The following is a 922,746-nucleotide window of genomic DNA, read 5'->3' as shown; positions in this document are numbered from 1 at the left end:
AAGCCTGGACACTCAGTCCACTTTGGCAGCATTCTTCAATGCGGTCTCGCCAACATTGTTCTTGGGCTAAATCTCTAGCCATAACAAAACCTCCTGGCTTCTAATATTCACTGCTGTTAACAGGATACCAAAAGACAGAAGGTTTTTTCGAGCCGCTATTTTATCCACCGCTTACAAAAAAATCATCGGGCCGATTGCGGATGCCAATAAGTTATCCGACATGCCCGACTTTAATGATGTGACCAAACTCGGCAGTGGCAAGGAAATGGTCGACCGTCTGACGAACCTGATCGCTATATTTGAGCGTAAGGAACTGGATTTCAGTAAGAATCGGGCTGATGGCGATGATATTCTCGGCGATGCTTATGAATATCTCATGCGTCATTTTGCCACGGAAAGCGGTAAGAGCAAAGGACAATTTTATACACCGGCCGAAGTCAGTCGCGTGATCGCTAAAATCATAGGCATCAACAGTTTGAATTCGACTGCTGCAACCACCGTTTATGACCCAACCTGCGGTTCCGGTTCATTGCTCTTAAAAGTGGCCTATGAAGCAGAAAAGAGCATCTCCCTTTATGGTCAGGAAAAGGATTCGGCAACATCAGGGTTAGCCCGGATGAATATGATCCTGCACGATAACCCTTTAGCGGAAATCAAACAAGGCAACACCTTGGCTAACCCCCTGTATCTTGATGAACAGGGCGAGTTAAAAGCCTTCGATTATGTCGTGGCCAATCCTCCCTTCAGTGACAAACGTTGGGGTAATGGCGTTGATACCGAAGGCGATTCCTATGACCGATTTAAAGATTATGGCGTTCCGCCGGAGAAAAATGGGGACTTCGCTTATCTCTTACACATTATTAGCTCCATGAAGTCAGGAAAAGGCAAAGGGGCTTGTATTTTGCCGCATGGGGTTTTGTTCAGGGGTAATGCTGAAGCGGAAATAAGAAAGAACATCATCAAAAAAGGATTTATCAAAGGGATTATTGGCTTACCGGCCAACCTGTTTTATGGAACTGGTATTCCGGCTTGTATCATTGTCCTAGATAAGGAAAACGCCATCAGCCGCAAAGGAATTTTTATGATTGATGCCAGCAAAGGCTTTACGAAAGACGGCAATAAAAACCGTCTCCGCAGTATGGATATCCACCGAATTGTGGAGGTGTTTAATAGACAACTTGAAATTGAGAAGTATTCAAGGATGGTTCCTTTTAGTGAAATTGAACAGAATGAGTACAATCTGAACATTCCACGCTATATTGACAGCCAGGAAGCTGATGATATCCAGGATATCGAGGCCCATCTTTTGGGTGGGATACCCACTGCCGATATTGATGCTTTAAAAGACTATTGGGAAGTATTTCCCACCCTTAAGACTTCGCTTTTCGCCCAGGGATCGCGGGCTAACTACTCTACTCTGATAGTCAAGAAAGATGAGATTAAGCATTGTATTTATAACCATCCCGAATTTAAAGCCTTTACGGCGGATATGCATGCCTTATTTAATGAGTGGAAAGAAAACACTGTCCAAAAACTCAAAGGATTGGAAACCGGACTCAATCCCAAAAAAGTTATTTATGAGTTATCTGAGTATCTGCTCAATCATTATGCCGATAAACCTTTAATCTCCAAGTATGATGTTTACCAGTACCTAATGGAATATTGGGATGAGGTAATGCAGGATGACTGTTATATTATCTCGGCCGATGGCTGGAAAGCGGAGACTTATCGGATATTGGAAGAAAATAAGCAGAAGAAAATGGTTGATAAAGGCTGGGCCTGTGACCTGATTCCGAAGGAATTGGTGATTAATGGGTTTTTCACCCAAGAGAAACGAGTAATCGAAGCTTTAGAGGCTGAAAGTGAAACGCTGGCGGGGCAGCTAACAGAAATGGAAGAGGTGCACGGCGGCGAAGAAGGCTATTTTGCTGAACTGGAAAAAGTGAATAAAGGAAATGTTAAGACTCGTTTAAAGGAAATCAAACAGGATAAAGATACCAAAGAGGAAAGGGAAGTGTTAAAAACTTATCTCGAATTAGCGGAGAAACTGGCAAATAGCAATAAACAAATAAAAGATGCCAAAGCCGACTTAGACAAAAAGTTATATGCGAAGTATCCGACCTTAACTGAAGATGAAATTAAGATCCTTGTTGTGGATAATAAATGGATGGCAAGGATAGAACAGGATATTCAATCGGAATTAGATCGAATCAGTCATCGGTTGACCCAACGGATAAAAGAGCTGGCCAAGCGGTATGAGTCACCTTTGCCGGTCTTGACAAACGAAGTGGAAGAACTAGAAAAGAAAGTGGCTGCCCACCTTGAAAGGATGGGGTTTGCATGGAAGTAAAAAAGGGATACAAGCAGACAGAGATTGGAATAATTCCGGAGGATTGGGAAGTTGTACCTATTTCACAGGTAACATCTGAAATATTTTTAGGTCTAACATCTAAAGTTGCTTATGTAAATAATGGTGGTATTCCTCTTATACGAGCAACTGATATTGCAAATGGTAGGTTGAGTTTTGAGAATGCTAAAAATATATCGATTGAACAACATAAATCGCTTACGAAATTTAGGAAAGCTAAAAGAGGTGATGTATTAGTTAGCAAGTCTGGTTCATTAGGTATCTGTGCATTAGTAAATGTTGATAAGGATTTTAGTATCTATGAGAGTATAATTGTGCTCCAACCCAAGACTCAAATAAATTCAGAATTTCTCCTCTGGTTAATGAGAGATGAAAGAACGCAAATACGAATGATTGGTGAAAAAGTTGGATCTTCTGTAGCTCACTTAAATATTGAGATGTTCCGTAGATTAGCTATTCAAAAACCAAATCGTATTGATCAAACCGCCATTGCCACTGCCCTTTCTGATGTCGATGCGCTTATACAGTCTTTGGAAAAGCTCATTGTCAAAAAACGTGCCATTAAGCAAGGAGCTATGCAGGAATTGCTTAAACCTAAAGAGGGGTGGGTTGAAAAGAAGTTTAAAGACAAAGGAATTACTGAATTAATTACTTGCGGAATAGCTTCGACCCCAGAATACGTTGATGAAAGTGTCGGTGTACCTTTTTTATCCAGCACAAATGTAAAAAATGGAAAAATTAGATGGGACAACTTTAAATATATAACTAGAGATTTACACACACAGCTTTATAAAAATAATCCTCCGTTAAAGGGCGATATACTTTATTCTAGGGTTGGAACGATAGGTGAAGCAGCAATAATTGATTCCGATTTTGAATTTTCGATATACGTATCACTGACATTGATTAAAGTCGGTAATCAAATTAATAATATTTTTCTAAAACATTTATTGAATAGCCAAAAATATAAAACACTTGCTAATAATACAGTTTTAATGGGTGGAGGAGTAGGAAATTTAAATGTTAATGTCGTAAGAGAATTTCCTATCTTCTTTCCAGATATGGATGAACAAACTCGCATCGCCACCATTCTATCCAACATGGATGCTGAAATCGCCGCACTAGAATCCAAACTTGCTAAGTACAAACAAATCAAACAAGGCATGATGCAGACTCTCTTAACTGGGAGGATCAGACTTGTATGAATACAATAGGACAACCCGAACGGGTTACTCAGAACCGAATTATCAAATTGTTTACAGATGAACTCGGATATACCTATCTCGGAAACTGGGAAGACCGTTCAGAGAACAGCAATATAGAAGAAGGGCTTCTCCTGGGATATCTTAAAAAGAAGGGCTATAAAGCAGCCTTTATTAACAAAGCCCTGCATGAACTACGGGTAACAGCGAACAATTACAACGAAAGTCTCTACAGCAACAATAAAAACGTTTACAAACTCCTGCGCTATGGCGTACAGGTTAAGGCCGAAGTGGGGCAAAACTACGAAACTGTGCAACTGATTGATTGGCGCCATCCGGAAAAGAACGATTTTGCTTTAGCTGAAGAGGTTACAGTATACGGCAATAAAGAAAAACGTCCGGACATTGTCCTCTATGTTAATGGCATTGCGATAGGTGTCTTGGAACTTAAACGCAGTACCGTCTCCATTGGCGATGGTATCAGGCAGAGCATCGTCAATCAACAGAAAGAGTTTATTGAACCATTCTTTACAACTATCCAATTTATTTTTGCTGGGAATGATACGGAAGGGTTACGCTACGGTACGACTGGCACGCCGGAAAAGTTTTTTCTTAATTGGAAAGAAAATGTTGAGGACAACAGCCGCCTTCAGCTCGATAAATATCTAATCAAGATGTGCAATAAAAAGCGTCTAATCGAGCTGATGTATGATTTTGTCCTCTTTGATGGTGGGATTAAAAAACTACCTCGGGTACACCAATATTTTGGCATCAAAGCTGCCCAAGAGTATATTAATCGCCGGCAAGGTGGTATTATTTGGCATACCCAGGGAAGTGGTAAAAGTATTGTGATGGTGTTGCTGGCCAAATGGATTCTGGAGAATAACCCCAATGCCCGGGTCGCGATCATCACGGACCGGGATGAATTGGATAAACAGATCGAGAGGGTATTTACCGATGCCGGTGAAACGATCATACGTTCAACCAGCGGTCGGGATTTAATGACCCAGCTTTCCCAGGCTAAACCCCGTCTTTTATGCTCACTGGTCCATAAGTTCGGTAAAAAAGATATCGATAATTTCGAAGAGTTTATCAAGGAGCTAGAAAGCCAGCCATCTAAGGCCGTTGGAGAACTCTTTGTCTTTGTGGACGAGTGTCACCGTACCCAGAGCGGTAAACTCCATCGGGTAATGAAGGCCATGCTGCCCAATGCTGTATTTATTGGTTTCACCGGGACACCGCTTCTGAAGAAGGATAAAAAAACCAGTATCGAAGTATTCGGCGGCTATATTCATACCTATAAATTCAACGAAGCAGTTGAAGATGAAGTTGTTCTGGATCTGGTTTACGAAGCCCGGGATATTGACCAGAAGCTTTCCTCACCTGAGAAAGTTGATGCCTGGTTTGCTTCTAAAACAAAAGGCCTCAATGACTTTCAAAAAGCTGAACTGCGAAAAAAGTGGGGAACCATGCAGAAGGTCCTTAGTTCCCGTTCCCGTATGGAAAAAGTAATGAATGATATTATCTACGATTTCAATGTTAAGCCGAGGATTAGTTCGGAGAGAGGAAACGCTATCCTCGTTGCCTCTAGTATTTATGAGGCCTGCCGTTATTATGAACTCTTTCAGAAAACGGAGTTCAAAGGCAAATGTGCCGTTGTAACTTCTTATAATCCCATGACCCGGGATATTACCACTGAAGATACGGGTGCCAACACCGAAACGGAAAAAGAATTCATTTATAAGACGTACGTGGATTTATTGACCGATGTAAAGGTTAAGCCTGGTAAAACGAAAACAGAAGTTTATGAAGACGAGGTCAAAGCAAAGTTCATCAAAGAACCGGCTAATATGCGCTTGTTAATTGTCGTGGATAAGCTCTTAACCGGCTTTGATGCTCCGAGTTGTACATATATTTACATTGACAAATCTATGCAGGATCATGGACTGTTTCAGGCTATTTGCCGGGTCAATCGACTGGATACGGAAGATAAGCAATTTGGCTATATTGTTGATTACAAAGACCTATTCAAGAAGGTTGAAGATGCGGTACAAGTCTATACCTCTGAGCTTGATCATGATAATTCAGACAAGACAGATGGCAATATCTTGCTTCAAGATCGGCTTAAAAAGGGTCGTGAACGTCTTGACCAGGCGATCGAATACTTAGCCTTACTATGTGAACCAGTTGAACTCCCCAAAGGCACACTTGAATATATACACTACTTCTGTGGCAATCCAGAAATACCGGCCGAACTTAAGGCTAAGGAAGTGCAGAGAACAGCCTTATACAAGGGAATCGTGGCTTTTATCCGGGCTTACGCTAATATCGCTGATGATATAGAAGCTGCGGGTTACACGGAAGCAGAAATTACCGACATCAAGAACCAGCTGGAATTTTATCTCAAACTAAGGGAAGAGATTCGACGAGCTAGTGGTGAGACCCTAGACCTGAAAACCTACGAAGCTGATATGCGCCATTTGATTGACAATTATATTCATGCGGAAGAAGCGCAAAATATATCGCCCTTTGGCAACCTGTCTCTCATTGAACTCATTGTGAAGACGGGAATTGCTCAAGCCATTGATAATCTGCCGGGCGGGATCAAGGGAAATAAGGAAGCGGTTGCTGAAACTATCGAAAATAATGTAAGAAGTAAAATCATGAAAGATCATCTAATCGATCCGGCATTTTACGAAGAAATGTCTGTTCTTCTTAGCTCCATAATTAAGGAACGGAAAGAAAAGGCTGTCAGTTATCAGGATTATCTTAAAAAGATAGCTGAGCTGGCACAGAGGGTACAAAAAGGTAAAAGCGAAAGCACGCCTGAAGTATTTAACACACCGGGAAAAAGCGCTCTTTATAATAATTTAGGGAAAAATGAAGAGATGGCCTTGGCCGTTCATGAAACGATTATCAAATACCGTCCCGATGGCTGGCGAGGGAATGATGCTAAAGAAAATGTGCTTAAATCTAAACTGTATGAAGTTTTAAAGGATATCGATGAAGTAGAGAGGATTTTCCCAATTATTAATGAGCAGAAAGGTGAATATTAAACATGACGCAATTACAACTTGGCGATATCATCATAGACGTCGAACAGAAGGATATTAAAAATATTCACTTGAGTGTTTATCCCCCGGAAGGGAAAGTTCGTATTGCCGCACCTAAGCATATTGATCTAGATACCTTACGTGTCTATGCTCTAGCCAAATTACCCTGGATTAAAAAACAACAAGGGAAAATAAGAAATCAGGAAAGAGAAACCCCCCGTGAGTTTCTGAATCGGGAGAGTCACTACTTTCAGGGGAAACGATACCTGCTCAAAATTGTGGATGTAGAGCAGCGTCCAAGGATTGAATTACAACACAATACAATGGTTCTCTATGTTCGCCCCGGTACACCGGTTGAAAAAAGGCAGCGCATTCTTGATGAATGGTATCGGAAAAGATTGAAGGATGTCTTGCCGGATCTTATTGCAAAGTGGGAAAAAAGGCTAAATGTAAAAGTTAATGAGTTCGGTATCAAGAAGATGAAGACCAAATGGGGAACTTGCAATCGGGATGCACAACGAATTTGGCTGAATTTAGAGCTGGCTAAAAAGCCGCCGGAATGTTTGGAATATGTCGTCGTCCATGAAATGGTTCATCTCCTGGAGAGAAATCACAATGATCGATTTTCGTCTCTTATGGATGCTAATTTACCCAAGTGGAGCTTTTATAAAGACGAGCTAAATAGATTACCGGTCAAGCATGAGCATTGGAATTACTAGTCCTGTCAATTTCGACATGTTTGAATTGACAGGACAGTTTTTATTGTAGAAGTGGAGGATTTTTGAAAAATGGCCGATATCAAATTTGAAATCAAAGAAACAATCGGTGTCCTTTCTAAATCACCGAAAGGCTGGAAAAAGGAACTAAACCTTATAAGATTGAATGATATAGACCTAAAGTATGATATCCTGGAATGGTCGGTTATACAATTCTTCATTTAAAAATTAATTCGCTATGATATAGTATCTTTTACAGAGAAAGTAATAAATCGCATGAGAGGAAAATGGGTTTGTCAAGTTTTATTGAGCGATGTATATCATCATTTCGAGACGCTATTAAAGATAGCTTTACCAACGATAGGGACTTTACATTGTTTTTATGTATAGGCTTTCTTGCCGGAGTGGCAGGCGGAATTAACACATCAATATTCAATAATTTTTTAAACGATGTATTTCATTTATCTGAGACTGCACGTGGTGTGCTTGAGTTCCCACGAGAGCTGCCGGGATTTTTGGTTGTATTTGTTTTATCGATGCTTGCGTTTCTTGGCGACACTCGCATTACATCCATTTCTATGTTTGCCGCAGCAATCGGTATTGCCGGACTGGGATTTTCACATAGCTTCGGTGTATTGATATTGTTCCTGATGATTTTCAGCATGGGACAACATCTTTATATGCCGTTAGCAAGCAGTATAGGCATGCACCTTTCGGAGCCCGAGAAATTCGGCTCACGGCTTGCAAAATACAATGCATATAATCTTTCAGCCTCCCTTATCGGATATGGTGTTGTCTTTGTCGGATTCAAATATTTACACGTTTCGTATAAAACAGCGTTTATCATTGCAGCACTTTTTTATTTGTTTGCCACATTTACCTCTTTTCTGATGAAAAAACAAGAGCCGCATCATAAAAGTTTTAAACTTATAATACGGAAACGTTACACACTATATTATCTGCTGTGCATGGTCAACGGCGCACGCAAACAGATTTTCCTTACATTTGCTCCTTGGGTTTTGATTCAGATGTTTCATGTAGGCCCGGAAACGTTTGCAATATACGGTGTTATAATTGCACTGGTCAGCATCTTTACCCGAACACTTGTAGGTAATGCAATTGATAAGTTGGGCGAGCGTAAGGTTTTATCAATCGAGGCTGTTGTACTGTTTTGGCTATGTATAGGATATTCCTTTGCAGCAAATATTTTCACCGCTTCGGTTGCAGGTATTGTTATCGCGGCTTGCTATATTATCGACAGCTCTACTAATGCTGTAGATATGGCAAGATCTACATATATGCGTAAAATCGCTCTCCACTCCTCCGACATAACCCACACTCTCTCACTGGGTGTCACCGTCGATCATGCAGTATCTATGAGCATTCCGATTTTAGGCGGATTATTGTGGTCAGCATTCGGTTATCAAGTCGTGTTTATGTCTGCTGCGGTTATTGCCGCTACCAACTTTGTGTTAAGTATGCGAATATGTACTGAATAAAGGAGTTTGTAGCTAATATCGCGCAGAATGTCTTGAGTAGATAAAATGCCTTAAAGGAGGGTTATCCAATGGCTGACATCCAATTCGAAATCAAAGAAACAATCGGTGTTCTTTCAGAGTCACCAAAAGGCTGGAAAAAAGAACTTAACCTTATAAGCTGGAATGAAAAAGAGCCCAAGTACGATATTCGTGAATGGTCGCCGGATCATACTAAGATGGGCAAGGGCGTAACGCTAAGCAAAGAGGAACTGGAGAAGTTGAGAGATGTTTTAGGTGGGTTGAGTTTCTAGGATGGAAGAATATATAAAATATACAGCAGAAATGTTGAAAGAGAAATATTGTGTTTGGGGAAGTTTCTACACTTTGCGATATCCGGGTGGAGCAATCTTAGGTTGTCGCAACGGGTTAGAAATATTCACTATAAACCAAACTACTCATTTGCTGGAGTCAGCCCTTCCGGATGCTCTTTTCGTCATGATGAATCCTGGTTCATCCAAGCCGATTGAGCCAGATGTAGATCTGAGCACGTATGATTTAAGTACAATATCTAAGTTAACAATTAATATGGTGGAAACGCGTCCTGATCCCACCCAATATCAGCTCATGAGGTTGATGATGCTGCTTAGATGGAAATATATAAGGGTAATTAATTTGTCGGACATTGTTGAAACAAGTAGCTCAAGTTTCCTGAAAGAACTAACTCGTTTGCGTAAACTAGACAAAACTGCGCAAAAGCCTGGACTAGACCGGAACATACACAGTGTTTTCTCCAATGCCAGAGCAAGGGAATTGAGACGACATTTAAGAGGAAAAGAGTCGGCGCCAGTCATTCTCGGTTGGGGATCAGATAATCGTTTAAAGACACTGGCTACCAATGCCATAAAACGTCTCAAAGAATATAGATGTAATACGATAGGCATGTCAAAAAATAGCAATGACAATTCGTTGCTCTATAGGCATCCGAATATGCCGAACTCTCCCCCAAAAAATGCAGATTGGTTAAACTTTATTATTGCCTCTATTTAACCATAGGTAACTACATATTCTTGGCACAATGCCGGGGTGGCTTGTGCCAAGAACGTGTTCGAAGAGCACGATGCTGTATCCGAGATGAAGGTAGGGACTTGGAAGTCGGTATTACAATGTTGGGTGAACAAGCGTTTTATTAATAATCTGTAGGTGGTTTTCTTATGTTACTTAGTCATATTGGTACTAAAACTATCGAAACTCATAGACTGATTCTCCGAAGGTTTGAATTAGAAGATACGAAGAGCGCGTTTCAAAATTGGATAAGTGACCCCATAGTTCAAAATAATTACGGTGAAGAAGCATGTTACACAATAAGTGAGGCACGCCAGAAACTTGAACAATGGGTATCCTTCTACGACAATAACCAGTTTTACAGATGGGCAATAATTTTAAAAGAAGGAAATGAAAACATCGGACAAATTGCTTTTTATCTCGTGGACAGCAAAAATCAGAGGGCCGACGTAGAATATTGCATAGGACAATCTTACTGGGGTAATCGGTATGCGCCTGAAGCATTAAAAGCCATTATAGAATATGCATTTAGACATGTTGGCATCAATCGAGTACAAGCGTTTCACAGAAGTAAAAACGTCTCATCAGGAAAAGTATTACAGAAATCCGGAATGAAATATGAAGGGACTTTAAAGCAATATTTAATCCATAAAGATGAATTTGATGACTGCATTATGTACGCAATAATCCGGGAAGAATGGTAGACTTCCTCTACCAATTCCCGCATTCCAAAAGAAGGTCCCTTTCGAAGGTGGTTGGGCTGGTATGAGTGAAAGTTTACTGGATGACAAAGTTTTATGACATATATATCCCCCGGAGCGTTTTGGGCGTTCCGGCTTTATTACTTTCATTGACTACTCTATGGAGGAAATAGAGGATAATAGTGGAATTAGTACGAAAGAGGTCCATCAAAACAACCTTATGAAGACTAATTCCACACGCCCCATCAATAGAAAATCACCACGCTGGGAGTGTTGGGGGTGTGGGTGGGATTATGGAATGGAGGTAGGTTTTTGAACATTACGTTTGTTGAAGGTGGCGAAGAACTCTTAGATAGAGTAGCTCCACTTTGGGAAAAATTGAATGAGCATCATGTTGGTATTTCAACCTTTTTCAAAGAGGACTTAGGAAAGAGGACATTCAGTCAGAGAAATCAACAATGGATCCAAAAAGCAAAGCACGGATTTTTGAGAATTGACTTGGCTATGGAGAAAACTTCAGACAAGGCAATAGGATATTGCGTTACAGTTATCCATGAAGACTATGGCGAAATCGATTCATTATTTGTGGACGAGACTTTTAGAAAAAATGGGAGTAGGAAGCTCCCTTATTTAATTGCCGTTGGATTGGCTAGATAAGAAAGCAGTTATTAAGAGAAGGATTAATGTTGCAGTAGGTAACGAGCAGGACTTACATTTTAACCAGAAATACGGTTTCTATCCCAGGGCAATCATATTGGAACAATAAACTTAAAACTAATAAGAGATTTAGTTAACATCCCTTCGAGTATATATATCATTACCTGGTTGCCTAAGCTCAAGAATCGATATCATAAATAAAGTCGGAACTTCTTGGCGTTTTCGGTTTAGCTGGGGAAATGAAAATGAAATTTACAACTGGAAAACAACGAGTATTGATTAAGAGGAATGAACACTTCATAGGATAATCTTGAATTTGAAGAATTAAGCGTTTGAATTTAAAATCGATTAAATATGGATACACAATATTCTAAATTCAAGGAAAGAGGGTGTTGGAAATCGAGCATCCTATTGATAGGGCGATTAATCTGGTAACTAATGCTTTAGATGAAATTGATTCAAAGCGTATGCCGGTGAGTTCTATTATTCGTAAGGCAATTAGAATAGCGAGGATGAGAAATGACTACAAAAGTCTGTATTGGTTAGAGTACGAGATGATTGACTTTAAAGACAAGCATTCTAGAGACAGATTACGTTCTGAGATTGCTCTTCACTTCGATAAACAAAGTTTTAATGCTCTTAGACGTTATGTTGTGGAAGCTTATATAAGTGAAAGACAAATTGCAAAAATGGAAGACGGCAAACTAGTAGAGGGAGATTTTATTTGCGGATTAAGTGTTCACGAAATTGAAGTTCAAGTTGACCATCTAATTCAAACAGCTGAAAAGGTCGTCCCTCCTAAAGGGCTACACCCAGTGGACTTGTATTATGTCCAAAGGTCAAACAATGAACTTCGTGACGTAGTTCTTACGATGGCCCAAGAAAACCAAAAGTTATTGGCAAGAATCGTGCATAGAGTATACGATTTCCTTAGTGCGGCCGAACAGCAATTAGTCTATGGACAATTCCATTCGGATGTATTTGAACGGAATAGACAGTATGTAAATGCTAAACTTTCGGAAATTTCACCGGAGACTTTGGAACGACTTGTTTCCGCCTTTAGAAGATTGGGCGAAGGTGGTAGTGAATCCAATAGTCATGCTTTGACGTCATGTCGCCGGGCATTAAAGTCAGTGGCAGATCGAATATATCCCCCTCGTGATGAACCAGTTCTTGGACCTGATGGTAAGCAACGTAAATTAACAGAGGATAAGTATTTAGCCAGATTGTGGCAATTCATCTCTGAAAGACTTGGGAGAACTTCTTCAGGGGAACTACTTTCAGCTCAAATTACTGACCTAGGTAATCGGATCGATCGGGTTTATGAGATGAGTTGTAAGGGAGTCCATGGGGATGTTTCTGAATTCGAGGTTAACCAATGCGTAATTCAAACCTATTTCCTTTTAGGAGATTTGTTAAGATTAATGGAGAGGGATTCGGGGGTAGATGTTGAGGACAGGGCCTTTGAGTAAATAATAAAAGGAAATGATCGACGATAATCCTAAAATAAGGAAAGCGCTTAACTTGCTTACGAAAAGGAAATGAGGTAGTTAAGTGTTGTGTGCGTAAGATTATTTCAAAAAGATACTTAAGATAAAGGGACGGGGTTGAGTTTGGAACTAAAGGAACTTTCAGTTAAAAACTATCGTTCAATATCAAAGGATACAGGAATATCAATCCAAACTGGACGGATAACGGCGTTGGCCGGGAATAATGACAGTGGGAAAACGGCTGCACTAATGGCTGCCTATCTTGGAATGATGGGTTTGTTCGGATTTCAGACCCCGAACGATATCCAATACCATCGCTATATAGGGCGCCTGAACAAACATAAATCTTATAATGGAGAATATCATGACGATGGTCCTATAATCGTTTGTGTAACATTCCGTTTTACTAAAAAAGATTTAGAATTGCTTTTTGAACCTTCAGATTCATGGAACTTTAGGGCGAGAAGATTCCCCTTTGAAGATATACTAAAGTTATTAAGTGAAGTTGATTTTGTTTTTAAAGTTCTTGTAGATAATTTATTTAACGAGAATAATCAAATTTTTCAAGAAAAAGTAGGGCTTGAAAAATTCTTTGATGAAGAATCGACTCTTGTAAATTTAAAAGAAAAGGTATCACAGTTCCAGATACCGGAACATGAACAGGATGCATTTTGTTCTGGGTTATTAAGTTCTTTTAAAAATATACAATGGGATTTAATTAATGGACAAATTCTATATGTACCCGCCGAACGACAAATTGATCTCTTCAGCATGAATAACTCTCAGCGTTTCGAATACAAAGATCTTATGAAATTCCGCTTAGGAATTGATCCTCGTCAACTCCTACAATATGTGGCGGCTCTGAGAGCTGATGGAAATGAGCATCTTTACAGACAATTTGTCGACCTAGCTGGACTACTTTATCCTTTAAAAGGTGTAGAAATTCGTGATACGCAATTTGGTAATGATGTATTTATAATCAGGGATGAGCGGTCTGAGCCAATTACACGTAGTGGTACCGGAATTGCTCAAGTTTTGTATATATGTGCAAGAGTTTTGGAAACTGCCCAAAAGGTGTCAGTGGGTCCGACTATTGTACTTTTTGATGAGCCAGAAATTGGACTTCACCCGGGTTTACAAAAGTCCTTGATTGGACTCATGATGAAACTGTCGGAACAGTTTGACGTCCAATGGATAGTGAGTAGCCACTCTCCGTTTGTATTCCGTGAAATTGATTCCACTGAAGGAGACAGCTTGTGGAGCATTCGGCATGATGGTAACAAGTCTATTGTTCGAAATGTCTTAGGTACAGAATCGGTTAAAGAACTTTACAGTGACATTGGCCTTAATTTACCCGCGATTTTGACAGCCAGTGCAGTAATATTCTGTGAAGGCAGTAGTGAAGTACACTTTATCCCAAAGGTATTGAAGAAAGCGGGAGTAAACGTTGACACGTTATTGATTGTGCCACTAGGTGGCATTAATAACCTTAGTAATATCTCACCGAGTGACCTCATGGCTTTGCACCCAAAAAGTCTTTTGATTCTCGATTGGGATGAAGGGGATATAACTGAAAATAAGGAACGTGAGACCTATATTGAAAGCGGTATGACTGTATACTGCAAACGAGAGTGGAAAGCGCTTGAGAATACATATCCTCCTGAAGCTGTTTCAAGAGCCTTTGAATGTACTAGACTTCCAGAAATAAATCCTTTTGACAATATTAAAGATATTGTTGAAGCTATTAAGGTAGCACTTCCCCAAAAACCAGTTACTCGTAAATCAAAGATGGCAGAAAAAGTTGCCTCGGCTATGACCGAACAGGAGTGCAGAGAACATCCATTGGTAATGTTTATTTGTGACTGGTTAAAAAGATAAGGACACAGGTCGTTTTTGTGTTTATTCCGAAAAGGGCTTCCTTTTGTGTTTTCCTCACATTTAACCGACGGAATGACAATGAATATGCCGATCCGGACGTGTAGAAAGATTTCCTGCAGAGACTGGATTTGCATTATCCGTGCATGATCCAAAAGAACTTGCATCTCGAAAGCAATTACGCTGTTAACTTAATAGCCAGTACAGTAAGGGTGTCTCAAACCTTCATTATCCAAAGTTGTAAAATACTCTTGTGCAGGTGGCAGGTAGTTAATATATCGAATTTGACGGTTCTTGTACGTGGTTTTGTTTTGTGAAGAGAATCTCTAGAGTTAACTAGGGAGAATTAGTATTATTCATTGAATACATGTACAGACCAAGAGTCGGCTGTATGTACATGACGCCAGTGAAACCTACAATATGACGACTTGAAGAAATAGGCGAGGGGTAAAACAAGGCTTTGGATAAAAGAGTACTAAGTAAAAATGGGATTGGATTTATATTAGCAATATTTTCAGCACTTTTATGGGGAACTAATGGTACTTTTTGTGCAATATTAAGTGAACTCGGTTTAAGTACCATAAATATTGCCGAATTGGCGCCAATGTTTATCTTTGTTTTTAACTTTTTGGTCTTGGTATTGACAAATCGGTCAGCATTTAAAGTCGAAAAAAAATATCTATTGTTACTCATGATCGATGGAATTTTCTCTAGTGGGGTAAACTTTTCCTTTGTGAAATCGGTTACTTATTTTCCGGTAGGAATTGTATCAACATTGGTTTATTGTAATGTTTTTACCATTATGATTTTATCCAGAGTTGCTTTTAAGAATAAAATTACCTTACAGAAAGTAATAGCTTCTATAGTCGCTGTAATTGGGGTAGGTTTAGTTTTGGATATTTTTAGTGCTGGGTTTTCACTTAATTATTTTGGACTTTTATGGATAATCCTTACTATTTCGATGTGGTCAATGATGGTTACCATCGAAAAGTATCTTTTGGATCATAGTATTGATGGCAATGCTGTTCTTATGTACATGGGCTTATTTGCTGTCATTGGTTTATCTTTTATTTCTCCACCCTGGACTTTAGTACAAAGTATCGTTAAAATCAGTGATCAGACCGCTGGAATGGCGCTATTGGCTGTATTTAGCTATGGAATGCTTCCTCAGATTGGATGTTATTACTTTTATATTAAGAGTTTGCAATTTATTGAGCCAAGTTACATACAGGTAGCGTACTCATTAGATCCTGTTACGGCAGTAATACTGGGATATTTTATCTTTAACCAATCAATGAATCTCACGCAGATTCTCGGTATTTTATTGATTTTAACAGTAGTAGGATATGTCCAGGTTAAAGAAAGCAAGATGTGATGGTAATCGTACATAACTTTCCTAGCAGATGAATAAACCAAGGGTCGAGACGCTGTTTGCAAATCGCTCAATATTTCCTATGAAGAACGGTTCGAGACTGCTTTGAAATCACCGGAGTTTGATGTGTTGGTAAAATTTCTCGATAAACCAGGAGATCAAACATCTTGGATGTGGGACGAGAAGTTAGTCAATTTGTTAGGTGTTTTGAGGTTGAATAGTACCGAATCCACTCACCCCGCCCATTCCAAGATAGGGAAGGGTGTACCGGCTTGGCAAAGAAGCACAGTGGCAGTTAAGTGATGTTATGGGTGGGATGAGTCCTTAGAATTAGAGGTGAGCCTTGGAATCAATGTAAAATATTTTTTGTATGTTTCTCACGACTAATTCAAAAACTAGGAACTGACCTTTGGCTATAGGGAACAACGAGCTAAATACTGGGTTCAAGGTTGAAATGAAGGACAAATGAATATACCTCGAGTTGGGGTGTACAGATGCATAAATGATGGGGTTAAGTACATACTGCATTAGAACTTGATTACAAGGAGGTTATGTTTGAATGTCACTAGGTAATGCGAAAAGAACATCTAATAAAGAAAAAAGAAGAGAACTTAGAGAACAATCAACCTCTGAAATAGAGGTTTTAAAAGATAAAAAACTTATTAAAGAAGAAGTTAAGGCTCGACTTGTCTCTGGGTTGCAAACAGCAACACTAGAGTATGACTTTCTTTTTAACGCAGAGAAAGCAAGTTTAAACAAGGATTGTGATTTATTGAGTCTGCTTTTTCATAGAATGTTCTTTTATAGGTTGAATGAGAAGCTCTCAGGGTTGACATGCGATCATACCCTCCGTTTGAGCAATCAAATTCTAACTCAGATGCAGTTCGGCCGAGGAAGAATAAACGAGATAATAGAGGTATTTAGAAAGAATGGTGGGCAGTGTGATTGTGAGATCCTTTACAAGGTCGAGAGCCAATTGATCGGGAAGTAACAGTTGTTTATAATGATGGCGATCCTGGAGCACTTAATGATGATGCTCAGGGGCGGTTGTATCTAGTAAATGATTTAGGGTTAACAACGTTGAGCGTAAGTAAAATAGTTATTAGCTGGAACGATAAAGACCCAAAGCTCAACATTCCTGAATTGGTCGCCAGCCCCTTCCCCTGATCGGGGAAGGGTGTACCTGCTTGGTAAAGAAGAACTGTAACAGTTAAGGGATGTTCAAGAAACCAATTATTCACAAGGTAGAAGAGCCTGATAAACCTTAATTCTGGAGGAACATCATGGCAGTAAGTGAAGCTTCAAAGATTATGTAGTCTACCAACTTGTAAAGTTGGGTTTTGTAACGGTCAAAAAGATGTTTGGCGGAGCGGGTATTTACTATGACTGTTTGATTTTTGGAATACTAGCCGATGACATCCTCTATTTTAAGGTGGATGACTCTAATAAGTCAGATTATGTAATGGCAGGAATGCAACAATTTTTTTAGGTTTATTAATTTTAAAACGAATAGGACAATTTATTTTCAACATAACCATCCCTTAGGGAATGGGGGTGAGATTTTGACTGGGCAAATTGACTTTATTGATTTGTCCAAAATACTTCTAGATGATTTTTTCAATATCGAAGAGGAGGACATGCGATTAACAAGAAATATTGAAAAGAATAGGTTGGATGAGCCATTAACAGTTGAGGGACCTGTTAATGGTTTCTACGTTCTGGTGGATGGGTACAAGAGATATCGAAGTTTGAAAAGTCTTGGATGGACAACGGTTCAATGTAAGATAGAACCGGTTTCAGATATTGCACATCGAATTATTAAACGGCTACGTTGGGACTTGAATAAGAAAAAGATGAAAAGCTCAGAACGTATTCGTTACGTTCATTTGCTAATAAGTCTAAATTGGTCTTCGGATATGATTGCCCAGAAAACTGGTATAGCCCGTGATGTAATCAAAAAGTATATGAAGATCCATTATATACCGCAAGAATACAAAGACATTATAAATTCCTGGGGACTTGGTCACGAGGCATTATTGGCTTTAGATAGAATGCAAAAGCGCCTTCCTAGATATACCTTTTATCAGATAGTTGATGTGCTGAACCATCAAACTCCCCATATCTTTGGGTATCATATTGAGGCAATTGAGTATTTGAGCAAGGTTGAAGAGTTCCGAAGATTGCCAGAATCTTCAGTTAGACGTTCAATTGACAAGACAATTATCCACAAAACCTTCAAACTGAAAGAAGCACAGGATATAGTAAATATTGAGGCAGTCGCTCAAGGTATAATAAAGAATGAAGCGGCTATTGGACAATATCTGGACTATGTTAAAACTGAGGCAGCAGAACTCGAAAGAATTCTATCTCCAAATCTTATGATAAACGTTCCTCAAGTAAGGCGTAAAGAGCTTATATTAATCTTTGAAAATTGCCTAGGAAAAGTAAATTCCACTTATAGAGGACGTAGATAGTTTTATTTAGAAACCTCTCAATCTTCTTGTGAGTCGTCCCACGCAGTTATCGGCATTCCTATGAATTTGGCTCCCAGAAAAACGTACTACGTTCCAACCAGCATTATTAAGCCTGCGAGTACGGGATCTGTCGTGGCTTTTCTGTTTAGGAGTTGAATGATAAGCTTTTCCATCACACTCAATGTCTATCTTTTTACCATCTTCGAAAATAGCAAAATCAAGTCGATATCTGGATTCTTTGTATTGTGGGATTGGTTCATACCCAGCACGTTTAAGGGCATAGTACATTTTCTTTTCAATAGGTGTCATCTCTATTTTTGAGCAATTATCAGGAGTATTTATAATTAAACTTGATATAAGCCACCGAAGGGCAACCCATATCAAGCCTCCTAGGATGGCCAAGATTAGTAGAACCCAGAAATAGGCCACAATTGCTTGAAGCAAAATAATCCCTACGATAAGTATAAGTAGACTTTCTTCATTTTTCCCAAATCTTAGACCAGAATGTCTTCGTCTGTACGGCATGATAATCACCAACCAATGAGATTTAAAACTTAGTTTTCCCATTAAATTAGTAGATCATTCTTGAATAAAGAACATGATCCAGAGACTATCTCTATCTCGTATTGACTATCTATTAATACAGCATTGCCAAAAATAAAGGACCGTAGCTTTACGATCCTTTTATATCTCAATATCTCCATATCTCCATTTATTACGCTGCTAACTGAAATCCTTTTACCGACCATATGTCTTGAGTATTCTCTACACCTCTTATGATATTCGGCGCGGCCCCTTCGCTACGCAGTGGCTGAAGGGGTTTGTCTGAGGGTTGTCGTTGAAATGAGCATCTCACATCCCTCAACTTCTCAACTTCATCTATGGTTAATGTTACGCATTTCCCATCCTAGAATACATATATAGTTATGCCCTGAGGAGAGGAAAGAGCATCGCAGCTTTGATAGAGGGATAAAAAATAAAAATATGTCGGCCTAATCTAGCGGGCAACCTCCGAGATGCCTTGATGTAGGCCAATTATTTAATCTATAGCCTTCAAAAGAGCCTTAGAAATGTGAGCATGATGGGGTGAAACTTACTGGACAAGAATTTAAAAATCCTATATTGACTAAACAATAAGTTTCATGATTTATTCTAGATCGTTTATACGGTCTGTTTTTATTTGCTTTTGAAATGTTTTATATAAGAATAGTAAATTCAAAATTTTGTCCGTTGAAGGCACTACAATATTAATAAAGACTTCAAGAAGGAGGCATGTCTTTATTACCATCTTGGGTAAACACAATGTGATCCGTTAATTACATTATTGTATAAACTTCACAGGGAGGTTGAAAATATGGATGAATTCTTTTATGCTTCAAAAAAGAGTAAAATGCATTGCTGCCATAAATCTGACTGTAGACATTTAAGCAATATTAAAAAAGCAAATATGACAAAATTCAAAGAGAAGAAGGCTATAAAAAGGGGTTACAGGTATTGTCAACATTGTTTTGGAACCAGATCAGAAATAATTCGTAGGAAAAAAGGTATAAAAGAAGAATGCAAAAAATATAATCTCAGATTTAAATTTTCAGGAAGCGTTGCCTTTATTAATTCAAAGATCTCTCAATGGTATATTTATCTTAATGAAGATAAACCATTAATTTTTCATAAAGGGCTAAGGAATAAAAATCGAATTACAAATGAATTTCACGTACAGAAAAACGGTAAAAGCTTTATAAATATTAAAGATGCTATAAATTATATTGCTAGACATGATCGCAAAACTCATTTATTAGGCCCTAGAAATCAAAAAGAAGCGAGGATTATGTATCTACTTAATAGTATAGTGAGAAATAATCACGTTGAAGACAATGTCCTTGGGCAATATTGGAATATTTGAATACCGAGAAAGCCAAATACTGTGTACCCAGAATGGTCGCCAGGTCAATGTTTGGTGTGTGGTAAACACGTATCAATTAAAGTTAAGGGCTATTGCCTTGCCAATCAAAAGAGGTTCGGTGGCAAGATATATTGCTTTGAACACCAAAAGAATTTCTAGTCCCCAAAATAAACAACAACCATGCCTTAAAATATTGGTAGGGCATGGTCGCAAAATCGATTTAAATTGAGGCGAGTGTTCGTTAATTAAAAAGAACTTGGAAACAAGGGCTTCGTAATTGGATTGAGTGGTTATAAAGTATAAATTAAATAAACCGATACAAAAGCCGTTTGTTAATGCCCTTTGTAATATTGTCTAATTGTTCCGTTCTAAGTTCAGAAAACTGGGTAGATATATCAAACAACATTGATGCTGACGACCTAATTGCCATTTCTAAGTCGTCGATTTCTTTAAAAGGAATATCGCCTTGGAAGGCTTCGACTATACACCCATCAAAAGCCACCGTAGTATAATCCGCAGATGTTGTGATAACATGAAAATGTAGTCTATTATCCGTGACAGGTTGAATACTACGAATTATCATAAAACTGAAACCTCCGGAAAAGATTAAATGATTAATTAAATGCCAATTCGGGGTTATGCGACAAATTGCCTGCTAAGTATTCCGATTTGACCATTAAAATATAGTATTAAGGTCTAATTCACTCAAAACAAGAAAGGTACAATGCAAAATGTGTGGTCGTTTTTCGTTTATCTCATTTAGAGACATTTTAGAACGTTTTAGTTTAGTCTAACTTGAATTTGATTTTGAGCCTCGATATAATATCGCTCCATCTCAACCAGTTCCCGTAGCCAGCAGAATGGGGGCAACCACCTATATATGTTTCGATGGGGTCTGATACCCTATTGGGCTAAAGATGAGAGTATTGGAAATAAATTAATCATTGCCGAGCGGAAACCTTGGAGGAAAAACTGAGTTTTCGCAAGTCCTTTGAGAAAAAGCGTTGTCTAGTTTTGGCAGATGGTTTCTACGAGTGGAAAAATGAAGGCCGTGCCAAGAAACCCTATAGAATAACCCTGCTTAATGGGAAACCCTTTGCTTTTGCAGGCCTGTGGGATTCTTGGGTGTCACCTACGGGTCAAACGATAAACTCATGTACGATCATTACAACGACACCGAATAAGTTGATGGAGCCAATACACAATCGAATGCCTGTCATATTACCGTAGGACGTCGAGTCACTTTGGTTGGATGAGCGTTTAACCTCTAGCAAAGAAATAAAAGGTTTATTGAAACCTTTTCCAGAAGAAGAGATGCTTACTTACGAGGTATCACCGTTAGTTAATTCTCCCCGTAATAATGTTCGTGAATGTGTGGCTCCGGTAAATAGTTTGTTTTAAGAATACAACTTAAGAGTGCAAATAGAGTTAACGCAACAAAGCCGCCTTTTTGAAAGTCAGGCGGCCTTGCAAAATTATTGTCTGGATGTTACCCGGAATTGGCATAATTGTGAAAATCGGAACTAAATGGAAAATTGACATTGGAATACATTGTCACAAGATGGCCTAAAAGTCCTTCCACTGCTACTCAACAGGCGACTATAAATACAACACTCAACTGCAGAAAATCATCTTAAAGCATTGGACCTTTCTGGACTTAATGGACCTCTCATTGTGGTTCTACCGAAAAATAGATGGATTATTTATTTTATTTATACTTATTAAAAGACCAACCGCCAGCATAATAGACCATAATGTACTTCCACCGTAACTTATAAAGGGGAGAGGTATTCCTGTTACAGGCATAATTCCAGAAGACATTCCAACATTGACCAATATGTGGAAGGTGAGCATCGAAACGATACCTGAACCAATTAAAAACCCGTACGGTTCGGTTGTGTTTTTGATAATGTAAAGTGCTCTAGAAATGAAAATATAAAAGAGAAATAACAGGGTTATAGCACCAATAAACCCAAACTCCTCACCAACAACAGCAAATATAAAGTCAGTCTGGCGTTCGGGTAAAAAATTTAGATGCGTTTGTGTTCCCATTCTATACCCTTTGCCCCACAAACCTCCGGAACCAATAGCCCATATAGACTGAAGAATATTATAGCCTGTTCCTGCAGTATCAGATGAAGGGTTGATGAAGACGGTTAAACGTTGTAATTGATAATCTTGCATTGGTAAAGGCATCCCTTGGGCAAAGTGTAACCAAGAAGGCAAATTCGTAGAAAAATGCAACCAAAGTGCAATTCCGATTATGAAAGCTCCTCCCAGTAAAAGTGAACCAAGTTTCCACGGATTGGCACCAGCCATAAACATCATGCATATAAAGATAGCCATAAAAACTAATGTTGTACCCAAATCAGGTTGCTTATAAACAAGTATCATTGGAACGAGCACGAAGAAGAACGGAGCAATAAAATTCCTATACCTATTTAGCTTGCCTTGTCGCTTAGCTAAAAAGTCCGCTAACGTAACGATAATCAATATTTTGGCAAACTCGGATGGCTGGATAGTAATACTAGAAGTTATCTTAATCCATCGAGTTGCTCCTAAAGCTGATTGTCCAAATAAAATAACCGATAACAAGAAGATTATATTAATGCCATAAAGCCACCAAGTGAATCTAGAGTACTTCCGATAATCTATCGAGGCAACCAAGACTGCAATCAAAATCCCTGTTACAATCCAAACCGCCTGTAACTTAACATAATGATTAGGGTCTCCTGAATCAACATTAAAGGAGGCACTACTTAAAATAAACAAGCCAGCAGCAAGCAGAAGAATTAAAAACATAATAAATAAGAGATCTATACAACGAAGCCAATGCTTTAACATGACTGAACTCCTTTAGGTAATTAGTTGGGCATACACATAGAAGAAGGATTTGAGCTAAAGATAAATCATTGAGCAATATAACTTACATTAACAATATAAGATGGCGATATTAAAAATCCATTATAACTTTAAGAATTAAGTGTGAAGATTTATAAAGATTTTCTGTTGTAAGTTTAAGCAGTTAAATGAGGAACTCCCATTGGCTCCAGAAAAAATCCCCCACTTTTAGAAAAAAGGTTATAAGTGTTTTATCAGTATAAATATGCCTATTTGAAGTCAGGCGGTATAGAATCTGTCAGTTTGTCCCTCCATCCCATCTCTAAACAATAATTCCGTTTAAGGGCACACCCGGCGGCTTTGAATCGATGTTGCCAAAATGGGTGTTTGGATGGATTCGCGTTGTTTAGATTTAATACGCCATAAATATCCAAACATTCTTTTTTCATTTTAGGTAATCCTATTAGAAGTCATAAGTTCATTTTAAGGAGGATTCTAAATTATGGGTAATAATAATAATGACCAAGACAGTGGAAATGGGCCAGGAAAAGGACAAAGTAAAGGGGCTGGACCACGAAAAGGAAAAGCAAAAGGAAAAGGGTAAGAACAAGGGAAGTCGCATGAACAAAGGTGAGTTCATTACAGAATTCAATAACCGATAACTGTATTAACAAGACTATATTTCATGTTTACTGGATTATATTTTGGATATGTGAAGCCGCCTGTTTGAATCAGGCGGCCTTGTTAATCTGTAGATTTGCCAAACGTCCATAAGGGAAAATAGCAAGGCTCCGGCTCAACCGCTGGGGTAAATCTTCCATTATTAGGTTTAACATATTCTTCACATTGAGTTCATGGAACGGTAACAAATATATTCTAAGATAAGAACAACAGAGGATTACTCGCTGTCTAGCGGTTAACATAAGGCTACTTTTTTATTTTTCTATTCCTCCTCCTTCTTTATACCCCTCCTTGTGAGGGGATTTCTTATTGTTTAGCCACTAATTTTCAAGCAGATGGACGGAGGGTATATATGTCGGAACTCGAAGAACTAATACAGCAAATCGAAGAATTACGATTAAACATGATCAAGATTAAAGAAGGTAAATCCTATACAGATCCTGAGGTCATAACTGCAAGTCAAGAGTTGGATACTGTTTTAGATAAGTATCAAGAACTGATGATGAAAAAGTCGAAGAAGGAGTAGGAAAAGAAAAGATTCCCTAGGCGTAATTAGTTGGGGCCTTTGTCGATACTTACTGAATAGTCTTCTCGATTTCCTAAAAACTCAATTTACGAATAGCTAATTCATAAGAAAAGGAAGTAAATATCATGATAGGCCAATTACCGGAACTCGCATGCAGCCCCAATTTATTTCTTTTTGAAATCTGACAGCAACTCTAAGGAAAGCGAATCAACGGGAGGAAGCTTTAGAAAGTGCTGCAGAGCATATGGCAGAATTATGCCAATTTACTGCACAAACCAATTCATTTGCAGTAGTTAAAGCATCCCATTCAGGAAGGCTCGGTCCCAATATCGATATCCTGATTTAAAAACTCAAGGGGTTTGTTCAAATCAGCTAAAAGCTCGGTATTACTTCAATAGGGATCTGATTTTTGTCTAAGCATAGGTTTAATTATCGCTACGTTTTTTAGCTATATGAGCTAAGGGTGATATAATTTAAAACCTTACTATTATACAGAGATCAAGACACAGTTTAAACGCAGAAAGGCCTATTCCTATGAATAAAATAAATCAGCGACTATTAATTCGAATCGCAATTGCCGTCGTTAGCATTCTAGCGATAACAATTTCTGTAATTCCGAGCACGATAGTCACTAACGCCCATCCCAACAAAAGTCGCTCCGTTAACGGTTGGATGCCGTACTGGGATCAATCAAAAGGTTTTACTTCTGTGAAGAGTAATTTTGAAGTATTTAATGAAATATCCCCCTTTTGGTATGACGTAACAAACATCGGCGATATAAAAGCACTTAAAAACTCAGAAGATCACAATATCATTATGTATGCACAGAATCGAAAACTAACCATTACTCCGTTGATCAGTAACGAATTCAGCTCAAGTTTACTATCTACCATAATTAACGATCCTACTTTAATGCAGAATCACATTCAAAACATCGTAAACAAAGTTACATCCAAGAACTACACAGGGATAGACCTTGATTACGAGAATGTTTTACCAGCCGATCAAGATGCTTTTACCATATTTGTTCAAAGATTAGCAAACGCAATTCATCAAAAAAATAAGGTTCTTTTTGTTACCCTGACTGCAAAGACTAATGATGAACATCCTGGGCAGGATTATAAGGCAATTGGTGAAGCTGCCGATAAAGTCCGTATTATGGCATATGATTATTCTTGGGCCACGTCCAGTCCCGGTCCGATTGCTCCGGTAGATTGGGTCAGTAACGTTCTTTCCTATACTACATCGGTTATAAATCCTGAGAAGATCGAGTTAGGTATTCCAGATTACGGCTATGATTGGTCGGGCTCCAAAGGTAAAGGGATTGATTATTTGCAGGCTCAGAATATAGCTGCGCTTCATAGCGCCAAAGTTATAGACGATCCACAAAGAGGCCCACATTACACCTACTTAGATAAAAGCGTCAATCATACAGTTTGGTTTGAAAACGAGTCGTCTATTGAATCTCTTTTCGACTTGGTAAACAAATATAACCTAAATGGTATTTCAATTTGGAGCTTGGGCGGTGAAGACCCTGCAATCTATTTGGCGATTAATACAAAATTCCCGGCCATAACTAAAATCGCGAACTTAAATAATAGATCCTATGCCGCTAATATAATTAAGGGGTTAGAACATGTCCATTTGAATATGTAAGGGTTTATACTTCTTGCTGTGTAATAATTTTGGTTAATAACCTATATTTTACTGGACATGGATAGGAGTGTAATTCGGGTTCAAACTTCCGTTAATACTTGTACGGTAGTAGCTTTTAGGAGCGAACTCCTGTAATTAGTCAGGCCGCCCGTTTGAAGTCAGGCGCTTTGTAAACCAGTTTTAGAGATTCCTAAATCGAAGGTCTATATATCTTAGTAATTTGGAATCATCCAAAACCTGATAAACTCTATAAGTTGTTTCCCTTCAGCCGTTAGTACTTTTCCTCTGCCATGACATTCTTTGCAGATAAAGAACATTGGCTCAGTTGGTTGATCTGGAGTGGCATTTTCTGAAGTGGTTAATTGATCCATAGTCTCTAAAGTTCGAAATGAATCTTTGAGACCGTCTAGTTTGGTCCAAAAATGGAACCACTGAGGATTCTCTGTCCTTCCGAGTCCAGAACATCTTGGGCATTGTTTATCAAGGACCTTTAGGTCAATCATGTCCATCCTCCGTTCACTGATAATTGCAATAATATTCTATTCAATGAAATAGGATAAAAAAATGAAATAATGTATTACTCTTATTTGTTATGATGGAATTAAAGTACATAATAATCAAAATTCTTAGGTATAATACCTCAATAAAATCGCTTGTCCTTTGCAATTGGCTCCCATCGGAATGGTGGAGGCCTTTTTTGCTAAACAATCGTTTCTTCTAATGGCCTTCGTATTTTGAGTACTTGGTATAAATATGAAACGGCTACCACCCTGAATGGGTGATAGCCGATATAGCAAAATACTTTAGAAAATAACGCCTAAAGCGATAAGAATCAAAATAGCAATAGCTATAATTCCTACACCAACGCCAACTCCCGGGCCTGTACCACCGCATACTCCGCCCATACCGCCATAACCCATTCCGTACATTAATAGTTCCTCCTTTCTAAATTAGAATACGATTCCTAGTGCGATAAGCAGAAGAATAATTACGACAACAACTGCAATTCCTTCAAAACTGAATTCGCGACGACGACGATCATCTACATCAATACCGCCGAATGCCATTTGCGTTACCTCCTTTACTAAGAGCTAGTACATAATATGTGTAATATGGACAATATGGCACAATATGGGGATGATACTTGCCGAGAATTGTAATATAAATACCTCTGAACTAGCACTCAGAAGTCGTTATTGGCATAATTTGGAATGTAACCAAAAAGGAGAGGGGGTTTCTAACAATGTATCATCATGTTCGCAAAGGTGAAACTCTGCATCATATAGCTAAACGTCATAGAACTCACGTTCATCATCTAATTGCTCTAAATCCACACATTCATAACCCGCATATGATTTATCCGGGCCAAAAAATTAGAGTTCGTTAATAGACCAGTCATTCCAGCTTCTATAAATCAAAGATAAGTACCATTAAAGGTTTGTAATACAACAAGGGAGTGTCGCAAAACTACTATTTTGAAGTAGCAAGCGATGCTCCCCATTTCTTTTTACTGTGGAAAATATTAAGTGGTTTGATTGCAATGCTCAATCTCTATTTTCTACTTAAATTTGTGTATAGCAAAATAAGCCTTCTAGATGAGACTGTTTTTTCGACCCCTTTTTAAGCCGTTTTTAATGGATGAAGGGGTTTACCAATTCGTTCATTCTGTATTTTAGCGTGAAGTTTATTCACGTTATACCCAAAACACAGCAGCATAAATTCAGTTTTTACACTGTTTTTACCTCGTGTCAAAAAGCGATTAAAGTTATAGTCATTTTTGAGTACCCCAAAGGCTCCTTCGACCTGTATGGATCGATTTACTCTGAGTAGTCTCCCTTTTTCGGTGGTAATGTTTCCGTACGATACCTGGCGTTTGGCCACAAACGTTTTAGATACTTGCATTCTTCGATTGCCTTTAGCTTTTGTACATTGACTTTTACAAGGACAATCACGGCAGTCTTCACATTCATAGATCGTGATTTCAGATCGGTAGCCCGTTGCCGATGTTCGATGGGTAATTCCCACTAGTTTGAGTTGTTTTCCGTTATGACAGGTGTATTCATCCATTTCTGCATTGTAAACCATGTTTTCTCGCTTGCTGATATCCTTTTTGAAGCGTTTCTTTTTCCATTGTTCATAGGTTTGCGGCTTTATGTAGCAGGTCTGCTTTTTCCCTTCGAGATAAAGATAATTCTCCTCACTCTCATAACCAGAGTCTGCAGTAACATTTTCATAATGGGCCTGTAGTTTAGATTCCAGCGTGTTTAAGAAAGGGATGAGTGTGGCTATGTCGTTACGATCCTGGAAAATCCCAACCCCTGTTACATATTCACTTTCCACGCCAATCTGAACATTGTAAGCCGGCTTTAACTGAGCGTTGCGCATATGGTCATCTTTCATATGCATGAAGGTCGCATCAGGATCGGTTTTGGAGTAGCTATTTCTTCCTTCGAAGAATTGGTGATGTCTGTTGTACTTTTCTTGACGGGTATAGAATTCCTTCAGGTCTTCTGTAAACTTTTGTAGCTCTGATTTCCGTTTTCCAATACCATGGACAAATTCAATCTGCTCTTGCTGACGTTTTTCTTCTAGGTAGGAGAGGGCCGCCTTAAGGTCCTTAAGTAACGTTTCTTTGGTTGCCTTGAAGTCCTTTAGATAGGTCAAATTGATCTCCTCAAGACAGGATTGAATTTTCAAGAACATTTTGGTCTCATTCTTAGTAACGACTTTCTTCCAGACAAACGTATAACGGTTAGCATTGGCTTCAATTTTTGTTCCATCGACAAAAAGGTTCTTAAACTCTACTTCCCCAAGCTTGTGTAAATACGTCACCATTTGGAAAAAGAGGTCTTCTATGGATTCCTTTAAATAGTTCTTCCGAAATCGAGCAAGGGTGCTGTGGTCTGGTGCCTTGCATCCTTCCAACAACCACATGAAGTTAATGTCTCTTTTACAAGCAACTTCAATCTTGCGGCTTGAGTAAATGTTGTTCATATAGGCATAGGCTACTACTTTGAACAGGATTTTGGGTTCGACTACAGGTTTTCTTCCAGTGGAAGAGTAGGCCTGATACAACGCTTCGTAATTCAATCCCTCCAAAATGTGGCTTAGCAGTCGAACTGAGTCATCCTCCGGTATTAACACATCAAAATTAAATGGTAGAACTAATTGATAGTGTCCACTTAATTCAGTATAATTTTTAGAGTGTAATTTGGTTGTTAGCATAACTCAAATTATACGACAACTGCGGGTTCTTTGGGACCTGCAGTTTTGTTTCTAGTAGGAAAAAAGGGGCGTTGCTTACGAACTATTTTAGTTCGTTTTGCAACGCCCCCTTTTCGCTACTTAATTAAATTCTGTGTCACTGCAAAGTCTTTTCCAATTCCTCTAAGCCACGATTCATAATTTGCTGAGTTGCATTGTTTTCAATCGCTTCTTTCTCATCCTCAGAGACATACCCAGAAAGAAAGTGCCCTCTATGTGTCGTGTAAAGACTGTCATAGACTTCATTCTTCTCGGCCAAACTCATCTTTCGAAACTGACGAGAAGCTTTAATTTGAACGATCGCCTCATTAAAGAGAGTAGCAAAATCAAACTCTCGACGGAAAGTGTAGTAATCCATCGTTTTTGCCCTCCTAGATTTAATTTTCAATTCATGGTTTTTCTTGTTTCCTGCCGTGCATGTTCCAACATTTCCTCTATTGCAGCCTTTTGAATTGCATTTTTTTCTTCGAATGAAAGACCTTTAGAAAGAAAATTCGTCTTGACTATGTTGTAATAGGCATCAAATAGTTTCTTTTTCTTTGTAATTTCCATTTTTCGAAACTGGCGATCATTTTTTATATGATCGATCATTTCAGGTAGGTTCGTTTGTAAATCAAGTTCTCGCCGAAAAATGTAGTCATCCATTGTTGAGTCCTCCTTGGTTACAATTTGGAAAGTGTTGCTTTGTTGGTAAATCAGTACAAGAGGAGAGTGGGGGTGAACTCGAATGAATTGGGTTCCCGATCAAGGAGTGATCGAAAATCGTAAGACAACCGACATGTTTTGGTAATTGATGCCCATCTGGAAGTCTGGTCCCATCAGGAAAGTAATCCCACATAGATAGAAAAAGACCAATAATGATAAAGAATATCATAATTGAAAACAAGATTTAACAGCTTAACTTTAGTGAAAGGCAAAGGCGGCGGCAACCGGAGTTATGCACAGGGCATAGGAACTGTTGTCGGTCAGTTAGATCATGCAATCCAAGATTCCAAGTTAATGGTTGTTGAAATGCTCCAAACTCTTACGAAAATGGGGAAATAGCCAGGAGGCTGTGAGCCACTCATTTTTCATACAAGGCATATAAAACTAATATCCTACAATATAGCAGCGTAAATAATAAGCAAGGATATACAGAAGGTAGGTTCAGAGGGTTAATTGACGTACCAGTCACAGTTTGATAAAATGTGTATATACACTGACGTTTAGCTTTACACAATAAAAATTAGCATTAAATGGTGGGAAGTATGGAAAAGAAAACAATTCTTAAACAACCAAGTTTATGTCATTGCACAAATATGCGGAGGTCTTCACGGGCCGTAACCCAGTTTTACGATGAAATGTTGAGACCAAGTGGTCTTAAAGTTACTCAATACTCGTTATTAAATCATTTAAGACGGCTTGGTCCTCTTACGATGAACGAACTCTCCAAAGTGATCCGGTTAGAACGTACAACGCTTGTTAGAAACCTTAAACCATTAGAGAAAATTGGTTTAGTTAAGATTACTGTTGAAAATCCATCACATGCCCGTTTAGTACATCTCACTGAGAAGGGCCTAAATTCCCTAGAAAAGGCTATTCCTTACTGGAATCAAGCGCAGAAGCATCTGAATGAGTTATTAACAAACGAAGAGATTCGTGTTTTTAAGGGAGTGCTCCAAAAATTAGAGTCAATAAGTCAGTGATCTTTTTTACCGTCTAGTGTGTATATACACATCAAAGGAAGGAGATGAAATTAGTACAACGGGCAGATCATACGGTCGTTCGAAAATGAGTTTGGCATTAAGTTATGTTGGGCCAATAAGTAAGAGGAGGAACAAGAGATGACATTAACTAACGATATAAAAGAATTTGCCTTAGACTTAGGTTATACCAAAGTAGGGATAACTACTGCTGAAAGTTTCTCGGATTATATTCATGAATTAAAATCCAGGGGTAGTAAATATGATTTTTATGTCCAAGATCCTCGTCAGCCATTGCAGGGCGCAGAGCCCCAGAAGCTCATGCCTTCGGCTAAATCTGTCATTTGTTTTGCTTGGGATTATGCGCAAAAATCTTTCCCTGAATCCCTTATTGGTAAAATTGGGCGAATTTATCAGGCAAGATGTTATAATGCACCTTCACATCGAATTAATGGAGCTCGTTATCAACTTATGAAGGATTTTTTGGTTAAAAACGGTTGTCAAATTGGCCAAGGGATATTTATTCCTGAACGATGGGCGGCAGCAAGGGCAGGTATAACAACTTTTGGTAAAAATAATTTTGCCTATGCAGAGGGAGTAGGATCTTTCGTCGTACTCAGTTCTATCGTAGTCGACGTCGAATTGGAATATGATGAGCCGACTTTGGAAATAAAGTGCCCCGAAGGGTGTACAGCATGTATCAAAGCGTGTCCAACACAAGCGATTTACGAACCCAATAAACTGAATCCCCGACGATGTATTGCCTTTAATGCTTGGTTCACTCAAGACGGGAAACCTGCTGGACTTACAAGCCATATCCCTCCTGAAATTCGAGAGAAAATGGGCACCCGTGTTCATGGATGTGATATCTGCCAAGAGGTATGTCCTCGCAATCAAGCAAAACTTAAGTCAAAACTTCCAGATGATGAGTTCCTGATAAAAGTGGCACAAGATTTTAGTCTCTCCAAGATGCTTAACATGACGGATGAGTTTTATTCTACAAGGATACAACCACTAATGTACAACTATATAAAAGATCGAAAATATTTTCAGCGCAATGCTGCCATAGCTCTTGGAAATCTCGGCGAACCATCTGCGATCCCTGACCTTGAGATTGCCTTGGATGATCCTGAAGAGTTAGTTAGAAGCTATGCTGCATGGGCATTAGGAAAGATTGGTGGAAGTACTGCAAAACAAATTCTTGAGAAAAATCATCAAAAGCAAACATCAGAGGCTGTTCAAAAAGAGATCGATGCAGCATTAGAGAAAATAATGGTTTGGTAAAGACAACACTTGATTTAAGTTTATGTTATTTAAAATTCAAATTCTTGAGAAGGAGAATTATTATTATGAGTGATTTAACAAAATGGCGTTCTGAAGTTATCGGGCAAAAAGTAGTTGATGCTCTAAACAGCAATCATTTCAATGCAAAGTACTTCGGCACACGACATGAGGCAATCGATTACGTTTTGCAACTCATCCCCACTGATTCCACGATTGGGGTGGGTGGCTCAAGGACAGTGCTTGATCTAGGTCTCTTGGATCTGTTAGAAAAACGTGGCCACAAGTTATTTGATCACAATCAAGAAGGATTAACACCAGAGGAAAGAATTGAACGACGTTATAAACAACTCACAAGCGATATATTTTTATCGGGTAGTAATGCTATTACCCAGACTGGTGAACTTGTGAATCGCGATGCATTCGGAAATCGTGTGGGAGCGATGATGTTTGGACCGAAAAAAGTTATTATTATAGTGGGTACCAATAAGATCGTCAAAGACGTTGAAGAAGCTAATAAACGTATCAAAACTTATGCTGCACCGATGAATAACAAAAAATATGATTTGCCGAACCCGTGTGTTAAGCTCGGTGAGTGCGTTGATTGCCAAAGTCCTCTACGAATCTGTAACATTACGACAGTAATAAGCAGACGTCCACCACTGACCGACATCCATATCGTCATACTGGGTGAGACTTTAGGATTTTAGAATTTTACTTTTTGAAGTGTAGAATTCCGATTAACTTTTTAGACAAAGGGTTACTAGCCCGACCTAAACATAAAGGTTGATGTTTATCTATCTAATACCAAAGCACTTGTAAGGAAAAATACAATAACTAAAACAAAGCCGTTGCAAGGACGGCATTGTTTTAGTTTGTAAAGATATATAACAATCTGACTACAACCCTTGGACAAATCCCTTCAACCACTGCCAATACTTATAGTCATGTACTGCGGAGGGGAAAGAGCATCGCAGCTCTGAAAGAAGGCTAAAAATATCGTCCTAATCTGGTGAACAATATCGAGATGCATTGATATATGCCAATTTAATATAAGTGACTCTATCATAACGTTGCTTGTTTCGTTGACGCCGAATAGGCGTTATTTTTGTGCAGATATTTGGAGGGATTTAGAAGTTTATGTAGAATTCTCGAAGCGACGAATTATGGAATCTGATTGGGAGGATTCACAATGACATTCTTGGAAATGGCTAAATTAACTCTCGAGAAAGCATGTGTTCCGTTAACCGTTGACGAGATTTGGAATAAGGGTTTAGAGTATGGCTTTGCCCAACAGGTAATGACAACTGGAAAAACGCCAGCGCGAACAATAGGGGCGCAATTGTACGTTAATATTAGGGATAATACAAAATCGGGTTTCTGTGCCGTCAGTAAGCGGCCGACGCGCTTTGCATTAACGGCTTGGGATAAAAAGGAACTTGAGTGTGAGCCAATTGAAGTTGAGGATAAGAAGACTTCGTATGTCTACCTAGAACGTGAACTGCATCAGATTCTTGCATATTTTGCTTATAACTATATGAACATATTGACTAGAACTATTAATGATAAAATATCCAAAGGCGGTCCTAAAGGTAAAAATGAGTGGATTCATCCTACAGTCTCAAACTCTCGATGGGCGAACAAAGGATATTTAGTTTGTGCCGAAATTGTCCACGGCTTAGGGACGCCGAAAATTCATAACAAGGAAGCGGATCAGATGCTTTGATGCAAGATGGTGACAGTTTCATACCCACGAGCGATGAACAACTTCAGAAAAACACGGTAGGAGAAATAAAACCGCACAACGCGCCCATCACTCTCGTCGAATACGACCCGCGATGGCCTGAACTATTCGAACGGGTGGCCGAACGGGTTCATTCTGTACTTGGTTGTAAGGTATTAAGAGTGGAGCACGTTGGTTCGACCTCGGTGCCGGGACTGTGTGCCAAGCCAATTATTGATATGCTGCTAGTTGTGGTGGATTCCGGCGATGAGTCGTCCTATGTACCATTATTGGAGGCAGCCGGTTTCACTCTACGGATTCGGGAGCCCGAATGGTTCGAGCACCGTATGTTCAATGGGCCTGACATTGACATAAACATCAACCTACACGTGTTCAGTGCGGGTGCTTCAGAGGTCGAAAGAATGTTGCGCTTCCGCGATTGGTTACGGGCTAACAAAATTGACCGTGATAACTACGCGCGGGTCAAGCGCAGCTTGGCTCAGCGTGTGTGGCGGCACGTGCAGAACTACGCAGATGCCAAAACTTCTATAATCCAAGAAATTAAGGGTCGAGCGAACGCAGCAGAGTAGTGTGCTAGATATCGCTGGACCTGCCGTTTTTACGTTCGTCCCACGTCGCTCGCACCCTGCTAAGCTCAAGAAGAAATAGCCGCCGCGAATAAAGGTTAGCTAGTGGTCGAAGTGGGTAATTTTTTAGAATGGAGAAAGAAAATGAGTAATATGGTTTTGTTAGTGGTAGATGTTCAGAATGCTTTGATTGATGCACATCCTTATAATGAGCAAAGAGTAATCGGAAATATAAGAAACCTAATCTTAACTGCAAGAGATAACCAAAGAGAAGTTCTGTTCGTACGGCATGATGATGGGAAGGGTACTGAACTTGAAAATGGGACCTATGGATGGCAGTTTTACGATAAAATATCACCTAATAGTAATGAATTAATCTTCGAAAAACATTACAATAGCGCTTTTCGCAGAACTGGTTTAAATGAATATTTGGATAAGAAGAATGTTGATACAATAATATTGGTGGGACTTCAAACAGAATATTGTATTGATGCTACTTGTAAAAGTGCTTTTGATCATGATTATAAAATAATTATACCTGAAGAAACAAATACAACATTTGATAATGATTATCTATCCGGTAAGAAACTTTATGAGTTTTATAACTATAAGATTTGGAATAAACGTTTCGCAGAAGTCATATCAGTTGAGGAAGTTAAAAGACTTTTAACCATGCCAACTTGAAGTTGCATTCTGAAACTTGTATCGCCCAAATCCAGTTGGCTTACCCAGCGCCCCGCTAAGCTCAAGGAGAAATAGCCGCATTGATAAAGGCTAGCTAGCAGTTGAGTGGCGAGTCAATTCACCCTGATTTCTTAAAGAAGGCCCTTTTCGAAGGTTGGTTGGGCGGGTTGAAAGAATACAAAGAGACATATAGATGTAAGTCACGCTGATAGATTACATATGAAGCCGCCGGGAGCGTTGGAGGATGGGATGCATTTTAATCCTTGGATTGGATATCTTACAGACCAAAACATTCATATAGTAAAGCGAATTAAACCAGAGAGGGAATAGGCTCTATGCTTAAGGTGAATTTTTACGAGTCAAATACAGTAGAAGATAGTCAACTTTTTTTCGCGGTTATCATGGCACGGCATGAAGGAAAATAGATATTTGTAAAGCACAAAGATAGAAGTACATGGGAAATCCCAGGTGGACATAAGGAAGTAAATGAAAATATAAATATTACTGCGTCAAGAGAATTATTTGAAGAAACTGGAGCCAAGGATTTTAGGATTATCCCAGTATCGTTTTATTCAGTTAACACTGGAGAAACAGTGACTTTTGGACAATTATTCTATGCTGATGTAAAATCTCTTGGAGAATTACCAGATTATGAAATAAGTGAGATTAGACTATTTGATAAAATGCCTGAAAGTCTAACATATCCTTTAATTCAGCCATATCTATTTAAGAAGATTGAAGAGTTCTGCGCAGGATTAAAAGAAACTGATTAGTATTCTCCTTTCATTATGTGGTCTTGCTGCTCCAAATTTTCGGATCACCCCGGCTCACAATCCGGTCACCGATACCGGCAGCTGGTTGACAGCTAATTGGCAACATTGAGTCACATCCCCAAAAAATAATCACGACAATAAGAGTTGGGGATGGGTTATAGAAGGGAGTAATGATTCAACTGAGAGATTAAAGATACGACTTCCAATGAACATATCATAAGAAACCAGGTCGTAATCAACAATATGGTATGGAGAAAGTTAATGGAGCAGAAAACAGTATTTGTCCTTGGTGATAGTATCTCGATACACTATAGCCCTTTTTTGAAGAATATGATTAGCAGTAAGTTTAAGTACCAACAAAAAGGGCTGGTTGGTGAAGCTCTTAAGGATTTGGATCAACCTAACGGGGCTAATGCTGGTGATAGTAATATGGTTCTGGAGTATTTAAGAGATGAAAATAAAAAAGGTATAAGCTATGATATTTTGCTCATCAATTGTGGTCTACATGATATAAGGGTAGACCGAAGCACTAATCGAATTCAAACCGAGAAAAAGCGGTATGAAGATAATTTAAACCAAATTTGCGAAGCCGCTTCGGAAATGTCACAAAGAGTGTTTTGGATCTCTACTACTCCAGTTGTTGATAGAATCCATTATGATCATGTACACTTTACAGAAGAAGTAAGGGCATTACAAGCCGCTTTTATTTCAGGATGTTTATTAAGTATTGGATAAGAAAGTAGATGTATTCGGAATACAATACCGGTCATATCCGGGGTTCGGACAAACATTCCGTCAAAATCTGGACTAATAGCCGAGTTACTATTCACCTCGTCTGGAGAGTTGGGGGGACTAATTCATGCTGCACATTTACCAGGAAAATGCGAAAGAGAAGCATTTACATTTCAGGGGGAATTATGAACAGTAAAAAAATATATCCACGAACTGGTGATAAAGAAACAATTTATTTAAAGCCTGCGATCACAAATTCTAATATTATAGTTGGGGATTATACTATGTACAATGATTTCATAAATGACCCAACTAAATTTGAAAACAACAATGTTTTATATCATTATTCTTTAAACAACGATAAATTAATTATTGGAAAATATTGTTCTATTGCTTGTGGAGCTAAATTTATGTTTACATCTGGAAATCATAGACTGAATTCTCTTTCAACCTACCCGTTTCCGCTATTTTATGAGGAATGGGGCTTAGATAGTGCCCAAATAACAGATGCCTGGGATAATAATGGTGATATCGTAATAGGAAATGATGTTTGGATTGGATATGAGGCAGTTATCATGCAAGGAGTCCATATAGGTGATGGTGCAATTGTAGGAACAAGAGCAGTTGTAACTAGGGACGTTCCTCCGTATACAATTGTTGGTGGAATACCAGCTAAAGAAATTAGAAAACGCTTCTCTCAAGATGTAATAGCAAAATTAATAGAATTGCAATGGTGGAATTGGGACGAACAAAAAGTTCAAAAGAATTTGCCTAATATTATGCGGGGAAATATCGGATCACTAGAAAACTAGGTACCGTCTAAAACGAATGAACATCTAAGGTTTGGAACTGGTATTTCTTAATAGAGTGAAATGCTTCCAAGGAATATGTTTGGAGTTGATTCGCCTTGATCGTTCATTTGGAACGTGGCTCGTATTTAATGGAATGGCTTAAACGTTTTATTGATACTGCTGTTCAGCGTGGCATAAATAAACTATATCTTCTTGAACATTCTCATCGATTTATTGAATTCAAGGGCATATATGATGATGGTAATTATGACAGTTATCTAAGTAAATGGTTGGAAACAAAAATGAACCATTATTTTTATACTGTATTTCAAGAAGCTCTCCCGATTTTATATCCAAGCATATCAAATCGGTGGTATTCCGTGACACTTCATCGAGAGTTAATAACTCCGCCATTTGAGCATTGCTAATTTCAAAAAATAACCGTCTTTATAAGACCTAGACAGGGGTCAAGGACTGGCCCTTCAAAAAGAGGGTCCCTTTCGAAGGTTGTTTGTAAAAATGTAGGCTTTAGAGTTGAATTAAAATTTTAGAACGGAAGAACTGTTATAATGGGTGGTAACCCGATTCAATTTGATTATTCTACCCTCTTTATCATTATATTTCCAATTGCGTTTTTTGCACTTATAACCTACTTAATAATTAATGCTGTGCGATATTTAAAACACAAAGGTGAAAATGATAAAGAAATGATACAGAAGATGGATGAGCTGATTAAGTTACATCGACAATCTAACAAACATCTTTAATAATAAAATACCTAAATTCACAGTCTGGCTCTTATTCCGGCCACACCAACAATAGCCAATCACCCAGCCACTTGCCTTACTAAGCTCAAGAAGAAATAACCGCCTTGATAAAGACTAGCCAGCTATCAAGTACCGAGTCTTGAGTGTGGGGCCAACGGAGGTGGGCCTTCTGACCGGAGAGTGTTAGTGGATGCTTTGCGATTAGCGAACATGGAGGTATTATGGTTAGATTTGAAAAGATGACCAAACGAGATTTTAATGATTATTTACCGAATGCGATTGCCAAGTACGCAAAAGAAAAAGCAAAAGCAGGGACTTGGCTTGAGAAAGAAGCACACAAGTTATCCAAAGAATCGTTTGAAACACTGTTGCCAAATGGTGTAAATACTGAAAACCACTACCTCTTTTCAATTATTGAACCTCGTAAGGAGATAAAGATTGGTTATTTGTGGTTTCAATGTTCTGAAAGTTTGGTAGCTAAAACGGCATTTATCAACGATTTCTATATTTTTGAGGAGTTCCGCGATAAAGGTTACGGGACACAATCCATGGAAGCGTTAGATGCAGTAGTGAGAAAACTTCAAATTAATAAGATTACACTACATGTATTTTCACATAATAAAAGAGCTATTGCTCTATACAAAAAGATTGGTTTTGAAGATACGGACTTAATTATGGCGAAATATATTCGTTAAAAAAACAGCCAAGAGCATTGGCGATGGGTCGAATATTTCGGCCTCATTTATACCCCCCAAATCGGCAGTATTCCGTAACACTTCATTAATTCCAAATTCTCCACACACTACCACGCGCCCCGCTAAGCTCAAGATGAAATAGCCACCTCGATAAAGCCAAGCCAGCAGTCGAGTGCCAAGTCTTGCGTGGTGCTGGAGGATTCACTTGTAATTATGGAGGAAGAAAATGAAATCAAAGAAAATTATAATTGGCTTGTTTGTGGTAATGCTTGCGATTGTAATTTATTCCTTGCTGTTTTTGCGATGGACAGGTAAATAACTTCACAAGGGAAAAGGGAAGGGACTGGGTATACAGATTCCGGTCACTTCCGAACTACTCAAATCGGCGGTATTCTGGGGTACATCTTCGATGGCTGATCCCCCACGCCACCTCGCGCCCCACTAATCTCAAGAAGAAAAAGCCGCCTGGATAAAGCCTTATTGCAATAAATCCTTATATTCGTCAGCGGCCTCCTCATAGGAGGTGGGCCTTGTACCCGGAGAGCGGTGGGTGGGGTGATTAACGGAGCGTTTTGGGATGCTCCTTTTTCTCAAATCCTACTGGTGAAGATGAAAACGCAATATTTAACACTATTGTCAAGAAAGATTTATATTTTAAATATCGAAATGAATTTAGGCTATACAGCCATTATATCAACTTGAACGAGGCGGAAAGATTTTATGTTGGAAATTTACACGACATTACAGAAGTATTTGAGACAAATGAACTGTTTTTTGGAAAAGAAATTGTTTTAAAAGTTGACTGGAATTATTGTGCTACTATCAATTTTGATAGAACTAACCGCGATAACATGGAACTTTGGATTTTTGCATTCAAGTATTCAAGTATTTAGGAGGAAAAAATTTGGCTCAGCTATATTTTCGCTATGCTACTATAGGGAGCGGTAAGACTTCGGACTTATTGAAGATTGCTTATAACTATACGGAACAAGGAAAAAGTGTCTTAATCTTCACTCCAGCGATTGATACTCGCTTTGGTGAAGGACGAGATACTTCACGGATGGGGATTTCCAAACCAGCCATATCTATTGACGGGAAAACGAACATTTTTGATCTAGTCAAAAGTGAGATGCCAGATTGTGTTCTATGTGATGAAGGAAACTTTTTAACCCGTGAAAATGTATTGGAATTCTGTCGTGTTGTTGATGAATTAAATATCCCTGTAATTATTTACGGCTTAAAAAATGATTTTCAAAATAACTTATTTGAAGGAAGCGAAGCCCTTCTGATCTATGCTGATAAGATTGAAGAAGTAAAAACTGTATGTTGGTATTGCAACCGTAAAGCAACCATGGTCTTAAGATTTAAAGATGGAGCACCAATTTTTGAGGGTCAGCAAATTGAAATAGGCGGAAATGAAAGCTATCTACCTGTTTGCCGGAGATGCTGGAACAAAGCTAAGGAAGAAGCTAAGTCATAAATCTACAATAGGTAGACAGCGAACTGGTTTTAATCCGGCAATACTTCCGATGGCAAATTCCCCGCCAGGAGTAGTGGAGGATTGTTGAGTTGCAAACGTAACGTAAATATTTAGCAGAAGCGTCCTACATACCTTGGACTAGTATTGCTGATGTTTCTTGTGCGAGAGTGAGGAGAATAAATGTTGGATAAGCTTTCTGAGTTCGTAAGGGAATTAGCTATATGTAAAGTTACAGGAGACGTTTTTAATCATTATTCATTGGATATCCAGAGCAATTCGATTCGGAGGGAGAATCTGTTCATTTATCTGAAATACATGCAAGAGATAAAACCTAACGTATTGATGGTTGGTGAAGCGCCTGGATTTCATGGATGTAGACTAACAGGGGTTCCATTTACAAGTGAGTTTATTCTACTTGATGATAATGGGATATTCGGGAAAACAAAGGGTTATCGGAAAACTAAGGAAGTTCCACGGAAGAAAAAGAAACAATCTGCGACAATTGTTTTGTAAAGAACGGAAGAGACGAGTTTGTTATCTTCTTTCATACGAATTGTGTAATCAATGAAAGTAAGTTGTCGCAAGATTTATAGTTGCACATGTAAAAGGAGAGTGTTAAGCTCTCCTTACTTTGATATTTTTAAAACTTTGGCCTTTGTATTTGTCTACTAATACCATCCGTAGGGTGAATAGGCATAAGAATATGAGGAGGGGTAATAGCGAGGTCTCGCTATAGTAGCCCCTAAACCGAAACCCAGTGCAAAGGGAAGAAATCCAAAACCGAACATAAGATCAACTCCTTATTATGGTTATCCAAATAAGGCTACCACCTTTACAGATGATAGCCTTATTTTATGGTATTTTTAGAAAATAACGCCTAAAGCGATAAGAATCAAAATAGCAATAGCGATAATCCCTACGCCTACGCCGGCACCTGTGCCGCCGCCGCCACATACTCCGCCCATACCACCATAACCCATTCCGTACATTTGATTTCCTTCCTTTCTAAATTAGAATACGATTCCCAGTGCGATAAGCAAAAGAATAATCACGACAACAACTGCAATTCCTGCACCAAAGCCACGTCCTGTTCCACAAGCAGCCCCATCAACACCACCGAATGCCATTGACTTTTCCTCCTTTATTAAGAGATATTACATAATATGTTTTAATTGGAATATATGGGACAATATGGAATTATAAATATTTTGTACTAGCACAGAGTGAAGTATCCTCTAGAGGAGGAAAGACTTATGGATGCACCAATCCGAATAATCCTACTTCGTGATGCCGATAAATGTGAAATTAACCGAGAATTAATGGATGCAAGAAATAAGTTTACTATAGTACAGTTGGAAAATGAATATTATAGATGGTTGGACCAGTTAGTTTAAATAGTTAAAAGCGACTTCAGTAATAACTACTGTGGTCGCTTATTCCTCTACACGTAAAATTTTTGCTGTAATCGATGTCTTTAAGCAGTTTGGGCAGAAATAGTAAGAGTGATTTGCTGCTGTAATTATCTTAATCCTTAAGATTTTAGCTGTATATTGGACCCACTTGCTTAGATGGTTTACGTTATGACAGTTGGGGCAACTCAATAACACTATTTCTTCACTTCCTTAGGATTAGCCTATGGGAAATAAAAGACAAGTGTTACAGGTTGAGAAGATAGTTAAGTCAATATTAAATAATTTGTAACGAATCGGTTTAGCTGTGAATCCAATATCTTTATGTATTTTGTCAGATGTAAAGGAGCAACGACAATGGAATTTATAGTCACAAGATTGCTAGATAGTCCATCGACTGCAACTGGACAAATAACAAAAGAGGGCAGCGCCCTCTTCGTTTTACTGACTCTCTAGCCATTTCATTGCCTCATATGGATTATTAAATACTTTGATAACAACTCCAGCATCTGCACATAATTTGGTATGTTTTTTCATATTCAACTGACCAGTAATTTTTTCAGGTTGAACTAGAGCCCAATATTTCCAACCTGCTTTGGCCGTATTCGGTAGCCACACTGTTGATGTCCATTCTGCGTCCTGGGCAGTTAAGGCATTATTATTTATATCATCAGATAACCATTTTTTTGCTCCATATTTTCGTAATTGTTCAGTCCCGGTGCTTAACAAATCTTGAAGTTGCTTACCATAAACATATTTTTTAATTTTGTGATGGATAATTTTAGTTCCTGGATGATACCATAAAGTCGCATAGTCATTGTCAATAATCGTTTGTTCAGACATTGTAATTGCCTCCCTAAAATAAAGTGATTATGTAATAACAAAGATGATTAATTTGCCTGTCTTTATCTCAATATCACTATAATCCAGGGAGTTGAAAATGATCTGAATGCTGACTGAGTTTAACCTGAAAGTTTTGTTACCTACTGGTAGTAAATGTTGAAGGAGATCAACTATAATAGGCGATTAGAAGCATCCAATAAGGAGGGATAGCTGGTGACAGTTTCCCTAACATGAAATTCAAGAATGTAGTAGTGGTCCAAGAGTCAAGAGATTGAGTTATTTCAAGTTACTCAATGAAAGATAAATCTTTGGCTTGCCATCTAATTATGTAAAAAAGGGAAGGGAACTATTGCACTTTTTTGGTTAAGACATCGTCTAATATAGCATCAATTTGTTCCCGGGTAGGGGGCTTGCATACCACTTGTAAAGGTTGGACCTGCATAAATTGAGCGTTATCCTCTGCAGAGGTCACAAACACTATCCTGCATGCTGACATGGAATCGGATTGCCGAATTTGTTTGGCGGTTTCGAGACCGGTCAGCTTTTTCATGCTGTTATCAAGAAACAGGAGGCCAAGAATCATTCCCTGTTTATTAAGTTCTTCGAGAAGCTCTTCGCCGCTGCTAAATTGGTAAATAGCAAATAAAAGTCCCGTTTTTTCTTCATATAAATGAATGAAGGCCTCCAATAACTGACGACACAAGGGTCTGTCATCGCAAATGCCGATAGTAAACAAAATATTTCCTCCAAAGCCTATTTTAATATAACTAAAAGGGCATTAATCTCTTAACTAACCATGTTATGAAATGATCAACCAGTTCCAGCTTTTTCGTATCGCATAGTTTGATTTTTTGGTTAATTTGAGAATGTAGGTTGACATCCGTGTCTCTGACAATACCCAGCAGGAGGTAATCCGGTGTAATGTCCAAGGCATTGCAAATTTTAACCAATGTTTCGATGCTGGGAATAGAATGGTTATTTTCTATGTTGGAAATATAGTTGTTGCTAAGTCCCGTGACTTCTGCGACATCATCCTGGGTCAAATTCAACATCTTGCGCCTTTTCGCAATCCGTTCTCCCAGTTCTTTATAATCAATCTCCAATTTTTATCACCCAGTTTAACTTTATCAAGAATAAATTATATTTTTAATAAAGTATAAAGGTATTTATACACTTGTATTGTAATTCCATGGATATTATGAGATAAACTATAGTTTCATGTTTTTACTTCATTTGCTTCCTGTAACGTTTCAGGAAATTTATATAGCATTATTGAATCGTTCGTAGTTCTTTCTGTGCTTGGAGACCTGGTAGTGAGCGCCGGGGTCTCTTTTTTTTTCGCAAGCCTGATAAGGCAATCAAAAATCGCAATAACCAAGCGACGGCCATGCGGTCGCCGCTTTTTTGTCGGTCTGTCTAATCCTGGGGAGGATCAAATAAATCGTTCACCGATGTGTCAATGATTCTAATGTCCTTCTTGCCGTTTAACGCTCCGCTCGGCGTAATAAATAAATTTTTCTGGATAATCTCATCCATAAGGGCCTCGGCTTCAGCCTTATCCAGGTTTTCTTTCGGCTGGGGGATCGTCAGCACGAAGGTTTTACCGCCGGTAGTAGTAAACGTCAGTTTCAGGACTTTGCTGGTTGTGATAGCCATGGAATCGCCTCCTTTCCCGTGAAGTTTCCTTATCATAAATCAAGTCTTGTTATCCAAGCTAATTACTCGTTGGCGAGTTCATAATTCTTTCTCAAATACACTTTGCTCATCGGATTCTGTACCAGGTTGAATATAGCCGCCGCCACGTCATAGGCGTCCTGTTCGGTAGCGTCTGCGGATACGTTATTCAGGCTTTTCTGCTTGAATACAGGGGTACCTTCGGGCGTAAGCCCGGTCTGATATTTTACGGTCAGCATTGAACTTAAAGGTATTACGGTTACTGCCATTTTCATCACCCCTTTCCTCCGTATTGACCGGCTTCGCTAACTCAGCCAGTCCATTTCATCTTATGTTCAAGCCTGTCCTAGGGTTACAGCCTCAACGTTCCTTTCCCTAGAGGAGCCGGTTGAGGGACTCACAAAATCGACAACGTTGTCGATTTTGTGACAACCTTTATACGGGTTGTCACACTCCTGAGCCGGTCACATATTCTAGAAATAAAGCAATGAAAAAGGCAGGCAATAGCATGAACGATTTGCTCTCAGATCGGACGCCGCCTGTTATTGCGGCTGAAATAAACGCGATTAAACATCAGACCGGGAAAATCATTCTTGCCGGTGCCATTGAAATCGGCCGGCGGCTGAAGGAGGTCAAGGAACTGCTTCCCCATGGGGAATGGGGCAAGTGGCTGGGAAATTCGGTTAGCTACTCTCAGAAAACGGCTGAACGACTGATGAAGATCTTTGAGGCCTACGGGGCTAAAGCGGACGCCTCCCTCGAGGTAGGAACGCAGGAGCAGGGGCAAACGCTGACGAATTTGAATTATAGCCAGGCTTTAATCCTTCTGGGAGTCCCGGAAAAGGAGCGGGCGCAATTCATTGCCGAGCTTGATATCGAGAGCTTGTCTGCCCGCGAGCTGACAAAGGTGGTGAATGAGCGGAGTCAGGCCGTTAAAGAAAGGGATCAGGTCATTAAGGAACGGGATCAGGCCCTGCTGGAAAAAGCGGATCTCCGGAAAGCCCTGGAAGAGCAAGCAGACCAAATAACCCATCTGAGTACAGAGCGTGACAGTCTGAAGACGAATGCGGAAGGGTTAAGGAATTCCAAAGCGGAGGTCGAGGCCAGAGCTTTAGTCCTGGAGAAGGAACTGCTCTCAGTCAGGAAAAGCGTAGAGTCAGAGTCCGTTGAACAGCTAAAAAAGGACCTGAACGCCGCGAATCTCAAGGCTCGCGGCAATAAAATCGCCCTCTTATACGAGAGCCTGGACAGAGCCTTCAAAGACCTGACGTGGGAGATAAAAAACCTCGCAGCCGATGATCCGGAGGCGTATAAAGTGTATCGAAAACGGGTGCAGGAGTTTCTCTCGCGGTGCTCGAACCAGAATATCTGAGCAGGTAATAACGGCTGACAACCAAAGGCAGCGAAGGAAAAAGCCCCGCTGCCTTTGGTATTTTCAATAACTATTACGGGCATTATGTTTATCCCGGAAAAACTGGAAAGGAGAGAGCCGTTTTTAAGCGCTGTCTAAAGGTCACGAGACTTTAGACTGATCTGCTTCGAATAGTATATTGTCGTTGGCATCGTATCCTTTGAGGTCTTTGAAATAGTCGGACGAGGGATAGTCAGGAGCTAATTTCCAGGTAAACAAAAACAAATCCTCATAAAAGCCGGTTTGGGTCATTACCTGCCCATTATTAAAAGTCAATTCGATTCGTTTAATCCGTTTGTCATTAATAATTCCGTAAAGGTTGCAGTTACTGCCCTCCGATGTCATCCAGCTAAAAGCAAAGGGTTTCGTCGTATCATTCTTAAAGTTGGAACGATTGCCGATCGTCCAAAAGAAAAAGAGCTTTCGCTGTACCGTCTCGCAGGAGACCCAGCGATCATATTTCCCTAAAATATACTTTCCCTCAGCGAAATCCTCGCTGTGAACCACTTTCGACGGACCATAATGCAGGCTTCGTTCAGAACGTTGATGGGCAGATAAGGGAGTTGGATAAAAGCCTGAACGTAGAACAAATATCAGGAATAAAAGAACCAAAATTAGGATATTGCGAATTATCTTCTTCAATCTAATACTCATTTTCTTTAACCTTCTTCAGGGGAATTTCAACTCGATATTGGCGATTAAAGTAATCGTAACTAATAATTAAGGTATCCGCGTTTTCGGCAAAATGATTGATTGTTCTTCGGCAAGTGGAAACAATGCCTCCGTCTCCGGAACCTGACCCATTGTAATATCGATTGCCTAAATTATCAGTAATAACCCCAATATCACCCAAGTTCCAACCCCCTCCCCACAGACTTGTATCGTAGTACCTATAAAAGATATTCAGATCTCCGTTTTTCTCGAGGACAAGGTTGGTAAAATTAATCACTGTGTCATCAAGTTTAACCTTCTGATGGACGGGAAGGTTATAGACAATATCGGACTTGGGAATACCGGCTGCGGGATTAATCTTCATTAAAGTATCTCCAACCGAAATGGCGATTGGAAGTCCGACAAAATACAGGTTCGTTATGACCAATAAAACGACTAAGAAATGTGAAGTCCTCCACAACCAACCGATGATTGGATTATGTTCCCGGTTAAGCTCCCGCCCAATTTCCTGAGCGTCTCCCATGGCGCTGACCGCCATCTGTTCCGCCTCTTCTTCAGCATAGCCTTGTTCTCTATAATCCTGCATTCTATCAATAAGGTGATTTTCAAGTTCATCCTTGATAGCCCTGTGATCAAAGGAGAACTTCACATAGGACAGAACCTTTTGGAGAAATTCTTCGCTTTTAGGTGAAAGCATGAATGTCACCGCCTAGGACCTTATTGATCGATAAGGAAAAGATTTGCCATTCTTTCTTCTTTGCTGAAAGCTCCTTTTTCCCTTTGGCAGTGATTTGATAGTATTTTCGTTCTTTTCCTGTCTCACCTTTAGATATATAGGATTGAACAAATCCCTGGTTTTCCATCTTGTGCAAAACAGGGTAAAGAGTGCCTTCTTTGAAGCGAAACGTCTGATCCGAACGTTCTTCCAGTTCTTTTATAAGTTCGTAGCCATAGCGGTCGGTTTTTTCAAGCAAGGACAATAAGAGCAATATGGCGCTCCCGCCGATTAAGCCTTTATCAATTTCCACAGTAAAACCTCCAATACTATGTATGGATTCTATATAAAAATAATACCTAGATTATCTAGGTATTGCAATAGATTGCCGTAAATTAAAAGCTCAATGTTTGCAACCGAATTCGCAAAGAACGCTGCAGGTGTAATAAACAGAATACAAGAGATAAATCACAGACATAAGTCCATTGAATCAGTTTACAAGGAAATGTGTGATCAAAATGGTCAACGCAAGATTAATCGAATTGACATTGACATATACTTGGGATAATACTATTATGTTATTTGAGTTTGTATCTATAAAGAACGTCCCAGGCAGGCTGCCGATGCAACCATTCATGTGCAAGATCCTTCTAATCCCTATTGCGCATCCGTGGGACTATCCATCGAGCCACTCCCTCTGGGAAGCGGACTCGTCTTTGAAAGCAAGGTTTCCTATGGCTATCTCAATAAGTCTTTTCAATCTGCTGTAAGTGACAGCGTGCAAAAGGCTTGTGAGGAAGGTTTATTTGGTTGGGAAGTAACTGACCTAAAGGTGTGCTTTACTTATGGATTCTATTTTAGTCCTGTCAGCACACCAGCGGATTTTCGGCATCTTACTCCGCTTGTTTTTGGGAAGGCGCTTAGAAAAGCAGAAACAGAATTATTAGAGCCATTTATGGATTTTGAGCTTTGTGTTCCCAAAGAATATAGCAGCAAAGCAATGTATGATTTACAGCAAATGAGAGCAGCTTCTGTTGAACGGATCGATACAAAGAATAGTGAAACTATATTTCATGGTAAAATTCCTGGTGAAACATCAAAGTCCTATCAAATACAGCTTATCTCATATACTAATGGAAAAGGAATTTTTTTGACCAAACTTTGCGGTTATGATGTTTACCTTGGGAAACCGTCAGATAGAACAAAAAAGTAAAATCTTATTATTGCAAATTAGGAAGATACTTAACGGGTAATCTCAAAATGCACCCTTTTTAAGCCGATGCACCCCTTTTTAAGCGTAGGTGCATCTTTAATTTGTATCTAAATTGAGTTACTGGACAATTAAAAATTAATAAGCCTTGAGATACGATAATCTTACGTAACTCAAGGCTTATTAATTATCTATAGGTATGTACTTTCTTGCCAAATATGTTTTATTCCGCTTTAATGGCGGGATCAACCTCAATCTTAATTCTGCGTGAAAGTATAAAGTTGAGGAACGCGATAACAGCTGCGCCCATAAATACTGCTTGATATCCAAAAGCAGACCACAAAAGCCCGCCGAAAACGGGAATCGTCATTGAAGCGACGTGCTGCAGGCTCACGCCTGTCGATAGCGTTGGGGTCACATCAGCAAGATCGACGGCAATCTTCCGTAAATAAGTTGACCGCGCCATTTCGACCGCAGCCATGGAATTGTCGATGACATAGCAGCCGGCGATAATCACCGCAGAGATGCCGACGGGGAAAATGTCGGCCGAGAACGCATATCCAAGACAGATGGCGAACAACAAAGCGGCCTCCAAAGTCAGAACGAATCGCTCGCCCCGGACGTCTATCAGTCTGCCAATCATCTTACGTGTGCCGATACTTACCAAGGCGACAATCATTCCCAGGATGGCAAACATCTGGGGCTGCACGCCGAACACTTTAATCAGCACCCATGGCGCAAACGTCAGAAAAATCTGCGCCCGCGCACCGCTAACGCCGGCCAGTACATAGTAGAGCGTATAGCGTCTGCGAAAAACAAATCTGACTTTCCTGGCTTTCGGTTCACCTTTCTTCATCAGCCCCACCGCCAAAGCTGCGAACACATAGAAAACAGCACCTATGATAAAGGCAAGCTGATAGGTCATATGCAGGAAGTGAAAGCTCAGGAAGACAAAAACATAGGCGATAATACTGCCGAACAGGCCGAAGGCGCTAACCGTTCCAAGTCTGGCGCCGAAAGACTTCTGCTTGGACAGGGACATGCCGATGGATGGCGTGATGGGCATGACCATGTGTGTGCCGAGGCTGTACATCATCATCCAGATAATCATAACTGCGAAGGTCGGCGACAGCAGCCCGAGCCCAAGCATCCCCAATCCTGCCGCTGCCATACCAAGCATAGCAATTCGAACATCACCGCAAAAACTTAAAACCGCTAGAATTAGCATGATAAAGAAACCCGGCGCTTCCCGCGGTACTTCAAGGAAACCTCTGACATTCTCGGATAGCCTGAATATGTCGTTTAAATAGTTGTTGAATATCGATGTATTAATGCCTGCACCGATCCCGGCGAACAACCCTGCCAGCAAAAATAGGTTAAAGTCCCGATCACCGTCAATATGTTTTCTTTCCATTAAGCCGAACCCTTTCAGAACCGTCTGATGTATTTTTATCGCTTTTCAAATAAACCGCAAGTGCATTATAGCACGAGAAAATGCCGCTTTCAATGAGTTGCCGATACCTCATAATTTTGGTATGAATTTACTCACCGGTACGTATAGTTTTTCTCGAAAAAGCACGTCATAAATGAGTTTGAGGTTTCTTGTATGCAATGGAATGTACTTTATGAAAGCTAGATCTAGTTGGTTTGATCTCTCTAATTTCCATATAGATCTCCATGGCATTTTTTAAGATAAGTTTATCATAGGTAAAACCTATAATAAACATAAATAGCAACAATTATTTTTTAAAGTAATTTAGGGTTATAGTCATAGTAAAGATAAGGAGGCGTAACATGAAAGCGATAGTTTATAAAGATTACGAAAGCGGTGACATCTATTTCTTGAAAGATCTTTGTAATAACTTAATGAGATTTCAAGCCGATCGTGCGACAATCAAGCCAGATGTAATGGCTAGTATGAACTTTGAAAACAGACTGGTACCAGACTTTACAGGAGCAGAACGAAAATATATCGCAGTAGCCTATGATTGTGAAAAACCCATAGGATTCGCATTTGCAGCTGTGAGTAAATTAAAACAGGAAGATATATCAGCAAGGCCTAGCTGGGCACAGGAGATAAGTGGACTAGGGTTTTATCCTGAGGATTATGATGTGCCCAAAACTATAGGGACATATAAGTTGCTATTTGTAGATTCAAAATATAGAGGTTGCAATATAGGCGGTCAACATTCAAATATGATAATGAAATGGCTGAATGGGCATGAGGATATAGAAGATCTGTGGGTATTTGTGGCAAATGGCAATGAAGTCGTTGGGAAGTTTTACGAGAAATATGGCTTTGTCCACAGCCATACTGTATTTAAAGGGTTCATTGAAGCTTATTGGCAAAACGCAAAAAGAAATAAAGAATAACATAAACATAAATACATCTGTCCCGGCACATAAAAGTTCTCTTCTTAATCAAAAGAGAACTTTCATGTTTTAATCATTCTAGTATGAGAGAAGTATAAGTTTCAGAATTAGTTGCTGCCAACTGTTTGCATCCCCCATGAACAAACTCCCTCAAACACCGCAAATATTATATGATCATGCACTAAGAAGGAGAAGGAGTATTGCTGAATATTTCACTCCGAGAGAGCCACTTTGTCGGTGAAATAGAGCCATCATCACGGAATAAAAGAGCCAGGCTCACGATGAAGGGAGCCACACCCCACGACTCACTGAAGAGACATCCTGTGGGGCCCTCAAGTTTAACCCCAGAGAAAATCGATTTTTGGGTGGCTCTATGTTCCGGGAAGGTGGCTCAGTTTGAGCGTGAAAACGGCTCTTTCACTCCGAAATACTCATATCTCACTATAATTACTGAATTAAAAGGAGCAAGAAAATGAGTAAGATATTGTTTTTGGCGCCATCTGAAAGTCTGGCGGTTACCGCTGGCAAAGTTTCTAAAAAAATGGGACTTGATATGTTCATAGATGTCAGTGATTGGGATCAGGCATTAGATGTTATGCGTAAGTATTCCGATAAGGATATCGATGTAATTATCAGCAGAGGGAAAACAGTGGAACTATTAAAAAAAACGTTAGGTGTGTCTATCGTTACCATCAGGGTTTCTGCTCATGATTTATTGTAAAAAGTATCCTCCATCATGAGTAAAGGGCTAACTAAGATTGGCATTGTGCGTAGCGGCGAAGTCTTACAAGATGGTATTTCTGAAGATTTTCATTTGGGAAATAGTAAGGTTTTTATTCGAATGTGTAAGGACTTTGATGAGGTTAAGCATACAATCGATCATTTATATCAAAATGGCGTTCAGGCTATTATTGGTGGAATGCAGGCTATCAGATATTCAGTGGAAACTTATTCTCTAGACACCGAATATTTAGATTCGGGAGAAGTTTCTGTTGGATTAGCAATCGTAGAAGCTTTAAACATAATTGATACGAAAAAAAGGGACCGTTTTCGAGTTGCCCAATTATATGCTGTTATTGATAACATTCATGAGGGGGTAATTGCACTTACTGACGATAAGAAGGTCAGCTTTTGTAATGCTCCTGCTCGAAGGCTATTTAGCGGAAAGACGGAGACAATGCGGGAAGAAGACATCCAGTTTCTTTTAGGTAAACGAGATGAGAAAGTTATTGAAGTCAGCGGAAAGCAGGTTTACACACGATTTGTACCGCTTGACGCAGGCATCGGCCATCGAGGTGAGATTGTAACTATTGACGAAGTAAGTGTTATACAGGATTTTGAACGAAAGATACGCCTGTCCTTGAACAAAAAAGGATTCTATGCCAAATATGTTTTTGATGATATTTTAGGTTCATCCGAATTAATTCATAATGCTATTAGTAAGGCAATAAAATTTTCAAAGTATAACGCTAATGTATTAATCTACGGAGAAACCGGTACGGGTAAAGAATTGTTCGCTCAGAGTATTCACAATGAAAGTACCAGAAAATCAGGCCCATTCGTGTCCGTTAATTGTGCCTCCATTCCTCCAAGTTTAATGGAGAGTGAATTGTTTGGATATGTAGAAGGCGCATTTACCGGTGCAAGACGAGGCGGCAAGTTAGGCTTATTTGAATTAGCTCATGGAGGGACTATTTTTTTGGATGAGATCGGCGAACTTAGCTTTGAGATTCAAGGCAGGTTGTTGCGCGTGCTGCAGGAAAAAGAAGTTATGAGAATCGGGGACGACAAAATCATACCTATTGACACCCGCGTAATATGTGCAACGAATAAAAATCTCCTTGAAATCGTACGGGAAGGTAAGTTCCGAGAAGATTTGTATTATCGAATTAATGTCCTAAAAATAACGTTACCTGCGTTGCGGGAGCGACGTGAAGATATACGAATTTTATTTCATGACTTTATTGCTAGGTATGAAAATGAGTACGGTAAAAGGGTTACCATCGAAGATAAAGCCTTTGGAACGTTAGAAGAATATAATTGGCCGGGAAACATTAGAGAACTAAAAAACCTCGCTGAAAAGACAATAGCCTTTATCGATCACAAGGGCAGTGTCACAAAGTTATTTATAACCGAAATGCTTAACGAGGAATGTTCTACCCAAAAGGGAGTTCCAACAATTGTAGTTCCTGAAACAGGCGATTTACGGACAATGGAACGAGAAATGGTAAAACAACTAATTGCTCGCTACGGACAGGCAGAGGTTTGTCGTAAATATAAAATAAATAGAACAACACTTTGGCGAAGGATAAACGACCCGTTGCGATAATGCAACGGGTTTTTCATTTTTGAAATATAACAATAAAGAAAAGCTTAAAAAGTCAGTATTTTCGTTGGCATAATACTTGCATAATACTCTTAACAAAAAGGAGGTTCATTTTATTGTGAATAAAATTAATAAACTACCAACTTATCAACGGGCAATCGCCAAAGGGCATCTAGGATCAGGCGGTGCTTCGTATGAAGATTTAAGCAAGCCAATTATTGCGATAGTAAACTCCTGGAATGAGATTGTCCCAGGGCACTGTCATCTTAGAGAACTGGCTGAACATGTAAAACAAGGTGTCTTGGCTGCTGGCGGTTTTCCGCTGGAGTTCAATACTATTGCCATCTGTGACGGTATTGCCCAAGGTCATAATGGTATGAAATATGCGCTTCCAAGCCGGGAATTGATTGCAGATTCAATTGAAGCTATGATAAACGGTCATGGTATTTTTGACGGTATGGTTATGCTCTGCTCCTGCGATAAAATTGTCCCGGCAATGCTAATGGCAGCAGCTAGGATTAATATACCAACGGCTATGATTACAGGCGGCCCAATGGTTAATCAAATTAAACCCTTTGAATCTAAGAAGGCTAGGCAACAATTTTTAGCGGGTGAGATTAGTGAAAAAGAGTTGTTTAAAACTACAGTTGATTATTATCCGACGGCAGGCATTTGTCCTTTTCTGGGCACGGCAAATACAATGTGTATTGTAACCGAAGCTCTTGGCATGGCTCTTCCCGGTTCTGCGACAGTCCACGCCCTTAACCCGAGGCGTCAAGAACTTGCTGAGGAAACCGGCCGCGCGATCATGGATCTTGTGAAGAAGGGAATCAGACCGCGGGATATTATGACCAAAGCAGCCTTTGACAATGCTATGGCCGTTGTTCTGGCAATGGGGGGATCATTGAATACTGTTCTGCATTTACCTGCAATTGCGTATGAAGCAGGTGTTGAGGTTAGCTATAACGACTTTGATCAAATCAGCCGCAAGGCGCCGCTTATTACCCGCATCGTACCCAATAGCCAGGAATATACCGTTGCCGACCTTGAGCCTGTGGGTGGTATCCCGGTAATTATGCGGGAACTTACACCGATTTTAGATACGACAGTGCTGACTGTTAATGGCCGGACGCTTAAGGAAAATTTGACAGGGGTGGCGAAAGCCGACGGAAAGGTTATAAGACCATTGACCAATGCCTTTTCTCCCGAGGGGGGCATTGCCGTTTTACGCGGCAATCTTGCGCCGGAAGGCGCTATCGTTAAAAGCTCGGCAGTTGCAAAGGATATGTGGCAATTCAGTGGTCCGGCAAAAGTGTTTGATTCTGAAGATGACTGCATGGCGGCGATGGAAGAGGGGGGAGTTGCTTCCGGGAATGTCGTTATTATCCGGTATGAAGGACCGGTTGGAGGGCCGGGAATGCGTGAAATGCACCGGGCCACTGAAGTTCTCGCTAAAATCGGAAATGTAGCGATCATTACTGATGGACGCTATTCTGGTGCATCGGGCGGCTTGGCGATTGGTTATCTATCGCCTGAAGCGGCAGAGGGCGGACCTATTGCCTTGGTACGAGATGGGGATAGGATTAGCATTGATATCAGCGAGCGACGCCTTACTTGGGAAATCGCCAAAGCCGAACTGACGAAACGTGCGGCTGAGTATAAAGCTAAAGTTAAACAGGGGGAAGAAAGTAATTTTTTAAGACAATATGGGCGGTCTACATCCTCATCTGCCAAAGGTGCAGTACGCCGTAGGTTCTAAAGGAAACTAAGAAGGGAGGTGATTGAATGAGTTTGGGAGCCATAATGGGTATTGATATTGGAACCACCGGTTGCCGGGCGGTTGTTTACCGCCAAGATGGGGTGGTCATCGCCGGTCATTCGCTGGAGTACCCGCTTTATACACCGCAAGCTGCCTATGCGGAACAAGACCCTGAAGAAATTTTTCAAGCGGTGGTTGAAGTAACCAGGGCTGCCGCCGGTCAAGCCCAGACTAGTGGGCAAACCATTAACGGAGTTTGTTTTAGCGCCGTTATGCACAGCCTGATACCGGTAGATGCTTCGGGTTACCCGCTGAGCCGCATGCTGATCTGGGCAGATTCCCGAAGCCAGCAGTATACGGAAAGATTGCGGGCAGATGATGCTTCGAATGAAATTTACCGAAAGACGGGCTGTCCGCTGCATCCCATGTATCCGTTATCGAAAGTCATGTGGCTTAAATATGAGCGGCCGGATATTTTTGCTCGAACAGCAAAACTTATCGGGATCAAGGAATACATTATTTACCGACTGATGGGCAAATATGTGCTGGATAAATCACTGGCTTCAGCTACAGCTATCTATAATATTCATCAGCAGGATTGGGATGACGATTTACTCCATATTTTAGGCATTTCGGCAGAAATCCTGCCGGAAGTCAAACCAACAACTTATATTGAGCAGGGACTTAAACCCGAAATGGCTACCGCTTTAGGTCTTGATGCCAATATACCATTTGTTCTGGGGGCCAGCGACGGTGTATTGTCGACACTGGGGTCTGGCAGTGTCAATGCCGGACAGGTAACGGCAATGATCGGCACAAGCGGCGCAGTTCGGATCGTAACAGACAAACCGCGATCGGACGAAAAACGTCGGACTTGGTGCTACAATTTGACGGAAGATAAATGGGTGCTGGGTGGTGCGCTTTCTAATGGTGGGATTGCTTTCCGCTGGGTAAAAGATAAGTTTGCGGATGTAGAACAGCGAGTGGCTGAAAAGCAAGGGCTTGATACGTATGAAATATTAAGCCGTTATGCCGAGCAAAAACCCGCTGGGTCGGATGGACTTATTATGCTGCCTTTTTTTTCCGGTGAACGGGCTCCGTATTATAATGCCAATACCCGGGGTGTATTGTTCGGACTTAATCTTAATCATGGTAAACGCCATCTTGTCAGGGCGACCATGGAAGGCATTATCTACCGAATGTTTAGTATTTTAAAATCGTTGGAAGAAATATCAGGCAAGGTGACAGAAATTCGCGCAGGCGGCAGCTTTACTCGTTCGCCCTTATGGGTACAGATAATGGCTGACGTCTTCGGAGAAGTGATTAACGTTCCCGGTGAACCGAAAGGTTCGGCCTTTGGAGCGGCAATCTTGGGTATGTATGCGTTAGGAATTATCAGCGACATTAAGGAAGTCAATAAATTTATTAATATCAAAAAGCGTTATCAACCGAATATGGATAACCATGAACGTTATCAAGAACTATATGCAATTTATGAACGCATTTACTGGAACCTGCAAGATGAGTTTACAGCTATTGCTGACATTCAGCGGCGCTGGAAATAATCCCGGGCTACAAGGAGGAAGAAGATTGATACCAAAAATACGAGTGCTCAACAAAATTGCGGAGTGTGGCCTTGTTGCCGTTGTAAGAGCCTCAAGCGCTGAGCAGGCAAAAAGGATTGCTGAAGCTTGCATTGCCGGTGGTGTAGCAGCCATTGAAATTACATTTACTGTACCAGACACGGCAGAAGTTATTAAAGAATTAACCAATACTTACACATCTGGAGAAATTATTGTGGGCGCTGGAACTGTTCTCGATCCGGAAACAGCAAGAATTGCCATCCTTTCGGGGGCTCAGTATGTAGTTAGCCCATCACTCAACTTTGAAACAATTCGCTTGTGTAATCGTTACCAAATACCGGTCATGCCTGGGGCGATGACGATTAGAGAAGTTATTGAAGCTATGGAAGCCGGCGCCGATATTATAAAAGTGTTTCCGGGTGAAGTGTTTGGTCCGTCCTTTATTAAAAGCATTAAAGGCCCTATTCCACAAGCTCCTGTTATGCCTACAGGTGGAGTTGGGTTAGACAATGTGGGGGAATGGATTAAAGCCGGTTGCATAGCGGTTGGGGTTGGCAGTAATCTAACAGGCGGCGCTAAAACGGGAGACTACAAATCGATTACTACGATTGCTAAACATTTTATAGCTAGCATTAATGAAGCCCGCGGATTATAGTAGAGAGTTCTTAAGAAGATAGTAAAAAATCAGTGTTAAGCATTGTAAAACGTGGAACGGATATTTCGAAAGCAGAGAACAAAAATTCATCACGTGAATTACGAAATCAGCATTTAATATCAATTGTAAATCGGGGGAGAAACAAAATGTTAAAGGGCAAAAACTATGATCGCGTACACGGAAAAAGGAACGTTTTACTTATTACAGTTGATCAATGGCCCGGAAACTTGCTGGGGTGCAATGGCAAGGAAAATTTTCTTTCACCTACTTTGGATGAGCTGACCAAAGTAGGGGTACGATTTGTAAACGCTTACAGCCCAACTCCGGTATGCATACCAGCTCGCCGAGAACTTATGACCGGAACTTGTTCAAGGACACACGGCGATCGGAAATTTAAAGAATTCTTAGAAATGCCAGAAAATCTGCCAACTATAGCTAAAACATTTAGCAATAACGGCTACCAGGCATGTGGCGTTGGAAAATTGCATGTATATCCTCAACGGGATCGGATCGGATTCGACGATGTTATCTTGAATGAAGAAGGCAGGAAAGTAAATTTCCCCAATGAGATGAGAGAAGACGATTATACCCGGTTTATTAATAGGGAAGGGTTTACCGGCCTGGATTATGGTCATGGCATGTCCAATAACAATTATCTGACCAGGCCGTGGCATTTGCCGGAGTATTTGCATCAAACCAGTTGGACGTCAAGGCAGATGTGTGAACAGATCCTTCGAAGGGATCCTACTAAACCGGCTTTTTGGTACTGTGGATTTACGGCACCTCATCCTCCAATTGTCCCGCCTCAGGTATTCTTAGATATGTACAATGATATGGAGATTGATTCGCCACATGTTGGTAAGTGGGCGAGAGACCCGGAGCATTATCCTTATGCTGCCCAATATTATAATAGCCTTTATAATTTAAAAACCGCGAAATACTTAAGAGAAGCCAGAAAAGGTTTCTATGCTTCATGCACTCAGGTCGATTACGCTATACGGTCCATAATCGGAACGTTAAGGGAGGAAAAGCTTCTTGACAATACGATTATTGCCATTACCTCCGACCATGGAGAGATGCTGGGCAACCATAATTTATGGGGGAAAAATAACTTTTATGAAGATTCGACTAAAGTACCATTTATCATTGTTCCTACTTTGGATGCTGAGGGATTGGCGTTTAACACTACCGATGACCGTTTGGTAGAATTAAAAGATATGATGCCGACATTGCTTGGTATGTGCGACCTTGCTATACCGGAGACAGTTGAAGGTATTTCACTTCTGGATCCAAACAACAGGAGAGATTATGTTTACGGTGAACTATGGGAGGATGATAGAGCCACTAGAATGATCCGGAAGGACCGATATAAATTGATTTACTATCCGATTGGAAATCAATTTCAGCTTTTTGATGTGGTGAATGACCCAGATGAAATGTTGGACCTATCCGAAGGCTCCGAATATAAGGCCGTAAAACAAGAACTGATTGTAATTTTAAAATCCAACTTATACGGCAGCGATTTTCAATGGATGAAGAACGGCGAACTTGTGGGACAGCCTGCAAAGCCTTTTCACTATAAGCCGACCCAGGAAAATTGTGGTATTTTGAATAACAGAGATCTGTTGTTGCAGCGGGGAATTCGCTAAACAGTAGGATCAAAGGGCAAAGGGTGTAGAACGCGTTTACTAGCATCAAAAGTGAAGAGCGATACAGTTACACTTGATTAAAGCAGGAGGCTTAATTATGAAGAGCATAGTCAAAAAAAGCAATGTCCGTTGGTTGATTGTATTTATGTTATTCTTAGTATCTTCGTTGAATTACGCTGACCGGGCCGCTATGGCGGTTGGCGCTTCATCTATGCAGAAAGAACTTGGATTGAATGCAGTCTCTTTAGGTTATATATTCTCCGCTTTTTCATGGGCTTATGTTATAGCTCAAATTCCTGGCGGCTGGCTCCTTGATCGGTTTGGCTCCAAAATAATTTACGCCCTTAGTATTGCCTTTTGGTCAATCTTCACTCTATGTCAAGGACTTGTTGGATTTCTAACCGGTGGTGCAATCATTGTTGTCCTTTTTATTCTGCGCTTTATGATAGGATTTGCTGAAGCTCCGGCGTATCCAGCTAATAGCCGTATTACGGCAGCTTGGTTTCCGGCTAAGGAAAGAGGAACGGCGGCTTCTATTTTTGCTTCAGCGCAGTACGGAGCGACTGTACTCTTTTCCCCTATTATGGCCTGGATGACCCAGTCCTACGGTTGGCAAGAAAACTTTGTCATGATGGGATTAATTGGTATAGTCTTGACCTTTGTTTGGTTAAAATTGATTTATAGTCCGAAAGAACATCCGAAGACTAATTCAGCCGAATTGGAATACATTGAACAGGGTGGAGCAATGGTAGAAATGGATACACAAACTGAAAAGGAGAACAGTGAATCCAAATGGCCATATATTAAGCAATTATTGCAAAGTCGTATGCTTATGGGAATCTTTATCGGGCAATATTGTATTAATGTGCTTACCTACTTCTTTCTAACATGGTTCCCGGTTTATTTGGTACAAGCCCGCGGTATGTCCATCCTGAAAGCAGGTTTTGTTGCTTCTTTGCCGGCGCTTTGTGGCTTTACTGCGCAAATTTTAAGCGGGTTATTTTCTGATTACTTGTTAAGAAAAGGCTATTCCTTAACGTTTGCCAGAAAAGTCCCGATCGTATCAGGAATATTGCTCTCAATGGTTATTGTTGGCTGCAATTATGTAAGTTCAGTAAGCCTTGTTATTTTTTTGATGTCGCTAGCTTTTTTCGGAAAGGGGTTTGGGGCTATTGGCTGGTGCGTTATTTCCGATGCCGCACCGAAAGAGATTCTCGGTCTGAGTGGTGCAATGTTTAATTCTTTTGGTAATTTAGCAGGCATTATTACTCCTATTGTTATCGGATATATCGTCCATGGAACAGGTTCTTTTAATGGAGCGCTTGCCTTCGTAGGTGCAAATGCTCTTGTGGCTATCGTTTGCTACCTGGTGGTCGTTGGAGAGATTAAACGCTTTGAGCTCAAAAAAGTAGATCAGAGGAATCAAATAATTAGTTTATAAATCCTATAACCCTGGAAAATTTGTTTTCTGGGGTTGTAGCCTTAAATACTCGTAAGATAATACTAAAACCGGTAGTTAACAAAATTAAATGTAAAGACAGGGATCAAGTATGCCGCCACTGAATATTCTAATTAAACCGATGTCAAGCAATTGTAATTTACGGTGTAAATATTGTTTTTATCATTCTATCGCTGAAAATAGAGAGACTTATTCCTATGGCCTAATGGATAGTGAAACGTTGGAAATCCTTGTAGAAAAGGCTCTCGCGTATGCTGATCAATACTGTACTTTTGCTTTCCAGGGCGGTGAACCTACCCTCACAGGTTTGAAATTTTTTGAGAAGTTGATCGAGCTCCAGAAAGAATACAATGTGAAAAATTTAAAAATCAACAACGTTTTGCAAACGAACGGCATGATAATTGACACTGCCTGGGCAAGGTTTCTTGCTGAACATAATTTTTTAGTGGGCATTTCTTTAGACGGTCCCAAAGACATACATGACTATTACCGGATAGGAATTAATTGTAAAGGGTCCTTTTCGAAGGTTATGAAAGCAATACAGCTTTTTAACAAGCATAGTGTAGAATACAATATTTTGTGTGTAGTTACGGCTAACGTGGCAAGACATATAAGTAAAATCTACAACTTTTATAAAAAACATGATTTTCATTATCTGCAGTTTATACCCTGCTTAGACCCCCAGGGAGAACTCCGTGGTCGTTATAACTACTCATTAACGCCGGAAAGATATGCTTACTTTTTAAAGAGAATCTTCGACGAGTGGTATGCGGATGTTTTGCAAGGGTATCCGATCAATATCCGTTACTTTGATAACCTTGTTGGACTTGCTATGGGATTACCTCCTGAATCCTGTGGATTATCAGGAACTTGTTCCTTTCAGTTTGTTGTTGAAGCAGACGGAGGGGTTTACCCTTGCGACTTTTATGTATTTGATAGGTGGTATATCGGCAATGTTAGAAATTTACTTTTTGAAGAAATTGAAAAAAGCGATATCGTTAAAGAATTTATTGAAGGATCCAAATATACTGATCCCACCTGCAAGCAGTGCAGGTGGGGAAATTTTTGCCGCGGCGGCTGCAGAAGAGATCGTGAGCCTTTCATGGAAAATCTGCCGACCCTCAATTATTATTGTGCGGCTTACAAGGAATTTTTTGAATACGCGAGCCCGCGAATATACGAATTGGCCAGGAGATTTTCCGTCGGATAGAGGCTGTAAGTTCGTTTAGTAAACCAAATATTACGGGATTACTTTCTTATTCGCTAATGTTTGGAGTAATTTTCTTAATGCCTTTTTATCTAGACTGGATACTTAAACTTTCTCCATTCTTGGTTGGGCTTATTATGACGGTCGTCTCTCTGGCAATGTTTATCATGTCACCCTTTTCCGGATCCCTTGCGGATCGAATGGGGGCTAAACTATCGTCAAAGCCCAAATACTCTCTTTTCATGTTGGCTTTGAAGGAATAGCTGCTCTAGGTATTATTGCCTCCATAATTTGTATTTTTGCCTCTCAACATTCTGCAAACACGAGTGTTAGAATAAGTGAATACGTATCACCTCATCACACAATTCTGCAAAAAGTCCTAAGGTTCTTTCATTCGTGTTTTGGCGATGTTGCCATGCGAGCAGGATATAACGTACATAAACGATTGTTGTATGACTAATCAGCATGTCGTAAGAACGGCCTTGAAACTCCTTCTGCAACTTAAGAAGCGATTTTGTGCATTTAATAAAGGTTTCAATATCTAACCGCATGCTGTAATTCCTGATAATTTCTTCTTCGGTTAAAGTACGGTCCGTGCTAAGAATAGCTAACCATTCATTTTCATTCTTACGATGACTAACAAACACCATAACGATAGGAATTCTTGGAACCATTTGAGTGCGAATCGATCGTAAAATTCCTTTACCTTTTCCTTGGACTGGTGACGCAACTTTATATAATTCCTGAAGAGATAGCTTTCCACCGTTATGTAAAAAAGAGCGGGATCAGGTCATTAAGGAACGGGATCGGGCCCTGGAGGAAAAGGCGGATCTCCGGAAAGCCCTGGAAGAGCAAGCGGGCCAAATAACCCGGCTGAGTACAGAGCGCGACAGTTTGAAGACGAATGCGGAGGGGTTAAGGAATTCCAAGGCGAAGGTCGAGGCCAGGGCTTTAGTATTGGAGAAGGAACTGCTCACCGTGTGCCTTCCGTTACAGAAGGCCATTAGGCTACTGTTAGGGCTCTCTGCCATATGCCAGGAACGGCACTTAGGCAGGTCACGTTTGGCAGTTTCATATAGTGTATCCATACGTAGGTACCCGGTTGGTCGTTACCCTGCTTACCACAGGTGCGTCAATAGGCCTGCTTATACCCAACTTTCCTCATATTAGGTATACCTATTAATAGCCGGTGCATGACCGTCAGCGTTTCACAGCCACAGACCCGGATTCAGCCCACAGGCTTTACCATATATGGCCTGACTCGCCAGGCAACTCGACAGCGTTAGCAGTCTAATCCTGACTTTACCGACATGCTATTGTCCCCCAGAGGCTTTCGCATGAGGTTAGTCGGTTGTCTTACATCGCACCGCAGGAGCAATGATTTCTGAAAAAATATATATGAAACGCACAACGTGCGCACAGGAAATAAAGTATAATTGTGGAATTAGTACGATATGTTGAGATATCCAATGTTACCGTCCACACGGTGAACGTTGGGGGAGGGATAATTGGTGAAATTAGGAACATTCTTTAGAATGCTTCTCATTGCATTTGGTTTGGTGATTTCATTTCTCTCATTCCAAGGATGGTATATCGGTTGGCTAAATGAAAGGTTGCCTATGGATAGAAGTCGACTTATTCGAAGCGAACGAATCTTTGGGTTTTGCCTTATCTTTTTTGGAATAATGCAAACCGTCAAAGTATTAATTTATTAACCATTCTGATGGAGTGAGGAAACAGAAAGGTGGAATTGGTTATGGATCAATTAACGTCCTGTAAGACTTGCTCAAGAGAAGTTGCACAGTCCGCGACAGTTTGTCCTCATTGTGGTGCAAAACTTAAGCTAACACTAATTGAAAAGTTGATACTGTTCGTTCTGGTAAAGCCTAGCCGTAGTCGAGTAATGAGTCGATCTCACCCGCTTTCCAAAAGAAGGCCCCTTTCGAAGGTTGGTGGGTGGTAGGGGTGAAAGATTACTGGTGACTTGACGGGTGGTTGATACAAAATTTCATCGAAAATTGTACTTGACATATTCTATCTTCTTAAGTAATATTAGCCATAATTAAACCGAATTTTACAGGTGCCCAATGAGGGAGAATAGGGAACCGGGTGTAAGTCCCGGACGGACCCGCCACTGTAAAGGGGAGCTATTGCCATGACCACTCTGTAAGGAGGAAGGGGGCAAGGAAGCTATGAACCTGAGTCAGGAGACCTGCCTGTAAATACTAAGCATCGACTTCGCGTTTAAGTTGGTTTAGGTGAGGATGATGGAAAAATCCGCGCTCATAATGAGTTGCGGGTTTTTTGTTTTAATATAATATTAAGTTACTAATTTCGAGGGAGGAGAGGAAAATGTTCCCTTGGGAATTTCGTGACAAACCCCGTGACGAGTGTGGTGTTTTTGGTATTTATGCTCCAGGTAATAGTGTTGCCCTAAAAACTTACTATGGTCTCATTGCGCTGCAACATAGGGGAGAGGAAAGTGCCGGGATGGCAATTTCAGACGGGATAGAAATTAAATTACATAAGAAAATGGGGTTGGTTACGGAAGTTTTTAGTAAAGATCTTATAGAAACATTAAAGGGAAATGTAGCTATAGGACATGTAAGATATTCTACCAGTGGCGATAGTTCGGAAGCAAATGCCCAACCTTTGGTATATAAGGGCGAACAGGGCAGTTTCGCTGTAGCTCATAATGGGAACATAACCAATGTATGTCAATTAAAAAAGCGGTTTGCGCAAACCAGAGTAGCTAGACCAATCAACTTAGATAGTGAAGTTTTTTTGAGTTTTATAGCACATTACAGGAATCTCCCTCTTAAGAAACTTCTGGAACTCTATCTGAATGAAATATCAGGTTCATATTCGTTGGTAATGATGACAGAAAACAGTCTAATTGGCTTGCGAGACCCTTACGGAATGCGTCCATTATGCCTAGGAAAACTGAAAGGGTCTGAATTTGGTTATATTTTAGCTTCAGAAACTTGTGCAATTGGGGTTGCGGGTGGACGATGTAATTCAAGGACAAAGGGTAGTGATAGTGGACGATTCTCTTGTCCGGGGAACCACAAGCCGCCATATTGCCCAAATGCTTAGAGAAGCAGGAGCAAAAGAGGTGCATTTTTTGGTGGCTTCTCCCCCTTAAGATTTCCCTGTTACTATGGTATTGATATTCCGTCATCTGATGAGCTTGTTGCTGCGCATCAAACTCTTGAAGAAATCAGACATTATGTCGGGGCAGATAGCCTTTATTACCTCAGCTTAAAAGGAATGCTTCAAGTTTTACAGCAATCTAATGAGTTTTGCACAGCTTGTTTTGACGGGGTTTATCCAGTTCCGGTTTTTAAGCAAGAAACCGGTTGAAAAAGCGGCCTCTAAGTAAATATATGATAACATTCAGGTGCCCGCAAGGGAGAATAGGGAACCGGGTGCAAGTCCCGGACGGTCCCGCCACTGTAACCGGTAGTCCATCTCATAACCACCGCTTGTTGTCCGTTAGGAAAAACAAGCGGGAAGGGAGACGCGGGCGTTACTCCGGAAGCCAGGAGACCTGCCTGAACTGTTGTGAGCTGTTTTCTAATAAAGGCAGCAAGACGGGAACGGTGGAAATGTTCACATCTAATAAGGTGTGGACTTTTTTTATTAACCATTTTTAAAAGGGAGGTATGCAGACATAGACATATGTGTTTAAAATTTTTACTCTATAAAAAGTTACGAGGAGGATTAATGATGAGTTTATTAACGAGCGCGTTGGAAGGAACAATTACTACCGAAATGGAGCAGGTGGCGGCCCGTGAGAAAGTCTCACCAGAATTTATCAGGCAGGGAGTTGCTGCTGGTACAATAGTAATTCCTTGTAATATTCACCATAAGACTATTATTCCTGTTGGGATAGGATATGGGTTGCGGACAAAGGTCAGTGCCAGTATTGGTCTTTACGGTAGTGAAGCTACAATTAGTGAAGAAGTTGAAAAGATCAAAACAGCATTGGCAGCAGGTACGGATGCTCTGATGGATCTAAGCGTCAGCGGTGATATTGATACAATGCGTAAAGAAACATTAAATTCTGTTTCCGTTCCGGTTGGAACACTGCCAGTTTATCAGGCAATCGCTGAAGCTGGGGAAAAGTACGGTTCGAGCGTGAAAATGGAAGCTGAGGAAATGTTTGAAGTCATTGAACGGCATGCGGCAGATGGTGTTGACTTCCTAGCCTTACACTGCGCAACGACCATGGATGTTGTGGAACGAGCAAAGAGAGAAGGCCGTATTGACTCTTTGGTAAGTTACGGAGGTGTTCACTTAATCGGCTGGATGATCGCCAATCAATGTGAAAACCCCCTTTATGAACAATATGATCGGGTATTGGAAATTGCCAGGAAATATCATGTTACTCTCAGCCTGGCTGACGGGATGAGGCCGGGTTGTGTGGCTGATTCTTTGGACGGAGCGCAGGTTCAGGAACTGGTTATCTTGGGAGAACTGGTCAGGCGGGCTCGGGAGGCGGGGGTTCAAATCATGATTAAGGGACCTGGACATATGCCTCTAGATCATGTGAAGGCGACTGTCACTTTGCAAAAGAGCCTTTGTAAGGGAGCCCCATATTTTGTTTTTGGGCCATTGCTAACGGATATTGCCGCCGGTTATGACCATATTAATGCTGCTATCGGGGGAGCCCTCAGTGCCTGGGCCGGTGCGGAATTTCTTTGTTATGTTACCCCGGCTGAACATATTGGCGTACCCAGCGTTGATCAGGTGCACGAGGGAGTCATAGCCGCCCGTATCGCTGCACATGCCGGCGACCTGGCCAAAGGGATGAAAGAAGCCCATCAATGGGATTTGGAAATGTCTATGGCCCGGAAGAACCTGGACTGGAAAAGACAACTGGAATTGGCCCTTGATCCGCAGAGAGCAAAAGAGATCAGGAAAACCCGAAATAGTGGGGAATCCACGGCTTGTGCCATGTGCGGGAAGTACTGTGCCATGGAAATTGTCGCTAAGTATCTGAACACATCAAAGCATAGTTGTTAAGAAGGGAAAGGTGGATAAGATGACACAGGTTTTAAAAGCACGTTCAGGAATCATCACCGAGGAAATGGAAGCGGTGGCAGCTGATGAGAATCTTGATGTAGAGTTTATCCGGCAGGGAGTTGCAGAAGGGAGAATTGTCATTCCCAGAAACAGAAAACGGAAGGAATTTAAATACTGTGGGATCGGGGAAGGTTTGAGGATTAAGGTTAATGCCCTGATCGGCACCTCCAGTGATCGTGATGACATGGAAATGGAAGCCCGAAAGCTGGCGATTGCGGAAGAAGCTGGCTGCGATAGTTTTATGGATTTAAGTACGGGAAAAGATATTGATGGCATGAGAAAACAGTCCTTGTCCCTGGCTCATGTTGCTGTAGGCAGCACAATGATTTACCAGGCAGGCATCGAAGCGATTGAAAAATACGGCAGTGTTGTCAACATGAGAGAAGAAGATATTTTTGAGGTCATTGAAAGACAAGCGGCCGATGGTCTGGATTTTATGGCGATTCATTGTGCTCTGAATATGGACGTCATCAAAAGAATGCAGGTTACAGGACGGGTAACTGACGTGGTCAGCCGGGGCGGTGCTTTCCTCACTGGATGGATGCTGCACAATCAGAAAGAAAATCCTCTGTATGAAAAATTTGACCGCGTGCTGGAAATATTAAAGGCTTATGACGTTACCCTAAGTCTGGGCGATGCCATCCGTCCCGGCAGCATTGCTGATTCGTTGGATGGTGCGCAGCTTCAAGGCATGATTATTCAGGGGGAGCTTACCAGGAGAGCACAGGAGGCTGGTGTTCAGGTCATGGTGGAAGGACCGGGTCATGTTCCCCTCAATCATGTTGATGCAACTATGCGTGTGCAGAAAAGACTATGCAACAATGCCCCCTATTATATTCTAGGAACCTTAGCCACGGATGTAACTCCAGGTTATGATCATATCACTGGAGCAATCGGTGGGGCGTTGATCGGAGCGTGTGGTGCGGATTTTCTATGTTATCTGACTCCCGCCGAACACTTGGGGTTACCGACTGAGGAAGATGTCAGAACTGGAGTGATCACTACCAGAATGGCCGCTCATATTGCTGATATCGCCAAAGGTAATAAACAAGCGTGGGCGAGAGATCTGGAAATGGCCAAGGCCCGTGTTGCCCTGAACATGGACAGGCAGATTAAAGCGGCTCTTTATCCCGAACGACTGAAGGCTGCTGCAGCAACTGCCGGTGACAATCACGGTTGTGTAGTATGCGGAAGCGGATGTGCCGCACAGGTTGCCGCCGAGTATTTTGGTCTTGCTTAAACCGAAATAACTCTCCAAATGCTGCACCTCCTAAAATCAATACAGCCCCGGCTATTTGCACAAGACTTAACTTTTCTCCTAAAATGACAGCTGAAAAAAACAAAGCCGAAAGCGGTTCCAAATATCCAGAGATTGACACAGTCTGTACAGGCAGACTACCAATGGAAGAAAAATAAAAATAGCAACCAATTCCAGTATTAACAACCCCTAATAACAATATCGGCATTAGATTTCCTTGCGTAATGTTGACTGAAAATCCTTGCTTCAAACCTATGAAAATCGCAACCGTTATAAAGCTCGTAATTAACTGCCACATGGAATTTTCAAGTCCTGTTATGCTTACAGCTTTTTTATTGAAAACCACCATAATGGCATACATGATTGCCGATAATATTCCGTAAATCAATCCCCAAGAAGTTCTTCCCTGTGACAAAGCTTGCCCGTTTACACAAAGCATTCCAATTATTACAGCAAAAATTCCAAGCAGTTTGGCTCTTGTCATCTTTTCCCTGAATATAAGCGGAGAAAGAATCATGACGATCACGGGACCGCAATAATAGGTAAGGGTGGCAATGCTTACGCCGATTTCTGTATATGCTTCAAATAAAAATAACCAGCTTGCGCCCATTGCCACGCCGGAAAACACTAAACACAGAAAGTGTGCTTTGCTTTTCCTGAACTGTACCTTCTGTTTAGACAGTGCAAATATCAAAATCAGAAACAAGCTGCCAATCAAAATCCGCAAAAAAACGATTTCATAGTTGTTTAATAAAATGTAACTTGCAACAATTCCGTTGGAGCCAAACATGAGCAATGCGGCTATGTATTTAAAATATGCTTTTTTCATTTTTAATCACCATTCCGTTTCTGAAATCTACATTTGTCTTTTTTCTTTCCAAACTTGAATTTTTAACAATAATAGTTTATCATCTTCCTATACATTACAGAATTGAATATTTATCATAGTATGTATGATAAAATCAGATGCAAAAGGAAAAGGACATGAATATCCAAAAATATATGGCATTTATCAAAGCAGTAGAACATGGGAGCTTTACAAAAGCTGCTGAAGCATTGAACTATACACAGTCTGGCATCAGCCGTATGATTAACGATTTAGAAACGGAATGGGGTGTCTTCCTTCTGGAAAGGGGACGTGCCGGTGTCAGTTTAACCCCGGATGGCTTAAAGTTACTGCCTCAGTTAAAGCGAATCTGCAATGAGCATGAAACCTTAATGACGCAGATCGAAGACTTACACGATCTACAGTCTGGGATGATTCGTATTGGGACATTTTCCAGTGTGGCAACCCATTGGCTTCCTAATATGATTAAGATTTTTCAGAAGGAGTACCCAAAGATTGATTTTGAATTGCTGCTCGGTGATTATACGGAAATTGAAAGTTGGATTTTAGAAGGACGTGTTGACTTCGGATTTTTGCGGCTTCCGACAAAATCAGAACTCGAAACTATCTTTTTGGAGCAAGACCGTTTGCTGGTAGTGATCTCGCAGGATCATCCGCTTGCTAATTGCGATAAGTTTCCGATCAACGAATTATTAAACAGTCCGTTTATGCTTTTGGAAAAGGGCGCAAAAGCTGAAATCTCTGAAATTTTCGAGAAACACCATATTTCACCACAAGTTCATTTTACAACTTGGGATGACTATGCCATTATGTCCATGGTGGAAAACGGGCTTGGAATCAGTATATTACCCGAATTAATTTTACAGCGTATTCCTTATAAAATTATAGCGAAAGAGCTTGAAATTCCTTCTTTTAGAACTATCGGTGTCGCTATGAGAGAACGAAAATTGCTTTCCCTTGCGGCCAAACGATTTTTAGGATATTTACAATATAGAAAGAAGGAGTAATAAAGTATGATGGAGATTAGCTTATAAAATAAATAGCTTATATACCCGCTGTTTTCTTAAACGTGGCATGAAATAAATCACTTGCTAATTCTAGAACAACTTATATTTGTAGAGAATGATTTTAGATGGATTACAATATTAAAGTAATGACTACCACTTTAGATGAGAACGAATTCCTTTCGAATTAAGATTACCATTAATACACTTTAACTTTTCTTTGTTCCAGAAATATAGAAAATATATTATGGGGAAAACATAAATGTAAAAAGCATATGGAATAAAACCGTACATGTTAACACCCAATGTTGTTGTACAAAGTAGCGCACCTATGTTCCATGGTATCAGTGCGGATGTAAGTATACAAGAATTTTCCATGTCCAAAGCGAACTGATAGTTTTCTTCTTTTGAATAGCAATCCCTCATTATTTCATCAGTTAAAATAACCGCCATGGACTGTGTGCAACCAAAGGCAGCTGTCAAAGTACTGACGACTGTAGTCAGACCATAAAGCCGGGAGCCTTTTAGCTTCATATTTGTAAGGAAGTTCTTTATACCATCAAAGGCCCTTATGTCTTCAAGTAGTCCAGCTAATGCACTGGCAGCGAAGACCACAAAGCAAGTTTTAAGCATGGATATGACGCCGCCTCCTTCGATTATGTTATGAAGGAAGCTTTTAGTATCAAGCTTGAACCCAAATAGTATATCATTTAGAACTTGTAACGGAGGGTGCCCCTGGACGAATACGGCAATTATCGATGCTGTCAGTACACTCATAAGCATTGCGTACTGGATATTTATTTTGGCAAGGGAAAGCACAAGTATTACGAGAACAGGAAGAAGTACCAGGTATTCAATTTTAAAGGTATTAAGGATTTCAATAGTTAAATTGCTATTTACCATCTTCAAAGGATTTAGTCTGGAGATTTCATAGTAAAACCCCAAAGATAAAATGAAAGGTATAACTGATGAGGAAAGCATATTCTTTATATTTGTAAACAGGTCTGTACCTGTAAGATTCGATACCAGAACCGCACTAGAAGACACCGGGGAACATCTGTCGCCAAAATATGCACCGGCTATAATTGCGCCAGCGACTAAATTCAGGTTTGCATTTCCGCCCTTTGCGATAATTATTAAAGGAAGCCCTACAATACCGGCAGTTCCTGATGCAGAGCCCAGTATAAATGATGCGGCACAGCTGATTAGGAATGTGAGTAATACAAATATTTCAGGACGTATAAGTTCAAGGCTATAATAGACAATTCCAGGAATTGTCCCCGAAACCATCCATGAACCTGTGATCGCTCCGATGAGTAAAAGTATTTTAATAACCACCAATGACTTTTTTCCTCCAATAAATGACATTGCCAAAATGTTCTTGACGCGAACGCCTCTTGAAATGCTAATTACTACAAATATAAACCAACAGGCTATTAGCAAGTATCCAACAAACAAATTTTGTAAAACGCCTAGAATTATTATTACAGTAGAAATCAAGAGTCCAAGATAGATAACCGTATGTATCACCCCTCAAAAAATAGAAACCAAAATACTTTCTAATACATTATAATTGAGTATAATCTATACTAGAAATATCTAAAATATATAGAATTTATATTGTAAGAGTATAAATAAGGGTGATATACATGGATTTAAGGCAACTGGCATATTTTTTGGCAATTGTTGAAGAGGGTAATATTACTAGAGCTTCAGAGAGGCTTCACATAGCTCAACCACCTTTAAGCCAGCAACTCAAGTTACTGGAGGAGGAGCTTGGGGTGGTTCTTATAGAAAGAAACACACGTAAAATCCAGATTACTGATGCGGGACGGCTTCTCCAGAATAGGGCTAAACAAATATTGGAGTTAACAGAAAAGACGGCAAAGGAACTCAGAGATATAAAAGAAGGGCTTCAAGGGACTCTTTCCATTGGTACTGTATCTTCAGCAGGAGAAACCCTTTTGCCTTTAATACAAAGGTTTCATGAAGAATATCCATGTATTGATTTTCACATAAGGGAGAGCGGTACATTTGAGATCCTTGAACTCATTAAGAGTGGGGTTGTGGAGATAGGAATCATCCGAACACCGTTTAATCAGGATAGCTTTGAATGTATTAACTTGTATGCAGTGCCAATGGTAGCTGGTGCCCTAGGAAAATTATTCTGGGATGGGGATGGATGTTTGGAATTGACAGAGCTTAAAGGTAAGCCATTGCTTATGTATAATAGGTATACGACTGAAATAAAAGAGGCTTGTCGAAAGGTTGGGTTTGAACCAAACATTATGTGCAGGATTGATGATACTAGATTTATACTTAGCTGGGCGAATACCGGAATGGGAATTGCAATTATTCCTAAAGACATGGTCGGACTTTTGCCGGATTCGAAACTTGTCTTCAGAGAGATCAAGGAAGAATCTCTTGTGACAAGAACAGTAATAATATGGATCAAGAATCGTTATCTTTCAGCTCCGGTCAGACACTTTTTGGAGGCATTTAAATAATTGCAGCAAGCTAGTATTTACCTTATTCATGTAACACCAATCAATGTTTCAGCTCTCATACCGGAGGGATGGCTCATTTTTATTCAATTATCACGGAAACGTGTTAACAGTCAGGGGAGCCTTGAGACTGTGAATGTGGGTTTTATATAAGTTATGGAAATTTGCAAGATGACTTATTGTAAATAAGGAATAGGGTTGATTGGGACATAGGGAGTATCGCAAAACTACTTTTTAAAGTTTGATCGCGATGCTCCCCCTTACTTTTTTTGGTAATAATAATTTTAGTAACTGGATTGTAGAAACCTTAAAAACGGCGGCTTTGATGTAATTTTCAAAACCGCCGATAGGCATTATTACTTATATAAAGTACAGCTATTCAGCTACCACCACAACGTTTTTTGTTGTGGTGGTTACACGCTTAAGCAACGCTGTAGATTTTTACATCAGGGTCGGCACTCCATAGCGGCCTTAGCCCGACAAATACATCATTCTTGAACATCTCGCTATCAAGATAAGCTTTTGCATTTTCAACGCTGTCAAAACCATGAAGAACCTGTACATCTTCGTCACGGACAAGAAGCTCTTTAGTAACCGCTCCTTTGATTTGTTCTAAAAAGGGTTGCCGATAGCCGGTATAGACCTTTACTGCTGCCGGACGGTTGGCATTGTTAATTACCATAGTGATTTCCAAGTATGCTTTTACACTCATGTTAATACCTCCAAATAGTATGTTTATGGTTTAACCACAATCAGAGTATAACAAAGCAACCCGGAAGCGCATATATATTAGTAATTTTATAAGTAACTATTAATTTTCATAGTAATGACATTATAATAGCTGGTTGCACGTCTTACAGATTGGGAGCTTTTTGTCTAATTCATCTTTTGTTTGTTGCCGTGACCAAAGGCAAATGCTCTTGAGAATTGGCAATACAGACTTCCCTTTTTCAGTCAAAGAATATTCAACCCTTGGCGGTATTTCATTATACTGCTCTCGGCTAATTAATTCATCTTTAATAAGCTCTTTTAGCATAGAAGCGAGGACTGCATCGGTTATATTGCCGAGCTCTTTTCTAATTTCATTGTAACGCATAGTACTCTTTGCAGATAGGACACAGATAATTCTTGATTTCCACTTGCCACCAAAAATGTCAAGTCCATATTCGAGAGGACACATAATCTCTTTCTCTATTTTTGGTTCATATTTCATACTAACCACCTAACTATAAATTTTATAGCAACTATAACAATTAGAAGTAATAGGTGTCAACAGCATATAGGATAAAATAAATACCAATTGTACTGGAATTGGGTTGGTCAGGTTGAAGTGAAACAATATTCGTAAACTGGAGTTGTGGTGGTATGACTTGAAGTAAATTAACCATGCTAATAGTTATAAAAACGTAAAAGAGGTTTTAACTATGGAAAGACCGATATTGCTTCCGACCAGTGCACGTAGTGAGAATTTTGCAGGTCTAGTCTATCATTTGGATGGTGAGTTAGTCCCAGCGCTTACAGTTGAATTATTACAAGGACAGAAAATTTTCTTTGAGCATCATATTTTGCTATGGAAACATCCAAGTATAAGAATTGGTGTACGCCCCATGAAAGGCGCTCTTAAACGCATGGTTGCTGGAATGCAAGTTTTTATAACTCAGGCTGAAGGGCCAGGACAAATTGCTTTTAGTCGAGATGGTGCTGGCCATGTTTTTGGTATTCACATGAAACAAGGTGAGGAAATTCATGTGCGTGAACATCAATTTCTAGCTGCAACGGATAACATTGAATATACATTCGAACGTGTAAAAGGAATTTCTAATATGCTTTTTGGGGGAACTGGTTTTTTTATAGACAAGTTTTACTGTGACAAAGGGGAAGGTATCTTATGGTTACATGGATACGGTAATGTATTTGAAAAAGATCTTTCTAGTGGTGAGCAAATTGATGTCGAGCCAGGGGGATGGTTGTATAAAGATAAAAGTGTGGATATGAGAACAAATATACAATCCATATCCACTGGTATATTTGCTTCAACAAATATAATTACTAACCGTTTTACTGGACCAGGTAGAGTTGGTATTCAATCAATGTATTATCATATGCCCACCAGTGAGTAAGTAAAATAGCAATAACCTCAAACTGGCTTTTTCTCACCAACAACCAATGTCAGATACCGCGCCGAAAGCGTTGGAGTGTGAGCTTGATGGCAGTTGCCCACATAATAAATTAACCATAACTTTCCTAATGCTTTTAAAACTTAAACTTGTTATAATGAAATTCCTTCAAACCTGCGATGTGCGAAGATTTGATTTGGTTTTGATCCTATTTGAAATTTCGGGAATTTAATAAACCAACTGATTAGGTCAGGCCTCCACTGCTAGGGGAAGACTGAAAAGTTGGGTGAAAATACCCACCTGCGAGAGCGGGGTTAAAAACCAAATAATCTAAACGGCTTTGCGGGAATTTATGAAACGTAATCCAGGGCGTGTTAATATGCTCTGGGTTTTTACTTATATAGGCAAAAACGGGAGACGTTGAAATCTTTTCACAACAATTTGTCCAGGTACAATGGTATAATTACATTCAGAACGGTGGAGGATTATAAAAGAGAATTTCAGGATACACCGTTTGGTTTGCTTGTGCGTAAGATCGCTAAACTGGATTATTCGTTGGCAAGGTATTTGACTTTTGCGAATTTGACGGTCCCCGTTCGCGTACCTGTTATATGAAGATCTTACACCAAAACACGGGAAGGGCCTGATAAACGGTAGAACTTAGCCCAAAAACTAATAAAAGGTAGGATAATGCCTTGGACATCACGTCGGATTATTTTCTGCTGGGCGTTGTCAGGGACACGAATGACAGCCTGTATTCTCAAATTTGTCAAAAAATCAAGCTGTGCGATAAGAAAAAGTTAGAACTGGTTGATCATTTACTTCCTTGTAACATATCCGAAACGATCATATAGTATTATTGAGTCATTTATAACGTCCTTTCTTTCTGCTGAGGGACCCGGTAGTGAGCGCCGGGTCTCTCTTTTTAATGCGCAAGCCTGATAAGGCAATACAACAAATTTAAACGACAAACTTAAAGAGCAAACTTTAGCCACTAACCCGAGAGAATACTGACTCAACCGAAAATAAACAGTGCGATTTATTGAGAGGGTTTTTCGCGTATGTTGTCGAAGTTAGGGATATTCCTAACATTTTGAAAGAGGTGAGTGTTTTGAATCCACCAGGCAAAGATTTATTCGATCCGATTGAGCAGAATGACAAAGGAACTCATGCTTATATTTTCGATTGCCATAACATCCCCATTTGTAGGTCCTATGGAGAGACAAGCCCCTCATGCGTTGCTGGAGGGCATGCCAATACCCGATGTTCGCTGGCAGAAAAAATGCAGATTCGAATACTGAACGATGCCAATCCGAATGCCGCTTACAAGCCAAAAAAAGTTTCCAGAGGGTAGTGCTTATATGGCCATCTCCTCCTTCCCAAATCCAAAACTTACTCTTCATTACTGCCATTTTCTTGAATTCACACATCAGCCGTCTACTTTACTGCTATTGTTCCCTTAACCTAACGGTTGAGGGAATTCTGCTTTTTATTATTTAATTTTTTTCTATAAATAACTTGCATTTTATATCTAAAAGATATATATTAAATACGTCTTTCGGATATATCTTTTAGATATATGGTGGTGAATTGAAGTGATGAATGAACTTTTTATTTTAGGTGAATTAATGGAAGAACCTCAAACCGGTTATGACCTAAGTAATGCCTTGCAAGTCTCTTTAGGTCGTCATCGTAAAGTCAGTTATGGCGTAATTTATCCCCTGCTTGAAAAATTAGAAAAAGAGGGCTTTGTAGAAGCAACTAGTGTAGGAACAGAAGGGAAAAATAAGAAAGTCGTGACGATTACGGAAAAAGGAAAGGAACGTTTTTTTGAACTAATGAAAATGCCTGTTCCTAATGGTGCTCACAATGCCGATATCTATTTAATAAAGCTTGACGTGATGCAGCATCTTGATCTGGATGAACAAATACAATTATTAGATCAATTCTATCAGGAGCAAAAAGACATCATCAAAGATACGCAAGATGCCCTGAAAAAGTTAGCAGAAGAAGATTCCAAGGATCACTGGTATGCAAACAAGAAGCTTGAATTACGACTACAGCAAGCCAATATCACAATTGAGTGGATTGTTAAATTTAAACATGAACTAAATAAAGAATGGTGTTGAGAGTGACAAAAGAAATAAAAATAGCCTTGTTAATGGCCGCTAGTCTCTTTATGGAGATTTTAGACGGAACAATTGTAACCACCGCACTACCTAAAATGGCTCAATATTTTCATACGGGTTCGGCAACCATTGCTTTACTTGTTAGTGTGTACTTAATCACAGTTGCCGTTTTTATCCCGTTGAGCGGATGGATGGCTAATCGATTTGGAAAAAAGAAAATTTGGATTATTGCTGTTATCATCTTTACCTTTAGCTCCTTAGGCAATGCCTTAGCATCTAACTTTTCTTTCCTTTTGCTCATGAGAATTGTACAAGGAATTTCTGGTGCCTTGATGACACCTACAGCGAGACTGATTGTCTTAGAAAAGACACCGGTTTCACAGCTGCTGAAAATGTTTAGTTATCTCATTTGGCCGGCATTGATAGCACCTGCGATAGCACCGATGGTTGGCGGTTTTATTGTTACTTATTGGAGCTGGCAGTGGATTTTCCTGATTAATTTGCCAATAGGCTTAGTTATCGCATTAATCGGTATAAAATTAATCGATACCGATCAAATAAATAAAACAGCCGCTTTTGATCTTTTAGGGTTTGTAGAAATTGCCTTTTCATCCGGTATAATTTTAGTTGGAGCAGAGCTGGCAACTCATGGAAAAAATTATTGGCTTAGTGCCTTAGGTTTAATCGTTTTAGGAGTAATATTAGGTTTTATTGTTTTCAAGCACTTGAAAAAATCAGCCACTCCATTGTTTTCACTTGATTCATTAAAAATAGCTTCCTTTAGAATCTGCCAAACAAGTGGTTCTGTTTTGTGGCTATGTGTTGGAGCGTTGCCATACGTACTAACTATTTTTTTACAAACGGTTTTTCATTGGTCTGCAGTAAAAGCAGGTAGTTTTGTGATATTTATTTTTATCGGAAATATTGGAATCAAACCTTTTACCAATACAATTATTAGTAAGCTAGGCTATCGCGGTGCATTATTGTCGTCATTTGGCTTGGTATTTATTTCATCGATTGCTTTAGCATTCATTAAAATTAATACTTGGCCTGTTTGGATCATGTTTCTGGCATTAGTCTCAGGTATAGGACGTTCATTGGCCTTAACTGCTTATAGCGGATTGAGCTTTTCTGAAATAGATCCTCAATACCGAAATAGTGCCAATACCTTGAATGCTGTCGTGTCAACATTAGCTCAAGGAATGGGAATATCACTGATTACAGTTATTGTAAGTTTGTTGCAAATTTTCTTTTCAATTACTACCGCCTATGAATTAGGTTTTGCCTTTCTTGGTTTATTGATGATATTCCCGGCAATTGAAGTACTATCTTTGCCTGAAAATATTGGTCAGGCCACAATCAGTTAGGTAAACCTGGCAATTACGTGAAAAAAACCATGCGCGAGTGTACCGGCAAGGAGATTTGCATGGAATGGCTATACCATATTGGAGTACCGGAAAACGAGATTGAATTTTACAAAGTTCCTTGTGGATGAGCAGGGGAATGTCGTAGGCAGATACGAGCCGACTGTTGACCCGGAGAAAATTACCGCAGACATCGAAAAATTATTGTGACCCCGTAAAACACGCATGGAATCAACTGTCCGAAATTTCCGGACAGTTCGAATTAAAACCATTGCATTGCTTTTGTAAATACAAAAGCCTATAATGATTAAACCTATGCAATTGTTGATTTAACGAATGTCTTCAGCACAGACTTTGGCTGATATCCAAAAGACAAAGTGAATGAATAACCAACTGTCCGAAAAAACCGGATAGTTGGTTCCTTTATATACTATTCGGGATTTCCGAATAGTATTGGGCTGGCCGTGTCCAAGGAAATGATGAAAATTTGCCGTTTTTGAGATAAACTAAACTAAACCAGCTTAGTTTACCTCAAAACTGCCAAATTTTTAAACTGAAGGCTGTTGTTTAAATAAAGTCCAGCAAAAAAACAATGCCGAAAAGACAAGGAGAATGAGTCATGAAAAACATAACTCTCGGTTATGGCGATACAACGGTTGAAGTCAGATTAGACGGTGCGAGATCGGTACAGGTCTTAACAGGTGAAAGCATTCCTCCGGTCCGGGATTTTAAGCAGATGTTTTTAGAGGCGGTCGGCCCGGATTGTATTGAATCCCCGCCGCTTGGCGATTTGGTTTTCCCCGCGGATAAGGTAACCGTCGTCATCAGCGATATCACCCGTTTCTGGATGCGGCAGGATCAGATCTGCGCTCAGCTCATTCCCTACCTGCACGATACGTTAGGCGTTTCCTATGAAAATATCGTGATTTTGATTGCCCTCGGTACGCACCGCCCCCAGACTGAAGAAGAAATGAAATTGCTGGTCACGCCTGAAATTTATGAAAAGGTAAGGGTCGTCAATCACGATTGCCTGGCGCCGGACCTGAAGTTCCTGGGCACCACCGCAAGGGGCACCGAGGTTTTTGTCAATCCCCTGGCCGTGGGACGAAAAGTGATTTTAATCGGCGGCACGATCCATCACCTGATGGCCGGCTACGGCGGCGGCCGTAAAAACATTCTCCCGGGAATCTGCGGCAAAACCACCATCACCCAAAACCACATCCATTCTTTATCGCCAACGCTGCCTATGTCCAACCCGCTGATCGGCATGGGAGTCCTGGCGCAAAATCCAGTTAACGAGGACATGAATGAAGTTGCCGAAATGGTCGCGCCGGTCTTTGGGATTAATATTGTGATGGATAGCCAATCCGGAAATTGCCGCCTGTTTTGCGGGCATTTTAGCCGGGCCTGGGAAGAAAGCTGCCGGGTCGTGCAGCAATTAATGGGCATTCCTATTGAGAAAAAAGCGGACGTCGTTGTGGTCAGCTGCGGCGGTTATCCTAAGGATATCAGCCTCTATCAAGGCGTCAAGGCTTTGATTAATGCCGTAGAAGCGGTAAAAGAGGGCGGCTGCTTGATTTTTCTGGCGGAATGCCGCGAAGGCGGCGGCGCTCCCGCCTATTTCAGCTGGATTGATTCCCTCCGCCGTGGCACGCTGGATGCGGATCTCCGCCGGGATTTCACGATTGCCGGCTATATTTTCTACGCTTCCTGCGAGGCCATGGCTAAAGCCGAAGTCCTGATGCTCACCCGGATCCCGGCGGAAACACTGGACGGCATGGGCGCGCGGGTCTTTGCCGACATCGACGACCTCCTGCGGGAAGCGGACTTTACTGACAAAGACGTCTATGTTATGCCCTATGGAGGCTATACGGTTCCTTATCTGAAAGACGTGGAAAATTAAGCTTGCCGAAAATAAAAGTTTCAGGAACTTACGCTTAGACTTTTTATTGCACTGAAACTCTTTTTCAGGGACTTACACATAAACTTTTTAGGAATCCGGATAAATTTGCGAAATCAATCCGCAAAAAGTTGTTGACAAATTATTAAGAGAATGCTATCGTAAACTCCAAACCATTGATGTAGAGATCAAACCGTAAGCGCACTTACAGAGAGCCGGCGGGGCTGGGAGCCGGCAGAAAGCGGAACGGCAAATGGACTACGGAGGGCGCACTGAACAAAAGCTTAAGTTTTTCAGTAGGGTGCGACGCAATGCCTGCGTTATGAGGCACGGAGTATGTTAGTACTCTTTTGAGTTGGGTAATATTATTTATTACCAAACAAGGTGGCACCGCAGACGAACAGTCTGTCCTTGATTACGGATTATCCGTATGAGGACAGACTTTTTTATTAGTTAACCTGCGTGGCGGCGGAAAGAGTACCGACGGAAAAAATGACAAAGATAATGAAAAAAAGAAAGAGAGGAAAACAAACATGAAGAACATGAAAAAAATGATTAACCTTCTCCTTACCATTCTCTTGGTTATCAGCCTTCTCCTTGCTGCCGGCTGCGGCACGGGCACGACTTCAAGCGATACTGCAAAGGGCAATACCGCAGCCAAGGTTAAACAAGTCGGAATTATTCAGCTTGCCGACAACGGAGCCTTTACCGATATGCGTGAGGGCTTTATCAACAAAATGCGTTCTCTTGGTTTCTCGGAAGACAAAATGGTTTTTGACTACAAAAACGCCAACGGCGACACGGGTACGCTCAATTCCATCTGTCAAACCATGGCTGATCAGAAAAAAGACTTTATCGTCACGATTGGAACTCCGGCTACCCAGGCCATCGTCAATATGGACAGCGGCATCCCGGTGTTTTTCATCTCGGTTTCCAACCCTGTGGCAGCCGGCGTCATCACCGATATGAAAACGCCGGATAAAAACGCCACCGGTACTTCCAACGCGATTCCCGTCGATGAAATGTTTAAGCTTTCCGATAAGCTGACGCCCGGTCGCCACACCTACGGACTGATTTACAACACAGGCGAGGTCAATTCTGTGAGTACGATAAAAAGCGCCAAAGAGTATATGGATAAAAACGGGTTAAAGTATAAAGAAGCCGTTGTCACCTCTTCTTCCGAGGTACAGCAGGCGGCCGAGTCTCTGGTCGGTAAAGTTGACGCCTTTTTTATCCCTAATGACAGTATGGTGCAAAGCGCGATGCCCCAGGTCGCTGAAATCGCCAAAAACGCCAAGATTCCGGTGTACGGCAGCTCCGCAGTTATGGTGCAATCCGGCGCCTTCGCCACAATCAGTATCGACGATTCCACGATCGGTGCTATTACGGCCGGCATGGCGGATCAATTTATGAAAGGAACTGCCATGGCCAAGATTCCGGCGATCAAGGTTTCCGATTTTACCACCGTCATCAACAAGACCACTGCGGACGCCATCGGCGTGACGGTTCCGCAGGATGAGCTGTCTAAAGCGAAGGTTATCAAATAGCCTATCCGGCATCCGGTCGGGTTCTCTGGCTGACAGGATTAATGATTACTTTATGCTTCCAGGAGGCAGGATTTATGACCTTAATCATCGGTTCGGCTCAGCTTGGCTTAATTTACGGGCTGCTGGCGCTGGGCATCTATATCTCCTTCCGCATACTGAATATTCCCGATTTGACCGCTGACGGCAGTTTCACGCTGGGACTGTCGGTCTCGGCTGTCATGACGGTGGCAGGATCCCCTGTTCTGGGTATCCTGCTGGGGATTGTGGCCGGCGCGTCGGCCGGTGCCATTACAGGACTTCTGCAGACCAAATTGGAAATCCACCCGATACTTGCGGGAATCCTGACCATGAGCGGTTTGTACAGCCTTAATCTTTATATCCTCGGCAGCCGCTCCAACCTGTCTTTGATCGGCAGCGCCACTATTTTTAACCGGTTGGCCTGGCTGTCGCCCGACAAGGAACTGCTCAAGACCCTGATTCCCCTCCTGGTCTGTTTTGTCTGCACGGCGATCCTGATCTGGTTTTTTAAGACCCATCTGGGGCTCTGTATTCGCGCTACGGGCAATAATGAAGACATGGTCACGGCGTCTTCGATTAATATCAACGCCATGAAAATCATCGCCCTGGCTTTATCCAACGCCTGCGTCGGCCTGTCCGGGGCGGTGCTGGCTCAGTATCAGGGCTATGCCGACATCAGCTCGGGCATCGGTATTATGGTGGTCGGTCTGGCTTCGGCCATTATCGGGGAAGCTATTTTCGGCAAACGTTCTTTGACATTGGGACTGTTTTCCGCGATCTTCGGCTCCCTGCTTTACCGGTTCATCATTGCTGCCGCGCTGCAATCGACGATTTTCCCCGCCTACATGCTCAGGCTTGTCTCGGCGGTCATTGTCGTTATTGCCTTGTCCGTACCCGTCGCCAAAAAGCGTCTGCAGCTCAAAAGCTTGCGAAAGAAGGTGCAGCAGGATGCTTGAGATGATCAACGCGCGCAAAACCTTTTTACCGGGAACGCCCAACGAGCATGTCGCCCTGGATAATGTAAATTTGTCGCTGGCCGAAGGTGAATTTGTCACAGTCATCGGTTCCAACGGTGCCGGCAAGTCCACGCTGTTCAATGCTATTGGCGGCAGTTTCTGGCTAGAACGGGGCAAAATTTTGCTGCAGGAGGACAACATCACCTATTTGGCTGAGCACAAACGGGCTTCTTTAATCGGTCGTTTGTTCCAGAATCCTGTCAAAGGTACGGCCCCGGATATGACCATTGAAGAAAATCTGGCGCTGGCCTATAACCGCAAACGAAGAAACGGACTGCGTCTGGGGGTGCGCCGCCAGGATGCGGCGGTTTTCCGGGAAAGACTTGCCCAGTTGGAAATGGGACTGGAAAACCGCCTGAAGAGCAAAGTCGGCCTGCTTTCCGGCGGTCAGCGTCAGGCGTTGTCCCTGCTCATGGCCACCATCGCCAAGCCGCGCCTTTTATTACTCGACGAGCACACGGCTGCCCTAGATCCTTCGTCGTCCGAAAAGATTATGCAAATCACGAATGATATCGTCAGCCAGGAGACTATCACAACCATGATGATTACCCACAACATCCAGTCCGCCCTGAAGACCGGGTCACGGACCATCATGATGGACAGCGGGAAAATTATTCTCGACATTTCCGGACAGGAACGGTCTGAAATGACGGTTGCCGGTCTGATGGAGCTCTTTTCCCAACAGGGGAAAAATGACCTGGATAACGACCGAATGCTTTTGATTAATAATCCGTGACCTCAGGGTATAGGAGTACAGGCAACCGCATTAGCTTTGAACGGATACCATGTTACGGAAACAGACATAAGCAGTGCGAGGTGAATGCGATGATTAAGGCACTATTCACTGAACCGCACGGAATCCCGCAAGCAGTACGCTGATGCCATAGCGGAACTGCTCGTCAAAGTCCCTGAACTCCATTCCCATATGGCGCACGACTGCCTTGGCCTCTTCGACACCCCAGCGGCTGAAGCGCGCTTCGTCGTCTGCAAAGGCGAGGACATAGTTGTTGAACATATTCATTGCCGCCAGGCAATTGGCATCGCTTACGCCCCAGGCTTGAATTAGCCTGAGCCCGTGTTGGATCAGTTCCAGCCGGTGGGGCGTATTGGGTGTGGATTCCATAAGTACTTGGACAGCGTTGCGTACTTGGAGCAGGGCTTCCCGGTACATTTGACAAAATGAAAAAAGAGCTTTCTCAGTGTCCCCCGAACTGTCCTCAATTGTAATTGGCCTGCAGATTTCCTCGGCAAGCAGATCCAAAAGATCCTGCTTGTTTTTTATGTGCCAATACAGGGATGCGGCTTTGATATCCAGTTCCTTGGCGAGGGTGCGCATCGTCAGGTTCTCTAGTCCTGACTTATTTAAAATGGCGATAGAAGTCTGTATAATTTGCTCCTTCGAGATGCCCATGATGACCTCCTAAATTTTTTTTGCAAAAAAATACCTTGACACTAACGGTGTTAGACGCTATACTAACGCTGTTAGTCAAACTAACGGCGTTAGTTAAATTGACGCTATTAACTTATCATAGACAGCCGTGAGAGTCAAACGCTAAATCTAAAAGAGCGCAGGACATGAACAAGCGGTACTCAAAAGAACAAGCAAAATTTTGTCAGCAAAGAAGAATGGGAGGCAATCAGGATGTCGTTTATGAGAAATGCCAGAAAGAAGAGGGACATTCCGCTCACAGGCTTTAAGGCCAAATGGTACGACAAGAATACCCGTGCATCAAGAAGATTAGAAATGAAAAGGTATGCCGATCTCGTCAGCGAGGCCACGGCAAGGGGGGCTCAGGTGCTGGAAGTGGCGCCCGGGCCGGGGTTTCTGGCAATCGAGCTTGCCAAGCGCGGGTTTGCCGTGACGGGTGTTGAACTGAGCGAAGATTTCGTCGCAATCGAAAAGAAAAACGCCCAAGCGGAGGGCGTAAGCGTGGAGTTTAAACAAGGCAACGCTTCTGATTTGCCGTTGCCGGAGGGTAAATTTGACTTCGTTGTTTGTTCAGCCGCTTTCAAAAACTTCAGCAAGCCTTTAAAAGCTCTGGAAGAGATGTACCGGGTTCTAAAACCCGGCGGCATTGCCCTCGTCCTAGACATGAATCGTGAAAACACGCCAGAGGACATCGAACAGGAAATGCAAAATTACCCGGACATGAAAGGATTTGACCGCTTTTTTGTGAAATTTTCCTTCCAAACATTCTTACGAAACGGTGCCTATTCGCAAAAAGAATTTCAAGATATGATCGCTGATACCCAGTTCGCTCGATCGGAGGTAAAAAAATATGGCATCGGTTTTCAGGTTTGGCTGTATAAATAATTTTTTGATAGCCTATCCGCTGCTGGGCATCCGGCTTGGATTAGCTTTATAAATACTGGAAACCCTGTTGTTAATAATTCATGGACTAAATGTCAGGCCAAGGATAGACAAACGATGGAAATTTTATTGCCATCTACTCAAATGAGGTGCTGATACTGATGCATTATGACGAAACAAACTACCTGAAGGAGCAGTATGCCGACGCAGATTATCGACTACATCATGTCGGCGGGCAGCCCGCGCCTGGCAGCGTTTATGACCCCGGAGCGCATCAGCCGCTTTAAAGATTATTGGATCGCCTGATCGAAGGTGAGGGGTATATCTATGTGACAAAGGAATCCGGCCTCTTCATTGCCCGGTGAGATCAGTGATTTTGGAATCCCCAAAGAGCGGCACTTCAGAGCGTTCCAATGACGCTCTTTTTTATACAGTCGCCCCCCGTGCCGCTCGGCGGCACCGGCAGAGAATGAAAGGGGCCGTTTGGGTTGGGCAGCTTCTGCTATAACTTTAAATTTAATTTCAAGAATTTTTCAAAAAACTATTGACGTAAATCACTAGGCCTTTTATGGTTTTATTATAATAAGTAATCCGTAATAAAGGTAAAAGTTGGGATAATGTTGGAAATGAATATTTGCCAGGAATTAAAGCTTAAGAATTCCCCTGTTGCAGTGGTAATTACTGATTCGGTACCTGAAGAGGCGGTAGAATTTGTCCCGTCCGAAATGGGAGGAGTATGTACCCTGTACGGTCTCAAGGCGGCTTTTGAAGGGAAGGCTGTGTACTTTAGCGGCGAATCGCACGGTTGTCCGGGCATGAAAGGCGGCTTGGGATTTGCGGCTCATGTCGATATGCCGGGCGGAATTGAGTATTTTCTCTCCTGCGGCAGAGGCCAGGGCTATCCTCCCGGTGAAAGACTGAAGTTGACTCCGGAAATTGCCAAGGCATTTCGTGAAAGCCTTCCTAATGAGCTGATCGAGGCAAAATATCTGCTCTTTAGGCCCCTTGAACAGCTCAAGAAGGATGAAAAGCCTAAGCTGGTAATTTTCCTGGCAAATCCCGACCAGCTCTCGGGATTGATCACGCTCTTTCAATTTGAGAAAGGTACCTACGATGATGTGACTGCTCCAATGGTCGCAGGCTGCAGTTCAGTTGTGCAGCTGCCTTTAAATGAATCAGGCAAGGAAAATCCCAAAGCAATGGTAGGGATTGTGGATGTATGGGCCAGGCCGATATTCGGAGCGGATATTTTTGCTTTTACGATTCCCTATGAGGATTATGTTAAAATGGAAGTGAACTCTAAAGACTGCTTCCTCCAGGCTAAGACCTGGGCCGGTATGAAAAGCAGGCTGGTATAGCCGGTATAGTTTAATTGGCAAATGAACAATATGGCATATGGCGAGAAGGAAATTCTTTAAGGGTATCCTTCCCGCTATTTTTGTTGTCCTGCTGATGGTTCTTTTTTTGTGCACTCCAGGTACGTTGGCGTTACTTGATTGTTGTTTTTTAGGGTATATGTTTCCGTGGACAGAGCACGTTGAGACCGTCATTAGTTTAAGAAAACGGACACTATAAATCCGCCTGTGGTGCGGGTTGCAGGCTTAGGAATATTCGGAATTGAATTAAAAACGGGCGCAATGTTGTCTAGCTACGTTCATGGGTACATTTCGCCTGTCTTAGTTTACATTGTATAGTAGTATAGGTAATATATCATTGTCGCCATGCGACAGGTTCAGATATGTAGAATTGAAAGAAGGAGGATTTTTGATTGGTAGGTGTGAATGTTGAAATATGATATATCATGGCGAAAAATAAGATTATTTGATTGAAATTACGGTGATTGAATTGTCGAAAATTACAGGCGACTAATTAGTAAATCTATGATAGCATGAAAATAATACGAACTTTATTCTAAAGTTAATTCACTACATTTGTTGTTAGAAAATAAGATTGAGATTACGAAGGATATCGTCGTAACATGTATTTATTATAATTAGAGTTCCTATAGGGTATTGTCAGATAAAGGCTATTGGTCGAGAAAAATTATGATCAGGCTGTTAAGATGACTAATAAATGGGTGATTTAACGTTTGAAAGAGAAAATACTGAAAACTGATGACAATGCAGGGATTTGAAAAATGGTGTCAAATGTAGTAATACATAAAAAGTGAAAGGGTGTTTTAATATTGAACTACGAATTAATTGCGGAAATGGTCCACGGTTTAGTTAAAAATAACCATATTGTGGCAGCGTATGAGCAGGGGGTATCCTCAGCAAGAATATTACCTAATGAATTTTCCGTAATCCAAAGAGTTTTTTCCAAATATGAAGCAACTGGAGATGCTGTAACCATTGGCATAATCCCAGAGGGCATGTGGGAATAACGAAGATGACGCATCATCTCGATTATGAAATCACATCCATACTAAACGACATACTGAACAGAGCGTATCTCAGCCCTGAAATGATGCACTTAATCCAATCCTCGTTAAATGCCGAAGTCAAGAACGGTGAACCATTTAAATGGGCACACCTGACTATATTAGGTTGTGAGTGTGTAAGTGGAGTGAATGAAGTCTTGCTGCCAGGCGCCGTTGCTATGGAATTAGCTGCTCTGGCAGCAGATATTTTTGATGATATTCAAGATCAGGATAATGATAATCTGCCATGGCGTCAAATTCCAACTGCTAATGCTTTGAATCTAGCAATCTGTTTAAGTATGCTGAGCTACAGGGCTCTTTCTATGTTATCTGATGATACGGATAACAGACTTTATAAGGAAGTTAGCCAAATGCTTAGTCATATGTGGATAACGGCTAGTGATGGGCAATTTCAAGAGGTTCTCTTAGACAACTCTGAGCAAGTTACTCTTGACCAATATTTTAAACTTGTTGAGAAAAAGTCAGGAAGTCTAACGTCATGTGCGTGCAAATTAGGCGGAACTTTAGGTGGAGCGTCGGAAGAACTGGTACTTCAATTAGGCAGTTTTGGAAACTATCTGGGCATCATGGGCCAAATTAGAAATGACCTAAATGACTTCTTAAGCTTCGAGAAGAAAAAGGATTTTGTTAATCATAAAAAAACTTTGCCGTATGTTTACCTTTTGAACGTTCTGAAAGGTAATACAGCTGAACAATTTAACAAATTAACTCATGTACAAGTCAACGGGTTACAAGGTTTTGGTAAAGAAGAACAAGACTATCTAAAACAACTAGCAATGGATGAAGGGGTGACACATTATTGTAGAGTGATGTATGAAATGTTCCGGGAAAAGGCAATGGAAATTATTCAAACAATGTTAGTTTCTGAAAAACACAAGGAGAAGTTGATCAAACTTGTTGAAGAAAATAATTAGGCGGCAGGCATATAACATTGCTAGTGTCGCCTTTGTTTTATTGACAATCATGTATTTTGTAGCAATTATTAATCACCCATACGTCGGACTTGATCTTAAAAATCATAATGGGAAATGGATTGTTGCTGACAGTGATCCTTATGGTGAAGGGTACAAGCTAGGAGTCCGTGTTGGTGATATCATATTAAGAATTAATAATCAAGAAACAGGAGATTATCACTTCGTCCAAAAATGGGGTGAGGCCGAAGGTGCTTCAGTAATAGAATTTCAAAAAAGCACTGAATCAACGGATTATATCATTAAAATCCCAAAACGCCCTAGTAAATTGATGGTATTCAGCGAAATACCTATGGCCATTTTAGGACTGGTCTTTATGTTTTTTGGATATTTCACATGGTTAAAAAGGCCTTACATGATTCAAGCACGTGCTTTATTTTGGTCTAATTGGTTTATCGGTTTAGCTATCATCTTAACGCCGGCTTCGAGTCGAGTACTGATATTTGCTAGAGAGTTGGAGTCCATTATCATGTCCCTGGTACCATTGGCCCTTGTAGATTTATTTTCGGTATTTCCGAGCGATAATAGAAACCGGATCAATTGGGTTGGTCGCAATATATTAGCTTTTACGAGCGTATTAATAATAGCTCTTACGGTATTACAATCAGTGGGTATCCTACACATTAACAGTTCGCTAAAGAAATTAATACTATTAAATTTGTTGGTAGGAACTCTTTTAGTGTTGGGGAATCTATGGTTATCGATAAAGACATCAAATGATACACCAGAAAAAAACCAAGCAAATATTGTGCTATTAGGTATAGCTCTAGCTTTTTTACCGTTTATTATTTTAACAGCTGTTCCGGTTATATTAAATACTCAACCCATTGTTAACACCGAGATCAGTTATTTATTTGTTTCTTCATTTCCGATTACTTTATCTTATGTCATTGTTAATAAATATTTATTGGACTGTCATCAACTCTTGGAATATACGCTAATTTTTTTGATTGAAGGAGTAATTACTAGCATTGTTGTTACATTTATACTCTTTTTTGTAAATGTGTTTAGTAATTTGAATATAGAAAAGTTTCTTGCTGTTTTACCCCTAACATTAGCCTTTATGGTTTATATAACGTTTCTTCGAATTACGATAAAAAAGATAATAAATACATATTTATTCCCAGAAGAAAAGCATGTTTTTAAGAAACGAATTCTTGACCTAAATGAAAGATTGATTTCTATTCATGAAGAAGAAAGTATATTAGAAGAGTTTGTAAATAGCTTAAAGATTCAGGGCGCCTTTATTATCATAGAGGATGATAAAGGTGGAAATTTTAATAAGAGTGTAGGCATGTTTACGGAAAATATTAATGAACGATATAAATTACAAGAATATTTTCGGACCGAACAAAAAATTAACTTAGAGGCAAAAATGCTTTCAGATAATTCGCAAGCTGAAGTCTATATTCCCGTCATCCTAGATAATTATATTTGTGCGATATTTTTAGGTCATCGCTATTCTAAGATAAAATTTAAGAAGGAAGATCTAGCGTTTATTACGTTAATTTTCAGCCAATTAGCGCAACGGTTGACATCTGCACTTATTACAAAAGAACTGTCAAATGAAATCAAAGACTTGGCCAATCAATCATTTGAATTACAACGAAAAGCTCAGGGATTACATGGTATTACTGCCATATTGTTTAGAAATTTTGAAAGAGAGCGAAAGTCAATAGCCCGTGAGATTCATGATGGCCCTTTACAATTTGTGTTGGATTTGGATCGACGCTTGAAGAAACTTACGAAAGAAGTCTCTGCAAAAGAGGAAATGGTAGAAGACGTTTTGTATATGCGAGAGCTGGTAGAAGGGCTAAGTATGGAACTCCGTTTAATATGCAAAGGGTTACGTCCTCCTACCCTAAGTGATTTAGGATTACTGTCCGCTACTGAATTGATGTGTGAGGAAATAATGCTTAATGAGCCAATACTAATCTCGTTAGAAATAGTCGGTATTAATCGAGAAGACCGTTTTGATGAAGAAGTAGAAATAGCAGCGTATCGTTTTTTACAGGAAGGTATATCAAATGCTGTGAAACATTCGAATTCAAATGAGTTAAAGGTCCATCTTGAAATGAAAGAATCTAAAATTGAGCTAATAGTAAAAGATTCCGGTCAAGGCTTTGATACAAGCAAAATAGATGATTGGCTGACGACAGGTGTTCATTATGGAATAGCAGGAATGAAAGAACGATTAGAAAGCTTGGGAGGTAATCTTCAAATAAGTTCATCAATTGGGCGCGGCACAATGCTAAAGGCAATTATCCCAAGTTCTTAATAAAAATTAATTGATGTCGGGTCATGAAATAAAAAGTTCTCTGAATAGCGAGGATCGATGGGAATGATAAATAAAACAGAATCAAAAAAAATAAAGGTCTTAGTCGTTGATGATCATACGCTTTTTTCAGAAGGAACAGTTTCTTTATTACGTGTTGAACCTAGTATTTTGGCGGTAGGTATTGCGAAAAATGGAATAGAATGTATGAGATTTATAAACGAAACAGAAGTTGATGTCGTGATGCTTGATATTAATCTTCCTGATATCTGTGGAGTTAATATCATAGAAAAAATGAAGATGGTTCAACCTGCAATGAAGATTCTTATGCTTACGGGACAAGATCCCAAAGGTTACGTTACAGAATCAATAAAAAAAAGGCGCTAATGGTTTTTTGCTCAAAAATTGTTCAGTAGAGGAAATGATTGATGCAATCTTTAAAGCTTTTAATGAGGGGACATATTTTTCACAAAGTTTAGGCTTATTTATTAATGGAGATAGCGATTTTAAGACCCCTGAAGTACTTGAGGAAATATTGACCGTCAAAGAATTAGAAGTATTGGAATTGATATCAAAAGGTTTTCGCAATAAAGAAATTGCAGAGTTTTTAGGTATCAAAGTGCGAACTGTGGAATTTCACGTTAGCAATATCCTTCCCAAATTAGGAGTACGTAAGCGATTTGAGGCTGTTTTAAAATGGGCAGATGTCAGTAAAGAAAAATAGTTTCAACATTTCTTAAAGATAAATGTTTTTAAAGAAACTTACTTAATCATCACAAATGTGAAGGACTTAGCAATTGTTAAGTCCTTCACATTTGCGTATTTAACATAAAACGTCGAAGAATGTAGTTAATTAGCGTAAATCACGGTGGCATATTATTTGGAAACACGGGGGACAAAGCCATAAATGAGTGATAGTCTTATATTGGTAAGAAAATTAAACGGTTTTGTAAGTTAAGTCAATTTTAGTGCTATGTTGATTGTATTTATATGGCTACGGCCATTTAAATAAAGATGCCCTCAGATCATCAATACCGACAAAGTAACAAATGATCTGAAGGCGTTCGCCCCTACACAAAATAGTAGGTATTTTTATACTACACCTACTGGGGATAGTTGTGAAGGGAGATTTTAAGGAAAGGAGAAGAATTTGTTTTGTTTTCATATCCACTCAGAACCTCTTAAGGGGGAAATTGAATATTGATGGTTCAAGCAAAGTCTTGATCAAGCTTAATTGTCGATTCTGAAAGGCTATTATATTTTAGAGGAGGATGTTTGTTATGAAATCGCTAAAAGTACGAGCGTTGGCAATAGCTAGTGTAATGTTTGCTGTTCTCAGTATTACTCCAATATCAATGGCGTATGCTCAGAACGCTACGACAAAGGTTCCGGTCAAAGGGCCAGGGCACACGACAAAAGTACCCGTGGATTCTGCCAATCAAAAGAAAGGTTCAGTAACACCCCAAGATACATTATCTGGTCAATCAACGCTAGGTGCATATAATATGGCGCCAAGACTTCCTTTAACAATGGAGGCTGATTATGGTGTTAGTTCATTTATTGGTCCAATTGCGTCTGTAAGGCTTTATATTACGTTTGACGACGGTGAAGTTGTAACTGACAATAGTAACGTCTGGCAATGGTTCAAGCCGACTTATGGTAATGCCACTCAGCACCAATTCGCTACGGCCGGTACACACAAGGTGTCACTTGTCGGAACTGCATGGACTGACACTGGGCTCACGATTAATTATGACTCAATCAGTGATCAGTGTGTTGTGACTAACTAGTAGTAAAGTAAACTACAGGGCAAAGTGTATAAGTATGGCAAGAGGTTCCTCTTGCCATACTAAGGGAGAATAAAATGAGATGAGAAAGCTGATTCTGAAACTAGGACTATTTAATTGCTTATACGTAACTACTTTCATTTTATTATCTGGAATCATGTTCACTGTCAATATGCATGCAGCTAACATAGTCATTAATCGCGGTGTGAACGCCTATATGGCTTTTTATTGGCTATCTCCTCGTTTCTTCGCTTTGGTTGGCGAAAACTTGATGCTTTTAATTAGCGGAATTCTGTCCTGTGTGGGAGGGGCAGTGGTACCTATTAATAAAGAAGGTGGAAGCGCGCTTTCGCTGGTAAAAGCGATCTGTAGGCTTGTTCTACTTAATCTTATAGCCTTAATTTTATCTCTTCTGTTACTGTTATGTATGGAACTGATTATAGTCTCTTTTAGGGGTAATATAGATATTAGTATAGTCTACCACTCCAGTGAAATATTTCTCGCAATGATGATATTTTTAATTTTTTGGTCGTTAATCGGATTAGGGTTAAGGATTACCTTTAATAGTGTGGTTTTGTCTCTCGCAATTGGGATTTGTATTCAATTAACTGAGGTATTTGTGATTTACAGATATGTTCCTCAGATAGAAATATATTTACCTACAGCCCTGAGTAGAAATTTGGTTGTATCGCAATTTCCATTTTGGATTCCAGGCTCTTGGGCAAATGTAGAGGGAGCGGTCATATTTGCAAATAGTTCCATGCTTGTTAACAAGTATTACCAGAATGTAGCACTATGGAAATACTGGGTTCCAATAATGCTCGTTTATTATGTAGCTATTGTATTCATTTTACCAACAGTCAGAATTATTCTTGGTCAACACACAAAACATTACGATAATAACTGAAAGAGAGGGTTTGGAATGGCTTTCCTGGAACCTCGGCCAAAAGTTGAACCAGATGGATACGTATGGAATTACGGGTGCAATAATCTCGAACTGTCAACAGACATCGCCAGTTTTATTGGACTGGATTATAGTAGTATCGATTTTGAAAATTTTCTCTCGATTAACAGTATAGCACAAGTCATCTTCGGGTTCTTTTATCATACTTATGGTAAACATCAACGTGCTGAACTTACAATCCCTTCGGGATTATCTCAATTTGAGGTAATCAGCCTGACAACAATTAGGACATTGGCCAGTGCCTGCAGGGATGTGAGAATGCTTCTTGGTGATCAAAAGCAGCCCGTTGCTATATATTTTAATGAGCCTTCTGAAGATGCAATGAATTGTTTTTGCAATTTAAAGAAGAACCGCAAAATTGATCCGACTGTTGATATCATTTTGCGTCGTAATTCATCATGGGATATTCCTGAGCACAGAGATTATCGAGTTTTTGAGCTCGTCAATACTACCCAACACGTAATAGATATCTATGACATATTGTTGAATAACTATTTTATTAATTTTCTACTTAATGAAACAATAAAAAATAGGGGAGCATACGGATTTCCTCTTTGTGGATGGCAACAACGAGAAATAGAAGAAACGATTCAGTTTGACTTTTTATGTGCCGTATTTGAGGGGGTTCAATTCGTGGGGTATGGACAAGATTGGTTTTCGACACACTTAATTGTTACAAATCCACGAAAACGGATATTTGAAACTGTTGAACAGATTACTACCGTGAGAGGTCTGAAGTGGCCTGTTACGCAATAGTTGCTAGAAAATAGATAATTAAGGCAAATAAAAACTGCATATGGCCTTAACCAATTAACTACAACGGGTATCGGACAAACAATTGCCATCATTGATGCGTATGGTAGTCCTAATATTACCAATGATTTAAATGTTTTTTGTAAACAGTTCGGCCTTCCTTCGGCAAACCTTACAATAGCTTACCCTAAAGGAAAAACTCAAACTAATGCTGGTTGGGCCCTTGAAACGTCTCTCGACGTAGAGTGGGCACATGCTATCGCACCTAACGCTAAATTACTATTGGTGGTTGCTAAGTCTGCTTCTACTTCTGATTTACTTAATGCTATTGATTATGCAACTTCCCAGGGGGCTCAAGTTATCTCAAATAGTTGGGGAGGAAGCGAATTCTCTTCAGAAGCCAGTTATGAGTCTCACTTTCAACACTCTGGTATAGTTTATGTTGCATCTTCCGGTGACAAAGGGTCAGGAGTGGAATGGCCGGCTGCTTCCCCTAACGTATTAGCAGTTGGCGGAACGACTTTAACGCTTGATTCCAACAACAATTACCTCAGTGAAATTGGTTGGTCTGGATCTGGTGGTGGATTAAGTACTTACACGTTTATGCCTAGTTATCAAAGTAATTGGTCCAGCATTGTTGGCACACACCGTGGAGTTCCAGATGTTGCCTTAAATGCGGACCCCAATACGGGCGTGGCTGTCTACGATTGCACAACTTATAACGGTCAATCAGGATGGTTTGAAGTCGGTGGTACAAGTTTTTCAGCTCCGGTTTGGGCAGCGATGATAGCACTTGCTAACCAAGGGCGAACTTCACCATTAACTGGCATTAATACCATAACGGATCTTTATAATTTAGCAGGAACGACAGGAAGTGTGGGATATACAACAAATTATCATGATATCATACAAGGAAGCAACGGTTACCCTGCACAGGCAGGATACGATTTAGTAACTGGGATAGGTAGTTTAAAGGCCAATAATCTTGTTCTTGCTTTAACCAAAGCTTATTGATTTATGTAATTTGTCTTGCCAGAACATCAACCGCGCTCTGGCTAACTGTGATTACCACCTGTAAGATGTTAAAGAAAGAGATGTTTAAAAAATGAAATTGATCATCACCTTAGTATCATGCGGATTTTTATTCTCCTTATTGAGAAGTTTTGCTATTATTGACTAATATAGCTTGCGAAAGAGTAGTACCCACTTCTAACGAAACTGATCAAGCCATTCATCAATGTCGGTTCCAAATAAATGAACCTAGGGTGTTGAAATGGCGACTGCCGGAGCGTTATGCGCTTTGGCTGTTTGCATGTAAAATTTGCTAATATAAGAGGAATATTCCGAAATGTGTAGAATGGAGAATGAAATAGGTATCTCCTGCCAAGTCTGTTGGTAGAAATATTTAATATAGCGAAGTAAGCTAGGGTACAGTCTTTTAAATTGGAGGAGAAGGAATACCAAAAATGAAAAGAAACCATCCTTCAGAAATGTTGAATGATCTACAAGAGCGGCAAGAGCATCAATATGATCTTGGCCTTTATTTGGGCGGTAAACTTACCACCCCAAACAAAGTACGCAACCGTAAATAAAGGTTGAAAAGCCTTTGGGATAATCTTACTAATTACAGGCTCTATTTCAGCAGTTACTGTTATAGGTTCAAATATATATGGAGCAGGGGACTCGGCGTTATTTGGATTGGGATATTCTATACTTCTTTTAGCTGGTGGGGGTGAAGTTACTGACAAGACACCGTAGAGGGAAGGTGTAGATAACTATCAGAAGTTTCCACCAGAGTTCTTTTTTTATTACTATTAAACCAAATGTATCCACCGGTTGTGCATTGCAAGGTCAAGAAGAACATGGGGTTTGAAATAAACGCCTCGATAAAGCCTAGCTAGTAGTCTTGTGCCAAGAACGTGTTCGAAGAACACGATGCTGTATCCGTGATGAAGGTAGATCCTTCGAAACCGGTTTATAGGAATTGGTTTCAAACAGCCGTATGCTGCTTCAGACCGAAAGGCTGCGGTGGTGAACGTTACGGTCAAAAGCCGAGAATGATCTCGGCATGTATGGATTAGAGAGACGAATGAAAGTGAACCCCTGATTAAGCATCGAAAGCTAGGTAGGATGACATCAAAACCGAAGACTGACTGCTTCTTCGGGATTAGCATGGAAGTAACCTATTTACTGGCCATGTGGTGTCCGGTGTATAAGGGGCGTGAATCTAATCTAGGCGCGGATACGGAACTTGGGAACTCTTCATGTGATGTTAAGGGAAAACTCTATAAGTGTAGACCACGAAGGGGGAAAGTACCGATGCACATGAAGGGGGCGGAACATCCCGTAGTAGTGATGAAGCTCTTGTAATGAGAGTAGAGCAAAGGGGATGTATCAGCTCAAAGGAAGTTCTGGCCAACCGAGAAATCGGGAGGAGCGTTCAACTTTCTGCGTCGTCTTGCAGCCGTAAGGCTTCAAGAGAAAGGCTGGTACGAGCCGTGTAAATCGAGAGGTTTATGCACGGTTCTGTAGGAGGCTGGAGGTGAAATTCCTCCGGCCTACCTGGCGAGTAGCGAGTCTTCAAACGAAGGGCTCTTTCGAAGGTGGGATAGGGTTTGCGGGATGCTGGGTGACATTTTAGATAATATTTTTGCTTTTCACATCTTCTAGGAGGCAGAGTTATAATGAGTGCAGAAAGACTTGTAGAGCTACTTAAAGAGTTGTCTGCAACAATCACAACCGTTGAGAGTTGTACAGGAGGATATATCATTTCCACGATTACAGATGTAGAAGGAGCATCGGATATCACACCAGGAGGTTATGTTACGTATTCAAATCATCAAAAATTAGCTATTGGAATTCCTGAAGATATTATTGAAAAATACGGTGTTTATAGCTATGAGTGCGCAAAGGCTATGGCAGTAGCAGGTCAGAAGAATACCCAAGCTGATTTTAGTATTGGAGTAACTGGTACTTTTACAAATATCGATTTAAATAATGAAGGTAGCGAACCAGGGGTTGTCTATTTCTCAATCGTATTTAAAGCTGAGCAAGCAACGGCTGGAAAAATTAATGTACCAATAATGAAGAGGTCTGATCAAAAACAATTTGTCACAGAAATCGTACTGAAAAGAGTGTTGGATGTTCTTGAATCTATACATAAGGCACTATTAAATTTGAACGTAAAAATTAAACACCACACCGGAACGTTTGATGGCCTAAGGGTATAAATACCTACGTTCAAAATTAACCATAACTTCCTAATGCTTTTAAAACTTAAACTTGTTATAATGAAATTCCTTCAAACCTGCGATGTGCGAAGATTTAATTTGGTTTTGATCCTATTTAAAGTTTCGGGAATTTGAAAAACTTACTGATTAGGTCAGGCCTCCACTGCTAGAGGAAGACTAAAAACACCCACCTGCGAGAGCGGGGTTAATAAACGGCTTTGCGGGAAAATATGAAATATAATAATCCAGGGCGTGTTAACATGCTCTGGACTTTTTACTTATATAGGCAAAAACAGGAAGCGTTGATATATTCATTCTTGCATTATATAGCAAATTTAGAGGAATTTTCGAGCCAAAGAGATAAGGTATTTTAAAACTGAAGGTAATTGGTAATAAAAAAATCTCAAGATGGAATAGATAAGAGTTTCGAGATTGATTACCAGCCGTCAAACTCCCGTTTGACAGTAACTACGCAAAACTAGTTGCTGTTCCCTCTAAGCTCAAGAAGAAATAGCCGCCTCGATTTAAAGGATAGCTGGTTGTCGAATGGCGAGTGTTGTATGTGGGGGGCAGCGAAGGTGGTCGTTCTGCCAAGGGAATGTTGGTGGCAAAATTAAAGGGCCTGTTCCCACCACGAAGTCCACGACAAAGTTGTGCTGATCACAAGCCGTATTGGCTACATAGGCGAAGCACTTCTTGTGTTCTCCTTTATGGAACAGCCCGCTTTCCGGGTCCACTTGGCTTTGTAAATCTGATGAAGTATAAAGACGAATTGGTCTTTAGCAGTTCATAGAGATTAGTCAATTTAATAGGATCTATGATTTTAGGGTAGGGGAAGGTGTATTCTTCTTTAGCAATAATTAGACACTTATAGAGGACAATCCGAAAGGTCATTGAAATCTATAATCAGTGGCGGCAAAATTCATACAGAGGCTAAATTGCTGAGGCAAAGCTGGAAAGGGAAAAGTTAACCGAGTTAGATAATGAGCGCATAGCAAAGTTGGATGAGGAAATTGAGAAACTCATCAAACAAGAACGGGTACTCTTTTTAATAGAAGAAAAAGGTTACTCAGACCATAATCTTATAAAAACTGAACACGAAGAACTAGTTAAAAAGTTGACTCAACTTCAAACGGAACGATCTGATTGGATGGCTGAACTCAATAAACGAGATACACGAATGGTTAGGGCTGCGGAACTTGAAGCCGAACTTGGGGCACAAGGAGGTAACCTCACGGAATTCAATGATAACTTATTCAGCAAGATTATCGAAAAAATAATAGTTAAGAAAGGAACAAATTAATATTTCACTTGAAAAATGGCCTTGCAATCGAGGACAGAAAAACCCTGGTTATTAAAATATTTACGGTTACCCAGATCCTTCTCAAACTGCTCTCGATTATTAGTGTGGCGACCCCCTTAAAAAAAATCACTAGCTCGTAAGAATTATATGAAATAGTTAAGAAAAAGCTTGAGAAATGAAGAAAGAACGCAGATCCGTAACATGATTGGACAAAAGGAAACATGAAGAAGATGCGGATCATTTAATATCGCCGTCTTGATTACGTGGAGGTGTAATAGTGCCAAACGTAACAGCTATTTGTTATTTTTTCTCTTTATTATTCTATGGAATGGGATATTCGAAAATGTTGGTCCTTAATACAGGACATATGAATACTTATGACTATACTATTTATGTATCTCTAGCAACGGTTTATTTTGTTTTAACAATCTTTTTAGCTGTAACCGGATCTCTTTACCTCTACGTTAAGAATATTAAAGATCAAGGAACTATTGAAATAGATGACATCGAATTTAGACTTAAAGCGGGCAGGGGATCGGATGATAGAAGACGAGCGAGCATACCTGTGGTAAAAGCCCAATTATCACAGTCCGAGTACGGTGTGGATCTGGAGGAAGTCTTCCTAAGCTCCCCATATGGGGGCGTGGATTGAAACCTATAATTTTCCTGTCGATTGTCTCTTTCTTTTGGTCGCCCCTCGTGCGGCGCATGGAATTGAAACTATGTTTTCAATCCATGCGCCATTGCATCATATCGCACATTTTAAAGGGAGATGGAACCTTTGCGATAGAAAACTAAAGATCGAGTTTTGGCAAAAAGTGGTTTACACCATATCAGGTTACACGATCTTCGACATGGTGTTGCATCAATACTTATTGAACAAGGTCATCCAGTAACTCTTGTCGCGGCAACCCTTGGACAAACCCTTTCAACCACCGCCAAAACATATAGTCATGAATGAGGAGGGAAAAGAGCAGTTTCTTATTCAGGAAAATATCCAAGACGGTCTTGTCGCCCTAACACAGCAGGAATCACGGTCAATGAAAATCACAATAGATTTTCTTCGGAGGCTTGATGAGATTTACCCAATTGTTTCTAGTACGCTGGCAAGGTTCCTCAATAAGTTCTTTTAATTTTGTGACATAATATTTCAAATCTTCCTATAACGGAAAAAGCAGCCTCTTCCCATAATGGAAGGGCTGCGTGTGAATATAACGCAGATAAAATGATACTCTTACCGTTGAGCTTCGTCTTTTTTTTCCTTTATCTGATCTTTAATGCTTGCTTCGCGGCGAACATTTTTAGCTTCAATAGCATGCCTCTCATCATCTGAAATCTCATCTGCATGCTCATCTAAGTAATGCTCCGATTCCCGTAAATTAGCAAAAGTGTGGTCAATAGAATCCTGGAGGCGCTCCTCATTATCCGACCGATCATCCGGTTTGGCCAAAGTTATCACTCCTATCAAATCATTACAGCCTTTTTAGGATGACCTAAACCGGATAATGCTATACAATCAATATTCACCCTAATATCGCCTCGCCCGTTCCCAGATGGGGGAAGGGTGTAACTGGCTTGATAAAGAGGAACTGTGGCGGTTTAGGAATGTTCTGGGTGGGATGAGGTTGTAAATCAATATCGTGGCAAGATTGAGGGTTCTCCCCTATACTCAGTGAGTGTAGGTCACTTTTTTGTTCTCAATTTACTATTTCGCCATATTTCGCCGGCAATTTGTAATATAGTCGTCGGTAAGGACAACGATCTTGCAATGTAAGTAATAGGAGTTGATTTTAATGTTAAAATCAGGGGAGATTGTTGAATTTGATAGAAAAAAGCAATTTAGATATATAAGACCACTTGGTGATGGTGGAACAGGTGATACACATATGTTTGAGAATGAAACCACAGATATGTTATTTGCATTTAAAAAGTATATTCCTAAAAATTCAGACTATGTTAATGAATATTACTTACGATTCGTAGATGAAATAAAGATTTTTTTTAAGATATCACATCATAACATAGTTAGAGTATATAATTACTATTTATACCCTGAGTGGAAAACTGAATATTTGCAGATGGAATATGTTAATGGGGTGTCAATCGATAAATATGAGCCAGATGGTTGGGGAAAACAGTGGCATGATATTTTTATAGAAGTAGTATCTGCATTTGATTATTTAGAATCAAATAGTATTCTACATAGAGATATACGTCCAGTGAAGAATCAATGTTTATTGGGGGGTAGACATCAAATACGGATTTTGCACACCTATTTAATAAAGTCTATAACTAAAGAATCGGTCTAATAATTAGGTAACACTTAAAATATGACCTAGGCATTTACGCCTGGGTCATTAATAAATTTTGTCAATTTTTAATGGATCAAAGACATCTATTCTCGGCTCTAATCGGGAACATATTACCTTCGTTAATTTGCAATTTTAACTGTACCGCAGTGTTACAAATAATAAGCATTGAGCATTGGGAGCAGGCATGTACTTACAGATGCCCTGCATCATAAGAAGTATAAAAGTCCTAATTGTGTGTATGATAGCCATTAGGAAGTGAAATTGCTGGAATTGAATCAGATTTATAGTATTGAGTATGCCCGTATTCATACATGACAAAGCTTTCCGAATAGTGAATGTGACTACCTTCAACGGTATACCTAATTTACAACTATATAAGAAAGGACTACTATTTTATTATGAATTCGACTAAGGTTGTAATTATAGGAAGTGGATTTGTCGGATCAAGTATTGCATATGCTACTTTAATTCAAGGCCTAAGTACTGAATTGATACTAATTGATTCTAACAAAGAAAAAGCAAAAGGAGAGGTTATGGATTTAAGCCACGGCCTCCCTTTTACTAGTCCGATGGAGATTAGAGCAGGCGAATATGAAGATTGCCTTGGGGCAAATGTTATCGTGATCACTGCAGGGGCAAGTCAAAAGCCTGGTGAAACTCGTCTTGATCTAACCCAAAGAAATGTGAACATACTTCGAACAATATTGGAGCAAATATTAAAGGTAGAACGGCATGCCATTCTTCTAATAGTATCAAATCCTGTAGATATTTTAACAACTATTGCGAGAACTTATCCCGAGTTTGAAGCACATAGAGTTATCGGTTCGGGAACAGTTTTAGACACGGCCCGTTTTCGTTATATTCTTAGCCGGCATTGCCAAATTAGTCCTGCAAATATTCATGCATATGTTGTAGGGGAACATGGAGATTCAGAGGTTCCATTATTTAGTTCAGTCAATGTGGCTGGAACACCTTTCGGAGTACTATGCAATGAGTGTAATAGAACCTGTGAAATTAATTTTCAGGAAAGGGTAATATCCGAAGTGCGAAGGGCAGCTTACGAAATAATCAATCGAAAGGGGGCCACATATTATGGTATCGGTTTGAGTTGTACGCGGATCTTGAGAGCTATTTTACACGATGAGCGAAGCGTGTTAACTGTTTCGGCCTTGCTTGATGATGAGTACAAGAAGTTAGGAGTAGCACTCAGTATACCAAGTATTATTGGTAAAGAGGGTATACTGAGACGGTTACCATTAAATATGAATGAGATTGAAAAGGAACAATTTTTAAACTCTGTTGAGATTTTACGAGAATCCCTTTTTAAAATTAAAAGTTAATATAGGACTGTATTAAGTTTTAATGTTTTGAAGTTTATTACTAGCGATAAATTTATAGGACTTTAGTTTCCCGAACCTATATGTATGTGTTTTCAAACCCGACAAATCAAGCACTCCAGGCACGTTGATATTACTTCAATGACATTCAATTCATCAACACCAACCCACGTTGGTGTTACTTCATTGAAATTATTTATTTCTTAGATTAGAGAATACTTCTAAATATGTACGGCTTAAATATCTATAAATATAAAAGTAAGTAGTACATATTTGAGGAGAAGATGAAATTGATAAAGTCAATGACTTGCTGGGGAAGAAATAAAATTGGGCAGTGCCCTTTCTATACTATTGAAAGAAAAAGTGAAGATATCGAACTCGCAAAATTGTGTCTAAGTAACCTATCCAAAATACAAGCAAAACTAGATAAATGTATTGAGAGCAATAATATAGAAGTGGTATTGAGATTTAGAGAAGACTATTTAGATAGTTCATATTGGAATGTGGTTAAAGACAAAGAGCTCAATAAAATAATCAGTAGTGGTAAGGATATTCAGATTCCTTCACTATCAGAGTGTAAGTTGAGCACAAATGTATGCAAAATCGCTTTGGAGAGCAAGGATAATGCTTTCGGAAAGTTAAGTGAGGAAATTGATTCTAGAATAAAGCAATACAATGATGATCTAGCGATAATAAAGAAAGTACAAATTTATTGTTCTAATTATGAAGATGAAAAGTATAGAATTTTTAAGAGCGATCGAATCTATTTTAAATTCCACAGAGACAAGTACAATGCTTTAATTGCTTTATACTTCAATGTTGATAGTTTCATTAAACAAGATAGCTACTCACCAGTGGAAACAATCTTTGTCTTTTCAGGAGAGGGAGAATATCCGTTTCATAAACAAACAGTTTTACACCTTAATTATGAGGAATATGGTGGTCTTGTTCTAAGTGGAACAAAAGTTATCAAAGAAGTCGATGGAATCCAAGAACTTGGCCCTCAAGTTCACATATGTGATTTCCAATCTTACAATAGCAGAAGGGGTCATGGAACTTTTATATTAAAACACACTAGGGTTGCATTAAAATAATCTGCCCTTGTCAAGTGGAAATCAGGAAGACTTTATGTTTCTTATAACATCCTTATTTGGTACATACATCCAATAGTTTTTTCTTTCCCTGAGAAAGTTGACCACCACCTAAGAGGTAGTTCTTATCCACATTTTTACATTTATTTGTTTTGGCATTTAGAAAATCTCGATGCTAAAGAAAAGGTCATCCAACTCTCCAGAAAGTACTTGATTCAACGTTTCTAAGTAGATCCGTTCAGGATCCTGACGCTGGCGTCCCTTCGTTGGGTAACCTTTCCTGTGAAGTTTTTGCACGAAGGTGGTGAAGGGCTCGTATAAACACGTAATTAAGAGTCGTTGAATATCAAGCAAAGGACCTTGGTAGGCCGATCGATACTTGACCAACATCATCAAACAATAGGTAATTAAGGCGATAACCAATTGGTTCACAACTGCAGCTTTACTCTTACCAAACAGATGCTTAATCGTCAAATGTTGCTTGATCCATTTGAAGAAAAGTTCTATTTGCCACCTGTAGCGATAGATATCGCCGATCTCTTCAGCCGTTATGTTAAAATCGTTGGTTAAAATCATGATGGCTTTACCTTCGGTATCCTTCGTGACCACAAGCCTTAAGTCGGATTCCATTCGTTTTTTCCTTTTACCGAGACGTACGATGAGGTCTTCTTCTATGATGCTCTCTTCGTCAACCTCAAGTTCTTGTAGAACTTCAACACAGGCGTTATTTTTTAAGCGAGTGACAAAACGAATGCCGTCCCTGCAATAACGATCAAACTGCTTATACTCTAAATAGCCCCGATCAAAAACATTTAAGGCATCCTCATCCTCAACAACCAGGAATTCCAGTTGACTTTTGTCGGATTTACGAGCGACTGTAATCGTGGCTTCATCCGGTATAGGATCGCCATCAAATCGAATTCGTTGGTGGAGTTTCACCCCACCTTTCGTCTCTCTAAAGTCTGCCCATAAGTATTGGGAAAGACAAAGACTGATGGTCGAAGCATCAATTAAGTAGATGCGACCTAATGATTGACGTAAAGTCTTGAAACCCTGTTCTACGCCTAACGTTTGTACAATGCTTTTATGAATAATATCTGCGACATTGGTTGACATGTCTCTGAATCGACGAGAAATCTGAGAAGTACTAATGGAGTCCAAGTGGATGGCTTTGGCAAACGCATCTTTGTTTAAACTGTTGCTGATCTCGTCCAGACTTGTATATTCTTGTATTTCTGCATTGATCACCAGTTGGACGAGCTGAACGGTTTTTAACTTCTTAACATACTTATCGACGAACTCAACGTTTCGGCTAATTTTTCGCCAAAGATCCTGAGATAAAATGGGTCCTAACAATTGAAAAAAAGTGGATTCCGTGGTATTCTTGTCCTGCATTTTTGTTTTTCCTTATACTTAGATTTGGACAAGAACTACTCCATCTCTAATTATAAGGCTTTTTTATACCAAAAAACAGGATTTTTAGCATATTTCAGCTGTTATTAGGCAGTTTTCATGACATATCACTGTAAGACTGCACTTGACAAATCATTATATATTTCATGCAAGGCTAGTGATTAAAACATTTAGAAAATATCATAAGTGCAATAAATAATCGAATTCTTTCACTAGGTGTTAAGTATAGAGAAAAATATTACTGGATAAAACCAATAAAAGCAATAAATGGAGAAGTTGTACCAGGAGGTAATATATCCTACGAAGATTTAGTTGGGTTTTATAACAAGAATGGATTACCTACTATTGGAAAAATATATGCTAATGGTGGTTATGCAGCAAGTAGAGTAATTTATAAGAAATTGATATAGGCTGGTTTGAGGAAATTATTGTCCTTTTATAGTGATAGAGTGCATGGGGGAATATAGTTAAGGAATTAATTAAACTCGCTTAATTATAGTAGGAGGACTAAGAAGATTGGATGGCCAAATAAGAAGTAATATCCATGCTGGAATCACAGTAGATATTGTTTTAAAAGAAGACCAAAGGACAGGAAAAAGAACGCGTGGTATTGTCAAAGATATCTTAACAAACTCCCAGAAACATCCGAGGGGAATTAAAGTAAGACTTGAGGATGGGCAAATTGGAAGAGTTCAAGAAATTATAAAGACAGTTTGAAATCATTGGAGCATCTGCTGAACGAAAGCGGGTGCTTTTTAATTATGAGTAGATCTAAAAAATCCCTGAAAAATGTGGAATTGGGTATAATCAGGTGCTATCATTAGATTATAGCGAAGGAAAGATATGGCATGGCGGAGTGATTTCAATGGAATGTCTAGAAGCCAAGGTATAATGATAATATCAATACAAGACGTTAGAACTACGTATTAACTTACTTGTTACTAGATTTGGTCATAAAATTCATTTGATCATAATACTCAAATAACCTAATTAAACATAATTCTTTATGAGGTGACGACATGACTGTAATTGATATTAGAATTGACAAATGGAAAAAACGCCTACTTGATCTAGGAAAGAGAAACAGGCTTATCAATTACAGGGAGACTAAACGTTCTAATATCAAGATTGTTTCTCCTGATTTAGCAGATTTGTATATAAGTCTTGTGCATAATGGAAATGATCTGGCATTTCCATTCCCCACAGACGAAAATTATGAAGACCATGGCGATGAGTCTAATAGTTTAGTTAATAAAGGTGATCTTGAATCAAATCGCTCAATTAAAGAGCAACAGAAAACTCTGAGAAACCTAAGAGACAAAGCAAAAACTGCCATAGAAGAGCAAGGCGTAAATATTCTTTATCTCTCTTTTGGTTTTTTGAAGTGGAAGGAGAGTAGCGATTCTGAGCAAATAATAACATCACCAATAGTTCTTGTACCGGTGATACTCAAGCTAGAGTCAATATCTTCTCCATTTGTTTTAAGCCTTCATGATGATGAAATTGTGAGCAATCCTACCCTTATTTATAAATTAGAAAATGATTTCGGGATCAATCTACCTGAGTTTGATGATCATGAAGATGATATTATGGAATATCTAAGGCGTATAAATGAAATAGCGATTAAAAATCAGTGGGATGTAGCATTTGAAACTAGTTTAAGTCTCCTATCCTTCTTGAAAATTAATATGTATAAGGATTTGGATAATAATAAAGAAATAATTGAAGCCCACCCCGTAATTAAAGCATTATCAGGCGATACGTCGCATATAAAGACTCTCTCGGAGGAATACGATAATTATGACCATGATAACAAAACAAGACCAATTGATACATATCAGATAGTGGACGCAGACTCAAGCCAACAGGACGCCATTTTGTATTCAAAAAGAGGAATAAGTTTTGTTTTGCAGGGACCGCCTGGAACAGGAAAAAGCCAGACCATAACCAATATCATATCTGAGACTTTAGCAGATGGGAAAAAGGTTCTATTTGTTTCAGAAAAGCTGGCAGCTCTTGACGTAGTTCATAAGCGTCTGTCCCAGGCTGGAATGGCAGATTTCTGTCTAACTCTGCATAGTCATAAAGCCAATAAAAAAGAGGTTTTAAATGAGCTTGGTAAAACTTTATCTTTAAATAGGATTAAAGTACAAGACGAAGCGGTATATCAACTTGAGTTGCTCCAGAATCAGCGCGACAAGCTCAATCAATATAATGCCGAGTTACATACACTCTGTGAGCCACTTAATAAATCGATTTATGATATTAACGGCAAACTAGCAAAGCTTTATGAAACTCCCGACGTAATATTTTCAATCGAAGGTGTTGCCGATACTACCCCTCAAAAGTTAAATAGATATGTCTATTTACTAAATGAACTTTCAAAAACCATAGGAAAAATGAGCGAAGACTATGCGCTCAACCCTTGGAGAAGCTGCAATGTACCTAATGTATCGCACGAGCTGCGTCACGATGTAGAAACATTCCTTAGAAGATTAGTACCTAAAATAAATACACTTTCAGAAACATATGACTCTATTAATAACAGTTTAGACCTTGATAAAAAATCCTCGATTGTTGCTACAAATGAACTGATAAAAATATTAGAGCTATCAGCAAAGTCACCAAAAGTTCCAGTTAGTTGGATGTACGAAGAAGACATTTCCCCCCTTATCACGCAAGCAGAATCTTTTAGAAATCTCAAAGCGGAATATCAAAGCCTAATGAGTGAGCTTTCTTCTAAATATAATGAAGGCTATTTTGACTTGCCTGCAGGAATTATACTGCAAGAGTTTCGCTCTTCTCTTAATGATGTAAAGGAATACATAAATAATGAAACATTTTTTAGTGATTCTGAGATAATTTCCTCAGTAAAAGACGTAATCATTTTATTGGAAAACTCGATTGAGAAATTGTCTAAAGCCAAAACTGCTGGAGTGAGTATCTCAGAGAAATTTGACTTGAGGCAGCTGAATAATCTAAACTCACATATTTCAATGTATGAGTTACTTGGCTGTATGCTATCAAGGCCAAATCCGACCACAGAATGGTTTGAAGCGGATAAATTTGGTGTGGTTAAGAAACTGTCTGCCGAAACAAAAGAAATACATTGCCAGTTGGATGATGCTATAAAGTCAGTAACAAGCAGATATGATAGAGAGATTCTAACAATAGATTATTCTTCAATGCTTAAAAGATTTAAAACGGAATATACTTCGGTTTTTAGGCTGTTTAAGAAGAAATATCGATCCGACAGGAATACAATTCGAGCCCTCGCCAACGATATGCCTAAGAAGATCGATGATGCTTCGATAATATCCGTACTGAACGAACTCAAAGAAATAGCCGATAAAAATGCTTGGATTGGCGACAACAAAGAACTGATTACAACACTTCTCGGAATGCATTATATGGCTGATCACACTGACTGGGGCATACTTGAAAAGGCAATTGGTAATTTCGAATCCATCATCTCTTATTTTTCAGGTGAACAATTGCCGCAAAAGGTAAAAGAATTTTTGTTGACAGATGGAACTAATAACGCAGAGATTAAATCGCTTTATGATGCGCTATCTTTAATTACGAATAGTGATATCGTATCGTCCATCAACAAAATGTTTTCTACTTCGCTGAAAGTTAATAATCTAGAGATTACCGAATTACAACAAGTCATGGTGAATACCCTCACAGTATTTAAAATTCTTAGAGATATCTATGACAAAATGATCATGTATAGTCAACAAGGTATAACAATTGAGGAAGCTATTGAAAATATTGCCAAGCTAGATAGACTTCAGACTATAAGCCACTCTATTGATACTCAAAGTGAGAGCCTTAAAAGCAACTATGAATTTCTATTTAACGGCCTTAATACTGATTGGGATACAATTCTACATTCCCTTACTTGGTCTAGTGACTTCAAAAAGTTGATCGCAAAATATTCTCTTTCTCGATCTTTCGTAGAGAGAATTTGTTCAGATTCAATCTCAATGTCAGCAGCAACCGAGGGCATGAGTATTTTGCGACAAAAACTTAGTGACATTTCTGAAGAGTGGAATTGGTTTATAAATCTTTTTGATGATAAAGACGAGTTGCTCAATGCTGACCTTCATGCACTACTTACTAGGATTGAAAAATGCTTAAATAGTATTTATTCCTTGGAAGAGTGGATTGACTTTAGAAGCTGTAAAGAGGAATGTGAAAAAGAGGGATTGTCAGATTACATAGAAAAAATCGAAACAATGAAGATTGGCAAGTTATTAATAGTCGATGCCTTTTTAAAGCGTTTTTATAGACTCTGGCTTGATTCCGTCATTCAGAATTATCCAGCGGTTTATTCATTTCGACGCCGTAACCAGGAGGATACTATCAAGGAATTCTATAAATTGGACTTGATGCAACAAGCAATTGCACGTTCAAGAGTAAAAGAGCGTCTTGTGTCAAGATTGCCGGATTTAAACAGAGCAACAACGGCAGTTGATGAAGTTGGAGTACTGAGGCGCGAGCTCAGCAAACAGAGAAAGATTATGCCTCTGCGCAAACTGTTTAAGGCTATACCTAACCTATTACTCACCCTCAAACCATGTTTAATGATGTCCCCACTTTCTGTTAGTCTCTTTTTGGAAGCAAAAAGCTATAACTTTGATGTGATAATTTTCGATGAGGCTTCGCAAGTATGTACAGAGGATGCAATCGGAGCAATTATGAGAGGAAATCAAGTGGTCATTGCAGGGGATAGTAAGCAACTTCCTCCAACAAGTTTCTTTGCGGCTAATACATCTGACGGCGATTACGATACCTCAGATGAAGATGAGTACGATGATGCAGATGCATTTGAGTCTATTCTTGATGAATCGGTTACTGTTTTGCCAGAACGAACATTGCGATGGCATTATAGAAGCCGCCATGAACATCTGATCGCTTTCTCAAACGCAAAAATTTATAATTATGACCTCATCACTTTCCCTTCCAACATAGATAGAGTAGCGAATTATGGTGTTGAATACATCCATGTATTAGATGGTGTTTATGACAGGGGCGGCAAGAAAGATAACATTAATGAGGCTAAGAAGGTAGCTGATTTGGTGTTTGAACATATCAGGAAGTTTCCTAATCGCTCCTTGGGAGTTGTAACATTCAGCGGGGCACAACAGCAGGCTGTGGAAACCGCTATTAGGCAGATTCGTTTACAGCATAAACAGTTTGAACCTTTTTTTAGTGAGGATAGAGAAGAGTCCTTCTTTGTTAAGAACCTTGAGAATGTACAAGGGGACGAACGAGATACTATTATATTCAGCATTGGATATGCGAAAGACCATAATGGCGTAATGTATATGAATTTTGGGCCTCTCAGTAGAGACGGTGGTTATCGTCGTTTAAACGTAGCAATAACGAGAGCTAAATATAATGTCAAACTTATAGGCTCAATTCACCCTACTGATATAAAGGTTGAAAATACTAATTCAGAAGGCGTCAAGATGCTTCGTTCCTATATAGAGTTTGCTATAAATGGAGCCGAAATATTGCAAAGAGAGTTGAACTATTCAGATATCGTAGAGGTTGATTCTCCTTTTGAGGAATCAGTTTATGATTATCTTGTCAAAAGAGGTTATAGCGTGGCAACACAGGTGGGGTGTTCAGGATATCGAATTGATTTGGCGGTAAAACACCCAAAACTTAGTGGAAGATTTGTACTCGGTGTCGAGTGCGATGGTGCGACATATCACTCAGCGAGAACAGCTAGAGAACGTGACAGACTGCGTCAAACTGTGCTTGAAGATATAGGCTGGAAGATATATAGAATATGGTCAACCGATTGGATAAAAGATCCCGTATCAGAAGGGCAAAAACTTATAGAGGCAGTAGAGAAAGCTATATCAAAATATGTTGACGCTGATTTCAATGTTGGAAATGATTATGAGGATAACAAAAGCTTTGAATCTCAAGAAGAGTTTTTGACTATCGAAAGTTCAATAGAAAATGTAAGTGGTGATGAAGCATCAAGCGATAATCCTTATGGGTTTGAGTATTACGAAGAGGCGAATATTCATGAGATTGATAGGCATCCAGACGACGCAATATATCTTACCAAAGTAATTGACCACGTAATCAAAAATGAATACCCGATTCATTTTGAGCTTCTCTGTAAGAGAATTGCCTTTCTGTTTGGAAACCAAAAAGCAACTGTAAAAGTACGGAATTCAGCAGAGTTTATTATTAACAATAAGCTCTCCCCATTTGTTGACCGAAGGGGTGATTTTTGCTGGGTTAAAGGTACTAACAAGATTCCGGTACGAATCACAAAACAAAATGATACTGGACGCAAGATAAATTACATAAGCACCGAAGAACTTGCTGAAGCAATGTTTCAAATTGCCAATAAGTGCTTTGGTATTGTTCGAGACGATTTGTATGTAGCTACTGCACGCACATTTGGGTTTAATAGAACAGGAGGAAATATAACACAGGCGATGCAAAAAGCCTGCGAATACCTAATAGAAACTGGCAGGGTCAAAAATTCTGACGGAAAGATTATTATTAAAGAGAGGAGGAATGTAAATTGAGTAATAGTCTAGCTTTTAAGATGTTTGTTGAAGATATTTTTGAAATAAAGAATCGGGGTATTGTAGTAACTGGAGTTGTGAAATCAGGTTTTATTAGTTCAGGAGATGTCATTGAAGTAATTGGTAATTATAAAGAGACGGCACATGTTTTAGCTATTGAAAAGGATAGAAATATCATTAGTGAAGCTTTTGAGGGAGATTCAATTGGGCTTTTGTTAAGGAACATCTCTTGCGAACATATTGCAATTGGTGATTTATTGTTGAAATATTCAGATAAATTATCGGATTCTAATAAAGAATTTGATAAAAATATTAGTATGAGTTTGAATATAACCAAAACAGACTTTTCTGGTCTTGTAAAAAAACTAATAGCAAAAATGCGATTTAGAATTATACAATCATCAGGTAGCTATCCAAATTTTTATGCAATGCAGTGTATAAGAGATGAGGATGAAAAGTTTGCAATAGGATGCCTATTTGAGGAAAGAACTCTTTCTCGAAACGATTTGGATATGTTATATGAACTAGAAGATCGAAACTTTCTTGTATTTTCGTATGCAGATCTCCCAAAAGATAAGCTCATAGATCGTTACGGACAGGAAATTGATATCATTTGTGGAGATGAATTTGCACGAATGGTTAGCAAGTATTTGGGAATTAATATTCGATGATTGTATTATTTAGGATTATGGTGAAAGATTTCCTTTGTTAATCAGAGGTTAATGCTATTGCACTTTTGGTCAAACTTTTAAAATGAAAATGGTTAAAATGAATTTGAGAGGAGCAAGGAAATGGATGAACTAATTGGCATTATGGGTGAGATAAGGGATCTTTTGGCAGAATTGAATGATAAAATTGATAGGCTAACCGATAGTGGCTTTACTAGTATTTCAGACCTTGTGAATACAGTTGAGGGAATTAAAGGTGCTATCGGCTATGATCTGACTGACGTGTGTAATAAACTTGATCAAATAGATTCATCTCTTAGTTCAATAGATTCAACTATTATGATGAAGGACTAGGATACAAGAAAGCCGCTACGATGCGTGGTGGTAAAAAGCTGAGCGAGATGGCAAATAGACGGTTGCAGAGAACCAAGACTCATTATTAACTCGATGAACTTTTATTGCAGTTTAGTGTTCCAGCTTCAGAGTAGGTTTTATACTCTTTATGCCATCCCTATTTTACCTAGAATCCCTAAAATCAAATATTCCAGCTAAAGGCGCATTCATAGGTTTTGCTAATGTCCCTGATGTGAAGTTAAGGACAATAATCGGAAGCACCTTGTTATCAGTATAGAACGGTTAAATCTGCGGTTTCCGTTTTTATTTCTATTTCATTTGAGCCGGATAGCCGAACCGGTATGGATTTATATGTCAGAATATATTCGTGAAGTTGAAATGGTAATTGATGAATATCATAAGCAAAGCCCAATTTTTTTATTAAATAGAAAGACAGCACTATATAATGCACTTACCGTTTTCGAGGATTTTTGCCGTTTGGGCGGAGCTACCGAACTCGCATTAACTGGCGACAGTCTTGAATTTTCATTTCTAATTAGACAACAGTTGGATGCGCTTAACATTCTTATTCAGTGGATATACCAAGACTGTCCTAGTTCTCATGATGACGTTCTAGATATGACTGTTGTTCCCGAGCGCTACATCGAAGTTGCGGATCTGCTTCAGAAACAGGCAAGATCTTATTCACCCATATGTAGTGCTTACATTAGTTATTCGAGAGGTAATTTCTCTGCTCAAGTTAACGAAAGCCAAAAGAAGATTACTTTTTTAGACAACCCCGAAAATCGAAAAATTGTGATTGCTGATATGATGGAAACCATTTTAAGAGATCAAGCTACTGGCCTTCAATTTGCGCCAACAGTAAACTTATCAGTGGTAAGTCAAAAATTGATAGCTTCGATTCGGTTTCAAGATGCACATATTAGCTATTCAATAGATAATGAAATATGGGATTCTTATGAAAAGGTTATGGAACGTCAATGGATACAAACCAGTGAACTGCCAGAAGAATGGGCTTTCGATCTATTCACAATTGGGGATTTCAAAAGGTTTTGGGTTGCAATTGCAACATTAAGCATCATTCATATGACGGCTTGTTTAAAAAGTGGTATTCAAGGAGCCGATGTGGAGGAGGCCGTCATAGTAAAAGCTCCTTCCGAATTCATACAGATTGTGGCTGAAAAAGCTAGTATTTCAATTGACATTATACACTCAATTTTGAGTCTTCTGACGTATAATAACAAGTTGCCAAACAACGATATTGTATATCAACCTTTTGTTTTAGTTGACAAAACTAGACTGGCTCTGGCACCACATCTGATTTTGGCAAGTAGACCTGAACGCAACCTCATTTCGCTTATTCATAAACTTAGAGATAAATCATATTTTGATTTGACTAATCTGCGTGAAGGGATTATGCAGAATGAGTTTTCCTCAGCTATCGAAAACCTGCCAAATATAAAAATAGCGACTAATAAAGCACTGCCTAATCGTCTACCTGATGCTGATTATTCAATATGGGATATGACAAGCAATACCATTTTAGTTAGTGAATTGAAATGGCTTGTGGTATCCGATTCAACTCAAGAAGTATTCGCTAGAACCCAAGAGTTAGAGCATGGATGCAATCAGATTTCTGCCATATTAGACTTTGCGTATAATAATTGCGCTGATTTTTGTAGTAGAGTATTTAATATCACTGATTTAGAAAACACACCTGAAATTATCGGCTGTGTAGTTTCCAAAATGGGGATTAGAGTAAACAATACAAATATTCCGGTTATCAGTTTGAAAACACTATTAGATTTATTCCAAAGAAAAAGTAATGTCCGTGAAGTATTTGAGATTGTAAAAAACAGGGGATATTTACTTTCTGCACCTCACGGCTTTGAATATGCTCTGACAACATTTTGCTACGCTGGATATTCCTTTGAAATTCCGGCATTCGTGAAAGATCGGTCAGCTATACATGGAACATACAAACGTATAGGGTCTAAACTTGGTAGGAACGTTCCTTGTTCTTGTGGCTCTGGGAAAAAATACAAAAAATGTTGCGGCAAATATTTATAGATGCTAGTTTGTATCAACATGAATTTATTTTAAATCTATCTATGTTTCCGTTGCAGAAAGTCTAGGTATAACTTTTTTGTATCAAGTTAACGCTCTAATCCAACATGAGACAACTAGGATTAAAAACATAGAAAGGTAAAACGATATGAGCGAAACAGTAGAAGTAGTCCGACGTCAACTATTCGAGTTACAGGATCTAAAATACAAAGAGTTTGCGTGCAAACTCATGCCGACGGTCAACCCGGAAACAGTGATTGGAGTACGCACGCCGGATCTACGGAAACTCGCCCGGGAATTTTCCAAAACGCCGGAGGCTTTAGATTTTCTCAAAACCCTGCCGCATGCGTATTACGAAGAAAATAACCTGCATGGCTTCCTGATTGAAACGATCAGGGATTATGACGCCAGCATTGCCGCCATTGATGAGTTTCTGCCGTACATAGACAACTGGGCAACCTGTGACATGATTTCGCCGAAGATATTTAAAAAGAATCTGCCTAAGCTCTACGAAAAAATCAAAGTCTGGCTGATATCTGGCCAGACCTATACGGTTCGATTTGGGATCGGAATACTGATGAGTTTCTATCTTGATGACGATTTCCACCCGGAAATGCTTGAGCTTGTGGCGAGTATCCGGTCGGACGAATACTATGTCAACATGATGATTGCTTGGTATTTTGCAACGGCATTAGCCAAGCAGTACAAAGCAGCTTTGCCCTACATCCAGGAACAGCGTTTGGAAAAGTGGACGCACAACAAAGCTATCCAGAAAGCGATTGAGAGCTACAGGATTGGCGACGAAGCAAAGGCGTACCTGCGGACGCTGAAAGTGAAATAAAGCACGGATTCGAAATAACATATCTATCTGAACAGTTGTTATAGACCAAAGCGATCCCTATTTTACCTAGAATCCCTAAAATGTAATTAGTGGATAATCTGAACGATAATATTAGGGATTGTAGGGATTTCAGGGACAAGAGTGAATTATAGAAAGACAGTAAGCTTAAGATGAAACCTAGAAGTAGGAAAGTTTAATATTATAGCCAATCGATTATAATAGAAAGGGGTTCCCTCAGTTTAAGATAGAATTAGTAAGGGATTTGTTTTATGAGCGATATTGAAAATAATCTTTTCATGCAACAGATTGACGATGCATTAAAAGAAATTGCTCAGCTTAAAAAGGAAAATCAAAATCTTCGATCTGAAAACAAATACTTAAAGTCACTATTAAATGAGAACGAGACTTTTCGTCAAACTGAGTCGCTTAAAAATAAAATTAACGAAGTGGATATAGACAATAACCTTAGCGATCAAGCAAAGGTTGAATTATTTCGGAACCTTTTCCGTGGTCGTGAGGATGTATATGCAATCCGATGGGAGAGACAGGACGGAAGTTCTGGATATTCACCAGCATGCAAGAATCAAAGGCTGCCGGATATTTGTTTTAAGCCAAAAGTAAAATGTCAAGAATGTCCTAACCGAGTGCTATTGTCATTAACTGACCAAGTAATAAAAGAGCATTTAAAAGGTAAATGTACCATTGGTATATATCCTCTCTTGAAGGATGAGACATGTTGGTTCTTGGCGGTAGATTTTGATAAAAAGACTTGGCAAAATGATTCGAAGGCTTTCCTTGAACTGTGTTATGAAATGGATATCCCTGCTGTTCTGGAGAGATCTCGCTCCGGAAACGGAGGTCATGTTTGGATATTCTTTAATAGACCGATTCCCACTGTTATGGCCAGAAAACTGGGTAGAGTCATATTGAACCGTACCCAGCAAAAGAACCGGTTGTTTAATTTAAATTCTTTTGACAGGTTTTTTCCCAATCAAGATACGTTGCCTAAAGGTGAGTTTGGAAATCTAATTGCATTACCTTTGCAAGGAATTCCGAGAAAAACGGGAAATAGTACCTTCGTTGATTCAAATTTTCATCCCTATCAGGAACAGTGGACGTTTCTCAAGGGAATAAGGAAAATAAGCAGAGAAAAAATTGAACAGATTATTGAAGAAAATAGTGGTGAAAATAAGGACGCAGGTAAAATGGGAGACTGGATAAATCAAGAGGTCCCCTGGAAACAGCCTAACATCAAGCAGGATATTACTTTGGTGGAAAATTTACCATCAAGTGTTCAAATTGTCATTGATAATTTGATATATGTTGAAAAGAAGGATCTCCATCCGGTCTTAGTTAAAAAAATAGGAGGATTAGCTTCATTTAGTAATCCTGAATTTTATAAAGCACAAAAATTGAGATTGCCGACCTTCGATAAACCTAGGGTAATCGATTGTTCAGAGGATTTTTCCAATTATATTGACTTGCCACGGGGTTGTTTTGATGAGATGTTAAAAGTCTTTCAGGAATATCATATAAAGGTAGAAGTGCAGGACAATAGGAATTATGGTGATAGTATTGATGTGTCTTTCCTAGGTAGTTTGAACCCTCGGCAAAAAGTAGTATTCTCAGAGATTGAAGCACATGATAACGGGGTTTTATCCGCAAGTACTGCTTTTGGAAAAACAGTTGTAGCCATTAATTTGATTGCTCATCGAAAAATAAATACGTTAATATTAGTACATCGTAGCCAATTAATGGATCAATGGAAAGAACAATTATCAGTTTTCCTCGGGATACCTCTTAACTCAATCGGTGAGGTAGGAAATGGCAAGGATTCAAGAAACGGAAATATTGATATCGCCATGTTGCAGAGTATGGTTCACCAAAATGAGGTTAAAGGTTTTGTAGAAGAATATGGGCAGATCATTGTTGATGAGTGTCATCATATTTCTGCCTATAGTTTTGAACAAGTTCTTAAGAAAGCACGAGCAAAGTATATTTTGGGATTAACCGCTACGCCAGTGCGTAAAGATGGTCACCACCCAATCGTTTTTATGCAGTGCGGCCCTATTCGATATCGGGATAACCCTCGCAAAAGTGCTGCAGAGAGACCTTTTGATCATGTAGTAATTCCCAGGCACACTAATTTTATGTTTTCTACCGGAATTCAAGCTCAAGGTATTCAAGAAATATATAATGCAATTACCGATGATGAAAAGCGCAATGATCTAATTTTTGATGATGTCTTAATTGCTTTAACAGAAAAACGCACACCAGTAATTATCACCGAAAGGACTGCTCATGTTGAATATCTAGCCAATCGATTTGAAAAGTTTGCTCACAATGTAAAGGTACTAAAGGGTGGACTAGGAAAGAAAAAACGGGAAGATTTAATGAAGGAGTTAGCGGAAATCCCCGATGAGGCTGAACGATTGATAATCTCGACAGGTAGGTTTATCGGAGAGGGCTTTGATGATCCGAGGCTTGATACTCTTTTCTTAGTTATGCCAATATCCTGGCAGGGTACATTACAGCAATATGCGGGACGTCTTCATCGTAAACATCATGCCAAAAAAATTGTTCAAATTTATGACTACGTGGATAATCAAATTCCTATGTTGGTAAATATGTATAAGAAACGACTAAAAGGTTATAAAGCAATGGGTTATGAAATTAGTGATGGAAAAGAGCCCATTGTAAATCGTCCGATTCAAGGTTCTTTATTTTAGTGGAGTTTATTATCTGCTTAAATCGATCCCTATTTTACCTAGAATTCCTAAAATGAATTAGTCACTTTGTTAATTTAGGTCTTGTAGGGATATTAGGGATAGGTTTGAGTGTACAAAATGAAAGTTCAGTCTGAGGTGAAAGGGGCTAGGGGGGAATCTCTGTGACTTTTGAAAATATAATCGGTTGTACAGCCACACGCAAAATTTCGCAGTTTCATAGGAGTAATAGGTGATATTCCCCAAGTAAATCCCTCAACGTAAATTGATAAGGAACACTATAATAAAGTCCATCCGTATTTTACCTCAAATCCTTGAAATTCATCGATGGAGCACAAAGTTTTACTCCAGGGATTGTAGGAATTGTAGGAGTCGGTTTTAATCTATATTTTCTAAATGTTTAATGCTGCCCTTAAATTTGAGGACAGTAAATGGCTCAGCAGTATTAAACTGCTGAGCTAGTTTATGCTGTCTATAGATAGCCTAAAGTTTAATCGTAAGAATTGATAAGATCAATGTAATTGGGAATATTGGAAACGACAAACTTATATAGTGATTCGTAATGCTTTTTACTCAAATAAATTTCCTCATTGTCCTTGGTCAAGAGGACCCTATATTCACCGTCATATTCGGGTACTTCATCACTTCCTGAATTAATAAACTCAAGTTCAACGTGGTCGTAGATAGCCTTTAAAATTGTCAATAATGCCTTCATGGCTTCATCTTCTTTTCTTACGACAATTGCTTCAGGGGAGATTAAAAGGCCCGTTTCAATATTTAATGCTTTTGCTACAGCCGTTAAAGTATCTAAACTTGGATTATATCGACCAGCCTCAACGTCTGCAAGGTAAGATCTTGAGATTCCTGCCTTTTTTGCAAGTTCAACTTGGGTGAATCCTTTTTGTTTTCTGTAAGTTTTTAAACTCTCTCCTACACGCATTCATTATATCCTCCTTGAAAAATGACGGTCACACCGACAATTTAATTATAACTAGAATCGGACGGATTAACAAGTGCAATTTGATAATGCATAGAGGAAAATGTCGTAAATACAAGATAGGAGTGCATTAATCTACCAAAATCGGGTTTAATGAGCTTTGATTCTAATGACGGAAATACCGTATACTAAACGTAAGTAAAGGGGGGGATCACTGTGGAAAAAGTAGAAATCAATCATATCGGTCTAGGCACTCTAATTAAAGAAAAACGTTGCAGCTTAAAACTTACTCAAAAGGCATTGAGTAAAGCTGCTGATCTATCAAGGAGTTATATCGCTGATATTGAAGCAGGGCGTTATAATCCATCACTGAACTCCATTTCTAAAATCGCCAAAGCACTAGAACTAGATCTTATTTTTTTGCCTGTAATGACGGAAATACAAGTTAAGTAATTGTTGATTTAACTAAATATAGGGTGTTAGTACCCGTACTTGACGGGGAAACCACTAAATATTTAATAATTTCTAAAGGAGTGTTTTACTATAAACCCAGAAATTCGTGCAAGGAAGAAACAAAAGCGCTCAATCGAACGAAAAAATAAAGCCCTAAGAACTTACGAAGAAGCGCTTAGGGAATTTGACGGTATGGTAGTGTCATGGCCATATTCGCCTCACATAAGAAAAGATCCAGAACGATTAAAGTCAGGATTCCAAAAGGGGATCGAGCAGTTGCGCTGTGAATTGAAGAGTGTTCATTGTTAGGCAAAAAAATTACCCAGGCTGGCAGGCCAAGGGCAATAAGTAATTTCATTATCTAAATTATACCATAATAAACCATCTAGCATCGAAGATATAATCATTGTCTCCTTACAATCTTTGAAGGAGATTCGACAAACAATGGTCGGCAAGATGAAGAAATCAAAACTTAGCCGCCAAGATAGGAACGGACTACTTTAGGATTGCTGGCTACTGTAGTCATCGTGGTATAAGAGTTGATGTTGGTGATGTTTATGGTATTGAACAAAGGGTTGTCTGGTTCAGTGAGAATTTAGAAATACCCGTTGGAAAATTCCCTGAACCAGACTTAGGTGATCTTCGCACGTATCGTTTGGATGTCTTGGACGAAGTTTTTGATTCAAAAATGTAATATAGATTTGGGCTGCTCAGATGAAGAGTGGCCCATTTTTTATGGGTTTCAGATTTGGAAGGCGGTCTCTGCAAAATAAAACTAGGTAGAAAATGAGGTGTTTTGGTGATCGAGACAGAATCAATGATACCAAGCGGAGACGTAGTTTCAGAAATCCTAAAGTTCCTTCAGTCCATTTATGGTGATACGGAAGGATACACCTATATTTGGCTACTGAAGAAAAAGAAAACCCTCTGGCGGTCATTAACAAATCTTCGTGATATGGCTGAAACGGCAGTCAGATTTGGACAATCCCAAGATATTTATTTCCCGGTCTGTCCTCAAGTCAAAGCCCTCTCTGTAAACGAGCGGGGAACGTTAGTCAGTGTCCATTCCATGACCTGCTTCTATTGTGATTTTGATTGCCAAGGTGGCAACCATGAACAGAAGAACTTACCGACCTTTGATGAAGTTTGGGAATGGTTGGAGTCGTTACCTAATCCTCCATCGATTATTATCTTTACGGGTGGTGGGATTCATTGCTACTGGCTTTTCGACAAGCCTTGGATCTTTGAGAGTAATGATGATCGGCAAAAGGCTCAAGAGATGTCTCGCGTGTGGCAACAACGATTTATAAGAGACTTTGCCAAACGAGGATGGAAACTTGACAATACTTCGGATCTAACCAGAGTCCTACGTTTGCCAGGAACCATGAATTGCAAAGGCGATACGCCCATACCCGTGCAAATTCTTTCCTTTGAACCTGAAAGAAGATATGACATTCACCAACTGGTAGATATGGATTCTAATTCTAGGGATTGTAGGGATAATAGGGATAAGGTAGAGCACTTCATCTTTGATGATTGTGCTTTTCTTCGCCACTGTCGGGATGATGCTGAAACTCTCCCTGAACCAGAGTGGTATGCTGCTGTTTCCATACTATCCAGATTATTCAAAGGTGTGGATCTGGTCCACAAAATCAGCCAGCCTTACCCGGACTATTATCGCCAAGAAACAGATCGTAAAATCCTCCATGCTATGAACGATGCTGGTCCAGCCACTTGTCATCGTATTAAAACTGAATTCCCGGGTTATTGTGAGGAATGTCGTGAGCGGATAAAAAGCCCGGTTGTCTTAATTAATCCACCGAAACAATCGGATGATTGGGGGCAAATTGTTCCGTTTAATGGAGAACATGAACTTCCAGAATTCCCGGTCGAGGTTTTCCCTGGTTGGCTTCGGGATTGTGTAGAGGCCGAAGCAGAAGCACTCCAAGTTCCTATGGGACTTCCCGGTATGATTGCTCTTTCCATTCTGGCAACTGCAGTTGCTGGTAAAGCGGAGATAGAATTACGTCCTGGATGGCATGAATCTCTCAATCTTTGGGTCATTGCAGCTATGGACCCTGGTAATCGGAAGAGCAAAACATTTGCTGATCTTATCCACCCGCTTACTCTATGGGAATCCGAAAAAAGGAAGGAGTTTACTCCACTGGTGAAACAAGCGGAATCCTTAAAGAAGTTAAGGGAAGGCCAGATCTCCAAACTTCAAACTGATGCGGTTAAAGCTGATAATCCTGATACTGCTGAGAATCTGGCTTTGCGAGCAGCAGCAATTGCTTGTGAAATGGAAGAAATGGGGACGCCGAGTTTACCAAAACTCTACTTGGATGATCACACACAGGAAAAATTAGTAATCGCCATGGCTGAACAAGGTGGACGAATAGCAATTCTCTCCAGCGAAGCGGGTCTGTTTGGATTAATTGAAGGAAGGTATGTTCAATCCGGTGGCCCTAATCTGGATGTCTATTTGAAAGCTTTTTCTGGCGATCCGCTCCGGGTAGATCGCATTGGCCGCCCGTCGATCCAAATTGATAAACCGCTCCTCACTATAGGGGTTAGTGTCCAGCCAGATGCTCTAAGAGGATTATTGGATGTTCCCCATTTTAGAGGAAGAGGTTTGCTTGGACGGTTCGCTTACGCTATTCCGAAATCATTTGTTGGTTATCGCAGGTTGGATACTCCTTCAGTTCCGGAGTCAGTAAAAGTAGCTTATCAAGCCGGAATGATGAGGCTCTTGAATTTACCATTAAATGATCCACCAGGGCTTATTCAATTAAGTGATGACGCCAACCAAGTATTCCGCGATTTTGAACAAACTATTGAAACCTATCTTAGACCGTTTGGAAAACTCTCCGGGATTATCGACTGGGGAGCTAAACTCTGCGGCCTAACAGGACGGATTGCGGGTATTCTTCATCTAGCTGAAAATTGTTTTGTCTCAGAACCATGGGCTCTTACGATGAGTGGCCTGACTATGCAAGCGGCTACTACTCTCTCGATGGAATATTTAATTCTCCAGGCCTTGGCTGCCTTCGAGATGATGGGTGCCAATCCAAGGATTGAGGATGCCAAATATCTTCTCCAAGCCATTGAAAAGAAAACCTACTTTACAGTAAGCACATTGAGTAAACAAGATATTTGGCAATGGACTCGGGGCCGCTTTAAGGTAGCCAGTGAACTGGATCGTGCGCTGGCTATATTAATAGAAAGAAACTATTTGCGGGAACGAATTATTGAAAAAGGTACGGTGGGAAGGAAGTATATTGAGTATGAACTGAATCCGGCATTAGGCACGGAGTCCATTGCTAAAATCGAATCAACGGGCTAACCTAATGATTATTTTGAGGGTAATTAGGCGTCCCTAAAATACCTAGAATCCCTAAAATGAAATGGCGGTTTGGTTATACTTTATTTCAAGGGATAAGGTATATGGTTGAGGGTCAATAAAAACACTGGCTACCATCATTGGAGGGTGGCAAACTGATAAATAATGCATCTGGTATTTGGTTTTGGGCGGTCAATGGAAATATCCACGGGCCGCCTTTTCATTTGGAAGGCTGGAGGTCATCCCTATAATACCTACAAACCCTAAAATGATTGCCGGATGATAATTCTAGGGATATTAGAGATTTTAGGGATAGGGTTGAAGTCCAGTTTCAAAATTGAATTGTGTTCTCTACCAAATTATATCAGTTAATGGGGGGATAAAATGAGTGAGATGAAGGGATTAGACAAACTGATAATGGAAAGCCAGCAAAAGCTAGGGGCAATTTATCATCGCTATAGGCAGTTAGAACGGGATTGTGAATATTTTATTTATCGCTATAGCGAAGATGCCGAAGAGATAAGGTCTTTGAAACAAATTCTTGCCAATAGAACACTAAATTATGAACTCCGTTTGCATCTCAAAATAAAGCTCGACTCAATGGTGAATACCCAGAAGCAACAACTCCAAAAGTATGCTCGGCAGAAACGGTTATTGCCGAAGATTCAAGTCAATATACGATCCGTAGATAAGTTAAGGATTGATCAAGAAAATGTTAAAAAGCTTATGGTAGAAGCGGAAAGGAGTAAGTTTGATAAAAAGTCAGCACAAAACTATGACAAACAATTTAGAGCCGGTCTGAAGAAGATTGATGATCAATTGAATTATTATTGGAATGCCACGAAATCTAATGAGTTTACAGTTTAGGGCATGTTATATGCAGACTATGGGAAATATCATAGGCTGTTCTTTTTGGTAAGTACCAAGACAGAAGGGTCACAGGTCATCCCTATTTTACCTACAATCCATAAAATGATTACCGAACGATAATTCTAGGTATTCTAGGGATTTTAGGGATTTTAGGGATAGGGGTAAGTCCATTTTCAAGGAGGAGTCAGAAATGTTTAAACCAACTTCTAAATTTATTCAAATGATAGGGGGAATTAAGATGAAAAACCAAGATCTCCAACAAATCGAAGAAACTAATTGTGGTTTACAAGAAAGGGGATATCTGAAAATGAATATCCAAGATAAACTGACCGCATTGAAACAACACTTGATGGTGTTGACAGACAACTGCAATGACTTTATTCGAAGTTATGACGGCACTACCGGAGCGGTTGGGAATTTGAAATTTGTTTTGGCATGTAATAATCTGGAATTAGAACAGCGTGAGGAACTTGAAGAGAAACTTGAGCCAATGGTAAAAAGCCAGAAAGAAAATGCAAAAGAGTATAAGAGAGCAAAGCTATTAATTAACAGGATCCAAGGGGTTTTACGATCCATTTATCATATAGAATTAGATCATGAATACACTAAGCGGCTAAAAGCACAGGTGGATAATCAGATAAAAGAATTAAGGCGTGTTCAGCAGACAATTGAAAATTTAGAAAACCAATTTAAAACCTCAGTGCAGAAAATTGAAATGCAACTGGATGATTTGTGGAATATCTCGAATTCGGATGAGTTTAAGCTAAAATAAGCCCAACATTTTACGTGCAAGGGTAACCCGTGATGAACCATGGGCTGCTTTTCTTTTTGGCCAGAAGCCACCCCTAAAATACCTACAATCCTTAAAAAGGATTTCTAATTGTCATTCTAGGGATATTAGGGATTATAGGGATAAGGTTTAACTTAAAATTTGAAAGGTTGATTTCCTTGCACCAGAGAGTGAACATTTAGCGGCTATTCAATTATATGGTATTTGTCCGGTGTAAAGTTTTTGGGAGGGTTAAGGTTAGGGACACAATACCACGATTTCCAACTTGTAACCTTCAACTTGAAGGTGGCAAAATCTGAACGATGCTGATTACCATCCCCCCGGTCACCTCTTGTGGCTTATCGGGGCTGCCGTGTCCCCATACCTACGGAGAACTGCCCGGCATTTTTTGAGTTAAATATGGCCAAAGTTTTAGAAAAAGTTCAAAATAGGGCTAAAATTTTAAAAAGGTTGGCAGGATTGCTTTACCAATAAGTTGTGTCTATTGGTAAAAGTCCCAACATGTAGAGTTTCTGGAGTCCTTAAAAAAGGATAACAAATGTTTCTATGATCTCTTTTTTAGATTAGCAATACTGATTCGGCTCTAATAACCTGAACATTGCCTTGCTTTGAGGATAACTTGAAGCAGGGCATCGACATTTAATGGAGGCATAAATGGCAAATAAAGAGACGAAAAGAGAACTCAGAATTGAATACCCAGATCATCCCCGGATTAACTCAGTTACCCATACATGTAAAGGAACGATTACTTGGGAAAAGGCTTTGGAATTGGTAATTGTTAATCGCATGAAACGTCTCAAATTGCTTGATTAGTTGCCGACACAGAGCTAACATCACACTACCATTGAAGTAACGCGAAAGCCCAATGAGTAAAGAAAAAGAGAGGAATTGAAATATGGGGGCATATGGCTATGTGAGGATTTCCAGGGATGAAGATGGTAGCAAGGAAAGTATTTCCAGCCAAAAGGATGTCATAAAAGACTTTGCAGGCGAACAGGGTATCGAACTCATAGAGATTATTGAAGATAACGATATCAGCGGGTATTCATATAACAGGCCAGGGATTAATAGGATTATTGAACTCATTGACGAAGGTGCTCTCGACGTTTTGGTAGCCAAAGACCTTTCACGAATAGGTCGGCATAATGCCAAAACTCTACTGTTCATCGAGGAGCTGGAAGATAAGGGTGTAAAAATCCTCTTAAAAAGTGGAAACATGGATGAAAATCTGAGAGGGATACAGACTTGGTATAATGAGTTGTATGTTCGGGACATTAGCCGAAAAACAAAAGATGCATTAAGGACAAAACAGAAAAATGGGGAGGTTCATGCTCCCCATTTCGGCTATATAAAAGACCCTAATGAAAAAGGAAAATGTATCATTGATGAAGAAGCCGCCGACACTGTGCGGCTTATTTTTAACCTTTATTTACACGGATATGGCCTCAATAAAATTGCCAAACACCTTAATGAACACAAGGTTCCAACTCCATGCTCTAGAAAAAATGCCTTGTGTGGTTACCAGGGAAAACCAGAGTGGCAATATAAAAATGTTTGGCATGGTGAGACCGTTAAGAGAATTCTTAAAGACGATGTTTATATCGGAATTGTTCGAAGAGGGGTAACCAAACGGCCCAAGATTCGAAGCAATAAATTGATTATGGTTGCCGAGGAGGATCAGTTTGTGCTTGAAGGGGCGATTCCGGCTATTATTAATAGGGATGAATTTGAGGCAGTTAATGCCACCTTTACTAAGAGGGTTGTAAATGGAGTCAAGGCTAAGAACGGTCCAATTTATAAGTATACCGGCATAGTGAAGTGTGGGAAATGCGGAAAAAACCTTGTCACAGTTAACCAGGTCCGAAGTTATGGCCAAAAGAAGTGCTATATATGCTCTACGTATCAGAGGTATGGAAAAGCTTATTGTTCGGGGCATTCGATAAGCCATGATGATCTTGACAAAATAGTATTTGAGCAAATAGAATCCCTCTACCAAAGTGGGCTTGTCAAAATTGATAATCTTGATAAGAACATCGATCAGAGGCAGCAGTCGAACAGGGATGCCAACAAACTGATTGATAAACTACAAACTGCGCATCAGGCCAAAAAGACCGAAATAAAGAATTACTCCAAGCAACTTGCGCAAGGTTTGATTAACGAAGAGTTATTTCGGGAGATGACACAAGAATCAACCGCAGAACTGGAAAAGCTGGAACAGCAGTTGAGTGAAACAAAGAATCTCAAAGAGGTCCGGGATCATGAGAAAGCCAAACTAGCAAGGGCATTGGATGTTTTGAAGGATATTATTAATAGGAAGGAACTTACTCATACTGATATAGTTACGCTGATTAATAAAATCATCGTTCATGAACGAAAGAGGCATGGAAAGTTAAAACTAGATATTGTCGTCGAATGGAATATACCTTTTCTTGTAATACTTGATGAAAGCGTTGGTTGAGAAGATAGAAGTCTTCTCGCCAACGCATTTTTTAGTTAAACCAGCAATACTCGCAGGGGCAAATTAGTTTGAAACCGTAGCGGAAGTTGGCAAAGTTGTGTAGAAATAGAAGAAATTTATCTAGGACTTTAGTACTGTCTTATATCACAACACAACATCCTTGTCTTGACTTACAAAAGAGGAAGTATGCTATAATTCCCACAAAAGATGATGCGAGAAGGGGGATTACGAGAATGGATGCTTCTTATAGAGAAACGGACATGTTGATGAAAATAGGGTTAAGGTTAATGAACTTCGAGAGTATTTAAGCTCAGATGAACTTGACCGAAAGAGTCAAGATTTAAGTTACTGGTATTCATACATTACACAAATTAAGAAAACCTTAGGTAATCTCGACAACGACGTCAGCTTCATTGCCTGTCTAATGGCAAAGGATTTCTTATGCAAGAAGCATAGCTTTAAAAGGTTTGATGTAGCAAAAAAACCTCAATCTGCACCTGGTTTAGATATTGATGAGCTTACTCTTGAAGGAGAAAGAGTTATCGCTGAAATAAAAACAACAATCCCATACGGCAAAACCGATTTGGGTTCTCAACAAAAGGAAATGTTTAAAAAGGACTTTGAAAAACTGCATAAGAATGAGGCGAATTACAAATACTTTTTTGTAACTGAACCTAGGACCTATGAAATAGTGAATGAACGGTATTTACCTAAGCTTAAGGGAGTTAATGTAGTTTTACTATCATAACTTAATAAAAGATTATCCGAAAAATTTAAGCCGTTACTTACTTAAGTAGCGGTTTTAATATTAAAATGAGGAAGAAAAGAATGGTTCGACTAAAAGCGAGATAACCCAAACGGCTCTTTTAACCTTGGATAATTTGCCTTATTGTAACGATGCGTTACAATAAGGCAAACAGTTATTGGAGGGTTATTAATGGACATTACAGAAAAACTATTCCGAGAGGATTATCTATTTACGCGGGAAGACATTTTAAAATCATTAGAATTGTTTGTAGAACACGAAAGAAAAAATGAAGAACCAACCTATTCAAATAAAGTTGTAAAAAACAGAGTTAAACTATGTGAAAAATTTATTTCAGCAGTAAAGAAATGCAAACTTCCAGTCTTAACAGAACTTTGGTGGTACTATGAATATCAGTTTTTAGATAATAGCATGGAGCTGAATCTCTGTCAGGCTGATGAGATTGAAGTTGAAAATGATGAAATTACTAGCATAAACTCAACAGTGGAACACACTTTGATTACGGTTGAATGCGATTATCTTACAGTTGAGCAATATGCCTCCATGCTTGGAGTTGAGCCTGTTACGGTCCGACAATGGATTAGGCGTGGAAAATTAAGACATGCAAAAAAGAATGGACGCGATTGGTTCATCCCTGACACTGTAGATAAGCCCCAACGGGGCTTTACTAGTGTGCAGTATATAGTAGAAAAAGAAGCCCAAATTGAAAGCGCTGAATTTCCACTGCTATCGGCATGTGAATCAATATTTATTTTGCAAAATGAAAATAACAAAAGCAAATTTATCTGTTACCTTAAAAATTATAAAACTAAATTCAGAAGCAAGCTTGAACTGACTAGAAGTGAAGTTGAACGATTGGAACATACCATTATTGAATCGGGAACAGCTAGAGTTGTAGGGAGTATTCAATATGTCCCATGTATAAGAGGAACAGAAGACTGAGTGATTAGTGCGGATTTATGAGCATGGAATATATCCTTTTATTTTTACGTCGACGACGGGTTTTAGTGGCCTGAATTTTGACAGTCCTGCTTTTCAAGTGATGTGGGAAGCAATTGAAAGTGGCAGAATTACCGTTGTGTTTTAACTGAGATTTCTCGCATTGGTAGAAACATGTTTGATGTAATCCATTTTATCGAGGAAACGCTCCTGCCAAAGGAGTTATTTTTCACGCCGTAGGTGGTGATTAAAGATCAGTTTGTATGCGTTGGTTGAGAAGATATTTGTCTTCTTGCCAACGCATCTATTTTTTGGGTTCGACTATTAAAAGTTTATGACATAGACAAAAAGCGTCCATATCTTTTGCTATGCTGTATTCATAGAAAATAACGTAGTAGGTGATGAAATCATGTTAAGAAAAAATTGTAAGGCATGTGGAAAAAATTCATTCAGCGCAAGTGAACACAGATTGTGGCTATGTCCTTATTGTAATTGTGATTTAACAAAGGAGAAATCCATGAATGCCAATGATTTGAAAACAGTCCTAGTAGAAGAAGCGGGTACTATTCAAACCAAGGGTCGACAAGAGAATAATTAATTTGCGCTTTTTTGCAGGATATCATTTTTTTAAGTAGAAATATTTAGGCAGAAATGTTGGATATACTTGTAGAGCTTCTACAAATGACGGAGGATTTTTACTTGGACGAAGAGTGGCAAAAAGATTCGGATAGACTGGCAAAGACAATCCGGATTCTTTCCCTATATGAAACTTTAAGCAGAGGGAACATAGTTAACAAACAGCAGGCTTCGGTTAAATTTTCTGTGAGTAAGAAAGCAATTCAACGTGATATCAATGATTTAAGAGCTTATTTAGAAGAACAGAGTTTGAATGGAGAAAGTTGCAATATCTCAATAAACTACAATCGAGTTAAAAAGGGATATGAAATGCTCTGGGAGAGCGCTTGGCTAACTCAGGAAGAGGTTTTAGCCATTGCAAAGGTATTGTTGGAGAGTAGAGCATTTCCTAAATCGGAGCTAACTATTTTGTTGGACAAGATCGTTGCTCAATGTTTACCTGATACTCGAAAGCATATTAAAGAGGTTATACGAAACGAACTACACCATTATTTACCAGTTAAGCACAGTCAACCACTCTTTAATAAAATATGGGACATGAGCTTTGCTGTCCGTGAGCAGCGACTTTTAGAAATTGAATATCTGAAACCTGGAGATTCGGCCATTATTTCTAAGAAGTTAGAGCCATGTGGCCTGATTTTTGCGGAATATTATTTTTACCTTATAGCCTATATTAAGGATTCGGGTAATAAATTTCCTGTTACATATCGATTGGACCGAATACAGTCATATTCAATCACAGATCAACACTTTCGTATTTCAAATACTGGGAGATTTGAAGAAGGCGAGTTTCGTAAAAGAGTACAATTCATGCGGGCCGGAAAATTAATGCCTATAACTTTTCGATTCTGGGGTCCATCGCTAGAGGCAGTTCTTGATCGTTTACCTACCGCTCAAGTGATTGGGTGGGAGGGGGATAAGGCTATTGTTAAGGCGGAGGTATTTGGCGATGGTATCAAGATGTGGTTACTTAGTCAGGCGGAGTTTCTTGAAGTATTAAAACCTGATGACTTTCGTCAAGAAATGAGAGATACATTGTTACGTATGTTAAACAACTATGGGGGAGTAGAAGAGTGCAATATATAAATGAATTTGATGGCTATATAATTGTCTTGTGTGATAAATGCGGTCAATTGATAAAGAAAAAGAAAGATTTCTGTACTAAATATGAATATGAGTACTATTTCAATCCAGAAATAGTCTGTAAATGTGGGAATACCCAAACCAGTGCATACAAATATATAGATGATCCATCATATTCAAATGTTGATATTAAAGGTGAAATCTATGTAGACGAAATAAAGGAAGATGATGAAATAAACTGGACTTGGGACCGAGATCCAGTAGACATTAATGCATTAATCGCTTCGGCCGAAGGTATGCTACCTATGCCAATAAAGATGGCTATCAAAGCAGGTGAAGTAATCGGAAATGCAACAGAAGAAATTATCAGAAACTCACCGGGATATAAAAAGGGAAAATATGAGGGAAAAAAAGAGGGGTACACAGAAGCTAGTAAAGAATATGAAGATAAATTAATGAAACAGGCCATGAAGTTTGAAGAACAAAAAGTACTAGCAAGAGAAAATCATGAAGAGTTTAGAAAGCTAATAAAAGAGTATGAAACATACATAAGTGAACGAGAAGATATATTTGAGCAGTTATCATTTGAGCAACAAAAAAGATTTGAAGAAATTAAGGGTCATTATGAAAAACTTCAAAAGGTCAAAAATGCTCCTGAAGAGAAGAGCATGAGTAAATTAGAAGAATTAAAACGTCAGAGAGAACTACTGGATAAAAAAGGCGAAACCATTTTATCGAATATGGATAAGATTATTCAAGAAAACTATCGTGTTGCTAACGTAGCTCATAATGCATCTTTTATTCTGGATGACCTGGATAGGGAATTTGAAAGCCAAACTGGATTAAATGGTATTGATATTACTTTCTTATTTTTTGCTACAGCACTTCAACTTGGCAGATGGGTTGTCATCAATAAGGTAAATCAATACGCTACCGAAAAAATGAACAACTCAAGAGTTAAAGACAATGATTCCTCAATAAAGAAGATGGAACGTGAGGCGAGGGATAAATACAAAGAAAAGCATGATGGAGTGTGGGACCATAATAAAAGTGAAAAATATCCAACTTGGCTCGAAATCGTATACGACGGAGTGCCTTACGATGTTAGCACTGGATCGCCAAAATTTGGCGTTAACATGGAGGCTGGATATCATAGAATACATACATTAGGACATGATCCAATTTTGGGCTGGATATTTGGAACGATGAATATTATCTCAAGTACCATAACGCTTGAAGATTTCAGAACATACAAAGTTTCAGCACAACCCAAGCCAAAACACTGGGAATATCAAACGAATGTGTTAGATGGCTTTAGGATGGCTATTGAAAGTATAAAGGAAGATGATAAACGACTTCCAGCAGCCATTTTTGCTGAGGCAATTCATCTTAAGTCAGATGCATTTACAAAGAATGGTCTTCCAGTTCCGGTGCTAGAGACGTTTGCACATGATTTGGCTGGTAAACTATATAAAAGCAACTACGACTCATTATGCTTGATCAAGGATATCGCTGTTGTGGGTACACAAGCGGTAGGAACCATATTGATCAATATGGTTATTTCACTGATTCATGGACTGTATTATGATCCAGAGAAATATCCAAATAGAGATGTATACGAAGTAAAAACTCGAAAAATATTGATGTATTCGAATTTGATTTCTACAATGAGTAATGTAATTTGGGTTGGAGGGAATGCTATCGCTGGAAATGAGTCAGCATGGAAAGATCTAGATATAGGTGGAATAATTGTTACTATGTACAGATTAGTAACCGATACTAAATTTATTCAATCTGTTAAGGAAGAATTTGTATTTGGTGGATTCAATAAGATGATACAAGGAGAAGAACTTTATTTAAAGGAGCTAACGCCATGGGAATAGGAAGAATGTTGTGGAGAGCACAGGTTTAGGAAGAACTATTGATACCATTAAGAACATTACGGATGAAGGAAGTATTGTTGATGGCATAAAAAGGACCACAAAAGAGGATTGGTGCGAAGATAATCCAATTACAAGTAAAGTTTATCAGGCTGGACGGTATGATGGTAAAGTCGAAGGATACGAGGAAGCGTCAGATAAGTACGAATCAAAATTACTTAAGCAGGCTGATGAATTCCTAATACAGAAGCAAATCTTTGAAAGTGAAAGAGGCGCTTATGAAGAGTTGCTTGATGAATACGATGCTGAAATTGATGCGCTCAATGTAAAACTTGACAAGAGTGAAGCTGATAAGGAATACCTGCATCAGCTATTACTGAGAGAAAGAGAATTTCGCAAATTGCGTTAAGTAATGTTGTGCGTGCACCGAGTGTTAATGGAATCTGTAGCCAATGTGATAAGACACATTAAATAAAGACTATTGATATGTTCCCGAGAACCATAAAATTGTTGATATATTTCCACATACCGCGAAAGCGCAAAAAAACGGTTGACTTGTTCCCAAGAACGCTGACATCAATAATGGCAACTCGGGCCACGTGGTGTTCTTGAGAAAACATCAATGAAGTCACAACTACGCACGTTGAGACAGTGGTAAGTTTAAGAAAACAGACACACTGAAAGCTGCTCCTCAAGCAGCTTCTAGAATAGGGATTTGAATTGTGTAATAATTTTCCGGGACTAACCTTGAGACTATATTAATTTGGAAAACAGTGTGGGTGAGGAATAGCCAGATTGCGCCATATTTATAATGGGCATCTGGCTATTTGTTTTATTTTGGATTATTTTCGTGATCTTGAGAGGAATTGGAGGAAAGATGTGGAAGTTATATTATATCAATTTAAAAGCTAACAGGGCAAAACTTGAATTATCATTAGAGAGATTCAATATAATTGAATCAGAACGAGTACATGAGGAAGTGTTATTATGGGAGGTAACCCAATTCAATTTGATTATACTGCACTTTTTTTAGTTATTTTCCCACTTGGATTTATTGCTCTCACTGCTTACCTAATTGTACGTTTTTTACGGTATTTAAGACGTAAAGAGGAAAATGAGAAAGAACTAATACAGAAGATGGATGAACTAATAAAGCTACAACAACAGTCTAACAAAACACCTTAACAGTTATTTATAAAATTTTAAACGACTTTTTGCAACTAAATCGTTTTAAAAAATCCTCTTTACTAAATACTTTATTGGTTTTTACTAATCTAATCTATATAGCAGCCGGGCCTGTCCCAAATACGAAGGCGCCTTCGTATTTGGGACAGGCCGTTTATATGAGTTTGTTACACTCATAAGCCTGAATCCATATTCTGCGAATAAAGTAGCAGAAAGGACAGGCAACGATTTTGAGTGATTTGATCACAGATCGTACGCCGCCCCTCATCGCGGCTGAATTAAACACGATCGGACACCAGACGGGAAATAATCCTCTTTGCCGGTGCCATCGAGATCGGCTGGCGTCTGAAAGAAGCCAAGGACCTGCTTACATGTGGGAAATGGAGCAAGTGGCTTGAGGAGTTGGTCAGCTGCTCCCAGAGCTCGCCCAAAAAACCGATGTGCATCTTCGATGCATTATCCCGGACTGGAGTATCCGCGTATTCCCGGACATGAGGTTATCGGAGTGATCGAAAAAAAGGGCCAACGATAGGGGGGTTAGCAGAGGCCATGCTGCCCGATTGGGAGATGCAATAAACACCGCTGATAGCTTACTTTTCTGAGTAGTTTGTGGTGAGACTTGTTGAAATTTGATTTTTATTCTAAAGGCATTTGTTAATATATTCCTTCATCTCTAATGCAGTATTGAATTTTAATGAAGTAGCTATTATTTTAGCGGTACCTGTGGCTACAGGATCTTTATCTTTGTGGTAGTCAAACTTACAAGTACGCCAAATACCGTCTCTGCCTATTCCCAAATATATCGTTGAGCCCTTTTCTGGTTTCATATTGAAATGTGAAAGAAGTTTGCGTATATCTCCCTGACAGAATCGTATAGGCATTTTTACAAACCTAACTCTTTCTGTATTAAATCCCTATCGCCATGACATCTTAGAAGTTTAAGCAAATATAGTTGTTTTTGGTCAGACTCAACTTTTGAAAACATATCTAGTTTCTCAACATAAATACTAAGGAATTCCAGAACGCTATCAAGCAGATTATTGATAGCAGCTTCTAACGTAGGACCTTCACCATAAAGGTCAATTTCCGGAAGAGAAACAGTATGAATTCCAATTTCTTTATCAAACTCTATTTCTGGTTTAAAAATTAAATTGGACAAAAGTTTATCGAGATAAGAAGTTTTAATATGGGATACCATTTCGTTCTCATTATTTGCATTGAATGTTATTACTTCGATTCCTTTTAGAGCGATATTGTTAAGTTCAGAATAGTGCTTCTTTGTGTCTCGAATATTGAACTTAGGTATTGCTAATGACATTTTATTGACACCCTCTCTAGACTCCATCATAATCCTCACTTTCAAGTTTATTATAAAGTAGTCATCGTAGTCAACGTAATTACCGTGACCACGGTGACCTATTATATTATATGTTGAAAAGTAAAGAACAATTCATAGGATGTTTTTTCGCTGATTAAAGGGGAGATTGAACTGTGCCGTCGTGACCATCAGCAATGAAACAGCAGCGATGCTGCAATGAAAACTAAAGACATTGACAATGTGACCACGTGGTCATATAATAAAACATCATATGACCACGTGGTCACAAATAGAGGAATATATCTTTGTCAATAATATAACTGCCGATTCGCTGAAGGAGGACGAAAGGTATGCCGAAAACTACTTTTTATAATTTAAGTGAGGAGAAGAAAGAGCGCATATTCGACGCTGCCATGAAGGAATTCTCAATCCGGACTTTCAGCCAAGCATCCATTAACCAGATCATCAAGAATGCAGATATACCTAAGGGCAGTTTCTATCAATATTTTGATAATAAAGAAGACCTCTATCTCTATATGCTAGAAGAAGTTGCAAAGGAAAAAATAGAACTACTCAGCCACATAAAAGGAATGGATCCGAATGCAGACGTTTTTGAAGTGATTAAGTATAGAACCAGAGAATTCCTTGAACGAGGAAGAGTAAAACCGGGATATGTGGAGGCAGCGATGCTGATGGAGATGGATAACAGTGAATTTATTAAGAAAATCCGTAAATCATCCACTGACAGATATGTAAAAATACTTGAGCGTGATAAAGAGCGCGGTCTCATCAAACCGGAAGTTGATTCCGAACTTGTTATCAATATGATTTCCACATTCAATTTAAATGAGTATTTCAGGAACGGATATGATAAGGAAAGGTATTTAAAGAACCTGGGCGATGCTATCAAAATTATCAAGGAAGGCGTTGCAGTGTCTAAGGATTGACAGATATGATTACCTGGCTGGTTTTGTCATTTAAGATAAATCGAAAGGGGAATAGCTATGAACTCCTATGTGCTTGGTTTTCAGGAGATTGACCAAACAAAGCTTTCCATTGTCGGAGGTAAAGGCGCGAATCTCGGGGAACTGTCCAAAATAGAGGGAATAAGCGTACCGGAAGGTTTCTGCATCACTACGGAAGCCTATCAAAAGACTATCGGGCAAACGCCGGAGTTGCCTGAGCTCCTGGAGCAGCTCTCTCATGTCAAAGCGGAGGATCGGGAAAGTGTCGCTGCCATCAGCGGCAAGATCCGCCGCGCCATCGAAGGGACGGCCATCACGGAGGAAATCGCTGCGGCGGTAGCACGTCATCTGGAGAAACTGGGAGATAAAGAGGCTTATGCCGTACGCTCCAGTGCCACGGCGGAAGATCTGCCGACGGCCTCCTTTGCGGGTCAGCAGGATACCTATCTGAACATCATCGGCAAAGAAGCTATCCTGAGACATATCGGCAAATGCTGGGCATCGCTCTTTACGGAGCGGGCGGTGATTTATCGGCTGCAGAACGGTTTTGATCACGATAAGATCCATCTCTCCGTCGTCATCCAGAAGATGGTTTTCCCGGAGGCAGCGGGGATTATGTTCACTGCCGATCCTATTACGTCGAACAGGAACGTGGTATCCATCGACGCCGGCTTCGGGCTCGGTGAAGCCATGGTCTCCGGTCTGGTCAACCCGGATATTTACAAAGTACGTGACGGCAGAATCCTTGATAAGAAAATATCCGCGAAGAAGCTGGCTATCTATGCCTTAAAAGAAGGTGGCACGGAGGAAAAGAGAATCGAGGCCGAACGTCAGACTAGGCAGACGCTGACAGACGAACAGATTTTACAGCTTGAACGCTTGGGCAGAAGGATTGAAGCCTATTTTGGCCGTCCCCAGGATATCGAATGGTGCCTGTACGACAATAAATTCTTTGTCGTCCAGAGCCGTCCCATAACAACACTTTACCCTATACAGGACGTGCAAGATGGGAAAAACCACGTGTATATGTCCTTCGGCCATCAGCAGATGATGACCGATGCCATGAAACCATTGGGGTTATCCTTTTTTCATCTATTGTCTAACGAGTTTCCCCTGATTCAAATCGGCGGAAGGTTGTTCATCGATATCGCCCACGATTTGGCTTCTCCCACGGGACAAAAGATCGTACTCATGGCTGCGGGCAAAATGGACCCTCTCATGCATACAGCTATCAAGAGCTTAATGAAGCGAAAAGACTTTATGAAATCATTGGCGCGCGGTAAAAAAGCCTTCAGTATGGGTTCAGGGTATTTCACATGGGAGCTGCCCGTTCAGTTTATCAAGATATACCGCAGCAACGATGCATCCATCGTTCAAGCTCTAATGTCCCGGAATGAGGCGTCTATTAGAGATTTGCAGCAAAGGATTGCCAACCTGTCCGGAGACGAACTGTTTGTCTTCATTATAGAAGCTCATAAGCAATTAAAAGAAGTCATGTCTGGTCCACAAAGCATGGGAACGGTTTTTGCCGGGGTATATGCAGTGAGTTGGATTAATAAGAAAATGGAAAAGTGGCTGGGCGAAAAGAACGCGGCAGACTCCCTTTCCCAATCTGTAGCCAACAATATCACCTCGGAAATGGGGCTGGCGCTGTTGGATGTAGCAGACCTCATCCGGCAATATCCGGCAGTGATGGAGTATTTTCGACACGCCAATAATAAGACTTTTTTGAGGACTTGGCCAAGTTGGAAGGCGGCAATGCTGTCAGCAAATCCATACAGGCGTATCTTGAAAAATACGGCATGCGTTGTTCCGGTGAGATTGATATCACCAGACCCCGCTTCAGCGAACAGCCGACTGCCCTAGTCCCCATGATTCTCGGCAACATCAAAAACTTTGAGCCAGGTGCTCATAATGCTACATTTGAGCGAGGCCTGATGGAAGCGGAGCAGAAGGAACAGGATCTCCTAAACCGTTTGGCCCAGCTGCCCGGTGGAAAACAAAAGGCCAAAAAGACAAGGAGGATGGTCAGCGTTTTGCGCAATTTTACCGGTTATCGGGAATACCCGAAATATACCATGGTCGGGCATTACTGGGTCATTAAGCAGGCTCTGCTGAAGGAGGCCGTTAAGCTCGTACAAAAGGGGGTTATCCGGGAGAAGGAGGATATTTATTTTCTGTCTTTTGAGGAACTTCGGGAGGTTGTTCGTACAAACCGGCTGGATTACAGCATCATAAGGTCGCGTAAAGAGGAATACGAGGTCTATGAGAAGCTGACGCCACCGCGAATAATGACGTCTGAGGGCGAGGTTATATCCGGTGAATACGATACCGGTAACATCCCGAAAGGTGCGTTGGCGGGCATACCTGCTTCCTCCGGAATCATTGAAGGCCGGGCACGGGTCATTTTAAGAATGGAGGATGCCGACATAGAGGAAGGCGATATTTTGGTCACCACATTTACCGACCCCAGCTGGACGCCGGTTTTTATCTCCATAAAAGGCTTAGTGACGGAGGTAGGCGGAATGATGACCCACGGTTCTGTCGTTGCCAGGGAATACGGCTTGCCAGCGGTAGTGGGTGTGGAAAACGCTACTAAGCTTATTAAAGATGGGCAAAGGATTCGAGTCAATGGAGCGGAAGGGTATGTAGAAATCTTGTAACAGATAGGACGGCATTGCTTTATAGCAGTAGGAATAACTAGCGTGGTAAAGTAAAAAACTGAATTAAAACCGCTAAGGGCATCCCTGCCAAAAGGCAGGGATGCCAAGCCATAGGGCCTAAAGTGCTTGTAGCACTATGATAGCCAGTTGCCGCATTGATCATGTCCAAGACCTGCCCTTTTGCGGCGGATTTTTTATTTTGTAGGGATAGCATAGGGCTGATGCGATATTGGAGGCGGAACAACAGTAGCTAAATTGACTACCTGCATTTATTACAGAAAAGATTCTACCAGTTCCCGATCTTGCAGGACATAATTTAATTTATGAAGGAATTAACTAGATACAAGTTTTTTAGTAGTTAAAGTCCGAAAAATTTAGTTAATTTTAACAGTTGCTTAATATAAGCATGATATACTTTACTAGGATAAATAGTCTATGAAATAAGAATAGAAGATTTGGAGGGACAATAATAATAGTATGACAGCTCAAGAAAAGGCGACAGTTGAAGCCATCCTAGAAGATGTTGGACTGGAACCTTTAAGAAAAGCAGAATATGATGATCCGAAAACGGAAGCCAAACATTTAACAATATCTAGAACAACATCTAGAACAACACGTTAGGAAGCGAATGCTAATAAGTATTCGCATCTTTAATTTCTAATGGTTTAAGTTTAGCCTTAAGCCTTCTTCATTAAGCTTAAGTCATATTTAGAATTAAATGCCGTAGCATATCGTTGAAAGATATTTAGAATCAGTTTTAATTTTAATCAGGCGGACCTAAGATAAATTTTTGATATAATCTGGGGATTATAAACTACCCTGAAATCTAGTGAAATATATGAACAGAACATGTTCAATGAATTAAACAAAGAGGGCAACGCCCTCTTTGTTGTTTTTACTGATTTCTTAGCCATTCCATAGCTTCATCTGAATTATTAAAAACTTTAACAAGAACTCCAGCGTTAGTAGTTAAATCGGTATGTTTTTTCATATTTAACTGTCCAGTAATCTTTTCAGGTTGTACTAAGGCCCAATATTTCCAACCCAACTTTTGCAGTATTTTAGTACAACAGGTATCTTAACCTCAGATTTATAGGTAACACTTAAATGTTAAGAATTAGCTTATAGAAAGTTAAAAATTAGTAAATAATCCATAATAAAGAAATAAAGGGTTTGTATTATTAAAAATATGAATCATGGACTAAAGGACTTTCCAAACGATATTAAGGCCTCGGAATTCATAACATTTTAAACGTTTGAAGAAAAATGGAGGTTTAAATAATGAAAAAAGTGATGTTAGTATGCATATAACTGACTACGAAATGGCTATAAGATTATTGTTAGCTTGTATTTTTGGAGGAGTAGTAGGCTATGAAAGAGAAAAACATGATAGTCCTGCAGGATTTAGAACTCATATTTTAGTCTCATTGGGTTCTGCATTAATCATGGTTTTATCAATGTATGCGTTTTCTAATTTTACTACGGTTAATAAAGATCCTGCACGACTAGGAGCCCAAGTCGTTTCTGGAATCGGTTTTTTAGGAGCAGGAACTATTTTAAGAGATGGAGCATCGGTTAAAGGGTTAACTACAGCAGCCTCTCTGTGGGTTGTTTCCGCCATTGGATTAGCGACGGGAGCAGGATTCTATTTTTCAGCGTTCCTCGTAACAGGGTTAGTTTTTATTGTATTAGAGCATTCTTTTGAAACGTATCTTTTTAGGAATAGACAAATCCTTAAAATATCAACAACTAATGGGACTTATAAGGTTACGGAAATAAATCAAATCTTAGAATCTCATGGAATCGTTTCTCGGAATATTTCGATGACTCTGTTAAAAGAAGAGAATAATAGAACTATAATAGAATACAAATTGAAAACACCCTTTCATCAAATAGATGTAGAAAAAATACTTGATGATATAAAAAAAGTTAACGGGATATATTCAGCGGAAAAAGAATAGTATAGATTATTTACTTACCTCTCCTAGCGAGGGGACTTTTTTATATTGTAGTGAGTCCAACGTGCGGTAAACCAAGTCAAGGGAGACTTATAGTTCAAAGACTTTGTAGGTGTTGTTACTGATGAAGAAGTTGCCGTTGACAGGCTTTGATCTGTTTATGCCTGGCAATTGGTTACTACCTCTTCAAGTTGAGTAACAATTGAGTGATCCTCTTCAGTATTTGCCACCAAATCGAGATTCTGGATAATGCCGCTAATTCTTTTGAGAACATCTTTCAAAATCAACATTTCTTGCATCGCTAATTCGTCACTCGTTTCTATTAAGGCGATACCCAGCTGATGTCCTACTCCCTCATTCACCTTACGAATACAGTTTTTTCCCAACACTCGAATAACTAAAGAGGCTTCCTGTACATCTAATTGACGAACCATTTCAATCGAAGTCATCAATCCTTGCGCTATACGTAATCCGACGTCATTCCACTCCGCTTGTTGATTCATTTTAGTTCCCCCTCAAGATCAGATGCAGTAGATATATATTTATCATTATTCGCGTTAAGAATTATAAAGCGCACTCTAAAGTAAACGCTTGTTATTAGCTTATTATTTGACGTACACCAACCAAAATCAAAAGAATACCAGAAATTGTGGTTGCTTTTTCTCCTAATCGTCCGGCAGCAAATTTTAAACTAAAGATAGCGCATAGGCCGGTGCATATGAAAGAGAAAAAACCGGAGATAGATGATGTCATCAAAATATTAAGATGCGTAATTCCAGCGCTAAAACCACCCGCTAAGTTATTTAAGGATAAAGCAATACCTAGGATTACTGATTCAAAAAGACTTATTGACTTGGAATTATCTAAATCAGCTTCCTCTGGGTTGCGCAATACTCGTAGTATAAGATTATCCTCTGAAAGGTGTTCTTTTGGTTTTTTGTTAAAATATTGTTGGCTTAATACATAAACTCCGATGCTTACAAGAACTGTTGTGCTAATAATTTGACATGTAAATGGCGTAAGACAAAAAGAAATCCAGTTTCCCAATATGCCACCAACGCAAGATAATGAGAAACCCATTAAAGCGATAATAGAGTTAGGTGTTAATGGGATTCTTGTTTTTCTTAATCCATATGCAATTCCAACCCCAGCGTTATCAAGGTTAGATGCAACTCCGATCCATAACATAAGTATCGTTTTGTTTAGGTCCATTTTAATCACCTCAAAAAATTATTTTATTATGGTTATCATTTAAATTTGTTATCCAGGTCATAGAGATAGAAACCCAAAACAGATAATTTGGTCTCTCATTTCATTGAGATTTAACTGAGATTTAACATTAAAATAATAGTTTAGTATTGTTCTCAAACCCAACGAAATAAACTGTAACATTGTGGATAAAATTCATATATTTTATTACCATTAATTGGTCTGATTGGATTTAACGCAAATAAAATACCCCTCTTTGTTGAGGGGTAAAGAATATGTTGTAAAGTTGTTATTTTAATTAACATGAAACAAAATGGGAAATATGATACAGCTAAGATTTAAGTAGGTCCATCATTTTTCTCTGATGCCTGTTCGGTAGGGACATCCAATAATCCAGGTGAATTTTGGGATGCCAGCAAGGACGAATTTTTAACCTGGTCGGCAAAATTTAATAAGGCGGCAGTACCTTTCACGATCGCCTTACGGGCTCCTTCTCTGGCTTCAGGCGATACTACAAGTACAAGTGCTGCAGCACCAAGGATAAACCCAAAAGGGGATTTTTTTATGTACTTTAACATAATTAACACTCCCTTAAAGAAACAATAAACCAATTAAAGTAATTTCCAGTAATACCATTATTTATTCATGATTTACTCAGTACGGTTTGGCGTACTAAGTGAATGTTCAGGGAATCCTGGCAATTTTTAATTGGAGTAAACAGTGGCTTTTATCTATAAGTATTTGAATAAATTAGACTCTCGAGGATAAACTAAAATCTGTTACACATAAGGATGGAGTAAGACTAGGGGGGTAGAGATTGGGGATTCTATTTAGTCGAGTTAAACAGAGGTATGTTCGTAAGTTGCCCGGAAGATTACGCATTGAAGTATATGGACTAAAAAACAACCGTACGCTGGCAGAACGATTGTTTGAACAGTTAGATATAAGTGAAGGTATAGAAATGATATCCCCATGTATAGATACTGGAAGGCTCCTGATTACCTATAATGAGCAAAAAATGTCGATTGAGGAGGTTATATATAAAATCACGTTATTAGAAATGTCAGCTTCTAACGACGTTTTATCTCAACAGTCTCAAATATCGAAACAGGTTTATGATGAAGTGGCTGCTACTACTATCGAGGGAGAAGTGCAAAACTCACACTGTAATAACTATTCTCAGGTTTTTCCGAGTCCCAACCTAGGGACAGTTAACCAAGATCAGTTAGTTCAGACCCAAGACAAAAAATTGGGGGTCCCTCTGCCTTTAACTCTTTCTGTTGGAGGTTTATGTGCCCTTGGTGTAAAACAGCTAATTTGGGGGAAATCGGCTTTAGCCAGAAGCTCGACAGCCTTTAATTTGGCAGCGCTAGTTGCAGTGACTAGTGGTTACTCTTTATTGAAGCGTGATACTTCGCAGGCCCAAAACAAATGGGCAAATCCGGAGTTCCTTCTTGGTGCCAGCGCCCTAGCCCTTGCCTTAGTTAGAGAAAATTTGATTGTTCTTGCCGGATTAAGTATTTTACAGTTTCTAAGGTGGAAAAGAGAGGAGCTTAACTTAAGCAACGTAAGCCAAGCTGCTCTCTCCTGCGAAATGAAAGAATACATACAGAAAACAAGTAAGGTAAGCACACTTTTGGCTGGAGCAACTTGGGCTTTTACTGGAAGCCCCCTACGAGGGATGGCAGTTCTCTTGGCAGGTAATCCAAGGGTAGCGGCACTACCAGTACAATATACATGGGATCAAGCTGATCTTAATGCCCGGAAGAACGGATATATGGTCCCGGAAAATTGTTCTTTGGAAGAATTAGCTCAGACTAAATGTATTGTAATCGAGGATACCGCCCTCATTATTAAAGAACATTTATCGAATATCGAGTGTATTTCTGATGAAGATAATGAGTTAAAGGTATGGCATTTGGCGGCTTCGCTTATGAAAAAGACAGATCATTCTTGGAAAGACGAAGTAACTAGAAAAGCCAATTCAATCGGTGGAACTATCCGTACTGCGTTTAAAATTGAACAGTTGGTTCAAGGGACTAAAGCTAAAATCCAAAAAGCAGAAGTCCTAATGGGCAGCCTTAAATTCTTAGAACAAAACGGTGTTAATTGTAATCAGTATTTACTTGAAGTGAAAAGAAAGCAAAAAAAAGGGTTTGACGTTTTATGCCTTGCCAGAGAAAAGGTCTTCCTGGGTCTTCTAGCCAGAAAAAGAGAATATAGTTCGAATGGTTTTTTAGAAGGAATAGACTATTATCACAAAAACCATATTGGTGTCAATGTATTAAAAGACAGTTTAAATATGGGCAGTGAAACACTGGGGAATTTTGGACTGGAAACAAGCTGGCTAGGTAGTACTAAGGAAACGATGCTGAAAAGAATCGCTCAATTTCGAGAAAGTGGCAATAATGTCCTACTTGTCATGGGTGAAAATCAAAATCAAGATATCCAGTCCCAATTGAATGGAATCCCATTGATCTCCACGGGTAAAATAAGCGATTTAAATAGGACCATAGAATATTCAAGGAACATAAAGGCAACGGCTGATCACAGCTTTTCTGTAGCGAAGCTATGGAATAGAATAGGAACTTTACTGGCTATCCCTTTGGCCATAACAGCGCCGGTTGCTAATCTTCTTTCTGATGCCGTCACTTTAATTCTTTTAGCTCGAGGAAAAAGAATAAGTAGTTCAGAGAAACTAAAACCTAATCCCAGGAAAGCACAATTAGGTCCTTATGAGGCAAAAAGGATATTGCAAACTAGTAGGGGAGAACCAGGAGTCTCTTGGCATGCACTGTCTAGCGAAGATATCCTAAATAAATTCAAAGTTGACAAAGATCAAGGATTGACGGCAGAACAAATAAAATTAAAGCATAATGAGTTTGGGTTAAATGTACTTGCGCAAAAAAAACAAACACCATGGCTATTTTCTTATCTGGGACAGTTTAAAGAATTTACAACAGTCATTCTTTTGGGGACTTCGATGCTTGCCCTAGCTACCGGATCTTGGTTCGATGGACTTGCTATGGGAGCAATCCTATTAGCTAATGCAGCAATTGGTACTGTTCAAGAACGAAAAGCCGAAAAGGTAATAGAAGCACTTAACAAATTTCAATCTCCCGTATGTAAAGTAACAAGAGAAGGCAAACCAATTGAGGTTTTAGGCTCAGAACTATTACCCGGAGATATTGTTACTCTTGAAGCCGGCGACAGAGTTTCTGCTGATATTCGTGTGCTTAATTCTTGGAATCTCGAAATAAATGAGGCAGCTTTAACGGGAGAATCTCTTCCTATAATAAAGGATTCTCGAATATTAAATACAGATTGTCCTCTTGCAGAACGGAAAAACATGCTTTATTTGGGAACCGATGTGACACGTGGCAAAGGAATTGGAGTTGTTGTCAAGACAGGGATGGAAACTGAAATTGGCTATCTCATGTCATTAATGGAAGGGCAGGAGAAAGTCTTAACCCCTCTGCATGAGAAAGTTACGAGTATTAGTAAGAAATTTGTTAAAGGAGCAGCCTTGGCTGGCGCCTTAGTCTTCATCGCCGGATTACTCAGAGGTCGCCCACTCACCCAAATAATTACCACGTCAATCACCCTTGCTGCTTCTGCAGTGCCTGAGGGATTACCGGTGACAATAACTATTGCTTTAAGTGCGGGCATTTTCAGGATGGCAAAGAAAAACGCCTTGATTCGCAAATTATCTGCTTTGGAAACTTTGGGACGGACAACGGTTATTTGTTCCGATAAAACAGGCACTCTAACCAAAAATGAAATGACAGTAAAAAGAATTGCTACATTGAGATCAACTTATGCGGTAGAAGGTAATGGCTATGAACCTATAGGGTCAATTACTAATATAAACTCATTAAATTCAATAACGAAAGAAACTATACTAGAGTGTCCGGAATTAAAGCAAATAGGTAGAATTGCAGTTCTTTGTAATGATAGCAAGCTTGTTCAAGAAAATGAATCATGGAGTATCAAAGGTGATCCAACGGAAGGTGCACTTCTAACATTTGCTGCAAAATATGGTCTTTGGCAAGAAAAGATGACTCACTGGCATCGTGTACACGAAATCCCGTTTGACTCAAATTCTGGAACAATGAATGTAGTTTGTAGGGATACTGAGTCCGACCAAGATTGTTTTGTGTTCTGCAAAGGGTCAACAGAGGTAATTCTTGATCGTTGTCAGTGGTATCAGTCTAATGGAGAAATTCACCCTCTCACTGAAGAAATAAAAGAAGTGATAAGTCATCAAAATGAAACGTTCGCACGTGATGCCCTTAGGGTATTAGCGTTTGCATATTGTCCGACCGAGTGGCTAGATGGAGAACCTAATAATTCCCAAACAATTAATGATCAACTAATTTACGTTGGGTTAATAGGAATGATGGATCCACCAAAACCTGAGGTGGAAAAGAGCATTCGTGAAGCCTACGCACTGGGTGTCAAGCCAGTTATGATCACAGGTGACCATCCTATTACAGCCGTAGCAATAGCTAAAGAACTTGGACTTGGGGATTTAAATGCCAAAGTTATGACCGGCCAGGACTTAGACCGTCTCTCGGATGAGGAACTAGTTAGATTAGTTGAGGAAATTTCCATATTCGCTAGGGTAACACCTGAGCATAAACTTCGAATTGTAACAGCCTATCAGAAATGTGGACATATCGTTGCGATGACTGGAGATGGGGTTAATGATACTCCAGCTATTAAGCAGTCAAATGTTGGTATAGCGATGGGTCGAACAGGAACCGATGTCACTAAAGGCACTGCAGATATGATTTTGAAGGAAGACCATTTTGGGTCAATTATAGAAGGTGTCAAAGAGGGAAGAACCATAATCGGAAATATAAGGAAAGCCATTGGCTGTCTTTTGACCGGTAATTTAGCGGAAGTTTTAGTGACAGCGGTTGCGGTTATAGCAGGGTTGCCTATGCCCCTTGTTCCGATACAAATCCTTTTAATGAACCTTCTTACAGATGCTATCCCTGCAATGGTATTAGCCGTAAACCCTGGAAACAAGACAAAGCTAACAACTCGCCAAGATATCGTTGATAAAGAGCTTTATTCTAAAGTCATCACGCGAGGCATCTTGCTCGGGGCTGGCTCATTAGGTTTGTTTGCGGCGACCCTGGCTTCTGGAGCGCCTCTGCTTGTGGCCCAAACAGCAGCCTTTACGGCATTGGTCATTGGCCAATTAGCCCAAACATTTTCCTGGAGACAAGAAGGTTCGAAGGAAAGCATCAAAGATTCTTTCAAAGACCGTTATCTCATAGGGGGCTTAGGAGTATCTTTCCTTGCCTTACTTGGAGCGATCTATGTTCCAATGGTTGCAGGATTCTTCCATACTGCCCCACTTATGCCACGACACTGGTTATATATTCTCCTTATCGCCGGTTCGGTTTCAATACTCTCAAAGCCATTTCTTTCTCTCGTATCTTCCACCAATCAAAGCCGGTTTTTGGATGGAAAACCTCGTGTCCTTGATGCCAATCAATTAGCTATGGTCTGATTTACTTGTTCATCCCTTAGAAGAGATATGGCTAAACGAAATGTCGGTGTTGCCCAAATCATTACCAGTATTTTATCAGATAAACTCAATATACTAAGTATTGAATCAATGCCGCGCATGGTTGGTACCTTCCTCGAAAAATTATAATAAATTCTTAGTACAAAGGAGGAGAGATATGAAAACCATAAGAAGTTTCGTTAGAGCGTACTTTGAAGCCTTGGTGCTCATAGCACTACCATTTATTATTCTCCTATTTTCAAGCTATTGGGTTTTAGTAAACCCGGAGGTTATTGTGTATGGTTTAACGTTTTCGTTTCTCTCCAGCTTTGTGATTGCTCATAACTTTAGACAGTATAAGAAGTCTATACAATTTAAGAATGAGGATTTGTTTATTAATAACCTTATAAATTCGTTTAGCCACTTGGGATATATGCTAAAGGAAAAGACTAATGAATCACTAATATTTGAGCCTACGGTTCATTCACACTTACTTGCGAGAGACATTTTGGTACATCTGGCCGATAATTCTGCGATTATTCAAGGATCCAGATTACAAGTCCGAAAAGGTATAGCTCTAACTCAAGGTGAAAATGAGAGATTGCTACCCAGTAACACAATGGAGGAATGTGAGAATGAGTTGTCAGACGGAAACACTGAGGGTTTATTTCCGGCGTTTGGGAACAGTATTATAAATTCTTCAGAGTTTGTAGAGGCAAAAGAAAGTATGACTCCGGAGACTTATGTACAGATACCTGAAGAGGATTGAACGGAGGAACTATCAGTGCTTAAAAACTTTGAAAAGGGCGGCTTGATAACAGGTGCTGCCCTAGGTTTAGCCGCAACATCCATTCTACCGGTTATTAAAAGTACTTTTCTTGGCCTTGGCGTCATTGGTGTACGAGGGACATTAAGCCTGTATGAAAGCACTAAAACAACAATAATATTAGCTAAAGAAGAAATAGAGGATATTATTGCTGAAGCGCAGTTCGAAAGGATGAAAGAACAGCTTTCGAAAGAGATTAATGATTTACCTGATGAGACGAGAGCAAACTTGAATTAACACATAATCTAATATTTCCACAATAAGGAAGGTGTATTATACATAATATGACAGAAGATCAGGTATTGGATAACCATATCGAGCAAGCGCTTTCTCATATTGAGTCAGCAATAAACATTAGTCTCAAGATTGGCGTTGAAAAGCCCGAAAACCAGAAACTAGTAGGAAACAAATGGGAGAAATTTCTTGGGCAATTCTTTGAGTACGCTAGGGTTAAAGGTAAGGAGCAGCGTGTCAATATGTTAGGATGGATTAGTTTTCCTCGAATACGACATTGAGAACATAAGGAGGGATTGTTATGTTTAGTAAAGGCACATTATGGGCGGGAGCAATCTCTGGAGGGATTGCACAATTTAAGGGTTCTCGTGAATTTACCAGCGGTAGGATTAGCAAAAATGAATATATTGCAAATACAACAACCAACGTAACTGAAACAATAGGTCTTATGGCGGGGTTAGAGTATGGAGCAATGCTTGGCTCTTCTATATTCCCAGGTATCGGTTCTATTGTTGGAACAATTGTAGGTGGAGTATTAGGAGACCGCCTGGGAAATATTGTTGGTGTTCAAGTGGGGAATACGATAATCAAACAAGATAACTTACTTGGTTCTCAACAGATGATCCATGACTTACAATAAATTTTAACAATGCTTATATCCCCCCCCTCTGTTGTAATATAGAGGGGGATTTACTTATACATCTTATGGGAAAAATTACTAGGTGCCCCGAAGATTTTTTAACTTAGTTTTTACATTTACTTAGCCGTCACCTAACAATGTTTTAGTATTATATTTTTAGAAAAACATTTGTTGAGGTGAAACATGATAACAAAATCATGGTTCTATAAAAAAAACTCTGAGAAGGATCATAAAAATTCTAAAATAATGTTCCTTAAGGATGTTCGAAAAACTCAAAATAAATCTATTTCCAAGAAGGAAATATTACTAAATATTATTCAGAATAGACGAAACCATAATGAAATTAAGGCTATAAGGGCCGTCGAAGACTGCCGTAGATTAATTTCCGTAGAACTTAATAAGTTTTTTAATCAAATAGAACATGATAGCGCTAGTTCGATCTTCTTAGTAAACAATTTAAGAATACTCGTTGAAGAAACTGAAGCTATTATTTTAAACTGCCTAAAGCGGTGCTTTAATCAAACAATGGGTTGGAAACTTAGAGAATTCAATTATGTAAATTGGATTTACGATATATATACTCCAATATCCAATTATCAGGAAACAAAACAGAGAACAGTTTTTATTACTACAGTTGTGGAAGCGGTCGCTCGAAAAACTTTAAGTGACTCAATCGACTCACTTTTGAAAAATAGTTTTCTCATCTCTTTACTGGATATTGATGTTAGTACACTGATATTACCATTTTTGGGCATTGATTCTGGTGCTGAAACTTTAGAATTTAATCATGAAATTTGTAAAAGAATTGCCGGAGCCCTTTATTCACTTAAAGTGAGGCTTTCTCGCGAGATTAATAAAGAGATAGCTAACGTTTTCTATGCTACCCATGATATATTGGATGCTAAACTCGAGCACAAAATCAATTTGCTTGAAATTGAATTAGAAAAAGAAGATCTTTATAGGTCTCAGTTGATGGAAGCCTAGATATAAGTAGTGTATAGTGTTTAAGGAATTCAACAAAAGAAAGCCCTGGAGCATATTGAAATGTCGCCAGGGCTTTTTGATTTAGTAGTAGATTGTATGTTCTCAAGTGTGATTGTTTTTGTACATAGTGAAGTTACTAAATGGGAAATCTCTTCTTAGATATTAATAATGTTTGTTACTGAGAGGGGGGAACGAATTATGATAGAAACAGGAACAATGTGGAATAAATATGTTCATCTTACACCTGGAAGAATTAGACTTAAAGTGCCTGGATTAAAAAGAAATGAATATTTGGCTGAGAGAATTCACTATGCTTTAGAAAAGATTGAAGGGATAGATCAAGTTAGGACCAATCTTTTAACAGGAACATTGCTGGTGCATTTTAATGAAACGATATTGCATGGTCTAAGTATAATAATATGCGTAGATGACCAAACAAAAGGGAATTATCCGGTTAATTTTCAGGATAAGCTTACTCCAATGATTACCCGAAGAGCATATAAAATGTTCCTGATTTCATCGGCTTTGGTGTTATTATTTGCCAAGCAAAAAATAGCCGGTCCTTCGATATTAGCCAATTCAAAAACAGTTAAGATTACAGCAACTGTTTTCGGCTTATTAGTAGGTTATCCAATTTTTCTTTGGGGGTTAAAGCATCCTCAGTTAACGAGAAGAAAAAGTTATGACTTCGTTATCAATAGTATAACTTTTTCCTTATTAATATTACAGGAGAGTTTTACGGGATTATTTCTGATCTTATTTACCAATTATTCTAAGATGGTTATGGCTTTAGATTTTATGAGGACGAAAGGGATTATCTCAAGAATTGGAAAACTACCCGAAAAAGTATGGGTAATTAGTAATGGAAGTGAAATTTCAATACCATTAGATAAACTAGAATCTGGTGATATTGTCATGGTTCGAAAGGCGGAAACAATACCAGTTGATGGTAAAGTGGTTGATGGAGTTGCTGTCGTTGATGAAAGCCAGATAAGTGGATTGCCTAATCCAATCAACAAAATATCGGGCTCCAGAGTACTAGCCGGAACAGAGATTTTAGACGGCTCTTTAAAGATAATTGTAGAACAAACGGGTTCTCATACCCAACTGAACCGGATACGAAGAAGTGCATTACATAGAAAACCTCACCCCGATGAGGCAATATTTAGAGAACGTATTGATCGAATGGTTTACTTTTCCCTTATGGCCGCAGGGGGAGTTTATTTACTAACCGGAAGCATAAATCGCAGTTTAGCAATATTGCTGGCAGCGTCGCCTTCCGCAGCAGGACTTGCCGTTCCCACAGCAAATGGAGTAGCTATTGGGAAAGCGCTGCAGCGAGGTATTTATGTTAAAAACGGAATCCATCTCTGGGAGGCAAGTCAAGTTGATACTCTTGTTTTAGACAGAATACCATCATTAACGGCAAGCGAAGTATTAATTGAAGAAATTGTTGTGACTAATAAAGATTATAGCGAGAGGGATATGTTGAGAATAGCCTCCAAGGTTGAAGGAATGGACTGTGATCCTTTAATTAAGATAATTCGGGAAAGAGGGTATCAGACGTATTTTGGCCCTAAATTGTCAGCAGAGGAAAAAGAGTTTATTCCGAAATTGGGAGTTAGAGGGAATATTAAGGGTAAGAAAATCTTGCTGGGAACTAAAGCCTTAATGCTTGAGGAATCAGTAAAAATTAAGAAAGTAGAAAGTAAAGTTGTTCGTTTTAGGCATTTAGGTTTAAATCCAATTTACCTTGCTGTTGACGGAAAGCTGTGTGGCCTTTTTGGTGTACGGGAAATAATTAAACCAGAAGTAAGAAAGGCCATAGAACAGCTTAGAGCTCTTGGAATAAGAATTATCTTGATATCAAGAGATGAATCAGAAGTTGCGGAAATAATAGCAAATCAATTAGGAATTACAGAATTTTATAGTAAAATGAATCCTAGTCAGAAAGCTGAATTTATTAAAGATCTTAAGAAGCAAGGGTATAGAGTAGCTATGCTGGGGGACGGGATTGACGATGCACTAGCTATGTCCGAAGCAAGTGTTGGAATATCTTGGGGTAAAAAAGGAGCAGATTCTGCGGCAAAAGTTGCGGGAATCGTAATAACTACTCAGAATCCTCAGGTGCTTGTAGATGCATTTCTCTTAGCTCAAAAAACGAAAGAAGTAGCGAAGCAAAACATCAATTATGCTATTGGATTAAATGTGTTAGGTTTAGGTCTTGGTGCCGGTGGCTTGATTAACCATGTTAGTGCTGCGTTTCTTGGTGAAATTGGAACAATCGTTACGGTATTCAATACAAGTTATCAAAGGTGGTTTTAAAAGCCAAAGAGGATCCCAGTGGGATCCTCTTGCTACTTTTTCATAGTTTATAAAGTAAGATTTAAGTTAGTTAGTCTTTTGGTTGATTTTTCTGAGTATCGTTATTCATTTCACTGCCAACAGAAGCTCCCGTAACACTACCTAAACCTCCACCGATGGCTGCGCCGGCTGGTCCAGCCATTCCCCCGATTGAAGCACCGATAGCCCCACCTGCTCCTGCCCCAACGATAGTGCTACTGTTTAAATTGCCCTTTTGGGCCTTAGCTTGAGCTACTACGTCTTCCCAACCTTCTTTAGCATTTGAGGCTAAAGCGGCAGTTCCTTCCGTAATTGATACTACTCCTTTTGCTGTAGCTAATGCAACACCGCGCAAAACACTTTTCATTGCTGGTGCTAATACAACGACTGCTGTACCGGCGAGGACTAAACCCAAAAATGAAGATTCTCCAACTGCTTCCGATATACCTTTAAACAAAAGAATTCAACTCCTTTCTTATAAGAAAGTATTTGAAACGTAAATTTCTATTGTATTATTTGTGGTTACCATAAAAATAATTCAAGACTTATTTAAATAAACCAAGAACAGCAAAGGACCAAGGCATAAGCTCAATTCTCTTAATTAAAGGTTAACCATATCTTTACATTGGTTGCCTATTTTCTTAACGATAGGTTGCTATAATTGGATTGAATAAAATATAAACGATAAAGGCAAACTTGGTGAAAGCCAAGGACGCAAAGCCACGGGTCTTCCAGATTACTGAAGACAGCCGGGTTACCGACAAACTACTTTGTTTTTGCAAAGCCTTTATCGCCATTCCTGTGTGGATGGCGATTTCTGTTATAGCAGGGGGAATAAAATTCGAGCGGAGGATGCTCACATGGTTCATTTCAATCTATTCTAAAACGCAATAGGGCCGGAAATTATCTTTTTATGGTGTGAAAAGATGTTTTGAACAATCGAAATGATCGCTTAAAAAATTGAAAGGGGATAAAGGCAATGAAAAATAAGTCCATGCATCGATGGACAATCTTATTAGGTACAGTAATTGCCCAATTGGGGTTGGGATCAATCTTTACGTGGAGTCTATTTAATCAGCCATTAGTGGATAAATATGGTTGGCGACTAAGTGAAGTAGCAATTACGTTTTCAATTACGAGTTTTGCATTAGCTTTCGCTACCTTAGCTGCAGGAAGAGTTCAAGATAATCTAGGGGTTAGAAAACTTGTATCAATTGCAGGTTTATTATTAGGAATTGGTTTAATTGCAACATCTAGAGTAACGTCACTTTCTACTTTATATATAACGGCCGGTATTATAGTCGGTGCTGCTGACGGCATTGCTTACATTACTTTGATTTCTAATTGTATCAAGTGGTTTCCAGAGAAGAAGGGTCTTATATCAGGTATTTCAAACGGGGCATATGGAATCGGCAGCATAATTTTTAACTATGTACTCGAATCTTTGATTAATTATAAGGGAGTTTCTGAAGCATTTTTATATTGGGGAATAATAGCTATGGTTTTGATTCTTGCAGGTGCTCAATTATTAAAGGACGCACCAGTGGTAACTTCGAGTGTTAAGAGTGGTTCAGATCATGAATTTTCTGTAGTAGAAATGATAAAGACGAAGGAAGCTTATACTTTATTTATTGTGTTTTTCACAGCATGCATGAGCGGTCTCTACCTAATTGGGATTGTTAAGGATATAGGTGTCCAATTGGCTGGACTTAATCCGACTGTAGCTGCGAATGCTGTAGCTATGGTAGCGATATTTAATACTACTGGGAGAATCTTACTAGGGGCTTTATCTGATAAAGTAGGCAGACTAAAAGTAGTAATTTTCACACTTTCATTAACAATGATTGCAGTATTCGCTTTAAGTTTTGTGCATTTGAACTTTGAAATTTTCTCTATCTGTGTCATCTTAATTGCTTTTAGCTTTGGAGGAAACATAACCTTATTTCCTCCTATTATTGGTGAATTTTTTGGTTTAAATAAGCAAATGAAAAATTATGGCATCATATATCAGGGCTTTGGATTTGGAGCACTTTCAGGGTTGTTTATAGCAGCAGTAACCGGAGGATTAAGGCCTACATTTCTAGTTATAGGCGGATTAACTTTAGTTTCAATAATTCTTGTTTCGATGATTAAACCTCCAAAACATACTATAAATGTTATAGACGTTAAGGGGTGTTATAATTCATCGCTCTCCTAAATTTATAATTTTACTAACTTTAATATTACATACTCGATTAAATGATGGGCTAGGAAAGAAATAAAGGTAATAGGAGATGAGTATCAAGAGATAGGAAAATAAAAACTATAACTTAGCCGAATTATGGCTAGAAAAAGAAGGAGAGGGACAATTGTTAAGAAAAGTAAAGCTTAACCGGAGTATCTTAATCCTAATTATTGTGTATGCCTTAGTTGCGGTTTTAGTAGGAACAATAAACATCTTAAGTATTGAAGATAATAGTCAAAAAAGTATCGATCTTTATACGAAAACTCTGAATGAAAGTTATGACCAAAAGCTTCGCTCTGTCACCCAACAAGCTATTAGCACTTTAAATGGAATATATCAGCAAGAACAGCAAGGTAGCCTTACTGAAGCACAGGCCAAACAACTGGCGGTCAACGTTATGACAAGCATGCGCTACGGCGATGACGGGCAAGGATATTATTGGGGAGATACAATTGATGGTACTTGCGTTTTTCATGGTACAAACCAATCGCTGGTTGGAACTAACCGGAATAATTCGAAAGATTCCAAAGGCAACTACTATATTCAAGAGATCCGCAAAGCTGCTCTTAATGGTGGAGGTTATATTAACTATTGGTTTCCAAAAGCAGATCCCAAAGATACGATACAATATCCTAAAAGGGGTTATGCACTAGAATTTAAGCCTTGGCAATGGGTTATTGGCACAGGTAATTATATTGATGATATTCAAAAAACAGTATCTCAGCGTCAAGCCATAGTGGACCATGAAAATAGAATTGGCATTACATATTCTCTCGTAGGCACGCTTTTGATAATATTGGTATCTATCGTTTTTTCTCTAATTATTAATCGAAAGCTTACTAACCAGTTAACACCTATGGCTGAAGCAGCAACACAAGTCGCTGAAGGGAAGCTTAAAACTCCAGAAGTTATCGCTAATGGCAACGATGCCATCGGGCATTTAGGCAAATCTATAAATGTTATGACTAGGAACTTGCGAGAAATAGTCGATAAAGTGATGTCATCTTCAAACAAAGTTGCTTCAACGGCAAATGAACTGAGCATTGGAGCGGAACAGTCGGCTCAAGCATCTAGTCAAATTTCTTCTGCAATTGTTGAGGTCTTTTCCGGGAATGAAAAACAGCTAAATATAGTGGATAATACGAGAAATGTAGTCAATAAAATGAAAGATGGAATCACTAAGATGCTTGATTTTCCCAAAGAAGTAGTAAATACAGCTGATAAAGCTGCAGAATCGGCTCTTAGAGGGAGCAATGTTATCGATAAAACGATTGACCAAATGAATAATATCGAAAAAACTGTTGCCATCTCTGCTGAAGCAATCGAAAACTTAGGTGAACAATCGAAAGAAATAAGTCAAATTGTTGATGTAATCTCGAGCATTGCATCTCAAACAAATTTATTAGCTCTTAATGCAGCTATAGAAGCCGCACGAGCTGGAGATCAAGGCAAAGGGTTTGCAGTAGTGGCTGATGAAGTAAGAGCGCTTGCTGAACAATCCAGCCTCGCAGCCAAACAAATAGCCGATTTAATATCGTTAATTAATAGCAATACTCAAAAAGCCGTAACGACTATGAATAAAGGAATTCATGAAGTTTCAATTGGTACGGAAGTTGTACTTAGTGCCGGTATAACATTTAAAGAAATAAATGATTTAGTTAATACTGTTTCGGCACAGATAAGGGAAATCTATGGCGAGATTCAGCAAACGTCCTTGGGAAGCAATCAAATTGTAGAAGCTATTCATGATCTTGACGTGGTTAGCCAAACAATTGTCGATCAGACACAGGCTGTATCCTCTTCAACACAAGAACAGTCGGCCTCGATCGAACAAATTGCCGCCGGCAGTAAAATTCTTTTTGACATGGCCCAGGAACTTCAATCTGCTGTATCAAAATTTCAGATTCAATGAGCTGGGGGATGATAATCTGTTTTGTGGCCAGGTATCTAGCATTTATGGCGTTTTTGAGAAGTTGAATAACTTTATAACGAGGAGCTAATTAAAATGAAAAAAATTTACTTGTTTCTTCTTTTAGTAGTCATAGCTGTACCAACATCTATACTGTCATTTAAGGCAGGATATAGTAATTCCGCAAAAGCAATGGTAGACGTATTTGAAACCTCGAAAGCCATTGTAGCGGCTCAATTGCCTAAAGATAGTAACCCTAAATTCTCTTACTTAACAGATAGTCATGTGAAAAGTTTAGGTGACGGGAAATATGAGGTTGACAGTTATGTGGATTATTTAAATAATGCAAAACATGCTAATCATATTCAATATTCTATGACACTACATTGGGACGGACAAAAGTATGATCTGGTGAATTTAACTTCGGAATCCACCCTGCCCCTTAAATATGCAGGAACTCCTATTAATTCTTGAACGCACTAACCTACTCCACTTGGTCTTCGAAGCAAAAAGCACCTCAAATTCGAGGTGCTTTTTGCTTTGCAACAGGCAGTTACATCTGACAGAAAGCGCACGGAAAACGACCGGATACTTGTAATTCAATTGGAAACAATAGCTCTGAAGTGTTTTCACAATGATATCGTGTAAATCGGTCGTAACTCTTGGCATACTGATCCCGAGCGCGATCCCGACCACGATCTACCCAGCCACGGAGGATAAAAGGTGACCGACCTCATGGTGGCTCAAAGTCAGCGTGGAGAAGGCCAAAAAAGAGAAGGAACCGGGGTAATTGTATGACTGCAAAACTCAACGAGTACAACCAAAAAAGGAATTTTGCCAGAACCCTGGAACCGGAAGGGAGAACAGAAATGGCCCAAGAGGGCCTGAGGTATGTTGTCCAGCACCACATAGCCCGCAGAGATCATTACGATTTCCGTCTGGAATGGGACGGAGCTCTCTTAAGCTGGGCAGTGCCTAAAGGCCCTTCCTACGATACCCGAGACAAGAGGCTCGCCATTCGGGTGGAGGAGCATCCTTTGGAATACAGGAACTTTGAGGGGACGATTCCCAAAGGGGAATATGGCGGCGGAGTCGTCATGCTCTGGGATGAAGGGTGCTGGGAACCTTATGGGGATGTGGCTGAGGGACTCCGTGCAGGTGTGCTGAAGTTTGTTCTGCAAGGACGTAGGCTTAAAGGAAAGTGGGCTCTGGTGCGTTTGAAAGGGAAAGCGGGCGAGAAGCAGGATAACTGGCTGTTATTAAAAGAAAAAGATGAGTATGCCAAAACTGCCGAAGGGATTTCTGTATTTACCACCAGCGTCAGAACCGGACGCACCATGAGGGAAATTGAAGAAGGGGAAGACGAAAGGATCACGAGCAACCCCTTCAGCAGTACCGGCGTGCAGCTTGCCCAATTAGTCCATACGGCTCCTAAGGGTGAGGATTGGCTTTATGAGTTGAAATATGACGGCTACAGGATACTGGCCTATATTGAAGGCAACAGCGTCCGACTGATCACCAGGAACGGCAATGATTATAGCGAACGGTTCCAGGATATCGTCTCTTCCCTCGTCGAATGGGCGGTTGGCAGGGCGATGATTCTGGACGGCGAAATGGCCATCACTGACGCAGCGGGCAAGACGGATTTTCAGGCACTGCAGAACTATATAAAAAATCCCCAGGCCAAAAACCTGACTTATATCGTCTTTGATCTCCTGGCGCTGGATGGAGCGGACCTCCGGGGACAGCGCCTGATTGACAGGAAGGAAACCCTGGAAGCTTTGCTGAAGGATGCTCCTAAAAACCTCCACTACAGCCGGCATGTGAAAGGAAACGGAAGGGAAAGTTTCCGCGCGGCCTGTGAGGCAGGCATGGAAGGGATCGTTGGCAAAAAAGCCGATTCCGTCTACAGCGGAGCAAGAAACGGCGACTGGATCAAACTTAAATGCGATAAAAGGCAGGAATTTGTGATCGGTGGATATACGCTTTCCGATAAAAAAACGAGGGGGGTAAGCTCCCTGCTCCTGGGTGTCTATGCAGACGGGGAATTAGTCTATGCCGGACGTGCCGGCACCGGCCTGAGCGAAGCCGACATGAAAGAGCTGGAGGGAAAATTTGCGGGCCTACAGAGAAGGGAGCCACCTTTCCAACTCGCGCCCAAGCCCAGGTCGAAGGAAAAGATCACCTGGCTTGAACCTGAACTGGTCGCGGAAATTAAATTTGCCGAATGGACCGCAGATCATCTGTTAAGGCAGGCAAGCTTCAAAGGCCTGCGGACGGATAAGAATCCCAGGGATATTAAAAAGGAAAAAGCGGATGAGGATAAAGCCGATGAGGAAATACAGCATCCATCAGCGGCTAAAGAAGCGGGGAGACCCATGAAAGTAAACGCCAACAGTCTCATCATTGAAGGAATAAAGATTAGCAACCCGGACAAGGTGATCTTTGCCGACCCTGAAATCACCAAAGGGGATGTGATCCGGTATTACGCCCAGGTGGCAGAGCGCATGCTGCCCTATGTGAGCCGCAGGGTTCTCAGCATTGTGCGCTGTCCCAAGGGCATCTCTCAGACCTGCTTCTATAAGAAGCATCCCGGTCCGGGCAGCCAAGGAATCGTCACCATCCCTATTTCCACCGGCGGCGGAGAAATGGAAGACTATTTCTATATTGAGGATACATCCGGGCTGATCGCCGAAGCACAAATGGGCACGCTGGAATTTCATATCTGGGGAAGCCGTGTTGACGAGCTGGAAAAGCCTGATATGCTGGTTTTTGATCTGGATCCTGATGAGGGAATGGATCTGAGCAGAGTGCGCCAGGGTGTGCGGGATATGAAAACTATTCTGGCCGAGCTTTCCCTGAACTCTTACCTCAAGACCAGCGGCGGCAAAGGATACCATGTGGTCGTCCCTTTAAAACCTGCCATCTTATGGGATGGGTTTCACGATTTTGCCAGGCGCGTTGCCGAAGTGATGGAGCAGAAGTGGCCAGACCGCTACACAAGTAATGTGAGGAAGGCTAAGCGTACCAACAAGATCTTTATCGACTGGATTCGCAACGGCAGAGGCGCTACCAGCATTGCCCCTTATTCCCTAAGATCGAGAAAAGGGGCCGGGGTGTCCATGCCTATCGCCTGGGATGAACTGGACGCGGTGGCTCCCGACGGTGTCAATATGACGGAGGCTCTCCGAAGGATCGGCAACAATGACCCCTGGAACGATTTTTTTCGGAATCATCAGCAGCTCAAATGAACAGGCGCGCAGATAAGTATAGTATATTTTAGTTATGAATTCGTTTCTTAAGCAAAGGGGGTACTGGGCTCGACCGGTATCTTTTTTGTAATGTCAGAAAGTATAACTTCGGCTTATCATTGATACGGTCGGCGTATGGAGATCTGCGGCGGAACGATTTCCTTCGAAAGAAAGGAGAGGGAAGGGAACTGGTCGTTTATGACGAGAAATAAATTTTGACTTGAATGGAACTTTTCTAATACTCCTTGAATCCTATTAGTGAAATGCGTTTCTGGTTAGCAACTTAAGTCAAAAGACAATCGATCAAGAGAAATTATGGAAATGGAGGTGAATTACTAAAAGTGGAAATGAATCTAATTAATGCAGCCCGTAACGGTGATCTCGGCGCCTGGGAACATTTGTTGCGTGAAATATATCCACAAGCATTAGGTCAAGCGTCATATTTGCTGAGAGATAAAGATTTAGCCCGAGATGCAGTGCAGAATGCTATGCTCAAAGTTTTCAACAATTTGTCGGGGTTAAAGGATGATGGCGCTTTTAACGGTTGGTGGCGGAGAATTTTAACGAATGAAATATATCTCTTACTAAGGTTTAGCGGCAAGGAAACTCCTGATTTTCAACAAGAGTTTCTAATCCAAAACGGACCGTCCGTTGAGGATTATGTAGCCCTTAAGCTGGAACTTTCTCAAGCAATTAAAAGACTGCCATTAGAACAGCAGCAGGCCGTTCTGGATATAGACCTGCGAGGGCTTGAATTAAAAGAAGCAGCAGATGATTACAATATACCTTTAGGGACGGTAAAATCACGGTTATTTCGGGCCAGAGCCCGTTTGCAGGACTCACTAAGAGATTACATCTGCAAGTCAAAGGAGAGAGATGCCATGGCTACTAACAATTTAGATTTAGGTAATAAAATTTATGATTATTTGGAAGGAACAATGGATGCAGTGGATAGAAGAACATTTGAACATGAATTGGAGCAAAACCAGGAGTGGAAGCAACAACTGAAAAGTCAAAAGGACTTCCTAACGCTGTTGCATTTAATAACGGGTAAAATTGCGTTAAGTGCTAGCGAAGTGAAAGTAAAGGTGCAAGCGGTTATTGATAAAATAGCTGACTACGAGGAAGTAGTCGATGATATTTCCTTTGAGAATGGAAATCCGACGACTATGACATCTCATATCTGGTTTAAAAGGCCGGAGCTTTACCGAACGGATGGCAACAGTCCCTTAACGGGTCCAATAACCATCATCGTTAAGGATAATTTCATGCTGAGCTGGGCGGCGGAAACAAAACAGGCTAAGAAAATCAAGCTAAGCCAAGAGTACAGGGAACGCACGAATTTAAGTTTTCCGGATCGCTTAAAAGCAATGGCAGAGAATAAGTCCAGCAGGATTTTAGGCACTGAATATTTGCAGGGCAGACCAACATTGCATGTGCAATTTGTAGAGAAAGTTCAGGGATTGGGGGAAATGAACACTCATCTTTGGATGGATAAGGAAACATGGATGCCTATATTGACGGAATACTACAACGTGAATGGACAACTCGTAAATCGTCGTGAAGTCAGGGAACTTAGGATAAATCAGGGGTTAGCGGATACTCTGTTTGAACTGAATCTGCCTGAAGATGTGAAAATTGAGGAAGAGAAGGGTCAGCAAGTCAATTTCCCCCAAGAAATCACCCTGGAAAAGGCTGGTAAAATTTTAGGTTATTCTCCCTACGTCATGCCCAATCAGAATTTAAAGGCAAAGCACCAATGGGTCGGAATAAACGATGACAAAGGTATTTTGATCAGTAATTACACCGTTTTAGGAGAGCAGCATCCTTTGCTCTCAGTGACTCAAGGGCCTATGCCACATGCCAATATTCCTCCTAACACAGCCAGAGAAATTGTAGAGTTTGAATTTGCCGGCTCAAAAATCGAAGGGGATTTGATAAAGTTAGAAATAGGGGGCGTTAAATACATCCTCACATGGCAGCACAAGGATGTCTATATGACCTGTGGCGGACAGTTGGAGAAGAGTGAACTGTTAAAAATTCCAGGAGAATTAGTTCAAACTATTCGTCCCTAAACAATACTCTTGTTTAGCAAACCTTTACCGCGAGGATTTGACAGTAAATTGCCAGGAATCTGTTGGAATTTACCTGGATACGAAGAAGGGGGCTATAGATATGTTGGTAGTTACCACTGAAAATATCAAAGGTTATAAAGTTACAGATGTTAAAGGACAGGTGTTTGGCGTCGTTGTTCGCAGTCGGGGTTTAGGCGGGAATATAATGGCTTTGCTGCGCAGTCTTGTCGGTGGAGAAATCCATGAATACACTGCACTGCTTGAAGACACTCGTAAACAGGCTGTAGACCGTCTGGTTAAGAATGTTCAAGCTATGGGAGCAAACGCAGTTGTGATGATGAGATTCGATTCCAGCGAAATTGGGCAGACCATGAGTGAGATTGTGGCCTATGGTACTGCAGTAGTGGTGGAGAAAGAAGTCTAAGATGAGAGGTATTCATTGACCCTGTTAACGGTCATAAACTTAGAGTCTATTATGATCCCCAGACCGGCAATAGATTTTATCACAAAGTTAAAGAGGAATAACGATACTATAGAATCCCAGGCCCTTCCGGTCTGGGATTCTGTTTGTCACGAGCTATTCGATCAGTTCATTCTTGCCAGGAAATTTTTAAGGGTTCTCTATCCACCAGTTGCTTAAAAGAATAGACTGGATATCACACAAGCAGAGCGCCTGTGACGATTTTGTTTTCGGAGAGCTTTAATAGTCTAAGCAGAGGTTCATATCCAGTTGCGGTGCAATAACTCAGAGGTACGTTACAAAAATTACTGTATTTTTTCATACCCGTTTTTTATATGCCCTCATCGCAAAGATATAAGCTACGAGCATAATCCCGACGCACCACGCAAGAGCGATCCATATATCAGTTTGAAAGGTTCTATAAAGGGGATTATTCCCGCACAGAGGATGACGGCTCTAGCTTAGGGCTTGCTATAGTTTTCTCACCTCGAAGCCAAGCTCAGACAGCATTTTCAGATCCTCATTTATGGAGATACCCGAGGTCGTAAGCATATCGCCTGATATAGCGGCGTTTGCTCCGGAGCAAAATACCGAGCGTCCCTTATCTGGCAGCAGGCCGCGGCCTCCTGCCAGACGCAGTGCGGCATCAGGCAGGAGAAAACGGTAAATGGCTACGATACGGCGTACCTCGTCGTTTTTGAGCGGGGGACGCTTCTCGAAGGGTGTACCTTTAATGGGGTTAAGGATGTTGATGGGAATTGATTTTATTCCCAAAGAACGCAGCTCCAGAGCCATATCAATACGGTCCTCCATCGTTTCACCCAGCCCCATAATACCGCCGCTGCAAACAACTAGGCCCGCACGCTGTGCCGCCTTGATCGTTGCTATTTTTTCCTCAAAGGTATGGGTCGTGCAGACGGAGCTGAAAAAGCGCCGCGACGTTTCCAGATTGTTATGATACCTGGTTACTCCGGCCGCCTTCAGCTTCACAAATTGTTCGTAGCTTAGAAGTCCGTGAGAGGCGCAGAGGGAAATTGGGCAGCTCTGATGGATGGACAGATAATTGGCACACATCTCATCTACTTCAGCATCGGTCAAGCGCTTGCCCGATGTGACAACACTGTAACGTAATATGGCCTTTCTATAATTGTAGACAGCTTGCTTTACCAGCGAATCCCTATCCAGGAGCGGGTATTCCTCGATTTTCGCAGGATAATGAGCAGACTGCGCGCAATAGTTGCAGTCTTCCGTGCAGCGGCCGCTCTTTCCGTTGATGATGGTGCAGATATCAAACCCGTTGCCGCAAAAGTGAATTCTTAATTCATTAGCGGCCTTGCAAAGCACTTCAAGCTCTATGCCTTGCAGTGAGAGTGCGTTTTCTCGCGTAATATAATCGCCTGAAAGCACTTTATTTTTTAGTTGCTCAATCATTTGCCATTTCTCCCTTGTTATGACGGGAAAACGATATCCCCGCCTGCTGTTGCTCCTTATCAGTACTTCTGGTTCTATAACTGTTCAAACCTGGCAAGCATGTGTGTTTTCCCACAGGATGCTTTTTGAGTATTATATTGGGCACAAAATTAATTGTCAACTAATTATGAATTAATCGGTTGACAATTGGGGTTCGATTTGTATTCAATTTGCATTTTAGATGGTTCGAATATTGATTGGTAGGTATGAACTATACACATAAAAGATGAATTGATAGGATACTAGGGGACTTAGAGGTTTTGGTTAGTATTGAAAGTATTATTTATTTTATACTTGCCGTTATGGGGTTATTGACCTTCATGGTTGGTACTTTTTATTGCCTGACCTTTTATTTTTTGTCTTCAGCGTTGCTTGATCCCTGCCAGGAAATTTTTAAGGGTTCTCTGTCTACGAGTCGCTTAAAAGAATAGACTGGATTGATTTTTATAGAGAGAGCTATCCTATGGCGGGAGAAGAAATCATAATCAAGCATAGACCTGACAGTTTCTTGGGTACAAATCTAAAAGAAAAACTGGAGGAGAAGAGTGTTGATGCCTTTGTGGTATGTGGCATGATGACTCATATGTGTATAGATACAACAGTTAGAGCCGCTGGCAATTACGGATATTCTGTTACACTAATCGAAGATGCATGTGCAACAAGGGATTTGGTATGGGGAGGAATCACAGTTTTGGCAGAACAGGTTCAGACTGCATATATGGCAGCTCTTGATGGGACTTTTGCTAGGGTGCTGAAGGCGGATGCCTGGATTAAGGAGCATAAGTAAGCATATCTAGAAGGAAAGTGACTATGCCTTTCCGGGAGCTGTTCTGCGGGATAAGATGGCATGTTTCCTTAATTGGTAGGAACTAATTGACTAAAATAACTGACATTGATGAAAGGACAAAAGGAGCCGTCATTTTCCCTTTGGTAACTGAATAGTAAATGAGGTTTCTTTTCCCGGAATACTAGAGACTTCAATGGTAGCATTATGGCTTTTAACAATCCAATTAGCGATCGAAAGACCAAGTCCTGTACCTTCAATACTTTTTGCTCTAGCCTTATCAATTCGATAAAAACGCTCAAAAATTTTATCGAGATGTTGTTCTTCGATTCCTTCGCCGGTATCAGATACTAAAATTTCCACAGCATTACTGATACTTCTCATCGATATTGTAACTTGACCATTAGTTGGGGTATGTTTAATGGCATTGTCAACGAGAATAAGTATGAGTTGGCTTATTCTCTTTTCATCCCCATTAACGTCCACATCAGACTCAATGTTAAGTGCTAATTCAATACCTTTGGCCTTTGCCATAGGTATTAGTGGTTTTATGACCCGGTTAATAGTCCTGTCTAAAGAGAAGTTGGTTTTTTCGAGTAACTGTTGTTCCGAATCAACCCTTGCTAAGAACAACAAGTCTTCCACCAGTCTTGTCATATGAGACACTTCAATCTTAATATTTTTTAACCATTCTTCTTGCTCTTCCACGGTTTCTTTAGGATTTCCCATTACCAACTCAAGATTCGTTTGGATTACTGCCAGGGGAGTGCGAAGTTCATGAGAGGCGTCTGCTACAAAATCCTTTTGTCTTTGCCAAGATTTTCTAATCGGAATTAAGGCTTTATTGGCTAAGTAGAGACTACTGTAAAACGCTAAGGCTAAACAGATTACACCAGTTATAAATAGCGCTGCCAGTAAGAATTTAAGAACCATGAATTCTCGATCTAGAGATACAGCAACAATCAATATACCTTGTTGCTTTTGGGGGACTTTGAGAAAGGTATACTTGAGATCGTGCCAATCTAAATCCCCTTTACTACTCGTCCTCCTTAGAATTCCTTCAGCGACCTTATTTAGTTCCTTTGAGTCGAAGTGTGGGTTTGCCGAGAAGGTTTTTGTAATTTCACCAGATTCATTGGTCCTAATATAGAAATAATCGGTCTTATCGAACTGTTCCAGTTGTTGCGCTGAGTCGGCCTCAATGGCAGTAGTGATATTTTGTACTAATTGTTCTGATTGGTTAAAGATTTGATGTTCCATGAGAAAATAGGTACTTAAAACAAATACCACTAGGAGTATCGTCATAATGAAACTATTCGATAAGGTAAGCTTTAATCTTAAAGAATCGAATAGTTTATCGCCTTTCAAAAGATATCTTAATCTCAACGAGATGATTTTTCTGATCCTCTTAAACAATAACCCACCCCCCGAATCGTTTCTACTGAACAATCATAAGAATTAATCTTTTTTCGTAAATAGTAAATATATACTTCAACATTAGATAACTCTACGTCCGAGTCTAATCCCCAGACCCGATCTAAGATCTGTTCCTTAGTAATCACTTGATTAGGGTTACGCATAAAAAGCTCAAGTAATAACGATTCCTTATAGGTCAGCTTAACGCTTTTCCTTCCGTCTGTTACCTCACAACCAAGAGGGTTAAGTATCAAGCCAAATGCCTCAACACTGTCCCCTGCAAGTTGAACTCCTTTTCTTCTGGATAATGCTCTGATACGGGCCAGCAATTCATCCGTTGAAAATGGTTTGACTAGGTAGTCATCAGCCCCTGCATCAAGTCCATCGACTCGATCCTCGATAGAATCTTTGGCTGTTAATAGGATTACAGGGGTCATAATCCCGTTATTTCTAAGGTCTTTTAGAACCTCTACTCCCTCTTTATTAGGCAGCATCCTGTCTAGAATAATTAAATCATAGACTTCGGTTTCGGCCATAGCTTGACCTGTTTCCCCGTCATAAGCCAGGTCGACACCATAATTTTGTTTTCTGAGGATATAGGCTAAGGGGCCTACTAACCTTTCCTCATCATCAACGAGCAGTAACCTCATTGAAATCACCTCCCAATCATCTTACCCTATCTTGCTTTAAATTTCTTTAAAAAGGTTGATTATGTTTTTAAGGCAAATTAACGTTTTAAAATTTATACTCAAGTTAATTAAAAATATGGGAGGGTTATATTGATGCTTGAAAAACTCAAAATCTAAATAAAAAGTGGTATCTACTACTACCTTGATCATACAGATAATGATTTTCAAGTTGTATTAGGTGCGGGAAACACCCTAACTCAAATTAGGTATGGTAACTATTTCGCTGACATAAATCATTCTGTATCAAGTTGGTCGTTTAATACTATGTTCTCTGTACAGAGATTTGTTTTAGCTCTAAGAGTTGTATAAATAAGAAAAGTCATTAATACGGTACCAAGGATTGCAGAAGATCCGATCGTCCCAAAATTAAGTCCGCCTTTTTGATGAGGTTTTACCAGGAAGTCACCCATCGTTGCACCAAATGGGCGAGTTAAAACAAATGCTACCCAAAACAAAACAACTCGTGAGATTTTTGTAAAAAATGTCGCCAAGACAACGCCAAATAGCAATCCGCCAATCAGAACGGCTCCGCCAGCAAATCCAAGGCCAGAACTATCCGAAAGAAAATCGCCTAGGGCTGTACCTAATGTATTTGAAAAAAGGATTGCTATCCAATATAAAGACTCAACCCTAAAGGTATTGATTTGATCAACCGAAAGGGAACAGCCGCTGTAATGCCAAACTGCAAAAATACTTAACAAAATGGCCATAAGAATAAGCGAACCTTTTGCATACCCTAGGCCTAATGAACGATCCATGTAGTCGGATATCGTTGTGCCAGCTGTACTTGTCGAAAGTATAACGGCCCAATAAAGCCAGGGACGGTAGTTCTTTGATAAAAGCTGGGAGATAAGCGTGACAATGAAGAAACTTAACAAGATTAATGAGCTAAGGGCGTAACCGATATTAAGGGTCTGAGATAGTAAGTCACCTCCTGTCTCCCCCAGTGTCGTCGCACATATTTTCATTATCCAAAAGTAAAGGGTAATCTCTGGAATCTTCTTCATAGTTATTCCTTTCGCAATGAATTGTGTTGGTATGTAGAAAAAATGATAGAATATTATTCCCCTTTCACAAAAGTTTATGTAGTTAATTGCTAGGAAGTTGAAATAGCTTTTTTATTTTACAATAGACAAATAAAGGAATTTATACTTTTATAATAGAATGTGTAAATATATACCAAGCCTGAGATGAGTATATTCGTTATAGACTTTAAGGTGGGGGAGCAATTTGAGAAGATTTGGGTTCCTATTAGTACTAATAGTTCTAATAGTTCTAATAGTTCTAATCATCGGGGGACGTTCTATGAATATTGCCGCTTTTGACAGATATTATAAAGGTGAAAGTGCTCACTGGACGGGTTTGGAGGGGTTTTATGGATTACAAATCAGAAGACAGTTATAAATTTGCATATAGTGCAACAGTTCTTATATTGTTCCCGTTATTTCTTTTACTTGACCCTAAATACCAGGTTTCGATTCTAATATTACCATTCATAATCATGGGAAATGAGTATGCCTATATATTTCCAAGGCAAGCTATGAAATTGTATGAAGAAATACTCTTTCAATCATTACTAGATAGGTTTCGTACAGCAATTCAAATATCAATACTAGTCATTTTTGGGGTTTCTGAAGTGTACTCTTTAAAAACCTTCAATCTATTACCAATTCTGATATGCATAATCGCATATCCATTATGGTTTTCTTTCTTTCAAAAACAATCTTTAGTAATAGGAAGTAAAAATATTATTATTGGGCAAAAGTTTTTTCCCTACAAGTTTGTTTCTTCATTATCTATTGAAAAGAAGGGACTCGTTATAGAAGTAAAGGGTAAATCATTAACTATATATAATTGGGCTCTTGGTAAAAGAAGAGATAGTTTAGTAAAGGTCGTCAACGAAATTGGAGAAGTAATTAAGGCATAATTCCCCCCTTAGTAAGTTCAAAACTTTTGTTACCTTTAGGAATGCAACTAATTGCAATAGGAGACTAGTGTGTAACGTTTAAAGCTCATGTGAAAGAGTGGACAAGTACATAATTATGTACCCAAATCTAGATCATAGTTAGATTTTTGTTTATTTCTACTCGTTTTTTGTGTTATAATGTGGATGGCAATAGTGAAAAGAGGTTCATTTATGCAATACCTTAAGGATGAAGTGAGAAACAGGATCATTACAGAGGCGATGAAAGAATTTCAGAACAGGGGATTTTTACATGCATCAATGAGAGCTATAGCCGATAATGCGGGAGTAGCGATTGGCAATGTCTACAGATACTTTAAAAACAAGGAGGATCTGTTCAATGAAATAGTAGAGCCAGCCTACCAGTGTTTTTTGGGAATGGAAAAAATACATAAGGAAGACATATATTCATTCAAAGAAATCGTTTATTACATTATGGAAGTTATGAAAGAGTATAAAACCCAGTTATTAATTATGGTAGATAAAAGCAAGGGAACAAAATATGCAAGTTTTAAGGAAGAGATAACCAGGTTAGCTGAAAAAGGTATCAGAGATAGTTTATGGCCTGAATTGCAAAAAAAAGGGATTGAAGTTGATGATCCTTTTATTTTTTGTGTTATTGCCTCAACATTTATAGAGGGTTTATTTATGATCTTAAGAAAATATGAAGAGGAGGCGGCGACAAGATACTTGATTCATAGGCTGATGATTCTGTTTTTCGATGATTTAGATAAGCGCTTTGAGTAATCACTTGTCCCAAAAGTGAACAATTGTTCAAAAATAGATTAAAGCAGATAAATGAAATTTAGTACATTCTTTTAGGATAATAAGTTGGAGAGAGGACGTTAGTTGGAGTACTTAACCTAGTCATGAAATTAGATACTGAATTTATTTAGTTTGTTTTGGTTAGTTACTAAATTTGAAATGAAATAAGGAAGTAAAAGATGAATGTAACAGAGATATCGGTTAAAAAACCAGCGGCGATGTGGATGGTCGTCGTATTATTAGTGGCGTTAGGAATAATAGGTTATAGCAACATGGGAGCCAATCTACTGCCTTCGATGAATATTCCCGTGATATCAGTCACAACAACCTATAGCGGCGCCAATGCTGAGGATATCCGGAAAGATATTATTAAACCAATTGAAGATGCTGTCTCAGGTATAAGCGGGGTAGACACCATTAATTCTACGGCTAAAGAGGGATATGGAACAGTCACCGTTACTTTTAAAATGTCCGCGGACATGAATACTGCTTATTTGGATGTCCAAAAAGCTGTGGATGGTATCTCCAAAACTCTCCCTGCCAACGCCGATAAACCTGTTTTGTTTAAGATGGATACCAACGCAATACCGATCTTGCTGCTTTCTGTCAAAGGAGATAAGGTTGGCAGTGATGAGCTTTATAACGAATCAGATATTATTAAACAACAAATAGAAAAAATTCCCGGAGTGGGTAACGTTACGATCAGCGGCGGAGATAAGAAAGAATTAACGATTAAGCTGGATAAATCTGCCGTGGAATATTATGGCATAAGTATTAACACCTTAATAAGCAAATTGAATTCCGTCAATATAAACATACCTAGCGGAGAACTAAAACAGGATAATGTTGATCAATCGGTCAGAGTTATAGGACAGTTCCAAAATATCGAAGATGCTCAAAATCTGATGGTTCCTACGGCCAATGGAGGAACAGTACGCCTTGGCAATATTGCCCAAATTGGTCTTGAAGAACCGGAAGCGACTTCTCTGGCACGCTTCAATGGCCAGCAAACCATGACCATCATCGTCGGCAAACAAAGTGATGCTAATGTTGTTGAAGTGGCTAATAGTGTGAAACAAGAATTAGAGACCATTAAAAAGACCATTCCCGCTGGAATGCAAATGGATATCGCCTTTGACACCACGACCTTTATTACAAACTCTTTAACCGAGGTAAAACAGAACCTGATTGAAGGGATCATTGTCACGGCTTTGGTGTTGTATGCCTTTTTCCGCAGTTTCAGATCTTCCTTGGTAGTTCTGGTTGCCATACCGACGTCGCTTATTGCTACCTTTTTTATGATGTATAAGCTTAATTTTACCTTGAATATGATGTCCTTGATGGGATTATCGCTGGTTGTCGGTACTTTGGTTGATGATTCTATCGTGGTTATCGAGAGCATTCAAAGACATTTGACGATGGGTAAAGGGCTGGTTCAAGCAGCAATTGACGGCCGAATGGAGGTAGGAATGGCTGCCATAGCTATCAGTCTCTGTGACATTGTAATCTTTGCCCCTATATCCATGATGTCAGGGATGATTGGTCAGTATTTTAAAGAATTTGGTTTGACGATCGTTGTAGCCACGATGTTCTCCCTTTTGGTATCCTTTACGATTACGCCCATGCTCTCGTCAAGGTTATTGAAGACAGAGAAAAAGCAAGTAACTCCCGAATACAAAAAGGAAGGCCTGTTTGGTAAAGTTACTCAAAAATATCGGGAAACCCTCCTCTGGGCGCTTGAACACAGAAAAAGGGTACTGATTTTGGGAATAGCAGGCGTTATTCTAAGTATTGCTCTTATTCCTATGGGAATCTTAAAAACAGAATTCGTACCGACATCAGATCAAAGCAGTTTCACCGTCAATATAAAGCTCGCTCCCGGTTCGACGTTGAAGCAGACCAGTGACAAGGTTGCTCAGCTGGAAAATTATTTACACAATACCAAAGAGGTAAAGAGCTATTTTTCCATGATTGGTCAAAGCGGGCAATCGAACACGGACAAAGCGGTGGCCCAGATCTATGTTAATTTGGTTCCCAAAAACGACCGTAAACAAAGTCAGAGTCAAGTTGCCGGCGAGGTTCGCAGCTTTGGCAAAAGCATGACCGGAGTGGATTTTGACGTTGAAGAGTCCCAAGGCGGAGGAGGCTCAGGGAAGCCTGTTTCCATCAGTATTAAAGGGGATGATCAGGCGACTCTGGATACCCTGTCTAAGCAAGTGGAAGATGTCGTGAAATCCGTTCCCGGTGTCATAGATGTTGGTAATAGTGCGGATGTTAAAAGCAGTGAATTAAGAGTTACAATGGACAGTCTGGCTGCCGTACAGGCAGGGATTTCCACCGCAGATGTAGGCAGTACGGTCAGAATGGCCTTACAGGGCACAAACGTAGGAGTCTATAGATCCAATGATGCGGAAAATGATATTACCCTTAAATTTATGGATGGACAGATCAAAAATGTCGACGATATTAAATCCATAAAAATTACCAATCAAGCAGGAACCCAAATACCTTTAAGTCAGGTCGCTACCGTCGTGAGGGCAGAAAGTGAGCCATCTCTATCCAGAGAGGATAAGCAGGATGTTGTGACAATTGATGCTAATCTTCAGGGAAGAGTTCTCGGTGAGGTCACCAGGGATATTCAGACTAAAATGAGTTCTGTTACTTTGCCTTCCGGCTATAGCATAAGCTATGGGGCAAGTCAGAAGAATATGGCGGATTCCTTCAGCTCCCTGGGTTTAGCCTTAGGTGCTTCCTTGGCCTTGGTCTATATGATTTTAGTAGTGCTCTATGAATCGTTCTTAACTCCGGCTATAAGAATGGTTTCTCTTCCCTGTGCTATTATTGGGGCGCTTCCTTTGCTGGTCCTAACCGGGCAAACGTTAAATATGATGTCGTTTATCGGCTTGATTATGCTGGAGGGACTGTCTTCGAAAAATGGTACCTTGTTAATAGACTATACTAATACCTTAATGCACAAAGGTCTGAGCTTAAAAGAGGCCCTGATTGAATCAGGGACAACAAGACTAAGACCAATCATTATGACCAGTGCAACCATGATTGTTTCTATGCTGCCTGTAGCTCTTTCCATGGGTGAAGGAAGCGAGATGAAACAGAGTATGGCTATTGTCATCATCGGAGGCATGGTAATGTCTACGCTCCTTTCACCCATTGTTTTACCTGTTGTTTATACTTTAATGGATGATCTAAAGCATCACATTTCAAAGAAGAGAAAATCAATAAATGCCGGGGAGGTTCCGCAAATTGAAATTTAATCTTAGTAAAATCAGGCGGTTTAAGACAAGAAATGTAATTATTGGTCTGCTGGTGATAGCTGCTGTCTTGGGGGGAACTTATGTTGTAAAGCATAAAAAAGTTGAAGCCCCAGCTGTTACTGTAAAAAATGTAAAAACCCAAAAGATTGCGCTTGGTTCGTTGTCGACTGAGGTTGACTATGCCAGTAAATTTGACCCTGTCCAGGAAGTACAGGTTTTTCCTAAGACTGGAGGAAAAGTTGCCAGTTTAAATGTTGATATAGGTTCTAAGGTTACCAGCGGACAGGTTCTCTTTGCGATTGATGCGTCAGATGCTCAAGCTCAAATGCAAATACAACAGCAGGCCGTGGCCGTAGCAGAGGAAAACTTAGCGAGAACACGCTTAACCTCACAACAAACCTTAGACAAAGCCCAAATTAGTTATAATGATGCCAAAAATAATTATGATAAAACAAAGGCTTTATATGACGGGGGAGCCGTTGCCCAACAGGATTTGGATAATGCCAAAACAAAATATGATAATGCGGCTATTGAGTTAAAAGCTGCTCAAGATGATTTAGGAGTGGCAGCAGCAGAAGCACAAGTAGAACAGGCGAAAGCAAGTGTGAATGCTACTCAGGTTCAGCTCGATAATCTAACCGTAGTATCCCCTATTTCGGGTGTAGTATCGGCTAAAGATGTTAAAGTCGGAGGAATGGTCAGCAGCCAATCAGGTTCGGTTACGGTGATTGATTCCAGCAGTATGACGGCGGAAATCAGTGTTCCGGATATTGTTATCAGTAAAATTAAGCTCGGTCAAACCGTACCTGTGAGCATCAATGCCCTGCAAGACCAAAAGGTCTCCGGAGTCATTGATACGATCAGTCCTAACTCGCAGTCAAAGGACAATTCCTATTTGGTGAAAGTAAAAATTGATAATGCGCAGAGTTATTTAACCGCAGGTATGTTTATCAAAATAGCGCTGCCAGCTGAAAGTAAAAGCAATATATTGCTGGTTCCCAATGAAGCCCTCAACATAGAGAATAATGTAAACTATCTTCATGCAGTTGTTGATGGCAAAGTCAAGAAAATAGCGGTTACCGTTGGTATTGCTGATGATAAAAATACGGAAGTAAAAGGAAATATCACAAAAGGTATGGATGTGGTTACCGAAGGACAGAGCTTCCTGAATGAAGGGGAAAAGGTCAATATTATCAATGGAGATAGTAAGCCGGAATAAAGTGAGCGAAAAAATCAGCTCATCCGGCAAAGATACAAATAGCTAGCAGAGCACGACTAAGCCAACGATTCCGGCTATTATTTCCCGGAAACCGTTGGCTTTTTTTATTATTTTGGAGCTGGCCAAGAATATAGGCGGCCAAAAAAGCTTTTGATCAGCAGCGAAACATGCAAGCTTTGCTCTTCCAGCACAAAATGTCCGCCACAAAGAAAACAGGTCTCGATCAGCACTTTAGCCTCTACCACAGTCAAACCATTGATTTCACTGGTAATTTCACCTATTTCAAAAGTGTATCAAGAATGTTTACCCGTTTACAGAGGCTAAATTGCTGAGTTCAAAGTAAATGGACGACTCACACTACGGAAAGACGTCCAAAACTATGTCATTAACAATTATAAGAGTTATTGTAAATCGTAGGCACTTTCACCATGGAGTTTTGCATCAAGCCCCTCTTTTTCATCCTCTACGGATACCCGAACACTACTGAAAGTATCTAATACCTTTAGAATTAAATAGGTAATTACAAAAGAATAAAATGCTGAAAAGGCCACACCAAAAGTTTGTACGAGAAATTGGTGGACGTTACCTTGAACAAGACCTCCAACTCCATTAACGGACGATACGGCAAAAATGCCAACACAGATTGAACCTAAAATTCCGCCTACACCATGAACTCCCCAAACATCAAGTGCGTCGTCCCAATCAAGTTTTATCTTCAGCTGTACAGCGGCATAACAGGCTCCCGACGATAGTAAACCAATTATAGCGGCAGCCCATGGTTGAACAAAACCTGCTGCGGGGGTAATTGTAGCTAGACCTGCTACGGCCCCTGTAAGTACTCCAATCATAGTTGGCTTTTTTTCGTGTATCCAGGAAATTAACAACCAACTAATCATTGCGATGGAACCAGCTATATCAGTATTAACAAATGCTATAGCGGCGATTCCATTAGCAGCTAACGCGCTACCACCGTTAAAGCCGAACCAACCAAACCAGAGTAAACCAGTCCCAAGTGCAACAAAGGCAATGTTATGGGGAGCAGTACTTTCTCCAGGTAATATAGTTCTCTTTCCCACGAAAAAGACGGAAGCTAAGGCTGCAATACCGGCGCTAACGTGTACGACAATACCACCAGCAAAATCTACTAAGCCTAATTTAGCAAGGAAACCTCCACCCCATATCCAATGAACCAAAGGGATATAAACAAAAAGACTCCATAATACTAGGAATTTCAAGTAACTTTTAAAGTTTACCCGATCAGCAAATGCTCCAGTGATTAGAGCAGGCGTGATAATAGCAAACATTTCTTGATAGAGAAAATAAACCAGAAAAGGTATAGTTGGACCATAGTTAGGATTTGGAGCTATTGTAACGCCACGGAGGCCAAAATATTGTGTAAAGTCTCCGATAACTCCAAAAATATCATGACCGAAAGCCAAACTAAAACCACCCAAAATCCAAATAAGTGTCACTACTCCCATGGAAACAAAACTTTGAATCATGATAGTGAGTACATTCTTTCTACGGACCAAACCACCATAAAAAAACGCAAGCCCTGGTGTCATGAGGCATACTAAAGCAGCACTGATTAGAACTAAGGCAGTATCTCCAGAGTTTATATTGGGCATTGTATAACCTCCTCGTATAATTAATTTATAGTACAAACTGCTATCAAGGGGTATTATGCCCGCTAAACATAAAACTCTTCCGATAACTGTTATATTTCAATAATGTGTTTTCAAATCCGGCAAATCGAGCACTCCAGGCACGTTGGCGTTACTTCAATGTAAGTTTTTTAGTGGAGATTATATCTCAGTGACAGGGCGCGTCGAGGTCTTAGTGCAGTTGACTTGGATATTATTAGGTCAGTAACATTATATTTAAAATGAAAACCGGAAGATATTTTTAAATACAAGATAAGGCAATGGACGCACTCTGAAATGAGTGCGTTTTTGATATATTCGCTGGGTACATAGGCCAATGGATTATTTTATTGGTATCCATTTCCGATAAAATTATTAAGCATTTTAATAAACTCTTCAAGTTCGGAATCCTCCCAATTTGAAATGCGTTTATAGAATGCGGATTCTTTTTCTTTTAAAGCATCCATAGTCTGTTGACGTCCAAGTTCAGTTATAGATAAAAGTACTCCTCGACGATCATCAGGAGATGTTTCACTTTTAACATAACCCAAGCGCTTGAGTTGATTGACAAGGCGGCTGACAGAACTACGATCCATAGCAGTTGATTCCGCTAAAACTGTAGCATTTGTTGGGCCAAATGAGAAAAGCCATCGAACAATTAGAAAAGCTGCAGGCTGTAATGTTGAATCGAAACGTGCTGCAGTCCTGACGTTGAGTGCGTGTGAGGCACTAATAAGTGCATTTAGCTGTTCGCCAAGCTTCAGTTCTAACTGTTCTCTTGTAGTATTTTGAGTATAATCCTTCATAGTTCACCTCAATTTAAGTTGTTTGCAACAATAATATATTTGACATATATCAAATATATTATATACTTGATATATGTCAAATATATAAATTTGTCTGTAACATGTCAAGTAAATAAAACACTATTAAACATTTAGCAATGTAGAGTGTATACATCTAATATTTAATACCAATAATGATGCTAGTTTATAGGAGGATTATTATCATGACTTATCCAATTGTTGTAATCACTGGTGCTACTAGTGGGCTTGGACAACTTGTGGCAATCGAATTAGCAAAGCGAGGCGCTCATCTTGTACTGACAGCTAGAAGCAAGAAGAGGGCAGAAACGACCAAAAAAATGTTAAATGATATTGCGCCAAAGACGGGAGTAGACTTTTTTTACGGAGACCTGTCATTAATGGAAGATGTCAAACGGATCGGAAAAGAGATTAAAGCAGCATATCCAAAGATTGATGCACTAGTGAATAATGCAGGAATCCATTCTTTTGAGCAACGAATAACCTCAGAGGGCTTTGCAGAAATGATGGCAGTAAACTATTTGGCACCATGGCTATTGTCATATACATTACAACCATCGTTAATGAAGTCAGGAAACGCTAGGATTGTCAACGTCGCTTCAGAAGCATCACGCAACCATGGTGAACTTAAGCTTCCGGAGAATTTGACAGATACATCTACTTTTACTACTAGAGGTTCCTCTGCGCTTTACGGGAAAACTAAACTTCTTAATATTATGTTTACTGGGGAACTTGCACTTCAATTATCTGGAACTGGAGTCAGTGTTAATGCACTAAATCCAGGGTTTAATGTGACTGGTCTCGGACGTGAGCTCTGGTTTGCCTCTGCACTTGAACGCATTTTGAAACTTTTGCATATTGGAGATCCACGTAAAGGAGCTGACATTATTACTCGTTTAGTTGTAGAGTTGCAATATCAAGGAGTGACCGGCGGCTATTTTAACGTTGGAACTGGCAAGTCTATTATTCCTGCATACCCTGGCGGAGATATTACTATGCAAAATAAACTCTGGAATGAAACCAAAAAATTGTTGCAAAGTAGGGAGTTTATAGAGAAATAGATATATAAAGCCCTACTCTTCATTGCTATATAGCTCAGATGTAGTGAAAGCAAAATACCCCCTTACCGCTGTTAGGGGTTCTACCTTTACTAGAAACAGTATTTCCGCGCACAAGTGTCATCATTAACTCCAAAAACACAACATGGTAACGGTAAATGACGATATAAATATAGCTTTTTCACATGACAAAGCATGTTGGTGATACTTCATTTTATTTCAATGCATTCACATCAACGCACGTTGAGACAGTGACTAGTTTGAAAACACTCACAGAATGGAAACCCAGTATTCATACGGGTTGTAGGGTTCGAGAATATTCGGAATAGAATCGGAAACAGGCGCAATGTTTTCTAGGTGCGTCCGTGGGTACATGTTTAGGGGAAAGCCTGGCCAGCAGTCAAGTACTTTCAATAAAGAAGTCCCTTTCGAAGAGTGGTTGGTAGGAGTGAAAGGATACTGGGTAACATAGGATATGTGTTGCCCGGTCCCTGCAATCACAATTACATTTTTCGGCCCAAAGATAAGCGAAGCTACCCTGTTTCCATATCCATCTATATTAACCAACTCACCTGTAGCCGATATAGCATTGGAACTCATTAAAAAGTAATCTGAAGTTAATGCCTGATGGGCAACATTATCCTTTGCTTTAGCGCCTTGTGGGGCTAATCACCCCGCCACTTGCGCCTTGCTAATTTCAAGAAGAAATAGCCACTTCGTAATGTTCGTATAGTGTGCGTTAAGAGGCTCTCCTGATTTTGTATCTAAGCCTTATCAAACTGGCTTATTCCGGACAATATCTCCAAAGGTGATTCACCACGCCGGGAGAAAGCCTAGCTTGATAATCCCCTGATAGACTAAGGACAACAGCCTTCGTTGGATCTAGTTAACAATTACTTAGAACAAAAGTGGACTAAGCTATTTAGTCCATCACCTACGAGTTTCTAATCTCCTAAATGCAATAAGTTAGATAAAATCTCCTTAAACTGCTGACTGTTAGGATACCTTAGGACAGCTTCTGTTGTCCGATATTTCCCAGTTCTCGACTCGGTTCGGAAAAAGTGTTGGGTTAAAATAGATTTTATAGACAAAAAGATGCACAACAACGCCTAGTAAAAGGCCAAAAGCGACATCAACTATCGAATGCTGCTTAATGAAGACTGTCGATAAAATAATCAAGATCGTAAGAATTAGTGCTAAAAATTTCATAATTGAACGATCTCTAAAACAAATTGAATGGGTAATGCCAGTATAAAGAGAAATACAAACGGCAACATGAAGACTGGGACATACTTCCGATGATGAATCCTTTATTTGGAGTAGCTTTACCCATTGCGAAAAAATATCACTCGCATAAGTCTCCGGTCGAAGAGATTGATAGTTAGGAAATATAAGGTAAACTAACAATGCGATGACCATACATAAATTGACGGATAAAAAAGTCTTACGTAGATCTTGCTTTGATTTTATAAGAAAAATAAGACCTGTACCTATAATAAATAAGAACCAAGAAAAATAAGGGATCACAAAGATCGGCACAAAAGGTATCAAGTTATCGATCTTCGAATAAATATTATATCCTCCAAGATTGAAAGTTTTCTCTACAAAAAAGATTATAACAGTGACCAAGTAGATAAAAACCTGCCATAATGCTTTATCGTTTCTTACTTTGACAAACACATTAACAACCTCTTTTCTCCAGATTGATTTACATGATAATGTTGCCCTTCCAAAATTTGAGAGAACTTCTATAGTTTCTATAATTTTCACTTTATTATTCAGTATTTAAAAAACATTGCTCGATCTATTATTTAACCTCGTGCGACAAGAAGTCTCCCACCTCTTTAGGTGGGGGATGAATTGCCGCCTTTCTTTTCGATATTCTCATTGATGGCCCAATAAAATTTATGGTAAAATAAATTCAGTGGTAATTACCATAACAGGGGGTAAATAAATGGAATTAGACAATAACAATCATTCAGTGTTCTTGATGTATTACCACCTTGTTTTGGTTATAAAATACCGCCGAAAAGTAATTGATGAAAAAATTTCCAATCGGCTAAAAGAGATTTTTGAGTATATAGCACCAAATTACAATGTTGTTTTGCAGGAGTGGAATCATGATAAAGACCATGTACATATTCTGCACAAAGCGCAACCAAATAGCGAATTATCAAAGTTCATCAATGCCTACAAAAGCGCATCCTCACGCCTAATCAAGAAAGAATATCCTATAATTAAAAAATCCCTATGGAAAGAATGTTTCTGGTCAAGGAGTTTTTGCTTACTGACCACTGGCGGCGCACCAATCGAAGTTATCAAACGCTATATTGAAAGCCAAGGTGAGAAATTATGAACAAGGCATTCAAATATCGCATATATCCTTCACCTGAACAGGAAATTCTCATAAACAAAACTTTTGGCTGTGTGCGGTTTGTCTACAACAAAATGCTTGCTAATCGCAAAGAAGTCTACGAACAATTCAAGGACAATAAAGAAGTTTTGAAACAACAAAAATATTTGCTTCCTGCAGACTTCAAAAAGGAGTTTGAGTGGCTAAAAGAGGTAGATAGCCTAGCCTTAGCAAATGCTCAATTGAATCTGCAGACCGCCTATAAGAATTTCTTTCGAGATAAGTCTGTAGGCTTTCCAAAGTTCAAAAACAAGCACCGAGATAAGAAATCCTACACCACAAACAATCAAGGCAGTACAATTCGGCTTATTGACGGCAAAACAATCCGATTGCCGAAACTGAAAGATATGCAGATTAAGCTTCATCGGCAATTGCCGCGACATGCGGTTATAAAAACTGCAACTATAAGTAAAACCCCTACAGGCAAATACTATATTTCCGTATTGGTTGAGTATGAAGACGATATAAAACCAGTAATACCAATGGCAGAAACGGTACTGGGTTTGGATTATTCGTCTAAAACATTATTTGTCGATAGCCAAGAAAATAATGCTGATTATCCAAAGTTCTATCGTCAAGCCGAAGCTAAATTGAAGAAAGCACAGCGTAAACTATCCAAACGACAAAAAGGCAGCAAAAACCGTGACAAGCAACGCCGTAAAGTTGCCAAACTGCATGAAAAAGTAGCTAATCAACGAAAGGACTTCTTGCATAAACTGTCCAGGCAGATAGCCAATGTCTATTCAGCTATTGCAATTGAAGACCTAAATATGCGTGGTATAGCTCAAGGTCTCAATCTGGCAAAATCCACGAATGACAATGGTTTTGGTATGCTAAAGACTTTTCTGGCATACAAACTTGCTGAACAAGGAAAACAGTTAGTCATTATCGACAAGTGGTTTCCCTCCAGCAAAATGTGCAGGTTCTGCAACAACGAAAATAAAGAACTAACCCTATCAGATAGAACCTGGATTTGTAGTCATTGTGGAGCAGAATTAGACCGCGACATAAATGCTGCTATCAATATCAAAAATGAAGGCTGTCGCTTGCTTGGCATAGCCTAATCAATAGCCTAAGAACCGTTGGGCAAACGGGGTTAGCTTGGTAATTATACTAGCGTTAGCTGGTACGTCCCAAGAAGCCCCCACCTCTAAGCGTTAGCGTAGGTGGTGGGAGTATGTCACGCAAAAAGTATGTAGCAATCCCTTAATGTGAACTACAATAGCCTGTGTATAAAGTATATCCTCATAAAATATATCACTTTATCTGGCAAATTATCTATTCCGATTGTGAATCCTATGTCCACATCCAAGGACAAGTTATAACGGAAATAGAGGGACATTGTAAGAAAACATTACGTCCTTTTTCGAAAGCAAATTACCCGCCACTGTGCGCCTTGCTAAGTTCAAGAAGAAATAAACAAATGCGTTTTGCCCACACACGCCCCATCCGCTTCCGTCATGATGGAAATGTTGTTAAGGTTGAGATGATTATCAGAATATCGGAAGAGAAAATTCCTGATAATCGTATGAAGATTTATGAGTGTCAAAGCGAGATCCACGGACAGATGAAGCAATTCCAACTCAAGTACGAATTAAATACATGCAAGTGGTTCTTGTATAAGATTTAGATATGTTTTCTGCTGGGATTAAACAGAAAAACCTCCGCGAAGTCGCTTGGAGGTTGGCCATACTAACTTATTTAATATTTTTATTTCATAATCCTTCTTTTTCTTAGTCGATGGCCTGCAATAAGGGAACATAGCATAAATGCAAAAAATAGTATGGATTGTTATGTTTATTGGCGAGTTCAAATAGCAATATATAACAGAGGCGATTGTATGTTTAAAAAACTTGTGTGGGAAAAAAGATTATTAAAAAAAGTATATAAACTTTTTTCCGTTACAACAGTTATTTTTGGAATTTTTGCATTCTTTATTTTAGAGAACTGGTTGTTTCTTGCTCTTATGCAAGGAAGTATGAGTTTAATGATGCTTTTTATGGGTATGGATACTATTCTACTGAAAAAACAAAAAATCCTAGGGTATTTAATGTTTGTAGTATCAGCCTTTTTATTTTTTGTTATGATTAATGGAATTATAAGAACAATATAAATTTGGCTTTTTAATCAATGCTGTTGCTTTGAATAATCCGGATCGAATTGAGCCATCATTCCGGATATTTAGAGCCACCCATCCGGGTAGAGAGCCATTTGATGAAACTTCCTATTAAAATGTATCTATACGCTCAAGAGAGGAGTGTAAATACATTCATAGGAGGTCATCATATGACCAATTATCGAGAGATTCTAAGGCTTTTTAGCCAAGGAATCAGTCAACGCAGCATCGCAGTGAGCAAACGTCCGCCTCCCTCGACGCCGGAACACCGGTGCAAGGGCAAGCGCTGCCGAACTTGAATTATAGCCAGGCTTTAATCCTTTTAGGAGTCCCGGAGGAGGAGCGGGCGCAGTTCATCGCCGAGCTTGATGTCGAGAGCATGTCTGCCCGCGAACTGAAAAAGGCGGTTCAGGAGCGGGATCAGGCCCTGCAGGAAAAGGCGGTCTAATGGAGATATTCTCTCATGATCAGGGCTCGTTGAGACAATAACAATGATGACGAAGGGTATGTTATCTCCTGAATTAGAAGCAAGTTGAAGAATATGTAGAATGGGAGTGTATTAGTTTTTGATTAATGAAAAAATGAAAAAACTATCGCCATCAATAGATGAATGGCTCAAAGAAGCAAAAACTGATCCGGCGGCTTTACAGGAAGGGATGTTTTTAGTTCATAATGGTGTTGTGCGCCAAACGCCTAAAGCCAAGGTACGCCAAGGAATTGATGACGGTTCGATAGTAACGGGAATGGAATTTGCTTATGATACAGCTAAGGTTGATACGGCGATTGCTGAAACCTATAAGATGGATGGTATTTTCCATGTCAGGGTTTGGCTTAATGAAGGCCAGCTTGAACTTGGCGACGACATAATGTATGTACTATTAGGCGGCGACATCAGACCACATGTTGTTGATGCATTGCAATTTCTGGTTGAAAAGATCAAAAGCGAATGTGTTACCGAAATTGAACAAAAGTAGTAATCAACCTTAGGGGTTGCCGAGTCATTCCTCTTTATAGAGTACAAATTGGGGCAACGAATATATCGAAACTTTGAAGGATAAGAATTGACCAAAGGATTGTATGGTATGGGAATATCAATCTAATTAATCAATGGTAAATTGCATGGTTATTTGAGATAACCTGTTTCGACTCGATCTTGGCTTAGATTCTAATCGTTTAACCGGTACGGTTTCTTATAAAGATCTTTTTTATGCAGCCCATTTTTGCGAGCCATTGTAATCCAGCCCTTGTTACCCATGAAAAAGTAAAGGCGCCTTGAAAATGGGAAATTGACGCCAATATAGGTAGAATCCATCGTTGTTGAATTCTCATGTTGAATATCTGCTGCTATGGAGGAAAAAGCAGACTTAAGTTTTTGCATGGCTTTTTTCATAAAAGGCGCATCTTTGGCGGCAAACATCATGGGGCCTCCACCGATGAGAACGCCGAAACGGAACTCTGCGTCTAGATGTTGGCTGAAGCTCTTGATAACTCTGACAGCCTCCAGGTTTATTTCCGGTTCGGGAAACCCACAATTAACAATAGCATATACTTTGACATGTTTTTTAGCGTTCCCGCTGGAAGTGTAATAATTATGGTAATCAACTAAAAATCGTGTTAACATGCCTGGCATGCAAAAAAAGTAAAGAGGAAATGAAATAATCATGATATCGGCCCTGGCAAGTGTTTCAAAATCCTTTGTAAGGTTATGGGTTAAAAAGCTTTTTCTGACGTCTATAAATGTTTTACTAAATAGATCAGAATTAATTTGGCTTCCCGCCATTTCCAGGAATTCCTTGGAGACTGATTGTTCGTTGATCTTAGGGCTGGCGCTGACTAAAACGACATTCTTCACAGCAGTCCACCTATCCTTCCAAGTTCCATTTTATTTAAGGCCTTGATTGTGTTCTCGGTTGGTTCCTGATAGATCAGGACTTCAATACTTCTGCGGTGTTTTTTTGTAACATCGATGAAAAGTTGTTTATCCTCTTCTGAAATCTCATCTCCGTAACCGATGATAATCTGACTGGGGTAGGTATCATAACGAGGCGGATGCATCGTAGAGCCATCAGGTCTTGTTTCGAAAAATGGCAACATATTTGGTAAACCTCTATCAATAACATTTTTGATAGTTGGGCTGAACTGCCCAAAGATGATTGGACTGAGATAAATAACTACGTCGCTGTTCATAACACTTCGGTTGATTTGGGTCATCCGGTCGTTGATAACACATTCCCCAGGCTTTTTGATCCAGCAACCAAAGCAACCCATACAAAAGGTCAGGTTCTCCGCGCTTAGTTCCATCAACTCTGTCTCAAATCCCTTTTGTTTCAAAAACTTGCCTGTCAAATCATTTAGACCTTGATAGGTTCTGGTCATATACTCCTGATCTGAAATCAACAAGGCTTTCATTCAATTCACTCCCTATCGAATTATGTTTACAGTGTCAACATAATAATAGCACGCAATGTTTACGATGTAAACATTTTATTATCTTGTGGTATAATATAGTTATGTTTGTTGAGAGGAAGTATGGTCGAGTGTCAAACGAAAATTATCATCATGAAAATTTAAAGGCCGAATTGATCAAAAAAGGTTTAAAGCTTCTGGATGAAGAAGGGTATGAAAACTTTTCGTTGCGCAAGGTGGCGAAAGCCTGCAGTGTAAGCCACACCGCCCCATATAGGCATTTTGATAGTAAAGACGATCTGATCATGGCAATTGCTTTCGAAGCTCATGATAAATTTAACCAATGCCTTGCGGAAGCTGTTAATAAATATCCGAACGATAATAAAAGCCAGCTTAAAGAAATGGGTTACTCCTATGTAAAGTTCTTTGTTGAAAATCCGGAATATTTGCGGCTGTTTTTCCTAAGTGATTTTGCTAATAATTTTAAAAAGATGAATCATGTAACATGTATAAATGACGACCAACCTTTCAATACGTTTTATGAGGCGATCGAACGCTGCCAATCGGAGATTCAAAACGGAGAGAGTGACAGTGTTGACCCGAATGCATTGGCATTGTCCTGCTGGGGTTTGGTGCACGGTATGGCCATTTTAATCGCCAAAAAGGATTTTTCTTATGATGGTGATTATCTGGAACTTGTCAGAAAGATACTTTGGGGCGGAACGTTTCTAAACTTATAGAACAGAACAGGGGATAGCTTCTAATAGTAATAGAGATCCGTTTCACTATAGGGTGATCGGATCTCTATATTTTTACATATAAATTTAAAGGCGCATTATTCGGCAGAAGCAAAAGCTTGGAGAATCTACGGTTAAATACTCTCTTGGCGGTATGCCGCTGTTTACGAGGTGCATGTTTATCCTCTTCAAGCCATTTGTCAATAGTGACTTGTATGGATCGAGTTTAAGACAAAAACGTTGGTTTGAGGCTGGTTTGGGTGCCGGTTGACACTACGGAAATCAAACATTGAGAAAATGTGGAGGGAAGGGGCGTATTGTAGATATATACCATATTAAAACTGAACTTAAATAATAGGAAAATGTCATTATAATAACATTTTTTTAAATTATTATTTTTAACAAGGGAAACAGATATTGAGATATTGATCTAGCTAGATTATTCATCTGATTTCAATACCTTATTAATGAATAAATCCTTATAATTCGAGCAAATTGAGTCGATAGCATGCTGGAACTTAGTATGCTGGGTTGTTCACAAATAAAGAAGATAATGAACATACCGTCAAATTCAATGGTGATAGATTGAATAACTATAATTAGTAGGAGGTAACTCTATGAAGGCAATCCAAGTTAAAAACGGAGTATATTGGGTAGGAGCATTAAATCCTGATCTGCGCATTTTTGACGTAATAATGGAAACAAAAAGCGGCACGACCTATAACTCTTACCTAGTCAGAGGTGAAAATAAAACAGCCTTGTTTGAAGTTGTTAAAGATGGCTTTGAAAATGAACTTATCGAAAGAATCTCAAGTGTGATTGACCCTGAAGCTATCGATTACATTATCTTTGATCACACCGAACCGGATCACTCTGGTTCTATTAAAAATGTTTTACAGAAGATGCCTAAGGCCCAGGTATTAGGTTCCCAAGCGGCAATAACTTTTCTTTCTCAAATCTTAAACACTGATTTTAACAAACGAATTGTTAAACATGGGGAAGAACTGGATCTTGGCGGAAAGACATTGCGCTTTTTCTCTACACCTTTTTTACATTGGCCAGATACAATGATGACTTATTTACCGGAGGACAAAATCCTGTTTAGTTGTGATGCTTTCGGCAGCCATTTTTGCAATCAAGAAATATTCGATAACCTAGTAGGTGACTTTTCTGAAGAATTCAAGGTCTATTACGATGCCATTATATATCCATTTAGTAAATATGTCCTTCAAGCAGCCAGCAAGATCAAGGATTTAGAAATAGACATTATTTGTCCGTCTCATGGACCAATTTTACGTCAGGATCCCTGGTCGTATATTAATACCTATGTTGACTGGTCTATAAGGGAAATGGAGGAAGGGCCGAAAAATGTTATTGTAATATACACTTCAAATTATGGTTATACCGCCAGACTTGCCAAGGAAATAGTTCTTGGTCTAGCTAATGGGGGGGTGAAGGTTGAGGTAATGGATATCTTGGAGCACTCCAAAGCTGATCTGCGAAAAAAGATCGACCTAGCTGATGGACTCCTGATTGGTTCCCCTACCTTCAATAGGGACGCTATACCTCCTATTTGGGAATTGCTGGCGGAAGTTTCCGCAATTATTAACAAAGACAAACCTGCATCTGCCTTTGGCTCCTATGGTTGGAGTGGTGAGGCAGTAAAATACATGGAACAGAGGCTGCAGCAGTTGCAGTTTAAGATTACCCAGCCTGGTTTGCGTGTTAATTTCGTTCCGAATGCTGATAATCTGGAAGAAGCCAGGAATTTCGGACGAGAATTTGCCGCAGTTGTGGGAGCAAATAAGTCTTGAGAAAAAAATCATGAAGAAACCTGTTGCCGTTTCAGGGCAGGCAAATTATAACGCCCAGGATTATGAAAAAGAGAGTTGGGGATTATATGCCGTTATCAATACTTGGAATTGCTTGCAGCCCTCGGCGCAGTGGCAACACTACCCGGTTACTATTAGAGGCAAAAGAAACTATAATAGACGGGGGTCACACTTTAGAGCTCATTTATCTTTCTGATCTAAAAATAAATCCCTGTCAAGGTTGTAATGCTTGTTCGATTAGCGGGGTATGCGTAATCAAAGACGATATTCCAAAACTTCAAGAAAAGCTGATCTCTGCAGATAGGATTATTATAGCTGCTCCAATTTTTATGATGGGAGTAAATGCCCAAACGAAAATTTTAATTGACCGCATGCAGGTGCTTTGGGCCCGTAAATATGTACTTAATCTTCCTTTAATCAATTCATTTAAATCCGAGCGAAGAGGACTTTTCCTATCAGCCGCCGGTACTAAAAAACCAGATGTATTCAAGTGTGCCGAACGTTCTATTCAAACATTCTTCCATATGTTGGAGATAAAGTATGATCAAGCCTGTCTTTACAGTGGTATTGATCGGGCCGGAGAGATCCTGGATCATCCTACAGCCTTGGAAGATGTACGCAAGGCTGCACAAGCGTTGCTTTTGGAGTAGATTTAGATCTGACTGAATATTGTTTAACTAATTTGGAGGGGTTTGAGGGTAGTGAATAAAATAGAGAAGAACATAGTTAAAAATACAGATAACAATAGCCAGGAGAAGCCGTTAAAATTGCTAATTGTAGAGGATGATGAGATCAATAGAATGGTGATGGGAAAAATAGCAAATAAAAAAGGATGGGAGGTTTTATTGGCAGAGAACGGAAAAGTTGCTGTTGATTTTTATCAGAAACGGGAATTTGAAGTAATCATCATGGATTGCCAGATGCCTATATTAGACGGTTTCAAAGCAACAGGAACAATAAGACAATTAGAGAGTAACAGCAGCACTCACATACCTATTATCGCTCTGACTGCCAACACCTTAGATGGAGATAGGGAAAAATGTCTCAATGCTGGAATGGATGATTACTTAACAAAACCTATTGAAACAAACGAATTTTACGCTATTGTTGAGAAGTGGGCCAATAAATCCCTTTGATAAGAGTATTAAATAGATGGCACCAACCTAGAGTATCCTTCAGTGTGAGGGGTATGTTCACGGTCTTCGGAAATGCTAGAGAACATGTGATTTAGGGTAAAATTTATATCTTTATAAGAAAAATGTCATTATTATGGCATTTTTTTTTGTTATCCTTTAAAAAAGAAAATGGTTTATTAAAACAAGCGATGAAGGGCTTAAGGGAACAATTGCAGCGGTTCAAGTAGTAAATGAAAAATACGTTGAGGTTTGCAAATTGAAAGGAGAATAAAGATGGAAAAGGTTAAACTCGCAGTTATTTATTACAGCATGACAGGAATCAATTATCAGTTGGCGCAGTGGGCAGCAGAGGCAGCAAAAGAAGCAGGTGCGGAAGTTCGGTTGCTCAAGGTGCATGAACTGGCTCCGGAAATAGCTATTAATAACAATCCTATATGGAAAGCAAATGTAGAAGCTACCAAAGATATTCCGGAAGCAAGCTCAAATGATCTTGATTGGGCAGATGCCATAATTTTTAGTGTTCCGACGCGCTTTGGAAATTTAGCTTCACAGATGAAACAATTTATTGACCTTCAAGGAGGCTTATGGGCACAAGGGAAGCTGATGAATAAGGTTGTAAGCGGCATGTCCTCAGCCCAGAATTCCCATGGCGGTCAAGAAGCAACCATTAAGAGTTTATATACCTCAATGATGCATTGGGGAGCAATCATTGTGCCACCTGGCTATACAGATCCTTCGATTTTTAAAGCAGGCGGCAATCCATATGGAACCTCAGTTACTCAAGGCCAAGATGGTAAAATGGTAGAAGACGTAAAAGAAGCTGTTTTCCATCAGGCAAAAAGAACTATCGAAGTCGCCAAATGGTTGAAAAAAGGAGCTTATTTAATAAATTGAAGTTACGAGGTGATTAATTTGGATTTCAACATATTAGTGGGTGGCGCTGCTGGCCAAGGGATTGATACAGCTGGAAAAGTGCTGGAACAAATCCTCAAAAAGCTAGGTGTCGAGGTATTTTCCTACAAAGATTATATGTCCCGTGTAAGGGGCGGACACAATTTCCATCAGCTTCGTTTTGCGGATCGGCCGCTATACTCCCATCGCGAGGATATTGATGTTATCCTGGCGCTTGATTCCACAACTGTAGAGCTGCATTCCTCACAGCTTTCTCCACGAGGTGTTCTGGTTAGTGACGAGAGTAACAGTGGGGCGCTAAGTATGGGCGAAGCCTTTTGGCTTCCGTTGAAGGCCAAGGCCATTGAGGCAGGTAACATAGTTACGGAAGGGATTGTAGCATTAGGTGCTATTTTGAGGTTGTTTGATTTCGACCTTGCTAAGATCTGGCCGGTACTAAGCAGTCTGTTTAAAGAGGAGATATTTGAGATGAACCGGCGGGCTTTGGAATTTGGTTACAATTTGACCCAATCCCGATTCAAGCTCGAATTTCCGGAAACTCAGCCGAGAATTATGGTAACAGGTAATCAAGCCATTGGCCTGGGGGCTTTGGCTGCAGGGGTTAGTTTTTATTCAGGCTACCCTATGACCCCCTCAACAGGGATTATGACTTATTTAGCCAGCAAGATGGAAGAAGCGGGGATTGTGGTGGAACAGGCTGAAGATGAAATAGCAGCTATAAATATGGCTATTGGGGCATCCTTTGCCGGCGCCCGTGCCATGACTGCAACATCTGGCGGAGGGCTATGCTTGATGGTTGAAGGACTTGGCCTAGCAGCAATGACTGAAACGCCACTAGTAATAGCCGATATTCAGCGTCCAGGTCCGGCGACAGGCTTTCCGACACGCACCGAACAAGGCGATCTGAGTTTTGTCCTAACGGCTTCCCATGGTGAATTTCCAAGAATGATTATTGCTTTGCGTGATCCGGAAGATGCTTTTTATCAAACTGTGCGGGCCTTCAATATTGCCGACAAATTCCAGATTCCGGTGATTTTACTTGGCGATCAATATTTAGGGGATTATTATCAGACGATTCCGCCCTTTGATTTCTCCCCTTTGACCATTGAACGTGCTTTAGCCGGTAAAGAAGTCTGTCAGCAACAGGAACCTTATCAGCGCTATAAATTGACAGAGAACGGGGTTTCCCCTCGTTTAGTTCCTGGTCGATGCGGATCACAGGTCGTCATCGCGGATAGTGATGAGCACACTGAGACCGGGCATATTACAGAAGCGGCAGACGTACGTTTAGCCATGACGAAAACAAGGCTGCAGCGCTGGGAGAATCTTAAGAATGAGGTCCGTGAACCATGGTTTATCGGGCAGACTAAGCCTGAGATCCTGCTCTTGGCTTGGGGTTCATCTTCCGGACCGGTGCGTGAAGCAATCGAACTTCTGGAAGAAGATTACTCTATTGGGGCCTTAATCTTTGGAGATATTTGTCCATTGCCGACGAAGCTGCTTAAGGAGCTGCATCCCGAAGTTAAAATCATGATAAACGTGGAGCAAAATGCCACCGGCCAATTGGCAGCTTTAATCCGCCAAGAAGCCCTGCTAGTCTGTCAATACAGTATCCTGCGCTATGACGGCAGGCCAATGAGCGGCCAGTATATTTCGGCGAAAGTAAAGGAGGTAATGGCGAATGTCTAAAGGAGAGCTTATAAAAGAGCTGTTTGATTCCGATGACGAAATCACCTGGTGTCCTGGCTGCGGGAATTTTGCCATTCTGAGGGCGATCAAGACAGCTTTGTTTGAATTAAACAAGCGGCCGGAAGAAATTTTGATGGTATCAGGCATTGGCCAGGCGGCAAAACTCCCTCATTATCTGCGAACCAATGTTTTTAACGGGTTGCACGGGCGTGCTTTACCCCCGGCAGTAGCGGCCAAAATCGTCAATCCGGAATTAACGGTTATCGTGCATTCCGGTGATGGAGATACTTATGGTGAGGGTGGGAATCATTTTATTCACAATATCCGGCGCAATGTGGACATAGCCCATTTTGTCCATGACAATCAGATCTATGGTTTAACCAAGGGGCAGGCTTCACCCACAACAGCTCTGGGACAGGTGACCGGAATTCAGACGAAAGGTAATTTAGACCAACCTCTAAACCCGCTCATGTTAGCCCTGGCAGCCGGAGCTACCTTTGTGGGGCGGGGGTTCAGCGGACGCCAGGAACACCTCATCAAGCTAATGAAAGAGGCTATTAAACATCCTGGTTATGCCTTGATTGACATTCTTCAACCCTGCGTCAGTTTTAATAAAGTTAATACGAACCGTTGGTACGCGGAGCGGGTTTATGAATTAACAGAGGAGTTTGATACCGGCAATCTGAGCAAGGCAATGGAGCTAGCCCAGGAATGGGGAGAAAAGATACCAATCGGCATATTTTACCGTGTGCAAAAACAAACTTTCCAAGACCGTCTTTATTGGCTGTCTGATCGACCGCCACTCGTCGACCGGGTCTGGGAACCGCGCGATGCTGAGAGGTTTATGAGAGAGCTGGAGTAAAAGAGATAACAAAATAATCATTCAGCAAACTTATCTATGAAGTTTCAGGTGCGGATATAAACTCAATGATGGAGTTGCTATCCTCGTATAGGGTATCCAATGGGTACTCATTATGGTTGTGGCTTCTTTAAGCTATTTATATTTAAAATAATATTAAAAATATCTTTAATATAAGAATAATGTCATGAAAATGGCATTTTTTTTTAATAGCATTTACTAAAGACAAACGAAAACCAGTACACACTCAGACTGAGTCAAAATGAAAAAATATTGGCAGCAACAAACCAGCCAGAAGTTGGGGATGAATCTTAGGACTTCAAAAAGCTGGATTTTATAAATGGGCTAACCAGTCTAATTATGAGGTTGAGAGGGATTACATTAACCTAGAATAAGAGAAGGGGGCACAAGGATGTACAAGCAAGAATGTGTAGCAATGCTCTTAGCAGGTGGAGAAGGTAGCAGGTTGGGTGGTCTAACTGAGAAGAGGGCTAAACCTGTAGTCTCCTTCTACGGAAAATACAGAATTATTGACTTTACCTTAAGTAACTGCGCAAATTCAAAGATTAACACGGTTGGAGTTCTTATCCAATATAAGCCGTTATCGCTTATTTCTTATATCGATTTGGGCTCAGCTTGGAACTTAGCTAATCCATACGGCGGAGTCAATATACTTCCCCCTATTCCCAATGAAAAAGGAGAAACTAGGTATAACGGAACCGCAAACGCCGTTTACCAGAATTTTGAGTTTATAGATTTGTACGATCCCAAATATGTGATTATTCTTTCCGGTGATCATGTCTACAAAATGGATTATTCGCAGATGTTAGCGTTCCATAAAATGAAGAATTCAGAAATAACCATAGCAACAGTTGAGGTGCCCTGGGAGGACTCTTCTCGATTTGGTATTTTAACTCTAAATGGAGATCAACGGATTACAGAGTTTGAAGAAAAACCATCTCAACCAAAAGGTAATCTTGCTTCAATGGGAGTCTATATTTTTAACTGGTCAACACTTAAACAGGCTTTACTTGAAGATGAAGGTAATTTTCAGTCTCAGCATGACTTTGGTAAGAACATTATCCCTCAGCAACTAAAGCACGGGAAAAAAGTCTACGCGTATAAGTTTCAGGGTTACTGGCGAGATGTTGGGACCATCGAAAGCTATTATCATGCAAATATGGATTCTTTACATAAGGACCATTTCCTTAATAATTTTGATTCGAAATCCAGGATATTTTCGAATGAAGATATCCTATTACCAAGCTCATTTGGTTTTACAGCGAAAGTGGAAAATAGTTTCGTCAGTAAAGGTTGTATTGTTCATGGCGAGGTAAGGAATTCAATTCTTGCTCCAGGGGTTTATGTTGGAAAAGGTGTTCAAATTAAAGATTCAATTTTATTACCCTTTGCAAAGATTCAAACAGGATCACGCCTCCATAAAACTATTGTCGGAGAAAACGCTGAAATTATGAACAACTGTATCGTTGGTGCTTGGGAAAGTATCCATCAGGACCATGAGGGGATTACAGTTATCAAGGATTATCAAAAAGTTTCTGAAGGTTCAATTATAGGGGAGCGTATGAACAGAACCTGGCCATGGGCTATTTAAAACTTAGAAAAGTTTTAAGGTGCCTAGACATAGAAGAGGTTATTCAGCAATTAGAATAAGGATGTTATGTTTATGGAAATAGAGTCTTATCTTGATCAGTATGAAATTTACCTTTTTAATAGGGGCGAACTGTTCCGTAGTTACTTCAAATTTGGTGCCCATATCACAGAAAGGGATGGGATTGAGGGGACACATTTTGCGGTGTGGGTGCCTGATGCCTTAAACGTAGGCCTTGTTGGGGAGTTTAACAATTGGGATTCCGCCAATAGTTTAATGGTTGAAATCAGAAACAGCGGGGTGTGGACTCTATTTGTGCCCAAAGTACTTCAAGGGCAGTTATACAAATACGAAATTCACACCAAAACCGGACAAGTGCTTCTGAAATCTGATCCCTTTGCTTTTTTCTCGGAGTTACGACCTGCCACAGCCTCAATTGTCTATTCGCTGGAGGGTTTTGACTGGCAAGATCAAGCATGGATGAGCCGGCGAGATGAGGTTAATGTATGGGAAATGCCTCTTTTAATTTATGAAGTTCACCTGGGTTCCTGGAGAAGGAGAGAGGATGGAGGCTATTATGATTGGCGAACTCTGGCTGAGGAGCTGCCGGCATACGCTCTAAAAATGGGGTATACCCATATTGAATTAATGCCCATTATGGAGCATCCTTACGATGGGTCCTGGGGTTATCAAGTGACAGGGTATTACTCATGTACGAGTAGATTTGGCACGCCCCATGATTTTATGTATTTTGTTAATCAATGTCATCAAGTTGGGATCGGGGTCATTTTAGATTGGGTGCCAGGTCATTTCTGTAAAGATGCTCATGGCTTAGGTCGATTAAATGGCATGGCAGTTTTTGAAAAAACAGAAAACGATCAATGGGGAACGTATAACTTCAATTTTGCCAAAACTGAGGTCTGGAGTTTTCTTATTTCCAATGCGATGTTTTGGTTTGATAAATTCCACGTTGATGGTCTGCGCGTCGATGGGGTAAGCAGTATGCTTTACTTAGACTTTGGCAAAAACGATCATTCCTGGCAGAGAAACATTTATGGAGGAAAAGAGAATCTTGAGGCAATTGCTTTTATGCAAAGGCTAAATAAAGAAGTTCTACAATCTTTTCCAGGGATATTGATGATTGCTGAGGAATCTACCGACTGGCCTTTGGTAACCTATCCTCCATATATGGATGGGCTTGGTTATAATTATAAATGGAATATGGGATGGATGAATGATACTTTGCGGTATATGAGTCTCGACTTTCCCTTGCGCAAAAACAATCATCAACTATTGACGTTCTCTTTGACCTATGCTTTTTCGGAAAATTTCATCCTTCCCCTGTCTCACGATGAGGTTGTCCATGGCAAAAAGTCATTACTGGACAGAATGCCGGGTGACTATGGCCAAAAATTTGCGGGGTTAAGAAGTTTATATGGATACTGGATGTGTCACCCCGGCAAAAAATTGGTGTTTATGGGTGGGGAGCTGGCCCAGTTTATCGAGTGGCGAGATGATGCTGAACTGGATTGGTTTATCTTGGAATATGAGCTGCATAGAAAATACCGTAATTACGTCAGTGATCTGAATAAAATTTATCAGCGTGAAAAAGCCCTCTGGGAAAATGAACAGAATTGGTCTGGTTTTGAATGGATTGATGTCCATAATCACCAGCAAAGTATCTTAATATTTTGCCGAAAATCACAGAAGGATAATGATTTCCTGATCATCTTAATCAATTTCCAAGACCGGAGTTATGATAACTTTCGTTTAGGAGTTCCGTGCCAGGGGATTTATCAAGAAATACTTAATTCCGATGAAGAGATATATGGGGGGGATGGTCATGTCAACAAGTCGTTGCTCTTGGCCGAAAAGGTTTCCTGGCATGGTCAAAAGTTTTCCTTAACCATCAAAGTTGCTCCGTTAGCAACGATTATATTAAAAGTGAAACAGCCTAGTAAAGTATTGGAGGAACAAAAATTATGTTTGCGGACAAAGAAAGCTTTAAGCAAGCCTATCTAATGAAGTTGCTTGAGGGGGAAGGGCTTACCCTCAATGAAGCAACCCTTTGGGATAAGTTTAGTGCCTTGGTCATCTTGCTCAAAGAAAAAATCAGTATGTATCGGGCCGTAAACAGAAATTCTCAGTCGCTAGATAAACAGGTATATTATTTTTCAATGGAGTTTCTTATTGGCAGGCTTCTGCTAAATTACTTAATTAACTTTAAAATTGAAGACCTTGTCAGAGAGGGTTTAGCGGATTTAAGTATTGATCTTGACGACCTTTTGGAGCAAGAAGCGGATCCGGGCCTGGGTAATGGAGGGTTAGGCAGATTGGCAGCGTGTTTTCTCGACTCAATGGCTTTCTTGGGAATCGGCGGACATGGTAATGGGATTCGCTATAAGTATGGGTTGTTCGAACAAAAAATTGTAAGCGGCAACCAGGTTGAGGTAGCGGATAATTGGCTTATGAACGGTTATCCTTGGGAGACGTGTAAGCCTGAAGAGGCGATTGTTGTAAAACTCAAAGGAAATGTGAGAACAGATATAATCGATGGGCGCCTGACGTTTTTCCACGAGAACTATGAATCTGTACTGGCTGTACCTTATGATGTTCCGATTATGAGCTACGATAACACGTTGTGTATTAACACGTTAAGGTTATGGAGTGCGAAACCTATTTGCGGAGAACTGGATCTGGCCTGTTTCAATCGTGGAGAGTTTAATCTGACTTCCAGCTATGAATCAGAAGTTGAGACCATTTCCTATATTCTTTATCCTGATGAGAGCAGCCGCGCCGGCAGAGAGTTAAGGCTTAAACAAGAATACTTTTTTGTTGCCGCAGGATTGGGATCTATCGTACGAAATTACAAAAAAAGGCACAGCTCAATTTCCTTACAAGGTTTCTCACGCTGGGTGGCAGTTCACATAAATGATACCCATCCGGTTTTGTGTATCCCTGAGTTGATGCGCATCTTGATCGACGAAGAAGGATTGGGCTGGAATGAGGCTTGGAATATCACCGTTAACACCATCTCATTTACTAATCATACTATTATGCCGGAAGCTATGGAGAAATGGCCAATTGATCTGGTCAAAAGCCTTCTGCCAAGAATCTATCTAATTATTGAAGAAATAGACCGCAGATTTAAGGAAGATCTAAAAAGGAGGTTTATGGATGATGAGGAGGCAATTAGCAATACCCAAATTTTTAAAGACGGCTATGTCAGGATGGCGAATTTAGCAATCATTGGGAGTTCGTCGGTAAATGGGGTTGCTAAATTACATACCGATATTATTAAGAATGAGGTATTTAAAGATTTTTATCGGATTTTTGGCTATAAATTTAACAATAAAACAAACGGTGTAAATTATAGAAGATTTCTCTTGGCTGCTAATCCAAAATTGTCTCATTTGATAACGGATGCTATAGGACCAAACTGGAAGGAAGATGCCGGTGAACTTAAGAAACTGCATGGTTTAAAGGATAACCCCAGTTTTTTGGAACAGCTCGCGAAAGTTAAGTACGAAAATAAGTGTCGTTTGGTGGAGAGGATCAAGAAAACCCAAGGGCTTGTCCTAGACCCTATGTCAATTTTTGATGTGCAAGTCAAAAGAATCCACGCCTACAAAAGGCAATTGCTCAATGTCTTAAAGATTATGCACTTATACAATAAGGCTATAAACGACCCGGAATCCTTAACTGGTTCACATACTTTTATCTTCGGCGGGAAAGCAGCCCCCGGCTATCATTATGCAAAAACCGTGATTAAACTTATAAATGCTCTGAGCCGGAAAATAGAGCAAGACCCGAAGGTTAACAAAAAACTGAAGATCGTTTTTATTGAAAACTTCAATGTGTCACAGGGAGAATTGATTTATCCTGCGGCAGATATTAGTGAACAGATTTCAACAGCGAGCAAAGAGGCTTCCGGGACTGGAAATATGAAATTCATGATGAATGGTGCCCTTACCCTTGGCACCTTAGATGGAGCCAATGTTGAGATTAAAGAGGCGGTGGGCGAGGAAAATATCTTTATTTTTGGGCTTAACGCCGAACAAGTATTGAATTACACCCGCAATGGCGGTTATAAATCTTGGGATGAATACCATGCCAATTCCATTATCAGCACGTGTGTGGATCAATTAAGGGGTGGATTTTTCGAGAATATGGGGGAGGAGTTCAGAGTATTATACGATTCCCTGCTGATCTATAATGATGAATTTTTCGTCTTAAAGGATTTTCCTTCTTATATTGATACCCATAAAAAACTCCAAGCTCTTTATTTAGATCAAAAAAGTTGGAATCGAATTTCCCTGGTTAATATTGCAGAGTCAGGGATCTTTTCAAGTGACAGGTCAATTAGAGAATATGCAGATGGGATCTGGAAAATCAAATATCGTAACGTTAATAACTTAACTTCTCATTGAATATTAGGAAGGTGGGAGAGTATGAAAATTGTTTTTGTAACTGCGGAAGCTGATCCTTTTATTAAAACCGGTGGTTTGGGAGAGGTGATGGGTTCCTTACCGGCCTTCTTGCATAAAAAAGGTGTAGACGTTCGGGTTATTATGCCGAAGTACAGCACCATTCCGGAAAATTTCCAAAGAGAGTTTGAGCATCTTGCTCATTTCGATGTCCCAGTCGCTTGGCGTAAACAGTATTGCGGTTTAGATGAGATTGTATATGAAGGGGTTCATTATTATTTCCTGGACAATGAGTATTATTTTTCTTCCCGTCCAAGTATATATGGGGAATATGATGATGCGGAACGATTTGTATTTTTTTGCCGGGCAGCCCTGGAAAGCTTAATTCACATACCGGGGTTTAAACCGGATATTCTCCATTGTCAGGATTGGCATACTGCTTTAATCCCGCTAATGCTTAAGGTGTTTTATGGCCAGGAGCCTCTTTATTTCCCGATGAAAACTATTTTTACTATACATAACCTTAAATATCAGGGGATTTTTGCCAAGGAAGTCCTTGGCGACATTGTGGGGTTAGGCATGGAGTATTTTACGGAAAACACCTTGGAATTTCATGGCGGAGTCAATTTTATGAAGGCCGCCTTACTGTATGCTGATTGGATTACAACGGTGAGTCCAACCTATGCTCGGGAAATCCAAAATCCCTACTTCGGAGAAGAACTTGATGGGCTTTTGAGGAAAAGAAGTCAATCCCTATCCGGAATCCTGAATGGTATTGATTATGAGGTTTATAATCCGCTGACTGACCCCTATCTCGTCAGGCCTTATAACAATTTTCATCTTGCCAAGGAAGAAAATAAAAAGCATTTACAAGCTGATTTCGGACTCCCGGTACGGGGAGATGTTGCAGTTTTGGGGATGATCGGCAGGCTAGTAGATCAAAAGGGTGTGGATCTATTGGCCCACGTCCTAAAAGAAATACTTGAGCTGGATATTCAAATGGTCATTCTCGGCTCAGGTGAAAAGAAATATGAAGAAATGCTTAGTGATTTCGCCTCAAAATATCCCGAAAAGGCAGCCATAAAGCTAGAATACTCTGATAAACACGCTCATGAAATTTACGGAGGAGCGGATATGGTTTTAATGCCCTCACGTTATGAGCCATGTGGTATCTCCCAGATGATTGCTATGCGCTATGGGACGATTCCTATTGCGCGGGAAACGGGAGGATTAAAGGATACGATCATACCCTATAATAAATTTACCGGTGCAGGTAATGGGTTTAGCTTCACCAATTATAATGCCCATGAATTATTGTTCGCAGTGCAGCGGGCAGTGAAATTATACCAAGAAGATAAAGTGGTATGGGACAACTTATGTCAGAACGCTATGAAAAGCGATTTCAGCTGGGAGAGATCTGCAAATGCCTACATGCAGATCTATGAGTCATTATTATGATAATGTTTGACGCGTTTCATGATTCACACGATTTGTCTTACCGGGAACCTTTTGGAGCGGTGGTATGCGGCCAAAGGATAACATTCCGTTTGAGAACGTTTTCAGCTGTTTCTGTTGACCATTGCGTTCTTCGTCTTTGGGAAATGGACCGGGAAAAAACTATTTACATGTCCCCAAGTATCAAGAGCCGTCAAAGTCAATCAGAGGATTCCGGGACAGCTTCTGCGATTGAGACAATTGCAGATACCGGTTTCTTTGAGGTGGAATATGAAGTGCCCGCCAATCCTGGGCTTGTCTGGTACTATTTTGTGATTCAGGTAGGATCTCAAGTTTATTATTATGGTAATAATCAAAAAGGTCTTGGCGGAGAGGGAGCACTCTGGGAGCAAGAGCCCAAGTCCTATCAAATCACTGTTTATAAGCAGATGACAGTACCTGACTGGTATAAACGAGGGATTATGTATCAGGTTTTTGTCGATCGGTTTTTTAATAATGACCCTAACATGTTCTTTAGATATCCGCGCAAAAATGCTTTGCTGCATGCCCGATGGTCTGATCGGCCGGTTTATATTAAAGACCGGCTTGGTAAAGTTACAGACTGGGATTTTTTTGGCGGAACATTGCAAGGGGTCATCGAAAAATTACCCTACTTTAAAGAATTGGGGGTAAGCATTCTTTATTTTAACCCTATTTTTGATGCTCCAAGTAATCATAAATATGATACGGCGAACTATCATCGGATTGATCCAATGTATGGAGATGAGGCGGTATTTCAAGCCTTAATTGAGACTGCCCGACAATTGGGAATCTCTATAATCCTGGATGGCGTCTTCAGTCATACAGGAAGTGATAGTATTTATTTTAACAAATATGGCAATTACCCGGGGGTGGGTGCCTACCAATCCTCTGACTCACCCTATTACAACTGGTACACATTTAATAAAGACCACAAGGATTATAAAGCCTGGTGGGGCGTCGATTCCCTGCCTGAAGTCAACGAAATGGACCATACCTACAGAAGGTTTATCTATGGTTCGGAAGATAGTGTCATTAAGAAGTGGTTAACTATAGGAGTTGCCGGATGGCGGTTGGATGTTGCCGATGAACTTCCTGATGAGTTCATTCAGGAGCTCCGGCAGGCGGTGAAGACGATTAGTCCCAACGCTGTTCTAATCGGCGAAGTGTGGGAAGACGCTTCCAACAAAGTAAGCTATGGCCAACAACGCAAATATTTATGGGGAAATGAACTGGATGGGACGATGAACTATCCTTTCCGGGCTGGTTTTCTCCGTTTTATTCTCGGAACAGGTGACTCGGATTCCCTTGATCAAGAAGTAATGAGTTTATATGAAAATTATCCTCGAGAAAATTTTTATGCGGCTATGAACCTGATCGGGAGTCACGATACTATTCGAGTTTTGACTCTTTTGGGAGATGCTCCCCCGCAACAGAGTTTAACTGATACCGAACAGAGGACCTTTCGGCTTTCTCCTCTTGCCAAGCAATTGGCCGTACAAAGACTAAAATTATTAAGTTTAGTTCAAATGACCTTTCCGGGAGTTCCTTGCATTTACTATGGAGATGAAGCGGGTGTGGAGGGGTATGCCGACCCTTATAACCGGGGGACATATCCGTGGGGCCAGGAAGACTACCAGATCATGGAGTGGTATCGACGCATCCTGCGCTTGCGTCAAGAATACGAGACTCTGATGACGGGTGATTTCCGGTCGTTCTATTTCGCTCCGGATGTCTATGGTTTTACACGTACCGGGGATGAAGATGAAATCATCATTCTTATCAATCGTCATGCGCTGGAACCTAAAATCGTAAATCTCTATCCAAAGCTAGAGCCTAGACCATTTATAATTGATCTTATAAATGGGGAAACACTGGCGGTGGAAGCACTAAGTGCCTTGGCAATAAATGCTTTGAGCGGAAGATGTCTGTTGAGAAAGAAAAGCCAGCCTTATAATTTGCAGCTTGACCGCTCATGCGGTGTATTATTGCATATCAGTTCTTTGCCTTCCGTTTGGGGACTGGGAGATTTAGGGGAAGAGGCTTATGAATTCGTAGATTTCTTGGCTGACTGCGGTCAATCTTTGTGGCAAGTCTTACCCTTGAATCCTGCCGGAGAAGGGGATTGCCCTTATCAAAGTGATTCAGCGCTTGCTGGAAACCCGCTATTTATCAGTATTGATCATCTAATCAGAGAAGGATTATTAAGTTTAGAGGAGACTAGAGAAAAATACGATAAGATAAGGAGCCTTGACCTGAGACAAAGCTCCTTATCTCTTGCATTTAAAAATTTAAAAGATGAATTGCTTCGTGAAGCCTACAGGCAATTTATGAAGCATGTTGATGCTGTAAAATCAGCTTATCTAACTCAGGAAAATTTTTTGGAATTTCAAACCAGAAACAAAGATTGGCTGGAAGATTATGCCCTCTTCAAGGCCTTAAAGGCATATTTTGGGGATGTTCCTTGGTATGATTGGGAATCTGAGATTGCTTGGCGTGATACAGGTAAGTTAGCCAACTATGCTCGGCTATTGCAAGATGAAATTAATTATATAAAGTTCTTACAATATACTTTTTCCTACGATTGGAATAAACTCAAAGCCTATTCCAAGGAAAAAGGAGTTCGAATAATTGGGGATTTACCCCATTTTGTTGCTGCCGACAGCTGTGATGTATGGGTAAATCGCAGCTTGTTTGTCCTGGATGAGCATGGCCGACCTGTTAAAACCGCAGGGGTACCCCCTGATTATTTTAGTACGACAGGGCAGTTATGGGGAAATCCTATTTATGCCTGGGATATTCATGCTGTTACTCGGTATGGTTGGTGGAAAAGACGGATCCAGCTCGGCTTAGAAATGTTTGATTACCTGCGACTTGACCATTTCCGGGGTTTTGAAGCCTATTGGGAGGTTGATGCTGGAGAAAAGACGGCCGAAAAAGGTCGCTGGATTAAAGGTCCTGGGAAAAGGTTCTTAGAAAGTATGTTAGAAGCGTTTGGACGATGCCCCTTTATAGTTGAGGACTTGGGGGTTTTAACTCCGGAAGTTAACATCTTAAAACAAATTTTTGGCTTTCCAGGTATAAAGGTCCTGCAGTTTACTTCAGTACAAGAGATATTAGGGTATTCTGAGACTAATTTTGTCTATTATACAGGAACCCATGATAATAACACTTTATTAGGCTGGTATGAATTAAATAATTTGGTGGAAGAGGAAAATCAGCTCAGCAGTGGTATAGGCCAAAAAGCATTGAGTAAACAATCATGTCGAAAATTGATCGAAGAAGTATATTCTAGTCAAGCGGCGTGGGTAATCCTACCGATGCAAGATATTTTAGGTTTGGGCGAGGAAGCCAGAATGAATGTACCTGGGACGATTTATGGGAATTGGCAGTGGAAGATGGATAAAAATTTAGTTACGGATGAAATAAAAACTTGGCTGCGAACCCAAACGGAGAGAACAAATAGGTGATTGAAAGTGTCTAAAGGGTATAGGATTATTTTATATTTTTCAGTCAAAACCCTGAAAAATAATATAGCTCTTTAATGTAATAAAAATGCCATCATAATGGCATTTTTATTTGTTAATATCCAAAAGAGTAGAACGAACATATGTAAATTCAAGAGATATCCTGAAATTCACAAAGAATAAAGGGGGAAGGGTAATGTTCGAAATTCAGAATGTATCTTTAGAACTTGAAGGAAAGGACGGAGTTCAGATTCTAAAGGACATAAATTTGAAATTTGATAACAAAAAAATATACGTTGTCACGGGGCCCAATGTTCTGTTCAGATGTATGAAACTGTTATTACCGAACAACGGACAGTAAGTAAAAAAATAGGAGGTACGAAAAATGGAAAATCCAATAATGATTGGAGCAACTGCCCCGGTTTTTAATTTGCAGGATAATCGTGGTAATATGCTTAGCTTAAGTGATTATACCGGCAAAAAAGTATTGCTTTCCTGGCATCCTTTAGCCTGGACGCGTGTATGTGCTGAACAGATGAAATCATTAGAAACTAATTATGCACGATTTGAAGAACTTGGTACGATTCCCTTGGGATTAAGTGTTGATCCAGTTCCTTCTAAAAATGCCTGGGCCAAGGAACTTAAAATTGCCAATCTCAAATTGCCCTCGGATTTTTGGCCTCATGGAGCAGTTGCCAAAGCCTACGGTTTGTTTCGTGAACTGGAAGGGTTTTCTGAGCGGGCAAATGTGATTGTTGATGAAACCGGTAAAATCAGTTGGGTTAAAATATACGATATACATCAACTCCCAGATGTTGATGAGGTTATTCAGCAATTAAGATAAACCTACCTTGCACTGAAGAATTGTCAGGCATCGTAAATGCTAAAGAGGTAATTCAAATTGTGATAAATGGAGAAAAGAAATCATGCCTTCGACGTCAAAACAGAGAATAAAACTACATATCCGGTCATTAATATTCGGGTCACCACTTGATACAAAATATGTAGAAAGTCATAAAATAGGCGTTTTAGGCGGAATACCGGTTTTTGGAGGTGATCTAATTTCCTCCGAAGGCTATGCTCCGGATGAAATGCTTTATGTTTTGAGTTCTTTAGGAGCAGCAGGTTTCGCTGCCATGGTGCATGTTTCTTTGGGCGTAATTCTACTTTTAGGTAGCATTTTGCTCGTATACAGAAGAGCTATTCAAAGAAATTCTAACGGTGGCGGTTCATATACTATTGCTCGCCAATATCTCGGTGAAAAATTCGGCTTGCTTGCAGCCGCCAGCTTAAGCTTAGATTATATTCTAACCGCAGCTGTAAGTATAAGTTCCGCAATCGAAAATATTACCGGTATCTTTCCATGGCTTGGGTCAAGTTCACATAAAGTTTTTGTCATTTGTTTAATCATTCTCTTTATGTCCATTATCAATTTAAGGGGTCTTAAAGAATCTGCAAAAGTTTTTGCTCTCCCTGTGTATATTTATATCTTTAGTATATTTGCCTTAGTAAGCGTAGGGATTATTCATGTTTTAATATACGGAGCAACACCTATCCAGACTATTCAACCCCCGGCCCCTACGGGGAATGGGTTAACATTTTTTCTGTTTTTAAGGGCTTTGGCCGGTGGTACAACGGCTCTTACCGGTATTGAAGCAGTGAGTAATGGGGTGAGTGCCTTCAAAGCCCCGGCCCAAAGGAGAGCGATTTCTACTCTTTTTGTGCTCGGTTTTGTTGTTGTAGTTGGTTTAGGGGGAATATCTTATCTAGCCAGCGTTTATCACATTGTCCCAACTTCAGAAAACACTACAATGAATCATCTGGGACTAATTGTCTTTGGGAAAACAAGTATGTACTATTTATTGTTGGTCAGTGCAGGGATTATCTTGGTTATCGCAGCCAACACACCATTTGCAGGACTTCCGATCTTGCTCAGTCTCATGGCTCACGATGGCTATGCACCTGGATATTTTAAACACCTTGGTGACAGGTTAGTCTATGATTGGGGTATTTGGTTATTAACTGTTATAAGTTTGCTTTTGGTTCTTATTTTTCATGGAAATACACACGCAATGATCCCCTTGTTTGCAATCGGCGTATTACTAAGCTTTGCTCTAACAGGGATTTCATTAGCCAAAAATGTACTCCAACAAAGGAAGGACAGGTGGGTAAGTGATTTCATAATTTTTAGTTTCGGGGGTATTGTGTCCTTCAGTATGTTTGCAGTGTTTTTAATAACAAAATTCAGCGAAGGGGCTTGGGTAGTCACATTGATTCTACCTAGCTTAGTTTTGTTCTTTAATAATGTTGGTAAGGTTTACAGGATAGAAAAGCTAAATAGGATTCCAACCAAAGAGGATATTTTGCGATTCAAAGAAAACGCTGACCGTATTAATAACCGCAGAATTAGTATTCCGCTTTCTGATTATCGAGGTAAAATTATTATTCCTGTGTTTGACCTTAGTAAAGGAGTTCTTAAAGCAATAATATATGCCCTGGAATTAACTCCCTTGGTAACTGCAGTACACATAGCTTCGGATACTAAGTGCGCAGAAAATCTAAAACATCGCTGGGAAGAAAATGATATTGGGATTCAACTTGAAATAATTCCGTCTCCCTTTCGAGCGACAATTCATGAGCTGGTTAAGTATTTGGACGAAATAAGTTCAGACCCAGAGGTATTCTTTGTTAATGTTGCAATTCCAGAGTATGTTCCTGAGAAAATATGGCATAATGTCATGCATAATCAAACCGGACAATTATTGAAGTTGATGCTTTTAGGGAAGGAAAATATCTTTGTCACTAGTATTACATATCACCAGAAAACTGAACTTTAAGCAAGGGGCCGTTGGGTGGCATAGCATGGTTGAATTTATCAATAATGCATACGAAAATCATACAGAAGTTAAATTGCTGTAGTAAGGCAGGATAAAATCCTGTCTTATTCATTTTTACGATCCATTAATTAACTTGGTTGAAGACAACGAAGTGAACGTAAAGACGTTTTAGTAACACTTAAATCTCGAGGCATGACCTGTGATATTGAAGCTCAAAGAAGTTTTTGGTCTTGATGATATCAACCAACTCCCCATTTCCTACAACATTGCGTGGTACGAGCAAAAGGCAGTTATTGTTCAATCATATAAAATACATTTTTCATTCAGTGTATGATAGGCATGGTCGATATCTTTCCCATTATTTATGGATTTCAGCATTTCGAATTTCTTTTCATAATAAAAGATGAGGCAGCATAAAATTGCTGCCCTTTATTTTTGTTCATTTTAGCTTTTAAAAATTAGAATCTAGAAATCGCTTAGTCAACTACACAACTGATCATGGAATTGCCTACTTATATCAAAGTTTTATTCGCCCAACTGGGGTGCTAAGTTGAGTAAGTAATGTTATAATAATTTAATATTAAAAATTAAATAAAATTATCCCGTTATAGATCAAAGAAATTACCATATAACATCCAATATTTATAAAAGAGTTACAGAACTCCAAGGATTTGGTCATTTATTAATGTCCTTGACTAATTAATCTAAGTCGTTTTGGAGAGAGGGGAATTCAAATTGTTAACTGAAGTAAATAACATTGATTCTAAAGATAATTCGTACATAATATCCTCTGCCTCCAGGGTGACTCACATAGGTAATGGCTTTCTTGAGTTAACAGGATATTTAAAAGATGAACTTGAAAATAAGAATATTTCTGAAGTATTTACGAAGCTCTTAAGATTATCACAAAAGACGTTTGAACAAATTGACACGAAAAATAATTTAGAGTGTTACATATTCACAAAATCCTTAGAAGTAAGAGAAGTTATAATATCTGTTTTACAGGATCAGGATTCGGAAAATTTCGTTTATACTGTTGTCGAAAAGCAAAATTCCAGGCTTGATGATAAACTCATTTTTGAAGAACAATTATTCAAAGATAATAACGTAGGTTGTTCCATTTACAGTGTACCGGATTTAATTTTGCTAAAAGCAAATCGCAAATATCTTGATTTCATGGATCAATCCTGCAATACAATGGAAAAATGTATAGGTTTGTCGTTGTGGGAAAGTATGCCTGGATTTGAAGGTAGTAATTCTGAAGAGTTATTTTTATCAATCCTAAAAACCGGTATACCTAGATATTATAATGAATTAAAATATGACCACTATGAAAGAGGAATTACTTATTGGGATGGTTCCGTAGTTCCAATATTTTTAGGTAAAAAGCTTAAATATATCTTTCAAACTTGCACGGAAGTAACAGAAAGAGTAGTAAATAAGACTCGAATTGAAGAGCAGGTAAAGATTATTGAATTTCAAAATAAGAAGATTAATGATATTTTGAGCAGTATACGAGATGATGTTTATGTTCTTGACTTTGATTTTAATTTTGTTTTTGCCAACCATCAATTTACCTCTAGAATAGGTAAGGAACCTAAAGATTTAATCGGAAGTAACATTTGGGATGTTTTACCGAAATATAAAGGAACACTATTTGAAAAGAACTTTCGGGCGGCAATGAACACAAGGGCGATAACAAGGTTCGAAGTGAGCGGGAAATATACTGATGCGTATTATAGAATGGCTGCATTTCCGTCGGCGGAAGGAATTACCGTTCTGGGAATTGATATTATCGAACATAAAAAAGCTGAAGAAGCGCTTAGGAAAAGCGAGACGGAAAAAAAGCAACAAAAAGAGCGGTTGGAAGCAATTATTAAAAGTATGTCTGATGGCTTGGAGATTGTTGATAATGAATTGAAAATAACCTTCTTGAACCAGTCTGCGAAAGATTTCTTTTATTGTCCTGAATCAAAATTAAATGCCGGGGATTCCTTAAAAAATAACAAGTACTATTATGGTATTGATGGTGAAGAAATTCCAAAGACTGATTTACCGGCTTTTAGGATAATCAATAAAGGTAGTTTTGATAATTATATCTTAACAATTGTCCGGCCTGACAAAAAGATTTATGCGAGCATAAATGGAAGCCCTATCATAGGAAATGATGGTATGGTTAAAGAAGCTATTCTTTGCATCAGAGATATCACAGAACAAGTCAAACAGGAGCGGGAAAGCCAAGCCAAACTGGAGTCAGCTCTTGCAAGCATGACAGATGCCGTCTTCATATCTGATGCAGAGGGCAATTTCATCAATTTCAACGATGCCTTCGCTACCTTCCATAAGTTCAGGAACAAAGGTGAATGCTTGAAGACTCTGAGCGAGTACCCGGATATACTCGATGTTTTTACAGCAGACGGCCAGCCGGAGCCTTTAGAGGGAGGGGCTGTACCGAGAGCGTTGCGGGGTGAATCAATCAGCAATGCCGAATATACACTGCGGAGGAGAGATACCGGGGAGACTTGGATCGGCAGCTATAGCTTTGGTCCGATAAAAGATGAGAATGGCGTCATCGTTGGATCAGTAGTAACAGCGCGTGATATCACTCATCTAAAGCAGGCAGAGGATAACATTAAAAAGCTTAATAAACAACTTTTAGAAACAAACATGCTTCTGGAAGAGACAAATGCTACTTTGGAAGAAGAAATTCATGAGCATCGAAAAACAACATTAGAATTACAAGAAACCTTGCATGAACTCTCGGAGACCAAGGAATACCTTAATAATATTTTAGAAAGTTCAACGAAGTATTCTATCATCGGTAAAGATTTAAATGGCCGGATACTCTCCTGGAACGAGGGAGCGGTGCGAAGTTACGGCTATACAGCAGAACAGATTATCGGCCAAGACTCAAGCATCCTCCATACACCCGAAGACCTCCAGTCGGGTGAAATAGCTAAAATGTTGAAGTTGGCCTATGAGCATGGCTTAGCCGAAGGTGAGTTCCAGCGCCTCCGCAAAGATGGCTCGCGTTTTATTGCAAGCGTTGTTGTCACACGCCGTAACGACTCTGCAGGGAATCCCATTGGTTATCTTCTTATGAGTAATGACATTTCGGAAAAGAAGAAAGCGGAAGACGAACGTAAAAAAGCTGAAGCGGCAATAAAGCGAATGAACTATGAATTGGAAGAAATGAATGCTGAATTAGAAGAAACTAATGCAACACTTGAGGAAGAAATTTCAGACCATCAAAGAACAGCCTTAGAATTACAAGCGTCAAAAAGAGCTGCCGAAGCAGCAAACCAAGCCAAGAGTCAATTCCTGGCCAATATGAGCCATGAAATCAGAACACCTATGAACGGCATTTTTGGATTTCTGGAATTATTAAATCATTCCCAGCTGTCGCAGGTGCAACGGGAATATATTCAAGAGGTAAGATCTTCTTCCGAAACATTGCTGCGCCTTATTAATGATATTTTGGATTTATCCAAAATAGAGTCTGGAAAACTTACTTTGGAAACCTTGAACTTTAATCTAAGAACTACTATAGAGGATGCAATGTCGTTGTTTGTGCCAACTGCTTATGAAAAACATCTCGAACTATACACGCAAATAAAAGCAAACGTACCGGATGAAGTGAGCGGCGATCCTTCAAGACTTAAACAAATATTAAGTAATCTTATCTCTAATGCTTTGAAGTTTACCGAAAATGGGGACGTATCGATTGTCGCTGAAACAGTTGAAGAAAAAAATGGTTTTGCAACGATTAGATTTGAGGTTAGGGATACTGGGATTGGTATCCAAAAAGAGGACGCTAAGAGGATTTTCCAACCCTTCGCCCAAGCTGATGCATCAACAACGAGGAAATATGGAGGAACAGGACTGGGCCTTGCTATAACTAAAGAACTAGTAACGATAATGAAGGGAACCATCGGTCTGGATAGTGTGCCAGGCCAGGGCTCTAAATTTTACTTTACGGCAAAATTTGAAATTCTTAATAAGAAAACTGTTTGCGATAAGTATGTCAGCTTAAATAATGTCAATGTTTTTATTGTGGACGATAATGATAACAATCGCAAAATAGTTAGATCATATCTTGAAAATGCAGGATGTAAAGTAATGGAAGCCAAATCCAGTGATGAAGCACTATCTGCCATCATAAATAATGCCTATTCAGAAAACAACAAGATACAGCTTGTTCTGGTAGATTATCATATGCCTGGAATAAATGGTTTTGATTTGGCCACAGCTTTAAACATGATTCCCGCTACAAAGGATTTGAGATTAATATTATTAACCTCTGCTGCCCAAATGGGTGATGCTGGTAGGGCGAGAGAACAAGGTTTTTCAGGGTATCTTACGAAACCGGTTAGAAGAGATGAGTTACTTAATTGTATGTCAATCGTATTAGGTTTGGAAAAAGATCCAGAGAATAGCCAGCAAATTGTCACAAAATATACTCACAATGAAAATCAGAGTGTACTCAAACCTAAAATATTACTCGTTGAAGACAACGAAGTGAATCGAAAAGTCGTTTTAGCAACACTTAAATCTCGCGGCATGACCTGTGATGTTGCCATGGATGGACAAGAAGCCTATGAAGTAATGCTAAAAAAAGACTACGATATAGTTTTTATGGATTGTCAGATGCCTGTTATGGATGGGTATGAAGCCACAAAGAAGATCAGAGAAGCCGAAGGCAGCAAGCATACAAAAATTATCGCTATGACGGCAAATGCTATGCTGGGTGACAAAGAAAAATGTCTTGAAGCCGGTATGGATGATTATATTAGCAAACCTATCGACTTTGAAGAAATGTTCAAAATAATTGATGAACTGCAGTACATTATGTGATTCAAAGAAAATCCATGAGAGGCAGGGTGTGATGACTTTATTTATGAGAAAAATGTCATAATAATGGCATTTTTTTTTGTTATCATTTACTAAAAGCTGAGCGAAAGCTATATATCATTCACTTTTAAAATATAATTATGAAATCACTCAAATAGTAGAAAAATGTCATAATAATGGCATTCTTTTCAGTTAACCTTCTATTGAAGGAAGACATTTGGGTTAAGATTTATAAATAACTAGGAGGAGATCAAAATGACAAGTCGATTACCAGAATGGCTATATCCTTATAATCTATCAGAACATTATTACAACAAGGCTAAATTAAAACCTTGCCAAGGTTTACATAGCAGAAAGTCCCAACTGCACAGCATTTTTTTGCAGGATTTATGTCCTGGCGGCAGTGGGCCGGTGCAGGGAATATTAGCAGAGCAAATTACTAATGATTTTGGCTCTTTTGATGATTTCAAGAAAACGTTTACTGATACTGCCGCATCTGTTGAGGAATCTAGTTGGACATTATTAGTTTGGAGTCCATGTTTTAAAGAATTAGAAATTATCCAAGCGGAAAAACATCAGGATCTTACCCAGTGGGGAGTTATTCCACTTTTAGTCTTTGATGCTTGGAATCCTGTAAATGATCTCAATTATCAAGACAAGCGAGCAAGCTGGATTGGAGCATGGTGGAATTTTGTTAATTGGCAGGATGTTCTTAATCTCTTTGAAGAAAATGTTGATATTTACACTGATATAAATATGGCGGTGAGTCATTAAGTTCTCAAGGGTGTATGTTAATAGCGTTGTGAGAAGTTAAAATTTATAATTGGTAATAGATACATAGAATTGGTAATGGGTAAATAAAACTATAGAAGGTCAGGCCGTCTTTTGGATGGTCTGACCTTCTATAGTTTTTCCTGTATATATCAGAGAAGGAAATAGAGGTTAAAATGTAGAATAATAAATTAAATTATCATCTTAAAATTCAATCGTATCCAGCATATGATCAACAATATTTATACGAAGTCAATTTATGTTTCTAAGATAATCGAATTCCTTTGTAAGTGACATCTGGCTATATATAATAATAATCAAAAAAACGCAAAGGAGCTATTAAGCAATGGAAGAAGTTGAAAGCGGCAAGTTAAAAAGCCATCTTATTGATTATAAGAGCCATGAAATTCGGACATATATGACTAGAATCATTGGTATGGCAGATTTAACACTTATGACCGAGTTAACAGAAGAACAGCTGGATTATCTAACAGTCATCAAGTCATCAACAAAATTACTTTTGAAAGTGTTAAATGATATTCTAGATTATTCAAAAATCCTAGCGGGCAAAGTTAATATAGAGCAAGTTCCATTTGATATTCGTGAAACAATTAATGAAGTAGTTGATATATTTACCATTGCGGCAAAACAAAAAAATATTCATCTAAGACCAAATAGTCTGGATAAGAGTATTCCTAAAAAGCTTATTGGCGATGCAACAAGACTTAAACAGGTACTTTCAAACTTAATAAGTAATAGTGTAAACTTCACCGCTAACGGTGAAGTAACAATACAAGTTGATATTGAAGAACAAGATGAAATCAGTATACAATTGAAATTCTCAGTTACAGATACTGGTACAGGAGTACCTGAGGAAAAGCTTGACAGACTGTTAAAGAGTTTCAGTCAGGATGATAGTTTCAATATGTTGGAATCTGAAGGCGCAGGGCTGGCAATTTCCCAAAAACTTGTTGAATTGATGAAAGGTAAGATATATGTCGAAAGTACGAAGGGGATTGGGAGTAAATTTTATTTTACTGCAGTTTTTGGTATCCCGGGAAAAGGAGGTTGTTTACCATCGAAACAATAGTAGTGGCGGAAGATGATGATAGTATCAGAAAGTTCCTAAGTATCTTGCTGACTAGAGAGGGTTTTAATGTAAAAGTTGTTGAAAGAGGTACTGAAGTAATAAATGAGTGCCGTATTTGTAAGCCGGATCTACTGCTGCTTGATATAATGATGCCTGGGATGGATGGTTTTGAAGTTTGCCGCAACATACGGAAAGAAAGTAATCTGCCCATCATCATTTTAACTGCAAGGGAAAATAATGAGGATAAGATTTCAGGACTAATCTTGGGCTGTGATGACTACATAACAAAGCCGTTTGATAGCACAGAACTTGTGTTACGCATTAAAGCAGTATTGCGCAGAGCTAATGAACACAGTAAGCCGGAAAACGAGCGAAATATTGTTGAGCTTCCTGGCATGACAATTAATAATACCAGCAGAATTACAGAGGTTAAGGGCAAGGTTGTTGATCTAACCCCCAAAGAATATGCCCTGCTCTGGCTTCTCGCTAACCGCCCAGAACAGGTCTTTACAAGAGAACAGCTCCTTGATCAAATATGGGATATAGACTATTACGGAAGCACTTCAGTTGTAACCTCACTGGTAAAACGTCTTCGAGAAAAGATTGAGCCCGATGTTTCTGATCAATATTATATTAAAACGATACATGGGGTGGGATACAAACTGGGAGTGAAACCTCTCTGACGAATTAGCCAGGGGTGGTTCGCTATGCCATTTTTGTATGTAAGAATGAAAGGAGGGGCATATATATGGGGCAAGACCGAAAGTATACGTTTTCGTGGGATCATATTGGCGATATTGCAGACGGTCGTCCTAATTTGGGTAATACCGCAAGTGTCGAGGCCTATCGTCTCATGCAGTTTTCTTGCCGAGATGTTATGGAGCAATATCTAGGTACTGAAAAAACCGACGAGGTATTTTATCAAGCCGGTAAACTGGCCGGTAAAGAATTCTATAATCACATGCTTACTCCGACAAAAGATTTTAATGAATTCCTTCGACAATTACAATTGGCTTTACTGGAACTGGGAATAGGGATATTGCGCGTTGAAAAAACAGATCTGGAAAATGGAGAACTAGTTTGGACAGTTTCTGAAGACATAGATTGTTCTGGGTTGCCAGAAATGGATTTTGAGATTTGCACATATGATGAGGGCTTTATTTCCTCACTGCTTGAATGCTATTCGGAAGCACCATTTCTAGTCAAGGAAGTGGATTGTTGGTGTACTGGTGATAGAACGTGTCGTTTTAGTGCAAAGGCGGTAAAATAGAGTATAGGTGGCACTTTAGATGGATAACTTGAAAGAAATTAATCTGCTAATTAAATGTTTAAAGAGCCTAATTGAAGATAAAGAAGTTCCCTCAGTACCTCCGGAAGAAATAGCGAACATCGAAGATTTTGGAGAAATATATGCTTCTTTACTGGAGATTCGCAATGTTTTTATAGCTCTTGGTAAGGGAGAACTGACATATCCTGTTAAGTCAAAAGGATATTTTCCCGGTGCGATAAAGAGTTGGCAAGCATCTTTGCGTCACTTAGTATGGCAAACAAAAGCAATTTCTTCGGGAGATTTTTCCCAACGTGTTGCTTTTTTAGGAGAGTTCTCTGAGTCATTTAACAGTATGACAGAACGCCTGGCAATGACAATAAAAGAGCTCTCCAATCAAAACAAAGAGAAAGAAAAACGTGAAGTGGAATTAATCAATGCCAAAGAAGCAGCCGAAGCGGCAAACATTTCCAAGAGTCTGTTTCTTGCGAATATGTCCCATGAAATTAGAACACCAATGAACGGCATTATGGGTTTTCTTGAGTTGCTGAATATGTCCAACCCGTCTGCAGAACAAAAAGAGTATATACGTGAGGCGAAATCTGCTTCAGCGGTATTATTATATGTTATTAATGATATATTGGATTTTTCAAAGATCGAAGCGGGCAAGCTTACGATGGTAGAATCTCGCTTTAAAACCAGAACAGCTATTGAAGATGCTGTTTCTCTCCATGTGCATAAAGCTTTTGAGAAAAATCTAGAACTTCATTCGATGATAAATGCTAACGTTCCGGAAGAGGTTATTGGTGATGCTCAACGGTTAAGACAGGTCTTAAATAATCTGATTGGTAACGCAGTGAAGTTTACCGAAAGAGGCGAGATTTCTGTTACAGTTGATTGTATAGAGGAAGAGGACGAAATTGCTTTACTTAACTTTGAGATTAAGGATACTGGAATTGGAATTAGTCAGGAAGACTTTCAAAAATTGTTCCATTCTTTTAACCAAGTTGATTCCTCAACGACAAGAAAGTATGGAGGAGCGGGACTTGGGCTTGCAATTTCTAAAGAATTAGTAGCCCTAATGGGAGGGGATATTGAATTTGAAAGCACACTTGGAGAAGGTTCTACCTTCAAATTTAACGTGCGTTTGAAGATAGCTAAGAGAGCCCCAGACCATAGCTATGTCTTTAAAGAGCTGGCGGGAGTTAATATCCTTATCGTCGACGATAATCCCAGTAATAGAAAAATTGCTGTGTCTTATCTGGGAGGTATGGGTTGCAAAGTATTTGAAGCTAAAGATCCTGGCGAAGCAATCACTACAATCATTTCCAAAGTAAGTACAAGAGATAAAATCGATATTGCGCTTATAGACTACCAAATGCCCGGTATGAGCGGCTTTGAACTGGCGACTTCTTTGAAAGCCATTCCTTTTGCCAAGGATATTAAATTAATACTGCTTACCTCGGCAGCTCAAAGAGGTGGTGCCAAAGAGGCAGAGCAGTTGGGCTTCGCGGGATATCTTATTAAGCCGATTAAAAGAGATGACCTGCTTAATTGTATTGCTATCGTTTTAGGCTTCAAAAGCGAGGAAAATACTGAACCAATTGTTACCAAATATGTCGTTCAAGAAAGTCTTGATAATAGGAAACCTAAAATACTTTTAGCTGAGGACAATGAAATAAATCGTAAAATTGTCATAGCAATGCTTAAGACGAGGGACGTTACGTGTGATGTCGTGATAAACGGCCTGGAAGCTTATCAAGCTGTTAAGAACAAAGACTATGATATTGTTCTCATGGATTGCCAGATGCCGGTTATGGATGGATATAAGTGTACAGCAAAAATAAGAGAGATGGAGGGCAGCAGTAAACACACTACCATTATTGCTATGACAGCTAATGTTATGGAAGGTGATAAAGAAAAGTGTATTCAGGCCGGTATGGATGATTATATTGGCAAGCCTATCAATTTTGATGACTTGTTTCAAATAATAGAATCCTATATAGAGAAAAGTAGGGGCGGTTCAGAACATTTTAACTTTATCGCCAATTATATTGAAGGATTTATCGATCGCACCGGTATTTCAAGAGATGATGCTGAAGAAATATTTATAGATTATGCCAAAAAACTCTCATACATATTGCAGGAGGTTGAAAATTATCTTGCAAATGATGATCTGGAAAACTTAGAAATTTTGGCTCATAAGCAAAAAGGGACTGCCGGAAATCTATGTATAACTCCAATTTATGACTTGGTCGCGGAACTTGAAGAAGCAGTTAAAAAGCGAGAAAAAGAAGAATGCTTAAGAATCTATAAGGAAGTACAAAAACTATTTCATTAGTTGCATTTGACCTTTGTTGATGAAATATCATATAAATGGACAATTAAATCCTTCACAAAATCGGGTTTCGAGGTTATTTCATTTATAAAGAATATTATTTAAATGTTATTTAAATGTCATACTAATGGCATTTTTTTTTATTACCATTTACTTAAGATAAACGAAAACAAATACGGCACTCGGTAAAGGAAACACGTAAGAAATTTAATAATAAGCGGAGGAGGTAATCATGAAGGACACAAAGGAAATACTTATTTTTATTGCCTTATCGTCAGCATTACTCATAGGAATAGGTTTTTTACCAAAATCAGGATCGAAACCAGTGCCTCAAAATGCGACTGCTGCTACTCCTGCCGTAAATCATGTTATGCAATCTTCCGATCAGATTCAGTGACGAAGGAAAAAACCTGCGGCTAATACGGTAACTTGTAAAGAAGGCAATTAAGTTGGACGTTAATAATCAGATCAAAAGAAAAAGAGGAGGCATATCAAATGACAAATCTAAGAGAACTTTATCATTGTACTATTTGTGGAAATGTCGTTGAAGTTGTTAACAATGGTGCAACATCTTTGGTCTGCTGTGGTAAACCAATGGAAAAACTTGTAGCAGGAAGTAAAGACGCTAGTCTAGAGAAACATGTTCCTATTATTGAGGCAGTCAAGGGTGGAATAAAAGTTAAAGTAGGCAGTGCACCTCATCCTATGGAGGAGAAGCATTATATTAGGTTTATCGAAGTATTGACAAAAGATCAAGTACTCAGAGCTGAATTAGTACCAGGTCAAGATCCGGAAACCTTCTTTCTAGTCAATGCGGATGACGTGGTTGAGGTTAGAGAATATTGTACAGTTCACGGTCTCTGGAAGGACTAGTGATCTTTCAGTACCGGCACGCAACGTCATAAGTCGATAAAGGCTTACTATTCCAAGTGCGGGTTTACATGTAGGAAGAAAGGTTGTGTGATTATGTCGAAGGATAATTCGGTTATATTCGTTTTTAACACTCAACCAGAAGTGGAGGATACTATTCTAGAACTCCAAAAAGCAGGATTTGAAAAATGGGCTAAAATAATTCAGGCAATCATGTCGAGTAAAAGTATAGATTCCTCAAATACGAACCCCCCCATAAGTTGGGCAAATTGGTAATAATGCATATGAGAGTTATGGGGAGTCATGGATACGGGGCGATCACAGGAACTTTACTAGGTAGTGTAAGTCAATATGTCATCCATAAGGCAAAATGTTCGGTACTAATTGCAAAGTAAAGGATATGATCCTACTTGATGTTACCCTACTTGCCCAATAACATTATTCGAGAACAGGGGATCATATTGATTCTTAAATATTTTGACTAATAAAGAGGAGTGGTTAGGATGAAAAAAATATTAGTTCCGACTGATGCTTCAGAGTATTCACGAAGGGCATTAGAAACTGCGTTGGAGTTTGCTCGGAAATTTAATGCGGAAATTGAATTATTATATGTAATGCATAGGCCAATTGCGTATGACTCTAGTTTTAATAGTTATATAATTTCGCCAGAACAGGTTGAACAAGAAGGAAACCTTGTTTTAGAGGCTACATTTAAAGGAATTGATATTGGTGATGTTAGCGTAATTAAAAAGAAATCACAGGCTGAAAAACCCGCAAAAGTTATCTTAGAAGAAATTGAAAATGAGAAAATTGATTTAGTTGTTATGGGAAGTCATGGTTACGGGGCGATTGCTGGTTCCTTAATCGGCAGCGTTAGTCAGCACGTCCTCCATAAGGCTAAATGTTCTGTGCTAATCGTTAAATGAATGTGGTATATAGGCGAGCCTAAAAAAGAAAGGTTGTGATCTTATGTCAAAAGGGAATTCGGTTGTTTCCGTTTTTAACACTCACCAAGAGGCTGAGGATGCTATAAAGGAACTCCAACAAGCAGGATTTGACATGAAGAAATTATCTGTAATTGGCAAGGACTATCATACTGATGAGCATGTAGTAGGATATTATAATACTGGTGATCGTGTAAAATACTGGGGAAAGCTAGGGGCATTCTGGGGCGGATTATGGGGATTTCTTTTTGGGTCAGCGTTCTTTTTTATTCCCGGGATCGGTCCCATAGTTGTTGGCGGTCCGCTGGTGACTTGGATCATTGGTGTACTCGAAGGTGCTGCTCTTGCGGGTGGACTAAGCGCTTTTGGGGCAGCGTTATACAGCTTGGGAATTCCAAAAGACAGCATCCTAAAATACGAAACTTCACTTAGGGCTGATAAGTTTCTGGTGATTTTACATGGGACTATTGAGGAATTAGAAAAGGCGAAAAAGATTCTAGAGACAGCTAATTGCGATGAGGCCACGCTGCATTGTGCAAGTTAATGTTGAAGTGAATTCAGACCAAATGAAAGAAACGCTGTAATAGCGGGTATAAATTACCCAGCTATACAGCGTTTCTTTCATTTATACTATTCTGATATGAATGGTAAAGAGGTAAGGATTTCGTGGCAATAAGAAGCCACTCAGGATCCTACCTAACCTCAACTCGAGAATTAGCAAGGGCTTCTCGAATTGATAAGTTCTTTACCCAGAATTCATTTTCCAAGCTCCTTAAGCAAAGTAATTTTTACAAAGAATCAGGGATTCCTTGCGTAACCATCTTGAAAGAACTATTTACCCTCGTATTTACTGGCAAAAATCTTTATTGAACTCTCGAAATGAAGATTTATCTTTCCGTAAAAGAAGGCAAGTTAAAAAATGAACAGGGATTCGATCATAAAAAAAACTAATACAGAAATTTGAATATTAGTTTATCGAAATCTTTCTAAAACGCCAAATGCCATTGAATTTTATTATGTCAAAGTGGTATAATCCAAGTATCGAAAACTTGTAAGAATTATTAAAAAATTTTTTAATTTAACAAAACCCTTAAAAATGGGCTATTTTGTGAGAAATTTTTTGTATTAGGCATAAAACAAATATTTGCTTAATAAAAAATGTGGTTTTTACCATAACGTTAATTTATGAAGAGGAGTGATAGAATATGGGAAAAAGGAATATTGTAATTGGTGTTACCCCCGTAGATTTTAATAACAGGCCCGAATCATTAAATGACAAATATACTCTAGCAGTCGAAGGAGTTTGTGATCTTTATAATAAAATGGAGAATGAGTGGGCCGAACAACGCAATAAAATTTCGACTGTACCAATTTCAAACAAGTGTAATATGCAAAAAGCAATTTCAATTTCTATGACCAACAAGTGTGTCTCTCTAGAGGCTCTAAGCATCCTTATGAGAATTGGCCGAAAGCCCGTCTTAATGGCCCTGGCCAAAAAGAGTGAAATACCTCACATCGCTTATAGAGTAAACAATAAAGTACTATTTAGTTATACATTATTAATTTTTGATACCTTAGAGGATGCAATGAATATGGCAAAATTCTATGTAGATCAAGCAAACAACCATTCAAGTGTGCTTGAAAGGTGTTCCTATGCTGCAACTGGATTACTTTAAAGGGTTTGAACACATAATGAACTACAATTTAATAAGGATAAAGTTGAACTCAACAGGAAGTTAAATCCTCAAGCAAGACAAATATAAAAAAATACTAAAACATAAATTTTGTTCTGCGAAGCGCCTGTTCAGGTGCTTCGCAGAACAAATAAGGAGAGATGAGCATGGCCACACGTCAAGTGTATTGGAACATTGAAGGAGAGCACTGGCTCTATTTATTCTTCATCATTGCACTTATTTTCTTCGTTTACGGAGTGTGCAAAAGATTGTCACTTTGGAAATTAGGTCAACCTGAGAATCGCTGGAAAGATGTATGGCAAGGCATAAAAGACATTATTGTATATGGATTCGGGCATAAGCGAATCCTTAAAGATTCTTATCCGGGCATTATGCACTTTTCTATCTTTTGGGGATTTGTATTTTTAGCTTTTGCAACAGCAACTATTACACTTCAAGCAGATTTTGGCTTACAAATATTTCATGGATGGCTTTACCTCTTTATAAAGCTAACCGCTAATTTTTTTGGATTGCTGGCTATCCTTGGTATAATTGTTGCTGTATATAGACGTTATATCCAAAGACCTAATCGCTTAGATAATAAAACGGATGATGCTATTACATTAGGTTTAATATTTACAATACTTCTCACGGGTTTTGTCATTGAAGGAGCCCGTATCGCAGCAACACCAGATCCTTGGGCCGGATGGGGATTTATGGGACAATGGATATCTGTTCCCCTTAAAGCATCACTTAATCAAGCTCAGTTACTCTCATTGCATAGATTTTTATGGTGGTTCCATCTCCTCCTAGCAATGACTTTCATAGCGTATTTCCCTTATTCGAAGCTATTTCATGTAATATTAGGTCCTTTAAATATGTTTTTCCGTAACAGAGGACCAATCGGAATTCCTGAACTAATAGACTTTGAAGATGAAAGTATTGAAACCTTTGGGAAAAGTCAACTACGCGAATTTAGCTGGAAAACCCTGTTTAATACTGATGCTTGTTTACGTTGTGGACGTTGTCAGGATAACTGTCCGGCTTATTTAAGTGGAAAGCACTTAAGTCCCAAAAAGATCATTCAAGATATGCGTGTTTTAATGGAAGAAGTCGGAACAGCCGTTAAAGCCTCACAGAAATTAGCTTTGGCCAATCAAACAGCGGAAGCTGAAACTGCCGCAGCTGAAGAGACAGTTGAATTACCGGTACGTTCTCTGATAGGGGAAGTTATCCCTGAAGAAGATTTATGGTCCTGTACAACATGCCGTTCTTGTGAACAGCAATGTCCAGTTTTTGTTGAACATGTTGATAAAACGATTGATATGAGACGTAATTTAGTTCTAATGGAGACTCGATTCCCCGCTGAGGCTCAGTTAGCTTTCAAGAATATGGAAAATAACGGGAACCCCTGGGGGATAGGTTGGACTACACGTGCCGACTACTTAACAGGTTTGGGTGTAAAAACATTTGAAGAAGATCCGACTGCAGAATATTTATATTGGCCTGGATGTTCAGGTGCATTTGATGCTCGTAACCAAAAAGTATCAGCTGCTTTAGTGAAACTTTTACAAGCCGCAGGTGTACACTTTGCAATCTTAGGCAGCGAAGAAAAATGTTGCGGTGACTCTGCTCGTAAATTAGGAAATGAGTATTTGTTCTATACTTTAGCATCTGAGAACATAGAAGTAATGAAAGGATATGGGGTTAAGAAAATCATTACTCAATGTCCGCACTGCTTCAATATTCTTAAAAATGAGTACCCTCAATTTGATGGGAATTTCGAAGTCCTTCATCATTCTACATTCTTGCTTGATCTTGTAAAAGCGGGAAAACTAAAGCTTAACAATATTTCTGGAAAATCAATTACCTATCATGATTCTTGTTATTTAGGACGATATAATCAGATCTATGATCAACCGCGTGAATTACTTAAAATTGTTGGCTTAGAGATAAAAGAAATGGCTCACACTGGTGAAAAGAGTTTCTGTTGTGGTGCCGGCGGTGGTCGAATGTGGCTTGAAGAACATGAAGGTGAACGTATTAACGTTATGCGCACAGACGAAGCAATCGCGGCTAAGACAGATTATGTCGGTACAGCTTGTCCTTTCTGTTTAACCATGATAGTCGACGGAATAGCTTCGCGTGAAGTAGGAGAGGCCTTAAAAGCTTTGGATATTTCAGAAATTTTAGAAAGGACCTTATAGAATAACAAACCAAACTATATAGAATAAACTATTCTGTCAAATTATGTACAGTTAGAAAGCGCTATTAAAAACGGTTGCTTTTACCTCGCTGTACGCGGACTTACAGACGCGGTGGAAGCTTCCAAAGCAGGAAGCGAGGTCTATCTGGTTCTGTTTTCTAAACAAGAACTCCTACCGATTGCGGTGTTAGCCCAAGATGGGACACAACAGGGATATCGGCTTTTACAAGTGCTTCGATATGGGAGAGCACTTCATCAGCACCTTCTACTTTAACTGCATGAGCACCTGTTTCCTGAATGAGGCGTGCGCCGTTTATAAGGGTATCTCTGACTGATAGTTGACAGCTCATAAATGGCATATCAACCACGATAAAAGTATTGGGAGCCCCTTTCGAAGACAGTGGAGTGAAGGTTGACTGGATGACTAAGACGAAACATATTTACTTACCGGAGCGTTTTGGGCGTTTCCGGTTTTTTGACATGTAAATTTCCTAATAATAGAGGAAAGAAAGGGAATATGTGGAATGTCTAATTAGAAGATTATTCTCAGAGGACTATTGCAGATTTGGTAGGTTGCATAATACTTGTAAATACCATTAAGGTGGTGAAGGAAATAAAATCAAAAGTTATTTTCGTATTTCTAAATATATGCGAGTTACTTGTCTTATTGTTGTCACTTACTATTTACACTTCTCCATTCAAGATATTTTCATGGTACGAACCAGATAGTATAGAGTTTGCAGGGATTCTTTTAATATCGCCATTATACTTATTTATCGGGGCAGCGTTATTGGGGTTAAGTGCATTTATTACCATATCATTGACTAATAAAATTTTACCCTTTTTATCATACGGTCTTATAATCCCAATTTTCTTATTTGACCATTTTCCATATCAATTCTATCAAATCGTCTATGGAGGTATCGTATTTATTTGTTTACTATTTTTTTCGGTTATATTTTCAACAATCAGTAATCTAGTCAAATTTAAGGAATTGAATATGAACCAATAATCCCTCATGATGCTTTAACATTCCTTTTGATTCCATATCCTCTGAACGGTGATTGATGGTGAAAGAAGTTGGAATTGTAATTTTTAATGAGGAATATTGGGGAAATGGAATTGGTTATAAGGCTTTAAAGATGTGGATTAATGAAGTTTTTGCAGACAATCCAAAACTTGTAAGACTTGGATTGTCAACTTGGTCCGGAAACGAAAGAATGATGAAACTGGCAGAGAAATTAGGCTTAAAAAAGGAAGCCGTTTATAGGAAGGCAAGGATAGTTGATAATCAGTATTACGATTCTGTGAGCTATGGAATATTGAGAGAAGAATGGCTAGTGCAATCGTATTTCGGACAATAACCGCCGGGAGCGTTGGCGAGATTTATGGAACATGAGAGTGAAAAATAATGAAAAATTACGTTTTTGGATTTTCCCTAATAGGTCTTATACTTTACGCATTACAACTACTTCCCAATATTATATGGTTGCTCGCACCGCCTGCTAACAATGTGCTTACGAAGAACAGTTCTGCCTATCCAATATTGAATATTATTGAGCAGGTCTTTGGAATCATGACGGTTGCTCTATTGATATTGCTGATAAACAAAGGTGGCGGGAGAAACAGTAACCTTTATATTGGATTGGCAATTCTATTTTTGGTGGGGTACTATATCGCATGGATTTTCTACTATACTGGAGTAGTGTCTCCATGGCTACTTATCATAGGAATTGCGGCCATGCCACCTTTGTATTTTTTATTTGTTGGGCTTTGGGTAAAAAACTATGTCGCCCTAATTCCGTGCGTTATTTTTGGAGTTATACATATAACAATCACGTGCTCTAATTATTTGAAGTGGTAAAGTGTTTTTCCTAGGACCCCGCCGGGAGTGCTGGGTCTGTATTTGTGAAGAGAGGCATTAAAATGGAGAAAAGTGAAGTCATTCAAAAATTATCTGTATGTGGATTAGACTGTTCAAGATGTGCTGATTACGAGAATGGCGAGATAAGGAATCTGAGTTCAAAATTGTCCGAGCTATTAAATGGGTATGAAAGACTAGCGAAGATGAAAGCAGAAAACGCACCTATTTTTAATGGATATCCTGAATTTATTAAGATTCTCAGCCATTTTGCAGAGGGGACTTGTGGTGGTTGCAGAAGTGATAATGTAAAATGCCCGTTAGATTGTCAGGCAAAAATCTGTCGTGTGGAACGTAGCATTGATTTTTGTTTTGAATGTGACGAATTCCCTTGCGACAAGCAATTCCAGGGCAAGCTTAGAGAACGATGGATTGAAAGAAATAACAGAATGAAAGAAATTGGAGTAGAGAATTTTCTTATTGAACAAAGCAAAATGCCAAGATATTAGTATTTCATGTTTCAGAGGATTATTATTTACTCACCGGAGCGTTTTGGGCGTTTCTGGGTTTTTACTTTGAAAAGTTCCTTTTCAAGGCTGTTGGTTCTAGCGGTTTCTCGTCTCTAGGAATGAGTTCTTCCTTCGTCATGGTATAGGTCAAGATAAAGGTTACCATTAGAAGATAGCGCAGCAAAAGAAACTTCAGTAATGTTAGAAATACCCTTTTTTGATAGTTCATGGTACAGCCATTGAGTGTTTAAGTTTCTTTGATTAAGATTGCTTTCTATTATTTTACCGTCTAAAATCACCTCAGTTGCGAGTCCTTCGTTGTGTGTTGAAATATTTAGATCTTGGTGGGTTACGGGAGTATGTTGGGATTTAAGCTGGATGCTCAACTCTCCACTAGGTTCAAGAATGGCAAACTCAACTTTGCCAATATCAAAAACGTTTTTCTGTCGGAGTTGCTGGACTAAATAGTCAAAAGAATAATTAAGTATACTCATAGTATGTTCTAAGACTTTACCGTTTTTAATTAAAATAGTAGGTTCTCCAGCTAGTATCTTGCGAAGTGGCTTGTATTTAAATGAGAAGTAGGAAGATAGCATGAGAATCAATGTTGTACATGCTATGCAAAAAATAAAGTTCAAGATATCGATCTTAAGATTAAACGCTAAGTTACCCGAGATAGTCCCAAGTAGTGCCCCTGCCACATAATCAAAATAAGTAAGATTTGCGAGTCTTCTTTTGGTTAAAAAATTAGTGGTTAACAAAAGCAATAAAATAGCTAAAATAACTCTAAGTAATATATTTAAAGGCTCGAACAAAAAATCCCCTCCTAGTTAGTTCATTATCTAATGAAGTGACTGTATTATTATGTTCTTAATAGCTAATTTTCAATAGTATGACTTACACCGATTACATGGACACGAAGAAATACTCACGGTTGTGGACTATTTTTTTATGTTTACAAAAAGAAGGACGGTTGGAGAATTGTTGCATGCAGGATTATATTAGAGGTAAAGAATCTGCCATAATCGTTTTACACGAGATATATGGTATAAATCCACATATTAATTGGGTTTGCGAGCATTATCTAGAGGCTGGATACGATGTTATATGTCCAAATTTTCTAAAGCCTGAAATGAATTTTGACTATAATAGAGAAGAAGAAGCTTACCAATACTTCGTTAATCATGTTGGTTTTTCGCATATGATTGATGGAGTTAGAAAAATACTTGTAAAAGCAAGAACAGAATATAAAAATATATTCCTTTTAGGATTTAGTATTGGGGCAACTGCGGCATGGATATGTAGCGAAAAAGAAAATACTGCAGACGGGGTTATTTGCTACTATGGTTCTCGAATAAGGGATTATCAAAATATAACACCTAGATGCCCAACGCTACTCATTTTCGCAAAAGAGGAAAAGTCTTTTAATGTTTTGGAATTGACAAGCGTTCTAGGAGAAAAGAAGTCTGTCAATATCTATGTGTTAAACGGAAAACATGGTTTTAGTGATCCTTTTTCGAAAAACTTTAATGAGCAATCGCAAATAGGAGCGCAGAAATTGGTAAATGAATTCCTGACAGGGGGAAGAGATACAGGCGTGGTTACTGACTAAATTTTAATGGAGGTTTGACATGCAGAACCGAGCTCGATGCCCCTATCTGAGTAGCCCGCCGGGGTGAAGTCTTCCCAAATTGTTGGTTAGTAAGATATACAAAGAATAAAGTAACTATTGGTATCGGCTATATCTACCGACCAATCGGAATTCTCAGCCGCCGTCCGACTTGGAGGTTCCTGATGTCTACACCTGGATTAGCGGCAATAAGCGCGTCTAAAGAGATACCATATCTGATGCTGATTGAGGACAATGTATCTCCGGGTTTGACGGTGTACGTCGTAGTACCGGGCATATCAGACCGGAGAGCCTGGTATGTAACCGGCCCGACGATACCATCAACCATTAAACCGTGATCGCTTTGAAACCGTCTGACGGCTTGATCTGTTCTTGGACCGAAAATACCATCTGTTGGGCCGGGATCATAGCCCCATTCCTGCAAAAAGTACTGTATTTCCGCGACATCGCTTCCTCTGGAGCCGATCTTTAAATAATGCACAAACATCGCCCTTTTTTATGATTTGTCGTTTTATTTTACGTGCAATGCGTGTACAATGTTTCGATACGTTCTAAAAGTTCTTGAAAATCATTGCTCGGCTCCGGGGTTTCCCGTTGGTCAACCCCGGATCGGGGACTGTCCCTCTCTGGTGAGTGAGAAATAAATGAAAAATTACTTTTTTGGCACTCCAGGCGCGTTGATGTTACTTCATTGTAAGTTTTAAAAGTAAATATGTTTCCGTGGACGGAGCAAGTAGAGTCAAACATGATCTCGCTGTACACCAAGATGGTGATTGCCTTCCGGTTTCAGGGATCATAGATCGGGATAGCCCCTCTTTTGATACGATATAACGAACATTGAAAAACACTGTCTCTGTAGGAAGCCTTTTCGATGCCGAAGATGAGAGAATGCAATAAAGGGGAATTCCCTCGTGTCAATGGTTTTTGTATCGAATTTAACAGGAGTTCTCCATATTATAGAGAATTAGTTCAACAATGGCTTCTGTGGAGAGCTGTTCATGATAGACCTAGGCAAAGACGTTGCACGTCTACGCCAGGAAAAGGGTCTTACACAAAAGGCCTTAGCCGAACTCACTATACATATACAAATTGACATTGGAGAGTCGCTATATATGGATAGCAAAAAAACAAGCTTTAAAATAGCATCCCCCAAGCTTGCAAAAAAGTCAGATATGCTTTCGATATATGACAGAAGTATCCAATCTGACGATTCGTTTACTATGGGGACTATCAGTAATGGTTTGATTGAGAATCAAACCGCAGATCATGTATCCTTTAAGAATGTATCTTTTAATAACGTTACATTCAGTAAAGTATCGTTTAAATACCTCGAATTAACAGATGTTAGGTTCGAAAACTGTGATCTATCAAATACTGATTTAAGTGAGTCAGTCCTGCATAGGGTAGAGATGATCAACTGTAAATTGGTCGGAACGAATATGAGTGAATCTGCCCTGAGGAATGTCCTGATTGATAACTGTAATGGACGATATGCTTTATTTCGTTTCCTGGATTGCAAACAAGTCAATTTTAATAATAGCTCATTATGCAATGCTGATTTCTACAAAGCTAAGTTTCAGAAAGTTGGATTTATCGATTCGGATTTGCAACAAACTGGAATGTCAGGAGCAAAGCTAAAGGGAATTGACTTAAGTACTTGTAAATTAGATGGATTAGGGGTAACTCTTGATGACCTAGAAGGATGTATTGTCTCTCCTGAACAAGTAATATCTTTTTCAAAGCTTTTGGGCCTAGTAATTAAGAGCTAGTTTCCTTAAGAGGGTACATTAGAGATATAGCGTGTTCATTTTGAGTTCATGCACCTTTCCAGGAGGATCTACCTTATAGAGGCGTTTCTTCTAAGGAAATTGGGATAACAAGCTTGGGATATTAAGTAATTGGCAGCTCTTCTATATTTTCTTGTGGGGTGAAAGTTTGTTCGGCGACGAAGTTTATAACTTATACCACCGGAGCTTGGCGTGCTCCAGTATTATTACTTGTATTGATTTGGAGGTATTAATGATGAAGGTATTGATTCTAACAGGAAGTCCACATCCGCAGGGAACCACGGCATTACTAGCCGATGAGTTTATTGTTGGTGCGAAGGAAGCGGGTCATGAAGTAGTTCGTTACGATACAGCAAAATTGGATATTCATCCATGTCTCGGATGTTATCATTGTCGCAATAACGATGGACAATGTGTATACGATGACGATATGAAACAAATTGTTCCACACCTGTTGGCCGCTGATGCAGTCGTTCTAGTAACACCACTTTATTATTTTGGTATGACAGCACAGCTTAAGAGAGTTATTGACCGCTATTTTTCAGTAAATCCAATATTACGCAAAACTCCAAAGCAACTTTGTTTACTTGCAGCTTGTGGCGATAAGGAAGGATGGGCAATGGATACTTTGGTCTTACATTATCGAACTTTATGCCGCTATCTGCAATGGCAAGAAGGTGGTATGGTACTGGCGATAGGTTCATATACCCGAAAAGATGTGGAAGACAGTAATTATCCAGTGATGGCACGAAACTTAGGGACTGGATTACGAGCTTAGTAATAAGGCCTGGAATTTTAACCCCACTCACACCTCGATACCAAATCACTTCGCCTGCTGCGCCTTGCTAAGCTCAAGAAGAAATAATCGCCTTGACAAAGCCCTTGCCAGCAGTTATTTGCCGAGTCTTGCGTGTGAGGAAACCGAAGGTGATCCTTCTACCCGGAGAACGGTGGGGGCTTTATTTGGCATACAGCCTGAAAACTGATTCTAGTGGTATTCCAGATACAGTCGTTACGATGAATTGGGTACAAGGAGATTATATATTTGTGAAAAGGGGATAGAGATGGATAAAAGTGAAGTCATAAGTAAATTATCTTTTTGTGGATTGGATTGTTCGAGATGTGCTGATTATGAAAATGGCGAGATAAGGAGCCTGAGTTTAAACTTATCTGAGTTATTAAATGGTTATGAACGACTCGCCAAGATGAAAGCAGATAATGCGCCAATTTTTAGAGGTTATCCTGAATTTGTAAACATTCTTGGTCATTTTGCGAAGGGAACCTGTGGTGGCTGTAGAAGTGATAATGTCCAATGTCCATTAGAATGTCACGCAAAGACCTGCTGCAAAGAACATAACGTTGATTTCTGTTTCGAGTGCAATGAGTTCCCATGTGACAAACAATTCCAGGGCAAACTCCGAGAAAGATGGATTTATTTAAATAACAGGATGAAGGAAATTGGCGTAGAGAATTATTTTATCGAGCAAAGCAAAATGCCGAGATACTAAGGACTTATGTCAGGATGGTTGCGGAGATGGGATGGTAGCATTCTCAACAGGAACAATGTGTTTGTGTTATCGAGCGAAATTTGTGGAGGACAGGAATTGAAGTACCTAATTGTTGCTTTAATGTGGTCAATGTTCGGAATAATCCATAGTTTTTTAATTAGTTTTCGGTTTTCAAATTGGGCAAATCGTATAATGGGGCGATATTTTTCCTTTTACCGATTGTTATACAATTTGTTTTCATTAACCGTATTTGTCATAATTCTAAGTTTCACAAGGAACCTCGATAGTAAGTTGGCTATACAATTTTCTTTTCCATGGAGGATTATACAATCACTTTTTCTGTTAGCTTCCAGTGTTGTTTTGATTTGGGCTTTCTTAAGTTATGACTCCCTAGAATTCATTGGCGTTCGCCAGATAATAGATCATAGCAAGAAAAATGATGTTACTCATCCGAAGACAATTACAAAGAAGGGATTATTTGGAATAGTGCGGCACCCTATGTATTTGGCTACCATATTTTTTATGTGGAGTTTGGACTCTACAAGGGTAGACGTTTTGACACATATTGTTCTTACCCTTTACATTTTAGTTGGAATCATACTTGAGGAACGAAAGCTCGTTAAACAATTCGGTTCAGAGTACATTGAGTATCAAAAGGTCGTACCGGCATTAATCCCGTTCCCAAAAAAGAAAATTTGAATTTTTCCTGGGAAGTATCGTATGCTAAACTCCTCCCCTCTTACTATCGATGCGCGATATGTAGGAATTGAAGCGTAGAACATTCCCCCGCTTCCCAAAAGAAGAGCCCTTTCGAAAGTTTGGGATGGGTGAAGGGTTACTGGGTGAACATAGAGGTGTGCGTTGATGTTGCTTGATTACATATGAACTACGCTGGGAGTGTTGTAGGGGCGAGTTTCGATCATTGAAATTGCATTCAAGAAAAGTAGGTGTATTAGAGCTTGGAACAGATTGTAGAAGAAAGACACGAAATTTGTTCAACTGTTTCAAAGATTGTTTCAATAAAGATTTTCCGGCGAAGGCCTAAGGGAAGTAATGAGATAGGAGAAGTTGTTGGATTTCAGTGTGAAAGTAGTAGTTCTAACTGTGAGTCACGTTGTACTTATAAAATGATGATGGAAGATTTTTAGCTCGTTATTACTTTGGGTTGATTACATCCACAGTTGTCAATGGGAATATACTTTAGATTTCGCAACCCTAAGTGAGAAAGCAGAAATAACTAAGCCGACATTGACGGGACTGATAGATGGCCTTGGAAAACAAGGATTTGTTGAACGTATCCCCCACCCAAACGACCGCCGGAAGCAATTGCTGCGATTGACTCCAAGCGGGCTGAGGCTTCTTGAGCAGATGCTTCCTTCACACTATAAAATTACCGGATATTTTATGTCTGGTTTAAAAGCACCTGAACAATTGGATCTAACAAAAATGTTAAATAAACTCCAAGAATTTCTTTTGAATATCAAATATGAGGGGGTTAATTTATGACTGCATTAGACCAAACGATTTTAAACCGGCGTTCTATTCGTCAATTTTCGAATGAAATTCCTTCTAAAAACATAATTGAATCGGTAATCGATGCTGGAAGACTTGCTCCATTCCCTGCGGCAAGTAGTTCAAACAAATATGCAAGAAAGTTCATCGTTGTATCTCGAAGTAATCCAGTGCTTATGGAATTAGCAGAGATTGTTAAGAAGCATGCCCAGAAGGCCTTTGAAGAATTATCCAAGCAAATAGAAGTAGTTCCCGAGTTAGGAGTAAAAGCAAAGACCTTTTTGGGAAGGTTAGAAATGACTATGAAGAAAGGGCCGTTAGGAATTGGTTCAGCCCCATATTATATAGTTGTTGCTGAGCCCAAAGGGATTCCAGATGCTCAGATGCAGTCTATTGCTCATTGCATGGAAAATATGTGGCTCAAGGCTACAGAACTTGGATTAGGATTTCATCTAGTATCAATCACAGGACAGATGGGTGACAACCTAGATTTCTGCAATCTAATAGATCTACCTGTTAGTGTGTATAAAATTGATGGTTGTGCGATAGGTTATCCTGCGTTTGAATTTCCACCGAAACCGGAATATCCGAGTCTTTCTGAAATTACAACATGGTTTCTATAATTGAGGCTATAGAGTAGGTTACAACCATTTGGCATTATCTTAATCGGTATTTTGCTGAGTAATAATACTGCGGTGCGAGGGTAGAAAAGCGCTTATCAGCAAAGTTACTACTGAAATGGCGAAAACTAAGATAAAGACCATGTGCAAACCCAGGGCTATACCACTTTGGTTCATCGTATTATTAAACACTGTGCCAAACACTGCGACACCAACCGTTTGTCCAAGCGATTGCGAAAAAGTGTAGGAGGCAGTGACCGCGCCGCGCAAGTTCCAACCGACGGCCGACTGCACCAAGATCGTTAAAGGCGTAAAGGAACATCCCATACCAAAGCCAATGACAATCATGCTCCCTACAAAATACCAATAGGGGGATCCAATATGGACAAGCAGCAGCCAAGCTGAACCTGTCATAATCAGCAGAGCACCGAATACAGCCGTGGTTTTAGAGCCGATTCTGTACATAAACCGTCCAGCTAAAGTTGATGCCAGCGGCCAAGCGAACGACATCGGCATCAGCGTTAGCCCCGAGCTGGTGGCGCTGTGGCCTAGAAGTGTCTGAATCCAAATTGGCAAATACACACTGACGCCGATCAAGACCCCGCTAGCTACAAAGCCGATCGAATTCGATACGGCAATAACTGGTATTTTAAAGAGGGATAGTGGAAGCAGCGGTTCATTCGATTTGTTTTCCACAACAAGAAATGTGATCAAAAAAGCAACGGCGATGGTAAACAAGGAGATGATCTCGACGGAGCCCCAGGTATACATCTGGCCTCCACTGATCAAAGCAAAGAGAAGAGATCCCATGGAAATCGTAAACAACGCGGCTCCCCAATAATCAATGGTTTTTTTCGTATTTTCAAGTGACGTTTCATGAAGAAAACTAAGCACTAATAAAATAGCGATCATTCCAATCGGAACGTTGATATAAAAAATCCAGCGCCAGGAGATGTGATCGACAAAGAGTCCGCCCACTAAAGGGCCGAGGAGTCCGGCGACGCCCCAAACTGAGCTGAATAGTCCTTGCATTTTGGCACGCTCTTCCCCTGGGTACAGATCGGCAATGATAGTGTATGTCAGCGGTATCACGGCACCGGCACCGAGGCCTTGAAACCCGCGAAATAAAATTAGCTGATACATTGTCTGGGCCATTCCGGACATCATAGAACCGACAACAAAAAGCAGGATACCAAAGATGAAAATGGACTTCCTTCCGAAGAGGTCCGCAAGTTTTCCATAAATCGGTGTGGTAACGGAGGATGTAAGCAGGTAAATAGCGAAAACCCAACTCAGTAGATTCAAGCCGCTCAATTGTTGAACAATGTGCGGCATAGCGGTAGTAACGATGGTCGTATCGATAGCAACTAGTAAAATAGATACAAGTATTGCAATCGTGACCATTTTACGCTGTGTTGTTCTCCCCATCGTTAATATCCCCTTTAAACTTCCTGGTTAACTTTATAATGTTTACTTTCGAATTATACCACTTCGATCCGGCAATGGAAGCGGGCATGGAAAAGGTATGCAGCGTTTTTCGTAGTCACACCGGCATTACCGGATGATCTTATAGGAATTCGTTCAGAGGTATCGCTAACGGAAACAACTGTTACGTTCAAGTAAGAAGGAGAAGGTTTGATGAAGTGCTATTTTGCAGGCACGCTATTTGGATAGAAGATTGTTAGTAAACTAGTAGGGTTAATGTTGAAGAATATGATTATGTTATTGATAGTTTTGGAGAACTATTAACTTTAGGTATATAAATGAATGGCTATAATATGCACAACATTCTCATTTAGCGTAGGACATCCTGCTAATCGCTTAGCCACTAGTCTGCCTCCGAAGAGTCCGGTGCGCGAAATCTATGGGGGTGGGTCACCGAAAGTGGCCTTCTACCCGGAGGGCGTTTGTTGATGGTGTTAGGGCCTCTGAACTCTGACAAGTGCCTGGAATTTTAGAAACTATTACTAAAACTGGAGGTTTCAATGTTGCTTTTAGTTAGTAATTGCCTTGCTGTAGTTAATTGTAGTAAAATTTAACCTTGATCAAGGTCGGAGCATATATTAGCTATCGGCTAATTAAACTGGGGGGATAGTCATGGCTCTAAATTATGCCCACCGTGGAGCGTCTGGTTATTTTCCTGAAAATACTATGCTTGCATTTATTAAAGCTGTTGAAATGGGCTGTGATGGTATCGAAACAGATGTCCAGATGACGAAAGATGGGGTACTTGTTCTTATTCACGACGAAAGCGTAGATCGTACCACAAATGGATCAGGCTTGGTCAAAGATTTTTCCTTTGCTGAACTAAGACACTTGGATGCCGGGGAGTGGTATGGTTCCCTGTTTACCGGTGTGAAAATTCCAATGGCTGAAGAACTCCTCCTCTTGGCTCGCAATACCGGAATTAGGCTTGATTTGGAACTTAAAAGTGGCATTATTGATTATAAGGGTATCGAAGAAAAACTTATAGAACTGATCTATTATTACAGATTGCAAGAGCATGTAATCCTTTCAAGCTTTAACCACTACTCAATGGTACATTGTAAAGAGATTGCACCAAATCTGAAAACTGGATTACTCTACATGGAAGGTCTATATCGGCCACATCACTATGCAAGAACAGCACGTGCAGACGCTTTGCATCCTTATTATTACTCTGTTAATGAGGAGATCGTTAGCCAAGCACATACAGAGGGATTATTAGTCAACACGTTTACAATTGATGATACGGCAACGATGCAGAGGTTTGTCAGAATGGGTGTGGATGGAATAATTACTAACTTTCCGGACAGACTTCGAACGGTTATTGCCGGATAAAAATGGGGTTGAAGTCCTTCCTAAATATGCCTAGTCACTATAATCACACGCCGGGAGCGTTGGGGGGCTTTATTTGGCATACAGCCTGAAAATTGATTCTAGTGGTATTCCAGATGCAGTTGTTACGATGAATTGGGTTCAAGGAGATTATAAATTTGTGAAAAGGGGCTTGGCCAGAACCTTCTCTAAAATAGCTTCAATGCATCCCTGGGTACAGGGCTTGCATACGACTTCTAAAGGCCTGACTTGCATGAATTGATCGTGATCATCTGCTGATGTCACAAATACTATGCTGCACGCTGACGTGGACTCGGATTGCCGTATTTGTCTGGCGGTTTCAAGACCGGTCAGCTTTTTCATGCTGTTATCAAGAAAAAGGAGGTCAAAAACCAATCCACGCTTTTCAATTTCTTCGAGAAGCTCCTCACCGCTGCTGAATTCGTAAATATTAAATAAAACATCCTTTTCTTCTTCATATAGATGAATTAGTGCCTCCAATAAGAGACGGCACAACGGCCTGTCATCGCAAATGCCGATAGTAAACAAAACATCTCCTCCAACACATAAGGCGTTTGTTGAATAATTTTAGGACAAATAGTCCAATATGTCAATAGGACTATGCGTCCTAAGTTATACTTGCTTTGGTGATGATAATGCGATTAAAAATACGTGATGTTCGAGAAGATCATGACCTGACCCAACAGCAAGTTGCGCAATACCTGATGTGCGATCAATCTTTATACTCCAAATATGAGCGAGGAGAGCGTGATGTTCCGCTGAATATCATAATTAAACTTGCTCAGTTTTATAAAACCAGCATTGACTATTTGGTCGGGCTTACAGAAAATAAAAAACCTTATCGCTGAGTGGAGAAGCTAATAATACCCTGCCGTCAGTACATAGTTATTGTAGTCTCCTCGAGGCACGTCGAGACGGTAATAGTGCTTATCGGGATTGACTGAAAGCCTTGGTATGAGGGGGGTGAGGAGTGGTATTGTCTTTTTAGGGTGACGTGGTATAAGGGGATATATATCGAATTGTTTTGCCAGCTCGTCTTTTATTTAGACGGTATGGCTTTTTTGTTTTTTCTTGGATTATTTCCGCGATATTGGCAGGAAATCAATGGGAAGTGTAGAACGTGGTAAGTAAAATTATCTTTTGGCTTAGAAATCGCATTCTACACAGATGGTTGGTGCCTTACATATGAAAAAGCATTAAATAATGAGGGGAAGTATTAATTTTGGTCATTAGATCAATTATTTAATATTTAAAATAATTTTGATTCTGAAATTTAAATTATTTTAAATGAACAAAATTAGATAAATATTACATCCAAATTACTTGGATATAAACATTCTTTTGAGAATAATCCTGATGAGGTATTGATGATTTAAAAGATGAGATTATTACATTCGTAAATAGCAAAAAACTAGAACTTGCTTTTCAAGAAATAACTCCAAACATTCAAATAGAATGGTATGAACATGATGAAATAGTAGCAAAATCTTCTGATTGGGATAAAGAGTTATATTTTGAGTTAGATGATGAATACGAAACAATCGATGATTTGATAAATTTAATTAATGAATTGCGCCGGAACGCCGGTGCAAGGGCAAGCGCTGCCGAACTTGAATTATAGCAAGGCTTTAATCCTTTTAGGAGTCCCAGAGGAGGAGCGGGCGCAGTTCATCGCCGAGCTTGATGTCGAGAGCATGTCTGCCCGCGAACTGAAAAAGGCGGTGAATGAGCGGAGTCAGGCCGTTAAGGAGCGAGATCAGGCCCTGCAGGAAAAGGCGAATCTCCAGAAGACTCTGGATGAGCAAGCGGGCAAAATGACCCAGCTGAGCACGGAGCGCGACAGCCTGAAGATGAAGGCCAATGAGTCCAGGAAGTCCCAGATGGAGAGCGAGGCCAAGGCCGGGAAACTCCAGCAGGAACTGCTTACAATCAAGCAAAACGTAGATTTCAAGCAGGTTGAACGGCTGAACAAGAACCTTAATGCCGCGTATTTAAAGGCCCGGGGCAATAAAATCGTCTTTTTATGCGAGAGCCTGGATAGAACTTTCAAGGACCTGATGTGGGAGATGAAAGAGCTCGCTGTCAAGGACCCGGAAGCACATGAAGTGTATCGAAATCAGGTGATTGATTTTTTGACGCAAAGCTTGAAACAGAAAATCTGAGCAGGTTATAACGGCTTAAAAGGGCATCGGGAGAAAAAGTTCCGCTGCCTTTGTTATATTTGTGTAACAACAAATTCGTATTAAAGAATTCCATATTATGCGAGAACATTACCTTGGCATTATATTTCTTGGCGTGACTGCGAATCTTCTCAATCGAATTGAAGAAGTCAATGCTGTCATAGATAAGGCCGGCTGGTTCATAAATTCTTGCGAATATTAAAATTGTCAACGAGCAAGACCCAGTTCTGGGGATAAGAGGTATCTAATACCCAGTAGCTTATTCCTCTTAAATTGTAGGCTTTAACGGTATTGAATTTGGCCTGGGCACTGCGGGCGTCTTCAAACCAAACTTGATGGCTGAGTCCTTGGGCATCGGTATAATTATAAAAGGGAGATTCTGTGGTTTGATCATATTGAATCGTTGCGCCATATTGAATGGCCCGGAGGGCAGCTGTCTGCGGGCTAAACGTTTCTGCAGCCTGACCTTGAACGTGAGTAAGCGTCCAATCACGGGCATATGTTTCGAAGCCCATAAAGATTTTATTGCGGGGAATAACACTAACGGCATAGTCAAGAACATGTTTAATTTGGTTTAGGGGAGAAATAGCCTGAGGAGCCCCTAACCTATAACCCCATTCATAAGTCATGAGCACGACAAAATCTGCTATTCGACCATGAGCAGCATAATCATGGGCTTCATACAGCAGTCCTGTTTGTTCCGCACTGGTTTTGGGGGCTAAAGCTGTGGAGACTAAGAAACCTTGCGGATGCAAATAATTGACAGCCTTTTGGACAAAATTGCTGTATAAATCCCGGTCAGCGGGCAGTACGTTCTCAAAGTCAATGTTCAACACCTGATAGCCTTTTGCTTTCATAACACTGGCAATATTGGCCAGGAGAGTATTTTGGACCCCGGTGTCGGAAAGGATGTCATGGGCTACATTGGACCCTAATGCTTGCGCGGTAAAATTGTTAATGGACATCATGGGCACGGTTTTTGTGGAGATTGCGCTTGAACTACGGAAGTGTCATTAAGATTAATCAGGCTGCCATTCGCCTGGACGCCGTAAGCGAAGGGACTAAAATACGTGAGATATTGACCATGGCTTTGCACAGATTGTACTGCTGCCATGCCGGTCTGGTAAGTATAAGCATTCACTTCAATGGTTGATTTGCTCGACGGGATTAGGAGAACAGTACCCGGATAAATAAGATTTGGATTGGCTATGTTGTTGGCGTCGACGATGCTTTGGATGGTGACGCCATAGGTCTGGGCGATTTGCCAGATAGTTTCGCCTGATTTAACCGTGTGAGTCACTGAGGGAACAGATAAAACCTGTCCGGGATTTATGAGGGATGGATTTGTTATATTATTAGCGTTAACCAAGGCGGAAACCGTTGTCCCGTATTGCTGAGCGATTTTTCCAAAGGGTATCGCCGGATTTTACAGTATAGGTTTGGGAAGGGGAAGGGATAACCAAAGCCAGACCTGTCGTAAGGTTCTGATTCGGGAGGGCCGTTAAGTTGCATGATAGTTGAGGCGCTCTGGCCATAAGTACTCGCTATTTGAGCTAATGTTTCACCCTGCCGGACAGCATGGATTTGCATATGTATTCTCCTCATTTTTTTTGGATATTATATGTGAAAAAAATGATTTAAGTGATTGCTTTTGTTTTTTATGCTTTGCTTCCTGGGTTTCGGCGAAGCTTCTTTGCCGAGGGAGGACTTATCGTCCGTATAGTTTCATTAAATGAAAGGCTGAGCGTAACTGTTAATGTTATGGTCAATATGCTAAAATATGGATGATCGAAGGAGGCCACCAAGTACTACAAATTGTTGTTTATATGATTAGTACATCTTTGGATTTTTGTTGATTTTAATATTTTTTAAAAGTATATAAAATATGGAAAAGTTAGCATTATAATATAGTCAAGCAAAGGAGAAGGCTTATGTTTTTGCATTGATACGGAGTCGGATAACCTGAGGTTTAATTGCTGGGGAATAATTACATAATAAGGTTGAGCACGTAGGTGACAAGGCTTCTTTTGATGTTATGGATACCCTGATTATTTAGTGCGAATGTATAGTGGACATAAAATTACCGGGACATTCGCACCGCGGAATTATAGAAATTTTGCGGAAAAATGGCGATAATATTGCGTTGACAAGGCAGTCTATGGCGAGAAATGCAAGAAAACTAATAAAAATAGTTCACAAGAGATAGTTTTTATTAGTTTTTGCTGTCGCTTCCCATAGGGAAGCGTGGATTGAAATCATAAATTGAGCTAGCTTGCCGAACTCAAATTTCCCGTCGCTTCCCATAGGGAAGCGTGGATTGAAATTTAAATGAGCTCATGGCCTATATCGGAGCCGATAGGTCGCTTCCCATAGGGAAGCGTGGATTGAAATAATTAGATTATATGGATTATCCCAATCAACAAGCGTCGCTTCCCATAGGGAAGCGTGGATTGAAATCAGAGGGAGCAGTATAGTCAGATGGCGCAGAAAAGTCGCTTCCCATAGGGAAGCGTGGATTGAAATTTGTGTAATGTCTCTGCTGTCGAACAAGCTATCGTCGCTTCCCATAGGGAAGCGTGGATTGAAATTCCTCGACAGAACTAATTCGGAGATGCGCTGAGTCGCTTCCCATAGGGAAGCGTGGATTGAAATCACCTCCACCTGTAAGAGTGCTTTTCGGGCTACATGTCGCTTCCCATAGGGAAGCGTGGATTGAAATACGCCAAAAGCCAACGCATCTTTCCGGTTATCCGTCGCTTCCCATAGGGAAGCGTGGATTGAAATGGCTTCAAGCATTCGTTTCTGACCATTCAAATGACGTCGCTTCCCATAGGGAAGCGTGGATTGAAATCAAATGAGGGCCACGCTGTTTTCCTACCTGTCTGTCGCTTCCCATAGGGAAGCGTGGATTGAAATAGGATTATGTGTGGGACTTCGAATTACAAGCTGTCAAGGTCGCTTCCCATAGGGAAGCGTGGATTGAAATTTTGTAAAACTTAGCTGAAAGAGCAATATAGCCAACGTCGCTTCCCATAGGGAAGCGTGGATTGAAATAGTTATGAGTCGCGTGGCGGGTTATGTCCAATGTGTCGCTTCCCATAGGGAAGCGTGGATTGAAATCGTTCCCATGTCTCTCATTGCCTGACCGTGCATGCTGATTTATCAGTAAAAAAGAAACGTCCTGTTCTGGCATTATCCAAATGATAATTACAAAAGCAAAACAGAAGATATTATTGTTGCTGCTATTAATTCAAATATTACAACTAAAGATTATATTGTTATGTTACAAGGCCAAGACCTTGGCGAAGGAACGTTAAAGGTCGAGTCTTGTATAAGGAGTTGATAAAATCTATACGTTGTCCCAAGCTATCATAATTCGTAAGTTCGGAAGGGTCGGGGAATATATCATGGATGATGTGAAAAAAAGTTGGATGAATTGCTTTAGGATGATAAAAAATTCATGGAGCAAAAACAGGTGGCTTAATGTTAGCTGGCCTGTTTTTTCAGGATCAAAGCCCCTTCTCTAAAGTTATCCATGCTTTTAAAACACTATTAAAATCCACGCTCTCTTGAGCAGCCAAGTTATTTTTAGCATAAAAAATTCCCAGAAAAGGCTCGACAATCTTTTTTTAGAAACATAGACTTAGCCCTCTTTGGGTTTGTATTCATAATATGCAGAAATTGCCTTTATAGACTATTACGGTAAAGAAGGCGGTTACAGGTTAATTCTTTTTTGTGTGCAGTCGTGTTATTTTCTAATAGCATATCTTAACGCCTGAATTTCCAATGCCTGATCCACAACAAGCTGCATAAGTTTGGCGTTTTCAACTTTTGACCTTTTGAGATTAGAGGTTTTTTTAATAGAGGTTTTCATCAGGTTAAATTTATGCATCCAATTATAGTATGTGGAATAGCCGATATCATACTTGCGGCAGGTTTCGGCGATGGTAGCACCATCTTGAATCTCTTTAAGAATGTTTAGGAATTTCTTGGCTGAATATTTTTTCATTATATTATCTCCTCCTCTTTTTGAAAATTCTAAAACTCTATTATGATGATATGCAAAGAATAACACTATATTCATAGAAAACACTTTAATTCACGATTAGACTTATATGAACCAGGACAATGATTTATTTACATATTTTAACACTTGTGGTACTATAAAGCTGTCGCTCCCTACATGGGAGCGTGGATTGAAAAATATACGTCTATTTGTGTAATAAGAATGTCTTTCCAAAAATTTGGTTAAGACGTTCTTTTTATTTCTCAAGCCCAATAACGACAAAATACAACACAAAATATGGTAAAGGGAGAGCTATAATAAGAAGACAAGCATAAATTTATCAGAGAGGAGGATGTTCATGGTTCGATTGTCTTATCCTGTTGCCATGGAGATAGCCGGCAACACCGCAATGTGGACAAGACCGGATAGCGGTGACTGTCCGGTCAGCTATCCAGCACCAACCTATTCTGCGGCCAAGGCTATTTTTGAGTCCGTCTTATGGGGGCCGGATGTAGAAATAATCCCCACAAAAGTAGAGTTGTGTGCTCCCATACAATACCACTCTTATTGCACTAACTATGGGGGGCCTTTACGAAATCCCAAATCGATTAAAGAGGGAAATAATTATCAGTTGTATGCCACTGTGTTAATTGATGTCTGTTATAGACTGTACGCAGAAGTTGTTCCCACTAAAGAAAAAAGCAGATTGCCTGAAAGGGCTATGCAATGGGATAAAAAAACGACCTCACCCGGCCATGCTTATCAAAGTATTTTTGAAAGAAGACTCAAACGAGGTCAGTGCTATTCCCTTCCGACCTTGGGGTGGAAAGAATTTACCCCCTCCTATTTTGGTGAATTTCGAGACACAACACAGGTGCTGTCCTGTGCGCACCCCGTAATCATACCCTCTATGCTGAGACAGGTTTTTGCCAAAGGATATGCCTCTCCGGTTTCCTATGTGTACGACAATGACCTTGTCATTCAAAACGGCGTGCTGGAGTATCCGAAAAGGAGTAAAAACTATGCTCAATGAATTGTATAGTTTATCTACTGCTTTAAAAAATAAAGGGATTAGCACCAAGGAATGGCATAGGGAATATAAACCCTTACCCAAGGTTACTGCCAAAGCACCCTGTATACGTATATGGCTTGCCCAGGACGGCTCGATCCGTGGACTTGAGAGCATAAGTACAGAGTTTGCCCAGTCGCTGAGAAAATACGGGAACAATCAAGGAACCTTTCCCGCTTTCAATATTGTTCCCCTATACCGCATCACCAATGAAAACCAGCTTTCCGAGCTGGAGCAGATTGAAAAAGGTACTATCCCCCCCGATTTTGAAAAAATTAAATCATGGTGCGTCAATGACAATTGGAAAGAAAGTATTGTCAAAAAAATTGATAGAAGCTTACATAATATTCCCCAGATCCTTTCGGATTTAATTGGAAATCAAGAACAACCTGAACGAACCCTCGTTTCAGAATTAATTCGTTTAGCGTCAGGTTTCAAGAACGAGTCGGATAAAAGCTTTAAGTCCGCACTGGAAAAGTGCGTTTTCGCCAAGCTTCAAAAACAAGAGGACCTTGGTATTCTGCTTGCCATGCTATTCCATAAAGGCGACCCTAAAAAAAATCATTACGATGACATTGGTGTATCAATTTCAGTTGTTCTGGATTTGTTTGACTGGCGACAGTATGGGTATCCCGTAACAAGCCGGCACACTACCGAGTGGATTAACGATAGGTTATTGGGATCCAGCTTGCTGAGTGCATCTAAACAGCCTGAGGGTGTCGGAAGTGACGCCTTTGGGATTCCCTTTATTAATCCCAATGAACCTATGCCAAGCGTGAAACTCAACGGCTTTGAGGTAACCTTACGTTCAATGTTTAATGGACAGCCTTGCCAGTATCGTTATGAGCAGATAGATGATGCCTCCTATCCCATCGCCATGGAAAATCGTTCCCTCGCCAAAAAATCACTGGAATGGGTTGCCGGCTTGGAGCGAGAGGGTGTCACATGGCGAAAAATCGATAAGAACGAAATCGTATTTGTTTATCCTTCCAAATTGCAGGAAACTTCGCCAAGATTTGCTTCAATTCTCGGTTCCAGGCAAGCAGATAATTCCGACCAGGCGGAAGCGCGTTTTGAAAACATCGCCCAAGACTTTATTAGGACGCTCAGAGGTCTTCTACCAAAGGATAAGCCGGATTTTATTCAAATTTTCACAATTCGCAAATTGGACAAAGCCCGCTCCAAGGTGATATTTACCCGCAATTGCTCACCGGATCAGCTCATCAAAGCGGCGGAGGATTGGAAAGCCGGTTGTTGGAATACGCCTGAAACAGAGTTAGGTGAGCGAAAAACTCCTTTTCCGCTGCAAGTGGCTCGCATCGTCAACAATGTCTGGAAGCAAAACGGGGAATTGGCCCAAGGCAAGACTGACGTTGAGCGAATGAAATATTATCAGGGCATGGAATTGCTGCTTGACCTTATGCAGGAAAGTATGATCGGCAATTACCTTCATACCGTACTTACCCATTCATCCGGGCTGGTAAGCTATATGGGCAACTGGATGCACGGTGGTTCAAAATGCAAGGACAAGAAAGAGGAGAAAAGCTTAGAGAGATTAAAAAATGAAACGGTTCTTCTGTTGTCTTTCCTTGGGCTGCTGCTTTATAAACGGGGTGATAGAAAGGAGAACTACATGGAAAATATGGCTTATTTGGTCGGACAGCTCTTGAAAATATCCGACGAACTGCATACCTTGTACTGTAAAGTTGTGCGAAGCGGGGATGTTCCTCCGCAGCTGGCGGGCAGTGCCCTGTTTACAACAGCCGGTGAAACGCCCTATCAGGCGATGGCCCAATTGTCTCGCCGCATGAATCCTTATATAACTTGGGCAAAACAATATCGCTTTAAGGACAAAACAAAAAATGAGGGGACTAGGATAGCAGGCTGGCTTCTTCGTTTATATGAAGATGTGGCAAACAAATTGTATCCTGCGATGACGGATGCAACACGTTTCAATGATTTCGAAAAGGCACAGCTGTTTATTGGCTACCTGGCATCCTTTCCCAAAAGAGAGTCTTCAGTAGCAGCAAGCGGTGCTGATAACGGTCATGATAATAATGAAGGAGGAACTAACGATGAACAGTGAAATTAAGCGCGCAACCGGCCTTTTGGTGATTGAAGTTGTAAACTCAAATGCAAATGGGGACCCGGACAGAGAGAGCGATCCCCGCCAGCGTCCCAATGGCCTGGGGGAAATTTCACCTGTTTCCTTCAAACGCAAGCTTCGTGATTTAGCGGAAGACCACGACAGCTTATTTTTCCAGAGTCTTCCTCAGACCTATGTGAGTAATTCGGAGAGATACAGCATATTGGAGTCGCGCGGTCGTGACTTGAAGTCTATCACAGGTGAGATGTCCAATGACGTAAAAAACTTTGATCAGAAGGGATTTTTAGAAAGTACCTTTGTTCGAAAATATTGGGATGCTCGGGTCTTTGGCAATACCTTTTTAGAAAAAGGGGCCAATAAGGGATTTATTAAAACGGGTGTTGTTCAATTCGGTGTGGGGGTATCCATTTCACCAGTCAATGTAATACGCCACACGAACACCAAAAAAGCCGGAGTACAGGAGGATAAACAAGGAGGAATGGCTCCGTTGGCTTTCCGAATTGTGGAACATGGTGTTTATTGTATGCCGTTTTTTGTGAATCCCAATTATGCAGCCAAGACCGGCTGCACGAAGGAAGATATCGACTTGCTTAAGCTTTTAATTCCCAGAGCTTATGATTTGAACCGTTCCGCCATTCGCACCGATGTGCGTATTCGCCATGCCTGGTATATTGAGCATCTGAATGCCCTTGGCAGTTGTCCGGATTATCTCCTTTTAGAAGCGCTTACTCCAAAGCGGATTGGCGATGGGACCATTGCGTCGACGAGCTGGGATGACTATGAAGATAAGGCCGCTCTCCCGGAGGAATTGCAGGCCAAGGTGAGCTCCGTAAGCGACTTGATGCTGGTATGATTTACTACGCGCACAGTAAAAAAGACGATATCCCCGAGCAGGAGTACCCGGCCCATATTCGCGGTGTAAAGTCCTTTGCCCAGGAATATGTGCAGGATATAAGCTGCTATGCAAACTGTGATGAAACACTGCTGTCACGGATCACAGAAAAAGCCTCCACCTTCCACGATCTAGGCAAGCTGAACCAAGAAAATCAGGATGTACTTGCCGGAAAAAATCCAGCTAAATCTCTTCCGCGCAATCATGTCGATGCGGGAGCCGCTTATTTCTTGAATAGCAAACACTTTTCTGCTTTCTCCGCCGCTGTAATTCAGGCTCACCATATTGGTTTTCCCTGATTTTACTGCCGAAATAGAGAAGGGTAATGAGGCGATTTTTCGGGACAGTTCCATTGCTTCTGATGTGGATAGAGAGTTGCCGGAACTTGAAGCCATCCACAACAACCTCATCGATAGTCAGTTTGAGTACGGTGAGGAAGAAATCAAAGGAGATCAATCGGTTTTCCTGCGGATGCTCTTATCATGCCTCGTTGATGCGGATCACACCGATACGTCGATTCATTACCGGAAGTATCCGGCTGAAATGAGTCCGGTTAAATTGCGCGCGGCCGAACGGCTTGCCCAATTAGACCGGCATATTGCAGAGCTAAAGAAGAAAGGAACCGACGATGATCGGAACTCTCTGCGCAATGAGATGTATTTTGCCTGTCGAGATGCCGACATTAACGCCGACATAACCTCCTGTGACAGCCCGGTGGGATCAGGAAAGACGACGGCGGTTATGGCTCATTTGCTTGCCCAAGCGGGAAAGCGCGGACTGCGGCGCATCTTTGTTGTCTTGCCCTTTACGAATATCATTAAACAATCCGTTGATATCTATCGGAAGACCCTCGTTTTGTCGGGAGAAAAGGCTGAGGAGGTTGTAGCGGAGCTGCACCACCGCGCGGACTTTGAAAGCGAAGATGCCAGACATCTGACCGCCCTTTGGCGGGCACCCATTATTGTCACAACGGCTGTTACTTTTTTTGAAACGCTGGCCTCGAAATCCACTTCAACCCTGCGTCGCTTACACGAATTGCCCGGCAGTGCTGTTTTTGTGGATGAATCCCATGCTGCCTTGCCGGCCAAACTTCTGCCTATTGCCTGGAAGTGGATCAACATTTATGCTGCGGAATGGCATTGTTATTGGGTTCTGGCCTCTGGTTCACTGAATCGATTCTGGACAATCCCGGAAATCGCAGGCAGCGAAAATTCCCCCTCTGTACCGGAAATCATCGCTGATGAACTGCGCAGACGCCTTGCGGTCTATGAAAACAATCGGATTTCTTATCATTGTGATTTGTTCCCTAAAAGCACAGCGGAGCTTGCTGAGTGGATCAGCAAGTTTCCGGGACCGAGACTGGTTATCTTGAACACGGTTCAAAGTGCCGCCGTATTAGCGGACTATTTTTCAGAGCACTTTGGCCGAGAGCATGTTGAGCATTTGTCTACGGCTTTGACTGCAAATGACCGGAGCAACACTCTTGAACGAGTAAAAAAACGTTTGGCTAGCAGAAAAGATACGGATTGGACTCTGATTGCAACGTCGTGTATTGAAGCCGGTGTAAACCTGTCTTTCAGAAATGGATTTCGTGAGCTGGGAGCGCTGGTATCGCTGCTGCAAGCTTCAGGACGTGTCAATCGGGAGGGCCTTCTTGATGATGCTGAGATGTGGACATTCTGTATTTTAGAAGACGGCATGTTAAGGCTCAATCCGGGGTTAAAGGATGCTGCTGCTGTTCTTAAAAGGTATTTTGAAGAGGACAGAACCATTACGCCGGACTTGAGTACCCAATCTCTTGCTGATGAAATTGCTTTATATGGGTTATCTAAAAAGCATGGAAATTTAGTCACCGCTGAAAAATTGCGTAGATTTCCTCAGGTGGAAGAGGATTTCAAGGTAATTGACAGCAACAGTTGTCTTGTCGTTGTTGATCCGGCTGTGGCAAAGCGTTTGCAATACGGAAAAGTTGATTGGCAAGAACTGCAAAAGGTCTCGGTTCAAATTGCCAAATATAAGTTGGATGAGCTGAGAACGCCCATGATCATGGATCATATATACAGGTGGAATCTCGAATATGACGGTTTTCTTGGTTATATGGCCGGTATCGTTAAATTAAAAAAATATAGAGGAGAAGCAATCATCATTTGATTAGCCATAGATTGCGAGTGGAAAAAACAGCCATACCAGGCATTACTCTTTTGAAAATGATTGCTTCTCTATTCGCCTTAATAGCAGTGGGAGGTTTGCAAGGTGTTTGGTTGGAAACCCATACACCGGTGGGCAAATATTTCTCTGTAAAAGTATATAGAACCTTACAGGATGTACCTATTGTTAAAATTACCTCAAAAATATTGGCGATTATAAAATATCTAAGAATTCTTGGAAGGATTGAGTCTGGAGGTTTTTAATGGAATATGATGAAGAAAATTTCCTGTTGCTGTCCGGAATACAGCACTTTGTCTTTTGTAAGCGCCAGTGGGCTTTAATCCATATTGAACAGCAGTGGCAGGAGAATTTGCGCACGGTTGAGGGCGGAATCCTGCACGAGAAAACTCACGATAATACCATCAAGGAAAAGCGGGGAAATTTGATCATATCCCGGGGCATGGGAATCTTTTCCCGTGCCTTAGGGATTACCGGGGCTTGTGATGTGGTGGAATTCCACAAGTCCCGGGACGGAGTCACCCTCTATGGCCGGGAGGGAACCTACATACCCGTTCCCGTGGAGTATAAACGGGGCAAGCCCAAGCAGAACAATGCGGATGTCCTGCAGTTATGCGCTCAGGCTATGTGTCTGGAAGAAATGCTTTTGTGTGATATACCTGAAGGGTTTCTGTTTTATGGGGAACCAAAACGCAGGCTTAAGGTGCCGCTTGACGAGGAGATCCGGGAACAGGTTAAGGCTATTTGCCGAGAGATGCATGAGCTGTACGACCGCAGGTACACACCCAAAGTAAAGCCGACCAAAGGCTGCAAAGCCTGTTCCCTCAGTGAGCTTTGCCTGCCTAAGCTGTGTAAAAATCCGTCGGCTCTGGCCTATATGAAAAAGGCTGTTGCGGAAATTGAGGTTGATGAATGAGAAAATTATTGAATACTCTCTATGTAACGTCGCCCAATACTTATTTATCCCTGGATGGTGAAAATATTGTGATTTTAAAGGATGAGGCAGAGGCGCTGAGAGTTCCCCTGCATAATCTGGAGGGTATTATTGCCTTTGGCTATACCGGCGCCAGTCCGGCTCTGATGGGCGCCTGCGCCCAGCGCAATATTGCTTTAAGTTTTATGAAGCCCAGCGGAAAATTCCTGAGCAGGGTTGTCGGCGAAGTCAGGGGCAATGTTACCTTGCGCAAGGCTCAATACAGGTTATCCGAGAATGCGGCGGCGAGCCATAAAATTGCCCAATCCTTTATCTTGGGGAAAATATACAACGCCCGCTGGGTGGTGGAGCGGGCAACCAGGGATCATGGAGCCAGGCTTGATGTGGATAAATTGAAAGGAGTCTGCCAAACCCTGGCCAACGCTTTGAAACCGGTTGAAGAAAGTCAGGATTTAGAGCAGTTGCGAGGATTTGAAGGGGAAGCCGCGGTTCAGTACTTTCGAGTATTGGACGATTTGATTCTCCAGCAAAAGGATACTTTTTATTTTAAGGCCCGGAATAAACGTCCTCCTCTGGACAATGTCAACGCCCTGCTCTCCTTTGTCTATACTCTTTTGGCCCATGACTCCGCGGCAGCTTTGGAAACCGTTGGCTTGGACCCTTATGTGGGATTTCTACACCGGGATAGGCCGGGGAGAATTTCCCTGGCTCTGGATCTGATGGAAGAGCTGCGGGCCGTTTACGCGGACCGGTTTGTTATTTCTTTAATTAATAAAAGAGAAATCAATGGCAGCGGCTTTACCCGGATGGAAAACGGAGCGGTCATTATGGATGATGACACGCGAAAAGCTGTTCTTAAGGCTTGGCAAAGCAGGAAGCAGGAGGAGATCAGGCATCCCTTCCTGCAGGAAAAAATGGAATGGGGACTAGTGCCCTATGCCCAGGCCATGCTGCTGGCCCGGTTTATCCGGGGGGATTTGGACGGGTACCCTGCCTTTATGTGGAAGTAGGTGAGTGGTTATTTTAGTGCTTATCACGTATGACGTCAATACTCAAACGGCGGTGGGGAGAAAGCGGTTGCGTCAAGTTGCCAAGCAATGTGTGAATTATGGGCAGCGTGTTCAGAACTCGGTCTTTGAATGTGTGCTGGATGCGGCGAAGTTTCGTGAGGTTCAGCATAAGCTGGAGCAAATTATTGATACGGAGAAGGATAGCTTGAGGTTTTATTTCTTGGGGAATAATTACAAAAATAAGGTTGAACATATAGGCGCAAAGGCTTCCTTTGATGTTGAGGATACCTTGATTATTTAGTGCGAATGTGAAGCGAACATAAAATCCCTGGGGATTCGCACCGCGAGATGTGGGGATATTTGTTGAAATGTGCAGAAAATACAAAAGAAAAATGGTGTATTTTGTAAAAATGGAACAGGATGTATAGAACTTATCTATGTAGAAGATAGTTTTTCTTAGTTTTTGCAGTCGCTCTCCACGCGAGAGCGTGGATTGAAATTTCATATTTCCTCCTTCAATGACTAAGTACAGAATGTCGCTCTCCACGCGAGAGCGTGGATTGAAATTACGAAAATGGAGCAAATGCAAGCGGGGCATTTGTCGCTCTCCACGCGAGAGCGTGGATTGAAATTTCATGTGCCCAACATGAGCCTCAACGGTATTGTTGTCGCTCTCCACGCGAGAGCGTGGATTGAAATAATCTGAAGTTGGGCAAAGCATCGCGTGCTTTCGATGTCGCTCTCCACGCGAGAGCGTGGATTGAAATATCACCTACCACCTACGCCACCGCCCAGTAAACCGTCGCTCTCCACGCGAGAGCGTGGATTGAAATCATTATAAAGGGGACGGATTTTCGGAAGAGTTTCGTCGCTCTCCACGCGAGAGCGTGGATTGAAATTTTCCTGCCCAGTGATTACACATCGGGCAAGGATGTCGCTCTCCACGCGAGAGCGTGGATTGAAATTTGTAGGGCTATGATCTCCTGAAGTTCAGCTTTGTCGCTCTCCACGCGAGAGCGTGGATTGAAATTTACATGCTTCCTTAGGTCCTTTGATTGCTTGACGTCGCTCTCCACGCGAGAGCGTGGATTGAAATTTTGATATATTCCTTGACTTCTTCGTCCGCTTCGTCGCTCTCCACGCGAGAGCGTGGATTGAAATTTCAGACAGCTTTTGCATCGGTCATTAACGCCGGTCGCTCTCCACGCGAGAGCGTGGATTGAAATACGGCGATAGCCGACAACAATCTAACGTTAGTTTTGTCGCTCTCCACGCGAGAGCGTGGATTGAAATATTACCTAAAAGTTCAAAACGGCTCATCATTCCTAGTCGCTCTCCACGCGAGAGCGTGGATTGAAATCCAACACGCTTGATTTAGCCAGCATTTAACGTATTGTCGCTCTCCACGCGAGAGCGTGGATTGAAATGATTCCTAGCGTAAGGTTTACTAGCTTTGAGTAAGTCGCTCTCCACGCGAGAGCGTGGATTGAAATATTTCCCACCGATCATACGCTCCCATTTCATCTGGGTCGCTCTCCACGCGAGAGCGTGGATTGAAATACTAGATACGGCAACAACCGCAGCCAACAATCAGGGTCGCTCTCCACGCGAGAGCGTGGATTGAAATAGCGGTAACCACTACGGTGGTTACCAGTGGTTACCGTCGCTCTCCACGCGAGAGCGTGGATTGAAATACTATCACTGAAGGGAAAGACGGTAAGCTTAATTTGTCGCTCTCCACGCGAGAGCGTGGATTGAAATTTGGAACCGTTGATCAGGTCAGTATCGAGTTTGAAGTCGCTCTCCACGCGAGAGCGTGGATTGAAATTGCTGTTTATTATACAAATGCTGCCTATCTTACGTCGCTCTCCACGCGAGAGCGTGGATTGAAATCTAAAATTGTTAATACCAAAAATAGCGTCTAATTGTCGCTCTCCACGCGAGAGCGTGGATTGAAATGCAAATCTTGGGTCAGCTTGGATTTTGCTTATAGTCGCTCTCCACGCGAGAGCGTGGATTGAAATATTCAGAACCTATTAAATATTCCTTGGGATTACTGTCGCTCTCCACGCGAGAGCGTGGATTGAAATTAATGTTCCATTGCTTTCAAATATGACAATTAAGTCGCTCTCCACGCGAGAGCGTGGATTGAAATTTCTCAATGTAGATAAAGTAGGAAACTTTAGACGGGTCGCTCTCCACGCGAGAGCGTGGATTGAAATTGCTATTCCTCACGCATAAACCAATTTGTTAGCTGTCGCTCTCCACGCGAGAGCGTGGATTGAAATATCAATGGAATATCGGAATGGGAAACTACGGTCTGTCGCTCTCCACGCGAGAGCGTGGATTGAAATTAATGTTAATCAAAAGAAAAGACAATGGCAGCGGTCGCTCTCCACGCGAGAGCGTGGATTGAAATGCTGTTGGCTCCATCTCAGCGGCTGTTTTCTGGCGTCGCTCTCCACGCGAGAGCGTGGATTGAAATCTCAGCCTAAGAGGTTTTTAGATTTGTTGCCTATGGTCGCTCTCCACGCGAGAGCGTGGATTGAAATCGGACCAATAGCGTTGAGATCCGCACCAAGAGCGTCGCTCTCCACGCGAGAGCGTGGATTGAAATATTATCCGTCATATTCCTTCATCGCCCCTCCAAAGTCGCTCTCCACGCGAGAGCGTGGATTGAAATAAATGATTGCAAATTTTGTGCGTTTAAGTGCTTTGTCGCTCTCCACGCGAGAGCGTGGATTGAAATTTACGCCCAAAGATGTGTAATAATGCTTGACCGGTGTCGCTCCCTACACGGGAGCATGCATTAAAATCCCAACGGCTCCCGCTGCAACGGGAGCCGTTTCTTATTGCCTAATTAGGGTTTGCTAACCAATCCCTTTTTCCCAGTAGGCGACCAGAATCTTACCATTTTTCCGCCCAATATCCCAATCAGAATCTGAGCAATCCTGACAAGCATGAGAGCTTTCTCCTAGGCTTGTACCAAGAATCTTACGCGCGTAAGATTCTTGGTACAAGCCCAGCCGGATCTAAATTAGGTTAAAATTATAATTAACTTTAGATAAATGTTCCTGACTTTAATAAAATTTCTTTCTCTAAAAATCAACTTCAAACGAATTATCTAAAACATTTGCGACACTGGTTCGGTAATGCCGCCATTTTATAGGGTATTACCGAACCAGTGTCAGCATAGGTGAATCTAGGAACTTCAGGAATTGGTTTGACATTCGGGCTTCTTACTCAGTTATGCTTTTAATCTCTGATTTCCTCTTTACCCTTTCATTAAACTTAGCCGCATCAATGATGAATCTCTCATGAGTACCTTCAGAAATTCGGTCTACCCCATCATGGGCTTCTACATGAAACAATAATCTTTTACCTTCGATCTTTTCTAACCGTAGTTTAACTGTAACAGTTAAACCTGGCGGTGTAGCGGCAAGGTGGCTTAATTTAACATCGGTTCCAACGGTTTGTTCATTAGGCCAATCCAAATGAGAATTGATAGCTTTAATACATGCCCATTCAAATAAGCCCACCATAAATCCCGTTCCAAACACTTTAGGCATTGCTTGGAATTCTTCCGATTCAGGGTAAAGATAAGGAACAGTTTTGTTTTCTGGAACAGTAAACTTAAACTCATAATACAAACCAGATTGTAAAGTACTTTTCACTTGAACACCTCCTTAATTTAAAGTAAATATATCGGAGTATTCTTTTAGTAAGTCTTCTAGTAGGTCAAGAGCTTGCTATAGCGTTGAGTATTCTATACTTTCTGTCTACCTCCTTCAATGTGAAATGATTCATTAATTTAAGAATATTATGAATAAGACAACAAAACGTAACAACGCCGTTCATCGTAGAAACCTTCCTGGGCTTTAGGGCCTGGGAAGGTTTTTTGTTGTCCACCTGACCAATTTGACACTGGAATCCCTCCCTGGCTCATCGAACACAGTGGACAGTTCCGTTATGTGTCAAAATATTTAGGCCTTTTACGCTCAAGTGGACAATCGTAATAAGATTGCAACTCTACTATTATAGAGTGCCAATATTATTGATTTTGTTGTAGTTAATTACGAACTACTTGCTAACAGATAGTTTGCTAACAAAATAATCTGTTAAAAAAAATAAGCTTTCGTCAGCCTTTCTTTTATAATTTTAGTTTAAATTCGCTCTAAAAACTCCTTTAATTTCCTCTTTTCTTCTGAACTAAATTGTTTTAATACTTCTATATTTACTTCTTCAATAATTTTACCTATTGGCTCATGCAATTTGGATCCCTCTTCAGTTAATTCAACTTTAATGGTTCGCCGATCTCCTGTATAAGTATTCCTCATAATCAATGCTTTGTTTTCCAATCGATCAAGGATTCCAGTGATAGTTGAACTATCTAAACCCAGAACATTCCCAATTTGCTTGGGGTTTTGACTGTCCTCATCCCAAAGACATTGTAGTACGCCATATTGCACAGGCGTTACGTTAAACGGTTCAAGTTCTGACTTTAAATATTTAAAAACTTTTTGTTGTGCCTGAGTTAGTAAGAAATTAATACATTCAGTCATTTCCATAATTACTGCACCTCTATTTTTAATTATATAACCACTATATTTCAAACTTATTAATCTTGTCAATTAAGTTTACAAAGCATCAGAGCTGAAACGTGATTTTCTTAACGGATAAATAAAAATCCAATATTGTCCCATTTCAGAATCATACAAGCAAGAATCTACAATTAGCTATAGCTAACCTCCGCCAGTACACCGCTGTATGAAGTTGGATCTGTCTGGTACCTGAATCACACTACGACAAATAAACCCCAAGAGGGTCATTCATAATTCTCTGAAGTCTTTATCAAAAATCCAGGACTATCCAACGGCTGGAGTTTGATAGTCCTCAAAAGAGACGTGCATAGACGTGCATAGTGTAGTTAGCAGCTTAATAAGCTAATTTAACTTGGAATTTTTCGCAAGGAATTTTGAGTCTGAAATACTATATTTATACATGTTTACTTGTTGACAAAATACTTGCTAGCAAGTAATATTTAATTATCAAAAGCTTTTGAATATTAATTAAAATGGAAATTCAAGGAGGTGATATGGGCTTTTAGTATGCGCTATGGAAAAGTCAAGTGAACTTATATTTAAGTAGAGGCCAGTCATCATGGGCGACGGTGAAGATCCCGCCGGAATAATGCTCGCGGAGAGGTAGGAGAACGGAATCTTGATACGTTTTTTGAGAAATAAGTATAAGTTTCAAGGCGACACCCCAAATTCTGTAATCAAAGGAGTTAGTTCCCTTGCCACTCAATTATGAGGACGTTTTGAGAAAGTCAAGTGTTATTAGCCGTTTATAGGCACAGCGAAGAACTATTTATTCCACGTGAATTTCCAGTTCAGCTCGATAAAAACAAATATCCTCCCACTAAAAGTAGGAGGACTGCAATAAAGTTGGTTCAAGGAAACCCTTGTCCCGACCGCCCCGGCGAATGCCGAGAGGCTGTTTAAAATTTCGGAGGAGGCAATTAAAATGGATGTTAATGCTTTTAATTTATCAGAAGAACAAGAAATGATTATGAACACGGCAAGATTATTTGCACAAAAGGAACTTAAACCTATCGTATTTGAGAGCGACCAAAATAGTATATTTCCTGTGGATCTATATAAGAAGATGGGTGAGATGGGTTTGCTGGGCTTACCGTTCTCATCAGAATATGGTGGTTCCGACGGAGATTATTTATCCTACATTTTAGCAGTGGAAGAAATTTCTAAAGTGCATAGTGCCGTTGGTATCTCATATTCTGTAAGTACCTCTCTCTGTATGGGAGGAATATATCAAAACGCTTCAGAGGAACAAAAGAAAAAATATCTTCCAGATCTATGTTCCGGAAAGAAATTTGGCTCTTTCGGGTTAACTGAGCCAAATGCGGGCTCAGATGCAGCAGGTGTAAGAACTACAGCTAAAAAAGATGGAGATCACTATATATTAAATGGTTCCAAATGCTTCATCACAAATGGTCCTCTATCAGAGACCTTCTTAGTATTTGCTTCAACGGATATAAGTCAAGGAACAAAAGGATTATCAGCGTTTATTGTTGAAAAAAGTTTCCCGGGATTTTCCATAGGCACTATTGAAAACAAATGTGGGATAAGAGCTACTCAAGTTTCAGAACTACTTTTTGACGACTGTATTGTCCCAGCTGAAAACTTAGTAGGACAAGAGGGAAAAGGTTTTGGCATAGCAATGAAAACTCTTGATGGTGGGAGATTCGGAGTCGCGGCACAAGGACTTGGTCTTGCAGAAGGAGCATTTGATATAGCGAAACAGTATTTGCAAGATAGGATCCAGTTTGGCAAGCCTTTATATAAGAACCAGTATTTAGCATTTAAAATGGCTGAATTAGAACTTGAAATTGAACAAGCTAAGTATATTTTGTATAAAGGAGTTCTTGATAAACAAGCAGGAAGACCTTATTCAGTTTCAGCAGCTAAGGCCAAAATGGCTTGTACAGATGCAGCCATGCATGTAACGGTAGAATGCGTTCAGATGCTTGGTGGAAATGGCTACATGAAGGATTATCATGTTGAAAGAATGATGAGAGATGCTAAGATAACTCAGATCTATGAAGGAACAAATCAAATAATGAGAATGATTATTGCCGGAGCTATTTTTAAATAATTTCATTTAGATCCCCATGATTGCCCTTTTATTAATTTTTCATTTTGAGTAGACCAATCGACGGTTTATGGAGTGATATCCTAAGTTGAAAGGAGAGAATGCATGAAAGAGTGTATTGCTTGTCATTCTGGACAAATAAAACAGGTGGATATCATAACAAGAGATAAAGAATTCACCTTAATTGAGAATAGTGAAGCAGTTGTTAGTCCACAAAGTGATAAAAGTCATAAAATAATAAAGTTTGTTTGTTTAAATTGTGGCTTCATAAACCTTTATGCAGAGGACTATTTTTAAGAAAACTGCTGCCCAATAGTTTACAACATGAATCCAAGGAGCAAGTGGAATGTATCACCTATAAGCGAAATTAAAGCATTTTTTTTCACAGTTACATATTAAGACAGGGACGATATTATCATATCATGTTCATGTTTGCCTTAAAGCAGAAAAATGACCCTTCTGAGTACTTATCAATAACAGAATAGTCTCATTCTTAAGGTAATTGTTTTTTTGAATATTATATCAATTTGTTGAGGAGATTTTTCTAAGTAATATTTTGGTACTCAGATGGGTCTCTATATTCATATCAAATGCCCCGCAATTTGCGGGGCAGGTTAAGTCACTGAGGATAACATTGGAGGAGGGCATACTATGAAGAAGGTTATTATTCTGACAGCAGAAGAGGCTGTTGATTTAGTTAAAGATGGGGACACTCTTTGTACAAGTGGATTTGTTGGAAATAGTCTTCCAGAAGCACTTTTTAAGGCTATAGAAAAGAAATTTTTAGAGACTAGCTATCCTCAAAATATAACTTTGTTTTATCCAGCATCACAAGGCAGCAGGAACGGCACAGGCGGTGATCATTTTGCTCACGAAGGTTTGGTTAAAAGAGTCATAGCAGGTCATTTAAATACTGCTCCAAGGTTAGGCGAACTGTGTCTAGCTAATAAATGTGAAGGTTATAACTTACCCCAAGGTGCTTTGGAATATATTATTAGAGATGCTGCGGGTCATAGGCCTGGTACAATTACACATGTTGGATTAGGTACTTTTGTTGATCCGAGAAATGGCGGAGGTAAAATAAACGCCAGGACGACAGAAGATTTAGTAGAAGTTATAAAAATCGGCAATGAAGAAAAGCTTTTCTACAAAGCATTTCCTATAGATATCGCTTTCCTTAGAGGTACTTATGCGGATGAGTATGGTAATGTAACCCTGGAAAAAGAAGTAGCTACTATTGAGGTTACATCTATAGCACAGGCAGTAATAAATAATGGTGGAAAAGTCATTGTTCAAGTGGAAAAGGTTGTAAAGGGCGGTACTTTAGACCCAAGATTGGTTCAAATACCTGGCATTTATGTTCATGCTGTTGTAGAAGTAACTGATATGAAAGATCATGAACAAAGTGTTGGACATGAATATAATCCAGCACTTTGTGGGGAAGCAAGAGCACCTGAAGGTAATGTTGAAATGACCCCATTAAGTATTAAAAAAATTCTTGGCAAAAGAGCAGCTATGGAATTAGTAGAGGATACCGTCGTTAATTTAGGTGTAGGAACACCTGAGTATGTTGCTCAAGTTGCAAGTGAAGAAGGAATAGCAAGTTATATGACATTAACGGTTGAATCAGGTGCAATTGGAGGCAGTCCTCAAGGCGGAGCTAGATTTGGTGCTACTTTAAATCCTGACGCTATTATTGATCAAAATAGTCAGTTTGATTTTTATGATGGCGGCGGTCTGGACATGGCATTTTTAGGCTTAGCTGAATGTGATGAACAGGGTAACATTAATGTCAGCAGATTTGGTCCCAAAATACCGGGTTGTGGTGGTTTCATCAACATCACCCAAAATGCCAAAAAAGTATTCTTCTGCGGTACATTTACAGCGGGAGGCTTAAAAGAAAAAATTGAAGATGGCAAGTTAATAATCGAACAAGAAGGAAGGCAAAGGAAATTTATTAAACAAGTTGAACAGGTTACATTCAGCGGAAAATATGCCATTAAAACTAAACAACCCGTTTTATATATTACAGAAAGAGCTGTATTTGAATTAAAAGAAGAGGGACTTAACTTAATAGAAGTTGCTCCCGGAATTGATATTCAAACACAAATTATCGATTTAATGGATTTTGTCCCTACGGTTGATAAAAATGTTAAGATTATGGACTCAAGGCTTTTTAGTGAAGAAAAAATGAACTTGAAAAAATAATCAAAGAGGGAGATTAGCCGATGTTTACAATGGGGATTGATATTGGGTCCTCATCCTCAAAAGTTGTAATACTTGAAGATGGAGTTAAGATTATCGCCGGAGAAGTTATTCAGATTGGAACGGGTTCGACAGGACCTAAACGGGTACTGGATGAAGCTCTTGCCAAAACAGGTCTTACATTGCAAGACATGGCTAAAATTATTGCTACAGGCTACGGAAGATTGTCTGTGGAAGAAGCACACAAACAAATCAGCGAAATCAGTTGTCAGGCTAAGGGAGTTTTCTTTTTAGTTCCTTCAGCAAAAATAATTATTGATATCGGCGGTCAGGATGTTAAGGCCATTAAACTTGACAGTAAAGGCTGCGTTAAGCAGTTTTTTATGAATGATAAATGTGCCGCCGGAACGGGACGTTTTCTCGATGTTATGTCACGAGTACTGGAAGTTAATCTTGATGAAATGGCGGAATACGATGCTCGGGCAACAGAACCTGCCACGGTCAGCAGCACTTGCACAGTTTTTGCAGAATCTGAGGTAATATCTCAGCTTGCCAACGGAGTGGCTAAAGAGAATATTATTGCAGGGGTTCACCAGTCAGTTGCCAGCAAAGCCTGTGGACTTGCCTATCGATGCGGGGTGGAAGAGGATATTGTGATGTGCGGAGGTGTCGCTAAGGACTTAGGGGTTGTCAGGGCAATCGGCAAAGAACTAAAAAAACCTGTCATTGTAGCTCCTGATCCCCAAATTACAGCTGCCCTTGGAGCTGCCATATTTGCTTTCGAAGAAGTTATGGAAGCTAATAAATAAAGGAAAGAGGTATGAGAAATGACTGATACAACAACTATGAGTGCCAAAGAATTGTTAGGTTTCTATCAGGAAGAATTGTATGAAGAAGCGAGACAGGCCAAAAAAGAAGGAAAACTTGTTTGTTGGTCCGCGTCGGTTGCTCCTTCGGAGTTTTGTGTGGCTATGGATGTGGCGATGATCTATCCTGAAACACATGCTGCGGGTATTGGGGCAAGAAAAGGTGCCTTAGATGTGCTTGAAGTTGCCGATGAAAAAGGCTATAACCTGGATACTTGTTCCTATGCAAGAGTCAATATGGGTTATATGGAACTTTTAAAACAAGAGGCATTAACAGGAAAAACACCGGAAAAGCTTGAAAAATCCCCGGCAGCAAGAATACCGCTGCCCGATTTTGTCATAACCTGTAACAACATTTGTAACACCTTGCTTAAGTGGTATGAGAATCTTGCCGTTGAATTAAATATTCCCTGCATCATCATTGATGTTCCCTTTAATCATACCATGCCCATTCCCCAGTATGCTAAGGACTATATTGCGGAACAGTTTAAGGAGGCTATTACTCAGCTTGAGGAAATTTGCGGCAGGAAATTCGACTACGACAAATTTTTAAAAGTACAGGAACAAACCCAGCGTTCTGTTGCCCAATGGAACAGAATTGCTGCTTTGTCGGGACATAAACCATCCCCTTTAAATGGGTTCGATCTTTTCAACTATATGGCCCTGATCGTTTGTGCCAGAAGTAAAGACTACGCAGAAATTACCTTTAAAAAGTTTGCCGATGAACTTGAAGAAAATCTTAGTAAGGGGATCTACGCCTTTAAAGGAAATGAACAAAAGCGTATCACTTGGGAGGGTATAGCTGTTTGGCCACACCTGGGACATACATTTAAAGGCTTAAAGAATCTTGGCAATATCATGACAGGTTCAGCCTATCCCGGTTTGTGGAATCTTACTTATACACCCGGTGATATGAGTTCCATGGCGGAAGCTTATACCAGGATTTATATCAATACTTGTCTCGATAACAAAGTTAAGGTTCTTAGTGACATAATTAGCGGCGGAAAGTGTGACGGTGTTGTTTATCATCAGAACAGAAGCTGTAAGCTCATGAGTCTTCTCAATGTCGAAACTGCTGATATACTCCAAAAAGAAAATCATTTACCCTATGTCAGCTTTGATGGAGACCAAACGGATCCCCGCAACTTTGCTCCTGCACAGTTTGATACACGTATCCAAGCCTTAGATGAAATGATGAAGCAGAATAAGGAGGGAGTTTCCAATGAGTAGAATTGAAACGATTATCAGTGAATTAACGTCCATTGCCAATAATCCCCGCAAGGCTATGGAAGATTATAAGCAAGAAACCGGCAAGGGGTCGGTAGGGGTTATGCCTTATTATGCTCCTGAAGAAATAATTCATGCCGCAGGGTTTTTGCCCGTAGGCATTTGGGGAGGACAAAAGAGTATTTCTAAAGCCCGGGCCTATTTACCTCCCTTTGCTTGTTCAATTATGCAATCCGTCATGGAAATGCAGCTCGAAGGGGTATATGACAATTTAGAAGCGGTTCTTTTCCCTGTTCCTTGTGACACGTTAAAATGTCTCAGCCAAAAATGGAAAGGGACATCCCCTGTCATCGTAATGACTCATCCTCAAAACAGAAAACTGGAAGCAGCCAATAAGTTTCTTGCTGAAGAATACAGGCTTGTGCGTGAAAAACTGGAAAAAATACTGAATGTTAAGATTACAGATGAGGCACTTAACCAAAGCATTGACATTTATAACGAAAATCGTAAAGTCATGCGTGAATTTACAGGTCTAGCTGCTAATTATCCTCAGATTATTGATCCCAGAAACCGTCATGCGATTATCAAAGCAAGATTTTTTATGGAAAAATCCAAACATACCGCTCTGGTCAAAGAATTGAATGCAGAGCTTAAAGCGCTGCCTGTGGAAGCCTTTACAGGTAAAAAGGTTGTTTTAACAGGCATTATGGCTGAACCGGATGAAGTATTAGACATTTTAAAAGATAACGGTTTTGCTGTTGTGGCAGACGACCTGGCCCAGGAATCAAGATTGTTCAGAAATGATGTTCCCTCAGGTACAGACCCACTCTATCGTTTGGCTAAATGGTGGCAGGAATTCGATGGCTGTTCTCTGGCTGTCGATACGAAAAAATCAAGAGGTCCCATGCTGATGGATATGGTTAAAGCATCTAAGGCCGATGCCGTTGTGGTTTGCATGATGAAGTTCTGTGACCCTGAAGAATTTGACTATCCTATCTACTATAGACAGTTTGAAGAAGCTGGAATTAAGAGCTTATTTATCGAAATTGACCTGGAACCAACATCTTTTGAACAGACTAAAACCAGAGTTCAAAGTTTTAGTGAAATGCTGTGATTTCTAAGTTAATAGAACCTTAAGTTATATCTCTTGTAGCTTGTTTGTAGCCTGACTTTTGGGAAGAGGTAGTATTTGCGCCCCTTCCCACTTTGCTTATTCAGCAGAGAATTTTACTTATTGAAGTTTAGCTAATTGAAATTAATTGGTCTGACAGGCGTGCCATATTCGAAGCGTTATAAAGGAGGTATAAGGATGTTAGCTCGTGAAGTCTTGGAAGAACTTGTTCGAGTGCTCGGTCGTGAAAATGTCCTCACAGAGCAGGAAGACTTATTGACCTATGCTTATGACGCAACTGCGGCGATGAAACATCATAAGCCGGATGTTGTGGTTGCACCTCTATCGACAGAACAGGTGGCAGATGTCGTGAAAATCGCCTTGCGTTACCGCGTCCCTATTTATACACGTGGTTCCGGAACGAACCTTAGCGGGGGAACGATTCCCATTGAAGGGGGTATCGTTCTCTCTATGCTCAACCTCAACAAAATTCTGGAAGTAGACCAGGATAATTTAACGGCAACCGTTCAGCCTGGGGTGATCATTCAGGCTCTTAATGACGAAGCGGCCAAACACGGCTTATTGTATCCGCCGGATCCCGGTACAGTCACCACAGCAACTATGGGCGGCTCGGTTTCGGAGTGTTCGGGTGGATTGCGCGGCCTGAAATATGGTGTAACCAAACATTATATTATGGGCTTACAAATGGTCTTGGCGAATGGAGAAGTCATTCGTTGGGGAGGAAAAACGGTAAAGAACGTGACAGGGTATGATTTAGTGGCTCTCTTTACCGGGGCTGAAGGAACCTTGGGGATTATCACTGAAATAATCGTCAAGCTCATTCCGGCTCCGGAAGCACGTAAGAGCATTTTAGCGGTCTTTGATGACCTTGATAAAGCTGGGGGGGCCATCGCAGCTATTATTCGCAATAAAGTTATTCCGGCGACACTGGAGATCTTGGATAATGTGACGATTCAGACCGTGGAAAACTTTGTGCATGCGGGACTCCCCATGGACGCGGAAGCGGTCCTCTTATGTGAAGTGGACGGCTACAAGGAAGTTGTCCAACGGGAAGCTGTTTTGGTGGAACGAATTCTGAAAGAGGAAGGAGCCGTTCAGGTAAAAATAGCTAAAGATGATAAAGAGCGCGACCTTTTGTGGCTGGCTCGCCGCAGCGCCCTGCCTGCTCTCGCTCAAAAACGGCCGACCACCGTACTTGAAGATGCCACCGTTCCCCGGAGTAAAATTCCGGATATGCTCAAAGCCATCCGAAGTATTGCCACAAAACACAATCTGCAAATTGCTACCTTCGGCCATGCAGGAGACGGAAATCTGCATCCCACCATTTTAACCGATGAACGGGAAGCAGAAGAAATGAAAAGAGTGCACCTGGCAGTGGACGAGATTTTCGAAACGGCCCTGGCCTTGGGCGGAACCCTTTCCGGTGAACATGGGATTGGTATTGCCAAAATGAAATATCTGGACCGGGAATTTGGAGAAGCAGGTGTGGCAGCCTTGCGGCGCATTAAAGAAGCCCTGGATCCCAACTATTTGTTGAACCCTGGGAAGATTGTAAGGAGGGACTGATCGTGTCCGTATATAATTCACTGGATTCGATTACCGAAGAACTCCATAAATGTATGAAATGCGGAAATTGCATGGCGGTATGCCCCATTTACAAGGAAACACGCCAAGAAGTCGGAGTGGCCAGGGGAAAGATCAGTTTAGCGGAATACATTCTCTCGGGCGAAATAGAGATGACTAAGGGAATGGGGGATCGTTTTTCCCTTTGTACAACCTGTATGGCTTGTAATACCAACTGTCCCTGTGGGGTTCGGTTTGATAAAATTATTCTGGCGGCAAGAGCGGAAGCCGTCCGTAAAAAAGGGCTGCAGCCGGTCAAAAAAATTGCCTTTACTGCCTTGAAGATGCAGCGAGTGTTTGATTTCGGGATGAAGGCGGGAAGTATCTTCCAGGGTGTTGCCTTAAAAAACATACCGAATAGACACAGCAAATTAGCACGTATGCGCGTGGATGTTGGGATAGGTAAGGAAAAAGTGTTCCCCATGTTGGCCAAGAAGACCTTGCGTTCCGAGTTCCCTGAAGTGATTACGGTTAAAAACCCCAAGTTGAGAGTTGGGTTCTTCACGGGCTGCATGATCAACTATTTTTACACGGACATCGGCAGAGCGGTGATCGAGGTGCTTAGGGAAAATGACATCGAAGTTGTCATGCCTAAGTTCCAGGCTTGTTGTGGTATCCCAGCCTCGGTCAATGGGGATGTGGCTTCAGCACGTACTTTGGCCAAACGCAATTTGCGGGCCTTTGAGAGAATGGGGGCGGATGCCTTAGTTGTCGCCTGTTCTTCAGGTGGTACTGCTTGGAAGCATGTTTTTGGAGAGCTGCTGGAAGATGATCACGAACTTAAAGCCTTGGCGGATAAATGGGCTAAAAAATCCTATGATATTTCTGAGTTTCTGATTCATCAAGTTCCCTTTAAGAAAGAAGGTTTGGGTCGAGTAGCGCGTAAAGTGACGTATCATGAACCTTGTCACTTAAACCGTGGACAGGGGATTAGTAATGAACCGCGGGAAATTTTAAAAAGCATTCCCGGTGTGGAATTGATTGAAATGAAAGAGCCGGGTCGCTGTTGTGGTATGGCCGGATCCTTCAGCCTTGTACACCCGGATCTCTCCGTACAAATTTCTGATCGTAAAACAGCAGATATCCAGACGACCCATACGGATACAGTAGCAACGGGTTGTCCAGCTTGTCGGCTACAGCTGCAAAGTGGGGTCGAAAATGCTGGATTTGACGAAGAAGTATTGCATACTGTTCAAATCTTGGCTGAGTCTTATCGAGCCGGTAAGGAAGAACTAAAACGTTCTAAATAGTTGGCATGATGGAAACGCTTTGTATAAGTGTTTCCATGTTTTTTGTAAGAATAATAGGTTTTGTTTTGCCTAAGTGATATGTTGCACTAATAAAGCAACTAAAGTATTAGGAGTAAACCGTAACAAGCTTATCGAATAAGTAAGTTGAAGGATTTGTAAAAATGATCGTAGTTAAAGCCCAGCGGAATTCGTCCTTAAGCAGAGGTTCAGAAGGAGTGACATAGGGTGATTATAAAACCTATTAAAATCCGAAAAATATATAAACAGATCGTTGACCAGATTGGACAACTTGTGCCCTGATCAGCTGTGTGCTCTGGTTTATCTTCACGATAATTTGGAAATCTGCATACCCAAAAGGGTATTCAGGACTTTAAATTTAGTAATTTTACGTATAAAGGCCATTCAAATTCGTCACCGGTGACGAATTTGAATGGCCTTTATTGCGGAGGGAGGCAAGCAGTTTTGCCGCATATTCTTGGAAGAGCAGCATTTCAGCCTTTCGTCCGATTGACGTCACTTGAATAGAGTTTTTTGTAAACCTTCCGCTGGGGATCATCGCCCTGCTCTTGATGCAGTGGAAGCTTCCAAAGTTTGAAGCGACAGACACCGAGGCGAAAATGGATTGGCTGGGAATTCTGCTGCTGGCGCTGATATCGGGAATGTTTATCTTTGGCGTGACGGAAATTAAAGGATCGGACAATCAGATAGTCGGCATTTTAACTCTGGCAATCGGCGTTCTTTCTTTGCTCGCCTACGTCCTCTACGCCTGGAGAAGAAAAGACCGGGCCTTGATTCCGCTGAATTTGTTTCGCTCCAAAAATTTCAGCGCTTCGTTTATCGCCTTGTTCCTATGGAGCATACTCTTGTCATTGTCTTGCTTTAGTAAAGGTACAAGCCTATACTGACTATATAAAAAGAGTGGGGTTGTGAAGTTCGAAAAGTTGCTGAAAAAGTATCTATAGCAATGATATCTATAGTGATGATATCTATGTGTAATGATGGGAGGCTTCTTCATGGGTGTCTGTCTCTGGCCTGGAAATAATGAATTAATGAAACGCTATCATGACAACGAGTGGTGTGTGCCGAGCCATGATGATGCCTATATATTTGAAATGCTTACCTTAGAAGGGGCTCAAGCCGGATTGTCCTGGAATACAGTACTTGGCAAACGAGAAGATTATCAAAGAGCTTTTCATCATTTTGAAATTGCCTATTGCTCAACTCTGACTGATGAAGCATTAGAAATAATTGCAGAGCGGTACAATGTTATCAAAAATCGCTCTAAACTGAGGTCCGTAAGAAACAATGCCCTAGCTGTTCTCAATATACAAAAGGAATTTGGCAGCTTGGCAAATTTCCTCTGGAATTATGTCGGCGGGAATCCGGTGATAAACTCCTGGGAATCCGAAGGGCAAGTGCCTGCGCAGACACCCTTGTCGGAACAGATTAGTAAAGACCTGAAGAAACGAGGCTTTAAATTTGTCGGCCCTGTCATCGTTTATTCCTTTATGCAGGCCATCGGCCTGGTGGACGATCATATAAGGACATGTCCTTGCCATTCCCTGAACAGATGAGGCAGTATGGGCTTCAGTTTCCAGTCTCATTCCTTTAAGCCGTAGGGAAAGAAGCTAAGAAGTTAAGGAGGTTAAAGAAGATAAACCACCTAAGCTGAAAACTCCTTCCTAATTAAATAAAATAGGATTAAACAGGGATTATATAGGGCAATATTTCAGGCAGGCCGTCGGCCTGCTTTCTATTTTGGCGGAGTGATAAATGTATCGGATAAATTAACAATCTCCTTAAACTTTGGGATGTTGTGGTGTAACGCCCGTCTCCCTCGGTGCCAGCGCGCAAGCGTAAATGCTTCTGCGGTATGAATCCCCATCGATATTCCTATAAAATGTAAAAAAATGAGCGGCGCCGGTCCGAGCCTTTCGACAATTGGTATAAACGGGCGGACGAAGCTCTCTATCGGGCCAAGCAGGCAGGCCGAAACCGGATTGTCACCGCGGAGACAGATTAAAAGGCAAAGTAAAGTGTCAATGACATAATCTTGCTTTGAGTCTCTTACTAGCGAATATATTACTTGACGACTTAGACTGTGAGTAACCAAGAGAGGATTCTGTTTCACGGGTTATGGGTTTCATGACAAAAAAATCCCCCGCTGCTCGGGGGAAAGAGTCCGGAAAATATTATGTTAGTGTCAGTAGAGGAGTGTACATTCAAGTTGGCAATTCCATTGCAAAGACAGCAAAGCCGTTAGGCGCGCTTCAGGTCAGGTCGAAGCGATCTGCATTCATCACTTTGTTCCAGGCAGATACGAAGTCCTGTAAGAACTTATCCTGAGAGTCGTCACAGGCATAGACTTCAGCGATGGCCCGAAGCTGGGAGTTTGAACCGAAGATGAGATCAACTCGGGTGCCGGTCCACTTGGGTTCGTCCGTTGCGCGGTCACGGCCCTCGAAGATGTTTTCCTCGTCAGACGTGGCCTTCCAGGTTGTGTTCATGTCCAGGAGGTTGACGAAGAAGTCGTTGGTCAGCGTCTCCGGTCTCTTGGTGAAGACACCATGCGGAGACTGTCCGTAATTGGCGTTCAAGACGCGCATGCCGCCAAGCAGAACTGTCATCTCCGGAGCGGTCAAGGTCAACAGTTGGGCACGATCAACCAGCATTTCCTCCGCGGATACGGAAGATTTAGCTTTCAGGTAGTTGCGGAATCCGTCTGAAGCCGGTTCGAGTACTGAGAAGGATGTCACGTCAGTCTGCTCCTGCGCTGCATCCGTGCGTCCCGGTCTGAAAGGAACCGACACATTGTGACCGGCATTCCGCGCCGCTTGCTCGATACTCGCACAGCCGCCGAGGATTATCAAGTCGGCAAGAGAAACTCTCTTTTGGCCGGACTGTGCGCTGTTGAATTCTGTTTGGATTTTTTCAAAGACCTGCAGCACAGTAGTCAGCTGACTTGGCTGATTGACGTCCCAATCCTTCTGCGGTGCCAGGCGGAGGCGCGCCCCGTTGGCACCGCCGCGTTTATCGGAGCCGCGGAAGGTAGAGGCCGATGCCCAGGCGGTTGAGACAAGCTGGGAGACGGACAGGCCGGAGGCCAGGATTTTTTTCTTGAGATCCGCACTGTCCTGTTCGTCAATCAATTCATAATCGACGGCGGGCACCGGGTCCTGCCAGATCAGCTCCTCCTCGGGAACTTCAGGACCGAGATAGCGTGAACGCGGCCCCATATCCCGGTGGGTCAGCTTGAACCAGGCCCGGGCGAAGGCGTCGGCAAATTCCTCGGGGTTTTGCTGGTAACGCCGGGTAATGGGTGCGAAGATCGGGTCATAACGAAGGGAGAGGTCCGCTGTGGTCATCATCGGCCGGTGCTTTTTCGCTGGGTCATGAGCGTCAACCACCAGGTCTTCTTCAGCCACGTCCTTGGCCAGCCACTGATGCGCGTCGGCCGGACTTTTGACAAGTTCCCACTCGTATTTAAACAGCACCTTGAGATAGCCCATGTCCCATTTAGTCGGGTTCGGCTTCCAGGCACCCTCGATGCCGCTGCCGATGGTGTCGCCGCCTTTGCCGCTGCCGAAACTGCTCTTCCAGCCGAGACCCTGTTCCTCAAGGCCGGCGGCCTCAGGTTCCGGACCGACAAGGGCAGGGTCCCCCGCGCCGTGACACTTGCCGAAGGTATGCCCGCCGGCGACAAGGGCGACAGTTTCTTCATCGTTCATGGCCATCCGGGCGAAAGTTTCCCGAACGTCACGGCCGGAGGCTACGGGGTCCGGGTTGCCATTCGGCCCTTCAGGATTGACGTAGATCAGGCCCATCTGTACGGCGGCGAGGGGATTCTCCAGATCCCGGTCGCCGGAGTAACGTTTGTCGCCAAGCCACTCGGCCTCAGAGCCCCAATAAATGTCCTCTTCCGGTTCCCAGACATCCTCGCGTCCGCCGGCAAAGCCGAAGGTTTTAAGTCCCATTGACTCGATAGCGCAAGTGCCGGCGAGGATCATCAAGTCGGCCCAGGAAATTTTCCGGCCGTATTTTTGCTTGATGGGCCAGAGGAGACGGCGCGCTTTGTCTAGGTTCACGTTATCGGGCCAGCTGTTGAGAGGTGCCAAGCGCTGGTTGCCCGAGCCTGCGCCGCCGCGGCCGTCGTTTGTGCGGTAGGTGCCTGCGCTGTGCCAGGCCATCCGGATGAAAAGCGGCCCGTAGTGGCCGTAATCGGCAGGCCACCAATCCTGCGAGTCGGTCATTAAGGCGTATAAGTCCTTCTTTACGGCTGTCAGGTCAAGCTGCTTAAATTCTTCAGCATAGTTGAACTCAGGAGCCATGGGATTGCTCAAGTTTGAGTTCTGATGAAGAATCCTGAGGTTCACCTGGTTCGGCCACCAGTCCCTGTTAGAAGTGCCGCCGCCTGCAGTGGCATTTTTCATTCCGCCTGTCATGGGGCATTTGCTTTTTTCATCCATAAAATTCCCTCCTCATAATAAAATCATTGAATAAGTATTGCCATCTGGATTATCAAGGAAAGGGCGGAGATTTTCTGTGCAAGAGAAGACACTTCCCAACCTTGACAACGATGCCGGAAACATAGGGTGCAGTGGTTTTTAGCAGTGCTATTCTCCCAGCTTGCGCTGTGTGAAAAGTTTCATTTTTAATTATTGGCTGCCTACTAAACTAAGATACAAATAAAATGGTATTAAAATTGTAACGATTATAATTTTCATTATATAATATCATGGTAAGGTTGACAATAAAAATAAGAAAAGTATGAACTTTAAAAAACTTCTTTGTGTTTGCGGAAATGCATGAGCCTCGAATATTCTCCTTGAGAAACTGCCAACGTTATTTTGAATGGCATAAGTGGTAAACTCAGCAGTTCTGAACAGAATGTTGTTAGTATCATTTTAAGGGTTTTAGGATCACCGGAAAGCAATTAACGGATTTATACGCCCAGTGGGAATTGGGTGTTATAAATCCGTTAATTGTGCCTGCAGGTGATGTTGAATAAAACAGTGGCAGTTTATGGCAGGGATATCGTCCTCTCAACACTACTGATGACGATGTAATTTTGGGTTAATCACTGATTTGAAACGATAGTAATGATGAAGAAGACAAAGAATACGAGGATAATGCTTGCCGAAATAATAGCTTTTGTCCTATCGTCTTGGGGTTCGGTAATCGTTTTTCCGAAATAGGCTGGATATAAGACGACGTTATCATTTACAGATCTGATATAATTCTTATCTGCCGCGTTTAAATTACATACGTACTTATTGTTTGATCTGAATTGGTAGACGTTAGGGGGTAAGTCTTTTAAGTATTCTATTTTTGCAGTAGTACTATCCTTTGATGTTCTTAAATTGGCGACAGCAGTTTTTCCTCCAGCGGCCATGCAGCTCTCATTTGATTTTTGGTTTCTATGTAGGTTATCAATCATATGATAGACTGTATGCTTTGTATAATGCCTTCTCCTCATGATCTACCCTCCCTTTTAAGGTCCTCAGTGGCAGTGCTGGGGTCTTTTTGTTTTATTACAATTACTGAGTCGAGAAATTACCTGCCGGCTATTTGTTCCGGCTACTGGATCCAAGCTTAGATATTAAAACTATTTGCTAAATATTTTAAATGTTTAGACACATAAAAGGAATATCCTGCTTTTCGACATTATTAGATGTATCGCGACTTAAGTGTAAAAAACAGTAAATACCTGAAGGTTAAGCCTGAATCTCAATTGCAGAACCAAACCTGTCGTCGGCAATTCTCTCGACTCGTTTGGTGAGATACCTAAGGTATCTTATCTTTTAATCGTTAGGGAAAAAATTTAAGATAAAAGTTAAGATAAAAATCCCGATGCAGATTACGAAAATATATAATAGCATGGAGTTGTAAAACGTTGGATTGAACGGACACAAATTGAGCATATTCCAGGAGGTAGAGTAGATAATAAATATCCAGGGCCTCGATGCCATCCATCTTGGGCATCATATTGCCGTTCGGCACTAAGAGTTTTATGTTCCGAAATGATTAGACGCTTTTCGGTTCGTTACTCTTATTCGGATATCATGCAGGAAATAGAGGATAATAGAAGAATTAAGACAGGAGAGGACTTTGAGTTCAACTTTCAACTGATTTCATTAGAAATGCAATGGGGAGCAGATCACCCGCCGGAGGAGTTGGGTGGCCTGGCGGGTCGGTTGTAATATCAACATTGAATGATTATTTGGGATTATCAGCCAAAGTCATTTCAGCCATAAATTTTGATCTGTTCAGTTGTCCCATAGCAGTTGTTCTAATAATTTTCGCCATGCTGGTATCGTCTTCATTCATATTCTTCCTTAATTTTAGGATTACTTTTAGGAAAATGATTGCGGATAAATTGTGCAGAGTAAAAGTAGCACTTAGTATCGCGATCACCACTATTCCATGGACATTCTTACTTCCGACAAAATAGTTTTATCACGGATTTTAAACTTACCGGACATACCATCCCTGTGTTTCATGAAGAGATTAAATCTTCCCGCTCTCTAATAAAGGTCATTTTCCTAGATACTGCTTTTAATGGCAATAATGGAAACTGAGTTGAGATTGCCGTTCGATTATTCTAAATAGGGCTGCGAAAGAATAGCTGGATGCCGCAGTTGTATCATATAATTGAAGAATTGACATAAAGGCTTAACGGGTCGTGTTTTTGTAAAGGCCGAGCATAAAGGATTTGAAATAAACTTATGAAAAAATTAGTCATTGGGATATTAGCACATGTGGATGCGGGCAAGACGACCTTATCAGAGAGTATGCTTTATTTGAGCGGTAAAATCGGCAAATTGGGAAGGGTGGACAATAAGGACGCTTATTTAGATACCTATGAGCTGGAAAAGGCGAGAGGAATCACTATTTTCTCCAAGCAGGCCGTGTTTGAAGTAGGCGAGACTCAGATTACCTTACTGGATACTCCGGGACACGTGGATTTTTCGGCTGAAATGGAGAGAACCCTGCAGGTGCTGGATTATGCTATCTTAGTGATTAGCGGTGCGGATGGGGTACAGGGGCATACTAAAACATTATGGCGGCTGCTTGATATGTACCAGATACCTGTTTTTTTATTCGTCAATAAGATGGATCAGCATGGGACGGATAAGGACAAGTTAACGAAAGAATTGAAAATGCAGCTGGGTGATGGCTGCATTGAATTTGAAAAAGTTCAGACAGACGGTTTTTACGACCAACTGGCTATGTGTGATGAAATAATGATGGAAGCCTACCTGGAAACAGGACATATTGAAACTGCGCAGATTAAAAAAGCTGTCAAGGAGCGTAAAGTATTTCCGTGCTTTTTTGGTTCTGCTTTAAAATTAGAGGGCGTTGAGCAATTTATGCAGGGCATTGTGCACTATTCCCTGATACCTTCTTACTCCGATGAATTTGGAGCTAAACTATTCAAAATATCCAGAGACGAGCAGGGGAACCGCCTGACGTATATGAAACTTACAGGTGGAAAACTTAAGGTGAAAGATGTCTTAACGAATAGCTTCTGGGAAGAGAAAGTCAATCAAATTCGTATCTATTCCGGACAGAAATTCGAGGCAGTGAACGAGGTAGAGGCAGGCTCTGTCTGCGCTGTAACTGGACTTAGCCAAACCAGGCCGGGAGAAGGTTTAGGGATAGAGGAAGCTTCCGAAGCACCTGTATTGGAACCTGTGCTGTCCTATCAGATTATTCTTCCGGAAGACTGTGACCCAAGAGTGATGCTTCCCAAGCTGCGTCAGATTGAAGAAGAAGAGCCGGAACTTCATATCGTCTGGGATGAGCAGCTGCAGGAAATTCAGGTACAGATCATGGGAGAGGTGCAGATTGAAATCCTGCAGAGCCTTATACAAAGCCGTTTTGGTACCCCGGTGACCTTCGATGCAGGAAGGATTGTCTATAAGGAGACAATTGCCAATGTAGTAGAAGGGGTAGGGCACTTTGAACCATTGCGGCATTATGCGGAGGTTCACCTGTTATTGGAGCCAGGTGAGCCGGGAAGCGGTCTGCAATTTGGAGCAAAATGCAGCGAGGATAGCTTAAGTAAAAGCTGGCAAAGGCTTGTTTTAACCCATCTGGAAGAAAAAGCACATAAAGGGGTTCTAACAGGGTCAGTGATTACCGATATGAAAATCACTTTGGTTTCAGGACGGGCACACAATAAGCATACTGAAGGCGGTGACTTCAGAGAGGCTACCTATCGTGCAGTGCGTCAGGGTTTAAAAGAGGCCGAATCGATAGTATTGGAGCCTTATTATGCCTTCCAGCTGGAACTGCCTGCTAAAATGGTCGGAAGAGCGATGACAGACATCGAGAAAATGCAGGGTACATACGAAATAGCACAGACAAATGGTGAGATGACGGTTCTGGTGGGGAGCGCTCCTGTTGTTACCATGAGGAATTATCAGCAGGAGGTAGTTGCCTATACCAAAGGTCTTGGCAGGCTGTTTTGCAGCTTGAAAGGGTACGAACCATGCCATAATAGGTCAGAGGTTATAGAAAGTATCGGATATGATTCGGAACGAGACATGGAAAATCCAACAGGTTCTGTATTTTGTGCCCATGGTACCGGCTTTTTGGTAGATTGGAATGCAGTAAAAGACTACATGCATGTTGAAAGCTATCTTCAGGAAAAGGGCAATTTATCAGGAGAAACAGCCCATAATAAGCTTTCCTACACAGAAGAGAGGTCGATCAGTTTAGATGAGATTGACCAAATCATCAATAACACCTTCTATGCCAACCAAGGGAAGAAGTCTGCCTGGAAAAGGGGCAAAACAGCCCGCGAAAGTTATTATGAACCGGTTACCTATGTCGGCAGACAGAAGGAAACCCAAGAAGAGTATCTCCTTGTGGATGGTTATAATGTCATCTATGCCTGGCCTGAACTGAAAGAGCTTGCAGATGAGAATATGGACGGAGCCAGAATGAAATTGCTTGATTCTCTAAGTAATTATCAGGGGATTCGAAAATGCCAGATTATCGTTGTGTTTGATGCCTACCGTGTCCAGGGGCATCATGAGGAAGTCATCGACTATCAAAATATCCATATGGTCTATACAAGGGAGGCACAAACTGCAGACCAGTATATTGAAAAATTTGCCCATGATAATCAGAAAAAATATAATATCACAGTTGCAACCTCAGATGGTTTACAGCAGATCATTATTAGGGGGGCAGGATGTGCTTTATTATCTGCCAGAGAACTGAAGGTTGAGATTGACATGGCTAATGAAAGAATAAAGCGGGAATATCATCAAATACAGAGAAAAGATCGTAATTATCTAATAGATGCATTGTCTCCAGAAGCAAAACAGCAGGTGGAAGAGATGATAAAAAAAGAAAACGATCCGTAAAAATGAATTGATTTTGACAACATTATGCTATTCCAATTGAGGGCCCTTCAAACTGGCTTGTAAAGGAGTATAACTAAAATGAAAACATTAGGTAGAGAGTTTTATAATAGAGATTCATTAATAGTCGCAAAAGAACTTTTGGGAAAGGTGCTTATACACGAAATAGACGGGCAAAAAATTTCTGCAAGAATTGTTGAATCAGAGGCATATATGGGTGTCGAAGATAAAGCCGCGCATTCCTATGGTGGAAAAAGAACGCCAAGAGTGGAGGTTATGTACGGAGGACCAGGATTTTCCTATGTATTTATGATTTACGGTATGTACTATTGCTTTAATATAGTTACCAGGGAGGAAGGCAATCCTCAAGCTGTTTTGCTAAGAGCTGTTGAGCCAATAGAAGGATTTAATTTAATGGCTCAAAATAGATTTAAAAAGACATATAGTCAGTTAACTAAGAGCCAAATGAAGGCGTTAACTAATGGACCGGGGAAATTATGCAAGGCATTTTTAATTGATAAAAGTTCAAATGGAGAAGATTTGTGCGGTAGTAAGCTATATATAGAAGAAGGAGAAAATGAGAAATTTACTATAGTATCTGCTAAACGGGTAGGGGTTGATTATGCCGGGGAAGCTAAGGATTATCCTTGGAGATTTTATATAGAAAATAACAACTATGTGTCAGTAATACAGAATACATGAAATGAGGTAAAATTATGGGAGCAACAAACTATTATGATGTAAAAATTACAGTTCTAAAAAAACTTGATGTTAGCGATATTCATGAAAAGTACGCCTCAGAAGGAGTTCCAACTAAATGTTCAAAATATAAAGAAGGGCAAGAGTATATATCAAAGAATTGTAATAAGCCTGAAGGATTTTGTAGTTGGGCTTGGGCTGGAATTCAAGATAAGGTTGTGTTTTTAGCATTAGGAAATGATTATCCTTGGATAAAGCAGAAAGGAACCGAAATTTTTTGTTGTGCTGATGGTCTTCATCCAGTTCTTTATGAATTAGAAAGAATAGAAGAATAAAAGAATAAAAGAATAAAAGAATAAAAGAATATACTAGCTCTTTTAGAGTGTTTATGATTGCTTATAAATGTTTGGCTTCATGTTAAAATTCTTGCAAATAAGAAGTCTGCTGCAGTTATTAGCCCACTGAACAATCCCCATATTGTGGCTCAAACAATCCAAGCATCAACAGTAAGCGCATCGATCTGACGAGGGAACACCTTCTCGGTAAAAACGCGGTGTACTTCAGGATCGCTATCAAAAGATTAATCCCTATTTGTTTTAAAAGAGATGTTACAAGAGAAAATACGGCGCCGGTTTCTGGTTGCCTGTCCTGAATATGTAAACGTAAAATAATCCCCACCTTGAAATCAAGTGAGGATTAAAGGCTTTTCTCTATTTTTATCCGACTGTACCTGGAAATTTTAGGACCACGTAAGAGGGGGGATCATACAAAAGAACAAGCCGATGGTTTGGCACGTAACTCAGTGAATTTATCGATTAATTGATTGTGGAGGTCTTTCCAGCCACCCTTCTTTAATCGATAGTTTTACACTATCCAAATAATAAAACTTTAAGTCGTTAGAGATTTTGGAGATCTTCAAGATCAAATCGTTTCTAAGGCATGAGGTTATAGCTTGTGTTATCATAGTAAAACATAAAGTACCTAAGCACATATTTGCAAAGAATAACATTAACTTATCGGAAAATGGAGATACATTCATATCAGATATCTGATAATCACTCGATGATGACATCGGAATGTTTTCTTTGTCAAGAACATGAGTTAAGGCGTCTAATACTTTTTGAATTTCATCTCTGCCTCTACTAAAATGTTGTGAGGTATGGCTTGATTTAGATAACTTACTAAATGTTAAGTGGATCATTTTTGAGAATTGTGCTCGACTTATTATTTTGGACAGGTTAGCAATCTCGCCTACATTAATAGGCCTGGTATCGCCGAAAATGCCATTTAAAAAGCTAATATCATTAACTAAATCTACTTCGTTGTCTATACTCACTTTTGGAAAACTTAAATGAACACCCTTCGAAAATTCAAGTTCAATAATAACATTTTGCATTTCTATATTATGTTCCAAGCTAGTTTGAAAATACTCTCTTACATCATTCCTTACACAATCAAATAGTGCAGTCGAAAAAACACTTATTGAGAATAAAATAATGTCATAGCAAAAATATAAGATAAAAGTATCGGAAAATATTTTTTGGGCATTTAAACATACATCTTCGTCTGTAAATCCTAAAGGGATTGTGATATTTTCTTCAGCCAGCAGATCAGTCAGATAATTAATACCCTTTTCTCGATGACTTAGCATCTTCCCGATAAGTCTCCTTGTTTCACCATCCTCTGCGGTCTCTAAAAAGTATTCGAGGAATCTAATTTCCATGCTATTTTTCATAAAAGCGGTCCAAACGTTGGAAATCTCATTGGCAGTTAAAGTTTCCCTGCTTATTTCAGTACGCATTATCTCAACTCCTTTCGATTATTATGACTCAAAGGGCATATTTTATTTAGGAAATAAAACTTTAAAAGACTTCAGGAGAAATTTTGCATGGAAAGAATCATAGAGTTAAATCATTAAGTAATTGGAGATGTGCAATTGTTTTATCTTATTAGAGATAACATAAGAGGACCAGTAACATAGGTGCTGACAAAAAAATGTCCCTAGCCCGCTATGGGGAAAGATTTTATTGGAAGCAATGACGGGATTGATGTAGTTTGTGTCAATTACACATACTTGCATGTTGGATAAATAAAAATCAGACAAAAACAAGAAGGTAATGCAATGCAAAACATTAACATAGACCGTACTCTTTATACGACAAAACCGGACAGTGTAAATCGTTCAAAAAAGGAAATGGATATATACGATGTGTTAGATAAGCTTGATATTTCGTATTTCAGACTGGATCATGATCAAACTCCGTCTATTGAGTTTTGTTATGAAGTTGAAAAGCTTCTAGAAATTGAAATCTGTAAAAATCTGTTCCTTTGCAATTCTCAAAAAACAAGCTTTTATCTGCTGATGATGCCGGGTAGTAAGAAATTTAGGACAAAAGATTTATCAAGACAAATTAATTCATCCAGATTGTCTTTTGCCGAGGCTGAAGAGATGGAAAAGTATTTAAATATCGAACCGGGATCAGTCAGTGTATTAGGACTTGTCAACGATGAAAACAAAGCGGTACAGCTGCTGATTGACAAGGAAGTTATGCAACGCGAATATATTGGCTGTCATCCGTGTGTCAACACTTCCAGCTTAAAGATTAAGACGTCGGATTTGCTTACAAAGTTTTTGCCTTATACTGGACATGCCCCGATTTTGGTGGAATTGTAATGTTGATAAATAATTCGATGTTTGTTTGGTAGGTTTTGCATATCTGGGCAGACTTGCTGCCAGGGGAGGTTACGATATTCACAGGAATGGAGGAATAAGCGTAGCAAACGGGTGTTATCTGGAATATCTTGTGTTATGGAATTTCATCCCAGTAAACAATGAATGAAGGTGAAGCACCAATGTCATTAGGCAAAATGAATTTACTTGGGAATCAACAAGCACAAATGATGTATCAAGGGAATCAGGGCTTTCAAGTACCGATTGTCCCAGGACAGTTTAATAGGACTCCACAATTAGGCCGGGGACTTCAAAGATATGTGCCTAAGTTTGGGGTAACAAGCGGATTGTTTATGCCGCCAGGATTTGCCCAATCCATGAATAACTTCGGGGGTGGTCAGGTTGAAGGTATACCTGGAGGGATGATCGGCAGAAATCCGCCATGGAGCACTGGTTCACAAAGCGCTGGTGGACAAGGCTATGCCGCACCTGGTTATCCTCCACAAGGTTTCCAGCAGAAACAGCCTCTCCAGCATGCAATGCCACCTTCTCAAGGGTACCTGACTCAAGGTTATCCAACTCAAAGACAGTCATATCCCGTCTACAATCAAGGGTACACTGGTCAAACGCCGATTCAGCCTGCATGGGAAGAACCCAAAAAGGGTGGGATTAAAGCGTTTATCAGCAATTTTATGGCGAAACGCAAACAATGATGGTTATGACGATATAGTAGCGAGTGAGGGCTGGTTCAAGTAATTTTATAAAGCTTATTCTAAATTGCGGCTATTTCCCCTTAAACAGGAGTGTGATAGCCCTTTTGTATGTTCGAATTTGGAGTTAGTATCATTTTCCCCTGATTTATGTGGATGTAGAACTCAGCAAGCTCTCCAACTGCCTTACTTCAGGTCTTTCAACCGACCAGAGGTCGGAATTCAAACCCACCGACTTCAGTCGGCGGGCGTTTAATTAAGTGGTTAACAGTGAGGGTTTTGAGGCTCTATTTTCAGTTATTACATGCCAATTGCTTGTTTTTTAGAGTTAATACTGAAAGGCGGATCATTGGAAATTCGCAAATTAAGGAAGATCCGTCATTGGACAGTTCCTACCGGATAATCGACAGGGAGCTTCGTCAAAGCCCCAAAATTGCCCAAAGGCCAATATCTTATCCAGACCCTGCCTAATAGATAATTCGTAGGTAAAGCCCCCCATATATGACTGTCTAAACTAATAGGCCGGTTATCTCCCATCATAAAATAGGAATTGGCCGGTACCGTAACCGGTCCGAATTCATAATCAGCCGGATGTTCTATATAGGGTTCATTGAGAACCTTGTCGTTGATATATACCTTCCCGTTTTTGATCTGCAGTTTTTCCCCGGGAAGCCCGATTACCCTTTTGACCAAATCTTCGTCCTTCTTCACCCCTGGTGGTGCTTTAAACGTAAGGATATCTCCACGTCTTATTGTGTCAAATTTATAGAAGATACGGTCAACCAACAATCTGTCCTGCAACTGGATTGTAGGCAGCATAGAACTGCTGGGTACAATCCGGGTATCAATAAGATAATTTCTGATGACAAGAGAAAGGACAAAGGCAACAGCAATGATAATCAGCCATTCAAGCAATGATTTTGCAATCTTTTTCAAATAAATCACCTTCCATATATATTGCATGTCCCAATAACCCGAATTTAAAACAGGGTTGCTTAAATTATTTTTGTTTATGCTATCGTTGATTTCTTTTGAGTAACTCTTATAGCTCTCTTGCATCTTAAATTAAAATAAAATATAATTATAATAAATACTAACTAATATATAATACTTGAAGTAAAATGGCAAAAAGAGGATTCTCTCTACCCTTCCAATTTTCGGTAGCTACCACAACATTAAGGAAGGTGATCCTAATGAGGAAAGATTTAAAGGATCTGCTAAATGCCCTTGAAGAAAAACGTAATCAATTAAATAAAGTCGCTTTAGGTAAAGAATTAACATCTCAGGAAGTCGTTGAGTCAAGTAAAGAGTTAGACAAGCTATTAAATGAAGTTTATTCTTCGATGATGGAGAGAGTCAAAAATTAAATAAGTAATATAAAATAAGAAGCCCAGAAATACACGGGCTTCTTATTATTAATAACAGAAAATAAATCTAAAAAGCTTATTAAAAATTGGTAGGTCTCGAACGATAATCCTTAGTTAGTGTGCAGACTAACCGACATGGAGTCTGACGAAAGATTTTAGAGTTTAACTTGAAGCCGCTCTGCTTATATTAGGGTTAGCGAGGGAGTTATTTAAGATGAGACGTAATTCTTCCAAATCAAATGGTTTGTAAACATAGTGTTCTATGTAACCACTCTCTACGGCCGCTATTACCTCTTTTTCTCGTGTGTAAGCACTCATTAATACGACTTGAGTTTGCGGGCTCAATTGCTTTAGTTGGAGTAAAGTTTCCATTCCTGTTAAACCAGGCATCTTTAAATCTAACAATACCAGTCTGGGTTTTTCTGCTTTTACTAGTTGTAAGGCCGTTTGTCCATCTGGTGCATCTTTAACACGGAATCCTTCCTGTGTTAAAAACTCGCATAGAAGTCGACGTATACCGCCATGATCATCAACCACCAGAAGATACTCATTAGGCAAAGAAACCATCTCCTTAGACAAAAACCTGTTAATCAATGAGTAATTGATTAATGAGTTCTTTAACTACTTTCTCAAGATTGTCTATTTCTTGCAAGAGATTAAAAGATTGGTCAATTTTCTTATTTGAATGATTTAACTGTATAAATCCTTTAAGAGCCGTGACCTGATCAATTAGATTTTCACAAATCAGTAAAACTTGTTCTCTATTCATTTCTCCCCACCCCTTAATTATGCTCAAACAAAGTATCTTACCTCAAAACGTTGTTGAACACAAAAGAACGATATTGAGATACTTAATCCAATTTTAAATCCGAGGGGAGAAACAGTTGGATCTACAGGAAAGACTTATCCCCACATTATTATGCCCATATATTTTCCTAATTCGCTACATAAACCCAAAGTCCTTCAAAAATTCCAAAAATAGATTCGATTAAGTTATTAGATATTGAGCCAATGAAATTACTATATCCTTTCTTAGCCAGTTCTATTACCTCTATTATGAGCTCTGTAGAATATCAAACGTCGTATGGAGATGATAGAAGAAGTGTCTAGCGCCGTTGTTGACGTTGAGAAGGAGAAATAGAGTGATTAAATCCTGGTATAAATGTTGGAATTGGACGATAAGAAAGTGAAAAATATACTAACCTAAAGCAGGTTCTGGATAGGGGAGTATAGAATTCTGAAAAAAGGGAGTGGGAGAAAATGAACAAAAAGATCCCAAGGAAGAACCCGTTAGATAATTAATATTTCATGCCCGAAAGTCTGCTCATTAAGATAAGAACGGATGTGAAACCTAAAATGGGCCACAAGGGAATGGAGATTGAATCCAGTTACCGTGATGTTTATGCTAAATTTTGGCGGGATATTAAGCAACGCAATCCCGCAGAGATAACAGCGGCGCGCGCTGTTTCTTACCGCAGCGACGCCCATCAATTCGTTGTGATGTTTTTTAACGAAGAGTATATCGTGGACAGAGAAAAGGAGACAATCTACCGGAAGGCAGATGGAGATGTTCCCGATGTGGTGGCCACGATCATTATCCTTAATTACTTAGCCTATGCGCAGCCGCTGCCGGAATCCACCCCAGGCTGGGTGAGCATTAAAGAAATACCAGGCGGAATGTTATTTTATTCAGCGTTCCATAAAACGGCCATCTCAGTATTGATTGAGGCGTTCGGACATCAAGCTGACCGGCTAATGACGGCTGCACGTTTCTTGGGTGGGCAGGCAGGTCCTTTTGGTGAAGCGTCTGTAGTTTTCAAAGCATTTCCGGAAATACCCTTGTGTGTTATTGTTTGGGAAGGAGATGAAGAAGTTCAGGCCAATGCCACCGTGCTCTATGATCCTTCCATAGAGTTTATGCTGCAAAGCGCGATCTGTATTGACCTTGGTGTATACCTTGCGGGTCAGCTGAAAAGGCTGGTCGCTGCGCATTGACAAAGAATTATGACTGCGATTATAAAAGGGAGAAACTTAGGCGATCAGTTAGAGTGAGGCTACCCGGGTTATCAAGTGTCGACTAATAAAATGAGGGGGCTGAATATGGAAGTAGCATTAAAAGTTCTGACAAAGAACGGTTCTTGAAGAGTAAAATCAGGCCTTAGACTGTGACTTCTCATGATCTAAGGCCTCTCGAATATTTAAGCTTAAATTAAATCTATTCCAGTCGTTCCGATTCTAAAGATACCTGTTAAGAAATGTTTAAACTGAAAATGGATGTCTAGATCCGCAAGCCTATCTTGTTGAAATCAGGCGGTTTCACGAAAAACTAATGAGGTAAGAAGGCTCAGAAATGCAAAGGTGCTTTTGATAGCTACAGTTTTAATGATATAATGAAAGTGCATTTTCTAACTATTAATTCTATCAGGTGTTGTTGAATATACATAATTTTGGAGGCTGGGAAGTGGAGATTAAAAGAAAGACTAGCGTTTATCATGATTTGTTTCATTGGAAAGACTTTCGTTTAAAAATCTTTATAGAAGGGATATTGATTGGTCTACTGTCAGGAATACTAATAGTTTTATTTAGAGCTGCATTGGAGTTAATGGATAATTTGCGGGGCAAATTGTATCTGATCTTGAAAGCAAATGGAATTCTGCCGATTATTGTTTGGTTTATTGTTCTTATTCTCATTGGTATTATTGTTGGTCTTATCATAAAAAAAGAACCGATGGCTCGTGGAAGTGGGATTCCTGAAGTTGAAGGAATACTGGCGGGACATTTGACCATGAACTGGTTCACTGTCATTATATCGAAATTTGTGGGTGGCGTTCTGGCTATCGGAGCGGGCCTATCACTGGGACGTGAAGGTCCTTCCATTCAGTTAGGAGCTGCAGTGGGACAGGGCTTTAGCAAATTACTCGGAAGGTTTAGGATCGAAGAGAAATATCTAATGACCAGCGGGGCTAGTGCAGGGTTAGCAGCTGCGTTCAATGCGCCTTTAGCTGGTGTAATATTTGCGTTGGAGGAAGTCCATAAGACGTTTTCGCCAGCTGTTTTAATGTCAGCCGTAGCTGCCTCGCTAACGTCCGATTTAGTAACTCAATGGGCTTTTGGCGCCAAACCGGTTTTTGATTTTAGTTCACTGCCCATTTTGCCCTTCAGCTATTATGGATATTTAATTGGCTTGGGTATAATCACCGGTGTTTTTGGCGCGTTATTTAACAAAACTTTGATCAAAACCCTCAATAGATATGATGGCATAACGTTTATACCCAAAAATTTGATACCAGTGATACCTCTTTTAATTGGTGGCGGGCTAGGTTTTTTCTTGCCTCAAGTATTAGGTGGTGGGAATGATCTAATTAATTCCTTAGGACAAATTCATTTTAGCATTCTGATGCTGGTTATTTTATTAGTCGTTAAATTCATTTTCACAATGATTAGTTACGGTTCCGGAGTACCGGGGGGATTTTCTTGCCATTACTTGTTATTGGGGCTTTAACAGGAGATATCTACGGGAATGTAATCGTTAATTATTTACATGCCGATCCCCTCTATATCACGAACTTTATTGTATTTGCTATGGCGGCGTATTTTTCAGCCATTGTCAAAGCGCCAATTACGGGCAGCATTCTGATTACCGAAATGACAGGATCCTTTCACCATCTCCTGGCCTTAATCACCATTTCCATGACCGCTTATGTTATCACGGATATTTTAAATTCAAAGCCAATTTACGAAGAGTTATTGCATCGAAGGCTTGCTAAAAATAAACAACAAGATTTTTGTGGAACAAATCAGGGAAACAAAGTAATCATAGAGACTGATGTCTGTTTTGGTTCCCAGCTGGAAGGCAGAAAGATCAAGGATGTTAAATGGCCGTTACATTGTTTAATTGTGAATATTAGGAGAGGTGATACTGAGATTATACCGAATGGTGAAACCTTGATAAGGGCTCAAGATAACATTTATGCACTTATAGATGAAGATCAATTTGCTAAGACCAAAGCTGCTCTCCATCGTTTGACCGGAGAATTGACGTATGACCAAGATCAGAGTGATTTAGACCCCTGATTAAGGATAAGGGCGGGAATAGCTTTGCGAAATCCTGAAAAGTTTATAAAAAAGTGGGAAAGGAATAAACGAAAGGGGAAATTCAAGTATGTGCTAATTTCCAGCATGATGACAGGAACGGGCTCATTTGTGGGATCTGTAATTGGTTTTATAGCTGGCGGTAATGATCATTATCCGTTAAATCCATATATTCATTTGTATTTGGTATCATTTGTAGGGGGATTTATTGGAGGAATGATTGGTTCACTTGAAAGATGGAGCTCAAATGAAGAAAAATATGATCGCTTGATAAACAACAATGGGCCTAATGACCTTTTCTGTTAATCAGTTTTAGCATAGAAAAAGATCAATAAAAAAGGAGTGGTACTATGAGTCAGCCAAATAAGTTGGTAGTGATCTGGACTAACGGAGATAGAGAAGTTGCTATTCGTATGGCATTCATGTATACCCTTAATTCCAAACTTAAGGAATGGTGGAACGAGGTATTTCTGGTTGTCTGGGGGCCTTCGGCTAAACTTCTCGCAGAAGATACGGCGTTGCAGGAATACATTGTAAAAATGAAAACTGCAGGTGTAGAGCTATTAGCCTGCAAAGCTTGTGCAGATAGTTATGGAGTATCCGAAGTCTTAGGGACTATGGGAATAAACGTTAAGTACACAGGTCAAGTACTTACGGATTTTCTAAAAGATGAAGACACGAGAGTAATAACTGTTTGATGAAAGACAATAGTTTGAGTAAAGATCTTTCATGTGAAGATGCACTATTTAGAGAACTGTCAGAGGGCTTTGGCAGTTCTCTTTTATATCTTTACTTCTCCTCGTGATTGATAGTCCGGCTAAGCGAGCGCATGGGAACAACGAAATAGTTTAAGCTATCTTATTCTTACTTGCCCAACGTATTATAGTTTCAGGAGTAACGGAAAAATAACCGGAGCAAGTAGGATGGTCGCTAAACCGGCAAAGATCATAGAGAGGCTGGCAATGGTGCCTTCGAGAGGACCTAGTGTCAAGGCGGCGGACGTTCCGCAGCCGTGTGCTCCTGTTCCTAATAAAACTCCTTTAGCGATCGGAGAACGCAGGTGTAAAAGGCGGATTACTAATGGACCAATTATAAGTCCCATTAAACCGGTTAAGACCACAAAGGCTGCAGTAAGAGAAGGGATACCGCCTAAATTATTGGAAACATCAACGGCAATTGGGGTTGTTACAGAACGAGGTGCTAAACTCACGATAATCTGAGGTTGAAAATTAGCTTTCAGACCCAGCAGAGCAGAGGATAAAAATGCAGAGAAAGTACCTGCCAGTACACTGGGGATGATCTCCGGAAGATATTTCTTTAATGTTTCATAGTGTTTATACAGAGGTAAAGCGAAAGCGACAATTGCAGGCTGTAAAAGTAAAGTTAACCATTTCCCTCCCGTAATATAGCTCGAATAGGAAACATGCAGCGTTAACAAACCGATGATTAATGCTGCAGGGGCGACTAATAAGGGTGAGAACAACACAAACCGAAAACGGCCATACAAAGCTTTGGAACCATAATAAAAGATAATTGTAAGTAATACACTTATTAATCCGACGAAACCGATCATGATACCTTACCTCGCTTACTTCTAATGATTAATTCTGCAGTAAGACCACTGCTAACCATGACAGTAACTGTACCAATTAAAATGATAAAAAATAGATCAAAGCCGTCTTGGTGCAGGAACTGCCCGTATTGTATTATGGCCACAACTGATGGTATAAAGAACAATAACAATTCAGTAAGCAGCCAGTTGCCCCCGATGTCTACCCATTTAAACGAAACTATTTTTAATCGTAAAAGTATAAATAATATACCCATACCGATCAGACTACCGGGGAAGTTAAGGTGCAATAGTTCGGCCAAATAACTTCCTACTAAAGAAAAGAAATAAAGAACACCGATTTGAATCAAGGCGGTAGCTGCCTTTCTCAGTTTGAAAATCCTCGACTTATGTAGCAATCTTCTCATCATTAACAACCTCTTGTCTCATTAATTCATGGCTGAGATAATTTCTAAAATAAGTATACAGCTCCAAGTATTATGCGTAAAATACATATATAGAATATAAATTATTCCGTTCATCTATGTATTGAACTCAATAAAACTGGAACAGGGGGTCATCGCTAATGGATATTCGCCAATTAGTATATTTCGCTGAAGTTGTAAAGCGGAAGGGATTTTCTAAAGCAGGGGAATTCCTGCACATTACACAACCCACCATTAGTAAAATGATTAAAAGTATGGAGGATGAATTAGGACTCACCTTACTTGAGCGATCCACCAAAAAGGTTGAATTAACTGACATAGGTGAAGTCGTCTATAAGCATGCCCTACACATTGTTCAATCCATGGAAAGTCTTGAGGCAGAATTAGATGATGTGCGGCAAGTACAAAAAGGACATATCCGAATGGGGCTTCTTCCAATGATTGGTTATAACTTTATTTCGCGAATTATAGCGGAATTTCAGAAACTGCATCCTCAAATTACGATTCAGATTTTGGAGAACGGTGCACGAGAAGTAGAACATTCTATTTCCGAAGGGGATATTGATTTAGGAATCGTTGTTTTGCCTGTCAGCGAAGCTGTTTTTGAATGCCTTCCGGTCATAGAAGAGCATCTGAAGCTGCTGGTCCATCCGACACACCGTTTAGCAAACTGTCAGGAAATACGTTTGGAAGAATTAAAAGATGAAACATTTATTTTTTATCCAGAGGACTTTGCTCTTTACTATCACATAAAGGAGGCCTGCCTGAAAGCAGGTTTTAGTCCGAACGTGCTTTACGAAAGCTCCCAGTGGGATTTCATCAGCGAAATGGTAGCAGACAACCTGGGAATCGCTTTTCTGCCGGATACTATTTGTAAGAAGCTTGATTCTTCCCGCATAAAGGTTATCTCTTTGGCCTCGCCCGGTATTCCTCGTCACCTGGCGTTTATTTGGCGGCGAAATGCTTATCTGAAGTTTGCTGCCAGGGAATTTATTGGTTTTGTCAAATCTCAACTCTAGAGCAAGAATCGTCAGGATTTTTATGACAGTAAAATGTGGCCATTCATTCTTAGCATTGGATAAATTTAGAAGCCTCTAATTCGCCGAAGATTAAAGCTAAGCTGCTGAAGCAGAGTGTGTTAATCTTTCTGTACAGAGCGATAGGGCTGTTGCAAAATGCATAAACGGTGTGGATAAAAAGAAGTCGTGCATAAAAAGGTCCCTTCAACCTTGAGTTATGCACGACTTTTATGCGTTAAATTTTAATAACTATTCGTTTTGCGACAGCCCTGTTTTTTTAGCTTGACGCTCGGTTGCTAAGTTCAGAAGGAATTTACTGAAAAATGTGGAATTCTATTGGGATCGCTGAATGATTGCAAAATCAGCGGAAATGGAATAATATAAATGACATTATGAAAAGACATTTATGAAAGTTGGTGATTTAGGCAAGTGGTAGCTAGCAGAGTGAATAGCATTGAAGTGCGAAAAATTAACCGCAATGCTATCTATAGATTTTTATATAAGCATGACCCTATTTCGATTCAAGAAATAGCCCAGACCTTAAATATGAGTTTACCTACCGTTACACAAAATCTCAAAGAATTGCAGGAAAGAGATCTAATCATTGAAACGGGTTTATTCGAATCTACTGGAGGCAGAAAGGCAAAGGCAATCACATATAATTGCCTTAAATATGCAATTGGATTGGATATTACGCGCAATCATGTGGGGATTGTCTTAATTGATTTGAGTGGTAAACTTCTTAAGAATGTTCGAAAACAGTATCCTTTTGTCAACTCTAAAACCTATTTTGAAGGTGTTGGCAATCTCGTAAAACTATTTATCGAGGACTGCCAAATAGAAAGCTGGAGAATATTGGGGGTTGGCATCGCCTTGCCGGCTATATTATCAGAAGACAAACAAATCGTAAATTACGCGACGGTGATCGATTTCCAAGGAGGAAGCGTCCAGGATTTTGCGGAATTTATTCCATATCCGTGCATTTTAAGTAATGATGCTAATGCTGCAGGATTTGCGGAATTATGGGACGAAGAAAATCTCCAAAATGTCGTATATCTCTCTCTTAATAATAGTGTCGGTGGGTCCATCATCATCGGTAAAAATATCTATACAGGACAAAATCAACGCAGCGGCGAATTTGGACATATGACAATCGTTAGAGATGGTCGTACGTGTTACTGTGGACAAAAAGGGTGTGTTGATGCCTATTGCTCTGCTAAAATTTTGTCAGACAGCACGAATGGGAATATCGCTGAGTTTTTTAGGCTTTTAAGATTAAAGAATGAACCGCAAAAAACTCTTTGGGAAGAATATCTTACGCACTTAGTGATCGTAATTAATAATCTGAGGATGCTGTATGACTGTAATGTTATCCTAGGAGGGTATGCCGGAGCCTACATGGATGAATACATCGAAGAGTTACGGGAATTAGTATCACGAAGAAACTCTTTTGAGGTTGATGGAAGCTATTTGCATGTCTGTAAATATAGGCTTGAGGCGACTGCTGTCGGCGCGGCCCTTCAACATGTTGAAAATTTCATTAATAATGTATAGTGGAAACCTAGAAGAACGATGTTAAATTGCCTTATCCTTACTTAATGTGATTCAGCTCATTGAGTAAGGATTATTTTTTTGGATACCCCATAATTTCCAATTCTTTCTGAATTCTGAATATATGTATTTTAAATTGTATAATTTATTGACTTAACCTAAAAAAAAGCTATAATCTTATTAAAACCAATTTACAAAAGTGGTTATATAAATCATTGGGGAATCATAGAATTGTTACAGCAGGTCAAGTGGACGTAACTAAGTGAAGTCTCTCATGGGGGAAGAAAATGAGCGAAAAAATTAAGCTAAGAGTATCGAAGATCGAGAAATCATTTCCTGGCGTCAAAGCTCTTGATAAAATTGACTTCACCGTAAAAAAAGGTTCTGTGCATGTCTTGTGTGGAGAAAATGGGGCAGGAAAGTCAACGTTAATGAAAATCATCAATGGAATTTATCAGCCGGATAGCGGTCAGATCTTCATTGATGAGAAACCCGTGAAAATTAACAATCCTATCCAAGCAAGAACGTTAGGGATCTCCATGATTTTTCAGGAGATGAGTTACGTTCCAGAGATGACGGTAGAAGAGAATCTTTTTCTTGGTAATCTTCCTGTCAATAAGTTTGGTAGTGTTAATTGGAAGGAGGTAAGGCAACGCACAAAAGAGCTTTTAAAGGCTGAAAGTTTACCTTATTCCCCTACGACGCCACTCAAAGAATTGACAATATCCGATATTCAAATGCTGGAAATCATCAAAGCGATTTCTTACAACTCGGATATTATCATTATGGACGAGCCGACCTCAGCGATCACGCTTAAAGAAGTGGAAAAACTATTTGTTAAGATAAGAGAACTGAAAGCTAGAGGGGTAAGTATTATTTATATATCCCATAAATTAGATGAAGTTTTCCAGATTGCTGATGAGATAACGGTGTTTAGAGATGGTACGGTGGTAGAAAGTCACCCGAAGGAAGAGTTAGATATCGAAACAGTGATTACTTTAATGGTCGGTCGGAAACTTACGGCTACATATCCTAAAGAACAAGTTGAGATCGGAGAAGATATGCTTCAGGTTGAAACCATGAATTGCGGTAGCGTTTTTCATAATATCAACTTCCATGTTAGAAAAGGTGAAATTCTGGGGTTCGCAGGACTAATGGGTGCTGGGCGAACCGAGGTTATGCGTTCTCTATACGGCCTTGATGCCAAAACATCAGGTGTCGTTAAAATTAAAGGCCAGGAAGTTACTATTACAAACGTGCGGCAGAGTATTGATCATGGTATGGTGATGCTTTCAGAGGATAGAAGAAGATACGGTATAATTCCTATGCGATCCGTTAAGGAAAACACCACCCTATCCTACTTGAAAAGTGTTTTTTATGGTTTTAGGAACCATAAAAAAGTGGAGAAGAAAATCGTCTCCGATATTATCAGCAAAATGAGAATTAAAACACCGACCATTGATACTCCGATCGCTTCATTGAGCGGAGGTAATCAGCAAAAGGTTGTTCTAGCCAAATGGATGATCAGAAATCCAGATATTCTAATTTTGGATGAACCTACGCGGGGTATTGATGTAGGCGCCAAATTTGAAATTTATAAGCTCATGACTGACCTGGCCAAAGATGGTAAAGTTGTGATCATTGTCTCCTCGGAGCTTCCTGAGTTAATAGGGATGTGTGACAGGATTTATGTTATGGCCAAAGGGACTATCACTGGGGAGATATATCAAGAAGATTTTTCTCAAGAGCTTATTATGAAGTATGCAACAGGAACTTTAACATCTGGCGGGGTGAACTAAGATGAAACTAAGCAATAATTTTTGGAGTAATGCAAGAAAGAAATATAGTATCTATCTGATTCTGATCGTGTTATTTATTGTCTGTTCGGTGGTAAATTCCAACTTTTTGTCCGTCAGCAACTTGACGAATATTTCCAGGCAGTTGGCGGTAACTACCATTTTAGCCTTGAGCGCGACGATGCTTATCATCAGCGGAATGTTGGATTTGTCATCAGGGTCCGTCCTGGCGTTATCCGGAGTATTTGCTGTATCCGCTTATAAAGCGACAGGGTCCTTGCTGATAGCCATTGCTGTTGGTATTCTGACCGGGGTCATATGCAATGTGCTCAATGCTCTGATGATCAGTACGTTTAAAGCGCCTCCTTTTATTGCCACTTTAGCAATGCTTACCGTGTCGCGCGGTGTGGCCCTCTTATATACGAAAGGACAAAATATCCTTCAATTAGGCAACTTTACAGTATTAGGACAGGGATCAATTGGTGTAATTCCGATACCGATCATTTTTCTGGTAGTAATTGCCATTGTCACATGGTATGTGCTGAATCATACTCGATTTGGACGTTCCCTCTATGCAGTTGGGGGTAACGAAGAAGCATCGATTGCCTCAGGGATTAACGTGCACAAGACGAAGTATACCGCATTTATTGTCAATGGTATTTTTGTAGGAATCGCCGGTGTCCTATTTATGTCTCGCGTCAACGCCGGCCTGCCAAATGGTGCTGTCAATTATGAGTTCACAGCTCTGACTGCGGCAATTATCGGTGGAACGAGCTTTTCCGGTGGGGTTGGTACTGTAGGGGGCACTCTTGCCGGTGCGTTCATCGTAGGATTTTTAGATAATATTATGAACTTGACCAACGTCGATTCTTATATGCAACAAATAGTCCGCGGAACAATTATTGCCCTGGCCGTTATCTACGATATTCGTACCAGGAATCGGCGTGCCAACAGCATGTTAGGCAAACTAGAGGATAAGACAGTGAAATAATTAAAACATCAGATAAGGCTTATAATGACAGAAACTAAAGTTGATACGTAGTTATCTGTTAAACAACGAATTAAAAAGCCTTGCTGTTTACCATAGAAAAATTAATGAGAGAGAAGGATGGAGAAAGAATGAAAAAAACCCTATTAAGCTTACTTTCAATGTTACTAGTAGTCGTTTTGTTAGCGGGATGTTCTTCAACGAAACCCACAGCACCTGCTCAAAGTAACACAGATAGCAGCCAGAAAACATATAAGGTTGCCTACATCGCCCGGGCCCAATCCGATTCTTTTGCAGCTTGGCTGGCCAATTCAGTCAAAGAAGAAGCCAAAAAATATCCGAATATTAAACTTGACGTTTTCGATGGTCAAGCGAACGATGATAAAGAAAACTCGATGATCGAAAATGCCATTACCAATAAATATGATCTGGTTATTGTACAACCAAATAATGGTGAATCTCAAAGACCTTATGTTGAAAAGGTTGTTAATGCCGGTATCCTAGCGATCACAACCAACGCGCGTATTTCCGGAATCAAAGGTGCCTCTTCAGTTGATGCCCAGCCTTATGAGCAAGCAGCGGTTAATGCCCGTGCCGCTTTAACCCAAGTTCCCCAGAATGCTAAAGTTGTAGTTTTGCAAGGACCTTCAGGTAACTTCCATGCTGACGAACGACGTAAGAGCTGGCAAAAAGAGTTCTTTGACAAACGCCCTGATGTTAAAATCGTGGGTGAGCAAATTGCCAATTGGAACAAAGATGAAGCTATGAAGCTTATGGAAGACTGGGTTCAAGCCAACGATAAGATTGATGCTGTTATTTCCATGAATGACAATATGGCTGCCGGAGCCCTTGAAGTCGTAAAAGACAATCCGAAATATGCCCATATGCTCGCTTATGGTGTTGATGGAACTGCTGAAGCAATGCTTCTCATCAAAGACGGCAGAATGACGTCTACCTGTCTGCAAAATGCTAATGAACTTGCCGAAAAACTCCTTGATACAAGCAACAAACTCTTAACTGGTGCACAAAAAGAAATTAATGTTGATATCGGCAATCCACTGGTTAATAAGGACAATGTTGACCAATACATTGAAATTTTGAAAAAATCCGGTACGATTAAATAATTTGATTTGACCTTTAAGGTTCGCAGGACATTCTCCCTCGGGGATGAATGTCCTGTTAACAAAGGGGGCATTTCTGTAAGATTGTACTTTTTTTAACTTAATGACCTGAGGAGGGATACCCAATGTTAAATAGAGCAGCGCACATGACTGGTCTCAACAAATTGGAAATACGGGAAATTGAAGTCCCTGTACCGAAAGAAAAACAAGTTCTTGTGAAGCTGGAATATGTGGGAATTTGCGGCTCCGACGTACATTATTTGGAACATGGGAAAATCGGTGATTTCGTTGTTAATGGCGATTTCATCCTTGGACACGAATGTGCCGGAACAATAGCAGCCGTCGGATCAGGCGTTGAACGTCTTAAAGTGGGGGACAGAGTTGCCTTAGAACCGGGATGTACCTGCGGTCAATGTGAATTTTGTAAGACTGGCAGATATAATCTTTGCCCGGATGTTGAGTTTTTAGCCACCCCGCCCTATCATGGCTGCTTAATGAACTATATCGCCTTTCCGGAAACTATGGCCTTTAAGCTTCCTGAAATGATCTCTACAAAGGAAGGTGCCCTTGTTGAACCTTTAGCAGTAGGCATGCACGCTGCCAAGCAGGGTAATGTTAAGTTAGGGGATTCAGTCGTAATTCTTGGGTCAGGCACCATCGGGCTCGTAACACTTCTCGCCTGCAAAGCATTTGGGGCCACTGATATTACAGTGGTTGATGTTATACCTAAAAGGCTTGAATATGCTAAAAAGCTTGGGGCTACGACAGTTTTAAATGCGACAGAGGTAGATGTTATCGCCGAAATTGATAAGCTAACGAATCAAAAAGGCGTTGATATTGTTATTGAAACTGCAGGGGCTGCTAAAACGATTTCTCAAACTCCTTATCTTGTAAAAAATGGTGGCTGCATCGTTCTTGTCGGTATGGCTCCCCAAGATATTATCGAATATAACTTTGCTAAGATCATGGCTAAGGAAGCGGAAATTAAATCAGTCTTCCGTTACAGAAATATCTATCCTCAAGCAATCAATGCTATTGCCAAGGGCCTGATTGATATATCCGGTATTATTACCCATGAATTTGCCTTTGACGATGTTGCCAAAGCCTTTGATTTTGTCATTCATCATAAACAAGATGTGGTGAAAGCAGTCATTAAAATCGATTAACCATTGTTGTTTGCGATACGCGGATTGATAAGGAGGGGTGTGCGATGCAATATTTACTTGGCGTTGATTTAGGAACTTCGGGTACAAAAACCGTGCTGTTTGATTTTGCTGGAAACGCAATTTGTGCCAAGACGATAGAATACCCATTATATCAGCCCGCCAATGGTTGGGCAGAGCAAGACCCTTCTGATTGGTGGAATGCCACATGTCATGGTATCAATTATGTGATCACAAAGAGCGGAATTGATGCCTCGGAAATTTCCGGGGTGGGTCTCTCAGGACAGATGCACGGACTTGTGATGCTCGATAAAGACGGAATGGTATTAAGAAATTCAATCATTTGGTGCGACCAGCGCACAGCCAATGAATGCGAACAAATGAATAAAGTGATCGGCGAAAAAAAACTCATTGAAATCACCGCTAACCCTGCCTTGACAGGCTTTACGGCGTCTAAGATACTTTGGGTCCAAAATAATGAACCTGATGTCTATGAGAAATGTGCCCATATTTTGTTGCCGAAAGATTATATTCGCTACATGCTTACGGGTGAATATGCCACGGAAATGTCCGATGCTTCCGGAATGCAGCTGATGGACGTAGCTAAACGTGGTTGGTCTGATCAAATATTATCGAAGTTTAATATTGACAAGTCAATGTTAGGGAAGTTATATGAATCACCGGATGTTACAGGTAAAATTCACAGGAAAGCAGCAGAGCTAACTGGGCTTCGCGAGGGCACAATTGTTGTAGGCGGTGCAGCCGACAACTCAGCCGCTGCAGTGGGGACAGGGGTTGTAAGGGCAGGGAATGCCTTTACTACGATTGGCACCTCCGGCGTAATCTACGCGATTTCGAATGACGTTTCCATTGACCTTAAGGGAAGGGTGCATACACTATGCAGCGCAGTACCCGGAAAATGGACGGTCATGAGCTGTACTCTTGGTGCCGGCTTATCGCTAAAATGGCTGAGAGATACTTGTTGCTCTGAAGAAATGAGCGAGGCTGAAAAACTAGGTATTGACCCATATGTCGTCATGGATAAACTTGCTGAAAACGTCATGCCCGGAGCGGGTGGGCTTGTTTATCTTCCTTACTTGATGGGTGAACGGTCTCCTCATCCTGATCCTTATTGCAGAGGAGTATTCTTCGGGTTGTCAGCTTCCCACAGCCGTGCTCATTTGATTCGCTCAGTGATGGAGGGGGTGGCCTTTTCCCAGCGTGAATGTGTTGACGTTTTTAAAGAAATGAACGTAAACGTTGAAGATATGATCGCCTGTGGCGGCGGAGGAAGAAGTTCTGTATGGAGACAGATGCTTGCAGACATGTACGGTTGTCCTGTAAGCACCATTAAAGCTGATGAAGGACCTGCCTTAGGTGTGGCAATCCTAGCCGGAGTAGGAGCAGGTATCTACGATTCTGTAGAAAATGCCTGTGACAATTTAGTTGTTAAAAAAAGCATACAGAATCCAAATCTATCGACACGAAAAGTGTATGAGGATTATTACGAACTCTATAAGAAACTGTACACTGATTTACAGGTATCTTTCAAGACTTTGTCTAAGCTGCCAAAATAGTAGATTAGGTACCGCGATTTTTCACCCGAATTAACCGGCATTAGCATTTAGGCGATTGTTAAAATAGAGTAGTTTCAGAAAAATTGATCAATAGCGATAGCGTTGGTGTTTTGGAAACAGAATACCAACGCTTTTTTATTAGGATGTCCGCTTGACAGTAAATCGGCCCCAGACTATAATTTAATTGCTAATACAATGATTGTTAATGAAATAGTTTTGGATAAAATAATTTTAGAATATGGGTGTCAACTATGAAATATATTTTAGAGGAATCTTTGGGATTTATTATCAGCAGGACTCACCAAAAACTATCAAACTATTTGACCCGAAAGTTTAAACCCTGCGATATTACTCCCGAACAGTGGGAAATATTAAACCGACTATGGCAAAAAGACGGAATCTCTCAGAAAGAGATTTCGGAAATTACGTTAAAAGATCAGACAACACTTACAAGGATATTGGACAAACTTGAATACAAAGACCTTATCAAGCGTCAAACCAGCCCTAATGACAGAAGAGTTTTTTTGATATTTTTAACGGACAAAGGCCGAAGTCTCGAGGATATATTGGTTAAGATTGCCTACGAAGTGTCAGGTGAAGTACAACACGGTTTAAGTGAGGAAGAAATAAGACAATTGAAAGTTCTTTTGAATAAAATTTTGTTAAACGTTCAATAGCATAATGTTATTATTAGGAAAACATTGTTAGCGGACAGTCTCTATTCAAATCAAAGATGCTTCTTATAAACGTTCACGCGTGAGAATTGAGATAGTCCACGGCGACCATTGACGATCATATTCATTATTGAGAAGGGAGGAATTGGCGATCTTGTTAACAATAGGGTTAACGAATTCTAACATAGCCTTGATTAAATCAATGACAATGGCTTAACGATGGGGAACTTTTTGAATCTCAAGAAATGCATACTGTTTGGGGGTATCGATCATGGAACAGAATCGAACAATGATAAGACTTACCATGATTATTGTCATGATAACATCTTTTATTACTCCGTTTATGGGCAATGCCATAAATTTGGGTATTCCACAGATTGGTATGGAATACGGTGTTGACCAATCTTGGTTAAACTGGGTAGTGACCAGTTATCTCTTGGCAACAGCCGCTTTCTTGCTGCCCTTTGGACGTTTAGCGGATCTTGTAGGGAGAAAAAAGGTATTTATTATTGGAATGTTCTTTTTTGCCTTAACTTCACTGGGCTGCGGACTCGCTTTTTCGTTTTCTGTTTTGATCATCTTCAGAGTGTTGCAAGGAATCGCCAGTGCCATGATTTTTGGGACTTCAATGGCTATCTTAACTTCAGTTGTCCCGGCAAAAGAACGGGGAAAAGCAATGGGGTTAAGCGCAGCAGCCACCTATATCGGTCTCTCTATGGGCCCTGTCCTTGGAGGAGTCATCTGCAGCACGATAAGTTGGCGAGGAATATTTTACTTCAATTTTATTGTTTCCATCGTAGCATTAACTCTGACTTTGGCAAAACTCTCCGGTGAATGGGTCGGGGCAAACAATGAGCAATTTGACACCTTAGGAAGTATCCTCTGGATACTTGGTATATTGCTATGTCTCTATGGATTATCTGACCTTACAGCAGGTTTTAATTATCTTGTTGCCTTTATCCTCGGTTTCCTTCTTTTGGTTGCCTTCGTTGTCTATGAAAATAAGATTTCCTATCCCATATTGCCTATGCGTCTCTTTATAAAAAATCGTTCTTTTGCTTTTTCCAATCTGGCAGCACTCATTAACTATAGCGCTACTTTTGCCTTGGTTTACATCATGTCCTTATATCTTCAAAATGTACAAAACATTGAAACCTCACAATCAGGCTTTATTCTTCTGTCCCAGCCCATTATTATGGCTGCCCTTTCCCCTATGGCTGGGCGTTTGTCCGATAAGATCAGCTCCCAAATTCTTGCTTCCTTGGGGATGGGTTTAACAACGATCGGGCTATTTTTCTTCATCTTTCTCAGTGGAAATACCTCTATCTTGTTTATTGTGATTAACCTCGCTTTTATCGGCTTGGGCTTCGCCTTATTTTCATCTCCCAATACAAATGCTGTCATGAGTTCTGTAGAAAGAACGCTTTATGGAGTAGCATCTTCTGCTCTTGGAACGATGAGGCTGCTTGGACAAACGTTGAGTATGACAATTGTTGCCTTGATTACTTCTTTAGATATGAAAAACCTGACTCTCACTTCGCCGGATTATATAACAGGTTTCCTGAAAAGTTCGAGAACTAGTTTCATTGTCTTTACGTTCCTCTGTTTAATCGGTATCTTCGCCTCCTTAGCCAGAGGAGGAAAGCTTGAATCTCCACAGCGCTGAAAGTCTTATTAATATCAACTAGGCTTATAGGATGCAGGCCTGGGGCCATTAAAAAGCATGAGAAGATCTACAGCCAGATCGTTGTATGACGGTATGGCTTTTCTTGTCTGATCTCGGATATTCCATACTCAAGAAGGTCTTTAAACTTGAAGTATTTTTTTATTAATATAGAAAATAATAGTAAGGTCTTAATAAATTATAAAGTCACCTTTACAAGCGGTCTCGGTATATCGGACATGGTTTAATGGAGGTTGAAGATTGTGGCAGGACTAGAGGAAGATAACAGCGGTCCTTTAAAAATCGACGATGGCATCGAGGAGAAACTATTAACATATGTTCATGCTTGCAAAGATATTCAATTAGACAACTTCGTGTTTCGTGATCCGCAAAATACTAACGTTAAATTTGTCCTCTTTCGTGACGGACTTACATGGATTCTCATTGCCAGCAAATTTTTACTCGATTCCTCCTCGAAAATTCAAGAGGATGTCTATATTATTGAGCATACTGGATATGGTAGTGGGTTCGACTATTTATTCTCTCAGGTTTACGAGGAAGGGTCAGCAGATGCGTTTAGCTTTTCAGGTATTTTATCTGCATAAATCCTTAACAAAAACAGCAGAATTACGCTCAATGCGTGATTCTGCTGTTTTTGTTAAGGATTTAAGATATTACATTTTATCCAGTTTTCAAGAGCTACATTTCTATCCGCTCCTATAAGCCGTAAGTTCCGTGTAAACTTCAGACGGGACACAAGCCTATCTGAAGTCCCGATATTAACTCTCTAAAGCCGTATTTTCGAACACTTTTCTAAAATGATAACCATAGATGGATAGGGTGACTGCTAGAGGAAAGACCTGAGGACGTTTAATCAAGGACCAAATGATGAGCCGCCAGTAATAACGTCTCTCTTTTTCAATGATCCCTAAACGAATCATGGACTTCAAAAAGGCCATAATATGACTAAAATTCAGAGGACCAGTTGTAGATGCTATGGGGTTGTATTCTTTCAAAAAAACAAGGATACGTTCATAGTAACGACTAGGAGAATAGATGGTATTTACAATCCGATGATAGCCATTTACGAGAGTTTCTCGATCCATCTTGGGGATAAAGTTCATACTAAAATCGGTATTATCCCCTGTAAATCCCTTCAAGAGTCTACCTTCGCCTGCTAATCGCTGGTACAGTTTAGTTCCCTTCGGTGCATTTAATAATCCCACCATTGCTGCAGCAATCCCGCTCTGCTGAATAAAATCTATTAAACTATCGAATATGGTTATATTGTCATTATCAAAACCAACAATAAAGCCACCATGGACCTGTAGACCTGAGTGTTGTATCGTTTTGACACTCTGTATCAAATCTCTGTTTTTGTTTTGTGTCTTGTTACATTCTGCTAAACTACTTTCATTCGGAGATTCAATGCCAACAAATACTGTATTAAATCCGGCCTTTACCATCATCCGCATTAATTTATCGTCGTCAGCGAGATTAATTGAGGTTTCCGTTAAAAAGGCGAAGGGGTAGTTTCTTTTTTCCATCCAATCAATAAGGGCAGGAAGGATATCCTCCATGAGTTTTCTTTTGTTGCCTATGAAATTATCATCGACAAAAAAGACTCCGCCTCGCCAACCAGATTCGTAAAGAGCCGTTAATTCTTTAAGTAATTGGGGGGCCTCTTTTGTTCGAGGGAGGTGCCCAAATAAGCTGGTGATATTGCAGAAGTCGCAGTTGAAAGGGCAGCCGCGTGAATATTGAATGTTCATGGTTGAATATTTTTGTTGATCGATAAGGTTCCATAAGGGTACAGGTGTTTCACGTAAATCCGCCCATTGTTCGGACGTATAACTATGTAATGCCTTACCAGCTTGAAGATCCCGAACAAAGTTAGGAATGGTAAGTTCACCTTCATTTAAGACAAGATGATCGACATCATCAAAGGACTCGGGTTCTGAGGTAAAAAGAGGTCCTCCCGCAACTGTTTTTACGCCAAGAGCTTTACAGCGATTAATTACTTCTCTTGTAGACTCTCTCTGGACAGCCATGGAGCTGATCATGACATAGTCTGCCCACAATAAATCTTTATCTTTTAACGTTGTCACATTCATATCAATGAGTCGTTTTTCATCCTCTTTTGGAAACAGTGCTGCAACGGTTGCAAGGCCAAGAGGCGGAAAGCTAGCCTTTTTTGAAACAAATTTTAGGGCATACTGGAATCCCCAATATGTAACCGGGTACTGAGGATAAACAAAAAGAATCTTCATAGTTATCTCCTTTTTTAGTAATGATAAAATTGTTTCAAGATTATTTAGAGGTTGGCTGGGAAAGGTTTACAGTATTTTTAATGATTATATACCCTAAAGAAACAAAAATCAAAAAAATGGAATATGATTAAAAAACTGTAATCATGAGCGCCCTGCCTACTACTTAATTGTTGTCGTCAAAATAGTTGTCTTTTCAGAGGATAAAGCGTTCCTATGCAGGAATAAATAGAGACGTGTGGAAAGCTTGAGAGTAATAAATTGACCCAAGTCCATTCAAAGACGAACTAATTACTCCAACTACAAAAGAAGAGATGAGTAACGACGATAGTTTTGGCTATAATTAGAGTATATTAAGGTAAAGAAGGTTATTTAGTTGATTCAGATGCCTTTTCGTGTCCCAACGGATTATTACTAATGCATCTTCATGCAACGCAGTATTCCAGAATTTATTAAATTAAGTGGGGAATTAAATGGGAAGTATGAAAAATTTCCAAGAAAATCATAGAAGACCTTCTTATAATAATAGGGGTCAGATAAATTTTACAGGATTGACCATGTTAGGATTAGGCGGAGCCATAGGTTCCGGTATTTTTGTAGCCAGTGGTATTGCAGTAAATCAGGCGGGTCCCTCAATCATCCTCGCCTTCGTTATTGGAGGTATCATCTCGACCTTAATCATGCGCATGCTCGCGGAAATGAGTGTCCATGAACCAACAAACGGTTCCTTTAGTGTTTATGCCCAAGAATACTTGGGCCCTAATCTGGGTTTTACGTCTGGATGGATGTATTGGATGGCGGGGATCTTAACTTTGGCGACCGAAATGGTTGCTGCGGCATTAATTGTACGATTCTGGCTACCCTACTTGCCTATCTGGCTGATCAGCCTGATTATCGCAATGGTTATTATAGGTATCAGTTTTTTAGATGTTCGGGTTTTCGCCCGAGTAGAGGAAATTCTATCTTTTATCAAGGTAGGTATTTTGCTCGTGGTGATCGGTATGGGTATAGTCTTATTTGCAGGGTTTTGGCCGGAATTGAAATCGCCGGGAATAGTAAATTACCTGGGATATGGTGGTTTCTTTCCTCACGGTTCGTCGGGTTTTTTCTCATCTCTGCTTCTAGTTTTATTCACGTACGCCGGAGAGCAGGTCATCGGATCTGCTGCTGCGGAAACTCAAGATCCAGTCAAAACGGTACCCAAGGCAGTGAACGTAATTAATGTCACTCTTGTGTTCGTATATCTGGGAGCCATTACTACATTGGTGGGTATTGTTCCCTGGAATCAGATACCACAAAACGGAAGTAGTTTTGTGCCTCTACTCCGACAGTTAGGTCTGAGTGGTATTAGCAGTATTATGAATGCGGTCATTTTAAGTGCAATCCTATCAGCCATGAATTCAAATATGTATGGAGTCCCGCGCATGCTTAAATCACTGGCGGAACGCCATGATGCCCCGGTTTTCTTAGCTGGTGAAAACCGTCGTGGTGTACCAGTTGCGGCCGTTCTAATATCGAGTGCCTTTTTGCTAATTGTGGCGGGTATTTCATACCTCTTACCACAAGAAATTTTTACATATATAGCCGGCTCTGCCGGGGTTGCACTCATCCTAAATTGGTTAATTATTGCCGTAACATACTATTGTTTCCGGAAACAGGTGAAATCAAATTCTGATGTGAGACTATTAAAATCCCCCGGCTTTCCCTACTCTACAATCATTGCCATCATACTATTGTCGGTGGTCTTAGCTACTTCAGTCTTAGGTAAGAACCAAATTGTTGGGCTAGTGGTAGGAACAATAACCATGTTAGCTTTTTCAGGAGTGTTTGCGCTGGTAAAAGGCCGTTAAATTTTTTAGCTTATCACAAAATCTAATTTGTCCGCGACCAGAGGCCCGGTGCTTCCCTGAAAAGGCTGAGACATCAGTTTGCCGCCAGTTCGAAGTCGGGCGGCCTTGTAAATTATGAGCCATAGCCCAGAAATATCCGGCATGTCCTCTATGAAATTTTTTCTCTTGCTCGCATATAGTTAAACGTTACTAGCCGAGAGGAGAGAATTTCAAAATGGAAGAGAACGCCGGCACTGATATACTGCCCCTCCTAAATTTGTTAAAACGTCATAAAATCTTACTAATGATAAGTATTCTAACCTTATTATTAGGAGCTTTTACTCTCATTCTATATACTTGGGATAGAGGGCAGATCGCCGAAGGAGTTGTCTTAGAAATCCCTTTGGGGCAGCTTTCTATTCAGGAAGCCCAGTCTAAACTAGAGCAATTGAAACATGAAATTTCCAAACGTCCTGTTCATTTCATTTCCGACAAGAAAAGTTTCCCAATCAGCATGGAAGAACTTGGATTAACCTATAATTATCAAGAACCACTTCAGCAAGCCTATCTCATTGGGCGAGAAGGGAACTTCTTTAATAAAGCGATCAGCAAGTTTAGAGCCAGCTGGGGAATCACCTTTAGGCCTAACTGTCAATGGAGTGATCAAGTCCTTAAGGCAACTCTGACTAAACATCTAGCGGATTTGAACATTCCTGCAGAGGATGCGCATTTTCTCATTAACCCAGATAAGACTATGCAAATTGTCCCTGAAAAAATCGGAAAACAAGTTGACTTCGATTCTTTGATAGCGAGCGTAAAGAAGCAGTCGCCTAATCATGTCAACCCAATTCCTATACCCTTCCAAACAGTCAAACCGGCCATAACGAAAATAGATCTCCAAAACGTGAAAGAGAATGGCCTTTTAAGCAACTATACTACCAGCTTTGATCCAAACCTGAAAGAACGAACCCTCAATATTAAGCTCGCAGCTAAGGCTATTGATGGAATGCTCTTAAAACCTGGAGAGGTGTTCTCATTTAACGAGACTGTTGGCCCCAGAACTGCCGAAGCTGGGTATCAAGAAGCCATGATTATTGAAGGAAGTACCTTTGTACCCGGCCTAGGTGGAGGAATCTGTCAAGTTTCCAGTACCCTTTACAATGCTGTTCGATTGGCATCCCCATCCCTAAGTGTTGTTGAGCGCACGCGTCATAGCTTGCCAGTCACCTATGTCCCTCCCGGGCAAGATGCAACGGTGGCTTACCCAAATTTAGATTTCAAGTTCAGGAATGATTCAGGCAGTTATCTTCTTATTCGTAGTTATGTGAATTACAATACGTTGAATTTGAGTATCTATGGAAAAGCAAAAACACAGACTTAACCACTTATTGCTTCCAGTATCGATTGACTTACAGATAACTTATCTCTATATTATTTCATTAATTGGACGAACTTTTGCCTGCGATTACCTAATTGCTAGATCGTTTACTTGCTGCGGTCTGGCTTTAGTTTTTCTTAGATCAGATGATATCATGTTTTTGGAAACATTGGGCTACAAGAGAGAGGATGTTATTGGTAAGGCATCCTTCGATCTTAATCTATACTCTGAGAGCGGACGAAAAATAATTGATGAGGCCTTTGCATCAATTGGTAGGGTACGAGACTCCAATGAAATGTCAGAACTAGCGGATTATGTGCTGACACATCACGAACGATGGGATGGTTCAGGGTATCCAAAGGGTTTAAAAGGAGAAGAAATTCCTATTGAGGCAAGGATCATTGCACTCGCCAGCAGTTACATAGCAATGACAAGTGAACGTCCTTACCGGCCGGCTTTTCAGAAAGAGGCTGCTCTACAAGAAGTTCTTAAGAATGCCGGCGGCCAATTTGATCCTGTGCTCGCCATAATATTTACTGAAAAGTTAAATAAACAGGCTAACTGGTTTCAGGGCCTATGATCTTACCAACAAAATTTATGGCTGTCTTAACATTTTTAGAGCAATATAGTTATATGTACACTATGGAAATACCTGGGCCCTTGCAGTGCAAGGGCTTATTTTTTTTCTGAAGGAACCTAATGCCTATGCGATTTGCTAAATTATGCAGTCATTGGCTAAATTTAACGCTAAATTTACATTTAGTTCATAAGATTTTTACACAAAGCTATTATGCTGTAAGAGGAATATAGTTGTTGAACGATTTTCTGCAATTTATTCTTGGCTGATAAAAGGGAGTTTTAGAATGTTAATGTCAAAAGCTAGAGGCCTACAAAAACTATACCGCCTACTAAAGAATGATAAAACGATTTGGGTATTATATCTTGATATTGTTAATTTCCATGAGGTTGAATTTCGTTATGGTTATAAAATCTGCCAAGAAATTCTCGCTGAGATTGAAAATGAAATAAACTTTACACTTCGAAAACAACGCAATCTCTTCCTTTTCGCTCAATCAGAAAGCAGAGGGGGAGACGACTTCGTTGTTTATTTTGTTCCTGGAGAAAACACGCATTGGGATATGCCGGAGCTCGTTGAAAGATGGGTTCTTCCTATGCAAGAACGTTTTAATCATAGATTAAGGAAACTAGTCAAAGAGAAAATTAAGCTGCGTACTGGGATTGCCCGCTGTCTTAACGTAGTCAGTCGAAGTGCTGATTACTTACTTTATGCCGCTGTGAAAGAGGCCTTTCTACTAAATAAATCCGAACCGGACCCTCAATTTTTTGCTCGCCGCGAAGAAATTACCCATTTACTCGATGAACCTGAAAAATACTTAAAAACCGCGTTTCAAGCGATTATTGAAACTCGTAACGGCGAGATTTTTGGTTTTGAAGCGTTATCTCGCATCCCAGGCTCTACATGCTTTAGCGATATCTCTGATCTCTTTCCTTTTGCCGAAAAGATAGGTCAGCTTTATCCGATAGAAACGCTTTGTCGGCGTCAGGCTATAACAGCCTACCCAACCGTTTTGCAAAACAATGAGTTTCTCTTTCTCAACATTAACCCCCAAATCTTAGTTGACCCTGAATTTGCCTCTGGCCAAACCAGAAAGATGCTTAGCGAAAAGGGGGTAGCCCCATCCAATGTTGTGCTTGAAATCACAGAAAGAAGTGCTATAGACAATTTTTCTACGTTTAGAGACGCTTTGGATCATTATCGAAGTCAGGGCTATCTAATTGCTTTGGATGATTTAGGAGCCGGTTACTCTTCTTTGCAATCCGTAGCAGAGCTCCATCCCGACTTTCTTAAAGTGGATCGATCTTTAATATCGGGAGTGCATGCCGATCCGACAAAATGGGCTTTGCTGGAAACATTTGTCACTTTTTCTAAGCGCATAGGCTGCCGAATCATTGCGGAAGGAGTGGAAACAGAAGAGGAAATGCGCACCGTAGTCCAGTTAGGGGTTGATTATGTTCAAGGTTTTTTTGTTGCAAGACCTGACTTTGTGCGAAAAAGTATTAACCCTGCCGTTATGGAAATCTTGAACTCCAAACGGCGTCTAAATTACATTGAGGATAAGCCTATTATTTCCATGGTTGAGCCCTTATCTATTTTCGAGAGCAATACACTTGTAGGTGTCGTGGAAACTTATTTTCGTGACCATCCACATCAATGGCTCGTAGGGATAACAGAAGACTCCCGGTTAGTTGGAGTGATGCAGCGAGACAGGCTTTTCTCCGCTCTAGGTACTCGTTATGGTGTTCCGCTCTATTTAGAACGCACTGTTCCCATTTTGATGGATACGAATCCACTAATAGTGGAAGACACAACTCCTTTGGAAGTGGTGTCTAGCTTAGCAATGCAACGCTCTGATTCTCAATTATACGACGGCATTATTGTAGCCAATCAACGTAAGCCGATTGGTATGGTTTCGGTTGCAAATCTAATGAAGGCTATTTCTGAAAGGCAGATTCAACTTGCCCAAGGAGCTAATCCCCTGACAGGGTTGCCGGGCAACCTGCGTATAGACCAAGAAATCCGCCAATACATAGAACGAGGTTTGACATTCGGTCTTATATATATAGACCTTAATAAATTCAAATATTATAACGATCTATATGGTTTTCAGCAAGGAGATGTGGTTATCAAAATATTGAGCGAGGTTCTGCTGAAAGCAATTAATGCAACGGGCGAAGAAACTTTCATCGGCCATATTGGAGGAGATGATTTTATTATAATCGCCTCATCCTCGAACTTGGAAAGATTAGCAGCTAATATCCTCACCCAATTTAAACAATCCGTTGAAAAGTTACCGGGTAAAGAAAACCTAAGTGTAGCTCTTGCCGGACTTGTCATCAATACTGTTGAACAAACCTGGACTCCTTTACTTGTCTCTGAGAGAGCCGCTCAAATAAAGAAAGAAGTAAAGGCATTAGGAGGAAACTCTTTTTTATTACGATAATTCGATAGGCATTTTAAGTTCTGTGTAGTTCTTCATCACTTTAGAAAAAATGATTTTTGTAGATAAAGGAGTTGGCGAATTGAGGCATGTGTAGAGTTTTGCCTCAGAGAAGTTCAGTTTTTAATCGTTAGTGGAGTGGATTTTTATGTTTGTGATCTATGAAAAGAAATTTAGGAAACAGATGAAATGGAGGAAATTTAATTGTTACAGTTCAAAAACAAGATACTGCGTTTTCTCAAATCAATAAAAACAAAAATTTCAACAGCAAAGAAATCTAAAAATAGGAAACATAACTTGGAATCAAAATTAAATCATAAAAATATTGGATTTAAAATTAAGGATAGCTTAAAGTATATTAAATCCAAATTTAAATTTAAATTCAAATATAAATCTAAACACAAATCTAAACTTGAGTCTGGATTTAAGAATCTTAGTAAATCAAAGGTGATTGTGAAGAGTTTAGATAGATTCCGCAACTTAAAAATTGCCTTTAAAATTATTTCTTTAGTAGTTACTATGGCAATTTTGATGGGTGGAATTGGTTATACAGGTTATATCTATTACCAAAGACAAAATAACGACTTTAATCAGATGTATGCAAGTTCTTTATCTGCAGTAAAGTTCCTTAATGAAGTAAGGGCCAATACTGGAGTATCGGAGGCCTTGTCCATGGAGATGATCTTGGCCCCAATTGATGTAATTCGAAAACAAGAACTTTTAAAGAATCTCAAAAACGCAGATAGTACAATTGATGCATCTCTTAACGACTATGCATCTCTTAAGCTTAGTTCTGATGAAACAGCAAAACTAGCAGCCTTAAAAGAAGCTCTCGCCAGCTATCGAAATGAAAGGCAAAAGGCTTTCGATATCAGTGCTCAAGGGACTAAACAAGAATCCTACAGTGTCTATTCAAATAATGCTTTAACCTACGTAGATACAATACATATTGTGCTGTCCTATCTTATTGCCTATAACGAAAATTTAATGGAAAAAACTATGGCGCAGAATAATCAAGATTTTCTGCAGGCCGGCAGAATTTTGATCATATTCCCAATCGTTGGAGTTCTATTGAGCTCACTCTTAGGTATGCTTGTTGCACGTCTCTTAGCAAAACCGATGCAGGTAATGTTAAAAAGTGTGCAGGAGGTGGAGCGAGGTAACCTAGTCATCGATGAACAGATAGTTCACTCGACGGATGAAACAGGTCAATTAGCTGCTGCTTTCGATACCATGAGGAATACTTTGCGCAATTTGGTAGGCGAGGTTTCTCGTTCTAGTCAATTAGTGTCAGAAAATGCCCAGGCTATTCAGTCGATCACTCTGGAAAACTCGAACGCATCTGAGCAAATCGTAGTCACTATGGCTGCAGCTTCATCAGATACTGAGAAGCAAGTCGTTTCTATCAATGAGGCATCCGTTGCCATTCAACAAGTATCAGCAAGTGCTCAGCAGATTGCCGCTACCAGTATTCTAGTTGCTGACCTTACTGATAAAACAGCTATAACAACAAAATATGGGCAGCAAGCTATTGACAAAGTCGTTCAGCAGATGTCAATCATAGGCGAGAGAACAGAGCGAATCCAGAACGCTGTTAATAATCTTACGTTAAGTAATAATCAGATTAGTGATATTACTAAATTTATTAGTGGAATTGCTGCTCAAACCAACTTGTTAGCTCTTAATGCAGCAATCGAAGCCGCACGGGCTGGTGAACATGGACGCAGTTTTACAGTCGTCGCTGAAGAAGTGCGAAAACTTGCTGAACAGTCTCATGATGCCTCAAAGAAAATTAATTCTTTAATCAATAAAAATCATGAAAATATTATCTCAGCGGTATCTGCCATGAACGATGCTTCGAACGATGTTCAAGAGGGAATTAAAGTAGTTGAGATTGCCGGCCAAGCATTTACGACAAACTACGGACATATTGAAGAGGTCTCATCGCAAGTTAGAGAAATTTCCACTTCAATTCAGCAAGTCGCTATAGGGAATCAACAAGTTGTTGACTCGATTAATAATATCAGCGGTTTTAGTCAGGTTACCGCTGAGCGTGTGCAATCTGTCACAGACAATATTAAAGAACAGGCGACCTCTATAAGCCGTATGGCTACGGCAACTCAAGACCTGACTGCAACTGCTCAGGAACTACTAACAGCTATACAAGAGTTTAGAGTCAGCTGACAAGTAATCCGTGATGAGGTTTGCGGGGATCATCTTATAAATTATTTTCATCTAAATTTACACGAAATTAATTGTAACTTAATAATTGAATTGTATAATAAAGCTGTAATTAAGGGCATGCCGTGTTAATTAACTGTAGTAATAACGAAATATGCAGAAAAAATAGCTAAAAGGACCTTCCTTTTAACTCATAAAAATACAGGAAGCTTATTACTATTAGGAGATTTTGTCTAACATGATTAGAATTTTAATTGCGGAACCCCTTACTTTATTACGCGAAGGAATTACCGCGATTTTTCAGCAGGAAGAAGACATTGAGGTAGTCGGTTCCTGTAAAAACTGGTTGGAGGCAATCAGGCTTTCCCGTGTTACAGCTTTTGATCTTTTACTTATAGGAACATCCGTCTATTCACTTGAAATGTATAGGCAAATAAAGCGTAAACAGCCAAAGGTAAAGATCTTGTTATTTTCCTCAGATAGTTTAAAGACAATAAATGTAAATAATATTATTAATGACGTAATCGTGTTGCCCAATAATATTGATTCAACGATGTTATTAACATCAATTCGTATTAGTTCTTATTGGGGTTCAACGTCTTTACAACATCATTATTTACCTGTATCAACTTGTATGGAAAAAAGTAGTTGTTATGGCCTGGAAATAGAGGAAGCCCTAATTCTTTTTCTGTTAACCCAAGGGGCTTCAAACTATTCAATTTCCAAATATATGTTTCTGAGTGAAAGAGCCGTGAAAAATCGCTTAACGACAATTTATAAAAAATTAAGTGTAAAAAATCGTACAAGAGCTGTTATTAAAGCAATCAAGGAAAATCTAATACCGGGTTAAACATTTTAGCAGAAGCGAATGCTCCGATAGTTGAGTATTCGCTTTTCTAATACTGTCAGAAAGCATAACTCCGTTGAATACTTTCTGCAACATAAGTGTAGCGGGGTTTCTGCAAGCTAACAAGTGTGAACACAGTGTCTTCTGGCACCATTTCATTGCTTCATCGAGATCATTAATGACTTTAACGACAACTCCAGCTTCGGAAGTGAAATTAGTTAATAAATCTTGAAGTTCTTTAGTTACTGGTATGAAGCAGCTTTACATAGATGGTAGATTTGGAAACTTGTAATGATATTTGGCAAAAAGTTTTTTATATTGAGGAATTACTAAAAATAAGTACCGACTTATTACATAATATATAAACTATAATATGTGGTGGTATTTCTGAACGAAAAAGTGTTTAACGATAGCTCGAACCCATTAAATGTTATTAGTGTTTTGTCGACGGTCATAAAATTTAATTCATTTACCACATCGCAAACAAGCAAAGTCCTATGGACACCATCGATAGGACAAAGCATTAATTTAACCGCGATAAATATTTCCGCAGCTGTTGGCACTAAGATTAGCTTTCAACGAGCTGGAAATGCTGTATTTCTTGTTGTTTTATTGAATACTTCAATAAGTCTATATAACGCTAATTATTGTTCTCCGGTGCGATTTGATAAGAATGAAAGCATATCAATCACTTCGTCTTTTACATTGACATCGGGAGAGTATGATATTACCCTTATTGGCTATGAAAACTAACGAACCCTCTCATAGCTGGAGTTTATTAAGTCAATTGACAGGGAAATGGCAGATGGTAATACAAAGTTCTTAGAATACCCAATATGAAGTATCGAGACGCCTCGAGACGAATAGGCGTTTTTTGATTCATGTTTTGAGAAAACATCCCGGGAGATTCTTGGCACACGAACGTTTGAACCCTAGAGGCACAATGAATATCCATTTATAATATTAATCGTTAGTATATAAATATCCTATCGACAAGAAACTAAAACGGTGGTAGTCTTTAAGCATAGAAGAGACCAAATGTAAGACAAAAACTTGATTTAGCTTAATAGGGGAGGGTTTAGTTATGACTGAAGTTGAAGAATTATTAAAGCAAGTCGACGAATTGCACCACAGTATGCTCGAGATAAAAAATGGTAAATCAATCATAGATTTAGGAGTTATCATTGAAAGTCAAATATTGGACATCGTTTTAAATAACTACAGGGAAGAGCTAATGAAAATAAAAGACTAATGAGTAAGACAAAAACCCAAAAACCCAAGCCAAAAGGGATAATATCAAATTAGGAGACTGTTGGTGTGTAAATCCAACAGTCTCCTTCATGAAATAAGGAAAATAAATGATTCAAAATTATATCGTGAAAACCTTGAAGCAAATGCTGATTTTAAAAATTATAGTAATCCAGTCGCCTCGTAGGAACACCGTTCAAGAACACTAGAATGACTATTTGCCTTATCTACAAAAAATTTAGCCATTTTAATTGCATCATCTAATGCGTCAAAAATTAAAAGCGTATACGAAAATAATACTTTATTGTTAACTCGATAGGCAACATGGGGTATTTCGCTCTTTTTGGCAAGTGAAACTAATACAGGTTTTCTCCCGATCCTCATTAAAATACTCAAAGCTTCTAATGAAACACACTTGTTTGTCATGGATATTGATATGGCTTTCTGCATATTACATTTGTTCGAAATCGTGACATTTGTAATTTTGGGATCATTCTTGCGCTGCTCAATCCACTCATTGGACATTTTATTGTACAGATCGCAAACCCCTTCTACCGCTAGTGTGTACTTCCCAATCAATGATTCTGGCATATTATCGAATTCTACGGGGGTGACACCAATAACGATATTTCTCTTTTCCATCTTCCACCACTCCTTACCATAATGTTTTTTTATATACAAAATCCACTTTCTATATTAGAAACACTTAGTGTATACCGTTAAATGGAGGATATAGTTAACTTAATCTTGTAATTTAGTCCCTGATAGAGTGATTTTCAATCCTTATATTGGAAAATAGAGCCTTGTCATACAAAATATAAATAAAGTTGCTTGACTTGATTAACTTTTTTAATAATTCCTATTAGTTTGATTTCCTCCATTATACCATCTTGCAATAACAAAATTCAATGGCCGTTTTCCACTTTAAACGTTGATTTAGGGGGTATTATTGAAGATAAGCGTTAATTTTTCATGTCATTTGAATTTTCGCACATTGAGATATAAAACTATAGTATTTAAAAGAGACTTGGAGGAAACTTGGAATGAAAAAGTCAGAGCTTCAAACACCGGCTATTTTGGTCGATCTTGATATTCTAGATTATAATATTAAAAGGTACCAGTATTTGTGTAATTTAAATCGCAAACAACTCTGGCCGATGGTTAAAACCCACAAGAGTACGGAAATAGTGAATATGCAGGAAGCAGCAGGTTCAACCGGGTTTGTTTGTGGGACACTCGACGAGTGTGAAAGTATTTGTAAACTAGGTGTGAAAAATATTATGTACGCCTATCCGGTTGCGAGTAACGCAAACATTCAAAGAGTGATCGAACTGGCCCGAAAATGCCACTTTATTGCCCGTATTGATAATTATGATAGCGCTAAAATACTAAATTACGCGGCTGAAACAGCAGGCGTAAATGTAAATTATACAATTATTATTGATTGCGGATTACACCGTTTCGGAATTTTACCGGATAGGGCGAAAGATTTTGCTGATTCCTTAAGAGAATTTAAAGCATTAGTATTCAAAGGTATTTCAACGCACCCTGGACATGTCTATTCTGCGGCTAAGCCTGAAGATATTCAACAATATGTGGACCAGGAAACAAATGCTATTAAAGAAGCTGCAGATGTACTTAGGGCCGCAGGTTATGCTCTCGAATTGGTAAGCAGCGGTTCTACTCCAACCTTTTTGGGGTCTATTTCCGATGAAACTATTAATATATTCCATCCAGGCAATTATGTGTTTAATGACTGCATTCAGATGTCAACAAATACTGCCAAAGAATCTGAGTGTGCTCTCACCGTGTATACTACGGTCATCTCTCACCCTTCTGAAAATTTATTTATTTGCGATGCTGGTGCCAAATGCCTAGGACTTGATCAGGGTGCCCACGGTAACACAGCTCTAAAAGGATACGGTTATGTTAAAGGGCATCCTGAACTAACTATTTGTGGTCTTTCTGAAGAAGTTTCCAGATTTCATGCCGAAGGCTCCACAACTCTGAAAGTAGGCGATATGGTAGAAATAATTCCTAATCACACTTGTTCAACCGCGAACCTCACCAGTTATTTGCTTGGCTGCAGGGGCGATACCGTTGAAAGGCTTATTAAAATCGATATGAGAGGGAATTCCACAACTAAGAACTTTAGATAAACTTTCCCGTATCGGTCTGAGTTTTATAAACAAGAGAAGCATTTCCATCGTAGAGAAAAAATAGAATTGTAAAAACTTGATAGGAATGAGTCGTGATAGGTTAAAGTTTTGGTGGCATTTCGGCTTCTCTTATCCAAATGCTCAAACGTATTCATAGGACTATTAAAGGCTATAACTATAGAAAGGAGGGCTGCTTTAGCCCTCCTTTTCTATAAAAGGTCGATCTGTAGTATGGAGATATTGTGATTCGGACCAATCGATAGATTAATAATCCAGAACTTATCTCAAGTGGTTTGACAAGATATCTTGCTAACCAATATATTTGATACGACTTGCGCCATAATCTGTGATTTTATAACATTGCGTAAGCTTACCATTCTTCTCCGAGGAGGCGCTCGTCAACTCGATAAGACCCACAGCTTTTAATGATTGTAGGTATTCCAGAACTCCTTTTTCCTGAACCCCTCGATCCAGAGGATATTCTCTTTTAAGAATTTCAAGTATCTCCTGATTAGTTATTCCTTCCTTCCGGAAGATTACTTGGACAACTCTAAATTTCACAGGTATCTGACTCATGGTTGTTACCTCTTTATCAACTTCTTAGATTAACTAAATCTTTGGGGTTGCCTATTGTAAGTATTGTACCTATGGAAATGATGATAACACCGATAATAAGGTTGGGCGTTATTCGTAAATTATTTAACAACCAGCCGAAGAAGACCGACCATATTGCAAAGGTCACATTAAGGCCCATAGCCCGGCTCACTCCAGTCATATTCATCGCACGATACCAGGACAAAAAGGAAGTAGCGCCGACTAAGCCGATTACAGCAATGTACCAACCTGAGGGGGTTGTAAAGCTATCTGAAAGAATTTTGTAAGCGGCCCCTCCAAACAAAGGGAGTATGGCAAAGATATAAACAAAAAACGAAGTAGCTTCTCTTATACCGATGGCGATATCCGAATCCACCAAATCCATGCCATAAGTAGACATAACTCCTTCTAATGCCCAGCCGATGGCAGCAATCGCCGCTAATCCGATACCTAGATAAAAGTGGGGATAGTCTGATCCTTCAGGTGGGACAAATCCCACGACAAATGCTCCGATAATGGCTAATGTAATACCAGCCCATACGCGGCGGGAAATCTTCTCTTTAAGGAAAATCAAACTAAGAATAGCACCAATAGCAGGATAAGCAGCGGTAATCGCCGCAGTATAAGAAGCACCCGCAAAATAGATTCCAAGTAAATTACCGGACATCCCGATAGGGCCACCCAAAATAGCGGCCAAGATGATCATTTTGGCTGGCCGGGTTCTCAAGGTGCGCACATAATCCTTCCATTTACCTTTAACAACATTATGAATAAACAACCATAGTGTAGAAAATCCATCATGTAGGCAAGCTCCTACTAAAGGGGCAGCAAAAATACTCATATTGTTTGCGAATGGCCCTAAACTTAATACCATTCCCATCAGTACTCCGTCTAAGCCCCAAAATGCGCCGCCTAATAATGCACTATTTATACCTTTTTTAGCAAAAACCAAATCTTTTTTTTGTAAAAGCAGCTGTGTTCTCTGATCCATATGCTATAGTTATAACTCCTTATCTCTAATTTGGAGGAACTGGGCGGCATGAGAAATGTTTAACATGACTTGATATGGGATTAGAAGTCCGATTAATCGGCTAACTGTATTATAAGATTAAGTTGTCCCTGAGTAAAATACTTAGTCAATATGCCCCCTATAAGAACAAGAATAGGGGGTACATTGACAACTAAAAAAGCCGAGATACAAATGCATCTCGGTAAAAGTGCTCTACTATGGGTTACATTTGTTTAGAACACACAGTTTTAATAACTTTGATAAACTCTTTTTCAACCAGAGAAAGATGGTGACGATTCAACCAAATTAGTATCACTGAAACTTCCAGACGAGCATCACTAAGAGTTATGATTTTAATTTGACTAGATTTCACATACTCGTTCGCCATAAATCGTGGGACAAATGCAATCGTATTTCCTTGAGATAATAGCTTCTCCATCATTTCTAAGTTGTCAACCCTATAATAAACGTTAATATCGCCATATTTTTGCAAGACACTAGATACCCCACAATTAGTGATGTATTCTGTATTGTACAAAAGTATCGGCATAGAAAGTGCCTTCTCTAGTGTTATCTTCGTTGATCCCATAAGAATCTTGCAGTTATTCCCGGTGATAATCACTAATTCATCAGAAAATAATTCTTTATGGTTAAGATCTTTTGATTTACTAAACTCATCAGTTTTTAAAATGATACCAAAGTCAGCTTTACCAGATTCCACATCTCGCAATATATTATTAGATTCCCCAACTTTGAGAAGAGCATTAACTTTAGGATGATTATGCTTAAAAGTCGTTAGAATGTCCGGCATAACGGTGATATTGATACTTGGCTCGACTGCGATGGAGATGTTTCCATTCAACTCAATGGAATCACCGTGGGCGATGGAGTTAATCTCATCAACAACATTGAGAATTTCCTTAGCCTTAATAATAATTAGTTCTCCAATTTCGGTTAAGTGGGCACCAGAATTCGTCCGCTTTAACAGAACTACACCCAGCTCATCTTCGAGTTTACTAATGGCAGAGCTAAGAGCAGGTTGCGAAATGTGTGTACGCTCTGCTGCTAGAGTAATAGACTTAGATTCATGGACTGCAACTAAATAAGTTAATTGTTCAAAACGCATTTTTAACCATCCTTGATAGAATATTTCCCTTATACAGACCACGTTAAGGCAGGAAAGCAATTCATAGAGTTCATTATACTATGAGTAATTCAAATCACAATAGTATTTAGGAATAAGAAGTTTGAAATATATAGAAAATTTACAAGGAAATAATGTATATTCAGAAGATTTGCGATAGAGAATATGTATTAACCCATAATTAGGTGGTTATACGGGGCATAGTTACTAAGTATTTTACAGAAAAACATGGATTGCATATAATCTGGCATGTAAGTGAGAGGAATCACAAGGTAATATTACAACTTTAAAATTATTGGAAGAATAGGAGGGTTTGATTAGTTTATAAGTAAAGAATTTAAGATCTGGAAATTATTAATACCAATTATTATGAATAAGGAGGTAAATGTATGGCAGTAATGGTTAATTCTAATGAGTCAAGTGAGGAAAAAAAAGTAAGTGAAAAAAGGCATTACCTTGATGAAGCTCGTATGTGTTTTGAACATTATAAGTTTTTAATTATTCTTGCCCTAGCCTATGCTTTTGACCAAATGGATTTATTTACATTTTCGTTCGTTGCTCCTGCTCTTACAAAACACTGGGGTGTTTCCATGGAGTGGATCGGAATCGTTAATTCTTGTACTTTTGTAGGTATGTTATTTGGATGTTGGTTCGGCGGGTGGCTATCAGATGTCATTGGCAGAAGGAAAGCATTTTTATTTTCGGTGTTCTTCTTCTCAACGTTTTCCATATTAAACGGCGTGGCACCTAATAAGGAGTTATTCTTGGTCTTTAGAACTTTAACTGGTTTTGGTATTTTATCGATGGTTGTCGTGGCAATGGTTTATATCACGGAAATATTACCTGCCCCTTCGCGGGGAAAATGGCAAGCCATATCTTTGGCAACGGGGTTGCTGAGTGTTCCGTTAATTGGCCAAATAGCCGATAAAGTTGTTCCCAGCAGCCCAAACGGTTGGAGATATATTTTCTTCATCGGCGGAACAGGGTTTATAATCTTTATCTTGTCTCTGGTTTGGTTAAAGGAATCTCCACGTTGGCTTATCGCCAAGGGACGATATAAAGAGGCCGAAGGCATTATCCAAAGATTTTTACCCAATGAAAAAGTGGATATAAACAATGAAGCTAGTATTGGTGCTACAGTTAAAAAAGAGGCTGGAACAAGAGAGGCACTCAAAGAGATATTCAGTAAAAAATACGCTAAGAAATCCAGTGTATTGATTATCATGGTTTGCATGATTACCGTCGGATACTTTATGTTCTTTGGCTGGATGCCAACCTTACTGAACGATTATGGTTTTTCCTTGGATGATGCCTTGTGGATGTCTGCTTTGGTTTCATTTGGAAGCCCCATCGGTAACTATCTTGCAGCTGCCTTTACTGACAAGGGCGGAAGAAAGATTCCCATCGTCATCTACAGTCTTTTAGTAGGAGTTCTAACAATTGTCTTTGGCACCATTAAGATCCCTATGCTTATTGTAGGAATAGGATTTGTCGTCCGGGTGCTCATGGACGGAGTTTTCGTTGTAATGTGGTCCTATCTGGCTGAATCATACCCCACACATATAAGAAACAGTGGTACAGGTTTCATCTACAGTACCGGCAGACTTCTTACAGCTGTGGCCATGGTTACAGTGCCAATGATTTACAAAAGTTTCGGATATGTAACCTTGTTCTCCGTTATTGGTATTATGTTCCTGATAGTAGCAGTTACCACTGGTTTATGGGGCGAGAAGACTGCTGGTCGCTCCCTGGATGAAATTGATGTCTAGACAAATTTCATCTTAAAAAGATGATACCTTAAATTAAAATCACTTGAGGAGTTGAAATTTGATTATGAAAAGACAAGCACTTACCAATAAATTATTGGTATTAGGTGTCGATGGGATGGATCCAAGAATAAGCAAGAAATTCTTGGCAGAAGGAAAAATGCCTAACTTACAGAAATTCATCGAACGTGGATCTACCAGAAATGATTTGCGTCTGTTGGGGGCAATCCCAACGATTACACCGCCTTGCTGGACGACGCTCGCCACTGGTGCGTATCCAGGAACTCATGGTATCACGTGTTACTGGAGACAATCTCCGGAAAGTCTCGATGCTGTTGTCTACAATATGGATTCTCGGAATTGTCTCGCAGAACAAATTTGGAATATTACTTCAGAAGCCGGCCTAAAAACACTTGTATGGCATTGGCCAGGGAGTTCATGGCCCCCAACCTCTCATAGCGAAAATCTAAGTGTTGTGGATGGTACGCAACCTGGTTCGGTTAATATGGGCGTTGCACAACTTGACTGGGAAAAAGTAATCGTTGCTACACCCGAAATTAATGAAGTGCGTTATGCGCCGAGAGTAGATAAACCAGCAGGTGTGGGTTGCATCATTACAGATTTGGAAGACACTTTAGACAATGACGTTGATGATGAAATGATGGAACTTTGGTGGGGCGATACAGCTCGTGAAGGCGGAGAAATTCGTACCTACGTAATGGATGATGAAGATACAGAAGTTGTCATTGGCAGCAAGGTAGCTTATGATATTGTAAATTCCCCGCTTAAAGATGCTACAGGTTGGGCAAACGCTCCAGAAGGGGCAAAAGAATTTACAATTTTAACTTCTGGTGGTGTCATGAGACGCCCTGCCTTAATTCTTAAAAATGAAGCCGGCGAATATAATCGAGTGGCCGTTTACAAGAATAAGAAGGCAGAAGCACCAATTGTTATCTTAGAGAAAGATAAAATGGTAACTGGTATTATTGATGATGTTACTAAAAAAGAAGTCACAAAACCGGCCTGCCGTTCTATGAAGATTTTAGAACTTGATCCGGCAGGGAACAAAGTTAGATTATGGATTAGTAATGCTCTTGATATATCGAATGACCAATTATGGCATCCAAAGTCCCTTTACCAAGAAATCGTTGGCAATGTTGGTGAGGTTCCGCCCGTCAGTTTAATTGGTGGGGAAGATGATGAATTAGTCGGAGAAATCTTTGAACCCTCTTGGGACCTTTACAACAAATGGCAAGCTGATTGCCTGAATTATAGCATCAAAGAAAAAGGCTATGAAGTTGTATTTTCCCATCTTCACAATATTGATTGTGCTGGGCATCAACTATGGCATCTTGGGAAGACACTGCCATCCTGGGATCACACCGATGAAAAAACTTATCAAGGGTTTATTGAAAAGTTCTACGTGCAAACGGATAAATATCTCGGCGAATTCCTGTATTTATTAGACGAAGGTTGGACCGTGTTCGTTTTAAGTGATCATGGCCTGATTGTTGGGGAAAATGTACCTCCTATCTTAGGGGAATATGGTGGACTCAATACGAAAGTTATGGAAGAACTGGGCTATACGGTCATGAAAAAGGATGAGAATGGCAATTCCATAAGAGAAGTCGATTGGGAGAAAACAAGAGCCATTCAGATTCGCAGCAACTATATTTATATCAATCTCAAGGGACGCGATAAATATGGTATTGTGGACCCGAAGGATCAATATGATTTAGAAGAACAAATCATCTCCGATTTGTATAATTACAGAGATGATCGTACGGGCAAACGTGTTGTCGGCATCTGCCTCAGAAACAAAGATGCTGTGCTAATCGGCACTAACGGACCGGAATGTGGAGATATCTTCTTCTCAATTGAAGAAGGGTACAATCGGTTGCATGGCGATAGTATTTCAACATCAGAGGGGTATTTTGAGTCATCCGTTTCGCCAATTTTTGTCGCAGCAGGTAATGGAATTAAGCCCGCATTTACAACAGAACGAACGATCCGACAAGTTGATGTGGCACCTTCGATTTCAACATTGCTTGGTTTGCGATACCCGGCACAATGCGAAGGAGCTCCGATCTATCAGATTTTCTCAGAAGATATTTAATTAAAGTGCTATACTGCGCAGCTATCAGAAGTAGCACTCTGATAGCTGCCTTTTAAATGGATCATATTCAGCGTGAAAGACTGTAAAAACAGTAGGGCTGATTAAAACTCAATAATTTAAGGAGTGGAGACTATGTCTTTAGAACAATTAAACTCGAATCGTTTTGAAGAAATTATCTATGATAATTGTGAGCCCTGCTTGGTGATCTTTTCTAGGAAAACCTGTCATGTATGTAAGGAAGTTGTTCCAATGTTAGCAGAAGTTAAACCTCAATATGAGGGCAAATTTGGCTTTTATTACGTTGATGTTGAAGAAGATAAGAATTTATACCAACGGTTTTCCTTGAAAGGTGTTCCGCAGATCCTCTTTTTTAATGACGGAGAATATCAAGGAAAACTCGCCGGAAACGTTGAGGAAGAAACCCTTGAAGAAAAAATCGCAGAAGTCCTTGGAGCGTAGTTAAAAGTTAAAGGGGATGTGGAAGACGTGGTTAGTAATTATGATCTGATCATTATTGGGGGTGGCCCTGCTGGACTTTCCGCGGCTATTTATGGCGGTAGGGCGAAACTTAAGACCTTAGTCATTAATAAGGGGACGATTGGGGGATTAGCAGATACTACTCGGGAAATCGTCAATTATCCGGGTTATATCCAAGTCAGCGGCCCGGATTTGATGAAAGATTTTCGGAAACATGCTGAACATTTCAATGTTGAATTTTTAAAAGAAGAAGTTATCAGTGTCGATTTTTCTCACCAGCAGAAGTTCATTAAAACGAAAAAAGGCAAGGAACTATCTGCTAAAGCCGTCATTATTGCCTGTGGCAGCGAACCGAGAATTTTAAATATCCCTGGTGAGAAAACACTACGGGGGAGTGGAGTAGCATACTGTGCGACCTGTGATGCGGAGTTTTTTGAAGGGGAAGATGTTGTTGTCGTTGGGAGTGGCGATCAGGCCATTGAGGAAGGCATGTACATCACTAAGTTTGCCCGTAAAGTGACGGTCATTGTTTTACATGATGAAGGAATTCTCGATTGCAATAAAGTAAGTGCTACAAGAGCATTTAGCAATGAGAAAATGGAGTTTATGTGGAACTCAACGATTGAAGCAGTTCTTGGAGAAGAAAACGTGGAAGGGGTAAAAATTAAGAATTTAAAAACAGGCACTTCTTCTGACCTTGCTTGTCAGGGTGTATTTTTCTTTGTTGGTATGGTCCCCTCAACCCGTTTTCTAAAAGATAGTGGACTTGACCTGGATAACAGAGGGTATATCCCTGTCAATGAGAGTATGGAAACTAATGTCGAAGGAATATATGCTGTCGGTGACAATCGAGTGAAGTATTTAAGACAAGTTGTCTCCGCAGCCGGGGATGGTGCAACAGCCGCCGTAGCTGCTGAGAGATATATTGAAGAACTCAATTATTTTAATGCCAATGTTCTTGAAAATGATAAAAAGGTATTGTTATTATTTTTTAATGTCTTAGTCGATGAAAGTTTGGAATTCAGCACCTTGTTAGAGAAAATCATTCGTGAAAATGGTGATGACTATAAACTATTCAAGGTTGATATGGCAACGAAGAAGACACTTGCAGGAAACTATAATATAGAGGAAGTGCCTGCTGTTGTTGTATTGGATAAAGGGGAAGAAATTAAACGTCTGGACTGTAGTATGGATGAACAAAAATTAAAATCTCAGTTATTCTAGCTTCATAATTCCAGTAAAGCAAAAGGGCTGCAGACGACAGTATTCAGATATAAATAATTCTAAATAAGGGGCTGTGTGAAAACTCAGTCTAAGTAGTTAAACAATCAAAAACCGTCCTCATTTCACTATCAAAGTGGAGTGAGGACGGTTGTGTTTGTTTTGGGCACAGCTCCTTGTATGGTTCAGATCATCACCATGCTGGCAAGGGAACACTGGGGTGATTTTGTCATTAGTTTGATATTTTTTCGGAGACGCTCATATCTAAGACAGCAGTATTCAAGAAAGTCGTCGCCATTGTAATGCCTGATTAAAGCCCAGGCTGTCCAGAGTAAATCTTGCGCCATCATGAAGTTTTTTATTTTTAATTCTTCCATAGGTGTCAATGTGTGGCCGAAGTAGTTCTGAACTAAATGGTGGATGGCCTCTGAGGATAGTTTTGATTCAAGAATATAGGCTGCCACATCCCAACAGGGATCGTTCATTCCGGAATATTCCCAGTCTACGAGATATGTTCTGCCGGTATCGTCGATAATGAAGTTTTCAGGGACTGTGTCATTGTGGGAGGGGACCAACATTGTATTTTTATTCGTTTCTTGGACAAAAGTGACTAATTGATCTTTGAGAGTCGTGTAATCGAAGAAAAAGCTGCCGTGTAGCTGTTGGATAATCAGCTCGTATTTGGAGAGTTCCGCTAGCCAATCGAAGCGGTTAGGAAAATTAATCGGGAATGAATGAATTCTCTTCAAGGTACAAGATACGGATTCTAGGTTTTGAGGGGAACTTGGATCAGCGATCGCCATATTTTTGCTATTTTTTATGTAGACGCTTATTTTGATTCCGCTTTGTTCATCAAAGTAAACGCAATCCGAGTTCACGCCGAACTCGGAGGCAATATGGTTATTGACCCTTTCAATGTTTCGATCAATAATCTGTTCCGTCATACCGCCGGGTCGCCGTATAACATATTCCATGCCTTTTATCGTCATTATGTAGTTGTAATTGGTAAGCCCGCCGGCAAAACGTGATTTGTCAAAGACAATGCTTTCATCGCCAAAAACATGTTGCAGCGTTTCTTGAACTAATTCTTCCATTCTCATATATAGCTCCACCAAGTTACTCAACTTGGATTTTTGGATTATTGTTAATTTACTTTAGCAAAAAAAACCTACTAAATCAATGCATTAGAATAGTTTGATTTCAGATTCTCTATCATTGTCTTACAGATAATGTCTCCTTAACGTACTTGAATTTTAAACTAAGGTCTAAATTCTGCAAAAAAGTCTTATAAGTGCAATAGGTAAATTCTTCTAGATATAATAATGCAATTATCGATATTTATTCTCCATAAAAAAATATCCTCCATGCGATATTATAAAAAATAACAAATTAACGGTTCATTAAAAAGCGCTAAAGCGACAATTCTTGAAGGTTTAAGTCTGAAAAAGAGGGGTCGTTACGATGAAATACTATGGAGAAGAGGCCTTGGGTCTTGTAGAAACAAGAGGCATGGTTCCGGCAATTCAGGCGGCGGATGTCATGTGTAAGACGGCCGACGTTGTTCTTGTTTCCTATGAAAATGTAGGTTCCGGACTTGTCACCGTCATGGTCAAAGGGGATGTGGCAGCAGTGAGGTCGGCTGTAGAAAGAGGCAGAGCAGCGGCAGCTGCCATTGGTGAAGTGACAGCCTCCCATGTCATGCCGCGTCCCATAAGTCGGGTAGGTAAGATTGTCTCGGTCCATGACATTGATGCGGAATGAACATTGGTTGTTTTGGAAAGGGGAGTCCGTGTGGACAAAAATGGTGCCTTAGGATTCATTGAAACGTATGGCCTGGTTTCTGTGCTAGAAGCCGCAGATGCCATGTGCAAGGCTGCGGATGTGGAATTGGTTGGTTATGAAAATGTGGCTTCAGGTTTGATCTCTGTTGTGATTCGCGGTGATGTGGGAGCAGTGAAAGCAGCTGTTGATGCAGGCCTCAAAGAAGCGAGCAAGGTTGGTAAGGTTTATTGTTCCAATGTTATCGCTAGGCCGCATGCAGACATAGAAAAGATTATCGCCAAATATGTGCTTGACTGGTAATTAATTGATTCAGGCTTTGACTCAGGAGCGGAAAAGAGGGAGCGACTAAGGCATGAATAGAATTGACAATGACTTGCTCTCTGTCCAGGAAGCTCGAATTCTTGTGGAAAACGCTCGCGAGGCGCAAAAGGTGCTGGCGGCGTTTTCTCAGGAAAAACTTGATAAGATTGTCGGGCATATGGCTGGAGCAGTGTGTAAACATGCCAGAGAACTTGCCGTAATGTCCTGTGAAGAAACAGGGTTTGGAAAATGGCAGGATAAGTTTATAAAGAATGTTTTTGCGAGCGATTTTCTCTATAAGAACATTAAGGACATGAAAGTTGTCGGTATTGTCAGTGAGGATACAGAAAAGAAAACCATGGATATTGGCGTACCTGTTGGAGTGATCGCTGCGCTGCCGCCTTCAACTAACCCGGCATCAACAACAATCTACAAAGCACTGATTGCCATAAAATCAGGTAATGCTATTGTTTTTTCTCCTCACCCTAAGGCCAAAAGAACAATTACCAAGGCACTGGAAATACTAATACGGGCGGCAGAAGAAAGCGGAATGCCAAGCGGTGCCATTGGATATTTACGAACGCTGACCATAGACGGAACGACTGCGCTGATGAACCATAAAGACACATCGCTCATTCTAATTACCGGTGTTCCCAAGCTGGTCAGAGCGGCGTATTCATCGGGTAAACCTACGATTTATGGCGGGCCGGGCAATGGTCCTGTTTTTATTGAACGTTCGGCTGACCTAAAACAGGCCGCTGCAGATATTATTGCCAGCAGAACCTTCGACAACGGAATTGTTTCGGCCTCAGAACAGGCCATTGTTGCTGAGGAATGTATTGCCGATGAAATAAGGCGAGAACTCAGAGACAACGGTGCCTATTTCATGTCAGAGCAGGAATCGGAACAGCTCGGCAGATTATTTTTCTGTCCTGATGGCAGCATAAATCCGGAAATTGTCGGAAGAACAGCTCTGGAATTGGCCCGGCGAAGTGGCCTATGTGTCCCGCAAGAGACCAAAGTATTGATTTCAGAACAAACTTATGTCTCCTCCACTAATTCTTATTCCAGAGAAAAATTGTGTCCGGTCTTAGCGTTTTACGTTGAAAAGGACTGGCTGAATGCCTGTGAAAAATGCCTGGAGTTGCTTATTAATGAAGGAATGGGTCATACCTTGGTCATTCACTCGAACAATGAGAATGTAATCCGGGAATTTGCCCTAAAAAAACCGGTATCAAGAGTATTAGTTAATACTCCTGCGACATTAGGGGGTATAGGTGCAACGACGAATCTCTTCCCGGCATTAACTTTAGGCTGCGGAGCAGCAGGCGGAGGGTTTACTTCGGACAATGTTAGCCCCCTGAACTTGATTAATATTCGAAAAGTCGGCCATGGTGTGCGAAAACTGGAAGATATAACCGATGGAGTTCTGAAACGGGAAGCTGCTGAAATTGGCGGAGACATTAGCTCTGCTGTGCAGAATTCCGTTAATGGTACTCATGATTTGATAGAGTTACTCGAAAGATTGCTTGAGCAACTCAAGTAGTGCAGGTCGATAAGACTTAATCCTGCCTATTAAGTGAGAGAGAGGAAAAAGCGTTGGATGTCAAAGAATTTTCAACAAAATTGATGGCTGCAACAAAACACCTGTCCCCTGAAGAAACTGCTGCCGTCATGAGGCTATTTCAGGGGATTTCCCAGGGACTGTCCGCAAACAGTTCTGTAACAAACAGTGTGACAAAATCCCCGGTGTATGAAGGGGAGATTACAGGACTGACACCGCGTTTGGAACGACTGAAAGCGGCTTATTTAAAGGTTAAACCAAGTGTTAGCATCTATCGTGCCAGAGCATTTACCCAAGTTGCCAAAGAAAATGCCGGGCTGCCTAAAATTCTTCTCCGGGCTAAATGCTTTAGGAAAGCCTGTGAGACAGCTCCCATAGTGATTCAAAATGACGAATTAATTGTAGGACATCCCTGTGGGAAACCAAGAGCGGGTGCTGTATCTCCGGATATTGCCTGGAGATGGATTCGGGACGAACTGGACACCATGTCAACCAGGCAGCAGGACCCTTTTGAAATCAGTGAAGAAGACAAGCGGATTTTGCGGGAAGAGATTTTCCCTTACTGGGAAGGCAAAAGTGTGGATGAGGTTTGTCAGAAACAATATGAAGAGGCCGGCGTCTGGTCCTTTTCAGGCGAATCCTTTGTCAGTGATCTTTCTTACCATCAAGTCAATGGTGGTGGTGACACCTGTCCCGGTTATGATGTCATCTTAATTAAAAAAGGTATTAATGGTGCAAGGCAGGAAGCCGTTGACAGATTAAGCAAATTGTCTATGGAGAACCCAGTTGATATCGATAAGATTTACTTCTATAAAGCGGAGATCGAGACTTGTGACGGTATTTTGGCTTATGCCAAACGGCTTTCTGAATATGCACGAGAGTTGGCGGATCGAGAGCATGACGCTGCCCGGCAGAAAGAACTTTACAGGATTTCCGATAATTTGACTCATGTACCGGCCAATCCTCCCCGCACGTTCCATGAAGCACTCCAGTCCATCTGGACCCTTGAGTCTCTGTTTGTGGTGGAAGAAAACCAGACCGGTATTTCTCTCGGACGTTTGGACCAGTACATTTATCCTATGTTCAAGGCTGACATGGAAGCCGGCAGGATGAACAAACTTGAAGCTTTTGAACTGTTGAGCTGCTTTATTATCAAATGTTCCGAAGTTATGTGGCTGTCTAGTGAACTGGGAGCGAAATATTTTGCCGGTTATCAACCGTTTATCAATTTAACCATTGGCGGGCAGAAGAGAACCGGCGGCGATGCCACGAATGACCTGACTTATCTGATCATGGATGCCGTTCGTTTTACTAAAATGTATCAGCCATCCCTTGCTTGTCGGATTAACAACAAATCTCCACAACAATATCTAAAGAAAATTGTCGATGTTGTTAAAGCAGGGCTTGGTTTTCCCGCCTGTCACTTCGATGATACTCATATTAAAATGATGCTCGCTAAGGGATTCTCCATTGAAGACGCACGGGATTATTGCCTCATGGGCTGCGTGGAACCGCAAAAATCCGGCAGAATCTATCAATGGACATCCACCGGCTATACCCAATGGCCCATCGCCATAGAATTTGTGCTGAATCGTGGCTGGATGAAATGGCACGGCACCATGGAAGGTATTGACACAGGTGACCTAGACAATATCAAGACTTATGAAGAATTTGACGCTGCCTGCAAACGGCAAATTGAACATATTATTCGCCTGTCTGCTATCGGAACCCTCGTCAGCCAGCGGGTACATCGCGACCTTGTTCCCAAGCCTCTCATGTCCCTGTTGGTAGAAGGGTGTATGGAAAAGGGTACGGATGTTACAAACGGCGGCGCTCTTGTCAATTACGGTCCCGGACTTATCTTCTCCGGCTTGGGAACTTATGCTGACTCTATGGCAGCTATTAAGAAGTTGGTCTTTGATGACAAGAAATATTCCCTGAAACAAATCCGGGACGCAGTGGGTGCGAATTTTAAAGGTTATGAAACGATTCGGACAGATTGCCTCAATGCACCGAAATACGGCAACGACGACGACTATGCTGATGAGATTGCTTCAGATATCATCAACTGGACGGAAAGGGTTCATCATACCTTTAAAATGCTCTACTCCCACTTCACTCATGGGACTCTTTCCATTTCCAACAATACGCCGATCGGGGAAATTACCGGAGCGACAGCTAATGGACGGCTGGCCTGGACTCCGTTGTCCGACGGAATCAGCCCGACACAAGGTGCTGATAAATTGGGCCCCACAGCAATCATTAAGTCGGTCAGCAAGCTAAGTAACGAGTCTATGAATATTGGAATGGTGCACAATTTCAAACTGCTGCGTGGCATTCTGGAAACTCCGGAGGGCGAAAATGGCCTGATTACTTTGCTTAGAACCGCATCCATTCTCGGCAATGGTCAGATGCAGTTTAGTTATGTTGACAATGAAATATTGAAGAAAGCCCAAATCGAACCTGACAACTATCGAGATTTGATCATTCGTGTTGCCGGGTATAGCGCTTACTTCGTAGAACTGTGCAAGGAAGTACAGGATGAAATTATCAGCAGAACAGTCTTGGAGCACTTTTAAATAGGAAGGCATTTTTAAAGAATGGGGACGTTATGAGTACAGAAACCGGCACCATCATAGAAAGAAAAGCGAGAATCTTTAATGTCCAGAAATATTCCATCTATGATGGACCGGGTATCCGAACCTTAATTTTCTTCAAAGGGTGTCCCCTGAGATGCAAGTGGTGTTCGAATCCCGAGGGACTGGAAAGAAAGTATCAGGTTATGTTCAAAGAGGATTTGTGCGCTGATTGTGGCAAGTGTATTCCGGTTTGTCCTGTCCACCTGCATTATTTCGGGGAGGGTGAAAACGGGCGACGACAAACTGAAATCCAAGGGTCCAGACATAACGTTAATCGCAGCATTGACTGTGTAGGCTGCCGAAAATGCGAGACCGTATGCCCTAAGCAAGCCCTGTCCGTTGTCGGTTTGGACAAAACTATTTCTGACGTCCTGGAAATCATCGAACAAGACGCACTCTTCTACCTGAGTTCTGCTGGGGGAGTCACTCTGGGGGGAGGGGAAGTTACGGCACAGCCGGAATTTGCCGCCAACTTGCTGATGGAATGTAAGCGTTTAGGAATCCACACGGCTCTTGAAACCAGTGGATATACAAAGCTAGATTCTTTGCTCATGATAGCCCAGTTTACTGATTTATTTCTGTATGATCTTAAGCACATTGACTCCGAGCGTCATTACGAGCTTACCGGGGTGCGCAATGAACGGATTCTGGATAATCTAACCCAACTCATACGCCGTGGGTTTACAGTCAAAGTCAGGATGCCTCTTATTAGGGGATTAAATGATAGTGAAGACACCCTGAACAGATCCCTGGAATTTCTACAATCCTTCACAAGCTACAAAAATTTTCAGGGCATTGATTTGCTTCCCTACCATAAATTAGGCATTAACAAATACAAACAATTGGATTTGAAGTACGCTATCACGGAAGATTTGAGCTTCAAAGAAGAAGAGTTGAGCAGAATTGAACAGTTCATAAAAGGTTATGACTTACAGGTCGAAGTCATCAGACATTAAAGGTGATGTGAAGGACGGGGAGATTTTATGAGTGCAGCCGATGAATTTGACAGAAAACGTATTATCCAGGAATATGTGCCGGGCAAGCAAGTCACTCTGGCTCACATCATTGCTTCGCCTGTTCAAGACTTATATGAACGTCTGGGCATTGAAGAAACAGGAGCTATTGGAATTTCCACCCTTACTCCCAGTGAAACGGCAATTATTGCAGCCGATATTGCCACCAAGACATCTGGCGTAGAGATCGGTTTTCTTGATCGATTTACAGGGTCCCTGGTCATATCCGGTGATGTGGCAAGCGTCGAAGCAGCTATGATTGCCATCAATGCCACCTTGGAAAAGCTATTAGGCTTCACGCCTGCCCAGATTACGCGCACATGAAGAAACGAATTATGGTCGTCGGACCAACCCAATCCGGTAAATCCACCTTGACCAATGTTTTAAATGATTCCAACAGACCTTTGAAAAAGACCCAGGATGTTATTTATGGAAAGAATGCCATTGACACGCCGGGTTCATATATAGAAAACCCTTCTATGTACAAATATCTGATTGCAACACAACAGGGAGCTTCTCATGTTCTCATGCTTGTCGATCAAACCAGAATTCTTGATGTATATCCGCCAGGTTTTGCTAAATCCTTTACCTGTCCTGTGATTGGAGTCATTACTAAGGTTGATTTAGCTCCTCAAGACGCCAATTTATGTATTCAACAGATGAGAAAAATTGGGGTTAAAGAACCTTACTTCCGGATTTCTTTAAAAGATAATATGGGTGTGGATGCCTTAAAACAATATTTGCTTGGGAAACAAGAAACATCTTCATAAATGAAGTTTTTTAGATAGATGTATTCTTGGTGTTACATCTCCTCAGTATTAAGAAAAATACCGGAAAAGTATGGCGAAGAGGAGATTTAGGGAAGGGGAGGTGAGGCCATGAAATTCGTCACGGAAATGGAATTGCGGGATTTATATAAGATGGAACCCTTTACTACATTTGTTCTGGAACCAACTACAAAAATCACACCGGGAGCCCGCCAATTTCTTGTGGATAGACGAGTCACGCTGGTACAAGCACAGGGCAGTGACGGCAAGAAATCAAACGGCAATGAGTTGAATCAGTTACAAGTACAGGAAAACTGGTGTACCTTGAGATTGCGCAGAAGAATGGAATGTATAGAATCTTTATTTCTCCTAATCGCAGAACTGTTACCCCCTGGAGATTGTGACCTGTCAGGAGAAGTCCTGGATTTGGGCAGATGTTTTCGGAACGTACGAAACGCTGAACTGGAACAGAGAGCTCCGGACAAGATTCAATTTTGGGGATGGTCGGAAGATGAAATCAACAAGCGATTCCACAATCTAGGAGAAAACATCGACATTGGTGAGTCTCCCTGGAGACTGGAAAAGGGAAAAGAGGTTGCTCTGCTAAATTACTTACGCGCCTCCCTCCGAGAGGTCGAACCCGTCCTTTTAGAAGCCTATTGGAACGAAGAGAAGCAAGCCTGCTTACGACAAGACTTGATTGATACGGTCAATCTGATGATTAACATTCTTGGCATGATGATGAGGAAATGTCTAGGAGGGCAAAAATGGAGACTGTAAACTCAGCATTTCTATACTGCGATCAGCTTGTGCGGGATTTCGAGAACGTCATCAAAACACCGATCTTGAATAAATCCTCTGTTTATTACACCGGCGTTGACTTGGGTACAGCTTATATTGTACTGGCAGTTCTTGATGAGAACTATCAGCCCGTTGCCGGAGCCTATCGATTTGCCAGTGTTGTCAAAGATGGCATGGTGGTGGATTACATCGGTGCGATTCGCATCGTCAAAGAACTAAAACAAGAACTCGAAGAGAAACTAGGTGCGGAACTGATCTATGCAGCAGCAGCGCTTCCTCCGGGAACCGTTGAGCTTGACTCAGGTGCAATTAAACATGTGGTGCAGGGCGCTGGTTTCGAAATTACAAACGTCTTAGATGAACCTACGGCGGCCAATGCCGTACTTAAGATTAAAAATGGGGCGATTGTCGATATTGGTGGCGGCACCACTGGGACTGCCATTCTAAAAGACGGCAGCGTGATTTATGTTGCCGATGAACCTACGGGGGGTACACATTTTTCCCTCGTCATTGCCGGGGCTTATAAGATGAGTTTTGACGAGGCGGAACAATATAAGCGAGATTCAAAAAACCATAGAGAATTGATTCCTGTCTTACGGCCAGTCATTGAAAAGGTTTCATCTATTATCAGCTGCCACATTAAGGAATATCACGTGAAAGAAATTTATTTAGTCGGTGGAACCTGCTGCTTGGAAGGAATCGAAGATATTATTGCTCGTCAAACCAGCCTACCCACCTATAAACCGCAAAATCCTATGTTTGTAACACCTTTAGGTATTGCCCTCAACTGCACACAGGAAATCCTTTAACTGGGAGTGACGTTTTACACATGGAATATCGAATTATTAAATCCCCTTCCAGTGGGACAGTAGATATCCTCTTTCGGCGGAAAGGCTCCGCTTCGACTATTCCCATTAGAAACTACGATGCGGTAGGTTTAGTCCAGGGGCGGCTGATTGATATGGTTTTTGCTGCTGATATCGCTGAAAAAGCGGCGGGAGTGGTAGTAGAAGACATTAAAGGTCATTGTCCGCAGAATCTGATTATGATCGCCATCTTCGGAGACACAGCATCGGTGGAAGCCGCTGTTCAGGAGATACAGTATAAATTGAAAGAAGCGAAAACAGGTGAGATCAGGTGATAGCAGCAAAAGTAATTAACAGTATATGGTCAACCAGAAAAGCGGATTCCCTTGTGGGCCTGAAATTCATGTTGGTGGAAGTCCTTGGCGGCCTTGATGCCGGTCGGCTCGTGATCGCTGCGGACACTATCAGTGCCGGTATTGGCGAACGAGTGCTGATCTGTCTTGGCAGTTCTGCCCGTAAAATGTTAGGTCGAGAGGATGTACCGATTGATGCCGTCATTGTAGGAATCATCGATGAAGACTGTGAGTTATAGAGAAACCGGAGGTGGGAAACGTTGGATTTACTGAACATAGTCAAGGATGCGGGGATTATCGGAGCAGGAGGCGCTGGGTTTCCGACTCACGCCAAACTAACCTCTAAAGCCGAGTATATCCTGCTTAATGGAGCGGAATGCGAACCCCTGCTCAGAGTGGACCAGCAATTGATGGAGCGCTTCCCTGATGAAATCATCAAAGGACTGGAAGCGGCGGGAAGATATATTGAAGCCCGTAAAGCTATTATCGGAATTAAAGGCAAACATAAAGAAGTCATCATTCTCCTGCGCCAAAGAATCGGAGCTTTAGGGCTTTCGAATTACATGGAAGTGATGGAACTTCGGGATATCTATCCGGCCGGTGATGAACAGGTTCTGGTTCATGAATTGACCCAAAGAATTGTTCCGGAAGTATCCATCCCTTTGAAAGTAGGCTGTGTGGTTATTAATGCGGAAACGGCCTTGAATATAAGTAAGGCCATGGCCGGGAATCCTGTCACGGAAACATATATCACCGTCGCTGGAGATGTTCCTCAGCGCCTGACTGTCAAAGTACCTGTGGGAGTGTCTATTCGGGATGTCCTCAGACAATGTGGGGTGGAAAACGCAGATGATTATGCCGTAATAGACGGCGGCCCCATGATGGGTTCTGTCATGAACAACGTCGACGGGTATGTCACCAAAAAAAGCAAAGGCTATGTGTTGCTCCGAAAAGACCATTTCCTGATCCGAAAAAAATCCGTGAGCCTTGATCGAGCAAGAATCATCGGCAAAACCGCCTGTGAACAATGCCGCATGTGTACCGATCTGTGTCCTCGTTACCTCCTGGGACACAACATGCAGCCCCATAAAATCATGCGTGCCTTGAGCTACAATCTGGAGGATGTGAAGGAACAACAAATTGCCCAGTTATGTTGCGAATGTAATGCCTGTGAATTATTCTCCTGCCCGGCAAATCTCCATCCAAGATCTGTCAATAAATTTTATAAGCAGAAGCTGGCCGAACAAGGTATTAAATATCAGCCAATTCTGATGGATTTCCAAGTGAGGTCCGCCAGAGACTATCGTCTTATTCCAAGCAAACGTCTGGTCGCCAGAATCGGCTTAACAGCTTTCGATAAACCGGCACCCCTGACTCAAGTCGAATTCAAACCTGAATACGTCAGTATCGCTCTAAGACAGCACATTGGAGCCCCGGCAACACCTGTTGTTGCTATTGGCGAACAGGTGAAAGCCGGACAGATGATTGCTAAAATTCCGGACAACAGTCTTGGAGCTGCCGTTCACTCCAGCTTCAATGGTACTGTGACCGAGATCAAGGATAATTCTATTCTTATAAAGGTGGGTTCGTATGTATAGTGCAATAGGTATGATCGAGCTTACGAGTATTGCTAGAGGGATTAATGCCACAGACTTGATGCTTAAAACAGCCTACGTTGAAGTGGTCAGTGCTACACCAGTCTGTCCGGGTAAATATATCGCCATCATCAAGGGAGATGTTGCCGCCGTGGAAAGCTCTATTAGTGCAGGGGTAGAACTGGCAGGAGAATATCTTGTTGACAGCTTTATTCTTGCCAATGTCCATCAGGGCGTTTTTCCGGCCATCACGGCCACAACTATGCCCGATGGAATCGGGGCTTTAGGGATTATGGAGTGTTTCTCTCTGGCATCTATGATCATTGCTGCTGATGCGGCGCTCAAAGCTGCCGATGTACAAGCTCTGGAACTGCGTTTGGGCAGCGGGCTGGGTGGCAAAGCTTTCTTCACCTTCACTGGAGATGTTGCCGCTGTGGAAGCCGGTATCGACGCAGGAAAAGCCATCGCTATCGAAAAGGGCTTGTTAGTGGATACAGAGGTCATCCCTTCACCGTCTGACAGATTGTGGTCAGCACTATTTTAACCTTCTGAATACATGCATCTATGCCCGATACCATCGAAAGGAGGTGCGACCTTGAAAAAACTTGTTTCTGCCAATGAGGTAAAAGCAGCTGCAGAAAAGGGGCAAAAACTTTTCTGCGTAGACTGCCATACCATTATTACACCGTCAGCTAGGGATTTAGCCAAGGAACTAGGCGTGGAATTCACAGCAGAGTCATCTGACGCAGCTCATCAGAGCCCTAACGACAGTAGTCTGCCGCAAGAAAACAATCGCGGACATGAGATTGACCCGGATATGATCTATCAAGTTGTAAAAGCGGTATTGGCCAACGGACTTTTGGCAAGTCTCCCAGCCCTATCTCTCGAAACACCCTTCCGTGCAGATTGTGAGCCCAAAAGCGGACTAAAAATTGTGCGCGGCAGGACGGTCAAACTTGAGACCTTTGATACCGGCGATCCCAGTACCAACGTAGCTTATCGCGAATTGGTCGGTAAAGACGATTCTCAAATGAGCGCAGGCCTTTTGACCATTGAAAAATCCAGCTTTGAGTGGGAATTGTCCTATGAGGAGATCGATATTGTTTTGGAGGGAAGTCTTTCTATCTCCATTAATGGTGAGACTTATCACGCTCACCAAGGTGATGTCCTCTTCGTACCTAAAGGTTCCAAAGTAACCTGGAGTTCCTCTGAGTATGTCAAACTCTTTTACGTAACTTACCCCGCAAACTGGGCTGATCTTATGGCACACCAATAGGAGGGTAAGCGATGCAGGCTCTTGGATTGATTGAAACACGGGGACTTGTTCCGGCAATTGCGGGAGCAGATGTCATGCTCAAAGCGGCACAAGTGGAACTTATGGGGAGGACCTTCGTAGGTGCCGGTCTCGTCACAATTGCCATAACCGGTGATGTGGGAGCTGTTAAAGCCGCCGTAGAAGCAGCAGTAACTGCGCTGGGAAAAATTAGTCAATCGGCCTTGGCTTCTCGTCATGTGATTCCCAGGCCGGATCAAGAGATTGAAAGTATGGTCATGGTAAGGGCAATCCAGGACATAGCAGAAGAACAAGCCAAAAGCATAGAGGAAAACACTAATCCTGAGCAACTATTGTTAAACCAACTTTGCAAAGAAGGGTTAGATGCTTGCGTAAAGGAATTTGGCCTTGAAAAATCTATGAATCTCTTGAAAACGCTTTCCGTCGTAAAACTCCGGAATCTGGCAAGAGACTATAAAGAACTTGGCGCCGCAGGTAGAAGCATTTCCAAAGCAAAGAAAGAATTACTTCTCCAGAAACTGAAGGGATATTACGAGCAGGGAAGTGAAAAGTAACTTTAACGCTTGTAATAAGAAGAAAAGACAGTTAGGAAGGAATAGTCAATTGGAAAACTTTGATTATGATTTACAATCCGTGCAAGAGACCAGAAATCTTGCCCGTCAGGCCAAACTGGCCCAAAGTCAACTTGCAACATTTAATAGCGAGCAGATTGACAAAATAATCCGTAATATGGTGAAAGTAGCAGGGGAGAATGCCGCTTCTTTGGCAAAGCTGGCAGTGGAAGAAACCGGATTCGGTAAAGTAGAAGATAAAATCTTCAAAAACCATTTTGCTTCCACGGAGCTCTATGAATTCATCAAACCTATGCAAACCATCGGAGTGATCAAGGACGATAAGGTCAATAAAATTATCGAAATTGCCGAACCTGTGGGGCTGCTCATGGGGATTGTTCCCTCAACCAATCCTACATCCACGGCCATATATAAATCCATTATTGCCCTTAAATCCCGTAATGGGATTGTGTTTTCCCCGCACCCTTCAGCCTTGAAATGCACGCTGCAGGCAGCACGCCTGATGAATGATGCTGCTGTAGCTGCCGGCGCCCCTGCCAATATTATTGGCTGTATTTCCAAACCTTCCATGGCTGCAACCGATGAACTTATGAAATGCGCTGAAGTTGCCATGATTATTGCAACAGGTGGTTCGGCCATGGTCAAGGCCGCCTACAGCGCGGGGAAACCGGCCTTGGGCGTAGGGCCGGGCAACGTTCCGGCCTATATAGAAAGATCTGCTCATATTTCGAAAGCAGTTAAAAATATTATCGCTAGCAAAACCTTTGACAATGGCACTATATGTGCATCTGAGCAATCGGTGATTGTAGATGAATGCATTCGCGATCAGGTGATGGAAGAGTTCAGAAGCCGGGGTGGTTACTTTATGACCCCTGCAGAAACGAACCAAGTTGCTAAGAAATTATTTGTCCGTGGACATGCCATGAACGCTAAAATGGTAGGGAGATCTGCGGCAGTCATCGCTGATAGTGCTGGTATAGCTATTCCTCCGGGAACAAAGGTTCTGTTGGGTGAACAACAGGGCGTGGGTGAAGAATATCCTCTGTCTTATGAAAAATTGACAACCGTACTGGCCTTTTATACCGTAAAAGATTGGCAGGAAGCTTGCGATCTGTCCATCAAACTCCTGAATAATGGCGGTGTCGGACACAGCCTTTCCATTCATACGGAGAATCAGGAAATGGTCATGAAGTTTGCGGAAAAACCTGTATTCAGGATCTTGGTTAACACATCCTCCAGCCAAGGCGGCGTAGGGGCGAGTACCGGACTTTCTCCGGCCTTTACCTTAGGCTGCGGTACTTGGGGCGGCAGTGCTACTTCTGATAATGTAACTCCAATGCACTTGATCAATATTAAACGTGTAGCTTATGGAATCAAAGACTTCACTGAAAACGCAACTCCTTCCTATTCGGACTGTGTGGCACAGAGTGGTAGTCCTGGTGCCATCAGTGACGACCAGATTATGAACGTCGTGAATGAAGTCATTTTGCTGCTAAAAAAAAGAGGTGGCAACTAACAGTGGGAAAATATGACGCTTTAGTAACGCTTCTGCTGGAAGCAATCAAAGAAGGGGGGGATTTAACAAAGGGCTTAAGTTCCATACCCGTGGGAATATCTAACCGTCATATTCATCTCTCTCAAAGGGATTTGGAGACCCTGTTTGGTGTCGGATATCAATTAACCAAAACCAAGGATTTGTCACAGCCTGGGCAATATGCTTGTAAGGAAACCCTGACCATAGCCGGGCCCAAAGGTGCTATTGAAAAAGTCCGTATCCTTGGCCCAACGCGAAGCGAATCCCAGGTAGAAATACTTCAGGCAGATTGTTACAAACTTGGCATAACTGCGCCGGTGAGGTTGTCTGGAGATCTGCAAGGAACTCCGGGAATCACTCTCATTGGCCCCAGAGGAAGTATCTTGCTTACTAAAGGCCTACTGATTGCGCAGCGTCACATTCATATGATCCTGGAAGATGCCAAAAATTTTGGTGTAACCGATAGAGGACAAGTGACCATTCAAGTAGACGGGCTTCGGGGAGGAACTTACTCGAATGTTGTCGTCAGAGCAAACAACACCTCGGCACTTGAATTTCATATAGACACAGAAGAGGCGAATGCAATGCAGCTCACCTCAACCTCAAAAATAACGATTCTAAAATAAAATTTTCGGGAGGAAACAACAATGAGTAGATCAGAAGCTTTAGGATTAATCGAAACCAGAGGTCTGGTAGGAGCAATTGAAGCGGCAGATGCCATGGTCAAAGCCGCTAACGTTCAGTTGATCGGCTACGAAAAAGTGGGCGGTGCTCTGGTAACTGTTATGGTAAGAGGAGATGTCGGTGCTGTAAAAGCAGCAACCGATGCTGGTGCTGCGGCAGCTCAGCGAGTTGGTGAGCTGATATCCGTTCATGTCATTCCTCGGCCACATGGTGACGTTGAAATGATGCTTCCCGCGTCCAAGAAAGAAGCATAATATACTATTGGACATGGCATAAAGTAAAGGTCAAAGTCTCCTTTGGGAGGTTTTGGCCTTCATCTTTTTGAACGTGAATTAGTCCATTTACATTTTTATAAGGGTGCTGTAGAATAAAAATGCATCCTATTTTGTGACCTCTTTTTCTTTTAGTCTCAGCTACTAAAGAATTTGGCCACTTGCTCTCGGATGCCTTCTTTTTTAGAATGAGTCGAACTCCTGGGCAGACAGTTAACCGCTAAGCAAAATGAATCAAGTTTAGAAAAAGGAAGTTTTGGCGAAAAGCATGAAGAAGAATGACAAAACATTAAAAGATTTAATGGATTCCAATCTGTATTCTCGCTATAGCGGACTAATATCCCTGTCCAATATTTCATTGCTGCTGATAGATACCAGCGGCAATATTCTGCTTGAGTTTAATCCGGCTCCAGACTTTTGCAAATTTATCTGTCAGGAAGATGAAACGCGGATATGCAAAGACTATATTGCTCGATTGAAACCAGGACAGAGAGACCGATTTATCTGTCGGTATGGATTGGCGAACATTCTTTTGCCAGTTGTTATTAATGACCAAACTATAGGTTATGTCGCTGGAGCGCAGGTTTATTCAACCGATAGTGAATATCAGAAATATCTGATTGATATAATGGCCATAGCAAAGGATAAAAAACTGGAACCGGAATTCATTGCGAAAGCAATTGCAGCGATAAAAACTATCGAAGAAAACAAAATTGAAATTCATGAACAAATTTGTAATCATATTACCCAGAATATTGGCTATGACTTATCTCAAAGCCTTCATACTACTGATAAGGCCATCGCAAGATTATCTATTGAAAAAGAAATGCTGGAAAAAAAGATTATTGACCTCGAAGCAAAAAATATGTCCTTGGTAATTAACCCACATTTCTTGTTTAATACTCTGAACTCTATAGCACGTATCGCCTATTTCGAAAAATCCCATACGACGGAAGAACTCATTTATTGTCTTTCTGATTTATTGCGGTACAACTTAAAGCAAGACGATGAATTGCATACTATCGGGGCCGAGATGGATAATATCGAGAAATACCTTTATATTCAGAAGATAAGATTTAAAAATCGTCTGGAATATGAAATTAACATTCCGGATCATATTAAATCTCATAGGATCCCCAATATGATTATACAACCCATCGTTGAGAATGCTCTTATCCATGGCATTACCCCTAAAAGGGACGGGGGCATGATTAAAATTAATGCAGAACAATATAAAAATGACATTAATATTTTTGTCATAGATAATGGGAATGGTTTTCCCAAAGAAGTCTTAGAAAGTTTACAACAAATAGAAAATAAGCTGGGAATAGGTTTTCGTAGTACGGATAGACGCTTGAAACGATATTTTGGAGAACATTATGGGTTGAAAATTGCCAAATCAGACTATAGTGGAAGTACTGTTACCATCTCGATTCCCACCAAACCCAATGCGAGGCGATAGCGATGAGTGTCGTTTTAATTGTAGAAGATGAACTACTCGAATTGGAATTTCTCAAATCGATTGTGGTCGAAGAGCTTCTTCCTACAGATAAAGTAGTCACTTGTGAAAGTGGAATTCAGGCTGTAAAAATGGCAAAACAATATCGACCGAACATCATAGTTATGGATATACTTATTCCAGAGATAGATGGTTTAGAGGCCCTTCATGAGATAAAGAAATTCCTTCCCCAGGCATGTGTTATAATTCTATCGGCTTGTTCGGATTTTTCTTATGCCCAAACTGCAATTCGCCTTCGTGTCCAGGAATATTTGTTAAAGCCCATCAAACCATCCGTTTTCAAACAGGTATTCCGTGATCTGTTAACTACTGTAACTGAGAATCAGGTAGATACCGACGAAGAAATTACAGAACAAGACACCAACTATATATATCTTATTGAAAAGTCATTAAACTATATTCACGAAAACTTTAAACAAAAACTAACTTTGCAATTAGTTTCATCTAATGTATTTTTGAATCCCCAATATTTCAGCCGTATCTTTAAAAAAGAAGTAGGGGTTACATATATAGAGTATGTCAATAAATTAAAGATTGAGTATGCCTGTAAATTATTAGAAACAACCGACTATCCAGCCTATCGTATTTCCAGTGAATGCGGTTTTACAGATCCCTCTTATTTTAATCGAGTCTTTGTACAGCAAATGAATATGCCTCCCAAAGCATACAGAAGAAAACATATGTGTAACAGCAAAGATAAGTGCTGAGTCTTTCGCTGCTTATAGCTACAAGGGCTTGCTGGGATATCCTCTGTGGAAAGGTAATTATAGACCGTCCCCTATAAACGTGTTTTTAAAAAAGATTATTGTCAGATACAGTCTGGCAATAATCTTTTTTTGTACCTGTTAGCAAAGAATAACTTCGTTGAATATTTTCTACAGGTCCCTTCTCGCCATCCTTGGTTTCAGGGACACTTGGCTATCCATGGCCGGCGCATCAGTGCAACTAACGTCTTCTGCTCTCGCAAGCTCGGCCCAAGACGAGTTTTCTTTACCTAAAGAGATAAATGGAGAGGTTTCATTATAAAAGGGCAAAATATTACATAATTTCGATGGTAAAATATTACACATTACGGCAGATAATGCTAAAGTCCAGTGGTATAGTTATGCATAGAATAATAGATAGGGAAGCAAAGCATTCACCTTGGAAGATATCAGTAAGGAAGGTTTGTGGATGATTAAGATCAACCAAGTAAACAACCGAGTGAGACAAATTATTAAATTGTTAATTGCTGCGATAATGGCTATGTCGATCCTATTAGCATGTGTTCTTGGCAGTGTGTATTTAATGTATAAGTCAACAATAGATTCTGCTAAAGAAGAAGCGTTGTCTAAAGAGAATAGTATTAATGATACTACATTTAAAAGAGCCGGCAACACCATAATTTTAGACAATGATGATCATCAAATAGCCAAGTTGGGTCTTAATACCTATAAATATTTAGACCTAGCGCATGTGTCCGACTATGTCTCCCAAGGATACATTGCTGTTGAAGATAAAAATTTTTTGTCAGAAGGCGGTATAGATTACAAAGAAACGATAAAAGCGGCTATCTTATATCTGAAAAACGGAGGCAAGGCAACAGTAGGCGGTTCAACAATTACTCAACAAGTCGCTAAAAACGTTTTATTAACGCAGGATAGAACGGTTTCGCGCAAGTTAACTGAAATATTATTAGCCTTGAATTTAGCCAAAAGATATACGAAGACTCAAATCCTCGAATTTTACGTTAATAATTGTTATTTCGGGGAAGGATGCTATGGGATAGAAAGCGCTGCCCGATACTTTTTTTCAAAGCCGGCTTCGGAATTAAGCCTGGCAGAAGCGGCTACTCTCTGTGGAATTTCCAATAATCCTTCTTTGTTTAATCCAATGACCAATCCGGAAAAGGCAACGCAAAGAAGAAATATTGTGCTCGATGCCATGTTAGATCAACATAAAATAACACAAGCCCAGTATGATGACGCCAAACATACGCAATTAAAACTTACAATTCAAAAGCCTATTGCAACATCTGAAAACTATATGACAAGCTATGCCATAGATTGTACCGTAAGAGCTTTAATGGAACAAGATGGTTTCAAATTTCAATATGCTTTTAATACCGAGGAAGAAAGAAAGGCTTACGAAGCTAACTATAAAGAAACCTATTTTCAATATGATAAGCGTGTTCGTAGTGGCGGTTATACGATTCACACGTCACTTGATGTGGCTAAACAAACCTTACTGCAATCAGCTCTAGATAATGGCTTAAGTGATTTTACGGACATAGATCCTTCAAACAATAAATATTGCATGCAAGGAGCTGCTGTATCTATCGATAATAAGACAGGTTACGTTGCAGCCATCGTAGGCGGGAGGGGTGATAATGATGTCTATAACCGCGCTTTTTTAAGTTTTAGACAACCAGGGTCGTCCATTAAGCCTTTACTGGATTATACCCCTGCTTTTGAAATGGGTTACCACCCTATGTCTCAGATCACTGATCAATACATTCCTAACGGTCCCAGAAATGAAGAAAACCAATATTATGGGCCAGTGTCAATACGCTTTGCCACTGAAATCTCTCTCAATACTGTGGCTTACCAGGTGTTAACTAAAATAAAGCCGCAAACCGGGTTAGCCTATTTGGAGGAAATGAAATACGCAGGGTTACATCCAGAAGATAACAATCCCATCGCAAGTATTGGAGGCTTTACAGAAGGAGTTTCTCCGGTCGAGCAAGCCGGTGGGTACTATACCTTGGCTAACGGAGGAAATTATGTTCAGCCAAGTTGTGTCACGAGTGTGGATTATTTAGGAGAAAAAACAGTTTATAAAAACAATCGGCAAGGGAAGGCGGTATACTCGCCTGAATCGGCCTATATGATGACAGATATTTTAAAAGGTGTCATCAGTACAGACTATGGCACAGGCCATAATTTAAAAATTGATGGCCAAATTGTAGCGGGAAAAACAGGAACTACGGAAAATAGTAAAGATGGGTGGTTTTGTGGATATTCAGCATACTACACAACAGTGGTTTGGTGTGGTTATGATATTCCAAAGGAAGTTGGCAATCTATTTGGTTCCAGCTATCCCGGACACATTTGGCAAAACTATATGGAAAAAGTACACGAAGGGCTGCCTGAATTAGATTTTTCTCAACCGGCAGGAATTGCTTTTGAGAATATTGACTGGCACGGTAATCCTACGTACTTTGACACAGGAAATCAAGATATGTTCTCTAAGGCTTTCTTAGATAAGGCTGCTTACATCGATCAAGAGGTTGACGAATATTTGTCCTCAGGGAATTCCAGTAGTTCAAACTTACCAAACGATATCATATCTCCAGAAAAACAAAGTTCTCAATCACAAGATAATGAGACAAAAGCTGAACGAGATGTTGAGGCTTCTATTGCAACCTTAGAATCCTTATCTGTAAAAAGCCCGCAAGAAACGATTGACTCAGCTTTTTTAGATGCCCAGAACAAGGCTGCTAAAGTATCTGACGAGGATAAACGGTCTTCGTATTTGAGTAGAATAACTACCGCTCAAAAAACATTAGGGATAAGTGGTTCTTTTTAAATGCGTATCTCCACGTTTTGCTTCAAATCAATAAAACATAAGCATTCTCACTTCACTTTGATAGTGAAAGGAGGATGCTTTTGGTACTATTATTCAACGGAATATTGGCGAAATTCATATATAAAGACGCATATCAATGTCAATAGTCCACTGACAGTTAGGCTCATAACCATTGTGCTTGGGGGATGAATTCTTAGGTATATTGGGCTTAAAGATAAAAGAAGCAATACAAAAAGATCAATAATTGTAATAAAAAACTGAGTAATCCGGGTTCTTTTACGAGTTATAAGATAGCCAAGGACGGCATAAAAGGATAAAGCCGAAAGGAGAAATCCCTGACTTGGAGCTTGAAATGGCGTGAGATTTTCAATAACACTATAGCTATAACCAACTCTTATAGCTTAAGCGAGCTAATCCAGCGATGTAACCGGATAAATGGCGAACCCCCGGAATGAAATAGCCAATCGTCAATAGTTTGCCGCCATGGTGCTGATACCAGTTAAAAACTTTATCTAAACGCTTGCCACCTGCATGTTTTTTGAGGTGTTGCAGTACTTTATTCTGAAATACTTTTCCTAGAAAATAGGCCAATGTAATCCCACTAATACTTCCACTTGCAGCAAATAATACAGCTAAAACGGGATTAAGTTTCCCTTCGTAGGTCAAAAACCCGATAAACACCATTAATGTTTCATCAGGAATGGGTATTCCTAAAATTGAGGTTCCCAAGATAAAATAAAGCCCTAGATAACCGTACTGAGCAATATAGGACATAAGATGTGACATGAGTAACTCCTTTGTATTTAGAATATTATTTAAATTTATGCTCGGTGTTTACGTTCTTTGAGATAGCCCCAACCGTTCACAGTGGAAACCCCTAGACCAGTAAAGACAGCACTTAGAAGAACAATAATCCCAACTAAAGGAAGACTCACAAGCGAAACAAAGATTAGTGAAACGATAAACCATTGACTTAATGCGGGATATTCCAATAATTTTACGGAAAAGGCTTTCTTTCCTATATATCCTAATACAGGTGATATCCCCAAAATGGTAGCTAATGTTGCAACTAGTAACATTAAAATTGCAAACGGAATGCCAATAACTGTTAAAGAAAGAATAAGGATTATGCCTAAAGCTATGAGAGATGCCGCTATTCCAATAGCCAACACTCTTAATGCCGAGGTTGCTAAAAGCCCCTCACTTTGTTGCATACGATTTCGGAACAAAAATCCTAGTCCTGTAAGCATAACTATAACAACAATAACGAGAACCAATCGAACGAACCAGAGCCCTAAAATTAAAATGAAACCAAGAAATAACTCATTAATAAAATTAGAAGTTAAGCTAAGTCGAAATATACCGGTTCTAACAGGAACATTGGAAGGGTTAATAACCTGTCCTCCTAAGTCGATGACGAGATCAGTCTGGGCCGAAGGTTCTAGATAAATATCCCCATTGATAACTAAAACCATATCTTTGACGGACCCAGCAATATGGGCATCTGTACTTAGTGCGAAAACAGACTCAGTAGTATGTCCAACAGGAACAACCAAAGGAGTATTGCCACCGAATTGGGAAGATAACTCATCAGCTAGGGCATTACATGGAAAGATAATGAGCATAGCAAGGATTAAAAAGATACTGAATTTACATTTGAATTTCATTGAAACACCCCATTTAATTGAAGATCATGAATTAGCCGTTTTATGATGAATGAACTTATGGTTATTCCTAACCCTAAGAGAATTCCAAATGAAAGCATTAACCAAGGGGGTACGAAGGAAATTAATGTTATCAAAAACCGATAGAGTACGGCACTTGTGGCATAGAATAAATGAGCGATACTGTAAAAAGTATGAGTAAGAAACAATAATAGTGGACTTGCCAGAAGAATTAAAAGGATACTCGTAAACCATAAATTTTTTGTGGCTTTATGCTTTTCCACTTGAATATTAAGAAGTATTTTATCCGTTAAATCTGGTGGGACAGGTATACTTTCAATACTAAGTTTTGTGGCTTCGAGTAAACGATTTAGCTCATTTATTGTGTTCCGGCAATTCGTACATTCATCAAAATGAGCTTTCATTTCTTGGGATTCGCTCATTGAAAGCTCCCCGTCGAGGTATTCTGATACTCTAGCCATACACTTTAGACATTCCATACAAGTCCCTCCTTCTTATTCTGATAGCATTTTTTGCATATGCAGTCTTACAGCATGGATACGCGATTTGACGGTTCCAAGTGGAATCTTAAGGATTGTTGCAACTTCATAATAGCTATAACCTAGCCAATCGACCAGAAGTATCAGTTCTCGTTCCTCCACACCTAGTTCCCGGAGGGCTTCACAAAGTTCAATTTTACGGTTCCAAGAATCAGGAGAAGAAATCAACAATGAGTCAATCTCAGTATCAGGTATAGTATCGAGCTTCTTTCTTTTGATTCGATCGAGACACACAGAAGTTATCACCTTTTTAAACCAAGCGGGAAAGCTCTTGACGTCTTTTAGAAGATGAATTGATCGATATACTTTTAGAAAGATTTCCTGTGAAACATCTTCGGCCTCTGACTTATCCTGAAGAAAGGCAAAGGCTGTACGGTAAACATAAGCGCTGTAGTTCTGAACAAGTCGGGTAAACGCTTCAGGGTTTCCCGCCTGAACCTGTTCAATCAGAGAAATGTCTAATTCCGCCACAGCACATTTTCCGCTCCTTTCCTCAGAAGTTTATCCTCCTTCAATTTCGAGATTAAACTCTCTAATTATTAAGACGATCCTTAAAGAATAAAAGTTCATGGACAGATGTAATAATAATTTATTTTTACGTCATGAACTTTTAAAGTCTTTTCGTCGTCTTATCAATTGGACAGTTTATTAACGACAGGAGGAACAATTCAATGTATTCATTTGACCTTTTTGGCTTCCATGTAATTAATCAATGGGCAGGGCATCACCCAGTGCTGGATAAACTGATGGGTTTTTTTGCTCAATATGCTTTAGAACTCTATGCCCTATTATTTTTAGTTGCTTGGTTTTCATTGCCTAAATCGGACTCAGACCATCGTCACTCCTTAGTTGTCACCGGTTTTTCAGGTATATTAGCCTTGGTTATTAATGTAATAATAGGCCAATTTTTCTTTCGACCACGGCCTTTTGTCGCGCTCCCAAAAGGAACCTTTACCCAACTTATTCCTCATTCTTTAGATACCTCATTTCCCAGCGATCACACGTCAGGGAGCTTTGGCTTTGCGGCAGGCTCATGGAAAAAGGCATCTTTTTGGGTAAGATGGAGCTTTACAATTTTGGCAGTTCTTGTTGCAATTGCACGTGTTTATACAGGCGTTCATTGGCCAACTGATGTGATTGCGGGTGTTATAATCGGAATCATCAGCGCTAAGATGGTATGGTTTTTAAATCCAACGTTGAGACCACTAACAAACCTTGGATTACGAATATTTAGTTACGGGAAGTACGTCAAAGAGGTGCGAAACCAATAGCAAAAATTAATTATTTTTGAAGTAACAATATAATAAACTAAAAGTGGTCCGCGAATTATCCTAATTAAATCAGAATAATTCTGTAGGCAATTAATCTTTAAGGAGGAGACCATGGATGTATAACGTCTATTTATTAGGCCTTGTAAGCCTTCTTAAAGTAATTTACCATTTGCGTACTGTAAAATTTTCATCTATCAAAAGCCAATTCTGTGGAAACTCATGACCCAACACCCAGTAATAAAAACCTCGAATCCCTAATTGCTTTACCAAATCAAATTTTGCTTGGATGCTGCGGGCATCTTCAAACCAGACTTCGTGTTGCTTCCCTTGAATGTCGGCATATCTGAACCAGGGGGCTTGCACTGCTTTATTGTAGCGAATAGCAACCTTATATTGGATTGCTCGCTGAAGGGCTTGCTGGGGACTAATGGAGCGGGCCCATTTGCCGGGCTCATTGGGGAGAGTCCAATCGTATCCATACAGAGGTATCCCCATCATAAGCTTGTTTTTAGGTACGACAGAAACAGCATACTCCATAACTCGACGAACGAGATTAATAGGAGAGACGGCCATTGGCTCGCCTCCAGACCAACCCCATTCATAGGTCATAATAAACATAAAATCCACAATCTGTCCGATAGCTGGGTAATCGTGGCCTTCGTACAAACCTCCGCGTTGATCTCCGCTTAGTTTAGGAGCTACTGCTGCTGAAAGAAAATAGCCATGTGGTTTTACTTTAGCCGCCGCCCTCTGCAAAAAGCGCACATAACCTTCTCTATTCTCTTTGCCCAAATACTCAAAGTCGAAATCTAATCCAAGGTAGCCTTTTGCTTCCATTACCCGGAGAGCCTGCTCCAGAAGGTGTTCCTGCAAGAGTTCATTATTAAAAATTGATGCGGCCAGATCCTTGCTAAATTGTCCTCCAGAATAATTAGTGAGCACTAATAATGGTGAGACTCGGTTACGTTTGGCCGCTGTTATAGGGATTTGGTCTTTTACGGGGGTAAGGGTTCCGTTCGGATTCGCCGCATAGCTAAAAATCGCTAAGTAAGTCAGATTACGCCCTACTCGGTCAATCGCGCGACCGGATTGATTACCTGATATGCTGGGGTCTAAATAAGCACTAACATCAACCATTGGTTTAGTGCTTCCCTGCAGGGAGAGTCCTGTACCAGGTGATGCTTGGTTTAGCTTTTCTGTTGTAGGAATAACCAAAGTTTGACCTACAACTAAACGATCCATGTCCGGCACTTGGTTTGCTGAAACAATATTATTGACCGAGACTCCATAGATCTGGGCGATTCTCCATAAATTTTCCCCAGACTTGACTATGTGAATTTCCATTTTAATTCTCCTCTGCACTGAAAATACATTAAGATTGATTTAATGTATGTGTCAGAGGTTTATCCGAACATAGGGAATATTTGGATGATGTTATTCGAATACTAAGAACTTAATGGTCTGCGTTCTCGACAAGATAGGCATCTGCTGCCGCTATAAGCATTTCTTTCCATGTACTAAAATTAGTGGTCACTGCAACATGAGCATCAATATCTCGATCAGGGATAGCATCGTAATCTTCTTCGGAATTTATTTCAAATCCTCCAGATGAGAGCAGTTCTTCTATAGAACCAAACTGTGTGTGAAGTTGCATAAATTGGGATGTAAATATTTGACTTAACGTAACCGTTTCTTCTTCTAAATCTCTTGGCGGCTTTTCAAGCCAATTGGTCTCATTTTCGATATGATTAAAACTCTCAATCATAAGATTACCTCCTGCATTAAATTATAGGGATTAAATTAATAATTTGAGGACTTCGAAATATAGTGTGTTCACAACCACAGTATTATACATTTTAATACCTTTAAGAGGCGTGCTTTACTATTAAGGAAAAGCTTTAATATGTCTGGAGTTTTTAATCCGAAACCAATATGAAGGAATTTCAGGACGCTTGTGGAATGCTACATTGGTAGGGGAGATTTTATAATAAGATTTCTATTGAGCGTCGTTTCACAGAAAGGAGTACATATTTTTGAATAAGAAAGGACTACTCAATTAACAAAAAGTATGGAGGGGAAATGGTAGTAAACTACATCAAAAAGTTTTTTTGGGCAGGAGGAACCATAATGGGAGCGAAATCCGTTAATTATTCACAAGTAATCATGTCAAACGTCATGCTGCCTCAACATGCTAATCCATCGGGTAATGTTCATGGCGGCGAGATTATGAAATTGATGGATAGTGCTGCTGGAGTAGTGGCTCGGAGACATGCTCGAACAAATGTTGTTACTGCACGAGTAGACAAACTTGAATTTCATCATCCCATTCATATTGGGGATGTTGTCACTTGCTACGGTAAACTGACGTTTGTCGGCAAAAGTTCAATGGAGGTTTCTGTGACTGTCACGGTTGAAGATGTGTCCCAAGATGAGCCTGCTAAAACAGCTTTGACGTCATATTTCACCTTTGTTGCGTTAGATGATCACGGAAAATCGCAACCGGTACCGTCTTTAGAGCTTGCAAATGAAGAGGAACACCAACTGTTCCAAGAAGGACAGCAACGTTATCTAGCCTATAAACAGATTGAGAAAAAAACAAGCGAAAAGCATTAATATAGAATGATAGGGCTGAGGTGAACCGAATGAAATACCTTAAAATCCTGGTGCCAATAATGATAGCTTTCGCGATTCTAGGGTGCAGCAAGGTAAATCCTAAAAGCACTGCTTCGACCAATACTTCAACTCAAGCACCCCAGACTCAGGCGTCGTCAACGCAAGCACAAGCAGGATCAATTAATCCAACACAATTAACTACTGCCACATTACAATGGCTAGGCTTAGACAAAGATCAACTCAGCCCAAATGAGTTGAAGGCCGATGGTAAACCAGATGGACACTTTCATCTAACGGTGCCATTTAGTCAGCCATCCGCTGTTAAATCCATATGGATTCGGTACTCGGAGTTTGGCAAGTCCCTAAAATGGGGATGGGTATACAACAAAAATCTTCCAAGGACCGGCTACATGATGGCTGTTTTTGATTCCCAGGGTAAACTTGTAGTATCACAGGCTGAAAATGGGTATCGAGCAGATGGGTTAACAGATTTTGATTTATATATCTCCGAACTAAATAATGAAAATGGTCTTGATACCTTCAAATTTGAAAAAGACCAAACCTTTAGTCTCGAAATCGATTATGTTACTCAAAATAATGACCAAAAAGAATTCGATTGTTCAGTAAAAATATCCTGATTTATCCAACATGGCAATACAATATCCCCTGCTTTCACCGTTATATAAAAATTAGGCAGGTGATTTGTAAGTTTTTGGACATTTTAGGCTATTTAAAGACTCAGCAGTATATAAATCTGTTGAGTCTTATTTTATTTGTCCTTAATTACCCTTGGATTTTTCCCATTGATATTCGTACAAAATAAGCTTATAATAAGAACAAGAGTTCGATCAATAACCAAATACATGTACTAAAAACGCCATGGGATAATTTATGAATATAGCACGAAGGGCTATTATTTGAGTCGTATCTGAGAAAAATTTACATTTTTTAATGTAGTCATTAATCATGTTGCAAATTCATTTAGATTTGGGAAATTAGATTGGTCTAGCGGACGGATATTTAGCTTGAAGAGGTGGTTAATGTTTTGTAAAATTCCCCATTTATTGACTTTATTGACGGTTTGTCCTGGTTTGTAGAACTTTGATAAAGTTAACTTTGTGTGTGTGGAGGTATAATAGTGCCAAAAATAACGACTATTTGCTATCTTTTTTCTTTATTGTTTTATGGAATGGGTTATTTGAAAATGTTAGTCCTGAAGGACGCAGATTGGGGTACTAATGATTATACATTTTATGTAACGTTAGCAACGATCTACTTTGTTTTAACAATCTTTTCAGCAGTCATTGGATCTCTTTGCTTTTACGTTAAGGTTATTAAAAGTCGAGAAATTACTGAAGTTAATTGCATTGAATATAAAGTTAAAGCAGGCAGAGGAACGAATAAAAGGAGACGCTCGAGCGCTCTGGAGGTAAAAGCCCAATTATTGTCCGAATGCGAAGTGAAGTTGGAGAGAAGGTTGTCTTCCTAGGCTCTTTTTATTCCTACATCCGGATAACTACCGAGTGTAGGATGTTTCTTTGAATGGATGGGGCAGTTTAAGAGTAATATTAAGTATTAATATCGATAAGACTAGTGTCTTTTATTATTCTCGGCTTGGAGGAATTTAGAAACTTATGAAGAATTCCTTAGAAGGAAATGCGTTATTGATCTTCTTCCAAGTTTCTTTCGCTGGTTGCATAGGATGTTAGTAAGAGGCTACAAGCGTAGATACGCTCAGTTCAATCAGAGGAGTGAGTAGTTTGAATATAACTAATAATTATTCTGCCTTATTGAACACTTACAACCAAAACGTCGGTCGAACTCAAAATACCCAGCTGCTTGAAACGTCAAACGCAGCACTCATAACACCAACAGCTAACTCGACTACCCAGTCAACAGATACCCTAAGCATCAGTCAGCAGGCACAAGAAGCGTATCAGGCGCTGAAACAGAGTTCGTTAAACAGCTTATCAACTGACGATCCTAATAGTGATACATTAGAAAGTATACTTGTCAGCTCTATGCAAGCATCAATGCAGCCTTTTATGCAGATGATTGCTGATAAAGCAAACTCCGCCGCGAGCGGAAGTATAGCGGGTATTTCCGGTGCTGCAAGCCCTACAGGTGCGATCAGTGCCGATTGGGGAAGTGCTCTGGACAGCCTAGTATCAAGCGGTACGCTTACCCAAGGGCAGGAAACATCTATAGAAACGGCATTAAATACTGAAGCTCAGTTGAAGGTCAGCGCAGAGAAGTCTACCAGTTCGCCAACAGCAAGCCTAAACTATATAAACCGTTTGCTTGTTTAACCAAACTGAACACAAAACTTGATACCAGATAATAAGGCCGCCAGTTGCAGTACAGGCGGCCTTATTATCTGGTTATTTGTTAACTCAAATATAGAGCTGCTAAACCGTGGCGACAAACCCAAAAAACAAAGGAATGTGAATAACATATCCGCTAAACCGGGCCATCAGACCCACAAGCTCTGATCGTTCATGATAGTAATCCTGTAGCAAGTCCTTCAATTACTCTTTCGGTATTCGAATGTTTTTCCATTCTTTCGTACAGTTACAGGCAGACGATTGGAAACAATTATGATTTTATTCATTATATTCAACCCTTTCAAGATAACCATTTTTAATACAGTAACGTTTGATTTACTGTAAGTCTTATCAGTGAGAATTCGAACAAATTGTCAAGCTATCGGTTTCTCTCTTGCAAAAGTATAAGTAGAATTTGAAGTGGCAACTTTATATATTTAATAAAGTTGCTACTTCAAATTCTACTATCAAATTATTCCAATGTCAAGTTCAGACATCGGACCCTGAACTAGGTAATGTCTCAGAATTTAGCTAATTCATCTTATCGTAATGTACATGATAATTATAGATGAAAAAAATTTACCCTTTCGTCGCATTGATTTGAAGACAAATTTGGACTAATATATGCAAGTGTGCAATTTGTCATGAAACGAGGTTTTTCTAAGTGAAACTTACGACTCTTGAACGAATCGAAGAGCTAAGATTACAGCTGCAAAAAACTGCTGCCGACAAAGACCTTACAGATCCTATGGTAGTGGGGGTTAGTGAAGAACTTGACATCCTGATTATAGAGTTTTATCTCAGGCAAAAACGGAGAGTGGAGGCTCTAAGGACTAATACTATGGACAATACAATAGCGTGATGCACTATACAAATACGGATAAACTTCTAGTCTAACCATTACTTTAGCAGCAACCCCGCCATTAAGGTGGGGTTGTTCTGATTAATTAGCTTTCCGTTGAATAAGTTTACACGACAAGATGTCCGGTTAGATAGTTACTATACCGGACTCATAATTAATAATTTCAAGCTCCCCTGAATGTCAAACTAAGATTGTAGCTGCAGCAATGTTAAATCAGTTCGATCAAAAATGTTACAGGAGTACAAATAGGGCAGTTTTTCCTGCCCCACTTGTCCCTTTAGGTTATTGACTAACAAAGGTGATTGCCCGAATCGGGATACGCACAATTGGACGAGGACAGCCAATAGGTGTGCCAATATTTGAATGAAGCAGTGCATTTGTTAATAATGCAACACCGTCTTGGAGGCCGCCGAAAGCACCAATCCAGAAACTTGAATCTTCACCGATTCTAAGAATTGTGCCAATTGGATAGGTGTCAAATAAGCCTACGTTGAAGGGCACAGGCGAAAATGGAACTCCAAATAATGTCATAGATTATCCACCCTTTCTTCCGATTATAGTCGTGGCTGTTTCCAGCTATAAGATAGAAGCGGAGTTAGTGGACTATCTCATCTCGGATTACTTGTCTACCCATCTCTAATATATTATATTGATTATGTCGTAAGTGGTTACGAATTACTTCTAAATCGTCTTGACAAAGGGGTGCGCTATGGCGATCACGTTGAGGTATCTATGTAAATATGCCAGGGAAAATTACGGAATGAATCTTATCTGTGGGGAAAGTAATATGAACAATTTGGTTAATTGGGTTCATATGCTGGAGGATCCTGAAACGGCAAGCTTTCTTCATGGTCAGGAACTGATTTTTTCAACCGGAATTGGACATAAGGATACAGATTGGCTCAATGATTTTGCCAGGGGATTGGTTGATCATCAGGCGAGTGGTTTAGTGCTTAACATAGGACCATATATTCAATCCGTACCTGAAGAGCTCATTGCTTACTGTCGAGAGATGCAGTTCCCGCTTTTCACGATACCTTGGAAGACTAGAATTGTGGATATTACGAATGATTTCTGCCGCAAAATTATAAAATCAGAAGAGAATGAAGTAACTGTAGCGGGAGCTTTACGAAATGCAATATTTTTCCCGGAAAAGACGTTAGAGTACCGTTCTGTTTTAGAGCGAAAAGAATTTGATTTGGATGCCGAATTTTGTATCACGGCTTTATCGTTTCAAATGCCTTCCAGCGAAAAATTTATAGAATATGATAAGGCTGTGAGATTGTACTTGACGAAACTATTAATTAACTATAGTGACAGGTTTAATATTTTTCGCCAGGATAAAAACCTGATTGTTGTTTTGCAGAGTTTCCCGCAAGAAATTGTGGAGGATGCTCTGGAGCGCCTTGTTGAGGTATGCAAGTATGGCTATCCTGATTGCCGGATAAGTGCCGGAATCAGTATCAATGATTCAGGAATCCACTCTCTTCCGCGGAATTATAAACGGGCTATTGCTCTGTTGCGTATAGCTGAGAGACAAGGTCAAACAAAATTATCCTATCGAAATTGCGGGTTATTTAAACTACTGATTGAGATAGAGGACATAAAGGTTTTAAAACGATTCTATGAAGAAACTTTAGGTCAGATGGAGGCCTATGATAAGAAAAATCAGACCGATTACTTATTTACTTTAAAATGTTACCTGGATTATAACGCTAGTGTTCAAGAAGTCGCCAAAGAAACTTACGTTCACAGGAATACAATTAACTATAAAATTAAAAAAATCAAAGAGATTCTCCAATGTGACTTAGATTATCAAGATGGCTTAAAATTACTTTTAGCTTTTCATATCAAGGAATTGTTATAGGGAAGTAAGATTTTCGGTAACATTAAGAGCTTTGACAACTATGGTATTTCGCAGTTTTGGCGAAATGAGTCGAAATTGTGCATGGGCACAAACTATTTTGTGCTGAAATCCGTTGAATAGAATTTTAAAACTGATAAGATATGAATTAATCAATGAAGGCAAAGGGGCCTGTTCGTAAGAGCAGGTCCCTTTTGTCATTAATAACTGGGGTGAAATTAGTATGGAATTTGAACTAGCAACAGTCAAAGAAATTAGTGAGATGTCCAAAAAATTCAATTTGCATTCCTGGAGTGCGCAAGGGTTACTAAAGCCTAAAGTTATGATAGGCGGAGAGGGCATTTATTTTTGGGATGGCGAAGGAAAGCGCTATTATGATATGTCTTCTCAGTTGGTGAATCTAAATATCGGGCATGGCAATAAGAAAGTAGTCAAAGCAATCCAAGAACAAGCGGAACGTTTGGCTTATTCTTCTCCTTCCTTTGCCATTGATGTCAGGTCCCAGTTAGCAAAGATGGTTGTTGAATTAGCGCCTGACAATATGGGAAAAGTATTTTTCACCTTAGGTGGCGCAGATGCCAATGAAAATGCTATTAAAATAGCTAAAATGGTTACCGGGCGCTATAAAATCTTTTCCAGATACCGTTCTTATCATGGCGCTACCTATGGTGCGGCAAATTTAACAGGGGAACCAAGACGTTATACTTGCGAACCAGGTATTCCCGGATTTATTAAATTCTTCGACCCTTATGTTTATCGAGCCCCGCTGCCCTTTCCCAGCGAAGAAGCAGCGAGTCAATATTACCTAAACCAGTTAAGGGAGCAAATTATCTATGAAGGTCGAGAATCAGTAGCGGCAATTTTCTTGGAAACCATTACCGGAAGCAATGGTGTGATTATTCCACCCCAAGGTTATTTAAAGGGTATACGTGATATTTGTAACGAGTTTGGGATTCTAATGGTCTGTGACGAGGTAATGACCGGTTGGGGACGTACCGGAGAATGGTTCGCAGTGAACAATTTTGATGTAAAGCCTGATATCATAACCTTTGCTAAAGGTATTACCTGTGGTTATGCGCCGCTTGGAGGCGTCCTTGTAAGTAAAGAAATTGCCGGCTATTTTGATGAGCATTTTCTTAGCTGCGGACTGACTTATTCAGCCCATCCCCTGGGTTGTGCGGCCGGTATTGCTACCATTGAATATTACAAGGAAAAAGAATTGATCGGGCATGCTAAACAACGAGGGATCACCTTAGGAAAACTCCTGGAGTCACTGAAAGAAAAACACGTTTGTGTCGGTGATGTGCGTTATATCGGTTTATTCTCTGCTATCGAATTGGTCAAAAATAAAACGACGAAAGAACCTTTGGTTGAATATGGCTTGGATCCCGATAAAACTATGAAAAAGATCATCGGAATGTTAGATGCCAAAGGCTTTTATACCTATTCTCATGAGAATTCACTAATGGTTGCCCCGCCCTTGATTATTACGGATCAAGAATTGGAAAATGCCCTTGGAATTATGGACGAAGTTCTAAGCGATGTTGACAAAATGCTCGACTAGGAGGAGCTATGACGAACAACTACTATATGCCAACCAAAGTGATTATGGGCGACGACTGTGTTGTTAAGAATTGTGAACTATTTAAAGTCCTTGGGAGGAAAGCGTTGATCGTGACCGGCACACAATCCGCGAAAAGAAATGGCTCGGAAAAAGATGTTAAAACTGCCTTGGAATCTGTAGGCATCCAATATCAGGTGTTTGATAAAGTGATGAGTAATCCGACCATTTCTTGCGCTTACGAAGGTGCCTCATTAGCAAAGGAAAACGGAGTGGATTTCATTATCGCCATTGGCGGAGGATCACCGATGGATGCCGGCAAAGCTATTGCCTTGTTGGCGGCTCAAGATATTGAGGAAGAGAGTTTATTCTTAGGAAATTATCAAAATAAAGTGTTGCCTATGGCTTTTGTTCCGACTACAGCTGGGACAGGTTCAGAAGTGACACAGTATTCGATATTAACCAATGATAAGGCTCAGACCAAAACCAGCATCGCCTCAGATCTATTGTTTCCAACCGTCACTTTTCTGGATGCTAAATATACTGTGCATCTGGGAGTCACGACCACAATCAATACGGCAATTGACGCCTTATCTCATGCCGTTGAAGGCATGCTGTCTGTAAAAGCATCCATTGTTTCCGATGCCTTGGCGGCAGCCAGCATTCAGATGATCATCGATTGCACCCCCAAGATGCTGCTGGCATTGCAAGCCGGGTCTGAAGCTGCTTTTGACCTAGAGCAAAGAGAACAATTGCTGCAAGCCTCCTTTATGGCTGGTATGGTGATTGCTCAGACTGGAACAACCGTAGTACACGCCATGGGATATTCCTTGACCTACTTTAAAGGTATTGACCATGGTCGAGCCAACGGGCTTCTCTTGGGCGAATACCTGAAGCTTGTAGAAAAAGCGCAGCCGGATTTAGCTGCAAAGATCCTGAAAACGATGAGCTTTGCCAAAGCAGAACAGCTTCTGGAACTGCTGGGTAAACTTTTAGGTCAAAGAGAAGAAATTAATGCTGAAGAAATTAAGTTCTATAGTAAGAAGGCTATTCAAACCAAAAACATTGCTAATTGTATCGTCAAACCAACTGAAGATGATTTAAGAACAATGTTTGTTCAATCGTTTGCAAAATAGATTAATTCTAAAACCAGGAGGGAGCATGATGGACGCTATCCAAATGACAATCAATAAATTAGCGGAAGATTTAAAACCCGCGGTTGTAGATTTTTGTCAGAGACTTATCCGTATCCCCGCTCTTTCTGGGGCTGAAAAAGGTGTAGCAGATCTTTATTTAGCGGAAATGGAAAAGCTCGGCTATGATCGTTATTTCCGTGACCGTTGGGGTAATGTTGTCGGTATCATCGAAGGGACTGAGCCGGGACCAGCTATTATGTACAATGCCCATTTGGATCACGTCGATACGGGTGATTACAGCGAATGGGGAGGGTATGATCCCTATGGGGCGGCAGTCGATCTTAATGAAATGGAGAACCAGGATCGGGACGGTTATGAGCATGTTGAAGTGATTCATGGCCGAGCGGCCGCAGATGTCAAAGCTGGCGGGGCATGTCAGATCTACTCAGGAAAAATCATTCTTGAACTTAGGAAAATGGGTTATCCGGTCAAAGGACGTTATATCTTTACTGGTGTGGTGCTGGAAGAACCTGCTGAACAACTGGGGATGATCAAGCTGCTTGAAGATACCTTTCCGGCGGAAGAGATGTCTTACGATGGTGTTGTATCTTGTGAAGCAACTTCTTTGAAACTATATCTGGGGCACCGGGGCAGAGTGGAATTAAAAGTGACTGTGTCTGGTGTAACCTCTCATGGGAGTGCACCGTGGCTGGGGATCAATGCTGTCAACAAAGCGACTAAATTTATCGACAAGGTTGAAGAATATGTGGCAGCTACACGTAAAACTGATGAGCAGCTTGGCAACTCCAGTATTGCCCTGACGATTATTAACTGTACTCCGGGTGCGATGTGTATTGTACCGGATAGATGTCAGATCACTTATGATCGAAGATTTGTGCCCGGTGAAACCTATGCAGGGTGTGTGGCTGAAATTCAAAACATTATAGATGAATTAACCGCAGAAGATCCTGATTTTAAGGCTACAGTAGAGATTGCTACGGTTCCTCGGACAACCTATACCGGCTTGACGGTCGCCGTTCCCAATGTAAAAGAAGCCTGGAAAATCAGCCCGGAACATCCTTTCACTCAAGCGGCTGCAACAGGTTTAACGGTTATAGGACAACCTGTGAAATACGGGTACTGGGATTTTGGCACAGATCTTTCGGTGATCTGCGGCAGAGAGAAAAAGCCGGCAGTTGGCTATTCTCCGATGCAGGAATTCTATTGTCATAGGCCCATCGATAAAGTCAGGATAGACTATATGGTCAAGGCCTTAGCAGGAAATGTGGCGATTTTTCAGGAGTTGACCAAGCTGGATAAAAAGGATTTTGTTTTATCTTAAAACAACTTTACTGAATCGTTTTATGACGAGGTTGAGTCTATCTTAACGAAACAGAAAAGAAAAATAGAACTGTTACACGAAGTGGGTGTTTAGGATTACTTTAGAAAGGTAGTGAACGTCTGATGATTGGTTTGGATGAAACGATGATTTCCGCTGTAAAGGAAATTACAGATGAACTTTATCCGAAGATGGTCGCTTTTGGACAGAAACTGGTACAAACCCCCAGTATCAGTGGAACCGAAGAAATGTTGGCCGATTTGGATTTGGCAGAAATGCAGAAGCTGGACTATGATGAAGTATTTCGCGATTCCCACGGCAACGTCGTAGGACTTGTCAAGGGCACAGAGCCCGGTCCAACAATTATGTTTAATTCTCATATGGATCACGTAAGTCCTGGGGATGTCGCCAACTGGCAAGGATATGATCCCTATGGAGGACAGATTGATGTTTGTCAAGTCGAGACCCAAGATAAGCGACCGGACAAAGCAGAATGCATTCATGGCCGTGGGGCCTCAGATGTCAAATGTGGTGAAGCTGTTCAAATTTATACGGGAGGACTCCTGGTTAAACTTCGGGAAAAAGGTTTTCCCATCAAAGGAACGTTTATGTTTACTGGTGTTGTACAGGAAGAACCTGCGGAAATGGTAGGTATGCTTCATTTAGTGGATAAAACTTTAGCCGAAAAAGGATTGACTTATGACGCTATGGTGTCCTCGGAAGCGACATCTTTAAAGATTTATTGCGGTCACAGAGGCCGGGTGGAGATGTTGATTACAGTATACGGCAGAACATCTCATGGGAGTGCTCCTTGGCTGGGAATCAACGCCATATATAAAGCAATTCCTTTAATTACTAGAATTAAGGATGAGTTATATCTGTCACTACCGACAGATCCGGATTTGGGACAGGCTTCCGTCTCGTTAAATATTATCGAATGTTCGCCGGGAGCATTGTCCATTGTTCCAGACAAGTGTCTGCTTTCCCTTGATCGCCGCACCCTTCCTGGAGAGACCGCAGCTTCGGCAATGGCTCAAATTCAGGAGATTATCGCTGATTTGGCTGCTCAGGACCCCGAATTTAAAGCTGACGTAGTGGTTAAAAGTGCCGTAGAAACGTCTTACACCGGCGTAGCCTATGAAGTTGCCAAGGATATGAGTCCTTGGAAAATCAGTAAAGAGCATGGTTTTGTAAAAGCAGCAGCGGCAGCTCTGGAATCGGTGGGGCAGAGCGTAAACTATGGGTATTGGGATTTTGGAACGGATGCCAGTAAGACCTGCGGAATCGACAGGAAACCTACTATCGGATATTCTCCCATGCAAGAGCAGTATGCGCATACTCCTTATGACAAATGTCGGACGGATTTTATGAAAAAAGCCTTAGTCGGTAATGCAGCGATTTATATCAATGCATCAAAGCAAGGGCAGGAAGCATTTGCTAAAGTCGAATGGTAAGGTAAGCAGTTCGGTGACTAAACTCGGAGCAGCAACTATATGGATAATCTTAGTAAGGAGGGTGAAGGAATGGACTTGATTATTAAAAACGGCACAATCATTTCTCCCACAGAAACATATCAAGCAGATATCGCTGTGAAAGACGGTAAAATAGTGTCTATTGGCAAGGGCCTTCCGGAAGAAGGAGCAACTGTGGTTGATGCGAAAGATAAACTAGTCTTGCCCGGTGCCCTTGATGTTCATACCCATTTGGCCATGCCTTTTGGAGGTACTGTATCGGCGGACAGCTATATGTCAGGGACACGAGCTGCTGCTTGTGGTGGAGTCACGACTGTTTTCGATTATCCTGTTCAGAGAAAGGGAATGTCGATACTTGGTTTAATCAATGAGAAAAAAAGCATCTGTGAGGCCGAGGCCTGTGTTGATGTTGCTTTCCATTGCTGCATTACGGATTTGAACGACGGCGAAATATTGACCGAGATGGAAAAAGCTGTGGAGGAGGGCATCACCAGTTTCAAATGCTTTTTTGTCTACAAGAAGGAAGGCATGATGGTGGATGATGCTACCTTTGCCCGATTGCTTTTACGGGCCAAAGAAATTGGTGCCATTATTAATATTCACGCTGAAAATCCGGATTTAATTGATCTGAACATTGAACAATTCAAGAAAGAAGGAAAAACTTCTCCTTGGTATCATTATTTAAGTCGTCCTGAATTTGTGGAAGCGGAGGGTGATAAGCGAGCGATCCACTGGGCTAAAAATCTTGACTCACCTCTATATATAGTGCATATGGCGGATAAGGAAGGCTTGGAGGCGGCGATGGATGCCAAAAGGGCAGGCTCTGAAATCTATGTAGAAACTTGCCCTCAATATTTGGAATTCACCAGTGAAGTTTACAAGCGGGAAGATGGCCGGAACTTTGTCTGCTCTCCTCCAATGAAGGGTCAGGAAAGTCAGGACGCTTTATGGAAAGCCATTACGACTGGCGGAATTGATACGATAGCCACAGACCATTGCCCCTTTCAAAGTTATGAAAAAGACTGGGGTAAGGATGATTTCACCAAGATTCCCAATGGTTGCGCCGGTATAGAAACTATGTATCCTTATATGTTGGCGGCGGCTAACGAAGGTAAACTTTCCTTCAATAAAGTGGTGGAGTTATGCTCGGCCAATCCGGCCAGAATCTTCGGCTGTACGGAGAAAGGTTCCCTTACCGTCGGTAAAGATGCCGACATCGTGATCTATGATCCGGAAAAAGATTTTAAGATTACAGTGTCGGCCATGCATTCTGATTATGATCATACCATTTGGGAGGGTAAAGAACTGCACGGTTATCCGGTGATGACATTCTTAAGAGGCAAATCAGTCTATCAAGACGGGAACTTTGTTGGAGAACCGGGTTGGGGTAAGTATATTAAACGAGTTGGCCGAAAATAAGAAGTATAAGCAGGAGTAAGGTAAGAAGTAAAACAAGAAGTAAGGCAAGAAGAATAGCAAGAAGTAAGACACGAAGTAAAGCCAAGAAGTACAAGCATGGAGTAAGGCAAGAAACAAGAGCAAGAAGTAAAAGTAAGAAGTAAGAGCAGTAGATAAGAATAAGAGGAAGTTGTAATTAATTGAGAGTGAGTAAAGGCAACTAATAAAAAATCAATTCAAGTGGAGATAAACACAAAAGCAAAAGCAAAAGTAAAAGTCCAGAGAAAGAGCATGAAGTAAGCAGATGTTTATCTAAGAATTAAGAAAGTGAGGAGGATGTCGTTTTGCAGGTAAAAGCACTTAATGAATTTTCAGCGAAAAACGAATCAGATAGCTGTCTGCTCTGTTATACGGCCCCCTGTACAACAAGTTGTCCTCATGGAGTGGACCCGGCTAAAGCAATTCGCTCTCTGCGCTTTGAAAATATCCGTGGTGCTGAAGAGACCGTCGGGGATAGCGAATTATGCTGGGCCTGTGAGGAAAAAAGCTGCAGTAAGGCATGTTTAAAAGGCAAGATCGATCGCCCGGTCAGAATCCCAGAGCTTATGGAATATGTAGGGCGTGTTCAAAAGCGAAAAGGTATTCGTAAGTCTAATAAGGTTGATTTGGAAATTGAGTTTTGTGGTGTTCTTTGTGAAAACCCCTTTTTCTTATCCTCTTCTGTCGTTGCCAGCAATTATGAAATGGTAGCTAGAGCCTTTTCAATGGGATGGGCTGGTGCTGCGTTTAAAACCATTGGAACGTTTTTCCCTCAGGAAGTATCCCCAAGATTCTCTACGATCCGCAAGGAAGGAAACTCGTTCATCGGTTTCAAAAATATTGAGCAAATATCAGACCACACATTAGAGGAAAACTTGACTTATTTACGACGTCTCAAGCAGGATTTTCCCCATAAAGTCATGATAGCCTCTATCTTGGGTCAGAATGAAGAAGAATGGACGTTTTTGGCACGTCAGGTGACAGAAGCGGGTGTCGACATTATCGAATGCAATTTTTCTTGCCCCCACATGACAGGAGAAGGATTGGGTTCCGATGTTGGACAAAATCCTGAATTAGTAGCTCTCTATACAGAGGCGACACGAAGGGGTACACATTTACCCATCCTGGCTAAAATGACACCCAATATAGGAAACATGGAGATTCCTGCCTTAGCTGCGATGAAGAATGGTGCAACTGGTATTGCAGCCATTAATACGATCAAGAGTATCATGAATATCCACTTAGATGATTTTAGTTCCGAACCTCAGGTTGATGGTAAATCATGTGTCGGAGGATACTCCGGCAAAACGGTAAAACCCATTGCCCTGCGCTTTATCCATGATCTGAGAAAACATCCTGCTCTGAAAGATACACCCATAAGCGGGATGGGAGGGATCGAGACCTGGCGTGATGCTGCTGAGTTTATCGCCTTGGGTTGCGCAAATCTTCAGGTCACAACTTCAGTGATGCAGTACGGGTATCGGCTTATCGATGATTTGAAAAATGGACTTTCATTGTATTTGGGAGAAAAGGGGTTTTCTTCAGTTCAGGACATGGTGGGAATGGCCTTGCCGAATTTAGTGTCAGCCGATGAATTAAACCGTCATTCCATTTCATATCCCAAGTTTGTTCGAAGTCAATGTCTCGGATGTGGCAGATGTTATCTTTCATGTTTGGATGGCGGCCATCAAGCCTTAGTGATGGGTGGAGCAAACGGTAAGCCAATATTAAACCCAAAAAAGTGTGTGGGCTGTCAATTATGTACAGTTGTCTGCCCTGTTGGAGCAATTTCTCCTGGTAAGCGTGTAGAGGTTTAAGTATAAGAAACAATCACAATTGACTGCAACGACGCAGGGGATAAGATTTTATCGACCTATGAGGGATAAAATTTTATACCCTTTTTTGATTGAAACGTTTGTATGAAATGTTTATACAACTAAGGCTTCGCATGCTCATAAGCATGAGCACGAGCCTTAACAAGGAGGTCTAATCATGAACGCACCAGAAATTCAGATTAAAAATGTTGGTATGGTCTACCCTGTCAATAATGGTGAAAACATTGTCGCTTTGACGGATGTGAACTTTGATATTCAAGAGGGGGAATTCATCTCCTTACTGGGACCTTCCGGCTGCGGGAAAACCACTTTGCTGCGGATTATTGCCGATTTGCTTCAACCCACTTCAGGCAGTATATCTATACGCGGTCAATCACCTAAAGAGATACGAAAGCAGCAAAAATATGGGATTGTATTTCAAAGTCCGGTTCTCTATGATTGGCGAACCGTGAGAAGAAATATTTGTATGCCTATGGAGATCATGGGAATTCCTAAAAAAGAGAGGACAGCACGAATTACTAGCATGCTGGAACTCGTGGGGTTACAAGACTTTGGCTATAAATACCCCTTTGAGCTAAGCGGAGGTATGCAGCAGAGGGTTGGGATTGCAAGAGCTTTAGCTCTAAATCCAGAGTTTTTGTTGATGGATGAACCGTTTTCAGCGTTGGATGAGTTTACTCGTGAAAAATTAAATGAAGACTTACTGAATATCTGGAGCAAGACCAAGAAAACTGTAATTTTTGTCACTCATAACATCCCGGAATCTGTTTTCCTTTCGGACCGTGTTGTTGTCTTATCTCCTCATCCGGGCAGGATTTCAGCCATTGTCGATATTGATTTGCCCCGCCCGCGTGAAAATTCGCTTCGAGAAACTTCAGAGTTCTACGAGTATGTTACCAAGATAAGAAGGAGCTTTGAGGGGGTGTGAGTATGGCTATTGGCAAAAAGGAGCAAAGAATTGTAGCTATCGTTTGGATTATTGGGATTATCTTAGCTTGGGAACTTACGTCATTTCTTTTGAACTATGTGATTCATGATCCGATGGCTGCCACGAAGCTCCCTTATCCACATACAGTTGCCATTACGTTCTTGGAAAATTGGAAAATGTTATTGGAAGCAGGAGCGGTGACTTTTTCGAGGGCAGCTATTGGCTTTGCTCTGGGAACTGGTGTAGGAATTTTCCTCGCCGTACTCATGAGCTTATCTAAAACCATGGAGAAGATCGCTTTTCCCTATTTAATTATTTCTCAGATGATACCGGTTTTAGGACTCGCACCTATCATCTTCAATATCGTGAGGGACATGAATGTATCTCGAATTGTAATCGCTGCCTATATCACATTTTTCCCGGTTTCCGTCAATATGCTGAGTGGCTTGAAGAGTGTGGAGCAAGAAAAGAAGGATTTGCTTTTTTCCATAGCCGCCAATAAATACAAAGTTTATCAAAAATTGATGTTCCCATTTTCTATGGCCTATTTATTCACCGGACTTAAGATCGCTGCACCTATGGCGGTTACGGCCTCCATTTTAGTAGATATGTTAGGATCTAAAAGTGGTATTGGCGTTAAAATCCTCTATTCTTTATATTCCAATTCCGCGACCATCTTTTGGGCATCTGTTCTTACCAGCGCCTTCATGGGCATTATAAGTTTTTACATGGTTGTCTTTGCTGAGCGGTTATGTCTGCCATGGCAAAATACTGCCCCCAGGAAGGAAGGTGTACGAGCATGAGAAGTAACGTCAAAAACTTACTTTGGCCCTTGGGATTTGGTATTGTCTTAATCCTGATTTGGCAATTTGGTTTTATCCATAAAATTTTAGACTTAAAACCTTTCCAATTGCCAGTTCCAACAGAAATAGCCTCTACCCTGGCTGCAAATTTGCCTAAAGCTTTAAAGGATTGTGGAGTTACGATTTCCGGGGCTTTGATTGGAATGATCATCGGTTCATTGATAGGCTTTATGATTGCGGCCATGGCAACATTTTTTCCCAAGTGGGGATACGGTGGCATGATTGTGGTTACAGCGCTGAATGCCGTGCCGATTGTAGCCCTTTCGCCAATTATGAACTTGTGGTTTTCCACAGGCATGGAGCAAAAGATTGGTGTTGTTACAATCGTTTGCATGGCAGCCATGGCTATTAATGCTTACAGTGGCTTAAATCATTTGAACCCATATTCTATCGATTTAATGCATTCCGTGGCTGCGAATAAGTGGACAATATTTCGTAAATTGCGTTTGCCCAATTCCTTACCCCACATTTTCACAGCGGTCAAAATAAACATTGCCTCCTCGATTATTGCGGCGATTATCAGCGAATACTTTGCATCATCAACGTCCGGTTTAGGATTTGGCATCAAAGATAATCTTCGTAAAGCTGAGATGGCGATGGGCTGGTCCTATATTGTCGTAGCTTCTCTGGTAGGTGTGACTCTATACTGCATTATTTTATTGGTAGAACGCGATGCCTTAAAATGGCACGCTTCACAAAAATAAAACAAAATATCAGGAGGGAATGTTATGAAGAAGGGCAAATTGACGAGTCTATTGGCAGTAATCATGATGATCTTATTAGTGGCAACAGGTTGTAGTTCCGGGGCTTCAACAGCTTCAACTCAGGGAGCCGGAACTTCAGACACAGGAAAAGCAAACTCAGGTAAACTCGACAAAGTGACACTTCAGCTCAAATGGTTACCTCAATCTCAATTTATGGGGTATTATGTTGCTCAAGCCAAGGGTTATTATAAAGATGAAGGAATTGACCTAGAGATTCTTCCTGGTGGCAGCGATATTATCCCGGAACAACAGGTCAATAACGGTGTAGCTGATATTGGTGTGACCTGGGTTTCTAGTTTAATGAAGTATCAGTCTAAAGGATGGGGATTAGTTGAAGTCGGACAAATCTTCCAAAAAAGCGCCATGCTGCTTGTGTCAAAAGCCTCTTCAGGAATTAACAGTCCGGCAGATCTAAAAGGAAAGAAAGTCGGTTCTTGGTTTGGCGGTAATGAATATGAAATTTATGCTCTTTTGGAAGCCAATGCCCTTAATAAGGATACGGATGTAAAGCTCGTGCAACAGGACTACACCATGAATCAGCTTTTGAATAATCAAATCGATGCAGCTTCAGCCATGACTTATAATGAATATGGGCTCTTGCTTGAATCAGGGCTCAAAGATAGTGACCTGCACGTGATCAATATGAATGATGCCGGTGTCGCCATGTTGGAAGACTGCTTATTCGTAAATTCTGATTGGATTGCTAAAAATCAAGATTTGTATGTTCGTTTCTTAAAAGCTTCGATCAAAGGTTGGGCTGATGCTTGTGCTGATCCGGAAGCAGCCGGAAAAGTCGTCTATGATAAGGACCAAAGCGTATCTCTTGCACATCAGGTTTACATGGCTAAAGAAGTTGCCAAGCTTGTTGTTCCCCAAGGTTTTGATCCTGCTAATATCGGTTATATCGATATGAATGCTATTAAACAGACCGCAGATTTGGCCTATAAATATGGCTTGCTCACAAAGCCTGCGGAGATCTCAGAAAATACAATTACCAGTAAGTATTGGAAAGAGGCTACTGCTAAATAATTTCAGGAACACTATTATCAAGTCCTTGTCCGTCCAATGATAACCACTAAAAAGACCTCCTTGTGATCTTGTTTGATTTATCACAAGAGGTCTTTTAGTAGTTTAAAAGAGATGCATATTGCCTTTAAACAAACAATATTTAAGATTATCTTAGGTTATTCGGAATGAGATGAAGATTTCAGCCGAATCATTATGCTTGTATGGTGCTTGAAGGAATATTGACCAAGCTTCCTTCAGTATATCCAACATGCCAAGCTTTTTTCTTGGAACAGGCAGAATACCAGATGCGAAATTTAGGTATATCTCCGGGTTCACGAACAAAACTGCTTCGGTAGATATACCCATCATCCCAGCGGCCTTCGGTGCCGGGTCCTAGTATTGGTCTAGGAAGTGGCATGACAAATTCTTTTGGGTTTGACATAGGTACGGCTGCATAAATCAACTGACAATCTTTCATAGTTTTTTGTTCAGACCAACCCGCAATCAGAAACTCAATCGTTTCCTCAGAGTGATTCGGTTTAGCCGCTATATGCCAGGGAATATATCCCCCGTTCCAACTGGCCCAGGGGGCGCTGCAAGGCTGTCCTGGTCCCCAATTTATTCCGTTCAATGATGTATAGAGATGTATCGTCAATCTTCCGTCTGTTGTCCACATAAACCATTCTTTAGCACTCTTACGCCAAACCGTCGGAGATAAAATCAGACCTGTTTTTTTGTAGTCCCAAGCTTTTTCCAAACAGAGGATTTTGTCACTTTGCTTATAATCTGTACTGATTTTTTTGGCCCAGATTTTTTCAAAAGTATTCCCGCGATATTCGCGCCAGTATAGGATCAGTGTATCTTGATCCGGATCATAAACTAATTCCGGGTCGGAATTATAGTTGTCTTTTAAGAAGCCTGAAGGTTTTGAGGACAAGGGATTTTTGATCCCAGGCGGAGTAATCCAGTTCAATCCGTCCTTACTAACCAAAATGCAGGGATTTTCAAGGGCGCTATTGAAGAAGGGGTATGGAGTAAAAGCCATCCAATAGCGAAATCCTCCCCAACTGCTGATGCCATACTCAGTTTTGAAATCAAGAACACTCGGGTGAACAGATTGACCGGAGCCATCATACGTTGGAGTGACTATGTGATTTAATGCATTAATAAATGGTTCATTTTCTACAGAGAAAGACTGATGGGGCTTGTCCAGGACCTTTTCATTACTTTCAATGACTGAGGCTGAGAGGAGCTTAGGTGCTTGCTTTGGGTTGTTTTCAAAAGGAAACCTGCTAAAAAAATAAGAACCTGAGGCAACTGCTAAAAGCGCTTTTAAGAAACCCCTTCTTGTTGTCATAATCTAACTCCTGTATTCAAATAATGCACCTTTGATTAACCGAATATATTTAGACAAATTTCGCTATTCATAGCTATTATATAACGAAATGAGAGCACGTCTATAGTCCAATTTTTAACAAGAATATTGGAGGCTTAGAGCGAAAAATAAAGAAAATTTTGGCTGGTATCCGAAGACACTGTTTTCGAACTTGTTAGCCTTGGCGAAGGCGTCTGCCTTAGTTATCCTTGTTCATTAGAAAGTATACAACGAAGTAATACTTTCTAATGAACAAGAAAACCAGGCGTACACGCCTGGTTGAAATACTGATCGAATCTCGAAGCCTTACAATTACCAACTCCAACTGATGGTGATAACTTGATAACCTTGGTTATCTGATATGCTCCTCCAAATAGACGGAGATCTTGGCTTCGAAATCTGACTATAACCTTGATTGGTTCTAGAACTTGTATTCGAACTAACAACGTTCGTCGTGAATGATTCACCGTCTGTTCCTAATGCGGATGGAGCCATTAAAACATTACCATTGCTTGATACTAAAGCAATCGGTTGAACCTTATTTAAGCTGGAGTTTAACGGCTGGCCGTTTACCATTGCAGATTGGTATGGCACAGTACCCATGTTTGCTAAAGGGTACAGCTGACTGTTCTGATTTGAAGGATCTTCGCTAATCCATTCGGCAGATGTTCCAATCCCCTGAGCGTAAGAGGCGTTTAGAGTCACAGGAGAAATTGTTTGTGTTGAGGTCTGCCCGTTGACCGTAAAGGTCAAATTCCAGGTTGAACTCGAGTCTGCCGCTGGAGAGATACTCGCGCTAATGGTCGAGCCAATAGGAACAGTCATCACGTATTGTGCGGGGGATGGCAGTTGTTCCCAAAATAGCTGAGCTACAGGCTGACCGTTTTCAATTTGTTCGACAGTTCCCATTTGCAGCAGATCAGATGATGAGACTCCGCCTAAGCCAATCCACTGGGCTGCTACCGCATCTTCTTGGTCAGCCGTTATCTTGGGGACCGTCCAACTGCCAGACACGCTTGTATAGCTGCTACTGCTAGACGAAGGTGTAGCAACGTATCCCGCCCAATTTTGGGATCCTTGAGTATTGGCAGGAAGATCTACCTTTGAAGCAGTACTTTGAGGTTGTTGAATTTGGGGAACTGGTAAATGCTTGTGAGGGAAATTCCTAGAGAAAACATAATCGGATACCATCTGGTTGTTGGCAGAAACTGCAATTGGAGCCGGAACTCCATTTAGGAGAGAGCACGCCCCTAGGACGACAACTACTGCCAGTGATACGATTTTAATCTTAAGCGGCTTAATGTTCATGACGGTTTCTCCTTTCTGAATTATTCAAAGAACTAAAACGTTTTGGTACAAGTACCTTTTTCAGCTTTTATGTCAGATCGAATGATAAAATGCCCCCCCTCAACTTATGAGTATGAATCTGCTTTGTAATATTCTCTATGAAACCCTAGAATCCTTTATGTGAAATGATTGTTCACAGTTTCTTAAGATAACCTTCACAATGTAGTAACAAGTTAGCTCGGTTTCAGTAATATAGTTTATTACACTGGATATTAGTTCATTAAAAATAAGCCATTAGGGGAATTTCTCGTAGGGAGGGATGTTATGTTTGGCTCCAAAGAAAGTTCATCCTGTCTTCGAATCGGCTGGCTTCTCCTCCTAGGATTAGCCTTCATATTAGCGCTCTTGTTTTTAAGATATTCTCTTTTTCCCGGAGCTATTGATCCTTCTGTAACCCAATATTTTTCCATAGGTTTGGCAGAGAAGGCAAGAGCTTACAATTATCCTCTCCGTGTTCTTTATATAGTTCATTTCATTTTACAAGTCGTTGTTTTATTCTGGTTGCTCTTTAGTTCTAGGGGACAAACCATTTACAGCTGTATTCAAAAAATCGGCCGGCGTTATTGGCTGATTTCGGCGATTTCCATATTAAGTGTATGGATTCTGGTCCAGTTGGTCTCCTTACCTTTCGCTTATTACACAGGGTTCTATTGGTTTAAACTATGGGGGTTTAGTACTCAAAACCAAGTAGCCTGGTGGATGGATTATGCAAAAAACGCTGGAATTGACTTGCTGATCACTCTTGTGGGTGGACTCGTTTTTTTTGTATTGGTCAATCGGTTGTCCCGTAGTTGGTGGTTGGTTGGAGCTATCTTTTTCAGTTTATGGCTTGTGGTTCAATATTTGTTGTGGCCGATCTTGATATCGCCCTTATTCAACCATTTTAGCCCTACCTCAGATCCCGGTCTTATAAGCATGGTTAATACCCTGGCGCAGCGAGCTGGACTACATATCAATGGTATTTTAGTCATGGATGCCAGTAAACAAACGACATTGGCGAACGCCTATTTCACTGGGATAGGAACTACAAAACGAATCGTTATTTACGATACTCTTTTACATAATTACTCTTTTACAGAAATACAAGCGGTGATTGCTCACGAAATGGGACATTGGAAGTATAACGATGTCATTCAAGGTTTGATCTATGGAGTAATGGGAAGTTTCATCGCTTTCGGGCTGCTCGCTTTCTTCCTAAAACCCTGGATGTCTCGATACATTAAAAAGCCGCCCGAACTTTGGGCAGCGTTACAACTGATACTATTACTGCTCTTCTTTGTCAGCAGTCCTATTCAGAATGCTATATCCAGAGAGATGGAGTTACGTGCAGATGCTTTTTCCCTTGAATTGACAAGAAATCTTCCTGCCGAGATTCAACTTCAGAAAGACCTGAGCAGCACTAGTTTAGCCGACTTGTCTCCTCCGGGCTTCATCGTTTGGTTTAGTTATGATCATCCACCTGCTTTAACCAGGATTCAAGCCTTGCAAAAAGAATTCTATCTGTCCTCTGTTATCCCCAAGAAATAGTTCTTACAATGCGGCAGATGTTTTTCAGCAATACCACAGATACCCTAGCGCCTTCGCTAGGGTATTAATCATTTATTTAACTATCACCGTATAAATTAAGATTAAGGCAGTAAATTATCCATGAATTGACATATAAAATATTGATCATGAACATACTGATTTCCTATAGACACACTTCTGTCCGTAGTGCTAATCTTTATTTGTGGATGAAAAGTAAAAATCATGAAGAGGAGATGAACAAAAATGAAACGGGCACAAACAATTCTATATTCTAAAGTCACGTCATGGAAGCCTAAATGAATGTTATTTGGTTATACAACTATAAATATATGCTTAATAGATAAAAAAAGCAGTCTGAAAGGCCGCTAAAAAATGTGACTATGAAATTATATTAGAAATTAATCATCCTTTGAGATTAGAACGAACAATGAAAAAGCTCGAGCTGGTTGGCCAATAGCTTTTTGATAAGTGAAATTCTTCACTTCAATTTTCTTAATATTAATTAATGTCAAATAAATCAGAAATACTGTGATAGAACTAATAAAAGCTAGTAGGAGCTAGACCGTCAGTGGATGAGCCTCCTTATTAGGTTTGATTTGGATAGTTATATTGGATGTTAACTTACCAAATTCTTTAATAAGTCGTTGCAAAAACCTAATTACTGTTCCGAGACATTCATTATTGGCCCTGCCAGATTAATAAAAAAGACAGTCTTGAAAGACCGCTAAGAAATTGAACTATTAAATTATATCCTCACAATGAGCTCCACAGTTTGGAGTAAATTTTTGAAACTGACCACAAATTATTGAAAGGTGGTATTCAAATGTCTAGCTTCGCAATCAGTAAGTATATACCCATACTTGATACAATTAAAGGGTATAAAAAGGAAGATATCAAAAAAGACCTTATTGGAGCCTTGACCGTATTGTTTGTAGGTATTCCCCAGTATATGTCATACGCCCTAATTGCGGGCGTTAATCCTATTTATGGACTCTATACAGGTATAGTTGCAGCCATAATAGGTTCAGTCTTTGGTTGCTCGAATCAATTAATCACCGGACCGACTAACGCCATATGTTTGCTTACAGCAAGCGCCATGATTCGCTATATGAAACTGCCAAATGCTTATGAAATGCTTTTCCTAATGACGTTTATGGTTGGCTTATTTCAACTTTTTTATGGTGTCGTTAAACTTGGTAAGGTGATAGATTTTGTGTCGCATACCGTCCTGATAGGTTTTACAGCTGGTGCAGGTGTGTTAATCGCTGTCGGACAATTGAAATCATTTCTGGGTATAACTATTAAGGACCCTTCAGTACAGTCACCCTTTCAAATCCTGGTTTACCTTATACAGCATATAGTTCAAACCAACCCCTATGTTCTGGGAATTGGCCTTTTTACTATCGTGATCATAGTGATCTGCAAAAAGATCAGCAAAAATCTTCCAGGTGCTTTACTCGGGATTATTGTGTCGATCTTTATTATCCTGATGCTTGGTTTAGAAAAAAAGGGTGTCAAACTTACAGGCAGTATTCCTACCGGCTTGCCGCCCTTTAAAATGGTGCAATTTAGCATTGCCAATATAAAGGATATGCTCAGTGGGGCTTTTGCAATCTCAGTCATTGGATTAGTAGAAGCTATATCAATATCCAAAGCCATTGGCACTAATACACGCCAAAAGATCGATTCCAATCAGGAATTTATTGGTCAGGGCTTGGCAAATATAGTGGGGTCATTCTTCCAGTGTCTTCCCTCATCCGGTTCCTTCTCGCGTTCTGCCATCAATTATATTAACGGAGGAGCCACCAGATTAGCCGGAATCCTCTCAGGTGTGTTTGTAGCCATAGTTCTTCTTATATTTGCTCCCTATGCAAAATATATACCCAGTGCAGCCCTTGCCGGAGTATTAGTTTATACTGGGTACGGTTTGATCGATAAAAAAGAAATCAGAAAAGTTGTCAAAGCGGGAATATTATCGTCAGATTCTATTGCCATGTGGGTAACCTGTATCTTAGTAATCGTATTACCAAACCTTGACTATGCAATTTATACAGGCGTTGCCCTATCTATTATTCTCTATCTGAAGGATACCAACAAAGCACCCATTAAACTTCTCATTCCACAACAGGGAAAAGAGTCTCAGGTTATTGAACAAGAAATTAAATCTATCAAGGACAAAGTTGATATCTTAATTATTCAATTGGAAGGTAGTCTTTATTTCGGATCTGCAACAGACCTGGGAGACAAACTAGAACAAATATCTAATAAATCTAAAGTGTTTATTTTAAGAATGAAGTATGTTACGGCAATCGATTTGACATCGCTCGGTGTGCTGAAAGTTTTTGCCAGGAATGTTAAAGAAGCTGGAGGGATCATGATTATCAGTGGGGTAAATCCTGAACTTGATGTCATGATTAAGAAATCAAATCTTGATTCCGACGTTGGTTCCGACAATGTTTTCATGACAGAGAATGAAATCTTCGCATCTACAACGAATGCCTTAGAAAGGGCAAGGACTGTGTTAAGTTGTGAAACAGGAGATAATGCAAAGAAATCGGCAGCGTGCACATTAATAGATTCTATTTCAGGGTTTAATGGCACAACTACAAATCCGCTCTAGGACATTTATGATACTTTGATTCAGAGTGGATCGAATAACGAAGTGAATCGCTCAAACTGCAGCTTAGAGGTGAGACTATTGTATTTTTCATACTCTCACCTCCTAAGACTGAATAAGTTACGTTTTTTCAATTACGGAATCTAGCTCGGAAGAGTTCAGATAAAGGACTTCAATTAATTGGTAGTTCGCTTGAAAATTCGTGGAATGTTAGTAGCCAGAGAATCAAAGAAGATGCCAAATAAACCAAGTTGATTTTCAAGGGAATAGGAGAGGGTGAAAGATGGTCTTTGAAATACAAACTACCACATACGCCTGTTCTCTATGTCAGAGGAGGTATAACCGAAAAGAAGACGCTGAAAAATGCGAAACCCTCTGTGGAAAGTTACTCAAATCTCCTGATATATCAATATTAGGTTTAAATGCGAGAACCTATAACATTCTTAAAATTGCCGGAATAGATACCATTGAAGAAGTTGACGAAACAACAGACGGCTTTCTATTAAAGCTTAAAGGTTTTGGTCCAGCATGTTTAGATGATTTACATTATCAAATGAAGTTATTTAAGGAGCAAAATGCAAGTAGCGATTAATCAAGAGAATTCTAATTACCTCTAGCTCCTAAAGGGGCTATTTTTATTGCCAGTCAATTATGCGGTTTCCTTGCTTTCGCACTGTTTCCGCGCTGTCATGTGCCTTGAAACGCAAAAGCGCGAATTAATTTAGAACGATTACGCCCCAGATACGTTTGTATCACCAGTAGATGGATCAGGGGTATTTGTCGTTCCAGGAGTGCCTGCGTTTCCAGAAGTCCCATTGTGTCCCGGAGATGCTGTGTTTGCAGGAGAGACAGTGTTTAAAGGTGAAGTCGTGGTCTCAGGAATGGTCGTAGTTCCAGGGTTACCCGTGGTTCCAGGGGTGTTTGAGGTTCCAGAGGTAGCAGTAGCTCCTATAGTACACGCTGGCGCAGGTTTGGGAAGCGGAATAGGATCTTTTAACCAGCTTATCGTTAAAGCCTCTCCCTTTAATGCTTGTGTTAAATCAGCTATTCCTAAATTTTGTTTCTGAATGATGTTCAAAAGTGTTAAAAGTTCTCGATCCAACCCTGGAACCCAATGTAAAAGTATAATATCTCCGGATTTTAACCCCTGGCTGCTTCTTGTACTAAGAACGGAGTTTTTCATTTCGGCGTTCCACATCACGATATATTTAATTCCGGAGGCCCAGGCAGCTTGTCCGACCTCTTCATTGAAGTCCCCATATGGTGGCCTCAACTCATCAACAGTTGGATTATATCTCTGAAAATAATCAATAGGCTGAGAAATCTGGGCCTTCTTATCAGCCAATGACAAATGGGTTAAATATGGATGGTTAATAGTATGGTCTTGTATATGTCCGCCAGCCTTTATGAATTCATCCCAAAAGTTAACATGTTCCTGAGCCGCTTGTTCTACAAGAAACGTCGTGATAGGCAGGTGATATTGTTGCATTAAGGTGATTACTTGTTCATTTGGATACCAGCCGTCATCTATGGTGATAAAGACTACAGGTTCCTTCTCAGGTAATTCGTAAACAACCTTAATTGGTCCGGCCGAACCCGATGAGGGACTTAATTGTCTCAAGGACTCGGAACGTTGGTCATTCATTGATTTATTAATTGGAGAACCAGACTCAGCAGGTTTCTGCCCGGTGAAATTTGAAGTTTTTATAGAAAAGGCGAGGGAACTAATAAGAACCATAACCAAGAGAAAACCCCCCAGTCGCAGATATTTAAGATGACTGGTACTTGATTTTGAAGAGCTTTGTTTACCTATCATGTTAAGGCAATCCTTTTCCTTCCATAATATAACAATATTAACTAATTCGATAAACCATGGAAATTTCCTCTTTATTAATCTCGAATATTTTTAACAGCATAGAATCATGCTTGTTAATTTGTTTTTAAAGTTACAAGTGTTTTGATAAACATAAAAAGCTTCCTTACAGGCCATGAAGAGGATCTTGGCAGTAAGGAAGCTTTTTTATCCTATAAGCTGTAAACAGTAAAGGGTCAGATTCAGTAAACTTTCAGCCAGCATTTAGATGCAATTCAGCAACGCAGGTTATAGTTATGAACATAGCAATTATCATTGACTCTAAAAAATATGCAAAAGGAGTACTATTCATGAAATTAAAGGTAAAACGCATTGATCCATTTCTGATTGGAATTGCCTTACTTGCCGCATTTTTAAATGTCTATGGGATTTGGAAGGACCAATATGCAAATGCCTATTATACAGCAGCAGTGACAAGTATGCTGCAAAGCTTCCATAATTTCTTCTTTGCTTCGTTTGATCCGGGCGGATTCGTTACAGTTGATAAACCACCGGTTGCCTTCTGGATTCAGACTCTTTTCGCTTCAGTGTTCGGGGTTCATGGTTGGAGTGTAATTTTGCCCCAGGCTCTGGCGGGAGTCGGTTCAGTTCTGTTAGTTTATTTCCTTGTTAAACCAAACTTTGGGCGAAGGGCGGCCAGAATTTCAGCGTTAGTCATGGCCTGTACTCCAATTGCTGCAGCAGTTAGCCGCTCCAATAATGTAGATAGTTTGTTAGTCTTTACACTTTTGTTGGCAACCTGGACGTTATTTAGAGCCGTTAAAAAGAGCAAAACTAGTTTGTTCATCGGAGCTTTCGCCCTCATCGGAGTTGCGTTCAATATCAAGATGCTTCAAGCCTATATGGTACTTCCCGCATTTTATCTGTTCTATTGGCTGTCTTTCAAGGTGAATTGGAAGAGAAAAATGACAGTATTAGCAGCTTCAACGGCAGTTATGCTTGCTTTAACGTTTTCCTGGGCTTTAGTGGTAGATAATATTCCTCAGGCAGAACGACCCTATATCGGCAGCAGTCAGACGAACTCTGTTCTGGAGCTGGCCTTTGGTTATAACGGCGTTTCTCGTTTGACGGGCCAAGGCGGACCAGGCGGTGGGAATAAGGGAGCCTTTGGTGACGGCCAAACACGTGGGCAAGGGCAGCAAACTATGGGACAAGGACAAGATGGTAACAGCCAGTTCTCGAATGGTTTTACACCGATGCAAGGTGATGGTTCTGCCCAAGATGGTAATAGAGCAATGCTTGGTGACGGCGGCAACATCCGTGGTGGCATGAGAGATGGAGGGCCTGGAGGCGGCCAAGGTGGTGGAGGCATGTTTAATACCGGTACGGCGGGCCCACTACGTTTATTCCAATCGGAACTATCCGGACAAATCAGTTGGATGTTACCGTTTGCTTTGTTATCGGCTTTCGGTTTGTTAATCGGACTGCGCAGAAAACAGCCCTTAACGGACAAACAAAAAGAAACTTTCTTTTGGCTGGCATGGTTAGTGCCGATGATGGGATTCTTTAGTGTTGCAGGTTTTTTCCATCAATATTATCTCGTAATGTTGGCACCGGCTATTGCTGTTTTGGCGGGGACAGGATGGATTGAGTTGTTAGGTTTCAACCGGCGTCGTGAAGGATGGAAACGATGGCTGTTCCCAATCGGCATTCTTGGAACAACTGCATTTCAACTCTATATTCTCTTACCCTATCGAAGCCAAATCGGATGGGCCTTGCCGCTTTCAGTAGGAGTCTTAGGAAGTCTCTTCACCCTTTATTTTAGCCTGCCTCTTGGTAAGAACGAGGCGATAAGTCATCAAACTTCGCCCGTTCGAACAAAGATAGCAAAGTTTGCAGCTGTAGGCGGGATAATAGTGTTGCTGGCTGGGCCTCTGTATTGGGCAGCTACACCTCTCCTATATGGAGATAACGCCATGATGCCAGCGGCAGGTCCTCAACAGACATTTGGAAGCAACCACACTATGCCTGGTCAGGAAATGGGACAAGGGCAAGATGGAAGCCAAGACCAAACCTTCAATCGAACACAAGGTCAGGGAGGCGGACAGATGCAGGAAACTGTTAACACTCAGCTTCTGGCCTATTTAGAAGCCAATAATACCGGCGAAAAATTCCTGTTTGCTACCACGAATGCCGGTACAGCAGAAGCTTATATCATTAAAACCGGTAAGGCAGTGATGGCGATGGGTGGGTTCTCCGGCTCTGATCCGATTCTTACGGTGGATAAACTAAAACAAATGGTAGCCAATAAAGAGATCAAGTACTTCTTACTGTCCGGTGGCGGCGCCGGTGGAGGCAGTTCAGATATACAGGCGTGGATTCAACAGAATGGCACAGAAATACCTCAGTCTGAGTGGCAGTCCAGTTCAAGCAGTAATACCAGCGGTGGTATGGGCATGAACGGAGCTGGGAAGTTATACGAAGTCAATCCGTAAGAAGGAGGCAAAACCATGGGTAAAGATATTCGTTATTCGATCATCATTCCGGTCTACAATGAAGAAGCTGTCCTGGAGCAAACCTATCAGCGTTTGAAACAGGTGTTGACTTCGATCGGTGAGCCCTATGAATTAATTTTTGTCAATGACGGGAGTTCTGATCGTTCCGTTCCCTTGATTAAAGGATTCTGTGATCGTGATCAATCCGTAAAACTAATTTCCTTCTCTCGTAATTTCGGCCACCAGGTTGCCATTACAGCCGGGATGGATTATTCAACTGGGGCGGCGGTTGTGGTTATCGATGCAGATCTTCAGGACCCTCCTGAGCTTATTTTGAAAATGATTGCCAAATGGAAGGAAGGATACGAAGTCGTCTACGCCAAGCGCAATCACCGCGACGGCGAAACATTTTTCAAGAAACAAACGGCACATTTATTCTACCGACTGCTGCGTGCTTCTACAGATATTGATATCCCTGTGGATACCGGCGATTTTCGCCTGATTGACCGCAAGGTTTGTAATGTGTTGAAACAATTGCCGGAAAAAAACCGTTATGTCCGCGGTTTGGTAAGCTGGGTTGGATTCAGGCAAACAGCGGTGGAATACGATAGAGATGCACGCTTAGCCGGCGAAAGCAAGTACCCGCTTAAAAAAATGATTAAACTGTGCGTTGATGGTCTTACTTCTTTTTCCTTTAAGCCTATTAAATTGGCGAGTTATTCAGGAGCTCTGTTGATAGCTTTGGGACTAGTTTACCTAGTTTTCCTGATACTTTTCAAACTATTGGGCGATACAATCGGTGGTTGGAATCTGGTGTTAGCAAGCGAATTAGTGCTGAGCGGATTTGTACTCACGATGATGGGGGTTATGGGTGAATATGTGGGTCGTATCTATGATGAGGCAAGAAACCGTCCTCTTTATATCGTTGGAGAATCCTATCGCAATGAAGAGAAAGAAAAGAACGTGATGAAGATTGGCTAAGATTACAAAACGGCAACTGGAATTTCTTAGATTTTGCGTAGTCGGAGGAATTAATACCGGGATTGATTTTGGACTTTTTGCAGTGTTGTTCGCTTGGGGAGTTCCCTTACTCCCCGCTCACACCCTTTCCTATGGCTGCGGTATTTTAAACAGCTTCTGGTTAAATAGGAAATGGACGTTCAAGGACAAGCCGATTGGTCGGCCCCTTGCGAAATTAGAGACAGCTAACCAACCAGTTCGGCAAATGGTTCAATTCGTGGTTTTAAATTTAGTCACTTTGATCATAACCTATGAACTATTAATATGGTTTTATTACAATTGGGGATGGCCCATGCTTGTAAGCAGACTATTGGCAGTCGCAGCAAGTTTAGCCATTAATTTTGTTGGCAGTCGCTTATGGGTCTTTCGACAGCCTAGATTAAGGAGTGAAATGGTATGAAAATCAAGAAGGCTGTAATTCCGGCAGCTGGTTTGGGAACGAGATTTTTACCGGCTACCAAAGCGCAACCCAAAGAAATGCTGCCGATCGTTGATAAACCGGCTATCCAATATATCGTGGAAGAGGCGGTGGAGTCAGGTATTGAAAGCATCCTTATCGTTACCGGGCGCAATAAGAAGTCCATCGAAGATCACTTTGATAAATCCATTGAACTTGAACAAACCCTGAAAGATAAAGGGAAAACAGAGTTATTGCTGGAGCTGCAAAAGATCAATGAAATGGCCAGTATCCACTATATTCGTCAGAAGGAACCGCTGGGATTAGGCCATGCCATACTTTGTGCCGAGCAATTTATTGGAAATGAGCCATTTGCTGTCTTGTTGGGCGATGATATTATGGTTTCCGATTCACCGGGCTTGCAACAACTGATCAATGTCTATGACAGGTCCAATACTACCGTTGTTGGCGTACAGCCTGTACCCACAGATGAGGTACGGAAATATGGAATCATTGCCCCTCAAGGAAAAAATGAAAAAATTTATCAAGTTAAGGATTTAATCGAAAAACCGTTCCCTTTCCAAGCTCCATCCAATCTGGCAATTATGGGAAGATATATCTTGAAGCCATCAATCTTTTCCATACTGCACACTTTGGAGAAAGGAGCAGGAAACGAATATCAGCTGACTGATGCCTTGCGGAAAGTTTGTCAACGAGAAGGTCTTTTGGCCTGGGAACTGATAGGGGAGCGTTATGATATTGGAGATAAGTTCGGCTATTTAAAAGCAATTGTGGAAATGGGGCTGCAGCGGGAAGAATTAGAACCACAGCTTATGGATTATCTGCAGCAAGTGATCACCAAAAGACAGGGCAATGCTGCCAAAGCGAAAAGAAGACCGTTATGCTCCAGTTTCTAAGAAAGTTCATCATAAGTTTTGAAAAGATGTCTTTGGCAGGATAGCTTGATAAGTTTAACTGCCAAAGACAGTTTCAAGTAAAGACATGGATAAAGTGATGAAGCATTAGATCCAAAGGAGTTGAAAAGGAACAGTGAAATTCAAGAGTTTTGTAGTTAGAATAAGTGCGGTTCTGGCAATCCTAATGTCACTATTGTTGTGTCTTCACGTCATTAATAACCATAGTACCAGCAATGCAACCTCCCAGAGTACATTAATTCAAGACCGGCATGATATGAACCAAAGGACAGGAAATTCAAATTCACCGCCTGGTGGACAAAACGACTCACTGAACCATCAGAACCAAATTCCCAATAATGGTCAGTTTCAACCTAAGGGCCAGATGCCTTCAGGCCAGCCGATATCCGCTATGCCGGGTAGAAGAGGGACCAGTACGGGCAGCAACTATTCTGTTCAAATTGTGGCCTACGCAATAGCTTTCTTCTTAGCAGGACTTGCGGCCTATTTTATCTTTGTACGCAAGAAGTTAGAGAAAAAACTCAAAATTACGAATGGCAACCGAAAACTATTAATGATAACGTTGTTCTGTGTAGGATTCTTACTGAGAATTGCAGTGGGTATTTTGATTGAAGGACATGCTTCTGATCTCAGTCTTTTCAAGTCTTGGGCCACATCTGCGGCTAATAATTTTTCTCAATTTTATTCCGGTCAAAATTCCAGTGATTATCCGCCCTTGTATATCTACGTGTTGTATATTGTAGGTAAAATCGGCAGTCTCAAGGCGCTGAATCCTTATTTTACGGTGTTATTGAAATTTCCCTCGATTCTTGCAGATATGGGGACTGCTCTGCTGTTGTCAAAGCTTGCACGTAAATATCTTTCCCCAGGACTAAGTATCTTGGTAGCTGCATTTTACATCTTTAATCCGGCTGTCTTTGTCAATTCAACGATTTGGGGACAAGTGGATTCGTTTTTTACCCTCATAGTTATCGCTGGAATTGTTTTATTAGCGGAACAAAAATTAACCTACTCTTCAATCTTTTTTACGGCGGCAGTACTCATGAAGCCGCAAGGGATCATTTTTCTGCCTATCCTATTCTTTGAGCTGGTAAAGAGGAGAACTTTTAAGGATACTGTAAAGGTTCTAATAGTGTCAGCAGCAACGGCAACCCTTCTTATACTCCCATTTTCCAGTGATCTTAACGTTCTTTGGATTGTTAAGCTCTTTACAAGCACCCTGGGAGAATACCCTTATGCTTCGGTAAACGCCTTTAACTTTTTTTATTTGCTGGGAGCAAACTATACTAAAGATGCTTCGGCCTTTTTACTCGTTAGTTATCACATCTGGGGTACGATTTTCATTGTCCTTACAACGTTATTGGCTTGGTTTGTCTTTGCTCGAGGAAAAGGTAAAGACTTTGTCCCGGCCACGGCTTTAATCTTAATATCCGGTGTGTTTATTTTTTCGACAAGAATGCATGAGCGCTATCTGTTTCCGGCAGTGGCTCTGGCAGTGTTAGCTTGGATATATTTGAAGGATAAAAGGATAATCCTTCTATCGGCAGGGTTTAGTATTACGTCATTTGCCAACACGTTTTATGTCCTTTGGCAGACCAACGGTGGTATCAATCAATCAGCCCTAAGTTTTATACCCGTCGTAATATCTGCTTTAAATGTGGCACTGTTTATATATATGCTAAAAACCATGTACGAGCTATCCGCTAAGAAGAGCCTCTTTCGAAAGTTGCAGTTAACAACAGGTCCTAGTATCCTGAGCTAAATCGCGGCTCGTTGAATTCGAATTATTCTATAAATTGATAGGTGGTGGAGCTGGAAAGACAAGATAACGTCAGTTCTAAAAGAAATTTAATGTTAAAAATGACCTCTCAAAACGATCTGAGAGGTCATTTTTATACATACGAACGGACAGAGGCCACAAAACCCCACATTCAATAAAGGATGTAGGGCTTTGCTTATTAAAGTTCGCCTTGGAAAAAAATGTTTAAAGTTACAGCGCTTGCTCCGTTAACTGCACTATAGTAGATACGAGCGTACTTGAGGAATACTGAGGAAACCAAAGTTGCTAAACCATTTTGATTAATGGTAACCGGGCCTGTCTCGTTAGTCCAAGTTGTTGAATCCGGACTGATCTGCAAATAGACTAAAGCCTGCGCATCAGCTACTGTGGAGGCATTGACTACCCCAAACGTCCAGGTTTGAACACCGATAACATCATAGGTGGTGTCAGGGGAGCCTGTCGTATCGGTAATATTGGCGCGAGTAGCAGAAACATCGGTAGTTCCCCGGGATATAGCCAGTCCGGACGACGTTATTAAAAGCCCATCAGCCGGAGCGGTTACGGCGAGGCCAGTGCTGGTAATGGTTAAGCCATTCGTTGGCGGAGTGATGGATAAACCATTGGCAGAAGCAGTGACCGTTAAGCCATTGGCCGGAGCGGTTACGGCGAGGCCGGTGCTGGTAATGGTTAAGCCATTCGTTGGCGGAGTGATGGATAAACCATTGGCAGAAGCAGTGACCGTTAAGCCATTGGCCGGAGCGGTTACAGCGAGGCCGGTGCTGGTGATGGTCAAGCCGTTCGTTGGCGGAGTAATCGCTAAACCATCCGCAGAAGCAGTGACCGTTAAGCCATTGGCCGGAGCTGTCACTGCCAGACCTGTTGATGTGATTGTCAAATTACCCGAAGAGTCTGTGTTAAGCGGGGTATTAGTGCTGCTGCCAAAAATTTGAACTCTGGCCTGTTCAGGCGTATCCTGAAATATTTTATAGTTAGGCAAGTATTGTTCTCCCCTTTCTGAAGTTCATGCATATCATGAAATGAGTTATATCTTAGCTGGTATAGCTTATTCCATAAGATGGAAAATGTATACAAATCTTGCTTGAATTAATTCGTTTAATTACTAATTAGGGGAGAAAGTGATTCATCTATGTCAGTGAAGATAAGTCTATGTATGATTGTAAAGAATGAACAAGAAAATATTCGAAGATGTTTGCAAAGTGCTGTCAACTATGTTGACGAGATTATTGTTGTCGATACCGGATCCACGGATAACACTTGTGAGATCGCCCAAACTTTCGGGGCAAAGATCTATTCCTTCCCTTGGGATAACAATTTCGGTGCTGCCAGAAATGCCTCTCTGGAACAGGCGAAGGGTGACTGGATCCTATTTTTAGATGCTGATGAAGAACTACAAATGGAACACCCGCATGTATTACGTGACCTTGCCTCCTCTAAACATGAGGGTTTTTTTATAAAAATTATAAATTATATTGGAAAGGAAAACTGGGTCGAAACAAGCCCAGACTTGGTGTTCCGCCTATTCCGCAACAAACCGGAGTATCGATTTGAAGGGGCGGTTCACGAGCAAATTGTTGATAAACTATTACTCAATAACCCCCAAGCCAGTTTTCAGATCGTCAGCGGTTTGTCCATCCTTCACTATGGATATTTAGAACAACAAATCAGAGATAAGGACAAAAAAAACAGAAACCTTAAACTCATTGAGGAAGAACTTAAGCAAAAACCTAATGATTCTTTGCTGCTCTATCATTATGGTGTGGAATTATTTCGTGCGGAAAAATTTTCAGATGCGGCTCTCGTTTTCATCAAAACGGCTAATGCTACAAAACCAGAAACTATTTACTTTCCTAAACTAATCCGTTACCTGGTTATGTCTCAGCAAAGTGCCAAGGAATATCTTCAGGCTCTTCATGCCCTTGATTTAGGTTTGCAGTTTTTTCCCGACTACGCTGACCTCTACTATTACAAAGGATTAATTCATCTCGAACGAAAGAACTTCGCACTGGCCCAAGAGGCTTTCCAAAAGGCGGTTTCAATGCCGGAACAGCCCCTTCAATATGCGTCGTTTGGCGGGGTTAGAGGATTCAGATCCTATTATCACTTGGGCAATATTTACGAACACTTTTTAGATGAAGAGGAAGCTTTAAACTATTATATCTTAAGCTTGCGGGACAATCCTGAATTCAAGCATTCTCTGGAGAGAATTATCAGCATTTTAAATCCGGCCAAATATCCTGAGGATACTAAAGAAAGTTTAGAGAAAGTTTTTACGTTTTGTTCACCTCAAGCCCAACTGATGTTGGCTGAAATTTATCTCAAACATGAGTCGTATAAACTTTGTCTGGAACAGTTAGAGAAGATTGAGGACCCAATACCGCAGAATAATCTCTGGAAGATCATCTGCCAGATCCAGGAAAAGAAGCACTTTTCGGCTTTGCGGGCCCTTGCCAACTATTCATCGGACAATCTTTCATATCCCTTAGCCAAATTAAATGAGCTCATTTCATACTGGGTTCAGAACAAAAAGCAAAAAAGCCTGGGACTAATCATGGAATTGAAAAACCTAAAACTTTCTGTGGAGACAGGTAATGTCATTGATTTGATTTACCTGAATATTACCAACATGAGTACCTTTGCTTATAAATTCACTGCCGAGGGTTGGTCATTGCTCCAAGATATTTTAAAACGCTTGATTTATCTCAAAGAAATCGAGAAAGTACAGGATTTGCTTAGTAAGATCGATCTTAAATCTGCCGATGAACAAATAATCTTTGAGTTGGCCAGATCCCTGCAAAATCAGGGTTATTCACGAATGGCTAAAGAATCTCTCAGTTCCTTAAGCGAAATAAAGGACCCGGAAACCTATTATCTTTTGGGGGAAGTCGGCTTGGAGCTGAAAAATTATCAAGAGGCAGAAAATTACTATTTACAAGCGATTCATCTCGCTGAAGATGAACCAAAGTACTATGTAAAGTTAGGAATCTTATATCAAATCTGGCATTCCGACTTGTTAAATGAGGCACTTGAACGTTACCCAGAGGAAGAGATGTTTCGTTCTTTAGCAGGGAGGTCGGAATGTTGATGAAGGATACGATTTCCCTGACCATGATCGTTAAGGATGAACAGGCCCATTTAGCCGCCTGCTTAGACAGAGTTCAGGATCAAGTAGACGAAATCATAATTGTCGATACAGGCTCTTCGGATGATACCTTGGAAATCGCCCAACGTTATACTCCCCATGTTTTTTCCTATCAATGGAACGGCGATTTCAGTGCAGCTCGCAATTATGCGATCTCTAAAGCGAGCTGTGCCTGGATCTTTTACTTGGATGCTGATGAGATTCTCCTCAGCGAGACGGGAAATTTAAAAGAGATCATTCAGCAGCATGAGGGAAGTGAAGCTTTCCTGCTTCCCTTGGAAAATCCTACTGTAGATGCTTCCAGCTACGTTAATCGTTTTTTTGTCCTCCGTTTGTTTAAGAACAAGGAGTCCTATCGCTTTTTCGGAATCATTCATGAACAGGTAAGCGTACAAGATGCCGGTTCAGCCCAAATTGTCCAAGGCCCTATACTACGGCATCGTATTCCTCCAATTTCTCTACGCAATAAAAAGCGCGCCCGCAATCTTAATCTTTTGAAGAGGGCCTTGATTCAGGATCCCCAAAATCCCTTTCTTCATTATTATCTAGGACTTGAATGGCTCATGCTGAGTAAACCTGAAAAGTCGTTACCCTATTTAAGAACGGCCTATGAAATGTTAACGGATGAGAACCTTTTGATAAAAGCGCCTGCTTTACGCTCTTTGGTCATCTGCTTAAAAAATCTGGGTAAACTTGAGGAAGCGCTGATTCTTTGTTTAGATGCTGATTTAAAATACCCGGAATTTACGGATATTTATTTTTTGGGTGGTACGCTTTTGGCGGAGAAAGGTGAATTTACTTTAGCCATAAAATGGCTGAAGCAAGCCATAGAGTGTGGAGAGCCGCCAGCCATATATAGTCATATGTTGGGTACGGAAAGCTTCCTCAGTCATTATTATTTAGGCTACTGTTGTGACATGCTGGGAGATGTGGAAACCGCTCGCAGACACTATGAAACGGCTATCGAATTAAATGCAGACTATACGTTTCCCCTCGCCAACTTATTCTTGAATTTACGGTTAAGCAAAGGGTTTCTGTCAGCATATAACTACTTCTGCGACAAGGGCTATTTCCACAATCTGAAGTTTTCTCTGATTCTGGCAGAGGAGTTCTTCTATGCGGGCTACCCGAATTTGGCAAAGGAAATCCTGCAAAGGCATGTTTTCGAACTGGAATCCAAAGCGAAATCGTCACTAAATCAGGCGTTTTACAGTCTTGGCTGGTATTCCTTATGTGCTGGTGAGCCTAAAAAAGCCCGAGACCTCTTAGGTAAAATTCCTCCTGAGAGCGAATTCTATAGCAAAGGGCAAGTTAAAATCGTTTTTTGCTTGCTCCTGAGCGGTTATTATAAAGAAGCTAAGGATCAGATCTTGAATCTCTGGAAGCAGGAGGAACTGCGGGCAGAAGTTTATTTAATGCTAAGACTAATAAAACTATTGCAGAATGGAGACATGAATTTTCTGCCCCAAACGATACGTGATAGAGAATTAAAGACCATAGGCCTTGCTTGGTTCAAGGAGATGTTATCGTTTCAGTCTCAAGTTACCTGGCAGCCTCAGTTTTCTCATTTCATGCGTTCTCTTCAGACCTTACTTTTAAACCTTTCCTCTCAATCCACCCTGGAATTGATTAACCTGATCGGTCAAAAACGAAAAGAGGCCGAGGCGTCTTTCAATTATAAATTTGGTGAGAAGATGATATGAACAATTCAAGGGTAAGTTTATGTATGATTACTAAAAATGAGGAAGATTCTATTTCAGCGTGTTTAGAAAGTGTCAAAAATTTAGTACAAGAAATTATTGTCGTTGACACAGGGTCAACGGACCAAACCCCTGAACTGGTATTGGCTGAAGGTGGCAAACTTCTGAAGTTCGCCTGGGAAGACGATTTTGCCCGGGCCCGCAATTTTTCCTTGCTCCAGGCTTCATGTCCATGGATCCTGGTTCTGGATGCCGATGAGGTCTTGGAGCCTGTAAGTCAGCAATATTTTAGTGATCTGCTTAATGACGAAGCAGCAGAGGGTTATTTTCTGAACATTATCAATATAAGAGAAGATGGGGCTGAATTAAGCAGGGATCAGGTCGTTCGTTTGTTTCGCAACAAGCCTGAATATATCTTTGAGGGCGCTATCCATGAGCAAATTGTTCCAAGTATTCTGCGATATCGTGGAAGAGAGTGCCTGCTGTCATCCGAGCTTACTCTGAAGCATCGTGGCTATTCCGAGAGCATTGTCTCGCGGAAAGAAAAAATCCCCCGTAATATGCGAATCCTTCGGAAGCATCTCGACAATAATCAGAAGGATAATTTTTTGTGGTATTGTTTAGGCCTTGAATATTATCAAGAAGGCAATATTGAAGAAGGCTTGAATTGTTTGCGGACCGCTCTTAGCTTAATGTTGGGTTGGGAGGGCTATTTTAACGATACCCTCTTAGCGATCGGCTCTGGATACCTAAAACTGGCAGAGTGGGAGAAGCTGCGTGATTTTGTGGATCAATCCATGGGCATGATGCCCTTTAACCCGGATCTTCTAATATTAAGTGGTTTGGCGAATTTTGGGTTAAATAACTACGAACAGGCCTCGAAAGATTTGCTGTCCGGACTTGAGACCGGTGAAGTTAATATCATTCCTACCTCGAGATTGTACGCTTTACTCGGTGATCTCGCCAACCTTCGGGATGATTTCGCATATGATAAAAATCTAACCGCTTTAGATTTCTATCTGTGTGGTCTTAAATTAGCTCCTGATGATTTGTATCCTTTGTGTCAAATTATCGGCTTATGGCAAAAATCCTCTGGAATTTTTAAACTTCCAGAGGTGAGCCAGTTTATATCTTGGGAAAGGATGCTCAGTCTATACGGACAGGTAAAAGACAAGGAAGGCGAATACCGTGCTTTAGCCCCAATCCTCTTGCTGTTCTGCGCTTATCAAAAAATAGTCGATCCGATGAGCGATGAGAGCCTGAAGGAATTGGCTTTTTTATTTACGGAGCTGCAGGAAAACCTGGAGAGCCTGGTTTCTTTGAAGGGTATGGATGAAATGCTGAAGAGTCTATTAATTCTTACGGTCAAGGAATTAAACGTTACGGGAGTATTGTTCAGAAGAACCTTTCGTTTAAACTTAACCTCTTCTCTAGAAAAGTCTAGGATTCTAATTAGAAAACTTCTGTTCCTTTATATTAAGGTAGTCTTGAATTCTTATACCCCTTCTGAGCACTAAAGGAGGCGGAATTTTTGAAACGAGTGTTATTAGCGAGCCCTGTCAAACAAAAGAAGGAAATTCTCCAGGAATTCTTAGATTCCCTAGATCAACTAATGCTCAAGGGAATTTCTTTAGACATGCTCTTCATTGATGACGATAATGATCATAACCTTCTTCGGGAGTACCAAGAGGGGAAAGAGAATGTTTCAATCTTAACTGAAACTTGGAAGGACACTTATATTTGTGATGAAACCACCCATCGTTGGAAGGAAAACCTCATCTGGAAGGTAGCCGAATTTAAGAATCGCTTCATCGCTTTAGCACTTGAGGGAGGTTATGATTATCTCTTCCTTGTAGATTCAGATCTTTATCTTCAGCCACAAACGTTGACCCATCTGGTCAGCTTAGGTAGGGATATTGTCTCAGAAGTCTTCTGGACTCGCTGGGAGCCCGCATTACCCCCGCTTCCTCAAGTCTGGGTGGGAGATCAGTATCGTCTCTTTGCTACAGAACGCGAAGAAGAGCTCAATGATCAAGAAAAAACTAAAAGAACTCGTGAATTTCTTGAAATGCTAAAAGTACCTGGGACTTATAAGGTAGGAGGACTTGGTGCTTGTACGCTCCTTAGCTATAAAGCTTTACAAGCAGGTGTATCTTTTAAAGAAATCTATAATATGGGGTTTATTGGAGAGGATCGGCATTTTTGTATTCGAGCTGTTGCTTTAGGTTTTGAGCTCTATGCTGATACTCATTTTCCTCCCTTTCATATTTACCGTGAATCGGAATTACAAAATCTAATTGCCTTTAAGTCCAAACTTCATGATCGGCCGACGGTCTATATAAAGAGTACAAGTCATTTGTTAACACTGGCAATGCTTGTCCGCAATGAAGCAGGGCGTTATCTTGAACAGGTTTTAACTCAGGCTAAACAATTTGCTGACTATGTCATTATCTTGGATGATGCCAGCGAGGATAATACCGTAGAACTCTGTGAAAAAATTCTTGCCGAAACTCCCCATCGCATCATATCCCAGACAGTAACAGGATTTAGTAATGAAGTAACTTTGAGAAAAAAACTTTGGCAGCAGGCCATTTCCTCCGAATGTGAGTGGATTCTAATTTTAGATGCTGATGAGATTTTCGAACCAAAGGCTGTTAGTGGACTTCCTCAACTTTTGGAAAATGCCCGGGGAATCGATGTTTTCTCCTTCCGCCTTTATGATATGTGGAGCACTAACTATTATCGTGAAGATCAGTATTGGCAAGCTCATAAAATTTACCGACCATTGATCGTCAGAAAGATGCCTGATTTTAGAGAGAAGTGGCAAGAAACTCCTCAGCATTGCGGACGTTTCCCTTTAAATATTGCAGATTTCAACGGTGCAATCAGCGAGTTGAGAGTCAAACACTTAGGCTGGCAAAAAGCAGAAGATCGACTAAAAAAATATTATCGTTACAAAGAACTTGACCCACAGGCTTTGTATGGAATAAAAGAACAATATGAATCAATCCTCGCTCCAAAACCCCGTTTAATTCGCTGGGAAGACTAGCTCTGCCCTTGAAACCAAATCGTTAAAGGAGTCGGTGTGCTGGCTTGATATACCAAACGGTTAAAGCGCAAGAACTTATTCGGTGTCAGAACCAATAACTCTCTGGGGGCAACAGTTTGTGCTTGCGTATCTACGGACCAGACTGTTCCTTCAGGGCTTACCTCAAGATTCATTTGAACTGTATCGGACCCCATATTCAAAACCGCAAAAGAATAAACACTATAATTAGAAACATCCCTGGCTAGACTAGGCTGCGGAGTGAAAGACGCCCTTACATTTTCCACATAATCTGTAAAGTTTCTCCCAGCAATTCGGACGAGCATTGAACCATCTGGGGAGGATAAAATAGAGTTACCTGAACTGCTATAGACTCTTACTCCATCTGTAGCTGGGGTCAAATCCCTAATATCATTGGTTACCTCAGCGTGAACATCTACGTTTACCGGCGGAACAGGGCCCATAATTTTTACAGGTACAATACCTTGAATCTGACCGACTGATTCTACATGTCGAACATATACTTGTCCTTTATCATCAAGTCTTAAAACTCGCAAAGGATAAAGACGGTATGCACTGATATCATGGATTATAAGACTGCCCTGACCAAAGATACCTACCTCAATCCGAAGAGCTGTCGTCCCCGGTGGGGTTGCAAATACTTTATTAAAGGTCTTAGGTTCAGAATCAGGAGTAAAAGAAAAAACGAGTTGTTGAACAGCTCCAAGATAAATTTTAGCATAGGCAGGTATACCGGTTGGCTCGGTATTAAGTATTATTTGGAGTTCCCAACGTTGGTTTTCTCCTGCTTGTACCGGTACATTGACCGTCTGAATAATTCCCGCCCTTGGACCACCTGGATGCGCAATTTCTATGGCTCGGTTTTCCCCTTCTTCTCCTAACCATTTCCAACTCGTCGCAAGATCTCCGCCGTATTTATCCCACCCGTCAGGGAAATTTCCCCTCTCATCAGGATATTTAAAGGGACTATTATAAACTTGGTTAATTAGATCCACTCTATCACCAGCCCTTATATAGTTATGCAGGCCTAAGTTTTCTATTGCATACTATATTCAAGGTGGTTCATGACTGTTAAATACATTTTATAGTTTATGCTTAACTCTAAATAGAGAAAAAGCGACGTTGCTCTACGTCGCTTATCAACAATACCAATGAAGTTAATAAATTGCTGCTAATACTCAGAGGTAAGCTATGAGTAAGCTGGAACTAGAATGTTCAATCCATTACGTAATATTGACGTTCTTCAAGGCTGGGCTGAGGAATAACGTGTAGAGTATTGTTTCTCAATTGATGTTGAATAGTGGCTTCGTCCTGATAATTTTTATCAGCCTGTTTATTACTTGGAAAAAGACTATCATCACCTAATTTTGAAACCAGAGTCGCTGTAACTGCGCCAAAGATTAAATGATCCCCAAAACTCAAAAGAGCAGTCAGCGGTTTCTTGCTTTTTCGCATATGTGTTTGAGTACTTAAACTATAAAATCCGAGCCATGTAAATGCTGTGATACCCATACCTTTTAAGATCGCGTAGTCACGACCAGTCTTCTAGAGTAAATATGTAGTACTGACCCCAACGACAGAGGCTAATAAACTATTGGCAATTTTTCCGACGTTCTTTCCGGATGGTTTATTTATGTCCCTTTTTTTACAAAAGGGATTGCTGCCATTTCTTTGTATCTTGAATCCGTTAATCCGAATTTAAACTCAACTTTATTTAGAAGCCTTCCGGGGAGAGCACCCAACATGCCTGCCGCAAAACCAAGCAGAATACTATCGCTTATTTTACGCATCCAACCATCCTCCTTTATAAACCTAAAGATCATTAGGGGTTATGTTCAGTGATTAAAGATTCTTTAATAGAGAGTTCATAAATTCATAGCTTATAGTTTCTTTATAATCTAACCATCTTGGAAAGGTATATGTCTTGAAATTAATACCAAGAAAACCAAGAAGATATTGGATAAACCAAGCTGTCCCTTTTATTGGTCGCAAAATGTCGAATATTCTCGGAAATTTCTACTTGATTTATAATTAAAATAATTATAAAATATGACCAAGCTAAAAACTTATTCAGATCCAAAGGATAGCCTATAAATTAGGAGGAACGAAAATGAAGAAATATCAATGTTCGGTATGTGGATACGTTTACGATCCAACCCTTGGCGATCCGGATTCTGGGATTGCCCCAGGAACTCCATTTGAAGATATCCCAGAAGATTGGGTTTGCCCTACATGCGGTGTTGCTAAAGATCAATTTGAACCCCTTGAAAACTAGGAACAATCAGATTTAAAATTCCAGGATGATTAGTAAGAAGTCTTAATAATGTTTATGGAGGGATTAGAAATGACGAAACTTCGAGAGTTATTTAAATGCAGTGTCTGCGGCAATGTGATCGAGGTTGTTCATCAAGGGGCTTCGGCCTTAGTTTGCTGCAATCAGCCGATGGAAAAGCTTGAAGCTAAAGGGGAAGATACAGGTAAAGAAAAACATGTGCCTGTCATGGAAACTTCGGGTGACGGAATTTTGGTTAAAGTAGGCAGCGTTGAACATCCGATGGAAGAGAAACATTCAATACGATTTATTGAAGTCTTGACCAAAGATCAAGTAGTTCGAGCGGAGCTAGTACCTGGACAAAAGCCTGCTGCAGAGTTTTCAGTCAAGGCGGAGGAAGTTTTAGAAGTTAGAGAGTACTGTAACTTACATGGGCTGTGGAAAATTATCAAGTAACTATGGAGGACTGACAATGAAAGATTTAAAAGGAACTAAGACGGAAAAGAATTTAATGGATGCTTTCGCGGGAGAATCTCAAGCCCGCAACAAATATACCTATTTTTCCTCAGTTGCTAAAAAAGAAGGGTATGAGCAAATTGCGGCTCTTTTCCTAGAAACTGCAGAAAATGAGAAAGAACACGCTAAGATTTGGTTTAAAAAACTCAGCGGAATTTCCAATACCATGGACAATTTGAAAGCAGCCGCAGCAGGAGAATATAGCGAATGGACTGATATGTATCCGAAAATGGCCGCCGATGCCAGAGAAGAAGGATTTGAAGATATCGCCCTATTATTTGAAGGGGTGGCCAGAATAGAGAAAGAACATGAGGAACGTTATAAACGGCTCTTAGAGAATCTGGAACAAGGTAAAGTGTTTAAAAAGGATGGCAAGTTCTATTGGAAATGCAGGAACTGCGGTCATATTCATGAAGGAACTGAGGCACCTGAAGTATGCCCGGTTTGCGCTCATCCTAAAGCTTATTTTGAAGTGCTTGAAAGAAATTACTAATATGAAGGACTTTATGCTGCTAAAATAGCATTACGAAGTATGAAAATGAGCGATTTCAGAGGAGTCTGGATAAAGTCATAACGGTAGAACTTTTGTAAAGGGGTATTGCAAACTACTAGTAAATAGAGAGTAGTTTGGCGATACTCCCTTTATGTTCTCAGAGTATGAAAAACTAGCATAAGTATGGGTTTGTTTTAATAGATATCCTAATTAAGAATCATGTAGAAACTGCTTCCGCTGACTATTATAAAATTCGAAGAATTATAGTTATGGCAATTTTTCAAATTGTTCTGGACAGATTAGATTGTTTATGTTAGCATGAGTGTAAGTTAATAATCGCGAATAAGTGATTCTTTTCTGAGGAATAGAATTGAAAAGGGAAGTCAGTTAAAGCTGACGCGGTGCCCGCCACTGTAATAGGGAGTTAACTTACATAGTGTCACTGGATAATAACCGGGAAGACGTAAGTTAATGATGATCTTGAGCCAGGAGACCTGCTTGTTCCGGAGTCAAACTACCTACGGGATGTTAGGGAGGTGTTTTACTGTGTTCGTGGTAAATTTACCGGAAACTGGTTGAACTTCTAACCCTTCTGTTGGTGAAGGGTTTTTTTATGTTTAATTTGGACGGAAGAGTTCTTTTTTAGTAAATCAACGACATTTTTTGGAGGTTCTTGCTATGCATATTGAAGATGGGATTCTATCGCCTTTAGCATGGAGTTCATGGTATGCCGCGACTACTTTATTTGTAGTTCCTGGCATACGAGAAATTAAGAAGAAAGTCCAGGAAAATTTATCTTACAAACCATTCTTAGCTATGACTGGTGTAGGAGTATTTATTATCTCGTGCATGCATCTGCCTGTGCCAGTCACGGGTTCCTGTTCCCACCCTTGTGGGACACCGTTGGCTGCGATTATCGTTGGGCCTTTAGCTACCGCTGTGATTTCGGCAATTGTACTCTTTTTTCAGGCTATTTTTTTGGGGCATGGCGGCATTACCACAATTGGAGCCAACACCTTTTCCATGGGGATTTGTGGAGGCATTTCCGGGTGGTTAAGCTGGAAATTCTTACGCCGCCTGAAATGCCCTCTCTGGCTTGCGGCTGGAGTGGCCGGCTTTGTAGGAGACATTATTACATATTTGGTCAGCGCTTTTGAACTTGCCCTCAGTCTGCACGGCAATGTTCCATTGGTAAAGCAATGGATGATCTTTTTTATGGGATATGGTCCAACTCAGCTGCCTTTAGCCATTGCTGAAGCTGTCTTTACCGCAGCAGTTCTTCAAGTTATGGTTAATCGCCGGCCTGACTTGCTGCCAGGGATTAAGTTTCGCCAAAAATCAGACCGGGAGGTGAAACCTAATGTCATTGGCAACTAAAAAACAGACATCTAACCAGCAAATTAAATGGTTTGACACTTTTACTAAGGTTATGCTCTCAATAATGTTTGTGATGTTGCTTTTCATTTTTGGTGCCGGTAAGTATATGGCAAGTCATCAGATGGAGGCCGGTGGAACAGACGATTTAGTAAACACTCTAGCCACGGACGTAACCAAAGGACAACATCATCCTTTCGCAGAATTACCGGGTGATGCTCAAGTGGGAGCCTTTTCTGTTGCCAACTTTTTTGCTGGTTTAATCGTCGGTCACCATTGGGAAAAACTTTTCGGTACCCCTAAAAAAGAAGAATAATCCCTAGAGGTGGAATGATCATGGAATTGGCTGTTTTAGATAAAATTGCCGCCGCTGATAGCCCGCTGCATCGTTGGGATGGCCGGGTTAAAACCGTATTATTTTTAAGTGCCATCATTGTCTCAACTCTTCTCACTCATTGGTATCTGGTCGCCGGCCTTTGGCTGGCCGCCCTAGCTTCTTTTCATGCTCTTCAGCAGCCATGGCGGCACTTGGTCATCCGCCTTTCTATCCCCTTTGGGATAGCATGGTTAGTGTTTCTCAGTCTAATCTTCACTAATGGCAGTCATGCATTATTCGTTATTTCTTTCGAATCATTTAGGCTCACCGGCTATCAAGAAGGCTTAGAGTTAGGTTTTCTTATATTACTCCGCATTATGGCGGCAGTGACTTTGGGCAGTGTTCTCTCGTTTAGTACACCCATGATCGAAATTCTGGAAACCTTACGCCTATGTAAAGTTCCTGGTCTAATGGTTGATCTTGCCGCCATGATGTATCGCTATGTTTTCATTTTAACAGAAACAAGCCACAACATGAGGCGGGCACAATTGAGCCGGATGGGTGGCAATAGTTCATGGCTGCGACAAGCGCGAGACATTGGTAAAGTGGCAGGCTATGTTTTAACGAATTCATTAGATCGCAGTATCAGGATTTATAAAGCAATGCTTTCTAGAGGATACAACGAAGATAGTACTGGCGCTGATTTTTTCACAGTACCGATTTCCACAATAGATTGGCAGATCGGTTTGGTTGGTGCTAGCTTTCTGGCAGTCTTTGTGGTTCTGAACGTAATAATTTAGCTAAGAAGGGAATTGACATGGAACTTATCAAGATCGCGGAAGCCGGCTATACCTATAATGATGGACACCAGGCACTGAAGAATATATCTTTGAACATAAGGAAGGGCGAAAGAATTGCCATTCTAGGGCCGAATGGGGCAGGAAAATCAACGTTGTTTCAACTTTTTAATGGTCTTTTGCAACCAACATTCGGTACAGTTACAATCAAAAACTTACCAGTGCAGAAAGAAAATTTAGCAGAGATCCGCCGAATCATTGGGATGGTCTTCCAAGACCCTGATGACCAATTATTCAATTCATCAGTTCGTCAGGAGATCGCCTATGGCCTTATGAACATGCGTATTTCCGGCCAAGCATTAGAAGATGCTATTGCTTGGGCCTTAGAAGTTGTCGGTATGCAAGGATACGAATCTAAAAGTCCTCATAACCTAAGCGGTGGCGAAAAAAAGCGAATTGCTTTAGCCAGCGTACTTGCGATGAGACCGGAAGTTTTGGTTTTAGATGAACCTACTGCAGCCTTAGACCCACGTGGTGTGAGTAATCTAGTTAAGTTGCTTAATGCCATTAATCGAGATTTAGGTATTACTTTAATTTTTGCTACCCATGATGTAGATATTGTTCCTTTGCTTGCTGACCGGGTTTTCCTTTTAAGTAAGGGAGAAATTGTTTTAGCCGGTACTACCGAAGAGGTCTTTAGCCATAAAGAGATTATTCGTCAAATTGACTTGCGCTTGCCAAGAGTAGCGCATTTAGTGGAATTGCTGGCTCGTGATGGCTTGCTGGATAAGGATAGTTTGCCGTTAACGATTGGGCAGGCCAAGAATTTATTGGAACAAGGCAAGCTAAAATTAGTGAAATAATAATAAAAATTTGGCGCCTGATTCATCTTTTCACAGAGTTTTAGGCTATTACCTTAATTGCGGGCTGCGCGCCTCTTAACAATTGGTTGAGAGGCTTTTTTCTGACTTGGTTATTGAGCAAGTCAGAAAATTAGTGGATAACTTTTGGAATTAAGTGAAAAATTTTGCCTATGTATTTGTAGCGCGGTCAAGTTTCGTATAAAAGCAAAAACCATATTATATTAATGGGAACTATTGGAAAATGAACTCGTATATTAGGAGGAATGAATTATGTGCCAAATACCATTTTGTGGTGGTTCAGGATATGGACATTTATTTGGTCATGGAGTAGGGCTGCAAGCAGGTTATGATGGATTTGCTCCCAATTATGGTGGTTTCAATTATGTTGGGTATGGACATTTGCAAGGTTATGGAGTTGGCTTGCATCCTGGTTATGATTCCTATGGTGCAGGGTATGGCTATGTTCAAGCAGTACCTTATCCAGTGTATCGTACTGTTCGTCAAAATGTCCTAAGCGTCCAAAATGTCCAAGAACCATTCCGCGGTGGAAGAGGGTAGCCTTAAAAGGAATCTTATCGTATGAGAAAATGACAGGCCTGTTCAAGCTTTCAGGTCTGTCTATTATTTTAATCAAACGAATGAACACTGATGCAAGGGTCATTATACAGAACAAAATACTTATTTTCTCGGCCGATTATATTGGCAGCTTTCAATTCTTTAAGGGCTTGAATAACCATTACACGGGAAGAGCCTATCATATCCGCCAATTCCTGCTGGGTAATTTTTAAGTCTATCAAGGTTGATGCCGGTGTTTTCTGCCCATAGTCTTCAGCCAAGCGATAAAAAAGTTGCAGCAATCTTTCTTTGACAGGTAGTCCGGTTTCCTTACCTGCTTTCAACATGGTTTCATAACGCTTTTGTCCTAAATAACTAATAATTCTCAAGGCAAACGAAGGATCTTGCTTAATTAACGCCTCAAATTGAAGTTTGCTGAAACAGCAGGTAAAAACCTCTTCCATGGCGATGGCGCTGGAATGTTCATTTTGTTCTTGATAGAGAGACATTTCACCGAGGACTTCACCTGGGCCGCATACATCCAGAATTTTGTTATGACCATCCAGGTCAGTCTGTACTAGTTTCAGTTTCCCCGATTTTATCAGGTATATGGTTCTTGTCAGTTCTCCTTGATGGTAAAGGTAATCTCCCTTGGACAATCGTTTCCTTTGGGTGCATTGACATAAATCGGTAATCTGCTCGCGTTTTAGCCCCTGGAATAGCTCCAATTCCTGAAGGCATATGATGCAACGTTTCATTTTTCTCCTCCACTTGAAGTAACAGCAGCAATAAGTAAAGTGTAACAAAAAAACTCCATGAACACTATATAATAAAATTAGCTAAACAATAATCCCGCTTTGGCATGAGCGGGATTATTGTTTAGCTAATTTTACAATAGTTTTTCAAGCTTTTCTGCTTTAAACAAAACTAGTTTCTCTTCAACGCACGCTTTCCCTTCAAGTCGGAAGCCTTTAGGGCCACTTTCCATAGTCGCTATGACGACCTGCATGATTCCGTTATCTTTGATGTTCTGCTGGGTAACCTCCATCTTGTAGATACCAAACCCTAGTATATCATCTTCTCTGATTTCTGCGACTTTTCCTACCACGATTAAGTGCGGTTCTCCATGAGAGGAAACTGTTGTGATAGGGATAAAGGGAGTCTTTGATACCACATCTAAAACTTCCTGGGTAATAACCATGTAAATCCACTCCTTCAATTCTTTATGTTTAAATACTAAAAATTTAAGTTAACAGATCATCAGTGAGAACTTAACTTGCGAATGTTTTCTTTAACGTTTCCGTGACGTTTTCTTTAAAAGTAGAGAGTTCAACCTCTACAATTTCAATCGGCACCTGTGTGTACTCGAAAAACTCCAAAATATCCTCTTCATTTAATTCAGATACACCAGTGTCTAGAAGCAGAATCTTTTCGTACAAACCAAAATTTTGCCTTGCGTCAATTTCGTCCCAACCTTGGGCCTGTTTAAAAATTCTTTTCCAATTTTGCAGCCATCCTGGAGTCATGTAAAAAATGTTGGAAAAATTACCTAGATCATCCATCATCTTCGTGCCTAGAATTAATTCAATACAGTTTTTAGCATGCAACGTAATGACAGGATAGTTCTCTTTAAACTCACTGATCTCTGGATGACACATAGACCCGAAAAGAAGTACCATTTTTTCTTCTGCAGCAGCATCTAATGACTTGACAATGTTGGCTCTTAGATCAGCATAATTAACGTGCAAAGCTGGTGCTGTGTAGATAACGTTGATCTTAGTGGCAGACGCCCACTCCGATCGGATCTCCTGTAATATACGTTCAAGCTCGAGCTGGAAAATGCCGCAAGCAACAATTCGCACCTCCAAATTAATGATCACCTCCTTAATGAGCTGCGTTATCACATGATGTTTGGTTCTAACAGCTTGATTTGCTTTTTATCATCATAGCACGGGACAAAAAAGTAAAATGTTAAATACTTAACAAATTACAAGAATAATTAATATACTCAACGGCGAAGGAAACTTACTTTAGATAAATATAGATTGCCTTAAGAAACTTAAGGGAAGCAGAGAGGGTTATGTACTAAATTCTCCGACATCTGAATGGCATAAAAGCCAAGATCTGCAGAAGCCGGAGAATATTAGCATGCGTCTTCATTTAAACCGCTTAATTGGGGTGATGATTCATGTAGTCTCTGAGCCATAGTGTATGAAATTCTTCATCGAGAAGATATTCCATTAAAGTGTTTTTGAACATTAAATAATGCCTGTCAGTACACTCTTTAATCAAGGAATGATATTTTTTGATAGCCTCATTTTCCAGAGCCACTCCCAATTTACAAGTATTATGTTGACCCATTGATTCTATGGATTCTCCGAGCAAACTCCCCGCTAATTGAAAAAAAGAACCCACTAGAGAGGGAACCTCTTCATTGGCTTTGTCAATTTCATTGGCAAAATAATCGGCATGTCCCTGCTCTATTTGCACCATCTTCTCAAATGCTCTGCGATAGTATTCATCCGTAGCAGAGTTTACTTGAGCATTGTAAAATGCCACCTGAAATGTTTCTAAAGTATAAAATTCTTTAAAACGAGATATTAGCCTGTTATCCATAGTAACAACCTCTTTATGAGAATGATGACCTTTATATTTATTTTTCGTCTTTCATGGTGTATTTATTCAGTTTTAACTCACAAAGTTTATCTTAAGGCACAAATTAATCTGTAATATAACCTAACCTCCCTACATTGCAATTCTGGAACGGATGTCATGATAGAAAATAATTGGCTGGAAAGAATGCCAGAGTCGGCCGATCGGAAAGAATTAATACATTAGATATAGTCTAAATGAGAGTTGATTTAGTTTTACCACATCGTTGATATTACTATTCCTGCACTCAAGTTATCTGTGGTGCAGGATATTTTTATGTGTAGCTGCTTTTATAGGGAATACACTTTTTTATCCTTAAGATGTATTAATTGAGATACGAAAAAATACTATGCTATTCCTTTTTGCTTATGTTAATATATAATGAATTAATAATTTGTTTTTTGGAGGGAACATCTTGGATAAAAAAACATTATTTCAAAATATCTCACATGCCCTGGTAGAATTCGAAGTTGAAAAGGTTACTGAACTAACGGAGGAAACTCTGCAGCAGAACATCCCGGCTTATCAAACTATTACAGAGGGTTTAATCACAGGGATGAAAGAGGTCGGTCGACTCTATGAGGAAGAGGAATATTTTCTTCCTGAAGTTCTGATGTGCTCGGATGCTTTCAATGCCGGTCTTGATGTTGTACAGCCTCACTTGGATAAAAGCTCTTTGGAGAAGCCGATCAAAATGGTGATTGGTGTCGTTGAAGGAGATACTCATGATATCGGCAAAAATTTAGTTCGGATTTTATCGGGAGCCTCCGGTTTTGAAGTATACGATCTTGGACGGGATGTGCCTCTTGACAAATTTATCGAAAAAGCTGAAGAGGTTCAAAGCGATATGATTTGCATGTCTACGCTGATGACCACGACAATGGACGGCATGAAAACTGTTATAGATCGCTTAAAAGAACGAAATATACGGAACAAATATAAAGTTCTCATAGGCGGCGGTCCTATTTCCCAGACCTTCTGCGATAAAATCGGAGCTGATCTTTACGCCAATGATGCCAGCTCAGCTGTGAGAAAAGCCAAAGAAATAATGGGGAGGGCCTGAGATGCAAATAAGGGAGGACATACTGACTCCTAAAGAACGGGTGCTGGCACTTCTAGCTGGAAAACCCCTCGATCGAATAATCTGTATGCCTATTGTCACGACCAATACTGCTCAATTGATTGGCAAAACCGTCAAGGAATTTCAACTTAACGGCAAGGTTATGGCTGAAGCACATCTGGCGGCGTTTAAAAAATTTGGCTATGATTTGATTTATCTCTTTACGAACTGTTCTTATGTTGCGGAAGCTATGGGGGCCGAACTGGATTACTCTGAAAATGAGCCTGCGAATTGTGAAACTCCTGTGATCAACAGCAAGGAAGATTTGAGTAAAATCAAAGTTGCGGAAAAAAGTGACGGCCAATTTCCTGTTTACTATGAAGCCCTGGAGATCCTCAACAAAGAAGTAGGTGACCAGGTATTTATGTCTGTTTGCTTTTCCGGACCGGTTTCTACCGCTGCCACCCTGCGGGGAGTAGAAGCTTTTGCCCGTGATACTTACACTAACCCTGAGCTTTGCCATACTCTCCTGAGAATGGCTACCGAAAGCTGCAAAAACTTCATTCGAGAAATTGTCAAGTATGGCGCTATGCCTATTATCCTGGAACCCATTGCTTCAGGCAGTCTTTTTAGCCCGAAGATGTTTGACAAAATCGCCTTCCCCTATATTAAAGAACTTGTAGACCTTGCTCACGAGCTCCAGGCACTTGTTCCGCTGCATATTTGCGGAAAAACGCACAAGATTGTAGATAAGATGACGGATACCGGATCTGACGTGATCAGTATCGACAAATGCGATCTCGCCGTTGCCCGGGAAAAGGTTGCTGGAAGAGCGCTTATACTTGGTAATATAGATCCTGCTAATGAACTTCTTTTTGGGCCTGTGGATGTGATTCACCAAACCTGCGCAGAGGCTATCGACACCATGAAAGGCTATACCCCGGCCTTTATCCTTTCAACAGGGTGTGAAACAGGAAATAAAGTACCTTTCGAACATATACAGGCCATGCTTGATGTGGCTAGGAGCTACGGTCTTTATGAATATAAAGAAGGTGAATAATCTTGGATGAGAAGGAGCGTTTATTAAGTGTGCTGAAGGGAGACCGGGTTGACCGGCCTCCCGTTATTTGCCCGGGTGGCATGATGAGTGCCTGCGTGACAGAGATATCAGATCAAATAGGAGGCGGTCAACACTCAGATAGGGCAGCCATGGTAGAGGCTGCTCGAAAAATCAATGAGCTTACCGGTTTTGAAAATTATGGAGTACCCTTTTGCCTTACCGCCGAAGTTGAAGCCCTGGGTGCGAGTGTCAACCTGGGGAATAACCTAATCGAACCTAGAGTAACTCAGTATAACGATCAGCCTTTGGAAGCCATCATGGAAAATCATCAGGTTGATGTTTCTGCCGGCAGGATGGGAACCGTTTTGGAAGCGATCCATGAACTCAAGAACGACCGGATACCTGTCATCGGCAATGTTTCAGGCCATATTAGCACGGCCACCTCAGTCGTCGATCCCTTAGAAATGTTTAAGATGCTTCGGCGAGATCCTGAGCGAGCTGCCCGGTTTATGACGTTTATCAATGATTACCTCATTCGTTATGCCTTAGAAATGGTTAGAGTCGGAGCTGACGTCATCTCGATTTCAGACCCTACAGCTACAGGAGAAATTCTCGGCCCTCGAAATTTCCAGAAGTTCGCGGTCCCCTTTTATCAAGATATTATTCAAGTGCTTCACAGAGAAGGAATTCCTGTCATCCTGCATATTTGCGGTAATGCACATACTATTATTGATTCGCTCAATGAGGTGAACGCTAATGCTGTGAGCTTCGATTCTATCGTCAATATGAAATCCACTAGAGGAGCGCTGAAGACCGGACTGATGGGCAATGTTAATACCCAGCTTCTGCATACTGGAGAACAGGAGAAAATTATTTCCATAACTCGCCACGCCCTTCATTCCAAGGTGGATATCGTTGCTCCTGCTTGCGGTCTAAGTATGGCTACCCCTATAAGCAACCTAAAAGCCATGACCGATTACGTGAAAGAAGGTTCTTATCAAAAAACATGAGTAAAGTGTATTTTACGAACGAGGGTATTTCCATTGAAGCTAATAAAGGAGATAAGCTTACGGAATGTATTCGGGCTGCAGGATTGACATTGGAGACTCCCTGCAATGGGTTAGGGCGCTGCGGTAAATGCCGCGTTAAGACTTGGGGGGATCTTTGCCCGCCAGGAGACATGGAAGCCGGGTTTATCAATGATTCCAAGATCCGTTTAGCCTGTATGGCCCGGGTAAACGGTGACGTTTGGCTTGAGCTTCCTCCTAAAGTTAATAACCTTAAAACGATTAACCAAGGCTTGGCCATTGAGGTGGAAGTCTGCAGTTCCGTGAAACAAGTTTTGTTGCCGACTCCAGAAAAGACGGCTCAGGCTTATCTGGAAAGGCTGCCTTATATCTCATATTCCATGGACATTTATCGTAAAATGGGTAAACTCGAGCAAACCCGAGCACTTCAAATATACGGCGTTTTAGTGGACAATTACCTTATTGACCTCGGGTCCGAGCCTGGTGAACTTCTCGGAGTGGCTATCGATATTGGTACTACAGGTATTTCCGCGTATCTTTTAGATCTGGCCACCGGAGAAATCCTCCGCAAAGAATCCTGTTTGAACCCTCAGACGGAATTTGGGGGAGATGTCTTGTCCCGAATAAGTTATTGCTTGGAAAATCCCCAAGGGCCAGACCAGCTTCGAGAGTCTATCCTAGGAAAGATCAACGAACTGGTGACAGACCTTACGGGCTCTGCTGCCAGAGCGGAGCGTATTTACCATGTAGTTATAGCAGGAAATACAACCATGCTGCATTTTGTCTTAGGTGTTTATTCCGGTTCCATAGCTAAGTCTCCTTATCGTCCGGTTTTTCTTGAACAGGTTGATCTGAAAGCCAGAGAGACAGGTATCCTGATTTGCCCTGAAGGGAAGGTAACCCTTTTACCTTCGGCTTCAGGCTATATTGGAGCCGATATACTTGCCGGTGTTGTGGCTACAGGGTTTGAGAAAAAGAATAACCCTGCCGTCTTTTTAGATATTGGAACGAATGGTGAAATTGTGGCGAATCTTGGAGGCCGATTGATGGCCGCATCTACGGCTGCCGGTCCGGCCTTGGAAGGAATGAACATTTCCTGCGGCTGTCGTGCCGAAGAAGGAGCCATTGACACCTTTTACATAGATGATGATTATGAAGTTCATTTTACGACCATCGGCGGCTCGTCTCCTAAAGGAATCTGCGGCAGTGGCCTTCTTGATATCACGGCGGCTATGGTGAAGCGGAATCTAGTTCTCGCCGGCGGACGCTTTAACCCTTATCTTGACTCTCGTATAAAAGCTAGGGTGAAGGATAAGAAGTTTTATCTGACAGACTTGGTTTATATCTCCCAAACGGATATTCGCCAGATTCAGTTGGCCAAGGGTGCTATCGCAGCAGGGGTAACCCTGCTCCTTGAAGAAGCGGGCCTTCCCCTTGATGTTATAGAGGAAGCGGTTATAGCCGGAGCGTTTGGATTTCATATCAATCCGGAAAGTATTCGGGAAATCGGCCTCCTGCCCAAAGGGTTTAAAGGCAAGATAACTTTTGTCGGCAATTCTTCCGCTGAAGGAGCTCGCTTGGCCTTGATCAACAAAGATGTAATGAACCGAATCAAGGAATTAAAAAACAGGATAGAGGTATTAGAGCTTTCGACAGATTCGCGTTTTCAAGACTATTTTGTTAAGGCATTGGGTTTTTAATAGAGGGGTGTGACAATGATCAAGGTAGATGTGATTTCTGGGTTTCTGGGTTCCGGCAAAACCACTCTCGTGAAAAAACTTCTCCAAATTTACCAGAAGGAAAAGGTTGTCTTGATTGAGAACGAATTTGGGGATATCGGCATTGATGGAGAACTGGTGGAACGGGAAGGCTTTGAAGTCTTTGAAATTTCCAGCGGATGTATCTGCTGCATTATGAAGAAGGATTTTGTTCAAGTGCTGGACCGAATTATTGAAGAATTCCATCCTCAAAGAATTATTATCGAACCCACCGGCATCAGCATCCTAAGTGAAATCATCGATATCTTGCACAACCCCGAATTTGTCGACCTTCTGCAGATTAACTCCCTGGTGACTGTTGTGGACAGCCTTAATTACCTGCAGCAGTGTGAAGTCTTTGGGGAGTTTTTCGAAGATCAGATTACTAACGCTTCTGCCTTGTTATTAAGTAAAAGTCAGTTTGCTGACCGTGAAACGATAGACAAAATCGTTGCTTCTCTCAGAGAATTTAATCAAGATGGAGAAATTATCAGCAAGCCGTGGGATTCTCTGAGGCCCGGCGAATTCCAGAACCTTCTGGATAGTCAAGCGGATTTGGATCTGAGTGATATTCTTCATACCGACTATAAACCCTGTAGTGAAAACGAATTTGAAGCCTTAGCTATTAAGACGTCTCGTGCTTACAGTCAAGAAGAGCTGGAGCAGATTCTTACTCAGCTCAGCCAGTCCCGTTATGGTCAAGTCTTGAGAGGTAAAGGTTTTCTCAAAAGTACTCAAGGTTACTGGGATTTTAGTTATACTAACGGTCAATTTACGGTTGCGAATAGTCACTTCAAGGCCAGCGGCAAGCTGTGTCTGATCGGCAAAAACCTCCGGGAAAAAGAAATTAAGGACTTGTTTAAGGTCAAAAGCGGGGGGGTGTTTCGTTGGCTGAAATTATGATCGACAGCTTCCAGGATGTCATCAAGATTGTTCCCGTGTTATTCTTGGTCATTCTTTTGACGAATTGGCTTACCGGCAAGGTTAACAAAGGAACACAGTATTTTAGTCGTCTTGCTAGGCTGGACGTTGTTGGCGGAGCTCTGTTGGGAATCATCCCCCAATGCGGCATATCTGTTGCCTTAGCTAAGCTTTACTGCAATGGGTATATTACCTTAGGTATGCTTATGGCCGTTTTCTTAGCCGGTTCTGATGAAGCACTGATCGTCATCGGAGCGCATCCGGATAAGTTGTCCCTAATGTTAATGATCATAGGAATGAAAGTCCTGTTTGCCGCCGGTGCGGGTTGGCTCATAAACTTGACAATCAAAGAGAAGCGCAACCGTCTTAAAGGATGCGGCATTGATTGCGATTGCCCCAAATGTGGCAAACATAAAAATATTCTAGTAAACAGCCTGGTTCATACGCTAAAGCTTGCTCTGTTCTTGTATGTGACTGTTCTTATCATTGAAATCGGGGCCGATCGGTTTGGGGAAGAAGGGCTTTACACTCTTCTGGGCCGAACTACTTTCCTTCAGCCCATAGTGGCTTCTCTGCTTGGTATGGTTCCAAGCTGTTTTTCGTCTGTGTTAATTGCCGAGGGGTTTCTCAAAGGGGCTTTGAGTTTTGGATCCATGATGGCAGGTTTGCTGGCCAATACGGGTTTTGGTATCTTAGTTCTCTTCAAAGAGCTTCCTTTAAAGAAAACCTTGTGGATTATCCTGATTTTACAAGCCATGAGTATCCTTGTCGGTGAGATTCTTTTTGTTGCCGTTGGATAGAGAACTCCGACTCCAGCCTCCGGCTTCTGACTAATGATTTCCAAATTAGGGAGGAATGACGAATGGATTTTAAATGTACGGGAGACGATCTGGAGTTGATCCCGAAAGAGTTGGTTAGCGAAACGGGCATTACCCTCCCGGAAGCTCATTCCGATAAAACGAGCATGGCAATCCTTGCAAGGGAACTAAGAAAGCACCGTAGAGATGTCATAGCTAGGGTTCCTTTTTGCGTTACTGTGGAAGCAGAAGCCTTCGGTGCACATATCAAGCTAGGTGATGCTTTGAATGGACCAAGGGTCGAAAAATATTTATTTTCATCGATTGAAGAAATGTCTGTAATCCAAGAATTGGACCTTAAAAAAGACCGTATCAAAGAAGTTTTAGATGCCGTAGAAATTCTGGCTCAGTCGGGAGAGAAAGTAGCTCTAAGTGTCGAGGGCCCTTTCACTATTTTATCGTCACTGATTGACCCGATGTATTTTTACAAAGGTTTACGGAAGGATCCCCGTCGAATTTTAGAAATTCTGTCGGTTATTGAAGAAGGTATCATCCGCTATAGTCTTGAAGGTATCACTAGAGGGGCATCCATTATTTCTTACGGAGATCCAGTTGGAGCTATAGGCATTGTAGGGCCCAAGGTTTATCAGGATTATAGCGGCCCTTCAAGCTGGAGGGTTATTAAAGGACTTCAAGAAATGAGCGAGAAAGTGCTTCTCCACCTCTGTGGCAAGACTTCAACAGCTCTTGAAAAAATTAAGATGGCTAAATCTTACCCCATTGTAATAGATGGAGATAAGACTTATGGACAGGCATTGTTGGATCAGTTAGAAAAGACGACTGAACCAATTTTAATAGGGCATCGATGTATTAAAGGAAGCTTAAACAAGATGGATAAGCCTATTCTTTGGGGTATCAAATTAATCAACTAAAGGCTGAAGGATCCATCGCATAATCTTGATATCATGTCCTGTTGAACAGAGAAAATAATAGAGCATTCTAAGCCTGGCGGTATTATGTAAACCAAACTTAGAACGCTCTATCTCACAGGGAATTTATCATTTAACGTAGTTTACTACATTCATGTTTCTGGTGGTTGGAGCTTGAATAGGATCGGCATCATAACCAACTATAAGGCAAGCAACGCTCCGATATCCTTCAGGAATTCCTATTGTTTGTTTCAGTATTTTGCCGGCTTCACTTTCGATAAACCTTGTCGGAGAGACAATATAGCGTGAGCCAAGCCCTAAAGCTGTAGCAGCTAAACTCATATTTTCGACAGCTATAGCACAGTCTTGATCAGCAAATGGAGCATTCTCTACAGGAGCTGACGTAATTATTAGAGTTGGAGCACCGTATAAGGGGTTATATTCAGAGGGAGCGCTCATTACAGTACGAACGCCATCATTTATTTGTTGAAGCAATTCTTGTTTTTGAACAACCGTAAAATGCCTGTTTTGAAGATTTCTTGCAGTTGGCCCAGCAATGCCGCATGAAATAATCGTATCCCTGTCGCTGTCATTAATTTGTTGATTAGTATAACTTAATGTTCCCTTTCTTTTCATAATTGTCTCAATCGCCTGGTTCATAAAAATCCACCCCCAAATAAGTTATTTTCATAAAATTAATTATATCGTTAAAATTTAGCACTGCAAGTTTGTATCCTTGCAGCGTTTTTGTTTAAAATGTCCTTAATTTTGCAGGAATATTCAGGTGTATTCTAGAATGCAGTATCTGGCAATAATACGTAATTATTACGACTGCCGTTCAGTTTCGGAAAAATTGGTGGCTGCTCTCATTGACCTTACTCTTTGGAATTGTGGAAGCAGATGCTGCACGTAATTAATCATTCGTCGTATCATCGGGGGCAAATAGTCACGATGATCAGGCGGCTGAAGAAACAACCACCTTCACTGGATTTATAAATTGTTATTTAGAGCATAAATAGTAGAGGGTAACTCACGTTTTTAAGAATGAGGTAATACAATTCGCAACAATCGTGTATTTTAAGGAGAGTGCAATAAATTTTAAGGGAGGGGTCAATGATGCCTTTTATTAAACTAGAAGCCGGCAGTATTGACAAAGAGAAGAAAGAAAAATTGATTAGCGAATTCACTAAAATTGCTAGTGAAACCTTAGGAATTCCTCAAGAAGCGTTTGTTGTCCTCATTAAGGAAAATCCTATGGATAATTGGGGAACAGGAGGAAAAATGCTGAGCAAAGTGTTGGCGGAAAAAGAAAACAAGTAAATCTAATGAACTTGATTCAGTGGATTTATCATCGTTATGTTAGATACATTTCTAATCGGCAGAGTGAATAGGATTATAAAAATACAGGTCACTGTTGAAGTCGACCTGTATTTTCATTCTTGTTGGACTCGTTCTATGGCATGAATAGCTGTGACAAGGTCTTCTCTGCTGCTTTGTAATTGGGTCTGACTGAAATCGCCCACATTAAGCAAGCTGTCTTTCATCTCAAATATGGATGATGTAAGGAATGTGGTGGCCTGTGCTAAATCGTTAAGTTTCTGATTGTTAGAAGAGGAATTGTTTAAGGCATTCGCATTGACATCATCATTCAAAGCTAATTGATATAATTTATCTAGATTTGCTATCATTTCGCTTCTATTCGTTTGTTTAGATGAAGTCACTAATGCTTCATATTGTTTCAAAATATCTTTAAGAGAAATCACGATCTGGTCGATATTTATAGTAGGAGCAGGCGTTGATGAATCAGTATCTGATAAGTCCTGCCATGTCATAGATTTGTAAGAACTAGCTAACCTTGCTAGTACAGCAGCTATGATTAAAAAACTTATTATACCGGCAATGACAAGCCTTTTCCTTCTTTTAACAGTTGTTGAAAACATAACGTTTGGCCTCCTGTTTTTATTTCAATAGATTCCTCGAATCAGAGCACATGAATTTGTCTGTAAGCTATAACTATTGAAATAAAATGCAACTTATTCCACCCCATCGGGCTAAAGTTGGATTAAGTTGCTAACAATCCTAACCTGCCTACCTAATGAGAAAGGGTTACATTTAATTGGGATTGTGCTATTCGATTAATAAGCCAGGAGGAAGTTCAAGATGCCGACAAGAAGAAGTTTCTTAAAATGCATGTTGGGTGTGGGTGCAGGGTTACTACCCTGGTACGGCTGGCCGGAATTGCTTAAGAAACCTAAAGCTGTACCTACTTTTATAGACACAAGTGAATTAATGAAAAAAACTGCTCACAATCTTCCTCAGACGGATACTCCGTACCTAAACAGGACAGCAATGGAAGACATTTCGTTTTTTGTACATCCTGAATTGCAGGGACGTCGGAGTGGTACTGCCGGTGAAGAAAAGGCTGCAGCTTATCTTATAGATCAAATGAAAGGTCTGGGCTTGGAGCCTTTGGGCGATTTAGTGGACAATCAAAATCGTAATTACTTAAACGTTTTTACTGTTTATCCGGTAGTCGAAGAATTTTATAAGGGTCGCCTAACATTCCGCCCGGGGAATTCTAATGATCTTCGTACCCCCAGCGCCAATGTGATAGGAGGTTTAATAGGAACAAATAGTCAGGAATCTGTTATTTTGTCAGCTCACTATGACCATCTGGGCATTTTTAATGGTAATCTTTATCCTGGGGCTAACGATAATGCTTCTGGGGTTGGTTGTATTCTTGATGTCATGCGCAGATTGATCAAAGAAAGAATTAAACCTAATCGCAATGTAATATTAGCTTTCTGGGGCGCAGAAGAAATGGGATTTGTGGGCTCGTATTCTTTTATACAAAAACCGACTTTTCTTTTAAATGGTATACATGCAGTTTTTAACGTTGATACAATAGGAAATGGTCCGCTTAAGGAATTCGCATTGTGGGCCAATAGTGACAACAGGGCGCTGCAAGCTGTTCGGGCTGCTGCTGAAAATAAAGCAAATGCTGTATTGACCCCAAGTAATGGCTACAACAGTGATCAAGTTTTCTTCAACCTGGATCATGTTCCGGCTGTTACTTTAATGGCCAGAGATTGGCTTTTAAAAAATCACACCCCGGAAGATGTTCCGGATTTTATTAACCCGAAGAAAATTGCTCTTGCCAGCGATATCCTATATAATGCCCTTCAAAGCTTAATCGTTTAAAGCATGCAAAGCTTCATTGAGAAGAACCATATGAATATGATCTTCCCATTTGCCGTTAATTCGCAGGTATTTTTTAGCTAAGCCTTCGTTATAAAATCCGAGCTTTTCCACAACCCTCATTGACCGCATATTTCGGGGTAATATATTTGCTTCAATACGATGAAGCCCCATCGTGTTGAAGGCAAATTCGATAACTTTCTTAAGCGCCTCAGTCATGTAGCCCTGATTTATCTCCTCACCGTCTAATCTATAGCCTAGATGGCATGAATGAAAGGCCCCATAGACGATATTGTTTAAAGCCACTGACCCAATAGTTCTGGAAAACCCATCGCTTTTTCTGAAAAGCCAGACTCTGAATGTTCCACCTGCTGCTATTCTGGATATCTCGTCCCGCAATGCTTCCTGTTGGTAATGGATGGTATAGAATTTATGATCTTTGACTGCCTCCCATTCCCGGAGAAACTCCTCGTTGCGTTTAAAATAATCTAAAATTACCCCTACAAAGTTCTCATCCGAAACCCTTAGTACAAGACGTTCTGTTTCCAACTCTAGTTTTGCCAAATTCGGACTATTCATGATTTTTATCCTCCTGCTCCAATGATTCTAGGGTAAGTAAGTGTGCCAGTGTTTGGCGCTAATCAGACAACCAGTTGTCTGGGCGATCTTCTAGGTTACGATGACATAAGAAAAGCCGCTAATTTTATTCAGCGGCGTAGGTATTAGCCTAAAAATCAAATGATTTTGGAGGATTTGGCGAAAAATCGTAAATAGTCGCTTTTCCATGTTCTAAATAAAAAAGTTTAAGAACGGGATTGTCTGCTGACTGATAAAGCTGTTTAAGATTAGGGGCGTGTTCGAAGATTTTTTCCTTCATGCGGATGTCCTCCTCAAACGTGATTTCTCCGCTGACTCTAACCCAAACCATGTCTTTGGTAGTTTTGGAGAATTCAATATAGGGCACAGCCATTAATTGTTTATAGACCTCTTTAGTACTTGCAGTGCAGAAATATAGTCTTCCTTTTTCTTCAAACATGAATCCCCATGGTCTAACTCTCGGTTTCCCTTCATCAACTGTAGCTAAATATCCAACAGCTGAACGGTCGTTTAAAATGGACAGTACTTCATTCACGTTAATTCGCCCCCTATACACCTTTTGTTAGATTGTACCTCGCAACTAAAAATAATGCAAAAAACCTGAGAATTTCGATCTTAATTACCAGAGCTGCAGCAACAGCGTTGTGATTCATAGCCGCTGTAATTTTTGTTTTGCCAAATATTACAACAGTTAAAACCCTCCCAATTGGAGCAAAATAATTAACATTAAGAATGGGGGGGAGTATGTTGAAGTCTTTTATTAAACTAACGGATTCATTACTGAGATTTGGTAAGATGAGGGATTCTATCACGATTGGGCTTTTGGGAGGTTTAATAGGAACAATCTTTATGGATATATCAAATCTGTTAATATTCAAGGCAGGTAAAACCGAGGCCTTATATGGACATATAGCAGGCGGATTATTTGTAGCTCCTTTCAGAACAAAACGCAGAAAGAATTTTATTTTAGGCCAGATGACTCATTTAGGAATAGGCTCAATTTGGGGAACGTTATTAACCTATCTCTTAAAGAAAACAGGGAAAGATCATCACCTGATTAAAGGATTGTTCATATCAATGTTAACCCTTGGCAGCCTTATTGGCGGGCAAAAATTTGGTATGCTAAAGAAGTTTGGATTGACAAAGACGTTCTACTCAGCTGTATGGAACCATCTTGTATACGGGTTGGTTTCTGCACAGGCCATAGTGATGATAGCAGATCCAATCATATTTGCATCATCGAAGGATGCTAAAGAGAGCTGTCAACAAATTAGGCGAAAGGCCAGTTATCCCTGTTCAGTCAGATCTTCGAATGAGTTGGTTCAATCAAAAGATGATCATTTTAAATCGCATCAACTTTAAAACCCCTTATTGACAAACTAATTGAATTATTCTATTATAAAGTCAACTAAATACATATTTATAGGTGCCCATCAAGGGATAATAGGGAACCAGGTTAAAATCCTGGACGGACCCACCACTGTAATTAGATGTTGAAAATGTACATTTGCCACTGGTGTAACTGGGAAGGCGTACATTTGAGTCTATAAGTCAGGAGACCTGCCTACAAAATAATTCAAAAAGAACAATGGTAAAGTTCTAGCTTCTTGAAAGCTAGAACTTTTTATTTTTTTAATTTAGGAGTGTCTATGGAGACAATTGCAACCATAATAATCGAAAAACTTGTATTTCCAAATGAAGAAAAGCCTGCTCTTAAAAACATTAACTTTGAAATTAAGCGAGGTGATTTTATTGTTATTACCGGTGGTGTTGCTTCTGGCAAGTCGATTTTATTGCACTCGATCACAGGTGCTATTCCACACTATCATAACGCGGAATTAACAGGTAAAATCACAATCTTAGGCCAAGATATTAAGGATGTGCATCTCAATCATATGTCAGATTATGTGGGATACATGATGCAGGAACCCCATAATCAAATCATCAGTCTCGATGTCTATGAAGATGTTGCTTTTGGCCTCGGCAATCTGGGGATTCCTTGTGAACAAACAGAGCAGATTGTTAATAATACGTTGAAATTTGTGGGTTTGGACGGTTATGAGAACAGACAGACCGCTTCGCTTTCCGGAGGCCAGGCTCAACGTGTGGTTTTGGCAGGTGTTTTAGCCCTTAATGCTCCAATTTTGATTCTTGATCAACCAACCGCTGAGCTGGATCCTCAAGGTCGCTTAGAGATTTATAAGCGCTTAAGTCAGCTTAATAAACATCAAAACCTTACGATCGTTTTGGTTATGGATCGAATTGAAGAGGTCCTCAGTTATGCTAACAGAGTCTTTTATCTTAAGGATGGTGAAATTATCAAGGAGTATTTGCCTGAAGACTATTACAACGATCAGGTCTTACTCCAAAAGAGAAGGTTGAAATACGCCGCTGATGCTGCAATAGCTAACAGTAGTCCTAAGGAAAGTATCGCTAAAATCATCAATGTTTCCTATCGATACAGAAATAATCTAATAGGTTGTGAAGATATTCATTTAGAAGTTTATAAGGGTGATTTTATATCAATCATTGGTTTAAACGGATCTGGAAAATCGACTTTAGCCAAATTGCTTATCGGTCTCTTAAAGCCTTGTAAAGGTGAAATCAAACTGTTTGGCAAGCTGTTGAATAGGGAAAACCTGACAAAAATCCGCACACAAATAGGTTTTCTATTTCAAAACCCCGACCACCAGATCTTTGCAAGCACCTTGGAAGAAGAAGTTGGATTTTCGTTGAAGCTAAGAGGGGAGCGAGAGGCAGTCATTGATCAGAAAATTGATGAGTGCTTAGAATTCGTAGGGCTGCTGGATTATAAGAAAATGCATCCTCAGCGCTTAAGCCGTGGTCAGAGACAGCTTTTAGCCTTAGCCTCCATCCTTGCCGGTGATCCGGAATTCATCATTGCTGATGAACCCACCTCGGGCCTCGATGAAAACCAAGGGTTTATGATTATGAATAAACTTTTCGACTTATCTCAAAAAGGCAAAACAATTTTGTGTATAACCCACGATCTCACGTTGGCCAAAGCCTATTCGAATCGCTTAGTTGCGCTGAATAACCATCGCCTGCAATTTGATATTTCCATAAAAGATCTTCCGGAATATAACGAGGCACTTAAAGAAATTGGACTGAATTTTCAAGACATTGCTTTATTTAGGGGGGGCTGGGATGGGAGTTTCTAAGCTAGATCCCCGGACGAAGTTAGTCTGGTATGCACTGATGATCTACTTTGCCCTGAGTTGTCAAACCGCTGTTCAGTTGAGTCTTGTTTTATTAGTATGCATTGTAGCCTCTTTGATCCTATCTGGTTCCTTAAAACAATATAAGGTTATGATCATGATCATCTTGCTTTTGGGTCTTCAGATATTGTTCGTTCAGCTAATCTTCTGCCGGGAAGGTATTCTGATCTATCAATGGGGAATCCTCAAAATTTACAGTGAAGCTATTCCTTTAGCGATCACCGGTATACTTAAGGCCACCCTCATTTTCTCTGCAAGTCTGCAATTTTTCACCTCGGCTTCAGCTCAAGATTTTACCTTGATGCTCATCAAATTCAGAATTCCTTACCGTTTTGCCATGCTGGTGGGGCTTGGCGTTCGCTTCCTCCCGCTTATGAAAGCTGAATATGTATCCATCATCGATAGCCAGCGTACCAGAGGCTTAAAGATGGAAAATGTTTGGGACGATCTTAAAGCCATTATTCCAACCTTCCTGCCTTTTTTGTATCGCGCTGTACGACGTTCTACAGAAATAGCCCTAGCCATGGAGCTGAGAGGGTATGGACGAAGCAAAACCCGAACTTTTTCAACAGATTTAGAGATGAAGTATTACGATATTGCCTTAATCGCTGCGATGTTATTGGTAATAAGCATCAGCCTTGCAGTCAGGTTATTACCATTAATATAATCATCAAACTTTAGGAGGAGAATTGAAATGAAAGAAAAATTATTCAGAACTGACACCAAAGCCCTTGTAGGCTCCGTCATCATCGGAATTGTCTTCGTGATTATGGAGCAGGTAACTGGAAGAATCGACGGTATTTTGGATCCTACCCTTTTACTTCTTAATGGCACCTGCTGGGCATTTTTCACGGGTCTCATTGTCTTAATGTACAAACAGCCTGCAGGCATTATTGCCGGATTAGTGGAAGCCATTGTAGCCATGGCAACAGCCTATTCGCCGCTGGCTTTTTTCTTCTTATTCGCCAATACTATCGGCTCCATCGTGTATTCATTAATTGCTGCTAATTTTTCCATGAAGAAATTAAGCCACCATATCTTAGCTATGTTCGGTTGTACTGTTATCGGCAACTTATGCGTTACGATTGGATTGATTTATGTCATTCATCTTGACTGGAAGATTGCACTTTTATCTTCAGCTCTAACGGCCTTAGTAGGAACCATTGTTGCAGGAATCCTAACAAAGAGTGTTTACGGTGCCCTAGAAAAATCAGCATTAATCGAACGTTGACCTTTATTTTCTTGAGGAGGGGATGAAGTTGGAGCAGGATTTGAGAGGCTTTATTGAACGAGTGAAGGCCCATAATCCTTCGGATGTTGTCCATGTTCACGAGGAGATTGACCCTAAGTATGAGATAAGTACCTTGATTATGGAACTGGAAAAAGTCCGCCGTTATCCATTGACAATTTTTGAAAACATCAAAGGGCATAATATTTCCGTTGTCACCAATGTCTTAGCGCCCCGAGAGCGCCTGGCTTTGGCCATGGGAGTTGCTCCAGATAATTTGGCCGCTGAATTTTCTCAGCGCATTAATCAGCGGATCGACCCAGTTGAGGTGGCAGATGTTCCATTCCAAGAAAATGCCTTCGTTGGCCCCGAGGTGGATCTCTTTAAGTTACCGATTCTAACTCACTTTCCGATTGATGCTGGCCCTTATATTACCGCAGGCTTAGTCATTGCCAAAGATCCGGAAACGGGGGTTGAAACCGGGGGCTATCATCGCATGCAGTTAAAAGGGAAGGATAAATTAGGCATAAGCCTTCATTCTCGCCAACGTTTATGGGAGTATTTTCGACGTTCAGAGGAACTTGGCAAATCCCTCGAAGCGACGGTTGTCCTGGGCATACATCCTAATGTTTCCATGGGTTCAATGGCCTTAGTTCCTTACAATCTTGGAAAATATGCCGCAATGGGGGGATTATTCGGCGCTCCTTTAGAAGTTGCCCACTGCAAAACGGTTGATCTGATGGTTCCTGCCTATGCTGAGATGATCATCGAGGGAGAAATCGTTGCGGGGGAGCGAGAAGCTGAAGGTCCCTTTGCAGAATTCACAAATTATGCTTGTTATCGAAGTACGGAAAATGTTTTCAGAGTTAAGGCGATGCAATACCGTACGAAACCACTCTTTCAAGATATCACGCCGGGCATGAGTTCAGAGCATATTACGATTGTTGCGGTGCAGAGGGAGGGGGACGTGTTGAATGCCCTAAACAGAACTCTACCTAACGTTAAAAACGTTCATGCTCCTGTTTCAGCCTGCGGCTTATTTCATTGCTATATTTCAATGAAAAAAATTGCCGAGGGGCAGGCTCAACAAGCTATTTTTACGGCCTTTTCCGTAGATCACAATCTTAAAATGGTGGTTGTGGTCGATGAGGATGTGGACGTCTTTGACGAACGACAGGTTCTCTGGGCTATGGCGACTCGGCTGCAAGCAGATCGGGGCGTGACAATTGTTCCACAGCATATGGGTATGGGCTGCACCTTAGATCCTTCGACCGACGAGTTAAGCCGGACCTCAAAAATGGGGATTGACGCGACGAAACCTCTCACGGGGTTTGCCCCTACTGTGGAAATGTCGGCTGAAGCCCAAAAGCAGATTCAGCGTTTCATGGGGTCCTTTGGTTTACAGAGGAGGTGAAGTTATGTTCGAAATTGCTGTTGATGTAGGAGGGACGTTTGCGGATTTCGTGGTGAGAAACCAACAGGGGCAGGAGTTCACTGCAAAGGTTCCTTCTAGCCAAGAAGATCCTATCGAAGTAATCATCCTGGGCTTGAGTGATCTTGCGCAGGAGTTCAACCTATCACTCCGGACATTACTTTCCCGAACAAATAAATTTGTTCATGGTACGACCGTGGGGATTAATGCGTTGCTTCAGGGTCAAGGCGCAAGGACGGCTTTAATAACGACCGAGGGCTTTCGTGATGCTTTGGAATTACGACGTTCCCAACTATCCGAACCATGGAATTTTCAGGTCACCTTACCGCCGGTTTTAGTGTCTCGATATCTGAGGATCGGTTTGCGGGAGCGTATGGATTACAGGGGTGTGCCTCTGAAGACCATTGATAAAGCGCAAATACCCGAGATCGCCGATTTTTTGCGTCGAGAGCAGATAGAATCCGTGGCGGTTTGCCTGCTTTTTGCCTGCCGAAATCCAGCGCACGAGCGCGAGTTCAAGGATCTTTTGCAGGCTCTCTTACCTAAGGTGTTTATTTCCCTGTCCTCAGAACTCTCAACTCAAATGGGAGAATACGAGCGTACCTCCACAACGGTCATCAATGCTCGGCTAAGCCCCCTTTTAAACAATTATTTACTGAGTTTAAATGGTCAGCTGCGTGATTTAGGTCTCCAAGTGCCTGTCTCTATGGCTCAGAATAATGGCGGTCTAACAGATATCTTCCAGGCGAAAAAACGTGCCGTGTACACCCTTTTTTCCGGTCCGGCAGGAGGGGTTAAAGGGGGATGGGCATTGGCACGTGAGTTAGCACTATCGGAATTAGTGGTAGCGGATATGGGTGGGACAAGTTTTGATGTTTCCTTAATCCGCCAGGGCAAGATGGAAGTGACTCCGCAAGCTGAGGTCGCTGGGTATCCGGTCCAATTGCCAATGTTAGACATTCATACCGTTGGCGCGGGTGGAGGAAGTATCGCCTGGCTGGATAAGGGAGGAATGCTGCGGGTTGGACCACATTCTGCCGGCGCCAAGCCTGGACCAGCGTGTTATGGGTTAGGGGGAGATGAACCAACTATTACTGATGCTGCTCTCGTGATGGGCTTACTTGATCGTTCCAATTTTCTGGGCGGACGTATGACGTTGGATGTGAAACAAGCTTTTCAGGTCATTGAAGCAAAAATTGCCCATCCCTTAGGGGTATCTGTGCCGGAAGCTGCGAATGCTATTTATCAGGTGGCCCTTTCCTTAATGGTTGATGCCGTACACCTGATGACGGTTAAAAAGGGTTATGATCCTCGTATATTCGCCTTGGCGGCAGTTGGAGGTGCTCTGCCGTTGTTCGCGGCCGCTTTGGCAAAGGGAGTGGGAATACGACAGGTTGTGATTCCTACACAGGGGCCAGTCTTTTGTGCTCAAGGACTGCATCATGCTCCTTTCCAGATTGAGCTGTCACGAGGTATCTTTGAACCATTAGGAGAACACTTAAACCTTCATTGCAGACAGGTGATGATCGAGCTTGAAGATCAGGCAGATCAAGAGTTGTCTCGTCTGGGGGTCAGTGTTGACCAGCGCTGTTACGTTTGGTCAGCAGATCTAAAGTATCCTGATCAACATCATGAACTTACGATAGAAATACCTTGCAGCGTATCGGATCAGAAGGTTTGGCAATGTTTAGCTAAAGCGTTTCACGATATGCATCAAAGACTTTATGGCTATTGCCAGCCCGAGAAATCGTTGGTACTTGTTAATTTAAAACTCTTAGCCCGGGAAAAGGAAAGGATTCTTTGGGGTGAGAAAGAACAAAGTCTTATCTTGGAAACTGGGAACTATGAAATCTGTTCAGTCTATCGGCGTGGGGAGTTTCAAGAAATCAAGAGTTACCATTGGCGAGACTTAGCGGCGGGAATGCACTTAAAAGGTCCCGCTTTAATTAAAAAGAACTTCACGACTATATTATTAGAAGAAGACTGTCAGGCCAGCATCGATCAACTTGGGAACTTGTTAGTTACCATAGGAATGGGGGCTTAAAATGAAGGCTACAATGGAGGAAGTTATTGAGCATTCCGTGATTGCTAACCGCTTGGATACGATCGCCAAAGAAATGAGCTATGCCTTGGAGAAGTCTTCCAGATCTCCTATTTTTGCAGAAGCCTGCGATTTTGCTTGTGGCATATGCAATGGAAAAGGGGAATTAGTCTCTCAGATCAATGGTATCCCCATATTAGCCGCAGCAGGAACGTTTAGCGTTCAGGAAGTCATTAGAAAGTACTCTAAGCAGGTTCAAGAGGGAGATGTTTTTATCCTTAATGATCCTTATCAAGGAGGAAATCATTTGCCGGACATAGGGATTATTACCCCCTTGATCGTGGATGGCGAGATTCTCTTTTATTGTGTCAGCAGGGCGCATCACGGAGATATCGGAGGGTCTGTTGCTGGTAGTTATAATGCCAAAGCAACTGAGATTTTTCAGGAAGGCTTGCGCATTCCACCCATTAAACTTGTGAGTAGAGGACAGATTGTCAATGAGGTTATGGACTTGATCATCCATAATGTTAGGAATCCAGAAATGCTCCAAAATGATTTGTGGTCGCAAATAGGCGCGAACAACATAGGGATTGCTCGTTTAAGGGAACTGTTGCACCAATATTCTTTGTCTCATGTCAAAGAAACGGTGGAATATCTCCTCGATCATGCGGAAAACCTCACACGTCTGGCTATTAAGACTATACCCGATGGAGAGTACTCAGGTGAAGAATGGGTGGATGATGATGGTTTCCAGACTCATCCTATTAAAATAAACGTGAAAGTTAAGGTCAGCCATGAGGAGATGACTCTTGATTTTTCAGGTACAGATTCTCAAGTTAAAGGTTTCGTTAACTCTGGTGTAGTAACCAGTACATCAGCGGCCTGGATAGGTGCTCTCTGGGCCTTGGGCTCACACATTCCCCGCAACAGCGGAGCTTTCCGGGCAATAAAGGTATATCTGCCAAAAGGAAGCTTACTGAATCCTGAAGATCCGGCTCCGGTAACCTTGAGTACATTAACCCCTGCCAGCGAAATTATCAGCGCCATTTTTCAGGCTTTAGATTCTGTCGCCTGTGAGCCATTATCTGCAGGTTTCGGACGTTACTGTGGCCCATCGTTTTATGGCCTTGATCCGCGTAACCAAGATTTTTATGTGGGTTTCGCTTTTTGCGCCTTGGGTTCTGGCGGAGGAACAGCTAGCCGAGATGGATATCCTTACATGGCACCATTATCGAACTATGGTGGAGTTCGCGCACCGAATATCGAAACTAATGAAATTCAATACCCGCATCTGACATTGTGTCATGAAATGGAAACGGATAGTGCAGGATCAGGAATGTGGCGTGGAGGGCCAGGTATTCGGTATAGCCTCAAGTTTTATGGTGATCCTACGAATATTGTGATGTTTGGCGATGGAATGAAAATCCCACCTTTCGGCTCCTCTTCTGGAAAACCCGGCAGCTTAAACCACTCAGAACTGACAATAGAAGGAGAACAAACACAATTGCTGTCTAGTAAAGAAAGTGCTCGTTCACTGCCTCAAGGGACGGTACTCACTGTGATTTCGTCCGGAGGAGGTGGATGGGGAGATCCCCATCAGCGTGAGCCCGAAAGGGTATGGCGAGATGTCCGGGATGGATATATTTCCTTGGCGAAGGCCAGACAAGATTATGGAGTAGCCTTAACGAAGGAAGGTATTGATCAGGAGGAAACAAAAAAATTGCGCTCTAACGTGCAATGAGATGAACAAAGAATAGATTGTTTGAGGGTAGACTATTGGAGTATAACTGTGAGTGTCAGATCAATATAGCCGATGAGTGTGCCGGAGCAAGGTTTTGCTCTGGTTTTTTGTTTCTTGTGATAACTTTTTGATAATACTGAGGTATTATTTGAGGGAATATTTCTTTTTTGAAGGAATTTCCTTTCTTATCTCGAAATAAGAATAATAATAAAGTTTATCCTATTATAAAATAGTTAATTCATCCGACTTCAGCTCTTAAATGATTTCATTATGACGGGGAGTTTTACGTTGATTGTAGCAAGATTCGATAGCATTAAAGATTGGGAGCACTTTGTTGATTTGAAAAGAGAAATAATTCAATTAAAGGAACAAAGAGTTAGCCTTCGCAGTATGGTTGAGGATATAACAAAACAACTGAAGATTGAAATTGAAAAAAGAGAGAGTATTGAGCAAGAATTAGCAAAACTTGGACGACTTAACATCATCGGTCAATTGGCTGCCGGTCTTGGACATGAAATTCGAAATCCACTGACAACGATTCGAGGTTTTCTCCAGATGCTTAAGTGTAAAGCTGAGCTGGTGACCTATACAAACTATTTCGAACTAATGATAGAAGAACTTGATAGGGCCAACGCAATAATTACTGATTATCTATCTCTAGCCAAAAATAAACCTACAGATTTTAAACGCTTACACTTAAATAAGCTGCTGGAAAACCTTTCTCCATTAATCACAGCGGATGCCTACAGTCAGGGTAAAAAGTGTATCTTTGAACCTGGCGATATACAAGACCTCGAGATTGACCCTCACGAAATTACGCAAATGGTTTTAAATTTGGCTAGAAACGGACTTGAAGCAATGCCCATAGATGGATGCTTGACGATTAAAACCTTTATGAATGAGCAAGACATCGTCTTGAGTGTTAACGACGAGGGCCAGGGGATTCCTCCGGAGCATCTATCAAAACTTGGGACCCCGTTTTTTACGACCAAAGAAAATGGTACGGGTCTGGGGCTGGCCATGTGTTATAACGTAGCGAATCGACACAATGCTCAGATAGACATTGATACGAGTCAAAATGGAACGACCTTCTTCGTCCGTTTCCCTAACCAAGGCAGTCACCCATTATGACCTGCGTTAATCTTAAACATTAGTCCTTTTTTTAATGAGTCAATGTAATAATTCCTTCCTATTAACTGCTTCTGGTACTCGTTCCAGCCAATTGTTTTCTATCATTAACATTGATCCATCTTTAGCCAGATTTAAAAGCTCGGCTGTAAAATAGCGATACATTGACAAAAGATCTAATTTTGGACTATTCGGTATGGCAATTCCATACCCAGCGATAATATAAGTTGTCGTTGCTGTAGAATGAGCCAGCATTAAATGATCACTGAATGAGGACTCTACTGAATCAGTTACTTTGTAGTAAATTGTTGTCGGCTTCGGTAGTTTTTCAGCATCTAAGACGGCCTCAAGTTTCTCGATATGTTTATCTGCCAGATGGATGGATTTGATAAAGTGATTTCTAATCGCTTCAGAATGAACAATCTGGCTAAAAGCTATATTTTGGAGCCTAATTAGCATTTTGGTTTCCAAGAGTGAAATAATATGACTTAGCTCTATGGCGTTGATTGTCCTAGTATCTCCAAATATTGAACCGGAGTAATTCTTATTGTGCACAATATCGATGTTTTTTGGAATTTCAATGTAAGGAGCGTGAATTAAGGCTCCTTTATCGATAAGAACATCTGTGGCCTTTTGGATGATCTCTTGAGACGTATCAATGCATTCCCTAAAATAGTCCCGAAAATCGAAACGGTAAGAAATACTAAAGGCATGACTGTAATTGATTAAAATCTGCTTATGCATTAATCTTGTATATGCCAGTTTAAAAGGATCATTAAACAATTCCCTGGAACTAATATCGACATCTTCTTCTCCAAAAGCAGAGGGGATAGGATGGTGAATCGAATTAAAGATTGTCTTCATAGTTTGAACCCTTTGGCTTGAAACATCAAGCGCTCGTTGTAACAGAGATCGAATCTCAGGGTCGATTGTCCCATGGACGTATTGTTTGAGCATACAAACGGACATTGTTTCAGCCTGATAACTAGTCCAGAGATGTCCGATTTCTGATGAATTGGGTAAAACATAAGACAACTTCTCTGATAGAGTTTCGGAATGTATTTGTCCTGATTGTAGTGGAGTCGTAGTTTCCATACTAAATTCTCCTTTGTGCTTCATTAGCGGTTAGTTACCTCTTCATTATTTACTTGTAATGTGGAGGAGTATATGTCCAACCTTTTAATTTCCCATATTCTATAAAACCATCGAAAATTTTTATTTCTTCAATGAGCATTTCAATAAATGTTCCTCGCATGATTGCGCTCGTGGCTTGAGTAACAGAACTAAGGTGGATATTTAAAAAATCTTGGATCCCCCTTAAAATGCGTCTGTATATATACTTATCTGTAATTTGTTCAATGTCCACCGTAGATATTACTGTTTCAGGCGGTTTTTCCGGGAGGGGTATTCCAAACTCTCCCATAAGTCTTTCTAAATGAGTCGCTTGTCCTTTAAGAGTATCTAATCCACTGTCGAGGATAATTTTAAAATCAAAATCACTGGCAAAGTCCTTAAGTAACTGGGTTTCCGCTATAACATCATAACGAGCGACGAGTAAATCCCAGAGGTGCCAGACTTCGCTGACACTTATTTTGGACTGCTTGTCTTTTGCGGTATCTCCCATTCCTTTAATTTTTTCGATAGCTCTTATAATAGCCGTTAACAAAATGACCACCTCCGCTGTTAGTTTAACCATTCTTGAGAGAATTAAAGGTTAAATATTGCCAAACGATTCTCGCACTAATCAGAAAAGATAACTTTGTTGTATACTATCCATTCTGCGCCCAGTAAGTGGGCGTAGAATTTTTTTGCGTGACTATATCCTAAAAACATGATAATTGGTCGGAAAGTACAGTAATTCTCCGAAATTGAGAAATTTAACTGGAATAGAGTGAAGAACATGAAATTAGAAAGGTTTTTATTAAAACTTTGTAGAAATTTAAAATTGCGAAAAAGATGAAAGGATTGACAATATGAAGTTAAAAAATGTTCTTATACTCGGAATGAGTGGTCTATTGCTTTTATTGTTGGCGATATCTTTGACAGGACTTTTCCAAATGCGAGAGCTTAACAACGATATGGTTTTGATCGTCAAAAACCGATATCACAAAGTCGATTTGGTAAAAACTATTCCAATTGAACTTTTGAATACAAGCCGTGCCTTACGGGGATTAGTTTTAGATGACAGTAAAATAGATCAAAGAAACTATTTGACGATCATTGATAATTCAAACTCGGAAGTTAGTACGATCATTTCCACGTTGGAAGGGATTTCGGAAAACGTTGAAATAGACAAGGTGGCAGAGTTAAGAGGAGCCTTCGAAAACTATATGGATTATGAGAAACAAATTATCAGTCTAGTCCAGTCCGATAAGTACGAGGAAGCAAAAAAACTAATACTTGATAATTCAACATCTAAATCCGACAAAATAATACAGGAAGTTAATGATCTAGGGGCTCTAGAAAAGGCGCAAATGGAAAATGCTTTAAATCAGTCTCAGGGTGTATTTTATAGAGGCTTAGTTATATTCTTATTTTTAGTTGCTAGCGGCTTGATCTCGGGAATCATTTTATCTTTATGGATCATCAAGTCCATCATAGGAAGCATTAATCAGTTAGCAAATGCCATGAAAAGAATCTCTTCTTTCGCGGATAAAACATCGCTGCCTCGTCTTGAAAATAAGAAGAACGAGTTGGGACAGCTGTCAGAAGCCTTTAATGAGATGGCAATGTCCTTGGAACAGCATGCCCGTCAAGAGATTGAATCAACTCAAGCTTTTAGGGAGCAGCATTGGCTTCAATCGAAGGTTGCTGAGACACATGCTTTATTTCAAGGTATTCAGAACGCAGAACGTTTTTCAAGGTTATTAATTCGCTGGGTCTGTCAAACAGTAGGTGCAAGTTATGGCAATTTCTACATTCGTTCCGGTGGGAAGGGCTCTGTGAAACTGATAAATATGGCTTCGTATGCTGGAAATGGTCAAGAAGTTGGTCTATCCGAGTTTAGGCCTGGGGAGGGTTTGATCGGACAGTGTTATTTAGAAAATCAAATCATTAACTTGACAGAGGCTTTAGACCAGTACATTGAAATCACTACAGGACTAGGAAAAATCACCCCAAAACACCTTAAATTACTTCCAGTTGAATTTGAAACAAAAGTCGTCGCAATCATTGAATTAGCTTCTCTTTCAGAATTCAGCCTTCAGGAGAGGGAATTTCTAGAACAAGTTCGCTGGAATATTGGAATTATCTTAAATAGAATTGAGGAGCATGCTGAAATTCAGAAACTTTTAGTGGAGTCACAAACTTTGACAGAAGAATTACAAACTCAATCCGAAGAACTTCAAACTCAGCAAGAGGAGTTAAAAACCTTTCACGAAAAGCTCGAGGAACAATATATCGAAACAGAGCGGAAAAATAAACAGCTCTTAGATGCTAAGGTAAGCCTAGAGGAACAAGCTCATCGACTGGAGTCAAGTTCCCAATATAAATCAGAATTCTTATCAAATATGTCTCACGAGCTGCGAACCCCACTTAATAGTCTATTAATATTGGCAAGAATGCTGTGGGAAAATAATAATGGAAACCTAAGTTCAAAACAGGTCGAGTATGCTAAAACAATTTGGACCTCCGGCAATGATTTATTAAATTTAATCAATGATATTTTAGACTTATCGAAAATCGAGTCAGGAAAAGTGACCGTTAAGGTCGAAAAATTCTCATTATCCGAACTTAAAGAGGAGTTGGAAAAACAGTTTTATCCAATTGCTTGTGAGAAAGAAATAATTTTTGTAATTAATATTTATAAGGACATCCCCGATAATTGGGTAACAGACCGCCACTATTTAAAACAAATTTTAACAAATCTCTTGAGTAACGCCTTAAAATTTACAGATCAGGGGCAAGTAATTTTAACGATTCAAAGGGCTTTCAAGGTTCTTTCGCAGTGTCGTTTTTCAGACGATAATAAGACTTCCCTTGCTTTTTGTGTTTCTGATACAGGTATTGGAATTCCAGCGGACAAACAGAAGTTAATCTTCGAAGCTTTTCAGCAGGCAGATGGAACGACTAGCCGGAGGTACGGAGGCACTGGACTTGGCCTCTTTATTTGCAGGGAACTTGCTGCTTTGCTGGGAGGCTCTATTGAGATTACAAGCAAAGAAGGATCAGGAAGCACTTTTAGTTTGATTCTTCCCAACAATGCTGAAAATACCCTGACAGTGTCCGAAAGTCTAGAAGGGTTCAATAACGTTGCAGAAGGGCTTGTTATTCCAAATAAAGATCCCGATAAAATTAATGACAGGATAGTTAATGTTGGGAAGGTCACTGAAAATACCCGATATTTCCATGATCTAACTGGACTCACTGTGCTGGTTGTCGATGATGATATGCGCAATATTTTTGCGATATCAGCCGCTCTGGAGGCTTTAAAAATCAATGTATTATTTGCTGAAGATGGGAAAGAAGCCCTGGAAAAACTAAAAAGCAATAATACGATTGATTTAATTCTTATGGACATTATGATGCCAGAGATGGACGGGTATGAGACCATGAAATCTATTCGTCAAATACCTGAATATAGAACTATGCCTATAATAGCTTTAACAGCCAAGGCAATGAAAGGAGATCGAGAAGAAATGTCTTGATGCGGGAGCATCGGATTATATCAGTAAACCTTTAGATATGGAGAAGCTAATTTCATTAATTCGAGTATGGTTGTACAGGTAGGTGAGATGAAAATTTATCAGTCAAGTTTCGAGGAGAAAGATGTTAATGAGTTAGAGAACCTTGAGATCGAATTACTATTAGAAGGAATCTATAAAATTTGCGGTTATGATTTTAGAGATTATAATCGCTCTTCCATACGACGACGTTTATGGAATCGCGTTCAGGCTGAAAGATTAACCACAATTTCAGGGCTTCAAGAAAAAATATTTCACGATTCAACCTGTATGCGCCGGTTAATCAAAGATTTTTTTATTCAAGTGACTGAGATGTTTAGAGATCCAGAGTTTTTTATTTCCTTTCGAAGAAACGTTGTCCCTTATCTGAGAGAACTTCCTGTCATTAGAATCTGGCATGCAGGTTGTTCAACGGGTGAAGAGGTTTACTCAATGGCTATCCTTCTACGGGAAGAAGGGTTATATGATAAAACACGGCTCTATGCTACAGATCTAAATGAGGATGCCATCGTAAAAGCTAAAAAAGGCATTGTGACTCTTGGAAAAATGAAAACATACACAAGAAATTATCTGCAATCAGGCGGTAAAGAATCATTTTCCAGATATTATACAGTAAACGGTGATAATGTAATCTTTGATCAAACCCTTAAACGGAATATGGTTTTCACGCAACACAATCTTGGAATCGATAGTTCTTTTAATGAGTTTAATTTAATAATTTGCAAGAATGTCTTGATCTATTTTAATAAGAAGTTACAAGATAAAGCGCATAAGTTATTTTTAGATAGTTTGAGCTTCGGCGGTTTTTTAGTTCTTGGCAAGAAAGAAAGCATTGATTTTAGTCCCTATAAGCATAAATATAAAGAGATTGATACTGAAGAAAAAATCTATATTAGAATTGAATAGAGGAGATTCGAAAAATGACGGGCAAAATTAAAATTCTAATAGTTGATGATCGAGTTGAAAATCTGTTGGCACTAGAAGCTATTTTAGATTCTGCGGTATATGAGCTGATCAGAGCTCATTCTGGCAGTGAAGCACTAAGACAAGTTTTGGAATATGATTTTGCCTTAATTCTGTTAGATGTACAAATGCCGGACCTTGACGGATATGAGACCGCTCGATTAATCAGAACTCGGGAAAAATCCGCACATATACCTATTATTTTCATCACAGCAAATTACCAAGCTGAAAAACATATCAGTAGAGGATACGAACTTGGAGCGATAGACTACATTTTAAAACCTGTTAACCCAGCAAATCTTCGTTACAAAGTCGCAAGGTTCGTTGATCTCTATCAACATCAAGAAAAGAGGCTTGAACAAGAAATCCAAAGGTCTGATCAACTTAGAATTCTAGGTGAAATGGCTGCTGGAGTTAGTCATGAGATTAGAAATCCTATAACTGGTGTCAAAGCTTATCTGCAGCTTTTAAAAGGTAAAACAGAATTTAGCAGCTATAGAAACGATATCGATATCATGATTGATGAACTCGAAAGGGTCAATGTTTTAGTTAATGAATTCCTCTCCTTAGGACGTCTTGATTCCTCAGAAATGAAAATGCTCAACCTCAATACCATTGTGAACGCCCTAGCTCCGCTGATCAGTGCTGATGGGATGCGTCAAGGTAAGATTTTAAAGGTTGAAACAAACCCTGTATTTGATTTGTTTTTAAATAACAAAGAGATACGCCAAATGATTCTGAATTTATGTCGAAATGGGTTTGACGCAATGCTGCCGGTCGGCTGCTTGCTGATAAAAACATTTGTCGAAAATAATGACGTTGTATTAGCCGTTAAGGACCAAGGTAAGGGTATTAAACCGGAAATATTAAAAAATCTTGGGACACCCTTTCTGACAGACAAAGAAAATGGAAATGGTTTGGGGTTAAGCATTTGCTACTCAATCGCTCTGCGTCATAACGCAACAATAGAGGTTGATACGAGTTCAAATGGTACTACGTTCTATGTTAAATTTAGACTTAACAAGATATGTCAATGAATTATTTGGAATGACAAAATTAATTTAATTTTTTAAACATGTTTCAACAGATTTTTTAAGGATTATCCAATATAGTTTAAATGTAAATCTTAAAAGTGTTGGAGCGTGTATTATGGCAAACATACTTATTATTGAAGACAATATCGCAATAGGACGAGTCGTTCAAATGGCCTTAGAAGACACAGGACATAATGTTGAATGGTGCAAATCAGGGACAGAAGCTCTAGATGTCTTAGAACGGGAATTACCGGATCTGGTTATGACAGATTTGGGTATACCGGGAAAAAGCGGAAAAGAAATAGTTGAGAAGATGCGGTCGGAGTATCGGCTCTTAAAGGTCCCTGCAATAATAATGACGGCTAATTTGCCTGATTCATACACTTTTCCAGAGGAAAAATCTTATCAGGGATTGCTTGTTAAACCCTTTAATTTAGATGATTTAAAAGACACGGTTCAGCGTTTAGTATCATAAATGCACGGACTAATATTCCTTCGGAGGCTTACTCACCTCGAAAGGTATGACTTACTATGCATAAAAATAACCTCTGCCTACGTAATCCGTGGCCCAGAGGTTATTCTACTTCAAGCCTGTGAGTGATCAATGTAAGTATTACGAGATCAGATTTGAAAAAGTTTTAGCCATTAAGGACCAAGAGTTCTAAATTAATAACGATAACGAAAAGTCAGCAAATTGTTCATTTCTTTAATAAGGGAGACGTTGCTCCGGTTGTTAATGGGAGATATGAGAATTCGTTCGTAATTCCTACAGATCAGATAGATGATAGTTTAGTTGGACATGAGTATATAAAGTAAAACTAGGCAGGCGAATGTTCTCATGAAATTTGATTGGTGCCTTATTATTGGCTTATGCTAAAGATGGATGCATAGATAATGTCAGGATATGTAGCTAAGGAACCTGAAAATCGTTATAATGTTTATATGAATGATTGGGCGAGCATGCGTAAAATAATACATGTAGATATGGATGCTTTTTATGCCTCTGTGGAGCAGCGGGATGATCCTACATTAATGGCTAAGCCAGTGGTGGTTGGAGGTAACCCTAACAGTCGGAGTGTGGTTTGCGCCGCCTCCTATGAAGCACGTAAATTTGGAATTCACTCGGCGATGCCCATGGCAGAGGCTTTACGGCGCTGTCCTCAAGCAATCTTTTTGCCTGTAAACCCTCGCAAATATCAAGAAGTATCCTTACAAATCCGAAAGATATTTTTAACGTATACCCCTATTGTCGAGCCGTTATCATTGGACGAAGCATTTATAGATGTCACCGGCTCTACTAACTTATTTGGTCCCGCGGAGACAATAGCCCTTACAATTAAGCAACGCATACAACAGGAGTTAAACCTCACGGCTTCAGTCGGTGTGGCCTGCAATAAGTTTTTGGCTAAACTAGCTTCTGACTTACGAAAACCAGATGGCTTTGTTGTTGTTCCCCATGATAGGGTCCAGGAGTTTCTAGATCCCCTGTTAGTGGAAAGACTTTGGGGAGTAGGCAAAAAAACGGCTGAGCAGTTACATAAGCTTAATATTAAAACTGTTAGAGATCTGCGTTCCTTGCAGCTTGGCTATTTAACGCAATTATTTGGGGTTTTCGGAAATCAGCTTTATCAGTTGGCGCAAGGCATAGATGATAGACCAGTGGAAAGCGAAAAAATCGTCAAATCCATCGGGCGTGAGACCACTTTTGATTCGGATATTGCAGACTGTGATATTCTGGAGACAGCGTTATTGAATCTTTCTATTGATGTAGGTCGGCGCCTGCGTAAGGGAGCTTTAAGAGGGAAAACGGTTACCTTAAAAGTTCGATATGATGATTTCCGTACAGTGTCTCGTTCACACACTTTATTGCAAGCCACGGATCTGGATGACGTTATTTATCAGGAAGCCTGTAACTTGTTAAAAGAGGTCTCGCTTAAGCAGCCGCTCAGATTGATCGGTTTAACCCTTCATAACTTAACCGATACAGCAGAATGCCAACTTTCTCTGTTCGCTGAGCCTCAAAAGGATAATAAAGCCCTCACCAAAGTTATTGATTCACTCAAAGAAAAATATGGTGAGAACAGTATTACAAGAGCGAAAACTTTGTTATCTCATAAATCTAAATAACCTCAGCAACTAGTTTATTTGTTAACTGCACTTTTAAATAAGCCATGAAGAAGAACTAAAGGGGGAGGTCCAATGAAATACTTTAAACGCAAAACTATAATGTCTATTCTGTTTTTGTTCTCTGGTATCATAATATTTTTTTCAGGGTCACTTCAATTAATGATGAACAATAGTGGTTCTGCTTTTTTCCTGATTTTAGTTGCCTTACTTTTTGTTTTTGATGCTTACATTTATAAAAAGCCTTATCTAGGGTTAGATGAAGAAAAATTAGTCGTTAATAATAGCCTTCTGAAAAAAGAAATCTTCTTAAAAGATCTAACTTCTATTTCTGAAAAGAATAATAAGTTAAGCATAAGATATACTCAAGGCCCATTGACACAAACAATAAATATTCTGCTATCCCATTTGAAAAAACACGATCAGGAGCAGTTTCTGAAGGAGTTAAAATCAAGATTAGGCGACCAAGTTAGGATGAGTTAATGGTTAGGGCATCAGGTCCTAACCATTCAGAACGTCCATAAAACAAAGACCAGGCAAGTAAAGCTTGGTCGAACTGATTTCTTAGAAAATTACACCTAAGGCGATAAGAATTAAAATGGCGATAAAAATAATCGCTACACCAAGGCCAACTCCAACTCCAACGCAAGGGCAAACGGGGGAATTTACTCTTCCATTAGTGAAGGCTTTTTTATGTTTTAAAATAAATACATGTGCAATGAAAAGGCGGTTTCAAGGTGAATGAAATAATTAAGGCGGTAATATTAGGTATCGTGGAGGGGATCACTGAATTTTTGCCTGTGTCTTCTACTGGGCACTTGATCATTGTCAATGAATTTATCAATTTCACGGGTAGCTTTGCGAAAATGTTTGATGTTATCATCCAACTGGGTGCAATTCTTTCAGTAGTAGTCTATTTCTGGCATAAGCTTTTCCCCTTTGGGAGCGGTAAGACTGAAGCTGAAAAGGCTGGAACCTGGGAAATATGGAAGAAAATCATCGTTGGAGTGCTTCCGGCTCTGGTAATTGGGGCAATTCTGAGAAAACATATTGAAGAAAAACTGTTTACTCCCGTGATCGTCGCCTTAGCATTACTTATAGGCGGTATCGTTTTAATTATTCTTGAAGGCAGGACGACACGGGGGAAGTTTACCTCTATTTCACAATTGAGCTACAAGACAGCATTTTATATTGGATAAATCAATGCTTAGCTATGATACCGGGGACTTCAAGATCTGCTGCAACAATCATTGGAGCAATGCTTTTGGGAGCCTCAAGATTAGTGGCCGCCGAATTCTCTTTTTACCTTGCCATTCCTACTATGTTAGCAGCCTCCTTATATTCTCTGCTAAAAATAGGTTTGGCAATGACCGCTAGCCAAGTTCTGTTGCTGGCTATTGGTTTTGTTATTTCCTTTATCGTTGCGTTGTTGGTTATTTCGAGTTTTATGAATTACATTACTAGAAAGAACTTTAAATTGTTCGGGTATTATAGAATTATTTTAGGTATTCTGGTATTAACGTATTTCAGTTTCCTTAAATAGAGTTTAATGAATATGATGTGTCCCAAGCCTATTAAAGATCCTGGCACTATGCTAGGGTCTTTAATAGATTTTATATTAGCATTGATGAGTTTTTAGCTTTCAGAATATCGACTTTGTTAGTCTTTACAAAATATCCTTGTGACAAGTTTACCGTATCATCCACCGGAAAAATAATATTGACGGTTGTGTAATATAATAGTAGTAAATCTTCGAGAGACTACATTCTTATTAGTAATGCTAGTCTTTCGGATTAAAGAGAATTTATAGCTCATATTCCATAACCAGGAATTTATAAAATAAAAATTTAGAGTTAATCTTGAAATTTATTATATATCGTAGAATAATGAGGAATAGAACATAAATTCATTTTTTGACTGAGATATAAAATAGATTTTCCTACGACGAAGGATCTTAGGGTAAAACGATGATTGTATGGTGAAAGTATATAAAAACGTGGGACATAAATCTGAGTATAATTTGTCGTTATATTGAGGTGGTACGAAAATGTACATTGCTTTCCCAGTAGACGAAAAAGTCAAAGCTCGACTTGACGCAGTCTGTAAATCCTTTAACATATCTCTCGAAGAATGGTTTGAGTCTGCCCTAAAAGCGTCAGAATTCGATGTCTTAATAAATCTTCTTAATAATCCCAGAGACCAAATATCGTGGATGTGGGACGAGAAGATATGTCGGTTTGTTCGGCGATCTGATGTCGATTAAACAGTTGCTATGAGCCTTAAGAAAATAAACTAAATAAATAGTGTTTGACGGAACCTTTCGACCTTAATTAGATTAGTAATCTTGTAGATGTCCTATTAACGAGGATAGATAAGGACATCGTGGCCGTTAGGTTTTTCTCGTTCTTGGAATTTGCCATATTGCTAATACGATTGTAATAGTTTATCATTAGGGAAATTTATCAGAGAGTAGCAATTGGATAGATCCGAACGGAAATGGATGTGGTAACGATGGATTTGAGAATCATTCACGATTTGAACAAGGTTTATGCGTTTTTAAAGAATAAAACAAGGTATGATTATATTTATCAGCTTAACAATTTGTCGGTATCTCAATGGGGAAATGTTGTATGCTATGGTTTAGTTGATGGGGATGTTCTTAAGGAAATTGTTATGACGAATATTAATTATCATATTCCTGTTTTACTTTCGGCGAGTTTTAACAACGTGAACCAAAGTGCAGAGCTTGTTGAAAGAATCAAGATGTACCTCCCTGTTAAATTTTATACCCATATGGATAGGAGTACATTAGAGAAAGTGTTCCCAAGTGAAGAAATTTCGGATTTAGAAGAGTATGTGAATATGGGTTTAGAGGATCATCATGAATTATCTAAAAGCCAAACGGCTGAAGTTGTAAGACTTGGCTATCAAGACTTAAACGATATTAGGCTGCTGATATCAATTAGTTATCCTGAGGCATGGCTAGATGATGAATTGCTCAAGTTGAAGGAGAATTTTGGGATTTATGTTGATGGGAAATTGGTAAGTTTCGCAGGAATACATGCCTATTCAGAGTCTTATCACGTTGCTGCCATTGCTCATGTGACGACTCATCCGGAATATAGAAATAGGGGATACGCACAACAAGTAGTTGGGGCATTGGCCGGTAGTCTGCAGAAAAAAATCAAGTATATCGGTTTAAATGTAAAGACGGATAATATAGAGGCTCTAAAATGTTATAGAAAGTTAGGGTTTAAGGAATTTGGAAAATTTGTGGCCTGCCAGATAGATAATAATAGGTATTAAATTATAAACTGGTTTCCATGGGAGTCCAGTAGTATTGTGTAAGTTAATAAGACTTTGAGGAGGAGGCCATGGCAAAATCCAGTAAAGAATTGAAGTACTCAATTTTAGGGGCTCGTACCCTTAAAACCGGTGTGGCAGTTGCTATCGCAATGATGGTGTGCAGAGTCTGGCAGATTGAGCCAGCTGTATTTGCCGCCATTACTGCCGTAGTGAATATGCAGCCATCTATCAGCAAGTCTCTACGAAACGCTTGGGAACAGACCGCCGTACATATCCTAGGGGTAGGGGTTGCTGTAATTTTAGGGCTTACATTTGGCACCAGCCCTTTGGTCTTTGGGCTCGCGGTGATTCTAATAATTGTCATATGCAATCACTTGCATTGGTCAGGAGTCATCACTCTGGGAGTTACTTCAATTGTCTTTATCTTGGACGCTCCTAAAGATCAATTTTTAGAGCATGCGGTAGTCCGTTCTATAGCGGTATTTATCGGCCTCGGAGTGGCATTAGCACTTAACCGTGTTTTAAAGCCGCCTGCGTATAAAGTTAAACTTCGTGATGAACTCGGACGATTATTTAACGATAGTTCATCTTATTTTCTAACGAGTTTGGTCACCTTTATTTCGTCGGCGAACTTACAAGAGTTTCATTCAGAGCACCCAAATGTTCTAGTAAAAAAACTAGACGAAGTAACCCGGTTGTATGACCGGGCTCGCGAGGAGATCACAGAAGAAGACACCCCACTTCTTTGGGAACGCCTCTTGGAAATCTGTCGGGGTTTTATTGAACGGGGACAAACTATTGATGAGATGACTGTTCAAAGAGTCAAGAGACGACGTACCCTTGACTCTCAATTACCTCCCGACTGGGTGAGTCCGGAGTTCAGGGCTATCTTGGATGTACTGATGACCGGGGAAGAGAAATTATCTGCGCGAGTGAAGAAAGTCAACAGGGCTTTATATGAGAAACACGGCCCTGAACCCATCGAGGATGACATCCCATACTGGACTATTTTTGATCAAACGATGGATGCCTGGCAACGTAAAGTAAGTGGAGTCTTTTATTTGCGCGCAATGATGGAGGTTGCGGTGGTTGCTACAGAAATTCGCTGGGCAGGTCGACGTTTGAGGTCAATCTATAACATCAGTGCAAGTGAGGAACTACGAACATAAGAACTATTGTTTAGACTCCAGATTAACGTATTCCGAGCGAAGAAATGAGGAAATGGCTGATGAAAAAATACATAAAAGGGATGATTATAGTTGGGGTGGCCGCAGTTATCGTTATAGGGTCGGTCATTATCAGAGTGAACAAGGAAAATAAAGGGGTTGAAGGTTCGGCAGTGAACGTTTCTGCTCAAACAGATGTTGAGCGAAATAATTCCCCAAACCAACCATCACCTGACTTTTTGCCTGGGGCGAAGTTTACTTCAGAGGACTCAAAAGAGGACAACAATAGGTTTGTTTTTGACAGCAGAAGAGCTGACTTTGATGGTGATGGTAAAGTCGATGATGTCGTACTTATCGGTGAGAAGCAAGATGATAATCCCTATGTTCAAAACATCGGAGTTGCCATTAAGGATAGCCATACGGGTAAGTTTTCGATCGCTTCTATAGGAGAATTAAATTCCGGACTTGATCCGAAATTGTTTATCGGCAGTTTCAATAAGGCTAAGAGCAACGATATTCTGGTCTCTTTTGCTACAGGAGGGAGTGGCGGGGTATATCAGTTTAGTCTTTTGTCTTATCATGATGGTCAAGTAAAGGCTATAGTACCCCAAGAAACATTGAATCATGGGTTGGTGCTTGAGACTCAATGTCTGCCCGGGTTTAATTTGAAGATCACGGATAAGAATACCGGGTATACAGCTACAATTGATCTTCATAAGGGATCTGTCGATTATGAAAGACTTGGTATTTACAATGAAAAAGGTGAGTTATTGCAAGATCCTATGGTACTCGTAGATGGATTCAGCGTTCTGAAACCGGAAGTAAACGGGGATGGGATATGCGAACTGCGTGGAATTCAGAGGATTTCAGTCGGCGCACATGCCAATTCGGTAGCTAATGCTGAATCAGTTTGGAAAGTGTCTAACGGCCAACTTAAATTATTGAGCGAGAATATCGAGGCCCTGAATTAAGATTAAACGAGGAAAAATAGTTTATTTTAAAGATAAAAGAAAAGAGTAATGGCATACGCCATTACTCTTTGAAGTGTCGTTATTACAGAATTAATACCTGCGTGCTCCGAGATAGCGGGAAGAATAAAAACTATCACTAAGGCTAGATACTTCAACTCCACTACTGGGATTACTGGCTTGTACAAATCGACCTCCGCCGATATAGATACCCACATGAGATGCACCCTTGGAATAGGTTGTAAAAAATACTAGATCACCTGGACGCAGATCATTTTGATTGACTGGAGTTCCGGAAGCGAATTGCGCATAAGAGGTGCGTGGAAGAGATATACCTGAACTCGCATAAACATATTTAGTAAAACCAGAGCAGTCAAAGCCACTGCGAGATGTTCCGCCAAAAACATAGCGCGATCCTTGTAAACTTAAGGCGCGATCTACGATACTTGAAGAACCATCACCTCCACGAGAAATTGCAAAAGCAACATTAATGGGCTGACTGCCAGAGCCTTTAGCGACTACTTGATTGACAGGAGATTGTGTGACCTTCTCGTCTAATACTTGCTTCGTTACATCGATTCCATTTTTTTGGATATAGGAATATGTAACTAATTTTGAACCATTACTCCCCGTGGTAAGGATTTTCGTTTTGCCGTATCCTAAACTGTTATCAGTTTTTGTAACGACATCGAAGGGAATTGTTTCTGAGCCTGAATAAGTTCCCTTACTTACAACAGTAAGATAGGGCGTAGAATCAACAAGCTTTACGATCTGGCCAGGCTTTAACTTCGTGTCTTTAGTTGTCCCTGGATTTCCCGCTAATACTTCATCAGTCAACATATCGTTCTTGCGAGCGATAAGCCACCAGGAATCATTGGGTAATACGGTGTAATCCTTGGTTGTTATTTTGCCATCCATTAAAACTTTGTAAGCTTGATCAACAGTTACCATTTGATCGGGTTGGGCTTCAGCTTTTTCGATGCTAATTTTTTCATCAAAATTTACGGAAGCGACTTTATTTTCATCACTAGGCTTAACGTAATAATCTTGATATTCTTTTAGAACTTTATCGGCATCTTCTTTGTTTGGCAATACCGCTATAACAGCACCGTCTGCCTCTAACTTATAACCGTCAAGATAATACTTTAAGTTATCCTCTAATACCTTTTCGTTCAAAGCGGATTCAAGATAGACCGTTGGTTTAACTCTGACATTATCATAAGTGATGATGTCATGCGTTTTAGCAACAAGCCCAAATGACTGGCCTTGTTGTTTCAAAATCGATTCGACAAGGCTTTGACCTGTGTCAGCATTTCGGACCAAACCAATTTGTTGACCGTTGATCATGATTGCAGCAGCAGAGGTCGTTGTCGTAAGATAAAAGGTGAGCCCGCCAGATAAAAGAATTGTAACAGATAACGTGACGATTACTTTCGGCGATTTCCAGGATATCCCTTGTAAATGATTGCGGGAAATTTGAAACATAAGCTTCTTTTTCTGAGTCCAATTGAAATGTTTGATTCGGCTAAGTACCAAACCTTTGAATCGTAACAGAACCGGAAACAATTGCATGTTTTTCACCTTTCTCAGCAGCTTACGAGGTTAGTTGACGGATTCGGGCAAGAAGGTGTAAGCCCTTCGCGTATTATACGCGTTTCACCCCATAATAAATCCCCCGTTCCGGATAGAATCCAGATTAAGCTCTCTTTTTCCTTTCGTCGACATATCATTAAGAAGTATTCGACAGGATATGCAAATGTCCTTTAATTTTTTTTTTGTAATACTTGGCAATTTACTTGGAGTTAATTGTAATAGGGTAATAAAAAATATAGCTGATAAATATACTTAAATTCTATGATTAGATGATAGAATGTTCTCTGACGCTTGAGCGAAAAAATTATAAGGTGGCGAATTCGTTGATCATTTTGGGAATTTTAATTTTTTTTGCAAGAATCATTGATGTTTCTTTAGATACTCTTCGGGTTAAATCAATCATCAGGGGAAAAAAGTTAGTCGTTTCAATGATCGCCTTTGTAGAAATTATTGTGTATACCCTGGGGGCTTCTCAAGCCTTTAAGTATGTCAATCAGCCGACGGTTCTCCTCTTTTATGCCTGTGGATACGCAGCGGGCAACTATGTTGGTATGCTCATTGATGACAAGCTTTCCAGAGACAGCGTTTTAGCTTTAGTTGTCACTGAGCATGATGAGTGGAGCCTGGCGGATACGTTAAGGGAATGTGGGTTCGGAGTCACTACAGCGAAAGGATATGGCTTAAACGGTGCAGAAAAAGCCCAGTTGAAAATCGTGCTTAAGAAAAAAAGGTTTACAGAATTAACGAAGCTCATCCGCGAATCCGATCCATCTGCTTATGTCGTGACAATGGATGTCACAGATATTAAACGATAGAAAACAAATAAAGAAAACTTGGCTGGTGTCCGAAGACATTGTCTTCGCACTTGATAGCCTTGGCGCAGGCAGTGCCTAGTTATGCGCAGGCCATGGATGGCCGAGTGTCCCTGAAGCCAAGGATGGTGAGAAGGGACCTGTAGAAAGTATTTAACGAAGTTATACTCTGACTAGTATAAAAAAGTGCTGCCCGATCGAAAAAAGTTTTATTCGGTTTTTCATAAAATTTACAATACAAGAATAAAATGGTGATCTTCGGCGCACCTTAATGACTATTAGTTTTTAGGGGGGATAACTATGAACTTAGACAAGGTATTTTACCGGAATTTTATGAAAAATCTATTTGCAGACCCCTTTGAAGTTAAGTTTTGGGATGGAGAAGTTGTAAATTATGGAGGAAAGGAGGCAAAGTTCCGAATTGATTTTAACGAACCAATTGCTAAAACTGAAATGTTTGGTGATCTGTCATTAGCTCTTGGTGAAGGATATATGCAAAAGAAAATTGATATTGAAGGAAGCGTTCAGGAAGTCATTGAGTCTCTCTATAATAAACAGGATAGCTTTCTGCACCAGAAAAATGTGTATGTAAGGATGGCTAAAAATCTCTCCAATAATATCCATAGAAACAAAGAAAATATTCAATTCCACTATGATTTGGGAAATGACTTTTATCGTTTATGGCTTGATGAGACTATGACTTATTCCTGCGCCTATTTTAAATCTCCTCACGAAAGCTTGACTCAGGCTCAAAACAATAAGATTGATCATATCCTAAGCAAACTTAACTTGCTGCCAGGTCAAACATTGCTCGATATCGGCTGCGGCTGGGGGAGCTGATATTAACGGCGGCAAAAGCGTATCAGGTTAAGGCTTTGGGTATTACGCTCAGTAAAGAGCAATATAATCGGGTCCTTGAAAGAATTCAAAATGAAGAATTGCAGGAACTCGTCGATGTTCAAATTCTTGACTATCGAGAGTTAAAAGGAAGAACCTTTGACCGGGTGGTTAGTGTTGGAATGATCGAGCATGTTGGGAAGGAACACTTGGAAGAATATTTTTCTACCATAAAATCTCTTTTAAATGAAGGTGGAGCATCTCTTTTGCATTGTATCACTGGTTATCAAGAGGCAGGGACGAATAGCTGGATTAACAAATACATCTTTCCAGGGGGATATATTCCTGCAATCTATGAGCTAATTAAACTCATGGCTGAAAACTCGTTTTATCTTATCGACCTGGAAAGTCTTCGTGAACACTATACTCGAACTCTAGAACATTGGGCACTAAACTTCGAGAAGGCACTTCCGTTAATTCAAACGATGAAAGACGAAGCCTTTATACGTATGTGGCGTCTCTATCTCAACTCTTGTGCTGCTTCTTTCCATTGCGGTAACCTTGATCTTCACCAGTTCCTTTTTAGCAAAGGAGTAAACAACTCGTGGCCTATGACACGAGATTTTATGTATTCAGTTAAAAATTCATAGCAAGTATTTCCTTAAACTGAAGTTTTGATAGTTTCGTTAGATTCTGCCGACTAAACTAAAATCTTTACTAATCCCTTGTTTTCCTGGACGCCAATTTGCGGGAACACCCAGTCCAGTTGCTTGTTCATATTGAAGTCCTTGGATTATTCGGATTAATTCTGTTACATTGCGACCAACTTCAGGAGGATAAAGGCTGGAATATTTCACCTCACCACCGGGTGCAATGATATAAGTGGCCCTGAAAGCAAGCCCTAATTCCTCTCTCAAAACTCCATATTGACGAGAGATGCTATGTGATCGGTCGGAAAGTAACGGGTACTGAATTGTTCTTGCGGACGGAGAAATTTCAGCAAAAACCTTATGAGAAAAGATACTGTCGGTACTAATAGCAAGAACTTTAACTCCTAATTGCTCCAATAAATGGTGATGGGATGCCACGGCTCCCAATTCCGTTGGTCAAACAAACGTGAAATCACTAGCATAAAAGAACAATAAAACCCAATCATTGATATAATTGCTCAGTTTAACAGTCATCTTATTTCCTAAGTAAAAAGCATCAGCAGAAAAATCAGGGGCAACCATTGTAGGTTTAATCATAGTAGCTCCTCCCTTAAAATTGATTTCTGGATTAAACTACGCAAAGCTGCTTGATTATGACATTGGTTCCTTAAAGTTTTAAAAAGCATCCTCCTTTCACTATCAAGTGAAGGGGAGGATGCTTTTAGTTTCATTGTATCTTTATGCCGTATTTCTGCAGCCGATAAAGGAGGGTTGGGCGAGTAATACCCAGATATTTAGCAACTTTAGTTTGGTTATAATTGTGCTTTTCCAATGCCTTTATGATAAGGTGTTTCTCCAATTCTCCCAGAGAGAAGCCACCTTCAGATAGATTAATTTCAGGAGCTATTGTTTTCTCTAAACTATTCAGCAATTCCTTGGGAAAATGTATCGATTGAATTTCAGAACCCTGACATACAATAAGTGCTCTTTCAATGGCATTCTGAAGCTCTCTGATGTTTCCGGGCCAGTTGTAGTGTGTTAATGTTTTCATCGCTTCTGAAGATATTTTTTTGCTTTTAGAAGGGTCGAATTTTTCGAGAAAATGATTGACAAGAAGGGGAATATCGTCTTTCCTAGAGCGAAGGGGCGGCATAATGATGTGCATGACGTTCAAGCGATAGTAGAGATCCTCTCTGAAAGTTCCCTTAGAAATGGCTGTGGCAAGATCTCTATTCGTTGTGGCAATGACGCGTACATCAACATGGATTGTTTCGGTTCCGCCCACTCGTTCAAAACACCGCTCTTGTAATACTCGTAATAATTTCGCTTGCATACTTGTTGGCATTTCCCCAATTTCATCGAGGAGAATTGTTCCTTTATCGGCAATTTCAAAGCGGCCCTTCTTTTTGCTGGTTGCTCCGGTGAAGGCTCCTTTTTCGTGTCCAAACAGTTCACTTTCGAGTAGTTGCTCTGGAAGGGCAGCACAGTTTAGAGCTACAAAAGGCTTATCTGAGCGGTTGCTGGCTTTATGTATTTCCACAGCAGCGACCTCTTTTCCGGTTCCGCTTTCACCCGTTATCAGTACTGTGGTACCGGTTTTCGCGACTTGTTGGATCAAGAGGGCAACCTCTTTCATAGCCTCACTCTGTCCGATAGTCTTCCCGTATTTCTTACCTAATTCCTGACGCAAAAAGTTAACTTGGTTTTCCAAATTAGAGAGATGTAAAGCTTGTTTAACTTGTACCTTTATTTCTTCGAGTTTAAAAGGTTTGGTAATATAATCTGTGGCACCAATTTTCATGGCTTCAATGGCAGTGTCGATAGTTCCGTGGGCCGTAATCATGATGACCGGGATATTATGATTTATCGCTTTTATCGCTTTTAAGACTTCAATCCCATCAATGTCGGGCATCTTTAAATCCAAGATTACCATTGAAGGATCGTTTTCTTCTGTCAATTTAATACCTTGGAGACCTCTCGTGGCAGTAAGTACTTGATAGCCCTCATGGCTAAGTGCCCTCTCGAGGGCCCAGCACATTCTTTCCTCATCATCAATGACCAGAATTCTTGGTGTCATGAAGATCACTCCTGTCATAAAATTGTGGTATCACAGGAAGGGTAATATTAAAGGTAGCGCCTTTGCCCAGGTCGCTGTCGACTTCAATCGTTCCGCCATGCAATTTAATACTTTGATAAGATATTGATAGCCCCAGCCCAGTCCCTGTCGTTTTGGTCGTATAAAAGGGATCAAATATTCTCAACTTATCATCCGTTGGGATACCTTCTCCGGTATCAGAGAAACTAATCTGAATCATATTTGCGCTTTCTTTAGTGGTTATTTCTAATGTTCCACCATCAGGCATTGCTTCTGCCGCGTTTACAATGATATTAACAAAAACTTGTTTCAGTTTTTCAGTATCGGCTAAAATCTTAGAAAGTTTGCGGTCAAGCTTTAATACAACGCTTACTTTCTGCTTGCGCAGCATCGCAGCCGAAAACGAGAGGACCCCAGTAATTAGATCATTGACAGAGCACTCTTTTATTGAAACTTTTGTTGGCCGTCCAAAATCAAGAAGTTCTTGGATTTCTGAATCTTGCCGATCTATCTGTTCCTCTATTGCTCTCGTAAATTCTTCAATCCCGCTCACTTGAGAGTATTCCTGCTTCATAAGTTCCACTAAGGTCTTAATGATAGCAATAGGGTTTCGCAATTCATGTGCCACTCCGGTTGCCAAACGGCCAAGGGCAATTAGATGCTCAGATTGCCTGAGTTGATCTTCCAACCGCTCTTTTTCAGTGAGACCTAATGCCAGACGATTAACTGCTTGGGCTACCTGACCCAGTTCCCCCGGCATTTCAGGCAGTAAATGGTGGATATCATTTTCCATGCTGTTTAAGCCCTGTTTTAGGCGATCGACGCCAGTGGTTAAATTTCTAATGATTATAAGAGTACCAATCATAACAATGGCCAGAACACCGAGAGTGAAATACCTTAGAAGTTTCCCAAAGTAACTGCTCTGATAAAAGAAGGGGTTAAGGCGCTCCTCTACCCACATAACAGCGACGACTTTCTTATTGAGTACAACAGGAGCTATGTACTCAACAACTTGATCACTCCAAGAGCCTGAGATTCGAAAGAGTGGCTCATTACTCGCCTCTGTAGCAATTAGTCCGGGCTTAGTACTGGCAAATATCTCTTTCTCCCTTTCCGCTTCTTCTTCTTGTGAGAGGTTACGATAGTTGTGTAAGAAACCAAGTACGGTGATCTTCTCTGTTTGGGGGACATATAGGCCAAAGCGAATGCCTGAATTTGCTTGAACCTGAGGCTCAACAACCTGGGTGAATTCGTTTTGAAGCTGGGTTGAAGAGATTTCAGTTGCTCCGGCTCCTTGAGACTGAAGACTTTTGGAAAAATCGTTATTAATGCTTTTGACCAAAGCCTCCAGCCTTTGCTCTTTGTCCAAGAACACTACTTCATCTGTTCTTGAAGCAAAAAATATGTCATACATTAAAGCTACTGAAGGAATAAGCATAATAACAGCGATGATAATTACTAATTGATTGATCAGGCTTTTACCTTTAAAAAAAGAAAATAGTTTATTATTCTTCAGTGCGATCACCCCATCATCTTAAACTGTAGTATATGCTACAATAATTTAAGGAAACATACATTTTTATTACGGACTTAATTCTTGAATCAAATAAGCATTTTGCGAACAGATTGCCTATTTAGGGTCTCTGAGGTTTATTCAAAGTGTAGCATTTGCTACACTTTTTTAGTTATTATTTATGTAAAATGCCCGAATCAAGCGGGCTTTGGTGTTGGCACACTGTTTGCTATATGAAATTATATCACAACGAATGTGATTGACGTTATTTTTTAAACCTTATTCATGACTGAGGATAGCTATTGAAAGGTGGAATTTCTTTGTCCAGTTTAGTGCTTACTGACTATTCACCTTTAGATGAGAAAGTAAAGACAGAAACGGGAGACAGATCTTCTCAGATTTGGCTTTTAGTTAACCCCAAATACCCTGATGTTCGTCAGGATATTTGGCTTCCCATCTTAGAGGTGATTCAGGATAAGATGTTTCGTAAACTTCGTAAAAGAATTGACACTGGACGTATTTTTATGAAAACTATTGTTAGTGATATCGGCGTAGTTTCAAGAGCTTCAAACATGTGGTCAACGGAAATCGCTGAAGAAATTGTTACATTAAGGGAAAGCATCCTTGAATATCAGCCTAAAATTCTAATTACTTTTGGTAGCGTGACATATGAGCTTGTAACACGTATCCTCGGAATAAACCAGGAAAGGGAGCCTAAGTGTTGGCAAACTACCAATTTAGGCGATGAATTCCAACGATCCATGGAGAATTTTGAGATAACTGGAATTAATAGAATTCCTTTACCCCTTCGAGCTCTGACAAAGGGTAAGATAATAAATGAGTACAATTATTTTAGTTGGGAAGATTGTGAAGATTACTTTAGTGTCGTTGGAACAAAGATCGCGGATAGAATCCTGGAAAATGAAGATTGCCTTAAAATTTGGATATAATGATATTGAAGAAAAGGTGTAATAAAGTCCTGATGAGAGGAGAATTTCCCTCTTATCAGGACTTTATTATTTAATAGCTCTTTTCTTTAAAAAATCCGAATCATCTTTGGATAAGCACTTATTTTTCTGTCAAATTTACAAATAGATGATTAAAGAACTCGTCGACCGCCTAAATATACCGATTCCCAGTAGGGACCAATGGTGTAAATCGTAACTCCTTTAGAGCTGGAAGAATTAATGAATTGTTGATTTCCAATATAAATACCATCATGATCTACTGTTCCGTTATTTGCAATGGAGAAAAAGATCAGATCACCAGGCTGCAAATCACTAAGGTTTTCAATAGATGTTCCTACAGTGTATTGATCACGTGAAATTCTTGGTAAGGTAATTCCATTTTGAGCAAAAACATACTCAACAAAGCCAGAACAGTCAAATCCAGTGGTCGGTGAATCTCCGCCCCATTGGTAAGGAACACCAAGGTATTTTTCGGCGCTGGCAATAATGGCATTTGCTTTATCAGTGTGAAGTTTCTCTGCGTAAGCACTATTTAAGGCGTTGGCGGTAATAGGTCCAACTACGCCATCAACACTTAAGGACTTTGCTTTTTGAAAAGCAACGACTCCCCCTTGCGTTTTGGATCCAAAGATGCCATCGGTCGTACCGACATTATACCCCAGGTAATTAAGCTGAGTCTGCAACTGAACAACATCGGGCCCTTTTGAACCAATCCTTAGTAAGGTGTCTCCTAAAGAAGCTTGAACCGTTGAGGTTAATGTGAAAATCAGAAGAATCACAATAACAAATAAGGAAGTCAACTTCTTTGTCATAAAACATCTCCTTTCAGCATACATCGATGGTTTTGTAGATAGAGTTATTATAATAGAAAGACTTGGGACAAGTCTATGTGAAAAATAATCCAGAAAAAATTACAAAAGGGCAGTCATTTAAGACTACCCCTCTTAACATATAAAGACATAGTATGCGTCTAAATTGCATTTCGTGGCGCGTAATATTATTGATAGGATGAAACTTAGAAATTTAAATCCTTAAGAAAGGTTTAGAAAATAACTCCCAAGGCAATGAGAATCAAAATTGCGATTGCAATAATTCCTGCACCTACGCAGCCGCCAGTACCTCCGCCATAACCGTAGCCACCATAGCCCATTCCGTACATCGATTTTCCTCCTTGAAAAATATTTAAAATTTTTTAACTAGAATACGATTCCTAAGGCGATTAGCAATAAGATAATCACAACTACTATTGCTATGCCAGCTCCAAAGCCTGTTCCACAGGCACCATCAACAGCCCCTGCTCCAAATGCCATATTTTTTGCCCCCCTTTCTAAGATTAGTACAGTATATGTTAGATAAGGATTTATTGACATAAATTACCATTATGAACGCCTGCTTGTCGAATGTATTATGGTACTTTTTCCCGAAAGATAACGCTTCTGGCTCTCGTTAAAGCAGATGGAGCCCATGCTAGTTATCGGAATGGGGTCTTAGAATTGACGTTCTTAAAGGATCACCATCCTGCAGCTCGTCGTATTGATGTTGATTTTAATTAAATACAAACAAAGGGCCGTTGCCAAACGAATTCAGTTCGTGGAGCAACGGTCCTCTCTGGTACTAGGACTTTTTGGTGTTTGTGCTGACAACAAAGATTACCTAATCGCAGAAATGATTAACTGGCTAAACTCTGCTCAATTCTTTGAAAGACTTTTTCCGGAAGTTCAGTTGCTTGCTCCTTAGTGAGGCCGGACGTGGGGATAGGGTCTGAAATGATAATTTCCACATGAGCTGGTTTTATGATAAAACCATTTTGTTCCATGATTTTATAAGAACCACGAATCGTAATCGGAACAATGGGAACTCCAGCCTTTAATCCTAATTTTAAGCTTCCAGGCTTAAATTCTCCTAGAGTTTCACCTTTACTTCTCGTGCCTTCGGGGAAAATAACCATGGAATAACCGTCTTTCAGATGATTTGCAGCTTGGTTAATAACTTTTAAAGACTGCCGGATATCTGAGCGATCCATAAAGACGCATTGCATATGAGTCATCCATGTTCGAATTAAAGGTATCTTAAGTAGTTCGACTTTAGCAATAAAGGCTTTAGGTTTATTTATGTAACCAAGAAGTAACGGAATATCAAAGTTCCCTTGGTGATTACTTACAAAAAGGACAGTACCTGAAGGTATTTTTTCTTCTCCAGTTATAGTAACCTTAACACCCGCAAACTTTATCAAGGATCGAGCCCAATTCATGGCGATTCGGGCAGTGAGCCTGTCACGTTCACTAATTTGTCCTATCTTGGACAAGCGGTTGATTCTTAAGAGGGTAGGCTCAATAGCAAGAAGGTAAAGCCAAAAGTAGATAAACCAAAGAATTGTTCGGATCATTATGCTTCTCCTTAATCGTTGTTTTAGATATAACGGGGTATAGAATGTTGAGACCTTGATTACCTATTATTATAACAGAAACGAACATAGATATAAATTTTGGACAATGAGTGCAGGGCACCAATTAATTTCAAAATTTTACCAGGACCTGCACTAAAAAATTCTATCCTATCATAGGATACATTATAAGGATTTAAGACTCAAATAAACCATCAGGGAGGAACTTCTAAATGCATCATCATCGTCATGTTGTACGCCAAGGTGAAAGTTTATATAAAATTGCTAATCGTAAAGGTTTAACAGTTCAGGACTTATTGCGTTTGAATCCACAACTTCGTAATCGACCGAACCTGATCTTTCCAGGGGAAAGAATAAAAGTTTTGTAGAAAAGTTCTCCTGTTGAGGCTAAAGAATAGAACTGGTACTTTATTTCGAGAGTATCAGTTCTTTATTTATTGGAAGAGTCATCGTTATAGGATATAGAAAAATAGGTTTCTATGTCTTATAATAGGTTTGTCATACGAAAGAGGGGTTGGCATGCAGAATTTTTTGCTCCATATAGTGTATTTAGTAACTATTGTTAGTATGTTTCTTATCTTTGGTTATGTTTATGAGAAGAAAAATAATGAACTTAAGTCTTTAAACGCTCAATTGCAGTTAAGAAGTACATATTTTGATGAGATTTTTAAGAATTCTCAAGATGGTATCTTAATCATGGACCATGAAGGCAAAATAATCAAGACCAACAAATCCTTCCAAAGAATTTTTCAGTATAAAGCTTCCGAGATTATCGGTTTAAACATCGGAAATATTCTTATTGATCCAGATAATCAGGAATCCTCTAAAATGTATTATAAGATTATGCAGGGGAATACAGTGACCACCGAAACATCACGTCTTAGGAAAGATGGCTCGACCATTGATGTAAAAATATTGGCGTTTCCCATTAAACTTGAGAACAATAAAACTGGAATATGTGCAATTTATAAAGATATTGCCTATGAAAAAAGCTCGATGAAGGCTTTGGAATTGCAAAAAATATATTTTCGCAAACTGTTTGAAAATTCCCCTGAAGCTATTTGCATTCTAGATACGGAAGATAAGTTTATCGATGTTAACGCTGCTTTCGAAAAGGTGTTTGGCTACTCTAAAGATGAACTGCTTAATTGTTCTATTAACGATAAAATCGTTAGCCCTGAGTTAATCATTGAGGCTACCGAGCTATCGGAAAATGTCATAAAAGGAAATATTGTCGAATATGAGACACTCAGAACTCGCAACGACGGAAGTTTCGTTAACGTACATATTTTGGGCTATCCTTTAATTTTTGAAGATAAACGTATTGGGGTATTTGGCATATATAAAGATATTACGGAACAAAAACGGGCAGAAGAGGCCCTGAAAGCAAGTGAATTAACATTCAGAACCCTCTTTGAGGGCTCTTCAGATGCAATCTTGATCTTAGACGATAATAAGTTCGTAGACTGTAATCCTGCGACTATGGAACTGCTGGGGTATGATTCCAAAGAGAGTATAATTGGTAAAAGTCTGTGGGAGCTCTCGCCACAATTCCAAACAAAGGGAGTATCGTCTAAACAGAAAGCCTTGGAGATTATTATGACGATCCTCAAAAATAAGAAATTTGAGTGGCTGCTGAAGAAAAAAGATGGCGCATTAATACCCGTCGAGGTGATGTTAACGTCGATATTACTTAATGAAAAAAAGGTTTTTCATGTATTATGGAGAGATATCAGTGAGCGAAAGGAGATGGAACAAAGACTTGAATATCTAAGTTATCATGATTTCCTTACTGGTTTATATAATCGACGATTCTTTGAAGAAGAGCTTAAGCGCTTGGATGTCAAGCGAAATTATCCCCTGACGGTCGTTGTTGCAGATGTTAACGGCTTAAAATTAATTAATGATTCTTTTGGGCATAGTATGGGGGATAAACTTCTCAAGACGGTGGCTGACGTCATAAAAAGCGCCTGTCGAGCAGATGATATCATTGCTAGGCTTGGAGGTGATGAATTCGTTCTTCTGCTGCCGAAAACAAAAATTAATAAAACGGATCAAATCCTCAAACGTATCAAGACCTTAGCTGCACAGGAAAAGGTGGGCTCTATTGATATATCCGTTTCGTTTGGCTACGAAACAAAAAATCATGAGAGTGAAAATATCCAAGAGATTCTCAAAAAGGCTGAGGATTATATGTACAAAAAGAAGCTCTTCGAAAGTCCGAGTATGAGGGGAAAAACTATCAATGCCATTATCAGTACACTTCATGAGAAGAATAAAAGGGAAGAACAGCATTCACACAGAGTGTCAGTACTCAGCAAACGAATTGGCGAAGCGTTGGGGCTTCCTGAAGGACAAATTGAAGAATTGAAAACCGTCGGATTACTTCATGATATTGGGAAGATTGCCATTGAAGAGACCATTCTAAATAAGCCTGGCAAATTGACCGAAGAAGAATGGGAAGAAATAAAACGGCATCCGGAAATAGGTTACCGAATTCTTAGTACGGTTAATGATATGTCTGAAATGGCAGACTACGTCTTAGCCCATCATGAACGGTGGGATGGGAGAGGATACCCTAAAGGTCTCAAAGGAATAACAATTCCACTTCAGTCACGAATCATTGCAATAGCGGATACTTATGATGCTATGACCAGTGAGCGTAGTTATCGCCAAGCTTTGCCCGAAAAGATTGCCTTAGAAGAGCTGAAAAATAATGCTGGGATACAGTTTGACCCTGATTTGGTAGAGGTTTTCCTTAAAAAGGTTTTGGCTCATTCCCAGGCAGTTTAATAACTCTAAATGCGGTAATGGTAGAAACTCTATCCTTTGTCCATTAACTCGCGTGTATCGTGACAGTGTCGAATTTTGCCTGAGATAAAACTTTACGTTATAATATGGTTGGATTTCAGTGAAACTTCAATATACTGGAGAAAGAAGGGTTTTTATGAGTGACTGGTTAATTCCATACATAATGTTCAAAGGGAATTGTGAAGCCGCTGTGAAGTTTTATCAGAAGGTATTAGGGGGAGAGACTGCAATTTTGCATTTTGGGGACATGCCCCCTAATCCGGCACATCAAATTCCTGAAGAACAAAAAAATCTTGTGATGCATGCTGAATTACGAAAAGACGGTCATGTCCTGCGTTTTTCTGATTACTGCACAAATTCGACGTTTGTTCAGGGTAATAACATTTCGTTTTCCTTAGAGTTTGATACCAAAGAAGAAACAAAAGCAACGTTTGAAGCCTTATCGGAAGGCGGCAGCATTGAGATGGAGTTACAGGAAACCTTTTTTAGTCCTCTATATGGCAAATTTACGGACCGGTTTGGGATAATGTGGCAACTAAGCTGTCGGCCTCACTAGACATTAAGCGCTCAATTCGGCTTAAAATTATCAAACGCTTGCTGCTGGGAAAGTAGTTAATTAGGGTCATTAACATCAAAAGAGGTTGTAACACACTAGAAACCTTCACAGTTGTGTTGCAACCTCTTTCAAATGAATCTAATGATTCCCGTTTGTTGTTGTCTACCGAGATGAAGAAACAGTAAACTATAATGCCCTCTATTTTACGAAAATGTGTGGTCGAAGCTGTGTAAGAAAGTGCGGCAATTAACGGGTAAGATGAAACTTTATTGGAGGATGACCATTTGAGCAACCAGGAAACTCTTTTGCAGGAATTTAGCCGTTCCCGTATTCATGAAGAAGCTGTAAGCGTGGAGAGAGTATATTTTTACAAGACGGATAAACGAGTAAACCCTAAGCAAGAAGATCCCTTCCTGATGCTCCCCGGGAAGTTGCCTCTCTTAGTATCAGCTCCTCATGCGGTTCGGCATTATCGTCAAAAAAGGATAATTATGTCCGACCAATTCACCGGTTCTGTCGTGTTTTTATTAAATCAATTATCAGGTACCCAGGGGATAGCCGTAACGAAGCTTTATGGCGGCGATCCTAACGTTGATTACCCTTGTATCTATAAAGAGAGAATTACTGAAATTTGTCATAAAGAGAAGGTGAAATTTGTACTAGACATCCACGGCGCTGCTCGGGAGCGAGAGTTTGATGTGGACTTTGGCACTCATGGTGGAAAAACTCTTTTGGCTGAAACAAAGAAGTTAGAGATCTTGGATCAAATCTTCCAGAGATTTGGTTTAAGACGTATCTCTCATGATTTTTCGGTTACAGGTCCAAGAACGATCACTAATTACGCGGCACAAGAGCTGGGAATCCCGGCAGTGCAGATTGAGATTAATAAGCAATATAGAGTTCCGGCGCAAAACCCCCAAGGGTTTCACCGTTTGCTGGGGGCATTATGTGAAAGTATCAAGGAATTATCCCGGTAGGCTTTTAGGAAATGAGAATAAATCGTAACTGAAGTTTTCATTGACAAGCCGATGGTTTTTAAGTATACTGATTTTGTTAAAAGGGAGTAGTTTTAAATTACAAAGTCAACATACCCGGCGAGGTAAACTTGCCTGGCTTTGTAAACCGGAAGGTAACGAGACTTTTGACATGGCCTATTAGGCTATGTCAAAAGTCTTTTTTATTTACCTTGGCATCTCAGAAAGTATTCGGGTTGCATAAGGCTAGGCGGCCGCCTGCACTATGGCAACACGTACGAGGACAAACGTCTTTGCACGTCAGCCAAGTTTTTCTTAAAGAACTTTATATTAGACGTAAGGAGTGGTTATATTTCATTAAGTAAATCTAAATCTGTATAGAAAAGTATTAACGATAAGAGGGGAAAAATAAGGAGGATTTAAACTGTGAGCTTTTATCAAAAGGAAGCCCAAGAGGTTATTGCCGAGTTAAAAAGTGACGAAGAGATAGGATTATCCAATGCTGAAGTTAGAGCTAGAGTTCAACTTTATGGAAAGAATGTTTTTACTCCGAAACCAAAAGAGAGTATTATTGCAAAAATCCTTGGTAGCTTAAAAGAACCCTTAATTATTATTCTTTTGATCTCGGGGTTAATATCTCTAATTATGGGGCATTTGGAGGATGGATTGGGGATTTTTGTCGCGGTTCTTATTGCCACATCCATCTCAGTGATTCAAGAGGGTAAATCTGATAAAGCCTTCGAAGCTTTGGCTAAATTGAGTGACGACGTTAAGGTGAAAGTCGTGCGGGATCATCAGATCGTTTATGTTCCTCAAAGTGATCTGACTATTGGAGATATTATACACTTGGAAACTGGGGACAAAGTACCGGCCGACGCAAGGATTGTACATTGTTCGAATCTTGGAATCAATGAATCTATGCTTACTGGCGAAGCGGAGTCTGTTACCAAAAATTCCAAGAGAATTGAAAGAGAAAATTGTCCGTTGGCTGAACGCATTAATATGCTTTATTCAGGCACCATGGTGATTGAAGGTCGGGCAATCGCTGTAATAGTTGCTATCGGTGATCAGACTGAAATGGGTAAAATTGCCGAGGAACTTAAAGATGAAATTACTTCCCAAACTCCGCTGCAACAAAAATTAGCGGATCTTGGTAAAAAGATCTCGATTATTGGATCGATTGTAGCTGGGTGCATCTTTGTTTTCGAATTATTTACTATGTATCAACAGGGATTGCTTGTTCTTGATAATATTGGAACGGCTCTTCCCGGAATTAAGGATGCCTTTATCACTTCAGTCGCACTGATCGTTGCGGCTGTGCCAGAAGGACTTCCAACCATGGTAGCCATTACCCTTGCTTTTAACATGCAGAAAATGGCCAAGAATAATGCTCTGGTCCGCAAGCTTATAGCGTGTGAGACTATAGGCTCTGTTAATGTCATCTGTTCCGATAAGACCGGAACATTGACAGAAAACAGGATGACTGTGGTTGAGGCTTGGTGTGATGGAAAGAATATATCAATTGATAAAATAAGCTGCCAAGAAATGGTTGAAAATTTCAGCCTTAATACAACTGCAGATATAACTAAAAAGGATGGTCAATTTGAGTTTTTAGGAAACCCAACGGAATGTTCGCTGCTGGTCTGCGCAGATAGGAGCAATATAAACTATCTTGATTACCGCAAACAGTTCGCGGAACCTGTAGCGGAATATAATTTTACGTCAGCAAGAAAAATGATGTCAACAGCCTATGAAAAGAAGATAGGTTACAGACTTTATACCAAAGGTTCACCTGAAAAGGTTCTCAATATTTGTAACAGGATTAAAATCAATAATTCAGTTATTCCGATCACGCAAGAGCATAAAGATGTCATCGAAGCGAGAATAAAAGAATTGCAGGATAATGCCCGCAGGGTATTAGCATTTGCTTACACCGATTTTAGTGAAGAACCCCAATGGGAGGATATTTACAACGTTGAAAAAGACCTCATTTTTACTGGCTTCATAGGAATAGAAGACCCCTACGAACAGACGTCAAAGCAGCCATTGATCAATGCCGGCAAGCGGGCATAAGCGTCAAAATTCTAACAGGAGACAATATCAATACCGCCAGGGCAATCGCTGATCAATTGGGAATTGTCAATAAAGATTCACTCGTCCTCGAAGTCACAGATATCGATGCGATGAGTGATCAGGAATTAAAGAGCAAACTGGATAAAATTGTAGTCATTGCGCGTTCAAACCCATCTGCTAAAATGCGAGTTGTAAAACTTCTGCGGGAAAACAACGCTTCTGTGGTTGTAACAGGCGACGGCATTAATGATGCACCGGCGTTAAAAGCCGCCGATGTCGGAGTTGCTATGGGGATCACAGGCACGGAAGTATCTAAGGAAGCTGCTGATATTGTCTTGTTGGATGACTCATTTTCCACAATAGTCAAAGCGATTAGGTGGGGACGGGGGATTTATGAAAACTTCCAAAGATTTATTCAGTTCCAACTGACTGTAAATGTCGTAGCATTTATTACAGTTATCTTGGCAGAAATCTTAGGGTATAAAATGCCTTTTACGACGTTACAATTATTGTGGGTAAATATTATTATGGATGGGCCCCCAGCCTTAACCTTGGGATTAGAGCCTCCTAGAGAGCATTTGCTTGAAAAGCAACCCATAAAACGAAACGCTTCTATTGTTACGAAAGATATGCTATTTAAAATAGTTTCCAATGGTTTGTTTATTGTTGCGGCTTTAATCCTGCTTATGAAAACGCATATTCTTGGGGAACCGCGAGCCAACAATCGACCATCGTGTTTACTTCCTTTGTTCTATTCCAACTATGGAATGCCTTTAATAGCAGGGAGTTTGGAGTAAAGAGCATTTTTCCTAATATTCATAGAAATAAAATCATGGTTGGAATTGTGTTCGTAACATTTTTGATTCAGATCATTGTCACACAGTTTGGCGGACAAGTGTTTAAAACAGTCCCCCTTGAAGCGTATCTATGGATTAAGATTGTGGGATACACCTTTAGCATTGTCATCTTTAGTGAGGTCATTAAACTACTAGGGAGACCCTTTCAAAAGATCATGTTTAGCAATGAAAACTAAACAGAAGTGAACTATTAGCCAGAGGCTTAATAATTTAGCAAAATTCTTAAAGCAGAAAGAAGTAAAAATCTTCTTTCTGCTTTAACTTTTAAAAACTAAATTAAGATCATGTATACAAATCAATTAAGCGACATTTTACAAAAAATTAACAAGCGGTTTATTGGAAATTTACATGTTCACTTTATAATTCTTTTAGGATGTATTTGATTAAAAAATTTTTAAAACAAATCTAAATATTCCTGTAGAAACGTTTTCTGTTTTTGATAAGAGCAAGTAAGGAGGCTATTATGCATTTGGGGTTAGAGCTTAAACGATTATCTGATAAGATGACTCAAAGTAATCAGCATTGTCACGGTGAGGAGGGAAATTTTCACACCATTAGAAAAGAAATTCTGGATATTTTAAAATATTATATGGAGAAGCCTCCAGAGAGTTTAGAATTGGTTCAAAAGGTATTAAACCATATCATAACATCGATTTCAAAAGTTAATGTTATGGAGATGTGAAATAATGCATATCGAGATACATTATTGGAGATTAGTGCAAATAATCTTTAAGTCTGTAGAAAACCCAAAAATTAAGTTCTTACGAACTGAATTCGAGGGTAAGTCCGTTCGCCCAGGTGTCAGCAAATCTGGAAGATCGTTGAAACAGTTATCCGAAAAGATGAGAGTATTATTACTCATGATCTTTCGGATTTTTTGTTATATTTTCTTGAATAATGAGCGTCGTTTTGAGTTGTATCAATAAGCAGAAGTACCGAGGAACGGAGATGCTATTTATGCATAGTACGATTTATGGAGAAATTTCTTTTGAAGAAATGTATTTATTGATCAGAGCTTATTTATCACAAGACCGAAATGGAGAATACAGAGTATCGATTGGAACCGACAGTCAGAACTTTGATTATACAAAGATGCCGATAACAATTGGTATCCATAGAATTGAGAATCAAATCGGGAAAGGTGGTATCTTTTTCTCGGAAATCAGAAGAGTAAAGAAGATTAGTAATATCCGTCAAAAGATTTTCTATGAAACGAATCTTAGTCTGGATTTAGCGTTGAGATTGAACCTCAAATTTATTGAAGATAACATACCAAACAAGATAGCGATTCATGTTGATGCTGGTTATAATGGCCCGACAGCCATGTATATTGCAGAAATAACAGGTTGGGTTAAAGCCTGCGGCTTTCAATGCGTGATCAAACCGGATTCGTACATGGCTTCTAGCGTAGCGAACCGTCTATCAAAATGAGGCAAAAGGAGTGCTTGAATTTGCAAAAAGTCTATGTCTTGGATTCCAGCGTTCTACTTCATGATCCAGCGGCCATTTACCAATTTCAAGAGAATGAGATTGTCATTCCTTACGCAGTGCTAGAAGAATTAGAGCATAAAAAAAGGCTTCTGAACAATATCGGCCGAGCTGTAAGGGAGACTGTCCAGAACCTTGACCAATTAAGGGAAGATGGCCAACTTTCGCAAGGGGTAAAACTAAAATCCGGTGGATTCATTCGTATTGAGCTAAACCATTCATCGCCAGAGAGATTGCCATTAGCCTCAGATCTTAGCTTACCTGAGAATCGAATCTTAAGCGTTGTCCTGAATTTAATGCAGGAAGAGGAAAGGCCTGTAATTCTTGTTACGAAAGATATTGCTATGCGTGTTAAAGCGGATGCTCTTGGGTTGGTAACCCAAGATTATTTTAATGATAAAGTCTATTTACCGCCGGTTGGAGACGATGTGATTCGGGTTACTCCAGATGACAAAGATATAAAGAGTTTATACAGCAAGGAATCAATAAAATTGAGCCAAGCATTGCCTCCAAACTCATGCGTTATAACTGAAAATACTTTCCTCCCCCTTCTTTCTTCCACAACTGGTACGGAAATAATTGCGGCTTTCGGGCACAAGCCAACTTGGGAAATCACTCCCAGGAACCTCGAACAGCACTGGGCTTTAGCGTTGCTAAACAACCCCGAAGTTCATCTGGTAAATCTCATGGGTCCAGCAGGTACCGGCAAAACCTTGCTTGCTTTAGCCAGTGGCTTGGAGCAGACGATTCATAGTGAAAAGTATGTACGCATTCTTTGTGCCCGGCCAGTGATTCCCTTTGGCAAAGATATCGGTTATTTGCCAGGAGAAAAAGATGATAAAGTTCGTCCTTATATGCAGCCAATCTATGATAATCTTGACTTGTTACTCCGACCCAAACGGGAGCGCGAGAGAGAAAGAGGAATTGAATCAGTAATTGATAGTGCCGTTGATCTGCTAAAAAAGAAAAAGCAATTGGAGGTAGAAGTTCTGACGTACATTCGAGGTCGGAGCATTCCTAATCAATTTATCATCATTGATGAAGCTCAGAATTTATCTGCTCACGAGGTGAAAACGATTATTACCCGGGCAGGAGAGGGTACAAAGATTGTACTTTGCGGTGATCCAGACCAAATTGATCATCCCTATCTGGACAAAGAAAGTAACGGTATGACTTATGTTGCGGCACGCCTTAAAGGACAGTCCTTTTACGGTCAAGTTCGATTAGTCAAGGGAGAGAGGAGCATAATGGCAACATTAGCTGCTGATTTACTCTAATAGATAATTGTTTAACCCATAATAAGTCTGAAAGCTGGGTATGCAATGTCTAATGAAATGGAAATTGTGGATAAGTTAATGCTCTTGATCGTTTCAGGTAAATACAGCGCCCACGATAGACTGCCGTCTGAAAATGAAATAGCCGATAACTACAAAGTACCGAGAATTACAGCTCGGAAGGCATATGAAAGGCTTGAGGAGTCGGGGTATATCTATAAAAAGCAAGGGAAAGGGAGTTATGTCAAAGACAGATATCGACAGATTGAACTTGTTCTTACAGGTGATGTGAGTTTCAGTCAGAAAATGATCGAGAAAGGGTATAAATTCCAATCGAAAACAATATTTTGTAAGGAGATTAACTATAATAAGAAGATTTATAACTCTTTAGAAACTGATGAAGATGATCGGGTTTTTAAGGTTGGGAGACTAAGATATATAGACCAACAACCTATTGCACTTCATATTTCCTATGTAGCCAAATCAGTTTTTAATGATATCGACGTTGTGGGAGCAGACATCACATCTATGTTCAACTATTACAACGACAAGGGATATACAGAATTTTGCTCAAAACCCAGCATCTTAAGTGTTTCTTTTCCCACAGAGTCCCAACGAAAACTATTGGATTGCCCATATTTAATACCTCTTCTAGTCCTGGAGTCAGGCTGTATGGATAAAAAGACCAGCAAAGTCTTGGAATATATAAAGATTTTTTACAGAAGTGATTGCTTTTCCTATGTCATACCGTAGACTCAATACCTTCTAAATTCCTTTTAAGGTTTATGGAACTCTTTTTCCTTCGTTCTCGCAGTACAGGGGCTGAAACTGACTTGTTCTCAAGTTGGTCGGCCCTTTTTGTGTTTCCAAACTTGGCAGCTGCCAAGTTTTCTTTAATCAAAACAACGGAAGATATGCTTTACAGAGATTTAACGGAGGGTATACAAAGCTTTAACACGTTTAACTTGGCAACAAGTTATGCTAGTGCCATGGATATAGAAGTTCAGGAGCTAGTGAAGGTCGGTCATCGAATAAACATGTATAAAGGAAGGCTATCAATGACTAGAAAAAAAAGAACCAAGATCTTAATCGAAGGTTCGGCAGAGGTTTCCCAAAAATTAGCTCAAGAGATATCAAATAATTATGATGTTACGATCATTGAGGAAATCAATAATAGTTTAGTCATGGTTAAAGTTCGGGAAAGTGCTAAACAAAGTTTATTTTATTTAGGTGAGGTACTTATTACAGAATGCAAGGTTATGGTCAAGGGTTCTTTAGGAATCGGCATGGTTAAGGGGCATGAACCAACGCTTGCTTACAACTTGGCAATTATTGATGCAGCATATAATGCTAAGTTATCAGAGACAAAGGAATGGACAAATATCTTACAGCTTGAGGAAATTCGTATCAACAAAGAATATGAAGCCTTGAGGGAAAAACTCTTAATGACCAAAGTGAATTTTAACGCTATGAACGTATAAGTAAGAGGGGTAAAAGCACATGAAGTTGGATTTGGTACATGATATCCAAACAGTTTACCGCCAAACGTTGGATTCCATGTCACGGCCAGGCTTGATTAGAAATCTTCGTGATCAGGTAAGCAAGATGAAGATAGAAGTCGGCTGTTACGGGTCAACGTTCCTATTAGCCTTGATGCTTTTCGATACAGAAGTGAAATTTAAGGTGTGCTCTGAAGATGAAGCGGAAATAACTAAACTTATTAACCAGTTAACCTATGCCAAAGTAACGGAACTGGAGAGCGCAGATTACATTCTTATCTTAAAGGATGCTAAGGCGGAGGATTTAGAGCTGGCCATTAAAAGGGCCTATTCGGGAGATCTGCTGGATCCGCACAAAGCAGCAACAATTATCATTGAGGCTGACGCCGTAAACAATGAGCGAAATTTAACGTTGAGGGGACCGGGAATCGAGAAAGTACACTACATAGACGTCAAACCAAGCGATCGTTGGGTTGATCTGCGTGCTGAAAAGAATTCAGAATATCCCCTGGGAATCGATCTAATCTTTACAGATAGGGATGACAACCTTTTATGTCTTCCTCGAACAACTCAAATTCTAAAACAGGTGGTTGGATAGATGGGATATGTTGCAGTAAAAGGCGGAACTCTTGCTATTGAAGAATCCACCAAACGCCTCAAATACGAGCGGCTTAAAAAAGGCCTCGTCTTGGATTGCCGAAGAATTGAGAGTGGAATGCGCTGCCTGATCGATCAGGTCATGTCGGAGAGCAGTCTCTACAATGAAACTCTAGCGGCAGTAGCTATCAAACAAGCAGAGGGAAGTCCGGAGGAAGCAGTGTTCTTAATGAGAGCCTATCGGTCGACGTTGCCGCGCAAGCATTATTCGCGCACAGTTGAGTCTGAAGATATGCTGGTGGAACGACGAATATCGGCAAGCTTTAAGGACATTCCCGGTGGGCAGATCTTAGGGTCGGCCAATGATTATACTCACCGTTTGATCGACTTTAGCTTGATTGAAGAGACCGATGAAGAGGCAGTTGGCTGGATAGACACTTATGCCGCGGAAAGCGGAAGTCAAAAAGACAAAACGGATTTAACCCATTTGCCTAAAGTTTTAGATTATCTTCGTAATGAAGGGTTGCTCCCCATTTGTGAAAAGAATGACAGTGAACCAGATGATATTACTAAGGAGAGCCTTCAGTTTCCGACCAGCCGCAGTGAAAGACTCCAGATCTTAACAAGAGGGCAGACAGGTGCCGTTACTTCCTTAGGGTATGTGGCCCTGCGCAGTTATGGGGCACTGCATCCGACGGTGGGAGAATTGCGGATTGGTAACCTGCCTATCTATATCGATAACCCCCTCAACGATCAAAATGACGATGAGGATGCTTATTATATCGGTCAAATCAAGGTCACGGAAGTTGAAAGCTTATTTCCGAAAGATATTCAGAAAATAAAGGGTCAAAAAGAGCTCGAATTTGGGCTAGGTTATGGAATTTGTTACGGACAAAATGAAACTAAGGCTATTGCCATGAGTATTTTGGACCGTTGTTTGGAAAATGGACATCTGGAATTCCCGACTCACAATGAAGAATTTGTCCTGTTGCATATTGATTCGGTTGAATCCACAGGGTTTATCTCACATTTGAAATTGCCGCACTACGTGACATTCCAGTCCAAGCTGGACAGCGTTCGTAAGTCGAAAAAAGATGAAATCCAAAAAGATTCAACCATGGAAAGCAATGAGGAGTTAAATCCATGAAAATAAACTATAATTATGCATTTTTTGATGAAGGGTCGAAACGAGAGATTAGAAGAGCCACTCTGAAAGCAATTGCTATTCCCGGGTATCAGGTACCTTTTGCTTCAAGGGAAATGCCTATTGCCAGAGGCTGGGGTACAGGAGGATTGCAGCTGACTCTTTCCTTGGTAGGAATGAACGATATTCTGAAAGTTATTGATCAAGGCTCTGATGAATCTGTGAATGCAGTCAATATTAAACGGCTCATTACCGTTACGACGGGAATAACCGTATCCGACGAGACAGCAGAAGCGACGATTATTCAATCACGGCATAGAATTCCGGAAATTCCACTGCAAGCGGGTCAGATCCTAGTTCTTCAGGTGCCGATACCAGAACCTCTAAGGTACTATGAACCCAGTGAATACGAAACAAAAAAGCTACACGCAGAGCAAGAATACAGTGGTGCCTGGTTAATGCTCTTCGAGCAAATCATGAACTATGGGACAATGTCGACGGGTGCTGACCATCCTGTGATGGTTCATAGCCGATATGTTATGGCTCCCAGCCCTATTCCAAGATTTGATAATCCTAAGCTGAATTGTTCTCCTGCTTTGATTCTCTTGGGTGCGGGCCGAGAAAAAAGGTCTATGCAGTGCCTCCCTATACTAGGGTTGTTTCCCTTGATTTTGAGGACTACCCTTTTGAGGCAGAATCATTTCAGGAAAAGTCATGCAGATTGTGCGGAGCCAAGGGGGTATTTCTCGATGAAATACTGGATGATGTTACGGGTGAAACATCCTATCAATGCAATGATACCAGCTATTGCTTGCAGACATTAAATAGAAAACCCAGAGAATGAGGGATTGTAAATGGAAGATTTCGAACAGCCTGTTTTGTCTGTCAGGAAATTAAATAAGCAATATGGCAACGGATGTGTAAACTGCAGAGGGTCTGAGGAAGATCCCTTGTTGAAAAATTATTGTCCTATCTGCGGTACGGTATATGCCTGCAGGGATATTTCTTTTGAGGTATATACTGGAGAAATATTAGGTGTTGTAGGGGAAAGCGGCAGCGGCAAGTCGACCATGATGGAGTGTCTGTATTTTGATCAAGAGGTAAGCAGCGGAGAGGCCTACATTAATGCCTACAAGAGCGGAAAAACAAATGTCTTTGCTGAATCGTCCCAGCAGAAACGGTATTTAAGGAATCATCTAATGGGAAAAGTGTATCAAAATCCGCTCTTGAGTCTAAAAATGAATTTTTCATCAATTGGTAATATTGCCGAGAAGTTGATTTCAGCCGGAAATAGGAATGTGAGTATGATGGAGGCCCGAGGAAAAGAATTGCTGGAACATGTAAACATACCGCTTTACCGTATGAAAGAAGCCCCCAAAAACTTCTCCGGAGGAATGCAGCAGAGAGTACAAATCGCTAAGGCGTTGTCGAATAATCCACCACTTCTCCTACTTGATGAAGTGACTACAGGATTGGATTTATCGGTTCAAGCCAGTGTCCTTGATCTGATCAAGACGATACAGAGAGAGCTGAAGATTTCGGTGGTCATTGTCTCTCATGATTTAGGGGTCATTAGGATGTTGGCAGATCGTACTATCGTAATGTTGGATGGAAAGATCATTGAACACGGTTTGACAGACCAGATTCTTGAAGATCCCCAGCATGGCTATACCCAGAAGTTAGTACAATCTTTGTTATAGCGAGTAAAAGGAGTACGCATATGTATTTAATCACAAATGTCCGGATTATTACTGAAGAGTCTATCTTAACAGGGTATGACTTGGTGGTCAAAGACGATAGGATTTTAAAGATAATTCCTGAAGGCGGAGATGGCTTGGCGAATGACCTTCAAGTCATTAATGGGGCAGGTGGATACGTTACTCCTGGATTTATAGATATTCACTCAGATTACATCGAGACTATGGCAGCACCAAGGCCAACCTGTCTAATGGATTTTGATATGAGTGTTCGAGAAACGGAAAAGCAATTGGTCTCACATGGAATTACAACCATGTTCCACTCTCTCTCCCTGTTTAAAGATTCGGAGTATAAGCGTAAACCGATACGAGATCCCGAAAATGTCAGGAAATTCATTGACTTAATTGATAGGACTCATAGGGGTCAGCACTTGATACGGCATCGATTTCACGCTCGGTTCGAAATAGATAATTTTAAAGAAGTCGACAGATTAAAAGGCTATATCAAGGAAAAAAAGGTTCAGTTGCTTTCCTTCATGGATCATTCACCGGGACAGGGTCAATATAGGAATCTGAAGGTCTATAGCGATATGGTTAAAAGCTATAATGACGTAGATGATGAGTCCATTGTTAAGATGATCGCCAGACATCAAGCCAAAGAAAAGATAACGATTGACGGGATGAAAGAAATCGCCGAACTGGCTCGTGAAAACGGGATTGCTATTGCCTCTCATGATGATGATACTGTTGACAAACTGGATTTAGTTCAAAGCTTGGGCGCGACAATCAGCGAATTTCCTATCACCATGGAAATAGCACAAAAGGCCAGAGAAAAAGGATTGTTTACCATGGCAGGTGCGCCGAACGTTCTCTTAGGCGGTTCTCACAGCGGAAATTTGTCCGCAGTAGAAGCCATTATAGCAAATAATATAGACATTTTATGCAGCGATTATTATCCGCCTGCGCTCCTGCATGCTGTTTTCACTCTGCATGAAAAGTATGGGCTAAACCTTGTCGATGTATTCAAGCTAGTGAGCCTCAATCCTGCCAAAGCGGTGGACATGGATCGGGAAATCGGGTCTATCAAAGAAGGAAAAAAAGCTGACTTGCTGATTATTGAAACGATCGAGAATGACTTTCCGGTCATAACGGCAGTTTTAGTAAATGGAACGTTAATGCAAAGAACACATTATCCCAAAGTGCCCGGACGGAAGGATTCCCGTATATAAATTTTGAAAGGAGGATAGGAAAGAAGTTGAGCAATATGTTGGGGAAAAAACCGCTTATTTCTGAGAACTGTCAATTGAACAATGTGGAGTTAGGCCAATATACACAGGTTGGGATTTATAACGTTCTGGAAAATGTTAAACTTAATGATTTTTCCTATACAGGTCGATTCTGTACATTACAAAATGCCGATGTGGGAAAATTCTCTAACATCGCGGATATGGTAAGAGTTGGCCCGGTATTTCATCCACTAGAGAGGCCAAGCCTGCACCACTTTACTTACCGACGGATGAAGTATGGATTTGCTGAATCAGATGATGAATCATTCTTTCAGTGGCGAGGGGAGCAAAGGGTTACTGTCGGACATGATACTTGGATTGGACACGGTGCGGTTATTATGCCTAATGTGCATATCGGCAACGGGGCTGTTATAGGCAGCGGCGCAGTTGTTACCAAAGATGTTGATCCCTATTCTATCGTGGTCGGAGTGCCTGCTAAACCGATCAAGAAACGATTTGAGGAGGATACCGTCAGAAAACTGGAAGAGATCAAGTGGTGGGACTGGCCCCATGAAATTATTAAAGAGAGGCTTAATGACTTTTACCTTCCTATCAATGAATTCACAGAAAAGTATTATAAAGCAGGTGTGTAAATGGAAGAAATACTGGCAATTAAGCACTTATCAAAATCCTTCGTTATCCACAATTTAGACAAGCATATTGAAGCACTGCACGATATTTGTATCGAATTGAACGAAGGTGAATTTGTCGGCATTACTGGGAAAAGCGGCAGTGGAAAATCAACAGTATTTAAGTGTATCTATCGTACTTATGAACCGCAAAATGGCAGCGTATGGTACAATTCCAAAAAGTTTGGACTTGTTAATTTAGCAGAAGTCTCAGAACGAGAAATGATTTATCTAAGGAAACATGAAATCGGTTATGTATCGCAGTTTCTAAGCACAATGCCCCGCACAACTGCGCGGGAACTGATAAAACAAGCGGTTAAGGAGATGGGGTATGGAGAAGATTGTGCGGAAAGGGAAGCCCATAAGATGCTGGAGCATTTTGAACTGGACAGAGAATTATGGGACTGCTATCCTGCCACCTTTTCCGGCGGTGAAAAACTGCGCCTTAATATTGCTAGGGCCATGGTTAAGCGTCCGAGGCTGTTACTTCTGGATGAGCCTACAGCTAGTTTAGATCATGCTTCCAAATTAAAAGTACGAGAGCTTATTGAACAGTTGAAAAAAGAGGGAACAACCATGATGGGAATTTTTCATGATCTTGAATTTATGGAAAACATCTGCAGCCGTGTCTATAAAATGTCTGATGGAAAAATGTTATAAATTTAAATTTAACCCAAATATTACATTAGATTAATAGGAACTTAATTATCTTTAGTTAAAATGAGGTGAGAGTTATCCAGAAGGTTTGCATCGAAAGGTTCGCTGAAATTCCAGGATTCAATGCCAGAAAAAACTATTCCAAATTTGAGAGGAGAATAACTGTGAAAAAAGTTCCTTTACTTATGCTGGTCGTTATTCTAGTATCATCGCTTCTAGCAGGCTGCGGAACTACAACGTCTACCTCGTCGAATTCAACCGGAGATGTCAAAGACCCATCTACGATCACCATTGCCTGGTTACCAAATAATGCGGGTGAGGATTTCAAGGATACCAGAGCAGCAATCGATCAGGCTATTGAAAAGGCCACAGGTTTGAAAGTGGAAGACAAATTAACGACGGACTATGGAATTACCGTTGAAGCAATTGCCAGCGGTAACGCCCAATTGGCTTACTTAGGCGGAGAATCTTATGTCGAGGCTCACAGCAAAAATCCCAAGGTTGTTCCTCTTGTGGTTAACAGCGGAGATTCCGGGACACTGAAAGATGCCTTGTATTATAGCAGGATCCTTGTGAAGAAAGGAAATGAGGATCAATATAAATCCGGCTCAGGCTATGCCATAGACAACATTGTAGGCAAGAAGTATTCCTTTGTTTCCACAAGTTCAACATCCGGATTTAAAGTACCTACGTCGCTTATGGTTTCCTACTTTTCCAAACAAGACAAATGGAAAAATCTGAAGGCAGAGGATCTGCTTCAAGGCGGTAGCGGAAAGTTTTTTAGCCAAGTACTCTTTGGGGGGTCACACCAGTTATCGTTAGTCAATCTTTTAACGGGTAAATCGGATGTCTCTTCCGTCGATGATATTGATGTGTCTAGTTATGTAGATCTTACTTCAGGAAAAGATAACATGCCGGGTGCTGTTTACACGGTTAAAAAAGATGCTGCTGATCCATTCAGTAAACTAGCAGGAGCGCAATATGTCGTCATCAAATCCATCCCAGTCATTAATGGACCCATAGCGGTCAACACAAATGCCTTAAGTAAAAAGACCGTCGATGCTATGATTCAAGCATTAACATCGGAAGAAATGACTAAAAATGAAAAGATTTTTATTCCCAAAGATTCTAAAGCTAAAGGGTTTTTCAATGCGCCACAGCGTTTTCTAGCGACCGATGATTCCTTATATCAACCAATCCGTGACCTAAGTAACTAAGGATTTTTTGATGGGAGCCAACCCCAGCGAATATTGGGATTATGTTAATGAAGTTTGTCCAAAGGAGAATTCTAATTAAATAAGATTCATAGACAATTCGTTTAATGGAGGGGTGTTGTAATCAACCGCAACCATGAGGAGATAATGGAAAGGTTGTTTCAACGCCTCTCTTCAATTCTATGAAATGAGGAATTATGCATGACCTTGTTAGAGTTAAAAAATGTCAGCAAATATTATAATGGAGCAGTACCTGCCTTAGATAACGTCAGTTTCTCAATGGAGGAAGGCGAATTTGTTTCGATCATCGGGCCTTCAGGAGCAGGCAAGTCGACGCTTCTCCGCTGTATTAACCGGATGATCGAACCAAACGGCGGGGAAATCTTCTTTGACGGCGATATTTGTTCAAATATGGCCAAGAAAAAGTTAAGGAATCTGAGAACTAAGATTGGTATGATCTTTCAGCATTACAATCTGGTGGATCGATTGACGGTTATTGAGAATGTGCTCCACGGCAGGCTCGGCTATAAATCGACACTGGAAGGAGTTATCGGCAGGTACACAAAGGAAGAAAAAAAACAGGCTTTCCGAATCATTAAAATCCTGGGTTTGGATGAGCAAGTGTATAAGAGATGTGACCAATTAAGCGGCGGTCAAAAACAGCGAGTGGGTATAGCAAGAGCCTTGATTCAAAATCCTAAAATAATTTTGTGCGATGAACCGATTGCTTCGTTGGATCCCAATGCTTCGAAAATTATCATGGATCATCTGAAAAATATCTCTAACGAAATGGGGATAACAGTCATCGTCAATTTGCATCAAGTTGAGGTTGCCCTGAAGTATTCCGATAGAATTATCGGAATCAATAAAGGAAGTGTTGTTTTTGATGGCATGCCGGATAATTTAACGCTTGAAAAGATTCAGGCGATCTATGGTTCGGAGTCCGAAGATTTAATCTTTGATCTGGGTGAGAAATATGCGGGATGATATTTTTACCAAACGAAGAAATAACAATCTTGCTTTCTTTTTAGTTTTAATAGTTCTTACAGTCGTAGCGATGATCATAACTCAGTACGATGCAATCAAAGGCTTCACCAGTATGGCTAAAGCCTTAATATGGGGAGGCAGTAATTTTTATCCTGACATAAAATCATTGAGAATCTTGCCTGATATATTGCCTAAACTTCAAGAAACGGTGCTGATGTCCATTGCCGCAACAACGGTAGCCTCTGTTTTTGCTTTGTTTTTATCACTGGTAGGTTCTCGAACAACAAGAATGAACAGCATCTTCAGTATTATAAGCAGGGGAATAGCCTCTATCTTTAGGAATATACCGCTTGTGGCTTGGGCTATGGTTTTGATGATGGCGTTCAGCCAAAGTTCACTAACAGGTTATCTGGCCTTGTTATTTGGTTCTTTTGGTTTTTTGACTCGAGCCTTTATGGAAACCATCGATGAAGTAAGCAGTAACTCAATTGAAGCCTTACAAGCGACCGGCGCCGGTTATTTTCATATTATTTTTCAGGCGGTATTGCCAGCCAGTATGCCCCAGATGATTAGTTGGTTATTATTCATGATTGAGACAAATATCCGGGATGCCACCCTGGTTGGAGTGCTGACTGGTACAGGTATAGGATTCTCCTTTGATTTGTATTACAAAAGGTTCGATTACCATGCAGCCAGCTTAGTTGTGGTTTTCATCGTGATCACTGTAATCCTCATTGAAGTTATATCCAATAATATTAGGAGGGTGATTCTGTGATGCAACTTGAAGAATCAATTAATGTGTGGGCGCAATTGGAGGATAATCTAAACGATAAGATATCCATCGGAACTGTCAAACCTTTGAATAAAGAATCAATCGCTATGCGGGCAATTCTGCTCATTTTATTGGCCTTGACAGTATATTATCTGTTTACAATGGATTATCAAGGTGTCAATGTCCTCAAAGGGTTTGCCGATACTTACAGTAATTTTAAAACGATGTTTCTGCACCCTAATTCTCATCGATTTACATTAGGGGATGCCTTTTACAATGTTTTGGTGACGTTAGGGCTGGCTTTTTTGACGACCTTGATCGGTGGATTCGTTGCTTTGTTTTTAGGACTGTTAGCCGCTCAGAATTTGGCCCCGAGAAAAGTTACCAATATTATTAAAGGTTTTGTCGCGTTTATTAGGGCTGTGCCGACAATCCTGTGGGTTTTGATTTTTGCTGTGGCGGCTGGTCTCGGAAGTGCTGCGGCGATCATTGGTATGAGCTTTCATTCCATCAGCTATTTAACGAAGGCTTATTCCGAATCCTTTGAAGATCTCGATAGAAGCGTTATTGAGGCCTTAATGGCCAGCGGAGCCAACTGGTGGCAAATTGTTTTTCAAGCGGTTATACCTTCCTCAGTTACCTATTTGCTTTCTTGGACTTTCTTGAGGTTTGAAATCAATTTTGCTAACGCCGTTGCTATGGGTGCTGCTGCCGGAGCAGGCGGGATCGGGTTTGATCTATTCATGGCAGGTGGTTTTTACTTCGATCTGCGAGAGGTAGGGCTGATAACCTATTTCATTATTGCAATGGCAATTGTTCTAGAGATGGTATCCACGAATATTAAAGGAATGCTTCAAAAAAGCAGTTAAGATGGGTAGCATATGGCTCATAGAGTAATTTTTTCTAAGGCAAGGGGTAAGCACGTATGAGAAAAAAGAAGTTATGTATCTATAACGCCCAGATTATTGGGCCTGAAAAAGTTATTAAAGGTTATGTTATCGTAGATGGAAGCAGAATTTCCGAGGTAACGGAAAGCGATTTTCCAAGAGTCAAGTGTTATTCGGATATCACGATGCTTGATGCGCAAGGGCGTTATATTATGCCGGGATTCATAGATCTTCATAGTGATGCTATCGAGAAAGAGATACAACCAAGGCCAAATACGTTGTTTCCAACAGACATGGCCTTTTATGAGCTTGAGAAAAAGCTTGTCGTGAGCGGCATAACAACTATGTATCATTCCCTTAGTCTGAGTGATGAATGGGGAGTACGGAATCAAGATGCGGTTATTGGGGTTATTAAGACGATAAATAGGCTTAAGACGGCTCGCTCCATGATCCATCACAAAATCCATCTTAGATATGAGTTAACGTTCTTAGCAGGGCTTGATGTTTTAGAAGGCCTTATCAGAGAAGGCAGTATTAATTTTATGTCCTATATGGATCATACCCCAGGTCAGGGGCAGTTTAAGGATGCGGAAGCACTTAAGAATTTTACCATTCAATCTTATGGTAAAAAAGAACAAGAAATCAATGATTTTCTGGATAAAACTATCGAGAACCAGGCACGAATTGATTGGACTAAACTAAGGGAATTATCAAAACTAGCCCAAAAAGAAGGGATACGTTTAGCATCCCATGATGATGACACGCGAGGAAAAATAGATACGCTTCTCGAGTGTGAAGGGATTGTCAGTGAATTTCCGATCAATCTTGAAACCGCTCTCTACGCTGCTTCTAAAGGTCTTCATGTGTGCGTTGGAGCTCCGAATATTATCCGCGGTAAGTCTCACAGCAATAATATGAAAGCAATTGATGCCCTAAAAAATAATGCTGCGGATATCATATGCTCAGACTACCTGCCGAGCGCTATTCTGCCGGCAATTTTTCATCTCACTAGAGAAGGTATTAAGTTGACTGAAGCTGTCAAGATGGCAACGCTGAATCCGGCCAAGGCCTTGGGGAACGAAGGCTCCGTTGGGAGTATTGAAGTGGGAAAATCGGCGGATTTACTCATCGTCGAAATGCATCAGGATTACCCCATACTTAGACAAACTATAGTGGGCGGAAATACGGTTTTTCAATCCGACTTCCATATCTATGACACAGAAAGAGTTGAAATCATATGTTGATCAGACCGGCTACAGAGAGTGATCTGGCAGAAGTAATAGAGTTATTGCAAAACATGGATGGTGAAGAGGCGATCGATAAAGACAAAGCTCTGAAAATATGGTGCAAATTAAACGAATATCCTTATTACAAGGTCTTTGTAGCGGAAGATAAGCAACAAATCATCGCTACTTGCAGCTTGATCATTATAGAAAATTTGGGTCATCAAGGCGCAAAGCTTGCAATTGCTGAAGGTATGATCGTAAGTCCGGAGTACAGAGGCTGTGGCATAGGAAAGAAACTTATGCAATTTGTGACGGATCAGGCCAAAGAAGAAAAGTGCTATAAGCTGATGCTTTCCAGCAATAAGAAAAGGGTGGAGGCCCACAATTTTTATCTGCAGCAAGGCTTTCAGCAACATGGAATCAGCTTTATGCTTGAGCTTGAAAATGACAGTGCCAAAGAGAAAGATTTGAAGCAAGATTTATAAGACTGGTTGGATATAGTCATGAAGTGTTTCCTTAGATTGCAGAAAGAACTGGGACAGTCGACAAATTGATGATTAGCAAGTGATCGAGGTGCGGTTATGGAAATGAATTATATTGAATATCTCAAATATGTTGAACATGTGCTCAATGAAAAAACTATTGGAGAATATGCCAGGCAAATGAAGGCGTTTGGTAAATTTAAAGAATCTAAAGATGGCCTGTGGGAGCCGGTTCCTTATTCGGGATATACCGTCATTACGCCTGCTTTTCGTTCGCCTTCGATCTGGGAAGAAGCTTGCGAATACCTTCCTCGATGTCTCAGAGATAAATTTGAAGCTTAATTTAGGCAAACGATGAAAAACATTTGCTTTAACTGAAGGGTGATTCTGTGAGCCAATTTAAAGAGATGATAAGAGAAGAATATGGGAATATCTGTGAGCAATTAAGCAGGTATACGGTTAAGAAAAGGAAACCCATCACTTTGAAAGAATTGTGGCTAACTGAAAACGTTCCTAACTTTACCTCGATCATTTTCCTAAAAGCGATTGCCGTTCTTCGGGCGATTATGCTGATAATTATTGCATTGACACTAGTTCTTATCGTACGAATCATTTGAGGGCCGAGACTGAAGAGTACGAACGCTAAATAGGTGAACTTAGGTTTCCGGCTGCAGGAAATAAGTTATAAAGGATGAGATGATTCGAATGATTGATTTACACGTGCATACTGCGATTTCGGATAGTTCTCTTAGTATTAGCGAGGTTGTTAGATTGGCTAAGGACAAGGGGATCTCCCATCTCGCGATTACGGATCATGACACTACCAAAGGTTTGCAAGAGGCCATAAAGGTGGGCTATGAGATTGGGATCAATATTGTGCCAGGCATAGAAATATCAGCCTATGATTATCAGAGAGATAAAAGGGCGCATATACTTGGGCTATATATTGAACCAGGACATCCTTCTCTGAATATGCTTTGTGCCCCCCTTGTTCAAAGAAGAAAGCAAGCATCCTATGAAATGTTCAGGAAAATCAAAGCAGCAGGGTATGATATTTCTTGGGTGGATGTTCAGAAGTATGAAGGGGGAACAGGTGTTTATAAACAGCATATAATGCATGCTTTGTTGGATAAAGGGTATTGTGGGAGTATCTATGATGATCTTTACAAAAGGCTTTTTCAGCGGGGAAACACCCCCAAAACTCAAGGTATTGCTTATATCCAGCTGGAATATATTGATGCACGTGCGGCGATCCTTGCTGTCAGAGAAGCAGGGGGAATTGCCATTCTTGCTCATCCGGGTCAGCTTAATAATTACGATGCGATTGATGAGTGGGTGGAGTTAGGGTTGGGGGGGATTGAAGTATTCCATCCAAGCCATCAAGAAGATGATCGGCAAAAGTCTATGCTATATGCCCAAAAACATAAACTGGTGATTACGGGAGGTTCGGACTTTCATGGCTTTTATGGTGATAAACCGATAGAATTGGGATGCCATGAACTGGGCGAAGAATGTATCGATGAATTGTTACAAAGGATTAAAAGATAATACTATAAGTATAGTGAATTTGTTGAAATAGCAGCTTCAGAATCTAAAGGATGAAGAGTCGATGTTTGAGGACAAAGAATTGATGGTTTGAGTCAGTGTTTATAATAGGCTGCAAAAGAAAAAGGTTTCAGTAAAAAGAGTGGATATGCTTTTTAGGCATATCCACTCTTTTTCTAAGAAATGACAAAGAATAGTACACTTAAGCCCTTATTATCGTAAAAACAAGCAACATTCCTGCCATGTGAAAGTGAAAGAATATCATAAATTGAAATGGTGTTTGGCTTAGGCATCATGAGTGGTTGGTCTGAGGGAATTGTAACCCCGTTCACCATAGGGCTGGAGTTTATCCAGCCATTTTTCTTTTAGTTTTTTCAAGGCATCCTTGACATCAAAATATCCCTCGTCAGGCGCTTTTAGAATTTCTAATAGTTCAAAGGCAAAGGCGCTTTCTCCGAATTCATTCCATTCTTTCTGAAGTTCTTTATTGGGGTACGTACCCATATCGAGTCCAAAGCGTTTGCCGTTAATCGTCTTAAGATTAAGGGTACTTTCTATACATATTTTTTGGTTCTGAAGGTTGCGAATCTGATAAATACCGGCTTCGGTTTTAGTTTCCTTATAAAGACGTTTTAATTCTTGTTTACGATCCATGGTTGCATCTCCTTTTTCACGAGAATCGCGGTTAAGCCAATACTGGCTGCCATCAGGTGTTCGCTTTAAAAATCCATATTCTATTAAATAGCGTCGGAGAGTTGCAAAATCGTGATAAACAAATTTTAGAATTTGATTGACTTCTTTTTCAGTATAGATTTGATGTTCCTGAAATTTCTTGGAAATTTCCTGTATCACCACTAATTTATGCTTTTCTTTAATTGAAAAGGTTTTTAGAGGTTCATCAAGGCCATCGGGAAAGAGCTTGGACAGGATTTGTTCACTCTCAGTTTGAGTAACCTTATAGCGATCATCGACCATTGTCGCTGTTTTGGGAGGATCTAGAAAGATAGGCCTGGTCTGATTTTTATCCTTAAGGAGTTCCATCATCACGAGAAATACTTTCGACTGCCGTTCTTTTTCTTTGAGGGAGGAACGGTGGTTGCGGATAGTTGAGGCACTTCCAATGCCCAACTCTTTTTGAATATCAGCATCGCTTTTCCCTTCGTAAAAATAGCGTAGGAGTGTATTTTGGTGATCAGTAAGCCCTGTAAACTTTTTGTCTAGTTTGTTAAGATACTCAAAGACTGATCCGTGTGCCCGTTCAATATGGAGTTGCATATAACGACGTGCTTCATAGAAAACGTCATCAACAGGGTAGACGATTCCTTTTTCAACTTTTTTATCACAGAGCAGACAGGCATAATGATCAGGCTCTTGAAGAAATCCGCATTTTAAGTCATCAATTGAAGCATTCCAAAATAGTTCGGGAATTTTCATATTATAGACACATCCTTGTAATAAACAATAATTCCATAGACATAATAACATTTAGTCTATAAAAATGCAAATGATTTAGGTTTGGTCTTTAAACTCGGTTTGTTTTTTAAAAAAAAATTTAGTAAAATTAATATATTATGTAAATAAATGAGAAGGGGACGCTTTTATTGGAACTTCTTAAAGAATTTAAAGAGTTTGCGACAAGAGGCAATGTCGTCGATCTGGCGGTTGGAGTCATTATCGGAGGTGCCTTTGGTAAGATTGTATCCTCGCTAGTTGCCGATATTATCATGCCGCCGATTGGGCTTCTTATTGGGGGGTTAGGTTCACTGACCTTAAACTCTGGCTTAGAAGTGCTGTCCTAGATAGTTCCGGAAACGTCGTGAAGGAAGCTGTCACGGTAAATATAGGGAATTTTCTACAGACTGTATTTGATTTTTTAATCATTGCCGGGGCCATTTTTTTGCTCATTAAGCTGTTAAGCCTAAACAGGAAAAAATCCGCAAAAACCTCCGAACAACCCATCCCCAGCGTGGAAGTAAAGCTTCTTACGGAAATAAGAGATTTACTAAAAGAAAAGTAACTAATGACGTGAGATTACCGTTTTAATGTCTTCATCAGATGCCTTAGGTCTTCGGGAAAAGGAGCACGAATCACGAATGGAAGACCAGTTGCTGGGTGAAGAAAAGCATACACTGAGGAATGTAAGGCTTGCCGACCGATAAGCGTGGTATCCCCACCGTAAAGATCATCCCCAAGCAAGGGGTGGCCAATACCTTCGCAATGGACCCGAATTTGGTGAGTTCGTCCGGTTTCTAGAATAAATTCCAGGAAACTAGCCTCGTCATAACGGCGGACGACTCGAAAGTCGGTCCGGGCTGCTTCACCATTGTCTTGGATTTGACGTTTGATAAAACTATTCAAAGCAAGCCCAATTGGAGAGGTGATGGCGCCGCTGTTTTCAAGAACATGGCCTTGGACAAATCCAAAGTAACGCTTGTGAATATGACCGCGTTCCAGTTGCCAAGCAAGCTGCTGGTGAGCAAATTGATTTTTGGCGATAATCACGACGCCTGACGTATTTCGATCGATCCTGTGGATTGGACGAAACTGTCTATGTTCCCCTTTGCGCTCCCAATAGCCGACTACTGCATTACCTAAGGTTTGGGAGAGATAACGATGGTTGGGGTGAACGACTTGGCCAACGGGCTTGTTGACGGCTAATAAGTAATCGTCCTCGTAGAGAATATTGAGCGGCAGATTTTCCCCTTGGATTGTTGTTTCTTCTTCTGAAAAAAGCTGGATGGAAAGAACTTCTCCCTCTTTACCCCGTGCAGTCAAATACGTAAAATGTCCGTTCACCCATACTCGTTCGCCCTGCTTTAAGCGCTGCAAAACCTTGAGCGAAAAATGAAATTTGTGTTTTAGGATAGAAAGATATTTTTGTCCGGAATCCTCAGATTTCAGACGGTATTCCCATAAAGTACCGCTTGGGTTCATGATGACCTCCTTGTTTCTGCCTAATGAATGCCTAGCATCTAGAGAATATAGACATAAAGTGTTGATAAAAAGGAAAATGATAAGGAATGAAGAATATAGGAACGGAAGCTCTAATAATCGTTAGCAGTTAGATAACTGATGTGCTTAGTGATTCGGAAAAAGCATCTCAGCTCAAGTCCACTGAGTTCTGTTTAACTGCACGAAGACGAACTATGTAAGGAGGCCCTAATTTGAAAGATCCACGTATTGAAAAACTAGCCAATTCTTTAATTAATTATTCAGTTGCTTTACAACCAGGTGAGAAAATCCTGATTGAGGTGATAGGAACCGATCTTACCCTTGCCCAAGCGCTCGTACGTCAGGCTTATCAGGCAGGCGGTATGCCTTTTGTCTCTCTTGTAAATCATACCCTAATGCGTGACTTATTAAAAGGATTCACGGCAGAACAGGCTGAGGCTATGACTCGCTGGGATTTGGCCCGTATGAAGGAGATGCAGGCCTATATTGGAATTCGAGCTGCAGAAAATGCCAACGAATGGGCAGATATTCCTAGTGAAGCCCTGAAATTGTATTCTTCTCATTATCAGAAGAAGGTGCACCTTGAGCAGCGGGTAGGTCATACTCGTTGGTGTGTCTTGAGATATCCCAACGCCTCAATGGCTCAGTTAGGGGCGATGAGTGTGGAAGGATTCGAGGACTTCTATTTTGATGTATGTAACATGGATTATGCCAGGATGTCCCAGGCGATGGACCCCCTGAAGAACTTGATGGAGAAAACGGATCAAGTGCGGATCTTGGGGCCTGGCACTGACCTGGTATTCTCGATAAAGGGAATGCCGGCAATTAAATGTGATGGGCTTATGAACATACCTGATGGCGAGATCTATACAGCCCCTCTAAAAGAGTCTGTCAATGGACGGATTAGTTATAATACTCCTTCTCTGTATCAAGGGTTTACTTTTGAAAATATCGTTTTAGAATTTGAAAACGGTAAAATTATCAAGGCAATGGCCAACGATACCAAACGTATTGACGAGATCTTTAATACAGATGAAGGAGCGCGTTACATCGGAGAATTTGCACTTGGAGTGAATCCTTACATTCTGAAACCTATGAAGGACACCCTTTTTGACGAGAAGATTGATGGAAGTTTCCACTTTACACCCGGTTCCAGTTATGATGATTGTAATAATGGCAATAAATCAGCCGTTCACTGGGATTTAGTGTGTATTCAAAGAGCAGATTATGGTGGTGGCGAAATTTATTTTGATGAGACATTAGTTCGTAAAAATGGCCGTTTTGTTTTACCTGAATTGGCTGGTTTAAACCCCGAAAATCTGAAATAATAAGCACAGCAAATCCCTGAATTCTCCAGGAAAAGGATTAATTCGAATAAGGTCGGAGGGGGTTCTGTGATTAATAAGTTGCTTTCAATTTTCTTAGGTGCTGTTTTGTGGGGAGTGGGTGCGTACCTCGACGTTGTTGTGGCCATTGGCAAATATGGCCTGCTGGGATTATTGGCGGGCGTACTTCTGGCCTTGGGGCTCTTGATTACTAAAGCTTTTCTAGAAAAAAAGACCAATTTGGATTTGTGGATTCTTATTTTCCGGGGGTTAGCTGTTGAAACGCTCTTATTCCCTATTGCCAATCTTATTATGGTGTATATGTTGAATAATGGCTTGCCATTTGAGGAGACGAGAGCGGTACTGATCGAAAGTTGTCTGATCGCTGCTATTTTAGCAGGGGCATTTTCCTTTAACGCCCATTTGCTGAATACTAAGATTCGCCAGCTGCGCACACGACGTCCAAGTAAAGAGTAGTACGATAACGACCCTCATTAAGAAGTGGAGGAAAAGTGTGCGGCTAAATACAGATAAGGAGTCGATTGCAAAAGGCATGTTGAGTAAACGCTTACGTCTGATCTACAATCCCTATGCAGGTCGACGTAAATTAACAGGGCAACTAGATACCGTAATAAGGATTTTTCAAGAAAGCGGACATGAAGTCAGCGTTCATCGGGCATGTTCTCCGGAAGATATCGAAGAAACTGCATCTCGAAGCTGGGATGTCGATCGACTGGTCATCGCCGGCGGAGATGGAAGTATTCACCAGGTGGTTAACGGTTTAGTGTCGATTCCAACGGTCCAACGTCCCGCCCTAGGTATTTTACCTGTGGGTACAGCCAATGACCTGGCTTACGCTCTGCGTCTGCCGAAAAGTATACCTGAAGCCTGTAAAATCATTGGCCGTGGGAATGTCTATAGTATGGACACTGGAATGGTCAATAACCGGTACTTTGTGAATGTTGCCAGCGCCGGGCTCTTAACGGATGTCTCCCAAAAGGTAGACATTCGCGTGAAAAATTCCTTAGGTCAATTAGCGTATTTTCTTAAAGGAATTGAAACCCTTCCCTCGTATCGGCCTTTCAGAGTAGAATTTGAGTATGATGGTAAGCGCTATACGGAAGAAGTGATTCTCTTTATGGCGGTTAACGGCCTTTCGGTCGGTGGGATTAGACAATTGGTACCGAGAGCTTCGTTATCGGACGGCAAGCTGGATATTTTAATGGTTCCATTAGTTGGCTGGCCGGAGACTCTTCGAATACTACTAAGAGTCTTACGTGGGGAGCATGTAAGTACGCAAAGAATGAAAGAATTTCAGATATCGGAACTGACGGTACATACGGATCGACCTATTCACTCGGATCTTGATGGAGAGCTTGGTCCGGAAAGTACCTGGCGTATCAGCGTTGGGCCTAAAATTTCCGTGTTCTGTTAATACTCATATAGTTTGGCGGCAATTATCTTCTAAATGGAATGGAGGTTTTTCATGCACGGTACATCGTTTCAGCAGGAGATTTTAGAACGATTAAGCCGGTTAAGTTCAATTTATAAAGTCGGTGGTACGGTGCGTGATGCTCAATTGGGGGTCCCCTCCAAAGATGTGGATGCCGTTATGGCTCTAAATCATGAAGATATCTGCGAAATTTTGATCCAATGGGGTTATACTCCTCATACCCTCGGCTCGAAATTTCGGACTGTCAGTCTTTTCCAAGGAACAGATCGCCTAGATATAGTGTCTTTTTCGGGAGAACTGGCATCGGATGCTCTCCGAAGGGACTTTACAATCAATGCCCTTTATCAAGATGTTCAAACCGGCGTAATAAAGGATCCCTTAAATGGGCTGAGAGATTTGAGGGAACGTCGTTTAAGAGCTTGTGGGATTGCCTCGGATCGCTTTCAAGAAGATCCGCTGAGGGTTTTGCGTCTGGTTCGATTTGCGGTTCATTATGAATTGGATATCGAGAAGGAGACTTGGCAAGCAGCAGTGGACTATGTTCCTCAGCTCGCTAGGGTCTCCTTGGAACGTGTAACAGTTGAATTGGGAAAAATTTTGATTTTAGAGGAAGTTGATCACGCCCTTGAACTGTTGGACCGCTTAGGCTATTTTCAATTCTATATCCCAGAATTAGCAAGACTTAAAGGGTTGGCTCAAAATCGCTACCATACCAAAGATGCCTGGGAGCATACGCGTCATGTTGTTATGAATACCCCCCCACAAATTATGTTGCGCCTGGCGGCATTATTTCATGATCTTGGGAAATGGGAAACGGCCAGTCGAGAATGTTATGCTAGGGGAACCGTGCGTCAGGAGAATAACTCCTATTATCTCAATGAATTTAAACTGACTGGGAGAAACATGGAGCCGTGGATAAATAAGACGGTAGAAATCCACGGGGGACGATTGGACAATCATCCAGACATTGTTATGGTAAAACATATTAAAGTAATCATGGCAATTCCCAAGAAGCTCTTTGAGTGGGTTCCGGAAGGAAAACGACATTTTCTTCAACATGAGAAGGAGAGTGCCCGCCTTACAAAGGAAATTTTCCCACGCTTTCGCTGGAATATGGTTCTCCCGGGAGGAAGTTCAGGGGAACGGGACGTTGACTATCTAGTGGGGCATCATATGCTGGGAACTCTAACGTTTATGAATGAATTGCGGGGAGAGTTCGATCAGAGAAAGGTTTCCCAAAAATCACGCCGCTTTGCCTGGGAGGTCGGGTGGAACGGTCAAACGTTTGATTCGAAACGCGTAGAGAATCTGTTAGGGTTGTGGCAGGCAGATTTTCTAGGCGGAAAACAAATGAGTGACGATGATTTTAAACGTCTAAAGTGGATCCAAAATGAGATTAGAGACGCTTGTTTGTACATAACTCTGCGAGAGAAGACTCTCGACTGGGGATTTTTTGCTAGATTTGCGCGGGAAAAAGGATTGGAGAGAGAGAAGTTTGGTCGGTTTAAAGAAATGGTCCGCAAGACTTTGATGATGGACCCCAAATTAACTTTGAACAATCGTGATTTATTAGAACGTGAATACCGATCTTTTGTCCAGATACCACCTCAAGAGCGTTAGGCTCAAGCGTATAAAATACTATTCCCAGAGATACTCTTGACCTATATAAATTTCAAGTTTATAATTATTTTAAAAAGGAGAGGTGCTATTTATGGAAAAACGTTGGCGCTGTGACGTATGTGGTTATATACATACCGGAGAAAATCCACCGGAAGTTTGCCCAATTTGTGGTGTTGATTCAAGTCATTTTCAATTGGTTGTTGAGGAAGCCGGGGCAAATACAGCTCCTAAAGCCGAACCTGCAGTAAAGATTGAAAAAGCGCAGCCAGATCGCCCAACAGCAATTCGCCAAGCGCTTTATAGGATTTCTTATGGGCTCTTTATTATTACGGCCCAGGCTGATGGTCGAGATAATGGACAATGTGCCAATACGTGTTTTCAAGTAACTGCTGAACCTGCGAGAATAGCGATTGGGATCAATAAATCAAACTTCACGCATGATTTAATTCAAAAGAGCGAAAAATTTGGCGTATCAGTATTAAGTCAGACAGGTCAGGACTATGCTCGTAAGTTCGGATATCGCTCTGGACGTGATGCAGATAAGTTCGAGGGTGTGGCTGTCCATCGAGGGGAATCAGGAGTTTTGTTGCTCGATGATGTGCTGGTTACCATGGAAGCTAAGGTGATGGGCCAATTGGACGCTGGAACCCATACTCTTTTTTTGGCGGATGTTACTTCAGCAGAGATTCTTCAAGAAGGGGATCCTATGACGTATGCCTTTTTTAGAGCAAGTAAATAATCTTTTTGTTTAGTGATACTAAGCCGTGGAGATAAGAGAAGGTAAAAATGAGGCTAATTCGTGTATGGACAGAATTAGCCTTTATTTATATTTGCGCATTAATTAACGGGGTTTTCATTCGTATTTAATAACGTAACAGCGTATTTATTACGTATTACTATATAATCGGCAGCTAATTTCTTCAGGATTAGGAGGTTATCGATGAAAACGGAAGTTAGGAGATCAGTTTGTCCTTATGATTGTCCGGATACTTGCGGTCTTAAGATCGAGTTAGTAGAAGGCCGGGCCGTGAGAGTGGCGGGTGACTCTGAACATCCCTTTACGAGAGGGAGCCTATGTCCTAAAATGGCTCATTATGAAAGAACTGTTTATTCTTCAGAAAGGGTGCTCCATCCCTTGATTCGTTCTGGGGAAAAGGGTTCGGGGCAGTTTCGAACCGTCACTTGGGATGAGGCAATTGTTTGCATTGCCGATCATTGGAAAGAGCTTATTACAGGTTATGGAGCAGAAACAATATTGCCCTTTTCTTATGCCGGGACAATGGGACTTGTCCAGCGTAATTGTGGAGAGAGCTTTTTCCATCGTTTAGGGGCATCGAGGCTTGCACGAACGATTTGTTCTTCGGCAAAGGGTTATGGCTGGTCATCTGTAATGGGGGAGACCTTAGCGCCCCATCCTGATGAGATCAAGAAAAGTGATTTGATTATTCTTTGGGGAACGAATGCCCTGGCGACAAACCTACATTTGGTTCACAATGTTCGAGAAGCAAAGATGAGAGGAGCTGTCGTCTGGTTAGTGGATACCTACGAAACTCCCACTGCCAAAATAGCAGACAATTTCGTGTGTGTGCGGCCAGGCTGTGACGGCGCTCTAGCCCTTGGCATCATGCATATCCTTGTTCGCGAGGGACTACAAAACCAGACCTTCTTAAACGAGTACGTCCAGGGGTTTGAGGATTTTCGTGCAGAATGCTTGCCGGAGTTTCCCCGGACAAAGTCAGTCAGATTACAGGAATTGAGGTTAGTCTCATTGAAGAGATAGCTCTCCAGTATGGACGTGCTCGTGCCCCCTTTATTTCTTTAGGGTCGGGGCTTTCTCGTTATGGAAATGGAGCGATGACGGTTCGAACAATTACTTGTCTGCCCGCCTTGGTCGGAGCTTGGAGCAAGCCCGGAGGCGGGGTATTGACCAGTATTTCTTCAAAGGCTATTTCCCCAGAGTCTGTCACTCGAAAGGATTTCTTACGGACTCCGACTCGGATCGTGAATATGAATCAGCTTGGACATGCTCTAACAGAATTAACGAATCCACCGATTATGAGTATGTATGTTTATCATTCAAATCCAGCGGTCGTAGCTCCGGATCAGAATCAAATTTTCAAGGGGCTAAGGCGAGAAGATCTTTTCACTATTGTTCACGAGCGGTTTATGACGGACACGGCACGTTATGCCGACATTATTCTGCCTGCTACAAGTTCCCTGGAACACTCCGATATTTATCGTTCTTATGGTTGTTATACAATCCAAAGAGCGGCCGCGGTAATACAGCCCATTGGGCAAGCAAAATCGAATTGGGAAGTTTTTCAAATGCTCGCCAAGGCTATGGATTTTAAAGACCCGTTTTTTAATCAATCAGTCGATGATCTAATTGATCAGATGATTAATCCTTTGTCTCCTTGGTTCAAAAATGCAGACATGGCAAAACTTTCGGCGGGCCGTCCTGTCGAGCTTACGTTACCTACGAATTATAAAATGACCTTTCTTACACCCTCTGGAAAAATCGAACTATTTAATCCCCGAGAGGCCGAACCGCTGCCGCGATATTTCGAGCCCCATGGAGATGAGGCACCGCTTTTTTTGATGAGTGCGCCCAGCTTATACTCGCTGAATTCATCTTTTAACGAGCGGCCAGACTTATTAAGCAAAAAGAAAGCGGCTTATCTGATGATGAATACGACAGATGCTTCAGAAAAAAATTTACACGATGGTCAGCAGGTTGTTGCCTTTAACCAACGTGGAGAGGTAAATTTCGTCCTTAAAATTACTGCCAAAGTACCACGAGGAGTTGTCGTCACAGAAGGTCTGTTTTGGAATAAGGCCCCTAGAACAAGGTCATCGGTGAATGCTCTCACTTCTCAACGACTAACTGATAGGGCAGAGGCAAGTACTCTTTATGATGTTAAAGTGGATGTCCGGCCTGCGTGAACGTTGTCCACAAGAATGTGAATCAAGTCATTAAGACTAAAAAAAATTTCATAGATTACACAAAAAGTACTTGATTATTATTTAAAGTAATTGTAAAATAAGAACATAAATTAAATGATAATTTTTTTGAGGGGGATTTAAAAACAATGATTAAGAAATTTGTTTGTTCAGTATGTGGTTATGTATTTGAAGGAAACGAAGCGCCAGAACAATGCCCGCAGTGTAAGGCTCCTAAAGCTAAATTCTCTGAGAAAAAGGAAGGCCTGTTGCAGTGGGCAGATGAGCATAAAATTGGGGTAGCTCAAGGAGTAGATCCTGAAATTCTCGAAGGCTTAAGAGCTAATTTTATGGGAGAATGCACTGAAGTCGGGATGTACCTAGCGATGAGTCGACAAGCAGATCGTGAAGGCTATCCGGAAGTCGCTGAAGCCTATAAAAGAATAGCCTTTGAAGAAGCGGAACATGCTGCCAAGTTCGCAGAGCTGCTTGGGGAAGTAGTTTTTGCGGATACTAAAAAGAATTTAGAAGTCAGAGTTGAAGCTGAATTTGGAGCATGTCAAGGTAAAAAGGATATTGCGACAAAAGCTAAACAACTCAACTACGATGCGATTCACGATACCGTTCATGAAATGTGCAAAGATGAAGCAAGACATGGATCTGCCTTCAAAGGCTTGTTAGACAGATATTTTAAATAAACCGGTACTATGCGGCGTAGCTCTATGAGCTACGCCCGAAAACCGGGGACACCTGTCCCCCGGTTTTCCTGATTTATCATGTCGCTGAACTTCAAAGCCCTTTCCAGCACGACCAAAAACATACCAAGACCAACAGATCAAAACTCTCCGGTTTTAGCGGATGGCTGTTTAATTATCTGGAGATAAGTTAGAATGTAAGATGGAAGTTTTTTATTGTTGAATGGCTAGGGGGAGAGTTCATGGTATCAGATGGACTGGGGGATTGGAAAAAAGATATAACAAAGTGGGCTTTAGATTTAGGCTTTGTCGCTATCAGATTTACAACTGCGGAACCGATTGCGGGCCTTGAACACTTCTTGCAGACACGTTTCGAACAAGGTATGTCAACACCTTTTGAGCATAAGGAAATCAGGCAAAGAGTCGATCCTAAGACGGTTTGGCAGGACTGCAGGGGAATGGCAGTTTTAGCTTATCCACTGCCACATACAGTTGCTCCGGACAAAGGAGAGGGCGTTTTGGCCCGCTCAGCCGTTGGGGAAGACTATCATCGTGTTATTAATCAAAGATTAAAAGAACTAAACAAGAGAATGGTAATCCATCATTGGCCAGGTGAGCTGCGATGGCAGGTGGATACAGGGCCGCTCGTGGAGCGGGCCTTTGCAGTCCGGGCAGGGCTCGGTTGGATTGGACGAAATCAGCAGCTTATAATACCGGGTTACGGCTCGTTTGTGTGTTTAGCTCTGCTGCTTCTGGACCGTGAGATTCCAATCGATGATACAATCTCTAATCTGTGCGGTAATTGCCAGAAATGTGAACAGGCTTGCCCGGCCCAAATTCTCGGTAAGGAATTTTTCGCAGCCAGAAACTGCTATTCTTATCTCACCCAGAGTAAAGAAGTCCTAACAATGGCAGAAGGCAAAGGACTAGGAGCTCGTATTTTCGGATGCGACACTTGTCAAGAGGTTTGTCCCCACAATCAACCATGGATTCAGGAAGAGCTGAAGGATTTATCTCCGGCTAGCCCAAAACGAGGGGTTGATTTGCTCAATACATTGAGCTTAACAAAAGGAGAGTTCAAGAACGATTTTTTTCCTACAGCAGCGGGGTGGCGGGGAAAAGGAATCTTGCAGCGAAATGCCTTTCTAGCAATGCGTCATGCTCAGGATGCTCGACTTAATTTATGGCTGACCATTAGAGAGAAATCGAAAATACCATCGATTCTGACTCCATATCTAGAAAGGAATGAAGAACGATAGGTATGTACAACGTTGGATTTCAAATAATAGGAGGGGCTGTCTCAAAATAGAATGCAATTTCTATTTCAAGACAGCCCCTAAAAATTTGGGAGTATTATAATTTCATTCAACTATACAAGTGGTAAGGTATGTTGCAGAGAACGCTCATCAGTGGAATCTGTGTTGTGCTAGGTTAATCGGCGCTGAACAAAACGAGTGATTCTTTGAAGGGCTTCCTCAAGCTGCTCAAGGGAGTAGGCGTAAGAACAGCGGATGAACCCTTCTCCAGAAGGCCCGAAGGCAGTCCCAGGAACTACGGCTACCTTTTCTTCTTTTAACAGTTCTTCGGCGAAGGCTTCTGAAGATAACTTCGTTCTCGATATATCCGGAAATACGTAAAAAGCGCCTAGAGGTTCGAAACAGTCCAGCCCCATGGATCTGAAACCATGCACCATGAGGCGGCGTCTGCGATCGTAGGCTGAGACCATTTCGTTCTTAGCGTCCGAGGCTGAGCGCAAGGCTTCCAGAGCGGCGATTTGCCCCGTGATAGGGGCGCAGAGCATAGTATATTGATGAATTTTGGTCATTCCGTTGATGAGATCAGGATGACCAGCAACGTAGCCGATTCTCCAGCCCGTCATGGCGTAAGATTTGGAAAAGCCACTGACGAAGAGAGTACGATCGTGCATATCAGGTAAACTTGCAAAGGAAGTGTGGGCACCTTCGTAGGTAAGATCGGAATAAATGTCATCGGCAAGTACGAGAAGATCATGCTGCTTTACAAACTCAGCAATGGGAAGAAGGTCCTCGCGCTGCATGATAGCCCCTGTTGGGTTGTTGGGGTAGGATAAAACCAAGAGCTTTACTTCGGGAGAATAGGCTTTAGCTATATCCTCAACTCTCAAACGGAAGTTTTCTTTAGCATAAGTTGGAACATAGCGGACACTAGCCCCTGCCAAGGTTGCACAGGGAGCGTAAGATACATAGGAAGGGTCAGGAACTAAGACGATATTTCCTGGTTCCAGAACAGCACGCATCACAAGGTCTACGGCTTCACTTGCCCCCGTTGTAATTAGAATTTCTTTCAAAGGGTCATAAGAAAGCCCCAAGGAGACGTGTAAATGGTGGGCGAGCTCTTCACGTAATTCAAAAAGCCCGGCGTTGCTAGTATACATGGTCTGTCCCTGCTCAAGAGAGAAAATGCCGCTTTCACGCACAGTCCAAGGGGTAACAAAGTCAGGTTCCCCCACTCCTAAAGAAATCACGTCTTTCATGGTTGCTACGAGATCAAAAAACTTTCGTATCCCTGAGGGGGGCAAATTGGCAACATGGCTGGCAAGATATCGGTTCATGGTGATATCACGAGACGTTGAAGCGTCTCTTCCTCACCCAGAAGCTCCACTCCGTCTTGTTTATAGCGGCGCAGCATGAAGTGGGTAGCGGTACTCTGGATGTGCTCAAGCGGAGCAAGTTTCTCTGCGACAAAGAGGGCAACATCCTGCATAGTTTTGCCTTCGATAAGCAGAGCTAAATCATACCCCCCAGACATCAGCATCAGAGATTTGATTTCAGGGAACTTTTGTAACCGCTTAGCAATTTTGTCAAATCCGTACCCTCGCTGGGGCAAGACTCTAACTTCAATAAGTGCCGTTACTTTTTCTTCGCCCGTTCGTTCCCAATTAATCATAGGCTGGTATCCAACAATCACTTTTTCCTTTTCCCAATCCGTAATCCGCTTTTTGATATATTCTGTGCTTAAGCCGGTTTGCAAAGAGAGCTCCTCAGGCCCTAAGCGACAGTCTTCAGCTATGATTTTAAGCAATTTACGATCGTCTGATGTAAGCATTAAATCCACCTCTTTAAAGAAATCATACAACAGATTGATAGGATAAACAATATCATAACTTAGAACAACAGGAATTACAATATTGTTTTATATAACAGGAGTTGTATTGGGAGCAGAATTGACTGAGGCCTTCGTCGCATTCAGCAGCCCTCCGGCAAGGAGAATTTTTGCTTGTCGTTCGGTGAGGTCGTGTTTTACCCAGATCGGGTTCGGGTCGTTATCCAGAGTAAGAGCAAAGGGCTCAGAGGATGCAATGGCCTTGTGAATGTCCATAAGTTTCAGAACCATTTTAGATTGGATACGAGCCAAATCTTCTTCATGAACAAAGATGAGAGGAAGGATACCAAAGTTAATTAAATTGGCGCGATGGATACGCGCAAAGCTTTGAGCTAAAACGACTCGAAGTCCCAGGTACATCGGGGCGAGTGCAGCGTGTTCTCGGCTTGAACCCTGACCATAATTGTGGCCTGCTACGATGGCGCTTTGTTTAAATGCTTTCGCTTTTGCTGCAAACTGAGCATCTAGTTTATGAAAGGCGAATTCGGAAATAGCTGGGATGTTGGAACGGAGTGGGAGAATCTTAGAACCAGCAGGCATGATGTCATCTGTTGTTACGTTGTCGCCAAGTTTTAGGACAATCGGCAGGCTCAGTTCATTATCGAGTTTAGGTGCAAGCGGCAGGGGTTGAATATTTGGTCCGCGTTGAATGGGGGTGTTGGGGTCCCCAGGCTGAATAATCATGCTGTCATCGATGCGGAATTGCTGAGGTGAGTCAATGACTGGCGGAAGTCCAAGAGTTCGCGGGTCGGTGATGAATCCGGTTAAGGCACAAGCAGCAGCAACCTCTGGGCTGGACAGAAAGACCGAGGCATCTTGGGTTCCGCTTCGCCCCATAAAGTTCCGATTAAAGGTACGAACTGAGACGGCTTTAGAAATAGGCGATTGTCCCATTCCAATACATGGGCCGCAAGTGGATTCAAGCAGTCGGGCACCGCTGTCGAGAAGATCGGTTAAAGCACCATTATCAGCAAGCATGCTTAAGACTTGGCGTGATCCCGGAGAAATTACTAGGCTTACCTTGGGATGTACGTGCTTCCCTTTAAGGATCCGGCTCACGCGCATTAAGTCTTGATAGGAGGAGTTGGTACAGCTTCCGATGGCTACCTGGTGAACAGGTTGGCCAGCGCGTTCACTGACAGGAACAACATTGTCAGGACTATGCGGTTGAGCGATCATTGGAACGAGTCGTGAAAGATCAATTTCTAAAGTCTCATCGTAAGCAGCGTCGTCATCAGCAGAAAGTGAAACCCAATCTTTGGTTCGACCTTGTGCTTCTAAAAAGCGCAAGGTTTGTTCATCACTGGGAAAGATTGAAGATGAAGCCCCTAATTCAGCTCCCATGTTTGTAATGGTGGCGCGTTCCGGAACTGTGAGGGTTTTTACCCCGGGTCCAGCATACTCGATGATCTTTCCGACGCCTCCTTTGACGGTAAGAGTGCGCAGTATTTCTAGAATGATGTCTTTGGCTGAAACCCATTCTGATAGTTGTCCGACCAACCAGACGCGCAGGACTTTGGGGTTAGGGAGGTAAAAAGGCCCTCCACCCATGGCCACCGCAACATCAAGTCCGCCTGCTCCCATAGCGAGCATTCCCATTCCACCTGCTGTTGGGGTGTGACTGTCTGAACCGAGTAGAGTTTTGCCTGGCTTAGCAAAGCGTTCAAGATGAACTTGGTGACAAATCCCGTTACCGGGACGGGAAAAGTAGGTACCGAATCGCGCGGCTGCACTTTGTAGGAAGGCATGGTCATCCGCATTCTCAAATCCGGTTTGCAGAGTATTATGATCTATATAACTAACCGAGCATTCGGTTCGGACTCTAGCGAGGTTCATGGCTTCAAATTGCAAATAGGCCATTGTACCTGTGGCATCTTGAGTCAAAGTTTGGTCAATTCGCAGAGCGATTTCGCTCCCTTGGTTTAAGTCGCCGGATACTAGGTGGGATGAAAGAATTTTTTGAGTTAGGTTCTGTCCCATGGTAATACCTCCTTTGAATGATATTTACTTTACCAAAAACCTCAAGTAACATCTATAGCTTCCCGGTAAGTATACAAAATATCTGAGAAGAGACTGATAATTCTTAAGGATTTGGCAGGATACCTTCGAATTTCATTGGTGGTTTGAGGTGAAAAAAGCAGATAATAGTTTGGGTTTGTAATAATTTCAGGTTATAATAGTAAATGATAGGCTAGATGTTCAAGAGCTTGTAACTATGTTCTAACTGTCAGGGAGGTATATCGAATTGCCTATGTATGAATTCGGGTGTCCGAGTTGTGGTCTGATGACGACGGAATTATGTCGAATAGGTGAAAATGGAGAGTTCCTAACATGTCTTGGATGTGGACATGAGGGGCTTTTGAAACAAATATCCGGGTTTGCTAGTCCTGGCGTCTCCAAGGGAAGAAGCAGTGGAGCTTGTTCCTCAGGGTGTCATGGAAACTGTGCTGGGTGTCATTGAAAGGGGAGCCATAGTTTTGAACAATCGACTTAATATTGTTTTGGTTGAGCCGGAGATCCCACCAAATACAGGGAATGTGGCTCGACTTTGTGCTGCTACTGGAGCTGTTCTCCATTTAGTAAAACCGCTTGGTTTTAGTATTGATGATAAGCAATTGAAGCGTGCCGGATTAGATTATTGGCATCTGCTTGAGATCTTTTATTATGAAAATTTCAGTGATTTTGAAGAAAAAAACCCTAACGGTCCTCGTTACTTAGCAACGACAAAAGGTGGTCGTTCCTACAGCGATATTGCTTATGAACCTGGGGGATATTTGATTTTTGGTAAGGAAACAAAAGGACTAGCACCGGAAATCTTGGCGCGGTATCCTGATAAGACCGTGAGGTTACCGATGCGCGCAGAGGCACGTTCTTTAAATTTGTCAAATTCCGTGGCCGTGGTTGTTTATGAAGTATTGCGTCAATGGGGATTTCCAAGTCTTGTTTAGAAAGGGGGAGAAGCTATGATACCCAAGGTTGATGTAGGATTAATTTGTGGTTCGAGTACGAATTCGATTTCATTCCCTGCTGATTTATCGATTCCCGGAACAAAGGTCCTTGGTGAAACATTGATTTTTGACACTCCCTTCGGACCATCACCAGAATTCACGCATTTTTCCTATGCCGGTAAAGAAGCCTTAACCTGTCGGATGCACGGGTGGAGGCAAGGTGTCACTAGAGCTCAGGCTTCTCAGCAAATTTTCTGGGTTTTTCACGAAGCAGGCGTGCATGTGGTTCTAACTGAAGGTGGGGTCGGGGGAATTAACCATCTTCTTAAGCCTCGCGATGTCGTCATTCCGCACGATTATTTAGATTTTTCTATGAGGAAGGATGTGTCAATCGGACTTCCCTTTCTCTTAACCATGCGTGAGTCAGTCTGCCCAGACCTTGCCAGAATTCTTTATGAAACCGTTTTGAAAAGTCATCCGCCGAGATATGTTTTTGAACGCGGCGTTTATGTTTGTACGGATGGACGTCATTTTGAAAGCCCTTCTGAAGTTCAGATGTTTAAACAAATGGGCGGCGATATCATTGGTCAATCCATGTGTCCGGAAGTTTATCTGGCACGGGAGATTGGAGCTCATTACGCCAGTGTCCAACTGGTCGTGAATCATGCCGAGGGAGTTGTAAGGGATTGGGAACATGAGGAATTAGCGGATATTTTCTACAATCAGGCAAATGTTGCCGGAGAAATATTGTTAAGTGCTATGGCAATACTTCCGCAAACGTTTTCTTGCTCATGTTTAGAGCTGCGTCAGCCGACCATGCTGCGTGACAAGCTCAAACCAAAGGAGTCGGAGGAACCGTCATGACCTATGTATTGACCTTTACTTTGGCCTTAGTTATTGCATTGATCGGTACTCCTTTCACTATGAAACTTGCCAAAAGGTGGGGAGCGATTGCTTATCCGGGAGGTCGGCATGTTCATAAAAAGCCGATCCCCCGCCTTGGCGGATTGGCGTTATATGCTGGATTCTGGTTGGCAGCTCTGATCGCCCAGGTCTGGGATGATTCCTTCTGGGGGTTATTCCTAGGCAGTTCGTTAATACTGCTGGTTGGCATTTGGGACGATATCCGAGAAATCCGTCCGATGGTTAAGCTTTTTTGGCAAATTGTCGCAGCTTCTTTGCTGGGTTTGAGCTTTTCCATGAATATGATCACTTTGCCCCTGTTTGGAGAAATTAACTTTGTAATGCATGGAGTCGGTGCTATCGGTTTTATTTTAATGTTATTTTGGGTCGTTAGCTTGGTGAATACGGTCAACATTTCAGATGGCTTGGATGGACTGGCCGCAGGGATATGTTTTATGGCTGCTCTGTTGTTGTTCTGGTCGGCTAATCGAATTGACCAAGTCCCCACAGCCCATCTCACGTTAGCCTTAGCAGGAGCGCTGCTTGGCTTCTTAGTGTATAATTTCCCGCCGGCACGTGTTTTCATGGGAGATTCGGGGAGCATGTTTTTGGGATATATAATCGGTGGCCTTTCCATCATGGGGTTGCTTAAAACAGCAACGATTCTTGGCTTAGTTTTTCCGCTTCTGGTCATGGGCATGCCAGTCACGGACTTGACGTTTGCTATTATTCGTCGTAAGCTGCACGGGCAGTCCATGGCTACGGCTGATCGAGGGCATCTGCACCATCGTTTACTGGACGCCGGCCTTACCCAGCGCCAAGCAGTATTGTCAATGTACGGAATCAGCGCTTGCTTCGGTGTGTCAGCTGTCCTTGGAAATAAGGGACAATGGGTTTTAGCTCTAACTATTCTAATTATTGTCTTCGCTTTATTAGTCATTATTTTAATGCGCAGGACTGCGATGCTGGCGGTTTTCGGTCGTCGCCATTCAAAATAGTTCCTCACTTCTTACCCTACCGATGCATATGATGATCGGAAAGGGGGTATAAGTATGCCATTAAATGTGTTTGCATTTTACAATGGTCTTAATGAGCAAGCCAAGGGTTATACTTACTTTCAACGTTATGGAAGTACTATCCGGCAATTAGATATCTTTCAGATACCGATCCAAAATAATGGGACGCTCGTGGGTCGCCCTAGTCGTCGGCTCATAAATGAGGCACATGCCAAAGGAATTAGGGCCTTTTTAACTGTCAGCAACTTAACGTCTGGAGGGCGCTTTTCAACGGACTTGCTTGGACGTTTGGTACGGGATCAGAACTTTGCTAATTTTGTTTGGGGAAACATACGAAATCTCTTGGCTGAGTATCAATTTGATGGGGTTAATCTGGATTTGGAAAAAGGGAAGCCGGAAGATCGCGCTCTTTTCAGTCAGCTTATCCAAACCTGGTCGGCAAAGTTCCGCCAAGCCAATTTTTTGGTGACGATTGATGTCCCGGCGAAATCCTCAGATGAACCGCTTGATCCTTGGAAGGGCGCTTTTGACTTTAAGATCATAGGGCAAGCTGTTGACGAGGTGATCTTGATGACGTATGAAGAGCATTGGCCAGCAAGTCCTCCGGGGTCTGTGGCCTCTATACCATGGGTCAATGAAAATTTAAACTATGCTTTGGCGAATATCCCTGCCCAGAAGATTTACATGGGTATTCCACTCTATGGCTATGACTGGCCTGAACGAGGATCTGCTCAAGTTATTAGTTATCAACGGGCTATTGATCTTGCCAAACGCTTCGGTGCTCCAATTCGCTGGGACGCCAGGCAGCATAGTTCCTATTTCCACTATGAAACCATGGGAATTAAGCATACTGTGTATTTCGAGGATCCTCGAAGTTTGAGAGACAAATTGGATCTTGCCCTAAGCAAAGGTATCAGAGGAGTTGCACTTTGGGAAATGAACTTGAGCTATCCTGCTTTCTGGGAGGTACTTCAAGCATATTCAGCTCGTTAAACTATGGGATGGAGGTTAAAGAATGAATATTCGTTTCCATGGACACGCTTGTTTCGAAATCGAAAGTGATGCAGGAAGAATCTTAATTGACCCTTTTTTAAGAGATAACCCGAGTACAACCACCAAGCCTGAAGACTTCACACAGCTCGATGCCATTTTAGTAACTCATGGACATCACGATCATCTGGGTGATGCTGTGTGGTTATCGAAACAAACCGGGGCTCCTATTATCGCAGTTTATGAGCTAGCTGCATATTGCCAGAGTCAGGGTGCAACGACTCATGCTATGCATCTTGGGGAAAGCATCTCTTTCCCTTCGGGTGGGTTAAGCTGACCTTAGCACTTCACGGATCTGGGATTGAAGAGGGTGAGGGGCCAATGCTCTATGGTGGCCCTCCGTGCGGATTCCTGCTTCAAATCGAAGGAAAATGGCTCTATCATGCCGGAGACACCGGACTGTTTGGAGATATGGAACTTATTGGAATGCGCCATCCCCTGGAGGTTGCCATGTTGCCGATAGGAGATAATTTTGTTATGGGCGTTGAGGAAGCGGCGCATGCTTCGCAATTACTTCGCCCGAAAGTAGTTATCCCTATGCATTATAATACATTCCCTCTCATAAACCAGGATGTCGGAGAGTTCCTGCGGATGCTGCAACGCAGAGTTCCTGAGACCCAGGGCAAAGTACTTAAAGCCGGAGAATCTTTTGAGCTAATTTAGATTACTTAGACATTATGTGTTTAAAACGTTTTTGAATGTTGATAGAACGGTTAATTATTTAAAGAAGCAAAATATCCCGCTTGAATTTCAAGCGGGATATTTTTATGCAAAAACGGTAAAACTCAGAGTAAGGAGATGAGAACATGACTAGAAAATTATGCGCACTTCGTTGCTTATACGGAGTAGATGGGCATTGCCGCTTGGAACACTTATTAGGAGATCGAGGGCCGAATTGTCCACATTATGAAGAGGATCTCTATACCATGAGCAGGGGGAGGATTTAAGATGAAATCATCAAAACCTAGGGTTAAGCGGATTGATCCCTTAGAGCCGTTGAAAATGGAAATAGCCGCAGAGTTAGGTCTTTTGGAGCAAGTTCAGACAAAAGGCTGGCATTCTTTAAATGCCAAGGACGCCGGTAAAATTGGCGGGCTTATGACTCAACGGCGGAGACGGGAAAATCTTAAGGATCAGAACGAATAGGTATGGCTCGTTCTTCAATCATATGGTATAATTGTAGACCGTATAGTAATAAGTGGGGAGCGTAAGTCAGTTGACAAAGCATCAACAAATTTTAACATTTATTGAAGATTTAGCTATCGGCAGTAAGGTATCTGTTCGTTTTATAGCCAAAGCACTGGACGTTAGTGAAGGGACAGCCTATCGTGCCATTAAAGAAGCCGAGGCTAAAGGATTAGTCCGTTCTATTCCGAAAGTGGGCACCATACGCATTGAAGGAGTCAAAGAACGCCAAATCGAGGATCTAACGTTGCGTGAAGTTTCACAGATCGCCGAAGGGGTCGTGATTTGTGGTTTCGAGTATCTTGATCGCTCCCCCATAAATTTATCATTGCTTCGATGGAACTGGATGCTATGGGACGCTATTTGGAAGAAAAGGCGTTATGCATTGTTGGCAACCGTCGTAATGCCCAGATTTTTGCCTTAGAGCATGATGCCTCTTTGTTGATCACAGGTGGGTTGGAACCTGACGAAGATGTTGTAGCTTTAGCCCGCCAACGAGAATTAGTCATTATTCAATCGCCCTATGATACATTTGCGGTGACATCCATGATTAATCGCGCTCTTTATGATCGATTAATTCAGAAAGAACTTATTTTAGTAGAAGACATCATGGTCAAAGATGTCAGTTATTTGAAGGAAGATGCCACCGTTGAAGATTGGCGTGAGCTTTCCCAAAGAACGGACCATAGTCGTTTTCCGGTAGTAGATAAGGATATGAATCTCGTTGGGATTGTGACGGCGGTTGATGTTGCCGGAGCAGATCTGAAAACTCCGATCAAAGAAGTTATGAACGCTAATCCATTCATGGTAGGTCGTGACGACCCTGTCACTCATATTTCCCGAATCATGGTCTGGGAAGGATGGGAAATAGCCGTAGTGGCAGATCAGGGCAAACTGATCGGAATTATCAGCCTGCAAGATGTCATTGAAGCATATCAGCAAGTTCAAAAACAGCCTCAGTTTGGGGAAACAGTTGATAATCTGGTGCTAAGCGGTTTTCGGTTTGTTGATGATTCAGAACATCTTTCCATCGAAGGGGAAATTACCAATGCTATGGTAGATGACTATGGATCGGCCAGCTGCGGTGTCATTGTTACAGTCATGAATATGGCGGGATATATTGGCCTGCGGAAGAAATATCGCCTAAATGCCATCACGGAAAATTTCACGTTGTATCAGCTTCAGCCTATCCCGGTGGGAACGGAAATTAAGGTGACTGCCAAGCTTCTTTTAGTCGCTAAGAAACATTGTAATATTGAAGTAGAAGTTATGGTTGAGAAAAATGTGGTAGCCAAAGGTTTGATGACTGCGCGAATCGGAGACAAAAAATTGGTCAGCGAAGCAACACTTCAGTAGGGAAACCATTTATAATTATGTAGAAGTCTTTTTTTATTCATTGCTCGCCTAAATTGATAAACTAGAATACGCAGCACAAGGTCTTGAATTTTTCAAGGCCTTTGCTATATATCTTGAGGAGCGAAAACGTGATGTTTGTACACCTCCATAATCATACAGAGTTTAGCCTGCTTGACGGAGCAGCCCGAATTAATAACTTGGTCAAGCGAGCGGTAGAATTGAATATGCCAGCTTTGGCAATTACGGATCATGGGGTTATGTATGGAGTCATTGATTTTTATAAGGCTTGCCGCAAAGCGGGTATTAAACCGATAATAGGGTGTGAAGTCTATGTCGCTCCCCATAAGCGGACAGATAAGGTTCCTGGCAAGGATGACAAGAACTACCATTTGGTGCTTCTTGCTGAGAATGAAGAGGGGTATCGTAACCTGATACGCCTAGTTTCCATGGCCCATATCGAGGGCTTTTATTATAAACCTAGGGTAGATAAAGAAATTCTACACAAATATTCCAAAGGTATTATTGCGCTCAGTGCTTGCTTGGCTGGAGAGGTAGCCGATTATCTTGTGAATGATCAGCTGGAAATGGCCATCCAGAGTGCTCTTGACTATGAGATGATTTTTGGTAAAGGGAATTTCTATCTTGAAATTCAAGATCACGGGATTGATAAGCAGCTCAAAGTTATAACAGGAATTTGGAAAGTGCATGAACGGACGGGAATCCCGATCGTGGCAACCAATGACGTGCATTATGTCAAGCGTGAGGATGCTCTTGTTCAAGATGCTTTGTTGAGTATTCAAACCGGCAAAACCTTAACCGATACATCCAGGATGCGGTTTTCGAGTCAGGAATTCTTTTTGAAATCCGAACAAGAGATGGCACTGCTCTTTGGAGAACATCCGGAAGTTTTAGAAAACACGGCTCACATTGCAGAACGCTGTCAAGTGGATTTTAACTTTGGAAATAATTTTTTACCGGATTTTGAAGTTCCTCTGGGGTATACATTAGATGGGTACCTTGAAGCTCAATGTCGTGAAGCTTTTCCGCGTTTTTATCCCAACATGACGAAAGAAGAGAAGGAACGCTTAGACTATGAGCTTGGAGTTATTTCTCAGACTGGATTTTCAGGATATTTTCTAATTGTCGCTGATTTTTGCCGATTTGCCAGAGAGCATGGCGTAGCCGTAGGTCCAGGGCGAGGTTCTGCCGCGGCAAGCATGGTTGCTTACTTACTTGGAATTACCTCGGTTGAGCCTTTGCGCCACGATCTGCTGTTTGAACGGTTTCTAAATCCGGAGCGAATTTCAATGCCGGATATTGACATAGATTTTGACCCGGAAGGCCGAGAGCGAGTTATCCGCTACGTTACGGAGAAATATGGTGCGGATAAGGTCTGCCAAATCATTACTTTTGGAACGATGGGAGCCAAAGCGGCTATTCGAGATGGCGGAAGGGTTTTAGCAATTCCTTTGGCCCGAGTGGATAAAGTGGCCAAGGCCATTCCTTCCGATCCAGGAATGACCCTGGAGAAGGCTCTGCAAGTATCCCCGGATTTAACGCGCATGGTGGAAGAAGATGAAGAGGTTAAGCGGCTCTATACACTGGCTCAGTCCCTTGAGGGAATGACGAGACATGCTTCCACCCATGCAGCAGGTGTCGTGATTTCTAAAGATCAGCTCATGAATCATCTTCCCCTTCAGAGAACTTCCGAGGATTTTGTGATGACTCAATTTCCGATGAAAATAGTCGAAGAAATAGGGTTATTAAAGATGGATTTTCTTGGTTTGAGAAATCTAACCATCATCCAAGAGGCAGTACAGCGAATCGAGGAAACCCAGGGAATTACTCTGGATTTACAGACGCTGCCCCTTGACGATCCTAAAACTTATAGTCTGCTTGCTTCGGGAAACAGCACCGGAATTTTTCAGCTGGAAAGCGGTGGGATGAAAGCAGTTCTGAAGGAGCTGAAACCGACCTGCTTTGAAGATGTTATTGCGGTTAATGCTTTATATCGACCGGGTCCTATGGATCAAATTCCCGAATTCATTCGCCGTAAACATGGAGGACAGATAACCTACTTACATCCCAAATTAGAACCCATTCTCAAGGCCACCTATGGAATTATTGTCTATCAGGAGCAAGTTATGCAGATCGCTCGGGACCTGGCAGGATATTCCCTGGGACGAGCGGATTTGTTAAGGCGAGCTATGGGGAAAAAGAAAAAAGAAATCATGGTTGAAGAACGGCAGAACTTTATCCATGGCTTGCAAGATGATCAGGGACAGTGGATCATCCCCGGGGCACTTCGGATGGGTATAACACGTGAAGAGGCTGAGGAAATTTTTGATTTAATGGCTAAGTTCGCAGAATATGGTTTTAATAAAGGGCATGCTACAGCCTATGCTGTCATTTCGTATCAGACGGCGTATTTAAAGGCAAACTATCCTTTGGAATTTATAGCAGCTCTGTTAAGTACTGTAATGGGTTCCTCCGATAAAATTTCGTTTTATATCCAAGACGCTAAACAAAGCGGAATTGAAGTGCTTCCTCCAGATGTCCAGCATAGTCAGGTGGGTTTCTCCATTGAAAATCGAGCGATTCGTTTTGGATTAGGAGCTATCCGTAATGTTGGCGTAAACGTGGTTGAGAAAATATTAGAAGCGAGACGTGATGGCCCATACCAATCCCTCTATGATTTTTGCATGCGAGTGGATCAAAAAGTTTTGAATCGGCGGGTCTTAGAGAGCTTAGTACGCTCTGGAGCCCTGGTTTCGTTTTGTACACGAGTTCAAGCTCTGGCAGTCCTCGACCAACTATTGGAGACTGCTCAGCGCCGTCAGAAGGATCGGCAAAGCGGACAGTTTTCTCTTTTTGATTTAGATGACCAATTAGATGAAGGAATTACAATGCCTCAACTTTCCGAGTTTAACGAGCGAGAGATTCTTGAAATGGAAAGGGAATATTTAGGTCTCTACTTAAGTGGACATCCGCTCTCCGCCGTTTTGCCTCAGATTAAACCCTATGTGTCTTCGGATATCCTGACCTGCCTGGAAGGGGAAGAGGAGAAAAAAGTAGCCCTCGGGGGAATAGTCACTGCTTTCAGGCAAACGGTCACTAAAAAGGGTGAAATGATGGCTAGTTTTGTGTTAGAGGATTTGACAGGAGAGATTGAGGTTTTAGTGTTTCCGCGTGTCTTTGCTCAGATGCGTGCCTTGGGAAACGAACAAGTGATTGTGGTTGTAGGAAGGTACAATATTCGAGAAGATGAGAAAAAAATCTTCGCAGAAAAGATCACCAGACTCGAAGAACTTAAGCCTGTGGGAGAGTCTGTTTTAAGGGCCAATTCTTATGATTCCAGCCCAAAAGCGGTTGTTAAACGACTTTTTTTAAGATTTCCTAATGATCAGAGTACCCTTATACCAAAAGTGTTTAATATTTTGGAAAGGTATCCGGGGGATCAGCCTGTATATTTCTACTTTGATAATAATCAAAAAGTAATTGAAGGAAATCGAGAACTCTGGGTAAATGAAGAAGACGAGTTGATGAATGCCTTAGTTGATGTCATGGGATACAGCAATGTCGCCTGGAAACCAGGGAAAAATTTCGCATAAATGATTTTGTCAGCAGGATTCTGGGTTTTTAAGGCGAACCCATGGAAATATCCTGAACATAAAGGAGATTGAGCGTGCGTACAGCAATTTATCCGGGAACGTTTGATCCGGTCACCAATGGACATCTTGACATTTTAACACGGGCGAAAGAACTCTTTGATGGTGTGACAATCGCCATCGCGGCAGATAGTAAGAAAACACCCTTATTTACCCTTGGAGAGAGAATGGAACTATTATTAGAAGCAACGAAAGATATGCCGAACGTCAATGTTCGGGTCTTCGAAGGTCTGACCGTAGAATTTGCGCGGCAATGCGGTGCCGTGGCGATTCTGAGAGGACTTAGAGCTTTATCTGATTTCGAATATGAATTTCAGCTTGCTCTAATGAATAAGAAGATTGCCCCTGATATCGAGACCGTTTTTTTAATGACTCAAAGTGAATACTCCTTTATCAGCTCGAGTGCCATTAAGTGGGCATCCAGCTTGCATGCCGGGGTTTCCGATTTTGTTACACCACATGTAGAAAAAGCCTTAACGGCTAAATACTCCAATCTCCGTTCAGATGTCCATGATGAAGATTCATAATTGAGCCTTTGTTGCACAATCATTTGGGCTATGGTATCATAATACGGATTTAATAAGGGGGCTTTTACTGTGTGGACTGTCATTTATATTGCGCCCAATAAGTTAATTGCGGAAAAATACAAAACCATTCTAACCGATGAAGGAATGCTTGTTCAGCTAAGACCTATAGGTTCTGCGCATCTAGGCGATCACGCTTCTGTCGAAATTTTAGTCCCTGAATCTGAAGCTGAAGAAGCGCACGAAATTATTACCGGCGCCATAGGGAGCTAACCATGTTCAAAGATATCTTTCGTAAAACAAAATATGTGACGATTCAGTCTGCACCTGTGCAAAAGCGTACACCGGTGGATGGGGCACTCCAAGAACCTATAACGATGAAGAAGGAACTTCCGGATGGTCTCTGGATTAAATGCCCGAAATGTGGAGAAGTTCTCTTCAATAAAAATCTTGAAGAGAATGCCCGAGTTTGTACGTCGTGTGACTATCATTTTCGAATTTCTGCTCGCGCTCGTTTAGCGCTGCTCGTTGATGAAGACAGCTTTGAAGAATGGGATTCGGAACTTATTCCTTTTGATCCTTTAGGGTTTCCTGACTATGAGGGCAAACTTCATGAGGCTCAGGAAAAGTCAGGTATGACAGAAGGAGTTCTTACAGGTCAAGCCAAAATTGAAGGAATTCCTGTAGTGCTGGCTTTTAGTGAAGCGAATTTTATGATGGGCAGCATGGGTTCAGTTGTGGGAGAAAAGATTGCTCGGGCAGTTGAACGAGCTATCGATTTGCGCCTGCCTGTCGTAATCTTTTCTACGTCTGGAGGGGCCCGAATGCAGGAGGGAATCCTTTCTCTCTATCAAATGGCTAAGACCAGTGCGGCCTTGGGGCGTTTAGCATCAAACCATTTGTTATATATTTCAGTACTTGCGGACCCGACCTTTGGAGGAGTTATCGCTAGTTATGCTTCATTGGGTGATATTTTAATTGCTGAACCCAATGCTTTAATTGGGTTTACAGGGCCGCGTGTTATTAAACAGACTATGAGACAAGAGCTTCCAGCGGGAGCACAAACGGCTGAATTTAACCAGATTCATGGTTTGATCGACCTCATTGTTGGACGTTCTCAAATGCGTTCTACCTTAGCACGTTTGTTGCGGTACCATCAGGAAGGGGTTCAGTATGGCGCTACTGTTTGATTTTGAAAAGCCTATTATAGAACTTGAACAGAAAATTTCTGAGCTTCAGAAATTTTCTGCTGAAAAAGATATAGACCTTTCACGTGAGGTTGAGACGTTAGAAAAGAAAGTCTCTCTTTTAAAAAAGGAGATTTACGGGAATTTGGAACCTTGGCAGAAGGTTCAGATTGCTAGACACTCTGAGAGACCAAATTTCTATGACTATGCGCCGCTGTTGTTTGACGATTTTATCGAACTTAAAGGGGATCGTCTATTTGCTGATGATCACGCCATTGCTGGCGGAATTGCCCTTTTCCATGGAATCGCAGTTACCGTCGTTGCTCAGGTCAAAGGAAAAGATACCAAGGAAAATATTAAGCGTAATTTTGGCATGCCTCATCCGGAAGGGTATCGTAAAGCATTGCGATTGATGGATCAGGCTGAGAAATTTAGAAGACCGATCTTGACCTTTATTGATACCCCTGGTGCTGCCTGTGATTTACCGGCAGAAGAACGGGGACAAGGTGAGGCTATTGCACGATGTTTATTAGCTATGTCAGGTTACCATGTTCCAGTAATCAGCACGGTCATCGGCGAAGGCGGAAGCGGCGGAGCGTTGGCACTTGGGGTAGGAAACGTGGTTCTAATGCTGGAGAATTCTTTCTACTCGGTGATCGCTCCAGAAAGTTGTGCTTCGATTCTTTGGAAAGATACTTCCAAGGCTAAAGAGGCTGCTGCTGCTTTAAAGTTCACGGCACAGGACTTGCTGAGGTTGGGTGTTGTGGATGAAGTTGTAAGAGAACCTCAAGGGGGAGCACATTACAATTTGAGACAAACAGCTGATGAATTATCTCAAGTCATTTCCAAATATCTTGTCCGATTGCGCACAGAGCCCGCAGATGTATTGCAAGAAAAGCGATATCAAAAGATTAGGGCAATTGGAGTATATCAAGAAAAAAATGAGACAAATTAGCTTAAAAGGCTTGACTAAATCCTTATATTAATGTTATTATAGCTAAGTCGTGTTGATACAGTAACTCACTGACCTAGGGCGAGTGGCGGAATGGCAGACGCGTCGGTCTCAAAATCCGATATACGTGAGTATGTGGGGGTTCAAGTCCCCCCTCGCCCACCAAAACGAATTCAGATAGAGCCCTTAGGGGCTCTATTTTATTTGACAGCTTATGCTCTCACGAGGCTCGGCTAAAGCCGAGTTTTCTTTTATACTAACTTAGAGTATTTCAGCAAACTTTCAGCATTCCCTCAGTGTCAATTCAGTTCCTTATAAGATAATTAATTAAGATTCTTTGGGCTTGTTGTCAAAATATGTGTTTTATACTATTGGAGGACTTAGTGTTATGCAAAATTTAAAGGGTATCAAAATACTGCTTGTTGATGATGAACCAAATATTTTGCAGTTTTTAGAGATGGGCCTACAAAATGAAGGATTTGAGGTCCGAACCGCACAAGATGGGATGACTGGAGTTACTTTGGCCAAAGAGTTCCGCCCCCATATCGTGATCCTCGATGTTATGATGCCTGGGATGGATGGGTTCGAAGTGTGTCGAATGCTTAAGAAAACGGAAAATGTCGCCATTATAATGCTGACGGCTAAGGATGAGGTCGAAGACCGTGTAAAAGGGCTAACCATAGGGGCGGATGATTATGTGATGAAACCATTTAGTTTTGAGGAACTGTTAGCCCGTATTCATGCCAGGATACGAAATCAATTCCCCAACCTTATGGGGGAAGTGGTGGCAGGAGAATTTCGAATTGATGATCGGCGCAAAGAAATTCAATATCAACAGCGAGTTTTGGAGCTTTCGACGACAGAATATGAGTTGCTGAAATTTATGGTGCTCAACCAAGGTTTAGTCTTAAGTAAAGCAAAGATCTTAGATAAGGTGTGGGGCTATGACTTCGGCGGGGATGAAAACATCGTTGAAGTCTATATCCGGTCACTGAGAGATAAATTAAACGATAAAGAACATCGCTTGATTAGAACCTTGCGCGGGGCGGGATATCGAGTTGACTTGTTATGAAATTTCGTACTCGATTGAGACGATCTTTTGTTCCTAATTCCTTGCGTTTTCAACTTTTAGCGCGTTCGTTTCTACTATTGGCTGGGTTACTGGTCGTCATTGGGTTATTCCAATATGTTTTCATGCAGGGGTTCATCTATCAGAATCAGGCTAAAAGTATTCAGAACCAAGTGCAGTCTGTTCCTCCCGACGCTTGGAATCAGATGGCAAATAGCAGTATTGACCTAAGCCCGGGAGACAGCCCAGCGCGTTCACCAAATTCAAGTTCAAGGGATCTCCCTCATCATGTACCCTTATTTTTTCTCCCCGATGCCAACATTGCTCTTATCGATGAGAAGGGCAACCTAACGGAGCTTTCCAATGGTTATGCCAGCATGGGAACCTCCCCTCGCTTGGCTGAACAGGACTATAACAATGCTCTGCTTAATGACCATAATTTAAAGTATAAGGTCGTTAATCCTACGGGTGAAAACGAGCAGCTGGTTGTCCTTCAAACGATTCGGACGAGAGATCAGACCCCTGAATTAATTCAAGTAAGCCTTAGTACCAAGCCCTTAAAGGATATGATGCTGCAGCAGCTTCTTATCTTTTTAGGAATATCCTTTCTTGCCCTAATTGGCGGGATGTTGGCCTTTATCCCAGTGTTAAGAAAAACTCTTGTCCCTCTATCAAACATGGTTGATACCGTGGAACAAATTGATGCCGGAAATCTTGCCGAACGTTTGCCCGTCGATCAAGGTCAAGTGGAGATTGATCGCCTGGCCAATTCCTTTAACGGAATGCTGCAAAGATTGGAATTGTCCTTTGAGGCAGAAAAGGACTCCAAGGAGCAAATGCGCCGATTTGTTGCCGATGCTTCTCATGAGTTGCGTACCCCCCTGACGGCCATCCATGGTTTTTTAGAAGTGCTTCTCCGTGGGGCTATGAACCAAGCGGAGATGCTCAATAGATCTTTAACGAGTATGTATGCAGAATCCGAACGCATGAAGAAATTGGTGGAAGACCTTCTCCTACTGGCTAAACTGGATCGCTCACCAAAAATCCATTTAACAGAAGAGGCCCTGGATAAGGTTATTAGGGAAATGGCACCTCAATTGAGGTTGTTGGCCGGAGATCGCAAGGTTAGCTTAAGACTTACATCTAATCTAAAAGGTTACGTTGATGTCGATCGCCTAAAGCAAGTCGTTCTGAACCTCTTTCAAAATGCAGTCCAGCATACCGATTCTGCGAAAGGGGATATCCAAATCTCATTGACAAACGCTCTTGGCGGTATAGAACTAGCTGTGAAAGACAATGGTTCTGGCATACCAGAAGAACATTTGCCGAAGCTGTTCGATCGGTTTTATCGCAGCGATTCTTCAAGGACCAGGAAGTATGGCGGTGCGGGGCTTGGTTTGGCCATCACTAAATCGATTGTTGAACTTCACGGCGGTACAATACGGGTAGAGAGTGCTGTAGAAGAAGGAACAACCTTTTATGTCTGGATTCCAGCCGTTGAAAACTTATAAATTTTTAAGTTGAAGAAGAGCTCTGAACACCTTAATGTGTGCAGAGCTCTTTCTTGTGGATTAATTCTTATTTTTTGCAAATAGATTAGGACAAATTATCGCTTAGTCGCCATAGTTAACCTAAAGTTCTCGACACTGATGTCATAAAGATTTGATCAGAACTTTTTTAAAATAATGTAGGTCTCCTATATAGTTCTCCTATAATGGTGAGTCGGTGAAGTTCTCAGATTAGTAATGTTAATAGAGAGTATTTGAACTAGTGGAAGAAGATAAAGGAAAAAAGCAAAAGGCATAAAACCAACCAGACTTACATTCAGCGTTGAAGACGGAACAAAACTCGCTGTGTTCCAAGGTATCAGCGCAGCTAAAGGTACTGAAGTGTTTTCTAAGTCGAGTGCCAATTGAGCCTTTGACGATTTACCCTCAGCATAAACTTTGTCCATCAAAGAGTGGGTTAAGACGATGGAGATGGTTTGACTGCAGCCAAGTATTGACGTTAGAATACTCATGCTTGTTGTCATTAGAAATCTGCTCGAGTGAGATTTTGCTTTGGCAAGAAGCTCATCCAAGTCCTCTAAAATGTTGGTCTCCGAAAAAAGACCGGCTAAACAACAAGAGAAATAAACGACAACGGTTACTTTCCACATAGAAAAGATTCCTCCGCCCTGGAGAATCGTTTTAAGGGGGCTGTCTATTTGAAGATTAAAACCCAAAAGGGCTATTTTAATAAGTTCGGGAACGTTGCTATGTTGTACATCTAAACTAATAAAACCAGCAAGAAGAATGCTGATAAGCATGGATTTTTTAACATCAACCCTGAGAAAGGCAAGGATGAGGATCACAAGAGCCGGTAAAAACACAAGCCAGTTTAGGGAAAAGAGGTGGGATATCTCAGTCAGCATGGTATTGCCTGTAAACGTCAAGGGATGATTTAAGGATAGGCCAAGATAGGCTAGCGTTGATAAGAGAAAGGGCAGTGTTCCCGTCTTGAACATACGTTTAATGTTCGCATAAAGATCCGAATTTGTTAAGTTAGCGACTAAATTAGCACTTGAGGACATTGGGGAGCATCGGTCACCGAAATAAGCTCCTGCAATAATAGCTCCCGCCGCGATATCGGAATTAACGTGGCCGCTTTTGGCCATTAGAATTAAGGCTAACCCAACAGTGCTGACAGTTCCAAAAGAGGTTCCAAGCAAAAAAGAGACTGCTGAGCTAATTAAGAAGGCATACACGAGGAAAAACTTGGGGTTCAGCAACTGTATTCCATAGTAAAGGATGGCTGGTGTCGTTCCGGATGCTATCCAAAGGGAAGTTATAGCACCTACTAAGATGAGAATTCGTAAGACAATCAAGGACTTCCTGCCTCCCCGATAAGACATCTGGATGATTTCCTTGAGAGAATATCCCCTTCGCCAAGCGATAAAGGCAAAGTTAATAAAACATAATGCCAGGGGAAGCCAATAAATACTCCTTTTAGAGTGCAGGCTACCAGGAGGACAAACGTCAGTATGACGCTGATGAGAAGATAAATGTTCTTAGGTTTCACGACGGACTCCCTTCATTGAATCATGATGAATCTGTTTGTTACGTTTTGATGATTTAATCTCAAAGCTAAACTATATTGTAGCACTCCTCAAATGGTCGGACAATCTACCAATTTATAGTACATATTATTGGTTCGCTGCATAAAATGGTGCAATGACAAGGAAAAAATGATAGGTCAGCCATTAAGGAGGATAGCGATGAACAGAGATGCCCATTACTATGCCATCTTAGCTTTCTGTCGAGCTTGTGGCTTTAATAAAGACAGCGCCTTAACAATCGCCTATGCATCACAATTTGTCGATGATGCTAAGATTAATTTGATGTTTATCAATAATCTGCCGAGTTTGCAGCTCTTGCATGATCGGGTGAATCATCGACCGGCCTTCTTTAATATGGCGACCTGTCACTCCTACTTTCAAATGAGAACCTTTAATTATGAGGCGATGGTTAACAACACAACCGCTTTTCATTTTGTACCCGGCTGCAAGGGAGAAAACTTCACGAAAATGCTTCGTTGCACTGAAGAATCACCTGTGATCCTGGATATTATTAAAGATGTGTTTCTTGAAGATGACTTAATTAAGCTGGGAATCGTCTTGCATGTATATGCTGATACATTTTCCCATCAGGGGTTCAGCGGAGTTCTCAGCAAAGTCAATGATATAAAAAACTGTATCGCCAAAACTAAAGTGGAATCGGGGATTTTGGAAGAGCTGTTGGCTTTTTGGGAGAGATTAAGTCCAACACGTTATGAAAAATCCTTGGATCATCTGCTGCCAGCTTACGGGCATTGTCAAGCCTTAGAATTGCCGGACCTTCCTTATGTTGAATGGTCTTATGAGTATGACTACAGCGATGAATTTAATGGTTCCTATAAGCTGATTGAAATCAAAAATAAAGAGAGATACCAACGAGCCTTCCTGAACCTTAAGAAATACCTGGAAGCTTATTTAATAAAACACAAGCAGTATTTTGACCGGAATGTAAGATTTGAAAATTATGACTTACTCTTGGAGACACTTATTAAAGAAGGTACAAATAAAGTTAGGGAAAAACATTGGCAAAATACTTTAATCGAACAAGGACTTTTCAATAAGCAGGAACGAGACCTCATCGTTTATGATGAGGATAAATGGTTGAGAAAAGCCTTTCTTAATTTCGATCATAAAGATTTTAATCAGCGTGAGGTCGATGGAGTTCAATTGGCAAAGAGTTTCCCGGAGTCTCATTGGTATGGGTTTTACTTGGCGGTGAAATGGTATAAGAAAAAATTCTTTGAATACTGTACAAAGCACCAGATAACAATTCCCAACTAATTCCGAAGATGTTTATATAGATTTATCCATGTTGTATTTGTCAGGGAAATATAGTAAACTAAAAGTAACAATCGGAGATTGGAGATGGAAAGATGCGTAATTTTTCTTGCTAATGATATAAAGCATAACAAGATTAGAGAAACGGTGCTAGAAACCGCTGCTTTTGTTGTGCTTGGGCAAGAAAGTTACTATTTCTTTTCACTCAAATAATACATCCTTACTACACCCGAGATCGGGTTGGTTTTGTTGTATATTTATGAGCTGCAAGAATTAACTTTCTTGCAGCTTTTATGTTTAACATACAGGAGGATATTTTATGTCGTTAATAAACGTTGCAAACTTGACGTTTGCTTATGATGGCAACTATGATAACATATTTGAAAACGTGAGTTTTCAGATAGATACTGATTGGAAATTGGGGTTTACCGGAAGAAATGGCCGAGGTAAAACAACATTTCTTAATTTGTTGCTTGGTAGATATGAATACAGCGGTAATATTTCTGCCAATGTCAGCTTTGAATATTTTCCTTTCAAAGTAGTAAACAAAGAAAATAATACCCTTGATGTCATCAGCGACATTTTTCCTGACTATCTTCATTGGGAATTGATGCGTGAACTTTCCTCGCTAGAAGTTTCTGAGGATGTTTTATATCGTCCTTTTGCTACATTATCCTACGGAGAACAAACAAAAGTGCTGCTGGCCGCTTTGTTTCTTAAGGAGAATAGTTTTCTATTGATTGATGAGCCAACCAATCACCTTGATATGACCGCAAGAAAGCTGGTCAGTGACTATCTTAATACCAAAAGAGGTTTTATTCTGGTATCACATGACAGAGCATTTCTTGATAACTGCATTGACCACATTCTTTCCATCAATAAGACCACTATAGAAATTCAAAAAGGCAATTTTTCTTGTTGGTGGGAAAATAAAAAAATGCAGGATAGCTTTGAGCTTGCAGAAAACGAAAAGCTCAGAAAAGACATTAATCGCTTGTCAGATTCCGCCAAACGGACGAACAACTGGTCACACCAAGTGGAAAAAACAAAAAATGGAACAAAAAACTCCGGTTCCAAGCTGGATAAAGGTTATGTTGGCCACAAGTCCGCCAAAATGATGAAACGCTCCAAATCAATCGAAAACAGACAGCAATCTGCAATTGATGAAAAGTCTAAACTTCTAAATAATCTCGAAGAGGCCGACTGTCTGAAAATCTCTCAACTTGCTTATCATAAAAACCGACTTGCTGAACTAGAAAATGTTTCGATTTTATACGATGGAACGATGATTTGTAAAGATATAGGCTTTACAATTGATCAAGGGGATCGTATAGCGCTAATAGGTAAAAATGGCTCAGGAAAATCCAGCATTATCAAACTTATCTGTGGTGAGAATATCAACTACACAGGTACCTTCAGAAAAGGAAGCCAGCTTAAAATATCCTATGTTTCACAGGACACATCCTATCTACAGGGTAATTTAACGGACTATGCTGCAAATAACGAGATCGATGAAAGCCTTCTCAAATCTATTTTACGTAAGCTTGGTTTTTCTAGAGTTCAGTTTGATAAGGATATATCAGCCTTTAGCGGTGGACAAAAGAAGAAAGTGTTGATTGCCAAAAGTCTTTGTGAACAAGCTCATCTATATATTTGGGATGAACCACTCAACTATATTGATGTACTTTCCCGAATACAAATCGAAGAGCTGTTGCTTGAATACCAGCCGACTATTTTATTTGTAGAGCATGACAGGACATTTAGTGGGAATATCGCGACAAAGTTTGTAACTATCTGATCAACCCAATGAGGATAATCCGAATAATTTCTCTTTCAAATATAATACTAAAAATAAAAGGAGGCAGGGAATTTGAAAAAATTAATAGTTTTTGCCCACCAACATCAGGATAGTTTTAATCGTGCGATTTTAGATCAGGTGGAAGCCGCTTTAAAGGAAAAAGGACATGAAGTAATCGTTCGTGATTTGTACAAACTCAATTTTCAACCGGTATTAAAACCTGAGGATACCGATTCCATGAAAGCTGGAAAAATTCCAGAGGATATCAAAACAGAACAGAACTTTATTACGGAGTCTGATGTCATTATTTTCATTTATCCCATCTGGTGGTCAAATATGCCCGCCATTCTTAAGGGGTATTTCGATCGGGTGTTTTCCTTCGGCTTTGCCTATACAGCCGGAGATCAAGGTGCCGTTCCTTTATTAAAAGGAAAGAAAGGCATGATTATTAATACCTACGGTGCACCTGAGGAACACTATGAATCTATCGGTATGAATGCAGCCTTTAAAACCACGATGGATGTAGGCGTTTTTGGTTTCACAGGAATTGAACCGGTGGAGCATTTATTGTTTGGAGCAGTAACCGAAGTGGATGATTCGACCCGTAAAAAAATGTTGGCGAAGATTAAAGAAACAGTGAATCAATGCTTTTAACTAGCTTTTTCGTTTCTGGCTAAAAGCAATAGGATTCGCATTTCAGAAAAAGCAGCTTACTTAAATGGTGAGCTGCTTGCTTTTATGTTTTTCCAGATAGAAAAATACCCGTGAAATCAATCTTGAATTCTAATAGACTAAGTCAATGGATAACTTAGGCATATGCCTTAATGTTTGTGAGAAAGCAGCCGGTATGATATAGTAAAATGCGAAAGAAAGGGGTTTTCACGATGCCCAAAATGGTGATTTTAGACGGAAACAGCCTTGCGAATCGCGCTTTCTATGCTTTACCGCTGTTGACGACGTCGGATGGGCGTCCGACAAATGTATTGCACGGTTTTCTGACGATGCTTTTTCGCTTAGAACAAGAACAGCACCCAGACTACTGGGTAGTGGCTTTCGATAAAACAAAGGCAACAGTACGGATTGAACAGTATGCCGGGTATAAAGCACAAAGAAAGGAAACTCCGGAAGGTTTGCGCCCGCAATTTGATTATCTCAAGGAAATTCTCACAGAGCTTGATGTACCTATGTTGGAATTAGCAGGGTATGAAGCAGATGATCTCATTGCGGCAGTGACAAAGCAGGCAGAACTTCAGGGCATGGAGATTCAGGTATACACTGGCGATAGAGATGCCTTGCAGCTCATTTCACCGAAGACACATATTTTCTTAACGAAAAAGGGAATCAGCGAGGTTGAATGCTATGATGAGCATGCCTTGTGGGAACGTTATCAGCTGCGCCCGTACCAAATTATCGACTTGAAAGGCCTGATGGGAGATACTTCCGACAATATTCCGGGTGTTCCGGGGGTTGGCGAAAAAACTGCTCTAAAATTACTTTGGGAATATGAAACTGTTGAGGGAGTTTTGGCGAACGCGGATAAAGTCTCCGGAAAGAAGCTGCAGAGTAATTTAATCGAATATGCAGACCAGGCCAGACTTAGTAAAACCTTAGCGACGATGCTGACAGATGTTCCGCTTCCCTTTTCATTGGACAGTTTTATTTACCGGCGTCCTCAAGCTGATAAAGTGCTTCCTGTTTTGAAGAAGTATGATTTAAAGAATGTTGCTCGATTATGGCAGGAACGTTATGCCAGCGATGGGGAACGTAAGAATGAAACTCCTGAAATATCATTAGCGTCCTGGCCGGAACAGGCGCTCTCTGAAGAAGGCTGGCTTCATCAAATTGGACAGTGGCAAACCTCTAAACAAACGCTTACACTAGCCTGTCGCCATGAAGGGACCGGGCTGCAGGGTGGGCGCTGGCTGGAATGGGGTGTAGCTGTTTCAGGAGAGTCTTTTAAACTGATCCGAGAAGATGTATCTTTAAGAGTTGTTGAGGCTTGGTTGGAGCTCTTGGAAAACGAACAGGTACCTAAAGTTCTAGCTGATAGTAAAACCGTGACGTTATTACTTGAGAATGAAAATAGGTTGTTAAAGGGGATTGCCTTTGACCTTGGTCTGGCCTCTTACCTGATTCAATCTTCTCGTACAAAGTTCGCCCCCCTTGATTTAGTCAAAGAATATGTTCCCCAGCAAGATGCTTTCAAGAGTGTCGCGGAAGAAGCCTCGGCTTTAGCTCAAGTAGCCCCTAAATTTCAAGAAGACATTAAAACTTTGGGATTAGGAGAATTGCTGCATACGATAGAAGAACCATTGAGCTTAGTCTTAGCGCAAATAGAGCGTCAAGGAATTGGAATCGACGTTGATCAATTGGTTCATTTCGGCGAAGGAATTAGCGATACTTTAAAGCAATTGGAACAAGATATTTACGATTTGGCGGAGACTACCTTTAACATTAACTCTCCTAAGCAGTTGGGAACTATTTTATTCGAAAGATTAGGTCTAGCGACGGCTAAGAAGACCAAGACAGGATATTCCACAGATGCTGAGACTCTAGAGGAGCTTCGTACAGCTCATCCGATTATCGAGAAGATTTTAGATTATCGTCAGCTCAATAAACTCATGTCTACCTATGTCAATGGGTTGTTAGCCCAAGAAAAAGATGGCCGAATTCATACCACCTTCCAACAAACTGTGACCGCAACCGGCCGCTTGTCGAGTACAGAACCCAACTTGCAAAATATTCCTATTCGGTTGGAACAGGGTCGGCTGCTCAGAAAAGTCTTTCATCCCACGGAACCGGACTGGGTCCTCCTATCGGCCGATTATTCGCAAATTGAATTGCGTATTTTAGCTCACTACTCCCAAGACCCTCTTCTCTGCGAATCTTTTGCTTTAGGTCAAGATGTTCATACCAGAACGGCAGCGGAAGTTTTCGGCATTTCACTCGAAGCAGTCACTACAGGGATGCGCAGAAGCGCCAAGGCAGTTAATTTTGGGCTCGTCTATGGGTTAACCGAATTTGGCCTTTCAAGGGATCTGGGGATTCCTCGTAAAGAGTCCAAGTTTTATATTGAACAGTATTTTAAGCGCTATAGTGGCGTAAAACGTTATTTAGAAAGCGTGGTAGCCCAAGCGAAACAAGAGGGACAGGTCCGTACCTTGTTAAACCGTCTGCGCCGAATTCCTGAATTATTTCACGCTAACAGGGTTCAACGGCAGCTTGGAGAGCGAATAGCTATGAATACCCCCGTTCAGGGGACTGCAGCTGATATCATGAAACTAGCGATGATCCATGTCGCTGAAAAAATAAAGCCCTTCCGAGCGGCCATTCTCTTGCAGGTTCATGACGAACTCTTACTTCAAGTCGCTCCGGAGGATTTAAAAAGTGTCGCTCACCTGCTTAAAGTAACCATGGAAAACGCTTTTCCCCTTACTGTTCCTATGACCGTGGATTGCAAGGTTGGACCGAATTGGTACGATATGAAGAAATATATACCTGAAGAATAGCTGCTTGACGTTTAAAGCAGCTACACTAGTAAAGGAGCCATTATGCCTGAATTACCAGAGGTCGAAACGATTCGACGAACTTTAGCAGTGCACATTAAAGATTTGAAGATAAACGACATAACGCTTCTATGGCCTTCTGCTGTTTGTGGTTGGCAAGACAAGGCTTTTGCAGAACTAGTCATCGGACGCCGAATCTTAGAGCTAGATCGAAGGGGAAAATATCTCCTTATCCGCTTGGATGAGGGAATGACGTTAATCGCCCATATGCGCATGACAGGACGCCTTAATTATTATGCAGACCATAAGGAGCCGGAAAAACACACTCATGTGGTCTTCACGTTAGAACGCGGGGAAGTGCATTTCTCAGACCTTCGGAAATTTGGGCGGATACAAGCTATACCTACCTCGCTGTGTGTTAAGGAATCCTCACTAGGCAAACTTGGCCCAGAACCCTTAGAAGCAGAGTTTACAGCAGCTGTTCTTAAAGACCGTCTCGGGAAGAAAAAAGTTAGCTTAAAAGCCGCTTTGCTCGACCAACATGTTCTTGCCGGGCTAGGGAACATTTATGCGGATGAATCTCTTTTCCTGGCGGGAATATCTCCTAAACGTCGGGCAGACTCTTTGTCTGAAGAGGAAACTCTCAAACTACACGCAGTCATAAGGACAGTTTTGCAAGCCGGCATCGATGCCCAAGGGACATCATTCCGAGATTATCGGGATGCTAACGGGGAGAAAGGCTGGTTTGAACAAGATTTGCAGGTTTATGGGCGAGGTGGGGAACCCTGTAAAGTTTGTGGGCAAACCTTGGAACGCCTTCGCCTTGCCGGACGGACAACAGTGTATTGTCCGGAGTGTCAGAAGTAACGAACGCATATAATTGTTTGCTTGCTGGGTAATAAAGATGACCATGTGTTTGCCCTGCATGAGAGGTTTTCGCTTTAAGAATTATAATGCTTGGATGTTTTGATCAGCTCTCTTTTATAGAGGGCTGATTTTTATGCTAAAAGCCAAACCAATGCCATTTTAACCGCTGAAATATTTATTAAAACCCCTGTATTTTGACAAAGGGGTTTCTTTTTGTCCCTTAATTTGAGTTTCTTTTTGGCGTAACTTTTCCATAACCAATTCTTCATCATTTTGTAAATCATTCGCCCCAAAAAGTTGGTATCGTAAAAATAAATCCTCCGCATATTCATCGACTGCCAAACGCTTGGAGAACGGAGAAATTGAAAGTTTATTTAGGGCTGGGGAGTGAAATGATGTGGGTCGTATCGATGGAATGAATCAAAGAAAACAACAAATTGAAAATGGGCAAAGGCCCGTCCTTATTTACGCCGGGTTAGGACAGCACAAACTTCGGAGTATCCGTGATGTTGAAACTAGGCTGGAGAATACCAGCCCTTCTAAGACTGTTCAGCCTTCTCAGCGATACGACTCTCGGCGCTACATGCCTGGCCTGGATGGACTACGAGCTCTGGCAGTGTTCGCGGTGATTGCTTATCACCTAAACTTGAAATGGGCTTCAGGAGGACTTTTAGGTGTCTGCTTGTTTTTTGTGTTGTCCGGTTATCTTATTACAGACCTGCTGGCAGTTCAATGGAGCGCGACAGGGCGCATCGATCTGAAGGATTTTTGGCTGCGGCGGGCCCGCCGCCTGTTGCCCGCTTTATTTGTCATGCTGACAGGAGTTGTTGTTTGGGTTACCCTGTTTGCTCCTGACCGTTTGACATCTCTCTGGGAGGATGCGCTGGCGGCGGTGTTCTATGTTAGCAACTGGTGGTTAATCTTTCACCAAGTCTCCTACTTTGCAAGCTTCGGCCCGCTATCCCCCCTGGGACATTTATGGTCTTTAGCGGTAGAAGAGCAGTTTTACTTAGTCTGGCCGTTGCTGCTCTGGTTTGGTCTGCGCTATGTACCACGGCGGGGACGCCTGGTTGTTTTGACACTTGCCGGGGTTTTAATTTCGGGCGTCGCAATGGCTCTGATTTATCAGCCGGGTGCAGATCCCAGCCGTGTTTATTATGGTACGGACACGAGAGCATTTGCCTTACTGATAGGAGCTGCGTTTGCCCTGGTCTGGCCCAGCCGGAAACTGTCTGCCACACTTTCGTCCAGAGCTCGCTGTGTTCTTGACATCGTCGGAGGAGCAGGACTGGTTGTTGTGCTCCTGATGATTTGGCAAACCAATGAGTATGAATCATTTCTCTATCGCGGCGGACTCCTGCTTTTCTCGTTGGCTGCAGCCATTGTGGTGGCTGTTCTGGCCCACCCTGCGAGCCGCCTTGGCAAATTTTTTGGACAACAGCCCTTACGATGGCTTGGCGTACGATCTTATGGCATCTACCTTTGGCACTATCCTGTCATTGCCTTGACAAACCCTGTCGTAAATACAGGAGGTTTTGACCTTATGCTTGCTCTCCGGCAATTGGCAGCGAGCATTGCCCTTGCTGCCCTCTCCTGGTACTTTATCGAGGAACCCATTCGCCATGGTGCATGGAAAAAGTTGCTTAGGCGGATATACAATCCGGATTATCGTCAGAAAGTTGTATCGGTTAGGGGCTGGGCCACAATGGTTGGACTATTGTTGATTCTTGGTATATCTTGCCTGACGATAGCGGGGATTATTTTTATGAACGCAAAGCAAACGTATGTTTCTCCTTCGACGCCTTCCGCACCGGACGTTTCAACAGCAAGCAAAGTTTCAGCCGAAGGCGACTCAAGGACTGCATCTCCGACTGTATTTGAGTCTGGTGATCTAAGTCAAAAGAACAGTTCCACGTCTGAACATGGGGCAGACACTCAGGTGGATATGCCCGCCTCAGAAATCGGCAAGGGAATTACTGTTATCGGAGATTCTGTCATGGTTGGTGAGGAGCCGGAATTGAAAAAGCTCTTACCAGGCATTGTGGTTAGTGCGGAAATTGGCCGTCAGATGTATCAAGCCCAGAACGTAGTAGATCAACTGAAGGCACAAGGTAACTTAGGAGATCGAGTTATTATAGAATTGGGAACGAACGGCCCATTCGCTGAGGAACAGTTGAAGACACTGCTCAGTTCGCTGGGACAAGTTCGACAGATTGTGTTGGTGAATACCCGTGTCCCGCGACCATGGGAGGACGTGGTTAACCAAACCTTGACGAAGGTAGCGGCGAGCTATCCACACACTACTCTTCTCAATTGGTACCAAGCCAGCAGCGGACATAACGCCTATTTTTATCCGGACGGCGTTCACCTTACTCCGACAGGAATTCAGGCCTACGCATCACTTGTTGTTAAAGCAATTAATCCGTAAAAGACCGGATCTTTTGGAATATAAACTGTAATAATATTAAGCTATTTCAGAAGGAACCAAGGGACTAATGTCAAATAGTTTAATTAGGTCAAGGAAAATAAATCATAGTCAGAATGAATGGAAGTTATCTTTGCGACCCCTCACTCCTATTGACTAAAATGCAAGCTGAAATGTTATTAAACGGTCAACGGGCTATACCGGAAAAAATTATAAGTGCGGGTTTTGAATTCAAATTTCCTGAATTAAAGTCTGCCTTAGAGGATATTTTGAGAACCGGAATTTAGTCTAACAGAAAAGTGTGCGATACTAGGGTAGAACCGAATTGTTGTAGTGTATATTCAATTTCAAGAGAAGAGAAGTCAGAGATGAAATAATGAAATAATATTGGGGGCTTGGCATTGGGACGGAACTTATAAAATATATGATTAACTGGGCGAAAGAAATCCGTTTAATACGTAAAATCAACTTAAAAGTTCGAAGTGATAATCAAGCTACCATAGATTTGTATCAACGTTTTAATTTCCTGTTCGAAGGAACAATTACTCGTGAGTTTTTTATTAACGGCAAATTTTATGATTCTATCCTTATGGGAATAGAGATTGATTGAATACCAGAGGCAAGAGATCAAGGAATTTCGTTTAAGCACTCCAATTAATCGAGCGGATAATGTTGCTTATATAGTCTAGCTGCTCTTTCGTGAAGGCGTTTGCATCCGTGAAAAAGGAAATTCTTAATACGTTGCCGGAATCTGTTTTTTTCAACCAGTACTCCATCCCCGAAATCTTGTAACTCTTGCCAAAGGATGCGGTCCATTCGCTTAAATAGCCGTTAAAATTAGCCACTTTAATTGGTTTCAATGTGTAAGAGCTAAAATCAAAGGTACTAATTCTTTGGCTTTCCACTAAGTAGTTTTCCAGGTCATTTAGATTCCAGAGTTGTATATATCCCCTAACCAACATCGTCTGATCATCGAGGTAAACACTATACAAGAGTTGTCCGCGGTCAATAATTTTGGTTTCCATTGCTCTGGTTGTGTGTGGAAGAAGTAATGTAAGCTGATTGTTAAATGTATGCCGAATAACATTTGAATTACTAGAGTAGACCGAAAATATGGGATTTAAGAAAATGAGTGAGAGACCAATACCAAGAATTATTCCTAAAAATAGATGTTTTTTCACCTAACCCCTCCCATAAGTTTTATAAATCTTATGGGTTGGGTTTGATTTCTATAACAAGGATTTCCTAAAGGGAACGTATCAGTCTTGTTCTGTTAAAACCAGCGGACCATTCTTGGTGATGGCCAAGGTATGCTCATATTGAGCCGAAAGTCTGCCGTCTACTGTCCTAGCTGTCCACCCATTCTGGTCAATTTTTAGGTTGTAAGAACCTAGATTAATCATCGGTTCGATGGTAAAAACCATCCCTTCACTGAGTCTGAGTCCCTTGTTGGGAGGCCCATAATGGAGAACTTGCGGATCTTCATGCATGTCCTGACCGATCCCATGTCCTGTAAACTCACGTACCACTGAAAACGTGTGGGATTCGGCATGAACTTGAATTGCATTGGATATATCACCGAGCCGATTGCCAATAATAGCTTTTTCTATACCGATGTAAAGGCATTCTTTCGTCACTTTCAGGAGCTTCTCAGCCTGTTCTGATATTTGCCCCACTGCATAAGACCAGGCTGAATCAGCCAGCCATCCGTTGAGATTGACAACCATGTCGATAGTGACGATATCGCCTTCTTTAAGAGGGGTTTGGGTTGGGAACCCGTGGCAAATTTCATCATTGACCGAAGCACAAGTTGCGAAAGGATAGCCTTTATATCCTTTTTGCTCGGCTTTCGCTCCGTGGGATTGAATGAAGTCATCGGCGAAGGAGTCGATTTGCAGAGTAGTTATACCTGGACGGATCATCTTGCGTAGTTCTCGGTGACAGGCAGTCAATATTTTACCCGCCTCAGCCATCAAGGCAATTTGTTGCGGGGTTTTAATTTTAACCAATTGTTATTCCTCCTGACTTAGCTTTAACCAGAAACTGTTATGGTTCTATTGACCAAGATGTGACAATGATATAATGATGAACATGTGTATGTATCGTTATTATTATAACAATAAGATAGTAGATTGTAATCAGGCTATTATTTGCCTTATGAGGGTTTAGCATGCGTATAAAGGTATTTCACTTAACCAGGTTTATACCAGCTTATAATGTACTATAGCTAAGTGTGAAGATATTTAGGAATATGAATATAGAGAAACTAATACAGAAAAGGTAAAGAAGGCCCAGGACTAACAGATTTAGAAAAGGAACACAGCAAATGAACAAAGTACAGTCATTTTAGTTGGTCTATAAAAGAGGTGTAAAGAGTCAGATGTTTCAGCTAGTGAAATTAGAAGATAAGCATTTTCCAGTGCTATATGAATGGGATCTGAGGGAGAAGGAACGGGAGTTCTATACATGCCGGCCGATACACCCACTACTCCCTTTCGAGAGCTATAAGCAAAGTAACCTTGATAAAATTAACAATGGAGTAAAAGAAGTCTTTCTGTTGGTTGACGAGAGTAGTTCGCAAAATCCGTTAGGAAGGATCATGATGTTCGATTATAATCCGAGAAATCACAGTAAAGAATTTGGCTATTATATTCCTCCAGATATGCGTGGAAAGGGTTTAGGTTTCATAATGGTTACTTTGTTGCTCAATAGGGTTTTTTCTGCAGAAAATGGATTAAATAAGCTTTACGCTACGACGGCATCAAACAATCTGCGGTCGATCGGTTTGTTAGAAAAAACAGGCTTTACGCTTGATGGTCGATTAAGAGAACATTATTGGATCAAGGATCGAACATTTGATCAACTTCATTATTCCATGCTGCAAAGCGAGTGGAATAAATCTCAGAAAGGGTATCTAGGAGTTTCTAAGAATGAATAAAACGTTTAAGGTTAAACAGATTACGCGGTTATATGAAAGCTGCAGTCAATGTGGTTTACCGACATTAACATGTATATGCGATATCGTTTCTCCAATAATCACTCAAGCGAAATTTTGGATTATAACAAGTGAAAGAGAGTTTTATCGGCCTTCAAGTACAGGAAGACTGTTAAAGTTAATAAACCCCAGTGCAACAGAAATTTTTCTTTGGGAAAGAACCAATCCCAATTTGAAATTACTAGAAAATATCAAGAACTATCGGGGAAGAACGTATCTTTTATATCCGGCCACGAATGAGGACTTGGCTGCAAAAACAAGGAATAAGGTTGAAGCAGGTGATGCTGCCTTTGTTTTAATTGACGGAACGTGGAAAGAGGCAGGAAAGATAGTTCGGAAGAGTGATTATTTAAGGGATTTGCCGATCGTTTCCATTGAACCGAATTATGCATCGAGATTCCATCTGCGCAGAGGCGGAAAGGATGGAACCCTTTGTACTATAGAAGCTGCAATGGAAGTTCTCAGAATGAATGGTGAGATGGATCAGGAGCAAACAATTAGGAAGTATTTCAGCCTATTCCTTAAACATTACCAAGCGGGAACTAGCTCACATTTACCAAGAGATTAAATTCGCAACGAACTATTGGTGTGAAAGACGCCCATGAAAAACAATGCTTAGGATATCTGCTGCCGCTGAAGCGAAACAGAACGGCCCCAAAAAGGGTGTGTAATAAGAATTATCAGGAGGCTGACAAACAGTCATGAAATTTAAAGCCGTAATTTTTGATCTCGATGGAACATTAGTTAATTCTCTGGAAGACATCGCTGATTCCATGAATCAAGTTCTATTTGCTTTGGGTTTTGAATCCCATAGCCTTCAGGCTTATAAATATTTTATTGGTAATGGCATAAGAAACCTAGTGCGTGAGGCGTTACCCGAGGGATCCAGGGAAGAAACCCTGATTTCGGAGTGCTTTGATTTAATGATGAAGGAATATCGCGAGCGTTGTCTTGATAAAACGAGACCTTATCAGGGCATCCCTGAACTGCTTGATGAACTAATCCAACGTCGAATCAAACTCACTGTACTTTCTAACAAAATTGATGAACTTACGAAAAAGGTGGTTTTGACGTTATTGCCAAGTTGGAGTTTTGAGGCAGTTATGGGACCGAGTCCAAATCTCCCAAGAAAACCTAACCCTGCGGGTGCTTTATTAATTAGCCAGAAGTTGGGATTGCTGGAATCGGACATATTGTATCTTGGTGATTCCGGTGTAGACATGAAGACAGCCACTGCTGCCAATATGTATGCAGTAGGAGCCCTTTGGGGTTACCGCACGAAAGAAGAGCTTATCCTAAACGGTGCCAAAAGTTTAATAAACCATCCCTCGGAATTACTAAATTTATTATAGGAAATATTTGTTATATCAGGAATCTTTAGCATAATAACCTCTCTTAGCGGGCATCTTAATTATTTAGAGAATCACTTAGACGAGAGTGGAACGTACGGAGGGGTTACTATGCGAGTTTTAGCCTTTTTACTCGCGTTGGCTATTCTTTTCCTTGTTAGTTTGGCGATAAAAGCAGAAGTGGATTTTCGTTATCGGCGAATTGAGGAAGAAGATCACTTGGAAATTGATTTTCGAGCGTTACATGGGATCTGGCATACTCAATATCAGCTTCCGTCGCTCCAACTTGAATGGGAAAAAGGGCCGCAATTAGAAGTTGATCAAGTCGCTAAAGGAAAGGGCGGAGTTCGTCAGGCGAAATCCAACGTGCGTCTTCGCTATATACGCAGAGGTTGGCTATACCGTCTTTGGCCGAATATACCAAATCATCTCCGTCACTTAACATGGGTAAAGAGTGAGTTCTATCGAGGCATTCATTGTAAAGAGATAAACTGGCGCATTGAAATCGGCTACAAAGATGCCGCTCAGACGGCTATTGCAGCAGGCGCTTTTTGGAGTATGTTTGGGTTTGCCCTCTCCCGTCTTTACAAACAGGTTATTATGGAAGTCAACCGTCCTCAGTTAGCAGTGGTACCGCAATTTAAAAAAGAAGGTTTTTTGTGCGATATTCGATGCATATTCCAATTAAGAATCGGTCATATTATTTTTGTCGGATTTAATGCTGTACGCATATTCAAACGGGGTAGAAGGGGGTAGTAGTATGGGGAATCATCCTATAGAATTGTTGATGAAGACAGCCATGGAAAGTATTCAACAAATTGTAGATGTAAACACTATTATTGGTGATCCAGTGGAAACCCATGATGGATCCGTCATTATTCCAATATCACGGGTATCTTGTGGTTTTGCGGCAGGGGGCAGCGAATTCACCCCGCCCGATGATCAAAAAGAGCGTGGAAATTCAGGAGGGACCGCTAACCCACTTCCATTTGGAGGAGGTGCAGGTGCAGGAGTGTCCGTCCAACCTGTAGGTTTTTTGGTAGTTGGCAATGGTACGATTCGTCTGTTGCCCGTGGACAGCAATGTGGTTATTGATCGAATTTTGGATACGGTCCCGGATTTATTAGATAAATTATCGGGAATGCTTCATAAAAAGAAGAAACCCTCAGACGAAATCATTTTAGCACGTGAATAAATCACTGATAATACATATAATTGCCTGAAGAAAACCTTTCTTACATCTATGCTTTAAAAGTAGGATCATCCCAGAAACTTCATTTCTGTTAGCAAAAAAGAACGAGATTTCCTGAGGCCGCTGAAAAAGAATCAAATTTTATAACCTACCAATAAAAAAGGAACCAGGAGCTGGGACAATTCGGGAGAATTGCTCATCTTCTGGTTCCTTTTTAACCCCGATTAATATTTATTTACTATTTGTCTCTCATTAAGGTTATTATTCTCTTCAGATTAACCGCAAATATTGTTGTTGCCCCTTGTAAACGCATACCAGATAGACCTGAGGCAGATGCAACATCGTACCCATGTCTATGTTTTAGTTCACTATTTTTCGCCTCTATCTTATAGCGTTCCTTGGATTCTTCTTTGAAGAACTCACTTTCTTGAAATGCAGCCTGCTCCTCATGGATATGGTGCTTAATCGTCACGGAATAAGATTTTGTTTTTGCCCCTTCTTTGTAGCATCCAGCCTTAAAAGTGCAAGTTTTACACGTTTCTACATCAAAAAAGTAGGATTCAACAGTTCCCAAACCATCTTTTGCATGCTTTTTGGAGCGAGTACTTGTTTTTTTAAAGCTCATATGTCCAGCCTTACAGACATACCTATCGGCATCTTTATTAAATTCAAAATCATTGGGATTTGTGCGGCCAGCCTTAACATGGGTTACGGTTTTGCTTAATTTAGAGACTAAGTTAATATTGTGGTTTTTAGCATAGGTAATATTCTCTTTCTCTGAATAAGCTGTATCGCCTATTATACCTCTTACTTTAATACCTGCCTGTTTGCTTTTCTCTGCTAATTCTTGGAGTTGCTTACCATCGTGTTTTTCACCGGATGTAACAACTGCAGCGGTTATGATTCTCTCTTTAGTCATTGCGATATGTGTTTTGTATCCAAAAAATGAAGTATCTGCTGTTTTATGACCAACCTTAGCATCAGTATCTTTTGACAATAGACTTAAACGCTCAATGTCATCTTCAACGAGCTCTTTTAGCATATTTAACTTTTCCCTAACAGCAGGATAGCTAGAAATGGCTTCTGTAGATTCTATTACCGCTATTAGCTTTTGGCAATAGTCCAGTTCATCTTCCAGTAATCCATTATTAACCTTAGGAGGGAATTGTTCCTTCATCGTTTCATCTATGGCATAGACTGTTTTACGCAGCCTTTTTGAATACTCAACTAGGTTTTCCCGTGGTGATTTCTGATTGTATCTAGCCTTTGTATGGGTGGAATCTACAATAATAGATTCGCTTTTTATGATTCCTTGTTCCAAGGCGATTTCCACTGTCTTATTGATTAATAGATCAAGTAAGTTTGAATCTTTTAGCCGCAACCTTCTAAATTTCGTTAATGAGCTTGCATCGATAACTTCTTCTTCTGGGGCCATACCCAAGAAATACTTAAATGACATATCGTATTTTGATCGTTCAACGACATCAACATCTGAAATGTCGAAAATACTTTTCAGCAAAAGATATTTAAACATTCTTACGGGGTCGATGGCACCACGTCCATTATTTTGGCAATAGACATTTGCTAACTCGTCATAGATAAATGTAAAGTCCACCAATTCATTCATCTGACGCAATAAGTTATCTTTTGGTACAATTAACTCATATAATTCTATGTAAGGACTCAGGACCAGGTTAGTTTGCCTTTTTATCATCGAATCACCCGCTTGTGTTAGTACTTTAATTGTATCAAAAAGAGAGCTGGAATTACTTATTTTCATAATTCCAGCTCTCTTTTATTTTTCAAATTAACTTTTTCAGCGGCCTCAGATTTCCTCGTTCTTTTTTATTTATCCTGTTCATAGATTCTTTCAGAGGGGGGTGGACGATGGTTAACCTCATCTGGCTCATTATGTTAGTGATTGGTATAGTCGTTTCGGCTCTCAATGGGCATATTGAGAGTGTAACAATATCAGCGATGAAAGCAGCTGAATTAGGCGTGGAGGTTGCCATTGAACTCATTGGAGTTATGAGTCTATGGCTAGGTCTTATGCGTTTAGCTGAAGAGGCAGGCCTTGTTAAAGGAATTGCACGTTTCTTTGGTCCGGGCGTTCGTCGCCTATTTCCGACACTGAAACCGGACAGTCCTGCCCTAGGCGCCATCATTATGAATTTAAGCGCTAACATTTTGGGCTTAGGAAATGCAGCAACTCCTTTTGGACTAAAGGCGATGCAGGAACTGCAAAAGGAAAATCCTACACCGGATGTAGCCAGCCCGGCCATGATAACTTTTCTTGCCCTAAATACCTCATGTATAACACTAATACCCGCAACGATTATCGGAGTAAGGCTGAAAGCTAATTCAGCAAATCCGACGGAAATTATCGGAACAACCATTGTTGCCACCGGATGTGCTATGACTGCAGCCATCTTTGTGGACTACCTTTTTCGGCGGAGGAGAGCAAAATGAAGGTAATAGCCGAAATTTCTCGCTGGGCAATACCACTGCTCTTGCTATTTATTCCAGTTATTGCCTACTTGCGCAAAATACCAGTTTACGAGTCATTCGTAGCGGGAGCGGAGGAAGGATTTAAGACCGGAGTACGCATACTTCCTTTTTTAATTGGTATGTTAGTGTCAATTCGAATCTTTGTGGATTCCGGAGCTTTGAACATATTAGCAGACTGGCTGCAACCGGTTTTCGCCTACCTGGGCTTGGATTCTAACGTTGCAGCGATTATTCCCTTAGCAATCATGAGGCCGCTGAGTGGATCTGGAGCCCTTGGGGTAGCAACCCAACTGATCAATCAATACGGCCCTGATTCATACATAGGACGATTAGCCTCTACACTTCAAGGCAGTACGGACACAACCTTTTTTGTGCTCACAGTTTATTTCGGATCGGTAGGGATAAAAAAGTATCGTTATGCGCTGAAATTAGGTTTATTAGCAGATCTTATCGGATTGATTGTTTCCGTTTGGATTGTCACAAAAACGTTTTAATGAGTCATTTTTGAGCATACTAACAGTGCCGAAAGGAGGCATTGTTATATGCTTTATATCGTCTTACCTGCGTTTAATGAAGCCGCTTCTCTACCACCATTGCTAGAAACCATTGAACAAGTCTGTGCAGATCTTCCACATTTGATTACAGTGGTCAATGATGGAAGCACCGACACCACCTCCGAGATTATCGAAGCCTATGCCCATACTTATCCTACGATTCATCAAGTAAATCATAGACAAAACCAAGGTCTTGGCGCAGCTCTGAACAGCGGTTTTCAGTATGTTTTAAATTATAATTCGTCTCTCCAACAGCCTTTGAGTGATGCTCAGAAAGGCCCAGTTGCTCCTGACACGGTTATAACCATGGATGCTGATAATACGCAGCCGGCCGACCACATTCCCTTGTTGTATGAGTCAATTTGTTCAGGGGCCGACCTCACCATTGCTTCGAGATTCGTTGACGGCGGAGAGCAGCATGGACTCTCTATAGTACGTAAAATGCTTTCTTGGGGAGCAGGAAAAGTTATGAATTATTTTGTGCCCATCAGCGGTGTGCGCGACTATTCCTGCGGTTATCGTGCTTACCGACTTTCGTTATTGGCTGAAGGAATTCGACAGTACGGCCCCAATATTATTCAAAGCCGTAATTTCTCCGGAATGGTTGAATTGCTCTTAAAGATAGCCCCCTTGGCAAATAAGGTGGCGGAGATCCCGTTAAAACTCCACTATGAATTAAAAACAGGTGCAAGCAAAATGAAAATTTTGGCTACAATTTGGGGCTATATTCAATTAATTTATCATATCAAACGTCAAAGGTGGAGTTCTGTCGAATGGGTCGAAGAGTAAGGTGGTTCTTATTAGGGGTGATTTTGCTGGCCGCTTTACTTGTTCGTCTAAAAGGGATTAACAACCCATTGCTGGATGATCAAGCATGGCGACAAGCAGACACGGCAAGTATAGCTGTTCACATGCTTGGTCACCTTATGGATTTTCCAAAAGTAATGTTGCCTCAACTGAATTACGATGGAACAGTTCCTCAAAACGTAGAATTGGAATTTCCGATGTTTCCCTATCTGTTGGCCTGGACCTGGAGACTATTCGGATGGGGAGATATTTGGGGACGCCTTTGGGCCGTGTTCTTGTCCCTGATTTCTTTATGGGGGATTTATGATTTAGGGCGTAATCTGTTCTCCGAGAGAATAGGATTATTGGCAACAGCGATGTATGCTTTCATGCCGCTGTCAATCTATTATGGACGAGTAGTGATGCCGGAGCCTATGGCTCAAGCTTTAAGTATTTGGGCTCTGGCGCTTATTTGGAGATGGAGGACATCTGAGAATAAGCAGGGAATCTGGAAAATCGGATTTGTTATGTCAGGTGCTGTCTTAGCAAAATTACCGCAGTTGATGTTGTTTCCTGTAGCCCTACTGCTTGGATTCTATCCGATGAAACTAAAAAAGATAAGCCAGCTCTTCCGTTATAGCTTGCTTGTAGTTAGTTTTCCTATGGTATACTATTTATGGGCGCACATGAATGTCAGCTCTTCATCAAGTCAATTTGTATCAGGAATCCTCACAAATCAAGTAGTGAACTCTGGGAACCTTACTTGGAATGTATTAAGCAACAATTTACAGCGTGGTTTGACAGATAGTGCACTTTATCTATCAGGGGTGGGTTTATTACGGATGCTCATAAACCGGTTCCCTGGACGAGCTGCTCTTTTAGCATGGGTAGGAATTGCTTTAGCTTATCTGGGAATTGTTTGCGTTCGGATTCCGTTGGATTATTATTTAGTTCCGATAATGCCTTTGGTTGCACTATTGGGAGCTTATGCTTTAGATGGGTGTGGAACTTGGTCAAATATTTTTCTTGTTATCATGATCTTAATGGTTATAAATCAAAATTCTTATACTTACTTAAAACCAAAATATCAATGGAATTCGGTATACTTAACACAAGCAGAGTGGGTTAAGGAACATACACCTTCTTCAAGTGTACTGGTTTTAAGTGACTCTGCCCCCATGACGTTTTACTACGCCCATCGTGTAGGGTTTCGTTTAACAAAAGTGCTCGAAGGGGCAGAGGCGGAGTCCCCGGTTAAAGTATTAAGGAATTTTCCAGGAGATTATCTTGTGAGACTTCCGCAGAGCTGTCAACAAGAACTTTTATGGAAAAAGGTTCAAGAATCTTACCCTGAAGTTGGACCTGGAATTTTCGATCTTAAGAAACCAAAGTAGTTGTATTAGAATTAGCCGTGCGATACCCGAGATTCATAGAGGATTACAGAGAAGGGGATTGAAATTTAGTGGATGTCGAACATAAAGATCAAAACGGAGAGCTTGCAGAACGGTTACAAAAAGTGTTGGCTCAAGCTGGAGTTGCATCACGCCGCCAAGTCGAACGGTTAATTGAAGAAGGGCGTGTAACTGTTAACGGTATAACAGTCTCTGTTTTAGGAACAAAAGTTAACTCTAACGATACGATTTGCGTGGACGGTACGCTGATAGAGAGGTCAGAGAGACTATTTTATTACTTATTGAACAAACCAATGGGTGTAATTACGAGTGCCCGGGACCCTCAGGGACGTCCAACAGTGGTTGAAATAATGAGAGATGCCCCTGCAAGGGTTTATCCGGTGGGCAGATTGGACTTTGATACATCGGGCTTATTAGTTATGACAAATGACGGCGAATTAGCCCATCGCTTAATGCATCCCTCCTACGGAGTTGAAAAAACCTACCGTGTTTGGGTACATGGTCCAGTTGGAATCAAGGCACTGGAACAGCTGCGTGAAGGGGTGCTTCTCAACGATGGGAAAACCGCTCCGGCTAAAGTTGTGCGCCGGAGCGGCCTACTGAAACGCAGAATCGTGGATCAGATGAGTGAGCCTCTTGAAGTATTAGAGATAACGATTCACGAAGGGAAAAATCGTCAGGTACGGAGGATGTTCGGCGCGATTGGCTATCCGGTTGCTAAGCTTGAACGGATAGCTTTTGGTCCCTTAGCTCAGGATGGACAACTTCAGTCAGGAAGTTATCGATCTCTGACAAGAGAAGAAATTAAAAAGCTCCGTTCCCTCGTTGGCTTGACTTAATGATTTATGGGATAAATCGGATGATCAATAGCCGTATTCCACTTTTCAATGTCCTTACCGCCAAAAGCGCCTAAGGCATTGGCGACAGAATTTTGTTTATCGTTATTAGTTGGAATGAGAACGAGCCAATGACCTGTTCGCACTTCGTGCTCATAATGACGAGCTCGCTCTTCAGAAAGGCCGTAACTCAGGAGAGCTTCTGGAAGCCCGCGTCCCTGTGGCTGATGCATAAGCTGACTCGCGAGAGGTCCGGCGACAACCACCTTACCTAAATCGGGAACCTTAAAGGGAGGAGCTTGAACAAGCCAAGCATTAAATTTGTCTAAGTTTATTTCGCTTGGATAGTATGCAAGCTCATTGGCAATTTCTTCTTTAAATTCCCCTTGGTGAAGGTACTCAGCACGAACTATGACAGAAATTTTACTATTGGCCAGGGACTCTCCCTGAATTTCTTCAATGGCCTCTTTCGTTTGTTGGGGCCCTTTAAAAATTGCAATTACACTTTTTCTCATGTCCTAATCTCCTTTGTCAACATTCCATTGGATAAGCTCTGAATTGATGTTAGTATGTCCATAAACTACGAGCCTAAAGCAAAGCTAGCAGGAGAAAATTATGCCTTTGGAGAATATTTTTTAAGAATAAGATAAGAAAGCTCTACAGCTTAAAAATAGAAACGGAGAGAGTGGAAGATGAAGATTCGGATTGGGGATGAACTCCTCACGGAACATGTACGCGTGAGGATTCGTTTGGATTATCGCGGTGAATCACGAAGTGGGCGTTTCTTCTTCGGAGGCAAAACGAAAGAGCAAATGGCAGAATCAACTCGAGAGCAACAAGTCGCAGTTTTAAGAAACGTTCCCCTTCAAGGTATTATGATCGAAGATGTTGACTTAAGTTTAGATGTCTATACGGTAAGTCAAGGGGAGGGAAAACGAACTCGTGATTGGGCTTATGCTCCAATTATTCTGACCCTAAGAGTGGAAAATCTTGATGATTTGCTGCCATTGTTAATCAAAACAGAATTTCGTAAGATTGAGTTTCTCAGTCCTGAAAATATCTCCCTCCATCGCCTGGACATGGAACGGCTGCTGTTTCGCTTGAGTCAATCCTTTCAGCAAGAACTAAAGTTGTTGGAACAAAAATATTTGCGCTAAAGCTATATATATTCAATGCCTGAAGGCAGAACAGTGAGGAGAGGTTCACTATCTTCACTGTTTTTGTTTTGTTACAGACCAATTGTAAAACAAACGTTAAATTATTGTTGAATTTGTTAAATAATTTATTCACAATAGCAAAAACATATTGAAATTTTTTTAATATTGGATTAACATAAACCTAGGCGGTCAGACAGTAGGCTGATCAACAGATTTATCCTAATTGTGAAACACAGTTTCAAATAGTGTTTCATACCATTCAAAAACGAGGGAAATTTTAGAGGGGGTGGTCTATGAGGGTGAGCAAAAGAGTAGAGCAATTCAAAGATCAATATTGCACCAAAGGGTTATTAAGGAGAAAAAGTAAAAATATACTGAATCATTTTGCCATATCTGCAGTTTCTGGGTAATTTTAAGTATGTACAATTTCTAATATACGATTTAATAATCTGCAGAAGTTAAGAGCTATAGTATAATCTTAGGGAAACATAATGTTTTTTTTCACAATTAAAAAATAATCTTCTAAGATTCTTGCTTTGAAAAAGCAAAAAGCCCATGGATTAAAGCTTTTCACGCTTTACCGTTATTTTCAAATAAGTGTATTATTGAAAAATAACGATAATTGTGAAACAAAGAATTATATTGGCATATTGAAATTTTCTTTTAGTGGAGTTACTATTATAAGAGACAGGCGGATGGTCTGATGGCCAAACTGTCAGTCAATTTCCACTTTATTAAACTTTAGAGAAAAGGAGGTTTTGAAGAGAAACTGAATAAGTAGCCAGAGAATGGGAAACGCTCTAGACATACTGATTGAAAGGTGGAATTATGAAATGCCATGGACACAGAATTATGCAGCAATAGGGAATAGCATACCGCTGACTGCGCTCTGCGTATCCCTGCCGATTTTTTATTTGTTCTGGGCACTCGCTATTAAGCGAATGAAAGGTCATATTGCCGGTGTCACCACGCTCTTATTCACAATTATCGATGTTGTGATCGTTTACAAAATGCCAGTTGGCCTCGCTATATCTTCAAGTATCTTGGGAATCCTTAATGGTTGGTTCCCGATCGCCTGGATTATTGTAGCTGCGGTCTTCCTATATAACTTGACAGTAGAAGCCGGTCAGTTCGATATTATTAAAAGTTCTATCGCTTCCTTGTCCGATGACCGTCGACTTCAAGCTCTTCTGATTGCGTTCTCTTTTGGAGCGTTTTTAGAAGGAGCAGCCGGATTCGGTACTCCGGTAGCCATTACCGCTTCCATCTTAGTGGGATTGGGTTTTGAACCGCTTTATGCAGCTGGTATTTGCTTAGTTGCTAATACCGCACCAGTGGCCTTCGGAGGAATCGGTGCTCCAATCCTTGCGGCTCAAGTTGCTTCAGGAATTTCTGCTAACACCATCGCTGCCGCAATTGGACGCCAATTACCATTCCTTTCAGTGTTTGTTCCCCTCTATCTGATCGTTTTAATGGCTGGTTGGAAAGGTGCTAAAGAAGTCCTTCCTGCAATCGCCGTTTCTGGTATGACCTTCGCCGTTGCACAATGGTGGTCATCAAACTATCTCGGAGCTATGCTTCCAGATATTATTGCCTCAATTTTCTCTCTCATTTGTACAGCCATTTTACTCAAGGTCTGGAAACCTAAAAACATTTGGCGCTTTCCTCATGAAAAAGCTACAAAAATTGAGCAACACACAAAATATAGCGGTGGTCAAATCTTTAAAGCTTGGTCTCCCTTTATCGTTCTAACAGCTTTAGTTGGAGTTTGGGGAACGAATGGCTTCAAAGCTTTTGTTACCAATCAGCTTAAATGGTTTGTAATGATTCCACATTGGCCTGGTCTAGATGGTTTTGTATACAAAGCAGCACCGATTGTTAAAAAACCAGCTTTGTATGCAGCTAATTACAAATGGGATTTCTTCCTTGCAACAGGTACTGTTATCTTGATCACTTCATTCATAACCATGATTATCCTCCAAATCAGTCCTGCAAGAGCTGGTAAAGTTGCTGGAAGTACCTTAAAGAGTCTTGTATATCCGATTATCACGATTGGTTCTGTACTTGGTTTTGCTTACATTGCAAACTACTCTGGTCTTTCTTATACCCTTGGTTTATTCTTTGCACTCACAGGGCATGCCTTCCCGTTCTTTGCTCCAGTGTTAGGATGGCTCGGTGTATTCCTGACGGGCTCAGACACATCAGCCAATGCGCTCTTCGGTCAATTACAGAATGTTACTGCAACGCAAGTTGGAATCAATCCTGTTCTTACAGTTGCAGCGAACAGCTCCGGTGGTGTCGTAGGAAAAATGATTTCGCCGCAATCCATTGCTGTGGCGGCTGCGGCTACTGGCTTAGTTGGTAAAGAATCGGATCTTTTCCGCTTCACAATTAAACATTCCGTTTTCTTGTTGCTAATTATCTGCTGTATAACTTTGCTCCAAGCATATGTTGTACCTGGGATGATTCCTGTTATACACTAATCCCTGAGTAATCCTTGATACGTTAGATAGTGGGAAGCGGTTATTGAACAACCCTTCCCACTATTTTTTATTAATTCATAAATATTACATAAATTCTCATATTGAAATTTCTCTACAATTAGATTATTATATGAGTATCAAACTAACTTAAAGTATATCTTAGGTGGTCTGACAGTCAGACAAATGATAAAAGGGGGATATAATAAATGTTAGCTCGTGAAGTCTTGGAGGAACTTGTGCAAGTGCTTGGTCGTGAAAATGTTCTTACGGAACAAGAAGATTTACTGACCTATGCATATGATGCAACTGCGGCGATGAAACATCATAAGCCGGATGTAGTGGTTTCGCCCCTTTCCACCGAACAGGTAGCTGAGGTCGTTAAAATCGCTCAGCGCCACCAAGTGCCAATCTATCCGCGTGGATCAGGAACGAATCTCAGTGGGGGAACTATTCCTACTCAAGGCGGTATCGTTCTGTCTATGCTCAACCTTAATAAAATCTTAGAAATGGATCAAGATAATTTAACCGCAACGGTTCAGCCCGGTGTTATTATCCAGGACCTCAACAACGAAGCGGCTAAATTTGGTTTGATTTATCCTCCCGACCCTGGAACAGTGACCACAGCAACCATGGGTGGTTCAGTCTCTGAATGTTCGGGTGGATTACGAGGATTAAAATATGGAGTCACTAAACATTATATCATGGGTTTAAAGATTGTTCTTGCGAATGGAAAGATCATTCGTTGGGGCGGAAAAACAGTTAAGAATGTTACAGGTTATGATTTAGTAGCCCTTTTCACAGGAGCAGAAGGTACATTGGGGATTATCACGGAAATGATTGTAAAATTAATCCCAGCTCCTGAGACGAGAAAAAGCGTCTTAGGTGTCTTCGACAACCTGGATAAGGCCGGTAATGCTATTGCAGCGATCATTCGAAATAAAGTAATTCCCGCAACCTTGGAAATTATGGATAATGTAACAATTCAAACTGTGGAACATTTTGTTCATGCGGGTCTTCCTCTTAGCGCTGAAGCGGTGCTTTTGTGCGAGGTAGATGGCTATAAAGAAGTCGTTGAACGGGAATCTGTATTAGTAGAACGAATTTTGAAAGAAGAAGGCGCCGTCGAAGTAAAAGTAGCCAAGAATGATCAAGAACGTGACCTTTTATGGCTCGCCCGCCGCAGTGCACTTCCTGCACTGGCACAGAAACGACCGACAACAGTTCTTGAAGATGCCACAGTTCCACGCAGTAAAATCCCTGATATGCTTAAAACCATCCGTAAAATTGCGGACAAGCATAACCTGCAGATTGCAACATTTGGTCATGCTGGTGATGGAAACCTTCATCCCACGATTTTAACGGATGAGCGAGATCAAGATGAAATGAAACGGGTTCATCTTGCAGTTAATGAGATATTCCAAGGAGCTATAGCCCTGGGGGAACTCTTTCGGGTGAGCATGGAATTGGGATTGCTAAAATGGACTTTTTAGGACTGGAATTTGGAGAAGCCGGTGTTGAGGCCTTGAGAAAAATCAAAGAAGCCTTGGATCCCAACTATATGTTGAACCCTGGCAAAATTGTGAGGAGGGACTAATCGTGTCCGTATATGATAGTTTGGATTCGATTACCGAGGAACTCCATAAATGTATGAAATGTGGCAACTGTCAGGCCGTTTGCCCAATTTACAAAGAGACACGTAAAGAAGTTGGTGTTGCGCGGGGGAAAATAAGTTTAGCAGAACTTATTCTTTCGGGGGATGCAGAAATGACCGAGGGAATGGCAGAGCGTTTTTCCCTTTGCACCACTTGCATGGCTTGTAATAATAACTGCCCGTGTGGAGTCCGGTTCGATAAAATAATTTTAGCAGCTCGAGCAGAAGCTGTACGAAAAAAAGGATTGCATCCAGTTAAAAAGATTGCTTTTACAGCTTTGAAAATGCAGCGGATTTTCGATTTTGGTATGAAAACGGGGAGTCTTTTTCAGGGCGTAGCCTTAAAGCATCTGCCGCATAAAAGTGATCGAGTAGCGCGAATGCGCTTTGATATTGGGATCGGGACAGAAAAAGTTTTTCCCATGTTGGCCAAGCGGCCTTTACGCTCAGAGTTGCCTGAAGTGATACAGGTTAAAAACCCCAAAATGAGGGTAGCCTTTTTTACCGGTTGTATGATCAACTATTTTTACACGGATATCGGTAAAGCAGTGGTTGATGTTTTAACAGAAAACGATATTGAAGTTGTCATCCCCCGAGGACAAGGTTGTTGTGGAATTCCTGCTTCTGTTAATGGAGATATTGTCTCGGCACGTGCTTTAGCAAGACGCAACTTACGGGCTTTTGAGAAAAAGGCGCGGATGCTTTGGTAGTAGCCTGTTCCTCAGGCGGAACTGCTTGGAAACATGTTTTTCAGGAGCTCTTAGAAAATGATCCGGAATTTAGTGCCTTAGCTAAGAAATGGTCCGGGAAATCCTATGATATTTCTGAATTCTTAATCCACAAAGTACCCTTTAAAAAAGAGGGCCTGGGTCGCGTTAATCGTAAAGTAACCTACCATGATCCTTGCCATTTAAATCGTGGGCAAGGAATCAATAAAGAACCGCGTGAAATTTTGAAAAGTATCCCGGGAGTAGAATTGATAGAAATGAAAGAACCAGGCCGTTGCTGTGGGATGGCTGGATCCTTCAGCCTCGTTCATCCAGATCTTTCTGTTCAAATTTCCGATCGTAAAACAGCGGACATTGCCCAAACTCAGACTGATACCGTGGCAACCGGTTGTCCTGCCTGTCGCTTGCAATTGCAGAGTGGGGTAGAAAATGCCGGGATTCAGGAGCAGGTTATGCATACAGTTCAAATTTTAGCTGAATCCTATCGAGCAGGTAAGAAATAAGCTAAGACAAAATAAAGCTAGTTATGTTAAGACAGGTCAAGATTAGCTTTACAAAACCTTGTTAATTGTATAAAACAGGCGTTATATGGAAACACGACGAGTGTTTCCATCTTTTTATTATGAAAAATATGGATTTTGCTTCATACTAGTGATAAACTCAATAGCGTGATAAAATATTCTATATAATTATAATAGTGTTGTCTTTTTATCTTTGAAGGAGAAGGCTTTACAAGGAGTGACTAGGGTGATTTTAAAACCCATAAAGACCCAAAAAATTTATGAACAGATTGTTGATCAAATTGGCCAGCTAGTAATAGATGGGCATTTGAAACCTGGCGATCGTTTACCGTCAGAACGAGAATTAGTGGATCGGTTTCAGGTTAGCCGTTCATCGATACGTGAAGCTGTTAGTGCGCTGGAGTTAATGGGACTAATAGAAGTTCGTTCAGGTGAAGGCATGTACATTAGGCAGGTAAACGTTGACTCTGTGGTAGCTCCTCTGGCCTGGATGCTGTTTATTGAAAAAGACTCGGATTTGGAACTTTATGAAGCTCGAAAGATTCTTGAAGTTCAAGCGGCAGGGTTAGCGGCGGAGAGGGCGGCAGAAGACGAGGTCCGTGAGATGTACAAATACCTGGATCTCATGCGCATGGACCTTGACTTAGAGCGAACCGGAGAAGAGGCTGACCATTGTTTTCATTATTCAATTGCCAAAGCCACACACAATAAAATTTTAATTCGCCTTATGAACACAATCTCGGATACGATGCGAATAACCCTGAAAACTAGTCGAGATAAGCTTGCAGTCGATAAAAATAAACCGCAGAGATTATACGACGAGCATTTTGCAATCTATGACGCGATTAAAGTTCATGATGTCGAGAAAGCCCAAAAATTAATGTTAGATCACTTAATTGGCGTTGAAAATGAATTGGCAAAGGACCTGCTTCGTAATTACAAATAGAAAAGGCGGAAACACTATCAATGTGTTTCCCGCCTTTTTTACACTAGTCAGAATAGTGAGGGTCTAAATCATGACTTGTCAAATAGTTTATCATAACGGAAATTGCCTGAATGCCAAAAAACCTTATGCAACTACTTGTCGATTGTGTATTGATATCTGTCCGTATCAAGCAATCTCAGACTCTCGACAAATAGATGCCCAGAAATGTTCCGAATGTGGGGCTTGCATGGCTGTTTGCCCAAGTGATGGTTTTGTCGATGTCACGATCGGTAAGCTTCATGAATATCTGAACGAGGCAGATGAAATTCGCCTGAATTGTCCTCAGGCTTTGCCTGGAGGCTTTGAGATTCCTTGTCTTGGCATGTTTGACAGAGATGGTTGGACTTCTTTAATACTATGGGCCAAGGAAAAACCTGTAACGATTGTTACAGGAGTTTGTGCCGCGTGTGGGGATCGCTCCGCTTGCGCTACAAGCGTGCAGGCGTTTAAACAGGTCCATGCGTCTTGGCCGGATCACGCGGAAGTTCATATCCAAGTACATCCTGATGATGGTCAAGCAGCCGTAGCTAATAAAATTAATACAGTGGCTTCTAAAACAGTCGCACAGAGAGAAAACTGGCGTCAGAAAAGCCTAAAAAAAGTTGAAGAATGGTTGCCTAACTTAACTGCCGATCAGACCTATCCCATACCTAAAGGTCGACAAGAGCTAGTGCAAGTCTTGGAAAAATACCCTGATGTAAAGATACCCTTCCCTGCATTAGCTGTCACTGAGTTGTGCACGAATTGTGGGGTTTGTGCATCAATTTGTCCGCAGGGTGCTCTGCAAAAAACTGAGGAGTGGGACCCTGATCCGAAGGCTAAAGAGTCTATGCAAGAAGACAAAATTATCTCGATGAAACTCATATTAGAGCCTCAGAAATGCGTTCACTGCAATCGCTGTGTGGAAGTTTGCCGATCTAAAGCTCTGTCATTTACGACGAAAATGTTAACCCATCGTTTGTTAGTGGGTAAGGTATTGATCCACGAAGGGAGTCCCCTATATTGTAAACAATGTGGGAAACGAATTTTTGACAACTCAGAATTATGCTTAGTCTGTTCAACGAGTGATCCCCAAGGAAGAGGTTCTTTCTTCCTCTAAGGGACTTTCCCACTTCAAGCGGCGGAAGGTGTATGGTGCGCCAAAGGATGTCCATAATCCTCCGCTTGCAAGAACGGGGAGGTAAATCCAAGAGTAACTAAGGGTGAACGGGTGCCAAAGCCAGACCCAAATTCCTAAAACACAGAGACCTAAAAGAGTTTTTGATAGGGATACGACAATTCTGGTACGTTCCCGATAGTCGAGATAATAATCTTCCAGAAAATAGCCGCTGGTGAATCCGCTGACAAAGCCTACCATTTGAAACCCTTGGCGGGTATGGTAAATTAAGAGGAACAACAAGGGAAGTATGATAGTAAGGGATAGTTTTAAGCGCAGCGAGATTTGAAGTTTTAATACGCGTTCATCCAGCCGCTGAAAACCAAATACCATCAAAGCTCCTATTAGATATCCTCCTAAAACATCTCCAGGCCAGTGAACACCTAGGTAGAGTCTGGAAAAACCAACACCAAGGATCATAAATACTCCAATTCCTAACCAGCGCTTTTGGGATCGCCAACGGTTCCATATGTAGGGATAAAAGGTAGCAACCCCTTGACTATGTCCGCTGGGGAAAGAACTTCCGGCAGCAGAAGAAAGATAGAGAGAGCGGACACCTGGTTGCCCAATAGGGCGAGGTATGTTAAACAGATCTTTTAGCAGACCATTAAAAGCCATGGAAGTTAAGAATAAGGTTGCAAGACGAAAGCCGAAGCGCTTATCAATATTCCAATAGAGAAGTGTAATTAAGAAAATATAAGTCGGCTCACTGCCTAAAAAGCTTATGAGAATAAAAAAATTATCTACCAAGGGAGTATGGATTGATTGAATATGTTGATAGAACGTTAGCATTGACGCCGCGCCAACTCACGCATGGTGACCGCCACACCCGCAATGAGCACTATGTTCGTGGGTCTTTTTCCTAGGTTCGCGTAAGAGCTGTTCCGTTAAATGGGTTACATGAGTTATCGGCTGCTGTTGAATCGCCGAGGCCAAGCTTATGATTTCTTGGATCTCAGCTGAGTTAACGCCCATTTCTAAAGCTTCCGTGATCGCGACACGAAGTGAAGCAAGCGCATTACAGGCTACAGCTGCTGATATTTGGGCTATTACAATCGTCCGTGGGTCAAGACTCATTGAAACATTCCTCCTGAAATTAGTAGTTTTCTTAAATGTATTTTAGATATGGCTAATTTTAGCACACCTGAGTTTCAAGGGCAAAAGCTCAGGACTATGGGAACATTGCCAAACTGAAAGGAATAAAGGATGAAAGATTATCAGGTTATTATAGTTGGCGGCGGAGCGGCTGGCATGATGGCAGCAGGGCAGGCAGCAAAAAACGGCAAGAACGTTTTGCTGCTTGAGAAAAAGGAACGATTGGGCAGGAAAATTGCCATTTCCGGTAAAGGCCGCTGCAACATAACCAATGAAGAAAATGTCTCGGATTTTATTCGCAATTATCCAGGAAACGGACGCTTTTTACATGGTATATTGCGGGAGTTTGATAATGTTGCCTTACGGCAATTTTTGGCACACTATGGAGTGGAGACAAAAGTCGAACGAGGTGGGCGCGTTTTTCCCGTTTCAGATGATGCTGAAAACGTTGTTGAAGCTCTGGCTGCCTTTCTGACAGAAATGGGAGTCACGATACTTACTGGGATTACAGTAGAGGAGATTCTTGTTGAAAATGGGCGAGTCATAGGAGTACAAGGACTTGGTCAAAAGCGGTTTTATGCACCGGCCGTGATCGTCTGCACTGGAGGATGTTCATACCCGGCTACCGGATCAACGGGCGATGGCTATCGCTTTGCCCGCAAGCTGGGGCACAAGGTGATCACGCCACGACCGGCTTTAGTCCCTCTTAAAGCGGTTGAAGTTTGGGTCAAAGAACTGCAGGGACTGTCCCTCAAAAATGTAGAAGCTTCCTTGTGGATCGGCGGGAAGAAAAAGGCAGCAGAGTTTGGGGAAATGCTTTTCACTCATTTTGGGGTATCTGGCCCCATTATTTTAACCATAAGCCGTCAAGCTGGGGAAGCCTTGGGCAAGGGTGAATCGGTTAAACTGCAAATCAATTTGAAGCCGGCGCTTACCTTTGAACAATTGGACGCCCGAGTCCAAAGGGACTTTCAAAAGTATAGCAATAAACAATTTAAAAATGCCCTTGACGACCTGCTCCCTCAAAGTCTGATTCCAGTCATCATTCACTTGAGCGGGATTAACCCGGAAGGAGTCGTGCATCAAATCAGCCGTGAAGAACGAAAACGTTTGGTTGCTTTGCTGCAAGGGTTAACTCTTACAATTACGGATACGCTCTCGATTGAAACCGCTATTGTTACTGCCGGAGGAGTTGACGTTAAAGAGATTAATCCCAAAACAATGGCCTCAAAATGCGTAGAGGGGCTCTATTGGGCTGGAGAAGTTGTGGATGTTGATGGGATAACAGGCGGGTATAATTTACAGGCTGCCTTTGCAATGGGTTTCCGAGCCGGACGAGCTGTGACTGAGGAAGCATTTTCTCAGGTCTGATAAAGATGCTTCGTGCATACACTCTTTCCGAGGTGGTGTTTGTGCGTAGAAGAGTTAGCTTATTGGAATGGCTTTGGAATAGTGTTCAGCAAGGAGAGCGCCGTGTCATTCGGGTAATGGTTCTGGCTTCGGTAATACTTGTCGTAATGCAGCTGAGCGTTGTACGTGATCCTCTGCAATTTTACATGTCTGTAGCGACAAAGGTGGAATCCCCTCCCCTTGATTTACCTTCACTGGCGACGAATAAGCCGGATACCTGGCAATTGACCTTAAAAGCAGTCCCTGCTGCTCAGATACGTGTTCTTCAAAATGGAAAAATCATTACAACTTTGATTAAAGGAGAACAGCGTATCAATGCTCAAACGGGACAGATTCAGCTGGATGGCACGAATGTTTCTCAGGCGATAAAGGTACAGATTATCATGAATAATGAAGGATTGATGGAGCCACGACAAACACAAATAGTGGTTTTGCCCGGTACTATTCAGACCTTCACTGTTAGTCCGTAATGTTGCAAATCAAGAATCAGAGGGCTATAATTCAATCATCAGAAGAGTTTACTCTTCAATAGAAGGAGGGTAGAATGGTAGGAGTTATATAAGATCTTAGGTTTGGGAAAGGAAGAACGGGATGATGGCACAAAGCAAGAAAATAGCGCTCGCTGCCTTAAAAATGGCAATGACAGAGAGCAGAGAAGAAGAAGCCCATTTGAAAGAATTTTATCAGCGGCAAGGCGTTAAAACTGCTGCAGTGGATTATGGCGGAGAGTATATCAATTCAGTGCGAAAGATTGTTGAACGCGCGATCGTAGCGGCCAAACGCGAAGGGGCCATCCATGAAACGCATGGCGACGAAGGCGCAGTAGCAGGTGCTACACGAGAAGCTTTAAGCCAAATTATGAATAAAGCAATGGGTTTAAATATTGGCGGGAAGATCGGAATTGCACGTCAAGATGACCATTTGAGTGTTGCCGTCTTTTTTGGTATAGGGTTGCTGCATTTAGACGAAGTGGCCGTAGGCCTGGGACATCGTGTCGCTCCTAAAGAATAGAGGGGGGAACCTATATGGTACGGGGAATTCGAGGTGCAACTACCGTAAATTCCAATGATGCAGGAGAAATTCAGGAAGCAACGAAAGAACTCTTGCAGATGATCCTTGTTGAAAATCACTTAAGCACAGAAGACTTGATCAGCGCGATTTTCACAGTGACGTCGGATCTTAATGCAGATTTCCCTGCATCAAGTGCCCGTGCGATCGGCTGGCAGTTAGTTCCTTTGTTATGTGCTACGGAAATACCGGTGCCCGGTTCCCTTCCGCGCTGTATTCGTGTCTTAATACATGTCAATAGCACGTCTACGCAAAGGGAAATTCGGCACATTTTTTTGCGGGAGGCAGCGGCTTTACGCAAAGATCTTTTAGAAACAATTGATTAGATTTTCTTGTTTAGGGGTTGTAGAGACAGCCTTCTCTGTGGTAAGATAGTTTCAATTTATAACTCTGGGATAATTTAATGGGCTTTGTTAGGCAAAGCTTATGTAGAATGGTATTCAATAATATTGGTGATCGTTTGTTAGGTTTATAAGGAAGCGATCGTAGGATAGTAGGATGGGCGCAATTTATGAATGAAGGCACCCTCTATTTAGGGGTGTTTTTTTATAATTTTTTAAAGGAGGGTTGAGTAAAAATTTCAACAGCGGGGAACATCTAAACGATCTAACATGTCATTAGTAGAATGGTAGAAAAATGGTTATACAATAAAGTAGTATGGTTGAAAGGGGTAGGGAAAATGATTATTGTCATAAAAAAAGGTGCCACAGCTGAGCAGGTTGAAGAGGTTTCGACGCGATTGACGGAAGAGGGATTCAAAGTACACCTTTCCCAAGGAGTTGAAAAAACCATTGTTGGTGCTGTCGGAGACCGCACGCGAATCGAGGCCCTTGATTTAGAAGCTTTGCCCTGGGTAGAAAAAGTCGTGCCGATTTTGGCGCCGTATAAATTGGTTAGCCGTGAATTTCACCCTACAGACAGTATCATTCGAATTGGCGAGCATGAAATAGGCGGAAATAAGGTTCATATGATGGCAGGACCTTGTGCCGTCGAAAGCAGAGCCCAGATTTTGGAGACAGCTCACGCTGTTCGCGAGGCTGGCGCGACATTTTTACGTGGCGGAGCGTTTAAACCGCGTACATCCCCTTACTCTTTTCAGGGATTAGAGGAAGAGGGACTGCGTTATTTGGCGGATGCCCGTGAAGAAACCGGACTTATGGTCGTTACGGAAGTTATTGATGCCCGAGATGTTTCCCTTGTTGCCCATTATTCAGATATTCTTCAAATTGGAGCTCGGAATATGCAGAACTTTATTTTGCTCAAGGAGGCAGCGAAGTCTGGAAAGCCAGTCCTTTTGAAACGAGGACCTTCAGCAACGTTAGAAGAGTGGATGATGGCGGCAGAGTATATTATGGATGGCGGAAACTACCAAGTTATGTTCTGTGAACGGGGAATTCGCACCTTTGAAAGTTATACGCGCAACACTTTGGATTTAACTATGGTACCTGCGCTGCATTCTCTCTCGCATTTACCGGTCATCGTTGACCCAAGCCACGGAACTGGACGGTGGCAGCTGGTCCATCCCATGGCTAAGGCATCTTTGGCAGCCGGGGCTGATGGTCTGATCGTTGAAGTTCATCCCCATCCGGAAAAGGCCGTATCCGATGGCAAGCAATCCTTAACACCGGAGAAATTTAATATTATGATGGCGGATTTAGCCGGATTAAGTCAAGCGCTTGGTCGCCCATTAGGGGGAGTGAGTTCGTGTTAGAGCAACCTGTGGATATTCTAACACCGGGATGGTCAGGCCTTCGAGTTCCGAAGGCCTGCATCTTTGGGTTGGGATTAATTGGTGGGTCTTGGGCAGGGGGGTTACACCATCTTGGCTGGGACGTCGCTGCTGTTGACACTGAAGAGGCGAGTATTGCAGAGGCTATTCGTCGTGGCTGGCTTCAAGAAGGCTGGTCGGCTGTTCCGGAGTATTTAGATGTAGACCTTATCGTTTTAGCGCTTCCTCTCCAAGAATTAATGAAGGGCTTTAAACACTTGATGGCCAAAATTCCGAAAGGAGTTATTATTACGGATGTGGGAAGCATCAAATCCGAGGTTTGCCGAAAGTGGCAGGAAGAGAGTTTTAAGGATTCAGATGTTTATTTTGTGGGGGGCCACCCGATGGCGGGCTCGGAACAATCGGGGTTTGAAGCCGCAGACCCCAACCTCTTTCGTGGTTATCCCTACGTATTAACTCCAGCAGCGGACTGTCCAGATCCTGTCCTTCAAAAACTTGTTCAGCTTGTTCTGGCGATGGGCGCGAAAGTAGAGCTTCGAGAACCCTCGCTTCATGATCGGCATGTCGCTATGGTCAGTCACATTCCGCATATCTTAGCAGTCACGTTGACGTTAGCCGCCAAGGATGCTTCCCAAGAAGGAGAATCCCTATTGTCCTTAGCAGGTCGGAGCTTTCGGGAATTGACACGCATTGCTGACAGTTCTCCGGAGATGTGGAAAGAAATCATGGTCAGGAATTCTAAGTCAATCCTTGATGGTCTTACACTTTGGGAAAAAAGAGTGAAAGAATTTCGCGAATTCCTACAAAATGAGGATGGCGAGAAGATCGCAGAGGAGTTTCGGCTTGCTCACAATATTCGAGCCGACCTCTGATTTGGTATATGACAGAAACGATAGGAGGAATACCAATGGGAGGCGTATTTATTAGACCGATCGCCGGAGTTGAGGGTGAAATTCGAGTCCCCGGAGATAAATCCATCTCTCATCGGGCTGCTCTTATGGGCGGAATGGCTTTTGGAGAGACCCATGTTACAAATTTTTTATTAGGACAAGATTGCTTGAGCACGCTTCGGTGTTTAAAACAACTCGGCGTAGTTTGGGAAAGGCAAGGAACCGAAGTTTGGATTCGAGGGAAAGGTATGGAAGCGTGGCAGGAGCCGACAAACGTTTTGGATGCCGGAAATTCGGGTACGACCTTCAGGCTGATGCTTGGAGTCTTAGCAGGAAGTCCCTTCTCGGTTACCTTGAGTGGAGATGATTCTCTGCGTTCTCGGCCTATGCGGCGGGTCACCGGGCCCTTAAAGCAGATGGGGGCAAGTATTCTGGGAAGGTCTGGAGGCAACATGGCACCCATAACGATGATGGGCGGTCAGCTGCAGGGACAATCGTTCCACACTGAAGTGGCTTCTGCCCAAGTAAAATCAGCTATATTGTTAGCCGGTTTAAGGGCAAACGGAGAAACGAGCGTGCAGGAACCTTCACTATCACGGGATCATACCGAGCGGATGCTCAGAGGGTTCGGTGTTGAAGTTGACAGCGCTGAAACCTTCGTTAAAGTGCGGGGCGGCGCACGCCTGACAGGCCAAAAAGTTTTTGTTCCAGGAGATATATCCTCGGCAGCATTTTTCCTTGTATTGGGAAGTTTAATGAGACAGGGTGAGATCATCTTGCCAGATGTCGGAATTAACCCGACTCGAACAGGAATCATTGATGTTTTACAGGCAATGGGAGCAGATATAGAACTGTTAGAGAGTTCGGAATTATGCGGTGAACCACGCGCGACACTGCGGGTTCGTCCTTCACAGCTAAAAGGAGTCGAACTTGGAGGAGACATGATTCCACGTCTGATTGATGAAATCCCCATTTTGGCTGTGGCTGCAAGCCTTGCTGAAGGAGAAACTGTCATTCGCGACGCAGCAGAACTAAGAGTTAAAGAAACAGACCGCATCCAGAGAGTTGCGCAAGGTCTGAATGCTTTAGGGGCTAAGATCGAGGAACTTCCAGATGGGATGAGAATTCAAGGCCAACCAGCCTTACGAGGCGGAGAAGCCAGCAGTTTTGGAGACCATCGTTTAGCTATGGCTTGGGCTATTGTCGGCATGTTATCCAAAGAAGGAGTTAGTGTGGAAGATATGTCTGCCGCGGATGTCTCCTATCCAAACTTTATAGACGTTATCAAGAAGGTAGTTCTATGAGTACTGCGGTAACATCGGATATTGATAAAGGTTTTGTTTATGGGCTGCGTCAATCTTTGAGCATTGTGGTCGGATATGTTCCTGTCGCAGTGACCTTTGGAATCTTGGCGACACAGTTTGGGATAAGTTTCTGGGAAGCAGGACTGATGTCCTGTTTCGTATTTGCTGGCGCCTCGCAGTTTATTGCCATCGAAATGATTCACCAAGGTGCAACTGCCTGGGTGATAGGTCTGACTACTTTAATCATTAATATTCGTCATGTACTTATGAGTCTGTCCGTTGTGCATTTTTTCCCAGAAAGAACGCTACCATGGTCATTAGGTTTAGCCCAAGGGCTTACCGATGAGACCTTTGTACTTAATTCGAGAATTCTTAAAGAGGTCGTTGGGGAAGAACAGCGCCGTCGGATTATGTTAGGGATCAATTCGGGTGCCTTTGCTTCGTGGGTTGTTTTTACTATCTTAGGAGGTTTGATCGGGAAATGGCTGCCCGTTCAGTTTTCTGGTTTTCAGTTCGCACTTTTAGCTTTATTTATTATCTTAACGGTTTCGTCATTATCGAAAAAGAACTTAATGACCTACCTTCTTGCCGGGACTTTAGCAGTTGTTTTTAAATTGCTCCTTCCAGGGAAAATCTATCTGATTCTAAGCGTTGTTCTCGCAGCGGGGATTGGGGCGCTTTGGCAGCGGAGAGATGCCCAAAATAGGCAGGTAAACGATCAACTATGACAATTTTGCCGTTCGGGTTGAGAGAGGTGAGCTATGTCGATCCAATTCTTCGAAACGATTCTATTCATGACTTTGGTTACTTATGGTTCGCGTGTCCTGCCGTTTCTTTTGTTTAAAGGCAAGAATGTTCAAGGCTTTGCTCGGGATTTTATTGAGCTTGTTCCAATCGCTTTGTTGGCCGCTTTAGTGATTCCGGAGTTGGTGACTCCCGGCGGGTCCATTGCCGTGATTCACAATCCTTATTTATGGGCTGGAATACTGACGTTTCTTTTTGCGCGCAGGATTCCTAATCTTTTTTTAGGAATTCTTTTTGGAATGGTTGTTTTTTGGGGCGTGGATAAATTTCTGTTTGTTATACATTAACAAAAGCAAGATTCAGATACATTACGCAATAGAGTTGGATAAGTTTAGATAAGGGAGGGCGCTTATTGTCTCATTGAATATGAGATCAATAAGTGCCCTCCCTTATTATTTAGAAAACTTAAAGTCATGTATCCAATTAATTATTAATATTTTTTATTTTCAAAATGATTAAAGAACTCTTTAATTAGAATACGAAAATAAATATTAATATTTGCGAAAAAAATCAAGATCAGCGTTTAGGTTGAGTAACCATAAAGGTTGCAGTTCCAATGGCGACCAGATTACCCGCATCATCTTTAATTTCACTTTGACCAACGATGAGGTTGCGCCCTTTTCGGATGACCTTTCCTTCAGCTCGCAGGGTTCCAACATTAACTGGACGCAAGTAATTGATGTTCATTTCTACCGTTGAAGCACCTACTTCTGGATCTAATTGTTGATTTACAGCCACGGCAATTGAGCTATCTAACAACCCGGCGAGAACCCCTCCGTGAACATTTCCAAAGAATTGTTTAAGATTATCATTAATTTCCATAATAATTTGGGTTTTGCCCTCATGTTCGATGATGGACATGCCCATGTGTTTCCAGTAATATCCACTCTCTAGCTCTGAAATTCTTACCACAGCACTAAACCTCCTCTTTACAAATCATTCTCACACAGTGTGTGCTAATTTTCAAGAATATGGACGGTATTAGTTAAGTTGCATGCCTCTCTTTTAAGACTTTCGCTTACACATAAATATCAGCAAAGGAGGAAGGGTATCTAGTAAAAGAGTAATCTAAAATAATAGCAGGAGATTATTCTTTTTATATAGAATACCTTCTAAAGAGAGGAGGGGTTTTGTGCCGAAGGAATTGACGCATTGGCACATCGCTTGCTCAGCCGTGCAAAAGGGAGCTCCAGCACAGATTGGAAAGCTGATCGCGAGCAATCCGGCTCTTTTTTATTTAGGGGCTATTGCGCACGACATAGCCTTTTATGATTTGTCTCAGCCGCCGGAAGCGAGCATAGAGCGAATATCCAACCAACTCCATGGGGTAGACGGAGAGAATACTTTACTGCCGCTCATCGAAATGATGGAGGCAGCTCTTTGCCGGAATGAGAAACAGCCGTTGTTAGCTTTTCTGCTTGGTATGTTAACTCATTTTGTTGCGGACAGCACCTTTCATCCGATGGTTTATTATATGAGTGGAAATTATTTTGCAGCAGTATCTGAAGAACGAGGGAAGGCCGTATTCCGTCATCGTTTATTAGAGACTGCTATTGATCTTTGGCTGGAGGCCGTTGATCCGTTGGAATATCCTTCGGACTTAATCCACCTTTGGCGAGAGGCGGGTGAAGTCGGAGAGCAGGCCTTGCAATTATTGGTAGATCACTATACCTATAATAAGGATAAAAGTATTCCAGCGCATTTTAAAGCTGCTTGGCGGAACCACCGCTTTCTGCAGACGGCCTTCCGCTGGTCAACCCCTCGACAAATTTTGGGACTTTATCGGCGTTTGGGACATCCATCCGCGGAGAAGCAGGAAGCCTTGTTCTATCCTCAACGGTTCAATTTATCCTTTTTTGATTCCGAATTGCAATGGCGCCACCCTGTGACAGGAGAAACGTATGAGATGAGCTTAGGTCAACTGTTTGACGGAGCCGTAGAGAAGGTCGTCGCCTTGTTCGATAATTTAGGATCAGGATCAATGGAGGCATGGCCTGACCTTCTGCGAAGGTGTTCCCCATTATCTCTGGATAGCGGTTTAGCCTATGTTCCAGTAAAGCAAATGACCTTTTTCGGACAGACCCTATTGAAGATCGTCTGAAAAAAGGTCTACAGCGGATTTTTTAAACTAGTCGAACAGAAAGTATAACTTCGTTAAATACTTTCTACATTATAAGTGCAACTACACAGCCGTTCGCCTATGGCTAACAAGTGCGAAGACAGTGTCTTTGGGCGTCAGTCAAATTTTCTTTATTAAAGTCTAAAACAAATTAAAACTCCGAGTAAGGCTCGGAGTTTTGAATTTACCCTAGCAATCCATTGTTAAGTTAGGTATAGTTAAAGCTATTACTGAAAATTGTCGATTAAGACATTTGGGATAGTAGAAGATTATGTGAGGTGCCTAAACAGTTTGGTAATTTTCTAAACTACCTTGGATACGTATTTCCGACCGGGGAATCATTCATGACATCCATTTCGTCGCTTTCATCCGCATCTGAGTATCTATTCCCTCGTGACACGATGGTATAACCGCATTGCTCAGATTTTCGCCCTAACCAAAAGGCTGCAATGAGACTAAGAACAAAAAACAATCCATGAGAATGGTAGTGTTGTCTTTGGTGATAGAACATAGATAATCCTCCTTTCTTACATTTTAGATTTACCTTTTTAATTGAAATCCATCCGGGTAATATAAGGAAAATTAGATGGAGGGGCTGTCATGCATTTTGAACTATTACTTTGGGACCTTGATGGGACGTTAACCGATCCCAAAGAAGGAATTACTCGCTCTGTACAGTATGCGCTTCAAAAGTTAGGCTTGACCTTTCCCCACGAAGACGATTTGGAGTGGGTTATTGGGCCGCCTTTAAAAGAAAGCTTTAAAATCCTACTTCAGACGAATGATGACCTCTTACTCGACCAAGCCGTAACCTTTTATCGTGAGCGTTATCGGGACATAGGAATGTATGAAAATATCGTTTATCCGGGAATTCCACAATTATTAGCCAAATTAAAGGAAATGGGCTGTCAGAACTTTTTGGCAACCTCCAAACCAAAGGTCTTTGCGGAAAAAATTCTTCGGCATTTTTCCTTAGCGGACTGTTTTAGTGTTATGATGGGAAGTGAATTGAACGGCAAATTAGTGGAAAAGGATGATTTAATCCGAGAGGTCTTGACACGAGTGCCTGCTCAATCACTATCCAAAACAGTCATGATTGGGGATCGTCGGTATGATGTTCAAGGGGCCAGATCCAATAACATTGAGGTTATTTCCGTAGGCTATGGTTATGGAACGATAGATGAACTAAAGGCTGCTGCCCCGGATTATTTTGTCTCGAGTGTTGACGACTTAGCAAAGCTTCTCCTAACTATGATATAGAAAGTAGCCTAGCTTCTGAAACAGCTCATTTAGGCCTAAACCAATATAGTCATTCCTGAACAACTCCATAGTCTTTTGTGTGGTTTATTGGATACCGCACTGCTGCATCAAGATATACGTAGTTTTCATCCTTTTCTTGCCTCACCATGCCTACAATACCACTGTCCTTTGTAGTCTCAAGATATTGATGGACAAAATGCTGATAGGCGCGTTCTTCCCAGGGATCGAGAAATTCAGCAACGGTATTTAAATAACTCTCGATGGGAATTTTAAAATAACGATGGTAGACTTGAAGTGTTATCTCCGTTGGATGCATATAAATTCCTCCCTTTAAACTAGTTTGGGAAAATTATTTGGAAACTATGTGTCCAAAGTAAGAATGGAAGGAGCGTGAGTATGGACGAAGGAACCGAGCCGGCTATCGATAAAAGAGCTAATGTCAATAGCGATGAAAGAACTAACCTGAGTAGCCCTCGATCAGAATATCCTTTTCAAAAACGAACGTTGAATTGGGTTGACTTAGTAACTGTCTTGGGTGGAATTGTAGGTATCTATATTATTTTGGCCTTAGGAACCGTTTGGTTGATGGATCGTTGGCCCAATGAACGTGTGTTAATGTATTTAAATGCCTTTCTAACCCAGCTATCTTTTGCCCTACTGATTTGGCTTCTTAAGGCAATACGACATTGGCATTGGTCGGATTTTGGCTGGAGATCCGTATCCTTTCGGAAAATCTTTCTGAACATTCTAGGAATCTATGGGGTTACATGGGTTATAAACATTAGTTATGCTCTTTTCCTCTACAAACAGGGAATGACCCCGCCGACAACCGATGTTTACACAAAGCTGCTGGGACAATCATCAGGACTTTCCTTGCTGCTGAATTTAGTGTTAGCGGGTGTTTTAGCTCCTGTGATAGAAGAAACTCTGTTTCGAGGACTTATTTTTGGAAGCTTGCGGACTTATTGCGGTAAATGGACGGCTGCAGTGATTAGTGCCGCGATCTTTTCAGGACTTCATTTCCAAGCCTATGGATTTTTTCCGCGCTTTATCTTGGGGATCGTCTTAGTGTACCTTTTTGACAAATACAAATCTCTTTATCCTTCGGTTGCTTTGCACTCTTTGAACAACATAGTCGCTACCTTGCTGGCTTCAAAGTTGGTTGGATAGCAGGATAATCCTGCTAATCAATAATATCAAGAGCCTTGCACGTTTCATCTTGAAATGTGCAAGGCTCTTGACGTTTGTAAAGATTCTTAGGCAGACATTGTCATGGAATAATTTTCAATGATCGACGAACACTAAGGTGGATAATGAAAGATCGAAGAATTTTCGTCGAGGGAGGGAGAATATGCCCAAATCTGAGAGCTACTATCAATGGGCTCGCCGCAAAGGAGTATCAAGGAGAGACTTCCTCAAATTCTGTACGTTAATGGGTGCAATGTTGGGCTTAGATGCAGCCGAGTTTCCGAAGATCGTTCAGGCCCTCCAGTCTAAACCACGTTTGCCTGTGATATATCTTAACTTGCAGGAATGTACATGTTGTGGGGAATCGTTCTTGCGTTCTGCCCATCCGTTAGTGTCAGACCTCATTTTTAATATGATTTCCTTGGATTACATGGAAGTGCTTCAAGCAGCCGCTGGTAAACAAGCTGAAGACGTTCGTTTGAAAACAATGAAAGATTATCCGGGCGGATACATCTTGGTTGTAGAAGGAAGCGCGACCTTAGGAAACGGAGGGGTTTATTGCACGATCGGCGGGGTATCGGCGACGGAGCTCTTAAAGCAAACGGCAGATGGGGCAGCCGCCGTGATTGCCTATGGGTCTTGTGCTACTAATGCCTGTGTTCAAGGGGCCTATCCCAATCCCACGCAAGCGGTTCCGATTCGCAAGGTCGTTAAAAATAAGCCAATCATCGATGTTCCAGGTTGCCCGCCTATTGCGGAAGTCATCACCGGAACGATCGTACACTATCTTACCTATGGCAAGATACCGGAGCTGACGAATCAGGGCAGGCCCAAGGCGTTTTACCAGCATCGGGTGCATGACAATTGTGTACGGCGAGCTTTTTTTGATGCAGGTCAGTTTGTGGAGTCCTTCGACGATGATGGCGCTAAACAAGGGTGGTGTCTTTACAAAATGGGCTGCAAAGGTCCTACGACCTATAATGCTTGTGCAATTACAGAATGGAATGATGGAGTAAGCTATCCCATTAAATCGGGTCACCCTTGTATTGGGTGTTCGGAAAATAATTTTTTTGATAACACCCCATTTTATACCCATTTAGCCAAAATCCCCAACAACGCCATCGGAAAGGATGTTGATAAGGTAGGCGCAGATGTGCTTGGTGTAGCTGGGATTGCGGTCGCAGCCCATGCCGGGCTGACCGGGATTGTAAAGCACAGAGAAATGCAGGCTAAGAAAGATGGAGATCCAGAGGAGATTAGGAAAGAATAGGGACTGAGAATCAAGAGTTTTCTTTTGAAAGGAAGCGAACCATGGCAACAAGAATCGTCGTTGACCCTATTACCCGAATTGAAGGGCATTTGCGTATTGAAGCAGTGGTTAAAGGTAATCGGATTACGGATGCTATCAGTGCAGGTACAATCTTTCGCGGTATTGAAAAAATTGTTGAAAATAGGGACCCTCGGGATGTGTGGGCCTTTGTGCAAAGAATCTGCGGCGTATGTACCCATATTCATGCCTTAGCCTCTATACGAGCTGTTGAGGACGCCTTGGACATAAGGATTCCTAAAAATGCCAATTTGATCCGCAATATTATGACGGCTACACAATATGTCCAAGACCATGTGATCCATTTCTACCATTTGCATGGTTTTGACTGGATCGATGTCCTAAGTGCTCTGAAAGCTGATCCGGTTCAAACGAGTGCTCTAGCTCGTTCAATCTCGAACTGGCCGAATTCTTCCGACGGTTATTTTCGAGATGTGCAAAACAAGGTGAAAACAATCGTAGACAGCGGTCAACTTGGCATTTTCGCCAATGCGTATTGGGGGCATCCTGCTTACCGGCTCCCCCGGAGGCAAACTTAATTGGGGTCGCCCATTACCTTGAAGCCCTAATGTGGCAAAAAGAAGTGGCTAAGATCCATACCATTTTCGGAGGGAAAAACCCCCACCCTAATTATTTAGTTGGAGGAATGGCCAGCACCCTGAATATGGATGACAACGATGTTATCAATATGGAACGCTTAAATTTGGTGAAAACTAAGATCGATGAAGCTCAGGTTTTCGTCGATCAGGTACTAATACCAGATATTTTTGCCATTGCAAGTTATTACAAGCAAGATCTCTATGGAGGAGGCGGAGTAAACTACCTAGCCTATGGCGGGATTCCGACGGTGGATATCCGTGAACCCGAGAGTTTTCTTTTTCCAGGTGGGGTAGTTTTGGATCGTGATTTAAGCAAAGTCCATGATATTGATCTGAAAGACCCTAAGCAAATTCAGGAATTTGTTCCTCATTCTTGGTATCGCTATGATGATCCCAAAGCAGGATTGCATCCTTGGCAAGGAAAAACAGAAGCTTTGTACAATGGGCCTCTCCCACCTTATAGCAATCTCGACGAGAAAAAAGGGTATAGTTGGATAAAAACACCTCGTTGGCAAGGTCGGCCCATGGAAGTAGGGCCTTTAGCCCGTTTTGTTGTAGCATATGCCCGAGGAAATCAAGAGATCAAAGGGTTGGTCGATGAGGCACTTCATCGTTTAAATCTGCCGGTCCCCGCACTTTATTCAACCTTGGGACGTACTCTGGCCAGAGCTTTAGAGGCTAAATATTTAGTGGATCATTTAACTGGATTTTACCGAGGCTTAGTGGCGAATATTAAAGCAGGGGATAGTCAGACGTTTAACGGAGAAAAATGGGATCCTGAGAAATGGCCTTCTCAAGCCCAAGGCGTCGGATTTGCTGAAGCTCCTCGAGGTGCCTTAGGGCATTGGGTTAAAATAAATCAGGGCAAAGTAAGTGGCTATCAAGCAGTGGTACCGACAACTTGGAATGCATCTCCGAGAGATGACTCCGGCCAAAAGGGTCCTTATGAATCCTCTTTGCTGGATACGCCTATCCTGCGTGAAGATCAACCTTTGGAACTATTACGGACGATCCATTCCTTCGATCCTTGTTTAGCTTGCGCGACTCACTTAATAACTCCCCAAGGGGACGAGATCTTAAAAGTCAGAGTGCTTTAAAGGGAGGACTCTCAAAATGAACGTTATTCGAAGTCAAGTATACGTGTGGCAATTTCCTGTGCGGTTTTTTCATTGGGTCAACGCCTTGGCTGTCACCATTCTTTTCGTGACAGGGATGTATATCGGACATCCAATCTTAGACGCTCCGGGCGAGGCGGTAAGTAATTTTTTCATGGGAAATGTTCGGTATTGGCATGGCCTAAGCGCCTTTGTCTTCATGGCCAATATGCTTTTCCGATTGTATTGGTTTTGGGCCGGAAATGAATATTCCAAAATGAGACTTTGGAAAAAAGATTTTTGGCAGGATGTTTTAAAGACGTTTAAATATTACACCTTTATGACCAGAGAACATGTTTCCCATGTAGGACATAATGCCCTTGCTCAACTGATGTATTTCTTCTTTATCTGGCTGGGAGGTCTGCTCATAATGCTGACCGGGTTAGCGATGCGTGGAGGAAATGACCCGAATGGAATAATCCAAGTCCTTTTCGGCTGGGTGGTTCCCTTATTCCGTAACGAGTATCAGGTCCGCAATGTTCACCACTTTCTGGCCTGGGGATACGCCTTGTTTCTTTTAGGTCATCTATATATGGTGTTGCGTCAGGATATCTTAGATGATGACGGAACTATTTCATCAATGATCCATGGGTTCAAATATGAAATTTCTCCCTCGGATAAGCAGCATGATGGACAGCTGGGTTTTCCGGTCATTGAAGGAAAAGAAAATTACAGCTAATCAAAAACTCTATAACTCAAATATAAACATTAACGTTTGAGGTGCAGAACTGATGCCTTATCTCAAGAGGATCAGTTCTGTTTAACATTTATGCTCCTTATAAAGCTCTTCAGAAAAAAGTGATAAATTTTTTAGAAAAAAAGGCTATAAAACGAGGGATTGTTAGCGTTCAAAGTCGTATGATATAATCTGTGTAATATAATTACTATTGAGAAGCTTTAAATGGCCTACAACTATTTGAGGTATAAACCTTCGAAGAGACAGGAGCATAAACTGTGACGCTAAGGAAACGACATGAACTGCAAATTGCGATTGACGGCCCTGCGGGAGCAGGGAAAAGCACGGTAGCTAAGCTTGTGGCCAAACATTTGAATCTATTCTATGTGGATACGGGTGCCATGTATCGGGCGATTGCGTATAAAGCACTCAAAAGCGGGATCTCCATCGACGATGAAGAGATGGTGAGTCAAATGGCCCAAACCACACAGGTAGTCTTAGACCATTCGGAAGAGCGCTTAGTGTGGTGTGACGGCGAAAATGTCACTCAAGCGATTCGAAATCCTGAAATCTCACGTGCAGTTTCTATCGTAGCGGCTTACATAGGGGTGAGACAACGGCTGGTTGAACTTCAACGCCTGGAGGCAGCCCGTGGAGGGGTGGTCATGGATGGCCGAGACATTGGTACCTATGTCCTGCCCGAAGCGGATCTTAAGATTTTCTTAACGGCTTCAGCTCAGGAACGAGCGAAGCGCCGCTGGCTTGAACTCCAGAGTGCCGGAAAAAGTGTCTCCCTTGAGGAAGTGACCCAAGATATGCTGCGTCGTGATCGTCAGGATACTGAGCGAGAGGTGTCTCCTTTGGAGCCTGCACGAGATGCCATAATTCTCGATACAACAGGATTAAACGTGGAGGATATTGTTGCGGAAATTTTAACCTTAACTCAGGAGGGATAAGAATGACGTTATATAACTTTGCGAAAGGGATGTTTCGTCTTCAGTTCAAAATAATGGGGTGGAAAGTACAAGGCGTGGAAAACATACCGTTGGAAGGCCCGGTTATTTTGGCGATAAACCACATTAGTATGTGGGATCCCGTGGTGGCAGCCTGTAGTATTCCGCGCCCGGTTTGCTTTATGGCTAAGGAGGAATTATTCTCCTTGCCGATCTTAGGAAGGCTTTTACGTAAACTGGGGTCCTTTCCAGTCAAAAGGGGGCAGGGGGATATGAATGCAATTCGCCAATCTCTGTCGATCCTTAAGGAGGGGCGGGTGTTAGGTTTATTTCCAGAAGGGACACGTTCCAAGACGGGGAAGATTCAAAAAGGAATGCCTGGAATGGTACTTCTTATGGAAAAAAGTAAAGCTTTAGTTGTCCCTATTAACGTGTTTGGAACGAAACATATGCTCACAAAAGGGTGGGGAAATCTCTCGGTAGTCATCGGCCATCCGCTATCGTCGGAGATGCTTAAGGCTCCAGACGGTGTTGAAAACCGACGAGAATGGATTGCCGACCGGATCATGCAAGCTTTGCTGGATTTGCAGCTGCCGAAAGCTCAGTAATGCGAATTTAAAAGAGTTTAGAAGGCTCGTTGATCGATGAAATGCGACTGATTAAAGTGACTGAATAGGTTCAGTCACCGATTCAGTTGCATCTTTTTTATCATATCGGGAAGGATAAATTATACAGTTGCATCCGCGAAATCGCTGATTTTCGGGCGTTATATTCCGATAAAACTCATTCTTATAGCAGGAATTTTGAAAGAGAGTAGAGAACTAGTTCATATGATTTTGGGGGAGGGTCTTTTTTTGATAGTCAAACGGGCAGAAAAAGCCGGGTTTTGTTTTGGCGTAAAACGTGCCTTAGATATGGCTGAAAGAACAGTGGAAACCTCATCGGCAGTATCCCTGGGACCACTGATCCATAATCAACAGGTAGTGAAACGTTTAGAAAGGCGCGGTATCCAAGTCGTTAACGCTTTAGAAGATGCAAAAGCCGAACAAGCTTTAATTATTCGTTCTCATGGTGTAGCGCCTGGTGTCTATCAAGAAGCAGAAAAAAAAGGGATTAAGGTCGTGGATGCTACCTGCCCTTTTGTTCAAAAAGCACAGCATTTGGCTGCCGAGTCTGCTCAGATGGGACAACAGGTCATCGTTATTGGAGATAAACTCCATCCTGAAGTACAAGGGATTTTAGGCTGGGCTGGAGATCAAGCTATTCCTATCCAAACAGTGGAAGAAGCTCGAAAACTTCCGATTTATCCGCATTTGGCAGTTTTGGCTCAAACGACCCAACTCGCGGAAAGTTTTGCGGAAATTGTTGAGGAATTAAAACAACACACGGAACATCTAACAGTTCATGATACGATCTGTAATGCTACGGCAGAACGGCAAAAGGCAGCCCGTGAACTGGCGGAAATTGTGGATGTTATGGTCGTTGTCGGTGGTCGTGACAGTGCCAATACCCGCAAATTAGCAAGCATCTGCGCCGAACGAACTAAAACATACTTCATAGAAACGGCTGACGAATTGGAACATGTCTGGTTTAGCGAAGCAAAATGTGCAGGGTTGACCGCTGGAGCTTCCACACCAGATTGGATAATTGAGGAGGTTTTAAAGAAAATGTCGGAAATGAATGATGATGGAATGGACATGTCCAGTTGGGACGCGGGTTTTCAAGAACTTCATCTTGGGGCTCAAGTCACCGGGAAAGTTGTAAAAATTACGAATGATGAGATATTTGTAGATATCGGCTGGAAATCTGAAGGGGTCATACCTTTGACGGAGTTAAGAGTGGCTCGGCAAACACGCCCGGAGGATGTCGTGGCCATTGGCGATGAAATCACGGCTGTGGTGATACGGGTAGAGAACTCTGAAGGGCATACGGTCCTTTCAAAACGTAAAGCTGATGAGGCGGGTGCTCAAGACCGCCTGAAACACCTGGCAGAGAGCAAGGAAGAAATCCAGGCTCAAGTCATCGAGGTTGTTAAGGGTGGCTTGGTCGTTGATGTGGGGATGAGGGGCTTTGTTCCGGCTTCCCAAATCCAGTTAGGGTATGTTGAGGATTTAAATCAATTTTTGGGCCAAACCCTTCGCTTGCGCATGATAGAGTTTGATCCTGGCAAGCGGAAAGTAATACTTTCCCAAAAGAGCATTTTGGAAGAGGAAAAGGCAGTAAAACGAAAACATTTGCTCGAAACTCTCAAAGAAGGCGATGTTGTCACCGGAGTTGTGCGGAGAATGGCGGATTTTGGCGTCTTTGTTGATATAGATGGACTTGATGGACTTCTTCATATCTCGGATATGGCCTATTCGCGAATAAAGCACCCTTCCGAACTTCTGAAATTAGGAGACGAAGTCGAGGTTCAAGTGTTAAAGCTCGATCAAGAGACAGGGAAGCTTTCCTTAGGACTAAAACAACTCAAAGAAAGCCCCTGGGATCAAGCAGCCCAAAAATATCCTCTGGGATCTATAGTGACGGGTAAGGTGGTCCGCATTGTGACCTTTGGTGCCTTTGTTCAACTCGAAGACGGTGTGGATGGATTAATTCATATTTCCCAGATTTCGGATCGCCGAGTCAATAAAGTGGAAGAGGTCCTCAAAATTGGGGATATGGTTAGTGCCAAGGTTATAGAGTGCAAACCCGAAGCTAAACGGATCAGTCTGAGTATTCGTGAGGGGGCTGCAGAGGCTAATAAAGCTCAGGATGAGAAGGCTATAGCTGAACAACCAGAGATAAAATCCATGACAATCGGGGATGCCTTAGGCGAAAAGCTTTCTGCGGAAAATAAAGAATAGTGTCCTAATAGAGTATTGATATTAGCTTCGAAATGACTTCTTGCTCATAAACGCAGGGAGTCATTTCCTTCTAGCTACGAAAGAAGGTGCTCAAGTGGCTAAACGCCAACCAGCTTCCCCCATCGATTTTCCTGTCTTGTTTCTAACGCTGGTGCTGCTGGCCTTCGGCCTGATTATGGTATTAAGCGCTGGGGCTGTGCTTGGATTCAATGCTACGCAAAATTCCTATTTTTATGTCTTACAGCAATTGAAATGGGTAGGGATCGGTTCAGTCATCGCGGCGGTAGTTGTCAAAGTTCCTTATACATTTTGGCGCCGTTTTTCAGGGATAGGTGTTCTAGTAAGTGTCATATTACTTATCGCGGTTATTTTTACGGGTGCTGGGATCGCGGCCAAGGGTTCAGCACGATGGATTCAATTTGCTGGGATAACAATACAACCTTCGGAAATTACGAAGTTAACCTTAGTGCTCTTTTACGCCCATATTCTCGATCGTTTTCCAGTTAAGAAAGGAAAAGATTGGCGTGTTCCCTTAGGGATACTTTTACCCTTTACCGTTGTTATATTAGCCCTTGTGTATAAGCAGCCGGACCTTGGAACGGTCATGGTCTTGGGGTTAACAAGTGCAGTGATGTTATTGCAAACGGAACTTCCGACCTTATGGTTCTTAGCTGCAGTACCAGCCTTAGGGCTCCCGCTTATGTATTTTATCCATGGATATCAATGGCAGCGAATTTTAGTCTGGCTTGATCCTTGGAAATATGCCAGCGATATTGGGTATCAAATCACGAATGCCGAGATAGCTTTCGGTTCGGGCGGCTTGTTCGGAGTAGGCTTAGGGCGAAGTTTGCAGAAATATGGGTTTCTCCCGGAAAACCATACTGATATGATTTTTGCGATGGTTGGCGAAGAACTAGGACTTTTAGGAACCTTATTGTTAATGGTTCTCTTTATCTTGTTGTATGCTCGAGCGTATTATGTCATTCGGGAATGCCCGGATCGTTTTGGACGTCTCTTAGGCTTTGGCTTAGTCTCTTCCTTAGCTATTCAGACTGCGATTAACTTATCCGTAGTGACAGGTGTATTGCCGGTTACAGGAATTACTCTCCCTTTGATTTCTTATGGCGGAAGTTCCCTGGTCATAACCCTTGTTGAATTGGGCTTGATCTTAAATGTAACCCGCTATTGTGTTAAATCTCCAAAAATCGAAAGGAATCTTCCAAACCTCTCCGTGTAATCTCCTTTTTTACGGGAATAATAGTTACTATGGTTTCCGTCAGAGGAGGAGTTGCTTTGAATTTTCCTTATGGAGAATGGATAATTATGTTCGCAACACTGGTAACTTGGGTGGAAAAGCAAGCCTCGCGTTGGTTTTTTCTAAAGTTATCAACGATTTGGTTTCTCGGCAAGTGTCTTGAGAGTATGATTCAGTCCTCGGGTATCTGGCATTGGCATTACGCGCGCTTGGCAGTGATGGTGTATGTGTTTGGCTACGCCTGGAAACGTACCCAGCGAAAAATTTGGCCTCTGATCCTAACGAGTTTTGTTGTGTGTATGGAAACCCTTTTTCTGGTCAATGATCCGGGAGTCATACCCTACAGCTCGTGGCTTTTTGCCCTTGGGCTCGTGTTGGTTGCTTGGACAACCTCGAAATCCTACTGGGGAACTATTTTAGCTTTGGCAGGGAGTGTTTTGTTGGATCAGTGCCTTGAACGTTTTGTTTATGAGGGAATCCTCCGACATGTCGATTTGCCGGACGTGTTTATTTGGAATTTTGGGGTGGTACTTTTGATTGTTTGGGGAGGGTTACGTTTAGGATGGAGAGATTATTCCGAACGAGCAAGAATGGTGCCTTCCAACTCCACAAACGATCAAGAACTTCAGTAGCATGTCCAATCTAAATATAGTATACTTGTACACGATAGAGACTGGGATTATATGCCTTGCTCTGGATCGTCAGGAGGATGGAATAATTTGGCAAATGGTCTTGTGGTTGCGGGAGTTAGTTCTGGAAGTATCGCAGAAGAAATGGAGATTCAAGTTGGAGATCGAGTCTTGACTGTGAACGAGGAAGAACTCCGGGATATTATTGATTTTCAGTATGGTATTGCTGAAGATGAGTTTACGTTACTTATAGAAAAACCCAATGGTGAGCAATGGGAGCTAGACATCGAGAAGGCTCCGGGGGAATTTTTAGGTTTAGAGGTTGAAACGATTAGTCCCGAGGGAACAAAAATATGTTGCAATAATTGTACGTTTTGCTTTGTGGCTCAAATGCCAAAAGGGATGCGGGCTACACTTTATGATAAAGACGATGATTATCGGCTCTCAATGACTCAGGGGAGTTTTATTACGCTCTCGAACTTAAACGATGAAGAATTGAATCGGATTATATCGCTTCATCTAAGCCCACTCTATGTTTCTGTACATGCCTGGAATCCCGAGGTTCGTGTCAAACTCATGAAAAATCCTCAGGCAGGGAAGCTGCCCGAGCAGATTAAACGTCTTACCGAAGCTGGAATTGCCATACATGCCCAAATTGTCTTAGTACCGGAACATAACGATGGCGATGTGCTGGCTGAGACTATCTTACGACTGGGAGAACGTTATCCGGCTATACAGTCTATTGCCGTGGTGCCTGTTGGCTTAACTCGCTATCGGGAGAAGTTGACACCCTTGCGGGGATTCACACCTGAGGAAGCCAGTCGGCTGTTAGACCAGGCGGAGACCTGGCAACGAGACTTTTTTGAGCGAACTGGGCAGCACCTTGTCTATTTTGCGGATGAGTTTTATGTTCTCGCAGGGCGGGAGTTTCCCCAAGTCTCCATTTACGACGATTTTCCTCAATTGGAAAACGGGGTGGGGATGGCTCGCAAGTATATTGCGGAACTGGAAAAGGGCTGGCGTTTTTTGCCGGACACTATTTCTAAACGACATGTGCATCTTATCACTGGGACATCGGCACAAGGCCTTTTCATGGACTGGTCAAAGAAATTAATGGATCGAGTGAGCGGTCTGACCCTTACAGTACATGCCATACAAAATAAGTTTTTTGGAGAAACGGTTACTGTTGCCGGCTTGTTGACGGCTCAGGATATTGCCCTGCAAATAGGTGATTTGGCTGGTGGGGAATTTCTTATTCCTCGGGTTATGCTGAAGGCGGATGAGCCACTTTTTCTGGATGACCATAGCGTTCAATGGTTGGAAGAAAGTGTTAATGGCCACGCAAGCATTGTGGAAAATGATGGCCTAGCCTTTTTAGAACAGGTGATTGGATATTCGTTGGAGGTGGAGCGTTGTGAGTAAACCCGTGGTAGCAATTGTCGGTCGGCCGAATGTCGGAAAATCAACTCTTTTTAATCGAATGGCGGGTGGTCTCGTGGCCATTGTCGAAAACAGACCGGGTGTGACGAGAGATCGTCTCTATCGGGATGCCGAGTGGCTGGGACGCAAGTTCGCCTTGATTGACACTGGCGGAATTGAATTTAAGGCGGAAGGGACGCCGATTGCTTCTCAGATGCGCAAACAAGCAGAGATAGCCGTGGAAGAGGCCGATGTCGTTATTTTTGTCGTCGATTCTCAGATATCTCCGACACCGGACGATGATTTAATTGCCCGTACCTTGCGTCGCTCAGGAAAGCCAGTGTTGTTGGTTGCCAATAAAGTGGAAAATTTTGAGAAGATTGAAGGGCAGTTGTACGATTTTTTAAGCCTAGGCCTCGGAGAAGCAATTCCGATATCTGCAGTCCATGGGATGAATATGGGCGATCTATTGGATATGGTGATTTCTAACTTGCCAGATAAGGATGGGGAGGATTATGATCCTGATGTCGTCCGCATTTCTGTCATAGGTCGGCCTAATGTTGGAAAATCCTCCTTAGTCAACACAATGCTCGGGAAAGAGCGGGTGATCGTCAGCAACATACCCGGAACGACTCGAGATGCCATCGATACACCCTTCGAGTTCGAAGGTAAACACTATATTCTCATTGACACAGCGGGCATGCGCCGCAAAGGCCGCATCGAGGAACTAACGGAACAATACAGTGTTGTCCGTTCTTTACATGCAGTCGACCGTTCTGATGTGATCCTTATGCTCCTCGACGCCACAGAAGGGGTAACAGAGCAGGATAAAAAGATCGCAGGCTATGCTCATGACGCAGGAAAAGCCATGGTTATCGTGGTGAATAAATGGGATCTGGTAGAAAAAGATGAAAAGACGATTAATAAATTTGAGAAGGTGATCCGCGAAGAGCTTGGCTTTTTGCAATATGCTCCCACAATGTTTATTTCTGCCAAAACCGGACAGCGTGTGAATAAGATATTAGAGCTCGTGGATTTCGTTGTTGAACAAAACTCTACTCGAGTGACAACGGCAACGTTAAACACCTTGGTGAGAGAATGGCTCCATCTTAATCCCCCTCCCACGGATAAAGGGAGAAGGCTAAAGGTTCTTTACCTTACTCAGGTAGGGGTAAAACCGCCAACGTTTGTTTTCTTTGTCAATGATCCGGAATTAATGCATTTTTCTTATAAGCGTTATTTAGAGAATCAAATGCGGAAGCATTTCGGATTTGAAGGGACTCCGATCCGAATAGTCGTTCGTCAAAAAGATGAAGAGAAGGAGTAAGTCATGTTACGCTACCTGATATTTATCTTAGCGTATTGCCTTGGGGCAATTCCTTTTGCTTATCTGGCAGGTCTCCTTAAAGGAATAGACGTTCGTCGACATGGCAGCGGGAATATCGGCACGACCAATGCCTTTCGCCTATTGGGAGTCAAATTGGGCATATCTGTGCTGATCGGGGATTTTATGAAAGGAGCTTTAGCGGCAGGCCTTGGTTATTGGGCCTTCGGTGCCTGGGGGGGGATTGCCGGTGGGCTGCTGGCTATGGCAGGACATAGCTGGAATCCTCTTTTTGGCTTTCGGCCAAGCGGCAAAGGTGTGGCAGCAGGCTTTGGTATTATTACACTCTTAATGCCCAAGGTAATGTTTTTGGCAATTGCGTTATTTATCGCGGTTGTTTGGGTAACACGTTATGTCTCCATGGGATCGGTTGTAGCCGCCCTTAGTGTGGCAATATCAGTGTTTATTTTTCCAGAACCGCTTCCGTACCGGATTTTTGGCTTGGTTGGAGCTTCTCTTGTGATAATACTCCACCGTTCTAATTTTAAACGGGTTCTAAATGGGACAGAACATAAGTTTGGCAAGAAGAAAATGTGATGAGATATGAGATCCGAGCACTAAGCACTAAATGCTCGAACCACAAATACCCAATAGGGGAATGGGGGTATTAGGTTATGTCAAAGGTGGCGGTATATGGAGCCGGCAGCTGGGGGAGTGCTTTGGCTGTACTCTTAACAAAAGCGGGTCACCAGGTGGCTCTCATCGGTCGCCAATCCAGTGAGATGGCACTCATGAATAAGCTCCGTGAAAATGTGCGCTACCTGCCGGGTGTTGTTCTGCCGTCAGGACTTACCCCCACCACAGATTTGGCTGAGTTGAATGCGGATCTTGTTATTTTGAGTGTTCCGTCGCACTGCGTCCGTGAAGCCGCTCGGCTGATGAAACCAAACCTGAGGGCGGGTGGGATTGTCGTCAATACTTCCAAGGGGTTAGAAGAGACAAGCCACTATCGCCTTTCGGAAGTTCTGAGAGAAGAGCTAACCGACCAGTCCATTGCAGTGTTATCAGGTCCCAGCCATGCTGAAGAAGTAGGTCGAGACATGCCAACCACTGTTGTAATTGCCTCTGAAGTTGGGATTGCGGAAAAAGTACAGGACCTTATAATGACCCCAAAATTTCGAGTGTATACCAACCCGGATGTCATTGGCGTAGAACTGGGAGGCGCTTTAAAGAATGTCATAGCCTTATGTACAGGAATCGCTGAAGGATTAGGATTTGGTGACAATACGAAAGCTGCTTTAATGACTCGTGGGTTGGCAGAGATTGCCCGTTTAGGTGTGGCTATGGGCGGGCATCCTCTAACCTTTGCCGGATTATCAGGTGTTGGCGATCTCATCGTGACTTGTACGAGCCAGCATAGCCGCAATCGCCGAGCGGGTGTCGCTTTAGGGCAGGGAAAACCTCTGGATGCTGTCCTTAAAGAGGTGGGCATGGTCGTTGAAGGAGTCAGAAACACACGTGTAGCTTATCAGCTCAGTCAAGAAAAAAACATCTCTATGCCTATTACGCAACAGGCCTACAAGGTCTTGTTTGAGGGTGTGGATCCCAAAATCGCTGTGACAGATTTGATGATGCGGGGGAAGCGGCACGAGCTTGAGGAAGTCGTTGAAATGAGTTGGTTAAGGTAATAGTGAGATAATCTCCCAGAGAGAAAATTTTCCAAAACAAGGAGAAGGATATAAAATCCTTCTCCTTGTTTTCTTTGCAGTGTCATATTTTCTGGAAAACCTAAATATACTTATATTGCTTAATGTGCTAGTCCAGTCATCGGGTATCCACGAGTTACAGGGAGGTGGAAGGGGAGATAAGGTGGAGGCCCTTCCCCAATTTTTGGGACAGCACTCAAAAGGGAGGGAATTTCTAATGGAAAAACTAGACATTTTTAGGGATATCGCAGAACGTACGGGGGGCGATATTTACCTCGGTGTCGTCGGGCCAGTCCGCACAGGCAAGTCCACCTTCATCAAACGTTTCATGGACCTTTTGGTCCTGCCTAACATTCAAGATGCCTTTGAACGGGAACGGGCCAAAGATGAGCTCCCTCAAAGTGGGACAGGTAGAATGATCACGACGACAGAACCGAAATTTATCCCCTCAGAATCCGTAGAAATCGTAGTAAAAGACTCCATCCATATGAATGTGCGCTTGGTTGATTGTGTGGGCTACGGTGTCGAGGGAGCTCTCGGCTATGAGGCTGAAGACGGTGAAGAACCACGGATGATGAAGACCTCTTGGAGTGACGAACCAATGTCTTTCCAAGAAGCGGCTGAGGTAGGTACACGCAAAGTAATTACAGATCATGCTACTATCGGGATAGTCATCACAACAGATGGTTCGATTACCGATATCCCTCGGGATGCATACTTAGACGCTGAGGAGAGAGTGATCTACGAACTTCGCCAACTTGGCAAACCATTTGTGGTACTTATGAATACAAACCGCCCTTATTCTGACAATACCATGGAATTATGCCGAGATCTTGAAGAAAAATACAGCATACCTGTCCTCGCTGTGAATTGCTTGGAAATGACTCAAGAAGATATCACGCAAATTCTTGAGGAAGTGCTCTATGAGTTCCCGGTGGCCGAAGTAAATATTGATCTGCCCAAGTGGGTCGAAGAACTTGAGAGCACTCATCCTGTGCGAGCGGCTTTCGAAGATACTGTCCGCAAAGCGATCGAAGGGGTTCGGCGTTTGCGGGATATTGACCAAGCTTTAGACGCTTTAACGGAATGCCAATATGCTCAAGATGTTCTTTTGAAGGAAATGAATTTAGGCACTGGGGTTGCCAATATTGAAATGACCGCCGTCGAAGGCCTCTTTAAAACCGTCCTGCAGGAGTTGACCGGTCTCGAAATTGAAGGAGATCATTCCTTGCTGCGGATTGTTCAGGACTATAGCAAAGCCAAAAGAGAATGGGATAAAATGTCCGTCGCCATCGAAGAGGTCAGGGTTAATGGCTATGGCGTTGTGACCCCTCAACTGGAAGAAATGTTCCTGGAAGAACCGGAACTGGTCAAACAAGGCGGACATTATGGCATCAAGCTCAAGGCAAGTGCTCCTTCACTCCATATCATCAGAGCGGACGTAACCACTGAAATTACCCCTTTAATTGGCACTGAGAAACAGGCCGAGGAGCTCGTCAAGTATATTCTCGATGAATTTGAAAGTGATCCTAAGAAAGTTTGGGGTTCCAATATCTTCGGTAAATCCTTACATGATTTAGTACGGGAAGGAATCCAAAACAAACTTTATAAGATGCCGGAAAATGCTCAGCATAAACTTCAGGATACGCTGCAGCGGATTGTTAATGACGGCAACGGAGGGCTTATCTGTATTATCATCTAAAGGATATCGTTAACTACAGGGCCAATAACAAAAAGGCAACAGATGAATCAATAAAAGTGTCCTTTATAAGAGACGGTGGAACGCATTAAATGCGTATCCAACGTCTCTTTTCCTATGGCAGGGTTTGCTGCTCGACAGGTTGGACTTTACAAATATGACGCTTGCGGTCGGCTAGGTATAGGAATAATATTGAAAATTCAAAACAGATGTTATATTGTGTATTAAGGCAAATGTCTTTTAAGCAAAAGAATGAAATATAGGAGATGCAACAAATGGATAACAAAGAACTTCAAGAGAATGACCATTTGATTTACCTGAAAGAAGGTTTTTTAGCTCGGATCATCCTGAACAGACCCCAGAAATATAATGCCTTTTCTTTACCAATGATTCGCAAATGGGCAGAATCCCTTCAAGATGCTCAGCAGGATCAAACGATAAGGGTTATCGTAGTTACTGCGAAAGGTAAGGCCTTCTCTGCAGGTGGAGATATCAAAACTATGCTGGAGGGCAAAGGCTTTGTGGGCTGTGATGATCAAGGTGATCTATGGGGCGACAAAGCAATCCACCGCAAACGTGCCCTGACAGAACATATACATAAGATCGCCCTCACACTGGAAATGATGGATAAGCCGGTTATATGTGGCATCAATGGGCTTGCTGTGGGTGCAGGGCTTGATATGGCTTTAATGTGTGATATTCGGATAGCCGCAGATGACGCTCAGCTTTCCGCAGGCTACGTAAAGGTTGGCCTTGTTCCGGGCGATGGCGGAGCTTTTTATTTGCCTCGATTGGTAGGCGCAGCGAAGGCCTTAGAGCTCTTATGGACCGGGGATTTTATCTCTGCCGCTGAGTCGGAGAAAATTGGGCTCGTTAACAAAGTTGTTCCAGCTCCAATGTTAGAACAAGCTACCCTAGAAATGGCTGGGAAAATAGCCGACTCCCCTCCGGTTTGCGTGCAAATGATTAAACGAGCAGTTTATTCAGGACAACGTACGAATGACTTACGGACAGCCTTAGATCTGATTTCTTCCCAAATGGCTATCGTTACCGAAATGTCGGATCACCAGGAAGGGCTCGCTGCAATTAATGAAAAACGCAAACCTACTTTCAAAGGCCAGTAAAAGCGATAATCTGTTCGAATTCTTGCAAACATTGTACGAATTAGCTTATAATATGTCTGAAGATTAGGCAATGATCGTTGAGATAGATAGGAGAGATTGGGTGGTTGGCAAGACTAACGATTTTTTAATTGTCAGCAAAGACATTTTGCCGGAAGCCATTTTAAAGACAGCTAAGGCGAAAGAACTCCTTGTTAAAGGAGATGTCTACACGATTAATGACGCAGTGGAAAGGGTAGGTTTAAGCCGCAGCGCCTACTATAAATATAAGGATGGCGTGTTTCCTTTTTATGAGGCCAGCCGCGAAAGGATCTTGACGATTTCTCTGATCCTGGAAAACAAAGCTGGCGTACTTTCTCATGTCCTGAACTTTATTGCCTCAGTAAAAGTAAATGTCTTGACCATTAATCAAGGGATACCCCTTCAAGGAATCGCCAATGTTTCAATTTCTGTGGAAACAGCCGGCATGGCCGATACTCCTGAAAACCTGTTAAGCGGACTCGGCAATATCAACGGCGTAAGAAAGATAGAAGTTATTGGACAAACCTAAAGATAGATCTGAGATCAGATAAAGACCCGATAATGGCAAAAATCAGAGTAGAATTTGGCCCTCATAGCAAAATGGATAAATTTGTGGTTGCGTTTTTACTTCTAATATGGTATCTTATAAAAGTCCTTCACGTGAAGGAAATATCGGGGCGTGGCTCAGCTTGGTAGAGCGCTACCTTGGGGTGGTAGAGGTCGCACGTTCAAATCGTGTCGCTCCGACCAATTAAATCAATTGTTTGACGGTTTTTGGGTAGGTTGCAAAAATAGCTAATACCTACCAAATACCTACCAAAAAATAAAAGACCATGAAAAACATGGTCTCGTTTTGCATATCTGAACGTTTACTGGATTTCTTCTTGCTGGAGTTCTATAATTTTTCTATTGATTTTTTCTTTCTTCTGAACACCAAGATGCTGGTAAACTTCTTTCAAAACTCTAATATCGTGTCCCAGGCGCTCGGCTGATAAATGATCTGGTACATCATTTTCATACAGCCAAGTCGCATGATAATGCCGAAGAAAGTGCAAACGAGTCTTCGGCATTTTCTTTTCTTTAACAAGTTTAGCAAGATAACTGGAATAACTGTCAGGGCGCATTGGGAATATAAACTGATCGCCCTTATTTTTCTTGTTTGCTATTTCTACGACGACCTTCTGCTTCTTTTTCCGTTTTGCAAATCCATTCTGCATAACTCCTTTTATGAGGTTTATGAGATAAGGAGGAGCTGCTACTTCACGCAACCCATTTTCCGATTTTGTACTCTTGATCTGATATTTACCTTGATCATTAATAACGTAAGCTTCATCGACTCTGATTGTGTTGTTTTTAGTGTCGATATCATTTTGTCTTAGAGCGAATATTTCTTCTCTCCTAAGACCACACCAGGCTGCAAGGAGAATAATAGGCTCGTCTCGTGTCCCCTTGGTAGCATCGTGGATCTTCTTGAATACCTCGGGAGTGGGAACGTCTGAATAATCTACTTTCTCCTCTTTAGGCAATTTAAGATCTTGGAATGGGGTTTTACCCTTTAAAGCGTCGTAAAAGATCGGCCTTAGGCAGGAAAGAATTCTCCTTACACTCGTTGCTGATTGGTTACCAAGAAGTTCATTCGCAAATTTCTTTAGGTGTATATCTTTTAGTTCCTTAAATTTCATCTGTTTAAAAAATGGGCGATAGTAATTTTTGAGATAGCCTGAGTACAGAACAATTGTGCTCGGGCTATATTTGTTTTTGTGGATTTCTATCCAATTCTTAATCCATTCAGCTATTCGGATATTATCAACATTAGTTAACTTTCCTTCTTCGTGTTCCTGTTCTATTTTTCTTGCGGCTGATCTACATTCTTTGAGTCCTGACCTTGTTACATATTTGTTGATCTTTTTTCCATTCTCATCCCTCCCCAAGTAAATAGTAGCCTGATAGCTTCCGTTATCAAGCTTTTTAATGCTAGCCATTTACCTCACCTCGCTGTTAAATCTTACGGCCTTACCTAAGATGGAAATTTGCTTTCTGTCCTTTTTGGTAAATACAATATCGGTATAGTTTGGATTTTCGAAATGGAGTGTTATGGAGCCATTACTTTTATAGATTCTTTTAAGCGTCGCCTCCTCTCCGTCAATAAGTACTGCGGCGATCTCTCCGTTCTCAACATCTGGCTGCTGTCGAATATATACAATATCTCCATCAAGAATTCTGGCATTAATCATGCTGTCACCTTTCACGCGGAGGCAGAAATCTATGCCCAACTTTTCCGGTACGTATTCGTAATCCTCTATATGTTCTTGGGCGAGAATAGGAAATCCGGCGGCAATAGTTCCAAGCAAAGGGATCTTTTTAAGTGAATCCATGTTCTCGATCTTTTCATACCGGTTATCCGTTCTACCCATCAAATAGTCCGTTGTTACGCCGTAGAATTCAGCAATCTCTTGGACCAAAGAAAACCTTTTGGGATGATGGATATTATTTTCGTACCTTGAGACTATCGATTTATTAAGTTTTGCCTCTGGAAATCTCTTATTCATTACATCTACGAATTCATCTATAGTCATGTTTGCTTCTTTCCTAAGCGTATAAAGACGATCGCCGAATTGTTGCATTATCTAACACCTCAAAAATTAAAATATATTTTAACTCATTATACTTGCATAATTTCGTTATTGCAACATTTATATAAATTTATATTAATAAAAGTTGTTGACAATGAAATACACGATGTCTATAATTTAATTAAGTTACGACAACGCAACTTTCGAAGGAGGTGATTATATGTCGAAACAAACACCCAAAAGGATGAAACATTATCCATATAATAAGCTTAAGGGAGAGCTGGCCGACAGAGGTCTGAGGCAAAAATACTTGGCAGAGCTATTGGACCTCAGCCCCATCACGGTTAACCAAAAAATCAATGGTACGCTCGAATTTACTTATTCTGAGGTCGAAATAATATGTGATGAGTTGAATATCTCAACGGATATTTTTCGCGGTCAGAAAGTTTCGTAAATGCAACTTTTATTTTAAATAAAGTCCAGCGATTGGGCCCTAGCTTGTGAAAAAGCGGGTTATGAGAGGAGATGGGGAAGATGGAAAAAAATTTTAAAGAGATTTTCGGAGACTCTCAAAATGCCATAAACGCAATGCAAAAAGTCTTTGATGATCATAAACACATTGAAACCGTCATCGTAAATCCCGAAAGTTGGGTAGGCAAAGAACTCTTGTTACAAACAAAAATGTTGATTGACTTACAGCGAGATGTGAGATGTCTTACTGCGTCAATCAACCGAATGGAAAAGAAGTTAGATTATCTATTAATGCCTAGAAGCGAGACAACAGGCTCATAAGCCTCTTTCAATCTCTGGAAATGAATATCAGACCACTGATGGCTATGGTCAGTTCTGATATTATCCATCACTTCATCTGAGAATGATCTGAACTCATGAAAAAATTCATCAAACTCTTGATGCGATAACTCTTCATTGCAAATATAAACGGCCCAGGTCAGAGCTGGAGATGCATTTTAAAACGTTAAGAGAGGGGATAGAACAATGGCAACCGGATTAAGTTTACATCTTTATACCACCAAGCAGGAATTGGACAACGCCAAGAACGGGGTTAGTACGATAGTTGCCTGGGCAGTTGGAAAGCAGCCGAAAGACGCTCTTTATCACATAAGTGCATCAGTTGACATATGCGATGTCCTTGAGGAAGAGGTCCGGGTAAACGTTTTCAATACAGATGGCGAACTTGAAAAAATGTCATTAAAAATGGGTGAAGGTTTCGCGGCAGAGCTAGAAAAGGTATTCAAGCAGTTAGCCTAGTCTGTGAAAACGTTGGTTAAGGGGGTGAGAGAAGATGTCGATCGTAATCAAAATTAATGTCCGCACACTTAAAGAAGCCGCTAATGCCCTTGAGGAAATATCCAATATGAAGCTGGAATTGTCAAAAAAACACCCCGACATTGTGATGAATGTCGAGGTAGTGGTTGGATAATTCTATTCTTCTTTAATAACTGAAATTGTTTTTAGGTTGTTACAAGAAGCTGTATTGTTTGAGTTCTTGGAAAACAAATATAGATCTGCATTTAATGGAAATTTATGCTCTAAAATTTCATTTTCCAACACAATAATTTCCTCACCAATTATGTCAGCATATTTTACTTTCGTAATATTCTCAAACTCCAAGTAACTTTTGTCGCCATAAACAAACTGAAACTTAAACACTTCATCGCCTCCTCCCTCTACGAAAATAGTCTGGACAACTACCTTTTCGACACAAAGGAGGAAAACCCTGTAAATTAATCGCGAAAGTGAGGTGAAACCTAAAATGTACTACGACCTGAAATTCCCTTTCAAGCTCAAAGAAGGTTGTCTACTGGGCATCCAAGATGATGGCAAGCAATTACCCGTCTATACTCTATTGACTATGGAGAATGCAAAAAAGCCCATTGACGAAAAGGAATACTCCGAAATGCATGAAAGAATGCGACAACAGGTGGCTGACATGGCTCAAGAAGATATTGAAATGGTTGTCTGTATCTCCGGAGAAGAGTACGAGGCTAATGTTGAACAGGAAGAGGAAGGGGATGAGGAAAATGCTCCGTAAACTTCTCGAACAAACCCTTGGACCTATATCAAACTCGGAATTCCATCAAATCCTCGACCTAGCCACCACAGACATAAAAACAAACCGCGTCGCCTTTGGTAAGAGGACAAGCTTTAAGGAGGTGGTGGAGATCGCAATCGGCTGTCATATCGCACTACAGAGGGGGAAAGTAGCTTAAGGAGGTGTCCTTATGGTAATAAAACAAGTGGAGAAACAATGTTACTGCGGTTTGCCCATGGAGTTTCCTGAAGGTGAAATACGTGCAAAATGCCTTTGCGGAGCAATTTGGGAACTAGGGCAAGAAGGTTATTGGTACACTTCAGGTCCCGTAATTAGTTCGACATCGATGAAGACCAAACCGAGTCGTTATGAACGCTACATGAACAGGAGGAACAAATCAAAAGGAAAGGTGGGACACAGATGATTAAAAGTTTCGCAAAGTTTATTCACAAGCAACTGCTAAAAGTCGCATGGATTCGCCGCGAAGTCGAAGCTTACCGCTGGGAGCAGAAGAAACAGCGCAGCCGCGAGCAGTGGGCGCAGTTCATGAAAAGTGGTAATTCGGTACGGACGGAAGACAAGCGATCTGAGGTAATCGTGGATTACATGGATACCCGAAGAATGTGTCAGCGTGGAGTTACTCCGACGATTATTAGGCCGTTCGGCTTGAGGAGGGAGTGATCTACATTGGACCTTAAGCAGCGATTTATCGAACTGGCGAAAGAATGTGGAAGAAACAGCCTATATCCTTATGTAGTCGGAAATATCAAAGGCATAGTTATGGATTCATCTTGGAATTCCGATCAAAAAATTCAAGAGATCAAAGAAACTCTCATTTACCTTAATCAAGTTTTGAATGATGATTCCTTACCCTGGGACAACAAAAAGGCCTCTGCGCCAACAGAGACCGTTAGAGAAGATGCTCGCTTAAATTGTATCATGGATCTCTCGAAAATAGAACCGCTGGTAGAATTCCCATTGATCGAACTCGGCCCAATGTGCAACAAATGCCAATGCTTTAAATGCAACTATCTTGGAACTTGCCACATTTTACTACCTTCCAATTTGCATAGCTGTCGGAGCGTATGCAAAGGGTATTTGGCTCCTATGAGTAATTGTGAATACGCTAAGGAGAATGATCAATGAATGAAATTAGACTCTCCAAGATGGAGCTCAGAAATTTCAAAGGGATCAAGGAATTTACTCTAAATATTAACGGCCTTAACGCATCTATATTCGGTGAAAACGGAAAGGGAAAAACAACTCTATACGATGCTTTCCTTTGGGTTTTGTTTGGGAAAGATAGCACCAATCGAGCTGATTTTTCAGTTAAACCCCAGGACTCAACCGGCAACGATATTCACTATTTAGAAACAGATGTCACGCTTGAGTTTTTAATCAATGGACAATCAAAGATGCTGAGAAAAATGCTCAAGGAAAAATGGACTAGAAAGCGAGGTACCGCAACGGAAGAATTCACTGGCCATGAAACGAGCTATTGGGTTGATACTGTGCCGGTTAAAGCCAAGGAGTATGCGGATGTTATTGGCTCAATTATCAACGAGACGGCCTTCAAGCTCCTGACCAATCCGTTTTATTTCTGCACTCAGTTATCTTGGCAGGACCGACGCAAAACACTCATGGAGATCTGCGGGGATGTCTCGGATGCTGACGTAATAGCCTCTGATAAAAGCCTTTCTGAACTTGCGAACATCCTAAATGGCAAATCGATCAATGATCAAAGGAAGATCATTACTGAAAAGATCAAGATGCTTAATTCCCAAATTGAAGAGATACCAGTCAAAATCAACGAGCTTTCCAGGACCGTACTTGGTGAGGAAATAAATTATTCCGTGGTCGAAGCTGGACTTAGAGAACATAAAGCGAACCTTAAGAAGATTGAGCAAAGCATGATGAATGCCAGTCAAATAACTTCAGTTTACCGACAGAAACAGCAGGAAGTTTTTAAGTTGAGTTCTGCGATCGATAATCGGAAGAAGGAACTGGATGCCGAGTCTGGGGCAGGATCAAAGCGACTCACCGATGAAAAGGCGAAGCTTGAAAACGAGAAATATCGTTTGGACATTGATGCTAAAACAATCCCTTTGAGGATCAAAGACAAGGAATCCTTGATCTCAGAGAACGAGAAAAATCTCGTAAGTTTGCGTCAAGCATGGATTAGCGAGAACGAGAAGCAATTCGTTGAGCCGGATCAGGAACTATTTATTTGTCCGACCTGTAAACAGTCTTTACCTCAGGATAAAAAAGACGAGCAGATTGATCAAATGAGAAGGAACTTTGAACAAGCCAAAACTCAAGCCATGGACAAGGCGAGAACCAGGGGGCATAAATTGGGAGCTGAGCAAAAGGCAATCGCTGATGAGCTTGAAGTCCTAAAGAATGACCTCATCAACAATGATTTAAATACCTCTTTGATTAATGAGCGCTTAAATGAACTCAACAAAGAGATCGATGCCGAGCAAAAGCGTTCCTGCGGTGCTAATTACGAGGCTGACGAAAAATACATGAAGCTTCTTTCCCAATTGCAGTCTCTTCAGGAAGAACTCAATAAACCAATTGAGGAAACTACATCGGAATTAATTCAACAGAAAACCCAAGTGACGGAGCAAATAGAAACCCTAAACCGTCTACTTAATACCCGCGATGTGGCGATAAAAACCAAGGCTAGGATGGAAGAACTCAAAGAAGAGGAGAAAACCCTCGCAGGCCAGCTTAGCGAGTTTGAAAAGCAACGTTACCTAATCGAGCAATTCATTGTTGCTAAGGTTAACCTCCTGGAGGGGAACATCAACAGCCGGTTCAAAATCGTTAAGTGGAAGCTCTTTGATGTTCAAATCAATGGCGGAGTTTCGGAGTGTTGCGAGGCCATGGTCGATGGCGTGACTTATCCTAATGTGAACCATGCGGGGAAGGTTAATGCCGGACTCGATATTATTAACGTCTTAGCTGGTCATTATGGATGCACAGCTCCGATATGGATTGACTTCAGAGAGTCGGTTTCTAGGATTATTGATACTCAGAGCCAAGTTATCAACTTGATTAAGAGCGAACCGGATAAGACCTTGAGGGTGGAGGTTGGTTAAATGAGCAAGTTACCGGATAATCCAACTGCTGGGCAGGTTAAGGATTTTCTCTTGGAGGTAATGGATGCCGCCGATGATAGAGCTTCGAAAATCAACCCTAGTTTTACCAAGGAACAAATATGGAATGCGTTTATGAGTAGCGTGTTCAACAAAGATGAAGATAAGTCATACATGGAACATCAGGGCAAGGCTTCAATGGCAGTGAAAAATATGAATAGAGAATTCGGAGGTATTTAAAATGGCAAATGATCTTATGGCGGTAAAAGAGGAAACCTTAACCACGGTGGAAACCAAAATCAAAGAAATGCAGGAGAATGGAGGAATCAACCTCCCTGCAAATTATAGCGCGTCAAATGCCCTACAAAGCGCATGGCTGATTCTTCAAGAGACTAAGGACAGAAACGATAAACCAGCCCTTGAAGTATGTACCCGGTCGAGTATTGCAAACGCCCTATTAGACACCGTAATTCAGGGGCTTTCTCCTGCCAAGAAGCAAGTTTACTATATCGTTTACGGCTCAAAACTTACTGCAATGCGTTCATATTTCGGGACTATGGCAGTGACAAAAAGGTTAGAAAGCGTCGAGGACATTTTCGCCCAAGTTGTGTATGAGGGTGATGAATTCGAATTCGAAATCAATGGCGGGACCAAGAGAGTTACCAAGCATAAGCAAACATTAGCTAGTATGGACTCCTCGAAAATCGTCGCTGCATATTGCACGATTTTCCACGACGGAGGGCAAGAATTCACCGAAATTATCACGAAAAAGCAAATTGATATGGCTTGGTCGAAAACGAAAATGAAGGTAAATAACGTCCAGAAGGAATTCCCCGAGGACATGGCCAAACGGACGGTTATCAATAAGACCTGCAAAATGTACGCTAATACCTCTGATGATAGCGACCTTCTGGTTGGATCCTTTAATAACATGGCTGAGGATTTTGACAAAGAGGAAGAAGCCGCAGAGGAGATTAAGGCTAATGCCAATGGCAACGTGGTTGATATTCAAGCTGAAGATGTAGGGGAGTCAGAAAAACCGACCCTGGCGTGGATGGAAAAAGGGGCCGGAGAAGAAAGATCCAGATCCAGTCACAGAGCCGGACTTTTAAGCCATGAAACTAAAAGTTATTGGCTCATCGAGTAAGGGGAATTCTTACATCTTGGAAGCACAAACAGGGAGCCTCCTGCTAGATGCAGGGGTTCCCTTCAAGGAAATACAGAAGGCTTTGTATTTTAACCTTTCAAACGTAGTCGGATGCCTAGTAACCCACGAACACAAGGACCATTCTAAGGCTGTAGATAACCTTATGAGGTCCGGAGTAAATTGTCATATGAGCATTGGTACGGCAGAAAAAATAGGGGCTCTTTTACACCATCGATGCCTAAGTATGCCATCGTTTATGCCGCAGTTTAATATTGGCGATTTCATAGTCAAGCCGTTTAGTGTAGAGCATGACGCAGCCGAACCCCTCGGGTACCTAATTCAGTATCGACCTACTGGTGAAAAACTTCTCTTTGCCACTGACACCTATTTCATACGTAACAGGTTTAATAGGCTCAATTACATCATGGTTGAATGCAATTACTGCCGCAACATCCTTGAGGAAAACATCGAGGCAGGTCTGATCCCCGAGTCACTTAAGAACCGGCTACTTGAGAGTCATTTCAGCCTAGACAACGTGAAGGGTTTTCTTGAGGCCAATGATCTAACGCAAGTCAGGAAAATCGTTTTAATTCATCTGAGTGAAGGCAATTCAGATGCCGCCAGAATGGTCAGAGAGATTAAAGACTTGACCATAAAGGATGTCGAGGTTGCAGAGCCTGCAAAGGTTATTGATTTAGAAATGTGTCCCTTTTAAAAAAGTAAGTAGGACAGCCAAGGCCGTCCCGATAACCAGAGGTGGCTAATATTTGATATTTTCAAGTTTATTTGTGACATGTTTTATTTCTTCAACTGGGGCATCCCCGAATCTTTCAGGGATTGTCATTGGCGGATCTAAGGCTATTAAGTCTAATTTGACAATATGTGTTGAGTTTGCAACTTTTTCCTTTTGATTATTTGATTTCTCCATGTGTTTATCTCCTTTATGTTTGATCAGATTTAGTTTCTTCAAAGGGCAGAATTCTAAAACGTTAATTTATACCATCGAAATTTAATAGAGAGGAGCTAAAGTCATGGAGAAGATGCTCCTAGATAAGAGAGAGTTAATAGTGGATTCCTTCGCAGGAGGCGGTGGAGCGAGCACAGGAATTGAAATGGCTATCGGTCGTTCGGTAGATATTGCAATTAACCATGATCCTGCTGCTATAGCCATGCACAAGGTTAATCATCCTGACACCTTGCATTACTGTGAATCCGTTTGGGAAGTTGATCCGAGAAAGGTGACAAATGGTCGCCCTGTAGCCTTGGTTTGGTTTAGTCCTGATTGCAAGCACTTTAGCAAGGCTAAGGGCGGAAAGCCTGTTGATAAAAATATCCGAGGTCTGGCGTGGGTAGCAATTCGATGGGCGGCAACAGTTAAGCCCCGGGTGATTATGCTTGAAAACGTCGAAGAGTTCAAAACTTGGGGCCCACTACTCGTAAATGGAAAGCCAGATCCCAAACAAAAAGGGCGGACCTTTAAAGCCTTTGTTCATGCGTTAGAACGTCAAGGTTATCAAGTTGAATGGCGAGAGTTAAGGGCCTGCGATTATGGAGCTCCGACAATTCGAAAACGTTTTTTCCTTATTGCGAGGTGTGATGGACAAGAAATAGTTTGGCCTGAACCAACCCACGGAGACTTGAAGAGCTCTGAAGTGAAGTCCGGGAAATTGAAACCTTGGAGGACTGCAGCAGAGATTATCAATTGGTCTTTACCTTGCCCGAGCATCTTTGACACAAAGGAAGAAATCAAAGCTAAACACGGTATTAATTCGGTCAGGCCGCTTGCAGACAACACATTATGTAGGGTTGCCAAGGGTACGGATAGTTTTGTAATTAAAAATGCCAAGCCGTTTATTATGCAGGCTTTTGGCGGCGGTTATAAAGGATCAGGATCTGATATAGATAAACCACTTCCGACAGTAACGGCGATTGATCACAACTGGCTAGTTGCTCCTTTTTTGGCTCAATACCATAGCTATGATGGTGACGGAGCTAGGGGACAGATAATAGACCGACCATTGTTAACAATTGATACAAACCCAAGGTATGCGCTCACAGCGACTTTTATCTCAAAGTATTACGGGACTGGCGATGGCAGTAAGCTGAAAGATCCACTGCACACAATAACCACAAAAGATCGAAATGCATTAATTGAAACACACCTGTGTATATTGCGCAACCACATGGATTGCAAGGACTTAAAGGAGCCTTTGTCTACTGTAACAACAAGTCCTGGGCATTTTGCAAAAGTCAAAACAGTATTAACGAAGATTTCTAGTAATCAAGACTTGGGGCACTGGCCGGAAGTCAGGGAAATGCTTAATAAATATTGCGGCTATAACATTTCTGATGACGAAATCCTGCTATTGGAAATCAATAAAGAATTGTATTTCATATCAGATATCGGCATGAGAATGCTCGAACCAAGAGAGTTATTCAATGCTCAAAGCTTCCCGGAAAACTACATTATCGACCGGGATTATTATGGGAAATCTTACCCAAAATCTGCGCAAGTTGCTAGGTGCGGAAATGCAGTACCGCCGATAATGCCTAAGGCTATGACAATGGCTAACCTGCCTGAGTTATGCGGCATGAAGAAGCCAATAGAAAAGAAAATGCAAATGTCACTGTTCTAAAGGAGATGGCAAAATGGCTTGGATCGAGAGCAATCAAGAGCTAGGTAGGCACCCAAAAACTAAAAAGCTTGCTAGACTGTTAGGAATTTCTGCAGTTACAGCCGTTGGCCATCTCCATTTTCTTTGGTGGTGGGCTCTAGATTATATACAAGACGGGCTTCTTAGTAAATACGATGAATTCGATATAGCGGAAGCTTGTATGTGGGAGGGTGACGAAAAATTCTTTGTTAATGCTCTCGTTAAGGCCAGATTTATTGATGAGACAGAGAATGGCTTAGTCATCCATGATTGGCTCGACTATGCTGGCAGAATAGTTACTCAGCGAGAAATAACTAAAAACAAGACTAAGGAGCGAGTTCGAAAATACAGGGAAAAGGTTGGTAAAACGAGTAACGCCGATGTAACGCGTTACAGTAACGATGGTAACGCTGATGAAACGCCTTGTAACGCTCCTACCGTACCCAACCCTACCGTACCCAACACAACCAACAGTACAGTACCTAACAACAATAACAACAACGCGCGCGAGGAAATTGAGCAAAGCCTCTCCGAATCCGAGGAAATCGTATCCGAAACAGCGCAAGACGTATCCAACTTGGGTGAAACTGTATCCAAGAACGAAGAAGATCACCCCATGGACATCGGAACCCAAGCAATTAAGTGGACCGAAAAAACTGGGGAATACCGATTCCCGAGGGCACAGCTAATAATATCCTTGCCTGGTGTGATGAATTTTCAACTCGTGGAAGTCCAGATCCTGATGGTTTAGTCATTGAAGCACTTAAGCGCTGCCTGGATGCTAATGCAAGAAATATGAACTATTTGCGAGCAGTTCTTACGGATTGGCGAGACCATGGAATCATAACCATTGATCACATTCAAGCCAGAGAACTTGAACGTAAAAGCCAAAAAGAGCACAAGCGAAATAAAGATCCCGGAGATAAGCCGCCAAGACCACCTTTGGGAAAAGGAAAGTACGATAATTTTTATCTTTGATTAACTGATAGGAGGGAATGAGATGGGTTACGAAAAATCGCCACGAATTCGCGATATAGCAGAACAACTAATTAACGACCATCACCCGCATCTTAAGGACGCTAAGGAACTTGTAGAGTATTACACCCGAGATGACGGGGGGTGGATTGGGCCGGTAAATGTAAAAAGTGCTCAAGCTTTGAGCGATTTTTGACCGAGAAGATGTTTCACATCTTTATCATAGAACCTGCTTTCGAGGGCTGGCCGATGGAAAAGCTTGAAGCCCTTGTCGACCACGAGCTTTGCCATATCCAGCGTAATGTTGGAATGGTAATTACCGATCCGAACACCGGCAGAATCCTCAAAAAGGAATGGGCCGATAAAGACGATCCTGACAGCTGGCATATTCGAGAGCATGACGTCGAAGAGTTCTCGGATATCATCCACCGGCATGGGTTATGGGAGCATGGAATAGAGAAATTTGCAGAGGCCGTCAGAAATGCCGATTATCAAATGAGCATTTATGATGCCGAGCAGGAAAGCGAAATGAGGAAAGCGCAGTGACAAACAGCCGCGAAAAAGGAGCAGCTGGTGAGCGTGAGTTCGCCCGCTTCTGCCGGGACCAAGGATACAACTGCAGGCGCGGTCAACAGTTCAGCGGACTTGAAGGGGAAGATGTCGTTGGCCTTCCTGGTATCCATATTGAGTGTAAGAGAGTGGAGAAACTTAACATCGAAGAAGCCATGGTGCAAAGTCGTAGGGACGCCAAAGAAGGTGAAATGCCAATTGTGGCTTTCCGTCGAAATCGAGAAAACTGGAAAATCTGCATGGATGCCGAAGATTGGTTTAAGGTTTTTCGTGAGTGGGAAGCTGGCCAGGATTTAGCAAGGAGGGAGTAGGTGACGAGACAAGATGGCTCACATTGAAACTTGGCATAGATGCCCTGTTTGCAACCAGGCATACAATAATCAGGGAAAGGCTGTCAAATGCAGGAATAACCACCCCATCAAAGCTGAAAGCTGGGCTGTCGGAAAAGATGGGAAAGCAGTACGAATCCTTGATCGCTGTACCTTTAATGGGAGAGGTGGAGTTAACTGGGCCTTGCAAGAGGCCGATTTGAGCGACGATATCAAGATGCGGACGAAGCAACTTGAGGAGGGAAATCGATGAAAGCTCTGAATGCTAAGATAATCCTTAAAGCCCTAAGAGAAAGACATCCGGAAAAAGAATGGGCGTTTTTCGAAGAACTGCGGGCCGGAACCGGGTACCGAAATGTCGAGAAGGGCATTAACCCCGAACAGCGTTTTGATGCCTGGGCCATCAACCTTTACCCAAGCAAAAAATTCCTGCGAATAGTCTATGAAATTAAGGTAAGTCGTAGCGACTTCCTGCATGAACTAAAGAACCCGGAAAAGCGAAGCCAAGCCTTACAAATGTCTAATTGTTTTTATTTCGTGACTCCGGCAGGATTGATTAAACCCGAGGAATTACCGCCAGAAGTTGGGCTTATTGAGGTCAAAAACGAAAATGAAAGCCGAGTTAAGGTTCAGGCGCCCTTTAGGGAAGACACGGAGCCAACATGGCAATTCCTTGCCTCGATAGCCAGGAGAATTCAAAGGGAGGAGATAGATCATGAAAGCACTTGTAGTACTTAACGGCCAATATTACGCAGGCAAAAATGATCAGGATAACAAGCTCATTTTTGAGTTGGAAAGGGCCAAGGCAGTGCCGGTTGACGATGAGGGCTTAAAATTTATCGTCCAGACAGTTGCTGAATGGGTCGTAGATAATGAGATTGAGCTAAAACGGCTCGAAATACTCAGGAAAAAGTCCCAAAGTAAGGTGACATCATGAAAGCCTACGGAACCGTGGCGACATCCAAGCTCATGCAGACTAAGGATGTGCCTGCAGCAGGGCCAGTAAAGAATTACCGTCTTGAAGAGGAGTTTGAAACAAAGATCACCAGGAATCTGCAAGCTTTGATTAGGTTAGGCAAACCGCAAATGGAAGTTGAAGCAGGGGCCAAGCGTGAGGCGATACAGCAAATTATTATTGCGTGTGTAAAGGAGTTGGATAAGGATGTGCGATTGCCGTAAATGCAAAGGGAAAGCCAAAGTAGAAGCTTGCCAATGTGATAAATGCAAAGAAAAGAAAACATGCGGTTATGCCAAGATAGATGATTGTCGATGGGTACGGATCGGAGGGAAGAAAGCTTAAATGTTAATGCTTATTATTGAACTAAAGGGGGCACAAACGGAAACGTTCTGCAGCATGACTTCTGGTATTGCAGCTTGCGATAAATTAAGCAAGGATCAGGAAAGATGCCTGATGTTCAAACAAAAATTGAAATATGACTGGGACGCTCATGCCTACAAGAGATGTGATCAGTGTAAACGGGTGGAGGTTAAAGATACTTAGTCTTTGTGGGAAGTGAGCTAATTCGAAAGGGGTGGCAATCATGAAAAAACTAATTAAAGAGTATAAAATTACTCTTCGACGAGTTAACAGAGCAAAAGAAAATGCCACCAATAACGAGGATAAATCACTACTTGCGAGCTGCGCAGATAGTTTGAGCTTTTCGATTAAATACATGGAAATGGGTAAACATCCCGATAATAGGCGAGCGATCACAAGACGAAGCAGTGTACAAAGAGAAATACCTATGGACCCAAGAAATTTAGATTTTGTCCGAGCCTTAGCGTTGCAAAATCATCCTTCTGAGATTAGTGAAAAAATGATGAGAGCGATTAATGATCTTGGGATTGTCCTTAAGGCCATGACAATTAAGGAACAGGAAGCTTATATGTTAGTACGAGCAAATGGGTATTCATTTGGAGCAGCTGCAGAGATCATAGGCATCCAAAAAGGTACAGTACAAACATTAGTCAAAAGGGCAGAGGAAAAGATTAGTGATATGGTAGAGGATCTAACGGACCATGGAATTGATTTCAGGAAGAATATTCAACTTGAAATGTTCTGATTTTGTCATACGATTGCCACCTATATATAGGAGTGTCTCTTTCAAATCGGAGTCTTCGGACTCCTCTTTTTTGAGTAAAACCGTTAGACATGGCTAAGAACAAGCTGTTTAAGTGCCTAATGGGTATTTGATCTATTTGTCACAAAAGGTTGAAGGGTTAGCGAACAAGCTTAAAATAAGCCTTTTGAGGTATAGATAAGGATGCGTCTAACGAAGGGAATAGGTGGTAAATTTAATAAACCCTTGTGGCGTGCGGAAAAAATCAAGGCCTCCTTGAAAAGGACAGCCTTGATCTCTCAGAAGGATTTATTATTTTTCGCTTGTTAGCTTTGGTGGAAAATGCTTTTTATGAAGCATTCTCCATTGACCTTTAAACCATTTTGCTCAAAACAATGATAATGAGCAAAAGAACCATAAAGGCTACCAAAGCTTCCAAACGTCTCACCTCTTGTAATTATTTTGTCACATATTACTGTATTCTAAGAAATATCAATTTGTGATTTCCGCAATTGAAATTTTCCATTTGACTCAAGTGATTTGCTCCTTTCTTTTGCGGTTTGAGGAGGGTGACATGGCCAAGAGAACGAGAATTGAGCCAATCCTTTTCCAATGTCCAAGATGTAAAAAGAAATACTTCTCTTATATGGAAAAGGCGTGTTGTCCTGAGTGTACAAAGGAACAAGAAGAGAGAGCAAAAAAAGAAGCAGCCGAATAGACTGCTGAATTATTATATTTTGTTTATGGATTTTTTTCTATTGCCTTAATACCAAGGGCTTCCTTGATTGACGATTGAAGAAGCTGTGAAAAATTTAGGCCCGCTTCTTCACCGGCATCACGTAACCATTTAGGTAAAGTACAGTTCTTAGTTACAGCCTTGCTTGCGGCTTCATTACGAAACGGCGGCATGTAAACTTCCACAAATATAATTCGGTCATTCGCATCGAATAAGGTGATATTTTCAGGTTCAGAAGGAACGGGTAAAGGTTGGCCTTGTTCCTCTTTATCTAACACGAGATCCACAAGCATTTCTTTTGCTTTTCGAATACCGTCGGCGATATCAATACTCAAAATAGCGGTTCCAGGGAAATCGGGGAAATACATGCCAAGGCCTCCGTCTTCGGCTTTTTCAACAACTATCGGATATATTAAATGATTAGACACCTGCGTATCAACTCCTTTGAATTTTTATATTTATCTGATTTACATCAGGGGCTAGAACTTAACCCCTGATGTTTTTTCTATACTGTTTAGTGTTCCTTTCGGGATTACCTGACCACTATGGTGATAGGCTATGTCAGCGTATCTTGTAGGGTCGGTTTTATGTGTGTATCGTTGGTGGCTTGTGCTATTACCGTGGCTTGGGGATTTAACAAATTCTTCGTCTTTTAGCCTTTGTAGAACTTTTCTCACTGTTATTTGCTTCCCCAATTCCTTGACCTCCTTTCTGATATAATTATAACACGCATAAATAACGCGTGTCAAGTGTTTTAAGGAAAAATATGCGCGTGTTTTATGCGCGCTATCATAAGAGGGAGAAAGGTATGCCATTAAAACCAAAAAGCTTATGTAATCATGCTGGTTGCCAAAGGTTAGCAGGGAGTAACGGTTATTGCGAGAGGCATAAATCTCCACAAAAGAATAAAGCAATTCATAATCTTTACGATGCAAACTGGCGAAGAGAAAGCAAAGTGTTCCTCTCTGCTCATCCTTGGTGTGAGGATTGCCTTGAACATGGAAACTATGAAGCAGCAACCGAAGTTCACCATTCAATCCCTCATAGAGGAGATAAAAGAATCTTTTGGGATAAGAGCCAATGGAGAGCGTTAAGCAAACGTTGTCACTCTAAGCGGACAGCGAGGGGAGAATAGTATCCCCCACCCTAAAAATGTTTTAAGCAATGTTGCTGTAGACCGATGCCCCCTCGTTTGTGCGAAAAATTCCCAATGGACGAATTTCGGGTATTAGGCAAAATTCAAAATTGGAGGTGATCATTTTGCCGGCAGCGATTGAAGCAGATTTCTCAAAAAAACATTTGACCAAAGCTGAAAAAGAAAAGAAGGAGAAGGAGAAGGCCAGCGTGACACCTTCCGTGAAATTGAAGGTGCCTGACAAGATTAAGAACAATGTCCAATTCTATAACGAGTGGAAGAATGTACTCAAATTTTATAAGGGCACTCAGCTCCTCAATGCCCTGGATGCGGACATGCTTGCCCGCTATTGCATCGAAAAATGTAGCATGGAAGGCATGTATGAGCTTAGAGATAGACAGCGTAACGTCACCGCCTTACTCGACGAAAGCATAGATAAGCTGTCCGAGATTGTCAAAGACAGATCCATAAAAGATGAAATCGGGCAAGCAAATTTTAGCAGAATATTAGATATCATCGCCATCGGAATGGATCGCTTCGGTGTTGATACTATGCTTAAGATCGAGACTCGTATTGAAGCCAAAACTAAAATGCTTAATCAAATGGCTCTTGCTCTTTATATGACACCGCGGGCCAGAGCGGGAGCGGTGCCAAATCAACCGGACAAAGAAGCAAAGGATGATCCGAATGCCGACATGTTCGACTAAAATACATCCAGCGGAACGTTATGCCCGAGAGGTCGTTGCGGGACTGAAGGTGTGTTGTGAATGGGAGATTAAAGCATGTCAACGGTACTTAAAGGATCTTGCACGGCAGGGCGCGGACGGTTTTCCCTATGTCTTTGATGAAAGCCGTGCTCAGAGGATTATCGACTGGTTTGAAAAGTGCTGTCGGCATCCGCGCGGAGTACTCAGTGGGAAGCTTATCAAATTAAACGGTTCGCAAATTTTTGACCTGTCTAATATCTTTGGGTGGGTCCACAAAGATACTGGGCGTCGCCGTTTTAAAAAAGCATATGACGAAGAAGCTCGCGGTAATGCAAAATCAGTCAAGCTCTCAGGCGTTGGACTTTATGGGATGTGTGCCGACTGTGTTTATCCCCCAGGACATCCGGAGTTGCGTGAGTATGAGCTCATGCCGGAGATTGATTGTGTTGCTGTTGACAAAAACCAGGCAAGAAAGGTCTGGGACGCAGCTGTCGTAATGGGTAAGGCCAGCCCAGACATTAAAAAGCGCTTAAAGTTTTTAAGGAGTAAGATCGAGCATAAAACGCGCGCGGGTGAAATGGTTCCTTTTTCGAAGGACACCGATAATAAGAATGGCGCCGCCCCATGTATTTTTATCATCGACGAATATCATGAACATAAGACTTCCGCAATGTATCAAGTCGGTGAATCGTCTATGGGAAAACGGTCCCAATGCTTAATGTACATTATTACCACCGCCGGCAACAATGCCGAAAACAGTCCCTGCAAAAAGGAGCATGATATTTGTTGTAAAATCCTCAATGGCGAAATTGTGCAGGAGGATTATTTTTGTATGATTCGCTGCCTTGACAAAGGCGACGATCCGCACGATTTTAATAACTTACCAAAAGCAAACCCCATACTGCACGAAATGACTGACTACAGTGAGATTCTTTTGCAGGAGATTATTTCTGAACATGACTTAGCTTATGGATCAGGAGATCCGGCCAAGATTCGTGAATGGTTGATAAAACGCTGCGATCTATGGCAGGAAGGCAGCAACGATAAATATATGGACGGCTTAATGGACAAGTGGCATGAAGCCGAAGTTTCCCCAGATGAATTTGCAGAACTAACAAGAGGCCTCTCTTGCCTTAATGGTGATGATCTTTCAAAAAGGACTGACCTAACTGGTCAGGCTTTTTTATTTAAACTACATGATGGTCGTTATGCGCTTAAAGCGCACGGTTTTATTCCTGAATCTGGTGTTATTAGGCACGAACATTCTGACAGGGTACCATATCGATATTATGCAAAACAAGGTTGGTGCACTATTACCGAAGGGGATGTTATAGACTATGACAACCTTATTGATCATGCACAGGATGAAGAATTTACAAACGGATACAAAATCATTGAGTGGGACATTGATGCTGCGCTTGCTACTCAGTTAGAAAATAATCTACAAAAGCAGGGATATACCGTCGTTGAAATCCGGCAGAATATCACGACGCTTTCCGAACCAACAAAGTTATTTCGAGAAATGACCATTCAAGGTAAATTAATTCACGAGAAAAATGAACTGCTTGATTGGTGTGTTTCTAATGCATATCAATATACTGACGCTAACGAAAATATCAGATTGTCAAAGAAAAACAAGGACGATTCTCAACGGATTGACTTGCTGGCGGCAGCCATAAACACCATGGCTCGGTTATCAGAGCTTGATGATGTTGTACAAGATATCAGCGATAAAATTCTAAATGAGGATTTTGGATTTTAAGGGAGGAATAATTTATGGAAAACTTAAAGCCATGCCCTTTTTGCGGAGGAAAAGCAGAAATCAGAACGTATCATAGGCATGACGAAGATGAATATTCTGTATGGTGCACAAGTTGCTACAAAAACAAGCTGATATCCTTGAACACCTTTTCGTATCCGAATAAAGAAGATGCCATTGCCACATGGAATCGGAGAGTAATATGAAACATTTAATCCCATTTCTCGATGATATCCTCGTTTTCCTTGGTCTTATCTCATTTATCATCGCCTCATATCTTGTTAATGCAGTTTTAGGGACTTACGTTCTTGGAATCGCTTTTTTTATTGCGGCTTTTATGACGGGGATAGCCTTAAGAAGCCCAGCAATGAATCAATTCTTTGATAGATTTCAAAAGAAAAGGTGATACAAATGATTGATAAAAAGTCATGGCAAGAATTTCGAGCAAGCGGTCTTCTTTGGTGGATAAACATGATTCTTCATACATTTGGGTGGGAAATCGTTGTAAACATCAAAGAGGATGGAACGATTTCCGAAGTTTATCCTGCACGAGTTAAATTCAGGGGCTTTGATGAGAAGAGCAATACTGAAGGATACGCAAGAATCTCTGAATATCTCAAAGAGAATGCGGATTTACTCGTCATTGAAAGTAAGGAGTGATGCCACTTGATTGTATCTTCTCTCCTGGCGCGAATGCCTCCCGGCCTTTCTCCAATCTATCAATACGGTGATATATGGGGTGGGTGGAGTTCATCCGCTGGAAAGACTGTCACCGTTGAAACGGCAAAGAATGTAGCTACTGCTTATCGGTGCGTCAATGTACTCTCGGATGATGTTGCCAAGATCCCTTTATACACCTACAACCAGCCAAAACGGTTTCAGATTGACCGGATTATGCCGGATAGCAAAACGCAAAACATTGCTTGGCTTCTTGAAGTTAGACCGAATCGATACCTAACGCCGTTTATTTTCAAAAAAATAATCATGGAATGGCTCATTGGATGGGGAAACGCCTTCATATGGGCTCCCCCAGCGTTCGGAGGATTCCGCCGGGAAATGTTTGTTCTCCGCGGAGATAGTACGCTCCCATATTACGATGATTCCGGGAACTTATGGTACCGAACCGTTTTTAATAATGGAGAGATTACTTATCTCCCGGATGTAGAAGTCCTCCCACTGATGATTAACAGTCTTGACGGAATATACGGACGTTCTGTTATTGAGTTTGCCAGGGAAAGTATTGGTAGACAATTGGGAGCCTATGAAACTCAGGGTAAAATGTACAAGCAGGGTCTAAATCCTGCCGGCATCCTCTGGGCAAACGGAGAACTAAATCCTGAAGCCCGTGATGTCATGCGTTCAGAGTTTGAAAAGAAGATGGCAGGAAGTCAAAATGCTTACCGATTGGCGGTAATGGATTCTAAAGTCCAAAAATTTGAACCAATTACTATGAAGCCTATCGACCTTCAATTCCTTCAGGGCATTCAGGCGACTGATGTGGAAATTTGCAATTTCTTTGGAGTGCCACTTAACAAGGTTAACATGGGTAAACAATCTTATAACTCCAACGAGCAAAACAACTTGGATTACCTTGGCGGGACCCTTGATCCTTACTTAGTCCAAATTGAGCAAGGAGCCCGGGTGAAATGGCTGCCGGAAGATCAGCAGGATACATCATATTTTAAGTTTTACCGGAAAGCCTTGCTGCAGATTGACGCGACGGCCCGAGCTGATGTGAATCAGAAGAATATTGGTTGGGGCGTTACTAATCAAAATGAAGCCAGAGAAGATGAAGATTTGAGCGGATATCCCGAAGGTCAAAAGTTCTGGATGTCACGCAATTACTCACCAGTTGATAATCCATTCTTCTCGCAATCTCAAGTTCCGCCACAACCATCAAGCCGAGGGGGTGATCAAAACGAAGACCAAAACAAAACCTAAGCAGGAGAGCAAAGCGGGAACACTCAAAGCTGTCGGCGATGCGCAACAAGCAGACCTTGATCTAATCAATCAATATACTCGGATTCCACTCACAGCCGATCAAGTATATACCCTTAAGCTTCATCTCTGCGACAATGAAATGGACCGTCAATATGAACAATTCACGCCGAACGCTCTAAATCAGCTGTCGGCGCTTTTTATTGGCAAGACGGTCATCTTTAATCACAGTTGGAATGCAAAAGACCAGACGGCTCGTATTTACAGCACACAGGTTGAAACAGTTCAAGGTCAAACGACAGAAGATGGTCAACCGTATATGCGGCTTATTGCAATGGCATACATGCTTAATCGTCCCTCGAATGAGGAAATTATAGCTTCGCTTGATGGCGGAATTCTCAAAGAGGGGAGTGTAGCGTTCAGTAACGATACCGACACATGTTCGATCTGTGGGAATGAATATTACTCCTCAAGCTGCCCTCACTGGCGAGGTCAGACCTATACCGAAAACGGTGTGGAAAAAACTTGCCGTGTCATCCTCGACGATGCAACAGACGCTTATGAGTTTTCCCTTGTCGCCGTTCCAGCACAGCGCTCCGCAGGAGTTACAAAAGGCCTGAAAGATGGGCGCACTTTATCCGCAGAGACGATCAAAAAGCTATCAGCTGCTCGTAAGCTTCGCGACAAGGCAATGGAATGTGTACAACAGGCCCGCGCCATTGAAGACGAGCTTGTGGGTGAATGGCCGGATGATGATGGCCCAATGGGTGAACCCGAGAATGATCCGCCCACAGATACGCCAGGAGATCCGGACGAAATACCACCTTCCGATGAAGAACCGGACGAAGTAAAGGCCTTCAAGGCCCAAATTAAATTTATAACTGGAGGAGAGATATAAATGGCTAACATTGATTTAAAGAAGTTTTATGACGCTGCGGTGGCAGCGAATAGCGCCAAAACAGCAAAGGCGGTAGAAATCCAGAAATTGTTCGACGCTAACGAAACCGAAAAAGGCCTTGCCATGAAGTCTGACCTGGATAAGCTTACCAAGGCAGCTAAAGATGCTGAGGAAATGTATATCTCCATGCGTGATGCTGCGGCAGGAAATGATCCTGCTAAGAGTTTCGTTCCTGCTGTGGATCGCCAAAAAGCGAATGATATGAAAGATGCCGGGATCCTTAAATCCAATGATTATGTCAATGCTTTTTTCAAGGCCCTTTCCGCCAACATTACGCCGAAAGATTTTAGGAAGTCTGGAACTCCTGCAGATATGGAAATTTTAATGAAAGCGCTTACCGAGACAGGTGGAACGCCGGCAGGCGCAGACGGAGGATTTTTATTGCCGGCTGATTTTAACAACCTGATTATCGAAAGGCAACGTCAATTCCTGGATCTTTCCCAGTACGTAAACGTGGAAAATGTCCAGGCGTTCAGCGGCTGGAGAGCTGTTGAAAAAACCGTGGCCCAACAACCCTTTACAACCTTTGATCAGAATACGCCGGTCCCTGCCGCCGAACAACCGGCCTTTGTGCGCGTGGATTACCAAGTTAAAGATTATGGTGGATTCTTGCCGGTCTCCAATGATCTTTTAACGGATACACCGGCAAACCTTATGGCCTATTTATCGAAGTGGTTTGGGCGCAAGGTTGTTTTAACGAATAATGCCTTGATTCTCGCCATTCTCAATGTCTTGACTGCTATTCCGGCCGATACAACGGCACCGAAAACAGCCTTGGATACCGTAAAGCATGTGATAAATGTGGTCTTGGATCCGGATATCTCCGTTAATGCCACCGTCTTTTGCAATCAAGACGGCTTTGATTTCCTCGACAGCATCAAAGACACACAAGGGCGCTATATCATGCAGCCGGATCCGACCAACGATACGAAGTATATGATTAAAGGACGTTCTGTGGCCTTGCTGGCCAATCGCCTGCTACCATCCACAACCGTAGGGGATTCCAAAACACATAGCCGGATCATTATCGGGGATGCCTCGGCAGCCATTACACTGTTCAGCCGTGCCGGTTTAGAAATGGTTTCGACAACCGTGGGCGGTAATGCTTGGTATAACAACAACACTGAAATCCGGGGAATTATGCGTGCTGACTGCAAGGAAATTGATGATGGAGCTGTCGCTTCAATTGACGCCATCGTTGATTAGAAAGGAGGGATGACCTGTGGCTAATATATTAACAACGGATGAAGCATCCCGCGTTGTAATGGTTGACCCGACCGATGAAAAACTTGCGGATATATTACCACAGGTCGATGCCTATATCCGAGAAGCCACGGGATGGGACTGGGTATCAGATGATCCCATCAGGCCAGAAGCAAAAGCAGCGGCTAGGTTACATCTGGCGCTCATATACGATCTTGGTGTTATGCAGCCATCGCAGATTAATATACTTAGGTCTGGACTGATCAGCTCCCTTTCCCAGCTTGAAACAATAGCGGTTGGGCTGCAAGCCGTTCAAAATGTAAATAAGGCCATGTATTCTGAGGATATGAAGGTATACCTTGAATCCGGGATGCTTGGCTTGAATCTCCTTAATTACAACCGGTTGAGCCACGCCAGCAAATACAGCGTAATTGAGAATATCTTAACAAATCGTCCGAGCCAAGGATATACCAACATGGATGATATTCAGGCCGCCCTTGATACTGCCGTGAAAGTGGTGATGCCTTCTTGATGTTTTATTTCAATCCGGGAGAATTGCGAAATAAAATTAATATCCTCACATGGGGAGATGGTGAAAATGAAGCTGGGGATACCATTTTAGTCCCCAGCATTTATAAAACTGTTTATGCGTCCATAAAACCAATACGCGGCAAAGATTCTTTTGAAGCCAAAAAGTATCAGGCTCAGCTAACCCATAAAATTACAATTCGTTATTTATCAGGGTTAACCCCGGATATGCAGATACAATACCAAGATCGGATCTTTCTGATCGACGACATTATTAATATCATGGAGAGAAATGTATTTCTTGAGATCATGGCTCTTGAGAGGGTGGCTAAGAATGGCTGATGACTTCGAAATAAAATTTCAAGGACTCGAGGACCTTCAGACTAAATTAGATCAAGTGAGAGCCAAATATCCTTTTAAAGAAGAGGAAATTCTTCTTAAATTAGGAAAAATGCTGAAAACAAGTTCTCAAAATAGGACCCCGATCGGCAAAAATAAGAAACACCTTAAGAGCCAGTATAAGCTTTCTAAGGTGAACTACGATAAAGACGGTTCGAATATTACCATGACAAACACAAGTCCTCTTTTTCATCTTGTGGAAAAAGGACATAGAATGGTTGGCAAAAATGGTCAGGAAATTGGGTTTGTGCCAGGTAAGCACATGGTGGAAACGGCTATGATGGAGTTAGAGCAAACTATGCCCGCTGAAGTGGAGAGCTGGCTTGATAGCGTTCTAGGTGATTTACAATGATTACACTGATAGATATTAAGTCGGCCATCAATGCCGCCATAGCCCCCGTCGGTTTAAAGACTTATGGAAACGAGGTCAAGGAAGGATTTTCTCGGCCTTGTTTTTTTGTCAACATAACTCCTGTTACGAGCGATATCTTCAAGAAAGATACCAGCGAAAATTCTTTAATGGTTGAGATTGTTTACTTTTCCACAAACAGAACCGATCTGGAAAACTTGCAAATGTATGACACTTTGAAAGGTGTCCTGACGCCAATACTCGTTATTGGGACCAAAAAGAAATTGGTGAAAAACTTCCGGGCAGAAGTTATCGACGAAACAGACCACATCTATTCCGTTAAGTTTGACCTTAACTTTTATGATGAGATCGAAGATACTACTCCGGAAGCAGACCCCATGGAAACACTAAACTTAAATCTAGGAGGTCAAGAATATGGGATTACCTAACATAGAAGTAGTCTTTAAGGCTCTGGCTTCAAGCGCTGTATCAAGGGGATCACAAGGCATTGTGGCCCTTGTATTAAAGGATTCCGTTCATGCCGGACCCAATGTTTATACAGATCCTAAGGCAATTCCCCAAGACTACTCTACTTATAATCTTAATCAAATAAATCTTGCTTTCATTGGTGGAGATCAAGCGCCAGTAAGCTTAATTGTTTATGTGCTTCCCACGACAGCAACCGATTATTCAGCCGCAACATCGTATCTAGAAACAGTTATCTGGGACTATGGAGCCATACCAGAGATCGATACGGCAGACGCCTTAGTTGTTGCAACCTGGATTAAAGCCTTACGCGATTCCAAGGATATCAAATCAAAAATGGTACTTCCAAATACTGCAGGAGACCATGAAGGAATCATCAATTTTGGAACAGATGACATCATTGTGGCTTCTGGGACGGTTAACGCAACGGATTACTGCAGCAGGATAGCGGGTATTCTGGCCGGGAATCCCCTCACCATGAGCGCAACATTCCAAGTGTTGCCTGAAGTTAAGGATGTTCCTCATTTGACTAGTACTCAATTCGACACGAATATTAATGCTGGTCAGCTTTTGCTTATAAACGATGGTGAGAAAGTGAAAATTGCACGAGCAGTTAATAGCCTTGTAACGCTTACGGCGACCAAAACCGCAGATTGGCAAAAGTGCAAAATTGTAGACATAATGGATCTTCAGCATGACGATATCAAGAGGACGTTTGGCGACAATTATGTCGGAAAGGTCCCGAATGACTATGACCATAAGTGCTTACTCATTACCGCTATTAACACTTATTTGGGAGGTCTAGAAAACCAAATGCTTTTAGAGATAGGCAAAAACAGTGTTGGGATCGATGTGGCAGCTCAAACGTCGTATCTCCAGAGTAAGGGGATAGACACAAGCGGGATGAAAGAGCTAGATATCAAAAAGGCAAATACTGGTTCTTTTGTATTCCTAACAGGCACCGACAGACCTCTTGATGCCATGGAGGACTTAACCCTAAATCTATTTTTGAATTAAGGAGGTAAACCATGGATAATTATACGGCCGATCAAGTAGTTAATGGTACTTTCGGAGAAATGTGGTTTGATGGTAACTTTATGGCAGAAACTACGGCCCTCCAGGCCAAGGTTACCCTGACAAAAACAGCCGTAAATATATGCGGTAAGCTCGTGAGTGGTCAGAAGGTTACTGGTATGGAGCTAAAGGGAACTGTTAAGCTGAACAAAGTGACTTCGGCTATGATTAAGGCCAACAGTGATAATATCAAGGCTGGGAAAACTCCAGAACATACCATTGTCTCTAACCTGGAAGATCCACAAAGCTTAGGCGCTGAACGGATTGTGCTAATGGGAGTCATGTTTGACGAATTAACGCTTGTCGATTGGGAAGCTAAAAAGAACGGTGAAGAGAGTGTACCGTTTACTTTCATGGATTGGGATTTACTAGACGTAATTTAGTAGGTCCTTTTCTCTCTTTATGAGGAGAGTTTTACGCTATACTTAGAAATTCTTTATTTAAATAGCCCTTTATGTTTTGGATGCCCCTATTGGGGTGATTATCCTAATTGCGTTATATTTTCTGGTCATATTTCTTGATAAACAGGAGGAAATAAAGATGAACATAGTGGAAAAACTGTTAAAAATGGATGCTGGTAAAATCGAAATTCCATCGAAGGTTATCACGATTCAATCCAGGAAACTTAAACAACCTCTCGACTTTCCCTGCAAGGCTCTCGATCCTGAAAAATATGCAGAGATTCAGGAAGGGGCTTTAGAACTCCGCAAAGGTGATGTTAAAAAAATTAATATGTACAAAATGAAAACCTTAATTATTATCGAAGGTTGCCCTGAGGTATTCAAGAATGAAGAACTTCAGAAGCATTTCGGATCTCCTACGCCCAAGGAACTTATTAAGAGATTGCTGCTTAGCGGTGAGATCGATGATCTCTACAACGGGATTAATGAACTTTCCGGCTACGAGAAAGACGATGAGGATAAGGATAAGCAAGAGGAAGAAATAAAAAACTAATTAACGAAGATAGGAACGTGCAGACGGCCTATCTTCTTTTTCGCTTTAAAAACATGAGCCCTAAAGAGTACTACGATAAAAAGCCCGGTGAGAAGAAGATTCTCCGGGCTTTTATTCTTTATGAAATTGAACAAAGAAACAAGGAAAATTCTCAATAAATAAAGTAGTTGTAATTTACCCCAAAAACCATACAATGTATGGAAAAGGAGTGAATTACATATGGCGTTATTTAAGAGTAAAGATGAAAAAGAAAATGAAAAGTTAGAGAAACTAAATGAGAAAATGGCGAAATACGGATTGGAAAATTTGTCGTTAGAAGATAAGGAAAAAGTTAAATTGATTTTAATGGGTCTGATGGGAACGGGATTAATGGATTTTGGGATTGCACTTTCGGGAAAATCAGAAGATATAGCCAAGTTGAATTATTTAGGGGCTTTAGTTGAACAAAACTGGATAATCATAAAACTATTAAATGACATAAAAAATAAGTAAATTTAATATTCAATTAATACAAGGTGCCCGTTATTTAAACGGGTGCTTTTTATATTTTCTGAAATGCAGGGCAGGGGGTGATTCCAATAGCACGTGTCATTGATGCTGTAATTCAATTGCGTGACCAGTTCAGCGCGACATTAAAAAATGTAAACGGGAACCTTTCGCAGTTCCAGAGACAAGCTACTTACGCTGGAGCAAATATGATAAAAGTAGGCAAGGACATGGGAGCGGTAGGAAAGACATTAAGCATGACAGTTACTGCGCCTATTGTAGCCGCAGGGGCGGGACTGTTAAAACTCGCTGACGACTTTCAAGCTGCCCAAAATACCATAAGAACGACCACGGGGGCAACCGGTAAGACATTAGCTGGTTTGAATGATGATTTTAAGGCTGTTTACAGCCAAGTCAGTGCAAGTATGGCTGACACTAGTCAAGTAGTAGCGCAATTGAACTCCAGGACAGGATTGGCAGGAAAGCCATTAGAAGATCTATCAACTCAAATGCTGAAACTAGCTAAGATTACAGGCTCGGATATCAATACGCTCATTCCAGCAACAACTAGGATGTTTCAAGATGCTGGAATTGCCCAAGCTGATTACTCAAAGGCCTTGGATTACACATTTAAGGTTCACGAACAGACGGGAATATCCGTAGATAGATTGCAAGAACTTATGACTCAGTTCGGAGGACCGCTAAGACAAATGGGATTCGACTGGCAGACGAGCGGAGCAATGCTGGGTAAATTCGAAAAAGAGGGCGTTAATACTGAGTTGGTCGTTGGATCATTGAGAATTGCGCTTGGGAAGATGGCAAAAGAGGGAATAAAAGACCCTTCTCAAGCTCTTCAAACCATGATTACGCAAATAAAAGCTGCAGGAAGTGCCGGGCAAGCTAATGCACTTGCGCTTAAGATGTTTGGGGCCAAAGCGGGACCAGACATGGCAGCGGCAATTCGAGAAGGCAGGATGGATTTAACTGGTTTACTTCAGACACTTAAAAATAGCCCAGATACAATAAGCAAAGCAGCGGCGGATGCGGCTACATGGGCGGGGAAATTGGCTAAAATGAGGCACGTAATTGAAGTAGCCTTTGGGCCGGTATCAGAAAAACTCAAAGGCTCGTTAGATAATTTGATGCCGTCTTTTCAAAAGCTAGTAGATACGGTAGCTGGCTTTGCTCAAAAGCTTGCAGATATGTCGCCAGCACAGCAGGAAATGATAATTAAGTTTGCTACTATGGCAGCTGTAGTGGGGCCAGTAATTTTTACCGTTGGAAAAGTAGTTACCAGCATTGGGAATGCAATCACACCTTTCACTAAGTTAGCTAAATCAATCTCTAATGCTGGTGGAATAATGGCGTACCTTGCTGGTCCTGGCGGAATAGTCATGCTAGTGATAGCGGCCCTAGTTGCCTTAGTCGCTATAGGCATATTAGTTTATACTCATTGGGATCAAATCAAGAAAAAGGCTAAGGAACTACATGATGAATTCATAAAGCTAAAGGATAAAGCGATTAATGAGGTCAAAAATACTTTCCAAAACTTAATGGATAAAGTCCAAGAAGTTAAGGATAAGCTTATTGATTTCAAGGACAAGGCGGTAGGGGTAGTCAAGCAGGAATTCGAAGATTTTACTCAATCATTAAAAGATCATCAAAAAGCAATAGAGAATACCGCAATTGTTCTTGGAACTATTTTCGGTCCGGCCTTAATAAAAACTGGCGTAAAAGCAGCCATTTCCGGCGGACAGATATTGGGTAATTTTATAGCGAATGTCATAAAAACTGGAACGGAATCGGTCATCGCCGCTGCTAAAATTACCGCAAACTTTATAGCATCTATGGCAAAAGCTGGGTTAGAAGCGGTGATAAATGCTGCAAAAATCACCGGATCTTTTATCGTCTCACTCATTAGGTCTGGTACTGAATCCGTCATAGCAGGTGCTAAAATTACGGTAAGCTTCATCGGCAGCTTAATTAAAGTGGCTGCTCAAGCAATTATTACTGGTGCGGTCATAACCATTAGCTTGATCGGCTCTTTAATAGCCTACGCAGCGCAAGGATGGACAACTGTCGCGGCAATATCGGCCCAAACCCTAGCCTGGTTAGCACAAAAAGGGATGATGTTAGTATCGGCTGCGGTAACCGGTATAATGACGGCGGCGCAATGGGCCTTAAATGCCGCAATGGACGCTAATCCAATTGGAGCGGTAATCTTATTAGTAATGGGCTTAATTGCTGCCGGGGTTCTTTTGTATCAGAATTGGGATACGGTTAAACAAACGCTAAGCGATGCTTGGGTAAATATCAAAAACTCATTTATTGATGGCGTTAATTACTGTATAGGCTTAATTGATGAATTCATCAATGGGCTAAACAAAATACCAGGAGTTAACATTCCGTTATTAGCAAAGATAAGTTTGGATGTTTCCAAAAACAGCACAGCCGAAGGCATGAGATCCGGAAGAAACGCTCTTGGTACAACCTATTGGAGTGGAGGTAGAACCCTTGTCGGAGAGCATGGTGCGGAGGAAATCGACCTACCCAAAGGAACCAAGATCAAGGACGCTCAATCAACTCGCAACTCCGGTGGTAGTATCACGGTCGCTAAATTAGCAGATACGATCATCGTCAGAGAAGACGCTGATATCGATAAGATTGCTAACGCATTAGTACTTAAGCTACACGCAGTTGCCATCAACACGGCGTAGGGGGGTTGGTGATGGAATTTTGGCTAATACAAAACAACGACAACCTTCGGCTTCCCGTCCCGCCTTCCAGTTATGCTATTAAGAAGGCCCTAAATAATACTTCCGTCATCGTTGAAGGCATAGGAGAAGTGAGCTTCATTGGCAAGCCTAAACTTGCTGAGATCCCGCCAATAACGTCCTTCTTTCCCAGCAAGTATTATAGTTTCTGTCAGTATAGTACGTTCCCGACACCAAAAGAGTGTACTGACTTGATCGAGAAATGGATGGCGAGTGGAAACCCGATTCGCTACCTTGTAACCGGAATAAGCCTAAATACGTTATGTTCAATTGAGGATTTTGAGTATGGCGAGCAGGATGGCACTGGGGATGTCTACTTCACGCTTACACTCAAGGAATACAAGGTTATACCCTCATGATTAAGGTATACAGCAATTACTTCGGGGGATCTACAGATATCACAAGGTTTTGTAAAACAGTAAAGTGGTCAGGTGACAAGTCGCAAGTCGCCCGAAAAATTGACGTTACCTTAGCTTATTCCATCTTTGACAAGAACCAACCTAACACCCAAATTTCCCCTGGCACGATGGTATGGCTTGTTGATGATGTTGAAGGCGAGATTTTCAGAGGAATAGTCTTTGTACGTTCGCTAAACTCAGATCAAGAATTACAATTCACGGCTTATGACTTTTTGATTTATTTTCTTAAATCTAAGGCCACCTACAACTTCACGAACATCACGCCCGAGGCCGCAACAATAAAGGTGTGCGAAGAAGTTGGTGTAAGCGTAGGACATCTAGAACAAACAGGTGTAAATATTAGCCTCCTAGCTTCCAACAAAACACTTTACGACATCATAATGCAGGCATACACCTACGCATCCTTCTCCACAAGCAAACAGTATTTCTTATTGATGAGTGGGATAAGCCTGAATTGTATTGAAAAGGGTAAAAATCTCATTGATTTCACACTCGACCCGAACGTCAACTTAATAAACTCTATTTATGATGATAACATCGAGCAGATGATAAACAAGGTCAAAATTTACAACGATAAAAAGGCATTTACCGGGCAGGTCGTAGAGAATACAGAATGGCAAAAGTATTATGGGATACTTCAAGACACCTATACAGTGAACAAGGATAAAAATACTCAGATAGAGGCATCCATCCTGCTGAAGGGCATGGAGCAGGAGGTAACGGCCACAGCAATAGGTAACGTGAAGGTCATAACGGGCACAGCAGTAAAAACAAATATATTTTATGTAAGTGTTCTTCAGAACGCCACATGGTTTATAGATGGTGATACACACACCTGGGAAATTGGCACAAATAAGTACACCATGCAGCTCAACCTAAAGAGCCAGAATATCATGGACATGAAGGAAGGTAAGGTTGACGGAGAGTAGGGTGGTAAAATGAGGTCTAAAAATCCTTATAGCGAAATGATTAAAATTATGCAAGATCAGGGGGCTAAATACAACCCCTCCTCGGTTGAATTAGCATCCGTTATTAGTGCCTCTCCTCTCACAATCATGGTAGGCGAGCTACAAATGGCTGGAGAAAATTTACTTGTTGCCGATTCCTTGCTTTTGGACTATTCAAGGAAGATCAATTTACCAAGCACAACTGCGAGCGGGGTCACTTCTGATGGCACCATTTCAAGTCTCAGCATACCAAACGGGGTTCTGAATTTCACAGATGGGCTTAATGAGGGTGATACTTTGGTGGTCGTCCAGGTCAATAGTTCAACATTTGTTATCTTAGCAAGGGTTGTGAACGTATGAGCATTTTTCCGGAAAGTATCGGACAGGCAGTATTAACACCAAGCAGTTCTAGCGTAGCAACTCTACCGTTGGCCAAGGAATATGCTTGGGATTTCGACAACAATAATTTCCTACTCATTGATGGGAAAAACATAACCGTAACGTGCAAAGATGCTGTGAAGGTTTGGATTTGGAAGGCCCTGCAAACCCCTAAAAATAGGTATAAGGCCTATTCCGGTAACTTTGGGAATGATCTTGAAACGTTAATTAATCAGGGACTTTCGAGCGCGGCCCTAAATTCAGAGGTTGAAAGATACCTTAAAGAATCGTTATTAATTAACCCCTATATCTCAGGTGTTTCAAATATCGCCATAAGTGTTGATGGGAGCAAGACAAGCGTCAGCTTTACGGCAACAACAATCTATGGGGATGTGAGCATGAATGTATAGTGAAACAGCTTCAACAATACTTAATAGAATGTTGGGGAACGTGCCTTCTGATGTAGATAAATCAGAGGGTTCTTTAGTTTATGACGCTCTTTCCCCTGCAAGTATTGAGATTGCGAATCAAGAAACAAACCTTGATGCAGTAGCAGCTAAGTTCGACTTATCAAACTTAAGTGGGGATGAATTAGCAACAAGAATCTATCAGCGAACAGGAAAAACGAGGAACCCAGCAACCTATGCCAATACTGACGTTACCATAACTGGGAACGGAACTATTAATGTTGGCGATTTAGTGCAGACACCTGGGGGAGTGCAATTTGAATCTTCCGAGCAAAAGATTATCAGCGGATCGGAGAGCATTAATGTACAGGCACTCATTACCGGATCAAGCGGTATGGTCCCAGCTAATCAAATAACTCAGTTCCCAGTCGCTATTCCTGGCCTGGTAAGTGTAACAAATCCTAATCCTACTCAAGATGGCTTTGACGCTGAGAGCGATGCCTCTCTCTTACAGCGATATTACGATTACATCCAAGCTCCAGCAACGGGGGGTAATATTGCCCAGTTCACAAGCCTTATCAAGGATTTTACGGGTGTCGGAGATGTTAAGGTTTATCCCATCTGGAACGGGAATAACACGGTTAAGCTAGTGATTATTGACGCTAATAAACTACCCCCAAGTGCAGACCTAATAAGTGGGGCACAAACTTACATGGACCCTGGAATACAAGGTCTTGGGGAGGGAGAAGCTCCCTTTGGGGCGTTTACGACGGTAGAAGGGGCAACGGGAAGCATTATAAATATCAGCTTTGCTGCAGTCAAGGATACGAACTATACGGATGATCAAAGGCTCACCAACGTGCAAAATAGCACTAAATCATATCTCCAGTCAATTGCCTTTAAGGAGAGTGCCATAAGCTATGCTAAGATCGGCGCAGCAATATTGGCAAGTGCTGGGATACTGGATTATACGGGATTAACTGTAAACGGTGGTACCGCAAACATACCATTAAGTTATACGCCTACATTAACAGAAACCCCAGTCTTGGGGGTGGTAACGATTGCGTAGCGATAACCTAAAGAGCTATTTGCCTCCGTTTTTAAGTACTACTGATCTTTTTGCAAATATCTTTAATTCTCAAGGGCAGGAATTAGACAATATCGATGTCGATATCGCGGATTTAAATGCCCAATTCGACGTGGATACAGCAACCTGGGCTTTGGATATTTATGAAAAGGATCTAGGAAAATCCACGGATTACACTAAACCTTTGGATTACCGAAGAAGCGTGATTAAATCGAAGTGGCGTGGAAGCGGAAAGTTGAACGCAACGCTTATAAAGACGGTATGCGACGCTTTTACCAATGGAAACGTTGAAGTAACCTTTGATGGAACTATTCAAGTGAAATTTACCAGCGTTTACGGCATTCCGCCTAATATTGAAGATTTGAAAGCTGCTATCGAACAAATAAAACCAGCTTATCTAGCTGTGGCTTATGTTTTCCTGTATATCTACTATCAAGATTTGAAGCCCTTTACCTACGCGCAATTAAGCGGTTACACTCATGAATTTCTTAAAACTAACCTGCCTAATTTTGATCATAATTCAACTGCATTAACGTTTGTAACGAATTAGGAGGAAGTATAATGCAGACAACGACTAACTTTGGCCTTAAAAAGCCCGATCCAACAGATGCATATGATATCGGCAATGAAAACGACAATATGGACATCATTGACGCTCAAATCAAAGCAAACTCTGATGCCGTGGCACTAAAAGCTTCTATAAACTCTCCTGCTTTCACCGGAACTCCTACGGGCACTACTCCAATAGTAGGAGATAATTCGACCAAAATTTCTACCACAGCGTTTGTTGCTGCGGCAATAGCAGCTCTTGTCAATTCTTCCCCTGCCGCATTAGACACGTTGAAAGAATTGGCTGACGCACTTGGCGATGATCCGAACTTTGCGACAACAATGACAAACGCGCTTGCAGGAAAAGCCGCTGCAGCTGACCTCACATCTCATTTAGCTGACGATGTAAAGCATGTCTACTATGCTACGGCTGCGGGCGCGGCAAATACCTACGCTGTGACGTTGAGCCCTGTTCCAACTTCATATGTTGATGGAATGGGAGTGTCTGTAAAGATCAATGTAGCGAGTACAGGAGCTTCAACCATAAACGTAAACGGCCTTGGCGCAAAACCAATCCTTGATTCCCTTGGAAACACTATTACCTCTGGTGGCTTAAAAGCTGGGCTTATTTATTCGATGCGCTACAACTCCACCACGGGAAATTTTATTGTACAGGGTAAAGGAGGTGGAGGAAATGCTACTGCTACTCAACTATTAATTGGGGCAACTGCTACTGTTGATAGCGGTCCCATAACGGGTAATATGCCCAACAATGGTGCTTTGAACTTAATACCCAGCGGACTTGCTTCAGTGCCTATTCCTGCAGGCTATACTTCGGGTGGAAGTGTAGCTCAAGTAAACGTTCCTGCAGCTAATGTCTTAACGGGCACTACCATCGCTAATGTAGCAGGAACAATGCCTAATCAAGGGAGTCCAACTCTGCAACCAGGAACTTCGATCACGCCGGGATATTATGGTGGAGGATCCGTTGCTAATGCTCCGCATAGCTCCCAAACTTATTCGACTCCTGGAACATATACATTTACTGTCCCTGCTAGTGTTACAAAAGTTACCGCCATTATTGGAGGAGCAGGTGGCGGTGGAGGTAACGGAATCAACGGTAGTGGCGGAGGCGGCGGTGGCGGAGCGGGAGGTGTATATCTTGTTGACATCCCAGTAACTCCAGGTCAGCAGATCACTGTTGTTGTAGGTGCGGGGGGAGCAGGAGCCTCTACCAGTGGAGCCAATGGTTACGGAGCAGATGGCGCAACAGGTGGACAATCATCATTTGGTAGTTATGTTGCAGGCGGAGGTGTTGGCGGTTATCACGGCACTGACTACACCAATAATGGCGGCGTTGGTGGTGCTGGTGGAGCTGGCGGCGGTAACGGCAGTAACGGTGGTAGTGGTGGAAATGGTACTGCTGGTAATGGTGTGTCCAATGGCTCTGGTATCGCTGGAACTGGCGCTACTGGTGCATGCGGAGCAGGCAATGGTGGAAATGGTGCAAGAGGTACCTCCACTCAAACATTAGGTATCGCAAGTGCTGGAACCTCCGGCAGGGTTATTGTAACTTGGTAAATAACAAGGAGAGTGGATTGTGATGATTGTTATCGGAACTAAAACTACAGTTGGGGATTTCAAAGTGGATGGAATGTTTGTGGATGGGTCTCAAGTAGCAACTATATCTGCAACAGCCCCTCCAAATCCTCCCGAACCACAGGCTGGGAAAGATATTGAGCTGCACCATGATTCAACTGGGAGCCAACTCTCTTGGGTTTTTGTTGATAGACCTCTTACAGATGCTGAACAAGTAACTCAACTTGAAGCCCAAAATGCTCAAATGCTTTTAGCCTTAGTTGAAGGGGGGTTGATGTAATGAATTGGGTTCAAATTGTTACTCAATACTACCAATCAGGATTCTATACTACTGACCAAGTGAAAGTGTTTGTTGCAAAAGGAAAAATTACCGCAACCGATTATAAGAACATCACGGGAACTGATTACGCAGCCTAAAAATTAAACGCCGAGAGGGCGTTACTTTTATGAGCTAAAGGAGGAGTAATGAATGGCATTTACATTTCCCTTAGACTCTGAGAATCGTGGAGGAGCCGTCAAGATATATCATGGCGGTGATACCTTTGCGGTACCAGGCCTTGATATGACCGGAGCGGCTTTGCAACTAACAAACGCTCCACTTGCTGCAAACGGATCTTTTGCACAGACGGCATATGACCGTCTTGGAGACGTGCTAATCTCCAAAGTAAAAGGATATGTTTTTTCTGATGCTGCAGGCACTCTAACGGTTGAAGAAAGCGATGATGGGTCTACATGGTCTACCTCAGCGACTTTATCGGTTAACGCTAATACATTAAGTGAGACAGATTGGATTTTACTGAAGAAACGATATTTCCGGTTTAGATATACTAATGGGGTTACGGCTCAGACCAATTTCTTGCTTTATCAGGCTCTTGGCTCTGGAGATAATGGAGTTAAACTAACTGGGAGTTTAGCGAATGTCACAGGAGCATTACCCACTAAAATAATCGAGTTTGAACAGTACGTCGAGATAACACGTCCCGCAAATACAACTGCTTATGTCGTAGGTCAGGTTGTAAATGGTAACGGCTTATCTACATTACCCGCTTTAGACCTTTCCGCTGTTGCTTCAGGGGGACAAAAAATACAAATATCGTCGGTTAATGTGTTCTCCTCTAATGGGGCGGCATCACCAAAACTGAATCCAATAGTATTATTTTTTAACGTCAATAATCCTGTTGCTAGTGGTGTAACAGATGGAACAGCCTTTACACCGACTTATGCCGAAATGGTAGGCAAACGTGCCGCGAGTATCAACCCCGACGAATGGGGATCTGCTGTAACTTACGCGGCGAATCTTTATAAGTTTATGGCAACGGAGCTATCAAGGCTTGCTACATTAGACGCTAACGGGAAGCTTTATCCTGCCATTATTACCAACAATGCATACACCCCATCGTCAGGCGAAACTATTAGACTAGTGATAAAAGGTTATTTGTTGTAAGGGGGGATTACAAATGAGTTTGTTAGTATTAAATCCTCTCAAGAAAAAACACAGAATTAAAGTTTATGATGGCTTTAATAGGGCAAATAACGCCGCGTCCCTTGGAAATGCAGATACAGGACAATTGTGGTCGGCATTATCCGGTATTTGGGGTATAACGGGAAATACTGCCTATGTTTCGACATCATCAGGGGGACGTGATGTCTCAGTTATTGATTCAGGTAGTTGTAACGGGATAGCTAAGATTGTATTACCAATAGTCGCTTCTTTCACGAATCCAAGATTGATTTTAAGAGCGTCTGATGTGCAAAATTATTTGATGGTTTCTACGGCATCCTCGAATACAGCGTATTCATTATTCAGGGTAGTGGCGAATGTTGCCACACAGATTGGAACATACACCACGACTCCGGTAAATGGTGACGAGGTAAAAACTATCTTAAACGGGACATCTATACAAGTATTCATAAATGGATTGCTCAGAATATCCGTAACGGAATCTTTTAATCAAACTGCAACAAAATTCGGTATTGGAACTGCGGCTAATGACCCTACTTCAAGATTTGATAACTTTTATATGGGGGTTTGATAAATGGTAACAACAGTAAATAAAATTGGCATGGGCAGCGATGATGACCCAGTTAGGCCAGACACAACTTCTACAAGTTGGGAGAAGGTTAGTGAAACTGATACAACTATGACAATAAATATCTTAGACTAACCTTCGCTAAAGACCCAAAAACCGAACATATCCTTTAAACCGTCAATCGACGGTTATTTTTATGCCATGAAGGAGGAGAAGAAGTGCAAATTGATGCGACAACCCTATTAACATTTTGGAGTATCCCAAGTGCGGCTACCGGTTTATGTTTCTGGGTTCTGCAGAAAAACATGACCAAACGCGACACAAAAAGAGAGGAGTTGGACAAGGCTAGGAAAAAGAATGAGATTTTGCTTATACACAGCGTAGGTGCCGCAATAGCACTCGGTGAAGCAACAGCTCATGCCATACGTGACGGAAAATGTAACGGAGAAATGTCTGCTGCGTTAGAGTATGCCCAGAAGGTAAAACATGAACAAAAGGATTTTATGACAGAGCAAGGGATCGGGAATCTATATTAAATAAAAAGAAAGGAGATTCGAAATGAAACTATGCTTAGATCCCGGGCACGGTGGTTATGATCCCGGGGCTTGCGGCAACGGTCTACAGGAAAAAGATATTACGCTAGATATCTGCCTCAGGCTTAAGCCACTGCTTGAATTCAATGGGATAATTGTATGCCTAACTCGTGATGGCGATTACGCACCGTGGCACTTAGAGAACGAGTTGGATGCCGAATTAGATGCTCGTTCAACTATCTCAAACAATTTTGGAGCAGATTTCTTCGTCTCTGTTCACGTCAATTCCGGAGGCGGAACCGGTCAAGAGATCCTTGTGTCAGGCGTGGGAGGAAAGGCCGAAGCTGCAGCCGGCAAATGTCTTTATTACATCCAGCAAGTAAGCGGATGGGCTAACAGAGGAATAAAGGCGCAAAATGTTTCAGTCTTGGGGAGCAAGACGAATGCGCCTGCCATCTTGACTGAGAATGGATTTATTGACTCTGCGGCAGATACGGTGAAACTTAAAGAGCCGAGCTTCCGTCAGGCTCTTGCTGTGGCTCATGCCAAAGGGATTTGTGATTATTTTGGGATTACTTACAAAGAGAAGGGGAGCGAAGAGATGAATTTAGATGTGGCCGTTTTACTTTATACAAAGGATGATTTCTGGTCCGGAACGGACGTTTCCGCCAGAAATGGTAATTGTGCCTTGTTCGTCCGGCCAGAAGATCACTCGGTACCTAAGGATGCTATGAATGCACAGAAACTAATTGTCGTGGGTGGGCCGACGACAGGACACCCAAACGAAGTGCTGCTAAGTGGAAATGACAAATACGATACAGCGGCAGCGGTGAAAAAGTATTTAGGGTAAAAGATTGTAAGCTTTTCGCAGCCAGTAGGAGTTTACAATTCAAATTCGCAAGCGCTTGCCAAAATGAAAAATGAAAGAAGGAAATGCAAATGTCTTATAGCCTAAATTCACCATGTTACGGATGCTCCAAGAAAGAAACTTGTAAGGACGAAACACGAATTAAAGAAGCAATTACTAAAATTCATCAGACAACTTTTGAAGAGGGGCACCAGGGATCAGGGCAAATTGTATTAGCGTGCGTTACCCAAAATAAACAGTGGAAGCCAGCTGAATAAGTAATTCTTCCTCGCCCCGGCAGACGAGGATTAAACAGAGCAGGTCAGTAAATGGCCTGCTTTTCATTATGCCGATAAAATAGAGGAGGTAATTTTAATTATGGATGTTCAATCAATCATTTCTAGCGGTCTTCAAGACGTTTTGACGATTCTAGTCGGTGCTCTAGTTACCTATGGAGTGGCCTTTGTCAAACAGCATTTCTCGGCGCGGCAGATCGCTACGGCTTCATGGATTGCTATGGATGCGGTCAATTTCGCAGAGCAAGCCGCTAAGAAATTAGGTATACCACAAGGCCAAGGCCCTACTAAGTATATCGTTGCGCTAAAGAAAGTAAAGGAATTGGCAGCGAAAGCAGGGCTAAATTTTACGGATTCTCAGTGGGAGACTTTTATCGAGAGTGCTTGCAAGAAAGTTAAGGATGAAATGCAGCCGTTACAGGCTGTCGCTAGTTCCGCTGCTCCGTATACACAAGATGATATTGCTAATATGATTCAAGCAGAACTACAGAAAGTAGCGCCTAATGTACCTGCAGATACCATTGAGAGTATGGTCAAACCCCTTATCGATAAAGCATTGAGTAATCTTAGCGTATCGGTGAATGTTGCTCCGGCCGTTCAGCCTATACCGGCTCCTGCATCTACTCCAGCACAAGATATTCCGCAGCCTGTACCAGATCCATCGACAGTTAAAGTTGCTCAACCAGTTCAAGCAGATTCTCAGGCCCAAGCGCAAGACAACCAACAAACTGCATAATAAATAAACAGAGTTGCCGGACGCTGAAAGAATAAAAACCCTCTCTCGTTTAGGCGGGAGAGGGTTTTTGCTATTTTTAAGAGCTATTTTATGATCCTCAAATAAAGCAAATTATTTCTACTTATTGATTCAACTATTATCCTAAAAATATTTATAGCTAAGGGGAGCTCATTCGCTTCAAACCTAATGGGAATTTGGCTTTTTGCCTTTTCATTAATAAGAATATCTACATTTTTATCCCATTCCTTTAAATAATTAACTACTAATTTAGCAGACGTGTTTATAAAAAACATGGGTGTTGATATTTGTTGAGTGACTTGTTCGTATATTTGTGTATGGTATTCTTCGGATAAATTCTTTTCTTTCAATTGTTGATCTATAGTATCATTAATAAATCTTCTGATTTCATGCTTGTTATGATCTAAATTGCGTTTAACGCGAAACAGTATTAATGGAATGATAAAAGGAGTAATAATCATCTTAGAGCAAATCTTTAAAGCATTACTAAATACCTTTTGGCCGTCGTTTCTAATTAATCTAATAATAAAACCAGCATAAAGAGATGCTACTAGAGTTACCGAAAGTATCTTAATAACGCTAATAGAATCCATAAACATAATCAATATCCCCTTTTCTTAAAGCTTGAGTATTATGGTCTAGATTGCGCTTGTTCTTTCCATAGGATTACTCAATTCGAGGACAACTAATATCAATAAAGTAACTAAAAAGTAAAAAAAATAATTTTTGTTGAAAACTAAGTGTTTTAATATGTCCTGAGATCCTGAACCGAAAACCCATACAGACGGATTTCCTTTAGAGGTTAACAAAATTCCAGTCACACCTAGAATCGAAATAAGCAATAACCATAATATGATACCCAATCCTATGCAGGAGTGTATTTTATCATATGATAACCATTTGTTTTTTGCAACTGCATTGAACATGCTTGCATAGTCATACAATAAACCAAGCAAGAACACCGTCGAGCTTCTAAACAAATCCACATCAGTGCCAGAAGTTGCTAAGATAATTAGAAGACTTAATGCCGTCAAGAAGATTCTAAAAAATTTCCAAAGTCCCATTCGAGCGATGCCTTCTTTTCATTTCTATATTGTATATGAATAATATAGTAAGTCAATGTATTTAAATGTAACGTTATATTAATCTTCGACGTAAAAGAAGGAAATCCTTTACTATGTACAAATATTGTTTAATATTAATAAAAAACCTTGCCACTTTCATCTCTGTCTCGCCTGGTTCGAGCTAAACGGCAAACCCATCAAAAAAGGACTGCACTCACTATAATGCGGTCCTTTCATATTTACAACTGACTACTCATCATAGGATATTCCTCATCATCCATCGTCCCACCACTACTAAACCGCACCCCGCTATTAATGAACGCCGACCTAAACACTGAACCATTCCCAAACCTCTCACGTATCGAATCGATGGCCCGATCCACGGCCCTCTGCTTACCATAATCCTTCTCAAAAAACGTCATCTGATGGAAATCATTCTGACACAGTTCAGAAACCCTCACGCCTAAATGCCGGACAGGTTCGCCTTTCCAAAGTTCATCGAATAATTCGCAAGCCACCTCGTATATCGCATTGGTGCAATCAATAGCAGAAAAGATCTTTCTCTGATGTGAGCAATCATAAAACTCGTTAGTCCTAAGCGAAACAGACACTAATCTAGCACAATATCCTGCCTGTCGTAATCTCGCAGCGACGGTCTCTGTCAGCGACAACAAAACTAAATGGGCAGTTCGTCGATCATCAACATCGAAGGATATCGTTGTAGAGTTTCCCATCCCCTTAATAATAGGCCGACGATTTTCACGGACTGGATTACATTCAATGCCGTTCGCGTAATTCCAAACGAGCAGACCATGACTGTGTAGAAAGAGCTTGATGAGCTTAGGATCATAGTGTGCCAAGTCTCCAATTGTTTTGATTCCCCGGCTCCTTAATTTCTTAGAAGTCGCACGACCGACCATGAACAATTCCTCGATAGGGAGAGGCCACATTTTCGATGAGATTTCTTCCGGAAAGATAGTATGTACCTTATCTGGCTTCTCAAGCTCCGAGGCCATCTTAGCCAAAATTTTGTTTGTGCTAATCCCGACGTTGACTGTAAAACCCAATTCGTTTTTGATTCTATCTTTTAGTATGTAGGCAGCTTCAATGGGGTCTTTAAAGAGACGTTCCATGCTCGAGAAATCAATAAAATACTCATCAATGGAATATTGCTCAACCAGGGGAGAATACTCATGAAGGATATCACCAAATGCCTTACTACATTGCATATATAGCCCATAGTTGGGCCTGACAATCATCAATTCAGGGCATTTTGCAAGAGCCGTGTGAATCGTTTCTCCTGTCTGTATGCCATGTTTTTTCGCAGGAATAGACTTAGTTAGAACAATACCATGTCGAGTCTCAGGGTTGCCGCCAACGACCGCGGGAACGGTCCTTAAGTCGAGAGGATCGCCATGCTGCAGGCGATATGTAGCTTCCCATGAGAGGTAAGCGCTATTGACATCGATATGAAAAATGATTCTCTTGCTCATTCGCTTCACCCTTAATGTAGAATATATGTTCTGATTTTATCAAAACAATTGTTCTTGGTAAAGGAAAACGGCTTGCCAAATTATTGCAACATATTAAGGTAGACGTTATAGATATTGTGACATTTATAACTAGCAACGCATAAAATACATCAGTCCTACCTAGGGAAATATCCCTCACATGTTATTCCCCCTCATTGGGGGATATTTTTTTATCTCAAAGAATCTCGGCAAAATGATCTTCGGGAGTTTTTTCGTGTGTATAATAAGCCCAACTTAGAGCAAACTAACAGAGAACACCATTCCCTTTTCATTACATATCGCTCTCGTCAGAAATGACGGGGGCCTATTATTTTTTGGTATATCCTTTTTAATCTCGGGTAATATAAACTTGTTGCAACCTACTTTCCTATATACTCTCTATGCTTTGCTCTCATCGGTAAACGGTGGGAGTTTTTTGCGTCAAAATGTCTAAAGAAAGCTTGCATAATCGGATTGAATATCGAGAAAAATGATATTGTTGTCAGGTAACTTATTATCCCCTAATTCAACTCCCAATTAAAACTTGGGGGTTCTTTTTTGGAGTAAAATTATAGCCCTCAGCGGTGTGCTAAGAGCTTCCTTCGGTCATTTCAACAATTAAAAATAAGCAAAGAAAAAGCTCTCAGCAAAAAGCTGTGAGCTCGATTTTGTTTTTGGCTATTTTTATGTTTTACCCAGCTCTAATTCATGAACCCTAGCGGTTAAGAGTTGGTTCTTTTCATGGAGGGCATCGATCTTAGCTACATATTCATCCTTGAGCTTAGTGGTAGCTTCTAGCACCCGGTTATTTGCTTCAATACCGGCAGTGTGTATCTGCAGATCAGCCATCTTTTGTGCGGAGGCTAATTCATTAGCGTGAGAATCTTTAAGTGCTGTAATAGCTTGTTCTTTGGCTTTCGAATCTCGGTGAGCTTGATCAACTTCGGCCTGTAGCCTTTCAGCTTGACGCTGTGATTCAGCGTGATCTTTCCGGAGTTGCTTTAATTCTGATTCGAAATCATTTACGGCTCCGATTTTGGCTTCGAGGGTTTCTGTCTTATCTGTAAGCAGAGAGATCGTGGTTAAATTAGATTTGTTAATAGCTTCGAGTTCATCATTTCGCTCGGATAGTTCTTTCATTTGCTCCTTAATTTCAGCCAGTTCCAGACGAGCTTTATCGCGCTCCTCCTCGGCCTGCTGTCGACCTCGCTCGACTTGAGAGATGACGCTTTGATGCAGTTGCTTTTCCTGCTCAATGCGCTCGGTAAAGTTCTCCTTCAGATCGTGTACTTTCTGGACCATATTACTAAAAATAGACTCGGCATGAGAGAGGTGATATTTGAGCTGCTGCATATCCTCTGTCTGTTCGGTGTCACTACTGACCAGCAAATTGGTTTTGAATTGCGTGACCATAGCCGCAAAGAGGTCTTTATTGTTTAGCCCAGTGGTATGGAGAAGGGCTTCAATGGATTCCGTGATATCTTTCGTGGTTTTAACCGAGTAGGAATCTTTTTCCTCAGGCATGGCGTGAATCTCCTTTTAAACAAGGTATACCTTAAAGCCTTTATTTATGCTATGTATACCTTGGTATACCTATATACATTTAGTATACCATGATTATATCACCAATAATTGTAAGACACAAGACTTCGGCGGAATATTAGATAAAAAAGACGCCGAAGAATAATCCCTGGCATCAATGACGAAATCCCTCTCGCCGTAATGGTGGGAGGGATTTTTTTGCGTTTATATCTCACTATAATTATTTGTATCATCCCACATTTGCTGGAATTCATCGGACCATTTGGCCGCAATACTCGGATCATGGATTATGACAAGAACTTCGTCGTTTTCAGTGGAAGCATTTTGAGTGTAGTTGTAAGATCCGGTAGTCACGACAGATTTTTCAATGATGGATACTTTCATATGCATTAGGCCAGAATGAGAGTTCTCTTTGATAGTTATACCGGCATTTTTAAGTAATGCCAACTCGCTTGATTGCGCTTTTGTCCTTGCCTCTATGCGGTCAGTAATGATTCTTACGCTTACTCCACGTTTCTTGGCAGCTATGATGGCATCTACAATGTCTTTCTTCGTTAGGCTATAAATGGCGATATCCAAGGTTGATTTGGCTGTGTTAATTTGAGATTCCAGGGCTTTCTCGGGATGTTGATCTGCTCTAGTGAAGTAGTATTCCACTTGAGAGCTAGGGGCAGTAGAGGCTAGGACTTGAGTGGCTGAGAGTGAAGCAGTATTGCTATTGCAGCCGACAAGTGTAAATGAGATAAAAAGGGCTAATCCCAGTATGAGAATTTTACGATTCAAATGAATGTCCTCCTTCATTTTTAGCTAAATTAATTGCTTCCTTCCTCAATTTCTTTACATGTCTATAGTACTTAAACAACTTATAAGAGAGATCAATCACCAACCATGCTAAGGAAAACATCATTGATACTAAACCAATTGGCCAGATAGGTGTTAAGCATAAAATTAGAGAAATACCAATAGCAATAAACGGCTTTTTATTATACCCTCCAGTGACATCTTTAAAAACTTTAGCTGATTCGGGAGAAAAGTCATAGAGAATTGATTTTGCAGAGCTACTCTCATCAATTAAATCCTCTGATTTTTTTGCTTTTTTCCTGCCAGTATTGTAACTTATGCCAGTGCCTGGGATACCCACTGTCAGGCCGCGGTTAGAGTTAACTGTGATACCTGGAGCAATCTTTAAGCTTGTAGAGTTTGCCCCTTTCTTGCCCACGTTTAGCTTTAATCCCTTTGGGCCTATCTGCTTTCTAAATCTAAATCCCATGAGAATCACGCACCTTTCAAGGATTCAATATCCTTTCTACACTTTAGATTATATACCTTCCTTTAGACATTCTTAGTTGTTTTTCGATTTAAATATTTAAATGTTAAGACCTCGGTTTATTGACCGAGGTCTTTTTAGTAATCTGGGAAAACATATTCTACTGGCTTACGAAGTCCGCGCGCTATTTTTATCCCAGTCTCGAGTTCAATTTTAATTTTTTTATTATTTGCTATACGACTTATTTCTGGTTGGGGTACGCCGCAAATTAGGGACAGTTCTTCTTGGGTCATGTCGAGTTCTTTTAAAATTTGTTTAATCCTATTCACGTTATACCACCTGTAACATTACTAAAATATTTCGGCCTGAATACCCTAGGCAGAAATATTTACCATTATTAATAATGTCACATAGAGTAATATAATCAATGTACGTGCATACATAAATATTAATTTAGGTTTAATTGTCATTTTATGTCGCGAAATGAATAGTTCGGCACTTCTTGATTTCGACTTGTTGACAGGAGTAACCTGAAGATAGGACTTAAACAGCTTGAGGATTGGCAGAAAGGTAGCAGAAATTCGCACAGCTAAAAATATGACACAAAAAGAATTAGCAGAGAGGGCGGGGATTAGTGTAAGTTATCTTAGTAGGATCGAGAAAGAAAAATGCCCAAGACCTCATATTAAAACAATTGCTCGAATAGCAAAATGTCTTGGCGTTGAGTTAGAATTACTCTTGAAGTATTTGTGAATTATTATGTCTTCGGAAAAATGCCCCTTGAATAGACAAGGAACATGTGTTCTAATAAAAAGAAATATTTGTTCTTGATAGGGGGATATATTGTGGAAGTAAATGAACCGATAGATGATCAAATTGCTCAATATGCAGGTGAATTATATCAACTCGAAGATAGGCCAAATGCGATCGTTGAGGTAAAGGTGAGTGGTGACGATGGAGAAACGTGGGTTAGGCGAGAGATTGATCTAGGGGGAGATATCGACACTTCTGGTCTTAAGGAAGGCGAGATATTTCAGGTTAACGGCGAGAAATACAAGGTGATACCGGGTGATTTTGGGTTAATAATCGAGCCTTTAAATAAGTCCGGGAAGATAATCTCAAAACGAAAATAAAAAAGCAAGGAAGTCCTCACAACCCCACCAAGAGTTCAGGACTTCCTTCCACAAAAACACACTTTAATAGAAGGGTTCTTGATATTGTGATTATATCCAATATTAACCTTCTTTGACAAGTGGTAAATGAAGGAGCTATAAATATGATGAACGTAGCACTTAGACGTCACTCAAAATTCAGATTTACCAAATTCATAAAATCATATAGTGCTATAGAAAAAATTTTTATTGATGTAAATAAGAACTTTAGGATTTCAGCTTTACAATTAAAAACAAGAAAATTAGGTCGCAAGATCCTAGATCTCCTAGGGCCTAACAACGGCTCGTTATTCTTTGAATACGAAAGGTCAGTTTGCCTAGAAGAAAGTTTTTGCATTGAAAGCGCATATCGGTTAGGCTTGGAAGAAAGAAAAGAACATAAAAAATAGACCCCTTTCACGGTCATTGATACCTACCAAAAAACCTACCACTCATTTTAATTATAATTATAACTATTAAAATATATTTTAATAGTTGAATTAACGAGACAAATAGGCCTAAAATTAGGGGTGCAGAAACAGTGTAATTTGTATAGTTTCATAAAAGTTGAACTTAGTGCAATTTGCTACCTTGGGGTGGTAGAGGTCGCACGTTCAAATCGTGTCGCTCCGACCAATTAAGATTTTGGGGAAACCCGCAAAGCAGTGGTAACACTGGTTTTGCGGGTTTTATTTATTTTTGCGGGGTAAACCACTTTTCTTATAAAATGCGCGATGAGCTTTTAAGTGCTAGAAAGAAATTAAATATGAAATACGTCAATCTGCAGTTATCTGCCGAAGATTATCAAAAAGAAATACAAGCACTAAATGCGAAGCTCCAAGCGATTACCTTATAATCAAAAAATCTGAGATGGATAATATGAACTTTAATCCTCAAATATTAATTAAAAAAGCACACTTGACAAATGGAGAGCTCTCCGCTAATATAAATGGAGAGCTCTCCATTTATATTAGCATAAAATAAAGGAGTTGTACAATATGCATAATCATCACGATAAAGCCGCTCTGTTAATTATGGATGTTCAAAATGGTATTGTATCTCGTTTTGCAGAAGCCAGAAAAGTACTGCTTCCGTTCCAAAAAGCTGTCGAAGCCGCACGCCGACATTCTATTCCAGTTATTTTTGTTCGAGTCGCTTTTAGCGAAGGTTATCCTGAGATCAATCCTCAAAACAAGTCGTTCTCAGTAATTTCCAAATCCAGTGGAATGACGGTCTCAGACATAGCAACACAAATTCATGAATCCGTTCAGCCGGAGCCAAACGAACCAGTTGTTACGAAGTTTCGAGTTAGCGCGTTTGCTGGCAGCAACCTCGAAGTCATCCTCCGATCTCACCAAATTGATACGTTAATTTTAAGTGGAATTGCTACCAGTGGCGTTGTTTTATCAACATTGCGGGAAGCAGCGGATAAAGACTATACACTAAAGGTTCTTTCCGATGCATGTCTTGATGCCGATCCTGAGGTTCACCGCGTTCTCACCGAGAAGGTGTTTCCGCGTCAGGCCGATGTACTGACAGTCGATGCTTGGATCGACGCCTTGAATTAAAAATCACGGACCAACGCGTTGTAGGAAATTCTGACCAAAAGTAAGCGCCTCTTTGGATTATATTTCAAAGAGGCGCTCGCTACGAGAGTAGAACCTGATAAATCTCCTTGAGAAAATCATCCGGCTGAAAAGCCGTTTAGGTATATCTCCAATTAACTGCAGAAATTATAATACAGACTTATCGTACCCAGGAAGCTAAAAAACGAAAGGGGAGGTTTATACTCATGCCGATTTGGAAAAGAAATTTATTCGTTTGCTGGTTTGGAATGTTCGTAGCAGGTATTGGAATGAGTCAAATTGCCCCAGTATTGCCGCTTTATATACAGCATTTGGGAGTTCATAGTGCCTCTTCCATTGCACAACTTTCAGGAATTGCGTTTGGTGTTACTTATATAATTTCGGCCGTTTTCTCACCTATTTGGGGTCACTTTGCAGACAAATTTGGGCGAAAACCAATGATTTTGCGGGCAAGTCTTGGTATGGCGTTAGTTATCGGTTGCATGGGGTTTGCACCAAATGTATATGTACTGATCGGATTAAGATTATTGCAGGGCGTTATCACAGGTTATGGTACAGCGTGTACTGCATTGATTGCAACTCAGACGGATAAGGAACACGCGGGGTATGCTCTAGGCACACTTTCAACTGGAAGTATTGCAGGTTCGTTAATAGGTCCAATTATTGGCGGTTTTATCGAGGAGACCCTTGGTTTTCAACCTGTATTTTTCATAACAGGTGCATTGCTGCTGATTGCATTTGTTCTGACCGCTTTATTTGTAAAGGAATCGTTTGTCCGTCGGGATAAAAAGGCAGTTGGTATCAAGGAGACATGGAAGAGTGTTCCTGAAAAGAGTTTAACGATTATCTTACTAGTGACCTTTTTTGTCATAACTCTAGGGCTGTATTCTATAGAACCTATCGTAACAGTATATGTCACCCAATTAACTAAAGGTTCAGGTCATGTTGCCCTGTTAGCCGGATTAGCATTCTCAGCCTCAGGGCTGGCAAATATAATTGCAGCTCCAAGACTGGGAAAACTTTCTGATAAAATAGGAGCGCATAAAGTCATGTTAGGCGCTCTTATTGTAGCCGGAATCATTTATATACCGCAAGCCTTTGTGGAAAATTCGTGGCAGTTAATGGGACTTCGCTTTTTATTAGGATTAGCAATAGCAGGTTTAAATCCTTCTGTTAATACCCTTGTAAAGAAAATCACACCTGATTCTCTTACAGGCGGAGTTTTTGGCTTTTCCATGTCGGCAGGATATTTAGGTGTATTTGGAGGTTCTGTTTTAGGAGGACAAGTGGCTGCCTATTTTGGTATTAAATATGTCTTTTTTGTAACCAGCGCATTATTATTGATAAATGCTGTATGGGTTTATTTTAAAGTGTATAAAAAGCTTTGCCTGACAGAAAAACTCGAAATGTAATTCTGCATAAACTGCGCTTACAGTATTCAAGAATAAAATTATAAAATCTTTGCCGTTCGCTCCGATAAGGTGAGTGTAACGGCTTTTTCTTAGGGATTTGTCATGGCGAGGATAATCTAATTGCTTTCGGGGTTCGTACCAAGGGCATGGAATTGTCAAATGTCTATTTCAATATCTAATTTATTCATAGGAAGTGCTAGTTTACTTGCACAGTAGATTGCATAATATAATTTCGTTTCATCGCAAACGTTTTTTGAATTTTGGTCTAACTTTGTTGTAATAATTTTTTTAGTGTTTAAGTCATTAAGAACTGCATTGCAGTAACGCCCTTAACCGCTGTCAATTTGACAGCGGTTAAGGGTAATAATCCCAAATAATCTATTGTAATATTTGGATTATTGAGATGGTATTTTTGTATATACAATATGATGATTTAACAAATATTGAGAAAGGATATATTTGGCGAAACTCAGGAATATCCCTATATCATATTGGAAGCAATCATTTTAACCACTATCTATGTATAAAGCTGACATTAAGACCGGCAAAAAGAGAGGAATGAATAGGATGAGTCAAACTAACTATTTAACGAAATCAGAATTATCAAGTTCGAAATCACTTCGATATTGGATCGCTGTCGTTTTAGGTGCGTTAGCGGCCTTTGCCCCTCTATCTATTGATATGTATTTGCCCTCCCTGCCTTCATTAACAACAGATCTGCATACTAATGCGTCCTTGGCTCAATTAAGCATTACAGCCTGTCTGCTGGGAATTTCAGTGGGGCAATTACTGATGGGGGCACAAAGTGATATTCGCGGCCGTCGTTTACCCTTATTATTTGGGTTAGTAGCTTACACCGTTGCTTCACTGCTCTGCGCAATAACTCCTTCAATCAGTGGGCTAATAATTTTAAGGTTTATCCAAGGGGTGGCCGGTTCAGCAGGGATTGTTATCTCGAGGGCTGTTGTTCGAGACCTATACTCAGGTTCCGAAATGATGAGATTTATCTCTCTATTGATGTTGGTCAATGGCTTAGGGCCAGTGTTGGCGCCAATCATTGGAGCACAGCTCCTGCATTTTACAGCATGGCGTGGAGTTTTTATCGTTTTATGTATTGTTGGAGTGTTAATGACTTGTGCTGTTTATTTTGGTCTGCGGGAGTCATTGCCAATCGAGAGTCGTACTTCAGGTGGTCTTTCAAATACCCTTTTGACCTTTAAAACTCTAATGACCGATGTCGGCTTTGTTAAGTATGCCTTGCCTCAAGGGCTTGTTTCAGCAGGGATGTTTGCCTATATATCCGGATCACCATTTGTCATTCAAAATATTTTTGGTGCCTCTCCGCAAATGTTTAGCCTTATTTTTGCAATGAATGGTATTGGTATTATTATCGCCGGACAAATTACCGGCAGATTAGCGGGAAAAATAGATGGGATTAAATTATACATAAGCGGACTTTATCTGGCTGCTATTGCTGGTTTTGTCCTATTCATAGCGATTCTCTTCAGCACCAGCCTTTGGATAATATTGATACCATTGTTTTTGGTAGTTTCCTGCGTTGGGGTTGTAGGTACTGCCGGTTCAGCTTTGGCTATGGAAAACTACGCTCACGCGGCAGGCAGTGCTTCAGCGCTGTTAGGGCTTATGTCCTTTATCTTTGGTGCTTGTGTTGCTCCGTTAGTAGGCTTGGGTGGAAGCAATACTGCAGTCCCCATGGGAGTCATAATAGGAGTGACAGATGTCGGTTCGCTGCTCAGTTATTTAATCTTAAAAAATTCAAAACTCCAGAGGGCATAGTCCAAAAATTTTACATACCTTTTGCGAATACACACGTTAATATGTATATACATATTAACGTGTGTACAATAAGCGAAATTAAGATGGGAGGGGGAAATGAGGAGGAAGCAAATTAGTATCATGGCTATTTGAATTAAAGGGAGGAGGGTATTAAGGCTTAAAAGATTCTCAATATTCCATCAATATTTCCTTACCGGCTCTCCGCAACATCAATGAACAATTATTTTTTTGAAAGGAAGATATTTATGAATGATAAAAGGCAGTCTTTAGTCTTGTTTGCCATATTTTCATTCGGATTCCTCGCTATGGGCGTTGGAACCATTACTCCTGCAATAGCTGCTATTGGAGGAGCCTTCCCGTCTGTGAGTTTCAGCACTTTGTTGCTGGTATCCACAATTCCATCTCTGATATCCATACCTGTATCTATCATAGGAGGCGGTATAGCCGGAAAATCTGTGAAATACAGGACATTGGTACTTTTTGCGACATTGATGTTCAGCATTGGCGGAGCAGTTCCCTACTTCTTGAACGGTTTTACCGAAATCTTGATAGCCAGAGGGTTTTTCGGACTAGGACTAGGACTTATTATGCCTCTTAACAGCGCCTTGATTTTTAATCTTGTGCCTTCCGATAAGCAAGCTGGGGTCATGGGCATCAACGGCGTTGTCATGAATATCGGGGGAATTGTGCTCCAATTGCTCGGCGGTATTTTTGCTGCAGTACGATGGAATTACAGCTTCCTAGCCCATGCCCTTGGTTTAATCACCTTTATTATAGTTTTGATTTATCTGCCGGAACCTCAAAAGGCAGGAATGTCTGAGAGTCCAGTAGGGGTGGAAAAAGAAACCTTGAAAATGCCCGCTTCAGTGTTTGGCTGGAGTTTGGTTTTCGGAATATTAACGATTTTAGACTATCCGTCACTTACAAATATGTCTTCCGTGCTTTTAACCATCAAAGCCAATTCTGCTGTTGCTGGAGTAGTCCTGATGTTCATGACTGTAGGAGGAATGCTGGCCGGAGCGGCGTTCGGCAAAGTGTTTAAAAAAGCCGGAAGGCAGACGCTTAATATAGGACTTGCCTTTTTTATGATATCTCAAGTATTATTTTCCTTTAGTCAAAGTGTACCTTTGTTTATCATTGGAGAAGCCTGTTTAGGTGTTGGTTTGACCCTTTGCATGTCGTCTATCTATATGCTTGCCGGGGCTTCAGTGCATCCTAGCCAGACACCCATGGCTATGTCTATCATTGTATCGGGTATGAACTTGGGCGGATTCCTTTCCGGATACTTCTACGCCGCCATTATGGAACCTTTGCATATCACGACGTTGAGATTCCAATATTATTTCGGAACAGTAGGATATTTAGCCACGATCGTCTTATTTTTAATGATTTTTGCTGTTAAAAAACCATCCTCACCTATCGGTTCTTCCTCCCAAGTAAAGGTACATTAAAATTTACTGTTGGGTTTAAAAGCGTTTCGGAAAATCTTATATATTCAGGTGACAGAATTCCATTCATTATTATATAATAGAGTCTCTCTAAGGTTCGACTCCAACTCTATTAGACCAATAGGGTGGACATAATTCTGCTGTAAACCAACAGCATCCTTTAACTGTTGAAATACTTTTATTAAAAAAGAGGTAATTAAGGGAGGTACTTAAGAAATGTCTAAAATTGAAGAAATCAAAGCTCTGGTGGAGGCTGGAAAAGCTAAACTTGTTCCTGGTTTTGTACAGGAAGCATTGGCTGAAGGAGATGCAGCTAATAACATTCTCCAGGCTATGGTTGACTCCATGCGAATTGTCGGTGACAAATTCTCCGTTGGAGAAATTTTCGTTCCTGAAATGCTGATGTCAGCTAAAGCTATGTCCAAGGGTGTTGATGTGCTAAAACCGCACTTTGCCGGACAGAGTACATCATCTTTAGGTACCTGTGTTATCGGTACTGTTGCCGGTGATCTTCATGATATCGGCAAAAATCTTGTTTCCATGATGATTGAAAGCGCAGGATTCGAAATCGTAAATTTGGGAGTAGACGTATCGGCTGCAAAATTTATGGAAGCGGTCAAAGAAAATAAGAACGTAACCTTAGTGGCTTGTTCAGGACTGCTTACCACAACTATGCCGGCTATGAAGGAAACTGTTCAAACGTTGAAATCCAGCGGATTGACAGGATTCAAAGTGATGGTCGGTGGTGCTCCTGTATCAGCAGAATTCGCGGCTTCGATCGGAGCAGATGGCTTTGCTCCCGATGCAGGCAGTGCTGCTGCAAAAGCGGTAGAATTAGTAAAAGGCTAAAAGCCACAGATAAGGAGGAAAAGGTATGTTGACAAAAAGAAAGAATCTAATCGAAACGATTAAAGGTGGGAATCCTGATCGATTTGTTAATCAATATGAATTCATGCACTTTATCATGGAAACCCCTGGCGGACGTTTCCCAGAGCCGGGTCAAACCATAAAAAATGACTGGGGTATTACCTTTAAATGGCCGGAAGGCCAGCTTGGCGGCTTCCCTGTACATGATGACGAGCACAAAGTACTGAAGGATATCACGGAGTGGGAAAAATACGTTAAAGCGCCAACGATTGCAACGTCTGATGAAGCTTGGGCTGCAGCTATCGCTCACGCAAAGACGGTGGACCGCAGCGAGGAATTTGTGACAGTGTTCGTTGCACCCGGTGTCTTTGAAATGTGTCATCACCTTATGAGCATGGAAGATGCCTTAATGGCTTTATATGAGGAACCGGAGGCCATGCATGAACTCATTGATTACCTCACTGAGTATGAGTTAGCCTATGCCAAAGTTCTGATTGATCGTCTCCATCCTGATTGCATTTTTCATCATGACGATTGGGGAAGCCAAAAATCCTCTTTTATCTCTCCAGCTATGTTCGAAGAGTTTTATCTTCCGGCATACAAGAAAATATATGGCTATTATAAAGACCATGGGGTCGAACTAATCGTGCATCACAGCGATTCTTATGCCGCTAACTTGGTTCCCTATATGATTGAAATGGGAGTAGATATTTGGCAGGGAGTCATGACAACGAACAACACACCGGAGCTTGTTAAAAAATATGGCGAACAGATCAGTTTCATGGGAGATATCGACAGCGGTGTTGTTGATTTCCCAGCATGGACACCGGAAATATCTGTGAGAGAAGTAGAACGAGCTTGTAAAAATTGTGGAACATTATTTTTCATCCCCTGTTTAACCCAGGGAGGGAATTGGAGTTCATTCCCAGGTGTATACGATTCAGTCAGTGAAGCAATCGATAGAATGAGCAAAGAAATGTTCTAAACAAGGGATAATTGCTAATGGCGGTTATCAGCTCTTTCTTAAATTAAGGTCAAAACGGAGAAAACAGCAGAACCGATCAAGTTGATGGTGCTGCTGTTTTATGGAAATATGAGCGATAAGCTGGGGCGATTAATCCAGTGCGAAGGAGGGGCCGAGTTGTTGAAACTAGAAATACTCCATTAATTTACATAATGTTCAATAGTATCGTGATAACTTGCGAAAATTTCCAATGGGCAAACCTATGGCATTCTTTTTCCCTGAAAAAGTACTAAACAAAGGAGAAAAATATATACATATTGTGCAAATCAATTTTGCAGTGAAAGGGATTAGAGGGAGGGAGAAGTTTCATGAAAAAAATATTGGTACCAACTGATGCTTCAGAGTCTTCACGTCGAGCGTTGAAAACGGCTTTGGAATTTGCTCGGAAATTTAATGCGGAAGTAGAGCTGATGTTCGTTATGCATCAGCCGATAGTGTATAACTCCAGTGTTGATATGTTTATAATTTCACCGGAACAAATTGAACAAGAAGGTAAATTTGCTTTAGATGCCACACTTACAAGCATAAACACAGACGGAGTTACTATCGTAAGAAAGATAAGGCAGGGCAAACCAGACAAAGTTATTTTAAAAGAAATTGAAAATGAAAATATCGACATGGTTATTATGGGGAAATGTGGTTATGGGGCGATAACCGACTGCCTGTTAGGCAGTGTAAGTCAACGTGTCCTCTCCGGGGCAAAATGCTCTGTTCTTATTGTCAGATAAATTATTGCTTTGCCACAAAAATAATCCGGTTCAGAGCCAAATCGTTTTAGACGCTTTGGCATTTTTGTTTTTCTTGTAATCTGGAGGAGGAATTCAAGATACGATGTGGAAGGCTAATGGATTAAGAGAAAAGGAAGTTGGATAGGATTGTTTGAATTTGTTGTTGAAAATGAAGTAAGACTTAAGTTGTTAGATGTTTCTCATGCTGAGCCATTGTATGTGTTGTCTGAATTAAACCGTTCATACCTTAGGCAGTGGCTTCCTTGGGTTGATGGGACAAAGAGTGCTGAGGATACGAAATCATTCATTCAAATGACCAGGAATCAGTTTACAGCCAATAATGGATTTCAAGCAGGAATTTGGTATCAAGGGAAAATTGCTGGTGTCATAGGATTCCATAACATTAATTGGGCGCACAGAACTACTAGTATTGGATATTGGCTTGGTGAAAGTTATCAAGGAAAAGGGCTTATGACAAAATCCTGTAAAGCATTGATTGAATATGCTTTTGCTGAGCAGAATCTCAATCGAGTTGAGATTAGATGTGCAGAGAAGAACTTCAAAAGCCGGTCAATACCTGAGCGGCTAGGTTTTGCTAAAGAAGGCATCATCCGTGAGGCAGAGTGGCTTTATGATCATTATGTTGACCACGTTGTCTACGGATTACTGGCGCGGGAGTGGAATAAAAAGAAGTCCCTCGAAACTGGGGATGTTTAACTTCCAAAGATTTTGTGTAACGTCTCAGCAAATTCTCTCGGATGACTAAAATAGCCGCAGTGATCCATCCTGAGGGGAAGCTGCTCCGCTGCCGATGGCGACCGCAGTCAGGCTTTTTGCTTTTTTTAGCTCAGGGATATTGAACTTGTAGTTAGCGAGCATGGGGATCTCTTTCTGAATAAAGAACTTCACGTTTTCAGCATTGGCTTTATCTAATTTTGGAATGTTGTTGCCACTAATATTAACCCCAACCCTTGATCCGAATTCTTTGATGGCCGCTGCCGGACCTTTGAGTTTTAAAATCTCCTGAATAGCATTACTATGAATTGGCTGCCGGAGATTGGATAATAGATTCCTTACAGGAGGTTCGTGCGCCACGACGGCAGTTAGTTGTTCAGGGTATCGGGCTGTCAGGTCAAGTGCAATGACGGCCCCCAGACTGCTGTAAAGAACGAACTTTAGTTGATCAGGTTATATCTGTGGGTAGACTCAACTGTTGGGGATTGACAGGAACCAATGAAGTAGCTACAATTAATTCGATAGTTATCGAATCTTGATAAATAGTTTAAATTAAGGTTGGAGTTTAAAATGGACACTAAAAAAGCCGCAAAGATTTTTAAAGCACTATCGAACCCCAATCGACTAGAGCTCTATTTTAAAATTGCCGAGATGCATGAATCGAGTTTTGAAGCAGGCTGTGAATGTTTTGTTACAGATATCATCAGTTCTTTTAATATCGGTGCTCCTACTATTTCGCACCATATTAAAGAATTAGTGAATGCCGATTTGATCAGTACTGAGAAAAAAGGTAAATTTTTAATCTGTAGAGTCAATGAAAATTTAATTGAAGAAGTTAGCAAAATGTTATCCTTACAACAAAGATAATGAGCAGGGCTAAAAGTGTCCAACGATTCGATAGTTGTCGAATTATTAAAGCTCAATGATAAACAGCAACAAATAGACACATGGAGATTCCTGAAAATTTTACAGTTTAAGCTTAAAACTTGAGACCTAATGATTCCCTAGAAAAAGATAAACAATTGGAGGTACTTATTGAGATGAAAGTATTTTATTTTACCGCTACAGGCAACTCTTTAGATATCGCGAAACGATTTGGAGGGGAACTTTATTCCATACCTAAAGTCTTAAAAGGCAATCAATTTCATTTTGAAGATGAAAAGATAGGCTTGGTATTTCCCTGCTATGGGTTTGCGGCTCCCAATATCGTCCGCGAATTTATTGAAAAGGTCACTCTCAAAAGCCCCTATATTTTTGTGATTATGACTTACGGAAACAAACTTGCAGGTGGTGTTAATTGGCTAGTACGGTTTGCAAAGCAGAATAGTATTGACATTCACTATGCCGACGGCTTACTCATGATTGATAATTATTTGCCTATATTTGATATTAATAAGCAAAAGTTGAAAGAGAAAAACACTGAAAGGAATTTAAGTCGTTTATTAAACGATGTGAATCAAGGAAAGAGATTTATCCGGAAGAAAACGTTCTCTGATTCACTGTTGACTAAAGGGGTTCAATATTTCTACAAAAAAAATCCAAACTTTAATACCGATAAAGATTTTTCTGTTGGGGCTGAGTGTAACCAGTGTGGAACGTGTGTAAAGGTTTGCCCTCGTGACAATATAAAGCTTAACAATAAACCGGTATACGGAGGGAATTGTGAATTTTGTCTAGCCTGTATAAATCTTTGCCCTCAAAAGGCCATTCGCTTAAAGAAAGAAAGCAATCCAAATGCTCGCTTCAGGAATGAAAATATTACACTGAAAGAAATTATTGCAGCCAATGAATGAATAGGACTTTTTGTCAACTCAGCTTGGAGGAGAAGTATGTTAAACCAGAAGTTTTCAAATTCATCTTCAGAATATGGTAGATTTATGGATCGAACCGACACACCCCCTAAGGTGAGTCTCTGGGAAATGTTGTCGGTCATAAAAGAAATTTTGTTTGACGCGAAATCTCGCACTCCCCAAGGGAAACTTCCAGAAGTTAGGTCAGAAATGCTGCCATTTCTGGTTCCGGGAGAAACATTGAAGTTCATCTGGTTTGGGCATTCTACGCTTCTCTTAAATATGGATGGTCAGACCATTTTAATCGATCCGGTTTTCTCAAAATTCGCTTCACCTATCAATTTTATCAACAAGCGTTTTCAACCGGCTGTCATTACTCTTGAAGAGCTTCCGCCTATTGATGATATAGTAATTTCTCATAATCACTACGATCATCTCGATAAAAAAACCATCAAATTCTTTAGAAATAAAGCTACTAAATTTATAGTTCCGCTTGGTGTCGGAAAACATCTTCGTGACTGGGGTATTTCTAGTTCGCGTATTTCTGAACTCAACTGGGGTGAGTCTCTCACCAGTAATGCTCTTACCTATACAGCAGCTCCTGCTCGTCACTTTTCAGGACGCGGACTTTTTGACTCTAATAAAACTCTTTGGGCGTCTTGGGTTATTCAAGGGAAGTTGGAGAAAATCTTCTATAGCGGGGATTCAAGCTACAGTAATCACTTTAAGGAGATCGGTAACCGCTTTGGCCCTTTCGACCTCGCGTTCATTGAAAATGGGCAATACGATAAACGTTGGATAGACGCCCACATGCTGCCCGAAGAAACCATTCAAGCTGTGATTGACCTCAAAGCTCGAACATTCGTGCCTGTGCATTGGGGAATGTTTGATATGGCCGTTCACAACTGGTCAGAGCCAGTAAAGTGTATTTACAAACTTGCGAAAACTCACGAGCTTCCTATAATTACTCCTCGTTTTGGTGAAGTAGTGGAAATTATTTCTCGGCAAACCTACTTTCCTTGGTGGGAATCGCTGATTTAGCTACTTACAACCGCAAAATTTTCAAGGGTTTGATAATCTATGACGCGCCAGCACTAGCACATTACTCACACGGTTATGCCGCAGGGAAACACAGCATGACTGTGGGTAATCTATGCATCATTTTCACTTAATCATGACTCTTTCGAGGGTCTAAAGGAGCTGAAAAGTTTAATAGCTATTGGGATAAATATTTAATCGTTCAATTCACTCCGTTTTATCTCCGTGTTTTCGTTATAGAAAGGGCATTCTGCCCCGTGCCAAGATATTTCCGTAACTCCATCGTCACAACAAAACTGACGAATCATATATGCATCACAAAGATCATTTGATTGTCCGTATAAACATTTTGAACAAGTTTCAAAATCCACTTATATATCACTCCTTCTATGGTAGACGGCGAATAAATAAATAAATAAATCTCCCAACTAAATAATGCCCAACATAAATTTTTTTATCGGTTGGAAAATCAAGCAACCTAAATTGGAAAACGAAAGTATTCCGAATATGCAGCGAAAAGAGGTAGAACTGGGAATTACATTCCCGAGTTCTACCTCTCGTTTAGCGAGACTTCCTGTATACTCCCGATCTTTTCTCCAACCAGAACATAACTCTCATAGCCCAGCATAGTTTGTTTAATGATGTCTTCATCAATTTTGACTTTATCCGACTCAAAAAATAGGATCACTGTGGAACCACCATATTTAAAATAGCCTTTTTCATCTCCGCGACGTACGCGTTTTTGGGGAGTATATGTTTGAATAATTGAACCGACGCAGGTTGCTCCTACTTCGACATACAAAACATCACCGAAATGATCGGAATGGAATATACTCCATTCTCGTTTATTTTCGCAAAAAAGTTTCTTTACCTTTTGAAGAGCGACGGGATTGACAGAGTAATAAGCTCCTTTAATTTTTTTAGTAGTTTCACACGTTCCACTATCTATAAAATGATACCGATGATAATCTGTGGGGCAGAGTCTTAAAATTAGGCAAGTTCCTTTTTGGTATTTCTCTGCAATTTGCTCATTTCTAATCAAATCTCTGAGGCTATAGGTAAAACCTTTGACTTGAACCAGTTTATCCAAATCTATTTCTTCATAGGCAAAAAGCCTTCCATCTCCAAATGAAATAAGGGATTGGTTGTCTGGATCTATAGGACGTGCCTTGGGTTTTAATTTTCGATAAAAGAAGTCATTAAAGGATGAGAAATCTTTAGACTTCTTTTCAGAAATAGACATATCTATGTTAAAATGCTCTATAAAGGTATTAACCTTTATTTTGCTTATTCTTCTGCTCAAATACCAACCATAGAGGCTTGAAAACAATTTTTTCTTTAATACAGCTTCTAAGAAACTCATACCTATGGGGGAAGAGTAGGTCCAATTTAATACTTTTTCTCCGGCTACCTTTTCTATTTCATAGGATTTATTTTCCCTATTATAATACTTGATCAAATGCATCACTCCTATAGAGGACATTGTAAGTATTCTTTGAGGTTTAATCAAGTCTCTGCGGTGAATAATGTTCTGAAGATTTGCTGCTGCATAACGTCCCGTAAGCAGTACACTTTCCTACAAAAGTGTACTGCTTACGGGATATTTATTTATGCCGAATGTCCTTAAAACCTATTAATTATAGAGGGTTTAACGTTTTCAGCCTAAGGGAAAAGGCCATTGATTCCTACAAAATAATATCGACAGTAATTGGCAGGAGGTTCTTGTTTTTATATCTTGATTTATGGCATAAATTTTGCAATTAAGAATATTTAGATTATTTAACCAATATAAAAGAAGGAGTGAGCGAGAATCAATCGAGCTGGGGAACTCATTAGGAAAGGGGGTAAGGGGGTATGGCAGGGCTTGTACTTGTTTATACAGGCAACGGAAAGGGTAAGACCACTGCAGCTATTGGATTGAGTGTACGAGCGCTCGGGCATAACCAAACCGTCGGATTTCTACAATTCATGAAAGGGAGCAAAAATTACGGAGAAGTAAAGATTGCCTCCATGTTGCCCAATTTTACCTTGGTTCAATCAGGTCAGGAATCTTTTGTCTCATATGAAAATCCTGATCCAATTGACATTAAAATGGCTCAAGAAGGGTATGAACTCGCTGAAAAATGGTTTGAAGAGGATAAATTTGATCTTATTGTTCTTGATGAAATCCTCGTAGCGGTGGCTTTTAAGCTAATATCGGTGGCTCAAGTCTTAGACTTAGTCCAAAAGAAACCGACACATCTAAATTTGGTTTTAACGGGTCGTTACGCCGCACCTGAAATTATGGAAATCGCTGACACTGTAACGGAAATGACGGAAAAAAGGCACGCTTATAACCAAGGGGTTGAGGCAAAGGCGGGGATGGAATTTTGAACAGAGAAGCACTCGACCAATGGATAGCACGACTTTTTGAACGTGATCGAAGGGCAGCGGCAAAACTTATTTCTTGGGTGGAAGATGACATAGAGCGAGAGTATATTATGCGTTCTATTCTCAAACAAACGAAACAACAAATGGTTGTTGGAATAACAGGACCACCTGGTGCCGGAAAAAGCTCATTAGTGGAAGCGTTGACAAAACTATACCGATCTAATAACGAGAGAGTAGGGATTGTCGCAGTCGACCCTAGCAGTCCTTATTCGGGAGGGGCAATCTTAGGGGATCGCATTCGCATGCAGGCCCACGGCACAGACCGGGATGTATTCATCCGCAGCTTAGGGACACGAGGGCATTTAGGTGGGGTCACACGTTCAACCTTAGATATCTTGAGGATTTTAGAAGGCGGAGGGTTTAGGCGTCTTCTTCTGGAAACGGTTGGAGTTGGTCAATCTGAGCTGGAAATCATGCAAATGGCTGACACTGTCGTAGTCGTGCTTAACCCAGGGACGGGGGATGGAATTCAGGCCATCAAAGCAGGAATTATGGAAGTCGCGGATATTTTCGTAATCAATAAATCTGATTTGCCTGGGTCTGAACGCATGAAGAATGACATCGAGATGATGTTAAACCTGAGTTGTGACGGAAAGACCTGGCGGCCACCAGTTGTTCTGACCAGTGTGATTAATAGTACCGGCTTGGAAACTTTATTTGAAAAGATCGAGGCACACCAAGTGCATTTATTAAAATCCGGGCAAAGAGATGAGCGCCGCAAAGAGCGTCTTCGTTTGGAAGTCTGGCGCCAATGGGAAGATAAAATCCTGGCAGAGTTCGAGAGAGTCTGGGAAGCGACAAGAGAAAAATTGGAGAATTATGATCAAGCAGATCCTTACGAAGTAGCGCAAATGCTATGGAAAGAGCGTTTTAAAGGAGGATAAATGGGATGAGTAATAATTTCTTGCGCTGGAAAGCGAACTATGATGCACAGAAGGAGCGGAAAGGGCCGTTTTTTACAGTTTCTAGTGTTCCGATTGATCCACTCTATGCACCTGGGCATATGACAGACATTGATTACGAGAAGGATCTGGGAAATCCTGGAGAGTATCCCTACACTCGTGGTGTTCGTTCGAATATGTACCGCGGGCGCCTTTGGACCATGCGCCAGTTTGCAGGTTTTGCTACAGCGAAAGAATCCAATGAACGGTATAAATTTTTACTTAGCCAGGGTCAAACTGGTTTAAGTGTTGCCTTTGATATGCCCACGATTATGGGTTATGATTCGGATCATCCGCGTGCTTACGGAGAGGTCGGTCGTGTTGGGGTAGCCATTGATTCTCTGGCTGATATGGAAATTCTGTTTAATGATATCCCACTCGATAAAGTGAGTACATCGATGACGATCAATGCGCCAGCCTCTATCATTTGGTCAATGTACATTGTTGCTGCGGAGAAGCAAGGTGTTCCTGCCAATAAACTAACGGGAACAATCCAAAATGATATTCTTAAAGAATACATTGCCCAAAAATCGTGGATTTTTCCTCCAGAGCCCTCATTGCGCCTCATTACAGATATCTTTGGTTACGCCAAAGAAAATGTACCTAAGTGGAATACTATTAGTATCAGTGGCTACCACATTCGGGAAGCGGGAGCAACGGCACTGCAAGAATTGGCCTTCACGCTTGCAGATGGATTTGCTTATGTTGAGGCTGGAATCAAAGCTGGCCTTGATGTGGACGATTTTGCTCCCCGCCTGTCGTTTTTCTTTAACTCCCATACGGATTTCTTTGAGGAAATTGCTAAATATCGAGCAGCTCGCCGCATCTGGGCACGCCACATGAAGGAAAAGTATGGGGCTAAAAAAGAAGAAAGCCTATTATTGCGTTTCCATACCCAAACCGCTGGCTGCTCCTTAACAGGTCCGCAGCCAGAAAATAACATTGTGAGAACCGCTTATCAAGCGATGGCTGCTGTTTTAGGGGGCACTCAATCATTGCATACAAATTCCATGGATGAGGTTTTAGCGTTACCGTCACAAAAGGCCGTTCAAATTGCTCTTCGAACGCAACAAGTTCTCGCTTATGAAACGGGCGTTGTGAATACCATCGATCCTTTGGCAGGTTCGTATTTTGTAGAGACCTTGACCAATCAGATGGAAGAAGGGGTCGAGGAGTACTTCCGCAAGATTGATGAATTGGGTGGGGTTCTGGGCGCTATCCGCGAAAATTTCTTCCAGCAGGAAATAGCAGATGCGGCTTACCGCTATCAGCAAGAGATTGAAAGCAAAGATCGGATTATTGTAGGTGTTAACGAATTTGTCAATGAGGGAAAAGTTGAAATCGAGTTGCTGAAAATAGATCCTGAAGTTGAGAGAGCTCAAGTTCGCAGGCTTCAAGCAATGAAACAGGAACGAGACAATATCCGGGTTCAAACGACATTAGCCGACTTGAAGACAGCGGCTCAAGAATCTGGTAATTTGATTCCGAAAATTATTGATGCTGTACGGGCCTATGCTACCGAGGGAGAGATGATTGCCGTTCTTAAAGAAGTGTTCGGAGAGTATCGAGAACAAGCCGTATTTTAAGTACTGAGGGGGAGGGAAAGTTATGAAGAAGACTCGAATTCGCGTGTTGGTTGGCAAGCCCGGATTGGACGGACATGACCGGGGTGCTAAAGTGATCGCTCGGGCACTTCGTGATGCAGGAATGGAAGTCATATACTCAGGTTTGCATCAAACGCCGGAGCAGATCGTGGAAGCCGCTATCCAAGAAGATGTGGATGTCATAGGCATTAGTGTTCTATCGGGAGCGCACATGACGATATTTCCAAGAATCAAAGAACTCCTCAAAGAACAGGATGCTGAAGACATTGTACTGATGGGCGGAGGCACGCTTCCCGAGGAAGATGTTACGTCGCTTTTAGAGGCTGGACATGCGGAAGCGCTGTTTACGCCGGGAGCACCTACGACAGAGATTGTGAATTGGATTAGGGAGAAATTGACGGCAGTTAATGAAGACGTTATTTAAGTGCATAACGTTTATAACCTGATATAGGCACTTTAATCGTTTAACCTACAGTCCATAGAGGCTTAAGGCGATAGAGTATAAAGGATAGATAAAAGGGGGGAACCTTATGAGCGACTTAGCCTTGGAAGCACGTTCCCGCGCAGGGAACAAATTCAAGGGAGGCTTAAATTGTTCTGAGTCGATTCTTCAAGCGTTTAATGAATTGTTAAACTATCCGGTGAATCCAGAAAGTTTAAAAATGGCGAGTGGGTTTGGCGGAGGCTTAGGACATGCAGGATGTATGTGTGGAGCGTTGACGAGTTCAGCTATGATTTTAGGATTATTGACGGGTCGCGTAGATCCGGGACAAGATCGAGAGCCAATTTACGAACAAGCCTGTGATTTTCATAATCGATTTGAACATCAATTCGGAGGAACTTGCTGTCGTGCCATAAATCCTCATGAGTTTGACTCTCCTGAACATTTGCGCCATTGCCTTAAACTTACTGGGGGCACTGCAAAATTATTGATGGAGTATATCCAGGAAAAGGAACTGGTCAACAAGGAGTTCTCTTGGAATGTTTAAACCACACTTTTAGCGTGTTTAAGGGTATAGTGATGTAAGAGACGTAAAATTGAGTACGAGCCTTGGGAAGACCTTGGTTAAAAATCATGTGTCAATACAATTTTCGAAGAGGTTGATTCATAACTCTTAGTTAGAGGTGGGTCAATCTCTAATTTTTTCCAGTCTAAAATCTTAACAAAACACAAAAAATATAGGCTAATTTAAAATCTTAAAATTGACCTTTTTTAAAAAAAATTTAGGAGGTACGTTATGGATAACCTTTCTCAATCGACTCAAGGCAATGTTGAGCAAGCACCGTTTGGGGCAATCCATCACAATTTATCGGACATAATGCCAACTTCATCGGAAATCGGTAATCTCTGGGAATCTTATTATGCGGAATGTATGTCGGTGGCTTTTCTTAAAAATTATGTCGAACACTCTAAAGATACAGATATAAAACCCGTCTTACAACAGGCTCTGGATATTTCGACTCAGCGGGTGCAAACCATGGAAACCCTTTTTAATTCAATTAATCACCCTATTCCAGAAGCCTTCGGTGATAAGGATGTCAATGCTAAGGCTAAGCCATTATTCTCCGAACCGTTTCGATTACTCTATACCAGACTTATGCATAAGTATATTTTAATCAATTATACGAAAGCGTTAACCTCTTCCTATCGTTCAGACTTTCGTAATTTTTTCTCTTCATGTATAAAAACTTCGGATGAGATTTTTCAAAGAGCTACCGATGTGCTTTTAGGGAAAGGGATATTAATGAAAAGCCCCAACATTTTAATTCCTGACAGGGTGGATTATGTACATAATAAAAGCTATTTTGGCAAATTTTTCGGAGAACAAAAAAGACCTTTAAATGCCTTGGAGATCGGTGAGATTTACTCAATTATTGAAATTCAGTATCTGACAAGAACTTTAAAGTTAGGCTATAGTCAAGTTGTCAAGTCAGAAAAGATTAAGAATTATCTATCCAGCTCCAAAGAAAAGACGGATAAGAATCTGGAAAAGCTTACGTTATTTTTAGAAAAAGAAAATATTGTAGTTCCGATGATTTCTGATATTTTCGTCACCGATTCTGAGGAGTCCCCGTTGAGTGATCGATTGATTCTCAGCCATTCAACGGCAGTTGCAGCTTTTGCGATTACCGAAATTGGACTCGCAATGCCGGATATATCACGAAAAGATTTAGTTTTGACAATGCGTAATCTAGTCACTGATATTCTACTTATTGCCAAGGAAGGGGCAGAATTAATGATTGAAGCCGGTTGGCTTGAAAAAATACCTGAAACAGTTGATCGTGAAGAATTATTGCATTAATCGGTGTGTTAGAATTTGCATATTGGTGTAATCAATTCGATTTTTAAACTCCTAACAGTTTAATAGCTATATCAAAAACAGGCAAACCTATAACATAAAGGTTTGTCTGTTTTCCTTTAAATGTTATCTAAAAGCAATTTATTTATTTGTAATCATTATATTATTTTGGAGTTATAAATTAATAAATAGAATATAAATAAAAGATAACAAGATATCATATCCGGAAATATATTTGTTATGTATTAAAAATCAATCTTTATACTATTTTTATGTATTTCTCAATTATTTTTATGACATTTTTATGCAGTTAGGATCTATAATAAGGCTGAATTTAGAGTAAAACAGAATTTGGGAGGAAAAATAGAATGATGATAGTAGGAGGTAATGGTTCCACGAAACGGTAGGAGAGTGATGATTAAGGGGATTAATGATCATGCAATTATTTCAATTAGTGGAGGCAGTTTTAGCCGGGATTTCTATAGTGGTAATCCTATTGCTTTTCTTTATTGTTCTTGAAAGGTATCAGGTTGCCTCTGGCAAAGAGATGTTTACCGATAAATGTATCAATTATCTGGAGAAGATTCATAACCTGACAGCACTGAAAAGCGATGAGAAAGCGGATGTTCGAGAATATTACCTTTCTGGCAAGGTTAAAATTATGGAAGTATATTTTCACGAACGACCAGACGAAAAAAACCAAGTTGAGACATCAAGGGGGGAGACGAATGGCTGACATGATCCTGGGTGGTATCGTGGCCCTCGGTCTTTTAATCTATCTTAGTTACACTTTATTGAAAGCGGAGGAATTATGATGACTGCTAATGATTTCTTGCAATTAGGGTTTTACCTGGTTGTGCTTGTCCTATTGGCAATTCCCCTCGGTCGGTATATGGCCAAGGTGCTGCAGGGTGAACAAACGTTGATAGACAGGGTCATGGGACCGCTGGAAAGGTTGGTTTATCGTGTCAGTGGGATTGATAGTACCAAAGAAATGGGCTGGAAGGAGTATGCTTTAGCCTTGATGGCCTTTAACCTTCTTGGCATTGTAACTCTCTTTATTCTACAACTGGCGCAAGGAATCTTGCCCTTTAATCCCCAGGGATTTGGAGCGATGCGTTGGGATCTGGCCTTAAACACTGCCGTCAGTTTCGTCACCAACACCAATTGGCAGGCTTATTCCGGTGAATCCACCATGAGTTACTTTACTCAAATGGCGGGTATGACAGTGCATAACTTTGTGTCTGCCGCAACTGGTATTGCGGTAGCAGTGGCCTTGATAAGAGGATTTACCAGACGTCAGACCAAGTCAATCGGCAATTTCTGGGTAGACCTAACACGTGCTGTTCTAAAGATCTTGTTGCCGCTCGCCATTGTTGGGGCCTTGCTTTTGGTTTCCCAGGGAGTGATTCAGAACTTGTCTCCCTATCTCACGGTGCATACGGTCCAAGGAGCTAATCAGACACTGGCGATGGGCCCTGTAGCTTCCCAGGAAGCGATCAAGGAATTAGGCACAAACGGCGGCGGCTTCTTCAATGCCAACTCCGCTCACCCCTTTGAAAACCCGACTCCATTCAGCAATTTGCTGGAGATGTTATTTATTCTGGTGATCCCGGTAGGATTGACCTTCACCTTCGGCCATATGGTTAAAGATATCAAACAAGGCCGAGTGATTTTCATCGCAGCTCTAATGTTGCTGGTGATTATGATAGGCACCACTTATAGCTCGGAAATCGCTGGTAATCCTCTCATTAGTAAGATTGGAATTACCGGAGCCTCCGTTATGGAAGGTAAAGAAGTCAGGTTTGGAGTTGTTAACTCTGCCTTGTTTGCAACCATCACCACGGTCACTTCCAGCGGAGCCGTAAATGCAATGCATGACAGCCTTACGCCTTTAGGCGGCCTGATACCTATGTTGGGAATCATGCTGGGTGAATGCGTGTTCGGCGGTGTTGGGGCCGGGCTCTACAGTATTCTCACCTTTGTGATATTGACGGTGTTTATCGTGGGGCTGATGGTCGGTCGAACTCCGGAATACCTCGGAAAGAAAATCGAAGGTTTTGAGATGAAAATGGCGGTCTTAGTGGTCCTGATCCCGTCGGCCTGCATTCTAATAGGCAGTTCTCTGGCCTCGGTCATTCCCGCCGGAACTTCCTCTCTAGCTAACTCCGGGCCGCATGGTCTCAGTGAAATGTTGTATGCCTTTGCCTCAGCCTCAGGCAATAACGGCAGTGCTTTTGCCGGGCTAAATGCTAACACTTACTTTTATAACCTAGCTCTGGCAACAGCAATGTTTGTAGGCCGCTTTGGTGTAATCTTACCGCTCTTAGCCATTTCCGGGAGTATGGCCAACAAAAAAATTGCCCCTGTTAGTGCTGGTACTTTTCAGACAACAGGCGGAATATTTGCAGGCCTGTTGTCCGGCGTCATAGTGATTGTTGGTGCTTTGACCTTTTTCCCAGCTTTGGCTTTGGGGCCAATCGTAGAACAGCTATTAATGTGGGCTGGCAAGGCCTTTTAAGGGGGAACTTAAGAATTATGAGCAAAAAGTCAAGTTTGGACCGAGGCATTCTCGCCCAAGCAGTGAAAGAATCCTTTACAAAGTTGGATCCCCGGGTCATGTGGAAAAATCCAGTGATGCTCGTGGTAGAAATATTAGCTGTGCTTACCACGTATTTTACCATCAGAGACATCGCGGTTGGGCGAGCTGGGGATTTTTGGTTTGACGGACAGATCGCCCTCTGGTTGTGGATTACCGTCTTGTTTGCCAACTTTGCTGAAGCTCTGGCTGAAGGTCGTGGTAAAGCACAGGCTGACACCCTGCGCAAAACCAAAAGTGAGACAATCGCTAAGAAAATTTCAGGAGGTAAAACAGAGGGTATTTCCGCTTCCGCGTTACGTAAGGATGACGTTGTTCTGGTCGAGACAGGGGACATTATTCCCGGTGATGGGGAAGTCATTGAAGGGATTGCCTCAGTCGATGAGAGCGCAATTACCGGTGAATCGGCACCGGTCATTAGAGAGTCTGGCGGTGACCGAAGCTCGGTTACGGGTGGCACCAAAGTTTTATCCGACTGGATTAAGGTTAGAATCACGGCTAATCCAGGAGAAACCTTCCTGGATCGAATGATCAGCCTGGTTGAAGGAGCAAAGCGGCAAAAAACGCCTAATGAAATTGCCTTAACAATTCTCTTAATTGGGTTAACGATTGTCTTCCTGCTTGCTGTGGCAACATTGGAGCCTTATGCCATCTACTCCGGGGCTACACTATCAATCCCGGTGTTGGCGGCATTGATGGTTTGTCTAATCCCTACCACTATTGGGGGGTTGCTCAGTGCGATTGGAATAGCCGGCATGGATCGCTTATTGAAACGGAATGTCTTAGCTATGTCCGGGCGAGCAGTAGAAGCTGCCGGAGATGTCGGAGTGCTGCTCTTAGATAAAACCGGTACGATCACCCTTGGCAACAGAATGGCGACAGAATTTGTTCCGGCGCCCGGTGTTTCTCCTGAAAAATTAGCGGATGCGGCCCAACTGTCATCCTTAGCGGATGAGACTCCGGAAGGACGCAGTATTGTGATCCTAGCCAAAGAAAAGTACAATTTGCGGGAACGTGATATTAACAGTTTAGGAGCTGAATTCATACCATTTAGCGCACACACCCGGATGAGTGGTGTGAACCTGCAAGGACGGGAAATCCGCAAAGGGGCTATGGATTCGATTGAGAAGTATTTACGGGAAAAAGGGGAAACCCTGGCCCCAGGGGTGAAAGCTGCCGTTGAAAGCATCGCTAAAAAAGGCGGTACTCCCTTAGTGGTCGCTGAAGATGGTCAAGCTTTGGGAGTCATATATCTCAAAGATGTCGTTAAAGGAGGCATCAACGAAAGATTCGCCCAGCTTCGTCGGATGGGGATCAAGACCGTTATGATTACAGGGGATAACCCATTAACAGCTGCTGCTATCGCTGCCGAAGCCGGGGTGGACGATTTTTTAGCCGAAGCAACCCCTGAAAATAAACTAACGTTAATTCGGGAGTATCAAGGCAAAGGAAATCTGGTAGCAATGACCGGCGACGGGACAAACGATGCTCCGGCCTTAGCTCAGTCCGATGTCGGGGTAGCCATGAACAGCGGTACTCAGGCAGCTAAAGAAGCCGGAAATATGGTTGATTTGGATAGCAATCCCACAAAGCTCATCGAGATCGTTGAAATCGGAAAACAGCTCCTGATGACCAGAGGAGCTCTGACTACTTTCAGTATTGCGAATGATGTTGCTAAATACTTTGCCATTATTCCAGCTCTGTTTGTGGTCACTTATCCGGAATTGGGCACCCTAAATATAATGCATTTAGCTACGGCACAGAGTGCCATACTCTCTGCAGTAATTTTCAACGCCTTGATTATCATCGCCCTAGTACCTTTAGCTTTGCGCGGGATCGCATATCGTCCTCTGGGAGCAAATGCGATTTTGAAGCGAAACCTCTTAATCTACGGGTTGGGAGGCTTGATTGCCCCCTTTATTGGAATAAAGTTAATCGATATGTTACTGGTTGCTTTAGGATTAAGTTAAGGTGTTAAACGGAAAGGATGGGAATTTTGATGCTAAAGACTTGGGGCAGGGCTTTTATGTTATTATTAGTTATGACAATCATCACCGGGATTGCCTATCCCTTAGTTGTTACGGGCCTGGCGCAGTTGATGTTTCCGCATCAGGCCAACGGCTCTATGGCATACCAAAACGGAAAACCGGTTGGCTCGGAGATGATAGGTCAAAACTTCAGTGATCCACGATACTTTCATGGCCGTCCTTCGGCAGCAGGGAAAGACGGTTATGATGCCACGAGTTCTGGCGGTTCGAACATGGGACCGACGAACAAGTCTTTTTTGGATCAGGTTGCCAAGCAAGCGGATCAAGTTAGAGCTGACAACGGTCTATCTTCCAATACCCATGTACCCAGCGACCTAATTACGGCTTCGGCAAGTGGACTGGACCCAGATATCACTCCGACCGCCGCCCAGATTCAGGTAGCAAGAGTAGCCAAAGCCAGAAATATGAGTGGACAAAAAGTACAGGCTCTGGTTGATCAGTATACGGAAGGCCGACAATTTGGTTTTCTCGGAGAACCTCGCGTCAATGTCCTGAAATTGAACCTGGCTTTGGATGAACAATAAAGATGTGAGTTATATCATTATGTTTCTGCAACGATATTCGGGTGGGTAAAGAAGCAATGTTTTAATGAAGTTGGTGATAGCAATATGGACAGGGAGAAACGATTAGATCCGGATGAATTATTAGCCAGCCTGCATAAGGAAGGGTATGGAAAGCTGACAGTTTTTTTGGGTGCAATGGCCGGTGTAGGTAAGACCTATGCTATGTTGGAGGTTGCTAAAGAGAGATTAGCTGAGGGTCAAGATATAGTCGTTGGCTTAGTCGAAACGCATCAACGGGTGGAAACTGAAGCAATGCTGCAGGGAATGCCTATCATTCCGACTCGTTCCCTAGAATATAGGGGCAGAGTTTTTCAAGAGATGGATTTGGACGCAATCCTTACTCGTCATCCCCAGATTGTGTTGGTCGATGAACTGGCTCATACCAATATCCCGGGTTCCCGCCATGTCAAGCGCTACCAAGATGTTGAGGAATTATTGGCTTCGGGTATCAATGTTCATACTACGTTGAATATCCAGCACGTGGAAAGTTTTAATGATGTAGTGGCGCAGATTACCGAGGTTAACGTACGCGAAACAGTCCCTGACCGAATTCTAGAGATTGCTTCTCAGATTCAATTAGTCGATATTCCCCCGGAAGAGTTGATTCAGCGGCTAAAAGACGGCAAAGTTTATGTCCCAGACCAAGCGGCCGATGCTATGAAAAAGTTTTTTCGGCCGGGAAATATCAATGCTTTGCGCGAGATTTCGATGCGTTATACGGCACAACGGGTGGACCGTCAATTGGAATCATATATGAGGATGCACGGTATTGAGGGTCCTTGGCCAACAGGGGAAAAAGTTTTGGTGTGTATTGGGTCTAGCCCCTTTTCAGGAAAATTAATTCGACATGCTAAACGTATGGGGACCCGACTTAAGGCGGAATTAATCGCTGTTCATGTTGAACCACAAGGTCGCCAGCCTAATGGTGAAGCTGAGAAAGACGCGATGGCCCAAAACCTGCGGTTAGCGGAAAAGCTGGGCGCTGAAACTGTGGCCCTAAATGGAGATGATGTGGCGGCAGAGATTCTGGAATTAGCTAGAAGGCGCAATGTTTCTCAGATTATTATCGGGAAGCCGGAACAAACCATGTTACGGGAATGGATGCACGGTTCCATCGTGAACAAAGTCATTAGAAACAGTCACGGGATGAGTGTTCATATCATCGCAGGACGTCGGGGAGGAGATAAACCGGAAGTAAATAATCAGACCAAAGATCAACAGATTAAACACCTTCACCCCAAAAACTTGTCCATAACATCGTATGTTTGGTCCGTTCTGATGATGGCGGGCCTTACTTTGCTGATTGAGCCCATTAAGAATTATTTGGGAACGATCAATATTTGTATGCTTTATCTCTTGCCGGTGCTTATAAGTTCAGCCCGTTGGGGAAGAAAGCCGGCAATAATTTCTTCAGTCGTAGGTGCTATAACGTTTGACTTCTTATTTGTTCCTCCACTTTATAGCTTTACGGTCAGCGATATTCGCTATTTTATTAGTTTTATTATTTTCATGCTAGTGGGTATAGTAACGGGAACCCTTTCGGCGAGATTGAAAAATCAGATCTGCTATTCACGTCAACGGGAGAACCGGGTAGCTACCTTATATTCCCTAAGCCGGGATATTGCGGCTGTGGATAAATTGGAGAACGTCCTTGAGAGTATCGTCCGGAAAGTGGCTGATACTTTGGAAGGACAAGTGGTTCTTCTGCTGCCGGATGTAAATGGCAAATTAGTCTTAATGCAAAGTTCAAGTCCTGATTCTTTTTTGAACGACAGCGAACAGGCTGTGGCAACTTGGGTGTTTGAGCGGGGACAAAAAGCCGGGCGGGGAACGGAGACCTTGGGGGCAGCCTCCGGACTCTATTTGCCACTCAGTATCGAACAGGGTACACAAGGAGTATTAGGTATTCGCTTTCACCATAGCGAAGGGCAGTTTGATCCGGAACGCATTCGGCTTTTGGAAGCCGTTGCTGGCTTAGCTGCGATGGCGATTAACAGAATTAAACTAGCGGAAGAAGCTAGGCAAGCCCATACCCTGGCGGAATCTGAGCGTTTGCGTACGGCATTATTTAATTCCCTTTCCCATGATTTACGAACACCGTTAGCCTCAATTATCGGTGCTGCAACAGGTCTGTTGGAAGATCATAACGAGATTTATTCCCCAGAAGCCCGTCATGATTTGTTGCAAACAATCCTTCAGGGAGCGGAGCGGATGAACAGATTTGTCAGCAACCTGTTGGATATGGCCCGCTTAGAAAGCGGGATGCTCAAGTTAAACAAGGATTGGTGCGACATTCAGGATATAATAGGAGTTGCGGTGAATAGACTAGGGACTGTTGTCACCAGTCGTCCTTTAGATATAGAGGTTCCGGAAAATTTACCGTTGGTTCGAGCGGATTATGTATTGATCGAACAAGTACTGATTAACCTGTTGGACAACGCCCAGAAGTATTCGGAACCGAACAGTAAAATTATTGTTTCGGTTCGGCAAAAAGGCCAGCATTTGGAGATTAATGTAGCGAATCGAGGCCACGGGATTCCTGAGACAGATTTGAGTAAGGTGTTTGATAAGTTTTACCGACTCAGTTCTCCGCTGCAAGTTAGCGGTACGGGGTTAGGACTTGCGATTTGTAAAGGTATCATAGAAGTTCACGGTGGAGAGATTTGGGCGGAAAACAATGATTTGGAGGGAGTAACAATAATATTTACTTTGCCTTTAACAGATGGAACAGAAAATCTGCCTCTTGGAGAGGCTGCTAACGATTGAACTCGTTTAACTAAAGTTGAACATCGAGACTTCGGTGGGGGAGTCTACCCCCTTCGCCACAATGTGTTCCTATTGGGAAAGGCGCTTTACGTAAGTTTCCACTGGGGACTTATGTCACTGGAGACTGTCGTCACAGAGGCTAAGTATGGGGGCCACTCCCACTTATAGAACTGGGAGTCTCAACGATTGGTTGACTACCCCACATTGATCTTTATAATTTAAAGAAGGAGATTAATATGGAGACGAAAGGACCACGAATTTTAATAGTTGACGATGAGTTGCAAATTCGCCGATTTTTGCGGATTAGCCTTACGAGCCACGGCTATGATGTAAAAGATGTGGGGACTGGTAAAGAGGCTCTGGATGTAGTAACAACTTTTGCTCCAAACCTTGTTATTTTAGATTTAGGATTACCCGACCTTGATGGTCTTGAGGTACTACACATTTTACGGGAATGGTCTAAGGTACCGATCATCATTCTCTCAGCCAAAGAACAAGAACAAGCAAAGATTATTGCCTTAGATTCAGGCGCCGACGATTATGTCACCAAGCCATTCGGGATGGGCGAATTATTGGCTCGAATTCGGACAGGTTTACGGCATACGATAGCCATTGGTGAAGAACCTGTCTTGAAATTTGACGATTTATCGATTGATTTAGCTCATCGCAACGTGAAATTATTGGAAGTAGAAATAAAACTAACCCCCACAGAGTACGAATTAGTAAAACACTTGGCTATCAATGCTGGAAAGGTGCTGACGCACAGGTTTTTACTTCACGCGGTTTGGGGAGAAATCTTTGAGAATAATATCCAGTACCTTAGAGTTTACATGGGACAGCTTAGGCGAAAGATAGAGCTGGATCCCTCTCGCCCACGACATATCATCACTGAGCCGGGCGTCGGTTACCGATTGCTTTAACTATATTATACTTAATCCTTCCTCTGCAGTAGATGCGGAGGATTTTTTATCAGAATCAATCAAATGACCATATTAGACCTTATCTTCTTACCAAAGATTCCTTTGGAAAATTTGAAGCAACTGCCAACATAAAAATATATTAAAAATTTATTATTTTAAATAAATTCAGATTTTTTAACCTTTAATCTTTATGAATTTTTTATGGTAAAGCAGACCTTAATATACTTTCTTTTTGAGGATTTTGGGCTATAATAAGGCAATCAAGAAGTATTCTATATCGGTCGGAATTTTAATGATTAAGAAAAGGCTCTGTATATATTACTGAGCCTGTATCTTATTACAATGTCTTTTTGGACCATTGTACCTTTTTAAAGACAATAAAATTAGAGGAGGATATCAATTTATTGTGAAGATCACATAAGTCTATTCACTTTGCAAATAATTTTAAATAGAATAAATCTATAGTTTATCAAAGATAAACTCAGAAGAAGGTGTTTTTTATGGCTTCGGCCAGCAGCAAATTAATTTGGTTAAGGTTAAGAATGTTAATATTTGGATGTCCTCTTGAAACGCAAAGTGCGGAAAATCATAAGGTTGGTATCTTTGGCGGAATCCCTATCTTTGGTTCTGATGTTATATCTTCTCAGGGCTATGCTCCAGATGCAATTTTGTACGTTTTAATTTTGGCTGGAACTGCAGGCTACGCCGCATCGATGAAGGTCACGACCGCTATCATTCTATTGTTTTTAAGCATTTTAATGCTCTATCGCCGTACAATTCAAAAATATGCTCAGGGCGGAGGGTCCTACACCGTTGCTCATGCCTATTTAGGAGAAAAGATGGGGCTGTTGGCTGGTGCTAGTCTGAGTATAGATTATATTTTAACTGTGGCTGTTAGTGTTAGTTCAGCTGTTGAGAATCTTACGGGAATCTTTCGTTGGTTAGAACCAACTCCTCACAAGGTATTGGCCGATTGTCTTATCATTTTATTTATGACCGTGGTTAACTTGCGTGGATTAAAAGAGTCAGCACGACTATTTTCACTGCCAGTATATACTTATATAATCAGTATTTTCGCACTTGTGGGTTTTGGAATGTTTAAGTATTTGGTGTATGGTATAACTCCTATGCCGCATTCTCAGAGCATAATTGCTGCTAATGCCCAAAGTTTAACTGTGTTTGTATTTTTACGGGCTATGGCAGCGGGTACTACAGCTTTGACAGGGACTGAAGCAGTAAGCAACGGTGTAACAGCTTTCAAAGCTCCAGCCCAGAAGAAAGCTATTAAAACCTTATTTGTGCTCGGATTCATTGTGGCGGTTGGACTTGCTGGGTTGGTGTTCCTAGCAAGTAAATATCAGCTAATACCAAGTGATGATAATACAATTATAAACCAGCTAGGATTGTTGATTTTTGGCAAGACAATTATGTATTATATTTTAATGGCAGGAATAGCAATTATTTTGGTTATAGCCGCAAACACACCCTTTGTAGGTTTGCCGATCCTCTTAAGTTTGATGGCCCGTGATGGGTATGCCCCTCGCTATTTTAAAAATCTTGGTGACCGTTTGGTGTATAGTGCAGGAATTTGGACCTTAAGCATTATAGGTTTGGTGTTGATTATTATTTTCCAAGGTGATACCCATAGCATGTTACCTTTATATGCCATCGGAGTGTTTATCAGCTTTTCTCTAACCGGTTTTGGCTTGGCGAAACATTGCATTCAGACCAAACCTAAAACATATTATAGAGACTTGGCAATCTTCTCATTTGGTGGTATTGTGTCGTTCCTGATGTTCTTGATATTCTTGATAACAAAATTCACTGAAGGAGCATGGTTGGTAGCAATTATTATCCCGTTGCTTATGTTTTTCTTCAATGTTGTAGCAAAGGTTTATAAGCACGAAATCACGCTTATTAAACCTACAAAAGAAGATATTGAATTATTCAATAAGGAAATCACTAGAATTTTTAATCGCCGTTCAAATGTTGACATTTCAGAATATCGAAGCAAAATTGTTGTCCCAGTATTTGATTTAAACAGAATAGTTCTTCAGGCGCTTCAATATGGATATGAGTTGACTCCATTGATTTCGGCAGTTCACATAGCCTCTGATAAGGAAAGGGCAGAAAAACTGCAAAGACATTGGAAACAAAGCGATATTCAAATAGACCTAGAAATTGTAGATTCGCCTTATAGAGCTACTGTTCAAGACCTGTTACAGTACTTGGATAATCTTGAGAAAGATCCACGGTATACAACCGTTACTTTGGTTATTCCCGAATTTGTCCCGCCAAAGTTATGGCAGAACTTCCTGCACAACCAGACTGGACAGTTAATGAAACTGTTACTTTTGCTTCACAAGAATATTCTAGTGACAAGCGTACCATATCATCCACCTGTTAACGAATAAGAAAATGAGACCATTTAACTAGGAGTGTGCTACTCTAGAGTTAAGTGGTCTTATTGTTTTAAAATCGTAGTAAACTTTGGAGGGGTAGTGGCTTATTAAACAATAGCCTCTTTGACTATTATTTTTGTCATAGGTCCGTTTTTTCGCTATGTTTCGCCGTCAATTTGGAATATAGTTGTCTGCAGGGATATTTTCCATGTTGATCTTGGGGAGAGATAAAGGAGGGCCTTGTTATGAATAAGACGATTACCTCAATGTATTTTAGCGCAACAGGTACGACTAAAAAAATAGTATCTGGAATAGCCAAGAAGCTTTCGGAAAATGTGTCTGAGAAACCTGATTGGAAAATAGTCACAAACAATCTTGATTTTACTTTACCAGGAGTCAGGTTGAAACCAGTGTCTTTTTCAGAACAAGACGTCGTAATTATCGGAGTTCCCGTCTATGCAGGAAGAGTCCCTAATGTCTTACTAAACTATCTAAATACTATTAGTGGTCATGGCGCTTTAGCGGTCCCTGTCGTTGTCTATGGAAATAGAAATTATGACGATGCTTTAATAGAATTGAACGATATTCTTAAGTTTAACGGTTTTAAGGTCATTGCAGCAGGGGCATTTATTGGAGAACACTCATTTTCGTTAACCCTTGCTAAGAACAGACCGGATGAGAAAGACATGGTTATCGTCGATGATTTTGCAGATCGCCTACATACGAAACTAATAACTCCGGGGGAATTTCAGACGGTAGCTGTCAAAGGAAATCAACCTTATAGAAACTATTACAAGCCTAAAAATAAAGACGATAATCCAGTGGATATAAGGAAGGTAACTCCAAAAACAAATAGCCATTGCATTGACTGTAAACTTTGTGTTGAGGTTTGTCCTATGGGTTCCATTGATAGAGACGATGTCTCTAAACTGTGTGGTATTTGTATTAAATGTGGTGCATGTGTTAAAAATTGTCCTTCACAGGCAAAGTATTATGATGATCCCGATTATTTAAGACATAAAGAAGAATTAGAAATAGAATATACTGCTCGAAGAGAGCCGGAATTATTTCTCTAAGATGATCTGGAAATTTCAAAACAGATCGTGATGTTCGCCTCGAAAGCCCTGTCTACTGAAGGGCTTATTTTATTTAACAGGCTAATAAGCATTTGAATGCCTAAAAAATCCGGGTATGAACTCAGAGGCGGCAATCGGCGCTTGATGGGAGGAGAAATGTCATGAACATTAGTACTAAACAACTTAAACCAGATATCATAATCATTGGTGCAGGGATTATTGGCTTAAGTGTGGCTTATCACCTTCTGGAGGCTGATCCCCAACGATCCATTATTCTATTGGAAAAAGAAAGATTACTAGGTCTGGGTTCTACAGGGAAATGCACAGGGGGGATACGCTACCAATTTAGCAGTTCTTTGCTTCGTCAGCTTAGCCTTCTCAGCAGGGATTTCTTCCTTGATTTTGAGTTGGCATTTGATACGCCGATCTGGTATCGGGAAAGAGGCTATTTAATGCTGGCCTCTGATGAAGGATTGTGGGCGGATCTGAAATTCGCCACGGAACAGGCCAAGGGCGATAATATACCGATAAAAGTATTGTCCCAAGAAGACCTCGAAAGAAATTTTCCATATCTGCAGAGAGACCATTACTTGGGTGGGACCTTGGGGCAATGGGATGCCTATGCTGACCCGTATGCCGTTTTGGCAGCTCTTTATGCCTCAGTACGGCGCCGAGGAGTTCCCGTGTATTTCGAATGTGAAGTAAAGAAAATTATCCGTCAGGGAGATGCGGTCGCAGGCGTTGAGACGACGCAAGGCACCTTTTTAAGTCCGATTATTGTCAATGCTGCCGGTCCTTATGCCGCCAGGTTAGCTGTCACGGCAGGGGTTAACCTTCCCGTACAGTCCTTTCGCCGTCAGGTTTATGTCTGTACTAATCCCAAAGATGTGCCGTCCGCAACTCCTCTGATTGTCGATTTAGCCTCAGGATTTTATCTGCATCAGGAAGCCAGCGCCAAGACCGTTTTATTGGGAGGAACCGATAAAGACACGCGGCCTGGATTACACGAAATCGTTGACAAATCTCTGGCGGAAGATTTCTTTTTGGCTGCGATGGAGACAATCCCTTCTGCGATCAATATTAAATGGCTGCGCACGTATACGGGGATACGTGAGCAAACTCCGGATTTTCATCCGATTATTGGTGAAGTACCAGGTTTAAAAGGGCTTTATCTAACGAGCGGTTTTGGCGGTCATGGCTTTATGCATGCTCCGGCCGTTGGACGCATCTCAGCAGACCTGATTTTAAAGGGTAAGAGTGAGCAAGTTGGTAGTGACTTATTCCATCTTGAACGATTCTCTAAAGGTTGCCTGTCAGAATCCTTCGTTTTTTAATTGATCTAGTTTTCCGAGTTCATACGAAAATGAAGAGAAATTGAGGCCCTTAATAAAGAGGGATTTAAAATGGAAAGCTAGAATTTACTCATGGAGGTTTATTAATTGAGGTTTGCTTATTGACTTGCCCAGCTATGTGAGGAGGGAACACTAACGTAATGGTTAGGACGTTAAAGTGAAACATTTTAGCTATCTAACACAAGAAAGCCAGGATATCACGTTTTTTAAGAGGCCGGAGCCTTTTAATAAATACACCCCGCGCTCTATTCTCTCCTCTGCTTTAGGAGCGACACTGTATATGCCGGGGACTCGGAAAACAATCGCTCAGGAGATCATCAGCAAAAAGAATCCGAGCTTAGTTTCTACAGTCGTTTGTTTGGAAGATTCTATTGGAGATTCGGAGGTGCTTTTGGCCGAAGAAAATCTAACGGCTCAGATACAGAACCTTGGCATGGCTATCGAACAAGGAGAATTAGCTCAGGAGGACCTTCCTCTGATCTTTGTTCGAGTTCGTACTCCAGATCAGATTCTAAGACTTCTTGACAAAATGGAGGATGGTTCCAAATTGGTAGCGGGTTTTATCTTTCCGAAATTCTCTTCGGATAGTTATCGCTATCTGGAGATTCTTAGGGATCTGAATCACCAATCCTCGGATCGGTTCTACGGAATGCCGATTATCGAAAGTCCTGGAGTCATTTATCAAGAAACAAGGATTCACGAATTATTGGAGATCAAGCGTCTTCTGGATTCCTATCAAGATTTCATTTTGAATGTACGGATCGGTGCGACAGATTTTTCAGGCCTTTTTGGAATAAGACGAGGGCCGGATGTGACCATCTATGATATAACAGTCATACGCGACTGTATTGCAGATATCCTCAATATTTTTGGACGAACTGAGAGTGATTATATTGTCTCCGGCCCGGTGTGGGAATACTTTGCGGGAGAGGGCAGAGTCCTAAAACCTTTGCTGCGTAAAAGCCCCTTTGAAGAATTTCAGACAAGCCCAGGACACAATAAAGCGAATGTGCGCAAACAACTTTTAAATAAGTATATTGATGGTTTGATTCGTGAGGTCATCTTGGATAAGGAAAATGGTATGATCGGGAAAACAGTGATCCATCCCAGTCATCTTATTCCTGTTCATGCCATGTATGTTGTGGGGCATGAAGAGTATCTCGACGCCTTGTCTATCCTGGAGCAAGGGTATGGGCAACAGGGTGTTTTACGCAGCCACTACACCAATAAAATGAATGAACCAAAACCACATTATCATTGGGCGCAAAAAATATTGTTGCGGGCCAAGAATTATGGAGTATATCATGAACAGCAAAATTTCGTCAGCTTGTTTACCCAAGAACTATACGTATGAGTTAGAAGGGTTTAGTTTAAAGATCCGTTTAAAAAATAACCCTTTTGAGTTTGAACCAGAAGCTTTGTTTTCCTTAGCACTCAGGAAAAACAACCGGCGAAGATTCTTATTTGTCAGTAAGGTACTGGGCAAACATATTCCCGGATCACCTTTTCTGCCGCTCCTAGCGGGGGCTGCTCTCGCTGTTCAATGCTTTAACACATTTTCTGATGTTGAGTATGCTCACACTCAGGCAATTATTCAAGCTCTTAAAACACAGCAACAGATGCAAGATGTCTATGAACTAGTGATTCAAAAACCGCTCCTGACTCTCTCTGATAAGACATTATTTATCGGTTTTGCAGAAACTGCTACGGCTTTGGGGCAGGCGGTTTTTAGTTTGTTTGAAGATGCTTACTACCTTCACACCACGCGGGAAGAAATTCCTCTTCTGCAATCCGAACTTGATTTTAGGGAGGAGCACTCCCATGCTATAAACCATCGTTGTTACCCTACGAAGGAGGACTATCTTAGAACTTCTCAGAGGATTGTTCTTATCGACGATGAGCTGACGACGGGCAATACGGCCCTCAATATTATCCGAGCCATTCATCATCAATATCCCAAGAAGAATTACGCAGTTCTCTCCTTGCTGGACTGGAGGTCTGCGGAACATCGTTCAAACTTTAGCCGTCTGGAATCGGAGCTGGGCACAAAAGTCCATACAATCTCCTTAATTGAAGGGGAAATTGATCTCAGCAATTCAGGGAACGGACAAATTACTTGCGATTCCTCCTGGGAACCTCAAATAATTCCAGATCTTCCCAGCCTTGGACTCGATGGTTACCCTGAGTATAAAATGCTCTCGGAATTGAACGATTCCGGCCTCCCGGAAACTGTTGCTGTTTACTCACAAGATTCCGAAGGGTCTCAGAATAGAACCCCCTATCTGAAATTAACCGGAAGATTTGGTTTGGCAACGTCCTTGCAGCAGAAAAGTTTTCATTTGGCCCGAAACATCGGCAAAGCTTTAAAGAACCACCGCCGGGGAAAGCGTACTCTTTGCCTGGGAACTGGAGAATTCATGTACTTCCCTATGCTCGTCTCTGCCTACATGGGGGATGGGGTGCTGTTTCATTCTACGACGAGAAGCCCTATTTACGCGATTGCCAAACCGGATTATGCGATTCAAGAAGGATGTTCTTTCAGGAGTCCAGAGGATTCAGGGATTATCAATTATATCTATAACCTGCCGGAAAACTCTTACGACGAAGTGTTTTTATTCCTTGAAAGGGAAGTCAGCCGCGAGCGTTTGACCCCGCTCGTAAGGATGATTCATGACAAGGGCATCCCTCGCTTAGTTTTCGTTATTTGTGTTGCCTCGACAGAAGGGAGGATTTTGAATGACCGCAAGAATTCATCTGCAGCCAATTCCAGCCCCTTTGCCGATGGGAAGCTATAGACCACAAGATGTCATATTCTTATTAAAAAATCTCAATGGACTTATTCAGGAAACGGATTTAAAACTGCGGGAAAGGATGATTCAATCAGGAGGGCATTATTCTGAAATGCTGCCGGTTGAATATCAACCTAGCCAAGACTATATGGAACTTTTTTATCGATCATTAGGAGAGAATGCTTTTAAAGTTGCTGAGGCAGTCGGAACCGTTGCGGAAATAATTTTCAGGAGAAATGGTCCGCAAACAGTGTTGGTATCCTTAGCGCGTGCAGGCACGCCTATCGGGGTGTTGATTAAACGTTACTTGCTCGAGAAAAAAGGTTGCGATTTGCCGCACTATAGTATCTCGATTATCCGTGGCAGGGGCATTGATGAAAATGCTATTCTCTACATGTTCCAACAGCATCCTGAGGGCAGACTCCAGTTCATCGATGGGTGGACCGGCAAAGGAGCAATAACCAAGGTTCTCAAGGAGGCCTGCGCTGAATTTGAAATAAACTATGGGTATAGACTCGATAGTGATTTGGCTGTTCTGGCTGATCCGGGGCACTGTGTGCAAACGTTTGGCACGAGGGAAGACTTTCTTATTCCCAGTGCTTGTTTGAACTCCACTGTCTCCGGTTTAATCAGCAGAACGGTTTTGCGTAAAGATTTAATCGGAGAAAACGATTTTCACGGTGCAAGATATTATCAGGAACTGGAGGACAAGGAGGTATCCAACCTTTTCGTGGATACGGTCTCGGAAAAATTTAAGTACCTTCACGAGGAACAGCTTTTTAACCTTCGGCCGGAGAGCCCTGAAGCGACTTGGCAAGGCTTAAAAGATTTAAAGCAAATCCAGGAATTGTACGGAGTTAGAGATATTAATCTGATTAAGCCTGGCCTGGGCGAAACGACCAGGGTGCTCTTGAGACGGCTGCCCGAGAGGATTTTAATTAACAATCCTGATAACCCGAATCTGAAGCATATTTTGTTGTTGGCAAAGGATAGAGGAGTTCCGGTTGAAGTGTACCCGGAACTGACCTATGCGAGCTGCGGTATGATTAAACAATTATCATGATGGAACCAATCTTATTTGCCAGCGATCTTGACCAAACGTTAATATATTCTCATCGTTCCTTGCCCCACTCAACGATGGATGCCTCTCTAAGGCCAGTTGAACGACTGGAGAATCAGTGTATTTCTTTTATGACCCAAGGTGCTCTCAGCCTGCTGAAAGAGCTGGCCGGTCAGATTCTATTTGTGCCTACAACCACTCGAACCAAGACTCAATATCAACGGCTTAATTTCGCAGACTACGGAATATATCCTCGTTACGTTGTGACAAGCAATGGCGGCACCATCTTTGATCACGGTCGGGAAGATGTCGATTGGGCGAAACAGGTTGCCGCAGGAAACATTCATTGTGCGGAAGGTCAAGATTTGATCTGCAGGTTTCAGGAAATTTCACATCCGTCCTGGGTGATCAAGGATTCAGGTACACTGGCCGATGATCTCTTTTATTATTGTGTCATCGACCGAGATAAGCTGCCGATGAAAGAATTAGGTGACTTTGAACTATGGGCGAGAGAGAATCGTTGGGATTTATCGATTCAAGGACGAAAGCTTTATTTCGTCCCGCGTCATGTCAGTAAAAAGGCCGCCATTGAATATCTTCGGGAAAAAGAAGGCCTGAGTACCGTGGTGGCAGCAGGGGATTCTCTTTTAGATTTGGAGATGCTGAAAGCCGCCGATATCGCTCTTGCGCCTGCCCATGGTGAATTATTCTCTCGATATACACAGGGTAAATTAACTGGAGAAAGAATTCAATTTACCAAAATCAGCGGTATCGACGCTGCCGAGGAGATATTAGGAACTGTTCAGAGAATACTGGAGAGCAAGTTGTTGTATAATGAATCCGTTTGAAGTACAATGAGCTATGGTAAACATTGTAAAAATAAAAAGAATAATGTAGTATTATGTAATGGTAAACTATCAAGATGGAGGAAAATGTGAAAGTTATGTGAACTTCAATCAAATATGTGCTTATGCGGTCTTTTCTTATGATACTATACAAGCATAATCTTACCTTTCAAGCTTAACTTACGACAATAGGAGTGGTTCGATTGGATTCTGTTTCAGCTTTTTTCCAGGGAATATCCCAGAGCTACGCTCAGTTTTTTTCTCTCCATGCTTTGCTGGCAACGTTATCGGACCCGGTAAGTCTCGGTATTATTGGTTCCTTAATTATCTTAGAGGGCTTATTATCCGCTGATAATGCCCTTGTCTTGGCGGTTATTGTACGTGAATTACCCAAGAGACAGCAAAAAAAGGCCCTGTTTTATGGAATTTGGGGAGCTTATCTCTTTCGTTTTCTAGCTATTGGCTTTGGGGTTTATTTAGTACAAATTCGATGGGTCAAGGCGATTGGAGCCCTCTATTTGCTCTGGATGTCGGCAAAATATTTCTTCATGAGCAGTGAGGACGAAGATGCAGCTGTTGAAGGAAAGGCCAAGAGCTTTTGGGGTGTCGTTCTTCAGGTCGAGCTGATGGACATCGCCTTTAGTATTGACAGTGTTTTAGCTGCTTTTGGGGTCAGTGAAAAGGTCTGGGTACTCTTCCTCGGTGCAGTCTTTGGGATTTTGATGATGCGGGGTGTTGCCCGAATCTTCTTAGTTCTCATCGAGAAATTTCCAGAACTTGAGACCACAGCCTATGTATTAATCAGTCTCATCGGAGTTAAGATGATGGCTTCTGTATTTGGGTATTTGATCTCAGATCTCCTATTTTTCCTGATTCTAATTGTTGTTTTCTTGAGCACGTTTCTCTTTCATTATTTTCATTTGTTGGTTGGCAAAAAAGGCAAAACTAATGATGAGGACGATACGAAGAAAAGCAAAGTATCCTAAATTTGAAATGGAGGATTGAGCATGGCAACTATTAACCTGCAAAAAGGACAAAAGATTGATCTGACCAAAGGAAACCCCGGTCTAACTAAAATAATGGTCGGTTTGGGTTGGGATGAAGTCTCGAAAACAAAATCCGGGGGGTTTTTAAGTGGTCTTTTAGGAACCAAGCCTGCTGAGATTGACTGCGACGCCTCCGCTCTGATGCTTGATGCTAACGACAAGCTCACATCCAAAGAGCGTTTGGTGTATTTCGGGAATCTTCAAAGTGCTGATAAAAGTGTCAAGCATAGTGGGGATAATCTTACAGGTGGCGGAGACGGGGACGATGAACAAATCCATGTGGAATTAACTAAGGTTCCTAGTGAAGTTCATAAAATAGTGTTTGTTGTGAATATCTACGACTGTGTTAAACGCAGACAGGATTTTGGACATATTGCTAATGCTTTCATTCGGGTGGTTAATCCTGTCAATGGCCAGGAATTTTGTCGGTATAATTTAACAGAAGATTATTCCGGGAAAACCAGTCTAATTGTGGCTGAAGTATATCGTCACTCGGATGAATGGAAATTTGCTGCTATAGGGGAAGCCACACGTGATGCATCTTTGAGCGAAATTATTCGCCGTTATCATTAAGTTTAGTTGAAGGGGGATACTGTAATGGCCATTAGTCTGCAAAAGGGTCAAAAAGTGGATCTAACGAAAGGAAATCCTGGATTAAAAAAGATTGTCGTTGGCTTGGGATGGGATGTCAACAAATATGATGGAGGTCAGGACTTCGATCTCGATGCGGCAGCCTTCATGCTAAATTCTGAAGGAAAAGTTGCTGACGATAGAAATTTCATCTTCTATAACAATACCTCGAGCCCAGAAGGATCTGTAATTCATACAGGCGATAATCGTTCTGGAGTTGGGGATGGCGATGACGAGCAAATTAAAGTTGACCTTTCCGTAGTACCTAGCGGTGTTGCGAAGATCTCCTTCGGAATCACAATTCATGAAGCCAAGGAACAGCGGCAAAACTTTGGGCAAGTATCCAATTCTTATGTGCGGGTTCTCGACGAGGAGTCCGGTGCGGAAATTATCCGCTATGATCTGGGTGAAGATTTTTCCGTGGAGACAGCGATTGTAGTGGGAGAACTTTATCGCAATGGTGCAGAGTGGAAATTTAATGCAGTTGGCAGCGGTTACCAGAATGGTCTTGCTGGACTGTGTAAGGATTTTGGGTTAGACGTCTAAGATTTCGTCACAATAGGGTGAAGGTAATATGACTCGAAATTTTAATTAATGAGGTGTTCGTCATGATCATCAGTTTGCAAAAAGGACAAAAAATCGATTTAACTAAAGGGAACCCAGGGCTTTCGAAGATTGTTGTAGGTTTAGGCTGGGATACGAATAAATACTCAGGTAGGGCTGATTTTGACCTCGATGCTTCGGCCTTCTTGCTTGATAAAAATAGTCGTGCCGGAGGGATTGAAGACTTCATATTTTACAATAATCTCGTAGGTGGAGACGGTTCTGTGCAGCACACAGGCGATAACCTCACAGGGGAAGGTGAGGGAGATGATGAACAAATTAAAATTGATCTCGCGAGTGTACCGAGTCACGTGGAAAAGATTGCCATCACAGTAACGATTCATGAGGCTATAGCTCGCGGACAAAATTTCGGACAAGTTTCTAATGCCTATGTACGCGTGGTAAATGAACTGAATGACCAAGAAGTTATGCGCTACGACCTTGGAGAAGATTTTTCCGTCGAGACTGCTCTGGTCGTCTGTGAACTCTACCGACACCAGGGAGAATGGAGATTTAATGCGGTGGGGAGCGGTTTTTCAGGAGGATTGGCCGCCCTATGCGCTAACTATGGCTTACAAGCAGGTTAAGAGCTTTCGACTTGTTAAAGAAGGCTGGACCAAACCGGAAATAAGTTTGGTTCAGCCTTCTTTTGAATTAAGACGAAGCGAAGTAACGTAAAAATAATGAAAGTTTCGTTTTGGGGCCGCGTTGTAAATACGTCGAGTATCTTTTAGGTGCAATAATCAGGGCGGTATCTTTGAAGAGGTAGACCTTAATCTCCCGGTCCACGAAATAGGAATCCTTCGGTTCAAACGTAATTAACAAGCCTTCACTGTGTTTCAGGGTATAGCCAAGGTCTCCTATAAGCTCTGTAAGGGTTTTTATATAGTGTCCGCGCTGCGTAAATTTGACGATAAAACGGACATCACGCAGATTAGCAGTGAGGAAAAGGCTGATGAGTGAGGAAAAGCAATACCCATAAATAATTAGGTCATGACTGACAGGAAATAACGAACGAGACAACGTTAGAATAATGAAAGGGGATGCAATCGGTAGAAAGATTTTTAAGTAAGTTTTCAAAAAGACCTTTATCGGCATATCCAATCCTCCTTAACTAGGATTGCTAAGTAATTCAGAATATGCATTTCTCACCATAATGTTACAACGGTGAATCGGGATGAAAGGAATGCCATATTCTGAATTTTTGCCTGATATCAGCTAATTAGTCGAATATCTTTGTAATATGCCGATATTTGCTATATGTGGCGTTTTAGCCCTTCTTCTGTCGTTTGCTCTTAGTTATGTTATTGCTTATGATTATAAAGATATAGTTCAGATCAATGGATAGGATAAGTTCCAGTGACGACGGAGGACAAGGAAAGACAGGAGGTAAGCTTAATGGTTTATAAGGGGAGCCAATTCGTTCGATGGTTGATGAGCTTAAGCTTGATATTAGCTGGAATAGGCCTCGTTTGGGGAATTTCGCTAATCCCAATGCTGAGTGGACAGAACGCTGGATTTCGATTCGTAATGGGGGAAGGAGCGGGACAGTCGCTTTCTTGGAAAGTGGACGGATTAACGCTATTTTTCCTTTTTATTTTATTTATCGGACAAGGTTTGGCATCCTTGTATGCTTTTGGCTATCTCCAGGAATATGCGGCAAAGGGCAAATCCCTAGGCTTTTTTTATGTGGCTTGGTTTTTGTTTCTAGGGAGTATGTACGGAGTCTTATTAGCGGATGACGGATTTGCGTTCTTGTTGACTTGGGAAATGATGTCTCTGTTCTCCTTTTTTCTAGTGCTCTACGAACACGAAGACAGACAGAACCGCAATGCTGCTTACATATACTTAGTGATGACTCATGTGGGAACGGTTTTTTTGACGGCTGTAACCCTTTTTTTGTATGCCAAGACAGGGAGCTTCTCATTTGAGGTTTGGGCAAATGCCATACCTAGTTTGACCTCCATTCAGTTAAATTTGATTTTTCTAGCCTTTTTTATTGGCTTGGGAACCAAAGCAGGTTTTTTACCGTTTCATATTTGGCTGCCATATGCTCATTCTGCTGCACCCAGCCCAGTCTCCGCACTTATGTCGGGGGTTATGGTAAAAATCGCACTCTATCTCTTTTTCAGGCTTGTATGGTTGATCCTTGGCCCAGGAGCGTCTTGGTGGGGATGGTTGTTCTTAATAGTCGGGGGATTATCTGCCGTTGTGGGAATTCTTTTGGCTTCGGTTCAATCTGATTTAAAAAAAGTGCTGGCGTTTTCTACGATTGAAAATGTGGGTATCTTGGGCATCGCTTTAGGGAGTGCATTCCTGGCTCGATCTTGGCATAATCAAGCGGCGATGGATTTAGCTCTTGCAGCTTTCTTTTGGCATACTTTGCAGCATATGCTTTTCAAATCGTCACTTTTTATGGAAGCAGGAAATATCATTCAAGCGACCCACACGAGAAACTTGGAACGTTTTGGCGGCTTACTAAAAGTTATGCCGAAAACGGGCCTTGGGGCTTTGATTGGAATCGTTGGTATCACAGCTCTTCCTCCCTTAGGAGGTTTTTGGGGTGAATTAATGGTTTTTCAATCTCTTTGGTCGAATACACTCGGACTATCTGACGGCTGGGGTAAAGTTTTTATGCCGCTTACGATTGGGCTCTTAGCTTTGGTTGGGGGTCTGTCACTCGCGACGTTTGTAAAATGGTTTGGGATTTCTTTTCTGGGACAAGCTCGATCTCAAGATGCGGAAAGAGCAAGAGAAGTCCACGCAGTCCAGTACGTACCTTCTTTAATCCTGAGTGGAATAGCCGTTCTGACCGTCCTATCTCCAGCGACAATCTTGGATCTCATTAATCTTCCTCTCACTGTACTGAGGCTAGGTGAAACGATTGGCCTTAGTTCATCTCTCGGAAAACCTCTTTCCATTTCTTCGGCTTATTTCCTTATTCTGATCCTGCTGCTAGGAGGCGTGATGCTCTTCACTCAGCGTGGAGCTAAGAGGGTTACGGCGACTTGGAATTGTGGTTCCCCCTTGACTCCGAGCATGCAATACACAGCCACGGGATTAACGAAACCTATTCGCATCCTTTTTTCCAAAGCTTTGGGTTCCAAACGTTACGTGGTTCGGGATTTTGCTGAATCGAGGTACAGTTTACGTTCTCTGAACTATGAAGGAAGAATCAAAGAAGTCTTTGAGGACATTTTTTATAGACCTTTAATTCGCGGGTTACTCTGGTTAGCCGCCCAAATCAGAAAACTCCAGGAAGGCAGCATTCATCTCTATTTGAGTTATCTCTTAATTACAGTGGTCATCGTTTTATTTTTTGGACGTTAGGAGACGAAGATGGACGTATTAGTGATCGTTATAAACCGTCTATTATTGGGATTTGGACATCTGGCCTTATTTTTAGTGGCTGCGCCGCTGCTGCAGGGATTCATCAAGAAAAGCAAAGCTTTTTGGCAAATGAGGCAGGGACCTTCGATTTTTCAACCCTATCGTGATATCAGAAAACTGATGAGTAAGGAGGAATTAATTTCCGAACACGCTTCATGGATCTTTCTTCTCGTCCCTAGGTTAGTATTAGTGAGTACTTTAATGGCAGGGCTTGTGATACCGAGCCCCTGGGGCTGGGCACCTATGAGCGGGTGGGGAGATCTCTTCTTGTTTGGAACAAGCTTAGGGTTAGCACGCTTGTTTTTAACGCTTTCAGGTTTGGAAGGGGCAGGAACCTTCGGCGGTATGGGATCGAGCAGAGAATTATTTTTAGGATTATTGACGGAACCCGCCCTTTTGTTGGGACTTATCGTTTTAGCCTTTATCACGGGCTCAACCTCCTTACAGGGAATCGTAACGGGCTTAGGAAATGTGTCGCCGATTTATATTCCTCGTCTCTTAGTGTTAGTGACGTTAGGGATGGTTAGTATCGCCGAAATGGGGCGAATTCCGGTCGACAATCCAGACACGCATTTAGAACTTACCATGATTCATGAAGGAATGCTTTTAGAATACTCGGGTCCTTCCTTGGCCCTCTTGAATTTTGCTGAACAAGTTAAACAGTTATTGCTCCTTGTTTTATTGGCTCAAATCGTCTGGCCCAGCGGCTTAATTACGGTAAGCGCCGGTTTGGGAGGGATCCTATGGGGATTCTGTTTCACAGGTGTTAAAGTCGTTGCTTTGGGATTCTTCTTTGCCACAGTGGAAAGTCTTTTTGTAAAGAGACGTCTTTTCTTACTTCCTAACTATTTAGCGACGAGCACCGCCTCTGCTTTATTAGCCTTAATATCACTCTGGATTATAAGGGGGCAGATCTAAATTGTTTGGAATTTCGGAGAATGGGCTTAATTTATTGCTGTTTGTGGTTCTAATCAGTGGATTAAGCATTGTTTATAGTACTCGTGTGCAAAAAGTCATAAATTGGTGGACATTACAAACGGTGGCAGTTTCGGTTCTTATTTTAGTACAAGGGGTTTATCACCATGAATTAGAGGTTATTATCCTTGGAGTTTTGTTAATGGTTGGGAAGGCCGGCATTATACCCATTCTTTTACGCAGAGTATTAAAAGAGTCTAAGACAGAATGGGTGGGAGAAATTTACGTTAAACGGATGCTCTCGCTGGTTGTTGCTGCAGCTTTGACGATGTTGGCTTATGAGGTGACAAAACCTTTTCAAATATCTCAAGAGGGCTTCCGCAATGGGTTAGCCGTTGCCATTGCTCTAATACTTTTTGGTCTTTTAATTATGATGAGTCGTAAAATCGCCATCGTACAGGTAATTGGTATTTTGTTGATTGACAATGGAATCTTCTTGGCTGGATTTTTCCTTACCCAGGGGATGCCTTTGTTAGTAGAAATGGGAAGCATGTTTGATGTTTTAGTCGGAATCGTGATCATTGTGATTCTGTCCAAACAAATGCTGGAAACCTATGATTCGCTGAATGTTGATCACATGAGGTCATTGAAAGGATAATAAGCGATGTTTATTGGAGTAGCTGTCATCACAGCAGTGGGAATGCTCATCTCGGCAAAGGACACCTACCTAAAGTTCTTGAACTATCTTGCCCTTGTATTAGTAACCCTGAGTGGAGGGTGGACAATTAGACAGACCTTGAGTCAAGGGTCTTATGAATATGGTTCGGGTATTTTATATTTTGATGCCCTGAGTGCCTTACTTCTGAGTGTTATTATCATGATCACAATTTACGTCATTCTTTTTTCCATAGGCTATATGGAAAAAGAGGTTCAGGAGAAACAACTTCCTAGGACAAGACTGAAGTGGTATTATTTTTGGATCTGGATTTTTATTGCAGCCATGCTCTTGGTGGTGAGTACCCCTAACCTCGGTATTGTTTGGCTGGGGATTGAGGGGACGACCTTGGCAACGACCCTCTTAGTAGGATTCTATCGCAACAAAAAAGCCGTGGAAGCAGCTTGGAAATATGTAATCTTATGTACTGTGGGTATTAGTTTTGCCTTATTAGGAACAATGTTGCTCTTTGCTGCTGCTGCACCGCTATTGGGTCAAAACCTATCGGCTTTGGACTGGCGCATGCTTCCGAGGGTGGCTCAGCATTTAGATTTGAACTTAGTTCGTCTTGGAGTGTTGTTTACGGTGATTGGGTACGGTGCCAAGGTTGGATTCGTACCGATGCACGCTTGGCTTCCTGATGCACATAGTCAGGCTCCTTCTCCAGTGAGTGCTTTGCTGTCTGCGGTATTGTTAAACTGCGCACTTTATGCTATCTTGCGATGGTACAGTTTAGCGCGTCTCACTGCACTCGGACCCGAATTTGTCGGTAAGATCCTCATGAGCTTTGGACTTATATCCCTTGCGCTCATGGTGGGGTTTATTCTAGTACAACGGGACCTCAAACGCTTATTAGCCTATTCCAGTGTGGAACATATGGGAATTTTAGCGTTGGGCTTTGGTTTAGGAACGAGTGAGGCCGTTTGGGGAGCTTCGCTCCATCTTCTGCTTCATGCCCTGACTAAGGCTAACCTTTTTGTCATCATTGGGAGTTTAGTCCAAAAAACTAAGACAAGGCAAATCTCAAGAATTCGGGGAATTTTTAGCATTTGGCCCTATACAGGTCTCATCTTGGTCTTAGGATTATTGGCGATTACAGGAACCCCTCCGTTTGGGACATTCCGTTCGGAACTCTATATCCTTACTGGTTTATTTAAAATAGGCCATCCGGTGCTGGGCTTTTTCGCGATCTTGTTCTTGACGGTTATCTTTGCTGGGTTCCTTCAACATTTTCTGCAAATGCTTTTCGGAAAACCAAGCAGTCGCTTTCCCTCAGGTGAACCTGTGACGACGCTTGCTCTTGTGATGCCGCTTTTACTTGTCCTTTTCTTAGGTCTGTTCATTCCCCAAAGCTTGAATCAAGCTTTGAACCAGGTTGTCAAAGTGATCTTGGGAGGCGTATAAGAGTGCTGAGTTTACGAGAGTATTTCGAGAGTTATCAGAGCGATTCGAGGATTGAGATTGTTGAATGGAATTTAAGCGAGGGTATTGTGAGCATCCACTATCGTGACCTGGCAAATAGTTTGTCCTATTGTTTAGAGACGTGGCCTCGTTCAGCTTGGATGACCCACGTTATTAATGATGAACGACAGTTAGGAAACGGTTTTTCTCTTTACTTAGTGCTCTATTTCCCTGATCAGGATTTTTCCCTGACTTTAGCTGCAAAAGGTATTATCGATGAATTTCCTTCTCTGACTCCCATTTACCCGGCTTTAAATTGGTCAGAGAGAGAGGCCCAGGATCTTTTTGGCCTTAAGGCGGTGGGGCATCCCGACCCTCGTCCTTTGGTTTTACATCCGGGGTGGCCCGGAGATTTTCACCCCTTGCGCAAGGATTTTAAGGGGCAATCCAGGGCTTCAGACTTTAGGCTAGCCCCCTTGGAACTTCCTGAGTCGCATGGAGACGGAGTTTTTGAGATTCCCGTGGGACCGATTCATGCCGGAATTATTGAACCAGGGCATTTTCGCTTTTACACCATCGGAGAACCTGTTCTTCATCTCGAGGCTCAGCTTTTCTTCACGCATAAAGGAATTGAAAAGCTTCTTGAAGGTAAAAGCATCGAAGAAGGTTTACCGATCGTGGAGAGGATTTGCGGTGTCTGTACGGTAAGTCACGCACTGGCGTACTGTGAAGCAGTGGAAAAACTAGCCCAACTTGAGTTGGGTCGAGGGGTGCTGTTATGGAGAACGATCCTAGCAGAGTTAGAACGCCTCTATAATCATGTGGGAGATATCGGTAATATGTGTGCAGGAGTTGGCTTTGCTTTAGGCAATGCCAATGGATCACAATGCAAAGAAAGGCTGCAAAGGCTTAATCAAGAAGTTTTTGGGCATCGCTTTTTAAGAGGAACTGTGGTGTTGGGTGGAGTTAAAACTATTCCCGAACCACAGAAAGTCCAAACCCTGTTGCATCAAGTGGTTGAGCTCTCCCGTGATTTTGAAGCTTGGATTCCCTTGCTATTAGAGCATGATGGGTATCGCCAGAGGGCTGTAAATACCGGGGTCTTAAAACGAGAATATGCTCAAGATTTGGGAGTAACCGGACCAACTGCCAGGGCAACAGGAATACCCAATGATTGGAGGGAACTCCATGCTCACCTTCTGTATCCGGAACTTGGAGTCAAATCCATCGTGGAACAGCGCGGGGACGTTTGGTCACGACTGATGGTAAGAGTCAATGAGACTAGGGAAAGTTTCCGTTGTCTCACAACCCTCCTGAGAAAGTGGATCGATTCCGAAGGATCGAGAACCACAGAGTATGAGTTTGATCTGGATCATAAAGTTAGTCAGAGGACCTTAAATGTTAAACTCCGAACTTGGTATCCTGCCTGGGGATGCGTCGAATCTCCTCGTGGAACGGATGTTATTTGGCTAATGCTCGATGATGAGGGGAAGATTTATCGTTGCCGAATTCGTTCCGCCAGTTATGCGAACTGGCCGGCAGTACCTCTAACAGTGCCAGGCAATATCGTTCCGGATTTTCCTTTAATTAATAAGAGCTTTGAACTGTGTTACAGTTGTTGTGATCGTTAGGCGAAAAGAGGAAGAGACTATGTTGAGATTACTGCTTCAAACGATAAAAATGGGACGGCTCACAGAGAAGGGAAAAGTAAGGTTAGTTCCGAGACGGTCTTCAGGGCTGCCAAAAAGCTTTAGACAATCCCTTCAGATTCGGCACCTGGATTGTGGTTCTTGTAATGGTTGTGATTGGGAACTCACCGCTACAATTAACTCCCTTTATGATCTTCAGCATTACGGAATTGACTTCGTAGCCTCGCCACGCCACGCTGATTTACTTATGTGCACAGGGACAGGAACGGCTCAGCTTTTAAACGCTGCCCATAAAACTTACGAAGCGATGGCCCGCCCGAAATGGGTCATGGCTGTCGGAGACTGTGCCATCGATGGGGGGTTTTTCAAAGGAGCGTATGCCAGCAAAGAAGGAATAGGAGAAGTATTGCCCGTAGATATCAAGGTTCCGGGGTGCCCGCCTACTCCGGATGATTTGATCAAAGCATTATTAGAAATTATGGGCAAGAATAAGTAAGAGGCGTCTTTCTTTGGGACGTGCTTGGTGCCGGTATATAAAACTCCCTAGTTGGCTATAGCCTTCTAGGGAGTTTTGGTATGAGCATTTTTCAATTAACTCAGAGAAGGGTGAATTATAGTTGGATATCCATTTCTTTGAGTTTTCTGTAGAGAGTATTTCGCCCGATACCTAGAAGCTTGGCAGCAGGAGCAATTTTTCCTTTAGTTTGAGTGAGGGCATAGAGGATGGCGTGTTTCGTCTGCTGCTCCAGCAAGGGTTCCGGTTCGGTATTGAGAACGGATTGCTTGAATTCATCCGGTAAGTCAGCTACGGTTAAAATAGGGCCGTCAGCTAAAGCAACCATACTCTCAATACAATTCTCGAGTTCCCGTACATTGCCGGGCCAAGGATGAACTAATAAATGATCATAAACTTCTTCTTGAATTCCCAAGATTGGATTACCAAAAGATTCGCAAGCTTTACGTATGAAATGAGGAACTAAATCTCGAATGTCTTCAGTACGTTCACGCAGTGGAGGCAATTCCAAGGTTACAACTTTCAAACGATAGTATAAATCTAAACGGAAGTGTTCCGTCGCAACCAGAGCAGAAAGGTCCTTGTGCGAGGCGGCAATGACTCTAACATCGATTTTTAGAGTTTTTGTATCTCCGATTCGGGAGACTTCCTTTTCTTGAAGCGCTCTAAGCAGTGAGACTTGAACGTTTAAGGGCATATCTCCTATTTCATCAAGGAAAATGGTACCTTTGTCGGCCAATTCGAATTTTCCGGGTTTTCCACCACGACGTGCTCCGGTGAAGGCCCCCTCCACATAACCGAATAGCTCACTTTCAACCAGTGAAGAAGATAGCGAGGCGCAGTTTAAAGCGACAAAAGGGCCTTCGCGGCGCGGACTGAGTTGATGGATGGTTCGAGCAATTATTTCTTTGCCAGTTCCGCTTTCACCGTGAATGAGAACAGAAGAGTGGGTGGCGGCAACTTTGGAAGCTCGCGCCAAAATTCGCTGCGTAGGCTGACCATGCCCAATCCATAATGAATTAGTGCTCACAGCCGAAGAGTCCTTGGATATTTCCAGTGTTCCAACGGCACCTAATGCCTGACCAACGTTATTGACCACTTGGGTTAAGTGAGAGGAAATCTCTTTCCCTGAGCGATTTTTTATATGAAGATTCAGAGAATGCCCGCTAAGCATCCACCCTTTCGGTGAACTGAAGATGTCTCCTGCGAGTTGTCCGATAATGTCTTCTTGTCTTCGCCCAAGCAATGCAGCACCGAGAGCGTTGATGTTAGTAATGACGCCGTTTTGATCAATAGCAAGAAAGCCTTGTTTCAAAAGGGAGGAAGCCAACTTAGCTCCTTCTTGGTAAAATTTCAACTGATTTTCCAGCTCGAATAGACGCAAATTCTTTTCAATCATACTTGCACCCATTCTTGCGATGCTCAAGACCTTTTCCCGATCATTACCAGCTTCCCCGCTAATATCTAAAACGCCGAGTGGAGCGCCTTGACTGTTTTGAATCGGAGCAGCCCAGCATGCTAAAAAGTGATTATCACGGACAAAGTGCTCCCAACCGAAGACCGAAATGGGGGCATTGTCACTTAGAGCTGTTCCGATGGCATTGGTTCCCCTGATTTCTTCACGCCAACCGGCCCCAGGACTTAAATTTACCTTTTGAGCTTTAGTCATAAAGGGTGCGTCACCCGTGGCTTCAATAATGTATCCTTCGTTATCACACAGTAAAACTGTATAGTTAGTGCTTCCAAGTAAACTGAAAATGTAAGGCAAGACAGGTTCACCCGCACGGATCAGGGAATCTTGGGCATCTCGACGCTCATTGAGACGGGGCTTAGATAGAATGTCCTGATTAGAAACCAGCGTGTGGTCAACTCGATACTCTCTACTTCTCTGCCAGGAACGATAGATGGAAGGAGTTACTTCCGATTCAACGCTCTCTCCATTGATAAAGCGATTCCAATGGTTGGTATACAACTCATTCCCTTCCTTCTCAATGCGTAAAAATGTTTTGTCCTCACGATGTCAGAATAACATAAATATTCTAATCAAACAACAGGCAGGGAAGAAGCAAGGTTTAAGAGTGTTCCATGAAGAGTGTTCCATTATGGAATGAAAAGTTAAGGCAAAGAGGTCTAATATGGAACATTTGTCGTCCAGACATTAAATATATACCTAATGGCAAATGTCGAAAAGAGGGAAATAAATGAAGAAATGGCAGAGATTTAAGTACTTTGCCAATTCTTCTTAGGTATAAAAATATTCTATTATTGGTGTCTAATCGGTAGTAGACTTATTTGCCGAAAGAACATTGAGGGTAGGTGCAGACCGGGCAGTCGAGACAAAGCCCGCCATGCCCCAGTTTGACAATGTCAAGGCGTGACAGCCGCTCTCCTGTAAGTAAGCGGGGAGCGAACAAATCGAAGGCGGTTGTTTTAGAGTACATAACGCATCCGGGTAATCCTAAAATAGGGACATCCCCAAGGTAGGCCAGCAAAAACATGGCACCAGGCAAAACAGGGGCACCGTAAGTGATAAGTTCTGCTCCCATCTCTTTGATGGCCGTTGGGGTGACATCGTCCGGATCGACGGACATCCCTCCACTGACCAAGATCATGTCGGCGCCTTGACTCAAATGATCTTGAATGCAGTTTTGGATCCGGGATACATCATCACTGGCAAACGTTTGCCCCAGAACAACCGATCCCCAGCTTTCAACTTTGGCACGCAGAACAGGGCCAAACTTATCCTGGATCCGTCCATGAAAGACCTCACTACCTGTTGTGACGATTCCAACTTTAAAGGATTTTAGAGGCCGAACTTCCAGAAGCGGGGATGAAAAGGTGCCTGCAATACGTTCCGCTTCGAGGATCATCTTCTCGTCAATCATCAGAGGAACAACACGGGTTCCAGCTACTTTATCACCCTGTTTAACAGGGCGATGATTGTGAAGAGTGGAGAGGATGATATATTCTATACTATTCAAGGCTAAAATGCCCTCTTCTGAGACATAAAGAATACCGTCATGGGCAGCCGTGAGTGTAACTTTTCCCTCTTTAGGTTCGTCAAAAATGAGACCTGATCCCGATGCTGCTTGGGCGAGGCGTTCTGCTGCTTCATTTTCATGAATAAGGCCGGGTGTTTGATCCCAGACGTAAATATGCTCTTTCCCCATACTCAGAAGAACAGGAATATCCTCTTCGCGCACGACATGTCCTTTACGAAACCGGGGGCCCTTGGAAACACCCGGGATAATTTGAGTCATGTCATGGATTAGAATAGCACCTACAGAATCTTGTACTTTGATTTTTTCCATAGCAATAGCCTCCAATGCATTGTGAAAGGCGTGCTTAACACACCTTGGAGTGATTGAAATTGTCAGAGGTTTATAGGCAGACTGAGGGGAAACAGTCTGTCCCTTTAGTATGGTATCGTATCCTTGACATGAGGTCAAGTTATGAGAAATCCTCTTTTGGGGTATAACAAACAGTGAATATTGAGTTATCTGAATTATTGGCATAACTCTTGCATGTTTTATTTGCCGAGCCAAGTAAAGCAACGTCAATCAAACATATACCGAGCGAGAGTTGAAGAAAAAACATTTAAACTTTCAAGGAAAAAGAATGGGAGGATAATTTGTCAGTCGTTTATTTAGATGGTTGAGTGGGGAAATTGCTTTACTGGTGATCTAGAATTTAGTGCACCAAAGTTAGATATCGGGTAACTAGCACAAGTAATAGAAACCTTGGGAGTGATTTCCCAGAGTATGAACTGATTGAAAAGGAGAGAGCAAGCTTGATTAAGAAAAATGTCATCATTAACGGTGTCCCGCAGACCTTAATTGTCGATGGGGAAGTTACTTTAGCAAACGTGCTGCGGGGACAACTGCACATGACCGGAACTAAAGTTGGATGTGGAAAAGCTCAATGTGGTGCCTGTTCTGTCATTGTCGATGGAAAGGTCATCCGTTCTTGTGTCACAAAAATGAAACGGGTTGCCGATGATGCCGTCATTACGACGATTGAAGGAGTAGGCACCAAGGAACACTTACATCCTTTGCAGCTTGCTTGGATGATCCATGGTGCAGCTCAATGTGGATTCTGCAGTCCGGGATTCATTGTTTCAGCTAAACAACTCTTAGAGGAAAACGTCAATCCAACGAGAGAGAATGTTCGGGATTGGTTCCAAAAACACAGAAATGCTTGCCGATGCACAGGGTATAAACCATTAGTTGACGCGGTCATGGATGCTGCGCGGTTGATGCGCGGTGAGGTTACAACTGAAGAGTTATGGTGTAAATTGCCCGCAGATGGCCGAATCTGGGGCACCGAATACATTCGTCCTTCCGCTTTGGCTAAAGTTACCGGTACCTGGGAATTCGGCGCTGATGCAGGGCTTAAAATGCCTTGTGGGACTCTGCAGCTTAAACTTGTTCAGGCTAAGGTTTCTCATGCTAATATTCTTTCCATCGACACCTCCGAGGCTGAAAAAATGCCTGGTGTTTATAAAATAATTACAGCTAAAGACGTCGTAGGCAAAAACCAAATTACGGGTTTGATTACCTTCCCAACCAATAAAGGGGATGGATGGGATCGTCCAATTCTTTGCGATAATAAAGTGTTCCAATTTGGGGATGCTATAGCCATTGTTGCAGCCGATACTGCTGCCCATGCTCAGGCTGCTGTCGATAAAGTCAAAGTGGAGCTCGAATTACTCCCTGAATATATGAGTGCTCCAGCTGCAATGGCCGATGATGCGATTGAAATTCATCCCGGAACTCCAAACGTTTATTTTGAAACGAAGGTAGTCAAGGGCGAAGATACTGTGCCGCTAATGAATGCCGCAGATGTTCTTGTTGAGGACGACTTTTATGTCGGACGTCAACCGCACCTTCCGATTGAGCCAGATGTTGGTTTTGCTTTCTTCGATGAAGAGGGTAAGTTAATCATTCATTCTAAGAGTATAGGGATACATCTCCATCAAGCGATGATTTGTTCAGGAATTGGAGTTGACCCCGACAAACTGATTCTGGTGCAAAACCCAGCCGGCGGAACTTTTGGCTACAAGTTCAGTCCAACCATCGAAGCCTTATTAGGGGTTGCCGCCGTGGCTACAGGTAAACCTGTATACCTGGAGTTTGACTATTATCAGCAAACGACTTATACCGGGAAACGTTCGCCTTTCTTTATAAATCTCAAATTAGGGGCTACGAAAGAGGGAAAATTAAAGGCAATGGAATCTGATTGGTCCGTCGACCATGGTCCCTATTCCGAATTCGGTGACTTGCTCACCATGCGGGGTACCCAGTTCATAGGTGCCGGCTATTCCATCCCCAATATTCGCGGCAACGGACGAACCGTATGTACAAACCATGCTTGGGGTTCTGCTTTCCGTGGCTATGGCTCTCCACAAAGTGAATTCGCGTCCGAAGTTTTGATGGATGAACTTGCTGAAAAACTTGGTATGGACCCGTTTGAACTGCGTTACAAAAATGTCTACAGACCCGGTGATACCACGCCCACCGGCTGTGAACCCGATGTTTATTGCTTGGTTGAGATCATGGATAAACTCAAACCTGCCTACACAAAAGCTCAAGAATGGGCTAAACAGCCGGCATCAGACGCTAACAAAAAACGCGGTGTCGGAATGTCCATCGGTGTCTATGGGTCAGGTCTTGATGGAGCGGACAGTTCTGTGGTCAATGTGGAGCTGACGGCAACTGGGGTTACAGTTTATACTTCGTGGGAAGATCATGGTCAAGGTGCGGATATGGGAACCTTAGCAACTGCTCATGAAGCACTGCGTCCTTTGGGAATTAAACCGGAAAATATCAAACTTGTCATGAATGATATGGCCAGAACCCCCAACAGCGGACCTGCTGGAGGAAGCCGCTCTCAGGTTTTAGTCGGAAATGCCACCCGGGTTGCTTGCGAAATGTTGGTGAAAGGGGTTACTAAAGCGGACGGCTCCTATCGAACGTATGAAGAGATGATGGCCGAAAAGCAGCCCGTCTTCTTCCAAGGTGCTTGGACAGCACCTGCTACGGAATGTAATGTTGAGACCGGACAAGGGAATCCTTTTGCAGTTTATATGTACGGAGCTTTCCTGTCACAAGTTGAAGTCGATATCACGACAGGTAAAACAGACGTTGTCCGATTAACTATGGTAGCAGATGTAGGGAAAATTGCGAATAAACTGGTTGTCGACGGACAACTCTATGGCGGATTGGTTCAAGGTCTTGGTCTAGCCCTGAGTGAAGATTTCGAAGACCTGAAGAAACACACAGATCTAATCGGCTGTGGATTGCCTTTTATCAAAGATGTTCCGGATAATATTGACCTCATTTATGTAGAAACCTATAGACCTCATGGTCCTTTCGGTGCTGCAGGTTCAGGGGAGCTGCCGCTGACGTCGCCTCATGCCTCAATTATTAACGCTATTTACAATGCTTGCGGGGTACGGATTACTCACTTGCCCGCCCGTCCGGAAAAGGTACTTGCTGGACTTAAGGCTAAGAATTAATAACTCAACCTTTTGCGCAGGGAACCTATTATTGGATTAACTAATTCTAGGTTCTCTGCATTTACCCACAAAAACAAAAACATAGGGAGTGGGTGTTGCTGATGGATCAGGCTGAACTAAGACGACAAGAAGATAAGTGTATTCAAGAGAATCCTCCAGCCTGTACAGCAGGTTGTCCTATCCACGTTGATGCTCGGAAATTGATGTTGGCCGTTCAAAAACAAGACTTGCCCAGTGCTTTAAAAGTACTGCAACAAAAACAACCCTTTCCCGGAATTATTAGTCGCATTTGCGATCACCCCTGTGAGGATGTTTGTAAACGCCGAGATGTTGGGGCGCCTCTTGCTATCTCTGCCTTAGAGAAATATTGCGTACAAAATCAAATTGAAAACAAAGCCAAAGTAGGACCGATCCCCCCAAAAAGCCAGAAAGTTGCAGTGATCGGATCAGGACTAAGGGGTCTGACTGCAGCCTATGATTTAGCTAAAAAAGGATATAAAGTTAGTCTGTTGGAGAAGGCAGATCGCCTTGGCGGAAACCTATGGGATTTCCCTGAACACCAATTACCACCGGAGGTGATTGTAGAGGAACTGTCCGTATTGAACCGACTTAACGTTCAAATAGACCTGAACACAGCAATAACCCGTCAGGATTTACCTAGGCTTCAAGAAGAGTTTAATGTTGTGTATCTTGGCTTTGCCAAGCAATCTAACGAGCTAGAGGAACTTTTAGGTGAACAGTGCGAAGTCGACCTCGTCACTTGTGCTGCACCGATTACAGGTATTTTTTGTGGGACACTTTCGGGCAATGATTCCCCAATCAGGTCCGTTGCTGATGGTCGTAAGGCTGCGGTTTCTATCGATCGATTTTTACAAGGCGTTTCCTTAACAGCTTCTCGTGAAGGCGAAGGGTCATACGAGAGCAAATTATTTGTTAATACCAACGGGATTGCGCCGCTGCCGGCGGTACCGATGCGTGACGCACAGGGAGGCTATACTGCCGCTGAAGCCGTTTTGGAGGCAGGCAGATGTTTGAACTGTCAGTGCCTTGAATGTGTGAAGGCCTGTAAATACATTGAGAACTACGGTGGTTATCCTAAAAAGTATCTTCGGCAAATATACAACAATGATACGATCGTCATGGGCATGCGACACGCCAATAAAATGATCAATTCCTGCAACTTGTGTGGGCTATGCGCTGAAGTTTGTCCGCAAGGACTAGACCTTGGGGCAACCTGTAAAGCGAGCAGAGAGAGCATGGTAAGCAAAGGGAAAATGCCCCCCTCAGCCCACGATTTTGCCCTGCGGGATATGGCTTTTAGCAACAGTGAAAAGTTTGCCTTGACCAGACATCAACCCGGCCGGGATTCCAGCAAGTATGTTTTCTTTCCCGGCTGCCAATTAAGCGCCTCCTCACCAGAACAGGTTGAAAAAGTTTACACCTATTTAACGGAAAACTTGTCCGGAGGAGTGGGGCTGATGTTACGCTGCTGCGGCGCTCCGGCTGACTGGGCGGGTGAGCAGGATCTGTTTCGAAGCAATTCGGAAATTTTGGTCCAAGAATGGGAGCGTTTAGGTAAACCGCTGCTTATTGCCGCCTGTTCTACCTGTCATAGTGTGTTCCGTGAAACGTTTCCAGGAGTAATCTCACTCTGGGAACTCATGGATGAGTTGAATCTTCCTGTTCAAAATGTTAAGGCAAGAAAAGGTAAAGTGGCTGTCCAAGACGCTTGTACGACGAGACATGAACCAGTCATCCATAACGCTGTCCGGCACATCTTAACGAAGTTAGGTTATGACATTGAAGAATTGGATTACAGCAGAGAACGAACCAAATGCTGCGGTTACGGCGGACTGATGCCTTTCGTTAATCAAGAATTGGCTGAGAAAGTTATTGAGGATCGAATTAAGGAAACCGAAGAGGATTTTGTAGCCTACTGTGCTATGTGCAGGGATAGGTTTGCTTCAAAAGGTAAACGCACGTTTCATTTGTTAGATTTGATTTTTGAAACTAACCTTAATCAGGCTGCCAGCAGACCCAGTATTGGATTTTCCTATCGGCATGAAAATCGGGCAAAATTAAAACGTAAGTTGTTACACTCGCTCTGGAAAGAAGCTCCGCTGGAAAAGGAGGAAGCCTATATGAGTCTTATCCTTCAATTAGATGAGCGGGTCCAGGTTAACATGGAACGTCGGCATATTCTTATTGAAGATATTCAACAAGTTATTGAATATGCAGAGCGAACAGGCAGAAAGTTTATAAATCCTGACAATGGTCACAGTTTGGCTAATTATCGCCCGCTCAGAGTGACATACTGGGTTGAATACCAACCACAAGGACAAGGGTTTATAGTACACAATGTGTATAGCCATCGGATGGAAATTGTGGAGGGAGCTCATGAATAACATTCCAAAACAGACGGAGAAAACCCTTTGGAAATGCGGCAAATGTGGCGGCGAACTCCAACGAGGTTTGGTAAAAGCATCTTACTTGGGCAATGATTTTGAGGTTGAAGAACTAAAATGTCTTAACTGTGGCTTGGTGCTGATCACAGAGGAACTAGCGTTAGGCAAGATGTTTGAAGTTGAACAAAGCCTAGAGGATAAGTAAAAGGGGAGAAGTAAGATGACGATCGATGCTTTTCGGATGTTTCAATTGGCTGCTCAAGGATTTTGCTGCAGCCAAATCATTTTAATTTTAGGATTGGACGAACAAAGCAAGGAAAACCCCGACCTAATAAAGGCTATGCATGGTTTGTGTGGAGGAATAGGGAGGTCGGGAAAAACCTGCGGCGCTCTGACCGGAGGGGCCTGTTTAATTGGTTTAAACGCCGGAAAGGGAAGCCCCAGCGAATTCGGTCATGCCAAAATCAACCTTATGATCCATGAATTGTTGGAGTGGTTTGAAAGCGTCCATGGCTGCACCGATTGCGATGGGATCATAAACCAATCCTTGGATGAGGGTAATGAGTATCCTGTGCAATGCGGCAATATTGTTTCCGCGACCTTTAGCAAAGTGCAGGAGATTTTGGAGATCTATGCTGGAGACACAGAACTTATGGGCGAGGATTTGAGTCTGTGAATAAGGATGCAGCGCCTGTTTTCAAATTATATGAGAGTGACCTGCTTCGTCAGAGCACAGGGGATACCCTAAGGCCGGGCGGGTTCTGTCTAACGGATCTGGGAGTCAAAAGCTGCAGTTTTCTCCCGGGTGCGAGAGTCTTAGATGTCGGGTGTGGCAGCGGTGCAACGGTAGAACGTTTAGTTTCCCTATACGAACTTCAGGCTATAGGGCTAGATTCTTCAGAACTGCTGCTGGAGAGTGGGAGAAGGAAAAATCCAGGTTTGAACCTGATTCGAGGGCAGGGAGAAGATCTGCCCTTCCCTGAAGAAACCATGGACGGAGTATTCGCTGAGTGCGCTTTGTCTGTCATGGAGGACCTGGATCAAGTCTTAAAAGAAATCTTCAGGGTGCTGAAGCCGGGTGGCTGGTTCGTGATGAACGATGTGTATGCACGAAATCCTGACGGTTTCCAAGGTCTTCAGGAACTGAAGCTGGACTCCTGTATTCGCAGAGCGCTGCCGAAAGAGGCGCTGATCAATAAGCTTAATGAACAGGGATTTAAGATCCATGCTTGGACGGATCATACCAACCTATTGACCCAACTCACCGTTAATCTGATCATGACCCACGGCTCCATGAGTAATTTTTGGCTTAAGACGTCTTCAGGCTCAGATGCAGGCTCAGATGCAAGTTCATGCTCAGGCACATGCTCGGTTGATCCTAGCCTTGTCCAAGCGGCGCTTAAGCGAGCCAAGATGGGATATTTTCAACTGATCACCCAAAAGGATGCTGCTGCAGTTAGAGAGGGATAGCGTATGGAAAGAATGGACAGATGTTTGATGTCCACGACGGAGAAGGATACCGAAAGCTTATGTCCAGAATGTTTGCAGAGAATTCCGGCGCAACGAGAGGTTAACGGAGCAGCGGTTTATCTGGTGAAACATTGCCCTGAACATGGGGAGTATCGGACGCTGCTTTGGCGCGGCAGTCCTCACTGGGATTCCTGGCTCAGGCCTACGATTCCAACTCCCCCCAGGGAATGTTTTACAGAGGTAGAGAAAGGCTGTCCCTTTGATTGCGGTTTATGTAAAGAGCATTACAAGACAACTTGTACAGCCTTGCTGGAGGTTACGCAGCGCTGTAATCTAAACTGCCGGGTTTGCTTTGCCAATGCCGGAACAGAACTTGACGAACCTTCCTTGGCGGTCCTGGAAGGGTGGTACAAAAACGTCCTAGCCGCCAGCGGCCCTGTCAATATCCAGTTGTCCGGCGGCGAGCCAACTCTTAGAAATGACCTGCCGGAGATTGTAGAGATGGGAAGGAAACTCGGTTTTAACTTTATCCAGATTAACACGAATGGCTTGCGCCTGGCTGAAGACTCCAACTTTGTGAGCCGATTGAAAGAGGCTGGCCTTAGCTCTGTGTTCTTGCAATTTGATGGTACGGAGGATGCCATTTATCAGGCAATCAGAGGTCGGAGTCTCCTGGACACTAAGCTCAAAGCGATAGAGAGTTGTGCTCAACAGCAGATTGGAGTGGTGTTGGTCCCGACTTTGATCCCCGGCATTAACACCCACAATATCGGAGGAATCATCAAGTTTGCCTTGGAACATCATCCTGCTGTCCGAGGGGTGCATTTCCAACCGGTCAGCTATTTTGGAAGAATCCCGAAAGAACCGCTGGATCAAGACCGGATCACCCTCCCAGAAGTTATTCAAGCGCTTGAAGAACAGACGGAGGGGCTTATTAAAGCCACGGACCTGAAGCCCCACAATGGACGCTGTTCTTTTAGCGGGAATTTTATGAGACAGCCTGATGGAAGCTTGAGCCCAATTATCAGCAATTCCTGCTGTACAGGGCCAGAACGAGCGGATGAGTTAGCTCGCAAAACACGAACCTTTGTGGCCCGGCAGTGGTCAGGCATAGAACCGTTAACGATCCAACCGCCAAAGGCCAACTCCTGGGATAATCTAATCCAACAGCTCAAAATCAACGCCTTTTCCATCAGCGGCATGGCTTTTCAAGACGTGTGGAATCTCGATCTGGACCGATTAAAAAATTGCTGTATTCATGTCGTTAGCCCGGAGGGTAAGTTAATCCCATTTTGTGCTTATAATCTCACGGATAAGTATGGACACTCTCTTTATCGGAAGGAGAGATAGAGTTTGGGGATTAAAACCACCTCGCTGGAGCCTTGGATAAAGCGTAAAATTTCTGGAGATAGCTCAGGAGAAAACTCAGGTGTTTTGACCAGAAAGCAAATTGAGGACTATCAGTTGGGCAAGCTACAGGAGACCCTTGAATGGGTAAGCAGTAACAGCCGTTTTTATCAACGTTTATACTCAGGCTTGGATTGTAAGATATCAACCCTTCAAGATGTCTCAAAACTGCCTTTTACAACTTCTGAAGATGTAAAAGAAGATCCTCTCGATTTCTTGTGTGTTTCCCAAAATGATATCAACAGGATCGTCACGTTACAGAGTTCCGGCACAACAGGTAAACCTAAACGCCTATTTTTCACTGAGGCGGATCAAGAATTGACCATCGATTTCTTTCATCACGGCATGTTAACCTTGGTAAAGCCCGGAGATAGAGTTTTAATTTTGCTGCCGGGGGAAATACGGGGCAGTGTTGGAGATTTACTGCGCTTAGGTTTAGAAAGAGCGGGTGTAACAGGGATTGTTCACGGCCTGGTTACGAATCCGGAGTTAACCCTAGAACAGATTAAACGAGAGAATATCAATGGTCTAGTCGGCATCCCCACACAAGTGCTGAGTTTAGCAAGGTTTAAAGATTCAAAGGGCAGCTCACCCTCTCTGACTATAAAAAGTGTTTTATTAAGCACCGATTATGTACCCTTAGCGATTGTTAAAGAACTTAAAGAGTTATGGGGATGTCAGGTGTTTAACCACTATGGCATGACTGAGATGGGATTAGGCGGTGGACTTGAATGTGAAGGCTTCTGTGGTTATCACCTTAGAGAGGCTGATCTCTATATTGAAATCATCGATCCCAGTTCAGGCTTGCCTGTCACGGACGGGCAGTTAGGGGAGATAGTTTTGACCACTTTGACCAGATCAGCGATGCCCTTAATTCGCTATCGTACCGGTGATCTGTCCAGGTTTATCTCAGGCCCTTGTGCGTGTCATACGGTATTAAAGCGACTGGAACTGATAAAGTCCAGAGATCGGGTTTATCTGACCCAGACCGCTTACCTATCTATGGCGGACTTTGATGAGGTTTTGTTTGATCTGGACAAAGTCCTCAATTTTGAGGTAACTCTAACAGAGGGTGGTTCAGAAAAAGAAAGCCACTTGCATCTCGCGGTACAGTTAAAGGATTCTGTTTCCTTGGAAACGGAACGCAGAGTGTTGCAGGCTGTTGATAAAATTCCCGTCGTCCTGGCTGCCCGTCAGAATGGCAGTTTGAAGGTGTTTTTAAATTTTGTTTCAAGTCCTGAAATAATATCAAGAAAAGGCCCAGCTAAACGACAGATTAGAGACAAGAGAGGGAGTGTCAAGAGTGTTGGCCGAGCAAGAGGGCAAACAGGGTAAGGGTTCATTAGCTGCAATTATAGTAGCCGCAGGATACTCTTTTCGGATGAAACGTTTTAAGCCACTTTTGCCGCTGAGCGGGAGCACCGTCTTAGAACAAGCCGTACACAGTTTTCTGGATGGAGGGATCAAGGATATTCGGGTTGTGGTTGGACATCGGTCAAACGAATTGTTGCCTATATTAAGGAGACTAGGAGTTCAGATTATCCTGAACGCTAATTTTCCCGAAGGGATGTTTTCCTCGGTAAGTGCTGGAGTTAAAAGTCTCCCTCCCGAAGTAAGGGGTTTTTTTCTCTTGCCCGTCGATAATCCGATCGTTAGCAGTCATACCTTAGAAGCGCTTGCAAACAAGTTCAGTTCTAATGAATTTGGGATTATCTATCCGTCTTATCAGGGTATGCGGGGGCATCCACCTTTAATTTCCAGAAATTATGTAAACAGAGTATTGGACTGGGATAAACCCGGTGGAATGAGATCTTTGCTCGAAGAGCATGAATATGATGCCGCAGATGTTGATGTTATAGACCCGGGCATTTTGCTTGACATGGACACGTTGGAGGACTACCATAAGATGCTGAAGTATTGTGGTGACATCCAACTGCCATCGGAGGAAGAGTGTTATGAGCTTATCAGAAACGCCAATACTCCGTTAAAAGTGATTGATCACTGCAAGCAGGTTGCCCAGCTTAGTTATACAATAGGCAACTCGTTAATTAGGCTTGGCTGTCCAATGAACCTTGACTTAATTAGGACTGCCGCATTGCTGCATGATTTGGCCAAAGGTGAACCACACCATGCCCAGGCAGGAGCGAGAATGCTCCTAAATTATCCAGAAGTAGCGAACATTGTGGCAGAACACATGGATATTTGCCTGAATCCTGACCAGCCCTTATCAGAAAAAGAAATCGTCTATTTGGCAGATAAACTTGTGATAGAAGATCGGATTATTTCACTTCAAGATCGTTTTGCCGTTCCTCTAGAACAGCATAAAAATGATCAAATGGTGATAAGTAATATTAAGCGCCGATTTAACGATGCTGAAAAAATCCAGACCAGAATAGAAGAAATCATTAAAATTCCTTTACATGATCTATGGAAGACTAACTTAGAGGGGTAAGGTTAATGGAAAATGAAGTATTCCTTGGGCTGAAAAAAGCCTATGAACAAAATCTGGAGGTTGCCTTAGTCACTATAACCAGCGCACTTGGGTCAACTCCTCGTAAGCCAGGAGCTAAAATGTTAGTTTTTGCCGACGGTACGATTGTAGGTACCATCGGCGGTGGATGCGGTGAGGCTGAGGCCAGGCGGGAGGCCCTAAACGTTTTATACACACGTGCTTCCAAGATCCATTATTTGAATATGACTGCGGATATTGCTCAGGATGAGGGAATGGTTTGCGGTGGGATCATGGGATTATTCATTGATTACTTGGGTTCTCAACGGTCACGAGAGCACACTCAGCTCTTCAAAGACTATTTATCAGCGTTAGAAGAGGGCCGTAATAACCCCATCTTGTTCACTGTGATTGAAGCGACCGAGGAACGATTGATTGGGAATAAGCTTGTTGTTAAGGATACCGGAGACGTCATAGGGGATCTTGGTTTAGAAAAACTGAATCGAGTTGCCCAGGAGAGTGCCAAAGTAAACGGAAAACGATGCCATCCGTTATTAGTCAGCCTGAATTCTGAGTTTGAACCCTGTGAAACCTCAGTGACAAAAGCTGCTTTTCGTTTAGTGCTGGAACCACCAACAACGATTGTACAATTGTTGATTTTGGGTGCCGGTCATATTGCGCATCCACTTGCCATCATGGCTAAAATAGTTGGCTACGAGGTTACAGTCGTCGATGATCGTCCATCGTTTGCAAATCCTATCCGATTCGGTACTGCGGATAGGGTTATTTGTGATGATTTTGAAAAAGTCTTAGATTCTATTACAATCAATCCACAAACCTTCGTTGTCATTGTCACCAGAGGGCATCGCTATGACAAGGTCTGTTTGCGGAAAGTAATCCAACAACCGGCCGCCTATGTTGGCATGATTGGCAGCCGCAAAAGGGTTAAAGCCTTGAAGGCTGAATTGGAGGAAGAAGGAGTTCCAAGCGATTTATTGCAACGACTTTATTCTCCAATTGGTCTAAAAATCGGGGCAGAAACCCCGGAAGAATTAGCCGTAAGCATCCTCAGTGAGTTGATAAAAGTTCAAAGGGAGATGGATCAGAGCAGTAAAATGAAATGATCCTGAAGTACGATGGATAAACTCATTTATTTAGTTAGACACGGTGATATCGATCTAGGAGGAGACAAACGCTATATCGGTCAATTGGACCTTCCGTTAAGTACTCTTGGAGTGAAGCAGGCTGCCGTTTTAAAAGAAATATTCAGCCGGATATCTTTAGATAAGATTTATAGCAGCGATTTAGGAAGAGCGCAACAAACTGCCAAGATCGTTGCTTCAGCTCATTCAATCATTCCTGCGGCTTGCGCAGAGTTACGGGAATTGAATATGGGCGATTGGGAGGGTAAACTCTTTTCGGAAATTAAAGCTAAGTATCCCGAGAAGTTTAGAGAACGTGGTGAAGATATTGCCAATTACAGTTCACCTAAGGGAGAAAGCTTTGCTGACTGTTACAAACGAGTTATTCCTATCTTTGAACGATTTGTTCAAGCCGATGAAACCACCATTTTAATTGTTGGGCATGCTGGTGTGAACAGAGTCATTTTATGCCACGTGCTGGGGGTAGCCTTGGATAACGTTTTTCGTTTTGAACAAAACTATGGCTGTATAAATTTGATCTCTAAAAAAGATTCTAAATACTGTCTAAATTTTCTTAACCATACAAATAACTGGAGCAGATCTTAAAAGGTTAAATTGTTAATCAACAAGATTAAACAATTTAACCTTTTTGTACTAGCAGAAGGCATAACTTCGTTAAATACTTTCTTAAGTTTTCTTTATATCCCTATCTAAGACATCAGCTCTTAAACTCAACCAAAATACTGTTCCAGAATTAAACGTTTGTTCCGAATAAAGTGTTCCAAACTAGAGCAGAAAAATAAAAATTTTATTAAAAATCTGAATTTATAAAATTAAACCTCAAAAAACTTGAGGAATTATCCTTGCTGAAGGTGATAACCAAATATTCAGATTCTTGGCATGAGTTTTGCAATATAGATAAGACATCTTCAAGTGACAATGAATGTCAGGCGAAAAGTCTCTATTGAGAAACAATTAATGGCAAACGCCAAGGAAATGGGAGGAAAAAAATATGTCAGTCGTTCACCAAGTTTATGGTTATTACATGCCAACAGTAAATCTCATGGGAGCCGGAGCAGCTCAAGAAACAGGAAAACAAGCCAAGTTACTCGGAGGAACAAAAGTGCTGTTGGTGACAGATGCTTACCTCGAGAAAATTGGTATGGCACAAGAAATTGCTGATATTATCAGCAAAGAAGGTCTTGAAGTTGTTATTTATGGTGGTGCTGAGCCAAATCCGACGGATAAGAACGTCCATGATGGCTTTGATATTTACACAAAAGAGGGCTGTAATTTGATCGTTTCCGTCGGCGGAGGATCTTCTCATGACTGTGCAAAAGGAATCGGACTTGTTGCAGGTAATGGCGGAAGAATTAATGACTATGAAGGTGTCGACAAATCTCCCTTACCGATGGCTCCGATGATTGCTATTAATACAACTGCCGGGACGGCTGCGGAAATGACAAGATTCTGCATAATTACCGATGTTACACGGCATATTAAGATGGCCATTGTTGACTGGCATGTAACCCCAAATGTTTCAATTAATGATCCCTTGTTAATGATGAAACAACCGCCTAGTTTAACCGCTGCCACAGGGATGGATGCCCTCACCCATGCCGTAGAGGCGTATGTTTCCACGATTGCTACGCCTGTGACAGATTCTGCTGCTCTAATGGCTTTTAAATTAATCAGTAAGTATCTGCGCCGTGCTGTGGCAAATGGGGATGATTTCGAAGCACGTGAACAAATGGCTTATGCTCAATTATTAGCAGGTATGGCTTTCAATAACGCCAGTTTAGGTTATGTTCATGCCATGGCTCATCAATTAGGCGGATTCTACAATTTACCTCATGGTGTCTGCAATGCTATCCTTCTCCCTCATGTTTCACGCTTCAATATGATTGGCAATGTCGAGCGTTACGGCGAAATTGCTGAAGCCATGGGAGAAAATATCACAGGGCTTTCTGCCAGAGAGGCAGCCGAAAAATGTTTTAGCGCAATCATTACCCTTTCTCAAGATGTCGGAATTCCTACAGGGCTGGCTGCACTGGGTGCCAAAGAAGAAGACTTCGCACTCATGGCCGGCAATGCGAAATTGGATGCCTGTCAATTAACTAATCCGCGAAAGGCAACCCTTGAACAAGTGATTCAGATCTATAAGAACGCCATGTAGTTACCGATATTTCAAAGAACTTGAGACAAACTATGTTGTCCAGACAGGAGAGAGAAACCGTATTAGCTAACGGTTTCTCTTTTGTGAATTTCAAGGAGAAAAAGGATTGTCGAATTGTTGTTATGGACGATGTTCAGAAAGAGATTTTATTTCATATGATAGGGAGTGAATACTTGAGTAATTTGAAGAAAATCAGACATTATCATACCTTATCCTAGAAAAATTATAATCTATTCAGTGATATCACGAATAAGTATAATTTTTTATTGACAACACTGAACTTTGTGCTAAAATTTAACCTGATGGAAATTTGGGAGAACCCATGAAAATGCGGTAGGCTCAGGTTCCTTCATGTTTTTTAGTAGAGAAGGGGGCAAAGATCACAATTGGCAAATTCTCTTGGACGTCATGTGTTGGCTGAAATTTATGGGTGTAGTTTCGACATTTTAAATGATAGGGAAAAAGTCGAAACTTTGATGGTCGACGCAGCCCTGGAGGCAGGTGCTGAGGTGCGTGAGGTAGCGTTTCATAAGTTCAGTCCTCAAGGGGTAAGCGGTGTTGTAGTAATTTCTGAATCACACTTAGCCATTCACACTTGGCCAGAACTTGGATACGCAGCAGTTGACGTCTTTACTTGCGGGGACCGTGTCAATCCCTGGGATGCATGCAACTATTTAACAGATCATTTCAAAGCAGGTCATATGACTGCAACGGAAATTAAACGAGGAATAGTAGAGGATCCTAAGAAAGCGGTAAATATTTAGGAGGGATATTTATTTTACTCCGGACTAAAACGAGTGCGGATAAAGAAATTCTGACTTATGCCATTCAAAAGTTTGACTTTCTGATGGGTACTAGATAGACCTTGTAACTGACGAAGTTGCAGGGTCTATTGTATTTCGAGTTCATGTACATACAATGGGAATAATAATGTCATATTATCACTGTAGAATAAATAAATGGGCAGGACTTTTACTAAATATATAGAATAAGTAATAGGTTAATGTCTGAATGCAAGACAAGGAGCGATAACATGATGCCGCTAGAATTCAGCTTCTTAGAGAAGTTGAACTTAGTACAAGCGCGGTTGCGCGAAGAAATAAATTTTAGAGCCGCTAGATTTGAAGAATTGGTTCATCTGGATATGGATGAACTGGATAAAACAGTTTGCCCAGCGATAGTCTTAGCTGTCAGTCGATCTTGTGCTGATCAAGGTCAAAAATCGGATGCTTTGGCAGCAATTGTCCAGTTAATTTATATGGCCAATCAAGTTCATAAGTTGATGAAAGATAATGATGACCTTGCTGAAGAGCTTCGCCAGTTTCCGGTACTGGTCGGAGATTTATTATATGGTAAGTTTTTCTTGGAACTTTGCCAGGAAAAGCTTTTACCATTTTTAGCCCCCTTAGCTCAAGTTATTGGAACTATGAGTGAAGGGGGAATTTCTCGTTGGATTTCTCGTGACAAGAAACTAAGCAGGGACGAATGGTTAAAAATTATTGAAAAAGAGAGCGCATCCCTGACAGCATTAGCGGCTCGGCTTAGTGCCGAACTGGCAAATGTTTCCCTCCCAATTCAAAGTCAGCTTGAAGCGTTTGGTTTAGAGCTGGGGATGGCCTGGGGAGCTTCAAAACAGTGCCTTGAAAAAAGCGTAGTTCTATCAATTCTCCAGAGAGCGAACGATATTCTCAATGAGATTTCGTCTGGAACTCAACTTCAACTACAACCGCTGCGTGAGGTGTATCATTTTATAGCCATGCAGCTAGCTCCGGACAACTATCTCCATGAGGCTGGATCATAAGGAACGGAGTAGAAAATGAATAAGATTAAAGTTTTTTTGGAAATGATTAAGTTTGAACACACTCTTTTTGCCCTGCCCTTTGCCTATTTAGGAGCGTTTCTAGCGTCAAACGGAATTCCGACAGGTGCGAAATTGTTCTGGATTACCCTAGCAATGGTTGGGGCGAGGACAGCGGCAATGTCCTTAAACCGTTTAATTGACCGCCATATTGATGCTCGTAATCCTAGAACAGCCCAGCGGGCCTTACCAGCTGGTCAGCTTAGAGTAAAAGAAGTCTATCTCTACACTGTGCTTTCGTTTTTATTGTTAGGATACTCGGCTTACAAACTCAATTTTCTAGCATTATGGTTAATGCCAATTGCTGTCTTTTTCTTAGTATTGTACTCCTACACCAAACGGTTTACCTGGGCTTGTCATTTTGTCTTGGGAATCTCATTGGGATTAGCCTCTCCCGGAGCTTGGATTGGAGTGACCGGACATTGGGCCTTGGCACCTATTCTTTTAGGTTTGGGAGTGATTACTTGGGTTGCGGGTTTTGATATCGTTTATGCTTGTCAAGATGTAGAGTTTGACCGAAAAGAGGGGCTGCATTCAATACCGGCCATTTTCGGGGTTCAGAGAGGCCTGGAGATCTCATCCGTTCTGCATATCCTGGCACCCTTGTTTTTTATCTCAGTTGGGGTTGTAATGAGCATGAGTTGGATTTATTACCTAGGAGTTGGGATAGCAATAGTGTTGCTTTTTCGTCAGCATCGTATTGTCTCGGCCAGCGATCTCTCTAAAGTAGGAGTTGCCTTTTTTGATTTAAACGGATATTTAAGTGTTATGCTTTTCGTATTTTCAATTTTAGACCTGATCATTTTACACTAAAAAAAGGAGGGGGACGATCTGGCCTCATTGTTTGCTCAAAGTCAACTGTATGATTTGATTAAAAAGGTGGAAAAGGGTGAACGCTTAGATTTCGAGGACGGCGTTCGCCTAATGAAGAGCCAAGATATCTTGGCTCTTGGATATATGGCCAATCTTAAACGCGAACAAAAGAATGGCAATAAGACATATTTTATTGTCAATCGCCATATCAATCATACCAATGTCTGCACGAATCTCTGCCATTTTTGTGCCTATGGGGTTAAAAAAGAAGATCCCCAGGCCTTTACCTTAACTCTTGATGAGGTCGAAAAGGCGGCTCATGAAGCAGCCCAAGAAGGAGTCTCAGAAATCCATATTGTCGGTGGATTAAATCCTGAGCTTCCTTTTGAATATTATCTGGAGATGCTGCGCAGAGTAAAGCGGATTTTACCTCAAGCTTGTATTCAAGCCTTTACAGCGGTGGAAGTCGATTATTTTACCCAAATTACGGAACTATCTTTGAACGAGGTTTTACAGAAATTAATGGAAGCCGGCCTCGATTCTCTGCCTGGCGGCGGAGCAGAGGTTTTTTCGCCTCGCGTCCGAGCAAAAATCTGTGAGAAGAAAGTTTCAGGAAAGCGCTGGCTGGAAATCCAAGAAACAGCTCATGGCTTAGGCATGCGGACGAATGCTACAATGCTTTATGGTCATATCGAGACTACTGAAGAACGAATTGATCATCTCCTTCAGCTTCGAGATTTACAAGATCGCACCGGAGGTTTTCTAACCTTTATACCACTCCCTTTCTACCCGAAAAATACTCAATTAGAAGGGCATATGGGAGTAGACAGTACTACGGGATTTGAAGATTTGAAAATGTTGGCGGTTTCGAGAATTCTCTTGGATAATTTTGACCATATCAAGTCCTTTTGGATTATGCTGGGCCCTAAATTAGCACAAGTTTCTTTAGCTTTTGGGGTAGATGATCTCGACGGGACAGTTGTGGAAGAGCGGATTATTCACTCGGCGGGAGCTGAGACTAGTCAGGTGATGACTAAACGCGCCCTTATCCAGATGATTCAGAAGGCGGGACGAGATGCGGTGGAAAGGGATACTCTTTATCGTGTCCTGAAAGCCAATTAGAGGAAAGAGTGAGTAGGTATGCATTTAGAGACCCTACATATCATCGAGAAACGTTTAGCCGGAGAACGGTTATCAGTCGCTGATGGAGTCAGACTTTTAGAGGACGCTGATTTGCTTTCTTTGGGGCAGGGAGCTGACCTCATTCGGGAGCAGATGCATCCGGAAAAAGCCGTGACGTTTGTGGTAGACAGAAATATCAACTATACAAATATCTGCTCTTGTCAATGTAAGTTTTGCGCGTATTACTGCAAACCTGGGGATTCTCAAGGATTTATTTTGTCACGGGATGAATTACATGCTAAGATTGAAGAGACAGTGGCGGTTGGAGGAACTCAGCTCTTAATTCAGGGAGGATTACATCCTGATCTGGATCTGGAATACTTCGAAAAGATGCTGCGCGATATTAAAGCTCATTTCAAAATTCATATACATTCGTTTAGTCCTCCTGAGATCTGGGATCTTGCCGAAAAATCAAAGTTAAGCCTCGAGGAAGTCATTGGCCGCCTCAGAGATGCGGGACTGGATTCAATTCCCGGGGAGGAGCTGAGATCCTCGAAGATCGGGTTCGGCATCTCATTAGCCCTAACAAAATAAAATGGCGGCAGTGGATGGATGTAATGACTACTGCCCATAGTCTTGGCATGAAATCCACTGCGACGATGATGTTTGGACATGTCGAGACATTTGAAGAACGAATATTGCATATGATACACGTCCGAGAGGCTCAGGACCGCACAGGCGGATTTACGGCGTTTATACCTTGGAGTTTTGCTCCGACGAATACAGAGCTGGGCGGAGAAGGCAGTACGGGAGTCGAGTATTTGCGAACTCTTGCGGTTGCACGTCTGATGCTGGATAATGTCCCTAATATCCAAGCCTCCTGGGTTACTCAAGGAGCTAAAATGGCCCAAGTGGCCTTGCGTTTTGGAGCTAATGATTTTGGCAGTACTATGCTTGAAGAAAACGTTGTTCGTGCTGCCGGAGTGCAAACTCGTGTTCCTTTACGGGAAATCATTCGTTGCATTGAAGATGCTGGTTATCAAGCAGTTCAACGCAATACGTATTATGAGCAGTTAAAGGTCTACGGGAAGGAAGTGTAGTCGGAATGCGCAGGCGAACGCGTGGGGAAGGCAATATGCCGCTTTTAGAGCACGTTCTTGCTCTTCGTAAGGTACTGGTGATTGCTGCGTATGCCGTAGCAGTCGGAACTGTCATCGGATGGTTCTTCAGTGATCAAGCCTTTGCCTATATGGCTCGTCCAGTGATACAGTTAAAAAATATTACGTTCATTACAACAACTCCTATGGAACCTATGTTAGTTAAGCTGAAAGTTTCCTTATGCATTGGAATCACTTTAGCCCTTCCTATTATACTGTGGCAGATTTGGAGTTTTGTCTTACCTGCTTTAAAGCAGAATGAAAAAAAATACCTCTATATGATTGTTCCGAGCTCTGTTTTCCTATTCCTTTGTGGAGCTGCCCTGTGCTTTTATGTCGTCTTGCCAATGGGAATTAAGTTCTTACTTTATGCTGGCGGCGGCACTGTTCAATCAACACCTTTTGTCACGAAAACATCATACTTGGGTTTTCTTATGACGTTCCTCTTGACCTTTGGTCTCGTTTTCCAACTGCCGATTGTCCTCTTGATATTAATTCGTATTGGAGTGTTATCTCCTAAAACTTTAGCGAAAAAGAGACGTTGGGCTATCTTGATAATCATTATATTAGCAGCTGTCGTTTCTCCTACCCCGGACTTATTTACTCAACTTCTCATGGCCGGCCCCATGTATTTCCTCTTTGAAATCAGCATCTGGCTGGGTTATCTCGTCGCACGAAAGAGAGATAAACAACTGGCAGCTCAGTGAGTATGAAACGGGATGGATCAAGGAATGAATGCTAGCGGATAAGGGGGCAGAAAAATGGGCTTTACGGAAATCCTCCTAATTATGGGTATTGCTTTGATCTTGTTTGGACCTGAAGATTTACCGGAAATCGCTCGAACCATTGGTAAGGTGGTCTATGAAATTCGCAAAGCAACTCAAGATGTAACGAAAGAAATTCAGGGTTCAATAGATATGCCTAGTAATGTATTGAATAAAGCACTGGATTTGACCGAGCATTTACCGGGAGCGAAACCGCCCCAGACACCGAGTGAGACGGAAGATTCCCAAACAAACGAAGAATTATTAACATTTGAGGATGAAAAACCAGCTGATCCGCTGGCGGAACTGCCATCAGATATGGTATCTTATGTAGAAAAGGGTGCGAGCAGGTGAATCGGTTTTGAAACAACTCTGGCTCTTCAATCAGATAAATTCAGATCTTCAACGGGTTGAGAGAGAACTAACCAAATTTGTGGAGACGGACTATCCGATTCTCCAAGATTCTGGTATTCATTTATTGGCTGCCGGTGGTAAACGATTACGTCCGGCTTTTACGCTTTTGGCCGGGAAATTCTATGCTTATTCGACGGAAAAGCTTATACCTGTTGCCATGGCTTTAGAGCTGATTCATATGGCCACGTTGGTGCACGATGATGTCGTTGATGCCTCGACGACAAGAAGAGGAAGACCGACGGTCAAAGCAAACTGGGGAAATATCGTTTCTATTGAAACAGGGGACTATTTGCTGGCAAAATCCTTAATTCTTATCTCGGAAATCGATCATCCTGAGGTTGCACGGATCTTGGCTGAGGTGTGTGTTGAAATGTGCCAAGGCGAAATTCAACAGATTAAAGCATCTTTCGATGTCGAGCAGAATCTTAAGCAGTATTATTTTAGAATAAAGCGAAAAACTGCCTTGTTGATATCCGCATGCTGCAAACTAGGGGCTTTAGTTTCAGAGGCGCCGAGGCGTCAGGTCTGGGCATTGGGTGCTTATGGGCACTCCTTGGGTATGGCCTTTCAGATAGTTGATGACGTGTTAGATATCACTGCTAAGCCTTCCGAGTTTGGGAAACCAATCGGTGGAGACCTGCGTCAAGGGATCATGACCTTGCCGATGATCTTGGCCCTTCAATCCTCGTCAAACGATTCTCCTCTCCAGTCATTGTTGGCCAAAATGGACAAGACTGATGATGAGGTAACTGAGACCATTAACTTAATTAAAGCGACAGGAGCCATCGATCAGTCTATGCAAATCGTCGATGCTTATATTAAAAAGGCTAAGAAACATCTTCAGGATTTGCCTCAGGTTCCTGCACGAAAGGCATTAGAGGACCTAGCGGATTTTATCGCGGTCCGAAAGTTCTAGAATAGTGGACTACCATCTCAAGGTCAATTGGTCTAGTCTTTAATTCTTGATAGGCACTATCCAAAATGAATAAAAGAAGAGGAAAGAGTCCTGTAAATTATTTACAGGACTCTTTTTTGATACAAATCAGATAAATTCGACTCTGATTTGCAGATTACTGCTGTTCATAATACCACATTTTGGGACATATTTAGGTATATTCAAAACGAACAACATGTGATAGAATTGTGTCTAAATAACGATAAAAATGTCATATAAAAATTATTTTTATGTTAACAGATACAATAATGTCGAAATATGTCATAAATTTCACGAACTAATTATCTACTTCGTGCCTTTAAGGTTGTAGGCCCATAAACAAATTACCCATAGAAAGAGACTAAAGTTGTGAGGATGGGGGACAAGCCAAAATGATTTTTAAAAAAATAGGGAGCTGGATAATTCGCTTTATCAGGCGTTTTTTTTCCGGTGGAAAGACGAAGTTGTTCAGCATGGATCGAAAAAAACTGTTGCTTCTATTACTGGGGGGAGTAGTTGGGATTTGCTTGCTAACCGGAGTGGCTCTGAAAGTTACCTCAACTCCGCAATTTTGTAGTAGTTGTCACGAAATGTCACCAGAATATACGACATGGGAAACAAGTTCTCACTCAAAGATTGCCTGTGTCACTTGTCATATTGAACCGGGTGCGGTTAGCTTAGTTACCCATAAAATGAGTTCGCTTCAACAACTATATCTTCACTTAACTGGAAATGTTCCTAATACAATCGTTATGAATGAAGCTATAAAAAATGAGGTTTGTGAACAATGTCATAGCACTATGCGTCAAGTAACCCCCTCAGGGGACATCAAAATTCCTCACGATAAACATCTTGCTCAAGGAATTTCTTGTGTTGCCTGTCATGCCGGAGTAGTTCACGGCTATGTTGCTGAACGGGGCTTAACTCAGAAAAAGGATCAATCGACTTGGACGGAAGCTAAAGCAGAAAAGGTAAGTACTTTTGATGATACAAAATTGGCAATGGAAGTTTGCTTAAACTGTCATGAACAAGTGAATGAGGGCAAAAAGCCCTGGTTAGATAACAATGGTCAGGGGCAAACAGAAAAGCAGAGGGTTGAGGAACAGAATCAAATAAAAGAAATTGCTGCGAATGCGACCGGTAAGCTGTCTGAACCTACTAAGGCAGCAACAACTCCAAATACAAGCGGATTGCATCCGCCGACTACAGATTGTAGTGCTTGTCACTCAGCGATCAAGACTCCTCCCTCACATCAAAGTGATGATTGGAAGACGACCCATGGTATCACTGCTCGTCAGGATGTGACATATTGCGCGTCTTGCCATTCTAGAGAAAAAGAGCGTGCCGCAGTTACTAAAGCTACCAACGTTGCAGATTATGCCCGCAGTAATACGTTCTGTGCAAGCTGCCACGCCAATAGGCCTGCAAGTCACTTACAAAGCCAAGAACAATGGCTCCCGACCCATCCCTTTGTTATACAAGCCAAAGGAACTTCAGATGGCTGTCTAACGTGTCATGATATTAATAAGCCGACACCGCAGCCGAAACCGTCTTCAGACCAGCTTCCCGGACAAGCTCTTCCAAGCCCAAATCCCGTTTACTGTAATGAATGTCATTGGTTTAAAAACAATAAGATTGATACTAAAGCCGTTAAGTAATGTTTCAGTGGATCTGAAACAAAATGAAACGATAAGAAGGCTGTCCAGTGACGATGGTGCCCCCTTGGACACTATCGTCACTGGTAAAGGCTCTACAATGAATGATAACCAGCAAAGATTTGATTCTAAATGAGGTTGCAGTAATTTAAAGTGAATAGCTGCAACTTTAATTGACTCCAGTTTAAGCACTTTAATGCCCTAATACTTTAATAGTTTAATTGTTTAATCTATGATTTTTGCTACTTGATGCGTCCGATTGATGAAAGAGAGCGAGATGCTTAAACGTTGAGATGGCTAAATCATTTTCTTATGTGAAGGTTTCGACAAGAACGTGTGTTAAGGAATGTGCACTGAAAATTTATAAGAGAGGAGGGCTGCTTTTTGTCTTTAAAACGGTTAAGGGTCAATAAAAAATTCTTGTTGGTCCTCCTTCTGATTCTTGTGGGCGTGGCGGCCCTCTTTTGGGAACCTTTCAAAAAACATCGGAAACTTCTTACTGCTCTTCGTGTCATGTCATGAAACCGGAATTTTATACCCTAGAGGCTTCTTCTCACAGTAAGTTGGCATGCGTGGATTGTCATGTTGAGCCGGGAGTCCTGACAAAAGTAAAGTATAAACTCGTGACTATAGAAGAACTGATAGCTTCGCTGACCGGGAACTACGGAATCGCCATAACGTCAACGACCCCAATACCTGATTCAGCTTGCACTCAATGTCATGATATGAATACACGAAAGGTAACACCTTCGGGTGATCTTATTATCCCTCATACAGAACACATGCAGGCAGGAGTGCATTGTGTGGAGTGTCATACTGGGGTTGCTCACGGAAATATTGCAGAGAAACGAGCAACTTTTGTGACGGATTACGGAAAATGGGATGACTCGACTGGGAAAAGCTTTATGTCTGACTTATCAAGTATTCGACCTAATATGGATGTCTGTTTAAACTGCCACAAAGTACGACAAGCCCCTCTTAATTGCAGTGCTTGTCATACAAGCTCGATGAAACCAAGCAACCATGATGACCCTTCCTTTATGAACGGGGGGCATGGAGATTTGGCCAATAAGGATATCTTGAACTGTGATTCATGTCACTCGTATATGAGTAAGACCCCAGTAGAAGTTTCCAAAGGAAATGAGGGTGCGTTCCAAAAGTTTCTTGCCCAGGATAACGGAAAAACAGCGACAATTTCAGCAAGTGACTATGCGAAAGCAAATACGTTTTGTAAGGATTGTCATTCAAAAAAACCTCCAAGCCACACTGAAAATTGGCAAGAAACACATGGCGTTTTGGCAGAACAAAATAAAGACAAGTGTTTCACCTGTCATGACAATACTCCAAGGAGTAATTCTCCTGTAACGAATGTTACTTGTGTTTCCTGCCACCCTTCAATTCACGATAATGTTCCCTGGCAAAAGAGTCATCCCGTTCAATTACCTGAACAACCACAAATATCTGAGTACTGTTATACCTGCCACAGTCAAAGTACCTGCGGTAAATGCCATTCAACAGGTAAAGGAAGCTAGGCTGGCGGCAAGCCGTAGTGAGCAACTGTAACCATGGATGGTTTAGAAGGCTCGAAACTTATACGTTCTGACTTGGTTAAAAAGTGTTCTTAAAATTAGGAGGAGTTTAAATGATTGATAACAATATGGTCATTGATCCAAAGGCCGGAAAACTTAGGGTTCAAGAGTCATTATCCAAAAAGTCCAAGAAAGCTAAGAAAGATAGCTTTTCGCCTCTAACCAGTGCAATCTTAATCCTTTTAACTCTCGTGATTAGCGTAGGTGGCTGGTACGGAGTAGGAAAATATTTCTTTTGGAGTAACCTTGATATGAAGCGTGTTAATGCTCAGTTAGATTACTATAAGCAGAAAGTACAAGCCGAACCGAATAACACCGAAGCACGGGTCGATCTTGGGTACACTTACGCTTTAAAAGGAAATGATGGTCAGGCGATTCAAGAATTTAATCAGGCATTAATGGTTGATCCCAAGGATTTTGATGCTTATTTAAACCTTAGCTTGGTATTTATCAAGGAAAAACGATTTAATGAAGCCTTAGAGGATTTAAACAAAGCGGGTCAACTTTCGCCCAGGGATTATAAGGTTCCTTACGAGAAAGGGATCGTTTATCGAAACCTAAAAATGTACAAAGAAGCAACAGATTCCTTAAATCAAGCAAATACACTAAATCCGACAAATACCGATATAATCTACGAAACTGGAATGGTGGCTGAAGCCCAAGGTAAAAAAGATGATGCGATTCAAATCTATAAACAAGCTCTTTCGTACGATCCGCTTTACAAACCCGCAATTGCAGCCTTAGAACGTTTGAAGTAATAAGGATGGAGTGAAATCATGAAAAAAAATAAAGTATATCTAAGTATGTTGACAACATTCGTCTTAGTAACCGTGGTATTTTGCTACTTTTTCATATATAAAGATACTGATTTGTCTGCCCAGGTTCAAAAGGTAGTAAATAGCAAGGCCCAACCAGCCTTTAGTTATATGATTTACGGTGGATTTGGACCTGATGCACTAAACAAACCTATGGATGTGGCTAAAATTAATCAATTCATCTATGTCACAGATACAAATAATAAACGTGTTCAAGTTTTTGACCTTGGAGGAACACCCATCTTCAAATTCGGAAAAGATGGAGTAGGAAAAGGAGAATTCAAGTTTCCCTATGGAATAGCTGGGGACAACCAAGGCCAAGTTTATGTTTCAGATCTCTACAATGGCTGTATTTCGGTATTTGACAGCAAAGGGAAGTTTATTAAATATTTCGCTGAAAAAGATCCCAATGAAAATGTCATCGAAGCACCTGGTAGTCTGCGAATTTTTGGAGACAAAGTCTATGTTACAGACATTAAGAAAAGTAAAGTGCTTGTCTTCGATCTGAGCGGGAAACTCCTAAAAGAAGTTGGAAGTCCGGGACAAGGTGTAGGTCAGTTCCAGGCACCGAACGCTTTGACAGTTGATAAAGACGGCAACCTTTACGTTGTAGATACTGGTAATCAAAGAGTACAAGTCTTTGACAAGAACTATAAATATGTACGCACGATTAACGGATCAGCTAACGGCAGCGGGGACTCTATCTTTGTAAATCCCAGAGGAATCGGGATAGACTCCCGCGGTATTCTCTATGTAGTAAGTAATCTGACTCACTTTGTATATGGGTTTGACCTTAGTAATAAGGATCAGAAACTTTTCACATTTGGGGGCAATGGGGAGTCCAATACACAGTTTTCTCTGCCGAACGGACTTTTTATAGACGAAAATGACAACGTCTATATTACAGACTCGTCGAACCAGAGGGTAGCGGTGTATAAGTAATATGGATTCGACTGGGGGATTCTAGAAAGGGGTGGTCCTATAGGTTAGGGATTATCTGCAAAGAAGACATTGTTCTATTTATAGAAGGAGGGAAGAAAATGAGAAAAAGGTTTATAGTGTTGGTACTTGGGCTGACCATGGGTTTAACCTTGTCATTGTCCAGCGTTGCTTTAGCCGCCAATACTAGTGGTGACGGAACAAACGTTGCCGGAGGAACGTACCCTATTAGCTATCCTAATGGTGATCAGGTGCCCGGAAATGATCTAACAACTACTATTTCTACGACTGACTCTGCACATGACAATGGTCTGGTCAATGCCAACCAAACTGGAGTGGGTGTAGGAACTAATGATGGTTCAACAGCCACTTCGGTCGCCAAAGTTAAACCTAATGAGAGAGTGCATGGAGAATACCAAAACAACACTGATTCGTGTGCAAGCTGTCATCAAGTTCATACCGCGGCGGGTAATAACTTAACCTTTAAAGACAGTGTTTATGATACCTGTATAGCATGTCATGACGGAACACTTGGCGTTTTAAACGTTTTTCAACCATCTACTGCAGGGACCTTTGGTGGAACTGCTGCTGGAAACGCCTCAATGCATTTATCGACAGGTGCTATGGAGACCAAAGCAGCTCCTGGAGGAAACCACACGGATACAAGCGCAAATGCTCCGGGAGGAACAGGTTGGAATGCAGAATTTAACTGCGCAAGCTGCCATTCCCCACACGGATCCTACAGTGACCGTTTGCTCAATTACAATCCAAATAGCATTGGCACCACAGATGAATACTTTGAAAGTACTCCTGGGACTTATTTAAATGCTGATGGTACTCCTTCTCCGGGTAACGTTCCTGTAAAAAGTGGTGGTTTAAAATTAGTTAAGGGAACAATCTATGATACCTTGCCAACGCCTTCTTCCGTTCCCGTTGACCACATAGCTTACAGAACGATGTCCAATGACCCCAGTTTAGGGACAAACCCCGTTACCCAAGAATCGACACCAGTCAAAGTTATTGTTTTAATGATGAAAAATAGTGCTGGTACTGCTTGGGTTCGTGATGTCACTCCTTGGATCAACGATTCAGCAACCAGTTCTAGAGCTACTTTTACAAACTTCTTTAATAGCAGCAATGGTAAGCTCGTATTCAATGCAGATCCAAACAATTCAGCTAATCAAATTGTTGTTAAACTTGGATATGCATATGCAAAAGATGGTGCATTAGCCGGCCTCAGTTCTGCTGTAACAGCTGACATCTCTCGTGCCGTTGTTGTCAAATTCGATTTCACCTCGGTTAATGAAGGAACCTTCAATGGTCTACCAGTTAAACAAGTTGATATTAACAGCTACGCTAAAAGTGGATATGGTGTGCAAATCGCTCAATTCTGTGCCGCTTGTCATACAGATTACCTGGCTCAATCGGGCAGCGAAACGGGTGTATGGTCCCAAGCTTTCCGTCACACCACAACTAGTGACACGTATACCTGCTTAAAGTGCCACTTTGCACATGGTACAGATGTATCTGTCATGTTGGATTCACAAGACCAATCCGTTGCAACACTGGTTGCAGGAGCAGAAGGAGGAGCATATTCGGGCAATGTAGCAGCTGCAACAGCCTACATGCTAGATGTAAACCCATCTTCAGCCCTCAAACGTTACACTAACATGTCGGTCTGCTGGAAGTGTCACACCAGTTCACATGCTGGAGACTTCATCAACAATGAATGGGTTCAAGGAGGCGTAAGTTCCGGTGTTAAAGCTTCGACAGAGTATAGCACTGGTGGTACAAACCTTCCTGCTGGTTGGGTAGACCCACCTGCAGCTAATCTTCCTTACACCACAAAATAACAATTAAATATTTAATTTAGGTTTACTTGATTGGGTTTAAAACTAAGGTTAGTAGAAAGACCGATCGCCTTCGGGTGATCGGATCTTTCTACGCTTCATGAGACATTTTTTCTAAATTTCCATAAGATTCCTGAGAATTGCAAAAGATGCCCTTTAATCGAATGAATTACACTTTGTAATACTGTAATTAAATTATGTGAATGATATAGAATATACAACTTTGAATACTTTTACATTTTCCAATGTGTTTATATAGGCTGAGAGGAAGAAGGTTGACTAAAATTTTTGTGAAGAAAAATCGTATTGTAGCCATAATAATGTTAGTCTTGTTGCTCGTCGCCGGAATTAGTACCTACAGGTGGGTGAGAATTCATTCAGGGACTCAGGTTACATCCTTAACAGCAGAAAGAGTGAAGGCTGGACTGCCTCAGTACCTCTTTACGATCGATGGAAAAAGTAATGCATCCGATCCGGTTAATTCAGAGAAATCATTGGATGAGCCTCTAGCTGTAGCTGTTTCTTCGGATAAAGTCTTTGTGGCAGATTCCGGACGTTCTCAAATACAAGTGTACAATCGCAGCGGTAAATGGATCTCAACTTGGGGGAAGGGGACGTTAAATTATCCCTTTGCCCTAGCCTACGGCAATAATTCCCTTTATATAGCCGATCCAACCCTCATGGAACTATTTTCCTATGATATAAATGGCAATGAAAAGAAGTCAATCCTAAATAAACAGAGGCTTCAATTCTCTAATGGCAAACAAGGGGAAATTATTCGTCCGACAGCGGTTCAGGTTGGACCCGATAACCTAATATATGTAGCGGATGTCGGAAATCAGGAAATCTTAGTTACGGACAACAGTGGGAAAATTTTACGATACTTTGGTGGATCAGGAACAACAGATGGAAAGCTTCAATATCCAAACGCAATATTCGTGGGTAGAAATGGAAAAGTCTATGTGTCAGATACTAATAATGCTCGGATTCAGATCTTCGATCAGAAAGGCGAGTTTCTGTCTAAAATAACCGGGTCCCATGGAAAAAGTGGGCCTTTAGCTCTGCCAAGAGGTTTGGCAGTCACTGATTCGGGTATTATTTTTGTAGTGGATGTATTTTCCCATAATCTGCGGGCTTTTGATGAGGATGGAAATGAGTTGTGGGCTTTTGGCGGTAACGGTCAAGGCAATGAACAATTTAACTTCCCCAACGGACTATGCCTTGATAATGACGGGCGAATTTATGTCACTGACCGTGAGAATAACCGGGTTCAAGTCTTAGGTTACAAGCAATGATGATAATTAGCCTTAACTATTTTGTAGGAAGTGTAATTTATGAGAAACCTTGCTGGGTTTCGAAGAATGGAATGGATAATTATGAGTATCATTTCAAAACGTTGTCTTATCCTTTTTATTTTAGTTGTAGTAACATGCGTTCCTCTTTTCTATATGGATAAATCCGTAAATGCAGCAGATGATTCTGAAGGCATCAACGATGTCTCAGTCCAAATAGCAGCCCTCCCCAACAACACGTCCCAAATCTCGCTTAGCTGGGGAGCAGTACCACCCGCGAACGGTGGAACTGTCAGTTATGACATTGAGAAGAGTACTGACGGCGGGTTGACGTTTGTGTCCGTGGCGAATATTACTGCTGTTTCCTGGACGGATAATAATGGAGGCAACGGAGTGCCGAATTACACGAACGTAATTTATCGTCTCAGAAGTCAAGAAACCGTTGCTGGAACGATAACTCCTGGTCCTTACGGTTGGCCAGTTAAAGTATTTCCGCCAAACGTCAATGTCCATGACAATTATATGAGCAATACAAATCTTTGCAGTAATTGTCATTCAACCCATAACGGAAAAACAGAACAACTCCTGACACTGAATAATGTAACAACGACCTCAGAGTTATGCCTTACTTGTCATGAGGGAGCAACTAATTCTAAATACGATGTTGTCAACGGCTATACTAAGACTGAAGATGGCATCGCTCGTTCTTTAGGAGGAACCTTTGCCCATAATGCAAATGGTGTTTCAGATGAACCTTGGGGAGGGTCTCCAACCATTTCTGCTCATAAATTCGATGAGACTACAGCTGAACCTGCTCCCGGATTTGGAGGGACGAATGCCACTCAACCTATGACGCTGGGGTGCACATCTTGTCACAGTGCCCATGGAACCGGCAACTACCGTATGTTGAAAAATACCATTACAGTGCCCACGGCGCCGGATACTTCGACTTCTTACAATGTCAGTGTGCTTGCAGGTGCAGAGACGAAAACTCCAAGTTCAGGGGAAGCTCCGGTGTATATTTCTGGCGCAGAAACACTTTGTCAGAGTTGCCATGGTAACTATTCAGTGGGTAAGAGCCACCCTGTCAATACAACTCTAGGAGCGTTGACAACCTCATTGCCTTTACAAGGAACAACAACTGACAGAGACAACAATACTCTAAGGATGACATGTCTGACTTGTCATTATTCGCATGGCTCAACCTCAGACAATATAACCATTAATTCCGGCAATGATTTATGCTGGAAATGTCATGTCCCGGCAGAATACGGAGTTCCGAGTGATCCGGATACCACGACGTCTGGTTTTTCTAATGATTCGCAACAAAACCTGCACAACTTTCTAGGCACTTCAGAAGGGCATCTAGTTCCTTGTTCCTCATGTCATATAACCCATGGAAATAACGTCAATGGTTTGTTAATCGGCCCTAACAATCCGATCACTGCTATTGACAGCAATGCAGGTACTGGTAATTGGAAGTACTCCTCATGTACTACGTCATGCCACACATCCGGCGATGGCGCTTAAGAAAGATTCTGTGAGGTTATAAATGTAACTTTATGTCGAATTTGTATACATCAGAAAAAGCCAAGCATGGAATTTGAAGCTCGAATAGAGTACAATATGGTTAGACTTGCCAACTTTTATATTGCATATAGCCTTGAATTTACGTTAATACTACGTTAATAGGTCAAAGACTGGGAGGGTTACGTTGATGGAGGAAAATTCACAGAATTGGGTTGACCGACTTTGGAGAGCATTTAGTTCCATGAAGATGGGACTAGCCCTATTAGGGATTGTTGCTCTTGTTGCCGGGATAGGAACCTTGATTCCACAGACAGAGCAAGATCCTCAAAAAGCTCAAGCCGTGGGACAGCTATGGCAAACGTTGGGATTTACCCATCTATATAGTACTGTTTGGTTTCGCTTATTGCTCGGTCTCTTGTGTGTCAATCTTATTGTGTGCAGCATTCAGCGCTTCGGAAGTATTTACCGGCAAACATTTAAGCTGACTCCGCCTTCAAATCTTGCTAAAGTTCCGAAAAAGAACAGCAGAGTGGTTAACGGTGATATCGGGACGCTGCAAAAATCCGCTCAGGAGTTTTTAACACGAAAAGGATATCGAGTTGTCCTCGACGAGCAATCTGATCAATGGAGCTTTATAGCAGCCAAACGACGTCTGGGATACTGGGGATCCTTCATCACGCATCTTTCATTTGTGGTTCTGGTGCTTGGAGCCTTATTAGGGTCCATTTTGGGTTTTAAAGGATACATGATGGAAGGTGCCGGAACGACGACACCCATCCAACAAATCGAGCTTTCTAAAGGGAAAGTTTCTGAAACATTTAGTGTACGCATTAATTCCGCAGAGGACCGATTCTTGTCCAATGGTGAACGGGATAATTGGTACACGGATATGAGCATTTTAGAAAATGGCCAAGAAGTAGCAAGAAAAACCTTGTCTGTCAATCATCCGTTCGAGTATAAAGGGGTTACCTTTTACCAGGCCAGTTTTTCCAATGGGGCTCATTTTACAGTCGCTATGAATGGTCAGAAAATCCCAGTCGTTCTACGTGAACAGGGTCAAAATTATTTTCAGGCACCAGGTACTGACCTTTATCTTATAGCAACATCCATTATGCCTTCCAGTTCTTCTCAGAAGGCAGTGGCTCTTTACCAAGTATATAAGGGAACCGGTGCAGATCCGGTCCAATCAGGCCAACTTACGTTAGGGCAAACGGTCGATGTTCAATCAACTTATAAGTTGACCTTGGATAGTTATGCCGGATTTACTGGTTTACAAGTCAAGAAGGATCCAGGCGTCGCTGTTATTTGGCTGGGATGCGCTTTGCTGGTGGGTGGACTGCTGCTGGCTTTTTACTGGCAGCCCATTGTTCTCTCTGGAATTCTAAAATCCGAAAATAACAAACAGGGAACTCTCACTGTGGGGGCATTCTCAGGAAAGTCAACAAGTACTACCCTCGAAGCATTAGAGCAGTTTGTTAGTTCTGTCACAAAATAATAATTGGAGGGCGATCTATGTTAGAAAACCTTGAAACAGCCATGTTCGACATTGTTGTCCTGGCTTGTACCTTAGGTGTATTGTTGTACTGGGTTTGGATGGCTGCTAAGAAAGAATTTATTGGGCGTTTGGCGACTGGCCTTACGATCATCGCTTTGATTGCAGATCTTACAACGATCATCTTGAGAATGATCATTTCAGGTCATCCGCCGCTTTCTAATGGGTATGAATTTTTGATGACCTTTGTCGGAGGGATTATTGCCGTTTATTTGTATGCCGAATTCCGCTACAAGCTGAAGTCCCTAGGTGCCTTTGTTATGCCAATTCCCTTTGTACTTTTAATGTTCATTATAATGACGATGGGGCCAGAGGAGCGAATTGCTCAGGCAATCCCTCCTGCCCTCAAGAGCCAATGGCTAACCTTTCACGTGCTGACGGCAATGTTTGCCTATGGTGCCTTTGCCGTATCGTTTGGGTTAGGGATTATGTACCTTTTGAAATCAGGCAAAGAAGATAAGCCAACTAAAGGGCAGGCGAAGGGGATTGTCTCCTATTTTCCGGCTCTGGAAGTACTGGATGACCTCTCCTATAAGGTTGTTGGATTTGCGTTTCCCCTCTTGACCCTTTGTATTATTACAGGTGCAATATGGGCAGATTATGCTTGGGGTACGTATTGGTCATGGGACCCCAAAGAGACATGGTCTCTAATCACTTGGATTATCTATGCCGCATTTTTGCATGCAAGGTTAATGTATGGATGGAAAGGCAAAAGGGCTGCTTGGATGGCGGTGTTTGGTTTCGCCGCTGTACTGTTTACCTTTTTTGGGGTTAACTATCTTTTACCCGGATTGCATTCTTATGCTCAATAATGGATAGTCGCTCAATGAGGTAAAGCTATGAAAATAAAGGAGATATTTCATTTATTACAAGGAAAGTGATAAAATAAGACGAATTAAGAGAGTATAAAAGTAGGAGAAGGAGAATATCTTTCATGCCGCAGTATTATCCAATATTTATGGACTTAAAAGCTCAGCCGGTTTTGGTCGTCGGAGGAGGGATTGTGGCCTTACGCAAGGTTCAAACCCTCTTACATCATGAAGCTGTAGTTTATATTGTTTCCCCTCGTCTCGTTACAGAACTTAAGGAGCTTGTTGACGGAATATCATGTTTTTGGCTGGAGAAGGAATATTCCTCAGAAGATTTAAAAGATGCTGTCCTTGTTTTTTCATGTACGGAAAAAGAGGACGTCAATGCCAAAGTATCTTCTGATGCCATAGCCCAGCATCGCCCCGTGAACGTTGTGGATGACCCGGAAAAATGCAGTTTCCTCGTTCCATCGATGATGGAACGAGGTGACTTGAAAATTGCTGTATCGACAGGAGGAAGCAGTCCAATTGTAGCACGGCAAGTCCGTGCTGAGTTGGAGAACTCGTATGGTGATGAAATGGCGGAATATCTTCGCTTGCTTAAAACGTGGCGAACCCTTGCAAAGACTAAATTGCCTCCTGAAAAACGAAGTGTTTTTTGGGATAAGGTAACGGATGGGGAAGTAAGGAGTCTTATAAAAGCCGATCGTTCAGCCGAAGCGGAAGGAGTGATAGAGCATTGTTTCCTGTCGCTGTTGGATTAAATTATCGTAGCGCTCCGGTTGAGATTCGAGAGAAGATGAAGTTATCCCTCCTCTCAAATGAAAGACGTTTTGAGAGGACTTAAAAATCATCATGCTCTTGAAGGGGTAGTCATTCTCAGCACCTGCAATCGAACTGAGATTTACGCTGCAACAACGGATGTCGAAGTTGGGATTTCTTCTATTAAACAGTTTCTGGCCAATTACCATGGAATCGAAGAAAAGATTCTCAATCAGTATCTTTATGTCCACACCTTGTATGATGCTATACGTCACTTGTTTCGTGTTACCTCAGGCCTAGATTCGATGGTTCGAGGAGAGACTCAAATTCTTGGACAAGTTGCTAGTGCTTATGAACTAGCGAACGAGGCAACGGTTACAAATAAAGCGATTAATGTGTTTTTTCAAACTGCTTTAGCAGTGGGCAAACGAGTTCGAACGGAAACACTCATTGATCAGCATCCTGTTTCCATTAGTTATACGGCAGTGGAACTTGTCAAACAACACTTTGGAGAACTTGAAGGCAAAGGAATACTGATCATGGGAGCCGGGGAAATGAGTACTCTTACCGCCAAGAACCTGGTTGCCGCCGGAGCTTCGACCGTTTTAGTGTCGAATCGCTCTTACGAAAAGGCCGTTACGTTAGCCAATGAATTTTCTGGTCTGGCCGTACGTTTTGACGAGATGGATAAGCACCTCACTGAAGTGGATATTGTAATTTCAGCAACGGCTTCAACTCATTTCGTTCTTCTGCCGGAAAGAATGCAGGAGATCATGAATCAGCGAAAGGGACGTCCTTTGCTGATCATCGATATTGCTGTACCGCGTGATATCCACCCTGAAGTAGGAAACATTCCTTTTATAACGTTATATGATATTGATGATTTGCAGCAAGTTGTCGACCGCCATCATCAGGAACGAGAAATCGCTGCCGAAAAAGCGGAAAAGATTATCGATGAAGAAATGCTGCTTTTCCTCAAATGGCATAATTCTTTGTTTGTCGTTCCAACGATTGTTGCCCTTCAGCAAAAGGGGCAACAGATTAAAGAAATGCAGCTAAATCGAGCTCTGGAACGCTTGAACGGATTAACACCAAAGCAGGAAAAAATAGTACGTTCCATGGCCAATTCTATTGTTAACCATCTTCTGCATATACCGATCACGAACCTTAAAGAATATGCCACGACAAGTCAAGGTCATCTTTACACGGAAATTTTACAAAATCTTTTTGATTTGGACGTCGAAGGAGAAAATAAACGACAGGTTACAGCAATGAATCATAAAGCGGGACATGTGTTTCATGGGAGGGCAGAATGACAAACATTCGTATTGGAACTCGAGACAGCCAATTAGCAATGTGGCAAGCCGAGTGGGTTAAACATCAATTAGAAGTTTTATATCCTGAGCATCAATTTGAGCTTATCCCAATGAAAACCAAAGGAGATAAGATTCTCGATGTTCCTCTTGCCAAAATCGGGGATAAAGGGTTATTCACGAAAGAGCTGGAAAATGGTTTACTAAATAACGAACTGGATATGGCAATTCACAGTCTTAAAGATATGCCAACCCTGCTGCCAAGCGGGTTAATCATCAGCGCATGCTGCGAGCGAGAAGAGCCAAGGGATGTTTTTCTAAGTAAGAGCGGAATTCCCCTTGAGGAATTGCCCCGTGGGGCTGTCATTGGTACGAGCAGTCTGCGCCGCAAGGCACAACTAAAACACTATCGTCCAGATCTTAGCTTTATGGATTTACGGGGTAATCTTCAAACACGCTGGAGAAAGTTAGAAGAATCTAATATGGAAGGGATTATTCTGGCTGCTGCCGGTGTAAAGCGCTTAGGCTGGGAAGAGAGAATAACTCAGATACTGCCGGAAGATATCATGCTTTCAGCTGTAGGGCAAGGGTCCATTGCCATAGAGATCGTCGAGGATCGTTCGGATATACAGGCGCTTCTATCGAAGCTTAAGCATGAAGCAACGGAAAAAGCGGTACGTGCAGAGCGTTCCCTTATGCGCAAACTTGAAGGAGGATGCCAGGTTCCTATAGGGGCCTTAGGTCAAGTGTTTGATGGACAGATAGTTCTTAAAGGGATGGTAGCAAGCCTTGATGGAGTCCGCTTGATTCGTGCTGAGGCTCGAGGTTTTGACCCGGAAGCCGTAGGTAATGACGTCGCCAATCAGTTGATAAATCTGGGAGCCAATTCAATCTTAGCCGAGATTCGTTAAAGAGGGCGATATAAAACTGCCTCATGACATCACAGGTTATATTTGGACAAAGCTGATGGATAATCAAAAAGAAATGTCCTTATTTAAATATATTTCAATATAGTATACAATATAAATAAGCTTGTGAGATGATCGAATAGGAGTGTTCAGTTTGAGTAAGGGATATGTATATTTAGTAGGTGCTGGTCCGGGAGACCCAAAGTTGATTACTATTAAAGGGTCAGAATGTATTGCTAAAGCGGATGTTTTAGTTTATGATCGCTTAGCTTCGCGGCGCCTTTTAACATTAGCTCGTCCGGATTGCGAACTTATCTATGTGGGTAAATCTCCGGATCGACATACACTTAGACAAGAAGAAATTAACCAGCTTATTGTGGACAAAGGCCTGGAAGGAAAAATAGTGACTCGTCTAAAGGGAGGAGATCCCTTCGTTTTTGGTCGGGGAGGAGAGGAAGCAGAGGCATTACTCGATGCAGGAATTCAGTTTGAAGTTGTACCGGGTATCACCTCTGCTATCGCTGTACCTGCTTACGCTGGTATTCCGGTGACGCACCGAGACCTAACCTCATCCTTTGCGGTGATCACTGGCCACGAAGATCCCACCAAAAATGAAACGTCCATTCATTGGAACCACCTTGCACTGTCTCATGGTACCCTCGTGTTCCTTATGGGCATGGAAAACCTCCCCTTAATCGCTCAAAAGTTGATGGAAAATGGTAAGAAACCAACGACTCCTGTAGGAATTATTCAATGGGGTACTCGCCCAGAACAGCGTACCCTCGTTGGACAACTTGATACAATCGCCGCTGCGGTTAAAAAAGAAGGATTCACAAACCCGTCAATTATCATTGTTGGAGAGGTCGTCTCTCTCAGAGAAAAACTTCAGTGGTTTGAAAAGAGACCTTTATTTGGGCAAAGGATCGTTGTGACTCGGGCTCGTCATCAGGCCAGTGAGTTGTCACAGGCGATTGAATCCTTAGGTGGAGAGGCTTGGGAATTCCCAACCATTGAAATCGCCCCTCCTTCGGACAAATCCCATTTAGTGAACGCTATTGACAGCTTGAAAACGTTTGACTGGCTCATCTTCACAAGTGTTAATGGAGTTGAGGAGTTTTCCGCAGAGCTTAAACGTCAAGAGAGGGATGTTCGCGACTTGGTGGGACTGGAAATTGTGGCAATTGGTCCCGCGACGCAAGCAGCTTTAGACAAGAAAGGACTGCGCGTTGCTTTCGTACCGGAAGAATACCGGGCGGAGAAGATTGTCGAAGGTCTTAAAGACCGTGTCTCAGCAGGCCAAAAGGTACTGCTGGCTCGTGCAGAAGAAGCCCGAGATGTTTTGCCTGAATCTTTGAAGGCTATGGGAGCAGAAGTTTGGGATGTTCCGGTTTATAGGACGGTACTTGGTGGAGCGAATCGAGAAGAGCTGCAGCGTCTGCTCCGGGAAAAGGAAATTCATGCCGTCACCTTTACCAGTTCTTCGACTGTGCGAAACTTTGTAAATCTTTTGGACGGAGAAGTCTCTCTTTTGAATAATGTCTCTCTCTATTCCATCGGACCTATAACAAGCTCCACTGCACGAGAACTCGGTTTAACGATCTACAAGGAAGCTGCTCAATATACGATTGGTGGACTTGTCGAAGCATTAATGGAGGGAAATAAAACATGATCAGCGTTACAAAGCTTTTATTTGATACAGAGTATTTCGGTGATTCACTGCGTTACAGCAAAGACTCTCATGGTGCCCGCAACGGAACGACAGTTGGTTCTGGGCCCGTGATTGTCTGGAATTCGACGAAGACTTGTAATTTGAAATGTGCGCATTGTTATATGGAGTCTGATTCCCAAAAGTATCAAGGAGAAATGAGCACAGAAGAAGCAAAGCGGTTTATCGACGATTTGGCAGTGTTTAAATCTCCTGTTCTCCTGTTCTCAGGGGGAGAGCCTTTGATTCGTCCTGACTTTTTTGAACTGGCAGAGTATGCTATTTCTAAAGGATTGCGGGTAACGCTGTCTACGAATGGAACTCTAATCACCCCGGAAGTGGCCAAGCACATCAAAGAGATTGGAATTTCCTATGTTGGTATCTCCCTTGATGGCCTTAAAGATGTCAATGACAAGTTCCGGGGTAAAGAAGGTGCGTTTAAGGCTGCAATGCAGGGAATTCAAAATTGTGTTGCTGTTGATCAAAGAGTGGGTCTGCGCTTTACGATTAATCACCACAATATTAAAGAATTGGATAAGATCTTTGATTTTATTGAAGAGGAAAATATTGATCGGGTTTGTTTCTACCATCTGGTCTATTCAGGCCGCGGGAACCAAATGATTGCGGAGGACGTGACCCCGGAAGAATCTCGCCAAGCAATGGATACTATTATTCGACGGACTCGGGATTTCGAAGAACGTGGTTTAAAAAAGGAAATTCTAACGGTTGATAACCATTGCGATGGAGTCTATATGTACCTCCAAGCCTTAAAAGAGGATCCGGCCAGGGCTGAAAGAATTAAATCCCTGATTGGCTTGAATGGAGGAAATCGCTCGGGGATTGCCTTTGGAGAAGTTGATCCGCTTGGCGACGTGCATCCCGACCAATTTACCCAGCATATCACCTTTGGAAATATCCGTGAACGTAACATCGGAGATATTTGGACGGATCTGTCTCATCCTATCATGGCTGGATTAAAGGACCGTAAAACCCTCTTGAAAGGGCGATGTGCAGCTTGTAAATTCCTGGATATGTGCAACGGTAATTTCCGGACACGTGCTGAAGCTGTAACAGGGGATTTCTGGGAGTCAGACCCGGCTTGCTATTTAACGGATGAAGAGATTGGACTTAAATCGTAGAAATAGAAGCGGTAGGCTCGCTTAGCAATATTATTTTATTGCTAAGCAATTTCTTTTCAATGTCAGAAAGTATAAGGGCAACTTTTCTTTACATTCTGTGATTAGGATTACGCACTAGAAAATTACTTTGAGTTATCATAGGGAGGGGTAAGCTGTTATGGAACTTAAACGGCGGCCGCGACGTTTGCGGGCTAGTGAGGCGATTCGGAGGATGGTTCGGGAAAACCATCTTCGTGTCGACGATTTGATTTACCCGATGTTTGTCATGCCGGGTGAAAAACAAAGGGTGGAGGTTTCCTCAATGCCCGGAGTTTATAATTTCTCCTTGGATGAATTTGTCATTGCTCTCGATGAAGTGGTAACGTTAGGAATACCCGCAGTACTGCTGTTTGGGCTTCCTGAAAGTAAAGACAGCGTGGGGTCAGGGGCCTATCATGAACATGGGATTGTGCAAGAGGCTGTGCGTTTGGCCAAAAAACATTATCCTGAGCTCTACGTGATTACGGATGTATGCCTTTGTGAGTATACCGATCACGGACATTGCGGGGTGATCGATCAAGGCCAAGTCTTGAACGATCCGACCTTAGATCTCTTAGCTCAGACAGCTCTTTCTCATGCTCGTGCAGGAGCAGACATGGTGGCTCCCTCCGACATGATGGACGGAAGAGTCGCTGCTATTCGCGAAATGCTGGATCGGGAAGGATATACGCATATTCCGATCATGGCTTATTCAGCCAAGTTCGCCTCTGGGTTTTATGGGCCGTTTCGAGAAGCGGCAGGCTCAGCCCCCCAATTTGGAGATCGTCGTACCTACCAGATGGACCCACCGAATGGGAATGAAGCTATGTTGGAAACAGCCTTGGATATCGAAGAGGGTGCGGACTTGATTATTGTTAAGCCTGCCATGGCTTTCGGCGATATTATTTATCGTACAAAAGAGCGATTCGGACTTCCTGTCGCTGCTTATAACGTCAGTGGGGAGTATGCCATGGTTAAAGCAGCTTCTGCGAATGGGTGGATCGATGAGAAACGTATCGTGATGGAAGCGTTAATAAGTATAAAACGTGCCGGTGCCGATTTGCTGATCACTTATCATGCTCTCGATGTGGCGCGTTGGTTAAAAGAGGTGGAACGTTTGTGATAGTATCATGGAATACAACGAATGCTTGCAACATGTATTGTGACCATTGCTATCGGGATGCAGGCTGTCAAGCTGAGGATGAATTAAATACAGAGCAAGCTAAAAGACTCTTGGAACAGATTGCTAAGGCTAATTTTAAAATTATGATTTTCAGCGGCGGAGAGCCTCTCATGAGGCCGGACATAGTTGAACTTGTGGCCCATGCCACCTCACTCGGCCTTCGTCCTGTATTCGGTACGAATGGTACTTTAATTACGCATGACTTAGCTCAGCGTTTAAAAGAAGCCGGAACCATGGGTATGGGAATTTCCTTGGATTCTATGGATAAAGAAAAGCACGATAAGTTCCGTAAGTTCCCGGGTGCCTGGGAGGGTGCGGTTCGAGGCATGAAAATCTGCCGTGAGGTTGGGCTGCCGTTCCAAATTCATACAACCCTTATGGATTGGAATGCACATGAAGTAGAAGCCATTACGGATTTTGCTGTTGAACTTGGGGCAGTTGCTCATCATTTCTTCTTCCTCGTGCCAACCGGCAGAGCAGTTTCCATTGAAGAAGAATCTCTCAGAGCTGAGGCTTATGAAGATATCCTGACCCGGATTATGAAAAAACAGCAAACCGTTCCTATTGAGTTAAAGCCTACTTGCGCACCTCAGTTTATGCGTATTGCGAAACAAATGGGAGTTAACATGCGCTTTAGCCGCGGTTGCTTGGCAGGTACCTCTTATTGCATTATCAGTCCGAAGGGACAGGTCCAACCCTGTGCATATCTGAATATGCCTTTAGGTGACGTGCGCGAAACTCCTTTTGATGAGATTTGGAAGCAGCATGAAGTATTAAATGAACTTCGTACCCTCAATTATAAAGGCGGCTGTGGGTCTTGTGAGTACAAGCGTTTATGCGGCGGCTGCCGGGCACGAGCAGCCTACTATAATGAAGGAGATTATATGGCTGAGGAACCTTGGTGCTTGTATCAGGGAAGAAAGGGGGTTTAGTATGGATTCTCTTGATCGCGCCTTGCTTAATGCGATCCAAAATCAATTTCCTATCGCTGTTCATCCTTACGAGATTCTAGGAAAGACCGTAGGAACGACAGAGGAAGACGCCTTCTCACGTATTCAAAGACTTCGTCATGAAGGAATTATTCGTCGGTTGGGTGGGGTCTTTGATTCTCGGCGCTTAGGTTATTTTAGTACCTTGTGTACGGCAAAAGTTCCAGAAGAAAAGATTCCTATCTTGGCTGAGATGCTCAATAAAATTCCTGGTGTTACCCACAATTATGTTCGAAATCACGATTATAATATTTGGTTTACACTAATTGCCCGATCAGAGGAAGCCGCTGAGCATATTATCCAATCCATCCGTAAAGCCCTGGAGATTTCTGAGGTCTTCAGCCTACCTGCCACCCGTTTGTTTAAAATTAATGTTAACTTTGACTTCGATTTGACCGATGACGAGGATGCGCAAGAGGAAGAGTTTAATTCCTTGGATACCGAGGGTCAGCCAGGAACCCAGAGGTTTAACAGCCTTCCTTATGATCTGACAGATGAGAATATTGCTCTCATTCAAGTAATTCAAGGAGACTTGCCGAATTCTTCGACTCCATTTACGGTTCTGGCAGAAAAACTCAATTGGCCTGTCGAAAAGCTAATCTTATGTGCCCAACGATTGTTGGAAGCTAAAGTCTTACGTCGGTTTGGGGCTGTTTTACGACATCAAAAAGCGGGTTTTGTAGCTAATGCCATGGGTGTTTGGCAAGTTGAAGCGACAAAGGCGGAAGAGGTCGGAAAAATAATGGCTCAATTTAAAGAGGTAAGCCATTGTTATCAAAGGCCAACCCTTCCTGATTGGCCCTATAACCTTTTCACGATGATCCACGGTAAAACGATCGAGGATTGTGGGGAAGTTATGAAGAGGATTTCCCAAGTAACAGGTATCACAGAGTATTCGATGCTTTTTAGCACTGCTGAATTAAAAAAGAGCAGTATGCAGTATTTTCTAGAAGAAGAGTTTCACTGACGACAAGAAGGGGGTCATTCTTTTGCCCTTTATGGATGGAAAAAGCAGCCAAGCCTTTGCTCAAGCGAAAAAGGTAATTCCCGGTGGTGTGAACTCCCCGGTACGAGCTTTTAAATCGGTAGACCGAGATCCGGTGTTTATTGATCATGCTGAGGGAGCATATCTTTGGGATATCGATGGCAATCGTTATCTTGATTATGTAGGTTCCTGGGGACCGCTGATTGTTGGTCATGCCCACCCTGAGGTTGTGGCGGCGATTAAAAGAGTGGCTGAACGGGGAACGAGTTATGGTGCACCGACAGAAGTTGAAACTGTCCTTGCTGAAGAGGTTATCAAGGCATATCCCTCGATGGAAATGATCCGCATGGTTAACTCCGGCACAGAAGCGACCATGAGTGCCTTGCGTTTAGCTCGAGGGGTTACAGGCAGAACAAAGATTGTTAAGTTTGAAGGCTGCTATCATGGGCATGCCGATCAGCTTTTAATTAAGGCCGGAAGTGGCGCCCTGACCTTCGGAGTGCCGACATCTCCGGGTGTCCCGCCTCAAACAGCAGCGACAACGATTTCTGCCCAATATAATGATCTGGAAGGATTAACTGAGATTTTCCGGCGCGAAGGGGAAGAAATTGCAGGTGTCATTCTCGAACCGGTAACGGGCAACATGGGTGTAGTCCTGCCGGAAGAAGGTTTCTTACAGGGAGTTCGCCGCTTGACAGAAGAGTATGGGGCGTTGTTGATTTTTGATGAAGTCATGACTGGATTCCGGATCAGCTACGGCGGAGCTCAGGCCCATTATGGGATTGATCCAGATTTGACCTGTTTGGGCAAAGTAATAGGCGGAGGGCTGCCAGTAGGGGCTTATGGAGGGAAAAGACGTTTCATGGAGCAAATAGCCCCTAGTGGTCCGATCTATCAAGCTGGAACCCTGTCAGGTAACCCATTGGCGATGAATGCTGGCTTAACTACCTTAAAGCTATTGCAGCAACCCGGCGTCTATGAGGAGCTAAACCGTAAGACTGCTCGATTAGCTCAAGGTCTAAAGCTTATTGCTCAAGAAGCAGGTTATCCTGTTTGGGTAAATGCTCTTGGTGCCATGTTTTCCGTTTTTTTCACAGAGGTATCGGTTAAAGATTACGCCAGTGCCTGCACTTCAGACGTAGAACGGTTTGCCAAGTATTTTAGGGGTATGTTGGAACATGGGATTTATCTGGCACCGAGCCAGTATGAGGCGGTTTTCTTATCAACGGCTCATACAGATTCCGATATCGATGCTACGCTTGAACAAGCTCGCTTGGTCATGAAAACCCTCTGAATGTATGATTAGAGCTAAAGAAGAGCATGCTGACAGGGGGGGAATTCGATGAACAACAAACGTGTTTTAAGGGCGATTATATCAGTTGCTCTATTGGGAGCTTTGGTTGCCGTAGTGATCGTTTCTCAGAATCACGATCCTTCCAATCCGCATTCAACAATCCCCAAAGACACCTGGATTAATGGGCCCCACGGACATGGTTACGCCGTGAAGAATAATCAGCAGCCTTGGAAACAATGTTACCCATGCCATGAAAAGAAAGGCCTAGGTGGGGAAGAATTTTGCCAAAGTTGTCATCAAAAATCCAACGTCAACGTAACTCTGCCTAAGAAGCCTTCCTAATTCTTAATTGAAGTATCTAAAGTATAAAGTCACCCTGCTCTCTCGGACATACACCGGAACACGTTTATTGGAATAATATGGAACGTGAGGATGGCTGGGAGGGGACTTGGTTTGAACGTAGAAGAACGCGTATATTTACTTGAACGCTTAGAACAAATGCGAAAATCTAAGGTCTTAGTCTATTTTTCTTATTCGACGCTTGATGACTCTATCTTAGTTCCCCTATACAAACAACTTAAAGAAATCGGACCAACTCCAAAAATTGATCTGATTCTGCACAGTTATGGTGGGACCGTAGACACACCGTATAAAGTTGTCATGTTAATTCGAGAATTTTGCCAGGAGTTTTCAATCATTGTTCCGTATGTGGCGAAATCCGCTGCCTCGATGATGGTACTTGGAGCTGATGAGGTTGTTATGGGGCCGCTTTCTGAATTAGGTCCTATCGATCCTTTGGTTAAACATCCTGTGTACAAGGACATTCTTGTGCCAGTTCAAGCCGTTTGGCATTGTTTCGATTATTTACAACGATCAATTAGTTCGAGTAATGACCCTGAAGTCGCTTCTTTTATGGCTACTCCGATGTTAAATAAACTTGATCCATGGCTTATGGGTGACTATGAAAAAACGATCAAAGCTTCACGTCAATATGCTGAAATATTGATGTCTAACTACATGTTTAAGAATTCTCCAGATCGTATTGAACCCGTAGTTCGTGCTTTAACAGAGGGCTATTTTTCCCACGGATATCCTATCGGACATCAGGAAGCAAAGGAGCTAGGCTTGAATGTCCTTAAAGCTCAGGGTGAATTATGGGATGTTATTTGGAGCCTATACCTGATTTATGAAGAAATATTTAAGGAAAAATAAACCTTTAATGCGCAAGCTTTATTCCAAACTCCTAAACTTTGGAGATCGTAGAAAAAGACTTGCTTTAATGCAGTCTTTTTCTAACTTTCCATAAAAAACATATTGCTTGTTGTCCCTCAATGCGATAGGATAAGTTAGTACTACATTTTTTAATTAAGTGGTTACAATAATTATTGTATTATAGTTAAGATTGCATGGAGGTGGATCAGATGCTGGCAACGTTTGGATTTGTTTCCCCGTTGGAAGCGGGTATTTTTCTCGTTATAGCATTGGTTATTTTTGGTCCGGGGAAATTACCGGATGTAGGGAAAGCTTTAGGCAAAGGGATTAAAGAGTTTAAATCCGCAAGCCAAGGCGACGACATAGTCCAAAATTCTACCGAAACTAAATCGGTTAAAATGGACAAAGCTGAATAGAGAAACCAAAAGACGAGGCAAACTGCGCCTCGTCTTTTCTATTTAGAGTCTATTGAAGGGGTTTAAATTTATCCTTCATCTTTTGAACCTCCTGGGCTTGGGCATCACTTGTAGGATACCAACCTTTTTGGTTCATGATATTATAAAGGTTTTCATGAATGCTGTGCTCCTCATCGAGAATTGTCTTAAGGTTTTGTCTCAAATTAGCACATGTTGATTCTGTTATAAACGTATTCACTGTAGATGTGATATGTTTTTCACTTGTCAGCAAGTCAGTGACAACTTCTTGCTCTGTCATCGTGGTTTGCATAGCCAACTAGATCAGCCCTTTCTTGCTTATTGATGGGAATTCAAATAATTGAGCAAGGTGTCATAATGTTTACGGTGCAGATTAGAAATTGAAGAAAGTTGAGAACTAAGTGCTTGATCCTGAACAGTTTGGGCCGCTTGGGCAAACTTATGAACAAGCAATGCTTCAGCACCGAGTTGGTCATTTAAGATGGCCAGATTTTTTGAAGTTAGCTCAGGTTTGGTTGTGGTGTTCATAGTCATCCTCCTCTCTGTCATAGTAATTTTAGTATTTACAAGACGGATCGAGGATATGTCTTCTAAATATTGGATAAGTTCGAGTACTAGGAATAGAGATTCATGTGAGAGGTTGAAGAGGAGGAACTTTTGGCAACACTATGGAGGCAGGAGATGATTTTTTATGAATCGCGCAACATTGATTTATACGTTTGTTACCAAGATTTTTCCGCTGGTTAAACAAGAACTAAACGTCTGGAGACAAAGGGCTGAACAGATCCCAGACCCCCTTCTAAGCAAGCAGGCCCAGGAAAGTATTCGCTTTAAAGCGTTTCACTGCCAAGGCGGCAGTATTTATGCCCTCTATCCGGGTGTAAATAGAGAGGAAACCGTTCGCTTTATTGTAGCGTATCAGACGATCAGCGACTATCTTGATAACTTGGTCGATAGTCTGGAAGTGGAAGATGAGACAGCGTTTGCTCAATTGCATCTCGCTATGGAAGAAGCATTAGATCCTCGGGCAGCTCTTTCCGATTATTATAAGTATTATCCTTATCGTCAGGATGGGGGGTATCTAGAGCAATTAGTCCGGACGTGCCAAGCCAGTCTCAATAGTCTTCCTTCGTATCACATTGCTCAGGAAAAGGCTTTGGAATTAGCCAAACTCTATTCCCGGCTGCAAACCTATAAGCATCTGTCTGTAGAGCTGCGAGAATCAATCATGCTCGACTGGATTGAACCTTACTTAAAAACATATCCGGCAATAACTGCTTGGGAGTTTGCAGCTGCAACAGGATCAACCTTGGGGATTTTCTGTTTCTATGCTGCTTCTTATGATTTACGTTTGAGGGAAGAAGATGTTGAAAAAATTTTCCGTGTTTACTTCCCTTGGATTTGTGGGCTACATATTTTGCTAGATTATTTTATTGATCTGCGGGAAGATCGTGAAACGAGTCAATTGAATTTTGTCGCGTATTATCCAAGTTCTGAGCGAGTAGCCACTCGTTTAAAGCTTTTCATTGAAAACTCGTTTAAACAAGCGGCTACGCTCCAGTATCCAACCTTTGAGCGGGCAGTTGTTCAAGGGTTGCTGGCGATGTACCTATCCGACGAAAAAAGTCAGGATCGAGATATCCGGCTGATTACAAGACAACTGCTTGGCAGGAGTGGTATGGGAGTAAAGGTTCTTTATTGGTTATGCTGTCAGTTGAGAAAACGCAAACTTCTTTAAAAAGTACGTTGTAATATGGAGTTAGACAGGTTAATAAGGGCTGTTCGGTAGGGACTTGCTGGGATTTTACTTAAATTGGCTTTCGCCTTGTTAACACATTGAGTAGCTGTCGAATAGGCATGTTCAAGGCAGCCGGAATTAATAAGAGCCTCATTAATACTGAAAAGCCCTTGATCGGTAATCTCACGTGTTTTTAGAATCTCCTTAAGCCAATTTCCATAGATAGGATTATCCATAAGGTAAAGAATGGGCAGAGTCATATTTCCATTTAAGAGATCTGCTCCAACAGGTTTGCCTAGGGACTCTGTATTCCCACTAAAATCTAAAATGTCATCAGTAATTTGATAAGCGTAGCCGATATTTAAGCCAAACTCTCTTAAACAGATAATTTCTTCTGAACTAGCGTTAGCCAATTGAGCCCCTGATTGACAGCAGGCTGCTAACAGAATTCCTGTTTTTTGGGCAATTCTTTTAAAATAATGGTCTGTTCCGATGATGACCGAAAATTGTTCTTCTGCTTGATTCACTTCCCCGATACACATAGCCTGTATTGCTTCGATGAAGAACTTCATGCTGAGCAATAATTGTTCTGATGAGAGGATATTGAAGGCTTCGGCAAAGAGGTAATCTCCCGTAAGAACGGCCGCATGGTCCCCATAGAGGAAATTCGTCGTCGGTTTACCACGCCGGGTTTCCGATTTATCAATGACATCATCATGAATTAAGGAGGCCATATGAATCAGTTCTGCAGCGACAGAAGCTTTTAGCATTAGGGGATTTAAAGGAGCAAAGCACATACCGCTATAGAGTGTAAGGAGCGGCCGAACCCTTTTACCACCAGATTGTAATAAATTTAGACAAGTTTGTTGAATAAGACCATCGGCTTTAGAGAGTATGTTTTGGAGTTGGTCTTCAACAAAGATTAGTTCTGGAAATTGAAAATTATTAGTTGCCGTGTCTGTGGATTTATAAAGTTGTTGAATACTCATAGCATCAGCCTCTGCCCTCTATTTTAAATACAAATCGCCTTTATATTATGTCTTAAAGGACATCATAGGATACCTTAGATACCTAAGTTTTCCAAAACGCTACGAAAAAGCTGATTAATTATTGATTAACAGGGAAATCTTAAACTGAGCCGAGTTGTTTCGGTGTCAATAGGAACTAATCTATAGAGGGGGTATCATGATGGCAAATGAAAATGACAAGGAGCATGCTGCTCAATTGAATCGACAACCATGGGAGCCGGCTGGTGTTGTCAGTGTAAAAAACGATGATCAAAGTCCCAAATACGGGACTAATGGGCGTAAGAACGCTAAAGGTGGTCAGCTTACATTGGAAGTTGATGAGGTCTTTCATAATCGCGGAATTATGGAAGGCACTCAATTGAGACATGACCAGGACTAACCTCAATCACAAAACAGGTTCGTATCCAACCTTAGAATACGAGCCTGTTTTCTTCGATCTTGTCAAAAGTGATTTATTCGCAATGCGTGACTAAACTGGAAGGCTAAATGAATGGGGGAAGGGTCAATGAAAAACAATAGTATATGGAATGAGATTATTAAACCTACGATCCTGGCATATCTGTTGGCATGTGCCATTCCTGGAGTAATTGCTGGTACTTATTACGTGTACTATATGTATTTTTAAGGAGTCTGAATCGGAGAAAAGCTAATAATAGAAGGTTATTATAGGCTAAAGCTTTAATTGATAGGAAGAAAAACGTTTTCTAAGATAATGTTAAAAAATACACTTCCATGGGTATTATTTTCTTGATACAATGAATTAGCACTTTTAATTGAAAGGTTAAGGATGAATACGATGAATGTAATGATTTTTACGAGCAGCCCAAATTTAGATGGATTGACGGCAGCCTGTGGGAACGCGGCCAAGGCAGGAGCAATCGAAGCGGGCGCTAATGTGGTTCAGATCAATTTAAATCAACAAAAAATTGGTAGTTGTCAGGCTTGTGGTAATGGTTGGGGTACGTGCCGTAATGGGCATGAATGTCAGGTGCAAGATGAATTTCAAGCACTACATGCTTCTTTAGCCAATATGGATGCCTTCGTCTTTGTGACTCCTGTCTATTTTGGCGAAATGAGTGAGTTTGCAAAAGCGTTTACTGACCGCCTGCGCCGCTGTGAGGCTTTTAGAAATGATAAATCTTTCTTAGAAGGAAAACCGGTCCTGCAAGTGGCTGCTGCTGGAGGAAGCGGAAATGGTCTTACGTCATGCCTCACTTCCATGGAAAGACTTTTTCTTGCAGTTAAAGCGGATAAGTTTGACTTAATTGGGATCACTCAGAAAAACAGAGGGTATAAATTGGAGACCATAAAAGCTGCAGCTAAAGAGATGGTTTCTTCATGCCTGCGCAAGCAATAATAATCCTTTTTTAACCTGAAACCGTCAACCAACGACAATCGTGTCGCTGGTTGACGGTTTTTATCTATATAATACAAAAAATTAATCAAGAGTACTTAGCTTTTTACCCCTGAATTTGTGAAAGTGAGATTATTCTTGATGTTCTTGTCGTGATGCCCGTGTGTCCATTAACTTGATATAATAATTTGTGATCATTACCATATGGCGATGTAATATCCATATTGACTAATGACAACTCGAATGCTAATCTTCAGTTGTGAGTAGATTCATCACTGCACTTGGAAACTTTGGAGGTGCTGATATGGACAATTTAGTAGCGGGTTTAATAAAATTTAGAACACAAGACTATGAGGAACATAAAAATTTATTTTGTCGTTTAAAACGAGGACAAGAGCCTCATACGTTGTTTATTGGCTGTTCTGATTCTCGTGTAGTTCCCGAGTTGATTACGAAATCTTTGCCAGGAGAATTGTTTGTCGTAAGAAATATCGCCAACATCGTTCCCCAATTCCAAGAATTTCACGAACAAGAGGCTCCAACCTCAGCTACAACTGCTTGCATCGAATATGCGGTTAATGTTCTAAAAGTCAAAAGTATTATCATCTGTGGTCATTCCAATTGTGGGGGATGTGAATCGATTTATCTGTCCGATGAAGTTCTCGATGAAATTCCCGCTACGAAGAAATGGCTGGAACTTGCGCATAATGTCAAAAAGAGGGTTATGGAAGAATTGGGCGATTCGGATGAACCAATGAAGAAAGAATGGTTAACCGAACAAATCAATATTGTCGAGCAAATTAAACACTTGTTAACCTATCCGTTTATTGTTGAAAAGTTTAACAAACGGGAAATTGATATCATTGGTATGTATTATACTATTGAAACTGGAGAAGTTTTCATTTATAATGCCATAAAAGGTGTCTTTGAGTTGGCGAATTAATCCTAACTTAATCTACCATAGGGCTAAAGTGCCAATGCGACCGTATAAGATCAGGTTGTAACAAATCAAAGAAATGGTTTGTTACAACCTATTTTTGTTCTTAAAGAGGTCTGAGGCTATTTAAAGAGCGCTATCCTTTGTCAAAAGTTAAGCGCTCTTATTCATTTTATGTTGTTAATTTTATCTAGAGCTGGACAAAATCTAAGAAGGTGGGTTAATGCCAACAAAACTGAAATGAAAGCTCGCAGAGAAGGAAAATTCTGAAACCATGTGGAATTTAATCTTATAAAATGCTTGATGTTGATAACAATCATTCCGATAGAAACGAAGCAACTCTATCACACTTGAAGCAGAAATATTAGAGCAAGGATTAGGTGAAAATTATGCCGCTACCAGAAAATAATTTATTGTTTGGTCTTGCCCCGAGATTGACGACTGAACAACGTGAGTATGTTGACGCGATCTTTGATTATCAGTTAGTGATGGTCAATGCGAAAGCCGGAACTGGAAAAACGACGCTGGCTGTTGCTTGTGCTAAAATCCTAAAAAAGCCACTTACCTATATTTTTAATCCTGTCCAGGAATCTATGATGGGTTTTAGACCAGGTACACAGTCTGAAAAAGAGAGTATTTATCATCAACCACTCATTGATGCACTCTTGGAGATTAATGAAAACCCTGTTCAGTGTATTTATAACGAAGAGGTTTTGGCTAATGAAGCGATTCGCAGAAAAGTCAGCGTAAAACGCGTTATGGACAGCATTTGGTGTTATCCCAAAAGTCCCTTATTTTTGCGGGGTACTAATCTAAAAGATATGACGATTATTATTGATGAATGTCAAAATTTTACGGCTATGGAATTAAGGAAAATATTTACACGTGTTCATGACTCCTGTAAAGTTATTTGTATTGGTCATTCCGGTCAAATCGATATTCCAAGTTCAAAAAGCGGTTTTGTTCCGTATATGGAACATTTCAAAGATCAACCGTATTGCAAAATAGTAACTTTGACGAAGAATTTCCGTGGAGAACTCGCAAATTGGGCGGACACGTTCCAGGTGGTTTAAAGATCGAGTCTCAGGTTTATGGCGTTTCAAATATTCTCGCAAAAGAAGAAAAATGATCCCCTCGTAAAATCGGGGGATCATGATACGAATTTCTCTCTATCTTCCAGTCCACATGTCGAGAACATTATCGTCAAAATAACGGTAGGGAAGGTAGAAGTAACCATTATCTCCCCAGGTTCTTCCCCATGAATTGCGACAAATCACGACGCCTTCGTTTTTAATCTGGGCATCGTCTTTGTACCCAACTGCCAAAACTGCATGGCCACCAAGGTATTGCTCTCCATGTTGCGGAAGGGGCACGATACCAGTTTGAGCGACTTGATCCGATTCGAAGGTTTCATAAATCTTGATGCCAATTACAACGGGATACCCTTCTGCCAAGGCAGTTTTAAGAGCGATTAAGTTGGAGACCCTATGATATTCTTTGATTGTATACTGGACGGCATCAGCGAATGATTTCGCGGGTGGAGTTTGGGTGAATTTAGAGGTATCGTAGGGCCAATCAATTTCAGGAGGACAGCCAAACTTATTCAGAATTTTCATACCATCGCGGATACTTGCCCCAGCGTCTTCGTCGACGGTTCCTTCTAATTTGCGTTCTTCCCAGTACAGCCATAATCGACTTAAGGGCATCAGTTTTCCTGCCTGAAGTTCCAGGTATTCGCGCAAGCCAGAGGCAATAGCATTGGCAGTACAGCTGCCTAATTCCCCCTGGTCAACAACAGGAGAGCAGCCATTTCGCAGATCCACGACCTTAGGAAGTACGATTTTGAGCTTATGGAGAGTGGCATGGAAATTTCTGTCCCTCTCGTCAACTTTGTCTTGTTTAAGCAGATATACTCTCTGTCCCATATTTTTTCCTCGCTAATCTAATTTTTGAAGTCGTATCCTTTCAGGACTTCTTAAATTATAGTACTCATGAACGTCCATAAATGTGATCAAGCTCTAAATGAATACTTTAGGGACACTTTCCGCTAATGCCTAGATATAGCCATAAAATTTTTTAATTCTTAACAGTTTCTTAATATAAAGATCACGGAAGGGTAACAATTATATTTTATGATATCTACAACAGAAAGATCCTCGCTACTAGCGGTTAACATAAAGGTTTTTTCATTTTTCTTTCCTCCTCCTTATTTCCCCCTCTCAAAGAGGGGCTTTTTTTATAGCCGGAAAAGTATATGATTTATCGTGGAAACAGTCGGAGATATGGACATAAGCACGCAGATTTTTTGGATTAAGTTCAATATTTGGTGTATGATAGTTCAATGAGAGGAACTCAATCTTTGAACTAGAAGCAGTAGTGAAGGGGGAATTCAATTGTTGACCTTATCCTCTAAAATCGAGTTTGTGAAATTTCTCAAAGAGAAATTTCTAGGGAAGCACTTGAAATGTATTGAGGTTTTGTGTGTGATAGAATGTACGATGGATTTCGGACTTGTCGCTGATATTGATGTTTCTGATGATAAGGTTTCTGTTTGGGGGAATGATTCGACGGTTTTCTGGATTAAATTGGATGATATTATTAACGTAGATTATACTCCTAGGCAAGAAGATGTCTGTTTGGAGATCGAGGCTAAAAATGAGGTAAAGGTATTATTTTACATAGATGAGTGATTTGTACATTCAAGTTGGTACTTTCCATAATATTAGTTGCTTTAAGGGGAAAGCTAACAGTAGTCATGATGAAATCAAAGCAAGTAACCAAGATTCAATAATTAAGGAGGTTCACGATGGATAACTTGGATAAGATACATGAAGATCAGGAAAAAGCTGAAAAAAATAATAAACATCAAGGGAAGGGAAATCCGGATAGGAAATTGCCCAATAAGCAGCATAGTACCAATAAATAATTCAGGGAGTGTGAAAACTCTCAGCCCAACAATTGTCAGGGGCAAAACAAATAAAAAGCGTCCTCCTTTCACTATGAAATGCTCCCCTATAGTAGACAGGGGGGCAGCCCAAAGTGGAGTGAGGACGTTTGTGTTTGGGGTACATCGAAGGATGTTCAGTTATTCGACGTAGTCAGCCATCAATTTTGTCACGCATTCTTCGCAATTTGTTATCTCTTGTGAGTTTGGCAATTTACCCCTAACAGTGCAGTCGGGGTGATACTGCTCGCATAATGCACCACTGATCTTACCTTTTGAGGAATGCATCAGGGTAATTCCCCGATAGAGAACTTCGCAACCGACGACACTTTCTGTATCAAATGTCCAATCATCAAAATCGGACAGTGCTTCCGCTACGGAATTATATTGATAATACTCAGGATTTCTTGCACCAATTGCTCTTAATACCACCCATATCTTATTAGGATTATCTTTCATCTTTTGCCCTCCTATAGTTAAAATAACTTCTGTTGCTCTGACTTGACTTCACCGCATATTTTACCTTATATTTTTCGCACAGTCTACGCATATAAATGTTTCTCCCCAGCTTGCAGTTAATCTTAATAGAAGTGTTACAATCTTATCACATAATAAACGCATTCTTGTTATAAACTTAAGGTAGAAAAAAGGAGGTGATTTTTTTTAGTTAATGAATCGCTTCTAAGCATTTGTAAACAGATGAAACCCTGATTTGTTAATTAAATGATATGCTCGTGGTAAAATTTACACTGAGACTATGTAACAAGAAAAAGGGTTTAGGTTATAAAACTGAATAGTATTTTTTTAAGACGAAGAACTACTTCATTCTGATGAGGTAGTTCTTCATCTTGTTAACACTGATATTCAAAATTCATTGTATTTTTTTCTTGAACCGTAAGATTTATTCACCGGGTATTTCTGTTTATTCTTCCGGAGCTTATCACTGATAATTTCTTTTGCCTGCAAACCTAATCGATCTGAGATTAAAAATAAATAGATGAATACGTCGGCAATCTCATCTTTGATGTTTTCAAATTTTTCTTCTACAGCTTCTTCACTCGTTCGCCATTGGAAGTTTTCCAAAAGTTCATTTGCTTCAAGCGCAATTGATATCGCTAAATCCTTAGGTGTGTGATACTGGGACCAATCTCTATCATCTCTAAACCTCAAAATATCCTTTATTAAGTCTTCCAATTACATCCTCACCTCTGCCTTAGAATTCTACAAAAGATAAGATAATCCTTTTAAACCAGTGAATCGTTTAGCTAAGGCTGAACAACGATCTTTCGGGACTCTACCTCTCCTGAAGTTAACGGAAGTAACCATCCCACGTATAAATATCCGAAGAATATGAAAAGAAGCTGTCTTTTCATGAATGTCCTAAGACATCATAAGAAGACAGCTCTTTCTGCTAGGGCCTTTCCAAGTTCTTAATGCAGGGAGAACTAGGACTGAGAACTTTTATGCTTGAAGATCAATTGTACCGTTTGACGAAAGACTCTTAGCCTGTGCCTGGTTAACTTGATTAGTCAGGCTGGATTGATTCGTTGAACTTTTGCTTTGACTTTTCGCCTGAATTTGTTGTAATTGCGCTTGCAATAATTCTATCTGAGTCTGAAGTTGCTGGGTTTTCGTCTGTTTGGTTTTAGCGTCATCTTTACTTTGACTCTCAGTGTTCAATTGTTGTTCCAGCTTCTGTATTTGATTTTCAATCTGCTTAACTTGACTGTCATTAGTGGTAGATAAAGAGTAATTGTTTGACCCTGATGAAATCGATGAAATATTCATAAATGAATGACACCCTTTCTTTATAAAATTAATTCTTTAAACTATATCGGATAAAATTCTTTGGAAAAACTTTTGAATTATCTATATTAAAATAAAAATTTAAATTTCTAGGAGTTTTGGATCTCTTCATGTTGTAGAAGATAACCAATATTACGAACGGTTTTAATCAAGGGTATTCTGAGTTTCTTTCTTAAATAGTGGATAAATAGGTCAACATTCGACATGCTTGCTTCAGAATTCAAACCCCAAACTTTAAAGTAAATGGTTTCTTTGGCAACGACATTGCCATAATTACGCATTAATAATTCCAAAATGAGGGCTTCTTTATTGCTCAATCGAAAGACGTCATTGCCATGTTGAATTTCACGTTTTAGTATATCAAGGGTTAAGCCCTTAATTACAATGACCGGATTCACTAATTCTTTGCTTTTTCTTCTGGCAACAGAGCGAATTCTGGCTAAAAGTTCCTCATCGAGAAATGGTCTGCTCAAACAATCATCGGCACCAGCATCTAAGGCTCTAACTCTATCCTTGGGAATATTTTTGGCCGTGATCATAAGAATTGGGGTGTCTAATTCATAACTGCGGATTTTTTCTAAAAGCGAAAGTTCTCCCGTGGGAGGGATGGTTTGTTCCAGAATGACGACATCGTAGATGCGGGTTAAGGCCATTTCAATTCCGCTATCCTCATCATTAGCCATATCAGCAGCATAGCCATTCTCTATAATTAGGTGAAATAATCGTTGATCAAATCGCTGTCCATCATTCATTACCAAAATTCTTATGAAACTCACCCCTGGGCTGAATCGTTTTTCCAATAGACGCCTCATTAATTGCACTTTGCATTATGTATGAATTTAAGTTCTGCATGAGCCACTCCTGCGCAATTATTGGAAATCAGATTGCCTTTTAGGAATACGATACTACAGTAAATTGAATGTTAGCTGAAACATAACTGAATGTTAGCTGAAAATTAGACAGGATTAAGCATTATATTTCACTGACTGAAACTTCTCCTCAATATTTCTTCTCATGAACTTACCAAACGGGGTACAATTTAGTTTAAATTTTTTTGAAGTAATTTCACTGAAACGGTACCACGAAGAGGAGTGAAAATGAGTTATTTCCAGGTGGACAAAATCGTTGAATAAGGGAGAGAGTCTTTGAAAGAACATTTGACTATTACTTTCATTCATAGTTAACTTAATTATAATGAATTTGTCTTTTTCAGCTATAAGCATTACTATTAACTTAATCCAGTTGCTCGCTGGTTTCCAGTTTTCAATCATTTCATAATTCCACTTTTTTAACCCCCTCTTGAGAGGGGGTTTTTTTCCCTATATACAATGCATATAGTTCTTTGATTCAGTCCAGGGTACGGTATAGGCTAAGCGCACTTCACCTGCATCATGGCGCCTAGCCAACGTTGACAGTCATATTCTTCATTAAGATAAAGATCAAGCAATTGTTCATCTCGTTCCGCGAAAAAGGTAACAAGGCTTTCTGATAAAGAGCTCTTTAAGGAATCAAGGGGTTCTTCAAGTAGTTTTATTTTAAAGTTGAACGATTGATTTTGTGTCAGGCTTCCTCTATCAGACATACACTAAGCTATATAACGTTAGAGGCCTTTACCGGAAGAGTCAAAAAGCGAGAAATAAGGAAGGCTAGATAATATTTAGGAAGAGGTTGAATAATTTGGCTTTGTTAAACTGGCATGAAGACTTTATCGTTCATTTGGCCAGCATTGTTTGTCCAAAAGTTTATGTGGAACTTGGATTATATCATTGTTTGCTGTTCAATCGAATCATTCCTTTTGCTGAACAACTGATTGGTGTGGATATTAGCGCAGACGCCGGAAACTATATGCAGCAATCATCGAAGACACGCTTTTTTAAGGGTACAACTCAGGAGTTCGCCCAAGAAGTAATGTCTAATTCACTGCAAATAAATATGTTATTCATCGATGCCGATCATTCTAAAGACGCAGTGTTACAAGACTTCAAGGATTTCTTTCCATATGTAGCTCCACATGGCCTCATTTTGTTGCATGATACCCATCCCGGCAATGAGCAAATGATGCAGCCAGAATGGTGCGGTACAGCCTACCAGGCTATGGGGGAATTACTAAAAGAAACAGGAGAGTCGTATGAATTGATGACGATACCAGTTTCACCTGGCTTAACAATTTGCAGAAAACGGCTGACGCAATTATCCTGGCAGGAAAATTCTCAGCACTAGCTAATAGGGGAAAGAAATTTTTTCAATAGGCAAGTCTATAGTGTATGTAATTGCTATTGAACGGGTATTGTCATTGAGTCACTGATAAACAAGTATAGTGTTTCCAGCGTAAAATCCCCCTGACTGTAAGTGTAAGTCAGAGGGATTTTGTGCATTATGATTTTTCAGGATAACGTTTGGACTAATCAGTGATTATATAGCGTCTCCATGGAATTCTTTGAGGATCTACTGTCGAAAGAAAATTCACGATATCTTTTGGCCCGTAGTACGTAGAATTTCCTTGCCAGTCCTTGCCTAATAGAATGATCGGCATATCTGGAAAAATATGTCGATAAGCAGCTAAAGCCTCTTCATTTTTGTTAATCTGCTGAACAACATCGTGTTTAACCACGACAATAGCATATTTAACACCCTGATCGTTAACAATAGCTCCCTCAATTTGATAACTCATAATATCACTCCTTTGCATATACAAGAATCGGTTTACTCAAGACAACTTACTAAATTCGACACAAAAGGGGAAACACCTGTTAATGAAAATTTATAATGAGTTGTGAACCAAGGACATAGTTAAGTCACAGCCTAGTATGCCCTATCTGATTATTTCCATTTATCGAAATAGCAGACCCTTATCGAGTCGAGAATGTCCCTATTGAATTTACTTGCATATGATGATGTAGTGGGACAATCAGATGAGACAGCAAAGATTTTTGGCGTTTTAGCAAGAAGTTGACAGAGATTATGTAAACCAGGTGGGAAGGTTCCGTTAACTTGGCTATGGATGGTTGCAGGGTATGGGATAGGGATCAGGGATCCACAGTTAACAGTCGCCGAGGAGCTGAAGGATACTATGAAGCGGTTTAATGATTGGTTAGCAGCCAAAATTACGCAAGGGATGGCAACCATGTGGTGCGCCTATGTATTTTTGCTTTGGAGCCTAATTCCCTTAATATTCCCTGAAGCTCAAAGCGTGGTGTTCTATGTTTCAGGGGGAATTATTCAGCTTGTTGCTTTGAGTCTCATTATGGTTGGGCAGAACGTCCTTGGCCGGGATGCCATAAAACAAGCTAAGGAAACCCATGATACGGTCATGGAAGAAAGGGAAATGCTCAAGAAAGAACTCTGCCTTGCTAATTTGGAGCGAAATGAGACCAAGCACCTACACCAACTGGCGTTGAAGGAGCTTATTGAAATTAAGGAAGTCAATAAGAAATTATCTAAGATAGCAGAAGCAAAGGATGTAATGATAGGATTATAGAGTCAACCTAACGGGTGGCTCTTTCTTCTTTATATATGTGCTTATTCGAGAGCCTTTTTCCCAGAGGAACTTTTGTGTTCTTTCTCAATAGTGAAGATTAATTTTCCGCCTTTAAATTCCAGGTCAACCAGATTAGCACCTCTGTGTAAATTAGCGTTTATTGTTGCGATTTCCTCAGTTGTTATATTGCCAGGATCAACTTCCAGCAAACCTCTGGTAATCTCGAATGTCTTAAGGTTCATTTAATAATTACCTCCTTAGTATTATTTTTCAAGAGCTTTTCTTAGTCTTTAACGATTTCACACTTACCATTCGTATTCTTCAATAATCATTTTTTAGAGAAAAGTGCAGCGTCGAAGGGACACTCTGGATTTCTAGTATGTTCCAGGATCTTCTTCAAAAATAGGAGAAGTGTGAATTTAATAATTAATTAATTTTATTTGTATGATATAATACAACTAAGTAATAAGGCGAAGGATCGGTGTAAATGTTCGAGTCAATTAAACCATACGGCAATTTATCAGAGAGTGTAGTTAGTCAAATAACACAGGCATTAAACTCCGGTGAGCTTAAACCTGGAAATTTCAGCTAACGAATGGAGGCCACCACTTTTTAACGAGATAAGCGAGATAGGGTGACTATTAACACAATAAAGCCCTAATTAAAGTGGTATTACCACATACCTAGCATCACATACCTATGGGTTAACTATTTACAAGAAAGTAGACTTTACCTTTAGTTTATACCTAGGGGGCAGGGGCTTATTAATCCTCGAAAAAGGGTTACATGGTGAAATATCGAGATAAGAAGAGGTGAAGAACCATTAATACCTATCCAATAAATCAAATCAAAGGTTTCTGCTACGATTTATTATGTGCTTGTGGAGTACCTAATAAAGATGCAGAGATTGTTGCATCCGTGATCATTAAGACGAGTTTAGAAGGTTTGGATACTCATGGGTTAAGCCGTTTGCCCCAGTATCTAATTAGCATGAGAAGGGGACGCATTAATCCGGTGGCGAACATCAAAATTCAAAAACATGACGCATTGGTTGAAATAGATGGAGATAACGGATTAGGTCAATTAGTTGCGGAAAGAGCCATGCATGAGGTGTTGAAAGTTGCTGAACAATATGGTATTGGTTTAGCAACGGTAAAACACAGCAATCATTTCGGGGCAGCGTCGTATTATTGTAAAATAGCTGCAGACAAACAGATGCTTGGACTTATCTTTACCAATGCACCATCTGCTGTGGCTCCCTGGGGCGGCAAAAGCCCTTATTTTGGGACAAACCCAATTGCCTTTGGAATTCCGGCAAAAGAAAATCCCGTGATTATTGATTTATCCTCGTCAGCGGTTGCCAGAGGTCATATCATCCTGGCAGCTAAAGAAGGAAAAACTATTCCATTAGGCTGGGCACTGGATCAAGATGGAAAACCGACGACTGATCCTCAAGAGGCCTTGAATGGTGCGCTCCTTTCATTAGGTGGGGCCAAAGGCTACGCTTTGGCACTTGGAGTTGAAGTGATGTCTGGAATTTTGTCAGGGGCTGCTTTTGGCGAAAAAGTGGGGTTCATCTATGATGACAGTCAAGATCCGGCCGATATTGGACATGCATTTATTGCCATTGATCTTTCGCGTTTGATGCCCATGGAGACGTTTTATCAGCGTATGGCAACAATGATCTCAGGAGTTAAAGCAGTCTCGCTGGCGGAAGGGTTTAGGGAAATTAGAATCCCAGGTGAAAAACGCCATAGTACTGCAGAAGAACGTTTAAGGAACGGAATCCCCATAAATCCTACCCTTTTAAAGGAATTGCAAGGAATAGCCCTAGAGCTCGGGGTGGAATATCAAGGAGTCTCCAGCATCGTATAACGAAAATTAACTGTATTATGGAAAACCGGTTTTCTGTTTTATTGCAGGCCGCAATGCACCTCCTGGTAAGAAAATGGGTCACGTCGGAGCTATCATACAAGAAAAATACTAAGTTATCTGTGGCAATCAAATGTTGGATTGCGTTGACAGATGTCCTTATGATTGCCGTTTATTTTACAATCTGCAACGAAATTAATTTGCCATAAGTATGATAAATTATGGACATTGAGATAAAATATCGACAAACTTCTAAGTATTACGTTACAATAAACTTGAGTGGATTCTGGAAAGGGTGATTCCCGTATCTGCTTAGCTCTCATCAATAATGATGGGAGCTCTTTTGTTTTTGGTTATGTTTATTCAAGTTTAGCAAAGTTACACTAAGCATCATAAAATGCAGTACAAAGAATTTAGATCTGGATTTCCTTATTAGGTTCTACAAAATAAACCTGAAAAGAGGGGACCTCATGATACTGGAATTAATTATCATGGAAATCGTAGCTGCCGCAGTATTATTTATCGATTATAAGACAAGGAAAGATTAATTGACGCCTTCAAGGGGGCGTTTTTCTTATACTAATCTAAGGCAGACGCTTTCGCCAAAAAATGCACCCATATGTACGTGGCTGTAGTGAAATTAGGCAGATAAGGTAATGATTAGAAACGCTAATACTTGTCACAAAGGTAATATTATCTCCACTGGAGAATAAAGAAAATAAAGGGGGGATAATATGAGTTTTGGTTTATCCGCAGAAGAAATTGAAAAGCTACTCTGTGGGAAAGTGATGGATGCAGAAAGCATTGCAGAGGTAATAGCAAAGAACAATAAACGCATTGAACTGGATATTGAAGAGAATAATAAGAAATTCTATGATTGTATAAAGCGTATGGTTGACTTAGAATTATTGTATTGATTTAAAAAAGGATTTTAGCTAACCTCTGAAAAATAAAATAGATAGCTAGTACCCTTATTTTAGGGTACTTTTTTAGTATTTGAGTCAAAATTGACCCCGGAGAACAAAACGGTTGATGTGCTTGATTTTATTGTCCTAATCGATCGCGTAAACTTCTTGTAAAACCTGAGAAAAATCTATGCCAGCTTTTTCGGCCTTTACATTGAGGCAGTTACACTGAGAAATATAAGTATGCATACACACCTAAAATGACTCAGCCAAACGTATAACTTAATAAGGAAGTGATTCAATTAATGATTTACTTTTTATTAGGTTGCTACGTATTAGCACTAATTTTGTTTTTAATATTCAACCATGCTGTTCACAAATATGACAATGATGAAGATTAGACTGATTTTAAGTCAACTCGACGCTAAGTTTAATGCTCTGGAATCTGTCTGGAAAACTGCAGGAGGTAGACTATTCATAAAATAAAACTATCAACAACATAGAAACATCATATCGACAAGAAAATAAAACGGTGATAGGCTAATAAATGTAAGGTACATCTCTTTCATCTTCCTCCCATCAGTGCACGGTGGGAGTCTTTTTGTGGACATTAATGCTATGAGCTCTTTATTATGGAACTGGAATAAATTTATAGCATCGTAAATAGCTTGTCTTTAAAGGAGGGGATTAGATGGAACACTTATGGCCTGAAGATATTAATTTTGAGAGAGATATTTTGATCAAAACTATTAATGTAAGCATAACTGTAAATCATTCCCCAAGTAGACACGTAGTTCACACCTTTGAGGTTAAGAATGGACCACATGCCGGAAGAAGGTACCATATTTTCTGTAACAAAAAAGGGTGTAACATTACGAACTATCGGCCAAACGATTATGATAAAATGCTGACTCAGTTAATCATTGAGGAAATGGATACAATCTTTGAACAACACAAAGGTAAAATTTATCTAGTTCCCAATAGCTATAGACATGAATTGAATTATAATTGAGCTCGCCTTGGAGGAAAGGAAATAAATTACCTTGATACGGCCAATTATTCGATACATGAGGGCACGTATATTTACCGGTGACATGCACAGGGGAATCCTTTCTACCATAAAATGGGTGTGATAAATCGAAAAAGAAAGGATGTCCATGATGCACTATATAGTTCAACAAGGAGATTCTCTGTACAATATTGCTATGCAGTATAATACAACGGTTAGACATTTGATGGATTTAAATCCTCGAATCAGCAATCCTAACAGAATTCAAGTTGGTGAAAGAATTGAAGTCGGTAATCAATGGGGTCTCAATCCATGGTGGGGAAATGAATGGCAAATGGGCAATGTAGAATATCAAAAGGGCATTAAAGAATATAAAAAAGGCCGCGCCGAGTATCGAAAGGGCCGTGCCGAATATCATAAGGGCCGTGTGGAATACTCAAGGCATCATAGTCGGTAAAGGGGTTTCTATTAGAAGCTGCAATAATAGGGAGATCACGGACTGTAGATTTTTAGAAGGATCGTAAAGTTACGATCCTTTAATTTTGGCACTAAGACACTAAGGCAAATCTCGAGGATATCATCTATGATTTTCTTTTCTACTAGGCATAACCCCCTATTAATGGCTCCTACGTTGGATGAGGAGATATAACTGATCTATCATTATCGAAAGAAAAAAATAAGCCCCTAATCTTTGTTGATCAGAGGCAGAATTACTATGGGGTAGACGGGCTGGATTCGAACCAACAGCTGAGAACAGGCTCGCCTATGTACTCAGCTACAAGCGTGTTCCCACCACGCCGCCGCCTAAAATATTATACTATAGTACCTAACAATTATTTCATTTAAAAGTTAGATCATGACCGTATGTATTTCAAACCGTCTATTCGCCCTCGCTGAAGCTGAATATCTCGAGCGCCAAAGGAGTAGTAATCTATTTTGCAGTAGAGTATGATGCACAGCCGGGAGATATGGCAGCCATCAAGGGCTATTTCCATGGCGTGCATACTGTGCTAACGGGTAAATTCCTGAATGGTCCCTATGGCTCATACGCCGTTATGGTTGCGCTTTGGGGGCACACAAGGCCAAAGTAAAGAAAAAGCTCTCGGCAATATGGCTGAGAGCGAGAATTTATCTTATAGTTTCTTACTTTCATCAAAAAACGGTATCGCCAATTACTGGGGAGCTCTTTGTTTTTCCTTGATTTTCAGCAGCATCGTCTTTTAATGCATTATAGGCCCTTTCCAACCTTGAATACTTATCTTTAAGCTCTTCTAACTCGTTAGCTAAGGTTTCCGAATCTTTTTTACTCAAAACATAAACCTCCTTAAAAAATATTATCTTAAAACAGTATTTCCGGAAGTGTAAGAAATATGTTAACGAGCATCTTTTTTTAATGCAATGTCGTTTCTCTTGAAGGATCATTTGATTTTTAGAAGTTTCCTATGGCCGAAATCCCAGAGTTTTGGCTATCTACGACTTTGCCAGTTGCATATTTTGTACACTCGCTCGTGGCATCCCTGGAATATCGAACCAAGCAATCATTTCTTTTGGGGCCATAACTATTTTCATTTATAAATCCCTCCAAGAACAAAATAACTGGAATGTATGCTCTGATCTCAGTAAAATAATTGCCCTTGGTAAAGAAAAATGACTTTCCACAATATATGCTTGCCCTGGCTATTGCGAGTTTCCCTTTTTATTATTATGAAAGTCTTTAAATTCAGACGCTCTACTTCGGCAATATTTGCACAAGCACTATGCAATAATTTAAGTGTAATCTTTCTTTCTTGAAAGGTACACCGTAAAACCTTAACCTTCTTCTAAGCTCCTATCTCGCCCGATAGGAGTTCTTTTTCTTAAAAATTTAGATTCCTCACTAGACTCGATGCAAGGATGATCCTCGGTTTCAATAATTTCAACAACACAATTGAAAGAAGGCAATGTTTTGGAAGATAAAATGCCGATTCTTTATCTAAAATGTCCTTATTGCAGAAAGGGGAGCAAGTGGGCAAGGATAACTTCGACAAGGGCTGCAACCTTTGTAGTTTTCAACTTCGGGAACATGACCGAGAAATCAGAGATTGTTTGTCCGGCATGTAAAAAGGATTTTCATTACTTAGACATTGTTAAGGCTCTCATCATTGAAATGACTGCGAATAGAAATCGGGCTTTATTTCCCATATAGTTTGCTAGCATATTGGAAAGTTTTCGATAACTATAAATAGCAGTCTGAATAATTAATTAGCGTGAACAATAAAGATTGTAACTACTTTCCTCATAGTTATTAGTTTCCTCATCAGTATCGATGGGGTTCTTTTGTGGATAATATATAACGTTGCCATAAAATAATTCAATTAAAACCATACAAATATACTATGTACAAAGTTCTAATGCAGTGGTAGTCTTTTCCTAACACCTCCATATAACCTCTCTTGGCATCCATTAACCCCTCTTTAAGCTCCCATTGGTAAGAATGGGAGCTTCTTTAATTAACAGTGACAATTAAACGTGTCCTATGTCATTCGTTCTCCTCGACAACCTCCTGTATCGTAAAAATCCGTTAGCAATTGGGACAAATAAAGCGTATATCCTTCTCGGAGACTAATTTTACCAGTTCTTAACTATGAGAGCAGCTTGACAAGAATTAGTTTTAGCGATAATATACAAATAAACCGACCGACGGTATATTAATTAAGGAGATGATATATATGATCACCAAAACTTTCATTGAAATCGTTATTATGATTCCTACGACTCTTGCAGCAGGTTTCTTGTTGGCTGTATCAGGAGTGATCCAAAAGGTAATGAATGATCTGGATGAAGTTTCATTCAAGTATTTTCTAACACGGTTGGAATATCGTGCGATGAGGTCACCGTTCGCCATGTCAGTCTCTTTGATTAGTTCAATCGCTGCGATACCTTATTGGATCATTTATGGTTTCAATAACTGGTGGTATACAGCAGGACTCGTTATGTGGTTTGTGGCTGCCATTGCCAGCAAGATTCTCAACATGCCGATTTACAAAAAGATAAAGGAATTGACGAACAGCCAGACGGAGGAGCTGAAAAATGAACGTCGAAAGCTGCAAACTGCAAATAATATACGAGCTTGGCTCACTTTCATTTCTGTTATCCTTATGGTGATTTCATTTATTTAAAAAATTCAAACGCATGGTGCCAAGCTGCCGTGCGTTTGAACTCCTTTATCTATTATAAAAAAATAAACGAGGAGAATTATGGCACGTATTATTAAGAAAGAGGATTATAACGCAAAACGTAATGAAATTTTGGATATTGCCTTGAAATTAATTTATTCCAAGGGTTATGAGAAGATGTCCATTCAAGATATTCTAGATGGGCTACAAATATCCAAAGGAGCTTTCTATCATTATTTTGATTCGAAACAAGCTCTATTAGAAGCTTTGGTTGAACGTGCGGGAAAGGAGGCTGCGCAAAGCCTCCTACCGATTGTTAAAGATCCAAACCTTTCAGCTCTCCAGAAATTTCGTCGTTATTTTGAGTTGTCTATTAATTGGAAAACGATGCAGAAAGATTTGATCATCAAACTTCTATCAGTTTGGTATTCTGACGAAAATGCAATAATCCGTCAAAAAATGATTTCCGCAACCCTCAAGCAAACTCCAGGATTTTTCGAGCCGATTATCCGCCAGGGTATAGAGGAAAAGGTCTTTACAACCTTTTTCCCAGAGCAGGCTGCTATCATTATCACAGGTATTGCCCTGAATCTTGCAGATACCCTTACCGATTTGTGGCTATCTCCTACTTCAGATTCATCTCGTTTTACAAAAACAGATATGATTTTGGACGCCTATTTCGACTCAATCGAACGTATACTTGGGGCCCCTTCGGGTTCGCTCAAGTGTTTCGGTGCAGATGCCTTTAAGGATTGGCTAACAGAAGAACAGTCGAATATCAAATCAAAATAATTAAAGGAGAGCCTAATCGCTCTCCTTTTTGATTCGCATATTCTTGTTTCGGGTGATTCCGCAAGAGGCAAGGTGCTGCCAAAATCCAAACTGAGTGAGGCACTGGCTTATTAATATGATTCGAGGATACTAAGGAGGGCAAATAGTGGTTTGGAGTTTTCAGGTATATCTGAAGTAGTATTCACGATTTATCCAATTGTTACTGAACTTCCAAGATGAAAACTTAAACTGTAAGGAATTCGTAGAGAGGAATCTTATGAGAGTAAAAAAACTTCTATTTTGGGTAATATCCTTTATAGTTGCTTTAGTTCTTATTTATAATGTTATGGTTATTTTCACCATTATCCAAGAGAAAATGTTTCTACCACGAGATTACATCTTGTGGACATTTAATTATCCAGTTTCTAGGCTATCAATTATCTATATTTATTATTTTATCTTTGCGTTTTTTGTTAAAAAGAGCGGTATTATGAGATACGCAAAGCGAAACAAAAAATGGTTCTATCCAATATTCATATTTTCTAATTCACTTCTGATATATGCTCTATTTTTCAATGTCAGTGTTGTCACAAGCAACAGTATTATTAACCATACCTTCTTTACGCCTCAAGGCAAGGTTTACCATTATCGCGATATTGTCAGCATAGATACAGGGGTATGTGAAAAAAGGCGATTCAATCCACTAGTACATACAAAGGGTGACTTTTACTATTTGATTACGTTAAAGGATGGAACGGCTATAGACCTTAATGATGTTGGTGGAACTAAAAACAATAAAGATATATACGAAACACTTGAGGAGATAGATAAGACTCTAGAAAATGCGCGAATAAACAAAATATCCAAGATTGAAACTTTTGAATACTTCAATAAGAACTTAATCTTTGCTGGTAGGATAAAAAGTATTTTAAATAATGATAAATATTAGAAAGGATTAAGGCTCGAAAAAGTGTAACTAGAGCACGTAAGTAATTTCAGAAGTTGATTGCACATGATGTTTGCTTTCGCTGGATGTGTTAGGGGTAGTAGCATGAACTGGTATTATTTATTGTCGAAAAATTATTTTTACTTGTTTCAGTATTAGCACAGGGATAGGTTATACTTTTTAATCTGTTTCCCTTGCCCTAATCGTATTTAGTTGACATTTATTACATAATCAATTGTTTTAGTTTTACCTACATTAGTAAATTGCACTTTAAAGCTCCCTGTTTGAGTAGCTTGAAAAGTCGATATTAGCTCTCCTCCTGCTCCGATGACACCAGGAGGCCCCCCTGGAACACCAGTTTCTTTAATTAATTTTATTTGGTCATTACTCGGAACATAAGTCCAAATATTTTCTGGGTTATCTGCTTGTTGAGTAACTACATTAAAATTTTGACCAACTTTTACGTTGATTGGTGCTGTACTCGAAGCTTGAGTAGTGGCAACTACTGGGTCTCCACCTCTGTAGGATACACTATATTCTACAGGCTGATCAGTTTTTGGGACAGTAAAAGTTACTCCTGCATAAAACTCGTAGAGTACTGTAGGTGTTACTGCTTTGCCTGATGCAGTCACTGTGAAGTCAGATATGCTAGACTTAACAATAGAAACTCCACGTATACTTTCAGGTAAAATAGCCGTACCACCGAGAGCAGTAACTGAGTCGGAAAATGTTGACAAAGTTACGGTAATAGTATCATTAAGAGCACCATCAACAGCACTGGCAGTTGTAATTTTGTCAGCATAAACATAAGTAGTGGGAGCATGAACTCCATCTGTGAGAAAAATCGGTGAGTTAGTCATAGCTGCTAGTGGTGCTCCAGCTAGAGCATCAATACCAGTTACACCGTTAGCAATAAAGGCATTGTCATATTTGAGGGAAGAGTTGAAATCTTGGATGACTTGGGCATTCGTGTCGTAAGCTGTGTTGCCCCAGTGACGAGATGGGGTTGGGAGCTTATCTTTGACAGCATCACTAATAATACCTGTCCCACCGATAATATCAGAAGAAGTGATACTGGGGTTAGCTAATAAATAATATGCCACATTAGCAGGAACGGTATCTTTGTCAGTTAAGAGGATTGGCTCGTTATTAGCAGAGGCAATCGATCCAATCGAGAGTGCATCCTGCAAACCATTGGCAATAGCAACTTTAGTTACGCCAGTCATTTGTTTAGCAATGTTCACGGACGTTTCAACACGGTCTTTTCCTCCAAGGGGGATAACTGTGATGCCCATTCCTGTCAGCTCATCGATTACACCTTGGCTGATAACAGCAGTTCCACTGGTTACATAAACGGTTTTAACATTCAGTTTGGTAAGTTCGGCTTTAGTGTCAGCATCGAGGCTGCTTCCTGCTCCGGTCAAAAGGATAGGAGCTTTTAAAGAGTATGCAAATGGACCTGCTGTCAAGGCATCAACCATCCCATACGAGGTTGAGGATGCAAGTATAGCTGTGCCAGTCCAACCAGTTTGATCGGCAATTTGTACTGCCGTTTGTGCAGCCGTTGTACCAGCTAAACGAGTTGGTATTGCACCTGTAGCAAATACATTAAAAGGAACCATTGAGAGTGCTAAACTTGAAACAACTAAAGATGCCAATACTTTGCTGAATTTTTTCATGAATAATCTCCTCTCAATTTTGGGTCTCTTCTATAACTCGTAAATGAACGATCTCTATCCTTACTTAGGGACGCCTCTTAACTTCACTAAAATGTGTAGCAATAATAGGTTTAAAGTGGGACTACCTGAATTATAGCACAGGAATTTGATGATACACGTATCATGGAATTTCCAATATATCCATATTAAAAGAATGCTAGTGCCTTTAACATAATACTGTACGATGCATTTTAGTCGGTCAACCGTGCCACTTAGTTTCAAGAACATTTTTTACGTTCTGGGTTATTGTTTTTGATGCTCATATTTAGCAGGAATATTTAGGAATTTGTTGAATTCTAGACGAAGAGAATTTATGGCATCTTGAACTCCAAGCTGTAAGGCAATTTTTACAAGGTTTAAGTGCATAAGCTAGATGGAGTAGGGGTAGTAAATTAAGGAAGGGTCATTGCTTTTAATAATAGCCACAATTACTTCAATGTCGTTCTTTATAAACTGCGTGTTTCTAATCAAATGAATAATCGAAAAAAGGAACATAGCCTTTCACACAATTGGCGGGTCAGTGATGCTTGGGGCTATTGTTTTTATTACACTGAGATTTATAACGATGAGATGATAATGGCAGTCGCTGAAAAGACTTTAGTACGTTGCATTCCTCTTATTGTGTGAAGTTAAAGTTAAGGTTGGGATAAATTTGAAAAAAGTTATGAGATGGATTGGTTTAGTTATTACCATTGTTGTAGTTTTCGCAATATCCATAAAGAATGTAGATTATAATTCCTTGGCAAATAAGAATACCAGAAATTTAGAACGGCTTTTATCTCAAAATACTTATTATGTAAATGGAAATGTAAAAAATTTAATTACTATTGATTATGATAAAATGTATGTTTTTCAGCCTTATCAATCACTGGATGAAATGGAAAGACAAATAGAATTTTTGAACGAATCAAATAGGAGAAAAACGATATGGTAAACCTCAATTTAAAAAATGATTACAGGATTGAATCGCTGACAATAGATAAACTAATATTGATTGAAACTTTGAACAGTAAATGTTCGGATTATTACTTATTACATGAAGGAGTATTGCCCTCAAAGAGGGAAGCATTGGAAATATTTAACTCTTTACCCCCAGGTAAAAACTATGAAGATAAGTTCACTTTAGGAATATATAAATACACAAATGAATTGGTAGGAATTATCGACATTGTGAAGGATTTCCCAGCTAATGGAGAATGGATGCTTGGATTATTGCTTATTGAACCAAAAGAAAGAGGTAATGGATTAGGTAAACTGATACATGAAGCATTAGTTCAATGGGCAATCACTTTAGAATCAAAATCTTTTCGAATCGGCGTGATTGAAGATAATTTTAAGGGGAAGAAATTTTGGTCTGATTTGGGATACATAAAAATTAGGGAAGCCACTGTGATTAATCCAGAAAAGACACATCTTGTAAATGTTATGACTTACCAAATAAGTAGACAGAATGTATGTTCTCATACAGGCGAAGGGGCATAGATTCATTTACTGGAATAATCCTAGGAGGGTCGTAAGTGAAGTACAAAATACCAGCTATTTTTATTCAAGAAATATGGGCACTATTCCTTGAAGTCTTGGTCATTGTGACTCCCAGTTACTATGCATTTAGCCTTCCTAACTCTGAAGGAGAAGAGATTATACTCATGCTTTTGTTCATAATTTATCCTGTACTTTCGATTTGCATAGGGATATTAACCTTTAAGATAAGAATGAGGGTATGGGTTAATGCAGTTATAACAACTTTGGTATTCTTGGGGCTGTTCGCGAGCTTGTACAATTATACTGCCTATAGTTATATCCCCTTTTATTTAATCCTCTATTTTATTGCCTTAACGGTAACAAAAAAACTTTCTAAGAATAACACTGTCAAAATATGAATTTTACGGAGTGATAGTGTTAAAGACCTCGTTCTTTACATTTGAGCGACGCTGCGCCGATATTGCAGTCGGCAAAGAGGGCAAAAATATAGCGGCAGTTAGTGCGAAAAGAGTCGTTATACTTTCTTTGCCACTTAATGCCTATCGCAAATGGGCCGATAAAGTGGAAGCAACGATTGAGGGTTTTGAACGAAGTAAAACGAGTGTTAAAAAAGATGGTCTTCTATTTTCAGTAGGAATATCAAAATTCAGCTCTACAACTTGGGCATTATCAACATATGGAAAAGACAATAATTTCTTGGACAATGAATTCTTTAATCACATGATTAAAGAAGAATTATCATCTGGAATTCATAAACGACCACAAAGAATTTCCGTATTTTATTGCACAAGCTTACTTTCATACCCCGTTAGGGTTACAACAGGATGGGTTTCGAGACGATACAGAAATATGCTATTGAAGGTGTGATTTGGTTCACTCCGGGTAAATGAAAAATGGGAAGACCGAAAAAGTCGGGAGCGATTGTTAAATATTATACGATATACAGAAAATGAAGAAGAAATCATGAGTATGAGTCCCCATTTCATGATTGTATCAAAGAAATAGTTAGTTATCTTCTAAATAAGGCTGTTCAGTCACTTCAAAGCGAAAGGGAGGGTACTTGTGAAAAGATTCATGGGTTATCTATTTTGTACCGTATTCGTTGGGGTCATCATGTACTGGGGATTCATCTTTGGTCAGAACTTAAGAATTCAAGCAGGAAGAACATTCCATCCGTTTCCTTTATATGTTTTTATGGCGTTATATCCCATAGTGATAGGAATGATTTTAGGAGTACCAGGCTTATTTCACCGTTTTCATCAAGAAGGGAGATGGAGAATTGATTGGCAGATGCTTCTTCCTTTGGGGATTCCGACTTTTCTAATAAATATTAATCTTTTGTTGCCATGGGTATTTCATAAGACGTTTCTTTTTAAATATGATTGGTACAAAATTATGCTATCAGACCCAGGATGTATTGATATCAGTGGGATTGTGTGTGGTTATGTTTTACTATCATCCTTGATTCGAAAACCTTCAGATGCAGAAATAGATTTATCCTAAGATAGGCGATTAATTTTCAAGTCGTAAAAAGAACGGATTTGAGAACATGGCGAAGAGAAAAATGTTTCAAGCTGTCGTCTTAATACTGTGTATCGGTCTTATTGTTCTTGGAATTGCTTATGTTTATCGAACTCCATACGGTAGTACGCCTGAAAAAGCAATCAATGTTTACTTGGATACTAGCACAAGCAGGTATCGGATATTGGAGGAAACGAAGGATTCATCTTTGGGTTCGAACTTCACTCGATATGTGGTAACAGTAGATTGTAATTACAATTGGATTGGTAGTAATGAGGGTAGAGTCGATGGAGTAAATACATACTTTTTCGATATAAAGAAGTCGAATAAAGGCTGGTATGTTTCTTCGGCTAATAGTGGTCCGTGAGAGTAAAATCTAGGGGTATAAAGCATATTGGATAAGTCAGCGTTTATTATTTTGGAGGCTATTCTGTGATTAAAAAAGGATTTAAGCTAGGGATGATGTTGCAGTTAGCAATAGGACCAGTATGTGTCTTTATATTCACCTTGGGAGGAAATAAGGGATTACTGACTGCTGAATTGGCTGTTTTAGGCGTTGCGATAATTGATGCACTTTACATATTGTTAGCGATATTTGGAATCGCATCGTTTATTGATAAGGAAAGGGTAAAGCAGGTACTTAAACTCTTTGGTGCAATAATTGTTGCGATATTTGGGTTACATATCATCGTTGGTACATTTGGATGGGAATTTTTGCCTAATGTGAGCTTATTCGACGGAATTAAAACACAAAACTCGTTTGTTGAAGGAATGGTTTTGACTGCATCAAACCCTTTAACGATACTATTTTGGGCGGGAGTCTTTTCAACCAAAATAGTTGAAGAAAAACTTACAAGAACTGATGTTTACTTTTTCGGTTTTGGTTCTGTATTATCAACGATATTCTTTTTGACAGTCATCGCGGTCATCGGTGGTATTACACGGCGATTTTTACCCGTTTTCATAATCTCAACGATTAATTTTACCGTAGGGCTAGCATTAATATATTTTGCTTTTAGGATGTTCTTCAAGAAGACTCAATAAGATTTTAATTCCAAAGGAGTGGGGAGATGTGAAATGGAGAAAGAATACGGTCCCAGCAATTCTTATTTTCAGCCTGATAATATTACTTGTAGGGTGTAATAAAGAAAACAAATCTCTTACTCTTAATGCTAATCAAACCACTTCTTCATCAAACAACATTAAAGCAAGTGAAACAGCAACCGCCATTTCTAAATTTATTAGTAAGGTTAGAGATGAAAGAGTAGTTACGGATTATGAAGTTTAAAAATAATTGCTTCGCATTTTTTATATCGAACAGCATAAAGTCAGGCCACTTTAATTTCGGACAGCATACCTTGGAGGTTTAGGTTCAATGAGTTTAAATAATTATAGAGATGAAGCTGGAGAATTCTTGAAAATAATTGGTGTAAAGAATGATATGAGTGATACCCAAAAAGTAAATATGCTCGAAGAAGAATTTAATATCTTAAAGGAAGTAATGGATAATCCAGATAGATTGAAGCATCAAATTTATGATATGTTATTTATACTTTTTGAAATAGCCTCTGCCCATCAATTTGATTTAGAGAGCGAATGGAATGAAGGGAGAAAAAGAAAAGAAGAAAAATATATCTCTGCGAGTAAAAATAATAAATCATGAATGGAAACCAAGTCATAGACTTAACCCTCACGCCAAGATGCCTGACAGGTTCGCCTTGTTAAATACCGGGCCTTGACGAAGGCGGGACTCTTGAGGTTGCCTTTTTTGTGGAGTTTGCTGGCTAAACGATTATCAATAAATATAAACTATTAATAATATACAGAAATTATATAGACAGGATATCCTGGAAGTGTTAGTCTTTTGTTGGTACAATCTTAGCATTTGTTTAACCTTCATCATTCTCATTTGGACCCCTGTATGTAGAAATGCAGGAGTTTTCTTTTGGGCAAATATGGGGGCGTTGCAAAACGAACTAAAATAGTTCGTAAGCAACGCCCCTTTTCCTACTAGAAACAAAACTGCAGGTCCCAAAGAACCCGCAGTTGTCGTATAATTTGAGTTATGCTAACAACCAAATTACACTCTAAAAATTATACTGAATTAAGTGGACACTATCAATTAGTTCTACCATTTAATTTTGATGTGTTAATACCGGAGGATGACTCAGTTCGACTGCTAAGCCACATTTTGGAGGGATTGAATTACGAAGCGTTGTATCAGGCCTACTCTTCCACTGGAAGAAAACCTGTAGTCGAACCCAAAATCCTGTTCAAAGTAGTAGCCTATGCCTATATGAACAACATTTACTCAAGCCGCAAGATTGAAGTTGCTTGTAAAAGAGACATTAACTTCATGTGGTTGTTGGAAGGATGCAAGGCACCAGACCACAGCACCCTTGCTCGATTTCGGAAGAACTATTTAAAGGAATCCATAGAAGACCTCTTTTTCCAAATGGTGACGTATTTACACAAGCTTGGGGAAGTAGAGTTTAAGAACCTTTTTGTCGATGGAACAAAAATTGAAGCCAATGCTAACCGTTATACGTTTGTCTGGAAGAAAGTCGTTACTAAGAATGAGACCAAAATGTTCTTGAAAATTCAATCCTGTCTTGAGGAGATCAATTTGACCTATCTAAAGGACTTCAAGGCAACCAAAGAAACGTTACTTAAGGACCTTAAGGCGGCCCTCTCCTACCTAGAAGAAAAACGTCAGCAAGAGCAGATTGAATTTGTCCATGGTATTGGAAAACGGAAATCAAAGCTACAAAAGTTTACAGAAGACCTGAAGGAATTCTATACCCGTCAAGAAAAGTACAACAGACATCACCAATTCTTCGAAGGAAGAAATAGCTACTCCAAAACCGATCCTGATGCGACCTTCATGCATATGAAAGATGACCATATGCGCAACGCTCAGTTAAAGCCGGCTTACAATGTTCAGATTGGCGTGGAAAGTGAATATGTAACAGGGGTTGGAATTTTCCAGGATCGTAACGACATAGCCACACTCATCCCTTTCTTAAACACGCTGGAATCTAAACTACAGGCCCATTATGAAAATGTTACTGCAGACTCTGGTTATGAGAGTGAGGAGAATTATCTTTATCTCGAAGGGAAAAAGCAGACCTGCTACATAAAGCCGCAAACCTATGAACAATGGAAAAAGAAACGCTTCAAAAAGGATATCAGCAAGCGAGAAAACATGGTTTACAATGCAGAAATGGATGAATACACCTGTCATAACGGAAAACAACTCAAACTAGTGGGAATTACCCATCGAACATCGGCAACGGGCTACCGATCTGAAATCACGATCTATGAATGTGAAGACTGCCGTGATTGTCCTTGTAAAAGTCAATGTACAAAAGCTAAAGGCAATCGAAGAATGCAAGTATCTAAAACGTTTGTGGCCAAACGCCAGGTATCGTACGGAAACATTACCACCGAAAAAGGGAGACTACTCAGAGTAAATCGATCCATACAGGTCGAAGGAGCCTTTGGGGTACTCAAAAATGACTATAACTTTAATCGCTTTTTGACACGAGGTAAAAACAGTGTAAAAACTGAATTTATGCTGCTGTGTTTTGGGTATAACGTGAATAAACTTCACGCTAAAATACAGAATGAACGAATTGGTAAACCCCTTCATCCATTAAAAACGGCTTAAAAAGGGGTCGAAAAAACAGTCTCATCTAGAAGGCTTATTTTGCTATACACAAATTTAAGTAGAAAATAGAGATTGAGCATTGCAATCAAACCACTTAATATTTTCCACAGTAAAAAGAAATGGGGAGCATCGCTTGCTACTTCAAAATAGTAGTTTTGCGACACTCCCCAGCATTTTCATTTTGGTGCGGTCGAGAGGACTTGAACCTCCATGCCCTTGCGAGCACTAGAACCTGAATCTGCCGTTTTATTTTGTCGTTAGTCAAAACCGTAAAAGCCTACGCACATCATGGTTTTGGACGTTTTAGAGCAATGTAAAATCTTGAGTTGTCTGAGTACGTTTATCTAATTGTATTTTAACATGAATTAGCTAATAAGGGTAGAGGCACTTCGTCTCTTCTATAACATATAGATAATATCGGGAAAACAGTGAATAATCTAGAGTAAATTGAGCCATTGTTCCGGAACACACGAGAGCTAGTGCCGAATTTTTTGAGCCAACAGTCCTTATAGAGAGCCACTATGATATCTTTCCACGAAGTAGGATTAGAAGTAATTACGACATACAATTTATGTTATAATTTCTACATTATACAATCCAATTATTTGGTAAATTGTATCTCAAGAATTAAGTGGAGGTACGGGTATGAATACTAAGGTGTATTACATAGTGTTGGAGAGAATACTATCCTATTAAGCAAAAGGGAATATACTCACTGGCGAGAAATTCAGGATGAGTATTATGACAATTTTAAAACAAGCATGGGTCCTTGGACATACGAAGAACTAATTAGTTATCTTGAGGACGACTTTAAAGATGAGGATAAATGGCCGTTTATAAAAGAAAACCTAATTGAATTTTTTAAAGGTAAGGAAATAATTCATTATTCGGATAGAATAGGACTGGGCGTAGCAAATTGAGAGAGAGAACTAGATGTGACAATTAACTTCTGCTAATTCATTAAACCTAGCAGTATAAATGCCGTCCATCTCTATGTAGTTGGACGGCATTCGTAGCAAAATGTGACAATACGTAGATTCATAATTATCCGACAACACACCTAATTCCGGTCACAACTCGCAACCGTTAGCATTCTAGATACTCTAGGTGGGGTGGCTTTGATTGAAAGCTGACAAGGTGATAATTGAGTGAGCCGTCTCCGGCCCACCCACATTGTTTATTTATGCTCCCAAAAATTCACCAATTAGAGTCTCCACCACACCGTAGATGATCTCGTCCGCGAAGCCATCCGCATGCATTTGAGGGATCAATTTAACTAGGAGTTTCGCGGCTTTCTTTTCATCAGACTTGGCATCTTCAATTTCTTCAGTTACTGTACCAAGTACACTAAGCCCACCAATAAAGTTGCCTTCAAGTATTGCATCAATGGCTTTCTCCTGAAAATCTCTTGCAACGCTTAGAGCTGCTGCAGCTTCTGCCAGCTCTTCCTGGATCTCGGCAATCAGTTCCTCAGATTTAGTCACAATTATTACCATTCCTTTCTACACCATATTGAGGGTCATCCAGGGAACGTTTTTCAACGGTTCCACTAGGAAAAATCAAGCGTGACACTCCTGATATCATGATATGGAGATACGGAACAAATGTGACAAGCCGACAAGCCTTAAATTTCATTTTTATACCCCTCTCGACAGCAGATATTGAACAATGGACATCCCGAGAGGGAGGGGTGCGAACACTTAAAATATTAGTACATCCTGACTACCAACCGGGTCGTGTTTTTTATGTTCGCATATTTCTTATAATTCCTACCTTAAATTCTGACGTTTGTGATTCATGTATGGTTCTCCACCCAGAATGATGGTTCATTTTTATCGGAAAGGCGGTCAATCACTACCTTTAGAATTGTATTTTTTCAAACATTTTAATTGTCACGGAAAACTAGGATAAATATATTGACAAAGAACCGTTGGGGAATGCTCCCTGACGGTTCTTTTTTTGTCCATTTTTAACTACCAATAAATTCCTTGAAACTTTTTTGAATTTATTCTCTAAAGTTGACTCAGGTTCGACAGTCTGTAGGCACGAGAAGCGTAGACGGTCAGCCGAGTGGGATCAAGGAGGAGCCGGTACAACGGGAGTTTAAAAGTGCCAAGGACATCATTACGTTTTGGTGTGAAATCTATGAAGAACATTATGGCCGTCCCTACACACGGAGGTTATGCCTGGTGTTAGAAAAAAACAGCTATAGTTGAATAATGAAATAACGCTATAGAAAAGCTTATTAAGCTTGTCACACATGCTTGTGTATCTCCATATTATGTTATTAAGAGTCTCACTTTTAGAAAAAAAGGAGTAGTGAAATCATGGTACCAACTGTTACGACAACTATCAGCGATAAAACTGTAAACACTATTGTAATTGGTCAAACCACGCCAACATTATTTCCCGCAGCAATTCCCATTTTTGGCCCGAGTTTTTCGGAAAATGTTTCATTAACATTCACTAATGCCAGTGCAGTAGTGCTTACAGTTATCATTATAACGAAGAAAAATGTATTTTCCTTCGATATTAGCCCAAATCAGGTACGCACTTTCATCGAACACGATGTCACAGAAATAGATGTAGAAAGTCATGCCAGCGATCAAACATTTAACTATTCACTAACCTATACTTTGGAAGATTGAGTGTGGTTAAGCAGAGTACAGTGCCTCTCCTAACAAGAGTACGCTAAATCCTTGTCCTCAAGTATTAAAGCAGAAATGCCAGTAGGGATTGACTTGTTATATTTAATAATGGGTTAATCCTTTTCTTTATTCAAACTTGAAACAAAGAATTTTCATACCCTAGCCACATACTTGCCAAATTTGGTGTCAGGATTGTGGGTTTGGAATATGATCGTTGCTCCGTACGGATCAGCCACGGGTCGGAGGCAGAGGCTTTCCTACAGCAATCTTCTATTGATCTCATGGTAGCAATCCACAAGTTTCCTCGATTTCTGGATATTACGGATTCGATAATCATTGAGCCAAAGGTGGTTCAATCACTACCTGATAATGCCCTTTCGCGTTGTATTTTTTCAAACATTTTTAAACTGTCAAGGAACACTAGGACAAATTATTGTCAAAGAACCGTTGGAGAATGCTCCCTGACGGTTCTTTTTTTTGTCTATTTATAACTACCAATATATTCCTTAAAACTATTTTAAATTCTTCTCTACAGTTGAGTCACTTTCTAAATTTTTGGAGCGATTTATATAGTGAAAGCACTAATCACAATTACCAAACACTAAGGACACCAAGGTAAAGGAGAGAGCGTAAATGACTAAAAACGAAAGAGCTTGCTTGTTACGTAAGTTAAAGCCATTGACGTGGTATTACTTCTGCCAAATGGAAGCACTTAATCCTGGGCAGGAAGTTCCGATCACCAAGAAAATACTCATGGAACAGCTCATGATCGGAAGCACAGCAACCCTTAACAAGTACCTGGAGATCTGGGAGTCACATCGTATGGTTCGCAGGGTACAAGGGGGTTTCCTAGTGGCCCAACTGGACGGGGGTGCAAGTGGTATCAGTGAAACACCGATTGTACGGCAATTCAAAAATAGCAGGGAGATCATCAATTACTGGTGTGACCTTTACCAGGAGCGTTACGGTAGGTCTTATGTCGTGAATAACTGGAGCATAGCAACTAACCAAGTCAACAAGCTTTTGATTTACCCGGACGAGGAGATCAAAGGGACGTTAGAAGCAATCATATCTCTTTATGACAAGATGTGGGCTAACCAACAATATCCACGTCCTACACTTGGACAAGTGTGCTCTTGGCTATACGCCCAGGCACAACCGTATGCAGCTAAACAAGCTCCAGGAGCACTAGAAGTAACAGGATCGTCTCAGGACGGTCCTGATTTGTTAGATGAGCTTGAATCTAAGGGGTGGATCTAATGGGTGGATTTAATGGATCAAGCTAAATTCATTTTCTATATCGACTTTACTAATATGGGAGGGTGTAGCTTGTGGCAAGGAATCGAGTTCGGGATCAGTATAGAAATATAGCAGTTCTGCTTTGCAATATAGTTATTGACTTGAACCGAAAAAGCCGTTGGAGTAATAATTTTTCTGGTTCTTCTTTTGGTTTCGGCAGCTATTTCTCGTTTACGTGCCATTGTCTTTTCCTCCTAGCAATATGATTTGGCAATAGGCAAAGATTATTGTGAAATCGTTAAATGACGAAAATCTAGTACCTCCAATCCGTTAGATTTTCGATATAACGTACTCATTTCTTAGATTAGTCATCGCCCAAAAGCCGCGTCACATCAGCGAAAAAAATAACGGCATTAAAATCTAACGAAGTGTCTAGTGCCGAATCTAACGCATACGCACAAAAAGAGCATTCTAACGTCGAATGACGATAAAATGCTCTAAAACGTCGATTTGGTGCGGTCGAGAGGACTTGAACCTCCATGCCCTTGCGAGCACTAGAACCTGAATCTAGCTTGTGTCATATATGAAATATTGATAAAATCATGCTCCCTTAAATCGGGATATTTGCGTTGCTATCATAATTAACAGTATCGCTTTGTGTTCTAAACGACACACTTTTGACTATGATAGTTCGTCGTGTGTACAAATTTGTGTATACACAAAAAAATAAACTGGCTAGAAATTTTATTTCTGACCAGTTACACTTCTCTTTGAAAATACCTCGTCAAGGACATTAGAGGCATGATGATCCATATCGGGTAAAACGTGTTGATATATTTCCCTGGTAGTTTGAACTTGACTATGCCCCAGGCGTTCCGATGCAATTTTATCTGGTATACCGTATTTTAGCATAATAGTTGCATTAAAATGTCGAAGATCGTGGAAGCGAATGTGAGGGAGCTTGTTATCTTCTAAAAGTTTCTTAAAGTGACCGCTGTATGAACCGGGCTTATATTGGCCGCAAATTCTTTCAGGTACAACTTTAAGTGACGAAAGATATTTATTAATAGTATCGGTAACAAAAGCCGGTACTGATATTTTTCGTTTACTTGTATCGTTTTTAGGGTCTTTAAAAATCCATTCTTTATTAAACCGGACCATAGTTTCTTCGATGGAGATTTCATGCTTATTAAAATCTATATCGCGTAACCGCAGCCCGAATATTTCTCCTCGTCTTAAGCCGCATACTCCAGCAAGGAGAATACAGACTTCGTCAAATGTTCCCTGGACTATCCTTAACAAATTGTAAAAATTTTCTTCCTCTAGGATCGTAAGCTGATTCCTTTTCTTTTTTGGTTTATCCACCCCATCGCAGGGATTATATTTAATAAGCCTATTCCTATAAGCATCCTTAAACGCTCTATTTAGAAATGTATGAAGTTTACCTACAGTACTTCCAGATAAATTAATAAGTTTCTCGTTGTAAAATTCCTGGAGATCCATTGGTTTTATTTTTTTAAGTTTTAAGTGTCCAATTTTAGGCACAACATGAACATCAATATACATTTGGTATAATTGTTGGGTTGTTTCTTCTAGGTTTGCAGTATAAATTTTAAACCATTCGCTAAGATAAGCCTCTAAAGTTGCATTAGACTCCTGAACATAAAGATTATTTTCTATTTCATATTCAATTTCATTAATCATCCTCTGGGTATCTTTCTTTTGGGCAGCGCTTCCAGGCATACCTTTACCGTAAACCCGTTTTTGATTCCTGCTTCCATCCGGCTTTTTCCATGGAAGCTCAACGACACCAATCCAACGTTTAGTTTTTTTGTCTTGAAATACGCTTCCCATTTTATATTCACCCCAGTTATTTTAAAAGCTAATCTTCCTTTTTGGATTTGACGAATTCAATGTATTTAATTACATCGCTTTTTTCATTTTCAGACAGGTCTTTAAAAAGATCTTGAAATATTTTGCGCGTAACATTGTTTCTTTCATCCGAATTACCTGTAATATAGTCAATAGATACATTAAAAAAATCTGCAATACGTTTTGCAGCCATTAGACCAGGGACGTGGAGGCCTCTTTCATATTTTGATAAGACTGATTTTGTAATTCCAACATGCTTTGCTATTTCCTCTAATGAGCATCCCCTTTCCTCTCGAAGTGCAATTAATCTTTTCCCAAATAGACTATCTTCTTCCATTTCTGCAACTCCCTTCGTTTATATTATACATATTTTGTGTCGTTTGTAAAACATAATCTTGCATTTCGTATCATAAACTTAATATTTTAGGGTTGACGGGTATGGGGTGTGGGTGTAATATTAAGGTGTCGTAAACGACACAAATACTTTTAGAGGAGGTGTATAATATGGTCGTTGCTAGTAAAAATAAAAAAGTTACATTTGCCAAACTCAAGGGATTAAGGGCAGAACACGGTATTTCCATGGCAAGAATGGCAAAAGTAATAGGTATATCCGAAAGTGCATATATTGCCCGAGAAACAGGCCGAAGAGATTTTAAGGTTTCTGAGGCCAGAACAATCAGTAAATATTTTAAATCCACAATGGAGGAAATTTTTTTTAGCTAATCTGTGTCGTAAACGACACAAGAGGTTTGTGAAAAAGTTGTTTAAGTAAATAAGAAGGTGAGCCAATGAGCAAACTTATGCTTCATCCCGAATTCAACCTCTACGAACGTCATGGACAAGCATTTTGCAGCAGCCGACAAGTCGCTGAAACATTTAATCGTCGTCATGATCACATCTTAAGAAATATCGATGAAATCACTGCCCCCACAAGTGGGGTGAGTAAAGAATTCACTACTCTTAACTTTCAGGAGAGCAAATACAAAGATCCTTCCGGAAAGTGGAATAGGGAATGGTTACTAACAAAAGACGGTTTCACGATGGTGGCAATGGAGATTAAGGGAAAGCGCGCGAGACAATTCAAAGAGGCTTACATAGCAAGATTCAACCAAATGGAATCGTTTATTAAGTCTCTACTAGCAACCAAAATCGAATTCCCAGCCTTTACCAATGCCATCATGGATGCTCACGAAGAACCCAAACACTATCACTTCTCGAACGAAATCAACATGATCTATCGAATCGTACTCGGAGTGGATGCTAAGGATTTCAGAAAAGCCAATGACATCGAGAAGGGCGCGGTAATTAAGCCTTTCCTAACGCTCGCTCAGATTCAGGCTATCGAAACGCTTCAGCGGGTGGATATCGGTTTGATTCTGGCAATGCCTGATTATGAGCAGAGGAAAGCGTTTCTAGCCCAGCATTACGAACGAATGAGACGAAAATTGATTGCCTAATGAGTGGACAAGCACTTGCGAAAACGCTATTTAGTTTAAAGGAGGCCACATGAGTAATTTAAAGCAATTTACTACTGATGATGAGACAGTTGAAATCTTAAAACTTAGTAGGATTGAGGGGAAGACTTTATTCCTTCCCGATATCACGCTTGAAAGGTCCCAATATGAAACCGTAAATAAAGTCTTAGTTGCTTTAGGGGCTAAATGGAATAAAAAAGCTAGGGGACACGTTTTTGATTATGACATTCATAAAGAAATCGAAAGCGTTATTAAAACAAAGACAGTTACAGATTGGAAAAAATCAACTGATTTCTTTTATACTCCCAAGAATGTTGTCAATGAAATGCTTGGACAAATTAATTTTTATCGGCACGACAATATGAAAATCTTAGAACCAAGTGCTGGGCAAGGGCACATATTGGACCTGGCCAAGGAAAACTTTCCAAATGCAGAATTCATCGTTATCGAAAAAAATCCTCATCATTGCGAAAGGCTTAGGGAGAAAGGATATTTTCCAATTCAAGCCGATTTTATGGATGTAGAACCCGTTGAAGTCGATGCGGTTTTGATGAATCCTCCATTTTCGTTCGAAATTGAACACATTACACACGCCTATGATTTCCTGAAAGATGGAGGGCAGTTGATAACCATAGCAAGTGCTGGAATTTTAGACAAAGGAACTAAGAAAGGAAAGGAGTTTAAGCAATGGTTTGATGATGTTTATGGATATGATTACACGTTACCTGCAAATAGTTTTAAGGAATCTGGAACTAGCGTTAATACAAAGATGCTTATTTTTAATAAATAGACAAGCACTTGTGAAAACGTTAAGGAGGTGAGAAGAAGATGAACGAAGATCCCAAAAAAGTCTTAGCCATCATTACCGATGAAGAAGCTCAGGAAATCAGAAGCCTTAGTGACGCCTTAGATATCGCTAACGCTAAAGTTTCACCTGTTACGTTGCTTGCTGGAGCCACTACGCAAGAAGTAATCGATGCTGAAAATGCAGTTCGCAATTGGTTTGACTTAATGGCTGATAAATATGGATTTTCCAGGGAAATCCAGTGCCATGTTAATTTTGGGCCAAAAACCATATGTGAAGGATTCAGTTTGCGAACATTAAGGAGGCGAGTAAAACTTGTTCAGTAACGTAGTCGTTGCATCAATTGTTAAAGAGCGCGGCCAACTTAAGGCCGAAAACTCCAAATTAAAGTCTCAGCTTGATAAGGTTCTTTTAGCCTTCGACGAAGGAGATAGTGACAATCCTTGCCCGAGCACAGTTGGCTTAGTGGACAACGAGAAAAAATGCGGGATCTCGATTACGTGCGGTCAATGCTGGCGTGAAGCATTAGAAGAGGTGAACTCATGAACCAAATTGGCGAACTCATCCAATGGGCAATCTACGAAAACCACCACGGCAACCCAACTAAGGCAATGGCAATCGTGAAGGTCTGTCACAAGATGCAGAAGCGAGCGAGGCGGTGTTGGTGGGATGGTTTGTTGTAGGTTGTGAGAATGATGGCAAGGAGGAAAGAGAAAAGTGTGTGATTGCGTCCAGAAATTGGAGGATAAAATCTTCAAAGAAATGTTCCTCAAGGAAATGGCGGAAGTAGTTGTCATTAACCCAAGTTGTCATTTTGAAAACGGATACATCGGCGGTAGCTATCCATTATACGCACCCATCAGAGTTGATTATTTCCAACAAACTAAGGGCGGCAAAGAGGTTAAGCGTCACAAGGTATATAACATGACCTTTTCTTATTGCCCTTTCTGTGGTGAAAAAATTAATAAGGAGGAAACCAAATGAAAATCAAATCTAACAACCCAGCAAACATAATCAGCGCAAAGGCCAAGAAAGCAGGCCTATCCTATTGGGGGTATATAGGGAAACACGAACCCGGTAAAGTCCATCATCACGTTTGGGGAGCGAAGAAGTTAACCAGCAAGGATCGGGCCGCAACGTTGGCGGCCGTCGAAGGCTATCTTCATAAGAAAATGGGCTTGGGATTATTCGCCAATATGAGGAATTTGGTTTTTGGGAGGGGGTATTAAACTTGTGGTTTCCATCTGATTCGTGGGGGAAATTCAAGATTTATCTTGGTGATCAAGAAATTGGTGAATATCGGGAAATCGAAGGTATAGGGGAAATATCATTGCCCATCCCATACAAAATCACCGTTTGTCGAAAACGTAATCCAATAATTCAAATGCGGAGAATTAAGAAAGCGAGGAGTTAAGACTGTGAAGACATGGGAAGTATTAAAACTTGCTCTGGAAAACCGTTCTATCAAGGTTAAGCGGTTATCGCACGGAGATATTTGTTACATCGACGATCAGGGGCAAATAAAAATTGTCGATAGACATGGGCAATATCCCTTAATCAAGGTTGACGAGGAATGGGAGTTAGTTCGTGAACCAGTTGACTTTATGACGGCCATTAACAGCGGAAAGTTGATTAGAAGCGAACTCTGGAACCGTTACGATCATCATGCTTGTAATTTTCCAAGGCAGCCAATTGATACTAGTTGCGATATTTTCCAACTCGGTAAGAAAGAGATTAACGGCAAATGGTACATCGAGGACGACACCATATGACCCACGCACAAACCGTCTTCCTAGCTCACAGCCTATCATTCTGCATCGTGTTTCAACTCTACTGCGAATATCAATACCGGAAACGCAAAAAGGCCCGCAAGCTCTGCCAAGCTAACGGACCAGAGGAAAAATCTTCATTACGAGTATATCATATTTTCCTAAAACTATTCCACTGAATCGTGAAAGGGGATAGAGCATGTTTAAAAATGTCAATTGCATTGAAAGCTCAGAGGGCAATGTCTGGAAATACATTTTTGATTTTGGAGATGCCATTGCGGAAGCTGTTCTTTATCGATACGGAACCTTTGAAGAACGAACTGTGATATGTTGCTCGGTTCAATCAGGTTGCCCTGTAGGATGTGGTTTTTGCGGTACGGGTAAGCATTTTGTTCGTAATCTTACCAAGGACGAAATAGTTGGTCAAATAGCATATATACTCGCTGACAAAAACATTAGATCAAGTAATTCGTCATGTGAAAAGTTTCAAATTATGTTTATGAGCATGGGAGAACCGATGTTGAACTGGGACCAAGTTGAAGGTGCCATTTGCCTTATGTATTTCGGACTAGGATGGAAAAATGCTCAATATTTGATCTCAACTATTGGCGTTAATGATGATGAAGTTTTTGCAAAAATTATTGATCTATCCAAACATATACCCACTCTTGGATTGCAATTTTCGATTCATCGTGGGCTTGATCCGGCAAGGAATCAACTTATCCCATTTAAAAACAAAATGAGTCTTCGGAAGATAAGGGATGCAGGATTAACTTGGAACAAAGTTACTGGCAGGAAAGTGTATCTAAATTATTGCGTAACGATAGAAAATAGCATTAATCATGAACTATCGGCCCTTAAAGACTTGTTTCCGCCAATCGTTTTCAACTTTACTTTTAGCATTGTCTGTAATTCAAATGAGTCTGAGAAAACAAACGATGATATAACCATTCTCCGGAATGTAGAACGTTCATTTTCTAAGGACGGATATAACACCAGAATATTTAATCCCGCCGGAAAAGATGATATCGGCGGTGGATGCGGTCAATTGTGGTATGTGCAAGATTGGTTACGCAAGCATAAAGAACAATCATGACTTTTCGTAGCAAAGGAGTGTGATTCCTATGCTAACCCCAACATGCTTATGCGGACAACCCATGACATTCAAACCTGGTGAAAACAAAACGTACTGCAAGGCCCCTGGTTGCGGAGTCGTACAAGAGAAACGACCGGAAGGATATTGGGCCTACGGATTATCACGAATAGCGTTTACCCCAATTCTCACAAAGCAAAAACTTAATCACTATCAGAGATATATGCGCTGGAGAAACCGGGGAAGGGCAGGTAATTATGTACGCTAGATTCCTAAATTTCCTCAGTGAGTGCGGGGGGTTGCATAGGCCAGAGAAACACGGTTTGTTGTCGATACGCAATAGCTTGCTCAGTCGCAGAAACGCTTCAAGAGAAAGGTTTGATAGCTAATTCAGAAGACCTTATTCGTTACGGCAACCATCACTCTAACGATTTTATTTATGCCCCAAAACGCACAAGCCCCAGGTTGGATATCCCCGATGGTGTCGGTCCGTGTAACTCAGATTAGCCGTGGTGAAGCTCCGAGGATAGAAAGAAGGGTTATGAGGGTTACGGCTTATTCAGCGAAAGACAAGGGAATGAACGGTAAAAAGATTACTGCCAGCGGAGAGAAAGCGCAAGAAGGTCGGACGATAGCAGCTGATCGGAGTATATCGTTTGGAGCCGAGATTTATATTCCTGCACTTGGTAAAACATATGAGGTTGATGATCGCGGGAGTGCGATTCATGGAGATCGACTCGATTTATTCATGGATAGTCGGAAAGATGCGTTGAGATTTGGAGTTCAATATTTAGAGGTTTGGATTAAGGAGTGAGAAGGAGCTTTAGTTCTGATGAAGCATGAAAAAACATTAGCAGTCCTTTTCGGAGGTATCGGTGGATTCTCTCATGGAGCAAGAAAGGCCAAGGTTGAATATGGTGGCCAAGTTTACAAATACAGATTGCTAGTATCCATTGACTGTGATCCGGTCGCTTGCCTAAATCACGACATCGTTACTGGCGAGAAAACAGCCGTTGTAATGGACCTATTTAGCCGCAAGCAATATATCGCTTTCCATGGCAAAGAACCTCCTGCAGGATGGCGGGAAGTAACCCCTTGGGACATTTGGGAAGCTTTCGGCCGCCAGGTGCCAAATGTCGTATTTTTAAGCCCACCTTGCAAAGGCTTATCCGGTCTGCTTTCCGAAGAGTCGGCACAATCTGAGAAATACCAAGCCTTAAATGAATTGACTGTTCGAGGGATGGAATTAGTTCTCATGGCCTGCGATATGTACGGAGATGGTGAGGTACCGGATATTATTCACTTCGAAAATGTACCGCGAATAACAAGCAGGGGAAAATATCTACTGAAACAGATTGGCGATTTGCTTAAAAAATATTGTTATGCGGTAGATATGAATCCTAAACATAACCTTGGCGAAATTGGCGGACTTGGGCAAAATCGATTAAGGTTTCTCATTATGGCGCGGCAAGAGAAAAAAATTCCAAACCCGATTTATCTTCCGCAAAAGAAGAAACTTAAGTCGCTCGGAGATATAATCAGTCCCTTGCCACTACCAGGAGATACAGATTTGTGCGGATGGATGCACAGAATTCCAAGACTTCAATGGAAAACATGGATTAGGCTTGCGCTTATTCCAGCTGGTGGAGACTGGCGCGATTTACAGAGAGATTGCTATGCGAACATTTATCAGGTTGTACCTTTTGATGAACCAGCACCAACCGTTACGGGTTCACACAGACCGAACAATGGCGCTATTTCTGTGGCTGACCCGCGAATTAACTACAATCCGAGATCAGGAGCCTTTAGGGTCGAAGATTGGGATAAGACAGGGCCAACGATAACAGGAAGCACAAGAACTGGCGGCAGTAATGGAATATCCGGTATCGCAGATCCAAGAATCGAAAATGTTCAAGGATACGGAAATAAATATCGGATATCTAGATTTGATGAACCGGCTCCTACTATCACGGGAAGCAGAATTGGAAGCGGAGCTTTAGCGATCTCAGATCCTCGCCTTAGTTGCTCTCCGCGAAGTGGCTCTTACAAAGTTCAGAAATGGGAAGAACCAGCAAATACCATAACTAGCGCAGATCTCCACTCCGGAAGTACAGCCGTATCCGATCCACGAATTCCGAAAGAAACCGAGAGCGGAGTATGGATGATCATTGCTGAAGATGGGACCTGGCACAGGCCGTTGACAACGTTTGAATTGGCCATGCTTCAATCGTTTCCCTTGTTCCTTCCGGACGGACGACCATTCCAACTTGAAGGATGTTCGGATGCTAAAGCCCGAGAATATATAGGAAATGCATACCCATCAGATGCAGCAGAGGCTACCTGCCAGAGCACGCTCATGGCACTTGCTAAAGCTGATGCGAAAGTCGAGTTTGAGCTAACGAATGATTTGATTTGGGTTATGCCGGTTGATAAAGAGACGCTGCCGTTACAGATTGCTAATTTAGAAAGGAGAAATCCTTTATGAAACACGGACTGAAACCCACAGCCAAACAACGCAAACGCATCACAGCATTCGGCCTTAACCCTGATGATTATCTCGTTACGAAGGATACGCCAACATTCTTTCAAATCGTTCATCGTGAAACGGACGAAGTAAAAAGCTGGAGCAGGAGGGAGAAGTTTTGATGAATCTTAAGCAGCGCCTAATCGAACTAGCCGAAACCCACGGGCGTAAGAGTCTATATCCATACATCATCGGCAATATCAGATCGATAGTCGCAGGCTCATATTCAGCCGATCAAAAAGTTTTGGAAATCAACGAAACCCTAATTGTCTTGGACCAGGTAAAAGACGATAACTCCTTACCCTGGGACGCGAAAAAGACTCCTGTTAGCGCAGGAGCCGAAAAAGGAAAGTCTCACTTAAATTGTATCATGGATGTTTCGAGAATAGAATCGCTGGTGGAATTCCCATTGATCGAACTTGGCCCCATGTGTAAGGAATGCCAATGTTTTAAATGCAGCCAACTTGGATCTTGCCGCATTTTACCACCTTCCAACTTGCATAGTTGTCAGAACGTATGCAAAGGGCTCCTGGCCCCCATGAATAACTGTAAAGACGCTAAGGAGAATTCCCATGACAGCACCAATGCTCAATAGAAAAACCAAAAACTCAAGAACTCAAGCCAAGCAACCATGTAAATGCCTCAGTTGCAAACAACCTTGGCGAGAAAAATACGAAGACTTGACGATGTTGGTTTGTGGTGATGAAGCGTGTTATCTGGATTGTGCTAAATGTACGGAAAGGCCCCATCGCTGGGCGTATGTGCCGGTTGAGGCAGTAATTTGATGAAACTTAGGAAATCTGGAGGTAAGGAATGAGCAACTTTATGGGACGTGAGCGTTATGAGGAATTCCACGAGCGTGATGATGAAGTTACTGAAGCAGAATGGAATAACGGCCATTGGGATGATAGCGGGGATGAAGAGGAAGAGGAGGAAGAAGAATGATTAAAACAGATATTCGATTACAATCCCTAAAACTTCAGAACATCAAAGGATTTGAAGATTATTCCTTAGTCCTTGATGGCAAAAACGCTGATATATTCGGCAGAAATGCCACAGGAAAAACAAGCTTATACGATCTATTTCTTTGGGTGCTCTTTGGCAAAGACTCCTTTAATCGCGCAGATTACCAAATTAAGCCCCAGGATGAAGATGGTAACGAAGTTCATCACCTAGAAAGCATTGCCGAGATAGTTTTGATCACCAATGGCAAACCCATAAAACTCAAGCGCCAGCTCTCTGAAAAATGGGTTCATAAACGCGGTACTCATACCGAGGAATTCACTGGCAACGAAACGAGTTATTGGGTTAATGACGTCCCGGTTAAGACCAAGGATTATGCTGCAGAAATCAATACCCTTATCAAAGAGAACATCTTTAAACTTCTGACGAATCCTCTCTTTTTCAACACGAATGATAAGGGTTGGGGATGGCAGGAACGGCGAAAAATTCTATTCGAAATATGTGGCGGCAATGTTACGGATGCAGAGATTATTGATTCCTTGATTACTCCAACTGATAAAAGCATGGCTGATCTTCTAAATGTCATTAATTCCGGCAGAACGATTGATCAACACAAATTAGTCATTGCCGAAAAGATCAAAGAAACCAAAAAGCAACTCGACGGTATACCTGCACGAATCAGTGAGCAAAAGAGAAATGTCCCTGCCGAAGTTACGGACTATACAGCGATCGAAGCCTTATTATCAGGGCAAAAAGCCTTATTAGAGGGCATTGAATCTGAACTAGCTACAAACACTCAATCATCTAACCTATACCGTCAGAAACAGCAACAAGCGTTCGGTATTCAAACCAAAATTGATGCCAGAAGGAAAGAAATTGATTCCGAATCGGGATCCGGGCTAAAGAAACTTATTGATGAAAAATCAAGGCTTGAATCAGAGAAATATCAGCTCGAAACAGATGCTAAGGCCCTAGAAAGAAGACAACTTTCAGGGAAATTACAAGAACAAAATCTCGAAAACAGCATTGTTGATTTAAGAAAAAAATACAAAGATGAATTCAAAAAAGAGTTTATTCCTCCATCCGATGGCTCCTTTAATTGTCCGACATGCGGACAAGCATTACCTGAGGAAAACAAAGAAACTCAGCTTGCGGAACTTAAAAAGAAGTTTACGGATAACAAAAACAAACTTCTTAAGCAAATTCAGGCCGAAGGTGTTTCCCTTAACGAATCTTTGCAAAAGCTAAAATCGGATAATGAATCTCTTGAAAACTCCATAAAGGACAACGATGCGGGCTTACTGACTATCAATGATCGTCTTGCCGAACTTGAAAAGGAAATATCGAAAGAGCAGGAGCTTCAATCTGAGCCTAATTATGATTCCGATCCCAAATATTCCTCTTTGGGCGCTGAGCTTAAAGCCTTGCAGGAAGAACTTAACAAGCCCATCGAAGACACCGCGACCGAAATTATTGCCAGAAAGCGAGAAGTATCCGAACAAATTGAATCCCTAAATCGAACCCTCAATGAAAAAGAAGCCATTGAAAAAGCCAAGACTCGGATTGATGATCTCAAGGCCGAGGAAAGCAAGCTGGCATCAGAACTTAGCGAGCATGAACGCCATGATTACTTGATTAAAAAATTTACAACAGCCAAGGTGAAGACGCTTGAGGATTCGATTAATAGCCGATTTAAAGCAGTTAAGTTTAAGATGTTTGACACTCTGACTGATGGAACAGAAAAAGAAATCTGCAAAATTCTGGTCAATACAAACGGTGTTTGGGTTGAATTTGATGGGGCGAACAACGGCGGCAAGATTAATGCCGGACTTGACATTATTAATCTACTGTCTGAGTTTTATGGAGTTAGTTGCCCGATCTTTGTGGATAATGCAGAAAGCGTGACTGGCTTTACGGAGGTTAAATCTCAGGTGATTAAGCTCATTGTAAGCGAACAGGATTCGAAATTGAGAGTGGAGGTTGAAAATTAATGTCAAACGAAGTTGCGGTCAAAGAACAATCTATGTCAGAACGCTTTACGAATAAGGTTACAGCTTTATTTCAAAGTAATGTCGGTGAAGTTGCGCTCACTAATTTTCAAAAACGATTAGCTCAAAACTATTTTATCGTGGCTGATTCAGTTCTGAGAAAAGCCGAAGAAAAGCGGCAGAAGAAATCAGAGCAATACAGAGATAAAGTTCCGGTTGTTTGGACTAATGTTAACATGGATGAACTAGCTCAAAGCGTTGTTTCTGCCGCTAGAATCGGCTGGGACCCAATGCAGGATAATCATGTCAATCTTATTCCTTATAAAGACAATGCAACTCAGAAATATAGCCTGACGTTTATCCCGGGGTATCGTGGGCGTGAATTAAAGGCTAAGAAATACGGCCTTGAGGTCCCGGATGATGTTGTGGTTAGTCTTGTTTACTCCAACGATGTATTTAAACCTCATATGAAGTCGTTTGATAATCCGGTCGAGCATTATGAATTTGATATCGTTAATCCGTTTGATCGGGGAGAGATTATTGGAGGATTTTACTATCATGTTTACTTCGAAAAACCGGAGAAAAATAAGCTTGTTATTATGTCGATTAAAGAAATTCTAAAGAGAAAACCAGACAAAGCATCTCCTGAATTTTGGGGTGGCGAAAAGGATGTTTGGAAAAACGGAAAGGTTGTTGGCAAGGAACAAGTCGAAGGGTGGCATGACAAGATGTGCTATAAGACCGTGTTTATTGCCGCCTACAAAGACATTACCATCGACAGCCAGAAGATTGACGATGATTACTTGCGACTTAACAAGCTCGAAAACGATTACAAGGAAATCGAAGTCGAACAAACGATCTCTGAAAATGCGAACAAGGGTAATGTCGTGGATATTCAAGGCGAGGATGTTCCGCCCGATAATGAGGCGCTAGATGCCGAAATAGTAGAAATGGATAAGTTGGCTGAAGAATCGAATAATCCTCCAACCGATCCGGGGTTCTAAGATGAATTTAAGAGTTTTAGGTAGCAGTTCTGAGGGGAATTGCTACCTCCTACAAACCGATACAGATACCTTGATTCTGGATTGCGGAGTTAAGTTTAAAGGTGTTCGGATAGCCTTAGATTTCGATTTGAGAAGAATCAAGGGATGCCTAATTACTCACGAACACCATGACCATTCTAAGGGTGTTATACCGGCATTAAAGCTTGGTGTAGATGTTTTTATGAGTAAGGGAACTTCTGAGGCTATTGGAGTAGAACATCATCGACTAAACATTATTAAGGCGGGGGAACAGTTTGTAGTGGGGGACTTCATTGTCCTCCCATTCCCCACCGAACATGATGCCTCCGAACCTTTTGGCTACCTTATCCAGTACAAACCAACTGGTGAGAAGCTAATCTTCGCAACTGACACCTATTACATTAACAATCGCTTCAAGGGGCTTGATTATATCCTTTGTGAGTGCAACTACTGCAAAGACACCTTGGATGCAAATATCGAAACTGGATATATCCCGCAAGGTATGAAGAACCGGTTGCTCGAAAGCCATTTTTCACTTGAACACGTTAAAGAATTCTTGGCAGCAAATGATCTATCGAAAATCAAGGTTATCGTGTTATTGCATCTATCAGATGCCAATAGTGATGTCAAGAGAATGATCCGAGAGATCGAGGAATTGACAGGAAAGATTGTTGTAGTGGCTGATGCTGGGAAAGATATTCCACTTGAACTTTATCCATTTTAGGAAAAAGGGGGCAAATTATCGTGAGTGATGTTTTGATGAAATGCGGGCACACCGCAAATGCAGTTAAAAAAACGGATAGCGGGGATATTCCAGTTTGCCTAATATGCGCCGGCATAACTCCGGATGCAGAAATAATTGTAGAGCAAAAACCGGATTTAGCGGGTAGAAAATCAAGATGTACCTATTTTGGCAGAACGTTTAAGCACAACGGTAGAACAGTTACATGCAATTCGGAAGTTGATTCAAAGTTTAGTCTTGCATTTTTCGAGCATAAACCCAAGAGCAAATACGATGAACATTATTGTGGTTGCTGGGGATGGAATTGATAAGGAGGAAAATTCATGTTAAATCGAGTCATTTTGATTGGTAGATTAACGAAAGAACCAGAATTAAGATACACACCAACGGGTATTGCCGTAACGAACTTTACCCTGGCCATAGACCGCAATTTTAAAAACGCTCAAGGAGAGCGCGAAGCCGATTTTGTCCCTTGCGTTGTTTATCGACAGCTCGCCGAATTTGTGGCTAATTATCTAGCGAAAGGAAAGATGGCATCCGTAGATGGACGACTCCAAATTAGGTCATACACAGCTCAGGATGGGCAGAAGCGATGGGTAACTGAAGTGATTGGGGAGAATGTTCACCTACTGAGTCCAAAAGATAACTCCGGTCAAGAACCAGCCGCACAAAGTGGAAATCACTCATATGGGCATGAGGTCAATCTCGACGAAGATATCCCATTTTGACATAATTCGACACAATAATTAAACTCTCTGACATCATTGGAGCCAACGACACAATTTAGGGCTCCGTTTTTCTCACAACCGAGGATTAAAAAGCAGGTGGTTAAATGGCAAGCCGAAATGCCAAAGGCCGAATGATCTATTGGAAAATTTCTTACTCAAAACAGTTAGTGAGATGCTCCTTACTATCAAAACTCCTTTTTACATGGCTTATACCTAATACGGATGACCTTGGAAGGATGGAAGGGGACCCGGAAGTCATTAAGGGAATGGTTTTTCCTTATGAAGACAAGATCAGCGTGAAGCAAATTAGGGAGTCTTTGGAGGAATTGGATAGTGAAAAGCTTATTTTATGGTACAGAGTTGAAGATAATCTCTATATCCAGTTTCCAAACTTCGCAATTTACCAGACTCTACGCAAGGATCGTGTATATAAGAGCGATTATCCCGGTCCTGAGGACGTTGCAGGACGTGACATGACAAGTCATGACAAGTCAGGACATGACGGACAAAATATGCGTGAAGGAGAAGGTAAGGAGAAGGTAAGTGAAGGAGAAGGAGAAGGTAAGGAGAGCAAAACATGTTTTGCGCCACACGTAACCTTAACCCAAGATGAATATTCAAAATTGGTAAAGCAACACGGAGAAGATGACACCAAGCAACTCATTGAGATTCTTGAAAACTACAAGGCTGCTAATGGTAAAAAATATAAGTCTGATTATCACGCTATCTTAAATTGGGTTGTGAAAAGATTTGCCGAGGAAAAGGCGCGATCTCCGGATAAGGCCAAACCTGGGGTTCCATCAGGTAAGTACGATGAATTTTATATGTGAGTAAAAAAAGGAGTGTTATTTTAGGTGGACCCAGAAGAATTTTGGATGTGGGTTGATTATGTTCATGAAATCTATGGGAAAGATGTGGCGTGGCCATGTAGCAAACAGTACTACCGGGAAGCGTTTAGGGGCTTAACATTTGCTAAATTAAAGACCGCCACGGATATGTTATACAAATCAAACACTATAACCTATGTTGCAAATGATAGAAAACAAGCACGTTGGTTAGTGGCATTACTCCCGACAATTAATAAATTCGAAATAGCGTTGACTTTGATCACGGAATAGAGAAGAGGAGGACAAGCCATGAGTGAAAAACCAATTCTATTTTCAACTCCAATGGTTCAGGCGATACTGGCCCGAAGAAAGACGATGACGAGAAGAGTTATTAAGCCGCAGCCGACAAAGAACTATCCTTTGGGATTTATATCATCCTCAACGGATAGCGCAAGAGAAGGTCAATATGCATGGGGAACGGATGAAAACGGCGGCGTTCTTGATTTAGCAAAGCCAAGATATCAAATAGGCGACATTCTCTGGGTGAGGGAAACGTGGAGGCGTTCGGTAGCTGGTGGATTCTTTATCTATAAGGTTGATGACGGAAGAGAAGAGAGAAATAAAAAGCTAGCAGAGATTGACCCTACCCTTCATTGGAAATCCTCAATCTACATGCCACGCGCAGCCGCCAGATTGTTCCTCAAGGTCAAGAACGTCCGAGTTGAGAGATTGCAGGATATTACAGCGGAAGATGCAATTGCAGAGGGAATAAAAATTAATTGCAAGCATGATGATTATGTTTGTTCGGCATATCCTTGTGATTTTAAAACGACATTTGCACGTAAGGATCATTTTAAAAATATGTGGGATAGCATAAACGCCAAACGTGGCCTTGGATGGGATATTAATCCATGGTGCTGGGTTTTGGAATTCGAGGTGATTCCAAATGGGCAGAAAAACTGAATTCGATGAAGCCCTCGCATTAAAACTCTACCACGAAGGCAAGAACGACCGTGAAATAGGAAGATTAATCAATGTAAATCATCACGCAATTTTCGGATGGAGGTCCCGAAGAAATCTGCCAAGCAATGTCATAAAGAGCACGAACCACAAGATAGAAACCACTACACCAAAGACATATAGGGACGTACTCACGCCAGAACAGGCCGAGGAAATGGACAAGTTTTTACGAGCCTTATCATGGGCAGGATGTAAGGCGGTTCAAGCCGGGGTAAAGCCAGACATTGCAAATTTTATCAATGCTTATGCCGGCAGGACAAACGAAGAAAATCGCAAGCAATACAACAAAATGCTCATGAGAAAGATTCGGGTGAAGAGTAAACAGGCTGCTGGATAAATCTAAAACGAAAGGATCTGAAAAGATGTCTAAATTTATAAATGGACCAACTCTCCAAGAAATCGAAAACTTCCACACCGATGTTCCGCCGTCAGAACTTCCAAAAGTGGAGTTTAGACAAGACTTTAATTTGCCATCATTTGCACAAAAAGGCACCTCTGAGGCGTTGGAGGATAAAGGCGCGTGTGATTGTGCCAATAAGGGTAAAGGAGAAACAGAGAAGGCTAATTGCTTTGGCGATATTGGAGATTTTGACGACCTCTGCCCGGAATGTGAAGATCGGTTAGCTTGCCAAGATGAATATGCGTATCGAATGGAGTTGAATAAGCAATTACTCGACAGCTTAGCCGAACCCGATCCAGAGTGGCATCCCGATCTTTCAGACGAACAAGTAGAACGTTTGATCGATGAGATCAAAAAACCAATCACAGATGAAGAGATTTGGGAGGGCATCGAGCAAGACATCCAGGAGTTGCGTGAGAGAGCGATCAGAAGGGCTGTTACGCAGATTAGGGCAAAGTTGTTGCTAATGCTGGAGTCGGAGGAGGTTATGGGATGAGTGAAGTTAAGTTTACGACGGGTCCTTGGATTAGAAGTATCCGTGGATTTCAAGTATTAACATATGACAGCGAGAACGGCATTTGTGAATTAAAGGATGCAAAAAACGAAGCAGAGAAGATTGCTAATGCCCAACTTATTTCTGCAGCTCCTGATATGTACGAAGCGTTAAAAAAGCCAAGGCAATAATAGACGAAGTTATGAGTTGGGACGGAGGCCTACAGGTTTTCGGATGGCACGAAAACGGAGATCCAATTTCACTTGATGCGATGATATTCGACAATATACCTATTGATGATTTGGCGGAGATAGATTCGGCAATTGCGAAGGCTCAAGGCGGAGAAACAACATGAAATTTATCCTAACATGGTGTTTTCTCATAGTGATAATTCTAGCTTTTAATCATGGAGCGCATGGGAAGGGGAAGATGTGATGAATAGAGAGATTCTTTTTCGCGGTAAGCGAGTTGATAACGGCGAGTTGGTTTATGGTTACTACATTAGGTATGAACACATGGGAATTGTTAAACACATAATTGTTGTAAATTGGGCGCAAGTCTATGCCAATTCTCATAAAGTTATCCCTGCCACAGTCGGCCAATTCACCGGACTTCGCGACAAAAACGGCAAGGAAATCTATGAGGGAGATATTTTAATATCAGATACCTATCCTGATAATATTCTGAAAGTTGAATATCGTGATAGTTCGTTTGGGGCTTATCCTATTCTAAAGGGTAATTCAGGAGTCGTAAATCTACATGTTCTAGCGCTTAATACTTACGAAGTGATTGGGAATGTTCATGAAAATCCTGAAATTCTTGGGGTGAAAGCATGATACTTTCAATCGACCCGGGAAATATTGAATCTGCTTACTCTCTCCTTGATGACAATTTGAAACCTATAAAATTCGGAAAAGTACCAAACGAAAAACTTCTCGAAGACTTAAACATGGACAGATTTCACCATGATGATAATTTTTCCGTGAATGTTATTCCTCACTTCGCTATAGAAATGGTCGCTCACTATGGAACTGGAATGCCAGCAGGGAAAGAGATATTTGACACTTGTGTCTGGATTGGTCGTTTTTGGGAACAAGCGAATTTCGAGCATAAGAAGTTCATTTATCGCAAAGAGGAAGCTGTCAATCTTTGTAACAGCGTTAAGGCGAAGGATAAAAACATAATTCAAGCTTTAGTTGATCGTTTTGCACCCGGGCAGAAAAATTATGGTAAAGGAACAAAGAAGGAACCTGGTTGGTTTTATGGGTTTGCGGCTGACATTTGGCAAAGCTATGCAGTCGGAATTACTTACCACGACTTATATCTTAAGGAGGAATAACCATGGACAAGCAAATTAAATCCTGCACAACATGCAAGGATAAATACAAACATTTAATCGAGGAACCATGCGCGAGTTGTAAACCTTTAGGAAAGATGGTGTGTGCGAATGGATAAACATAGGGAATGGATAGCCAAGGGAAAACCAAGAATTGGGATTAAATTTCCAATCCTTAATGGCTTAACCCCTACAAAAGAATCATGCACCATGAAAGTCCTTGAAGAAGTTGGAGAGTTAATGCAACTTATCGGTAAGGGACAGGGTAAAAGCGGAGAAAAAGAAATGATAGATAACCGAAAATGGGCTGTATATTCCATCAAGGAATCACTAGACACAGCTCAAGCGGCTATAACTATGGCGCATACACTGTGCGAAGAATACGACATTGATATTGGTTTGATGATGGAATTGCATGAGAAAAAACTCAGAGAGAAGGGGTATCTGGTATGAATAATTTCAGGGAAGAAGTCAAGTGGTTTGCTGGTGAGATGAAAAAGACTCTTCAAGAAAATGATCATAAAGGTGGATGGGACAATTGTAGCCTATGGTACCTAATTGGGCGACTACGTGAGGAAACAATTGAGCTCGAAGAGGTATTGCACAGAACTAGGTTTGACAAAACAAAACTTACTGAGGCAATCAAAGAGGCCACAGATGTTGCTAATTTCGCCATGATGATTGCCAATAATACATTAAAAGAGTTGGAGGAAATCCCTAATGTGCCAATGCCGTGAATGCAAAGGACAAGCATGTGTCTGTAAAACGTGCCATATGAGCAAGACTTGTCTATATTTCTATACAAATGATTGCCGATTAGTGGAGATTGGAGTGATAAAACAATAATGAAGGCATATGTTGCTGGAAAAATAAACGGAAATGAAGACTTTAAATCTCAGTTTGACGCAGCGCAACAAGAACTCGAATCGCAGGGTTATGTAGTCATGAATCCATCGGTCCTAAGTAAAGGTTTCGAACAAATGGAATATCTTCATGTCTGCAAAGCAATGATTGATGTTTGCGATGTAGTGTTTTTCTTGCCCAATTGGAAGACAAGCTGCGGCTCAAATTATGAACTTGGTTATGCAACTGGAATCAAGAAAGAAGTAAGATTCCTATAGGGAGGAATGATTAAGATGACACACTCTTACTACATTACGCCCCAAGAATACTCCACAGCCCAACAAAATGGCATTCCAGAACGAGCGGTTAATATTCGAGTTAGAAGTCAAGGCTGGCCCAAGGAAAGGGCCATCACCGAGCCATTACACCAATTCAAAAGCCATCAAGAATGGCCCAAAATAGCCATAGCAAATGGAATTTCTGCTCCGACATTTCACTCGCGACTCAAAAGAGGATGGAGCCACGAGAAAGCAGCAACAACACCGATAATGGATATTGGCAACGCTACGGCTGAACGGAGTAGGAGATATCCTAAAGAATTTACGGATAGAGCCAAAGCATTAGGATTATATAAGCATTTTATCTATAGGGTAAAACACGGATGGGATATGGAAAAGGCTTGCTCTACTCCACCCATGAGTAAGAGGGAGATTGGGGAGATTGCGAAAGATAGATCAAAGTGGAGGAATGCGGCAAACATGAGTAAACAGAAACCTGTCATAAAATTCGACGAAACCAAAGCATTAGAACTCTATCATGCAGGAATGACGGATACGGCTATCGCAAAGGAACTTGGAGTTAAATGGCAGGATATCACGAAATGGCGACATAGGAATGGCTTGCCTGCGAACGTGAATAGAGGCGGGCATTTAAGGAAACCCGTTAGTGCTGTGGAAAAACTGTGAATATGTGGATAAAGCGAGGGGGAGTTATACTTGTACGACAAAGAACAAATTTACGATGAACAGATAGCACCATTAATGACTAAAATTATCGAGATTTGCCAAGTGAATGACATTCAAATGCTGGCGAGTTATTTTCTTAAAGATAAAACTGAGGATGAGGAAGATATGCTTTGTACAACTTGTCTTTTGCCTGCAGAAAACAGAAACAAGACGTTATTTATAAAAAACGCAAAAAATCGTAGAGGGGAGAAAGGTGGATATTAAAAGATGGCCGAAGCAATCTCAACAACCAAAAACTTCCTTGATTCCCTAAATACCATTGAGAAGGAATGGGGTAATTGGGTTGATGATCTTAAATCCTGTGAGATGGAAACTCAAGATCTGCTTCATGAGATAGAATTAACTAAGTTTGATGTCTTTCGTGGTTATAAATTGGCTAAGCAACTTCAAGAGATTAGACAGCGTAGGAGAAATCTAAAAGACACCATGGAAATCATGAGGAACCTGAAGGATTTCCTGGACAATAATAAGCAACTTAAGATTAATCTCTTTAAGACATTGACTACCATGGAAAAGGCTGAAGAAAATCAGGGGCAAAGGATGTATCATCCGAGGGTTAGGATGGATATTACATTAGCCGAGAGGGTGATTAACGAATGAAATGCCCTAACGGAATACGAGAATGCCCTAACGGATGGACAAACTGCGAGCTATGCGCAAATTACCAAATGTGCAAAGCAGGGTTGTATTACGGCGAACCAATTGAAGAATCAATCTTTGACGAACCAGAGCAAACCGGTCCTGAAATTCTTCGTCAAGCCGCTGAGATAGCGGAAAAAGTTACACAAGCCGATGCTATAGAGTCGGCAGAGAAAATAAAGGGTACATGGGCAGAGCGATTCTTGACTTTATCACCAGATGAGGGTTTGAATGAGTTTTATTCCAAACATACACCGGATTTGCATCATAAGGAGCCGTTACCATTAGATGGTGGAGTTGTACACGGAGGAGGGAGCAAAAGTAAGAGACACAAAAAACCTCCAAGGACAATGGCAGAATATCTTAAAACGTGGGGAGTATAAACTTTTAGTATAGCATAGTTGACCAATCTTGACAAAGCATGGTATAATGGACTCAATACGTACGCCCTGCTGACAAAAATCGGCGGGGCTTTCTTTATGCCTATCTGTAGCGTTCCTTAATTGGAGCGCTTTTCTTTTTGGCTCATTTTTTATCCTCCACTAGAGCGCCTATCGAATTGATGGGCGTTCATTTTTTAAGGTAGGTGATCAACTATGTTTAAGCCGGCATTCGAATGCGTTGGATTTACTTCAAGAGAAAAAGTCGTTGCCATTAATTGTGGCAACTGTAATAACTGGAAAAATAGCAGTTGTTCTGTTCGCGCTATATTAGACGAACTTTACGCCGAGAGCAAGAGGTTCAGGGCGTTTGATCATATGATGCGAGAGAACAAGGGGATTGAGGGGCCGATTTAATCTAGCTGCTCGAATGGAACTAGGGCATCAAAGATCATAGGGCGGCAGAGAAATCGAGCCTTGAGTAACAGAGAAGTATTATTAGAGTTACTAGGGTTATTGATTACAAAATGGGAAATTTGATTGAATGAGCATTATTTAATGGCATTAGATGAAGGAATAATTCAATGATGATGAATTGATATTTCTTAAAAGTGCTTTGAAAATTATTGGTTTCGGCGCACGTTCGCCCTATATGATAAACTTTCACTTTTGGAGGTAGTAAAAATGGTCAAATTTGAGGACATGAAACCCGAAAAACAGAGGGCTTTACTGCTTCTCACAAGACAGATAGTAGACCCTGACGCACCACGAATGACTTATGATGAGATAGCACTAGAAGTAGGAATATCAGAGCGGCAACTATTTAATTGGCGCACCCAAGATGATGATTTTAAGGCAGTCAGGAAGCAATTGGTAGACTCTTACGCTAGCGAAATGATCAGTGAAGGGTTCTCTGCCCTACGTAAACAGATACGTAATAGAAGCAACGTGAAGGCCGTAGAGGTATTATTCAAGTCTCAAGGTATGCTAATAGAGAAACAAGAGGTTACAGCTAACATAACTACAGAAATCAGCGAGCAGAGCAACAGTGAACTACTTAATGAGCTAGATACATTAAGGGCAAAGGTAGATAGCGAATGACGAAGTAATTACACGTACTATTTTTAGTTCATAACTAGCCAATTACACACCTAAATAGGGGCTTAAATAGCTCATATAGTACGTGTAATACTAATTATACGCACTATAACAACGACTAAAGATGGGGCGTATGGGGGTACGTATGCCACTCCTTTGCAAGAAATTGGGTGGGTATTTCACCGAACACCGCGCCGCCTTTTCACACGTATTTATAACACTTCAAAAAGTCGAGGGCAGCCATCTTTTTTATGCAAATCCAGAATCCAAAACCTCAATACCTCTAAAATAATTTTCAAAAATTTTTAGAATCTCGGGCCCTTCACTTTATCGAAGGGTTTTATTGTTGTCTGAAAGAGGTGTATCAAACGAATGACCATACCTTAATAGTTCAAATAGACGAAAATACCAGAGTTATTGTAGATAAAAATACGGGCGAAAAACTCTACACTCAATATAGGATTAAGGATATTTGGCGACAAGATGACGAAAAGGTTATGGTTCATAAAATTGATTCGGGGAGAAAACAAAAGGGCAAAAAGAAAAGTAATACCCCAACTAACCCGGATTTCATCTGCGTATACAGGGATAATTGGAATGACCTAATAAGAAAGAAGAAATTGTCATTTGGTGAACGCGGAGTATTAATGTCCCTCATCGGTTTTACCGATTGGAGATCTAATATCCTTGTTCACCCTGATACTCATCAAGTTCTTAATGAATCGACTTTGGCAGCACTCCTTCAGTGTGACAGAAAACAGTTATCGACGTATCTAGCATCTTTAAACAAGTGCGGCTTAATTGCGATAGTGAAAACAGGGGATAGAACGCCTAATAAATACATGGTGAATAGCAACTTAGCTGTATTCGGTAAGACGCTCAAGGATACCGCCGAACACGGAGTGTTTAAGAATGTGGAATGGAAGCCGATCATGCCGATTGAATTTAAAGACGAAAAAACGGATTCAAAGATTAAGAAGGAGTAAAAATTGAAACCCTTGGTACATGCGGTTTCCAGGATAGGCAGTGGGGCGATATGACACCACTCAGTGGGGCGATATGACCCCACCTAAGGAGTTATTTTAGGGTAATTGAAAGGGAGTTTATAGTATGGAAAAGTATATCGGGGCGAAGATTATTACTGCAGAACCTATGAATCTTGGTGATTATAATAAATCAAGAGGATGGACAATTCCTGAGAATGAAAATCCGTTAAGAGAGGGATATAGAGTTATTTATCCCGATAATTATGTCAGTTGGTCTCCTAAAGAAATCTTCGAAGAAGCTTACCGCAAAACTGACGGAATGACATTTGGATTGGCAATAGAGGCCACGGTAAAAGGCTTTTGCATAGCACGTGAAGGTTGGAATGGTAAAAACATGCATGTCACCAGAACTAAGCTCTATACCCCTGACAATATACAGATAAACAATGACTGTTTATTGCTCTTTAATGTTACCGGTAAATATAATACATGGGTTCCGAGCATAACCGATATCATGGCCGAAGATTGGCGAATAGTTGAGTAAAAATAAAAGGGCTCCAATTCTTATGGGAGTCCTTAACCATACTTTTTTAAAAATCCGTCTTATCCATCGCCTTCAACATCTCATCCATCGTCGGCTTAGTGTAGCGCCTGGTCACATTGATATCCGCATGGCCTAATATTTCAGCCACCGTCGAAAGATCTACACCAGCATCAACCAATGACTTCGCTCTTGTGTGCCTGAGCATATGCGGATTAATCTCGTAATGAGAACATAACTTTTGAATAGCACGAACACTAAGCCGCTTGGGAGATCCCTTCTCCGTGGCGAACAGAGCTTCACAATTATCTTGACGAGCGTCTAGGTATTCCTTGAGATATTGACGAGCTTCGGCGCTCAACGGAATCTTACGTTCCTTGTTACCCTTGCCAATAATGGTGATATAAGAGGAATCTCTACGAGCGCCCATTTTAACATCGTTTCGATTTAGACTAACCAATTCAGCTACACGAAGGCCGGTTCTGATTAACAAATTGATTATAGCCATGTTTCGCAAGTTCTTGGTTCGCTCAACATCCCTCAAGAGTCGATTGCGGTCATTCTTACCAAGTGACTTCGGAGCCACATTCAAAATCTTAGGTGCTTGCGGCAATCGAATATCTTTTAAAGCTGTGTCCTGGTTACTCCAATGGCAAAACGCTGCAACGGCGGCATATTCACGGAGTACTGAGGAGGCGGCTTTTTTCTTAACCGTTTGCATCCAAGAAACATAACTTTGAACGTCTAATCGCGTGAGATTGTCGAGTAAGCCGCCGGAGCCTTCCAAGTATTCATTAAAACGCTCAAGTGAGTATCTATATGCTTTCTGCGTAGATCCAGATCGACCGTTCATTCCGGTGGTGATAAAAGAATCAATTTGGTGAGTCATAATTAAACCTCCTTAATTACACGAACTATTTATACGCATAATATACCATTATCAAACCGTGATTACAAGGGGTTTAGCGAAATAATTACACGAACTATTGAAGGTGATTTTCTATGACCGACCAGGAACGATTACAGAGGATTGGAATCCTAACGGAACAGGCTAAAATCTACGGACAATTGCACGATAATGGCAAATTAACACCTGTAGATACAAAGAAGTATGTCGCTACCTTGCGAGAGCTGGATCGACTAAGAGAAATTGAGAAATGTCGTTGGGACCGTATAGCCTTTGCGAAAAGATATTTTAACAACGGGAGACTGTTAAAGCCAGAAACTCCTTCACCGCCATTTCATTACGACATGGCAAAAATGATACAAGATGCTATTGACGACACGACGCATAATTCATTCTTCGCAGCAGTTGCTCCTCGTTCTCATGCTAAATCAGTTTTCGGAACAGTTATCACAGCTTTACATACAGCCTGCTATGGGATTCACCCTTACTTAGTCATTATTGGTAACAGGCAAGAAGGAGCCAAGCAACTCTTAGCCATGATTAAGTACGAGTTAATGAACAATGATGACCTACGAAGAGACTTTAGTGATCTCTATAATAAGTCACAATGGTCCATGATGGAGATTGTTACCTCTACCGGTATTAAGATTCAAGCGGCAGGCTCAGGGGATGCCCTACGTGGACTTAATCATCTTGGTGCCCGTCCATGGATTCTAATGGATGATATCGAGAAGGACCCTGACGTAAATAGTGCTGATTATCGAGATAAAATGCACGAGTGGTTTAATTCGGTTGTTGTGCCCCTTGGTTCTCCTTCTCCTGGTGGAACTAAAATCATATGGGTTGGTACGATTCTCCATATTGATTCAGTCTTAAACCGAGTCATGAAAGGCGATACTCGATTTAAAACTAAACGCTACTCTGCAATTGTTTCTTGGCCTGAGAGAATGGATTTATGGGAGCAATGGGGCGAGATATTAACCAATAGAAATTTTGACGATGCAGAAAACGAAGATGAAGCGGCACAAATGGCTGGAGCCAAGGCCCTAGAGTTTTACGAACATAACCGTGAGGAAATGGATCGAGGATCAGAAGTTCTCTGGCCTGAAAGAATGTCGCTCTATGACCTCATGGTGCTTCGGCAACAGAACAGATTATCATTTCTCAAGGAATATCAAGGAGATCCCAAAGACGAAACCACAATCCTCTTTAATCAATTCACCTATTACGATCTATCCGAAATCAACATGGATGATCTTGATATCTATGGAGCACTTGATCCCTCCCTTGGCAGAACCGATAAATCAGACTTAAGTGCAATAGTGACCATTGGCCGGCATAGAAAGACCGGCATTATTTATGTCTTGGATGTAGATGCCAAGCGAAGAAGTCCAGACAAGATTATCGAGGATGTTATCAAGAAGGCGAAGCAGTTTGATTACAAAGGTTTTGGCGTGGAAACGGTTCAATTTCAATACCTCCTAGCCACTGATTTAGCTAAACGAAGCGCCATAGAAGGTGTATATATTCCAATCCGCGAGATTAATCAAAGCAAGGATAAGTGGCTACGGATAGCATCTCTTGAGCCATTAACAACGAATGGCTTTATTCGATTTACAAAAGCACAGCGAGAATTAATTTCAGACTTACAGGAAGTCGGAACTGACGGGAGTCTCCCGAAGTATGACGACAGACCGGATGGCCTAGAGATGGCAGTATCTTTAGTTCGCCAAAACAAACGAAGGTTGGCATTCGGAACATTGTAGAGAGGGGGTGAACAACATAAGTTATTGGAGCGATTTATGGGCCGCTATTACTGGCAATGCCCCAAAACCAAAGGCCGGAATAAATCCTTTCTATTTCTCCTTCACGAGTGGATCAGGGCGGCCCCAGCCCAAAATAAGCATGAACTTTACCAAATTGAGGGCATTTAGCGAAAGCCCTATCCCTCGTAGAGCCGTGGATTATATTAAGAATCAAATTTCAATGCTGGAATGGGACATTGTTACAAAAGATGGCAGCAGCTTAACGGATGAGCAAAAGAAAAACGCTCAAATTATCAAAAACATCTTGGAGTATCCAAACAAACAAGCGTCTTGGCGCACTTTTAACGAGATGATTGTTGAGGATTTGCTTGTTATAGGTCATTCTCCGACGGAAAAGCGCCCATGGCCCCAAAACAAGGACAAGCCACTGGTTCTATATCCCTTTGATGCCGCAAGCCTTGAACTTTATGCAGATTGGGACGGATCAGACAGTAAGGCTAAATATGCACAAGTTGACCGTTATGGTGCGGTTGTTGACTTTAAAGACAGTGAAATTATGTATCTCCGTTATAATCCTCGCACAAGTACACCCTGGGGGTTATCGCCCTTGGAAGTAGCAGCTCAAACCATTGACTATCTCTTAGGCACGCAAGCCTATGCGGGCAGCGCAACATCAAAGGCTACTGCCAGAAAAGCGCTTGATCTTGGGGAAGAAATTGACCAAGAACAGGTTAAAGAATTCCGCCAATATTGGCGCGATGAGGTAGAAGGCCGAGGAAGGATGGCCATATATGGTGGTACTAAGGGATCAAAGTCTATTGAGCTAGGTGCCGCCAACGATGAGGCGTTGTTCCTTAAATGGCAACAATTCCTGATAAACCAAATAGCTAATGCCTTTGGAATGGACAGTCAAAAGTTCGGTGCAGTTTTAGCAAGCAGAGCAACAGGCGATATCCTTGATGATGCGACAGACGAAGGAGCCATTAGACCATTAGCCCACTCGATCACAGCGGCTATCAACCGGGAAATCATTCAAGAATTAGGCTTTACTGAGTTAGTATTTCAGTTTAGGTGGACAACAAACTACAAAGATCGTAAATCCTTAGCAGCTATCCATCAAATTTATGCTACATGTGACCTCAGAATGATAGATGAAATCCGCAGGGAAATGGGCGATCCTCCACTACCTAATGGCAAAGGGCAATACACCGTGGGCGAATACAGAGCCATTTATTGCGCGCTTAATACCACGAATGCCCCTCCACCTGGCGTTATGTCGGATGAGCAAAAAACTGGCATGAACCCTGGCTATAATACGCCAGCACTTCAAACCAAACCGGCGTTAAATCAAACCGCAAACCCATTAAAGGCGGCTGCAGATAACAATACGAACCACGATGAAAAAAAGTTCATTCAGCTATTTATTCTCTTAATGCTTCAAGTGCGTTCCGGTACGGCAAATTCGATTAATAATCTTTACTCAAGCTATTTGCCAACCAAGGATAATCAAATCGAACTAACCAATGGCCTAACACAACTTTACAATGACACTTGGCTATCCTCTTATAATCGCAGGCGGCTAGAAACCGGAGGCGGGGTACTTAACGAAGTGCCGAGCGAGATCAAGGTAAAATATGAACAATTAGCCCAAGAAATGTCTAACGAGATCATGAAGACCTATAAAAAAGAGCTTCTAAATCGCTTGGACGAAGAGATTAAAAAACGAGCCGGAATGCCAACCGATCAACTTGTCAAAGAGGTTGAATCAGAGATCAAAGGATGGCTTGCAGAACGTGCAAATTACAAAGCCGAGCAAATAGCGTTACAGGAATCCGGCAAAGCGTGGAATGATGGTTTATTTGCACATGACAAAGAATTTGCCCCAGAAACCGAATATGAAGTTTTGCCCGACAGCTCAGAGCATGACGCTTGCTTAGACATCATCAACGGCGCTCCCTATACGTTAGACACCATTCCTGCGGAATTACCATTACACCAAAATTGCCCACATCGTTACTATGCCATCGTGAAGAGTTGAGAGGAGGTGAGTGAAAGTGAATGAATTAATGCTCAGTGCCATGGGTGGCGCAGTGAGACTTGGAAATCTTGATAATCCAAACAAAATGCCTTTCAGTGGCGTTTTAACTTACCTTAATGTGCCCTCAGACCTTCCGCCTGGAGGATCAGGAGGGTTAAAAGTGCTTATCCCTCTGGATGTTGGCAAAGAGGCCGTTGAAAGCCTTAAAGGGATGCCTGTAAATCTCAAATCCAGTATGGATGATCACGACTCGCAAAAGGTAGTGGGCATATTTGAAGATGCATGGGTCGGTGAAGATTCGGGAGATGGCATTCCGATCCACGTCAAAGGACATATATTTGCTAAGAACTTTCCTGATGAGGCGATGGATATTAAAGCATCACAGAATGATCTTGGTTTTTCGTATGAGACTGGCAAAACATCCTTGGAATCAAGTGAATATAACGGTGAACAAGTAGCAAAGGCCAAAAAGTTAATATTCACCGGAGCGGCTATCTTGTTCAAAAAATCTGCCGCATATCAAAAAACATCTCTTGCGGCGAAAGGAGTTGGAAATATGTCCTTACCTGAAGGTATGGAAGCATTAACCACTACCTTACTTGAAGCTATAGGCGGCTTGAAGGACTATGTTGATACACGCCTTGACCAATTTCAAGACGTACTCGAAAAAGTCAATATAGCCAATGCCTCTGAGGAAGTGGAAGAAGAATTTGAGGATGAGGACGAAATCAAGGCCTCCGGACTAACAACAGACCAGCGCAAAAAGATGGATGCTAAAGATTTTGCTTTACCATCAAAAAGAGCTTTTCCCATGAACGATGAAAAACACGTCCGAATGGCATGGGATATGGTTAACCGCAAAAAGGGGTTAACAGATGCCGAAAAAGAAGAGGCTCGGAATAACATTCTCAAACGAGCTAAGGAATTGGGAGTAGATACTTCCGATTGGAACAAAAATTTAAAAGGAGATGGAGACGTGGAAGCTAAGGAAATTAGTGCAGCCCTTGAAAAATTGACCACAGTCGTAACCACATTGGCTACAGATGTAGCAGAATTAAAGGCTGGAAAAGCACAGGAAGGAACCTCGACCGAAGGAACCGGGGCAACTGAGGGGGTAGGAGCAACGGTAAATGCTGGTGCTGGTGCTGAACCGCCTCGCAAATCCAAAGAGCTTATTGCTAAATTTGAAAAAGGCGAAGGTCAAACCGAAGGTGACGGCGGAAAAGAAACAGACGTTTTCGCCAGTATCGATAAGCAAAACCTCGATCCAATCATGTCCATGGCCGAAAAACTAGCCGCCGTATATTCCAAATAAGTAAGACCGTGCAAAAAACTGCATAGGTCTTTTTTGCTGCCTTCTAAGGCGGCTTTTTAATGTCCAAAAATAATAAGGAGCGTGATTACATTGTCAAATAACCGCTATCAAGTTGGATTCGTTGACCGCGACGATGAAGGGTTAACCAAAATATATGCAAAGGGAGTTGTAACCCTTAAGGCCGCTGCCGATCTCAAGGCTGCCGCTACCGATTATCAAAACTTTGGTACTTTGCTCACTCCACAATTTGAACGAGAAATCAAAGATATCGCTCGTCGGCGTGGGGTATTTGGGCAATTGATTGAACAACAGCAAACACCGGCCGTAGGGCATCCTCATCGTTGGTACGAACAATACGTGCTGCCTAACACTGGCGGCTTTACTGATCCGCGAAACATTACTCCTACTGCTGCGAATAATGGTAGTTCTCTCCGGACTGAAAATGCGGCCAATGTTCGTGCGCTTACGGGCCAAATCAATTTTGGCTTATTCGACCAACAAACCGCTGCGCAAACCTCTATTTTCCCCCAATTAGTCGCTAAAGATCTGAAAGACATGATTACTGCCATTTATCAGGCCGCTGACCTCGCATATTTTACCGGTGCAGCTACGAGCCTTACTGATGGTTCCAGCGTTCAATATTGCTCATTAAAAACACAGATCACAAATACTATCCAAGTTAATCCCGGCGCCTCTATCATTGATGCTATTCGTACTAAGATTGCCACTTTGATGGCAAGTCAAGTGGTTGTTGTTCGCCCGACTCACATCTTTATGAATCCTTTGCTTGTTGATATCTTAGAGCAAGAAATTAAGAACGCGGTCAATACCATGAAGCAAGTTCCAGCGGGTGAAACTGAAGTTGTGCCGGGGATTATCGTTCCTGCCATTCGCACTGCCGCGGGGATTATACCCGTAATTCCTGCATGGGAAATGGCCACTCGGGTATCTAGCGTTCAGGGAGCATCTACAGATTACCCATTAATGATCTGCTCTATGGATCTTATGGAGCAAGGGTGGATCGGAATGCCTGAAATTCAAATCTATAAGCTTGGGTTGGTGTCGGACCTGGCGGACAAATACGTAGCAGTAATCTTTAATACTGGTGCGATTGTCAAGGGCGCTTCCTACGCTCATTCGTACGGCTATGTTTCCAGATAGGAGAGGCCTTTACGCCTCTCCTTTTACTTTAAGATTTTAGGAGGATAAGTCACATGCCCGAATCAAAAGAAAAGGTCATGCTCGACAAGGTTAAAGATGCGGCAGAATCTGTTGCTAATAAAATTTCTGGCAAGGTCGATGTGGAGTTAGTCGAATCCTTGACCTCAGAAAGAGTTGGATCACATTCAATGTTTATGTCGAGCGGTTGTATAAACTTCGAAAATGGTAAGGCCACGGTCTTAAAGGCCGTTGCCGACGAGCTTATGGGGCTTGGCTTTATTAAAGAATAAGGGAGGAATAATCATTGGATCGTTTAGGAAGCGCGTTCACCAATGCGGTGGCAATCGTCAATAATACGCAAGAATTTACCCTGCACGCCACAGGAGCGGAAACAGCAAGCGGCAATTCGGGAACTTTTGATGTCTCGGAAAACAAGGAAGGACTCCTAATAATTGATATCACTGCAGCATCAGGAACTACCCCAACTGCAAATTTTTACTTTGAAACATTGGATTTCTTGAGTGGAAAATACGTTACGGTTCCAGGTGTGACGATTGCACAGCAAACTGGCGTGGCCACAGTTACTACGGCCGTTACAAACTTTGGCGAAAAAATTCGTTTGCGTTGGGTCCTAGGCGGGACAACTCCTTCGTTTACATTTACAGCAGGATTAACGGCAAAATCCTAATGGATCAAAAAGCATTATCTATTATCGAATCGCATTGTGGTCAATCATTTAGAACTAAGCAAGTTACCGAGCAAATTGAGCTTGCTCGAAACATCGGTAAATTAAACCACAATCCCATTGTGCGAATCAATGAAGTTAAGGCCAGAGCTACAGAATGGGCACAATCGGATGTTTTCGGAGCTTCGGGGTGGGCTAATATCCACCCTGATAGCATTACTCGCATAGATGATCAATTCGAAGTTCCTGGCGGCGTGCTTAACTCATGTTGGACCGAGGCAAAAGTAACCTACACAGTTGGTTATGAAAAATTACCCGAACCGATCCAAAAGGCTTGTAAGTTACTGACGGAAAACTTACAGCATAAAAACATTAATTCTTACAAAATTTCAGCATTACTAACCGAAGAAATTATTGATCTTATTACTCCTTACATGAGGAAGTGATGTATTGAACACCTCATATTTAACGACAAGCGAATACAAACGGGCTCCTACTGGAATTGACCCGACAAGTTTAGATTATCTCTCTGGGCTATCCGATGCAACCGCACAAGATGCAGAATTAGCAAATGTTATCGCCAGGGCAAGTGCATGGATCGATAATTATTGCGAGATGCCGGATGGGTTGTACGCCTCCGTGAATACTGAGATAGTTCCTGTTTTCATTACGAAAGATGGATTCTTACGAATTAAGCCAAAGAATGTGCCCATCATTCAGCTTCAATCGTTCCAGTGGAAAGTATATCCTTCAGCCGAGTGGGTAGTCGTTGATCTAACTAACGTGCAAGTATATGAGCGCCATTTTGAAGTAATGATGTGGTTCCCGTTCTTTAATGGTCCGGCTTTGACTATCGGAAACGCGTACGCCTATCCTGTGAGTGCTCCATATATGCCCTATTTGACCCCAACGGAAACAGGCAAAGTTATGGATATGCAAATCACAACTCAGTACAGCTATATCAACGGTTACCCAAATACAACCATAACTAATAATGTAAACATTGGAGATAATTTTATTACCGTTGATGATGCGACCGGGGTCATTATTGGCACCACAATGACGGTCTACGATGGGCATAACACGGAAAAGATCATGATCCAGGGGATAAATGGCAATATTTTGGCCTTAACAAAACCGTTAATCTTTGCTCATGCCGCCGGAATTGCTATATCTTCTATTCCCGCAGATGTGAAACAAGCCTGCATCCTAATGACTAATTACCTTCTCAAGGAAAAAGGTGTTAATGCAATTGTTTTGCAAGGCGTAAGCAATCCACAAATGCAAAAATACGACGATACAGTGGATATCGATCTAGCCAAGGAAATGTTGCGCCGTTATAAGAGGGTGGTCTGATGTTTCAGATAACAATGGACACCGGACCCGTCGAACAATTAGCCATGGCAGCCACTGCCCTAAATGTGGAGACGATTACTTGGTTAGAAGATATGGCCGGCTGGATCAATAACGACCTTAAAGAACGGGCTCCGGTCAAAACCAGCCGGTTAAAAAACTCAATTAGGTATCAAATCGACCGTAATGCAAATGGAGGGGAAGCGACCTTCTTCTCTGCTTTTTATGGTCCATATCTTGACGAAGGCACAAAACCGCATGTAATTAGCCCAGTTAATGCTAAATGTTTGGTTTTTTCTCGTGGCGGCGAGAAGGTTTTTGCTAGTAGCGTACATCATCCAGGCACTAAACCACTCAACTTTACGCCCCAAACACTTGATGAAGCGGAAAAAGAAGCGGATAGAAAAGCTAGCCTAATGGCAGATAGGATATTTGGGGTGATGGCATGAGTACAAAATCGGTTAAATTATCCATACAAGCAATATTACAGGGAGTGGCAGGAGTTAAATCGGTCTATACTTATCTGCCTCGTGTTCAACAAGGTTCTCTATTTCCCTCTATAGTGATAACCCTTGAAAAAGTCCATGAAAAAGTGGCCTCTATGGGCAATCCGGGACGTAGACAAATCCATTATGTTGCATCTCTATATATCCAAACAATTGACCCAGATCCCAATGGTCAAGCCCTACAGGATAGATTCGACGATATGCTAGATGCCATCGACGTAACCCTGCGGGCCAATAAGGATTTAGGCGGAACAGTATTAAAGAGTGCCTATGAATCCATTGACACCGACTCTTTCCTCCCTCAAGAAGTAGCAGGAAGCGCGTCAATGCTAATGAGAGCCATTAAAACCTTTGACGTAACCGTAGAAATCACAGGTTAGGAGGCATGACATGAAATACAAATATACCGGCAACGAACCAACGCTATTAATCGAACTGCACAAAGAACTTCAACAAGGAGACGTTATTGAGTCGGATATGCCACTTGATAGCGTTTTTTTAATTCTGGTTGAAGAAAAGAAGAAAAAGGAAGGTGATTCCTAATGCCTATTATTTCCTATAATTCTAGAGCTGGTTTAGCAAAGGAAACGACTTGGGGAACTGCAATTACTGCTCCGACAACATGGATACCTTTCAAAACCCTAAAATCAGAGGATGATATCAAACGTGTTATCGATGATGGCATCAGGGGGAATCTGTCGAAGGATTTTGCGTCCTACGCAGGAGTAGCAAGCGCAAAATATGACTTAGATGGGATGGTTTACCCAGATGTTTTTGGCAACCTTCTCTTGGCGATACTTGGGCAGGACTCAGTTTCGGGCACAAGCCCATACACTCATGCCTTTACATTAGCCGCAACTCAGCCGCCTAGTTATACACTGACGGACTATGATGGAGTGAATGAGCGTCAATTTGCCGGTTCGATCCTACAACAACTTGATCTTAAATTTACTACTGAGGGAGAACTATCCAAGTCTACCAAGTGGGTATCGAAACTTTCTACACTTGCTGGATCAATTCATACACCTACGTATGGAACGGTACAGCCAATCGTTGGTTATCAGGCTGCCTTGACGATTGCAGGAGCAGGAAACACTCGCTTGATTGGTGGAGATTTAAGTCTAAAGCGAGATGTGAAGTTTACATTCGGAGCAAACAATTCCCAATCGCCCACAAAGGTAAATGTGGGGAAATTGGAAGTCACAGGCAAGCTCGACTTCGAAATTGATGACTACACTGAACTTCAGTATTACCTCAATGCGACACAACCTATTGTCGTTTTAACGTTTACAAGCGGAGCAAACATTTTGACCATTCAAATGTCCAAGTGTGATTTTGAAAAAATAGCCGGGATTGATCGGTCACAAGAAATGGCTAGAGTCTCGGCGAGTATTCGTGGCATTTACAATACTACAGACGCTGGACCTATCAAAATCTCGTTAGTTAACTCAGTCGCAAGTTATTAATAAATTGGAGGAATTTGAATTATGGCTAACCTTATTAAAATTGATTTATCCGAATTAGGCGAAGGGCAATATGTGGAGATCAAGGATCCCAAGATAATGCCTTATGGATTCCAGAAACAACTTCAAGAGAAATTCAAGAACGATTCCATAGACTCTATATTTGGCGGAACCGAGTTTGCGGTATTAAAACTTATCAAAAACGGCTACGTTCTTGATGAAGATGATAATCCTATTCCTTTCCCAATCAATGCAGAATCCCTTTTGCTCCTGCCTATGCTTGCCATCAATACAGTTATGCTAAAATACGGTGAAATTGCAAAACAAGGGGCCAACATCCCAAACGCCTAAAGGACCAACTCAGCAATTTTCTAATGAAGCGAACGGATCAAGCGCCGAAAGAATATGTCGAGATGGTCTATCGCAGAGAATTTGGATATACCCCAGAGGAAATGGATAAGATCCCGACTTACATCGTTGAGCGGGATCTTTATTTTATGTCCCAGGAGAGCACTATCCAGAAACTTCTCCAAGGAGGTGATTAATTTTGGCCGACAAAGAATCACTATTGAAATTACGTCTTCAGGCAATGAACGAAGCCTCTCCTGCTTTCGAGGGAGTAAGCCAATCCATGAGCGATTTAATAAACGTTGTACAGGAAACATCTCGCTCTATCGAAGAAAGCTTTCGCGGTATAATCTCAACAACTCAGGAGGCCTCCAGAGGAATGGTTACTAGCCTTGATGAAGAAGGCAGAGGAGTCAATGAGTTAAGGAACACTATCGAAACCAGTTTTACTGAAGCCGCAAATGGCATGGCAACCTCAATGCGAGAAATGATGGACGCCTCTCAAGAAGATAGTAGGGCTATCAACGAATCATTTCGTGCCATGGAGGAGGGTTTATCGGCTGTCGTTTTAGCAGTACGAGAAAATACTACCCAAGCAGCAGAAGCCTTTACAAATATGGGGCGGGCATCACAAACCGCACAAGAGCAAACAGTTGGCTTATGGCATGATATGGGCGGAATTATTGGCTTGCAAATGATGGCTGACGAAGCCAGAAAAGCCGGCGAAACATTAGGCCATATGTTCGAGAGCGCTATTACATCTGGAGCCGAATTCGAGGGCAATATGTCTCGAATTAATGCTGTACTAATGAAACGTGAGCCTACTGCAAATATGAAGGAAATGTCGGATGAGGCATTAAGGCTCGGGAGTAATTCAAAATTCAGTGCTAATGAAATAGCCCAAGGGATGTATGACCTTGCCCGTCAAGGCTTAAGTTCGGTGCAAATTCTCGGTGATGGAGTCAATGGCGCTATTGAAGTGACGAATAATCTTGCACAAGCCACAGATTCAAGCATGAGTGAAACCGCAACACTCATTACCGATATTGCAAATGAATATAGCCTATCTGGGCAACAATTATCGAAGGTCGGGGACATAATCTCCGGGGCCATGCACACATCCTCGGCAACTATGAACGACTTCTATAATGCCATGAAGCAAGTAGGCCCCGTGGCTTCGAATATGCACCAGTCAGTCGAAGATGTATCTACCGGCCTAGCCCTCTTGGCTCAACATGGTATTAAGGGATCCCAAGCCGGCACCGCACTTAAGAATATGTTCTTGGGGCTTGAGCCACGAACCCAAAAAGCTGCCGAACTCATGCAAGCCTTAGGAGTAAGTGCAAAGGACGGAGCGTCAGACTCATTCTATCAACTCAATGGCAACTTAAAGCCTATGCCCGATATCTTAGATATTCTCAACCAGAAGTTTGGTGGATTAAACGACAAACAAAAAGAGGCAGCGCTTGCTGCAACCTTTACCAAATACGGACTTGCTGGATTAAACACAGTTGTCACAGAAGGAAGAGATAAGTTTGAAGAGTTAAAGAAAACTCTCTTGGATGAAAATGCCGCCGATATTGCCGCCGAGAAGATGAATAATCTGCAAGGAGATATGATTAGATTGGATGCGGCGACTCAAACGATGTCTAAATCCTTTGGGGATACGCTTCAGGCTCCTATGAGGAACTTAGCACAAACTGCGCAAGGTGCTGTTAAGTGGCTTACGGATTTATCGCCAGCGACAAAGCAAGTCATTATGGTAGTTGGGGGCCTGGCGGCAGTTACATTAACCCTAGCGGGAGTATTGGGAAGTGCAGCCATAGCAATAACTCTTATGCAGCCCGGCTTTACAACATTAGGGGTTGCCGCCCGAATGGTGGGATCGGCCTTTACTGGACTATTGGGAACCGTAAGAGCGACAACGATGGCAGTTGGGGAATTAACGGCTGCAGAGGCTGGAGCTTCAAGTAGTGGGTTACTAGGGATGCTGGGGGGGCTAGGTGGCGGCATTACTTCAGGCTTAAAAGGAATTGGTAGCGTCATTGAAGATGCCGTCAAAGGTCCGTTCAGATTATTGGGAAGCGCCTTTAAAACCATAAAGGAATTCGATACGACATACTTTTTAGCTAACGCTAGGGCTAGCGTAGGATTATTCATTCAGAGCGTAAAGGAAACGCTGAGTATTACAAATATACTCAATACCGTAAAGGGGGCGTTTTCGACCTTTGGTGAGTTTGTAATGGGGTTAGGGCCCAAAATATTAGCATTTGTCAGGACGGCTTTCTCATGGGAGGGTATCACAGCCGCTGCAAGCACAGCCCTAGAAGTGATAACAGGTCCCTGGGGAATGTTGGTATTGGGCATCGCTGCTGGCGTTGGTGCAATCATAGCAAACTGGGACACTATCAAAGGATGGGTAACTGAACACTTCGGTAAAACAATCCCGATGTCATGGAGCCAACTCAAGGACGATGCGGTCAATATATTTAACAGCTTAAAACAGTTCTTTGCCTCGATTTGGGATAGTATTCAACAAAAAATTACTGAAGTTTGGAATTATATTGGTCCAACAATCACAAATGCAATCAAAACCATTTCTGACTATTGGAAACAAATTTGGCCCGAACTTAAAGATTTATTCGTTGAAGTATGGCACTTAATGGCCGTTGCGCTAGCTCCGGCGGCTGCACTTATCGGAACAATAATTGTCGCCGCCCTTGGTCTCATTAAAGGTGCGTGGCAAGATGCATGGAATGCGATTAAGGATGCCTTAAAACTTGTTTGGGATTTAATCGTAGGTGTCTTAAGAGTAGCGTGGGATGTAGTTAGCGGAATATTCAAAGTGGCACTAGATATTTTAACTGGACATTGGTCTGATGCGTGGCACGATATGCTTAATACTATTAAAAACGTCTTTGGTGACGTAATGAACTTGTTTACAAACTTCTTAAATAATGCGTTCGACTTTGGGAAGAATCTTGTCCTTATGATCGCGCATGGTATCGAGGGGGCTATCGGATCAGTTATTCAAGCTGCCTCCAATGTAGCCAGCGCTATAAAAAATCAACTTGGTTTCCATAGCCCTACAAAAGAAGGACCTGCAAGTGACTCAGATACTTGGGCACCCAACTTTGCCAATATGTTTGCTAGCGGGCTAAAAGAAGGGGCACAAAAAATACAATATGCCGCTAATTTAATGATTACTCCCCTAGCGGATCAAGTTAATGGTCTTATCAAGGGTAATTCCCCCATTAGCAATACTATGTCAATTAGTAATAATATCGGAGCAAGCAACAATCAATCAGCCTCACATACCTTCAATATTTACGTTAATAGCCCGTCTAATAATGGTGGGCAAATCGGCACTGATATAGCAACAGCTTTGCGCCAACAATACAATTTCGCAATCTAAAAGCCGGGGCATAAACCCCGGCCAATTAAATCTTGCTTAATAAAATTGCTTTCTTTTGCTCGAATTCTCCATTTGTAATTATCCCATCTTTCAGCAGATCTGATAACCTTCTAATTTGGTCAAGAATATCAGGTGCATTGATAGCCATTTGTTGATTATTACTATGGAAATCCATAAGCGCGCGTATGGTTATAACCGCTCTTTCAAATTTACCTCGATCATTTTTGTCTATAACAATTGAATTCGACGCATTGACAACATTGTTTAACCCAATGCCAACGATCTTTTGTGTACTGCCAGAATAAACCTCAAAAGACCCTGATAAAAGATTGAATTTAATCTCAACTCCGGTAATCTTTCCATAGGGAAATTGGGTAACTTTTGACCCAAATGTTGCGCCGCCCATAAATCCGGCCTTGAAAATATAAAGCCCCTTAGATGTTGCAACTAGAACGTGATCATTTGAGTAATTATTAATCTGAATATAAATTTCTTCTCCAGGAACTATATTTTGCTTAACACCATTAAGTATCTTCTTGTTTTTGATTGGTTCAATTATCTTTTCACTTTCAGAGATGACCAAATTAACCCCCTCCACATTCCTAATATTTTCCTCAACTATAAACCTTTGGACAAACTTATGTAAAGTAAAAAATCAAAGGAAGTGTTCAAAATGACATTAGAAGAAAGAATGGAAGCCTTAGAAAAGAAAATGGCTGACTTAGAGCGACAACTCCAAGAACAGCCAGAAAAGTCAAGATGTATTGCGGGAGAAGTTTTGGTCGATGCAATCAGGAAGTCGTTTAACTTCAAAATTTAACTTGGTTTACAATATCAGCCATATACTTTTCAACGGATTCATAGATTGCAATCTTTGTAATTTTAATCAATTCTTCATTGGAAAGCTCTTCAACATTCTTATCCATTCCACGAACAAGCTTATCAACAATACGGTTAACATCCGATTGAGTAAAAGACATAAAATCACCCCCTTTCCTTTTGAGTAGACACGCATCTTCTCAATTCGTCAGGGGGTTTCCTATTTCCTGCCATTATTAGCCAAGGAGGTGATCCTCATTCCTTCCACCACAACAATAACAATCGCCGGAGCAGACTATACCAAATATATTGACCTTGAATCTGTCGAGGTAGATAACTCAGCCGTTATGACCGCTGATATTATGAAATTTACCGTTACCCTCCGTGGTGAATTACCAAGGCCCACAGATGGCAATGAAGTAATTTGGCTAAATGATGCGGGGACAAGGGAATTTGGCGGAGTAGTAACTACTGTTGTAGAGGATGACATTGGGACAGACCTTGTATATACCGTCACGGCTCAAAGCTATGAACGCTGGCTAGATCGGCACTTGGTCATTAATTATTATGACTCCATGTATGCTGATGCAATGGTAAAACTAATTGCATCTTCTTTTTGTCCGGGCTTTACAACAAACAATGTACAACCTGGTTTTTTAATTCCTCCGATCTACTTCAATTATATTAAACCTTCGGAGGCGATAAAGAAAATTGCAGATCAACTGGAATTTGGTTGGTATGTTGACTATTACAAAGATGTGCATTTCTATCCAGTGGAAACCTTTGTTTCTCCACTACCCAATAACACCCTAAATGCTGACACTGACACGCAAAATTATAGCGACTTAGAATTTACGGAAGACGGTTCACAGAAGAAAACTAGGATTTACATGAAGGGCTTTAAGGCTAGGCAGAGCACTCCGGTAACATTGAACTTTACCGGTGATGGGCAGACAATGCAATGGAATTTGGGCTATAAACCGTCAAGGGAAACAGGAGACGTAAGCGTTACCGTTGGCGGAACACCTTTGACTATTAAACGTGATATGGCAGACGGTTCACCAGGCCAAAACCTCACAGATACAACCTCTGCTTATATCAATTACAGTAATAACATGTTTAGGTTGAATTACGCTCCCGCGAGTGGAGTTGCCATATCGGTGACAATGTATTATCTCACGGACTCTATCTTCATGAGAGAGGATCCTGCAGCGCAACAGGAAGCAGCGGCAACAGACGGTAATGGTGATGGTCGGTATGAATACGCGAATACGGAACCATCTTCATCTCAAGCCACTGTAGACGCAATTAATGCTCGTGGCAATATGCTCCTTTATAAATATGCTTACCCTCAATTAACTGGCACTTTCAATTCCTTTACTCAAGGATGGAGAGCGGGCCAGTATTTTTATATCAACTCAGTACGGCGAATGGATGGAATGAACAACCAGCAAATGTATGTTCAATCCGTGACAAAAACCATCGTTAAGGCCGATGATGATGGCTTAATGATTCAATATGCAGTAACAATTGCCAATACCCCATACCTCGTTTAGGAGGACTAAACAATGACAAGCAATGATCAATTTATGGTCCAAATGCTCAAGAGTTTGCATGGCAGACTTGATGACATGGACGATAGCTCTTTCGACAATACGGTGTTACAATTTTTTGCCTCACCATACGACAAAGCAACAGTTACCGACATTATTAATACTTGGGTACAACCATCGAGTATTCAAGAAAATATTTCAAAGATAGTCACATTAACTGACATAATTTCCAGCGCCACTATGGTTGATTCTGATATTTATTGGGGATCTCCAAATTGGTCTTGGGGATCTGGTCATTATGCCTCGGGATATTCAATGGGCGTAATGGGTGTGCCTACGCCGCAAAAATAAATAAAGGGAGTGAGAACATTGATTGAACGGGCTGGCTTTGTCGGCATAGTCAAAACAAAGACCATTGACGCCGAAACGCTTAAAGTGGTCGCTGAAAAAGAATACCGAAACAAGATTAACAATTATCTCTTGCAATCAGTTGTTAAATGGCTAACCGGCGGAGGGGCCGTAATTCCTCCAACACAGATAAGCCTTGGTAACGGATTAGGCACGCCTGCGGCTAATGATCCTGGATTATGGTCCCCAATCTCTGGAACTCTCAAAACAGCCGATTACATCCAAGTTTATCAAACGTTCTATGCTCAATATGCCCATACTTACCAAGCAACAGACCCCTCAGGACAGTATACAGAAATCCTTCTGAGCGATACGAACGGCAATCCATGGTGTCACGTGGCAGTAAACGATTATAAATCTACAAGTCAGCTCTATACTGTTCAGTGGCAAATCCTCTTCCAGGGCAATTAAGGAGGTGTTCACGTGCCTTTTAAACAAATTGCTAATGGTTTGGCAAATAAACCCTTAGCGTCAGATGTAAATCAACTAATCAAAGCCCTTATCGCTCAAGCCGATATTGGGCCAATGTCATTATGCGCTCCCTCCTCCGCACCTATCGCCCCATCCCTAAGTATTGGAAGCGCAGGCGTACTCAATGGAGCATATAAATACCAGCTAGTCTACGCTACTGGCTGGAAAGAAGATAACGGCAACATATGGATATCTGGTTTTGTCCCCGGTCCTGAAGCTTCGATTTCGCCAGCTAATCAACAAGTGACGGGAACTAGCCCAGTAATCGCAGTGCCTATTGTCGCAACTCTCGTTTATCGTACTGCCGCAAATGGCGCTAGTGGAACTGAAAAGTTTGCTCTTGCTCTAACAAGTGGATTACCCTGGACAGATAACGTTGCCGATGCGGCACTGGGAACAGGAATGCCAAGTTGGAATGGTACGGCAATTCCAGCGAGTGTGCCCAATGCAAATAGTTCAGGAACGCGATTAGCGCAATTATCTTTGTATGAAGATTTCATCCAAGGCACAACTCAATACCCAACTTTTACGGGCAACCAAATCACTCAAATCCTCCACAAAGATTCAGGAGGCAACGTCCTGAGAACTGATTTGTTTAAGTATTTGACGTTAGCCAGTTTAATTAATAATGGCAGTTTTGAAAATGGAACAACGGGATGGACCAATTCCGGTGGGACCATAGATGCTTCTGTATATAAATTTGGAACTCAATCCCTTAAATTTACTGCGAATGGGCAAACGGCGGTACAAACAATTACCATACCTAATGGTCATATTTGCTATGCAGCCACAAGTTACAATGCTAATCTAGGATCAGCCGCTGGACAATTATGCGCGTTTGATGGTGATGGTGTATCCAATCCAGTAGCAACAAGTTTGGGTCCGACAACAAGCGGGTGGGCTTATTCATCCTTAAGAAAAACAGCAGCATCAGGCGGGATTTCCATTAGGCTGGCTCAATATACCACGGGCATAATTAATTTTGATGGAGTTATCATTCTAGACCTTACGTCCATCTATGGTGCAGGAAACGAACCAACTCAAGCGCAGATGGATGCAATTATGAATCTCTACGGCGGGTTCATCGACACAACTCCGGTTCAAAGAATTGAAGAAACAAGAACACTAATCACAGGGGAAGCACTATCCTGTGCTTATAATTTTGACCCCTATTGGAATCTGGTTGCGGAGGTGATCGTCTGATGGATGCATTAACTTACAGCGCAATAAAAGCAAAAGGGCTAAGGTGGCAGCTATTTACAGCGTCAGGCACGTTTACCGTCCCTACAGGTGTAACAAAAGTTCGTGTATCTGCTCTAGCCGGTTGTGGTGGCGGCGGTGGAGGAGCGGGAGGAAATGTTAGCACTAGCGTAGGGGGCACAGCCGGGAGCAATGGAAACTCTGGAGGGATAACAAGTTTTGGAAGCCTGCTATCCTTATCTGGAGGTACAGGAGGTATTGGCGCTCCTGCTCCTCCGGCTAACACAGGTAGCTCATCTGGGGGCATTGGTGGATCGGGTGGGGCAGCATCATTAAACGGTACATCATTGTTGTTTACTTCTGCGGGCGGAATTGGCTATCAAGGAGCTACGGCTACAGGTACTAGCGGGGCGGCTGGAGGGTCAGGAGCATGGGGAGCTGGTGCTGGGGGTACAGGTTCAAGCGGTTGGGGGATAGGTGGCGGCGGTGGCGGAGGGGGCGGAGCCGGGGGTAAGGCCGATCACTATCCAATAGATATTACAGGATACTCAAGCATAGCCGTTACGATAGGAGCGGGGGGTACAGGAGGCGCAGGAGGTACAGGGGGAGCGACGGGCGCAACAGGTCAAAGTGGTGTATTAATCGTCGAGTGGGACGCTTAGGAGGGATATAGCATGAGATATGCTCAGATTTTTAGCAATAAGGCGTGGTGGATATTTGAGGCTGATGCAATGCCTGTATTCGCTCCTGATATAGTGACAAAAGATATAACAAATTTAAATCCACAGCCGCAAGAAGGTTGGGATTATGACTCGGCAACAGATAACTTTAGCGCACCAGTTATTCCTCAACCAACTCTAGCCGATGCACAGCAAGCAAGGAAAGATCAGATAACTGCTTTGTATAATAAAAAGCTTGCGGCAGGCTTTACGTCTAGCACAAGCGGTACGGAAAAAACATACCCTTATAATTCAACAGCAGAACAAACTTTCGATGAACTTTATCTAATGATGTCAAACAATAAGGTAACTTATCCTCGAAATGTTTATGATATTAACGATAATCCCATTCCGTTTAATGATCAAACAAGTTTAATGGCTTTATTCAATGACGTTCTGATGTTTAAAGCCACAAACAATACTAAAATGCATGGATATTTATCTCAAGTCAACGCATGTACGGCCATAGATCAAGTCAACGCAATAACGGTCCAGTTTTAAACGCCTTAAGGGTGTTATTTTTATTTTAAGGAGGCGGTAAAATGTCCTTTGCAATCCCCGATGACGTTAATGGAGTACCTTATATTGCCAACCTTGATGCATCTAATAATCCTGCTGTACCCTCGGAAATAGAAGTTACTGAGCCAGGTAATGTTCACGTGGCTGAAGCCGCAACTAGGCGCCAGCAACAAATACTAACCACAGCTCCCCTTACTGGTAACGCAACGTATACTTCCCCCGCAATCGATTCCCTGGCTGTTCCCCAAGACAACATGGTTTGCGCTCACGTCTACGCAGATCAACCGGGCACGCTCTACATGGACGTTTCCATGGACAACACAAACTGGAACCTCACTCAGGCAAGTGTTGCCGTCTCGGCAGGCGTGGCAGCAACTATTCCTTGGCAAGCACCTTTAGATCGGTACTATCGCTTTAGATATGTGAATGGGGCCAATGCTCAGGGAACGTTTAGGCTTTCGACGAGTGCAATGAGTGTGGCAGGACCGCAGAATGTTAATGCTTCTATTACTGGGAGTTTAGCGAATGATGGACTAACGCCTGGAGCAGGAGACGTAGCGCAATTTAACCAGGACTTTAATGGAGCGACTTGGGATAAGCAAAGAGGAAACACTGAATTAACATTATTAGCTAGTGCAGCTAGAACATCCTCAACCGTCTCACCTACGCAAACTAACTATAATGCAAAAGGTATAATTGTGTGGATCAACGTAACAGCCGCAAGTGGTACAGGAGGATTACAGGTAATAGTACAAGGAGGGCATCCTCTTATAGGGGGTTATGCTCCATGGTTAACTGCGGCACCAGCCGCAATAACATCGACTGGGGTAAGAGGGTATGCATTTTATCCCGGTATATCTACAGTCGCTGGTACCGGCATTAACGTTGCGATAAATGGTATTCTTCCTCGCACCTTTTCCGTGCTCGTTCAACATGGAGATTCATCGAGCTACACGTACGCATTAGGGGCATCGCTTATTTTATAAAGTTAGGAGGGCTAATATAATGCAATATTTAACCGCCGAGCAACAACCAACTCAGTATTACTTTCAAGTGTGGATGGACTCGGCTAAAACTCTAGCAGGCAGCAAGACACCAGATCCCAATTATGTGCGAGAATATTGTTGGACATTAATTCCACCAGAGGGACAAACAGCGACTCAATATCTAGCAAATATTAAAAATGAGATAACCTTATTGGTACAGGCAGAATTAGCAAGTATGGCGAACCCCGTTCAATCTGTAACGCCATTGACGGGATTCTAACCTTCGCTAAAGACCCAAAAGCCGAATCATCAAACGCTCTGAAATAAGGGGCGTTTTTCTTATACCCAAAAGGAGGGATAGAGTGGATCTCAAGATAGGAGACATTCTAGCAGTTAAGGGAAATGGTTTGATCTCTGAGGCTATCGAAGCTGTAGAGCATAGCCAATACTCACATATTGCTGGATATGTCGGCAATGGGCAATTGATCGAGGCTGAGGGGTTCCGCAAGACGGGCTATGCTCTCCTGAGCAAGTACAAAGGCATAGCAGACGTATTTGGATGTGATGAAGCAACTGACTACCAGAGACAGCAAATGCTTAAGCTTGCTCAATGGAACATTGGCGGCCATTACGACTATGTTTTACTCGGAATTGAATTAGTTCGTTATGAATTAGGCGTATGGTTACCTTACAAGGAAGTGCCCAAGATTAGGGTTTGCTCAACGCTCTGGGCTGGAATCTATCGTGATGTTGGGCTTGATAAATGGAAAGGCATTAAATATCCAAGTCCAGGCGATATACCTAAGCCATTACGTTATAAGGGTAGCATTTAGGAGGGGGTAAAGTGGATCAGGTAACAGTATCGTATATCGTGGCAGCTGGAGCGCTTGGCGGAGTCATATTTGGATATGTCGGCTATGTAAGCGGAGTCAAAAAGGACACTTATGTAGCAGGAGAAAAAACAGGCGAGCAACAAGCCGATACTTCCTACATCAAAAAACGCGTTGACGACATACTGCTTGAACAGCGCGACACAAACCGAAAGCTAGAGGGCCACGGGGCGGAATTATCCGACCATGCAGTAAAAATAGCCCGCCTCGAAGAGTCTGCAAAATCTGCTCATAAACGGATTGATACCCTTGAAGAGAAGGGCTAACCTTCGATGGCACTAAGAAGCTTGTCTACATATATTAGAAGAAAGGAGAGGATATGCATGGTTGAAGCGCACATCATGAAGCGAACTATCATAGAAGTAGTTATTGACCCATCCCACGTTGACCGTACCGAATCGCCGGAATTTCGACGTAACAAAGAACGTCTCAAAGAAGACGGCCATTATAAATGCTGGGTATGCGGAAGTACAGAAGATCTCCAAGTACACCATATGGCAGAGTGGCTGTTTGCCAATGATATTGACTTTAACAAGCTGAAAGCCTTTGTTGAAGAGTGGGACATTTATGGATATGGCCGGCTTTTAAAAAATCAACCCTTAACTACAGTAGATGATTTAAGGTGCCTCGTGGTACTTTGCCAGCATCATCATACAGGTGTCGATCATGAGGATGGAAATAGCGGCACAGGAATTCACAGCATGACGTTTCCAGCGTGGTTGGTGCAAAAGTTAGCAAAGGATGGTTGCGATCCGATACCCCAGCAGGGAGAAACAGCAGAGCAAGTTTTGGAGGAGGTGCAAGCCATTGATTCGAAAATGGAATGATTGGCTAGCCGCAAAAATCACTCAAGGCATGGCTACTATGTGGTGTGCCTATGCATTTTTGTTTTGGAGCTTAATTCCCTTAGTTTTCCCTGCAGCTCAAAGCGTGGTGTTCTACGTTTCGGGCGGGATCATTCAACTTGTCGCACTCAGCTTGATTATGGTTGGGCAAGACGTTCTTGGTCGTGGCTCCATACGGCAGGCTAAGGAAACTCATGATGTAGTTATGATTGAAAGAGAAATGCTTAAAAAGGAGCTTTACCTTGCCAACATGGAGCGAAAAGAAACAAAGCATTTGCACCAACTAGCCCTGAAGGAGCTTATCGAACTGAAGGAACTCAATAAGAAAATATCAGGGACAGAAGAAAAGAAGGTAACGATAGGGTCATAGAGTCATCCGAAAGGGCGGCTCTTTTGTTTTTAAAACGAAAGGAGGAAACCGCAATTGAAAGATTCCTTAATCATATTTTTTGCCTAGATAACTTGGAGCTGTTAGGTCAACTACCTGACAGCTCTATAGATTTAATCTACTGTGATATACTCTACAACACCGGAAAATGCTTCAATGATTTTGACGATAATCTAGGAACAATTGATCAATCTTTGGGGTTTTATCGACCAAGGCTCAAGGAAATGGCTAGGGTTCTAAAACCAACCGGAAGTATTTATATCCACTGCGACTATAGGCTTTCTCATTACCTAAAGGTTGAATTAGATAATGTTTTTGGTATTAACAACTTTAGGAATGAGATTATTTGGTGTTATGCAGGGGGAGGAATCCCCAAGAACGATTTCCCTCGAAAACATGATGTCATTCTAAGATATTCAAAAACAGATAACTACTTTTACCAACCGATATATCACCCATACTCAAAAGGGACCCTACAGCGCGGAAGAACAAAAGTTAAAGGCAAATACGCCGAACAAGGATTAAGGAAAGAAGGGACCCCTGTCAATGATTGGTGGGATGATATAAAACCAATTTGCAGCCCAACAGACAAGGAAAGGATTGGATATGATACCCAAAAGCCAAAAGCACTCCTTGAAAGAATAATAAAGGCAAGTTCCAATGTCGGTGATGTAGTCGCCGATTTTTTTATAGGCTCGGGAACCTCACTTGTTATTGCCAAGGAGTTAGGGAGGAATTATGTGGGGTGCGACATTAATCCTAGGTCAATTGATGTCGCTAATCAGAGATTGAAAGGAGTGAATTGTAATGACTTATAACATCCAGCAGAACCTTATCCCCGGATTACCCAAAGAACCCTACACCAATGGACATTACATTGGTGTAATCGCCCACTCGACGGACGTTTACTACGACACTCCAGATAGCGAGAGAAACTACGAACAGTCTCATTGGAAAGATGCCTTTGTGCATTTCTTCGTCGGTTCAGGGAAAATCGAGCAGGTAGCAGACACCAGCTGTATCGCTTATGGTGCTGGAAAAACAGCTAATCATCTTGGTTATGCTCAAGTAGAGTTGTGTCAAACTTACGATTCGGCTCAGTTTGCCCAGGATTACGCTATGTATGTCTGGTTGCTGGCTAAACTCCTACATGACCGGGGGTTAGGCATGATCAATGGGGTTACATTGATGTCTCACGCTGAAGTGTCAGCTAAATGGGGCGAGACCGATCATACAGATCCTATTGATTACCTAGCGAGCCATGGTAAGTCATGGGCTAATGTGGTCGCAGATGTGGCCGAACAATATAAAGGAATGGATGTGGTAGAGTTGGATTTCGCAGTTGTTTATTTTACCGTCAATGATTTTACGGTCGCCAAGGATATCGCCGATCTTCACGGAGGATGCGCTATGTTCTGTCGGAATGGGAATGCAAGTGTTAATCCGGACGCGAAGAAAGCTGCGAAAGTGTTTAATGTTGGCGGACCAGCACTTGGTTGGGCTAATGAGGTTTATCTGTCGGGGAATAAGGCTCTGGATACCGTTGTTGCGGTGGCAAATGCTTATACTGATGGGAAGTTAGCTTAAAAAGTATTTGGGGTGGCAACCATGGAAGACTGCCTTAATAAAATAATCCAAGGCGATTGCCTTGAAGCAATGAAGACAATCCCTGATAAATCCGCAAACATGATTCTTTGTGACTTGCCTTATGGAACTACTTCAAGGAATAAATGGGATATTATAATTCCTTTTGAGCCGCTTTGGGAGCAATACAAACGAATTATCAAAGACAATGGTGCAATTTTACTTTTTGCGGATGAGCCTTTTACGAGTCAATTGATATTAAGTAACCTTAAAATGTTTAAGCAAAGAATAACTTGGGATAAAGATAAGGGATATGGGTTCTTAAATTCCCACAAAATGCTAATGAAGCAAACCGAGGATATTTGTTTATTCTATAAAAAACGTTGTACCTATAATCCTCAAATGACTGATGCCAAGCCTCAAAACATTAGACCAGAATGTTCCGGAAATGCCTCATTAAATTACGGAAATCATCTACCTAAGCACGATAAAGACTACAATAAAACAAAGCGATACCCAACAAACTTAATAAAATTTTCTTCTGCTGTAGGGGAGTGTAATAATTTAAACAGATTACACCCAACCCAAAAACCAGTAGAATTGTGCGAATACCTAATCAAAACTTACACAAACCCCGGCGAAATAGTCCTTGATAATTGCATCGGCTCAGGAACCACGGCCATAGCCGCCTTGAATACGGGGCGGCATTTCATTGGAATCGAAAAAGAGCCAAAGTATGTGGAAATAGCCAATAATCGAATTGCAAACTTTAATGTAACCCTTCCTCACTCCCGGCAATCAAAATAAGAAAGAAGGAAATATCAATGGATAAATATATCGGAGTTAAAATCATTCACGCAGAGCCAGCAACACACGGGGAATACTCAATCGAAAAATACGGAGAATCTACCAATAGCGAATTTAGCATCCAGAACAAAGATTCCGAAGGCTACAAAGTCGTTTATGAGGACGGTTACGTAAGCTGGTCTCCCAAGGATGTTTTCGAAGAAGCTTATCGTAAAACTGATGGGTTAACTTTTGGCTTAGCCCTTGAAGGCGTGAAAAAGGCATGGGAATGCGCTTACCTCAATGGGCTTCTGACGTAGTTATTAGAGCACAATTCCCCGATGAGCATAGCAAGATGACCGCACCTTACTTATATGTAGAGAGTCGTTTTGGGAGAGTTCCATGGAAGGAAACAATGATCGAGTTGTTTTCAGATAAGTGGCAGTTAGTAGACTAATTACGTTACCTTTCCTGTCCCGGCAGACAGGATTAAAACAGAGCAGGTCAGAAATGACCTGCTTTTCATATTGCCGAAAATTTGAGGAGGGATATTTATCATGGACGTTCAATCAATTATTTCTAGTGGTCTTTCCGATATCGCAATGGCCCTCGTTAGCGCTCTTATCGCGCTTGCTGGCTTCTATCTTAAGAAACACTTCACGGCTAAGCAACTTGCCACGGCTGGAAGTATTGCTTCTGATGCTGTCAATTTTGCCACTCAAGCCGCCAAGAAACATGGCATAGCACTAGACTTAGGTAAATACAATGCGGCTCTTGGTAAGGCCAAAGAACTCGGCACAAAAGCCGGAATTAAGATGACCGATTCACAGTGGGAAGGCTTAATTGAAAGTGCATACAAACAATCTAAAGACCAATTAGCGCAATTAGTTGGAACTGCTACTCCTTACACTCAAGATGAAATTACTAATATGATTCAAAATGAAGTTCAAAAATTTAAAGACGAAGTGCAGAAGGCTGTACCAAATGTGCCAGTTGATGTAATCGCCGATGCAGTTAAGGAACAAATTGGTAAGATGAATCTGACGGTTAATGTGGCGACTCCTGCGCCTGCTCCTGCTTCCGAAAACACTAACCCTGCACAATAAATAACCAGCGTTGCCGGACGCTATAGCATGACGAAAGCCCACTTCCTTGATTGGAGGTGGGCTTTTTTAGTTTTTTTATAATTCATCAGGACCATTCGGCGGAACGAGATATTCCCTGAGATTCCCTAAAATCTCATAATTAGATGGGCCAATTTTTCTCATGTTGATAGTGTTTCGGGCGACGGGGGCAATAGCAAACCTGATCTGCTTAAAATAATAATATCCATCTGCAAGATGAGCCATAGGCTTAATGCTTTCGGCCATGGATCTAATCATTTTCCATTTTTGATCGGACTTTCGAACGACAAAAGTACAAGTACGGCTATTCGGAATTGTGGCTCCATAAGCCACGAAATCAATGTTGTTTTCTCCGAATAGGTTTGCGAGTTCTAACGATTTTTCTTTCGCATCTGGGCCAGAAAACTCAAAGATCATTAATTTTTCAAAAAAGGGGTACAGATTACATATATCGTTATATCCCATATTTTCACCCCTTATAAATATAGCATAGAATAAGTATTATATGTAATTGCCAAAGATCAAATATATATCAAGGCCAGCCATGCACGGCCGGATCTATGCGGATCCCCGCGACCTTTACCGGAGCTTTATTCTTCATTCCACAAATGTCCGCATTACATACTTCAAGGCTTCCGCATTTGGGACAAATAATCATTTCTTTTCCTCCTTAGCTCTGGGCATCGTGGCACATGGTTTGGCTATTACCTTCTCTTCAACTTTCCAGAGTTCGGTATCTTATTTAACTTATCGTCAAGCTTAACAGGCCCAGGATTAAAAGGCTTATCCAAAGTGTGCAGGTAGCGCCCACAATAAACACGTTTTCCACTGGGGATCATGATCGTATATCCTATCCAATCGTTCTGATCGCGGCTGACAATTTTCGTCTTCATGGTGGACGCTCCTTTCTTATATCGATATTGGATATTACTTAACCTTTCCCCATGCGCAAAGCTTTTTGTTGCAAATGTCTTTGAGATAACAATCCTTACAAACTCTTTTCATGTCTCATTCCTCCTTGCGTCGGTATTGGTCCTGGCTGGCCGCAATATTTTTAGTAGATTCGATTAGCGTACCTGTAACCAAAAACGAAGATGAAGATTTTTGTATCAAGTTCGACGTTTATCCACCAATTGGAAAGTTGTTCGTCACTCATCTCGTTAAAAAGAACGTTCATGATTCCGCTGTTTTGATACATTTTTCTTCCTCCTTTGCGCCGGTATTGGCCCCGGCTGGCCTTTGGTTATCTATTGGTAAGCATTGCTTTTACCATTTTATTCACATCGGGTATTTGTACTTCATTTAATCCATGTGTAAATGTGGTGGAAATCAAGGAGGGATATCTGGTATAAAATCCGTTAAAATATGGCTTTTCCCAAGGTTGAGCTTTAATGTATAGGCAATCATTAGAGTAAAATCCTTTACTACAATCATCTTGTGTAAGTTTAAACCCATTTCGTATACAATCTGCTAGGTTTTCAGCTATTTCTATTCTTTCGATTAATATTTCAGCAAGAGTATTATTTTGCATTTTTTTAAGTCTTTGCTTGGTTGTCTTAGTTGCTTTTACCATCTTCATTTCCCCCTCATCGATTTATTCCGTCTTCTTGAAATTATATTACACCTTCGCGGAAGTAATGTCAATGGCCTTAGCGTAATTACTTACTATTTCACGAAAATAATTTACAACTTAGCGTAAGTATGATATGCTCTTTCTAGGATTAAAGGGAGGGCATGGGATGATTACTTATGAACCACTACGTATACTCATGGTGAAAAGAAAACTGAAGAAAATGGATGTCGTCAATCAATGCGGATTGTCGCCAACGACAGCATCCAAGCTATGGAATGATGAATATGTAGCCTTATCCGTAATTGATAGGCTTTGTAATTTACTTGACTGCAATGTGGGGGATATATTAGAGCATAAAAAAGACGCCGAAGATTCGACGTCGAAATAAGAGAAGGAGGAGGGAGTAGATAAATGGGAGACAATATGACGTATGTCGTAAAGGACGAGAAAGGCAATTTTGTGTCAAGCAAATATTTATTAATTAAAAAAGGTAAAAGCGTTATTGCTACGGAATCCCGTAAGTACTTAACAAATGGTTATTACGTTCCTGCCACTCTCGAAAATGCCGAGAAGGAATTAGCAGAACTTAATTTATTAAATGAGCAATATCAATTACATAAGACTTTTCGTATCGAAAGAATTAATAGAAGAGAGGTTCTATTCCAAGAATCAAAGATGAATTTACCGCCACACCATTTACCTCAACCTAATGATGCAATCATAATAACGCCAGTACTAGAAATTGATGAAGATATTATGTCAACCGAAGCTGAGTGGATGCTAAATACCGAATATGAAGGCGCGCAGAAGCAGTTATTAGTTAATAAATACGAAAGAAATCCAAAGATAAGAAAACAAGCAATAAAAATTCATGGCACTCAATGCATGGCTTGCCGGTTTGATTTTGAGAAAAAATACGGAGTTCATGGTAAAATGTTTATCGAAGTTCATCATACTGTACCACTTTGCGAAGTTAAAGACGAGCATTCCGTAAACCCCAAAACAGATACAGTGGTGCTATGCGCAAATTGTCATCGAATGGTTCATCGCGATCATAAGAACCCACTAACATTGGAACAATTGATCATTATCCTAGAAAAAGCCCGGAAGTCCGCGGAGGAGGGAACTTCCAAGTGAAAATCCTAGCCAAACCCATTTCTGTCCTAGCATATTTTAAGGCCGACGGAACACCCCAACCTCTACGAATGACACTCAACGATAAAGAACTTAAAATTGAGCAGGTGATCTCCGTAACCGAGGAAAAACTAGCCGGCAATAGAATGCTTGTCTTTAGGTGCCAGAGCGAGATTAACGGAGAGCTGCGACCGTTCGAACTGAAGTATGAACTGAATACCTGCAAGTGGATGTTGTGGAAGATGTAACACTTGGACTACTTAGGTAATAAGATATATTGCAGCCATTCATTCATTCTCCTTTTCAGCCCCTCATCGAAAGATGGGGGCCTATTATTTTTTGGTATATCCTTTTTAATCTCGGATAAAATAAACTTGGCAATAACCTACTGTTTTATATATCCCCTAAGCTTGCTCTCATCGGTAACGGTGGGAGTTTCTTTATGCCAAAATAAATAGCCCTCAGCGGTTAGCCAAGGGCTAATAAGAAGATTTACCATATCGAACGATGTATGATCGAATCAAACGGCTGATGAACCTCAAATAACTTGGGCTTCTTTTCTTCAACTCGTTCAGCCATAACATCAATAGAAGCCTGATTCCAAAGCGAATTCTCTCGCTTAATTTCTAATGCTCGTTCTTTCTTCATTTGATCAAGAATTGGCTTAAGGACGATAGTACCGGCGATATGACCCGCTAACTTTGTGCCTTTACCCATCACTACACCCCCAATAACGATGCATCTGTTGTTCGAAAACAGACTTCCGATAAGTTATTGCTAGAGCTTCCTTAGTGCCTCGATCCTGCCAAAGGATAGAATCATCTATGCAGGGGCGCTCACATCTCAATGGTCTGCCACTGGCTTTATCAAATACCATAACTCCCCAATCATTTTCATCATTAACATTCTCGTACTTAGGTTCAGAGAAATGATCATCCAAAATATTAGCTAACGAGTGCCCGGAGCGGAAATCACTTGCGATTTTTTGACGGTCCCGAATTGCTTCTTCTTTCTTCTTGTCGGTGTCCCAATATACTTTTGAGTGATTGGCTATATAACGATCTAGCAAGCTCATCTTTATCCCAACCTTTCCATTCTTCCCATCCGATAAGGGCATCACCATGAGTACCGCGAGCCTTAAGGAAGTAATCTGGATTATCTCTCCATCCTAAAGAGTGAGAGTATAGTTGTCTTTGAGGGAACACTTCTTCTAAGACTTGCTGAACTTCTTCGCCTGGTAATTCGAGCAAGGATTTCCTTTCGACAACAGCATCGAACATCAATGTAATTACCTCCTTAAACTAATTCTAAAGATAACCTCTTCGGAGCAATTTGAACAATTCTTATATTCTTTATCATCTTTCGATAAATCTAAATCGCATCCAGGAAGAAAAACCATAAGTGAATGGCAATAAGGGCAATTCATTTCTATTACCTTATTACACAATTTTTCTTGGCAATCGTCGCATAGACTCATTTCCTACCCCCTTAATATCCTGAAAATATCTTTCTTGACTTGTTCAATACTGGCAATCTTAAAATCAAGGTCGCTTTTAATAATTAATTCTTCATCGGTGACAATCAAAATAGTAGGGAAGATAGCGGTATTTCCTTTAATCGCAGACCATTCTTCACGAATCCAATTTGAATCATAAACTTTCTGGTATTGCTCAGGCTTATTAAATCGCTTGCTCGGATATCGTTCAACTTCTACGAATATGACTTTCCTGCCCTTGCGATCAGGCTCCAGGTATATATTAGCCATAGCATCAGCAACAACTATGCCGCCAAGAATTTCATATCTCCATTTCCATTCGATAATCTGCCACGATTTTTTCTGAGAGAGAAGGGCACAATAAACTTCATTAACGAGTAGGACGTGATCAAGTTGTTTCGGTTTGCGGGAATAATAGATTGAGGGAAGTTGCGGGGAGAGCTGCCATTTTTTAATGCGCCTTTGTTTTTCCAGCCTCGAAAGAGCATAAAGCATTATTCTTTTTGAAGATTTTCTTTTGGGAATTATGATCTGTTCAATTTGCTTTCTGGTGAAAGCTGTTCCTGCATAGATAAGCTGTACTATATGCTCATCTCGACGCTGTCCATAAGCAACACAATTTGTCCCCTTGAATCTACTTAAAGGCTCGTTCACTATTCACTCACTCCTTCACGCATCCCTTCACACCGGTATTCACGCCCAGTGGTTGTACCAGACGTAATTTCGGGCGCTGCGTGGGCATTTTTTCAGGCAGCAAGTCGCATAAGTGCTCTATATCTGTTATTTTTTTAATCTCGTCAGTCTGTATAAGTTCTTTTGCAACCTTGATGATCTCTTGCTTGGCTTCCGATTGTGCCTTTTGTGGTTTTTGATAGCGTGACATGATCTTCACTATTTCATCGTCATTGATATAAGGAACTTGGACTAATACCTCATCTTTGGCCCTAAACAGCGCTCTGCCTTCGATTTCACCATCAATAGACATAGCACCTTCCCAATCATCTTCGCCTAAGATTACCCGAGCTGAAACAGGATTGCATTTGAACGCTATAACGGCAGGAATATTATTCTTCATAGTTCCGTCAATTAAATTGGCTGTTGGCCTATGGCAACTCATGATAACGTGGACTCCAGCGCCTCTAGCTTCACCAGTAACCTTCTTTAGCTTCTCGCGAACAGATTTATATTCCTTACCTTCTAGTTTTGTAAGTTCGTCAATAAAAAATATGATATGAGGTAATTTATCTTTAGGATTTCGCTTGTTGTATGGCTTAATATCTGCACAGTGATTATTCTTGAATAGCTGATAACGTTTTCCGATTTCGATAGATAATAAATCAACTTCAGGCTCAACTTTCTCGGGATCGCTAATTTTACGATCAACTAATAAAGGATTTTCCCCAAGAGCATCTATGTCTACGCCGTGTTTTAAATCACAAAGCCATAGTCTAACATCATCCCGGGTATACCGCATGTGTAGGCAAGCAAACATTAACCTTGCAAGGGTGGATTTTCCTCCTCCTGTTGCCCCTCCTATTAATAGGTGGGGAAATGTATTAGATGATATTTCAAGCTGCTCTAATCCCCTCCTGGACCATCCTACGACTAGCCAAATACCGTTATCCTTCATCTTTTCTGCCTCGTTTGTATAAGCTATAAAGTTTAGTAAGTGACCTGATAAAACAGTAAGAGAAAAATGTGCTTTAGGATCATTTTCTAGCAGCTTAAACAAAACTTCGCTCTTAAGATCAAACTCAATATCGTTAATTGACTTTGTAAGCTTGGAGTGACTTAATCCTGTTGGAATCCTGTACTTAAACACTCGATTATGCCCGTTCCATCCCTTATCTATGAGCCTAGGGTACTCCTTGCTTACATAGTCCTTGCCGCGTTCCTTGGTCTCAACACAGACATCGTTTCGCTTCCAGCAGAGCATTATTCGAGATGGGAAAGAATCGCTATCTTTGCCGAGATGAGAGAGAGTGAAGCGGCCTAGTTTAACGAGAAGGGAAGAGGTCATGCCGATTAGATCAGGCTTAACGGCTGAAGACGCTTTCTTTTCGACCAAATCATTCACTCCTTTCAAATGCGATAAGATAAAGCGTTTAATTCATCAACAAGTTTTTCGATTCTCTCGGTGCAATCATCATCTCCCAATTTATATTCAAGAGCATTAGATAACCAAGTAACTATCTCGTAATCCGTGACGTTGTACTTATTAAGCAACTCAACCAAAGACTTGTTCATTCTTCGCATCCTCCTATCAAATTATAGTACCGAATTAGAAGGGATCGGGGCGGGGGAGGCTGCAGCTCCCTTCTTCGTTACCTTAGGGTGGGGAGGGGTTGAATCTTCCGAGTCCAAGCAAAGATACAAATCCACAGACACTAAGCTAATCAAAACTTCTTCATCGTATTTCGCGCTGATCGAATAGTCCTTTATCGCCTTGCGAATGGTTTTCTGGATCTTGAGGATATCCAGGATCTTATCATTTGACACGGGGATCACACTCCTTTTCTCCCTTAAGATTCCGCATGAGTTCTCGGGCTACGAGTTGGGCGGCAGCGGGAGCAATAGTTCCCCTTGGTCCTAATGCGCCTATCTCAGCTAGCTTCAGCCGGAAACCATCCCTAACCATATCGGCCATTTCGCCTTCCTCGAGTTTTAGTGATGCAACAGCCTGCCGGATATCCTTGTCTCTCTTCCGTAGCCTTGCTCTTAACATGTCGCTCATGTGTATCCCTCCTGTGTGTTGTGTGTGGATAGGATGTGTCACAAATTACCTGTTGTAATTATATTTGCGATTACAGATAATATTCGTAAACGCAGATCAAATAAACAAAAAAATATTCCCCTTAGTAGGGGAATAAGTAATCCATTGTTTTTCCGAGAGCCTTAGCTAATCGTTGCGCTATAGGTATCGAAAGATTTGGCTTGAGGTCGTTTTCTATCAAGCTTATTTCAGCTTGCCTTATCTTTGCGATTTTAGAAAGTTCTCGTTGAGTTAATCCCAATTCTAATCTAACTTCCCGAACTCTATTCATATGATCACCACAGGAAGAATATTCCACATAAACAATATAAGTTCCTGCTTATCTTTGTAAATTAATAAGGCCAGAGATAGTCCATACTTTTGCCCAATGCCTTTGCGAGTTTTTGGGCAGTTGTAATTTGGACATTCCTTTCGCCGCTGATGATTTCACTAAGATATGATTGCTTGATACCTGTACGCTTACTCAAGTCGTCTTGCGTAATACGTTTGAGCCACATAACTTCCTGTATTCGATTTTTTAACAACTACATCACCGAAGGGAATTATTCTCCCTAGGAGGCGTGTTTCCCTCGCATTTTGTCGTTATGCATATAATATAAGACATGTCTTATGGAACTCGACATTTATTTGTCGTACAATGTCGTATAATGGCGCGAGAGTGCTAGTTGATACTCCCTTAAAGTAAATTAATTCGACTCACGAAAAGGTGTACACTTAAGGAGCCTAGACATAAATGAATGGCAGCACGGGCATAGGCAGAAATATAACGAAATTGCGTCAAGAACATAATCTAACCCAAAAAGAGCTAGCATATATGACAGGCATCAGCACTAGCTATCTCAGTAAGATTGAGGAGGGGAGAAAGCGACCAGGAATGAAGACCTTAGCTCAAATAGCAAAATGTCTAAACGTTGAGTTACAATTATTATTACGGGATTAAAATAAGCCTTCGACAGGCTACCCCTTGAAAATACAAAGAACATGTGCTCTAATATAAAAAGAACACATGTTCTAAAGGGGGGGAATTTGTTATGACAAAGGCAAAAACGAAGGCAAAAGACAGTGAAGATCAATTTGCAAATGAGTTTATCGATCCATCTCAAGTGGAGACGGAAGTAAAAGTTAGTGATGATGAGGGCGTGACCTGGCAGCGCCGCAAGATCAAGATGGCTCTCGGCCTGGATGAATCAGGGCTAAGCCCAGGAGAGATATTCCAGTTTAACGGCGAGAAATACAAAGTGACCCAGGGTGAATATGGCATGATCGCCGTGAAAGTTGAAAAGGAGCAAGCGCTCAAGAAAAGATAATCTCATTAAATTCTTGACCAATTCTTTATAACTAGATGACCGCATTTTCTTTCTTTCGACTAACCCATAGTACTATACATAAAATAATCACACAATTTAGGCTTAAAGTCCTATGGGTAGCACCGGAAGGAGCGAATTGTACCCCCATAAAGTACGTAATTCGGAACGTATATTACTAATAGGGGATCGTATAAACAAAAAACGAGGAAGCCCGCCACCCCGCAAGAGTATCGGACTTCCTACAACAAAAACCAACTTCCAAGGGAAGGTTCTTGTACTTTGATTATATCGAAAATTACCTTCTTTTGACAAGTGGTAAATGAAGGAGTGCATAAATAATGTTTAATGCCATAACATTAAGTTCTGCCAGGACTGTATGCGGTTATACCCAAGAAGAGGCCGCAAGGCATTGTGGAGTTTCGCCAATAATCATAGAAAAATATGAGAAAGATTGCACCGACATGCCGATAAATTTAGCATGTAAGATATCAAGATTATATGATATTTCATTAGATGATCTATATATAGGTAAGGCCGAATAAAACTAAGACATTAAAAAACCGAGGTTATTATACCTCGGTTTTTATTTAAGCTCGTGTACAAATTTGTGTACATTGCCCTATTTCAAAATGGTGCGGTCGAGAGGACTTGAACCTCCATGCCCTTGCGAGCACTAGAACCTGAATCTAGCGCGTCTGCCAGTTCCGCCACGACCGCGTAACATCACTTATTATAGGAGAAGTCCTTCGGCTTGTCAACTATTAAAATTTAATTTGTTTGTTTTTATTGACTAATATTTTAGTGTTTTACGTACCAACGTTCTATGGTACAATATAACGTATTATATAGATGAATAAGAACAAAACGAACTTGCAAAAGAATCAGAAAGCAAAATAAAGTTCCGAGAATACAATAGGCCCCAGCATCGACACCATAGATGCTAGGGGTTTTTAGTATGGTGAGAGAAAGAGAGTTATTATGAGGAATACAACAAAGACTAGGAATGATTTCCCTGAGTGGATGATCTGGGGAGTTGTTTTGGTTTGGGGAGCAAACTACGTTGTGGGCAAATGGGGCATGGCTGGGTTTGACCCTTTATCCTTTACAGTCCTTCGTTTTTTGGGAGCTACTCCTATACTTTTCCTATTGCTTTATGCTTTGGAAAAAAACCTTCGTATAGAATTAAAAGATTGTTGGAGTTTAGCCTTGATCGGGCTTGTCGGAGTTACAGTTTATCAGACGCTGTTTATGGCTGCTGTAAAGTATGCCACGGCGACGAATGCTTCTTTGATGCTGGCGGTTTCGCCGGTTTTTACAGCAATATTTGCTTGGATTGCGGGGCAGGATCGGTTAGGTTCTCTGGGGCGAAGGGGAAGTGCCTTATCGTTAGTCGGAGTGATTTTCGTCTTGCTTTTTGGGACTAATAAACTAGCCCTGGGTTGGAATGTTCTACGAGGAGATTTGATTAGCCTTTTAGCTTCGTGTATATGGGGTTTATATCCTGTTTTGGCGAAACGCATGTTAAGTAAATACTCGGCTCTTAAGACGATGGCCTTTTCCTCTCTCTTTGGTATGATCTTTCTTTTGGTGGTCGGGTTTAAAGAGTTGACATCCTTGTCTTGGCCGACAATTCCTCTCTCGGCGTGGGGTTCTGAACTCTTTTCTATCATTCTCGTCACTGCTTATGGTCTTGTGGTTTGGTATTATGCCATCAGCAAGATTGGAGTTAACCGTGTAATGGCTTATATGTATGCCGTGCCGGCAGTAGCGGTCATCACTGCAGCCGTCATTCTTAAGGAAGAAATTCATCTGATGCAAGTTGTGGGAGCGGGAGTTATCTTTTGGGGGATTCGTTTAATTCGCAAAGATAAGGTTATAAGCTTGGAAAATTCCAATAACAGGAGGGCATTATGATCAAACGTTTAATCGTGGGTCTAACTGGGGCGAGTGGTTCTGCCTATGCACTTACGTTAATCAATGTTTTATCAAAGATGGATTGGCAAGTTGAATTAGTTATGACGCCAACGGGAGAAAAAGTATTAGCCTATGAAACCGGATCTGATCGGTCGGCTCTCCCGCAAAATGTAACGATCCACGAAAATACGAATCTATTTTCCTCTCTGGCAAGTGGATCTTATCGCACGAGCGGTATGGTGGTGATTCCTTGTTCTATGAACACATTAGGGTTAATGGCAACCGGCACAGGGGACCATCTTTTAGCTCGAGCTGCTCAAGTGACCTTGAAAGAACGTCACCCTCTCGTCGTTGTCCCTCGTGAAATGCCTTATAATATAATTCATTTGGAAAACATGCTGCGTTTAGCAAGAGCTGGGGCAACGATTATGCCTGCCTCACCCGGCTTTTACCATCATCCTCAACAGATTCAGGATTTAGTCAACCATGTCGTTGGCAGGGTTTTAGATCAGTTTGGGATTGAACACACTTTATTTGAGCGTTGGAGTGGGGTTTAATATTAGTAGAACCTATGGAAAACATAGCGAGAGGAAGATGGTGGAGAATTGTTGGCCTTGAAAGTTTTTCTAGGAGTTTATATCCTCTGGAACGGTTATGTTTTTATAGCGATGGGGCGGGATAAACGCCGGGCTAAGCTCCATCGCTGGAGAATTTCCGAAGCGAACCTGCTTTGGATGGGGGCAGCGTTTGGGGGAGTAGGGCTTTATGCAGGAATGAAGTATTTCCATCATAAAACAGCTCATAAAAAATTTGTGCTCGGCGCACCGCTGCTTATGCTTCTCAATGCTGCTGTATTGGGGTTTATTATTTATCAAGGGCATTCTTATTTAAAGCTTTTTTAAGGGAAACACTTGCTTTTTGCTGATTGCTTCAGTTTTAGAATTTCAGAAATTAGGCCTAAATGGGGGTACATCACATGGTTGAACTTATGGATGTGAAAGATTACGCACAGCAAATTGCCGAAGCGATTGCTACAGTTGTGAAAATAGATATCGAGATTGCAGATCAACAATTAATTCGTATTGCAGGAACAGGACGGTACCATAAAGGAGTCGGCCAATCCATGGATCGGCAAGGGTATGTGTATCGGGAAGTTTTGAGGACCGGGCATCAGTTTGTCATAGAAACACCAGGTATCCATCCTCTCTGCGGTCCGTGTAAGGCTCGAGGAAATTGTTCAGAGAAATATGAGGTTGTCTCCCCGATTAATGTGGATGGAAAAGCGGTTGGAGCTATCGGGATGATTTGTTTCACAGAAGCACAGGCTAAATTAATTGCTGAAAATCAACATTCGTATCTTATTTTTCTCACGAAAATGGCTGAGACTATTGCTTTAAAACTTAAAGAGCAAGAGTTTATGGCAGGTCTTGTTTCTGCTAATCAGTATTTGAACTCGATTATTGATTGTTTGGATGAAGAGTTACTGACCACTGATCTCGATGGGACGATTCTCCATTTTAACCAAGCGGCCCAGCGTCTTTTTAGTACGAATTTGCTTCATCCAAGCAGCCATTTAAACACTCTCTTTCCGCCTCAGATAGTGACAGAAATTCTAGCGGTTGGTAAAAGTACTGAAGATGTTATTGAACGGGAAGTTCATCTAGAGACTAAGAAAAATAGATACCATATGCTCTTGCGCGCTTTGCCTATGGAAGGGGAAGATGGGGTGAAGAGTATTGCGGTGATTCTTCGGCCCTTCGACGAAATAAGCCGGATTGTCAATCGCCTCACTCTGCGCGATGCCGGGTATTCGATTCAAGATATCCTTGGAGAAAGTGAATGCATGAACAACATTCGCGAGCGAGCCAAAGTTGTCGCTGCCAGTAAGTCAACGGTATTGATACGCGGAGAGAGTGGTACAGGCAAAGAGATGTTGGCACGGTCGATTCATAATCTCAGTCCCAGGCATCAAGGAATGTTTATGGCCATTAACTGTACGGCTATACCGGAGGCCTTGCTGGAAAGTGAACTTTTTGGGTATGAAGACGGCGCTTTCACAGGCGCCCGCAAAGGCGGCAAGATTGGAAAAATCGAATTAGCCAATAGAGGTACGGTATTTCTCGACGAGATCGGAGATATGCCTCTCTTTTTACAGGCGAAAATTCTGCGCGTTCTTCAAGAGCGAAAGATCGAACGTATCGGTGGGATCACTGCAAGCCCAGTCGATGTAAGGATCATTGCTGCCACGCATCGCAATCTTGAGGAAATGATGGCTAAGGGAGAATTCCGGGAGGATCTCTATTATCGGATCAATGTTATTCCCATTAACATTAAGCCTTTACGGGAGCGGAAAGAAGATTTGCCTCTGTTGTGCGAGCATTTTATCGAAATCTATAATCAACAATTGAATAAAAATGTGCGCTTTATGTCCGAAGGTTTTCGCCAAAGACTTCAAGATTATTCCTTCCCTGGCAATGTCCGCGAATTGCAAAACGTTATTGAGTATGCCATGAATTTAGCATCTGATGCGACGCTGACAGAAGATCATCTCGCCACGAGAATGAAGCAAGGGACACTGCCGGAAGATTTGGATCGGTTTAATTTAGAAAGAATCGAACGAGAAACCATTTTGTGTTGTTATCAAGCGACTGAGGGAGGGGTACGGGGTAAGGAAAAGGCAGCAAGGGCTCTGGGAATTGGCTTAGCAACACTATACCGGAAATTAGCACGCTACAATATTGAGTAGTTTATGTAAAATGATATATTTGGGGGCATACTGTCAGAGGACAAAATTTCTTGATAATAAAATATTATCAAAATGATAAGAAGTTATCCTTTTGATAATATCCTTAATGCCGAAATTTCGTGGATATTATCGAATTCTTCTTTTTCATTTTGATAATAACCTTTAAATGTCAACACGACTCTTTTTTATTGAAAACTCCGTGAATAGCGTAATTCTCAGATATTATCCATATTTGGCATGGATTTTGCACAGAACAAAATAGAGGGTAATGTCTACATTGTTTTGACTGCGTGGAAACGCGAAGCGATGTTTCTTTCGGCTCTATTGAGGACCGGGAGATTCGAATAAATGTTGGGATGGAGGGATAAGAATTGGCTTACACTGTTGTAGGAAAAAGCGTTAGAAGAGTTGATGCAGTCGCTAAAGTCACTGGCAAGGCCAAATATACGGATGATTTTTCAGAACGAGACATGTTAGTTGGAAAAATTCTGCACAGCCCTTATGCGCACGCTGTCATCCGATCCATTGATGTCAGCGAAGCGAAAGCTCTGCCGGGGGTTGAGGCGGTTCTAACGTATAAGGATTTACCACGAATTAAGTTTTCGACCGCCTTACCTGGAGTGATGAATGATACCTTGGATGATGAACAAGAGGTGGATTTGCCGAAATATGCAACGGCAGGGCATCCCTATTCATTAGATCCGGGTCATCGAGATAAGGAAGATCGCTGCATTCTGGCGAAGAAAGCACGTTATGTGGGAGATGCCATCGCAGCAGTCGTTGCAACAGATGCTATCATCGCTTCTAAAGCCTTGAAATTAATCCGAGTCGACTATGAAGTCCTTGAGGTTTTAACGACTCCGGAAGCAGCCTTGCGCGAAGGGGCTCCTTTGATTCACGAGGAGAGTGAAGGAAATATCCTTTCGACTGGAGGCGGATTCGAGCGAGGGGATATCGAAGCAGCTTTTCAAGAATCGGATTTTGTCTTTGAAGGTGAGTATGAGACGAGCATTGTCCAGCACTGCCATCTTGAACTGCAGACATCTTATGCTTATGTAGACCCGGACGGACGAATTATGGTCGTCTCCTCGACTCAGATTCCCCAGATAGTCCGGCGCATCGTAGCTCAGTCCTTAGGGTTGCCCTGGGGTAAAGTCAGAGTGATTAAACCCTATATTGGCGGTGGCTTTGGCAATAAGCAGGATGTTTGCTTTGAGCCTTTGAATGCGGCTATGACTCTTGCTGTGGGCGGCCGTCCGGTTAAGCTGGAACTTTCTCGTGAAGAAGGGATGGTAGATACCCGAACTCGCCATGCCTTTAAATTTAAGATCAAAACGGGAGTTAACAAAGATGGAATCATGAATGGGATTCAGATCTCAGCGATATCGAATACAGGAGCTTATGCATCTCACGGGAGCTCAATCGCCGGCAGCGGCGGAAGCAAGTTCCGGTATCTCTATCCTACAAAAGCTATGAAATATGCTCCGGTGACGGTCTACACCAACTTGCCGGTAGCGGGAGCTATGCGGGGATATGGTACGCCGCAAATCTTTTTTGCCTTTGAATCCCATATCGAAGATGTGGCCAAAAAACTTAACCTTGATCCTATCGAGGTCCGCAGAAAGAACTTAGTGGATGTAGGCTATGTTGAGCCTTTAAGCAAAAATAAAATTCTGAGTTGTGGAATTCGTGAATGTATTGACAAGGGCAAAGAACTGATTCGCTGGGATGAGAAAAAAGAACACTATAAGAATCAGACAGGAGACAAACGCCGCGGTGTGGGAATGGCCTGTTTCAGTTACGCCTCAGGAACCTATCCGGTCGCTTTAGAAATTGCGGGGGCCAGGATTGTCTTAAATCAAGACGGTTCAGTCCAGCTTCAGCTTGGGGCGACGGAAATCGGGCAAGGGAGCGACACGGTTTTTGCGCAAATGACGGCAGAAGTTTTGGGGCTCCCGATGTCCATGGTGCATGTTGTTTCTACTCAAGATACGGATATTTCTCCCTTTGATACAGGATCTTATGCCTCAAGACAAACTTACGTCAGCGGGATGGCGGTAGAAAAGGCTGCTTTGGATATTAAGAGTAAAATCCTGGCTTTTGCCCAGCATATGACGGATATTCCGGTTCAGGCTTTGGATCTTAAAGATCAAAAGATTGTTTATAAGCATTCTGGGGAAATTGTTCTGCCTCTCGCCGAGGTAGCGATGCAGTCTTACTATGATCGGGTATTTGCCCAGCCGATTACCAGCGATGTCACAAATAATGCGCGCATTAATGCTATGCCCTTCGGAGTGACCTTTGCTGAAGTAGAAGTGGATATTAGGACGGGTAAAATTAAACTTTTGGAAATTTACAATGTTCATGATTCGGGAAAAATAATTAATCCCCAGTTAGCTGCCGGACAAGTTCATGGCGGAGTGAGTATGGCTATCGGATATGCCTTATCGGAACAGCTGCTCTTTGATGAAACGACGGGGAAACCCTTGAACAATAATTTGCTTGACTATAAATTACCCACCATTATGGATACTCCGGAGATCGGTGCTGCCTTTGTAGAAATTGAGGACCCGACAGGACCTTTTGGAGTGAAATCCTTAGGTGAACCACCGGTTATTTCTCCTGCTCCGGCTATTCGCAACGCTGTCTTAGATGCGACGGGTGTCGCTTTCAATCGGCTACCGATGAACCCCCAACGCGTATTTGAGAGTTTTAAAAAGGCTGGATTACTATAAAGGCGGTGAAACGATGTACGACATTATAGGATATTACGAGGCGGAAACGGTTCAGGAAGCAACAGAGCTGCTCAGAACCAACCCAAAACTTAAAATTATTGCCGGTGGAACGGATGTCCTGGTTAAGATGCACGGCGGACAGCTTGAAGAGGCTGAACTTTTGAGTATACGCAAGATCGCAGTCTTGAGAGACATCCGAAAAACGGAAAATGGAACGATCGTTATAGGTCCGATGGCTACTTTCACAGAAGTGTTCAATCATCCTATCATGCGGGAAAACGTACCGATTCTCACGGAAGCGGCAATTTCCATGGGGGGGCCGCAAATTAGAAATATTGCCACAATCGGGGGAAATGTCTGCAACGGTGCAACATCAGCTGACAGTGCATCATCGTTGTTTGCTCTTAATGCACACTTGAAGCTGCAGCATCTGCAAGGGGAGCGAGTTGTTCCGATTCGGGAGTTCTACCTTGGACCTGGTAAAGTAGATTTAAAGCCTGGGGAAATCCTCACAGAGATTCTTCTTTACCCAGAGGATTATCAGGGATTTGGAGGGCAATATATCAAATTTGCCATGCGTGAAGCGATGGACATTGCCACTCTTGGTGTTGCCGTACTTTGTAAATTAGAGGCCGGAACGTTCGCTGAGGTACGAATCGGATTAGGTGTCGCAGGACCAACCCCTTTGCGTTGTCTGGAAGCGGAAGAGTATGCGCGGGGAAAAATGGTTTCGCAGGAAACCGTTCAAGAAATTGGAAAACAGGCCATAAAATCGGCTAAAGCCCGAACCTCTTGGCGAGCTTCTAAAGAGTATCGGGAACATCTGATTGAAGAACTGGCCCAAAGGGCTCTAAAGACGGCCATTGTCAACGCAGGAGGTGTGGAACTTGTTTAAGAAGATTTCCTTTACAGTGAATGGCAAAGCCTTTACGTTGGAGGTGGATGTTCGGGAATCCCTGCTGGAACTCTTGAGAAATCGCTTAGGCTACACTGGTGCCAAACAGGGCTGCAGTGTTGGGGAATGCGGGGCCTGCAGTGTGCTGATTGATGGTACGCCCTATGATTCTTGCATTTATTTGGCGGTTTGGGCTGATGGTAAAACTATTACGACGATTGAGGGGCTAGCGGCTAAAAACGGAGAGCTTTCCAAAGTTCAGCAAGCCTTCATTGAGGAAGGTGCCGTCCAGTGTGGTTTCTGTACCCCGGGACTGATTTTAACGACGACAGCCTTGACGGAAAGTGGTAAAGACTACACTCGAGAAGAGGTAAAGAGGGAACTTTCCGGACATTTATGTCGCTGCACCGGGTATCAAAATATCCTCAAAGCTGCAGAGAAATCATTAGAAGGTCATATCTGTACCTGTGTAGACAGCCCTCATTACAAACAACAACAAGAACAACTTAAGGAGAGATAATATGAGCGACAAAATGGCCCTAATCCCCTTTAAACAATTGCTTCATTGGGTAATGGAGGAATACGAACATAGTGGAATGGTGTTTGGTATTCCTGAAGAGAAATTTTACCGTAAAACCGATGGTCGTTATATGGAGCTGTTCGGGGAAGCGATCGATACCCCTGTCGGACCGGCTGCGGGACCTCACTCTCAATTGGCTCAAAATATTATTGCCTCCTACATGAGCGGAAGCCGCTTCTTCGAACTAAAATCTGTTCAGATTATGGATGAATTAGAGATTCCTAAGCCCTGTATTTCAGCAGAAGATGAGTGCTACAATACGGAATGGTCAACAGAACTTCCGATTATGGGTGCTTTTGAAGAGTATGTCAAAGCTTGGTTTATTCTTCATGTCCTGCAAAAAGAGCTGTTTAAGGAAAGCGATCGGCGCTTTATGTTTAATATGAGTGTGGGATATGATCTTAAAGGGATTCAATCTCCGACAGTGGATGAATTCATCGAAGGTTTGAAAGATGCCTCGAAGACTCGGATTTTTCAAGAGTGTAAAGTGGCGCTGCTTGAAGACCTAGGCCTCTTCAAGCATGTAGATCAGACCTTTATCGACCGGATTTCGCCGAATATTTGCCATTCGATTACTTTGTCTACCATGCATGGCTGTCCTCCGACTGAAATTGAGGCAATTATTCGTTATTTGATCAGTGAAAAGAAACTGCATACTTTTGTGAAAATGAATCCGACGCTCTTGGGTTACGAGTATGTTCGCAATACCTTTGACAAAATGGGCTACGATTATATTCAGCTAAAAGAAGCATCATTTACGCATGACTTACAATTTGGAGACGGCGTGGAAATGCTGAAACGCCTGAAATCGTTTGCTTCAGAAAATAAGAAAGACTTCGGCATTAAAATGTCCAATACTTTGCCGGTTAAGATTGCCAGAGGAGAACTTCCGGGTGAAGAGATGTATATGTCCGGCCGTTCGCTCTATCCGTTGACGATTAATCTGGCCTATAAACTTGCTTCGGAGTTTAACGGAGATCTGAAGATTTCCTATTCCGGCGGTGCTGATGCTTTTAATATTGAACGAATTTTCGCCACAGGAATTCGTCCGATTACCGTAGCGACGACCCTCCTTAAACCCGGCGGTTACCAACGGTTTAAACAAATCGCTGAACTCCTTGATCCTCTCTTGGATAATCAAGAGTCAAGCCGTTTAGATATGGCTAAGCTTAAAGCTTTAGCGGAAAGCGCCTTTGAGGATGCCAATCATATTAAAGAATCACGAGATATGCTCAGCCGAAAAACTCCTCTTAGATTACCGTTATTGGATTGCTTTATTGCCCCTTGTGAGAATGGATGTCCTATCGAACAAGATATTCCGGAGTATTTGCGTTTAGTTGGCGAAAAGCGGTATGAAGAAGCCTTCGATGTCATCGTTTCCAAAAACCCCCTGCCGTTTATTACAGGTACAATTTGTACTCACACCTGTATGACGAAGTGTACTCGTCTTGATTATGATGAATCCGTGCATATTCGAGGGCAGAAGCTTGTGGCTGCCGAGAACGGGTATGCAGGGTATATGCAAAAGGTGTCCAAAGTTGATCCTCATTCTTCGGTTCAGGTAGCTGTAATAGGTGCAGGTCCGGCGGGACTATCTGCGGCTTACTTTTTAACCAAAGCAGGTATGAAAGTCACGGTCTTTGATAAGCGTGAGCGGGCAGGCGGCACGGTTGAATTTGTTATTCCGGATTTCAGGATTTCCCGAGAGGCGATCCGTAAAGATATCGAACTCGTTGAGTCAATGGGAGTTAAGTTTGAATTTGGAGTCGATCCGAACATTTCCGTAGCGGATTACCAGGCTAAAGGGTTTGATTATGTCTTTTTAGCAATTGGTGCAGGCAGAACGGGTAATCTAGAGATTCAAGGGGACACTGAGCGGGTCAGAGGGGCGATTCCTTTCCTAGAAGCCTTTAATACAGACCGAGGCTCTCTGAACCTTGGCAAGAGGGTTGCAGTAATCGGGGGCGGAAACTCGGCTATGGATGCAGCTCGGGCTGCTCTGCGAGTTAATGGAGTTGAAGAAGTATACATTGTTTACCGCCGTACTAAGGATTACATGCCGGCCGATGAGGAAGAATTGGCTTATGCTCAAGAGGATGGTGTAATCTTCAAACAACTTCTGGCCCCGGTTTCTCTGAGCAACGGGATTCTAAAGTGCCAAGTGATGGAGCTTGGACAAGCGGATGCTTCCGGCCGTAGGAGTCCTGTGGCCAAAGAGGGAATTTATGAAGAACTGCCCGTTGATACAGTTCTTTCGGCAATTGGCGAGTTGATCGATTATGATCTCTTGAAGACGAATGGAATTGAAGTCGGAGAAAAAGGCAAGATCAAGGTTAATGAGGAGACTTTGGAAACAAGTGTTCCTAATGTCTTTATCGGTGGGGATGCTCTCGCAGGTCCTTGGACTGTTGTAGGCGCGATTTCCCATGGCACGAAGGTTGCCAAGGCAATCCTCCAAAAAGAAGGGATGGAATTTAACCAAGAATTTGCTTCTCGAATCTCCTTCGATAAGGAAAAGCAGCTTCTTGAAGTACGGACTAAAAAAGCAGTGCTCCAAGCGGTCCGCGATGATGACAAAGAGCCGGGCCGTTGTCTGGAATGCAATCATATCTGCAACATCTGTACGGAAGTTTGTCCGAACCGTGCTAACCTAATGATTCCGGTCGAGGGAGAAGGGTTAACGAATCGCAATCAAATTCTTCATGTGGACGGCATGTGTAATGAATGCGGCAACTGTGAAACCTTCTGTCCCTATGACGATGCTCCGTATAAAGTGAAAATGACCTTGTTCTGGAGCGAAAAAGAATTTTGGGATAGCGCCAATACAGGCTTCGTTATTATTAAGGGGGCACCGAAGCCGGTTGTCAAACTTCGCCTTAAGGGAGAGATTTTAGATCTAACGTTTAATCAAGCTGGGCAGACGGATGGGCCGATCGATGGCTCGATAGCAGCTATGATTTGGACAGTTATTCAGCAATATCAATATCTGTATAAAGTTTAAATTTAGGGGACATATATAAAGAGGTCAACTTTGTTTGACCTCTTTATAGTAAAAATTTAGGGATTAAGCCTAGGTGGTGATACTAAATTGGATTAAGGGAACAAGAATTACATATCAACTTATCAATATGATAAGTGATTTATCGCTTTGGTAATACTTATCAGAGAAGAATTAATTGCCTAACAATTTAAAATCTGTACGTTTCTTGTGAAAATGTAGAACAATCATTTTTTACCCCTTATCATTGTGAGAAATGTGATTGTAGAGAAAGTCAAAAAAAGCACGTTTTTGTTATGATTTAAAAGGTTTTGTCAGATTGGCACGAATATTGCTACTGTGTACATCTAGGCACAAGGTGATTCACTTGCTTACAAAAAGAAAACAACTTGGATTAGAACGCAGGACTATCAAGGTTGATTTATGGAGGTGTTAAACGTTTATTGAATACATCCTGCAGTAACAAAAGGAGGAATGAAAATGGCTAACTCAAAACATTCAGTAGCGCCAGTCGATGAAATGATGCCAGCGGGTAAACTATTTGTATTTGGATTACAGCACGTACTGGCTATGTATGCTGGGGCAGTTGCAGTACCCTTGATTATTGCGGGTGCTGCGGGTTTGACCAAAGCTCAAACTGCTTTTCTGATCAACGCCGACCTGTTCACTTGTGGTATTGCAACGTTGCTTCAAACCTTAGGGATTTGGAAGATCGGAATTAAGATTCCAGTTATCCAAGGTGTAACCTTTGCTGCTGTCACTCCGATGATTATCATTGCCCAAACGGGAGGCATGGATACGATTTATGGAGCGATAATTATAGCGGGTTTGTGTACGTTTTTAATAGCGCCTTATTTTAGCAAGCTAATCCGCTTCTTCCCGCCTATCGTCACCGGAAGTGTCATCACGGTCATTGGTGTATCTCTGCTGCCTGTCGGTATTGCATGGGCTGCAGGGGGGACGGGTAATCCAAATTACGGTAATTTGACTTATATTGGGGTTGCCGGTATTGTTCTTATCGCGATTCTTTTAATCAATAAGTTTTTCCGAGGTTTTGTCGCTCACATTTCAGTCTTGCTAGGATTAATTATAGGTCTTATCATTGCCATGCCTTTAGGGCTTGTGAACTTCTCGGGAGTTTCCTCGGCTGCTTGGCTTGGTATCGATTATCCTTTCGCTTTTGGTTTTCCGAAGTTCGATCTCGGTGCTATCATTGCCATGATCATTGTTATGTTAGTTGTTATGGTTGAGTCAACCGGAGATTTCTTGGCTATCGGCGTGATGGTCGGAAAACCGATCGGTGAAAAAGAATTAACCGCTGGTTTAAGAGCAGATGGCTTAGCCACAGCTCTCGGTGGAATCTTAAATGCCTTCCCTTACACCGCCTTTGCTCAAAACGTTGGGCTAGTCGGTCTGACTGGGGTTAAGAGCCGTTTCGTAGTAGCCACCTCCGGAGCAATTTTAGTGATTATGGGCTTTTTCCCTAAATTGGCTACCATTATTGCCTCACTGCCTAATGCTGTTCTCGGTGGCGCAGGGATTGCCATGTTCGGAATTGTTGCCGCTAACGGAATTCGAACCCTTTCCAAAGTTGATTATGACAAAAACCCCAACAACATTTTCATTGTAGCCATTAGCATTGGCTTGGGTGTCATTCCGGTTGTGGATCCAAACTTCTTTAAGTTATTCCCTGACTGGAGTCAAACCATTTTGCACAGTGGTATTACCCTAGGATCTATTACGGCTATTATCCTCAATGCCCTGTTCAATGGGAGCAAAGGCGGAGAAGATGCTCAAAAGGAACTGGCTGACAATGCAGGTATGAACGCTTAAGACTTACTCGGTGGGAAAGAAGTTGCTTCTTTCCCACCATTCCAATGAACGATAAATCCGGTGCTTAGAGGGGATTTTAATATGTCGGTCGATTTAGCGGTGGATTTTTGTGGACTTCAATTAGAGAATCCCTTTATTTTGGCCCCTTCCCCCAGCACGGATCAACTCGATCTATTAATCAAGGCTTTTGAAGCTGGATGGGCTGGGGCCGTACTTAAGACGGTTACCGTGGATTCCAGTATCGTTAGCCGAGTTTTTCCTTTAGTGATGCGGGTTGAACACGTTATGGGGTTTATGGGCATCCAAAATATTGACTTAGTATCCGAGCATTCTGTCGAGCAGATCGAACAACATGTTCGTTTTCTAAAAAATCGTTTTCCGAGTAAAGCTGTAATTCCCAGTATTATCGCCACGAACAAGAATGATTGGCAAATGCTAGCAAGACGAATGGTCGAGGCGGGCGCGGATTTGATTGAATGCAGTATTTCTTTTCCCCATGGCGCCGAATGGGGTTTATGTTCAACGATTCAAGAACCGAGTGGAACTGAGGAGATTACTCGCTGGGTTAAGGAAGCAGCAGGTCAGGTTCCTGTTGTAATAAAATTATCAGCGCAGGATTCCGATATCATAGCCACGGCTACGGCTGCTGAGCGCAGTGGAGCGGAGGGTGTGTGTGCTTTAAATACGCTGAAAAGCATTACAGGTGTAAATCTGGATACCCTGATTCCCTATCCCAATGTAGCAGGGCTTTCAACGTATGGAGGTCTTTCTGGACCAGCTTTAAAACCCATTGCTTTGCGTTGCACAGCAGAAATTGCCCAAACGTTAAATCTTGACATTGCGGCGAGCGGTGGTATTACCACGTGGCAGGATGGTGCAGAATTTCTTCTTTTGGGTGCGAGCTCGCTGCAGCTTTGTACTGCGGTATTACGTTTTGGTGTCGGAATTATTCGTGAATTAATGACAGGGTTACAAGGGTGGATGGAAGAAAAGGGTTTTCAAACTTTGAAAGACGTTATTGGCCGTTCCCTGCCTTATCTTGTGGGCCATTCCCAGCTTCCGCGGGGAATTCAAGTCGTTTCGCAAATACAGTCTGAATTTTGTGATGGTTGTGGGGCCTGTTACACTGCTTGTCAAACAGGCGGGCATGACGCTATTCGCTGGATTGATGGATTTCCTCAGGTCACAGTGAGTCAATGTATAGGCTGTGGGCTTTGTCAAGCGATGTGCCCGCTGCAGGCTATTTCTCTTTCTAGGTTGATAAGAGAACGCGCTGCATTAACTGGTTAAACTAAGTCAGGATTTTGACAATATACTAGATCATAGAAATGCAAACCATAAATTTATAGTCTTGATTTATACCAAAAAGGTACTTATAAAGGGAGGATGAGTTAACGAATGCTTCTTATCGGTAATGGGACAGTTTTGACTTTAGGGAAAAGCAACCAGGTTATTCCTATGGGTGGGGTCCTTATACAGGACACCAAAATTTTAGAAATCGGCACAACTCAGGAATTGCAGGCTCGTTATCCAGAGGCGCGTTTTATCGATGCTCATGGAAAGCTCATTATGCCTGGAATGATCAATACTCACATGCACCTCTATAGTACGTTTGCACGCGGTATGGATTCCAAAAGCAAACCACCGCTTAATTTCCGAGATATTTTAGAAGGTCTCTGGTGGAAACTTGATAAATTGCTGTCAATGGAAGACGTCTATTACAGCGCCCTCACTCCGCTGATTGAGTGCATTAAGACGGGTACCACGACAATTGTTGACCACCACGCCAGCCCTAATGCGGTGATCGGCAGTCTGTCCACTCTGGCTAAAGCTGCCCAAGAAATTGGAGTACGAGCCGCTTTCTGCTATGAAGTCTCGGATCGTGATGGTGAGAAAATCGCTCAAGAGGGAATTAAGGAAAATGCTGAATTTATTGAGGCGTGTCAGGCTAAACCCGACGCAATGACTGCTGGGTTATTTGGGCTGCATGCTTCTTTGACCTTATCGGACAAAACCTTGGCTCAATGTAGTGACGCCGCCAAAAGGCTCGGGGCAGGATTTCACGTTCACGTTGCCGAAGGAATTGAGGACGTTGAAGACTGCTTGACGAATCACGGCCTGAGGGTTGTTGAACGTTTTGAAAAATATGGAGTACTTGGACCGAAAACAATCGCGGCCCATTGTGTGCATGTTAATGATCGGGAGATTGAACTGCTGAAAACCTCGAACACTCAAGTAGTTCATAACCCTGAGTCGAATATGGGAAATGCGGTTGGAGTAACGCCGGTCCTCAAACTATTGGAAAAAGGAGTTAGAGTTGGACTGGGAACGGATGGCTATACCTGCGATATGTTTGAGAGCGCAAAGGTGGAAAATGTCCTGCAAAAACATGCCGCGGCTAATCCAAGTGTGGCTTGGGCTGAAGTCCCGCAAATGCTTTATGCTAATAACCCCCAAATTGCCTCAGATTTGTTTGGCGGTACCTTTGGGGAACTAACAAAAGAAGCTTGGGCGGATGTTATCGTTGTTGACTATGTTCCTCCAACTCCGATGGATGCAAGCAATTGGAGCGGACATCTTTTATTCGGTGTGTCTGGACATCAGGTTGAAACGACGGTCGTCAACGGGAAGGTGCGCATGCTTGACAGAAGGCTTGTCGATATTGATGAGGAAGCAATCTGTGCTCGATCTCGGGAATTAGCGCAGGCAATATGGAATAGAATTTGAGGTGACTGACATGGAAAATGTATTGGGCTTACGCTGTATTCAGTGTGGTAAGGAGCTGGCCGCCGAACCCGGAGTGTATACCTGCCCATCCTGTGGCTCTAAAGCCGGGATCATGGACGTTGACTATGATTACTCAGTGATTAATCGCCTGACCTCACGTGAAAAATTATCTCAATCGAAAGACTACTCGATCTTTCGGTATCTGCCATTTCTTCCGATTCGTCCGGAGACTCCGCGTCCGCATCTGAGGGTGGGCTGGAGTCCTCTCTATAAACCTCCGGGTCTGGGCAAACATTTGGGAATGAGCAACTTGTACATTAAGGATGATGGGCAAAACCCGACGGCTTCCTTAAAAGATCGGGCTTCGATTATAGCCGTTGTTAAAGCGGTGGAGGAAAAGGCGCCAACGGTGGCGTGCTCCTCCACGGGGAATGCAGCTTCATCCCTGGCAGGAAGTGCAGCAGCGATGGGCCTGAAAAGTGTCATTTTTGTGCCAAGTCGCGCTCCCCAAGGAAAAGTTGCTCAATTGCTGATTTTCGGAGCAAAAGTCATCAGCGTTCATGGTTCTTACGAGGATACCTTCAGGCTTTCCGCCGAAGCAATCGAGCGATTTGGCTGGTATAACCGCAATGCGGCGATTAATCCCTACCTTGTTGAGGGCAAGAAAACCGTAGCTTTGGAAATCGCCGAGCAGTTTCATTGGGAGGTCCCTGATTGGGTTGTACTTTCCGTTGGCGATGGCTGTACGATTGCCGGAGTTTGGAAAGGTTTTAAGGATTTGTATCAAGCGGGGTGGATTGAACGCCTGCCTAAGATCGTCGGGGTTCAGTCGACAGGATGTTGTCCCCTGGTCGATGCCTTCTTAGAGAACCGTCCATGGCGTCCGGCAGAGGAAAATACCTTAGCGGACAGCATCGCCGTTGGTGTACCGCGCAATCCTGATAAAGCCTTGCGAGCAGTACGAGAATCCGGCGGAACGATGATTGCAGTGCCCGATGAGGAGATCTTGGAAGCTATGAGAGAGCTGGGAAGAACCAGCGGGATCTTTGGGGAACCGGCTGGAGTAACTGGAATGGCGGGGCTTAAGGCCTTGGTTAAAAAAGGAGTCATTGGTGTCGACGAAAAAGTAGTGGCTATTGTTACTGGAAATGGCTTAAAAGATGTTAAGAACGCCATTGCCGCAGTGGGCGAGCCGATTAAAGTGGAGCCTTCGCTGGACGAGTTGATGAGAAAGTTGTAATCTAATCTTTACATGATAAGGGAGGAAGATTAATGAGAAACTTAATTGATTTAACAATTAACGAAGAACAACTCCAAAAAACAGTTCAGAGTGTCAAAGAAAGAAACATCGTTATTCCAACCTTGGCTCAAATGAAAGACCCTGGCAAAGTTCCTGCCAAAGTCAAAGAAAAATTGAAAAAGACTGGTTTGTGGGATGTTGACCCTATTAACCTTTTCCGTATTTCCTGGAAAAACGAACCCGTAAAAGAAGGCGGACTGTTTAACGCGCTGCCCAACTATCTTGAAATTCCGTCGGAAATTTCTGGGGTTAAAGCTAGAATTATCGCTATGGCAGGAAAGTATTTCCCCACAGGAGCTCATAAGGTGGGAGCGAGCTTTGCGTGCTTAGTTCCCCGTTTAGTTAGTGGTCAATTCGACCCGAAATACCATGAAGCTGTGTGGCCTTCAACTGGGAACTACTGCCGTGGGGGAGCTTATAACTCAGCCTTGCTGGGCTGTAAATCCATCGCCATATTACCGGAGAATATGAGTAAAGAGCGTTTTGAATGGCTGAAAACTGTTGCCGGGGAAATCATCGCCACACCGGGCTGCGAGAGCAACGTTAAGGAAATTTATGATAAAACTTGGGAACTAAAAAGAACCCGTGAAAACGTTGTGATCTTCAATCAGTTTGGAGAATTGGGCAATCACTTATGGCACTACGAAGTCACGGGCAATGCTATGCAGGAAATTATTAAAGCCGAAGCCGGTGCGAAAGGCCGACTTGCCGGAGTATGTTTGACATCGGGTTCCGCGGGCACTTTAGGCTGCGGAGATTACTTAAAAGATCAGTATCCCAAGGCAAAGCTGGCCGTTGGGGAAGCATTGCAATGCCCAACGTTATTGAATAATGGCTTTGGAGACCATAGAATCGAAGGCATTGGAGATAAACATATCCCCTGGATTCATAATGTCAAGAACACGGATATGGTGATCGCTATCGACGATAACGATAGTTTGGGTTTGTTCAGACTTTTCAACGAAGCTGCCGGACAAACTTATTTGCGTGAGCAAGGTGTTGCTGATGACGTCATCGCCAAACTTTCCTGGGTCGGAATTTCTGGCGCAGCCAATATTTTGTCAGCCATTAAATTCGCCAAATACTATGAGCTGACTGAAGATGATATTGTCATGACAGTCCTAACCGACTCTGCAGAAATGTATCAATCCCGTTTGCAGGAAATGGAAGCCGAAAGAGGGCAAGCCTATAGCCTGATTCATGCAGCCATAGACCATAATAGAAATGTTCTGGGTGTTAGAACGGATAGTATGGAGGAATTAACCTACCAAAGCAAAAAACGCATCCACAATCTTAAGTATTACACTTGGATTGAACAACAAATGTATGATTTGGATGAATTGAATGCACAATGGTATGATTATGATAATTATTGGGGTAAACTCCATCAAATGGGTCCGGAGCTCGATAAACTGATTGAACAGTTTAATCAAAGAACAGGCCTGATTGAATAGATTAATGAACGATTCAAGATTATGGCTTAGCAAATAAAAAGATGTCTACAGACAGTGGTTTTTGATTAGGAACCACTGTCTTTTTATTTTAGAGTTTTAAAATCGCATAGAATTTTTAAATTAATCAGTCTAAATTCATTAGTCACTCTATAAACCGACAAATTTTTTTTGAGAAAGTAAGTACAATGGAAGGAGATGACATTAAAGCGAAAAGGAGGGATATATTTTGTGCTTTGGATATTTCAATAATGTTATTATGGTTTTATTTTTTTGTGGAGTTGTGATTTTAGTCGATTTATCACTCAATAAAAATTATTCTAGTTGCAGACTAGGTATTCTGTTCGGCTTGATCACAATATTTGTGATTAGCGGTAATAGTATGGTTATTGCCGGCCGCTTCTATGATTTTCGGCATATAACCATGACTATGGCTGGTTTTATCGGGGGGCCGGTGGCTGCAGGAATAGCGGTTTTAATAAGTGGTCTGTATCGTTATAGTATGGGTGGAAGGGGTATGATGGGTGGAGTCATCACCCTCGTCGTTTTTGCTTGTTTCGGGCTAATTTTAAAACGATGGTTCAAGAGTGTCCAAAATGGACGCAGGATCTTGTTCTGGTACTTGATCGGAATTATTATGACCTTTGTTCTCATCGGGATCATTGCTTTTATACCCCTAGGGAAGAGTAGATCTTATGACGTTCTGAGGGTTGTTACGATTCCCTATCTGATCATAACCCCCCTTGCAACGACAATTATTTTCAACTTTTATTATTGGGCCTACGAATATTTCAGTAAAGCCTCCATCCTCCATACTATTCTTAACTTTAGCCCCATCAATTTAATGATCTTTAATCAGAATGGACCCATTGTGCTCAGCAAAGCCTTAAAGAATCATCCTGAATCTTCGGAGTATCTAAACAGTTTATTGCCACTGTTGGAGAACTGCCCGGACTTAACTAAGACTGCTGGACAGCACCGCCATGAGATTAAGACTCAAGATGATCGACATTTCGTTGCGGATTTATCGAGCTTTCAGATGCCGAGTGGAGAATGGGCCTGCGTGGGGGTCATCAAGGACATAACCGAACTAATCAAAGACCATGATAAACTGCGAATTGCCAAAGAGAGATGTTCTAAAACCTTTGAATTGGGTCCCCACATGATGAGTATTATTAGAAAATCTGACGATCGTTACATTCATGTGAACCGTCGTTTCTTGGAGAAACGAGGCTTTGAACTGGAGGATGTCATCGGTAAAACTCCTATAGAAATCGGTGTGCCGGAGCACGAGTTCAAAGAGGTTATGAAGATTATGTCAGCCAAAGGGTTCGTGAGTAATTACGAATGTTCAATCGTTACGAAATATAATTCCCGAGGTTTTGTAATACTATCTGCGGAGGAGATCCAAGTCGATGATCAAGAATGTTATTTATTTGCTTATAATGATGTGACGGAAATGAAACGGATGCAGACGGAGAGAATAGAACAGCTTACCAAAAATTTAAAATTGGATGCAGAACTGTACCAGAGCAATCAGCTTATCGCCGATCTCATCAGCAACATGCCCGATAGTTTTTATGTCTTGGACCGTGAATGGCGGTTTACCTATGTCAACAAAAAGGGTGAAGAGTTATTGCAGAAAACCAGAAAAGAGCTTCTTGGCACTGTTTTATGGGAGATATTGCCGGGATCTCGCGAAACTCTACTCTACATAAATTACCAAATGGTTAAAGAGCTGCATATTCCGATGACTTTCGAGTATCCCAGCCTCCTGGTAGATGGGACATGGTATCAGGTGACAGCCTTTCCCTTTAAATTTGGCATTTCTGTCTATTCTCGAGATATTACCAAGACTAAGCTCACTCGTGAACAACTTATTAAATCCCAACGTGAAATGGCCTCAATTCTTGAAAGTATGACCGATTGTTTCTTTGCTGTTGATCGTGACTATATCTTAACCTATATTAATAGAGCGTTTGAAAGCACCCTCGGAAAATCAGGTAAAGAATTGTTGGGTAAGAAAATGACGGAAGTTTTCAAAATCAGCTCAACCGTACTACAGAAATTCGAGCAGGTGATAAGTAAACAACGCCCCTTGTCTTTTGAGATTATCTCCGAAAAATTAAATAATAAGTGGTTAGACATTAATATATATCCAACGGAAAATGGGCTAATCTGTTATTTTAGAGATATTTCCGTTCGTAAAATAGCTGAATTTGAAATCGCCCGACTTGACCGCCTCAACCTTGTCGGACAATTGGCTGCAGGAATTGGACATGAAATTCGGAATCCCATGACAACTGTGCGCGGGTATCTTCAATTATTGGGAACAAAAACTGAAAACGCCGTTCAGAAACCGACCTATGATTTAATGATCTCTGAATTAGATCGAGCGAACTCCATTATTACAGAATTTCTATCTCTAGCCAGAACTAAACAAACAGAATTAAAATATCAGAACCTCAATGGAATTATTGAAAAATTATACCCTCTCTTGGAAGCGGACGCTTTCAATCAAAATAAGCAAATTAAGTTCATCCCCGGTGAGATTCCCAATCTTCAGCTCAATGAAAACGAACTTTCCCAGCTCGTACTGAATTTATCCCGTAATGGCTTTGAAGCCATGGGGGAAAGAGGTTGCCTTACTATTAAAGTTTCTTCGCAGGATGAAACGGTCATGTTGTCTATAGAAGATGAAGGGTGTGGAATTTCTAAGGAAGATCTTAAAATGGTAGGTACCCCTTTCTTTACCACGAAAGAAAATGGGACCGGCTTAGGCCTGGCAACCTGCTACAGAATAGCGGAATCCCATAATGCCAGAATTATGATTGATTCTTCTTCGCAGGGGACAATCTTTAACGTCATATTTCCGATTTGTAATCAGGTCAATGACCAGAATGAAAGGATCGCTTAACAACTCAATTTAGAAAAATCAGTACTTCGATTTTTATCGGGTACTGATTTTTTTGACCTTTAAATGAATTTTTAATTGTTAAATTTTGGAAATATATAAAAGATTGTTGTTATCAGCTCGGTTTTCATTAACGTGAAGAGTAATTGGCATGATAATTGCATTAAAATACTCGCTGAACGTTGAGAGCAATCATTTCGTTTAGGGGGAGATAAGTGGTTTAACAGGTAAAACAAGAAATTGTTTTCGATATGTATTGGAAAAATGCTTTAGCAACAAACTATCTTTGAATAGGAGCGATTACAATGAGTGATGAAATTAAGTGGATAAGTAACCAGATGTTAAAAATCTATGGAAAAGGTACATCGACCGAACTGTTCAGCAAGGCTGAAATTGATAAAGCTCGAAGATTTCACGCAACATTTCCTGATTATGAGCCAACTCCTCTGCGTTCACTTCAAAAACTAGCCCATAATTATGGCGTTGCTGGGATTTATGTTAAAGATGAGTCTTATCGTTTTGGCTTAAATGCTTTTAAAGCTTTAGGCGGCTCATATGCTATTGGGAGATATCTGGCTCAGCGACTTCATAAAGATATCAGCGAACTTCCCTACGATGTTCTGACCTCGCCTGAAGTCAAAAGAGAATTAGGAGATATTACCTTCGCAACCACGACCGATGGAAATCATGGTCGGGGAATAGCCTGGACTGCTCGTCAATTAAAACAGAAATCCGTGGTCTATATGCCGAAGGGATCGTCTCAGTTCCGTTTGGATAAGATTAGAGAAGAAGGCGCGGAAGCGTCTATCACAGATTTAAATTACGATGATGCAGTGCGCATGACGGCGGTGGAAGCTGAAAAAAATGGCTGGGTGGTTGTTCAAGATACGTCATGGGAAGGTTATGAAGAGATCCCAAGCTGGATTATGCAGGGATATGGAACCATGTCGGCCGAGGCTTTAGAGGAACTGAATCATTTAGGGGTAGAGAAACCCACCCATATATTCGTCCAAGCCGGAGTAGGAGCTTTAGCAGGCTCAGTGCAGGGGTATTTCGCCTCCTTGTTTCAAGAGGATCGGCCCAAAACTGTGGTCGTGGAAGCAAACAAGGCGGATTGCTTATATAAATCAGCTCTTGCCGGGGATGGCCGACCGAGGGTAGTCGGTGGTGATATGTCGACGATTATGGCTGGATTGGCCTGCGGTGAACCGAATCTTATCGGCTGGAATATCTTGAGAGACTATAGTCATATGTTTGTTTCTTCCCCGGATTGGGTTGCAGCAAGGGGAATGCGAGTCTTGGCCAATCCGCTGCTGGGTGATCCAAGAGTTATTTCCGGTGAATCCGGTGCAGTAACGGCAGGACTCTTGAGTTCATTTTTGAATGACAAGGCCTTTAAAGAGGCACGGGAACAGCTTAATTTAAACCACCAATCTCAAATTCTCGTCTTCAATACGGAAGGAAATACCGATCCCTATAAATATCGTAGTATTGTTTGGGACGGTGAACTGCCGTCGACAGGTCGCTAAGATAGAACTATGGCATCAAGATTTGGTACTTTAAGGTTAGGGAAGCACGATTCCAGAAAAGGGTGCTTCCCTTCTTGAATTAAAAGATTGTACTTGTTTATTTGTGCTTATTGAGACGGAAGTCTCGAAATGAGACAAAGAGTTGTATATAATATAATTAGTGTTAGTTTAACAATTATAGAGGTGTTAGGATGTATCACCTAAGTGACATAAAAACAACAGTACAACAAACTGCCGACGCCATTGCTGAGGCCCTTAAAATTGAAGTCGAAATTGCAGATTCAGATCTTATTCGAGTTGCTGGAACGGGAAAATATAAGATTCGCTGTGGAAGTCCGATGAATGAAGGTTTTGTTTACCGTCATGTCATGAAGACTGGGGACTCCGTGATTATTGATAACCCTGGTTACAATGAGCTTTGTCAGCCGTGTACTTGCCGTGGGAATTGTTTGGAGTTTGCCGAAGTGGCCATTCCAATTCGGGCAGAAGATCAAATTATTGGGGTTATCGGCTTGGTAAGCTTCGACGAAGAGCAGACAAAACGCTTAATGGATAATAAACAATCGCTTTTGCGTTTCCTGGAAAAGATGTCGGAACTTCTTGTCGGCAAAGTGGTTGAAAGTCAACAAAACCGTGAGCGGGAACTGTTGACCAGCCAGTTGCTTACGGTTCTGAATCTCTTACATGACGGGATTTTATTAATTAACGATCAGCAGAAAGTCACTCATTATAACACCCATGCGGGTAAATTACTGGATATTGAAGGAGATCAGGAAGTAGGACTATATCAGCTCTTGGATGATAAGAAATTATGGTTGGCCGTTGAGCGCGGGGAACTGTTTTCCGGCCCAATTCGAGGGAAGCGCGTTGCTACACAGCTTTATTGTGATGTTGTTCCCATTAAAAACAATGAGGCCATTGAAGGTGCAGTCATTACGATTAAAGATATTCAACAAATCAAGAAATTGGTTAAAGAGGCAACTGTGAGTGAAATCGAAACTCATTTTTCCCAGATTATCGGTAATTCTGCTAAGATGAGTGAGCTGAAAGCAATGGCTTTACATGTTGCCCCAAGTAAGGCTACCTTGCTTATTCAGGGAGAAAGCGGTACAGGAAAAGAGCTTTTGGCTCGAGCTATTCATCAGAGCAGCAATCGAAAAGGGCATGCCTTCATTGCCATCAATTGCGGCGCAATTCCGGAAAACTTGCTGGAAAGTGAATTATTCGGGTATGAAGAAGGATCGTTTACAGGTGCTCGACGGGGCGGCAAAATGGGGAAATTTGAACTGGCTCATAATGGTACGATCTTTTTAGACGAAATTGGAGACATGCCCCTGCACTTACAAGTTAAAATTTTGCGGGTTTTACAGGAACGAAGAGTCGAGCGGATTGGAAGTACGCGCTCTATTCCTTTGGACGTCCGAGTGATCGCCGCGACACACCGGGATTTGGACGAGATGGTTAAGACGGGAGAATTTCGAGAGGACCTTTATTACCGTTTAAATGTTATTCCTCTGACGATTCCTCCGCTGCGCGAGCGGCAAGAGGATATACCGGTCTTAATTCAATTCTATTTAGACCATTATTCAACGGTTACGGAAAAAGTGGTTCGAGGGATAACTCCGGAGGCTATTGCCAAATTAGCGCATTATCCATGGCCGGGCAATGTCCGAGAGTTAGGTAATGTGATTGAATACTGTGTAACCATGGTCGTGGGAGATACGATTACACCAGAAAACTTGCCTCAACGTATAAAAGAAGACTTTAGACCTGGGCCTAAAAATACTTCTTTAAACCTAAAGCAACTTGAACGAGAAGCGATTATGAAGGCTTTGACAGTGGCAGATTCTGAAGGGCACAAAGAGGATGCCGCCAATTTGCTGGGGATTAGTAGAGCTACTCTCTATCGTAAGATCAAAGAATACCAAATTGCTGAAAATAAGACGTTTATTTAAATCTATCGGCTTAATAAGCAACGATTTAATGTTTCAAAACTGGATTATCGTCTCAAAATGAGATTTGAGGCCGAGAACCCAGTATTAGACACCGTTCGAGAGAATTCGAGGGTTTATCTCATCTCAAACTGGAGTCTCAACTTGAGATTTTGCGAGAAATGTTCTAACGGCTGTTTCTGAAAACAATAAAAAAATGGGCAATATTAATTAATGGTTGAAAAATGAGAATTGGCATGAGTCTTGCATTAATCTAAAGGAGAGCGATCATACTAAGTATGATAGGCTATCATTTACAATCCAAGAGTAGCGAAAGGGGAATTTATTTTGGATACCAATTTTGCAAAAGTTCTGGAGTTGGCTAAAAAGTATGAGCCTGAAATGAGTCGTTTCTTACGGGACCTTATCGCCATTCCTAGCGAGAGCTGTGATGAAAAGAATGTGGTACTGCGAATCAAAGAAGAAATGCTAAAAGTAGGGTTTGACAAAGTAGATATTGACCCGATGGGAAACATCCTTGGGTATATCGGTCATGGCAAACATCTGATTGCTATGGATGCGCATATCGATACCGTAGGCGTAGGGGATCCGGGACTTTGGAAATACGATCCTTATCAAGGATACGAAGATGAAGAAATCATTATCGGCCGTGGCGGATCAGACCAAACCGGCGGAATGGCTTCCATGGTTTATGCCGGTAAGATTATCAAAGATCTTGGTTTAGAAGATGAGTACACGCTGGTTGTCGTAGGTTCTGTTCAGGAAGAAGATTGTGACGGACTTTGCTGGCAGTATATCATTAAAGAAGATAAAGTTGTTCCAGAATTCGTGGTTATAACAGAACCGACGGATGGCAAGATTTATCGCGGACACCGTGGACGGATGGAAATCAAAGTTATGACAAAGGGTGTTAGCTGCCATGGCTCAGCCCCGGAACGCGGAGACAATGCTATTTATAAAATGGCACCAATTCTCACCGAGCTGCGTAGTTTGCACGAAAACCTGATGGATCATCCTTTCTTAGGGAAGGGCAGCTTGACTGTTTCCGAAATCTTCTATACCTCCCCTTCACGTTGTGCAGTGGCCGACAGCTGCTGGATTTCCGTGGACCGACGCTTAACCGCCGGAGAGTCTTGGGAATATGCACTCCAACAAATTAGGAATCTCCCTTCCGTGAAAGCTGCTAATGCAGAAGTTTCCATGTATACCTATGAAAGACCTTCATATACAAATCTCGTATATCCTACAGAATCCTATTTCCCAACCTGGCTGATTGAAGCAGGGCATCCAGTCAGCACGACCTTGGAAGATGCTTATAAGGGGTTATTCGGTAAAGACCCAGTGGTTGACAAGTGGACATTCTCCACAAACGGTGTTTCCATTATGGGACGTTATGGCATTCCTTGTATTGGGTTCGGACCAGGTCACGAGGATCAAGCCCATGCACCAAACGAGCGCACCTGGAAAAAGGAACTGGTAGATTGCGCAGCTATGTACGCTGTTATTCCAAGCTTGTATATTAAAAAATATGTCGATTTGATGCCTAGTGCAACAGAAAATCTGGTGAAATAATCTCCTGGCTTCATAACCTGTTCGCCACGCAGCGAGGCTGCCTTAAATAAACTAACTTAATACTAATTTAATTAGGAGGAACGATAATGCAAACAGTATTCAGAGGAAGACATTTTCTTAACCTAGAGGATTTTACTAAAGAAGAACTTGACACAATGCTTGACGTTTCCTTGGACCTTAAGAGAAAATTCGCCATGGGAGAAGACACTCCTTATCTTACCAACAAAACTGGTTTCCTAATGTTCTTTGAGCAATCCACCAGAACCAGAAACTCAATGGAAGCTGGTATCGCTCAATTAGGCGGTCATGCGAATTTCTTGGATTCCAGCACAATGCAAGTTGCCCATGGAGAAACTGCCAAAGATACTGCAATTATTCTTTCTCGCTTTGGACACATGATTGCCTGCCGTTATTGCAACTGGGGCAGAGGAAATGCCTACTTAAATGAGATGGCTAAATGGTCTTCAGTGCCCATCATGAACTTGCAGTGTGACCTTTATCATCCATTCCAAGGCTTGGCAGATTTAATGACGATTAAAGAGAAACATCAGGATTTAAGACGTAAAAAGATTTCAATTATCTGGGCGTATGCTGAAAGCCATAAGAAACCAATTTCTGTTCCTGTTACTCAAGTTCTTCTTTTCCCTCGTTATGGTATGGATGTATGGTTGGCTTATCCAAAAGGCTGGGAACTTCCTGATTGGGTCATTGAACAAGCCAGAGCAAATGCTGAGAAGCATGGCGGTACACTGACAATTACTCATGATGAGGCTGCAGCGTATAAAGATGCCGATATCGTTATTCCTAAGAGCTGGGGGAACTGGGTCACAGACCAAACAGGAGCCACAGAAACCGGTGCCAGTAAAGTTATCGATGATGCTTTGATTGCCAATAAGAGCTGGAAGTGCACGGAAGCTAAAATGGCGACTGCCAGCAAAGATGTTATGTATATGCATGCTCTGCCTGCCGACCGTAACAATGAAGTTGAAGATGCTGTTATTGATGGGCCGCATTCTATCGCTTATGATGCCGCCGAAAATCGTTTGCATACAGCAAAGGCTGTTATGACATTATTAATGGGTGGAAAATAATTGTGAGTACGTTAGCTGTAGTAGCCATTGGCGGAAATTCTCTGATTCGAGATAAAGCACATGAATCCGTTGAGGACCAATATCAAGCAGTCTGTGAAACAGCTAAGCATATTGTAGGCATGATCGAACAAGGGTATGAGGTGATCATTACTCATGGCAATGGCCCTCAAGTTGGGTTTATCCTTAGAAGATCTGAGATAGCTATGGATGTTGCCGCGATGCATCAGGTACCCCTGGTAAGTTGTGGAGCGGACACGCAAGGAGCTATTGGTTATCAAATTCAACAGGCCATGGATAATGAATTTAAGAGAAGAGGCCTGAAAAAATCGGCGGTGACCATTGTGACTCAAGTTGTGGTATCCGCAGACGACCCTGCTTTCCAAAAACCAGCGAAGCCGATTGGTTCCTTTTATTCCAAAGAACAGACAGAGCTTATCCAAAAAGCGAACCCATCTTGGGTCATGGTTGAAGATGCTGGCAGAGGATATCGTCGAGTAGTTGCTTCGCCTCTACCTCAAGAAATCGTGGAAAAAGATGTCATCAATCAACTAGCCCGTGCCGGCTATTGCGTCATAAGTGTTGGCGGCGGCGGAATCCCTGTCATGAAACGAGAGGATAATTCCTTGCAGGGTGTTGATGCTGTGATTGATAAAGATTTCGCTTCAAGCCTCTTGGCATCAGACATTAAAGCGGATCTGTTAATAATTTCGACCGGAGTCCCGACGGTTTATCTCAACTATGGTAAACCTGAGGAGAAGGCTTTAGATAAAGTGTCCTTAGCTGAATTGAAACAATATACGGCTGAGAATCATTTTGCCCCAGGGAGTATGCTGCCAAAGGTTCAGGCAGTGATCAAATTCCTGGAAAATGGCGGAAAAGAAGCGATTATCACCAATCCTGAATCGTTGGAAGACGCCATTGCCGGTAAGACCGGAACCCATGTTTATCCCTAAATCTTGTTTGTAACAACTTGAAAACCATTGAACTAGAATAACGCAGAGTGCTTTCTGAGAAAGCACTCTGCCTCAAACCCCCTCAAATCTAAGGCTAAGGTTCGAAGATCGAGCCAGGAATATCTAAATAAGCCTTAAGGAGAAATTAGATATGGGTATAGTGTTAAGTGGCGGGACGATTGTAACGGCCGCCGACGTGTATCAAGCAGACGTCCGTATTGAAGGCGAGAGAATTGTGGCCCTTGGTCACGAGATCAAGCAACCTGATGATCAGGTAATAAATGTGGATGGCTGCTTTTTATTTCCAGGGGGAATCGATCCCCATACCCACTTTGACCTTCCGGCAGGAGATATCACGACTTCGGATGATTTTCATTCGGGTACTAAAGCCGCCTTGCTGGGAGGAACAACGACCATTTTAGATTATGCCACTCAGTTTAAAGGGGAAAGTCTCAAAACAGGTTTGGAAAACTGGCACAAGAAAGCTCAGGGAAAATGTTACGCCGATTATGGCTTTCATATGGCTATTACAGATTGGAACGATTTGATCGCCCAAGAAATGACAACCTTGGTTCACCAAGAAGGTGTTCCTTCTTTTAAACTTTATATGGCTTATAAGAATGTTCTACAAGTGGACGATAGTGAACTTCTGCAGGCGCTGCGCCAGGCCGGGGACTGTGAGGCACTGGTTTGTGTGCATTGTGAAAATGGAGATGTTGTCTACGATTTAGTACAAAAAGCTCGTCGGGAAGGTAATACTGCTCCTAAATATCATCCCTTGACTCGCCCGCCTGAGATAGAGGCTGAAGCAACCGCGCGTGTCATTACTCTCGCCCAAATGGCTGGAGCGCCTGTTTATATTGTTCATCTTACTTGCAGTGGAGCCCTTCAGGAAGTAACTCGAGCTAAACTCCGAGGATATGAAGTTTACGCGGAAACCTGTCCGCAATATCTATTGTTGGATGATAGCTATTACTGCTCAGAAGGATTTAATGGTGCGAAGTATGTCATATCCCCGCCGTTACGCCCAATTCAGAATCAAAGCGCCCTTTGGTCCGGTTTAAAGACGGGGATTTTAGAGACGATAGCCACCGACCATTGTGCGTTTAATTATAAAGGCCAAAAAGACTTAGGACTTGAAGACTTCAGTAAGATTCCCAATGGTGCACCCGGCGTGGAGACTCGTATGGGGTTATTGTTTACCTATGGTGTTCAGACTGGTAAATTAAGTCTTAACGAGTTTGTCGCTTTAACTTCGACGAATGCGGCAAAATTATTTGGCTTATTCCCTCGTAAAGGGACAATCGCGCCTGGCAGCGATGCAGACCTTGTGGTCTGGGATCCACGCATCTCCTCCGTGGTCACTGCTGAAACGTTGCATCAACAAGTCGACTATACCCCTTTTGAGGGTTTTAAACAGCAGGGACAAGCGGTACGGATATTTTTGCGTGGGAAACAGGTATGCCAAGACGGCAAGCTAACTCAAGAAATACCGACGGGAAGCTATTTGTTCCGAAAACCATTTCTGAGGAGAAAGGGTGACGAGAATGTTTAAGATCGATGTGAATGGAACAGAGTATTCCGTCCAAGAGGACATGAATCTTATGGACTATTTGCGGGATGTTTTGCACGTTACATCCCTGAAAAACGGCTGTGGAGAAGGGGTTTGCGGTGCCTGTACTGTTCTTGTGGACGACAAGAAACTGCGGGCCTGTACGCAAACATTGGCCAAAGTCTCCGGCAAAAAAGTATTAACCGTCGATGGGCTGACAGAACGAGAAAAAGAGGCCTATGCGTGGGCTTTCGCGGAAGCGGGTGCTGTGCAATGCGGTTTTTGCATTCCGGGAATGATCATTAGTGCTAAAGCTTTAATCGATAAGTCCCCTATCCCAACGTCTAAGGAAATCAAAGACGCGATTCGAGGAAATATTTGCCGCTGCACAGGATATGTCAAAATTGAGCAAGGGATCATGCTTGCTGCTAAGGTATTGCGCGGTGAGCTGCAGCCGAATTCGACGGCACTTGCAGGGGCTGGAGTCGGGACAAGCATTCAGCGTCTGGATGCTCGGGAAAAGGTCCTTGGCACCGGGCAATACGTGGATGACATGTTCGTAGATCAGATGCTGCATGCCGCAGTATTGCGTACTAAGTATCCCCGTGCTTTAATTAAAGGAATTGATACTTCGGCAGCTCGCGTTTATCCTGGTGTAGAAGCCGTCTTAACGGCAGAGGATATTCCCGGGATTAATGAGCATGGGCATATTTTTCATGATTGGCCGACGCTGATTGCCATTGGCCAAGAAACTCGTTACATCGGGGATGCCATTGTTTTAGTGGCAGCCAAGACCAAGAAGCAGGCCCGCGAAGCTTTAGCTTTAATCCAAGTGGAGTATGAAGAGCTCGAACCTGTTCTGAACCCGCCGGAGGCTTTAGCGGACCAAGCTCCTGAAATCCACGCTAAAGGAAATCTCTTGAGCACGACGAAAATCCAGCGGGGGAATGTTGAAGAGGCTTTGGCTAAATCTGCTCATGTGGTCACACAGCAGTATTCCACGCCTCCGACGGAACATGCCTTTATGGAACCGGAAAGCGCCCTGGCGATTCCTCAGGAAGACGGGGGAATTACAGTTTATGTTGGGGATCAAAGTGTTTATGATGACCAACATGGCATCATGGGGATTCTCGGACTACCGGCGGAAAAGGTTCGGATTATCAGCAAACTGGTAGGCGGCGGTTTTGGCGGGAAAGAGGATTTGAGTGTCCAGCATCATGCTGCTTTGCTGGCGGTAAAAACGCAGAAGCCTGTGAAACTTACGCTCTCTCGCAAGGAAAGCTTGCTCGTTCATCCCAAAAGGCATGCCATGGAATTGGAAGTTACTACCGGCTGCGATGCTGACGGAAAATTAACGGCTATGGTGGCCAAGATCGTTGCGGACACCGGAGCTTATGCTTCCTTAGGTACAGCCGTTCTTCAGCGGGCTTGCACCCATGTCGGAGGTCCTTACCAAATCTTAAATGTTGATATTACCGGACTTTGTGTCTATACGAATAATCCGCCAGCCGGTGCGTTCCGAGGATTTGGTGTCCCACAGGCAGCTTTTGCCTCAGAAACCAATCTCGACCTTCTGGCTGAGAAAGTCGGAATTTCCCCCTGGGAGATTCGTTACCGCAACGCCTTGGAACCAGGGATGGTAAATCCTACGGGTCAGATCACAGATGAAGGAACAGCGATCAAGGAAACGTTGCTCGCGGTTCGTGAGGTCTACGAGTCCCATCCTTATGCCGGTATTGCCAGTGTTATGAAAAATACGGGTATAGGTGTTGGATTGCCGGATACCGGGCGAGTTAAACTGCAAATTGTCAACGGCAAAGTATTAGTGCTTACAAGTGCTGCCTGCATTGGTCAGGGCCTGGCAACAATAGCGACTCAGATTGTCAATGAGGCCACAGGGTTACCGTTAGAGTGCATCGATTTTGGTGCCCCGGATACCTTCTTAACTCCGGATTCAGGAACAACCACGGCTTCGCGTCAAACTCTCTTTACTGGTGAGGCAGTGCGCCAAGCAGCATTAAAACTCCAGCAGGCTTTATACAAATCCTCGCTGGAGGAGCTAGAAGGCATGGAGTTTTATGGAGAATATCTAGGCAAAACAGATCCTATTAATTCGGATAAACCTAATCCGGTCAGCCATGTCGCCTATAGTTATGCGACACAAGTGGTGATCCTCAATGAGCAGGGCCTTGTAGAAAAGGTTGTTGCGGCTCATGATGTGGGTCGGGCTATCAATCCTAAGGCCGTTGAAGGACAAATCGAGGGTGGAGTTGTCATGGGGTTAGGCTACGCTTTGCGAGAAGATTTCCCGCTCCAAAAAGGCATACCTACCGCGAAGTTTGGCACATTAGGCTTATTAAGATCCACAGATGTTCCAGAAATCGAATCGATCATCATAGAAAAGAATTCCTCTCCTTTAGCTTATGGCGCCAAAGGGATTGGAGAAATCTCGTCAATTCCCACAGCACCTGCCGTTGCCTTGGCCTATCGTAGGTTTGATGGCAAGTTGCGCAGTTCACTTCCTTTGCGTGAAACTCCGTATAAAAAATAAGCAGGATTTCGATTAGCGAAGATCAAAGAAGTATTAGTATATCAAGCTATGGGAGAAGTGCGTTACGCTTATGAATGAAGGGCCTCAGAAATGGTCGGGCGGAAATCTATGGGAAATGACAAACCGGGCCCGGGTTATCACCTTGATCGGGGCAGGTGGGAAAACCACTTGCCTTCGGGTGCTGACTCAGCTAATCCGTGAAGCTGGTTATCCTGTGACGGCTACGACGACAACCAAAGTTTATCCGGAAGGGCTAATGCAGGCCTGGCATCATCCTTCTCAGCCGCCCCCCTCAGAGCAAAAAAACGCTTATTTTTGGTATTCTGAGGTGGAAGCAAAAAGCGGAAAATGGTTGGGGCCTTCCTCAGCGGCTGTCGATAAAGCAATCCTAGGTGATCTGCAGCTTTCTAATAGTGGGGCAGGAGTGTTTCCACGTTATTGGGTCATTGAGGGAGATGGGGCACGGGAACGCCTATTAAAGTGTTGGGCGGAGCATGAACCTCAAATTCCGGATTGTTCGGTGTGTGGAGTGTTGGTCATGGCTGGCAAGCTCTGGGGACATGTTTTAGAGGCCGATCATGTCCACCGGTCTGAGCACTGTGCGGATTTACTGGATCTCCCCTGGACGGAGGAAAGTGTCTGGCGTTATCTTCTAAAGTCTCCCGTATTTTGGCCGCAATATCGGCAATTATCTTGGGTCATTTTTCTGAATATCCCCGGTCTAAAGGCTTGGAAACCCAGCCTTCATCTGGAAGAGCTGGAAGAACCAAATCCGCCTGAATATTATGATGCAGCGGATTTGGTGGCAGCCCTTAAGCGCAGATGGCTGGAACTAAATGAGCAGGGCATAAACGTGGAACACAAGCCAAGAAGTTTGCGGCTGGCTGCCGGAGATGCCAAGGAGGGAACGTTAACGTGGTTCGATTTGTGGTGATGGCTGCCGGACAGGCAACTCGGATGGGTCGAGATAAACTGGCTTTACCCTGCGGGCAGACGACCGTGCTTGGCAATGTGCTTCAAGCAGTCATAGAGGGGCTTGAACTTCAAGGAAGATTATTTCAGGACTTAAGTGAGTTTTCGAAGTTCGTTGAGATTTTTGTGGTTGCCCGGCGTCCAATAGAGGAATATCTGACCAAGGAAACCTTAATTAGGTTTCAAGAATCAGGTGGGGTTTGGCTTCAAGTACCCAGCGCGATACCTCTTGCGGAAACCCTTCGTTTAGGACTAAGCAATTTAAAGGAAGAGATTCAGACCGTCGGTTTTCTGCCTGGTGATCAGGTGGGGGTTACCGCCCAAGGATTAGCAAGTTGTTTCACTCAAGTTCTGAGGTTGGTTCCGGATTTTTTAGTACCGGTTTCCGGAGACTTAGTTGGTTCACCGGTGTTTTTTCATCGAAGGTATGTTCCGGAGCTGTGTGAGCTGCACGGGGAACAAGGAGGCAGGAACGTCTTATACCGCTATCCTGGACGATGGACAAAACATAGTGTCGAGGAAACTTTCCTGCAGGATGTTGATACCCCAGAAGAGTATCAATTATGGATGGAACAGGCTAAAGAAAGACACGCTGGTCAAGTTGAATCAGTGGATTGAGGCAAGGAGAGTCACGAATATGGACAAGAAATTTGACATGAACGGACCGCTTGTTTTGGTCCGCGGAGCCGGAGAACAGGCTTCGGGAGTAGGGTGGACTTTAGCTAAAGCAGGATTTCAAGTCGTGATGACTGAGGTGGCTAAGCCCTTGATGGTTCGTTGGCCGGTCTGTTTTGGTACGGCCGTTGTCCAAGGAACGTGGCAAGTAGAAGGGATGTCGTCGCGGCGGGTGGAAAAGCCAGACGAATGCGAAACTGCCTGGAATGAGGGAGTTATCCCGGTTCTCATAGACCCGGATTTAGAGTACCTGACAGAGCTTAAGCCGACCTTTTTAGTGGATGCCATTTTAGCCAAACGAAATACAGGCACACGACGAGACATGGCTTTGAGAACCATTGGTTTGGGACCTGGTTTTACAGCGGGGGAGGATGTCGATCTTGTCGTGGAAACAAATCGAGGGCACCATCTGGGCCGCTTAATCTATGCTGGACCGGCGGAACCCAATACGGGGATTCCGGGGACAATTGCCGGGTTTGCTAAGGAGCGGGTGATCTATTCTCCGAAGGCAGGCGTCTTTCGGGCGGTACGCAGCATTGGGGAACAGGTTGAAGCGGGAGAGTGTGTGGGTGTTATCGATGATGGAATGGGGGGCACACAGGTCCTGGCTACACTTCACGGTGTTCTTCGGGGATTATTGCTGAATGATACGTTGGTTGGAGCTTCAGTTAAACTTGGAGATATTGATCCGCGCGGGAAGAAGGAGTATTGCTCCACGATATCGGAAAAAGCTCGAGCTATTGGAGCCGCAGTTCTGCTCGGCATCATGGAAAGTGGCCTTCTGAGTCCGATAAGCCTTAAAACAAGATAATTGGTTAAATCTACAGAAACGTAAAAAAATGGCAATAAAGATATACTGATATTCTCGAATTTCAGGTAGGAGTTTGGCAAGATATAGCGAATATAATGTATAGTTAGAAAACAATGAATAGTGATGATCAAACTCATATATCCTTGATGATTGGATCAGGGGTGTCTACGAGGCAACCGTAATTGCTTCTCTATGAGCCGATGTTGGCTTATGGAGAATCAAGAACTGGTTGCCTTTTGCATGGAGTTTTATCAGAGGGGGTGCATTCCGTGAAATATTATCAGCCACAAAGCGTGAGCGAGGCAATTGAAACGGCAGAATTGTCAGAAGGAATGTTTTTGGCCGGGGGAACGGACCTTGTGCTGCAAATGCAGAGAGGAAAGATCCAACCTGGCGTACTGATCGATCTGGGGAAGATTCCAGAACTTCGGGAGATCAGAGAAGCAAATGGGTACATTGAGATCGGCAGTATGGCAACCTTTGCCGAAATGGGACAATGCCAGCTTCTCGCTCAAAAGGCGACAGCTCTCTGGCTAGCCTGTCAAACTATGGGATCACCTCAGATCCGTAACCAAGCGACTCTCGGAGGAAATTTAGGGAATTGCTCACCGGCTGCAGATGGGCTACCGCCGCTTTTAGCCTTGGGCGCTGATGTGGAATTGATCTCCAGGCAAGGCGTTACGATAGTTCCTCTTGTTGATTTATTGCAGCAAACTCCTCTCTTTTCCACGGGGACTTTGATTCGAGGGTTTCGAATTCCCCAAAAAGGTTGGCACAGTGGATTTGCTAAACTGGGGCGACGGGAGGCCTTAGCTATTGCTCGCTTAAGTGTCGCGGTGGCGATTGAACAAGTGGGGCCGCAGGTCGGGAATGTGCGAGTCGCTTTGGGTGCTGTGGGCAAGCGGGCCTTTCTTAGCGATTCCTTAGCACTGGAATTGAAAAACAGGGAATTTAATGAAGATTGGCTGGAAAAGGGAATCGTTGAAGTGCAGCGTGTTGTTCGGGAAGCTTTAGGGGCACGGGCATCAGCTCCCTACAAACGAGTGGCGGTAGCCGGAGTTTTCGTCAGGCTGTTGCATCATTGCAGCCTAAGGAGGGTTAGACAGATGATAAACATCGAATTGGTGGTTAACGACAAGCATTATGCCTTAGAGGTTGATCCACGGGAACGTTTGCTTGATGTCTTGCGCAATCATTTAGGGTTGATGGGCACGAAGGAAGGGTGCGGCGAGGGAGAATGCGGTGCCTGTACCGTGATTTTAGATGGGAAAACTGTTAACTCCTGTCTTGTTCTGGCTCCCCAAGCCCATGGGAGCGTGATTACGACCATTGAAGGAGTTGGCAATCGCCGAGCTCCACATCCTGTTCAAAAAGCCTTTGTGGAAGTTGGAGCAGTGCAATGTGGTTTTTGTACGCCGGGAATGGTCCTAGCTGCCAAGAATTTGCTGGATAAGAATCCGCATCCCAGTGAAGCTGAAATAGGGGTTGCTATGTCAGGAAATCTCTGTCGCTGTACAGGTTATGATAAGATTCTGCGCGCTGTTAAGCTGGCCGCCGAGGGGGAAGAAGGATGAAGACGGAAGTTGTTGGATCTCGGGTAGTTCGGGAAGATGCCTGGGGAAAAGTGTTCGGGCAAGCTAAGTTTCCAGCCGATGTCAATGCTCCCAATCAACTTTATGGAGTGGTTGTGCGCAGCCCCTATCCCCATGCCCGCATTCGGAAAATTGACGACACGAAGGCTATAGAGCTCGCAGGAGTTGTTACGGTTCTGACAGCCAAAGATGTGCCTCATAATTCCCATGGTGTGCTTTTTCGTGACCAGCCTGTCTTAGCAGACTATGTCCGTATGGTTGGGGACCCCGTTGCGGTAGTTGGAGCAGAAACGCTGGAAATTGCCCGCGCTGCCGCAGAACTTGTAACGGTAGACTACGAGGTCTTGCCTGCTGTTTTTGATCCGGAGGAGGCTATGAAATCTGAAGTTTCCCCTCTGCATCCGGAACTTTGTCCTACGAATGTCCTCTATCACTTGCCGATTCGCCGCGGATCAATGGAGCAAGGTTGGGCTGAGGCAGAGGTGATTGTGGAGCGTACCTACAGTACACAGCACATTGATCATGCGTTTTTACAGCCGGAAGCAGTCCTGGCGCATTTGGACGAGCGTGGGCATATGGTGGTTCAAACGGCGACGCAATATGCTCATTACGATCGGGGCGAAATCGCTCATGCTCTAGGTTTCCGTTATAGTCAAGTTCAAGTCAAAACCTTGGCAGTAGGCGGAGCCTTTGGCGGACGTGAGGATATCTCCTTGCAGATTATGGCTGCTCTGCTAGCCTTGAAGACGCAGCGGCCGGTTAAAATGGAAAATAATCGGGAAGAGTCCTTCTATTCCCACAGTAAACGTCATCCTATGAGGATGTTTTATAAGACTGGAGCTGACAGAAACGGCAAATTAGTAGCCATGGAAGCGAGAATCATTGGGGATGCCGGGGCCTATGCTTCCTGGAGCGTCAATGTCCTGCGCAAATCGGCAGTTCATGCTACAGGACCCTATGAAATTCCCAATGTCTCTATCGACAGTTATGCGGTATTTACGAATAATCCGTTTACCGGAGCGATGCGCGGTTTTGGAGCGGCTCAGACCGTATTAGCTTATGAGAGCCAAATGGATTTGCTGGCTAAGGAGCTGGGGCTATCTCCCTTAGAAATTCGCCTGCGCAACCACCTTAAAGTAGGAAGCACCACGGCGACCGGGCAAGTACTGACGAGCAGTATACCTCTAGATCAATGTTTGGCTAAGGTTGCCCCATATTTTCAGGGCAAGGAGGGAATCCTATGAAAAAGCGGGGTATTGGCTTAGGGTGTGCTTGGTATGGAACTGGGTATGGGAATGGTTTCCCAGATGTTTCGAGTGCTTTTGTAGAGATTCATGATGATGGTTCTGCCACGGTTCTTACCGGAGCCGTGGATGTGGGGCAAGGCAGCAGTTCGATCTATGCCCAAATTGCAGCGGAAGAGCTCGGGCTTCAGCCTGAGGATATTTGTATCAATACGGCTGACACAGATGTGACGCCCGATTCCGGGACGACAGCGGCGACTCGGCAGACGTACAATACTGGAAATGCTGTTTTAAAAGCAGTTCGTCAAGCGAAAGTTCGTTTATTGGCTTATGCAGCCCGCGAATTCGCATGTCCTACGCCCGAAGGAATTGAACTTAAGCAAGGGTCTATCGGTGTTAAAGGGGATACATCCCGTTCTATGCCCCTTGGAGACATGGTTTTTAAAGCCCGCTTAAACGGGGAACGTTTTATTAGTGCGGAAAATTTTACAGCTCATTCAACTCCCGTGGATTTAGAAACCGGGCAGGGGGCTCCTTATTGGCCGTATGCCTTTGGCTGTCAGGTCGCTGAGGTGGAAGTAGACACAGAGACAGGCAGAGTAAGTGTTCTCAGAGTCGTGGCAGTTCACGATGTTGGAAAAGCTTTGAATCCAACGCAAGTAGAAGGGCAAATAGCGGGCGGGGTTGCCCAAGGTGTTGGCTATGCCTTGCTTGAGGAACTTGAGCTAAAAGAGGGAACCATTAAGAATCCGGCTTTTTCAAGCTATTTGATTCCCACGGCACTTGATGTGCCTAAAATAGAAGCATACTTTATCGAAGAGGCGGAGGACAGCGGTCCTTATGGCGCCAAGGGCCTAGGTGAACCTGCCATGCTTCCAACGGTTGCTGCCGTAATCAATGCCATTGATGACGCTGTGGGAGTAAGAATTACCTCGTTACCGGCGACACCGGAGAAAATACTGCAGGCGCTGGCGGAGAAAAAGGAGGTCTTAGGGTAAACTAGGATAACATTGCAATTATAATGTTTTTGACAACAGGGTAAGTCAGCATGAACGATAAAATGTCTATTTAGGGAGGGCTATTCATGTCAAGCGTGTCAAAAAATTCCCAACCTCCGGTAAATCATGGTTTTTTAGATGGCTTTTTTCATCTGTCCGAATTGGGTACAACTGCGCGTACTGAAATTCTCGCTGGAGTAACCACATTTGTTACCATGGCTTATATCCTATTTGTGAATCCGAATATCTTAAAGGATGCCGGAATGCCAATTAATGCAACGTTTGCCGCAACCGCCATCGCCGCCGCAGTCGCTACGCTGATTATGGGCTTATATGCCAACTATCCAATCGCCATGGCCCCGGGCATGGGGCTTAACGCCTTCTTCACCTACTCTGTTGTTATCGGCATGAAACTACCCTGGGAAACGGCACTTGGTGCAGTTTTCATCTCAGGACTGGTCTTCTTCCTGATGACCGTAACCAAAGTTCGGGAATGGATTATGGAAGGGGTACCTGAGGTTTTACGCATCTCTATTGGAGTAGGGATTGGGTTATTTATCGCTTTTATCGGGCTTCAAGATGGGAAAATTGTTGTTGCCAACCCAGCCACTCTTGTCACGCTGGGTGATATGAAATCGGCAAGCGTCTTAGTTACGGTTTTCGGCTTAATTGTTACTGGTTTTTTCATGGCCAAGAAAATCAAGGGTGGCTTACTCATTGGAATTTTAGTGACAACACTTTTCAGTATGTTGATGGGTTATTCTCCTTTGCCAACCGGTATGTCCAGTATTGTAAGCTTTTCAAATCCCTTTGCCTCGATTGCTCCGGTTGCCTTCCACCTCAATATCATGGGAGCCTTTGACTATGGCTTAGTTTCGATTCTTTTCGCCTTCACCTTTGTTGATCTGTTTGACAATATTGGAACCCTGCTGGGTGTTTCGCGTAAAGCCGGATTGCTTGATAAAAAGGGAAATCTTCCCCGCGCCGGCAAGGCTTTGATGTCGGACTCTATAGGGACAATGTTCGGAGCCTGTATGGGAACACCGACTGTAACCTCTTATATTGAAAGTGCCGCAGGTGTGCTTGAAGGAGGAAAAAGTGGTTTAACGGCAGTTATCGTGGCCCTGCTTTTCGTGGTCGCACTCATTTTCTCTCCTCTTATTGGTTTGATCCCTGCCACTGCTACCGCACCGGTTCTTATCTTAGTGGGTGTCTTGATGATGGGCGAAGTGGTTAATATTAAATTTGACGACTTTACAGATGCTTTTCCCGCGTTTATGACGATTGTCATGATGCCTTTAACCTATTCAATCGCTCAAGGTTTAGCCTTTGGTTTTATGTCCTATACCATTATCAAACTGATTACCGGGAAGCATAAAGAAAATAATGCCGTCACTTATACTTTAACGGTCCTCTTTATTCTTCACTTTATACTAGGTTCATGAATCTAGTCGGGGTTGGAGAGATGTAACTCATCTCTCCAATCCTCAATGAACTCGTTCAACCGAGGTTGATTGTTATGTATGTTGTCTTCGGGCGTGAGCTAAGTTCTTTTTGGATGGAAGAGAGCCTTTCGTAAGAAAGGGAAGGGTGGAATTAGGAATGCGGATTCTTTTTAAGAATGCTAAGATTGTAACGATGAATGCTGGACGTGAGATCATTGATGGAGATTTACTCGTTGATGGTTCTCAAATTGCAGCGGTCGAACAGACGATAGAACAACCTGCAGACCAAGTGATTGATTTGCATGGTGATTTGATCATTCCTGGCCTGATCCAAACTCACATTCATCTTTGTCAGACGTTGTTTCGTGGCCAAGCGGATGATCTGGAACTTTTGGATTGGCTTAAACTTAAAATTTGGCCCTTGGAAGGCGGGCATGATCCTGAATCACTCTATGATTCGGCGTTACTTGGAATTGGAGAATTATTTTTGAGTGGAACGACAACGATTGTGGATATGGAAACGGTTCATCATACCAAACATGCTTTTGAGGCAATCCTGTCCAGCGGTCTGAGAGCCTTGGCAGGAAAAGTCATGATGGATGATCCTGATGGGGATATTCCACCGTCCTTGCAGGAGACGACAGAAGCCTCTCTGCAAGAGAGTGTGGATTTATTTGAGAAATTTAACGGACAGGGAAATGGACGCCTAGAGGTCGCTTTTACGCCTCGTTTTGTCATTTCCTGTACCGATACCTTATTAAAAGAAGTCTCCCGCCTTGCTCAGGAAAAACAGGCCTTTGTGCACACCCATGCCTCTGAAAATCGGGGAGAAATCCAAGTGGTGGAGAGTACTCGTGGAATGCGCAATATCGTATATCTGGATAAGGTTGGTTTGACCGGTTCAAAACTGATTCTGGCTCACTGCATCTGGCTGGATGAGGCCGAAAAGGATATTTTGGTTCAGAGTAAAACTCGGATTTCCCACTGCCCATCTTCCAATATGAAACTAGCCTCGGGAATTGCTCCAATTCCTGAGCTTCTGCAAAGAGGGGCAGAGATTTCTCTCAGTGCCGATGGAGCCCCCTGCAGTAATAATTTGGACGGTTTCCGAGAGATGCGCCATGCTGCCCTCATGCAAAAACCGCTGCATGGGCCAACCGTGATGCCGGCCCAAAAGGTATTTGAGCTGGCAACCCTAGGTGGAGCACGTGCTTTAGGACGTGAAAAAGACTTAGGGAGTCTGGAAGTTGGCAAAAAAGCGGACTTGGCGGTTGTTAGCCTTCAGGGATTGCACACTTGGCCCAATGAGCATGTGGATGTCTACTCCCAGTTAGTCTATCAAGCCTATTCTTCAGACGTACGCCTCACAATGGTGGACGGACAAATTGTTATGAGGGATCGCCAGCTTCTGACCATCGATGTTCCTCAGCTTAAGAAGAGTTCAACACGAAGTTTGAACCGGGTGATGGCGAGAGTGGGACTTGTATGACGCAGCACCCATGTTTCCCTGCGTTTTCCGGAAAGGGGTTATGCTGTTATGTCGAGCTTTAAACAAAGAATGGATGAATCTCGGGGACTTGTGAAAATTGACTTGGTTTTAAAAAATGCCAGGTTAGTGAATGTTTTTTCCGGCGAGATTCATGAGACAGATATAGGAGTTCATCAGGGGATGTTTGTCGGTTTAGGGACCTATAATGAAGCTGAGAGGGTTTTGAATCTGAATGGGAATTATGTTGTCCCAGGATTGATCGACGGACATGTCCATATTGAAAGCTCGCTTCTTTGCCCTGAAGAATTTTGTTCCCTACTGCTTTCCCACGGTGTCACGACAGCTGTCGTCGATCCTCATGAAATTGCCAATGTCTTAGGGGTTAAGGGAATTCACTACATCTTAAATAGTGTTGAAGATTTGCCGTTTAATACCTTCGTAGCGCTCCCTTCATGTGTTCCGGCAACAGATTTGGAGACTTCAGGAGCTCGCCTTAGCGCTGAAGATTTGCGGGAATTTTTGGCTCATCGAAGAGTGATAGGCCTCGGGGAGGTCATGGATTATCCTGGGGTATTACAGGCAAAACCGGATCTGGTGAATAAGTTAGAACTCCCCATGAACTTCAGAGATGGCCATGCTCCAGGAATATCTCCCCAGGACCTTAACGCTTATTATCGGGCCGGGATTCATACGGACCATGAATGTTCTACGATCGAAGAAGTCCGAGAGCGGCTGCGGCGAGGTTTTTATGTCATGCTCCGGGAAGGGAGTGCTGCCAAAAACCTTCTAGATCTTTTGCCGGCTGTGACGCCGGAGAATTCGGGCCAATGCTTGTTGGTGACAGATGATCGCCATCCAAGGGATTTGATTCAGGAAGGTTCCATTGATCATCTAGTTCGTCAGGCGATCCAAGGGGGAGTTAATCCAATCAGGGTCATACAGATGGCGACCATCAATGCTGCACGGGCTATTGGGCTTCCTCACCTGGGCGCAGTGGCACCAGGTTATCAAGCTGATTTTGTGATCTTAAAGGATCTTAATCGTTTCGAGATAAAGGAAGTCTTTTGGCACGGAAAAAGCCAATACTGTGGGGGAGATCGTCCCCAATTTTCTAAATTCTCCACTGCCGGATTAACGGACAGCGTACATCTTGGGAATGGTTTACTCAATACATTGAGTGTTCCGGCAAAATCTCTGAACGGGGCAAACTCAGCGCGAGTACGTATAATCGGTGTTCAAGAACATTCTTTAACCACATCAGAACTAATTCGGGAACTGCCTGTGAAGGATGAGCAAATTTGCGCTGATCCCGGTCAAGGAATTGCCAAAATCGCCGTTCTCGAACGGCATCATGGGACAGGGAATGTTGGTATTGGCTTTGTAGAAGGGTTGGGTTTAACTAAGGGAGCAATTGCTTCCACAGTAGCCCATGATTCGCCCAACCTTGTTGTCGTGGGGATGAGTGACGAGGAGATGAACCTGGCAATTCAAACTTGTGCAGACATGGGGGGTGGACTTTGTCTAGTTGACGGAAATCAAGTGGTTGGAAAACTTCCGTTACCGATTGCAGGTCTGATGTCGGGTCAAGACGCTGATACAGTCACTCAGACCTTGAATGAACTTCATGAACAGGCAAATAGTTTAGGGATTAATGACAGTATTGATCCATTTATGACTTTGGCTTTTCTCTCCCTTCCTGTGATACCAGTAATAAAATTGACAGATTTAGGGTTAGTGAATGTGGAACAATTTCGATTGACCAGCCTCCTTGTTTAATAGTGGATTATTTTAAAGCTCTGATAGTTGAGTGGAATGGAAAAAGTATGTTTGTTCGGAATATGTTTGATCGGCTGATCAGATGATATTACAAGCAAGCATATTTTTTTATAGTAATAAAATTAAATGAAATAAAGACTGTTAACCTTAGCCTATAAATGCATGTACTAGTTGAGAAGGAATTTGCATATAATATGTCGAATAAAAAATGTTCGAGAAAGAATGGGGGGGAAACGTTGAAACAAGAATCACATGTAAAACGAGAAGGTTTTACAAGCAGCATTGGTGTTATTGCTGCAGTGTTAGGTTCGGCTGTTGGTCTTGGAAATATATGGAAGTTCCCTTATGTTACTGGAGCTAATGGCGGGGCTGCCTTTATCTTAGTTTATTTGCTTTGCCTAGCTTTAGTCGGACTGCCGGTCATGTTATCGGAGCACCTAATTGGGCGAAGTACCAAATCAAACGCTGTTGGAGCGTTTAAAAAAATTGAACCACGAAAACCTTGGTTTCTGGTAGGCGGGGCAGGGGTCTTGAGTGCCTTTCTAATTATGGCCTTTTATACATGCGTGGCCGGTTGGGTCTATGCCTATATTTTCAAAGCTGCGAGCGGAGCGCTTTTGACCAATAAACCTCAAGAGACGACTCAGGTTTTTAATTCCTTGGTTTCCGGGGTTGGAGAACCGCTATTTTGGCAAGTGTTTGTTTTAATTGTGACAGGGGCAATTATTATGGCCGGTGTCACGAAAGGAATCGAGAGAGTTACCAAAGTTTTGATGCCATTGCTCTTTATCTTACTTATTATTATTGATATTAGGTCTTTGAGTTTACCAGGTGCAGCTGCAGGGCTATCGTTCTTGTTTAAGCCGGATTTCTCTAAGATCACCGTGAGTGCAATACTAGCTGCCTTAGGATTAGCATTTTTTAAACTAAGTGTTGGCATGGGAGCTATGATTACCTATGGCAGTTACGTCGATAAAAATGAGAACTTGCCTAAGATGGCAGTGAAGGTTGCACTTTCTGATACCTTAGTTTCACTTATGGCAGGTATCGCCATTTTCCCAGCAGTATTTGCCTTTGGATTTAAACCGGATGCAGGTCCTAAGCTGCTGTTTATCATCATTCCTACAGTGTTTAATTCCATGCCCCTGGGTCGGGTTTTTATGGTGTTATTCTTTATCCTCACCGCAATCGCCGCTACTGGGGCAATGTTGTCGTTATTGGAAGTTCCTATTGCCTATTTAACGGAACAGTATCGATGGTCAAGGAAGAATGCGACCTTGCTTACGATTTTAGGAATCGGTCTGCTTGGTTCAACAGCTACGTTATCGAATAGTCTCTTGGCCAAAGTATTGATTTTCGGAAAAACGTTTTTCGACTTCTTTGATTTTGCAACCTCGAATGTTCTGCTCCCATTAGGAGGAATCTTTATTGCCTTATTTGTGGGTTGGCAGTGGGGTTATGCCAACGTTAAACGAGAGATGACCAACGAAGGACGGTTAGGTAATGAAGGATTGTTCCGAGTTTACCGTATTTTGGTAAGATATGTAGTTCCTATTGCCATTGCAATCGTACTTTTGACTGGTCTGAACGTCATTCATTTTTAAGATTTGCTGCGTTGGATGATCACTGAAGGGAAGACAATAGGACTAAAGGGAAAATTTATCGCGATATATCGTCAAAAAGAGGTTATTTAATTCATTTTGCCGAAGTAACAAGTGCAGGAGTGATATTGACATTAAATTTGGATAGGGTGAGTAGATTAATGCGCTTGGTGAACACGAGTTTCGTCGAGGAAGGATCCGTTTTAGCTCGTCCCGTGATTAACTCTTCAGGTAGGATTTTACTGCAGGCTGGGGTTCGAGTGACAGCCTCTTATATAGAACGATTAAAAGCAATGGGTTACGATGTTCTGTTTATCGAAGATGGCCGACTGGATGATGTAGAATTCCATACGACAATTACCGGTCAAACCCGTGAAGTAGCTTACAAGACGATACAAAATATCAGCAAGTATATTGAGAACGATGCTGAGGGCTCATTACCTATTGCTAGGGTTCGTTCGACTATTCAAGAAATGATTAATGATCTTTTATCAAGCACTGATATATTATGTAATTTGACGGATATTCAAGGGTACGACGATTACACATTTCATCATTCCATTAATACTACGATCATTGCCCTTGTTTTGGGGATCGCCTCTGGGTACCCTGAACAAAGATTAATTGAATTTGGCATGGGCGTACTCATGCACGATATTGGGAAAATTAAAATTCCTGAAGGCATCTTGAATAAGAAAACTCCTCTGACCGATGACGAATTTATGGAAATTAAGAGACATACTACGAACGGCTTTGATATTCTTCGTAAAAATAATGATTTCAGTTTACTGGCGGCTCATATCGCTTTTCAACATCAGGAAAAGTGGGATGGGTCTGGCTATCCGCGAGGATTGAGAGGGACAGAAATTCACGAATACGGGAGACTGGCGGCGGTTGCTGATGTTTATGAAGCGTTAACAAGCCGCAGAGTCTACCGCAAGGCTATTGAACCCAATGAAGCTTATGAGTATATTATTGCTCAATCAAATTCTCATTTTGATCCCCAAATTTTAGATGTCTTCAAGAAACACATAGCCGTCTACCCTTCAGGTTCAGGTATTTTGTTAAGTAATGGGCAAAGGGGAAATGTTGTAAAACAAAACTCTGCGTTTCCTAACCGTCCTCATGTTCGAGTATTCTATCAAGGGGAAGAAGAGCTGACAGATCCCATTGATTATAATTTGGCAAATTACCCCTCCCTTATGATCACTGCTGTGGATAATCGTTAGTTTGTGCGTTTATGCTCAAGGAATGTTGTCAGAACATGATCTTAGGCTGCCTCAGTTTAGCAAACACCGATAAGGGTAAATATTTTTGTCGATATAAGAAAATGGAAACTCATTGTCACACGGATACTTTATTTTTATTTGATGGAGAACTGAAAATAAAAAATCACTATCAGACGTACACCGTCCGATAGTGATTTTTTGGTTTTTGCTTAAGTAAATTCACTGCATATGTTCTTAACATACTCACTTGAGGCTATTAACAAAGCGCTTTCGTAGGCGGGTTTGAGGCTAATTAGGAATTGTTCAAAAGGCTCTTGAATTCCTCGATGTTATGGACCGGGCGTTGACAGGTGAAATTCTCACAGAGAAAAGCAGTTGGTTGATTTGTCTCTATAGGGTAATCACGGATCCAAGGGACAATAGTTCCCAGAGTTCCATCATGATGAAGAATCGAAGCATAAGGACGAAACTCCGAAAAAAATACCTGACGCATTTCTCCTAACTGAGCTGAGGTGAGTGATCCGGCTAAAATCAGTTCCTGGCTTGAGTGCAGAGCAAATTGGAGGGCCTGCAGAAAGGCCGTGTAACCTGAGGGATGTTCTTCAAGTACAGGCCGAAAACTTTCCAGAAGCTGCTCCGCTCTTTTTTCCCAACGGTCTTCACCTGTGAGACGTGCCAGCCGTAATAAATTGAGAGCCGTGATTGAGTTGCCGGAGGGAAGGGCACCATCGTAACTTTCTTTGGGCCGGATAAGAAGCTCTTCGGCATCCACGCCAGTCAAAAAGTACCCTCCATGTTCTTCGTCATAAAAAAGTTTTTCCTGCTGTTCTTGAAGCTGAAGCGCTGTTTGAAGATATTCGGATTTTCCACAAGCTGAGTATAGTTCGATCAATCCGCCAATTAAAAAGGCATAATCGTCTAGGTAGCCAAGGAAAGCCGAATCTCCTTTACGGTATCGGGCCAAAAGGCGGCCATCAGGACGTTGAAGGTTTGTTAGTACAAAACGGACAGCATTTTCCGCTGCTTCCAGGTAGGCATGATTACTAAAGATTTGGGCCCCTTTGGCTAAGGCCATAATCATCAGACCATTCCACGCCGTCAATAGTTTATCATCCTTGTGAGGATGGACGCGCTGCTCACGAATGGCGAATAAAGTGCCGCGGGCGCTCTCTAAGGATTCTAGCGCATCTTGAATTGCCTGAGCATTGTCAGGCAAGCTTTTCCCCAGAGTTCCTTGAAGTAAGTTCGGGATGTTTTTTCCTTCGAAGTTCCCGTTGGCGGTGATGTCATAAACAGCACAGTATTCAGAGGCAACTTCTTTTCCCAGAGCTGCTTCGATCTCAGCGGGTGCCCAGACGTGAAACTTTCCTTCTTCGCCTTCAGCGTCAGCGTCCTCTGCAGAGTAAAATCCGCCTTCAGGTGAGGTCATGTCCCGGAGCACATAGCTAAATATGTTTTGCGCTATCCGGGCATCTCTTGCCTGATGCCCAACTTGGTAGTTTTCGAGGTAAGCCATAGCAAGCAAGGCATTGTCATAGAGCATTTTCTCAAAATGGGGAACTAACCATTTTTCATCGGTACTGTAGCGCGCAAAGCCGAACCCGATATGATCGTAAATGCCTCCTAAGGCCATCCCATCCAATGTTTTACGAACCATTGCAAAGGCTTTACTGTCCTGCGGATGGTCTTGAGCATAGCGTAAGAGGAAGGTTAAAGTATGAGGAGTCGGAAATTTAGGGGCATGACCAAAGCCTCCATAGCGGGAATCGAAACTTTGCGCTAATCCTTTATAGGCTTTTTCAATAACTTGACTGCCCCAAGACTGAATGCCAGAGGTTGGGGAGGAAACAGGAGCAGCTTTCGTTGGAACGGCTTGATGGGCTTGGACGGCAGCTACAATCTGTTCACTCGACTCACGAACCTTGGCTTCATTATCCCTCCAGAGGAATCCGACTTGTTCTAAAAGCTCCATGAGCCCTTGGTGGCCATAACGCTGGTTTTTAGGAAAATAGGTGCCCGCGAAAAACGGTTTTTTCTCGGGTGTCATCAGAATAGTAAGTGGCCATCCACCCGAACCGGTGAGTGCTTGACAGAAAGACATGTAGAGATGATCAACATCAGGCCGCTCTTCGCGGTCGACTTTAATGGAGATAAAATAGCGATTAAGAAGATCCGCGACCTCTTGGTCTTCAAAGGATTCCCGCTCCATGACGTGACACCAGTGGCAGGTCGGTAAACTACACTACGAATACCCAATAGATAAGAAAACAGGTTTATTCTCTGTTTTCGCCTTTTGAAAAGCCTCTTCGCCCCAAGGAAACCAGTTAACTGGGTTATATGCGTGTTGGAGCAAGTAAGGAGACTTTTCATTAGCTAATCTATTGGGTATTTTGTTCATTATTGTCATGGGCAATCACCTCCCTTAAAATTAATATCAATTTAACATTTAATCTAGTATGACCTTTTACATAGCTATAATTCCTAGGAAAAATTCTTTTACGAGAACATTTTAATATGTTTTAATTGATGTTTGTATTTGGCAGGAATATTTCGAAATTTGTTGAATCCTGGATTAAGGTAATTTGTGGTATTTACAATCCTTACTGTTATATTTGTATATAGTTTAGAAAGCCTGAAAAAGAAGACATTGATATTCGAATCTTACATGTATGCTATCGTCCATCTTATTCATATTGGTTAATCGGGCTCAAAAGGCTGAAGATACCATTTCCCGACTACACGTTAGCTATAGTTATGACGGAATTGTACGAAGTAGCGAAGTCAAGATTATTTATATTTGACGTAGGGAGAGTATTCACATGGAATTAATAAACATCAACGGGAAAGGGTATCAATTTGTTATTGGATACGGGAAAAGCAATGATCTCAGAAAGAGTTTAAATGATTTAACACAAAAAGTATTTGGATTTAATTTTGAACAGTGGTATCAAGATGGATATTGGAAAAATCAGTATATACCATATTCGTTGATAGATAGAGATAAGATTGTTTCTAATATTGAAGTTTTCGGCTATGATAAGTTACATAATCTGATTAAATCGCCCAATAACTTTGTATCTGTATTCGGCATAACAGAGAACCAAATGCGAAGTAAATGGATTGAGTATATTAAGAAAACTATCTACTGGCATAATTTCTCAAATTTATATGAAGTTTTAAGTGCCCATGCAAATTTCCCATACTCAGATAACTGGAATTATTCTTTACGAAGTTCATGTGGGTGCTTAGAGATGAACTGTACGTGAAGCCCGCTATTCCATGCAGGTTTCCTGCTTATCGGAAAGGAGTCCTTGTATTGCATTACAACTATTACCGTTTAGTTTCTGGTATTATCGTCCTTATGCTTATGTTAACAGGCTGTGGTAATTGGCAACCTACTGGAGTCGACAATACCCTGACTAGCCAGAGTTCGGCCTCCTTAAATGGTAATAATACATTTCCTAGCAGTCAGAAGAATATGTCTAGCACTTCAAGTTTGGGAGCATTGAGTAACTTAACATCGATACATATGGTTAATGCAATGACAGGGTGGGCACTCAGCAAAGATTCTTTATTGAGGACAGTCAATGGCGGAGTTAGCTGGACTAACGTCACTCCAAAGGGTGTTGGAAGTATGAGAGAAGGTGCATTATCGGTCTATGATGCTCAAACTCTTTGGGTTGTCTTCAATAAAGAATCGTCAACCAGCATTACTGTTTACCGTTCCACAGACGGAGGACAAAAATGGGAACGTGCCGAGATTAATACGACCCCGTGGTATGGTAGAGTAACTTCTCTTGATTTTATTGATTTAAAGCATGGTTGGTTATTGGCAAGCTATGATGTTTCCATGGGGTCGGAATCGGTAGAAGTATTCCAGTCGAATGACGGTGGTGCATCCTGGAAGTCAAATGCCTCGGCGATTATCAACGAGAAAACGTCTAATGATTTGCCCTTGGCAGGTTCTAAAAACGGTCTAGTATTTTCAAATCAGGAAAACGGCTGGCTAACGGGTTTTTCCCATGGTGACGGTATTTGGTTGTATAGCTCGTCAGATGGGGGACTGACTTGGGCTCAAAAGGCTATTGTAGCTCCGCAGGATTATTTTACTGCGGGAGGGTCGGTGAGTACTGAATCACCACATTTCTTTAATCAAAAAGAGGGAGTATTGCCCGTTGAATTTAGAGGTGAGAAACCGCCAGCATTCGTTTTCTATAAGACTAAGGATGGGGGATTAAGTTGGACTCCGACAACTCCAGTACAGATAGCACAAAAGTCACAAGAGTATAGGGGATTTCATTGGAGTATTATCGATGCTACACATGCTTTCGTGAGTGACGGCTATAAATTATATTTTACATCGGACGGTTCGCACTCGTTTGTCTGCATTACACCGAATATTAGTCTGGAGAAACTTCAGCAATTGGATTTTACTTCGGAAAAATTAGGATGGGCAATTATTGATGGAGGCTTATGGAAGACCATTGATGGCGGGCATACATGGGTTCAGATTAAAGTTAGTATTAGAGCCAACCATTAATCCTGCTCAGATACTATCTACTAAAAAAGGGGTGATATGGAATTGGGATTTTGGATTTTTATGATGGTTTTGAATTTATTAATTCCATTTACAATGATTGGGTTTGGCAAATACTTTATCAAAAATGCACCAAAAGAAATCAACTATGTTTTTGGATACCGAACCTCTATGTCCATGAAAAATGAAGATACTTGGGTCTTTGCACATCATTATTGTGGAAAAGTATGGCTAATATTAGGAAGCATTATCCTTATTCCTTCTGCGATAGCCATGTTGTTTGTAATTGGAAAAGATGCAAATACTGTAGGAACTTTTAGTTTAATACTTTGCAGTATACAACTCATTTTCTTAGTTGGTTCAATATTTCCCACGGAGAGAGCTTTAAAGAGTAATTTTGACGAACAAGGTAGGTAATAGAAAGAAAGCATAATTTTCAGGGTGGGATTTTCTAATTTGTATTGAGTGAAGGTATTTATGGAATGGGAAAATTTAAACTTGTTTGTTTCGACTTGGATGATACCTAATTCGAGATATTCATTCTGTTATGTTGCCCTGCATTTTGAATGGAAAGGAAAAAGAGCACTCTTTCATTCAAGCACAGGAAGAAAAAGGCGTGATTGACTACATGTTTTGTTACATAATGCATGGCGAAGATTGGGAAAGTGTTGTTGATAATGACACAGTTGCTATTCACGAACATGCAAGCAAATAGGAAAGTTCTTTCATCACCCATTAAGCGGAGTAAAGGCTAAAGTGTTATTTACTGGTAGCAAAGAAGATGAGTTCATCAAATTGGTTCATACAGAGTCTTATATAAAAACCTACTCGGAGATTAATTGAAAAATAGGTAGCGGAGAAATGCACGTTTTTAGTAAAGGCAGGCATCCCGCATTATTTTCAACAAAGATGAATTTGTTAAATTGGCAAAAGATTTTCTTACCAAGTAGTGCAGTTATCTTGGCAATTACTAGTTCTTATAAATGCAACAGATTTGCAGGATAATGTAGAATAGTTAAGGGGGAATTTCATGAAGAAAGCTACTATAACTGTAATTGCCTTAGTTTTAGCAATTATTGTTCTTCGTTGTATTGGTAGCTATGCTAGAGAAACTAAATTGCCTGCTGTAAGTAATGAGGTTATACAAAATGCTACTTCTAAAATTATATCTGAAAATGGACTGGAAGATTGGACTATTACAATGGCTCCAACATTAGGAACAAGTATTCAATACAATGGCAACTCAGCAATTCAAGAGGTATTGATTAAATTTTCTACAGGCATCACTCTTAAAGTTCCTACGTTACAGCCAAAATCTCCAATTGAATCGCAGGGAAAGAGTACTTTTTATATTGGCAAGGTCAATGTAAATTTAGAATGGGTTGATAAAGGACAAAAGCACAGCGGAAGTATAACTTTTCAAATAGACTCAGTTAAATAACTTTTGGCACATTCTCAAGCCATTTAGTTACTGCCACAGCTCGTTTTTTCTGGAGGCTGAAATGCCTAAAGAACAGGAAATGTTTGATTTAATATTAAATATCGCACATAAGAATGAAAGATTCGTGCAGTTCTTTTAGGCGGGTCAAGAATAAACCAGAATGCTATCAAAGACATTTTTCAGGAATATGACATTCGCTTGGGAGGAAAAGAAATTGAAAAGGGTTCATCTAATTATGACGGTTGTCATTGTGGTTCTTATTCTTGGGGGGACGCTTATAGCCCTATTACCATCCAAGGAAAACGGAAAAACAATAGAAGAAGCAATTGAGAAATCTGGTAGACAGGTAGTTAAGATAATTCACGAAGAAAAGGTAACAGGTGGAGAAGTAGTTTTCTTTTACAAAAGTATTAATGGAGGAAATAATTCAACAGTGGCCTCTGGATATGTAAAAAAGACGCTTTGGGGCTGGGAGTGGGCTTATGGTGGGGAGCATTCGCATTCAGAACCAGGGCTACCAATTACAGCACAATACTTTCCCTCAACAAAAGACACACCATTTCCACTAGCTTTTGGGGAAATTTCTGATTCTCAAATTGTTCGGGTTAACGTACAGACTGACAAAAGAACAATAGATAAAGAAACAAGAATAGTCAATAATGGGACGACTAGAATATGGTTTGTGTTTCTTAATCCTTCAGATGGTCCTCTAACAAAGGTCATTGGTCAGTCCCAGAGCGGGCAAATCTTAGCTTCCGAAGATATTAGTCTGTAAACTGAATCATATCCCACGCGAATGGACTAATATTTAGAAGTCTTTTTCTAGTGAGCGGGTACACATCACAAATAAAATGGCTGCAAAACACGGTGGTTTTACTTGATCCGCAATGGTCGGAGAAAAATATATCGATAACGGCCAAACTTGACAAAGTGACTATTTCCGCTGACGAGGGGCTTCTCTGACCGCTCCATTGGCGGCAATGTGAGTGTGAAAAGCGAGATTGGGAAAGGAACAACCTTTATAGTCACCCTTTAAGTTATATTTGTTTACACTTCGTTATACTCGGTTACGCCCCGTTTAACCTCCGTTTATTTTGCAGCTTTATAATAAGGCTTGCAAACCCTCCTTGTTAGTCAAAAAAATAGCCCCGTTTCGGTTGTGTTTCCCTCCATATTTATCGGTTATCCTATTTCAACTGCGTCTGCGATTGGTGTAGTAGTAATGTTCCCGTTAGTATTCCTGTCGAACGCTTTTGTTCCGGCCGAAACGATGCCGGGTTGGCTGCAATATTTTGTCCTGCATATCAACCCGCTATCCCGCGTTGTAATGATGGTGCGGCAGTTGTTGACTTATGGCATGATAGGTGCGGATTTTTGGTTCGCATTATTTGGCACCTTGGCGATACTCGTCGTATTCATTCCGCTGACACTTAATGCGTATAAGCGCAAGGCGTAATCTTTCCCCGCAAGAAGGCAATCCAAATTCGTCACCGGTGACGAATTTAACCTATAGCCAGGCTCTCATCCTTCTTGGGATCTCAGAAGAGTAACCTGCATGTTTGCGAAAAAAGCACAATGCAGATGGCTTTGTGCAATCGATAAATCTTATGGTACAGACTTAATCAAATCCGAATAATCCTCACTCAGGGTAAAATTAATATGAGTGAAAAAAACCGATTTTCAATAATAAGAAAATCGGTTTTTTATTTTATCGGAGTCCAAAAACGCTTATCAATTTAGGCATCGGTGCTTAGCGCTTAGCCCTTAAAACGTTTATCGTTAAGCATGTGTCGATCTCGTCTGATGACCTATAAAACGCTTTAACCTCTTTATATTTGTTCAATTTGTAATAATTCAAGGTTACTGTCATCACAGATAGCAATCTGTAGCATTAAATAGGATTGTTTATATTTTTTGACATTATTAAAGGCTGTGATTTAAAATCTTTTGATATTTTGTAATTATCTACAAAAACAAAGCACAGATTTTGTGAGGTCCTATAAATAGAAATATAGTAAAGTTAAAGAGAAGCTTTCTTATTCTAATACTTGTTATAGTAAGACTATAAATAGGAAAAGTGAAAGAAAGATTTTAGTAAAGGAAAAAACGTTATTGATAATCCTTGATTAAGTCTGAATACCTAATAGAGGAGGGAAATTGAGCTTTTTGTGGATATTATAACATTTCTAAGGAGGTAATAAGGTATGCCCGATTTTGTTGATAAGGTAAATAAATTAAATATCAGCCGAAGAAATTTTATCAAAGCAAGCACAGCAGCGGCGGCTAGTTTATCGTTAGTGGGATGTGGAAATACATTAACAACCACCGGTGAACCTCTCAGTCTTTGCTTTCTATCTAAAAGAGTTTAGATCTAGTCAGAGATTTTGTGGAACAATTGGAGATGAACAAGGATGAAGCCCATGAAAGGGCGCGTTCCGAATATACACGCTTGTTCATTGGCCCGGCCAAATTGCCTGCTCCACCTTGGGAATCTGTCTATGTGCTGAAAGAACGGTTGATTTTTCAAGAAAGTACGTTGAAAGTACGTCAATGTTACTTAAACTATAATTTTCTTCCTGTTCATTACCGATCAGAACCGGATGATCACATTGCTCTGGAATTAGACTTTATGTATAATCTTAGCAGTCTTCTTGAAATTTCTTTCCAGGAAGGAAAGATGAGACGAGCCAGTGAAATTCTCAAGGATCAGAAAGACTTTTTAGAGGAGCATTTACTTGTTTGGGTTCCACAATTTGTTTCTGACTTAAAAACTTCTACTTCCCATCCTCTTTACAGAGGAGTGGCTGATATGTTGAATGAATTCCTACAGGTTGATTCTACGGTTATCGATGAGATCTTGGATACTCTTTGATTTAAAAAACAGGTGATTTTGCTTCATTAAAAGGGACCTATAGAATGGACATTTATAAGTAAGTCCGTTCTATAGGTCTTTTTATAATATATTGAAAGGCATCCTCCGAGGTGCTATTTTTTTAGCTCCGTTAAAAGGTTTGACTTCAGTTTGACAGCGACTGCTTTTGAGCAGTTGCTGTCAAACTGGAGTAGAGTTATGCAAATGTCAAAATTCAGGTTGAAGAATTCACTGCGGTTTAATGATACTCCTAAGAAGCAAGTGCACGCTTGCATAAACCATTAAGAGTATGTAAAATATAAGCAAGTAAGTACTTGCATGAAAGCAAGTTAATAAGGGGTGATTATTGCACATGAACGATCTTGAAACAGGTAATTGGAATGATAACGCTTTAAGCCTCAGAATTATTGATGCGGCTAAACAACTTTTTATGGAACATGGATTTAAAGGAACAACAACAAAAATGATTGCCGAAAGGGCAAGAGTAAATGAGGCAACGCTATTTAGGCACTTTAAAAATAAAGAAGGTCTCTTTTTAGCAATAACAAAAGAGATAACCCAAGATGGTAATTCAAGACTTGAAGGCATTATAGAAAGTGACCTTCCCTTAGAAGACCTGCTTTTTGAATTCGGTATGGAGTTGTATAGGAGAATCGTTGAAAGCAAAGGTATCCTGATTGTTGCAATTATTGAATCAAAACGAAGAACAGAATTGATTAAAAATGTTACAAATACGTTTAAATCCATTATTGTAATTTTAGAGAGAAAATTAATAGCTTTATACAAAAAAGGACTGCTTGGGCAAAGTGATTTTTTTACGGTTTCATTAATGTATGTGGAATCTTTAATCGGTCTTTTCGTTGTCCAGAATAGGTTAGAAGGAGATCTTATACCGGTAGAAATTGATAGATTGTGCAGAAGTGCTTCAAAGGTCCTGTCAAATGGATTGCTAAAAAGATGAGGATTCGACAAGAAGAGGGGGATTAGAGATGAAAAAAAGGGCTTTGCTTATTGCTTCATTATTCTTTGCAGCTGTTATTCTGAATGGATGTGGCGGAAACAATGATGCAAGCGAATCTGATACAAAGACTTATCCGGTAAAAACGTTGGTGCTTAAGGAAGAGAGTTATCCTATTTCACTCGAGTATGAAGGGATTACCGGCGGAAGTGAGGTGAGAAAATTATCGTTTAAAAGCTCTGCCAAGATAGCGAAACTATACGTTTCTAAAGGCCAACCTGTAAAAAAAGGTGACCACTTGGTAGATCTGGATAAAACCGACTTGAATTTCGCCCTGGAAGCCTCAAAATCTCAAATGAATGCAGCTTCGGCCCAATATAATAAAGCGGTAAATGGTGCCCAGCAAGAGGATATAAATAAGGCTCAGATAGCAGTTAACAATGCGCAGGACAACTATAATTTTTACAAGGATTTATATGATAAGAATTTACAATTATATAATCAGTCAGCGATTTCTAAACAAGCATTGGATAGTGCAAAACTTCAACTAGATAGCAGTGAAGCTAGTTTGAATATTGCCCAACAGAGTTTGCAGCAGCTAAAAACTGGAACCAGGGAAGAGGACAAAGAGGCACTTTTGGCCCAGTTGAATACAGCGACAACCGACTATAATTCAAAAGTGAATTTAGTTCAAGATGCCTCATTAGTTTCCGATACAGATGGCTATGTAGTAGATGTTCTCTGCAAGGAGGGTGAACTGCAGCCGGCCGGCAATCCGGTTATTTTACTGAGAAGTGAAAATCAAGTTGTTACTGTAGGATTGACAGATAACGATGTGAAGAAACTAGAGGTCGGTACAAAAGCGCAGGTGAAAATTGATGATCTTACATCAGATGGAGAAATTATAAATATTGTTCAAATGGCCGATCCGCAATCCGGAACCTATAGTGCTGAAATCAAACTTTTAAATCCTATTGACAACAATAAATTTTATATTGGTGAATCTGTTAAAGTTTACATAAATGCCGGTGAGAAAAGCTCCATTTGGGTTCCTATCAGCAGCATTTTAAATGATGGTGAAGATTATGTTTATGTAGATGAGAGTGGTCATGCTGTCAGAAAAAATGTTACCTTGGGTGACGCGCAGGAAGATAAAGTTTCAGTAGAAGGTCTGAAAACCGGAGGTAAACTGGTGATCGAAGGAATGAAAACTATAAAAGCAGGTTATCAGGTTACAGAAAAGTGAGGTGAATTGAGTTATGGGATTGATTAAAGGAGCCATAGAAAATAAAAAAATTGTACTTTTTCTAGTAGTTCTAGCCATCATCGGAGGAATATACAGTTACTACATAGTCCCCAAGCAAGAAAGCCCGGATGTATCCTCTCCAGCGGCCATGATTACGACAATATACCCTGGAGCGTCGCCTAGTGACATAGAAACACTCGTTACGAAAAAAATTGAAGACAAAGTTGAAGAAATAGATGGTTATGATTATGTCGAATCATACTCTAAAAATAGTGCCTCAATCGTTATTGTTTATTTAAACAATGATGCAGATAAAGACAAAGCGTGGAGAGATTTAAGAGATAAAATTAAAGATTTAAAATCAGATCTACCGGATGGATGCCAAGATAGCACGATAGATACAAACCTCACAGAGACCGCCGGGATGATCTTAAGCATATCCGGTAAGAACTATTCCTATGAGCAGCTAGGTAATTATGCGGACGATATAAAGAAAGAATTATCCAATGTTGACGGTATTTCCAGATTTGACGTCAAGGGAAAGCAAGATAAGCAAGTTAAAGTAGAAGTTGATTGGAGTCAAATCAATAAATATGGTGTTTCCTTAGAAGATGTGTGTAATGTGCTAAAGGCTCAGAATATCGATATTCCTTCGGGGTCCCTGAATTTAAAAACCGGCAAGATCAAGGTTAAAACGCCCGGTACATATACGTCACTGCAGGATATTCAAAATACTATTATAGGAGTTTCAACTGCTACTGGAGAAACTGTAAAAATTAAAGATATAGCAAAAGTATCTCTGGATTATGATGACGATTCGAACCTTAAATTTACGGATAACGGTGCTAATGCGGTACTACTCGCTGGATATTTTCAAGAAAATAAGAACATAGTTCTTGTTGGGGATGATGTAAGAAAAAAATTAGATACTCTAAAAAAACAGCTCCCCAATGACTTGACAATCGATGAAGTGACGTTTCAACCTAAAGACGTGAGTGATTCGGTGTCCTTCTTTATGAAAAACCTTAAGGAAGGTGTAATCCTTGTAATTATCACTGTACTTATAGGGATGAGTCTGAGAAATGCGATGGTGGTATCTGCAGTTATTCCCATATCCATATCCATGTCTTTTCTTGTAATGTACGTCCTGGGAATTAAGGTTCAGCAGATGTCAACCACTGCACTTATCATCGCTCTTGGGATACTTGTGGATGATGCCATCGTCATAGGTGATGTTATTCAGGTCGGGATAGATAAAGGGATGTCCGGAAATGAAGCAGCATTACAGGGTATTAAAAAACTCTTTGTTCCCGTATTTACTTCTACCTTAATTATAGTCGGTGCCTTCGCTCCACTGTTAACGATTCCGGGGGCTGTTGGGGAATTCTTAAGAACCTTGCCTCAGGTTGTTATGATTTGTGTAACTTGTTCCTATATTTCAGCGTTATTTGTAACGCCTGCCATGTCTTCATTGTTTTTTAGAAAAAGTAAAAATCCTGATAAAGAAAGTATAGTCCGTAAAATGTTCCGTAATCTTTTAACTTACGGACTTAAACATAAGCTAACAATCGTTATAGCAGCCTTGGGTATATTCTTGGCAGCGGTGGGTCTGATGAAAACGCTAGGAATGCAGTTTTTCCCTTATGCTGATAAGAATATCTTATATATTGATGTTGCCAATGAGAAAGTAGAGGATATTGACAGTACGACTGATATGGTGAAACAAGTTGAAAATGTCCTTAAAGCACAAAAAGAGGTGACAGGCTATACCTCAGCCATTGGAGGCGGTATGCCTAAATTCTATATTACATTAGCCTCGGTTGCAGGCTCGAAAGATACGGCTCAAATTATGGTAAGAATAGACCTTAACAAAACAAAACAATTTAAAACAAGACAAGAACTGGCTGAACACATCCAAAGCTTGTTGGACAGCAAACTTAGTCAAGGGACAGCTACGGTTAAACAGTTAGAGCAAGCTCAGCCAATAGGAGCACCTATTCGCTTAAGGCTGACCGGAGATGATTTGGATAAACTTTATAGCGCTTCAGAACAAATCCAACAAAAATTGCTGAACATCCCAGGTACGTTAAATGTAAGGGATGATGCGGCCAAGAAATCTTATGAATATGAAATTAATATTGATGATACGAAAGCATCACAGCGTGGCTTGCTGAAATCTGATATCCTTAAACAGATAAATATTGCCCTAAGCGGCTACAGCAGCTCTGTCTATAGAAAAAATGGCAGTGAATATGATATTTTAGTTAAAACCAATATTTCGTCTGTAAAGGATCTTGAAAACCTGCAAATTAAATCAAGTGTTACTAATAACAAGGTACTTCTGTCACAGGTAGCATCGATTGATCTCAGTTCAGAATTGGATCAAGTTAAACATTACCAAAAGGAAAAAACTGTAACGGTGTACAGTGATGTAAAAACCGGATACAACTCAGTCAATATAGAAAATGCACTTAATGAACAAATAAATACCATGGATTTAGCTGGAGTAAGTGTATTGTACGATGGAGAAAAGCATCAAATACAAAAGAATTTTAGCAGCCTTGCTTTAGCCGGGGTACTTACCATACTGATCATTTATGTTCTTTTATTTATTCAATTTAAATCGTTTATTCAGCCACTCATCATTATGTGTTCCCTTCCATTGTCCTTAATGGGTGTAGTTATAGGACTTATGATATTTAAGATGCCCTTATCTTTAACGGCTGTAATGGGGATCATAAGTCTCATTGGAGTTGTTATAAGAAATGCAATATTGCTTATTGAATATATAAACAGTGGCAGAGAAGAGGGACTTACAATTGATGAGGCCTGTATGCATGCTGTAAGTCAACGATTTAGACCCATCATACTAAGTTCCACGGCAACGATCACAGGGCTCATACCTCTGGCTCTGTCCAAAAGTGCGTTATTTGGCCCGATGTCTGTAACAATAATGTTTGGACTTCTAACAGCGACTTTCCTCACATTTATTGTTATACCGGTAATTTATTCTTTAGTTAATACAAAATTAGAACAAAGGACAACTAAGGGGCCTATGATAAGCGTTTAAACAACATCTGTTCAAAAGCATCCTGTCCGTTTACTTTAGGCGAGTGACTTCATTCTGAGCAACTATCGTCTGATTTGCAGGAAATTGGCCTATAGTTCCGAGGTCAACAGACTATTAAGAGGCTAACATTTGTTTCCTGAGATGAGTAATATGTTGATGTGGAATACGTAAAAATGCTATACTTAGGATGCAGTCTGATAGTTACAAAAGAAGGCAGCATAAATGCTTACGCCATCTTTTGATTGAAACGTAGTCATAAGAGGCAAAACGGGCGTGGATGTCATCGTAGAAGGACTAGAGTTTCCCGTTAAGTCTAGCACCTATTCTAATGTTGGCGTTACACAAGAATTCAAAACTCGATGAAGATGAAACTATAGCAGGAAGATACTGAAAGCAGGGAATGCCGGAAAATATGCCTTTCCTTTGGCTTTACCGGCTGTAAAGTACTTAGGCAGCAGAATCATCGTTATTGAATGTGCTAATAAAGAAAAGCTTATCAACTTTTGGGGATTAATGGATTTAACGGCTTGCAGGAAGATGAATTTGTTCAGATGATACGTTTTTAAGTTAAATTGATGTGATATCTGATGATGAAACAGCCCAGGGGTTTGATAGCCCTTGGGTTTTGCTGCTAATAACGGCAAAGGTGGAGTGTAATAATAGAGATGGAGGAAGACATCATGGCTAAATTTAAAAGGGTGATGGTTGCCAATAGAGGCGAAATTGCAATTAGGGTTTTCAGAGCTTGCAATGAGCTGGGAATAAGGACTGTCGCAATATTCTCCAATGAAGACAAGTATTCCCTCTTCAGAAGTAAGGCCGATGAGGCTTATCTCATTGGCGAAGGTAGGAATCCTGTTGATGCTTATCTAAATATTGAGGAGATCATCAGTCTGGCGATCAAGAAAGGCGTGGATGCCATCCATCCAGGATACGGCTTCTTGTCGGAAAACCCTGAATTTGCTAAGCGATGCGAACAAGAAGGCCTTGAATTCATAGGGCCGACGGCGGAGATGATGGACAGGCTGGGAGACAAGATCAAGTCTAAGATTGTCGCTAAGGAAGTCGGAGTTCCGATCATCCCGGGTTATGAAAAGGATGTTAGATCCGTGGATGAAGCAAGAAGGCATGCGGCAAAATGTGGTTATCCCTTGATGTTTAAGGCAGCCGCTGGAGGCGGCGGAAGGGGCATGAGGATCGTCAGGGACGAGACGGAGTTGGAGTCCGCCTTTTTAAGTGCCAAAAGCGAGGCGAAAAAAGCCTTTGGCATTGATCATATCTTTATGGAGAAATTTATTGAGAAACCGAAACATGTCGAAGTGCAGGTTCTTGGGGATAGGTACGGCAATATCGTTCATATGTTTGAAAGGGATTGTTCAATCCAGAGAAGGCATCAGAAGGTCGTGGAATTCACGCCTGCCTTTTCCATCTCCCAAGACATAAGAAATAATATCTATCAGGATGCTCTGAAGATTGCGAAGGCTGTAAAATACAGGAGCGCAGGAACCCTGGAATTTCTGGTAGACAACCAGGGGAATTATTATTTCATTGAAATGAATCCTCGGATTCAGGTTGAGCACACGGTTACCGAGATGGTTACAGGGATAGATATCGTACAGGCCCAGATTCAGATTGCCCAAGGATGCGCTCTGAATTCTCCTGAGATCGGAATAAATTCCCAGGAGGACATCAGACTCAACGGGTATTCCATTCAATGCCGAATCACGACGGAGGACCCCTCGAATAATTTCGCCCCTGACACAGGGAAGATCGAATCCTACAGGACCGGCTCGGGATTTGGGATCAGGCTGGACGGCGGCAACGGATTCACTGGAGCTGAAATCAGTCCTCATTATGACAGTCTCCTCGTCAAGAACATCTCTTGGTCCAGGAGTTTTCAGGATGCCGTCAAAAAATCCATCCGGTCTATAACGGAGACGCAGATTACAGGAGTTAAGACCAATATCGGATTTCTGATCAACGTGCTCAATCACCCGCAGTTTTTAAAGGGAGAATGCCATACCGGTTTCATCGAGGAAAATCCTGACTTGATCTCCCTCACCCAGAAGACGGATGATGAGAGCCGGGTTCTGAAATTCCTCGGCAATGTCGTGGTCAACGAGACGATGGGGATAAAGGTGCAATACGATGTCCCTAAGGTACCTCAAATCGACGGTAACAGTCCGAGCAATCTGAGCGGGACCAAGCAGATCCTTGATGCTCAAGGTGCAAAGGGGCTTGTCACCTGGATAAAAGATCAGAAGAGAGTGTTACTTACAGACACGACTATGCGGGATGCCCATCAGTCTCTGATGGCGACAAGGATCAGGACAAAGGACATGATCAAGATCGCTAAGGCGACTTCGATCTACGGCAAGGATCTGTTTTCTCTGGAAATGTGGGGGGGCGCCACCTTTGACGTGGCTTACAGATTCCTTAAAGAGTCTCCGTGGGCAAGGCTGGAGCAACTGCGGAAAAGGGTCCCCAACATCCTGTTCCAGATGCTCATAAGAGGAGCGAATGGGGTAGGCTATAAGAACTATCCTGACAATGTCATCCGGGAATTCATAAAAGAGTCGGCTGTCTCAGGCATCGATGTCTTCAGAATCTTCGACTCCCTAAATGAGCTGAGGGGTATGGAAGTTTCAATTGACGAAGTCTTAAAGAGCGGGAAGGTTGCTGAAGCCTGCATCTGCTATACTGGAGACATCCTCGATAGTGGGAAGGAAAAATATAACTTAGAATATTATATCAAGCTCGCAAAAGAGATAGAAAAAACAGGAGCCCATATCCTGGGCATAAAAGATATGTCGGCTCTCCTGAAGCCCCATGCGGCCTACATGCTGGTCAGCGCATTAAAAAATGAGATTGGGATTCCTATCCATCTTCATACCCATGACACCACAGGCAATGGGGTGGCAACGGTTCTTATGGCTGTTGAAGCGGGGTTGGATATTGTGGATACTGCCTTTAACAGCATGTCAGGCCTTACGAGCCAACCGGCTATGAATTCTATCGCTGCAGCGCTTAAAAATATGGAAAGGGATCCGCGCATCGACGTGGAAGGAATCCAAAAGGTCTCTGACTACTGGGAAGCGGTTCGGCCAGTCTATAGCAAGTACGAGTCAGGCTTGAAATCGGGATCTGCAGAAATCTACAGATATGAGATTCCCGGAGGGCAGTACTCCAACCTAAAGCCTCAGGTGGAAAGTTTCGGTCTCGGGCATAAGTTCAACGAGGTCAAGGAGATGTACAAGACAGTTAACGAGATGTTGGGAGATATCGTGAAAGTCACCCCGTCTTCGAAAGTTGTAGGGGATTTCGCCATCTTCATGGTTCAGAATTATCTCACCCCGGAGAATATTTACGAGAAAGCGGAAAAGATGGCCTTTCCTGATTCCGTAGTTTCGTATTTCAAGGGTATGATGGGCCAGCCGATGGGAGGATTCCCAGAGAAACTTCAGAAGCTGGTATTGAAGGGTGAAAAACCGATCAGTGTACGTCCAGGAGAACTGCTCCCAGATGAGGATTTCGAAAGTATCGCTAAGCACCTGAAGGATAAATTTGACTTTGAACCAACTAGGAAGGATATCCTGAGCTATGCCCTGTATCCTGAGGTGTTTGAAGGATTCTTGAAAATTGTTTCCGAATACGGAGACCTGAGCAGGCTTGAAAGTGATGTGTTCTTTCATGGTCTTTACGAAGGAGAAATCATTGAGGCTGAGGTCGCTGAGGGCAGGAGTCTAATGATCAAACTTCGTTCCATTGAGAAGCCGGATCTGGAAGGATACAGAACTCTAGTGTTTGAAGTCAACAGGAATAGAAGAGAAATCAAAATCAAGGACAAGAACTGGAGCAACATCAACCTTCTTAGCCAGTCTGGGGAATATAGCTTGACAGAGATGGCAGACCCTGACAATAAGAATGAAATCGGGTCCCCAATCCCAGGGACTGTTGTGACGTTGCTGGTTAAAGAAGGAGATAAGGTAACAGAGAACCAGCCGCTGGTGGTTGTCGAAGCCATGAAAATGGAAACAAGGATAATGAGTTCCACTGCAGGGATTGTCAGTTCGGTGAATATCAAGGAAGGACAGGAAGTCAAGGCTGGAGAGCTTCTTATCGTTGTCGAATAAATGGTAGGGAAAACCACTCTCTAAGGAAGAAGTCTAATAATTCGGGTATAGCAAATTGTGAAGAGAACCTTAGGCCAATCAAGGATGAGCCAAAGGTTCTCTTGTGGTTCTAACCGTCGTCGACCAGGTTTGGCCGTGAAGTTTATCACCAAGGAAAGCAAATTTGGCATCCGTTACATCAGTTTTCATTTAAAGTGAGGAATCATCCATATTCAGTAAAATATTCTATATGTTGACGACTGAAGAAGGTATTACAAAAACCGTGTAGAATTTAGTAACATAAGATCTTATAGCTACTATGAAAAGGGGGGAGCTAATGGCTGTCTTTGTGCAAAATGTGAATAATATAGAAGAACTTGGAATTAGCTTCGTTAGTCCCTTTTCAATAGAACAAGTGACGTATTAATGGGTCGATAGATCGATTACCACGGTCAAAAAAAGAAAATAAGTTGCCCGATGTTCTTAGTCAGCAGGAGGTACTTCAAATACTAAACTCTGTAAAGAATATAAAGCACCGTGCTATACTGATTTTGACCTACTCGGCGGGCTTAATATTCAAGAATTATTAGGACATAAAAGTTCGAAGACTACAGAAATTTATACACATGTGGCTGAAAACGACATCCGGCGCATTAGAAGCCCCTTAGGTTGGATTAGTACCAACGAGGAAAGCGCCGAAGAATAAAGGAGATATATCCGACATCTGTCGCAAATACCGACTGCTTTGAAGGGAGCTGAGACAGATGTCGGTAACTAGACGTTATATGAAATCCCCTTATCGGAGTAGAATTATAGGTTGAAGGAGTCGTATATGAATATCCAAATTATCGTGGTTATTATGCTGAACTTTATAATATCGTTAATAGGAACATTAGCATACTCAGTAAGACTAGTAGGCGTTAGGACTGGCAAAATTGCTGTGTCTTTCGCGCTTTTCAACATTTTGATGTTGGTTTCAAGGGTTGCAGTTACCTTTCAAGTTCCAATACTAACCAAATATGTTGAAGGAAACCCGGGAGCAGGTGATCTGTTAACAATTTTCAATGTAATAATTGTAATTTCTGGTGTAGCAACAGCTTTTGGAGCTCTTTTAATTCCGACATTTCAAAGAATTCTATATCGTGGAGTTAGGTCATTTACCATAGACAGGTCTTTATCTAAACTGATTTTACATAGCTTTTCAAAGTCTGGAATTCGATACATGAAAGAATGTGTTTCGGTACCATCAAAAGAAAACGTTAAACAGTTAACTCAAAAAAAGTATCCGAAGAGAATATTTGTTTATAATCTTATTACTGTTGCTTTAATCACTGTGGGTTCACTAGCTCCAATATATGCCGGAATTTTAGAACCAGGCTTAAGGGCAACATGCATTACACTTTCTTCAATCGTGAATGGAATTGCAACAATATTAATGACAATTTTTATAGATCCTCAATTATCAATAATGACGGATGATGTAATAGATGGGAAGCGCACTGAGGAAGAATTTAGGGTTTGTGTAATAGGCTTGGTTGGGAGTAAAACAATGGGCACATTTGCATCTTTGTTGTTACTTTTGCCTTTCTCATATTTAATAGTATTTATAGCTAAAGTAATATGATCTTTTAGAAGGGCGTTGAAGCAGGGGACTTCATATAACAGCGCATTCCCAAAATCTGAGATAATATGAAAGTAGTAACCAGACTTCGGGAACCCTCGGGACGTTATCTGAAAGGGCGCTATCGGGATAAGTTCTTGGGTCTCACGATCTGGGGTGAGATTTGTAGCCTATTGAAAATAATATGTTCAGGAGTGTTTTTTATTGAGGGAATCCAGAAATCCAAAACGCAAACTCTTAACGATCAAAGTTCTGCATACTATCATTTGGGTGTTTTTCGTTCTAATTATATTGTACATCCTATATTCGGGAATATTTAACAGGATAGATATATTGACTTGGGTCGCAATTGTTTTAATCGTGGTTGAAGGAATTATCCTACTTGTCAACGGTTGGCGATGTCCTCTTACCAATCTGGGAGAGAAATATACCGAACAGACTGATGTTGGATTTGATATCTTTCTTCCTAGTTGGGTGGCTAAGAATAATAAGACTATCTTTACAACAATTTATTTAATTGGCGTAATAATAGTTATTTACAGATTACTAACATAGTCCTTCTTTAAGTAATTCAATAACGAACATGCAACTCTTTCGATTGAGTGACAGTTGAAGATTTTACGGAGTCTGGTAGGTAAAGAGTTTCTGGGTCTGTCTTAATAGAGGAGCCCCATCAGATAACAGCGTATTCTCGAAACCTGAGAGAATATGAAGGTAGTAACCAGGTTTTGGGAATACGCGAAACGTTATCTGACATCTGTTTTTCGGAGTTAATCAAGGAAGTCATATTTTCTTTTGCCGTGTAAAATCCGCCGGATCTCAACTATATCATCAAGAATAACGTAAAATACAAGATAGTTTTCAACTACCAGCATTCGATAGTTAAGCTGAATAAGTCTTTGGTCCTTAGGAACATGGCCCATATAGGGGAAATAGACCAATTTGGAAATGGTCTTATCAATGTCATCTAATAGCCTTAGTGCTACGGTTGGATTATCAATTTGAATATACTCTAGGATTTCAGTTAGGTCTTTTTCGGCAATAGGAAGGTATTCAATTCGAAATTTATTGCTCATTGATCCGAGTCCTTAACTTATTCATAAGCTCTTTATGAGAGGTACGTGGCATTTGAGCAGCACTTTGGGCTTCAGCCTCACCTAATTTCTGATAAAGATCCAACAAGGCTTGTTGTTTTTCATAAAGGGCCATACTCATAACAACTAGGTCACCTTGGCCATTTTTAGTGATAAAGACGGGTTCGCCATCTTTATGGCAGATTTCAGATATCTGGTTAAAGTTATTTCTCAGATCAGATATTGGTTTAATAATTGGCATAGTCCTACACCGTCCTATCGTGTTGTATGCTAATATTATATCATAATTATGATAGAGAGATGCAAACGACAAACGTCAGAAAACAGAGGGTTTGTAACATCGGAGAGAATATGAATGAAGTAACCCGACGCCGCAAACCCTCGGGACGTTATAGGACATCTCGGTCAAGATTGAGGCTTTGAAAGACAAGAGAGGAGTTTGTAAACGAAATCTATGGAGAAGCAGTATTGCTATTTATTTGGCCCACGGTCAGGAATCTCTTATCTTCTCATTATAGCGATTTTATCAGTTGCGAAAATTTATCGAATAATGTACAGATCAAGACAGACCAAGAATGAATCAAATCTATGTAGCTAAAAAGAGAGCAGAGTTATTATGAAGCTATATGCGGTTAATTTAACTGATAAAAAGAATAGTTTTATTACAGATTTCCATGTTGGCGGTGGCTATCAATTTGGATTGGGAATCAAAGATAATATTTTGCTATACGACCAATGTGTACCAAATAACCAAAATGATTTTACGCATGGAGACGGTGTTTCGGTTGATAATCAACAGTGACAAGTTATTCATTCAGGCCTTGAATTATCGAAAGGAGTCTCAACGCCAAGGGAGAAAAATCATATGAAAACAAAGACTTCATTTGCCATTGCTCTCATTTTTATAGTCCTCCTAATTCCGTCTATGCATACAAAGGCATTTATGGCCGAGGAAGGAACAATAACAAAAATAGCCACACCATTTCGACCTTTTGCTGTAAAGTTATTAAAGACCAGCAATTTCCCTATTTGTTTGCCCACCTATTTTCCTCCCACAAATCAGGAAAATAAGTGGCATCTAAGTCTGGAAACAAGCAAGAATAAGTTTACGATAGAAATCGACCAGTGGACTCCAGATGAAAGAACCGGTACTGGTTTATATGCTGGAACTCTTTCCGGTAACATTGAGAATCCTCTAGGACCACCGATAGTAGAGCAGTTTATCAGTGAAAACAAAGAAGTAAAAACGATCAACCTTGCTAATGGAATTGATGGTAAGGAATATATTATGGACCTTAATGCTTTTAGGGCAATCTCATGGGAGATTGGCCGATGGAGTTACTTTGTTGCAGCTCGACCGAACAATAAAGAAGATAGGGCTAGGAATTATGCCTCCGAGATCATCAAAACTATTGGGGAGAACGGCCTGGGTCTTTCGGGTTCCCCGGGGAATTTATATTTTCTTGATATTGGCGCAAACCACCCTACCATGGAAATCTTCTGGAAGGTGAATGATACTGTTTGGTATCAGTTAGACTGGCGGGATGACCCAAGTGTTGCTGTCAAAATCCTTCGGAGCATGACGAATTTGAGCGTTGGACAACTTTCCACTACTAATGAAACTTCCTCTAATAATGAGACGGACAAATTGATAACCCAATCCACTACGAATCAAAGTACTCAGCCTGAAATAAGTACAAGTGAAGCATGGCAAATTGTATCAAGACTTAGGTATGTACAAGGAGAAGTAGTTTCTTTACAGCAATCTCCAGACGGGAGTATAACATTAAGTTTAAGAGTTGAAGTAAGTTATCATAACGGTACAGACCCCATTGAAGATCCGGATTTTCCCTTTAAGAGAGGGCAGATAGTGGAATTTATAATTAAAGATAGGCCCCCTATGGACTTGAGCAAGTTTAAACGAGTAATTATTTATGAAGGACAGGTTACTACAGATGGAATAAATGATTTTCTTGGTGCAGTAGTAAAGTATTATGAGCAAGACAGCAACTTTTTCGATTTGAACGGTAAGCAAATAAAATTACCTCTTGAAGACTATCCTCAAACAATTAATTAACGTAATAGACTAAGCTCATCACACCCCTGCCCACGTACAAAGGGAAAAAAGTAAAAGATGATACAATAATCTTAAAAAATATTCTACGAAATAAGCAGACGGTCATTTAAGAATAATAGCAAGAGTTAAATGTTAAAAATGAAATTTAAAATCTAGAAGAAACTGAGTATAAAGGCTATTGGGGGTTATCCTCATTAGCCTTTATTAAATACTAGATCCCATGCCGCTTTTTGGCACAAGCTTTTTTTATGTGGTCAAAAGGATACAAATCTAAAATCTTAAAAGCTACAAAACACCACGCTATGTAATATATAGTTTACATAAAGAATAATATAGTGTATAATATGCAATGTGGGAGGGAAGGCGTTTGAAGAATCTTAAATTGAAATCGGCGAGAGCTATCTTGGATATGTCACAAGAGCAATTAGCACAAGCCGTGGGCGTAACAAGGCAAACTATTGGAATGATTGAAGCCGGTAAATTTAATCCTTCGTTGCAGTTGTGTATAGCTATATGTAAGACATTGGGTAAAACATTAGACGATATTTTTTGGGAGGAATAATTATGAGGGATGAAAGAATTGAACAGGCCAAAAATAAAATACAAGGCGAAATGGCAATTATTATTTTATTTGGAATAGCTATCTCATTTTCCATAAAAACCTTAGTATTTAAGATGAATTTAAAAGAATGCCTTACGGAATATTTAATTTTGATATTAGCCCCCCTGTACCAATTGACCAGAATGCATATGCTGAAGATAAGTGGTTACAATGAACGAGGAAATAGGCAATCTGTGAAAAAACTATTTATAGCAATTGCAATCTTTCTGGGTGCATCGGCAGTATCTATGTTTAACTTGACGAAGGAGTCAACAGTGTATGTTTGGCAAAGCTCAGTACCTTTCCTATGTGTATTTTTGGTATTATTCGTAGTAATCTTTTTGATCACTAATAAGTTTAATCAGTACAGAGGCCACAAGTACGAAAAAGAATTTGATGATGATAAATAGACAAGTCTTGGTGATATTATCTGAGATAAGAGCAGGGAGAATTTGATAGGATTGGTGGAGAAATTAAGGTTGGCTTAAAATATTGTCAGGACGGGGTATCCAAGTTTAAACGGTTACAAAGTGGCCCAAGCAATGTAAAGACCAGCACCGAAAGGCGCTGGCTTTTACATGCTTGAGTCATCTAGCTTTGAAGCAAACCACCGCCATTGACGAGTGGTTAGGCTTATAATTCTGACGTTCGTCGATATATTCTATTTTAAGGACAAAATTATCTCTTCACTCCTACGGATCTTGCCTATCTTAGGGAAGATGTAGTTACAAACATAATCATGCTCTTCTTTTGCTGCAGCTGTCATGGCATCGATTCCACGGCGACGCAGCTGTAAGTCAAGGTCAGTACCATAGAATGCTCCCCATTGCCGTTTGGTAACAACATGAACATTTTTTAAATCTGTAGTTGGTTTTAACATATCCCTTCTTTAACAGGATATCTTTTTTTATCAAGAGTCATTGTGCCTGTTCAAGAGCCAAGGCGTATTCTAGAGTTAATTTTACAATCGGCAGTAGTTATCAAGATCTTTAAAAATAATATCGCCAGCAAAGAGGTAATTAATGGGAATTGGAGAATAGGATAAGTATCATGATTTATTCTTAATATTCGTATAAGTACGAAGAGAGTGTTTTTATGTTTCTGGATAGAATGATGTCATACTTAGTTGCCAGTGGGGGGTATATACGTGGATAAGATTACTGGAGATGAAGAGGGCAACGTTAATGACATAAGTGAACTAAAGCAAGCAGAATCACTTGAGAAATTTGATGAGCAAGTAACAGCTGCGGAAGAAGAACTGAGACAGCAGATGGAAGAATTGATCCTAACTACCTTGTATAAAGAACTAAGACAGTCGGAAGATGAGCTGAAGCGACAGTTTAATGTCATAACTATGAATAATGAGTTGATAGCACTGAGCGAAGAGCGTTATAAAACACTGGTTAACAATTCCCATGATGTAATTTTCTGCTGTGATTTGAAAGGAGCTTTTACGACAATCAATAAAAAGTTTTGTGAAGCCGTAGACTTACCTAAAGAATCAATTATTGGCAAGACGATCAATGATATTCAAGATGACCTAGGCTATATTCAAAAATGGAATGAGGCATTCACAAAAGTTATCACTGATGGTAACGCAAATTCTTTTACATATCGCTATGAAAGGAACCTTGGAAGCAGGATTATCGGCTATTATGATGTGACTTTGTCACCGTTATTTGATCTGAGAAAGAAGATCATTGGCGTAATTGGCACCAACCGGGATATAACAACGACTATAGAAAATGAGAATAAAATAAAACATATGACATATTATGACGGTATTACAGATCTGCCCAGCAGAGTTCTATTCTTAGAACGATTGGATAATGCCATCGAGTTATCAAAAAAGAAATCCAATCATGTAATCATCATCATTCTTAACATAGATAATTTTAAAACTATAAATAACACGTTAGGATATGCCATGGGGGATATTCTGCTCGTTGAAACTGCAGCAAGATTACTGAAATGCATTAAAGGAAAAGATACCGTTTCTCGCTTAAATGGAGATGAATATGGCTTACTACTGGAGAATGTAGAACACGAAGATGATATTGTTAACCTTCTGAAAAGAATAGGCAAAATATTCGATGAACCTTTTAGGGTTAAAGATGAGAGCATCAGTCTCACAGCAAGTATTGGAGTCTCGATTTATCCAGATGACGGAGACACTAATGAAGAACTCTTAAATAATGCAGCGACGGCAATGCTTGTTGCTAAAAAGTTTGGTAAAAATCGCTTGGAATTTTTCAATTTCAAAATGAAACATGAATTCTTGAAAACATCAAATATCGAGAGGCTGCTAAGGAAGGCGATAAATAACAATGAATTTATTTTATACTATCAACCGCAATACACGATAACAGGGAAGCTTCGTGGTTTTGAAGCCTTAATACGATGGAACAGTCCGGAAATGGGCTTGTTGAATCCTATGGAGTTTATACCGATTGCTGAAGAGACGGGACTTATCATTCAAATCGGCAAGTGGGTATTAAACACGGCGATACTTGCATGCAAAAAATATAATGACAAGCATGGGTGTGACTTTATTATGTCGCTAAATATCTCTCCTCTTCAATTCAGGCAAAAAGGATTTGGCGAATTTGTTATAAAAGCTATTAAATCTTCCGGTTTAAAACCTCGAAGCCTTGAATTGGAAATCACTGAAAGCAGTTTTATTAATAATTACGACAGCGTCGCTAAAGAACTAAAAAATTTAAGAGATTTCGGGGTGAGAATTGCTCTGGATGATTTCGGAACGGGTTATTCTTCTTTAAGTTATCTTAAAAAGCTTCCTATCGATCTTTTGAAAATTGACAAATCCTTCATCCAGGAAATTGATTTTTCCAATCCCCATAATGACTTAACAGAATCAATTATCGCCTTAGTCAATAAGCTTAATATTAAAACGATTGCCGAAGGTGTTGAGACGTTAGAACAACTAAATTTCCTGACGAATGCCAAATGTGATTATGTACAAGGGTATTACTTTGGGAAACCGAGTGCTGAAGAATTAATGGACGATATTATAAAAAAAGCTGTTAAAAAATAAAATCTTCGCTAAAGAAATCCAGGAAACTTTTCAGACTCATAAGAATCGGTATGATTTTAAGATTATTAGTTAAATATCGGGCAAATTATTTGTATTATTGATCATGAACATATTGATTTTTCATAGACACTCTAATTGACTAATGATAAGCTAATAAAAAATCAAACAGGATCGAGAATCATGGCGAGAGTCATGCAAAATGGTCCATTTCGATTAAAGGAGGGAAAACTGGTTCCTACCTAACGTAGGATCAGGAAACGCATGAGAATGACTTTAGCGAAGAAAATGATCGTTTATTTTTTGTTGGTAATTTTCGTGGCAACCGTAGGATCGGTGTATACTATTTATGAATGCACTAAAGCAGAGGCGTCGGTCAATGATCTTACAGGTAAGATTCCGCGAATGCAGAAAAATAATGATATCGCCTTTAATGCCGCAGCAGAATCTTCTAATCTTAGAGCTTATATGCTCTATGGAAAGGAACAATACCTCAATGAATATTACCGATTAGTTCAATTGAATCAGAAACTTGAAGATGAACTCATCAATGAAGCAACGACGGAAACATCACGCAAATTATCCGCCGATACTAAAGCTCTGGACCAGAAATATGCTGAAATCGTTGATCAAAAATTTATACCTTTATTAAAAGCGGGCAACAAGGATGGTGCTATACAAATTGCGATGAATGAATTGGCGCCGCAAAACAGTCAACTGCTCGCGAAGATTGACGAAGCCAAAAAATATCGCTTCAATACAGTGACCCAAGCAATGGACAGTACCTATATTGCTGCTAAACTCGCCAAAAAGGTTGCTAGTTCAGTGTCTGTTTTGGTAGCGATCTTAGGAATTCTCATTGGAGTGTTTGCTGCCCGCAGAATTACAGCTCCTATAAAGGTGTTACAAGGTTTGATGGCTAAAGCCTGTGAAGGAAATCTGCTGATAAAAGCGGCGGTTAAAACAAGCGATGAAATTGGGCAGCTTTGTGAATCATTTAATAAGATGATTGCCTCGCAATTGGAAATTGTTAAGTTGGTCAAAAGTAGTTCGATCGATTTGGCTGCAGCCTCGCAAGAAATGGCAGCTTCTTCTGCAGAAGTCTCAGCAACGACAATAACTGTTTCCCAAAGGAACCAGGCTGTGGCACAGTCGATGATAAGCGCCTCCAACTCAAGTACGGAAACTTCACAGGTTCTAATTGAACTTTCAGCACTTATTCAGATAGCCAAGGACAAGGCTTTATCGGCCAGCAGGAAGTCATTAACGTCTATTAAAGCAGCAACTGAAGGAAAGGCCACCGTAAATGTAGTCATGCAGAGTATGAATACGATTCATGACAAGACAAAGGAAGCAGAAAAAGTAATCACGCTCCTAAATGAATACTCTCAAAAAATTGGCATGATTAACGCAACCATAACCGGCATTGCAGACCAAACGAATTTGTTGGCCTTAAATGCAGCGATTGAAGCTGCACGGGCGGGTGAATCAGGCAGAGGATTTGCAGTTGTTGCAGAGGAAGTCAAAAAACTGGCAGAACAGTCCAATGCCGAGGCCATGAACATTTCACAGCTTATTTCTAAAATCACCGCGAGTACCGATAGTGCGGTTATCGCTATGAAGGATAGTTTGACTGAGGTTGAAGTAGGGGTGGAAGAAGTTAACAAGGCAGGGGAATCGTTAGAAAACATCCTTTCTGCTGTTAGGGAAACGGTCAGTGATATTGATGGAATAGCAGAAGTAACGAACGATGAGGTCGCTTCTTCCGATAAAATCGTGGAGCTCATTGAAGTTGTAGCTGAAGTTATAGAGAGTACGAGCCGGGATGCGCAAGAGGTTTCATCTGCAATCGAGGAAACAACTGCAACGATCGAAACAGTGGCGGCGAGCTCCGAACAGACAAGTGCTATGGCCCAAAACTTGAACAGTCTCATTAATAAATTTATAGTTGAGGAGTAAAGGAGGAAGATTCATGAAACATTCGATTAATGTCAAGGGAAACCAGGCGATGATTTTTTTAACCGATAAGATATACGTTCACGATGCTTCTGTACTTAGGGAAGAACTATTAGAAGTTATCGACCATGGGGTTACGGATATAAAGATTGATCTCTCCGGACTTACTTATATAGATAGTTCCGGTTTAGGAACCCTAGTGAAAATCAATAAAACAACCAAGGAGAAAAATGGCAGACTTGTACTAACAGGTGCCAAAGGGCTTCCGGAGGAATTACTTAAACGGACCCGACTTGATAAGGTCTTCACCATTGAATAATAATGATCTTGCGTAACTCCATGACAGCGAGAGGGATAGGCTAAGAGACAGTAAAGAATACGAAAGAGGATAAGGAGGTAATTGCTATGACTTTTAAAGAACTTGATCATGATATTTCTGATCATTACTATCAGGACAGCTTGAAGCTGCTCTTTGACCAAATAGACGATTATCTTTTTATCCTCGATCATACAGGTAAAATTATTCGGTTAAATAAAGCTGCTTTAGAGAAACTTGAATATACTTTAGAAGAACTTATAACTATGAATATTGAACTCCTCTGCCCTTTGGCGAAACGAACGGAATTGCTCGAACTCTTAAAAGGTACGTTAGAAGGGAGGATATCCGAAGGTTCGATAGAGCTATGTACGAAATCTAAAAAACAAATTTATATGGAAACCCGTATATTTAAAGGGAAATGGGAAGGAAAAGATGTCCTATATGGCATTGGTAAGGATATTAAACTTAAGATAGAAGATCAAAAGTTTAAAGACTATCAATCAATGCTTGACAGTATACCATTTTTAGCTTGGATAAAAGATAAGAACGGAAAATATGTTATTATTAATAAGAATTTTGAGAAGTTCTATAATATAAAGAATACGGTCATTGTTGGTAAGACTGATTTTGATTTCTTCCCCTTTAAAATCGCTTTGGAACATAAAAAGAGTGAGGAAGAACTAATAAAATCCAGAAAAAGTTTGCTTAGTCTACCTCCACATCATCATGAAATAAGCGGTAAGTGGCTTGAAACATTTGTTGCGCCTTTTTTTGAATTTGATGGTGCACTTGCCGGAACGCTGGGAGTCGCTAGAGATATTACTAGTAGGAAAATACTGGAGAAACAATTAAGAGAACAGGCAGAATATGCTGAGCTGCTTTTTAGAACTGTTCCTAGCGCTGTCCTTTCCGTAGATAAAGATAGAAGAATAATTCGATGGAATAAGATCGCCGAGCAGTTAACCGGCTATACAGAATCAGAAGCTATGGGTAAAGAATGCTCTAGAGTATTGCATGGAGTAGGTATTGAAGGCTGTTATTTGTGCTGTAACGCCAGCGACTCCCCCTTAATCAATAATAAGTGTAAAATTATAACGAAAGATGGTCAAATTAGGCATGTTCTAAAAAGCATAGCCGTCTTGAAAAACGAATTTGGTGAAGTCACTGAAAAAATGGAGTGCCTTGAAGACATTACAGAGATGATTAATATCGAAGAGAAACTCTACGAGCGAGAACGACAAACTCAGATGGAGCTATTAATGGCGGCTCGGGTGCAACAGGAGTCCCTGCCTCACCCTTTCCTCGGAGAAAAGGTGCGTGTTAATACGATCTTTAAGTCCTATAGCACAGTTAGTGGAGATTTTTTTAACTATAGGTGGTTTGAAGAGCAAAATAAATTGTGCGGCTATATTATTGATGTATGTGGCCATGGTCTTGCCACAGCTATGCAAACCGCTACTTTTAAAATGATGTTGGATAATGTTCTCCTCACTGGTGAGAAGATCACAGAAAATGACCTGAAGATTATAAATCGGAGAATAATGCCGTATTTATATGAAGGTTCTTTTGTGGCTTTGCTATACTTTGAATTTGACTTGCAAGCCGCGGTGCTCAAACTTATTTCGGCAGGAATAACCTTATTTTTAGCGATTAAGTCCAATGACTGTTCACTAGTCCCCTTGTCGGGTTGTTACCTCGGCATAATAGATGACCCTGATATTGAAGTGGTGACAATGCCCATCAAACCTGGCGAGATCTATTGCATGATGAGTGATGGGGTTTCCGATTTGATAGAATTACATGGGGTAAGCAAACAAAGAGGTTTTAAGGGATACTTAAACTGGCTTACCAAATTGGCAGATTGCCCTGAAAGGAATGATGATTTTTCCGCTGTTTGTATCGAGATCCCTCGAGAAAAAGATAACAAAGAGATAAACGTGCTGGATATAAAAACTGATGGAGATCTGGAACATGCTCAGGTAGTTATTAGTGAATTTCTCGAACGAAACGCCTCAATTCACGCCTCCGAATTGGAAGTTGCGATTAATGAAGCGATAAATAACGGTTTTTTTGCCTGTGGGCAAGTTTATGTTAAAACTAGGCGAGTTGGCAGCAAATTAATCGTTAGGGTTAAGGATGACTGCTCGGGTTTTAATATTAAAGACGTTAAAAGTTTAATGGATAATGATCTATTTGATCAAGAGCTTGATGAACTGTTCGTTGAGGAAGGTGGGCGTGGTATCTTCTTAATGAGAGCATTTTGTGACAAAGTGATCTATAATGCGAAAGGCAATGAAGTTTTATTGATGAAGAAAATCGGATTTAGGTAGATGCGCTGCTGTGATCCATAGTTTTCTGCAGCTGAAAGAGGTCGTTATTTGCTCAATATCTAAGCCTCAAATTGCTACAGAAAGGGGGATAATAAAGTTGAGTGTTCAGGCAAACTTAGATGCTGTTTTAAGTTTACTAGAACTGTTTACAGAAGATTATTCGTGTAGAGATTATCTTCATGCGGTCATCCGGTGTATATCTGAGCGTACAAAATGTCGTTGTGTAGGGATAAGAATTCGCAGTGATGATGGAAAAATCCCCTACTATGCGACTATTGGTTTTGAGCACGACTTTTTAACCTTAGAATCTGACCTGTCACTTGATGATGAGTGTTTATGCAAGAGAGTTTTTCGACAGCAATTTGAACCGGCTGACCTAAGCATTCTTAGTGAGAAATGTTACGTTTGTTCCAATAATCTCATTAGTTTTTATGAGAACCTTTCTGAGGACAAACAGTCTCAATTTCGGGGTGAGTGCGTGAGAAAAGGATTTCGAACCTTTGCGATCATCCCGTTAATCCACGATGAAAACGTGATCGGAACCATTCAGATTGCAGACGAAGAAGCGGAACTTCTTAGCCCAGATATGATGGAGTTTATTGTCCAGATTAGTGATCTGATCGTTGAAGCTCTAAGGCGCTATAAACTGGAAGAAGAAGTTGAGCTGAATCAGTCCAGCACTGCAGTCTTAAATGCCATGTTTGCCGGAACTAATGCCATTGCTTATGTTGTTGACTCTCTTACCTATAGAATTTTATTTTCCAGTAAAACATTGGAAGCTCTTTATAACAAGGACCTCAAAGATCAGATTTGTTATCAGTCTTTTTATGGTCTGGAGGCTCCTTGCAAAGATTGTTTAGTTCAACTGAACAACAATGACAGTATGCAGCGAGTTCATAATCGGATGCTTAATCGTGATTACTTAATGTCAAGAAAATCCATTCTTTGGCCTGATCAACGAAAAGCCTGGTTGACTTTTGCCTGGGATATTACGGATCAACTCTTGTTGGAGAAGAAATATAAAACCATCTTTGAGGCATCGGCTTCTGCCTTTCTTATACTCGAAAAGGGACTTGTCATATCTATGGTCAACCAACAAGCCGAGCATTTATTGGGATTTTCAAGCGCAGTTCTCGTAGGAACAAACCTACAATGGTTTTTAGCCCCTGACGAAGCTGAGAAAATAAAAGAGTATTATCAACGAAGAATAAATGGTGATCAGGATGTCCCTAAGCAATACGAAACAAAATTAAGGCTATCCGACGGGAAAACAAAGTATGTTATTGTTAATAGTGCTTTAATTCCGGAAACTACAACTACGATTATATCCCTTTCCGATATAACCGAACGGAAAAAAGCTGAGGATAAACTTTACTATCTAAGTTATCATGATAATCTTACCAAATTATATAATCGCGAATATTTCGACACGAAGATCCAAGAACTGGACCATAGGCAGGCTGCAGACGTTGGAATTATAATGGTTGACATAAATGGGCTGAACCTGATCAACAATAGTTTTGGCACAAATGTCGGCGATGAGATTCTGAAAACCTTGGCGAATGTTTTATTGAAGTTGTTTCCTCATAAAGGGACTGTTGCCAGGATCGGTGGAGATGAATTTGCAATAATTCTTGTCCCATGCAGCAGCGAAGAAATAGAAACGGCTTATTTCAAGATTAGAAATACTGTCGAAGATCAAATTCTTAACTTGGAGATAAAATTCAGTGTGTCTGTTGGTTATGGATACGGTGGGTCTGGTAAGATTACCTTGGATGTAGTACGTGAAGCCGATTTTAATATGAACCGAGATAAGCTTTTCCAGGTGCAAAGCGCTAAAAGTTCAATCGTTCAAACGCTGACAAAAGCCCTGGAAGCACGGGATTTTATTACTGAAGGGCATGCGGAAAGGCTGGAAAATTTAGCACTTCTACTAGGTCGTAAAGTCGGTCTTTCAGAACAAAAACTCTCGGATTTGCGCTTATTTGCTAAATTTCATGACATAGGAAAGGTAGGGATCCCTGACCACATTTTATTTAAACGAGCTAGGTTAAAAACTTCAGAGAAGTCCGTCATGGAAACCCATTGCGAGATCGGATATAGAATCGCCAAGGCTTCCCCGGATCTTCTGCCGATCGCCGATTGGATATTAAGACATCATGAAAATTGGAATGGAGCCGGCTATCCGTTAGGGTTAAGTGGTTATAACATTCCGGTTGAATGTCGTATTCTTACGGTAATCGACGCTTACGATGCTATGACTAATGATCGACCTTACCGAAAAGCTATGCCCTATGCGGCCGTAGTGGATGAACTAAAACGTTGTGCCGGAAGCCAGTTTGACCCTGAGATCGTCGACGTTTTTTTGAATAAGTGCCTCGTCGATTGATGAGGCATTAAAAGCGTCTTCCTTTCACTAATTAAAGTGAAGGGAGGACGCTTTTAATGCCTCTTTCTATGTAGGTTTTGGAAGGTTCTCTTGTACCACTCCCAATGGGCAAAGAAATGATAAATCGACGCAGCGACAAACATTATCGATGTCCATTTGTGTATTCCTTCAAGGAACATAGACAGATCGTCTCTGCCTGAATCAAATGGAAAGACGAACCATACGAGCAGCCCCGTCGCAGTAATCACGAGCAACAATAAGATCAATAGGGTATCGAGCAGGAAATTGCTTCTTGATCTGTTCATAACGCACCACCCAATTAAAGATATTTAAAACCGGCAGGATTATGCATTGATCGATCATTGAGTAGAAGATGTTGCTTAGTGTCTTTCTTAAAGATATACTCAATCTATTAAGTTTTCATCCAGTTAGCTAAACTGTGATAGAGATGGAAACATGGTGTGGGCGCGTTTAAATAATTACACCTTCACCCTTTTACCCCGCAGGTCGTGGATTGATCTGCGGGTTTTTCTATAAATTGGCTAAACTTTATTGAGAAATATAGTGTAGAATATAGATATTTGAAGAATCATGATTATTTTTATAAAATGGAGGCAAAATGAGTAATATTGGGATTCCTAGCTCTTCAAATCCAATGATTCAGCCAAGACCCAATAGAAAACCTGCTGGAATCTATTATTACAGCCGCAAGAAAAAAAGATTAAGGCAGCTCTTAACAGGGATGATTAGCCTTATCCTTATCTTTAGCTTGTGCTTTTTTGGGTTTTTATATGCACCCATCCAGCCATTTGAGATGTTGCGGGAATTATGGGTAACGAGTGCGATGACGACGATGAATCACCAATACTTGGCAACCTGCTTGTTTAGTGAGGCAGAGATTCAAAGGATACTGGATAACAATAAGGCGACAGAACTGGGAAACTCTCATCCGTCTGATATTAAGGTGTCTGGAACTAGCAAAAATACAGGTACCGAACTTATCGATATCAGTCAAAAAGGTTTCAAAGGTTATTTGCTTAAAGTCAAGGATCCTGGCCGTGTTAAGGTAGCTGCGACACGTTATCTTGGCCAGGTGGGAGAAAAAGCCGAAGATATTGCCAAGGAGAACGGAGCAAGTGCCGTAATTAACGGAGGGGTCTTCGATGATCCTCAGGGTAACGGTAACGGCGGTCAACCCTTGGGTATTCTCATTTCGAACGGTCGTATTCTCTATAAAGATGCAGCCTCTTCCTTTGATATCATTGGTTTGGACCGCGATAATGTCTTGGTTCTTGGCCATTATACCCTAGACCAAATCAAACAAATGGGGATAAGAGACGCTGTCACCTTCAGCCCTTTTCTTGTAGTCGACGGTAAACCAGCGATTACCCATGGCGACGGAGGATGGGGCATCGCCCCCAGGACAGCAATCGGCCAGACAAAAGACGGCAGTATTTTGATGCTGGTCATTGATGGACGTCAGATCGGTTCTTTAGGCGCGACGCTTAAAGATGTGCAGGATATCATGCTTGAATACGGCGCTTATAATGTGGCGAATCTTGACGGCGGTGCTTCAACAGTTCTTTACTATGATGGCAAGATCGTCAATCATCCGTCGAGTCAATACGGCGAACGGCATGTACCATCCTTTTTTATCGTAAAATAGCCTATAGGGAGTAAGAGTTATGAATGTTGCCGGTAAATCCAGGCCCATCTTCATCTACGGTCAAGAGGAAATTGACTATCTTAAACGCAAAGACAAAAAACTGGGCGCTGCTATTGACAGGATCGGTCTAATTCAGCGTGAAATAACACCAGATCCTTTTACCGCTTTGATCTCCAGCGTTGTCAGTCAGCAGATTTCCAGTAAGGCGGCAGAAACGGTTTGGAATAGATTGTATACGCTGCTAAATGTGCGGAAGACTGAAAATGCTCCTCTTGCTGCCAGAGAAACCGAGAAAATCAGTTTGGCTGAAAGGATTGCTCGGGTGAGCCTCACGGAAATCAAAGCTTGCGGCATGTCCGAACGTAAGGCAGGCTATATCAAAGGGATAGCAGAGGCGGCACTTGCGGGTGATATGGATTTCCGGAAGATCCATACTCTGACGGATGAGGAAATCATCTCTAAATTGTCGTCTCTGCGCGGTGTCGGTGTTTGGACCGCTGAAATGCTCCTGATATTTTCTCTGAACCGCCTGAATGTGCTGAGTTATAAAGATCTGGCAATCTGCAGGGGTATGATGAATTTATACGGTCACAAGGAACTTTCGAAGGAGAGGTTTGAACGTTATCGAAAAAGGTATTCTCCCTACTGTTCTGTGGCATCCCTTTATTTATGGGCTTTATCTGTAGAGTGAAGTTCACCCAGTAAAACGACGTTTCTTTTTAAGCAGGGAGTTTTGTCGAATGAATTGAATTCTCCTGGTAATTAAGGTAAGATGTTGTCAAGAAATAAGGAATTAGGCTTGGGGGGATAGAATGAGTCCAGACGAAGTTTTAGGTCTGATTGAGTGTTTAAGATCTCAGCTCATTAGTTTAGCTCAAAATAAGTCCCTCGTTGACCCTGAAGTGGTAAACCTTAGCCAACGGTTGGATTCCTATTTGACGCTCTACCATAATATCATTAAAAATTTTTTTGGCTAGTGTATTAGTAAACTAAGGATCTTGCTGTCGTGATTATGATGGTAAGACATTATTAAGAGGAGTTTTCAAGTTGCTGAGAAGAGCAGTTTTAGACGATATCCCGCAAATAATGGACATTATTGAAAAGACGATTTTGGAGATGCATTCATACCAAAATTATCAATGGGATGAAAATTACCCACAGACAAAAGATTTCCAAGGGGATATTGAGGCCGGAAATTTATACGTTATTGAACGTGATGGGAACCTTGTTGCGTTTATTTGTGTCAATAAGGTTGAGCCTGACGAGTATTGCGATCTTGAATGGTCCTCTGCTCAGGAAAGTATGGTTATTCATAGGATGTCGGTTCACCCCGAACACCGGAGAAATGGGCTTGGTATTGAACTGATGAACTTCGCTGAGACGATTGCCAGAGACAGTCAAATCACTTATTTAAAAACGGATACGAATTCTAAGAATGAAAAGATGAAGATTCTCTTTAGGAAATGTGGTTATAAGTTTATTGGAGAGATAAAGTTTCCCGGAAAGGACGCCCCATTTTACTGTTATGATAAAATTTTTGAGAAAAAGTCCTAAAACATCCTCCGATGAATGTTTTAGGACTTTTTCTATTGTTAAGGAGTGGCAGGTTCAGTGGGCCGCCAATCTTTAACCCCGTTATCTTCAATGATTCCAAGGGTGACATCCGTTACATCCTCGTAAGCCAGTAAATTATCCCGAATTCTTGCTTTAATCTGATCCGCTTCGGCAAGAGTTAATCCTCTGCCTAGCTCGATATAGCTTTCCACATGATAAAAACGTCCTTCTTGTAAAATGCGCATTTTGTTGATATCTGTCACTGCATGATCGGCTAAAATGATCTGGGATACCTTGTCTTCGACCTCTTTAGGGGCAGAAACGCCGATAAGCCCGACCATATTGTCATAGCCAACTCTAAAGGCCACCCCCCCATAAGCAGGCCGATAATGATTGCCGCAAATCCATCAAGAGCCTTAATCGGCGTAAAGCGCGAAAGAAGAATTGCACTCAAAGCAAGTACTGCTCCGAACGTGGCAACAAGGTCCTCATAGAAGACCAAACGGGTCGGAGGAGAGGCTTGTTTAACATTTTTAAGGGCAAAAGGGATTAGACTTAATCCTCGCTGCTCGCTGTGTGTTTCTCTTCCAATCTCCCGGATGGCTTTATGAAGAACATAACCATCTGTTCCCATGGAGGCAATAAGGCTCAAAACGGTAAATCCCAGTGTCTGAAACGAAGTAGGATATTGAATGAGATGTATTCCCTCCAGAACAGTTTCATAAGCCATAATGGTTACAATAATTACGGCCCCCATACAGAATACATTAATGAGCCTGCCAAACCCGGTAGGGAATCGGGGTGTTGGTTTCCTTTCGGCGAGGATACTGCCAATAAAAACAAAGATTTGGTTTACGGTATCGGCCCCCGTGTGCATGGCTTCGGCAAACATAGCACCACTGCCGCTCGTGAAAGCAGCGAACCCTTTGATTAATACGAGAGCCAGATTTCCTAATGAAGCATAAAGAGAGGATGTATTCCCCTTCCTAATCAGTTCCCAAAGACCACTCACTCTATCCACACCATTCAATTGTTTTTTCTTAGCTTCCCTGAAATATAGGGCTTTATTCACTGGGCGTGACAGAAATCGATTGGTAATCATACCCTATTAAGGAATATTGATCGTGGAAAGTTGGTGAGAATGTGTCTTTATATCTAGCTTTGGGTGACTCCATTACTGCAGGGTATGGAGTTGGAACGGCCTTTTCATTTCCAACGGTCTATGCCCAATATTTAAGAAGGCATGAGCCGGATTTGCAACTTCTTAACCTAGGGATTAACGGCTTAACGACCAGCGGGCTGCTTGGATTACTGCGGCAAAATTCTGGGGTACGTCATCAAGTTTGTCAAGCGTCCTTGATAACTCTTACAATTGGCTCAAACGATCTGCTTCATTCTCTGAGAAATTCTTCTCAAGTCGTTGATCTTCCTCAGTTGACTTTAACTCTGAATCGTCTGGGAAAAACGCTGTGTCTGATTGGGGAGGAACTCAGAAGCCTTAACCCAAGGGCGATTGTCAAAATAGGGACTTTTTACAATCCCTTGCCAGCCGGTCCGTATGCACAGTACACCCGTCAAGCTCAACAAATACTGGATCAAGCCAACTCAATGATCGTTGCTTGGGCTAACCATTATGCAGGGAATGTCGCTCGGATTGATCAAGAGTTCTGTGGGAAAGAGCAACTGCTGATTGGCCCGGATTTTGCTCATCCCAATGCAGAAGGCTATCAGAGAATTGCTAGGGCCTTTGCCCGAGCTTAAGAAATGATAAGATAGCCTTCGGCAGTGAACTGCTCCCAAGTAGACACTGGGATAAAGAAAACTCGGCTTGTGCCGAGCTTGCGAAAGCAGAAGCCGTTAGTTGCACTTATGCTGTAGAAAGTATTCAACGAAGTTATACTTTCTGACAGTAAAATGAAAATTCTGACACCAATCATTTACTTATGGTTGGTGTCAGACAGTTTAGACTCTTTTTTTATCCACAGACTAAGAATTCTTTAGCGAAATGGGGAATATATTAAAGATTGCAAATGCTGGTAAAATAGATAAAATAAGAGTAACCTTCATAACATTACATGATAATAGTCCAGGAAAAACTTAGGGTATCCCTGGATAGGAACAATGAAAAGAAAGGGGACTGATAAAGGTATGGGTTTGTTTAGTAAGGTGAAAGATCTGCTGCAAGCAAATATTATGGATATGGTAAATAAGTCCGAAGATCCGGAAAAAATGTTAAATCTCTATGTGGAACGCGCAGTAGAAGAAGTTCGTAACTTCCAAATTCAGGTGAACCGCGCTGTAGCGGATAAGATTCAATTGGAGGAGCGTATTGCGGATCTGCGCAAAGAAATTGAACTGCGCACAGGTCAGGCAACCCTCGCCGTTCAGCAGGGAAAAGATGACTTAGCCCGTACTGCATTAACCTATAAAAAGCAAGCAGAAGCCAGTAAACTTGATTATGAATCTCAACTTGCCGAACAGAGCAAAGCCGTCGCAGACTTACAGGACAATCTGCGTGTCTTGAGTGAAAAATTAGAGAAGGCCAAAACGGAAAGAAACAATTTAATAATGCGGCAGCGCCGGGCGCAAACCATGAAGCACGCTAATGAAGCTGTTTCTGGACTTTCCTCTCATGATCCTTTGGCGGACATTGATCGTATGAAGGATCGAGTGGAACGTATGGAGGCAGAAGCTAAAGCTTCACGCGTTATGATGCATTCCAACTCCCTTGAGGATCAATTTGCAGAATTGGAAAAAAGCAAAGCGAATTCCGAAGTGGAAGATGAATTAGCCAAACTTAAAGCGGGACTAAAAGTTGGCTTAGATAAGGAGTAAGTCAGGTGATGGGCATGAAGCTGAGGACAAAATGTTTAGGGGTTGTCAGCACAACTCTTATGCTCTTAGCAACTAAGGTTACCCTGGTCTTGGCGCGCGGAGGCGGAGGAGTCGGCGGAAGCTTAGGCGGAAGTTCCGGTGGAAGCTCTGGGAGGAGTTTTAGCGGCGGGTCCTTCTCCGGCGGATATTCCGGGGGCTATTCCGGCAGAGGACTTGGCGGATTCTTTCCTTTCCCCTTCTTTTTCTTTGGAGGTTCGTCTTCAGGTTCCATATTTAGCTTCCTCCTTTTAATGGTGATTCTCTATCTGGTCTTCAAGGCACTGCGCTCTTCGCGCACTTGGAGCAAAACCCGATATAATCCCAGGAGGACGCCATCCGTGATGGAGAGACCTTCTGACGAATCAATTCCCTTGGATTTGGCAGGCAGACCCATTACGAATGCCGATAATCTCCAACGTTTTGGCAAGGCGATCAGCTTTACACGGGAAAACATGCGCTATTACGCAGAAACTTTCCCGCGTTGGGACCGCGATTTTCTAATCGGTCGAGTACGGCAGGTCTTCTTTTGGCTGCAAGATGCTTGGAGCCGACAGGATCTTTCTGCTGCTCATGAGTACGTGACTAAGACACTGGAAAACAAGTACCAATTAGATCTGCAAGGAATGAATGCTCGCGGAGAACGCAATGTGATCAAGGAACCTTTGCTCAGCACAGAGGACATAGAGTTTATTCACAGTCATTTGGATGAAGCGACAGAACATTTCATGGTGATGGTCTCAGCGAGTTTGATCGATTATACGGTCGATTCTGGCGGACGAGAGATTTCCGGAGATAAGCTTCACCGACTTTATTTCACTGAGTTTTGGGAGTTCGTCTGGCAGGATGAACGTTGGCTGCTCTCTAATATATACCAGGAGGATGCTTTAGAAGTGGCCAAGATAGCCCGCGGAGAAAATAAATAATGAAAGTGCTTATAAGCATTGAACGTCAAAACAACGTACACATGTGCCGTGTACGTTGTTTGTATGTATGTATTATCCTTGGGGGTTTGTTCTGCTAGTAGTGTACCAATAGAGTGCCACGGATCCAAAAAGGAGAACTCCGATGCCTAGGGCTATCAATAAACGACCAGGATGATGAGACGCTTTCCAGAAGTCGTGGCCCACCCAGGATTCCCAAATAATCATAGGGAATTTCCCCATGAAGGTCGCAAGTAGGAACGATGGGAAGGACATTTGAGACAATCCGCCAGCGTAATTGACGGCCGCGGAAGGAAGAACGGGAACAAGTCTCGAGAGAAAGACAATCGAAAAACTGTTGCTTTCAATAAGCGTCCCCCATTTGCCCAGTTTCTCAACTCTTGGCTGTGCCCATGCTTGACCGAGAGTACGGGCAAACCAAAAACCAAGAACAGCCCCAAGCAGGCTTCCCGATAATGAGAGCAGGAAACCGTCGACCCATCCATATAGGAGGGTATTTACTCCAGCAACCAAAACAAAAGGAACAACAGGAAAAAGCATAAGTAGTGCAATTATTAACAAATCAATCAAAAGACTTAGGCTTCCCCACTGTTTGATAAACGCTTGAAAGATGTCAGGATGCTGAAGTTTGGGATAAAGAACAATAACGAGAGAGAGGGAGAGCAACAAGGTGAGACACGAGAAATGCTTTTTTTTCAAGTCATACCCTCCCAATGAAGAGTTTTAACAAATCGAATAAGTCTATCCTAACACATTATGGGCACCTTTGAATAGAAGTGAATATTTAATGGAACGTGAAAAGGCACTTTTTCTTTTGCCGGTTTGTGATAAAATATGGGTAAAGATGAGAATGATGAGAATGAAAGGGTGATAAGCCCCATGCCTGTCCAATCTCAGACGTATTGTCTGAAACCTGAGGATATTTTTGCGCTTCTTCAGGAAATTAATCATGAAGAAAATCTGGAAGACGCCTTGAAAATTTTGACAAGTCGAGGGCTCGATTTTTTTAACTCGACAATGGCTGGTATATGGCTCTTTCAAGAAAAGAAATTTCATTCTCTTACCATTAGCGCTCGCACAGAACAACAGGAAAGATTCTTAACATCTAGCTTTCTGCCCTCAGATTTTCGCAACTTTGTTACAGATGGAATTATGGGGGATACTTTTCTTGAACCTAAAATGACACTTCATGAAATTGACGAGCAAGGGAATGAACGCCACCCCGGAGAGTCAAAAAACAGTTATTGTTTTAAGGCGTGGAGCAAAAACTTACGCGAATTTAGAATACGCCGAATTTTATGTGTCCCTCTCGTCCATTTTGGCCAGTTGTTTGGTTTGCTGACCCTCTTCAGCTGCGATCCTTTATCCTTTGACAAAGACAGCGTTTACTGGTTGGAACAACTTATGCCTTTGATCTCCTCAAATGTCTATGAACAACAATTGCGTTTAGCGGCTTTGGAGCGGGAACAAGCTTTATCGCTGCTTTTACGAGGAACTGAAATTTTGGTTAAGGCAGTGTCGGAGGATCAACTATTGACTGAAGCCGGGGAAATGGCCATGGAGATTTTATATCTTGAAGCGGGTTTCTTCCATATGGAAATGGAAGGGGAATGGAGCCTGCGTTCCCCTTTTGGTCGCCTTAAACAGTTTGAAGATATCTGGCGAGAATGGATGAATCACGATAAACAAGCTCATTTTCCCACGGGATATGTTCCAAGCTCGACCCCAACCTTAAGAATCTTTGAAGAACAAGATCAAAAGGATTTTCCTAACCCCGTCAGAAAAATCTTTATTCACCCGATCATTACCTATCGGGGGATTGTCGGAGAACTGTGGTTAATGGATTCTGGAGTCAGAGATATTGAACAAACACAAGAGATACTTTCAGCATTTGTTCGGATGTTGAGCATGTCCTTGGAGACGATTCGGCAAAGGTCGGAGTTAAAACACTTGGCGACAACGGATCGCCTGACAGGGATCTTAAATCGTCAAGGCTTTGAACAGCGGATTATAGGAGAAATGGCAAGTACTTTGAGGCGAGGTTCGACCTTTCAGTTTTTATTGCTGGATTTAGACGGCTTTAAGAAGTTAAATGATACCCAAGGGCATCCTGCCGGGGATTTAGCCCTCGTTCATGTCGCTCAAAACCTGCAAAAATCTGTCCGTTTAGGTGATATTGTCGCCCGAACTGGCGGAGATGAGTTTGCTGTTGTTCTTACCGACTTGAAGGCTGGTCCTGATGCTATAAAGATTATGGAACGGTTAAAGAATAATTTAGATCTTGAACAATATGGCTTAGGAATCAGCATTGGAGTCGCGGAGTTCCCGACAGAATCTCAAGATTATGAGACGTTATACAAAGTTTCCGATCATCGGCTCTATATTGGAAAACAGAATGGTAAAGGACAAATTGTCTCGGGTTAGACAAATCCATATCGTTTACCTGAATGGGTGCGAATTAGTAACGGCATGACAACAGCATGCTGTTTTTTACGTTCCGCGCCCAAGGAAAGATTTGCTTGCAATGGGTAGGCTTGGGCTATACATTAGAAATAGGATTTAGCGGCCTATTTGTGGAAAGAGCTAGAGGGAGTGATTGACTTGGAAAAGAGATATATACTGGCCCTGGATCAGGGGACGACAAGTTCGAGGGCCATACTTTTCGATCATCAAAGCAGGATCCTGGGTGTATCTCAGGCAGAATTTCCTCAGTGTTATCCACAGCCGGGATGGGTGGAGCATGATGCCCTTCAGATTTGGCAATCGCAATACCAAGCTCTGATAGATGTCTTAGCCAAAACAGGGATCACCTGCTCAGAAATCGCTGCGGTGGGGATCACAAATCAGCGAGAGACCACGATTATCTGGGACCGAGTCTCAGGTGAACCGGTGGCCCCCGCCATTGTCTGGCAATGCCGCCGTAGCGCTGGATTGGTGGAGAATTTGCTTGCTAAGGGTTGGAGAGAGACAATTCGAGCTAAAACTGGTTTAGTGCCGGATGCTTATTTTTCGGGGACGAAGATTAAATGGATATTGGAAAATGTCGAAGGTGTACGTCAGAGAGCTGAACGCGGGGATCTTTTGTTTGGCACGATAGACTCTTGGCTTGTTTGGAAACTGACATCCGGGAGCGTTCATGTTACGGATTACTCGAATGCCTCGCGCACGATGCTTTATAATATCCATACTTTATCTTGGGATCAGGATATCTTGATGGAATTAGGAATTCCATACTCTCTTTTGCCAGAAGTAAAGCCTTCCAGTCAGGTTTACGGGGAGGCAGTTTATGGAGTCTTTGCTGGTCAGGGTGTGCCTGTCAGCGGAATTGCGGGAGATCAACAGGCAGCCTTATTTGGACAGATGTGTTTCGCACCTGGTATGGTGAAAAATACCTACGGAACCGGTTGCTTTATGCTGATGAATACTGGAGAGCGAGTTGTTGCGTCTCAGCATGGTCTGTTGTCGACGATCGCCTGGGGCATCAATGGTCGAGTGGAGTATGCTTTAGAAGGAAGTGTATTTATCGCTGGGGCCGCACTTCAGTGGCTTAGGGATGGATTGCAGCTTATTTCTTCGGCCAAAGAATCAGAAGCATTAGCCCGAGAGGTTTCCGATACAGCTGGAGTTTATGTCGTTCCTGCGTTCACAGGGCTTGGGGCACCTTATTGGAACATGAGGGCTCGCGGGGCTATCTATGGTCTGACTCGGGGAACCAATAAAAATCATTTAATCAGAGCTACACTGGAATCTATGGCCTATCAGACTAAGGACGTTTTAACTGCCATGGAGAAAGACCTTGGGATAAATCTTCAGTCCGTAAAGGTGGATGGCGGAGCAGCAGAAAATAATGTTTTATTACAGTTTCAGGCGGATATTCTCGGGGTTCCTGTGGAACGTCCGCAAGAGATAGAAACAACTGCGCTGGGCGCAGCATATTTAGCGGGCTTAGCTGTTGGCTTTTGGCGTGATCAGGATGAATTGAAAGCAAGTTGGTGTTTGGATCGTCGGTTTGAGCCGAAGATGGCTCCTGAGCTGCGCTCGAAGTTCTACAAAGGCTGGCAAAAAGCGGTCCAACGTACTTTGGATTGGGATGAAGAATAGGTATAATTAAGAGTAATATAGAAAGAAGGTAACAAACTAGTTGCCTTCTTTCTATATTGTGTTTTTTTTGTCAAATTTAATAATAAATCCAATTATTAGCAGGAATTTTCATGAAACTTCGAGAATGAAAATTTAAGGAGGGATCCATTATGAAAGGGAGTCTGAAATGGGATAATTTAAAACGTGTAACTCCTATAAGGATGACGAGTCTCTACGCACTGCTCGGTGGTTTGTGGATTCTCTTCTCGGATCGTGTATTAGGTTTCTTCGTCCAAGACCATGAGTTATTTATTCAGTTATCAGTGGTTAAAGGGTGGCTGTATTTTGTTGTGACGTCGGTGCTCCTCTACTTTCTCTTTTATTTTGGGCTAAAATCACTTCAAGATTCTGAGGAGGCCCTGGAGGAAAGTTATAAACAATTACAGTTAAAGCATCTAGAGCTTGAGACTGCCCACGAAGAAATGGAAGCGACGCATGAAGAGCTTGTGTCAGCGGAGGAAGAGCTAAAGCAGCAGTTTTATGAACTCCAAGAACAGGAAGCGTATTACCGCCGAATCTATGAGGGGATTTCAAGCGGAATTTTAGTGCAGGATCGCTTTGGCAGGACGATTCACGCTAATGATGCAGCTTATCGGTTGTTAAAGCTTAGCCGTCCCCAGTTGACTGGCCCCACTCCGCTCGAGGAAACTTGGCAAGCCAAGTTCTCGGATGGCACCCCGTTTCGTTGGGGGGAACTGCCGAAGGATGCATTTTCTGGTAAGACAGGCTATAATCTTTATCGTGAAATAGAGGTTTCAAGTGAAAATAACCTGAAATCCTGGCTTTCAATTCATTCAGACGTAATCCGGAATTTAAATTCAGAACATGATCAGGAAATTGTCACGACTCTTGTAGATATTACGGAAGAAAGAATCTCGGAAAATTACGAACATCTTTTAAAAGAGATTGATCGTTTAGTGCTGCAAGAAAAACCCTTGTCCGAAATAAAAAAATATCTCTGTGAACAGCTAGTTGAAGAAATGGATTTTCCCTGGGTTTGGATAGGAATGAAAAAGGACGATGGGATGGTTCAATTTCGAGCCCAAGCAGGAATTACGAATCCGGATCCGCCTATTGTTCGGTGGGACGAGTCTCTTTATGGTCATGGTGCTGTTGGACAGACGATTCAAACAGGGGAAAAACATATCTATACTTTAGAAGGCAACCCCCTTTATGAAGCCTGGAAGGATTTTATTGAATTCAACGAACTTCGTTCTGTGGCAGCCTTCCCCTGACACATCAGGGAGAGACGTTTGGTGCGTTGGCTTTGTATTCCCATGAGACTGATTTTTTTGACAAAAAACGAATTGCCCTTTTGGAGCATTTTTCCCTCCAATTAGCCTTAACGTTTAATTATGCTCAAGATCGGGAACATTTGGAACGCTATCGCCTATTAGCAGAGGACTCCTTGGAAATTATTCTCTTTGTTCAACCGGACGGACGGATTCTTGATGCCAATGAGGCGGCTGTGAAGCGTTATGGTTATACCCATGAGGAGTTAACCAGTATACATATTCAGGATCTACGCTTGAACGACGATAGAATTGTACTTTTAGATCAGCTTCAGGGAGCGAAGGACGGGATTAAGTTTGAATGTCTGCATCGCTGCAAGGACGGAAGTATTTTCCCCGTCGAAGTCAGCTCCAAAGGAGCAACTTACCGCGGAAACCAGATTGTTATCAGCATTATTCGCGAAACGACCGAACGCAAAAATGCCGAAGCCATGATTTGGCTGCAGAAAGAACGAGCGCAAGTCACTTTGGATTCCATTGGGGATGCCGTGATCACCACCGATGTCAATGGAATTGTTGATTATCTCAATCCGATCGCAGAAAGCTTAACAGGTTGGACAAATACTGAAGCAGCGGGTCAGTTTTTAGAAAAGGTTTTTCAGATCGTCAATGAAGATACTGGAGCGCCGGCTGTCAATCCAATTGTTCGGTGCCTGAGAGAAGGACGCATTGTTGGGTTAGCCAATCATACCGTCTTGATTCATCACAATGGACGGAAGATAGCTATCGAAGATTCGGCGGCTCCCATTCGCGACCGTCAGGGAAAAGTCATTGGCGGGGTTCTCGTTTTTCACGATGTCAGTGATAAGCGGAACTTAATGCGCGAACTGGCTCACCAAGCTCAGCACGATGCCCTAACAGGGCTTCCGAACCGGCTCTTATTCAATGAACTATTAAATCAGGCCTTAGCCCAGGCAAGACGCAAGAAGAGTAGGTTGGCTGTCTTGTTCTTGGATTTGGACCATTTTAAACTAATCAACGATACGATGGGGCATAATATGGGAGATCTTCTCTTAAACCTATGTTCGGAACGCCTTCAGCTGGCTCTGCGCGAAGGAGATACTATAGCACGTCAAGGCGGAGATGAGTTCTTAGTGCTTCTTCCTGATATCCTCCAAATGGAAGAGGCGGCCTCAATAACGGAAAGAATCTTAGATATTTTTCTTAAACCTTTTTCACTTGACGGGAATGAAGTCTTTATCAGCCCGAGTGTAGGGATAAGCCTTTATCCTAACGATGGAGACGATTTAGAAACCTTGGTCAAGCAAGCGGATGCGGCGATGTACTATGCTAAAGAACAAGGCAGAAAAAACTATCAATTCTTTACTCCAGAGCTCAATTTTAGAGCTCATGAACGATTGTCTCTGGAAAACAGCCTGCGCAAGGCCTTAGAAAGGGATGAGTTCGTTCTTTATTATCAACCTCAAGTGGATTTCGATACCGGGTGTATCGTAGGGTTGGAGGCCTTAATTCGCTGGAACTCTGCTGAGCGGGGACTCGTTTCGCCGAACGCTTTTATTCCGATTGCTGAAGAAACAGGTCTGATTGTTCCCATCGGGGAATGGGTGCTGCGCAGAGCGTGTGCTCAAAATGTCGAGTGGCAAAGGCAGGGATTTAAACCGCTGCGTATTGGGGTCAATATTTCCGCCCGCCAATTTCAAGAAGCTAATTTTATTGAAACCGTAGCCCAAGTACTTTACGAGACAAACATTGACCCTCAATGGCTGGAAATTGAAATCACAGAAAGTATTGCCATGGAAAAAGGAGAGACCTCCGTCGAGATGCTGCATCGTCTCAAAGAATTAGGGGTGCGGATATCCATTGATGATTTCGGAACAGGGTTTTCGTCTTTGAATTATTTGAAACGGCTTCCGGTAGATACGTTAAAAATTGATCAGTCGTTTGTAAGAGATATTCAAGTAGACGATAATGGTGAGGCAGTCATCACCACGATCATTCTGTTAGCTCAAAATCTCCGGCTCAAAGTGATAGCCGAAGGGGTTGAAAACGAGACTCAATGGACCTTTCTTAAGGACAAGCGCTGTGACGAAATGCAGGGATTTTTCTTTAGTAAACCTCTGTTGGCGGAAGAAATTGAAAGGCATTTCTTAATTCCAGAAGAGTGATCGTTCTCTCGTCAGAGAGATGTTTTAATAATATTTTTTTAATAGCAAGGTAAGTATTATTTATCGGCTGTGAAGCAGGAATGTTATTTTCAAAAGTAGAATTATATACTCAATCAATTATATAACAAGACGAAATAATGAGATACTTGATAGATCAGGTGGCTCTTTAGGAGGATTTGGTATGAACTATGCAAAATGGATGGCCGAAACAGGAGATAGTTTTATTGGTGAAATGTTAAAAGCAGCTCAAAACCCAAGTATGATTTCCTTTGCTGGTGGATTACCTGCGCATGAACTATTCCCAGATCAAGCCTTGCAGCGCAGTTTCCAGCGGGTTTTTGAAGAACAGGGAAAATCTGCTCTCCAATATGCTCAAACTGCGGGGCATCCACCACTAAGAGAATGGCTCGCTAAACAACATTTAATGAATGGGAAACCGGCTGAGATGGAAAACATTGTTGTAACCACCGGAAGTCAGCAAGGACTGAGTTTGTTGGCGCAAACCTTCTTAGATCCGGGGGATGTTGTGTTTTTAGAAATGCCCACTTATTTAGGGGCCATCCAGGCCTTCCAAGCGTTCCGTGCTCAATTTCGGATGATTCCCTGCGACGACCAAGGGATCATTCCGGAAGAACTGGAAAAAATGCTCCAGGAAGTTACCCCGAAATTTCTGTATCTTATTCCCAACTACCAAAATCCATCGGGCAAGGTAATGGGGCTTGCCCGGCGGCTGCAGCTCTTACGGGTAGCTCAGATTTACGATTTGCTGATCGTGGAGGATAATCCTTATGGGGAGCTGCGTTTTGAAGGGGAGAAGCTGCCAAATCTCCTCGATCTTGGTGAAAATGTAATTTACCTGGGTACGTTCTCTAAAGTGTTAGCACCGGGACTAAGAGTCGGTTATGTGGTGGCAGAGGCAGATATTGTTGATCACCTTTGTCAAACAAAAGAAGGAGTAGACTTGCACAGCAATAATCTCACTCAACGCGCTGTCATCGAATTTTTAAACGAAGGGCTGCTTCCCGGACATATCGAGACTTTGAGGAAGGTTTACAAAGAACGAAGGCAGGCCATGGTTGAGGCGATAGAAAACTATTTGGGTGACGAAGTCGAAATGATCATTCCTTCAGGAGGGCTCTTCCTTTGGGCTCGATTTAAAAATATTACCAACAGTTTTGATTACGTTGAGGAGACCATTCGTCAAAATGTACTCTATGTTCCGGGAGCGCTCTTTTATACAGACCAACGTGTTACTTCAGAGGTGCGCTTAAATTATTCCTGCTCAACGCCGGATGTCATTAATGAGGGGATTCAGCGCTTAGCTCGAGCGATCGTAGGATAGAGTCATACTTCAAAAGCGTTAGGTCAATGACTTTGTTCATAGGCCTGACGCTTTCTTGGTTTGAGGTTGGTTTTCCTTGTGTTAAATACTTGAGCGATATATGATGAAGGAAAATTAAGAAAGGAACGTTCCTAAATGGCTTTACAGTTAGCAACCCTAGTCCAGGCGGTCACGGTAGGCAATAATAAAGCTGCGGTGACCTATGCTGAAACATTGCTGACCGAAGGGACAGATGTCTACACCATTGTTCAAGCCGGTCTTTTGCCCGCGCTGCAAGCGTTAGATGTTAAGTGTACCTCAGACGATTTTAATTTACTGGAGATTATGCTGGCGGGGCGTGCTTTGATGGATGTCATGGACAAAGTTGTAGCCAAACATCTAAGTCCTTCTGAATTAAATGTGAAAAATAGGACGATTATTTTAGGTACAATAAAAGGGGATATTCATGAGCTGGGGAAACATGTCGTGAGAATTATCTTAAGAACGGCGGGGTATCGGGTTGTCGACTTGGGTAAAGATGTAGAACCCGCTAAGTTTGTGCAGACTGCCGGCGAAGAAAAGGCGAATTATATTTTCGTTTCGGGATTAATTACAGTAGTTATGCCTTATGTACGTCAAATTAAGGAATTAGTCGACCGAGAGGGTTTGAGCACTAAGATTGTGGCCGGTGGAGCGGCCTTGCAGCAGGCCACGGCTGAGGAACTTGCTGTGGATTACGTTGCCAAGGATGCTTTTGCAGTTCTGCATTATTTACAGAGAGAGCAGGAAGAAGGGGCATGAACTCTTTAGAACGGGTCCTGGCGGCTAAGCGGTTTGCTCAGGTCGATCGGCTGCCTCTTTTCCTGCAGACTTCCGGATTTGCCGCGACTTCAGCGGGAATTGCCCTGCCGGATTATTTGACGAAAAGTGAGGTTTTAGTCTCGGCTCAGTTGGCAGCGGCTCAACGTTTTCAGAATGATGTTCTGTTTTCTGCGCTGGATTATTGTGTCGAAGCCGAAGCTCTCGGAACGGAGATTACCTTTGCCCTTGAGGCCTATCCCCATATCAAATCCCCTTTAATCGATAATTGGCGGCGGGTTGAAGATTTGTCAATTCCGGACCCTTACTCGGCAGGGCGGATGCCTGTTCTCTTAGAGGCCTGTCAAATGCTCCTGGATCAGGACGCCGGGGAGCACTTTGTCGTGGGACAGGCCTTAGGGCCTACTACTCTGGCCACTCAAATTTTTGGCATCGAAAATTTGATGTACTTACTGATTGACGAGCCTGAGGGCTTTACCCGGCTTTTGGCTTTTACGGCGCAAGTTACCCAAACCTTTGCACGGGCTTTAGGTGCCGTCGGGGTTCACGGCGTAATGATCAATGAGCCTTCGGCATCCCCCAATATTTTTCCTCCGGAAGTATTTCGAGCCTTTATCCAGCCTCTTTTGCAAGAGATTTTTACTAACTTGAGACGCAGCTATTCAAAGGCTAACTGGCTGCAGATTACCGGGAATGCCACGCCGATTTTGCCCTTAATAGCCGGGCTGGAGCTTGATTTGGTCACCCTTGATTCGCCGGTTGATCTCAGCCGAGCCTCCCAGGTTCTTTCTCGGAAGACCGTGTGCGGCAATCTTAACCCGCTGCTGTTTTTAAAGGGGAGAAGGGATCAACTGGCTGAGGGTTTAGCCGGAGACCTTAAACAGGGACGGGAGCTTGGCTACATCCTCGGTACCGGCTGTGAAATCCCTTTAGACTCCGATCCCCGTAATCTGGAATACTTAATTCAGCTGTTGAGGTGCAAGTCGTCATGAACTGTGAAATATGCTTTCTGCCCATGGAGGTTAGGGTCACGGTGCCTGCCGGGACAACTGTTTTGGAAGGCGCCCGGAAAGTGGGCTTGCCGCTCACTTCTCTCTGTACTGGGAACGGTGCCTGCGGAAAATGTCTGATTATTTCTGACCGGAAAACGGAGGGCTTGAGCCAATTAACCCTCGCGGAAAATCTTAGCCTCGGTGCTGAGCTAACGGCCCAGGGGTATCGTTTAGCTTGTTTGACCCGAGTCAGCCGCGATGTGGACATCTGGATACCGAGCGAAAGCCTGCGGGCCTGGGTCCCTTTGGCGAAGGAATCGGCTAAGGTGCTTGATTTAAGTTCCTATCCCCCTCGTCAGGATTTTGGAGGGGTCAAACAGGTTCTGGGAATTGCTGTTGATTTAGGTACGACTACTTTGGCAGGATATTTGCATGATCTGAAAAGCCAAACTCTTTGGCGTTCAGCCGCGGTGCCCAATCCTCAGGCTCTGTATGGGGCGGATGTGCTTACCCGTTCCAATTATGGTGTAAATTCGCCAGACGGCTCCAAGGAATTACGCGCAGCTCTTTTTCAGGGTCTTAATGAGTTGCTGATCACCTTATTGCAGGGTTCCGGTTGGCCAAGGGGGGACGTTGAGCGGATCGTTCTGGTGGGCAATGCCTTTATGCACCATTCCTTTTTAGGGTTAGACCTGCGGTCGTTAAGCCAACATCCCTTTGCGCCTGTACTCACGGAGGGCTTAACCCTGAGGGTTGCCGACCTGGGGGAGAGGTTCCCCTTTTGCTTGAGCCGACGACTTTGGTGGAGGTGCTGCCCCTTGTGGGAGGATTCGTCGGGAGCGACCTCCTGGCAGGGCTTTTGGCCACAGGGGTTATTCATTCCCCGGAACCGTTCTTATTTGTGGACTTAGGAACGAACAGCGAGGTAGCCTTAGGGAACCAAGAACGGATTCTGGTCACCTCCACCAGTGCCGGCCCGGCGTTTGAAGGGGGAGCCTTAGAGTGTGGGATGCAGGCTCAGCCGGGGGCGATCGACGACGTTGATTTGGCTTCTCCGGATGCGACGGTTCGAACGATTCACCATCTTCCCCCGCTTGGGTTATGCGGAAGTGGGGCGATTAGTCTGCTGGCCGGACTCTTAAAGAAGGGAATCGTTGATTCGCACGGTCATTTAGTGAAATCGAACGGCTTGATCAAAGGACAGCCCGCCTATGTCCTTGATCTGCCTAACAAGAAGAAAATCGGTTTAACCCACAGGGACATCGGGGAACTGCAAAAAGCCAAAGCAGCGGTTTATGCAGCGGCGGCGGTTTTGGCCGCTGAGTTTGGGGTTTCTGGCCGGAATCAACCGAGTCTATGTCGCGGGGGCTTTTGGCACCTATTTGCCGCTCGACCAGGCGATCACCATAGGGCTGCTGCCTAATTACCACCCGGAGACCATCACTTCCGTGGGCAACGCTGCTGGTGATGGCGCCCGTATGGTCCTGGTTTCCGAGGAACTCCAGCAAGAATTGGTGCAAGTACTTGCTAAGGTTGAACTGCTGAATATGGGGGAACATCCTTCCTTTATGGATGAATTCATCAAAGCGCTGTTTTTTCCCCATGAAGACTTGCTTTGGTTTGAGTCTTAAGGAGGGCGGAGCATTATGAAGCCGGAAAATAGTCAGCTCAATCAACAGGTTTATCAAGCTCTGATCAAGATTAACAATTTCATGGGTTTTTTGCCGAACAATTTAGAGGCTAATCTGGCCTTACTAATCAAAGAACTGGAAAAGCTATTGGCCCCCTGCCATGCTGACTTTTGTTTGCGCCAGGGGAATTTTGCCGCCCTCTTCGGCGAAATCCCCTTTAGCGAAGATCGCTATACCCTCTGTCAGTCGGATGGCTGCTGGATTGAAGATCACGCTTTGCCGATTATAGTTCAGGATTTGAGTGCAGAGGAAGGGTGTCAGCACCATTCTGTTCCGCCGGGGGTTCAGTCTTATGCCGGAATCCCAATTATGGAAGAAAATAAGGTGATCGGGGTCTTGTCTCTTCATCATCGGCAAAAGGATTTTTTTACGCATGAGATTTTAGAGGTTCTGCTGGTGATGGCTAATCTGGCTGCTATCGCCATTCGCCAGTGGAGGCTGGTCACCCGTTTGGAAAGAGAAAAAAGCGAACTTCAAGAGGCTAACCGGGAAATCAGGGAGTTGGCACAAAATCTTGCTCAGAGCATGGATGAATTAAAAAGGACACAGAAACAATTAATCCAGTCGGAAAAGCTCGCCTCAACAGGTCGTTTGGCAGCAGATATTGCGCACGAAATTAACAACCCGGTCGGGATTATTGTATCGAGTGTCGAGTGTATGCTTTTGGATGGGGAATCGAGTCTATCTGAGGAATTTAGGAACGATGCCCAGGTAATCCTCAACCAAACAGAGCGGATCAGCAAAATAACCCGTTCCCTTTTGTCGTTTGCCCGGTTGCCCGTTGAGGAAAAAAGTTATGTCAATCTCAATCAGATTATCGAAGAAACAGTTGAACTTTTTAGTAAACATTTATTGAAACGGAGAATTTCAGTCCACCAAGACTTAAGCAAAGACCTTCCTTCAATCGTAGGGAACAATAATCAGGTTCAGCAGATTTTGGTCAATCTGATCAATAATGCCAGCGATGCCATGGGCCAAGGCGGAAACCTTTATCTCAGGACGAAATTTCAAGACCGGAAGCTGATTATCGAAATTGAAGACGAAGGATGTGGTCTTGCCCCAGAGCAGCTGGATAAGATTTTTGATCCTTTTTATACAACCAAAGGCAAGGGCATTGGAACAGGCCTGGGTTTGCCGATTAGTTACAGTTTGGTTGAAGAACATGGAGGGGAAATTGACGTGGTGAGTAAAGAGGGAGAAGGCACTTGTTTCACAGTTGTTTTCCCCGCCGATAAGTTGGTGAAGTGATGACGAAGGTCTTAATTATTGATGACGAAATTGAGATGGCCCAAAATTGCCTGCGTTTATTAAAACCACTGGGTGTTAAAACCATGCTGGCGACGAGTGCTAAACAGGGCCTGGAACTGGTTCAAACCGAGAAACCGGATATTGTCCTGACCGATTTAATGATGCCGGAAATGAATGGTCTTCAGGTTTTAGCAGCGGTGAAAGAATGGGATGCTGAAGTTCCGGTGATTATGATTACCGGCTTTGGCACAGTAAATTCGGCAGTGGAAGCGATTAAAGGCGGGGCCTATGATTTTATCACAAAGCCATTTTCCGGGGAGCAGCTGCGGGTGACTGTGGAGCGGGCTCTTAATCAGCGCAAGCTGAAAGAGGAAAATGCCCGTCTCAAACGTCAACTGGAAGCGCTTAGCTTCAGTGAAATTGTGGGCAGGAGTTCGGCTTTGTTAAAAACCTTTGAACTGGTTAAGAAAGTGGCCCCTATGGATACTAACGTTTTGATTGTGGGGGACAGCGGAACAGGTAAAGAGTTGATTGCCCGCAGTATTCATCAGCATAGTCGGCGCAGTCAGCAGCCTTTTGTGCCCGTGGATTGTGCGGCTTTATCCGAGGAATTGCTGGAAAGTGAGCTTTTCGGGCACGAGCGGGGCGCTTTTACAGGAGCGGCGGGTACTAAATTGGGACTTTTGGAGGTTGCCGATGGCGGAACCTTGTTCCTGGATGAAATGGGGGAACTTAGCACTAAATTGCAGGTCAAGCTCCTGCGGGTGCTCCAGGAAAAAACCTTCCGGCATGTCGGCGGTACTAAGCAGATTGAAGTCGATGTCCGCTTTGTTTCGGCTACGAATCGGGATTTGATCGCAGCTATCAAGGACAAGACCTTTCGGGAAGAGATTTATTACCGTCTGAATGGTCTGGCGATTATGCTGCCGCCGCTGCGCACTCGAACGGGGGATATTCCTTTGTTGGCAAAGCATTTTTTAGAACAATTTAATGCCAGAAACGGGCAAACGATTAAGTTGAGCCGGGAGGTTTTACACTTCTTGGAGAGCTATGCTTGGCCGGGAAATGTCCGGGAACTTAAAAATGTCATCGAAAGGGCCGCTATCTTGGCCGAAGAGGGAACCATTGGCTGTCAGGACTTACCGCCTGAAATTACCGGAGATTCAGCGGAGCCGGTGAAGGAAGGGCAGAGCTTCACCTGGGCCAACGCTGGCTCAGTTCAGCGGTTTAGCGAAGCTAAAGAACGATGGATTGAAATCTTTGAAAGACGTTATCTCATTGAGCTTTTGCGGCGCCATCATTGGAATATCAGCAAGGCTGCCGGAGCGGCAGGTATTAACCGTAAAACCATCCAACGTTTGCTCGCTAAATATCACCTGGGACGGGAGTAAAGTCTGAGCAAACAAGCCGTTTAATCCGGCTTAAACTAAATCGGTTGCCTATCGGGCATTGATGCTGAGACATCGATGTCCGAGACATTCATGCCCCAGTTGGCGACATGAATGTCTATTTTTTTGTCTCGAAAGGCCGGAAGCCCTTTAAATGTGAAGATTATGTGAGGAAAAAGTGATAGTTTTACTGGCACTGAATTTGCATTATCAAGCACTGACGTTGAATTTGGGTACTTAAGCAGAGAGGAGCAAGGGAGGTTAGTAAGCTACAGGGGGTAACTTTGTACTGAGTCGTTTCGCACTAGTGAGGACTAAGACAAAGAGTTTAGTTGAGTTTTTTCAAGAACAAAAGGGGGATGTTTCATTGGGAGTTTTAAAATTCGGTCGCTATAAGGGAATAGCCATTGCTGTAATCATTGGCCTTCTGATCGGATTGGCCAGCGGTAAATTTACCTGGGGCGGTGTGCCGGTCCAGACGACGGCTCAAGTAAGCGGTGCGTCGGGAGGATTTGTGCCCCCGGGACAATTGGATACGGACTACATGTTTGCCTCCGGCGGACAGGCCGGAACCCTGATCACTTACGGTCTTCCTTCCATGCGCATCATTAAGACGATTCCTGTATTTGCCCCGGATGCCCGAACGGGGTTTGGCTTTACCCCGGAAACGAAAAAAATGCTCGGGGATTTAAGCTGGGGTGACGCTCACCATCCGACGATGAGCCAAACTCAAGGGACCTATGATGGCAATTTTTGTTGGATTAATGACAAGGCCAACAACCGGATTGCTCAAGTGGACTTGCAGTCCTTCACGACGACCCAGATTCTGAGTGTTCCCAACCTCATGGGTTTGCACTCTTTGTCCACAGACCCGGACAGCAAGTACTTATTCACGGCTTCGGAATACAGTGCCCCAGTCGTCGATGGCAAACCAAACTATGCCCCGCTGGAGTCATATAAAGACGACTACTACGGCATAGTGAGTGTTGTCAATACGAACAAGACGGGTCTTCAGGCCGGTCAGCCCGGGAAGATGAATCTGGATTATGAACTGATCGTACCGCCCTACGATTATGATCTCGCTTCAGTAGGAAAAGGAGCCAGTGCCGGTCTGGCTGTTTTTACGGATTACAACTCGGAAGAAGCCTCGACAGACCTGGAGAAAAACTCCGCCAAGTTTGACCGCGACTTAACCCTGGTGATGGATTATAATGCGGCGCAAAAACTTATTGATGCCGGGCAACAGGATTCTATCATCAATGGCGTTAAGGTTATCGATCCGCGCAAGCACCCGGGTATTGCCTATTTGCTGCCGATTCCCAAAAATCCCCATGGTGTCGATATCAGTCCTGACGGCCAATGGATCTGCTATTCCAGCAAACTTGATCCGGTGGTCACGGTGGTCAGCACTGATAAGTTAAAAAAGGCGATTGCCGACAAGGACTTTGAAACAACCACCTGGGGGCTGCCGGTGATCAAGTATCAAGATGTTCAGGAAGCCCAAATCCCCGTGGGAGTTGGCCCTTTGCACACTCAATTTGATGATCAAGGGTATGCCTATACCAGCTTATTTGTGGAGAGTGCCGTTACAAAATGGCAGCTAGGCACCTGGAAGGTCATTGATAAAGAATCCGTCAACTACAATGTCGGTCATATCGCCGTAGCCGGCGGGGACAGTATGCACCCCTTCGGTCACTGGCTGGTGGCCTTGGATAAGATGTCTTTAAATCGTTTCCTCCCGGTAGGACCGGGTTACCCTGTGACAGAGCAGCTCTTTGATCTCTCGGGCGGGCCGAAGATGAAGCTGATCAATGAAGTTCCCAGCGATCGGGAGCCGCATTACGCTTCTATTATACCGGCCAAGCTCATGCACCCTTTGAGCATTTATAAGAAAGACACCTCTCGTCCGAATTCTATCTGGTCTGATGATCAAGCCAAGGTTATGCGTAACGGTAAGGAAGTCACGGTCTATATGGATGTTGTGCGCAGTCATTTAACTCCGGATCAGATTGAGGTCAATCAAGGAGACCATGTGACCATGTATATTACCAATATCGAACAGCAGCCCAATGTCAGTCATGGGATAGCGATTGCCGACTATAACATTAATGCCGCGGCTGACCCGGGTGAGACAACCCACATCGAATTCACTGCGGATAAAGCAGGGACATTCCCTTACTACTGTACAGATTTTTGTTCCGCTCTGCACGAAGAAATGATGGGCTATCTCTTGGTTAAACCGAACTAGGAAGCTTGGCGAGCCGGGGCTTGCTCCCCGGCCCATTTCAAGGAAAGGTCGTGATGACGTGGATAGGCTTTTACTGTCCAAAAGGGCGCTCACACTGGGAGCTGCAGTGGCGTTTGCCTTGGCCATGGTCAATAAACTTTGGGGAATGGTTTTGGTATCCACTTTTTATTACAACGGTTTAAAGTTAAATATCTATGCGACGAAAGCAACAGGGGACTTGAGTGAGCTAAACATCCTTAATCACTATATCGGCATGATGAACATTGACAACACTCTGACAGAGTTTCGCTGGATTCCCTGGGTCTTTGGCCTGATTGTGCTCTTAAGCCTGGTGATGACGATTTGGCCTAAGCGCCAGGTGCTGATCAGTGGGACCGTGCTCACCCTGGTGGGATTGGGAGCAATGGGCGGGGATTTTTACTATCGTCTTTATCAATATGGTCATGATTTTGTTCCCGATGCCCCAATCCAAGTAGCGGGCTTCACCCCCAAGGTTATGGGGCATTATATGCTGGCTAATTTTGATGTGACCACAGGTTTTGGCTGGGGAGGGCTCTTGGCATTTCTGGGGGTGATACTTTTGCTGCTTGCCGTTTTCTATCGACCGAGAGAGAAACTGGGGGAGAGCTAAAGGGTTGATACCATCGAAGCGAGGACCGGAACTTCTCCTGACGGATTTGGAAGCTTAGCTCCGCTAAAGTCATGGGAGACGGGAAGTGACCGCTTTATAGAGAATTTCAGAGGAATGGGGAGCCTCGGAGATTGATGAAGAAGACCTCAGAGGATAAAGAGAGGAAAGGGGGTGGTTCAGTGGACGGGAATTGGAAATGGAGCGGCCGCTTGTTCTTAGGGGTGATCTTCACTCTGCTTATTTTAGGAATAGGGAAGCCTGCGCCGGCCCAAGGAGCGGAAAGTCCCCAGCTTACCGTCGGGTCCCAGGGACAGTATCCGGACATCAGATCGGCTGTAGCCGCGGCCCAGCCGGGGCAAACGATCAGTGTGGAGCCGGGAGTATATCGAGAGCGTTTGAGCATTAATAAACCCCTGACCCTGCGTGGTCAGGTGGGAGCAATCCTGGACGGCGGCGGTCAGGAAACTATAATTTTGATCACCAATACTCAGGATGTAACGGTTTATGGGCTTAGCTTGCGCAACAGTGGTGGTCCGGCCATGTTGCCTTATGCAGGAGTTAAAGTGGTTCAGTCCAAGAATGTTACGGTAGACCATGTCAAAATGAGTGATATTGAGCACGGGGTTTATTTAGAGCAGAGCAGCGATTGCCGGATTAAGAATAACGAGATTTCCGGAAAGGTCAGCCTCCTCCCCGAGGATCGAGGGGATGCGATCGGGCTTTGGAAATCTGATCATAACATTTTCAGCAACAATCACGCCTGGAATGTCCGGGATGGAATCAAGTTCGAGTTTTCTACGTTCAATCAAGTAAGCTCCAATCAGTTCGAGCATTTGCGCTATGGTCTCCATTATATGTATTCCAATGATAATACCTTCGATCATAACCTCTTCGAAGATGATGTGGCAGGTGCCACTCCCATGTATTCCAAACGAATTCAATTTACGGATAACATTTTTGCCAACATGCCGGGAGAAAGAGGGTATGCCATTCTCCTGCAGGATTCGGATGATTGTGTGATTAAGAATAACCTGATTATGCAGAGTAATGTCGGTTTGCATTTTGACCATAGCAATCACAATGTCGTGGAAGGAAATATGATGATTAGCTGCGGAGTGGCGATACGTGTGTTGGGAACCTCAACGGAAAATACATTTGTGGGCAACAATGCAGAAGACAATGTAATTCAGGTCGGCTCTGATTACCAGGCTTTACCGAACACGTGGTCGGTCAAGGGGTATGGGAATTATTGGAGTGATTACAGGGGCTATGATTTCACGGGGGGTGGAATTGGGGATTTACCGTATAATTCAGTCAGCTATCTCGCCAGGGCCGTTTATGAACAGCCACTGCTGGAGCTGTTTGCCGACAGCCCTGGAATTCAAGCCTTGAGTCAGGGGCTGCAGATGTTCCCTCTGTGGCAGCTGCCAAGCATCCAGGATCAGTACCCGCTGATGCACCCGACAGCCTTGCCTGCTGAATGGCAACCTTACCTGAACAGCACCGCCGCTAAAGGAAGTTCTATTTTGTTCGCAGCCTTATCTATAGCAGCCCTTTTAGTTGCTTGGGCTATTTTGAGGAGGGGCTGGCGAAGGAGGGAAACTCATGCTTAAACTCACGCAGGTGAGCAAGGCTTACGGCAGCCTGATTGCTGTAGATAATGTTTCTTTGGAGATTCCGGCGGGTCAGATTTGGGCTTTATCAGGTCCGAATGGAGCGGGAAAAACAACCCTTTTAAAGATTATTGCCGGGATATTGCAGCCCGATCAGGGTTTGATTTCCCTGCAGGATATTTCACCTGCCGAGAGTAAAAAGCTGGTGCGCTATGTCCCTCAGAAAGCAGGGCTTTACCCCAATCTGACCGTTGGGGAAACTTTGCAGTTTTTTGCCGGCCTGCGCGGGGCGGAGAACTTTGAGGATGTTCTGGCCCGTTTCCGATTGAGTACTCTCCGGCATCGCCTGCTGCGCACCCTTTCCGGAGGCCAGCGTCAGCGGGTAGTGGTGGCTCAGGCCTTCTTAGGGAAGGGGCAGCTGTTGCTGCTGGATGAACCGACAGCCAATCTTGATGCCGACACTTCAGAGCGACTGCAAGAAGAGCTGCGCCGGTTTATAGTCCAAGGCGGGAGTGTGATTTTATCCAGCCATATCGCAGTTGATCTGGAGAAAGAGCTGATCACCCACCGTGTGATGATGAAAGACGGTGCTATTGAGAGGATCATGTAAGAAAGGGGGCGTGTCATGAAAAGAAAGAGTCTAATGATTTTGGCGGAGAAAGAATTGCTGGAGGCCTCTCGCAACCGCTTGGTCCTTGGTTTTGGAGTGGTTTTCTTTGTTCTGGCCTTGGCGATGTCCATTATTGGCTTTGTCTTGCCTGGGGCTGAAGACGTGCAGTTCAGCCGCGTCGGAGTCAGTCTGCTCAACCTGGTTACCCTGCTCGTGCCGCTTATTGCGCTGCTGCTCGGTTCCCAAGGCTTTGCGGGGGAATTCGAGGATGGGACGATGGAACTCCTGCTGACCCAGCCTGTCGGTTTATTCGAGATCTGTCTGGGGCGGATCATGGGGCAGTGGACGGCGCTTGCTGCCGCATTGTTAGCGGGTTTTGGCGGATCAGGCCTGGTCCTGTTGTTTTTTTCCTCTGACCGCCGCGTGCTCCCCTTCCTTGTCAATATGGGGACAGCTCTGGGATTGGCCTTGATCTTCCTAATCTTGGGCTCCTTAGTTTCCCTGAAATCAAAGAATCGGCTCAGTGCTTTATTTGCGGCCCTGGCAGTTTGGTTTGTCATGGTTATTCTTTACGATATCGTGGTGGTTCAAGCTTTAATGATCACCAGCGGCTCGGTAAGCATGGCTTTGCTCTACGCTTTGATGGTCCTCAATCCTACGGATTTGTTAAGGATTTTGGCTATCCGGCTGACAGATTTGAAAGAATTGTTCGGGCCCACAACGGAAGCTATGGTTGCCTTACCGGGGTTCCAAGCGCCCGCGGCTGCGGCCCTGATCTGGGCAGCTTGGGTACTGGGCGCTTACTGGGCAGTGGTGCGGAGTCTTTATCGGCGAGTGTATAAGATATCCAATGCCGCTAGGAAAGTTTTGGCGGCTAAGTGAAAGGAGATGGATTATGAGAAGGTGGATTAAGCAGCGGGGTGTGGTCCGGAGGAGAACCGGGCACCGAGCGTCAAGCTTGCTTGTTGGTCTGATCTTGACCTTAGCTCTTAGTTTGAGTCTGATAGGCTGCGGAGCAACCCATTATCAGTTTGAAAAAACTCAAAATCAGGTGAAAGTGGCCTTGGCCATCACTCCCTATCCGCAAACGAGTCTTACGCCCATCCATTATGCCCTGCAAGTATCACAGGACGGGCAGCCGGTTCAACAGGCCGTTGAAGTGGAGTTCAAAATGCCCAAAATGGATATGGGTTCGCATATCGTGCAGGCCCAACCTCAGGGGAAAAAGGCCTTTATACCTTGGAGCAAACCCTGAGTATGCCGGGTGAATGGCAGGTCATCGTCCGAACCGGGGGTGAGGAATTTGTTTTCGATACCGTGGCCACCGCTGGCCAAGCCTCATCCAACGGGATGGACGGGATGAAGAAGTAATGGACGCGGAAAATGGTTATGGCGTTATTGCGTAATTAGGATCTTTACGACAGGTTTTATGCCTGAAAAGAGGGGGAAATTGATGATGTTGAAAAAACGTTTACTTCTGGGGGCCTTGCTTAGTATTGTTTTGGTTACTGCGGGCTGTGGAACCTCGGCTCCTAAGGCTGAAGCGGGTGCTGCTTCAGCCTCGTCTGCGCCTGCGTCTGGAGGATCTGGCCCAAACTCTCCAGTGACTCCTCAGCCGACCTCGCCGCCAGCGTCGACCACGGTGGTTCAAGGCAATCCTGATCAGGGGAAGCAACTTTTTGACAGCAACTGTGCCAGTTGTCATGCCGTTGATGATCAGAAAATTGTCGGGCCGGGGTTGAAAGGAATCTACGGCAAAAGCGCTTTGCCGAATAACCAACCCGTGAACGATGCCAACCTGGCGCAGTGGATGAAAACCGGAGACGCTCAGATGCCGGGCAACCCGGCGATGAGTGCTCAGGATGAAGCGAACATCAGCAGTTATTTAAAAACTCTCAAGTAAATGGGCAAGATCAAGTCATATCAGAAGAATGAAAGCAACGCTTTCAAAGCTAGGTAAGGAAGGCTGGCGGCAAATGACTCCAGCCTGCTCGCTGCCTATTCAGAGGAGGTTGAAAAATGTCCAAGGAAGAAAAGACTATGCCAAGGCGGAAATTTCTCCAGATAGGGATAGGGGGCCTCGGCGCGGCAATCGGCCTGAGCTATGTCGGACTGGCGGGAGATTTTCTGCTGCCTGCTGCGGCCAGTGCTCAGCTCTTGCAAGAAGTGGGCAAGATCAGCGATTTTCCGGTAGGGGTTCCTAAGCTGATGATCTATAAAGGGAGCGGGGTTGAAGAAGGGATGTATGTCACAAACCTCGGTGATGAGGGTTGGCTGGCCCTGGACTTTCACTGTACGCATTTACAATGCGCAGTTAATTTTGAACCGGCTTTGCAGCAATACATGTGTCCCTGTCACGGGGGAGTTTATGATCTGAAGGGTAATGTTCTGTCCGGACCGCCCCCCAAACCCTTGATCAGGCGGGTCGTCAAAGTACAGGGTGATTCCGTGTTCTTAGGAGGGAGGCTGACGTGAAGCAGTGGTTCGAAGAACGTTTCCATTTGGCTCAGGGCCTGGCTTCTCTCTTTGATCATCCAGTGCCTAAACGCAGCAGCTTCCTTGATTACTTGGGATTCGCCACCTTGTTTGCCTTCATTAACCAGGCTGTCACAGGTATTCTGTTAGCGACGGTGTATACACCTTCAGCAGAAGGAGCCTATGCCAGCATTAAGCTAATCCAGGCTGTCCCGGTGGGCAATTTTGTTCGCTCTCTCCACGCTTGGGGAGCCAATTTCATGGTTGTGCTTGTCGTCTTGCACCTTTTGCGAGTCTTCTATGAAGGGGCCTACAAGCGCCCGCGTGAATTGACCTGGGTCATGGGCGTTATTTTGCTGATCGGGACGCTGGGGTTAGCTTTTACCGGCTACCTTCTGCCCTGGGATCAGGAAGGGTATTGGGCGACGGTCGTCGGATCGGCGATGGCCGGTTATGTCCCGTTTATCGGGAATTTTCTGGTAGGACTTTTGCGCAGCGGAGCCCAGGTTACAGGAGCCACTTTAACATTTTTTTATTCCGTGCATATGCTGATGCTGCCCGCTTTAGTTCTCCTGGCCTTTGGGCCGCACTTCTTCTTTGTTTTGCGGCAGGGTATGGCCTGCACGGATGAACTGAGTGAAGCCAGGAAACGGGGGAAAGATGTTGCTTCGGAATCTTTACCGTTTTGGCCTGATGTCGCTTTTCGAATGATTCTGGTCGTGATTCTTGTGGGGGCTGCTATGTGGATTTTAGCAGCGGTTTATCCCAAAGGCCTTGGAGCACCGGCAGATGCCTTGAATAAGGCTCACTATATTCCTGAACCCGCCTGGTATTTCTTCGGCGTCTATCAAATGCTCAAGTATTTTCCCGGCTCTTTGGATGTTCTGGCCATGGTCGGGCTGCCCCTAATCTTTTTCGTGGTCCTCTTTGCCCTCCCTTGGCTGGATCGTAACCCCAGCAGAAAGCCGCGCAGGCGTCCGCTGGCTTTAAGCGTGGCCGGTGTTTTGACGGCGGGTCTGATCTTGCTTACTTATCAGGGGATGATGTCTGTGCCCAAAGCTCTGGCCGATAATGGAGTGATTGCCCATCCCAGCTTTAAGAAGGATATTGAGCCTGTCTTGCAAAACCAGTGCAGCGCCTGCCATGGAAGTACGAGTAGCTACCCGCTCGACAACTACGCCGATGTACTGAAGAGAGATGTTATCCCAGGCAACGCGGACGGTTCGAAATTAATTCAGAAGCTGGAGGGCAGCGTGAAGCCTCAGATGCCAATCGGGAAGGAGCCTCTCAGTTCGGATCAAATCCAAACGATACGCAATTGGATAGCGGATGGAGCAAAGGACAATTAGATTGCCAGGTAAATTGCCAGGCAGAGGGAAACAAGGGATTGCCCCAAAATAGAAATACAAAAGGACCTGGCCTTTTCCTGAATGTTAGCAAACATCATGAAAAGGCCAGGTCCTTGTTTAGTAAAAATGTTGGCCTTTAAGGTTAGCGACAGCCAACTGCAGTCAGCAGTCATAAAACTTCAGGTATTGTATTCAGCGCAGGAGAGGGAATGCCGCCAATAAGCAAACAACTTCTGATAGTTCGATAATAGCTCCGTAGAGATCGCCGGTCAATCCGCCCAAGAGTGAGGAGATTCTGGAGGCCCAGAGAGTTACGGCGATAACGCATACTCCCCAGGTAATCAGTCCGGCAAATCCGGCGAGAAGATAGGAAACTCCTAAAACCGCAGCTCCAGCAATAAGAAACGGAATCCAGTGAGTAGTATCATGAATTCCTTTGCCCAGGCCTTGAGTGCGGGCATAGGGAAAGGCGACAATCCCAATTTGAAAGACCCAGCGGGAAAGCATAGGCATAATCAGGAGGATGGCAAACTGAGAAGGAGTCAGGCTGGCCAGCAAGGAGAATTTGAGGAGCAATAAGCCGGCCAGGGCCATGGAAGCATGAGCCCCAACGCGGCTGTCTTTCATAATTTCCAGGATTCGTTCGGGGCTGCGTGCGGATAACAGTCCATCCATACTATCCATGAAGCCGTCAAGATGGAGACCTCCGGTAAGCATTAATTCCACCACCAAGAGAAGAGCCCCGAGTGCCAAAGGAGGGAAAAAAGGGCTCAAACCTTTGGCCAGAAGCCAAAGGATGAGTCCGATGACAAGTCCGACTAATGGATAATACCGATAACTCAGAGCAAATTCCTCTGATGTAACCTCAACTTTAGGGGAGGGCAGAGGAAGTCTTGTGAAGAAGGTAAGAGCAATCAGAAACCCGCGCATGGCCGATCACTCCTTGCGTAAGGAAGAGAGCAGCGTCTCCCCCGAGTGCTTAATTTCCATGGGGAGACCGGCTAAAACCCAATAAACCTTAGCTGCGCTCTGAGCGAGGATTTGATTGCTTCGTCCAGCTAAATCACGATATGCTCGGGATAAGGGGTTTTCCGGCACAATACCCTGGCCTACCTCGTTCGTGACAAAAATGACCTCGGGCTTTATTTCTTTGGTTAGTAAAGCCACCTCCTGAACGATATTCAAGATTTTAGGTTCAACCTGCTCAGCGATGGGGTAGTCGTTAAGAGGAGTTATCGGACCTGCAGTTTTTGAGGAATCTGCTTGCTCGGCAAGGAGAAGATTTGTCAGCCAGAGGGTGACGCAATCGAGAAGAATGACCCCATCCATGTCTTTTAACTGAAGCAGCGTATCTCGAATGTTGACTGGTTCTTCAATCAGTTGCCAAGTTGCCGGTCGCTGCTGTTGATGTTTTTTAACCCGGTAAGCCATTTCCTCGTCCCAAATTTGGGCAGTAGCAATGTAAATAACAGGACGGTCAGGCAAAGCGGTGTGTGCAGCTAGAAGTTCTGCGAAACTGCTCTTGCCGCTTCGCGATCCTCCTGTAATCAGGGTAAATTGAGACATTGGGTTCACCGACTCCCCTCATTGTTTGGCTGAAGTGGGACATGATTAGTTCTCGTTGGATTTCTCGCTGACGCCTGCGTCCCCAAAAGTCGCCATTTCATAAAGTATGTGCAGGGAGGCTTCAACGAGTTGAAACGTTAAGGCTGCTCCTGTTCCTTCGCCTAGCCTCATATTGAGATTAAGCACAGGGTCCAGTTTTAGAGCGGCCAAGGCTTTGCGATGACCGATCTCAACAGAACCGTGGGATGGAATCATATAGGCTAAGCTTTTGGGAGCTAATTTAGCAGCAATCAAGGCACCTGCCGTTGAAATAAACCCGTCGATAACTACGGGAACATGGCTTGCCGCTGCTTGGATAATACTGCCGGCAATCGCAGCGATTTCCAAACCGCCAACTTTCATCAGGACATCGAGACCATCCGTCACATCAGGCTGGTTTACTTCGATGGCTTTTTCAATGACTTGCTGCTTTCTCACGAGTCCGGCATCATCAATTCCGGTTCCTCGACCAACGACCGACTCAACAGGAGAATTTGTTAAGAGAGCAACGATCGCTGAGCTGGGTGTGGTATTGCCAATGCCAAGGTCTCCGGTAGCTAGAAGGTTATATCCTTCTTCGATCTTTTTTTCAGCGACTTCTGCGCCCACAAATAAAGCCTGCAGCGCCTCAAGTCGTGTCATAGCCGGCCCTTTAGTCATGTTGCGGGTTCCATCGGCTACTCGTTTGTGAAGGCAGTCTCCTTCGAGGGGAAAGGCAACTCCGACGTCCGTACAAATCACATCGGCTTGGGCTTGTCGGGCTAAGACGTTGATAGCGGCTCCGCCGTTGATAATATTATACACCATTTGGGGGGTTACTTCCTGGGGAAAGGCGCTTACTCCTTCTTCGACGACACCATGATCTCCCGCCATTAAGAGAACGGCTTTTTTAAGAACTTGAGGGTGAGCAGTGCGTTGGATACCTCCTAATTGTTTGGCAACGTGTTCTAACTGTCCAAGACTTCCTTGTGGCTTTGTCAGAGAATCCAAACGTACTTGGATTTGGGCCATAGCCTCCTCGTCAAGGTCGGAGATTGAGCTCGAGAGAGATTGGAGTTTGGCGTAGAGTTGCTCTTCAGTTAAATTTTTCACAATAATTCCCTCCTCAATATTTTAGAACGGTCTTTAAATAATAAAAGTCCCCACCACAAATAACTTTGTGGTCGGGACTTTGCCGTCGTCACCGACGCTTCCCAGCGTTTGGGAAGCTGTCAACATTTTAGGCAGGTCTCCTGGCTATCGAATCATCGCTAATTCTCAAACCTTCCCAGCTAAAAGCCAGTGGTCTGAGAGGCTCATCGAATACAGTGGTGGGTCCGCGTCGGTTCTATTCCGATCTTCCCTATTCTCCCCGAAGGGCACCTAAAATGGATTAATTTACATAAGCTTATCACACCTCATATTAAATCTCAATAGATGGAGAATTGATTAGGTTGAAAATTATGCATAATTCCATTGAATTATAAACTAAATTAGGCGAAGCTTTATTGATCAAACTATAGTTTTGTTGTTAATGGGTTTGAGGACGGTTCGACCATTCAGATCGGATTTGGAGCTATCCCGGATGTATTACGAGTTGAAGAAGTAATCCAGGAATGACTCAATCTCTCTACATTAATAATGAGGCGAGGTTAATTTTTACAAGCGTGTTAGCATCATATATAATAATAATACTAATACAATGATCGACCTAGATAAACTTGGAAAATAGTTAAAAAATATTATGAAAGGAAAAGGTTAGGTTTATCCGAGTTTACTTAACCAGGAGAGCATCATAGAAGGTCTGTTGTGGAGTGTCGCCAAGGTTCTGATTGCTTTTATTTTGGTAGGCATCAATGGGGTTTTTGTAGCGGCTGAATTTTCGATGGTTAAAGTCCGAAAAACCCGTTTGGCCGAATTAGCGGAAAATGGCTCTCGGCGAGCCCAAACTGCTTTGGATGTTACCTCGAAACTTGACGCTTATTTGTCAGCGAGTCAGTTGGGAATTACCTTGGCTTCCCTAGGTTTGGGTTGGCTGGGGGAGCCTGCAATTGCAACTCTGATAGAACCATTGTTTTCAGGGTTGGGCGGCTGGGAAAAGGTGTACACAGAAACTATTTCGATGGTCATAGCTTTTTTACTCATTACATTCTTACATATCGTTCTGGGAGAACTCGTACCAAAATCATTGGCTATTCAAAAGGATGAACTTACGGCCTTATCAACAGCCGGTTTGTTAAAATGGTTTTACCGGGTTTTCTATCCGGTCATTTGGGCTCTCAATAATCTGGCGAATTTAGTTTTACGCCTTTGGAAAATCCAGCCGGCTAACGAGCAGGATCTTGTCCACAGTGAAGAAGAACTGCGTATGTTGGTTGATGCCAGCCAAAGGTACGGTTATTTGGATAAAATGGAAGGGAAACTTCTGGACAATGTGTTTGAGTTCTCAGATCGAATCGCTAGTGAGGTCATGATCCCCAGGCAGGATATGGTCTGTATTTTCGTCCAGGATACCTTCGCTGAGATTCTTGAGGTCGTGAAAAAATATGGACATACCCGCTATCTGCTTTGCGATGATGATAAAGACCATGTTTTAGGTCTCGTACATATGAGAGATATCTTCTCGCTTCAGGAACAGTCGGAAGAAAAGGATATTACTCAGATTAAGCGTGATATCCTCGCCGTTCCAGAAGGGATGCCCATTTCACACTTGGTTCAAAAAATGCGAAGCCAACGGACCCATATGGCTGTCGTCGTCGATGAATTTGGAGGAACCGCCGGCCTCGTAACGATTGAAGATATGCTGGAAGAATTGGTGGGAGAAATTTATGATGAATTTGAGCTAGAACAGCCCCCTATTGAAAAGGTTAATGACCATGACTATATCCTTAACGGTCGGGTGTTAATGGAGGAAGTTTCCGAGTTGCTGGAAATTCAGCTTGAGGAAGAAACCGTCTCCACTATTGGAGGGTATGTCTTTTCTCGGCTAGGTCGCAAACCGGTAAAAGGAGATGTTGTTTATTTTGACGGCTTTCTCTTTGAGGTTCTGGAAGTCAGTGGCTTTAGAATTACCAAGGTCAAAGTAACGCGAAAACCTGTTGAACCTCAAGCTGATGAAGAAAACAAATTGAATGATGAGATTTGAGAGGCCTGCAATTAAGTTTGCAGGCCTCATTCTTGCTATAGAATTTGAACCTCGTTTTCCTTCAGCCAGAATTCAACTTGAATCAGAAAGGCAAAAAGCTGGGGAATATCCATGAGCTGACCAAACCAGGGACGACCTGAGGGTATGGTGTCTGAGAGTTTCATGAGATCTTCCAGGGCCGGGAGGTTAATGAGAGGAAGGAGAGGAGAATTCGGGTCTGCGAGGATTTCTCGGAGCCAAGATCGGACAGATTGGAGATAATTCGGATGATGGGTTTTGGGATAGGGACTTTTACGACGCCAGAGCACATCCTCAGGAAGAACTCCTGTAAGGGCGTGACGCAGAAGTCCTTTTTCCCGGCCTTCCAAGGCTTTCATATCCCAAGGAATGTTCCAGGCATATTCGACAATCCGATGGTCACAGAACGGAACTCGGACTTCCAGTCCTGTAGCCATCGTCATACGGTCTTTGCGATCGAGTAAGGTAGGCATGAAGCGGGTGAGGGTTAAGTAGGAGATCTCTCGGATTCGAGCTTCACGCTGCTGATCCTTGACTGTTCTGCTATCTTGATGGACAGGTGCAGAGCCGGGAAGTTTGGGGATTTCTGCTAAGGCCTCTTCGTATCGATTTCTTATATAGTCATGAGGCTGAAGGAAGTCGATCAGTTCAGGGGATAGTACTTGCAAGCGATTTTCTACATGCAATGCCCAGGGAAAGGTTTCGGCCGCGAGGGAATCTGGGCGATGAAACCAGGGGTAACCACCAAAAACCTCATCTGCGCATTCTCCGGATAATCCCACTGTGACGTGTTTCTTAATTTCTTGGGAAAAGAGCAAGAGTGACGCGTCAACATCTGCCATACCGGGCAGATCGCGCGCTGAGGCCGCTGCCTTCAAAGCGTCAACAAGGTCTGGAATCGTGAATGTGCAGTTCGTGTGTTTGGTGGAAAAAGCTTGAGACATCCGCTCGATCCATGGGCCGTCCGCACCGGGTTGAAAGTCGTTCGGTTTAAAATATTTATCGTTGTCTGCATAATCTACAGAAAAGGTTGGCAGAGCTCCTTTTCCCTCATAGGCGAGGGTATTGGCAGCAATGGCCGTAATAGCGCTGGAGTCCAGTCCGCCTGAAAGTAAGGTTCCGATCGGTACGTCGGATACCAGTTGACGTTGGACGGTATCAAGAAAGAGATCGCGGATCTTGGCGGCCGTTTTGGGAAGGTCGTCTATATGGACGTTGTTAGGCAAGGCCCAATACCTATGAATTTTTAGACCGTTGTTAGAATAGATCAAACTATGCCCAGGTCTCAATTCAGAAATACCTTCATAGACTCCATTGCCTGGAGTGCGGGCTGGGCCGATCAGGAAGACTTCCGATAAGCCATTTTTCCCGATAGAAGGAGATAACTCGGGGTGTTTAAGCAACGCTTTTAGTTCGGAGGCAAAGAGCAAGAACCCGTTTTGCTTGCTGTAAAAAAGAGGCTTTACCCCTAATCTGTCCCTTGCAGCGAATAATTGTTGAGATTGACTGTCCCAAATACCAAACGCGAAAATCCCATTGAGACGATCCACACAGGCTGGTCCCCATTCCATGTAGGAGAGAAGTACGGCTTCGGTATCCGAATGTCCCTCAAAATGATAACCAAGACTTAGAAGTTCTGAACGTACTTCATGGGTATTATACAATTCACCATTATAAATGAGAGTATAAGTATGTTCTCCGCGGTGGCGAATCATAGGCTGTTGTCCACCCTCTGGATCTACAACAATCAAACGGCGGTGTCCCAGGGCGGCACGAGGTGACAGCCAATATCCTTCAGCATCCGGTCCTCGGGGTGTAAGGGTTTGAGTCATTCTCCCAAGAACCTCTTTTTGAGACGTTAAGTCCCGCTTCCAATCTATCCAACCGACAATTCCACACATCTTGTTTTTCCTCCTTATTTAAAAGATAATCGTTATCAATTAGCCTCCTACACTTTATGCTCAAAGCATACAATAGTTTACGGTGACTCTTCAGATTTAGGGAATCATTTTTAAGCTGATTTAATGCCTTTTCTTGAGCTATTTCTGGAACTTCGATCTAGATTCTGATATTCATACGATTTAGTATTAAAATACGACGAAATCTTTAGGAAGATACCAAAAGAATGGGCTTTTTTGCCATTTCTATTTAAGCTGCTATTTATAGATCTGCCTTCACTCAGTCTTCTTCACGTTCATACAATATCGTGATTATTAGATAAAAAGGGGTTGATAGAATGGCAGCTTATCAACAGACTTCCAGGGGGCATAACCACGGAAGCGTAACCCATACCTCCTGCGCCCAAGGGCATGTTCATCAATGTTTAGATATCACAGGTCCGCCGGTTCCCACACCCGATGGAAGTCATGTTCATCATTCCGAAAGTTGGGTTATGTTTGAGCAGGGACACTCTCATTATTACAAATCTATCTCTGGACCAGCCCTACCATTACCAAATGGTTGGCATGTACATGATTGGGATTTCTATACGACGATGGATGCAGGGCATCGCCACCATGTAGCGGGCCCGGATATGCCTGCTCAGGGAGTATAGTGGAAACTTATTAAAGGAAACGATAATTCAGCATTGGATAGGATGATTAGATCCTTCTATTAATTATGTCAGTTATGTGACCTCGATCACGATGCCTTGTCTGGAATTAATCTAGTGGTTAGCCTTAGGAAGGATGATAAAAATGGTAGTGAAACACCGTACCTGTCCCCGTGTTAAAAACTCGGGGACAGGTACGGTGTTTTCCTTTATTTCACGTTTTAAGACCAAAATTTGTAATCCTTGATTTTACCGTTACTTCTACTTCTACATCAGGGAATATATCTTCCCAACCTTCTTTCATTTCCTTCCATTCCTGGGGCAACTTACGCGCGGTTTCATCGCCGAGCCCTAAGATATCAACTTTAAATTTACCCTGAGCATCATTAATAATCTGATTTACCTCTTTTTCGACAGCCGTGCTCTGTTCATCCTCTATAGCCGCCATTACTTCTGGATTAGTCAAATCGGCTGTCCCCGTTTCCTCACCCACAACACTTTCGACGTTGATCTCGATTCTATACTTCACTTTACCGTTCTCCACGTAAGGTTTGATTTTCCTTCCGGCCTTTTTAATCTCCAAGGAAATAAGTTGATTTTCCTGCTCGGGATCGGGGACATTAATAATCCCGCTTTTGACCTTATCCTGGATCCATAAATAGCCTCGTGAAGACAAGGGATCTAACCAACCGATCAGTTTGTCTTTACGAAATACCCCAGCTCCTTTAAGGACAAAACTTTTGTCATCTGATTCATCCAGCTCCACTCTGCCGACTACCGGCTGAAGTGACTCATCGAGCATTTCGTTCTCGAAATCCAGCAGGTGAACGGCAACAGCTTTGGAAGCAACTCCATAATCTTTCAGCAAGGAGTCCAAGTGACGCGCTGATATATTCTCAACCGGGGAGTCCGCTTTTACTATATCTGCTGCCTTGCCATTGGTGACTACCACCCAGGTTAGCAAACGCATTTCTTGATCCCGGCTGAACAAATCCAGCACTGGCTGTACACCTTTTTTTGCCATATCTCCCCCCAGCACAATCACAATATTATGAGGATAATAAAGCTTGCGCCCGGATTGCGTCACAAGATTCCTGACCGCATCAAAAACCGTATCCCCGCTGCTGGTCATGACATAAGAAGCATCACTACTTCCCGAGATGCCTTCCGATGAGCTTTTTAAGGCTGAAGTTTTGACAATTTGGACAGTGTAAGTAATTTTCTGATCTTCTCCCACATCGATTCCTATGGCAGAGACGATCCCCAATTTGTTCAACTCTCGCCTGTTCCAACAGCCCTCCGTAAACAACGGAATGAGCAGGAGAACGATGAGAATAATCCAACCTTTCCCTTTCATCATGGCTTCATCCCCTCTTTTTCCCAGGTGACGGTTTACTGACACGCTGTCGAAGAGAATTCCATGTTAGCAGGTTAGGGCGGGTATTTAAGGACCAAATGGGTGCCTTAATCGACACATCTTTTAGACCTTCCCGATTCCCCGGGGCCAGAGGGGCCATATAAGGGACGCCAAAAGAACGCAATTTAGCCAAATGGATAAATACCACGAACATTCCCATGAGGATACCAAATAACCCCAACCCAGCGGAACACAGCGAAAAGAAGACCCGAAGTAAGGGTAGTGCATCCCCTAAAGGGGCAATGACGAAACCGCTGATCGCGGTCAAGGCAACCACAATGACCATTGGGTTACTTACTACCCCAGCCCTTACGGCTGCTTCTCCAAGGACTAAGGCCCCTACGATACTTACGGCTTGACCGACAGGCCTAGGCATTCGAACCCCGGCTTCCCGCATAATTTCAAAGATCGTTCCCATGATCAGCACTTCGACAAAAGCCGGAAAAGGTACTCCCTCTTTGCTGGCGGCCATATTAAGAAGCAAAGGGGTGGGAAGCAATTCCTGGTGATAACTTTCTACGCCAACATAGATAGCCGGCAGGAGAATCGTGATAAAAAAAGCAAGGATGCGCAGCCAGCGAACAAGCGTGCTGTAATAAGGTCTGGTATAATAATCTTCAGCATTTTGAAAAGATTCGACCAAGAGACGGGGAACGGTTAAGACGAAGGGAGTCCCGTCAACTAATATTCCTACTCTGCCCTCCAGCAACTTAGCTGCTAAAACATCTGGTTTCTCTGAATTTCCGACGGTTGGAAAAATCGAAAACGGGGCATCCTCAATGAGCTGTTCAACATAGCCGCTTTCTAATATTCCTTCGATGTCTATACGTTGCAGCCGTGCCTTAACTTCACCTACAAGTTCTTCATGAACAACCCCCTTCAAATAGGTAATATAGATTAGAGTTTTGGTTCGTTTCCCCAGACTTAGCTTTTCGATGCATAAGTTTTCATCTTTGATCTTGCGCCGTAACAGGGATATGTTAACCCCGATCGTCTCGGTAAAACCCTCCCGTGGCCCCCGTATCACTGCTTCAGTATCCGGTTCAGTTACGTCCCTTGCTGCCCCGCCTTTGGTCTCAATCAGCAGGGCAACATTAAAGCCATCCAACAGCAAGGCCGTACAGCCCGCCAAAATTCCTCCAACAATGTCCTGAATCTGATTTGATTCCTGTACATTGCCGTTGGGTAAAGCATAATCTCGAATCAGACTTAAGAGGTTACCTTGTACTGAATCCTGCGGTAGTCTTGGGGCAAGATCAACCATTAAAGGCTGTAAAATCGTGTAATTTGTCATTGATGGATCGGTTAAGCCGTTGATATAGATCAGAAGCGCTCGGTTTTTCGAATCAAAGCCGATATTAAATTCCCGGAAAATGACATCCACACTGCCTTGGAATAATCGTCTCAGCTCAGATAGATTGGCTGCTAAATTGGAAGTGATTAGAGCAGACTCAGTTTCGGTGGAGGCCGTTATGGGAGATTTTCCGTTATTCGACTTTGCATACTCGGAATGAAATTTACTTAGGCGTTTTATCACCGCTTACTTTCCCTCTTTTCTGGCGTAGATCGTCTTTTTTCCATGTCTCAGGAAACTAACGATAAGCAGGAAACTGATCAGAAAAATTTCTACGAAGATAGCAATAACCGGATAAACATCCCTCAGAAATACAATCTTTGCGGTGGCATTACGAAAGCCAATCACTGAAAGCAATAGGATCGTTCCACCAGTATAAGGAGTAAGCGACTGATATTTCTTTAACTTAAAGATTTGAGCCAACCCTAGGGTGCTTTCCCAATAAAGTACGCAAATAGCGATAAAACTCCCCGCAATCCAAAAAAACACCATTACAGATTCCAAACGTTCTATAATATCTCCGACTTGAATCATCTGGGCAAGACGGAACATCGGATAGAGCTGCGTACTCGCGATATTCACGCCAAGCACGGCGATCATCTGCAGATAACTCATTAAGGCCAGCACAATTCCTAGGGTTATGGCAATCCATTTCGCTTTCAATGTTTCTCGGGGAACATTGTGATAAGCCATAAAGGTACCCATCGAAATACATATTCCGAATAAACTGGCAGGTAAAAGGCTCCCTTTCAATACCTCTAATGGAGGATGCTGAAAAACGGGTAAAAGATTTTCCAGTTCGGTATGGTTAAAATTCAAGAGAATAACCACGAGTAGGGAAAAAATGATGATCGGTCCGATTACTTCACTTAACCTGGCAATCACTTCAAGACCGGCATTAATCGCATAGGCACTAACCAGAAGGATTATTATACTAAAAACGATCGTCGGAGTTTCCGGCATGATGGCAAGGTTGATAATACTGCTGATGGTGTCCAGTATTAGGGTTGCCGTACCGCCGAAAAACAGAACAAAACTTAGCCCTGTCAACTTGCCGAACCAAGGACCCAATATTGTCTCGCAGTACTGAAAGATGGTCTGTTGAGGATATCTCAGTCCGAGAACATAGTAAACAATGCCTATAGCTGCATCAAGAAAGTAGGCGATTAGTATAGGCTGCCAAACATCCTGTTTGAACATGCTAATCAGGATCTGGGGCGAAGTGAAAGTAATTGGAATGGTAAAAAGACAAAACAATAAAAAGACATGTTGCCGTGTAGAAATTTCGCCGACTTCTAGCATTCCGTTTCCTCAGTTTCCTTACATAAAA

General features: G+C 41.6%; 925 protein-coding genes, 3 tRNA genes, 1 other RNA gene, 31 pseudogenes, 2 CRISPR repeat arrays and 9 riboswitches (1 of these 971 only partly in view). Of the genes and pseudogenes, 775 read left to right on the top strand and 185 right to left on the bottom strand.

What is annotated here, in order from left to right; all coding sequences use genetic code 11:
* Positions 1-82 carry the 5' portion of an IS66 family insertion sequence element accessory protein TnpA gene (tnpA, locus tag VZF35_RS06155; RefSeq protein ID WP_407306676.1) on the bottom strand. It extends 257 nt beyond the left edge of the window, so only the first 82 of its 339 coding nucleotides appear in the window; the start codon lies at positions 80-82; its stop codon lies off the left edge, out of view.
* Positions 83-220: 138 nt separating this feature from the next.
* Between tnpA (VZF35_RS06155) and VZF35_RS06150 the strand changes: the two genes are divergently transcribed.
* The 17 genes from VZF35_RS06150 to VZF35_RS06070 all read left to right on the top strand — a co-directional run bounded on the left by VZF35_RS06150 (position 221) and on the right by VZF35_RS06070 (position 18,448).
* On the top strand, positions 221-2,350 hold the full coding sequence (locus tag VZF35_RS06150) for a type I restriction-modification system subunit M (protein ID WP_407311946.1): 2,130 nt from the start codon (positions 221-223) through the stop codon (positions 2,348-2,350).
* On the top strand, positions 2,341-3,573 hold the full coding sequence (locus tag VZF35_RS06145; protein ID WP_407311944.1) for a restriction endonuclease subunit S: 1,233 nt from the start codon (positions 2,341-2,343) through the stop codon (positions 3,571-3,573). Before VZF35_RS06150 ends, VZF35_RS06145 begins: the two co-directional genes overlap by 10 nt.
* Positions 3,570-6,626, top strand: coding sequence for a type I restriction endonuclease subunit R (locus tag VZF35_RS06140; protein WP_407311942.1), 3,057 nt, complete (start codon positions 3,570-3,572; stop codon positions 6,624-6,626). Before VZF35_RS06145 ends, VZF35_RS06140 begins: the two co-directional genes overlap by 4 nt.
* A gap of 2 nt (positions 6,627-6,628) precedes the next feature.
* Complete coding sequence (locus tag VZF35_RS06135) at positions 6,629-7,342, top strand: M48 family metallopeptidase (protein WP_407311940.1); 714 nt, start codon at positions 6,629-6,631, stop codon at positions 7,340-7,342.
* A 69-nt stretch (positions 7,343-7,411) separates the two neighbouring features.
* Positions 7,412-7,564 (top strand): hypothetical protein, encoded by a 153-nt coding sequence (locus tag VZF35_RS06130; protein ID WP_407314897.1) that lies wholly within the window; start codon positions 7,412-7,414, stop codon positions 7,562-7,564.
* Between the two features lie 62 nt (positions 7,565-7,626).
* Positions 7,627-8,838, top strand: coding sequence for an MFS transporter (locus VZF35_RS06125; RefSeq protein WP_407311938.1), 1,212 nt, complete (start codon positions 7,627-7,629; stop codon positions 8,836-8,838).
* 68 nt (positions 8,839-8,906) lie between these two features.
* The gene (locus VZF35_RS06120) at positions 8,907-9,128 is read left to right on the top strand and encodes a YdbC family protein (RefSeq protein ID WP_407311936.1); all 222 of its coding nucleotides are present in this window, start codon (positions 8,907-8,909) and stop codon (positions 9,126-9,128) included.
* Between the two features lies 1 nt (position 9,129).
* Positions 9,130-9,864 carry a hypothetical protein gene (locus VZF35_RS06115; protein ID WP_407311934.1) on the top strand — a complete coding sequence of 245 codons (735 nt, stop codon included), beginning with the start codon at positions 9,130-9,132 and terminating at the stop codon, positions 9,862-9,864.
* Positions 9,865-10,028: 164 nt separating this feature from the next.
* Positions 10,029-10,583, top strand: coding sequence for a GNAT family N-acetyltransferase (locus VZF35_RS06110; RefSeq protein ID WP_407311932.1), 555 nt, complete (start codon positions 10,029-10,031; stop codon positions 10,581-10,583).
* 282 nt (positions 10,584-10,865) lie between these two features.
* Positions 10,866-11,237: a hypothetical protein gene (locus VZF35_RS06105; protein ID WP_407311930.1), complete on the top strand. Its 372-nt coding sequence runs from the start codon at positions 10,866-10,868 to the stop codon at positions 11,235-11,237.
* A gap of 389 nt (positions 11,238-11,626) precedes the next feature.
* Positions 11,627-12,709, top strand: coding sequence for a hypothetical protein (locus tag VZF35_RS06100; RefSeq protein ID WP_407311929.1), 1,083 nt, complete (start codon positions 11,627-11,629; stop codon positions 12,707-12,709).
* A 141-nt stretch (positions 12,710-12,850) separates the two neighbouring features.
* A complete protein-coding gene (locus tag VZF35_RS06095; protein WP_407311927.1) occupies positions 12,851-14,605 on the top strand; it encodes an ATP-dependent nuclease in 1,755 nt (584 codons plus the stop codon).
* Positions 14,606-15,062: 457 nt separating this feature from the next.
* Positions 15,063-15,977, top strand: coding sequence for a DMT family transporter (locus tag VZF35_RS06090; RefSeq protein ID WP_407311925.1), 915 nt, complete (start codon positions 15,063-15,065; stop codon positions 15,975-15,977).
* 123 nt (positions 15,978-16,100) lie between these two features.
* Complete coding sequence (locus VZF35_RS06085; protein WP_407311923.1) at positions 16,101-16,277, top strand: hypothetical protein; 177 nt, start codon at positions 16,101-16,103, stop codon at positions 16,275-16,277.
* 256 nt (positions 16,278-16,533) lie between these two features.
* A complete protein-coding gene (locus VZF35_RS06080) occupies positions 16,534-16,965 on the top strand; it encodes a DUF2695 domain-containing protein (protein ID WP_407311921.1) in 432 nt (143 codons plus the stop codon).
* Between the two features lie 342 nt (positions 16,966-17,307).
* Positions 17,308-17,463: a TfoX/Sxy family protein gene (locus VZF35_RS06075; protein WP_407311919.1), complete on the top strand. Its 156-nt coding sequence runs from the start codon at positions 17,308-17,310 to the stop codon at positions 17,461-17,463.
* A 73-nt stretch (positions 17,464-17,536) separates the two neighbouring features.
* Positions 17,537-18,448, top strand: coding sequence for a ParB/RepB/Spo0J family partition protein (locus VZF35_RS06070; RefSeq protein ID WP_407311917.1), 912 nt, complete (start codon positions 17,537-17,539; stop codon positions 18,446-18,448).
* Between the two features lie 6 nt (positions 18,449-18,454).
* On the opposite strand, the gene VZF35_RS06065 is transcribed toward VZF35_RS06070, so the two are convergent.
* On the bottom strand, positions 18,455-19,015 hold the full coding sequence (locus tag VZF35_RS06065) for an endonuclease domain-containing protein (protein ID WP_407311915.1): 561 nt from the start codon (positions 19,013-19,015) through the stop codon (positions 18,455-18,457).
* Between the two features lie 787 nt (positions 19,016-19,802).
* Here VZF35_RS06065 and VZF35_RS06060 point away from each other — a divergent pair.
* Positions 19,803-20,348, top strand: coding sequence for a hypothetical protein (locus VZF35_RS06060; protein WP_407311913.1), 546 nt, complete (start codon positions 19,803-19,805; stop codon positions 20,346-20,348).
* Between the two features lie 304 nt (positions 20,349-20,652).
* On the opposite strand, the gene VZF35_RS06055 is transcribed toward VZF35_RS06060, so the two are convergent.
* Positions 20,653-20,931: a hypothetical protein gene (locus VZF35_RS06055; protein WP_407311911.1), complete on the bottom strand. Its 279-nt coding sequence runs from the start codon at positions 20,929-20,931 to the stop codon at positions 20,653-20,655.
* A gap of 148 nt (positions 20,932-21,079) precedes the next feature.
* Here VZF35_RS06055 and VZF35_RS06050 point away from each other — a divergent pair.
* Positions 21,080-21,749, top strand: a pseudogene (locus VZF35_RS06050) (SOS response-associated peptidase).
* 279 nt (positions 21,750-22,028) lie between these two features.
* On the opposite strand, the gene rodA reads toward VZF35_RS06050, so the two are convergent.
* Positions 22,029-23,192 (bottom strand): rod shape-determining protein RodA, encoded by a 1,164-nt coding sequence (gene rodA, locus VZF35_RS06045; RefSeq protein WP_407311909.1) that lies wholly within the window; start codon positions 23,190-23,192, stop codon positions 22,029-22,031.
* Between the two features lie 1,030 nt (positions 23,193-24,222).
* On the opposite strand from rodA, the gene VZF35_RS06040 reads away from it, so the two are divergent.
* Both VZF35_RS06040 and VZF35_RS06035 read left to right on the top strand, forming a co-directional pair.
* Positions 24,223-24,396 (top strand): aspartyl-phosphate phosphatase Spo0E family protein, encoded by a 174-nt coding sequence (locus VZF35_RS06040; RefSeq protein ID WP_407311907.1) that lies wholly within the window; start codon positions 24,223-24,225, stop codon positions 24,394-24,396.
* Between the two features lie 534 nt (positions 24,397-24,930).
* A complete protein-coding gene (locus tag VZF35_RS06035) occupies positions 24,931-26,052 on the top strand; it encodes a glycosyl hydrolase family 18 protein (protein ID WP_407311905.1) in 1,122 nt (373 codons plus the stop codon).
* Positions 26,053-26,264: 212 nt separating this feature from the next.
* Here the strand turns inward: VZF35_RS06035 and VZF35_RS06030 are convergent, their stop codons facing one another.
* From VZF35_RS06030 to VZF35_RS06010, 5 genes are all read right to left on the bottom strand, one after another.
* Positions 26,265-26,555 carry a hypothetical protein gene (locus VZF35_RS06030; protein WP_407311903.1) on the bottom strand — a complete coding sequence of 97 codons (291 nt, stop codon included), beginning with the start codon at positions 26,553-26,555 and terminating at the stop codon, positions 26,265-26,267.
* Between the two features lie 300 nt (positions 26,556-26,855).
* Positions 26,856-26,981 (bottom strand): hypothetical protein, encoded by a 126-nt coding sequence (locus VZF35_RS06025; protein ID WP_407311901.1) that lies wholly within the window; start codon positions 26,979-26,981, stop codon positions 26,856-26,858.
* Positions 26,982-27,672: 691 nt separating this feature from the next.
* On the bottom strand, positions 27,673-29,277 hold the full coding sequence (locus tag VZF35_RS06020; protein WP_407305670.1) for an IS1182 family transposase: 1,605 nt from the start codon (positions 29,275-29,277) through the stop codon (positions 27,673-27,675).
* A gap of 136 nt (positions 29,278-29,413) precedes the next feature.
* Positions 29,414-29,674, bottom strand: coding sequence for a hypothetical protein (locus tag VZF35_RS06015; protein ID WP_407311899.1), 261 nt, complete (start codon positions 29,672-29,674; stop codon positions 29,414-29,416).
* 26 nt (positions 29,675-29,700) lie between these two features.
* Positions 29,701-29,961 (bottom strand): hypothetical protein, encoded by a 261-nt coding sequence (locus VZF35_RS06010; protein ID WP_407311897.1) that lies wholly within the window; start codon positions 29,959-29,961, stop codon positions 29,701-29,703.
* A 231-nt stretch (positions 29,962-30,192) separates the two neighbouring features.
* Between VZF35_RS06010 and VZF35_RS06005 the strand changes: the two genes are divergently transcribed.
* From VZF35_RS06005 to VZF35_RS05935, 15 genes are all read left to right on the top strand, one after another.
* On the top strand, positions 30,193-30,360 hold the full coding sequence (locus tag VZF35_RS06005) for a hypothetical protein (RefSeq protein ID WP_407311895.1): 168 nt from the start codon (positions 30,193-30,195) through the stop codon (positions 30,358-30,360).
* 203 nt (positions 30,361-30,563) lie between these two features.
* Positions 30,564-31,001, top strand: a complete 438-nt coding sequence (locus tag VZF35_RS06000) for a MarR family winged helix-turn-helix transcriptional regulator (protein WP_407311893.1) — start codon at positions 30,564-30,566, stop codon at positions 30,999-31,001.
* A 138-nt stretch (positions 31,002-31,139) separates the two neighbouring features.
* A complete protein-coding gene (locus VZF35_RS05995; RefSeq protein ID WP_407311891.1) occupies positions 31,140-32,282 on the top strand; it encodes an epoxyqueuosine reductase in 1,143 nt (380 codons plus the stop codon).
* A 65-nt stretch (positions 32,283-32,347) separates the two neighbouring features.
* Positions 32,348-32,989 carry a lactate utilization protein gene (locus tag VZF35_RS05990; RefSeq protein WP_407311889.1) on the top strand — a complete coding sequence of 214 codons (642 nt, stop codon included), beginning with the start codon at positions 32,348-32,350 and terminating at the stop codon, positions 32,987-32,989.
* Between the two features lie 482 nt (positions 32,990-33,471).
* The gene (locus VZF35_RS05985; RefSeq protein WP_407311887.1) at positions 33,472-34,005 is read left to right on the top strand and encodes an HTH domain-containing protein; all 534 of its coding nucleotides are present in this window, start codon (positions 33,472-33,474) and stop codon (positions 34,003-34,005) included.
* Positions 34,005-34,592 carry a GrpB family protein gene (locus VZF35_RS05980; RefSeq protein WP_407314495.1) on the top strand — a complete coding sequence of 196 codons (588 nt, stop codon included), beginning with the start codon at positions 34,005-34,007 and terminating at the stop codon, positions 34,590-34,592. Before VZF35_RS05985 ends, VZF35_RS05980 begins: the two co-directional genes overlap by 1 nt.
* Positions 34,593-34,733: 141 nt before the next feature.
* Positions 34,734-35,273: a cysteine hydrolase family protein gene (locus tag VZF35_RS05975; protein ID WP_407314493.1), complete on the top strand. Its 540-nt coding sequence runs from the start codon at positions 34,734-34,736 to the stop codon at positions 35,271-35,273.
* 425 nt (positions 35,274-35,698) lie between these two features.
* On the top strand, positions 35,699-36,046 hold the full coding sequence (locus VZF35_RS05970; RefSeq protein WP_407314491.1) for an NUDIX hydrolase: 348 nt from the start codon (positions 35,699-35,701) through the stop codon (positions 36,044-36,046).
* 261 nt (positions 36,047-36,307) lie between these two features.
* Entirely contained in the window at positions 36,308-36,781 is a 474-nt protein-coding gene (locus VZF35_RS05965) for an SGNH/GDSL hydrolase family protein (RefSeq protein ID WP_407311886.1), read from the top strand.
* A gap of 182 nt (positions 36,782-36,963) precedes the next feature.
* Positions 36,964-37,590 carry a CatB-related O-acetyltransferase gene (locus VZF35_RS05960; RefSeq protein WP_407311884.1) on the top strand — a complete coding sequence of 209 codons (627 nt, stop codon included), beginning with the start codon at positions 36,964-36,966 and terminating at the stop codon, positions 37,588-37,590.
* Between the two features lie 95 nt (positions 37,591-37,685).
* A complete protein-coding gene (locus VZF35_RS05955; RefSeq protein ID WP_407311882.1) occupies positions 37,686-37,997 on the top strand; it encodes a hypothetical protein in 312 nt (103 codons plus the stop codon).
* A 560-nt stretch (positions 37,998-38,557) separates the two neighbouring features.
* Positions 38,558-39,031, top strand: coding sequence for a GNAT family N-acetyltransferase (locus VZF35_RS05950; RefSeq protein ID WP_407311880.1), 474 nt, complete (start codon positions 38,558-38,560; stop codon positions 39,029-39,031).
* 572 nt (positions 39,032-39,603) lie between these two features.
* A complete protein-coding gene (locus tag VZF35_RS05945) occupies positions 39,604-39,924 on the top strand; it encodes a hypothetical protein (RefSeq protein WP_407311878.1) in 321 nt (106 codons plus the stop codon).
* A gap of 11 nt (positions 39,925-39,935) precedes the next feature.
* On the top strand, positions 39,936-40,511 hold the full coding sequence (locus tag VZF35_RS05940; RefSeq protein ID WP_407311876.1) for a thymidine kinase: 576 nt from the start codon (positions 39,936-39,938) through the stop codon (positions 40,509-40,511).
* 180 nt (positions 40,512-40,691) lie between these two features.
* Entirely contained in the window at positions 40,692-41,024 is a 333-nt protein-coding gene (locus VZF35_RS05935; protein ID WP_407311874.1) for a hypothetical protein, read from the top strand.
* A gap of 350 nt (positions 41,025-41,374) precedes the next feature.
* Here the strand turns inward: VZF35_RS05935 and VZF35_RS05930 are convergent, their stop codons facing one another.
* Positions 41,375-41,500 (bottom strand): hypothetical protein, encoded by a 126-nt coding sequence (locus VZF35_RS05930; RefSeq protein WP_407311872.1) that lies wholly within the window; start codon positions 41,498-41,500, stop codon positions 41,375-41,377.
* A 264-nt stretch (positions 41,501-41,764) separates the two neighbouring features.
* Between VZF35_RS05930 and VZF35_RS05925 the strand changes: the two genes are divergently transcribed.
* Positions 41,765-41,905 carry a hypothetical protein gene (locus VZF35_RS05925; protein WP_407311870.1) on the top strand — a complete coding sequence of 47 codons (141 nt, stop codon included), beginning with the start codon at positions 41,765-41,767 and terminating at the stop codon, positions 41,903-41,905.
* Positions 41,906-42,361: 456 nt separating this feature from the next.
* On the opposite strand, the gene VZF35_RS05920 is transcribed toward VZF35_RS05925, so the two are convergent.
* From VZF35_RS05920 to VZF35_RS05900, 5 genes are all read right to left on the bottom strand, one after another.
* Entirely contained in the window at positions 42,362-42,763 is a 402-nt protein-coding gene (locus VZF35_RS05920) for a hypothetical protein (RefSeq protein ID WP_407311869.1), read from the bottom strand.
* A gap of 346 nt (positions 42,764-43,109) precedes the next feature.
* Complete coding sequence (locus VZF35_RS05915; protein WP_407311867.1) at positions 43,110-43,499, bottom strand: LytR/AlgR family response regulator transcription factor; 390 nt, start codon at positions 43,497-43,499, stop codon at positions 43,110-43,112.
* A gap of 31 nt (positions 43,500-43,530) precedes the next feature.
* A complete protein-coding gene (locus tag VZF35_RS05910) occupies positions 43,531-43,866 on the bottom strand; it encodes a helix-turn-helix domain-containing protein (RefSeq protein WP_407311865.1) in 336 nt (111 codons plus the stop codon).
* A gap of 313 nt (positions 43,867-44,179) precedes the next feature.
* Complete coding sequence (locus VZF35_RS05905; RefSeq protein ID WP_407311863.1) at positions 44,180-44,419, bottom strand: DUF2922 domain-containing protein; 240 nt, start codon at positions 44,417-44,419, stop codon at positions 44,180-44,182.
* A 62-nt stretch (positions 44,420-44,481) separates the two neighbouring features.
* Positions 44,482-44,706: a DUF1659 domain-containing protein gene (locus VZF35_RS05900; RefSeq protein ID WP_407311861.1), complete on the bottom strand. Its 225-nt coding sequence runs from the start codon at positions 44,704-44,706 to the stop codon at positions 44,482-44,484.
* Positions 44,707-44,825: 119 nt separating this feature from the next.
* On the opposite strand from VZF35_RS05900, the gene VZF35_RS05895 reads away from it, so the two are divergent.
* Positions 44,826-45,809, top strand: coding sequence for a DUF3102 domain-containing protein (locus tag VZF35_RS05895; RefSeq protein WP_407311859.1), 984 nt, complete (start codon positions 44,826-44,828; stop codon positions 45,807-45,809).
* Positions 45,810-45,950: 141 nt separating this feature from the next.
* Here the strand turns inward: VZF35_RS05895 and VZF35_RS05890 are convergent, their stop codons facing one another.
* Genes VZF35_RS05890 through VZF35_RS05880 form a run of 3 tightly spaced genes read right to left on the bottom strand, consistent with a single transcriptional unit; the run spans position 45,951 to position 47,548 of the window.
* On the bottom strand, positions 45,951-46,502 hold the full coding sequence (locus tag VZF35_RS05890) for a hypothetical protein (protein WP_407311857.1): 552 nt from the start codon (positions 46,500-46,502) through the stop codon (positions 45,951-45,953).
* Positions 46,492-47,217: a permease prefix domain 1-containing protein gene (locus tag VZF35_RS05885; RefSeq protein WP_407311855.1), complete on the bottom strand. Its 726-nt coding sequence runs from the start codon at positions 47,215-47,217 to the stop codon at positions 46,492-46,494. Before VZF35_RS05885 ends, VZF35_RS05890 begins: the two co-directional genes overlap by 11 nt.
* A complete protein-coding gene (locus VZF35_RS05880) occupies positions 47,204-47,548 on the bottom strand; it encodes a PadR family transcriptional regulator (protein ID WP_407311853.1) in 345 nt (114 codons plus the stop codon). The genes VZF35_RS05885 and VZF35_RS05880 overlap by 14 nt, the downstream gene beginning before the upstream one ends.
* 279 nt (positions 47,549-47,827) lie before the next feature.
* Here VZF35_RS05880 and VZF35_RS05875 point away from each other — a divergent pair, with 279 nt between their 5' ends.
* The gene (locus VZF35_RS05875; RefSeq protein ID WP_407314489.1) at positions 47,828-48,448 is read left to right on the top strand and encodes a hypothetical protein; all 621 of its coding nucleotides are present in this window, start codon (positions 47,828-47,830) and stop codon (positions 48,446-48,448) included.
* 220 nt (positions 48,449-48,668) lie between these two features.
* On the opposite strand, the gene VZF35_RS05870 is transcribed toward VZF35_RS05875, so the two are convergent.
* Complete coding sequence (locus VZF35_RS05870; RefSeq protein WP_407311851.1) at positions 48,669-49,859, bottom strand: MFS transporter; 1,191 nt, start codon at positions 49,857-49,859, stop codon at positions 48,669-48,671.
* A gap of 380 nt (positions 49,860-50,239) precedes the next feature.
* Between VZF35_RS05870 and VZF35_RS05865 the strand changes: the two genes are divergently transcribed.
* The 10 genes and pseudogenes from VZF35_RS05865 to VZF35_RS05820 all read left to right on the top strand — a co-directional run bounded on the left by VZF35_RS05865 (position 50,240) and on the right by VZF35_RS05820 (position 61,719).
* Complete coding sequence (locus tag VZF35_RS05865; protein WP_407311849.1) at positions 50,240-50,818, top strand: GNAT family N-acetyltransferase; 579 nt, start codon at positions 50,240-50,242, stop codon at positions 50,816-50,818.
* Between the two features lie 472 nt (positions 50,819-51,290).
* Positions 51,291-51,848 (top strand): annotated as a pseudogene (locus VZF35_RS05860) (PrpR N-terminal domain-containing protein); the annotation flags it as partial.
* Between the two features lie 147 nt (positions 51,849-51,995).
* Complete coding sequence (locus VZF35_RS05855; RefSeq protein WP_407314487.1) at positions 51,996-53,147, top strand: sigma-54 interaction domain-containing protein; 1,152 nt, start codon at positions 51,996-51,998, stop codon at positions 53,145-53,147.
* Between the two features lie 115 nt (positions 53,148-53,262).
* Positions 53,263-54,903: a dihydroxy-acid dehydratase gene (ilvD, locus tag VZF35_RS05850; RefSeq protein ID WP_407311847.1), complete on the top strand. Its 1,641-nt coding sequence runs from the start codon at positions 53,263-53,265 to the stop codon at positions 54,901-54,903.
* Between the two features lie 26 nt (positions 54,904-54,929).
* Entirely contained in the window at positions 54,930-56,468 is a 1,539-nt protein-coding gene (locus tag VZF35_RS05845; RefSeq protein WP_407311845.1) for a gluconokinase, read from the top strand.
* 28 nt (positions 56,469-56,496) lie between these two features.
* On the top strand, positions 56,497-57,141 hold the full coding sequence (locus VZF35_RS05840) for a bifunctional 2-keto-4-hydroxyglutarate aldolase/2-keto-3-deoxy-6-phosphogluconate aldolase (protein ID WP_407314485.1): 645 nt from the start codon (positions 56,497-56,499) through the stop codon (positions 57,139-57,141).
* A 146-nt stretch (positions 57,142-57,287) separates the two neighbouring features.
* Positions 57,288-58,790 (top strand): sulfatase-like hydrolase/transferase, encoded by a 1,503-nt coding sequence (locus tag VZF35_RS05835; protein WP_407311844.1) that lies wholly within the window; start codon positions 57,288-57,290, stop codon positions 58,788-58,790.
* A gap of 97 nt (positions 58,791-58,887) precedes the next feature.
* A complete protein-coding gene (locus tag VZF35_RS05830; protein ID WP_407311842.1) occupies positions 58,888-60,231 on the top strand; it encodes an MFS transporter in 1,344 nt (447 codons plus the stop codon).
* A gap of 109 nt (positions 60,232-60,340) precedes the next feature.
* Positions 60,341-61,459, top strand: a complete 1,119-nt coding sequence (locus tag VZF35_RS05825) for an anaerobic sulfatase maturase (protein WP_407311840.1) — start codon at positions 60,341-60,343, stop codon at positions 61,457-61,459.
* 77 nt (positions 61,460-61,536) lie between these two features.
* Positions 61,537-61,719, top strand: a complete 183-nt coding sequence (locus VZF35_RS05820; RefSeq protein WP_407311838.1) for a hypothetical protein — start codon at positions 61,537-61,539, stop codon at positions 61,717-61,719.
* 66 nt (positions 61,720-61,785) lie between these two features.
* Here the strand turns inward: VZF35_RS05820 and VZF35_RS05815 are convergent, their stop codons facing one another.
* Complete coding sequence (locus VZF35_RS05815) at positions 61,786-62,130, bottom strand: hypothetical protein (RefSeq protein WP_407311836.1); 345 nt, start codon at positions 62,128-62,130, stop codon at positions 61,786-61,788.
* A gap of 837 nt (positions 62,131-62,967) precedes the next feature.
* On the opposite strand from VZF35_RS05815, the gene VZF35_RS05810 reads away from it, so the two are divergent.
* The 4 genes and pseudogenes from VZF35_RS05810 (at position 62,968) to bzaB (ending at position 67,784) form a co-directional block, all read left to right on the top strand.
* Positions 62,968-63,171 carry a hypothetical protein gene (locus VZF35_RS05810; protein ID WP_407311834.1) on the top strand — a complete coding sequence of 68 codons (204 nt, stop codon included), beginning with the start codon at positions 62,968-62,970 and terminating at the stop codon, positions 63,169-63,171.
* A 346-nt stretch (positions 63,172-63,517) separates the two neighbouring features.
* Positions 63,518-63,691, top strand: a riboswitch (cobalamin riboswitch).
* Between the two features lie 117 nt (positions 63,692-63,808).
* Positions 63,809-64,819: pseudogene (locus VZF35_RS05805) on the top strand (amidophosphoribosyltransferase).
* Positions 64,820-64,837: 18 nt separating this feature from the next.
* Positions 64,838-65,029: riboswitch (cobalamin riboswitch) on the top strand.
* A 156-nt stretch (positions 65,030-65,185) separates the two neighbouring features.
* Complete coding sequence (thiC, locus tag VZF35_RS05800) at positions 65,186-66,484, top strand: phosphomethylpyrimidine synthase ThiC (protein ID WP_407311832.1); 1,299 nt, start codon at positions 65,186-65,188, stop codon at positions 66,482-66,484.
* A 19-nt stretch (positions 66,485-66,503) separates the two neighbouring features.
* Positions 66,504-67,784 carry a B12 lower ligand biosynthesis ThiC-like protein BzaB gene (gene bzaB, locus VZF35_RS05795; RefSeq protein ID WP_407314483.1) on the top strand — a complete coding sequence of 427 codons (1,281 nt, stop codon included), beginning with the start codon at positions 66,504-66,506 and terminating at the stop codon, positions 67,782-67,784.
* Here bzaB and VZF35_RS05790 read toward each other — a convergent pair.
* A pseudogene (locus tag VZF35_RS05790) lies at positions 67,765-68,631 on the bottom strand (DMT family transporter); the annotation flags it as partial. The gene bzaB and the pseudogene VZF35_RS05790 overlap by 20 nt on opposite strands.
* Positions 68,632-68,804: 173 nt before the next feature.
* On the opposite strand from VZF35_RS05790, the gene VZF35_RS05785 reads away from it, so the two are divergent.
* Positions 68,805-69,656: a LysR family transcriptional regulator gene (locus VZF35_RS05785; protein ID WP_407311830.1), complete on the top strand. Its 852-nt coding sequence runs from the start codon at positions 68,805-68,807 to the stop codon at positions 69,654-69,656.
* Between the two features lie 150 nt (positions 69,657-69,806).
* Here the strand turns inward: VZF35_RS05785 and VZF35_RS05780 are convergent, their stop codons facing one another.
* The gene (locus VZF35_RS05780; RefSeq protein WP_407311828.1) at positions 69,807-71,183 is read right to left on the bottom strand and encodes a Na+/H+ antiporter NhaC family protein; all 1,377 of its coding nucleotides are present in this window, start codon (positions 71,181-71,183) and stop codon (positions 69,807-69,809) included.
* A gap of 119 nt (positions 71,184-71,302) precedes the next feature.
* Here VZF35_RS05780 and VZF35_RS05775 point away from each other — a divergent pair, with 119 nt between their 5' ends.
* On the top strand, positions 71,303-72,160 hold the full coding sequence (locus VZF35_RS05775; protein WP_407314482.1) for a LysR family transcriptional regulator: 858 nt from the start codon (positions 71,303-71,305) through the stop codon (positions 72,158-72,160).
* A gap of 418 nt (positions 72,161-72,578) precedes the next feature.
* Here the strand turns inward: VZF35_RS05775 and VZF35_RS05770 are convergent, their stop codons facing one another.
* Together VZF35_RS05770 and VZF35_RS05765 are read right to left on the bottom strand one after the other, a co-directional pair.
* Positions 72,579-72,869, bottom strand: a complete 291-nt coding sequence (locus VZF35_RS05770; RefSeq protein WP_407311826.1) for a hypothetical protein — start codon at positions 72,867-72,869, stop codon at positions 72,579-72,581.
* Between the two features lie 120 nt (positions 72,870-72,989).
* Positions 72,990-73,370 carry a winged helix-turn-helix transcriptional regulator gene (locus tag VZF35_RS05765; protein WP_407311824.1) on the bottom strand — a complete coding sequence of 127 codons (381 nt, stop codon included), beginning with the start codon at positions 73,368-73,370 and terminating at the stop codon, positions 72,990-72,992.
* Positions 73,371-73,581: 211 nt separating this feature from the next.
* Here VZF35_RS05765 and VZF35_RS05760 point away from each other — a divergent pair, with 211 nt between their 5' ends.
* From VZF35_RS05760 to VZF35_RS05715, 10 genes and pseudogenes are all read left to right on the top strand, one after another.
* A complete protein-coding gene (locus tag VZF35_RS05760; RefSeq protein ID WP_407311822.1) occupies positions 73,582-74,277 on the top strand; it encodes an AIM24 family protein in 696 nt (231 codons plus the stop codon).
* 165 nt (positions 74,278-74,442) lie between these two features.
* Positions 74,443-74,627, top strand: a non-coding RNA gene (gene ssrS / locus VZF35_RS05755) — 6S RNA.
* Positions 74,628-75,316: 689 nt separating this feature from the next.
* A complete protein-coding gene (locus VZF35_RS05750) occupies positions 75,317-75,628 on the top strand; it encodes a hypothetical protein (RefSeq protein ID WP_407311820.1) in 312 nt (103 codons plus the stop codon).
* A 244-nt stretch (positions 75,629-75,872) separates the two neighbouring features.
* On the top strand, positions 75,873-76,403 hold the full coding sequence (locus VZF35_RS05745) for a PadR family transcriptional regulator (RefSeq protein ID WP_407314480.1): 531 nt from the start codon (positions 75,873-75,875) through the stop codon (positions 76,401-76,403).
* A 2-nt stretch (positions 76,404-76,405) separates the two neighbouring features.
* Entirely contained in the window at positions 76,406-77,770 is a 1,365-nt protein-coding gene (locus VZF35_RS05740) for an MFS transporter (RefSeq protein WP_407311818.1), read from the top strand.
* Positions 77,771-77,772: 2 nt separating this feature from the next.
* Positions 77,773-77,874, top strand: a pseudogene (locus VZF35_RS05735) (oleate hydratase); the annotation flags it as partial.
* A 512-nt stretch (positions 77,875-78,386) separates the two neighbouring features.
* Positions 78,387-79,670: a nickel-dependent lactate racemase gene (gene larA / locus VZF35_RS05730; protein WP_407311816.1), complete on the top strand. Its 1,284-nt coding sequence runs from the start codon at positions 78,387-78,389 to the stop codon at positions 79,668-79,670.
* A 539-nt stretch (positions 79,671-80,209) separates the two neighbouring features.
* Entirely contained in the window at positions 80,210-81,214 is a 1,005-nt protein-coding gene (locus VZF35_RS05725; protein ID WP_407311814.1) for an ABC transporter substrate-binding protein, read from the top strand.
* 74 nt (positions 81,215-81,288) lie between these two features.
* On the top strand, positions 81,289-82,188 hold the full coding sequence (locus VZF35_RS05720) for an ABC transporter permease (RefSeq protein WP_407311812.1): 900 nt from the start codon (positions 81,289-81,291) through the stop codon (positions 82,186-82,188).
* Complete coding sequence (locus tag VZF35_RS05715) at positions 82,181-82,984, top strand: ABC transporter ATP-binding protein (RefSeq protein WP_407311810.1); 804 nt, start codon at positions 82,181-82,183, stop codon at positions 82,982-82,984. The genes VZF35_RS05720 and VZF35_RS05715 overlap by 8 nt, the downstream gene beginning before the upstream one ends.
* A 105-nt stretch (positions 82,985-83,089) precedes the next feature.
* On the opposite strand, the gene VZF35_RS05710 is transcribed toward VZF35_RS05715, so the two are convergent.
* A complete protein-coding gene (locus VZF35_RS05710; protein WP_407311808.1) occupies positions 83,090-83,659 on the bottom strand; it encodes a TetR/AcrR family transcriptional regulator C-terminal domain-containing protein in 570 nt (189 codons plus the stop codon).
* 231 nt (positions 83,660-83,890) lie between these two features.
* Here VZF35_RS05710 and VZF35_RS05705 point away from each other — a divergent pair, with 231 nt between their 5' ends.
* The 17 genes from VZF35_RS05705 (at position 83,891) to VZF35_RS05625 (ending at position 99,415) form a co-directional block, all read left to right on the top strand.
* Positions 83,891-84,562: a class I SAM-dependent methyltransferase gene (locus VZF35_RS05705; RefSeq protein WP_407311806.1), complete on the top strand. Its 672-nt coding sequence runs from the start codon at positions 83,891-83,893 to the stop codon at positions 84,560-84,562.
* A gap of 614 nt (positions 84,563-85,176) precedes the next feature.
* Positions 85,177-85,917 (top strand): DUF169 domain-containing protein, encoded by a 741-nt coding sequence (locus tag VZF35_RS05700; protein WP_407311804.1) that lies wholly within the window; start codon positions 85,177-85,179, stop codon positions 85,915-85,917.
* Between the two features lie 827 nt (positions 85,918-86,744).
* Positions 86,745-86,942, top strand: coding sequence for a hypothetical protein (locus tag VZF35_RS05695; RefSeq protein WP_407311802.1), 198 nt, complete (start codon positions 86,745-86,747; stop codon positions 86,940-86,942).
* Between the two features lie 5 nt (positions 86,943-86,947).
* On the top strand, positions 86,948-87,913 hold the full coding sequence (locus VZF35_RS05690) for a polyprenyl synthetase family protein (protein ID WP_407314478.1): 966 nt from the start codon (positions 86,948-86,950) through the stop codon (positions 87,911-87,913).
* Positions 87,897-90,248, top strand: coding sequence for an ATP-binding protein (locus VZF35_RS05685; protein WP_407311801.1), 2,352 nt, complete (start codon positions 87,897-87,899; stop codon positions 90,246-90,248). Before VZF35_RS05690 ends, VZF35_RS05685 begins: the two co-directional genes overlap by 17 nt.
* A 63-nt stretch (positions 90,249-90,311) precedes the next feature.
* Positions 90,312-90,632 carry a response regulator transcription factor gene (locus tag VZF35_RS05680; protein ID WP_407311799.1) on the top strand — a complete coding sequence of 107 codons (321 nt, stop codon included), beginning with the start codon at positions 90,312-90,314 and terminating at the stop codon, positions 90,630-90,632.
* A gap of 34 nt (positions 90,633-90,666) precedes the next feature.
* Complete coding sequence (locus VZF35_RS05675; protein ID WP_407311797.1) at positions 90,667-90,969, top strand: response regulator transcription factor; 303 nt, start codon at positions 90,667-90,669, stop codon at positions 90,967-90,969.
* 580 nt (positions 90,970-91,549) lie between these two features.
* Positions 91,550-92,035, top strand: coding sequence for a hypothetical protein (locus VZF35_RS05670; RefSeq protein WP_407311795.1), 486 nt, complete (start codon positions 91,550-91,552; stop codon positions 92,033-92,035).
* A gap of 79 nt (positions 92,036-92,114) precedes the next feature.
* Positions 92,115-92,939 carry a hypothetical protein gene (locus tag VZF35_RS05665; RefSeq protein WP_407311793.1) on the top strand — a complete coding sequence of 275 codons (825 nt, stop codon included), beginning with the start codon at positions 92,115-92,117 and terminating at the stop codon, positions 92,937-92,939.
* Between the two features lie 15 nt (positions 92,940-92,954).
* The gene (locus VZF35_RS05660) at positions 92,955-93,752 is read left to right on the top strand and encodes a hypothetical protein (protein WP_407311791.1); all 798 of its coding nucleotides are present in this window, start codon (positions 92,955-92,957) and stop codon (positions 93,750-93,752) included.
* A 27-nt stretch (positions 93,753-93,779) separates the two neighbouring features.
* A complete protein-coding gene (locus VZF35_RS05655) occupies positions 93,780-94,763 on the top strand; it encodes a S8 family serine peptidase (RefSeq protein WP_407314476.1) in 984 nt (327 codons plus the stop codon).
* A 452-nt stretch (positions 94,764-95,215) separates the two neighbouring features.
* On the top strand, positions 95,216-95,341 hold the full coding sequence (locus VZF35_RS05650) for a hypothetical protein (RefSeq protein WP_407311789.1): 126 nt from the start codon (positions 95,216-95,218) through the stop codon (positions 95,339-95,341).
* A gap of 1,092 nt (positions 95,342-96,433) precedes the next feature.
* Positions 96,434-96,979, top strand: coding sequence for a CinA family protein (locus VZF35_RS05645; RefSeq protein WP_407311788.1), 546 nt, complete (start codon positions 96,434-96,436; stop codon positions 96,977-96,979).
* Between the two features lie 1,000 nt (positions 96,980-97,979).
* The gene (locus tag VZF35_RS05640) at positions 97,980-98,282 is read left to right on the top strand and encodes a hypothetical protein (protein WP_407311786.1); all 303 of its coding nucleotides are present in this window, start codon (positions 97,980-97,982) and stop codon (positions 98,280-98,282) included.
* 277 nt (positions 98,283-98,559) lie between these two features.
* Positions 98,560-98,934, top strand: coding sequence for a hypothetical protein (locus VZF35_RS05635; RefSeq protein ID WP_407311784.1), 375 nt, complete (start codon positions 98,560-98,562; stop codon positions 98,932-98,934).
* 156 nt (positions 98,935-99,090) lie between these two features.
* A complete protein-coding gene (locus VZF35_RS05630; protein ID WP_407311782.1) occupies positions 99,091-99,243 on the top strand; it encodes a tyrosine-type recombinase/integrase in 153 nt (50 codons plus the stop codon).
* Positions 99,236-99,415 carry a hypothetical protein gene (locus VZF35_RS05625; RefSeq protein WP_407311780.1) on the top strand — a complete coding sequence of 60 codons (180 nt, stop codon included), beginning with the start codon at positions 99,236-99,238 and terminating at the stop codon, positions 99,413-99,415. Before VZF35_RS05630 ends, VZF35_RS05625 begins: the two co-directional genes overlap by 8 nt.
* A gap of 101 nt (positions 99,416-99,516) precedes the next feature.
* On the opposite strand, the gene VZF35_RS05620 is transcribed toward VZF35_RS05625, so the two are convergent.
* The gene (locus VZF35_RS05620; protein ID WP_407314474.1) at positions 99,517-99,741 is read right to left on the bottom strand and encodes a small acid-soluble spore protein Tlp; all 225 of its coding nucleotides are present in this window, start codon (positions 99,739-99,741) and stop codon (positions 99,517-99,519) included.
* A gap of 334 nt (positions 99,742-100,075) precedes the next feature.
* Between VZF35_RS05620 and VZF35_RS05615 the strand changes: the two genes are divergently transcribed.
* From VZF35_RS05615 to VZF35_RS05605, 3 genes are all read left to right on the top strand, one after another.
* Entirely contained in the window at positions 100,076-100,591 is a 516-nt protein-coding gene (locus VZF35_RS05615; protein ID WP_407311778.1) for a protein kinase domain-containing protein, read from the top strand.
* A gap of 401 nt (positions 100,592-100,992) precedes the next feature.
* Positions 100,993-101,934: an L-lactate dehydrogenase gene (locus tag VZF35_RS05610; RefSeq protein WP_407311776.1), complete on the top strand. Its 942-nt coding sequence runs from the start codon at positions 100,993-100,995 to the stop codon at positions 101,932-101,934.
* A gap of 299 nt (positions 101,935-102,233) precedes the next feature.
* The gene (locus tag VZF35_RS05605; RefSeq protein WP_407311774.1) at positions 102,234-103,025 is read left to right on the top strand and encodes a hypothetical protein; all 792 of its coding nucleotides are present in this window, start codon (positions 102,234-102,236) and stop codon (positions 103,023-103,025) included.
* 156 nt (positions 103,026-103,181) lie between these two features.
* On the opposite strand, the gene VZF35_RS05600 is transcribed toward VZF35_RS05605, so the two are convergent.
* A complete protein-coding gene (locus VZF35_RS05600) occupies positions 103,182-104,417 on the bottom strand; it encodes an IS4 family transposase (protein ID WP_407306410.1) in 1,236 nt (411 codons plus the stop codon).
* 534 nt (positions 104,418-104,951) lie between these two features.
* Here VZF35_RS05600 and VZF35_RS05595 point away from each other — a divergent pair.
* The 7 genes from VZF35_RS05595 (at position 104,952) to VZF35_RS05565 (ending at position 117,657) form a co-directional block, all read left to right on the top strand.
* A complete protein-coding gene (locus VZF35_RS05595) occupies positions 104,952-105,152 on the top strand; it encodes a YwbE family protein (RefSeq protein ID WP_407311772.1) in 201 nt (66 codons plus the stop codon).
* Positions 105,153-105,454: 302 nt separating this feature from the next.
* Complete coding sequence (locus tag VZF35_RS05590) at positions 105,455-110,998, top strand: DUF4011 domain-containing protein (RefSeq protein WP_407311770.1); 5,544 nt, start codon at positions 105,455-105,457, stop codon at positions 110,996-110,998.
* Positions 110,995-111,669 carry an EF-Tu/IF-2/RF-3 family GTPase gene (locus VZF35_RS05585; protein WP_407311768.1) on the top strand — a complete coding sequence of 225 codons (675 nt, stop codon included), beginning with the start codon at positions 110,995-110,997 and terminating at the stop codon, positions 111,667-111,669. Before VZF35_RS05590 ends, VZF35_RS05585 begins: the two co-directional genes overlap by 4 nt.
* A gap of 120 nt (positions 111,670-111,789) precedes the next feature.
* Positions 111,790-112,020: a hypothetical protein gene (locus VZF35_RS05580; protein WP_407311766.1), complete on the top strand. Its 231-nt coding sequence runs from the start codon at positions 111,790-111,792 to the stop codon at positions 112,018-112,020.
* A gap of 351 nt (positions 112,021-112,371) precedes the next feature.
* Entirely contained in the window at positions 112,372-114,090 is a 1,719-nt protein-coding gene (locus VZF35_RS05575; protein WP_407311764.1) for an SEC-C metal-binding domain-containing protein, read from the top strand.
* 145 nt (positions 114,091-114,235) lie between these two features.
* Positions 114,236-114,928, top strand: coding sequence for a DNA alkylation repair protein (locus VZF35_RS05570; protein WP_407311762.1), 693 nt, complete (start codon positions 114,236-114,238; stop codon positions 114,926-114,928).
* Between the two features lie 269 nt (positions 114,929-115,197).
* The gene (locus tag VZF35_RS05565; RefSeq protein ID WP_407311760.1) at positions 115,198-117,657 is read left to right on the top strand and encodes a TOTE conflict system archaeo-eukaryotic primase domain-containing protein; all 2,460 of its coding nucleotides are present in this window, start codon (positions 115,198-115,200) and stop codon (positions 117,655-117,657) included.
* Between the two features lie 487 nt (positions 117,658-118,144).
* On the opposite strand, the gene VZF35_RS05560 is transcribed toward VZF35_RS05565, so the two are convergent.
* Positions 118,145-118,594 (bottom strand): helix-turn-helix domain-containing protein, encoded by a 450-nt coding sequence (locus tag VZF35_RS05560; RefSeq protein WP_407311758.1) that lies wholly within the window; start codon positions 118,592-118,594, stop codon positions 118,145-118,147.
* 213 nt (positions 118,595-118,807) lie between these two features.
* Between VZF35_RS05560 and VZF35_RS05555 the strand changes: the two genes are divergently transcribed.
* From VZF35_RS05555 to VZF35_RS05490, 14 genes are all read left to right on the top strand, one after another.
* A complete protein-coding gene (locus VZF35_RS05555; RefSeq protein ID WP_407311756.1) occupies positions 118,808-119,044 on the top strand; it encodes a helix-turn-helix domain-containing protein in 237 nt (78 codons plus the stop codon).
* A gap of 799 nt (positions 119,045-119,843) precedes the next feature.
* Positions 119,844-122,387 carry a YfjI family protein gene (locus tag VZF35_RS05550; protein ID WP_407311754.1) on the top strand — a complete coding sequence of 848 codons (2,544 nt, stop codon included), beginning with the start codon at positions 119,844-119,846 and terminating at the stop codon, positions 122,385-122,387.
* 381 nt (positions 122,388-122,768) lie between these two features.
* The gene (locus VZF35_RS05545; RefSeq protein WP_407311752.1) at positions 122,769-123,251 is read left to right on the top strand and encodes a hypothetical protein; all 483 of its coding nucleotides are present in this window, start codon (positions 122,769-122,771) and stop codon (positions 123,249-123,251) included.
* 193 nt (positions 123,252-123,444) lie between these two features.
* A complete protein-coding gene (locus tag VZF35_RS05540; protein ID WP_407311750.1) occupies positions 123,445-124,026 on the top strand; it encodes a hypothetical protein in 582 nt (193 codons plus the stop codon).
* A gap of 672 nt (positions 124,027-124,698) precedes the next feature.
* Entirely contained in the window at positions 124,699-124,857 is a 159-nt protein-coding gene (locus VZF35_RS05535; RefSeq protein WP_407311748.1) for a hypothetical protein, read from the top strand.
* 82 nt (positions 124,858-124,939) lie between these two features.
* Entirely contained in the window at positions 124,940-126,502 is a 1,563-nt protein-coding gene (locus VZF35_RS05530) for a recombinase family protein (protein WP_407311746.1), read from the top strand.
* 424 nt (positions 126,503-126,926) lie between these two features.
* Positions 126,927-127,250, top strand: coding sequence for a hypothetical protein (locus tag VZF35_RS05525; RefSeq protein ID WP_407311744.1), 324 nt, complete (start codon positions 126,927-126,929; stop codon positions 127,248-127,250).
* 189 nt (positions 127,251-127,439) lie between these two features.
* Positions 127,440-128,210, top strand: coding sequence for a helix-turn-helix domain-containing protein (locus tag VZF35_RS05520; protein WP_407311742.1), 771 nt, complete (start codon positions 127,440-127,442; stop codon positions 128,208-128,210).
* Positions 128,211-128,858: 648 nt separating this feature from the next.
* Positions 128,859-129,929, top strand: coding sequence for a helix-turn-helix transcriptional regulator (locus tag VZF35_RS05515; protein WP_407311740.1), 1,071 nt, complete (start codon positions 128,859-128,861; stop codon positions 129,927-129,929).
* Positions 129,917-131,809, top strand: coding sequence for a hypothetical protein (locus VZF35_RS05510; protein WP_407311738.1), 1,893 nt, complete (start codon positions 129,917-129,919; stop codon positions 131,807-131,809). Before VZF35_RS05515 ends, VZF35_RS05510 begins: the two co-directional genes overlap by 13 nt.
* Before the next feature lie 10 nt (positions 131,810-131,819).
* A complete protein-coding gene (locus VZF35_RS05505) occupies positions 131,820-132,215 on the top strand; it encodes a hypothetical protein (RefSeq protein ID WP_407311736.1) in 396 nt (131 codons plus the stop codon).
* A 578-nt stretch (positions 132,216-132,793) separates the two neighbouring features.
* Positions 132,794-132,991, top strand: a complete 198-nt coding sequence (locus VZF35_RS05500; RefSeq protein ID WP_407311734.1) for a hypothetical protein — start codon at positions 132,794-132,796, stop codon at positions 132,989-132,991.
* Between the two features lie 230 nt (positions 132,992-133,221).
* A complete protein-coding gene (locus VZF35_RS05495) occupies positions 133,222-133,389 on the top strand; it encodes a hypothetical protein (RefSeq protein ID WP_407311732.1) in 168 nt (55 codons plus the stop codon).
* Positions 133,319-133,486, top strand: a complete 168-nt coding sequence (locus tag VZF35_RS05490) for a DUF3102 domain-containing protein (protein WP_407314472.1) — start codon at positions 133,319-133,321, stop codon at positions 133,484-133,486. Before VZF35_RS05495 ends, VZF35_RS05490 begins: the two co-directional genes overlap by 71 nt.
* Before the next feature lie 388 nt (positions 133,487-133,874).
* On the opposite strand, the gene VZF35_RS05485 is transcribed toward VZF35_RS05490, so the two are convergent.
* The gene (locus VZF35_RS05485; protein ID WP_407311730.1) at positions 133,875-134,309 is read right to left on the bottom strand and encodes a hypothetical protein; all 435 of its coding nucleotides are present in this window, start codon (positions 134,307-134,309) and stop codon (positions 133,875-133,877) included.
* 350 nt (positions 134,310-134,659) lie between these two features.
* On the opposite strand from VZF35_RS05485, the gene VZF35_RS05480 reads away from it, so the two are divergent.
* The 4 genes and pseudogenes from VZF35_RS05480 (at position 134,660) to VZF35_RS05465 (ending at position 139,898) form a co-directional block, all read left to right on the top strand.
* Positions 134,660-135,256, top strand: a complete 597-nt coding sequence (locus tag VZF35_RS05480; protein WP_407311728.1) for a TetR/AcrR family transcriptional regulator — start codon at positions 134,660-134,662, stop codon at positions 135,254-135,256.
* 57 nt (positions 135,257-135,313) lie between these two features.
* Positions 135,314-137,937, top strand: a pseudogene (gene ppsA / locus VZF35_RS05475) (phosphoenolpyruvate synthase).
* 67 nt (positions 137,938-138,004) lie between these two features.
* Positions 138,005-138,092: riboswitch (cyclic di-GMP riboswitch) on the top strand.
* Between the two features lie 322 nt (positions 138,093-138,414).
* On the top strand, positions 138,415-138,558 hold the full coding sequence (locus VZF35_RS05470) for a hypothetical protein (protein ID WP_407311726.1): 144 nt from the start codon (positions 138,415-138,417) through the stop codon (positions 138,556-138,558).
* Positions 138,559-139,238: 680 nt separating this feature from the next.
* On the top strand, positions 139,239-139,898 hold the full coding sequence (locus tag VZF35_RS05465) for an MgtC/SapB family protein (protein ID WP_407314470.1): 660 nt from the start codon (positions 139,239-139,241) through the stop codon (positions 139,896-139,898).
* A gap of 155 nt (positions 139,899-140,053) precedes the next feature.
* On the opposite strand, the gene VZF35_RS05460 is transcribed toward VZF35_RS05465, so the two are convergent.
* The 3 genes from VZF35_RS05460 to VZF35_RS05450 all read right to left on the bottom strand — a co-directional run bounded on the left by VZF35_RS05460 (position 140,054) and on the right by VZF35_RS05450 (position 141,682).
* Positions 140,054-140,398: a recombinase gene (locus VZF35_RS05460; RefSeq protein ID WP_407311724.1), complete on the bottom strand. Its 345-nt coding sequence runs from the start codon at positions 140,396-140,398 to the stop codon at positions 140,054-140,056.
* 94 nt (positions 140,399-140,492) lie between these two features.
* Positions 140,493-141,083 (bottom strand): manganese efflux pump, encoded by a 591-nt coding sequence (locus VZF35_RS05455; RefSeq protein WP_407311722.1) that lies wholly within the window; start codon positions 141,081-141,083, stop codon positions 140,493-140,495.
* Positions 141,084-141,442: 359 nt separating this feature from the next.
* Positions 141,443-141,682: a hypothetical protein gene (locus VZF35_RS05450; RefSeq protein WP_407311720.1), complete on the bottom strand. Its 240-nt coding sequence runs from the start codon at positions 141,680-141,682 to the stop codon at positions 141,443-141,445.
* Positions 141,683-141,921: 239 nt separating this feature from the next.
* On the opposite strand from VZF35_RS05450, the gene VZF35_RS05445 reads away from it, so the two are divergent.
* The 7 genes from VZF35_RS05445 (at position 141,922) to VZF35_RS05415 (ending at position 151,634) form a co-directional block, all read left to right on the top strand.
* A complete protein-coding gene (locus VZF35_RS05445; protein ID WP_407311718.1) occupies positions 141,922-146,628 on the top strand; it encodes an HAD-IC family P-type ATPase in 4,707 nt (1,568 codons plus the stop codon).
* A 175-nt stretch (positions 146,629-146,803) separates the two neighbouring features.
* Positions 146,804-147,394: a hypothetical protein gene (locus VZF35_RS05440; RefSeq protein WP_407311716.1), complete on the top strand. Its 591-nt coding sequence runs from the start codon at positions 146,804-146,806 to the stop codon at positions 147,392-147,394.
* A 15-nt stretch (positions 147,395-147,409) separates the two neighbouring features.
* The gene (locus VZF35_RS05435; RefSeq protein ID WP_407311715.1) at positions 147,410-147,688 is read left to right on the top strand and encodes a DUF5132 domain-containing protein; all 279 of its coding nucleotides are present in this window, start codon (positions 147,410-147,412) and stop codon (positions 147,686-147,688) included.
* 47 nt (positions 147,689-147,735) lie between these two features.
* Positions 147,736-147,966, top strand: a complete 231-nt coding sequence (locus tag VZF35_RS05430; RefSeq protein ID WP_407311713.1) for a hypothetical protein — start codon at positions 147,736-147,738, stop codon at positions 147,964-147,966.
* A gap of 20 nt (positions 147,967-147,986) precedes the next feature.
* Positions 147,987-148,325: a hypothetical protein gene (locus VZF35_RS05425; protein ID WP_407311711.1), complete on the top strand. Its 339-nt coding sequence runs from the start codon at positions 147,987-147,989 to the stop codon at positions 148,323-148,325.
* 183 nt (positions 148,326-148,508) lie between these two features.
* Positions 148,509-149,309 (top strand): hypothetical protein, encoded by an 801-nt coding sequence (locus VZF35_RS05420; protein WP_407311709.1) that lies wholly within the window; start codon positions 148,509-148,511, stop codon positions 149,307-149,309.
* Between the two features lie 198 nt (positions 149,310-149,507).
* Complete coding sequence (locus tag VZF35_RS05415; protein ID WP_407311707.1) at positions 149,508-151,634, top strand: heavy metal translocating P-type ATPase; 2,127 nt, start codon at positions 149,508-149,510, stop codon at positions 151,632-151,634.
* 70 nt (positions 151,635-151,704) lie between these two features.
* On the opposite strand, the gene VZF35_RS05410 is transcribed toward VZF35_RS05415, so the two are convergent.
* Positions 151,705-152,109, bottom strand: a complete 405-nt coding sequence (locus VZF35_RS05410) for a glycine zipper domain-containing protein (protein WP_407311705.1) — start codon at positions 152,107-152,109, stop codon at positions 151,705-151,707.
* A 222-nt stretch (positions 152,110-152,331) separates the two neighbouring features.
* Positions 152,332-152,414, top strand: a riboswitch (cyclic di-GMP riboswitch).
* A 217-nt stretch (positions 152,415-152,631) separates the two neighbouring features.
* Here VZF35_RS05410 and VZF35_RS05405 point away from each other — a divergent pair.
* The 6 genes from VZF35_RS05405 to VZF35_RS05380 all read left to right on the top strand — a co-directional run bounded on the left by VZF35_RS05405 (position 152,632) and on the right by VZF35_RS05380 (position 161,535).
* The gene (locus VZF35_RS05405) at positions 152,632-153,849 is read left to right on the top strand and encodes an OFA family MFS transporter (RefSeq protein ID WP_407311703.1); all 1,218 of its coding nucleotides are present in this window, start codon (positions 152,632-152,634) and stop codon (positions 153,847-153,849) included.
* 151 nt (positions 153,850-154,000) lie between these two features.
* Positions 154,001-155,788 (top strand): methyl-accepting chemotaxis protein, encoded by a 1,788-nt coding sequence (locus VZF35_RS05400; RefSeq protein ID WP_407311701.1) that lies wholly within the window; start codon positions 154,001-154,003, stop codon positions 155,786-155,788.
* 93 nt (positions 155,789-155,881) lie between these two features.
* Positions 155,882-156,259 carry a hypothetical protein gene (locus VZF35_RS05395; protein ID WP_407311699.1) on the top strand — a complete coding sequence of 126 codons (378 nt, stop codon included), beginning with the start codon at positions 155,882-155,884 and terminating at the stop codon, positions 156,257-156,259.
* A 320-nt stretch (positions 156,260-156,579) separates the two neighbouring features.
* A complete protein-coding gene (gene ligD, locus VZF35_RS05390) occupies positions 156,580-159,036 on the top strand; it encodes a DNA ligase D (protein WP_407311697.1) in 2,457 nt (818 codons plus the stop codon).
* A gap of 347 nt (positions 159,037-159,383) precedes the next feature.
* The gene (locus VZF35_RS05385) at positions 159,384-161,111 is read left to right on the top strand and encodes a sigma-70 family RNA polymerase sigma factor (RefSeq protein WP_407311695.1); all 1,728 of its coding nucleotides are present in this window, start codon (positions 159,384-159,386) and stop codon (positions 161,109-161,111) included.
* A 100-nt stretch (positions 161,112-161,211) separates the two neighbouring features.
* Positions 161,212-161,535: a heavy metal-binding domain-containing protein gene (locus VZF35_RS05380; RefSeq protein ID WP_407311693.1), complete on the top strand. Its 324-nt coding sequence runs from the start codon at positions 161,212-161,214 to the stop codon at positions 161,533-161,535.
* Between the two features lie 507 nt (positions 161,536-162,042).
* Here VZF35_RS05380 and bioB read toward each other — a convergent pair.
* Positions 162,043-163,002: a biotin synthase BioB gene (gene bioB, locus VZF35_RS05375; protein ID WP_407311691.1), complete on the bottom strand. Its 960-nt coding sequence runs from the start codon at positions 163,000-163,002 to the stop codon at positions 162,043-162,045.
* Positions 163,003-163,468: 466 nt separating this feature from the next.
* Between bioB and VZF35_RS05370 the strand changes: the two genes are divergently transcribed.
* The gene (locus VZF35_RS05370; protein WP_407314468.1) at positions 163,469-163,828 is read left to right on the top strand and encodes an isochorismatase family protein; all 360 of its coding nucleotides are present in this window, start codon (positions 163,469-163,471) and stop codon (positions 163,826-163,828) included.
* Between the two features lie 129 nt (positions 163,829-163,957).
* Here VZF35_RS05370 and VZF35_RS05365 read toward each other — a convergent pair whose 3' ends face one another.
* From VZF35_RS05365 to VZF35_RS05355, 3 genes are all read right to left on the bottom strand, one after another.
* Positions 163,958-165,241, bottom strand: coding sequence for a sensor histidine kinase (locus tag VZF35_RS05365; protein WP_407311689.1), 1,284 nt, complete (start codon positions 165,239-165,241; stop codon positions 163,958-163,960).
* Positions 165,208-165,891 (bottom strand): response regulator transcription factor, encoded by a 684-nt coding sequence (locus tag VZF35_RS05360; RefSeq protein WP_407311687.1) that lies wholly within the window; start codon positions 165,889-165,891, stop codon positions 165,208-165,210. Before VZF35_RS05360 ends, VZF35_RS05365 begins: the two co-directional genes overlap by 34 nt.
* Before the next feature lie 272 nt (positions 165,892-166,163).
* The gene (locus VZF35_RS05355; protein WP_407311685.1) at positions 166,164-166,937 is read right to left on the bottom strand and encodes a hypothetical protein; all 774 of its coding nucleotides are present in this window, start codon (positions 166,935-166,937) and stop codon (positions 166,164-166,166) included.
* Between the two features lie 368 nt (positions 166,938-167,305).
* Between VZF35_RS05355 and VZF35_RS05350 the strand changes: the two genes are divergently transcribed.
* The 4 genes from VZF35_RS05350 (at position 167,306) to VZF35_RS05335 (ending at position 173,149) form a co-directional block, all read left to right on the top strand.
* Positions 167,306-167,857, top strand: a complete 552-nt coding sequence (locus tag VZF35_RS05350) for a hypothetical protein (protein ID WP_407311683.1) — start codon at positions 167,306-167,308, stop codon at positions 167,855-167,857.
* Positions 167,858-168,067: 210 nt separating this feature from the next.
* Positions 168,068-168,640, top strand: coding sequence for a TetR/AcrR family transcriptional regulator (locus VZF35_RS05345; protein ID WP_407311681.1), 573 nt, complete (start codon positions 168,068-168,070; stop codon positions 168,638-168,640).
* 197 nt (positions 168,641-168,837) lie between these two features.
* Entirely contained in the window at positions 168,838-171,930 is a 3,093-nt protein-coding gene (locus tag VZF35_RS05340; protein WP_407311679.1) for an efflux RND transporter permease subunit, read from the top strand.
* Positions 171,920-173,149, top strand: a complete 1,230-nt coding sequence (locus VZF35_RS05335) for an efflux RND transporter periplasmic adaptor subunit (RefSeq protein WP_407311677.1) — start codon at positions 171,920-171,922, stop codon at positions 173,147-173,149. The genes VZF35_RS05340 and VZF35_RS05335 overlap by 11 nt, the downstream gene beginning before the upstream one ends.
* A 107-nt stretch (positions 173,150-173,256) precedes the next feature.
* Here VZF35_RS05335 and VZF35_RS05330 read toward each other — a convergent pair whose 3' ends face one another.
* The 3 genes from VZF35_RS05330 to VZF35_RS05320 form a co-directional block, all read right to left on the bottom strand.
* Positions 173,257-173,400, bottom strand: coding sequence for a hypothetical protein (locus VZF35_RS05330; protein WP_407311675.1), 144 nt, complete (start codon positions 173,398-173,400; stop codon positions 173,257-173,259).
* A gap of 150 nt (positions 173,401-173,550) precedes the next feature.
* Positions 173,551-174,777, bottom strand: a complete 1,227-nt coding sequence (locus tag VZF35_RS05325) for an ammonium transporter (RefSeq protein WP_407311673.1) — start codon at positions 174,775-174,777, stop codon at positions 173,551-173,553.
* Positions 174,778-175,139: 362 nt separating this feature from the next.
* Entirely contained in the window at positions 175,140-175,598 is a 459-nt protein-coding gene (locus tag VZF35_RS05320; protein WP_407311671.1) for a MarR family winged helix-turn-helix transcriptional regulator, read from the bottom strand.
* A gap of 203 nt (positions 175,599-175,801) precedes the next feature.
* Here VZF35_RS05320 and VZF35_RS05315 point away from each other — a divergent pair, with 203 nt between their 5' ends.
* Complete coding sequence (locus tag VZF35_RS05315) at positions 175,802-176,677, top strand: SDR family NAD(P)-dependent oxidoreductase (protein WP_407311669.1); 876 nt, start codon at positions 175,802-175,804, stop codon at positions 176,675-176,677.
* Positions 176,678-177,163: 486 nt separating this feature from the next.
* On the opposite strand, the pseudogene VZF35_RS05310 reads toward VZF35_RS05315, so the two are convergent.
* Both VZF35_RS05310 and VZF35_RS05305 read right to left on the bottom strand, forming a co-directional pair.
* Positions 177,164-177,334: pseudogene (locus VZF35_RS05310) on the bottom strand (LUD domain-containing protein); the annotation flags it as partial.
* A 336-nt stretch (positions 177,335-177,670) separates the two neighbouring features.
* Positions 177,671-178,444: a phosphatase PAP2 family protein gene (locus VZF35_RS05305; protein ID WP_407311667.1), complete on the bottom strand. Its 774-nt coding sequence runs from the start codon at positions 178,442-178,444 to the stop codon at positions 177,671-177,673.
* Between the two features lie 184 nt (positions 178,445-178,628).
* Here VZF35_RS05305 and tnpA (VZF35_RS05300) point away from each other — a divergent pair, with 184 nt between their 5' ends.
* From tnpA (VZF35_RS05300) to VZF35_RS05270, 7 genes and pseudogenes are all read left to right on the top strand, one after another.
* The gene (tnpA, locus tag VZF35_RS05300; protein WP_407311665.1) at positions 178,629-179,030 is read left to right on the top strand and encodes an IS200/IS605 family transposase; all 402 of its coding nucleotides are present in this window, start codon (positions 178,629-178,631) and stop codon (positions 179,028-179,030) included.
* Positions 179,027-180,151: an RNA-guided endonuclease TnpB family protein gene (locus VZF35_RS05295; RefSeq protein ID WP_407311663.1), complete on the top strand. Its 1,125-nt coding sequence runs from the start codon at positions 179,027-179,029 to the stop codon at positions 180,149-180,151. The genes tnpA (VZF35_RS05300) and VZF35_RS05295 overlap by 4 nt, the downstream gene beginning before the upstream one ends.
* A 359-nt stretch (positions 180,152-180,510) precedes the next feature.
* Positions 180,511-180,717, top strand: a complete 207-nt coding sequence (locus VZF35_RS05290; protein WP_407311661.1) for a hypothetical protein — start codon at positions 180,511-180,513, stop codon at positions 180,715-180,717.
* Positions 180,718-180,927: 210 nt separating this feature from the next.
* Positions 180,928-181,200 (top strand): hypothetical protein, encoded by a 273-nt coding sequence (locus tag VZF35_RS05285; protein WP_407311659.1) that lies wholly within the window; start codon positions 180,928-180,930, stop codon positions 181,198-181,200.
* A 173-nt stretch (positions 181,201-181,373) separates the two neighbouring features.
* Positions 181,374-181,502 carry a hypothetical protein gene (locus VZF35_RS05280; RefSeq protein WP_407311657.1) on the top strand — a complete coding sequence of 43 codons (129 nt, stop codon included), beginning with the start codon at positions 181,374-181,376 and terminating at the stop codon, positions 181,500-181,502.
* Positions 181,484-181,642: pseudogene (locus VZF35_RS05275) on the top strand (DUF3102 domain-containing protein); the annotation flags it as partial. The gene VZF35_RS05280 and the pseudogene VZF35_RS05275, both read left to right, overlap by 19 nt.
* Positions 181,643-181,769: 127 nt before the next feature.
* Complete coding sequence (locus VZF35_RS05270) at positions 181,770-182,177, top strand: molybdenum cofactor biosynthesis protein MoaE (protein ID WP_407311655.1); 408 nt, start codon at positions 181,770-181,772, stop codon at positions 182,175-182,177.
* A 191-nt stretch (positions 182,178-182,368) separates the two neighbouring features.
* Here VZF35_RS05270 and VZF35_RS05265 read toward each other — a convergent pair whose 3' ends face one another.
* Together VZF35_RS05265 and VZF35_RS05260 are read right to left on the bottom strand one after the other, a co-directional pair.
* Positions 182,369-183,055, bottom strand: coding sequence for a flavodoxin (locus VZF35_RS05265; RefSeq protein ID WP_407311653.1), 687 nt, complete (start codon positions 183,053-183,055; stop codon positions 182,369-182,371).
* Positions 183,052-183,612 carry a flavodoxin family protein gene (locus VZF35_RS05260; protein ID WP_407311651.1) on the bottom strand — a complete coding sequence of 187 codons (561 nt, stop codon included), beginning with the start codon at positions 183,610-183,612 and terminating at the stop codon, positions 183,052-183,054. Before VZF35_RS05260 ends, VZF35_RS05265 begins: the two co-directional genes overlap by 4 nt.
* Before the next feature lie 128 nt (positions 183,613-183,740).
* On the opposite strand from VZF35_RS05260, the gene VZF35_RS05255 reads away from it, so the two are divergent.
* The 29 genes and pseudogenes from VZF35_RS05255 (at position 183,741) to VZF35_RS05115 (ending at position 220,598) form a co-directional block, all read left to right on the top strand.
* Positions 183,741-184,349 carry a TetR/AcrR family transcriptional regulator gene (locus VZF35_RS05255; protein ID WP_407311649.1) on the top strand — a complete coding sequence of 203 codons (609 nt, stop codon included), beginning with the start codon at positions 183,741-183,743 and terminating at the stop codon, positions 184,347-184,349.
* 614 nt (positions 184,350-184,963) lie between these two features.
* Positions 184,964-186,160 (top strand): FprA family A-type flavoprotein, encoded by a 1,197-nt coding sequence (locus VZF35_RS05250; protein ID WP_407311647.1) that lies wholly within the window; start codon positions 184,964-184,966, stop codon positions 186,158-186,160.
* Positions 186,161-186,246: 86 nt separating this feature from the next.
* Positions 186,247-186,828 carry a flavodoxin family protein gene (locus tag VZF35_RS05245; RefSeq protein WP_407314466.1) on the top strand — a complete coding sequence of 194 codons (582 nt, stop codon included), beginning with the start codon at positions 186,247-186,249 and terminating at the stop codon, positions 186,826-186,828.
* Between the two features lie 51 nt (positions 186,829-186,879).
* Positions 186,880-187,314 (top strand): response regulator, encoded by a 435-nt coding sequence (locus tag VZF35_RS05240; RefSeq protein WP_407311645.1) that lies wholly within the window; start codon positions 186,880-186,882, stop codon positions 187,312-187,314.
* A 273-nt stretch (positions 187,315-187,587) separates the two neighbouring features.
* Positions 187,588-188,208: an NAD(P)H:quinone oxidoreductase gene (wrbA, locus tag VZF35_RS05235; RefSeq protein ID WP_407311643.1), complete on the top strand. Its 621-nt coding sequence runs from the start codon at positions 187,588-187,590 to the stop codon at positions 188,206-188,208.
* 18 nt (positions 188,209-188,226) lie between these two features.
* Positions 188,227-189,915 (top strand): 2-oxoacid:acceptor oxidoreductase subunit alpha, encoded by a 1,689-nt coding sequence (locus VZF35_RS05230; protein ID WP_407311641.1) that lies wholly within the window; start codon positions 188,227-188,229, stop codon positions 189,913-189,915.
* A complete protein-coding gene (locus VZF35_RS05225; RefSeq protein WP_407311639.1) occupies positions 189,908-190,777 on the top strand; it encodes a 2-oxoacid:ferredoxin oxidoreductase subunit beta in 870 nt (289 codons plus the stop codon). Before VZF35_RS05230 ends, VZF35_RS05225 begins: the two co-directional genes overlap by 8 nt.
* Before the next feature lie 409 nt (positions 190,778-191,186).
* Positions 191,187-192,386 carry a glucose-1-phosphate adenylyltransferase gene (locus tag VZF35_RS05220; protein WP_407311637.1) on the top strand — a complete coding sequence of 400 codons (1,200 nt, stop codon included), beginning with the start codon at positions 191,187-191,189 and terminating at the stop codon, positions 192,384-192,386.
* Between the two features lie 72 nt (positions 192,387-192,458).
* Positions 192,459-194,405, top strand: coding sequence for a 1,4-alpha-glucan branching protein GlgB (gene glgB, locus VZF35_RS05215; RefSeq protein WP_407311635.1), 1,947 nt, complete (start codon positions 192,459-192,461; stop codon positions 194,403-194,405).
* Positions 194,366-196,813: a glycogen/starch/alpha-glucan phosphorylase gene (locus VZF35_RS05210; RefSeq protein ID WP_407311633.1), complete on the top strand. Its 2,448-nt coding sequence runs from the start codon at positions 194,366-194,368 to the stop codon at positions 196,811-196,813. The genes glgB and VZF35_RS05210 overlap by 40 nt, the downstream gene beginning before the upstream one ends.
* Positions 196,814-196,834: 21 nt before the next feature.
* Entirely contained in the window at positions 196,835-198,268 is a 1,434-nt protein-coding gene (gene glgA / locus VZF35_RS05205) for a glycogen synthase GlgA (protein WP_407311631.1), read from the top strand.
* Positions 198,265-201,753, top strand: a complete 3,489-nt coding sequence (locus tag VZF35_RS05200) for a bifunctional glycogen debranching protein GlgX/4-alpha-glucanotransferase (RefSeq protein WP_407311629.1) — start codon at positions 198,265-198,267, stop codon at positions 201,751-201,753. The genes glgA and VZF35_RS05200 overlap by 4 nt, the downstream gene beginning before the upstream one ends.
* 193 nt (positions 201,754-201,946) lie before the next feature.
* On the top strand, positions 201,947-202,111 hold the full coding sequence (locus VZF35_RS05195) for a hypothetical protein (RefSeq protein WP_407311627.1): 165 nt from the start codon (positions 201,947-201,949) through the stop codon (positions 202,109-202,111).
* 24 nt (positions 202,112-202,135) lie between these two features.
* Positions 202,136-202,594, top strand: coding sequence for a redoxin domain-containing protein (locus VZF35_RS05190; RefSeq protein WP_407311625.1), 459 nt, complete (start codon positions 202,136-202,138; stop codon positions 202,592-202,594).
* Between the two features lie 82 nt (positions 202,595-202,676).
* Positions 202,677-204,587 carry an APC family permease gene (locus VZF35_RS05185; protein WP_407311623.1) on the top strand — a complete coding sequence of 637 codons (1,911 nt, stop codon included), beginning with the start codon at positions 202,677-202,679 and terminating at the stop codon, positions 204,585-204,587.
* A 199-nt stretch (positions 204,588-204,786) separates the two neighbouring features.
* Positions 204,787-204,903 (top strand): annotated as a pseudogene (locus VZF35_RS05180) (hypothetical protein); the annotation flags it as partial.
* Between the two features lie 419 nt (positions 204,904-205,322).
* A complete protein-coding gene (locus VZF35_RS05175; protein WP_407311621.1) occupies positions 205,323-209,441 on the top strand; it encodes a response regulator in 4,119 nt (1,372 codons plus the stop codon).
* Positions 209,442-209,693: 252 nt separating this feature from the next.
* Entirely contained in the window at positions 209,694-210,212 is a 519-nt protein-coding gene (locus tag VZF35_RS05170; protein ID WP_407311619.1) for a Fe-Mn family superoxide dismutase, read from the top strand.
* Positions 210,213-210,555: 343 nt separating this feature from the next.
* A complete protein-coding gene (locus tag VZF35_RS05165) occupies positions 210,556-211,299 on the top strand; it encodes a sensor histidine kinase (protein WP_407311617.1) in 744 nt (247 codons plus the stop codon).
* On the top strand, positions 211,278-211,982 hold the full coding sequence (locus VZF35_RS05160; protein ID WP_407311615.1) for a response regulator transcription factor: 705 nt from the start codon (positions 211,278-211,280) through the stop codon (positions 211,980-211,982). The genes VZF35_RS05165 and VZF35_RS05160 overlap by 22 nt, the downstream gene beginning before the upstream one ends.
* Before the next feature lie 65 nt (positions 211,983-212,047).
* Positions 212,048-212,569 carry a V4R domain-containing protein gene (locus VZF35_RS05155; protein WP_407311613.1) on the top strand — a complete coding sequence of 174 codons (522 nt, stop codon included), beginning with the start codon at positions 212,048-212,050 and terminating at the stop codon, positions 212,567-212,569.
* 28 nt (positions 212,570-212,597) lie between these two features.
* Positions 212,598-214,907, top strand: coding sequence for a response regulator (locus tag VZF35_RS05150; RefSeq protein WP_407311611.1), 2,310 nt, complete (start codon positions 212,598-212,600; stop codon positions 214,905-214,907).
* A 229-nt stretch (positions 214,908-215,136) separates the two neighbouring features.
* Positions 215,137-215,301 (top strand): hypothetical protein, encoded by a 165-nt coding sequence (locus VZF35_RS05145; protein ID WP_407311609.1) that lies wholly within the window; start codon positions 215,137-215,139, stop codon positions 215,299-215,301.
* 98 nt (positions 215,302-215,399) lie between these two features.
* Positions 215,400-215,777: a desulfoferrodoxin gene (locus tag VZF35_RS05140; protein ID WP_407311608.1), complete on the top strand. Its 378-nt coding sequence runs from the start codon at positions 215,400-215,402 to the stop codon at positions 215,775-215,777.
* A 287-nt stretch (positions 215,778-216,064) separates the two neighbouring features.
* Positions 216,065-216,169 (top strand): annotated as a pseudogene (locus tag VZF35_RS05135) (universal stress protein); the annotation flags it as partial.
* Positions 216,170-216,277: 108 nt separating this feature from the next.
* Positions 216,278-216,700 (top strand): universal stress protein, encoded by a 423-nt coding sequence (locus VZF35_RS05130; RefSeq protein ID WP_407311606.1) that lies wholly within the window; start codon positions 216,278-216,280, stop codon positions 216,698-216,700.
* Between the two features lie 43 nt (positions 216,701-216,743).
* The gene (locus tag VZF35_RS05125; RefSeq protein ID WP_407311603.1) at positions 216,744-217,262 is read left to right on the top strand and encodes a general stress protein; all 519 of its coding nucleotides are present in this window, start codon (positions 216,744-216,746) and stop codon (positions 217,260-217,262) included.
* Positions 217,263-217,923: 661 nt separating this feature from the next.
* Positions 217,924-218,394 carry a hypothetical protein gene (locus tag VZF35_RS05120; protein WP_407311601.1) on the top strand — a complete coding sequence of 157 codons (471 nt, stop codon included), beginning with the start codon at positions 217,924-217,926 and terminating at the stop codon, positions 218,392-218,394.
* Positions 218,395-218,558: 164 nt separating this feature from the next.
* Entirely contained in the window at positions 218,559-220,598 is a 2,040-nt protein-coding gene (locus VZF35_RS05115; protein ID WP_407311599.1) for a heterodisulfide reductase-related iron-sulfur binding cluster, read from the top strand.
* A gap of 163 nt (positions 220,599-220,761) precedes the next feature.
* Here VZF35_RS05115 and VZF35_RS05110 read toward each other — a convergent pair.
* Positions 220,762-220,995 (bottom strand): annotated as a pseudogene (locus VZF35_RS05110) (3-methyl-2-oxobutanoate hydroxymethyltransferase); the annotation flags it as partial.
* Between the two features lie 669 nt (positions 220,996-221,664).
* Here VZF35_RS05110 and VZF35_RS05105 point away from each other — a divergent pair.
* From VZF35_RS05105 to VZF35_RS05095, 3 genes are all read left to right on the top strand, one after another.
* On the top strand, positions 221,665-221,961 hold the full coding sequence (locus VZF35_RS05105) for a GNAT family N-acetyltransferase (protein ID WP_407311597.1): 297 nt from the start codon (positions 221,665-221,667) through the stop codon (positions 221,959-221,961).
* A 47-nt stretch (positions 221,962-222,008) separates the two neighbouring features.
* A complete protein-coding gene (locus tag VZF35_RS05100; RefSeq protein ID WP_407311595.1) occupies positions 222,009-222,461 on the top strand; it encodes a hypothetical protein in 453 nt (150 codons plus the stop codon).
* Positions 222,462-222,523: 62 nt separating this feature from the next.
* Positions 222,524-222,967 (top strand): DUF3795 domain-containing protein, encoded by a 444-nt coding sequence (locus VZF35_RS05095; RefSeq protein WP_407311593.1) that lies wholly within the window; start codon positions 222,524-222,526, stop codon positions 222,965-222,967.
* Between the two features lie 113 nt (positions 222,968-223,080).
* Here the strand turns inward: VZF35_RS05095 and VZF35_RS05090 are convergent, their stop codons facing one another.
* Positions 223,081-223,782, bottom strand: a complete 702-nt coding sequence (locus VZF35_RS05090; RefSeq protein ID WP_407311591.1) for a DUF421 domain-containing protein — start codon at positions 223,780-223,782, stop codon at positions 223,081-223,083.
* 173 nt (positions 223,783-223,955) lie between these two features.
* Here VZF35_RS05090 and VZF35_RS05085 point away from each other — a divergent pair, with 173 nt between their 5' ends.
* The gene (locus VZF35_RS05085) at positions 223,956-224,579 is read left to right on the top strand and encodes a dienelactone hydrolase family protein (RefSeq protein ID WP_407311589.1); all 624 of its coding nucleotides are present in this window, start codon (positions 223,956-223,958) and stop codon (positions 224,577-224,579) included.
* A gap of 133 nt (positions 224,580-224,712) precedes the next feature.
* Here VZF35_RS05085 and VZF35_RS05080 read toward each other — a convergent pair whose 3' ends face one another.
* Positions 224,713-225,078, bottom strand: a complete 366-nt coding sequence (locus tag VZF35_RS05080; RefSeq protein WP_407311587.1) for a peptidoglycan-binding protein — start codon at positions 225,076-225,078, stop codon at positions 224,713-224,715.
* A gap of 517 nt (positions 225,079-225,595) precedes the next feature.
* On the opposite strand from VZF35_RS05080, the gene VZF35_RS05075 reads away from it, so the two are divergent.
* From VZF35_RS05075 to VZF35_RS05045, 7 genes are all read left to right on the top strand, one after another.
* The gene (locus tag VZF35_RS05075) at positions 225,596-226,366 is read left to right on the top strand and encodes a pentapeptide repeat-containing protein (protein ID WP_407311585.1); all 771 of its coding nucleotides are present in this window, start codon (positions 225,596-225,598) and stop codon (positions 226,364-226,366) included.
* Positions 226,367-226,571: 205 nt separating this feature from the next.
* Positions 226,572-227,162, top strand: a complete 591-nt coding sequence (locus VZF35_RS05070) for a flavodoxin family protein (protein WP_407311583.1) — start codon at positions 226,572-226,574, stop codon at positions 227,160-227,162.
* Between the two features lie 134 nt (positions 227,163-227,296).
* Complete coding sequence (locus tag VZF35_RS05065) at positions 227,297-227,446, top strand: hypothetical protein (RefSeq protein WP_407311581.1); 150 nt, start codon at positions 227,297-227,299, stop codon at positions 227,444-227,446.
* A 2-nt stretch (positions 227,447-227,448) separates the two neighbouring features.
* Positions 227,449-227,892, top strand: coding sequence for a DUF3795 domain-containing protein (locus VZF35_RS05060; RefSeq protein WP_407311579.1), 444 nt, complete (start codon positions 227,449-227,451; stop codon positions 227,890-227,892).
* A gap of 6 nt (positions 227,893-227,898) precedes the next feature.
* Positions 227,899-228,591: a methyltransferase family protein gene (locus tag VZF35_RS05055; RefSeq protein ID WP_407311577.1), complete on the top strand. Its 693-nt coding sequence runs from the start codon at positions 227,899-227,901 to the stop codon at positions 228,589-228,591.
* Positions 228,592-229,032: 441 nt separating this feature from the next.
* The gene (locus tag VZF35_RS05050; protein WP_407314464.1) at positions 229,033-229,398 is read left to right on the top strand and encodes a MarR family winged helix-turn-helix transcriptional regulator; all 366 of its coding nucleotides are present in this window, start codon (positions 229,033-229,035) and stop codon (positions 229,396-229,398) included.
* Positions 229,395-230,027 carry a nitroreductase family protein gene (locus tag VZF35_RS05045; RefSeq protein ID WP_407311575.1) on the top strand — a complete coding sequence of 211 codons (633 nt, stop codon included), beginning with the start codon at positions 229,395-229,397 and terminating at the stop codon, positions 230,025-230,027. The genes VZF35_RS05050 and VZF35_RS05045 overlap by 4 nt, the downstream gene beginning before the upstream one ends.
* Before the next feature lie 39 nt (positions 230,028-230,066).
* Here the strand turns inward: VZF35_RS05045 and VZF35_RS05040 are convergent, their stop codons facing one another.
* Positions 230,067-231,452, bottom strand: coding sequence for an MDR family MFS transporter (locus VZF35_RS05040; protein WP_407311573.1), 1,386 nt, complete (start codon positions 231,450-231,452; stop codon positions 230,067-230,069).
* 669 nt (positions 231,453-232,121) lie between these two features.
* On the opposite strand from VZF35_RS05040, the gene VZF35_RS05035 reads away from it, so the two are divergent.
* Positions 232,122-232,844 (top strand): glycerophosphodiester phosphodiesterase, encoded by a 723-nt coding sequence (locus VZF35_RS05035; RefSeq protein WP_407311571.1) that lies wholly within the window; start codon positions 232,122-232,124, stop codon positions 232,842-232,844.
* Between the two features lie 147 nt (positions 232,845-232,991).
* Here the strand turns inward: VZF35_RS05035 and VZF35_RS05030 are convergent, their stop codons facing one another.
* Positions 232,992-233,390, bottom strand: a complete 399-nt coding sequence (locus tag VZF35_RS05030) for a LytR/AlgR family response regulator transcription factor (RefSeq protein WP_407311569.1) — start codon at positions 233,388-233,390, stop codon at positions 232,992-232,994.
* A gap of 107 nt (positions 233,391-233,497) precedes the next feature.
* Between VZF35_RS05030 and VZF35_RS05025 the strand changes: the two genes are divergently transcribed.
* Complete coding sequence (locus VZF35_RS05025; RefSeq protein WP_407311567.1) at positions 233,498-233,710, top strand: helix-turn-helix domain-containing protein; 213 nt, start codon at positions 233,498-233,500, stop codon at positions 233,708-233,710.
* A gap of 717 nt (positions 233,711-234,427) precedes the next feature.
* On the top strand, positions 234,428-235,024 hold the full coding sequence (locus VZF35_RS05020) for a DUF3102 domain-containing protein (protein ID WP_407311565.1): 597 nt from the start codon (positions 234,428-234,430) through the stop codon (positions 235,022-235,024).
* A gap of 197 nt (positions 235,025-235,221) precedes the next feature.
* Here the strand turns inward: VZF35_RS05020 and VZF35_RS05015 are convergent, their stop codons facing one another.
* The 4 genes from VZF35_RS05015 to VZF35_RS05000 form a co-directional block, all read right to left on the bottom strand.
* Complete coding sequence (locus VZF35_RS05015) at positions 235,222-236,010, bottom strand: glycosyl hydrolase family 18 protein (protein WP_407311563.1); 789 nt, start codon at positions 236,008-236,010, stop codon at positions 235,222-235,224.
* Positions 236,007-236,411: a LysM peptidoglycan-binding domain-containing protein gene (locus VZF35_RS05010; RefSeq protein WP_407311561.1), complete on the bottom strand. Its 405-nt coding sequence runs from the start codon at positions 236,409-236,411 to the stop codon at positions 236,007-236,009. The genes VZF35_RS05015 and VZF35_RS05010 overlap by 4 nt, the downstream gene beginning before the upstream one ends.
* A complete protein-coding gene (locus VZF35_RS05005; RefSeq protein WP_407311559.1) occupies positions 236,404-236,577 on the bottom strand; it encodes a hypothetical protein in 174 nt (57 codons plus the stop codon). The genes VZF35_RS05010 and VZF35_RS05005 overlap by 8 nt, the downstream gene beginning before the upstream one ends.
* A gap of 689 nt (positions 236,578-237,266) precedes the next feature.
* A CRISPR array of direct repeats spans positions 237,267-238,162; the repeat unit is 32 nt; unit sequence GTCGCTTCCCATAGGGAAGCGTGGATTGAAAT.
* A 628-nt stretch (positions 238,163-238,790) separates the two neighbouring features.
* Positions 238,791-239,051, bottom strand: a complete 261-nt coding sequence (locus tag VZF35_RS05000; RefSeq protein WP_407311557.1) for a transposase — start codon at positions 239,049-239,051, stop codon at positions 238,791-238,793.
* Between the two features lie 355 nt (positions 239,052-239,406).
* Here VZF35_RS05000 and cas5 point away from each other — a divergent pair, with 355 nt between their 5' ends.
* From cas5 to cas2, 9 genes are all read left to right on the top strand, one after another.
* A complete protein-coding gene (gene cas5 / locus VZF35_RS04995) occupies positions 239,407-240,081 on the top strand; it encodes a CRISPR-associated protein Cas5 (RefSeq protein WP_407311555.1) in 675 nt (224 codons plus the stop codon).
* On the top strand, positions 240,071-242,203 hold the full coding sequence (locus VZF35_RS04990; RefSeq protein ID WP_407311553.1) for a hypothetical protein: 2,133 nt from the start codon (positions 240,071-240,073) through the stop codon (positions 242,201-242,203). The genes cas5 and VZF35_RS04990 overlap by 11 nt, the downstream gene beginning before the upstream one ends.
* Entirely contained in the window at positions 242,193-243,077 is an 885-nt protein-coding gene (locus VZF35_RS04985; protein ID WP_407311551.1) for a type I CRISPR-associated protein Cas7, read from the top strand. The genes VZF35_RS04990 and VZF35_RS04985 overlap by 11 nt, the downstream gene beginning before the upstream one ends.
* Complete coding sequence (locus tag VZF35_RS04980) at positions 243,074-243,415, top strand: hypothetical protein (protein WP_407311549.1); 342 nt, start codon at positions 243,074-243,076, stop codon at positions 243,413-243,415. Before VZF35_RS04985 ends, VZF35_RS04980 begins: the two co-directional genes overlap by 4 nt.
* 64 nt (positions 243,416-243,479) lie before the next feature.
* A complete protein-coding gene (locus VZF35_RS04975) occupies positions 243,480-245,267 on the top strand; it encodes a CRISPR-associated helicase/endonuclease Cas3 (RefSeq protein WP_407311547.1) in 1,788 nt (595 codons plus the stop codon).
* A gap of 17 nt (positions 245,268-245,284) precedes the next feature.
* Positions 245,285-245,527 carry a hypothetical protein gene (locus VZF35_RS04970; protein WP_407311546.1) on the top strand — a complete coding sequence of 81 codons (243 nt, stop codon included), beginning with the start codon at positions 245,285-245,287 and terminating at the stop codon, positions 245,525-245,527.
* Positions 245,527-246,198 (top strand): CRISPR-associated protein Cas4, encoded by a 672-nt coding sequence (cas4, locus tag VZF35_RS04965; RefSeq protein ID WP_407311544.1) that lies wholly within the window; start codon positions 245,527-245,529, stop codon positions 246,196-246,198. Before VZF35_RS04970 ends, cas4 begins: the two co-directional genes overlap by 1 nt.
* On the top strand, positions 246,195-247,226 hold the full coding sequence (cas1c, locus tag VZF35_RS04960; RefSeq protein ID WP_407311542.1) for a type I-C CRISPR-associated endonuclease Cas1c: 1,032 nt from the start codon (positions 246,195-246,197) through the stop codon (positions 247,224-247,226). The genes cas4 and cas1c overlap by 4 nt, the downstream gene beginning before the upstream one ends.
* A 10-nt stretch (positions 247,227-247,236) precedes the next feature.
* Positions 247,237-247,527, top strand: coding sequence for a CRISPR-associated endonuclease Cas2 (cas2, locus tag VZF35_RS04955; RefSeq protein ID WP_407314462.1), 291 nt, complete (start codon positions 247,237-247,239; stop codon positions 247,525-247,527).
* Between the two features lie 167 nt (positions 247,528-247,694).
* Positions 247,695-249,975: direct repeats of the CRISPR family, unit length 32 nt; unit sequence GTCGCTCTCCACGCGAGAGCGTGGATTGAAAT.
* A gap of 490 nt (positions 249,976-250,465) precedes the next feature.
* Here cas2 and VZF35_RS04950 read toward each other — a convergent pair.
* Together VZF35_RS04950 and VZF35_RS04945 are read right to left on the bottom strand one after the other, a co-directional pair.
* The gene (locus tag VZF35_RS04950) at positions 250,466-250,900 is read right to left on the bottom strand and encodes a thioesterase family protein (RefSeq protein WP_407311540.1); all 435 of its coding nucleotides are present in this window, start codon (positions 250,898-250,900) and stop codon (positions 250,466-250,468) included.
* A 489-nt stretch (positions 250,901-251,389) separates the two neighbouring features.
* Positions 251,390-251,794 carry a MarR family winged helix-turn-helix transcriptional regulator gene (locus VZF35_RS04945; protein ID WP_407311538.1) on the bottom strand — a complete coding sequence of 135 codons (405 nt, stop codon included), beginning with the start codon at positions 251,792-251,794 and terminating at the stop codon, positions 251,390-251,392.
* Between the two features lie 958 nt (positions 251,795-252,752).
* Between VZF35_RS04945 and VZF35_RS04940 the strand changes: the two genes are divergently transcribed.
* The 10 genes from VZF35_RS04940 to VZF35_RS04895 all read left to right on the top strand — a co-directional run bounded on the left by VZF35_RS04940 (position 252,753) and on the right by VZF35_RS04895 (position 263,775).
* Positions 252,753-253,901, top strand: a complete 1,149-nt coding sequence (locus VZF35_RS04940) for an acyl-CoA dehydrogenase family protein (RefSeq protein ID WP_407311536.1) — start codon at positions 252,753-252,755, stop codon at positions 253,899-253,901.
* 102 nt (positions 253,902-254,003) lie between these two features.
* Positions 254,004-254,195, top strand: coding sequence for a hypothetical protein (locus tag VZF35_RS04935; RefSeq protein ID WP_407311534.1), 192 nt, complete (start codon positions 254,004-254,006; stop codon positions 254,193-254,195).
* A 354-nt stretch (positions 254,196-254,549) separates the two neighbouring features.
* Entirely contained in the window at positions 254,550-256,106 is a 1,557-nt protein-coding gene (locus VZF35_RS04930; RefSeq protein ID WP_407311532.1) for an acyl CoA:acetate/3-ketoacid CoA transferase, read from the top strand.
* Positions 256,107-256,126: 20 nt separating this feature from the next.
* The gene (locus VZF35_RS04925) at positions 256,127-256,912 is read left to right on the top strand and encodes an acyl-CoA dehydratase activase (protein ID WP_407311530.1); all 786 of its coding nucleotides are present in this window, start codon (positions 256,127-256,129) and stop codon (positions 256,910-256,912) included.
* Positions 256,913-256,930: 18 nt separating this feature from the next.
* Positions 256,931-258,199, top strand: a complete 1,269-nt coding sequence (locus tag VZF35_RS04920) for a 2-hydroxyacyl-CoA dehydratase subunit D (protein ID WP_407311528.1) — start codon at positions 256,931-256,933, stop codon at positions 258,197-258,199.
* On the top strand, positions 258,192-259,310 hold the full coding sequence (locus tag VZF35_RS04915) for a 2-hydroxyacyl-CoA dehydratase subunit D (protein WP_407311526.1): 1,119 nt from the start codon (positions 258,192-258,194) through the stop codon (positions 259,308-259,310). The genes VZF35_RS04920 and VZF35_RS04915 overlap by 8 nt, the downstream gene beginning before the upstream one ends.
* A 195-nt stretch (positions 259,311-259,505) precedes the next feature.
* Positions 259,506-260,894 carry an FAD-binding oxidoreductase gene (locus VZF35_RS04910; protein ID WP_407311524.1) on the top strand — a complete coding sequence of 463 codons (1,389 nt, stop codon included), beginning with the start codon at positions 259,506-259,508 and terminating at the stop codon, positions 260,892-260,894.
* Between the two features lie 2 nt (positions 260,895-260,896).
* Positions 260,897-262,201, top strand: coding sequence for a (Fe-S)-binding protein (locus VZF35_RS04905; RefSeq protein WP_407311522.1), 1,305 nt, complete (start codon positions 260,897-260,899; stop codon positions 262,199-262,201).
* 569 nt (positions 262,202-262,770) lie between these two features.
* Positions 262,771-263,106, top strand: a complete 336-nt coding sequence (locus VZF35_RS04900) for a hypothetical protein (protein ID WP_407311520.1) — start codon at positions 262,771-262,773, stop codon at positions 263,104-263,106.
* A gap of 108 nt (positions 263,107-263,214) precedes the next feature.
* Positions 263,215-263,775, top strand: coding sequence for a DNA-3-methyladenine glycosylase I (locus VZF35_RS04895; RefSeq protein ID WP_407311518.1), 561 nt, complete (start codon positions 263,215-263,217; stop codon positions 263,773-263,775).
* Positions 263,776-264,471: 696 nt separating this feature from the next.
* Here VZF35_RS04895 and katG read toward each other — a convergent pair.
* Both katG and VZF35_RS04885 read right to left on the bottom strand, forming a co-directional pair.
* Positions 264,472-266,667 carry a catalase/peroxidase HPI gene (gene katG, locus VZF35_RS04890; RefSeq protein WP_407311517.1) on the bottom strand — a complete coding sequence of 732 codons (2,196 nt, stop codon included), beginning with the start codon at positions 266,665-266,667 and terminating at the stop codon, positions 264,472-264,474.
* Between the two features lie 611 nt (positions 266,668-267,278).
* Positions 267,279-267,677, bottom strand: coding sequence for a hypothetical protein (locus tag VZF35_RS04885; RefSeq protein ID WP_407311515.1), 399 nt, complete (start codon positions 267,675-267,677; stop codon positions 267,279-267,281).
* 544 nt (positions 267,678-268,221) lie between these two features.
* On the opposite strand from VZF35_RS04885, the gene VZF35_RS04880 reads away from it, so the two are divergent.
* The 4 genes from VZF35_RS04880 (at position 268,222) to VZF35_RS04865 (ending at position 272,609) form a co-directional block, all read left to right on the top strand.
* Positions 268,222-268,401 carry a hypothetical protein gene (locus VZF35_RS04880; RefSeq protein ID WP_407311513.1) on the top strand — a complete coding sequence of 60 codons (180 nt, stop codon included), beginning with the start codon at positions 268,222-268,224 and terminating at the stop codon, positions 268,399-268,401.
* A gap of 525 nt (positions 268,402-268,926) precedes the next feature.
* Positions 268,927-271,578, top strand: coding sequence for an NYN domain-containing protein (locus VZF35_RS04875; protein WP_407311511.1), 2,652 nt, complete (start codon positions 268,927-268,929; stop codon positions 271,576-271,578).
* A gap of 78 nt (positions 271,579-271,656) precedes the next feature.
* Positions 271,657-272,277 carry a DNA-3-methyladenine glycosylase gene (locus VZF35_RS04870; protein WP_407311509.1) on the top strand — a complete coding sequence of 207 codons (621 nt, stop codon included), beginning with the start codon at positions 271,657-271,659 and terminating at the stop codon, positions 272,275-272,277.
* A gap of 14 nt (positions 272,278-272,291) precedes the next feature.
* Positions 272,292-272,609, top strand: coding sequence for a TIGR04076 family protein (locus VZF35_RS04865; RefSeq protein WP_407311507.1), 318 nt, complete (start codon positions 272,292-272,294; stop codon positions 272,607-272,609).
* 473 nt (positions 272,610-273,082) lie between these two features.
* Here VZF35_RS04865 and VZF35_RS04860 read toward each other — a convergent pair whose 3' ends face one another.
* Positions 273,083-274,075 (bottom strand): DUF3231 family protein, encoded by a 993-nt coding sequence (locus VZF35_RS04860; RefSeq protein ID WP_407311506.1) that lies wholly within the window; start codon positions 274,073-274,075, stop codon positions 273,083-273,085.
* A gap of 321 nt (positions 274,076-274,396) precedes the next feature.
* Between VZF35_RS04860 and VZF35_RS04855 the strand changes: the two genes are divergently transcribed.
* Both VZF35_RS04855 and VZF35_RS04850 read left to right on the top strand, forming a co-directional pair.
* Positions 274,397-274,948 (top strand): prolyl-tRNA synthetase associated domain-containing protein, encoded by a 552-nt coding sequence (locus tag VZF35_RS04855; protein ID WP_407311504.1) that lies wholly within the window; start codon positions 274,397-274,399, stop codon positions 274,946-274,948.
* 179 nt (positions 274,949-275,127) lie between these two features.
* Complete coding sequence (locus tag VZF35_RS04850; protein WP_407311502.1) at positions 275,128-275,658, top strand: hypothetical protein; 531 nt, start codon at positions 275,128-275,130, stop codon at positions 275,656-275,658.
* 375 nt (positions 275,659-276,033) lie between these two features.
* Here the strand turns inward: VZF35_RS04850 and lepB are convergent, their stop codons facing one another.
* Positions 276,034-276,591, bottom strand: coding sequence for a signal peptidase I (gene lepB / locus VZF35_RS04845; protein ID WP_407311500.1), 558 nt, complete (start codon positions 276,589-276,591; stop codon positions 276,034-276,036).
* Positions 276,592-276,848: 257 nt separating this feature from the next.
* Between lepB and VZF35_RS04840 the strand changes: the two genes are divergently transcribed.
* Positions 276,849-277,022, top strand: coding sequence for a Spo0E family sporulation regulatory protein-aspartic acid phosphatase (locus VZF35_RS04840; protein ID WP_407311498.1), 174 nt, complete (start codon positions 276,849-276,851; stop codon positions 277,020-277,022).
* A gap of 162 nt (positions 277,023-277,184) precedes the next feature.
* Here the strand turns inward: VZF35_RS04840 and VZF35_RS04835 are convergent, their stop codons facing one another.
* Both VZF35_RS04835 and VZF35_RS04830 read right to left on the bottom strand, forming a co-directional pair.
* Positions 277,185-277,601 (bottom strand): response regulator, encoded by a 417-nt coding sequence (locus VZF35_RS04835; RefSeq protein WP_407311496.1) that lies wholly within the window; start codon positions 277,599-277,601, stop codon positions 277,185-277,187.
* Between the two features lie 7 nt (positions 277,602-277,608).
* Positions 277,609-277,791: a hypothetical protein gene (locus tag VZF35_RS04830; RefSeq protein ID WP_407311494.1), complete on the bottom strand. Its 183-nt coding sequence runs from the start codon at positions 277,789-277,791 to the stop codon at positions 277,609-277,611.
* Between the two features lie 587 nt (positions 277,792-278,378).
* On the opposite strand from VZF35_RS04830, the gene VZF35_RS04825 reads away from it, so the two are divergent.
* The 4 genes and pseudogenes from VZF35_RS04825 (at position 278,379) to VZF35_RS04810 (ending at position 281,812) form a co-directional block, all read left to right on the top strand.
* Positions 278,379-279,017 carry a DUF3786 domain-containing protein gene (locus tag VZF35_RS04825; RefSeq protein ID WP_407314460.1) on the top strand — a complete coding sequence of 213 codons (639 nt, stop codon included), beginning with the start codon at positions 278,379-278,381 and terminating at the stop codon, positions 279,015-279,017.
* 466 nt (positions 279,018-279,483) lie between these two features.
* Positions 279,484-281,096, top strand: a pseudogene (locus VZF35_RS04820) (ClC family H(+)/Cl(-) exchange transporter).
* Between the two features lie 105 nt (positions 281,097-281,201).
* Positions 281,202-281,420 carry a hypothetical protein gene (locus VZF35_RS04815; RefSeq protein ID WP_407311492.1) on the top strand — a complete coding sequence of 73 codons (219 nt, stop codon included), beginning with the start codon at positions 281,202-281,204 and terminating at the stop codon, positions 281,418-281,420.
* Positions 281,421-281,464: 44 nt separating this feature from the next.
* Positions 281,465-281,812: a DsrE family protein gene (locus VZF35_RS04810; protein WP_407311490.1), complete on the top strand. Its 348-nt coding sequence runs from the start codon at positions 281,465-281,467 to the stop codon at positions 281,810-281,812.
* Positions 281,813-281,994: 182 nt separating this feature from the next.
* Here the strand turns inward: VZF35_RS04810 and VZF35_RS04805 are convergent, their stop codons facing one another.
* Positions 281,995-282,687: an LrgB family protein gene (locus VZF35_RS04805; RefSeq protein WP_407311488.1), complete on the bottom strand. Its 693-nt coding sequence runs from the start codon at positions 282,685-282,687 to the stop codon at positions 281,995-281,997.
* A complete protein-coding gene (locus VZF35_RS04800) occupies positions 282,684-283,094 on the bottom strand; it encodes a CidA/LrgA family holin-like protein (protein WP_407311486.1) in 411 nt (136 codons plus the stop codon). The genes VZF35_RS04805 and VZF35_RS04800 overlap by 4 nt, the downstream gene beginning before the upstream one ends.
* 155 nt (positions 283,095-283,249) lie before the next feature.
* On the opposite strand from VZF35_RS04800, the gene VZF35_RS04795 reads away from it, so the two are divergent.
* The 10 genes from VZF35_RS04795 (at position 283,250) to VZF35_RS04750 (ending at position 295,266) form a co-directional block, all read left to right on the top strand.
* The gene (locus VZF35_RS04795) at positions 283,250-284,128 is read left to right on the top strand and encodes a LysR family transcriptional regulator (RefSeq protein ID WP_407311484.1); all 879 of its coding nucleotides are present in this window, start codon (positions 283,250-283,252) and stop codon (positions 284,126-284,128) included.
* Positions 284,129-284,572: 444 nt separating this feature from the next.
* Complete coding sequence (locus VZF35_RS04790; protein WP_407311483.1) at positions 284,573-285,682, top strand: ROK family transcriptional regulator; 1,110 nt, start codon at positions 284,573-284,575, stop codon at positions 285,680-285,682.
* 284 nt (positions 285,683-285,966) lie between these two features.
* Entirely contained in the window at positions 285,967-287,478 is a 1,512-nt protein-coding gene (locus VZF35_RS04785; protein ID WP_407311481.1) for a sugar ABC transporter ATP-binding protein, read from the top strand.
* Between the two features lies 1 nt (position 287,479).
* Positions 287,480-288,466, top strand: a complete 987-nt coding sequence (locus tag VZF35_RS04780; RefSeq protein ID WP_407311479.1) for an ABC transporter permease — start codon at positions 287,480-287,482, stop codon at positions 288,464-288,466.
* A 128-nt stretch (positions 288,467-288,594) separates the two neighbouring features.
* On the top strand, positions 288,595-289,587 hold the full coding sequence (locus VZF35_RS04775; RefSeq protein WP_407311477.1) for a sugar ABC transporter substrate-binding protein: 993 nt from the start codon (positions 288,595-288,597) through the stop codon (positions 289,585-289,587).
* Positions 289,588-289,709: 122 nt separating this feature from the next.
* On the top strand, positions 289,710-290,750 hold the full coding sequence (locus VZF35_RS04770; RefSeq protein ID WP_407311475.1) for an NAD(P)-dependent alcohol dehydrogenase: 1,041 nt from the start codon (positions 289,710-289,712) through the stop codon (positions 290,748-290,750).
* A 44-nt stretch (positions 290,751-290,794) separates the two neighbouring features.
* Positions 290,795-292,324, top strand: coding sequence for a xylulokinase (gene xylB / locus VZF35_RS04765; protein WP_407311473.1), 1,530 nt, complete (start codon positions 290,795-290,797; stop codon positions 292,322-292,324).
* Between the two features lie 251 nt (positions 292,325-292,575).
* Positions 292,576-293,001: a MarR family winged helix-turn-helix transcriptional regulator gene (locus VZF35_RS04760; protein WP_407311471.1), complete on the top strand. Its 426-nt coding sequence runs from the start codon at positions 292,576-292,578 to the stop codon at positions 292,999-293,001.
* A gap of 268 nt (positions 293,002-293,269) precedes the next feature.
* Positions 293,270-294,664: an MFS transporter gene (locus VZF35_RS04755; RefSeq protein WP_407311469.1), complete on the top strand. Its 1,395-nt coding sequence runs from the start codon at positions 293,270-293,272 to the stop codon at positions 294,662-294,664.
* Between the two features lie 260 nt (positions 294,665-294,924).
* On the top strand, positions 294,925-295,266 hold the full coding sequence (locus VZF35_RS04750) for a hypothetical protein (protein ID WP_407311467.1): 342 nt from the start codon (positions 294,925-294,927) through the stop codon (positions 295,264-295,266).
* A gap of 174 nt (positions 295,267-295,440) precedes the next feature.
* On the opposite strand, the gene VZF35_RS04745 is transcribed toward VZF35_RS04750, so the two are convergent.
* Positions 295,441-296,931 carry a B12-binding domain-containing radical SAM protein gene (locus VZF35_RS04745; RefSeq protein WP_407311465.1) on the bottom strand — a complete coding sequence of 497 codons (1,491 nt, stop codon included), beginning with the start codon at positions 296,929-296,931 and terminating at the stop codon, positions 295,441-295,443.
* 470 nt (positions 296,932-297,401) lie between these two features.
* Between VZF35_RS04745 and VZF35_RS04740 the strand changes: the two genes are divergently transcribed.
* Entirely contained in the window at positions 297,402-298,778 is a 1,377-nt protein-coding gene (locus tag VZF35_RS04740; protein WP_407311463.1) for an amino acid permease, read from the top strand.
* A gap of 5 nt (positions 298,779-298,783) precedes the next feature.
* Here VZF35_RS04740 and VZF35_RS04735 read toward each other — a convergent pair whose 3' ends face one another.
* Positions 298,784-298,921: a hypothetical protein gene (locus VZF35_RS04735; RefSeq protein WP_407311461.1), complete on the bottom strand. Its 138-nt coding sequence runs from the start codon at positions 298,919-298,921 to the stop codon at positions 298,784-298,786.
* A 71-nt stretch (positions 298,922-298,992) separates the two neighbouring features.
* Here VZF35_RS04735 and VZF35_RS04730 point away from each other — a divergent pair, with 71 nt between their 5' ends.
* From VZF35_RS04730 to VZF35_RS04700, 7 genes are all read left to right on the top strand, one after another.
* The gene (locus VZF35_RS04730; RefSeq protein WP_407311459.1) at positions 298,993-300,138 is read left to right on the top strand and encodes a VanW family protein; all 1,146 of its coding nucleotides are present in this window, start codon (positions 298,993-298,995) and stop codon (positions 300,136-300,138) included.
* Positions 300,113-300,715 (top strand): HD-GYP domain-containing protein, encoded by a 603-nt coding sequence (locus VZF35_RS04725; RefSeq protein ID WP_407311457.1) that lies wholly within the window; start codon positions 300,113-300,115, stop codon positions 300,713-300,715. Before VZF35_RS04730 ends, VZF35_RS04725 begins: the two co-directional genes overlap by 26 nt.
* Positions 300,716-300,998: 283 nt before the next feature.
* Positions 300,999-303,158, top strand: a complete 2,160-nt coding sequence (locus VZF35_RS04720; protein ID WP_407311455.1) for a GGDEF domain-containing protein — start codon at positions 300,999-301,001, stop codon at positions 303,156-303,158.
* 450 nt (positions 303,159-303,608) lie between these two features.
* Positions 303,609-305,339, top strand: coding sequence for a methyl-accepting chemotaxis protein (locus tag VZF35_RS04715; protein WP_407311453.1), 1,731 nt, complete (start codon positions 303,609-303,611; stop codon positions 305,337-305,339).
* A gap of 235 nt (positions 305,340-305,574) precedes the next feature.
* Positions 305,575-306,186 carry a response regulator transcription factor gene (locus VZF35_RS04710; RefSeq protein WP_407311451.1) on the top strand — a complete coding sequence of 204 codons (612 nt, stop codon included), beginning with the start codon at positions 305,575-305,577 and terminating at the stop codon, positions 306,184-306,186.
* A 375-nt stretch (positions 306,187-306,561) separates the two neighbouring features.
* Positions 306,562-306,936 carry a hypothetical protein gene (locus tag VZF35_RS04705; RefSeq protein ID WP_407311449.1) on the top strand — a complete coding sequence of 125 codons (375 nt, stop codon included), beginning with the start codon at positions 306,562-306,564 and terminating at the stop codon, positions 306,934-306,936.
* A gap of 331 nt (positions 306,937-307,267) precedes the next feature.
* A complete protein-coding gene (locus tag VZF35_RS04700) occupies positions 307,268-307,435 on the top strand; it encodes an aspartyl-phosphate phosphatase Spo0E family protein (RefSeq protein ID WP_407311447.1) in 168 nt (55 codons plus the stop codon).
* Positions 307,436-307,593: 158 nt separating this feature from the next.
* Here VZF35_RS04700 and VZF35_RS04695 read toward each other — a convergent pair whose 3' ends face one another.
* Positions 307,594-308,073: a hypothetical protein gene (locus tag VZF35_RS04695; RefSeq protein ID WP_407311445.1), complete on the bottom strand. Its 480-nt coding sequence runs from the start codon at positions 308,071-308,073 to the stop codon at positions 307,594-307,596.
* 401 nt (positions 308,074-308,474) lie between these two features.
* Here VZF35_RS04695 and VZF35_RS04690 point away from each other — a divergent pair, with 401 nt between their 5' ends.
* Positions 308,475-309,590: an alanine racemase gene (locus VZF35_RS04690; protein ID WP_407311443.1), complete on the top strand. Its 1,116-nt coding sequence runs from the start codon at positions 308,475-308,477 to the stop codon at positions 309,588-309,590.
* Between the two features lie 309 nt (positions 309,591-309,899).
* Here VZF35_RS04690 and VZF35_RS04685 read toward each other — a convergent pair whose 3' ends face one another.
* The 3 genes from VZF35_RS04685 to VZF35_RS04675 form a co-directional block, all read right to left on the bottom strand.
* Positions 309,900-310,166 (bottom strand): hypothetical protein, encoded by a 267-nt coding sequence (locus VZF35_RS04685; RefSeq protein ID WP_407311441.1) that lies wholly within the window; start codon positions 310,164-310,166, stop codon positions 309,900-309,902.
* Positions 310,167-310,182: 16 nt separating this feature from the next.
* Positions 310,183-311,175, bottom strand: a complete 993-nt coding sequence (locus VZF35_RS04680; protein ID WP_407311439.1) for a DMT family transporter — start codon at positions 311,173-311,175, stop codon at positions 310,183-310,185.
* Between the two features lie 241 nt (positions 311,176-311,416).
* Positions 311,417-312,319, bottom strand: a complete 903-nt coding sequence (locus tag VZF35_RS04675) for a LysR family transcriptional regulator (protein ID WP_407311437.1) — start codon at positions 312,317-312,319, stop codon at positions 311,417-311,419.
* A 407-nt stretch (positions 312,320-312,726) separates the two neighbouring features.
* On the opposite strand from VZF35_RS04675, the gene VZF35_RS04670 reads away from it, so the two are divergent.
* From VZF35_RS04670 to VZF35_RS04655, 4 genes are all read left to right on the top strand, one after another.
* On the top strand, positions 312,727-314,106 hold the full coding sequence (locus VZF35_RS04670) for an MFS transporter (protein WP_407311435.1): 1,380 nt from the start codon (positions 312,727-312,729) through the stop codon (positions 314,104-314,106).
* Positions 314,107-314,170: 64 nt separating this feature from the next.
* Positions 314,171-316,219 carry an alkaline phosphatase family protein gene (locus VZF35_RS04665; RefSeq protein WP_407311433.1) on the top strand — a complete coding sequence of 683 codons (2,049 nt, stop codon included), beginning with the start codon at positions 314,171-314,173 and terminating at the stop codon, positions 316,217-316,219.
* Positions 316,220-316,351: 132 nt separating this feature from the next.
* Positions 316,352-316,678: a thioredoxin family protein gene (locus VZF35_RS04660; protein ID WP_407311431.1), complete on the top strand. Its 327-nt coding sequence runs from the start codon at positions 316,352-316,354 to the stop codon at positions 316,676-316,678.
* Between the two features lie 27 nt (positions 316,679-316,705).
* Positions 316,706-317,920 carry an FAD-dependent oxidoreductase gene (locus VZF35_RS04655; RefSeq protein ID WP_407311429.1) on the top strand — a complete coding sequence of 405 codons (1,215 nt, stop codon included), beginning with the start codon at positions 316,706-316,708 and terminating at the stop codon, positions 317,918-317,920.
* A 182-nt stretch (positions 317,921-318,102) separates the two neighbouring features.
* On the opposite strand, the gene VZF35_RS04650 is transcribed toward VZF35_RS04655, so the two are convergent.
* The gene (locus VZF35_RS04650) at positions 318,103-319,017 is read right to left on the bottom strand and encodes a phosphotransferase (RefSeq protein ID WP_407311427.1); all 915 of its coding nucleotides are present in this window, start codon (positions 319,015-319,017) and stop codon (positions 318,103-318,105) included.
* 361 nt (positions 319,018-319,378) lie between these two features.
* Between VZF35_RS04650 and VZF35_RS04645 the strand changes: the two genes are divergently transcribed.
* The 21 genes from VZF35_RS04645 to VZF35_RS04545 all read left to right on the top strand — a co-directional run bounded on the left by VZF35_RS04645 (position 319,379) and on the right by VZF35_RS04545 (position 338,979).
* Positions 319,379-319,678 (top strand): BMC domain-containing protein, encoded by a 300-nt coding sequence (locus VZF35_RS04645; RefSeq protein WP_407311425.1) that lies wholly within the window; start codon positions 319,379-319,381, stop codon positions 319,676-319,678.
* 30 nt (positions 319,679-319,708) lie between these two features.
* On the top strand, positions 319,709-319,999 hold the full coding sequence (locus tag VZF35_RS04640) for a BMC domain-containing protein (RefSeq protein WP_407311423.1): 291 nt from the start codon (positions 319,709-319,711) through the stop codon (positions 319,997-319,999).
* Positions 320,000-320,051: 52 nt separating this feature from the next.
* Positions 320,052-321,545: an acetaldehyde dehydrogenase (acetylating) gene (locus VZF35_RS04635; RefSeq protein WP_407311421.1), complete on the top strand. Its 1,494-nt coding sequence runs from the start codon at positions 320,052-320,054 to the stop codon at positions 321,543-321,545.
* A 53-nt stretch (positions 321,546-321,598) separates the two neighbouring features.
* Positions 321,599-324,142, top strand: coding sequence for a choline trimethylamine-lyase (cutC, locus tag VZF35_RS04630; RefSeq protein ID WP_407311419.1), 2,544 nt, complete (start codon positions 321,599-321,601; stop codon positions 324,140-324,142).
* A 32-nt stretch (positions 324,143-324,174) separates the two neighbouring features.
* Positions 324,175-325,158: a choline TMA-lyase-activating enzyme gene (gene cutD / locus VZF35_RS04625; RefSeq protein ID WP_407311417.1), complete on the top strand. Its 984-nt coding sequence runs from the start codon at positions 324,175-324,177 to the stop codon at positions 325,156-325,158.
* A 27-nt stretch (positions 325,159-325,185) separates the two neighbouring features.
* On the top strand, positions 325,186-325,539 hold the full coding sequence (gene eutS / locus VZF35_RS04620; RefSeq protein ID WP_407311415.1) for an ethanolamine utilization microcompartment protein EutS: 354 nt from the start codon (positions 325,186-325,188) through the stop codon (positions 325,537-325,539).
* Complete coding sequence (locus VZF35_RS04615; RefSeq protein ID WP_407311413.1) at positions 325,536-325,985, top strand: EutP/PduV family microcompartment system protein; 450 nt, start codon at positions 325,536-325,538, stop codon at positions 325,983-325,985. The genes eutS and VZF35_RS04615 overlap by 4 nt, the downstream gene beginning before the upstream one ends.
* 108 nt (positions 325,986-326,093) lie before the next feature.
* Complete coding sequence (locus VZF35_RS04610) at positions 326,094-326,762, top strand: cobalamin adenosyltransferase (protein ID WP_407311411.1); 669 nt, start codon at positions 326,094-326,096, stop codon at positions 326,760-326,762.
* Positions 326,750-327,592 (top strand): ethanolamine utilization protein EutJ, encoded by an 843-nt coding sequence (eutJ, locus tag VZF35_RS04605; RefSeq protein ID WP_407311409.1) that lies wholly within the window; start codon positions 326,750-326,752, stop codon positions 327,590-327,592. The genes VZF35_RS04610 and eutJ overlap by 13 nt, the downstream gene beginning before the upstream one ends.
* A gap of 20 nt (positions 327,593-327,612) precedes the next feature.
* On the top strand, positions 327,613-327,924 hold the full coding sequence (locus VZF35_RS04600) for a BMC domain-containing protein (RefSeq protein ID WP_407311407.1): 312 nt from the start codon (positions 327,613-327,615) through the stop codon (positions 327,922-327,924).
* Entirely contained in the window at positions 327,921-328,181 is a 261-nt protein-coding gene (locus VZF35_RS04595) for a EutN/CcmL family microcompartment protein (RefSeq protein ID WP_407311405.1), read from the top strand. Before VZF35_RS04600 ends, VZF35_RS04595 begins: the two co-directional genes overlap by 4 nt.
* Positions 328,182-328,202: 21 nt before the next feature.
* Positions 328,203-329,540: a 4Fe-4S dicluster domain-containing protein gene (locus tag VZF35_RS04590; protein WP_407311404.1), complete on the top strand. Its 1,338-nt coding sequence runs from the start codon at positions 328,203-328,205 to the stop codon at positions 329,538-329,540.
* A complete protein-coding gene (locus tag VZF35_RS04585) occupies positions 329,533-330,081 on the top strand; it encodes a BMC domain-containing protein (protein ID WP_407311403.1) in 549 nt (182 codons plus the stop codon). The genes VZF35_RS04590 and VZF35_RS04585 overlap by 8 nt, the downstream gene beginning before the upstream one ends.
* Positions 330,082-330,132: 51 nt before the next feature.
* The gene (locus tag VZF35_RS04580) at positions 330,133-330,813 is read left to right on the top strand and encodes a cupin domain-containing protein (RefSeq protein ID WP_407311402.1); all 681 of its coding nucleotides are present in this window, start codon (positions 330,133-330,135) and stop codon (positions 330,811-330,813) included.
* A gap of 11 nt (positions 330,814-330,824) precedes the next feature.
* Positions 330,825-331,385, top strand: a complete 561-nt coding sequence (locus VZF35_RS04575; RefSeq protein WP_407311401.1) for a BMC domain-containing protein — start codon at positions 330,825-330,827, stop codon at positions 331,383-331,385.
* 49 nt (positions 331,386-331,434) lie between these two features.
* Complete coding sequence (locus VZF35_RS04570) at positions 331,435-332,919, top strand: acetaldehyde dehydrogenase (acetylating) (protein WP_407311400.1); 1,485 nt, start codon at positions 331,435-331,437, stop codon at positions 332,917-332,919.
* Positions 332,920-332,921: 2 nt separating this feature from the next.
* Positions 332,922-333,563, top strand: coding sequence for a phosphate propanoyltransferase (locus VZF35_RS04565; RefSeq protein ID WP_407311399.1), 642 nt, complete (start codon positions 332,922-332,924; stop codon positions 333,561-333,563).
* 21 nt (positions 333,564-333,584) lie between these two features.
* Positions 333,585-333,875 (top strand): ethanolamine utilization microcompartment protein EutM, encoded by a 291-nt coding sequence (gene eutM, locus VZF35_RS04560; RefSeq protein ID WP_407311398.1) that lies wholly within the window; start codon positions 333,585-333,587, stop codon positions 333,873-333,875.
* 286 nt (positions 333,876-334,161) lie between these two features.
* Positions 334,162-335,355, top strand: coding sequence for a histidine kinase (locus VZF35_RS04555; protein ID WP_407311397.1), 1,194 nt, complete (start codon positions 334,162-334,164; stop codon positions 335,353-335,355).
* Positions 335,356-335,357: 2 nt separating this feature from the next.
* Positions 335,358-336,119, top strand: a complete 762-nt coding sequence (locus VZF35_RS04550; RefSeq protein WP_407311396.1) for a response regulator — start codon at positions 335,358-335,360, stop codon at positions 336,117-336,119.
* 466 nt (positions 336,120-336,585) lie between these two features.
* Positions 336,586-338,979 (top strand): transglycosylase domain-containing protein, encoded by a 2,394-nt coding sequence (locus tag VZF35_RS04545; RefSeq protein WP_407311395.1) that lies wholly within the window; start codon positions 336,586-336,588, stop codon positions 338,977-338,979.
* A gap of 381 nt (positions 338,980-339,360) precedes the next feature.
* Here VZF35_RS04545 and VZF35_RS04540 read toward each other — a convergent pair whose 3' ends face one another.
* Genes VZF35_RS04540 through VZF35_RS04525 form a run of 4 tightly spaced genes read right to left on the bottom strand, consistent with a single transcriptional unit; the run spans position 339,361 to position 341,674 of the window.
* The gene (locus VZF35_RS04540; RefSeq protein WP_407311394.1) at positions 339,361-339,765 is read right to left on the bottom strand and encodes a DedA family protein; all 405 of its coding nucleotides are present in this window, start codon (positions 339,763-339,765) and stop codon (positions 339,361-339,363) included.
* 35 nt (positions 339,766-339,800) lie between these two features.
* Positions 339,801-340,646 carry a hypothetical protein gene (locus VZF35_RS04535; RefSeq protein ID WP_407311393.1) on the bottom strand — a complete coding sequence of 282 codons (846 nt, stop codon included), beginning with the start codon at positions 340,644-340,646 and terminating at the stop codon, positions 339,801-339,803.
* Positions 340,643-341,143 carry a zf-HC2 domain-containing protein gene (locus VZF35_RS04530; RefSeq protein ID WP_407311392.1) on the bottom strand — a complete coding sequence of 167 codons (501 nt, stop codon included), beginning with the start codon at positions 341,141-341,143 and terminating at the stop codon, positions 340,643-340,645. Before VZF35_RS04530 ends, VZF35_RS04535 begins: the two co-directional genes overlap by 4 nt.
* Before the next feature lie 15 nt (positions 341,144-341,158).
* On the bottom strand, positions 341,159-341,674 hold the full coding sequence (locus VZF35_RS04525; protein WP_407311391.1) for an RNA polymerase sigma factor: 516 nt from the start codon (positions 341,672-341,674) through the stop codon (positions 341,159-341,161).
* A gap of 200 nt (positions 341,675-341,874) precedes the next feature.
* Here VZF35_RS04525 and VZF35_RS04520 point away from each other — a divergent pair, with 200 nt between their 5' ends.
* Entirely contained in the window at positions 341,875-342,474 is a 600-nt protein-coding gene (locus VZF35_RS04520) for a phosphatase PAP2 family protein (protein ID WP_407311390.1), read from the top strand.
* A gap of 162 nt (positions 342,475-342,636) precedes the next feature.
* On the opposite strand, the gene VZF35_RS04515 is transcribed toward VZF35_RS04520, so the two are convergent.
* Complete coding sequence (locus VZF35_RS04515) at positions 342,637-343,818, bottom strand: glycosyl hydrolase family 18 protein (protein WP_407311389.1); 1,182 nt, start codon at positions 343,816-343,818, stop codon at positions 342,637-342,639.
* Positions 343,819-343,927: 109 nt separating this feature from the next.
* A complete protein-coding gene (locus VZF35_RS04510; RefSeq protein ID WP_407311388.1) occupies positions 343,928-344,239 on the bottom strand; it encodes a hypothetical protein in 312 nt (103 codons plus the stop codon).
* Positions 344,240-344,601: 362 nt separating this feature from the next.
* Between VZF35_RS04510 and VZF35_RS04505 the strand changes: the two genes are divergently transcribed.
* The 5 genes from VZF35_RS04505 to VZF35_RS04485 all read left to right on the top strand — a co-directional run bounded on the left by VZF35_RS04505 (position 344,602) and on the right by VZF35_RS04485 (position 348,273).
* Positions 344,602-345,087 carry an acyl-CoA thioesterase gene (locus tag VZF35_RS04505; RefSeq protein WP_407311387.1) on the top strand — a complete coding sequence of 162 codons (486 nt, stop codon included), beginning with the start codon at positions 344,602-344,604 and terminating at the stop codon, positions 345,085-345,087.
* 29 nt (positions 345,088-345,116) lie between these two features.
* Positions 345,117-345,725, top strand: a complete 609-nt coding sequence (locus tag VZF35_RS04500) for a hypothetical protein (RefSeq protein WP_407314458.1) — start codon at positions 345,117-345,119, stop codon at positions 345,723-345,725.
* Between the two features lie 500 nt (positions 345,726-346,225).
* On the top strand, positions 346,226-346,576 hold the full coding sequence (locus VZF35_RS04495; protein WP_407311386.1) for a hypothetical protein: 351 nt from the start codon (positions 346,226-346,228) through the stop codon (positions 346,574-346,576).
* Between the two features lie 271 nt (positions 346,577-346,847).
* Positions 346,848-347,396 (top strand): hypothetical protein, encoded by a 549-nt coding sequence (locus tag VZF35_RS04490; protein ID WP_407311385.1) that lies wholly within the window; start codon positions 346,848-346,850, stop codon positions 347,394-347,396.
* Positions 347,397-348,075: 679 nt separating this feature from the next.
* Positions 348,076-348,273 (top strand): aspartyl-phosphate phosphatase Spo0E family protein, encoded by a 198-nt coding sequence (locus VZF35_RS04485; RefSeq protein WP_407311384.1) that lies wholly within the window; start codon positions 348,076-348,078, stop codon positions 348,271-348,273.
* 282 nt (positions 348,274-348,555) lie between these two features.
* Here the strand turns inward: VZF35_RS04485 and VZF35_RS04480 are convergent, their stop codons facing one another.
* Positions 348,556-348,804 carry a hypothetical protein gene (locus VZF35_RS04480; RefSeq protein WP_407311382.1) on the bottom strand — a complete coding sequence of 83 codons (249 nt, stop codon included), beginning with the start codon at positions 348,802-348,804 and terminating at the stop codon, positions 348,556-348,558.
* A 178-nt stretch (positions 348,805-348,982) separates the two neighbouring features.
* Here VZF35_RS04480 and VZF35_RS04475 point away from each other — a divergent pair, with 178 nt between their 5' ends.
* From VZF35_RS04475 to VZF35_RS04425, 11 genes are all read left to right on the top strand, one after another.
* A complete protein-coding gene (locus tag VZF35_RS04475) occupies positions 348,983-350,140 on the top strand; it encodes a PucR family transcriptional regulator (RefSeq protein ID WP_407311380.1) in 1,158 nt (385 codons plus the stop codon).
* Positions 350,141-350,360: 220 nt separating this feature from the next.
* Positions 350,361-351,701, top strand: a complete 1,341-nt coding sequence (locus VZF35_RS04470) for an aminotransferase class III-fold pyridoxal phosphate-dependent enzyme (RefSeq protein WP_407311378.1) — start codon at positions 350,361-350,363, stop codon at positions 351,699-351,701.
* 8 nt (positions 351,702-351,709) lie between these two features.
* Entirely contained in the window at positions 351,710-352,834 is a 1,125-nt protein-coding gene (locus VZF35_RS04465; RefSeq protein ID WP_407311376.1) for an iron-containing alcohol dehydrogenase family protein, read from the top strand.
* A 25-nt stretch (positions 352,835-352,859) separates the two neighbouring features.
* Positions 352,860-354,176 carry a peptidase dimerization domain-containing protein gene (locus VZF35_RS04460; protein ID WP_407311374.1) on the top strand — a complete coding sequence of 439 codons (1,317 nt, stop codon included), beginning with the start codon at positions 352,860-352,862 and terminating at the stop codon, positions 354,174-354,176.
* 122 nt (positions 354,177-354,298) lie between these two features.
* The gene (locus VZF35_RS04455) at positions 354,299-355,627 is read left to right on the top strand and encodes a M20/M25/M40 family metallo-hydrolase (protein ID WP_407311372.1); all 1,329 of its coding nucleotides are present in this window, start codon (positions 354,299-354,301) and stop codon (positions 355,625-355,627) included.
* Positions 355,628-355,666: 39 nt separating this feature from the next.
* Entirely contained in the window at positions 355,667-357,064 is a 1,398-nt protein-coding gene (hydA, locus tag VZF35_RS04450) for a dihydropyrimidinase (protein WP_407311370.1), read from the top strand.
* 323 nt (positions 357,065-357,387) lie between these two features.
* Positions 357,388-358,899 (top strand): NAD-dependent dihydropyrimidine dehydrogenase subunit PreA, encoded by a 1,512-nt coding sequence (preA, locus tag VZF35_RS04445; protein ID WP_407311368.1) that lies wholly within the window; start codon positions 357,388-357,390, stop codon positions 358,897-358,899.
* Between the two features lie 175 nt (positions 358,900-359,074).
* Positions 359,075-359,845 (top strand): ABC transporter ATP-binding protein, encoded by a 771-nt coding sequence (locus tag VZF35_RS04440; protein WP_407311366.1) that lies wholly within the window; start codon positions 359,075-359,077, stop codon positions 359,843-359,845.
* Between the two features lie 2 nt (positions 359,846-359,847).
* Entirely contained in the window at positions 359,848-360,648 is an 801-nt protein-coding gene (locus VZF35_RS04435; RefSeq protein ID WP_407311364.1) for an ABC transporter permease, read from the top strand.
* Complete coding sequence (locus VZF35_RS04430) at positions 360,645-361,412, top strand: ABC transporter permease (RefSeq protein ID WP_407311362.1); 768 nt, start codon at positions 360,645-360,647, stop codon at positions 361,410-361,412. The genes VZF35_RS04435 and VZF35_RS04430 overlap by 4 nt, the downstream gene beginning before the upstream one ends.
* A 24-nt stretch (positions 361,413-361,436) precedes the next feature.
* Positions 361,437-362,501, top strand: a complete 1,065-nt coding sequence (locus tag VZF35_RS04425; RefSeq protein ID WP_407311360.1) for an ABC transporter substrate-binding protein — start codon at positions 361,437-361,439, stop codon at positions 362,499-362,501.
* Positions 362,502-362,691: 190 nt separating this feature from the next.
* On the opposite strand, the gene VZF35_RS04420 is transcribed toward VZF35_RS04425, so the two are convergent.
* Together VZF35_RS04420 and VZF35_RS04415 are read right to left on the bottom strand one after the other, a co-directional pair.
* Positions 362,692-363,837, bottom strand: coding sequence for a hypothetical protein (locus VZF35_RS04420; RefSeq protein WP_407311358.1), 1,146 nt, complete (start codon positions 363,835-363,837; stop codon positions 362,692-362,694).
* Between the two features lie 330 nt (positions 363,838-364,167).
* Entirely contained in the window at positions 364,168-365,163 is a 996-nt protein-coding gene (locus VZF35_RS04415) for a G1 family glutamic endopeptidase (RefSeq protein ID WP_407311356.1), read from the bottom strand.
* 303 nt (positions 365,164-365,466) lie between these two features.
* Here VZF35_RS04415 and VZF35_RS04410 point away from each other — a divergent pair, with 303 nt between their 5' ends.
* The 3 genes from VZF35_RS04410 (at position 365,467) to VZF35_RS04400 (ending at position 369,938) form a co-directional block, all read left to right on the top strand.
* Positions 365,467-366,729 carry a M48 family metallopeptidase gene (locus VZF35_RS04410; protein ID WP_407311354.1) on the top strand — a complete coding sequence of 421 codons (1,263 nt, stop codon included), beginning with the start codon at positions 365,467-365,469 and terminating at the stop codon, positions 366,727-366,729.
* Positions 366,730-367,552: 823 nt separating this feature from the next.
* On the top strand, positions 367,553-369,349 hold the full coding sequence (locus tag VZF35_RS04405) for a SulP family inorganic anion transporter (protein WP_407311352.1): 1,797 nt from the start codon (positions 367,553-367,555) through the stop codon (positions 369,347-369,349).
* 280 nt (positions 369,350-369,629) lie between these two features.
* Positions 369,630-369,938: a DNA-directed RNA polymerase subunit alpha C-terminal domain-containing protein gene (locus VZF35_RS04400; protein WP_407311350.1), complete on the top strand. Its 309-nt coding sequence runs from the start codon at positions 369,630-369,632 to the stop codon at positions 369,936-369,938.
* Positions 369,939-370,076: 138 nt separating this feature from the next.
* Here VZF35_RS04400 and VZF35_RS04395 read toward each other — a convergent pair whose 3' ends face one another.
* Entirely contained in the window at positions 370,077-371,162 is a 1,086-nt protein-coding gene (locus VZF35_RS04395; protein WP_407311348.1) for a polysaccharide deacetylase family protein, read from the bottom strand.
* 347 nt (positions 371,163-371,509) lie between these two features.
* Here VZF35_RS04395 and VZF35_RS04390 point away from each other — a divergent pair, with 347 nt between their 5' ends.
* The 5 genes from VZF35_RS04390 (at position 371,510) to VZF35_RS04370 (ending at position 377,768) form a co-directional block, all read left to right on the top strand.
* Positions 371,510-373,654 (top strand): glycosyltransferase family 39 protein, encoded by a 2,145-nt coding sequence (locus tag VZF35_RS04390; protein WP_407311346.1) that lies wholly within the window; start codon positions 371,510-371,512, stop codon positions 373,652-373,654.
* Positions 373,655-373,669: 15 nt separating this feature from the next.
* On the top strand, positions 373,670-374,635 hold the full coding sequence (locus tag VZF35_RS04385) for a glycosyltransferase family 2 protein (protein WP_407311344.1): 966 nt from the start codon (positions 373,670-373,672) through the stop codon (positions 374,633-374,635).
* Positions 374,628-375,074 carry a GtrA family protein gene (locus tag VZF35_RS04380; RefSeq protein ID WP_407311342.1) on the top strand — a complete coding sequence of 149 codons (447 nt, stop codon included), beginning with the start codon at positions 374,628-374,630 and terminating at the stop codon, positions 375,072-375,074. The genes VZF35_RS04385 and VZF35_RS04380 overlap by 8 nt, the downstream gene beginning before the upstream one ends.
* Entirely contained in the window at positions 375,071-375,988 is a 918-nt protein-coding gene (gene galU / locus VZF35_RS04375; protein WP_407311340.1) for a UTP--glucose-1-phosphate uridylyltransferase GalU, read from the top strand. The genes VZF35_RS04380 and galU overlap by 4 nt, the downstream gene beginning before the upstream one ends.
* A gap of 133 nt (positions 375,989-376,121) precedes the next feature.
* Complete coding sequence (locus VZF35_RS04370) at positions 376,122-377,768, top strand: hypothetical protein (RefSeq protein WP_407311338.1); 1,647 nt, start codon at positions 376,122-376,124, stop codon at positions 377,766-377,768.
* Positions 377,769-377,964: 196 nt separating this feature from the next.
* Here VZF35_RS04370 and VZF35_RS04365 read toward each other — a convergent pair whose 3' ends face one another.
* Positions 377,965-378,783: a DUF6385 domain-containing protein gene (locus VZF35_RS04365; protein ID WP_407311336.1), complete on the bottom strand. Its 819-nt coding sequence runs from the start codon at positions 378,781-378,783 to the stop codon at positions 377,965-377,967.
* Between the two features lie 150 nt (positions 378,784-378,933).
* Between VZF35_RS04365 and VZF35_RS04360 the strand changes: the two genes are divergently transcribed.
* Genes VZF35_RS04360 through VZF35_RS04345 form a run of 4 tightly spaced genes read left to right on the top strand, consistent with a single transcriptional unit; the run spans position 378,934 to position 385,695 of the window.
* A complete protein-coding gene (locus VZF35_RS04360) occupies positions 378,934-380,889 on the top strand; it encodes a glycosyltransferase (protein WP_407311334.1) in 1,956 nt (651 codons plus the stop codon).
* Positions 380,883-382,649, top strand: a complete 1,767-nt coding sequence (locus VZF35_RS04355) for a glycosyltransferase (RefSeq protein ID WP_407311332.1) — start codon at positions 380,883-380,885, stop codon at positions 382,647-382,649. The genes VZF35_RS04360 and VZF35_RS04355 overlap by 7 nt, the downstream gene beginning before the upstream one ends.
* Positions 382,650-382,672: 23 nt before the next feature.
* Positions 382,673-384,163: a glycosyltransferase gene (locus VZF35_RS04350; protein WP_407311330.1), complete on the top strand. Its 1,491-nt coding sequence runs from the start codon at positions 382,673-382,675 to the stop codon at positions 384,161-384,163.
* A gap of 14 nt (positions 384,164-384,177) precedes the next feature.
* Positions 384,178-385,695, top strand: a complete 1,518-nt coding sequence (locus VZF35_RS04345; protein WP_407311328.1) for a glycosyltransferase — start codon at positions 384,178-384,180, stop codon at positions 385,693-385,695.
* Here VZF35_RS04345 and VZF35_RS04340 read toward each other — a convergent pair.
* The 3 genes from VZF35_RS04340 to VZF35_RS04330 all read right to left on the bottom strand — a co-directional run bounded on the left by VZF35_RS04340 (position 385,692) and on the right by VZF35_RS04330 (position 387,503).
* Positions 385,692-386,708, bottom strand: coding sequence for a DUF6385 domain-containing protein (locus tag VZF35_RS04340; protein ID WP_407311326.1), 1,017 nt, complete (start codon positions 386,706-386,708; stop codon positions 385,692-385,694). The genes VZF35_RS04345 and VZF35_RS04340 overlap by 4 nt on opposite strands.
* Before the next feature lie 220 nt (positions 386,709-386,928).
* A complete protein-coding gene (locus VZF35_RS04335) occupies positions 386,929-387,225 on the bottom strand; it encodes a hypothetical protein (protein ID WP_407311324.1) in 297 nt (98 codons plus the stop codon).
* Positions 387,226-387,344: 119 nt separating this feature from the next.
* Positions 387,345-387,503, bottom strand: a complete 159-nt coding sequence (locus tag VZF35_RS04330) for a hypothetical protein (RefSeq protein WP_407311322.1) — start codon at positions 387,501-387,503, stop codon at positions 387,345-387,347.
* Positions 387,504-387,823: 320 nt separating this feature from the next.
* Between VZF35_RS04330 and rd the strand changes: the two genes are divergently transcribed.
* From rd to VZF35_RS04290, 8 genes are all read left to right on the top strand, one after another.
* Positions 387,824-387,988: a rubredoxin gene (gene rd / locus VZF35_RS04325; RefSeq protein WP_407311320.1), complete on the top strand. Its 165-nt coding sequence runs from the start codon at positions 387,824-387,826 to the stop codon at positions 387,986-387,988.
* Positions 387,989-388,057: 69 nt separating this feature from the next.
* The gene (locus VZF35_RS04320; protein WP_407311318.1) at positions 388,058-388,441 is read left to right on the top strand and encodes a desulfoferrodoxin; all 384 of its coding nucleotides are present in this window, start codon (positions 388,058-388,060) and stop codon (positions 388,439-388,441) included.
* A gap of 16 nt (positions 388,442-388,457) precedes the next feature.
* Positions 388,458-388,994 (top strand): rubrerythrin, encoded by a 537-nt coding sequence (rbr, locus tag VZF35_RS04315; RefSeq protein ID WP_407311316.1) that lies wholly within the window; start codon positions 388,458-388,460, stop codon positions 388,992-388,994.
* Positions 388,995-389,321: 327 nt separating this feature from the next.
* Positions 389,322-389,511, top strand: a riboswitch (cobalamin riboswitch).
* Between the two features lie 161 nt (positions 389,512-389,672).
* Complete coding sequence (locus VZF35_RS04310) at positions 389,673-390,371, top strand: energy-coupling factor ABC transporter permease (RefSeq protein ID WP_407311314.1); 699 nt, start codon at positions 389,673-389,675, stop codon at positions 390,369-390,371.
* The gene (locus tag VZF35_RS04305; protein WP_407311312.1) at positions 390,355-390,684 is read left to right on the top strand and encodes a hypothetical protein; all 330 of its coding nucleotides are present in this window, start codon (positions 390,355-390,357) and stop codon (positions 390,682-390,684) included. Before VZF35_RS04310 ends, VZF35_RS04305 begins: the two co-directional genes overlap by 17 nt.
* A gap of 20 nt (positions 390,685-390,704) precedes the next feature.
* Positions 390,705-391,484, top strand: coding sequence for a cobalt ECF transporter T component CbiQ (gene cbiQ, locus VZF35_RS04300; RefSeq protein ID WP_407311310.1), 780 nt, complete (start codon positions 390,705-390,707; stop codon positions 391,482-391,484).
* 17 nt (positions 391,485-391,501) lie between these two features.
* Positions 391,502-392,344, top strand: a complete 843-nt coding sequence (locus VZF35_RS04295; protein WP_407311308.1) for an energy-coupling factor ABC transporter ATP-binding protein — start codon at positions 391,502-391,504, stop codon at positions 392,342-392,344.
* 270 nt (positions 392,345-392,614) lie between these two features.
* Positions 392,615-392,902: a hypothetical protein gene (locus VZF35_RS04290; RefSeq protein WP_407311306.1), complete on the top strand. Its 288-nt coding sequence runs from the start codon at positions 392,615-392,617 to the stop codon at positions 392,900-392,902.
* 68 nt (positions 392,903-392,970) lie between these two features.
* Here the strand turns inward: VZF35_RS04290 and VZF35_RS04285 are convergent, their stop codons facing one another.
* The 4 genes from VZF35_RS04285 to VZF35_RS04270 all read right to left on the bottom strand — a co-directional run bounded on the left by VZF35_RS04285 (position 392,971) and on the right by VZF35_RS04270 (position 395,515).
* A complete protein-coding gene (locus VZF35_RS04285; RefSeq protein ID WP_407311304.1) occupies positions 392,971-393,657 on the bottom strand; it encodes a Crp/Fnr family transcriptional regulator in 687 nt (228 codons plus the stop codon).
* A gap of 131 nt (positions 393,658-393,788) precedes the next feature.
* Entirely contained in the window at positions 393,789-394,100 is a 312-nt protein-coding gene (locus VZF35_RS04280; RefSeq protein ID WP_407311302.1) for a pyridoxamine 5'-phosphate oxidase family protein, read from the bottom strand.
* Positions 394,101-394,170: 70 nt separating this feature from the next.
* Entirely contained in the window at positions 394,171-394,761 is a 591-nt protein-coding gene (locus VZF35_RS04275) for a DUF1638 domain-containing protein (RefSeq protein ID WP_407314456.1), read from the bottom strand.
* 307 nt (positions 394,762-395,068) lie between these two features.
* Entirely contained in the window at positions 395,069-395,515 is a 447-nt protein-coding gene (locus tag VZF35_RS04270; RefSeq protein ID WP_407311300.1) for a demethoxyubiquinone hydroxylase family protein, read from the bottom strand.
* Positions 395,516-395,966: 451 nt separating this feature from the next.
* Here VZF35_RS04270 and VZF35_RS04265 point away from each other — a divergent pair, with 451 nt between their 5' ends.
* The 7 genes from VZF35_RS04265 (at position 395,967) to VZF35_RS04235 (ending at position 403,106) form a co-directional block, all read left to right on the top strand.
* Positions 395,967-396,614, top strand: coding sequence for a corrinoid protein (locus VZF35_RS04265; RefSeq protein ID WP_407311298.1), 648 nt, complete (start codon positions 395,967-395,969; stop codon positions 396,612-396,614).
* A gap of 1 nt (position 396,615) precedes the next feature.
* On the top strand, positions 396,616-397,671 hold the full coding sequence (locus VZF35_RS04260; RefSeq protein ID WP_407311296.1) for a uroporphyrinogen decarboxylase family protein: 1,056 nt from the start codon (positions 396,616-396,618) through the stop codon (positions 397,669-397,671).
* 2 nt (positions 397,672-397,673) lie between these two features.
* Positions 397,674-398,681, top strand: a complete 1,008-nt coding sequence (locus tag VZF35_RS04255; RefSeq protein WP_407311294.1) for a uroporphyrinogen decarboxylase family protein — start codon at positions 397,674-397,676, stop codon at positions 398,679-398,681.
* Positions 398,678-400,399 (top strand): ASKHA domain-containing protein, encoded by a 1,722-nt coding sequence (locus VZF35_RS04250; RefSeq protein WP_407311292.1) that lies wholly within the window; start codon positions 398,678-398,680, stop codon positions 400,397-400,399. Before VZF35_RS04255 ends, VZF35_RS04250 begins: the two co-directional genes overlap by 4 nt.
* A 15-nt stretch (positions 400,400-400,414) precedes the next feature.
* A complete protein-coding gene (locus VZF35_RS04245) occupies positions 400,415-401,359 on the top strand; it encodes a CobW family GTP-binding protein (protein ID WP_407311290.1) in 945 nt (314 codons plus the stop codon).
* Complete coding sequence (locus tag VZF35_RS04240; protein ID WP_407311288.1) at positions 401,344-402,177, top strand: putative manganese transporter; 834 nt, start codon at positions 401,344-401,346, stop codon at positions 402,175-402,177. Before VZF35_RS04245 ends, VZF35_RS04240 begins: the two co-directional genes overlap by 16 nt.
* Before the next feature lie 62 nt (positions 402,178-402,239).
* The gene (locus VZF35_RS04235) at positions 402,240-403,106 is read left to right on the top strand and encodes a uroporphyrinogen decarboxylase family protein (RefSeq protein ID WP_407311286.1); all 867 of its coding nucleotides are present in this window, start codon (positions 402,240-402,242) and stop codon (positions 403,104-403,106) included.
* A gap of 126 nt (positions 403,107-403,232) precedes the next feature.
* Here the strand turns inward: VZF35_RS04235 and VZF35_RS04230 are convergent, their stop codons facing one another.
* The gene (locus VZF35_RS04230) at positions 403,233-403,763 is read right to left on the bottom strand and encodes a nitroreductase family protein (RefSeq protein WP_407311284.1); all 531 of its coding nucleotides are present in this window, start codon (positions 403,761-403,763) and stop codon (positions 403,233-403,235) included.
* Positions 403,764-404,003: 240 nt separating this feature from the next.
* Between VZF35_RS04230 and VZF35_RS04225 the strand changes: the two genes are divergently transcribed.
* Complete coding sequence (locus VZF35_RS04225; protein ID WP_407314454.1) at positions 404,004-404,099, top strand: DinB family protein; 96 nt, start codon at positions 404,004-404,006, stop codon at positions 404,097-404,099.
* 120 nt (positions 404,100-404,219) lie between these two features.
* Positions 404,220-404,423, top strand: a complete 204-nt coding sequence (gene dmpI, locus VZF35_RS04220; RefSeq protein WP_407311282.1) for a 4-oxalocrotonate tautomerase DmpI — start codon at positions 404,220-404,222, stop codon at positions 404,421-404,423.
* Between the two features lie 113 nt (positions 404,424-404,536).
* Here dmpI and VZF35_RS04215 read toward each other — a convergent pair whose 3' ends face one another.
* Positions 404,537-405,043: a hypothetical protein gene (locus VZF35_RS04215; RefSeq protein ID WP_407311280.1), complete on the bottom strand. Its 507-nt coding sequence runs from the start codon at positions 405,041-405,043 to the stop codon at positions 404,537-404,539.
* A 220-nt stretch (positions 405,044-405,263) separates the two neighbouring features.
* Here VZF35_RS04215 and VZF35_RS04210 point away from each other — a divergent pair, with 220 nt between their 5' ends.
* Positions 405,264-406,304 carry a M28 family metallopeptidase gene (locus VZF35_RS04210; RefSeq protein ID WP_407311278.1) on the top strand — a complete coding sequence of 347 codons (1,041 nt, stop codon included), beginning with the start codon at positions 405,264-405,266 and terminating at the stop codon, positions 406,302-406,304.
* On the opposite strand, the gene VZF35_RS04205 is transcribed toward VZF35_RS04210, so the two are convergent.
* Positions 406,293-406,880 carry a GNAT family N-acetyltransferase gene (locus tag VZF35_RS04205; protein WP_407311276.1) on the bottom strand — a complete coding sequence of 196 codons (588 nt, stop codon included), beginning with the start codon at positions 406,878-406,880 and terminating at the stop codon, positions 406,293-406,295. The genes VZF35_RS04210 and VZF35_RS04205 overlap by 12 nt on opposite strands.
* A gap of 148 nt (positions 406,881-407,028) precedes the next feature.
* On the bottom strand, positions 407,029-407,433 hold the full coding sequence (locus VZF35_RS04200) for a pyridoxamine 5'-phosphate oxidase family protein (protein ID WP_407311274.1): 405 nt from the start codon (positions 407,431-407,433) through the stop codon (positions 407,029-407,031).
* Positions 407,434-407,642: 209 nt separating this feature from the next.
* Here VZF35_RS04200 and VZF35_RS04195 point away from each other — a divergent pair, with 209 nt between their 5' ends.
* The 8 genes from VZF35_RS04195 (at position 407,643) to VZF35_RS04160 (ending at position 417,710) form a co-directional block, all read left to right on the top strand.
* Positions 407,643-408,260 carry a hypothetical protein gene (locus tag VZF35_RS04195; protein ID WP_407311272.1) on the top strand — a complete coding sequence of 206 codons (618 nt, stop codon included), beginning with the start codon at positions 407,643-407,645 and terminating at the stop codon, positions 408,258-408,260.
* A gap of 45 nt (positions 408,261-408,305) precedes the next feature.
* Positions 408,306-408,481, top strand: a riboswitch (cobalamin riboswitch).
* Between the two features lie 66 nt (positions 408,482-408,547).
* Positions 408,548-410,080, top strand: a complete 1,533-nt coding sequence (locus VZF35_RS04190) for an ABC transporter ATP-binding protein (protein WP_407311270.1) — start codon at positions 408,548-408,550, stop codon at positions 410,078-410,080.
* Entirely contained in the window at positions 410,067-410,804 is a 738-nt protein-coding gene (locus tag VZF35_RS04185; protein WP_407311268.1) for an energy-coupling factor transporter transmembrane component T family protein, read from the top strand. Before VZF35_RS04190 ends, VZF35_RS04185 begins: the two co-directional genes overlap by 14 nt.
* 27 nt (positions 410,805-410,831) lie before the next feature.
* On the top strand, positions 410,832-411,368 hold the full coding sequence (locus VZF35_RS04180) for a hypothetical protein (protein WP_407311266.1): 537 nt from the start codon (positions 410,832-410,834) through the stop codon (positions 411,366-411,368).
* Between the two features lie 28 nt (positions 411,369-411,396).
* A complete protein-coding gene (locus tag VZF35_RS04175; protein ID WP_407311264.1) occupies positions 411,397-412,779 on the top strand; it encodes a UbiD family decarboxylase in 1,383 nt (460 codons plus the stop codon).
* A 4-nt stretch (positions 412,780-412,783) separates the two neighbouring features.
* Positions 412,784-414,841, top strand: a complete 2,058-nt coding sequence (locus VZF35_RS04170) for a hydantoinase/oxoprolinase family protein (protein ID WP_407311262.1) — start codon at positions 412,784-412,786, stop codon at positions 414,839-414,841.
* A gap of 1 nt (position 414,842) precedes the next feature.
* Positions 414,843-416,579, top strand: a complete 1,737-nt coding sequence (locus tag VZF35_RS04165; RefSeq protein ID WP_407311260.1) for a hydantoinase B/oxoprolinase family protein — start codon at positions 414,843-414,845, stop codon at positions 416,577-416,579.
* A 288-nt stretch (positions 416,580-416,867) separates the two neighbouring features.
* Positions 416,868-417,710: an ATP-binding protein gene (locus tag VZF35_RS04160; RefSeq protein WP_407311258.1), complete on the top strand. Its 843-nt coding sequence runs from the start codon at positions 416,868-416,870 to the stop codon at positions 417,708-417,710.
* Between the two features lie 39 nt (positions 417,711-417,749).
* Here the strand turns inward: VZF35_RS04160 and VZF35_RS04155 are convergent, their stop codons facing one another.
* Both VZF35_RS04155 and VZF35_RS04150 read right to left on the bottom strand, forming a co-directional pair.
* Positions 417,750-418,802, bottom strand: a complete 1,053-nt coding sequence (locus VZF35_RS04155; RefSeq protein WP_407311256.1) for a DUF3231 family protein — start codon at positions 418,800-418,802, stop codon at positions 417,750-417,752.
* A 49-nt stretch (positions 418,803-418,851) separates the two neighbouring features.
* The gene (locus tag VZF35_RS04150; protein ID WP_407311254.1) at positions 418,852-419,373 is read right to left on the bottom strand and encodes a DUF3231 family protein; all 522 of its coding nucleotides are present in this window, start codon (positions 419,371-419,373) and stop codon (positions 418,852-418,854) included.
* A 307-nt stretch (positions 419,374-419,680) separates the two neighbouring features.
* Between VZF35_RS04150 and VZF35_RS04145 the strand changes: the two genes are divergently transcribed.
* The 11 genes and pseudogenes from VZF35_RS04145 to VZF35_RS04095 all read left to right on the top strand — a co-directional run bounded on the left by VZF35_RS04145 (position 419,681) and on the right by VZF35_RS04095 (position 431,953).
* The gene (locus VZF35_RS04145) at positions 419,681-422,353 is read left to right on the top strand and encodes an ATP-binding protein (RefSeq protein ID WP_407311252.1); all 2,673 of its coding nucleotides are present in this window, start codon (positions 419,681-419,683) and stop codon (positions 422,351-422,353) included.
* Positions 422,354-422,419: 66 nt separating this feature from the next.
* Positions 422,420-423,295: a CheR family methyltransferase gene (locus VZF35_RS04140; RefSeq protein ID WP_407311250.1), complete on the top strand. Its 876-nt coding sequence runs from the start codon at positions 422,420-422,422 to the stop codon at positions 423,293-423,295.
* A 14-nt stretch (positions 423,296-423,309) separates the two neighbouring features.
* The gene (locus VZF35_RS04135) at positions 423,310-424,389 is read left to right on the top strand and encodes a response regulator (RefSeq protein WP_407311248.1); all 1,080 of its coding nucleotides are present in this window, start codon (positions 423,310-423,312) and stop codon (positions 424,387-424,389) included.
* Between the two features lie 112 nt (positions 424,390-424,501).
* Complete coding sequence (locus VZF35_RS04130) at positions 424,502-424,861, top strand: response regulator (protein WP_407311246.1); 360 nt, start codon at positions 424,502-424,504, stop codon at positions 424,859-424,861.
* A gap of 467 nt (positions 424,862-425,328) precedes the next feature.
* Positions 425,329-426,513 carry a DNA polymerase IV gene (gene dinB, locus VZF35_RS04125; RefSeq protein ID WP_407314452.1) on the top strand — a complete coding sequence of 395 codons (1,185 nt, stop codon included), beginning with the start codon at positions 425,329-425,331 and terminating at the stop codon, positions 426,511-426,513.
* Between the two features lie 72 nt (positions 426,514-426,585).
* Complete coding sequence (locus tag VZF35_RS04120) at positions 426,586-426,993, top strand: EbsA family protein (RefSeq protein WP_407311244.1); 408 nt, start codon at positions 426,586-426,588, stop codon at positions 426,991-426,993.
* A gap of 254 nt (positions 426,994-427,247) precedes the next feature.
* Positions 427,248-428,053 (top strand): annotated as a pseudogene (locus VZF35_RS04115) (undecaprenyl-diphosphate phosphatase).
* Between the two features lie 504 nt (positions 428,054-428,557).
* Positions 428,558-428,773, top strand: coding sequence for a hypothetical protein (locus VZF35_RS04110; protein ID WP_407311242.1), 216 nt, complete (start codon positions 428,558-428,560; stop codon positions 428,771-428,773).
* 248 nt (positions 428,774-429,021) lie between these two features.
* Positions 429,022-429,816, top strand: a complete 795-nt coding sequence (locus VZF35_RS04105; RefSeq protein WP_407311240.1) for a GNAT family N-acetyltransferase — start codon at positions 429,022-429,024, stop codon at positions 429,814-429,816.
* A gap of 68 nt (positions 429,817-429,884) precedes the next feature.
* Positions 429,885-430,985, top strand: coding sequence for an FUSC family protein (locus VZF35_RS04100; RefSeq protein WP_407311238.1), 1,101 nt, complete (start codon positions 429,885-429,887; stop codon positions 430,983-430,985).
* Between the two features lie 59 nt (positions 430,986-431,044).
* On the top strand, positions 431,045-431,953 hold the full coding sequence (locus VZF35_RS04095; protein WP_407311236.1) for a hypothetical protein: 909 nt from the start codon (positions 431,045-431,047) through the stop codon (positions 431,951-431,953).
* A 90-nt stretch (positions 431,954-432,043) separates the two neighbouring features.
* On the opposite strand, the gene VZF35_RS04090 is transcribed toward VZF35_RS04095, so the two are convergent.
* Positions 432,044-433,435: an NlpC/P60 family protein gene (locus tag VZF35_RS04090; protein WP_407314450.1), complete on the bottom strand. Its 1,392-nt coding sequence runs from the start codon at positions 433,433-433,435 to the stop codon at positions 432,044-432,046.
* 91 nt (positions 433,436-433,526) lie between these two features.
* Positions 433,527-433,663: riboswitch (cyclic di-AMP (ydaO/yuaA leader) on the bottom strand.
* A 203-nt stretch (positions 433,664-433,866) separates the two neighbouring features.
* On the opposite strand from VZF35_RS04090, the gene VZF35_RS04085 reads away from it, so the two are divergent.
* Both VZF35_RS04085 and VZF35_RS04080 read left to right on the top strand, forming a co-directional pair.
* Complete coding sequence (locus VZF35_RS04085; protein ID WP_407311234.1) at positions 433,867-434,358, top strand: DUF2179 domain-containing protein; 492 nt, start codon at positions 433,867-433,869, stop codon at positions 434,356-434,358.
* Between the two features lie 297 nt (positions 434,359-434,655).
* A pseudogene (locus tag VZF35_RS04080) lies at positions 434,656-435,842 on the top strand (class I SAM-dependent methyltransferase).
* Positions 435,843-435,878: 36 nt separating this feature from the next.
* Here VZF35_RS04080 and VZF35_RS04075 read toward each other — a convergent pair.
* The 3 genes from VZF35_RS04075 to VZF35_RS04065 form a co-directional block, all read right to left on the bottom strand.
* The gene (locus tag VZF35_RS04075) at positions 435,879-436,439 is read right to left on the bottom strand and encodes a peroxiredoxin (RefSeq protein ID WP_407311233.1); all 561 of its coding nucleotides are present in this window, start codon (positions 436,437-436,439) and stop codon (positions 435,879-435,881) included.
* A 130-nt stretch (positions 436,440-436,569) separates the two neighbouring features.
* Positions 436,570-437,919: a sigma-54-dependent transcriptional regulator gene (locus VZF35_RS04070; protein ID WP_407311231.1), complete on the bottom strand. Its 1,350-nt coding sequence runs from the start codon at positions 437,917-437,919 to the stop codon at positions 436,570-436,572.
* Positions 437,894-439,462 carry an ATP-binding protein gene (locus VZF35_RS04065; RefSeq protein ID WP_407311229.1) on the bottom strand — a complete coding sequence of 523 codons (1,569 nt, stop codon included), beginning with the start codon at positions 439,460-439,462 and terminating at the stop codon, positions 437,894-437,896. The genes VZF35_RS04070 and VZF35_RS04065 overlap by 26 nt, the downstream gene beginning before the upstream one ends.
* Positions 439,463-439,770: 308 nt before the next feature.
* Between VZF35_RS04065 and VZF35_RS04060 the strand changes: the two genes are divergently transcribed.
* Complete coding sequence (locus VZF35_RS04060; protein WP_407311227.1) at positions 439,771-440,400, top strand: hypothetical protein; 630 nt, start codon at positions 439,771-439,773, stop codon at positions 440,398-440,400.
* Between the two features lie 149 nt (positions 440,401-440,549).
* Here VZF35_RS04060 and VZF35_RS04055 read toward each other — a convergent pair whose 3' ends face one another.
* Complete coding sequence (locus VZF35_RS04055) at positions 440,550-441,230, bottom strand: NlpC/P60 family protein (protein ID WP_407311225.1); 681 nt, start codon at positions 441,228-441,230, stop codon at positions 440,550-440,552.
* Positions 441,231-441,821: 591 nt separating this feature from the next.
* Here VZF35_RS04055 and VZF35_RS04050 point away from each other — a divergent pair.
* Positions 441,822-441,971, top strand: a pseudogene (locus VZF35_RS04050) (Hsp20/alpha crystallin family protein); the annotation flags it as partial.
* A 116-nt stretch (positions 441,972-442,087) separates the two neighbouring features.
* Here VZF35_RS04050 and VZF35_RS04045 read toward each other — a convergent pair.
* Positions 442,088-442,804 (bottom strand): lysophospholipid acyltransferase family protein, encoded by a 717-nt coding sequence (locus VZF35_RS04045; RefSeq protein ID WP_407311223.1) that lies wholly within the window; start codon positions 442,802-442,804, stop codon positions 442,088-442,090.
* Positions 442,805-443,034: 230 nt separating this feature from the next.
* On the opposite strand from VZF35_RS04045, the gene VZF35_RS04040 reads away from it, so the two are divergent.
* The 29 genes and pseudogenes from VZF35_RS04040 (at position 443,035) to VZF35_RS03900 (ending at position 467,480) form a co-directional block, all read left to right on the top strand.
* Positions 443,035-443,190, top strand: a complete 156-nt coding sequence (locus tag VZF35_RS04040) for a LysM peptidoglycan-binding domain-containing protein (protein WP_407311221.1) — start codon at positions 443,035-443,037, stop codon at positions 443,188-443,190.
* Positions 443,191-443,341: 151 nt separating this feature from the next.
* Positions 443,342-445,615, top strand: coding sequence for a PAS domain S-box protein (locus tag VZF35_RS04035; RefSeq protein ID WP_407311220.1), 2,274 nt, complete (start codon positions 443,342-443,344; stop codon positions 445,613-445,615).
* Positions 445,616-445,769: 154 nt separating this feature from the next.
* Positions 445,770-446,189, top strand: coding sequence for a VOC family protein (locus tag VZF35_RS04030; protein ID WP_407311218.1), 420 nt, complete (start codon positions 445,770-445,772; stop codon positions 446,187-446,189).
* Positions 446,190-446,473: 284 nt separating this feature from the next.
* Positions 446,474-447,166 (top strand): hypothetical protein, encoded by a 693-nt coding sequence (locus tag VZF35_RS04025; RefSeq protein WP_407311216.1) that lies wholly within the window; start codon positions 446,474-446,476, stop codon positions 447,164-447,166.
* A 423-nt stretch (positions 447,167-447,589) separates the two neighbouring features.
* Positions 447,590-449,236 (top strand): cation-translocating P-type ATPase, encoded by a 1,647-nt coding sequence (locus VZF35_RS04020; RefSeq protein WP_407311214.1) that lies wholly within the window; start codon positions 447,590-447,592, stop codon positions 449,234-449,236.
* On the top strand, positions 449,209-450,033 hold the full coding sequence (locus VZF35_RS04015; RefSeq protein ID WP_407314448.1) for an HAD-IC family P-type ATPase: 825 nt from the start codon (positions 449,209-449,211) through the stop codon (positions 450,031-450,033). The genes VZF35_RS04020 and VZF35_RS04015 overlap by 28 nt, the downstream gene beginning before the upstream one ends.
* Positions 449,970-450,269 (top strand): cation transporting ATPase C-terminal domain-containing protein, encoded by a 300-nt coding sequence (locus VZF35_RS04010; RefSeq protein ID WP_407311212.1) that lies wholly within the window; start codon positions 449,970-449,972, stop codon positions 450,267-450,269. The genes VZF35_RS04015 and VZF35_RS04010 overlap by 64 nt, the downstream gene beginning before the upstream one ends.
* 287 nt (positions 450,270-450,556) lie before the next feature.
* Positions 450,557-450,775, top strand: coding sequence for a hypothetical protein (locus VZF35_RS04005; protein ID WP_407311210.1), 219 nt, complete (start codon positions 450,557-450,559; stop codon positions 450,773-450,775).
* Between the two features lie 275 nt (positions 450,776-451,050).
* The gene (locus VZF35_RS04000; RefSeq protein WP_407311208.1) at positions 451,051-451,524 is read left to right on the top strand and encodes a ribonuclease H-like YkuK family protein; all 474 of its coding nucleotides are present in this window, start codon (positions 451,051-451,053) and stop codon (positions 451,522-451,524) included.
* A 20-nt stretch (positions 451,525-451,544) separates the two neighbouring features.
* Positions 451,545-452,858, top strand: coding sequence for a PhoH family protein (locus VZF35_RS03995; RefSeq protein ID WP_407311206.1), 1,314 nt, complete (start codon positions 451,545-451,547; stop codon positions 452,856-452,858).
* 45 nt (positions 452,859-452,903) lie between these two features.
* Entirely contained in the window at positions 452,904-453,608 is a 705-nt protein-coding gene (locus VZF35_RS03990; RefSeq protein ID WP_407311204.1) for a GntR family transcriptional regulator, read from the top strand.
* 32 nt (positions 453,609-453,640) lie between these two features.
* A complete protein-coding gene (phnG, locus tag VZF35_RS03985) occupies positions 453,641-454,336 on the top strand; it encodes a phosphonate C-P lyase system protein PhnG (protein WP_407311202.1) in 696 nt (231 codons plus the stop codon).
* Positions 454,337-454,355: 19 nt separating this feature from the next.
* Positions 454,356-454,952 (top strand): phosphonate C-P lyase system protein PhnH, encoded by a 597-nt coding sequence (phnH, locus tag VZF35_RS03980; RefSeq protein ID WP_407311200.1) that lies wholly within the window; start codon positions 454,356-454,358, stop codon positions 454,950-454,952.
* On the top strand, positions 454,953-456,098 hold the full coding sequence (locus VZF35_RS03975; RefSeq protein WP_407311198.1) for a carbon-phosphorus lyase complex subunit PhnI: 1,146 nt from the start codon (positions 454,953-454,955) through the stop codon (positions 456,096-456,098).
* Positions 456,095-456,763, top strand: a pseudogene (locus VZF35_RS03970) (alpha-D-ribose 1-methylphosphonate 5-phosphate C-P-lyase PhnJ); the annotation flags it as partial. The gene VZF35_RS03975 and the pseudogene VZF35_RS03970, both read left to right, overlap by 4 nt.
* The gene (locus VZF35_RS03965) at positions 456,733-456,939 is read left to right on the top strand and encodes an alpha-D-ribose 1-methylphosphonate 5-phosphate C-P-lyase PhnJ (protein ID WP_407311196.1); all 207 of its coding nucleotides are present in this window, start codon (positions 456,733-456,735) and stop codon (positions 456,937-456,939) included. The pseudogene VZF35_RS03970 and the gene VZF35_RS03965, both read left to right, overlap by 31 nt.
* A 10-nt stretch (positions 456,940-456,949) precedes the next feature.
* Positions 456,950-457,795 (top strand): ATP-binding cassette domain-containing protein, encoded by an 846-nt coding sequence (locus VZF35_RS03960; RefSeq protein WP_407311194.1) that lies wholly within the window; start codon positions 456,950-456,952, stop codon positions 457,793-457,795.
* Positions 457,783-459,021, top strand: a complete 1,239-nt coding sequence (gene phnM / locus VZF35_RS03955; protein ID WP_407314446.1) for a phosphonate metabolism protein PhnM — start codon at positions 457,783-457,785, stop codon at positions 459,019-459,021. The genes VZF35_RS03960 and phnM overlap by 13 nt, the downstream gene beginning before the upstream one ends.
* Before the next feature lie 35 nt (positions 459,022-459,056).
* Positions 459,057-459,671: a chloramphenicol acetyltransferase gene (locus VZF35_RS03950; RefSeq protein ID WP_407314444.1), complete on the top strand. Its 615-nt coding sequence runs from the start codon at positions 459,057-459,059 to the stop codon at positions 459,669-459,671.
* Entirely contained in the window at positions 459,672-460,367 is a 696-nt protein-coding gene (locus VZF35_RS03945; protein ID WP_407311192.1) for a phosphonate C-P lyase system protein PhnL, read from the top strand. It begins immediately after the preceding gene.
* A gap of 161 nt (positions 460,368-460,528) precedes the next feature.
* Positions 460,529-461,581, top strand: a complete 1,053-nt coding sequence (locus VZF35_RS03940) for a PhnD/SsuA/transferrin family substrate-binding protein (RefSeq protein WP_407311190.1) — start codon at positions 460,529-460,531, stop codon at positions 461,579-461,581.
* Positions 461,582-461,779: 198 nt separating this feature from the next.
* Entirely contained in the window at positions 461,780-462,565 is a 786-nt protein-coding gene (phnC, locus tag VZF35_RS03935) for a phosphonate ABC transporter ATP-binding protein (RefSeq protein WP_407311188.1), read from the top strand.
* Positions 462,555-463,340, top strand: a complete 786-nt coding sequence (locus tag VZF35_RS03930) for a PhnE/PtxC family ABC transporter permease (protein WP_407311186.1) — start codon at positions 462,555-462,557, stop codon at positions 463,338-463,340. The genes phnC and VZF35_RS03930 overlap by 11 nt, the downstream gene beginning before the upstream one ends.
* Positions 463,340-464,206, top strand: coding sequence for a PhnE/PtxC family ABC transporter permease (locus tag VZF35_RS03925; RefSeq protein WP_407314442.1), 867 nt, complete (start codon positions 463,340-463,342; stop codon positions 464,204-464,206). Before VZF35_RS03930 ends, VZF35_RS03925 begins: the two co-directional genes overlap by 1 nt.
* Positions 464,207-464,262: 56 nt before the next feature.
* Complete coding sequence (locus tag VZF35_RS03920) at positions 464,263-465,468, top strand: alpha-D-ribose 1-methylphosphonate 5-triphosphate diphosphatase (RefSeq protein WP_407311184.1); 1,206 nt, start codon at positions 464,263-464,265, stop codon at positions 465,466-465,468.
* Positions 465,462-465,935 (top strand): GNAT family N-acetyltransferase, encoded by a 474-nt coding sequence (locus VZF35_RS03915; RefSeq protein ID WP_407311182.1) that lies wholly within the window; start codon positions 465,462-465,464, stop codon positions 465,933-465,935. The genes VZF35_RS03920 and VZF35_RS03915 overlap by 7 nt, the downstream gene beginning before the upstream one ends.
* Before the next feature lie 96 nt (positions 465,936-466,031).
* A complete protein-coding gene (locus tag VZF35_RS03910) occupies positions 466,032-466,274 on the top strand; it encodes a hypothetical protein (RefSeq protein WP_407311180.1) in 243 nt (80 codons plus the stop codon).
* Between the two features lie 47 nt (positions 466,275-466,321).
* Positions 466,322-466,549, top strand: a complete 228-nt coding sequence (locus tag VZF35_RS03905) for a hypothetical protein (protein WP_407311178.1) — start codon at positions 466,322-466,324, stop codon at positions 466,547-466,549.
* Positions 466,550-466,637: 88 nt separating this feature from the next.
* On the top strand, positions 466,638-467,480 hold the full coding sequence (locus tag VZF35_RS03900; RefSeq protein ID WP_407311176.1) for a PHP domain-containing protein: 843 nt from the start codon (positions 466,638-466,640) through the stop codon (positions 467,478-467,480).
* A 282-nt stretch (positions 467,481-467,762) separates the two neighbouring features.
* Here the strand turns inward: VZF35_RS03900 and VZF35_RS03895 are convergent, their stop codons facing one another.
* Entirely contained in the window at positions 467,763-468,911 is a 1,149-nt protein-coding gene (locus VZF35_RS03895) for a DUF2087 domain-containing protein (protein ID WP_407311174.1), read from the bottom strand.
* Positions 468,912-469,078: 167 nt separating this feature from the next.
* On the opposite strand from VZF35_RS03895, the pseudogene mscL reads away from it, so the two are divergent.
* Positions 469,079-469,494: pseudogene (mscL, locus tag VZF35_RS03890) on the top strand (large-conductance mechanosensitive channel protein MscL).
* 14 nt (positions 469,495-469,508) lie between these two features.
* Here mscL and VZF35_RS03885 read toward each other — a convergent pair.
* Entirely contained in the window at positions 469,509-470,411 is a 903-nt protein-coding gene (locus VZF35_RS03885) for an RluA family pseudouridine synthase (protein WP_407311172.1), read from the bottom strand.
* Positions 470,412-470,641: 230 nt separating this feature from the next.
* On the opposite strand from VZF35_RS03885, the gene VZF35_RS03880 reads away from it, so the two are divergent.
* The 9 genes from VZF35_RS03880 to queG all read left to right on the top strand — a co-directional run bounded on the left by VZF35_RS03880 (position 470,642) and on the right by queG (position 479,721).
* Entirely contained in the window at positions 470,642-471,757 is a 1,116-nt protein-coding gene (locus VZF35_RS03880; RefSeq protein ID WP_407311170.1) for an aminopeptidase, read from the top strand.
* Positions 471,758-471,823: 66 nt separating this feature from the next.
* Positions 471,824-472,231, top strand: a complete 408-nt coding sequence (locus tag VZF35_RS03875; RefSeq protein ID WP_407311168.1) for a hypothetical protein — start codon at positions 471,824-471,826, stop codon at positions 472,229-472,231.
* Between the two features lie 76 nt (positions 472,232-472,307).
* A complete protein-coding gene (locus VZF35_RS03870; protein ID WP_407314440.1) occupies positions 472,308-473,189 on the top strand; it encodes a diacylglycerol/lipid kinase family protein in 882 nt (293 codons plus the stop codon).
* A gap of 51 nt (positions 473,190-473,240) precedes the next feature.
* Entirely contained in the window at positions 473,241-474,827 is a 1,587-nt protein-coding gene (locus VZF35_RS03865) for a CCA tRNA nucleotidyltransferase (protein WP_407311166.1), read from the top strand.
* A gap of 91 nt (positions 474,828-474,918) precedes the next feature.
* Entirely contained in the window at positions 474,919-475,566 is a 648-nt protein-coding gene (locus VZF35_RS03860) for a flavin reductase (RefSeq protein ID WP_407311164.1), read from the top strand.
* A 201-nt stretch (positions 475,567-475,767) separates the two neighbouring features.
* Positions 475,768-476,607: a molybdopterin-dependent oxidoreductase gene (locus tag VZF35_RS03855; protein WP_407311162.1), complete on the top strand. Its 840-nt coding sequence runs from the start codon at positions 475,768-475,770 to the stop codon at positions 476,605-476,607.
* Positions 476,535-477,770 carry a molybdopterin-dependent oxidoreductase gene (locus VZF35_RS03850; protein WP_407311160.1) on the top strand — a complete coding sequence of 412 codons (1,236 nt, stop codon included), beginning with the start codon at positions 476,535-476,537 and terminating at the stop codon, positions 477,768-477,770. Before VZF35_RS03855 ends, VZF35_RS03850 begins: the two co-directional genes overlap by 73 nt.
* A 149-nt stretch (positions 477,771-477,919) precedes the next feature.
* Complete coding sequence (locus VZF35_RS03845; RefSeq protein ID WP_407314438.1) at positions 477,920-478,465, top strand: NADH peroxidase; 546 nt, start codon at positions 477,920-477,922, stop codon at positions 478,463-478,465.
* A gap of 239 nt (positions 478,466-478,704) precedes the next feature.
* The gene (queG, locus tag VZF35_RS03840; protein ID WP_407311158.1) at positions 478,705-479,721 is read left to right on the top strand and encodes a tRNA epoxyqueuosine(34) reductase QueG; all 1,017 of its coding nucleotides are present in this window, start codon (positions 478,705-478,707) and stop codon (positions 479,719-479,721) included.
* Between the two features lie 167 nt (positions 479,722-479,888).
* On the opposite strand, the gene VZF35_RS03835 is transcribed toward queG, so the two are convergent.
* From VZF35_RS03835 to VZF35_RS03825, 3 genes are all read right to left on the bottom strand, one after another.
* Positions 479,889-481,052, bottom strand: coding sequence for an aminotransferase class I/II-fold pyridoxal phosphate-dependent enzyme (locus tag VZF35_RS03835; RefSeq protein WP_407311156.1), 1,164 nt, complete (start codon positions 481,050-481,052; stop codon positions 479,889-479,891).
* Entirely contained in the window at positions 481,049-481,546 is a 498-nt protein-coding gene (locus VZF35_RS03830) for an Lrp/AsnC family transcriptional regulator (protein ID WP_407311154.1), read from the bottom strand. Before VZF35_RS03830 ends, VZF35_RS03835 begins: the two co-directional genes overlap by 4 nt.
* Before the next feature lie 87 nt (positions 481,547-481,633).
* Positions 481,634-483,583 carry an aconitate hydratase gene (locus VZF35_RS03825; protein WP_407311152.1) on the bottom strand — a complete coding sequence of 650 codons (1,950 nt, stop codon included), beginning with the start codon at positions 483,581-483,583 and terminating at the stop codon, positions 481,634-481,636.
* A 271-nt stretch (positions 483,584-483,854) separates the two neighbouring features.
* On the opposite strand from VZF35_RS03825, the gene VZF35_RS03820 reads away from it, so the two are divergent.
* The 17 genes and pseudogenes from VZF35_RS03820 to VZF35_RS03740 all read left to right on the top strand — a co-directional run bounded on the left by VZF35_RS03820 (position 483,855) and on the right by VZF35_RS03740 (position 498,972).
* Entirely contained in the window at positions 483,855-484,064 is a 210-nt protein-coding gene (locus VZF35_RS03820; protein ID WP_407314436.1) for a zinc ribbon domain-containing protein, read from the top strand.
* Positions 484,039-484,551: a tRNA (cytidine(34)-2'-O)-methyltransferase gene (locus tag VZF35_RS03815; RefSeq protein ID WP_407311150.1), complete on the top strand. Its 513-nt coding sequence runs from the start codon at positions 484,039-484,041 to the stop codon at positions 484,549-484,551. Before VZF35_RS03820 ends, VZF35_RS03815 begins: the two co-directional genes overlap by 26 nt.
* 15 nt (positions 484,552-484,566) lie before the next feature.
* On the top strand, positions 484,567-485,415 hold the full coding sequence (locus tag VZF35_RS03810; protein WP_407311148.1) for an MTAP family purine nucleoside phosphorylase: 849 nt from the start codon (positions 484,567-484,569) through the stop codon (positions 485,413-485,415).
* Complete coding sequence (locus tag VZF35_RS03805) at positions 485,412-486,452, top strand: glycosyltransferase family 4 protein (protein WP_407311146.1); 1,041 nt, start codon at positions 485,412-485,414, stop codon at positions 486,450-486,452. The genes VZF35_RS03810 and VZF35_RS03805 overlap by 4 nt, the downstream gene beginning before the upstream one ends.
* 54 nt (positions 486,453-486,506) lie before the next feature.
* On the top strand, positions 486,507-487,463 hold the full coding sequence (locus VZF35_RS03800; RefSeq protein ID WP_407311144.1) for a glycosyl hydrolase family 18 protein: 957 nt from the start codon (positions 486,507-486,509) through the stop codon (positions 487,461-487,463).
* 22 nt (positions 487,464-487,485) lie between these two features.
* Positions 487,486-488,183 (top strand): annotated as a pseudogene (locus VZF35_RS03795) (metal-dependent hydrolase).
* Between the two features lie 143 nt (positions 488,184-488,326).
* On the top strand, positions 488,327-488,467 hold the full coding sequence (locus VZF35_RS03790) for a cleavage protein (protein ID WP_407311142.1): 141 nt from the start codon (positions 488,327-488,329) through the stop codon (positions 488,465-488,467).
* A 1-nt stretch (position 488,468) separates the two neighbouring features.
* A complete protein-coding gene (locus tag VZF35_RS03785) occupies positions 488,469-488,666 on the top strand; it encodes a small, acid-soluble spore protein, alpha/beta type (protein ID WP_407311140.1) in 198 nt (65 codons plus the stop codon).
* 70 nt (positions 488,667-488,736) lie between these two features.
* Positions 488,737-490,061 (top strand): annotated as a pseudogene (locus VZF35_RS03780) (DRTGG domain-containing protein).
* Positions 490,062-490,192: 131 nt separating this feature from the next.
* Positions 490,193-493,672 carry a DNA polymerase III subunit alpha gene (locus VZF35_RS03775; protein WP_407314434.1) on the top strand — a complete coding sequence of 1,160 codons (3,480 nt, stop codon included), beginning with the start codon at positions 490,193-490,195 and terminating at the stop codon, positions 493,670-493,672.
* 74 nt (positions 493,673-493,746) lie between these two features.
* A complete protein-coding gene (gene coaD, locus VZF35_RS03770; RefSeq protein ID WP_407311138.1) occupies positions 493,747-494,256 on the top strand; it encodes a pantetheine-phosphate adenylyltransferase in 510 nt (169 codons plus the stop codon).
* A gap of 69 nt (positions 494,257-494,325) precedes the next feature.
* Positions 494,326-494,526 (top strand): glutamate decarboxylase, encoded by a 201-nt coding sequence (locus tag VZF35_RS03765; protein ID WP_407311136.1) that lies wholly within the window; start codon positions 494,326-494,328, stop codon positions 494,524-494,526.
* Positions 494,527-494,528: 2 nt separating this feature from the next.
* The gene (accD, locus tag VZF35_RS03760; protein ID WP_407311134.1) at positions 494,529-495,443 is read left to right on the top strand and encodes an acetyl-CoA carboxylase, carboxyltransferase subunit beta; all 915 of its coding nucleotides are present in this window, start codon (positions 494,529-494,531) and stop codon (positions 495,441-495,443) included.
* Complete coding sequence (locus VZF35_RS03755; RefSeq protein WP_407311132.1) at positions 495,427-496,395, top strand: acetyl-CoA carboxylase carboxyltransferase subunit alpha; 969 nt, start codon at positions 495,427-495,429, stop codon at positions 496,393-496,395. The genes accD and VZF35_RS03755 overlap by 17 nt, the downstream gene beginning before the upstream one ends.
* Positions 496,396-496,471: 76 nt before the next feature.
* Positions 496,472-496,557, top strand: a tRNA-Leu gene (locus VZF35_RS03750).
* Positions 496,558-496,780: 223 nt separating this feature from the next.
* Entirely contained in the window at positions 496,781-497,464 is a 684-nt protein-coding gene (locus VZF35_RS03745; protein ID WP_407311130.1) for a response regulator transcription factor, read from the top strand.
* Complete coding sequence (locus VZF35_RS03740; RefSeq protein ID WP_407311128.1) at positions 497,461-498,972, top strand: sensor histidine kinase; 1,512 nt, start codon at positions 497,461-497,463, stop codon at positions 498,970-498,972. The genes VZF35_RS03745 and VZF35_RS03740 overlap by 4 nt, the downstream gene beginning before the upstream one ends.
* Before the next feature lie 185 nt (positions 498,973-499,157).
* Here VZF35_RS03740 and VZF35_RS03735 read toward each other — a convergent pair whose 3' ends face one another.
* Complete coding sequence (locus VZF35_RS03735; RefSeq protein WP_407311126.1) at positions 499,158-500,354, bottom strand: Na+/H+ antiporter NhaC family protein; 1,197 nt, start codon at positions 500,352-500,354, stop codon at positions 499,158-499,160.
* 363 nt (positions 500,355-500,717) lie between these two features.
* On the opposite strand from VZF35_RS03735, the gene VZF35_RS03730 reads away from it, so the two are divergent.
* The 5 genes from VZF35_RS03730 (at position 500,718) to mutM (ending at position 508,004) form a co-directional block, all read left to right on the top strand.
* Positions 500,718-501,836, top strand: a complete 1,119-nt coding sequence (locus VZF35_RS03730) for a DUF6765 family protein (RefSeq protein WP_407311124.1) — start codon at positions 500,718-500,720, stop codon at positions 501,834-501,836.
* A 316-nt stretch (positions 501,837-502,152) separates the two neighbouring features.
* Entirely contained in the window at positions 502,153-503,631 is a 1,479-nt protein-coding gene (locus VZF35_RS03725) for an Lsa family ABC-F type ribosomal protection protein (RefSeq protein ID WP_407311122.1), read from the top strand.
* A 72-nt stretch (positions 503,632-503,703) separates the two neighbouring features.
* A complete protein-coding gene (locus tag VZF35_RS03720) occupies positions 503,704-504,285 on the top strand; it encodes an NAD(P)H-dependent oxidoreductase (protein ID WP_407311120.1) in 582 nt (193 codons plus the stop codon).
* 230 nt (positions 504,286-504,515) lie between these two features.
* Positions 504,516-507,140: a DNA polymerase I gene (gene polA / locus VZF35_RS03715; protein ID WP_407311118.1), complete on the top strand. Its 2,625-nt coding sequence runs from the start codon at positions 504,516-504,518 to the stop codon at positions 507,138-507,140.
* A gap of 42 nt (positions 507,141-507,182) precedes the next feature.
* Positions 507,183-508,004 (top strand): bifunctional DNA-formamidopyrimidine glycosylase/DNA-(apurinic or apyrimidinic site) lyase, encoded by an 822-nt coding sequence (mutM, locus tag VZF35_RS03710; protein ID WP_407311116.1) that lies wholly within the window; start codon positions 507,183-507,185, stop codon positions 508,002-508,004.
* Between the two features lie 159 nt (positions 508,005-508,163).
* Here the strand turns inward: mutM and VZF35_RS03705 are convergent, their stop codons facing one another.
* The gene (locus tag VZF35_RS03705) at positions 508,164-508,346 is read right to left on the bottom strand and encodes a hypothetical protein (RefSeq protein WP_407311114.1); all 183 of its coding nucleotides are present in this window, start codon (positions 508,344-508,346) and stop codon (positions 508,164-508,166) included.
* A gap of 241 nt (positions 508,347-508,587) precedes the next feature.
* Between VZF35_RS03705 and VZF35_RS03700 the strand changes: the two genes are divergently transcribed.
* The 3 genes and pseudogenes from VZF35_RS03700 to VZF35_RS03690 all read left to right on the top strand — a co-directional run.
* Positions 508,588-510,432 (top strand): acyltransferase family protein, encoded by a 1,845-nt coding sequence (locus VZF35_RS03700; protein ID WP_407314432.1) that lies wholly within the window; start codon positions 508,588-508,590, stop codon positions 510,430-510,432.
* Positions 510,433-510,545: 113 nt separating this feature from the next.
* Positions 510,546-510,716, top strand: coding sequence for a DUF1731 domain-containing protein (locus VZF35_RS03695; protein ID WP_407311112.1), 171 nt, complete (start codon positions 510,546-510,548; stop codon positions 510,714-510,716).
* Between the two features lie 110 nt (positions 510,717-510,826).
* Positions 510,827-511,039: pseudogene (locus VZF35_RS03690) on the top strand (GNAT family N-acetyltransferase); the annotation flags it as partial.
* Positions 511,040-511,070: 31 nt separating this feature from the next.
* On the opposite strand, the gene VZF35_RS03685 reads toward VZF35_RS03690, so the two are convergent.
* Together VZF35_RS03685 and map are read right to left on the bottom strand one after the other, a co-directional pair.
* Positions 511,071-511,610 (bottom strand): hypothetical protein, encoded by a 540-nt coding sequence (locus VZF35_RS03685; RefSeq protein ID WP_407311110.1) that lies wholly within the window; start codon positions 511,608-511,610, stop codon positions 511,071-511,073.
* 78 nt (positions 511,611-511,688) lie between these two features.
* Positions 511,689-512,438, bottom strand: a complete 750-nt coding sequence (map, locus tag VZF35_RS03680; RefSeq protein ID WP_407311108.1) for a type I methionyl aminopeptidase — start codon at positions 512,436-512,438, stop codon at positions 511,689-511,691.
* A gap of 383 nt (positions 512,439-512,821) precedes the next feature.
* Here map and VZF35_RS03675 point away from each other — a divergent pair, with 383 nt between their 5' ends.
* From VZF35_RS03675 to ytfJ, 5 genes are all read left to right on the top strand, one after another.
* On the top strand, positions 512,822-513,367 hold the full coding sequence (locus VZF35_RS03675; protein ID WP_407311106.1) for a GNAT family N-acetyltransferase: 546 nt from the start codon (positions 512,822-512,824) through the stop codon (positions 513,365-513,367).
* On the top strand, positions 513,360-513,992 hold the full coding sequence (locus tag VZF35_RS03670; RefSeq protein WP_407311104.1) for a tRNA-uridine aminocarboxypropyltransferase: 633 nt from the start codon (positions 513,360-513,362) through the stop codon (positions 513,990-513,992). The genes VZF35_RS03675 and VZF35_RS03670 overlap by 8 nt, the downstream gene beginning before the upstream one ends.
* Before the next feature lie 133 nt (positions 513,993-514,125).
* The gene (locus tag VZF35_RS03665; protein WP_407311102.1) at positions 514,126-514,776 is read left to right on the top strand and encodes an HAD family hydrolase; all 651 of its coding nucleotides are present in this window, start codon (positions 514,126-514,128) and stop codon (positions 514,774-514,776) included.
* 108 nt (positions 514,777-514,884) lie between these two features.
* Entirely contained in the window at positions 514,885-515,529 is a 645-nt protein-coding gene (locus VZF35_RS03660; RefSeq protein ID WP_407311100.1) for a DUF2953 domain-containing protein, read from the top strand.
* Between the two features lie 4 nt (positions 515,530-515,533).
* Positions 515,534-515,968 (top strand): GerW family sporulation protein, encoded by a 435-nt coding sequence (ytfJ, locus tag VZF35_RS03655; protein ID WP_407311098.1) that lies wholly within the window; start codon positions 515,534-515,536, stop codon positions 515,966-515,968.
* Positions 515,969-516,203: 235 nt separating this feature from the next.
* On the opposite strand, the gene VZF35_RS03650 is transcribed toward ytfJ, so the two are convergent.
* Entirely contained in the window at positions 516,204-517,679 is a 1,476-nt protein-coding gene (locus VZF35_RS03650; RefSeq protein ID WP_407314430.1) for an IS1182 family transposase, read from the bottom strand.
* 173 nt (positions 517,680-517,852) lie between these two features.
* Between VZF35_RS03650 and VZF35_RS03645 the strand changes: the two genes are divergently transcribed.
* The 5 genes from VZF35_RS03645 to VZF35_RS03625 all read left to right on the top strand — a co-directional run bounded on the left by VZF35_RS03645 (position 517,853) and on the right by VZF35_RS03625 (position 522,064).
* Complete coding sequence (locus VZF35_RS03645; RefSeq protein WP_407311096.1) at positions 517,853-518,434, top strand: nucleoside recognition domain-containing protein; 582 nt, start codon at positions 517,853-517,855, stop codon at positions 518,432-518,434.
* Positions 518,431-518,967 (top strand): spore maturation protein, encoded by a 537-nt coding sequence (locus VZF35_RS03640; RefSeq protein WP_407311093.1) that lies wholly within the window; start codon positions 518,431-518,433, stop codon positions 518,965-518,967. Before VZF35_RS03645 ends, VZF35_RS03640 begins: the two co-directional genes overlap by 4 nt.
* 48 nt (positions 518,968-519,015) lie before the next feature.
* Positions 519,016-519,816 carry a glycosyltransferase family 2 protein gene (locus tag VZF35_RS03635; RefSeq protein WP_407311091.1) on the top strand — a complete coding sequence of 267 codons (801 nt, stop codon included), beginning with the start codon at positions 519,016-519,018 and terminating at the stop codon, positions 519,814-519,816.
* Positions 519,801-521,207, top strand: coding sequence for an ArnT family glycosyltransferase (locus VZF35_RS03630; RefSeq protein WP_407311089.1), 1,407 nt, complete (start codon positions 519,801-519,803; stop codon positions 521,205-521,207). Before VZF35_RS03635 ends, VZF35_RS03630 begins: the two co-directional genes overlap by 16 nt.
* 68 nt (positions 521,208-521,275) lie before the next feature.
* Positions 521,276-522,064 carry a pseudouridine synthase gene (locus VZF35_RS03625; RefSeq protein ID WP_407311087.1) on the top strand — a complete coding sequence of 263 codons (789 nt, stop codon included), beginning with the start codon at positions 521,276-521,278 and terminating at the stop codon, positions 522,062-522,064.
* Here VZF35_RS03625 and VZF35_RS03620 read toward each other — a convergent pair.
* Positions 522,061-522,576: a hypothetical protein gene (locus VZF35_RS03620; protein WP_407311085.1), complete on the bottom strand. Its 516-nt coding sequence runs from the start codon at positions 522,574-522,576 to the stop codon at positions 522,061-522,063. The two genes, VZF35_RS03625 and VZF35_RS03620, sit on opposite strands and share 4 nt — an antisense overlap.
* A 177-nt stretch (positions 522,577-522,753) precedes the next feature.
* Here VZF35_RS03620 and VZF35_RS03615 point away from each other — a divergent pair, with 177 nt between their 5' ends.
* The 6 genes and pseudogenes from VZF35_RS03615 (at position 522,754) to VZF35_RS03590 (ending at position 530,685) form a co-directional block, all read left to right on the top strand.
* Positions 522,754-523,218, top strand: coding sequence for a hypothetical protein (locus tag VZF35_RS03615; protein ID WP_407311083.1), 465 nt, complete (start codon positions 522,754-522,756; stop codon positions 523,216-523,218).
* 833 nt (positions 523,219-524,051) lie between these two features.
* Complete coding sequence (locus VZF35_RS03610) at positions 524,052-525,701, top strand: L-lactate permease (RefSeq protein WP_407314428.1); 1,650 nt, start codon at positions 524,052-524,054, stop codon at positions 525,699-525,701.
* A 206-nt stretch (positions 525,702-525,907) separates the two neighbouring features.
* A pseudogene (locus VZF35_RS03605) lies at positions 525,908-527,295 on the top strand (FAD-binding oxidoreductase).
* Between the two features lie 2 nt (positions 527,296-527,297).
* A pseudogene (locus VZF35_RS03600) lies at positions 527,298-528,583 on the top strand ((Fe-S)-binding protein).
* A 244-nt stretch (positions 528,584-528,827) separates the two neighbouring features.
* Entirely contained in the window at positions 528,828-529,547 is a 720-nt protein-coding gene (locus VZF35_RS03595) for a FadR/GntR family transcriptional regulator (RefSeq protein ID WP_407311081.1), read from the top strand.
* Positions 529,548-529,617: 70 nt separating this feature from the next.
* Positions 529,618-530,685, top strand: coding sequence for a 4Fe-4S binding protein (locus tag VZF35_RS03590; protein ID WP_407311079.1), 1,068 nt, complete (start codon positions 529,618-529,620; stop codon positions 530,683-530,685).
* Here VZF35_RS03590 and VZF35_RS03585 read toward each other — a convergent pair.
* Both VZF35_RS03585 and VZF35_RS03580 read right to left on the bottom strand, forming a co-directional pair.
* Entirely contained in the window at positions 530,644-531,492 is an 849-nt protein-coding gene (locus VZF35_RS03585; RefSeq protein ID WP_407311077.1) for a phosphatase PAP2 family protein, read from the bottom strand. The two genes, VZF35_RS03590 and VZF35_RS03585, sit on opposite strands and share 42 nt — an antisense overlap.
* Positions 531,493-531,549: 57 nt before the next feature.
* A pseudogene (locus VZF35_RS03580) lies at positions 531,550-531,831 on the bottom strand (carboxymuconolactone decarboxylase family protein); the annotation flags it as partial.
* Positions 531,832-531,948: 117 nt separating this feature from the next.
* Between VZF35_RS03580 and VZF35_RS03575 the strand changes: the two are divergent.
* From VZF35_RS03575 to VZF35_RS03535, 9 genes are all read left to right on the top strand, one after another.
* Positions 531,949-533,208: an NAD(P)/FAD-dependent oxidoreductase gene (locus VZF35_RS03575; protein ID WP_407311075.1), complete on the top strand. Its 1,260-nt coding sequence runs from the start codon at positions 531,949-531,951 to the stop codon at positions 533,206-533,208.
* Between the two features lie 41 nt (positions 533,209-533,249).
* Positions 533,250-533,717: a hypothetical protein gene (locus VZF35_RS03570; RefSeq protein WP_407311073.1), complete on the top strand. Its 468-nt coding sequence runs from the start codon at positions 533,250-533,252 to the stop codon at positions 533,715-533,717.
* Between the two features lie 121 nt (positions 533,718-533,838).
* The gene (locus tag VZF35_RS03565) at positions 533,839-534,258 is read left to right on the top strand and encodes a HutP family protein (RefSeq protein WP_407311071.1); all 420 of its coding nucleotides are present in this window, start codon (positions 533,839-533,841) and stop codon (positions 534,256-534,258) included.
* A 14-nt stretch (positions 534,259-534,272) separates the two neighbouring features.
* On the top strand, positions 534,273-534,641 hold the full coding sequence (aroH, locus tag VZF35_RS03560) for a chorismate mutase (RefSeq protein WP_407311069.1): 369 nt from the start codon (positions 534,273-534,275) through the stop codon (positions 534,639-534,641).
* Between the two features lie 353 nt (positions 534,642-534,994).
* Positions 534,995-536,026: a 3-deoxy-7-phosphoheptulonate synthase gene (aroF, locus tag VZF35_RS03555; RefSeq protein WP_407311067.1), complete on the top strand. Its 1,032-nt coding sequence runs from the start codon at positions 534,995-534,997 to the stop codon at positions 536,024-536,026.
* Positions 536,020-536,916: a prephenate dehydrogenase gene (locus tag VZF35_RS03550; protein ID WP_407311065.1), complete on the top strand. Its 897-nt coding sequence runs from the start codon at positions 536,020-536,022 to the stop codon at positions 536,914-536,916. Before aroF ends, VZF35_RS03550 begins: the two co-directional genes overlap by 7 nt.
* Positions 536,917-536,951: 35 nt before the next feature.
* Positions 536,952-538,238 (top strand): 3-phosphoshikimate 1-carboxyvinyltransferase, encoded by a 1,287-nt coding sequence (gene aroA, locus VZF35_RS03545; protein WP_407311063.1) that lies wholly within the window; start codon positions 536,952-536,954, stop codon positions 538,236-538,238.
* Complete coding sequence (locus VZF35_RS03540; RefSeq protein WP_407311061.1) at positions 538,235-538,966, top strand: AzlC family ABC transporter permease; 732 nt, start codon at positions 538,235-538,237, stop codon at positions 538,964-538,966. The genes aroA and VZF35_RS03540 overlap by 4 nt, the downstream gene beginning before the upstream one ends.
* 33 nt (positions 538,967-538,999) lie before the next feature.
* The gene (locus VZF35_RS03535; protein ID WP_407311059.1) at positions 539,000-539,329 is read left to right on the top strand and encodes an AzlD domain-containing protein; all 330 of its coding nucleotides are present in this window, start codon (positions 539,000-539,002) and stop codon (positions 539,327-539,329) included.
* A gap of 229 nt (positions 539,330-539,558) precedes the next feature.
* Here the strand turns inward: VZF35_RS03535 and VZF35_RS03530 are convergent, their stop codons facing one another.
* Entirely contained in the window at positions 539,559-539,954 is a 396-nt protein-coding gene (locus tag VZF35_RS03530; protein ID WP_407311057.1) for a PaaI family thioesterase, read from the bottom strand.
* Positions 539,955-540,174: 220 nt separating this feature from the next.
* Between VZF35_RS03530 and VZF35_RS03525 the strand changes: the two genes are divergently transcribed.
* Positions 540,175-541,143, top strand: a complete 969-nt coding sequence (locus VZF35_RS03525) for a zinc dependent phospholipase C family protein (protein ID WP_407311055.1) — start codon at positions 540,175-540,177, stop codon at positions 541,141-541,143.
* Positions 541,144-541,468: 325 nt separating this feature from the next.
* Here the strand turns inward: VZF35_RS03525 and VZF35_RS03520 are convergent, their stop codons facing one another.
* Entirely contained in the window at positions 541,469-541,672 is a 204-nt protein-coding gene (locus VZF35_RS03520; RefSeq protein WP_407311053.1) for a hypothetical protein, read from the bottom strand.
* A gap of 89 nt (positions 541,673-541,761) precedes the next feature.
* On the opposite strand from VZF35_RS03520, the gene VZF35_RS03515 reads away from it, so the two are divergent.
* Positions 541,762-542,421 (top strand): HAD family hydrolase, encoded by a 660-nt coding sequence (locus VZF35_RS03515; RefSeq protein WP_407311051.1) that lies wholly within the window; start codon positions 541,762-541,764, stop codon positions 542,419-542,421.
* 49 nt (positions 542,422-542,470) lie between these two features.
* Here VZF35_RS03515 and VZF35_RS03510 read toward each other — a convergent pair whose 3' ends face one another.
* Positions 542,471-542,737, bottom strand: a complete 267-nt coding sequence (locus tag VZF35_RS03510) for a hypothetical protein (protein ID WP_407311049.1) — start codon at positions 542,735-542,737, stop codon at positions 542,471-542,473.
* Positions 542,738-542,817: 80 nt separating this feature from the next.
* Here VZF35_RS03510 and VZF35_RS03505 point away from each other — a divergent pair, with 80 nt between their 5' ends.
* From VZF35_RS03505 to VZF35_RS03425, 17 genes and pseudogenes are all read left to right on the top strand, one after another.
* Positions 542,818-543,591: a CPBP family intramembrane glutamic endopeptidase gene (locus tag VZF35_RS03505; protein ID WP_407311047.1), complete on the top strand. Its 774-nt coding sequence runs from the start codon at positions 542,818-542,820 to the stop codon at positions 543,589-543,591.
* Positions 543,592-543,772: 181 nt separating this feature from the next.
* Positions 543,773-544,879 (top strand): hydrogenase small subunit, encoded by a 1,107-nt coding sequence (locus VZF35_RS03500; protein ID WP_407311045.1) that lies wholly within the window; start codon positions 543,773-543,775, stop codon positions 544,877-544,879.
* A 41-nt stretch (positions 544,880-544,920) separates the two neighbouring features.
* Positions 544,921-546,632: pseudogene (locus VZF35_RS03495) on the top strand (nickel-dependent hydrogenase large subunit).
* 16 nt (positions 546,633-546,648) lie between these two features.
* Positions 546,649-547,368 (top strand): Ni/Fe-hydrogenase, b-type cytochrome subunit, encoded by a 720-nt coding sequence (gene cybH, locus VZF35_RS03490; RefSeq protein ID WP_407311043.1) that lies wholly within the window; start codon positions 546,649-546,651, stop codon positions 547,366-547,368.
* Between the two features lie 275 nt (positions 547,369-547,643).
* The gene (cmk, locus tag VZF35_RS03485) at positions 547,644-548,321 is read left to right on the top strand and encodes a (d)CMP kinase (protein ID WP_407311041.1); all 678 of its coding nucleotides are present in this window, start codon (positions 547,644-547,646) and stop codon (positions 548,319-548,321) included.
* 2 nt (positions 548,322-548,323) lie between these two features.
* Positions 548,324-548,926 (top strand): lysophospholipid acyltransferase family protein, encoded by a 603-nt coding sequence (locus VZF35_RS03480; RefSeq protein WP_407311039.1) that lies wholly within the window; start codon positions 548,324-548,326, stop codon positions 548,924-548,926.
* Between the two features lie 246 nt (positions 548,927-549,172).
* Positions 549,173-551,161 (top strand): bifunctional 4-hydroxy-3-methylbut-2-enyl diphosphate reductase/30S ribosomal protein S1, encoded by a 1,989-nt coding sequence (locus tag VZF35_RS03475; RefSeq protein ID WP_407311037.1) that lies wholly within the window; start codon positions 549,173-549,175, stop codon positions 551,159-551,161.
* A 94-nt stretch (positions 551,162-551,255) separates the two neighbouring features.
* A complete protein-coding gene (gene ftsW, locus VZF35_RS03470) occupies positions 551,256-552,398 on the top strand; it encodes a putative lipid II flippase FtsW (RefSeq protein ID WP_407311035.1) in 1,143 nt (380 codons plus the stop codon).
* A 56-nt stretch (positions 552,399-552,454) separates the two neighbouring features.
* On the top strand, positions 552,455-553,048 hold the full coding sequence (locus VZF35_RS03465) for a hypothetical protein (RefSeq protein WP_407311033.1): 594 nt from the start codon (positions 552,455-552,457) through the stop codon (positions 553,046-553,048).
* 51 nt (positions 553,049-553,099) lie between these two features.
* Positions 553,100-554,467, top strand: coding sequence for a DUF512 domain-containing protein (locus VZF35_RS03460; RefSeq protein ID WP_407311031.1), 1,368 nt, complete (start codon positions 553,100-553,102; stop codon positions 554,465-554,467).
* Positions 554,460-555,791 (top strand): ribosome biogenesis GTPase Der, encoded by a 1,332-nt coding sequence (gene der, locus VZF35_RS03455; protein ID WP_407311029.1) that lies wholly within the window; start codon positions 554,460-554,462, stop codon positions 555,789-555,791. Before VZF35_RS03460 ends, der begins: the two co-directional genes overlap by 8 nt.
* Positions 555,792-555,794: 3 nt before the next feature.
* On the top strand, positions 555,795-556,385 hold the full coding sequence (gene plsY / locus VZF35_RS03450) for a glycerol-3-phosphate 1-O-acyltransferase PlsY (protein WP_407311027.1): 591 nt from the start codon (positions 555,795-555,797) through the stop codon (positions 556,383-556,385).
* Between the two features lie 77 nt (positions 556,386-556,462).
* The gene (locus VZF35_RS03445; RefSeq protein ID WP_407311025.1) at positions 556,463-557,476 is read left to right on the top strand and encodes an NAD(P)H-dependent glycerol-3-phosphate dehydrogenase; all 1,014 of its coding nucleotides are present in this window, start codon (positions 556,463-556,465) and stop codon (positions 557,474-557,476) included.
* Positions 557,477-557,711: 235 nt separating this feature from the next.
* Positions 557,712-559,196 carry a stage IV sporulation protein A gene (spoIVA, locus tag VZF35_RS03440; protein WP_407311023.1) on the top strand — a complete coding sequence of 495 codons (1,485 nt, stop codon included), beginning with the start codon at positions 557,712-557,714 and terminating at the stop codon, positions 559,194-559,196.
* A gap of 272 nt (positions 559,197-559,468) precedes the next feature.
* Positions 559,469-560,317, top strand: coding sequence for an enoyl-CoA hydratase/isomerase family protein (locus VZF35_RS03435; RefSeq protein WP_407311020.1), 849 nt, complete (start codon positions 559,469-559,471; stop codon positions 560,315-560,317).
* A gap of 70 nt (positions 560,318-560,387) precedes the next feature.
* Positions 560,388-560,864: an ACT domain-containing protein gene (locus VZF35_RS03430; protein WP_407311018.1), complete on the top strand. Its 477-nt coding sequence runs from the start codon at positions 560,388-560,390 to the stop codon at positions 560,862-560,864.
* 144 nt (positions 560,865-561,008) lie between these two features.
* Positions 561,009-561,085, top strand: a tRNA-Pro gene (locus VZF35_RS03425).
* Positions 561,086-561,204: 119 nt separating this feature from the next.
* Here VZF35_RS03425 and VZF35_RS03420 read toward each other — a convergent pair.
* Both VZF35_RS03420 and lexA read right to left on the bottom strand, forming a co-directional pair.
* Positions 561,205-562,317 (bottom strand): tyrosine-type recombinase/integrase, encoded by a 1,113-nt coding sequence (locus tag VZF35_RS03420; RefSeq protein WP_407311016.1) that lies wholly within the window; start codon positions 562,315-562,317, stop codon positions 561,205-561,207.
* Complete coding sequence (gene lexA, locus VZF35_RS03415) at positions 562,318-562,959, bottom strand: transcriptional repressor LexA (protein WP_407311014.1); 642 nt, start codon at positions 562,957-562,959, stop codon at positions 562,318-562,320.
* Positions 562,960-563,128: 169 nt separating this feature from the next.
* On the opposite strand from lexA, the gene VZF35_RS03410 reads away from it, so the two are divergent.
* The 4 genes from VZF35_RS03410 (at position 563,129) to VZF35_RS03395 (ending at position 564,349) form a co-directional block, all read left to right on the top strand.
* Positions 563,129-563,362, top strand: a complete 234-nt coding sequence (locus tag VZF35_RS03410) for a helix-turn-helix transcriptional regulator (RefSeq protein ID WP_407311012.1) — start codon at positions 563,129-563,131, stop codon at positions 563,360-563,362.
* 80 nt (positions 563,363-563,442) lie between these two features.
* Positions 563,443-563,700, top strand: coding sequence for a hypothetical protein (locus VZF35_RS03405; RefSeq protein WP_407311010.1), 258 nt, complete (start codon positions 563,443-563,445; stop codon positions 563,698-563,700).
* A 204-nt stretch (positions 563,701-563,904) separates the two neighbouring features.
* Positions 563,905-564,177 carry a hypothetical protein gene (locus VZF35_RS03400; protein ID WP_407311007.1) on the top strand — a complete coding sequence of 91 codons (273 nt, stop codon included), beginning with the start codon at positions 563,905-563,907 and terminating at the stop codon, positions 564,175-564,177.
* Positions 564,178-564,211: 34 nt separating this feature from the next.
* Positions 564,212-564,349 carry a hypothetical protein gene (locus VZF35_RS03395; protein WP_407311005.1) on the top strand — a complete coding sequence of 46 codons (138 nt, stop codon included), beginning with the start codon at positions 564,212-564,214 and terminating at the stop codon, positions 564,347-564,349.
* 2 nt (positions 564,350-564,351) lie between these two features.
* Here the strand turns inward: VZF35_RS03395 and VZF35_RS03390 are convergent, their stop codons facing one another.
* Entirely contained in the window at positions 564,352-564,579 is a 228-nt protein-coding gene (locus tag VZF35_RS03390) for a hypothetical protein (RefSeq protein WP_407311003.1), read from the bottom strand.
* 91 nt (positions 564,580-564,670) lie between these two features.
* On the opposite strand from VZF35_RS03390, the gene VZF35_RS03385 reads away from it, so the two are divergent.
* Genes VZF35_RS03385 through VZF35_RS03345 form a run of 9 tightly spaced genes read left to right on the top strand, consistent with a single transcriptional unit; the run spans position 564,671 to position 569,924 of the window.
* Entirely contained in the window at positions 564,671-564,961 is a 291-nt protein-coding gene (locus VZF35_RS03385) for a hypothetical protein (RefSeq protein WP_407311001.1), read from the top strand.
* Positions 564,951-565,139 carry a hypothetical protein gene (locus tag VZF35_RS03380; RefSeq protein ID WP_407310999.1) on the top strand — a complete coding sequence of 63 codons (189 nt, stop codon included), beginning with the start codon at positions 564,951-564,953 and terminating at the stop codon, positions 565,137-565,139. The genes VZF35_RS03385 and VZF35_RS03380 overlap by 11 nt, the downstream gene beginning before the upstream one ends.
* Before the next feature lie 12 nt (positions 565,140-565,151).
* Positions 565,152-565,385, top strand: a complete 234-nt coding sequence (locus VZF35_RS03375) for a hypothetical protein (protein ID WP_407310997.1) — start codon at positions 565,152-565,154, stop codon at positions 565,383-565,385.
* On the top strand, positions 565,382-565,642 hold the full coding sequence (locus VZF35_RS03370) for a hypothetical protein (protein ID WP_407310995.1): 261 nt from the start codon (positions 565,382-565,384) through the stop codon (positions 565,640-565,642). Before VZF35_RS03375 ends, VZF35_RS03370 begins: the two co-directional genes overlap by 4 nt.
* Before the next feature lie 6 nt (positions 565,643-565,648).
* On the top strand, positions 565,649-566,107 hold the full coding sequence (locus VZF35_RS03365) for a hypothetical protein (protein ID WP_407310993.1): 459 nt from the start codon (positions 565,649-565,651) through the stop codon (positions 566,105-566,107).
* Positions 566,104-568,065, top strand: coding sequence for a hypothetical protein (locus VZF35_RS03360; RefSeq protein WP_407310991.1), 1,962 nt, complete (start codon positions 566,104-566,106; stop codon positions 568,063-568,065). Before VZF35_RS03365 ends, VZF35_RS03360 begins: the two co-directional genes overlap by 4 nt.
* Complete coding sequence (locus tag VZF35_RS03355; protein ID WP_407310989.1) at positions 568,066-568,302, top strand: hypothetical protein; 237 nt, start codon at positions 568,066-568,068, stop codon at positions 568,300-568,302.
* A gap of 1 nt (position 568,303) precedes the next feature.
* The gene (locus VZF35_RS03350; RefSeq protein ID WP_407310987.1) at positions 568,304-569,209 is read left to right on the top strand and encodes a recombinase RecT; all 906 of its coding nucleotides are present in this window, start codon (positions 568,304-568,306) and stop codon (positions 569,207-569,209) included.
* Positions 569,178-569,924, top strand: a complete 747-nt coding sequence (locus tag VZF35_RS03345; RefSeq protein WP_407310985.1) for an MBL fold metallo-hydrolase — start codon at positions 569,178-569,180, stop codon at positions 569,922-569,924. The genes VZF35_RS03350 and VZF35_RS03345 overlap by 32 nt, the downstream gene beginning before the upstream one ends.
* Positions 569,925-569,969: 45 nt before the next feature.
* Here VZF35_RS03345 and VZF35_RS03340 read toward each other — a convergent pair whose 3' ends face one another.
* Positions 569,970-570,137, bottom strand: a complete 168-nt coding sequence (locus VZF35_RS03340; RefSeq protein ID WP_407310983.1) for a hypothetical protein — start codon at positions 570,135-570,137, stop codon at positions 569,970-569,972.
* A gap of 103 nt (positions 570,138-570,240) precedes the next feature.
* Between VZF35_RS03340 and VZF35_RS03335 the strand changes: the two genes are divergently transcribed.
* From VZF35_RS03335 to VZF35_RS03265, 15 genes are all read left to right on the top strand, one after another.
* Entirely contained in the window at positions 570,241-571,845 is a 1,605-nt protein-coding gene (locus tag VZF35_RS03335; protein ID WP_407310981.1) for a DNA cytosine methyltransferase, read from the top strand.
* 13 nt (positions 571,846-571,858) lie between these two features.
* Positions 571,859-572,614, top strand: coding sequence for a hypothetical protein (locus VZF35_RS03330; RefSeq protein ID WP_407310979.1), 756 nt, complete (start codon positions 571,859-571,861; stop codon positions 572,612-572,614).
* A complete protein-coding gene (locus VZF35_RS03325; RefSeq protein WP_407310977.1) occupies positions 572,506-572,841 on the top strand; it encodes a DnaD domain-containing protein in 336 nt (111 codons plus the stop codon). The genes VZF35_RS03330 and VZF35_RS03325 overlap by 109 nt, the downstream gene beginning before the upstream one ends.
* 22 nt (positions 572,842-572,863) lie before the next feature.
* Entirely contained in the window at positions 572,864-573,034 is a 171-nt protein-coding gene (locus tag VZF35_RS03320) for a hypothetical protein (protein ID WP_407310975.1), read from the top strand.
* An 8-nt stretch (positions 573,035-573,042) separates the two neighbouring features.
* The gene (locus tag VZF35_RS03315; protein WP_407314426.1) at positions 573,043-573,384 is read left to right on the top strand and encodes a putative metallopeptidase; all 342 of its coding nucleotides are present in this window, start codon (positions 573,043-573,045) and stop codon (positions 573,382-573,384) included.
* Complete coding sequence (locus VZF35_RS03310) at positions 573,381-573,719, top strand: hypothetical protein (RefSeq protein ID WP_407310973.1); 339 nt, start codon at positions 573,381-573,383, stop codon at positions 573,717-573,719. The genes VZF35_RS03315 and VZF35_RS03310 overlap by 4 nt, the downstream gene beginning before the upstream one ends.
* A 13-nt stretch (positions 573,720-573,732) precedes the next feature.
* A complete protein-coding gene (locus VZF35_RS03305) occupies positions 573,733-573,990 on the top strand; it encodes a hypothetical protein (protein ID WP_407310971.1) in 258 nt (85 codons plus the stop codon).
* Positions 573,987-574,475, top strand: a complete 489-nt coding sequence (locus VZF35_RS03300) for a hypothetical protein (protein ID WP_407310969.1) — start codon at positions 573,987-573,989, stop codon at positions 574,473-574,475. The genes VZF35_RS03305 and VZF35_RS03300 overlap by 4 nt, the downstream gene beginning before the upstream one ends.
* The gene (locus VZF35_RS03295) at positions 574,453-574,674 is read left to right on the top strand and encodes a hypothetical protein (protein ID WP_407310967.1); all 222 of its coding nucleotides are present in this window, start codon (positions 574,453-574,455) and stop codon (positions 574,672-574,674) included. Before VZF35_RS03300 ends, VZF35_RS03295 begins: the two co-directional genes overlap by 23 nt.
* On the top strand, positions 574,671-574,916 hold the full coding sequence (locus tag VZF35_RS03290) for a hypothetical protein (protein ID WP_407310965.1): 246 nt from the start codon (positions 574,671-574,673) through the stop codon (positions 574,914-574,916). Before VZF35_RS03295 ends, VZF35_RS03290 begins: the two co-directional genes overlap by 4 nt.
* Entirely contained in the window at positions 574,900-575,037 is a 138-nt protein-coding gene (locus VZF35_RS03285; RefSeq protein ID WP_407310963.1) for a hypothetical protein, read from the top strand. Before VZF35_RS03290 ends, VZF35_RS03285 begins: the two co-directional genes overlap by 17 nt.
* A complete protein-coding gene (locus tag VZF35_RS03280) occupies positions 575,038-575,238 on the top strand; it encodes a hypothetical protein (RefSeq protein WP_407310961.1) in 201 nt (66 codons plus the stop codon).
* A gap of 40 nt (positions 575,239-575,278) precedes the next feature.
* Complete coding sequence (locus VZF35_RS03275; RefSeq protein ID WP_407310959.1) at positions 575,279-575,800, top strand: sigma factor-like helix-turn-helix DNA-binding protein; 522 nt, start codon at positions 575,279-575,281, stop codon at positions 575,798-575,800.
* 245 nt (positions 575,801-576,045) lie between these two features.
* On the top strand, positions 576,046-576,174 hold the full coding sequence (locus tag VZF35_RS03270; protein ID WP_407310957.1) for a hypothetical protein: 129 nt from the start codon (positions 576,046-576,048) through the stop codon (positions 576,172-576,174).
* 197 nt (positions 576,175-576,371) lie between these two features.
* Positions 576,372-576,515 carry a hypothetical protein gene (locus VZF35_RS03265; protein WP_407310955.1) on the top strand — a complete coding sequence of 48 codons (144 nt, stop codon included), beginning with the start codon at positions 576,372-576,374 and terminating at the stop codon, positions 576,513-576,515.
* A gap of 23 nt (positions 576,516-576,538) precedes the next feature.
* On the opposite strand, the gene VZF35_RS03260 is transcribed toward VZF35_RS03265, so the two are convergent.
* Both VZF35_RS03260 and VZF35_RS03255 read right to left on the bottom strand, forming a co-directional pair.
* The gene (locus VZF35_RS03260) at positions 576,539-576,961 is read right to left on the bottom strand and encodes a type II toxin-antitoxin system HicB family antitoxin (RefSeq protein ID WP_407310953.1); all 423 of its coding nucleotides are present in this window, start codon (positions 576,959-576,961) and stop codon (positions 576,539-576,541) included.
* A gap of 51 nt (positions 576,962-577,012) precedes the next feature.
* Positions 577,013-577,468: a type II toxin-antitoxin system HicA family toxin gene (locus VZF35_RS03255; protein ID WP_407314895.1), complete on the bottom strand. Its 456-nt coding sequence runs from the start codon at positions 577,466-577,468 to the stop codon at positions 577,013-577,015.
* A 20-nt stretch (positions 577,469-577,488) separates the two neighbouring features.
* Here VZF35_RS03255 and VZF35_RS03250 point away from each other — a divergent pair, with 20 nt between their 5' ends.
* From VZF35_RS03250 to VZF35_RS03090, 33 genes are all read left to right on the top strand, one after another.
* Positions 577,489-577,668, top strand: a complete 180-nt coding sequence (locus tag VZF35_RS03250) for an HNH endonuclease (RefSeq protein ID WP_407314424.1) — start codon at positions 577,489-577,491, stop codon at positions 577,666-577,668.
* Between the two features lie 125 nt (positions 577,669-577,793).
* Complete coding sequence (locus tag VZF35_RS03245; protein ID WP_407310951.1) at positions 577,794-578,375, top strand: hypothetical protein; 582 nt, start codon at positions 577,794-577,796, stop codon at positions 578,373-578,375.
* Entirely contained in the window at positions 578,356-580,137 is a 1,782-nt protein-coding gene (locus VZF35_RS03240; RefSeq protein WP_407310949.1) for a terminase large subunit, read from the top strand. The genes VZF35_RS03245 and VZF35_RS03240 overlap by 20 nt, the downstream gene beginning before the upstream one ends.
* Before the next feature lie 14 nt (positions 580,138-580,151).
* Positions 580,152-580,340 (top strand): Lar family restriction alleviation protein, encoded by a 189-nt coding sequence (locus VZF35_RS03235; protein WP_407310947.1) that lies wholly within the window; start codon positions 580,152-580,154, stop codon positions 580,338-580,340.
* Positions 580,337-580,540, top strand: coding sequence for a hypothetical protein (locus VZF35_RS03230; RefSeq protein WP_407310945.1), 204 nt, complete (start codon positions 580,337-580,339; stop codon positions 580,538-580,540). The genes VZF35_RS03235 and VZF35_RS03230 overlap by 4 nt, the downstream gene beginning before the upstream one ends.
* Before the next feature lie 5 nt (positions 580,541-580,545).
* Positions 580,546-580,794 carry a hypothetical protein gene (locus tag VZF35_RS03225; RefSeq protein ID WP_407310942.1) on the top strand — a complete coding sequence of 83 codons (249 nt, stop codon included), beginning with the start codon at positions 580,546-580,548 and terminating at the stop codon, positions 580,792-580,794.
* A gap of 6 nt (positions 580,795-580,800) precedes the next feature.
* Positions 580,801-582,075 carry a phage portal protein gene (locus VZF35_RS03220; protein WP_407310940.1) on the top strand — a complete coding sequence of 425 codons (1,275 nt, stop codon included), beginning with the start codon at positions 580,801-580,803 and terminating at the stop codon, positions 582,073-582,075.
* Entirely contained in the window at positions 582,044-582,970 is a 927-nt protein-coding gene (locus VZF35_RS03215) for a hypothetical protein (RefSeq protein ID WP_407310938.1), read from the top strand. Before VZF35_RS03220 ends, VZF35_RS03215 begins: the two co-directional genes overlap by 32 nt.
* On the top strand, positions 582,971-584,236 hold the full coding sequence (locus VZF35_RS03210) for a phage major capsid protein (protein ID WP_407310936.1): 1,266 nt from the start codon (positions 582,971-582,973) through the stop codon (positions 584,234-584,236). It abuts the gene before it with no gap.
* Between the two features lie 16 nt (positions 584,237-584,252).
* Positions 584,253-584,765 carry a hypothetical protein gene (locus VZF35_RS03205; RefSeq protein ID WP_407310934.1) on the top strand — a complete coding sequence of 171 codons (513 nt, stop codon included), beginning with the start codon at positions 584,253-584,255 and terminating at the stop codon, positions 584,763-584,765.
* Between the two features lie 23 nt (positions 584,766-584,788).
* A complete protein-coding gene (locus VZF35_RS03200) occupies positions 584,789-585,103 on the top strand; it encodes a phage head closure protein (RefSeq protein ID WP_407310932.1) in 315 nt (104 codons plus the stop codon).
* Complete coding sequence (locus VZF35_RS03195; RefSeq protein WP_407310930.1) at positions 585,096-585,512, top strand: hypothetical protein; 417 nt, start codon at positions 585,096-585,098, stop codon at positions 585,510-585,512. Before VZF35_RS03200 ends, VZF35_RS03195 begins: the two co-directional genes overlap by 8 nt.
* Complete coding sequence (locus VZF35_RS03190; protein WP_407310928.1) at positions 585,509-585,958, top strand: DUF6838 family protein; 450 nt, start codon at positions 585,509-585,511, stop codon at positions 585,956-585,958. The genes VZF35_RS03195 and VZF35_RS03190 overlap by 4 nt, the downstream gene beginning before the upstream one ends.
* Positions 585,945-587,012, top strand: coding sequence for a phage tail sheath subtilisin-like domain-containing protein (locus tag VZF35_RS03185; protein ID WP_407310926.1), 1,068 nt, complete (start codon positions 585,945-585,947; stop codon positions 587,010-587,012). Before VZF35_RS03190 ends, VZF35_RS03185 begins: the two co-directional genes overlap by 14 nt.
* Before the next feature lie 11 nt (positions 587,013-587,023).
* A complete protein-coding gene (locus VZF35_RS03180; protein WP_407310924.1) occupies positions 587,024-587,452 on the top strand; it encodes a phage tail tube protein in 429 nt (142 codons plus the stop codon).
* A gap of 157 nt (positions 587,453-587,609) precedes the next feature.
* Positions 587,610-588,023, top strand: coding sequence for a phage tail assembly chaperone (locus VZF35_RS03175; protein ID WP_407310922.1), 414 nt, complete (start codon positions 587,610-587,612; stop codon positions 588,021-588,023).
* A gap of 219 nt (positions 588,024-588,242) precedes the next feature.
* Positions 588,243-588,515 carry a hypothetical protein gene (locus VZF35_RS03170; RefSeq protein WP_407310920.1) on the top strand — a complete coding sequence of 91 codons (273 nt, stop codon included), beginning with the start codon at positions 588,243-588,245 and terminating at the stop codon, positions 588,513-588,515.
* Positions 588,516-588,592: 77 nt separating this feature from the next.
* Positions 588,593-591,226: a phage tail tape measure protein gene (locus tag VZF35_RS03165; RefSeq protein WP_407310918.1), complete on the top strand. Its 2,634-nt coding sequence runs from the start codon at positions 588,593-588,595 to the stop codon at positions 591,224-591,226.
* Between the two features lie 11 nt (positions 591,227-591,237).
* Positions 591,238-591,642 (top strand): hypothetical protein, encoded by a 405-nt coding sequence (locus VZF35_RS03160; protein ID WP_407310916.1) that lies wholly within the window; start codon positions 591,238-591,240, stop codon positions 591,640-591,642.
* Between the two features lie 167 nt (positions 591,643-591,809).
* Positions 591,810-592,631, top strand: a complete 822-nt coding sequence (locus VZF35_RS03155; protein WP_407310914.1) for a terminase — start codon at positions 591,810-591,812, stop codon at positions 592,629-592,631.
* Between the two features lie 48 nt (positions 592,632-592,679).
* The gene (locus VZF35_RS03150) at positions 592,680-593,009 is read left to right on the top strand and encodes a DUF2577 domain-containing protein (RefSeq protein WP_407310911.1); all 330 of its coding nucleotides are present in this window, start codon (positions 592,680-592,682) and stop codon (positions 593,007-593,009) included.
* Entirely contained in the window at positions 593,006-593,437 is a 432-nt protein-coding gene (locus VZF35_RS03145; RefSeq protein WP_407310909.1) for a DUF2634 domain-containing protein, read from the top strand. Before VZF35_RS03150 ends, VZF35_RS03145 begins: the two co-directional genes overlap by 4 nt.
* Complete coding sequence (locus VZF35_RS03140) at positions 593,430-594,503, top strand: baseplate J/gp47 family protein (RefSeq protein ID WP_407310907.1); 1,074 nt, start codon at positions 593,430-593,432, stop codon at positions 594,501-594,503. The genes VZF35_RS03145 and VZF35_RS03140 overlap by 8 nt, the downstream gene beginning before the upstream one ends.
* Positions 594,496-595,071 carry a putative phage tail protein gene (locus VZF35_RS03135; RefSeq protein WP_407310905.1) on the top strand — a complete coding sequence of 192 codons (576 nt, stop codon included), beginning with the start codon at positions 594,496-594,498 and terminating at the stop codon, positions 595,069-595,071. The genes VZF35_RS03140 and VZF35_RS03135 overlap by 8 nt, the downstream gene beginning before the upstream one ends.
* 11 nt (positions 595,072-595,082) lie before the next feature.
* Entirely contained in the window at positions 595,083-596,651 is a 1,569-nt protein-coding gene (locus tag VZF35_RS03130; protein WP_407310903.1) for a glycine-rich domain-containing protein, read from the top strand.
* 19 nt (positions 596,652-596,670) lie between these two features.
* On the top strand, positions 596,671-596,949 hold the full coding sequence (locus tag VZF35_RS03125; protein ID WP_407310900.1) for a hypothetical protein: 279 nt from the start codon (positions 596,671-596,673) through the stop codon (positions 596,947-596,949).
* Positions 596,949-597,086: an XkdX family protein gene (locus VZF35_RS03120; RefSeq protein ID WP_407310898.1), complete on the top strand. Its 138-nt coding sequence runs from the start codon at positions 596,949-596,951 to the stop codon at positions 597,084-597,086. The genes VZF35_RS03125 and VZF35_RS03120 overlap by 1 nt, the downstream gene beginning before the upstream one ends.
* Positions 597,087-597,138: 52 nt before the next feature.
* Complete coding sequence (locus VZF35_RS03115) at positions 597,139-598,113, top strand: hypothetical protein (protein WP_407310896.1); 975 nt, start codon at positions 597,139-597,141, stop codon at positions 598,111-598,113.
* 13 nt (positions 598,114-598,126) lie between these two features.
* Positions 598,127-598,702: a hypothetical protein gene (locus tag VZF35_RS03110; RefSeq protein ID WP_407310894.1), complete on the top strand. Its 576-nt coding sequence runs from the start codon at positions 598,127-598,129 to the stop codon at positions 598,700-598,702.
* 3 nt (positions 598,703-598,705) lie between these two features.
* A complete protein-coding gene (locus VZF35_RS03105) occupies positions 598,706-598,834 on the top strand; it encodes a hypothetical protein (RefSeq protein ID WP_407310892.1) in 129 nt (42 codons plus the stop codon).
* An 83-nt stretch (positions 598,835-598,917) separates the two neighbouring features.
* On the top strand, positions 598,918-599,235 hold the full coding sequence (locus tag VZF35_RS03100) for a serine/threonine protein kinase (protein ID WP_407310890.1): 318 nt from the start codon (positions 598,918-598,920) through the stop codon (positions 599,233-599,235).
* 22 nt (positions 599,236-599,257) lie between these two features.
* Positions 599,258-600,082 (top strand): N-acetylmuramoyl-L-alanine amidase, encoded by an 825-nt coding sequence (locus tag VZF35_RS03095; RefSeq protein ID WP_407310888.1) that lies wholly within the window; start codon positions 599,258-599,260, stop codon positions 600,080-600,082.
* 375 nt (positions 600,083-600,457) lie between these two features.
* Positions 600,458-601,111 carry a phage holin, LLH family gene (locus tag VZF35_RS03090; RefSeq protein WP_407310886.1) on the top strand — a complete coding sequence of 218 codons (654 nt, stop codon included), beginning with the start codon at positions 600,458-600,460 and terminating at the stop codon, positions 601,109-601,111.
* Positions 601,112-601,194: 83 nt separating this feature from the next.
* Here the strand turns inward: VZF35_RS03090 and VZF35_RS03085 are convergent, their stop codons facing one another.
* The 7 genes from VZF35_RS03085 to VZF35_RS03055 form a co-directional block, all read right to left on the bottom strand.
* Positions 601,195-601,722, bottom strand: coding sequence for a hypothetical protein (locus VZF35_RS03085; RefSeq protein ID WP_407310884.1), 528 nt, complete (start codon positions 601,720-601,722; stop codon positions 601,195-601,197).
* 45 nt (positions 601,723-601,767) lie between these two features.
* Positions 601,768-602,193 carry a hypothetical protein gene (locus VZF35_RS03080; protein ID WP_407310882.1) on the bottom strand — a complete coding sequence of 142 codons (426 nt, stop codon included), beginning with the start codon at positions 602,191-602,193 and terminating at the stop codon, positions 601,768-601,770.
* A 239-nt stretch (positions 602,194-602,432) separates the two neighbouring features.
* Positions 602,433-603,686 carry a DNA polymerase IV gene (locus VZF35_RS03075; RefSeq protein WP_407310880.1) on the bottom strand — a complete coding sequence of 418 codons (1,254 nt, stop codon included), beginning with the start codon at positions 603,684-603,686 and terminating at the stop codon, positions 602,433-602,435.
* 702 nt (positions 603,687-604,388) lie between these two features.
* A complete protein-coding gene (locus tag VZF35_RS03070) occupies positions 604,389-605,228 on the bottom strand; it encodes a hypothetical protein (protein ID WP_407310878.1) in 840 nt (279 codons plus the stop codon).
* Between the two features lie 222 nt (positions 605,229-605,450).
* On the bottom strand, positions 605,451-606,029 hold the full coding sequence (locus VZF35_RS03065) for a phospholipase D family protein (protein ID WP_407310876.1): 579 nt from the start codon (positions 606,027-606,029) through the stop codon (positions 605,451-605,453).
* Positions 606,019-606,516, bottom strand: coding sequence for a DUF4236 domain-containing protein (locus VZF35_RS03060; RefSeq protein ID WP_407310874.1), 498 nt, complete (start codon positions 606,514-606,516; stop codon positions 606,019-606,021). The genes VZF35_RS03065 and VZF35_RS03060 overlap by 11 nt, the downstream gene beginning before the upstream one ends.
* Positions 606,517-606,650: 134 nt before the next feature.
* Positions 606,651-606,842, bottom strand: a complete 192-nt coding sequence (locus tag VZF35_RS03055) for a helix-turn-helix transcriptional regulator (protein WP_083996346.1) — start codon at positions 606,840-606,842, stop codon at positions 606,651-606,653.
* 223 nt (positions 606,843-607,065) lie between these two features.
* Between VZF35_RS03055 and VZF35_RS03050 the strand changes: the two genes are divergently transcribed.
* The 11 genes from VZF35_RS03050 to VZF35_RS03000 all read left to right on the top strand — a co-directional run bounded on the left by VZF35_RS03050 (position 607,066) and on the right by VZF35_RS03000 (position 617,243).
* Complete coding sequence (locus VZF35_RS03050) at positions 607,066-607,266, top strand: helix-turn-helix domain-containing protein (RefSeq protein ID WP_407310871.1); 201 nt, start codon at positions 607,066-607,068, stop codon at positions 607,264-607,266.
* A 92-nt stretch (positions 607,267-607,358) separates the two neighbouring features.
* Complete coding sequence (locus VZF35_RS03045; RefSeq protein WP_407310869.1) at positions 607,359-607,646, top strand: hypothetical protein; 288 nt, start codon at positions 607,359-607,361, stop codon at positions 607,644-607,646.
* Between the two features lie 143 nt (positions 607,647-607,789).
* The gene (locus tag VZF35_RS03040) at positions 607,790-608,074 is read left to right on the top strand and encodes a hypothetical protein (RefSeq protein WP_407310867.1); all 285 of its coding nucleotides are present in this window, start codon (positions 607,790-607,792) and stop codon (positions 608,072-608,074) included.
* A gap of 588 nt (positions 608,075-608,662) precedes the next feature.
* Positions 608,663-609,232 carry a cysteine hydrolase family protein gene (locus VZF35_RS03035; protein ID WP_407310865.1) on the top strand — a complete coding sequence of 190 codons (570 nt, stop codon included), beginning with the start codon at positions 608,663-608,665 and terminating at the stop codon, positions 609,230-609,232.
* A gap of 224 nt (positions 609,233-609,456) precedes the next feature.
* On the top strand, positions 609,457-610,662 hold the full coding sequence (locus VZF35_RS03030) for a multidrug efflux MFS transporter (RefSeq protein WP_407310863.1): 1,206 nt from the start codon (positions 609,457-609,459) through the stop codon (positions 610,660-610,662).
* 558 nt (positions 610,663-611,220) lie between these two features.
* Positions 611,221-612,459 carry a multidrug effflux MFS transporter gene (locus tag VZF35_RS03025; protein ID WP_407310861.1) on the top strand — a complete coding sequence of 413 codons (1,239 nt, stop codon included), beginning with the start codon at positions 611,221-611,223 and terminating at the stop codon, positions 612,457-612,459.
* 245 nt (positions 612,460-612,704) lie between these two features.
* Entirely contained in the window at positions 612,705-613,910 is a 1,206-nt protein-coding gene (locus VZF35_RS03020; protein WP_407310859.1) for an MFS transporter, read from the top strand.
* A 213-nt stretch (positions 613,911-614,123) separates the two neighbouring features.
* Positions 614,124-614,756 (top strand): corrinoid protein, encoded by a 633-nt coding sequence (locus tag VZF35_RS03015; RefSeq protein WP_407310857.1) that lies wholly within the window; start codon positions 614,124-614,126, stop codon positions 614,754-614,756.
* 25 nt (positions 614,757-614,781) lie between these two features.
* Complete coding sequence (locus tag VZF35_RS03010; protein ID WP_407310855.1) at positions 614,782-615,759, top strand: uroporphyrinogen decarboxylase family protein; 978 nt, start codon at positions 614,782-614,784, stop codon at positions 615,757-615,759.
* 347 nt (positions 615,760-616,106) lie between these two features.
* Complete coding sequence (locus tag VZF35_RS03005; RefSeq protein WP_407310853.1) at positions 616,107-616,526, top strand: universal stress protein; 420 nt, start codon at positions 616,107-616,109, stop codon at positions 616,524-616,526.
* A gap of 147 nt (positions 616,527-616,673) precedes the next feature.
* The gene (locus VZF35_RS03000; protein ID WP_407310851.1) at positions 616,674-617,243 is read left to right on the top strand and encodes a GNAT family N-acetyltransferase; all 570 of its coding nucleotides are present in this window, start codon (positions 616,674-616,676) and stop codon (positions 617,241-617,243) included.
* A 45-nt stretch (positions 617,244-617,288) separates the two neighbouring features.
* Here VZF35_RS03000 and VZF35_RS02995 read toward each other — a convergent pair whose 3' ends face one another.
* On the bottom strand, positions 617,289-617,621 hold the full coding sequence (locus VZF35_RS02995) for a hypothetical protein (RefSeq protein WP_407310849.1): 333 nt from the start codon (positions 617,619-617,621) through the stop codon (positions 617,289-617,291).
* Positions 617,622-617,831: 210 nt separating this feature from the next.
* Here VZF35_RS02995 and VZF35_RS02990 point away from each other — a divergent pair, with 210 nt between their 5' ends.
* The 3 genes from VZF35_RS02990 to VZF35_RS02980 all read left to right on the top strand — a co-directional run bounded on the left by VZF35_RS02990 (position 617,832) and on the right by VZF35_RS02980 (position 620,092).
* A complete protein-coding gene (locus VZF35_RS02990) occupies positions 617,832-618,128 on the top strand; it encodes an ArsR/SmtB family transcription factor (RefSeq protein WP_407310847.1) in 297 nt (98 codons plus the stop codon).
* A gap of 173 nt (positions 618,129-618,301) precedes the next feature.
* Entirely contained in the window at positions 618,302-619,054 is a 753-nt protein-coding gene (locus VZF35_RS02985; protein ID WP_407310845.1) for an EFR1 family ferrodoxin, read from the top strand.
* A gap of 36 nt (positions 619,055-619,090) precedes the next feature.
* Positions 619,091-620,092 (top strand): MBL fold metallo-hydrolase, encoded by a 1,002-nt coding sequence (locus VZF35_RS02980; protein WP_407310843.1) that lies wholly within the window; start codon positions 619,091-619,093, stop codon positions 620,090-620,092.
* Positions 620,093-620,639: 547 nt separating this feature from the next.
* On the opposite strand, the gene VZF35_RS02975 is transcribed toward VZF35_RS02980, so the two are convergent.
* The gene (locus VZF35_RS02975) at positions 620,640-621,548 is read right to left on the bottom strand and encodes a phosphatidylserine decarboxylase (RefSeq protein ID WP_407310841.1); all 909 of its coding nucleotides are present in this window, start codon (positions 621,546-621,548) and stop codon (positions 620,640-620,642) included.
* A gap of 395 nt (positions 621,549-621,943) precedes the next feature.
* Here VZF35_RS02975 and VZF35_RS02970 point away from each other — a divergent pair, with 395 nt between their 5' ends.
* The 24 genes from VZF35_RS02970 to VZF35_RS02855 all read left to right on the top strand — a co-directional run bounded on the left by VZF35_RS02970 (position 621,944) and on the right by VZF35_RS02855 (position 648,650).
* Positions 621,944-622,462 carry a cob(I)yrinic acid a,c-diamide adenosyltransferase gene (locus VZF35_RS02970; protein WP_407310839.1) on the top strand — a complete coding sequence of 173 codons (519 nt, stop codon included), beginning with the start codon at positions 621,944-621,946 and terminating at the stop codon, positions 622,460-622,462.
* The gene (meaB, locus tag VZF35_RS02965; protein ID WP_407310837.1) at positions 622,459-623,403 is read left to right on the top strand and encodes a methylmalonyl Co-A mutase-associated GTPase MeaB; all 945 of its coding nucleotides are present in this window, start codon (positions 622,459-622,461) and stop codon (positions 623,401-623,403) included. The genes VZF35_RS02970 and meaB overlap by 4 nt, the downstream gene beginning before the upstream one ends.
* A 5-nt stretch (positions 623,404-623,408) precedes the next feature.
* Complete coding sequence (locus tag VZF35_RS02960; protein ID WP_407310835.1) at positions 623,409-625,046, top strand: methylmalonyl-CoA mutase; 1,638 nt, start codon at positions 623,409-623,411, stop codon at positions 625,044-625,046.
* A 22-nt stretch (positions 625,047-625,068) separates the two neighbouring features.
* The gene (locus tag VZF35_RS02955) at positions 625,069-625,488 is read left to right on the top strand and encodes a cobalamin B12-binding domain-containing protein (RefSeq protein WP_407310833.1); all 420 of its coding nucleotides are present in this window, start codon (positions 625,069-625,071) and stop codon (positions 625,486-625,488) included.
* A gap of 106 nt (positions 625,489-625,594) precedes the next feature.
* Positions 625,595-626,053, top strand: a complete 459-nt coding sequence (locus VZF35_RS02950; RefSeq protein WP_407310831.1) for a C-GCAxxG-C-C family protein — start codon at positions 625,595-625,597, stop codon at positions 626,051-626,053.
* Between the two features lie 249 nt (positions 626,054-626,302).
* Positions 626,303-627,367, top strand: a complete 1,065-nt coding sequence (locus tag VZF35_RS02945) for a DUF3231 family protein (protein WP_407310829.1) — start codon at positions 626,303-626,305, stop codon at positions 627,365-627,367.
* Positions 627,368-627,800: 433 nt separating this feature from the next.
* A complete protein-coding gene (locus tag VZF35_RS02940; RefSeq protein ID WP_407310827.1) occupies positions 627,801-628,100 on the top strand; it encodes a hypothetical protein in 300 nt (99 codons plus the stop codon).
* Positions 628,093-628,179, top strand: coding sequence for a K(+)-transporting ATPase subunit F (gene kdpF / locus VZF35_RS02935; RefSeq protein ID WP_407314422.1), 87 nt, complete (start codon positions 628,093-628,095; stop codon positions 628,177-628,179). Before VZF35_RS02940 ends, kdpF begins: the two co-directional genes overlap by 8 nt.
* Positions 628,179-629,885 (top strand): potassium-transporting ATPase subunit KdpA, encoded by a 1,707-nt coding sequence (kdpA, locus tag VZF35_RS02930; RefSeq protein ID WP_407314420.1) that lies wholly within the window; start codon positions 628,179-628,181, stop codon positions 629,883-629,885. Before kdpF ends, kdpA begins: the two co-directional genes overlap by 1 nt.
* Positions 629,886-629,902: 17 nt before the next feature.
* A complete protein-coding gene (gene kdpB / locus VZF35_RS02925; protein ID WP_407310825.1) occupies positions 629,903-631,933 on the top strand; it encodes a potassium-transporting ATPase subunit KdpB in 2,031 nt (676 codons plus the stop codon).
* 29 nt (positions 631,934-631,962) lie between these two features.
* Complete coding sequence (gene kdpC / locus VZF35_RS02920; protein ID WP_407310823.1) at positions 631,963-632,535, top strand: potassium-transporting ATPase subunit KdpC; 573 nt, start codon at positions 631,963-631,965, stop codon at positions 632,533-632,535.
* An 84-nt stretch (positions 632,536-632,619) separates the two neighbouring features.
* On the top strand, positions 632,620-635,340 hold the full coding sequence (locus VZF35_RS02915) for a DUF4118 domain-containing protein (protein WP_407310821.1): 2,721 nt from the start codon (positions 632,620-632,622) through the stop codon (positions 635,338-635,340).
* Between the two features lie 236 nt (positions 635,341-635,576).
* A complete protein-coding gene (locus tag VZF35_RS02910) occupies positions 635,577-636,260 on the top strand; it encodes a response regulator (protein ID WP_407310819.1) in 684 nt (227 codons plus the stop codon).
* Positions 636,261-636,760: 500 nt separating this feature from the next.
* A complete protein-coding gene (locus VZF35_RS02905) occupies positions 636,761-638,674 on the top strand; it encodes an APC family permease (RefSeq protein ID WP_407310817.1) in 1,914 nt (637 codons plus the stop codon).
* Positions 638,675-638,907: 233 nt separating this feature from the next.
* Positions 638,908-639,738, top strand: coding sequence for an EFR1 family ferrodoxin (locus VZF35_RS02900; RefSeq protein ID WP_407310815.1), 831 nt, complete (start codon positions 638,908-638,910; stop codon positions 639,736-639,738).
* A 161-nt stretch (positions 639,739-639,899) separates the two neighbouring features.
* The gene (locus tag VZF35_RS02895) at positions 639,900-641,072 is read left to right on the top strand and encodes an NAD(P)/FAD-dependent oxidoreductase (RefSeq protein ID WP_407310813.1); all 1,173 of its coding nucleotides are present in this window, start codon (positions 639,900-639,902) and stop codon (positions 641,070-641,072) included.
* 175 nt (positions 641,073-641,247) lie between these two features.
* Positions 641,248-642,444 (top strand): HpcH/HpaI aldolase/citrate lyase family protein, encoded by a 1,197-nt coding sequence (locus VZF35_RS02890; protein WP_407310811.1) that lies wholly within the window; start codon positions 641,248-641,250, stop codon positions 642,442-642,444.
* Positions 642,395-643,885 carry a phosphoribosyltransferase family protein gene (locus tag VZF35_RS02885; protein WP_407310809.1) on the top strand — a complete coding sequence of 497 codons (1,491 nt, stop codon included), beginning with the start codon at positions 642,395-642,397 and terminating at the stop codon, positions 643,883-643,885. The genes VZF35_RS02890 and VZF35_RS02885 overlap by 50 nt, the downstream gene beginning before the upstream one ends.
* Positions 643,827-644,942 carry a cysteine protease StiP family protein gene (locus tag VZF35_RS02880; protein ID WP_407310807.1) on the top strand — a complete coding sequence of 372 codons (1,116 nt, stop codon included), beginning with the start codon at positions 643,827-643,829 and terminating at the stop codon, positions 644,940-644,942. The genes VZF35_RS02885 and VZF35_RS02880 overlap by 59 nt, the downstream gene beginning before the upstream one ends.
* Positions 644,939-645,787, top strand: a complete 849-nt coding sequence (locus VZF35_RS02875) for an HAD family hydrolase (protein ID WP_407310805.1) — start codon at positions 644,939-644,941, stop codon at positions 645,785-645,787. The genes VZF35_RS02880 and VZF35_RS02875 overlap by 4 nt, the downstream gene beginning before the upstream one ends.
* 200 nt (positions 645,788-645,987) lie before the next feature.
* Entirely contained in the window at positions 645,988-646,770 is a 783-nt protein-coding gene (locus tag VZF35_RS02870; RefSeq protein WP_407310803.1) for a TerC family protein, read from the top strand.
* Between the two features lie 21 nt (positions 646,771-646,791).
* Entirely contained in the window at positions 646,792-647,403 is a 612-nt protein-coding gene (locus VZF35_RS02865; protein ID WP_407310801.1) for a TerD family protein, read from the top strand.
* Between the two features lie 24 nt (positions 647,404-647,427).
* On the top strand, positions 647,428-648,006 hold the full coding sequence (locus tag VZF35_RS02860) for a TerD family protein (RefSeq protein ID WP_407310798.1): 579 nt from the start codon (positions 647,428-647,430) through the stop codon (positions 648,004-648,006).
* Between the two features lie 62 nt (positions 648,007-648,068).
* The gene (locus VZF35_RS02855) at positions 648,069-648,650 is read left to right on the top strand and encodes a TerD family protein (RefSeq protein ID WP_407310796.1); all 582 of its coding nucleotides are present in this window, start codon (positions 648,069-648,071) and stop codon (positions 648,648-648,650) included.
* Between the two features lie 67 nt (positions 648,651-648,717).
* Here the strand turns inward: VZF35_RS02855 and VZF35_RS02850 are convergent, their stop codons facing one another.
* The gene (locus tag VZF35_RS02850) at positions 648,718-649,161 is read right to left on the bottom strand and encodes a hypothetical protein (RefSeq protein WP_407310794.1); all 444 of its coding nucleotides are present in this window, start codon (positions 649,159-649,161) and stop codon (positions 648,718-648,720) included.
* A 300-nt stretch (positions 649,162-649,461) separates the two neighbouring features.
* Between VZF35_RS02850 and VZF35_RS02845 the strand changes: the two genes are divergently transcribed.
* The 6 genes from VZF35_RS02845 to VZF35_RS02820 are packed head-to-tail and all read left to right on the top strand — an operon-like array spanning position 649,462 to position 656,629.
* Entirely contained in the window at positions 649,462-651,393 is a 1,932-nt protein-coding gene (locus VZF35_RS02845; RefSeq protein WP_407310792.1) for a proton-conducting transporter membrane subunit, read from the top strand.
* A gap of 9 nt (positions 651,394-651,402) precedes the next feature.
* On the top strand, positions 651,403-652,371 hold the full coding sequence (locus tag VZF35_RS02840; RefSeq protein WP_407310790.1) for a respiratory chain complex I subunit 1 family protein: 969 nt from the start codon (positions 651,403-651,405) through the stop codon (positions 652,369-652,371).
* Position 652,372: 1 nt separating this feature from the next.
* Positions 652,373-653,026, top strand: a complete 654-nt coding sequence (locus VZF35_RS02835) for a hydrogenase (protein WP_407310788.1) — start codon at positions 652,373-652,375, stop codon at positions 653,024-653,026.
* A gap of 6 nt (positions 653,027-653,032) precedes the next feature.
* Positions 653,033-654,487 (top strand): proton-conducting transporter membrane subunit, encoded by a 1,455-nt coding sequence (locus VZF35_RS02830; protein WP_407310786.1) that lies wholly within the window; start codon positions 653,033-653,035, stop codon positions 654,485-654,487.
* A gap of 2 nt (positions 654,488-654,489) precedes the next feature.
* Entirely contained in the window at positions 654,490-656,115 is a 1,626-nt protein-coding gene (locus VZF35_RS02825) for an NADH-quinone oxidoreductase subunit C (protein WP_407310784.1), read from the top strand.
* 19 nt (positions 656,116-656,134) lie between these two features.
* Complete coding sequence (locus VZF35_RS02820) at positions 656,135-656,629, top strand: NADH-quinone oxidoreductase subunit B family protein (RefSeq protein ID WP_407310782.1); 495 nt, start codon at positions 656,135-656,137, stop codon at positions 656,627-656,629.
* 115 nt (positions 656,630-656,744) lie between these two features.
* On the opposite strand, the gene VZF35_RS02815 is transcribed toward VZF35_RS02820, so the two are convergent.
* Together VZF35_RS02815 and VZF35_RS02810 are read right to left on the bottom strand one after the other, a co-directional pair.
* Positions 656,745-658,619 carry a sigma-54-dependent Fis family transcriptional regulator gene (locus VZF35_RS02815; RefSeq protein ID WP_407310780.1) on the bottom strand — a complete coding sequence of 625 codons (1,875 nt, stop codon included), beginning with the start codon at positions 658,617-658,619 and terminating at the stop codon, positions 656,745-656,747.
* A 316-nt stretch (positions 658,620-658,935) separates the two neighbouring features.
* Entirely contained in the window at positions 658,936-659,958 is a 1,023-nt protein-coding gene (locus tag VZF35_RS02810) for a molybdopterin-binding protein (RefSeq protein WP_407310778.1), read from the bottom strand.
* A gap of 479 nt (positions 659,959-660,437) precedes the next feature.
* Here VZF35_RS02810 and VZF35_RS02805 point away from each other — a divergent pair, with 479 nt between their 5' ends.
* From VZF35_RS02805 to tatA, 40 genes and pseudogenes are all read left to right on the top strand, one after another.
* On the top strand, positions 660,438-663,164 hold the full coding sequence (locus tag VZF35_RS02805; protein ID WP_407310776.1) for a molybdopterin-dependent aldehyde oxidoreductase: 2,727 nt from the start codon (positions 660,438-660,440) through the stop codon (positions 663,162-663,164).
* Positions 663,165-663,223: 59 nt separating this feature from the next.
* Positions 663,224-665,569 (top strand): pyridine nucleotide-disulfide oxidoreductase/dicluster-binding protein, encoded by a 2,346-nt coding sequence (locus VZF35_RS02800; protein ID WP_407314418.1) that lies wholly within the window; start codon positions 663,224-663,226, stop codon positions 665,567-665,569.
* Entirely contained in the window at positions 665,562-665,774 is a 213-nt protein-coding gene (locus tag VZF35_RS02795; protein ID WP_407310774.1) for a DVU_1557 family redox protein, read from the top strand. The genes VZF35_RS02800 and VZF35_RS02795 overlap by 8 nt, the downstream gene beginning before the upstream one ends.
* Positions 665,775-665,789: 15 nt before the next feature.
* Positions 665,790-666,245, top strand: a complete 456-nt coding sequence (locus VZF35_RS02790; RefSeq protein WP_407310772.1) for a DVU_1555 family C-GCAxxG-C-C protein — start codon at positions 665,790-665,792, stop codon at positions 666,243-666,245.
* A complete protein-coding gene (gene trsM / locus VZF35_RS02785) occupies positions 666,242-667,039 on the top strand; it encodes a DVU_1556 family methyltransferase (protein ID WP_407310770.1) in 798 nt (265 codons plus the stop codon). Before VZF35_RS02790 ends, trsM begins: the two co-directional genes overlap by 4 nt.
* Positions 667,040-667,042: 3 nt before the next feature.
* A complete protein-coding gene (gene trsS, locus VZF35_RS02780; RefSeq protein WP_407310768.1) occupies positions 667,043-668,389 on the top strand; it encodes a radical SAM (seleno)protein TrsS in 1,347 nt (448 codons plus the stop codon).
* A gap of 3 nt (positions 668,390-668,392) precedes the next feature.
* Positions 668,393-669,781: a DVU_1553 family AMP-dependent CoA ligase gene (locus VZF35_RS02775; RefSeq protein WP_407310766.1), complete on the top strand. Its 1,389-nt coding sequence runs from the start codon at positions 668,393-668,395 to the stop codon at positions 669,779-669,781.
* Positions 669,741-670,898, top strand: coding sequence for a DVU_1551 family NTP transferase (locus VZF35_RS02770; RefSeq protein ID WP_407310764.1), 1,158 nt, complete (start codon positions 669,741-669,743; stop codon positions 670,896-670,898). Before VZF35_RS02775 ends, VZF35_RS02770 begins: the two co-directional genes overlap by 41 nt.
* A gap of 5 nt (positions 670,899-670,903) precedes the next feature.
* Positions 670,904-672,019, top strand: coding sequence for an XdhC family protein (locus VZF35_RS02765; RefSeq protein WP_407310762.1), 1,116 nt, complete (start codon positions 670,904-670,906; stop codon positions 672,017-672,019).
* A gap of 12 nt (positions 672,020-672,031) precedes the next feature.
* On the top strand, positions 672,032-672,643 hold the full coding sequence (cobC, locus tag VZF35_RS02760) for an alpha-ribazole phosphatase (RefSeq protein WP_407310760.1): 612 nt from the start codon (positions 672,032-672,034) through the stop codon (positions 672,641-672,643).
* A 406-nt stretch (positions 672,644-673,049) separates the two neighbouring features.
* Complete coding sequence (locus VZF35_RS02755) at positions 673,050-674,213, top strand: iron-containing alcohol dehydrogenase (RefSeq protein WP_407310758.1); 1,164 nt, start codon at positions 673,050-673,052, stop codon at positions 674,211-674,213.
* Positions 674,214-674,599: 386 nt separating this feature from the next.
* A complete protein-coding gene (gene speD / locus VZF35_RS02750; protein ID WP_308898867.1) occupies positions 674,600-674,977 on the top strand; it encodes an adenosylmethionine decarboxylase in 378 nt (125 codons plus the stop codon).
* A gap of 269 nt (positions 674,978-675,246) precedes the next feature.
* Complete coding sequence (locus tag VZF35_RS02745; RefSeq protein WP_407310756.1) at positions 675,247-676,014, top strand: polyprenyl synthetase family protein; 768 nt, start codon at positions 675,247-675,249, stop codon at positions 676,012-676,014.
* A 15-nt stretch (positions 676,015-676,029) separates the two neighbouring features.
* On the top strand, positions 676,030-676,884 hold the full coding sequence (locus tag VZF35_RS02740; protein ID WP_407310754.1) for a UbiA-like polyprenyltransferase: 855 nt from the start codon (positions 676,030-676,032) through the stop codon (positions 676,882-676,884).
* Between the two features lie 18 nt (positions 676,885-676,902).
* Entirely contained in the window at positions 676,903-678,006 is a 1,104-nt protein-coding gene (mqnE, locus tag VZF35_RS02735; RefSeq protein WP_407314416.1) for an aminofutalosine synthase MqnE, read from the top strand.
* Between the two features lie 18 nt (positions 678,007-678,024).
* Positions 678,025-679,106 (top strand): annotated as a pseudogene (gene mqnC / locus VZF35_RS02730) (cyclic dehypoxanthinyl futalosine synthase).
* A gap of 5 nt (positions 679,107-679,111) precedes the next feature.
* A complete protein-coding gene (gene tatC, locus VZF35_RS02725) occupies positions 679,112-679,870 on the top strand; it encodes a twin-arginine translocase subunit TatC (protein WP_407310752.1) in 759 nt (252 codons plus the stop codon).
* A gap of 54 nt (positions 679,871-679,924) precedes the next feature.
* Positions 679,925-680,281 carry a twin-arginine translocase TatA/TatE family subunit gene (locus tag VZF35_RS02720; protein WP_407310750.1) on the top strand — a complete coding sequence of 119 codons (357 nt, stop codon included), beginning with the start codon at positions 679,925-679,927 and terminating at the stop codon, positions 680,279-680,281.
* 7 nt (positions 680,282-680,288) lie between these two features.
* Positions 680,289-681,257, top strand: coding sequence for a polyprenyl synthetase family protein (locus tag VZF35_RS02715; RefSeq protein WP_407310748.1), 969 nt, complete (start codon positions 680,289-680,291; stop codon positions 681,255-681,257).
* A gap of 410 nt (positions 681,258-681,667) precedes the next feature.
* Complete coding sequence (locus VZF35_RS02710) at positions 681,668-682,933, top strand: cytochrome c3 family protein (RefSeq protein ID WP_407310746.1); 1,266 nt, start codon at positions 681,668-681,670, stop codon at positions 682,931-682,933.
* Positions 682,934-683,394: 461 nt separating this feature from the next.
* Complete coding sequence (locus VZF35_RS02705) at positions 683,395-684,462, top strand: NapC/NirT family cytochrome c (protein ID WP_407310744.1); 1,068 nt, start codon at positions 683,395-683,397, stop codon at positions 684,460-684,462.
* A 110-nt stretch (positions 684,463-684,572) separates the two neighbouring features.
* Positions 684,573-685,277 (top strand): tetratricopeptide repeat protein, encoded by a 705-nt coding sequence (locus VZF35_RS02700; RefSeq protein ID WP_407310742.1) that lies wholly within the window; start codon positions 684,573-684,575, stop codon positions 685,275-685,277.
* 18 nt (positions 685,278-685,295) lie between these two features.
* Complete coding sequence (locus tag VZF35_RS02695) at positions 685,296-686,276, top strand: 6-bladed beta-propeller (RefSeq protein ID WP_407310740.1); 981 nt, start codon at positions 685,296-685,298, stop codon at positions 686,274-686,276.
* 98 nt (positions 686,277-686,374) lie between these two features.
* A complete protein-coding gene (locus VZF35_RS02690; RefSeq protein ID WP_407310738.1) occupies positions 686,375-688,126 on the top strand; it encodes a cytochrome c3 family protein in 1,752 nt (583 codons plus the stop codon).
* 272 nt (positions 688,127-688,398) lie between these two features.
* Complete coding sequence (locus VZF35_RS02685) at positions 688,399-689,418, top strand: hypothetical protein (RefSeq protein WP_407310736.1); 1,020 nt, start codon at positions 688,399-688,401, stop codon at positions 689,416-689,418.
* Positions 689,419-689,457: 39 nt separating this feature from the next.
* Positions 689,458-690,945 carry a cytochrome c3 family protein gene (locus VZF35_RS02680; RefSeq protein WP_407310734.1) on the top strand — a complete coding sequence of 496 codons (1,488 nt, stop codon included), beginning with the start codon at positions 689,458-689,460 and terminating at the stop codon, positions 690,943-690,945.
* Positions 690,946-691,132: 187 nt separating this feature from the next.
* Positions 691,133-692,440: a cytochrome c biogenesis protein ResB gene (locus VZF35_RS02675; protein WP_407310732.1), complete on the top strand. Its 1,308-nt coding sequence runs from the start codon at positions 691,133-691,135 to the stop codon at positions 692,438-692,440.
* Between the two features lie 17 nt (positions 692,441-692,457).
* Positions 692,458-693,309, top strand: coding sequence for a c-type cytochrome biogenesis protein CcsB (ccsB, locus tag VZF35_RS02670; RefSeq protein ID WP_407310730.1), 852 nt, complete (start codon positions 692,458-692,460; stop codon positions 693,307-693,309).
* A 122-nt stretch (positions 693,310-693,431) separates the two neighbouring features.
* Positions 693,432-694,070 (top strand): bifunctional precorrin-2 dehydrogenase/sirohydrochlorin ferrochelatase, encoded by a 639-nt coding sequence (locus VZF35_RS02665; protein ID WP_407310728.1) that lies wholly within the window; start codon positions 693,432-693,434, stop codon positions 694,068-694,070.
* A pseudogene (hemA, locus tag VZF35_RS02660) lies at positions 694,046-695,384 on the top strand (glutamyl-tRNA reductase). Before VZF35_RS02665 ends, hemA begins: the two are co-directional and overlap by 25 nt.
* Entirely contained in the window at positions 695,381-696,292 is a 912-nt protein-coding gene (gene hemC, locus VZF35_RS02655; protein ID WP_407310726.1) for a hydroxymethylbilane synthase, read from the top strand. The pseudogene hemA and the gene hemC overlap by 4 nt, the downstream one beginning before the upstream one ends.
* 151 nt (positions 696,293-696,443) lie before the next feature.
* Positions 696,444-697,958, top strand: coding sequence for a uroporphyrinogen-III C-methyltransferase (gene cobA, locus VZF35_RS02650; RefSeq protein ID WP_407310724.1), 1,515 nt, complete (start codon positions 696,444-696,446; stop codon positions 697,956-697,958).
* Positions 697,955-699,133, top strand: a complete 1,179-nt coding sequence (nirJ1, locus tag VZF35_RS02645) for a putative heme d1 biosynthesis radical SAM protein NirJ1 (protein WP_407310722.1) — start codon at positions 697,955-697,957, stop codon at positions 699,131-699,133. The genes cobA and nirJ1 overlap by 4 nt, the downstream gene beginning before the upstream one ends.
* Positions 699,134-699,290: 157 nt before the next feature.
* On the top strand, positions 699,291-700,274 hold the full coding sequence (gene hemB / locus VZF35_RS02640) for a porphobilinogen synthase (protein WP_407310720.1): 984 nt from the start codon (positions 699,291-699,293) through the stop codon (positions 700,272-700,274).
* Complete coding sequence (gene nirJ2, locus VZF35_RS02635; protein WP_407310718.1) at positions 700,271-701,266, top strand: putative heme d1 biosynthesis radical SAM protein NirJ2; 996 nt, start codon at positions 700,271-700,273, stop codon at positions 701,264-701,266. The genes hemB and nirJ2 overlap by 4 nt, the downstream gene beginning before the upstream one ends.
* 1 nt (position 701,267) lies before the next feature.
* Complete coding sequence (locus tag VZF35_RS02630) at positions 701,268-702,290, top strand: Lrp/AsnC family transcriptional regulator (RefSeq protein ID WP_407310716.1); 1,023 nt, start codon at positions 701,268-701,270, stop codon at positions 702,288-702,290.
* Positions 702,291-702,321: 31 nt separating this feature from the next.
* Positions 702,322-703,602 (top strand): glutamate-1-semialdehyde 2,1-aminomutase, encoded by a 1,281-nt coding sequence (gene hemL / locus VZF35_RS02625; RefSeq protein ID WP_407314414.1) that lies wholly within the window; start codon positions 702,322-702,324, stop codon positions 703,600-703,602.
* A gap of 48 nt (positions 703,603-703,650) precedes the next feature.
* The gene (locus tag VZF35_RS02620) at positions 703,651-703,944 is read left to right on the top strand and encodes a hypothetical protein (RefSeq protein WP_407310714.1); all 294 of its coding nucleotides are present in this window, start codon (positions 703,651-703,653) and stop codon (positions 703,942-703,944) included.
* A gap of 111 nt (positions 703,945-704,055) precedes the next feature.
* On the top strand, positions 704,056-704,814 hold the full coding sequence (locus tag VZF35_RS02615) for an SDH family Clp fold serine proteinase (protein ID WP_407310712.1): 759 nt from the start codon (positions 704,056-704,058) through the stop codon (positions 704,812-704,814).
* A 209-nt stretch (positions 704,815-705,023) separates the two neighbouring features.
* Entirely contained in the window at positions 705,024-705,230 is a 207-nt protein-coding gene (gene tatA, locus VZF35_RS02610) for a twin-arginine translocase TatA/TatE family subunit (protein ID WP_407310710.1), read from the top strand.
* Positions 705,231-705,279: 49 nt separating this feature from the next.
* Here the strand turns inward: tatA and VZF35_RS02605 are convergent, their stop codons facing one another.
* A complete protein-coding gene (locus tag VZF35_RS02605) occupies positions 705,280-705,540 on the bottom strand; it encodes a spore coat protein (protein WP_407310708.1) in 261 nt (86 codons plus the stop codon).
* A gap of 26 nt (positions 705,541-705,566) precedes the next feature.
* The gene (locus tag VZF35_RS02600; protein ID WP_407310706.1) at positions 705,567-705,776 is read right to left on the bottom strand and encodes a hypothetical protein; all 210 of its coding nucleotides are present in this window, start codon (positions 705,774-705,776) and stop codon (positions 705,567-705,569) included.
* A gap of 163 nt (positions 705,777-705,939) precedes the next feature.
* On the opposite strand from VZF35_RS02600, the gene VZF35_RS02595 reads away from it, so the two are divergent.
* A complete protein-coding gene (locus VZF35_RS02595) occupies positions 705,940-706,986 on the top strand; it encodes a tetraprenyl-beta-curcumene synthase family protein (protein WP_407310704.1) in 1,047 nt (348 codons plus the stop codon).
* Here VZF35_RS02595 and VZF35_RS02590 read toward each other — a convergent pair.
* Positions 706,983-707,975, bottom strand: coding sequence for a polyprenyl synthetase family protein (locus VZF35_RS02590; RefSeq protein WP_407310702.1), 993 nt, complete (start codon positions 707,973-707,975; stop codon positions 706,983-706,985). The two genes, VZF35_RS02595 and VZF35_RS02590, sit on opposite strands and share 4 nt — an antisense overlap.
* Before the next feature lie 199 nt (positions 707,976-708,174).
* On the opposite strand from VZF35_RS02590, the gene VZF35_RS02585 reads away from it, so the two are divergent.
* The 4 genes from VZF35_RS02585 (at position 708,175) to VZF35_RS02570 (ending at position 711,378) form a co-directional block, all read left to right on the top strand.
* On the top strand, positions 708,175-708,393 hold the full coding sequence (locus tag VZF35_RS02585; RefSeq protein WP_407310700.1) for a hypothetical protein: 219 nt from the start codon (positions 708,175-708,177) through the stop codon (positions 708,391-708,393).
* A 417-nt stretch (positions 708,394-708,810) separates the two neighbouring features.
* Positions 708,811-709,371, top strand: coding sequence for a flavodoxin family protein (locus tag VZF35_RS02580; RefSeq protein WP_407310698.1), 561 nt, complete (start codon positions 708,811-708,813; stop codon positions 709,369-709,371).
* 301 nt (positions 709,372-709,672) lie between these two features.
* On the top strand, positions 709,673-710,311 hold the full coding sequence (locus VZF35_RS02575) for a carbonic anhydrase (protein WP_407310696.1): 639 nt from the start codon (positions 709,673-709,675) through the stop codon (positions 710,309-710,311).
* 383 nt (positions 710,312-710,694) lie between these two features.
* Entirely contained in the window at positions 710,695-711,378 is a 684-nt protein-coding gene (locus tag VZF35_RS02570; RefSeq protein WP_407310694.1) for a PhoH family protein, read from the top strand.
* 96 nt (positions 711,379-711,474) lie between these two features.
* Here the strand turns inward: VZF35_RS02570 and VZF35_RS02565 are convergent, their stop codons facing one another.
* Positions 711,475-712,230 carry a C1 family peptidase gene (locus VZF35_RS02565; RefSeq protein WP_407310692.1) on the bottom strand — a complete coding sequence of 252 codons (756 nt, stop codon included), beginning with the start codon at positions 712,228-712,230 and terminating at the stop codon, positions 711,475-711,477.
* A 468-nt stretch (positions 712,231-712,698) separates the two neighbouring features.
* On the opposite strand from VZF35_RS02565, the gene VZF35_RS02560 reads away from it, so the two are divergent.
* Together VZF35_RS02560 and VZF35_RS02555 are read left to right on the top strand one after the other, a co-directional pair.
* Positions 712,699-712,995 carry a hypothetical protein gene (locus VZF35_RS02560; RefSeq protein ID WP_407310690.1) on the top strand — a complete coding sequence of 99 codons (297 nt, stop codon included), beginning with the start codon at positions 712,699-712,701 and terminating at the stop codon, positions 712,993-712,995.
* Between the two features lie 116 nt (positions 712,996-713,111).
* Complete coding sequence (locus tag VZF35_RS02555; protein ID WP_407310688.1) at positions 713,112-713,231, top strand: DUF4023 family protein; 120 nt, start codon at positions 713,112-713,114, stop codon at positions 713,229-713,231.
* A 159-nt stretch (positions 713,232-713,390) separates the two neighbouring features.
* Here the strand turns inward: VZF35_RS02555 and VZF35_RS02550 are convergent, their stop codons facing one another.
* The 5 genes from VZF35_RS02550 to VZF35_RS02530 form a co-directional block, all read right to left on the bottom strand.
* Positions 713,391-713,708 carry a hypothetical protein gene (locus VZF35_RS02550; protein ID WP_407310686.1) on the bottom strand — a complete coding sequence of 106 codons (318 nt, stop codon included), beginning with the start codon at positions 713,706-713,708 and terminating at the stop codon, positions 713,391-713,393.
* Positions 713,709-714,113: 405 nt separating this feature from the next.
* A complete protein-coding gene (locus VZF35_RS02545; protein ID WP_407310684.1) occupies positions 714,114-714,443 on the bottom strand; it encodes a nucleotide pyrophosphohydrolase in 330 nt (109 codons plus the stop codon).
* A 267-nt stretch (positions 714,444-714,710) separates the two neighbouring features.
* Positions 714,711-715,037 (bottom strand): FlxA-like family protein, encoded by a 327-nt coding sequence (locus VZF35_RS02540; protein WP_407310682.1) that lies wholly within the window; start codon positions 715,035-715,037, stop codon positions 714,711-714,713.
* A 107-nt stretch (positions 715,038-715,144) separates the two neighbouring features.
* Positions 715,145-715,855 (bottom strand): response regulator transcription factor, encoded by a 711-nt coding sequence (locus tag VZF35_RS02535; protein WP_407310680.1) that lies wholly within the window; start codon positions 715,853-715,855, stop codon positions 715,145-715,147.
* Positions 715,856-716,424: 569 nt separating this feature from the next.
* Positions 716,425-716,637: a hypothetical protein gene (locus VZF35_RS02530; protein ID WP_407310678.1), complete on the bottom strand. Its 213-nt coding sequence runs from the start codon at positions 716,635-716,637 to the stop codon at positions 716,425-716,427.
* Positions 716,638-716,732: 95 nt separating this feature from the next.
* On the opposite strand from VZF35_RS02530, the gene VZF35_RS02525 reads away from it, so the two are divergent.
* Positions 716,733-717,275 (top strand): class I SAM-dependent methyltransferase, encoded by a 543-nt coding sequence (locus VZF35_RS02525; protein WP_407310676.1) that lies wholly within the window; start codon positions 716,733-716,735, stop codon positions 717,273-717,275.
* Positions 717,276-717,456: 181 nt separating this feature from the next.
* Here VZF35_RS02525 and VZF35_RS02520 read toward each other — a convergent pair whose 3' ends face one another.
* Positions 717,457-717,726: a hypothetical protein gene (locus VZF35_RS02520; protein WP_407310674.1), complete on the bottom strand. Its 270-nt coding sequence runs from the start codon at positions 717,724-717,726 to the stop codon at positions 717,457-717,459.
* 330 nt (positions 717,727-718,056) lie between these two features.
* Between VZF35_RS02520 and VZF35_RS02515 the strand changes: the two genes are divergently transcribed.
* A complete protein-coding gene (locus VZF35_RS02515) occupies positions 718,057-718,533 on the top strand; it encodes a hypothetical protein (RefSeq protein WP_407310672.1) in 477 nt (158 codons plus the stop codon).
* Between the two features lie 41 nt (positions 718,534-718,574).
* Here the strand turns inward: VZF35_RS02515 and VZF35_RS02510 are convergent, their stop codons facing one another.
* Positions 718,575-718,775: a hypothetical protein gene (locus tag VZF35_RS02510; RefSeq protein ID WP_407310670.1), complete on the bottom strand. Its 201-nt coding sequence runs from the start codon at positions 718,773-718,775 to the stop codon at positions 718,575-718,577.
* Between the two features lie 580 nt (positions 718,776-719,355).
* Here VZF35_RS02510 and VZF35_RS02505 point away from each other — a divergent pair.
* The 5 genes from VZF35_RS02505 to VZF35_RS02485 all read left to right on the top strand — a co-directional run bounded on the left by VZF35_RS02505 (position 719,356) and on the right by VZF35_RS02485 (position 723,410).
* Entirely contained in the window at positions 719,356-720,408 is a 1,053-nt protein-coding gene (locus VZF35_RS02505; RefSeq protein ID WP_407314412.1) for an Ldh family oxidoreductase, read from the top strand.
* Between the two features lie 731 nt (positions 720,409-721,139).
* Positions 721,140-721,322 carry a hypothetical protein gene (locus VZF35_RS02500; protein ID WP_407310668.1) on the top strand — a complete coding sequence of 61 codons (183 nt, stop codon included), beginning with the start codon at positions 721,140-721,142 and terminating at the stop codon, positions 721,320-721,322.
* A 679-nt stretch (positions 721,323-722,001) separates the two neighbouring features.
* Positions 722,002-722,322 carry a hypothetical protein gene (locus tag VZF35_RS02495; protein WP_407310666.1) on the top strand — a complete coding sequence of 107 codons (321 nt, stop codon included), beginning with the start codon at positions 722,002-722,004 and terminating at the stop codon, positions 722,320-722,322.
* A gap of 145 nt (positions 722,323-722,467) precedes the next feature.
* Positions 722,468-722,776 carry a LysM peptidoglycan-binding domain-containing protein gene (locus VZF35_RS02490; RefSeq protein WP_407310664.1) on the top strand — a complete coding sequence of 103 codons (309 nt, stop codon included), beginning with the start codon at positions 722,468-722,470 and terminating at the stop codon, positions 722,774-722,776.
* A 436-nt stretch (positions 722,777-723,212) separates the two neighbouring features.
* Positions 723,213-723,410, top strand: coding sequence for a glycoside hydrolase domain-containing protein (locus tag VZF35_RS02485; RefSeq protein ID WP_407314410.1), 198 nt, complete (start codon positions 723,213-723,215; stop codon positions 723,408-723,410).
* Positions 723,411-723,471: 61 nt separating this feature from the next.
* Here the strand turns inward: VZF35_RS02485 and VZF35_RS02480 are convergent, their stop codons facing one another.
* Entirely contained in the window at positions 723,472-723,630 is a 159-nt protein-coding gene (locus tag VZF35_RS02480) for a hypothetical protein (RefSeq protein ID WP_407310662.1), read from the bottom strand.
* Positions 723,631-724,264: 634 nt separating this feature from the next.
* On the opposite strand from VZF35_RS02480, the gene VZF35_RS02475 reads away from it, so the two are divergent.
* The 4 genes from VZF35_RS02475 to VZF35_RS02460 all read left to right on the top strand — a co-directional run bounded on the left by VZF35_RS02475 (position 724,265) and on the right by VZF35_RS02460 (position 727,194).
* Complete coding sequence (locus VZF35_RS02475; RefSeq protein WP_407310660.1) at positions 724,265-724,504, top strand: hypothetical protein; 240 nt, start codon at positions 724,265-724,267, stop codon at positions 724,502-724,504.
* Positions 724,505-725,027: 523 nt separating this feature from the next.
* Positions 725,028-725,477 (top strand): hypothetical protein, encoded by a 450-nt coding sequence (locus tag VZF35_RS02470; protein ID WP_407310658.1) that lies wholly within the window; start codon positions 725,028-725,030, stop codon positions 725,475-725,477.
* 78 nt (positions 725,478-725,555) lie between these two features.
* Positions 725,556-726,266: a TetR/AcrR family transcriptional regulator gene (locus VZF35_RS02465; RefSeq protein ID WP_407310656.1), complete on the top strand. Its 711-nt coding sequence runs from the start codon at positions 725,556-725,558 to the stop codon at positions 726,264-726,266.
* 256 nt (positions 726,267-726,522) lie between these two features.
* Positions 726,523-727,194 carry a hypothetical protein gene (locus VZF35_RS02460; RefSeq protein ID WP_407310654.1) on the top strand — a complete coding sequence of 224 codons (672 nt, stop codon included), beginning with the start codon at positions 726,523-726,525 and terminating at the stop codon, positions 727,192-727,194.
* Positions 727,195-727,862: 668 nt separating this feature from the next.
* On the opposite strand, the pseudogene VZF35_RS02455 reads toward VZF35_RS02460, so the two are convergent.
* Positions 727,863-728,870 (bottom strand): annotated as a pseudogene (locus VZF35_RS02455) (cell wall-binding repeat-containing protein); the annotation flags it as partial.
* A gap of 658 nt (positions 728,871-729,528) precedes the next feature.
* Between VZF35_RS02455 and VZF35_RS02450 the strand changes: the two are divergent.
* The 10 genes from VZF35_RS02450 (at position 729,529) to VZF35_RS02405 (ending at position 735,582) form a co-directional block, all read left to right on the top strand.
* Positions 729,529-729,843, top strand: a complete 315-nt coding sequence (locus VZF35_RS02450; protein WP_407310652.1) for a hypothetical protein — start codon at positions 729,529-729,531, stop codon at positions 729,841-729,843.
* Positions 729,837-730,391: a GNAT family N-acetyltransferase gene (locus tag VZF35_RS02445; protein WP_407310650.1), complete on the top strand. Its 555-nt coding sequence runs from the start codon at positions 729,837-729,839 to the stop codon at positions 730,389-730,391. The genes VZF35_RS02450 and VZF35_RS02445 overlap by 7 nt, the downstream gene beginning before the upstream one ends.
* Positions 730,392-730,426: 35 nt before the next feature.
* Positions 730,427-730,789: a hypothetical protein gene (locus VZF35_RS02440; RefSeq protein ID WP_407310648.1), complete on the top strand. Its 363-nt coding sequence runs from the start codon at positions 730,427-730,429 to the stop codon at positions 730,787-730,789.
* Positions 730,790-730,805: 16 nt separating this feature from the next.
* Positions 730,806-731,258: a hypothetical protein gene (locus tag VZF35_RS02435; protein ID WP_407310646.1), complete on the top strand. Its 453-nt coding sequence runs from the start codon at positions 730,806-730,808 to the stop codon at positions 731,256-731,258.
* Positions 731,259-731,453: 195 nt separating this feature from the next.
* Positions 731,454-731,894 carry a hypothetical protein gene (locus tag VZF35_RS02430; protein ID WP_407310644.1) on the top strand — a complete coding sequence of 147 codons (441 nt, stop codon included), beginning with the start codon at positions 731,454-731,456 and terminating at the stop codon, positions 731,892-731,894.
* Positions 731,895-731,940: 46 nt separating this feature from the next.
* Positions 731,941-732,279: a hypothetical protein gene (locus VZF35_RS02425; protein WP_407310642.1), complete on the top strand. Its 339-nt coding sequence runs from the start codon at positions 731,941-731,943 to the stop codon at positions 732,277-732,279.
* Between the two features lie 65 nt (positions 732,280-732,344).
* Positions 732,345-732,956, top strand: coding sequence for a LysE family translocator (locus VZF35_RS02420; RefSeq protein ID WP_407310640.1), 612 nt, complete (start codon positions 732,345-732,347; stop codon positions 732,954-732,956).
* A gap of 28 nt (positions 732,957-732,984) precedes the next feature.
* Positions 732,985-733,200 (top strand): hypothetical protein, encoded by a 216-nt coding sequence (locus tag VZF35_RS02415; protein ID WP_407310638.1) that lies wholly within the window; start codon positions 732,985-732,987, stop codon positions 733,198-733,200.
* 87 nt (positions 733,201-733,287) lie between these two features.
* Entirely contained in the window at positions 733,288-733,575 is a 288-nt protein-coding gene (locus VZF35_RS02410; protein ID WP_407310636.1) for a hypothetical protein, read from the top strand.
* 402 nt (positions 733,576-733,977) lie between these two features.
* Positions 733,978-735,582 carry an IS1182 family transposase gene (locus VZF35_RS02405; RefSeq protein ID WP_407307550.1) on the top strand — a complete coding sequence of 535 codons (1,605 nt, stop codon included), beginning with the start codon at positions 733,978-733,980 and terminating at the stop codon, positions 735,580-735,582.
* Between the two features lie 1,181 nt (positions 735,583-736,763).
* On the opposite strand, the gene VZF35_RS02400 is transcribed toward VZF35_RS02405, so the two are convergent.
* Both VZF35_RS02400 and VZF35_RS02395 read right to left on the bottom strand, forming a co-directional pair.
* Positions 736,764-737,066, bottom strand: a complete 303-nt coding sequence (locus VZF35_RS02400; RefSeq protein WP_407310634.1) for a hypothetical protein — start codon at positions 737,064-737,066, stop codon at positions 736,764-736,766.
* Positions 737,059-737,217 (bottom strand): hypothetical protein, encoded by a 159-nt coding sequence (locus VZF35_RS02395; protein ID WP_407310632.1) that lies wholly within the window; start codon positions 737,215-737,217, stop codon positions 737,059-737,061. Before VZF35_RS02395 ends, VZF35_RS02400 begins: the two co-directional genes overlap by 8 nt.
* 383 nt (positions 737,218-737,600) lie before the next feature.
* Between VZF35_RS02395 and VZF35_RS02390 the strand changes: the two genes are divergently transcribed.
* From VZF35_RS02390 to VZF35_RS02380, 3 genes are all read left to right on the top strand, one after another.
* Positions 737,601-737,798, top strand: a complete 198-nt coding sequence (locus tag VZF35_RS02390; RefSeq protein ID WP_407310630.1) for a hypothetical protein — start codon at positions 737,601-737,603, stop codon at positions 737,796-737,798.
* Positions 737,799-737,909: 111 nt separating this feature from the next.
* Complete coding sequence (locus tag VZF35_RS02385; protein WP_407310628.1) at positions 737,910-738,230, top strand: hypothetical protein; 321 nt, start codon at positions 737,910-737,912, stop codon at positions 738,228-738,230.
* 633 nt (positions 738,231-738,863) lie between these two features.
* Positions 738,864-739,490, top strand: coding sequence for a hypothetical protein (locus VZF35_RS02380; RefSeq protein ID WP_407310626.1), 627 nt, complete (start codon positions 738,864-738,866; stop codon positions 739,488-739,490).
* Between the two features lie 35 nt (positions 739,491-739,525).
* Here VZF35_RS02380 and VZF35_RS02375 read toward each other — a convergent pair whose 3' ends face one another.
* The 3 genes from VZF35_RS02375 to VZF35_RS02365 all read right to left on the bottom strand — a co-directional run bounded on the left by VZF35_RS02375 (position 739,526) and on the right by VZF35_RS02365 (position 741,678).
* Positions 739,526-739,711 (bottom strand): hypothetical protein, encoded by a 186-nt coding sequence (locus tag VZF35_RS02375; protein ID WP_407310624.1) that lies wholly within the window; start codon positions 739,709-739,711, stop codon positions 739,526-739,528.
* 502 nt (positions 739,712-740,213) lie between these two features.
* Positions 740,214-741,323, bottom strand: a complete 1,110-nt coding sequence (locus VZF35_RS02370) for a site-specific integrase (RefSeq protein WP_407310622.1) — start codon at positions 741,321-741,323, stop codon at positions 740,214-740,216.
* 28 nt (positions 741,324-741,351) lie between these two features.
* Positions 741,352-741,678: a helix-turn-helix domain-containing protein gene (locus VZF35_RS02365; RefSeq protein ID WP_407310620.1), complete on the bottom strand. Its 327-nt coding sequence runs from the start codon at positions 741,676-741,678 to the stop codon at positions 741,352-741,354.
* Between the two features lie 167 nt (positions 741,679-741,845).
* Between VZF35_RS02365 and VZF35_RS02360 the strand changes: the two genes are divergently transcribed.
* The 40 genes from VZF35_RS02360 (at position 741,846) to VZF35_RS02165 (ending at position 764,041) form a co-directional block, all read left to right on the top strand.
* The gene (locus tag VZF35_RS02360) at positions 741,846-742,064 is read left to right on the top strand and encodes a helix-turn-helix transcriptional regulator (protein ID WP_407310618.1); all 219 of its coding nucleotides are present in this window, start codon (positions 741,846-741,848) and stop codon (positions 742,062-742,064) included.
* Between the two features lie 65 nt (positions 742,065-742,129).
* Complete coding sequence (locus tag VZF35_RS02355) at positions 742,130-742,798, top strand: Rha family transcriptional regulator (RefSeq protein WP_407310616.1); 669 nt, start codon at positions 742,130-742,132, stop codon at positions 742,796-742,798.
* A 49-nt stretch (positions 742,799-742,847) separates the two neighbouring features.
* Positions 742,848-743,606 (top strand): hypothetical protein, encoded by a 759-nt coding sequence (locus tag VZF35_RS02350; RefSeq protein WP_407310614.1) that lies wholly within the window; start codon positions 742,848-742,850, stop codon positions 743,604-743,606.
* A gap of 38 nt (positions 743,607-743,644) precedes the next feature.
* Positions 743,645-743,947 (top strand): hypothetical protein, encoded by a 303-nt coding sequence (locus tag VZF35_RS02345; RefSeq protein ID WP_407310612.1) that lies wholly within the window; start codon positions 743,645-743,647, stop codon positions 743,945-743,947.
* On the top strand, positions 743,937-744,167 hold the full coding sequence (locus VZF35_RS02340; protein WP_407310610.1) for a hypothetical protein: 231 nt from the start codon (positions 743,937-743,939) through the stop codon (positions 744,165-744,167). Before VZF35_RS02345 ends, VZF35_RS02340 begins: the two co-directional genes overlap by 11 nt.
* A 171-nt stretch (positions 744,168-744,338) precedes the next feature.
* Positions 744,339-744,605, top strand: a complete 267-nt coding sequence (locus VZF35_RS02335; protein ID WP_407310608.1) for a hypothetical protein — start codon at positions 744,339-744,341, stop codon at positions 744,603-744,605.
* Entirely contained in the window at positions 744,602-744,850 is a 249-nt protein-coding gene (locus VZF35_RS02330) for a hypothetical protein (RefSeq protein WP_407310606.1), read from the top strand. Before VZF35_RS02335 ends, VZF35_RS02330 begins: the two co-directional genes overlap by 4 nt.
* Before the next feature lie 189 nt (positions 744,851-745,039).
* The gene (locus VZF35_RS02325; protein ID WP_407310604.1) at positions 745,040-745,393 is read left to right on the top strand and encodes a hypothetical protein; all 354 of its coding nucleotides are present in this window, start codon (positions 745,040-745,042) and stop codon (positions 745,391-745,393) included.
* Between the two features lie 196 nt (positions 745,394-745,589).
* Entirely contained in the window at positions 745,590-746,486 is an 897-nt protein-coding gene (locus VZF35_RS02320) for a hypothetical protein (protein WP_407310602.1), read from the top strand.
* Between the two features lie 28 nt (positions 746,487-746,514).
* Positions 746,515-746,751, top strand: coding sequence for a hypothetical protein (locus VZF35_RS02315; RefSeq protein WP_407310600.1), 237 nt, complete (start codon positions 746,515-746,517; stop codon positions 746,749-746,751).
* 171 nt (positions 746,752-746,922) lie between these two features.
* A complete protein-coding gene (locus tag VZF35_RS02310) occupies positions 746,923-747,297 on the top strand; it encodes a 3D domain-containing protein (RefSeq protein WP_407310598.1) in 375 nt (124 codons plus the stop codon).
* An 18-nt stretch (positions 747,298-747,315) separates the two neighbouring features.
* Entirely contained in the window at positions 747,316-748,968 is a 1,653-nt protein-coding gene (locus tag VZF35_RS02305) for a DNA cytosine methyltransferase (RefSeq protein ID WP_407310596.1), read from the top strand.
* Positions 748,965-749,129, top strand: a complete 165-nt coding sequence (locus VZF35_RS02300; protein WP_407310594.1) for a DUF6906 family protein — start codon at positions 748,965-748,967, stop codon at positions 749,127-749,129. The genes VZF35_RS02305 and VZF35_RS02300 overlap by 4 nt, the downstream gene beginning before the upstream one ends.
* A complete protein-coding gene (locus tag VZF35_RS02295) occupies positions 749,126-749,602 on the top strand; it encodes a hypothetical protein (protein ID WP_407310592.1) in 477 nt (158 codons plus the stop codon). The genes VZF35_RS02300 and VZF35_RS02295 overlap by 4 nt, the downstream gene beginning before the upstream one ends.
* The gene (locus VZF35_RS02290) at positions 749,580-749,792 is read left to right on the top strand and encodes a hypothetical protein (RefSeq protein ID WP_407310590.1); all 213 of its coding nucleotides are present in this window, start codon (positions 749,580-749,582) and stop codon (positions 749,790-749,792) included. Before VZF35_RS02295 ends, VZF35_RS02290 begins: the two co-directional genes overlap by 23 nt.
* A 28-nt stretch (positions 749,793-749,820) precedes the next feature.
* Complete coding sequence (locus tag VZF35_RS02285) at positions 749,821-749,952, top strand: hypothetical protein (protein ID WP_407310588.1); 132 nt, start codon at positions 749,821-749,823, stop codon at positions 749,950-749,952.
* Positions 749,949-751,961, top strand: a complete 2,013-nt coding sequence (locus VZF35_RS02280) for a hypothetical protein (RefSeq protein WP_407310586.1) — start codon at positions 749,949-749,951, stop codon at positions 751,959-751,961. The genes VZF35_RS02285 and VZF35_RS02280 overlap by 4 nt, the downstream gene beginning before the upstream one ends.
* Positions 751,961-752,962 carry a recombinational DNA repair protein (RecE pathway) gene (locus tag VZF35_RS02275; RefSeq protein WP_407310584.1) on the top strand — a complete coding sequence of 334 codons (1,002 nt, stop codon included), beginning with the start codon at positions 751,961-751,963 and terminating at the stop codon, positions 752,960-752,962. The genes VZF35_RS02280 and VZF35_RS02275 overlap by 1 nt, the downstream gene beginning before the upstream one ends.
* A gap of 1 nt (position 752,963) precedes the next feature.
* A complete protein-coding gene (locus VZF35_RS02270) occupies positions 752,964-753,704 on the top strand; it encodes an MBL fold metallo-hydrolase (protein WP_407310582.1) in 741 nt (246 codons plus the stop codon).
* A 20-nt stretch (positions 753,705-753,724) separates the two neighbouring features.
* Entirely contained in the window at positions 753,725-754,030 is a 306-nt protein-coding gene (locus VZF35_RS02265; RefSeq protein ID WP_407310580.1) for a hypothetical protein, read from the top strand.
* A gap of 15 nt (positions 754,031-754,045) precedes the next feature.
* Positions 754,046-754,450, top strand: a complete 405-nt coding sequence (locus VZF35_RS02260) for a single-stranded DNA-binding protein (RefSeq protein WP_407310578.1) — start codon at positions 754,046-754,048, stop codon at positions 754,448-754,450.
* Positions 754,451-754,554: 104 nt separating this feature from the next.
* Positions 754,555-755,280 (top strand): hypothetical protein, encoded by a 726-nt coding sequence (locus VZF35_RS02255; protein WP_407310576.1) that lies wholly within the window; start codon positions 754,555-754,557, stop codon positions 755,278-755,280.
* 24 nt (positions 755,281-755,304) lie between these two features.
* On the top strand, positions 755,305-755,568 hold the full coding sequence (locus tag VZF35_RS02250) for a hypothetical protein (RefSeq protein ID WP_407310574.1): 264 nt from the start codon (positions 755,305-755,307) through the stop codon (positions 755,566-755,568).
* 18 nt (positions 755,569-755,586) lie between these two features.
* Complete coding sequence (locus VZF35_RS02245; protein WP_407310572.1) at positions 755,587-756,240, top strand: hypothetical protein; 654 nt, start codon at positions 755,587-755,589, stop codon at positions 756,238-756,240.
* Positions 756,224-756,634 (top strand): hypothetical protein, encoded by a 411-nt coding sequence (locus tag VZF35_RS02240; RefSeq protein WP_407310570.1) that lies wholly within the window; start codon positions 756,224-756,226, stop codon positions 756,632-756,634. The genes VZF35_RS02245 and VZF35_RS02240 overlap by 17 nt, the downstream gene beginning before the upstream one ends.
* A 25-nt stretch (positions 756,635-756,659) precedes the next feature.
* On the top strand, positions 756,660-757,193 hold the full coding sequence (locus VZF35_RS02235) for a hypothetical protein (protein ID WP_407310568.1): 534 nt from the start codon (positions 756,660-756,662) through the stop codon (positions 757,191-757,193).
* Positions 757,190-757,381 carry a hypothetical protein gene (locus VZF35_RS02230; protein ID WP_407310566.1) on the top strand — a complete coding sequence of 64 codons (192 nt, stop codon included), beginning with the start codon at positions 757,190-757,192 and terminating at the stop codon, positions 757,379-757,381. Before VZF35_RS02235 ends, VZF35_RS02230 begins: the two co-directional genes overlap by 4 nt.
* Positions 757,382-757,392: 11 nt before the next feature.
* Positions 757,393-757,545 carry a hypothetical protein gene (locus VZF35_RS02225; RefSeq protein ID WP_407310564.1) on the top strand — a complete coding sequence of 51 codons (153 nt, stop codon included), beginning with the start codon at positions 757,393-757,395 and terminating at the stop codon, positions 757,543-757,545.
* Positions 757,546-757,624: 79 nt separating this feature from the next.
* Positions 757,625-758,026 (top strand): YopX family protein, encoded by a 402-nt coding sequence (locus VZF35_RS02220; protein ID WP_407310562.1) that lies wholly within the window; start codon positions 757,625-757,627, stop codon positions 758,024-758,026.
* A complete protein-coding gene (locus tag VZF35_RS02215; protein ID WP_407310560.1) occupies positions 758,023-758,529 on the top strand; it encodes a hypothetical protein in 507 nt (168 codons plus the stop codon). The genes VZF35_RS02220 and VZF35_RS02215 overlap by 4 nt, the downstream gene beginning before the upstream one ends.
* A gap of 108 nt (positions 758,530-758,637) precedes the next feature.
* Positions 758,638-758,979 (top strand): nucleotide pyrophosphohydrolase, encoded by a 342-nt coding sequence (locus tag VZF35_RS02210; RefSeq protein ID WP_407310558.1) that lies wholly within the window; start codon positions 758,638-758,640, stop codon positions 758,977-758,979.
* Positions 758,976-759,263, top strand: coding sequence for a hypothetical protein (locus VZF35_RS02205; protein ID WP_407310556.1), 288 nt, complete (start codon positions 758,976-758,978; stop codon positions 759,261-759,263). Before VZF35_RS02210 ends, VZF35_RS02205 begins: the two co-directional genes overlap by 4 nt.
* 108 nt (positions 759,264-759,371) lie before the next feature.
* Positions 759,372-759,647 (top strand): DUF4406 domain-containing protein, encoded by a 276-nt coding sequence (locus VZF35_RS02200; protein WP_407310554.1) that lies wholly within the window; start codon positions 759,372-759,374, stop codon positions 759,645-759,647.
* Between the two features lie 6 nt (positions 759,648-759,653).
* Positions 759,654-760,334: a hypothetical protein gene (locus tag VZF35_RS02195; protein WP_407310552.1), complete on the top strand. Its 681-nt coding sequence runs from the start codon at positions 759,654-759,656 to the stop codon at positions 760,332-760,334.
* 30 nt (positions 760,335-760,364) lie between these two features.
* Positions 760,365-760,598, top strand: coding sequence for a hypothetical protein (locus VZF35_RS02190; protein ID WP_407310550.1), 234 nt, complete (start codon positions 760,365-760,367; stop codon positions 760,596-760,598).
* A gap of 3 nt (positions 760,599-760,601) precedes the next feature.
* Positions 760,602-760,994, top strand: a complete 393-nt coding sequence (locus VZF35_RS02185; protein WP_407310548.1) for a hypothetical protein — start codon at positions 760,602-760,604, stop codon at positions 760,992-760,994.
* Positions 760,991-761,416 carry a hypothetical protein gene (locus VZF35_RS02180; protein ID WP_407310546.1) on the top strand — a complete coding sequence of 142 codons (426 nt, stop codon included), beginning with the start codon at positions 760,991-760,993 and terminating at the stop codon, positions 761,414-761,416. The genes VZF35_RS02185 and VZF35_RS02180 overlap by 4 nt, the downstream gene beginning before the upstream one ends.
* A 681-nt stretch (positions 761,417-762,097) precedes the next feature.
* Entirely contained in the window at positions 762,098-762,514 is a 417-nt protein-coding gene (locus VZF35_RS02175) for a phBC6A51 family helix-turn-helix protein (RefSeq protein ID WP_407310545.1), read from the top strand.
* A 356-nt stretch (positions 762,515-762,870) separates the two neighbouring features.
* Entirely contained in the window at positions 762,871-763,497 is a 627-nt protein-coding gene (locus VZF35_RS02170) for a hypothetical protein (RefSeq protein WP_407310543.1), read from the top strand.
* A gap of 124 nt (positions 763,498-763,621) precedes the next feature.
* Complete coding sequence (locus tag VZF35_RS02165; protein ID WP_407310541.1) at positions 763,622-764,041, top strand: DUF2829 domain-containing protein; 420 nt, start codon at positions 763,622-763,624, stop codon at positions 764,039-764,041.
* A gap of 46 nt (positions 764,042-764,087) precedes the next feature.
* Here the strand turns inward: VZF35_RS02165 and VZF35_RS02160 are convergent, their stop codons facing one another.
* On the bottom strand, positions 764,088-764,927 hold the full coding sequence (locus tag VZF35_RS02160) for a tyrosine-type recombinase/integrase (RefSeq protein ID WP_407310539.1): 840 nt from the start codon (positions 764,925-764,927) through the stop codon (positions 764,088-764,090).
* 113 nt (positions 764,928-765,040) lie between these two features.
* Here VZF35_RS02160 and terL point away from each other — a divergent pair, with 113 nt between their 5' ends.
* The 15 genes from terL to VZF35_RS02085 all read left to right on the top strand — a co-directional run bounded on the left by terL (position 765,041) and on the right by VZF35_RS02085 (position 778,995).
* A complete protein-coding gene (terL, locus tag VZF35_RS02155; RefSeq protein WP_407310537.1) occupies positions 765,041-766,711 on the top strand; it encodes a phage terminase large subunit in 1,671 nt (556 codons plus the stop codon).
* Between the two features lie 7 nt (positions 766,712-766,718).
* On the top strand, positions 766,719-768,749 hold the full coding sequence (locus VZF35_RS02150; protein WP_407310535.1) for a phage portal protein: 2,031 nt from the start codon (positions 766,719-766,721) through the stop codon (positions 768,747-768,749).
* Between the two features lie 16 nt (positions 768,750-768,765).
* Positions 768,766-770,064, top strand: coding sequence for a DUF6582 domain-containing protein (locus VZF35_RS02145; protein ID WP_407310533.1), 1,299 nt, complete (start codon positions 768,766-768,768; stop codon positions 770,062-770,064).
* Positions 770,065-770,154: 90 nt separating this feature from the next.
* Positions 770,155-771,225 (top strand): hypothetical protein, encoded by a 1,071-nt coding sequence (locus tag VZF35_RS02140; protein ID WP_407310531.1) that lies wholly within the window; start codon positions 770,155-770,157, stop codon positions 771,223-771,225.
* 53 nt (positions 771,226-771,278) lie between these two features.
* The gene (locus tag VZF35_RS02135; protein WP_407310529.1) at positions 771,279-771,515 is read left to right on the top strand and encodes a hypothetical protein; all 237 of its coding nucleotides are present in this window, start codon (positions 771,279-771,281) and stop codon (positions 771,513-771,515) included.
* A 14-nt stretch (positions 771,516-771,529) separates the two neighbouring features.
* A complete protein-coding gene (locus VZF35_RS02130) occupies positions 771,530-771,913 on the top strand; it encodes a hypothetical protein (RefSeq protein WP_407310527.1) in 384 nt (127 codons plus the stop codon).
* Positions 771,913-772,356, top strand: a complete 444-nt coding sequence (locus VZF35_RS02125) for a hypothetical protein (RefSeq protein ID WP_407310526.1) — start codon at positions 771,913-771,915, stop codon at positions 772,354-772,356. Before VZF35_RS02130 ends, VZF35_RS02125 begins: the two co-directional genes overlap by 1 nt.
* Before the next feature lie 4 nt (positions 772,357-772,360).
* Positions 772,361-773,266 (top strand): hypothetical protein, encoded by a 906-nt coding sequence (locus VZF35_RS02120; protein ID WP_407310524.1) that lies wholly within the window; start codon positions 772,361-772,363, stop codon positions 773,264-773,266.
* Entirely contained in the window at positions 773,266-773,712 is a 447-nt protein-coding gene (locus VZF35_RS02115; protein ID WP_407310522.1) for a hypothetical protein, read from the top strand. The genes VZF35_RS02120 and VZF35_RS02115 overlap by 1 nt, the downstream gene beginning before the upstream one ends.
* Positions 773,709-774,149, top strand: a complete 441-nt coding sequence (locus tag VZF35_RS02110) for a hypothetical protein (protein WP_407310520.1) — start codon at positions 773,709-773,711, stop codon at positions 774,147-774,149. Before VZF35_RS02115 ends, VZF35_RS02110 begins: the two co-directional genes overlap by 4 nt.
* A gap of 10 nt (positions 774,150-774,159) precedes the next feature.
* Positions 774,160-774,312 carry a hypothetical protein gene (locus tag VZF35_RS02105; RefSeq protein WP_407310518.1) on the top strand — a complete coding sequence of 51 codons (153 nt, stop codon included), beginning with the start codon at positions 774,160-774,162 and terminating at the stop codon, positions 774,310-774,312.
* Positions 774,312-775,235, top strand: a complete 924-nt coding sequence (locus VZF35_RS02100; RefSeq protein WP_407310516.1) for a phage tail tube protein — start codon at positions 774,312-774,314, stop codon at positions 775,233-775,235. Before VZF35_RS02105 ends, VZF35_RS02100 begins: the two co-directional genes overlap by 1 nt.
* A gap of 21 nt (positions 775,236-775,256) precedes the next feature.
* Complete coding sequence (locus VZF35_RS02095) at positions 775,257-775,583, top strand: hypothetical protein (protein WP_407310514.1); 327 nt, start codon at positions 775,257-775,259, stop codon at positions 775,581-775,583.
* 23 nt (positions 775,584-775,606) lie between these two features.
* Positions 775,607-775,777, top strand: coding sequence for a hypothetical protein (locus VZF35_RS02090; protein ID WP_407310512.1), 171 nt, complete (start codon positions 775,607-775,609; stop codon positions 775,775-775,777).
* Positions 775,778-775,779: 2 nt separating this feature from the next.
* Entirely contained in the window at positions 775,780-778,995 is a 3,216-nt protein-coding gene (locus VZF35_RS02085; RefSeq protein ID WP_407310510.1) for a phage tail tape measure protein, read from the top strand.
* 25 nt (positions 778,996-779,020) lie between these two features.
* On the opposite strand, the gene VZF35_RS02080 is transcribed toward VZF35_RS02085, so the two are convergent.
* Complete coding sequence (locus VZF35_RS02080; protein ID WP_407310508.1) at positions 779,021-779,578, bottom strand: SHOCT domain-containing protein; 558 nt, start codon at positions 779,576-779,578, stop codon at positions 779,021-779,023.
* Between the two features lie 90 nt (positions 779,579-779,668).
* On the opposite strand from VZF35_RS02080, the gene VZF35_RS02075 reads away from it, so the two are divergent.
* Positions 779,669-779,815 (top strand): hypothetical protein, encoded by a 147-nt coding sequence (locus VZF35_RS02075; RefSeq protein WP_407310506.1) that lies wholly within the window; start codon positions 779,669-779,671, stop codon positions 779,813-779,815.
* Here VZF35_RS02075 and VZF35_RS02070 read toward each other — a convergent pair.
* Positions 779,805-779,975 carry a hypothetical protein gene (locus tag VZF35_RS02070; protein ID WP_407310504.1) on the bottom strand — a complete coding sequence of 57 codons (171 nt, stop codon included), beginning with the start codon at positions 779,973-779,975 and terminating at the stop codon, positions 779,805-779,807. The two genes, VZF35_RS02075 and VZF35_RS02070, sit on opposite strands and share 11 nt — an antisense overlap.
* Positions 779,976-780,062: 87 nt before the next feature.
* Between VZF35_RS02070 and VZF35_RS02065 the strand changes: the two genes are divergently transcribed.
* From VZF35_RS02065 to VZF35_RS01985, 17 genes are all read left to right on the top strand, one after another.
* A complete protein-coding gene (locus tag VZF35_RS02065; RefSeq protein ID WP_407310502.1) occupies positions 780,063-781,370 on the top strand; it encodes a hypothetical protein in 1,308 nt (435 codons plus the stop codon).
* A gap of 12 nt (positions 781,371-781,382) precedes the next feature.
* On the top strand, positions 781,383-781,718 hold the full coding sequence (locus VZF35_RS02060) for a hypothetical protein (protein WP_407310500.1): 336 nt from the start codon (positions 781,383-781,385) through the stop codon (positions 781,716-781,718).
* Between the two features lie 18 nt (positions 781,719-781,736).
* Positions 781,737-782,186 (top strand): hypothetical protein, encoded by a 450-nt coding sequence (locus VZF35_RS02055; RefSeq protein ID WP_407310498.1) that lies wholly within the window; start codon positions 781,737-781,739, stop codon positions 782,184-782,186.
* 12 nt (positions 782,187-782,198) lie between these two features.
* Complete coding sequence (locus tag VZF35_RS02050; RefSeq protein WP_407310496.1) at positions 782,199-783,449, top strand: hypothetical protein; 1,251 nt, start codon at positions 782,199-782,201, stop codon at positions 783,447-783,449.
* Positions 783,449-784,108 (top strand): hypothetical protein, encoded by a 660-nt coding sequence (locus VZF35_RS02045; RefSeq protein ID WP_407310494.1) that lies wholly within the window; start codon positions 783,449-783,451, stop codon positions 784,106-784,108. Before VZF35_RS02050 ends, VZF35_RS02045 begins: the two co-directional genes overlap by 1 nt.
* Before the next feature lie 12 nt (positions 784,109-784,120).
* Complete coding sequence (locus tag VZF35_RS02040; RefSeq protein ID WP_407310492.1) at positions 784,121-784,666, top strand: hypothetical protein; 546 nt, start codon at positions 784,121-784,123, stop codon at positions 784,664-784,666.
* Positions 784,667-784,707: 41 nt separating this feature from the next.
* On the top strand, positions 784,708-785,670 hold the full coding sequence (locus VZF35_RS02035; RefSeq protein ID WP_407310490.1) for a hypothetical protein: 963 nt from the start codon (positions 784,708-784,710) through the stop codon (positions 785,668-785,670).
* A gap of 19 nt (positions 785,671-785,689) precedes the next feature.
* Complete coding sequence (locus VZF35_RS02030) at positions 785,690-785,950, top strand: hypothetical protein (RefSeq protein WP_407310488.1); 261 nt, start codon at positions 785,690-785,692, stop codon at positions 785,948-785,950.
* Between the two features lie 82 nt (positions 785,951-786,032).
* Positions 786,033-786,503, top strand: a complete 471-nt coding sequence (locus VZF35_RS02025) for a hypothetical protein (RefSeq protein ID WP_407310486.1) — start codon at positions 786,033-786,035, stop codon at positions 786,501-786,503.
* An 11-nt stretch (positions 786,504-786,514) separates the two neighbouring features.
* Positions 786,515-786,826 carry a hypothetical protein gene (locus VZF35_RS02020; RefSeq protein WP_407310484.1) on the top strand — a complete coding sequence of 104 codons (312 nt, stop codon included), beginning with the start codon at positions 786,515-786,517 and terminating at the stop codon, positions 786,824-786,826.
* A gap of 57 nt (positions 786,827-786,883) precedes the next feature.
* Positions 786,884-787,387 (top strand): hypothetical protein, encoded by a 504-nt coding sequence (locus VZF35_RS02015; RefSeq protein WP_407310482.1) that lies wholly within the window; start codon positions 786,884-786,886, stop codon positions 787,385-787,387.
* Positions 787,368-787,775, top strand: coding sequence for a hypothetical protein (locus VZF35_RS02010; RefSeq protein ID WP_407310480.1), 408 nt, complete (start codon positions 787,368-787,370; stop codon positions 787,773-787,775). The genes VZF35_RS02015 and VZF35_RS02010 overlap by 20 nt, the downstream gene beginning before the upstream one ends.
* A 23-nt stretch (positions 787,776-787,798) precedes the next feature.
* Positions 787,799-788,611, top strand: coding sequence for a DNA-methyltransferase (locus VZF35_RS02005; RefSeq protein ID WP_407310478.1), 813 nt, complete (start codon positions 787,799-787,801; stop codon positions 788,609-788,611).
* Positions 788,601-789,380 (top strand): N-acetylmuramoyl-L-alanine amidase, encoded by a 780-nt coding sequence (locus VZF35_RS02000; RefSeq protein ID WP_407310476.1) that lies wholly within the window; start codon positions 788,601-788,603, stop codon positions 789,378-789,380. Before VZF35_RS02005 ends, VZF35_RS02000 begins: the two co-directional genes overlap by 11 nt.
* A gap of 21 nt (positions 789,381-789,401) precedes the next feature.
* Positions 789,402-790,184: a DNA-methyltransferase gene (locus VZF35_RS01995; protein ID WP_407314408.1), complete on the top strand. Its 783-nt coding sequence runs from the start codon at positions 789,402-789,404 to the stop codon at positions 790,182-790,184.
* A gap of 17 nt (positions 790,185-790,201) precedes the next feature.
* Positions 790,202-790,483, top strand: a complete 282-nt coding sequence (locus tag VZF35_RS01990) for a hypothetical protein (protein ID WP_407310474.1) — start codon at positions 790,202-790,204, stop codon at positions 790,481-790,483.
* A 237-nt stretch (positions 790,484-790,720) separates the two neighbouring features.
* Complete coding sequence (locus VZF35_RS01985) at positions 790,721-791,269, top strand: phage holin, LLH family (protein ID WP_407310472.1); 549 nt, start codon at positions 790,721-790,723, stop codon at positions 791,267-791,269.
* 75 nt (positions 791,270-791,344) lie between these two features.
* Here the strand turns inward: VZF35_RS01985 and VZF35_RS01980 are convergent, their stop codons facing one another.
* The 5 genes from VZF35_RS01980 to VZF35_RS01960 form a co-directional block, all read right to left on the bottom strand.
* Positions 791,345-791,752: a hypothetical protein gene (locus tag VZF35_RS01980; protein ID WP_407310470.1), complete on the bottom strand. Its 408-nt coding sequence runs from the start codon at positions 791,750-791,752 to the stop codon at positions 791,345-791,347.
* 67 nt (positions 791,753-791,819) lie between these two features.
* The gene (locus VZF35_RS01975) at positions 791,820-791,945 is read right to left on the bottom strand and encodes a hypothetical protein (RefSeq protein ID WP_407310468.1); all 126 of its coding nucleotides are present in this window, start codon (positions 791,943-791,945) and stop codon (positions 791,820-791,822) included.
* Positions 791,946-791,991: 46 nt separating this feature from the next.
* On the bottom strand, positions 791,992-792,180 hold the full coding sequence (locus VZF35_RS01970) for a hypothetical protein (protein WP_407310466.1): 189 nt from the start codon (positions 792,178-792,180) through the stop codon (positions 791,992-791,994).
* Positions 792,181-792,341: 161 nt separating this feature from the next.
* Positions 792,342-792,485 carry a hypothetical protein gene (locus VZF35_RS01965; RefSeq protein WP_407310464.1) on the bottom strand — a complete coding sequence of 48 codons (144 nt, stop codon included), beginning with the start codon at positions 792,483-792,485 and terminating at the stop codon, positions 792,342-792,344.
* A gap of 45 nt (positions 792,486-792,530) precedes the next feature.
* Complete coding sequence (locus VZF35_RS01960; RefSeq protein ID WP_407310462.1) at positions 792,531-792,860, bottom strand: hypothetical protein; 330 nt, start codon at positions 792,858-792,860, stop codon at positions 792,531-792,533.
* A 166-nt stretch (positions 792,861-793,026) separates the two neighbouring features.
* Between VZF35_RS01960 and VZF35_RS01955 the strand changes: the two genes are divergently transcribed.
* Genes VZF35_RS01955 through VZF35_RS01945 form a run of 3 tightly spaced genes read left to right on the top strand, consistent with a single transcriptional unit; the run spans position 793,027 to position 794,242 of the window.
* A complete protein-coding gene (locus VZF35_RS01955) occupies positions 793,027-793,248 on the top strand; it encodes a helix-turn-helix domain-containing protein (RefSeq protein WP_407310460.1) in 222 nt (73 codons plus the stop codon).
* Positions 793,249-793,271: 23 nt separating this feature from the next.
* The gene (locus VZF35_RS01950) at positions 793,272-793,997 is read left to right on the top strand and encodes a hypothetical protein (protein ID WP_407310457.1); all 726 of its coding nucleotides are present in this window, start codon (positions 793,272-793,274) and stop codon (positions 793,995-793,997) included.
* A complete protein-coding gene (locus VZF35_RS01945) occupies positions 793,994-794,242 on the top strand; it encodes a hypothetical protein (protein WP_407310455.1) in 249 nt (82 codons plus the stop codon). Before VZF35_RS01950 ends, VZF35_RS01945 begins: the two co-directional genes overlap by 4 nt.
* A gap of 244 nt (positions 794,243-794,486) precedes the next feature.
* Here the strand turns inward: VZF35_RS01945 and VZF35_RS01940 are convergent, their stop codons facing one another.
* From VZF35_RS01940 to VZF35_RS01900, 9 genes are all read right to left on the bottom strand, one after another.
* A complete protein-coding gene (locus VZF35_RS01940; RefSeq protein ID WP_407310453.1) occupies positions 794,487-794,711 on the bottom strand; it encodes a hypothetical protein in 225 nt (74 codons plus the stop codon).
* A 254-nt stretch (positions 794,712-794,965) separates the two neighbouring features.
* Positions 794,966-795,274 (bottom strand): hypothetical protein, encoded by a 309-nt coding sequence (locus VZF35_RS01935; protein WP_407310451.1) that lies wholly within the window; start codon positions 795,272-795,274, stop codon positions 794,966-794,968.
* 200 nt (positions 795,275-795,474) lie between these two features.
* Positions 795,475-796,143 (bottom strand): hypothetical protein, encoded by a 669-nt coding sequence (locus VZF35_RS01930; protein WP_407310449.1) that lies wholly within the window; start codon positions 796,141-796,143, stop codon positions 795,475-795,477.
* A 7-nt stretch (positions 796,144-796,150) separates the two neighbouring features.
* Positions 796,151-797,557, bottom strand: coding sequence for an FtsK/SpoIIIE domain-containing protein (locus tag VZF35_RS01925; RefSeq protein WP_407310447.1), 1,407 nt, complete (start codon positions 797,555-797,557; stop codon positions 796,151-796,153).
* 14 nt (positions 797,558-797,571) lie between these two features.
* Positions 797,572-797,745: a hypothetical protein gene (locus tag VZF35_RS01920; protein ID WP_407310445.1), complete on the bottom strand. Its 174-nt coding sequence runs from the start codon at positions 797,743-797,745 to the stop codon at positions 797,572-797,574.
* Between the two features lie 12 nt (positions 797,746-797,757).
* On the bottom strand, positions 797,758-797,988 hold the full coding sequence (locus VZF35_RS01915; RefSeq protein ID WP_407310443.1) for a hypothetical protein: 231 nt from the start codon (positions 797,986-797,988) through the stop codon (positions 797,758-797,760).
* Complete coding sequence (locus tag VZF35_RS01910; protein ID WP_407310441.1) at positions 797,978-798,223, bottom strand: hypothetical protein; 246 nt, start codon at positions 798,221-798,223, stop codon at positions 797,978-797,980. Before VZF35_RS01910 ends, VZF35_RS01915 begins: the two co-directional genes overlap by 11 nt.
* Positions 798,224-798,344: 121 nt before the next feature.
* On the bottom strand, positions 798,345-798,533 hold the full coding sequence (locus VZF35_RS01905) for a helix-turn-helix transcriptional regulator (protein ID WP_407310439.1): 189 nt from the start codon (positions 798,531-798,533) through the stop codon (positions 798,345-798,347).
* A 61-nt stretch (positions 798,534-798,594) separates the two neighbouring features.
* Positions 798,595-798,786 carry a helix-turn-helix domain-containing protein gene (locus VZF35_RS01900; RefSeq protein ID WP_407310437.1) on the bottom strand — a complete coding sequence of 64 codons (192 nt, stop codon included), beginning with the start codon at positions 798,784-798,786 and terminating at the stop codon, positions 798,595-798,597.
* A 209-nt stretch (positions 798,787-798,995) separates the two neighbouring features.
* Between VZF35_RS01900 and VZF35_RS01895 the strand changes: the two genes are divergently transcribed.
* The 3 genes from VZF35_RS01895 to VZF35_RS01885 all read left to right on the top strand — a co-directional run bounded on the left by VZF35_RS01895 (position 798,996) and on the right by VZF35_RS01885 (position 800,111).
* Positions 798,996-799,202 carry a helix-turn-helix domain-containing protein gene (locus tag VZF35_RS01895; RefSeq protein ID WP_407310435.1) on the top strand — a complete coding sequence of 69 codons (207 nt, stop codon included), beginning with the start codon at positions 798,996-798,998 and terminating at the stop codon, positions 799,200-799,202.
* 91 nt (positions 799,203-799,293) lie between these two features.
* Positions 799,294-799,569: a hypothetical protein gene (locus VZF35_RS01890; RefSeq protein WP_407310433.1), complete on the top strand. Its 276-nt coding sequence runs from the start codon at positions 799,294-799,296 to the stop codon at positions 799,567-799,569.
* A gap of 338 nt (positions 799,570-799,907) precedes the next feature.
* A complete protein-coding gene (locus tag VZF35_RS01885) occupies positions 799,908-800,111 on the top strand; it encodes a helix-turn-helix transcriptional regulator (RefSeq protein WP_407310431.1) in 204 nt (67 codons plus the stop codon).
* An 88-nt stretch (positions 800,112-800,199) separates the two neighbouring features.
* Here the strand turns inward: VZF35_RS01885 and VZF35_RS01880 are convergent.
* Positions 800,200-800,286: transfer RNA gene (locus VZF35_RS01880), tRNA-Leu, on the bottom strand.
* A 261-nt stretch (positions 800,287-800,547) separates the two neighbouring features.
* Here VZF35_RS01880 and VZF35_RS01875 point away from each other — a divergent pair.
* The 33 genes and pseudogenes from VZF35_RS01875 to VZF35_RS01715 all read left to right on the top strand — a co-directional run bounded on the left by VZF35_RS01875 (position 800,548) and on the right by VZF35_RS01715 (position 846,694).
* Entirely contained in the window at positions 800,548-801,483 is a 936-nt protein-coding gene (locus VZF35_RS01875) for a DMT family transporter (RefSeq protein ID WP_407310430.1), read from the top strand.
* Positions 801,480-802,040 carry a UbiX family flavin prenyltransferase gene (locus tag VZF35_RS01870; RefSeq protein WP_407310428.1) on the top strand — a complete coding sequence of 187 codons (561 nt, stop codon included), beginning with the start codon at positions 801,480-801,482 and terminating at the stop codon, positions 802,038-802,040. Before VZF35_RS01875 ends, VZF35_RS01870 begins: the two co-directional genes overlap by 4 nt.
* A 57-nt stretch (positions 802,041-802,097) precedes the next feature.
* Positions 802,098-802,385 carry a DUF1294 domain-containing protein gene (locus VZF35_RS01865; RefSeq protein WP_407310426.1) on the top strand — a complete coding sequence of 96 codons (288 nt, stop codon included), beginning with the start codon at positions 802,098-802,100 and terminating at the stop codon, positions 802,383-802,385.
* 74 nt (positions 802,386-802,459) lie between these two features.
* Positions 802,460-804,229, top strand: coding sequence for a sigma-54 interaction domain-containing protein (locus tag VZF35_RS01860; protein WP_407310424.1), 1,770 nt, complete (start codon positions 802,460-802,462; stop codon positions 804,227-804,229).
* Between the two features lie 371 nt (positions 804,230-804,600).
* Positions 804,601-806,964, top strand: coding sequence for a xanthine dehydrogenase molybdenum-binding subunit XdhA (xdhA, locus tag VZF35_RS01855; protein WP_407310422.1), 2,364 nt, complete (start codon positions 804,601-804,603; stop codon positions 806,962-806,964).
* Between the two features lie 13 nt (positions 806,965-806,977).
* Positions 806,978-807,859, top strand: a complete 882-nt coding sequence (gene xdhB / locus VZF35_RS01850) for a xanthine dehydrogenase subunit XdhB (RefSeq protein WP_407310420.1) — start codon at positions 806,978-806,980, stop codon at positions 807,857-807,859.
* Complete coding sequence (gene xdhC / locus VZF35_RS01845; RefSeq protein ID WP_407310418.1) at positions 807,852-808,379, top strand: xanthine dehydrogenase subunit XdhC; 528 nt, start codon at positions 807,852-807,854, stop codon at positions 808,377-808,379. The genes xdhB and xdhC overlap by 8 nt, the downstream gene beginning before the upstream one ends.
* 1 nt (position 808,380) lies before the next feature.
* On the top strand, positions 808,381-811,440 hold the full coding sequence (ygfK, locus tag VZF35_RS01840) for a putative selenate reductase subunit YgfK (protein ID WP_407310416.1): 3,060 nt from the start codon (positions 808,381-808,383) through the stop codon (positions 811,438-811,440).
* A 477-nt stretch (positions 811,441-811,917) separates the two neighbouring features.
* Positions 811,918-813,270, top strand: a complete 1,353-nt coding sequence (locus VZF35_RS01835; protein ID WP_407310414.1) for a nucleobase:cation symporter-2 family protein — start codon at positions 811,918-811,920, stop codon at positions 813,268-813,270.
* 81 nt (positions 813,271-813,351) lie between these two features.
* Positions 813,352-814,560: an NAD-dependent dihydropyrimidine dehydrogenase subunit PreA gene (gene preA, locus VZF35_RS01830; protein ID WP_407310412.1), complete on the top strand. Its 1,209-nt coding sequence runs from the start codon at positions 813,352-813,354 to the stop codon at positions 814,558-814,560.
* A 108-nt stretch (positions 814,561-814,668) separates the two neighbouring features.
* Positions 814,669-815,997 carry a putative aminohydrolase SsnA gene (gene ssnA, locus VZF35_RS01825; RefSeq protein ID WP_407310410.1) on the top strand — a complete coding sequence of 443 codons (1,329 nt, stop codon included), beginning with the start codon at positions 814,669-814,671 and terminating at the stop codon, positions 815,995-815,997.
* A 10-nt stretch (positions 815,998-816,007) separates the two neighbouring features.
* Positions 816,008-817,237, top strand: coding sequence for a threonine synthase (gene thrC / locus VZF35_RS01820; protein ID WP_407310408.1), 1,230 nt, complete (start codon positions 816,008-816,010; stop codon positions 817,235-817,237).
* A 32-nt stretch (positions 817,238-817,269) separates the two neighbouring features.
* Positions 817,270-818,751, top strand: a complete 1,482-nt coding sequence (locus tag VZF35_RS01815; protein WP_407310406.1) for a pyridoxal-phosphate dependent enzyme — start codon at positions 817,270-817,272, stop codon at positions 818,749-818,751.
* Positions 818,752-818,977: 226 nt separating this feature from the next.
* Positions 818,978-821,665, top strand: a complete 2,688-nt coding sequence (locus VZF35_RS01810; protein ID WP_407310404.1) for a PAS domain S-box protein — start codon at positions 818,978-818,980, stop codon at positions 821,663-821,665.
* 302 nt (positions 821,666-821,967) lie between these two features.
* The gene (gene dpaL / locus VZF35_RS01805) at positions 821,968-823,191 is read left to right on the top strand and encodes a diaminopropionate ammonia-lyase (protein WP_407310403.1); all 1,224 of its coding nucleotides are present in this window, start codon (positions 821,968-821,970) and stop codon (positions 823,189-823,191) included.
* Between the two features lie 191 nt (positions 823,192-823,382).
* Positions 823,383-825,146: a sigma 54-interacting transcriptional regulator gene (locus VZF35_RS01800; RefSeq protein WP_407310401.1), complete on the top strand. Its 1,764-nt coding sequence runs from the start codon at positions 823,383-823,385 to the stop codon at positions 825,144-825,146.
* A gap of 324 nt (positions 825,147-825,470) precedes the next feature.
* Positions 825,471-826,715, top strand: coding sequence for a YgeY family selenium metabolism-linked hydrolase (locus VZF35_RS01795; protein ID WP_407310399.1), 1,245 nt, complete (start codon positions 825,471-825,473; stop codon positions 826,713-826,715).
* An 86-nt stretch (positions 826,716-826,801) separates the two neighbouring features.
* Positions 826,802-827,806: an ornithine carbamoyltransferase gene (locus VZF35_RS01790; RefSeq protein WP_407310397.1), complete on the top strand. Its 1,005-nt coding sequence runs from the start codon at positions 826,802-826,804 to the stop codon at positions 827,804-827,806.
* A 2-nt stretch (positions 827,807-827,808) separates the two neighbouring features.
* Positions 827,809-828,759 (top strand): carbamate kinase, encoded by a 951-nt coding sequence (gene arcC / locus VZF35_RS01785; RefSeq protein ID WP_407310395.1) that lies wholly within the window; start codon positions 827,809-827,811, stop codon positions 828,757-828,759.
* A 151-nt stretch (positions 828,760-828,910) separates the two neighbouring features.
* On the top strand, positions 828,911-830,314 hold the full coding sequence (gene hydA / locus VZF35_RS01780) for a dihydropyrimidinase (protein WP_407310393.1): 1,404 nt from the start codon (positions 828,911-828,913) through the stop codon (positions 830,312-830,314).
* Positions 830,307-832,862 (top strand): selenium-dependent xanthine dehydrogenase, encoded by a 2,556-nt coding sequence (gene xdh, locus VZF35_RS01775; RefSeq protein ID WP_407310391.1) that lies wholly within the window; start codon positions 830,307-830,309, stop codon positions 832,860-832,862. Before hydA (VZF35_RS01780) ends, xdh begins: the two co-directional genes overlap by 8 nt.
* Positions 832,863-832,932: 70 nt before the next feature.
* Positions 832,933-833,796, top strand: coding sequence for a selenium cofactor biosynthesis protein YqeC (yqeC, locus tag VZF35_RS01770; RefSeq protein ID WP_407310390.1), 864 nt, complete (start codon positions 832,933-832,935; stop codon positions 833,794-833,796).
* The gene (locus VZF35_RS01765) at positions 833,778-834,452 is read left to right on the top strand and encodes an NTP transferase domain-containing protein (RefSeq protein WP_407310389.1); all 675 of its coding nucleotides are present in this window, start codon (positions 833,778-833,780) and stop codon (positions 834,450-834,452) included. Before yqeC ends, VZF35_RS01765 begins: the two co-directional genes overlap by 19 nt.
* Before the next feature lie 19 nt (positions 834,453-834,471).
* Entirely contained in the window at positions 834,472-835,320 is an 849-nt protein-coding gene (gene yqeB / locus VZF35_RS01760; protein ID WP_407310388.1) for a selenium-dependent molybdenum cofactor biosynthesis protein YqeB, read from the top strand.
* A gap of 113 nt (positions 835,321-835,433) precedes the next feature.
* Positions 835,434-835,533: riboswitch (purine riboswitch) on the top strand.
* Positions 835,521-836,339, top strand: a pseudogene (locus VZF35_RS01755) (FAD binding domain-containing protein); the annotation flags it as partial. It overlaps the preceding riboswitch by 13 nt.
* Before the next feature lie 87 nt (positions 836,340-836,426).
* Positions 836,427-836,894: a (2Fe-2S)-binding protein gene (locus VZF35_RS01750; protein WP_407314406.1), complete on the top strand. Its 468-nt coding sequence runs from the start codon at positions 836,427-836,429 to the stop codon at positions 836,892-836,894.
* Positions 836,891-838,156 carry a xanthine dehydrogenase family protein molybdopterin-binding subunit gene (locus VZF35_RS01745; protein WP_407310387.1) on the top strand — a complete coding sequence of 422 codons (1,266 nt, stop codon included), beginning with the start codon at positions 836,891-836,893 and terminating at the stop codon, positions 838,154-838,156. The genes VZF35_RS01750 and VZF35_RS01745 overlap by 4 nt, the downstream gene beginning before the upstream one ends.
* Positions 838,153-839,154 (top strand): xanthine dehydrogenase family protein molybdopterin-binding subunit, encoded by a 1,002-nt coding sequence (locus tag VZF35_RS01740; protein ID WP_407310386.1) that lies wholly within the window; start codon positions 838,153-838,155, stop codon positions 839,152-839,154. Before VZF35_RS01745 ends, VZF35_RS01740 begins: the two co-directional genes overlap by 4 nt.
* A gap of 86 nt (positions 839,155-839,240) precedes the next feature.
* A complete protein-coding gene (locus VZF35_RS01735; RefSeq protein ID WP_407310385.1) occupies positions 839,241-840,599 on the top strand; it encodes an NCS2 family permease in 1,359 nt (452 codons plus the stop codon).
* Positions 840,600-840,756: 157 nt separating this feature from the next.
* Entirely contained in the window at positions 840,757-842,088 is a 1,332-nt protein-coding gene (locus VZF35_RS01730; protein WP_407310384.1) for a 5'-deoxyadenosine deaminase, read from the top strand.
* 48 nt (positions 842,089-842,136) lie between these two features.
* Positions 842,137-843,864: an adenine deaminase gene (gene ade, locus VZF35_RS01725; RefSeq protein WP_407310383.1), complete on the top strand. Its 1,728-nt coding sequence runs from the start codon at positions 842,137-842,139 to the stop codon at positions 843,862-843,864.
* A gap of 236 nt (positions 843,865-844,100) precedes the next feature.
* The gene (locus VZF35_RS01720; RefSeq protein WP_407310382.1) at positions 844,101-845,468 is read left to right on the top strand and encodes a sodium-dependent transporter; all 1,368 of its coding nucleotides are present in this window, start codon (positions 844,101-844,103) and stop codon (positions 845,466-845,468) included.
* A gap of 158 nt (positions 845,469-845,626) precedes the next feature.
* Complete coding sequence (locus tag VZF35_RS01715) at positions 845,627-846,694, top strand: HD-GYP domain-containing protein (protein WP_407310381.1); 1,068 nt, start codon at positions 845,627-845,629, stop codon at positions 846,692-846,694.
* A 292-nt stretch (positions 846,695-846,986) separates the two neighbouring features.
* Here VZF35_RS01715 and VZF35_RS01710 read toward each other — a convergent pair.
* A pseudogene (locus VZF35_RS01710) lies at positions 846,987-849,101 on the bottom strand (thioredoxin domain-containing protein).
* A gap of 412 nt (positions 849,102-849,513) precedes the next feature.
* On the opposite strand from VZF35_RS01710, the gene VZF35_RS01705 reads away from it, so the two are divergent.
* The 17 genes and pseudogenes from VZF35_RS01705 to VZF35_RS01625 all read left to right on the top strand — a co-directional run bounded on the left by VZF35_RS01705 (position 849,514) and on the right by VZF35_RS01625 (position 866,554).
* On the top strand, positions 849,514-849,960 hold the full coding sequence (locus VZF35_RS01705) for a hypothetical protein (RefSeq protein ID WP_407310380.1): 447 nt from the start codon (positions 849,514-849,516) through the stop codon (positions 849,958-849,960).
* Between the two features lie 50 nt (positions 849,961-850,010).
* Positions 850,011-851,234 carry a WD40/YVTN/BNR-like repeat-containing protein gene (locus tag VZF35_RS01700; protein ID WP_407310379.1) on the top strand — a complete coding sequence of 408 codons (1,224 nt, stop codon included), beginning with the start codon at positions 850,011-850,013 and terminating at the stop codon, positions 851,232-851,234.
* Positions 851,235-851,276: 42 nt separating this feature from the next.
* On the top strand, positions 851,277-851,648 hold the full coding sequence (locus VZF35_RS01695; RefSeq protein WP_407314404.1) for an SdpI family protein: 372 nt from the start codon (positions 851,277-851,279) through the stop codon (positions 851,646-851,648).
* Between the two features lie 145 nt (positions 851,649-851,793).
* Positions 851,794-851,946: a hypothetical protein gene (locus VZF35_RS01690; protein ID WP_407310378.1), complete on the top strand. Its 153-nt coding sequence runs from the start codon at positions 851,794-851,796 to the stop codon at positions 851,944-851,946.
* A gap of 315 nt (positions 851,947-852,261) precedes the next feature.
* A complete protein-coding gene (locus VZF35_RS01685; RefSeq protein ID WP_407310377.1) occupies positions 852,262-852,672 on the top strand; it encodes a hypothetical protein in 411 nt (136 codons plus the stop codon).
* Between the two features lie 120 nt (positions 852,673-852,792).
* Positions 852,793-853,002 (top strand): aminoglycoside 6-adenylyltransferase, encoded by a 210-nt coding sequence (locus VZF35_RS01680; protein ID WP_407314402.1) that lies wholly within the window; start codon positions 852,793-852,795, stop codon positions 853,000-853,002.
* Positions 852,908-853,447, top strand: coding sequence for a hypothetical protein (locus VZF35_RS01675; RefSeq protein WP_407310376.1), 540 nt, complete (start codon positions 852,908-852,910; stop codon positions 853,445-853,447). Before VZF35_RS01680 ends, VZF35_RS01675 begins: the two co-directional genes overlap by 95 nt.
* A 50-nt stretch (positions 853,448-853,497) precedes the next feature.
* The gene (locus tag VZF35_RS01670) at positions 853,498-853,635 is read left to right on the top strand and encodes a hypothetical protein (protein WP_407310375.1); all 138 of its coding nucleotides are present in this window, start codon (positions 853,498-853,500) and stop codon (positions 853,633-853,635) included.
* Positions 853,636-853,831: 196 nt separating this feature from the next.
* Entirely contained in the window at positions 853,832-854,128 is a 297-nt protein-coding gene (locus VZF35_RS01665; protein WP_407310374.1) for an ABC transporter permease, read from the top strand.
* The gene (locus VZF35_RS01660) at positions 854,106-854,222 is read left to right on the top strand and encodes a DUF3102 domain-containing protein (RefSeq protein WP_407310373.1); all 117 of its coding nucleotides are present in this window, start codon (positions 854,106-854,108) and stop codon (positions 854,220-854,222) included. Before VZF35_RS01665 ends, VZF35_RS01660 begins: the two co-directional genes overlap by 23 nt.
* Before the next feature lie 654 nt (positions 854,223-854,876).
* Positions 854,877-854,999 (top strand): annotated as a pseudogene (locus VZF35_RS01655) (twin-arginine translocation signal domain-containing protein); the annotation flags it as partial.
* 59 nt (positions 855,000-855,058) lie between these two features.
* Positions 855,059-855,544, top strand: coding sequence for a molecular chaperone (locus tag VZF35_RS01650; RefSeq protein ID WP_407310372.1), 486 nt, complete (start codon positions 855,059-855,061; stop codon positions 855,542-855,544).
* Between the two features lie 352 nt (positions 855,545-855,896).
* Entirely contained in the window at positions 855,897-856,505 is a 609-nt protein-coding gene (locus VZF35_RS01645) for a TetR/AcrR family transcriptional regulator (protein WP_407310371.1), read from the top strand.
* 28 nt (positions 856,506-856,533) lie between these two features.
* Positions 856,534-857,748 carry an efflux RND transporter periplasmic adaptor subunit gene (locus tag VZF35_RS01640; protein ID WP_407310370.1) on the top strand — a complete coding sequence of 405 codons (1,215 nt, stop codon included), beginning with the start codon at positions 856,534-856,536 and terminating at the stop codon, positions 857,746-857,748.
* Between the two features lie 13 nt (positions 857,749-857,761).
* Complete coding sequence (locus VZF35_RS01635) at positions 857,762-860,818, top strand: efflux RND transporter permease subunit (protein WP_407310369.1); 3,057 nt, start codon at positions 857,762-857,764, stop codon at positions 860,816-860,818.
* A gap of 680 nt (positions 860,819-861,498) precedes the next feature.
* On the top strand, positions 861,499-864,951 hold the full coding sequence (locus VZF35_RS01630; protein WP_407310368.1) for a pyruvate carboxylase: 3,453 nt from the start codon (positions 861,499-861,501) through the stop codon (positions 864,949-864,951).
* 811 nt (positions 864,952-865,762) lie between these two features.
* On the top strand, positions 865,763-866,554 hold the full coding sequence (locus VZF35_RS01625) for a lipid II flippase Amj family protein (protein ID WP_407310367.1): 792 nt from the start codon (positions 865,763-865,765) through the stop codon (positions 866,552-866,554).
* Between the two features lie 767 nt (positions 866,555-867,321).
* Here VZF35_RS01625 and VZF35_RS01620 read toward each other — a convergent pair.
* Together VZF35_RS01620 and VZF35_RS01615 are read right to left on the bottom strand one after the other, a co-directional pair.
* A complete protein-coding gene (locus VZF35_RS01620) occupies positions 867,322-867,627 on the bottom strand; it encodes a type II toxin-antitoxin system RelE/ParE family toxin (protein WP_407310366.1) in 306 nt (101 codons plus the stop codon).
* On the bottom strand, positions 867,617-867,886 hold the full coding sequence (locus VZF35_RS01615; protein WP_407310365.1) for a type II toxin-antitoxin system prevent-host-death family antitoxin: 270 nt from the start codon (positions 867,884-867,886) through the stop codon (positions 867,617-867,619). The genes VZF35_RS01620 and VZF35_RS01615 overlap by 11 nt, the downstream gene beginning before the upstream one ends.
* A gap of 375 nt (positions 867,887-868,261) precedes the next feature.
* Between VZF35_RS01615 and VZF35_RS01610 the strand changes: the two genes are divergently transcribed.
* From VZF35_RS01610 to VZF35_RS01595, 4 genes are all read left to right on the top strand, one after another.
* A complete protein-coding gene (locus VZF35_RS01610) occupies positions 868,262-868,447 on the top strand; it encodes a hypothetical protein (protein ID WP_407310364.1) in 186 nt (61 codons plus the stop codon).
* Positions 868,448-868,510: 63 nt separating this feature from the next.
* Complete coding sequence (locus VZF35_RS01605; protein ID WP_407310363.1) at positions 868,511-869,722, top strand: hypothetical protein; 1,212 nt, start codon at positions 868,511-868,513, stop codon at positions 869,720-869,722.
* A gap of 367 nt (positions 869,723-870,089) precedes the next feature.
* A complete protein-coding gene (locus VZF35_RS01600; protein ID WP_407310362.1) occupies positions 870,090-870,284 on the top strand; it encodes a helix-turn-helix transcriptional regulator in 195 nt (64 codons plus the stop codon).
* Between the two features lie 2 nt (positions 870,285-870,286).
* Positions 870,287-870,733, top strand: coding sequence for a DUF6773 family protein (locus VZF35_RS01595; protein WP_407310361.1), 447 nt, complete (start codon positions 870,287-870,289; stop codon positions 870,731-870,733).
* 251 nt (positions 870,734-870,984) lie between these two features.
* On the opposite strand, the pseudogene VZF35_RS01590 reads toward VZF35_RS01595, so the two are convergent.
* Positions 870,985-871,209 (bottom strand): annotated as a pseudogene (locus VZF35_RS01590) (isochorismatase family protein); the annotation flags it as partial.
* 261 nt (positions 871,210-871,470) lie between these two features.
* Between VZF35_RS01590 and VZF35_RS01585 the strand changes: the two are divergent.
* The 5 genes from VZF35_RS01585 to VZF35_RS01565 all read left to right on the top strand — a co-directional run bounded on the left by VZF35_RS01585 (position 871,471) and on the right by VZF35_RS01565 (position 880,369).
* Positions 871,471-873,378, top strand: coding sequence for an EAL domain-containing protein (locus VZF35_RS01585; protein ID WP_407310360.1), 1,908 nt, complete (start codon positions 871,471-871,473; stop codon positions 873,376-873,378).
* 261 nt (positions 873,379-873,639) lie between these two features.
* Positions 873,640-875,334, top strand: a complete 1,695-nt coding sequence (locus VZF35_RS01580) for a methyl-accepting chemotaxis protein (RefSeq protein WP_407310359.1) — start codon at positions 873,640-873,642, stop codon at positions 875,332-875,334.
* Between the two features lie 13 nt (positions 875,335-875,347).
* Positions 875,348-875,650: an STAS domain-containing protein gene (locus VZF35_RS01575; protein ID WP_407310357.1), complete on the top strand. Its 303-nt coding sequence runs from the start codon at positions 875,348-875,350 to the stop codon at positions 875,648-875,650.
* 86 nt (positions 875,651-875,736) lie between these two features.
* Positions 875,737-877,980, top strand: a complete 2,244-nt coding sequence (locus VZF35_RS01570) for a PAS domain S-box protein (protein WP_407310355.1) — start codon at positions 875,737-875,739, stop codon at positions 877,978-877,980.
* Between the two features lie 97 nt (positions 877,981-878,077).
* Positions 878,078-880,369, top strand: coding sequence for an HD domain-containing phosphohydrolase (locus VZF35_RS01565; protein WP_407310353.1), 2,292 nt, complete (start codon positions 878,078-878,080; stop codon positions 880,367-880,369).
* Positions 880,370-880,422: 53 nt separating this feature from the next.
* Here VZF35_RS01565 and VZF35_RS01560 read toward each other — a convergent pair whose 3' ends face one another.
* Positions 880,423-880,674 (bottom strand): DUF4405 domain-containing protein, encoded by a 252-nt coding sequence (locus VZF35_RS01560; protein ID WP_407310351.1) that lies wholly within the window; start codon positions 880,672-880,674, stop codon positions 880,423-880,425.
* Positions 880,675-880,988: 314 nt separating this feature from the next.
* Between VZF35_RS01560 and VZF35_RS01555 the strand changes: the two genes are divergently transcribed.
* The 4 genes from VZF35_RS01555 to VZF35_RS01540 all read left to right on the top strand — a co-directional run bounded on the left by VZF35_RS01555 (position 880,989) and on the right by VZF35_RS01540 (position 883,589).
* Positions 880,989-882,035, top strand: a complete 1,047-nt coding sequence (locus tag VZF35_RS01555) for a phosphodiester glycosidase family protein (RefSeq protein ID WP_407310349.1) — start codon at positions 880,989-880,991, stop codon at positions 882,033-882,035.
* 19 nt (positions 882,036-882,054) lie between these two features.
* Complete coding sequence (locus VZF35_RS01550; protein ID WP_407310347.1) at positions 882,055-882,726, top strand: DNA-3-methyladenine glycosylase family protein; 672 nt, start codon at positions 882,055-882,057, stop codon at positions 882,724-882,726.
* A 121-nt stretch (positions 882,727-882,847) separates the two neighbouring features.
* Entirely contained in the window at positions 882,848-883,012 is a 165-nt protein-coding gene (locus VZF35_RS01545) for a Spo0E family sporulation regulatory protein-aspartic acid phosphatase (RefSeq protein WP_407310345.1), read from the top strand.
* A 70-nt stretch (positions 883,013-883,082) separates the two neighbouring features.
* Positions 883,083-883,589, top strand: a complete 507-nt coding sequence (locus tag VZF35_RS01540; protein WP_407310342.1) for a GNAT family N-acetyltransferase — start codon at positions 883,083-883,085, stop codon at positions 883,587-883,589.
* A 38-nt stretch (positions 883,590-883,627) separates the two neighbouring features.
* On the opposite strand, the gene VZF35_RS01535 is transcribed toward VZF35_RS01540, so the two are convergent.
* Together VZF35_RS01535 and VZF35_RS01530 are read right to left on the bottom strand one after the other, a co-directional pair.
* Positions 883,628-883,852, bottom strand: a complete 225-nt coding sequence (locus VZF35_RS01535; RefSeq protein WP_407310340.1) for a hypothetical protein — start codon at positions 883,850-883,852, stop codon at positions 883,628-883,630.
* Between the two features lie 11 nt (positions 883,853-883,863).
* A complete protein-coding gene (locus VZF35_RS01530; protein WP_407310338.1) occupies positions 883,864-884,610 on the bottom strand; it encodes a cation diffusion facilitator family transporter in 747 nt (248 codons plus the stop codon).
* Between the two features lie 122 nt (positions 884,611-884,732).
* Between VZF35_RS01530 and VZF35_RS01525 the strand changes: the two genes are divergently transcribed.
* The 3 genes from VZF35_RS01525 to VZF35_RS01515 all read left to right on the top strand — a co-directional run bounded on the left by VZF35_RS01525 (position 884,733) and on the right by VZF35_RS01515 (position 887,386).
* Complete coding sequence (locus tag VZF35_RS01525) at positions 884,733-885,350, top strand: SGNH/GDSL hydrolase family protein (RefSeq protein ID WP_407310336.1); 618 nt, start codon at positions 884,733-884,735, stop codon at positions 885,348-885,350.
* Positions 885,351-885,737: 387 nt separating this feature from the next.
* Positions 885,738-886,424 (top strand): PspA/IM30 family protein, encoded by a 687-nt coding sequence (locus VZF35_RS01520; protein ID WP_407314400.1) that lies wholly within the window; start codon positions 885,738-885,740, stop codon positions 886,422-886,424.
* A 14-nt stretch (positions 886,425-886,438) separates the two neighbouring features.
* Positions 886,439-887,386, top strand: a complete 948-nt coding sequence (locus tag VZF35_RS01515; protein ID WP_407314398.1) for a TIM44-like domain-containing protein — start codon at positions 886,439-886,441, stop codon at positions 887,384-887,386.
* 72 nt (positions 887,387-887,458) lie between these two features.
* Here the strand turns inward: VZF35_RS01515 and VZF35_RS01510 are convergent, their stop codons facing one another.
* Positions 887,459-888,103: a TVP38/TMEM64 family protein gene (locus VZF35_RS01510; protein ID WP_407310334.1), complete on the bottom strand. Its 645-nt coding sequence runs from the start codon at positions 888,101-888,103 to the stop codon at positions 887,459-887,461.
* A gap of 135 nt (positions 888,104-888,238) precedes the next feature.
* Here VZF35_RS01510 and VZF35_RS01505 point away from each other — a divergent pair, with 135 nt between their 5' ends.
* The 21 genes from VZF35_RS01505 (at position 888,239) to VZF35_RS01405 (ending at position 911,347) form a co-directional block, all read left to right on the top strand.
* Positions 888,239-889,828 (top strand): diguanylate cyclase, encoded by a 1,590-nt coding sequence (locus VZF35_RS01505; protein WP_407310332.1) that lies wholly within the window; start codon positions 888,239-888,241, stop codon positions 889,826-889,828.
* Between the two features lie 177 nt (positions 889,829-890,005).
* Positions 890,006-891,505: a glycerol kinase GlpK gene (gene glpK, locus VZF35_RS01500; RefSeq protein ID WP_407310330.1), complete on the top strand. Its 1,500-nt coding sequence runs from the start codon at positions 890,006-890,008 to the stop codon at positions 891,503-891,505.
* 149 nt (positions 891,506-891,654) lie between these two features.
* Complete coding sequence (locus VZF35_RS01495; protein WP_407310328.1) at positions 891,655-892,779, top strand: PAS domain-containing protein; 1,125 nt, start codon at positions 891,655-891,657, stop codon at positions 892,777-892,779.
* Between the two features lie 32 nt (positions 892,780-892,811).
* Positions 892,812-894,962, top strand: a complete 2,151-nt coding sequence (locus VZF35_RS01490) for a putative bifunctional diguanylate cyclase/phosphodiesterase (protein WP_407310326.1) — start codon at positions 892,812-892,814, stop codon at positions 894,960-894,962.
* A 181-nt stretch (positions 894,963-895,143) separates the two neighbouring features.
* A complete protein-coding gene (locus VZF35_RS01485; protein ID WP_407310324.1) occupies positions 895,144-896,304 on the top strand; it encodes a PLP-dependent aminotransferase family protein in 1,161 nt (386 codons plus the stop codon).
* Between the two features lie 135 nt (positions 896,305-896,439).
* The gene (locus tag VZF35_RS01480; RefSeq protein ID WP_407310322.1) at positions 896,440-897,084 is read left to right on the top strand and encodes a B12-binding domain-containing protein; all 645 of its coding nucleotides are present in this window, start codon (positions 896,440-896,442) and stop codon (positions 897,082-897,084) included.
* The gene (locus VZF35_RS01475) at positions 897,081-898,094 is read left to right on the top strand and encodes a uroporphyrinogen decarboxylase family protein (protein ID WP_407310320.1); all 1,014 of its coding nucleotides are present in this window, start codon (positions 897,081-897,083) and stop codon (positions 898,092-898,094) included. Before VZF35_RS01480 ends, VZF35_RS01475 begins: the two co-directional genes overlap by 4 nt.
* Positions 898,091-899,005 (top strand): 2Fe-2S iron-sulfur cluster-binding protein, encoded by a 915-nt coding sequence (locus VZF35_RS01470; RefSeq protein ID WP_407310318.1) that lies wholly within the window; start codon positions 898,091-898,093, stop codon positions 899,003-899,005. The genes VZF35_RS01475 and VZF35_RS01470 overlap by 4 nt, the downstream gene beginning before the upstream one ends.
* Positions 898,996-899,517 (top strand): ASKHA domain-containing protein, encoded by a 522-nt coding sequence (locus VZF35_RS01465; protein ID WP_407310317.1) that lies wholly within the window; start codon positions 898,996-898,998, stop codon positions 899,515-899,517. The genes VZF35_RS01470 and VZF35_RS01465 overlap by 10 nt, the downstream gene beginning before the upstream one ends.
* The gene (locus tag VZF35_RS01460) at positions 899,477-899,725 is read left to right on the top strand and encodes an ASKHA domain-containing protein (protein ID WP_407310315.1); all 249 of its coding nucleotides are present in this window, start codon (positions 899,477-899,479) and stop codon (positions 899,723-899,725) included. Before VZF35_RS01465 ends, VZF35_RS01460 begins: the two co-directional genes overlap by 41 nt.
* Positions 899,726-899,740: 15 nt before the next feature.
* Positions 899,741-901,033 (top strand): ATP-binding protein, encoded by a 1,293-nt coding sequence (locus tag VZF35_RS01455; RefSeq protein WP_407310314.1) that lies wholly within the window; start codon positions 899,741-899,743, stop codon positions 901,031-901,033.
* Positions 901,033-902,424 (top strand): sigma-54-dependent transcriptional regulator, encoded by a 1,392-nt coding sequence (locus tag VZF35_RS01450; RefSeq protein WP_407310312.1) that lies wholly within the window; start codon positions 901,033-901,035, stop codon positions 902,422-902,424. The genes VZF35_RS01455 and VZF35_RS01450 overlap by 1 nt, the downstream gene beginning before the upstream one ends.
* Positions 902,425-902,788: 364 nt before the next feature.
* Complete coding sequence (nosZ, locus tag VZF35_RS01445) at positions 902,789-904,669, top strand: Sec-dependent nitrous-oxide reductase (protein WP_407310310.1); 1,881 nt, start codon at positions 902,789-902,791, stop codon at positions 904,667-904,669.
* Positions 904,670-904,727: 58 nt separating this feature from the next.
* Positions 904,728-905,300, top strand: a complete 573-nt coding sequence (locus VZF35_RS01440) for a hypothetical protein (RefSeq protein WP_407310308.1) — start codon at positions 904,728-904,730, stop codon at positions 905,298-905,300.
* Between the two features lie 179 nt (positions 905,301-905,479).
* Complete coding sequence (gene nosD, locus VZF35_RS01435) at positions 905,480-906,913, top strand: nitrous oxide reductase family maturation protein NosD (RefSeq protein ID WP_407310306.1); 1,434 nt, start codon at positions 905,480-905,482, stop codon at positions 906,911-906,913.
* The gene (ccmA, locus tag VZF35_RS01430; protein WP_407310304.1) at positions 906,906-907,523 is read left to right on the top strand and encodes a heme ABC exporter ATP-binding protein CcmA; all 618 of its coding nucleotides are present in this window, start codon (positions 906,906-906,908) and stop codon (positions 907,521-907,523) included. The genes nosD and ccmA overlap by 8 nt, the downstream gene beginning before the upstream one ends.
* 15 nt (positions 907,524-907,538) lie before the next feature.
* Entirely contained in the window at positions 907,539-908,405 is an 867-nt protein-coding gene (locus VZF35_RS01425) for an ABC transporter permease (RefSeq protein WP_407310302.1), read from the top strand.
* A 13-nt stretch (positions 908,406-908,418) separates the two neighbouring features.
* Positions 908,419-908,778: a hypothetical protein gene (locus tag VZF35_RS01420; RefSeq protein ID WP_407310300.1), complete on the top strand. Its 360-nt coding sequence runs from the start codon at positions 908,419-908,421 to the stop codon at positions 908,776-908,778.
* 198 nt (positions 908,779-908,976) lie between these two features.
* Positions 908,977-909,426, top strand: coding sequence for a c-type cytochrome (locus VZF35_RS01415; RefSeq protein WP_407310299.1), 450 nt, complete (start codon positions 908,977-908,979; stop codon positions 909,424-909,426).
* Between the two features lie 116 nt (positions 909,427-909,542).
* Entirely contained in the window at positions 909,543-909,998 is a 456-nt protein-coding gene (locus tag VZF35_RS01410; protein ID WP_407310297.1) for a ubiquinol-cytochrome c reductase iron-sulfur subunit, read from the top strand.
* A complete protein-coding gene (locus VZF35_RS01405) occupies positions 909,995-911,347 on the top strand; it encodes a cytochrome bc complex cytochrome b subunit (protein WP_407310295.1) in 1,353 nt (450 codons plus the stop codon). The genes VZF35_RS01410 and VZF35_RS01405 overlap by 4 nt, the downstream gene beginning before the upstream one ends.
* 192 nt (positions 911,348-911,539) lie before the next feature.
* On the opposite strand, the gene cobS is transcribed toward VZF35_RS01405, so the two are convergent.
* The 3 genes from cobS to cobT are packed head-to-tail and all read right to left on the bottom strand — an operon-like array spanning position 911,540 to position 914,044.
* Positions 911,540-912,277 carry an adenosylcobinamide-GDP ribazoletransferase gene (gene cobS / locus VZF35_RS01400; RefSeq protein ID WP_407310293.1) on the bottom strand — a complete coding sequence of 246 codons (738 nt, stop codon included), beginning with the start codon at positions 912,275-912,277 and terminating at the stop codon, positions 911,540-911,542.
* Between the two features lie 6 nt (positions 912,278-912,283).
* Complete coding sequence (gene cobU / locus VZF35_RS01395) at positions 912,284-912,913, bottom strand: bifunctional adenosylcobinamide kinase/adenosylcobinamide-phosphate guanylyltransferase (protein ID WP_407310291.1); 630 nt, start codon at positions 912,911-912,913, stop codon at positions 912,284-912,286.
* 45 nt (positions 912,914-912,958) lie between these two features.
* Positions 912,959-914,044: a nicotinate-nucleotide--dimethylbenzimidazole phosphoribosyltransferase gene (cobT, locus tag VZF35_RS01390; RefSeq protein ID WP_407310289.1), complete on the bottom strand. Its 1,086-nt coding sequence runs from the start codon at positions 914,042-914,044 to the stop codon at positions 912,959-912,961.
* Between the two features lie 112 nt (positions 914,045-914,156).
* A riboswitch (cobalamin riboswitch) is annotated at positions 914,157-914,333 on the bottom strand.
* 405 nt (positions 914,334-914,738) lie between these two features.
* Between cobT and VZF35_RS01385 the strand changes: the two genes are divergently transcribed.
* Positions 914,739-916,076, top strand: a complete 1,338-nt coding sequence (locus VZF35_RS01385) for a hemolysin family protein (RefSeq protein WP_407310287.1) — start codon at positions 914,739-914,741, stop codon at positions 916,074-916,076.
* A 35-nt stretch (positions 916,077-916,111) separates the two neighbouring features.
* On the opposite strand, the gene asnB is transcribed toward VZF35_RS01385, so the two are convergent.
* Complete coding sequence (gene asnB / locus VZF35_RS01380; RefSeq protein ID WP_407310285.1) at positions 916,112-917,995, bottom strand: asparagine synthase (glutamine-hydrolyzing); 1,884 nt, start codon at positions 917,993-917,995, stop codon at positions 916,112-916,114.
* Positions 917,996-918,330: 335 nt separating this feature from the next.
* Here asnB and VZF35_RS01375 point away from each other — a divergent pair, with 335 nt between their 5' ends.
* Entirely contained in the window at positions 918,331-918,648 is a 318-nt protein-coding gene (locus VZF35_RS01375) for a YmaF family protein (RefSeq protein ID WP_407310283.1), read from the top strand.
* 211 nt (positions 918,649-918,859) lie between these two features.
* On the opposite strand, the gene VZF35_RS01370 is transcribed toward VZF35_RS01375, so the two are convergent.
* Genes VZF35_RS01370 through VZF35_RS01360 form a run of 3 tightly spaced genes read right to left on the bottom strand, consistent with a single transcriptional unit; the run spans position 918,860 to position 922,718 of the window.
* The gene (locus VZF35_RS01370) at positions 918,860-920,005 is read right to left on the bottom strand and encodes a Ger(x)C family spore germination protein (RefSeq protein ID WP_407310281.1); all 1,146 of its coding nucleotides are present in this window, start codon (positions 920,003-920,005) and stop codon (positions 918,860-918,862) included.
* Between the two features lie 4 nt (positions 920,006-920,009).
* Complete coding sequence (locus tag VZF35_RS01365) at positions 920,010-921,599, bottom strand: spore germination protein (RefSeq protein WP_407310279.1); 1,590 nt, start codon at positions 921,597-921,599, stop codon at positions 920,010-920,012.
* A gap of 3 nt (positions 921,600-921,602) precedes the next feature.
* Positions 921,603-922,718 carry an endospore germination permease gene (locus VZF35_RS01360; RefSeq protein ID WP_407310277.1) on the bottom strand — a complete coding sequence of 372 codons (1,116 nt, stop codon included), beginning with the start codon at positions 922,716-922,718 and terminating at the stop codon, positions 921,603-921,605.
* Between the last annotated feature and the right edge of the window lie 28 nt (positions 922,719-922,746).

The sequence above is a fragment of the Desulfosporosinus paludis genome (assembly GCF_045689965.1).
GTDB classification, from domain to species: domain Bacteria; phylum Bacillota; class Desulfitobacteriia; order Desulfitobacteriales; family Desulfitobacteriaceae; genus Desulfosporosinus; species Desulfosporosinus paludis.
This window is presented reverse-complemented; position numbering and strand designations above follow the sequence as displayed.

What these genes read in the sequence shown, in the direction of transcription:
- VZF35_RS06150 (WP_407311946.1), top strand. Translation starts at nt 221, where the DNA reads ATGCCCGACTTTAATGATGTGACCAAACTCGGCAGTGGCAAGGAAATG.
- VZF35_RS06145 (WP_407311944.1), top strand. Translation starts at nt 2,341, where the DNA reads ATGGAAGTAAAAAAGGGATACAAGCAGACAGAGATTGGAATAATTCCG.
- VZF35_RS06140 (WP_407311942.1), top strand. Translation starts at nt 3,570, where the DNA reads ATGAATACAATAGGACAACCCGAACGGGTTACTCAGAACCGAATTATC.
- VZF35_RS06135 (WP_407311940.1), top strand. Translation starts at nt 6,629, where the DNA reads ATGACGCAATTACAACTTGGCGATATCATCATAGACGTCGAACAGAAG.
- VZF35_RS06130 (WP_407314897.1), top strand. Translation starts at nt 7,412, where the DNA reads ATGGCCGATATCAAATTTGAAATCAAAGAAACAATCGGTGTCCTTTCT.
- VZF35_RS06125 (WP_407311938.1), top strand. Translation starts at nt 7,627, where the DNA reads ATGGGTTTGTCAAGTTTTATTGAGCGATGTATATCATCATTTCGAGAC.
- VZF35_RS06120 (WP_407311936.1), top strand. Translation starts at nt 8,907, where the DNA reads ATGGCTGACATCCAATTCGAAATCAAAGAAACAATCGGTGTTCTTTCA.
- VZF35_RS06115 (WP_407311934.1), top strand. Translation starts at nt 9,130, where the DNA reads ATGGAAGAATATATAAAATATACAGCAGAAATGTTGAAAGAGAAATAT.
- VZF35_RS06110 (WP_407311932.1), top strand. Translation starts at nt 10,029, where the DNA reads ATGTTACTTAGTCATATTGGTACTAAAACTATCGAAACTCATAGACTG.
- VZF35_RS06080 (WP_407311921.1), top strand. Translation starts at nt 16,534, where the DNA reads ATGTCACTAGGTAATGCGAAAAGAACATCTAATAAAGAAAAAAGAAGA.
- VZF35_RS06065 (WP_407311915.1), bottom strand. Translation starts at nt 19,015, where the DNA reads ATGGGAAAACTAAGTTTTAAATCTCATTGGTTGGTGATTATCATGCCG.
- VZF35_RS06060 (WP_407311913.1), top strand. Translation starts at nt 19,803, where the DNA reads ATGGATGAATTCTTTTATGCTTCAAAAAAGAGTAAAATGCATTGCTGC.
- VZF35_RS06055 (WP_407311911.1), bottom strand. Translation starts at nt 20,931, where the DNA reads ATGATAATTCGTAGTATTCAACCTGTCACGGATAATAGACTACATTTT.
- rodA (WP_407311909.1), bottom strand. Translation starts at nt 23,192, where the DNA reads ATGTTAAAGCATTGGCTTCGTTGTATAGATCTCTTATTTATTATGTTT.
- VZF35_RS06040 (WP_407311907.1), top strand. Translation starts at nt 24,223, where the DNA reads ATGTCGGAACTCGAAGAACTAATACAGCAAATCGAAGAATTACGATTA.
- VZF35_RS06035 (WP_407311905.1), top strand. Translation starts at nt 24,931, where the DNA reads ATGAATAAAATAAATCAGCGACTATTAATTCGAATCGCAATTGCCGTC.
- VZF35_RS06030 (WP_407311903.1), bottom strand. Translation starts at nt 26,555, where the DNA reads ATGATTGACCTAAAGGTCCTTGATAAACAATGCCCAAGATGTTCTGGA.
- VZF35_RS06025 (WP_407311901.1), bottom strand. Translation starts at nt 26,981, where the DNA reads ATGTACGGAATGGGTTATGGCGGTATGGGCGGAGTATGCGGTGGTACA.
- VZF35_RS06020 (WP_407305670.1), bottom strand. Translation starts at nt 29,277, where the DNA reads ATGCTAACAACCAAATTACACTCTAAAAATTATACTGAATTAAGTGGA.
- VZF35_RS06015 (WP_407311899.1), bottom strand. Translation starts at nt 29,674, where the DNA reads ATGGATTACTACACTTTCCGTCGAGAGTTTGATTTTGCTACTCTCTTT.
- VZF35_RS06010 (WP_407311897.1), bottom strand. Translation starts at nt 29,961, where the DNA reads ATGGATGACTACATTTTTCGGCGAGAACTTGATTTACAAACGAACCTA.
- VZF35_RS06000 (WP_407311893.1), top strand. Translation starts at nt 30,564, where the DNA reads ATGGAAAAGAAAACAATTCTTAAACAACCAAGTTTATGTCATTGCACA.
- VZF35_RS05995 (WP_407311891.1), top strand. Translation starts at nt 31,140, where the DNA reads ATGACATTAACTAACGATATAAAAGAATTTGCCTTAGACTTAGGTTAT.
- VZF35_RS05990 (WP_407311889.1), top strand. Translation starts at nt 32,348, where the DNA reads ATGAGTGATTTAACAAAATGGCGTTCTGAAGTTATCGGGCAAAAAGTA.
- VZF35_RS05985 (WP_407311887.1), top strand. Translation starts at nt 33,472, where the DNA reads ATGACATTCTTGGAAATGGCTAAATTAACTCTCGAGAAAGCATGTGTT.
- VZF35_RS05980 (WP_407314495.1), top strand. Translation starts at nt 34,005, where the DNA reads ATGCAAGATGGTGACAGTTTCATACCCACGAGCGATGAACAACTTCAG.
- VZF35_RS05975 (WP_407314493.1), top strand. Translation starts at nt 34,734, where the DNA reads ATGAGTAATATGGTTTTGTTAGTGGTAGATGTTCAGAATGCTTTGATT.
- VZF35_RS05965 (WP_407311886.1), top strand. Translation starts at nt 36,308, where the DNA reads ATGGAGCAGAAAACAGTATTTGTCCTTGGTGATAGTATCTCGATACAC.
- VZF35_RS05960 (WP_407311884.1), top strand. Translation starts at nt 36,964, where the DNA reads ATGAACAGTAAAAAAATATATCCACGAACTGGTGATAAAGAAACAATT.
- VZF35_RS05950 (WP_407311880.1), top strand. Translation starts at nt 38,558, where the DNA reads ATGGTTAGATTTGAAAAGATGACCAAACGAGATTTTAATGATTATTTA.
- VZF35_RS05935 (WP_407311874.1), top strand. Translation starts at nt 40,692, where the DNA reads ATGTTGGATAAGCTTTCTGAGTTCGTAAGGGAATTAGCTATATGTAAA.
- VZF35_RS05930 (WP_407311872.1), bottom strand. Translation starts at nt 41,500, where the DNA reads ATGTACGGAATGGGTTATGGTGGTATGGGCGGAGTATGTGGCGGCGGC.
- VZF35_RS05925 (WP_407311870.1), top strand. Translation starts at nt 41,765, where the DNA reads ATGGATGCACCAATCCGAATAATCCTACTTCGTGATGCCGATAAATGT.
- VZF35_RS05920 (WP_407311869.1), bottom strand. Translation starts at nt 42,763, where the DNA reads ATGTCTGAACAAACGATTATTGACAATGACTATGCGACTTTATGGTAT.
- VZF35_RS05905 (WP_407311863.1), bottom strand. Translation starts at nt 44,419, where the DNA reads ATGGCTATCACAACCAGCAAAGTCCTGAAACTGACGTTTACTACTACC.
- VZF35_RS05900 (WP_407311861.1), bottom strand. Translation starts at nt 44,706, where the DNA reads ATGGCAGTAACCGTAATACCTTTAAGTTCAATGCTGACCGTAAAATAT.
- VZF35_RS05890 (WP_407311857.1), bottom strand. Translation starts at nt 46,502, where the DNA reads ATGAGTATTAGATTGAAGAAGATAATTCGCAATATCCTAATTTTGGTT.
- VZF35_RS05885 (WP_407311855.1), bottom strand. Translation starts at nt 47,217, where the DNA reads ATGCTTTCACCTAAAAGCGAAGAATTTCTCCAAAAGGTTCTGTCCTAT.
- VZF35_RS05870 (WP_407311851.1), bottom strand. Translation starts at nt 49,859, where the DNA reads ATGGAAAGAAAACATATTGACGGTGATCGGGACTTTAACCTATTTTTG.
- VZF35_RS05865 (WP_407311849.1), top strand. Translation starts at nt 50,240, where the DNA reads ATGAAAGCGATAGTTTATAAAGATTACGAAAGCGGTGACATCTATTTC.
- VZF35_RS05855 (WP_407314487.1), top strand. Translation starts at nt 51,996, where the DNA reads ATGCGGGAAGAAGACATCCAGTTTCTTTTAGGTAAACGAGATGAGAAA.
- VZF35_RS05845 (WP_407311845.1), top strand. Translation starts at nt 54,930, where the DNA reads ATGAGTTTGGGAGCCATAATGGGTATTGATATTGGAACCACCGGTTGC.
- VZF35_RS05835 (WP_407311844.1), top strand. Translation starts at nt 57,288, where the DNA reads ATGTTAAAGGGCAAAAACTATGATCGCGTACACGGAAAAAGGAACGTT.
- VZF35_RS05830 (WP_407311842.1), top strand. Translation starts at nt 58,888, where the DNA reads ATGAAGAGCATAGTCAAAAAAAGCAATGTCCGTTGGTTGATTGTATTT.
- VZF35_RS05825 (WP_407311840.1), top strand. Translation starts at nt 60,341, where the DNA reads ATGCCGCCACTGAATATTCTAATTAAACCGATGTCAAGCAATTGTAAT.
- VZF35_RS05820 (WP_407311838.1), top strand. Translation starts at nt 61,537, where the DNA reads ATGCCTTTTTATCTAGACTGGATACTTAAACTTTCTCCATTCTTGGTT.
- VZF35_RS05815 (WP_407311836.1), bottom strand. Translation starts at nt 62,130, where the DNA reads ATGGTTCCAAGAATTCCTATCGTTATGGTGTTTGTTAGTCATCGTAAG.
- thiC (WP_407311832.1), top strand. Translation starts at nt 65,186, where the DNA reads ATGAGTTTATTAACGAGCGCGTTGGAAGGAACAATTACTACCGAAATG.
- bzaB (WP_407314483.1), top strand. Translation starts at nt 66,504, where the DNA reads ATGACACAGGTTTTAAAAGCACGTTCAGGAATCATCACCGAGGAAATG.
- VZF35_RS05785 (WP_407311830.1), top strand. Translation starts at nt 68,805, where the DNA reads ATGGCATTTATCAAAGCAGTAGAACATGGGAGCTTTACAAAAGCTGCT.
- VZF35_RS05775 (WP_407314482.1), top strand. Translation starts at nt 71,303, where the DNA reads ATGGATTTAAGGCAACTGGCATATTTTTTGGCAATTGTTGAAGAGGGT.
- VZF35_RS05770 (WP_407311826.1), bottom strand. Translation starts at nt 72,869, where the DNA reads ATGAGTGTAAAAGCATACTTGGAAATCACTATGGTAATTAACAATGCC.
- VZF35_RS05765 (WP_407311824.1), bottom strand. Translation starts at nt 73,370, where the DNA reads ATGAAATATGAACCAAAAATAGAGAAAGAGATTATGTGTCCTCTCGAA.
- VZF35_RS05760 (WP_407311822.1), top strand. Translation starts at nt 73,582, where the DNA reads ATGGAAAGACCGATATTGCTTCCGACCAGTGCACGTAGTGAGAATTTT.
- VZF35_RS05745 (WP_407314480.1), top strand. Translation starts at nt 75,873, where the DNA reads ATGAATGAACTTTTTATTTTAGGTGAATTAATGGAAGAACCTCAAACC.
- larA (WP_407311816.1), top strand. Translation starts at nt 78,387, where the DNA reads ATGAAAAACATAACTCTCGGTTATGGCGATACAACGGTTGAAGTCAGA.
- VZF35_RS05725 (WP_407311814.1), top strand. Translation starts at nt 80,210, where the DNA reads ATGAAAAAAATGATTAACCTTCTCCTTACCATTCTCTTGGTTATCAGC.
- VZF35_RS05720 (WP_407311812.1), top strand. Translation starts at nt 81,289, where the DNA reads ATGACCTTAATCATCGGTTCGGCTCAGCTTGGCTTAATTTACGGGCTG.
- VZF35_RS05715 (WP_407311810.1), top strand. Translation starts at nt 82,181, where the DNA reads ATGCTTGAGATGATCAACGCGCGCAAAACCTTTTTACCGGGAACGCCC.
- VZF35_RS05710 (WP_407311808.1), bottom strand. Translation starts at nt 83,659, where the DNA reads ATGGGCATCTCGAAGGAGCAAATTATACAGACTTCTATCGCCATTTTA.
- VZF35_RS05705 (WP_407311806.1), top strand. Translation starts at nt 83,891, where the DNA reads ATGTCGTTTATGAGAAATGCCAGAAAGAAGAGGGACATTCCGCTCACA.
- VZF35_RS05700 (WP_407311804.1), top strand. Translation starts at nt 85,177, where the DNA reads ATGTTGGAAATGAATATTTGCCAGGAATTAAAGCTTAAGAATTCCCCT.
- VZF35_RS05690 (WP_407314478.1), top strand. Translation starts at nt 86,948, where the DNA reads ATGACGCATCATCTCGATTATGAAATCACATCCATACTAAACGACATA.
- VZF35_RS05680 (WP_407311799.1), top strand. Translation starts at nt 90,312, where the DNA reads ATGATAAATAAAACAGAATCAAAAAAAATAAAGGTCTTAGTCGTTGAT.
- VZF35_RS05675 (WP_407311797.1), top strand. Translation starts at nt 90,667, where the DNA reads ATGATTGATGCAATCTTTAAAGCTTTTAATGAGGGGACATATTTTTCA.
- VZF35_RS05665 (WP_407311793.1), top strand. Translation starts at nt 92,115, where the DNA reads ATGAGAAAGCTGATTCTGAAACTAGGACTATTTAATTGCTTATACGTA.
- VZF35_RS05660 (WP_407311791.1), top strand. Translation starts at nt 92,955, where the DNA reads ATGGCTTTCCTGGAACCTCGGCCAAAAGTTGAACCAGATGGATACGTA.
- VZF35_RS05650 (WP_407311789.1), top strand. Translation starts at nt 95,216, where the DNA reads ATGAAAAGAAACCATCCTTCAGAAATGTTGAATGATCTACAAGAGCGG.
- VZF35_RS05645 (WP_407311788.1), top strand. Translation starts at nt 96,434, where the DNA reads ATGAGTGCAGAAAGACTTGTAGAGCTACTTAAAGAGTTGTCTGCAACA.
- VZF35_RS05625 (WP_407311780.1), top strand. Translation starts at nt 99,236, where the DNA reads ATGAATGAGGAGGGAAAAGAGCAGTTTCTTATTCAGGAAAATATCCAA.
- VZF35_RS05615 (WP_407311778.1), top strand. Translation starts at nt 100,076, where the DNA reads ATGTTAAAATCAGGGGAGATTGTTGAATTTGATAGAAAAAAGCAATTT.
- VZF35_RS05610 (WP_407311776.1), top strand. Translation starts at nt 100,993, where the DNA reads ATGAATTCGACTAAGGTTGTAATTATAGGAAGTGGATTTGTCGGATCA.
- VZF35_RS05605 (WP_407311774.1), top strand. Translation starts at nt 102,234, where the DNA reads ATGACTTGCTGGGGAAGAAATAAAATTGGGCAGTGCCCTTTCTATACT.
- VZF35_RS05600 (WP_407306410.1), bottom strand. Translation starts at nt 104,417, where the DNA reads ATGCAGGACAAGAATACCACGGAATCCACTTTTTTTCAATTGTTAGGA.
- VZF35_RS05590 (WP_407311770.1), top strand. Translation starts at nt 105,455, where the DNA reads ATGACTGTAATTGATATTAGAATTGACAAATGGAAAAAACGCCTACTT.
- VZF35_RS05580 (WP_407311766.1), top strand. Translation starts at nt 111,790, where the DNA reads ATGGATGAACTAATTGGCATTATGGGTGAGATAAGGGATCTTTTGGCA.
- VZF35_RS05575 (WP_407311764.1), top strand. Translation starts at nt 112,372, where the DNA reads ATGTCAGAATATATTCGTGAAGTTGAAATGGTAATTGATGAATATCAT.
- VZF35_RS05570 (WP_407311762.1), top strand. Translation starts at nt 114,236, where the DNA reads ATGAGCGAAACAGTAGAAGTAGTCCGACGTCAACTATTCGAGTTACAG.
- VZF35_RS05565 (WP_407311760.1), top strand. Translation starts at nt 115,198, where the DNA reads ATGAGCGATATTGAAAATAATCTTTTCATGCAACAGATTGACGATGCA.
- VZF35_RS05560 (WP_407311758.1), bottom strand. Translation starts at nt 118,594, where the DNA reads ATGCGTGTAGGAGAGAGTTTAAAAACTTACAGAAAACAAAAAGGATTC.
- VZF35_RS05545 (WP_407311752.1), top strand. Translation starts at nt 122,769, where the DNA reads ATGAGTGAGATGAAGGGATTAGACAAACTGATAATGGAAAGCCAGCAA.
- VZF35_RS05540 (WP_407311750.1), top strand. Translation starts at nt 123,445, where the DNA reads ATGTTTAAACCAACTTCTAAATTTATTCAAATGATAGGGGGAATTAAG.
- VZF35_RS05535 (WP_407311748.1), top strand. Translation starts at nt 124,699, where the DNA reads ATGGCAAATAAAGAGACGAAAAGAGAACTCAGAATTGAATACCCAGAT.
- VZF35_RS05530 (WP_407311746.1), top strand. Translation starts at nt 124,940, where the DNA reads ATGGGGGCATATGGCTATGTGAGGATTTCCAGGGATGAAGATGGTAGC.
- VZF35_RS05525 (WP_407311744.1), top strand. Translation starts at nt 126,927, where the DNA reads ATGGCAAAGGATTTCTTATGCAAGAAGCATAGCTTTAAAAGGTTTGAT.
- VZF35_RS05520 (WP_407311742.1), top strand. Translation starts at nt 127,440, where the DNA reads ATGGACATTACAGAAAAACTATTCCGAGAGGATTATCTATTTACGCGG.
- VZF35_RS05515 (WP_407311740.1), top strand. Translation starts at nt 128,859, where the DNA reads ATGTTGGATATACTTGTAGAGCTTCTACAAATGACGGAGGATTTTTAC.
- VZF35_RS05500 (WP_407311734.1), top strand. Translation starts at nt 132,794, where the DNA reads ATGGGAGGTAACCCAATTCAATTTGATTATACTGCACTTTTTTTAGTT.
- VZF35_RS05485 (WP_407311730.1), bottom strand. Translation starts at nt 134,309, where the DNA reads ATGTCATTAGCAATACCTAAGTTCAATATTCGAGACACAAAGAAGCAC.
- VZF35_RS05480 (WP_407311728.1), top strand. Translation starts at nt 134,660, where the DNA reads ATGCCGAAAACTACTTTTTATAATTTAAGTGAGGAGAAGAAAGAGCGC.
- VZF35_RS05470 (WP_407311726.1), top strand. Translation starts at nt 138,415, where the DNA reads ATGACAGCTCAAGAAAAGGCGACAGTTGAAGCCATCCTAGAAGATGTT.
- VZF35_RS05465 (WP_407314470.1), top strand. Translation starts at nt 139,239, where the DNA reads ATGCATATAACTGACTACGAAATGGCTATAAGATTATTGTTAGCTTGT.
- VZF35_RS05460 (WP_407311724.1), bottom strand. Translation starts at nt 140,398, where the DNA reads ATGAATCAACAAGCGGAGTGGAATGACGTCGGATTACGTATAGCGCAA.
- VZF35_RS05455 (WP_407311722.1), bottom strand. Translation starts at nt 141,083, where the DNA reads ATGTTATGGATCGGAGTTGCATCTAACCTTGATAACGCTGGGGTTGGA.
- VZF35_RS05450 (WP_407311720.1), bottom strand. Translation starts at nt 141,682, where the DNA reads ATGTTAAAGTACATAAAAAAATCCCCTTTTGGGTTTATCCTTGGTGCT.
- VZF35_RS05440 (WP_407311716.1), top strand. Translation starts at nt 146,804, where the DNA reads ATGAAAACCATAAGAAGTTTCGTTAGAGCGTACTTTGAAGCCTTGGTG.
- VZF35_RS05430 (WP_407311713.1), top strand. Translation starts at nt 147,736, where the DNA reads ATGACAGAAGATCAGGTATTGGATAACCATATCGAGCAAGCGCTTTCT.
- VZF35_RS05425 (WP_407311711.1), top strand. Translation starts at nt 147,987, where the DNA reads ATGTTTAGTAAAGGCACATTATGGGCGGGAGCAATCTCTGGAGGGATT.
- VZF35_RS05420 (WP_407311709.1), top strand. Translation starts at nt 148,509, where the DNA reads ATGATAACAAAATCATGGTTCTATAAAAAAAACTCTGAGAAGGATCAT.
- VZF35_RS05415 (WP_407311707.1), top strand. Translation starts at nt 149,508, where the DNA reads ATGATAGAAACAGGAACAATGTGGAATAAATATGTTCATCTTACACCT.
- VZF35_RS05405 (WP_407311703.1), top strand. Translation starts at nt 152,632, where the DNA reads ATGAAAAATAAGTCCATGCATCGATGGACAATCTTATTAGGTACAGTA.
- VZF35_RS05395 (WP_407311699.1), top strand. Translation starts at nt 155,882, where the DNA reads ATGAAAAAAATTTACTTGTTTCTTCTTTTAGTAGTCATAGCTGTACCA.
- ligD (WP_407311697.1), top strand. Translation starts at nt 156,580, where the DNA reads ATGACTGCAAAACTCAACGAGTACAACCAAAAAAGGAATTTTGCCAGA.
- VZF35_RS05385 (WP_407311695.1), top strand. Translation starts at nt 159,384, where the DNA reads ATGAATCTAATTAATGCAGCCCGTAACGGTGATCTCGGCGCCTGGGAA.
- VZF35_RS05380 (WP_407311693.1), top strand. Translation starts at nt 161,212, where the DNA reads ATGTTGGTAGTTACCACTGAAAATATCAAAGGTTATAAAGTTACAGAT.
- bioB (WP_407311691.1), bottom strand. Translation starts at nt 163,002, where the DNA reads ATGATTGAGCAACTAAAAAATAAAGTGCTTTCAGGCGATTATATTACG.
- VZF35_RS05360 (WP_407311687.1), bottom strand. Translation starts at nt 165,891, where the DNA reads ATGAGGTTACTGCTCGTTGATGATGAGGAAAGGTTAGTAGGCCCCTTA.
- VZF35_RS05355 (WP_407311685.1), bottom strand. Translation starts at nt 166,937, where the DNA reads ATGAAGAAGATTCCAGAGATTACCCTTTACTTTTGGATAATGAAAATA.
- VZF35_RS05350 (WP_407311683.1), top strand. Translation starts at nt 167,306, where the DNA reads ATGGATTACAAATCAGAAGACAGTTATAAATTTGCATATAGTGCAACA.
- VZF35_RS05345 (WP_407311681.1), top strand. Translation starts at nt 168,068, where the DNA reads ATGCAATACCTTAAGGATGAAGTGAGAAACAGGATCATTACAGAGGCG.
- VZF35_RS05340 (WP_407311679.1), top strand. Translation starts at nt 168,838, where the DNA reads ATGAATGTAACAGAGATATCGGTTAAAAAACCAGCGGCGATGTGGATG.
- VZF35_RS05325 (WP_407311673.1), bottom strand. Translation starts at nt 174,777, where the DNA reads ATGCCCAATATAAACTCTGGAGATACTGCCTTAGTTCTAATCAGTGCT.
- VZF35_RS05320 (WP_407311671.1), bottom strand. Translation starts at nt 175,598, where the DNA reads ATGAAGGATTATACTCAAAATACTACAAGAGAACAGTTAGAACTGAAG.
- VZF35_RS05315 (WP_407311669.1), top strand. Translation starts at nt 175,802, where the DNA reads ATGACTTATCCAATTGTTGTAATCACTGGTGCTACTAGTGGGCTTGGA.
- tnpA (WP_407311665.1), top strand. Translation starts at nt 178,629, where the DNA reads ATGGAATTAGACAATAACAATCATTCAGTGTTCTTGATGTATTACCAC.
- VZF35_RS05295 (WP_407311663.1), top strand. Translation starts at nt 179,027, where the DNA reads ATGAACAAGGCATTCAAATATCGCATATATCCTTCACCTGAACAGGAA.
- VZF35_RS05290 (WP_407311661.1), top strand. Translation starts at nt 180,511, where the DNA reads ATGCGTTTTGCCCACACACGCCCCATCCGCTTCCGTCATGATGGAAAT.
- VZF35_RS05285 (WP_407311659.1), top strand. Translation starts at nt 180,928, where the DNA reads ATGTTTAAAAAACTTGTGTGGGAAAAAAGATTATTAAAAAAAGTATAT.
- VZF35_RS05280 (WP_407311657.1), top strand. Translation starts at nt 181,374, where the DNA reads ATGACCAATTATCGAGAGATTCTAAGGCTTTTTAGCCAAGGAATCAGT.
- VZF35_RS05260 (WP_407311651.1), bottom strand. Translation starts at nt 183,612, where the DNA reads ATGAAAGCCTTGTTGATTTCAGATCAGGAGTATATGACCAGAACCTAT.
- VZF35_RS05250 (WP_407311647.1), top strand. Translation starts at nt 184,964, where the DNA reads ATGAAGGCAATCCAAGTTAAAAACGGAGTATATTGGGTAGGAGCATTA.
- VZF35_RS05245 (WP_407314466.1), top strand. Translation starts at nt 186,247, where the DNA reads ATGCCGTTATCAATACTTGGAATTGCTTGCAGCCCTCGGCGCAGTGGC.
- wrbA (WP_407311643.1), top strand. Translation starts at nt 187,588, where the DNA reads ATGGAAAAGGTTAAACTCGCAGTTATTTATTACAGCATGACAGGAATC.
- VZF35_RS05225 (WP_407311639.1), top strand. Translation starts at nt 189,908, where the DNA reads ATGTCTAAAGGAGAGCTTATAAAAGAGCTGTTTGATTCCGATGACGAA.
- VZF35_RS05220 (WP_407311637.1), top strand. Translation starts at nt 191,187, where the DNA reads ATGTACAAGCAAGAATGTGTAGCAATGCTCTTAGCAGGTGGAGAAGGT.
- glgB (WP_407311635.1), top strand. Translation starts at nt 192,459, where the DNA reads ATGGAAATAGAGTCTTATCTTGATCAGTATGAAATTTACCTTTTTAAT.
- VZF35_RS05210 (WP_407311633.1), top strand. Translation starts at nt 194,366, where the DNA reads ATGTTTGCGGACAAAGAAAGCTTTAAGCAAGCCTATCTAATGAAGTTG.
- glgA (WP_407311631.1), top strand. Translation starts at nt 196,835, where the DNA reads ATGAAAATTGTTTTTGTAACTGCGGAAGCTGATCCTTTTATTAAAACC.
- VZF35_RS05200 (WP_407311629.1), top strand. Translation starts at nt 198,265, where the DNA reads ATGATAATGTTTGACGCGTTTCATGATTCACACGATTTGTCTTACCGG.
- VZF35_RS05195 (WP_407311627.1), top strand. Translation starts at nt 201,947, where the DNA reads ATGTTCGAAATTCAGAATGTATCTTTAGAACTTGAAGGAAAGGACGGA.
- VZF35_RS05190 (WP_407311625.1), top strand. Translation starts at nt 202,136, where the DNA reads ATGGAAAATCCAATAATGATTGGAGCAACTGCCCCGGTTTTTAATTTG.
- VZF35_RS05185 (WP_407311623.1), top strand. Translation starts at nt 202,677, where the DNA reads ATGCCTTCGACGTCAAAACAGAGAATAAAACTACATATCCGGTCATTA.
- VZF35_RS05170 (WP_407311619.1), top strand. Translation starts at nt 209,694, where the DNA reads ATGACAAGTCGATTACCAGAATGGCTATATCCTTATAATCTATCAGAA.
- VZF35_RS05165 (WP_407311617.1), top strand. Translation starts at nt 210,556, where the DNA reads ATGGAAGAAGTTGAAAGCGGCAAGTTAAAAAGCCATCTTATTGATTAT.
- VZF35_RS05155 (WP_407311613.1), top strand. Translation starts at nt 212,048, where the DNA reads ATGGGGCAAGACCGAAAGTATACGTTTTCGTGGGATCATATTGGCGAT.
- VZF35_RS05145 (WP_407311609.1), top strand. Translation starts at nt 215,137, where the DNA reads ATGAAGGACACAAAGGAAATACTTATTTTTATTGCCTTATCGTCAGCA.
- VZF35_RS05140 (WP_407311608.1), top strand. Translation starts at nt 215,400, where the DNA reads ATGACAAATCTAAGAGAACTTTATCATTGTACTATTTGTGGAAATGTC.
- VZF35_RS05130 (WP_407311606.1), top strand. Translation starts at nt 216,278, where the DNA reads ATGAAAAAAATATTAGTTCCGACTGATGCTTCAGAGTATTCACGAAGG.
- VZF35_RS05125 (WP_407311603.1), top strand. Translation starts at nt 216,744, where the DNA reads ATGTCAAAAGGGAATTCGGTTGTTTCCGTTTTTAACACTCACCAAGAG.
- VZF35_RS05120 (WP_407311601.1), top strand. Translation starts at nt 217,924, where the DNA reads ATGGGAAAAAGGAATATTGTAATTGGTGTTACCCCCGTAGATTTTAAT.
- VZF35_RS05115 (WP_407311599.1), top strand. Translation starts at nt 218,559, where the DNA reads ATGGCCACACGTCAAGTGTATTGGAACATTGAAGGAGAGCACTGGCTC.
- VZF35_RS05105 (WP_407311597.1), top strand. Translation starts at nt 221,665, where the DNA reads ATGGTGAAAGAAGTTGGAATTGTAATTTTTAATGAGGAATATTGGGGA.
- VZF35_RS05100 (WP_407311595.1), top strand. Translation starts at nt 222,009, where the DNA reads ATGAAAAATTACGTTTTTGGATTTTCCCTAATAGGTCTTATACTTTAC.
- VZF35_RS05095 (WP_407311593.1), top strand. Translation starts at nt 222,524, where the DNA reads ATGGAGAAAAGTGAAGTCATTCAAAAATTATCTGTATGTGGATTAGAC.
- VZF35_RS05085 (WP_407311589.1), top strand. Translation starts at nt 223,956, where the DNA reads ATGCAGGATTATATTAGAGGTAAAGAATCTGCCATAATCGTTTTACAC.
- VZF35_RS05075 (WP_407311585.1), top strand. Translation starts at nt 225,596, where the DNA reads ATGATAGACCTAGGCAAAGACGTTGCACGTCTACGCCAGGAAAAGGGT.
- VZF35_RS05060 (WP_407311579.1), top strand. Translation starts at nt 227,449, where the DNA reads ATGGATAAAAGTGAAGTCATAAGTAAATTATCTTTTTGTGGATTGGAT.
- VZF35_RS05055 (WP_407311577.1), top strand. Translation starts at nt 227,899, where the DNA reads ATGTCAGGATGGTTGCGGAGATGGGATGGTAGCATTCTCAACAGGAAC.
- VZF35_RS05045 (WP_407311575.1), top strand. Translation starts at nt 229,395, where the DNA reads ATGACTGCATTAGACCAAACGATTTTAAACCGGCGTTCTATTCGTCAA.
- VZF35_RS05040 (WP_407311573.1), bottom strand. Translation starts at nt 231,452, where the DNA reads ATGGGGAGAACAACACAGCGTAAAATGGTCACGATTGCAATACTTGTA.
- VZF35_RS05035 (WP_407311571.1), top strand. Translation starts at nt 232,122, where the DNA reads ATGGCTCTAAATTATGCCCACCGTGGAGCGTCTGGTTATTTTCCTGAA.
- VZF35_RS05025 (WP_407311567.1), top strand. Translation starts at nt 233,498, where the DNA reads ATGCGATTAAAAATACGTGATGTTCGAGAAGATCATGACCTGACCCAA.
- VZF35_RS05020 (WP_407311565.1), top strand. Translation starts at nt 234,428, where the DNA reads ATGAATTGCGCCGGAACGCCGGTGCAAGGGCAAGCGCTGCCGAACTTG.
- VZF35_RS05015 (WP_407311563.1), bottom strand. Translation starts at nt 236,010, where the DNA reads ATGATGTCCATTAACAATTTTACCGCGCAAGCATTAGGGTCCAATGTA.
- VZF35_RS05005 (WP_407311559.1), bottom strand. Translation starts at nt 236,577, where the DNA reads ATGGCCAGAGCGCCTCAACTATCATGCAACTTAACGGCCCTCCCGAAT.
- VZF35_RS05000 (WP_407311557.1), bottom strand. Translation starts at nt 239,051, where the DNA reads ATGAAAAAATATTCAGCCAAGAAATTCCTAAACATTCTTAAAGAGATT.
- cas5 (WP_407311555.1), top strand. Translation starts at nt 239,407, where the DNA reads ATGGTTCGATTGTCTTATCCTGTTGCCATGGAGATAGCCGGCAACACC.
- VZF35_RS04990 (WP_407311553.1), top strand. Translation starts at nt 240,071, where the DNA reads ATGCTCAATGAATTGTATAGTTTATCTACTGCTTTAAAAAATAAAGGG.
- VZF35_RS04985 (WP_407311551.1), top strand. Translation starts at nt 242,193, where the DNA reads ATGAACAGTGAAATTAAGCGCGCAACCGGCCTTTTGGTGATTGAAGTT.
- VZF35_RS04980 (WP_407311549.1), top strand. Translation starts at nt 243,074, where the DNA reads ATGATTTACTACGCGCACAGTAAAAAAGACGATATCCCCGAGCAGGAG.
- cas4 (WP_407311544.1), top strand. Translation starts at nt 245,527, where the DNA reads ATGGAATATGATGAAGAAAATTTCCTGTTGCTGTCCGGAATACAGCAC.
- cas1c (WP_407311542.1), top strand. Translation starts at nt 246,195, where the DNA reads ATGAGAAAATTATTGAATACTCTCTATGTAACGTCGCCCAATACTTAT.
- VZF35_RS04945 (WP_407311538.1), bottom strand. Translation starts at nt 251,794, where the DNA reads ATGGAAATGACTGAATGTATTAATTTCTTACTAACTCAGGCACAACAA.
- VZF35_RS04940 (WP_407311536.1), top strand. Translation starts at nt 252,753, where the DNA reads ATGGATGTTAATGCTTTTAATTTATCAGAAGAACAAGAAATGATTATG.
- VZF35_RS04935 (WP_407311534.1), top strand. Translation starts at nt 254,004, where the DNA reads ATGAAAGAGTGTATTGCTTGTCATTCTGGACAAATAAAACAGGTGGAT.
- VZF35_RS04930 (WP_407311532.1), top strand. Translation starts at nt 254,550, where the DNA reads ATGAAGAAGGTTATTATTCTGACAGCAGAAGAGGCTGTTGATTTAGTT.
- VZF35_RS04925 (WP_407311530.1), top strand. Translation starts at nt 256,127, where the DNA reads ATGTTTACAATGGGGATTGATATTGGGTCCTCATCCTCAAAAGTTGTA.
- VZF35_RS04920 (WP_407311528.1), top strand. Translation starts at nt 256,931, where the DNA reads ATGACTGATACAACAACTATGAGTGCCAAAGAATTGTTAGGTTTCTAT.
- VZF35_RS04915 (WP_407311526.1), top strand. Translation starts at nt 258,192, where the DNA reads ATGAGTAGAATTGAAACGATTATCAGTGAATTAACGTCCATTGCCAAT.
- VZF35_RS04910 (WP_407311524.1), top strand. Translation starts at nt 259,506, where the DNA reads ATGTTAGCTCGTGAAGTCTTGGAAGAACTTGTTCGAGTGCTCGGTCGT.
- VZF35_RS04900 (WP_407311520.1), top strand. Translation starts at nt 262,771, where the DNA reads ATGCAGTGGAAGCTTCCAAAGTTTGAAGCGACAGACACCGAGGCGAAA.
- VZF35_RS04895 (WP_407311518.1), top strand. Translation starts at nt 263,215, where the DNA reads ATGGGTGTCTGTCTCTGGCCTGGAAATAATGAATTAATGAAACGCTAT.
- katG (WP_407311517.1), bottom strand. Translation starts at nt 266,667, where the DNA reads ATGGATGAAAAAAGCAAATGCCCCATGACAGGCGGAATGAAAAATGCC.
- VZF35_RS04885 (WP_407311515.1), bottom strand. Translation starts at nt 267,677, where the DNA reads ATGAGGAGAAGGCATTATACAAAGCATACAGTCTATCATATGATTGAT.
- VZF35_RS04880 (WP_407311513.1), top strand. Translation starts at nt 268,222, where the DNA reads ATGATTAGACGCTTTTCGGTTCGTTACTCTTATTCGGATATCATGCAG.
- VZF35_RS04875 (WP_407311511.1), top strand. Translation starts at nt 268,927, where the DNA reads ATGAAAAAATTAGTCATTGGGATATTAGCACATGTGGATGCGGGCAAG.
- VZF35_RS04870 (WP_407311509.1), top strand. Translation starts at nt 271,657, where the DNA reads ATGAAAACATTAGGTAGAGAGTTTTATAATAGAGATTCATTAATAGTC.
- VZF35_RS04865 (WP_407311507.1), top strand. Translation starts at nt 272,292, where the DNA reads ATGGGAGCAACAAACTATTATGATGTAAAAATTACAGTTCTAAAAAAA.
- VZF35_RS04860 (WP_407311506.1), bottom strand. Translation starts at nt 274,075, where the DNA reads ATGCGTACTGAAATAAGCAGGGAAACTTTAACTGCCAATGAGATTTCC.
- VZF35_RS04855 (WP_407311504.1), top strand. Translation starts at nt 274,397, where the DNA reads ATGCAAAACATTAACATAGACCGTACTCTTTATACGACAAAACCGGAC.
- VZF35_RS04850 (WP_407311502.1), top strand. Translation starts at nt 275,128, where the DNA reads ATGTCATTAGGCAAAATGAATTTACTTGGGAATCAACAAGCACAAATG.
- VZF35_RS04840 (WP_407311498.1), top strand. Translation starts at nt 276,849, where the DNA reads ATGAGGAAAGATTTAAAGGATCTGCTAAATGCCCTTGAAGAAAAACGT.
- VZF35_RS04830 (WP_407311494.1), bottom strand. Translation starts at nt 277,791, where the DNA reads ATGAATAGAGAACAAGTTTTACTGATTTGTGAAAATCTAATTGATCAG.
- VZF35_RS04825 (WP_407314460.1), top strand. Translation starts at nt 278,379, where the DNA reads ATGGGCCACAAGGGAATGGAGATTGAATCCAGTTACCGTGATGTTTAT.
- VZF35_RS04815 (WP_407311492.1), top strand. Translation starts at nt 281,202, where the DNA reads ATGATGACAGGAACGGGCTCATTTGTGGGATCTGTAATTGGTTTTATA.
- VZF35_RS04810 (WP_407311490.1), top strand. Translation starts at nt 281,465, where the DNA reads ATGAGTCAGCCAAATAAGTTGGTAGTGATCTGGACTAACGGAGATAGA.
- VZF35_RS04805 (WP_407311488.1), bottom strand. Translation starts at nt 282,687, where the DNA reads ATGATCGGTTTCGTCGGATTAATAAGTGTATTACTTACAATTATCTTT.
- VZF35_RS04800 (WP_407311486.1), bottom strand. Translation starts at nt 283,094, where the DNA reads ATGATGAGAAGATTGCTACATAAGTCGAGGATTTTCAAACTGAGAAAG.
- VZF35_RS04795 (WP_407311484.1), top strand. Translation starts at nt 283,250, where the DNA reads ATGGATATTCGCCAATTAGTATATTTCGCTGAAGTTGTAAAGCGGAAG.
- VZF35_RS04785 (WP_407311481.1), top strand. Translation starts at nt 285,967, where the DNA reads ATGAGCGAAAAAATTAAGCTAAGAGTATCGAAGATCGAGAAATCATTT.
- VZF35_RS04780 (WP_407311479.1), top strand. Translation starts at nt 287,480, where the DNA reads ATGAAACTAAGCAATAATTTTTGGAGTAATGCAAGAAAGAAATATAGT.
- VZF35_RS04775 (WP_407311477.1), top strand. Translation starts at nt 288,595, where the DNA reads ATGAAAAAAACCCTATTAAGCTTACTTTCAATGTTACTAGTAGTCGTT.
- VZF35_RS04770 (WP_407311475.1), top strand. Translation starts at nt 289,710, where the DNA reads ATGTTAAATAGAGCAGCGCACATGACTGGTCTCAACAAATTGGAAATA.
- xylB (WP_407311473.1), top strand. Translation starts at nt 290,795, where the DNA reads ATGCAATATTTACTTGGCGTTGATTTAGGAACTTCGGGTACAAAAACC.
- VZF35_RS04760 (WP_407311471.1), top strand. Translation starts at nt 292,576, where the DNA reads ATGAAATATATTTTAGAGGAATCTTTGGGATTTATTATCAGCAGGACT.
- VZF35_RS04755 (WP_407311469.1), top strand. Translation starts at nt 293,270, where the DNA reads ATGGAACAGAATCGAACAATGATAAGACTTACCATGATTATTGTCATG.
- VZF35_RS04745 (WP_407311465.1), bottom strand. Translation starts at nt 296,931, where the DNA reads ATGAAGATTCTTTTTGTTTATCCTCAGTACCCGGTTACATATTGGGGA.
- VZF35_RS04740 (WP_407311463.1), top strand. Translation starts at nt 297,402, where the DNA reads ATGGGAAGTATGAAAAATTTCCAAGAAAATCATAGAAGACCTTCTTAT.
- VZF35_RS04735 (WP_407311461.1), bottom strand. Translation starts at nt 298,921, where the DNA reads ATGCCGGATATTTCTGGGCTATGGCTCATAATTTACAAGGCCGCCCGA.
- VZF35_RS04730 (WP_407311459.1), top strand. Translation starts at nt 298,993, where the DNA reads ATGGAAGAGAACGCCGGCACTGATATACTGCCCCTCCTAAATTTGTTA.
- VZF35_RS04725 (WP_407311457.1), top strand. Translation starts at nt 300,113, where the DNA reads ATGGAAAAGCAAAAACACAGACTTAACCACTTATTGCTTCCAGTATCG.
- VZF35_RS04720 (WP_407311455.1), top strand. Translation starts at nt 300,999, where the DNA reads ATGTTAATGTCAAAAGCTAGAGGCCTACAAAAACTATACCGCCTACTA.
- VZF35_RS04710 (WP_407311451.1), top strand. Translation starts at nt 305,575, where the DNA reads ATGATTAGAATTTTAATTGCGGAACCCCTTACTTTATTACGCGAAGGA.
- VZF35_RS04700 (WP_407311447.1), top strand. Translation starts at nt 307,268, where the DNA reads ATGACTGAAGTTGAAGAATTATTAAAGCAAGTCGACGAATTGCACCAC.
- VZF35_RS04695 (WP_407311445.1), bottom strand. Translation starts at nt 308,073, where the DNA reads ATGGAAAAGAGAAATATCGTTATTGGTGTCACCCCCGTAGAATTCGAT.
- VZF35_RS04690 (WP_407311443.1), top strand. Translation starts at nt 308,475, where the DNA reads ATGAAAAAGTCAGAGCTTCAAACACCGGCTATTTTGGTCGATCTTGAT.
- VZF35_RS04685 (WP_407311441.1), bottom strand. Translation starts at nt 310,166, where the DNA reads ATGAGTCAGATACCTGTGAAATTTAGAGTTGTCCAAGTAATCTTCCGG.
- VZF35_RS04680 (WP_407311439.1), bottom strand. Translation starts at nt 311,175, where the DNA reads ATGGATCAGAGAACACAGCTGCTTTTACAAAAAAAAGATTTGGTTTTT.
- VZF35_RS04675 (WP_407311437.1), bottom strand. Translation starts at nt 312,319, where the DNA reads ATGCGTTTTGAACAATTAACTTATTTAGTTGCAGTCCATGAATCTAAG.
- VZF35_RS04670 (WP_407311435.1), top strand. Translation starts at nt 312,727, where the DNA reads ATGGCAGTAATGGTTAATTCTAATGAGTCAAGTGAGGAAAAAAAAGTA.
- VZF35_RS04665 (WP_407311433.1), top strand. Translation starts at nt 314,171, where the DNA reads ATGAAAAGACAAGCACTTACCAATAAATTATTGGTATTAGGTGTCGAT.
- VZF35_RS04660 (WP_407311431.1), top strand. Translation starts at nt 316,352, where the DNA reads ATGTCTTTAGAACAATTAAACTCGAATCGTTTTGAAGAAATTATCTAT.
- VZF35_RS04650 (WP_407311427.1), bottom strand. Translation starts at nt 319,017, where the DNA reads ATGAGAATGGAAGAATTAGTTCAAGAAACGCTGCAACATGTTTTTGGC.
- VZF35_RS04645 (WP_407311425.1), top strand. Translation starts at nt 319,379, where the DNA reads ATGAAATACTATGGAGAAGAGGCCTTGGGTCTTGTAGAAACAAGAGGC.
- VZF35_RS04635 (WP_407311421.1), top strand. Translation starts at nt 320,052, where the DNA reads ATGAATAGAATTGACAATGACTTGCTCTCTGTCCAGGAAGCTCGAATT.
- cutD (WP_407311417.1), top strand. Translation starts at nt 324,175, where the DNA reads ATGAGTACAGAAACCGGCACCATCATAGAAAGAAAAGCGAGAATCTTT.
- eutS (WP_407311415.1), top strand. Translation starts at nt 325,186, where the DNA reads ATGAGTGCAGCCGATGAATTTGACAGAAAACGTATTATCCAGGAATAT.
- VZF35_RS04615 (WP_407311413.1), top strand. Translation starts at nt 325,536, where the DNA reads ATGAAGAAACGAATTATGGTCGTCGGACCAACCCAATCCGGTAAATCC.
- VZF35_RS04610 (WP_407311411.1), top strand. Translation starts at nt 326,094, where the DNA reads ATGAAATTCGTCACGGAAATGGAATTGCGGGATTTATATAAGATGGAA.
- eutJ (WP_407311409.1), top strand. Translation starts at nt 326,750, where the DNA reads ATGGAGACTGTAAACTCAGCATTTCTATACTGCGATCAGCTTGTGCGG.
- VZF35_RS04600 (WP_407311407.1), top strand. Translation starts at nt 327,613, where the DNA reads ATGGAATATCGAATTATTAAATCCCCTTCCAGTGGGACAGTAGATATC.
- VZF35_RS04585 (WP_407311403.1), top strand. Translation starts at nt 329,533, where the DNA reads ATGTATAGTGCAATAGGTATGATCGAGCTTACGAGTATTGCTAGAGGG.
- VZF35_RS04575 (WP_407311401.1), top strand. Translation starts at nt 330,825, where the DNA reads ATGCAGGCTCTTGGATTGATTGAAACACGGGGACTTGTTCCGGCAATT.
- eutM (WP_407311398.1), top strand. Translation starts at nt 333,585, where the DNA reads ATGAGTAGATCAGAAGCTTTAGGATTAATCGAAACCAGAGGTCTGGTA.
- VZF35_RS04555 (WP_407311397.1), top strand. Translation starts at nt 334,162, where the DNA reads ATGAAGAAGAATGACAAAACATTAAAAGATTTAATGGATTCCAATCTG.
- VZF35_RS04550 (WP_407311396.1), top strand. Translation starts at nt 335,358, where the DNA reads ATGAGTGTCGTTTTAATTGTAGAAGATGAACTACTCGAATTGGAATTT.
- VZF35_RS04545 (WP_407311395.1), top strand. Translation starts at nt 336,586, where the DNA reads ATGATTAAGATCAACCAAGTAAACAACCGAGTGAGACAAATTATTAAA.
- VZF35_RS04540 (WP_407311394.1), bottom strand. Translation starts at nt 339,765, where the DNA reads ATGTCACATCTTATGTCCTATATTGCTCAGTACGGTTATCTAGGGCTT.
- VZF35_RS04535 (WP_407311393.1), bottom strand. Translation starts at nt 340,646, where the DNA reads ATGAAATTCAAATGTAAATTCAGTATCTTTTTAATCCTTGCTATGCTC.
- VZF35_RS04530 (WP_407311392.1), bottom strand. Translation starts at nt 341,143, where the DNA reads ATGGAATGTCTAAAGTGTATGGCTAGAGTATCAGAATACCTCGACGGG.
- VZF35_RS04520 (WP_407311390.1), top strand. Translation starts at nt 341,875, where the DNA reads ATGTATTCATTTGACCTTTTTGGCTTCCATGTAATTAATCAATGGGCA.
- VZF35_RS04515 (WP_407311389.1), bottom strand. Translation starts at nt 343,818, where the DNA reads ATGGAAATTCACATAGTCAAGTCTGGGGAAAATTTATGGAGAATCGCC.
- VZF35_RS04510 (WP_407311388.1), bottom strand. Translation starts at nt 344,239, where the DNA reads ATGATTGAGAGTTTTAATCATATCGAAAATGAGACCAATTGGCTTGAA.
- VZF35_RS04505 (WP_407311387.1), top strand. Translation starts at nt 344,602, where the DNA reads ATGGGAGCGAAATCCGTTAATTATTCACAAGTAATCATGTCAAACGTC.
- VZF35_RS04500 (WP_407314458.1), top strand. Translation starts at nt 345,117, where the DNA reads ATGAAATACCTTAAAATCCTGGTGCCAATAATGATAGCTTTCGCGATT.
- VZF35_RS04480 (WP_407311382.1), bottom strand. Translation starts at nt 348,804, where the DNA reads ATGACATTATTTGGAGTTCCATTTTCGCCTGTGCCCTTCAACGTAGGC.
- VZF35_RS04475 (WP_407311380.1), top strand. Translation starts at nt 348,983, where the DNA reads ATGGCGATCACGTTGAGGTATCTATGTAAATATGCCAGGGAAAATTAC.
- VZF35_RS04470 (WP_407311378.1), top strand. Translation starts at nt 350,361, where the DNA reads ATGGAATTTGAACTAGCAACAGTCAAAGAAATTAGTGAGATGTCCAAA.
- VZF35_RS04465 (WP_407311376.1), top strand. Translation starts at nt 351,710, where the DNA reads ATGACGAACAACTACTATATGCCAACCAAAGTGATTATGGGCGACGAC.
- VZF35_RS04460 (WP_407311374.1), top strand. Translation starts at nt 352,860, where the DNA reads ATGATGGACGCTATCCAAATGACAATCAATAAATTAGCGGAAGATTTA.
- VZF35_RS04455 (WP_407311372.1), top strand. Translation starts at nt 354,299, where the DNA reads ATGATTGGTTTGGATGAAACGATGATTTCCGCTGTAAAGGAAATTACA.
- hydA (WP_407311370.1), top strand. Translation starts at nt 355,667, where the DNA reads ATGGATAATCTTAGTAAGGAGGGTGAAGGAATGGACTTGATTATTAAA.
- VZF35_RS04440 (WP_407311366.1), top strand. Translation starts at nt 359,075, where the DNA reads ATGAACGCACCAGAAATTCAGATTAAAAATGTTGGTATGGTCTACCCT.
- VZF35_RS04435 (WP_407311364.1), top strand. Translation starts at nt 359,848, where the DNA reads ATGGCTATTGGCAAAAAGGAGCAAAGAATTGTAGCTATCGTTTGGATT.
- VZF35_RS04430 (WP_407311362.1), top strand. Translation starts at nt 360,645, where the DNA reads ATGAGAAGTAACGTCAAAAACTTACTTTGGCCCTTGGGATTTGGTATT.
- VZF35_RS04425 (WP_407311360.1), top strand. Translation starts at nt 361,437, where the DNA reads ATGAAGAAGGGCAAATTGACGAGTCTATTGGCAGTAATCATGATGATC.
- VZF35_RS04420 (WP_407311358.1), bottom strand. Translation starts at nt 363,837, where the DNA reads ATGACAACAAGAAGGGGTTTCTTAAAAGCGCTTTTAGCAGTTGCCTCA.
- VZF35_RS04415 (WP_407311356.1), bottom strand. Translation starts at nt 365,163, where the DNA reads ATGAACATTAAGCCGCTTAAGATTAAAATCGTATCACTGGCAGTAGTT.
- VZF35_RS04410 (WP_407311354.1), top strand. Translation starts at nt 365,467, where the DNA reads ATGTTTGGCTCCAAAGAAAGTTCATCCTGTCTTCGAATCGGCTGGCTT.
- VZF35_RS04405 (WP_407311352.1), top strand. Translation starts at nt 367,553, where the DNA reads ATGTCTAGCTTCGCAATCAGTAAGTATATACCCATACTTGATACAATT.
- VZF35_RS04400 (WP_407311350.1), top strand. Translation starts at nt 369,630, where the DNA reads ATGGTCTTTGAAATACAAACTACCACATACGCCTGTTCTCTATGTCAG.
- VZF35_RS04395 (WP_407311348.1), bottom strand. Translation starts at nt 371,162, where the DNA reads ATGATAGGTAAACAAAGCTCTTCAAAATCAAGTACCAGTCATCTTAAA.
- VZF35_RS04390 (WP_407311346.1), top strand. Translation starts at nt 371,510, where the DNA reads ATGAAATTAAAGGTAAAACGCATTGATCCATTTCTGATTGGAATTGCC.
- VZF35_RS04385 (WP_407311344.1), top strand. Translation starts at nt 373,670, where the DNA reads ATGGGTAAAGATATTCGTTATTCGATCATCATTCCGGTCTACAATGAA.
- galU (WP_407311340.1), top strand. Translation starts at nt 375,071, where the DNA reads ATGAAAATCAAGAAGGCTGTAATTCCGGCAGCTGGTTTGGGAACGAGA.
- VZF35_RS04360 (WP_407311334.1), top strand. Translation starts at nt 378,934, where the DNA reads ATGTCAGTGAAGATAAGTCTATGTATGATTGTAAAGAATGAACAAGAA.
- VZF35_RS04355 (WP_407311332.1), top strand. Translation starts at nt 380,883, where the DNA reads ATGTTGATGAAGGATACGATTTCCCTGACCATGATCGTTAAGGATGAA.
- VZF35_RS04350 (WP_407311330.1), top strand. Translation starts at nt 382,673, where the DNA reads ATGATTACTAAAAATGAGGAAGATTCTATTTCAGCGTGTTTAGAAAGT.
- VZF35_RS04335 (WP_407311324.1), bottom strand. Translation starts at nt 387,225, where the DNA reads ATGGGTATCACAGCATTTACATGGCTCGGATTTTATAGTTTAAGTACT.
- VZF35_RS04330 (WP_407311322.1), bottom strand. Translation starts at nt 387,503, where the DNA reads ATGCGTAAAATAAGCGATAGTATTCTGCTTGGTTTTGCGGCAGGCATG.
- rd (WP_407311320.1), top strand. Translation starts at nt 387,824, where the DNA reads ATGAAGAAATATCAATGTTCGGTATGTGGATACGTTTACGATCCAACC.
- VZF35_RS04320 (WP_407311318.1), top strand. Translation starts at nt 388,058, where the DNA reads ATGACGAAACTTCGAGAGTTATTTAAATGCAGTGTCTGCGGCAATGTG.
- rbr (WP_407311316.1), top strand. Translation starts at nt 388,458, where the DNA reads ATGAAAGATTTAAAAGGAACTAAGACGGAAAAGAATTTAATGGATGCT.
- VZF35_RS04310 (WP_407311314.1), top strand. Translation starts at nt 389,673, where the DNA reads ATGCATATTGAAGATGGGATTCTATCGCCTTTAGCATGGAGTTCATGG.
- VZF35_RS04305 (WP_407311312.1), top strand. Translation starts at nt 390,355, where the DNA reads ATGTCATTGGCAACTAAAAAACAGACATCTAACCAGCAAATTAAATGG.
- cbiQ (WP_407311310.1), top strand. Translation starts at nt 390,705, where the DNA reads ATGGAATTGGCTGTTTTAGATAAAATTGCCGCCGCTGATAGCCCGCTG.
- VZF35_RS04295 (WP_407311308.1), top strand. Translation starts at nt 391,502, where the DNA reads ATGGAACTTATCAAGATCGCGGAAGCCGGCTATACCTATAATGATGGA.
- VZF35_RS04290 (WP_407311306.1), top strand. Translation starts at nt 392,615, where the DNA reads ATGTGCCAAATACCATTTTGTGGTGGTTCAGGATATGGACATTTATTT.
- VZF35_RS04285 (WP_407311304.1), bottom strand. Translation starts at nt 393,657, where the DNA reads ATGAAACGTTGCATCATATGCCTTCAGGAATTGGAGCTATTCCAGGGG.
- VZF35_RS04280 (WP_407311302.1), bottom strand. Translation starts at nt 394,100, where the DNA reads ATGGTTATTACCCAGGAAGTTTTAGATGTGGTATCAAAGACTCCCTTT.
- VZF35_RS04270 (WP_407311300.1), bottom strand. Translation starts at nt 395,515, where the DNA reads ATGGATAACAGGCTAATATCTCGTTTTAAAGAATTTTATACTTTAGAA.
- VZF35_RS04260 (WP_407311296.1), top strand. Translation starts at nt 396,616, where the DNA reads ATGCAAATAAGGGAGGACATACTGACTCCTAAAGAACGGGTGCTGGCA.
- VZF35_RS04250 (WP_407311292.1), top strand. Translation starts at nt 398,678, where the DNA reads ATGAGTAAAGTGTATTTTACGAACGAGGGTATTTCCATTGAAGCTAAT.
- VZF35_RS04245 (WP_407311290.1), top strand. Translation starts at nt 400,415, where the DNA reads ATGATCAAGGTAGATGTGATTTCTGGGTTTCTGGGTTCCGGCAAAACC.
- VZF35_RS04235 (WP_407311286.1), top strand. Translation starts at nt 402,240, where the DNA reads ATGGATTTTAAATGTACGGGAGACGATCTGGAGTTGATCCCGAAAGAG.
- VZF35_RS04230 (WP_407311284.1), bottom strand. Translation starts at nt 403,763, where the DNA reads ATGAACCAGGCGATTGAGACAATTATGAAAAGAAAGGGAACATTAAGT.
- VZF35_RS04225 (WP_407314454.1), top strand. Translation starts at nt 404,004, where the DNA reads ATGCTGCACGTAATTAATCATTCGTCGTATCATCGGGGGCAAATAGTC.
- dmpI (WP_407311282.1), top strand. Translation starts at nt 404,220, where the DNA reads ATGCCTTTTATTAAACTAGAAGCCGGCAGTATTGACAAAGAGAAGAAA.
- VZF35_RS04215 (WP_407311280.1), bottom strand. Translation starts at nt 405,043, where the DNA reads ATGTTTTCAACAACTGTTAAAAGAAGGAAAAGGCTTGTCATTGCCGGT.
- VZF35_RS04210 (WP_407311278.1), top strand. Translation starts at nt 405,264, where the DNA reads ATGCCGACAAGAAGAAGTTTCTTAAAATGCATGTTGGGTGTGGGTGCA.
- VZF35_RS04205 (WP_407311276.1), bottom strand. Translation starts at nt 406,880, where the DNA reads ATGAATAGTCCGAATTTGGCAAAACTAGAGTTGGAAACAGAACGTCTT.
- VZF35_RS04195 (WP_407311272.1), top strand. Translation starts at nt 407,643, where the DNA reads ATGTTGAAGTCTTTTATTAAACTAACGGATTCATTACTGAGATTTGGT.
- VZF35_RS04190 (WP_407311270.1), top strand. Translation starts at nt 408,548, where the DNA reads ATGGAGACAATTGCAACCATAATAATCGAAAAACTTGTATTTCCAAAT.
- VZF35_RS04185 (WP_407311268.1), top strand. Translation starts at nt 410,067, where the DNA reads ATGGGAGTTTCTAAGCTAGATCCCCGGACGAAGTTAGTCTGGTATGCA.
- VZF35_RS04180 (WP_407311266.1), top strand. Translation starts at nt 410,832, where the DNA reads ATGAAAGAAAAATTATTCAGAACTGACACCAAAGCCCTTGTAGGCTCC.
- VZF35_RS04170 (WP_407311262.1), top strand. Translation starts at nt 412,784, where the DNA reads ATGTTCGAAATTGCTGTTGATGTAGGAGGGACGTTTGCGGATTTCGTG.
- VZF35_RS04165 (WP_407311260.1), top strand. Translation starts at nt 414,843, where the DNA reads ATGAAGGCTACAATGGAGGAAGTTATTGAGCATTCCGTGATTGCTAAC.
- VZF35_RS04155 (WP_407311256.1), bottom strand. Translation starts at nt 418,802, where the DNA reads ATGGAAACTACGACTCCACTACAATCAGGACAAATACATTCCGAAACT.
- VZF35_RS04145 (WP_407311252.1), top strand. Translation starts at nt 419,681, where the DNA reads ATGAAGTTAAAAAATGTTCTTATACTCGGAATGAGTGGTCTATTGCTT.
- VZF35_RS04140 (WP_407311250.1), top strand. Translation starts at nt 422,420, where the DNA reads ATGGTTGTACAGGTAGGTGAGATGAAAATTTATCAGTCAAGTTTCGAG.
- VZF35_RS04135 (WP_407311248.1), top strand. Translation starts at nt 423,310, where the DNA reads ATGACGGGCAAAATTAAAATTCTAATAGTTGATGATCGAGTTGAAAAT.
- VZF35_RS04130 (WP_407311246.1), top strand. Translation starts at nt 424,502, where the DNA reads ATGGCAAACATACTTATTATTGAAGACAATATCGCAATAGGACGAGTC.
- dinB (WP_407314452.1), top strand. Translation starts at nt 425,329, where the DNA reads ATGAATGATTGGGCGAGCATGCGTAAAATAATACATGTAGATATGGAT.
- VZF35_RS04120 (WP_407311244.1), top strand. Translation starts at nt 426,586, where the DNA reads ATGAAATACTTTAAACGCAAAACTATAATGTCTATTCTGTTTTTGTTC.
- VZF35_RS04110 (WP_407311242.1), top strand. Translation starts at nt 428,558, where the DNA reads ATGTACATTGCTTTCCCAGTAGACGAAAAAGTCAAAGCTCGACTTGAC.
- VZF35_RS04105 (WP_407311240.1), top strand. Translation starts at nt 429,022, where the DNA reads ATGGATTTGAGAATCATTCACGATTTGAACAAGGTTTATGCGTTTTTA.
- VZF35_RS04100 (WP_407311238.1), top strand. Translation starts at nt 429,885, where the DNA reads ATGGCAAAATCCAGTAAAGAATTGAAGTACTCAATTTTAGGGGCTCGT.
- VZF35_RS04095 (WP_407311236.1), top strand. Translation starts at nt 431,045, where the DNA reads ATGAAAAAATACATAAAAGGGATGATTATAGTTGGGGTGGCCGCAGTT.
- VZF35_RS04090 (WP_407314450.1), bottom strand. Translation starts at nt 433,435, where the DNA reads ATGTTTCAAATTTCCCGCAATCATTTACAAGGGATATCCTGGAAATCG.
- VZF35_RS04070 (WP_407311231.1), bottom strand. Translation starts at nt 437,919, where the DNA reads ATGACACCAAGAATTCTGGTCATTGATGATGAGGAAAGAATGTGCTGG.
- VZF35_RS04055 (WP_407311225.1), bottom strand. Translation starts at nt 441,230, where the DNA reads ATGACAAAGAAGTTGACTTCCTTATTTGTTATTGTGATTCTTCTGATT.
- VZF35_RS04045 (WP_407311223.1), bottom strand. Translation starts at nt 442,804, where the DNA reads ATGATCCGAACAATTCTTTGGTTTATCTACTTTTGGCTTTACCTTCTT.
- VZF35_RS04040 (WP_407311221.1), top strand. Translation starts at nt 443,035, where the DNA reads ATGCATCATCATCGTCATGTTGTACGCCAAGGTGAAAGTTTATATAAA.
- VZF35_RS04035 (WP_407311220.1), top strand. Translation starts at nt 443,342, where the DNA reads ATGCAGAATTTTTTGCTCCATATAGTGTATTTAGTAACTATTGTTAGT.
- VZF35_RS04030 (WP_407311218.1), top strand. Translation starts at nt 445,770, where the DNA reads ATGAGTGACTGGTTAATTCCATACATAATGTTCAAAGGGAATTGTGAA.
- VZF35_RS04005 (WP_407311210.1), top strand. Translation starts at nt 450,557, where the DNA reads ATGCATTTGGGGTTAGAGCTTAAACGATTATCTGATAAGATGACTCAA.
- VZF35_RS04000 (WP_407311208.1), top strand. Translation starts at nt 451,051, where the DNA reads ATGCATAGTACGATTTATGGAGAAATTTCTTTTGAAGAAATGTATTTA.
- VZF35_RS03990 (WP_407311204.1), top strand. Translation starts at nt 452,904, where the DNA reads ATGTCTAATGAAATGGAAATTGTGGATAAGTTAATGCTCTTGATCGTT.
- phnG (WP_407311202.1), top strand. Translation starts at nt 453,641, where the DNA reads ATGGAACTCTTTTTCCTTCGTTCTCGCAGTACAGGGGCTGAAACTGAC.
- phnH (WP_407311200.1), top strand. Translation starts at nt 454,356, where the DNA reads ATGAAGTTGGATTTGGTACATGATATCCAAACAGTTTACCGCCAAACG.
- VZF35_RS03975 (WP_407311198.1), top strand. Translation starts at nt 454,953, where the DNA reads ATGGGATATGTTGCAGTAAAAGGCGGAACTCTTGCTATTGAAGAATCC.
- VZF35_RS03960 (WP_407311194.1), top strand. Translation starts at nt 456,950, where the DNA reads ATGGAAGATTTCGAACAGCCTGTTTTGTCTGTCAGGAAATTAAATAAG.
- VZF35_RS03950 (WP_407314444.1), top strand. Translation starts at nt 459,057, where the DNA reads ATGTTGGGGAAAAAACCGCTTATTTCTGAGAACTGTCAATTGAACAAT.
- VZF35_RS03945 (WP_407311192.1), top strand. Translation starts at nt 459,672, where the DNA reads ATGGAAGAAATACTGGCAATTAAGCACTTATCAAAATCCTTCGTTATC.
- phnC (WP_407311188.1), top strand. Translation starts at nt 461,780, where the DNA reads ATGACCTTGTTAGAGTTAAAAAATGTCAGCAAATATTATAATGGAGCA.
- VZF35_RS03930 (WP_407311186.1), top strand. Translation starts at nt 462,555, where the DNA reads ATGCGGGATGATATTTTTACCAAACGAAGAAATAACAATCTTGCTTTC.
- VZF35_RS03925 (WP_407314442.1), top strand. Translation starts at nt 463,340, where the DNA reads ATGCAACTTGAAGAATCAATTAATGTGTGGGCGCAATTGGAGGATAAT.
- VZF35_RS03920 (WP_407311184.1), top strand. Translation starts at nt 464,263, where the DNA reads ATGAGAAAAAAGAAGTTATGTATCTATAACGCCCAGATTATTGGGCCT.
- VZF35_RS03915 (WP_407311182.1), top strand. Translation starts at nt 465,462, where the DNA reads ATGTTGATCAGACCGGCTACAGAGAGTGATCTGGCAGAAGTAATAGAG.
- VZF35_RS03910 (WP_407311180.1), top strand. Translation starts at nt 466,032, where the DNA reads ATGGAAATGAATTATATTGAATATCTCAAATATGTTGAACATGTGCTC.
- VZF35_RS03900 (WP_407311176.1), top strand. Translation starts at nt 466,638, where the DNA reads ATGATTGATTTACACGTGCATACTGCGATTTCGGATAGTTCTCTTAGT.
- VZF35_RS03895 (WP_407311174.1), bottom strand. Translation starts at nt 468,911, where the DNA reads ATGAAAATTCCCGAACTATTTTGGAATGCTTCAATTGATGACTTAAAA.
- VZF35_RS03885 (WP_407311172.1), bottom strand. Translation starts at nt 470,411, where the DNA reads ATGAACCCAAGCGGTACTTTATGGGAATACCGTCTGAAATCTGAGGAT.
- VZF35_RS03870 (WP_407314440.1), top strand. Translation starts at nt 472,308, where the DNA reads ATGTTGAGTAAACGCTTACGTCTGATCTACAATCCCTATGCAGGTCGA.
- VZF35_RS03865 (WP_407311166.1), top strand. Translation starts at nt 473,241, where the DNA reads ATGCACGGTACATCGTTTCAGCAGGAGATTTTAGAACGATTAAGCCGG.
- VZF35_RS03860 (WP_407311164.1), top strand. Translation starts at nt 474,919, where the DNA reads ATGGAAAAACGTTGGCGCTGTGACGTATGTGGTTATATACATACCGGA.
- VZF35_RS03855 (WP_407311162.1), top strand. Translation starts at nt 475,768, where the DNA reads ATGAAAACGGAAGTTAGGAGATCAGTTTGTCCTTATGATTGTCCGGAT.
- VZF35_RS03850 (WP_407311160.1), top strand. Translation starts at nt 476,535, where the DNA reads ATGCTTGCCGGAGTTTCCCCGGACAAAGTCAGTCAGATTACAGGAATT.
- queG (WP_407311158.1), top strand. Translation starts at nt 478,705, where the DNA reads ATGGTATCAGATGGACTGGGGGATTGGAAAAAAGATATAACAAAGTGG.
- VZF35_RS03835 (WP_407311156.1), bottom strand. Translation starts at nt 481,052, where the DNA reads ATGAACCGATATCTTGCCAGCCATGTTGCCAATTTGCCCCCCTCAGGG.
- VZF35_RS03830 (WP_407311154.1), bottom strand. Translation starts at nt 481,546, where the DNA reads ATGCTTACATCAGACGATCGTAAATTGCTTAAAATCATAGCTGAAGAC.
- VZF35_RS03825 (WP_407311152.1), bottom strand. Translation starts at nt 483,583, where the DNA reads ATGGGACAGAACCTAACTCAAAAAATTCTTTCATCCCACCTAGTATCC.
- VZF35_RS03820 (WP_407314436.1), top strand. Translation starts at nt 483,855, where the DNA reads ATGTATGAATTCGGGTGTCCGAGTTGTGGTCTGATGACGACGGAATTA.
- VZF35_RS03815 (WP_407311150.1), top strand. Translation starts at nt 484,039, where the DNA reads ATGGAAACTGTGCTGGGTGTCATTGAAAGGGGAGCCATAGTTTTGAAC.
- VZF35_RS03810 (WP_407311148.1), top strand. Translation starts at nt 484,567, where the DNA reads ATGATACCCAAGGTTGATGTAGGATTAATTTGTGGTTCGAGTACGAAT.
- VZF35_RS03805 (WP_407311146.1), top strand. Translation starts at nt 485,412, where the DNA reads ATGACCTATGTATTGACCTTTACTTTGGCCTTAGTTATTGCATTGATC.
- VZF35_RS03800 (WP_407311144.1), top strand. Translation starts at nt 486,507, where the DNA reads ATGCCATTAAATGTGTTTGCATTTTACAATGGTCTTAATGAGCAAGCC.
- VZF35_RS03790 (WP_407311142.1), top strand. Translation starts at nt 488,327, where the DNA reads ATGACTAGAAAATTATGCGCACTTCGTTGCTTATACGGAGTAGATGGG.
- VZF35_RS03785 (WP_407311140.1), top strand. Translation starts at nt 488,469, where the DNA reads ATGAAATCATCAAAACCTAGGGTTAAGCGGATTGATCCCTTAGAGCCG.
- VZF35_RS03775 (WP_407314434.1), top strand. Translation starts at nt 490,193, where the DNA reads ATGTTTGTACACCTCCATAATCATACAGAGTTTAGCCTGCTTGACGGA.
- accD (WP_407311134.1), top strand. Translation starts at nt 494,529, where the DNA reads ATGTTCAAAGATATCTTTCGTAAAACAAAATATGTGACGATTCAGTCT.
- VZF35_RS03755 (WP_407311132.1), top strand. Translation starts at nt 495,427, where the DNA reads ATGGCGCTACTGTTTGATTTTGAAAAGCCTATTATAGAACTTGAACAG.
- VZF35_RS03745 (WP_407311130.1), top strand. Translation starts at nt 496,781, where the DNA reads ATGCAAAATTTAAAGGGTATCAAAATACTGCTTGTTGATGATGAACCA.
- VZF35_RS03740 (WP_407311128.1), top strand. Translation starts at nt 497,461, where the DNA reads ATGAAATTTCGTACTCGATTGAGACGATCTTTTGTTCCTAATTCCTTG.
- VZF35_RS03735 (WP_407311126.1), bottom strand. Translation starts at nt 500,354, where the DNA reads ATGTCTTATCGGGGAGGCAGGAAGTCCTTGATTGTCTTACGAATTCTC.
- VZF35_RS03730 (WP_407311124.1), top strand. Translation starts at nt 500,718, where the DNA reads ATGAACAGAGATGCCCATTACTATGCCATCTTAGCTTTCTGTCGAGCT.
- VZF35_RS03725 (WP_407311122.1), top strand. Translation starts at nt 502,153, where the DNA reads ATGTCGTTAATAAACGTTGCAAACTTGACGTTTGCTTATGATGGCAAC.
- polA (WP_407311118.1), top strand. Translation starts at nt 504,516, where the DNA reads ATGCCCAAAATGGTGATTTTAGACGGAAACAGCCTTGCGAATCGCGCT.
- mutM (WP_407311116.1), top strand. Translation starts at nt 507,183, where the DNA reads ATGCCTGAATTACCAGAGGTCGAAACGATTCGACGAACTTTAGCAGTG.
- VZF35_RS03700 (WP_407314432.1), top strand. Translation starts at nt 508,588, where the DNA reads ATGCCTGGCCTGGATGGACTACGAGCTCTGGCAGTGTTCGCGGTGATT.
- VZF35_RS03695 (WP_407311112.1), top strand. Translation starts at nt 510,546, where the DNA reads ATGAATGGAAGTTATCTTTGCGACCCCTCACTCCTATTGACTAAAATG.
- VZF35_RS03670 (WP_407311104.1), top strand. Translation starts at nt 513,360, where the DNA reads ATGAATAAAACGTTTAAGGTTAAACAGATTACGCGGTTATATGAAAGC.
- VZF35_RS03665 (WP_407311102.1), top strand. Translation starts at nt 514,126, where the DNA reads ATGAAATTTAAAGCCGTAATTTTTGATCTCGATGGAACATTAGTTAAT.
- VZF35_RS03660 (WP_407311100.1), top strand. Translation starts at nt 514,885, where the DNA reads ATGCGAGTTTTAGCCTTTTTACTCGCGTTGGCTATTCTTTTCCTTGTT.
- ytfJ (WP_407311098.1), top strand. Translation starts at nt 515,534, where the DNA reads ATGGGGAATCATCCTATAGAATTGTTGATGAAGACAGCCATGGAAAGT.
- VZF35_RS03650 (WP_407314430.1), bottom strand. Translation starts at nt 517,679, where the DNA reads ATGATAAAAAGGCAAACTAACCTGGTCCTGAGTCCTTACATAGAATTA.
- VZF35_RS03645 (WP_407311096.1), top strand. Translation starts at nt 517,853, where the DNA reads ATGGTTAACCTCATCTGGCTCATTATGTTAGTGATTGGTATAGTCGTT.
- VZF35_RS03640 (WP_407311093.1), top strand. Translation starts at nt 518,431, where the DNA reads ATGAAGGTAATAGCCGAAATTTCTCGCTGGGCAATACCACTGCTCTTG.
- VZF35_RS03635 (WP_407311091.1), top strand. Translation starts at nt 519,016, where the DNA reads ATGCTTTATATCGTCTTACCTGCGTTTAATGAAGCCGCTTCTCTACCA.
- VZF35_RS03630 (WP_407311089.1), top strand. Translation starts at nt 519,801, where the DNA reads ATGGGTCGAAGAGTAAGGTGGTTCTTATTAGGGGTGATTTTGCTGGCC.
- VZF35_RS03620 (WP_407311085.1), bottom strand. Translation starts at nt 522,576, where the DNA reads ATGAGAAAAAGTGTAATTGCAATTTTTAAAGGGCCCCAACAAACGAAA.
- VZF35_RS03615 (WP_407311083.1), top strand. Translation starts at nt 522,754, where the DNA reads ATGAAGATTCGGATTGGGGATGAACTCCTCACGGAACATGTACGCGTG.
- VZF35_RS03610 (WP_407314428.1), top strand. Translation starts at nt 524,052, where the DNA reads ATGCCATGGACACAGAATTATGCAGCAATAGGGAATAGCATACCGCTG.
- VZF35_RS03590 (WP_407311079.1), top strand. Translation starts at nt 529,618, where the DNA reads ATGACTTGTCAAATAGTTTATCATAACGGAAATTGCCTGAATGCCAAA.
- VZF35_RS03575 (WP_407311075.1), top strand. Translation starts at nt 531,949, where the DNA reads ATGAAAGATTATCAGGTTATTATAGTTGGCGGCGGAGCGGCTGGCATG.
- VZF35_RS03565 (WP_407311071.1), top strand. Translation starts at nt 533,839, where the DNA reads ATGATGGCACAAAGCAAGAAAATAGCGCTCGCTGCCTTAAAAATGGCA.
- aroH (WP_407311069.1), top strand. Translation starts at nt 534,273, where the DNA reads ATGGTACGGGGAATTCGAGGTGCAACTACCGTAAATTCCAATGATGCA.
- aroF (WP_407311067.1), top strand. Translation starts at nt 534,995, where the DNA reads ATGATTATTGTCATAAAAAAAGGTGCCACAGCTGAGCAGGTTGAAGAG.
- aroA (WP_407311063.1), top strand. Translation starts at nt 536,952, where the DNA reads ATGGGAGGCGTATTTATTAGACCGATCGCCGGAGTTGAGGGTGAAATT.
- VZF35_RS03540 (WP_407311061.1), top strand. Translation starts at nt 538,235, where the DNA reads ATGAGTACTGCGGTAACATCGGATATTGATAAAGGTTTTGTTTATGGG.
- VZF35_RS03535 (WP_407311059.1), top strand. Translation starts at nt 539,000, where the DNA reads ATGTCGATCCAATTCTTCGAAACGATTCTATTCATGACTTTGGTTACT.
- VZF35_RS03520 (WP_407311053.1), bottom strand. Translation starts at nt 541,672, where the DNA reads ATGTTCTATCACCAAAGACAACACTACCATTCTCATGGATTGTTTTTT.
- VZF35_RS03515 (WP_407311051.1), top strand. Translation starts at nt 541,762, where the DNA reads ATGCATTTTGAACTATTACTTTGGGACCTTGATGGGACGTTAACCGAT.
- VZF35_RS03510 (WP_407311049.1), bottom strand. Translation starts at nt 542,737, where the DNA reads ATGCATCCAACGGAGATAACACTTCAAGTCTACCATCGTTATTTTAAA.
- VZF35_RS03505 (WP_407311047.1), top strand. Translation starts at nt 542,818, where the DNA reads ATGGACGAAGGAACCGAGCCGGCTATCGATAAAAGAGCTAATGTCAAT.
- VZF35_RS03500 (WP_407311045.1), top strand. Translation starts at nt 543,773, where the DNA reads ATGCCCAAATCTGAGAGCTACTATCAATGGGCTCGCCGCAAAGGAGTA.
- cybH (WP_407311043.1), top strand. Translation starts at nt 546,649, where the DNA reads ATGAACGTTATTCGAAGTCAAGTATACGTGTGGCAATTTCCTGTGCGG.
- VZF35_RS03480 (WP_407311039.1), top strand. Translation starts at nt 548,324, where the DNA reads ATGACGTTATATAACTTTGCGAAAGGGATGTTTCGTCTTCAGTTCAAA.
- VZF35_RS03460 (WP_407311031.1), top strand. Translation starts at nt 553,100, where the DNA reads ATGCCTTGCTCTGGATCGTCAGGAGGATGGAATAATTTGGCAAATGGT.
- plsY (WP_407311027.1), top strand. Translation starts at nt 555,795, where the DNA reads ATGTTACGCTACCTGATATTTATCTTAGCGTATTGCCTTGGGGCAATT.
- VZF35_RS03445 (WP_407311025.1), top strand. Translation starts at nt 556,463, where the DNA reads ATGTCAAAGGTGGCGGTATATGGAGCCGGCAGCTGGGGGAGTGCTTTG.
- spoIVA (WP_407311023.1), top strand. Translation starts at nt 557,712, where the DNA reads ATGGAAAAACTAGACATTTTTAGGGATATCGCAGAACGTACGGGGGGC.
- VZF35_RS03435 (WP_407311020.1), top strand. Translation starts at nt 559,469, where the DNA reads ATGGATAACAAAGAACTTCAAGAGAATGACCATTTGATTTACCTGAAA.
- VZF35_RS03430 (WP_407311018.1), top strand. Translation starts at nt 560,388, where the DNA reads ATGATCGTTGAGATAGATAGGAGAGATTGGGTGGTTGGCAAGACTAAC.
- VZF35_RS03420 (WP_407311016.1), bottom strand. Translation starts at nt 562,317, where the DNA reads ATGGCTAGCATTAAAAAGCTTGATAACGGAAGCTATCAGGCTACTATT.
- lexA (WP_407311014.1), bottom strand. Translation starts at nt 562,959, where the DNA reads ATGCAACAATTCGGCGATCGTCTTTATACGCTTAGGAAAGAAGCAAAC.
- VZF35_RS03410 (WP_407311012.1), top strand. Translation starts at nt 563,129, where the DNA reads ATGTCGAAACAAACACCCAAAAGGATGAAACATTATCCATATAATAAG.
- VZF35_RS03405 (WP_407311010.1), top strand. Translation starts at nt 563,443, where the DNA reads ATGGAAAAAAATTTTAAAGAGATTTTCGGAGACTCTCAAAATGCCATA.
- VZF35_RS03400 (WP_407311007.1), top strand. Translation starts at nt 563,905, where the DNA reads ATGGCAACCGGATTAAGTTTACATCTTTATACCACCAAGCAGGAATTG.
- VZF35_RS03395 (WP_407311005.1), top strand. Translation starts at nt 564,212, where the DNA reads ATGTCGATCGTAATCAAAATTAATGTCCGCACACTTAAAGAAGCCGCT.
- VZF35_RS03380 (WP_407310999.1), top strand. Translation starts at nt 564,951, where the DNA reads ATGCTCCGTAAACTTCTCGAACAAACCCTTGGACCTATATCAAACTCG.
- VZF35_RS03375 (WP_407310997.1), top strand. Translation starts at nt 565,152, where the DNA reads ATGGTAATAAAACAAGTGGAGAAACAATGTTACTGCGGTTTGCCCATG.
- VZF35_RS03370 (WP_407310995.1), top strand. Translation starts at nt 565,382, where the DNA reads ATGATTAAAAGTTTCGCAAAGTTTATTCACAAGCAACTGCTAAAAGTC.
- VZF35_RS03360 (WP_407310991.1), top strand. Translation starts at nt 566,104, where the DNA reads ATGAATGAAATTAGACTCTCCAAGATGGAGCTCAGAAATTTCAAAGGG.
- VZF35_RS03355 (WP_407310989.1), top strand. Translation starts at nt 568,066, where the DNA reads ATGAGCAAGTTACCGGATAATCCAACTGCTGGGCAGGTTAAGGATTTT.
- VZF35_RS03350 (WP_407310987.1), top strand. Translation starts at nt 568,304, where the DNA reads ATGGCAAATGATCTTATGGCGGTAAAAGAGGAAACCTTAACCACGGTG.
- VZF35_RS03345 (WP_407310985.1), top strand. Translation starts at nt 569,178, where the DNA reads ATGAAACTAAAAGTTATTGGCTCATCGAGTAAGGGGAATTCTTACATC.
- VZF35_RS03340 (WP_407310983.1), bottom strand. Translation starts at nt 570,137, where the DNA reads ATGGAGAAATCAAATAATCAAAAGGAAAAAGTTGCAAACTCAACACAT.
- VZF35_RS03335 (WP_407310981.1), top strand. Translation starts at nt 570,241, where the DNA reads ATGGAGAAGATGCTCCTAGATAAGAGAGAGTTAATAGTGGATTCCTTC.
- VZF35_RS03330 (WP_407310979.1), top strand. Translation starts at nt 571,859, where the DNA reads ATGGCTTGGATCGAGAGCAATCAAGAGCTAGGTAGGCACCCAAAAACT.
- VZF35_RS03320 (WP_407310975.1), top strand. Translation starts at nt 572,864, where the DNA reads ATGGGTTACGAAAAATCGCCACGAATTCGCGATATAGCAGAACAACTA.
- VZF35_RS03315 (WP_407314426.1), top strand. Translation starts at nt 573,043, where the DNA reads ATGTTTCACATCTTTATCATAGAACCTGCTTTCGAGGGCTGGCCGATG.
- VZF35_RS03305 (WP_407310971.1), top strand. Translation starts at nt 573,733, where the DNA reads ATGGCTCACATTGAAACTTGGCATAGATGCCCTGTTTGCAACCAGGCA.
- VZF35_RS03300 (WP_407310969.1), top strand. Translation starts at nt 573,987, where the DNA reads ATGAAAGCTCTGAATGCTAAGATAATCCTTAAAGCCCTAAGAGAAAGA.
- VZF35_RS03295 (WP_407310967.1), top strand. Translation starts at nt 574,453, where the DNA reads ATGAAAGCACTTGTAGTACTTAACGGCCAATATTACGCAGGCAAAAAT.
- VZF35_RS03290 (WP_407310965.1), top strand. Translation starts at nt 574,671, where the DNA reads ATGAAAGCCTACGGAACCGTGGCGACATCCAAGCTCATGCAGACTAAG.
- VZF35_RS03285 (WP_407310963.1), top strand. Translation starts at nt 574,900, where the DNA reads ATGTGCGATTGCCGTAAATGCAAAGGGAAAGCCAAAGTAGAAGCTTGC.
- VZF35_RS03280 (WP_407310961.1), top strand. Translation starts at nt 575,038, where the DNA reads ATGTTAATGCTTATTATTGAACTAAAGGGGGCACAAACGGAAACGTTC.
- VZF35_RS03275 (WP_407310959.1), top strand. Translation starts at nt 575,279, where the DNA reads ATGAAAAAACTAATTAAAGAGTATAAAATTACTCTTCGACGAGTTAAC.
- VZF35_RS03265 (WP_407310955.1), top strand. Translation starts at nt 576,372, where the DNA reads ATGGCCAAGAGAACGAGAATTGAGCCAATCCTTTTCCAATGTCCAAGA.
- VZF35_RS03240 (WP_407310949.1), top strand. Translation starts at nt 578,356, where the DNA reads ATGCCGACATGTTCGACTAAAATACATCCAGCGGAACGTTATGCCCGA.
- VZF35_RS03235 (WP_407310947.1), top strand. Translation starts at nt 580,152, where the DNA reads ATGGAAAACTTAAAGCCATGCCCTTTTTGCGGAGGAAAAGCAGAAATC.
- VZF35_RS03230 (WP_407310945.1), top strand. Translation starts at nt 580,337, where the DNA reads ATGAAACATTTAATCCCATTTCTCGATGATATCCTCGTTTTCCTTGGT.
- VZF35_RS03225 (WP_407310942.1), top strand. Translation starts at nt 580,546, where the DNA reads ATGATTGATAAAAAGTCATGGCAAGAATTTCGAGCAAGCGGTCTTCTT.
- VZF35_RS03210 (WP_407310936.1), top strand. Translation starts at nt 582,971, where the DNA reads ATGGCTAACATTGATTTAAAGAAGTTTTATGACGCTGCGGTGGCAGCG.
- VZF35_RS03195 (WP_407310930.1), top strand. Translation starts at nt 585,096, where the DNA reads ATGGCTGATGACTTCGAAATAAAATTTCAAGGACTCGAGGACCTTCAG.
- VZF35_RS03190 (WP_407310928.1), top strand. Translation starts at nt 585,509, where the DNA reads ATGATTACACTGATAGATATTAAGTCGGCCATCAATGCCGCCATAGCC.
- VZF35_RS03185 (WP_407310926.1), top strand. Translation starts at nt 585,945, where the DNA reads ATGGGATTACCTAACATAGAAGTAGTCTTTAAGGCTCTGGCTTCAAGC.
- VZF35_RS03180 (WP_407310924.1), top strand. Translation starts at nt 587,024, where the DNA reads ATGGATAATTATACGGCCGATCAAGTAGTTAATGGTACTTTCGGAGAA.
- VZF35_RS03175 (WP_407310922.1), top strand. Translation starts at nt 587,610, where the DNA reads ATGAACATAGTGGAAAAACTGTTAAAAATGGATGCTGGTAAAATCGAA.
- VZF35_RS03170 (WP_407310920.1), top strand. Translation starts at nt 588,243, where the DNA reads ATGGCGTTATTTAAGAGTAAAGATGAAAAAGAAAATGAAAAGTTAGAG.
- VZF35_RS03160 (WP_407310916.1), top strand. Translation starts at nt 591,238, where the DNA reads ATGGAATTTTGGCTAATACAAAACAACGACAACCTTCGGCTTCCCGTC.
- VZF35_RS03155 (WP_407310914.1), top strand. Translation starts at nt 591,810, where the DNA reads ATGGTATGGCTTGTTGATGATGTTGAAGGCGAGATTTTCAGAGGAATA.
- VZF35_RS03150 (WP_407310911.1), top strand. Translation starts at nt 592,680, where the DNA reads ATGCAAGATCAGGGGGCTAAATACAACCCCTCCTCGGTTGAATTAGCA.
- VZF35_RS03145 (WP_407310909.1), top strand. Translation starts at nt 593,006, where the DNA reads ATGAGCATTTTTCCGGAAAGTATCGGACAGGCAGTATTAACACCAAGC.
- VZF35_RS03140 (WP_407310907.1), top strand. Translation starts at nt 593,430, where the DNA reads ATGTATAGTGAAACAGCTTCAACAATACTTAATAGAATGTTGGGGAAC.
- VZF35_RS03130 (WP_407310903.1), top strand. Translation starts at nt 595,083, where the DNA reads ATGCAGACAACGACTAACTTTGGCCTTAAAAAGCCCGATCCAACAGAT.
- VZF35_RS03120 (WP_407310898.1), top strand. Translation starts at nt 596,949, where the DNA reads ATGAATTGGGTTCAAATTGTTACTCAATACTACCAATCAGGATTCTAT.
- VZF35_RS03115 (WP_407310896.1), top strand. Translation starts at nt 597,139, where the DNA reads ATGGCATTTACATTTCCCTTAGACTCTGAGAATCGTGGAGGAGCCGTC.
- VZF35_RS03110 (WP_407310894.1), top strand. Translation starts at nt 598,127, where the DNA reads ATGAGTTTGTTAGTATTAAATCCTCTCAAGAAAAAACACAGAATTAAA.
- VZF35_RS03105 (WP_407310892.1), top strand. Translation starts at nt 598,706, where the DNA reads ATGGTAACAACAGTAAATAAAATTGGCATGGGCAGCGATGATGACCCA.
- VZF35_RS03095 (WP_407310888.1), top strand. Translation starts at nt 599,258, where the DNA reads ATGAAACTATGCTTAGATCCCGGGCACGGTGGTTATGATCCCGGGGCT.
- VZF35_RS03090 (WP_407310886.1), top strand. Translation starts at nt 600,458, where the DNA reads ATGGATGTTCAATCAATCATTTCTAGCGGTCTTCAAGACGTTTTGACG.
- VZF35_RS03085 (WP_407310884.1), bottom strand. Translation starts at nt 601,722, where the DNA reads ATGGATTCTATTAGCGTTATTAAGATACTTTCGGTAACTCTAGTAGCA.
- VZF35_RS03080 (WP_407310882.1), bottom strand. Translation starts at nt 602,193, where the DNA reads ATGGGACTTTGGAAATTTTTTAGAATCTTCTTGACGGCATTAAGTCTT.
- VZF35_RS03075 (WP_407310880.1), bottom strand. Translation starts at nt 603,686, where the DNA reads ATGAGCAAGAGAATCATTTTTCATATCGATGTCAATAGCGCTTACCTC.
- VZF35_RS03070 (WP_407310878.1), bottom strand. Translation starts at nt 605,228, where the DNA reads ATGCCTGAGGAAAAAGATTCCTACTCGGTTAAAACCACGAAAGATATC.
- VZF35_RS03060 (WP_407310874.1), bottom strand. Translation starts at nt 606,516, where the DNA reads ATGGGATTTAGATTTAGAAAGCAGATAGGCCCAAAGGGATTAAAGCTA.
- VZF35_RS03040 (WP_407310867.1), top strand. Translation starts at nt 607,790, where the DNA reads ATGATGAACGTAGCACTTAGACGTCACTCAAAATTCAGATTTACCAAA.
- VZF35_RS03035 (WP_407310865.1), top strand. Translation starts at nt 608,663, where the DNA reads ATGCATAATCATCACGATAAAGCCGCTCTGTTAATTATGGATGTTCAA.
- VZF35_RS03030 (WP_407310863.1), top strand. Translation starts at nt 609,457, where the DNA reads ATGCCGATTTGGAAAAGAAATTTATTCGTTTGCTGGTTTGGAATGTTC.
- VZF35_RS03025 (WP_407310861.1), top strand. Translation starts at nt 611,221, where the DNA reads ATGAATAGGATGAGTCAAACTAACTATTTAACGAAATCAGAATTATCA.
- VZF35_RS03020 (WP_407310859.1), top strand. Translation starts at nt 612,705, where the DNA reads ATGAATGATAAAAGGCAGTCTTTAGTCTTGTTTGCCATATTTTCATTC.
- VZF35_RS03015 (WP_407310857.1), top strand. Translation starts at nt 614,124, where the DNA reads ATGTCTAAAATTGAAGAAATCAAAGCTCTGGTGGAGGCTGGAAAAGCT.
- VZF35_RS03010 (WP_407310855.1), top strand. Translation starts at nt 614,782, where the DNA reads ATGTTGACAAAAAGAAAGAATCTAATCGAAACGATTAAAGGTGGGAAT.
- VZF35_RS03005 (WP_407310853.1), top strand. Translation starts at nt 616,107, where the DNA reads ATGAAAAAAATATTGGTACCAACTGATGCTTCAGAGTCTTCACGTCGA.
- VZF35_RS02990 (WP_407310847.1), top strand. Translation starts at nt 617,832, where the DNA reads ATGGACACTAAAAAAGCCGCAAAGATTTTTAAAGCACTATCGAACCCC.
- VZF35_RS02985 (WP_407310845.1), top strand. Translation starts at nt 618,302, where the DNA reads ATGAAAGTATTTTATTTTACCGCTACAGGCAACTCTTTAGATATCGCG.
- VZF35_RS02980 (WP_407310843.1), top strand. Translation starts at nt 619,091, where the DNA reads ATGTTAAACCAGAAGTTTTCAAATTCATCTTCAGAATATGGTAGATTT.
- VZF35_RS02970 (WP_407310839.1), top strand. Translation starts at nt 621,944, where the DNA reads ATGGCAGGGCTTGTACTTGTTTATACAGGCAACGGAAAGGGTAAGACC.
- VZF35_RS02960 (WP_407310835.1), top strand. Translation starts at nt 623,409, where the DNA reads ATGAGTAATAATTTCTTGCGCTGGAAAGCGAACTATGATGCACAGAAG.
- VZF35_RS02955 (WP_407310833.1), top strand. Translation starts at nt 625,069, where the DNA reads ATGAAGAAGACTCGAATTCGCGTGTTGGTTGGCAAGCCCGGATTGGAC.
- VZF35_RS02950 (WP_407310831.1), top strand. Translation starts at nt 625,595, where the DNA reads ATGAGCGACTTAGCCTTGGAAGCACGTTCCCGCGCAGGGAACAAATTC.
- VZF35_RS02945 (WP_407310829.1), top strand. Translation starts at nt 626,303, where the DNA reads ATGGATAACCTTTCTCAATCGACTCAAGGCAATGTTGAGCAAGCACCG.
- VZF35_RS02940 (WP_407310827.1), top strand. Translation starts at nt 627,801, where the DNA reads ATGCAATTATTTCAATTAGTGGAGGCAGTTTTAGCCGGGATTTCTATA.
- kdpF (WP_407314422.1), top strand. Translation starts at nt 628,093, where the DNA reads ATGGCTGACATGATCCTGGGTGGTATCGTGGCCCTCGGTCTTTTAATC.
- kdpA (WP_407314420.1), top strand. Translation starts at nt 628,179, where the DNA reads ATGACTGCTAATGATTTCTTGCAATTAGGGTTTTACCTGGTTGTGCTT.
- kdpB (WP_407310825.1), top strand. Translation starts at nt 629,903, where the DNA reads ATGAGCAAAAAGTCAAGTTTGGACCGAGGCATTCTCGCCCAAGCAGTG.
- kdpC (WP_407310823.1), top strand. Translation starts at nt 631,963, where the DNA reads ATGCTAAAGACTTGGGGCAGGGCTTTTATGTTATTATTAGTTATGACA.
- VZF35_RS02915 (WP_407310821.1), top strand. Translation starts at nt 632,620, where the DNA reads ATGGACAGGGAGAAACGATTAGATCCGGATGAATTATTAGCCAGCCTG.
- VZF35_RS02910 (WP_407310819.1), top strand. Translation starts at nt 635,577, where the DNA reads ATGGAGACGAAAGGACCACGAATTTTAATAGTTGACGATGAGTTGCAA.
- VZF35_RS02905 (WP_407310817.1), top strand. Translation starts at nt 636,761, where the DNA reads ATGGCTTCGGCCAGCAGCAAATTAATTTGGTTAAGGTTAAGAATGTTA.
- VZF35_RS02900 (WP_407310815.1), top strand. Translation starts at nt 638,908, where the DNA reads ATGAATAAGACGATTACCTCAATGTATTTTAGCGCAACAGGTACGACT.
- VZF35_RS02895 (WP_407310813.1), top strand. Translation starts at nt 639,900, where the DNA reads ATGAACATTAGTACTAAACAACTTAAACCAGATATCATAATCATTGGT.
- VZF35_RS02885 (WP_407310809.1), top strand. Translation starts at nt 642,395, where the DNA reads ATGAACAGCAAAATTTCGTCAGCTTGTTTACCCAAGAACTATACGTAT.
- VZF35_RS02880 (WP_407310807.1), top strand. Translation starts at nt 643,827, where the DNA reads ATGACCGCAAGAATTCATCTGCAGCCAATTCCAGCCCCTTTGCCGATG.
- VZF35_RS02875 (WP_407310805.1), top strand. Translation starts at nt 644,939, where the DNA reads ATGATGGAACCAATCTTATTTGCCAGCGATCTTGACCAAACGTTAATA.
- VZF35_RS02865 (WP_407310801.1), top strand. Translation starts at nt 646,792, where the DNA reads ATGGCAACTATTAACCTGCAAAAAGGACAAAAGATTGATCTGACCAAA.
- VZF35_RS02860 (WP_407310798.1), top strand. Translation starts at nt 647,428, where the DNA reads ATGGCCATTAGTCTGCAAAAGGGTCAAAAAGTGGATCTAACGAAAGGA.
- VZF35_RS02855 (WP_407310796.1), top strand. Translation starts at nt 648,069, where the DNA reads ATGATCATCAGTTTGCAAAAAGGACAAAAAATCGATTTAACTAAAGGG.
- VZF35_RS02850 (WP_407310794.1), bottom strand. Translation starts at nt 649,161, where the DNA reads ATGCCGATAAAGGTCTTTTTGAAAACTTACTTAAAAATCTTTCTACCG.
- VZF35_RS02845 (WP_407310792.1), top strand. Translation starts at nt 649,462, where the DNA reads ATGGTTTATAAGGGGAGCCAATTCGTTCGATGGTTGATGAGCTTAAGC.
- VZF35_RS02840 (WP_407310790.1), top strand. Translation starts at nt 651,403, where the DNA reads ATGGACGTATTAGTGATCGTTATAAACCGTCTATTATTGGGATTTGGA.
- VZF35_RS02830 (WP_407310786.1), top strand. Translation starts at nt 653,033, where the DNA reads ATGTTTATTGGAGTAGCTGTCATCACAGCAGTGGGAATGCTCATCTCG.
- VZF35_RS02820 (WP_407310782.1), top strand. Translation starts at nt 656,135, where the DNA reads ATGTTGAGATTACTGCTTCAAACGATAAAAATGGGACGGCTCACAGAG.
- VZF35_RS02810 (WP_407310778.1), bottom strand. Translation starts at nt 659,958, where the DNA reads ATGGAAAAAATCAAAGTACAAGATTCTGTAGGTGCTATTCTAATCCAT.
- VZF35_RS02795 (WP_407310774.1), top strand. Translation starts at nt 665,562, where the DNA reads ATGAATAACATTCCAAAACAGACGGAGAAAACCCTTTGGAAATGCGGC.
- VZF35_RS02790 (WP_407310772.1), top strand. Translation starts at nt 665,790, where the DNA reads ATGACGATCGATGCTTTTCGGATGTTTCAATTGGCTGCTCAAGGATTT.
- trsS (WP_407310768.1), top strand. Translation starts at nt 667,043, where the DNA reads ATGGAAAGAATGGACAGATGTTTGATGTCCACGACGGAGAAGGATACC.
- VZF35_RS02765 (WP_407310762.1), top strand. Translation starts at nt 670,904, where the DNA reads ATGGAAAATGAAGTATTCCTTGGGCTGAAAAAAGCCTATGAACAAAAT.
- cobC (WP_407310760.1), top strand. Translation starts at nt 672,032, where the DNA reads ATGGATAAACTCATTTATTTAGTTAGACACGGTGATATCGATCTAGGA.
- VZF35_RS02755 (WP_407310758.1), top strand. Translation starts at nt 673,050, where the DNA reads ATGTCAGTCGTTCACCAAGTTTATGGTTATTACATGCCAACAGTAAAT.
- VZF35_RS02745 (WP_407310756.1), top strand. Translation starts at nt 675,247, where the DNA reads ATGATGCCGCTAGAATTCAGCTTCTTAGAGAAGTTGAACTTAGTACAA.
- VZF35_RS02740 (WP_407310754.1), top strand. Translation starts at nt 676,030, where the DNA reads ATGAATAAGATTAAAGTTTTTTTGGAAATGATTAAGTTTGAACACACT.
- tatC (WP_407310752.1), top strand. Translation starts at nt 679,112, where the DNA reads ATGCGCAGGCGAACGCGTGGGGAAGGCAATATGCCGCTTTTAGAGCAC.
- VZF35_RS02720 (WP_407310750.1), top strand. Translation starts at nt 679,925, where the DNA reads ATGGGCTTTACGGAAATCCTCCTAATTATGGGTATTGCTTTGATCTTG.
- VZF35_RS02710 (WP_407310746.1), top strand. Translation starts at nt 681,668, where the DNA reads ATGATTTTTAAAAAAATAGGGAGCTGGATAATTCGCTTTATCAGGCGT.
- VZF35_RS02700 (WP_407310742.1), top strand. Translation starts at nt 684,573, where the DNA reads ATGATTGATAACAATATGGTCATTGATCCAAAGGCCGGAAAACTTAGG.
- VZF35_RS02695 (WP_407310740.1), top strand. Translation starts at nt 685,296, where the DNA reads ATGAAAAAAAATAAAGTATATCTAAGTATGTTGACAACATTCGTCTTA.
- VZF35_RS02690 (WP_407310738.1), top strand. Translation starts at nt 686,375, where the DNA reads ATGAGAAAAAGGTTTATAGTGTTGGTACTTGGGCTGACCATGGGTTTA.
- VZF35_RS02680 (WP_407310734.1), top strand. Translation starts at nt 689,458, where the DNA reads ATGAGAAACCTTGCTGGGTTTCGAAGAATGGAATGGATAATTATGAGT.
- VZF35_RS02675 (WP_407310732.1), top strand. Translation starts at nt 691,133, where the DNA reads ATGGAGGAAAATTCACAGAATTGGGTTGACCGACTTTGGAGAGCATTT.
- ccsB (WP_407310730.1), top strand. Translation starts at nt 692,458, where the DNA reads ATGTTAGAAAACCTTGAAACAGCCATGTTCGACATTGTTGTCCTGGCT.
- VZF35_RS02665 (WP_407310728.1), top strand. Translation starts at nt 693,432, where the DNA reads ATGCCGCAGTATTATCCAATATTTATGGACTTAAAAGCTCAGCCGGTT.
- hemC (WP_407310726.1), top strand. Translation starts at nt 695,381, where the DNA reads ATGACAAACATTCGTATTGGAACTCGAGACAGCCAATTAGCAATGTGG.
- nirJ1 (WP_407310722.1), top strand. Translation starts at nt 697,955, where the DNA reads ATGATCAGCGTTACAAAGCTTTTATTTGATACAGAGTATTTCGGTGAT.
- hemB (WP_407310720.1), top strand. Translation starts at nt 699,291, where the DNA reads ATGGAACTTAAACGGCGGCCGCGACGTTTGCGGGCTAGTGAGGCGATT.
- VZF35_RS02630 (WP_407310716.1), top strand. Translation starts at nt 701,268, where the DNA reads ATGGATTCTCTTGATCGCGCCTTGCTTAATGCGATCCAAAATCAATTT.
- hemL (WP_407314414.1), top strand. Translation starts at nt 702,322, where the DNA reads ATGGATGGAAAAAGCAGCCAAGCCTTTGCTCAAGCGAAAAAGGTAATT.
- VZF35_RS02620 (WP_407310714.1), top strand. Translation starts at nt 703,651, where the DNA reads ATGAACAACAAACGTGTTTTAAGGGCGATTATATCAGTTGCTCTATTG.
- tatA (WP_407310710.1), top strand. Translation starts at nt 705,024, where the DNA reads ATGCTGGCAACGTTTGGATTTGTTTCCCCGTTGGAAGCGGGTATTTTT.
- VZF35_RS02605 (WP_407310708.1), bottom strand. Translation starts at nt 705,540, where the DNA reads ATGCAAACCACGATGACAGAGCAAGAAGTTGTCACTGACTTGCTGACA.
- VZF35_RS02600 (WP_407310706.1), bottom strand. Translation starts at nt 705,776, where the DNA reads ATGAACACCACAACCAAACCTGAGCTAACTTCAAAAAATCTGGCCATC.
- VZF35_RS02595 (WP_407310704.1), top strand. Translation starts at nt 705,940, where the DNA reads ATGAATCGCGCAACATTGATTTATACGTTTGTTACCAAGATTTTTCCG.
- VZF35_RS02590 (WP_407310702.1), bottom strand. Translation starts at nt 707,975, where the DNA reads ATGAGTATTCAACAACTTTATAAATCCACAGACACGGCAACTAATAAT.
- VZF35_RS02585 (WP_407310700.1), top strand. Translation starts at nt 708,175, where the DNA reads ATGGCAAATGAAAATGACAAGGAGCATGCTGCTCAATTGAATCGACAA.
- VZF35_RS02580 (WP_407310698.1), top strand. Translation starts at nt 708,811, where the DNA reads ATGAATGTAATGATTTTTACGAGCAGCCCAAATTTAGATGGATTGACG.
- VZF35_RS02575 (WP_407310696.1), top strand. Translation starts at nt 709,673, where the DNA reads ATGGACAATTTAGTAGCGGGTTTAATAAAATTTAGAACACAAGACTAT.
- VZF35_RS02570 (WP_407310694.1), top strand. Translation starts at nt 710,695, where the DNA reads ATGCCGCTACCAGAAAATAATTTATTGTTTGGTCTTGCCCCGAGATTG.
- VZF35_RS02565 (WP_407310692.1), bottom strand. Translation starts at nt 712,230, where the DNA reads ATGGGACAGAGAGTATATCTGCTTAAACAAGACAAAGTTGACGAGAGG.
- VZF35_RS02555 (WP_407310688.1), top strand. Translation starts at nt 713,112, where the DNA reads ATGGATAACTTGGATAAGATACATGAAGATCAGGAAAAAGCTGAAAAA.
- VZF35_RS02550 (WP_407310686.1), bottom strand. Translation starts at nt 713,708, where the DNA reads ATGAAAGATAATCCTAATAAGATATGGGTGGTATTAAGAGCAATTGGT.
- VZF35_RS02540 (WP_407310682.1), bottom strand. Translation starts at nt 715,037, where the DNA reads ATGAATATTTCATCGATTTCATCAGGGTCAAACAATTACTCTTTATCT.
- VZF35_RS02530 (WP_407310678.1), bottom strand. Translation starts at nt 716,637, where the DNA reads ATGTCTGATAGAGGAAGCCTGACACAAAATCAATCGTTCAACTTTAAA.
- VZF35_RS02520 (WP_407310674.1), bottom strand. Translation starts at nt 717,726, where the DNA reads ATGAGTTATCAAATTGAGGGAGCTATTGTTAACGATCAGGGTGTTAAA.
- VZF35_RS02515 (WP_407310672.1), top strand. Translation starts at nt 718,057, where the DNA reads ATGGTTGCAGGGTATGGGATAGGGATCAGGGATCCACAGTTAACAGTC.
- VZF35_RS02510 (WP_407310670.1), bottom strand. Translation starts at nt 718,775, where the DNA reads ATGAACCTTAAGACATTCGAGATTACCAGAGGTTTGCTGGAAGTTGAT.
- VZF35_RS02500 (WP_407310668.1), top strand. Translation starts at nt 721,140, where the DNA reads ATGAGTTTTGGTTTATCCGCAGAAGAAATTGAAAAGCTACTCTGTGGG.
- VZF35_RS02495 (WP_407310666.1), top strand. Translation starts at nt 722,002, where the DNA reads ATGGAACACTTATGGCCTGAAGATATTAATTTTGAGAGAGATATTTTG.
- VZF35_RS02490 (WP_407310664.1), top strand. Translation starts at nt 722,468, where the DNA reads ATGATGCACTATATAGTTCAACAAGGAGATTCTCTGTACAATATTGCT.
- VZF35_RS02470 (WP_407310658.1), top strand. Translation starts at nt 725,028, where the DNA reads ATGATCACCAAAACTTTCATTGAAATCGTTATTATGATTCCTACGACT.
- VZF35_RS02465 (WP_407310656.1), top strand. Translation starts at nt 725,556, where the DNA reads ATGGCACGTATTATTAAGAAAGAGGATTATAACGCAAAACGTAATGAA.
- VZF35_RS02460 (WP_407310654.1), top strand. Translation starts at nt 726,523, where the DNA reads ATGAGAGTAAAAAAACTTCTATTTTGGGTAATATCCTTTATAGTTGCT.
- VZF35_RS02445 (WP_407310650.1), top strand. Translation starts at nt 729,837, where the DNA reads ATGGTAAACCTCAATTTAAAAAATGATTACAGGATTGAATCGCTGACA.
- VZF35_RS02425 (WP_407310642.1), top strand. Translation starts at nt 731,941, where the DNA reads ATGGCGAAGAGAAAAATGTTTCAAGCTGTCGTCTTAATACTGTGTATC.
- VZF35_RS02410 (WP_407310636.1), top strand. Translation starts at nt 733,288, where the DNA reads ATGAGTTTAAATAATTATAGAGATGAAGCTGGAGAATTCTTGAAAATA.
- VZF35_RS02405 (WP_407307550.1), top strand. Translation starts at nt 733,978, where the DNA reads ATGCTAACAACCAAATTACACTCTAAAAATTATACTGAATTAAGTGGA.
- VZF35_RS02395 (WP_407310632.1), bottom strand. Translation starts at nt 737,217, where the DNA reads ATGAAATTTAAGGCTTGTCGGCTTGTCACATTTGTTCCGTATCTCCAT.
- VZF35_RS02385 (WP_407310628.1), top strand. Translation starts at nt 737,910, where the DNA reads ATGGTACCAACTGTTACGACAACTATCAGCGATAAAACTGTAAACACT.
- VZF35_RS02380 (WP_407310626.1), top strand. Translation starts at nt 738,864, where the DNA reads ATGACTAAAAACGAAAGAGCTTGCTTGTTACGTAAGTTAAAGCCATTG.
- VZF35_RS02375 (WP_407310624.1), bottom strand. Translation starts at nt 739,711, where the DNA reads ATGGCACGTAAACGAGAAATAGCTGCCGAAACCAAAAGAAGAACCAGA.
- VZF35_RS02370 (WP_407310622.1), bottom strand. Translation starts at nt 741,323, where the DNA reads ATGGGAAGCGTATTTCAAGACAAAAAAACTAAACGTTGGATTGGTGTC.
- VZF35_RS02365 (WP_407310620.1), bottom strand. Translation starts at nt 741,678, where the DNA reads ATGGAAGAAGATAGTCTATTTGGGAAAAGATTAATTGCACTTCGAGAG.
- VZF35_RS02360 (WP_407310618.1), top strand. Translation starts at nt 741,846, where the DNA reads ATGGTCGTTGCTAGTAAAAATAAAAAAGTTACATTTGCCAAACTCAAG.
- VZF35_RS02355 (WP_407310616.1), top strand. Translation starts at nt 742,130, where the DNA reads ATGAGCAAACTTATGCTTCATCCCGAATTCAACCTCTACGAACGTCAT.
- VZF35_RS02350 (WP_407310614.1), top strand. Translation starts at nt 742,848, where the DNA reads ATGAGTAATTTAAAGCAATTTACTACTGATGATGAGACAGTTGAAATC.
- VZF35_RS02345 (WP_407310612.1), top strand. Translation starts at nt 743,645, where the DNA reads ATGAACGAAGATCCCAAAAAAGTCTTAGCCATCATTACCGATGAAGAA.
- VZF35_RS02330 (WP_407310606.1), top strand. Translation starts at nt 744,602, where the DNA reads ATGAAAATCAAATCTAACAACCCAGCAAACATAATCAGCGCAAAGGCC.
- VZF35_RS02320 (WP_407310602.1), top strand. Translation starts at nt 745,590, where the DNA reads ATGTTTAAAAATGTCAATTGCATTGAAAGCTCAGAGGGCAATGTCTGG.
- VZF35_RS02315 (WP_407310600.1), top strand. Translation starts at nt 746,515, where the DNA reads ATGCTAACCCCAACATGCTTATGCGGACAACCCATGACATTCAAACCT.
- VZF35_RS02310 (WP_407310598.1), top strand. Translation starts at nt 746,923, where the DNA reads ATGCCCCAAAACGCACAAGCCCCAGGTTGGATATCCCCGATGGTGTCG.
- VZF35_RS02305 (WP_407310596.1), top strand. Translation starts at nt 747,316, where the DNA reads ATGAAGCATGAAAAAACATTAGCAGTCCTTTTCGGAGGTATCGGTGGA.
- VZF35_RS02300 (WP_407310594.1), top strand. Translation starts at nt 748,965, where the DNA reads ATGAAACACGGACTGAAACCCACAGCCAAACAACGCAAACGCATCACA.
- VZF35_RS02290 (WP_407310590.1), top strand. Translation starts at nt 749,580, where the DNA reads ATGACAGCACCAATGCTCAATAGAAAAACCAAAAACTCAAGAACTCAA.
- VZF35_RS02285 (WP_407310588.1), top strand. Translation starts at nt 749,821, where the DNA reads ATGAGCAACTTTATGGGACGTGAGCGTTATGAGGAATTCCACGAGCGT.
- VZF35_RS02280 (WP_407310586.1), top strand. Translation starts at nt 749,949, where the DNA reads ATGATTAAAACAGATATTCGATTACAATCCCTAAAACTTCAGAACATC.
- VZF35_RS02275 (WP_407310584.1), top strand. Translation starts at nt 751,961, where the DNA reads ATGTCAAACGAAGTTGCGGTCAAAGAACAATCTATGTCAGAACGCTTT.
- VZF35_RS02270 (WP_407310582.1), top strand. Translation starts at nt 752,964, where the DNA reads ATGAATTTAAGAGTTTTAGGTAGCAGTTCTGAGGGGAATTGCTACCTC.
- VZF35_RS02260 (WP_407310578.1), top strand. Translation starts at nt 754,046, where the DNA reads ATGTTAAATCGAGTCATTTTGATTGGTAGATTAACGAAAGAACCAGAA.
- VZF35_RS02255 (WP_407310576.1), top strand. Translation starts at nt 754,555, where the DNA reads ATGGCAAGCCGAAATGCCAAAGGCCGAATGATCTATTGGAAAATTTCT.
- VZF35_RS02245 (WP_407310572.1), top strand. Translation starts at nt 755,587, where the DNA reads ATGAGTGAAAAACCAATTCTATTTTCAACTCCAATGGTTCAGGCGATA.
- VZF35_RS02240 (WP_407310570.1), top strand. Translation starts at nt 756,224, where the DNA reads ATGGGCAGAAAAACTGAATTCGATGAAGCCCTCGCATTAAAACTCTAC.
- VZF35_RS02235 (WP_407310568.1), top strand. Translation starts at nt 756,660, where the DNA reads ATGTCTAAATTTATAAATGGACCAACTCTCCAAGAAATCGAAAACTTC.
- VZF35_RS02230 (WP_407310566.1), top strand. Translation starts at nt 757,190, where the DNA reads ATGAGTGAAGTTAAGTTTACGACGGGTCCTTGGATTAGAAGTATCCGT.
- VZF35_RS02225 (WP_407310564.1), top strand. Translation starts at nt 757,393, where the DNA reads ATGAGTTGGGACGGAGGCCTACAGGTTTTCGGATGGCACGAAAACGGA.
- VZF35_RS02220 (WP_407310562.1), top strand. Translation starts at nt 757,625, where the DNA reads ATGAATAGAGAGATTCTTTTTCGCGGTAAGCGAGTTGATAACGGCGAG.
- VZF35_RS02215 (WP_407310560.1), top strand. Translation starts at nt 758,023, where the DNA reads ATGATACTTTCAATCGACCCGGGAAATATTGAATCTGCTTACTCTCTC.
- VZF35_RS02210 (WP_407310558.1), top strand. Translation starts at nt 758,638, where the DNA reads ATGGATAAACATAGGGAATGGATAGCCAAGGGAAAACCAAGAATTGGG.
- VZF35_RS02205 (WP_407310556.1), top strand. Translation starts at nt 758,976, where the DNA reads ATGAATAATTTCAGGGAAGAAGTCAAGTGGTTTGCTGGTGAGATGAAA.
- VZF35_RS02200 (WP_407310554.1), top strand. Translation starts at nt 759,372, where the DNA reads ATGAAGGCATATGTTGCTGGAAAAATAAACGGAAATGAAGACTTTAAA.
- VZF35_RS02195 (WP_407310552.1), top strand. Translation starts at nt 759,654, where the DNA reads ATGATTAAGATGACACACTCTTACTACATTACGCCCCAAGAATACTCC.
- VZF35_RS02185 (WP_407310548.1), top strand. Translation starts at nt 760,602, where the DNA reads ATGGCCGAAGCAATCTCAACAACCAAAAACTTCCTTGATTCCCTAAAT.
- VZF35_RS02180 (WP_407310546.1), top strand. Translation starts at nt 760,991, where the DNA reads ATGAAATGCCCTAACGGAATACGAGAATGCCCTAACGGATGGACAAAC.
- VZF35_RS02175 (WP_407310545.1), top strand. Translation starts at nt 762,098, where the DNA reads ATGGTCAAATTTGAGGACATGAAACCCGAAAAACAGAGGGCTTTACTG.
- VZF35_RS02165 (WP_407310541.1), top strand. Translation starts at nt 763,622, where the DNA reads ATGGAAAAGTATATCGGGGCGAAGATTATTACTGCAGAACCTATGAAT.
- VZF35_RS02160 (WP_407310539.1), bottom strand. Translation starts at nt 764,927, where the DNA reads ATGACTCACCAAATTGATTCTTTTATCACCACCGGAATGAACGGTCGA.
- terL (WP_407310537.1), top strand. Translation starts at nt 765,041, where the DNA reads ATGACCGACCAGGAACGATTACAGAGGATTGGAATCCTAACGGAACAG.
- VZF35_RS02135 (WP_407310529.1), top strand. Translation starts at nt 771,279, where the DNA reads ATGCCCGAATCAAAAGAAAAGGTCATGCTCGACAAGGTTAAAGATGCG.
- VZF35_RS02125 (WP_407310526.1), top strand. Translation starts at nt 771,913, where the DNA reads ATGGATCAAAAAGCATTATCTATTATCGAATCGCATTGTGGTCAATCA.
- VZF35_RS02115 (WP_407310522.1), top strand. Translation starts at nt 773,266, where the DNA reads ATGTTTCAGATAACAATGGACACCGGACCCGTCGAACAATTAGCCATG.
- VZF35_RS02110 (WP_407310520.1), top strand. Translation starts at nt 773,709, where the DNA reads ATGAGTACAAAATCGGTTAAATTATCCATACAAGCAATATTACAGGGA.
- VZF35_RS02105 (WP_407310518.1), top strand. Translation starts at nt 774,160, where the DNA reads ATGAAATACAAATATACCGGCAACGAACCAACGCTATTAATCGAACTG.
- VZF35_RS02100 (WP_407310516.1), top strand. Translation starts at nt 774,312, where the DNA reads ATGCCTATTATTTCCTATAATTCTAGAGCTGGTTTAGCAAAGGAAACG.
- VZF35_RS02095 (WP_407310514.1), top strand. Translation starts at nt 775,257, where the DNA reads ATGGCTAACCTTATTAAAATTGATTTATCCGAATTAGGCGAAGGGCAA.
- VZF35_RS02090 (WP_407310512.1), top strand. Translation starts at nt 775,607, where the DNA reads ATGAAGCGAACGGATCAAGCGCCGAAAGAATATGTCGAGATGGTCTAT.
- VZF35_RS02075 (WP_407310506.1), top strand. Translation starts at nt 779,669, where the DNA reads ATGACATTAGAAGAAAGAATGGAAGCCTTAGAAAAGAAAATGGCTGAC.
- VZF35_RS02070 (WP_407310504.1), bottom strand. Translation starts at nt 779,975, where the DNA reads ATGTCTTTTACTCAATCGGATGTTAACCGTATTGTTGATAAGCTTGTT.
- VZF35_RS02060 (WP_407310500.1), top strand. Translation starts at nt 781,383, where the DNA reads ATGACAAGCAATGATCAATTTATGGTCCAAATGCTCAAGAGTTTGCAT.
- VZF35_RS02045 (WP_407310494.1), top strand. Translation starts at nt 783,449, where the DNA reads ATGGATGCATTAACTTACAGCGCAATAAAAGCAAAAGGGCTAAGGTGG.
- VZF35_RS02040 (WP_407310492.1), top strand. Translation starts at nt 784,121, where the DNA reads ATGAGATATGCTCAGATTTTTAGCAATAAGGCGTGGTGGATATTTGAG.
- VZF35_RS02035 (WP_407310490.1), top strand. Translation starts at nt 784,708, where the DNA reads ATGTCCTTTGCAATCCCCGATGACGTTAATGGAGTACCTTATATTGCC.
- VZF35_RS02030 (WP_407310488.1), top strand. Translation starts at nt 785,690, where the DNA reads ATGCAATATTTAACCGCCGAGCAACAACCAACTCAGTATTACTTTCAA.
- VZF35_RS02015 (WP_407310482.1), top strand. Translation starts at nt 786,884, where the DNA reads ATGGTTGAAGCGCACATCATGAAGCGAACTATCATAGAAGTAGTTATT.
- VZF35_RS02000 (WP_407310476.1), top strand. Translation starts at nt 788,601, where the DNA reads ATGACTTATAACATCCAGCAGAACCTTATCCCCGGATTACCCAAAGAA.
- VZF35_RS01995 (WP_407314408.1), top strand. Translation starts at nt 789,402, where the DNA reads ATGGAAGACTGCCTTAATAAAATAATCCAAGGCGATTGCCTTGAAGCA.
- VZF35_RS01990 (WP_407310474.1), top strand. Translation starts at nt 790,202, where the DNA reads ATGGATAAATATATCGGAGTTAAAATCATTCACGCAGAGCCAGCAACA.
- VZF35_RS01985 (WP_407310472.1), top strand. Translation starts at nt 790,721, where the DNA reads ATGGACGTTCAATCAATTATTTCTAGTGGTCTTTCCGATATCGCAATG.
- VZF35_RS01980 (WP_407310470.1), bottom strand. Translation starts at nt 791,752, where the DNA reads ATGGGATATAACGATATATGTAATCTGTACCCCTTTTTTGAAAAATTA.
- VZF35_RS01975 (WP_407310468.1), bottom strand. Translation starts at nt 791,945, where the DNA reads ATGATTATTTGTCCCAAATGCGGAAGCCTTGAAGTATGTAATGCGGAC.
- VZF35_RS01970 (WP_407310466.1), bottom strand. Translation starts at nt 792,180, where the DNA reads ATGAAGACGAAAATTGTCAGCCGCGATCAGAACGATTGGATAGGATAT.
- VZF35_RS01965 (WP_407310464.1), bottom strand. Translation starts at nt 792,485, where the DNA reads ATGTATCAAAACAGCGGAATCATGAACGTTCTTTTTAACGAGATGAGT.
- VZF35_RS01960 (WP_407310462.1), bottom strand. Translation starts at nt 792,860, where the DNA reads ATGGTAAAAGCAACTAAGACAACCAAGCAAAGACTTAAAAAAATGCAA.
- VZF35_RS01955 (WP_407310460.1), top strand. Translation starts at nt 793,027, where the DNA reads ATGATTACTTATGAACCACTACGTATACTCATGGTGAAAAGAAAACTG.
- VZF35_RS01950 (WP_407310457.1), top strand. Translation starts at nt 793,272, where the DNA reads ATGGGAGACAATATGACGTATGTCGTAAAGGACGAGAAAGGCAATTTT.
- VZF35_RS01940 (WP_407310453.1), bottom strand. Translation starts at nt 794,711, where the DNA reads ATGGGTAAAGGCACAAAGTTAGCGGGTCATATCGCCGGTACTATCGTC.
- VZF35_RS01935 (WP_407310451.1), bottom strand. Translation starts at nt 795,274, where the DNA reads ATGTTCGATGCTGTTGTCGAAAGGAAATCCTTGCTCGAATTACCAGGC.
- VZF35_RS01920 (WP_407310445.1), bottom strand. Translation starts at nt 797,745, where the DNA reads ATGCGAAGAATGAACAAGTCTTTGGTTGAGTTGCTTAATAAGTACAAC.
- VZF35_RS01910 (WP_407310441.1), bottom strand. Translation starts at nt 798,223, where the DNA reads ATGAGCGACATGTTAAGAGCAAGGCTACGGAAGAGAGACAAGGATATC.
- VZF35_RS01905 (WP_407310439.1), bottom strand. Translation starts at nt 798,533, where the DNA reads ATGAATAGAGTTCGGGAAGTTAGATTAGAATTGGGATTAACTCAACGA.
- VZF35_RS01895 (WP_407310435.1), top strand. Translation starts at nt 798,996, where the DNA reads ATGAATGGCAGCACGGGCATAGGCAGAAATATAACGAAATTGCGTCAA.
- VZF35_RS01890 (WP_407310433.1), top strand. Translation starts at nt 799,294, where the DNA reads ATGACAAAGGCAAAAACGAAGGCAAAAGACAGTGAAGATCAATTTGCA.
- VZF35_RS01885 (WP_407310431.1), top strand. Translation starts at nt 799,908, where the DNA reads ATGTTTAATGCCATAACATTAAGTTCTGCCAGGACTGTATGCGGTTAT.
- VZF35_RS01875 (WP_407310430.1), top strand. Translation starts at nt 800,548, where the DNA reads ATGAGGAATACAACAAAGACTAGGAATGATTTCCCTGAGTGGATGATC.
- VZF35_RS01870 (WP_407310428.1), top strand. Translation starts at nt 801,480, where the DNA reads ATGATCAAACGTTTAATCGTGGGTCTAACTGGGGCGAGTGGTTCTGCC.
- VZF35_RS01860 (WP_407310424.1), top strand. Translation starts at nt 802,460, where the DNA reads ATGGTTGAACTTATGGATGTGAAAGATTACGCACAGCAAATTGCCGAA.
- xdhB (WP_407310420.1), top strand. Translation starts at nt 806,978, where the DNA reads ATGTACGACATTATAGGATATTACGAGGCGGAAACGGTTCAGGAAGCA.
- ygfK (WP_407310416.1), top strand. Translation starts at nt 808,381, where the DNA reads ATGAGCGACAAAATGGCCCTAATCCCCTTTAAACAATTGCTTCATTGG.
- VZF35_RS01835 (WP_407310414.1), top strand. Translation starts at nt 811,918, where the DNA reads ATGGCTAACTCAAAACATTCAGTAGCGCCAGTCGATGAAATGATGCCA.
- preA (WP_407310412.1), top strand. Translation starts at nt 813,352, where the DNA reads ATGTCGGTCGATTTAGCGGTGGATTTTTGTGGACTTCAATTAGAGAAT.
- ssnA (WP_407310410.1), top strand. Translation starts at nt 814,669, where the DNA reads ATGCTTCTTATCGGTAATGGGACAGTTTTGACTTTAGGGAAAAGCAAC.
- thrC (WP_407310408.1), top strand. Translation starts at nt 816,008, where the DNA reads ATGGAAAATGTATTGGGCTTACGCTGTATTCAGTGTGGTAAGGAGCTG.
- VZF35_RS01815 (WP_407310406.1), top strand. Translation starts at nt 817,270, where the DNA reads ATGAGAAACTTAATTGATTTAACAATTAACGAAGAACAACTCCAAAAA.
- dpaL (WP_407310403.1), top strand. Translation starts at nt 821,968, where the DNA reads ATGAGTGATGAAATTAAGTGGATAAGTAACCAGATGTTAAAAATCTAT.
- VZF35_RS01800 (WP_407310401.1), top strand. Translation starts at nt 823,383, where the DNA reads ATGTATCACCTAAGTGACATAAAAACAACAGTACAACAAACTGCCGAC.
- VZF35_RS01790 (WP_407310397.1), top strand. Translation starts at nt 826,802, where the DNA reads ATGCAAACAGTATTCAGAGGAAGACATTTTCTTAACCTAGAGGATTTT.
- hydA (WP_407310393.1), top strand. Translation starts at nt 828,911, where the DNA reads ATGGGTATAGTGTTAAGTGGCGGGACGATTGTAACGGCCGCCGACGTG.
- xdh (WP_407310391.1), top strand. Translation starts at nt 830,307, where the DNA reads ATGTTTAAGATCGATGTGAATGGAACAGAGTATTCCGTCCAAGAGGAC.
- yqeC (WP_407310390.1), top strand. Translation starts at nt 832,933, where the DNA reads ATGAATGAAGGGCCTCAGAAATGGTCGGGCGGAAATCTATGGGAAATG.
- yqeB (WP_407310388.1), top strand. Translation starts at nt 834,472, where the DNA reads ATGGACAAGAAATTTGACATGAACGGACCGCTTGTTTTGGTCCGCGGA.
- VZF35_RS01750 (WP_407314406.1), top strand. Translation starts at nt 836,427, where the DNA reads ATGATAAACATCGAATTGGTGGTTAACGACAAGCATTATGCCTTAGAG.
- VZF35_RS01745 (WP_407310387.1), top strand. Translation starts at nt 836,891, where the DNA reads ATGAAGACGGAAGTTGTTGGATCTCGGGTAGTTCGGGAAGATGCCTGG.
- VZF35_RS01740 (WP_407310386.1), top strand. Translation starts at nt 838,153, where the DNA reads ATGAAAAAGCGGGGTATTGGCTTAGGGTGTGCTTGGTATGGAACTGGG.
- VZF35_RS01735 (WP_407310385.1), top strand. Translation starts at nt 839,241, where the DNA reads ATGTCAAGCGTGTCAAAAAATTCCCAACCTCCGGTAAATCATGGTTTT.
- VZF35_RS01730 (WP_407310384.1), top strand. Translation starts at nt 840,757, where the DNA reads ATGCGGATTCTTTTTAAGAATGCTAAGATTGTAACGATGAATGCTGGA.
- ade (WP_407310383.1), top strand. Translation starts at nt 842,137, where the DNA reads ATGTCGAGCTTTAAACAAAGAATGGATGAATCTCGGGGACTTGTGAAA.
- VZF35_RS01715 (WP_407310381.1), top strand. Translation starts at nt 845,627, where the DNA reads ATGCGCTTGGTGAACACGAGTTTCGTCGAGGAAGGATCCGTTTTAGCT.
- VZF35_RS01705 (WP_407310380.1), top strand. Translation starts at nt 849,514, where the DNA reads ATGGAATTAATAAACATCAACGGGAAAGGGTATCAATTTGTTATTGGA.
- VZF35_RS01685 (WP_407310377.1), top strand. Translation starts at nt 852,262, where the DNA reads ATGAAGAAAGCTACTATAACTGTAATTGCCTTAGTTTTAGCAATTATT.
- VZF35_RS01675 (WP_407310376.1), top strand. Translation starts at nt 852,908, where the DNA reads ATGACGGTTGTCATTGTGGTTCTTATTCTTGGGGGGACGCTTATAGCC.
- VZF35_RS01660 (WP_407310373.1), top strand. Translation starts at nt 854,106, where the DNA reads ATGCGTATAAGCGCAAGGCGTAATCTTTCCCCGCAAGAAGGCAATCCA.
- VZF35_RS01645 (WP_407310371.1), top strand. Translation starts at nt 855,897, where the DNA reads ATGAACGATCTTGAAACAGGTAATTGGAATGATAACGCTTTAAGCCTC.
- VZF35_RS01640 (WP_407310370.1), top strand. Translation starts at nt 856,534, where the DNA reads ATGAAAAAAAGGGCTTTGCTTATTGCTTCATTATTCTTTGCAGCTGTT.
- VZF35_RS01635 (WP_407310369.1), top strand. Translation starts at nt 857,762, where the DNA reads ATGGGATTGATTAAAGGAGCCATAGAAAATAAAAAAATTGTACTTTTT.
- VZF35_RS01630 (WP_407310368.1), top strand. Translation starts at nt 861,499, where the DNA reads ATGGCTAAATTTAAAAGGGTGATGGTTGCCAATAGAGGCGAAATTGCA.
- VZF35_RS01625 (WP_407310367.1), top strand. Translation starts at nt 865,763, where the DNA reads ATGAATATCCAAATTATCGTGGTTATTATGCTGAACTTTATAATATCG.
- VZF35_RS01620 (WP_407310366.1), bottom strand. Translation starts at nt 867,627, where the DNA reads ATGAGCAATAAATTTCGAATTGAATACCTTCCTATTGCCGAAAAAGAC.
- VZF35_RS01615 (WP_407310365.1), bottom strand. Translation starts at nt 867,886, where the DNA reads ATGCCAATTATTAAACCAATATCTGATCTGAGAAATAACTTTAACCAG.
- VZF35_RS01610 (WP_407310364.1), top strand. Translation starts at nt 868,262, where the DNA reads ATGAAGCTATATGCGGTTAATTTAACTGATAAAAAGAATAGTTTTATT.
- VZF35_RS01605 (WP_407310363.1), top strand. Translation starts at nt 868,511, where the DNA reads ATGAAAACAAAGACTTCATTTGCCATTGCTCTCATTTTTATAGTCCTC.
- VZF35_RS01595 (WP_407310361.1), top strand. Translation starts at nt 870,287, where the DNA reads ATGAGGGATGAAAGAATTGAACAGGCCAAAAATAAAATACAAGGCGAA.
- VZF35_RS01580 (WP_407310359.1), top strand. Translation starts at nt 873,640, where the DNA reads ATGAGAATGACTTTAGCGAAGAAAATGATCGTTTATTTTTTGTTGGTA.
- VZF35_RS01575 (WP_407310357.1), top strand. Translation starts at nt 875,348, where the DNA reads ATGAAACATTCGATTAATGTCAAGGGAAACCAGGCGATGATTTTTTTA.
- VZF35_RS01570 (WP_407310355.1), top strand. Translation starts at nt 875,737, where the DNA reads ATGACTTTTAAAGAACTTGATCATGATATTTCTGATCATTACTATCAG.
- VZF35_RS01560 (WP_407310351.1), bottom strand. Translation starts at nt 880,674, where the DNA reads ATGAACAGATCAAGAAGCAATTTCCTGCTCGATACCCTATTGATCTTA.
- VZF35_RS01555 (WP_407310349.1), top strand. Translation starts at nt 880,989, where the DNA reads ATGAGTAATATTGGGATTCCTAGCTCTTCAAATCCAATGATTCAGCCA.
- VZF35_RS01550 (WP_407310347.1), top strand. Translation starts at nt 882,055, where the DNA reads ATGAATGTTGCCGGTAAATCCAGGCCCATCTTCATCTACGGTCAAGAG.
- VZF35_RS01545 (WP_407310345.1), top strand. Translation starts at nt 882,848, where the DNA reads ATGAGTCCAGACGAAGTTTTAGGTCTGATTGAGTGTTTAAGATCTCAG.
- VZF35_RS01520 (WP_407314400.1), top strand. Translation starts at nt 885,738, where the DNA reads ATGGGTTTGTTTAGTAAGGTGAAAGATCTGCTGCAAGCAAATATTATG.
- VZF35_RS01515 (WP_407314398.1), top strand. Translation starts at nt 886,439, where the DNA reads ATGAAGCTGAGGACAAAATGTTTAGGGGTTGTCAGCACAACTCTTATG.
- VZF35_RS01505 (WP_407310332.1), top strand. Translation starts at nt 888,239, where the DNA reads ATGGGTAAAGATGAGAATGATGAGAATGAAAGGGTGATAAGCCCCATG.
- VZF35_RS01495 (WP_407310328.1), top strand. Translation starts at nt 891,655, where the DNA reads ATGAAAGGGAGTCTGAAATGGGATAATTTAAAACGTGTAACTCCTATA.
- VZF35_RS01485 (WP_407310324.1), top strand. Translation starts at nt 895,144, where the DNA reads ATGAACTATGCAAAATGGATGGCCGAAACAGGAGATAGTTTTATTGGT.
- VZF35_RS01480 (WP_407310322.1), top strand. Translation starts at nt 896,440, where the DNA reads ATGGCTTTACAGTTAGCAACCCTAGTCCAGGCGGTCACGGTAGGCAAT.
- VZF35_RS01475 (WP_407310320.1), top strand. Translation starts at nt 897,081, where the DNA reads ATGAACTCTTTAGAACGGGTCCTGGCGGCTAAGCGGTTTGCTCAGGTC.
- VZF35_RS01470 (WP_407310318.1), top strand. Translation starts at nt 898,091, where the DNA reads ATGAACTGTGAAATATGCTTTCTGCCCATGGAGGTTAGGGTCACGGTG.
- VZF35_RS01455 (WP_407310314.1), top strand. Translation starts at nt 899,741, where the DNA reads ATGAAGCCGGAAAATAGTCAGCTCAATCAACAGGTTTATCAAGCTCTG.
- VZF35_RS01450 (WP_407310312.1), top strand. Translation starts at nt 901,033, where the DNA reads ATGACGAAGGTCTTAATTATTGATGACGAAATTGAGATGGCCCAAAAT.
- ccmA (WP_407310304.1), top strand. Translation starts at nt 906,906, where the DNA reads ATGCTTAAACTCACGCAGGTGAGCAAGGCTTACGGCAGCCTGATTGCT.
- VZF35_RS01425 (WP_407310302.1), top strand. Translation starts at nt 907,539, where the DNA reads ATGAAAAGAAAGAGTCTAATGATTTTGGCGGAGAAAGAATTGCTGGAG.
- VZF35_RS01420 (WP_407310300.1), top strand. Translation starts at nt 908,419, where the DNA reads ATGAGAAGGTGGATTAAGCAGCGGGGTGTGGTCCGGAGGAGAACCGGG.
- VZF35_RS01415 (WP_407310299.1), top strand. Translation starts at nt 908,977, where the DNA reads ATGATGTTGAAAAAACGTTTACTTCTGGGGGCCTTGCTTAGTATTGTT.
- VZF35_RS01410 (WP_407310297.1), top strand. Translation starts at nt 909,543, where the DNA reads ATGTCCAAGGAAGAAAAGACTATGCCAAGGCGGAAATTTCTCCAGATA.
- cobS (WP_407310293.1), bottom strand. Translation starts at nt 912,277, where the DNA reads ATGCGCGGGTTTCTGATTGCTCTTACCTTCTTCACAAGACTTCCTCTG.
- cobU (WP_407310291.1), bottom strand. Translation starts at nt 912,913, where the DNA reads ATGTCTCAATTTACCCTGATTACAGGAGGATCGCGAAGCGGCAAGAGC.
- asnB (WP_407310285.1), bottom strand. Translation starts at nt 917,995, where the DNA reads ATGTGTGGAATTGTCGGTTGGATAGATTGGAAGCGGGACTTAACGTCT.
- VZF35_RS01375 (WP_407310283.1), top strand. Translation starts at nt 918,331, where the DNA reads ATGGCAGCTTATCAACAGACTTCCAGGGGGCATAACCACGGAAGCGTA.
- VZF35_RS01370 (WP_407310281.1), bottom strand. Translation starts at nt 920,005, where the DNA reads ATGATGAAAGGGAAAGGTTGGATTATTCTCATCGTTCTCCTGCTCATT.
- VZF35_RS01360 (WP_407310277.1), bottom strand. Translation starts at nt 922,718, where the DNA reads ATGCTAGAAGTCGGCGAAATTTCTACACGGCAACATGTCTTTTTATTG.